The following is an 898,343-nucleotide window of genomic DNA, read 5'->3' as shown; positions in this document are numbered from 1 at the left end:
AAAAATAGACAGCGTACATTTTAGAACAGGTATAAATGCGTGCTTTTAGGATATATTATTTGGTTACATTTGATTGAATTTATTAGCAATTAAATAATCAGGTATGCCAAATCATATTCTATCCAAAATCGTCCATCCTGTTGTATTAACAAATGCAAAAGGTGCCCGGTTACTATTCATTTCGAGAATAATAAAACCGCGATTTTACCGCATGACGATACAAATGCTGATTTGTGGTCAAAAAGAATTGATTATCTAACGAGGAATAATCGTCCGGTATATGCAATTACAGATAATAATGTAGTCATCGACATATTAGTGCCCACAGCTGAACATGTTGACAGTATCGATGAAAGTGCTGTTGATAAAGTTGCAATAGCGTTTCGCGTTGATGCCGCATATTATTTTCTGGAGCGTAACAATCCAAATTTTAAAGTACTGCTTGCCACACTCAAAGATGCAAAAGCTAAAGATGTTAGCGTTTTGGTAACGGCAAATAAGCCTGCCTATACAATTATTGACGTTCAAATGCTCACAGGCACTTATGGAAATAACGCGATTCCACATGCACCCGTTATTCCATCCCAACTGCCGAAAATAATTACAAAAACAGCTGTAACGCTTGAAAAAGCAAAAGAATTGTTCGTTATTTTACAACAGACAAATTGCAAACCCTGCCATTCCGCAAAACCCTGCATCCCATTTCAATATCCCGGAAGTGGCTGTTGGGTCAGGGCACATCTGATGTGTTTTATACTGATGGATTTACATGTCATGCCAGGAAAGGCTGGTGTTACGGCAAACTCAACGCACATACGCTCAACGATCCAAATTGCAAAGTGTCATGGGTATTTCACGTAGCGGCTACCGTTGATGTATTGCAACTCACCGGGAAGCCTAAACCAATGGTGCTCGATCCTTCGATGTGCGACGGACCTGTAACGCCGGAAGACTGGAAAAAATTAATGGATACCGGCAATGCAGAACTTCGCTTAACTGACTGGCGGCAATACAATCGCTATGGTGGTGAAGCAGATCTGGCGACGGCACAAAATGACATCATAGAATTCAGGCACGATCTTGATGATATGTGTAAAAAAGATGGCCCGCCGCCATATGCAAAATGTAAATTATAAGTTTTGAAATTTATTGCACAGGAAAATAAACAAAACCAGACGAATGGTCTTTCGAAGCGCCCGTCACACTCGCCAGCGCATTAACTTCATCACGCAATCGCAGGATGCCCAATAGTGCAAAAATTAGCGCTTCTTTAAATTCAAGCAACTTTTTTTCAGGAATGATAACGGTCATTTCCGGAAGATAAAATTTAATCCGGTCAATCAGGAAATTATTGTAAGCGCCGCCGCCGGTAATCAGTAAACTTCCTTTTTTGCCAGATAAAACTGTTGCTGTCTGTATGGCGATGTGTTCGGTGAAAGTCCGCATCTTGTCTTCAATTGCAATATCATGGTTTTCAATCAACGGAAGAATGGTGCTTTTTACAAATTCAATTCCGAGAGATTTTGGGTAAGATTGCCCGTAAAAAGGCAATGCGTCCAATTCAGCAAGCAATTTGTTGTTGATGTTCCCAGACGCGCTGATTTCGCCTTTATCATCATAATCAAACCCGAGTTGATGCGCATAAAAATTCAGCACAGTATTCACAGGCGAAATATCAAACGCTACCCGTTTCTCATTTTCTTCAAACGAAATATTGGAAAAACCACCCAGATTCAGGCAATAATCATACTCATAAAATAATTTGCGGTCGCCGATAGGTACCAATGGAGCACCCTGTCCGCCTAATTCCACATCCTGTACACGGAAATCACAAACTATCGTTTCTCCAACTATCGAAGCAATTTCAGGAAGATTTCCAATTTGCAGCGTAAAGCCATTTTGTGGCTCATGTTTAATAGTATGTCCGTGCGAACACACTGCGTTAAGGTTCTTTATATTGTATTTCCTGATGAAATTCTGAATCGTGCTTCCCAACAAAAAAGTATAAGCAGCATTGAGTTTTTGCAGCTCATTATCCGAAAAACCAACGGCATCTTTTAGCGTCGCAACCCACTCCGCACTATAGCCAACAGTCTCGCATTCAAGTATTTTGAAATACCATTTTCCGTTTTTTATCTTGAAATTGATACGGGCCAGATCGATGCCGTCGAGCGAAGTTCCCGACATAACCCCGATAACGTTGTAGTTTTCTTTAAGCATGACCGCAAAAATACCTATTCTGGTAGAAAATCTGATAATAAATATTTACATTTGGGCACAATTTAACAACAATAGCCTAACATTATTTACACCTATTATGGATTTTAAACTTACCGAAGAGCACTTGATGATTCAGCAGGCAGCGAGGGATTTTGCACAAAATGAACTGCTTCCGGGAGTGATTGAAAGAGATGAAAAGCAGATTTTCCCAACCGAACAAATCAGGAAAATGGGAGAATTAGGCTTTATGGGAATGATGGTCGACCCGAAATACGGCGGCAGCGGACTGGATACCATTTCCTACGTCCTTGCCATGGAGGAAATTTCAAAAGTTGATGCATCGGCTTCGGTAGTAATGTCGGTAAATAATTCGCTCGTATGCTGGGGATTGCAGGCTTTTGGCAGTGAAGAACAAAAGATGGAATGGCTACCGAAATTAGCGTCAGGACAAATCCACGGCGCATTCTGCCTTTCTGAACCTGAAGCCGGAAGCGACGCCACTTCACAAAAAACAACAGCTATCGATAAAGGCGACCATTACCTTGTAAATGGCACCAAAAACTGGATCACCAACGGAAATACCGCCGATTTTTATATCGTAATCGCACAAACAGACGTCGAGAAAAAACACAAAGGCATCAACGCGCTCATCATGACCAAAGACATGCCTGGTCTTTGAAATTGGCCGAAAGAACAAAAAATGGGCATCCGCGGTTCTGACACGCATTCGTTAATGTTTTCTGATGTGAAAGTGCCAAAGGAAAACCGCATCGGCGAAGATGGTTTCGGATTCAAATTTGCCATGAAAACGCTTGCCGGTGGAAGAATCGGAATCGCATCACAAGCTTTGGGAATCGCTTCCGGCGCATATGAACTGGCCTTGAAATACTCAAAAGAGAGAAAGGCTTTCGGGAAAGAAATTTCGCAACACCAGGCCATCGCTTTCAAACTCGCGGATATGGCCGTAAATATTGAATGCTCGCGTCATTTGTGCCTCAAAGCGGCCTGGACAAAGACACGCACCAGAATTATGATTTAAGCGGTGCCATGGCGAAACTCTTCGCTTCACAAACGGCAATGGATACAGCTGTTGAAGCCGTTCAGATTCACGGTGGAAATGGTTACGTAAAAGAATACCACGTAGAAAGAATGATGCGCGATGCGAAAATCACGCAGATTTATGAAGGCACTTCTGAAATTCAGAAAATCGTAATTTCAAGAGCAATCCTTTCGGAATAATTTCATCAATATAATTTCTAAAGACCCTTTCAGCGACGGAAGGGTTTTTATTTTGCCTACATTTACAATATGTACGACGAGTTAAAATACTGGTATTTGCGTGACCATAAACTGTTTCGGGCTTTGAGCTTCGGCCAGATTAAGCAATTGTGCATCATCACAGGATTTAAGAAAGCGGCGAAAGGCGAAATCATTTATTTTTCTGATTCAGATGTGCCAAGAATTTTCCTGCTCAAGAAAGGCGCTATCAAAATTGTTGCGGTCGATGAACATGGCGATGAAACCATCAAAGACATTATCCGCAAAGGCGATTTGTTTGGTGAATTGGCGCTCGAAGCGGACAAGGAAGTCAACGAATACGCAAAAGTACTTTCGGATGAAGTATCCATCTGTAGTTTCCTGATATCGGATTTTGAAAACCTGCTGGTCAAAAATCCCGAATTGGCGCTGAGTTACACCAAATTCGTCGGATTGAAAATGAAACGCATCCGCAACAGTTACACCAATCTTATTTCGAAAGATGCCAAAACCAGGTTATATCAGTTCTTGACGGAATGGAGCGAACGGGACGGAGTCGTTAAAAACGGTGCAGTTATTATCGAAAATTACCTTACACAATCAGACATTGCCCAAATCATCTGCACTTCACGCCAAACGGCAACTTTACTTTTAAATGAAATGGAAAGCAACAAATTGCTGGTTTATGGGAGAAAAGAAATCGTTATTCCTGATCCGATCAAATTACGTACGTAAAATGAATCGTTTTGTAAAGTAGCCGACAAAACTGTTTTTTCAGGCATCGTAAATTTGCTTAAATTTAAATCACTGATTATGAAATCACAGCAAAATTCAAAAAATTCTAAACCGATTACAATGAAAAAACGTAACTTACTTATAGCAATCGCAGTATTCTTTGCAATGACCGTTTCGGCGCAAACGGTAAAAAGGACTGCCAATTTCAATTTAGAAAATAAAGTTGCAATTCAGGGCTATGATCCCGTTGCCTATTTTAAACAAGGCAAAGCTGTCAAGGGGAAAAAGGAAATTGCGTCGTCTTACGAAGGTGCTATTTATTATTTCGCCACACAAGCCGATAAAGACGCTTTTGCGAAAAATCCGGCGGGTTACGAACCGCAATATGGCGGATGGTGCGCGTATGCGATGGGTGCCAACGGCGAAAAAGTTGAAATTGACCCGGAGACATTTAAGATTATTGAGGGCAAATTGTATTTGTTTTACAATGCTTATTTCAATAATACACTGAAAATCCTGGAATAAAGACGAAGTGAATCTGAAGAAAAAAGCAGATGCATTATGGAAAAAAATAAACGGCTGATTATGAAAAATTCAATTTTCATCTGGGCGCTGAGAATTATCGCAGCCGGTATCCTTTTTCAGACTTTATTTTTTAAATTTACGGGAGCCGAAGAAAGCGTCTGGATTTTTTCAAAGCTGGGCATGGAACCATACGGAAGGATTGGTTCGGGAATCGCAGAATTAATCGCCGCAGTGCTGCTATTAATTCCGAGAACCACGCTTTTAGGTGCTTCTTTAAGTTGCGGCATCATGATTGGTGCGATTTTTTCACATATATTTGTATTAGGATTGGTCGTGAAAAACGACGGAGGATTGCTTTTTTCGTTAGCCTTAATATCATTTTTTTGCAGTGCAATGCTGGTCTTCCTGGAAAAGAAAAAATCCCGGATTTAATAAAATTTAAAATATAATATGCTCCTATCTTCGATTAACAACAGCCTGAATGAACTGATTGATCTTTTGGATCAGCTTTCTGACAGCGAATTTTCCAAGCCATGCGCGGCCCTGAGCAACGCCACAATCGGAGAACATACACGGCACATCATCGAAATGTTCCAATGCCTAGAAAATAATTACGTTTCCGGGCTTGTAAATTATGACAAACGCAAACGCGATATCCGTATTCAGTCGGATACCGAATTCGCCAGGGATTCAATTCTTGAAATTAAAGGTAATCTGGCAAAAGCCGACAAAGAAATCGAGTTGCTTCAGGTAATCGATGGAGAAGAAATCCGCATCAGCAGTAATTATTTCAGAGAATTGCTTTACAATCTGGAGCATTGCATTCACCATCAGGCACTTATAAAAGTCGCGATTTTGCAATGTGAAAATGTGACCATTGATGCTAATTTTGGAGTTGCGCGCTCTACAATCGAATACAGGAACCAATGTGCACAGTAAGTTTTGTAAAGGCAAACGACAAAATCATCATCACCTCCAACAGGGATGAACAGGTTTTAAGGGAAGCCGCCATCGAACCCCAAAATTATACGGTCAACGATAAGAAACTCATTTATCCGAAAGATCCGAAAGCCGGGGGCACCTGGTATGCCATCGACGGACCCGGAAATGTAATGGTTTTGCTTAACGGCGCAGCAGAAAAACATGAAGTAAAACCACCTTATCGCAAAAGCCGCGGATTGATTGTTTTAGACATTATAAGTGGAAAATCCCCATTTGAGTCTTGGAAACAAATCGATCTGGATAACATCGAGCCGTTTACACTGATACTTTTTGAAAAACGAACATTTCTTTACCGGTTGCGTTGGGATGGTTTACAGAAGGAAAACCGTACAATTGGATGCCAACCAGAACTACATTTGGTCATCATCAACACTTTATCCGAAAGAAATAAGGGAAGCAAGAGCGGATTGGTTTTACAATTTTCTCGATACAAAACCTGAAATTTCTCCGGCAGAAATGTACAATTTCCATCGTTACACCGAAGAAGGAAATACGCAAAACGGACTCGTCATCAATCGTAATGATGTGCTCAAAACCCTGAGCATCACGCAAACCGTCATTGAAAAAAAAAAGGTCGTGATGTCGCATTATGATTTGATTCGCGAACATGAATCAGAGCAATCATTCTCTCTTTAATCTACTGTATTGAGACTTTTCTTACACAAACTGACCCATTGGGAATACTGGCCTTTCCAGGTGGTTTATGTGCCGATTTACTTTTTGTGGCCGTTTATGCGTTGCGGGCAAAAACGATTTTTTTCTTCAATGCCTGCAATCCCACTATAAAAAATGGCGGATTTATCAATGAGTCGAAGAAGGAAATTTACAATTTGATTCCGCAGCAATATTACCCGAAAACCGGGTTGATTAAAGAAAATACCGCTTTCGCGGAAATACAAAATGTCATTGCAGCTTGCGGAATTCAGTATCCGTTAATTGCCAAACCAGACATCGGACTGCGGGGTGCTGCCGTAAAGAAAATTGATTCTCCGGAAGATTTGAAATTGTATGCTGATAAAGCCAATTTTGATTATTTAGTGCAGGATTTGATCCCGTATCCAAATGAAATCGGGATTTTTTATGTGCGTTATCCGCATGAGAAAGAAGGCCGGATTACCGGAATCGTTGCCAAAGAATTTTTAATCCTGACAGGTGACGGCGTTTCCTCAATTGAAGATTTGCTCAGAAAAGACCCGCGTTATGAAATGCAGCTGAAGGTTTTACAAAAAGAATACGGTGTAAAACTGAAAGAAGTTCTCAAAACGGGAGAGAAAATCAACCTTGTTCCTTACGGAAACCATGCGAGAGGCGCGAAATTCATCGACGGGAGTCATTGGATTTCACCAAAATTAAATGCAGTATTGAATGAAATCTGCCTGCAAATTGATGGTTTTTATTTCGGTCGGATTGATTTAATGTACAATACACTTGAAGAATTAGAAGACGGAAAGAACTTCTCTATCGTTGAACTCAATGGCGCCGCAAGCGAACCGACACATATTTACGACCCAAAGCATTCACTGTTTTTCGCATGGAAGGAACTCATCCGCCATATTCATTATATGTTTGAAATAAGCCTTGAGAACCACAAAAATGGCGCACCATACCTCAATTACAAAGACGGAATGCAGCAATACCGTTTACACAATCTGCACAACGACAAGATAATCAACTTCTGATATGAAAACCCTTAAAAATATAGTAGTGGGTTTTGCGGTGAGTTACATCGGTTCGATTCCGTTGGGATATCTCAATGTAATCGGGTTTAATATTTATGCGAAATCGGGCATGGGACGCCTTACGGAATTTCTTTCTGGTGTTGTAATTATCGAAGCGATTGTAATTTTCGGAACGCTTGTTTTCGCAGATAAATTGACGCACAATACAAGACTCATCAAATACATCGAGCTGTTTTCGATTTTTTTTATGCTGATTTTCAGCCTGGACATTCTACGCCGGATCACAATCGGAAAATGCAGGAACAAATCTGCTTACGCAATACACCAATTACCTACCTTTCTGGATAGGGATTATTACAAGCAGCCTGAATTTCATACAAGTGCCTTTCTGGACCGGATGGAATATATACCTCATTAACGGAAAGTACATTTCGGTTGAAAACAACGACAAGTTCTCTTATCTGGCTGGAACTTTAGCCGGAACTTTTCTTGGAATGTTATCTTTAGTGCTTTTTCTGAATACACTCACAGCGTCAACAGATTTCTTGTCAAAATACCTGATGGCCGTAATTATTCCGTTGTTTTTTCTTGGAATGGCGATTTACCAAACTTATAAATTTCAAAAGAAATACAAACGCATCAATTAGCGTTTCATCGTAAAATGCCCTCTGTAAATTGTCCCGTCAGCCCTGATTACTTTAAACCAATAATCATCAGAAGGCAACGGATGCCCGTTATAAGTGCCGTCCCAACCCTGGCTTTCAGAATCAAAACCGGTGATGAGTTTGCCATATCTATCGAAGATATAAATCTGCATTCCGGGTTCGAATACGGCAAATTTTATCTGCCATTTTTCATTAAATCCATCGCCATTCGGGGTAAAGAATTTAGGGTAATTCAGTAACACAACATCTTCCTGAATGATGCCGCAATCGTGAAGGTCTTTTATAAAAACCTTATAGGTACCGGCAAGAAGGTTTTCAAAAACATTTGATTCCTGATAGTTGATGCCGTCCAGCGAGTAATTATAGAGGCCACTTCCATTGACAAAAACTTCAAAGCTATTGCGGTTGTCGGTTCAGTCTTTGGTTTCAAATCCGGTAAATGTCGCGATGCTTGAGCCAGTCACGGTAATGTCTTTAGCGTCTGAGCAGAATGAGTTGCCATATTGGTTGCTTACGATTACATTGTAAACGCCCGGCGTATCTACATCAATATAAGGTGCGGTTGAGCCTGTCGACCATTGGTAAGTGTCAAATCCCGGATCTGCAAAAATTCTTGTTTTGCCGCCTTCGCAAACATAAATAGGGTCTTGGGTTGTATTGATTACAGGCCAGTTGTTCCGACAAATAATTTAAACGACGTAGTTGCGTGACAGATATGCAGCGTCGAATGTTCAACCCTTACATATATAGTCTGCGGATTAGTGATATTAGTGTAGGTTTCCGGTAACGGATTGCTATTAGTGTCGGCATTCGTTTTGCGAAAGATGGTAGGTGACAACATAATTATCCGGCGGTTGATTGGCCAGAATACTCGATTTTAAAGTGTTTAAATCGAAGCTTGCAGTCTGTTGTCCGGGCGTTCCGCATAACAATAATTCTGATGGAGTCGGGTTGTTGGCTTCGACTAACGGCAACAAAGTGCCCACATTTACATTCACAAATTCAATTCTTCCGCAACTGTCTTCTACCTTGAGCACATACAAGCCTGTACCTAAGTTGGTAAAGATATTGCTGTTAAAATTGTCAAATGCGACCGGAGAAGTAATGGTGAAGTGGTAGGGAGGAACACCAAGAACTTCCAGGAATACACTCGCCTGACCGCCGCCACCGGTACAATCCAAAGAAAAAACGCTAAGAATATCAAGGCTTCCTGTGTAAGTAAATGAATCGTATATCTGGATGCAATTAGCATTTCCGCCATCAAATGTCTGGTAGATTTTGATGATGCGATAAGTACCAACTGCGGTTAAATTAAAAAGCGTGCTCAGGTTGGTGAGCGCAATAGAATTATCGGCTGTAGGAATTGTACCTTCAGGATAAGCGGTGCCTGTATCAGGATGCTCCCATACGTTGGTATTGGGATTAAGTTTCTGAAACCAATAGCTGTCGCCGATGATATTGCTGTTGTCATGCAATGAAACGTCGAAAGAGCCGCAATTCCGGTGCATTTCAAAATTATTGACTCCCGGATCATATCCGCTAACATTTGAGGGAACAACGTATGTAAATCCACAAGCGTCCACAACTGTAAAATCATAACTGCCGGCAGGAAGATCGCTAATATACAATATGCCGCTGGTGATGCCTGAGGTTACATCAAAAGGAAGCGTTTGCGCAAATGCCGCCGGTGCCGCCGTGATTGAAGCCGATGTAAGGGCGCCATTTTTAGAACGCAGACGTATCGAGCCTTCGCTTGCACTGCAGCCTGGGCGTACAATTGGAGGATCCGGCGTAAGTGCCTGGAATGCTGTGAGTTCAAAATGTATTGGTAAAGGAGTATTATAAACTACGCCACATTCATCAGTGACAACGACATCATAACCTCCAATAGGTAAATCGGTTACCAGTAAAGAACCGGTAGTCGCATTAATAAAAGAAGAGACGTCGCTTGGCAATGGCTGCGTGTAGGCCGCCGGTGCAGCAACTATGACAGCCGCAACTATTTTTCTGCCTTCAGGAATTGTAACCCGTATTATGCCTGTAGGTGTTGTACATGTCGCATTGACCTGATTTTTGATAGGAATTAACTTCTTTTCTTTTACTTCATAGTTGCCTTGAGCAGTTCTTCCGCAGCTGTCAGTGATCTCAGCGACATATAAGCCAAGCGGCACAGTGTGTGTGTCGTCGCCATATTGCGTACTCGCTTGCGTGAACGGACCGGATATGCCGGATTCAATGTTGCCGCATTAAAGCCTGTAGGGGAAGTTGTGAAATTTACAGTATAGGGCGGCGAAAAATTACCAATGGTAAGCGTGAGGTATTCCTGCCGCATTCATTTGGAGTTCCTTCCAGATCAACCTCAGGATTTGGATCAATAAGACCACCTCCCGTAAATGGTGGATTATTGCAACTGTCAGTAATCGAAATCTCGTAAGGATACGTCTGGCTTCCGTACAGTGGCAGCGTCATGGTCAGATCCAGTTGGTCGAGAAGTTCCAGAATTATAATTCTGAACGATTACCTGAGTACCGTCGGGAGCAGGAAAATGAATCGTATAAGTTACATTAATCGGATAAATAATGTTGCTGCCTGTGGATGGTGTAACAGAATTACTTATGTCAATCGTTGTACATGAGGTAGCTATAGGAGGATTTGTCGTTCCTCCGATTGTAAGGTTGTTAGACGGTAAAATTAATGTATAAGTATGCACCTCTGCATTACCGCACTGGTCAATCACCCTGACCGTGTAAGCGCCACCCGGTAATCCGTTGAACTGGTTTGAAATCTGGAGCGGCCTTGTTGGTGTTCCTTGAGTAATCTCATAAAAAAAAGGCGCTGAACCCGAAGTGACCGTCACTAATAAATTCCCCGTCGTATCACAATTGGTCGTTGTAGAAGATGAAATTTCAAAATCAAGATTCTGAACCTGATTCAGAATCGTAAAATCCATCTGTTGGGTATTCGAATCATCGTCAAGACTTTGTGTGGCGATAACCCTGTAATTTCCGGCATTAAGTCCGCCAATCGAATTTTGCGAAAACTGACTCAAAGGGGTCGTAACATTCGGCAGTAAATAAAGGCTGAAAAGCATCGTTGCGCCGGCAGTCGTATTGGATGTTTGAAGCGTTATCGTCCCATTTCCCTGACAGGTTTCATTAGTGGACGTTCCGGTCAAAGTAAAAGCAGACAGTTGACAGTAAGCCGTGAACGTCGCAAGCAGAAAAAATAATATAGACAATCTGAATTTCATAAGGTAGGTACTGAAAGTCTGATTTAATGTATGAATTTAATTTTCAAGCTGTTAAATTGGGGAAATTTATCAGTTCTGAAAATCATTTTACGTATTTAACAGCTTCAAATATACAATTTTAACGATTATGGATAAAGATTATTATGCCATTAATTAAACAGCCGGCATCGGTTTTACCCTACTTGTTTTTTTCTTCAATCCAACGTGACATATACTTGGTACTGTTGAGAGTATGGTGCATCAGCATGGCGCCGGTGAAGTTATTTAGCCTGTGTGAAATAAGTGCTTTTTGTAAACTGATAATATGCTTAATAAATGGCACTTCGAAGTTGCTTTTCAGGTAACGGCGATTGAAAATCGAAATGCCGCTTTCGCAAGCTTTTTGCCAAAGCAATTTATCTGAATATAATGCGACAGCGGCGTTTGCAAAATCTTCCGGATTGTCACAAATAAATCCGTTCCATTCACCGTCAATTTCCATTGCTTCTGCACCGATTGAAGTAGTGACACTTGGCGTTCCGCATTGCATAGCTTCCACTAATTTTCCTTTGATTCCGGCACCGAAACGCAATGGCGCGAGCACAACCTTTGCTTTTCTGACGATTTCATCCGCATCTCCTGCGCGCCCCATCACATGAAATCCTGACAAAGGCTGATGCAATTGCAAAACTTTTTGTGAAGGATAAGCGCCATAAATGTGCAATTGCGCTTCCGGAAGTCTTTTCCTGATCAGAGGCCAAATCGCTTCTTTGAGATACTGAACCGCATTCCAATTGGGTTCATGAAGGAAATTACCGATGAAGACAAAATCATTCCGTTCCCCGAATGACGGCCATCTTTGTATGATACTTTCATTTATCGGCTCCAAAAGAAACGGCAGATAATACAATAATGATGCGTCAATTTTAAATGTTTTCTGCAGCAAATCCATTTCAAATTCAGAAATGATCAATGAAATATCACAACGAAAAATACTTGCGGCCTCCCTTTTTGCCACATCTGAAAATAAATCAGCTTCTGCAAATTGTCGGGTTTCCTTAAACGCCAATTGCCTGGCCTGTTGCAAACAATGCAAATCTTCTGTATCAAGAATACGTAACGCATCCGGGCAATTTTCTGCCACGCGCCAACCGAATTGCTCCTCAATCATAAAACGGTCAAAAAGCACGATTTCCGGATTGCATTCCTTTATGAAAAAATCAAAACTGCTGTCATTGAGCAAAATTTTCTGCCGCTGAATACCAATCGACTCCAGGTCATACATAAAATCGCTGTCCATCGCCGCACTCGCAAAAACGACTTCCCAGTCCTGTTCCTGAAATAACCGGATCAGTTGCAGCATTCTGCCGCCTGCCGCCGAAGATTGCGGTTCAGGCCATACAAAACCGATGATGAGGATTTTTAGTGGCATTCTTTTTTGTGCAAAATACGAATAAGAAATTCCAAAATACAAATTCGAAATAACAAATAAATTCCAATATTAAAATTCCAAAGTGGTGCGTTTCAAAAATTGGAATTTGGAACTTATTTGGAATTTGTGATTTGATTTTTTGGAATTTGCAGAAAATAGAATTTTCTGCAAAAATATCAAATTCGCACGAACCTATTTTTTATATTTGCTGAACTTAAACATATCGCAACAAAATGAAAGATTTATTAAAGAAATTTGAAAATAAAGAACCTGAAATCATATTCAACTGGAAAGATGCCGAAACCGATGCCGAAGGCTGGACGGTCATCAATTCCCTGCGTGGCGGAGCAGCCGGCGGCGGAACCAGGATGAGAAAAGGTTTAGATATGAATGAAGTGCTTTCGCTGGCCAAAACCATGGAAGTGAAGTTTACGGTTTCCGGACGCTGCCATCGGCGGCGCAAAATCGGGTATCAATTTCGACCCGACCGACCCGCGAAAAGAAGGCGTTTTGCAGCGCTGGTACAAAGCCGTTTCACCATTATTGAAAAGTTATTACGGTACGGGCGGCGATCTGAACGTTGATGAGATCCACGAAGTAATCCCGATGACTGAAGAATGTGGCGTCTGGCATCCGCAGGAAGGTGTTTTTAACGGGCATTTCAAGCCAACAGAAGCTGATAAAATCAATCGCATCGGGCAATTGCGCCAGGGCGTTGTAAAAGTGATTGAAAATCCGGCGTTTTCACCAGATGTCGCCCGAAAGTATACCGTTGCCGATATGATTACGGGTTACGGAGTGGCGCAGGCGGTTCGTCATTTTTATGATATTTATGGCGGTTCCGTAAAAGGAAAGAAAGCGATTGTTCAGGGATTTGGGAACGTAGGTTCTGCCGCTGCTTTTTACCTGGCGGATATGGGTGCTAAAGTTGTAGGAATCATTGATCGCGATGGCGGACTCATCAATAAAGACGGATTTTCATTTGAAGAAATCCGCGATTTATTCCTCAAAAAAGACGGCAATAAACTGGTTGCCGAAAATATGATTCCGTTTGAACAAATCAACGAAGAAATCTGGACGATCGGCGCTGAGATTTTCACGCCTTGCGCTGCTTCGCGTCTGGTAACGCAATCACAGGTAGAAAGCATGATCGCTTCGGGTCTTGAAGTGATTTCATGCGGGCCAATGTACCTTTCGCTGACAAGGAAATTTTCTTTCGCCCGATTATGGAGAACATCGATGCGAAAGTGAGCCTGATTCCGGATTTCATTTCAAACTGCGGAATGGCGCGTGTTTTCGCTTATTTCATGGAGAAAAAAGTACAAATGACCGACGAGGCCATCTTTAACGATACATCTGAAATCATCAAAAATGCCATTGCAAAAGCACATCAGCTAAGTAATGGCAAGACCAACATCAGCGCGACTGCGTTTGAAATCGCGTTGAAGCAGTTGGTGTAATTGAGTCGAAAGTCACAAGTCGAAAGTCCAAAGTCAGCACCGAAAGTTGTATGAATTTTGCAGAGTTTCAACTTTGCCTTTCAACTTTCGGCTAAAGCAATTTATTTTCCTTATTTTCGTTTACAAATAACAGTTTAACCGATAATAATGGTGCAATACACACAAATAGAACACAAAAAAGAATCGCTGATCATCACTTCGGCGCTTTTTGTCTTGTTATTTATTTTGCTTTATTTCCTTTCGGGAAGCATCACCCAGCTCAATGATCTCGAAGGCGGTGGCGGGGGTGGCGATATTGCGGTCAATTTTGGCGACAGCGACACAGGTTCCGGAGATAATTATCAATCAAGAGAACCGGCTCCGGCGCAGGCACAGGTTAAAACACCTGAAAAAGTGCAGGAAGAGGAAATCATTACGAATCAATCGGATGACGATGTTCCGGCTGTGACAACGGTAAAACCTAAAGCTGAACCTAAAAAACCTGACGTAAAACCAGTCGTTGAGCCACCAAAACCAAAACCGTCACAATCTACCAACGATGCATTGTCGAATGTATTGAACAGCAGCAACTCCAAAGGCGGCGACGGCGATGATAAGACCGGAGGCAACAAAGGAAAAGCCAACGGCGATACCAATGCAACCGGCTACAACGGTGGCGGCGGTTCGGGCACAGGAAGCGGCGGCGGCAACGGAAGCGGGCAGGGGATAGGTACCGGCAGCGGCTATGGCGCAGGAAATGGCGGTGGTAACGGAAACGGTAGCGGCAACTGGAAACTCGCAGGAGAAAACTCAGCAGCAGCAGCAAGCAAGTACAAAAATGTAACGAATATGGAACTGTTGTAGTTCAGATTACTGTGAACAGGGAAGGAAAAGTAATCGGTACAAAATATACAAAAGGCACAACAAATACCAGTCAATGTCTTTTAGATCCTGCGTATGCAACGGCGCGCACTTACAAATGGGAGCCAAAACCAGACGCACCGGAAACCCAAATCGGGACGATTACGATCAACTTCAAACTGGGCGAATAAACTGCATGATGACGTATCAGCAAACCGTCGAATGGATGTTCAGCCAGCTTTCGGTTTACCAGCATCAGGGTGCATCAGCTTATAAAAAAGACCTTACCAACACTATTTTACTGGCTAATCATTTGGGCAATCCGCAGCGAAATCTCAAATGCATTCACGTTGCCGGAACCAATGGGAAAGGGTCGACTTCACACATGTTGGCTTCGATTTTGCAGGAAGCCGGATACAAAACAGGTCTGTACACATCGCCCCATTTAAAGGATTTCCGCGAACGTATTAAAATTGACGGCAACGAAATCAATGAAAATTTTGTAGTCGATTTTATTGAAATGAATAAACCTTTTTTTGAAGCAAACGACCTGAGTTTCTTCGAAATGACGGTCGGCCTGGCTTTTGATTATTTCAATAGCGAGAATGTAGACATTGCCATAATCGAAGTCGGAATGGGAGGAAGACTCGATTCTACAAACATCATTATGCCATTAATTTCAGTCATCACCAACATTGGATTGGATCATACGCAGTTTTTAGGAACAACATTACCAGAAATCGCTTTTGAAAAAGCCGGCATTATCAAGCCACGGATTCCTGTTGTAATCGGTGAATATGTTCCAGCAACAAAACCTGTTTTCGTTCAAAAAGCCGAAGAAAATAATTCACCGTTATATTTCGCTTCCGAATTAATCGAAACAACTTATCCGTCGGCTTTGCTCGGAGATTATCAGATTCAGAATAAAAAAACGGTGCTTCAGGCGATTCGGGTGCTTCAAATGCAGAATGAATTCCGCGTAAGCGAAGAAAATATAAAAACAGGATTTTCTGAATGTCATTAAAAATACCGGTTTGCAAGGCCGCTGGCAGCAAATCCACGAAAATCCTAAAGTGATTTGCGATACGGCGCACAACAGCCACGGACTAAAAATCGTCCTGAATCAATTATTGCACGAAGATTTTGAGCAGTTGCATATCGTTATGGGTGTAGTGAATGATAAGGATTTGGATGAAATTCTGCCGCTATTTCCGAAAAATGCGGTTTATTATTTTTCAAAACCGAATGTACCGCGCGGTCTTGATGCTGCAATTCTGCAACAAAAAGCTTCAGGTTTCGGACTTGAAGGCGAAAGGTACAATTCGGTTTCAACAGCTTACAAAGCAGCTTTAGATAAAGCAAAAAGCACGGATTTAATTTATGTTGGCGGCAGTACTTTTGTCGTTGCAGAAGTTTTGTAAATCCTGATATAGATTATTGCGGAATCTGCTCTGCTAAGACTTCATTCCCTTTCCGGTCATAATAAATACATGTCATTTCTGCCATGTTTACTACCCATTTTTCGATGCCTGATTTTGCACAATCGTTGCAAAATGTCGGATAATCTGTGTTGCCATGCTGGTGCGACCTGAGGTCTGCTTTAAATTGCGCTGTGTTGGAAATTTCAGCGATATTTAACGGCTCATATTTTGCGCCGGTTGAAGTTTTATAATCGGCTGCGCCATAATAATCGGTATGCCCGTCTGCTACAAAAGTTTCATAACTGGTGACGCCTAACTTTTTGAGATCCTGGATATAGGCCGGGAAATCTGCGCCTGACTTGACTTTGCTGTGTGCTGCCCTGATTTGTTCTGTTGTAAACATTATGGTTGAATTTAATTAACTTCTTAAGATTTTCTCCATCGGCCTTCCTTTCGCGAGCTCATCAATAAGCTTATCCATATAACGGATTTTTTTCATGAGCTCATTTTCGATTTCTTCGATGCGATAGCCGCAAATTACGCCTGTTATTTTCGATGCGTTTTCATTAAGTTGTGCCGATGCGAAGAAAGTTTCAAAATCAACGCGATTGTCAATCTGCTGTTGTAATGCTGACTGTGTATAGCCTGTCAGCCAGCAAATGACAGTGTCTACCTCTTCTTTTGTGCGGCCTTTTTCTCAGCTTTAGCGATATAATGCGGATAAACACCGCGAATGAAGTCTTGAAAATTCTGTGGTTTTCCATATAATTTGTATGAATTGCAATATACGACAGATTCCTGATACAGAAAAATGCCATTAATTTTACAAAATAGTAATCAAATAATATAACTTCATGCGACAAGGATTTAATAATTTGGCTGTAGGTTCTTACAAAAAAATAATCACTAAAAACACACCAATATGGACTCAAATTACGTTATCAACAGATTGAAAAATACACTTTACAAATATCCAACCGTAGAGTTACTGCGTACAAGGTTAAAGAATGTCGATGCAGATACAAGAGAAACCATCGTACATAACCTGAAAATTGAGCTTTGGAAACACCGCAATGCCGATATCCACGAGCCTCTTTTTGAATTGCTGCACAAAATGCCATTGTCGGCATAATTTCAGGATGGGCGAAGTTGCTATAGATAGAAACCGAAGTTGAAGATTCAGCTTCGGTTTTTATTTTTTCAAATTTAGCTTATAGTTTTCTTTGTTTAACGGCTTCGTACAATACAATTCCTGTTGTCGTCGCAAGATTTAAGCTTTCAACTTTTCCCGTCATTTCAATCCGAAGGCAAAATTGGCATTGTTTCAAAACAGTTTCGGTTAAGCCATTGGCTTCGTCTCCAAACCAGATCGCGAGTTTCGGATACGTTAAATTGCTTTCATGCAAATGATAATTTTTCGCGCATGATGCTGCTGGTGAAGTCCCGATTGAGGTAAAATTATTTTTACTGAGGAAATCAAGGCATTCCTGCGATGTGTCAAAACGTTCAATGTTTGTATGTCTGACTGCGCCCGAAGAATGTTTGATAAGCGATTTCCTTTCTTTTAAAATATCCGGGTCGCGGTCGATTCGATTCAGGCCATCAATGATATACAATTTATTAACGCCCAATCCGTTGACATTTCGGATAACATTGCCAATGTTGATGATGTAATTTGGGTTTTCAAGGACTGCAATCAATTCCATTAGTGGTGTTGTTATTTCTGAATTTAAAGCTGTATTCTCTTCTGATTTTGGCTAAATTTTCGCCTTTGCATTCGTCTAAAGTCAAAAAATATATCGACTTCATTGATTTTCCATTACGATATTCTCCCGGCAGGCTTTTCCATGTTGAAGGATAGAATAGGAAAAGCGAAAAAAATAACAGGCAAGGCAAAGTATAGTTCCCGTTTCCGATTAAGTAAGCCTGCATTTTTATTTCATCCTGCATTGTCATTTCATATCCTAAAATGAGATGTTTTAAATCGTGGTTTTCGAATTTCGGGATAAGCCGGTAATTTCTTTCGTCTAATAGCTGTGAAACGCCATATCCAACTGTATCAATGTCTAAACTTCTTAAATGATTTAACTTTTTTTCTAATGGCGCTGTTCTGTAAATTTTTTCTAATATCCAGATAGTTCCGCCGGTCAGTTTGAAATTTTCAGGGGTTTTGATTTTATATTTTGAGTTGGAAAAATGAGCCATTATTTACTGAAATGGAGATATTTCATGGGATTTACAATGTCACTAATGTAAAGTGCGCCAAAAAAATCAAGTGAAGCTACAACGAAGTTATGAAAAATACTCATTCAAGATGTAGTAAGTAGGATAGCGTTATTGCCGTTTGGTATATTGGATTTGATTGGAGGTATATTTTGATGGGATTAGTACGCTGATCCTTTTTGGGTGCCTTCACAGCAAAACCAAAGCCGATGAAAAATCGGCTTGTTTTTTTATTTTCACAAAGTTTACAAAAGCGAGCTTTTGACGCTCTCCGAAAATAAAAAAACCGAAACGCTCGTTTCGGTTTTTTTGTGGGCGATGAGGGATTCGAACCCCGACCCTCTGGGTGTAAACCAGATGCTCTGAACCAACTGAGCTAATCGCCCTCAATTGGAGTGCAAATATAAAGCACTTTTTGTGATTTGCAAATAAAATCCAAAGAAATATTTACGTTGTCTGTGATAAAAAAAGCCCTGCATTGCTGCAGGGCTAATAAAAAAAAACAAAAAATCAAATTATATTTTTTAATAGGTCTTAAATTGAAATACTGGTGAATCCGAAGTATTGCCGGCACCGTCTTTTGTAACTACTTTCCAATAATAGGTTGCGGCACCTGAAACAGAAATGGCATCCAGGTGGGCGCTTGTTGCCGTGCCGACTTTTGTAGTGGGGTTTGTAGTTGTGTCCATATAAAGATCATACGAAACGATGTCATTATCAACATCACTGCCTGTCCACGCAAAATTTACTGTCGGGCCGCTAATGGTGCTGCTCATCGGTGGCGAAACCGCTTCGGCCGGAAAAGGGACGTAATTGACGGTTCCGGTTCCGGAATTATAAAATTTCCATTTTTCGCTTGTAGCTGTGGCCGTAGCACTTTTTGATTTTGAAACGATATACCATGAATACGGAGTGCCTTTAAGCAGCGTTACGTCAAAATTGGTAACAGCACCTGCAACATACTGCAAGGTTGTCTGTGTTGTCAGGTTTTTTACATATAAAATATAGGAGTCGGCGTTTGCTGAAGGGTTCCACTGAAAAGTAACTTTGCTTTCTGTTTCCGAAACACTTGTTCCGCTGAGGCATTCCGAATTGTTGGCCGGAGCGCTCAATATTGCAGCCACCGGTGGATTGCCGGTTTCTTCTGAACCGCCGCCACCGCCTGAACCGCAACTAAATATAACAAATGCTCCTGCTAAGGCGAATGTTTTTATTATGTTTCTCATTGTCGTATGAATTTTGAATTATAAATAGAAGTGTTAGAAACCAACTTGACAACATAACTGCCGACGGCAAGCTCGTTTACATTAACACCAATTTGATTGTTTTCAGGCTGTAATTGTTTGTCGATAATCAGTTTCCCGACCATCGAGTACACCTGAACGCTGACTTTTTCATTCTCCTGTGAAGGAAAACTCAGGTAAAGCATGCCGTCTTTTACAGGATTAGGAAAAACGCTCATCTTATCTTCCATCATAAAACTCTCGCGATAACTGCCCTGGCATTCAAGATCAGTGGTTACCACGACGTCATTTTTACCGGGTTTAAGGTTAAGTGTGACAGCTGTTTGCCCGGTGATAAAAGTTTCTCCGTTAAGACTGACAGTATAAAGGTGTCCGCCGCTCAAATCTAAGGTCACATTGTATTCTTGTTGCGAAGGACGCGCCAAAACCGCCAAATCGACAGGTTCATTGATGTTTACATCGAAACAACGGCTAAAAGTCGGAATCGTGGGAATCGTGATACAAACTTCGTAAACTCCCGCCTGTAAATTGGTAAAGAAGTCGACGTCGTGAATGCATTCGATGCACCGCCGGTAATTGTTGCAACATAAGGATGATTGGCCGCCGATGTGATTTCAACACTACCGTTATTTGAACTCCTGCAACTCTCTCCGGTTGCTTTAATATTGAAGTTACTTGAAGGCAGGCTAAACAGCGTACAGCCATTAAAATCAACAACATCGCCCGAAGGGTATTCGGGCAATTGTCATTTATATTGGCTACATTGTCATTGTCATCGTCGGGCTGGATTAACGAAAACTTTATCCAGTTGAGGTTAAACCCAGCATCTATTACCGTAATTCTGGCCTTATATCTTCCTGCCGGCAAAAGCGCCTGGGTAGATTTTGTATTCCAGGTTTGCCAGTTACCTGTGGGCGAAAGTGTGACGACTTGAATATCCTGGGTCGTTTCGTTGATCAGTTGTAATTTTATTTTTGAAGTCGCCGATTCTGCTGAATAACGATATTCAATCGTATAATTTCCCGTTTCGCCTACGTTGACAAGGTAATCGAGATAATCACCGCTATCGGTATAATTAATAGCTAACGTGCCGCCAGTATCATTCGCGGTTTCAGTCGTGAGGCCGTAATTGAAAAAAAAATTCTCCGCTTCAATTTTTCCTGAGATCCCAAGAATATTGCCCACATTGTTCTGCACAGGTTTATCCGTGAAAACAGACTGTATTGTAGCATCGTTGGCTATTATATTGGTGCCATTGTAGGCGATGGTTACTACATCAGAAGCATTAATAGCGACGGTTGGTTTAATCACCAAACCTTGATTGGCGGTGTTGTAATTAATCGATGTGATTGCTTTTTGTACGCCATTCACAAACAATTGGATATTACTGTCTGAAAAGTTAATGCCCGTTTGCAGCGCCTTATTGAAATTCACATTGATTTTATCGCCCAGAATATTGGTAGAAGCACCAACCATTTTCATGGCTACCTGTGACGTATTTCTTTCATTTTTAAATTCAAGGTAATTCAAATTGAAGTTGCCGATTTCAAAATAGATTTTCACCTTATTTTCGCCTTGTTTTAAAATGACATCTGTAAAAGTAGCGGTACCCAGGTTGTCAGTCCGCCCGTTGCCGGAAGCGTGATGGTTTCTGAGATTTTTCCGTTAGCGTCTTCAAGGTAAATTTTTCCTGCAGCCGATGCGCTCGCGTAGCGGATGTCAACATCATATGCTTTTTCTGCCGTCGTGTTAAGCGTATAGTTGAGCCATTCTCCATTTTCGATGAAGCCTACCTGAAATCCGTTGTTCGGCGTGTCATTTGTTGACTGGATATCTACGCCGTCATTTCGCATTGCATAACCGCTGTTCCAAGGCGTAAAACTTCCTAAATCGACTTGGTAATTCGCAACGCCTTTATCGGAATAAGCATATCCATTCTGCCCTAAATCATATTCGGTTGCGAATATTTTTCCCGGAACAGGGTGGTTTTTATATTTCTTGGTAGAAGTTGTTGTAATCTGACGGAACATGGCATCAACGACATCAGGCTTGCAAACGACATTTTGCATTTTGTAATTGTCGGCCAGTTGCATCAACGCCGCTTTTGCGTAACCTGTACTAGGCTGCGTACCACCGTTTTTCCAGTAATTGAGCAGCGTTTCAAATTCTGCAGGTTTTTTTACCGAAGTGACACCGGCAATATTCTCTACCTTTTTCATTGGCCAAAACGCCCAGCCAATGTTGTTGGATTCCATAAGAGCTATTGCATCCTTAAACCAAACATTTGAATTCTCGCCGCTTTCTCCAAGCCAGATTGGAACATTATATTGCGTTCTGTAATTGAGCATTCCCTGTATTGACCCCTGTGTATTGTAATTCCAGTATTTATGAAAACTCAATGCCATATTCTGATCCCACAAACCACCATTCAATATGCCGTTGTAATTATTGCCCCAGCAATTTCCTTCGATGATAATCATGTGGTTATTGTCTACCTGGCGAATAGCAGCCGTGACATCCATCATCAGTGATTTTAAAGGCGCATTACTGTTTTCTGAGCAGCCGTTTACGTTTGTGCCATCAAAATTCCAGTTGGGTTCATTGATAATATCATAGGCACCAATCCACGGACTGTCTTTATACCTTAAAGCTATTTTCTGCCAAAGTGCTTTCATCTTCTCTCGGTTCGCAACACTTTCCCAGAGCGATGGTTTGGTGTTGTCGTAATCTGAAATGGCAGCGTCATGTCCTTGCCCGCCCGGCGTCGCGTGCATATCAAGAATCAGATACATATTGTTGGCGGCGCACCAGTTTAAAAGGTTGTCGGTCATTGTAAAACCTTCGTCAAGCCAGGTATTCTGACCGGCAACGGTTTCTTGTTCAATCGGTAAAGTGTAAAGGTTATAATGCATCGGCAGCCTGACAGAATTGAATCCCCAGGCAGCGAGCGAATCGATGTCGCGTTTGGTAATACCGTTAGCACGGTAGGTCTGGTAAAATTCGGCAGTATTGGCTTCTCCGATAAGGTCGGTGATTTTCTTTTGATAACGTGCTGAGGTTGCGGCAAACGACTCCATCTGCAGCATATAACCTTCCTGGCAGATCCATCCGCCAAGGCCAAGGCCACGTAAAAGAACGGGTTGGTTGTTACCGTCGACAATATTCTGCCCGCTGCGGTGCAGATAACCCTGGGCAAAAGAAGGCAGGGTCATTGCCGTTAAAAGCAATAGCAATATTTTTTTCATGATAAAAATTTAAAGTTATTCCGAATTAGTAAACCAATGTCTGGATGGCGTGTGGCGGAATCGTAACAATTGTTTTTTGATTATCAACCATAAGGTTGTAAGTGATTTTTTGCGCGCTTTGGTTCATTACCACAGTCACCATTTTTCCGTCTGTATTGAGGAAAGAGGTGCTTAATAACTGGCTTCTGCTCACTACAGTACTCACTCTTTTGGCGTCGGGACGAATAAATTTTGAAAAGTGCCCGATGTAATAGTAAGACGGCGTATAAATCAATTCGCCTGAATTGGTATCGGCGTGAACAGGGGCAAGGCAGAAATTGCTTACGTGATTTGGTCAGCCGGTCTGGTCTAAAAGAATGTTCCAGTCTGTCCAGGCAACAGTTCCGTTATTGAAGTCGTTGATCATCGATGTGCCATAACGCTCTCCATTTGACCACAAATAGTATTTTGTAGCGTCAAATTTTTCCACACAGCCTTCGGTAAAAATCAGATTTTTATCAGGATAAGACTTCTTTGACATTTTTTACGTTGTCGAACATCGGAGCGCGCCGGCCAGTGTTCATACCAGTGGAAGCCCATTTCCCAGGCATATTTGGAAGCTTCCGGATCATTAAAGATAACATTCGCCAGTTGGTTCATCAGGTCGCGATTATGGTCCCAAACGATGATTTTCTTATCGCCAAGACCGTCTTTTTTTAGTGTTAGTTCCGAGATAATTTTTAAGGAAATCTCTTTCTGCTTCTGCAGTGAAGATACAGGATTCCCAGGTTTGGGTTGCCATTGGTTCGTTTTGAACAGTCAATCCCCAAATCGGGATGCCTTCTTTTTCATAAGCTTTTATGAATTTTGTATAATAATTAGCCCACGATTGGTCAAATTCTGGTAATAAAGTACCGCCTTTAAGCATGCTGCCGTTGCTTTTCATGAACGCGGGCGGACTCCACGGACTTACGAATAAAGTAATTTTTCCACCTGAAGTCTTTATGGCTTTTTTAATCAACGGTATACGGAATTGCCTGTCGTGGTCAATGTTGAAAGTCTTAAGTTCTTTATCGCCTTCTTTCACGTAAGTATAACTTCCGCTGCTGAAATCAGAACTGTGAATCGAAGTACGCATCAATGAATACCCGATTCCTTTGTCTTTATCATAATAGGCATTCAGGAATTCCTGCTGTTTTGCAGGCGAAAGTTTTGCGAATACTTCGGCACTGGCGTCAGTAATGGCACCTCCGATTCCCATGAATGTCTGGAATTGCTTTTTTGGTTCTACGAAAACTGAAATTTCTCTTTCAACCGGCTGTTCTGCTTGGGTAAAAGCTAAATCATCGGTTTTTGTGATCTTTAGATTGGTGCTGTCGGCTGTGGTATAAACCGTTATGTTTTTTCCGATGGCTATGAATTCTGGTTTGATCTGCTTTTGCTTGCTTTGTTGCGCAGCGGCAGTAAAACAGAATGCAAGGCAAAGGATTTTAATGCTGTTTTTTTTCATTATAGATCTGATTTATTGATTGATTAAGGACGATTGATGATTTTAAAACCTATTTTTTAAAAAATAGCCCGTAATCAAAAACTGAATACAGGCTATTTTAACTAACTCAAACTTAATTTACTTAATCTATTCTTCGCATTTCTACGTTATCGATGCTGATTGATCCTATGTTATCACCACCACATTTTACAACAATGTAAGCTGTTCCTGAAGTTGGAAACGAAACCACATTTCCTGAAACGTCGCCCGTTCCGCATTGCACGGCTGAGAATAATCCTGAGAAATTTGATGTTCCGCAACCTGCCCAGGTGTTGATTTGCATTCTCTTTCCATTGAAACTATAATCTTGGTTTTGTGTAGGCGCTGTCATCGATGCATACAATTCAAACCATGTATTCGTCGATCCGGTGCCGGAAACAGTCATGTCGATTTTATAATGCTTATCTGCAATAACATTCACAGCTTGGAAAATCCCCTGATGGCCATTAGTGCCTGAAATAGTGGCTTTTTTTCCTGTTGCGTCATACGCCCATGCTGCAGTTCCGCTTGATGGAATGTGTAGAATGGAAAACTGGTTATAATCATCAACGCTATTAAATTCACTGCCCAAAATCAGGTTACCTGCGATTGGGTCAGGAGTTGTAACAGTAATCAATTGTGTTGACATGGTTGTAGTGCCACCCTTCCCTGTTGCAGTGTGTATAACTTTATATGTTCCCGCATCAGGCAAGAAAGCATTAAAATTTACTCCGGGAGCAGTTGGTATCGCGTCAGCTAAATCAGCTTTTGCAACTCCCCACCTTGATGACATTAATTCAGGTGATTCCGTAGCAGTAAGCTTAAAATGATTGGCATCTACCTGAGTAACTGTAAAAGATGCATCGGCTTCCACCAGATTCAAGCCATTTCCGGCTCCTGCCTCATCAGGAGAGCATGCGCTGAAAGTACCTAAAGCTGCAAGCGCAAGCACTAAATATGTTTTTTTAAAATTCATTTCTTAATAATTTAAATTAATTAGTAATTTGGATTTTGTATGATTTTGGTGTTTTCAGTTTCTTTTAGCGGAATTGGCAAAACATTGTTTTTCCCTTCCGTGTAACCTGTTTTTCCCATTGCATGCAATACTGAAGCAGCTTTACCTGTTCTAACCAAGTCAAACCAACGGTGACCTTCACCGGCAAGCTCTAATCTTCTTTCTTTTGCAATGTTATCCTGGCTTACAGGAATTGAAGGCAATCCTACACGTGCTCTGACAGCGTCTAATAAGGCTTGGGCTCTTGTGCCTGTTCCGCCTAATGCTTCGGCTTCCATAAGGTAAGTGTCAGCAAGACGAATTATGTAAGAATTCATGCTGTAGTTCAATTCGATAGTTCCGCCTGCAGTAGTTCTGTCTGAAGTCAAAGGAAGGTATTTTTTAAGAAAGTATCCTGTATCCTGATCTGCAGCAGTATAGTTCGCAGCACCTGCAGTAACCAATGCTTTCATGTCAAGAATCGTAGAATTGAACCTTGGATCTCCTGAAAGTGCGTTATATAAATCCTGTGTTACAGTGTTAAAGCTCCAGCCTCCAGCTAAATCAGGCGCAGTATTATTCAATCTTGAGTAACCACGTGGCCCGATCATCTGTGCCATAGAGTTACCTTCGTCGCTTCCCTGGCACCAGTTCCCCAGCTTGATTCACTTTTATTGGTGTGTGGCGATTCCAAAATAGATTCTGCATTGAATTTATTGGCCGGAATCCAAAGATCTGAATAGTTGGTAAGCAAGTGATATCCATATTGACTGGTTCCGCCCGGCGCTCCGTTAACTTCAGCAAATTGTGCTGCCGCTTCTGCATTTTTGCCTTCATAGAGATAAACTTTACCAAGAAGGGCCTGTACGATACCTTTATTCCAACGACCAGCCTCTGCAGCAGGCACGGTTGCAGGAAGTACAGCGAATGCCTCGGTAAGATCTGTTTCGATTTGTGCATATACAGCTTCCGGAGTTGCTTGCTCAACATTATAAATTTCGGTTGGCAACAGCAAATCAACAATTAACGGAATATGTCCGAAAGACCTTTGCAATTCAAAAAAGTAGTAAGCTCTTAAAGCTTTAGCTTCTGCGGCAAATCGTGCTTTTGTAGTTTCGTCCATCGGCACGTTCCGGAAGTTTTGAAAGAATCAGATTGGCTCTGAAAACGCCTTGGTAATAGTCATTCCAGTAACTGCCCGGCATAACTCCCGGGTTATTGAATAGTCAGAAATCCCGTGAATCCCCGCGCCATCAGTAGCACTACCGCCACCGGCGTAAAAATCATCAGACGCTGCGTTGAAAAACGTAACCGCATTTTCAAATCCACCGGTATGTTTTTTCAGGATATCATAAACCGAAATTAAGCCAGAATAAGCTTCTCCTTCATTTTTATAATAGTCTTGCTCTAAAGTTGCTGCATCGACATCATTTTCAATGTAATCTTTGCTGCAGGATAGCGCAAAGCCTCCAAGAGCCAAAAGCCCAAGAAGATAGTAACTCAATTTTCTCATTTTCATAATAGTAATTTTTTAAAATTGTAAATTAACACCGAACATATATGATTTGGCCTGTGGATAATATCCTCTGTCTATACCTTGAGTATCAGTTCCTGAGTTTCCAATCTCCGGATCGTAACCAGTATATTTTGTGAATGTGAAAAGGTTTTCACCTGTAACATAGAGTCTTACTCTTTCAAGGCCTGCTTTACTAATGATTGATTTTGGTAGTGAATAACCTAATTGAACCATTTTAATTCTGAAATAATCGCCATCTTCTATATAAAAAGCAGAAGGAGTTGTGAAATTTTTATTGGTATCGTCATCTGTAATTCTTGGATAAGTGTTGCTGCTGCCTTCACCAGTCCATCTTCCTAAAGCCGCTGTTTGATAATTTGGAGTCGAACCTAAATCTAATCTACGTAATCCCTTGTAGAGTTGGTTTCCTCCGACACCTTGGCCGAATATTAAAAGATCAATACCTTTGTATTCTAAATTTAACGTTATTCCGTAAGTAAAGTCAGGAATTGGATTTCCTAAATAGTCACGGTCATTTTCGTTAATTTTACCATCATCATTTAAATCTTTATAAATAAAATCACCAGGAACTGCATCCGGTTGGATTACTGTGCCTGCAGAATTGACGTGTGCATCAATCTGGGCCTGGTTCTGGAAGATACCTTGTGTTACCAACCCGTAGAACTGCATGTAAGGGTGGCCCACTTCGGTTCTGGTGATTGGGAATCGCGCAGACTGAATCGAAGCTCCTGTATAAAAGTCCTGTGCAGGGCTGATACTTGTCACTTCGTTTTTAAGTGTAGAGAAATTTCCTGAAAGATTCATTTTAAGGTCGCCGAATGATTTACGGTAGGACATTGAGAATTCAAAACCACTGTTGGTCATTTCGCCAACATTTCCAAGCGGGTTACTATTAGCACCTACGTAACCGGGAATGATGATTTCCTTAATGATTCCTGTAGTTTTTTTGTGGAAATATCCGAATTCAAGGTTAAGAGAGTTAAACAATGTAGTTTCAAGACCAAAATCAGTTTGTGTCGTTTCTTCCCACTGTAAATCAGGATTGGCTAATGTATTCGGACCATTTCCAATTACAACTGTCCCGTCAGTTCCTACAGGATAATTATTTCCTCCGCTGATAGTAGCTGCGTATGGATATTCCCTTCCAAAAATATCATCATTTCCGGTTATACCCCAGCTTCCTCTAAGTTTTAACTGGGTAACTACTTTATTTTGGGCAAGAATCCTTCTTTTGAAGGTACCCAACCTGCTGAAAATGATGGAAAATTACCATATTTTTTATTCGAACCAAAATTCGTAGATCCATCTCGTCTGATTAACGCAGTAGCAATATACTTTTCTTTGTAATCATAATTGGCTCTGGCAAATAATGAAGATAATTTATGCGGTACGTTACGGTAGGCATTACCTTCTTTATCGTCACTAGCAGTTGTCCATCCAAAGGATGCATCTTGCCATCTTGTAACGGGCTGATTGTAATACCTGATGCTTTCACCGCCGCCTTTATTATATTCATAACCTCCCTGACCGAGTAAAACTGTGAAATTATGTCCGCCAACGGTATTTGAATATGATAAGGTATTTTCTATCTGATAATCTTCAGTAGTATTACTTGATTTAAACAGATTGTTTTTCGTTGTAATAAGTACGGCACTTAAAAAAGAAATTGGAGTGAATCCATAATCACCATAATACGCTTTTTTAAGTGTATAATTGGTTTTGAATTTAAGACCCTTAATAGGCTCAATTTCTAAAAATGCATTCCCAACGATGTTATCTGCCCAACTGTAGTTGCCCATTCTTGTTTGTGCATAGGCAAGTGGATTGGTAATTTCGTTTCCTACATTACTTGAAATTCCGTAAAAATTACCATTGGCATCTTTAACCGCTCCTGTTTGAGTATAATATCCTGCAGATGTTATTGCCGGATCGGTCTCAATAAGCGGGGTAGTCGGGTCAAGATTGATTGCTGATGCCAAAGGTTCATCCGAACTCATTATTTGTATTTCCAATACCTACCGTTTTTTCACGTGAGAATCCGATGTTTTCTCCAAAAGTGAAAAACTTGGCGAATTTGTGGGTAGAGTTAATCCTGAAATTTTTACGGTTATAGTTTGAGATATCTGTAGAAACAATTCCTTCTTCATCGCGTAAACCGAATGAAATATAAAAATTAGAATTGTCATTACCTCCGGAGATACTCACCTCGTGTGAACTTTTAGAAGCATGGTTGTTGAAAATAGCATCTTGCCAGTCAGTACCTTTGCCTAACGAAGCAGGATCGGCATATTTTATCGGATGCCCTGCATTAGCGGCAGATTCGTTCATAATCGTAGCGTATTGAGTAGCATTTAAAAGGTCAAGCTTTCTGGATGCTTTAGAAGTTCCGGTGTAGCCGTTGTAACTAACAGAAATTTTTCCGCTTTTTCCTTTTTAGTAGTAATAAGGATTACACCTGCAGCACCTCTGGTACCATAAATCGCTGCTGAAGCAGCATCTTTTAAAACTTCGATAGACTCGATATCTGATTGGTTAAGATAGCCCATACCGCTGGTTCCCAAAACTACGCCGTCGACAACATATAACGGGTCATTTCCGTTGTTCAGTGTTGTAATACCACGAACACGGACTGTTGAGGTAGATCCAGGTTGTCCGGCATTCATCGCAATCGAAACACCTGAAACTCTTCCCTGTAAAGATTGCTCGATTCTTGTAATCGGCAGATTTTCAATGTCTTTTGCCTTAACGCTTGAAATCGCTCCTGTTACCACACTTTTCTTTTGTGTGCCATAACCTACTACAACTACTTCTGTAAGATCGGTTGAAGCTGGTAACAGTTTCACATTAATAGATGTCCTGCCTTTGATGGCCTCCTGGATTGTTGTGTAGCCCAGGAAACTAAATGCTAAATTCCCATTTGAATCTGCTTTGATTTCATAATTTCCATCAAAGTCTGTTACTACAGATTTTTCAGATTCTTTTTCTAAAATTGTTACACCTGGCATGGGTAATCCAGATTCATCGGTTACTTTTCCCTTAATTGTGGCCTGTTGGGCATGCACAGCTACTGAGAATAGAATAGACGAAAAACAAAAAATAAGTAATTTTGTAAATTTCATATTTCTAAAAATTTTGGTTGGTTAATTATTGATTTGAAGCAATATTAAGGTATTTTTTTTTATATCGATAATTATTTTTTATTACAAAAACACATCATATCTAATTTTACAACTTATCAAAAACCAATCAAATAAAAAATAAATAATTGAAAATCAAATAAATAATTTTTTTTTTGAATTGTTACGAAAACGTTAACGTGTAAAAATAAACACTACATTTATAAAAAACTGATATTTGTGTATTGATAAGTTATTTTTTAAGCTGTTTTCTGACTTAAATTAACTGATAATTAACGTTTAAAGCATTTTCTTTAAAAATCAAACAAAACTGTACGGCCATTTATGAGAATAAAATTTTGTTATACCATTTTCTTGCTCTGGGTTGTAAATCTTACAGCTCAGGTCAAGAATATTGGCCTTCCGGAAATACAAAATTATAAAAGGACAGATTACAAAGGTGGTACTCAAAACTGGGGTATTGATCAGGATAAAAACGGTAACATTTATTTTGCGAATAATAACGGATTGCTGCAATTTGATGGTACTTCCTGGACGAAATACACTATTCCCAATTCTTCCCTTATAAGGTCGGTAAAAATTGATAAATCCGGGCGGATATTTATTGGCGGCTATAGTGAATTCGGTTATTTTAAAGCCGATGAAAAGGGTAAACTTCAATACCATTCCCTTATCGGATTGGTAGATAAAAAAATCAAGATCATTGATTTTATCTGGCGGATACATATATATGGTGATGAAATCATTTTTCAATCTTTCGCCAGGCTTTACAGTTATAAAAACAATAAGCTTTCAATTATTGAAGCACCCAACAGATTCCAGTTTTCATTTCTGGTTAATGGCCGGCTTTATTTGCAGGATAATGCTTTAGGATTGATGGAATATAAAAACGGGCATCTTACCTCGCTTAAAAATACACAGGTACTCAACGGAACTGAAGCCTGGTCAATCATGCCCATGGATAATGAAAAACTACTTGTGGCTACTATTGACAAAGGATTGTTTCTTTATGAAAATGAGCAAATGATTCCGTGGGAAACAGAAGCCAACAATTTCATAAAGAAGAACAGTTCACTTGGAGGCGTTATCATTAAGGAAAAATTCATTGTAATCAATTCTGTACTTGATGGAATCATCATTTGTGATAAAGCCGGAAAAATCATACAACATATCAATCGAAAAAAAGGCTTACAGAATAATACCGTTTTGTCTTCTTTTGTTGATAGTCGCAACAACCTTTGGCTTGGGCTTGATAACGGAATCACTTTTGTCAACGAGAATTCGCCCGTAACTTATTTCGGATTCAGTTATGAATTGAGTACCGTTTATGCATCTGTTTTTTTTAATGACTATTTGTACGTAGCGACCAATCGAGGCTTGTTTTACCATACATTGAAAGGCCCTTTCCGTGAAGATACTTTTACATTAGTTGAAGGAACTAACAGTCAGGCATGGAATATTCAGGTCATCGACGGACAGTTATTTTGCGGTCACAACCGTGGCGCCTTTTTGATTGAAGGAGGTAAGTCAGTGAAGACGCTGGATACTAAAGGGTATTGGGGATTTAAAGCAATTCCGGGAAAACCCGGATTTCTGATTGGCTGCAATTATAACGGATTTGCAATATTTGAAAAAACACCGCAAGGATGGAAGTTCAACAATCAGATTGACGGTCTGGAAACTTCGGCCAGCAATTTTGAAATCGATGCAGACTATCTCTGGCTCAAAAAAGACAATCTGATTTATCAGATGACGATTTCCCCGGATTTGAAAAAATTTACGTCAATAAAGATGCATAAAAACCTTCCCGGTTTCACAAAGGAAGTCCAAAGTTTACAGCACATCAATAATAAGGTTTATTTTCAAACCGATAATCATTTTTTTATTTACCTCAAAGAACAGGAGGTTTTTTACGAAGATAAAAAGGTGACCGCGTTGTTTAAAAACCTGCCGAGAGTAAGGTCAATAAACGAGGATGCTTTCGGGAATATCTGGTATATTTTTGAAGAGTCCATCGGGATGTTGATGAAAGACGCGAATGGAGAATATAAGAACATCATTGCGCCGTTTTCAAATCTCACCGGAAACCTCGTTTACGATTATCCTTCGGTAAACACGGTCGACAGGAGTAACATTTTCATTGGCTTAACCGATGGATTGGCGCATTTCGATACGCAATTGCTCAATAATTATGTAACGCGCCCGAAAGCATTTATCAGGACATTTTCATTTCCCGGCGACACCTTGGTTTTGGGTAACGGACAGACGAAATTTGAGAAGTACAGCATTCCTTATGCAGCCAATAGTGTAAGATTTACTTTTTCTTCTCCAACATATGAAAATCTGGAAAATGTGGAGTTTTCCTATCAACTTGAAGGCTTTGACGACAACTGGAGCAAATGGTCAACATTGGCAATGAAAGAATATACCAATCTCAAGGAGGGCGGTTATAAGATGAAAGTCAAAGTGCGGAACAGCTACGGCATTCAATCTGAGGAATCTGTGATTTCGTTTTCTGTCGCGCCGCCTTGGTACCGCCACTGGCTGGCTTATTTGTTATATATTGTGCTCATTGTCGTTGCAACTTATTATATCAGGGCCGTATCCGCGTTAAAATCCGTAAGAATAAATATTACGAAACGGTAGAGCAACGCCGTCTTTATCTGGAAAAGAAGCGAAAATCAGGCAGGAGCAATACGATTTGGAAAAAGAAATCGAAAGGCTTAAAAACGATAAGCTTAAGATCAAGATTTTAGCGAAAGACAAGGAGCTCGTGAACAATTCGCTGCAGGTGGTAAAGAAAAATAAAGTCCTAAATGGAATTATCCAGAAAATGAAAGACATCGAAGTCGATTCTTTTGATGAAACTGCTAAATTCCAATTCAATAAACTCAACAAGAGCATAGTTAAGGAAGTCAATGCTGATAAGAGTTGGAAGGATTTAGAAAAACATATTAAGAATGTTCATTTTGATTTCCTGAAACGGCTTAAGGAAAAATTTCCGACAATTTCGCCACGTGAGCTGGATCTTGCGACTTATTTGCTGATGAATATGTCGACAAAAGAAATCGCCGAAATCATGAATATTTCCAACGGAGGCGTAGAACTGGCGCGTTACAGGCTTCGCAAAAAACTCGAACTGAACAAAAAAGAAAACCTTATCGGATTTTTGATGAGTATATAAAAAAGCCTTCTTTCCGGAAGACTTTTTTATAATAATTCAAGTACTCTTTCAAGCGCCATGCCGCGCGAGCCTTTTATCAGAATATTGCTATCGGCTATTTTGGTTGCTTTTAGTTTTTCCGAAAGTGCGTCAAAGGTTTCGTAAAAATGAAAATTGGCTTTGTTTACTTTGTTGGCATAAAAGTCCTTTCCGATAAAGTAGCATTCAATAACATCCTGATTTTCGAGCAATCGGATAGTTTGTTTATGTTCTTCGGGACTTTCTTCGCCCAATTCAAACATATCGCCTAAAAAAGCGACTTTATTGGGTTGGCTCAATTGCATGAAATTCTCGATGGCGACTTTCATACTGCTCGGATTGGCGTTGTATGCATCGAGAATAATCGCATTCGACCCTTTTTGCAGCAATTGTGAGCGGTTGTTGTCTGGTGCGTAAGCTTCGATAGCGAATTTAATCTGTTCATTGCCGACTTCAAAATGTTTTCCAATGGTAATCGCCGCATTAATATTATTGGCATTGTAAAGGCCTATTAAATTGGATTGTATATGAATGTCTTCAAAGTCAATTTCAACCAGAGGATTAGCGCTTATCGCTTTTATATTGATGAATGCGTTGTCATTATGAAGCCCAAAAGTAATCGTGTCTAATGATTCTGTTTTTTCAACTTGGATTGGATCATCAGTATTGACGAAAGCGGTTTTTTTATTCGCCGAAAGGTAATCATACATTTCACTTTTGCCAATGATGACGCCTTCGACGCCACCAAAACCTTCGAGATGTGCCTTCCCGAAATTTGTGATATAGCCATAATCCGGCTTTGCGATATTGCATAAAAAAGCAATTTCTTTCTGATGATTGGCGCCCATTTCGACAATTCCGATTGCAGTTTTTGAATTGAATGAAAGCAAAGTCAGCGGAACGCCAATATGATTATTAAGATTGCCGACAGTTGCTTTTGTATCGAATTTTTGGGACAATACTACGTTGATCAATTCTTTGGTAGTCGTTTTTCCATTACTTCCGGTTAGCGCAATAATCGGCAGATTCAAATAAATTCTATGAAATTTCGAAAGTTCCTGTAATGCTTCGAGGCTATTATTTACCAATATCGTTCTGTCATCGACGAAATAATCTTCGTTGTCAATGATAACGTACGCAGCGCCTTTTTCTAAGGCTTCTTTAGCAAAAGTATTGGCATCGAATCGTTCGCCTCTTATAGCAACAAATAAAGCGTTTTGTTCAATCTTTCGTGTATCGATTGAAACGCTGCTGCATTTTAAAAACAGTTGGTGAATTTCTTGTATTTCCATGAAACAAAGGTAAAAAATAAAAGCCCTGACTTTCGAAAGGGCTTTTGAATATTATTACAGCAATTTAGTTTCTTGCTTTCTTTTTCTTGTCAGATTTCAGCACAACTCTTGACATTGCACATCTGAATCCGATATAGTCAGTTGCCATATCTTGCGGGAAATATCTTCGTTGAGCCGGGTCTAGCCAATAGGCCCTGTCTTGCCAAGAACCACCTTTGTAAACTCTTACGTCATCATTTACTAAAGTTGTTCTTTTGTTAGACTTGTCATATTTTCTTACCATGTTGCCTAAACTGTCAACAGTAACGTTGTGTTTTGGAGAATCGTACATTCTTTTGGTATCGTCTTTTTTCTTGTCAGCATTTTCTTCATCTCCGTCACCGAATTTGAAGTATCTTGTTGACTGCTGATCACCATCGCGGTAGTTTCTTTCGTCACTCTTATCAAAATTCTGACGCAGGTAAGTTTCTTTCTCGTCAACAGGAACCTGAGCGATTTGTCCGGGAATGTTTCTTGCCATTATACGACCATTTGAAATGGTATCGTATTTAATGTCTGCGCTGGTTACGATTTCAACTTTTCCGTCTTCACCAATTTTGTTTTTGGTATAAACGTTACCTCTGTAGTAGTTGAAGTCGCTTGCCTCATCGTCAACGATAGGACGGTAAACATCGGCAACCCATTCTGCAACGTTTCCAGCCATATCATACAAACCGAAATCGTTTGGCGGATAAGATTTTACAGCATTTGTAATATCAGCACCGTCATCAGACCATCCTGCAATTCCGCCGTAATCTCCTTTTCCTTGTTTAAAGTTGGCCAATTGGTCGCCTTTAACTTGTCTTTTTCCTGAACGGGTGTAAGCCCCTTTCCAAGGATATTTTTTCTGTCCTTTGTAGTTGTTGTATTCTCTGTTTCCTACATCAGAGGCAGCAGCATATTCCCACTCAGCTTCAGTTGGAAGCCTGTACTCAGGGTTGATCAAACCAGAACTTCTCTGGGCATAAATGTTTTTAGGGTCTTTAGTTTCGCCCGGCTCACCTTTCTCGCCTTTGGTTTTGATTGGTTTAGCCTTACCGTTTTTACCTTTCAATACGATTTTTTCATCGCCGCCGTAAGTTTTGGTTGGAGCGTTCAGGTAAGTATCTGTATCGAAAGTCGATTCAGCACTAACTTTAGTGATTTTTGCATCTTTTTCAGGTAACCTTCTTTTTCAAGAACGGCTTCATTTACACGGTTGGTTCTCCATTTAGCGAATTCGCTTGCCTGAATCCAGTTCACACCAACTACAGGATAGTTAGCATAAGCAGGGTGTCTCAGGTAGTTGTTGGTCATGGTTTCGTTATAACCTAATCTGTTTCTCCAAACCAATGTATCCGGCAAAGCACCGTCGTAAATATTTTTGTAATTGTCTTCTGTCGGAGGGAAAACCGATTTTACCCAGAAAAGGTACTCAGCATACATAGCATTGGTAACCTCAGTTTCATCCATATAAAAAGACTGTACGTGCTGTTGCGTTGGAGAGTTGTTCCAGTCGTGCATCACGTCATCCTGAACTTTACCCATGGTAAAGGTTCCGCCTTCTACTAAAACCAATCCCGGAGCTGGAGCTTGTTTTTTGTATTTGGTGTTCATCTGGAAACCGCCTTTTTTGTCGTTGATTTTCCAACCTGTCGCAGAAGAGGCATTTTTGTTGCCTGAATTTTTGCTGCAGCTTGCAAAACCAAATACTAATGCCAGAGACAGCATCAGTTTCATTGCCATAATTTTGTTTACTTTCATACTTTCAGTAGGTAATAAATTTCGAGGCGCAATATAATAATTAACCATTAGATTGCAACACCTTTTTTTAAATAATAAAATAATTTTCAAACAAAACTTGTCCGTTTGTAAACCAGAACGCAAAATTAATTGAAATATTATTCATTTGTACAATCTAAATAAATAATTTTACGGCTGGTAATAAAACTACAGTTACCGCGTTAATTACCTTTGATGAAAAAGATTTTACTATTTGTTTTTATGCTGTGCAATCTTGTTGCCAAAGCGCAGCTCAGCGGCGATTTTACCGTAAAATGGAGTGAAAATACCTTGTATTCTACTGAACTCATCACTTACCGCATTCCACAATTCCAGCTTGAAAATTTTTCATTTGACGATGGACTTAAAGCGGTTTCGCTAAATTATAAATTCCCCGTTTCTGCGACGGTTGATGAGAAATCAATCCAGATTACTAACGCGGTTTACGAGAATATAACCACTGCGCAGTTGGGCGATTTGTCTCCAAAAGCGATTCCGGCATCATTAAATGCAGTTGTGAATAATATCAAAGCGCGCAGTAAATTGTTTGTTTTAATCTCACTTTCACCAATTATAAAAGATGGAAACGGTTTTAAAAGGCTTACGTCTTTTACCTATAATATAAGGAGTAAAAATTTCAGTGACGATTTAGTTGCTTCAAGAGATTTTACCACTATTTCAAATTCCGTGCTTGCCGATGGCGACTGGTATAGGTTTTATGTAGAAAAATCAGGCATTTACAAAATTTCCAAAAGCTTTCTGCAACAATTGGGAATGAAACTTAACAATGTAGATCCGCGTACCATCAAAATCTATGGAAATGGCGGCCGCATGCTTCCATTGCCAAATGCAACCGACTACCCGTCTGACCTGGCGGAAAATGCCATTTACTTTGAAGGTGAGGGCGACGGTGTTTTTGACGGGCAGGATTACATTTTATTTTATGCCGAAGGCGTTGACAACTGGAGCCAGCCCAACCAGACGCATAACAATTTGTATGCTGACAGATCTTATTATTACGTAACCGTTCAGGGTGGAGAAGGCAAAAGAATTACACCGCTTCCGGCACCTTTCAATATGGGGGCGGTTACACCGGTCACCATTTTTGACGATTATCAGTTTCATGAAAAGGATTTGGTGAATTTTGCCCGTTTGGGAAGAAAATGGTTTGGTGAGGAACTGAGTATCAGCAATGAACAAAGTTTCGAGTTCGAATTCCCGAACATTGCCTCAGGAACACAAATCAATATTACTGTTGCCGGAGCAGCCGCTTCAGCTTCGCCAAGTTCAATGGACGTAAAAAATGGAACTACAGCTATTGGCGCCCTTAATTTTTTGGGCTTCGTCCCTGAATCGACTGCAGGAACTGAAAGTGTGATGAATGCTTCTTTTCCGGCTGCTGCCGATGTGAAAATTGACCTGGAATTCAATAATAACGGCGTTCCGAGCGCCAGAGGTTATCTTGATTACATCATCTTAAAAGCAAAAAGTACACTCAAAGGGTACAATAAACAGTTCAGGTTTCAATATGATGCTGCTGCTACAACTGCCGGAATCGGTGAATTTCAAATCGCAAATGCCGCTTCGATAACACAAGTTTGGGACATTACCGATATTTATAATGTAAGCGGAATTAAAAACGACAATCTTGCGTCTTTTTCATTTCAGGCAGATTTTGGTACAGTCAGGAAATACATCGCCGTTGATAAGTTCGATTATTTTTCTCCGAAGAAAGAATCGCAGTCGAAAGTTGCCAACCAAAACATCAAAGGCACCATCTTCAAAAATTCCCAAAATCAATTCCAGGACGTCGAATACCTGATTATTACGCCGGCATTTTTAAACAGTGCTGCAGAAAAACTGGCTAATTTTCATCGGAATTATTCCGGGATGAATGTAAAAGTCGTCAATCTTGAAAATATCTACCAGGAATTTTCGTCAGGAAAACAGGATATTGCGGCCATCAGGAACTTCATAAAATATGTCTATAACAACGCATCTTCAGATGATAAGCGTGTAAAATATGTGTGTCTTTTCGGTGATGCTTCTTACGATTATAAAGACAGGATTCAGAATAATACCAATGTTGTACCGGTTTTCAGCAGCATCGATCTCACAAATCATAATAACTTTTCTTTATCAGGCACGCTTATTTCGGATGATTTTTACGTGTTGATGGATTTGAATGAGGGCAGCATGACAAATGGAAATTCTACCGGCCTTGATATCGCCGTCGGAAGGATGCCGGTTAACAGCCTGGCCCAGGCCAATGAAATGGTTGAAAAGGTAATTGAATACCATGATATAAAATCTTTTGGACGTTGGAGGAATAGTTTTGTACTTATTTCCGACGACCCGGATGAAGCAACCGGCGCAACTCTTGAAACCGGAATCAATACACTTGGGGATAATATTGTTGCCAATAAACCATTTGTAAATCTGCAAAAAATACATTCAGATGCCTATATACAGGAATCTTCGACAGGTGGTGCCCGTTATCCCAAAGTCAGGGAAGATTTAGTCAGCGCATTGGATCAGGCGCCCTGGTTTTTGATTATTTTGGACACGGCGGGGAAGACGGATTGGCTGCCGAACGCATACTATTGCAGGAAGACGTAAAAAACCTGACGAACAGGTATAAATATCCTTTATTTGTTACAATTACTTGTGAATTTACCCGTTTTGACAACCCTTACCGACCAACTGCCGGAGAATATTTGTATTGGAACCCCAAAGGTGGTGCGATTGCCTTGATTACTACTACGAGGCAGATAGGAGCTAGTACAGGGCTGCTCATCAACCAGCACCTTGCACAGGATTTGTATGGCTATGGAACCAATGATTTAGGTACTATGGCCGAAGCATTGATGACCGCAAAAATTACCTATGGCAGCCCCGCGCTGATGGTATTTTATATTGGCGATCCGGCTATCAAATTAGCCATTCCGAAACCAAAAATTGTTTTGACAAAAGTTAACGATGCGCCAATCACAGGTACGGTAGACGACTTTAAGGCTTTAGGTGTTGTAAAGCTGGCGGGAGAAGTCAGGGATGAAAACGGAACGGCAATCCTTTCAGACTATAACGGTGAGTTGTCTGTAAATATCTACGATAAAGACATTAATATCAATACGCTCGGCAATGACGGAATTGAGCAAAACAATCAGGTTTTTATATTGAATTTTAATAATCTGGGAGAAACCATCTTTCGCGGAAATGCTACCGTAACCAATGGTCTTTTTGAATTTACATTTGTTGTGCCGCGCGATATCAGAGTGCCTTTAGGAAATGGCCGTGTAAGCTTTTATGCAAAAAAAACCAATAAACTGCTTGACCAGACAGGTTACAATATGGATGTAAAAGTTGGCGGAATCAACGAAAATGCCGCTGCCGACAACACCCCCCAACCGTAAAGCTATACATGAATGATGAAACATTTGTTTCCGGCGGTATTACCAATGAATCGCCAATATTATTAGCATTCCTCAAAGACGAAAACGGAATCAACACCGCAAGCGGAATCGGGCATGACATCACCGCAATTCTAGATGGCGACGAAAGCAAGCCTTATATTCTTAATGATTATTACGAAGCCAATGCAGATGATTATACAAGCGGCAAATTAAAATTTCCGTTCAAAAATCTCGAGAAAGGACTGCATACGATAACCTTCAAGGCATGGGACGTTTACAATAATCCGATAAGCGCAGAAATTCAGTTTATTGTTGTTGGCGATGAAACCCTTACACTTAAAAACGTGTTAAATTATCCGAACCCTTTTGTTAATTATACGCAATTCTGGTTTACTCATAATCGCCCTTTTGAGCCTTTGGAAGTCCAGGTTCAGGTGATGACAATTACCGGGAAAGTGGTCTGGACAAAAAACCAGATTGTCAATACCGACGGCTTTTTATCCAGGGAAATTACCTGGGATGGTAAAGATGATTTTGGCGATAAAATTGGAAAAGGAGTCTATGTTTACAAGCTTACCGTGAAGTCAACGCTCACCAACAAAAAATCTGAAAAGTTTGAAAAGCTTGTTATCCTCTAAGAAAATGTTATATTTGTTTAATAAATTTTGAAAATCAGAATGAAAAAATTATCATTGGTACTGGTCTGTTTGTTGGCCATTCAGCATATAAAAGCGCAGGATAACAACAGGGTAATAACGACCGGGGTGCCATTTCTACTAATCGCAGCTGACGCGAGATCTGCCGGTATGGCCGATCAGGGTGTCGCTACTTCGCCAGACGCTTATTCCCAGCAATATAATCCTGCCAAATATGCATTCTCAATTCAAAAGCAGGGATTTTCTTTAAGCTATACACCTTATCTGACTGATTTGGTTAACGATATTTCATTAGGTCAGGTAACTTATTTCAACAGATTTGGTGCTGATGGAAGAAACGCGTTCGCGGCAAGTTTGCGTTATTTCGGACTTGGTGATATCGAATTAAGACAAAATTTTGACGATACACCTGTGGTGGTTACACCAAATGAATTCGCGTTCGACCTTTCTTATGCACTTCAATTGAGTGAGAAATTCTCGATGTCTGTAGCCGGACGTTATATTCGTTCAAGCCTCAGAATTCCGGATAGTAATGGTGATGCGTCTGCCGCCAGTTCGTTTGCCGTAGATGTTTCAGGTTACTATCAATCAGAAGAACAGGCTTACAGTGATTTCAACGGAAGATGGCGCGCAGGTTTCAATTTTCAGAACATGGGACCAAAGATTAGCTATGATTCAGACGATATCAGCTCGAACTTCTTGCCGGCCAATATGAAGCTTGGTGTCGGATTCGATTTTATTTTTGACGATTATAATAAAGTAGGCCTCGGATTAGAATTCAACAAATTGTTAGTGCCAACGCCACAGGAGCCTAAGGATCTCGACGGTGACGGAGAAATCGATGATTCTGAAATCGTAGCCAACAATAATGATTACAGAAAAACAGGTTGGGTAGAAGGGATGTTCAAGTCTTTTGGCGATGCGCCTGACGGTTTCAGCGAAGAACTCAAAGAATTCACATATTCAGTCGGTGCAGAATACCTATACCAGGATTCGTTTGCTTTCCGTTTAGGTTATTTTAATGAAAGTCCGCTTAAAGGTGCCAGAAAATTCTTCTCGCTCGGTGCTGGTTTCAAATACAATGTAGTAAAAATCGATGTTTCGTATTTGTTCTCTGCATCTAAAGTCAAAAATCCACTTGAAAATACACTGCGTTTTTCGCTTACCTTTAATTTCGGTGACGATTATGACCAATACTAAATAAGCTTAAAAATTAAATAGAATCCAAATTTCAGTAAAATGAGATTTGGATTTTTTTTCCCATAAAAACAATGAAAGAAATCAATCACACGACCAGATTTACCGTTTTTGACACTTTTCCTGAATTGCCCGAAGACATTCAGTCTTTAATGAATGAAGCAATTGCGATACGGAAAAATGCTTATGCGCCATATTCGAAATTCCGTGTAGGCGTTGCGCTGCTGCTAGATAACGGAAAGGTCGTTTTGGGGTCGAATCAGGAAAATGCAGCTTATCCATCCGGATTATGTGCAGAACGCGTTGCGGTCTTTCACGCAGGTGCCGTTTATCCGGAAGCTAAAATCATTAAAATGGCGATTACGGCTGCTTCAGATTCCAATACGACTGCTGCACCGATTCCGCCTTGCGGTGCCTGTCGTCAGTCGATTGCAGAATATGAATTCAAGCAGGATATGCCGATTGAAATTTATTTTATGGGCGAAATTGGCGCAATTTACAAATCAGATTCCCTTAAAAATCTGTTGCCGTTTATGTTTGATAAAAATTTTCTGTAACTGGTTACAATAAAATTTCCTAAATCCAATCCGAAGAAAATTTAAGAATTTTTACGGCTTTCCCTCAATACAACCTATCGAAAAAAAACCGTATTTTACCTTAAGGGAAGGGGCAAATGCATCCCTACGAAAAAATCAGATTTTTCTGGATACGGGAAAGCCGTAAAAATTGTTAAAATTTCAAGTGGAATTCCAGACTAAAAGTTCGAGATGTCACCTAAGGCTATACCAAAATTCAAAATTCAAAATTGAATCATAAAAATCACGGTATAAATTTTACTGCTACCGCGGAATGTCTTATTTTTGCCTTTCGCAAATTTGTGTGAGTAAACTATTTTGCGAGATAGTAAGTACAGACATACACAAACAATTTAGAAAGACAATTTCACATGAAAGAAGTTACAAAAGAAGTTTACCTGAAGTGGTACGAGGACATGCAGTTCTGGAGGAAGTTTGAAGACAAACTTGCCGCACTTTACATTCAGCAAAAAGTAAGAGGATTTCTTCACTTATATAACGGTCAGGAAGCGGTTCTTGCAGGCGCTTTGCATGCAATGGATTTGTCAAATGACAAAATGATTACTGCTTATCGCAACCACGTTCAGCCGATTGGTATGGGCGTTGACCCGAAAGCCGTAATGGCCGAGTTGCTCGGAAAAGTTACCGGAACTTCAAAAGGTATGGGTGGCTCGATGCACATTTTTTCAAAGGAAAAAGGATTTTTCGGAGGCCACGGTATCGTTGGTGCTCAGATTCCGGTTGGAGCAGGTATGGCTTTCGCCGATAAATATTTCGGCAGAAGTGGCGTAACATTGACATACTTCGGTGACGGAGCTGCACGTCAGGGATCGCTTCACGAAGCTTTTAATATGGCGATGTTGTGGAAACTTCCTGTAGTTTTTATCGTTGAAAATAATGGTTATGCAATGGGAACTTCTGTTGAAAGAACCGCCAACCACACCGATATCTGGAAATTAGGTTTAGGCTATGAAATGCCATGCGGCCCGGTTGACGGAATGAATCCGGTAAAAGTTGCTGAAGCCATGCACGAAGCAATCGAACGTGCCAGACGCGGCGACGGACGAACTTTCCTGGAAATGAAAACATACCGCTACAGAGGACACTCTATGTCTGATGCGCAATTATACAGAACCAAAGAAGAGGTCGAAGAATACAAAAAAATCGACCCGATTACGCAGGTTTTAGACGTTATCAAAGACCAGAAATATGCTACAGATGCAGAAATCGAAGCCATTGACGAAAGGGTGAAAAATTTGGTTGAAGAATGTGCAACATTCGCCGAAGAGTCAGCTTTCCCGGAAGTGCAACAGCTTTATGACGTGGTATACGAACAAGAAAATTATCCATTCATCCCTCACAGACTTTAATCCTATGGCTACCAAAATAACAATGCCGCGATTGAGCGACACGATGACTGAAGGAACTGTTGCAACCTGGCTCAAAAAAGTGGGTGACAAAATTTCCGAAGGTGATATCCTTGCCGAAATCGAAACCGATAAAGCGACGATGGAGTTTGAATCATTCAATTCAGGAACATTATTGCACATCGGAATTCAGGAAGGTGAAACTGCTCCTGTTGATGCGCTTCTCGCCATCATCGGAAAAGAAGGCGAAGATATTTCCGGGCTTTTAGGCGGAGATGCTCCTGCTGAGGAAAAGAAAGAAACTCCGAAAGAAGAGAAGTCTGAAGAAAAATCAGAAGAGAAATCTGAGGAAAAAGCAGAAACTAAATCAGAAGATAAAAAAACTGACGCACCGGTTGCCGATGATAAGAAAGATACTGCTGCTCCGGCTCCATTGCCGAAAGGAGTTGTAGTCGTTACAATGCCGCGTTTGAGCGACACGATGACCGACGGAACCGTTGCGACATGGCTTAAAAAAGTCGGCGATAAAGTGGCAGAAGGTGATATTTTAGCCGAAATCGAAACCGACAAAGCAACAATGGAATTCGAATCTTTCAATGCCGGAACTTTATTGTTCATCGGCGTCAATGAAGGCGAAACTGCTCCGGTAGACAGCGTTTTGGCAATTATCGGTCCGGAAGGAACTGATATCACTGGTGTTGCCGAAAACTACAAAAAAGGAGGCGCAACGGCTGCTCCTGCAAAGGAAGAAGCAAAAGTAGATGACGCTCCAAAAACTGAAGCAAAATCTGAAGATAAGCCTGCAGAAGAAACCAAAGAAACAGTTGAAACAGTTGCCGATGGAAAACGCATTTTCATTTCGCCATTAGCGAAAAAAATCGCCGAAGAAAAAGGCATCAACATTTCTCAGGTAAAAGGTTCAGGTGAAAACGGACGCATCGTAAAAAGCGATATTGAAAACTTCAAGCCACAAGCTGCTGCTCCGGCAAGCGCTTCATCTGAAGCTCCGAAAACGGAAGCTGCACCTGCAGTAAAACCTTTCGTTCCGACCGGAGAAGTTTCGACAGAAGAAATCAAAAACTCGCAAATGCGTAAAATCATTGCGAAACGCCTGTCAGAATCCATCTTTACCGCACCGCATTTCTACCTGACAATTGAAGTAGCAATGGACGAAGCGATGAAATCAAGAGCGACCATCAATACGATTCCGGATACAAAAGTGTCATTCAACGATATGGTGATCAAAGCCTGCGCGATGGCACTCAGAAAACATCCTAAAGTGAATTCGCAATGGAAAGAAGACGCCATCATCATCAACCATCACATCAATATCGGCGTTGCTGTTGCCGTTGAAGACGGATTAGTTGTTCCTGTATTGAAATTCGCAGACAACATGACCTTATCGCAAATCGGCGGTAATGTAAAAGATGTTGCCGGAAGAGCGAAAAACAAAAAACTGCAGCCGGCAGAAATGGAAGGCAGTACGTTTACGGTTTCTAACCTCGGAATGTTCGGAATTACCGAATTCACTTCAATCATCAACCAACCCAACTCAGCAATCCTGTCAGTTGGTGCCATCGTTGAAAAACCGGTTGTAAGGAATGGACAGATTGTTGTCGGTAACACGATGAAAGTGACTTTGGCCTGCGACCACAGAACGGTTGACGGTGCAACTGGGCGCAATTTTTACAAACACTAAGACAATATCTTGAAAATCCGGTAACAATGCTGGCTTAATCAAAATTTGTACTGATATAAATCCCGTCTCGATACAATCCTGACGGGATTTTTTTTATTTTAGCTTATAATCTGAACCGTTTTACTATGAAAAAAATTCTTTCTCTTCTAGGGTCAATTGCCTTTACATTTGCAGGAAATGCGCAATTGCATCAATATAAAGTAAATGAAAAAGATTTAGCCGCTACATTAAAAACGCTTTCTTCGGATGAATTTGAAGGTCGCGAAGCCGGAACACCCGGAATCGAGAAAGCAGCGGTTTTCCTGGAAAATTATTTTAAGTCGATTAAAGTAAAGCCATATTTTACAACTTATCGCGATACGCTGACGAATTTCAACAAAACGACCTGCAATATCGTCGGCTATATCGAAGGCAAGTTACCCGGTTCTCAAAAAAGAATTTATCATTCTTGGCGGACATTATGATCACATCGGAATAACCGGTTTCGGTGATGATAAAATCAATAATGGCGCGAATGACGACGCTTCCGGTGTGACTGCCGTTCTGGAGATCGCTAAATATTTCAAGCAATCAGGTTCGAATAAAAGAAGCATTCTGTTCGTATGCTTCAGTGGAGAGGAAAAAGGACTTCTAGGTTCTGAAAGCCTCGCTAAAAAACTAAAATCCAAAAAATTCAATCTGTATGCCATGCTTAATTTTGAAATGATTGGCGTTCCGATGAAAAGGGAGTATACGGCTTACTTAACTGGTTTTGATAAATCAAATATGGCGGCTAAAGTCAATGAATATGCGAATTATAATTTGGTAGGTTTCCTTCCGGCTGAAAAGGAATACCAGCTTTTCTCAAGATCCGATAATTACTCTTTTTATAATGAATTTCACGTGCCATCGCAAACAATATGTACTTTCGATTTTGAAAATTTCGATTTTTACCATGAGCCGGGAGATGAATTTGGAAGAATGGATACCGCACACATGACGTCATTTGTGCAAGTCATAATCCCCGTTGTTGAGAAAATGGCCAATTCGGCAACCAAAGAAATCAAACTCAACCAATGAAAAATATAATCGTTACCGGAACTTCGCGCGGCATCGGCTATGAACTGGCATTGCAATTTGCCAACGCCGGGCATCGGGTTTTAGCCATTTCCAGAAAAACGCCAAAAGCACTTATCGAAAATCCCAATATCACTTGCCTTTCCGTCGATTTGTCGGATGAAAATGATTTGCAAAAAGTAACTGATTTTCTCGCTGTCACATGGAATAAAGCAGATGCAATCGTGCACAACGCCGGCGCTTTGGCTTTCAAACCTTTCGCCGAAACTTCGATTTCAGATTTTGAGAAAATCTATAAAATCAATGTTTTCGCCGTTGCAGCGCTCACGCAGATTGCTTTGCCGTATATGGAAAAAGGCAGCCATGTTGTAACAATAAGTTCAATGGGCGGCATCCAGGGCAGTGTAAAATTTGCAGGGCTTTCCGCTTACAGTTCAAGCAAAGGCGCCGTGATTACGTTGTCAGAATTATTGGCAGAAGAATATCGCGAGCGCGGCATTGCTTTCAACGTGCTGGCTTTGGGATCGGTACAGACAGAGATGCTCGCTGAAGCTTTTCCGGGCTATGAAGCACCTCTTTCTGCGGTAGAAATGGCTGATTATATTTTCAATTTTACATTGACCGGAAATAAAGTTTACAACGGAAAAGTATTGCAAGTCGCCTTAACCACGCCTTAAATGAGTGAAGTCCTCGCCAAATATTTGCCCGAACACGCAGTTGTAACTTGCTTTGAGCTGATAAAAGCGAATCAGGTGCACCTGAAAATCGTCAATGAACGGCAAACGCGCCATGGCGATTATCGCAAAGGCATTTCCGGTAAGCATGAAATTACCGTCAATGCCAACCTGAACAAATACAGATTCCTGATTACATTGGTTCATGAAATTGCACATTTAGTAGCTTTTGAAAAATTCGGGCGCAATATAAAACCGCATGGTGCGGAGTGGAAATATACATTTCAAAGATTGATGGTACCTTTCATCCGGCCGGAAATTTTCCCTAATCAACTGCTCGGGCTTTTGGCACAACATTTCAAAAATCCAACTGCAAGCAGTGATACCGATGCAAGATTGGCATTGGCATTGAAACAATTTGACGAAAAAGACGATGTAACCTATGTTTTTCAAGTGCCTGATGGTGGTTATTTCAGGATAAAAAATGGCAGAATTTTTCAAAAAAAAGGCATCCGCGTAAAAAGGCATGAATGTCTCGAAGTCAAAACCGGAAGACTGTTTTTATTCAATCCGAATGCAGAAGTGGAAATTCTGCCGGGTTGATGGCACAAATTCACATTTATTTAATACAAATGTATCGTTGTTTGCTTAATTTTAAGCAGTATACCTTAGGAACAAATTATAATGAACAAAAACTACTACGCGATTTTAATGGCCGGCGGCGTCGGATCGAGATTCTGGCCGGTTAGCACGAATGATTTTCCGAAACAATTCCACGATATGCTAGGCTCAGGCGAAACGCTGATTCAAAAAACTTTCAGCCGTTTGTCAAAGCTTATTCCTGCAGAAAATATCCTGATCTTAACCAACGAAAAATACAATCAATTGGTTTTAGACCAACTGCCAATGGTAAATCAGGAACAGGTTTTGCTTGAACCTGCTATGCGCAATACGGCACCATGTATCCTATACGCATCCTTAAAAATCCAGAAACAAAATCCGGATGCCGTAATGGTTGTCGCGCCAAGTGATCATTGGATTGAAGATGAAAATGCATTTACAGCCAATCTCCAGACGTGTTTTGATTTCTGTGCGAAAGAAGATGCGCTTATGACTTTAGGCATCCAGCCGACATTTCCGAATACCGGATTTGGTTATATCGAATTTGATAAATCAGATGTGAATCCGGTTAAAAAAGTGAAGCAATTTCGTGAAAAACCTGATTATGAAACTGCAAAATCTTTCCTTGAAAGTGGCAATTTCCTGTGGAATGGCGGGATTTTTATCTGGAGTGCAAAATCGATTGTATCTGCTTTTGAAAAATTCCAACCGCAAATGTATCAATTGTTCCTAAATGGATTTAACGATTTTAATACGCCTTCGGAAGTAAATTTCATCAATGAAAATTATGCTTCCTCGGAAAATATTTCTATTGATTTTGCTGTAATGGAAGATGCCGGAAATGTGTTCGTGCTTCCCGCCACTTTCGATTGGAACGACCTTGGAACATGGGGTTCTTTGCACGAAAAGCTTGGTAAAGATGAAAACAATAATGCCGTAATCAATGCAACTGTGATCTTAGAAAACGCTTCGGATAATATTATCCGCTCCGATGCAACAAAATTAATCGTCATTGACGGATTGAACGATTATATAATTGTCGACAGAAATGACGTGCTGCTGATTTATCCGAAAGGAAAAGAACAGGATATTAAAGCGATTGTTTCCAAAATCGGGAAATAAATTTTATTGGCTATCTTTCGTTAAAATTAGATATGAGATTTATTGCAATAGTTTTTTTGACGATTTTAGTTTCCTGCAAATCACAAATTCCTTACACAGCATCCATGAAATCGGATTTAGCGAAAAGGTATGCGCTGGATCAAAAATTACAACAGCTAGATACTAAAAGAGAACCGGAACAACAATACCGCGATTCGATGGCAACTGCAATGAATAATACCTGTATAGAAAATCTCGAGGCCGCAAAAAAATATTTTCACAGTAATGGCTTTCCCGGATTAAAAGAAAATGGAAAGGAAACAGAACTGCATTTTTGGATAATTGTACAACACGGCGACCACGATGTTACTTTTCAGGCGAAAGTTTTAAAGGCGATGCGTAAAGAATATGAAAAAGGCAATGCTGATTCAAAGTATTATGCTTTTTTGTATGACAGGGTTAAGAAAAATCAAAATAAACCGCAATTATACGGTTCGCAAATTTCCTGGGATACCGGTAGTCCGTTGCCATATAATTTAGAAAATCCGGCAGAAGTAAATCAAAGACGCAAGGCAATGGGGTTGGAGCCAATCGAAGAATACCTTAAAAATTTTTAATTATTTCTTATCGTCTTTCAGATAAGCTTCCCTTACTTTCTTAAATAAGTTCGAAGAATATACGAAGTTGGTTACAGCTTCATTATCTGTACGAAAAATCTCCTCTTTTGTGCCTTCCCAGGCTTTTAGGCCATTTTTAAGGAATACGATTTTATCACCAATTTCCATCACCGAGTTCATGTCATGCGTGTTGATGACAGTTGTGATGTTGTATTCTTCGGTAATTTCTTTAATCAAATTGTCAATCAGGATCGAAGTATTTGGATCGAGTTCGGAGTTGGGTTCGTCGCAAAACAAATATTTCGGATTGTTCACAATCGCGCGCGCAATGGCGACACGTTTCTGCATGCCGCCAGAAATTTCCGAAGGCAGTTTTTTATTAGCATCGATCAAATTCACTCTTTTCAAAACAAAATTCACACGATCCATATTTTCGGAACGGGAATTTCGGGTGAACATTTTTAACGGAAACGCGACATTCTGTTCTACTGTCATTGAGTCGAATAAGGCACTTCCCTGAAATACCATTCCGATTTCAGTACGCAATTCGCGTTTTTCATCCGGCGTCAATTCTGAATAAATCCGACCGTCAAATGAAATCGTGCCGGAGTCAGGTGAATGGATTCCCAATAAAGTTTTGAGCAAAACCGTTTTTCCGGAACCGCTCTGCCCAATGATCAGGTTGGTCTTGCCTTCATTAAAAGTAGTCGAAACACCCTTTAGAACCTGAACGCCGTTGAAAGATTTCTCTATGTTTTTTACTTCGATCATCAGGTTAAAAGTAATTGGGTTAGGATATAATTGAGCAAAATAATGGTTACGGTTGTCCATACAAACGCTACTGTACTGGCTTTACCGACTTCAAGCGCGCCGCCTTTCATATAATAACCGTGAAATGAAGGCACCGTTGCCAGCACCAAAGCGAATACGAAAGTTTTTATAAATGCATAAGCGATGTGAAATGGTACGAATTCCTGCTGGATACCGCCGATGAATTCATCACTGGAGCCAAAACCGCCATAAACCGCCGCAATCCAGCCGCCTAAAATCCCTAAGAACATAGCAATTCCGATAACGAACGGATACAAAAGCAGCGCCATTAATTTTGGAAAAACGAGATAATTTAAGGAGTTAACGCCCATCACTTCCAAAGCATCAATTTGCTCTGTAACGCGCATCGTTCCTATGCTTGAAGTGATAAATGAACCCATTTTCCCTGCCATAACGATGGAGATGAAAGTCGGCGCAAACTCAAGAATTACCGATTGCCTCGTGGCAAAACCAATGAGGTATTTCGGAATCAACGGATTGGTAAGGTTCAACGCGGTCTGAATCGCCACAACGCCACCAACGAAGAAGGAAATAAAAGCGACGATACCGAGTGAATCGATTATCAAATCGTCGATTTCTTTCAGGATAAGCCCTTTCATTACAGACCATTTGGTTGGCTTGTTAAAAATTTCTTTCCACATCAGGAAATACCTTCCAATCTGCGATAAATAGCGGATGAGCATCATGTCTTAAAAATATACGCTAAAATAAGGATTAGTTTACAGTTTATGGGCTGGCTTAACAGTTTTTTATCCTGAAAAATCAATTTCCGAATAATTTGCCTTTCATTTTCTGAAGCCGGTAGGAACGTATAAATTTTGCCTGTTCGGCAGTTACCAGCAATGGTCTTTTAGAAGATTTTGCTTTCAAAAATCCGCGGATATAATCAAAAAACAGCAATGGTTTTTTCTTTAGCATCGCTAATTTTGCCGAAGCGATTGCGGTAATCGTAAATCCGTAACCTAACGAATAAAAAGCTTCGCCTTGTTTGAAACGTGCAGTTTTGTTGTAATTCGCGCCGGTTGGTTTCAGATGTTTTACGATTAATGAAGCATCTGTGACGACTTTCCAGCCGTAAAATTTACAAAGCAATTCATCGACGGTATCCCAGCCCATTGCAGCTTTTAGGCCGCCGATTTGCTCAAAACATTCCTTGCGATATGCTTTAAATGCACCGCGAATGTGGTCTTTATCGGTCAGATTTTCAAGAACCCATTCGCCGTTTTTTTCTATGAATGCGAATCCGCCGGCCATTCCAATCTTTGGGTCTGATAGAAAATGGCCAATAATTGTTTCAAAGTAATTTTCAGGAAAAATTAAATCAGCGTCGGCTTTTACTATAAAATCGTATTCTTTGTCAATAAATACAGTGCCAAAGTTAAAAGCATTAATCACCTTGCTTCCCGGTAAATGCTTTGCATCAGATTGCAGGCTTACACTTGAGAATAATTCCGGATATTGAAAGCAGAATGAGTCGAGGATAGCTTGTGTGCCGTCTGTAGAATTGTCGTTTACAACCAAAACATTCTTCGGCAAAACAGTTTGATTGCGCAAGGAATCAAGTGTTAATGCAATGAATTTCTCCTCATTATGGGCCGGAATAATAATCTGGTAATTCATCATTTAATTTTTTCGGCGTAAACGATATAATACCGATTCGTAAAACGGCGCAACAACGGCCGCAATCCGAATTTTTTTACGGGATTTGTCCACTTTTCAGAATCGATGATTTTCCAGCCGGTTTTTTCCAAAAGCCAATCGAGTTGCCAGTCTTCAAATTCATGATAATGGCGGTCCCACATATCAGTTTTACTGCGATATGCCGGTGAAAACCACAATCGCATCGGAATCGAAATGAACAATTTATCAGCTTTTATTTCCTGCAAAATCGTATACGGATTCAGCAAATGCTCAAAAATTTCAAATGCTGTAACAACATCGGTGGTTTTTTGCAAGCCTGACTGGTCTTTGTCTAAATCTTCGCCTGACGTATTTGAAACGGAAAACCCTGCGCCAATCATGATTTTTGAAAACGGATTTTCAACGCCAAGATCAAGGATTGTCTCGTTAGTGGAAATGTGCTTTTTTAAGAAAGCAAGTGTATGGTTGAAACGTTTTTCGGGGAAAGTCTTTTCGTACATGTTTGTAGATTTGCTAACGCGCAAATATAAGAAGAATGGTTGTTATTTGCAGTGGATAGCCAGACCAGCTTCAAAAAATTAATAGCGGTAAACAATTGCATTTACGTTCATTCCGGCGCCAACCGAAGCGAAAATTACGACATCGCCTTTGTGGATCTCCTGATTTTTGATTTTTCCCTGAACCAGTAAGTCAAAAAGTGTGGGTACGGTCGCGACGCTGCTGTTCCCCAGCTCATGGATGCTCATCGGCATGATCAGTGGTGGCGGCGTTTTGCCGTATAATTTGTAAAAACGATGGATAATGGCTTCGTCCATTTTTTCGTTGGCCTGATGAATGAGGACTTTTTTGACTTCGTCGATTTCAATGCCGCTTTTGTCTAGGCATTCTTTCATCGCTTGAGGTACGCGGCTTAACGCGAATTCGTATATTTTCCTGCCGTACATTTTGATGTAGCGCACGTCGGGATCTAAATCTTTGTTATAAGAATTGCCGAAGTACAAATAACCCGCTTCTTCGTAGGCGTAAGTAGCGCTTTCGAATGCGAGAATCCCGGAGCTGTCGTCTTCTGAGATTTCGACCACAGATGCACCGGCACCATCAGAATATATCATAGAATCGCGGTCATGGGCGTCAATCACGCGCGAAAGCGTTTCAGCACCAATCACCAGGCATTTTTGCGCCATTCCGGATTTCAGGAAAGCATTGGCCTGCAGAACGCCTTCAACCCAGCCGGGACATCCGAAAAGTATGTCATAAGCGACACATTTTGGATTCCTGATTTGTAATTTTTGTTTGACACGTGTGGCGAGGCTTGGCAGAATATCCGATTGTATTGCACCTTTTTTCACATCGCCAAAATTGTGTGCAAGAATGATATAATCTAAAGTTTCCCGGTTAATATTGGCGTTTTCAATGGCGCGTTCTGCGGCGATTACAGCCATATCAGAACTTACCATATTTTCGTTGGCATAACGTCTTTCGTCAATTCCGGTGATGTCTTTGAATTTTTGGATGACAATGTCATTCGGGTGGGAAAGCTGCGTCCCGTCTTCATTTAAAAAAATGTGCGCGCCGAAATCTGTATTTTTAATGGCTGTTTCGGGTATAAAGCTTCCGATTCCCGTAATCTTGACTGTCATGTTTCGAGGTATAAATAATGCTAAGTTACGATTAAAATGACAGCGAAATCAGAATGAAGCGACGAATTCGCTTGTGTTGCAGAATTGTCATTTTATGAATTGTAAAAATAAGAATCCTGCAAAAAATAAAAGCTTTATTTCGACTGGGCAATTTTGATTTGCATTATTGTGGAAATAGACAATGCCTGCGTTTTGATTTTTTCAGCATTTTCGCCTTTGAAAAGTTCGTCGACGGTCGTGTTGAAATGATCCAGCCAGATTTGGAATAATTCAGGTGTCAGGAATTCCTTTTTGCTGATGTCAAGGTGTATTTGGGTCAGATTGTTGAAATAACCGCCAGTGTTGAAAATAGCCTGCGACCAGAATGTGACTAAAATCGGCAAATGTTCTTCAATTTTTATTTTTACAACATCTGTGAAAATATAGCTTATGGTCGGATCGGAAAGCAGTTTTTTGTAAAATTCATCCACCAGAAAAAGCAAATCTTCTTTGTTTTCGATGTCATTCATTTGGAATTGGTATTTAGTAAAAACCCTTTCAGAATTAAATCGGAAAGGGTTTTGAATTTTAGAATGTTTTGAAAATAAAATTACATGTAAGCCTCGATTGGCGCACAAGAACAAATCAGGTTTCTGTCGCCATAAGCATCATCAACACGACGAACACTTGGCCAGAATTTGTTGTCTGCGATATAATCGAGCGGGAAAGCGGCTTGCTCTCTCGTGTAAGGCGCCGTCCATTGGTCTGAAGTCAGCATTGCCAAAGTGTGCGGCGCATTTTTCAATACGTTATCCGGATTTTCAACTGAACTTGCTTCAATTTCTTTTCGGATCGCAATCATCGCATCACAAAAACGATCCAATTCGGCTACATCTTCGCTTTCTGTAGGTTCGACCATCAAAGTTCCTGCAACAGGAAAAGAAACTGTTGGTGCATGGAAACCGTAATCCATCAAACGCTTGGCGATATCAGTCACTTCGATTCCGTTTTGCTTGAACGAACGGCAATCGAGAATCATTTCGTGTGCCGCGCGGCCGCGTTCGCCTGTGTATAAAATAGGGTAGTGGCTTTCCAGGCGCGTTTTCATGTAATTGGCATTGAGGATGGCGAATTTCGTCGCATTCGTCAATCCTTCAGCACCCAACATCGAAATGTATCCGTAAGAAATCAAACAGACCAAAGCCGAGCCCCAGGGAGCCGCTGAAATTGCGGTAATTGCAGTTTCGCCACCAGTTGGAATAACCGGATTTGTCGGTAAGAACGGAACCAAATGCTCTGCAACGCAAATCGACCAACGCCGGGCACACCGCCTCCGTGCGGAATGGCGAATGTTTTGTGTAAATTCAGATGGCAAACATCGGCGCCGATTGTTGCAGGATTTGTGAGTCCAACTTGTGCGTTCATATTTGCGCCGTCCATATAAACCTGTCCGCCATTTTCATGGATGATTTGTGTGATTTCGCGGATAGCGCTTTCAAAAACACCATGCGTTGACGGGTAAGTCACCATCAAACATGATAATTCATCTTTATATTCAATAGCTCTTGCGCGTAAATCTTCCACATCGATGTTGCCGTTTTCCATTGTTTTGGTCACAATGATCTTCATTCCGGCCATCGCTGCCGAAGCCGGATTTGTACCGTGCGCTGATGACGGAATCAAACATACATTTCTGTGGTGATTGCCATTTGCGTGGTGATAAGCACGAATCACCATCAATCCGGCATATTCGCCCTGAGCGCCGGAATTTGGCTGTAAAGTCGTGCCGGCAAAACCAGTTACGACGTTCAGTTGCTCTTCGAGTTTTTTGAGCATGATTTGGTAACCTTCGGCTTGTTCAACCGGTGCGAATGGGTGGATGTTGTTCCAGATGCCCATGCTCAAAGGCAGCATTTCCGCAGCAGCGTTAAGCTTCATCGTGCATGAACCTAAAGAAATCATAGAGTGGTTTAACGCCAAATCTTTTCTTTCGAGTTTTTTGATGTAACGCATCAACGAAGTTTCTGAATGATGGCTGTTGAAAACTTCGTGCTGTAAGAACGACGATTTTCTTTCAAGGCCTTCGCCGTAATTTTTCTGCGAAGACAATTCAGAAATCGTGAAAGTTTCTTTTCCGGTCGCTTCTGCAAAAATGTTGATAATTTTATTGATGTTATCGATTGAAGTTGTTTCGTTAAACGCAATCGAAACCGTATCAGCATCCGGATAAAAGAAATTCACTTCATTTTTCTCAGCGGCAGCTTTTACTTTTTGTGCATCTGCTTTCACCAGAATCGTATCAAAAAAAGCAGAATTGGTTTGGTAAACGCCTAATTTATTCAACGCATCTGCTGTCGTAACTGCACAAGCGTGTACTTTTTCTGCGATATATTGCAAGCCTTTCGGCCGTGGTAAACCGCATACATTCCGGCCATCACCGCTAATAAAACCTGTGCTGTACAGATATTCGAAGTGGCTTTATCGCGTTTGATGTGCTGCTCTCTTGTCTGCAACGCCATACGGAGTGCGCGGTTGCCATTCGCATCCTGCGTCACGCCGATGATCCTGCCCGGCATACTGCGTTTGTATTCGTCCTTTGTGGCGAAATAAGCGGCATGCGGACCGCCGTAACCTAACGGAATTCCGAAACGCTGTGTTGTTCCAACTACAACATCTGCGCCCATTTCTCCCGGAGAAGTTAATTTCACCAGGCTTAAAATATCTGCTGCAACGGCAGTCTTGATTTCACTGGCTTTCGCTTTGGCGATAAATCCGGCGTAATCGTAAACCTGTCCGTATTTGCCGGATATTGCAGCATCGCACCGAAGAAATCAGTTGAAAAATCGAAGTTTTCGTGGTTGCCGATAACGAGTTCAATTCCGATTGGCGTTGAACGTGTCTGCAAAACCGATAAGGTCTGCGGCAATATTTCTTCAGAAACGAAGAATTTATTCGTGTTATTTTTCTTCTGGTCGCGTGTCCTTACATCAAATAACAATGCCATGGCTTCCGCAGCAGCGGTACTTTCGTCGAGTAAAGAAGCATTTGCGATTTCCATTCCGCTGAGTTCAATAACGGTTGTCTGGAAATTTAAGATGGCTTCAAGACGACCTTGTGCAATTTCTGCCTGATAGGGCGTATAAGCCGTATACCAGCCCGGATTTTCAAGCACATTGCGCTGGATGACCGCAGGCACAATCGACGCATGGTAACCGAGTCCGATGTAAGTGCTGAATACCTTGTTTTTGTTACCGAGTTTCCTGATGTGGTTCAGGTATTCAAATTCGGTCAATGCAGGAGCCAAATTAAGGGCGCTTTAAGTCGGATATCGTCCGGAATTGTCTCATAAATCAACTGGTCCAAATCGGAAACACCAACGGTTTTCAAAAGGTGCGAAAGGTCGTTTTCCCTTGGTCGATATGTCTTAAAGCGAAAGCATCTGTTCTCATATAGTAGTTTAAGTTGTGTAAAATTGAAGTCCGTAAAATTAAATATTAATCTTCTAATATATCCGTTTTTTAACGTCGATTTTTGGGTATTTTTCAACTGAAACGCGTTGTTATTAACAGTTTGATTAAATTTGTAAAATGACGGTTTTCAGGCGCATTTTAGATTTTTACATCCAAAGCAGCATCCATGTGGCGCTGTCATGTTATGCGCTGGTGCGGATGACGCATCATATGTTCAGAATCCGGAGCATGAATTCATGTCACTTTTTGCTTTTTTCGGAACAATCGCAGGTTATAATTTCGTCAAATATGATGCTTTGGCCAGAACCGGAAAACGGGAGCCGAGTTTTCGTGTGAAAGCGATTGCAGTGCTGAGTTTTTTCTCGGTTTTAGCCGCAGGATATTGTTTCTTTCAACTTGAAAATATCACTAAAATTATTTCCACGGCATTTTTGGGATTGACGGTTTTATATACTTTGCCTTTCTTCCCGAATAGAAAAAACGCGCGCAATTCGGCCGGAATCAAGATTTATATCGTTTCGGTTTGCTGGGTTGGCGTGACCGTCGTGCTTCCGGTTTTAAATGCTGATCCGCAATTGCAGCAGCTTTTCACTTCTGATTTTTACCTCAAATTAGTGCAGCGCTTTCTGCTGATTTTTGTTTTGGTGTTGATTTTTGAAATCATAGATTTATCAAAAGACGACCCGCATTTGCAAACCGTCCCGCAGCAGATTGGCATGAAGCGGACGAAAATTTTAGGATTGATTTTACTGATTGCATTTTATTTCCTTGAATTCCTGAAGATAAAATTTGACGCGAATCAAGTGCTTGTAAATATAGCTTTAGTGATTGCTGTCGCCACTTTTCTGATTTTTGCGAATGAAAAAGATCGAAATACTACACTTCATTTTGGGTAGAAAGTATCCCGGTTTTATGGTGGTTATTGCTGTTGTTTTTCTGTTAATCCTTTCAGGATTGCGTTCCTGTTCCGAATGAATTCCGTCAGGTAATTTTTCAAAATCATCTTGTCGAAAATCTTCCCGAAAATCCCAAATGGCGTTTCATATTGAATTTTGTCTGTCACAACTGTTTTTCCGTCCAAAACTTCAAATGAATGTTCATGCCGGAAAGATTTGAACTGACCTTCGAGCATTTCATCCACAAAATAAATTGGAAAATCCATTTCAGAAATCAGGCTTTTATGTGTCAGCCAGAAGCCGAAATGCTTGGCTTTCCAGGTTACGGTTTCGCCCAATTCAATCAATCCTGAAGTTCTTCCTGCAATCACTTTTTCATTTGACTGGCTTGTTGAAAGCAAATGGATGTCGATATTTCGGTTAATGTCAAAAACCTTTTCGATTGGAGCGTTGACGATGGTTGTCAGGTTTATTTCAGTCATTTTAGAATTGATAATGTCCGATAATATTATGAACGAAAAGCAATGTATTTACAACAGCAAAAAGCACGAAAAGGCAATTCATCCCGTAGCTTCCGATTTTGAAAATTGTCTTTTTCGGAATGTCATACATTGGATAATAGGCAATTTGCGTGGCGACTTTCCCGACCCAATACATTGCAATCAATCCTGTTAAAGCTACCGCCAATGCTGAGGTTTCCTTTAATTCATCTGTAAAAATAATAGCGATCAATCCGAAAGAGAAATTCAACCCTTGGATATAGCGGCCGTAAGTTTTGGCGATTTCCTGGTTCAATGGTTTAAGCTTTTTCACGTCGTTGTACCAGTCAAAAACCTGATGGCGGATGTACGGATAAATCATTGCAGTGAAAATCTGGCCAATTCCGCTTGCGATGATCAGCCAGTTTGGGATGTTGAAATTCATGATTATGAGTTTAAAAAATGAATAATAATTGCAGCATAGACAGTCCATGTTGCAGCGAGGTACAAAGGCAATTGAAGCAATCTCAATCGGCGCAAATGTTCGGCAAGCATTATCAGAAAACCGATCAGAAACCAAATTTGTACCAAGACTCCGGGCACTTTTATCAAAATATTTAAAACAAAAACCGGTATGAGAATCAAGCTCCCGAAAAGTAAAACGGTCATCAGGTTTCCGGCGTAATTCAATATTTTTTCGGCGTCGTATTTCAATATAAACAGGCTTTGAAAAATTACAAGTCCGAGATTGAAGATAAAAATTTCACTTGTCGGAAAATTTAATTTCGAAAAAATAGACGCACTTGCAGATGCTGCAAAAATGATGTAAAAGAATCGGTATCTGTAATTAAAATCCGGAACGCATTGTCGCACATTTCCGTCAGTCCTGCTTGGAATTATGACTTTCCTGTTGTAAGAAATAAAAGAATATAATTTTTTCAGAAGATATTTTATTGGTGTAAAATTACCGGCTTTTTCTATCCACGGAAATGAATTTCCGATAACTTTCAGCAAACTGTCGATGCCGTAAATGGCGGTTTTATTTTGGTTGTCGATGAGTACGATTTCATTTGAGGCGCGTTTTAAATCGATAAAATCTTCTTCAGCAGAAATTGCAGAAAACGGTTTTTTGCCATTTTTGTCAAGCATTCCGGCTCTGATGAAACCGGCGGTGTAAAGTTTGCACATTGGGCAATCTTCGTCGTAGAGGAGGGTTTGGTTCTCGAGCGTTTTCATAAAATTGTTTTTTTATTTTCTACAGTAATTCCGGAACCTTCTGCTAACATTACAGAAACTGGCTTCAGATTTTTGAGGATGTCGAAATCGGGCCGTAATTGTATTCGAAATGCACATCCATATCAAATCGGATTACTTCATATTGCCGCCATCCTGGATGCGTAACTTCATATTCAAAAGTTTTACTTTCGGTAAATTTTGTGTAGCCGAAATAATGTTCTGTGATAAATTCAGCTTCAGAATTTGGCAGAATCGGACTTGGTTCTTTTTTTGTTTCAACCTCAATGAAATTCCTATGTTTTTTTGAGAACCAGTTGTAAGTGAACGTATGCGAATGCGCGGTTTCAACATAAGAATTGCTCATTTTCATCGTATAATAATGCTCTTTAAAAAGCAGATTGGCGATTAAAGCGATGGCACGTTTCGGAACGATTTCCTTAATGAAGACAACGCCGCGTTTCCATTTGCCATTTTCAAATCTCTTGACGTAAAACCTTAAATTCACTTCCTCAAAATCGGTATGAAATGGAACTGCAAGGCCGATAACTCTTGTATCGTGGAATAAAAAACCGACTAAACTGACGTAACATTTTCCATTCCAAAAATCGATTTCTGTCCCAAACGGTACATATTTTTTCAGTACTTGCGGATTGATTTCATAATTAATCAATGCTAAATTTTTCCATCCTGCTTTTAAAAAACTCATGACTAAAAGTTTTAGAAGTTTCAATTAAAAATGAAACTTAATTTCAAATTTTTTTATTTCATAATCTTAACGACCAAACAGCCAGCCAGTTGTCTTTAAATTCAGTGACTTTCTCAAGCATATTATCGGCTTTCAAAACGAAATCATATAATTTGGTGGTTTGATCAACAAAATGTTTCGCTTCAGCGGAATCGTTCGGGCGGATAGAAGTTACTTCTTTCAAAACCCGAAGCGCAGGCTTGATTTCACGTTTGCTTCTTTCTTTTGCAATTTTTACAGCGAGTTCGTCAAGATCTTTTTCGGCGGTGAAAAATTCGCGTCTTTCGCCTTGTTTGTATTCTTTGTAAACGATGCCCCAATCCATCAGCGCTCGTAAATTCATGCTGGCATTACCGCGCGAAATTTTGAGTTCATCCATAATTTCCTCCATCGAAACCGGAATATTTGACACCATCAAAAGCGCGTGAATCTGAGCCATTGTTTTATTGATGCCCCATTGCGAACCGAGTGCGCCCCATGTCTGGATGAATTTATTTTTGGCTTCTTTGAATTCCATGATGTAAAGATAATGAATTGTTTTTAAAGTTTCAATAAAAAATGAAAGTTATTGCTGTGTGTAAATTTTATTTTTTTTAAAGGAGTCAATAATTTGAAAAACAGGTATTTATACGTATAAATATTTTATTATATAGTCGTTATTTTATCCTTCACTAAGTTCATAACCAATAAAACATAACGATATGTCTGACAATTTGAACGCTCCGGATCAGGAGACAAGAAAACAGCAAGCGCTTGCAAATTTTGCGAGCCAGGGTATTGACGAAAACAATCCGCCAGCACCGAGTGCTGCACCGCTGCCAACATCATTAGCGGATAGCCCGGCAATTAACAAAGAGGCCGTTGCTGAGGGAATGACCTCTATTCCGTGTATGATTAGTATTGATTCTATTTTGGTCTACACGCATCTTACAGTAACTGCAAGCATCGGAACTTTCACAGGAAGTGCCGGCGGTCTCGGCGTTGGCGACATGACCGCTGCGGGTGTACTTTATTACAGCGACGAAGCTGCTTTGCTGGCGACAGAAGATTTCGGTGTCTTTTTTGGCAGCGATATGGGCGGCGTATGCCAAATAACCTGGGTGCTAACGGCAACGCCACGGCGACCGGAGTAGGTGATGGCGGCGGTGCTTTTGGAGGCAAAGGAAGCTGGAGCTGAATGGATCACCAGTAACGAAAATGGGAGTCGACAAATCGGCTCCCATTTTATTTTATAACAATCCTGCTCTTTTCAGCAACGCTTCAGGTTTTGGTTCCTGTCCGCGGAAGCGTTTATATAACATCATAGGATGTTCCGTACCGCCTTTGGAAAGGACGTTTTCTTTAAATTTTTGTGCGACTGCAATATCGAAAATCCCCTTTTCCTGAAAATATGCGAATGCATCTGCATCGAGCACTTCAGCCCATTTGTAACTGTAATAACCTGAGGAATAGCCGCCTTGGAAAATATGTGAAAATGACGTACTCATGCAGTTTTCAGCCACATCAGGATATAAAGTAGTGTTTTCAAAAACTGCTTTTTCAAAAGCCTTTACATCCATAACTGCAGCCGGATCTTCGCTGTGGAAAGCCATATCCAGCAAGCCGAAACTCAGTTGGCGTAAAGTCGCCATTCCTTCGAGGAAACTCGCACTTTCCTTGATTTTCTGCACATATTCCTGCGGAATGATTTCACCGGTTTTGTAATGTTTTGCGAATAACGCCAAAGCTTCAGGCTCATAACACCAATTTTCCATCACCTGGCTCGGCAATTCAACAAAATCCCAATAAACCGAAGTTCCTGACAGGCTTGCGTATGTGGTGTTGGCGAGCATTCCGTGCAGCGCGTGGCCAAATTCGTGGAATAAAGTCGTCACTTCGTTAAAAGTCAGCAACGAAGGTTTTGTCTCGGTTGGCGGCGTAAAATTACAAACGATAGAAACGTGTGGTCTTTCGTTTACACCATTTTTGACGAATTGCGGTTTGTAGGAAGTCATCCACGCACCGTTGCGTTTGCCTTTTCTTGGGAAGAAATCGGCATAGAAAATGGCAACGAGTTCGTTTTTTTCGTCGCGCACTTCAAAGGTTTGAACGTCTGTATGGTATTTGTCGATGCCTGTGATTTCGGTAAAAGTGATGCCGAATAATTTTTGTGCAATTGTAAAAGCGCCGTTGAGTACATTTTCGAGTTGAAAATAAGGTTTTAATTTTTCGTCATCAAGTTCGAATAATTGCTGTTTGAGTTTTTCAGAATAATAAGCACCGTCCCATTTTTCAAGGTGATCAATATTGTCAAGATTTTTCGCGAAAGCGGTCAGTTGCGCAAATTCACGTTCGGCGGCAGGTTTTGCTTTTTCGAGTAAATCATTTAAAAACGATTTTACTTTCTCTGGTGTTTGCGCCATCCTTTCTTCAAGGACGAAATCGGCATGGGTTTTATAACCGAGCAGATGGGCACGCTCGTGGCGCAGTTTTGCGATTTTCAATACGTTTTCGCGATTGTCGAATTCGTTGTTCTGAAAAGCTTTTTTTCCGGCCGATACAGCGATTTCTTTGCGCAATTCGCGTTTGTCGGCATAAGTGACGAACGGGATGTAGCTTGGAAAATCCAAAGTAAAAATCCAGCCGTCAAGTTCTTTGGAAGTGGCTAAAGTTTTTGCTGCTTCAATGGCACCTTCCGGCAAACCTGAAAGGTCATTTTCATTGGTGATATGCAATTGATAATTGTTGGTTTCTGCCATGGACATTTTCTCCGTAAGTCAGTTTCAGCTTTGCCAGATCTTTGTCGATTTCGCGCAGGCGTTCTTTCTTTTCCGGCGAAAGCAATGCGCCGTTTCTTGAAAAAACCTTGAATTTTTTATCGAGTAAAGTTGATTGTTCTGTATTTAAATTGAGCGACTCTTTTGTTCGTAAACCGTTTTTATCCTTTTGAATAAATCTTCGTTGAGCGTAATATCATTACTGAAAGCCGTTAATAATGGCGAAACTTCCTGAGCAATTTTCTGGATTTCGTCATTGGTTTCTGCGGAATTCAGATTAAAAAAGATACTGGAAATGCGGTCAAGTTTTTCTCCTGAAAAATCAAGCGCGGCAATGGTATTTTCAAAAGTAGGAACTTCGGAATTTTTGATGATATCGTCGATTTCTTTTCGCGCTTCTTCAATGGCCTGTTCAAAAGCCGGTTTGTAATCTTCGTTTTTTATTTTGGAAAAAGGTGCGGTGTCAAATTTTGTCCCAAAGGGAAGTTGATATTGCTCATATTTTAAATGATATTCTGAAATTATAATTTTAACATTTAAAAATAAAAATGTTAAAATTTGTTAAAAGATGTATTTTGTCGATTTTTTGTGTACTTTTACCGTAGATTTTAATTTTTATACGATTTGAATCTTTTCATATTTTATCTTTTTTGCCCCAAATCAAAAAAATAAATTCAGATTCAAAGCTTTTAAATTTATGGCTCCTGTATCCCAAATCCAGGAGCTTTTTTATTTAAGGCCTTCAGAAGATTTATTGACGGCTTCTTTCAGACTTTCTTTATAAGCGACAATTTTATCCAGTATATTTTTTTCATGGCTGCCAATGATCTGTGCTGCGAGAATTCCGGCATTTTTGGCGCCGTTTAAGGCAACTGTCGCAACAGGCACACCACCCGGCATTTGCAAAATTGATAAAACGCTGTCCCAGCCATCAATTGAATTACTCGATTTTACCGGAACGCCGATTACCGGCAAAGGCGACATCGACGCGACCATTCCTGGTAAATGCGCTGCACCACCGGCTCCGGCGATGATTACGGAAATCCCTCGTTGGTGCGCATTTTTACTAAAATCAAATAATTTCTCAGGCGTTCGGTGTGCCGAAACGATATCGACTTCTGTCTCGATTCCGAAATTTTTTAGAATATCCACAGCTTCCTGCATGATTGGCATGTCGGAAATGCTGCCCATTATTATTGCTACTTTCATTTGGGTTCAGGGTTTTGGTCGCTGATTACGCGAATGGTATTTTTAACTTGTTCTGCAATTTTGCGCGCTTCCGAAATATCATCATTAACAATCGTTACATGTCCCATCTTGCGGAACGGACGTGTTTGTTTCTTGCCGTAAATGTGCGGTGTAACGCCATTCCATCCAAGAATTGTATCAATATTTTGATAAACGACGTTTCCGGAATGGCCTTCTTCACCAACCAAATTTACCATAATTCCGGCGACTTTGCTGTCGGTGTTTCCTAAAGGCAGATCAAGAATTGCACGGATGTGGTTTTCAAATTGGGAAGTATAGCTCGCTTCAATTGAATAATGTCCTGAATTGTGAGGTCGTGGCGCTACTTCATTGACTAAAATTTCATCATTCTCGGTCTGGAACATTTCTACGGCCAATAAACCCACGTGTTCGAATTTTCTCGAAACTTCGAGGGCAACCGCACATGCTTTTTCAGCCACTTTTTCATCGATTCTTGCCGGACAGATTACATATTCTACCTGATTGGCTTCGGGGTGGAATTCCATTTCGACAACCGGATACGTCTTGATTTCAGCGGATGGATTTCGGCAAACGATAACGGCGAGTTCGTTTTTGAACGGAATCATATCCTCAGAAATACATTCGACGTCAGGAAGATTCTGAATGTCTTCCGCTTGACGGACAACTTTAACGCCATTACCATCGTATCCAAATTCTGTACATTTCCAGATAAATGGGAACAAAATTTCATTCGCTGTAACTGCTTCCTGAAAAGTATTTTTATCAGGAAATCTTCTGAAACCGGCAGTCGGAATATTGTTTTTTGCGTAGAAATCTTTCTGGATGCCTTTGTTCTGGATTAATTTGAGGGTTTTCGGTGATGGATACACTTTCAATCCTTCATTTTCCAATTTTTCCAAAGCGGCGATGTTGACGAGTTCGATTTCGAAAGTCAGTACATCAACGAGTTTTCCAAAAGAATAAACGGTATCAAAATCCATCAAATCGCCCTGAAAGAATTTATTGCAGGCATATTTTCCGGGTGCTTCGTCGCTTGGATCAAGCACATAAGTCTGTATGTCGAATTTTCGGGTGTCGGAAAGCAGCATTTTGCCTAACTGTCCGCCGCCAAGAATGCCGAGTTTGAAATCGGATGAGAAATAATTCATTTTTTACAGTTGTGTGGCACAAAGATAGTAATTAGTTGGCATTTGGGCGAATGAAGCAATTCGTAAATTCGGCAGAAAATCGTTTGCCGCTTCCAAAAAAACCGATTACTTTTACAACCCTGAATGCCCCAGTGGCGAAATTGGTAGACGCACTGTGTTCAGGTCGCAGCGCCTTCGGGTGTGCTGGTTCGAGTCCGGTCTGGGCACATTTTAAACGCAATTGCTTGATTAGCAGTTGCGTTTTTATTTCGGGTTACGAAGTTTTTCCTTCAAGACCGCAGCAGCTTTTGTGTAACCGCCTTCAGCTCCGTCGACAAAATGAATATGGCCGTCTTCGAGGTTGCGCACATAACACGACATGATCGAGGCGCTGCTGGTGTGAAATCCGTAAGTGATTTCATTATCAGCTTCCATCTGATCCAATAACTGCTGAAGGGCTTCACGCTGCCGTTTTGTTCCCGAAATGACGGTATTTATTTTACCGTCAATGACAAGTGTGTCTGACATTTCAACGAGGTTTTCGAGGTATTTCTTTCCTCTTTTGTACTGAAATAAAAATAGCCGTAAAGTGTGGTAAGCCATGTTTTGAGTAATTCAACCCATTTGATTTTACCAAGGCGTACTTTCATTTCGGCACTTAAGCGATTGAAAGTGGTTTTAAGTTTCAATTTTGCTACTGATATGGGTTGCCTTTTTTCAGGAGCACCATATAATTCGTCTAATTTTTTCAGGATTTTCCCGAATGCAGCTAATTGATTTGAAGCTTCGTTGGCAATGACGAGCAGCGTAACGATTTCTTCTTTGTCCTGTGGCGGCGCAATTTTGTCCCATCGGCATTGCATTCCGCTCAGGTCGGGTTCGCCTTGAGCTATTGCATCGGAAAAAAGATAATTGTCGCCTTTGATGATTTGTTCTGCAAAATTGAGTCCGTTTCCGGTTACAATCGGAATAAAAACGAAGCAGAACTGCTGAATTTCGCAATCTTAATGGAATGCCCGGCGTTATAAATCTGCGACACCGGAACAGTTCCGGTGCGCAATTCCATATTAAAATTGGTCAAGGTATTTGTCCTGTAAAAACCAAGCGCTTCCATCAATTGATCAATCAGCGAAACCGGAACTATGAATGTTGCACCGTCTCCGCCAAAAAGAAAGGCACCGTAATATTCATCGCGAAAGCTATATTAAGTACGGTTACGATGCTGCCGGTGGCAATGAGATTGACTTCTTCATGACGACCGCTCATGACCGCCAGCGTAGAACTTTTGATGTCGGTTATGATGACATGCCAGTCTTCGGGAACAGCGTGAAATGATTGCTCATCACTCATCAACTCCCATAATGGCAAGCGTTTTAAAGGAAGATTTGAATAAAAATGATCATTACCTGTCATATTCTTCATTTACAATAAAGATACGCAGATTTTAATACAATTCTTGAAATTGAATTATGCTTCGTCTTTGGTATTTTTTACAAGGCCAATTCCCGAAATGAAAAAAACGAGTCCGAGTATGCCATAAATAATCAGTCCTTTAATATCGCGTGTTCCGCCGCTGGTACCGGCAAAAATTACGGCTGCATAAATCAATCCAACGATGCCCAGTATCGTTAAAATGGTTCCGAAAAGTCTTTTAACATTCATGATTTTTGTGTTTAGAATGTAAATTTCGGACTTTTCATACATTTCTGTTTACATGATTACGCGGCAATGTTGCAGGGTTTTAGCTTTGGATTTATATTCGCTTATGTCCACGGATGTTCTGCATCTACAAATTCACCTTCATTTTTGGAAATCACGATGGCGGCTACACCATTTCCGATACAATTTGTGATTGCGCGCGCTTCGCTCATAAATTTATCAACACCAAGCAGGAAAGCGAGTCCTTCAACCGGGATTTTATGAATGGCTGTGAGTGTTGAAGCCAACACAATAAATCCGCTTCCGGTAACACCGGCAGCACCTTTTGAAGTCAGCATCAGTAAAGCGATAATGGTTAGTATTTCGGTAAAAGTCAAATGTACGTCATACAATTGTGCGAGGAAAATTACGGCCATCGAAAGATAAATCGATGTCCCGTCAAGGTTAAATGAATATCCGGTTGGCACAACGAGACCGACAACAGATTTGCTGCAACCCATTCTTTCGAGTTTTTCCATAAGGTTTGGCAGGGCAGGTTCGGAAGATGAGGTTCCCAAAACAATCAGCAATTCGGCTTTGATAAATTTCAGGAAATCGAGGATTTTTATTTTGTAGTAGCGCAATATTCCGCCGAAAACAACGAAGACGAACAATCCCATCGTGATGTACATCGTAAGCATTAGTTTTCCGAGTGGCACGAGTGTGTGCAGGCCGAATTTTCCAACGGTATACGCCATTCCGCCAAAAGCACCGACGGGGGCGAGGTACATGACCAATTTCAATGCTTTGAAAATGAATTTGGACGCGGTGTACAATTGCGCCACAACCATTTCTCTTTTGCTGTAATAATTGAGTGCGACTCCGACGATGATTGCCGCAATCAAAACCTGCAAAGTAAAATTCGATTTGAAGAATTCAATCCAGTCGAAGGCTTTTCCGGCTTGTGATGTATAAGTACTGGCATCACCAATTTCAAGTCCGGATTTGTCGATTTTCCCTGGTTGGATTACATAAGCTGACGCCACGCCAATAATTAATGCAAATGTCGTCACGACTTCGAAATAAATCAATGATTTTAATCCGATGCGGCCGACTTTCCGCAAATCGCCCATACCGCTGATGCCGAGTACTATCGTCAGGAAGATAATGGACCAATGAAAATTTTGATGAGCGTGATGAAATATTCGCCCAGTAATTTCATTTTCATTGCGTCTTTCGGATAATAGTTGCCAAGTAAAACACCGCAGATAATGGCGACAAGCACCCAGAAAGTTAAATTGGTGATGAGGTTGCGAAAGATTTTCATGTCAGATTATTTGCGGTTTTCGGAGATGGGCTAATGTAGTATTTTTTGACTTACGGAAATTGCGCTGCAGTATATTGTTGGTTATTCAATGCCTGAAAGGTATTGTAATCTGAATTGTCTCATTGGTTGAACCCACCCGGCTGTTAGTTAAGCTTACTCGCTCGTTAGTTAATACGCTTCGCGCATTAGTTAATGCCTCTCGCCGGTTAGTTACTGGTCTTCGGTGATTAGTTGAGAAGCTTCGCCGGTTAGCTGAAAGGCTTCGCCCATTAGTTAAGAGGCTTCGTCGGCGAACCGCTTTAACTAATGGGCGAAGCCTTTCAAATAACCAACGGTACTGAATAAATAACCAGCGATATGATTCAGCAACCATAAAAAGTCGTTAAAAACAATTCGCAACAATTCAGGTTTTCGTAAATTTATAAAAACAAACCAATTTCATCATGCAACTAAAAACCATCAGCAAGACCCTCAGTATTTTTGCGCCACGCGAAAAAGTCTGGGAAGTATTAACCAATGACGAATATAACAAACAATGGTACGCTGTTTTCAGTGAAGGCACACGCGCTACAACCGATTGGGAGTTGGGTAGTAAAGCCATTTTTACCGATGAAGGCGGTAATGGTATTGTAGGAAAAATAATAGTGCATGATGCCTTTGAATCGCTTGCCATCGAATATGAAGGCATGGTAAGGGATGGTAAGGAGGATTACGAAACACAATTGGCCAAAGATATGAAAGGCTGCCTTGAAGTGTACAAACTTACTGTTGAAGACGGTGTGACGCAGCTCGATGTTGCCTGCGATATGGGTGAAGAGTACTATTTCGAGATGTCAGAACAATGGGACAAAGCGATGCACAAAATCAAACAGCTTGCCGAAGGGCTTTCGTAGATTTTGGTTTGTTTAACGACTGTGAAATTCATTCGCTTAAGGTTTAACAATTTTTACGGTTTTCCCGTAATACAACGTATCGAAAAAAATCGTATTTTACCTTAAGGGAAGGGGCAATGCATCCCTAACAAAAAAATGACTTTGTTGGATACGGGATTGCCGTAAAAATTGTTAAAGTTTTTTGTTCTACTACAGATTTTAAATCCCCGAAATAATTAAGGATAACGCTTAAATTCTAAACTATGGATTATCCAATCGCATCGCTCGCTGTGCCTGTTTTTGAAGAATTAACCCAATTAATTGATTCCTTTTCGGAAGAAAATTTCAATAAAATCCCATTCGAAGGAAGCTGGACTGCCGGTCAGGTCGCACAGCACATTAAATTATCTGCCGGAAACGTCACAAGTGTTTTAAACGGAAATACTGCAGCGACCGACCGTGACCCGGAAGAAAAAATAGCGCAGCTTCGCGATTTATTCATGAATTTCGATACAAAAATGCAATCGCCGGTTTTCATCATCCCGGAATTCAAAAAATACAAAACCGAAAAATTCGTGACTTTCTTTAAAAATTTAGAAGAAGATTTATCTGAAGCCATCGAAAACCTGGATTTGTCGCAAACCTGCCTTGATTTTGAAATTCCGGGATTTGGTAAATTAACGCGCATCGAATTAATCGCCTTTGTAATTTTCCATACGCAGCGGCACATTCATCAAATGCGGAAGATTTCACAAAAAGTATAACGCATAAAAAATCCCAAATTCTTTTTTAGTTGGAATTTGGGATTTTTTATTTTGGAATTTTAGATCTTACGGATTTTGCTCGAAAGCCTGCGTTTCATTAACGCCTTCTGTAGCACGAACATTGATTACCTTATTATCCGGAACCGACTACAAATGCTACAAAGCTGATGTTTTCGCCATTCTCGACATTTTCAGGAACAGGAAGCGAAAAATGCTTGGTTACTGATTGGCCGAAACCGGTTCCTTCCGTAATCAAATCACCTAAAAGATTGGTGAAAGACGTACGCAAAACGTGATTGTGTTCAAAATTCGGAATCGGATTTACAGCATCGTAATAAGTGGTGTAATTGCGTTGTGTATAATGCAGATGATTTTCCAATACATAAACCACAAGCCTCAAATCTTCTGTATAATTGTCTACGAACTTGATATTCACATCAAGGTTCACGGTGTTACCTGACAAAGATGATGTCATCGCCAAACCCAATCCGCAATTATTACTGGTCAGATTGGTGACCTGGTTAAATGTGTTGGTTTCCGGATAAGTCCATGTAGTAACACGATTCAGTCTTACCTGTGGCAATTCCAAATCAAATTCAGGAGAAATCAGGTTTTTCAACGGCCAATTTGTTCGAAATCGTACGGATCATCGCCACTGTGAATCGCTACAGAAACCACACGGTCTGAAATCGCTTTTGCCTGGTCGATTCCGTAAGCAACACGCGTACAGTTGCCACACCAGGTTCCGGTGTAATCTTCAATCAGCACACGCTTCTGGAATTGGCCTGAAACCGCAGGTGCATCCGGAGTTTCGTCGATGATTACATCTTCGCGGATCACATTGGTTTCGCTGCACGAAACGGCAAATATCGAAACAAATAAAAGTGGGAGGAGAGGGAACTTTTTCATTGTAGCAAAAATTAAATTTTGGTTTACAAATTAAAACAAATTTAATTTTATATTGATGCATTTTATTTATTTATTTGCATACTAAACAAATACAAATGAAAAAACTACTATTACTGCTATTGCTCACCGCCTGTCACTTATCTGCGCAAAAACAACTGCCGGATCTGACCCTTAACAACACCGACGGCGTGAAGGTTTCGCTTAAAAATGATTTTAACGAAAAGGACAAAATTTACATCTTCTCGTTCTGGGCTACGTGGTGTGCGCCGTGTATTCAGGAACTCGATGAGATGAATGATTTACAAGCCGGTTGGAAGAAAGAACTTAATCTTGAAATTGTTGCCGTTTCCACAGATGATGCACGTACACAAAAACGAGTGCATCCTTTGGTAAGCGGAAAAGGCTGGGAATACAAAGTGCTGCTCGATTCTAACCAGGATTTAAAAAGAGCGCTTTCAATTGTCAATATTCCGTATACAGTTGTGGTAAAAAATGGTGTCATCGTGCACATCCAGAATGGGTATGTCCCGGGAAGCGAAGAGGAATTGTTCGCCAAATTAAAGACCTTGTAAGCATGAAGAAATTACTTTCAGGCTTGGTCATACTGGCTTCGGTGCAGCTTTATGCGCAGGAAGAACCAAAAGATAAAGGCAGTTTTTATGGCGGATTTGAATCGAATGCCCAATGGTACCTCAATGATAAGGATTTAGGAATTGAGCATCCGGAACGCGCCGGTTCGCGCCAACAGCTACCTCCTTCTGAATTACAAATACAAAAACTGGACAGCCGGAATTCAGGGTGAATCTTACGAAGAAAAAGCACTGCTGAACTACAACCCGAAATTCAATGAAACCAATGTTGCGACTTATTTTGTACAGTTCAAAAACAAAATGGTCGATGTGACGGCGGGTTATTTCTATGAGCAATTCGGCAGCGGATTGATTTTTCGCGGTTGGGAAGACCGTGCTTTGGGAATCAATAATGCTTTACGAGGCGGGCGCGTGATTTTTACGCCGACTGAATATTTGACTTTTAAAGGGATTTATGGCAGGCAACGCACCGGTTTTGATGTTTCAGACGGCGATGTTTACGGATTTGATGCTGAAATCGGCCTTTCCGATATCTTCAAAATGAAAACTTCCGGATTGTCATTAGGCGCAAGTTATGTAGGTCGTGATGAGGAAACCGATATCGTCGACCCGAATTTCAACAGTCTTACCAGTGTGTATGGCGGGAGATTGAATTTCACCCACAAATCCTATTATTTATCGGCTGAATATGATTACAAATCCGAAGATGCGGTAGTGGAAGTAAGCGGTCAGGTGCCGAATAATTTTATTGAACCCGGAAATGCGTTACTCATCAACACCGGTTATTCTAAAAAAGGATTCGGAATCGATGCGACATTCAGAAGGCTTGAAAATATGGGCTTCTATTCTGAAAGAAAGGCCAAAGGAAACGCATTCAACGACAGGATTATGAACTTTATTCCGAGCCTTACAAAGCAACACCATTACAATCTCGCGAATATTTATGTATACCAGGCACAGCCAAACGTAATCCTTGCTGATGAAACTTTGGTGAAAGCAGGAGAAATCGGTGGTCAGGTTGATTTGTTTTACGATTTCAAAAAAGGTACGCCAATTGGTGGAAAAGGCGGGATGAAAGTCGCCTTCAATTTCTCCAACTGGAATGCACTCGGCGGTGATTTTTACATCTCTGACAAAAAGCGTTTCGATGCAGATTTCTTCGGATTCGGGAAAAAATATTTTTCAGATTACAATGTCGAAATCACCAAAAAATGGAACAGCAAATGGCAGGGGATGTTCTCATACATCAACCAATACTACAACAAAAAGCTGATTGAAGAGACGGAAGGCCTTGTGAAAACCAACATCATTGCAGCCGAAGCTACCTATAAATTTGGTGCTGCGAAATCAGTAAGGCTTCTGGGAGAACATATGTGGGCTGATTCAGACAAGAAAAACTGGGCAGGCGGAACGTTTGAATTCAATGTGAATTCTAAATTGTCTTTCTATACTTCTGACATTTATAACTACGGAAATGACGACCCTGAAATGCGCAACCACTATTATAATTTCGGAGGCGCCTACAGAAAAAGCGCTACAAGAATTGCGGTGAATTACGGAAGACAGCGCGGCGGATTGGTTTGCGTGGGCGGTGTTTGCCGCTTTGTTCCCGAAAGTACCGGAATTTCATTATCGCTGAATACGACGTTTTAAAACATACTTCTATAAAACAAAAAAGACTGCCCGAAAGCAGTCTTTTTTTATGGAATCAAATTTGATTATTTCTTAATGATTTTTGAAGTGGCGGTTCTGCCTTCGTCATTTACGAAATTTGCAATGTAAACGCCTGCATTAAGGTTTGAAACGTTGATTGCGTGATCTCCTGAAGTTAACTTCGAAGTGTTTACCAACCTTCCGTTCATGTCGAAAAGCGTCATTTCAACATTTTTCGTAGCACGGATGTTCAATTCATTTGCGATTACATTTGACTGCAACTGGATGCCTGTATTCTCAAGCGAATTGCCTGCAACACCTAAATTTGAAGTGTAACGGTAAGTGTAAGTCACCGAATTTCCAACTTCAACATTAGAAGCGTTTACCATGTAATATTTAAAAGTATATTCCAACGGAAGAGCAGGATTTAATCCTGTGTTTGAATTTTCAAAGTGATCGAAATTTCCATTGTCACCTTGCGCATCAATGATCACTCCTGTATTCGGGTAAGAGTTTCCGACGGTCAGGTTAGCAACGCAAATCAGCCCAATGCAAAACTGTACGTTCGTTCCATTTCCGTTTGTGATGCTGATAACTTTACTTTTCACTGTGATTTCCTGATCAGAATCATTGAACATTTTGTATGAGAATATCGAACCCGGATAAGTTGCGTCGTTATAAGTGAATACATCACCATTGTTGATTGGCGTTCCATCAAGTCTTTCCATCCGCAATTGTGCAAATGTAAACACCGATGAAAGGCAAAAAATTGAAACTAAAATCTTTTTCATTGCGTATTATTTTAATATTACTTTTTCAGTAGTTGAAGTATTTTCACCGCTGATTTTCGCGATGTACATACCTTTTTGAAGTCCTGAAAGGTTTAATTGTGTCTGGCTTGTTACGTTTGAAGCAGAGAAAACTACTTTCCCTGTCACATCCATTACTGCAACATTTACTGGGCTGTCAGTGTTGATGTTAACGATTCCGGTTGAGGGATTTGGATACAATCCGAAAGATTTAACCTCAGGCGTTGCAACACCAAGATTTGTTGTTGTCAAAGCATTGCCTTTTGAAAGCAATGTTCCGAAATTACCAACAGGGATATCCAGCAAAGAAGTATTGTCTGCTGAGAAAATTTCCAATCCGTGTGGTGTATTTCCAAGATTCCACCCGTCACCATAAGTGTCCAGTAATTCTACACTAAAGCAATTGTCTGCTGTTAAAGTTACATTCTGTGTTTTTGTGGTATTTGCATCAATACCTCCTCCGTTAGCACCTCCAACATAAGTGGCCGCCGCTGGCAACGATAAAACCTGCACTGTTCTTAATTCTCCATTTGATTTCAGTCGGATAGTTATCAGTGTAAACTTTAACTACAATGTTTAAGTCAGTTGGTTTGGCAACATATAAATTCATTGCCGCAGTTGCGAATTCAGTTTCTGTATTTGGCTGTGCATTTACATTGGTAAGTTCAACCGTGTAAGTGCTTGCCGGATTAATTGTTACCGCGTCAAACGTTACGTTCTTCGTAGTAAACTGTGTTGCAGTTCCAACGTACTCTTTGGTGGCTACAACAGTACCATTTTCTTTAAGATTTAAAGTTGCAGAAGTAATAGCGTTACTGCCGTAATTTCTCATCTTTGTAACCGGGCTTCCTGTAGTGGTGCAAAATCCGGTTTCATTGTCAATCATTTTGGCAAAATTCTGAACACCACTCATTGCCGGAAGGCCGCAATTGTTATTGATTGAACTTCTTAAGGCCGAAGCTGTCAGCGAGCCTACTTCAGAAACAAGTCCGTTAGGGCAAATCCTGTAAACAGTCGGGAAATAAGAAATTTGGTAGGCGCTGGCAATGTCAGTTGAAGCATTGTCATCAATGATTGGATAATTAGAACCCGCTACCCAGTCACCCTGAGATGCAGCAGTCTGCCCCATTAAATCGGCATAACCGGTTGTTTGATCGCCTTCTACGAAAAGTACGACAACTTCGTCAGAGGCAGTCACGCCGTAAGCTTCGTTCAAATCGTCAAGTGCATGCGTGTTGTGGTAAGCCCAGCAAGGTTCAGCACCATGTGGCAGAAATGTCAAGGATTACAGTTTTTCCGGCTGCAAGATAATCAGACAGGTGGTGAACAGTACCGTTAATATCTGTCGCAGTAAAATCCGGGCAACGCTGCCGTCAGCGATTTGTGCATTTCCCTGGAATGCGAAAAATAAAAGGGACAAGGCCAGAGTAATTTTCTTCATAAGTTAAGTTATTAGTAGTTTATAGTTTCCGCAATATTAAGTTTTTTTTTTATCATATCCGAATGCATTTTCTTAAAATATTTTTTTATAACATATTTATTGTCAGGCTTTATAAAAATCTTTATCGGAATTTCCCAAAATATTTTTTGAATGCTTATTTTGGGCTGGAAATGGCTTTGAGGATTTCACGCGCTACGGCCTTATATGCCGCCGAATGATTGCTGAAACCACTTTCCAGAACAACAGCTAATTTCTGGTAAATCCAGTCAGATTCCTCTCCCAATTCAAATAAAGCCCTTGCCGCATAGGCTTTCGCTGCCACTTTATGATCGTCAATAAGCCAGTAAAAACAACTTTCAGTGACTTGCTGTTGCTGTTTTTCATTGAGAAAAATAGGATTTGATTTTACTTTCTTCGTATGTTCGACAGCTGAAAACTGGCAGATTTTTGCAATAGAGCGCATCGCACTTTCATTAGAAAATACTTTTAGCTGATTGCAAAATGCATCAAGATCAGGAAAAAGCCAGTCAATGTTTTCTTCAAGCACCAATTCCAGAATCCAGCAGGCCTTGTGGTGGTTTTTGTCATCTGTATCGAATGCGATTTCGAGTAAATGCGGAAATAATTGCGGATTTTCTAAAATGAGTTGGGCATTGGTTTCCCTGCTTAAACGATGCGCTGTACTTTTTGAAATATTTTCATACAATGCATTATTCATTCTCACACGGAAAATAAATCGTAAAGACTGCCCCTTCACCCGGTTTTCCAGAAGCTGTAATCGTCCCGTCGTGTGTCTGCATTATTTTCTTGCACAACGCGAGGCCAACCCCGGAACCCTTATATTCATTGTGGTGATGAAGTCTTGCGAAAATATTGAATATCGTTTCGGCATATTGCTGTGCAAACCCGATTCCGTTATCGGAAAAACTGATGCCATGGCACATCCTGTTGTCAAGGTGCTGGCTGCTTTCGGGCTCGTAGGCAGTAATATTAATGACTGGAGGTCTGTCGGCAGCTGAATATTTCAATGAATTCAGGATGATATTCGAAAACAATTGTTTGAGCAAAAACGGAACACCGTGTACTACCGGTAATTTTGTATCAGTATTAACCTGTGCATTCTTTTCCTTAAGCGTTTCCCTGATGTCTTCAATGACATCGGTTAAAATCACATTCAAATCGGTTTGCTCAAACGCATCGGCGGCATATTTGATTTTGGTAAATTTGAGAATGTCGATCAAAAGTGTCTGCATGCGGCTGGCCGATTTATTCATTCTGTCAAGCGCATCAAGAACGTTTTTCGGAACATTTTCGGTTTCTTTTTCAAGCAGCATCGACGAAATGAATTGTATCTTCCGAAGCGGTTCCTGCAAATCGTGTGTACTGATCCAGTTGATGTTTTCGAGTTCTGCATTGGTTTCGCGCAGCTTTTCGCTGAGTTTCCGCTGCTTTGCTTCTTCGGCACTGAGCAGCATCAGGCTGATTTGCTTTTGTAGCGCATGCGCATAATTGGCGGCAGCATTAAGTTCCGGATGGATCCACGGCTGGCTGCGATACCGCACAATCTGCTTCCATAAATTAAAAGAATTTCGCGGATGCAGGCCATTGCTGTCGCGGATAATCGCTTTTTCAGGATCGCCGGCCAAGTCACTTCTTTCTGTGTTTCCGGGCGGTACCAGATGATCGAATTGCCGTTTCCAAGCGAATGATATATAATTCCCGACGCGATTTCGCAAACCTTGCGCATGTCAGGAACAAAATTAATGAGTTTATCTGTATGGAAATTTCCGTCATTACTATAATCGAAAAGCCAGGCGGATAATGCAATGATATCTTTATCCGAAGGTGTAATGCCGTTTTTATAAACCTGTCCGCTGATCAGCATCGAAACGCCAGAAGCATTGCAAAGCCGCAGTAATTCTGGATTGATGCTGATTATCTTGTACGATTCTGCAACTGGCGGAAACTGGTAAGCGTTAAGTTTTTCAAGCGCTATATTGGTTCTTCTTGCAATTTCATATTCTTCATTCGACTGTCGTACATCGATTTGCGAAGTAATGAATTGTCCCTGTAATTGTGCCGCCATCCGTATCTCCGAACTCAAATTCTTAAGCGAATAATGGTGGCACGCAATCAGTCCCCATAACCTGCCCTGATGGATAAGTGAAATGGTCAAAGTCGCGCCAACGCCCATATTCTGTAAATATTCAACATGTATTGGCGATGTACTCCGCAACACCGAAAGGCTCAAATCGAGGTTTTTTTCCGAAGCGTCGTCAATCGTAAAAAGCGGTACTGGTATATAATTAATATCGACAATCAATCGCAGCAAATTCCGCAGGTACAATTCGCGTGCCTGCGGCGGAATATCGGTGTGCGGATAATGCAGTCCGAGAAAAGGCTCAAGGTCTTCGCGGCAGCTTTCGGCATATACTTCGCCATTATATTCTTTATCAAACCGGTACACCATCACACGGTCGTAACCTGTGATTTCACGTGTGCCTTTCGCCACCAGATCACAAAGGTTTTTGAGCGTATTGGTGCTGTTCATGTAAGAAACGAACTGCAAAGTCTGGTTGTAAACATCGGCCACTTTCTTACTGTCGGTTTCGTCCGGCTCGGCTTCGAAAATGATATGATTGCCGTTGTTGTGAAGCGAACATTGATATGTCTTTCCGAAAAGTTCAAGTTTCAGCGGAAGCGGTGTGTTCAGCTTCAAATCCTGGAGATATCCCTGTGTTTCCCGAAGATTGTCTTCCCCGAAAACTTCACTGAAATTCTTGCCAAGCAATTGCTCATGCGTCGCATCGATGAAAGAATCGGTATTCCCACTGCAGAAATCAATGTCGAGATTGTCTTTCAATCCCAACAAAAAACCATGCGGCTGGATGCTTCCCGGAATATGAATCGGTTCGCTTTCGCAATTGGTCAGGTTGACGATTTCGCGGTTGACAATATCTTTAATCTTCATCAGGCGTTTTGGGAAAAGTGGTTGTAAATGGCGTTGAAAGCAAATATAGCACCTTCGATGATTTCATCTGCGTTTTGGTTTTTTTCTTCGTATTGCGTCATGAAATTGATGAAATTTTTCCAATGGCTGCCGGTCGTATTGCCGTATCCGGAGAAATATTGCGCGCCGGTTTTTTCGTCATAATCCAAAACGGCATTGATGTTTTTGAGGATGAATCTTCCGCCAAGCGACGAACCTTCGACTACATACATGATGCCCAATGCAAACGGAATCGTGAAATTATTTTGTAAAGATGTAAGTTTATTTTCTGCGGAAATTCCAACCACCGACAAATCATTTTCAAGCCATTGTAATTTCCTGCGGCTGCCAATATCCGGAATTACATCGCCAAGCAATTCAAAAACATTACTTTCAGTGTCGCGAATGATGTCGTGCATCAGGTTCAGATACAAGCCATATTCGGATTTTGTAACGGTTGGTGAAGTAATCGCCATCGAAACAGGCAACGATTCGAGTTTTTTGTGCGCGTCGGCAGTTTCGGCGCGTAAATCTTCTAAAAAAGAAACGGTATTGTGGTCGTTCATAAATTAATGGCTGTACATGAAATCCTTGAATGAAGGCGTAAAAGTTTTCCAATTGAGGTTAAAGACAAATTGCAGCGATTTCTTGAATCCGTCGAATGAATTTGATTTCGGAAGGTAAAAATTCGCGCCAAGCTCCCAGCTTTTTCTTGACGCTTTCTTCGTCTTTTGCAGTAGAGAAAATTACGACCGGAACATCTTTGAGTTCTTGCTTTTGGCGCACTTCCTTCAAAACATCAAATCCGTTAACACCGGGCATGTTGAGGTCGAGAAATATAATGTGCGGCGATGGCGGCGGATTGTGAAGTGCATCAATCAGCTTTTCGCCATGGTCGTGCGTGACAACATTGATATTCGTACTGATATCATTGGTGACACCGGTAAAAAAATCGAGATCATCGGCATCGTCATCTACATAAAAAACAGTCAGATCGGTACTCATAATAGCTAAAAATTCTGGTTTATATTCTTGAAAGATACGATTAAATCCGAATTTGTATTTCCAAAATGCTGTTAAAATTGTCAGAATGCATACGCGAAAGCGACATTCATATAATAATTTACGGGCAATCCGGGATAGTAAAACCGGGGCGTCGCATTCCCAAAAGCCGTCGCGTTGACCAAAACCATCGATGCATAATGTTCGTCGAAAATATTGTTGATTCCGGCGGCGATGTTTGATGAAAATCGTTTCAGGAACTTAAATTTCCAGCCAAGTTTTGCATTCCAGATCCGGTAAGATTCGTTATAAACGGAATTTGAATCATTAATTGGCATTTTGTCTGTGAACATGAAGTCTGCCGAAAGATACGCGCCAAAATCAGTATTGAAAATTAAACCTGCATTGACTTTGTTTTTCGGAACGCCTGTTAGTTCATTGCCTGAATAATCAATGTCGTTATTGATAAATTCCTTAAAGGTATAATCGCCGATTGATGCCGACAAATACGGATTTATGGATAAAAAATGATTGATTGCTGCGTTATAATTTACCGAAAACTCAACGCCCTGATGCAAAGTTTTTCCTGCATTCACGCCAATATATTGATCGTCGCCGACGCGCTGTGCTACGAGCAAATCGTTGATTGCCATGCGGTAAAGCGCGATTTCTGTGTAAAGTTTTTTATTGAGAAAATAAAATTTTCCGCCGACTTCAATATTATAACCGTTTTCAGGTTTGATATCCGGATTGATGGTGCCGTCGGCATTCAATGTTTCTTCAATCGCAGGTGTAGAAAATCCGCGGCTTACCGAAGCGTAAATTGTCTGGGAATTTCCGGGCTTGTACAGCAATGAAAGTTGCGGCGACACAATAGCATCGTAGCTGTAACCCTGTTTGGTTTCTGCTGGCAAAGTGTTTTCTAAATCGAATTTTGTTTTGTTGATGTTGATTCCTGCCTGGATTTCAAATTGCCGTGAAAGCAGTGAACGGAATTGTGCGAAAACGTTATAAAATATACGGTTTTGATAAGCTTCAGCGATTTGATTGCCTTGCAAGCTACCCAAACCGTTATTGTCTTCGTACAAATTCTCGAAATTCCTGCCTTTGTAATTATCGCGAAAATATTCCATTCCAATAATAAATGAATTCTTTCTTTTCGAATCGAAATAACCTGAAAACTGCGTCCGCGCGCCATAAGCGGTAGTATTTTGCTTCAGGATATCGAACGGCCGCGGCTCATCGCTTTCTTTGTGGTTCACGAAAATCGATGTTGCATTTTTGATTTTCGAAATTTCAAATTCATACGCCAATCCGCTTAAATACGAATCATATTTTTCAAAACCTTTGGCAGACTTCCACGTGAAAGCCGCGCCGCGCGGATTATTGTCGAAAGTATTTTTGTCAATGGAACTTGCGATGAACGCTTTCATATAAGTATAATTCCCAAAATACGTCAGTTTGCTTTTTTCTTTGCGGAATAATGCTCCGGACAATGTCACGCCTTCGCGATTATACGCGGAATTTTCACGCCAACCGTCGGAACTGAGTTTGTGGTAACTGATATTTAAGGTATAAGATTTTTGATCGTGGCTGTAGCCGATAGAATTCTTCTGCAAATTATAAGAACCAAATGTGCTGCTGATTTTTGCTTTATCACCAAATAAACCCGAAGTTTTGGGTGTAATCAAAATCGCACCGCCTAAGCCTGCGCCGTACAAACTTGACAATGGCCCTTTGATGACTTCAACCTGTTCGATATTTTCAACGTCGATGTCTTCGATTGTCGTTTCGCTGTCGCCCGAAGTCAGCGGAATGTTGCCATAAAAAGCCCGGATTTTATTCGTTCCGTAAGGCGTTCGTGCGCCGATACCGCGAATCGAAATCCTGTTGGTGTTATAACTTCCTGATTGCATCAGAACACCAGAAATCCGATTGACCGCGGGTGTAATATCTGCATTGTCGTTGCGCTGTAAATCCTTTTCGGGAATAATTCCGATGGATGCCGGCGCGTTCAGCAAACTATCATTGATGTGAAAACTGCTGATGCGGACTTCATCCAGCCGATTTTCCCGAATCGAATCATTTTTGTTTTGTGCCGAGATGTTATCCGCGAAAGCGAAAAAAAATACGATCAGCAGAAAATGTCGATAAGCCATATTTTATTTGTTCGCAGTGACTTTCCAGATGATATTGGAGCCGTCGTCGTTTACCAGTAATGAGCCGTCATTCATCACAGTTACCGCCACCGGCCGCCCGTAAACTTGCGCTTTGTCTGCATTGGCTACGAATCCGGTTAAGAAATCCTGCGGTTTTCCTGAAGGTTTTCCGTTGGTGAAAGGCACGAACATTACTTTATAACCTGAAATTATCGAGCGGTTCCACGAGCCATGCTGTCCTACGAAAATACCGTTTTTATATTTTTCCGGAAATGCATTTTTGTCGTAAAACGCCAATCCGAGTGAAGCGGTGTGCGCGCCCATCGGTACATCGGGAACAATGGCTTTTGCAGCCAGATCTTTACCGGCGCCTTTCATTCTCGGATCTAAATTATTGCCGTAGTAGGAGTAAGGCCAGCCGTAAAATCCGCCGTCTTTGACACTTGTAATATAATCAGGAACGAGGTCGTCACCCAAATCGTCGCGTTCATTCACAGCCGTCCATAATTCGCCATTTACGGGATTCCAGTCGACACCAACGGGATTTCTCAAGCCGCTTGCAAATACTCTTTCACCTGTTCCGTCTGGATTGATTTCGAGGATATCGGCACGGCGGACTTCATTTTCCATTCCGTGTTCAGCGACATTGCTTCCCGATCCCACCGTTACGTAAATTTTAGAACCATCGGCATTTGAAATCAAATTGCGCGTCCAGTGATTGTTGTAACCTCCGGCAGGCAAATCGAGGATTTTTTGCGGCTTGGCGTCCATCTTCAATTGGCCGTCTTTGTAAGGATAACGGAAAACGCCGTTGGTATTAGCAACGTAAAAATAACCTTTGAGCACCAGCATCCCGAAAGGTTTGTTAAGGTCTTTAAGGAAAACGCCGCGGGTTTCAAATGTACCGTCTTTGTCTTTGTCGCGCAGAATTGAAATTTGTTCGCTGCCGAATTCAGATACGAAAATATCGTTGTTCGGTGCGATGTAGCTGCCAGCGCGGCACATCAAATCCTTCTGCGAATTTTGTGACGGTAAATCCTGCAGGCGCTGTTGGTGTTTTTCCTTCAGGCCAATCGACCATGCTGCTTCGTTTTGTTGCAGAATTTGTGGCATACGGAGGCGGTAATACCAAATCGCCGACAGCGGTTTTTACGGTGATATTGGGTTGTTTCGCAAGTGCTTCTTTTTGTTCTTTTTTGACTTGCCCCTGGCACGAAGTCAGGATTATAGCTGATAGCAAAGTGAATGTCAGTGTAGTTGTTTTCATGTAAAGTAATTAAGAAATGAAGGTTGAATTTACTAAATTTAACAGCGTCCGGATGAAAACCAATTGCAATATTAAGGCAGATTTAACAATTAGAATATAGTTACTTAAACTTCAGCATAAAGCGACAGATTTCAGTATATTTGCAACTTATTTTTAAAACCAAAAAATGTGATACAGCTACACGATAAACATTTTGTGCCGTTCATCTCTTCAGACGAAATTGATTTCGCGCTAAAAAATATGGCGAAGCAGATGGATGATGATTTTTTTGAAGAAGTGCCGGTTTTTATTGGCGTTTTAAACGGTTCGTTTATGGTGATGGCCGATTTGATGAAGCACTATCGCGGCATGTGCGAAGTGAATTTTATCAAAATGGCTTCGTATGAAGGCACACAATCCACCAATACTGTTAATGAACTAATCGGACTAAACACCGACCTTTCCGGGAAAACGGTAGTTGTGGTTGAAGATATTGTCGATACCGGAAATACTGTTGTAGCTTTAAAAGAACTTTTCAAAAAGCAAAACGTAAAACATTTTAAAATAGCGACATTGTTCTTCAAGCCGGATGCTTACAAGAAAGATATCAAACTCGATTACGTTGGTATCCGTATTCCCGATAAATTCATCGTGGGCTATGGTCTTGACTACGACGGACTCGGCCGCAACCTCACAGACGTTTATCAACTCAGCGAATAATTTAAAATTCACAATTCATAATTTCAAAAATGGTTAACATCGTTTTATTCGGAAAGCCGGGAGCGGGAAAAGGAACGCAGGCAGAATTCTTAAAAGAGCAATACAATCTTACGCATTTATCAACCGGAGATATCTTCAGGTTCAATATAAAAAACGGCACGGAACTGGGCTTATGGGCCAAAACTTTCATCGATAAAGGCGATTTGGTTCCCGATGAAGTGACGATTAAAATGCTCGAAGATGCTGTTGAAAATGCTGGAAATACTGCCGGTTTTTTATTCGACGGATTTCCGAGAACCATTGCGCAGGCAGAAGCTTTAGATGCATTTTTACAATCAAAAGGATGGAGCGTAACCGCAACCATCGCGCTTGAAGCCGACGACGAAATCCTTGTGCAAAGACTGCTCGAAAGAGGAAAAACTTCAGGAAGACCTGACGATCAGGATGAAGAAAAAATCCGCAACCGTTACCAGGAATACAATGAAAAAACGGCACCGCTGATGAGTTTTTACGAGCAACAGAATAAATTTTATCCTGTGGATGGCATCGGCTCGATTGCCGAAATTACAAAAAGGCTTAGCGCGGTAATCGATAATTTCGTAAATTAGGCATAACCGGAACGACCGGATTTGGTAACCAAATCAACACAACTTGGAAATTTTAATCATATTATTTTTAATCATACTCAACGGAGTTTTCTCGATGTCTGAAATCGCATTGATTTCTGCCAGAAAGAACCGCCTTGAAAACGCCGCCAAAAAAGGCAATGCAAGCGCAAAGGCCGCCTTGGAACTGGCAAATTCTCCCAACAAATTTTTATCGACCGTTCAAATCGGGATTACGTTAATCGGAATTTTAACCGGTATTTTCAGTGGCGATAAGATTACGACCGACATGAAGCTGTATTTTGAGAGCTTCGCAGCGTTGAAGCCCTATGCCGACAGTCTTTCTGTGGGAGTTGTGGTGGTTATCCTGACATTTTTCTCTTTGGTTTTAGGCGAATTATTGCCAAAGCGAATTGGGTTAAACCATTCCGGAAGCCATTGCAAAAGCGGTCGCCATTCCAATGAAATATGTGTCAATCATCACCGCGCCATTCATTTGGTTACTGACGATTTCAACAGAAGCGCTGCTGAAAGTCCTGATGATAAAACCATCTGCCGAAGGAAAAGTCACCGAAGAAGAAATCAAGGCCATCATCAAAGAAGGCACCGAAGGCGGCGAAGTGCAGGAAATCGAACAGGATATCGTAGAACGCGTTTTTCATATTGGTGACAGGAAAGTTAATTCGTTGATGACCCACCGGAAATCTGTGGTTTTCCTTCCTCAAAATGCAGATAAAGCGCAGGTTCGCGAAATGATGCTAAAAGAATTGCATTCGATTTATCCGGTTTACGGCGACAATTACGACGACATTGTTGGCGTGGTCAACCTCAAAAATATATTTGCGCATTTTGACGAAGAAACTTTCAATTTAAGTTCGATTACGACCGACGCTCCGTTTATTATGGAGCAGACAACGGCGTATAAGGCACTCGAAAATTTCAAGAGAAGCGGCGTGCATTATGCGTTTGTATCTGATGAATATGGTGTTTTTCAAGGGATTATCACGCTTAACGACATCCTTGAAGCCTTGGTTGGCGATGCCTCGGATTTTTATAAGGAAGATTTCAAGCTGATCGAGCGTGAAGACGGCACATGGCTCGTCGACGGGCATTATTCGCTGCATGATTTCCTTACCTATTTCGAATTAGACGACCTCACAAGCGATTATGAAGTGACAACAGTTAGCGGATTAATCATGACAGAGCTGACTTATATCCCAAAAGAAGGCGAAAAATTATTCTGGAACCAATTTGAGCTTGAAGTCCTTGATATGGATGGTGTGAAGATTGATAAAGTACTGGTGAAATCCAGAAGAGAAAAATAAATTGGTACAAGGTTTAAGGTGTAGGGTACAGGGTCAACGCGACTCCATCCCTGAATCCTGAACCCAGTACCCTGAACCCAAGAAAATGACAGAAGGAAATTTTGTAGATTACGTAAAAATATACGTCTCATCGGGTAAAGGCGGAAAAGGCTCAACGCACTTGCACCGCGAGAAATTTATCGAAAAGGGCGGTCCTGACGGTGGTGACGGCGGTCGTGGCGGACACGTTTTCCTTGTTGGGAATAAATCGTTGTGGACATTATTTCACCTGAAATTTGCGCGACACATCAAAGCCGGGCATGGCGGCGATGGTGGCGGCGACAGAAGTACCGGTGCCGACGGAGAGGATAAATTTATCGAAGTGCCACTCGGAACAGTTGTCCGTGACAAGGATTCCAATGAAATTTTATTTGAAATTACCGAAGACGGCGAAAGAAAATCATCGCTCAAGGCGGAAAAGGAGGACTCGGCAACTGGCATTTCCGAAGCTCGACCAACCAGACGCCGCGTTATGCCCAACCGGGATTGCCGTCGGTTGAAGCTGATATCGTGCTTGAATTAAAAGTGCTTGCCGATGTTGGATTAGTTGGATTTCCGAATGCCGGAAAATCGACATTGCTTTCTGTACTCACATCTGCAAAACCAAAAATTGCGGATTATCCGTTTACGACTTTAAAGCCGAATTTAGGCATTGTGGCTTACCGCGATTATCAATCTTTCGTTATTGCCGATATTCCGGGAATTATTGAAGGCGCTGCGGAAGGAAAAGGTCTCGGGCATTATTTTCTTCGCCATATTGAGAGAAATTCGACATTATTATTCCTGGTCCGGTTGATACGTCTGACATCAAAGGTGAATATGATATTCTCGTGAACGAATTGACGAAATACAATCCTGAAATGCTCGACAAAGAGCGGCTTTTGGTGATTTCCAAATGCGATATGCTAGACGATGAACTGAAAGCAGAACTGAAAACAGAACTCGATGCAGCGTTTAAGGATATTCCGTATATGTTTATTTCATCTGTTGCACAGCAAGGACTGACAGAATTGAAAGATAAACTTTGGAAGATGCTGAACGACTAATGCCATATCAATAAATTAAATGCCTCCAATAAGTGCATAACTTTTTGGAGGCAATCTAAAATGGTGGTTTTTATTTAACCTCCGGTCGCGATATCAATCAATTGCGCCCTTAACTTTTTCGCCGCTCCCGAAATCTGCGAACAGGGAGCTGTCACCGAACCGGTTACCGTAGTCGAAACCAAGCCAATTGAAACGGTAATGGATATCTCAACTGTAACCGTGCATTCATCGGTAGAACCCACTGGTCTTGCCGCGGCATCGTCAAACAACTTGTCGGTGTTGTTTCGCAAGTCCTCTACAGTGTTGAACTTGTAGTTCGCAACCTCCGACCCTTTTTTGATCTTAACGGACGCAGACTCTTTCTTTGTTCCGCTTCCATTTGTTTGTGCCTGGCTTGCCGTACCAATAAAGATGATAGCGAACAAGCTTAATAATAAATGTTTCATAATAAAAAAATTAAATGGTTTATATGATTCAAAATTAGGCAGGTACATATAAAGTCGATTACGGGTTTGCCGTAAAAATTCTTAAAGTTTTGGTTTTCACATGAAAAAAGTTTACCTGAATAATGTCAGTCATGCAGAAGCGTATATTGCCGGCACATTCGATAGCTATCCTGAAATTTGATCTGCCGAAAAAGCCAGGCAGCTCTGGTAATTCAATAAAAATTATATGTAACCTATTAAAAATATACTAAACCTTTATATAAAAATTATATACTTTATAAATTATCAATTTAAATAAACTATAAAGTTTTATATATTAATTATTAAAAATTTTTATTTTTGAACAAGCAGTTAAAAATTACCTCTGAATTTTTTATATGTATTTATATAAAAGTATAAATTAATAATAAGGTATTATAATGAAAAAGCTAAAGAAAACAGAACGCCGTTATCCTGGAACCGACAGCTTCATGTGCGAATCTGCGAGGATTTTGCACGGGATTTTAGGGGATGACCTATTAAAATTTACTGCATTCGACAGCACTATCGATGCTGGTTTTCGTAACGATTTCCTTAAAGCAATCGAAGCAGCCGATAGCGTTACAGATGACAATACAGTTGTAGCCATACATCGTGAAAAAGTAGAGCGGGTCAATGCGTTAATGGAGCGTTCGGGCAGGAAGTATGCCGACGTCATGTATTTCGCGCGCAAGGCCTTTTCAAGCCGGGCCATGCTCAAACGATTTGGTGCGGGCGATTATCCAAAGGCAAAATACAACCGGATCAGGATGCTTTCGCTTCTCGAAAATCTTGAAACCGCCTGCGGCGAAAACCGCGCAGCGCTTAACGCAGTTGGTTTTACAGACAACGCTATTTCAGAAATCGCAACCCTTAAAGTACTATTGAATGAAGCGCTGACCGAAAAAAATACAGAGAAAAAAGGCCGCGTCGGGCAACTTCAGCGCGTGTGGCTTTGCTCAACCAATGTTATGATTTTATGAAACTGATCAACTATGCGGGTCAGATTTTATTTGCCGGAGACAGCGCCAAGTGTGACCAATACGTATATTTTTCCAAAGAAATGCGCGAGGCAAGAAAGAGAAAGCCCAGCGTTACGGAACTGGATACCGTGACCAAAAGCTGATTGATGGCCACCATCACTTGATACCGGCCATGGTTCGAAAGTCACCGTTTGAGTCTTTCGATCCAATCTGTAAAGGCTATCCAGAATGCATCAATGTGATTTTGCGTTTCAGGGTCGCTTACATTCCCGTCTTCACCCAAAAAACAGGAAGCTTTGCTGAGATAGAATTCAGGTTCCTGTAGTGTAAGCAAATTGACATACATCATTACCTGTCTTAAATGATTTACAGCGCCAAATGCACCAAGCGAATAAGGCGAACAGCCTATGGCAGCGGCTGGTTTATTGTTCCAGTGGTTCTGCCCTTCAGGACGCGAGCCCCAATCGATGGCGTTCTTGAGCACGGGCGAATAGGAGCGGTTATACTCGGGCGTTGCGAAAAGCACGGCTTCCGATTCGCGTATCTTTTCATGAAAAGCTTTTACGGATTCAGGTAAGTCTTTTTCAAGATCTTCGTTAATAAAAGGCAGGTTCCCGATTTCGATTAATTCTAAGGCCACATCTTCGGGAGCGCTTTTTTGGAAAGCTTTGACGAGTTTTGTTGTATAGGAATCCCTGCGCAAACTACCAGAAAGGGCTATAATTCTTGTTTTCATGATTATGATTTGAGGATAATCATAAAGTTACCACATTATATATAGCAGTTGTGTTTAGGGTTTCTTAAAATCTGTCATCTCAATTCTAAAATTCTTACCTTCGCAATCGCTAAAAAAAAACGATTGCGCTGTAACTTTTCGAAATTTCCGGCGACTTGTAACACACTAAACTTAAATTGTAAGCAATGAAAAAAATTATTTTATTCGTACTCCTTTGCCTGTCCGCATTTCCGATGCGCGCCGACGAAGGCATGTGGTTCCTGATGTTCATCGAAAGACTGAACCACCGCGACATGGAGAAGATGGGCCTTCAGCTCACTTCTGAAGAAATCTACAGCATCAACCACCACAGTTTGAAAGACGCGATTGTGCAATTCAACGGCGGTTGTACAGCGGAATTGATTTCTAAAGACGGACTCGTACTCACCAACCACCACTGCGGTTATGACGCGATTGCCGAGCTTTCGACAGCCGACAAAAATTACCTCAAAAACGGTTATTGGGCGCCTTCAAGAAAAGACGAAATGAAGCCAAGCAGCCTTTTTGTGCGTTTCTTCGTTCGCATGGATGATGTGACGAAAAGGATTCTGGCGAAATTAAATCCGAATATGACCGAAGCAGAACGCGATAAAGCTATTGCTATTGAATCTGCTGCAATTGAAAAGAAAACAACGAAGGCGGAAAATTCACCGTTTCTGTGCGTTCTTCTTCCAGGGCAATGAATTTTATTATTTCGTTTACCAGGATTACAAAGATGTTCGTTTAGTAGGTACGCCGCCGGAAAGCGTTGGAAAATTTGGTGGCGATACTGACAACTGGGAATGGCCGCGCCATACCGGAGATTTCTCGATGTTCAGAATTTATGCTGACAAAGACGGAAATCCTGCAGATTATTCAACTAATAATGTGCCGCTGAACCCGAAACATTACCTGCCAATCAACCTGAAAGGTGTGAAAGAAAATGATTTCGCGATGATCTTAGGATATCCTGGAAGAACAAACCGCTGGATGCCTGCGGGCGGAATCGAGCAAAACGTAAAATATGCTTATCCGGCATGGGTTGAAGGCGCCAAAACCGGAATGGACAACATGAAGAAGTATATGGACAAAGATGCCACCATCCGTTTGATGTATGCTTCAAAATATGCTTCGACGGCCAATTACTGGAAAAACCGCCAGGGAATGATTGATGCTTTGAGCAAATTCGGCACTTCGAAAACCAAGGCTGCACAGGAGGCAAAATTTGACGCCTGGGCCAATCAACCTGAAAATAAGGCCAAATATGGCGATGTGATTACGAACATCAATAAATTCTACGCCCTTACGAACGAAAAGGCAAGACACGACAATTACCTGCAACAATTGTTAAGAACGACTGCTTACGGAACAATCTCAAGAAGTTTCGGAAGACAATTTGAAGCTTATGCAAAAGCAGATGCTGCGAAACAAGCCGAAATGAAACCGGAATTGATTGAAGGCGTAAATGAATTCTTCAAAGAAGTTTACCTTCCGGCAGAAAAAGACATCATGGCAGCACAACTGAAATTGTATACGTCTAAATCTACAGGATACCCTGTCGTGCCGTCACTTCAATTGTCTGCCCAGCAAAGCGGATATGATTTCAAAACGTATGTAGATAATATCTACGACAACAGTATTTATACTTCAAAAGAAAAAATGCTGGCATTCATCGAAAAACCGGATGCCACAGTAGCCGCAAATGATCCATTGAACAAATTGTCAACCGAATTACTGGCGCAACTGGCTGCAAAATCTGACGAAATTGCAAAAGCGCAAAATGATTATGGCGCGGCATTCCGTTTATTGGTTGATGGTTTGAGAGAATCGAAACTGGCGCCAATCCAATATCCTGATGCGAATTCTACGCTAAGGCTGACTTACGGGAAGGTGCGCGCTTTACCGGCCGACAAACGTAACGATGCGAAAATCAACAATTATACTACGCTTGAAGGCATGGTGAAAAAATATAAGGCAGGCGACGAAGAATTTGACCTTCCGGCAAGAATGCTGGAAGAATACAAAGCAAAAGATTACGGACGCTACGCTGATAAAAACGGTTATATGCCGGTGAATTTCCTTACGGATAATGACATCACAGGTGGAAATTCAGGTTCTCCTGTATTGAACGGAAAAGGCGAATTAATCGGTCTTGCTTTCGACGGAAACATCGAGGCGATGGCTGGTGATGTTATCTTCGACCCGAAATTGCAAAGAACGATTAACGTTGATATTCGTTATGTACTTTGGCTGATCGATAAATTCTCAGGCGCGAAGCATATCGTTGATGAGATGACGATTGTGAAATAACAAATAGCAAATTTCAAAATACAAAGATTCCAAGTTATAAAAAATCCCAAACTGCTAAATGTAGTTTGGGATTTTAATTTTAAAGACAAGTTGTTTTTGGAACTTATTTGTAATTTAAACTTTATTCGTAACAACTTTTATCGTTTTGGTGCGGTTTCCGGCGTCAATGTTCCTGCTGCGAGTTGCCAAACGTTGATAGATGCTTTGGTTGCATTTATATGGAGCATCATTTTTACCGAAAGGTTGGAATTTAGGGAAAAGATTTCAGATAGCAGACTGTCAACAGCTGCCTGAAATCTGCCATCTGCTAACTACAGTCTGCTTAACGGTTTTTTAAGTTTTTTTGTCCTTAAAAATATTACCTTTGCCCAATATCAGGCTAACGATGACAAGATTATTTTCGCTTTTCCTTATTTTATTTTCTATTGCTGCTTCCGCACAAGTATTAAAGTCATCGCCTGACGGAGGTGGGCGAACAAGATCAACGAAGAAAACTACAACCAATACGAATACCGTTCCGGATCGAAATACCTCTGAAGAACAAGAAGAGAATAAACCCAAAAAAGACCTTCCGAAAGCAACTATCGACATGTACAAAGTGGTAACGCTCGAAAGAGACACTATGTACATCGACACATCGCTCACCATTCAAAAGGAATACAGTTTCAATTATTTGCGTAGGGATAATTTCGGATTGTTGCCTTTCGCGAATGACGGACAGACCTACAATACGCTGCAATACAGTCTTAACGATTTTTCTCCATATCCGGAATTTGGCTTCAATGCCAAGCAATTCAATTACCTGAAACCATCACAAATGTGGTATTACCAGGTGCCGACGCCGCTTACGGAATTGTATTTCAAAACCACCATCAAACAAGGCCAGTCGCTCGATGCTTTCATCACTGTAAATACTTCTGAAAGGCTTAATTTTTCAATTGCTTATAAAGGATTGCGTTCCGAAGGCCGTTACAATAATGCCCTGTCAAGCACCGGAAATTTCCGGTTCACCGCAAATTACCAGACTAAGGATGCCAGATATTCCCTTAAAGCACATCTGGCGGGTCAGGATGTTTTGAATGAAGAAAACGGCGGCATCGTCAATACCGATAATTTCGAAAGCGGCGACAGCGACTTTAAAAGGCGTGACAGGCTGCAGGTTTATCTTGTTGACGCCGAATCATTTTTAAAGGGAATCCGCTATTTCGTTGACCACAGCTTCAGGTTCAACAAGACCGAAGGCGAAAATAACCTGTATTTTACGCACCAGTTTAATTTTGAGAAGAAATTATTTGAATTCAACCAGCCGACTTTAACGACTACAATCACCGGAACCAATACGCCGTTTAACCGATTCGGAGACTCGAATGTCGCGTCAAGTATCCACGATAAAACGCGTTACGACAGGTTTTACAATAAAGTTGGTGCTGTTTACGAAAATAAAACGTTAGGCCGCATAGGTTTTTTCATAGACGATTTCCATTACAATTATTATTATGACCGCGTTATCGTGCAGGGCACCAATGTGATTCCGAGTGCATTAAACGACCGCATCAACAGTTTCGGCGCTGAATATGCTTACCAGAAAGGCAAATGGAACGGAAGAGCGCTGTATTCCAATTCACTAACCGACCAGGATTTATCCAATTTTGATGTGTCGCTGAATTACGATTTGAACGATGACAATCACCTGTCTTTCCAATACCAAAAAATCAACAAATTGCCTGACAATATTTATAATTTGTACCAAAGCAGCTACATTGCTTACAACTGGTACAATGAATTCAACAATGAAAAAATCAATAATTTCCGTGTAAAAGCAGATACGAAATGGGCTTCCGCAGAATTGCAATATACGACGCTTAACGACAAATTGTATTTCAGCGATGACAGTACCACCGAAAACATTCTGCTAGTTTCGCCAAAACAATACGGTGGTACGATCAATTATTTATCGCTCAAAGTTTCAAAGGAATTCAAATGGTGGAAACTCGCGCTGGACAACACTTTGCTGTACCAGAAAACCGACCAGAGCGATGATATCCTGAATGTTCCGCAACTTGTAACGCGCAACACGCTTTATTTCTCCGATTACGTTTTCAAGAAAGCGATGTTCCTGCAAACCGGCGTGACGTTTAATTATTTTACGAAATATTACGCCAATAATTACAATCCTGTAATTGGTGAATTTTATGTGCAGCACCAAAAGGAAATCGGAGAATTCCCGATGTTCGATGTTTTCGTAAACGCACGCGTGCGCCAAACCAGGATTTACCTTAAATGGGAACATTTCAATTCCTCATTTACCGGAAATACATTTTATGCTGCGCCGAATTATCCGTATAAAGATGCGCTGATCCGTTTCGGGTTGGTGTGGAATTTCTTTCAATAAGAGGAAAGACCGCTTCGCTGAAAGAATCAAGATCGCTTCGCTGAAAGAAAATCCTAGATGCGAAAATATCGAATTGTAATAATCTTGACTCTTGACTCTTAATTCTTGTCTCAAATTATTACATTTGTGCGCGATTTTGAAATAAAAATTATCAAATCCGCAAAAAATAACTGAATTATATCAAAATGAAATACGCTGAAAATATCTTAGGAACCATTGGCAACACGCCGCTTGTAAGACTCAACAAAGTAACCGCTGAAGTCGATGCGCTCGTTTTGGCGAAAGTCGAAACCTTTAATCCTGGAAATTCCGTCAAAGACAGAATGGCCGTAAAAATGGTTGAAGACGCGGAAGCTGACGGTCGCTTAAAACCCGGCGGCACCATCATCGAAGGTACTTCAGGAAACACCGGAATGGGTTTAGCTTTGGCCGCAATCGTAAAAGGCTACAAGCTGATTTGCGTGATCACCGACAAGCAATCCAAAGAGAAAATGGACATTCTGCGTGCCGTTGGTGCGAAAGTGGTCGTTTGCCCGACTGACGTTGAACCGACTGACCCGCGTTCTTATTATTCCGTTTCGAAAAGATTAGGCGAAGACACGCCGAATTCGTGGTATGTGAACCAATACGACAATCCGTCGAATGCGATTGCGCATTACGAACAAACCTGAACCTGAAATCTGGGAACAGACCGACGGAAAAATTACGCATTTTGTTGTCGGAGTTGGAACAGGCGGAACCATTTCCGGCGTTGCAAAATACCTGAAGAGAAAAACCCGAATATCAAAATCTGGGGTGTTGATACATACGGTTCTGTGTTCAAAAAATACCACGAGACCGGAATCTTCGACGAAAATGAAATCTATTCTTACATCACAGAAGGCATCGGCGAAGACATTCTTCCTAAAAACGTCGATTTTTCGTTAATCGATGGATTTACAAAAGTTACCGATAAAGATGCGGCTGTTTATACAAGAAAAATTGCATTGGAAGAAGGTATTTTTGTTGGCAATTCAGCTGGCTCAGCAATAAAAGGACTTATTCAGCTGAAAGAACATTTCAAGCCGGAAGACGTAGTTGTGGTTTTATTCCACGATTCCGGAAGCCGTTACGTCGGGAAAATGTTCAACGACGACTGGATGCGTGAGCGCGGTTTCCTTGACGAAGATATCAAGAAGGCCGAAGATGTTATCAAAGACCACATCGACAAACCACTTGTAATTGTTCGCACCGAAGAACTTGTTTCACACGCGATTGAGAGAATGCGCAAATACAAAATTTCGCAGATTCCGGTAATCGATATCAACGGATTTGTTGGTTCAGTAGACGAAACTGATTTGTTCCAGAGTTATGTTTCTGATAAAAATGTAGCCGAAAAGCCAATCCGCGAAGTGATGGGAAAACCTTATCCTGTCGTAAAATCAGGAACCGCCATTGAAGAAGTTTCCAAGCTTTTCACAAAAGAAAATAATGCGGTTTTAGTTGATTTAGGAAACGGAAAACACCATATCATTACTAAATATGATATCATCGGTTCGATAAAATAATTGATAATTTAAGAATGACTAAATAATAATGATGTATTTCAGCAGCATTGTTATTTAGTCTTTTTTTCTTATAGTACTGACTTCCAATTCGTACTAAGACACTGTATTCAATTGTAAGAGAAAAGCGTATTTTTTTGTTAAAAAACCGTTCAAAAAAAATTGGTTTTTGAAAAGTATTTCTATATTTGTTCTACCGCTTTACGCCGGAACTACATATACAAATGCTGTCAATACCGTTGTATTGTGTTCCGGGAGCCATGCTTTCCTTTTGATTTTTTCTACAATTTACTGACTTCATTTCGTATGTGCCCGATTAAATTCTGCGGTCCGTTTTATGAGCCAGATGCACGAGGAGCCAAATGCTTCAGACAATAACGTTTTTTTAGATGCGGTACATTGCCGTCATTTACTCGACCAGCTTCCCGAATCGATACAGATTTTTAAGGAAATGAAGAATGGCCGCGGGGAAATTACGGGCTTTCAGGTCACTTTTTCCAACGCGCGTGCTAAATTGATGTTTCCGGAAAGGAAAACCGGAGCGGTGCTTAATGACGCCGAAGAGGTAGGCAATGCCAGCCTTTTCTTCGAAAAATTGCGCAATGTTGCCGAAAGCGGAAATGAAAGTAATACCATCATCGATTACGTTCACAATGGCGAAGATGTCACTTATAAAGAAAAAATATTAAAATTCGAAGAAAGCGTGCTGGTGCTTATCGAATCGACTGATAAAGCTACAGACGACGAACACGCCAAGGCCAATCTTTTGCGCGGTATCTCTGAGACTTCTGCTGATATTTTGTATATCATGAACATCAACACGCGCCAACTCAGGTTTACTACTCGAAATATTGCTAAAGATCTTGGCTATTCCGAAGAAGAAATTGCCCACATGAATGAGCCGCTTTTTGATGTCATGCATGAGCAGGATATCCCCGCAATGCAATTGCATATCGAGAATATGAAAACCGCAAAACCCGGCGAAGTCAGGGAAATCGAATACCGTTTGCGCTATGCCGACGGAACGCTTCGTTTTTACCGCGACCGGAATACCGTTTACAAAACCGATCCGGATGGCACGCCAATCGAAAAGTTAGGCATTTCACAAGATACGACCGAAGATTATATTTTGCAGACAAGGCGCAAAAAGCACCACAGTATTTTGAGCCAATGCGAGGAACTTTCAGGCTCAGGAAGCTGGGAGTACGATCGCAGCACGACAGAATTTATCTGGAGCGACGGTATGTATCGATTGTTCGAATTACCAAAAGGAACGCCCGTCACGCCTTCGATTTACCTGGATTATGTAGTGCCGAAAGACAAGGAAATCGCTGAAAAACTGGTAGACGTAATCAAATATCATTGGGAATCATCAGAATTCAATTTCCGGATAAAAACCGAAAGCACGACGAGAATGTTGCGCATCAAAACGTCGGCAGTTATCGAAAATGACAAGCATGAACCGGAGAAAATCCTGGACAGATATGGATATAACCACTGCCAAAAAAGCAGAGGAAAATATCCAGGGACTCAACAAAACGCTGATGTCGAAAAACAAGGAACTGGAAGCGCTCAATTCAGAACTCAAGACTTTCAATGACATTGCGGCTAACGATTACAAGGAAACACTGCGCAGCCTTTACATCAATCTTGAAAATATCATCAAGGCTGATTCTGCCAATCTGAGTGATTCCGGAAAAGCCAATGTTCGTAAAGCGCAAACGTCTATACAAAAAATGAAATTGCTCACGGAAGATATCGTTTCATTTTCACGTATCCCGACTTTAGACAGCAATATTTCTACGGTAGATTTGAATGAAATCCTGCAAAATGTGCTCGGTGAAATGTCTGAAAAAATAAAGGAAAGCAACGTCAGGATTGATGCTGAAAAACTCCCGGTTTTACAAGGAATGCCAATGCTGATTTCGTTGTTGTTTTTCCATATCCTTGACAACGCAATCAAATTCAGGAGCGAAGGATGACCTTTGCCGGTAATCACAATTGAAGGCCGCGAACCGGAATCAGGTGTCGATTCGATATCCGTTACCACGAAATTTCATTTATCGATAACGGGATTGGTTTTGATGCTGCCGAAGGGGAAAATTTATTTTCAATATTCTACCGTCTTCACGACCGAAATCATTACAAAGGTTCCGGTATCGGATTGGCAGTTTGCCGAAAAATTATGGCTTTGCACGGCGGATACATCACAGCAGAAGGCGAAAAAGGAAAAGGCGCCACCATTACCTGCTATTTTCCCGCAGAAGCAGAACAGGTTTTATAAATTTCGCAACACCTTAATCAACAATTCTTTCAACAAAGCCAATGAAACCGGCTTTCTGAGGCAATCTGTTGCGCCCAGTTGCATGGCTTCGGTCGTTAGCACTTCAGCATCGCTGTTCGAATAAATAAAGACCGGAACAGTACGCAACGCGGCATCTGCATCCTTCCTTATTTTCTCAAGACATTTTAATCCGTTCATTTTAGGCATATTGACGTCTAAGAGAACAAGGTCAGGTGCTTCTGATTTGATCATTTCAATGCCTGTAAATCCGTTATCTGCATAGCTGTATTTTAATTCCGGATAATCCGAAAGTGCTAATTTCAACAATTCGAATTCGTCGTCGTCGTCGTCAATTAATAGTAAATGATGTTTCATGCAGGTTTTGTTTTTTTTTAATTCCCATTCCGATATAAGGAACGATAAAATATTACCAATGCAGACACAGTTTTAAGGGAATCACGACAAAATAAATTGGGAATTGGAGCCTTTTTAAAGCAGGAATGCAATGGATGTAAGGCACCGTTGGGTGTAGGAATAGACTGTAAAAGTATATTATTTTTCTTAAACAGCCAATTCAAAAGCAACAAAATTTGATGACAGATTTCCTAAAATTTGTTATATTAGTCACTTAGAAGCCATTACTTATTTAAACGCCATCCAGATGAAAGAAGATTTCCTGCACTACCTATGGAAATTTACCAAATTTCCAATTCATGACCTGAAAACTTCCAACGGCGAATCTGTCGTTGTTATCAATCCCGGTCAATATTTACAACTTGCCGGCCTGATTTTTTCAATGCACAGCTTATTATCGGCAGCCAAAAATCGGCCGGAAATATCGAAATCCACCTCAAATCTTCCGATTGGTACATCCATCATCATGAAACAGACGCTGCGTATGAAAACGTAATCCTGCACGTCGTTTGGGAAAATGACACTGCGGTTTTCCGGCAAAACAATATTGAGATTCCGGTATTGGAGTTGAAAAATTACGTCGAAAAAGAAATCATTGATAATTACAACGCTTTATTGCATCCGAAGTCATGGATTTATTGCGAAAAAGAAATCGCTTCGATTCCGATTTTCATCGTAAAAAACTGGCTGGAGCGCTTGTTTTTCGAAAGACTGGAACGCAAATCAAATCCGGTTTCAGAATTGGCGATTGCTACGAAGGGCGACTGGGAAACCGTATTATTTCGTTTGCTGGCGAAGAATTTCGGACTCAACACCAACGGCGAAATTTTCTTCAAGATGGCCGAAAGCATTCCGTTTTCCATCATTCGCAAAGAAAGTTTCGAAATTGAAAATCTCGAAGCGCTGCTTTTAGGAACTGCAGGATTGCTCGACACAGAAAAACAAGACATTTATTTTGCTGATTTGAAATTGCGCTATTATTATTTGTGGCAGAAATATCAATTGACCGAAACTGTGGCAATGCCGGTACAATTTTTCAAACACCGGCCGGATAATTTTCCAACAATCCGATTGTCGCAATTGACAAATTTGTATGGAAAACACCAGAATTTGTTTTCGAAAATCATTGCTGCTGATACGATTGAAAGCATTTATGAAATTTTTAATGTCACAGTTTCCGGCTATTGGCAAACGCATTATCAATTCGATAAGGAAAGTCCGAAAAAGCAAAAAGCACTGACAAAATCCTTCATCGATTTAATCATTATTAATACGATAATTCCGTTAAGATTTGCTTACGCGAAGAGCCTCGGCAAAGACATTGACGAAAACAGCCTAGGCATTTTAAATGACATCAGGCCTGAAAATAACGCCATCATCGACAAATTTTTACAATTTGGAATCAAGGCAGAAAATGCATTCGAATCACAATCGTTGCTTCAGTTGAAAAATGAATATTGCAATAAAAATCGCTGCCTGGAATGCGCGATTGGAATGGAGTTAATGAAATCCTGAATCAGCTTTTCTCTTTTTCTGCAGGATAAACTGCGATTCTGTGCGTTCGCAAATAATAACCCGAAATCTTCGAATCATGTGAAGTTTGGAAATTAATCGCCTTTGAAGATTGCTTCGGCATGTGACAAGTGATGCAATCAGATTTCAGACTTTCAGTCGTAATGCCTATATTCGAATGCTCAGGCGATTTGTGGCAACTGATGCAGATTTGTGAATATTGTGCCAGATTCCCATTCGTGTTTTCGTGCGGATTGTGGCAGGTCAGGCAGTTCATTTTTCCGCTTTTCAGGAAACATTCGCTTTGCGACAATGCGCCAGCCTGGTTTCCATGAACATCATATTCATTGGCATGAGGCACATAATAATAATCTTCAAGGCGGTCGCCGGGCTGAAACAGAAAACGCGATTTGCTTTTAACGCCAAGGCTTCCCGAGTGGCAGATGGCGCAGGCATCAAGCAGCTGTTTGTTGTTGAGCGATTTGTAGCCCGTCATAAAATGAGCGATTTTGTCTTTCGGATTTTCGAGTTGGTAATCGACGTGTTTTTTCGCCTGCTCGGTGGCAGCGTTCACAGTCGATGCCATAAACGAGGCTTTCGGGCGCAATATTATCTTCCACTTCCATTGCCAGGAAATTATTTTTCCCGGAATTTACTTTGTTGGCGCTTGCGTTCGAACTGTGGCAGGCGTAACAGTCTTTTATTGTCATGCGGTCGAAGTACGGCTGTGTCGGCGAAAATCCCGGACTTGTGCCCCATGTATTTTCTGCTTTATAATAAGAAATCGGTAATTCATAGGTGTTCTTGTGCTTCCAGTAAACCGCAGTCTGTGCATTCCGGTTGCCAAAAACAATGTCGAAAGGATAGGCTTTTATTTCCTTTCCACCTTTATAAAAAACCTGGTAAAGGCTGTCGCCGCGTTTTTCCATAACCATTTTGGAATTGTTTCCGTAATCGAAAACATTGTGCGGCGAATTGAAATTTCCAAGAATTGACTCAGCAGTCGCAGGCGCCGTTGCTTTAAAATGGGCACTGTGCATCGCATTTTCCGAAGCTGATTTATGGCATTGGATACAGCTTTCGGAACCGGCGAATTCCGGTCCGCGCGGATCAATGTAATCTGATTTTTTATCGGCGCAATTCAGAAAAAGCATCGAAAAAACCGAAATCATAAAAATGGGCAGCCATCGCTTCATGCCGTAAATATAACATAATTTATAATCTAAAGGAATTGTAAGATTTGCAGAATGAAATCCGTTGAAAAACGTAAATTTGTGCTTTAAAAAATGCAATGCGACTCGTCATCCGCCTGAAATATTTTTTCGAAAAGCACGGTTTTAATGCTGCCTCGCGTCTTGCCGACAAACTCGGGATGCGCGCCAGCAGCGTGCGGTTGTTCTTTATTTATATTTCATTTGTAACGGCCGGACTGTGGTTTGGTGTCTACCTGACGCTTGCTTTCTGGATAAAATTAAAAGATTTAATTCGAGCCAAACGCAGTTCGGTTTTTGATTTATAATTCGTAATTTGCACCTGATATATTCAACGCCATGCAATTTAAATACACGCCATATGAAATCCTTTTTACAATCTTACTTCGCCTTTACGAAGGCGCAACGCAGCGGACTTTTTCTACTGTTCGCCATCATCATCAGCCTGCAACTTTTTTATTATTTCGCTGATTTTACAGCACCTGAACCTGATTCGCCTGAAAAGTGGCAATGGCTTTCGTTACAAACTGAAATCGATTCTTTAAAAGAAGAAAAAAAGAAGGTTGTTCCCAAAATTTATCCTTTCAATCCGAATTTTATTACTGATTTTAAGGGCTATAAACTTGGCATGTCGACTGCCGAAATTGATAGGCTGCTGGCTTTTCGGGAAAAGAATTTGTATGTGAATTCAGCTGAAGATTTCCAGAATGTTACAAAAGTTTCCGATTCTTTATTGTCAGTTATTTCGCCGTATTTTAAATTTCCGGATTGGGTGAAAAATAAAAAATCATCGAATTACAAAGCTTTTCCGAAGAAAAATTTCGAAAAGAAAAAAGAGAAGATTGTCGTGCATGATATTAACGATGCAACGCAGGACGATTTGATCAAGATCTACGGCATTGGGCCGGCTTTGTCAGAACGGATTTTAAAAGAAAAATTGAAATTCGGCGCTTTCGCTTCAATGGAACAAATGAATGACATTTGGGGATTATCGCCGGAAGTTATCGAAAACCTCAACAAATATTTCAAAATTATCAATCCGCCCAAGATTGAAAAACTAAAAATTAACGATGCTTCAATAAAAGAACTGGCAAAATTTCCTTATTTCAGATATGCGCTTGCCAAGCAAATTGTGACTTACAGAAGCATGAATGGCGGAATACACACTTCTGAGGATTTGATAAAAATTAACGGCTTTCCTGTTGAAAAAGTAAAAATAATTGCCTTATATTTGGAATTCTAAAAAATTAGGATAAAAAACAGCCAAATTATATGAATTCAATACATTTTACTGAGGAGCACGAATCATTCAGAAAGAGCTTTAAAGATTTTCTGCAAAAGGAAGTTGTGCCGCATATTGAAAAATGGGAAAAACAGGCACAATCGAACGCTTTATCTGGAAAAAATTCGGCGATATGGGCTTTTTCGGAATCAACTATCCGGAAGCTTACGGCGGTATGGCATTGGATTTATTCTATACGGTGATTTTTTTAGAAGAAATGCAGAAAATCAAATCGTCTGGTTTTGCGGCAGCAATGTGGGCGCACGCTTACCTGGCAATGACGCATTTGAATGCCGAAGGCGACGAAAGGATCAAACAGGAATATTTGGCACCAAGCATTGCCGGAGATAAAATCGGCGCTTTGTGTATTACCGAACCATTTGGCGGAAGTGATGTGGCAGGAATGCGTTCAACAGCTGTAAGACAAGGTGATAAATACATAATCAACGGCTCTAAAACATTTATCACGAATGGCGTTTACGCAGATTATTATGTGGTTGCAGCCAAAACAAATCCCGAGTTGGGAAATAAAGGCATCAGTATCTTTTTGGTTGATGCGAATACAAAAGGAATTACTGCTACAAAATTAGATAAATTAGGTTGGAGGGCTTCAGATACGGCAGAAATCGCATTTGATAATGTTGAGATCCCGGCAGAAAATTTAATGGGTGAAGAAGGAAAAGGCTTTCCATATATCATGCAGCATTTCGCTTTGGAACGTTTGATCATGGCCATTAATGCCCACGCCAGAGCCGAATATGCAATCGAATATACGATTGGTTACATGTCAGAACGTGAGGCGTTCGGAAAAACGATCGATAAATTCCAAGCCTTACGTCATACAATCGTTGAACATGCAACAGATGTTGAACATTGCAAAGTTTTCAATTACGCAGCCGTAGCAAGACTGAATCAAAAAGAATATGTGGTCAAAGAAGCGACGATGGCAAAATTGAAATCGACTAAAGTTGCCGATGACACGATTTACAGTTGCCTGCAAATGTTAGGCGGTTATGGTTATATGGAAGAATATCCTCTGGCGCGTTTGTCAAGAGACAGCCGTTTAGGACCAATTGGCGGCGGTACTTCGGAAATCATGAAGGAGATTTTATCGAAAATGATCATTGATAAACAAAATTATCAGCCGGCGGTAAAGTAATTTCAAGAAAAAAGGTTCAAGAGCCAAGAGCCAAGATTTTGCGTATTAGTAGTATGCGGTCTTGATTCTCGGCTCTTTGTTTTTTATTAATTTTACCATATGAAAAGTAAATTTTTGCAATTGCTGTTTCTTGTGTTCATGATTTATTCGTGTTCTAACGACGATGGAGCGGCGTCGGATTTTCCGGAAATAAACATAACACATTACAGCGCAACTCATACCTATGGTGTAGGTATCAGTATGGATGGCGATACTTTTAATGCCCTGCTGGAAAACAACAGATATGTTTCAAGCAGTGTGACTTATTTTACAAGTAATGGCCAGCCTCCGTCAGAAACAGCTTTTACGAATTATATATACGAAAATGATAGGTTGGTAAGTATTGAGAGGCCGTCGAGTGAATTTTTTTACTATGACGCACAAGGAAGGATTATTGCAGCCGATAATTACAGGATGAAAAGCCTGCGTTATACTTATATGCCCGAAAATAAAGTTTATGCTGATGTCATGAGCGGCAATTATCAGGATGCCGGCGCAATTGTAATCCAGAGATATGAAATCACGTTAAATGCGGATGGCGATATTGTACACTCATTTTATGACAGCAATTTAAATGATGGGGTTGTAGATCATGAAGGTAATTATTATTATCGCAATGGAAATCTGGTAAAACAAAAGGTTGATGGCTACGTAACCGGGTTTTCCTATTCGCAAATATACAATACCAGCAGTGTTGTTCATATTGCAATGTGGGGTAAGGCAAATTATAATCTTCTCGAATGCCGGCCTTCTGTCTCATTACGTTTGAAAAATACTGAAGATACAGCGGCTTTGGAAACGGAATACGGGTTTTATAAATCAAGCTATTATGTATATCCCAATTCGCAGACTCACAAAGAGGAGTATTTTCTTCAGCAGTAAGATTCCCTGTTGGGTCGTCCCGCGTGAGGGATGGAATTGGAAATCCTGGCATTGCAAACGATTATTTCCCGTAGTACAAAAAGTTCCGCAACGACAGATTACTTCATTGGATAATATTTTTTAGCGGTATTCAGTGAACTTCATTTAGGAGCGAACAGCACGACGGCGGCCTGCAGTCGCTTTCTGATTTGCAGGGAAGTTGTGGCCGGCGGCACGCCCGAAAAGAGAATAGAGAAAAGACCGCTTCGCTGCAAGAAACAAGAATAAGCGCATGGCTTAAAGTTTTTTTCTTTTTTCTTGTTTCTTTCTTCTTTTTTCTCTTACCTTTGCGGCCTTAACGAGAGGAGGTGTCTATATTATGTTAATTATACCAATTAAAGACGGAGAAAATATCGATAGAGCATTAAAGCGCTATAAAAGAAAGTTTGACAAAACCGGAACTGTACGTCAGTTGCGCGCAAGACAAGCATTCATCAAGCCTTCTGTAACGCACAGGATGAAGATCCAGAAAGCGGCCTACATCCAAGGACTTAGAGACAGCTTAGAAAGTTAATATAACTTTTAGCCAAAATATACCGTTAGTCATGAAAGTTTAATACTTTTATGCTAACGGTTTTTTTTATGGACAATAATAAAAATGCTTTCCGGGATTATCTGCGGTTGGAGAAAAATTATTCTCCGCATACCGTTACGGCTTATTGGGACGACCTGACGGCTTTTGAGGTTTTTGTGAAAGGCAGTTTTGAAAGCGATTTGCCGGAAGTGAATTACAGCATGATCCGCTCGTGGATTGTTGCGTTGGTTGATGATGGAATTTCTCCTTATTCTGTAAACCGGAAAATCTCCTCCTTAAAATCCTACTACAAATTTTTACTGAAGACGAAACAGATTGATGTCAATCCGCTTTTGAAGCACAAAGCTTTGAAAACGCCGAAGCAATTGCAGATTCCGTTTTCTGAAAAAGAACTTGAGAATGTGCTGCGCGATCTTCATTTTACAAATGATTTTGAAGGCGTACGCGATAAACTGATGATTGATTTGTTTTATGCAACAGGAATCCGCCGCACAGAGCTCATTCATCTTAAGATTTCCAACGTCGATTATCATAACAAAACGCTAAAGGTTTTAGGTAAAAGGAATAAAGAACGCATCATTCCGCTTTTACCTATTATATTGGAACAGTTTGACTTATATATAAAGGAGCGCGCGAAACTCGAAATAATTAAAGATTCTGAATATTTCTTCCTTACCCAAAAGGGCGTTAAATTGAATGATTCCCTTGTGTATCGATTAATAAATTATTACTTTAGTAATGTCTCAGAGAAGGTCAAGAAGAGTCCGCATATTTTGCGGCATACGTTCGCGACGCACTTGCTCAACAACGGGGCAGACTTAAATTCGGTTAAGGAATTGTTGGGACATTCCAGTTTAGCATCGACCCAGGTTTATACGCACAGCAGTCTGGCTGAGTTGAAGAATGTGTATGGGAAAGCGCATCCGCGGAATCAAAAATAGTACTTGACTACATGTTCAATTTTAAAAATTTCGATTATGAAGGTAGAGGTTCACGCAGTCAACTTCAACGTTGACGGAAAATTGGTAGATTTCATCAACCAAAGGTTAGGCAAACTTGAAAAATACTATGACAAGGTGGTTGCGGCCGATGTTTATTTAAAGGTGGAAAAGACCAGCGAGAAAGAGAATAAGGTAGCAGAGTTAAAAATACATGTTCCCGGCGATGACCTTCTGGTCAAGAAACAATGCAAGAGTTTCGAGGAAGCCGTAGAGCAGGCAGCCGAATCTTTAGAGCGTTTACTTGTTAAAAGAAAGGAAAAAATCAGAACGCATATTTAATCAAAAAAATTTTCTGAAAATGTTTTGATTAAAAAACAAAAACATATACATTTGCAGTCCGTTAGAAATAGCGGACTTTTTTATTGTATATGCCAGCGTAGCTCAGTTGGCTAGAGCAGCTGATTTGTAATCAGCAGGTCGTGGGTTCGAGTCCCTCCGCCGGCTCTAAAAAGGCAATCGGATATAAATAAAAAAAGAGGGGAGATACTCAAGCGGCCAACGAGGGCAGACTGTAAATCTGCTGTGAGAACTTCGCAGGTTCGAATCCTGCTCTCCCCACAAATTGATTTGAGATTGAAGACTTCAGATTGCAGATTTTCCACAAAATGAGCAATCTGAAATCTAAAGTCTGAAATCTAAAATCCTGAAAGGATTTCCTTGCCGACTTAGCTCAGTGGTAGAGTGCTTCCTTGGTAAGGAAGAGGTCACGGGTTCAAATCCCGTAGTTGGCTCAATTTAGTATTGAATTTGAACACTAATATATAACTAAGATTAAAAATTAAGTAAAATGGCAAAAGAGAATTTTAATCGTTCCAAACCGCACTTGAACATCGGTACTATTGGACACGTAGATCACGGGAAAACTACTTTGACCGCTGCTATCACTAAAGTAATGGCTGAGGCTGGTTTCTCTAAAACTGCTGCTAAATCTTTCGACCAGATTGATAACGCACCTGAAGAAAAAGAAAGAGGTATTACTATCAATACTTCACACGTAGAATATGAAACAGCTAACCGTCACTACGCACACGTTGACTGTCCGGGTCACGCGGATTACGTAAAAAACATGGTTACAGGTGCTGCTCAGATGGACGGTGCTATCCTTGTGGTTGCTGCTACAGACCGACCAATGCCACAAACACGTGAGCACATCCTTTTAGGACGTCAGGTAGGTATTCCACGTATCGTTGTATTCATGAACAAAGTGGATATGGTTGACGATGCTGAGCTTTTAGAGCTTGTTGAAATGGAAATCCGTGACCTTTTGTCTTTCTACGAATATGATGGAGATAACCGGACCAGTTATCCAAGGTTCTGCTTTGGGTGGATTGAACGCTGATCCAAACTGGGTTCCTGAAAATCATGGAATTGATGGAAGCTGTTGACAACTGGATCGAAGAGCCGGTACGTGATACAGAAAAACCATTCTTGATGCCAATCGAGGACGTATTTACAATTACAGGTCGTGGAACTGTTGCTACAGGTCGTATCGAAACTGGAGTTTGTAACACAGGTGATCCTGTTGAAATCATCGGTATGGGTGCTGAGAAATTGACTTCTACTATTACTGGTATCGAGATGTTCCGTCAAATCCTTGACAGAGGTGAGGCTGGAGATAACGCTGGTATCCTTTTGAGAGGTGTTGCTAAAGAAGACATCAAAAGAGGAATGGTAATCGTTAAGCCAGGATCTGTTAAACCACACGCTAAATTCAAAGCTGAGGTTTATATCCTGAAAAAAGAAGAAGGTGGTCGTCACACGCCATTCCACAATAACTACCGTCCACAGTTCTACGTACGTACAACTGACGTAACCGGAGTTATTACACTTCCTGCAGGAGTAGAGATGGTTATGCCTGGTGATAACTTGACTATCGAAGTAGCATTGTTGAGCCCAATCGCGATGAACGTAGGTTTGCGTTTCGCTATCCGTGAAGGTGGTAGAACAGTTGGTGCTGGTCAGGTAACAGAAATCCTAGACTAATTATTTTAGCATATATTTAAAAGGCCAGTAGCGTCAAACGATGCTACTGGCTTTTAACAAACGGGCGTAGTTCAAGGGTAGAATAGCGGTCTCCAAAACCGTTGATGGGGGTTCGAATCCCTCCGCCCGTGCCATAAAACAAAATTATAATGTCAAAAGTTGGTAATTATATTTCAGAAGCATTCGAAGAGTTAAGAACAAACACAACTTGGCCGGAATGGTCAGAAGTGCAACGTCTTACTATCGTAGTGGCTGTCTTTTCGGTTTTATTCGCACTCGCAACTTGGGGAGTAGACGAATTGTTTTCAAGATCGATTGCAGGATTTTTTAATTTGATCAAAAATTAAAACCTATCGTGATGACAGACAGTAATGTGAAAAAATGGTACGTTGTCAGAGCGGTAAGCGGACAGGAAAATAAAGTCAAAGCTTACATCGAAACCGAAATCAACAGGTTGGGAATGGGTGATTACATTTCTCAGGTTCTTGTACCTACTGAAAAAGTAGTGCAGGTGCGTGACGGAAAGAAAATCACCAAAGACAAAGTCTACTTTCCCGGTTATGTGATGATCGAAGCGAATCTTACAGGTGAAATTCCGCACATTATCAAGTCAATAACAAGCGTTATCGGTTTTTTAGGTGAAGTTAAGAACGGCGATCCGGTGCCTTTGAGAATGTCGGAAGTCAACAGGATGTTAGGAAAAGTAGATGAATTGGCGGTGAAAACTGACAATCATGCAATCCCTTTCAACATTGGCGAAACGATCAAGGTTATTGATGCTGCCTTTCAACGGTTTCAACGGAACGGTTGAGAAAATCAATGAAGAAAAGCGTAAGCTAGAAGTAATGGTGAAAATCTTCGGAAGGAAAACACCATTGGAACTGAGCTTTATGCAGGTTGAAAAAGTATAATTTGTTACACTATTATAATTAACCGCAAAGGTTTGCTTCCACAAGCCGATGCACATTTTTTAAACAATGGCTAAAGAGATTAGTAAAGTAGTTAAACTACAAGTAAAGGGAGGTGCCGCGAATCCATCGCCACCGGTTCCAACCTGCTTTAGGAGCCGCTGGTGTAAACATCATGGAGTTCTGCAAACAATTCAATGCAAGAACCCAGGATAAAGCCGGTAAAGTATGCCCGGTGCAAATCACCGTGTATAAAGACAAATCTTTTGATTTCGTCGTAAAAACTCCACCTGCTGCTGTCCAGTTAATGGAAGCTGCAAAGCTAAAGTCCAGTTCCGGTGAACCTAATCGTAAAAAAGTAGCAAATGTGTCATGGGATGTTATCAAGACCATTGCTGAGGACAAAATGGTTGATTTGAATGCATTCACAATCGAATCTGCTATGAGTATGATCGCTGGTACAGCCAGATCTATGGGTATAACTGTAACTGGAGATTCTCCTCTAAAAAAAGCTTAAGACATGGCAAAATTGACAAAAAAGCAAAAAGAGGCTGCATCGAAAATTGAAAAAAACAAGCTTTATTCTTTGAAAGATGCTTCTGCATTGGTAAAAGTGATCGCTTCTGCAAAATTCGACGAGTCTGTTGATATCGCTGTGAAATTGGGTGTAGATCCAAGAAAAGCGAATCAAATGGTAAGGGGGTGGTTACATTGCCACACGGAACAGGTAAAGACGTAAGAGTATTGGCTCTTGTAACTCCGGATAAAGAAGCTGAAGCGAAAGCTGCAGGTGCTGATTTCGTTGGTCTTGACGATTACCTTCAGAAAATTAAAGACGGCTGGACAGATGTTGATGTAATCATCACGATGCCTGCTGTTATGGGTAAATTACAGCCATTAGGACGTATCCTTGGGCCACGCGGCTTGATGCCAAACCCTAAAACCGGAACTGTTACTATGGAGGTTGGAAAAGCCGTTACAGAAGTAAAAGCCGGTAAAATCGACTTTAAAGTTGATAAAACAGGTATCGTTCACGCAGGTATCGGAAGGGTTTCTTTCGGCGCTGACCAAATCACAGACAATGCCCACGAAATTATTCAAACATTAATCAAACTTAAGCCAACTGCGGCAAAAGGCCAATACATCAAAAGCATTCACTTGTCTAGTACAATGAGTCCTGCGATTGCCCTTGATCCGAAAGCAGTTTAATTGGCAGTTAAAAACTTTATAGTATGACTAGAGAAGAAAAATCAATCGCGATTGAAGATTTAACTGCACAGTTAGCCGGTAACAATATCGTTTATGTAGCTGATATTTCCGGTTTGGATGCAGAGACAACTTCAAATTTAAGAAGAGCTTGCTTTAAAGCAGGTATCAAATTAGAAGTGGTTAAGAACACTTTGCTTGAAAAAGCAATGGAAGCTTCAGATAAAGAATACGGTGACTTGCCTACCATCTTAAAAGGAAACACTTCGATCTTATTGTCAGACACGGCTAACGCGCCTGCAAAAATCATCAAAGAATTCCGTAAGAAATCGGATAAGCCTGTATTAAAAGGAGCTTTCATCAATTCTGAAATTTACATCGGAGACAACTTGTTAGATTCATTAGCATCGCTTAAATCTAAAGAAGAGGTTATCGGAGAAATCATCGGATTACTTCAATCACCGGCTCAGAGAGTTATTTCAGCTCTTTTAAACCAATTCAAAGACGAAGAGGTAGCTTAATTTTAAGCACATTAATTAGCGCACAATAATAAATTATATTTTACAAATCATTTTAAAACGATAGAAAAAATGGCAGATTTGAAACAATTCGCAGAACAATTAGTTAACCTTACAGTAAAAGAAGTTAACGATCTTGCAACAATATTGAAAGACGAGTATGGTATCGAACCAGCTGCTGCTGCAGTTGTGGTATCAGGTGGCGGTGGTGATGCAGGTGCAGCTGAAGAAGCTCAGACTGAATTCAATGTTATCCTTAAAGAAGCTGGTGCTTCTAAATTAGCGGTAGTTAAATTGGTAAAAGAACTTACCGGTTTAGGTCTTAAAGAAGCTAAAGACGTAGTGGACAGCGCTCCAAGTTCAGTTAAAGAAGGCGTTTCTAAAGAAGAAGCTGAAGGCTTGAAAAAAGCTTTAGAAGAAGCCGGAGCTGTTGTTGAGCTTAAATAATTAAACTCATTTTGAAGACTAGGTTTAGGTCTTGGATACGCTTCCAAAGACCTAAACCATTTTTCGTATAATAAAATTTATATCCGGTTTTATTATCATTTAGTTGCATACTAAAAAAACTTTTAATCAATACGAAGAAAGGAATTGAACTCCTACTTGGTTCATTTTTAAAGATGTATTGATCAAAAAAGAAAGTATTGGATACACAAAAACTACTTTTTTTTAATCAAAATTTTGTCCATTGATGATAACAAATCAGACTGAAAGATTGAATTTTGCCTCTACCAAAAACATTCGCGAACTATGCGAATTTCCTGGACATCCAGGTAAAATCTTTTAAGGATTTCTTCCAACTGGAGACCAAATCCGACGAAAGAGGCAACGAAGGCCTTTATAACACCTTCATGGAAAACTTTCCAATCACCGACACCAGAAACCAATTCGTTTTAGAGTTCCTTGATTATTTTGTTGACCCACCACGTTATACGATTCAGGAATGTATTGAGAGAGGATTGACTTACAGCGTGCCTTTAAAAGCAAGACTTAAGCTGTATTGTACAGATCCTGAGCATGAAGATTTTGAAACTATCGTACAGGATGTTTATTTGGGTACGATTCCATACATGACACCAAGTGGTACATTTGTTATCAACGGTGCCGAGCGTGTAGTTGTATCACAGCTTCACCGTTCGCCTGGTGTTTTCTTTGGACAATCTTTCCATGCCAATGGAACCAAGCTGTATTCTGCCCGTGTCATCCCGTTCAAAGGATCATGGATTGAATTCGCAACCGATATCAACAGCGTAATGTACGCGTATATCGACCGTAAGAAAAAATTACCTGTAACGACTTTATTCCGCGCCATCGGTTTCGAAAGAGATAAAGATATCCTTGAGATCTTCGACCTTGCAGAGGAAATCAAAGTGTCTAAAACAGGACTTAAAAAATATATTGGCAGAAAATTAGCCGCACGTGTTCTGAACACATGGCACGAGGATTTTGTGGATGAGGATACTGGCGAGGTAGTTTCTATCGAGCGTAACGAAATCATCCTTGACCGTGATACGATTATCGACAAAGATAACGTGGAAGAAATCATTGATGCCAACGTCAAATCTATTTTGCTTCACAAGGAAGATGCGAATCAGGCTGATTACGCGATCATCCACAACACATTGCAGAAAGATCCAACGAACTCTGAAAAAGAGGCCGTTGAGCATATCTACAGACAATTGCGTAATGCAGAACCGCCTGATGAGGAAACTGCACGTGGTATCATCGATAAATTATTCTTCTCTGACCAACGTTACAACTTAGGTGAAGTGGGTCGTTACAGAATGAATAAAAAACTGAACCTTGATATCCCAATGGAAAAGCAGGTCTTGACCAAAGAAGATATCATCACGATCGTGAAATACTTAATCGAATTGATCAACTCTAAAGCTGAGATTGATGATATCGATCACTTGTCAAACCGTCGTGTTCGTACTGTTGGCGAGCAATTGTCTGCGCAATTTGGTGTAGGTCTTGCCCGTATGGCGCGTACGATCCGTGAGAGAATGAACGTTCGTGATAACGAGGTGTTCACGCCAATCGATTTGATCAATGCGAAAACATTGTCATCGGTGATCAACTCTTTCTTCGGAACCAACCAGTTGTCTCAGTTCATGGACCAGAACGAATCCACTCGCTGAAATTACGCACAAAAGAAGATTGTCTGCCCTTGGGCCTGGTGGTCTTTCGAGAGAAAGAGCCGGATTTGAGGTGCGTGACGTTCACTATACGCACTACGGTCGTTTATGCCCGATTGAAACGCCGGAGGGACCAAACATTGGTTTGATTTCTTCGCTTGGTGTTTACGCGAAAGTAAACGGAATGGGTTTCATCGAAACACCTTACCGTAAAGTAACCGACGGAAAAATCGACATCAATTCTGAGCCGGTTTACCTAAGCGCAGAAGAAGAAGAAGGAAAATTAATTTCACAGGCAAATATCGATATTGACAAAGATGGTAACATCACCGCTGATAAAGTAATTGCGCGTGAAGAAGGCGATTTCCCGGTTGTTGATCCGCACAGCATTCACTATGCCGACGTGGCACCGAACCAGATTGCATCGATTTCTGCCTCATTGATTCCGTTCCTGGAGCATGATGATGCGAACCGTGCGCTCATGGGATCGAACATGATGCGTCAGGCCGTACCATTGTTGCGTCCTGAAGCTCCGATTGTAGGAACTGGTCTTGAAAGACAAGTTGCTTCTGATTCGCGTGTTTTGATCAATGCAGAAGGTCACGGAACTGTAGAGTACGTTGATGCAGATATCATCACCATTAAATATGACCGTTCAGACGAAGAAAGAATGGTAAGTTTTGATGCCGATGAGAAAACATACAACCTGATTAAATTCAGAAAAACGAACCAGAGTACATCGATCAACCTGAAACCAATCGTAAGAAAAGGCGACAGGGTAATTCCTGGTCAAGTACTTTCTGAAGGTTATGCTACACAAAATGGTGAGCTTGCCTTGGGAAGAAACCTTAAAGTGGCGTTCATGCCTTGGAAAGGGTACAACTTCGAGGATGCGATCGTGATTTCTGAAAAAGTGGTTCGCGACGATATCTTTACTTCAATCCACATCGATGATTATTCATTGGATGTTCGTGATACGAAATTGGGTAACGAAGAGTTGACCAATGACATCCCGAACGTTTCTGAAGAAGCTACCAAAGATTTGGATGAAAATGGTATGATTCGTATTGGTGCCGAGGTTAAACCCGGCGATATCCTTATCGGAAAAATCACACCAAAAGGTGAATCAGATCCTACACCGGAAGAGAAACTTTTAAGAGCAATCTTCGGTGACAAAGCAGGTGATGTAAAAGATGCTTCTTTGAAAGCTTCACCATCTTTACACGGTGTTGTATTAGATAAAAAATTGTTCGCAAGAGCAGTAAAAGATAAAAGAAAACGTACGAAAGACAAGGATGATTTAGGTGCTCTTGAAATGGAGTTCGAAACCAAGTTCGTTGAATTAAAAGACAAATTGGTTGAAAAATTATTCTTAATCGTAAACGGAAAAACTTCTCAGGGAGTTATGAATGATTTGGGTGAAGAAGTATTGCCAAAAGGTAAAAAATACACCCAGAAAATGCTGAACGCCGTTGAAGATTTCGCGCACCTTTCAAAAGGACAGTGGGTTGCAGATGACGAAACCAACAAATTGGTAAACGACTTAATCCACAACTACAAAATCAAATTAAATGATTTACAAGGTGCTTTAAGAAGAGAGAAATTTACGATCACAGTAGGAGATGAGTTGCCAGCCGGAATTTTGAAACTGGCCAAAGTTTACATCGCCAAAAAACGTAAGTTGAAAGTAGGTGATAAAATGGCGGGACGTCACGGTAACAAAGGTATTGTTGCGCGTATCGTTCGTCACGAAGACATGCCTTTCTTGGAAGATGGGACTCCGGTTGATATCGTGTTGAACCCACTTGGCGTACCTTCACGTATGAACATCGGTCAGATTTATGAAACGGTATTGGGTTGGCCGGTATGAACTTAGGACGCAAATTCGCGACACCTATCTTCGACGGAGCGACACTTGACCAAATCAACGAATTGACTGACGAAGCAGGCATTCCGCGTTTCGGACATACTTATCTGTATGACGGAGGAACAGGAGAGCGTTTCCACCAACCGGCAACCGTAGGTGTCATTTACATGCTGAAACTTGGGCACATGGTTGACGATAAGATGCACGCGCGTTCTATCGGACCGTACTCGCTCATTACGCAACAGCCTCTTGGAGGTAAAGCGCAATTCGGAGGCCAGCGTTTCGGAGAGATGGAGGTTTGGGCACTCGAGGCTTATGGTGCATCGAGCACGCTTCGTGAAATCCTTACCGTTAAATCGGATGACGTTATCGGTAGGGCCAAAACTTACGAGGCAATCGTAAAAGGCGAAACCATGCCGGAACCAGGATTACCGGAATCTTTCAACGTGTTGATGCACGAATTGAAAGGTCTTGGATTGGACATTCGTTTAGAAGAATAAATATTCAATAATCAGTGTTCGGCTTGCGTCGGACACTGATTACATTTTTAATTAGTTTTCAGGATTTATACCCGTAAACCGTTCCGATTTTTTATAGAAACGATGTTTTTATAACTAGCACTTCAGGAAAGACCTGAAGTTTAGAGAAGTAACCCGAGGTAGTGTTTATCATCAAAATGGCGGTAAACGAATTCAATTTTTTAATTGCAAATAAATCAATAGTAGAAACTATGATGAATAACAGAAACAATAATAAAGATAAAAATCCGGTAAAAAGATTTGATAAAATCTCCATCGGATTAGCATCACCGGAATCTATCCTTGCCGAATCAAGAGGCGAAGTGTTAAAGCCGGAAACAATCAACTACAGAACACACAAACCGGAGCGTGACGGACTTTTCTGCGAAAGAATTTTCGGTCCCGTAAAGGATTTCGAATGTGCTTGTGGTAAATATAAAAGAATCCGCTACAAAGGCATCGTTTGTGACCGTTGTGGTGTTGAAGTTACTGAAAAGAAAGTACGTCGTGACAGAGTTGGACACATCAATCTTGTTGTGCCAATCGCTCACATCTGGTATTTCCGTTCGCTTCCAAACAAAATCGGTTACATCCTTGGTCTTCCGTCTAAAAAATTAGACATGATCATTTACTACGAAAGATACGTAGTAATCCAGGCAGGTGTTGCCAAAAGTGCTGAAGGTGATGATCTTCAGAGATTAGATTTTTTGACTGAAGAAGAATATTTGAATATTTTAGATACACTTCCGGCAGACAATCAATATTTAGATGACAATGATCCGAATAAATTCATCGCCAAAATGGGTGCTGAATGTATCATGGATTTGCTGGCAAGAATCGATTTGGACGCGTTGTCGTACGAATTGCGTCACTCAGCCAACAACGAAACTTCTAAACAAAGAAAAACCGAGGCTTTAAAAAGATTGCAGGTCGTAGAGTCATTCCGTGAATCTAACGAAAACCGCGAGAACCGTCCGGAATGGATGATTCTTAAAGTAATCCCTGTTATTCCGCCAGAATTGCGTCCGTTAGTGCCGCTTGATGGTGGTCGTTTCGCAACTTCAGATTTGAATGACCTTTATCGTCGTGTAATCATCCGTAACAACCGTTTAAAAAGATTGATGGAGATCAAAGCTCCTGAAGTAATCTTGCGTAACGAAAAACGTATGTTGCAGGAATCGGTAGATTCATTGTTCGATAACACGAGAAAAGCTTCTGCCGTTAAGACAGAATCTAACCGTCCGCTAAAATCGCTTTCTGATTCATTAAAAGGTAAGCAAGGTCGTTTCCGCCAGAACCTTTTGGGTAAACGTGTGGATTATTCTGCGCGTTCGGTAATCGTCGTCTGAACCTGAAATGAAGTTGTTCGAATGCGGACTTCCGAAAGACATGGCTGCCGAGCTTTACAAACCATTCGTTATTCGTAAATTAATCGAAAGAGGAATTGTAAAAACAGTTAAGTCTGCGAAAAAAATCATCGATAAAAAAGAGCCTGTAGTTTGGGATATCCTTGAAAACGTTATCAAAGGCCACCCGGTACTCTTGAATCGTGCTCCTACTTTGCACCGTTTGGGAATCCAGGCGTTCCAGCCGAAACTGATTGAAGGAAAAGCAATCCAGTTGCACCCATTAGTTTGTACGGCTTTCAACGCGGATTTTGATGGTGACCAGATGGCGGTTCACTTGCCGCTTGGACCAGGAAGCGATTTTGGAGGCTCAACTTTTGATGTTGGCATCTCACAATATCCTTAACCCTGCTAATGGTGCACCGATTACGGTTCCGTCTCAGGACATGGTTTTGGGTCTGTACTACATGACCAAAGAAAGATTATCAACTCCTGATCATAAAATCTTAGGTGAAGGCCTGACTTTTTATTCTGCTGAAGAAGTAAATATCGCCTTGAACGAAGGTCGCCTGGAATTGAACGCACGTGTGAAAATCCGCGCGAAAGATTTCAACGAAAATGGAGAATTGGTCTGGAAAATTATCCAGACAACTGCCGGACGTGTATTGTTTAACGAAGTGGTTCCTGAAGCTGCCGGTTATATCAATGACGTTTTGACCAAGAAAAACCTTCGTGATATCATCGGACACATTTTAAGCGTGACCAACGTTCCGACAACTGCTGCGTTCTTGGATGAAATGAAAGATATGGGTTACAAATTCGCTTTCAAAGGCGGATTGTCATTCAGCTTGGGTGATATTAAAATTCCAGAGCAAAAGCAAGATTTGATTAATGATGCGAATGAGCAGGTTGACGGTATCTCGATGAACTATAACATGGGGCTTATCACCAACAACGAGCGTTACAACCAGGTTATTGACGTATCTGACCTCTACCAATGCCTTACTTACTGAATTAGCGATGAAAAACATCCGTGAAGACCAACAAGGTTTCAACTCGGTATACATGATGCTTGATTCGGGAGCGAGGGGTTCTAAAGAACAAATTCGTCAGTTAACCGGTATGCGTGGATTGATGGCGAAACCTAAGAAATCTACTGCCGGTGGTGGTGAGATTATCGAAAACCCGATCCTTTCCAACTTTAAGGAAGGTCTTTCGATCTTAGAATATTTCATCTCTACGCACGGTGCACGTAAAGGACTTGCTGATACGGCTTTGAAAACAGCAGATGCGGGTTACCTTACAAGAAGGCTGCACGACGTTTCTCAGGATGTTATCGTAAATCTTGACGATTGCGGTACATTAAGGGGAGTAGAAGTTGCTGCATTGAAGAAAAATGAAGAAATCGTTGAAACTTTAGGTGAAAGAATCTTAGGACGTGTTGCATTGCAGGATGTTATCAACCCGCTTACAAATGAAGTACTGGTTGAAGCAGGCGCGCAAATCGTTGAAGCTACAGTTAAAGCTATCGAAGCATCGCCAATCGAGAAAGTAGAAGTACGTTCTCCATTGACTTGTGAAGCTACTAAAGGTATCTGCGCAAAATGTTACGGAAGAAACCTGGCGACAGGAAAAATGACGCAACGAGGAGAAGCTGTCGGCGTAATCGCTGCACAGTCAATCGGTGAGCCTGGTACACAGCTGACACTTCGTACCTTCCACGTAGGTGGTGTTGCGGGTGGAATTTCTGAAGAATCAAGCATCGTAGTGCGTTTCGCCGGTCGTCTTGAAATCGAAGATCTGAAAACTGTAAAAGGTGAAGACAGTGAAGGTAATTCAGTTGACATCGTCGTTTCGCGTTCTACGGAATTGAAATTGACAGATGAGAAAACAGGCATCCTTTTAAGTACAAACAATATTCCTTACGGATCTAGCATTTTTGTTAAAGACGGCCAGTCTGTTCAGAAAGGCGATGTGATTTGTAAATGGGATCCATATAATGGAGTAATTATTTCTGAGTTTACAGGGAAAATCGCTTACGAAGATTTAGAGCAGGGACAATCGTTCATGGTTGAAATCGATGAGCAAACCGGATTCCAGGAAAAAGTAATCTCTGAAGGAAGAAACAAAAAATTAATTCCTACCTTATTAATATATGGTAAAGACAATGAGTTGATCCGTTCTTATAACTTACCGGTAGGGGCACACCTTATGGTAGAGAATGGAGAGAAAATCAAGGCTGGTAAGATTTTGGTGAAAATCCCGCGTCGTTCTTCGAAAGCAGGCGATATCACCGGAGGTCTTCCAAGAATTACTGAGCTTCTTGAAGCGCGTAATCCTTCAAACCCGGCTGTGGTTTCTGAAATCGACGGTGTTGTTTCTTTCGGAAAAATCAAACGTGGTAACCGCGAGATCGTCATCGAATCTAAATTCGGTGAGGTTAAGAAATATTTGGTGAAATTGTCCAGCCAGATTCTGGTTCAGGAAAATGACTTCGTTCGTGCCGGTTCACCGCTTTCTGACGGTGCCATTACGCCGGATGATATCTTGAGAATTCACGTGCCATCAGCAGTTCAGCAATATTTGGTGAATGAAATCCAGGAAGTTTACCGTCTGCAAGGGGTGAAAATCAACGACAAGCACTTTGAAGTTGTAATCCGCCAGATGATGCGTAAAGTTCAGGTTCAGGATCCGGGAGACACTTTATTCTTAGAAGACCAATTGATCCATACGAAAGATTTCATCGTAGAAAACGATAAATTGTACGGAATGAAAGTGGTTGAAGAATCAGGTGATTCTGAAAACCTTAAACCGGGACAAATCATTTCGCCGCGCCAATTGCGCGATGAGAACTCATTGTTGAAACGTGAGGATAAGAATCTTGTTGTGGCACGTGATGTAATTACATCTACTGCAACTCCGGTATTGCAAGGTATCACAAGAGCTTCGCTTCAGACAAAATCATTTATCTCTGCGGCATCGTTCCAGGAAACTACCAAAGTATTGAACGAAGCTGCGGTTGCAGGTAAAGTCGATTCATTGGAAGGATTGAAAGAGAATGTTATTGTAGGGCACAGAATTCCTGCAGGAACAGGTATGAGAGAGTATGACAACACCATCGTTGGTTCGAAAGAAGATTTCAACGAAATGATGGCGGCAAAAGAAGAATATAACTATTAATAGTATGAGCGATTCAAATCAACAGCCTGCGGGCCAGATTAACATTGAGCTTGATGAGAGCGTTGCGGAAGGAATTTATTCCAACCTGGCAATAATCAACCACTCTTCTTCTGAGTTTGTACTCGATTTTGTTTGTATCATGCCGGGTACGCCCAAAGCAAAAGTAAAATCAAGAATTGTTTTGACGCCGCAACATGCCAAAAGGCTTTTAAAAGCAATGGGGGAAAATATCCACCGTTTTGAAAGTGCGCATGGGGAAATCAAGGATTCTGAACAACCTCCGATTCCGCTAAATTTTGGTCCCGACCGGGCAAGCATAAATTTTTCAAAAGGCTGTATTTCGATACAGCCTTTTTTTATGGAATACATTTTAGTAATTATACCGATTTATTGCATTATTGTTATGTTTTTCAGCAAAATAATGACAATGTTAAATATTTAAGTAGTTCGTCGAAAACAGCGTATTTCGTCGATGAAATAAGACATTTTAACTATGTATATTGTTACATTTCGTTAATTTTAAAGAATAATTGTGATATGGTTAACTTTTTTCTTAACTTACACCGTTATTAATTAATTATAAACTATGTATAAAAACTACAATTCGTTGAGAACGGGTAGGGATACCAGTCTCAAAAATCGTGTTGGAGTAGATGTCGGTTCTCCGCCGACGCGCTCCAAAGTCACGCAATCGCGATGGCTTATGAACTTGGTTGTTATGGTGTGTCTTCTTATGGCAACTGGTAAAATCTGGGCTCAACTGCCTCCTAATTATGCTTTGGCGGTTTCGTCAGGCACTTACACCCCTATTACGGTAGGTGGTGGTGCAACGGCTCCTGCAAACGCATTTGCAGATGATGTCAACCAGAATATTACGGGTCTCCCGGGATTTACTGTAAATGGTGTGACTTATACGAATTTTCAGATGAATTCGAATGGTAGGTTAGTACTATATGCGACTACCGCCCCTACGACAAGTACCAACTATTTGCCGCTTTCTTCAACAACAGGCCTTGCAAATGCGGGGGTTGTTATTGCGCCTTTCGGAGCTGACCTTATCACATCGTCTATTGCCACTTCATCATGGGTGTATCAGGTGGTAGGTACGGAATTGATTTTCCAGTGGAATAATGTTTCCCGTATTAATGATAGTACTTTGGCCCTGGTAATGATTCTATTAACTTTCAGGTAAGACTTAATACAGCTACCGGAACTGTTTCATTTGTTTACGGCGCTATTACCGTCGGAAGCATACCAACATTCCAGCCTCAGGTTGGTTTCAGGACTACAAATACTTTTGCAACTGGTGTTAACAACGTACAATTAAATATTACAGGTTCACCAAATACTTGCGATTGGAGCAATGCAGTAACAGGTAATGCCAATTCAAGTACGATGTATGTGAATTCGGCAAACCCAACCGTTATTGCGCCTTCTGGATTGACTTACACATGGACGCCACAGGCGAGCCCATCTCCTGTAAGAACATTTGCAGCAACTACTGGCGTTACTGCTTCTGGAGCAAACCTTTCATGGACAGCGCCGGCAGGTGCGACACAATATAATGTACAATATAGGGCAGTAGGCTCTTGTACATGGACAAACTGGAGTGGAAATCCTGTAATGACAAATAGCTTGGCGCTTACAGGATTGAATTCACAAACCGTTTATCAGTTCAGGGTACAGTCTTCAAATGGAACCTTAAATGCCATTTATTCGCACAGCCCTAACCTTGCCGGTACTGGAAACGGATATGCGGCTGCAGGTTCTTTTACAACAGCATCGCTTCCTTGTGCGGGAGCTCCTGACCCAGGTAATACTACCGGACTGTCAAGCATATGTTCAGGTAAAACTTTTACTTTGGCATTGCAGAATTTTACTTCCGGATTGGGGATCAGTTATGTATGGCAAAGTGCTGATGACTTGGCTTTTACTGTTAACGTAGCTACAGTTACGGGTACGAATGCAACAGTTTCAACAAGTGAGACTGCATCAAAATATTACCGTGCAGGTGTTACCTGTAGTGGTAGTGGTATAACTACTTATAGTAATCCATTGTTTGTTGCTTTAAATGCACCTGCGATGTGTCCGTGTGTACCGACAAGTACTTTTGGATGTACCGACGGAGACGTAATTGCAAGGGTTACCTTAAATACGCTTGATAACAATTCAGGAACAGGTTGTCCAAGTGGTGTGGCAGGTTACACAGATTACACCTCTACGCCAGGTCTTACAACAACCTTACAGGCTGGTTCGAATTATAATTGTACCGTTTATGCGGGTCAATACTCTGAAGCTTATGCTGCATGGATTGACTACAATGATGACGGAGTTTTTGATAATACTACAGAAAGAATCGGATTTACCCCAGGTTTGGTTACAGGTAGTGGAACTGCTGGCGTACTTGGTTCTTCAGCATCTTTTCCTATAAATGTTGCTTGTAATCCGCCTATTGGTGTGCACCGTTTAAGGGTAAGATGTATGTATGATATTGGTGGTGTTCAGGCTACCAGTGGATCAGGTGTAACGCCATGTACAGTTAATCAGTATGGTGAAATTGAAGACTATCTGGTTACAATTACTGCTGCTGTTGCCTGTCCTCAACCTTTCAATTTAGGTTCAAACACTGTAACTTCTACAACTGCGAACCTTACATGGTCTGTAGGTTGTGCTGAAACAGCTTGGGAAGTTGCTGTACAGCCAGTTAATTCTGGTGTTCCGGCAGGTTCAGGAACGCCAACTGCTTCTACTACATTCCCAGCAACCTATACTGCAGGTACGGCGAATGAATTTTATGTAAGAGCAGATTGTGGTGGCGGAAGCTTCAGTACATGGACTGGTCCTTTCGTTTTCACTGCTCCTGCATGTACAACTGCGGTCGCTCCTACTGATGGACAAACAGGTGTTGTGCTTACTGCTGGTGCTTATCAGTTTTCATGGGCGGCATCTGCTGGCGCAACAACATACGATGTTTGGTTAGGAACAACCAGCGGCGCTTTGAATAATCTTGGTAACATAGGCGCGACTACTGTACAAATTACAGGTCTGCTTCCTAGTACTCAATATTTCTGGAGAATTGATCCTAAAAACTCAAACGGTACTGCTGCGGGTTGTACAGAATTTACATTTACTACTTTAGTAGCTTATTGTACGCCAGCTCCAACAAGTGTTGATGGATCTGGTATCACGAATGTTTCTTTTGGAACGATTAACAATACGACTACTGCTGAAACCGGAAATTATGGTGATTATTCAGCTCAGGTCACCGACGTTGTTTCAACTGTAAGTGTCCCTGTAAATATCACATTATCCACAGGTTTTGCTTATAACGTAAAAGTCTGGGTTGACTGGAATGACGATAAGGATTTTAATGACACAGGAGAAGAAGTTTATTCAGGAACCTCGTTGTCTGCAGACCCAACGACATTAGCGGCTTCATTTTTAGTTACCGGTGGCTTAGGGCAACATAAATTAAGAATCGGTGGTGTTGATGGAACTCCAACGCCTTGTTATACAGGTTCTTTTGGAACATTTGAAGATTATACCATCAATGTATTGCCTCCTCCACCATGTGTGGCTCCAACTGCCCTTGGTGCATCAAATGTAACTACAACTACTGCTGATATATCCTGGACAGCTTCTGTGAGCAACCCTACTGATGGGTATGATTATGAAGTACGTTCATCTGGTGCTGCAGGAAGCGGTACAACAGGTTTAGGTGCTTTCGGATCTGTAGGATCAGGCGTAGTAACTGCTTCAGTTTCAGGTTTGACTACTGAGACTAATTATACAATTTATGTAAGATCAGTATGTACTACAGGTTCTGATATGAGTAACTGGGCTGCATCTGCTGCAACATTCAGAACAGGGTATTGTGCGGCAACTTATACAAATGGTCATGTGAACAACAGACCAGATTACTAATGTAACGACCGGAACTTTGAATAATAATTCCGGTGCAAGTACAGCTCCTTATTATACATTCTACAGCGCACTTACTGTTCCTAATTTTACAACTGGAACTAATGCAAACGTATCTGTTACTTTCGGTTCAGATTCATCTCAATTTGCTGCAGTATGGATTGATTTCAACCAAAACCTTGTGTTTGAAGCAAGTGAAGGTTTTGTATCTTCGGTTAACGCTGGTTCAAGCGGCACAACTGTAATTCCGGTTACAGTTCCTCCGGGAGCTACCATAGGAAATACAAGAATGCGTGTAAGAGGTGGAAACGATTCTGCTCTTACAACAGCTCAGGCTTGTGGTGCTTCTTCAAGTGGTTTTGGAGAAACTGAAGATTATATTGTAAACATTGTGGCAGATGTTCCATGTGCTGGTACGCCAAAATCCTGGTAACACTACAGCTCCGGACACTACAGTTTGTTCAGGGGTACAATTTAACTTAGGAATTCAGAACGCAACTACAGGTTCTGGTGTAACTTATCAGTGGGAAAGCGCTGATGATGAATTATTTACAGTAAATGTTACGGCTCTAGGTACAGCCGCTACTCAGTCAGTTACTATGAGTGCTACGAAATACTACCGTGTTTCGGTAACTTGTAGCGGCAATACTGGCATCAGTACACCTCTACTCATTACGCTTAATGCTCCTAATGAATGTTACTGTACGCCTACAACTACTTATGGTTGTGCTGACGGTGACGTAATTGCAAGGGTTATTTTGAATACTCTTGACAATAACTCAGGAACAGGATGTCCTAGTGATCCAAACCCGAATGACGATACCTCGTTGCCAAATGTACAAGGTCACTGGTTATTCTGATTACACAGGAAATCCATTATTAACAACTGAACTTCAGGCTGGATCTACATATAACTGTACTGTTTATGCAGGACAATATACTGAAGGATATGCTGCCTGGATCGACTATAATGATGATGGTGTTTTTGATAACACTACTGAAAAAATTGGTAATTCAACAGGTCAGGTTACTGGAAGCGGTACAGCCGGTGTCTTAGGTTCATCTGCAGTTTTCCAAATCCACCTTGCTTGTAACCCAGCAGTTGGACAACACCGTTTAAGGGTTAGAGCGATGTATAATGTAAATGGTAACCTTGTTACTCCTTGTGGTAACAACAGCTTCGGTGAAGTTGAGGATTACTTAATTACAATTACTGCACCTGCTGCTTGTCCACAGCCATCAGCTTTGGGAGCTACTGCCGTTACAGCTACTTCTGCAACTTTGAATTGGACAATCGGTTGTGCTGAAACAGCATGGGAAGTTGTTGTTCAGCCTACAGGATCAGGTGTTCCAGCTGGAGCAGGTACCCCGGTTGCTACAAATTCGTATCCTGCAACTTTTGCATCTGGTACTTCTAATGAATTCTACGTCAGAGCTGACTGTTCTGGTGATGGATATAGCTTATGGAGCTGGTCTGATTTGTATTTACTGCTCCTCCTTGTCCAGTATTAACAGCTCCGGTTAATGGTGCTACAGGTGCTGATCCGGGTGCTACACAATTAGTATGGACGGCTGCTCCAAGCGCAGTTACATATAATGTTTATCTTGGAACAACTTCAGGAGCACTTACGAATCTTGGTTCAATAGGTGCTACAACAGTTGGAATCAACGGTTTACAGTACAATACTACATATTACTGGAGAATCGACGCTGTAAGTCCGCAAGGAACCAGCGCTGGATGTACAGAATTTAGCTTCACAACGCTTGCTAGTTTGCCTGCTTTTGATACTTGCGAAGGTGCTACTTCACTGAATGCACTTACTTCACCACAAAGTGGAAGTACATCCGAACTTACGAATGATTTTACACCTAGTTGTGATACTGATGGAACTCCATCTCCGGATGCATTCTATTCAATCACGGTGCCACCTTTCTACACTTTGAATATTGGACAAACTGTAAATTCATACGATTCTATTATCAGTTTATTATATGGTGATTGCGGAGCGCTTACTGAAATATCTTGTACAGACGAACCAGATACAGGTGCCGGATCACAGTTAACCTGGTTGAATAATACAGGTTCTACACAAACTGTTTACTACGTCCAGGATGGATATGCTGGTGAATCAGGTACCTTTACAATTGCCTGGACACTTACAGCTCCAGCACCGTGTTCGCTCAACACAACATGGAACGGTACTGCATGGAGTAACGGTTATCCGGTTGCTACACAGCAAGCTATCATTGCCGGGGACTATAGTTCAGTAGGTAACCTGTCAGCTTGTACTTTGACAGTAAATAGTGGAAATGTTACTGTTAATTCAGGACATGACTTCAATATTACTGGTGCGGTTGCTGTTAACGGAGGGTCATTGACATTCAGTAACAATGCAAACCTTATCCAAACAGATGACGTTAACAATACAGGAAATATCACTGTACAAAGAGATGCTACAATGAGGAGACTTGATTATGTTTACTGGGGTTCTCCGGTTGCAGGTCATGAGCCTTAAACTGTTCTCTCCATATACTGTGTCACTTACTAATGCGCCTGGTTTCCCTACTGCTACCGGTGCATCACGTTTCTACACTTACGATGAAGTTTCAGCAGCCTATGTTGTAATTGCTGAACCTTTAGGAATGAATTTCGCTGAGGCTAAAGGTTATATGTTACGCGCACCAAATAATTTCAGTACAGCTCCGCAAACTTTCAACGGAGTATTTACTGGTGTGCCAAATAACGGTAACTCATCACAGCCAATTACTTTCTCAGGAGCTGGAAAAGGTTACAACATGTTAGCTAACCCTTACCCTTCAACGTTAAGTGCTGATTTATTCCTTGCACAAAACCCTGGAGCACTTTATTTCTGGGCACACGTTAACCAAGTTGCAGCTTCAGGAGCTAACTATGCTACTTATACCACTTTTGGTACTGCAGCAGCTACCGGTGGTGCTGTTCCAGACGGAAGTATCGCAGTCGGACAAGGATTCTTATTGAAAACTACTGCATCTGGTACTGCTAACTTCACAAACAGTATGCGTACCGGAGCTAACACAGCTAATTTCTACAGAAATGCAAATGTTGAGAAAAACCGTATCTGGTTAAACCTTTCTAATGAAGTTGGTATGCAAAACCAAATCCTTGTTGGATATATGGATGGTGCTACTCAAGGTGTCGATACATCAATTGATGCAAGACAAATTGAAAGTGGCATCAGTAACATTGCTTCTTTAATTGGTGATGAGAAATTCAACATTCAGGCACGTGCTTTGCCATTCGCTGATACTGATGAGATTCCGTTAAGTTTCAATGCACTTACTGCAGGAACTTTCACAATCTCTATCGACCATGTTGACGGATTGTTCGCAGAAAACCAAAATGTATTCATCAAGGATAACGTTTCTGGTATCATCCACAATGTTACAGAAAGCGGATATACTTTCGCTGCTGAAGCAGGAACAACCGCTAACAGATTCAGTGTTGTATTCCAAAACACTACGCTTCATGTAGAAAATCCTACTTTTGATGCTAACAACGTTGTAATTTTCAAAAACAACGACGTGTTGAACATCAATTCTGGTAGCGTAATCATGTCAGGAGTTAAGGTATTCGACATCCGTGGAAGAGTGATTTTTGAGCAATCAGGAATCAACGCTAACACTGCTCAGTTGAAAAACCTAAGAGCTGAGCAAGAAGTACTTCTGGTTCAGATTACATCAACTGACAACAGAGTTGTTACTAAAAAAGTGGTATACTAATTCAGCATATCAGTTTTAATAAAAGAAAGCCTTCCGGGAAACCGGGAGGCTTTTTAATTTAATACAGACGCTTTTCCGCCTCCGGCATCAAAGTGTCCGCTATAAATTATTATATTTGGACTTTGCCTTTCGGCACCGTTATCCAAAACCAATGAGTCAAAACAATCAGCAGTGGTTATTTGAAATTAAGCCTAAAGATGCATTTTTCAGGCTGCATCTGAAGGAAGTATGGCAATACAAAGATTTGTTAATGCTGTTGGTCAAGCGCGACGTGATTACAGTTTACAAACAAACCGTACTCGGTCCGATTTGGTATCTGATCCAGCCACTTTTGACTTCGGTAATTTTCACTATACTTTTCAATAATATTGCAGGAATACAAACAGGTAATGTTCCGCCATTTCTGTTTAACCTTGCAAGTATTACGGTATGGAATTATTTCTCGACCTGTCTGACCACAACATCCGATACTTTTAAAACCAATGCCAGTTTGTTCGGGAAGGTATATTTTCCACGTATCATCATGCCGTTGTCAATTGTGATTTCTAATTTATTGAAACTCGGATTGCAATTGCTTATTTTCATCGGTTTTTATATTTATTATTTATTTATAGGGAAAGACATCGCGCCTAATTCCACAATAATTTTATTTCCGGTACTGGTCATTATTATGGGACTTCTCGGTCTTGGCCTCGGAATGATTATTTCATCCATGGTCACCAAATATCGGGACCTTACTTTCCTGATTACTTTCGGCGTACAACTCATGATGTATGTATCGGCGGTCAATTATCCATTAACACTCATCAGGCAAAAATTGCCGGGATATTCCTGGATTATTGATTACAATCCCATGGCGTACATTATTGAATTTTCCCGCTATATGTTATTGAACACAGGCGAATTTTCGAGCTATTTTTTAGCCTACACAATAATTGTCACAATCATCATATTCTTTTCCGGATTGCTGATTTTTAATAACACCGAAAAGAAATTTATCGATACCGTATAATTGAATCATTTGAAAACAGAAACAATTTTACTTGTTGAAAATATATCCAAGCAATACAGGCTCGGTCAGGTGGGTACCGGCACCCTTAGCCATGACCTAAACCGATGGTGGCACAAAATCAGAGGCAAAGAAGACCCATATCTTAAGATCGGTGATACTAATGACCGAAGCACAAAAGGTGAAAGTGAATATGTCTGGGCATTAAAAGAGATTGATTTTGAAGTCAAAAAAGGCGAAGTTTTGGGCATCATCGGTAAAAATGGAGCGGGAAAATCTACTTTGCTGAAAATCCTTTCTAAAGTCACAGCGCCTACATCCGGAAACGTAAGATTCAACGGAAGAATTGCTTCGCTGCTCGAGGTAGGCACAGGATTCCATCCCGAACTCACCGGAAGGGAGAATATTTATCTCAATGGCGCGATTCTCGGAATGACCAAAAAGAAATCAAATCAAAAATTGAGGCGATAGTCGAATTTTCGGGTTGCCAAAGATATGTCGATACACCTGTAAAGCGCTACAGCTCCGGAATGACCGTACGCCTGGCTTTTGCAGTTGCCGCTTTTCTGGAGCCTGAAATCCTGATCATCGATGAAGTTCTTGCGGTTGGCGATGCCGAATTCCAGAAAAAAGCATTAGGAAAAATGCAGGATATCTCTAAAGGTGATCAAAGAACAGTGTTGTTTGTAAGCCACAATATGACAGCCGTAAGTAATTTATGCAGCCGCGTAATCGTACTGCAAAACGGCATTGTGGGTTTCAACGGCCTGTTGATGAGGGAATTGATTACTATCTGCAACTCGACGGTATTTCGCAGGAAAATGACAGTATTGCTGAATATATCCAACAGCAGGATGATGAAGTTTTTGTGTTGAAAGAATTATCCGTTTCACAAAAAGATGCCCTTCATCACAACTTTTATTCGAATAAGTCTATCGAAATAAATTTCAGTTTTAAGGTATTGAAGGACACAATCGGACTGCGTGTGGGATTTGATTTTATCAATACTTCGGATGCAACGGTAATATTTCGTTCTTTTCATGACGATAATTCGTCAGATATGAACACGTTTATAGCAGGGGAATATAATTTTACGGCTCTTATTCCGGCCAATATATTAAAAAATGGTTCATTTGGTATAAAACCTGCCATCGGGATTCACAACGTCAGGTGGATTATCCACAGCGATAATCTGGTCATACCATTAACAATTACAAACGTCGAAGGCCTCAACAGCGCTTTTGCAGATAACAGGCCGGGCGTAATCATGCCGCAATTGTCTTGGGAAAAACAAACTGATAAATGAGAAACGCATGAAAACACAACAGCTTTTTGAGCGTCCGATATATACGATTGCAGGTAAAATTGCCGGTGCGATGCGACTCATACAACAATATTTTGACAGAAGGCATTTAGCACTAAGCAAAAAAAAATGGGAGAATTTATTCAGCGGAAAAGATTTTTTTGAGCACCGATTGACAGGTGACGTAAAAATAAACCTGTATAAAAACAGCGTATTGTCGCGTGATATTTACAACGGATTTGAAAAAGAAGAGATTGATTTTCTGAAAGAATTGCTGCGAGAAGGTGATACTTTCGTCGATATCGGGGCAAATGTGGGTTTGTTTTCATTGCACGCCGCTGCAATCGTTGGGAATTCAGGAAGCGTCATTTCATTTGAACCTTCTCCGGAAACGTTTAAGAGGCTTACTGAAAATATCCATTTAAATGATTTTGAAAATATCGATGCCCGAAATATCGGACTTTCCGACGTGGCTGGCCAACTGGCATTCCATGTTTCAGAAAACGGTCATGACGCGTGGAATTCTTTCGCCAATTCCGACGGTAAAAAACTGCAAAAATCAATTCAGGTTCCGGTTTCAACACTCGATGAAGAATTACAGCATACAGAAAAATCACGTATTAAACTTGTTAAAATTGATGTTGAAGGCTGGGAGAAATTTGTTTTGCTGGGCGGAAAAAAATTCCTCACTGATTTCAGCCCGACATTAATGGTTGAATTTACCGATGCGAACACCTTCAGTGCAGGATATCCGATACACGACATATATGATTTCGTTGAAAATTGTAATTATAAATGGCACCGGATTCAAAATGGCAATCTCGTAACAGAGCCTAAAAGACTATATTATCCTTACGATAATCTCATCGCCATAAAAAATGAATAAAGATTTCCTTTACCTCATACAGGGAAGCAAAGAAAATGTACTCAAATACGGACATCTTCAAAATGAATCGTCGGATCTTTTCGCATTGACTTTTGATTATGAAATCAACGCTGAGGAAATGGCTTTTGCAGCATACGTATATTTTCCGAAAAGTACATGGGCAGAAGGACGCAATCTTCAGCTGGAAATGGCAAAAAAATGGAAAAAACGCTACTTATATTACATTTTCATAGATGACGACGCCGCTCTTGTCAAAGGCAGTTTCGCTGATTTTCAGCAGCAGCTTTTAGTAAACAGACCCGCAATCGGAGTGCCGTTGCTGACTATCATAAAAAATACAAACCGCTACAACCCAAAGCTGAAAATCCAGCATCCGGTAGCGGTAGACCAACAGGTTCAGGCATATCATTACAAAGTTCTCGAGGAAAATTTTGCAATGCCATTGGTTACTGCGTTTGACAATATGAGTTGGTGGTATTCCTGTGAAATCAACGGCTTCATGATTCTTTCAAAATACAGAGGTTTTTTAATGCAGTTCAACGAAATTGAAGTTGATAATGAAGGACATAACTGGGATGCTGAAACTAATCAATCAACAATTGCAGCCAGTTCTTACCTTGGCGGCACAACAGCTGAAGGTTTAAAAATGGTGAGGGAATTCATCGAACTGGAATTCGGACTACAACCTGCATTGCAAAACAGCCTTTTCCATAATGTTGCTTATGAAAGGAAAGTGTATCTTCCAAAAGGCAAATTGCTTCGAAAACGCTACTTCGACTACCTGAAAAAAGGCAAATGGAACAATCTGCTGCAGTTGATGAAACAGCAACTTAGAAATTTCGGCAACAATTATCCCGCTCAGGATGTTATCGATGAATCGGTTTTCAGTAACTTTGAAAATGTTTCCAGCCGAAAAATTTCCGGGAATGAATAAATTGCCAATCACAGCTTTCGTAGTTTCAAAAAATGAAGGACACTTATTGTCTGCATGTCTCGAAAGCCTTTATTTCTGTGATGAAATTATCGTGATTAACCTGAAAAGCACAGACAATACGCAGGAAATTGCCGAACGCTTCGATGCCAGGATTATCACTATTGAACCGGAACCGTTTCTTGAAATCATCCATACCAATCACATTGGCGTTTGCAGCAATAAATGGGTGCTTATTACTGATCCTGACGAAGTTACAACGCCGGAGCTCGCTGCAGATATTACAAATAATTTTAACGAATGGAATAATTCGTCTGATATTGGCGCAATCGACGCCCCGATTATTTATTATTTCAGGAACAATCCGTTGCGCGGGACTTCATGGGGCGGCGTTAAATTGCGAACCTACCTCATACACCGCGAAAGATTCAAATTCACAGCCATGGTGCATAATGGACGTAAATTGCTTGACGGTTATAAAAGGGTTTGTATCGTTCATAATGGGAAAAATCATATCAGGCATTATTGGATGTCAGGTTTCAGGCAGATTTATACAAAACACAAAAGATATTTGAAAGGCGAGGGCAAATCCAAATTTGAATCCGGGATGCGTACCAGCATTTTTGAAATAATTAAAACCCCATTTCGTCAATTTTTCTATAGTTTTGTATATGCCCGTGGTTTTAAAGACGGATTCACCGGGCTTTTCCTGTCGTTTTTCAGGTCATGGTATTTTTCAGCAGTGCATATTGAATTGTATAAATACCAGAAAAAACAATTAAGCATATCAAATAAACAACAACCATGAAAACAGCCCTGATTACAGGAATTACCGGCCAGGATGGCGCTTATTTAGCGGATTTTCTTCTTGAAAAAGGCTATAAAGTGCATGGTATAAAACGCAGAAGTTCGCTTTTCAATACACAGCGAATCGACCATATATATGAGGATCCGCACATTCAGAACCAACATTTTATACTGCATTACGGCGATTTGAGTGATTCTACCAATTTGATAAGAATTATTCAGGAAACACAACCTGATGAAATTTACAATCTCGGCGCGATGAGTCACGTAAAAGTCAGTTTTGATATTCCGGAATATACCGCTAATACTGACGGAATCGGGACATTGAGATTATTAGATGCCGTTCGCTTACTCGGATTGACCAAAAAAACAAAAATATACCAGGCCTCCACATCAGAACTATACGGATTGGTACAACAGGTGCCACAATCAGAAACCACGCCTTTTTATCCGCGGTCGCCCTATGCTGTTGCAAAAATGTATGCCTACTGGATTACCGTAAATTACAGGGAAGCCTACGATATGTTCGCCTGTAACGGCATACTTTTTAATCATGAGAGTCCGCTTCGCGGAGAAACTTTCGTCACGCGAAAAATTACGCGCGGTATTGCACAAATGGCGCTTGGTATGGAAAAAACGCTTTACATGGGCAATATTGATTCACAACGCGATTGGTGCCACGCCAAAGATTATGTTGAAGCCATGTGGCTGATGCTGCAGCAGGAAACGCCTGAAGATTTTGTTATTGCGACTGGTGTCACTACCAAAGTCAGGGATTTTATCACGATGGCTTTTAATGAAGTCGGCGTCACCATTGCGTTTGAGGGTGAAGGTGTTGATGAGGTTGGAATTGTTGCGGCTTCTGCAAATGCTGAATTTCATTTTGAAATCGGGCAGAAAGTTGTGCAGATTGATCCTGCTTATTTCCGTCCGACAGAAGTTGATCTGCTTATCGGCGATAATTCAAAAGCAAAGGCAAAACTAGGCTGGGAGCCTAAACATACGCTTCCAATGCTGGTGAAAGAAATGGTTTTGGCAGATTTGGAACTCTTTCGCCGGGAAAAATATTTTCAGGATTTTAAATAACCAACCATGATGCAGTCCAATTCTAAAATATATGTTGCCGGTCATCGCGGAATGGTAGGAAGCGCCATCGTCAGGAATCTTCATCAGAAAGGTTTCACGAATATCGTCACACGCACTTCAACAGAACTCAACCTGATCAATCAACACGACACAGCCGCTTTTTTTGAAGCTGAAAAACCTGAATACGTATTTCTGGCAGCGGCAAAAGTCGGCGGAATCGTTGCCAACAACACCTACCGTGCAGATTTTATTTACGAGAATATCCAGATACAAAATAACGTCATCCACGAAAGTTACAAGAGCAATGTAAGGAAATTACTTTTTCTGGGTTCTTCCTGCATTTACCCGAAAGAAGCGCCCAGCCTTTGAAAGAAGACGCGTTGCTCACCGGACTTCTCGAACCTACGAATGAGCCTTACGCCATTGCAAAAATCGCCGGAATTAAAATGTGCGATGCTTACAGGGCACAATACGGCTGTTCGTTCATTTCGGTAATGCCTACGAATTTGTATGGCAGCAACGACAATTATGATCTTGAAAATTCACATGTGCTTCCGGCACTTCTCAGGAAATTCCATGAAGCGAAAATCAACAACCAGCATTTTGTAACGGTTTGGGGAAGCGGAACGCCACTCAGGGAATTCCTCCATGCCGACGACATGGCCGATGCATGCGTATTCCTGATGCAGCATTATGACAGCGGCGGTTTTGTGAATATTGGTTCAGGAGAAGAAATCAGCATCAAAGCGCTTGCCTTTTTGGTGAAGGAAATCACAGGATATGAAGGCGACATTATATTCGACACCACAAAACCTGACGGAACGCCAAGAAAATTAACCGATACCACACGCCTTAACAACCTCGGATGGAAATACTCGATTGCATTAAAATCAGGAATCGAACAAGTTTATAAAGACAAATTTATTGATGTGTAAGATTTCCGTAATAACGATCAATTACAACGATGCGGCCGGACTTGAAAAAACAATTCTTTCGGTTTTGAACCAGAATTGCGATGATTTTGAGTTCATCGTCATTGACGGCAATTCGACTGACGGCAGTAAAAATATCATCGAAAAATATGCAGGAAAACTAACCTTTTCAGTCAGTGAGCCCGACAACGGAATTTACAACGCCATGAACAAAGGTATCAACGCCGCGAAAGGCGAGTACCTGCTTTTTATGAACAGTGGTGATATATTGGTTGATGATGCCGAAATATTAAATAAATGCCTTTTAATGCTTAACGCAGATGTCGTGGCGTTTGACTGCTTTTTATCCGAAAACGATAAAATCACAGACCGCCGGACGCACCTACAAAAACCGACACTTTTTTATGTATACCAATATGGATTGAAGCACCAGAGTACTTTTATAAAAAAATCACTTTTTGAAAAATTCGGACTTTACAACGAAAAATATAAAATTGCCGGCGATTATGAATTCTGGATGCGTTGCTTCCTGCAGCCCGAAACTTCGGCGGTCGGATACGATCTGCCGATTGCCATTTTTGCCCTCGGCGGAATCTCGCAAAATGCAGACTGGTCAATTGAGCATAAAAAAACCGAACAGGAATGGCTGCCGCATCTTGTTGATGATTTTCATCATTTCAAGCAATTGACAAAATACGAGAAATCACGTTTGTTGACGACAGTTGTTAAATTTCAGAAAAGCATCAGGAAAATTTTCAGGTAATTATAATGAAAAACAAACACACTTGGAGAAACTAAAAACAATATTAGTTGTTGTAGATGCAATCGACATTGAAGCCAGCAGTGGTGCAAAAGCCAATGTCGCTATCATAAAAAATCTAAGGGACACAGGTTTTGAAGTTTTGGTTTATCATTATACAAGAAAAATATTACAATCGAAGGCGTTGATTGTCACGCTATACCTGAAATAAAATATAGCCCGAATTATTTTTTAAGCAGGACGCAAAGAGTAATAAGCCGTAATTTAAAAATAGAACTGGCCTCTTTTTTTGAAAAACGATTTGGTTTTTCATTTACTTTTTTCAATGATACGAGCAGTATCAAAAATGCCCTGAAAAAAATAAAAATCGTTCCGGATTTTGTATTAACATTAAGTCAGGGTGGAAGTTTCAGGCCACATTATGCCCTGTTACAATTGCCACAATGGCACTCAAAATGGATAGCGTACATTCATGATCCTTATCCGTTTCATTATTATCCGCGGCCTTATAATTGGGTGAAACCAGGTTATAAAGCGCGGGAAGCTTTTTTGTCGAATTGTCTGAAAAAGCAAAATACAGTTGTTTTCCAAGTGAATTATTAAAAGAATGGATGGGAAGTTATTTTCCGGAATTCCTGAAAACCGGTTTTATAATTCCGCATCAGGATTCAAAATATGAAGTCAAAGATGCCGCATTTCCTGAATATTTCGATTCGAAAAAATTCAATCTGCTGCACGCCGGAAATCTTATGAAGCAACGTTCTCCCGAAGGCCTCATAAAAGGATTTTCGTTATTTCTTGAACGCCATCCGGAAGCAATGCAAACAGCGAAATTACTCTTGCTCGGTTCAGCAGATTTTCATACAAAAATGCTCGAAGGTTACAAAAATGAACCCGGAATTTACATCCACAATGGCAGCATTCCATTCGATTTGATTTACAATCTTCAGCAACACACAAGCATCAATGTCATCCTTGAAGCTAAATCAGAAATCAGTCCGTTTTTGCCGGCAAAATTCCCGCATTGCGTTGCTGCCGACAAACCGATTTTTTTGCTTTCGCCTTATTACAGTGAAACCAAAAGGCTTTTAGGTAACGATTATTCGTTTTGGTCAGAGGTTGATGATGTTGAAAAGATTGCAGCAATTATCGGACAGCTTTACGATTTATGGACACAATCTCCGGGCAAATTGCAACTTGACAGGCCTGATATCAAAGCCTATTTATCGGCTGATTTCCTGAAAAATGCCATTTTAAACCTTGAAAATTAATATGCAGGAAACTACATTTGCCATATTGATTTCCACGAAAAACCGGATCAATGATTTGGCGATAACCTTAGCCGGCATTGACAAGTTATTTCCCAATCTAAATCTGGAATGTGTTATCTATGATGATGGGTCGACCGATGGAACTTTTGAATATGTAGCAAGTAATTTTCCACAATTCAGACTTCTTCGAAACGAAACTTCAAAAGGATATATATTTTGCAGGAATAAAATGCTCAACGAAACGAAAGCAGATTTTGCCATTTCGCTCGATGATGACGCGAATTTCGTTACAGAAAATCCGTTAAATCCTATCGCCAATTATTTTGCTGCCAATCCGAAATGCGGCGCAATCGGTTTTCGAATATTCTGGGGATTGCAATTGCCTGACGATACAAATACAAAGCAACAGCCGCATCGCATGAAAGCTTTTGTCGGCTGCGGGCATATTTGGAGGATGGAAGCCTGGCGCGCCATTCCGAATTATCCCGAATGGTTTGTTTTTTACGGAGAAGAAGAATTTGCCTCGAAACAGCTTTTCCAGAAAAATATTGAAGTTCATTATTTTCCTGAAGTTCTTGTTCACCATCGTGTCGACGTCAAATCAAGAAAAATCAATTCAGATTACACCAGACGCCTGAAATACAGCCTGCGATCAGGATGGCTGATGTATTGCCTGTTTGACCCGATTGTATTGATACCACGAAAACTGGCTTATTCTGTCTGGATGCAATTCAAGACCAAAGTTTTCAAAGGAGATTGGCGTGCCGCAATCGCAATAATTAAAGCGCTGTCGAGTGTGCTTTTTGCAACGCCAAAAATCATCCGTTCCCGAAAAGCCTTTACAAAAACCCGTTTGCGAGAATACGAAAGCATCGCACCAACTGAAATATATTGGCAGTCCGGAAAGTAATCAAATGCTTTTGTGAATATTTTTTTTACATTTACGCGTCAGCGAAATATTATACACGAAATGAAGGACAATCTCAACATATACTTGACCCGCAGCTATTTTGCCGACGCCATGCTCGATAAATATTTTCCGGATGCGCCCAATAAAGTCGTGAGTGATATTGGTGCCGGTTTCGGGCATATGAGAGCCAAGGTCAATAGTTTAGAAGCGACCTGGCAGCCGTTTGATTATGTCCGTAAAATTGAAGAAGCGACCATTTGGGACCTGAATGAAAATCATCCGGAATCAGCCCGAAAAGCCGGAACAGTTATCTTTCTTGAAGTACTGGAACATTTGGCAAATCCATTGTTAGGGCTCCAGAATATCGCAGCCCACATGGAAGCGGGAAGCTTTTTAATATTGACGACACCAAACCCGGCTTCAAGTATCAACCGCGTTGATCTGTTATTGAAAGGAAGATTGTATGCTTTTCAGGAAAAACATCTTGAAGAACATCACGTTTTTACGCCCTGGCTGCATATCGTTAAATTTTTTCTCGAGCAATGCGGCTTCGAGATTCTTGAATATGGAGTTGTAGACGTGCAACACAAAGGGAAATCTCGTTTCACAATAAAGCATTTCATCAGGCGAAAAATAGAAAGTACCATCGAATATTTCGACCCTTATGCACAAGGCATGAGCTACGGACTGGTCGCCCGCAAAAAATCATGAGAACACCATTTATTATAGCAGAAATCGGCCAGGCGCACGAAGGCAGTCTCGGAATGGCATTTTCCTATATTGATGCGCTTTCCGGAACCGGAGTTGATGCTGTGAAGTTCCAGATGCACATCGCAGAAGCTGAAAGCAGTGCTCACGAACCATTTCGCGTTAAATTTTCCGTCGAAGATGACAGCCGTTTTGATTACTGGAAACGAATGTCATTTACATTGCCGCAATGGAAAGCAATAAAAGCACATTGCGATAAGGCCGGACTCGAATTTCTGTGTTCGCCATTCAGCAATCTTGCAATAGACTGGTTAGAAGAAATTGGCGTAAAAAGGTATAAAATAGGTTCGGGCGAAGTCAATAATTTTTTATTGCTCGAAAAAGTCGCGCAAACCGGAAAGCCTGTAATATTGTCTTCGGGCATGAGCAGTTTCGAAGAACTCGATGCAACTGTTGGTTTTTTAAAACAAAGAGCTGTAAAATATTCAATTTTGCAATGCACCACCGCCTATCCGACGAAGTCTGAAAATTACGGACTCAACGTGATTGCTGAACTCCAGGCGCGTTATAATGTTCCGATAGGCTATTCCGATCATTCTGCCCAAACGGCTACTTGCATCGCAGCGACAGCTTTAGGCGCTTCAATTTTGGAGTTCCATGTGGCTTTCGACAGAAGGCAATTCGGCCCGGATGCGCAATCATCGCTGGTTATTGACGAAGTAGCTTCATTGGTGAAAGACATTCGAAATATTTGTACGGCACTTGAAAATCCGGTCAATAAAAATACCAATTCCGATTTTACATCGCTGAAACAAATTTTCGAAAAATCGCTTGCCGTAAACAAAGTACTTCCGAAAGGACATATCCTGAGTTTTGCCGACCTGGAAGCCAAAAAACCAAAAGGTTACGGAATAGAAGCTGCAAATTTCAACGCTGTCATCGGAAAAAAACTCACAGCAGACAAAGCCCAATGGGATTTTTTAAATGAAGAAGATTTATCATGAATAAAAGAAAAATAGCGGTCGTTATCACAGCGAGGCCTTCCTATAGTCGTGTAAAGACTGTGCTTAAAGCAATCGTGGCGCATCCCGGTTTGGAATTGCAACTTATTGTTGCGGCTTCTGCCTTGCTCGAAAGATACGGTTCTGCTGTAAATTACATAGAAAACGATGGCTTTGAAATCGCCGCAAAAGTCTTCAACGTTCTCGAGGGCGAAAACCTGACCGCTGCCGCAAAAACGACCGGAATCGGGATTTTAGAGATTTCTACCGTTTTTGACAACCTTAAACCTGATATCGTAATTACGGTTGCCGACAGGTTTGAAACAATGGCTACAGCCATTTCTGCTTCTTATATGAACATTCCGCTCGCACACATCCAGGGCGGAGAAGTCACCGGAAATATTGACGAGAAAGTGCGACATGCCATTACAAAGCTGGCAGATTACCATTTTGTAGCGTCAGAAAATGCACGTGAAAGGGTTATAAAACTGGGTGAAAATGCGGATTTTGTTTTTAATACCGGCTGTCCGTCAATTGACATTGCTTCAGAAGTTGTAGCAAATTCGCTGCACTTTGACCCATATGAAAAATACGGCGGCGTTGGTGCACAGCCAGACCTATCGAACGGCTATCTGGTCGTAATGCAGCATCCGGTGACAACAGAATACCGCGATTCAAGAAAACATATCGAGGAAACACTGAAAGCTATTGGCGAACTCAATATTCCGACACTTTGGTTTTGGCCTAATGTCGATGCCGGTGCTGACGGGACTTCAACAGGAATAAGGAGTTTCCGCGAAAAAAATAAACTTGAAAAAGTACATTTCTTTAAAAATATGGAAGGTGACGATTTTCTGGTATTGTTGAACAATTCCCTCGGATTGATTGGCAATTCGAGTGTCGGCATCCGCGAATGTGCCTTTTTGGGCGTGCCTGTGATCAATATCGGAACACGCCAGAACAGACGCGATCGTGGCAATAATGTGACTGATGTCGATTATGATAAAGACGCTATCATCGAAGCTATTAATCGCATTATTGCTGACGGTAAATCACCCGTTTCATCTGTTTATGGCGGTGGAAATGCAGGCGAGGAGATAGCTAAATTGCTGTCGGAACTACCATTGCAATTTCACAAAACCATTTCTTACTGATGAAAATTCTCGGCATAATTCCTGCGCGCGGCGGATCGAAAGGCGTTCCGGGTAAAAACATAAAATTACTCGGCGACAAACCATTGATTGCTTACACGATTGAACAGGCGTTACAAAGCAGTTTACTCGCGAAAGTTATTGTTTCTACAGACGACGAAAAAATCATGGAAACGGTAATGCAATTGGGCGCTGAGGTTCCGTTTAAAAGGCCTGCTGAATTAGCCAATGACACCGCTTCAAGTATTGCGGTAGTGCAGCATGCTGTTGATTTCCTCGAATCCGAAGGCGATTTTTTTGATGCGATATGCCTGTTACAGCCCACTTCTCCTTTCCGTGAAAACGGATTCATCGATCAGGCGATTGAAGATTTTGCACAAAAGAATGCCGATGCGCTCATAAGCGTGCTTCCGGTTCCGCAAGAATTAAACCCGCATTGGATTTTTGAGAAAGACGCTTCGGGTTTCCTCAATATCGCCACCGGCGAAAAAGAAATCATTACCCGCAGGCAGGATTTACCGCTTGCTTTTTTCAGGGATGGCGCGGTATATCTTACAAAAATTGATGCAATAAAAGCGGGTTCATTTTATGGAAAAAAACTCATTTCCATACAAAGTAACCCGGAATTATATATCAATATCGATACGATTGATGACTGGCATGAAGCCGAGAAAATATTACCAAAATACCTAAATCAACGCTGATGTGTGGCATTGCGGGCATTTTAGGAAATCATTCCGGCAATATCAGGAAAATCGATGCGATGCTGACCGCTCAGCAGCACCGTGGCCCGATGCAAAAGTTGTCTGGCACGAAAAACAGCTTTTTTAGGGCACAACCGCCTCTCTATTATAGACCTTTCTGACGATGCCAACCAGCCTTTTTTGGATGCCTCGGGTCGTTTTGCAATGGTTTTCAATGGCGAGATTTACAATTACCTGGAATTAAAGAAAGAACTAACTGATTATCCTTTCAAAACTGAATCAGATACCGAAGTGCTGCTCGCCGCCTATCTTAAATGGGGTAAAAAGGCACTTGAAAAATGCAACGGCATGTTCAGTTTTGCCATTTGGGACAGGCAGGATAACACCTTATTTGCGGCTCGCGACCGCTTTGGCGTCAAGCCGTTTTATTATGCTGTTTTGAACGGACAATTTTATTTTTCCAGCGAGATCAAGGCGCTTTTTGCCGCCGGAATCGCAAAGAAAAGAAATCAAAAAGTCTGGGCGAATTATTTCACTTACGGTACTTATGGCTTGCCCGATGAAACCTTTTGGGACGGAATCGAGCAACTTCCGGGTGGACATTGCATGGAAATCCGCTTTAGCGAAACAATAAATACCACAGCAATACAACCTGAAAAATGGTATGATTTCGAGCAACGCATTTCAAATACGCCACCATTGCCTGAAGAAGAATTAAAGGAAAAATATGAAGCATTCCTCAACGATGCCGTAAAACTCCGCTTCCGGTCAGATGTCCCGCTTGGGATGAATGTTAGCGGCGGATTGGATTCTTCGACACTGATTGCGGTTGTGCGTGACAACCTGAGTTCCGATAAAAATATTGAAGCCTTTACGTTTTATACCGGAAATCGCGATTATGACGAGTTGCCGTGGGTTGATAAACTTATGCAAACAACGCCGTATGAACTCAACAAAGTATTGCTGAAATCAACGGATGTGCCGGAACTAATTGCCCAAATCAGCCATTTTGAAGACGAGCCTTTCGGCGGATTCCCGACTTTGGCTTACAGTCTGCTTTTCAAAAAAGCCCGCGAAAAAGGTATTAAGGTATTGCTCGACGGTCAAGGCATGGATGAAGCCTGGGCCGGTTACGATTATTACCACAACAATAGCAACAGTATCATTCAGGGATTAAATTCTAGTCCGGTGCGGCCTGAAATCCTGACAGATGAATGTAGAAACCTGGCGCAAAGAGATGAATATCCGCAACCTTTCGACAATAAATTACAAAACCTGCAATACCGCGATTTATTTTACACTAAAATTCCACGTGCGCTGCGTTTCAATGACCGGATCAGTATGATGCACGGCACCGAACTGCGCGAGCCGTTTCTGGATTATCGCCTTGCCGAACTCGCTTTTGCACAAACAGAGAAAATGAAGATGCAAAACGGGCAAACCAAATGGCTGCTCCGAAACCTCGTAAAAGAAAAACTCGGCGATACTATCGCTTTAGCACCAAAAAGACCTTTACAAACGCCGCAACGCGAATGGATTGCCAATGAGTTAAAGGAATATTGCGAACAACAGATTAAGCAATTCAGCGAAATGGATTTTGTAAATAAAGCAAAAGTCATTTCGCTTTGGGACGATTATCTCAAAGGAAACCAGGACAATAGTTTTTACATCTGGCAATGGATCAATGCCGTCAGGTTATAAGGTTTATATTTTGCCTTGCTGAATGAAAACAATATATTTGCGGTATAGACCAAACCCATGAAGACTTTAGGAATTGTAATTACCGATGGCGTCGGATTCAGGAATTATGTACTGAGTAATTTTCTCAACGAAGCCCAAAAACAATTCGATTCGGTCGTACTATTTTCCTGCCTCCCTAAAGACGCCTATGAAAAATACGGCATCAGCTGTAAAATCATCGAGCTTGAGGTTTTTGAAGAAAATTTCAGCAACTGGTTTTTCAGGAAAGCCAAAGAAGTGGCGCACATGCAACTGTTCGCCGACGATTATTTCGGGATTAAAGACAATTTAAAGCTGGCCTCCGTCAGAAATTTCTCCAATCGTGGCATTGCAACACAATTTATCGTAAAATGGACATCAATTTTCAATTCTGAAAAATGGATACAGCGTTACAATAAACTCCAACAGCGCACTTTCGCCAATCATAAAATCACTAAAGATTACGGGAAACTGCTCAAAGATGAAAATATAGATTTGTTGTTTTTTACACACCAAAGGCCGGGTTTTATCGCACCGATGATTTATGCTGCTGAAAAACTCCGAATTGAAACGGCCTCATTCATTTTTAGTTGGGACAATCTCGCTTCAAAGGGAAGAATGGCAGGCAATTTCAACCATTATCTTGTCTGGAGCCATCTCATGAAATCTGAAATGCTTCATTTTTATGAAAGTGTAAAACCCGAAAATGTCAATGTTGTAGGAACGCCGCAATTCGAGCCCTATGTAATGCCCGAATATGCTTCCGAAAAAGCCGATTTTTTAAAGAAATTCAATCTCAATCCCGATAAAAAGATAATTTGCTTCAGTTGCGCCGATGCCAGTATTGGCGCCAATGATGGTTTGGTAATTGCAACAATTGCGAATTTAATGCGCGACAAAAAAATCGATTTTCCATGCCAGTTGCTGGTGCGTACTTCACCTGCGGAACTGCCTGCGCGATTTGAACCGGTCAGGAATGAATTTCCCGAAATCATCTGGAACACCCCAAAATGGATTTCTACCCGCCAGCATCATGCAGAAATGTGGTCGCAACGCGTTCCCGATAAAGAAGATGTATCAGATTTGCGCGCGATTTTAGAATTCAGCGATCTTAATATCAATATGTGTTCAACGATGAGCCTTGACTTTATGTTATTCGATAAGCCGGTTATCAACACTGTTTTTGGCAATGGCGTGAATGGATTGTACGACGACCAGCGCATCCTGAAATTCCTGCATTATGAAAAAGTAGTCGAAAGCAATGCGGTTATGGTAGCAAAAAATGCATCTGAATTAGAACTGGCTATAAATGAATCGCTTGCCAATCCGGAAGCCAGGAAAAGAGCGCCAAAATTTGATTGATTTGCAAATCAGCGTGCCTTTACTGCATACCAGCGAACGCATCGCTAAAGCATTGCGCAATATCACTGACGCCCAAAATCAGACAAAATGAAAAAAATCATCATCCTGACTTCTAATGAATTGCGACATGATTTTTTCAGAAAATTTATTGCGGCTGAACCAGGAATAATGGTTTTAAAAAGCTATTGCGAAGTACCGAAAGCCAGTATTCAACAGGAAATTGGCAATACCGAAGAAAGTAATCTCAGGCAACAGCATCTCGCCCTGCGGGAACAGACAGAAATTGATTTTTTTGAAGTTTTCTGCAAAAAAATAACCGATCGGTCGAATTCGGAATTTATAGAAAAAGGCCAAATCAATTCCTCTGAAAAGATCAACGAAATCATCAACCTGAATCCGGATGTAATTATCGCATACGGATGTTCGATTATCGATGCGCCGCTGATCAATCATTTTAAAGACAGGTTTGTCAACATTCATTTGGGTTTGTCTCCGTATTATCGCGGTTCGGGAACGAATTTTTTTCCTTTTATAAATAATGAAATCCAGTGCGTCGGCGTTACTTTTATGCACATCAACAATGAAATCGATGCCGGAGCAATCATTCATCAGATACGGCCGGAAATCATCCACGGCGATACTATTCACCAAATCGGCAACAGGCTTATCAAAAAAATGGCAGCAATTTGTACAGCGCTTATTCTGAATTTTGATGATTTGGCTGAACCTGGCCGGTTAATTTTCATACAACCGAACGGTATTATAAAAAGAAAGATTTTACCGAAACAGCCGTTGTTGAAATGTACGACCGTTTTTCCGAAGGGATAATCGGTGAATATCTTGAAAACCGGAAAAATCTCGAGGCAGCATTTCCGATAATTCAAAACAAGGCTTTGGTATGAAAGCAGTCATGTACCATTATGTCAGGCCTTTCGATCCGGAAATGCCCTATTTCAAAAACCTCGATATCGAAGATTTTGAAAAACAGCTCGATTTTTTTGAAGCTGAATTCGGATTCGTATCAAAAGCAGATTTTTCTGGATTCATTTGCTACGGGAATATTGCCAAAAGGCGTGGTACTGACTTTCGACGACGGCTTGATTTGTCACTATAATTATGTATTGCCGGTACTCAAAAAACGAAATTTATGGGGCATTTTTTACATACCGACGCAGCCTTTTACCATCAATAATTTACTCGATGTACATAAAATTCATCTTTTGCTGGGAATCAATTCAAGTAAAATTGTATACGACAGACTGAAGGAGATGATTTCAGACGATATGCTGCCCGATTTACTCAAAAAAGAATTCAGGGAACTGACTTACGACGACCAGCAAAACGACGATTATACTTTATTGGTCAAGAGAATCCTGAATTATTACATCGGTTATGACCATCGCGAAAAAATCATGGAGCAATTGGTTTCAGATTTGATCCCGGCCAGATTTATGAACCCTGAAAACACCTATTTATCTGAGGCGCAAATCAGTGAAATGCACAATTCCGGTATGATTATCGGCAGCCACAGCGTTTCGCATCCCGTAATGTCGAAGTTGTCTGCAAGAGCGCAGTACAATGAAATTGCAGACTCATTTGAAATTTTGAACCACATGAATGCAATCGGTGCCACCAAAACTTTTTGTTATCCTTATGGTGGATTTCATACTTTTACGAATGAAACGGAGCAACTGCTAAAAAATGAGGGCTGCCTCTTTTCGTTCAATGTAGAGACAAGGGATGTTAATCTCGACGACATTATGCAAAGACCGCAGGCACTGCCGCGATATGACTGTAATTACTTTCCATTTGGCGCGTGCAGGTAGCAAATAAAATCAGGAATGAAAAAAATAGCCATCATCTGTAATTATGCCTTAATGCCCGAACGCATCGGTGGCATGGACTATTTTTTCTGGATGTACGCCGATGCCTGTAAGAAAAATGACATTTCGGTTGATTGGTTTTTCCCAAATGCAAGTGATCACGGCAATTACCCAAAAATGAAAATAATAGCTTTCGGAGCGCAAAGCCCGGAATCTTTTTTTTTGGATTTTTGTAAGATTGAAAACCCGGGATACAATTTCGTCATCACACATTTTATCGAATTGTGCACGCCTTTTTTTAGGAAACTGGCTAAGATTTCCAATGCGAAAATTATTGCAATCGATCATAATCCAAGACCAATTGGCGGTTATCCGTTAAGGAAAAAAATCGAAAAGCGAATCAAAGGAATATTGTTTTCACGCCATATCGACCAATTCATTGGTGTTTCTGATTACACTTCTAATGCGATCCTCAATGATTTTGGTGCGCATCTCAGGAAAAAAACAATTACGATTTATAACGGTATCCAAACTGCGGAAATCCGTCAGCGATTAATCAGAAATTTGAAAAATCCATCATTCCTGGTCGCTTCGCATTTGCGCGAATCAAAAGGCATTCAGGATTTAATCGCCGCAGTTGCCCAACTTCAGAAAGCAACATTGCCAAAGCTGAAAATTGATATTTATGGCGAAGGTTCGGTATGAAAATTTCCTTCGGGAAGATATCAAAAACCACGAACTTGAAAGCGTTTTTGAATTTATGGGAAGCCGCCCGAACCTGCATGAAATTTTCTGCCAATATGATTATATGCTGCAACCAACGCACATGGAATGTTTCAGCCTTTCCATTCTTGAAAGCTTAGCAGCCAATGTTCCCGTGATCACAACAAATGTCGGCGGTAATGAAGAAGCGGTAACAAATGGTGAAAACGGATTTATTTTCAAGGCTAAAAATGTAGATGCATTGGCGGAAATTCTTGAAAACATCCTGAACGGGAATTTAAAAATCGAAAAAGAAGTCAGCAGTTTCATCACATCGCATTTCAGCCTCGAACAGATGGTCGAAAAACACCTTAAATTACTTGAAAAATGAGTTATAACAGCCTTTTGCCGTTAATTAAAAAAACAAAAAGCAATCTTTCGCCCGAAGAATTCCAGTCGGTGATTAACGTTGTTTTTCACGATTTTGAAGCCGCGCATTACGACGCCATGCACAGCGACATGCGCGACAGCCTTCAGGAACAGGTCGATTTGCTGGTCAAAGATTTGTTCGAAAAACGGCAAATTGAGTCCGATAATCTGAGTTTATTAGACATCGGTTGCGGAACCGGATTAAGTACCCAGGCAATCCTCAATTCCGGGTTGGGAAAACATATTGCAGCCATAACTTTGCTCGATACTTCGCCCAATATGCTGGTTCAGGCAGAGGAAAAAGCAAAACAATGGGGCAAAAGCTATACGCTTGTCAATGGCCATCTTTCTGAAGTGACGGCAAAATTCGATATTGTTGTAATTTGCTCGGTGTTGCACCATATTCCGGATTTGGAAAAATTTCTGGCAGAAGTCAGCAATGTGCTCAATCCCGGTGGCATACTGATTCATCTTCAGACCGAATGGCGATTCGATCAATTCAAATGTTTATAAAGAACGCGTAAAATCACTCGAATCAGCCACGGAAAAACTTCAGCCAAAAAAGAAAATGACCGATTATATCCCGAAAAAATGGCGGCATTTCATCAACAGGAAATTAGGCAGGAAAAATTATATCGACCTTGTTAATGACAAACTTCTCGCGACCAAAGCCATCCGGAAAAGAATGACGGCCGACGAAATCTGGAGCGTGACAGACATTCACGTCGAAACAAAAACCGATACTGAAAATAAAGGTATTTCTATACAATTTTTAAAAACTCAGCTGACTGATTTTGTTTTGGTCAATCAACGTTCTTACGGGTTTTTCGGAGTTCTTAAAAGCGATTTGCCTTCAGAATTTACCGCCACCGAAGACCGCCTGATAAAAGAAAATGACCTTAGCGGACGAAATGTATCAGCCATCTGGATAAAAAACAAATAAGATGAAAATCGCATTCCTGACACCAGAATATCCGCATGCCAAAACCGGTAATGCAGGCGGTATTGGTACAAGCATTAAAACTTTGGCGAAGGCTTTGGTTGGTGATGGAAATGAAGTTACCATACTGGTTTACGGGCAAAAAAAAGATGATCAATTTATCGATGACGGCATCACGATCCGGCAAATAAAAAACATAAAAATCAAAGGGTTTTCGTGGTTTTTTACACGAATGAAAATCAGGAAAATCATTAACAGACTTTATTCGAGTGGCGAAATTGATTTGGCCGAAGCGCCTGACCTAGACCGGAATCACATCATTCATCAATACAAAATGCCCAATAATCATTAGGCTTCACGGCTCTGATACTTATTTCTGCCACCTTGAAAAAAGACCGGTAAAAGCAATAAATCGTTTGCACGAAAAAAAAGCATTACAAAATGCTGATGCAATCGTTTCTGTGAGCCAATTCACCGCTGATTTGACCAATAAACTATTTGATTTGCAACGCGATATTGCCGTAATTCCGAATGCCGTTGATGCCAATCAGTTCAATGGCAAGCCTTCATTTGAAAACAATACAATATTATATTTTGGCAGTTTGATAAGAAAAAAAGGACTTTTGGAATTGCCGCTGATTTTTAATGAAGTCATACGCACAAATCCTGCGACAAAATTGATTTTAGTCGGCAAAGATGTACCTGATATATTTTCCGGCGAAAAATCTACGTGGGAAATGATGCAACCATTATTCACGCCTGAAGCGCTCAAAAATGTAAACTACAAAGGTGCTGTTCCTTTTGAAGAAGTAAGCGATTATATCGAAAAAGCGGCAATTTGCGTTTTTCCATCGTTTGCCGAAGCATTGCCCGTTTCATGGATCGAAGCCATGGCGATGCGAAAAGCAATCGTCGCTTCCAACATCGGTTGGGCAAAAGAACTGATTACAGACGGAGCCGAAGGTTTTTTAGCCAATCCTGAAAATCACAAAGACTTTGCCCTAAAAATAAAAACGCTTTTAGATAATCCTGAATTAATGACTACTTTTGGAAATTCAGCACGGAAAAAAGTCGAAACTGAATTTGCAACCCAGGTAATTTTGAAAAAAAATATCAGGTGCTACCAAAAAATTACAAACCGAAATGACCCCTGAATTTAAAGAATTTACTACCAAAACCGGCGAAATTATCTATTATGCCGGAAGCCCTGATTTAGCAAAATTGGAGCAATTGTCTCAGGGCGCGGGCGATATCTGGCACAGTTCTTTTGAGCAGGGATATAAAAATGCATTTCCTGAATTAGTATATCAAACAGCGGTGATGTTCTGGTATTTAAATGATTTTGACAATCTCGATGAATGCGTGAGCTGGCGCATCAACCCGAAACAGTTTGCCGTCAGGAAACCGGTTTGGGAAGCGACAAAAGGCTTTGACGCCGATTTCAAAAATCAGCAGATGCAGGCACTTGATTTCGGTTTCCGCACCATCCGGTATTCAGGCGTTGTTCCATTATATGTAAAAAATCTTTTTGACGATAATACACCCGAAAAAATTGCAATTTCGGACAATGACCGCTATGTTTTCTTTCGCAAAAACTTTAAGATAAGGCATTCGGTTTTTATGATTTACCGCAAGGGAATTTTCATGACTTCTGAATGGAAAGCTTTCTTTTACGCCAAGAATAATTTCATTCAAAGAAGAAATAATGAAGTGGTGCCGCCACGAAAAATAAATCCAATTACAGGAAATCCAACCATCAGTTATATCATTCCGACGATGTCGCGCCAGGATTATGCCTTGCAGTTGCTGGGCGATTTGGCCAATCAGGATTATCCCGTAAGCGAAGTAATCGTGGTAGACGCGACGCCTGAAGCAACACGGGATGAAAATGCGTACTCGCAAAAATCTTGTCCGTTCGAACTAAAAGTAATCTGGCAGCAATCAAAAGGAAGTTGCCGCGCCAGAAACGAAGCCATCGATTTGTGCAAAGGCGATTATGTGATTTTTGGCGATGATGACATCCGGATTTTGCCTGATTTTGTCAGAAAACACTTAGAATTACTGCAAACTTACAATGCCGGCGCCGCCAACGGAATCGACATCAGGGCCAACACCACCAACAGGATTTGAATGATTTGCAAAACCGATTGGATATTTTACCAAAAGAGCAAAAAATAGTGGGCTGCGCACAAATGTTCAGCAATGCCAATTCCTGTGTAAAGCGCGAATTTGTTGAGAAATTAATCGGCAACGATGTTAATTTTGACGGTGGTTACGGAGAAGACAGCGATTTTGGCATGGAACTCACAAAAGCTGGCGTTACGGTACTGAACAATCCATTTGCGGCGAATCTTCATCTGAAACCGCCTTCCGGAGGCTATCGCGCATGGGGTCTACAGGCAAAAATCACTGGAAAAAAACGAAAAAAACAGCCGTGGGAACTCGACACGCCGGTAAAACGGATTAAGCCCGTTCCGAGTCCGACCGTGATGTACGGCATCATCAAGCAATTCACGCCGCAACAACTTATTGAATACAAGCACAAGCATTTCAGCTATTATTTATTCGACGGCAGTAAAGTCGGATTTTTCTACAGGCTGCTGCGGATTCCGTATAAAAATCTGCAGTTCCGGAAATCGGTTTTTTACGCCCGAAAATTAATGGCGATGGACCGCGATATAAATAATTGTTTTATGAAATTTTCACTGATCATCTGCACTTACAAACGGCCTGAAGCGTTGCTTCGGTTGCTTTTTCGGTAAAAGAGCAATCCATTTATCCCGATGAAATTTTAATCATCGACGGATCGCATGATGATAAAACGGAAAAAATCTTATCAGAAAATCAGTTTGAGAACCTGCAGTATTTTTTGGTGCCGCCGGAACATCGCGGACTTACAAAACAACGTAATTACGGCATCGAAAGAGTTTCAAAAACATCAGAAATCGTATGTTTTTTAGACGACGACACGGTTTTAGAAACCAATTATTTTGAAGAAATTATCAAAGCATACCAAATTTATCCTGAAGCCCTGGGCGTTGGAGGCTACATCATTGAAGACGCCACCGGTTACGAATTTATTGGTGAAAATTACAGGCCAAAAATCAATGAATTCTATTTCGATGGCTGGAAAAGACCCGATGGAAGCCGTTTTGTTGCAAGGAAAAAATTTAAGCTCGACAGCGATCAACCGCCTGGGTTTTCAACTGCTTTTTCTCACGGGCGAAGCGTTGGTTTCTTACCGCCAAGCGGAAAAATTTACGAAGCCGAACAATTGATGGGCGGCGTTTCTTCGTTCAGGAAGAAAGTTTTTGAAACCATTCGTTTTTCGACTTATTTTGAAGGATACGGTTTGTATGAAGATGCTGATTTTTCAATACGTTTGGCCAAAACCGGAAAATTATACCTCAATACCGCGGCAAGATTGCACCATTATCACGACGATTCGGGGCGGCCAAACCAATACAAATACGGGAAAATGGTCGTGAGGAACGGCTGGTATGTCTGGCGCGTGAAAAACCCGAATCCGATTTTAACGCAAGACTGAAATGGAATTTGATTACGATTTTATTGACAATAATCAGATTTAGCAATACATTTACGACAACAAGAAAAAAAGAAGCGCTTACCGAGGCAATCGGCCGCACTTCCGGATGGCTGGGATTATTGTTCAGCAAACCTAAATAAAATGAAAACGACCGAAGAAATCATAGCCACGAACCAAAAGCAGAAGGATTTTTACAATCATTTCAAGCAAAATCGGGCAACAAAGATATGGGCGAAATTCCGCAACGGATTGTTGAATAAAATCCGCAAAAACATCGGAATACAAGACCAGGCTTATCTGAAGCATAAAGAATGGTTCGGTGATTTATCGAATAAAAAAGTGCTCGACTTGGGCTGCTATGCCGGGAATTACTGGTCGATTTATCTGGCCGAAAATGCCAAAGAATATCTCGGAATTGACCTGAGCGATGTAGCAATCGGCAAATTTAACGAGAGACTGAAACCTTACCCGAATGCAAAAGCGGAAGCTGTCGATTTTCTTTCATCTGAATTTACGGAAAAAGACTACGACCTCATTTATGCTTACGGCGTTTTGCATCATTTTGAAAATACGGCAATATTAATTGACAAACTCAATGAAAAACTGGCGCCGGGAGGCAGCATCATCAGCTACGATCCGTTGCAGACAAGCCTTCCGATAAAAATCATTCGTACCATCTACCGCCCTTTTCAATCGGATGCAGATTGGGAGTGGCCGTTTTCCAAAAAAACATATTACCAGTTTTCCAAAGCTTTCAACGTAATCGAAAGGCATGGCTTGCTGGGAAAATCAAAATGGATTGCATTTGTGAACCTGTTGCCGGTTTCTGACAAAAGAAAAGTGAAATCGGCCAAAAATGGCACCAACAGGATTGGGAGCAATCGCAAAATTCTGACAGCGCGATGTTCAGTTGCATGCATTTGACCATGTTAATGACAAAGAAAGCATGACGAATATTTATACAAACTGCAAGGTTTGCAGCGGCAATACGCAATTAATCAACCAGAAATATAATTTACTGCAATGTGGCAAGTGCCGCCTGATTTTTTGCGGTACGATTTATTCACAGCAGGAATTTATTGAGGTTTACGATGCACTATACAATCGCGAAAATGCGATTTACAGTAACCATTCGAAGGTAGAATATCAAATGCTGCTCGAAAATAAGAAGATAAAAATCGGTTACAACCGGTCGAGGCTTATCAGTAAAAATGTCCTGAATGGCAAATGCCGGTCGGTTTTAGAAATCGGCAGCGGCATCGGACTCATCGGATGTTACCTTGTGGCCTATGATAAGAAAATCAATTACCTCGGCATTGAAATCGACAAGGAATCTTACGAGAAATCACGGCAATTTAATCTTAATACATTGAACGGCGATTTCACTTTGATGGAGACGATTGATGCTGAATTCGACGTCGTCATGCTTTGGGAAGTTTTCGAACATCTTCAGGATTTGAAATTATTTATGCAATTGGCTTTCAAAAAGCTCAGTCCGGGCGGAAAAATCATATTGTCTGTGCCTAATTACAATAAGATTTTCAATTATCCGGACAGGCCAAAAGATGAGATTTACCAGGACAAGCCGCCCGTTCACCTGAATTTTTTAACACCGGAGAATATTACCAATATTTTCATTCAACAAGGTTTTACCAATCCGGTTGCGTCGGTTAAAAAATTCCCTTACATCAATTTTAAAAGCATTCGTTTTTATACAGACTTCATCAAAGGAATTTTCAATAAATACAACGGCTCGACAATTTACTTTGAAGCGCAGAAGCCATTTTAGCACTTAAAAGCAAGTATGAAAACAATCCTGATAGCCCATAATTACAGCGAAATTTCATTTGCAGCGATGAGCTATCACCTTGCAGGTTTCCTGGCAGAAAAAGGGCATCAGGTAATTTTTATTTCACATAAACCCTATTTCGAAAAGCCTGAAATTATCGACAAAGGCGCAGGAAATATCACTGTAATGTCATGGCCTACAATTAACCGTCCGACTTCTCTCAAAGACTTTTTATGGTATGTGAAAATCTGGTTTCGATACAAACCATACGCAGTTATAGGGCATTTCGTTGGCAGTAACATTACAATCTCGGTATCGAAACTGCTGTCGTTAGGAAAAGTGAAGACGTTCGAATATTACCATACGCTTTCTGCACAGCTTTCCGCCGATAACAAGAATTCTGGTTTAAGGCAGCAACTTTCTTTTTTCCGGAAGAAGTTTTTTTACAAATCATTTTGTGATTATATGATTTGTCCGTCAGATTCGGCAAAATCAGATTTAGAAGCACATTTTGGCATCCGCGATGGCATCGTAATCTTAAACCCGATTTCAGATCGATTTACAGAAAAAGCAACAGTTCCGGGCGATAATATTATCATTTCGTATTTAGGAAGGCTCGATCCGTCGAAAGGCGTAAGCGATATGATTAAGGCTTTTTTGATGTACAAATCGGAAAATCCGCAAACGAAGATTAATCTCAGAATTGCCGGCAATGGCGCTGAACTTTCAGATATCAAAGCGTTGATTTCGAATAATAGTGCTATAAATTACTGTGGCAGCCTGGCTTACGATGAAGTAGATGATTTTCTCAATAGTTCCCATTTCACGATCATTCCGTCCAAATTCGATAATCTTCCTACAGTCGGCCTTGAATCGATGATGAACCAGACAGCTTTGCTGATTTCAAATGCAACAGGTTTGACAAATTATCTTGCCGATGGAAAAGAATGTTTTAAATTTGAGGCAACGCCAACTGCGATGAAAGCGATGTTTGAAAGGGTTGAATACAATTTCGAAAAACACGCAGCAATGGGAATTGACGCAAGGAATACATTTTTAAGGCTGTTCAGCACAGAAGAATATTGTAAGAATTTTTATGAAATCATAGCTTAACGCTGCCCGCTTCATATGAAAATATCAATCGTATCACCGGTTTATAAAGCCGAAAAAATCATTCCGACACTGGTTGAACGTATTCAGAAATCAGTCGCGCAACTTACCGCCGATTACGAAATCATCCTAGTGGAAGATGGCGGCCTGATAACTCATGGCAGGTTATTGAAAGTATTGCAAAGGCAAATCCGAAAGTAAAAGGCATAAAACTAAGCCGCAATTTCGGGCAGCATCCGGCGATTATGGCCGGACTTTCTGAGGCAAAAGGCGATTGGATTGTCGTAATGGATTGTGATTTGCAGGCCAGCCCGAAGAAATCGAAAAATTATACCGCAAGGCCATGGAAGGCCATGATGTGGTTTTTGCCAGGCGCAAGAACAGGCAGGATTCTTTCTTTAAAAGGCTTTCCTCAAAAATATTTTCAAAAATATTCAATTTTTTTGCGGGCATTCAGCTTGACAGCGAGATTGCCAATTTCGGTATTTACAGTAAAAAAGTGATTGCGACGGTGTTAAGTATCGGCGATTACATTAAATCATTTCCATTGTTCGTTTATTTTTCGGGATTCAGCACCACATCTGTAGAAGTGCAGCATGCCTCGCGCGAAAGCGGCGCTTCGTCTTACAATTTACGAAAGCTGACTTCACTCGCATTTAACGTCATCGTTTCCTACTCGAACAAACCTTTGAAAATTTTCGTTAAATTTGGAATGATAATCTCATTGCTTTCATTTATTGGCGGGATTATCAATATCGGACTGTATTTTCAGGGAAAAATCAAGGTTTCGGGATACAGTTCCATCATTATTTCAATCTGGCTGCTTTCCGGTATCATCATTACCGTAATCGGCGTGGTCGGAATTTACGTCGGAAAAGTTTTCGAACAAACCAAAAACAGGCCTGCTTTCATAATCGATAAAATAACGCCTAATGACAATCAGCAAATATAACATCACTTTGCACCGACTGGCACCAAGCACCTTGAGTTGGTGAGGAGCTGGAGAAATTCAGATTATGTCAACAGCCGCATGTTTGAAACCGGCTACATCACAGCGGAAATGCAACAGAAATGGTTCGGATCAATCAACAACGGCAACAATTATTATTTCGTATCGGAGCATAACGGCGAATATACCGGATTGATGCACATTAAAAATATCAGCGATAATGCCGGTGAAGGCGGGATATTTCTGGCTTCCGACAAATTTGAGAATACCGATGTTGTGGCGCGGATGGTACTTTGCTTCAATGATTTTGCTTTTGATGATTTAAAAATCGGGCGCATCTATTCAAAAGTAAAAGCCGACAATAAAAAAGCCATATCTTCGAGCAAAGCACAAGGATGTGTGGTAGATGAGGAGAAAAGCACCGATGATATCGTTCATTTCAATCTCAACCGCGAAAATTATATACATAAAACCGCCAAAATAAAATTAATTTTAAGCAAGCAAAATGGATAAAGACGCATTTTTAAAGGGTTTTCAGGAACAATTCGACAATGACCCTGAAAGCATATCTTTTGAAACCAAATATAAAGACCTCGATGAATGGAGTTCGATGATGGCGCTGATCATCATTGCTTTTGTTGACGAGAGCTATGAAGTGCCGCTAACCGGAGATGATTTCAAATCGGCAACAACCGTCGGAGAACTGGCCGATATCGTTGCCCAAAAAATTGAATAATGGCATTTCTTAAAGCCGAAAATATACACATCAGGGGAATTGCCGCCTGCGTTCCCGAAAAAATCGCTAAAATCAGCGATCTGGAACTTTTTTCTGAAAAAGAAGCGCAGCAATTCACCACTAATACCGGAATTCGCCAGCGCCGCATTGCAGATGCAGATACTTGTGCCTCTGATTTGTGTTATCAGGCTGCAGAAAAAATACTGGCAAAACTGCAATGGGAAAAGAGCGAGGTGGAACTGCTTATTTTCGTATCGCAAACGCCCGATTACATACTTCCTGCAACGTCTAATTTACTGCAATCGCGATTGCGACTTTCAAAAGATTGTTTCTGTCTCGACATCAATCTTGGGTGCTCGGGTTATTTATACGGCCTTACAGTGGTTTCAAACCTGATGCAAAACAACGGCTTTAAAAAGGGATTGCTGTTGGTTGGCGATACTATCAGTTCTTATGCTTCGGCCTACGACAAAAGTGTATTCCCGCTTTTTGGTGACGCCGGTACGGCAACGGCACTTGAATATGACGCTGATAAATATTCAAAATGGACATTCATCACAGGAAGTGACGGCAGCGGCGAAAACGCCATAAAAATCAACGCCGGCGGTGCCCGAAACAGGATTGGCGAAGACGCATTGCAATACATCCAAATCGATCCGCTTCAAGCCGAAACAGGAAAACGACGCGCTGTCGATTTAAGCCTGAATGGCATCGAAGTATTTAATTTTGCCATAAAAGCCGCGCCTGAATTGATTAAAAAACTTTTAGAATATACCGAAACAGCGATCGAAGATATCGATTATGCTTTTTTGCACCAGGCGAATTGGTTCCTTAACGAAACAATCAGGAAAAAAATCAAGATGGCACCGGAAAAAGTCCCTTATTCGATACAGGATTTCGGAAATACCAATGGCGCTTCGATTCCGCTTACGATTGTCAAAAAAATGGAAGAAGAATCCATTTCAGAAAGCAAAAAAATCCTCATGTCAGGTTTTGGCGTCGGATTGTCGTGGGGTGCTGCGCTGCTGAACTTAGAGCCGCCATTCGCAACAGATTTAAGCATTTACCATGAATGAAAAAAATGCTTTGATACCACCACGATTGTATTGCGATGCTGCATCACAAGAGGCAGAATTTGAAAAAATATTTTCAGCGAACTGGTTTTTTGCGGCAATGGAATCGGATGTGGCGGATAATAATGCATTCCTGACACTCGAAATTTTCGGCTATCCGGTTGTAATACAGAATTTCGGCGGAAAGATTCGCGCATTTGAAAATATTTGCCCGCACCGCTTCAACAAAATCCAGACCGATACAAAAGGCATCCGACCATTCAGTTGCAAATACCACAACTGGTCTTTTGATAAAGATGGAAATGTAAGGACATTGCCTTTAAAATCTGCATTTGATACGGAATCAGATGAATTTAAATGCCTGAAAGTTAAAAGCTTAAAGATTGAACAAGTGGGAAAATTTTTGTTTATCTCTTTAAACGAAAATGTTGCGCCACTTTCAGAATATCTGGGAAAATTTTACCCGAAATTGCAGGAACTCAGTGAAGTTTTTGACAATAACTTTTATTTTGACGACGATTTGCAGCAGGTAAACTGGAAAATCATTGTTGAGAACGTAGTTGAAGCTTACCACTGTCCGGCCATACACCAGGAAACGCTGTTTGGAATGGGATTCTGCAGCATTCCCGAAGCGAATCAGGAATATGACAACGGCCATTCTGTTGCCGATTATCCCAAAAATGAAGACAAGCCTTTAGAAAAAGTTCTAAAATATCTCGAAAACAGGAAATTGTCGCATGAAACCTTCCGGCATTTTTTTATTTTTCCCAATTTGTTGATTTCTTCTACTGAAGGCACTACCATTTATGTTGGCAATATCCTTCCGGTTGCTGCGGACGCGTCGGTTTTGAGAAAACGATTTTTTGCACCGGCTTTTAAAGAGAATTTCACTCCGGTGAAAGCCATCCACAATGCATTCCTCGAAATGGCAAAAACGTCAATCAACCAGATTTTGGCAGAAGATAAAGCGGTTTTGGAGCGGATACAAAAAAACATGCCGTTTGTGAAAGCCACTTATTTTCTGGGCAATGAAGAAAGGCGGATTTCAGATTTTCACCATCACTATTTAAAGATAATCAATGGATAATTTTATAAATTTTTCAGGCAAAACCTTCCTTGTAACTGGCGGAACTTCAGGTATAGGCCTTGAAATCTGCAGGCACATTGCTGGTTTCGGCGGCAACCTGATTGTAACAGGAAGGAATGAAGAGAAACTCAAGGCGCTTGAAAATGAGCTTGGAAAACAAATTAATTTCACGTCAATAATTTTTGATCTCGAAGACCTGACAAACATCGATGATGTTGTAAAGCAGATAGAAAATCCTGTAGACGGCGTTATACATTCTGCCGGAATGGTGCAGTTGCAGCCGGTTAAATTCCTTAATGCCGGACTTATGGAAAAAATCCGTACCGTCAATTATGATGCTATTGTACTAATGCTTTCTAAGTTATTGAAGCAGAAAAAAATCAATAATTCGGCCTCAATTATTTTCATCACTTCTATTGCCGCAGCTATCGGAATGAAAGGCAATTTGCATTATTCGTCAGCCAAATCGGCATTGAGTGCTGCAGCGAGAGTTTTTGCATCGGAATTGGCGGTGCAGCAAATCCGTGTCAACTGCATTGCACCTGGACAGGTGAGAACGCCGATGACCGATGAGATTGGTGCTGCTCTTGGAGATGAAACAATGGCGATTGATGAAAAAAAATATCCTCTGGGATATGGAAAACCTGAAGACGTAGCCAATCTTGCTGTTTTTCTGTTGTCGGATAAAAGCCGCTGGATCACCGGAACAACCATAGTAATCGACGGTGGAAGATCTCATATAATGAATTAAATTTATACATCAGGTACAAATCAATTTAGCATGATTCCATTCAATAAACCCTACATGACCGGTAAAGAATTGCCTTATATTGAAGATGCGGTCAAAAGAGGCAAGATTTCCGGTAACGGATTTTATACCCAAAAATGCCATGGTTTTTTTGAAACAAAATACGGATTCAAAAAATGCCTGCTGACGACTTCCTGTACAGATGCCCTTGAAATGGCGGCAATCTTAATTGGTATACAACCGGGTGATGAGGTAATCATGCCATCGTATACATTTGTTTCTACCGCAAATGCATTCGTGCTTCGCGGGGCCAAAATTGTTTTTGCCGACAGTAGAAAAGACCATCCCGGAATCGATGAAGACAGAATCGAGGCATTAATTACAGCTAATACCAAAGCAATAGTTCCCGTGCATTATGCCGGAATCGCCTGCGATATGGATAAAATCATGCAGTTGGCTGCAAAACATAATATATTCGTAATCGAAGACGCCGCGCAGGCCATCGACAGTTATTTTACCGGAACCGACGGCATAAAAAAGCCATTAGGTTCAATCGGTCATCTTGCGGCTTTCTCATTCCATGAAACCAAAAACATCATTTCAGGGGAAGGCGGAATGCTTGCCATAAACGATGCGCAATTTATCGCAAGAGCGGAAATCATCTGGGAAAAAGGCACGAACCGCTCGGCATTTTTCCGCGGGGAAGTTGACAAATACAATTGGGTTGATATTGGCTCAAGTTTTCTTCCGTCAGAAATTATTGCTGCATTTTTGTGGGCACAGCTTGAAAATATGGAGGATATCCAGCAAAAAAGGCAATCGCTTTGGAAAACCTATAAGGATGCATTGCAGATTTGGGCTAAAGAAAATGATATTCAATTACCGGTAATTCCGGATTTTGCCACAAATAATGCGCACATGTTCTACATCGTCTGCAAAAACGAAACACAGCGCCAGTCTATCATTGACAATTTTAAAAAGCATGATATACTTGCAGTTTTTCATTATATAAGCCTTCATGAAAGCAGTTTTTATGCCGCCAGTCATGACGGCCGGATTTTATCCGAATCTGATCGCTATACCGAAAATTTGCTCAGGCTTCCATTATTTTATGAACTCAATGTCAACAATGTAATTGCTGCTTTATGAAAGAAATATTTGCAAAATATAGTAAAGTATTACAGTTGATTTTCAGGTTTTCGGCCTTGTTGTACATTCTCGTTTCATATTCGTTTTTTTATTTCCATAACCCCGAAGCAAGCGGCGACGAATGGCTCTTTATAAGTGATTTGTCATTCATCAATACACATGGATGGATTGCTGCCATTGAGAAGAATATTTCCATTCCGCATATGCTGGTTGCCTGGCCTTTCTCGTTTTTCCTGAAGGAATATGTCGCGCTGAGACTCGTGAATTTCCTGCTGGCTTTGTGCCTTATCGGGTATTTTTACAAAATTGCAAAAATCAGGTCATTGGATTTTTATGCCTGCCTTTTTTTCTTCCTGGCAACATCTGCGGTATTTACAATCGGCACTAACGACACGCTATTTTTCGTCAGCCTGATAATTTTCGCTTCGGAAGTGTATTTTTTTCTCGAAAATAAAAAGATGAACAACGAAATACTGGCGTTTTCCGCACTCGTAACAGCATTTTTCACCAGACAGGTTTTTCTGCCGTATTTGCCGATGGTGCTATTGGCTTTCGCATTTTTATACAAGGAAGGATTTGTTTTTTTCAATCGAAAAAAAATCATTCCGCTATTGTTGTGCTGCTTTTTTTTACTGCTGAATATTCCCTGCCTTCAAAAAAACGGAAAACTTTCTTACGACGATAAACAACCGCCGGCCGGGTTTAGCGTAAACTGGAAGCAAAGGCAATACCTGGCGCAATTGATGGTTAATAAAGGCGAAATCAGGAATTTCAGTCACCCGAGTTGGGAAGAAACACAGGCTTATGTCGATAAGAATGGCCCGGATTCCCTGCCAGACTCAATTATCGGAAGCATTTTATTTAATCCGAAAGCAACGGTAATCGAATTTTTCAAAGACTTTTATTATTCACTGTTCTTCGGCTTCAGGCAATTGGGAATGATGCTCGTCTTTCCGTTATTATTGTTGCTGTACAATTTATGGAAGAATAAATGGCTTAATCCCGAAATGTTTGTTCCTTATTCGCTTTTGGCCATGATTTCAGTATTCTCGCTGATTGTTTTCTCTTACATCGAGCCGCGCTGGCTCATTGCAGTTTTTGTGATGGCGATCGTATTTTACAACAAGAAACAAACCGACGGTACTTTGGATTACCGGATTGCCTTGCTCAATTATCTCATCCTGACCGGATTTTCATTTATGGGAATGTATGGTATTTTGACGCAATTGCCTTAAAATCAAACTATAAATGACATTCGCCATCATCACACATGTATCGCATATCCTGAGCCAGAACCGGCATTACGCCTATGCGCCTTATGTGAATGAAATGAATATCTGGATAAAATATGCTGATAAAATACTCATCGTTGCGCCGCAGGAAGTCGCCGGAATAAGTCCGATACAAAAAACGTATCAGCATGAAAATATTATTTTTTTCAAAGTGAAAAGCTTCGATTTATTAGGCTTGAAATCAATAATCAGCAGTATTTTTAAAATTCCGGTAGTTGTTTTCAGGATTTTCATCGCCATGAAAAAAGCCGATCACATTCATCTGCGTTGTCCTGGAAATATGGGTTTATTGGGTTGCATAATTCAGATTTTCTTCCCGAAAAAGATAAAAACCGCAAAATATGCAGGAAATTGGAACCGAAAATCAAAGCAACCGTGGAGTTACCGTTTGCAGCGATGGATACTTTCGAACACATTCCTGACGCGCAACATGCAGGTTTTGGTCTACGGAAGATGGGAGAACGCAACGAAAAATATCCTGCCTTTTTTTACCGCTTCTTACTCTGAATCCGAGAAAGAAATTATTTTGCCCCAAAAAACAGACGGTACGGTTAATTTTGTTTTTGCAGGCACATTGGTTTCGGGCAAAAATCCGATGTATGCGGTACGATTTGCTGAGAAATTACACAGAATGAACCAAAATATCACGCTGGAAATTTTTGGTGACGGACCTGAAAGATCTTCCATCGAAAATTACATTTCCGAAAATAATCTTGAAAATTTCATCACATTACACGGCAACCAACCGGCGCAAAAATTAAAGGAAGCATATCAGCAATCCCATTTTGTAATTTTACCTTCGGATAGTGAAGGCTGGCCAAAAGCCATTGCTGAAGGGATGTTTTGGGGATGTGTGCCGATTGCTACTAAAGTTTCCTGCGTTCCTTTCATGCTCGATTATGGAAAACGCGGTGTATTGATTCATACTGATAATTTTTCGGATGTGGATAAGGTCAATGCGATGTTGAATGATAGCAATTCTTATAACGAAATGAGCGAACAAAGCCGGATTTGGTCGCAACAGTATACACTTGATGTTTTTGAAACGGCGATAAAAAACTTAATAAATTCATGAGAATCCTGCAAATAATCGATTCGCTTGAAGCCGGCGGCGCTGAAAGAATGGCGGTTAATTATGCCAATTTTCTCGCGGCCGAAACCGGTTTTTCAGCTTTGGCAGTCACAAGGAAAGAAAGCCCGCTAAAACAAAATCTGAATCCGGAAGCTGCCTATATTTTTCTGGAAAGAAAATCAACAATCGATCTTGCTGCGGTATTGAAATTAAGGAAATTCGCAATTGCCAATAAAATTGACATTATCCACGCGCACAGTACTTCTTTTTTTATTGCTTTCTTACTGAAGATGCTACGGCCGTCTTTATGTCTGGTTTGGCACGACCATTACGGCGACAGTGAGTTTTTGGGCAATCGTCCGTCGAAAATGCTAAAGCTGGCAATGCCTTTTTTTGCCGGAATTATTGTCGTCAATCAAAAGCTTAAAGATTGGGCAAAACAGGAATTGAAGTTTAAAAATGTCATTATGCTGCCCAATTTTCCGGCAGAAAATGAACCGTCTTCGGAAGTTGTTGCTTTGAAAGGAATTTCCGGAAAAAGAATCCTCTGCCTTGCCAATCTTCGGGAACAAAAAAACCACCATTTATTGCTTGATGTGGCAGTTTTGCTTAAGAATTCACATCCGGAGTGGACATTCCATCTCGTCGGAAAAGATTTCGAAGATGACTATTCCTCGCAAATTAAAAGCCTGATTTTATCAAATAAGCTAGATCAGAACGTATTTGTTTACGGCACAATAAACGGCATCACTTCAATTCTTGAACAATCTGAAATCGGCATCCTGACATCAAAATCTGAAGGTTTGCCATTAGCGCTTCTGGAATATGGATTGCATAAAAAAGCGGTGGTTGTAACGGCAGTCGGAGAAATTCCTGAAATCATACAAAACGGGATAAACGGAATGATAGTTCCTTCCGGAGATGTAAAATTATTTTACAACGAATTGCTGTCATGTATAGAAAATCTGGAACTTCGCGAAAGCATGTCAGAAAAATTACGTCAAACAATTTTGAGCCGTTTTTCGGTTTCTGCCATTATGAATGATTATATTAGTTGGATGAAAAGCACCGATGGAAAATAACAACAATAATTATTTAGCGTTAATTCTGGGCACATTGTTATCGCAATCCTCATATTTGTTTTCCCGATATTTTCAAAGGCATATGCATTTGCAATCCTTATCGGAGGCATCATCTATGTCGTAAAAAAGCAAAACCGCAACCACGAAGTATTGCTCGTTGCGGCTTATATAACGGGAAGTGAAGTGCTTTTACGAACCACCGACGGCGTGCCGATTTATGAATTTTCGAAATACGGCGTCGTGCTCATTATCCTGATTGGGATGTTTTACAGCGGATTTTCAAAGAATGCAATTCCGTATTGGGTTTACCTGCTGCTGTTGATTCCGAGTGTTATCATCGCAGTTTTCGTACTGGACGCCTCAACCGAAGACCGTAAAATCATTTCCTTTACCATTTCCGGCCGATTTGCCTCGGCATAGCATCGTTATATACCTACCAGCGAAAGATCAGCTACCAGCAAATGAATTCCATTTTACTGGCGGTCGCGATGCCGATAATCAGTATGACAACTTATTTGATATTGTATAATCCAAGTGTCAGAGATGTGGTAACGGGAACCGATTCAAATGGCGAAACATCCGGTGGTTTTGGTCCGAATCAGGTGTCAACATTGCTTGGATTGGGGATTTTTGTCTTTGTTTCGCGGAGTATCATGCAATCCAAAAATATCAATACGTTATTGGTCAATCTGGCGCTTGCAGCCATAATTAGTTTTCGGGCGATTGTAACTTTTTCGAGAGGCGGGGTTTATACCGCAATCTTTATGATTTTTTTATTTTTTGGAAGTATTTACACAAGATTCAACTACAGGGCAAAAGTCAAGCTGAATTATTTTATGATTGCAATTGTGATTTGTGCGGGGCTGTTATGGTATTACAGTCTCATGCAAACCAACGGACTCATCGGAAACCGCTATTCCAATCAGGATGCGGCCGGAAGGGTCAAAGAAAGTAAGCTAACAGGCCGGGGCGAACTGATCGGAACCGAATTAAAGTTATTCTACGAAAACCCGATTTTTGGCGTAGGCGTGGGAAAATCTATCGAAATCCGTGAGCAGGAAACCGGCATCAACGCGGCTTCGCACAATGAATTGACGCGATTGCTGGCCGAACATGGCTCACTAGGCATATTAATGCTCCTGATTTTATTTGTAACACCAATATTCCTGCACCTCGACAATCGGGAAAACTTTTTTATGTTCCCGATATTATTCTTCTGGCTGCTGACGATCAATCATGCCGCGATGCGTATTGCCGCGCCTTCTTTCATATACTCGCTTTCCTTATTGAAAGTTTACATTGTAAAGCCGCCGGCTGTAGCAAAAGAAGCCTGATTGCAATGTTGTTTTTGGGATAATAATTGGCGCTTTTTCTGCAAATCCAATTGATTTTGCTAAATTGCAATGCCCAAACCCTACAAATGTCCTCAAAAAATAAAATTCACTTTGAAATTTCTGAGAGAAAGATACTCCTCAGGATATTTGACGTGATATTTGTTTTTATTTTCCTGTACGGTGTTGATAATCTTTTGGAATTCAGGTATCTTAATTTTTCCAGCAATAATATTTATTGGATTTTAGTACTCGGACTTTACATCAATTTACTCGGAACCGTATTTGAAATGTACAACCTTCAGGTAGCGAGCAACCAGTTCCAGATCATCAGAAGTATTGTTTTAACGGCCTGCACTACTGTTTTGTTTTATTTGCTTACGCCTATTTTCACGCCGTTACTGCCACTCAGCAGGCTGCAGATTTTTTACTTTTTCATAGCCATTTTGGGAGGATTGTTCTTTTGGCGCATTCTCTACCAAAAATTCCTGGCTTCGCATCGATTCGAAAAAAAAGCGATTATTGTCTGCGATAACGATGAAATAGCTGAATTGGTCGAAGGACTGCAAAATGTCGATCCGCATTATCGCATTGTCGGATTCCTCAATAGCGACCTGAGTGCAGATCATTTTCAATACAAGAATATAAAGAATGTAAATGTGGGTGAACTCAAGGATTTCGTAACCCGCAATTCCGTTTCAGAAATCGTCATCGCTTCCCAAAAAAAGCAAAAATGACGGTGCCGCTTTACAACCAGCTATTGCATTTGCTTGAAAATGGCTTTATTATCCGGGAATATACACAGGTCTATGAGCAAATTACGCAACGCATTCCGATAGCGCATTTTGATGAAGATTTTTATCGTTATTTTCCATTCAGCCGAAGCAATCAGAATAAACTGTATCTGATGATTGTAAAGGTTTTGGAATTATCGCTTTCGCTTTCTGGCCTGACAGTCGGCATACTTTTAATACCTTTTATATTTATCGGGAATCTTTTCGGCAACCGCGGCCGTCTTTTTTATACACAGGAAAGGGTTGGAAAAAATGGTATCCCGTTTAAGATTTTTAAATTCCGCACCATGGTTGAAAATGCCGAAAGAAACGGTGCCGTTTTTACAATCGTAAATGATTCGAGAGTGAACCCTTTCGGGAAATTGTTGCGCAAGACACGAATCGATGAAATTCCGCAGTTCATCAACATCCTCAAAGGCGAAATGGGCTTCATCGGACGAAGGCCTGAACGACCGGTTTTCGTAAATGAACTCGCAGAATTAATGCCTTTCTACGAAACCCGCCACGTCATAAAACCCGGATTAACAGGTTGGGCGCAGGTCAATTATGCCTACGGTGAAACGATGGACGACAGCCTCATCAAATTGCAATATGATTTGTATTATATCAAGCACCGCAGCGTTTTTCTTGATCTGAATATTATGGTGAAGACGTTCAGTACTGTTTTGTTCTATCGCGGACAGTAGAATTAGCGAATGAGAAAATCAGCTAATTAGCGAATGAATTCGATGCGAAATCAATGGCTATTTTTTACTTTTTTCAAAATCCTCCACAAAATCAAAGCGTTCAATCCAATAAACGGAAGGAACATCAGCAATTGTACTTTATTGAGTAAGAAAAGTAAGTAAGCCAATAAAATTGCTGCACAGGTGTAAGCCGTAATTAATGCCCATTTTCTGTTTCGTGCCAAAACGAAAACTACCAGAACCAACAACAACGGATTGAACAACATTACATTATAATTGCAGGACAATTCTTCATGAAGCGAATAAAATCCTGCCCAGAATAAAAAGATGCCCAATAATGCACAAATGACCAGCCATGTCAGGTAAACTACTCTTTTGTTAGCCAATGCGATTATAATAATTACGAGCAAATAGGAATAAAAACTGTTCCGGAACGAGAAAGGTGTGGCACCATTATTTTTCGGGTTCACAGTTGCCGTTTCAGTAGTCAGCGGCTGTCCGGTAACACTATTTTTAGTGATTTTGATGCTTTCCAAAAACTGCAAAGGCAAGTACAGATTGTACAAATCCTTATCGGTCTTGCAGCCAAACATAATGTTGATACCGAGATTTTCATAAAAATGCTCGTGAAGGTAACCATACAAAATCCGTCGATTTGCATTTCCTGCATCTTTTACCTTGAGTGATATTTTGTTTTTAATGGTACTTTCAACCTGTTCAACGACCATTGTGGTGCAATTCCTGTCGATGAATTTATAAGTGTAATATTTTTCTTCAGAAGATAAAACCGCCACAAGGTGATTGAAAATTTCCTGTTTCTGCGCCTGTGTCAGATTGAGTTTTTGTTCGTAAACACCACGATTTTCATAAATGTATTCCTCGACGAAACCTTCATAAGTGCTTGTAGAAACGAAATACTGCAAATCGCCTTTGACAAATTTCAAGTAGAAATTGGGTGTGCGAAAATCAAAAGTCCCATAATTGAAAACTACGTCAATACCGTTAATCGGGTCGCTCACGCGGATGGCAGTATGACCGAAGAGCGAATACAATTCATTGCCCGTATCAGCGGTCAGAACACTTACAAAAGCATTTTCAGATAAGATTCTTTGCTGGCTAAAACCATTTATGCCGATAAAAATCAATAAGAATAAAAGTAGTTTTCTAAGCATTTGAATTGATTTTTTGAAATTGGAATTTACCTCCTGAAAATGCTCAAATCGATTTTAAGCGAAAAGATATTCGAGTACAAAGCCGCACTTTGATCGCCCAAATCAGTCAGTGCATAATCAACCTGAATGCCGCGGTATTTGAATCCGAGTCCGATATTGGGCTGAAAACCGACTTTTTTCGTATCGTCAATCTGTGTAATATTCTGAAAATTCCCAACACCGGCACGCACGAAAACCAAATCGGTATAACCATATTCAAAGCCAAGTGCGGGATCAACGCTGAAACCTTTTCCGGAAATGATATCGTTGGTCTGTTCAAAACGCATGTTGAGGTTTCCGGCCGCCAATAAACTGCTGTCGTTGTGGAATTCAAATTTTTTCGAAATGCCGAATTGTACTTTCGGGAGCGTGATTTCAGTACTCTCAGGTAATTCCTGATTTTCTCCCGGAATCGCACCAGAGATTTTCTTGAACTCATCTTCGTCAATCATCCAGACGTTATAGGTTGTCGTGATATCGCGCAGCATCAATCCGTATTTCCAGTCATTGCGCTCGAATTGCAATCCGAAATCAAAACCAAAACCCCACGAACTCGCAAATTTCCCAATCACGCGGCGGATGACTTTCGCATTCACGCCATATTGAAATCCGGGAACGGGAAGTCTTCTGGCATAAGAAAATGTCAATCCGTAATCAGCTGTAGAAAATAAGCTGATGCGGTTGTAATCGATATTGCCTTCTGCGTCAATCAGTTCGGTCGTATTCAAGATGTCATCCACACCAAAACGGATCAGCGAAACGCCATAAGCACTGCGGTCATCGATGGGTTTTGCGTAAGCGACGTAATCATATTGGGCGATATTGGCGAAATAACTCGCGTGCATGAGCGACACCTGGCTGTCTTCGAGATGCACAAGACCTGCCGGATTCCAATAACCTGAATTCACATCGAATGTACTTGCGGTTACGGCATTGGACATTCCCAAAGCGGCCGCATCGACACCGATATTCATGAATTCGTTGGAATATTTCCTTATCGACTGGCTCTGAGCAACAGTAAAACCAAACAGTAAGGCAGCAAGCGCAAGTTTTTTCAAGGCAGTTTTTTTATGGCTTTCACCGTATTCGAATATTTTTTAAACCATTAAGAGATTTAGATTCATTAAGTCATTCTTAAAAGAAGCGTCTGGAATTTTAGGCATAAAACCTTAATTCTCTTGATATCTTATTGGTTCAAGAATATTTTTCTGAATTTTAAATTTTCGTCAAAAATATAAATTTTTTACCGAGGTTTCCCTTATGTACGTATTAAATAACGGCAAAGGATTAAATCGGTTAAATCTCTACTAAAAAACGCGCGCAGCTTTAAGTTATTGTGCTAAATTTGTTTTTCAAAATTTATAAAAATGGATATCAAAAAGCACATTCCGAATACCATCACGCTGGGCAATCTTTTTTGTGGCTGCATTGCCGTAACTTTTGCTTTTGCGCGTGATTTCGAAATGGCTTTTTATTTTGTATGCCTTGGTATTTTTCTTGACTTTTTTGACGGGTTTTTTGCAAGATTGTTTAAGGTTTCGAGCCCGCTTGGCTTGCAACTGGATTCACTGGCGGATATGGTGACAAGTGGTGTCGTTCCCGGGAGTGTGATGTATTTTATGCTCAAATCTTCTTCAGAAATGCCTGATGATTCGTATTTTCCGCTACTTGGATTTATCGTCACTTTAGGTTCGTGTTACCGATTGGCGAATTTCAATATCGATACGCGCCAGACTGATTCATTTATCGGATTGCCAACGCCGGCCAATGCACTTTTTATATTGAGTTTGCCTTTGGTGAAAGTAAATTTTGATTCGTTAATGGTTTTGGAATTATTGACGAATCAATGGGTTTTACTCGCGATTACTTTATTCAGTGCTTACATTTTGAATGCTGAAATTCCGCTTTTTTCGTTGAAAATTAAGAAATTCAGTTTCAAGGAAAATGCTTTACAAGTCGTATTTTTGGCGATTTCAATCTTACTTCTCGTAATTTTCCAATACCTCGGATTACCACTTGTGATTATTACTTACATCCTGATGTCGGTCATCAATAATAAATTCCTTAAAAAGTAGTTTTCAATTTCATGGCGAAAATTACTACAAGAAAACCTGTAAGGCGCAGTCCGAAAAAGAAAAGTACAATGCCGAAATGGCTGCGAAATTTCGCGATTGCATTGCTGATTTTCGCATTCATTGGACTTATCGGATACATTTATCGCGAAAATCTCGCCTATTATTTCAGCTTCAAAACTGATAAAATGCTCAGGGAAGAAGCACAGGACAAGAAACTCGCCGACTTACGAATTCAGAATATTCTTCTTAAAAGCAATGGAAAACTCATCGGAATTGATGTTTCCGAATACCAGGGGAAAATCAAATGGGATTCGGTGAAAAATATTTCCAAAGCCTACCCGATCGATTATGTCTTCATCCGTGCGACGGCCGGAAACGACAGGCCTGACAATTATTTCAGGGAAAATTGGGCGGCGGCGAAAAAGCAAAACCTCATACGCGGCGCTTACCATTATTACCGTCCGAACGAAAACTCGATTGCGCAGGCGGAACTTTTCATCAAAACTGTAAAACTCCGTAAAGGCGATTTGCCACCAGTGCTCGACATTGAAAAATTACCCGAAGAACAGTCGCTCGACAGCCTGAAAGTCGGCCTAAAAAGATGGCTCAATAAAGTCGAATTGTACTATGGCGTAAAACCAATCATTTATACGGGAGAAAAATATTATGAAGATTTCCTGCACGAAGAATTTGGCGATGATTACCCATTTTGGATTGCGAATTACAACCTTTCAATTGATGAGATCAAAGACAAATGGCTTTTCTGGCAATTCACCGAAAGGGCTTCTGTTGGAGGAATTGGCGGAAGCGTTGACGTAAATATTTTCAATGGCGATGCCAAAGAATTGCATTACCTGACCGTTGGAAATTAAGGCTAGTTAAAATCGATTTTCTTTTTGCGCAGCTCGAAATTCTGCCGAGATAAACCCTTCTCACCATTTCGTCCTGAACCAATTCCTCGGGAATACCGGCTTTCAGGATACCGCCTTCGAACATCAGATAGGTTTTATCTGTAATCGCCAGTGTTTCCTGAACGTTGTGGTCGGTAATCAGGATACCGATGTTTTTGTTTTTGAGCTGTGCAACGATTCTCTGGATGTCTTCAACTGCAACAGGGTCAACGCCAGCGAACGGCTCATCGAGCAAAATAAATTTCGGGTCGGTTGCGAGTGCACGTGCGATTTCCGTACGGCGTCTTTCGCCACCTGAAAGCAAATCTCCGCGGTTAGTACGGATGTGCTCTAAACTGAATTCCGCTATCAACGATTCCATTTTGGCGATTTGTTCGTCTTTGGTAAGTTTCGTCAATTGCAATACACTTAAGATATTGTCTTCGATGCTTAATTTCCTGAAAACCGAAGCTTCCTGCGCTAAATAGCCGATGCCATATTGCGCTCTTTTATACATCGGGAAATCCGTGATCTCAGTGTCGTCAAGATAAATTGTGCCGCTGTTGGGTTTTACCAATCCTACGATCATGTAGAAAGAAGTTGTTTTTCCGGCGCCGTTGGCCATAATAATCCAACGATTTCTCCTTGATTTACTTCTACGGAAATGCCTTTTACGACACTTCTGCCTTTGTAGGTTTTGACTAAATTTTCGGCTCTTAAGATCATATTTTTTTAATTAGCGAATGAGATGATTAGCGAATTAGCGAATGGTTACAATTATAACGAAATTTATCGATAAAGATTGGCATTCGCTAATTTCAAATTGATTCATTTTCTTCTAATGCTTCCCAAAATTCGTAAGCGCGGCGCAAATGCGGAATTACGATAGTCCCGCCAACGAGCGTTGCAATGCCCATTGCTTCCATCATTTCTTCTTTCGTGACACCTTCTTTGTAGCTGGTTTCCAGATGGTATTTCACGCAATCGTCGCATCTTAAAACTGTCGAAGCGACCAGTCCGAGCAGCTCTTTTGTTTTTACATCGAGCGCGCCTTCCGCGTAAGCGTTGGTATCGAGATTGAAAATGCGTTTGATTACTTTGTTGTTGTCTGAGAGTAATTTTTCGTTCATTTTCGAACGATAATCATTAAACTCCTGCACTAATTTGCTCATCTTTTTTCTTTCTATTTTTTACTACAACTGCCGAAATCAGGATACTTGCTTCATATAAAACAAGTATCGGAATCGAAACAATTACCTGTGCAGAAACATCCGGAGGTGTTACGATTGCAGCGATTATAAGGATAATTACGATGGATGCTTTTCTGTATTTGCGAAGGAATTCGGGCGTTACCAATCCGAGTCTTGACAGGAAATAAATGATAATCGGCAATTCAAATACGAGTCCCGAAACCAAAGCCGAAGTCTTAATCATCGATGTATATGAGGCGATACTGAAACGGTTTTCTATGAGATTACTTGCAGAAAATGTCCCGAAGAAATTCACCGAAAGCGGAATGATGATAAAATACCCAAACATCACGCCTATGAAGAATAATAATGACGACACAAGGATAAAGCTGCGCGCGTTCTTGCGTTCTTTTCGTACAATGCCGGACGGATGAATTTCCAGATTTCCCAAAGGATGTAAGGAAAGGCGGCGATAAAACCTGCCAGATGCACGTCCACATATAAAAATCAAACTGGCCGCCGACTTCCGTACTTTGAATCGTAAACGCGAATTCTGTAGCACATGAACCTTCCTCACCAAAGAATTTGGCTACTTTACAGAAAAAGTCATACGTAACAAAATTGGGATCTTTCGGTCCGAAGATAACAGTATTGAATACGAAATCGTCAAAATGCCACGCCACGCAGGCCATGACAATAATAGCAATCGTACTTCTGATTAATAACCACCTGAGATCTTCAAGATCGTCCATGAACGACATTTCGGAAGGATTTTTCTTTTCGGCCATACCACTAAACTATTCCTTCTTTTAAAATATCGTGGAGGTGGAGGATTCCTTTGTATGCTCCGTTGTCGGCAACAACCAACTGTGTAATCGAGAAATCTTCCATGATGTTGAACGCGTCAACGACCATGTCTGAAGATTGTATCATTTTTGGACTTTTTGTCATAATATCTTTCGCTGTTAAATCTGCAAAAGTGTCGCGGTCATTGAGCATCCTTCGGATATCGCCATCGGTAATGATACCGAGGATTTTTCCGTTTTCAATTACTGCCGTAACGCCTAAACGCTTCTCAGATATCTCAAAGATAACTTTTTTAATCGGAGCATCAGGCACGACCATCGGCATATGATTGTTTTCTAACATATCTTTAACACGCAGCAGTAATTTTTTGCCGAGTGCGCCGCCGGGGTGGTATTTCGCAAAATCTTCACTTTTGAAATCGCGAAGCTCCATGAGGCAAACCGCTAAAGCGTCTCCCATTACCAATTGTGCAGTAGTGCTGCTGGTTGGTGCAAGATTTAACGGACACGCTTCTGTCGCAACAGTAGTATCCAAAACATAATCTGAGCCTTTTGCAAGGAATGAAGTCACATTTCCGGTCATACCGATAAGTACGTTGCCAAAACGTTTCAGGATTGGAACCAAAACTTTAATCTCGGGGCTGTTGCCGCTTTTGGAAATGCAGATGACAACATCGCCGGGCTGTACCATTCCTAAATCGCCGTGAATCGCTTCTGAAGCATGTAGAAACATCGACGGCGTTCCGGTAGAATTCATTGTCGCGACGATTTTCTGTGCGATGATGGCGCTTTTCCCGATTCCGGTAACGATTAATCTTCCCGAAGCCTTGTAAATAATGTCGACTGCGGATGTGAAATCATCGTTTAAAAGATTGGCAAGATTGCTAATCGCCTCACTTTCTGTAAGAATAGTCTTTCTGGCAAGGGCAAGGATATTTTCTTGGTGCGTCAAAACAGTTATGGTGTAAAGTTTGTATTTATTAAAGAAATGTGTATCTTTATGTTTTGCAAATTTATGTAAAATCCCCCGAAAAAAGAATGAATTCAAGCGAAATCGATATCCACAAAGAATTAAAGAAATATTTTGGTTTCAACCAATTTAAAGGCTTGCAGGAGACGGTTGTTAAAAGTATTATCAGTGGAAATAATACTTTCGTAATCATGCCGACCGGCGGCGGAAAATCACTTTGTTACCAGTTGCCCGCATTGATCCAGGAAGGAACGGCGATCGTTGTTTCACCTTTGATTGCACTGATGAAAAATCAGGTCGATGCGATTCGGAGTTTGTCGCATGTTGACGGCATCGCGCACGTACTCAATTCCTCACTTACCAAAACTGAAATCAACAGGGTCAAGAAAGACATCACGTCGGGACTGACCAAACTTTTATATGTTGCGCCTGAATCGCTTACCAAAGAAGAATATGTCGCTTTTTTAAAGAATGTGCCGCTTTCGTTTGTGGCGATTGACGAAGCGCATTGTATTTCTGAATGGGGTCATGATTTTCGTCCGGAATACCGCAATTTACGCCACATCATCAAGCAATTGGGCGATGTGCCGATCATCGGATTGACCGCAACCGCAACGCCGAAAGTGCAGGAAGATATCCTGAAAAACCTCGACATGGCGAATGCGAATACGTTCAAAGCGTCATTCAACCGTCCGAATCTTTTTTATGAGGTGCGCACGAAAACCAAAAATGTCGAGTCCGATATCATTCGTTTTATCAAGCAACACAAAGGAAAATCCGGAATCATATATTGCCTGAGCCGCAAAAAAGTAGAAGCGATTGCGCAGGTTTTACAGGTGAATGGCATCAGTGCCGTTCCCTACCACGCCGGATTAGACGCCAAAACCCGCGCCAAACATCAGGACATGTTCCTTATGGAAGATGTTGAAGTGGTTGTCGCTACGATCGCTTTCGGAATGGGCATCGACAAACCAGACGTTCGTTTCGTCATCCACCACGACATCCCGAAATCGCTCGAAAGCTATTACCAGGAAACGGGCAGGGCAGGGCGCGATGGCGGAGAAGGTTATTGCCTGGCGTATTATTCGTATAAAGACGTTGAAAAACTCGAAAAGTTCATGTCAGGAAAACCTGTTGCCGAGCAGGAAATCGGGTTTGCATTGTTACAGGAAGTTGTTGCTTATGCCGAAACTTCAATGTCGCGCAGGAAATTCCTGCTGCATTATTTCGGCGAAGAATTCGACAGCGAAAATGGCGAAGGTGCAGATATGGACGACAATGTACGAAATCCAAAAACAAAAATAGAAGCCAAAGACCAGGTCGTGCAGCTTTTGAAAGTGGTGCGTGACACGCGGCATTTATACAAATCAAAAGAAATTATATTTACGCTTATCGGGAAAGTCAACGCTGTTATCAAAGCACACCGCACTGATGCCCAGAATTTCTTCGGTTCAGGGGAGACTTTCGATGAACGTTATTGGATGGCATTAATTCGCCAAATCCTCGTAGAAGGCCTTCTGTCAAAAGACATCGAAACTTACGGCATACTTAAAGTCACCGAAAAAGGACTCGATTACCTTGACAACCCGACTTCTTTCATGATGTCTGAAGACCACGAATACAGCGAGGCCGAAGATGAATCAATTGTTACCGCCGCAAAATCAACGGGCGTTGCTGACGAAGCGTTGATGGCGATGCTGCGTGATTTGCGCAAGAAAGTTGCGAAGAAACTTGGCGTGCCGCCATTCGTCGTGTTTCAGGATCCTTCTCTCGAAGATATGGCGCTCAAATATCCGATTTCAATTGATGAATTAAGCAACGTTCATGGTGTTGGCGAAGGAAAGGCCAAAAAATACGGCAAAGAATTCGTTGAACTCATCAACCGCTATGTTGAAGATAATGATATCACGCGCCCGGATGATCTGGTCGTAAAATCAACAGGCGCGAATTCAGCCAACAAATTGTATATCATTCAGAATATTGACCGTAAATTATCGCTTGATGATATCGCTTCCGCGAAAGGCCTCACAATGGATTTACTGCTGAAAGAAATGGAGCAAATCGTATATTCCGGTACCAAACTCAACATCAAATACTGGGTTGACGAAATGCTCGACGAAGACCAGCAGGAAGAAATTTACGATTATTTCATGGATTCTGAAACCGATAAAATCGAAGACGCGCTTAAGGAATTCGACGGCGATTATGATATTGATGAACTGCGTTTGATGCGGATCAAATTCATCAGCGAAGTGGCGAATTAGTGTTCAGTATTCGGTATTCAGTGATCAGTCATTGCCACCCGAACACTGATTACTGACCACCGAACACCTCACCCCGGTGCGGTCGCAAAGCATCCCGGACAGCAATCATAAAATCATCCGTCACGACCATAAATGCAATCGCATGCATTTCTCCGAAAGTTTCGAACCCGGTGATATTCAAAGGCAATTTCTCTGAAATTACATATTCTTTCAGATGGATTTCATGGTGCTCAGCGGTTTTGGCTGATGCCGGTCTGCGAAAATCCCAGATGAGTTTTATTTGGCGCATGTTAAAAAGTTACAAAGGCACAAAGTTACAAAGTTTAAGCCCGCAGATTCACAGATTTTATAGTTGAATTTTGAGAAATTAATCTGCATATCTGTGACCATTTGTTTATTTTTGAGAAAATCATCCCAATGAAAAGAATATTTATTTTTCTGTTGTTTTTCCAAATCGTATTTTCACAAGAATTAACGCTCCAGCAAGCCAATCACCTTGCCACTTTACCCATAAAATGCCTGCAACAGGAATATCCTAACAAACTCGGGCAAATGCTCATCGACAGTACCGAAATCCAATCGCCGAAAGAACTGCATCCGGCATTTTACGGCTGTTTCGACTGGCATTCCTCCGTTCATGGGCATTGGAGTTTGATTTACCTGCTGAAGAAATTCCCAAATCTGGATAAGAAAGACGAAATCATCCGGAAACTCAAAACCAACCTCTCCAAAGAAAATATCCAAAAGGAAGTCGATTATCTTTCTAAAAAACACGAAAATTCTTTCGAGCGCACTTACGGCTGGGCGTGGATTTTAAAATTGCAGCTCGAACTCGACACTTTCAACGCGCCTTTCGCACAGGAAATGGCCAAAAACCTTCAGCCGTTATCGAACATCATCATTCAGCGTTATACTGAATTCCTGCCCAAATTATTATATCCGGTGAGAATGGGCATGCACCCGAACACCGCATTCGGACTCACATTCGCCTGGGATTATGCCATTCATTCCAACAATATTGCATTTCAGAAAAGCATTCGCGAAAACGCCATCAGATTGTTTCAAAAAGATGAGAATTGCCCGTTCAACTGGGAACCAAGCGGCACTGATTTCCTTTCGCCATGCCTCGAAGAAATGGCCATCATGCAGCGCGTACTCGATGAAAAGTCTTTTATTTCATGGCTTAAAAAATTCGCGCCCGAACTTTTTGATAAAAAACTCAAATGGGAAGCTGCAAAAGTTTCCGACCGCACCGATGGTCATTTGGTGCACCTTGACGGACTCAATTTCAGCCGGGCGTGGAATCTTTATCATTTGATTAATCAGTATCCAAAGCAATTTTCGCATTTAAAAGCGATAGCAGATTATCATTTTTCGTTTTCACTTCCGGCAGTTGTCGATGGCAATTATGAAGGTGAACACTGGCTGGCGTCATTTGCGTTGCACGCTTTCGAAGAAAAGAAATAATGGCGAACAACCGGGCTATCCACTATAGTCCTCACGCCGGGCAACAATTTTCCAAAGCCATAAAAAAGCTTCCGTTGGTCGCTCTTTTCTGTCAGTAAAATTTGTCGCCCGGCGCTCCGGGCTGCCGTTGCTATCCCTGTCGCAAATTATCATTTATTATAATTATCCGTAACATTCGTTAATTGACCCATTCGCTAATTATCTAATTTTCTAATTACCTTTGCGCCATGCCGAAAGAATTGCTGATACAAGTCGCTCCCGAAACCGCCGCCAACGATATACTTTTGAAAGAACACATTTCAAAGTTAATACGCACTTCGGTATTAGAAATACAACACATTACAATCCTTAAAAGGTCAATCGACGCGCGGCAAAAAGCCATAAAGATTAATCTGAAAGTCAATATTTTTTTTGCAGGAGAAAAAATCACAGAAGAGAAAATTGCACTTCCCGATTATAAAAACGTCAGCAACGCACAGGAAGTAATCGTAATAGGAGCAGGCCGGCCGGACTTTTCGCAGCCTTACAGCTAATAGAACTCGGCTTAAAACCAATTGTCATCGAACGCGGAAAAGATGTTCGCGGCCGACGTCGTGACTTAAAATCAATCAACCGCGACCATATCGTCAACGAAGACAGCAATTATTGCTTTGGCGAAGGCGGTGCAGGCACTTATTCTGACGGGAAATTATATACACGTTCCAAAAAACGCGGCGATGTCGACCGGATCCTGAAACTTTTGGTTGCTTTTGGCGCTTCCGACGAAATTTTAATCGAGGCACATCCGCATATCGGAACCAACAAATTACCACAAATCATCCAGGACATCCGCGAAAAAATCATCGAATTCGGCGGAAAGGTGCTTTTTGATACGAAACTCACCGATATTATCATCAAAGGCAATCAGGTACAGGGAATTGTTACGCAAAACGGCGACACGATTTCCGCTTCTCATATTATTCTGGCAACAGGCCATTCTGCGCGCGACATTTTCGAATTGCTTGACCGCAAGAAAGTTTTTATTGAAGCCAAACCGTTCGCGCTCGGCGTTCGTGCAGAACATCCGCAGTCGCTGATTGACAGCATACAATATAGTTGTGACTATCGTGGAGAATATTTACCTCCGGCGCCATATTCGATTGTAAAGCAGGTCAATGGCCGCGGCATGTATTCATTTTGTATGTGCCCGGGTGGCGTGATTGCGCCTTGTGCAACGAGTCCGGGCGAAGTAGTGACCAATGGTTGGTCACCGTCCAAAGAGATCAGGTAACTGCAAATTCCGGAAATCGTAATTGAATTAAAGTTAGAAGATTTCAAACCATACGCAAAATTTGGCGCTTTGGCCGGAATGGAATTCCAGAAAAATATAGAACAAAAAGCCTGGCAATTGGCCGGAAAGACACAAAAAGTGCCGGCGCAGCGCATGGTCGATTTTACACAGCGCAAAGTTTCTTCAGAAATCCCGAAAACTTCTTATGTTCCCGGCACGACTTCTGTTGAAATGGGTGAGGTTTTTCCTGGTTTCCTGACGCAGATTTTACGCGAAGGCTTTACGGAATTCGGTAAATCCATGCGCGGTTATTTGACCAACGAAGCGATTTTGCACGCGCCTGAATCCCGCACTTCTTCACCGGTCAGGATTCCGCGTGACCCGATTTCGCTCGAACATTTACATGTAAAAGGACTTTATCCTTGCGGAGAAGGGGCAGGTTATGCTGGCGGAATTATTTCTGCGGCTATTGATGGTGAAAAATGTGCATTGAAAATTGCAGAAAAATTAAATAAATAACAGCATGAAAAAAAATATCTTTTTAGCCTTAATTATCACGGGCTTGTTGAACGGTTGCTCTTCAGGGAATGACTCAAATGAGGGTTTTAATACCTATGTCAGATTTGATATGAATGGCCAGCATTACGACATGCCAAACCCGAGTACCAATGCCACGGGTAGCAGCGGCAGCATTATGGCGCCGGCTTTTTTCGGTGATCCGCCTAACCAATCGATTGTTATCGATATGCCTTTTCTGCCAACAGTAGGGAACCATAATCTCACGCATTATACAGGATCAGGTAATTATGCGGCTTATCTCCAGATCGCACCGGGAGTAACTTTTGATTCAGAATCCGGGACGATAAAAATCATTAGCATAAGCAATGATTTCGTCAAAGGAACATTTGGCTTCACCGGAACAGTTAACGGGACAACATATACTATTACTGACGGCGAATTCAGGTCATTCAGAGCAGAAGATTTAACCAATTAATTTTTCATTGCCTGAACAGCCGTTAAACTTTTATATAAATTCAATCCGTTTGGCAACTGCGCATCCGTTTTTCGTATTTTTGAAAAGCAATAAATTGTTATGACTGAAGAACAAGTAATATTGGTGAATGAATCCGATGAGCCAATCGGACTGATGCCCAAGCTCGAAGCCCATCAAAAGGCGCTTTTGCACCGTGCGTTCTCCGTTTTTATTTTAAATGATAAGAATGAGATCATGCTGCAACAACGCGCTGCCCAAAAATACCATTCGCCATTATTGTGGACGAATACCTGCTGCAGCCACCAACGCGAAGGCGAAAGCAATATTGCAGCCGGAACGCGCCGGCTTTTTGAAGAAATGGGTTTTAAGACCGAATTGAAAGAACTTTTCAGTTTCATCTATAAAGCGCCATTTGATAATGGGCTTACTGAACACGAATTGGATCATGTGATGGTCGGTTATTACAATGATAGGCCGCAAATCAATGCCGAAGAAGCCGCAAGCTGGAAATGGATGTCGATTGAAGCTATAAAAAGCGATATGCAGCAACATCCCGAAATTTATACCGTTTGGTTCAAGATTATTTTTGATGAGTTTTATCATTTCCTCGAAGATCATAAGCTTTAGTCGAAGGCTGAAAGTCCAAAGATAGAATCCTGAACCTTAACCCAATACCCTGAACCCATGAAAGTAACCGTAAGCAGAAAAGCCCATTTCAACGCAGCGCACCGTTTATACCGCAGCGACTGGTCGTTTGAAAAAAACGATGCGGTTTTCGGGAAATGCAATAATGTCAACTTTCACGGGCACAATTATGAATTGACCGTAAGTGTAACGGGCGAAATCAATCCGGAAACGGGCTATGTGATGGATTTGAAACTGCTGGCTGATTTAATTGCAACGCATATCGAGGAAGCTTTCGATCATAAAAACCTTAATCTCGACGTGCCTGAATTCGATACAGAAAAAGGCGGCTTGATTCCGACTGCCGAAAATATCGCGGTTGTAATCTGGAATAAACTGAGGCTGCACATTCCGGAAAACAAAGCAGTCGAAGTGGTTTTATACGAAACACCACGAAATTTCGTTACTTACAACGGTCAATAATCCGTCAGAAAAAAGGTATAATATATTGATTGAATAATGTAAACAGATTTCGGTCGGAATGATAGAAATTTGTTCAAAACCAGAAAACATGTCAAAATTATATCCGTTGCAGTTTGAACCAATCCTGAAAGAAAGGATTTGGGGCGGACAGAAATTAAAAACACTTTTGCGCAAACCGATAACTTCTGAAATTACCGGAGAAAGCTGGGAATTATCAACAGTTCCCGGAGATATCAGCGTGATTTCGAATGGTGAATTAAAGGGAAAACCGCTTACCAGCATCATCGAAAAATTTCCCGATGCGCTTTTGGGAACAGAAGTACATAAAAAATTCGGGCAAGAATTCCCATTGCTTTTTAAATACCTTGATGCGAAGGAAGACCTGTCGATTCAGGTACATCCAAATGACGAACTCGCCAGGAAACGCCACAATTCATTCGGGAAAACCGAAATGTGGTATGTCATGCAAGCCGATGAAAATTCCCGGATTATCGTGGGATTTAAGGAAAAATCTTCACCTGAAGAATACCTGAAAAGCCTTGAAGATAAGTCCATTATCTCGATTTTAGATACCAAAGCTGCAAAACCCGGCGATGTTTTCTTTTTAGCTACAGGAACCGTTCATGCTATCGGCGCAGGATTGGTAGTCGCCGAAATTCAGCAGACTTCGGATATTACTTATCGGATTTACGATTTCGATCGTGTCGATGCCAATGGCAATAAACGCGAGTTGCACGTTGATTTGGCTTTAGATGCCATCAATTATGAAAAAACTGATGCGGAACGGACTTACGGCAAAGAAAAAAATACGGCCAATGAAATTGTCGATTGCCCGTATTTTACCACGAATTTCATTCCGCTTGACGGGAATATAAAAGTTGAAAAATCAGGAAAATCATTTACGGTTTATATGTGTACCGAAGGCAATTTTGAATTGGATTTTGAAGGTGAAAAATACCAATACCAGCAAGGCGATACGGTTTTAATTCCGGCAGATTTAAATGCGTATGAATTAAGCGGAAAAGCTTCAATCTTAGAAATTTACATTTCCTAGCCTGATTTTCAAAAGAATTAATGTACTTTTGCACCAAATTTAAAAATCAGAAATAAAAATGGCAAACGTTAGAAATTTAAAGAAAGACATCAACTACGTTTTAGGAGATATTATTGAGGCGGTTTACCTGGTTGAAATGTCGACTACCGGAAAACCAACAACAGAAACTAACGCATTGATCGACGAAGCGATTACTACTTTTGATACTTTGATCACAAAAGTGAATGCTAAAAATGTTGAGAATAAAAAAGCACATTTCAACCAAATTAATGTTGAATTAGAACAGGCTGCAAATCAGTTGATTGAAAAAATCAACAAATTGTAATAAAAAAAGTCTGGAAAAAACTGCAGATTTATTTTGGATTTAAGAAAATCAAATTTATATTTGCACTCGTAATGACGCCGCCAGCGTAGCTCAGTTGGCTAGAGCAGCTGATTTGTAATCAGCAGGTCGTGGGTTCGAGTCCCTCCGCCGGCTCATAAATTAAAAACCATCACATTTATTTGTGATGGTTTTTTTGATTTTAAAGAAAATTAAAGCTACGAATTTACTTCGTCAGTTCGCCTAACGGCTCGGGTCACGAATTCACACAAATTTAATTCGTGCTAATTCGTGAAATTCGTGGCTAAATATAACTGCCTAAAAATTACAGTCCGGCTTTCTTGCGCTCTTTGGTATACTCCGTAAGCTTTTTCCCGTAGAATGATTTTGCGACTTTCGGAGACATCGATTTCTGAATCGTATCGAGGTATTTAAGATTTACATCGTTGATTTCCGTTAAAACCACGTAAGGCGCAATTTCAAAATCACGGTTATTAAGTGCAAATTGGCTCGTGTAGTTGTATTTTCGAATAGTAATTTTTTCTTGTAATTTCTCAATGCTGTCAACTCTTTCCGGCTTGTTTAGCTTTTTTGCTCTTAATTTTTCGCCGACCAGCGTAGTATTTTCGTCTGTAAAACGTGCGTTTATCTTTTTGTATTCTTCGTAAAGCTTTTGGTTTTTAGAACCGGTAATTTTCGCATTGAAATAAAAGCGATCCAAAGTCGTATTAATGGTCATATTGCCAGGCTCTGCGAAAAACGGCAGGTTGTCGTCAATTGAACTGGTTGCGCCACGGTCGAGCATCAGGTAATACATTTCAGGCGATTGGATGTCGAGGTAACTTTCGAAGTGGGAATCGCCATTAATTTTTATCGTATCCACCGAAACCCAGCTCGTATCGGAGATTTTTTTGATATACAAAGTGCCTTGTTTTAATCCTTCGATATTTCCGGTAATGTGCAGGTTTCCGGCGTGTTTTTCGTCTTTACACGAAACGAAAAGCAGCAGGCCGCATAAGGCAAGAATAGATTTTGTCATTGGTTTTATTTTTCGGCAAATTAAGGAAAAATAGTTGAATGAGGAAAGACCGCTTTGCTGAAAGATGTGAGACCGCTTCGCTGCAAGATGCAAGACCGCTTCGCTGTAAGAAAAAAGACTTTTCGGGATGTAGAAGAACGATAACTCAGTCTTATACAAAATCCAAAAAGTCTTTTCTCTTGCTTCTTGCACCGAAGCGGTCTTTGCTCTAAACTACCCTTTAAGCCACGCGTCCCTCAATTTCTTTTTAGCGGCATCAGTAGCCGCGAAACCTTTAGCTTCTTCATAAGTCAGCTTAACTTTTCCGGTCAGGGTCTGCTCTTTTCCGTCGCGTTTGATCTTTACCGAAATCGGCTCATCTTCTTTCCAGTTCTGGCTGCTCATGATCATTTCGTAAATGTTGTCAAGATTGTAATCTTTTCCATTAACACCAAGAATAATGTCGCCTGCCTGCATTTTCAATTCTTTGAAGAAAGCGTTCAGCTCACCCGGAAGTAAAATGATTTCTTTGGTCGATTGGTTTACTGTGATGTAAGGAACCTGCTGGTCTTTCAGGAAAACAATTCCCGGAACTTTCGTAGTCGATTCCGTAACGCCCATTTTCGCGAGATAATCTGTATACGGAATCGGGTTGCCCTGTGCAACATATTTATTCAGGAATTCGCCGACTTCCGGATAAGTCAATGACGTGATTTTTGCAAATAATTCACTGTCGTCAAAAGCTTTTTTCGTGCCGTATTCTGCGGATAATTTTTGCATCAAATCAAGAATCCCTCTTTCACCATTGCTTTTTTCGCGGATGATGATATCGATGCACATGCCAATCAGCGCGCCTTTTTCGTAAACGTTCAGGTACTGCGATTTGTAAGGTTCAACTAATACATTCGCGCTCATTTTGGTGAAAGCCATTTTATCGTCCATTTGTGAGGCGTGCTGGATTTTTTCAGCCATACGGCCGTAAAATTCGCTTTCATCAATCAATCCCTGGTTGATTTGGAAAAGATTCGCGAAATACTCCGTCACACCTTCGTACATCCACAAATGCTCAGACATTTTTGGCGTATTGTAATTGAAATATTGTATCTCTTTCGAATGAATCGTCAACGGTGTCACGATGTGAAAGAATTCATGCGAAACCACGTCTTTCATCTGTTTGCCGAGTTCTTCTTTCGGAATCATTTCAGGCATAACAACTGTAGTCACTGTCGGATGTTCGAGCGCACCGAAACCTTTTGCGTCAGTATCGTCCATCCTGGAAAGATATAACAGCACCGAATATTTCTTTGTACTGTTGAATTTTCCGAGGAAATTCTTCTGTGCCGTCATCATCGTTTTCATTTCCGGCGTAATGCTCTCGGCTGTGACAGCGCCGGTTGGCGAATAAACTGCGATAAGAATATCCATGCCATTGATGTTGAAAGTCGTATAATCCGGCTTCGAATACATAATCGGGTTTTCAACCAATTCGGCATAACGCGAAGTCGTAAATGTGTCTTTCGAATCACTGTCATCTGTGTCGGTCATTGAAGTTGCGCCCCATAATTTCGCCGGATGGCTAATGTTCACCTGATAAGGAATTTCCATGAAATCACTGAAATAGCCCACGAATCCGTGTGTATTCAACAGGAAATTTTTTCCTTCTTCAATGTTAGTTCCCGCAGGCGAAAAAACCTTGTGCGTGCCTTCGATATCAAAAGTATCATTGACCCAATAAGTGATTTTTGCAAGTTTTTTGGCATTGGCGATCGACCAGGAATTGGCGTCGCTTTTCGTCACGGCAAGCTCAGTTCCTTTGGCATCGTAGGCTTTCAAATCGTCTACATATTTTCCGTAATCGTCTTCGGAATAAGTGCCGGAATAATTTTCGGGATAAAATAAGTGACTTTATCTGTTTTGATCGCAGGTGGTGTAATGGTTACCATCACTTTGTCATTCTTCACCACATTCAGGTCGATGGCAACTTTTACCTGTTCGGCAGTTTTGTTCTGTCCGCTGGCATCGATTGTATATAAAGCGATCGATACGGCGAGACTCAATATTAATTTTCTCATCAGTTAAAATTTTTATATGCGTAAGACTCGCTAATCGGGATTTTGTTACAAAACCGGAAGGAAACTGAAATGCATTCATTTTAAAATGTATTTAATTCATTTTAAAATGAATTCTTTATATAAAAAAATGAATTGATTACATTAAAAAATATATTTAATTTATTTTAAGATGAATTAATTTCATCAATAAATGAATTGATTACATTAAAAAATAAATTCAATTCATAAATAAATATATTTAATTGATTTATAAGTCAATTAAATATATTTCAAAACAATTTAATTCATCTATATATCAATTAAATTGTTATATACAACACTAAAACTGTTTTTACGTATAAAATTAGATGTTGAGAAGTGCTATTTAAACTTCGCGTTGAGCCAGTCAGACATGAATTTTAATGCATCGGGAGAAAAAGTCTGCTCGATTTTTTCGTATTCATCGAGGTTTCCGGTAATGCTTTCCTGGAATAAATGGTTCAGGTTGGGGAAAATCTTCACGGTCACTTTTTTATTGCCGGCTTTTTCAAGGGTATTTTTAATGGCTTCGGTATTCTCTTTCGGCGGCACCTGAAAATCTTTGCCGCCATTCAATACCAGAACCGGGCATTTTACATTTCTGAGCGATGTTGCCGGATCATATTTCAGGAAATAAGGCATCCAAGGCTGAAGCATGTCATCTGCCTGTTGCGAAACCATCGCGTCAATCTGAGCCTGCGGCGGTTTTTGGCTGGCAGGTACATCTGCATAACTTTTTTGCAGTATTTCAACCAGTTCTTTTTTCGCCTTTACAGCATCTTTTTCATTTTTGAGGATGTCATAGACCTGTAAATTTGTTTTTCGGGCATCCGCCAATTCAGGTTCTGTCATTCCCGCAGCTTTTCCGGCGAGGTAAGTCTGCAATAAAAGCAACTGATCGCCGGGAATTCCGGTACCTGCCAGCAGCACAATGCTGTTAATGTCTTTGTTATTCGCTGCGACCATTGGCGCAACGGCACCTCCTTCACTGTGGCCGATGAGTCCGATTTTCTTCGGATTGATGTCTTTTCTGGTTTTCAGGTAATCTACAGCAGCACTTACGTCGCCTGCGAAACTTTCAGTTGTGGCATGCAATAAATCGCCTTTCGATTCGCCAACGCCACGGTCATCGAAGCGCAGAACGCCGATTCCGTTTCGCGTAAGATAATCAGCAATCACAAGGAAAGGTTTGTGCCCGAAGACTTCTGAATCGCGGTTTTCGGTTCGCTTCCCGTAATCAGAACCACGACCGGAAAATTGCCTTCTTTTTTTGGGAGCGTCAATGTGCCGGCCAAAGTGAAATTTTCTTTTTTGTTCTGAAAAGTCACCTCTTCGGAATAATATGGAAATGGCGTTTTCGGTTCCTGCGGACGGTTTGGCTTTTGAACAGCAGGCGGCGCAGCGTGATTAAGGCTCAATGGCAGACTGTTGTTGCCCTGAGTGAAATTCCCGATGAATTTTCCTGAAGCATCGAGGTCGCCTTTGTAAGTTATTTTGGCTTCCGGAAATTCAAAAGTAATGGTTTTTTTGTTTTCAAAAGTTGTGCGGCTGATTGGCAGATCCTTCATGCCTTGGTCCGGACTGTCCATTGTCGTGGTGTAGTCATTTCCTGCTTTTTTTACATTGAATACCAATGTGAGTTTTCCGCCGGGAATTCCAATAAGCCCGACCATGTTCCGGCAATATCCTGGCAAAAAGCAGCAATTGAACTGAATAGTAAGAATGCGGTTAAAATTTTTTTCATTTTATTTTTGGTTTAAAAGTTCGACTGCCGCTTGCGGGTCTTTAACGTCGATGATTAATTTTTTGTAATATTCGTTTTCGAGCTCGACAACGATGGTCTGCTTTCGGTTCATGACATCCAGGAAATTCCTGCCGTTCCAGTAATAAGTTCCGGCTGCGATAACGCCTGGCAGGTCAGTTCCGGGCAACGGAAACCTCTCCAGAGTGGCATTGGGTTTGGCCTAGCTTCAGCGAGAATTACATTTTTCTTTGCTACGACGATTTTGCTTTTGAATGCCCAGAATTTGTGCATTCCGACAATTTCAAATACAAATGAGTCGTTAACAGGTGTTATTGTGACCATATTTAAAGATATAGGATGATTGTTTTCGAAATCGTTTCGGCCAATGCAACTGCAATGATAAAGAGTACGATAGGTTTTATTCCTTTTGCATTTATTGCGACTTTGTAGCCATTCCACAGCAATGCGAAAAACCAGACTATAAATGCGAGCGTAATCATGGCGAAGCAGATGATATAAAATGTTTCGATTCCGAAAACGGCTTCAGGCTTGCCTTCAAGGAGATTCGTCATCATTTTTGAGGTGATGCTGAAAAGATAATTTCCGGCATTGAAAAACGGTAAAATATACAAAGGAATCCTGGCAATCAATGTTGTTGAGAAGATGTCGATGAACCGCGTTTTACTATTGAAAATTTTACCGGCGATGAATAAAAATACCGCAATCGTGATAATATCAACGGCGATGTAAAGTATGGTTTCGCGGACACCAATATTTCCAACGAAGTGCAAATCGAGTGCGCCATCGTATACAGCATTGAAAAAATAGCCCGTAAATCCACCGATAATCGTCGCCACAAGACCAATTATCAACAGATTCCGGTCAGAATGTTTGGCAAACGGATTGAATAGATGTGTTCTCATGACTAAGACTGTGATTTTAAATTATTGATTTTTTGGATAATGTCGTCGAGTTTGTTGCGAACAGTGGGATAGCTGTTGCCCATTTGCGAAGCCATTTCTTTAAGGCTGCCGCTGCTCATAAAAAATTGCAGGATGAAATTTTGCTCTTCTTCGGAAACGCGGAGTAATAATGGCAAAGCGTAATTTCCGGAAACGGTTGTGTTGCAATTGCTGCAGCAAAGTTGCGCTACAGACAATGTGCTCTCGCAACTTGGGCACTGGATGGGAAGTTTTGGTTGCATAACAAATGATTTTGTTATACAAAGTTAAATATTATTTATATAATAATAAATATTGTTTAAATAAATTTAAATATTATTTATTTTTAGTTTAAATATTGGCAATAAAAAACTCCCTGAAAAGGGAGTAGCAGTTTAATCGAATTTATTTTTAATATAATATTTTCCGTCAAGATCTTCGTCGAAATCGTCAATCTTCATGGGTTTTGGCTTCGGCTTATTGGCCTGGGCTTTCTTTTTCCACATCTCGAATTTCTCTGTCGTGAGTTTCTTTTTCATGATTTCAAGAATCTCTTTTTCGGCAAAACCGAATTCTTTTTTGATGATTTCAAAAGGATTCCTTTCCTCAAGTGCCAGCGTTACAAGCTTCTCCGTCTGCTCCCACGACAACTCCGTATGTTTACTCTTTTTCATTACTTGAAAATTAATTCAGATAAAATTTCATAAGTTGACAATTCTTATTTCAATATTAAGAAAAAAAATAATCACTTTTTAAAGGCGATGAAAATTTTTCATGGTTTTTTATTTTTTGGCTGTTTTGGTTTCTGAAACGGAATTTTGAGCAGGTTTTTGAGGCTATTGTGCTCGTATGCTTCCATGTGCGTATCAACGCCATAAACGATATCTTCTTTTTTCAAATAAGAGAATGTTCCGAAAAACCTGTCCCAAACCGAAAAAATATTGCCATAATTCGAATCTGTATGCGGCAGCATATAATGGTGGTGTACTTTGTGCATATCCGGAGAAACAATCACATAACTCAGCGTTTTATCGAGTTTTTCGGGAATTGCGATATTGGCGTGCGTGAACTGCGCAAAAACCACCGACAGCGATTGGTACATAAAAACGAGCCACATCGGCGTTCCAATTGCCAAAACGCCCAGCGTCGTGAACAGGAACCTGATGACACTTTCGCCCGGATGATGCCTGTTGGCAGAAGTTGTGTCAATCCATGTATCGGTGTGATGAATAAGATGGAAGCGCCACAACAGCTTGATTTTATGTTCAGACAAATGCGCAAAATAGGCGCCTATTAAGTCGAGAAGCAGAAGTCCGATAATTATGTAAAGCCACATCGGCATTTCCGGAAGCGCGTTGAGCAAACCGAAATTATTTTCTGTCGTCCATTGTGCGGTTCGCAACAGTATAAATGCCATCAGGAAATTAACGATAATTGTCGTGACGGTAAAAAGATATTGATTCCGGCATGGTGCCATTTTTTATAATCGAATGTAAACATCGGTTTTATACTTTCGAGCAGCCAGAAAAAGGCGATACCTCCGGCCAGGATTAATGCGCGGTGCAACGGCTTGATGTTTTCGAAATAATGAATGATGGTTTCCATAAATATTGGTAGTTAGTTACAGATTTTAATGTTGCATTAAGTGTAATAATACGCCCAGATAATCAATACAATCTGAAGCGGCAGCCGCAGCAGGACTGCCCATTTCGGTAATCCCAAACGCGCCTTATCATTGGTAAACATATAGATATTTGCCGGAAAAATGGCAATCAAAAGTGCGGCAATTCCCCATGCGGCAAATTTTGACAAAAGCGGAATACAAACTGCAGTTCCCAAAACGATTTCAAAAAAACCACTGGCATAATTAAGAAATTCCGGATAGGGCAGATAGGGCGGAATGATTTTCAAATACAACCGCGGTTTCCGGAAATGATTGATTCCGGCCAAAATATAAAGCGCCGCCATGAGGTATAAATGCCAGGGAAATGCCATTGGTGATTTTTATACGAAATGTACAAAAAATCACGCGGATTTCTACGCCAATTGGCATTCATGATCACAATTGCGAAAATAATCATCAGGATGCCAATCCATTGCAGGAAAATGACTTTTTCGCCCAATAGCAGATACGCCATTGTTACAGAAACCGGCAGTTCCAGTGATGATACAATACTTCCAAGCCCTATTCCGGTCAAAGGAAATCCGGCGTTGAGCAACATTGGCGGGATAATGGTGCCGAAAAGCGCTACAAGGATTCCCCACTTGTAAAAAATATCGTAATTAAAAGGCGTGTGCTGCGTTGCCAAGGCGAATAGGAAAACAACAACAGCGCCGCCTAAAAGCATGTAAAGACTTCGTTGTGCCGATGAAATTTCTTTCGCCACGCTGTTGGCCGCATACATTGTTGTGGTGAATGAAGCGGCAGCTGAAAGCCCCAGTACGACGCCGCGCCAATCCAGATTCACATTATTATTGATCATATTGGTGGCAAAAACCGTTCCGATAAGCACGATGATGACGGCGATGATTTTTGTGGCGGACGGTAGTTTTCTCGTGAGAAACATTTCGAGCAAAACGCCCATCCAGACCGTTTGCATAAGCAGTACAATTCCTATGGAAACCGGAACGAATTTTACGGCCATATAATAAAAAATACTCGTCAACCCGGTGGAGGTACCGGCAATCATCAATTGTGAGATATTCTTTTTAGAAGCTTTTTTTACAACGTCTGAATTTTTTGCTTTCTGAAATCCATTGATTAACAGGATGGCAATAATCCCTAAAATAAATTGCGACGATATTACTTCGGCAGGTGTGAAAGGCAATCCGCTTGCGCCTTTCGACGCATACGCCAATTTAACGAAAGTAGCCAGCATGCCATAACTGGTCGCGCCTAAACTCACTAAAAATACGCCTTTGATTGTATTATTTTTTGTCATTTTCTAATTTAAAAAGCGGGCAAAGATAGTGCTTTGTGTATGAAGAATTCAAAAATTACCGGAAACTTAAAATATCCGGAATTTTATTCAGTTATATAAAAAAATCATCATGAGAAAAATCGTACTTATAACATTATTGAGTTTCATCTGCTGCAATAATACTAAAATTGAGACACCAAAGGATTACACGGCTAAAAATACAGAGGCATTAGCGTTTTGTAAAAAGAATAATTTTAACGAAGACTACTATTTTTTAATCGACCTGAGTATTCATTCGGGTAAAAACCGCTTTTTTATTTACGATTTCAAGCAGCAGAAAATCACCAATCAAAATCTTGTCACGCATGGGAGTTGCGATGTGCTAGATGATAATGACCAAAAGTGGGAAAAGGCGAAATTCAATAACCAGGATAACAGCCATTGCAGCGCAAAAGGGAAATATAAAATCGGTAAACGCGACACAAGCGGGTGGGGAATCAAAATCAAATATTGGCTCCATGGATTAGAGCCGACTAATAATAATGCAATCGGAAGGGTAATTGTGCTGCATTCCTGGGAGGCTGTTTCCGACAAAGAGGTTTATCCGAATTACAGTCCGCTTAGCTGGGGCTGTCCGGCGGTCTCTGATGCATTTATGACAAAGTTAGACGCAAAACTGCAGAAATCTGAAAAGCCGGTTTTGTTGTGGATTGTTGAGTAGAATGATTTTATAAGACCACCCATTTCTGTTATGCCTGCTTCAAAATAGCCATAACCTTATCCGGAATCTGGTAAAATTCCTGCAAAGTAAAAGGTTTGATCAAGAAGCCTTTTGTGCCGAACTCCATACATTTCGCTTCATAAATCGGATTGATTGTGGTTGAATAGGCAAATGCTGCGATTTTCCGCAGTTCAGGATGTGTGCTGATTTCTTTAAGCGCTTCGATGCCATTGATAATTGGCATATTGATGTCTGTAAGGATAACATCTGGCTTGCTGCCGTCTTTGCGCAGGAACTCCAACAACTCTTTGCCATTTGCCACTACGTCGACTTTCGCAAACGCAGGATGCTTTTCAAAGCTTTCTTTGATGATCTCTCCGTCATCGATATCGTCTTCAGCGATAATAATGTGCAGGCTTTCTGCCATATTTATTCAATTACCGGAAAATACAAATTGAAAGTGCTGCCTTTTCCGGTTTCGCTTTCAACGTCTATTTTGCCGTCGTGGTTCTCCATTATTTTCTTACAAATCGCAAGCCCGATTCCGTTTCCGGAATATTCGTTGCGCATGTGTAACCGCTGAAAGATAGTGAATATTTTTGTTAAATCGGAGTTGTTCATTCCGATTCCGTTATCAGAAAGACTGATTTTGTGGAATTTCCGCATCGGCGCATTCACATCAATCTGGTCTGTAACTGATGCTAAAATGTTGATTACTGGTGCAGTATCTGCTTTTCTGTACTTGATTGAATTGGTGATAAGATTCGAAAAAATCTGACGGATTTGTACTTTCGAACCCATGATTTTAGGCAAATGTTCCGATGTGATTTTCGAATTGCTCTCGCTAATCATGAGTTCATGGTCTTCGAGTACTTCGTTAAAAATAACATCAAGGTCAAGTTCCTCCGTTTCAGATTTTGTGGCGTTGAACGCATATTTCACTAAATCATCCACCAATGCGTTAAGTCGCAATGCTGAAGATTTGATGATGTTAAGCTGGTTGAGTTCCTGCTCTGCAAAAGAATTGGTCTTATTATCTTTCAGGAATGAGGTATAACTCACGATTTTGCGAATTGGCTCTTTCAAATCATGCGAAATCACGTGGATGAATTGCTCCAGATTCGTGTTCGTCAGGTTCAGCTCGTTGACTTTAGCCTCAAGTTGTTGCTGGTATTGTATCAAAGCTTGTTCGTGTTTTCTTTTCTCGGATAAATCGGTTACGACTACGCCAATCGCGGCAACATTCGGGTGTAAGTCTGTAAACGAAACGTAAACCGGCAATTTTTTTCCGTTGGCGTTGAGTATGATTTCACCTTTACTCGACCGTATTGCAATGCGGCTTTTAGGATTTGATAGTCCCTGTGGGAATCTACATAATGATTGAAAAACGTCCCGATAATTTTGTCGGCGGGGATGTCAATCAACTTCGAAAAATAATCGTTGCAATACAAAATCAACCCATCATCGGAAATACTCAACGCACCTTCGCTGAATTTTTCAATCAGGATACGATAGGTATAGTCGGCACTTTCGAGAGAATAAACATGGGGATTTCCTTCCTTGTTAAGAACGAGCGCATCGACCGAACCTTCACGAATGGCTTCAATAATGGCATTCGACTCAAAAAGCTGGTTTTTGAGTTCGGCAATTTCTTGTTGCAATTGTTCGATATTTGTTTGCTCTCCTTTCAAATCTGCTCTTCGATATCTAATAATTTGAGCACTTTCGCTTTATCTGATAAATCGCCTAAAATTGTCCGCTGTGGCGCAGGTTTTATTTTCATCAGTGTAGGGATGGCTAAAATCTGGTGTTTTTCCGCTAGTTCTTTATCGCGACTGATGTCGATAATCTGCAGGTCGAAATTGTTTTTAAGATATTGCCCGCAGATGTGGTTAAGGTTTTCCACAGCATCAAGAGATTTTGGTGACATGCCAAAAACAAACAGTATAAAACTATAGTCTTTTGGGTCGTTAATGCTGTGGGGGTTGTTTTCCAATTGGTTTAATTAAGGGGTTTGATGTTGAGGCCTACAAGCACTCGTTCTTCGTTGGAAAGGTCACCGATTATTTTGCGGATAGGTTCCGGAAATTTCCTGACCAAAGTCGGAACGGCCAGGATCTGGTCGCCTTCCGCCAGTTGCGGGCTCACCAGCAGGTCGATTATTTCAATAGAATATTTGCCTGCCAGATGTTCTTCTGCATATTTTTTAATGTTGGCCAGTGCCTTTATTGATTTCGGAGTTTGGCCTGCAATGTAAAGCCGCAACTGCCATTCTGCTTTCTTCGTCATTTCTTTTTGGATTTAGAAGTCTGATTTGAGCCAAGACTGTTCTGCATGTCTTCGGTTTGTTTGAGGATGCTGAGTTCTTCTACAACCGATTCAAATTCATTTTTCAATGCGTCGATGTTGGCTTCAAGCACTTTGCGTTTGCGCGAAATCTCACGATCTTTCCTGTCGAGTTCGTTTTGCAATTTCTGTGCGGTAACTTTTTTACTGATTTCGTGGGAACGGCGTGCGGCACCGGTTAAAATGCCTTCCGGACCTAATTCTATATCAAGCAATTCTATACCATTTCCGTTGATTATAAATTCGCGAACCTGATTTGAATGTCCCATTCCTCTTGATTTGATGATGAAAATGCCGCGGTTTCTTTCACCAACGCCTTCCATATCGCGAACACTTACCCAGGTGTCAATGAGCGAAGAAACTGATTCTTCAGACAGATCAGGACGAATACCGTCATTTTGTTTGTTCAGCGAAGTAAACATCGCCGTGATATTATTGACTTTAAGCATGTCGATGAGTCGAACGAGCATCGAACGCACTTCGAGTTCGCTGCCGACGGTGATCAGGTTACTGACCGGATCAATAATAACAGTTGTTGGTTTATAATCGCGGATTAATTTGCGCAACGTCAGCAAATGCAGTTCAAGTCCGTTCAACGAAGGTCGGGAAGAATGAATTTGCAGATACCCGCTTTTGATATGTTTTTCAAGGTCAATCCCGACTGACCTCATATTCCGAATCAATTGCTGCGGTGATTCTTCGAATGCAAAAAATACCGTTTTTTCTTTCCTTTTTGCCTGTTCATTGGCGAAGTAAGCTGCAATTGTGGTTTTTGCAGTTCCTGCTGTTCCGGAAACCAATATGTTACTGCCGCGGTAAAATCCTTTTCGATCGAAAAGATCATCGAGCCCGGGAACGCCTGTTGAAACAATATCGGAAGAAACTTCGTTATCGAGTTTCAATGACGTAATCGGCAGTACCGAAATGCCGTCTTCATCAATAAGGAACGGATATTCATTGGTGCCATGTGTCGAACCACGATATTTTACAATTCGCAATCTCCTGGTAGAAACCTGTTCGATAACACGGTGATCCAATACGATTACACAATCTGAAACATACTCTTCAAGTCCCTGACGGGTCAATGTTGCTTCGCCTGTTTCGCCGGTAATCACAGCAGTAACGCCTTTTTCTTTGAGCCAGTTGAATAATCTTCTTAATTCGGCGCGTAAGATGCTTTGGTTGTCTAATCCGGCAAATAGTGATTCGATGGTGTCAAGAACAACTCTTTTCGCCTTGACAGTGTCAATTGCATAGGCTAGTCTCACGAAAAGTCCGTCGAGGTCGTATTCACCAGCCTCTTCGATTTCTGCTCTTTCAACGCGAACAAAATCAACCACCAATTTTTTATCGGCTTTTAATTTTTCAAGGTCGAAACCAAGGGATTTTACGTTGAGCGATAAATCTTTTGACGGTTCTTCAAATGACATAAACACGCCAGGCTCGTTAAATTCAGTGATGCCTTTGATGAGGAATTGCATGGACAACAATGTTTTTCCACAGCCGGGACCGCCGCAAATTAAGGTGGGCCTTCCTTTTGGGAAACCGCCATCGGTTATTTCATCAAGACCTTCGACACCGGTTGGTGTTTTTGGGAAAATATATTTTTCGTCGGATTTTACATTTCTAGCTTTAGCCACTTACTTCCAAAATTTAAAGTTCTTAATCAAATTTAACACATTATCATCCGTTAATTGTTAAAATTATGCTTGTTTTTTTTAAACGGTTTTATAAAATTAACATTTGTTCAATAGTTATGGAAAAATAAAAAAGCCCGTATGAAACGGGCTTTTACAATTTAAGGGAATAGGCAGTAATTATCCTAAATTGATTTCTTCTTCAAAGCGCTCTTTGTCAGACCCGAACATGTTGATTTCGGATTCAAACATATCGATTTTGCGGCCTGTGATGTCGATTTCGTTATCGAACATATCCATTTCGCTATTGAACATTTCCATATAGTAGTTCATAATGTGTAAATTTAGGTTTATAGTTGGTTGTTGTTTTTACGGAATTCCCATAGTTTCGTTGCCCTGACTGCGGTCGCGTACTGATTTTTCTTCTGGCGATTCTGCTTCCGGATTTGACTTTACATCAAGTTCGTTATGTGCTTCCGGGTTTTTGGAAGGCACGCGCGAAACTTCGATTTCAGTATTTTCGTCAGTTTTGATTTTATCAGGAGCCATGACTTTTTGCATTCAGTTATGAATGATAAAAGTAGAATGAGAGGGAAAGTTTTGTTTTATAAAATTTTCGGAAAAGGTTGTATAATTTTCAGAAGAAGGCAATTTATATATTACTATATAAATTTTTACTCGCGAAGGCGCTAAGTCACGAAAGGTTTGAAGTTATTTGTTTTCCTTCTCAATTAAATCGCTTAAATGCAAACGAAGCGCGGTGACGGAAATGCTGATTTCCCAAAATGAAATCCCTAAAGAAATCAACAGGCATAGCAAACTCAACCCGAATAAATAAATGCCTGAAAGCTGGTATTCCAGAAACAGCAAAAGCATCGCAAAAACCGAAAGGAATAAGCTTAGTACGCCGAACATCTGCATATAACGAATCAATGTCAATCGTAAATTGAGGTTTTTGATTTCGAGTAATGTCTTTGAACTTTCTTTTTGTTCGTAATGCTGGCGCAAACCGCGCACGATTGTGGCAATTGTCAGAAAGCGGTTGGTGTATGCGAGTAATATCAGTGAAGTTGCAGAAAATAAGAGGGCAGGAGTTTCTATATGAAGTGTCATGGAATTCAATTTCGATTAATAACAAATTACGTAAATCTTTCTATAGCCTTAATTTTTATCAATAAAAAACCTGCCAGTTTTCATTGACAGGTTAATCTAAAATCTGAATTCTAAGATCAAAAATTATTTAATCAACTCAAAACTTCTCTTTACAAAAGCCGTAAGCTCTTCACCTTTGAGTAAATTTTGGGATAATTTCGCCAAATCAAGCGCTTGTTTTACCAAATGCTCCTGTTGCGTTTTATCCGGAGTGTTCAGGATGCTCGCCGCCAATTCAGAATTGGTATTGACCACTAAATTATACATTTCCGGCATATTGCCCATTCCGAACATGCCGCCGCCGCCAGATTGGCTCATTTCTTTCATTCGTCGCATGAATTCCGGCTGCGTAATCAGGAATGGTGCCGCATTGCTGTCTAAAGCTTCCAATTGTACAGAATAATTAGGTTTCGGAACTACATTTTCAACGACCACTTTCAGGCTTTCTTTTTCTTCGTCTGACAATTTTGAAATGGCTGTTTCCTCTTTTTGATGAGGTTGTCGATGTGATCGGAATCTACGCGAACGAAAGTAATGTCGCTGTTATCGCCTTCCAGTTTTTGGATCAAATGTGAAATAATCGGCGAATCCAACAACAAAACCTCATAGTTTTTGTCTTTCGCGGCAGCGATGTAACTGTGCTGCGCGTCTTTATTTCCGGCATAAAGCAAAACCAATTTACCATCTTTATTGGTCTGGTTTTCCTTTAGGTTTTCTTTTTAATTCGTCAAGCGTGAAATATTTGCCGTCAACGGTTGGGTATAAAACGAAAGCACCGGCTTTTTCATAGAATTTCGGTTCAGAAAGCATTCCGTATTCTAGGACGATTTTGATGTCATTCCACTTTTGCTCGAAATCCTCGCGGTTTTCTGTGAAAAGGAATTTGAGTTTATCGGCGACTTTCTTCGTAATATAATTCGATATTTTTTTCACCGCACCGTCCGCCTGAAGGTAAGAACGGGAAACATTGAGTGGAATATCCGGCGAATCAATTACGCCTTTCAACATCGTCAAAAATTCAGGAACAATGCCTTCAACATTATCAGTCACATAAACCTGGTTTTGATATAATTGAATTTTATCTTTCTGGATTTGTAAATCAGAACCCAATTTCGGGAAGTACAAAATTCCGGTAAGATTGAAAGGATAATCAACATTCAAGTGGATGTTGAATAAAGGTTCTTCAAACTGCATCGGGTACAATTCGCGATAAAAATTCTTGTAATCTTCATCCGCTAATTCAGACGGCTGCTTCGTCCAGGCCGGATTAGGATTGTTGATGATGTTATCCACTTCAACGTCCTCCATTTTTTCCTCTTCTCCTACACCGAAAGCTTTCTGTTCTTTTTTGGTGCCGAATTTAATCGGAATTGGCATGAACTTATTGTATTTGTTCAGCAATTCAGTAATCTTGTGTTCTTCCAGAAATTCTAAAGAATCTTCTGCGATGTGCAAAATGATTTCCGTTCCTCTGTCAGTTTTGTCAGCCGGTTCGAGTGTGAATTCCGAACTTCCGTCACACGTCCAGTGCGCAGCAGGCTCATCTTTGTAGGATTTGGTGATGATCTCTACTTTTTCCGCTACCATGAAAGCAGAGTAAAATCCGAGGCCGAAATGCCCGATGATACCCGAATCTTTTGCAGAATCTTTGTATTTGTCGAGGAATTCCTCAGCGCCGGAAAACGCAACCTGGTTGATGTATTTTTCGACTTCTTCGGCTGTCATTCCCAAACCCTGGTCGATGATGTGCAGTTTTTTTGCTTCCTTGTCGATTTTTACTTCGATGACAGGGTTGCCATATTCCACTTTTGCCTCACCGATGCTCGTAAGGTGCTTTAATTTTAAAGTCGCATCTGTAGCGTTGGAAACGAGCTCACGCAAGAAGATTTCGTGGTCGCTGTATAAGAATTTCTTGATTAAGGGAAAGATGTTTTCTACTGAAACATTAATTTTTCCTGTTGTCATAATTTGATAAATTTTAAGTTTTTTGCTGTATACGGACTTTCAAATAGGATACCAAATTGCACAAAGTGACAAAATGGCGCAAAGTGTTAATTTTAGTATTTTTTTATCTAATTATACAACAGATTTAAAAGACGATGATTGTATCTTTGTAGGATATTAACTATAACTTCCCATTAACATGAAAAGATTAATAATTTTATTTGCGGTTGCCATAGTGACTTTCGGCTGCAAATCTACGTCTGCAACAAGTTTGAAGGTTGACAATAAAGCAGAGACGGCCATCAAAGGTGATTGGACACTGACTAAAGTTTCTTATCCGGGTTCTGAGTATATTAAGGTAATATCGTTTCAACTTGCAGATTCAAAATGTTTTGAAGGAAGCACCTGGCATTTCGTTTCCAATAACAATAAAGGAAGTATGATTTTGGATCAGCCAAACTGCACCAATTTCAGTTCGCCAATCAAATGGTATGTGAACAAAGGCGGAGAATTTGTACTGAAAGTACTTGATGCAGGCGAAAAAGCTAAAAAAGTAAGAGATGGCTACATCCTGACATTGGCGAATCAATCTGATAATTCATTCCAGCTTTTAGACAAGATTGACGTTGGTGGAAAAACCACTAATGTTGTTTACCAATTCCAAAGAAAATAAAACCCATAACATTTTAAAAACACAATCATGAAAAAATTATCAATAATTGCCTTAGCATTAATATTCGGTTCAGGTTCAATTCTTACCGGATGTGAAGCGGCAAAAAATACAAATAATACCCAAAGAGGTGCTGCAATTGGCGCTGTTGGCGGAGCAATCTTAGGAGGTGTTCTTGGAAATAACATCGGAAAAGGTGGCAATACAGCCCTTGGAGCAGTTCTTGGTGGCGTAGTCGGAGGAGTTGCCGGTGGCGTAATCGGAAATAAAATGGACAAGCAGGCAAGACAAATCGATACGGCACTTCCGGGCGCCGATGTAGTGCGTGTTGGTGAAGGAATCAAATTGGTTTTGAACGAAAATGCAGTGCGTTTCGATACGAATAAATCAACATTAACCGCTGCAGCGAAAACGAATCTTGACAAATTAGTAACTGTCTTTAATGAATATCCTGATACGAACATCGTTATTTACGGATATACCGATAATACAGGACGTGTTGAATACAACCAGACTTTATCAGAGCAAAGAGCAGGCGCAGTACGATCTTACCTTACTTCAAAAGGATTAGTCGGTTCACGTTTTACTGTAACCGGAATGGGCATCGCCGATCCGATTGCAACCAACGACACTCCTGAAGGCAGAAGCCAGAACCGTCGTGTAGAATTCGCGATTACAGCTAACGAAAAAATGGTGCAGGACGCTGAAAAAGAAGCACAGAAATAATCCGGTTATCATTATAAATCATTTGGAAAAGCCGGTTTGCGATATGTAAACCGGCTTTTTTATCAGCCGATTTTACCATTCGCTAATTCGCTAATTATCTCATTCTCTAATTAACCATCGTTCATTTTTTTTGAAAGATATTTAACAAACTATTATATGTTTCAGAAATTTTTGAAACGTAAATTTGTAGCAGATATAAATCAACAATCATGGCAACGAAAAAAACAACAGCACAGAAACCGTTACTCGATGACAACCAGATTATTGCATTGTATATGCAGGATGTCATGGAAAGCAACAATCAGCCTTTGAATGTCTATACTTTTTGTAAAAAGAACGGCATCGAAGAATCTGAATTCTATACTTTTTTCAATTCGCTTGAAGGCATAAAGGCGGAAATCTGGGTGAAGTTTTTCGAAAATGCCATCGCCACGATTGAAAATGAAAAAGGCTATGTCGCTTACACGAAAAAGAATAAGCTGCTCACTTTATATTTCACTTTATTCGAAATACTGACGCTCAACCGCAGTTATGTGGTTTATACGCTTGACGAGAATAAAGAAGGATTGAAAAACCTGAAACAATTAAAAGGCATCAGAAACCATTTTCGCGATTTCATCGTAAATGTCATGGAAGCAGGTGCAACAGAAAAAATGGCCAAAGTGCAAAAAGTCACCAAACCCGTTTTTGCCGAAGGCGCCTGGATACAGTTCTTATTCATATTGAAATTCTGGTTAGATGACACTTCCAAAGGTTTCGAAAAAACGGATATCCTTATCGAAAAGTCTGTCAATACGGCTGTCGATTTACTCGATACAAAACCGCTCGAAAACCTCTTTGACCTCGGAAAATTCCTTTTCAAAGAAGCTAAAATGAGATAACGATGAAGACATTAGATAAAATACCCACAGGAAAGATAGAACGCGCATCGCAACTCGTTAAGACCGGATTTAAAGTCGGTGGCAATTATGTCGCTTATTACGGCGAAAAGATAATCCATCCGTCATTAACCCGCGACAAACTCAACGAAAGCAATGCCGAAGATATTTACGACGGCCTCAAGAACATGAAAGGAAGCGCGCTGAAAGTCGCGCAAATGCTGAGCATGGATAAAAATATCCTGCCAAAAGCGTATGTCGATAAATTCTCGCTGTCACAATTTTCTGTTCCGCCTTTGTCGGCGCCGCTCGTTCGCAAAACCTTTAAGACGTATCTCGGACAATATCCTGAAGCGATATACGACACTTTCACTCCGGATTCCGTAAATGCCGCCAGTATCGGTCAGGTACACAAGGCAACCAAAGATGGGAAACAACTTGCTGTGAAAATCCAATATCCCGGAGTGGCAGACAGTATCAGCTCAGACCTTGCAATCGTTAAACCGTTTGCGATTAAGATGTTCAACCTCCAGGGAAAAGATTCTGAGAAATATTTCAAGGAGGTTGAGCATAAATTAATAGAAGAAACCGATTATAAACTCGAAGTGCGCCAGGGAATAGAAATCGCAGAAGCGTGCAAAAATATTCCAAATTTGCGTTTCCCGAAATATTATCCGGAATTGTCGTCGGAAAAAACCATCACGATGGACTGGATGGACGGTGAGCATTTATCCGAATGGACGGCTCACAACAAAGACCGTAAAAAAGCCGATAAAATCGGGCAGTCGTTATGGGATTTCTATCTCTTTCAGATGCACCAGTTGCGCCAGGTTCATGCCGATCCACACCCGGGAAATTTTCTGGTCGATGAGAATGACGATTTGATTGCGATAGATTTCGGCTGTGTGAAACAAGTGCCCGATGAGTTTTATTATCCGTATTTCGAAATTTCAAAACCTGAAATATTAGATAATGTTGTTTTGTTCATGGAAAAGATGTATGATCTTGAAGTGTTACGCAAAGACGATACACAACAGGAAATTGAATATTTCACCGGATTGTTTCATCAGATGCTGAGTTTATGCACAAAACCTTTCAGAAGCGAAAGTTTTGACTTTTCGGATGAAGCTTTCTTCAAAGAAATTTCAGATTTAGGGGAAGCATTTTCAAAAGATTCGCAATTGCGTAAGATGAATGGCAACAGAAGTTCGAAACATTTTTTGTATATTAACCGTACGTTCTTCGGATTGTACAATTTATTACACGATTTGAAAGCCAGAGTGGATACACAACATTATAAAAAATATATGAAGTAGTCGAAAGACTAAAGTCCAAAGAGAAAAGTCACTCATTTTGTCGTAAGTTCTAATCTTTCGACTTTTGACTCAAAAAAGTTTGTTTTATTGGTTAGGTTGGTAAGGGCGGATCTCCACGTTTGAGAATCCGCCCTTACTTTTTTCAAGTCAAAAGTGACAAGTCCAAAGTCTAAAGAATGAGCAACTCATTTAAAACTTCGATTTTTATTTTTCACAATCTACAGCACTTTCGGCTTTTGTCTTTCGGCTTTCGACTCAAAAAACTACCTTTGCATTTTAAATCCAGAATGCCAATCCCAATGCTTCAAATCAATACTATTTCCTTCGCTTACGATACCCTACCCGTAATCAATAATCTCAGTTTCACGCTAAAAAAAGGTCAGAATCTTTCCGTCATCGGCGAAAGCGGTTGTGGAAAAAGCACTTTACTCAAATTAATTTACGGTTTGTATGATTTAAACGGAGGTGAAATTTTCTGGAATGAGAATCAGATTCTGGGCCAAAATTCCACCTTATTCCGGGTGCGCCTGAAATGAAATATCTCGCTCAGGATTACGATTTAATGCCTTATGTTACAGTTGCTGAAAACGTCGGGAAGTTCCTCTCGAATATGTATCCCGAAGAAAAAAATCAACGCGTAAATGAACTGCTAGAAATGGTCGAAATGACGGCTTATGCCAATACAAAAGCAAAGTATTTAAGCGGCGGACAGCAACAGCGCGTCGCATTGGCAAGGGTTTTGGCATTGGAGCCTGAAGTGCTTTTGTTGGATGAGCCTTTCAGTAATATCGATAGTTTCAGAAAAGGTGCGCTGCGCCGGAATCTTTTCGCCTACCTTAAATTTAAAGATATCACGTGCATCATTGCAACTCATGACAGCATCGACGCTTTATCTTTTTCAGATGAAACCATCGTAATGAAAAACGGTCAGATCGTGCAGCACGACTTATCAGCAAAAGTCTATCTTAAGCCGATTGACAAATATGCGGCCTCACTTTTTGGAGAGGTCAACGAAGTGAAAGTTGCTAACCTGATTGCAACTGAAGACAAAGAAAAAACAATATTTTTATACGCCAGCGAATTGTTCCTGACTGAATTTTCAGATTTTGAGGTAACTGTTAAACATTGCTATTTCAAAGGGCACAATTATCTGGTGAAAGCTGTTCACGACCGGAAAGCGGTTTTCTTCGAATCGGCATTTGAAATTCCCGAAAACGAAACGGCTTACCTTACCGCTGATCGCGAAATTATTGATATCAGGCTTTTATAGCACAGCATTTTCTATATTCCAGTATAAAACGTATCAATCGTAGGTTTAATTCCATAAAGAAGATGTGGACCTAACTTTCAATTGCTTTTAATTCCAAAAATTTAAATTTACCGATTAATAAAAAAACCTTACCTTGTCTTGTCCTTTTTTAAGGATAACATAAATTCAAGGTGTGATTTTTAATTAAAAAGAAATATATGTACCATTCGAAAATCAGCGGACTCGGTTTTTACGTCCCCGATAACATAGTCACCAACGACGATCTGTCAAAAATCATTGACACCAATGACGAATGGATCCAGGAGCGCACCGGAATCCGGGAACGCCGCCACATCATCCGCGGAGAAGATACTACTACAACGATTGGGGTGAAAGCTGCTAAAATTGCCATCGAGCGTTCGGGGATCGTAAAAGATGATATTGACTTCATTGTTTTTGCGACTTTAAGTTCGGATTATTATTTTCCTGGTCCAGGCGTTTTAGTACAAAGAGATTTAGGTTTGAAAACTGTAGGCGCATTAGATGTTCGCAACCAATGTTCGGGTTTCGTATATGCGCTTTCCGTTGCCGATCAGTACATCAAAACCGGCATGTATAAAAATATTCTCGTGATAGGTTCGGAAGTGCATTCTGTTGGTCTTGATATGACTTCGCGAGGCCGTGGAGTCTCAGTAATTTTCGGTGATGGAGCAGGAGCAGCAATTTTATCCCGTGAAGAAGATCTGACAAAAGGGATTCTTTCAACACATCTGCATTCAGAAGGCGAACACGCAGAAGAGCTCATCGTTAAAGCACCCGGAATGGGTGGAAGATGGGTAAGCGATATCCTTTCGGATAATGACCCGGATGATGAAAGCTACCTCCCGCACATGAACGGTCAATTCGTGTTTAAGAATGCGGTCGTTCGCTTTGCAGAAGTCATCAATGAAGGATTATTGGCCAATAACCTTACAGTCTCAGATATTGATATGTTGATTCCGCATCAGGCGAATTTGAGGATATCGCAATTCATCCAGCAGAAATTCAGTCTGAAGGATGACCAGGTTTACAATAATATTCAACGTTATGGAAATACTACAGCAGCTTCGGTGCCAATAGCGCTGACAGAGGCTTGGGAGCAGGGAAAAATTAAATCAGGCGATATTGTTATCCTTGCAGCCTTCGGGAGCGGATTTACCTGGGGAAGTGTCATTATCAGGTGGTAGTCAATGCATTGAAAAATTAAAAAACCGGAGGCATCACACTCCGGTTTTTTTCTGACTAATTCTAACTAATAAAAGATGCAAGATTACTTGCTATACACATTAGTAGCAAAAAGTTTAATTTGTTACAAAATAGCACTCATAAAAAAAGGCTTCCCGATTTGGAAAGCCTTTTTACATTCTTACTTATCTTATAATAGAAAAGTGTGATCTATATTCTTTAGGTAAATTTGTCAACGGATCGATATAATTTACAGTAAACCAGTAATCATCTGCAGGAAGCTCAAAACTATTGAATCTTCCATCCCAATCCTGACCAGTCTGCAATTCTTTCAACAATTTTCCGTATCTGTCATAGATGAAGATTTTTACACCTGGTTGTTCTGATACTACCGGAATTTTCCAGGTATCATTGATGCCATCTCCGTTTGGAGAGAAGAAAGCAGGGCTGTTGACCATCTGAACCGGAATAGGCAGCATTGCATCGCCACAACCATTTATGTCAATTACTCTTATTTCGTGAGCACCTGAGTCTAAACCTGTAAAAGTCTTTTCAATTTGCGGCTCACCGCCATCCAGTGAATAAAGAAGGTTAGAAGTGTCGCCATTGTAATTGACAGTCAATGTCTGGTTGTTTGTAAACCATCCTGATGTTTCAATTGTAATATCTTCAGCACGCGGGATTAATGACTGTTTAACAGTTACCGGTATATCATCTGAAAAACATCCTGCAATTCCATTAGTGAAAGCGGTTATTACCAGTTTATATTCTCCGGCTTCAAGCGGCGTAAAGTTTGGTGCTGTACTTACTACTGTACCATCAGCTTTTGTCCATTCAAAGTGGTAAAGCGAAGAACTGTAGCCACTGACAATAGTCTCAGGCGTGATTTGTCCTGTTGGTTCGGTCTACGCAAATGACACCCGAAAGCGGATCAGATTTTGGCTTCGCTATAATAGTCATATCAATACGTATCGGAGTGTAACAAAGCGGTGTGGCGATGTTAGTAACGACTGCATATACAAATGGAAGCGAAGTATCTGTAAGATTAGCGTCATTGTTTACAGGAATGAAATTGTTTGTGGCAATGTCGCCCAATCCTTGGTAATATTTCACCTCATAAGTTGCTGAGCTTTGTGTGCCAAGGATAGTTGATGTAAGTCCATCAAGATCATAAGCAGTAACACCGTCATCCAAACCATCAGCATCACAGAAAGTTGTCTGGCTGGCCGAAGGAGCAGTAGCTGTCGGGTTATCGTTGATGGTGACCTGGAAAGTAGTCTCGTCTGAACAAGTACCCGCCGGATTCATACCGTACACATAAAGCGTATAAGTTCCGGGAATGTTCGAGTAAGAACTACCTTGAGCCAACGGACAGGCACCATTTGATCCTGTATAATATCCCGCACCAGGAACAGTAAGGTTCGGCAATTGATAAGAACCACACACTGTTGCATTTGCTGCCTGATCTACATTATAAATATTGATAGTCAGCATAGCATCACTCTCACAAGTATTTGGCGCAGTACCATTAACGGCATGTACGTAAATTACCTGGTTTGTGGTATAATTTTGTCCTACCGGAATAGATCCTCCTGTACCATTAGCAGCCTCCAAAATATCCTACAGAAGTTGCGGTAGTGGTAAGTGCTGGCAATGTATAATCATTACAAGCATTAACTGTGGCACTATCAGCAGTAGCAATTACCGGAGTATCAGTAATAGTTATCGTAAAAGTCGCAGAAATATTACAGCTTGCATTCGAAGCACTTTCCGCGTACACAAATATCGTATGCGCGCCAACTCCAGTAATAGTAAGGTTTGCAAGTGGTGTTGTATGCGTAGCATCAGTGTAATAATTACCAACTGTCAAAGCAGGCAGTGTGTAAGTATCGCAATGGTCTTCATTGTCAATTTCTGAAGCAACGAATGCAGGTGTTGCACCAATCGTTATTACGAATGGCTCATCATCAAAACAGTTTGGCGTTGTTCCGGTATCGGCATAAGCATAAAGCGTTGTTGTGCCAATTGTATTGAGCGTGGCGCCAGGAAGAACCTCAGGGTTACCTCCGGAAATTGTAGGTCCAGCCAGGTAAAGTATAAAAGTGTGTTATAGGTGCTCCAACTGTTGTAAACATTGCATCATTATATGCCGGAACTACATAAGTATCACAAGATGCAACCGGTGTTATCGGACTGATTACAGGAGTGTCTGTAATAGTTACTACAAAAGTTCCGCTTACAAAACAGTTTGGTGTAGTTCCTGTTTCAGCATATACATATACATCGTGCAAGCAGCACCTGTGATGGTAAGGTTTGTAAGAAGTGTTGTATATGTATTGTCAGTGTAATAATTTCCAACTGTCAACGCAGGCAATGTGTAAGTATCACAAGCCGGTACGTTTTGGATTTCTGAAGCCACTAATACTGGTGTTGCGTTGATGTCAATTACTAAAGGCTCTTCGTCAAAACAGGTCACGTTTGCATCGCCAACCTGAGCGACTACATAAATGGTAGTGTCATTTGCAATAAGGTCTCCGGGGAATTTTTCTGTTCCACCACCTGCAGCACCACCAGGTAAAGTGTAATAGTGGTTTACAGCATTTGCCGGAGTTGTGTTAAAACTGGCGTATGGAGGTAATGTATAACTGTCACAGAAAGTTACAGGCAGGATAGGATCTACTACAGGTGTTGTGAATATTGTTACTGTAAAAGGATCCTCGTCTGAACAGGCAACCCTATTGTTGTCTTGGTCATAGATGTAAATCGTTTTGGTGTAAACTGGTGTTCCCGGAGGATTAGGCATTATAACAGTTCCCGCTGGAATAACAGTATTACCACCAAAGATATTGCGACCACCCGGTAATTCATAATAGGAACCATTACCTGTGATAGGAGGTAAAGTGTAGCTGTTACAAACCGAAAGGTCATTTACATCAGTAACAGTCGTACTCACAATAACAACATCAATGCTGTATTCCTGGAAGCAGGTGTTTGGTGATACAGCGCCTGAATAAACATAAATGGTGTTGGTACCCGGCGTGCATATTTGAGTTCCCGGAACCAATAATGTATTTGTGTTATTGGTTGGACAGACCAGATTGCAAATAATATTCTCCATTAACCAAATCGTCCAGTGTGTAGCATGAATTACACTGTATCACTTCTACCGGTTTAGCATCGATAGGAGGAGAGTTGAATATTTCTACAGTGAAACTATCTTCAACAAAGCAGGTAGCATCACTTGGAAGAACATCATAAAAATATAGGGTATGTATACCTTGTCCGATAATTGGATCTCCTGCGTTAAGCGGAGTACCTAAACCTCCCGGTTGTGTATAGTAGTGACCGGTGTGGTTTGGATTTGGTAAATAGTAGATGTCACATAAAGGTTAGTACGTCAGCAAACGGCGTTAATTGCGGAATTGCAATCTTAACATGGAAATGTACGTCATTAATACATGGTTGTCCGGGAACTGAGATATAAACATCCTGCTCTCCTGAAGTTACTTCTGTAAGTACAGGAAGAGCGGCGTTTGGTCATGAATAATATTGTCCTACAGCAAGTGTTGGTAAAGTATAAGCGGTACAAGATTCAACATCTGCTGGGGTTGTGATTTGTGCAGCTCCTATGAATACGGTGAAACTAACTTCAGATGTACAATTCGGAGAACTGGTGCCGCTTTCCTTATAAGCATATACAACTTTTTGACCTGGCGTTGAAATTGATCCCGTTATAACAGGTAAACCTTTGTTAGGGCCAGTATAATAAGTAACGCCAGCAATAACAGGTAAGGTGTAAGAAGTACAAGCGAAACGGTTTGGATAATCAGTTTGCACCAATGGAACAAACGGTATGATTGTAATTGTAAACGCCTGATCTTGCACACATGCAGGTGTTACTGTTGTGTCTTCAAAATAAACATGCAGCGTTTTCGTAGTTGTTACCGGTCCAACATAAGGCCCGAAGGATTTCCAGCCGGCTCACCCGCGAATTCATAGTAAGTTCCGTATGGCAATGCCGGTAACGCATAAGACGTACAGTATGTTCCAGAAGCAGGTGCGATACCCGGTAAATCAGATTTTGTAACTTTAAAAAGATCCTGACCACTACAAGTACCATTATTATTATATACATAAATATTTTGCGTAGTAGTAATAGAAGCACCTACTGCGAGCGGACGTACACCGTTTGCACCGGTAAAATAACCTGAACCGGCATAAGTCAATGGAGGAAGTGTGTAAGAAGTACATACAACTACATCCGGAAGAATATCAACCTGAGGAAGCGGCACAACCGTAAGCTGAACTGTAGTTACAGCATAACAATCCGGATTCGAGATATTGGCAACCCTTACATATAAAACTCTGGTAAGTGTTGTAAGGTTCAGGGGAGCTGTTGTGGCAACTGGCGGAATACCCGAAGCAGCAGCGGCAGCGGTAAAATGGAAAGTAACGATATTATAGACCGGACTCTGTCCACCTAAAACATCAGCTTTTATTTGCGATAACGGGAAATTTGATAATGGCGTTGGATCCGTAAGATTACGGGCACATTGGGTTATTGCAGTCGGAGTTGTCGCAATGATAGGACTCGCGACAATATTCAAAGCAAAAGGCCTTACAATAAAACAAGGAGCACTTGAATCTTTTATCCTTGCGTAGATAATTTTCCCGCTTTGTGTACTAGGCAATGTATAAGTATTCCCTAACGCACCCGTAACGCCATCACCATTGGCATTGGCAAGCGTATCAAAATAAGTGATACTCGTGGTCGTCGGAGATAAATCGTCAGAAGTATTAGTTGGAGTATTGTTATTTAATATGATTGTCGTATTTTTTGTCAAATCAACATTGTACGAAGCAGCACTTGTATTACAGACATAGATGTCAGGTACAGTCGCTAATGCATTGACAGGCGGATAAATTTTCACCTCAATCTGATTGTCAACAGGATCACAACCCTGACGTACATAATTAAGGTTATAAATATGAGTTCCGGCCCCGGAGGTGTCGTAAGGTTGTTAAGATTTAACGAAGGGCCTGTCTGAGCCGGTACCAGTGGCGTTAAAGTCGTGCCAACAAGTTCTGTCCATACATAAGTTGTAGGAACCGGAATCGCTGTTGTATTGATTGTTGGTAAGGGATCATTAGCACAAAGTGAAATATCAGCAGGAAGGATATCCTGGCCAATGTTAAAGCTGTTAGCTTCCAGGAAGATAGCAGAATCATATTCCGGGTTATTACCACCATCTGCAATTACAAGCTTAATGTGATAAGTGTTTCCTGCAACTACATTCGCATGCGCTACCAATTCTACGGTTTGGCCATTAAAATTGATTGCAGGCCCAATCCCGGAGGGTTATAAGTTCCAAAGTAGGCAGCATTTGCAGACGGGCAGTTAGGGTTATTGGCAATATCCCTGATAGTTTCTACAGAAATCGGAACATTACCATTGATTACAGCAATATTTTGTGTTGGTCACCGGATTTGTGATTGGTGTAAGCAAAAATGCAAAAGCATCAGAGAAATTACATTGCCCTGGCCATATTCTTCAGAAGCGAAAACAAATGAAAAATCAAAACTCGCCGTTGACGGAATAAAGTCAAATTCAAGTACCGTAGCGTTTTTAGAAACTACATTCACGCCTTGTGCCGCTAAAGCTGTTTCAAGAGCTGTATCTCCGGGCCATGCAGCAGTACCGTCGCTAAGTACAGTGTTATTCGGACTTGGAACTTTCGTTACATCTCCTGTTGTTAAAACAACACCTTTTGCAAACGGAAAGTTTGGATTACTATTGGTAAAGTAACCGATACCATTAGTTGAACCAAAAGCCGTACCTGTTGATGCCTGTACGTTAGTACCTGAAACACAGGGTGAATTGATAAGAATCTGGTTTACAAGCTGGTTTGGATTATAGGTAGTTGCATCAATGACAACACCTTGTGAAAACCCGGCAAAAGAGACCGTCAACAGTAGAAAAATAAAGATCTTTTTCATTTTTTCAAAATTATTTTAAGGTAACAAACATAATAATTATTTTATAAATAACTCTTAAAATTCATAAAATCGTGTTAACAATTTTCTGAGCTTCATAAATATACCCAATAACAGTTTATTTAATCATTTACCCTACTTTAACCTAAAAATTTAACTTTCTTACAGCCCTGTTACAGAATTAGAATTATCTTTGCACCTTTAAAAATCAGACCATGTCACTTTCATCCATTCTCACGCCCGAAATCACGAACGCAATCGGCGTTTTGTTTGGTACATCAATCGATAAAATTGAGTTCCAGGCGACCCGACGCGATTTCGAAGGCGATATTACCATGGTCATTTTTCCATTGCTGAAGCAAATTAAAAGCAACCCTGTTGAAATCGGTAATAAAATCGGCCGGTATCTCGTCGATAATGTTACAGAAGTCAGCAGTTTCAACGTAGTTTCGGGATTTTTAAATATTGTTATTTCCGATAAATACTATCTGGATTTTTTCAATGGTATCAAAGCCGATGAAAAATTCGGTTCTGTAACGATTGATGTGAATGAAAAAGCAATAATGGTTGAATATTCTTCGCCAAATACCAACAAACCATTACACTTAGGGCACGTTCGAAATGTATTGTTAGGATATTCCGTCGCCGAAATCATAAAAGCTTCCGGAAAAAAAGTCTACAAAACACAAATCATCAACGATCGTGGTATTCACATCTGCAAATCAATGATTGCATGGGAAAAATTCGGTAACGGAGAAACGCCCGAATCAACAGGATTGAAAGGTGATAAACTCGTCGGAAACGCCTATGTCGCTTTCGATAAGGAATACAAAAAACAAATTGGTGAATTGGTTGCCGAAGGAAAATCAGAAGACGAAGCCAAGAAATCAGCGCCAATCATGCTCGAAGCACAACAAATGCTCCTTGATTGGGAAGCCGGAAAACCAGACGTAATTGCACTCTGGAAAAAGATGAACCAATGGGTTTACGATGGTTTCGAACAGACCTATAATACTATAGGAGTAAATTTTGATTCTTATTACTACGAAAGCAATACTTATTTATTAGGAAAAGAAGTTGTACAATTCGGTCTTGAAAAGGGTATTTTCGAAAAAGATCCGGACGGTTCTGTGTGGATTGATTTGACCAAAGATGGCCTCGATCGCAAAATCGTCCTGCGTTCAGACGGAACTGCTGTTTACATGACACAAGATATCGGCACTGCCATCCAGCGTGTGAAGGATTTTCCAGACGTGGGCGGAATGGTTTATACCGTTGGTAACGAACAGGATTACCATTTCAAAGTCTTATTCCTAATACTGAAAAAACTCGGGTTCGACTGGGCAGAAAGCCTTTTCCATTTGTCTTACGGAATGGTCGATTTGCCTTCCGGAAAAATGAAAAGCCGCGAAGGCACTGTTGTTGACGCCGATGATCTAATGGCAGAAATGACCGAAACCGCACAAAAAATCGCTGAAGAACTCGGCAAGCTTGACGGTTATTCTGATGCTGAGAAAGCGGCATTGTACAAAACAATAGGCCTCGGCGCACTCAAATACTATATATTAAAGGTAGATCCGAAGAAACGAATTTTGTTCGACCCGAAAGAATCTGTCGATTTTCAGGGAAATACAGTTCCGTTCATCCAATATACTTACGCGAGAATCCAATCGATCATCAGGAAAGCCGATTTTGATTTCAGCACAACTGCCGAAAATATCGTACTTCACGAAAAAGAAAAAGAACTCATCAAGCAAATCGAATTGTATCCGGAAATCATCCAGAATGCCGCGCAAAATCACAGCCCGGCGCTGATTGCCAACTATGTATACGATTTGGTGAAAGAATATAATTCCTTCTACCAGGCCGTTCCGATCTTAGGTTCTGACAAAATGAATGAGAAAATCTTCCGCGTACAATTGTCCAAAAAAGTAGCCGATACTATTGCATCCGCTTTTGCGTTGTTGGGAATACAGGTTCCTGCGAGAATGTAAGGCAATTAATATTAAGATTCAAAAGTGAACACCAGTAAATCGTATTTCTTCCAGTCTTTCCTGATAATATTGCTATCTGCAATCTTTTTTGTTGGATTGAAGAAAGTATTGCCGAAAAAGATCTTCTCCGCAAAAGCCGGAACGACTAAAAATGTCCTTATCGACAGCATGCTCATTGACGCTTTCGAAGCAGAAAAAGATACTTTAAATGCAGGAATCGGAGATACTTTAGGAAACCAGCCAATTGTTTACTACGAAACCAATGGTGTCACTTTTCCGGAAGAATCGTATGAAGATTATAAAGGATTCCAATACCTGATTCCATTCTTCGAAAAATTATACCAGCTCGAAACCAACAAATCCGGCAACGTCCGCATCGCTTATTTCGGAGATTCTATGACCGACGGTGATTTTATCGTACAGGATTTGCGTGCTGCGATGCAGGAAAAATTCGGTGGTAAAGGTGTTGGATTTGTGTCGATTACTTCAGAATCTGCGGCTTCACGAAGCTCCGTGACGCACCAATTTTCAGGAAACTGGAAAATGCAGTCTTATTTAAATGTAAAAAATCCACTGCGCCCTTTTGGCGTTAACGGTCACGTATTTTTCGCGAATGATACCGCGCATACCGAATGGGTAAAATTCAAAGCGAATAATGGTAAGTTCACGTCGATGCTCGATAATCCGACATTATTCTATGGAAGTTCTAAAAATAAACACGGCGTTGTTTCTTACCAAATCGGAAAAGATACGATTCGCAAAAAACTCGTTCCGAATAGCGTCCTTAATACATTAGTGTTGTCGCAAAATAGTATCAAAACTGTAAAAGCCGATTTTCATGATGCCGATTCGATTCCGGTTTACGGATTCAATTTCGACGACGGAAAAGGCGTCCACGTTGATAATTTCTCACAACGCGGCAATTCCGGCATCCCGATTTCAAAATTCGATGTCACGCTGATGCGCGCTTTCCAGGAAAAACTTAATTATGATTTAATCGTCCTGCATTACGGCACCAACGTTTTGAATTACGGCACGAAAGATTATAGTTGGTATGACAAAAGCATGACGCGCACCGTTAACCGTCTGCGCGAATGTTTCCCGGGCGTATCGATATTGATTATTTCCACAGCTGATAAAGCTTCGAAATATGATCTGGAAATGAAAACCGACTCTGCCGTCGTGCCACTTTCCAATGCACAAAAGCGTTATGCCATCAAGACCAAATCTGGTTTCGTCAACCTTTACACGCTTATGGGTGGCGACGGTTCGATGACCAAATCGAACCGAAGAAGATCCGCCATTGGCCAACAAAGATTACACGCATTTCAATTTCCGTGGTGCGAAAAAAGTGGCAGGAATGCTTTACACGCAGATTTCTCAGGGTTACGAGCAATATAAAACCTTAAGAAAAAACAAAAAAGCGCCGGAAAGGCCTGTAGAATCAGACAGCATCATGCAAAATAATGAAGATGAAGATTAAATGGCTTTTCCTATTGTTGCTGGTAATTTCCGGCACTAAAATCCAAGCTCAGGTTGTGGATACCGTTGCCGTTGAAGTTGATTCAATTTTGGTTGATACGGCAGAAATTGTGCTGCCTGAAAACGGACTCAAAACCCGAATGCCATTCTGCCATTTTTTCAGAAATTGTATGATTTAGACCGTAATAACCCGGTTGTGAAAGGCCGAAAGATCAATATCGTTCACATCGGCGATTCTCATATTCAGGCAGATTTGATGACGGATAAAGTGCGCAAAAACCTGCAGCAATATTTCGGTAACGGCGGTCGCGGTACTCATATTTCCCCATGGTTTGGCAAGAACGAATGGTTCATCCGACATCAAATTTACATCGAATACCGGTTGGCAGAACCACAGAATTGTTTCTCCGATTGACGGGAGTCCGGTTGGGTTAAGCGGCATCGCATTATACACGAAATCCGACGATTTTGCGATTGAACTCAATACGAAAGTCATCGGCAACGAATTCAATACCATCAAAATCATTACGCCCAAAAACGCCAATAGTTTTGATATTGCGACTGCGAAAAGAACGATTACGCTCGAATCAAACGTTCCGAAGAAAATCACGCACAAAATCAAAAGCGGACAGACAATTTCTGAAATTGCTGATAAATACAATGTTTCAATTGCCGAAATTAAGAAGGCAAACCGCCTGAAGTCAAATTTAATCCGTGCCGGGAAAACGCTCAAAATTCCGACTGATGAAATGCAGAAGAAAGCAATCCAGCGTTCAGAATTTATACCGCTCTCGATGGAAGCAGATATAAATTCCCATTTCTACAAAACTGACATAAGTCTTAATAAAATTTACCTTTTGCCTAATAAAAGTGAAAATTCATTTGCACTAAATGGCGTTGTGCTCGAAAATAAAAATTCCGGTGTCATTTACCACAATATCGGTGTAAACGGCGCAAAGCTTTCGGATTATAACAAATATCCAATGTTTTTTGAACAATTGAAAGCGCTTGAGCCTGATTTGGTTGTTATCGCTTTGGGTACAAATGAATCTTTCGATAAAATGACAGCCGCAGCTTACATGGAACAGCTTGCAGCTTTTATCCAAAAAGTAAAAGAAGAAAACGGTAACATAAATATTTTGGTCATTACGCCGCCGCCGTCAAATTTCAAGCGTAAATACCCAAATATTTTTGCGGCAGATTACGCCAAAAAAATTATTGATGGTGCCGAAGATGGTAATTACACCGTTTGGGATATGTACTCGCAAATGGGCGGATTGTTTAGCGTGAACCGCAATTTCCGTAACGGATTGATGGCCAATGACCGCGTGCATTATTCTAAATCAGGTTACGAAAAGCAAGGCGATTTATTTTCAGAAGCCATTCTGAAAGCATTTCAGGATTATAAAAATAGCAGGAATTAATGGGTTTAGCAGATTTACAGCATTGGTTTACCGGAATTTTCGGAAACGTTACACCGGCAGATGTAGAGTCGTGGTTTGTTTATGATCCGAAACACCCAATTTTATTCAATACACCAATATTCCTGTGCTTTTTCCTGGCTTTTTATCCGATATATATCATGTCGACAAAAGTAAAAACATTCCATTTCAGGAATCTTTATGTTTTTGCATTTTCCCTTTACTTTTATTACAAATCGAGTGGCATTTATTTCCTTTTATTGGTTTGTTCCGGCGTTGCCGATTACAATCTCGCCAAGCTTTTATACGAAGAAGTGCTCGAAGGTTACCGCAAATTTTACCTTGTCGTCAGCGTTATTTTAAACCTGACTTTCCTCGGTTATTTCAAATATTCGACGTTTATCGTAGAGAATTACAACGAGCTGTCCGGTTCGAATTATATTATTGATAAGGTATTGCTGCCGGTCGGAATTTCGTTTTATACTTTCCAGTCGATGAGTTATATCATTGATATTTACCGGCGTGAACTACAGCCGACAAAGAACATTTTAGATTATATGTTCTTCGTTTCGTTCTTTCCGCAACTTGTTGCCGGCCCATTGTACGTGCTTCCGAATTTATTCCGCAGATATATAAAAAACTGAATCTGACGCGTGAAGATGTCAACTCCGCACTTTTCCTGATCATCGGCGGATTGATAAAAAAGACTTTTATTTCCGATTATATTTCGCTGAACTTCGTCGACCGCGTTTTCGACGCACCCAATAGCTATACAGCTTTTGAAAACCTGATGGCGTCTTATGGGTATACAATTCAGATTTACTGTGATTTTTCGGGTTATTCAGATATGGCGATTGGAATTGCATTGTTGATGGGCTTCCGACTGTCGGTGAATTTCCGCACACCATATAAATCATCGTCAATTACCGAGTTTTGGCGAAGATGGCATATTTCGCTGTCGACATGGCTTCGCGACTATCTGTACATTTCGCTTGGAGGCAACCGAAAAGGGAAATTCCGAATGTATGTGAATTTATTCCTTACAATGCTGCTCGGTGGTCTATGGCATGGCGCATCCTGGAAATTCGTGATTTGGGGTGTTTTGCACGGAACGGCTTTGGTCATCGAAAGATTCTTCAAAGATTATCTTCGCTTGCCAAAAAATAAGCTGATTTGGTTCATAAGCGTAATCCTGACTTTTCATTTTGTGGTTTTCTGCTGGATATTCTTCCGCGCAAAGGATTTTACAACGGCTTTCGATGTGATTAATAATATAGGCCAGCTGCAATTCCACGTCAACGAATGGATCACTATTATTGAAGGCTACAGGAATGTATTTTTGGTAATGCTGATTGGTTATCTGTGGCATTTCCTGCCGTCAAAAGTTGTTGGTTTTATGAAATCGGCTTTTGACAATTGCCCGATTGTAGTGAAAGCATTAGTGCTGGCGCTGACATATTGGCTTATTTATGCGACTGCAACGAGCTGGGCCACAGCCGTTTATTTACTTCCAGTTTTAAATAATTTTTTTTTAGAGGTATCGTTTTGAAAATCAAAATTGTAAGGCGCGAAGCCTTGTGTTTTCTGATTTTTTTAACTCATTGTGTGGAATAATTTGCCTAATTTGACGTTCAATTACAATACACAAAAACCTTAATACTATGAAAAAGACCTTTTATTCAATCTTCGCTGCCGCAATGATTTTTGCGACAGTGTCGTGCAGTTCAGATGATGATAATTCGACGACATCGCCTGCACAAGTAACAGCTACCGTTACTTCCGGAACTTGGAAAATCACGCAATTCAATGACAGCGGAACCGACGAAACCGCTCACTTCACCGGCTACAACTTTACATTTGCTACATCCGGCGCATTGACAGCGGCCAATGGCACAAATAGCTACACTGGCGTTTGGTCGGTAGAAAGTGACGACAGCGGCGACGATGATAGTTCAAGTAATGATGTTGATTTCAATATCGCTTTTGTAAGTTCGGATAATTTTACAGAACTGACCGAAGACTGGCATATCCTGGAACGCACATCGACCAAACTACGCCTGCAGCACATCAGTGGCGGAAATGGCGGAACAGATTTGCTGACTTTCCAGAAAAATTAAAAAAAACTAAACCAGTCTGAAAAGGCTGGTTTTTTATTTAGAAAGTAATCTTTACACTCAGATTTGGCGTTCTTTTCAGTGAGAAAGTATTCACAGTTTCAATTGCATCGTCTGTTTGATTGATGCGGTAATAGCGGTTGATGATGTTTTTCTTATCGAATAAATTCAGAATTGCAAAACTGGCGCGCAAAGTGCTGTTTTTGTATAATCTCCATTGGTAAGAAGTTGAAAAATTGACCTGAAAATAATCGCCCAGGTTTTCATTATTAGGGTCGTTGTAATCGATTTGAGTGCCGTTCTGCAAAAGCGTTTCCGATTTAGGTGTTGTTACAGGTCTTCCAGTATGCCATTTGCTTCCCAAAGCGATTTTAAAGTTCTTGCGGTCATAAGCTGCTGCAAGCGAAAATGTCTGTGAGACATCGAAATTGCTCGCAAAATCCGGTAAATAATAGCTTACAAAATTATATTTGTTCTGGCTGAAACTGTAGCAAAGCCAGGTGTGAAAGTTTCCGAATTTCTTCTGCACCAATAATTCTGTTCCCAAAACAGAGTAGCTGCCGTTGAGCTTCAGGTATTCGAGTTGATTTTGAAACGATTGGCTGCGGCTCATAATGCCGCTGACTTTCTTATAAAAATTATCCAGTGTTACCAACCATGTTTTGCTTTTAAAGGTATAGCCTGCGGCAATCTGTCCACTTTTCTGGATGGGCTTGTCATCGTTGTTGGCCAATGTCCATCTTCGCTTTTCAATACCCAAAAAATCCTGCTGCAAATCGATGACCTGCGAAACAGTCTGGCTTTTCATTTCTCCGGAAATTTCAAAAGTCACCTGATCGGATAAGGCATGATTCAACAATAATCGCGGCTCAAAAATGAATAAGTTGAAGTCTTCAATATAATTAGAGCGAAGTCCGGCCTTTATATACGTTTTCCTGTCGGCAGTCTGCAAAATCGTTTCCAGTATAAGCGCGTGCGTCCTGAGAATATCCCGGCTGCGCCTTACAAAAAGAGGATTGTTGATTTTTTCATAATCAGTAATACTGGTTTCATTGTATTGGTAACCATTATTAAAACTGACATAATCGTTAATGATGTGGTGGTTTTCGATGCGCAACCCAATGTCCTTGATAGAATTCCGCTGGTTTAGTTTTTGGTCATCTTCAATCGCTTCATTCGTCGCATCAAGCTTGTAATAAGAATTGTATACATTGACATTGGTGCTGTTATTCTCATCCCAATTGGTCTTCCAGTTGATGTTGGCGCCAAAATTATGCTGTCTCAGGTCGCTGTCGCGCGAGGCGGTTTCCAAATCATTGCTCTGGAAAATATCGAGAAAATTATAAACACCGATAATGTCGAAAGCCAATTCATTTTTAGTGCCGATTTTCTGCTGGAATTGCGACGTAAAATCATAAAAATAAAATGTCTTTTTAGATTTGTAAGTGGTATTCTCATTCCCATTCAGGTCAGTAATAATGGTATTCTGGAAAATCCTGTCGCTGTAAGCGGTATAAGTCGGCGTTGCAAATATATCCGTGTAAGAACGCCTTCCCGAAAACATAAAAGACGATTTTTTAGACGTTTTTATCTTCGAATAAAATGCCGCGCTGAGCATATCTGTTTCAAATGCCGAATTGCTTCTTTCAATCGAATCGGTTTTGGTGGAAATTGCAACGACGCCTGAAACACTTTCGCCCAGAAAAGCGCTGCTGCCGTTTTTAGAAATGCTTACTTCCTGCGCCGGTAAAGGGTTGAATGCAGAAATCAATCCAAAGAAATGTCCGGTCTGGAACATCCTGACGCCATTCCAGGTGAATAAATTCTGATCATGTGTTCCGCCGCGAATGTTGATGTTGGAAATCGTTTCATCTACACTCATGATGCCCGGAATCTGTTGCATGGTTTGCAGGATATCTGGTGTTGTCAACCCCGGTAAAATTCCGTATTTCTTCGGACTCACACGAAATGTGCCGTCGGTCCTTTTAGAGATTCCCGTTGTGAGATAGCCTTCAATGGTGACTTCGCTGAGCAATTCCGGTAAACTGTCTCTTACGGGAACCGGTAATTTTTCTTTTTCAGGTTTCGAAATACTGATGGATTGCCCGGTAATAAAAGTAAAATTGAGTCCGGTTTTCAATTTCAGGTAATGCAGTTTCTGCATCAGTGAAAAAGTGGGTTTTGGAGGCTCTAAAGTAAAAGCCGCGACTTGCTCGTCAAGGTAGTTGAAAACAATTTTATTCTGTTGTTCAATGCTGCTCAAAATGACTTTCAAGGGCAAAGCAGTCCCGGTTTTTTGAGCCGAAACCGACTGAAAAACGAGCACTGCAAAAAACACGAATAAACATTTGTTTCGCAAGTCAATGGCAATTTAAAGTAGCATCAGATCTACGAAACCAGTTATTTTTGGGTCAGGACAATTTTGTCTTTTTTATCGAAAGCGTAAGTAAAACCATAGCTTTCCCCTAAAATTTTTATTGCAGTTTCAAGATCATTTTTCGGAAGAACTCCCGTAAACTTTTGTGAAGATAATAACAGTTTATTGTCGATTTTTATTGCGTAATCGCGTTCAATCTCACTAATAATGTCATTCAGCGGAAGCGAGATGATCCTGATGCCGTCCTGCATCCATAAAGGCTTATCCCCGTTTGTAGCAGTTGCTGTAATCGATTTCCCGTTTTCAAATACAACGATTTGTCCTTTTTCAAGCATTCTAAAAAGCTTGCCGTCTTTTGAGCTTACACAGACCTTTCCTTCAAAACATTCAACTTCAAAACGGTCATTCCTGTTTTTCACAGTGAATTGCGTACCTACAACAGTAACTTTTCCAAGGGCTGTATTCACATCAAAAGTTTTTCCTTTTGCGACTTTGAAGAATGCTTCTCCGTTGAGTTCCAATTGCCTGTTATTGCTCCAGTTCCATTTTTTGTACTCGATTTCAGAGCCTGAATTAAGAACGACTTCTGAATTGTCAGGTAAAGTAAATGCCGTAGTTTTTCCATTTAAGGCAAGTTGATCGCTTGTCGTGAAATTTCTCGCGCCGAAGAAAAGCCCCAATGCAATAACCAATATTGCGGCAACCCTGAAAATCCAGGTTGTCATCGGGATAACTTTCGTTACTTTTTTAGGACGCGATATGACATCGCGATACATCTTTTTATGGTCAAATTCCGGCGCTTTTAATGTCGCGGAATAAGCTGCAATCTTTTCGTATGTGGCGAATTCAGGCGTCTGGCGGAATTGCTGAAGTTCTTCTTCAGACATTTCGCCGGCAAGCCATCTGGCCAATTCATTTTCCTCTTTCATAATATTCCTTTTGCTTAGAACATTTAACTTAATAAAAACCCTACTATATATTGTCAATTTCTTTTCTCAGTGAAACCAGCGCGCCGTGAATGCGTTTCTCGACAGCCTTTACACTCAAATCAAGAATCACTGCGATTTCATGGTATTTCTTGCCTTCGATGCGGTGCAGCAGGAAGGCAGTTCGTTGTCCTTCCGTAAGATTTCCAATCGCTTTCTGCAGCTTTACGCGAAATTCTTCTTCTTCCAGAATGAATTCCGGATTTTGCGATGTAGCTTCCTGCGGTGCGGCATTCTTGGCATATTGCAAAACGACTTTCTGGTGCGCTATCTGATTCAGCGTGGCATTATTGGCAACGGTATACAAAAACGACCTCGCTTTTTCAAAAGGAACGCTCGCACAATTTTCCCATAATTTTATAAAAGCTTCCTGCGCGATATCGTTGGCCTGCTCTTCATTTCCGAATTTGTAAAATAAATAATTACGCAGTGTTTTGATGTTGCTTTCAAACAACGAAGAGAAAATATTTTCCCCACAAACGCCCTGCGATGAAGCCTTTTCAGCCATATTGATTTTTTGATTTCAGTAAAGATATGACTTTAGTTAACATCTGAAACATCAAAAACCCTACTTTAATTTTGCTCTTTTCGCTAAATTTTAAAAAATTATAGTAGGGTAAAATAGGACATGCCTGTTTTTAAATAAATACCATTGATTTTCCAATGAAAAGATACCTCAAGATAGTTTTTCCGTTATTGATTTTGGCAGCAGTTTTTATGTTTTCGTGCCAAAGTTCTGATACTGAAATTGCTGAGCAGAATCCACAAAATCTTACGCTTGCATCAGACCTTACCGGACTTCTGATCAGGGTTGCCAACAACACAACTGACAACGATTTTCCTATTGACAGTACCAATTGTGCTACGATTAAAATGCCGTACGCAATTTTCGTGCATGACCAGCAAGGAGATGTTGCAGTCGAATTTTCCCAATCAATTACCAACACCACAGAGCTAACAACAGCAAAAACTGTTATTGCTGGTCTTGAATATCCGGCTGATAATTTCTCACTGGTTTTTCCGGTGACGGTAGTTTTACAGGATGGGACAGAACAGGTTTTGCAAAACCATCACGATTTGCAGGTATTACGCGCCGGTTGCCAATCGGATCCAGGCTATGACAGCATCGCTTGCTTAAACCTTAATTATCCGATTACGATATTCAATTATGACAGCGATTTTCAGTTGGCGAATACTTATACGATTGAAAGCAATCTCGATATGCTTGGATTTCTGTACAATTTGAGTCCGGCCGATTATTATGCAATTGACTATCCGATTGCAGTGACAAAATCTGACGGACAAATAGTTACAATTAATAATAATTCTGAACTCAATGATGCCATTCAGGCTGCAATCGCCGAGTGTTTTCCGGTAATAAATCCGTGCACGAATCCGAATATATTAATGAGCGGCCTTATCGTCTACATGCCTTTTGCCAACGAGGCCAAAGATTTGATCAGTTTTGAAGATGCCATCAGGAATGATAATTTTCCGCTGACATTCGTAACCGACAGGGATGGCAATGCGAACGGTGCAATCTCGATGAGCGGACAGGAATTCGATGTTTTGAAAATTCCCGAAACCGACATGAACCATTTGAAGCAAAATGATTCGATTACTGTCAGCGTCTGGTTTCGCCAGCAATTGATTGATAATATTTCGCCAGACAGGATTTTTGAAAAGTCCAATGATTGCAACTGCGATTCGGGCTTTATTGTAGGCTATTCGACTGCACCTTATTTCGGACAATTCACACAAGGGATTTTTGATTCTGAATGGTCAAATGATCCGAATCTTTCCAATGATACGCAAAACTGGCACCATTTCGTTGTGACAGTTGCGCCCGGGAATGCAGTAAAATTATACCGCGACGGCGAATTGCGTTTCAGTACGATTATGCCGAATCTGAATATAGGTGAATGGTTCGGGAATTATGTCATCGGCAAACATTTCAGGGGATATGTTGATGATTTGAGGGTTTATCGCAAGACGCTTTCTGCCGACGATGTGCAGATACTGTTCAATCTCGAGGGCGATAACAATACATGTGTACAATAGTTAGTTGTTAGATAGTTAATTTAAGTTTGTTTGGCCAGCCTGAAAGGGCTGGTTTTTTTTGCAATGGGTTCAGGGTTTTAGGTACAAGGTTCAGGGTTGTCAGGAATCGTAATGAATTAGGAAATTATCTAATTCGCTAATTTTCTAATTCGCTAATTACCCTTATATTTGCAGCTTCAAAAACACCAGATTATGTTTGATAATTTAAGCGATAAGCTCGATAAAGCTTTCCATATATTAAAAGGACACGGAAAAATCACCGAAGTCAACGTAGCCGAAACTTTAAAAGAAGTACGCCGCGCCTTACTCGATGCCGATGTCAACTTCAAGATTGCCAAGGATTTTACGACCAAAGTAAAAGAAAAAGCGATTGGACAAGACGTTTTGACGACTTTACAGCCGGGACAATTATTGGTGAAACTGGTAAAAGACGAATTGACCGAGTTGATGGGCGGCGATGTTGCCGGAATCAATCTTTCAGGTGCGCCAACAGTGATTTTAATGTCAGGTCTGCAAGGTTCCGGTAAAACAACTTTCTCCGGAAAACTCGCTAATTTCCTCAAGACCAAAAAGAATAAAAAGCCATTATTGGTTGCCTGTGACGTTTATCGTCCGGCGGCAATCAATCAATTGCACGTCGTTGGTGACCAAATCGGCGTCGAGGTTTATTCTGAACTAGGGAATAACAATCCGGTCGAGATTGCCACCAACGCCGTAAAATATGCAAAAGAAAAAGGATACAATGTAGTCATTGTCGATACTGCAGGTCGTTTGGCCGTTGATGAAGAGATGATGGCCGAAATTGCCAATGTTCATGCGGCTTTAAAACCACAGGAAACGTTGTTCGTTGTCGATTCTATGACGGGTCAGGATGCGGTAAATACTGCGAAAGCTTTTAATGACCGACTCAATTTTGACGGCGTTATCCTTACCAAATTAGATGGTGATACACGAGGCGGAGCGGCGATTTCAATCAAATCTGTCGTCAACAAGCCAATCAAATTCGTCGGAACCGGCGAAAAGATGGAAGCGATTGACGTGTTCTATCCGGTTCGTATGGCAGAACGTATTCTCGGAATGGGAGACGTTGTGTCTTTGGTAGAAAGGGCTCAGGAACAATTCAACGAAGAAGAAGCGCGTAAATTACAGAAGAAAATCGCCAAGAACGAATTCGGTTTTGATGATTTCCTTACCCAAATCCAGCAGGTGAAGAAAATGGGTAATATGAAGGATTTGGTCGGCATGATTCCGGGCGCTTCAAAAGCAATGAAAGATGTAGAAATCGAAGACGACGCGTTCAAGCACATAGAAGCCATCATCCACTCGATGACGCCAGTTGAAAGAAGCAAGCCGGCAATCATCGATATGAAAAGAAAAACCCGTATCGCGAAAGGCTCCGGAACCAAGATAGAGCAGGTCAACCAACTGATGAAGCAGTTCGACCAGATGAGCAAAATGATGAAAATGATGCAAGGCCCAGGGCAGAAAAAACCTGATGAAGATGATGGGCGGCATGAAAGGAATGAGATAAAAAAATAGGTTTAGGGTTTAAGGTTCTGGGTTCAGGGACTTTAAACCCTAGTTTTTAACCCTGAACCCTATACCCAAAACCCTGTACCCATGATACTACTCGACGGAAAAAAAACCTCGGAAGACATCAAACTTGAAATTACTGCCCAAGTTGATAAAATGAAAAAAAATGGCGAGAAAGTACCGCATCTTGCAGCGGTAATCGTAGGTAATGACGGCGCCAGTTTAACTTATGTGGGCAGCAAGGTAAAAGCCTGCGAACGCGTTGGTTTCGAATCGACTATGGTGAGAATGCCAAGCACGACTTCTGAAACAGAATTACTGAAAAAAATCAAAGAACTCAACGAAGACGATAACATCGATGGTTTCATCGTACAATTGCCGTTGCCGGAACAAATCGATACGCAGAAAGTCTTAATGGCAATCGACCCAAGCAAAGATGTTGACGGTTTTCATCCGGAAAATTTCGGTAAAATGGCACTCGATATGTCGACTTTCATTCCGGCGACACCATTTGGAATTTTGGAATTATTAGAACGTTACGGTGTCGAAACCAAAGGAAAGCATACCGTTGTAATCGGCCGCAGCCACATCGTCGGAAGACCAATGAGCATTTTGATGGGAAGAAAAGGTTTTCCGGGAAATTCGACGGTAACATTAACACACAGTTACACTAAAAATATTGCACAAATCACAACCCAGGCTGATATCATAATTACCGCTTTAGGTGTTCCGAATTACCTGAAAGCCGAAATGGTTAAAGATGGAGCGGTTGTAATTGACGTAGGAATTACACGCGTTTCCGATGAAAGTAACGAAAAGGGCTACATCATCACCGGTGACGTCGATTTTGAGAATGTAAGTAAAAAGGTTTCACATATTACGCCGGTTCCGGGAGGAGTATGGCCAATGACAATTGCGATGTTGCTTAAGAATACGCTTTTGGCGCGTGAACAGCGTAAAGAAGCTAGGAAATAAATTCTGTAAAAAATTAATAGTCTCCTTTTTTCTTGTAGTTAGGATCATCTTTTTTGATGAATTCTACTCTTCGTCCTGCTGGTCTATTTTCTGGCAATTTTGAGTCTTGTGATTTATTTTTGAAGATTCCGGTTTTTCTTTCAGGGGATTCGTTATTGTTATCGCGTTTCCGGGGAGCATCTTGTTTCTTGTCTCTTGAATCTTTATCCTGAAACCCTGAATCCTGGCGTCTGCGATTTGTCATTTGACTTCTTCCTTCCCTCGGCGCATTTCTTCTCGCACGGGCTTCACCGGAGAAGCTAGCTTCTTCAGTTTTTCCCGATGGTTCGATTAATTGATTCAGTTCGAGAATTTCAGCATCGGTCAAATCGCGGTAACGGCCAACAGGTACATCCAATGAAATATTAATGATGCGAATTCTTTTGAGCGAAGTCACCTCATAACCTAAATATTCACACATGCGACGGATTTGACGGTTCAAACCTTGCGTCAATATGATTTTGAAGATGTACTTGCTTATTTGCTCGACTTTGCATTTGCGTGTAATCGTATCGAGAATCGGAACGCCATTGCCCATTTTTTCAATAAAACGGTCGGTGATTGGCTTGTCAACAGTTACTGTATATTCTTTTTCGTGGTTATTTCTTGCGCGAAGGATTTTATTGACGATGTCACCGTCATTCGTCATGAATATCAAACCTTCACTGGCTTTGTCAAGTCGTCCGATTGGGAAAATACGTTTTGGATAATTAATGTAATCGACGATATTTTCCCGAACTTCAAGGTTTGTCGTACATTCAATGCCAACGGGTTTATTGAAGGCCAAATAAACAGGTTTTTCATTTTTCTCGCGGATGAGCTTTCCGTCAATGCGGACTTCATCATCAGGTGAAACTTTTGTGCCGAGTTCCGGAACGATGCCATTGATCGTTACGCGGCCTTCCTCGATATATTTATCGGCTTCACGGCGCGAACAGAAACCGGTTTCGCCGATGAATTTGTTGAGTCTTTTCAGGTTTTCTTCCATGGAGCAAAGTTAATGAGAAAATTAGCGAATTAACGAATTAGCGAATGAAATCACTGCTCCAATTCGCTAATTCGCTAATTGACACATTCGCTAATTCTCTAAAAAATCAGCAATTTTTTCGGTACAATTCGGCATCGTGCATGCTGTGTCCTAAGCCTTTCGTTTCAACGAAAACTGAATTTTCCCAGGAACCGGCGATTTTGCGGCCTTCTTCAAATGCCACAACATTGTCGTCGATGTCGTGCGCAATCATGCCTTTTAATTTCAATTTTTTGCCGAAATGCTTCCCTGAAAATTCCTCGATTTTGAACTGCAGTTTTTCCATGAAATGGTTTTCGAGTGAACTGACCATTTTAGAATTCAGGCTTAAAATGAGTCCGAAATTGGCAATCAAAGTTTTTAAATCAGAAGGAGCGCCCAGTAAAATCATCTTTTCGAGCGAAGGATGTTGGTATTGCGACTGGAAATAAACGCAGGCCGCACCGCCAATCGAGTGCCCAATCAGGTATTTTGGCTTGAATTTTTCGACCGCAACATTGATGAACTCTGCGTAAGCCGGAACGCTGAATTCTGCGCCACTTGCGAGTCCGTGCGCCGGTGCGTCAATCGCGATAATCGTATAGCCGGATTTTTGCAAATGCGGAATCAGTTGTTCCCAGCGTGAAGCATTACTTTCCCAACCGTGAACCAGCAGAACGGTCTTGTCGTTGCCGTTCCATTTGTAAGCGGGAAAATGCTGGTCGTTGTAAAATAAGGTTTCGGTTTGGTTGCCGTGTAAAATTGGCGGCAGATTTTCAGGCGACAATCGTCCTGCTCTCGGGTTGCTGAAAAGCTTGAAAGCAAGTTCGAACGCTTTTTCAGGCAAAACGAAAACCAGCAGGTTCAGGTACAAACCTATTGATTTGGTGAGCAGCAGATATTTTACCTTTTTCATATAAAAAAAGCCTCCGTGAAGAGGCTTTCGTAATTATATATTAGAAAATAATTTTTCCATTTTTTCTTTTTCTTCTTCGGCCAGCGTGCTGTCGACTAAGATTCTTCCGGAATGTTCATCGGTGATGATTTTTTTTCTGGCGGCGATTTCAACCTGTGTTTGCGGCGGAATCGTGAAGAACGAACCTGCAGACGCGCCTCTTTCGATAGAAACTACTGCCAAGCCGTTTCTTACGCTGCCTCTGATTCTTTTGTAAGCAGTCAGTAAACGCGCTTCGATTTGTGCTTCGAATTCTGCTGATTTTTCAGAAAGGAAAGTTTCTTCTTTCGCAGTTTCTGCCATAATCGCGTCCAATTCAGATTTTTTGTGTGCTAAATGCTCTGTCTTTTGGTCAAGCTTTTCAGTAGAAGTGGCAACGATTTGTTTTTTGTATTCAATCGAAGCTTTCATTTCACGGATTTGCTTTTCAGCCAACTGGATTTCCAATTCCTGGAATTCTACTTCTTTGGTCAACGAGTTGAATTCGCGGTTGTTGCGAACGCTTTCCTGTTGTTTTGTGTATTTTTTAATCGATTCTTTGTGCTCGTCGATGGCGTTTTTCTTAGCTTTGATCTGGTCTTCGATGACGTCTAGATCTGCTTTAAGTTTTTCAGAACGCGATTTTAATCCGGCTACTTCATCTTCCAAATCTTCCACCTCTAAAGGCAATTCGCCGCGTACATTCCTGATTTCGTCAATTCTTGAATCAATCAACTGTAAATCATAAATCGCTCTCAATTTGTCTTCAACACTCAATTCTTTTGTAGTCGCCATATCTTATAAGTACTTAACGGGATTTGTATTTTCTTCTGATAAAATGAATGCAAAATTAGGCATTTTTTTCGTAAGATAATCAACAATATAATTTTTTGTATAACGCTCGCTTTCAAAATGTCCGATGTCGGCCAAAAGCAGTTGATTTTCGGCTTCGTAAAACTGGTGGTATTTTAAATCTGCGGTTAAAAAAGCATCTGCGCCGGCAGCAATGGCGTGCTTTATGGCGAAACTTCCGGAACCTCCGAGTACGGCAACTTTATGGATATTTTTGTTCAGGAATGCGCTGTGGCGGATGCCGTTCGCCTGCATTTTATCTTTTACATAATAGAGAAAATCACGTTCATTGTAAGTTGTAGGCAATTCGCCGATCATCCCGAGGCCGATATTTTGGTGTGTATTCTGCAAATCATAGATTTCGTAGGCGACTTCTTCGTAAATATGATTGGAGAAAAGCGCTTTCAGGATTTTTGATTCGAGGTGTTTTTCGAAAGTGACTTCGACTTTTATTTCGTTGGTTTGCGTCAATTCGCCTTTGTTTCCAACCGAAGGATTGCTGTTTTCATTGCCTTGATAAGTACTGAAACCTTCAGAATTGAAACTGCAATTGTCATAATTTCCAATAGTTCCGGCGCCTGCCTTGAACATCGCTTCGCGGATTTTTTGCGCGTTTTCGGGAACGGTGTAGGTGACTGAATTTCCGGATGAAATTCTGCTTCGGTGCCAAAATCATGGTATTTGTCAGTCCCAAAGTATCGCAGAAAATCTTGTCGACACCAAATTGGTGGTTGTCCAACGCCGTATGTACTGCATAAATCGCAATGTCATTTTTAATGGCTTTGATAACAACGCGTTCGACATAATTCTTTCCGGTGATTTTCTTTAATCCCGAAAACAAAATAGGGTGGAAACAGACGACAAGATTGCATTTTTTGGCAATGGCTTCATCAATCACGCTTTCCAGCGCGTCGTGGCAAACCAAAACACCCGAAACTTCATTATTTTTATCGCCAACCAGCAAACCAACGTTGTCGAAATCTTCGGCGTAGGCGAGTGGCGCCATTTCTTCGAGGACAGATAAAATATTAGAGATTTTCATATAACACAAATTGCACGAATTGGCACAAATTTTTGATTAAGTTTAAAAAAGTTGTGCCAAGCGGATTAATTTTTCAAAGATAAATAATAATAAACAGAATCGAAGCGAAACTAATTCGTGCCAGTTCGTGCAATTCGTCTTAATTTTTTTACTTTCGTAAAATGCTTTTCCTGCGAAAAATACTTTTCCCGTTTGCCGTATTATATGGCTGGATTACGGGTTTTCGCAATTTTCTTTTTGATAAAGGCATCCTGAAATCTTATACTTTTGACGTTCCTGTAATCGCCGTTGGAAATCTCAGCGTTGGCGGAACGGGAAAAACGCCGCAGATTGAATATTTAATCCGATTGCTTTCTCCGAATTATAAAATCGCAACGTTGAGCCGCGGTTATAAAAGGCAATCTCAAGGTTTTATTCTGGCAGGTGGTGATGATAATGCGAAAACACTCGGTGATGAGCCATTCCAGTACCATCAAAAATTTCCTGAAATTCAGGTTGCTGTTGATGCCGATAGAAAGAACGGTATTGAACAATTACTTTCCCAAAAAATAAAACCTGAAATCATTTTGCTCGACGACGCTTACCAACACCGGAAAGTGAAGGCGGGATTTTATATTTTGCTGACTTCTTACGGCGAATTGTATTCAGATGATTACATGCTTCCGACGGGAAATTTGCGAGAAAGCCGCTCTGGTGCTAAACGAGCGAATGTGATTATTGTGACGAAATGCCTCGAAAATCTTTCAGTATCAGAACAATCCGAAATTCGTAAAAAGTTGAATATTGCGCAAAACCAGCAATTGTTTTTCAGTTATGTACATTACGATGACTTTGTTTTCTCTGAAGAAATTCAGATTTCATTTAACGAAATAAGATCAAAAGAAAAGTTATTGCTTGCCGGAATTGCAAAGCCGAAGCCGTTTTTCAATCATTTGCAAAATGGAAATGATATGGTGATGGAATTTCCGGACCATCACGATTTTTCTGAACAAGATATTTCAGAAATTTTAAGCAACGCCAAAGGCAATCTGATAGTTACAACCGAAAAAGATTATGTTCGTTTAAAAGGCCGCATTCCCAAGACACAACTTTTCTACTTACCGATTAAAAGTGCCTTTATGAATGAAGGCGATAAATTTGATAAAACCATCACCAATTATGTGGAAAAAGTACAACAGACCGTTAATTACATCAAAGAAAAAACCAGTTTCACGCCTGAATATGGCGTCATTCTTGGCTTCGGATTAGGCAGTTTTACCGACGATATAAAAATCGAACATATATTGCCGTATCATGAAATCCCGAATTTTCCGGTTTCAACAGTGCAGGGCCATAAAGGTGCTTTGGTTTTCGGGACAATCGGAGACAAGAAGGTAGTGGCGATGCAAGGCCGTTTTCATTTTTATGAAGGATATGACATGAAGGAAGTCACTTTTCCGGTGCGCGTCATGAAATACCTTGGTGTAGAAAAACTTATCGTTTCCAATGCTTCAGGCGGTGTGAATGTCAATTATAAGGTTGGCGATATCGTCATTTTAAAAGACCAGATCAATCTTTTGCCGGAGCATCCGCTGCGTGGCGTTAATGACGAGCGTTTCGGCACGAGGTTCGTCAATATGAGCGAGCCGTTTTCTAAAAATATGATAGCTAAAGCGAAGGAACTCGCGTCACGGCTGAGTATTGAAGTAAAAGACGGCATTTATTTAGGACTGCAAGGCCCGACTTTTGAAACTTTATCCGAATACAGGATGGTAAAGATTTTAGGAGCTGATTGCGTCGGAATGTCAACAGTTCCTGAAGTAATCGTAGCACGACACATGAATCTTGAAACATTCGGGATTTCAGTAATCACTGATATCGGCAATGAAGAAAGCATCGAAAGCATTACACATGCAGAAGTACTTGAAGCAGCGCAAAAGTCAGAGCCGCTAGTGAGGAAATTGATTAAAGAATTGATTTTGAATTATTAGTTTGGCGACGCCCCTCGACTGCGCTCGGGGTGACAGTTATCAATTTCGAGTAGGAAAGTTTTTTATTATAGCAGATTTGTCACCCCGAGCGCAGTCGAGGGGCTTGTTATAAAACAATTATTTTTTCATATAACCAATCAAATCAATAATCCGCGAAGAATAACCGATTTCATTGTCATACCAACCCACTACTTTTACCATTTTATCGATAACGGATGTCAACTGTGCATCAAAAGGCAGGAATTCCGGTTGCCGATAATATCTACAGAAACAATCGGGTCTTCAGTATACGCCATGATGCCCTTAAAGTGATTTTCGCAAGCCGATTGAAAAGCAGTATTGATTTCCTCAATCGTGACTTCGCGTTTTACATAACAGGTAATATCTGTCAATGACCCGTCAGGAACGGGAACACGAATACCGCTGCCGCCGATTTTACCTTCAAATTCCGGGAAAATTTTTGTCAACGCCTTTGCTGCACCCGTAGTTGTCGGGACAATCGACTGGCTGGCCCGCGCGCTCTTCGCAGGTCTTTATGAGGTTGGTCATGCAAACTTTGATCGGTCGTATAGGAATGAACGGTCGTAATATAAGCCTGCTCAATTCCACACAAATCGTCAATAACTTTCATCATCGGTGCGGCGTTGTTGGTAGTGCAACTTGCGTTGGAAACGATAGTTTCACTTCCATCTAAAATATTTTCATTAACGCCCAGAACAACAGTTTTGATGTTGTCAACTTCAGAAGGCGCAGACAAGATTACCTTTTTGGCCCCACTTAAAATGTGCGTGTTGATTTCGTCGAAAGTCTTGTATTTACCGGTAGATTCGATTACAAAATCAATGTCGTGCGAAGCCCAATTAAGATTGGCGATATTTTTTTCGTGAAAGAAAAGATAATGCTTGCCATTTACGACGATGCCATTTTCGTCAAAAGAACAATCAAAAGGCAAAACCCCGTGAATACTGTCATATTTGATAAGATGCGACATTGTGCGGTTGTCGGCGATATCGTTTATGGCGACGACTTCAATTTCGGGATGGTCGAGCAAAAGGCGGAAAAGGTTTCTTCCGATGCGTCCGAAGCCGTTGATGGCAATTTTTATTTTCAATTTTTTTTAGTTAACGGTTAACAGTTAACAGTTTACAGACTGCAGCAAAAACTGTTAACCGTAAACTGTAAACTTAAAACTATAAAATATGTTTTTGTGCTTTGTATGACGAGCGAACCAACGCGCCGCTTTCAACATGACGGAAACCCATTTCTAGTCCGAGTTTTTCGTATTTCGCAAACTGGTCCGGCGTGATGTATTCCTTTACCGGTAAATGTTTTTTACTTGGTTGCAAATATTGACCGATAGTCACGACATCAACATTCGCTTCGCGCAAATCCTTCATCGTCTGGATGACTTCTTCTTCAGTTTCGCCCAAACCTAACATAATGCCCGATTTGGTGCGGTTGACGCCTTTTTCTTTTAAATATTTCAAAACGGCAAGGCTGCGGTCGTATTTCGCCTGGATGCGTACTTCGCGTGTTAAACGGCGTACGGTTTCCATATTGTGCGATACAACTTCCGGATTCGCCTCAACAATACGGTCAATGATTCTTTCTACACCCTGAAAGTCAGGAATTAATGTTTCAAGCGTCGTTTCGGGGTTCATCCTGCGGATGGCGCGAACGGTCTCCAGCCAGATAATCGAACCCATATCTTTCAAATCGTCACGGTCAACGCTCGTTACAACGGCGTGTTTAATGTTCATGATTTTGATGGAGCGTGCCACTTTTTCAGGTTCGTCCCAGTCTACCGTTTCGGGCCTGCCGGTTTTTACGCCGCAAAAGCCGCAGGAACGCGTGCAGATATTACCGAGAATCATAAATGTAGCTGTGCCTTCGCCCAACATTCTCCCATATTCGGACAACTTCCTGAGGTGCAGATGGTATTGAGTTTGTATTTGTCTACAAGCCCACGCAGTTCGGTATATTTTTGTCCGATTGGCAGCTTTACCTTGAGCCATTTTGGCTTGGCGCTCCTTGCTTCCGCGTTATCTAAAACAGTTTCCATGCAGTGCAATTTTAAGGCTGTAAAGATAAGCAATAAGATGTTAGGTTTAGGGCTGAGATTTTAGTTTTTGATTATAGCGGAATAGATAAGATATTTAGACTATTCTGTAAAATCCAAATCGCGATTGTGTGTTTCTTCAACAGTCAGCGTCGAATAAATGCCGAGGATAAATACAATAATTCCTATAATTACTGCTGAAACAATCACGCCATTTCCCGCTTTGAAGAAATCGAATCCCATCAGCATCACAGGCACAAGGCCGCGCACGACATTTGGAACGGTGGTGGTTGCGGTGCTGCGAACGTTAGTGCCAAACTGTTCCGCTGCGACAGTGACGAACATGGCCCAATAACCGGTTCCGAGTCCGAGCCAGCCGCAGAAAAAATAATACATATTCTCCGTTTTCGCACCTCCGAAAAGCATCAGTGCCACTCCGACCAGCGTAAACAACATCATATAAAAAATGGCTTTTTTTCTGGAATGTAAAGCGTGCGAAATAAATCCGCTGGCAAAATCTCCGATTGAAATTCCGACATACGCCCACATGATCGCTTTTCCGGGTTGAATGCTTTCAATGCCCAAAGCAGGAGCGAACTGGTTGCCCATCATGGCTAAAATCCCAGCGCAAAACCACGTTGGAAGGCCAATGGCGATGCATTTTATATATTTTTTAAAACGTTCAAAATCTGTAAAAAATGACAGGAAATTACCTTTGGAAATTGCCGTTTGCATTTCGATATGTTTGTACAATCCGCTTTCGAGAACACCGATTCGAAGTAATAAAAGCGCCAGTCCGAGACCGCCCCCGATGAAATAAGCCCATGTCCAGTGACCGGCAAGCTCTACGGTAAGCTGCGCCACGACTGCGCCCAGCAACCCGAATCCGGCAACTATTGAAGTTCCGATGGCGCGCAGTTCTTTCGGGAGGCTTTCTGAGACGAGCGTGATTCCGGCGCCAAGTTCTCCCGCAAGCCCGATTCCGGCGATAAAACGCAATGCGGCATAAATCGTGACTTTATCGGCAAAATTCATCTGAGGTAAAAATCCGCACGCGATATTGGCAAGTGAATAAACCAGGATGGAACCGAATAAAACCGAAAGCCTTCCTTTTTTATCTCCTAAAATACCCCACAAAACGCCGCCAATCAACAATCCGGTCATCTGGAAATTGATAATAATGGTGCCCATCGTGTCGGCATTGATGTTGAGTTCCTTAAGACTCGGGATGCGAACGATTCCGAATAGCAATAAATCGTAAATGTCAACAAAATAGCCAAGCGCCGCAACGATTACGGGCAGGCTTAACAGGAATTTCAGCTTTTGCCGGGAAGTGTATTGCATATTATTTTATTAATCGATGCCCGAAAATACGAATATTCCGAAATATTACGTTCGAAAATGCGAACAATACAACAATCGGATTATTTTTGCACCAAACTTAACAAAATGGAAGTAAAAGACAGCAACGGCAATATTTTAAGCGACGGTGATTCTGTAACCGTAATCAAAGACCTCAAAGTAAGAGGTTCTTCGGATGTTATCAAAAGGGGCACGATGGTAAAGAATATCCGCCTGACGGATGATCCTGCGGAAATCGATTGCCGCGTGAACAAAAACAGCGATGGTGCTCCGAACGGAATTTGTAAAGAAAGCCTGATAAAAGTAATCGGTGGTCAGTGTTCGGTGATCAGTCAACGAAAAAGTCGAAAATTTCACAAATGTGCAACTTTCGACTTTTTTAATTTTAGTTTATTTTAAACACTGACCACTGACCACTGACCACCGATCAATGCTATTGCGGTGCCTGAACGGTAATCGGCAGTGTATAAGCAATACGCACTTCTTTTCCTTTATATTTTCCCGGTTTCCATTTTGTGTTCATTGATTTCAAGACGCGAATGGCTTCCTTATCCAGATCATAACCCGGATTTCTGAGCACCTTTATATCGGTCATGCTGCCGTCTTTTTCGACCACAAAATATACAATGACTTTTAAGGTTGCCTGCCGGCAACTGCGTCATTTTCCGGAACCTGAAAATTACGTCCTACGTATCTGTAGAATTTGTCCATTCCGCCCGGAAATTCAGGTTTCACATCTGCTGATTCCATATTTATCGGTTAGGTTGGCTCTTCAGTCTCAGTATTTATAGGTGGTCCAGGGTATGCCCGTTGTATTGGTTGATGGGCCGCCTGGACCTGTCGGATTGTCTGTCGGAACTGCAGATGGCGTTACATCTGTAGTTGTTGTTGAGGTATGGTCGTCGGTTATTACCGGATTCGTCCATGACAAATTAGGTGTGGTTGAAGGTTGGCTAACCGGAGGCTTTACATCATTAACCGGCGGTTTTGGCGGATCCAGATGGGCGGGCGGTTTCTGGTAATTGAACAACGTAGGCGAGCCGAGAGTAGGCAATTCTGCAGTGACTTCCTGTGACGGGTAGAAATAATTTAGAATACCCGGAATCGCAACGGCTACTCCCATCAATACAAACGCACATAAAAGCGCCATAATAGTGGTTCTCGGATTTTCTTTGCGCAATTGGTAAGCGCCGTAATCCTTGTTTCTGCCTTCGAAAACCATATCGGTTCAGGCGGTGTCGAAAATACTTAAATTAGACATAATGTAATAGTTAAGGTTAAGTACAGGTCATTTCATATCATCAAAGTATTTAATGCTATAACGTAATAGTTGTGCATTTTAATATATAGATGATAAAAAATATGGAAAGGTTGGGAGGAGAGTTGCAAAATTGCAAAGTAACAAAGGTTCAGAGGTTTAGATCTGAATACAAAAATGATTTGATTTAAGGATAATGCAGATGATTTTAAAAACTTTGCACCTTTGCGACTCTGAGCCTTTGCACCTTTTTTCTATTTTCCCTGAATAATCTCTGCCAGAAGTTTCTTCGCGCGAAGCAGTTTAATCTTAACGTTATTGAGTGGCTCGCCAATTTTATCGGCGATTTCCTGATAACTTAATTCCTGGAAGTAGCGCAGTTGGATTACTTCCTGATAGTGGGGTTTTAATTCTTTGATGAATTGCAGCAGGCGTGAGAGATTTTGCTCCGTAATCAATTCATCTTCGGCAGAAGGAGCGGTATCAGCTACATTGTATGCCTGCTGGTCTTCTTCATCGGTGATTTCAATAAAAAGCGAAGATTTCTTCTTGCGCAACAAGTCAATATGCACATTTTTCGCAATGGCAATCAGCCAGGTATTGAACTGGAATTCCGGATTATAAGTCGCGATTTTATCAAATGCCTTAGAAAAAGTTTCAATGGTGATGTCTTCGGCGTCGGTTTCATTTTCGGTACGCTTCAGCATAAAACCGTAAACTTCGTTCCAGTAATGGTCTAACAAGAATGTAAAGGCCACCTGGTCGCCGAGTTTCGCTTTTTCTATATAAGGCTTTATTTCCAATGTACAGGTTTTGAGAAACTGTTGGTGATAAAGATATTCAATTGTGTGAAAACGAGTGCGATTTCGATGAATGGAAACCAGTACATCGTGTCTTTTTCTTTCAATTTACCGGCAGCGAAACCAAGTGTCAGCCACGCAAATAAATACCGGAAACCGATAATTCCCAACACCGCGATCCATTGGTACTGAAAAACCAGCAACAGAATCGGCAATAAAAAGAACAACAATTGCGTCGCATAAAACAATCCAAGTTGCGCCCTGTCAAAAGGTTTGTACAACGCCGCAGTCGAAACGTGACGTCTTTTTTGATTGAACCAGGCCGAAAAAGTCGTCTTTGGTTTGGAATAAGTGAAGCTTTCCGGCGTAGTGCAAATCGTCGTATTTTTCCTCGAAGCGACTTGGTTGATGAATAAATCGTCATCGCCTGAGCGCACTTTCAAATGGTCACGATAGCCGTCAACCTTAAAGAATTCATCTTTTTTATAAGCCAGATTCCTGCCAACGCCCATGTAAGGTTTTCCGATTCTTGCCCAGGAAAAATACTGCACAGCCGTTAAGACCGTTTCAAAACGGATGATTTTATTGAGGAAAGAATTCGGGATTTTTTCGTAAGCGCCATAACCCAAAACAATGGTTTTCTGCATCGTGAAATTCGAAGTCATATCGGCAATCCAGTTTTTGGAAGTCGGATAACAATCGGCGTCAGTAAACAAAAGATAGTCTTTTCTCGAAGCCTTAATGCCAAGCGTAAGCGCGAATTTCTTATTACCCCAAAATGCTTCATTGTTTTCGACTTTTACAAGCCTTATATTGGAATATTGCTTTTCAAATCCTTCAAAAATATCCAATGTTTCATCACTCGACGCATCATCAATCAATACGATTTCAAAATCAGGATAATTCTGTTCTGCCAGTAACGGTATGTATTGCGTGACATTTTCGGATTCATTCTTGGCGCATACAATCACGGAAACCGGAATTTTTTTCGGATTGTTCTTTTTGGCTTTGACAAATGCAAATTTCCCAAAAACAACAACATAGTAAATGAACTGGAGTGTGGCAACAAGAATAAACAGGCAAAAAATCAGTGGCAGCATGGTCATTTTTAAAGTCGGTTAATTTTTCGCAAATGTACGATTAGATATTGGAAGCGGCAAAATTGATTTTAAGAATGAAGATTAATGACGACAGCTATTAGATAATGCATTGTTGCAAAATTTTCGTGTAATTCCATAAAACTAAAAAACACCAAAACGCCGAAATTTGTAATATAATTAAAATAAAAACCCATGAAAAAGTTATTCATAACAGCTGCCTTCCTCGCATTTTCAGGAATCGCGCTGGCACAGCAGGACGGATCGGTTCACCAGGATCAAATCCAGCAACAACCGCCAAGAGAAACACAGCAGCAAATAGAAAACGCAGCACAACGTACGGCAGCCCAAAAGAAAGCGGAAAGTGAGTTTCAAGCCGAAAAACGTGCGAAAGACAAGGGAAGCACTCAAAAAGTAACGACAGCAGAAAGGCATGTTTCCGACTCCATAAAACCGGTCAAACAACCAAAACCGCAAGTGCAGCCTACACCGAAACCGAGAAAATAGAATTAATTAATAACGCGAAAAACCATCTTTTTAAGGTGGTTTTTTTATTCATTGCGGATATTCTCAATATAACCTTCCGTGGCGTTTTCTTTCGGGAAAACCTCTGCCGGATTGCCGATTACAAGTGAATTGTCAGGAACATCGAAGTTTACGAATGCGTTGGGCGCAATTAAAACATTTGTACCGATTTTAATATTGCCGACGATGACGCAATTCGTTCCCATCCAAACTTTATCGCCGATTACCGGAACGCCTTTTTTGGAACCGCGGTTGGTCTCTCCGATAGTGACGCCCGGACTGATATTGCAGTTTTTTCCGATTACGGCATTTTCATTGATGATGATGGTGCCGAAATGACCGATGTAAAATCCTTCGCCAATTGAGGTTTTAGGCAGTATCTGAAATCCGTATTTGTAGCCATAACGGCGCTTCATCAACCTGAAAAACAATCCGGATGGTGAAAATTTTCCCGATGCTGCCGTCTTCCTGAGCAAATACATATAACGGAATCCGGGTTTGCGAAGTCCTTTAAGCAATCCGCTGAAACCACTTAATCCGCCGTGCCGGTACAAATCTGCTTTAATAATTGGTTGCATCTGAATTATTTATGAATGAGACATCTGCGCATTTCTTCGGCAACTGCAATGGCATTATCGCCTTTGCTTTCTGAAAGTTTTTCTATAATGGCATTGAAATTTTTCCCGTCCCGGTTCTGCGACATTTTCCGGCAGGCTTCGATTGATTCTATTTCGATTTCAAAACCGATGATACCGCGTGCCTGAAGCATTGTTTTTCTCGAAAGATCTTCAACACGCACCGGATTTTTAGAATTGGCTTCGTACTTGTCGACGAGTTTTTTCAGCATTGCAATCGTGGCTTCTTCATCAACGATTTTTACTTTTCCGTAAATGTGAACGGCGATGTAATTCCACGTCGGCACATTTTCATGGTCATACCAGGAACGAAGAAATATAAGAATGTGGCCCTGAAAAAATAGCTAAAACCTGGTCGTTTTCCGAGAAACCTTCCCATTGCGGATTTTCTTTTGAAATATGACCGTGCAATACAGTTTTACCGTCAGCTAAAGTTTCCAGTTCAAGGGGAATATGTGTTGCGTGAAGTTTCCCGTGCGTTTGATTGACCAGGATACCGAAACTATTTTGTCTTAGAAAGGCTTCGATTTCTGACTGGTTTCCGTTTTTGTAAATATCGGGAATGTACATAATGGTTCAGGGTTTTGGGTTCAGGTGCCGGGTTTCAAAGTTAACGAAAATAAGCCTTAAGATGTCCCTGCACCCTAAACCCAGTACCCTACACCTAAATAATATTTACTTCCGCCTCAATATGAATTCCGAAAGTATCAAAAATTGTTTGTTGAATGTTTTTCGAAACGGCCAGAATTTCACTTCCCGTAGCATTGCCGTAATTCACTAAAACCAATGCCTGATTTTTATGGATTCCCGCGTCGCCATAGCGTTTTCCTTTAAATCCGGCTTGCTCGATAAGCCAGCCTGCAGGAACTTTTACTTCTGTGTCTGAAACCGTAAAATATTTCATTTCAGGGAATTTCGAATGAATTATTTCGAATTTAGATGCCGGTATAATTGGGTTTTTGAAGAAACTCCCGCTGTTACCAAGTTCCTTCGGATCAGGTAATTTGCTTTGCCGGATTGCGATTACAGCATTGCTGACATCTTTTAATGTCGGAATTGTCACGTTTTGTTTTGCCAATTCAGCCGTGATATCACCATAAGAAGTATTGATTTTGTGGTTATTGCGCGTCAGTTTAAAGGCCACAGAAGTAATGATATATTGGTTTTTTACCTCATTTTTAAAAATGCTTTCGCGGTAACCAAATTTGCATTCTTCATTGGTGAAAGTGCGGATTTCCTGTGTTTCGATGTTGATGGCATCACAAGAAACAAAACTGTCTTTGATTTCAGCACCATAAGCACCGATGTTCTGAACCGGCGTCGTGCCTACATTTCCGGGAATTAAGGACATATTTTCGAGTCCGCCGAAATTTTGGTCAATCGTCCACAATACGAATTCATGCCAGTTTTCGCCCGCATGGCTTTCGACCCATACAAAATCATCGTCTTCACGTATTATTTTTTTGCCTTTCAAATCGATGTGAATCACAAGCGCATCAACATCCTGCGTCAAAAGCATGTTGCTGCCGCCGCCAAGTATGAATTTTTTTTCGGAAGCATTTTCTTGTAAAATGGTTTTCAATTCTGCAACAGAATGTACCGCGACAAAACGTCTTGCACTGGCTTCGATACCAAAAGTATTGTACTTTTTCAGTGAGAACTGATTAAGGATTTCCATACGTTAGTTGATGTAAACACCAAATTTACTGCAAATCTCCTATGAAGTGAAATTTTCTACATAATTTTTTAGCCAGATGTGCATCGTAAAAAGCGGCATGATGTAGGAAGTCATCTTATTGTCGCCCGACTGCAAATGCTGTATCAGCTTACCGATATTGATGTTTTCAAAATACGGCATCCGGAACAAATCGCTTTTTGAAAATGACTGAAGTTCATCGGCGAAAGCCTCACTTTTTGTGATATAATCGCCCCACGGCGCACTAAGCCCGATTTTTCTGAAATTCAAAATCTCCTGGGGAAGACGGTTTTCCATTGCGGTTTTCAAAACATATTTGCCTTTTTTGCCTTTGAAGAGCCATTTGTCATCCAGAGAACCCAGCCCGATTACGAGTCTCGGATCGAGAAAAGGCTCGCGGCATTCTATCGAAGCGCCCATTGTGCAACGGTCATTTCGATCTAAAAGAGAGCACAGATAAGTATGTTGGTCGAAATATAAAGCTTGTCTTCTGAGATTATTTGGGAATAATTCAGTCGCTTCAGCATAAATATTTTTGCGATAATCATTTTTTGGTTCTGCATTGATTCCGAAAGTCTTTTCGATATCTTTTGGATAAATGTTGGAGCCGTTGAAAAGCACTAAATCGCGGTCATTTTTGATTTGTGAATAACGCAATAATTTTTCGTAACGCGGCTTTTTTGAAAAGCTTTCAATATTTCCTATAAATGAAAGCGAATTCAATAAAGACGGGTATTGCAAAGCTTTATAACGCACATAACCGCCCATCAATTCATCAGCGCCTTCACCTGAAAGCAGCACTTTTACCGCCGGTTTTGCCATTTGCGAAACGGCCAGAAGATGGGGTTCGCTAAGGTGCATGATTGGTTCGTCCTGAAAGTAGGTTGAGGCGATAAGCTTGTCGTAAAGGGTCTTATTTTCGAGTTGCATCGTGTGGAAGCCGTAATTATATTTCTCGGCCATCAACCTTGCGAGGTGCGCTTCGTTGTGTTCTTCTTCCTTAAAACCAATATTAAATGTCTGGATGTCTTTGTAGTTTTGGTGGTGCAATGAAGCGAGTACTGAGGAAGAATCAAGTCCGCCACTCAACAATACACCAACCGGGACGTCACTCACCATGCGCAGTTTTATCGAATCGTCAAAGGTTTCGCGAAACCATTCAACCGGATTGGTGATTTTTGACTGATTCTGGATTTCCTTTTTCAAATCCCACCATTTTTCTGTGGTGATTTTTCCGCCTTCGGTAATCGTCATGATATGTCCCGGCAGTAATTTTTTTACATTTTGATATAGCGTATTTTCACCCGCAACAAAACGGTTGTAAATGTATTCTTCGAGTCCGTCCTGCGACATCTTTAAGGGAACTCCGGCTGTAAAAAGTGCTTTCTGTTCCGAAGCGAAATAAAAACTTTCATCGTAAAAGGCGTAATACAAAGGCTTAACGCCCATTCTGTCGCGGATAACGGTCAGTTGCTTTTCTTTCTTATCCCAAATGGCAAAGGCGAACATGCCGTTAAGGCGATTCAGCATTTTTGTGCCGTGAAGCTGGAACATTTTGAGAAGGACTTCTGTATCGGAATTGGTCATGATTTCAAATCCGCTGCTTCTGAGTTCAGGATAAAATTCCCTGAAATTATAAATTTCGCCATTAAAACTCATCACGAACCTGCCGTCGTCAGACACGAATGGCTGATGTCCTGCAGAAGAAATGTCGAGAATCGATAATCTTCTGTGGCCAAGTGCTATATTATTTTCGATAAATAATCCTTTATCATCAGGGCCACGGTGTTCGAGGGCATCGCGCATTTTCGTTGCAACGCGCTCGTCGGCTTTTCTCTGTGACTGCAGATGCAGGATTCCATTAATTCCACACATGACTATGCGATTTCTGAACTGTTGATTAATTGGTGGTAACGGTCGGCAATAATTTTCATATTGGTATTATAATCTGCATTTTTTTCGACAAAACTTCTGTTGGAAGCGACGGCTTTTTCTCTGTAATCTTTATTTTCATTGGCCCAGATCAATTCTTCGGCGAGCATTTCAATATTATCGATTGCAATCAATTGTCCGTTTTCACGATGACTGATCCAGCTTTGGTTACCCGGAATATCAGTTACGACAGGATAACAACCTGCGGCCATAGCTTCAAATAAAGAAGCAGAAACGCCTTCGGTAATCGGCATACTCAGGTAAAAATTGGCCTGTTGGAGCAGTTGTGGTAAATCGGAATTTGGTATTCTTCCGGTAAAATGCACTTTATCGGAAATTTTCAGGTTTTTGGCCAGTTTTTTAAGATTTTTAAGTTCGGTACCATCGCCGACGATGGTAAGTACGAAATCAATTCCTTTTTGGTTTATGATGTCGAAAGCTTTTAAAATCGTTTCATGGCGGTATTCTGGTTGTAAGGAACGTGTGACGATGGCATTCATTTTTCGTATCCTGGCTGTCACCGGTTTTAAAGATTTCAAGTTTGATACCCTTCGGTAAAATCAGCACCTTATCCATGTTGACGTTCGCTTCGATCATCGAAAATGTCATTACCCTGCCAGGCGTGAATGATATCAGCTTTTTTGAAAGCATAATTCTGTATGATTCTTTTGAATGGTAATAAAATTGAATTTTCCGGCCACAAATCGGTGCGGCCTTGTTGCGCGATGGCGACCGGCTTTATTCCCGAAAGGGCGGCTAAAAATCCGTAACTTGTTGTACGTTCGGCAATTACCATGTCAGGATTGTGTTTGCGTATCAGTTTTTTAATGCTGAAAAGGGCCAGTTCAAATTCAAAAATCCTTTTAATACGGTTCACGACGCCATTGCTTGGGTTTTTAAGTTCCAGGTAATGATTTCAAAATCGCCGAATTCCTTCAGGCCGTCCATCCACGTAATGGCGTCGGCGCGATAGGATTCTCCGAGAAAAAGGATTTTTCGCTGCTTCATTATGATTCCTCTGACGTCAGCGCACGGTTGACGAAATCAACGAGCGGTTTCAGCACAATGAGTTTTTTGGTGGTTTTGGATACGAAATCTTGCTGCGTCACTTCTGAAACATCGAATTTATGCGAAGCGGTAAAGCTTTTCAGTTTGAGGAATTCAATCGCCGGATGGTCTTTTTCGTAACCTTTCGGCATTGTTTTGAGCGAATTATTTTCGTTGCGTTCGAGTTTTTTATAAATCGATTTGAAGTTCTTATCGTTTACGATTGCTTCCAGATCATCATAAAAGAAGACGATTTCCTTACGCACTTTCTTCAATTCGTCATTATCAGGCTGGTAAAATCCGCCTGCAATGAAACTTTCTGTTGGTGAAATATGAATGTAATATCCGGCACGGTTGGCGCCTTTCGCACCCGATGAAAACCACAATCCCATATGGTCTTTGTACGGCGATTTGTCTTTAGAAAACCGGATGTCGCGATTGATGCGGAACGTGCAGTTTTTCACTTCGAGCATTTCGAGCGAAGGATCGAGCGGTTTCATCGCATCGAGAAAATCGGCAACGAGTTTGTGATAATCGGCTTTGTAGGTTTCATAACGTTTTTTGTTTGCCAAAAACCAGTCGCGATTATTGTTCGCCTTGAGGTCGGCTAAAAATTGTATGGATTCTTTCGACAACATATTACAATTGCTTTTTTAGATCTTCTTCGCTGATGAAACCGGTATGTTTCCAGGTGATTTTTCCGTTTTCGTAGATGAAATGCGCCGGAAGCTCATCGATTTTCATTTCGTTGATCATGGTTTTGTTCTCATCGGCGTTGAGCCTGACGATTACGACTTTATCGGCAAGATCTTTTTGCATTTGCGTAAGATATGGCGCCATTTTTTTGCACGGTTCGCACCATTCAGCATAAAAATCTACGAGTACTTTTTTGTCGGTTTTGAGTAAATCGCCAAATTCCTGCGGACACATGCCAATGATTTTGTCGGTTGGTTTCCCGAGTCCGGCCGCGTTCCATTTGAGGATGCCGCCTTGCAATTCGGTGATGTTGGTGAAACCTAAAGCCTCCATTTTCGAAGCGGCTGCGTGGCTTCTTCCGCCACTCATACAGTAGACGAAAACCGGTTTTGATTTGTCTAATGCCTTGATTTTTCCTTCGAAATCATCGCCGTTCCAATTGATATTTGCGGCATTGTCGATATGCCCGGAATTAAATTCTTCAGGCGAACGCACGTCAATAAGCTGCGGATTTGGAGTCGATTTGATTTTTTCCGCGAAAGCGGCAGCAGGAATCGTCTGCGTTTTTGTAGTCTGGCCAGTGCAGGATAGAAAGGCGAACGCAATAAGCAGGATAATTGAGGATCTGGTTTTCATTATAATTTTGGGGATAAAAATTACGATGCTAAAGTAAGTATTTTTTCTACTTTTTAACATTATTTTAAGATTAAAATTTTCTTAAAGGTTGAAGATTGTATAAGTCTGGTGTGTAGATTTTACAATACTTTCGGTGCGTTCAGGATGGGTGTCGGAAATAAAAAGCTGCCCAAAATCGTCGTTGTTGACCATTTTGATGATTTTCCCTACACGGGATTCGTCTAACTTGTCGAAGATATCGTCGAACAATAAAATGGGTTTTTGTCCGCTGTGCTTTTTGATGAATTCGAATTGGGCGAGTTTCAGCGCAATCAGGAACGATTTCTGCTGGCCCTGCGAGCCGAATTTTTTGATGGAATGATGGTCGATTTCAAAAGACAAATCGTCACGATGGATGCCGACACTTGTATAATGCAACGCCCTGTCTTTACTGATATTTTCTTCCAAAAGCTGCAGAAGCGGTTTTTCGTGCAAATGGCTTTCATACACCAATTGAACGGTTTCTTCTGAACCCGTAATCGCTTTATGATGTTTGTTGAAAATCGGGATAAAAGCGTCGAGGAAATGTTTTCGCTTCTCAAAAATATCAGCCGCAAGCGCGTTCAATTGTCCATTATATATAGACAAAGTTTCAGTTTCGTAAACATGGTTGAGTGCGAAATATTTCAGCAGGGCATTGCGCTGGCTCAGCACTTTCTGATATTGTATAAGCTGTTGCAGATAAGCTGAATCCGACTGTGATATAACCGTGTCGATGAATTTGCGTCTGGTTTCACTGCCTTCAACAATCAAATCGCGATCGGCTGGAGAAATGATGACTAGTGGAATCAATCCGATATGGTCGGAAAATTTCTCATAAGGTTTCCCGTTGCGTTTCAGGATTTTTTTCTGCCCTTTTTTGAGGCTGCAGACGACTTGTTCAGCACGGCCGTCTTTTTCGAATTCGCCGTCAATCACGAAAAATTCCTCGTGATGGCGGATATTCTGAACGGCAAGCGGATTGAAATAACTCTTCCCGTAAGACAAGTGGTAAATCGCGTCGAGCACATTGGTTTTGCCGATGCCGTTTTTTCCGACAAAACAATTGATTTTAGTGTCAAAATCGAAATTGATTTCCGAAAAATTTTTATAATTGAATAAAGAAATTCGTTTTAAATACATTGAGTAAACCCTTGTAAATACTGATGTTTTTGCTTCGTCGGAACGAAAATGAAGTAGCCGTTTTTTTAACCCGTGCAAATTATTGAAAAATAACGACAAAACATCTTTTAGATTTGAATAAAAATTTTATTTTTGCACCTCACTAAATTATAATAAATGGCAACTTATAACAAAAGAGGATATAAAGCACCAAAACCGAAAGAGGAAAAACTGGACGATAACTATATTGAAGATGTGAACGTTGATGAAAAAGACAGCACAACGGCAGGCGTTTTCAATACACTTGACGAAACAGCTTCAAGAACTGAGGCGTTTGTTGAGAAAAACTCCAAAGCCATTTTCTCGGTGGTTATCGTGATTACTTTAGCCGTGGTTGGTTATTTTGCCTACAATAAATTTGTTGTCGAGCCGAAAGAAACGGAAGCGACAAACGAAATGTATACTGCACAGAAAAACTTCGACCAGGCATTGACTGGGCAAAAAAGCGATTCTTTATTCAAATTGGCGCTTGACGGTGCTGAAGGAAAAAGAGGTTTTGTGAAATTGGCTGATGAATATTCAGGAACAAAAGCCGGAAACATTGCGACTTACAACGCTGGGATGGCTTATTTGTATACAAAACAATACGACAAAGCAATTACTTACTTAGAGCAGTTCAAAGCTGATGACGCGGTAGTAAGCGTTTATGCAAAAGGCTGTTTAGGCGATGCTTACGCTGAGAAAAACGACCTTAAAAAAGCATTGGAATTATACACACAAGCCGCTGAAATGAACAAAAACGACGTGACTACTCCACGTTACCTTGTAAAAGCCGGAAAAATCCAATTGGCGTTGAAAAACAAAGCCGAAGCGCTTAAAAACTTCGAAAACGTTAAGGACAATTACAGCAGCAGCGCTGACGCTCAGGGCATCGATGCTTTGATCGGACTTGCGCAGTAATCCAGTCAGCAGTGTTCAGTCGGCAGTATTCAGCCTGCGGTCTGTAAATCTGCAGCCTGCAATCTGAAAAAAATGGCTACAGCAAATAAAAATTTATCCAATTACGATAAAAACAGAATCCCAAACGCGAAAGACTTTCGGTTTGGGATTGTTGTTTCAGAGTGGAATGATCACGTGACGAACGGTCTTTACAATGGTGCCGAAGCTGCACTTTTAGATTGTGGCGCGCTTCCTGAAAATATCGTCCGCTGGGACGTTCCGGGAAGTTTCGAGCTCATTTACGGTGCAAAGAAAATGATCGAAACCCAAAAGCCAGATGTTGTCATCACCATCGGCTGCGTCATCAAAGGCGAAACGATGCATTTTGAATTCGTCTGTGAAGGCGTAACGCAAGGCATCAAGGATTTGAATGTGCAAACCGATGTGCCGGTTATTTTCTGTTTATTGACAGATAACAACGAGCAGCAATCAATCGACAGAAGCGGCGGCATTCATGGTAATAAAGGCACCGAAGCTGCAATTGCTGCGATAAAAATGGCTGAACTCAGGAAGACTTCGAGGGTTACACCGATTCAGGGTTTCAGGAAATAATTTTTTATTTTGGCGTTCCCTTCGGGCGCGCTTTCCGCTCCAATTTTTATTTACCTCCCGCTGCGCTCACAGCAAATAAAAGATTTCGCTTCCAATCGCTAACGCATTTCGATAATCCGGAACGTTTTTGTTATTTCATGCACGATTTTTTGTGTAAAACTTTATGATTTTCGGCTTTTTATCCGAAGACAACTTTCAAATATTTGATTAAATTTGGAAGTCGTACCCGAACGGTGCGGCACTAATACTAAATTCCTGATGTCGAGTATCATCCAGTTATTACCTGACCATGTTGCCAACCAGATTGCTGCGGGCGAAGTCGTTCAAAGACCAGCTTCGGCAGTTAAAGAGCTGCTCGAAAATGCCGTTGATGCAAAGGCAACCGATATCAAACTCATTGTTAAAGATGCCGGAAAAACACTGATCCAGGTTATTGACAACGGACTCGGAATGAGCGTTACCGATGCGCGCATGTGCTTCGAAAGGCACGCAACATCAAAAATCCGAGTGGCGGAAGATTTATTTGCGCTGCACACAAAAGGTTTCCGTGGGGAAGCGCTGGCATCCATTGCTGCAATCGCGCACGTTGAACTCAAAACCCGTCAGGAGCAGGAAGAACTCGGCACGCACATCATTATCGAAGGCAGTAAATTTGTCAGTCAGGATGTGGCGGTTTTACCGAAAGGAACTTCCTTTTCAATCAAACATTTATTTTTTAATATTCCCGCAAGGCGTAATTTCCTTAAATCGGATACGGTCGAGCAAAGATATATCGTGGATGAATTCCAGCGTGTCGCTTTGGCGCATCCGAACATTCATTTTACGATGTACCATAATGGCAGTGAAATGTTCAACCTTCCGCCGTCGAATTTAAGACAGCGTATTGTGAATGTTTTCGCCGGAAAAACCAATGAAAAACTGGTTCCGGTTCAGGAAAGTACTGAAATCGTTACGATTCAGGGCTTTGTCAGCAAACCTGAATTTTCCAAAAAAAGCAGAGGAGAGCAGTTTTTTTTCGTCAACGACCGTTTTATTAAGAGTGGTTATTTGCATCATGCAATCATGGCGGCTTATGAAGGATTGCTCAAAGACGGCTGCCAACCGAGCTATTTCTTATACCTCGATGTGCCGCCGAATGCAATCGATATCAACATCCATCCGACAAAGACAGAGATTAAGTTTGACGATGAACATGCGTTGTATGCAATTTTACGATCTTCAATCAAGCACAGTTTAGGGCAATTCAATGTGGCGCCAATTTTGGATTTCGAGCGCGATGCGAATCTCGATACACCTTATCATTACAAAGATGTCGAAGCTTCCGTGCCGACGATTCAGGTTGATGGGAATTTCAATCCGTTTGCCGAGGAAAAACCGACGCGGAATTTCAGCAACAATTCCTATAAAAAACCCGAAACCGCCAATTGGCAATCATTATACGTAGGATTGCGACAGGATACGGAAACGATAACCGACATTCCGCAAATGCAGTTTGAAACCGAGGAATTCACGGCTTCTTTATTTGATGACAGCGAAACGGAACAACAGGTTAATAAAACCTATCAATTACACAAAAAATACATTGTGAGTCCGATAAAATCCGGAAATGGTCATCATCGACCAGCAACGGGCGCACCAACGGATTTTATATGAACAATTTCTGACCAGCATTACCGTACATCAGGCGGCAAGCCAGCAATTGCTTTTTCCGCTCAATTTGTATTTTTCATATGCTGAATTGGAACTGATTGCAGAACTCAAAAGTTCACTCATCAACACAGGTTTTGTATTCGAAGAAAGCCACGAAGACCATGTCGTGATTTCAGGCCTGCCTGTCAATGTTTCCGAAAGTGAGGTCTCTATAGTATTGGAACAATTGTTGAGTGATTTGCAGCAGGAAATTCCGGAAAATAGTTTCAGCCAGAATGACAGCATCGCCAAATCGATGGCCAAAAGCTTGGCGGTAAAAACCGGGACTTATCTGACCGAAAAAGAACAGGGAAAGGCCTTGTAAACGGGTTGTTTGCGTGTAAGGAACCAAATGTTTCACCTTTCCAGAAAACCACTTTCATCACGATGCGTGTGGAAGACATAGATAAAAAATTCGCCTTATGATGAACAACATGACGCCGACTGTCAAGCAGTTGCTGATTATTAATATTATGGTTTTTATTGCGGCACAGCTTTCACCGGCGATTGACGGATTGTTTGCACTGCACTATTTTGAAAATGATAAATTCCAGATTTGGCAACTTATCACACACATGTTCATGCATGGATCTTTGATGCATATCGCTTTTAATATGTTTGCTTTGGTTTCATTTGGATCGATATTGGAACGTTTCTGGGCACAAAGAGATTTCTTTTCTTTTATTTTTCGTGCGGATTGGGTGCTGCTTTATTCCAGTTAGGTATTAATTATTTTGAAATTCACCAGATGCTTCAGGGTGCATCAGATCTTAATCTATCTGGCGATGCTATCAGACAAATATTGAATTTTGATATCGTACAGGGCGATTATTACAGCAGCGAAATGATGGAAGCGGCATTGCGACCATTCCTTACCGATCTTGGTAAATTACAGCTGCTGAATCAGGAAAATTTCGATGCATTATTTTCCGCGACAAGACAATCGCAAGGTCAAATGGTTGGAGCGTCAGGAGCAATTTATGGATTGCTGATTGCTTTTGCGTTCATGTTTCCTGATGCTGAACTGGCAATGCTTTTTATCCCGATTCCAATCAAGGCGAAATATTTTGTCCCGATTATTGTTGTACTCGATGTAGTTTTAGGCGTAACCTCTTTCTCAGGAGATAATGTAGCCCATTTTGCCCATGTGGGCGGTGCACTTATAGGCTTTATAATGATGTGGACGTGGCGCAACAACCGTTATAACCACAAACGCTGGAATTAATTTATGAGCATCCTACAAGACATAAAATTCAATTATCGCGTTGGTGGATTGGCAGAAAAGCTGATTTACTGGAACGTCGGGATTTTCATATTGTCGATTCCGGTTTTTTATAACTTTAAATTCGGAATTTTTGAATATCCTACATGGCTGGCACTTTCTTCCAGTCCGACAGAAGTCTTGCGAAATCCGTGGACGATATTGACTTACAGCTTCCTGCATGGGTCTTTCTGGCATTTATTTTTCAACATGCTGGTGCTGAATTTCGCTGCGCAATTATTCCTGACCTATTTTAATCCAAAGCAATTCTTCGGACTTTACCTGTTGAGTGCCGTCTTTTCGGGAGCCGTTTTTGTCTGTGGATATGCGCTTTTACAATTCAGTCCGCAATACATGGTTGGTGCTTCCGGCGCGATAATGGCGATCTTGGTAGGTGCAACCACTTATAGTCCGTTGCGGTACATCAGACTTTTGCTGATTGGAAATGTGAAACTCTGGCATTTTACCGCCGTTATATTATTGTTAGATTTATTGCAGATACAACTTGACAATACTGGTGGGCATATGGCTCACTTAGGAGGCGCGCTTTTCGGATTTGTGTATGTAAAATTACTGCAAAACGGCACAGACATGAGCCAGATTGTCACTGGAATCATTGATTTTTTTGCCAATATTTTCAAGCCGTCGAAAAAAACGCCTTTTAAAAAAGTGCATAAAAATTATAATGCACCAATCGCCAAAAGAACAACTTCCAAAATCATAACCAAAGACAAAACCCAACAACAGATTGACGAGATTCTCGATAAAATCAGCCAGTCTGGTTATGACAGCCTTACGGCAGCAGAAAAAGAATTTCTGTTCAAAGCAGGAAAATAATTTTCATTCTTGTTAATTGTTTGTAGCTTAGTAAATTCTAAATCCAAAACGGTCAATGAAACAGCTTTCGTGGTTCAATAAGTCAGTTTTTGTCCTGAATATAGTGCTGACTGTATTGACGATCATTGCTTATATTTTGCCATTTTTGGCACCGAAGCTTTTCCCATTTTTATCAGTATTGAGTCTTTTTCTGCCAATGATGTTGATACTGAATTTGCTATTTTTCTTCTATTGGGCGATTCAACTTAAAAGACAGGTTTTACTATCTGGAATCATGCTGCTATTAGGTATGACTTTCATTAGCAAATTCTATAAATTTTCGGGCGATGATTACGTTGCTGAACCCGGAGATTTTAAAGTGATGAGCTACAATGTCAGGCTTTTCAATAAATTCGAATGGTCTGACAAGAAAACAATTCCGGTAGAGATTTCTGATTTTGTGAAGGAAAATGATCCGTCAATTCTGTGCATTCAGGAATACTCAGCGGCAGCGGGTTTTGACCATCGCACTTTTCCGCACGAATATATTTTCTTCCAGAAAGGCGATAAGATCAAGACCGGACAGGCGATATTTTCGAAATATCCAATCATCAATGAGGGAAGAATTACTTTTCCGGAATCAGGGAATAGTGCACTTTTTGCTGATATTGCGAAAGGAAAAGATACGATTCGTGTATATAATATGCATTTGCAATCAATCCAGATAAGCCCCGATGTTCATAAAATTTCCGAAGATATTAACGAAATCGATAAACAGAAATCCGAAGCGATGTTCAAGCGCATAGGTATCGCTTTCAAGCGTCAGCAGCAACAAGCGGAAATCATCATGAACCATAAAAAGGATTGCAAATATCCAATTATTATTTGCGGCGACATGAACAACAGTGCTTTTTCATACGTTTACCGAAAAATCAGGGGTGATTTGAATGATTGTTTTGAAGAGGCCGGGCAGGGGTTTGGCAAATCTTATGATTTCAATTATTATCCGGCGCGGATTGACTATATTTTTGTCGATAAAAAATACAAGGTAAAATTATTCCAGAATTTTCCTGAAGTGGTTGATTCTGATCATTTTCCGGTCATCGCGACATTGTCTGAAAAGACAGATTCCGATTAAAGCTGTTGGCTTTTTAAATAATCCAAGGCATATCTTCCTTCATTGAACAACAAATCTAAAATGCTGAGGTTGTTGATGTAACCGTATTTTTCTCCGAAAACCTGCGTATATGCTGCAAATTCAGAGGCATCTTTTTTCCCATTGGCAAAATGTCGGAAGTCACTGAAATCAGGCGATTCCTTAAAATATTCCTGCGTTTCATTATAAGAAAATGACAAGCCAAGACATTTAGATACAATCTGCATTGTTTCTAAATTCAAATCCATCAGGAAAGTATATTTCTTCTCGAAAACCGGCATAATTGCATCTTCGAAATATTCAAAAAAAGGGGAGCTTCTATAAGCCGCTTCCAATGATTTAAAGTGCTGTTTCTGCCAGTCGAAAGCAGTTTCGAGTTTAATGTCGCGTGTTTTCTGATGCGCATATTTTGAATGTTTTACAGGAATATTCAACAGCTGTGTGCCGTTTGGGCTATAGATATACATCCGGTTGCGGTTGGTCTGCTTCTGGAAATTGTCATCCATTTCTAATGTGGTATTTTCAGCTTGCGCCATGGCGACAAAAGTGCTGATTGATGGGAAGTAGGTCGGATGGATGAGAATGTTCATGATGAAATTTAAATAAAATTAAAAAGCCATAAAGCCGTTTGACAGACATTATGGCTTTGAAATATTTCTTTAGATATTAATTATCAGCTTTTTCACGTCTTTTATTCAAAAAGAAAGTAATTCCGAAATAAGCCGCAAGTGCGATCAGGAAAAATTTAAAGTAGGAATAAGGCTGCCCTTCACCGCCAACGGTTGTAAACAAACGCTCCCAGCGAATTTTATTGAGGCCTTTTCCGTCTGAATTCCAGCTCATCCACAGGAAAACCGGTTTTCCAACAATATGGTCTTCAGGTACAAATCCCCAAAAACGCGAATCTTCAGAGTTGTGGCGGTTGTCTCCCATCATCCAGTAATAATTCTGTCCGAAAGTATAGGAAGTGGCTACTTTCCCGTCAATGCGGATTTCGTTACCGCTTACTTTCAGGTCGTGGTGCTCATAAACAGTGATTAATCTTTTGTACAAAGGCAATGTCTGCGCATTCAGCGGTACATTTTTGCCTTGCTTCGGAATATAAAGCGACCGTAATTATCTGCGCTCCAGGTTTTCTCGTTCGGTTGGGAATACTGATGTCAGACCGTACACAAACCTTTTTACAGAAGCGACGCGCGAATCAGTTTTCATTTGTGCTACTTTCTCGTCTGTCAGATTGAGATTCATCACCTTGTCCTGTTGCGATATGTTCAATTGCGTCAACATATCAACTCTCGCATTTCCGGTTACGGTCACCATTGAAGTAGAATCTCTTTCCTGCAGCGTCAGGTATATTTTTTTCTTGTTCTTTTTAAGGAATTCAGGCATTTCAGGCCTGTCCCAAAGATCTTTGCCTATTTTATAAACCATCATATATTCCGTTACATTGTAATCGTCGAGGAATTGCTGGCTTATTCCGTCTTTAAACGTCACCGTATAATAAAATTGTGGCTTTGCTCTTTCAGGAAGTATAAGTTCCTTGTCGTTAACCTTGAGCGTGCCGTCTTTAATCGTAATGATATCCCCGGAATACCCACACAACGCTTCACATAATTGGATCTTTTATCAAGTGGTTTATCAACGTGAACGCCAGAATCGTCGAAAAACTTTACCACAGTATCAACCGGCCAGTTAAAAACAACAATATCTTCTCGTTCAATCTTCTGAAATCCCGGAAACCTGAAGTATGGCAATTGCGGCCATTTTTCATAAGATTTCTGTTTGATGAGCGGAATAGAGTCATGCACCATCGGCAACGCTACTGTCGTCATTGGCGTTCTTGCGCCATAATGGAATTTACTGACAAACAGGAAATCGCCCACCAATAAAGTTTTTTCTAACGAAGAGGTCGGAATCGTAAACGGTTGCATGATATACGTATGCACAATCGTCGCCACTACAATCGCGAACAAAAGCGAACTAATCGTATCGCCGGTTTTAGTCTGGGAAACCAAACTTCTGTTGGTTATGTAATTGAGTTTTTGCGTGTAATTAATGTAATAAGTATAAAAACCTAAAGTTAAAAGCACGAGAATAGTATCAAGTGTCGAATTTTTTCCGAAACTTCTGATTGTTTCCACCCAAACTACCGGAAACATGATCAGGTTGACTATCGGGATAAAAAGCAAAATCGTCCACCAGGTCGGGCGTCGGATGATTTTCATCAAAATAATGGCATTATAAATCGGAACGAGCGCCTGCCAGGGTCTGAAGCCGGCCTCTTTATACAATTTCCACGTACCTGCAAAATGTACTACCTGAAGGATTAAGAAAAATACGAACCATTCTGCTATTGTCATAATCGTAAACTTTTATTTATTATTAAGTCTGAAGAACTGCCGGTTTGTTACAACTCAAGCACATCTTTCATGGTGAAAACGCCTTTTTTTCCGGCAAGCCATTCTGCGGCAATTACTGCGCCTAGGGCAAAACCTTCGCGGTTGTGGGCGGTATGTTTTATTTCAATCGAATCGACATCAGAATTGTAAACAATCGTATGCGTTCCCGGAACATTCTCTTCTCTTTTCGCATCGATTAAAATTTCATTATCTGAAGGAAAATCGAGCGTCCACGCAGTGTAATCAGAATTTTTGATGATGTCTTTCGCCAATGAAATCGCAGTGCCGCTTGGTGCATCGAGTTTTTCGGTATGGTGAATTTCCTCCATCGATACTTTATATTGGCTGAATTTCGACATCATTTTCGCCAATTGGCTGTTGAGTTCGAAGAAAATATTCACGCCAAGGCTGAAATTTGATCCATAAATAAAAGCACCGTTTTTCTTCCTGGCACAATTGTACCATATTTTCATATTCGTCAAGCCATCCCGTGGTGCCGCAAACAATCGGAATTCCGGATTCAAGTGATGCCGTAATGTTGGAAACCGCTGCTTTGGGCACGCTGAAATCAATCGCCGCATCGGCATTTCCGAGTCCGTCAAAAGTATCTGATGAAGTTTTCCTCAAAACGATTTCATGGCCGCGTTCCAAAGCGATGCGCTCGATCACTTTTCCCATTTTTCCGTATCCCAAAAGTGCAATTTTCATCAGAATTTGTATTTTAAGGAAAGGCCGAAATTGTGTTTGTAATCGAGTTCGTTCTGATAGATTTCAGGTGCAAGTGACAAGTCATCATTGACATTGAACTGCTTCAAGTGCGCAGTAACATTGGCATCAACGATATTCAGCACATATAATCCAAGCGTAATAAGCAGGGAAATATCACGGTTGCGCTGGAAACCTCTTTGCGCATTGATCAGCACTTGGTCTGTATACACGCCATTAAATTCATCTGGTTGCCCGGCGAGCCTTAGTTTATAAGCATCGCGGTAACGGTGGTATTTTTTATTATTGTCAATGTAAAAATAAATACTGGTGCCCATTGCCGCATACACAATCGGCATTTTCCAGTATTTTTTGTTGTATGCTTGTCCGAGACAGGAACAATCGCCGAGTAAAACGCAGCTTTTGTTGGTGCCAGCGGATTTATTGCTTTCGTTTTTACAGAATCAGCCGCGATTAAAGTGCCGTTATTTGCGGTTTGGGCGAAAGTAGTAATCGTTCCGAAAAAGAAAAATAATATGGCGATGTGTTTCTGCACTAATTCTGTATGAGTTTGAGAATGCGGTTGAAATCTTCTTCAGAATGGAACGGAATCGTGATTTTCCCTTTTCCTTTCGCGTCGACTTTTATATCAACTTTCGCCCCGAAATAGCCCGTTACTGCTTTCTTTTGCTCGTCTGCAACATCGAAAGAAGCTGCTTTGGTTTTCGCAGCCGTTTTTGGTTTCAGGCTTTCGTGGTAATTTTTAACCAAAGTTTCGGTTTCACGCACAGAAAGATTCTGGCTTACGATTTTCTGGTAAATATCAGTCTGCACATCGTGATCGTCAATGTTGATAATGGCGCGACCATGGCCCATGCTGATAAATCCGTCGCGGATTCCGGTCTGGATTATTGGATCGAGTTTCAAAAGGCGCAGGTAATTTGCGATTGTCGAGCGTTTTTTACCGACACGTTCGCTCATCTGCTCTTGCGTTAACTGGATTTCGTCGATCAGTCTTTGGTAAGAAAGCGCAATCTCAATCGGATCCAAATCATGGCGCTGGATGTTTTCGACCAATGCCATAACGAGCGATTCGTTGTCGTTGGCAATTCTGATGTAAGCGGGAACAACTGAAAGGCCGGCGATTTTAGAAGCACGAAGCCTTCTTTCACCAGAAATCAGTTGGTATTTATTGAAATCTAATTTTCTTACGGTAATCGGTTGGATGACACCCAATTCACGGATTGAGCCAGCCAGTTCCTGAAGCGATTCTTCATTGAAATTGCTTCTCGGCTGGAACGGGTTGATTTCAATCGCATCGAGTTCAAGTTCAATAATATTGCCTACAACTTTATCAGCATTTTTGTCCTCAACCGATTTGATATCGTTTTCCGGATCTTTAAGCAACGCCGATAATCCTCTTCCAAGCGCTTGTTTTTTTACGGCCTTTGTCATGCTTTTTTAACTGTTTTTCTTTATAATTTCCTGTGCGAGGCTCAGATAATTCGTCGCGCCTTTGCTCGTTGCGTCAAAGTTGATGATACTTTCGCCGAAACTTGGCGCTTCGCTGAGCTTTACGTTTCTCTGGATAATAGTTTTGAAAACCATATCGTTGAAATGCTTCTGTACTTCTTCAACTACCTGATTTGACAAACGCAATCTTGAATCGAACATTGTTAGCAACAAACCTTCGATATCGAGTTCAGGATTGTGTATTTTCTGTACGCTTTTTATGGTATTCAGAAGTTTTCCCAAACCTTCCAACGCAAAATATTCGCACTGAATCGGAATCACGACAGAATCAGCTGCAGTAAGTGCATTTAACGTCAATAATCCTAATGATGGTGCGCAATCGATGAGAATATAATCGTATTTGTCTTTGACTTTTTCAAGTGCTTTTTTAAGCATGTATTCGCGATTTTCCTTGTCAACGAGTTCAATTTCGATGGCAACAAGGTCAATATGCGCCGGAATAACATCCACATTTGGCGCGGTGCATTTTAAAATGGCTTCTTCGGCCGTATGGCTGTGTTCGATAATCTGGTAAGTGCCGATATCGATGCTTTCAATGTCAATTCCCAGTCCGGAACTTGCATTTGCCTGCGGATCAGCGTCAATGAGCAATACTTTTTTTCTAGAACCCCCAGTGAAGCTGCTAAATTCACCGAAGTTGTTGTTTTTCCAACGCCGCCTTTCTGGTTGGCTATGGCTATGATTTTACCCATCTATTTTTCTGAATTTTGAGCCGTAAAAATACAATTATTTATGGGTTTTTCAAGTGTATTTTGTTAACAAATCTGCAAAACTTCCATCAGAATTTAACTTACTGTAAATGAATATAATGAATGGATTTAAAGTGCTTGCCAAAATCTTACAAAGCTTAGTTTTTTAGCAGATCTGAATCTTTATTTTCGGCATGAAGAGACTCAATGATTATTTATTCTTCTTCGCCTTAATCATCATTTCCAGCATATCCCACATTTCTTCTGGAATCGCTTCGAGTAAATTAAACTGTCCTGCGCCTTTAAGCCATTCGCCACCATCAATCGTTATCACTTCACCATTCACATAAGCCGAAAAATCAGAAACCAGATAAGCCGCAAGATTCGCGAGTTCCTGGTGGTCGCCAACACGTTTCAAGGGCACTTTTTTTGCCATATCGAATTTTTCCGCCAAATCGCCCGGCAGTAACCTGTCCCAGGCGCCTTTTGTTGGGAAAGCTGCGCCGGAGCAATCGCGTTAGAGCGGATGCCGTATTCGCCGATTCTACCGCCAAACTTCTCGTCATTGCCAAAACACCAGCTTTTGCAGTGGCACTCGGAACAACATAAGCCGAGCCTGTCCACGCATAAGTGGTTACAATATTTAAGATTACTGAATTTTCCTGTTTGCTGTCAATCCAGTGTTTGCCGAATGCAAGCGTGCAGTTTTTGGAACCTTTCAAGACGATATCGATGATAGTGTCAAACGCATTCGCCGATAATCTTTCGGTTGGCGAAATGAAGTTTCCTGCAGCATTGTTGAGCAGCGCATCGACTTTTCCAAACACTTTCAGAGTTTCCGAAAGCATGTTTTCTACTTCTTCATAATGACGCACGTCACATTGCAACGGAAGGCATTTTCCACCAGTCGCCGCTTCCAGTTCCGCAGCCGTATTTTTGAGTTTATCAAGGTCACGTGAAGTAATCGCAACGTTAGCGCCCAGTTCAAGGAAATATTGGGTCATGGCTTTTCCGAGTCCGCTGCCGCCGCCTGTTACCACTATGGTTTTGCCTTTCAATGCGTCGTCACGCAGCATTTTTTGAGAGAAATTGATCATTATAGTTTGTTTTTGATAAATGTAAGTATTTGTCAGGAGGTATCAAAAGATTTTCAAAATCCTGCGAAATTCCCAAATCCTGCAACTTATAATGGAAATTGTATAAAGAAAAATCTTATAAAATTTAGAGATTTGTTGTTTGGAATTGACAACGAATGACTGAAAAAACTACACTTCCCAAACAAAAATACAGACTTCCAAAATGGCTTCGAATATTGTTTCGGAGTGTTTGCATTTTGGTGGGACTGTTGTTCGTCGCGTATGCCGGAATCGGCCTGGTACATTAATTCAAATAAAGAAAAAGTGCTCCAATCGCTGACGGAAAAACTCAACGAAAATATCGACGGAAGTTTCACAATTGAAAGCATGGAACCTGCATTTTTACAGGGATTTCCAAACCTTTCGCTGAACCTGAAAAATATTGAAATCAAAGACCGGAAGTACGAAACACATAAACGCATTTTCCTGAAAGCTGAAGATTTTTACATTTCCGTTAATGCGCTGGCATTGTTAAGAGGCACCATCCAAATCAAGAAAATTTCAGTCGGAAATGCACAGGTGAATTTATTCACAGACGTCGACGGCTACAGCAATTCTTCGGTTTTCAAGAAAAATAAAAAATCAGAAAATAGTAATAGCAGCGGATTTCCGGAGCTGCGCGAACTTCGTTTTGACGACGTATTGGTAAATATCGAAAATTTCAAAAGCCGAAAAAAATATCGTTTTCAGGTCAACAGCCTCAAATGCAACGTCGATTACAATAGTGACGGCTGGAATGGCAAAATCAATCTTGACATCTTGGCCGAAAGCATGACTTTCAGTATGAAAAACGGGAGTTTCATCGCAAATAAATCAGTCGAGGGCACTTTGCAGGTTCATTACAATGAAAACAATGAAATCATCACTTTTGAGAAAAGCCCGCTTGAAATTGGAGGCGAAAATTTCACCGTTTCCGCTTCTTTTTCCGTCGGAAAAACAGCGGGTTTCACCATCAATATTGCCAACAATTCGATTTTATGGCGAAATGCGTCGCAATTGCTTTCCCCGAATATCAGCTCCAGACTCAATATGTTCGACCTTAAAAACCCGATTTCAGTAACTTGTCTGATCAAAGGCGATTTTAATGAGCAAGGCGATCCGCTCATTTTGGTCAAAGCAAAAATCCGGGATAACGAACTCGACACGCCCGGCGGGAAAGTTTACGAATTGCAATTTCGATGGTGTTTTTACCAATAATTACCTCAAGAAAAACGGATTCAACGATGCGAATTCTGCTATAAAATTATTCCAGTTTAAGGGCGAATACGTGAAAATTCCGTTCGTGATGCAACAGGCATTCATCCTCGATCTGGAACATCCGATTGCAGTCGGAAATTTCAAATCTGATTTTCCAATTGAGCGGATGAATGGTTTGATTGACTCAGATTTATTGGTTTTTTCGAAAGGAAATGCGTCGGTAAATCTTTCTTACAAAGCTGATATCGTAAATTATCTGCTCTCAAAACCAATCGTTCAGGGCATCGTGACAATTAAAGGTGCCGATGTCAATTATAAACCGCGAAACCTTGCTTTTAAAGACATTGCCGTTAATCTGGATTTCAGGAATAACGACCTTTTTATCAGCAATATTCACTTGCGAAGCGGAAAAAGCATTGTCGATATGAACGGCGATATCCGGAATTTCCTCAATTTATATTACAATGCTCCTGAGCGTATTGTGCTGAACTGGACGGTTAAAAGTCCGCAGTTGCATCTCGGCGAATTCCTCGGATTTCTCGGCAGAAGGCAACGAAAAATCGTCGTTCAGAAAACCACGAGAAAAGGAAATTTCACCGAAGACCTCAATTTGCTGTTTGAAAAAAGCAACGTCAATATGAAAATCAACGTTGCAAAGCTATATTACAATAAATTTTATGCGACGAATGCGAATGCTGAACTGCTGTTGACGGAAACCGGAATTTCCATCAAAAAAGCCGGACTTTCCCACGCGGGCGGATTTGTAAACCTTACAGGTGCACTGTTACAGAAAGGCAGTTCAAGCCGATTCAATATACAATCGGATGTTAATAATGTTGATATTTCAAAATTTTTCTACGCGTTTGACAATTTCAATCTCGAATCATTGAAATCGAACAACTTAAAAGGGCAACTCACAGCCAAAGTGGCAATTTCCGGGACGATTTCTGATAAAGGAGATTTGTTGCGGCGGTCGATGAATGGAAAAGTCGGCTTTAATTTGAAGGACGGAAAACTGATTAATTTTTCGCCGGTGAAAAGCGTCGGGAAGTTTGCCTTTCCATTTCGCAAACTCGATACGATTTCGTTCTATCAGTTGAAAGGCAATTTCGATATCGAAGGCGAAAAAGTGAAAGTCAGCCCGATGAAAATCAACTCGAGCCTACTGAATATGGACGTTGATGGCATTTACTCCTTTGGAAAAGGTACGGAACTTTACATCGCGGTTCCGCTTCGAAATCCTGAAAAGGATAAAAATATTTCCGATGAAGAAGTGCTGGCAAAGCGCCGCAACCGCGGAATTGTCTTGCGACTTGTAGCGTCGGATGGCAAAGATGGAAAAGTTAAAATCGGTTTCGGGAAGAAGAAACAATGATTACGGTTTTTTAATTATGGCATAATATTTCTTCACGAGCGCATTCACTTCGGCGAGTCCGTTCGTGCCGCCGTTGACTGCTTTCCGAACTTTAAGGATGGCCGCATCATCAACAGTTGTGGCGAGTTTCCAGAGACTATTCGAATTGAAATAGAAGATAGCCGAATCAAAGAAATAAGTACTCGCGACCAAATCAGGATTATTCGTCACATCGACATTAAGGAATTTTGAAAGCGCGGCATAATTGGTTTTTCCGGTGGTTTGCATGAGTCCGCGACCGCGGAATTTCCATCCATCACCGCTCTGTTCAGTGCCATTGCCCATGCGATTTGCATAGATACGGTTGGCGATTTTTTCAGGCTGTCGCGCATAAGCCGCAGCGGTTGTCGCATTAAAATATTTCGGAAATACGCCTAAAAGACCTTGTGCGGAATAATTAAGGTTTTCGGTTACGACTTCAAAACCTCCGGATTCGTGGTCTGCATTACCCATAAATTGCGCCAGACCTTCATCAGTCGGGATTTTATAAGTGCTTTTGATTTTCTGAAGCGTCATTTTGCCGATGAGTCCGTCTGCGGAAAGCCCGTGGGTAGACTGGAATAATTGGATGTATTTCATGAAAGTTTGGTATTGGTTGGCAGAATAAAAGTAAGGATTTTTTTAAATGTTTGATTTTTAAGTCCTTAATTTTATTTCGATTTGTAAAAACAAAACCTCAGAAAGGTATTCCGGAGGTTGAAGTTGTATCAGGCAATTTATTTCGACAGAAAATTTTTAAGTGCATCATCCATAAAATAAGTCCACCCCATTGTGAAGCTGCTTTTCTGAAAATCCGGAACCGGCATCTGCGAAACTTTCCAATCCTGTATGTATTAAAAGCAATCGTGTTTTTTCGCCTTCATCGAATAATTCAAAAGAGATTTCAGAATTTCCGGGCTGCCCTTCGTAGCGCCAGGTGTAAGCAATTTTCTTTACAGGAATCAGTTGCGTCACTTTACAAATGTGCATCCATTTCTTGTCGTCGGAACCTGCGAGAAAAGAAAATTCGAAGCCAATTTCAGGCTTAAATTCAGGCAGTTGAAAATACCATTGTTTAAGTTGCTCGTTGTCTGTTAACGCATGCCACACTTTTGAGATTGGTGCGTCGAATGTGCGTTCGATTTTTACGGGTTGATTATCCATATTGAATATTGATCAGGATTTCGAGATAGTTATGCAAATATATCCAGTCTTTTGTTACATAAGTATTGACTTCATAAAAATTTATCGCTTTGAATGTGAAATATTTATAAATTTGTCAAAACCTTTAAGTCATTTGCTATGAGAAAGTTATTACCCATTATTATTGCCGGCTTCCTGCTGGCTTTTTTTACGGCTTGCAGTACTTCGGATGACGGACCGACAGAACAGGTCAATTTTGCCGTTCCAATTGTAAAATCCCTTGCGGCTATACGTTCTGATGTAAAAGTCACTGCCGCCAGGCAAACCGCTTCTGAAGGGAAGATTTATGTTGCACAGAGCAACCTTTTCTACATTGCGAAAGAACAGGGTGTTCATATTTTCAACAATTCAAGTCCATCTTCTCCGCAAAATATTGCTTTCATTGAAATTGGCGGCGTACACGACATTGCGGTAAAAGGCAATTACCTTTATGCAGACAACTTCATCGACCTGCTTGTTTTTGATATTTCAAACCTCGATAATATTATTTTGGTGAAAACCATAGAAAATGTCATCGGATTTAACGCGGCTTACCCGAATGATGCGCAATATTATGATTATGAGGCGGTGCCGGCCAGAATGAAATCGTCATCGGATACCGCACTGAAATGCGAAATATTCCTAAAGGCGGACTAATGGTTTATGACGAAGCTACCGGCGGTTTGCCAAATGGTGCTGAAGCTTTGCCGGGTGCGCCATCTGTAGGAACAGGGGCTCTTATGCCCGTTTCCAGATCAACCAGAATGCACTTTATACAATTGACAGCTGGAAACTCAACGTTTTTAATATTACCAATCCGGCAGAGGCCTATTTTGATAAATCGGTTTATATGGAAATGTGGTTTGGCGGCGGCGAATTTGAAACGTTATTCCGCCAGGGCGATTACCTTTTTGCCGGTGCAACTTCGGGTATGTTCGTTATTGATGCTGCGGATGAATTCAATCCGGCATTTATTTCCGGATTTTCACATGCTACTGCCTGTGACCCGGTAGTTGTCAACGGAACGACGGCTTATATCACTGTCCGCGGTGGTTCGACTTGCGGTGCGATTGAAGATCAGGTGAATGTACTTGACATTTCTGATATCCATAATCCGACTTTGCTATCAACTTATTTGCTTAATGAGCCCCGCGGATTGGGTGTCAGAGGCAATACAGTTTATATCTGCGGCGACGGAAAACTCAATATTTTCAATGGCTCGGATTCGTCAGGGCTTATGCTGGAAAATTCTTATACTGATAATGTTACTGATGTGATTCCGCTCGAAAGTCATCTGATTACCGTTCGGTCCGAATAAGATTACGCAATATGCTTACGGTGATAATTATACGCTTGATGTGTTAAGCGTCTTGAATTTTTAAGAAGATTTATTAATCGTAATACAAAAGCTCCCGATTGTGGGAGCTTTTTTTATAAAAGTATTCATTCATTCAAATCCGTCAATCAGCACCTGTAATATCTGAATCGCCGCCTCGCTGATTTTTGTGCCCGGCCGAAGACCGCTACGGCACCCGAATCGAATAAATATTGGTAATCCTGCGCCGGAATCACGCCGCCAACAATCACCATAATATCTTCGCGGCCATAAGATTTTAAAGCTTCGATAACCTGCGGGACGAGCGTTTTATGTCCGGCCGCCAATGACGAAACGCCTAAAATATGCACGTCATTTTCGACGGCTTGTTTTGCAGCTTCTGCCGGTGTCTGGAAAAGCGGACCGATATCCACATCAAAGCCGACATCGGCATAACCGGTCGCGACTACTTTTGCGCCGCGGTCGTGGCCGTCCTGTCCCATTTTGGCAATCATAATTCGTGGCCTGCGCCCTTCCAGAACGGCAAATTCGTCGGCCAGTGCTTTCGCTTTTGCGAAACTTTCGTCGTTTTTAATTTCCTTGCTGTACACGCCGCTGAATGATTTGATTTGTGCTTTGTATCTTCCGAAAACCGTTTCAAGAGCATCACTTATTTCTCCCAAAGTAGCCCTGTATCGCGCTGCCTCAACAGCGATTTCGAGTAAATTGCCTTCGCCGGTTTTGGCCGTTGCGATTAATTTATCGAGTGTTTCTTTTACTTTTTGCGTATTTCTTGAAGCTTTAATATTATCGAGTCTTTCAACCTGTTGTTTGCGCACCATTTCATTGTCAACATCAAGAATATGCAACGGATCTTCTTTTTCTAATCGGTATTTGTTAACGCCAACGATGATATCCTGGCTGCTGTCGATGCGCGCCTGTTTCCTCGCTGCAGCTTCTTCGATGCGCAATTTCGGGATTCCGGCTTCGATGGCTTTGGTCATGCCGCCGAGTTCTTCAACTTCTTCAATTAGCTTCCAGGCATTTTGCGAGATTTCATGTGTAAGGCTTTCCACATAATAACTTCCGGCCACGGATCGACCGTTTTGGTAATTTTCGTTTCTTCCTGAAGGAAAATCTGCGTATTTCTCGCAATCCTCGCAGAAAAATCAGTTGGCAGCGCAATCGCTTCATCGAGCGCATTCGTATGCAAAGATTGTGTGCCGCCGAAAGCCGCCGCTGCCGCTTCAATGCAGGTTCTGGCAACGTTATTGAACGGATCTTGCTCCGTTAAACTCCAACCCGAAGTCTGGCAATGCGTCCTTAAAGCCAGTGATTTTTCATCTTTCGGATGGAATTGTTTGAGCAATTTAGCCCAAATCATCCTTCCGGCGCGCATCTTGGCGATTTCCATAAAATGGTTCATACCGATAGCCCAGAAAAAAGAAAGGCGAGGAGCAAACTCGTCGATTTTCATGCCGGTTGACAATCCGGTTCTAATATATTCAAGTCCGTCGGCCAAAGTATAAGCGAGTTCAATATCTGCCGTCGCTCCGGCTTCCTGCATGTGATATCCTGAAATCGAAATGGAATTGAATTTCGGCATTTTCTTACTCGTAAACTCAAAAATATCGGCAATGATTTTCATCGATGGCGTCGGCGGATAAATATAGGTATTCCGACCATGAATTCCTTCAGGATGTCATTTTGTATCGTTCCCGAAAGCATTTCAGGTTTTACGCCTTGTTCTTCCGCAGCAACGATATAAAAAGCCATAATGGGCAAAACCGCACCATTCATGGTCATCGAAACCGACATTTCATCAAGCGGAATCTGGTCGAAAAGCACTTTCATGTCTTCAACAGAATCAATCGCCACACCTGCTTTTCCAACATCGCCAACAACACGCTCATGATCGCTGTCGTAACCGCGGTGCGTCGCCAAATCGAAAGCGACTGATAATCCTTTTTGGCCTGCGGCTAAATTTCTTCTGTAAAAAGCATTACTTTCTTCAGCCGTAGAAAAACCTGCGTATTGGCGAATTGTCCACGGACGACGCACGTACATTGTTGCATAAGGTCCACGCAGATTCGGCGAAAAACCAGCGCCAAAATCCAAATGCTCTAAATTTTCAGTATCCTTTTCAGAATACGAAGATTTGAGCAAAATGCCTTCAGCAGTCAGGAAATCTTCAGTCTGCTGACTTTCGGCTTTTGACTTTTGACTTTCGACTTTAAGATGTTGCAGATTTTTCCGCATTATTTATAGATAATTTTAAACGTCCATTTTCTGTTGGAATTGTTCGTGTTGAATGCCTCGATGATACCGGCAGTGATCGTAACACCACCGCCGACGGTGAATAGCATGAATGCCGCTTCGCCACCGGCAGCCGCAACTACAATTGAACTTCCTACAATCGCCAATCCGGCAACCAATACAACCGTTTTAATTGTGCCGAGTACTTTTGGCTGGCTTTTGATGCTCAGGATATTATCAGGTTTTATCGGGAATTTATCCACGAGAATTTCGCCATCATTAGAAAAATGTAATAGCCCGACGTGTTTTTTGCCATCGAGCGTCCTGACTTTAATACGCTGGTTTTCCTCATAAATTTTTACTTTTCCTGACTCAATATTCGTGAGTTCAAGCGTTTTTTGGGCAAATGCGCTGAATGTTGCAAAAAATGCCAAAAGGCAAAGGATATTTTTCATGGTTTAGTTGTTTTCGGTTTCCAGACGTTCCTGCTCGAGTTTTTCAGCCAGGCGTTTTGGGATTACAGGTTGTATGAGGGTTTTTCTCGGTTTGGTTTTCACGAATGGAAATAATTCCAAATCGTGTTTCATGCGGTCGTTTTTATTCGGGTATTTATTCGTTCCCAAAAGCACTTCTTTACCCGAATCGAATAATTCCTGCTCTCTATCAGCACTTTCCTGAATTTTACGTTTGATGATTCCGGTGCCAAGCTGTTTTAAAAATCCGCCGTTTTCTTCGATATCTTTAAATAGCGTAAGTGCTTTTTCTGCTAATTGTGAAGTTAGTTCTTCAATATAATAACTTCCGTCGGCAGGATTGTCGACTTTGTCAAAATAACTTTCCTGTTTCAGAACCAGCAATTGATTCCGCGCAATTCTGTCGCCAAATTCATTGTCTTTATGGTACAAAGCGTCGTAAGGAAGATTTGCAACTGCATCCGCGCCGCCCAAAATAGCCGACATGCATTCGGTCGTGGTTCGCAGCATATTGACGTTGTAATCATAAATCGTTTTATTTCGTTTCGTAGGCGAAACCAATAAATGACAGCCGTTTGTGATATTGTATTCTTTTGCAATCAAATCGAAAAGCAGGCGAATGGTACGCAATTTTGCAATTTCGAAGAAATAATTCGTGCCGACTGAGATCTCAAAAACGACCGGTTTTTCAATTTTTTGAATACGGTTGAAATATTCATTGGCATGCGCTAAAGCATAAGCGATTTGCTGTACAATATTAGCGCCTGCATTTTGATACAAACCCGCATCGACGCTTAAAAATGAAATATTGGTGACTTGTTCCGAAAGTAAATTCAGCGTTTCAAAATTGTCTCTCTCATTTGTTTTGAACCAATTGCCGTCACTTGCCAGTTGTCCGATTGGATCAATAGAACAGAAGATATTGGCTTTTTTTGCTTTGGCAACAGCATCGATTTTTTTAATGAAATCTATGGAAAGAAAATGCAGTTTGAAGTAAATCGTGATGTTTTCAAGCGGCAACTTTTCAAGCAATTTAATCACATCGGTGTTTTCATTTTCTATCGTAAAACGAATGCTTTCCGCACCGCGATTGATGCTGTCAATTGCCCGTAAGATTGATTTTTCTATATCAAAAGCAAAAATATTCTGGCAGATTTTAAAATCTTTTGCCTTCGTTGAAACGTTTTGGCCAACAGAAAATTCGTCTTTATGATAAAACGGTTTCACCTTAATGCCTTCGGGCGAATCCCAAACCAGCGTGTCGTTATAATCGGCGCCTTTGAGTTCAAACTGGATTTGCTGTTTCCACTGTTTTGAAGAAACGGGCGCGAATTCACTGAATAAATTTTGATTTTCGTCGGTCACTGTTGCGGTTTTGATGCGTTACAAATATAATTTAAAATTGATGAATGTGTGGCAAAGATTTCGGCGTGTTTATGCGTGCGAAATATTTTTCCGGAAAGCCGTCGGCGTCCTGTTTTTCTTCTTTAAAAATACGCGGTTAAAGTAGGTCAGGCTTTCAAATCCGGTTTCCATCGCAATTTCGCGAATTGTTTTATCGGTTTCGGTAAGTTGATGACACGCTTTCGCGATACGGATTTCGTTGAGATAATCAGAAAAACTGGCTTTCATCGCACGCCTGAAAAATTTGCAGAAAGCGCTTTTCGACAAATGCAACATTTCGGAAGCTTCTGAAATCGTTATATTTTCTGAGGAATGATCCTGAAGAAACTGGCAGATTTCATTGATTCGGCTTTCGGTTGCCTTACTGCGGCTCGGCGTGTAGAAATCTGATGAAAGTGCGACGCTTTCTTTCTCTGACAATTGCTGTAAAATTTCAAGCAATGAAGTAATTCTCGACAATCCGTTTTTTTGCGGCAATTCAATGATCGACTTTGAAATCTCAGACAAATTTCCCGAATTAAAAAATAAGCCGCGCTGCGACTGAGAAAGCAATTCGTGAATTTCGCGGCATTCGCTGAATTGCGTAAAATGTTGCACGAAATCTTCTGAAAACTGAATCACAACGGCACTTACCGATTTATTTCCAAACGGTTCACTTGACCATGTATGTGGCAATCCCGAGCCGCTTAAAACCAAATCTCCGGCGGTAAAATTTTCGTGGCTGTCGCCGATGATGCGCTTTCCGGAGCCTTTTGTGATTAACGTCAATTCATATTCCGGATGATAATGCCATTTGAATTCGAAGAACGGCACCGTAAATGAATATGCTACAAACGAACTGTTTCCCTGAAGTGTTGCTACGTTTTCAAAAGCCGCTTTCATTATAATATATTGATTTTATGAAATGGATAAAAGTCAAATGTAGTCAATATAGTGTTATAATTTTGATTTTTAGTGCCAGTTTTCTAAATCGATTAGCAATAGTTTTGTAAAAAGATTTTTTATGAATCCGGCAATCCAAGACAATTTACATCATCCTTACGAAATCACACAGGAGCAGATTGATTTTTACCAAAAGAACAGGTTTATCAAGCTGAAGCATGTGCTCGATACCGAAACTTTGGCGTATTTCAATCAATCAATCACCAATCAGGTTGCGCTGATGGACACAGATTCCGTTCCGCTCGAAAACCGCGATACTTATGGAAAGGCATTTTTGCAGCTTTTCAATTTATGGCGCGAAAGCGACGATGTAAAAGCACTGATTTTCAGCAAACGCATCGCCAAAATCGCCACAGATTTAATGCAGACCGGCGGCGTGCGAATGTACCACGATCAGGCACTTTTCAAAGAAGGTGGCGGCGGTATCACGCCTTGGCATGCCGACCAATATTACTGGCCGCTTGAAACAGATAAATGCATCACGGCGTGGATTCCGTTGCAGGAAACGCCGCTTGAAATGGTGCCGCTCGAGTTTAGCGCCGGAAGCCACGCTATTGTCGAAGGCCGCGAACTGGCAATCGGCGACGAAAGCGAGTCAATCATTAACCAAAGGCTTCGCGTGACCGATTTCGAGCATGTCATAGAACCTTTTGATGCAGGCGAAATCAGCTTTCATTCGGGCTGGGTTTTTCATCGTGCCGGTGCCAATTCGACAGCAAAAATGCGAAAAGTCATGACCATTATTTATATGGACAAGGACATGATCCTCAAAAATCCCGATAACAAAAAGCAGGAACACGACTGGCATACGTGGTGTCCTGGCGCAGAAATCGGGAAAATCATCGATACGCCGATCAATCCCGTTTTATATCCTTAAATTTCATGATGGAAATAAATTATTGCTGCACGCATTGGGGAAGCGAAGCCAAAGACCCGATGGATTTCCTTACGGAATTGGTTAAAGACGGCTATTCCGAACTCGAAATCAATCTCTCGCCGGGCAATTTTGACGATGTAAAATTCTTCGATAAGCTCGAAGCGTTGCGCAGCCTCAATAATTTCAGTTTTATAGCACAACAGGTTCTGGGCGCTGCCGATGAAACGACGAAAGATTATATAAAACGTATGAAAGAACGGCTGATTTACCTGATGGATTTTCAGCCGGATTTTATCAATTCGCATACCGGAAAAGATTTCTACAGTTTCAATGACAATTGCAGGATTATCGACGAGGCTGAAAATATTGCGGCGAAATTCGGAATCCCTATCCGGCATGAAACGCACCGCGGCAGATTTAGTTTTCATCTGTGTACATTAATTCCGTACCTGAAAAAGTTTCCGCAAATGCAACTTACTGCTGATTTTTCGCATTGGTGTTGTGTTTCAGAAAGCATGCTCGAAGACCAGTCGGAAAAATTGCAACAGGTGATTCCGCATATCGGTCATTTGCACGCACGAGTTGGCTCAGAACAAAGCGCACAGGCTGGCCATCCTTTTGCGCCGGAATGGAAAAACCATCTTGATGTTTTTACGAATTGGTGGAAAGAAATTATCATTTACAAACAATCGAATCACGAACAATTATTTACCATCACACCTGAGTTCGGACCTGCGCCATACATGCCGGAAATCCCGTTTTCACGGCAACCGCTTTCCATGCAATGGGAAATCAACCTGATGATTAAGGGGCATTTACAGAACGAATTAAACGGATTTATATGAGCAATAATAACAATTTAAGGTTTATTACGATAAGCGCAGCACTTGGAGGTTTGTTATTCGGATACGATACCGCTGTAATTTCGGTGCAATTGGCAGCATTACGGAATATTTTTCGCTGTCACCGATTGAAATCGGCTGGGCTATTTCGAGCGCTTTGGTTGGTTGCCTTGCGGGCGCATTCATTTCTGATTTTTGCAGCGAGCGGTTCGGAAGAAAAAAGAGCATGCTTTTGGCGGCCTTGCTGTTTTTGGCATGTTCTGCCGGAACTGCTTTACCCGAAAGTTTTACGGTTTTCATCATCTTCAGGATTATTGGCGGCGTCGGTGTCGGATTGGCGTCGATGGTCGTGCCGATGTATATTGCTGAAATCGCTCCGGCGGAAAAGAGGCGCATTGGTAGCTTACAACCAAATGGCGATTGTCGTTGGAATGGTAGTCGTTTTTTTTGTGAATTATTTTATTTCGCTTCAAGGCGATTCGGAATGGAATTTACAGATTGGCTGGCGGTTGATGTTCGGTTCTGAAGCGATTCCGTCACTATTATATTTGGTTCGTGATATTTTTTATTCCGGAAAGTCCGCGCTGGCTTTTGGAAAAGAATAAGGAAAATGACGCCATTTCTGTGCTTCAGCGCTTCAATCCCGTAGAAAAAACGGCCGGATTGTTATACGATATCAAAAATTCGATGTCAGGAACAAAAGAAAACAAATCGATTACAGCATTGTTCGAGCCCAATTTAAGGCGTGCTTTGGTGGTCGGAATCGGGCTTTCGGTTTTTCAGCAAATCACGGGCATTAATGCAATTTTATATTATGCGCCTGAGATTTTCAAAAGTTTCGGAAGTAATACGAATATTTCATTACTTGAAACAAGCATCTTGGGTATCGTCAATTTAATCTTTACGCTTGCATCTATTGCTATGGTTGATAAAATTGGCAGAAAGCCACTTTTGAATTTAGGAAGTATCGGAATGTTTATTTCACTTTTAGTGGTTGGTTACGCATCATATCATCACTTAACCGGAATCTGGCTTTTAGGCTTTTTGATGTTATTTATGGGCTCTTTTTTCCATTTCGTGGGAGCCGGTGGTTTGGGTTTTATTGGCAGAAATTTTCCCGAATCGTGTGCGTGGTCTTGCGCTTTCGATTGCAGTATTTATTCAGTGGGCGGCAAATTTCGTCGTGTCGCAGACTTTTCCGATGTTAACCGGGAACAATTACCTGAAAAAAGAATTCAACGGCGCATTTCCGTTCTGGCTCTTCGGATTTTTCTGTATAATGGCTTTTATTTTTGTGTGGAAAATGGTGCCCGAAACCAAAAACAAAACCCTTGAAGAAATGGATACTTTGTGGGAAAACGAAATGCTTAATAAATAAAAATATGAGCAAACCTATTTACTTCCTGTTTCTTATAATGATGTTCCAAAGTGCAATGAATGGACAAAATCCATACGAAAAAATCAAGCCGATTAAAGAGGAAATGCAGATTTTGCCTTTCGGAAGTATAAAACCACAAGGCTGGATCAAGGAACAAATCCAGCAAAATCTCGACGGATTTACGGGTCATCTCGACAGTCTTGCCCCGGATTTAATCATCAAAGATGCGATTTACGACAAAGACCGACTCACCAGAAAAATAAAAAATAAAGACGTCGGCGCGCTCGGAAACGAAGGCGACTGGCAGGTGCAATTCCTGTGGTGGAACAGCGAAACCCAAAGCAACTGGCGAGACGGTTATATCAGAAGTGCGATTCTGGCAAATGATTCCGAACATTTGAAACGAATCGAAAAGTACATTCAGCACATTTTGGATTCACAGGATGAAGACGGTTATTTAGGGATTTATGACAACGAATTAAGATATAAATTCGACAACGAAAACGGCGAATTATGGGCGCAGACAACTTTATTGAGAGGTTTGCTCGCCTGGTATGAATATAAAAACGACCAGAAGATTTTAAATGCGGTAAAAAAAGCAGCCGCGAATACGATGAAAGGTTTTCCGATTGACAAATCTCATCCTTTTTATTCGACAAATCCTAACGTTGGCGGCCTGTCGCACGGATTGACATTTACCGATATACTCGAAAATCTGTATCGAATTACGAACGACCAGAAATACCTCGATTATGTGTTATTTCTATACAAAGATTTCTCTTCACAGGTTTTAAATGAAGACGCACAGTACACAAAATTACTGCAAAAAGACCTGATGCTGGCCGGGCACGAGCGTCCACACCTATGAACATTTGCGCTCTTTGGCGGCGGCAGTTTACGCGTCAGGAAATCCGGAATTGCAAAACGCACTGAAAGATTTTCTGGAAAAAATTGCAATTACAACCACCGCAACCGGAGGCCCTGTTGGCGATGAATGGATTGGCGGAAAAAAAGCCGATGCCACAACCCGCGGCTATGAGTATTGCTCGCTGCAGGAACTTATGCACAGCTATGAAAGCCTTTTCTTGAAAACATCCGGTGCAGATTATGGCGACAAGATTGAAAAAATATTCTTCAACGCTGCACAAGGCGCCAGGCATTCGGAAGAAAGCTGCATTGCATATCTGAAAAGCGATAATTCCTATGCCATGACGGGCGGCCTCAACGGCGACGAATCTGATGCCAAACAAACCCGCTACCATTATTCGCCGGTGCACAAGGAAGCGGCGGTTTGCTGCGTGCCGAATGCAGGAAGGATTGCGCCGTATTATGTGAATTATATGTGGCTGAAGAAAGGCAATTCGGTTGTTGCATCGTTGCTTGGCAGCTTCAATTTTGGAAACGAAACTTAATGGGAAAAACGTTGTCATTCGCGAACTTACGGAATATCCATATGGGAATTCCATTACTTTTGAAATTGAAAGTGAATCGGATTTTGAATTGAAAATCAGGAAACCGGGATGGGCAGAAAACGTAAAAACCAATGCGCCCTACAAAGAAATCGACGGTTTTTGCAGCATCGGAATAAAGAAAGGTAAAAGTAAAATTGAAGTTGAATTTTCTCCCGAAGTTGTAACGAAACAAGACGCCAACGGCGAATATTTTTTCCAATACGGAAGTTTGGTATTAGCGCATCCGATTGCCGCTTTGGAAGAACAGACAAAAATGTATGATTTACCGAAATTCCGCGATCTGGAATACAAGCCTGAAAACCTTGTAATTTATCAGTATAAAATTCCGGAGAAAATAAGAGCTTTAGGGAAATTGGGATTCGAAACGACGCTCTTCAATCCGAAAACACAGAAGGAAGAAAAAATTACCTTAATTCCAATGGGAAAAACGATTTTACGACAAACGACTTTTAAAAAGAATTGACATGAAAATAAAATTTCTGATTGTGATATTTTGTTTGTTTTGCCAAATCGGTTTGGCGCAAAACGAAGTCGTTTACCATGTTTTTCAGCGTAGTTTTTTCGATAGCGATGGCGATGAAAACGGCGATTTAAAAGGAATGCGTGAAAAGCTAGATTACCTGCAGGATTTGGGTGTTACAACCATTTTGCTGACGCCATTGTATGTTTCTGATTTCTATCATAATTATTTCGCTGATGATTTTGAAAACATTGATCCGGAATATGGTTCGATGAAGGATTATATTGATTTGGTTAAAGAAGTACACCGCCGAAAAATGAAAATTTATCAGGATGTAGAAATGCAATACGTCTCGGGAAATCATCCGTGGTTTAAGGATTCTTTCGAAAACCCGAAATCGGAATACAGTAAATTTGTAGTTTACAATGATGCGGAAAATAAGAAACCATGGTACTTTTTCGATGTGCCTGAATTTACGACTTACGATAATGCCAAACATAAAATCATCGTCGTAAACATGAAGGAACAGGCTGTTAAAGAGTATACATTGAAAGTACTGAAATCATGGGTCGACCCCAATAATGACGGCAAATTCGACGACGGTGTCGACGGTTTCCGGCTTGATCACATGATGGATAATCTGGACAATGCCAATAGACTCACTGGTTTATTCAGCGATTTCTGGACGCCGGTTCTTACACAGCTAAAAGCCGTGAATCCAAAATTAAAAATCGTTGCAGAACAAGCCAACTGGAATTCCTTCGGACACGATTATTTTGAAAAAGGAAATGTCGATTATGTATTTGCGTTCCGACTCAAATTCGCCATCAATTCTTTCGAAAAAGAAAAAATCATAAAAGCTGCTGACAGCACTTTCAATTATAATCCTTCAGGAAAAAACCAGTTTGTTTTCCTGGAAAATCACGATACGAAACGATTCGCGTCAGAGCCGGGAATGACTCTGGAAAAAGAAAAAGTTGCAGCAGCCATCCAGCTTTTGATTGGAGGAATTCCGTCGATTTATTACGGGCAGGAAATTGGTATGAACGGCCAGCAGCAGCAATTCGGCATGACCGATGGCAACGATATTCCGGTGCGCGAAGCTTTCGATTGGTATGCCAACGGCGAAGGAAAAGGCGTGGCAGAATGGTATAAAAATACCGGCGTTTGGTGGGATAAAAGAAATAGTCAGGCTAACGACGGGATATCGTTTGAAGAACAACAGAAAGATCCGGAATCGCTATTTAATTTTTATAGATCATTGATTAAATTACGAAAAAAATACACCGGATTGCATCGCGGTTCTTATAGAAATATTCCAAATGACAATCCTTCTGTACTCACTTTTGAAAGATTCAACGCAAGAAAAAAGATCATTGTTTCGATAAATTTATCGGACAGGGAACAGGTTTTCGAGACCATCCCTAATAATCCGGCGAAGGTTGTTTTTGGAGGAAATTACCTGAAAAATTTAAACGATGGAAAAAAAGCAATAGCTCCTTATGGCGTCATTGTGGTTTATGAAGGAAATTAAAGCCCTTTTTTAATCGTATCACCTTCGTATTCAATAATATAAATATCTTCGCTGTCGCGTTTCATATAATATTTTTCACGAGCGAATTTTTCAACCTGGTCTTTGCTCTTCAGCATCTTGATGCTTTGGTTGTCTTTCTTGATTTCGTCTTTATAATATTGCTTGTTGTCTTCGAGCTCCTGGATTTCTTCATTCAGAATCCTTTGGTCGAAGTAAGAATAGTTGTCAAGAAATATCATCCATACGATAAAAAACAGCGTAATCAGCACGTAGCGGTTGCTTACCAACCTGAGCCAGCGATTCTTAAACTTGTTTTTAAACGGATTTTTCATCGTGATAAATTTACAAAATGCGCTGGTTGATTACGGCGCGCACCACGTCAATCGCAACGGTATTGTATTTGTCGTTCGGAATGATAATATCGGCAAAAGCTTTTGTAGGTTCAATAAATTGCTCGTGCATCGGTTTCAACGTATGCTGATAACGGCTCAAAACTTCTTCCATGTCGCGGCCGCGCTCAGCGATATCGCGTTTCAACCGACGGATCAATCGTTCGTCGGGATCGGCATGTACATAAATCTTGATGTCGAACATATCACGCAATTGCGGGTTGGCCAAAATCAAAATCCCTTCAACAATCATCACTTTCCGCGGATGCGTAAAAACAGTGTCGTCTGTTCTATTGTGCGTCACGAAGGAATAAACCGGCTGATCAATGGTATTTCCGGCTTTTAATGCCTTCAGATGTTCCACCAAAAGTTCAAAATCGATAGCGCGCGGATGGTCGAAATTGATCAGCGCGCGTTCTTCATAAGAAAGGTTGTGGTTTTCTTTGTAGTAGGAATCCTGTGAGATGATGCCGACTTCCGTCTGCGGCAATTCGTTCATGATCTGGTGCACTACTGTTGTTTTTCCGCTGCCGGTCCCGCCTGCAATTCCTATGATGAGCATATTGAAATGTTAGTTGTTGATGCCACAAAAATAGGAATTTAATTCAGAGGGAATTTTGTTTTTTTGAAATGTTTTACTGATTTCGGTTCATGTCTTTTATGAGGCTTCGCGTAAAAAGCAGCAGTACAATTCCGCCGATTCCGATGCAAGCCCACAGGAACCACTGGCTTTGCCAGAAAGGTTTTGGCGATGCTTGTTGTTGTTCAGGCGATTGGGTTTGAATGTCAGAAATAGCGACTTCGGGAAGATTTTTCGGGATGCTGTCGCGGAAATAAGACAAATCGTATTGCGGCGCACTCAAATTCGGGTTTCCGGTTCTGATAGTATAATTTTCATTTGATTTCAAATCGGCGGCAATCACAATCGGAATCTGCAAATATTCTGTGCCATTGATCTGGAGCTGGGCGTCATCGCCGTTTTCTATTTCCATAAAAAATGACTTCTCGTTTATTTCCAGCGGAAAAATATTGTTGGAATGAGAAGTGAGGTCAAACTGCATCAGGTCTTCCCTGGACCACGTGTTTTTTTCTTTTCCGGGTTACTGTTACGTTTTTATAGATGTTGACTTTCCGGTTGTAATAGCGCTGTCCCGAAATATGAAACACCATTTTATTAATAATTGTCGGATTTTTATACCGAACGGCAATCACTGTTTTTTTGGAGCCTTGTACGTTGGAAACAGTGCTGTAATCAGGCACGGCAGGTAAGAGGTCGATTCCGTTTTTGGCAGCAGGTTTTAAATTTCCGATATGGAGTACGTTAATCGGAAGCGTCTTTTTGTTGTTGAAAACAATCCTCAAAAACCGGTAAGTACAGCGCGGAAAAACAATTGTCTTTATCACATAAGCATTCGAATTTTCGGATAAATCTTCGAGTTTTTGTTTTTGGGAAATGCCAAACCACGACTTATAATCGTTACTTCCATATAAGTTGTAAGTCTTGTTGACACTGGTGTTGGCGATGAAAAGCGTGAGGGAATTGATTTCCTTCATCGGATTTTCAACAACCATCGAGGTACTGTCTTTTTCATCAATCATTTTCCCGAAAATCGGATATTCCTCAAAATCATAATGCGGTTTACTGTCATTTTCTTCGATTCTGAGATACGGAATTTCGTGATTTTTCGCGTCATAAATGCGCAAATCGCTTAAATCAGTTTTCGAAAGCGCGCGCAATTCAGGCGAAATGACGATTTTATTGAATCCATTTGTTTTCACCTGAATTTTAGCGGTGGTTTGCGCCAAAGCGAAATTTCCCAATAGAATCAGCAATAAGCATTTATTCATTTTCATCTTTTTCAATGTCTTTAATTTCAGCAGATTTGTCTTCCAGGACGAGCACTTTGATTTTTTGGTAAACAAATGAAATGATTAAAATCAGTACGCCTAACAGAATGAATGCGATGATTTTTCCGGTTTCGGAAGCGTTTCTGATATCGAATAAAAATAATTTGGCAATTGTAATTCCGAGTAATGATAATGCGATGATCCGAAGCGATTTGTTTTGTTTTCTGATTCCGAAAATCAGGAAAATGAATGCCAGAACGCCCCATAAAATCGGGAATCCGGTTCTGATGACGAGATTTCGTATTACATTGATTGCATCGCAAGCAGCAAAATAATTGGCATCATTGCCTCCTATGTCAGCGTAATAACGTAGGTTTTCGGTTTTAACATCAGTTGCAGTTATGACATCCATAGAAAATACCAAAGCATGCAGCATCAGTTCGGTGCTGGCAATATAAACGATGAAGAAACAACAAATCCAGATGAAAAATTTGTTTTTAACGAACTCAGAAATTGCATGCTCTTTATGCATTTGATACAATTGCCACGCATAAAAAATGATTATCGCCAGTGAAAAATAATGCAGGTAAAAAGCGATGCGCTGCCCGGAATTATGTGCGATATATTCGGTATGTTCCAGGAAAGCATAATTCGAAAACCAAAAAGTAAAAAGCACGATATTGACGACGGCGATAAGCGCTGCGAATTGATAAGTTGCCGTGCGTTTGCTTTTATAAATCAGGAATATAAATGCGGCACTAAACAACAAATGATACAAAACCGGGAAAGCATTCGCAGAATAATTGCCGGAAACATAGCTGTCAGACTGATAAATGATTTCAAAAATTCCTGTAAAATAACCGATGATAATGGTTATAATACCGAGGTATTTACGATAAGTGAGCGTGTCGGGAAATTGTTTTTCCGATGGCGAAATGACTTCGCGTTTCAGCAGATAGATCACCGCTGCGAGTGTCAGTACAGAGAAAATCCCGGTGATAAAAGCCGGATTCGCTACAATCCTGAGTGTTTCGATTCCGAGATAAATATTGCTCCAGTCCATTAATAAACTGATCAGCATCAGGAAATGCACGATAACTGAGCCAATCCTGTAGCTTTTGATTTCGGATTTTTGCGAAAGCCACATCAGCAAAACGGCTTCAGCGCCCCAGAATAAAGTGATGTAATTGCCTTCAAACTGTATCGGAACCGCGAGCGTTATAAACGTCAATGTCAGGCCGATAAGCAAGTAAACCGCGGTTTTATCAAGGCCAAACTTTTTGTATAAAATCCATGCGTATAAGAGATTCAACAAACCGAGACCAGTTGTAAATAATCCCGGAATTCCGGATGATAAGTATGAAGAATTGTCATTCCGGCAGCGTAGAATAAAAACGTATTACTCGCAAGAATCGATAATTCTATTGCCGAAAATACGCCTTTCGTCCTGATATTGTTGACGATATTGGTCAGGATGAAAATCAGGTAAAACGCAAAGCCAAATACCAACGCCCCGCCAAAATGCGGATGCGGCAGCGCGTTGTCCTGATACAGCCATACGCCATATAATGCAACAGTGAAAACATAAGCCACGACATTTACGGCGCTCCATTTTTTATGGAAAGCCAGTGCAAGGATTCCAACGTCGAGAATGGCGATATATGTCAGCAGCACGACATAATTTCCTGTGCCGGTGCTTACCATAAAAGGCACAGCAAAACCGCCAATCAGTGATAATATGGCCAATTCCATCCGGTCATACGAAAGCGAAATAATGGCGCTGAAAGCCGTAATGCCCACCATGATTACAAAAGCAGCCGTTTGCCCGAAAAGATGGTAATCGTGAAATGCAATTGCAATCGTAAAGTAAAATATCGCTATCGCGCCAGCCACTAAAACCGAACTGAATGCCGCGTAGTTTTTCCTTAATTTATGCGCAAATCCCATTACGAGTGCACCTGATAAAATGCCGATTCCGACACGCGCCGGTTCATTGATCCAGTCTTTGTCAATGGCATATTTTACCAGATAACTGATGCCTAAAACCAATATCAGTACACCGATTTTATTGATGAGGTTTTCGCCGATGAATTTTTCCAGGTCGGGATTTTTTTCCTTGAAAGTATCCCACCACGATTTTTCGTTTTTGTAATTGGCGTACGATGGTTGTTCTGGAGTTGGCGAAGGTGCACTGAAAACCGTTTTTTCATAAACAGGCTGTCGACTTCCAAAATCAATTGGTGTGATGACTTTAGGTGTTTCTTTTTCAGCGACAGGTTGTGGAGTGACATCGGGAATTGGTGGAAATTCAACTGTTGGTTTCGGAATCGGCGCCACAGGTTTTTCTTCAGGAACAATCTGTGCGGGCTTATAATCGGATTTTTTAAACAGATTTTCTTCAGGCAATTGCTGTTTGCGGAGCTCATTCAGCAATTTAGTCATATTGTTGAGCTTGTCTTCAAGGTAATTAAATCGTGTAGTGATTTCGCTTCTTATAAAAAGCAAAAATGCAAATACGAGGATAGCCAGAAAAATTTCCATGCAGAGGAGGTTAGTATTATCGTATGTAAATATAACAACATTTTGCAGTTGCAATGTTTGACGGCTGAGAAGATTTTATTCGGGATAAATGTTAGCTTTTCTGTAGCTAAAGAATTTAATTAAAAGATTTTACAGAAAAAATCAAATGCCAGATAAGATTTTTGTATTCTTGTTATACAAACACAGTAACTTTATGGGGAATAATATTTTAAAGGCGATAAATCCCGACGACTTAATAGGCAAATGGCTTTTCGCAGACGATTATGGCAGTAATGGTTTTGGTTGCGAGAATGCATACCAGCTCCTGAATGCTGACGGGACCATGATATACGGCAATCACGATATAGTAGGTGATAATCCTTGTGTGCTGATGGAAACCCCGGGAACGTGGAGTCTAAATGGCAAAATCCTTTCGATAATACTGAAAGAATCTGACGGCAATGGTTCGTTTGAACAATTATTCTCGATACGGTATCTTGACAAAACTACACTCGACATTGTGACATACACAAATGACAGGGATCGTCGGGTAGCTTTCGTTCTTACAAAGGCGCAATAGCAAAACCTGAAAATTTCCATAAACTAAAAAATCCCTTCCTGTTTTCACAGAAAAGGATTCTTTGTCGGGGTGGCAGGATTATTTCATGATCCGAAAAGGGAGTCATTACAAAGAATCCTTTTGCGGTTTTGGCAAACCGCCGGTCTTTTTTTAATTTACAGAAATTTTTAAGTGAACCCAAAATTTCCATAAACTAAAAAATCCCTTCCTGTTTTCACAGAAAAGGATTCTTTGTCGGGGTGGCAGGATTCGAACCTGCGACCTCCTGGCTCCAAACCAGGCGCGATAACCGGGCTACGCTACACCCCGAAAGCGGAGGCAAATATAACACTAATTTTCAATCCCGCAAAAAGATTTGAATAAATAGGGGAAGATTATTTTCTGATAGCCAAAACTGATATTTTTTTGACGCAATATTTTCAATTTAAAGCTACATTTGCAGTCTAAAAATAACGATTTTACGAAACCATGTCAGAGACCATCGAAAAAATAAAATGCCTAATCATCGGCTCAGGACGGCGGGTTATACCGCAGCGATTTATGCCGCACGCGCCAATATGAATCCGGTTATCTACCAGGGAACACAACCGGGCGGACAACTTACCACGACCAACGAAGTAGAAAATTTCCCGGGTTATCCTGACGGCATCACCGGCCGAAATGATGGTCGAATTGCAGAAACAAGCCGAACGTTTCGGAACGCAAGTCCGCGACGGATGGGTTACAAAAGTCGATTTCTGCGCCACCGGACACAAAGTCTGGATCAACGAAACCAAAGAAATTGATTGTGAAACCGTAATCATTGCAACCGGTGCTTCTGCGAAATATCTCGGATTGCCTTCAGAGCAACATTATTTGCAAATGGGCGGCGGGGTTTCTGCCTGTGCGGTTTGCGACGGATTCTTTTACAGGAACCAGGAAGTGGTGATTGTAGGCGCAGGAGATTCTGCCTGCGAAGAAGCGCATTATCTTTCAAAATTGTGTAAAAAAGTAACGATGTTGGTTAGAAGTGAGCATTTCCGCGCTTCGAAAATTATGGTGAACCGTGTCATGAAAACCGAAAACATCGAAATCCTGTTGAATACTGAAACCGTTGAGGTCATTGGTGACGGGCAAGTGGTGACCGCTGTAAAAGTACTCGACAAAACCAAAAATGAAGAAAAGGAAATTCCGGCCACAGGATTTTTCGTTGCCATCGGCCACAAGCCGAACACAGACGTCTTCAAACCGTTCATCAATATGGATGAAACCGGATATATCATCAATGAGCCGGGCACTTCCAAAACCAACCAACCGGGCGTTTTTGTTGCCGGAGATGCAGCAGACCATGTTTATCGTCAGGCGATTACTGCGGCGGGAACCGGATGTATGGCGGCTTTGGATGCGGAAAGATACCTGGCATCACTCGAATAATTCAAATGAATATTTGCATAAAAAATCCCGATTCGCGTCGGGATTTTTTGTTTCATAAATGTTCATAAAATGATAAAGTGTAAGGATAAAGCTTACAACTGTAAGGTTTACTACCTCATAATAGGGTAATAAAGGTTACATCTGTAAGGTTTATTGCCTATGTGTTGGGGAATCATCCCCCACAAGTAGGGTAGTAAAGGTTACGTGTGTAAGGTTTTCTATATCATTATGGGGTAGTAAACCTTACAGTTGTAAGGTTTACTACTGCACAATAGGGCAATAAAGGTTACAACTGTAAGGTTTACTATCACATTTAGCATAAGGCTTAAAAGGAGGTAGTCAAATAAAAAGTCCCGGCAATCTTAACTAACACGAATTGTACGAATTTCCACAAATTTTAATTCGTGAAATTCTGTGAAATTTATGTTGTTTATTTACTCGGTTTTTTAGACAAAATCGCACTGTCTGCAAATTTCACTAAATCGACTTTCGGTTCGCCGTATAATTGTATTTCGCTTGTTCCGGAAGCTTCGATTTTTACCGCAGTCTCCACATAAACATTGCAATTGCTGTAACCTTCTGCTACAAGTTTCATGTTTTTTACAGTGAGTTTTTTTCCGTTGAAACCGGAGTTGTTGTCCAGTCGCAACGTCATGTCAATCACATCGCCTTCAATATTGGCAACCGCTTTCTGGTAAAGGTCACACTTGAGTTCTGTTGAGGAAATCAATGCCTTGATCTCGGCATTTTTGCTTAACGTAATCGTGCCGGTTTCTGATTTAGCATTGAGTTCGGCCTTTGAGCGATCTTCGCAAATAACATTGAAGGATTTCGTAGCCAGGTTCAGGAACAGTTTTGAATTCTCGAATGATTTGAAAGTGATGTCGTCAAGCGTAATTTCCTCAAGCGCATTGATCTTCGATTTCCCTTTCGAAATCACCGTTGTTAAAGCATCCGTATAAGTTACGCGGATATTAAATTTTTTGAAATCGGCAGGGTCTTTTGCAGTAGTAATGACTAAAGTACTTCCGGCCATCGTAAGCGAAAGTGCGTCTTGCAGATTGTCATCAGCTTCAAGTTCGACACCATTCTTATCACCTTTGATAAGCGAAATTTCGAGGTCGTCGCCGACTTCAACCGCATCGAAATTTTCGACTTTCTTTTGTTCGATTGTGACGATTTTAGAACCTTTTACTTTTTCTTTCTTTTGCCCGAAAGCGATTGTTGATAGTAGGAATGTCAATAAAATGTAGGTGATTTTTCGCATTTGGTTTTTGGTGTTGGTCGGACAAATATAAATAAAAACCATTGTCGTAAAGCAATGTATAAAATCAATTTCTGAATAAAAGTTTAAGAATTTCTACGGCAAACCCGTAATACAACGTGTCGTGAAAATTTGTATTTTGCCTACAGGGGAGGGGCAATTGCAACCCTACGAAAAATAAAACAATCCTGGATACGGGAATGCCGTAAAAATTGTTAAAATTTCAGTGAGGTATGGTATATTAAGTTTCGCGAATAATTGAGGAAGCCGCGAGATAAAACATCCGTTTTCAATTTCTCAAAAACGGATGCTGTTGCATAAATTTATTCTTCAGAAATGACCTTCAGATTGTCATCCGGAACCCTGTCAATCAGATAATTGTAGGGATCAATTCCGGCCTGATAAGGCAATTCTTTCACGGTGAATTTAAACGTATTGTCCTTTTTCGTAATCTTCATTCTTTTAAAAATCAATGCTTTTCCGAGATTTTTATCATTTTCTGGTGCCGCGAAAATCCCGATGTCGATGTAATCCGCGACAGCGATCGGCGTTTCCTTACCCAATGCATCCGAACGGAATTTTTCAGAAGAAACTTTCATCGTCACCTCATAACCCGTGCCGGTTTTTTTGTAACTGCTTTCAAGCACGCGGTTCGAGAAAAGCGTAATGTTTTCAAACATATCGCTGATCAGGTATTGGAGGCTGTCAGGCGTTACTTTCCTGAATTCAGCAACTGCGGCGTTCGAAGTCGGGTAAGGCGGATTTTTATATGCATATTCCGTAATGAGGTTGTGCATCGCCGCATTGACATTTTTCTCGCCGACCATTTCCTTCAGGTAATACATCACGACGCTGGCCTTATTATAATGGATGTATTGCTGGTTTTCGGTTTTCATCAGCGGGTTTTCGCCTTCCGATTCATAACTTCTGCCGTTGAGGTAATCGTCCATTTCATATTGCAGGAATTTCTTCATTTTGTCCTTGCCATATTCTTTTTCCATTACCATTAATGCTGAATATTGCGCAAAACCTTCGCTCATCATTTCGCTGCCCTGCATATTCGCGCCACAGACCTGGTGTGCCCACCATTGGTGCCCCATTTCGTGTGCGACGACGTAGAAAACCATGTCGATATCGTCTTTGGTCACTTCGCGCAGATCTGTAATAAATCCGATACTTTCGCTGTATGGCATCGTTCCCGGAAAAGCCTGGGCAAACCCGGCGTAACGCGGAAATTCGATGATGCGGCATTGCTTTTGGTAATACTGACCGAAATTCTCGGTATAATAAGCCAGTGATTTTTGCATGCTGTTGAGCATGTTCGGCACATTGTAAGCGTGGTTTTTATCGTAATAAACTTCAAGGTCGATGCCATTCCATTTTTTGCGGGCGACTTCATATTTCGCAGAAATGAACGAATAAAAATTAAGCGCTTTCTGGTCGAGTTTGTATTGGAAATATTTGCGTCCGTTGGCATCCCAGCTTTTCACAAGCGAACCAGGCGCAATCGCAATCTGGTCAGGCGAAGTACTGATGGTCGTGTTCACAGTCACCCAATCAGAATCATTACTGATGTAGGTATTCGACCTTGCGGCGATATTGTTATCGTCAAGTTTCGGCATGCGGATACGTTTCGGTAATTTCAACTCGACGCGTTTATTTTTATCCGAGATTTCCATGCCATTGTTGTATCCTAAACTCGGTAAGAATGAGGCGTTGTTGAAGAAAGTGCCGTTTTGCGTGAGTTGTGTAAAACTCACTTCATTTTCAAATCCGCGTGACAATTGCCAGACATCGATATTGATTTTAATCGAATCATTTTTCGCGAGCGGTTTGTCGAGTTTGTAAATGCGATAATGCAAACGTTTGTCATTAAGTTTGAGCTTTGAACCCGGAACCGTCAGTTTCAGGCTGTCGAGATCAGGCATCGTGAAATGCAGCTCGCTGATTGGCGTATCAGAAATGTTGTGTGCCCAGGCTTCGGTTTTGATGATCACGCTGCGGTCTTCGGGCATGATATCGATTTTATAATCCATTTTGTAGAAGCGCGGCTGCACGAGGTTTTCGAATTTTTTGTATGTCTTCTCGTAATCGACTGCGGCTTTTTCTTCGGATTTTGAATCGTTGTAAGTATTCAAAACCTGCGTATTGTAGAAAACAAAACTTCCGCAAAGCACAAATAAAAGTATACTGCCGAAAATTGCAATCTGGCTGTTACGGAAACGGATTTTCGCAGTGTTCCAGCGATAACGGAATTGCTCTTCTTTTCCGCGGATGTAAAACATCAGAATCACAAAACACAATACGAGGCTGAACAGCATCCAGTAAATCGTGAACCAGACCGTTCCGGGAACAAATGGCCCAAAGCCGTTCATGTCTGAATAAGTGACGCCTGGTCTTGAACCGAATGAAACCATATTGGTGTTGATTTCCATCAGGCTCCAGATGAAGCTATTGACTATAAGGAATGCCACAAAAGCGAAATAAGCGATGTAACGGTTATTAATCAGGTAATGAAATAACAACGACAACACCGTGAGAAATAAAAATCCTGACAAGCGAATGAGCAGCAGCGACTTTACATATACACCTAATTCATATCGGGAATAGCCATAAATCGTTTGTGCTATTATACCGAGCAATATCGAAAATATCAGCACCAAAGCAATTGCTATCATCATTGCAGCAACTTTTGAAGCGAACAGCATTCCGGTTTTCATTGGCGTGGCATCCTGGATTTCATTGAGTTTTGCATCGCGCTCTTTCCAGACCAGAACGCCGGTGTAGAATCCGATGAAGCCAATCATAAAGAGGAAATAGGCGTCTTCGATATTATCAACGACGATGTAAGTCACCGGATAACGCGTGGTTCCAAAAGAACTTGTCAGCGTACATAAATTGACAATCAAAATAATCAATCCGATCGTCATGATGATGATGAAAGTCGGGTTTTTAATGACAGATTTTGTTTCAAATTTGATAAGGCTGAAAAAAGTATTCCACGAAAAAACACCAGCTTTTGTAGGTTTTGCAGTGATTTCAGAAACCAAAACCGGAGTTGGCGTTTCTTTCTTATCTTTCAGTTTTGCGGCTTTTTCTTTTTTAGTATTGAATGAAAAACGCGCATAAACCAATACTAAAATCAGCAATGTAATGCCAAGCCAGGCCAAACGATTGATCAGCAAATCTCCGGATAAAGTGATCACATGGAAGTTCTTTTCATCGGGAGTCAGGTATTTGCTCATGATGTTATAAGGCCTGTTCCCGAACGGGTCGAGTAGATTGGCAATCCATTCTTTGTGAATATCTTTTGTGAATTGTGCCGAAATCACATAAAATACCAAAATCAGCATCGAACCTACAAATGAGATAATTGTGCTTCTGAAAATAATCGCCAGCGAGAACAATAAAACGCCGGAAATAATGACGTTCGGAATCCCAAATGACAGAATTCCGTGTAAATGCGCACTCCAATAAACCTCGCCAAATCTTTCTGCCGGTGCCATTCCCAACGACGGAGCAACCAAAGGCGCAATCAACGCACCGAGTGAAAGTCCGAGCATCGGAATGACTGAAACAATTGCCGCCCCGATAAATTTCCCGAAAAAATAATCCCGTTTTTTAATCGGTGATGAAAATACAAACTGCTGCATACCAAACTGAAAATCGCGGTTGGCCGTTGCATTCATGAACGCCGTTGTCATCAAAAGGCAAACGGTCGACATAATGACATAATAATTTTCTATCTGAAAAGGCGCATTTTTGTGTATGTTTCCTGCGCCGCCGCCGATAACGACATATTCTGATGCCGTTGCAAAGAACGTAAACAGCGCACAGATGAACATAAAAATCCAGACCATTGGCGTTTTCAGCCAGTATTTTAATTCAAATCGTATAAATTTCCACATAAGATTTCAATTAAAAATTAGACAAGTTCGTTGAGTTTGGCGAAAAATACATCTTCGAGCGTTTCTTCGGCTTTTGTAAATCCGTTGCCCGGTTCTGATTCTGAGAAAACGTGTATCAGCGGATTGCCGCCGACAAGTTTATTCGAAATGATTTTGTAGTCTTTCTGGTAAGCAGGCAGTTCTGCTTTCGGCACTTTTCTTTCGAAAACTTTTCCTTTCACTTCGAGCAGCGCATCGTCTGTATTACCGCTGAATAAAACTTTTCCGTTGTTCATGACTGCCATTTGTGTGCACAATTCACGGACGTCCTGAACGATATGCGTTGAAAGGATTACGATTACATTTTCGCCGATTTCACTGAGGATATTGTAAAAGCGATTGCGTTCTCCGGGATCTAAACCGGCAGTCGGTTCATCTACAATCACGAGTTTCGGATTCCCGATGAGGCATTGCGCGATGCCGAAGCGCTGGCGCATTCCGCCGCTGTAGCTGTTGACGTATTTTTTGCGGTGGTGCCCACAAATTGACTTTTATGAGTAATTGCTCAACGATTTGTTTGCGGTCTGATTTGTTGTTGAAGCCTTTTAAAAGTGCCAGATGTTCAAGCAAATCGACGGCAGAAGTTCTCGGATAAACGCCGAATTCCTGCGGCAGATAACCCAAAACTTTCCTGACGGATTCTTTGTCGTTGAGCACATCGATATCGCCGAGCATTACCGAACCGCTGTCGGCGTCCTGCAAAGTGGCGAGTGTGCGCATCAGTGATGATTTTCCGGCGCCGTTGGGACAAGTAGTCCGAACATGCCTTTTTGTATGGTTAGTGAAACGTCGTTGAGCGCATGCACGCCGTTGCTGTACTGTTTGTCGAGATTTTTGATGATTAATTCCATGGTTGTTTGTGGTTGGTTCTGTTGGTTTGACTATTAGGACTTCGATTTGTTACAAGCCGGTTTAAAGCTACTGATTTATTTGGTGTTATGATACATAATTCCACTAATGCCTAGCCCCGATAGGAGCAAGTAGCTTTTGTGGCTGGGGTTCAGCCGCAAAACTACTGCGGATAGCGGGAAACAGCTTCAAAAAAATATAATTCCAAAATAAATTTCGAGGAAAATTTAACAATTTCTACGGCAAACCCGTAATACAACGTGTCGGGAAAATTTGTATTTTGCCTTCAGGGAAGGGCCATGCATCCCTACGAAAAAATAGAATTCCCTGAATACGGGTTTGCCGTAAAAATTGTTAAAGTTTCAAATGCGTATGGATTGAGTTTTGTGAACAGCTTGGGAAGCCCTAAATAAAAAAAGCACCCGCTATTAACGGATGCCTAAAAAAACTCTGATAAAAATGGTTATTGTTGTGAAACGCTGCCGCCGGAATTTTCTTCCTTGCTTAAAGTCGTCTTTGGCACTTTTGTATAAGTGATTGAAGAGCCGCTTTCAGCCTTTGCATTCAAATTCACGATTGGCGCTACTGACATGCTGCTTCCGCTGTAAGCTTCAGCTGTTACGTCGTTGGTTTCGAAGGTTTCCTGCATCCATACTACTGCCGCTTTCTGAACTGATATCTAATTTCAGTGCTTTGCCGCGAAGGCGCATCTGGCTGCCGCTTTCGGTGCCGGCAACGATGTGATCGGCTTCTACTTCAACTTCGATATTGCTGCCGCTTTCCGAAGAGACTTTGATATCGCCGGTTACAATCGTGTTCGTGCCGGTGATGTTTGAGCCTGCTTCTGAAACCAATTCTGATACCACAGGCATTTTGATGGTTACATTCGGCGTATGTTCAGTGTTGTAACTTTCGTCTGATTCAACAACCAGTACGCCGTCTTCAACTCTTGTTTTGATGTGTTGCAGGATGTTATCATCGGCTTCGACGGTTACAGATTTGTCTGTCGATTGCGTGATGATCACCTGGATACCGTCTGAAACGTGCACTTTCGTAAAATCACCGTTGATGGTTCGGGTTTGTGAGGTAATTTTGCCGCTTCCTTTTATGCCGTCGCCAAAGTTGACGTTATAGTTGCACGAAGCAAATAACAATGCAAAAGCCGTTACGATGGCAATTTTGGTCAGGTAAATGATTGTTTTGATCATGGTTGGTTATTTTTTAATGATTACGCCGTCTTTGTCTTTTGTAAGTCCGCTGCCGCTGGTTCCGGTTCCGACGGTGGTTTTGCCGTCTTTTCCGCTGGTCTGGATGCTGATTACCTCACCATTCACTTTAACAATCGTGGTTTGCGCGGTGTCACTTTCAGTGGTTGTGGTTTCAGTTTTTACATCTACATCATTGTGCTCATTTTCGTAGGCCGGGCAATTGAGACATTTGATTTTCGAATCGCCTGACTCGTAAATATATTTGTCTGAACTGAAGTGCAGGTTGAAATATTCATCGTCAGAATCGTCGTAAGATTGTACGTTTTCATCAGCCCTGAACTTAATGCCTGCGGGTAAGAACAATGTCACTGTAACAGTTTGTCCGCGGTATTTGTTCTTGAAATCAGTCAGCAAATAATTGTCTAAAAGTAATTGATTTTTGTCTAATTTGTAAGTGTATCGGATATTTTCTGCTGTTTTTTTCGCTGAAAATATTGAAGACCCTTGCGCTTGTTTACCAATTTCAAGGTACGCTTGTTTTTCGTCTGTTCTTTCAATCCGAAAACGGATATTGTCAGAATAGATGATGCGTGCGCCGGTTGAATCGGTAGTGATCATGAAATCCCTGTGGTCATGGATATTGTTCGAGAATTGCTCGCTTCTTCTGAATTTAACCAGCAACGTATCAGCCGTATTCAAAGCCAGAGCTTCTTTTTTCATCACATTGCCTTCAAAAGCGAATTCGCTGGCTTGTTTGATGCCTAAAGTGACGAGCATTCCGACAGATAAAACCCAAAGTGCGATAAGCGTATATTTCGCCGGGCTTCCGATTGATTTCATGTTCGTAATCAAAAGCTTGAATCCTAATAAGGCAAGGCAGAAAAGCGGAATCCCGAACGCGAATAACAACAGCAATCCTAAAACCCAGATTGGATAATCAGAGAAATTTCCTGCTTCGATATATTGTTTCAACGGCACAGGGATAAAAGCTGTTGAGCCCAATGTGAATACACCAATCAATAACATAACGATTCCAGGCAATGCGAAAATGATCATGAATACGCCTAATATTTTGGCAAATACTTTAAAGATGCTGACGAAAACATCGCCAATGCTCGTGGCAAATCTCTCGCTTCCGGTTTTGATCTTGTTGCCCATTTCGTCATAGTTGACGTTTTTAAGTCTCTCAGCTACATTTTCGAATTCTTCGCGCACTTTTCTTTCGATGTTCGAAATGTTGATGGCTTCACCTTTCATTTCCAGTTTTTCAGAAGTGGTGACGGCTTCCGGGATTACAATCCATAAGATGATGTAAGCTACGAACCCAACTCCGTAAAAGAAAAACAATGCTAATAATGCAATTCTTAACCACACTTTGTCAATTCCGAAATAGTGCCCCAATCCCGCCAATACACCACCGATCATTCCGGTTTCACGGTCGCGGTATAATTTTTTCGAAGGACGGTCTGAAGATGATGCCGTGTTGAAAGATGTGTTTTTCCTGTTGTCATCTTCTTCGTTATCCAAACGATAATCTTCCGGCTGGCCCATGACGGCGATAACTTCGTCAAGTTCTTTCAGGCTGATGACCTGTTTTTCGTTGGTATGTTTCTCAGAAATTAATTCTGCGATGCGCATTTCGATGTCTTTGATGATTTCGTCCTGCCCGTTTGAGTTAGACAACGAACGTTTTATAGCCTCAAAGTATCTTGTCAATTTTTGGTATGCATCTTCATCAATATGGAAGACCATGCCGCCTAAATTTATGTTTACAGTTTTGTTCATGACTTGTTATTTTTGGTTGGTGATGATGTTCACGGCGTCAGACAATTCTGTCCATGTGCCATTTAATTCGTTTAGAAATGTTTGTCCGATTTCGGTCAGGCCGTAGTATTTTCTAGGTGGTCCTGAAGTCGATTCCTCCCAACGGTAGTTGAGTAATCCGTCATTTTTTAGCCTTGTGAGCAGCGGATAAACAGTTCCTTCCACCACAAGTAATTTAGCGTTTTTGAGGGTGTCGAGAATTTCAGAAGTATAGGCATCTTTTTCTTTTAAAACAGATAGGATACAGAACTCTAAAACACCTTTACGCATCTGGGCTTTCGTGTTTTCAATGTTCATAATTTCATTTTAATTTTGATTAATGTTCATTTTTTTGATTGGAAAAAATGGTGATTAGATGATTGCGTGATTGTGATTTGATTGATGATTGAAACTCGGTGATTGATGATTTGATTTTTGAGATTGAAATTGATTTTTTATATTGAGGTTGATTAAGCTTCGGCTTCAGCCACATCCTGATCAGGGACTTCGGCTTCAACCGTCTCGGTCGTATATTTAAGGAACGGAATGCTCATCGGATATTTATAGTCGACGCCGTGCGATGTTTTTACGGCTGCATAAATGGTAAGGAAAAACTCAGCCACTTTAAGGAAAGCGAAAAGCATCACGGTAATGATGAGCACCGCTATGATTCCGGGAATGTTGCCTTGCCGGAAATCCTGCCCTTCAAAATGTCCGTCGTGAAAACTGTGGAATTCAAATCCGTTCGCGATGGTAACGATGAAAATCGGAATGGCAATCAGCGCAAGAACCAAAGTGTAAGTGAAAATGCTCAACTGGAAATTGATGCATTGTTTCCCTGGTTGTCAATAAAAGCCGATCTTTCTTTACTGCTGCTCCAGATAATAATCGGGAAGATAAAATTACCGAATGGAAAAAAATACTGCGATAATGCACTCAGGTGAAGGGCGGTAGCGGTGTTGTTTTCGTTTTTTGTGCTCATGATTTTTGATTTTGTATGATGATTGAAACTGGTTTTTGAAATAATACTATAGTTAAGCTATTAATTTCTTATACAAAGATACAACTTAAAAAAGGTATTGTGCAATACAAAGTAGTGTATATTAACAAAATATTAACATATTGTTTTAATGTTCAGTAATCGGTATTTGGTGTTCAGGGTAGGCGGAATGCAGGTTTCAGTCGGCAGATAGCAAATTTCAGTCCGAAAGGATATCATAAGCAGATTAAAAATTATCCAAATATTCCGACAGCAATTTTGTTTCGTTATACTAAAATCCAATAATTATTGAATGCCCAATTTTAGCCTGAACACTGAACACTCATAAAATTGCCAATTTCTCCATAAATGATTATATTTCAAAAAAATTATAACTATGAACTTCTCGCCGCGAAAATTCAATATGTTCCTTTTATTGAAGTTGCCTTCTGCATATATAAGTGGTGTGCGTTTGAAAGCAATATCCGAAAAAAGCTGCACGGTCACCGTCAAACACCGCTGGATGAACCAGAACCCATTCAACTCGATCTACTTCGCGGTGCAAGCAATGGCGGCAGAATTGAGTACTGGCGCAATGGTTATGCTGCACATCAAAAACAGCGGCCGAAAAATCTCAATGCTAGTCGCGCACAACAAATCAGAATTCACCAAAAAAGCCACCGGAAGAATTACTTTTATATGTAATGATGGCGCATTAATCCAAGAAGCCATTCAAAGAACAATCGCTACAGGAGAAGGCCAAACCTTCTGGATGAAATCAATCGCCACCAATGAACAAGGCGTACAGGTTTCAGAAATGGATTTTGAATGGAGTATTAAAGTAAAGGGTTGAAAACCCAATTACTGCTTTCTGCAACCTGCCATCTTTCTTCTCAAACGTTCGTTAAAGCAAACCTAATTGTCTTGACTTTTCCCAATTTCAACAGTAAATTTGAAAGAAAAGGGCTATGAGGATTCTTATCACCGGAGCTACAGGATTAATAGGAAATGAGTTGGTTGCGCTTTTACTTCAAAATGGCGTCCAGCTTCATTACTTAACGACTTCACGCAAAAAAATCGCCGACGAATCCAATTTCAAAGGCTTTTACTGGAATCCGGAACAGGGAATTATCGACGAAAATTGCCTTATGGGCGTCGATGTTATTATTCATCTAGCCGGCGCCACGATTTCAAAACGATGGACGCGTTCTTATAAGCAGGAAATCATCGAAAGCCGCGTGATTACTACAAATTTACTCTTTAAAGCAGTAAAAGCAAATCCCGGTCAAGTTAGGCAAATCATTTCCGCTTCGGCGATCGGCATTTATCGGGACAGCTTAAAAAACGTTTATTTTGAAGATTCGAAAATTTTTGACGAAGGTTTTCTCGGCAACGTTGTCATCAAATGGGAACAAAGCGTCGATAAATTCAAATTACTGGATATAAAAGTCTGCAAGCTCCGCACCGGATTGGTTTTGTCCAACAAAGGCGGCGCTTTAATCGAATTAATGAAACCGATCAAAATGGGCCTCGGTGCGCCTTTCGGAAGCGGAAAACAAATCCAGTCCTGGATTCACATTCACGATCTGGTCGAAATGTACTTTTATGCCGCACGGCATGAATGGGAAGGCGTTTACAATGCAGTTGCTCCAAATCCCGTGACCAATAAAGAATTGACGGTTTGCGTCGCCAGAAATCTTCACAAACCTTTATTCATGCCGAAAATTCCTGAATTCCTGATGCAATTAGTTTTAGGCGAAATGCACCAATTGCTTTACAGCAGCCAATATGTAAGCGAAAAGAAAGCCCTCGAGCACAATTTTGAATTCCAGTACAAAACACTTGAGAAGGCACTGGATCATTTACTCACTTTGGCGTAATTTTAAATAACACAAATTTACTTCGTCAGTTCGCTAACGCTCGGGTCACCATTTACACAGATATAGAAATTTGTGAGAATTCGTGAAATTTGTGTTAGATTTTTTTATGCCATTAAACGTGACAATTTGACACAAACCTCCCTTTTGGCAATAATTTTGCAATCGATGAACCAAATTGAATTATGGACTTCAAAGATATTTTTAAAAATAAAAGCAAAATGACTACCGAAAATACTGAAAGAGACCCCGAAATTGACGACGCAGGAATTTCAAACACTACTGAAAACCAATCTATTGATGACGCGGCATATGTAGAAGAAATAAGCGCCGAAGAAAAATTAACACAGGATCTTGCCGGCGAAAAAGACAAATTCTTAAGGCTTTTTGCAGAATTCGAAAACTATAAAAGACGTACCGCAAAAGAGCGCATCGACCTTTTTAAAACCGCCAATCAGGAAGTTTTGCAGGCATTGCTTCCGGTGATGGACGATTTTGACCGCGCCATTACCGAAATCAAAAAATCCGATGACGACGTGCTTTTGAAAGGCGTTGAACTCATCCACGAAAAACTTAAAAATACTTTGGTTGCCAAGGGATTGGAAGAAGTTGCAGTGAAAACCGGCGATATCTTCAACGCTGATTTTGCTGAAGCGATTACGCAAATTCCGGCACCATCGCCGAACCTGAAAGGCAAAATCGTTGATGTTATCGAAAAAGGTTATAAATTGGGCGACAAAATTATCCGTTTCCCAAAAGTAGTGATTGGTAACTAATAGTTGTATAAAACGCTAAAGCGTTCATTTTAAATAAGATGAAAAAAGATTTTTACGAAATATTGGGCGTTACCAAAAGTGCCGACGCTGCAGAAATTAAAAAAGCCTACCGCAAAAAAGCGATTGAGTATCACCCTGACAAAAATCCGGGCGACAAAGAGGCAGAAGAAAAATTCAAGCTGGCAGCCGAAGCTTACGAAGTACTCAGCGATCCGCAAAAGAAAGCCAAATACGACCAGTTCGGTCATCAGGCATTCGAAGGTGGCGGCGGAGGCGGTTTCCACGGCGGCGGGATGAACATGGATGATATTTTCAGCCAGTTCGGTGATATTTTCGGCGGTGCATTTGGTGGTGGCGGTTTTGGTGGATTTGGCGGTGGCGGCGGACAACGTCGTGTGAAAGGCAGTAACCTGCGCATCAAAGTCAAATTGACATTGGAAGAAGTGGCCAATGGCGTTGAGAAAAAAGTAAAAGTCAAAAGAAAAATCCAGGCGCCGGGCGTCAAATACAAAACCTGTCCGACTTGTAACGGTCAAGGTCAGGTGATGCGCACGACCAATACGATTTTGGGCAGAATGCAATCGGCTTCAACCTGTCCGACTTGCGGTGGCGCGGGACAGACCATTGAAAGCAAACCGAACAATGCCGATGCGCACGGAATGATCACGCACGACGAAACCGTATCGATCAAAATCCCTGCAGGTGTTGTCGACGGCATGCAGCTCAAAGTTTCCAATAAAGGAAATGATGCGCCGGGCAACGGAATTCCGGGCGATTTGATTGTCGTAATTGAAGAAATTGAGCACGAAACCCTGAAACGCGAAGGTGAAAATCTTCATTTAGATTTATACATCAGTTTCAGTGAAGCCGCTTTGGGAATTTCAAAAGACATCGATGCTGTCAACGGAAAAGTACGCATCAAACTTGAAGAAGGCATCCAGTTCCGGAAAGATATTAAGGCTGAAAGGCAAAGGAATTCCGAGCATCAACGGTTACGGAAATGGCGATTTATTAGTGCATATTAATGTATGGACGCCAAAAAACCTCACAAAAGAACAAAAGCAATTTTTTGAGAAATCACTAACGGAAACGAATTTCATTCCAAACCCTGAAAAATCCGATAAATCTTTTTTTGAAAAAGTTAAAGATATGTTTTCATAATATTATAATAAATTATTATATTTGGACTTTACTAGGCAACTAGTAATTTCTTTTTCATAGCAATTTTTCCCATCCTTGTGCAAATAAGGGTGGGTTTTTTTGTAACAATGATGCCCTTTTCAGGACTAATTCTGTACTTTTACCGTAAATCCAAACAACATGAACAACATTCTTGAGGTAGATAAAGTCGTCAAGCAATACGGCAATTATACCGCGCTCAACGAAGTGTCACTGATCGTTCCGAAAGGTAGTATTTACGGGCTTTTAGGTCCGAATGGCGCCGGAAAAACATCCCTCATTCGCATCATCAACCAAATCACTTTACCCGACAGCGGCCGCGTCATCCTCGACGGAGAGCCATTACATCCAAAACATGTGCAGCACATCGGTTATTTGCCCGAAGAACGAGGATTGTACAAATCGATGAAAGTAGGCGAGCAATGCCTTTATCTCGCACAAATGAAAGGCTTGTCGAAAGCCGAAGCCAAAAAACAACTCGAATTCTGGTTCGAAAGATTAGAAATCCAAGGTTGGTGGAACAAGAAAATCGAAGAACTTTCAAAAGGAATGGCGCAGAAAATCCAATTCGTCGTCACCGTCCTTCACAAACCGAAATTGCTGATTTTCGATGAGCCGTTCTCGGGATTTGATCCCGTAAATGCCAATCTTATCAAAGACGAAATTTTAGCATTGAAAGAACAAGGTTCAACGATTATATTTTCTACCCACAGGATGGAAAGCGTCGAAGAACTCTGCGACCATATCGCCCTGATCCACAAATCCAATAAACTCATCGAAGGCAGGCTCGAAGATGTCAAAAAACAATACCGCACCAACAGTTTCGAAGTCGGCATCTTAACCTCAAATGTCGAAGGTTTGATGTATGATCTGACGCAAAAATTCACTGTCGGGCAAACGAATTTTAAATCATTAAACGACGATTTAAAGCTTGAAATACAACTCGGCGATGCCACTTCCAACGAGCTTTTGCACGTATTGACGCAACGCGGACAAGTGACGCATTTCGTAGAAAAAATCCCAAGTGTCAATGATATTTTCATCAAAACGGTAAGCCAGTAATAATTGCAGCGTTTAGATTCAGATTTTAGATTACGCTCACCGCATCTGAAATCTGAAATCTGAAATCTACAATCTAAAATCTAAAATCAAAATGAGCATCCTTACACTAATCATAAAAAGAGAATTCATCGCCAAAGTGCGCAACAAATCGTTCATCGTGATGACATTCTTGAGTCCGCTTTTATTTGTCGGAATCGCCGTTTTCGTCGGCTATTTAAGTTCGATGAAAGCCGATATCAAAACCATCGCCGTTCACGACGAAACCGGAATGTTCGCCAAAAGTTTCAAAAGCGGCGAAGAATACAAATTCGTTGATTTTTCAGGCGTCGATTTAAAAATCCTAAAAGACAGCATTGTCAGCGAACATTTCGAAGGATTGCTCGAAATCCCGAAAATCGCCGACAACAAATCACTCCAAAAAAGCATCCAATACATTTCAAATGACAGTCCGAGCCTCGATTTCATTGAAGATCTCGAAAAAGTCATCGCCGAAAAACTCACCAAAGACAATTACCAAAAAAGCGGACTAGATTCTCTGGCTATTAAAAACGCCGCCGCTGATGTCAGCATCAAACTTAAAAAAGCCTCCGGCGAAGACACGCTAAAAGGCCTCAATTGGGTCAAAACCATCATCGGCGGCATCTTCGGTTATCTTATCATGATGTTCATCATCATCTACGGCAACATGGTCATGCGCAGCGTCATCGAAGAAAAAACCAACCGCATCATCGAAATCATCATCTCATCTGTCAAACCTTTTCAATTGATGATGGGTAAAATTATCGGAACATCGCTGGCAGGTGTTCTCCAATTTCTAATATGGGCAATCATCGGACTCATTTTATTCATCGGTGCATCCGTATTTTTCGGCGTCGATATGAGCCATACAAGTTCCATTTCACCAGCAATGAGCCAGGCTTCACATCAGGTCGACGGCCAGATGGTCTTATACATGAAAGAAATCTGGAAACTCCCGATAGCCAACATGCTCGTCTGTTTCATCATTTATTTTATTGGCGGATATTTCCTTTACAGCTCGTTTTACGCGGCAATCGGCGCGGCAGTTGACAACGAAACCGATTCGCAGCAATTCCTTTTGCCGATCATAATGCCATTGATCCTGGGCGTTTACATCGGATTTTTCACCGTCATGAACGATCCTCACGGCACTGTCGCCACGACATTCTCCATGATTCCACTGACCTCGCCAATTGTAATGCTGATGCGGATTCCGTTCGGCGTGCCGTGGTGGCAACAACTGCTTTCCATCGCCATTTTATTCGGGACATTCTTCTTTGTGGTCTGGTTCGCCGCCAAAATCTACCGTGTCGGGATCCTGATGTACGGCAAAAAACCAACCTGGAAAGAACTTTTCAAATGGCTTAAATATTAAAGGCACAAAGTTGCAAAGTTTCAGAGTTGCAAAGTTTTCTTAATTCGTTCTTTGTTTTCGCCACAAGTAGTAACTTAGCGTTTTTTCAGGAGCTGTTTCCCGCTAGCCGCTCATATCTTTTGGTTTTTAAAGAAAAAACCAAAAGGATAACCGCTGCTATCGGGGCTAGGGCATCCTGCATAAATGAACTTTTATATAATCGGGAATTCAGATTTCAACTTTGTAACTTTGCAGCTCTGAACCTTTGTACCTAAAAATATGCCCAGAATACTAATCATAGAAGACGAAGCCGCTATCCGCCGCGTACTCGGAAAAATCCTTTCCGAAGAAAATGAAACCTACGTCGTAGAAGAAGCCGAAGACGGCGCATCCGGACTCGAAAAAATCAAAAATACCGATTATGACCTCGTTTTGTGCGACATCAAAATGCCAAAAATGGACGGCGTTGAAGTGCTCGAAGCCGTCAAAAAAATAAAGCCCGAAATCCCGATGGTCATGATTTCCGGCCACGGCGATATGGAAACCGCCATTAATACGATGCGTCTTGGCGCATTCGATTACATTTCAAAACCACCGGATTTGAACCGTTTGCTCAATACCGTTCGCAATGCGCTCGACAAAAAGCAACTGGTTGTTGAGAATAAAATCCTCAAGAAAAAGGTCAGCAAAAACTACGAAATGATTGGCGAAAGCGAAGCCATCAATCACATCAAAGTGATGATTGAGAAAGTCGCCCAAACCGAAGCCCGCGTTTTAATCACTGGCCCAAACGGTACCGGAAAAGAACTCGTCGCGCACCAATTACATGAAAAAAGCGAGCGTTCTGCCGCACCTTTAATTGAAGTCAATTGTGCCGCTATTCCAAGCGAACTTATTGAAAGTGAATTGTTCGGTCACGTAAAAGGCGCTTTCACCTCTGCCGTAAAAGACCGAGCCGGAAAATTTGAAGCTGCCGACGGCGGAACGATTTTCCTTGATGAAATCGGCGACATGAGCCTTTCGGCGCAAGCCAAGGTTTTGCGCGCACTACAGGAAAGCATGATTACAAGGGTCGGCGCCGACAAAGACATTAAAGTAAATGTCCGCGTCGTTGCTGCAACCAATAAAGATTTAAAAACCGAAATTGCCGAAGGCCGTTTCCGAGAAGATTTATACCATCGTTTGGCGGTCATTTTGATAAAAGTACCGGCGCTGAACGAAAGGCGTGATGATATTCCGCTGTTGATTGCGCATTTCGCTGAAAAAATCGCATCGGAACAAGGCAATGCTGTCAAAAGTTTTTCTAACGAAGCGATTCGCCTTTTGCAGGAATACGACTGGACGGGAAATATCCGCGAATTGCGTAATGTTGTCGAAAGGCTTATCATCCTTGGCGGAAATGAAATTTCAGAAAGCGATGTGAAGCTTTTTGCGAGCAAATAATAACACGAATTTCACGAATTAGCACAAATTTTTAATTCGTGTAAATTCTTGAAATTGGTGTAAAATCAAATAAATGGAACTTAAAAAAATAAACCCAAATCTTCAAAAAGCATTAATGGAAAACGGTTTGACCGAAGCCAATGAAATGCAATCTGAAACTTTCTCTACGATAAAAAGCGGCGCAGATGCCGTAATCCAGTCAGCGGCAGGCTCAGGAAAAACAACGACAATTGTACTCAATGTCATACAAAAACTCGAAAAAGCTTCGGGCGAAAGTACACGCGCATTGATTTTGGCCGAAGAAAAGGAAAAAGTGCTTGAAATGGTGGCTTTATTCGAAAAACTCGGCAATTATACTGACTTACGGGTTTTAGGCGCACATGACAAAGGCGACATAGATTATGATAAAAACCTGATTTCACTCGGTCTTGACGTTTTAATCGGAACGCCAAACAGAATCAACATGATGTTTTCATCTGCAGGATTTAACTTAAATACGGTAAAAATGTTCGTGGTTGACGATGCTGATATTTTATTCAAAAACCGAATGGATGCTATCGTTCAGCGTTTGGCGGCGAGTATTACTAAAACGCAGTTGCTGTTTTTTACATCCGCAATTACAGAAAAAATCGAAATTCTCGCGGATAAAATTATGATTGAGCCGCTGTTTTTCGAAATGGACGAAGAAGATTAAATCCTAAAAAGTAAATTCCAAATTCCAACAACTACAAAATCTGCAATTTAAAATCGATAATTATTATGGGCTTAATAAAAATATTTTCAGGATCGGAAGTTTTAGCGCAAAACCTCAAAACACGCATTGAAGAAAAAGGCGTTAATGTCGTTATCAAAGATAATATTCAATCGGCAAGATTGGCGGGTTTTGGCAATGCAGATGCCGCAGTCGAATTGTTCATACAGGAATCTGACTACGGAAAAGCCAGTTCAGCGATAGAGGATTTTCGGATGAATATCTGATTTTCAAATCATGCACCGATTGAAAAAAATAGCAATAAGACTCATCGGGTTTTGCCTGATTGTTCATATTTTGGCGCTTACATTTCTTTATTTTTTTCAGGAAAAACTAATCTTCCACGCGTCAAAATTGCCGGCCAATTATCAATTCCATTTTAAAGGAAATTTCGAAGAACTCAATATTTCCGTTGATAATAAAACCAATCTCAACGGATTACTTTTCAAAACCGAAAGCCCGAAAGGCCTCGTTTTTTACCTTCACGGCAACGCAGGCACACTTGATACCTGGGCAATATCGCTGAAATTTATACCAGCTTAGGTTACGATTGTTTTATTCCGGATTACCGTGGTTACGGCAAAAGCGGCGGGGAAATTGAAAGCGAATCCCAATTTCTGTCCGATGTCGATTTACTTTACAAAGATATGCTCAAAAGATACGCTGAAGACAAAATCGTTATTATCGGGTATTCTATCGGAACCTGACCTGCGGCAATTCTGGCAGCAAAAAACCATCCGAAAGCATTGCTTTTACAAGCACCGTACTACAGTTTGGAGCAATTAGCCGGTAATCGTGTGCCTGTGGCACCGAATTTTCTGTTGCGTTATAAATTTGCAACAAATGAGGCGATTACTAAAATCAAAGCGCCGGTTTATGTTTTTCATGGCACAGAAGACAAAGTGATTCCGTATGAAAATTCCGTGCAGCTTCAGAAATTACTAAAACCTTCCGACCAGTTCACAACTTTAAAAGGCGAAGACCATATCGGGATTAATGAAAATCCCGATTTTCAGGCTATGCTTAAGCAGATATTGCAATAATTATTGTACTATAAATTTCTTCACTGTTTTTCTGCCTTCGCTTTGCAGTTCCAGCAGGTAAATACCGGTTTCGGCGTTTAAGATAATGTTTTGCGTTGTTCCGGTGAATGGCTTTCCTTCAAAGATTTTCCTGCCGCGCATATCGAAAATTGCTGTTTCATAACCTGTGTTTGCCGCATCTTTCACTTCTAAAGTAAAACTTCCGTTATTCGGATTTGGGAATAATGCGAAATCAATCTCAGGCGAATTTTCCGGAATTGATAAAGCCGGAACCATATTACAAATATTGAGACTCCAGGAGTTGATGGATCCGCCGTCTTCCGCAAATTCATCGAAAACTTCTAATTTCCAGGTGCCGTTTGAAGTTTCGCCGATTAGTGCGCTAAGTGGCGATTGCGGTGCGATTATTCCCGATATTACGGGAGTTCCGCTACAGCTTAATTGCGCTCCTCCATCGATGAAAGTAGCCGCTACGTCATCGGCATCTCCGCATTGTTGACTGAATAACGAAATCGCAGTGCCGGAAGGGCTATATAGTTTCACGGTCAAATCGGTCACCCAAGTGTGGGAAAGATTGAGTGTGACTGATAATTTTTGGATCGGATAAGGATTATTCACGACCAATGATGAACTCACAGTAGCTACATCATCTGACGGAATTACAACAGGAATATCTGTTGCCGCATAATCCTGGCAGTTTGTAATTCCGGTTATAAATTGTGAAGCAGCACTAAAATTACCTTCACACGCTTCATTTTTTGGTTTGATGTGCCAGAAATAAGAAGTTGCTTCTGAAAGTCCGCTCAACAAATAAGAATTCGTAGTTGATGTAGCTGAAACGACTACATCAGAAAATGACACATCAGTTGCCACTTCAATACTGTAGCTGCTGGCATTCGCATCGGCAGACCATTGTAATGATGTAGTCGTTCCGACGCCCTGAGCCGAATTCACAGGTGCATTTAATGAAACTGCAGCAAAAACCGAACTCAGTAAATTGAGATAAACGGTACTGTTTTTCGTAATGCTTCCTGAAACTGCCGAAACTGTAATTGGATAAAATCCGATTGCCGCAGTTGCTGTATTGCTGATTGTAAATTGAATGGTGCCATTTGTACTTGTTGTAGTTGGCGAGAATGCCGCGGTTGTTCCATCAGGAAATCCGTTGGCAAAGAACGCAGTTGTACCGGAAAATCCGTTTATGGTAGTGTAATCAAAAGTATAATTGACGTCAGTTCCCTGACAAGCGGAAATATTCTGGCTGCCATTTGAGACAAGTTGAAAAGTAACTCCGGCGGGTGAAATAGTAAAATTCTGATTTGATACGTCATAAAAAATATTGCCGTGACCTCTTACCATAATCCGATTGGCAGTTCCGGTTGTGCTTGGAAGCGTGATGGTTTCGCTTCCGTCATTCGGAACATTTTCTGCCAAAACGGTTCCGAATGTCAGTCCGCCATCTGTTGAAAGCAAAATATCCACAAAAGCTGTATTAACGCCATTTCCGGTTGTTCCGGCAACAATCCATGTAATCGTCTGGTTGCTGTTTGATTCCCAATTAACTGCAGTATTCGGAGCTGTAACAACGAATGGGCCTGCATCACCGGAAACCGTCACTTTCATAAAATCGGTCACTGATTCGCCGCCATTGATATTGTTGTCACGCACCGTAAAAGCAAAATTATAATCTCGGCCGACATTCGAAATCACTTCCCAGGTTGGCGTAAGGTTATTAGCGAGCACATCGCTCAATCTCGGCAGGTAACGCACGGGAACATCCGTAATCACCTGCGGTTTGAAATTCGGCCCTTCAGTGGCGTCTGGCGACGGCGGCTGCGTGGTTATTTGCTTGTCGTATTGTTCCCAGACATAAGTCATCGCGTCATTATTGGCGTCAGTTGCGGTTCCTGTAAGCACGAATGCCGTGCCTTTCGGGATTGTATAATCACTTCCGGCACTGATTACGGGAGGCGTATTGGTATTGTTGGTCTGGACCGTGCAGCTCCCGCCTGAACCATTGATGGTATTCTTGATTTGGATAATACTTCCTGTAAAAAACTGTGCATCAGAATGATCCTGGATATTCGGGTCACAGATTCCGGCGTATGCCATGATCGAACTTCCGCTTCCGGGTTCATACGACCAGTTATCATCGCGATTGCCGCCACATGAATTATTGAAAGTATGGGCTGCGCCAAACTGATGGCCCATTTCGTGCGCTACATAATCAATGTCGAATGGGTCGCCGACAGGTGCACCCAGTCCGGTAGCGCCAAAAGCCTTGAAATCGCTGCACGGACTTCCGCCACCCAATCCGCCGCCGGCAGTGCCAACGGTGTGACCGAAATCATAATTTTCAGGTCCGATAATCTGGTCAATTGCCGCCTGTCCTTCGTTAATCAATGCACCGACATCGTCATTGGTGAAATTGTCGGTGTCGATAAAAATAACCTGGTCATTATTAGGAACCAATTGTAAAAACACAGACAGATCACGTTCGTACATTGAATTGACGCGTGTAATCGTAACGGTCATCGCTGCCAGAACAGCCGCTTTTTTCTGCGCCAATGTGCCCGATTCGAGTCCGGCTTCCTGAATATGAAATGCGGAATATTCTGCCGTACATGCCAAAACTGTTCGGTAAGTGCGGAAAACGCCATTGTCTAAAGGTTGTGCTGCAATTTCCGAAGTGCGCAATTGCATTTGCTTTTCATCTGTAAGACATTGGAAATGATTCGGAGTTGTCAGGCCTTTTTTGGCGTAAACGCTATAAAATTTGCCGTCTGTTGAATATGGGTCGATATAATAAGTGCCGTCATTCGCCGCCAGTACCATCGCATGCAATCCGAACAAAGTAATGCTGAAGCGCACAATTGACGACGGGTTTTCGATGCCTTGTCCGACATAAGATTTATTTCCGGGATATTTCGCCGCCAAATCAGGATGCATGACCGGCGCTTCGTAAATCCTGAAATGCTGCATGCTGCCATTACTGTCAGGAAACGGTAATATCAAATTAGAATTTTCGCTGCCGCGCAATGGTGCATTCGTCAACGCTGATTCGAATTCACTTAAACTTAATTGATAAAATTCCTGTTTTTTCGGAATCGAGACGCGTATTTTTTTCCCGGAACGCGACGCTTCAATTTCGTTGGATTGCTGCCAGAATTCTTGTGAAAATCCCTGTAAGAATACCATGGAAAGTACCAATGTGAGTAGTAGTTTTTTCAATTTACAGTAGTTTAAGTGGGTTTTACGAAGATACTTCTTTTATTCGAAATTGGCGATTGCAAAATCCGCAACAGCGTGAATATTACTGTTAAAGAAACTTGTACAGGTTTGATTTAGCCGTATCTTTGCCGCTTTTTAAATCAAATTTCGAATCGTAAAATATGATTACAGTTAACGACATATCCGTTCAATTTGGCGGCACAACACTTTTCAGCGACGTTTCTTTTGCCATCAATGAAAATGACAAAATCGCGCTTATGGGCAAAAATGGCGCCGGAAAATCGACGCTTCTGAAGATTATTGCAGGCGAAAGCAAACCTTCTACGGGCAATATTTCTGCACCAAAAGAAGCTGTCATCGCTTATTTGCCGCAGCATTTACTGACCCAGGATGGCGCAACTGTGATGGAAGAAGCATCGAAAGCATTCGGCGAAATATTTAAGATGAAAGCCGAAATCGACGAAATCAATGAGCAATTGACGATTCGCACCGATTATGAAAGCGATGATTATATGAAATTAATCGAGCGCGTTTCTGACCTGAGCGAGAAATTTTATGCGATTGAGGAAATCAATTACGAAGCGGAAGTTGAAAAGATATTAACCGGACTCGGATTCGAAATGACCGATTTCACGCGTCAAACGGCTGAATTTTCGGGCGGTTGGAGAATGCGCATCGAACTCGCGAAAATCCTTTTGAAAAAACCCGATCTGATCCTGCTCGATGAGCCGACCAACCACATGGACATCGAAAGTATCCAATGGCTGGAGGACTTTTTGATCAATTCTGCGAAAGCGGTTGTAGTCATTTCCCACGACCGTGCCTTCGTTGATAACATTACGAATCGTACGATTGAAGTGACGATGGGCCGCATCTACGATTATAAAGCAAAATATTCCCATTACCTCGAATTGCGTAAAGACCGCCGCATTCACCAGCAAAAAGCGTATGACGAGCAACAGAAAATGATTGCTGAGAATATGGAATTCATCGAGCGTTTTCGTGGTACTTTTTCCAAAACATTATCGGTTCAGTCGCGCGTGAAAATGCTTGAAAAGATTGTTCCTGTAGAAATTGACGAAATTGATACATCGGCATTGAAATTGAAATTCCCACCTTCGGTACGTTCAGGACAATATCCTGTAATCGTAAAGGATCTGGAGAAATCTTACGGGGATCATTTGATTTTTAAAGACGCAAATATTGTCATCGAACGTGGTGATAAAGTGGCTTTTGTCGGGAAAAATGGCGAAGGAAAATCGACGATGATCAAGGCCATCATGAAAGAAATCGAAATCAATGGCGGAAGCGTAGAAATCGGTCACAATTCCCAAATTGGTTATTTCGCCCAAAACCAGGCATCACTTTTAGATGAAAACGGAACAATATTCTCAACTGTTGATGACATTGCGGTTGGAGAAGTACGCACGAAAATCAAAGACATTTTAGGCGCTTTTATGTTTCATGGCGATGACATTACGAAAAAAGTAAAAGTACTTTCAGGCGGTGAAAAAACGCGTCTGGCGATGATAAAATTGTTGTTGGAGCCTGTGAATTTGCTGATTCTCGATGAGCCTTCGAATCACCTCGATATGAAAACGAAAGACATCATTAAAGATGCACTTCGCGATTTCGACGGCACATTGATTCTTGTTTCGCACGACCGTGATTTCCTTGACGGATTGGCTACAAAAGTCTTCGAATTTGGCAACAAACGCGTAAAGGAACATTTTGAAGACATTAAAGGATTTTTGGCACACAAGAAAATGGAAAGCCTTCGGGAAATTGAAAAATGATTAGAAAATTAGAAAATTAGAAAATTAGAAAATTAGAAAATTAATTATCTCATTTTCTAATTTTCTAATTAACTCATTTACAAACGTGCCAGTAACTTCGCGCTGTCGACCAATCGCACAAATTCTGCTTTGTAACCTTCGCCGTCATTCGATAATCCTGATTTTGCGAGGTCTTTAATATCCCGGACAGATTTGTTTTTGATGAGCTTCGAATCGCGTAATTTGAGTCCGAACCACGCAACCGCAGCACTAAACCTGAAGTCATCCGAAGTCGTTGCCAAAGTCGCCGCTTTATCCTCAATCACTTTCACCATTTCAATGCTTTTATCGCCGTCAGGTTTTTTGTAGCGGAATTTGATTGTCGCTAGTTCCGCGTTATAATTATTCGGAACAGCTTCGGTTTTGGTGTATTTCAATTCCGAAGTTTCGTTGTAAAAGTCGCTTTTCACGCCGATCGGAACGATTTCATATAAAGCTGTAACCGTATGTCCGCTTCCCAATTCACCTGCGTCAATCGCGTCATTGGTGAAATCTTCGGCACGCAGTTTTCTATTTTCATAACCAATTAAACGATAAGCCTGAACGTGATTCGGATTGAATTCAATCTGGATTTTCACATCTTTCGCAATCGCAAACATCGAGCCCTTGAATTCTTTCGAAAGAAAACGATTCGCTTCCTGAATGTTATCGATGTATGCGTAATTTCCGTTGCCTTTGTCAGCCAGGATTTCCATTTTGTTGTCTTTGTAATTGCCCATTCCATAGCCAAGGCAAGTGAGGAATACGCCTGATTTCCTTTTTTCTTCCACCAAAACCTGCATGTCATAATCGGAAGAAGCGCCAACATTGAAATCGCCGTCAGTTGCGAGGATTACGCGGTTGTTACCGCCATCTACGAAATTTTCCTGCGCCAGTTTGTAAGCCAATTGGATTCCGGCACCGCCGGCAGTGCTTCCGCCAGATTGTAATTTTTCAAGCGCGTCGGTGATGGTTTGCTTTTCATCGCCTGAAGTAGGAGGAAGAGCAGATTCCGGCAGCTCCGGCATACACTACAATTGTCACTTTGTCTTTTTTGCGGAGTTCATTCACGAGGATTTTCAAAGATTCTTTCAGCAAAGGCAGTTTGTTCTGGTCGGCCATCGAACCCGAAACGTCAATCAGGAAAACCAAATTCGAAGCCGGAAGATTTTCGCTGTCGATGTCTTTTCCGTGAAGGCCGATGCGGACTAGTTTATTATTGGCATTCCACGGACATTCGCTGTATTCCGTATTAATCGAAAACGGGTCATTTCCGGTTGGCTGCGGATATTTGTATTTGAAGAAATTGACCATTTCCTCTACACGAACCGCATCTTTCGGCACACTTTGCCCGTTGTTGATGAATCGTCTGATGTTGGTGTAAGAAGCGTTGTCGACATCAATTGAAAATGTGGAAAGCGGTGTGTTTTTCGGACTTTCGAATGCATTTTCGATGAAGGAACCGTAGTCTTCATCTAACGGTTCTGCAGGAGTTGTCACAGGTAAAGGCTTTTTACTGATAGTTGAAATCATCACCACACCGTTCGAACCGCTGCTACCATAAATTGCGGTGGCACTTGCGTCTTTCAATACTGTCATAGATTGAATATCGCTTGAATTTATCTTCGAGATATCGCCGTAATAAGGTACTCCATCCACAACATATAGAGGATTTCTATTGCCGTTTATTGAACCAAAACCACGAATGCGAATTGTAGCATCAGTACCTGGATTACCGGAAGTCGTTATGATATTAGCCCCGGCTACTTTGCCTTTTAACTTATTAGTAATATTGGAATATACTTTCTCCTGTACGTTAGGCATACTAACTTTGGCAGCTGTTCCTACATAAGCTTCTTTTGTAGTAGTACCGTAACCAACAACCACGACTTCATCGAGCGTCTGATTGTCATCTTCGAGCGTAACATTAATAACATTTGATTTCCCTACCGTTACTTTTTTTGTTTTGAAACCGAGAAAACTGAATTCTAGAACATTGCCTTCAGTAACAACGATGGAATATTTTCCTTCCAGATTGGTAACTGCTGAGACAATTGTTCCTTTGACAGTGACTGTGGTACCAGGGAGTGCTGATTTTTGATTGTCGGTAACCATTCCGGTAACCGTTTTCTGAGCGTTATTCTGCCCAAAAGCCACGAAACAAATAAGCATAGCAATGGCTGATGAAAACTTTTTGAGATTTTTCATGATTTGTGATTTAAGATGTTAGACTAATTTATTTGCCTTTTACAGCGGCGGGTTTTTTGTTTTTTGTGGTGATGATGACGACGCCTTTTTCTCCTTTTTTGCCATAAGCGGAGGTAGCTTCGTCACCCTTGAGGACTTTCACGGTTTCGATTTCTTGCTGGTCTAGCGGAGTGTACGGACTGGTCGGATTGGCGCCGAAAAGTTCTTCTTCTGAATAATATTTGCCGTCGATGATATACAACGGTTCTTTCAGTACTTCGATAGATTCAATATCATCGGGATCGAGTTTTGATAATTCAGACTTGGCTGCTTTTCCTCGGTTTTTATCGGCTGCCTCACCGTTGATGACATACAACGGATTGTTATTTTTCTGCACAGCTTCTGCCTGCGGTTTTTTATAATAAACAGGATTGGCGTCTTTCCTATCTTTATCGTCATACAACCCGTCGTTATCGGCACTTTTGGCTTCGTATATTTTGCCCTTCCGCCAGGTTAGAGGCTCAGTTTTTGAGGATGCCATATTGTAAAAGGCTTCTTTTTTCTTTGTCCGTCTTCCTCTTTTTCTTTCATTTCAACGAAGCCGGGATTTCCTGCAGGTGCTGCCATTTCAATCGCCTCATCGGCAACAGCGACAGGTTGTGGCGCAGCAATCTGGCGTTGCAGTATTTGATTGGCGTTTTTTTTAATTTCAGGATTGGCAGGTGCTGAAGCATTTTGTTGGATTTCGATCTTAGTATCGGGTTTACCTGGCGATTGCGGTGCAACGGTAACTTCGGTAGATTTTTCGATTTTATTTTCTTTGAAATCCTGTTGCGGTTTGAGCAATTGATAGCCCAATGAAGCTACGAGTAATATAGATGCGGCGACTGCAATTTTCTTCCAACGGCTGTTTTGTTTTTCAAGGACTTTGGCATCGAGTTTGTCCTCAACGCGCGACCAGACCTTGTCCATCGCAGGAAAAGGCTGCTCTTCGGCTTTCCTCGAAGCATCTTTGATTTGTTCGTAAATTTTATCGTGATTTTCCATTATTTCGCTTTTTGATAATAAAGATTGTTGACTAAATCTTTGAGTTTGGTTTTGGCGGCATTCAATTGTGATTTCGATGTGCCTTCGGAAATGTGCAGCATTTCAGCAATTTCCTTATGTCCGTAACCTTCGATGACAAACAAATTGAAGACGGTCTGGCAGCCATCCGGAAGCTGCGCTGAGCAATTTGAGCAAATCTTCTTCCTCCAGATCCGTCACTTCGGCTGTAACCGGTTGCGCGATGGTTTTCACATCATCCAGATACATATTGAAGTTGACATTTTTCTTGATGGTATACAAGCATTGGTTAACTGTTATGCGGCGCGCCCATGCTTCAAAAGCCTTGATTTCCTTAAGCTGGTCGAGTTTGGTGAGAATCGTATAGAACGCATCTGCAAGTGCTTCTTCGATTTCTTCTTCTTCTTCAAATACCGTTTGCAGGTGCGGTACAATTTTGGCGCCATTTGCTCATAGAGTTGCCGCTGGGCATCCCTTTGCATTTTTTTACAGGCCAATATTAAATTTTCGTCTATCACAATTGGTGTCTTTATTACTAAAGAGAAGGATTTACTGGAAAAGGTTGGGAAGCAATCGAAATTAATTCGAAATAATCAATAACTGCAACAGCATCAGTACAAAAATAAACAGAAAAGGCGTAAGAATTACTTACGCCATTATCAGTGAAATTGTGAATTCAAGAAATTATTCCTTCAAAACCATGTCAATGCACATCACCGCCGCCATGATCAATTGTCTCACACGGTCATCCGGAGCAACGGTTTCCTGGATTTGCAGCATATAATTATCGGCAGAAGTAAAAAGCTCTTTCCCGATTCCAGCCCATTTTTTAGAAACACGCGCGATTTCAGTATCATTTTTCATGAATTTGAAATCCCAGCTCGTCCATTTGCCCTGAAGTGTGCAAATCAGATTGTCGTTATTGTCGTAAATCTGGAATTTCCCGCCGATGGAAAAGAATTTCTGCTTGAATGTCCCGACGAGTTTTTCATGTTCGTCAAAAACTTCAACGTCTGAGCGAAAGAAAGTAATACCGCGTTTGATGCTTAATACCGGTCGGTTTTCCGGCGTTGCAATCACCACATGAAAAGGCGTCATGCGTTTATAATCCGAAAAACGAAACATTTTTGTGAAAAATCCGAGATTCGGTTCACGGCTGATCAGTATGATTTTATTGTTTTCCGGATCGTAAATGTCGTAGTTGTTCGACGCTCTGAGCATGCCGATATGTTCCTTTACAAAAAACATGTTTTTGTTTAAAAGTGCATTCATTGGTTGGGTTAGATTGGATTAATAAAGACGCAAAATACAATTTTAATTGTCAATCGTCAATTTATAAATCTCTGATTCCTGCTTGCCGCTGTCGTTGTCTTCGCAAATGAGGAAAATCATCTTGCCGTTTTCATTTTTGTAGAAAGTGATGCCTTCAAATTTATGTTTGTCAGAAATCATTTCGGTTAATTGCAACGTCATGGTTTTGGCATCAATGACTCCGAAATAACTGCCAAGCACTTCACCGTCAAGATAAGTGGATGTGGTGTTTTCGGCTGCAGCCAGGAAATAAATCTTGTCGTTTATAATCGTTGCGTCGGTAAAAGTCGCTTCAGTATCTTTGATTTTTGGAAGCGTAATCGGAAAAAATGGCACTTCGTCTTTTTCATCATCGACCACAAAAATCCCATTTTTTGAAAGCGTCCCGTTGCCGCGCTGCATCAGGTACAAAGCATTGCTGTAAAAGAATGCACCTTCAATATTGAAATCTTCGGCTGATATACCTGATTTTTCCTTTAAATAAGCATACAATCCCTGCAGGTCTTTCACGGAAAGATTTTTGGTATTAAGGTCGTAACCTAGTAACTGGTTTCGTTTTTCGGTACTTCCCGAACCCAAAATATATAACGAATTGCCTTTTACCGTAATCGATTCGAAATCGGGTTTTTCGCTTTTGGCGATATTTTCGGCACTTTCGGGAAACAGCCTGATTTTATGCAATTCTTTTTCGGCGATATGGTATTCGTATAAAAAATTACTGCTGTCGGAAATCAGGAACAGCGAATTGTCTTTATAAAACAATCCGGATGCCGAGCCGATGCCGATGATATGAAACAACAGTTCAATCTTGAATTTTTGCATGGAAGTCGATTTAATTTTTCAGGGAGCAGTTCAAAAATACTATATTTACGTAGATAATCAATTATATGAAAGCAATCAATCCCGATGATTTCAGGATTTCAGAACCTGTAAAACTCTCAAAACTGCCAACGCATCTTAAAACGAATGCCGATGATGATGAAAAGGAAGACGAGCTTTGCAAACTGCGCGACAAGCTAAGCGACCTTCAGGATGTGATGTATGCGCACAACCGTTACAGTGTATTGGTTTGCCTGCAAGGCATGGATACTTCGGGAAAAGACAGCCTGATTCGTGAGGTTTTTAAGGAAATCAATTCGCGTGGCGTAGAAGTGAATAGTTTCAAGCAGCCCAATTCAAGTGAATTACAGCACGATTATTTATGGCGCCACATCATTAAACTTCCGGAGAAAGGAAAAATTGGTGTTTTTAACCGCACGCATTATGAAAACGTATTGGTTTCGCGCGTTCATCCGGAATATGTGCTCAATGAAAGATTACCCGGAATTGAAACTGTCGATGACATCAAACCCAATTTCTGGAAAAAACGTTTCAGGCAAATCAATAATTTCGAAAAACAACTCGTTCAGAACGGAACGATTATCCTGAAGTTTTATCTCCACTTGAGCAAAGAAGAACAGAAAAGCCGTCTCTTACGAAGATTAGAAGAAGAAAAACACAACTGGAAATTTTCGCCTGCCGATTTAAAAGAACGCGAGCACTGGGAAGAGTATATGCAATATTACGATGAAGCCATCAACGCGACTTCGAATAAAAAAGCGCCGTGGTTTGTCATTCCTGCCGATGATAAAGACATGGCAAGGTATATCGTAGCGAAAATCATCTGGGAGGAATTGTCGCAATATAAAGACATCCAATTGCCTGAACTGGATGATGAGGTCAAGGAAAACGTCGGGAAATATATTAAGAAACTGGAAAAGGAGTAGAGACAGCTTCGCTGAAAGACCGCTTCGCTGAAAGACCGCTTCGCTGAAAGACCGCTTCGCTGAAAGACCGCTTCGCTGAAGACCGCTTCGCTGAAAGACCGCTTCGCTGAAAGACCGCTTCGCTGAAAGACCGCTTCGCTGAAAGACCGCTTCGCTGAAAGATACAAGACTTTGGTTTTGTCTTTCAGCGAAGCGGTCTTGTATCTAACAGCGAAGTGGTCTATTTTCTAAAAAAAAAGCCCCGCGAACGGAGCTTCTTCAGTTGAGTGTATAGTGGTTTTCAATTATAGTCTGAATCCGTAAGCCAGACGCAATGCCAATTGTCCGACACCTTCGTCGCCGTTGGCTTTTACAAATTCTGTGTAATATTCGTATCTTAAACTAAGATCGAGGTTTTTGGATGCCCAACCGATTGACGGTGAAACCAACAATGAAGTGTCAGCTCCGCTTTTCGTTGGAATTGCAGCACCAACTTCTCCCATCAAATAAAATGAATCTTCGTAGATAAACCCTTTAAAACCAGCTTTTACCGGAATAATTCCGAAATCATCAAAACCTTCATCTACAAAGAAATGTGTATAACCTGTTGTTAAAGTAACCGAAGTTCTTTTCGATAAATCATATTGCAAACGCGCATCTAATCCTAAAGTCGGGCCAAATGAATCTTCAAATGCATAACCGCCGCTAAGTCCGAATCCTAATCTGAACCCCTGATCGTAATTTTGAGCCGCTTCCGGCAAAGTTGCCTGAGCGTTAACGTTGCTTCCAAACAATATGGCAAAAGCCAATACCATTAGTCCTTTAATTTTTGTTTTAGTTTCCATGATCTTTAATTTTAATTTGAGTTAATTTTTGTTAGTACATTTCTTTCAAAATGATATTACAAATATAGAAATGCCATATTCGGCGCGGGTTATACAATTTTCGGGAATTGTTATATAATTCTTGATTGCCTATAAATTCGTACATTTCTGAAACATTTTCGGTTTTGGATACTTACCTTTGCACCAAAATTGCAAGCCTTGAACTTATCCCGTTATACAAAAGAGTTTTCTTACAACCTGGAACTGGCATATCCGGTAATTCTCGGAATGCTCGGCCATACGATGATCCAAATCGTCGATAATATCATGGTGGGAAAATTAGGCACGACAGAACTCGCCGCCGTTTCGCTTGGCAACAGCATGATTTTCGTCGCAATGTCAATCGGAATTGGATTTTCTACTGCATTAACGCCGATTGTCGCTGAAGCTGATGCTGAAAATAATCCGGTGAAAATTCGTTCTGCGTTTCATCACGGACTCCTTTTATGCAGTATTCTCGGCGTTTCACTTTTTCTTCTGGTCGTTTTGGCGAAACCGCTGATGGCGCAATTGCACCAGCCTGATGAAGTGATTGCATTGGCTAAGCCATATTTGGATTGGGTCGCTTTTTCGCTCGTTCCGCTGATTGTTTACCAAGGTTACAAGCAATTTGCCGACGGACTTTCAATGACGAAATATTCGATGTATGCAATCGTAATGGCGAATGTCGTTCACGTAGTTATCAATTACTGCCTGATTTACGGATTTTGGTTTTTTCCGCGAATGGGAATCATCGGCGCCGGATTGGGAACTGTAATTTCACGTATCTTGATGGTGACTTTCATGCACATTATATTGTCGCGTCAGGAGAAACTGAAAGCTTACTTTAAAGATTTTAGTTTCGATGAAATTAAAAAAAGCACTGTCAGGAAAATTATTAGTCTCGGAATCCCTTCTGCCATGCAAATGCTTTTCGAAGTCGTACTTTTCACGGCTGCCATCTGGCTGTGCGGCAACATCGGGAAAACCAGCCAGGCCGCGAATCAGATTGCATTAAGCCTGGCGTCGATGACTTTTATGTTCGCAATGGGGCTCAGCATCACTGCGATGATCCGCGTAAGCAATCAAAGAACAATAATGGATTTCAAAAATCTGGTGACTGTGGCGCGTTCGATATTCCTGCTGGCAATTATCATAGAAATTATTTTTGCGTCACTTTTCCTGATCTTTTACGATTCGCTGCCCATTCTTTTTCTGAATCTTGAAAATACGCATGAGCATCTCGATAACACTGAAGTCATTGCCATCGCATCAAAATTGTTGCTGGTCGCGGCAGTTTTCCAGATTTCCGACGGAATACAAGTCGTGGTTTTGGGCGCTCTGCGCGGATTGCAGGACGTCAAAATCCCGATGTATATTACGTTCGTGGCTTATTGGGTAGTGGGCTTTCCGATTTCGTATTATTTGGGAGAATACACAGAATTGAAAGCAGTCGGCGTTTGGATCGGACTTTTAGCCGGTTTGACCGTTGCCGCTTTATTTTTGTATCTTCGCTTTCATTATTTGACAAAGAAACTTATTAAATATAACGGATGAATGACGGATTGATTACAGACATTCCGGATAAATCTACAATCTAAAATTACATGGACTTACCAAAATTCCTTCTTGGCGACAATACCGATTTTCCTGACGATATCTTCATCATCCACCTTGATTATCCAAGGTTTATCATTAACCTGAAAGACGATGAGGTAGAATTTATGGAAGAAGACGAAGACCTCGACGAAGCCGAACTCAATGCCGAAATGGAAAAATTAATTGAGCAGGCGAATGCGTTTTATGACCGCGAAATAGCGCGTTACGAGGAGTAAATTAATAAATTCTAAATCTTAAATCCCAAATTCCAAAAAGAAGACTTGGATTTTGGAATTTAAGATTTAGAATTTACGTCAGTAAAATATTTTTCAAGCAATATCTGAGCAGCTGCAAAAGGCGACAATTCGTTTTTTTGCACTGCTTTTTTATTTTCTTCAAGTAATTCTGCGATTTCGGAATGGTTGTAGAAACGGTTTTTTAATTGCTCATTAATAGTTTCCAGCATCCAATACTGGCTTTGTTCACTTCGTTTTTCAAAAAAGAAATGATTGTTTTTGGTCAATTCCAGATAATCGGAAATGGTTGTCCAGACATCGGCAATGCCTTCTTTCGTAATCGCGCTGCAAGTCGCAACTGTCGGCATCCAGCCTGAATTTTTCGCCGGAAATAAATGCAACGCCCGATTGAATTCTGTTTTCGCTAATCTTGCTCTTTTAATATTATCACCGTCGGCTTTGTTAATGACGATAGCATCTGCCATTTCCATAATCCCGCGTTTGATGCCTTGTAATTCGTCTCCGGCACCTGAAATTTTAAGCAGCAGAAAGAAATCGACCATGCTGTGCACCGCAGTCTCACTTTGACCAACACCAACAGTTTCAATGATTATGGTATCAAATCCTGCTGCTTCGCACAAAATGATGGTTTCCCGTGTTTTCCGTGCAACGCCGCCCAACGTTTCTCCTGAAGCTGACGGTCTTATATATGCATTTTCATCTTTGACAAGTTCTTCCATTCTGGTTTTATCTCCCAAAATACTGCCATGCGATATCGTGCTGCTCGGGTCAACTGCCAGAACTGCCACTTTTTTTCCGAGTGAAGTCAGGTATTTTCCAAAAGCTTCAATGAATGTACTCTTGCCAACACCGGGAACGCCCGTAATTCCTATGCGCGCCGATTTATCTGCATGAGGAAGGCAAGCAGCGATTATCGCATTCGCTTTTTCCAAATGTTTCGGATTGGTGCTTTCAATAAGCGTAATGGCGCGGCTTAATGCAGTTTTATTACCACTTAAAATCCCGTCAATCAACTCTTTTTCAGAAGGCTGTATTTTGCGAAATTCCATCACATGCTGCACCGATTTGACGTTCACGCTTTCAGGAGCAGCAACGCCTTCAATTTCATTCAATGCCGATTTGTTGTTTCTGGAAGCTTTCACAAAATAGTTTATACCGGTAAATTTAAATAAAAATGCCCGTCTGGCAATATTTCGCCAAACGGACATTTTTACAAACAAAGTTTTTTGAACCATTAAGAGATTAAGAAAATTAAGTTGCTTCTTAATGAAACTTAATGCCTAATGATTTAATTTTTAGTAAGCTGCCGTAAAACGTGCCTGATGGTGTTTCGGGTTTTCCGCTTCATCAGCAATCGCCACTGCCAGATCTTCAACGCTTAAAATGCTGCGGTTATCAGTGTCGAATACGGGATTTTCACTGCCCAAACGATATTTTCCGGTTCTTCCGGTAGTAATGCCCTGGTGCATTTCGAGCGCCGGACTAAAAAATGCCCAATCCAATTCTTTTTCTTCTCTTATATAGGTAAGATAATCACGCGCCGCAGATGCTGCCACAAAATACTCCTTCGGAAATTGCGGCGTGTCAACCGCTTGTAATCCCGGAGCAACGAACAAACTTCCGCCACCGCCAATCACGATATAACGTTTTACGCCCGATTTTTTGACTGCTTCCTGAACGGCTTTCGACCCTGCAAGAAAATCGTCATAAATATTCGGGTTGCTCCAGCCGGCGTTGTATGCGCTCACAACGACTTCATGTTCCGGAAAGAATTTCTGATAATTCGGAGACATTCGTCACATCCGCCTTTACCCAATTCACGCCGGGTTTCTTATCTGCTGAAGGATTCCTAGCAATAGCAGTAACGTCATGCCCGCGGTCTGCCAATTCGTTTAAGATAGCCGAGCCTACAAATCCTGTGGCTCCGATAAGTGCAATTTTCATGATATAAATGTTTAAGTAATAAAAAATGTTACAGTTTAAATTAAAAAAATCAGAACTGATCGGCAAAACTTTTAAGCGTCATCTGACTGAGTTCCGACGAGATTTTCTGATTGATATCCGCATACAGCGCATCAAGTTTTTTATTGATATTTTTCCCAATCGGGCAATCCGGATTCGGGTCGTTCTTCGCATAGCCAAGCGTCACAGTTTCAAAAGTCATTTTAAAAATTGCGTCAAGCGTAACAGATTCAGCTTTTTTGAAAAGCCTCGTTCCGCCATTTTTGCCTTCTTTGCTTTCCACCAAACCATTTTTCTTCAGGTTCACAATTTCCTTTCTGACCAATACCGGATGCAGGTTCATGCTCGATGCAATGAATTCCGACGACAAAAATTCGTCCGGAAATTTCGAAAGCAAAGTCAGGATGTGGATCGTAATGGCAAATTTCCCCGAAATCATACTGTAATAAAATATATTACAAATATACAACAAGTTTTCAATAATGAAATTATTTATTGATTTTTTTTTGAAGCTGTTTCCCGTTTTCCTCCCAAATCTTTTTGTTCTTGAAGAAAGAACAAAAAGGATTTTCCTTGTCAACCGGGGCTAGGGCAGTGGTGTGAATAACAACTAACATCATTATTTACGACTCAAAATTTTTCAAAGTCAAAATCCTCAATCCGGCATAAATCCCTAACCAATAAATAGTATTTTTGTAACACAAACTCATCTGCATGGAACATTTTGTTTTTTCTGAAGCAATCATTACCCAACTCGAAAGTATCGTCGGTTCTTCATACATTTTTCTCGATGAGGAAACCCGCAACCATTACGGCCACGATGAAACCGAAGATTATGTATTTCCGCCGGGCGTTTTGGTAAAACCCGCGAATGTTCAGGAAATTTCTGAAATCATGAAACTCGCCGGTCAATATAAAATTCCGGTTGTACCAATAGGGGGAAGAACAGGTCTGAGCGGCGGCGCACTCAGCATTCATCGCGGCCTTGGTATTTCAATGGAACGCCTCAATAAAATCCTCGAAATCGACGAAAAGAATCTTCAGGTAACTACAGAGCCAGCCGTAATTACACAAATCTTGCGCGAAGCGGTTGCAGAAAAAGGCCTTTTTTATCCTGTTGATCCAAGCAGTCAGGGCAGTTGCTGGATTGGCGGGAATGTAGCTGAGAATTCAGGTGGCGCACGTGCTGTAAAATATGGGGTTACCAAAGATTATGTGTTGAATCTCGAAGTCGTTTTACCAAATGGCGACATCATCCGAACGGGCGCTAATACACTCAAAAATTCCACAGGATATAATCTCACGCAATTGATGGTGGGCAGCGAAGGCACTCTGGGCATCATTACGAAAATCGTGTTGAAACTTTTACCGCAGCATACGCATAATGTATTGCTTCTGGTTCCGTTTTACAAAGCAGTTGAAGCCTGTCAGGCAGTATCAGCAATATTTCGCGCCGGAATCGTGCCAAGCGCTCTTGAATTCATGGAACGCGACGCCATCGACTGGGCAATAAAATACGTCGATGGCCTGAATGTCCAAGTAAAAGACGAAATCGAAGCGCACCTTTTAATTGAAGTCGACGGGAATTATCCTGAAATCCTTTTTTCCGAAGCCGAAAAAATTATGAACGTTCTTGAAGAATTCCACATTGACGAAGTTTTATTCGCCGATTCCGAAGACCAGAAAAATGCCATTTGGAAAATGCGCCGCAATGTCGCAGAAGCCGTGAAATCCAATTCTATATATAAAGAGGAAGATACTGTCGTGCCTCGCTATGAGTTGCCGGTGCTTTTGGCGGGTATCAAATCGATTGGCGAAAAATACGGATTCCGTTCTGTTTGCTACGGCCACGCCGGCGACGGAAATCTGCACGTCAATATCATCAAAGGCAGTATGACCGATGAAAGCTGGAAGCTGGAAGTCCCAAAAGGCATCCGCGAAATTTTCGAACTGACAGTTTCCTTAAAAGGAACCATCTCCGGTGAACACGGCATCGGTTTTGTCCAGAAAAACTACATGGACATTGCGTTTTCAAAGGCGCACCTGCAATTGATGAAAGACATCAAAAAGGTTTTTGACCCCAATAACATCCTCAATCCCGGTAAGATTTTTCCTGATATAATGTAAAATACGTAAAATGCCGTATTGTGACGTAGAAGCTGCCGCTATACTTTTACATCATTATTAACTAACAAAACATTTATCATGAAAAAAATTATTTTAGCGGCATTTTTAATTGCCGGGAGTTTCGCAACTCAAGCACAAACAAAATTCGGAGTTAAAGCCGGTGTAGATTTGGCAGCTTACAAGTATTCAACTACTGTAGCAGGTTTTACAGCAAGCGGTACAGAAAGCAACACAGGATTTTCCTTGGCGGTTTTGTATCGTTAGGTCTTTCAGATGCAATGGCATTACAACCGGAGGTTTTATATGTGTCTTTGCCGGATGATGCAAGCTACCTGAGCGTTCCTGTTTTTGTAAAATACACTTTTGCAGAAAAATTTAGCGCAATGGCTGGTTCGTTCATTCAATTATTTTCTGAATGCAGATGAAGACAAATTTAAAGTGAATGTTGATTTTGGTGCTGCTTATGCCATCACTGAAAACCTTGAAGGTAACGTGAAATATTCACTCGGTTTTGGAGATGTTGCTGTAAGCGGAATCTTTATCGGCGCAGGATACAAGTTTTAGTATTTGTTTTAGTTTTTGTAAAGAAAAAGCCATCAATTTTGATGGCTTTTTTGTTTAATCCCTTTTCGGACTGTTTTTCTTGTCGCGCTTTTCAGCTTTTTTTTCTTTTGCGGTTTTCAGCGGTTCTTTTTTAGCCGTTTTTTTCGCATCCATACCTTTTGACATAACTTAAATTTTAATGGGTTAATAAATTTTATAGGCCTAATTTATTCAGAATAGTATCGCTTAGGATGTTTCTGTACATTTCTCTTTGAGCGGGCGTATAATTGATGAATTTCCATTGGCCGCCAGTTGTGCTGTCAAAAATTCCAATCATCACCGCATCCATTTCTGCGTAAATCCCGGTTTTTTCTTTGTTTAATTTAACGCCTGAAAACAATTCATTGCCGCTCAATGCATTTACGACAACGTCGCGTTCTGCATCGGTACTGAAATTTTGTTTCATAAACATTGTCATCGCCGTTTTATAGCGGATAACGGAAATTTTTTTGCCTTCCATTTCCTGAATCGGGTCGAATTGAAACTTCGGATCAATTTTTTCGAGCGTTATTTTCATGTATTCATTATCGAAAGTCTGCTTCATGACAGTCTTAAGCTGTTCTGCGGGCATCGTTTCAAATAATTTCGGATAGGTGAAAGAAAATATCTTGTCATAATCCATCGCGAAAGTCGCCTGAAACATTTTATCTGTTTCTGATTTCAGGCTTTCCATCGTCTGGCTTTTCACCGAAAGTACGGCGATAAAAAGCAGCAACATTGTAAATTTGGTTTTCATAAAAATTTTTAGTTTATCCAAATATAAAAAAAATCCCAGCCATTTTGAATGACCGGGGATTTTATTAAAATATTTTTAACTGATTTCAGTAATGATTATTCGTTTACAATCACCCATTCGCCTGAAGATAAAAGACTTTCGGCTTTTTTGTATTTCATTGTTTCAGTCTTGCCGCTCATGACGTGTTTCACGGTAACATTGTCGTTACGGTTGATTTTCGGCATGTCGCGAACAATCGTTTCTGTTACCTGGCGTTGTTGTGTTTGCCCGGCTTCGCGCGATTGTGCGGCAGCTTCGTCACTGTTAAGGATTTCGTCTTTACTTGTAGTGTAATCTTCTTTCTGACGCACTTCCTTCGCTTCCTGGATTTTTTGCTGTTGTTGCGGCAAATCACCTTTGAAAAGGAATGAAACCACTTCTTTATTCACGCCATTGAGCATATTGCTGAACAAGTTGAACGCTTCGAATTTATAGATAAGCAAAGGATCTTTCTGCTCGTGAACCGCCAATTGCACCGATTGTTTCAATTCGTCCATTTTGCGCAAGTGCTTTTTCCAGGCTTCATCGACGATGGCTAAAGTGATGTTCTTTTCGAAATCGGCAACGAGTTGTCTTCCTTCAGAATCGTATGCTTTCTTCAAATCGGTTACGACGTTCAAGGTTTTGATGCCGTCTGTAAACGGAACGACGATTCTTTCGAATTGGTTGCCTTCGTTTTCATAAACACCTTTGATGATTGGCAGGGCTTCGCGCGCACTTCTTTCAGTCTTTTCAGTGTAATACTGAAGTGTGGCTTTGTAGACTTTTCCGGTCAGTTCCATTTCTGAAAGCTTGTTGAAATCGGCTTGTGAAACCGGAGAAGTGATTGAAAAATAACGAATCAATTCAAACTCGAAATTCTTGAAATCGCCTGTCGCTTTGTTGTTAGCAACGATGAGTTCGCAAGTGTCATACATCATATTGGCGATGTCAACTTTTAGCCTTTCACCATGCAAAGCGTGGCGTCTTCTTTTGTAAACGACTTCACGTTGGGCGTTCATTACGTCGTCGTATTCTAACAAACGTTTACGAACACCGAAGTTATTTTCCTCGACTTTTTTCTGTGCGCGCTCGATAGATTTGGTCATCATCGAATGTTGGATAACTTCACCTTCTTTGAGGCCGATTCTGTCCATAACTTTCGCAACCCTTTCAGAACCGAACAAACGCATCAGGTTATCTTCCAAAGAAACATAAAACTGCGAACTTCCCGGATCTCCCTGACGGCCTGCACGACCACGCAGCTGACGGTCAACACGACGGGAATCGTGGCGTTCTGTACCGATAATCGCCAATCCGCCTGCGGCTTTTACTTCCGAAGTCAGTTTGATATCCGTACCACGACCGGCCATGTTTGTTGCGATAGTTACAACGCCAGGTTTTCCGGCTTCTTCAACGATTTGCGCTTCCTGCTTGTGCATTTTCGCGTTCAAAACGTTGTGGGTTACGCCGCGCATTTTGAGCATTCGGCTTAATAATTCGGAGATTTCTACCGATGTCGTTCCAATCAGAACAGGTCTTCCTGAAGCAGAAAGTTGTGTCACATCTTCAATTACGGCGTTGAATTTCTCACGCACCGAACGGTAAATCAAATCTTCTTTATCTTTTCTGGCCATTCCTTTGTTGGTCGGAATTTCCACTACGTCTAATTTGTAAATTTCCAGAATTCACCCGCTTCTGTCACGGCAGTTCCCGTCATACCGGCGAGTTTGCTGTACATACGGAAATAATTCTGAAGTGTTACCGTTGCAAAAGTCTGCGTAGCGGCTTCAATTGTAACGTTTTCTTTGGCTTCAATCGCCTGGTGTAATCCGTCAGAATAACGGCGACCATCCATGATACGACCGGTTTGCTCGTCAACGATGAGGATTTTATTGTCCATGATTACGTATTCGACATCTTTTTCAAAAAGTGCGTAGGCTTTTAATAATTGTGTCAAAGTATGGATGCGCTCGCTTTTGATGCTGAAATCCTGGAATAATTTTTCCTTGGCTTCGGCTTCGGCGTCTTTGTCGAGATTTTGTTTTTCGATGGCGGCAATTTCTGTTCCGATATCAGGAAGAACGAAGAAATTGCTGTCTGTATCGCCGGAAAGGAATTTGATTCCGTTATCGGAAAGCTCTACCTGATTGTTTTTTTCTTCGATTACAAAATACAACGCTTCGTCAACTTTCGGCATTTCGCGGTTGTTGTCCTGCATGTATTGGTTTTCGGTTTTTTGAAGCAATTGCTTGATGCCCTCTTCACTTAAGAATTTGATCAAAGCTTTGTTTTTCGGCAAACTTCTGTAAGCTCTTAACAAGTTGAAACCGCCGTCTTTTGTATTGCCTTCTTTGATTAAACGTTTGGCTTCTGTCAAAAATCCGTTGGATAAAGCACGTTGCTGCGCTACAAGATTTTCGATTTTTGGTTTCAATTCATTGAATTCGTGACGGTCACCTTGAGGCACCGGACCTGAAATGATCAACGGCGTTCTCGCGTCGTCAATCAAAACCGAATCGACCTCGTCGACAATTGCAAAATTGTGTTTTCTTTGTACCAAATCAGCCGGCGAATGCGCCATGTTGTCCCTTAAATAATCGAAACCGAATTCGTTGTTGGTTCCGTAAGTGATGTCGGCTTCGTAAGCTTTTCTCCTTGCGTCAGAATTCGGCTGGTGGTTGTCGATGCAATCTACTGTGAGCCCATGGAATTCGAACAAAGGCGCTTTCCAGGTGCTGTCACGTTTCGCCAGATAATCATTCACAGTTACCAGGTGAACGCCGTTCCCCGTAAGGGCATTTAAATATAAAGGTAAGGTCGCGACCAACGTTTTTCCTTCACCCGTTTGCATTTCGGCGATTTTTCCTTCGTGCAAAACCATACCGCCAATGAGTTGCACATCATAATGGATCATGTCCCACGTAATGGCTTTTCCGGCAGCATTCCATTGGTTGGCCAAACGGAGTTGTCGCCTTCAAGCATGATATATTCTTTCGCCGCAGACAATTCGCGGTCTTTCGGCGTAGCAGTAACTGTAATCGAAGAATTTTCCTTGAATCTTTTCGCAGTTTCTTTTACGACTGCAAAAGCTTCCGGAAGGATTTCCATCAGGGTTTTTTCTGAGATTTCGTAAGCTTCTTTTTCAAGTGCATCGATCTGCACGTAAATGTCTTCGCGGCTGTCGATGTCTTCCACTTTTTCAACTTCCTCTTTCAGTTGGGCGATTTTGTTGTCTTTCTCGGCTCTTGCGGCAGCGATGCGCGCTTTGAAATCGGTAGTTTTCGCCCTTAATTCGTCGTGCGACAAAGCGGAATAAGTGCCTTCGAGCGCCTTGATTTTAGTGAGGTAAGGTTGCAAAGCCTTGACATCTTTCTGTGATTTATCTCCTACAAAGGCTTTAAGAATGCTATTTATGAAACTCATGGTTAATTGATTACTATTGATAAAATGTGTGCAAATTTAAGCAAAAAAAAAGCCTCATAATGAGACTTTTCAATTGAATTTATTTTTTTAATATTCATCCTCGTTCCAAAGATAATCTTCGTCTGTTGGATAGTCAGGCCAAATCTCTTCCATCGACTCATAAATTTCGCCTTCATCTTCTATGGATTGCAGATTTTCAACCACTTCAAGCGGTGCTCCTGCTCTGATGGCGTAGTCGATAAGTTCGTCTTTGGTTGCTGGCCACGGCGCATCACTTAAATAAGATGCTAATTCTAATGTCCAATACATCTTGTCGAATTTTTTAGTTTATGCAAAAATAAATTTTTTACTGAATAAGTCAAGTAAAAATCGTTTTATTTTAAAAAAGTTAAGAACGTAGCTGAAAGATTGCAGGTTCCAGGCCGCAGATTTCAGTGTTTATGGTGTCTGCAGACTGCTATCTGCCAACTCAATACTAATCACTGAACACTATTTTCTGGGTATCCACTTCACTTCCTCAGCGTTCAGGTCAAAAGTCAACTTTCGTGCCAAGACGAAAAGGTAGTCAGAAAGTCGGTTCAGGTACTTAATAGCGATGTCTGCAACGGGTTCGTTATGGCTCAAATGCACCGCCAAACGCTCTGCACGACGGCAAACGCAACGGGCAATATGACAATATGACACGGTGGTGTGGCCGCCCGGTAAGACAAAATTCGTCATCGGCGGTAAAGAAGATTCCATGGCATCTATTTCATTTTCAAGTAATTCGATGTCTGATTCTACGATTCCTAAATTTTGCAATCGCATTTCTCCGTTTTTCAGAACTTCTTTTTCTGGCGGCGTTGCCAAAATGGCGCCGATTGTAAATAAACGGTCTTGAATTTCAATTAAAATTTCTTTATAATGTTGATTCATTTCCTGATCACGAATCAATCCGATATAAGAATTGAGTTCGTCAACTGTGCCGTAACTTTCGATTCTGATATGATCTTTCGGGACGCGCGTTCCTCCGAAAAGTGCGGTGGTACCATTGTCGCCGGTTTTGGTGTAGACTTTCATAAATTAAATTAAGTTTTTCCGTTTGAAGTATAATCCGGTGATTTTATTTTGTGTGTCGACAGAAATCTTGACCGTAATTATTTCCTTTTCAAAAATGCCGTCGTAGACTGCGCGCGATCTTTTCGGATTTTCGTCATACTCCAACAATTGAAGTTGCTGTAAAATGCCGAGTTCTTTACCCTTGCGAAAAGGTCGAGAAAAAATTTTTTCGAACGTGCTCTTTTCATTTTAGGCGAAAAGGATTCGTAAATTGATTCGAAATCACCGGCGTTGAATTGCATGATAAAATTATCCGTCACTTGTTTATGGCTTTCGCTTTGCGCGGAAATGTTACAAACATTAACGAATAAAACGACCAAGCAAACGACAGTTTTCATAATGTGGAAGTTATTTGTTTTTCGTGTCGCTTTCAATGATGCCATCTCGCAAACGAATCACGCGGTGTGCATAAGAAGCGATTTCTTCTTCGTGCGTTACCAAAATAACGGTATTTCCGTTGGCGTGGATGTCTCCGAAAAGCTTCATGATTTCGACGGAAGTCTTACTGTCAAGATTTCCTGTAGGCTCATCCGCCAGAATGATCGACGGTTTGTTGACCAAAGCGCGCGCAATCGCAACCCGCTGTCGCTGTCCGCCTGAAAGCTGGTTTGGCTGGTGCGTCCATTCTGTCGCCGAGGTTCACTTGATTAAGCACTTCTTTGGCGCGTGTATTTCTTTCTGATTTAGAATAACCCGCATAAATCATCGGCAATGCTACGTTGTCAAGCGCCGTCGTTCTTGGTAAAAGATTGAATGTCTGGAACACAAATCCGATTTCTTTGTTGCGGATCTCGGCCAGTTCGTCGTCTTTCATCTGGCTGACATCTTTGTTATTCAATATATAATGTTCGGAAGTAGGCGTGTCGAGACAACCCAAAAGGTTCATCAAAGTTGATTTTCCGGAGCCTGAAGCTGCCCATCAATGCAACATATTCGCCTTTATTGATTTGGAGATCGATTCCTTTTAAGACATAAACGACTTCATTTCCGAGAATAAAATCGCGTTTGATGTTGGTAATATTGATCAGCGAACCTGCCATAATTTTAATTTGATATAAAAATAGCTATTTTTTGTTTTTAATATAGGTCAGTTAGCTTTAATATATGTTACATGATTACGTTATGATTTTACATAATTAGAATAATTATCAAAAAAATAGCACGAATATTAAATTATTCTTAATTTATTCAGATAAAACTTATTATTAATTAGCTAATATGTAAATTTGCTTATATAATTTAAATCAAAACCAACAGTTATGAAAAGCACAAAATTAATTTTAGGAATAGCGGTAATCGCATTAGGATTCACTTCTTGCAAGGACGAAAAACAAGAAGTCGCACAGAAAAGAGTTGATACTTACGTGGTATATGTTGATTCATTAGAAAACGTTTCTGACGCAAAAACCAATTGGGAAGCCATCGACGCAGCATATCAGGTAAGGGTAAGCGAAGCTGAAGCTGCTTTAGCAGACTTGAAAGACAAAACTGCGGCGCAGGAAAAACTCGATGCAAGTAAAGCAAAATATGATGCCCTGAAAGCAAAAGTAGTGGCTGAAATGGCCCAGGACAAAGCGCCTGCCGCAAACCCAAAACAAATCATCCGTGATGCTTATTTTGGAGCAGGAAAAGTGGGTGAAGACATGAACTTTTCATGGGTAAACAAAGACAATATTCTTCAGACTTACCAAAACTTCTACGACACCTTTGAAGCCAACAAAGACAATTACAGCCGTGAGGATTTCGACGAAATCAAAGCTTTGTATGAAGCACTTGATGCGCGTAAAAACACTGTAGAAAAAGAAGGTTTGACAGGCGAAGACAACAGAAAAATCGCTTCAATCAAAGTAAGGTTTGCTCCAAAATTCAAAATTGAAAGAATTGGCGCAAAAGCTTCAGAAAACAAAGACGCTAAAGAAGAAGCAAAATAAGATAATAATTGGTTAGTTATTAATTCAGGAAAGTGGTGGTCGTTACGATCGCCACTTTTTTTGTTCTCATTCATCACAAAGGCGCGAAGATACTAAGTTGTTAATCAATCAATCCGTATAATTTTCGAAGTCCTAAGACAGCATTCAGCCATTTTGAATCATTTGCCCTGATGACAAAATTTTCTTTTTGTTGTTCTTTCCTGAAAAATACAAATCCCCATTGAAATGTGTCAATTGTGACAGTCACTTTTGGATGCTTCTTGATAATTTCCCAAGCTTCTTCCATTGCTTTCGACCAATGAATATCGTCGAAAATCCAGACGGAATTATTCGTAGCAGTGTGTAAAAGCAGTTCAAAATAGGATAAAGTCGCTTCTTTCTGGTGATTGCCGTCGAAGTAAATCAGGTTCAAGGTTCTGGGTTCTGGGTTCAGGGATTTCAAATAACGTTCAAATTCAGTAATAACCGAGTTGACGTTGAAATTGTTTTTTTGAAATTGAAGTTGTGCAATTCCGGCAGTTTCCGGACAGCCTTCTAAGGTTGTAATTTCTGAAGAAATATTTCCAAGAGAAATCGCCGAAGTTGCCAATCCCAAAGAAGTGCCGATTTCCAAAACATTTTCAGGTTTAAAATAACGGACAACGCGAAACAGCAATTCCGCTCTTTTTACCGTAATTCCGGCAGTTTTGGCAATTTTTGCAATCGCTCTTTTATTCGATTTGAAAACTTTTGAACCCGCGCCGAAATCTTTCACCTCAATGAAATTCTTGTTTTCAAGTAACGATTTCCGATAGTTTTTCAGGATTGCATATTCAGGATATTTTGCTTTATCGTAAAAACATTTCGTCACCAGATCAAACACAAAAGGCGAATGCACGCCATGTGCGTTTTTGGAGTTCCAAAGGAATTTTAGGTATGATTTTATCTGAAAAAGCATTTTTTACCGCAAAGGGCGCAAAGGTTTACGCGAAGATACGAAGATTCAGGTTTGTTGAAGCAAACCAAAGCAAAGACAAAAATCTAAAACTTCGTGCCTTCGTGGTAAGCTACTCCTCCATTTTTGCAGAAAGCTCAAACCAGCGCTCCTCCTTATTTTCAATTTTAGAAATGACATCCTGCAATTGCTTCGCTTTCGTTTCAATTTCGGAATCTGCTACTTTTCCGTCAGAAAATAATTGCTCGATTTTGGCTTTTTCGATTTCTAAATCCTTGATTTCACGCTCGATTTTCTGGAATTCCTTCTGCTCATTGAAAGTCAGATTCCCTGTCGGATTGTTCTGCTTCAGGCTTTTTTCTCTACCTTATTTTCTTCTTTCTGTGCAACATCGGCACTGTCTTCATAAGCACGGAAATCAGAATAATTTCCGGGAAAATCTTCTATCTCGCCTTCGCCACGGAATACAAATAAATGATCTACGATTTTGTCCATAAAATAACGGTCGTGCGAAACTACGAGTAAGCATCCAGGATAATCCAGAAGGAAACTCTCAAGTACATTCAAAGTCACAATATCAAGGTCGTTCGTCGGCTCATCCAAAATCAAAAAATTCGGATTCTGGATTAAAACCGTACACAAATACAATCTTTTCAACTCGCCGCCACTCAGTTTTTCAACATAATCATGCTGTTTTTTCCTGTCGAAAAGAAATCTTTCGAGAAGCTGCCCGGCAGAAATAATTTTTCCTTTCGTAAGCGGGATATATTCCCATATTCCTTAATAATATCAATGACTTTCTGCCCCGGTTTCGGGTTGATGCCGCTTTGCGTATAATAACCGATTTTAATCGTATCGCCCGTAATGACTTTCCCGGAATCAGGCGGAATCGTTCCCGTAATCAAATTCAAAAACGTCGATTTTCCCGTACCATTTTTCCCGATAATCCCAATGCGTTCGCCGCGCTGAAAATCAAAAGTAAAATTATCAAGGATCACTTTGTCCTTGAATTTTTTGGTCAGTTTGTGCAGCTCAATGATCTTGCTGCCCATTCTTTCCATATTGATTTCAAGCTCGACCTGGTTTTCCTTGCGGCGGCTTTCGGCTTTTTGCTTGATGACATAAAAATCATCCTGGCGTGATTTCGATTTTGTCGTTCGCGCTTTCGGCTGGCGGCGCATCCACGCTAATTCTTTTACGAATAAGTTCTGCGCTTTATCAATACTCGCGTTTTCCGAGGCAATCCGCTGCTCTTTTTTCTCTAAATAATAAGAGTAGTTACCTTTATATTGGTACAATTTTCCATTATCCAATTCGATGATTTCGTTGCAAACGCGCTCCAAAAAGAAACGATCGTGCGTGACCATGAAAAGCGTAATATTTTCTTTCGCGAAATAACTTTCAAGCCACTCGATCATCTCCAAATCCAGATGATTCGTAGGCTCATCGAGAATCAGCAAATCCGAACGGCTGATGAGAATAATAGCTAATGAAAGTCTCTTTTTCTGTCCGCCCGAAAGATTTTTCACTTTCAATTTAAAATCCTCGAGCTTCAGTTTGAACAAAATCTGCTTGAATTGTGTTTCAAAATCCCACGCATTGTGCTGGTTAGATTTTGTCAAAAGCTTTCTGGTAGGCTTCTTCGTCGGCAGGATTTTCGAGCGCCTTTTCGTATGCTTCTATGACTTTCAGAATCTCATTATCCGAAGCGAAAATACTTTCCTCAATCGTGAGTTCGTCCTGCAGATTCGGCACCTGCGACAAAAACGCCATCTTGATTTCCTTGCGCATCACGGCCTGGCCCAATCGGCTTCTTCCTCGCCGTTAATGATGTTCATGATGGTCGTTTTGCCCGTTCCGTTCTTGGCAATAAAGGCGATTTTCTGGTCTTTGTTGATGCCGAACGAAATGTTTTCAAACAAAATGCGTTCGCCAAATGACTTCGATATATTTTCTACTGAAAGGTAATTCACAAGGATAATTTTTGGCAAAAGTAAGCTATTTTTCAGGAGCAATTTGCTTCGCCAATTCGCTTTTTTTGAAGCTCGGTTACCGCTTTCCTCCCAAATCTTTTTGTTCTTAAAGAAAGAACAAAAAGGATTTTCCTTGTCAATCGGGGCTAGGCATTCGTTTTCGATTGACGTTAACAATTTTTACGGGAAAACCGTAATCATCGTCGAACAGTATTTCGTAAATTTGAAATCATAATCATTTCATCATGAATACAGCGGCATTGAAAATCAATATCACACAAAGAATACTGAGCATAGAAGACGTTTCCGTTTTAGAAAAAATCACCAATTTACTCGATAACGAAAATGTAATCGGATTTGATGCTGAAGGAAATCCGATTTCTGAAAAAGCATACGCAAATGATATACGTGAAAGCCTGAATTTACTCAACGAAGGTAAATTGGAAACGCTTTCCGAAGACAAATTAAAAAAAGAAATTCTGGGTCAATGAAAGTTGTCTGGAGAAGAAAAGCAGCAGACGAACTCAAACAGATTTATGAATTTATAAGAAGGGAAAGTCCGCAAAATGCCGTTTTAGTATTCAATAAAATTTATGAACTGGCAGAATCACTCGCCGATTTCCCATATAAATTCCCGATTGATCCAATTATTAATCTTGAACATGTAAGATTTACGGCAATTTTCAGTTTTAAAATTATTTATGCTGTACATAAAGATAGTGTTGTAATTTTGAGGGTTTTCAATACAAACCAAAATCCAACAAAACTGAAATTTTAATTGTGAAACTCTCCGTCGTCATCCTCAACTACAACGTTCGCTATTTCCTCGAGCTTTGCGTTTTAAGCGTACAGCAAGCGATTCCGGATATTGATGCTGAAATTATTGTTGTCGACAACAATTCCCCTGACGACAGTTGCGAGATGATAAAATCACGTTTTCGGGATGTGAGGCTGATTGAAAACAAAGAAAACTCAGGTTTTCCAAAAGGGAATAATATCGGCGTTGCCGCTGCAAAAGGCGAATACATCTGCATTTTAAATCCGGATACGGTTGTTGCTGAAGACACTTTTTCAAAGATATTGGCCTTCGCTGAAAAGCAAAATAACCTCGGAATTACCGGCTGCAAACTCATCGACGGAACAGGAAATTTCTTGCCCGAATCCAAACGCGGATTGCCGACCCCATTTATTTCCTTCACCAGAATGTCAGGTTTGTATAAATTATCACCGAAACTTTTCGGCAAATATTACGCTTCTCATTTATCAGAAAATGAAACCGGAGAGATTGATATTCTCGTAGGGGCTTTTATGCTGATGAAACGCGATTTATACAATGAAATAGGCGGATTCGACGAACAATTCTTCATGTACGGCGAAGATATCGATTTGTCGTATTCTGCCATAAAATCAGGAAAAACGAATTATTATTTCCACGAAACCTCGGTCATCCATTATAAAGGGGAAAGCACCATCAAAGATGAAAAATACCGAAAGAATTTCCGTGACGGAATGGCGATTTTCTATAAAAAGCACTTCTCCGGATATTTTTCTTTTTTACTTGAAATGGGCATGAATTTATTCGCTTCGGCTAAAAAATCAACCGCTTTAAAACAGCAAAATAAAATTCCGGAAAATTATATCCTGATTTCCGATGATGAAAATTTACAGAAAAGACTCGCATCAAAATTTCAAAAAATCGTCACATTATTAAAATCGGAAAACCAAAAAGCATTATTTTCGCAAACGTTTTCGGAACAAAAAAATGCGGAAGTGATTTTTGATAATAACGCAATTGCATTCAAAGATTGCATTTCTGTCATGCAAACGCTCAGAAACGGTAATTTTACGTTTAAGATTCTGCCAAAAAACCGCGATTTCATTATCGGTAGCAATAGCAGCGACAGCAGGGGAGAAGTCATAAAATTGTAAGATTAAAGGGCAAAATGACTGCGAGATTTTAAAATTATCAGTAATTTTGCACCTAGAAAATTTAATTCACCATCAGGTTATCAATATGGCAAAATTTGAATTGAAACTTCCGAAAATGGGAGAAAGCGTTGCTGAGGCGACCATCACGAATTGGTTAAAAAAAGTAGGCGACCCGATTGCAGCTGACGAAGCTGTTCTTGAAATCGCTACCGATAAAGTAGATTCTGAAGTGCCTTCTGAAGTTTCGGGCGTTTTGTCTGAAATCCTTTTCAATGTGAATGACGTTGTAAAAGTCGGCCAGACAATCGCTTACATTGAAATTGAAGGCGGCGTTGTCGTTGACGCTCCGGCGCACGATGTTCCGGCTGCGGCAGTTGCTGAAGTGCAAAAAACGGTTGAAACAGCTAAAGCAACTACTTCTGAGCCACAGGATTTCTCACAATCTGAAAAATTCTTCTCGCCATTAGTGAAAAATATCGCCAGGGAAGAAGGCGTTTCTGTAGATGAACTTGAAAAAATAAATGGCAGTGGCAAAGACGGCCGCGTGACCAAAGACGATATATTAAAATTTGTCGCCGAGAGGAAAGCAGGCGGCAGTCAGCAGTCGGCAGCTCCTGTACACGTAGCAGAAATTCCACGACCACAAACTGAAACACCAACACCTAAAACCCAAAACCCAATACCCGTTTCTGTAAATGGAGGCGACGAAATTGTCGAAATCGACCGCATGCGCAAACTGATTTCAGGTTATATGGTCGCATCCGTGCAAACTTCGGCACACGTGCAGTCGTTTATCGAAGTCGATGTGACGAACATCGTAAAATGGCGCGATAAAGTAAAAACCGCATTCGAAAAAAGAGAAGGCGAGAAGCTCACTTTCACGCCAATTTTCATGGAAGCTGTCGCAAAAGCACTCAAGGATTTCCCGGAATGAATATTTCTGTCGAAGGCGATTACATCATCAAAAAGAAAAACATCAACCTTGGAATGGCAGCAGCTCTGCCAAACGGAAATTTAATTGTTCCTGTTATTAAAAATGCAGATCAACTCAATCTGGTCGGAATGGCCAAAGCCGTAAACGATTTAGGCAACCGCGCAAAAGCCGGAAAATTAAAACCAGATGATACGCAGGGCGGCACTTACACCGTAACCAATGTCGGGACTTTTGGAAGCGTTTTCGGAACCCCAATCATCAACCAGCCGCAAGTTGGAATCTTAGCATTAGGCGCCATCAGAAAAGTGCCTGCGGTTATAGAAACTCCTGAAGGCGATTTCATAGGCATCCGCCAAAAAATGTTTTTGTCGCATTCTTATGACCACCGCGTTGTTGATGGTGCGTTGGGTGGAAGTTTCGTGAAACGCGTTGCTGATTATCTTGAAGCCTTTGATGCTAACAGGGATTTCTAAAAAACGAATCTTATACAGAATAGGCGACCTTATTTCAGGTCGCTTTTTTTATGGCACGATTTGCTGATTATCAGGAAAACAGAAAAAGTACCGGGAATGCAATAACAAAATACATCTTGAATAATTTCAAAAGTAAACAGGAAGCTGCGGCCAGCGAAAGAAATGACAGGATTTTCCGGATGCCTTCCCGAGCTGCAGATTTCCGTAATTGTCCCATAACAAAAGGATTAACGGTGTAAAAGCTATAAAGGATAAAGGGATTAATATCATTTTCAGGAATTTTATTTACCTTTAAGAATATTCTTCACCTCTTCAATGCTTTTCCCGTTGAGCCATTCCTCTACACTCGGAAAATCATCAGCGCTGCCTGCAACCTCAAGGTTATTTAGTGCGTGATGTTCAGGCAACTGCATATCACGCAACACAAAAAGGTCGTTGGGCGTACAGTTCAGGCTGGTGCACAATATCGTAAGCTGCCTTAAATTTACCTGTACCGCCTGCCCGTTCATCATTTTTACCAGGCTGCGGTTGTTGATGCCTGCCTTGATCAGGAATGCCGACGGAAACCTGATGTTTCGTGCCTTCAGGGATGGGCCATAGGTCTAAAATGATACTGCTGTCATAAGGTTTCAGGTCGCCTCTTTTTTTCTTAACATGCTACACGTGTTTAAAATAAAAGACAATAATACGAAAAAATAAGTATTTAGTAATACATCCTGACCGAGAAGTAATCTGTTTTTGCCGAGGCGTAATCTGTTTTAGCTGATAAGTAATAAAATTTATTTATTAAGTAATAAATTATATTTTAAGAGTAATAAATTTTATAATTAATATAATAAAGTTTATTACTAAAGTAATTTATAAAAATAAATAAGTAATAAATACATTTATTTAATTATTTTTTACTGATTTTAGACGTTTGGCGTATGAATTTGATGATTACAAACACGTCATCACTTGGCAACTTCACCTTAATCAACTACATTTGTATCCTTATAAATATCAAATGGAACTCAAACTCAACCGCCCAATCTGCTTCTTCGACCTCGAAACCACCGGAATCGATATCTGCAAGGACAGGATTGTCGAAATATCAATCTTCAAGGTTTTTCCAAACGGAAATAAAGAAAGCAAAACATGGTTAGTGAATCCGGAAATGCCGATTCCGCCGCAGTCGACTGCCGTTCATGGTATCAGCAATGAAAAAGTGGCGAACGAGCCGACTTTCAAGGATTTATCACATCAGGTTTATAATATGATTAAGGATTCTGATCTGGCAGGTTACAATTCTGACCGTTTTGATATCCCGCTTTTAGCGGAGGAACTGCTGCGCGTTGGTTTGGATTTCGATATGAAAAGCCGCGTTTCTGTTGATGTGCAGACGATTTTTCACAAAATGGAAGAGCGTACTTTAAGTGCCGCTTTGAAATTCTACTGCGGAAAAAGCCTTGAAAACGCGCATTCCGCCGAGGCTGATACAATGGCGACTTACGAAATCCTGAAATCACAGCTCGATCGCTACCCTGAATTGGAGAATGATATGAAATCGTTATCAGAATTCACAACCAGAAAAAAAATCGCCGATTTCGCCGGAATGATTGCCTTTGATAAAGACGATGAGGAAATCTTCACTTTCGGGAAGCACAAAGGCGCGAAAGTCGAAAAGATACTTGAGACCGAACCGGGATACTTCAGCTGGATTCAAAATGCTGATTTCCCGTTGTATACGAAGAAAGTGCTTACGGCGATCAAACTTCGTAAATTGAATAATAAACTAAATTAATAAGTAATAAAGTTTCAAAGTTGCAAAGTTTTCCAATTTTGCGCTACAGCCTAGCCCGGATAGCAGTGGAAATCCTTTTGTCTCGTTTCTTTAACGAGACAAAAGATTGGAACGGATAGCCGGATTATGCTTCTTAAAAAAAACTCTGAAACTTTGAAACTCTGAAACTTTGCAACTTAAATGAAGCTAATCTGCATCGGCCGCAACTATGCCAAACACATCGAGGAATTGCAAAACGAGCGTCCTGATGAACCCGTGATTTTCCTCAAACCGGATACGGCGATTGTACTGAAGAAATTCCCTTTTGTGATTCCGGAATTCAGTGAAGACGTGCATCATGAAGTGGAAGTTTTGGTGAAAATCAACAAAGTAGGGAAGTATATTTCGCCAAAATTCGCACATACTTATTATGATGAAATCGGTCTTGGAATTGATTTCACCGCGCGCGATTTACAGCAAAAGCTGAAAGACAAAGGCCTGCCGTGGGAAAAAGCCAAAGCATTTGACGGTTCGGCAGTTATAGGAGAATTTTTGCCGAAATCGCAGTTTGTATCGATGGAAAATCTTACATTTGAATTAACCAATAACGGAAAGTCTGTCCAAAAGGGTAATACAGCCAATATGCTGTGGAAAATTGACGGGATTATTGCATATGTTTCTCAGTTTTTCACGCTCAAAATCGGCGATATTATCTTTACGGGAACTCCGGAAGGCGTTGCGGCGGTAAAGCCCAATGACGTGCTGGAAGGCTTTTTAGAAGACAACAAACTATTCAGAATACAGGTAAAATAATGGCATTAAATTATAATTTATCCAAAGTTTACGCTATTTCGGAAAATGACGACGATTTTGCATTGCAGATTGCCGAGCTTTTTGTTACCGAAGTCCCTGCCGACCTAGAGCAGGTGAAAGAAGGCATCGAAAATAAAGACTACAAACAGGCATATGCCTATGCCCATAAAATCAAGCCGACACTCGATTTGCTCGGAATGACCGTTGGTTTTGAAGAAATCCTCGTGATTGAAGACTGGACCAAACGCGAAGGCAAGCGCAAGGAAATCAAGGATACTTTTAAGAGCCTTGAAGCGCGTGTGGAGAAGGCGGTGAAGGAGATTACGAAGGATTTTAATCTTTAAGAATTACTTCGGTTTTTAATTGTAAGTAAAGCAGAAAGGCATATGAAACGCATTTTCCTGTTATCGGCTTTTTTGTTTTTTGCTGGCGTGAGTGCGCAGAAGGTATTTGATTTTGATTGTATTCTGGAATATAGTGTGAGGTTCGCAGATACTTCAATGGTTAAGCGACAAATTATTATGACCAATTCCAAGGATAGTAATTATTTTGCCTTTATCGATTCAGTTGACAGTCTCAAGTATGAGTTGACCTTTTATGATTATAATTCGATTACTGCTAAATCAATTTTTTCTAAAGAAATGCCAGATTCCGAAAATTTAATCTTTCAATACAGTCAGGTAGCTCTTTCCTATTATCAAAAAGACCAACTGAAAAATTACGATTTCACGGTAGCAAATGATACGCTGATTGACGGGAAAAATTATGATCATTATTATTTAAGAAGTGTAAAACTAAAACGTGAGAAGCGAAAAAACCTGAGCATTTTGAATTGGGTAATTGAGCCCGGAACAGAATATCATTTGCCATTACTAATTCACCCGACTGCATTTGCTGAGTGGAAATCAAAACCAAATTTGCCGAATGGCATTCCGAAATTATATTACCATTATAATCCCAACAGCGGTAAAATTTCGTCTACCTATACTTTGTTAAAAATCACCAAAATCCATAAAAGGATTACGATTCCTGAAGGTTGTGAACCTTTTGTACCGCTCGTGATAAGATATAGAAACTAATGAAAGCCACGATAGTAACAATCGGAGACGAAATCCTGATCGGCCAAATCGTCGATACCAATTCCGGATTCATCGCTAAATCACTCGACAAAATCGGAATTGAAATTGATGAGATGATTTCGATTTCGGACAACAAAACCCACATTCTCGATACTTTTAAGAAATTACAGAACAAAGTCGATCTGGTTGTAATTACGGGTGGGTTAGGTCCAGACGAAAGACGACATTACGAAGAAAACTTTCTGCGATTATTTTGAGGATGAACTCGTAACCGATGAAGCCGTTCTGGCACACGTAACCGAATTGATCGAAGGATTTTTCAAACGACCGATTACGCAATTGAACAAAGACCAGGCTCTGGTGCCGTCAAAAGCGATGGTTTTATTCAACAAAGTCGGCACCGCGCCCGGCATGTGGATGAAGAAAGAAGATACGGTTTTTATTTCGCTTCCCGGCGTTCCGTTTGAGATGAAATATTTAATTGAAAACGAAATTATTCCAAGAATCGTAAAGGAATACGAACGCCCCTACATCATCCATAAAACCATCCTGACTTATGGAATGGGCGAAAGCATGCTCGCCGAAAAAATCGAAGACTGGGAAAATAACCTGCCAGATTTCATCAAACTGGCGTATTTGCCAAGTCCGGGACGCGTGCGTTTGCGCCTTTCCGCAAGGGGAACTGATAAAGCGGTTTTAGAAAAATCTATTGATGAAAATGTTACTTCGCTCACAGCAATCATCGGCGAAATCATCGTCGGATTTGAAGAAGATGAAACGATTGAATTTGTTTTGGGAAAATGGCTTACTAAAAATAAAAAGACGATTGCCGCTGCCGAAAGTTGCACTGGAGGAAAGATTGCACAGACCATTACTTCGGTTCCCGGCGCATCAGCTTATTTTAAAGGCAGCATCGTCACCTACACCAAAGAAATCAAAGTAAATATCCTCGGCGTTTTACCCGAAACCATCGAAAAATATTCTGTCGTAAGCGCCGAAGTCGCAACGGAAATGGCAACCCGCGTAAAAGCATTAATGAAAACCGATTACGCCATCGCCACCACCGGAAATGCCGGGCCGGCAAAAGATGATGGTGCAGATGCCAAAGTCGGAACGGTTTTTATCGCATTGGCAACTCCGAGCGAAGTAATTTGCGAAGAATTTAATTTCGGGCAGCCGCGTGAAAAAGTAATCGACCGCGCTGTAAATAAGGCACTTGAGTTGCTTCAGAAAGAAACCCTCAAAAATAATTGACATTTCATCGTTAAATTGGCATTGTTTTGGCTTCTGTCAAAAAAAATAGCTATTTTCGGGCGCTCCAAAATGGATATTTGGCAACCTTAACAATCAAAATATTTATGAAGAAAATTTACTTTGCAATTGCGGCCTCTTTAGTAGCAACACTTTCATTTGCGCAGGCACCAACCGGAAACCTGACGATTTTTTCAGAAGACGGCGATAAGTTCTACCTGATTTTGAACGGAGAGCAGCAGAATGACATTCCGCAAACCAATCTCAGGATTGAAGAGCTTACCCAACCGTATTACAATGCAAAAATCATTTTCGAGAACAAAGCGCTTGCTGAAATCTCGAAAAATAATCTTTCTATTACTGACATCGACGGCATTTACGAAGATGTTACATACAAAATCAAACGCGATAAGAACAACAAGAATAAAATGAAGCTGAATTTCTTTTCGGAAATTCCGGTCGACCGTCATTATGTTGCGCCGAAAAATGTTTATGTAATGCATTACGGAGCGCCACCGCCGGTCAATACCGTTTCGCAAACGACCACTACTACAACAACTGTCGGCGGTAATAACGGTATCGGAATGGGCGTCAACGTAGGCGGCATCAACATGAACGTCAACATCAGCGAGCCTTCAGGTGTTTATACAGAAACAACAACTACGACCATCAACAGCGGTTCGCAACAAAATCTTGGTTTTGAAGAGGTTGTTCCTGACGGTTGCAACAGCGGATATGCAATGGGTGCCGGTAATTTCAACAGCGCTTTGGCATCGGTAAAAAAGCAGAATTTTGACGATACAAAACTCAAAGTTGCGAAGCAGATTACAGAGGCAAATTGCCTTAATGTGAACCAGATTAAGCAGTTGGCAAATACGATTTCTTTCGAAGCTACAAAGCTTGAATTCGCCAAATTCGCTTACGACCACTGCACAGATCCGAAGAACTATTTCAAACTGAACGATATTTTTACCTTCAGCACCAGCATTGATGAATTGACAGAATACATCGGGAATAAGTAAAATTTAATTTCTGTCAGCTGCCTAAAATCCTGACCGAAAATATTTTAAAAAAAAGAAGAATAATGTTTTGTAAATGCAGTTTATTTTCTTTTCTTTGCACCCTGATTTTGAATAACGATAAAAGATAAGCATAATGTCTAGAGTTTGTGACCTTACAGGTAAAAGAGCGATGGTAGGAAATAACGTTTCCCACGCTATGAATAAAACCAAGAGAAAATTTTCTGTAAACTTGGTTAAGAAGCGTTTTTATCTTCCTGAAGAAGACAGATGGATTACGCTCAGAGTAGCTGCATCTACTATTAAAACGATTAACAAGAACGGAATTGCCGCTGTTTTGAAAAAAGCACAGGCAGAAGGATTTATTAAATAATCTTTTCCCAAATAAATACAAAGCAAAATGGCAAAGAAAGGCAACAGAATCCAGGTAATCTTAGAATGTACTGAGCACAAAGCTTCAGGCGTTGCTGGGACATCCAGATACATCACCACAAAGAACAAGAAAAATACTCCGGAACAGATTGGAAATCAAAAAATTCAATCCGATCCTGAAAAAAGTAACTGTTCACAAAGAAATTAAGTAATCAGAGATTCGTCTCTTAATAATATAAGTCATGGCAAAGAAAACCGTAGCGACCTTACAGACACAGTCTAAAAGATTATCAAAAGCCATCAAAATGGTAAAGTCTCCAAAAACCGGAGCTTATACTTTCGTTGAAGCGATTATGGCTCCTGAGTTGGTTGATGAGTTCTTGAAAAAGAAATAATTAACAATTCCATCATATACAAAAGCTACTTTCATCCGGAAGTAGCTTTTTTATTTTTATCTTTGTGCAGCTTTTCCGGCTATGCGTTGCAAGTCCTCAGCGTTCAAGCCGTTTTTTGTATCATTCCCGCGGCTTCCGTTGGTCGCCCCGGCAATAATCAAAAAACTGGCCTTCACGCCTCCGGGCTTTCCACTGCTATCCGGGCTGAATAATGAGTCAATTAGAGAATGAGATAATTAGAAAATTATGGAATCATCCGGAAATTTTTTACACACAAGTTCGCTAATTATCTCATTATCTAATTTTCAAATTTTCTAATTAAAATGAGTTTTTTCAAAAAAATATTCTCTTCCGAAAAGAAAGAAACACTCGATAAAGGCCTCGAGCAATCCAAAACTTCTTTTTTCTCCAAACTCACCAAAGCCGTCGCCGGAAAATCAAAAGTAGATGATGAGGTTCTGGACAACCTTGAAGAAGTGCTCGTCGCTTCAGACGTTGGTGTCAACACCACTTTAAAAATCATCACACGCATCGAGAAACGCGTCGCCGAAGACAAATACCTCGGAACCGACGAACTCAACAAAATCCTGCGCGAAGAAATCGGCGCACTTTTATCCGAAACCAATCTCGGTGAAGCCACAGAATTCAGCATTCCAAAAGATAAAAAGCCTTATGTTTTAATGGTTGTCGGCGTTAATGGCGTCGGAAAAACCACAACAATTGGTAAACTGTCGCATCAATTCAAAAAAGCAGGTTATAGTGTGGTCTTAGGTGCTGCTGATACTTTCCGCGCTGCAGCTATCGATCAATTACAGATCTGGGCCGACCGTGTGGGCGTTCCTTTGGTAAAACAACAAATGGGGAGTGATCCGGCTTCCGTAGCTTTTGATACCTTGCAGTCTGCCGTAGCACAAAACGCCGATATTGTTATCATCGATACTGCAGGCCGTCTGCACAATAAAGTCAACTTAATGGCAGAGCTGACCAAAGTAAAACGGGTGATGCAAAAAGTGGTTGCCGACGCGCCACATGACGTTTTATTGGTTTTAGATGGTTCAACCGGACAAAATGCTTTTGAGCAGGCGAAACAATTTACTGCCGCTACCGAAGTCACTTCATTAGCAGTCACAAAACTCGACGGAACTGCAAAAGGAGGCGTCGTAATCGGTATTTCAGACCAGTTTCAGATTCCGGTAAAATATATCGGAGTAGGCGAGGGCATTGAAGATTTACAGGTTTTCAATAAGTTTGAATTCGTAGATTCTTTCTTTAAATAATGGTCAATAATAGCACGCGGAGAAAATTACAGCTTATTTTTTCTGCAGTAATTGCGTTTTTCTGTGTTTTCCAGATTATATCGGTGCTGACGGCTTATTTCCAACAGAAAGCAGCAATTAAAAACCCGCTCATTCCGGAATCTTTAATTATCGGTGTTCGGAATTTCACCATTTTCGTAGTGATTTCCTATTTGCTGATTTTGATAGCGAACGTATTCTGTCTTTACAAAAAGCAATATTTTTATGTGGTGCAGATTGTTTCTTTTGCAATTATGCTGCTGTTCCAATTCTGCTATCCGCAGATTATCGACTTTTTTCTTAGCACTTAATTATAAAGCGCGCTGATTTTTTCCCAAAGCACTTCGTCAAAATCTGAAAGTGCTAAATTCACGTCGTCTGCCGCGTCGCCCATTCTGATAATCACCATCTTTTTACCAGGAACCACATAGATTTTCTGGTCATTTTTGCCCAACGCCATAAACATATCGTTCGGTCCGGTCGGAATGATGCTTCCCGGAAAAGTCAGCTGGCTTTGCGGCAAATGGTAATTTGCTTTTCCGTTGAGCCACCACAAATAACCATATCCGAGGTTGATATTTTGTGAGGTTGTTGTCGCTGCATTAAAGTAATTTTCGTTCAGGATCTGGGTGCCATCCCATTTTCCTTTGTTGAGCATCAGCAATCCGAAACGCGCCATACTTCGCGTCGTGCTCCAATAAACACTCAAATCTTCCCCACTTTGAAGCCATGCACCAGTCATCCCGATTTTATCGCGAAGTTGTGCATTGAAGTAATTCGGCCATGTCTGTCCGGTAGCGGCTGCCACCACGTCCTGTAATTTCACGTATGCATTATGATAAGCCCAACGTGTTCCGGCGTCGGCTTTGTATTGCAGGTTGGCGGGAGAGACGTCGTCGCCTAATGCGTCGTCAAACCCGGAAGTCATTGTTAAAAGATGCTTGTTCGTAATCAGGTTTTCTTTTGCCAAAGACTCGCTTGTCCAGCCGGTTCCCAAATATTGAGAAACTTTGTCATTGATATTCAGAAACCCTTGTTGTTCGGCGATTCCGGTCACGGTTGCAGTCAAAGTCTTCCCTGCGCTTGCCCAATACCATGGTGTAGTAGCAGAATGCCCGTTGAAGTAATTTTCCATGACTATCCTTCCATTTACTAAAATCATAAAACTTTTTGAATGCTTGGTTTCAAGGTAATCGAGCAATGGTTGTACAGCGGACTGGTTCCATTCGAGGTCAGCGATTGTTTTGGTTTCCCATTCAGTACCGGTAATTGGCGGGAAATACATCGTTTCTGTCGGAAGTGGATTTTCTTCCGTTGGATTATCGTCTTTCGGGCTACATCCTAAAAACATAAAAATCAGCAGTATCGGAAAATATATTTTTCTCATGGTTTGGGGTTTCTTTTAAGACTTTAAATTTATCAAATAGTTTAATCGATTGCTTTTTTATAAGCGCATTTAATGGTAATTTTATTGTTTAGAAATTTCAGATGAAAAGAGCAGTTTTATTATTTACGGTTTTGATTTTATCGGCCTGTCAGCAAAAAATAGAGGAGCAAGACATTGCAAAACTCAATGGTTATTGGGAAATCGAGAAAGTAATCTTAGCCGACGGTTCCGAAAAAGATTATAAAATAAATGAAACCATTGATTATCTGGAGATAAAAAATGATTCCGGTTTCCGGAAAAAAGTAATGCCGCAATTTGACGGAAAATATTTGGTGAACAACCAATCAGAAAAAGTAAAAGTGATTTTCAAAAACGGAAAAACGTTCCTTGAATACAAAACTGATTACATCAAATGGCAGGACGAAATCTTGAAAATTTCAGATGACAAACTCACCCTGAAAAATTCGCAGGGCATTTCATACCAATACAAAAAACCAATTCCATTCAGCTTAAAATAATGGCAAAGCGACTCAGCAACGACAGCCCGATTGGTGATATCCTTAAAGAAATCATACAAGTTAACAAGCTTCAGCCCGGCATCGACCAGATTGCAGTGAAAGAAGCGTGGCGGTCGTTGATGGGAAATGGCGTGAATACCTACACCCGAAATGTCGCCTTGAAAGGAAGCGTTTTATATGTCGAATTGACGTCGTCTGTGCTTCGCGAAGAACTGAGTTACGGCAAAGATAAAATCATCAAAATGATCAATGAGGAACTGCGGCGCGAAGTGGTGAAAGAAGTTGTTTTAAGATAGTGTTCAGTGGTAGGTGTTCAGTAATCAGTGTCCAAAAAAACAAAAATCCGCTTCAAATGAAACGGATTTTTTTATTGATAAAGCAGTCACTGAATACTGACCACCGGGTACTGATTACTAAAACTGCTCTCTTCCCGCAAAGTGAAATGCGCCTTCGATAGCAGCATTTTCGTCGCTGTCAGAACCGTGAACAGCGTTTTCACCGATTGAAGTTGCGTATGCTTTCCTGATAGTTCCTTCAGCAGCTTCAGCGGGGTTTGTGGCACCGATTAAAGTCCTGAAATCTTCTACAGCATTGTCTTTTTCAAGAATAGCGGCTACGATTGGGCCTCTCGACATGAATTCTACCAATTCTCCGTAAAACGGACGTGCTGCATGTACTGAATAGAAAGCCTGGGCGTCAGCCACAGTAAGTTGCGTTAATTTTAAAGAAACGATTTTGAAACCTCCGTCGGTTATCATTTTCAGGATGTTTCCGATGTGTCCGTTTGCAACCGCATCCGGCTTAATCATAGTAAATGTTCTGTTTGTTGCCATTTTATTTTTAAATTTTGGTGCAAAAGTAGCCTTTTATTATCAATTATTAAAATTAAAATCAGCGCAAAAAAAATCCCTTACCGTTTCTGATAAGGGATTTGCATTAAACTAAATCTATCTTAATTCTTAACCACTTTAATTGTTTGGGTATTTTCCCCGGCAGTAACTTTTGCGAAATACATGCCTTGCGGAAGTGAAGTCGCGTCAATTCTCGCATCAGTCGAACTGAAATCCTGGGTAAGCACCGTTTTTCCTAAAACATCCACAATCGTAACCGAAGAGATTGCAGTTTTTGATGAGGTAAAATTCCATGCATTTTTAGTTGGATTTGGATATGCAGTGAATTTAACGGTATTTAAATCTCCAACACCCAATTGTTCAAGAATCGAATATTGACCTGTCAGCCTGTTAAAAGCAATATCGTAAGTTCCTGCAGTTACAGGAATATTTGATCCGCCCTGGGTGCCTGTTCCGGAAGGGAAATCTACCGATCCCCAGTTTACATCCAGGAATGATTTTGCCTGAATTTCAACTCACCTGCCAATAAAACCTGATCGGTTAGCAAATAATTGATTCCGTCTTCAGTGCCCAAATCAACATCAGTTCCGTCCCAGCCGTTAACAGCGTCGCCGAAAATGCCGATGTATACATAATTGAATGAATAGTTACCGGTTTCCCTGTTGAAATATACATTATAACGATTTCCGGTGACCGGAATGTTTTCACCACCCTGAGTTCCGAAGCCATTCGGGAAAGCCGTACTACCCAGTTAATGTCCAGGCGTTATCCTGTCTGAATTTAGCGCCTCCGGTTACGAAATCATGCCCGTCGAGGTTGTAGTTGATTCCGTCAGAAGTATACATGTCGATGTCATCACCACCGAATCCACTTTCGCTTACCGCATCACCGATCATTCCGACACTTGGGAAAGCGTCGCCGTCAAAATTATAAGCCAGCGTCATTCTGTTGAAAGTTACTGTGTAAGTTCCCGGTGTTACTACGATGTTTACGCCTTCCAATAAACCGGTTCCTGCAGGAAAAGTCGCGCCTCCATAATTTACAGCCCACGCGTCATCAAACCTGAATTTTGCTTCACCTTCAGAAAATGTCCAGTCTGGTAATGTATAAATTATTCCGTCTGGCGTATCAAGATTGATGTCCAACCGCAAAACCATCAGCGTTGACGGCAGTTCCAAGAATTCCGATTGAAGGCCATTGCCCTGCAGCTACAAATGTGTAGGCGCCTGTAGATCTTGTAAATGTTACATTATAAGTGCCAGCCGGTACCGGAATATTAGCGCCGTTGCTAAGGGTTGCTGAAGGGAATGACTGGTTGCCCAGGCAATAGCCCATGCATCGTCCTGCCTGAATTTAGCCTCGCCGGTTGAGAAGGTAAAGTTCGTTAAAGTATAGGTTTCTCCGTCGGTGGTTGTAAGGTTTGTATCCTGTACATCCCATCCGTTTACGGCTGTTCCGATGATACCTACCGTTGGAAAAGTTGGTGTTCCGACGAAACTATAAGAATAGTTATTTCTGTTGTAAGTCAATGTGTAAGTTCCTGCCGTAACCGGAATATTGAAACCGTCTTCATTGATACCCGCAGTTCCATTCGGGAAAGTTGCGCCACCATAACTGGTAGTCCAGGAGTCCATTTCACGGATTTTAAGCTCACCGTTCATGAAAGTATAATTGCTCAATGTGTAAGTAACACCGTCTTCAGTCATCATATCTACATCATCGCCATCGAAACCGCTCGCAGAAACCGCAGTTCCAATCGCGCCAAGCGTAGGAAATACTACAGGTGCGCCGAAATTATACTCTCCGGTCATACGGTCAAAATACACAGTATAGATACCTGCCGTTACCAGAATGTTATCGCCGCCTTGGGTTCCCGAACCTGTTGGAAAAGCACTGTTTCCCCAATTCACATCCCAGGAATCATCCTGCCTGAATTTGGCTTCACCGTCTGTAAATACCCAATTGAGGAGAGTGTAATGAACGCCATCTGTTGTGGTCATGTCAACATCCGGGCCGTCAAAACCTGCTGCACTTACGGCTGTTCCGATCATTCCGATTTTAATGAAATTAAAGCTGTAAGCCCCGGTAACGATGTTGAAATTTAAGGTATAAGTCCCTGCAGGAACAACAATATTATTGCCGTTTAAAGTAGCAGTTTCCGGAAGGAAAATTACCGCCTCCCCAATTGCTCGCCCATGAATCATCAAGCCTGAACTTTAATTCGCCTGCCTGGAAATTGTAGTTGGCCAACGTGTAATTGACGCCATCAAAAGTCGTCATATCAACATCCGGGCCATCAAAGCCATTCGGGCCTAAAACTGTGCCAATGATACCAATGCTTGGGAAGGTAACCGCATTTGTAAAGGTGTAAGCGCCTGTTGTGCTGTTGAAGGTAACATCATAAGTTCCGGCGATGCATTGGATGTTGGAGCCGCCTGATGTACCAGTGCCGTTCGGAAATACAGTACTTCCCCAATTGATTGTCCAGGCATTATTGGCTCTGAATTTGATTCCGCCGCCTGAAGCGAAATTAGTAAGCGCTAATCCGTTCAGCGTCCAGTGTTCACCATCAGTACTTGACATTTGGTGAATGTCAATCGGTCCGGATTTCCTGCCTCGCCAGGCCATCCTCCGGCAGCTTCGCCAACAACAGCAACAGAGTTTACCTGCGCGTTGGCAAATGCAAAAATCATTAAAAAGAATAAGAGTAATTTTGTTTTCATATCGTATGTTGTTAATTATCAGCCATAAATTTATATAAATTTTAAAGCCAATAACCATTTTCAAAAATTATCAATAAGCGAAAACGTTTGCGTATTGATAACTTTTATATTAAAGGTGGTATAAAAACAGAATATGTAGAAAAAACCTTAAAAAATCAGAATATTGAATCTGTTTTCTAAAGGATGCAATTCAGAAAAAAGCTTTTTTGTTAAATCATTACCGTTCTGAAGGTAAAATTCAGCAAAATTAATTTGCCTTTCCTGTAGCGAATTAAAAGGGAAAAGTACATTCTGCAAATCTTTGATTCTTTCCAGTTCTTCAGAATGCTTTCTTTTCTGTGCTTTCAATAGGCGCTTTTCAAGATTTTCAAGGCCTCTTAATTGCTTTGTTTCCTGTGCATTAACGGCTCCGGTGAAAGATTTGTCTGTTTTTGAAGCGATATCGTGCAGTTGCTTAAATTGGTGCTGGAGGAATTTTTTCTGTTCGCTTAAATCAATTGGGAATTCTGATAAAGCCTTGATTTTTTCATCAACCAGTATATTTTGCTTTTTGAATAAATCAGACCAGCTTAAGTCTAATTTATCTGCTTTCGAAGATTGTTTTTCGGTTGCCAGCAATACCGAATTCCGCAGCAAAAGTATCGGAAAAGTAACATTTACATGATCAAAATAAGATTTCAATTCCAGCCAGTAAGCGAGTTCGCCGCCACCGCCGATGTAGCATAAATTGGGCAAAATTACTTCCTGATACAATGGGCGCATAATGACGTTTGGACTGAAATTTTCAGGATGGTTTTCAACTTCTGAAAGTATTTCAGCTTCTGAAAATGTAATTGCCGTATTGTTGATCTTATACAATCCATCTTCAAAAATGATGCGTTCCCGCAAATTATCCTGGATATAAAACAGGTTGATTTCGCGCGGATTGACTTGTATGGTGTAGTCTTTTAAAGACGAAATCGTGTCTAAAACCAGCTTTTCAGCATTCCGGAATAATAGTTCATCTTTTATATATTGTATGAAATCCGATTTCAAAACGGCATTATCAGCATCGATGATTACCAATCCGTATTCGCCGAAAAGGGCATTCGCCAGAAAACGCGTGGCATCAGCCAGATTGTCATGTTTCAGATAGGCATTTTCAAATAATTCGCGGATAAAAGCGGCATTGATTCCCGAACCCAATTCTGAAGAAAAATATTCAAAAACCTGATCAAGCCCTTCGGTGGATAATCTTCCGACAGGCCAGGAGCTTTCGCGGTTCCACCTGAATTTTTTTCCATTGAAATTGAAATAATTGATTTCCTCGAAATCGTGGTCTTCGGTCGCCATCCAGTAAACCGGAACAAAATTGTTATCGGGATATTGTTGCTTTAATTCTTTCGTAAGATTGATCGCAGCAATGATTTTGTAAAGAAAATAAAGCGGCCCGGTGAACAAATTCAACTGATGTCCGGTCGTAATCGTAAAAGTTTTCGAATCTGAAAGCAGATTAATATTTTGTAAAGTCAATAGCGAAATATCAATTCCTGAATATTGACTTTTCAAGACTTCGACGAGTTTTTTCCTTTTAGAAGGATCGAAATTTTCCTGCTTTTCAGCCATCTGGCCTGCAAAATTTTCCAGGGTCGGAAACCGATTGTACAACTTTTCCAGTTCAGGCTTTCGGTTCAGGTAATCATTCATCAAAGGCGTGAAATATCCGGAATCCTGGTAGCTGATACAGTCGTTTGGCATGGTCGTAGTTTATAGCTTACAAAATTACGAAAATAAATGTATCGGTAACTGGTTTAACAAGATGTTGGCGGTTATCTTTTGAGGGCGAAATGCCCGCGGTATTCTTTTCCGCTGGGGCGTTTAACAACAAACCAGTAATCGGTTGATGGTTCATCGTGTCCGTTGTAAGTGCCGTCCCAACCCTGCCCGTTGGCGTAGAGTTGCTTAATGAATTTCCCGTAGCGGTCAAAAATAGCAACATCCAGTCCGGGTTCAAGATTAGAAAATTTGATTTTCCAGTTGTCGTTAACGCCATCGCCATTAGGCGTAAAAAACATCGGATACATCAATAAGCATATTTCATCTGTAACAGTTCCACAGCCATTTTTGTCTTTTACATATACAGAATAAAGGCCGCTTACTAATCCGGAGAACTGATTGCTGTCCTGAAAATTGACGCCGTCGATAGCATATTGATAATCGCCCTGGCCGGTTGCAAAAACAGTTATGGTATTCTCATTGTCTGGTTCGAGTCGCCGGGTTCGATATTGTTGATGACTGCTACATCTGACGCTGTTACGGTAATATTTTTCGTAGTGCTGCAGGAAATATGGGTGTAATTTTTAGTTACGGTTACCGAATAATTTCCGCCAGAATTGACCAGTATCGACTGAGACGTTTGTCCTGTCGACCATAAATAGCTGTTGAATCCGGCATCGGCGGTAATAAGCGTATTGGCTCCTTTGCAAACCGCCCAATTGTCTTTCATGGCTAAAACAGGCTTTTCGAGCACATTGAGTTGGAGTGTAAAAATTACAGGACAACCTGAAGCGCCTTGTGCACTGATGTATATGGTTTCGGGATTTTGGGAGTTCTGATACATTTGTGCAACGGTGTTGGCATTGCCCTGAATGGCATCCGGAAGGGTTTTATAGTAAGTGAAATTGTAAGTTCCGGTTGGCAAAGCCGCCAACATTTCCGGATTCTTTTCAGATAAATCGAAAGTTACAACTTCATCATTATTATCGTCACAAGCATCGAAATCGTTCAGGACTTGTTGTGTGATGGAATTTACGGTCAGTGTTACAGCGGCAATATTGGAACAAGTGTCGGATTGTGTTACTTCAATATAAATAATCTGATTGTTGCTGCTGTTCTGGAATGTGTTGTGGTTGCTGATTTGAATCCCGTTATGATAATCGGATAAAGAATTAAAATATCTATAGAAAAGTCCGGTTTGATTGAGGTTACCGCTCACAGCACTATTGGCATCGGCAAGATTAAACGTCTGGATCCCGTTAAGGTTATTATCGCATTTTACAAGTGTTGCATTGTTGAGAACCGGTTTTGCGTTGACTTTTAAAGTCATTTCTGAAAGCGAAGTACAGGTGTTGATCGTGTTGTAAACCCTTACATAAATTATTTGCGGATTGGTCTGATTCTCAAAATTGGTATTATTTGTAATGGGATTTTGCTGCAATTGTGCTTCACTGTGCGTTCGGTAGAAAGTAAAAGTATAATCAGGTGAATTCACGATTTCAGTTTGTTTAGAAGTAAGGTCGAAGAATTCTTTTCCGTCGCCATTGCCGTCGCACAAAACATAATCGGTATTCGTGTTGACAGGATCGTTATTCGGCGTCACTACGACGGTTTGGTTCTGAAAAGTAGCATTGCCGTTGGTATCGCTATATTTCCAATGAATCGTATAAGTTCCCGGAAGGTTAAAGCTCGTCGGGTCGTTAGTTACGGCGGTGGTGGCTCCTGAGCAATAATCTGTTGCAGTTGGAATTGCGGTCGCGGTAACGTTACAACTTCCGGTTAAATCTGGCAATGTCGCTACATCAGGAACCTGGCCTATTGCGTCTCCAACCTGAACATCAACATAGGCCGTATTGTTGCAATCGCCTCCCGTAATTATACAACTGTATTGCCCTGAATTTAATGTTGTCGGATTATTTATCGTTGGATTTTGTTGTGTGGAAGAAAATCCGTTTGGTCCTGTCCATGCATAGTTGTTACCGCCATTGGCCGTTAAAAGTAAATTGTTCCCGGGACAAACCGGAGAATTACTGCCTGCAGTTGTTGCAGACATGCAATCTTTAAATTTATTGATGTAGTAATTATCAGTATTACCGCTAGGACTTTGCTGATAAGCTCCGGGTGTTGCAATGTGCAAGGTACTCTCGCCTGTTCCAAAAACGTAAAAGATACCGTTTTTGTCATATTTCAATTTTATGAGGTAATCTTCTATATTGCCGCCGAAATAGGTTCCCCACTGTCTCGTACCCAAAGCATCAAATTTTACGATAAAACTGCAGCATGAAGTCAAGCTGTAGTCTGTCGGAGGATTAGTAGAAATTGCGTTGGGACTATAGGTTTGCCCCGCAAAAAAAACATTGTTGTTTTCATCTATGTCAATGGTATATCTCGAAAGATTTTCTTGCTCATCACCTCCATAATAAGTTCCCCATATTAATTGGCCTGTCGGATTGAATTTTGCAAGATATGCGTCTGACGGATTTTGCATATTTTGATTTAGTTGTGGCTGATGAGAACCGGGAGTGGCTATTAATGTACTGCTTCTGGTGCTGCCGCAAATATATACATTATCATCATGATCAACCTTCAGGTAATGATTATACTCGGATCCGTCACCGTAGTAAGTTCCCCAGAGCCTTTGTCCGTTCGGGTCAAATTTTATTAAAAATGAATCGTATGTCCCTCCGGTAAATATGACATTGCTGTAAACCGGCTGGTGTGTTCCGGGAGTAGTGAAGTTATCATCGTTCCAACCTACATCGCCGGAAAAATAAATGTTAGAGGCACTATCAAACCCGACCCCTCGAACTTCAGATAAATAATAATAAGTACCCCAGGATTGAAATCCGGAATTGGTGAATTTCGCTATAAATCCTTCACCTGTTATATGATATTCTACAGGCTGCTCCCGGTTTTCCTTAAATGCACCAGGCGTTGCTATTCCATTAACGCTGTAGGTATAACCCACGACAGCAATATTTCCCTGCGGATCCACATCCATATTCAAAAGCGTGTCGTCATGTTCACCGCCGTAATAAGTCCCCCAGATCCGTTGTCCATCCAAATTAAATTTAGCGATAAATACATCTGTTTTGGCAAAGCCACCAGGAGTCAGGTAATCTTTAAAAGCGCCGGCTGTTGCAATATTATCTGTACTGCTGGTAATTCCGCCTACAATCAATTCATTATTGAATTGGTTCATTGCAAAAGCCGATTCCATTTTATTTCCACCATAGTAAGTACCCCATACGCGGTCTCCGTTCGGATTTAATTTGGCAATAAAAGCATCGGAAAAGCCAATCATTGTCGACTGATAACTTCCGCTTGTTGCAATATTTGTTTGATCAACAGTGCCTCCGCAGAAATAGACATTTCCGATATTGTCATTAGCAATGCCAACAAGGTCATGTCCGCCTTTTCCATAATAAGTTCCCCATAAGCGAACGGGCGCCGGGTCTATAATAATTTTACTGAATGGGACATTACTTTCAGGAGTCGAAAAACGATAGGTTTCATTTCCGGACTTGATGAACGCAATTTGCACGTTTTTTTTTTTCAGTATCGTTTTCAAACCAGCTGCACGGAACGACTTCCTCCATAATGCCAAATTTTGTTTTCATGCTGATTTTACCCTGAGAAATCCTGGTTTTGGCTCCTTTAAAATGAAGTTGTATATCTGAAATATTACCGCCGGGATTTACGATAAAATTATACTCCACAACCTTTAATGGATCATTGGGAATAAAAAAACAAACGTCAATTTTTGGATAAATGTCTTTATAAGTAATCTTTTGGTAGCTATTTACACCCGTAATACCTTCGGGCTTTCCTGGAATGTTGTAATAATTTTCAAAATATTCCAATTTCCCTTCCGTTATAAATTGGGCTTCCGGATTAGAATTTAAAAAATCTATATCAATCCGATGAAATTTATGCGCTATATCATTGGGAAATGACGGGTTTGCCTGATTGTGCAGATTTTGATTTTTTTTGCTTTTCGTCAAAATTTTCTTTGAACTGTAGATATCATAGGAAAATCCGTTGGTTCTTAACTGAACGTTGAGTCCTTCTGTATTCAACAAATACTTCACCGCATCATTTGATCTTCCTTTCTGGTCAACAATCTGTCCTTTGTTTTCAATAAAACCAATCACCGCCTTGTTATTTTGCGCCATAAGCGGCATGATGATAATGCACAAAAGGCATGCAAAAAAATGTTTCATAGGAAGCTTTTAATTGTCCAAATGTAATAAAACCAATTAAATCATTTAACATTTCATTAAGAAACTTATTGGCCACAATTTTCAAAACCAAAATTAATCTGCTAATTTTGCCCAATGAGCCAAATCCTCCTGATAACGCCGCCTTTCACGCAACTCAACACGCCTTATCCGGCAACGGTTTATATCAAAGGCTTTCTCAATTCAAAAAACATTCATTCGGTTCAGGCAGATTTAGGAATCGAAGTCATCCTGAAAATTTTCTCCAAAACCGGACTGACTGATCTTTTTGGCCATATTGATGTAACTAACGCAACGCAGCTATCTCCCAATATAAAAAGAATGCTCGCACTCAAAGAGCATTACATCAATACAATCGACAGCGTAATCTTATTCCTTCAGGGAAAAAATCCAACGCTGGCACTACAAATCTGTCAGGAAGATTTCCTGCCGGAAGCATCCCGTTTTGAACAACTTGAAGAACTAGACTGGGCTTTCGGCGCGATGGGGATGCAGGACAAAGCCAAACACCTCGCAACCTTATACCTCGAAGATATTTCAGATCTGATTGTCGGATGTGCCGATGAGAATTTCGGTTTCAGCCGCTACGCCGAACGTCTGGGACGAAGCGCCAATTCTTTCGATGAATTATATGAAAGCCTTCACGAAAAATATACTTACACTGATACAATTCTGATTGAAGTATTACAGGAAAGATTCCGGGAAATCGCACCGGATTTAGTACTTATTTCGGTTCCGTTTCCGGGAAATTTATACGCGGCTTTCCGCTGTGCACAATGGGTAAAACAAAATTATCCAACTATCAGGATTGCGATGGGCGGCGGTTTCCCGAATACAGAATTGCGCTCGCTTTCCGATAAGCGTGTCTTCGAATTTTTCGATTTCATTACGCTCGACGATGGCGAGGCACCCGTTGAAAACCTCATTGAACATATCGAAGGCAAACGCACAATCGAAAACCTGAAACGTACTTTTGCCTTAAAAGACGGTCAGGTAAAGTATTGTAACAATTCCGAAACCCGCGACTACAAACAATCTGAAACCGGGACGCCCGATTATTCAGATTTACTGCTTGACCAATACATCTCCGTCATCGAGATCGTCAACCCGATGCACTGCATGTGGAGCGACGGCCGCTGGAATAAACTCACAATGGCGCACGGTTGTTACTGGGGAAAATGCACTTTCTGCGATATTTCACTCGACTATATAAAGGTATACGAACCCGTTGCCGCAAGTCTTTTGTGCGACAGGATTGAAGAATTAATAGCACAAACCGGGCAGACCGGATTCCATTTTGTCGACGAAGCCGCACCGCCGGCACTGATGCGTTCGCTGGCGATAGAAATCCTGCGCCGCGGACTCACCATTACCTGGTGGACGAACATCCGATTCGAAAAAAGCTTCACGGAAGATTTATGTGTTTTACTCAAAGCTTCCGGCTGTATTGCAGTTTCGGGCGGGCTCGAAGTCGCCTCCGACCGCCTCTTAAAATTAATCGACAAAGGCGTAACCGTAGAACAAGTCGCAAAAGTGACGCGTAATTTCACCGAAGCGGGCATCATGGTACACGCTTATTTGATGTATGGCTATCCGACGCAAACGATTCAGGAAACCATTGACAGCCTTGAAATGGTGCGGCAGATGTTCGAAGCAGGTATTCTGCAATCAGGTTTCTGGCACCAATTTGCGATGACGGCACACAGTCCGGTTGGATTATATCCGGAACAATTTGGTGTTTTAAAAGACACTGATGTTATCGGAACTTTCGCCAACAACGACATCAATTACACTGATAAAACCGGTATTAACCACGACAAATTCAGTTTTGGATTGAAGAAATCACTATTCAATTTCATGCATGGCATCTGTTTCGATTTTCCGCTGCAGGATTGGTTTGAATTTAAAATTCCGAAGACAACCATTCCCGGAGATTTCATTTTTGATGCCTTACAATCAGAAGAAAATTTCACCACAAAACCTTCGGCAAAAATCATCTGGATCGGCGGATTGCCGTCAACGGAAACTTTTACAAAATCCAAAAAAGGAAATTCGTGGGAAATAACGGCGCTGACTTTTCACAACAAAAAAGACACTTTCACTATTCAAACCGGTAAAAAGGAAGGGGAGTGGCTAACCGGGATCTTGCCCGGATTGTCCGTAAAAAACAAAAAAATAACTACTTTTCAGGAAATAAAAACGAATTTTGAAAACGCCGGACTCGAAGATTTTGAATTGTTCTGGTATTCAAAACCCATCAATACATTACGAAACTCAGGGCTTTTGGTATTATAAACTGTCTTTTTGGATAATACTGTTTTCATTTTCGTCTTTGCCTTTCTTTCCTTTTTTGCCCTTTTTGTCCTTGCGGTTTTTATACTCGTTGAATTTGACTACCTGGTCTTTGTTCAGGGCAGTAAGCATTTTCGCTTCCATCTTATCCTTTGCAGCCATATATTTTTCTGTTTTTCCCTCAGCCGGAATATCCAGCACATTAAGCGCCTCGATATCTTTCTTATAATCCTGTATGTAAGTCTTGATGACAGCCGCCTGAAACGCATCAAGCGACAATTGCTGGGTAAGCGTCTTCACCGATTCTTCAACAAAATCAAACTTTTTCTTGTCGCTGCTCGGCGGCGGCCCTGGTTCATTCCGTTGTTCATACGGCCATTCATTTGTGCATTGCTGAAAGAGGCAACAAAAAGTAATAATAAAAGAAGCAACTGTTTCATATTCAAATCATATTAATAAGCTCCAAATGTACTACTATGGCGCTATATTTTTATTAAATTCAGCTTAATTATATCACTTCAATAAATGATTGTATCGCTTCACCATTTCGAGAGTCGTTTTGTCCGATGAAAAAACAGTATTCAACCCTTGCGGCTCCTGTGGCGGATCAGCCGTAAAAGCATCGCCTTTGTTCCATTTGCCTTTATCATTCACCGCTTTTCCCTCGCCGCCAAATCCCCAGAAATTCACGCCGGCAAGCGCTTCTTTATTGTCATGACTCTTAACCAATCGTTCGAAGAAAATTTGGTAAAAACGGTCTCTGTTCACTACAGAAGAGCCAGGCAGCAAACTTTCATTTTCGCGTGGAAGTCCGAATTCCTCAACCACAATAGGTTTGTTAATCCGTTTTGCTATGGCAATGTGGTCTTCCATATATTTTGAAGCTTTTTCAATAGCGGCAGGCAGTGTATTTTCCGCGTCATCGGCTTTATACCAATTCCAGTTCTTCGGCCAGATGTGCATCGTAAGGTAATCGATCTTCGGATTGGTATGCGTTTTTTCGAATACCAAAAGGTCTGCGTTCGAACCCGCACTTCCTTCAGAACCTGTGCAAATCAAATGGTTTTTATCCAGGCTGTCAATCAAATCTACAGTTTCGTTGAGCCACTGCGCAAACGCCTTTTCATTCTCAACCGTAAAAATCCGCGGTTCATTGGAGACCTGCCAGGCCATAATCGCGGCATCGTCTATGTACGGTTTTTTAGTAAACGAATTTGTCCTGCAGATAATGAATTTAATATGTTCCCGCAATGCCGTCTTGCAAGGCTCACAACTGTGGAATTTCGGCACGAAAGCCATAAACTCATCCCACGTATTCTCCGGACTAATATTGGGATTCGGGATTTTCCCATACCCATTCCATTCCAAATATTGTGACATGCCGCCCGACCATTCCCAGTTATTCGTCAGATACAAAACCGCATACATACTGCGCTTCCCCATTTCCGAAAGCAGGAAATCCAACCCTTTCAGCAAATCAGCGTCATATTTTCCTTGCTCCGGCTGCACCGCATACGGAACCGTATAATCATAACCGCCGCCATCAGCACCCACCAGAATCCGCAAATTATCAATCCCATTTGCCTTCATCTGGTCGAGTTCGCGCAGCAGCCTCTTCCTGTCGCCATATTTCTCAGAACCCAAAATCGCACCATACCAATAATTCGCCCCGATGTAAGAATAAGGTTTCCCATTCTTATAAAACTGCGTGCCTTTCACAGTAATAAATGCGGATGTCTTCTTCGTCTGCGCAAAAGCCACAAACCCGCAAACCAGCAGCAACAAAACAAAAATTCTTCTCATAACCCAAAAATACAAAACAATTCCCCACAAAAAAACCGGACAATTAAATCCGGTTTTCCATATAAATTCATTTTTTCTATTCTCAAACTGAGCCCTGAACCCTGAACCTTATACAGGCTCCCCATACAAATCAAACTCCGTCGCCTCTGTAATCTTCACCATCACAAAATCGCCTGTCTTCACATAAAATTTCGCAGCGTCAATCAAAACCTCATTATCGACATCCGAACTGTCAAATTCCGTCCGCCCCACAAAATGGGCACCTTCCTTGCGGTCGATAATGCATTTAAAAGTTTGTCCGACTTTTTCCTGGTTCAAATCCCACGAAATCTGCGATTGCAACTCCATAATCTCATTCGCGCGCGCCTGCTTCACCTCTGCCGGAACATCGTCAACCAGATTAAAAGCATGCGTATTTTCCTCGTGCGAATAAGCAAAACAGCCCAAACGGTCAAATTTCATCTCCTGCACAAAATCCTTCAGCGCCTCAAAATCAGCCTGCGTTTCTCCCGGATAACCAACGATCAGCGTCGTACGGATTGTAATCCCGGAACCGCCGCACGAAAATCCTTCAGCAACTGCGTCGTCTTTGCCTGTGTCGTCCCGCGTCGCATCGATTTCAAAATCGGGTCAGAAACGTGCTGCAGCGGAATATCAATATAATTACAGATTTTCGGCTCGCGCTTCATCACTTCTAACACATCCATCGGAAAGCCCGTCGGAAACGCATAGTGAAGTCGAATCCACTCAATGCCGTCGACTTTCACCAAAGCCTCCAACAACTCTGCAAGATTTCGTTTTTTGTAAATATCAAGTCCGTAATACGTCAGATCCTGGGCAATCAAAATCAATTCCTTCACGCCGTTTTTCGCCAGGCCTTCCGCTTCCTTTACCAGTTTTTCAATCGGCTGCGAAACGTGCTTGCCGCGCATCAGCGGAATCGCGCAAAAACTGCACGGCCTGTCGCAACCCTCGGCAATCTTCAGGTAAGCATAATTTTTCGGGGTAGTGGTAAGGCGCTCGCCGAGCAATTCGTGTTTGTAATCGGCACCCAAGGCCTTGAGCAAAAGCGGCAATTCTGTCGTGCCGAAATACTGGTCGACATTCGGGATTTCCTTTTCCAGGTCCAGGGCGGTAGCGTTCAGAAAGGCATCCGGTCACAAAAACCTTATCCACAAGCCCGCGGTCTTTCTTATCGGCATATTCCAGAATCATGTTCACCGATTCCGCCTTCGCGTTATCAATAAACCCGCAGGTATTGATCACGATGATATTGCCCTCTTCCTTCTCCGGCGCCTCGTGATGCACGTCTTTCCCGCTCGCGCGAAGCTGTCCATGAGCACCTCGCTGTCATACACATTCTTCGAGCAGCCCAAAGTGATCACATTGATCTTATTCTTTTTTAAAGACTTAGTCCTCATAGCATTATGCCCCGATGGTTCGGAAGCGGGTGCAAAAGTACGGTTTATTTGGAGGAATACAAGGGGAATTTTTTATGGAATGTTATCGCATCCATATATTATTGCTAAAAATTATTTCAAGGATTTTTTGGAAGAATTGCTATGCTTTTCGATATAATATTTTAAATTTTCAAATGCTTTTGCAAAGGTAATTTTTCTTTCAGCCAGGTCATAAGGGATAAATGATGCTCCTTCAAGGTAATTATCTAATAAATTTGACAATATTTCATCAGAACTGTTTATTGAGAAAATTACATTGTTCAACTGTGTCTCTAAAATGTAGTTACATGATTTAAGAACTCGAATTTGCTCAGAAAGTTTATAGCCATCTTTTTCGAAATAATAATTTATTTTAACAAAGCTGTTGTCGTCGGAAAGTATTTTATGATAGCGCCTCACTGAAATAGGATATCGGTTATAAAAGTCGTCAAATAATTTTTTGTACATCTCTTTTTCTAAAAAGAGGTTTCCGTGCATATCAGATAAATTTATACGATATTTAAATGAGCTCATAGCGATATTTTCTTGAGTTTTTATATCGATAAAATAGCCTTTATCTTCGAAAGACATGGTAGCAGCCTGCTCAGTCATAGGCGATATCACCAGTGCTTTCCTATTCTTGTTCTTATCTTTAAAATATTTTGCACGCAATATAAATCCTTGCTTGCAATATAATATGTTTATTGAACCAATTGATTTATGAGAGAATGACTTCGATCTGGAGGCTGAAAATGTATCTCCGTCGTATGGTGAATCTACCGGAGTCAATAATAGTTTTGCAATTAAATCCCGATAAATATCTTCAATCAATAATTTTTCAAAAGTAAGATTCCCATCTATGATATTTCTACTCAGATTTAATCTTAAATCACCATTAAAGTCAAAGATTGAGATATAAGGAAAGTTTATTTGACGTTTGTTTGCACTGTGATTTGAATCTGAATATCCTCTAGGTATAATTATCCCATTACAATCGACCCTTGCCCTACTATAAAATTCGTCATCATAAGTCCATAATACTTTATTAAAACCTGAATTTTTGAGTTCCCGCCACGCTGGTGGTAAGATGTCTTTATAACCTGGGCATACGTATCATATCCAAGATTACTTAATATGCCTAACTTATCAATATACTCAATTTTAGGAGAAGAATGGCGATACCATTCGTCGAACGGATAGTCGCTGTTAACCATTAAGTCTATTGTCTTTTTTTCTATGGGAATTGTTATTACTGTACCTATATTTTTTTTTGCAACTTGTGAAATTTCAATTTGTTGTAAGCCGAGATTTGTTTTAAATGAAAGTGCGGTTTCAGATTCAGCACTTTTAGTTTTTAAAATTATCTCATTTCCGATAAGAAAAGCAGCTAAGACGCCAATACCAAATTTTCCGCTTCTCTGAACTTTAGAATTTCCATCATTATCAGAAAATTCTTTTTTCCACTATGAACTTTTCCTCAACGAAGACCCTACCTCAAGGAAATAGTTTTTAACTACATGAAGTGACATGCCAAGTCCATTATCTTTAATTTGAAAATAATATTGATCGTTTTTTTTAAAAAACGAAATTGTAATCTTTCCTTCGTAGCTACTATCTTCTATGAATTCTCGCTCTCTGCAAGAATCTACAGCATTTTGAATTAATTCCCGAACTCCGAAGGTCGGATCGTTACCATATAATGGTTCGAATAAGTAATTTTGTCAATTCATTAGAAACTTTGAAGCTTATTTTTTCAGGAATATAGTCTATGTTTTTAGAATATTCTGTAACATTATCTATATTAGATTTAATTCTTCTATAACGAATAGCTGGTTGTTTATCTCTATTTTCTTTCCCATATATTTCACCAATAATTGCCCAGGATTTATCCAGTTCTTTTTGGATGTCACTAAACAGGTCCTGTAATTTCACAAAAATTAAACTGTCTCTTGGGTCACAATGGAAAATTATAGTTTCGGGATCTTTGGGGATGGTGCTCCATATTTTACATCAAGGTGCTTAAAATGTTCCTGTTGAGAGATGGGTGAATTAAAAGTTTTTAACTTAACTATGATTGTTGGTGTTCTAGAAGCCTCGATTTGAAAATAATCAGCAATTCTTAGTACTACCATTAAAAAAAGCAAATCAATATTATAAGGCTTTGTCCATGTGTCCTGAAACTTAAGGGTTAAAAATTCGAAAGTATCTCTAATATTTATCCCATGACTTCGCGCTAATAAACCACAAATATTAGATAGATCTTTTTCTAAATCATTTGCAAAAGGGATGGGTAAATTAGAGGTAGGAAATCCATTTAAAGCTATTTCATGAGCTATTCTAGGATGATGCTTTCTTATAAATTCCCCAATTAATTTTTTGTCCTCTCCTGTCAATTTATCTTTATGGTCAAGATCAGGAACTCTAAACTGCCAATCAACATTTCCAATTATATTTAATTTATCAATATCACCAAATCGTCTCGCATCATCTAAAAAATCTTCCCATAACTCTTTCCATGTTTTATTGTCTAAACTCTTAATACGTATTGAATCATTCTTTCCCTCTATTAAAAATCGCAAGCCTTCAGGTGTCAAATGCATTCCAATATCGTGCAATACAACTGATAAAATAAAGATACCAATTGGTAGAGATTCATTTAATATATTTTCAAATGTCTCGTCTGCGATGATTTTTTCAGCAGATCTAAGGACGCTTTCAATATGGTCTATTCCATGATTAGTGTATTCTTCAAAAAAATATAAATTATTTTCTTTTAATATATTAGAGTAATCGGCAACCGTTGACATAACGATGCCTTCAGTCTTCTGATCTATTGACAAAATATTTTTAAACCTTTCAGGAATATTCATACAATTCATATTAGTATAACCAAATATAACAATATTATATAATAACAAACATTTGACGTTACTATGATTAATAAATGTAGTACCCACAATCAAAATAAATCCGCGGCCGTCTGCTACCATCCGCATCATCCGCGTTCCAATAACCACCCCGGCTTTCAGCCGCCCCTCAAAGGAGGGAAACTCCCAATCATTCGTGAAAATTCATGCAATTCGTGGCAAATAAAAAATCCCGGCGCCAACCGGGATTCCATATCAATTATCAATTGTCCATTATCAATTTATCCATGCGTCTTCATCATCATAATCCCCATAACAATCCCAATCAGGATAGTGATCACCACAAACGAAACCATCAAAACCCCCATCAAAATCAACGACCTGATGATCACATCCCCGGACTCCGGTCGCTATACAACCCGATAAAGAACCAGAAATAAGTCCCTACCGCAATAATCGTAGACAATATCGACGGAATCAGCATAAAAAGCATCACGTGCTCCTTCAGTAACAACTGGATCGGAATGATTACGACAAGGTTAAAAACCATCAGCAGCGCCAGGTAATAAGCACAGATGATGATGTTCTCATAATAATTATAACCCCATTTCTTATAACCTATCCATGTAAAAAGCGCCATTATCGGTACATTCAGCAGCATCACGAAAGAATAATAATGCATCATCTTCTCCATGAATGGTTTCATGTCAACAGGCTGTGCTCCTTGTCCCATGTTATTGAACTGCGAATAGATATCTTCCTGGTGTATGAACGCCGTATTGATAAACGCCACAATCCCCGAAAGGATGAAAACAAGTGCCAAAGGCTTATAATGGTTGATCCTGTTGCCCTCAACAAACTCCCGTGCCGTCTTCCCCGGATTCCTGATCAGGCATTTAACGCTGTAAAAAAATCCTTTATTCGTATGGATTAAAATATACTGCACTTCGTCCTTAACATAATTCCTGTCAATGCGTTTTACCTTCTTCTGCCCGCAGTTACCGCAGAAATTCGATATAATTTCGGTTTCACAATTCTTACAGACTTCGCTCATTTTTATAAAAATCTAGGTTCAGCACAAATATATTTATTTCGCCAAAACCACAAACTCACGTACCTGTTTTTTTATCCTTAGATATCCACAAAAAAATTCCCGTGTTGCAACAATTGTCGAAACACGGGAATCAAATATTTTTTAAGATTCAATTTCAAAAATCAATTTCAAAAATCTAACAACCTATCCAATCAAACCTGATTTTTTTGATATTGATATTGACATTTGATATTGACATTGTTAGCCGCGTCTTCCGCCACCGCCACCGCCGGAACGACCGCCTCCGCCGCCAAAGCCACCGCCGCCAGAACGGCCACCGCCTGAAGATGATGGGCTAGGAGAGTAAGACCTTGTCGGTGCGCTGGTGTTGTTATAATTTCTCGTAGGCGCACTGTTATTATTGTAATTTCTTGTCGGCACACTCGTATTGTTTCTCACATTTGAGTAGTTCGTATTCCTGCCCTGGTTTCTTGTGCCGGTGAACGTAGTATTGCTACGTGTACCGTTATTCCTGCTGATAACATTCCCTCTTGTAGAATAAGATGTCGAATTTGAACGCCCTCTGCCGTTTGCAACATAAGAACTTCTGCCGCCTCTTCCCAAGCCATTTAAATTGCTGTAAGAAGTCCGGCCTCGTCCGCCGTTGTATGCGTAAGCGTTTCTTCCGCGGCCACCGCCATAATAATTGTTATAATAATGTGGGTAATAACCACCATAGTAACCTCCGTAATAGCCTCCATAATAAGGATAACCCCAGCCACCGTAACTATACCACGGGCTATAACCCCATCCAAGGCCCAGCCCCAACCGCCATAATAACCAAAGCCCCATGACGAACCGTAGTACCAAGGGTTGTAGTAACCGCCCCAGTTGTTGTCGTAAACGATTACGGTTGTGTTCGAATCGCTGCCCCAGCCGCCATTATCACTGGCATAAGCCTTGTTGTCTGTCTGTGTACTGTCAGTTTGGGTCGTGTTGTAATTGTCGACATCGGTAAAAACCTGGCTGTCATCCTGAAGCGAATCAAAATAGTTTTTATAGTGGTTGTCCGCTGCGGTGGTTTTTTCGTCCTGACGATTATTGCCGCTATAAGCAGGGTCGTTATCGTAAGAATTTTTATAGGAACCGCAGGACGCCAAAAGCAAAGCCATCATCCCCATCAATGAATAAACGGGAATTGATCTCGAAGAAAAATAATAAGTTTTCATATCTATAGCATTTTAATTGTTGGTCATTACAAAAATAGTTAGTTTTGCCGAACTATTTAGTTAAATAAATCGAAACAAAATTTGTGCCAAAAGCGTCATTATGAGCAAGAACCTCACCACCAGAAATGAAGATTATTCCAAATGGTATAATGAACTCGTCGTTAAAGCCGATTTAGCAGAAAATTCAGGCGTTCGCGGCTGTATGGTCATCAAACCTTACGGCTACGCAATCTGGGAAAAAATGCAGGCAGAACTCGACAGGATGTTCAAGGAAACCGGACACAGCAATGCCTATTTTCCGCTGTTCGTTCCCAAGAGCATGTTTGAGGCCGAAGAAAAGAATGCAGAAGGCTTTGCCAAAGAATGCGCCATCGTGACGCATTACCGCCTGAAAAACGATCCTGACAAACCGGGAAAACTAATGGTCGACCCGAATGCCAAACTTGAAGAAGAACTTATCGTTCGTCCGACGAGTGAAGCCATCATCTGGTCAACCTACAAAGGCTGGGTGCAGTCGTACCGCGATTTGCCGCTTTTGATCAACCAATGGGCGAATGTCGTGCGTTGGGAAATGAGGACGCGCTTGTTTTTGCGTACGGCAGAATTCCTTTGGCAGGAAGGCCACACGGCACACGCCACCAGAACTGAAGCGATTGAAGAATCTGAAAAAATGATGAATGTATATGCCGATTTCGTCGAGAATTTCATGGCAATCCCTGTCATTAAAGGATTAAAAACCGAAACCGAAAGATTCGCCGGTGCAGAAGAAACCTATTGCATTGAAGCCTTGATGCAGGACGGGAAAGCATTGCAGGCAGGAACTTCGCACTTTTTAGGACAGAATTTCGCGAAAGCATTCGACGTAAAATTCGCCAACCAGGAAGGCAAGCAGGAACACGTCTGGGGAACCTCATGGGGTGTTTCAACACGTCTGATGGGCGCGTTGGTGATGACGCATTCCGATGACAACGGTTTGGTCTTGCCGCCGAATTTAGCACCGATTCAAGTTGTTATCGTTCCAATTTTTAAAACTGAAATGGAATTCGATTATATTTCGAGTGTCGTTGCTGGTTTAATGAAAGAATTCAAGAGGCTAAGGATTTCCGTAAAATTCGACGACAGAACAACCCAAAAACCAGGCTTCAAATTCGCTGAATGGGAATTGAAAGGTGTTCCGGTAAGAATTGCTGTAATGGCCTAAAGATTTAGAAAACGGCACTTTTGAAGTCGCCAGACGAGATACGTTGACGAAAGAAGTTGTTTTGAAAGACGAAATCGTGAAGCACGTCGATGCTTTATTAGAGCAAATCCAGAAAGATTTATTCGACAAGGCAATGCATTACAGAAATACGCACATCACAGAAGTTTCCAATTTCGACGAATTCAAAGATATCCTCGAAAACAAAGGCGGATTTATCTCAGCCCACTGGGACGGCACTGCCGAAACCGAAGAAAAAATCAAGGATCTGACCAAAGCGACCATTCGCTGTATTCCTTTAGACAGAGTAGCCGAAGAAGGAATCTGTGTTTTTTCCGGTGCGAAATCCGCTGGGAGAGTGCTGTTTGCAAAAGCGTACTAAAAAAAATATAAAAAAAGTTTTAGTCGGCTATTGCACGAATAAAAAATAGTTGTATTTTTGCATCCGCATTACAGCAGTAGGCCCGTTCGTCTATCGGTTAGGACGCCAGGCTTTTCATCCTGGTAAGGGGGGTTCGATTCCCCCACGGGCTACAAAAAGTTCAATTTCAGATTGACAATTCAACACTAGGAGAATAATGGTCCGTTCGTCTAGGGGTTAGGACGCCAGGTTTTCATACTGGTAACAGGGGTTCGATTCCCCTACGGACTACAAAATTTATTTTTTAAAAAAAGAACAAAGAAAATGGCAAATCATAAGTCAGCTCTAAAAAGAATCAGAAGCAACGAAAAAAGAAGAGTATTAAACAGATACCAACATAAAACTACGCGTAATGCTATCAAAGCTTTGCGTTTGGCTACAGACAAAAATGACGCTTCTTCTAAATTGTCAGCTGTAATCTCTATGATTGACAAATTGGCTAAGAAAAATATCATCCACGATAACAAAGCAGGAAACTTGAAATCGAAGTTGACCAAGCACGTGGCTAAATTGTAATCAGATACAATCACAAAATAGAAAAGGCTTCCAAATCGGGAGCCTTTTTTATGCGCTTATTTTTTGCAGAATCGTGTCCATCATTTCCCGCGTGAGTGGTTTCGGGAAGAAGTCTACCACCATTTCAAATTGCTTTGACTTTTTGATGTCGTTCGGATCGATAGAAGAAGATAACAGGATGATTTTTACGCCAGCGTACTGTTCCTGCAGTTTTGTGCTGAATTGCTCGAGGAATTCCCAGCCATCCATTACCGGCATGTTGAGGTCAAGCAATATCAGCAAAGTCTCTCCCGATTTATTTTCGGCAAGCGTTTCTTCTTTTCCAGATAATTGATGCCTTCCAGACCATTGGCCAGCGTTACAATCTTTGAGGCAAAATTCGACTTTGAAATAACAAGTTTCGACAGCAACAACGCTATCGGGTCATCGTCGATACAAATAATTTTCCGGAGCATTATTCTTTCTTAAATTTTATTGTAAATGTAGTGCCTTTGTTGACTTCGCTGTCGATTTCGATTTCGCCGCCCATGCTTTCAATCTGCGATTTCACGAGGTATAAACCAAGCCCTTTGCTGTCGGGATAGTTGTGGAAGCGTTGGTATAATCCGAATATCTTTTCGCTGAATTTCACCAAATCGATTCCAATTCCGTTATCGCTGAAGGTTAAAGTGGTGAAATTTTCGTCTTCTTTCACCGAAATAAAGATTTCAAGCGCACGTTCAGCCGATCTGTACTTAATGGCATTCGTAAGTAAATTTAATAAAATACTGTCGAAATAAGCCTTATTGGAATAAACAAAATCGGTGGTTTTTACATCGATTTTAATTTTTGCGTGGCTTGTAGTGATTTGGTTGTTGATTTGTTCAAGTACATTTTCGAGCGATTCCCGAACAGGAAGCAATTGCTTTTCAATCGACGGATTGTCGCGGATAATAACCACTTTCCCTAAATCAGAAATGGTTTCATTCAATAAATAAGTCGATTTTGAAAACCCATCTACGATTTCGCGAAGTTCGTCATTATCAATCGGAATTTCATCAATTAACTGTAAAAGCCCAATCAAATTCGACAATGGCGCCCGAAGATTGTGTGAAGTGATATAAGAAAACTGACGTAAATCCTTATTGTTTTGCGTCAATTCGTTAATCAACTGCTCCCGTTCTTTTTCCTGTTTTTTGCGTTCGGTTACATCACGTTGGATCGAAATCCAGTGGGTATGCTCGTTCTCAGAATTAAAAACCGGCACCATCGAAAAGCGCACCCAATATTCTTCGCCGCCTTTTTTATAACTTAGGATTTCAATTTCGCATTCTACTTTCGCCCTGATGCAGCTGATTAATTTGTTGAGTTCTGTAGCGCTCGATTTTGCGCCATAAAACATCATCGGCGAATGCCCAACCGCGTCATTATAAGTATAGCCCGACATGATTGTGAAAGCTTCGTTGACGAACACGATTTTCGGGATTGAAAACTCTGTGCTGTCAGCGTCGGTAATCAAAACTGCGTCTTTCGTATTCGTAATTACGGTTTCGAGTAGTTTCAATCGCTGTTCTTCTTCTTTTCTTTTCGTAATATCCTGCATCGCCCCGATCATCCTTGTCGGTACGCCATTTTCATCGATAACAAGAAATCCCCTGTCAAGTACATATTTGTAGCTGCCGTCTTTGCATTTAAAACGGTATTCGTCTTGCCATTTCTGGGTTTTCTGCTCAAGAAAAGAGTACAATTTTACCGACATTTTTATCGTATCTTCAGGATGGATGCGGTCGAACCACCATTTTGAATTCGTGCCGACATCTTCAGGATTATAACCATAAACTTCCTGAATACCTTTGTTCCAGGTGAATTCATTGGCGGTGATTTTCCAGTCCCAAATCGTGTCGCTGGTCGCTTTTGCCACAATGTCGTAACGCTCTTTTGATTCCTCAATTTCAGAGTTGATATTCTTTAACCGATCGAAATTTGACTTACTGATGATGTCATTCCGAATGATAAAATAGCGCAGTACAAACGCTGCAATGCTAACAAAAACAAGATCCCGAAGCAAATGATAAAGAAAATTTTCGTAAGAGTAAAAGCCGTCGAGAAGTTTGAGCGTAACAATCGCTAAAATACCTGCAATGAAAATGAAGATGAAGGTGATTTTGTTGGCTTTGCTTTTCATTACTCCAAATATAGAAAATTTATGATTACATTTTCATTTCGTATATAAAAGTACGTATTTGTCAGGCGTTGGGTTTTTACCGCAAAGGCGCAAAGTTTTACGCAATCCCGAAACGTCGTGACGCTAAGCTTCGCCTAAAATCTTTACGCAAAACTGGCTTCTTTTCTTTGCGGAAAGCTTTGCGCTTTTGCGGTTTAAAAAAAAATGCAAAGTGCTTGAAAATCCTACTTCCACGTTATGAAACAGTTAACCAAAAAAAGAAACATTTTTTATGTGAAAATAAAGTGTACCTTTGCAACTTCAAAAAAAATAAGATGGAATCTATCAGAAACATTGCAATTATTGCCCACGTTGACCACGGTAAGACTACTTTGGTTGACAAAATCATGTACCACTGCCAACTTTTCCGTGAAAACGAGAATACCGGCGATTTAATTCTAGACAACAATGACCTGGAACGCGAACGTGGTATCACGATTACTTCCAAAAACGTTTCTGTAGTATATAAAGGTACGAAAATCAACATCATCGATACCCCGGGTCACGCCGATTTCGGTGGAGAGGTTGAACGCGTACTCAACATGGCCGACGGTGTTTGCCTTCTGGTAGATGCTTTTGAAGGGCCAATGCCGCAAACGCGTTTCGTATTGCAAAAAGCGATCGACCTTGGTTTGAAACCTTGTGTTGTTATTAATAAAGTCGATAAGGAAAACTGTACACCGGAAGAAGTGCACGAAAAAGTTTTCGATTTGATGTTTGAATTGGGTGCTGAAGAATGGCAATTGGATTTCCCGACTGTTTACGGTTCTGCCAAAAACAACTGGATGTCTGATGATTTCAACAACATCACCACCAACATCGAGCCTTTATTGGACATGGTGGTTGCGAATGTCCCTGCTCCGAAAGTTTCTGAAGGAACGCCGCAAATGCTGATCACCTCTTTAGATTTCTCTTCATTTACAGGTCGTATCGCTATCGGTCGTCTTGAAAGAGGCGTTTTGAAAGAAGGAATGCCAATCTCTTTGGTAAAAAGAGACGGTAAAATCATAAAATCAAGAATCAAGGAATTGCACACTTTCGAAGGTCTTGGCCGTAAAAAAGTGGAGCAGGTTGTTGCCGGAGATATCTGTGCCATCGTCGGAATCGAAGGTTTCGAAATAGGCGATACCGTTGCCGATTTTGAAAACCCTGAAGCATTGCAAACCATTGCTATCGACGAGCCAACAATGAGCATGTTGTTCACTATTAACGATTCGCCTTTCTTCGGAAAAGAAGGAAAATTTGTTACTTCACGACACATCAAAGACCGTTTGGCAAAAGAATTAGAGAAAAACCTTGCTTTGAAAGTTGGTGAAACCGATTCTGCCGATAAATTCATGGTTTTCGGACGCGGTGTACTACACTTGTCAGTCTTGATCGAAACAATGAGACGTGAAGGCTACGAGATGCAAATCGGGCAACCGCAGGTAATCATCAAAGAAATTGACGGACAAAAATGTGAACCAATCGAAGAATTGACCATCGATCTTCCTGAGCATTTATCAGGCCGCGCGGTCGAATTCGTAACCATCCGCAAAGGTGAAATGCTTTCGATGGAAGGAAAAGGCGAGCGCATGATCGTAAAATTCAACATTCCGTCACGCGGTATCATCGGTTTGAGGAACCAATTGCTGACTGCCACTGCCGGAGAAGCCATCATGGCACACCGTTTCATCGGATACGAACCTTACAAAGGCGAGATTCCGGGAAGAAATAACGGTTCGCTGATCTCTATGGAGAACGGAAAAGCGATTCCGTATTCAATCGATAAATTACAGGATCGCGGTAAATTCTTCGTAGACCCGAACGAAGACATCTACGAAGGCCAGGTAATTGGTGAAAACACACGTTCAGATGATATGACGGTGAACGTTACCAAAACGAAAAAATTGTCAAACGTGCGTTCTTCAGGCGCTGACGATAAAGCGAGGATTATTCCCGCCATCAAATTCTCTCTGGAGGAAGCTTTAGAGTATATCCAGAAAGACGAATATGTTGAGGTTACGCCGAAATCGCTTCGTTTGAGAAAGATTTACTTGTCTGAAACGGACAGAAAAAGATTTAAAATCTAATTACCATAATTATTAAAAAAGAAAGCCATTCTGAAAAGGGTGGCTTTTTTGTTTACAGTAAGCGTTTTTTTGATAAGCAGCATATGCAATGCCTTGGGAGCCCGCATAAACCTTCATGGAATGGTCTTCCCAACGCCTGAAACAGTCTTCCCAATACCTGGAATTGTCTTCCCGAAGGCACGAATGGTCTTCAGTATTGGAGGAATAACTTTCCCCTCGCCAGGAACAGTTTTCAGAATCAGCAGAACGCCCTTCGGGCTGTCAGAAACTGTTTTCAGAATTAAGAGAAACGAGCATCAGATTGGCAATTCCGGAATATAATTTCCGTTTGACTGCCTGTTATTTTCCCAATAAAAACACTAAGGGGATATCCAATCTATCCTTCCACGCATTTTCAGAATGGTCTTTTCCGGGAAAAAATTTCGTAATCCAATTTTTTGCCGTAAAGCCCTTCGACTTCATAATCGCATCAACTTTCAATTGGTAAGGTTTATAAAGCGCATCAAGCGTCTGGTCGCCGTAATCAAAATAAATTTTATGATTTTTTGGAGAAGGTAAATTTTTGCCGAGATAATCGAAAAATGCCTTCGGAATTGGGTTGTTCTCTGTGCTGAATGTCCCCGGCCAATGCGTCGACAAACACGCAGCGCCGCCAAATACATCAGGATATTCACAAATCGCATACAACGAAATTAAACCGCCCATGCTTGAACCCGCGATAAAAGTATGCTGTTGGTCAGTATATACATTAAAACTTTTGTCGACCAACGGTTTCAATTCGGTCACGATGAATTTCAGGTAATTGTCAGAATTTACATTTTCACCAAATAGTTTATTGTTATCGTCACCAATCGCATACAAAGAATCTTTGGTTGTCTGCGATAACGATTCAAATGGCTTTTGCGGGAAATAGTTGCTGTGCCTTACTTTTCCAATGTTATAAATGCAGACAACTATAAATTTTTGCGTTTTATTTTCATCCTGTAATTTTTGCGCGGTTGCATCAGCTTCCCAGGACTGCTTGTTCCAGGTGTTGTCGGCGTCGAGCAGCATTTGTCCGTCGTGCATGTATAAAACCGAATATTTTTGATTTCCATCTTTTTGGTAATTTTCCGGCAGCCAAACATCAACATCCCGCGGCTCAACGAGTTTTGAATAAAAATTTTGAAATTGTGTCAGGCTTCCTGCAGTAACTTTTACATTTTGCGCGCTTGAAACAACGGGAAGTAATAACAGAAGCGGAATGATTTTTTTCATGATAAACCTGTTTATGCTTAGTTGATTGATTTACGGATTGTCTCTAAACGTTGAAAATTTTCGTGCGAAAGTTTAACAATTTTTACGGCAAACCCGCAATACAACGTATCGCAAAAAATTGTATTTTACCTTCAGGGAAGGGACAATTCCATCCCTACGAAAAATAGGAACATCTTAGATACGGGTTTGCCGTAAAAATTGTTAAAGTTTTCTGTTGTATTATGGTCTGATAATTTCGCACATTAATTAAATGAAAAATTATCTTTTCAAAGCAAAATGACCTTTCACAACACGACCATCCTCAAGATTTACCACATACCAATAATCATCGGCCGGTAACGGATTTCCATTCATCGTACCGTCCCATCCTTTGGTATCTCTTGTAGAAACTTCTTTGACAAGTTTACCAAAACGGTCAAAAATGTACATATTACTTTCTTTATTGAAAATCACATCGACACCTTTAATCAGCCAAAAGTCGTTAAAGCCATCTCCGTTTGGTGTGAAAAACTGCGGAATTCCCAATACTGCAAATAATTGCGAAGTCATCCGCAGCCATTTACATCATTAATGTAAGCCTCATGGATCCCTGGAATGACATGCTCAAAAAAGTTCGACGCCTGAAACGGACCAAAAGGATTATCGATGCTATATTCATATTCGCCAACACTATCCGCAGTCAGATTGATAGTAACTGTATTGTTATCCTCCGGAGTAATGTCCTGAACATCTATCGATGCAATATTAGCATCGGATGAAGCTACAACCGTAATCGTCCGTGTCTTAAAACAGCCTTTCAGGTTGTAAACATCAACGGTATAAACTCCTGCTTTATTGACTTGTATTGAATAGGTAGTTCTCGGATAAGGATTTCCGTTATAATGCCAGACATAAGAAAGTCCGGCGGGAAATGGGTCTAAAACTGCAGCATCTATCGTAATGTAACGACCTGGCAGGTTATTGCAAACGAAATCGTCACCTTCGCTTTCCGTATCAATGTCAGGAAGTTTATTGACAATCAAAGTTATGGCGTTGATGACAGAACAGTCATTTCCATCTTCAATTCTTGCATAAACTGTCTGATTGTAAGGGTTTGTATTCGGGTAATTTACCGGAATCGGCAATTGCTCCAATAACGCATCCTCAAGCGTTGCGTAATAAGTAACAGTTTCTGTTGGCGCCAAAGTAAAATTGCTTTCCGAAAGATCAAAAGTCGTAAAGCCATTTTCCTGCCCGAGTACATCACATTCTTCAATGATTGCATTTTGCGGCGGAGACGTATTGACAAACAGAGACAGCGTACTGTTGCTTGAACATCCGGTGATATTATTGGTGATTTTCGCAATTATATGCTGTGGATTGGAAGTATTGGTGTAGGTCGTCAACGCACTTTGATTGTTGAGTGCATTCACAGCATTTTCAAAATAAGTCACCGATAAATCCGATCACCGCCAAGCAGTCCGGTTGTTGCCTGAGAAAGATTGAAAAGCGTAAGTCCGTCAGGATTGGCCTCAGTATCACATTGTACCAATGATACGGTTTTCCTTAATGGCAGCGGATTTACAATCAGATGAATTTCCTTAATCGTAAAACAAGCTGCAGTGTTGGCAACTCTTATAAATACATTCCGGTCGGCAGTATGATAGGTCATCGGCAAAGGACTTGCAGGCACATCGGCATCGGCTTGTGAAAGGTAATAATTGTAAGTCAGGTCAGAAATGTCTTCTCCGTTAAAAAGCTCCGACGTAACCGCGTTAAAATCAAAAGTCGCCTGCCCGTTCAAATCATCGCCATCTGAAGCGTCGTCACAAATGGCAACTTCAGAATTCGGAACTTCAAATCCGGGATTGATGCTTATCGAAAATTCGATGTAATTGAAACAACCGGTCAAATCATTGGTAATCCGTGCAAAAATCGGCTGCGGATCTGAAGTATTGGTGAAATTCGTTGTGTTGGCAATAGCATTCGCGCCCGTAATCGCGTCGTTGCTGTCGGTGTGATAAGTCACCGTTACATTCGTCTGTGTACCGATGATGATTGGCGTATTCTGTGTAAGATCGAAAGTCGTCGAACCATCGGGTGTGCCATCAACATCACATTCACTCAGGTCAATTGCATCGCCGGCCGGAATTTCAAAAGTTGGGGTTCATTGAAAGTAGCTGTTCCCGTCCATTCGATTGAAAAATTACTGAATCCTACCGGCCTGTCAACCACCATGTAGTAGGATTCACCTGCCACGACATCCAACTGTTTCAGGAAACTGTTGCCTTGGCCGCCGGGCCTTCAGAAACATCAGTTTCGGTGGCATTCATGCCTGTCCAGTTATTATTTTGCGAGATAGATTGCGGGTTGGTAGTAGAACATCGTATTGAATGCCCAAGATTATTACAAGGTTTGTCTGGTCCGAAGATAAAAAAATCAAAATCTTCACTAATATTAGTACTTTCAGGCTTCAGTGTAAATCCCAATGTACCTGATGTATTGATGTTAAGCCGCAACCAGATGCTGTTATTTTCCTGACTGCCACAGGTGACGAGTCCGTCTAATTCCTGTGTCCCAACACCAGTTGCCGTAAGTCCGGTAAAACCTGAATTGCCGCAAACGATGATGGCATCGACACAATCATTCTGCGCCAGTGATTTTGTTGCAATTAACAGCAAAATGAAAAAATATTTTTTGAACATACAGCGATTAAATTTATCTTTTTAGTGCGAAATGACCTCTTGCAACCCTTCCGTCATCAAGCCTGAGCAAATACCAGTAGTCATCGGCGGGTAATGCGTTTCCGTTGAGCGTACCGTCCCAGCCTTCGTCGGATCCTGTCGGAATTTCTTTCAACAACTTTCCATAACGGTCAAAAATAAAAACGGATGAATTTTTATGGTAAGCAGCATTAACGCCTTTCACCTTCCAGGTTTCGTGAAACCCATCGCCGTTCGGCGTAAAAAACAATGGCGAGCCGACAACCGCAATTTGTTGTGATACAATACCGCAACCATTGGTATCATTGACGTAAACATCGTGAATTCCCGGGCTTACATTTTCAAAAACCGGATTGTCCTGAAACGGGCCGTAAGGATTATCAATGCTGTATTCATAAACGCCAGCTCCCGAAGGCGTGATGGTTACGATATTATCAGGCAAAAGGTCTTTAATGTCGATTGCAGTAATGGTTGCGATTTCAGAATAAATAACGGTGTTGGTACGAATCCTGAAACAGCCGGTGGTGCGGTTTGTAATTTTGGTGGTGTAAACGCCGTCTTCATTTACGGTCAGCGCATTGGAAGTAGCAGTAGGAATTACATCGCCATTTCTGAACCATTCAAAACTGTAGTTGTTTTCGGGAACAGAAACCAATCCGGCATAAAGTGTAACACTTTCATTTACATTTCCGGTGCAGATGATATCAGAATGATCGTCTTCAACTTCCGGTAGCGGAAAAACAACAAAATGCAATACTGTCGAAGCGGTACAATTGACATTGGCCGGATTTTCAACTACAACATTTATGTCCTGTGTGGCGGTAGTAAACGGATTGGGCAGCGGACTTGCCAACGCACTTCCATCTGCAGCAAAATATTTTACCGCAAAACCGGTTTGAGTCCCTAATATCGTTGATTCAATTAACGAAGTGTCAAAGCTGAATAATCCGTCTTTATCATTTGGTGCGTCGTCACACGCAGGCGCAATTACTACCGGATTGGCAACAGGCTGGCTGTCAACGGTAAATTGTATCTTGATTTCATCGGAACAAGGTCCGTCAGGCGAAGCGGTTGCGTTATTGGTTAACCGGACAGTGATTTCCTGTGTGCCTGTTACAAAAGGATTCGGCAGCGGACTTGGGAGCGGATTGTTATTTCCATCAAAATAAGCCACAGTAACATTCGTTTGCCCGTTCAATATTGTTGACTGCAAGGACGATGTGTCGAAAGCATGATTCACTACCGCATCGGTTGTGTCATCATCGCAAAAACGCGGTATTGTTACTGGATTCGGAACGGGCAAGGCTTCAACAGTCAATGTGACATAAGGCCCTAAACCATAACAGGCATTATCAGCCGAACTGTCGACGCGTACCCAAATCGATTGCTGGTTCGGATAACCGATATTTCTGTATGATGAAATATTTGAAATGGCCAAGGAATCACCTGCAGCATCATTTTCTGCAAGCGCGTCAGCCTCATTCTTATAATAAGTTATTGTGTAAGCAGTCGATGAAGGAATAATTGCAGTAATATCGGCCGTAACAGAACTGAAATCAAAAGTTGCAATGCCATCGTGATTGTCATTCGCCGCATCAACAAAATCATCACATTTGGCAAAACGCCACGAAGTGCCGGCCGGAATTTGCGTTGCAGACACAATCAGGTTCATTTGTGTCGTATCATAACAACCATTTGCATTTTGCGTACGCACCCAAACCGTATTGCCATTACTGTTGTTATAAACTGTCGGATTCGTAATCTGAACCGCCGGATCCGGATTTTCAGCGCCTGCCCTGGGTAGAGAAATAAGTAAAGGTTTCATTCGCCGCGTTGGCAGAAATCAGGTTTTCTTTTTCTGTAAGATTGAAATCGGATAAGCCGTCGAGATCGTCTTCACACTGGACAAGCGTAACTGTCGCCGGAACATTCGGTCGCGGCAAAACCGTCAATTCAGCCATTGCAGAATAGGCACCGCAAGTATTTCCGTTTTTGCGAAGATAGACCCGGTAAGAATATCCGTTCATCGCATTAGTTATGTTGCTGATCTGTAAAGTGGCAGTTCCTGACCCGCTATAAACCGAATTATCCGCAATAACCGTAAAGGAAGAACCGTCCGAAGCTACCTGCCATTCATACCCATCAACAGGCGTAGTGGTCAGGGTAAATGTGACGTTTTGTGCTTCACAAGCAGTTTGGTTACTGCGGAGGTGTCACAACATTGATAGGCGCAGGTGTTGAATAATCTGAATGCGGAGCAGCATAGCCTGCAGCACTTGTAACTACACCCGAAGCATTTACAGTTGGTGTTCCTAAACCTAAAACGCCATTGGCATCAGCGTCGATAAATCCGGCTTCGGTGACGTCAAAACAGGCATCATTATCACTGTCAAGATCGAGATAATTTTTAGCGTTATCACCGTCAATGTCACTTATTACAAAGTTGATGATGCCACTGTCAGCAGCGGTTTCCAGAGCATCCTGATAACCATTACTGCCCACAACATTACCATCAATTCTTCCGTTGTGGTCGGCATCTGTGGCATTACTTCCGGATTCAACAAGGTCATAAACGCCGTCATTGTCGCTATCGAGGTCGATGTAATCCGGAACGCCGTCGCCATCAGAATCTAATGTCCCCAAACCCGGTTCTTTGGTGTCTTCGAGGCCGTTTTGATTTATATCTGCGAATGCAACTGCAGTAAAATTCTGCCCCATGGCCTCAACTATATCGGGAATGCCATCGTTATCGCTGTCATAATCAAACCCGTCAGCAACGCCGTCACCGTCAGTATCTTTCGGCAGGCAAGTTGCAGCAAATTTAAAGGTTGCCTTGTTATTTTGATTCGACGATAGGTTCGTATGCGTATAAGTCACAGCGTCGACGAGACTGGCATAGAATTTAAAACTGCCTTCACCTGCGGCCAACGAATCAATATTATTAAGCCTGAAGCGAATTTCAAATGAAGAAAATTGCGTGATTCCGCTTTCGAAAAAACCATCATAATTGGTGTCAATCAAAAGCTGGTCGTCCGATTTAAAACAGTTATCGTCTTGTCAACCGGTACCTGAAGCACAAAATTGCCGTCAGGCGTCGATAAAATCGGTAGCAGCTGCTGTTGTTGCATATTCCATTGAAATACTTACCGGATTGCTGAACGTTATTTTTTCAGTAACGCTGTTGCCAATCCCTGCGGCGGTTTCAGACACAAAACTTCCGTCGGAATTTCCGGTGAATGGAATGGCAGCTGTGGCCCGGTTCCTGTCGTAGCTAACGTGAAATTATTGTTGTAGGCACCGTCGCCTGAACTTATGGTGTGGGCGCCGGTAGCCGATAAATTTACAGCCTTATCACCGTAAGATTCGGTGCAATTTGTAATGCCATCGTTGTCGATATCCAAGTCGATATTGTCATTGACACCATCATTGTCAAAATCCGGGGCGCAGGAACTAACCGGAATTTTATCAGAAATCAGCTCAATGCTGCACGCAGTGATTCCCGCTTTTACATAATAAAATCCGGGCCGAGACCAGCCGGAATTGCATCCGGAATATAATTGGCGCCCGTAGCACCAGGAATAGCAACATCATTAAAATACCACTGGTAATAATCAAAAGCGGTCAAAGCGTTAACGGAAAGTTTTACATTGGGAATACAATTCGTATCGACCGAGGTGTCAATTTTGCTGAAAGCGATTTCAGGCTTGAACGTAAAACCCGAATAAAATCCGCCGTAAGTCGCTGCGCCGCTTGATCCAAAATACGAAACATATACCTGGCTTGTAGAATACACCGAAATATTACCCGATAATCCTTCAAAAGTATAGGTTTCAAAAGCCGCGTTTCCCAATACGCTGGTCGGGCAGCTGTAGCCGTCACGCCGCTTGGAAGATTGGCTAAAGTGTAAGGCGTCCCGTCGATGATGAAACTAAGCGTTGAGCCGGTTTCGGTAACTACGGCAACGCTTCCGGTAAAATCGCCATTGCTGCCAATTTGGTTGATGAGCGGAATATTATCGATTTTTTTTGGTGTTTCGCAACTCAGCGGTGGCGCGAAATAAACATCCTGATTGGCCTGGCTTGGAGAACCTCCGATAGCCTGATAAGCGAAGACGTTTTTGGAGGAACTGATGTATAAATTATTATTAGCAGAATATTCTGAGCCGTTTATGGCAATATAGTCTCCAGCTTGTAAAGTAGCGAAAGGCGTTGCAGTATTCCCATTGAGATAAATTTCAGTGTTGTCTTCGTTGGCTACAATCGTTGGTCTTTCCATAATATCTGTACCGTTGCCGCGGATGAAATATATTCCTTTCCGGTTCTTTCCGATGAAACGATCTGGTCGAATCCGATATCGAGGTTGTTAGCATCGCCATTGGTGCCGGCGATTGACCCGCAATTGACTGCGATAGGTTTGTCAGATTTGATAAGGGCGCCTATGAGTCCGTCGCGATTGGCATTATTCGGTTCCTGCGCAGAAATCGCATAGCTTTCGCCGCGGTTTAAATTAATGGTGAAAGGCGCACTTCCTGTTGTACTGTTATTGAGTATCACTCCGGCTTTGAAATGACTGAAAGTGACTGTCGTATTGTTTTCCGTCGCCATGATTCCGGCAAAAGTAAAATGATTTTCATTGGAAGCCGGAACTGCCGTATTGGTAAATGCTCCAACACGAAATTATCTGCCAAGCGCCGCTAAACCTTTCGAAACCAGTCCGCCTGCCTGAAAACTTTGGGGCGTTGTCGTCATCCTGACCGTTACATAAATCTGGTCTTCGGCTTCAATGATAAAACCTTTGTTGTTTTTTACGACATTGGCTTCGCTTGCATTAATAAGGAATTGGGTGTCAAAACCGGCACCGATGTTCAGAACATACGGATTGTCTCTTGAAACCGAACCCTGAATTGTAGCTCCGCCCAGTTGATTGATTGTAAAATTGATTGGAGTGAGGCTCGGGCAGGAAATGTACATGAATTGCCCTTGCGGTTCCTGTGCGTCAGAATTCGATACGGGCGGGATATAATGGGTTTTGCTAAATTGCGCTAAACAATTTGCCGAGAAAAAGAAAAGTAATAAAAAACTTATATATTTTTTCATAATCTCATAAAACAACCAAATGTAATGATTTTATCGTTTCAGTGAAAAATGCCCGCGGATTGTGCGTTCGCCAATGCTGATGACAAACCAGTAATCGGTTGCAGGCAATGGCCTTGAGCCCAGTTTTCCGTCCCATCCCTGTGCATTGCCTCTAAAGGCACTCAGCAATTTTCCGAAGCGGTCAAAAATGGTAATTCTGGCATTCGGATATAACTGCAAAAACGGGACCTTCCAGAAGTCGTTATAACCGTCTCCGTTGGGGGTGAAGAACTTTGGATAATCGAGTACGAAAATGTCTTTTTCTGTTACGCCACAGCCGTTCTTGTCATTTACATAAACCGTGTAAGCACCGGATGCCACGTCATTAAAAACAGTTTCATCCTGGAAAACCCCATTATCAAGCGCGTATTCATAATGGCCGTTTCCGGAAGCGACAATGGTAACCGTGTTTGCACCGCCCATAAAATCAGCAATGATAATATCGTCAATTGTCGCAACACCTGACGGATTGACAATGAATTTTTTCATCGCCGTACAGCCATTCGCATTGGTTACGGTAACGGTATAAGTTCCCGGTGTATTTATAGTAATATGGTTTAATGTCGAATTGGTTGCGTTGTCCCAGGAATAATGTACAAATCCGGAAGCAACTGAAAGCGATATAGAACCGCCGTCGCAAAGGAATTTATTCTCATCTTCAAAATTTGGCGGCGAAAAAGTATTAACAATTAATGTTACCGGAATCACGCCATAACAATCATGACCATTGACAATCCTCGCCCAGATGATTTGCTGGTAAGCTGTCGTATTATTAAACGTGGAAGACAATTGATTCTGTTCCGTCAAAGCATCATTCACAGAAGCAAAATAGCTGACGATAAGTCCGGGTGGGAGTGTAGCTGTAATTTGCGGCGTAACTTCTGTATCAAGATCAAAATGGTACAGCCCGTCCTGAAGCGCGTCACCATCGCAGGTTGCAACAGGATTTTGAGGCGCAATTGTATTATTTGAAATGGCAAGATGTACAGGTGTCATCAGCGTACATCCATAAGAATTAACGACCAGCGCATAAATGGTTTCCGGCGCCGAAGTATAAGCGACAGGATCTATGATGGGAAATTGCTGGTAGGGATCTTCGAAATATTCATTGACAGTCAAATCAGGATCATTCGAAACAATCTGCGCATCAGCTTTTGTAAGATTAAAAACCGTGACGCCGTCATTATCTTCATCACATTGTACAAGCGTTGTTGTTGTCGGATTCAGCGCCGGTGCATATTCAATCTTCACTTCGCTTTCTGCCACACATGCGGAAGCGGCGAGGGAAATTTTTACTTTGTAGGTTCCGGCATCATAAACTTCAAGGTCAGAATCAGTTTCACCATTTAAAAGGACATCATTTTTATACCATTCATATGTATTGTTATCAGGCAATTGCGGATGCGTATCAATCAGATAGGCAGCTCCCGAGCAAACAGGATTTCCGTTGCTGATCAGACGGTTGGCCCTAAATCTGCTCCAACTTTAAAACTGCCGCCGCCCAGGAAAATGGCTGAATCATAACGAACATTCCCTTCATCGGCAATAACAAGCTTGATGTGGTATTTTACATTCGGAGTGACCGTCGATTTCGCGGTTAGGACTGTAGTTTGCCCGTTAAAATTGATTGGTGCGTTAGTACCGTTATAACCGCCGAAGAAATTTTCATTTTTTGCCATGCAGCCACCATTGGTGACGCCATCGCCAATCTGCGGATGCACACTGGTTACCAATACTGATGTGCCATCAGGAAGTACTGCAAGATTGGTATATGGCCCGGAAGAATTAGCTTCTTTTAGTAAAAATGCAAACCCATCAGAGTAGTCGCATGGTGCCGTTCCGTGGTATTCTTCTGAAGCAAAAATATAATCGAAACTCACGTAGTCGGTAAGCGGCGTAAAATCAAATTCGAGAACCGTAGCGTTGAGTGTGTGTGAGATTTCTAATGCCGCTTCCAAATCAGTATCGCCTTCCCAGGCATCTGAACCTTCGTCGATGAGGTTATCGTTCGGGCAGCCGGAACGATTCGCCCTCGCGGTACTCAATACAATACCGTTCGCAAAAGGAAAAGAACTGCCATTGCCGTCAAAAAAACCGTAACTCTGCTCTCCGGGATGAAACGGGTCGCCGTTTACGGTAAAATTCTCGACATTCGCACACGGACTGTTGATCAACACATCCTGTACCAATTGCTGAGCGGTATAAGTGTCGTTTACGGTAACAAACTGTGCCGAAATATTGGTTGAAAAACCAACTAAAAAGAATATAAAAAGGGCGATTTTACTAACTTTCATAGCATCGGCAAAGATACTACAAATCCCGTTTTTTGAGTAATTTATAAGACATTAACATAAATATAACAGTCCAAGCCAAAACAATGCAAATCTGCAGGTAACTCACACTGTAATCAGTAAAATTTTCAGCCGCTCCGACAGATTTTTCTATCGTCTTTGCCAATTGAAACCTGCGAATCGGATTCAATATCAATTCGCTCATTGATTCCAAAGGCAAAAAGCGGTACAATTGCTTCGGAATTTCATTCGATGTTGGAAAAGATATCGAAAACCAATTCCGATAAAAAACTCAACGATATTCCAGATCACGAGAAAACCTAAAGCAAAAGCAGATCTTTTTACCAAAATCCCAAGGAAAAGGCAGAATGAGAAAAATCCCAGTAATTTCACGAAAAATGCCAAAAGATAATCGCCATCCTTAAAAATAATGGATGCTTCGTTATAAGAAGAAAAACTCAGCCCTAAGATCATGATGACAGCGAAAATAAAAACCGTCGAGATAATCGCGAACAATCCGGCAGTGAGGAATTTCGAGAGTAAAAATTCCTTTTTGCTCATGCCATCAATCAGGTTTTGTTTGAGCGTTCCATAACTGTATTCGTTCGAAATCATCGAGACAATTACGATGGCAAGGAATAGTTTCAATACGGCAGCAGTATAAGTCAAAGCATGCCAGATGAAAGGAAAATTAAAAAGCCCGATGTCAGCAAGGCGGAATTTAATGCCGACAATATTAAAGTCGAAAGACGAAACCAGTGCGAGCAGCGCAATCAGCACAAAATAAGTGATGGTCAGGACGCGGCTGGCTTTGTTTTTCCAGATTTTTTGTAATTCTATAGCGAGTAAACGTTTCATGTTTGTAGTGGTTAGGTGGAAAATTATTTGCCGGTCAGTTCTAAAAATTGCTCTTCGAGGCTGTGTTTTCTTTTGACGAGATGATTCAACGAAAGTCCTTTCTCGAACAGATAACGGTTCAAAGCCGCCGCTTCAATCGGATTTTTCAGATAAACCATGACCTTTCCGTCGTCTTCATTTACTTTTTCGACATCGGGATGCTGTTGCATAAGATTGATGAGTTTCGCATTATCATCTGCCTGTAGTTCAAAGAAGCCTTCGTTGGAGGTAATGCCGTCGACAGTTCCCGAATATAAAATTTCGCCTTTGCGCAAAACCAATACGTGTGAACAAACCTTTTCTACTTCATCCAATAAATGCGAAGCCAGTAAAATTGTGGTTCCCAGCGATGCAATCTGCCTGATAATGTCACGGATTTGGTGAATTCCCTGTGGGTCGAGTCCGTTGGTTGGCTCGTCAAGGATCAGGATTTCAGGATCGTTGAGCAGGGCAGAAGCAATCGCAAGACGTTGTTTCATTCCCAGTGAAAAAGTGCGGAATTTACTGTCTTTCCTATCGACAAGTCCGACAAGTGTAAGTTTTTCGATAACCTTTGTATATGGAATTCCCTTGATTTTACAAACGAGTTGCAGGTTTTCCTCGGCAGTCATGTACGGATAAAAATTCGGGCGTTCGATGATGGCGCCGACTTTCTTGAGCGCCTCGTGCGTATCCATAGTGCCGCCAAACCAGGTATATTCGCCTGATGATTTATTGACGACGTTTAAAACGATTCCCAAAGTGGTTGATTTGCCACTTCCGTTTGGCCCAGAATCCCGTAAACATTGCCTTTTTGTATTTCGAGCGAAACGTTTTTTACGGCGTGAAGATAGCCAAAACGCTTGTTGAGGCTTTTGATTGATAATATGGTTTCCAAAATATAATGGTTTAAGGTTATGGTTATGACGAATCGCGCCGTTTATTGTTACAAGGTTAAGAACTCAATTTTTGATGCAATAGTGTCTTCAGTTTTTTACCGGCGGGAATTTCTACAAAGAACGTCACGGCTGTCGCCAGTAAAATCACCAGCGGTAAATTAACCACCAAAACCACAACCCAGAAATTGAGCTGCATTTTTTCTGTAAAGAATGGGATTATCAGGTCTATTGAAATCCATTGGTGGATCAAATAGAGCGCAAACGAGATTTTTCCAAGAAAAAGTGTTACCCTGTTAACGATGAAATGCAGCTTCCGATTCACGAAAAGCACAAAAATCAAAAAGAAAACGGCGAGCATTACACCATATTCACTTTGCGAAATAAAATGGCGCGAAAAACCGGCATTTTCAAATAATGCAAATTGCGCAGCGAGACAGGATAGTATGCAGCAATAGTGTCTTAAGTGATTTTTCGTGGAAATGTAAATCCGAAAAATGCCGTTCCCGCGAAAAATAATGGCAGGAACTGAAACAGCGGGAACCAGAAAATCATCACTTTGGAAAATAGTAAATCGGGCCACAAAAGATTCAATGCCAAGCTTACGCCGATTAAGGAAATACAAATCGCATCGAACAGCCGCAATATCCTGACATGAAACAAAAGCAATATGAAAATATAAAAAACCATCTCGACAATCATCGTCCAATAAGTGCCGTCGAGATGCGGAATGTCAAAATAATACTGGAACATGCTCATATTGGCGAGGTAACTGGCCACAGTCACATCAGGTTTCAAACCCGAAATTATGATCAGTAAAAATGTGAAAGTCACAACCGTCCAATACGTCGGATAAAGCCTGCAAAAGCGATTGATGATGAATTCGGCACTTTTTTTCACCTTGCCGATGCTCATAAAAATGACAAATCCGCTGATGATGAAGAACAAATCGACACCGGTTGTGCCGAGCTTAAATCCGAGCTGCGCCTGCGGCCTGTCCATCGTAAAATGAAAAAATACAACCATCAGGCTCGCAATCCCGCGCAAAGCATCGAGTTCCGGATAACGGAAACCGGATTTGTCAGTAAGATTTTGCGGGTCGGTTTTCAAAAAAAATCAGGTTGGTCACCGCTAATGTAGTCGATTTTACAATCCAATTCAAAAAAAATGCGCCCCGCCTTGACACGAAACGCATTTCCGAACTTAAAACAAAACAAATATTTTTGACTTAATTTTTCAGGATGATGATCCAATCCCATTCCGCCGGATTTCCAATGCCGACACTTGGCGTATAAAGGAATAATTTTATTCCGGCTCCAGGATTTGCGGTCAGGTATTGCCTCACTTTGACCAATCCCTGCACTGAACTCCAAACGGGCTGGTAATCAAATTCTTCATTATTCGGATTGAAAATGTTGTCAAATCCTGCACATGTGAAAAAATCATCGGTATCGGTGAAAGTGAAAGCACTTGCAGGTTGCATATCATCAGGATTTGAGATAGTTCCGAGTCCGTTCCAAACGATTGAACCGTTGAAAATCTCGGTATCGAGTTCGTCATATTTGATTTTTATTGAACCGAAATCGCTTGGCGCAACATAATTTGTACTCAGTGTAAATGTCGCTGTCGAATCGGCAAAAGCGAGTTCTTTTCCGCCTTCAAACTCATTAGTCAGGTAATCGACTTTGAGCAATAATACTTTGTTGTTAGTTTCAATTGGCAATGCATCAGGCGCGTCATTTTCGCCAACGCAGGAAACCAAAAGCAGGATTCCGAATAGCGTTAATAATTTAATTTTCATAGCTTCGATTTATTGGTTTATTAATAGATAGTGAAATTTCGAGAAGGTTGCGTGGCGTCAATTCGCTAATCTATTGCAAAAAAAATGCGTTCCATCTGAGTGACGAAACGCATTTTCCGAATTTAAAACAAAACAAATTATGGACAATTAACCAAATAAAACCAACCAAGTTTATTATTAGATGATTTTTTTATGGAAAGGTTGCGTCCGAATTGCTTTGTCTATTAAACTTTCTGTTCTTTATTGAAATAAACAAGGTAATAATACATCTGTTTTTCTTCGTCCCAGCCTTTTTCTACATATTTTTCAGCACTTTCAGGGTTGATGAAATCGAGTTTGATCTGGATATTCGTATCGAGATTGATCACGTTCTTGATTTTCTTTCTCGCATCAGAGACCGCAGCATTTGCAATTGGGAAAGTCGTCACATCTTCAATCGAAAATTTCTCGCCTTTATCCACTTTATAATTCTTGAATTCCGGAATCAAATCAGGATTGTCCAAAACCTCATTTAAAAAATTCGTCTCTTCAAACTGGTCATTTTTGGCAAAATAATTCACTGAACGGTTCATGAACATCACTTCTTCTTCTTGTCTTCAGCCGGAAGTACTACATCTTTGGCGAATTCCTGGCAGAATTTAAGGTATTTTTTTGTAATGAAATTTTCATCCTGAAACGCATCAACAGAAAGGAAATGCTCTAACCAATATCTTGCGTCATAACGGTTGCTGTCAACGGTCAGGATTTTATAGCCTTCTTCTTTTTTGTAATTGAAAATCAGGCAGCCTTTGTCGAGTTTATTCAGGTTGATGCCTTGTTGCAGAATCATTTCAAGCGCGGTTCCTTTTTCCTCAAACTGAAGAAAATCCGTCTGCAATTCGCTCTTGAAAATCCCGATCGCATCAACGACATTATTGTCAATACTGATATTCGTCAAATACGTCACATAAACTTCCCCGTTCTTAATATGCGGGTGATTCGACTGCTCGAATAAATGTTTGGTAATCTTTTTAGAGACATCATGCACATTTGCCGGATTTTCAAAAATTTCCGTCGCAAATTTGAACATGTCGTTATAATCCAGATCGACTTCGTGGGCGAATTGGAAATAATTTTCCTCTTTATCTCTGAATGGCTTGAAAAAATATTCTTTGATCAAAGGCATGATTTCGTCATTCAACGAAAAAGTGTTTTCTGATAAAAAGATGGCTTCGTTGCGGGATTTGTTTCCAACTCTGTGAATCGATAAAGACTCGATGTGGGTATTGTAAAGGTTGATCATTTTTTTTTTTAGATGAAAGAAGCAAGAGTCAAGAGCCAAGACTTAAAAGTATTGACGTCACCCTTCTTATTTCCTTAATATTTTTGTTAGATTTATATAGTTGTTTTTCTCTTGGTTCTTGACTCTTGGCTCTTTTCTCTTAACTAATTCCAGTTTTCTTCGAAGCCAAAATCCTCAAAATTCTCTCCGCCGTCAAGCATATCCAAATCGTCTTCGTCATAATCATCCTCATCATAATCAAAATCCGAAGTGACTGAATCACTAAAATCTTTCTCCGGCGCATTCATCGGCATTTCACCATGAGAAAATAACAACGAAGGATACGTTTCGCCAACCTCAATTGCTTCAATCGCAGCAAGTTCGACAAGGAAAGTCCACATGTTCAGGAAATCATAAACATAAATGATTTTTGTCTGGTTATCGCTCAAAATTTCATCCAACTGATAATCGCTCATGATTTTCTGCTCGCCCGGCACATCGCCCGTGTCAAAAAGCGAAATCTCCTCATCCTGATTCCATTGGTCATCACACGTATAAAATGAAGCAATTTCGAGTCCGTCAAAACCAAAAGCATTCACGATCGCGTTGTGCAAATCCTCCAGCGTATCGTCTTCCATAATGGCAATATCCCGAAAAACATCATCTTCAGTATCGAGAATTACCCTGAATTTGTAAACCATAATCGTAGTTTTTTATTGAGAGGGCAAAGGTAAAATTTAAATTCAGTTTCGGTGCAAAAAGTAATCAACAATTTCGAATGAAGATGGCCATTGATTCATAGATTTTGGGGCAAGCTTTCGTCTTTGCGCCTTTGCGTGAAAATAATCTCGCAAAAGGCGCAAAGACGCAAAGTAAAACAATCTTTTTATTTTTTCAGAAGCTGATCCGGCTATCCGCAGTAGTTTTTCGGCCGAACCCCGGCCAAAAAAGCTACTTGCTCCTATCCGGGCTAGGGCATCTGTTTTCACAAGAAAATTTTGGTTTCCGACTTTCAACTTTGGACTTTTTACTTTCGACTAATTTCCGTAAATTTGCACTCCAAAATAAAGGAAAAGATAAAATGTTAGACAGACTTCAAATCGTAAAACAGCGTTTCGACGAAATCTCCGACCTGATCATCCAGCCCGATGTCATCGCCGACCAGAAGCGCTATGTGCAGTTGAACAAAGAATACAAAGACCTTAAAGCGCTGGCCGAAAAACGCGATGAATACGTTACCTTAATGGCGAACATCGACGAAGCCAACGAAATCATAACCGACGGCAGCGACGCCGAAATGGTCGAAATGGCCAAAATGCAACTCGACGAAGCCAAAGAAAGATTGCCTGAATTAGAAGAAGAAATCAAGTTCATGCTGATCCCGAAAGACGCCGAAGACGCCAAGAATGTCATGGTCGAGATCCGCGCCGGAACCGGTGGCGACGAAGCCAGTATCTTTGCAGGCGATTTGTTCAGGATGTACACCAAATATTGTGAAGGCCGCGGCTGGAGAACTTCAGTAGTCGACATGAACGAAGGCACATCAGGCGGATTCAAGGAGATCATTTTCGAAGTAACCGGAGAAGATGTTTACGGAACACTGAAATTCGAAGCCGGCGTTCACCGCGTACAACGCGTTCCGCAAACCGAAACCCAAGGGCCGTGTACACACATCCGCAGCGACGGTAATGGTTTTGCCAGAAGCTGAAGAATTCGACGTGCAGATTGATATGAACGATGTGCGCATCGACTTTTTCTGTTCATCAGGGCCTGGCGGGCAATCCGTAAATACTACAAAATCTGCAGTTCGTTTGACCCACATCCCAACCGGATTGGTGGCGCAATGCCAGGACGAGAAGTCACAGCACAAGAACAAAGACAAGGCGTTCACGGTTTTGCGTTCCCGTTTATACGAGCAGGAACTCGCCAAAAAACAAGAGGAAGATGCTAAAAAGCGCTCTTCTCAGGTAAGTTCAGGTGACCGTTCTGCAAAAATCCGCACCTACAATTACGCTCAAGGCCGCGTTACCGACCACCGCATCGGCATGGACGTTTTCGATATGGATGGCGTGATGAATGGCAAAATCCAGAAGTTGGTTGATGAGTTGCAACTTGTCAACAACATGGAAAAATTGAAAGAAGCTAGTGAAGTTTTTTAAAAAGAAAAAAGAATCAAGACACAAGAATCAGGACAGAAATATAAATATGAAAGCAGTATTTTATCGGGAAACCAAATTTCTTGATTCTTGACTCTTTCTTCTTTCATCTAAAAAATGACTACCGACCAGCTCATCAAACAAATCCGCATCAAAAAATCCTTTCTCTGCATAGGCCTAGACCCGGATTTGACCAAACTCCCAAAAGTACTATCCGACACCGAAGACCCGATTTTCGAATTCAATAAAAGCATCATCGACGCCACACATTATGTCACCGTTGCATACAAACCAAATATTGCCTTTTACGAAGCTTACGGACTAAAAGGCTGGCAGTCGCTTCAAAAAACCATCAATTACCTTAACGAAAATTATCCCGAAATTTTTACGATTGCCGATGCCAAACGCGGCGATATCGGCAATACTTCTTCGATGTATGCGAAAGCCTTCTTTGAAGATCTGAATTTCGACAGTATTACAGTTGCGCCTTACATGGGTAAAGATTCTGTTGAACCGTTTTTAGCGTTTGAAGACAAGCATACGATCATGCTGGCGCTGACTTCCAACGAAGGCGCTTTCGATTTTCAGACTTTAAAAGTTGACGGAGAAGAATTGTACAAAAAAGTCCTCGAAACTTCAAAATCCTGGAAGAATTCCAAAAACCTGATGTATGTCGTTGGCGCTACAAAAGCAGAATATTTTAAGGAAATCCGGAAAATCGTTCCTGATAGTTTCCTGCTCGTTCCCGGAATCGGCGCACAAGGCGGAAGTTTAGCCGATGTCTGTCAATATGGATTAAATGACAATGTAGGATTGCTCGTAAATTCTGCACGTGCCATCATTTATGCTTCTTCAGGATCAGATTTCGCTGAAAAGGCGCGAGAGGAAGCATTTAAGGTTCAGGAGGAGATGAAAACTTTATTGGCGAAGTATTAGAAGAAAGATTGCTGCGCTGCAAGAATCAAGACCGCTTCGCTGCAAGATTTTTCGCAAACTGAAAAATCTTGATTCTTGCAGCGCAGCGGTCTTGTTTCTTTCTTCTACAACAAAAATGCTTTCAATTCATCATAAGAACAAATCTTCACGCTTTTCTTTTCCTTTCCCAAAACACTTTCAATCTGTTGCGGAATTGGCAAGGAAACATCCAAAACCGGTTCAACAATATCAAGAAATTTTATCGGATGCGCAGTTTCCAGGAATATACCAATCTGGTTTTCCTTCAATTCCTTTTTCAATCCCAAATAACCAACGGCACCGTGCGGTTCGGCGATGTAACCATTGTTTTTATAAATGGATTTCATTGCTTCCTTCGTTGCTTCATCCGAAAAAGTGTAAGACGAAAAATCCTTTTCAAATTCCTTCAAGTCGTTGTGGTACAATTCCTGAATCCTGATAAAGTTACTCGGATTTCCTACATCCATCGCATTTGAGATCGTAGCTTTTGATGGTTTCGGGTCGTAATTTCCATTTTCAAGAAATCTGGGAACCGTGTCGTTTGCATTAGTAGCAGCGACAAAATGAGCAATCGGCAAGCCCAATCTTTTCGCCATGATACCGGCGCAGATGTTTCCGAAATTTCCACTCGGGCAAGAAACCACAAGCGGTTTTTTGTATTTTTTCAATTGCTTGTAAGCGAAGAAGAAATAAAACATCTGCGGCAAAAAACGCGCAATGTTGATTGAATTCGCCGATGTCAGGTTTTTATGCGAAAGTTCGTCATCCAGAAAAGCTTTCTTTACCATGTCCTGGCAATCGTCAAAAACGCCATCTACCTCGAGCGCAGTAACGTTCTGTCCTAAAGTCGTCAGTTGCCGTTCCTGGATGTCGCTCACTTTACCCGACGGATATAAAATCACGACATCAACGCCATCGACGCCTAAAAATCCGCTTGCGACCGCACCTCCCGTATCTCCGGAAGTCGCGACTAAAACGGTATTTTTTGCACCTGCATTTTCACGATTGAAGTAAGCAATACATCGTGCCATGAATCGTGCGCCAACATCTTTGAATGCCATTGTAGGTCCAGTGAAATAATTCGAGCGAATAAATGTTTTCTTCTACTTCTTCCAAAGGAAAATCAAAACACAAAGTTTCTGCAATGATCTGTTTTAAAACCGTTTCCGGAATTTCGGCACCGACAAATTGCCTGATTGCTTCAAACGCAATTTCTTCATTGGAAAGATTTTCGATATTCTCAAAAAACTTTCCGCCAAGCGGAGTGATGTTTTCCGGAAAATATAGTCCTTTATCTGGCGCCAATCCTTGAATTACCGCTTCCTGAAACGAAACTTCCGGTGCATTGTGATTTAAACTATAGTACTTCATATTTTTTTATTGAACACGAATTGCACAAATTTTCACAGATTGAATTTGTGAAAATTCGTGCAATTTGTGTTATATTTTAATCAATTATCTTCACGCCTTCATCACTCACTCTCGAAACATGAATTTCATAAGGCAACTGCATTTCATCATAAATGGCGCACATCGCTTTCGCTACTTTTCCTGCCGTCTCTTTTCCTTTACTCAAGGCGAAAATCGACGGACAGGAACCTGAAATTCCACTGCCCAAGGCACCTTTTTCCATTGCAGTTGCTTTCATCGCATCAAATCCCGGAATCAGGACACCGCGAATCGGCTCAACAATTTCGTCGTGCAAAGAACGTCCAATCAATTCGTAATCGTTCGTATACAATCCCGCGATTAATCCGCCGACATTGCCCCATTGTGCAATGGCGCTTTTGAGCGAAACATTTTGCTTCAATACCGAACGTGCGTCTGAAGTGCGCAATTCAATTTGTGGATGGATGACGGTCGCATACATTTCAACCGGACTTTTAATCTTGATGATGTCTAAAGGATTATAACTACGAACCAATGTAAATCCGCCAAAAGGGCAGGAGCGACATTGTCGGCATGGGCACTTCCGCTCGCGAGTTTTTCGCCTTGCATCGCGAATTTTACCAATTCAGCATTTGTAAACGGATTTCCCAAAAGCGCATTGATTCCGAAAACCACTCCGGCAGAACTTGCTGCGGAACTTCCGATACCGCTTCCGGCTTTTATTTTTTTATGGATTTCGATTTCAAAGCCGAATTCTGTTTCGATTTCTGCGAGCATTGCCAAAGCTGCTACTCCGGAAACATTCTTTTCGGTTTCCAGAGGCAAATCTGCCCCGATGATTTTTTTAATTCGGATGCCTTTTTCAGCAGTTTTGCGTACGATCATCTCATCGCCAACATTGTCGAGGCATAATCCGAGAACGTCGAATCCGCAAGAGAGATTGGCGATTGTGGCCGGGCAGAATAATTTTACTTCGTTCATAATAATCAGTTTTTGCCGCGAAGACACAAAGTACCTAAGGTTTTTAAACTTTGTGTCTTCGCGTCTTTGCGCTTTTGTGGCATGATTTAGGCCGACAATTAAACATTACCGATACGAATTACGTCCGCAAAAATTCCGGAAGCCGTAACCGCAGCACCCGCGCCCGCACCTTTAATAATCAATGGCTGGTCAACGTAACGATCGGTATAAAACAACACGATATTGTCTTTTCCTTCGAGGTTGTAAAACGGATGGTCTTTCGGGATGAATTGCAGGCCGACATTGGCTTTTCCATTCTCGAATTGCGCTACATATTTAAGGCGGCTGTCTTTCGCGACGGCTTCTTTATACAGGTTTTCAAAATGGACAGCTTCGGTTTTTAAGGTTTCAAAGAAATCCGGAACGGTGTCTGCTTCTGCTGATTTTTGAGGCATAAAGGAGATGTTTTCGATTTCGTCGATATCCATTCTGTAACCGCTTTCGCGTATTAGAATCAGGATTTTACGGGCGACATCCATTCCGCTCAGATCGATTCTCGGATCCGGTTCGGTGAAACCCTGCACTCCGGCTTCTTTTACAACATCATAAAAAGTACTGTTTTCATTGAAATTATTAAAGATGAAATTCAAACTTCCTGATAAAACAGCCTGTATCTTATGGATTTTATCTCCGGAAGCAATCAAATGCTTTAAAGTGTCAATAATAGGTAATCCTGCGCCAACGTTGGTTTCGAATAAGAATGGTGCGTTGTATTTTCGCGACAAATCCTTCAGGCTTCTGTAATTACTGTATTCAGAAGCGCAGGCGATTTTGTTGCAGGTCACGACTGCGATGTTTTCCTTTAAATATTTATCATAGGTTTTGGAAACTTCTTCATTCGCGGTAATATCCACGAAAATACTGTTGCGCAAATTGAGTTCTTTTACTTTTGCGATGAATGCATCTTTATCGGCAGTTTCGCCGTTTGACAGCAATTCCTGCCAGTCTTTAAGCGGAATTCCATCTTCGTCAAAATGCATTTTCCTGGAATTTGAAACGGCAATTACACGCAAATTGATTTTTAAATTGTCCTTAAGGTATTTTTTCTGCTGGTGGATCTGCTCCATGAATTTTTCGCCGACATTTCCAACGCCCATGACAAACAGGTTGAGTTGCTTTACATTGTCTTCGAAGAACCTTTCATGCAAAGTATTGAGCGCTTTTTTTACATCATTTTCATTGATGACAACAGAAATATTCCTTTCGGAAGCGCCTTGCGCAATCGCACGAATATTGACGTTATTTTTTCCAAGTGTACTGAACATTTTACCGCTCAAACCTTGATGGTTCTTCATATTTTCGCCAACAAGTGCTACAATACAGAGATTTTTTTCAACGATACACGGATCGATTTTATTTTGGGAAATTTCCAATTCAAAAGCTTTGTCGATGGATGATTTGGCTTTGTCAGCGTCGGCATTCAGGATTCCGATGCAAATGGAGTGTTCAGAAGAGGCTTGTGTAATAAAAATCACGTTGATGTTTTCATTCGACAACACCTCAAACAATCTTTTTGACGAACCTGAAACACCAATCATTCCGGAGCCTTCGAGCGTCAGTAACGCAATTTTGTCAATGTGGCTGATACCTTTAATCGGATTTACATGCGACAGATTTTCGTTGGAAATATAAGTTCCCGGCGCATCAGGTTCAAAAGTATTCTTAATTAAAATCGGAATATTTTTGCTCAAAACCGGCTGAATCGTCGGTGGATACAACACTTTTGCTCCAAAATGCGACAATTCCATTGCTTCCTGATACGAAATCGTTTCAATCGGCTGTGCCTGCTTTACCAATTTCGGATTGGCGGTGAACATTCCGTTGACATCGGTCAGATTTCAAGTTCGGTCGCATCCAGTGCCGCTGCGACAATCGCCGCCGTATAATCAGATCCGCCGCGGCCTAAAGTTGTATTGTTGCCATCAGTCGATGATGCGATGAAACCCGGAATAATAACCACAGGCGAATTGTCAATGCTGAAAAATTCCGTGATCAACGCATCCGTCAGGTGAAAATTCACAACTGCCTTTCCGAAATGGCTGTTGGTTTTGATCAGTTCGCGGCTGTCTTTGTATTCGCAACCCGGTAATTGCTGTTTGAAAGCCTCGGCAATGATATAGGACGAAAGCATTTCACCAAAACCCAGAATCGTATCAGAAGTGCGGCTCGACAATTCACCCAAAAGAAAACAGCCGTCGAGCAACGTTTCCAAATGGTTGATGATGCGTTTGATGTGGCTTAAAATGGCGCTTTGATCGTTTACCGGAATCAGTTCTTTGATGGCAGTCAGGTGCTTGGATTCGATTTCGGCAATAATGTCTTTGTACGTTTCATCTTTTTCTGAAGCTTTTTGTGCCGCCAGAACCAGCAAATCGGTGACACCGCTGAAGGCTGAAACGACGACTACCATTTGTGAATCGGCGACTTTATTTTTTACAATGTCGATGACAAGCTTAATATTTTGTGCGTTGGCTACTGAAGTACCGCCAAATTTGAGAATTTTCATGATGTTTTGTATGTAATGTATTTACTCGGGAATTTTGCTTTCCTGCGAAAACAATAAAATCTGGATTATATGTGAAAATTTTACCCCAAAGGGGTTGTAGTAGTTGTTGTGGTGCCAACAGCAGTCACCGCCGAAGAAGCGGTTGTGAAAAAATACCTGTATGTCGCGTTGTGCTGTTGCATAAGATTTTTCAAAAGTACATTTTTTTATAAAAAATAAAAGCTTTTGTGAAATTTTTACGGATATCTGTTGATTGGATGTTATTCGTTTGGGATAATTGATTTTTTTGTTATAAAAATAGGTTTTAATAAAATATCTTCAGCGGATTTGGTTTTACGACGCCCCTCGACTGCGCTCGGGGTGACAGATTGTGCTGTCAAGTTATTTGTTGATGTAAATTAGGTTGTCACCCCGAGCGCAGTCGAGGGGGCTTAGAAGATTAAAATTGTGTATTAAATTTTGCTTTACAAAGTCAAATAACCGAATTTTACATTTACCATAATAATCGAAAATGTCACAACTTCCAACCTCTATATTTTCGTTTTTAAACGAATTAAAGCAAAACAACGACCGCGATTGGTTCAACGAAAACAAAGCGAGGTTTTTAGTGCAACAGGATATTATCATCAATTTTGCTGACAAATTGCTCGCTAAACTCAATCTTCATGACGTGATTGAAACGCCTTCGGGCAAGAAAAGCGTTTACCGGATTTACCGCGACATAAGATTTTCGCATGACAAAACACCATTTAAAAATTACTGGAGCGGTAGTTTTACAAGGGCGACTTCGCAACGGCGCGGTGGTTATTATTTTCATTTGGAATCAGGCAACAGTTATATTGTCGGCGGATTTCAGGCACCCAATACGGCTGATATTACGCGAATTCGAAAGGCAATCAGCTTCGATCCGTCGGAATTACAGGAAATCCTCAATCATCCTTCATTTATAAAAACCTTCAAAAAACTCGAAGGTGAACAGTTAAAAACTACCCCGAAAGGATTTGATGCCAATGATCCTGCGATTGAACTGTTGCGCTTCAAGCAATTTCGCCTCGTAAGAAGATTTTCGGATGAAGAAGTTTTGAGTGATGATTTTCTTGAAAAAGCGGATGAGGCATTGCGGAATATGCGCCCGTTTTTTGATTATATGAGTGAAGTGTTATATGAAGATGGCAGATAGCAGATTTCAGACGGCAGTAACTGAAATCTGCTGTCTGCAACCTGCCGACTTCTTTAATCTTATCAACAACCCTTGCTTTTTAGCAATCGATTGCGGAATTTTGCCGCATCAATCAAACCAACATGGACAATACGCATTACATCAGTTCTGATATCCTTACTTTAGACAATCTTCGCGAAATCATCGTGCACCAGAAAAAACTGGAACTTTCAGAAGAAGCAAAAGTTAATATCCAGAAATGCCGTGATTACCTCGACAATAAAATGACATCGCACAACGAGCCGATTTACGGCATCAATACCGGATTTGGCTCGTTATACAACATTAAAATCTCCAACGAAAATTTATCGCAGCTGCAGGAAAATCTCGTCAAATCGCATGCTTGCGGCACCGGCGAAGAAGTACCGCAGGACATCGTGAAAATAATGCTGCTGCTTAAAATTCAATCGCTGAGTTACGGGAATTCTGGCGTGCAATTACTCACCGTTGAACGCCTGGTTGATTTTTATAACAATGATATTTTACCGGTAATCTATGAGCAGGGTTCACTCGGTGCTTCAGGCGATCTGGCGCCCTTAGCACATTTGTCGTTGCCGCTTTTAGGTGAAGGTGAAGTGTATTTTGAAGGAAAGAAATTCCATTCCAAAGAAATTCTCGAAAAATTCAACTGGCAGCCGATTGTAATGCAATCCAAAGAAGGTCTGGCGTTGCTCAACGGCACGCAATTCATGAGCGCTTACGGGACTTATGTCTTGATAAAAGCCTGTAAATATTCGTATCTTGCAGATTTAATCGGAACCATTTCCCTCGAAGGTTTTGATGGCAGAATTGAGCCATTCAATGAATTGATCCACTACATCCGCCCGCACAAAGGACAGGTCGTAACGGCAAAACGCGTTTCCGATTTCCTCGAAGGAAGTGAAATCATTACGCAGAAAAAACAACACGTACAGGATCCGTATTCATTCCGCTGCATTCCGCAGGTTCACGGCGCTTCAAAAGATGCCATCGATTATGTGAAGAAAGTTTTTAAGACGGAAATCAATTCTGTCACTGATAACCCGAATATTTTCATCGACACCGACCAGATCATTTCAGGCGGAAATTTCCACGGGCAGCCATTGGCTTTAGCACTCGATTTCATCGCAATGGCGCTGTCGGAATTGGGCAGTATTTCCGAAAGGAGAACTTATCAATTGATTTCGGGATTGCGGGGATTGCCTGCATTTCTGGTTGAAAACCCCGGATTAAATTCCGGTTTCATGATTCCGCAATATACCGCAGCAAGCATTGCCAGCCAGAACAAGCAATTGTCGACGCCGGCGAGTGTAGACAGCATTGTTTCCTCGAACGGGCAGGAAGACCACGTGAGTATGGGCGCAAACGCCGCAACGAAAGCCTTGCGAGTGATTGATAATCTGGAAAGGATTCTTGCGATTGAATTGATGAATGCGTCTCAGGCTGTACATTTCCGTGAACCGTTGCAATCGAGTGAATTTATCGAGGCATTCCTGAAAGCGTACCGCGAAGATGTTCCTTTGGTGAAAGAAGACAGGATTTTGCATTATGATATTGAAAATACAATTGCATTTTTGAGGAGTTTCCAAATTGAAGAGGAACTTTTTAACTAAAGGCTGGGAATAGAATGGTATGAAAAGCGTATTTTTGCAGTCACTTAAAATTTTACGCCATGCTTAAATCATTCCTGAACTTTCACCCCATATTTTTCCTGATAATCGCCACAACCTTAGAAGTTTTGGGCGATGCGTTGATTAGGATGTCGATTTATAATCACGTCGGCACAGCACGAATTGCGTTGGCTGTCGTTGGTGCGGTACTTTTGTTTGGCTATGGATTTTTCCTGAATTTAGCGCCAGTCGAATTTGGCCAGGTTGTCGGTCTCTACATCGCCACACTGTTTATTGTTTGGCAAATTGTAAATTATTTTACTTTTCATACGCTTCCTACTTTGCCAATTCTTGTCGGCGGCGCTTTAATCGTTTCAGGCGGGCTCATCATTACTTTTTGGAAAGCTTAATTCAGCGTAAATTATCTGCAGGGATTTTGTAATTTTGGAAGTATTCAAATTAAGAAAATGAAAATTGTCCTTTCTCCTGCAAAATCCCTCGATTTCGAATCTCCGTTGCCGACCGAAAAATTCACGAAAAGCGCTTTCATGAAGCAAAGCCGCGAAGTAAATGCCGTCGTGAAAAAAAAATCGCCGAAAGAGCTTTCAGCACTGATGGATATTTCAGATAATCTCGCCGAACTCAACTGGAAACGCAATAAAAAATGGAAGACGCCTTTCAAGCCTGACAACGCGCGGCCTGCCATTTATGCATTCAATGGCGATGTTTACCTCGGGTTGGATGCTTATTCGATTCCGCAGGCAAAAATTGACAAGTTGCAAAACGAACTTCGCATTTTATCCGGATTGTATGGTTTATTGAAACCACTCGACTTAATCCAGCCGTATCGCCTTGAAATGGGAACAAAATTACCCGTTGGCGACCACGAAAACCTATACAAATACTGGAAAAAAACCTTGACGGACGCACTCAATAAAGAACTCAAAAAAGGCGAATTATTCATCAACCTTGCAAGCAAGGAATATTTCGACGCTGTTGATGAAAAAAAGCTGAAAGTTCCCGTAATCACACCAGAATTTAAGGATTATAAAGACGGAAAATTGAAAGTCATCAGTTTCTTTGCCAAGAAAGCACGCGGCATGATGGTACGCTACATCGCTGATACAGATGCGAAAACCGTCGACGATTTGAAAGGTTTTAATTATGAAGGTTATCAGTTCGACGCCAATCTGTCGAAAGGAAATCACCTGATATTTACACGATAATGACCGGCATATTAGCACAGTTGGTCGCATTGACGACTTACGGAAATGATTATCTGAAAAATGGTGACAACGCTGCAAAATTGGGTTTTGAAAATTCTGTTTTTCAATTCTGCAACTCAGTTGATTTCAGGGTTTTCAGGAAGAAATTTTTCTGGTCAAAACCGCAAGAGGAAATCCTGGTCAGCAATCCCGCAAAATGGTTTGAATTTTTAAAACACAATGGCTGTAAGCACCTGCGTTTGTTTTTTGAATATTCTAAAGATGAAAAAATTGCCACAGACCACAAACTTGCAGGAATGGTAGGAGGTGGCGGCACCTGGCTGATTGAAGCGGTTTACGAAACCTATTCCAATTTCTGGGCCAACCGTTGGGAAGTTACTACCCGCGATTCGCCCGAAAATAAAATTTGGACTGTCAATTACGGCATGATTTTCGAGAAGGCCGAAACCATCAATTTGCAACCTGAAAATCTTTCAGTTAAAGAAAAATTTAATGATACGCTTACTGAAATCGCTGCATTTGCCAATGCACATCAATTAAAAAATTGGGCCGATTTATTCGAAAGAGCAAAACTGGTTTTAAGTAGTGATAAACCGGAAGAAAATTATTATCACGACGATTTCGTGCCTTTGCAAAATTATCCGCTGCTTTCACAACAGCTTTTGTTCGCGGCCGGAACAGCCTGGGTTTTCGGAGGAATGGGTTCGTGGAATGACATTGGTTTCAGCAATGAAGAAGATGATGCGTTATACGAAAGTCTTTCGGCCCAACTTTACGCCAACATCAACGAAGCGATTATTGCCGCTGTTAACGCCTATTGACAGATAAAAATGAATGACGATTTCCAGTTTAAATTTATCACACCCGAAAATGAAATCGCCGATTTTACAGAAAGCATCGGCATGTTTCAAAATTCGTCGGATGAAGCGAAGGAAATCGTCATTGTGCCTGACGGCCGCATCGATTTGTTTTTCTGGAAGGTCGGTCAGGAACCTTGGCAGGTAATTTTAATCGGACTTGAAACTTTTCCCGAACAAAGAAGCGTTCCGCCGAAAACTACAGCATTTACAATCAGTTTCAGACCGTTGGCTGTTGAATATATTCTTAAAAATTCCATCGCAGGCATTATTAATACTGCGAAAATTCTTCCTGATGATTTCTGGGGTTTCAACGAACAAGATTTTACTGATTTCGAAACTTTTTCCGCGAAAGCGGCGCAAAAAATAACATCACTTTTACCAACCGCAATCGATGAAAGAAAAACGAAAACTCTTCAAATTAATTTACGAATCTAACGGCGAAATGAGCGTTACTGCACTTTCAGAACGCGTCGGCTGGAGCAGCAGGCAGATGAATCGCTACTTCAGCCAGCAATTCGGACTTTCGCTAAAATCGTATTGCAATATCCTGAGGTTTCGCGCGTCATTGGCGCATATCGCGCGGGGAAGCTTTTTCCGGAACTTAATTTCACAGACCAGAATCATTTTATCAAAGAGATCAGGAAATTTTCGGGAGTAGCGCCGAAAGAACTATCCAAAAACAAAAACGACCGATTTGTACTATTATCAGTCCTGAAGCGGCAATAATTTTGTCCTGTAAATATTAATTTTCAGGATATGTTAGTTACAGATAAAACAATTGCAATCGTTGGTGGTGGTCCGGGCGGACTAACACTGGCAAGACTTTTACAGCTCAAAGGCGCCAATGTAAAAGTATATGAACGGGATTTTGACCAATTTGCACGAGTGCAGGGTTCGCCACTCGATATGCACGACGATTCGGGAATGGCGGCTATTATCAAGGCAGATTTGCTCGAAGAATTTAAAAAAACGTATCGTCCCGGCGCTGACAGGATGATTATCGCCGACGAAAATGCGAAAGTCTTTTTCAGCGACCACGACACTAAACCCGAAGAAGAATTCGGTCACGCCCATTTTCGCCCCGAGATTGACCGCGTTCGTTAAGAAATATGTTGCTCGAATCGCTACAACCTGAAACCGTAATCTGGAACAGCCATTTTATTGCGATGGAAAAATACGATGAAGGGTGGCTGCTGCATTTCAAAAACGGCAATTCCGTTTATGCGGATATCGTGATTGGTTCGGATGGCGCCAATTCTAAAATCCGCCCTTATCTCACCGATATCAAACCATTTTATTCCGGCATAACGATGCTTGAAGGCAATGTGCATGATTCGGAAGCAAATGCACCATTCATCCATGCGTTGACCAATGGCGGGAAAATCATGGCTTTCGGGAATACTAAAAATGTGTTGCTTGGACAAAAAGGCGATGGGAATTTAGGGTTTTATGCCAGTTTCAAAACAGAAGAAAGCTGGGCTAAAAACAGCGGAATTGATTTTTCTGATACAAAACAAGTATTGGATTGGTTCCAACAAAAATACCCCGAATGGGATAAAGTTTGGTATGAATTATTCGAAAATGCAGAAGCGCCGTTCATTCCGAGACCGATTTATTGCATGCCTTTAGACCAAAACTGGGAAGCCTTACCGAATTTAACCATCATTGGCGATGCTGCACATGTAATGCCGCCATTTGCAGGCGAAGGCGCGAATATGGCAATGTTGGATGCATTGGAATTAAGCGAAAACCTGACTTCGGATAAATTTGAAACTTTGCAGGAAGCTATCGCCGATTATGAAATTAAGATGCGAAACAGAGCAGCTGTTGCGATGAAAGAATCATTAGAAAACGGCGAAAAGATGCATAGTAAAGATGCGCTATCAACGATGATGGAATTCTTTACGGCGCATTGATATTCTAAACAGTATTTCTCTAAAAAGAATATCTTTGCCACAGAAATATTCTTTGAGAAAAATAAACCGAATGAACTTCCGCGCAATCATTACCAGCCTTATTGTATTGACTTTTTTTTCCGCAACTGCACAAGATGCTGATACCGGAATGTGGTTTACGTATTTCGGCAACCAGAAATTCCATAAAAAATGGAATTTCCATAACGAAGTGCAGTACCGTAATTACAACTTTGTTGGTGATTTAGAACAGTTTATGGTGCGCACCGGAATTGGTTATGATATTACAGAAAACAACAATAATGCATTGGTTGGTTATGCGTATGTACATTCAGAACCGTACAATGCCGCCGGAGAAAAAGGCAATACAAACGAACACAGGATTTTTGAGCAGTTCATCACAAAGCAGCAATTCGGGCGCGTGAATATCCTGCACCGCTATCGTTTTGAACAGCGTTTTATCGGTGATGACTATAAGATGCGTTTGCGTTATTTCCTGTCGGTGAACGTGCCGTTGAATAAAAAAGTGATGGATAAACACACGATTTATGCCTCGGCAACCAATGAAATCTTCATCAATACAAAAGAAAATCATTATGACCGCAACCGCGTTTTTGGCGGATTGGGTTATTGTTTCAATAAATTTGTCAGGGTAGAGGCGGGTTATATGCGACAGTTTTTACCGGGAAAAAGCCGCGGTCAATTTCAGGTAATGTTGTTTAATAACCTGCCGTTTTAAGGGAATTTCAAAATAAAAAATCCCAAATTCCAATTGATGCATAATCAGTTGGGATTTGGGATTTGATTTTTGTTATTTGGAATTTTTAATGCATTGCTTCGTTCGGATCTACTTTATTTTTCCCTCTTTTTACAAATAAAATGATTGGGATACAACAGAGAAACATCACACCGAGGTACATAAATATATCCATATAAGACATTACGGTAGCTTGTTTCATTACCGAAAAATCCAGAACACCGTCGGCTTTATTTAGCGCTTCATTGATACTGCTTCCTTTTGATTGAAAGCTTTTTTGAAGCATCGCAATTCGCTGTTGTACTTCTGGTCTGCTGCCATCAAGGTGCGCTACGAGGTCAACGCGGTGCATTTGCGTAAATCTTGTGATGAAAGTTGTGATGATAGCGATTCCGAATGATCCGCCTAATTGACGCATCATTCCGGTAAATGCGGCACCTTCGCCGATGTTTTTGCCTTTTAGCGTGGATAATGCCATGGTTGTGATGGGTACGAAAAGTAATCCGAGTCCCATCCCACGCATGATTAAAGGCCAGAAGAAATGCTCGGTTCCTGTGTCGGCGTAATGATATTGTGCATCCAAAAAGTGAAGACGAAAAAAATCACAAAACCAATTGCCACCATATACGGTTGCGGTACGCCTTTTTGTATCAGATTACCGATGATAGGCATCATAAAAGCGGTCGTCAGCGAACGAGGAATAAGCAATAAACCAGCGTCTGTAGCTGTCCAACCCAAAATTTGCTGTGTATAAATCGGAATGATTAAAGTTGAACCATATAACCCAAATCCGAGTATGAAACACATAAACGTCCCGACCCTTAAATTACCGTCTTTTAAAACGCTGAGGTTGACAATCGGATGTGCATAAGTGAGTTCGCGCCAGATAAAGGCAATCAATCCGAATACAAAAACGAGACTGAGGATGACAATCGTACTGTCGTTAAACCAATCGTCCTGCTGGCCGTGCTCGAGTACGAATTGCAATGAGCCGATAAACGCTGCGAGGAAAAACATGCCCCACCAGTCGACCTGATTGGCTTTGAGTTTTTCACCGTATTTCGGACTTTTTACAAAACTGATGGTCAGGATTGTCGCGATAATTCCCAATGGAATGTTGATATAAAATATATAAGGCCACGAAAAGTGATCAACAAGATAACCGCCCAACGGCGGCCGTAATGTTGGCCCGACGATAACACCCATTCCGTAGATTGCCTGCGCCATACCGCGCTTTGCGGCCGGATAACTTTCGGTGATGATGGTTTGTGCGGTTACAAGCAAGGCACCTCCACCCAATCCCTGGACGAATCTAAATGCGACAAGTTCCCAGATATTGGTGGCGTTTCCGCACAAAAATGACGAAACGGTAAATATTACGATAGATACTGCGAAGTAATTTCGCCTTCCAAATTGTTGTGATAACCAACTGGTCATCGGGATTACAATTACGTTCGCAATCGCATAAGCGGTGATGACCCACGCGACATCGGTTAAAGTTGCGCCGAGGCTGCCTCGCATATTGGTTAAGGCGACATTGACGATGGTCGTATCGACGATTTCGAGCAAGGCGCACATTACGGCAGTAATCGTAATGATCACGCGCCTGAAGCCGTATTCTACTAAATCTTCTGCCTGGACTGTTGCGGCCATTTTAATGGTTTAAGGGTTTGAAGTTTAAGGTTTAAAGTTGTCGCGATTTTGTCGTTTCAACAGTGATTCTGCTTAGCCCGGATGGAAGCGGTTATCCTTTTCTCTCGTTTCTTTAACGAGAGGAAAGATAGTAGCGGACAGCCGGAATAGCTTCTGAAAAAATCAATTTCAATATCAATTTCAAAAATCAATTTAATGAACCTTTTTATTGACATTGAATCTTGACATTGATATTGAACTTTATTTGATATGCACATCTACATCAACATTCATTCCCGGACGCAGGTTTTTGACTTTATCGTTGTTCGTAAGGCTGATTTTCACAGGCAGACGCTGAATCGTTTTTACAAAATTTCCTGTAGCATTATCCGGAGGTAAAATCGAGAAACGCGCACCCGTTGCCGGAGAAAACGAGGTGATTTCACCTTCAAAATCGGTGTCAGGATAAGCATCTACGTGAACGGTAGCTTTTTGGCCGATGACCATTTTGTTAAGTTGCGTTTCCTTGAAATTGGCGATTACCCAAACTTCGGCGTCATTGATGATGTAAAACAACGATTGCCCTTGTTGTAAGAATTGCCCAGGCTGTATGCTGATTTTTGAAACCTGCCCGTCAACCGAAGCGACTACATAAGTGTAAGACAAATTGAGCTGTGCGGCGTCGAGCAAAGCCTGTGCTTTTTTGATATTGGCAGCGGCAACATCAGCTTGTTTGCTGGTGACATTGGTGCGTGAAGCGGCAACTGTTTTTTGGTAAGAAGTCGCTTTCTGTTGGTCTTGTAAGATTTTCAACTGGCTTTGCGCTTCGAGTTTCGCAGCTTCGGCCTGCTCGAATTGCTGTTTGGTAATCGAGTGGTTTTTGTAAAGGTTGTTGTAGCGGTCGTAATCGTCAGAAGCCCTTTTGAGACGAATCCTCGCGGTTTCAATGTTTCCGCTTGCCGATTCGATGTTGGCTTGGAAACTGAAACATTTGCCTGCGAACTTCCAATATCTGCTTTTGAAGCGGCGTAACTGCCCTCAGCGGCGGCAAGGTTGGCTTTTGCTTCTTCTACTTTTACGAGATAATCTTTGTTGTCTATTGTGAAAAGCGTATCGCCTTGTTTGACCATTGCGTTGTCTTTCACGTAAACTTTAGTGATGTAACCTGAAACGCGGGGAATGATCGGGTTCATGTTCTTCTCGATTTGCGCGTCATCGGTTGTTTCGTGCGCCAATGAATGCACATATTTGTATCCGCCGTAAGAACCTCCTAAAATAATAAGGACTGCGAAAATGAGTATGAATTTCTTGTTGGTTTTTTTCTTTTCCATGGGATTATTTGTTTGAAAGATTGAAAGATTGTGTCAGGTTTCCGGTGGCTTCGAGCAATTCGTAGAATTTGAGCACCATATTGGCTTTGGCGTAAGCGACATTGATTCTGGCAGATAAATCCTCAACATCAGCTTCGAGCAAATCGTTGGTGTCTGAAAGACCATTGTCATATTTGTCTTTGACGATGCGGTAATTTTCGTCGGCCTGCGTAACAGCTTCGTTGTAAACTTTATTTTGTTTGATGGATAAATCGTAATTTTCCTGCGCTGCAACGATTTCAGATTTAATATTGTCGGTTAAAATTGCCTGTTGTTGTTTCACTTCTTCGGCGCGGCTTTTAGCGGCTTTTACTTCTTTTCCGGTTTTGAAGATCGAACTCAAATTGTACGAAACGCCGACTCCAAAATTCACAGCATTCGTAACCGTAACGACATTTTGCAGATAAATCGCAGCGTAACCGCCGGTTAAAGATAATGCGGGAAAATAACCGCTTTTGGCGACTTTGATGTTGGCTTCACTTGCAAGGCCTTGTAACCTTACGGCTTCTAAATCTTTTCTGTTTTGAAGCGCTTCCGATTCTGAATTGACTTTTTTCGAAAATAAATCTGATTCGATATTATCGGGATTGACTTCAACGAAGGTTCCTGCCGGCAATTTGAGTAAAGTCACCAAATTATAATTGATAATTCGCAAATTCTTTTCGGCTTCATCTAATGACAATTGCACTTTTGACAATTGCAATTGCGATTTCAATAAATCATTGCGGGCAATTACGCCATTTTTTTCCAAAGCTGTAAAATCTGTAACGCGCTGTTGGCTGCTTTTAAGGCTTTCCCTGAGCAATTCGACAGACTTTTGCGCTTTATACATTTCAGCGTAATATTCAATGACACGCATTGCAATTTCTTCGTTGGTGTATGCGGCGTTGGCGATTTCTGCTTTATAAAGATTGTCTGACGCAATGATGCTGTTCTTTAATTTGAAGCCCGAAAAAATTGGCATCGAAACATTAGCCTGACCAATGGCAAGCGCATTGACTTTCGGTGATGATGTCGGCTCTGCATCCGGATCAGTTTCTGCTTCCTGGCTCGATTTGAGTTTCACATTCGCGTTAGTAAGGCGCAAATACTGCCCAGAAATCTTGGCATCCGGATAGCGGTTGTCTTTTACAGTCTGCAGCTCATAGTTTTTGGTCGCGACTTTCGACGTTGCCAAACCCACCTGGTTGCTGTTGGTGAGCGCCATCGAAACGGCGTCTTTGAGTGATAAATTGGTTTTTTGCTGTGCGTTTGCCGAAATTCCGAAGAGGAAGACCGCAATGAGCAGGTACTGACTAACTTTCATATAATAAAAGTGCTTTAATGGTTTTTTTAATGTGTCGGGAGAGTTCGTTATTGGTGTAATTGTCAAAATCTTCTTGTGTTTTCCAGCCGAAAAGTTCTTCGTAAAAGGGACGGTTCATATCGACGTGGAAAAAAGTGCCCATGATGGTGGGCGGAATCAATTCGACGTTGATATCTTTAACGAAATCGCCTTTTTGCTGGCCTTCGGTGATGATTTTGCGTAAGGATTCCAGATTGTCTTTTTTGACTTCTGTGAAAGCTTTGATGTCGATGGTCATTTTTGATGACAATTCGAAATGCAGGATTTTATACATGCAGCGGTTTTTCTGGATGCGTTTCATGTACAAATCAATCAGCATGTTTATTTTTTCGAGCGGTGTGACTTCCTGGCGGACGATATTTTCGAGCTGCATTTTCAAATCGGAGATTCGGAAATAAATCAGCGATTCGAGCATTCGTTCTTTTGAGCCGAAATAATACGACACCATCGCGATGTTGATTTTCGCCTCTTTGAGATATTCCGGATTGAAGTGCCGTCAAATCCTTTTTCGGCAAACAGCTTTTCGGCTACCTGCAGAATGCGGATTTGTTTTTCGTTTAACTCAACCATTTTCTTTGATTTAGAAATCGGATACAAAATTAAACGTTTGTTTAATTCAAACGTTTGTTTAATTTCTTATTTAACGTAATGTTAACATATACCGTTTTCGTTGATAAAACGATATTGAACGCAAAATTAGACTACAAAAGCAGAATAGATTTTATCTATATGAAATCTTTAATTACATAATTACCAGATTTTTGTATCTGTGTAATTAAATTGAAGCTTGAAAATTAAACTGATAGTTTTAAGATTGCAGCCAGTTGCTTAAAATCTGTTTTCCGTTTGGAGTTAGGACACTTTCAGGATGGAATTGCACGGCGCAGACATCGAAATTTTTATGGCGTAACGACATGATTTCGCCATTTTCGTCGATGGAAGTGATTGATAAATCTGAAGGAAAATCTTCTTTTGAAACAACCCAGGAATGGTAGCGGCCGACCTCAAATTCGCTTTCGAGGTTGTGAAAAGAGGCTCGGAATTAGCGGTTACGATTAATTTTGTAGCGATGCCGTGGTGTACTTTTTCGAGATTGTTGAGGCTGCCGCCGAAGACTTCTGCAATCGCCTGTTGTCCTAAACAAATTCCTAAAATGCTTTTTGTGGAAGCAAATTTTTGAATGACGGCTTTTAATAAACCGGCTTCGTCAGGAATTCCAGGGCCGGGAGATAGCAGGATTTTGTGGAATGGTTTTACTTCATCCAAATCGAATTCGTCGTTGCGGAAAACGGTGACTTGTGCATCTAAATCTTCGAGATAATGCACGAGATTGTAGGTGAAGCTGTCGTAGTTGTCGATGACGAGGACTTTTTTCATGGAGCAAAGTTAGTGTTTTTTTAGACCGCTGCGCTGCAGGATCGCTTCGCTGAAAGATGCAAGACCACTTCGCTGCAAGAAACGTTGTTGTGGAACGTACGCGTTAGATTTGAAATTAAAAGGAGGACAGCCAGTGGCTGTCAGGTATTAATTATAAGTTGTAAGATTTTTTTGATTGCGTTAGGGATAGAGGCGGTATCCTTTTTATTAGGCCCTCGACTGCGCTCAGGGTGACAACGAAAAGTTCCGGGCGTAATAAAAAGATTGAGCCGAAAGCCCGACCCGCAGGGGAACGCCCAAATCAGTAGTCAGTAATCAGTGTTCAGTAGTTAGTAATCAGTGTTCAGTGAGTAACAGTTGTTAATCTTTGCGCCACATCTTGATTCTTGACTCTTGACTCTTTTTTCTAAACCTAAAAACATTATCTTTGCAATCCCAATTTGGGGTCGACTGGTTTTGACAGCAAGTCGAATTGATCAATAAGCACGTCGAGAATGGGATGTATTCTCGTAAATTCAAATGTCCCGACACTTTTACACGGCGAAAATAATTACGCTTTAGCTGCTTAATCCGAATCATAGTACGATGAGCCACGTCTCTACAAGGTAGAGAAGCTGGATTCTCCCTGAAAGCCCTGGTCTGTGGCGTTCTGTTCGGGGGAACCGTAAAAATAGACCTAGGTTTGGTGAAGCTTCGGCGCCATGCTGACAACTAAGAAGATAAGCGTCATGCGGCTGTTCCCGGCCACACATGGTGTCGAAAATCCAATCGGGAAATAAGCGTGTAGAAAGTTTTTTAGTTGCTTGTTTGGACCGGGTTCGATTTCCGGCGACTCCACAACCTTTACATCAAAGTAAAGTAAATGCCCGTAAATCTATGGATTTACGGGCATTTTTGATTTACAGCATATGGGATTGAAAGTGTTCTTCTTAAAACTGAGTGTATAATTTATCCCGGTATCTTCAAGAACAAATTTTTAGGCATTGAAGAAAAGAAGCGCACCATTGTCCCGATTTTCGAAGACCATTGATAAATAATTCAAAGACTGTCAGTGTTTTATAACAATCTTTTTTGTAAACGACGAACTATGGGTTTTTATAGATACATAATAAAATCCATCTGGTAAATTTGCTGTATTACATTTTATCATACTATTATCTGCCTGAGTGTCTAATACAAATTCCTGCCCAATTGCGTTGTAAAGTTTTACATCTTTTATTGACGCTTCACCCTCAATATAAAAAAAATCGTTACTTGGTACAGGAAAAAGCTTTATGCTGTCTTTTGTGATATGCTCAATAGCAAGCGGCGCACTTTCATACGCTCCTAAATCAATTGTTCCGACTATCCTTGCGTTGCCATCGATGTCTAATTCGCCTGCTATCGGAACATATGCCGGGTTACCATGATTATTTGCGGGCGATGTGGTTGCCAAATGAAAATCCTGATTTTCTGCATTAACAAACATCGGATTAGAAAAATAGGAATTGTTATCATTTCCCGTACCTGCTTGATAAAGTGACAGGCTTGAGTAAGAAGCGCCATTGATTGTGAATAGAAAAGCGTCTGAATCACTGTAAAATAAATTGTAATTTAAAAAATTCCCGGTTCCGCCACCTATTGGATCATTGTAGATAATATTGTGAATGTTGTTGCTGTACATGATGTTATTATAAGCCGTAAGGTTATCACAATATTGAACATTTAATTCACCTGCCCAATTTCCAATCGTATCATTGTGATATAAAGTATTGCCGCTTACCAAGCTATTGGTCACCTTCCTGCCGGGATCAGAGCCCCCTATCCAAATTCCACCATAAAGATTATTATAGGCAACATTATTTAGAACCTTAATCTCACTGGCAGTACCTGGCTTTTCACAGCCAACACTTATCCCTACAGAACCGTTATACATGGTATTTCTTTCAACGACGATGTTTTTTCCACCGTCAACATAAATTGCACCACTGGCACCGGAAGGGTTATAACAGGCTACGAGCGTATTGTGGCTTATGAATCCGTTACGGGCTTGGTCAAGGAAGGTGTCGCTGCAAACGTTGCCATGCCCTTTAGCATCAATTCCGATGTTAGGAAGATCGTGGAGATAATTATCCCTGAACATAAACCCGTCAACGTTTCCTGTTACGGTCATCCCTTCTCCGCGTCCCGTTCTGCAATTGAATATTTCATTGTTGCTGAAGACGATATTTGTATCAGGTTGCGATGCTGATTCAGAATAGATCAAAAGCGGGTTCGCATTATCACTATCACTTACAGGGACAGCAGAGGGATCATTAGAAAAATGGATGCCCGTAAATTTGCAATCATCAACCGTAATAAAATTTGAATTTTGCCTTATCTGCAAACCCACTACAAAGCTTCCAATAATATTCTGGAAAGTAAATCCTTGAATGGTTATATAGCTGATATTCCGTAACAACCATATCGAGGTACCCTGTGCAGCAAAGCCGCCGCCATCAATATATACGGTTCCCGAACCATATTTTTTAAATACGATACGATTGCTTTCAGATGTTCCTGAATTGGTTTGGGTGATGATTCGCCCAGTAATAGGTGCCGGCCATAACATTTACATTGCTTCCGGCAGTCGCAACTGTAGAAGCATATTGAATCGTAGCAAATGGTTGGGTTAACGTTCCATAACCGGGAGCATCGGTACCATTGTTGCTTACAAAATAATCCTGAGCATATCCGGCGGCCGGCAACAGGATTATTACCAAAAAAAGTAATATTTTTTTCATAATAGTAGATTTTAATTTTTAAAAGAAATTCTAAAAGGCAAAAATGCCGTTTGGCAAAAAAACTGAGAGGGAATCTTAGATTAGTCGTAGTTACACCTTCCAACCCGAAATTATACGGAAGGCAACTTTAGAGTTCGGAATTTTCAATTATTAACTTGTCTTTCAAAAGAGGGAAAATGGAGGCAAGGTAATTGAAACAACTGTTATGCCTTAAGTCGGACAACAGCACGGGAATTTAATTGAAAATGTACCTTTCCCATATTTAGTAGTTTTAATAGATTAAGAAATAATCTACTCAAAGATAAGAAAAATTTATTATGCACGCATAGTAAATAAGTATTATTTTAATGTAAATTAAATAATTTTCAAACAATATCAAGCCCCGGAGCGTTAACGGCTTGGGAAAATCAAAATTGCATAACTAATTTTCTTTAATCCAATCAAGAAACCTCAAATAATTACAATCCTGCTCGGGTCTCTCATGTTAATAATTTAACAAATTTTTATATTTTTTTTTGTAATCTGTTTGTAGTCTGATAATTATTAATTAGATTAGCTAAACCAATATCTATCTATGAAACTCAGATTAACTATCCTTTTTACGGCAGTCCTTGCCGTTATTGTTTTAATGGTAAATTATACAAAATCTTCCCATGAGGAAATATTTACAGTAGACAATACACGCGTATTCAACGAATTCAGGATGACAATCGATACAAAAAGGAATGGCGAAAAAATGCTCAAAGATTATGATTCGAATATTGGTATGCTCACGATGCAATATAACGCAGCAAAGGAAGAAAGAATAAAACAACAAATATTCGAGCAGCTGAGCCAGCAAAAAGATGATTACCAAAGATTTTCAATGACATATACCAATGAGGCTACTGTAAAAATTTGGCAGCGTATTAATGAGTATATAAAAGAATACGCTAAAATAAAAAATGCAAGAATGATTCTGGGCAGTAGCGGGAACGGAGCAGTGTTCTACTCAGAGGGACAACAAGATATTACTCAGGATGTACTTAATTTTATAAATCAAAAATATGAAGGTAGTAACTAACTGCATATTTTCCATTATGATGGTGTTACTTTTAAATTCTTGTAAGGAGGAAAAGGTTGAAGCTGCCAGTGACGCAAGATTCCGGCTCTATAACCTTGAAAATCGGGGTTGGAAATCCCGGGTATACGCTCAAAAGACAGGAGGCATAAACTTTACGGCTACTGAAGTGCCTATCCAATATTATATATTAAAGGAACTTGGTACAGATAATTTAGATAAGGTCGATTCAATCTATGAGGAAAATAAAAGAGAAAGGATAATCGAGTTTACTTTTCAGGGCGATAAAGGACAAGACCTGCTTAATGAAGAGTTTTCAAATATGGATTATCAGAGTGCCGTGAAGTATATTTCTTTTACCATTGAAAATGATTTCTATGCTATTGCCGGAAAGGATACTATAAATTGTTCAGGCGTAATGTTTGAAAGGAATTTCAAGGTTGCCTCTTTCAACAAGATCATGCTTTTTTTTACAGATATAAACCCGAACGAAGAAATCCAATTGGTATACAATGATAATCTGTTTAGAAAAGGAATATTGAAATTCAAATTTAAAGACGCGATTTTAAATCTATAACCATGCTAAAACAAATCAGAACTGGGAAAGCAACCAAAATAATATCATGTTATTTGGCTTTGATGATTTTTATTGAAATCGTCCAACCGACAAGGATGTATGCACTTACGGAAGTGACCAACACAGCCTGAATTCAATTCGTTTACCCCGATCGGTACATCTGACATGGTCGATCTTACCAGCGGCGATTTGAATTACAATATTCCTATTATGGATGTTGGTGGCTATCCGATTACCTGGCTTATAAGTCAGGCGTTACGATCAGACCAGGAAGCCTCTTGGGTAGGATTGGGCTGGAACCTGAACGTTGGTCAGATCAAACGCGACGTAAGAGGGCTTCCTGATGATTTTAAAGGCGATGTGGTCAAGGTAGAAAACAATATCAAACCTAATGTTACTGTAGGTATAAATCCCTACATCAATGTGCAAATCGTTGGCGTTTTAGATGGTCTTAACCTTGGATTAGGGGCAGGTGTAGATGTTCAGTACAATAATTATACAGGTATGAATGCGATACCTTCTTTGGCTGTCCTTCCAGTTTCCGGGCTATGGCTCTGTAGGGATGCAATTGTCGGCTTCAGCAGACCAAGGCGCTACGATAACACCAAATATATCAATTAGCAACAAGAAATCCAGCAGCGATTCTGAAGGCAGTATGTTTAGCAATACTTTATCTTCGAGCATAACTTATAACTCCAGGGCAAGGACTGGAGTCATTCAATCTGGGTTGTACAAATAGCGATCTGCAACGCTCAGCCAGTACGAGCATCAATTTTTTGAAAAACACCTTCACGCCTACAAAGAGGCTGGCATTCAAAAACAACAATATGCGGTTTTCCTTTTCTCTTGGGCCGATGTGTGGCCACTCACCTGGAAGGAAGCATTTCAGCTTACGGGATAGTCCAAAAGCTGGTTGATCAGGTCGATCTGCAAAAAGGATATGGCTATTTATACACCGACAACGCTGAAGAAAATGCTTTGTTGGATTTTAATCGTGAAAAAGAACAGCCTGTTATCAGTAAAAATACCTTAGCGCTCCCGGTTACCAATTATACCTATGACATTTACAGTATCGACGGGCAGGGTATAGGAGGTACATTCAGGCCATATCGCGGACAGATTTCCGAAGTTTCGGATGCAAAAGTAGTTGATCAGTCTGCCAGCAACAGCCTGGGAGGTGAATTAGAGCTGGGGGCAGGCGCGCACGTCGGACTCAATTTCCGGACCACAAACTCTACTTCTTATACAGGCAAATGGGAAACAACCGTAACGCCATATCTTAAAGAAAAGACCACAGGAAATGCATTCGATTACGAAAAAGTATACTTTAAAAATAATTCAGAAACAACTTTTGATAATGAATTTGTCGGTTTTTCAGCTTCGATGGGAGGCTCAAAACCAATCACCCTGAAACTTGACGAAACCAAAAGTGCCGTCAATGTATACAGGGCAAAGCAGATAACCGGTATCGAGTCTAATCTTACTGCCGGAACGCCATTTAATATCCTGCAGCGCACACACAGGGAAAAAAGAAACCAGGTAGTGCAAAAAATTACCAAGGCCGAAGCCAAGCGTTTCGGGCTTTTCCCTTTTATCAACATCAATGGCCAGGCAACTTTTACGGCACCCAATACCGTCACGCCAATTGCACCGGGGCATCACACCGCAGCCTTTATTGTGACAGATGAAAATGGCAGCAGGCATATATATGGTGAGACCGTATACAATAAAACAAAAAAAGAAGTGACATTTGCCGTTGGAAGCAATGCGGGACTAAGCGCACAAAAAGAGCTTGTAACATATTCAGAGGGTGACAATACTGTGAAAAACGGCAAAGGCAGGACCATTATTACAATGGCATTACAACACCGTCTTATGCACACGCTTATCTTCTGACTTCTGAATTATCGCCCGATTATCAAGACCTTACTGCCAACGGAACCTACGGATAACGACCTGGGTACTTACACCAAATTTACTTACAGCACCACTGGTGATTACAAATGGCGTGTGCCTTTCGGAAGTAGTATGAGTAATACCAACGGACCGAAAAGACAGGCTTCCTACAATGAAGGGTTGAAAATTGATAAATATGACCAAAAAGGGAGTTATATCTATGGTATCAAGGAAAACAAATACCTGAAAACGATCCAAACCAAGACACACGTGGCGGTTTTTGAACTCGAAGGCCGTAAGGATGGTTTTGGCGTTGATAATGAGGATGGAGGCGCAACCAATTTAACAAGCAGCAGGATGTCAAGGATAAAGACCATCAAATTATATTCAAAGGCAGATTATCTTGCGCTTGTAGCCAACCCGGAAGCGAATGTTTCACCAATAAAAACAGCCCATTTCGTTTATGATTATTCGCTTTGCAAGAACATCGATAACAATTCGGGCGAGCCTGAAGTTGATGAGGATGGTCATCAAGTCAACCTCACAAAAGGAAAACTAACGCTAAAAAAGGTATATTTTACTTACAAGAACTCCAATATGGGGAAATATACGCCTTATGTCTTTAACTACAGCGATTCAAATCCCGATTACAATGTTAAGGCTTATGATATTTGGGGAAATTATAAACCTTTCCTGACAGGCAGCTGGAGCATTAGTAGTGCGGAAACGACGCCACAGGAATTCCCATATGTAGACCAATCCGATAGCAACGAAGATGAAGTGAACCAAAATGCCTATTCATGGTCGCTGGCTTCGATTGAATTGCCATCGGGCGGTAAAATCGAAGTTGATTATGAAGCTGATGATTATCAGTATGTACAGGATAAGCACGCCATGCAGATGTTCAAGATAGACGGCCTTGCGCGTACGGTGGGAAGTTATACCCCCGGTGACAATGCGCTTTATTCTGGCCAGGGTGACGCACGATATGTGGTCGTAAAAATAACAGTCCTCCCCGATGATACTCCCGAGAAGATTAAAAAGCGCTACACCGAAGGGCTGCTCGACAAACCTGTCTATTTTAATTTCCTCACAAACCTGACGCAAAATAACAATGAATTTGAATATGTTTCGGGTTATTTTGAAATGGACGAAGATCCGGTGGTTTCCGGAGATAAACTGTTCATCCCGATGAAGTGGCTCAATACGGAAGGCAGTGGCACATTAGAACCAAAGTCCAATCCGATTTCTGTTGCCGCATGGTTTTTCGGAAGGCAAAATATAAATCCACAGATGAATGACACGCCAGACCCGGGAGGATCATCGCCACTTAACCTTGTCGACATCGGTAAAAGCATCGTAGATAATTTAGACCATCTTGCAGAATTATGGAAAGGTGCAAATGGTTACCTGAAAGGAAAAGGAATCGGCAGGTCTGTAAAAGTCCCTAAATGCTGGATAAGGCTTTTGGAACCAAGTGGATCTAAAAAAGGTGGCGGATGCAGGGTTAAAAAGTAGTGCTCAAAGACAATTGGGAAAAAATGCTTAACATACCAGAGAATGCTTCTGACATTGCCAGATATGCCAAACAGTATGGCCAACAATACAATTACCAGCTGCCTGACGGTACCTCCAGCGGTGTCGCTACTTATGAACCTAACATATGTAAGGAAAACCCGCTGGTTATTCCATTTTACAACAAGCCTGAAAGACTTACGGCACAATCCTATCAGGAAAAGCCATTTGGTGAATCGTTTTTCCCTAGTCCGACTGTCACATACAGCCAGGTCACCGTTACAAATGTTACCGCATCAGGAAATGATTCAAAGTCGGGAAAAGTAGTTACGACACATTTTACAAGTCGTGATTTTCCGACGATTACCGATTTTACCAACCTGGACAAAAGCAAGAATTTTAATTCAAATGAAAACGACGCGATAAAAAACATGCTTAAAGGCATGCTCGGCCTGAAAATAAAAGTGAATGTCAACCTGACCATGTCACAAGGTTTTTCTGTTGAAACCAACGACATGAACGGAAAGCTGCGAAAGCAGGAAGTCTTTAACAACGCAGGGGATTTAGTATCAGGTGTTGAATATAAATACAGCACAGATGCCAACGATCCGAGAAAGCTTAACAATAAACTGCCGCTTATCGATGAAAATGGTGTCATCCACAACAATAACGCTGTCCATTCAAATAACAATAAGGAACTGGCTACGCAGATTGATATCGTGAATGACCTGCGCGAAAGTTACTCTAAAACCAAATCTTTCGGACTTGGCGGAAATGTTGATATGGTTCCGTTGGGCGTCATCCCTATAATTATCGGTTGGGGACACCCGAGCGTTCAGAATATGTACACGTACTCCACACTGCCGTTACCACTAAAGTGATTCACCGTTGTGGTATTCTTAAAGAAAAGATTGTCTATGATCTGGGCGCAAGCGTATATACCAGGAACCTTGCCTGGGATAAAATGACGGGTAAGGTTATTCTCACGGAAACCGTCAATGAGTTCAATGACAATTATTATATGTTTAATTATCCTTCGTACTGGCTCAATAAAGGTATGGGAATGGCATCTGAAAATATTGACCTTACCGGGAGGCTTGTCAAAATCGGGCCACTAATTTTTATAGGGTAAATGGCCTGTCTACTACCGATGCTGCTGATCTTCGGCCTTTCTTCAAGCCCGGTGATGAAATCGTTATGGCACAGCCCCAAACAAGGTTTTGGGTCAAGGACTATAACGCCACCCATACCGGAATCAGCCTGATGGATGCCAATGGCAATGAGGTCTCAACGCTGCAGCAATTTCAGCTCCTGCCACTCAGTCAGCAAAACCTCCAGCCTTATGATACCAATTTCAGGCTTATCCGGTCTATCAACCGCAATATGCAGATGGCTTCTATGGCAAGTATTACCCTTATGAAAAATCCGCTGCAGGGTTATGCCACGAATATCTATTCCAGCTTTACCGCCAATACCAATATTGTTAATGCTTCTGCGATTGATTATAATGACTTCTGGCCTTCTCAATGTGAAAATGGTCTTCCAGTCCCGCTGGAAACAGACATTAATGCCTATTTATATAACATATTGGGAAACTGGAAAGCATCAAAATCATATGCCTACCTTTCCGGAAGAAACGGTTCTGTCAATACAGTTACCAGAAAATCGGGTTATTTCAAGACGTTTAATCCATTTTATGTGTACAACGAAACAGATGGCGTCTGGGTTAAAGACAGCCTTAACTGGACTTATGCAAGCCAAGTGACCAAATTTAGCCCCTATGGCGCCGAACTCGAAAACCGCGACGCACTGCACCGGCATTCTGCAGCCCAATATGGCTATGATTATAAATTACCAGTAGCCGTTGCTTCAAATTCCAGATATGATGAAATGGGCTTTGATGGTTTTGAAGACTATTCTGTTGAAGAGCTTTTATTGCCCCAAAAGAGGCATTTCAATTTGTATAAACCCGGTCAGGGCAATATCACCTCCAATGCAGCGCATACCGGTAAAAAAAGCCTCGTGCTGTATCCGGGACAATATGTGCAATTCTTGCGCACGATTGTAAAATGTTCCGGAGAATCAGACAGAAAACTAACAATATATAACTAAGAAAAATGAGACAAATCATATTGTTTGCAGGCTTGTTACTGATATGCCAGTCCAGCTATTCACAAAGCATTAAAAATTCAAATGGCGACATACTTGATGGCACTTTTGACTGCCCGGGATTGCCCGGAATCACCTCGGTAAATTTGCTAAGTCCGTATTGCTTTAATTGGGATTTTGAGGTTCAGGCGCCGAAGATAGCAACCGATTCCGATTATCCGATAGGGATGGGTGAATTTCCGGTAGGCGTATCAGGTAATTTTTGCAGGCTCACAAAACAGATATCCGGTGGTGTTGTAACGATAAACCAACAATTAAAAGGAACAATTACAGGATTGTCAGGTACCGAGCAGGGCCTGCTGCATTTTACCTGGCGAATATAAGCCCTATAAATCAGGAAATAACAGGGGATTATTTTGCTACTATCAACATTATGATTAATGGAAGGTACGCAGATTACCGCATACTGCCTGACATGACAAGCGTAGGAGGTTGGATTGAAGTTTCCGTACCGTTCTGCGGAACGCCATACAGCCCAACAGCCGATTTTGTCATTACATGCCCTAAGTTCCAGAATGAAGACGAGATCGGCGATGCCGAGTATACTATTGCCATAGATAATCTTACTGCTCTTTCAACTCCTACAAAATGTCCGACTGGAGTTAAAGATTGTAATTATTGTTCCAGTTTTAAGCTGATTCCTGGAGAAAAATATGTCATGAGCGGCTGGGCCAGGATGGCTAATGTTGATACATCAGGGGAAACAGAAACCTACCTGCCGGTCAATAGTGATTTGTTTACTTATGAGGGCCTAGCATTAGCCTGAATTTCTATAGTGGCATTGAAGGTGACGGTACAAATCTAGAGGATTATACCTTTACCCCATCAGGACAGATCATTGAGAATTGGCAACGCATCAGCGGTGAATTTACGGTTCCTGAAGATGCCCGGAGCATTTACATAACCTTTGACGCTACCACCGGAACCTCTTCAACGTATGTTGCTCTTTTTGATGATATCAGGATACATCCGTTAAATTCCAGCCTTAAATCTTTTGTCTACGATGCCGAAAGCCAGAAATTAATGGCCGAGCTCGATGAAAACAACTACGCCACGTTTTATGAATATGACAAAGAAGGCGGCCTGGTACGGGTAAAAAAAGAAACTGAAAGGGGCGTACAGACCATCAAGGAGTCGAGATCATCTAATCCAAAAAAATCAGAATAAGATGCTAAAAAAGACATTGACGTTTTTACTGATGCTTATTTGTTCGGCGTTTGCAGCTGCGCAAAAAGATGACCGTAAGGAAATGGAAGGGCTTTTCAGCAAGACCCAGAAGGTATATGAAAACGCAAACAGTTTCAAGTTGGCAACTAGTTATAAGCTTTACCCAACCTACAGGTCAAACACGGTATGCGAGTCTTATGCAGGTATACTGTTCAGGAACAAGGAAGATTTCTATTGCAAAATCGACAAGACCGAATTTATAAAGATTGCTGACACCTATATAAAAGTTGACAACGAATCAAAACGCATGCAATTGAGCAATGAAAAAGCACCCGATCCCATCGAGGCTTATAATATCAGGGCACTGATGTCGCATTTCAGGGATTTTTCGATGACATCGACTCCAGACCAGTTTATCTGTACTATGACTTGCCCGGAACTTACGTTGGTTCCTTATGGGAAGGCAATCATCTATATCAATAAGAAAGATCTCACCATAGACCGTCAGGTTATGTACATGCTCAACCTCAATGCCTATAAAAATAGCAAAGGCAAGAATGTTACAGATTATCCGAGGCTTGAAATCCTTTTTTCCGAATTTGACAGCCAGGCAGCTATACCGGCCGTAAAATTCAAGCTTGAAACCTACATCCGTAAAAGCAAACAAGTGCCAATACCAGCAAAAGAGTATAAAAATTATCAGATTGTTGACTAAACCGTAGCGTATGAGAAAACTGCCTAATTTTCCGAAAAATACCGATGTTATAAAAAATGCAATTCTTGGCTTATTATTGTTTTTAAGCAGTATGGCGGTATCGGCAAAAGAAACCAAATGGTACCAATCGATCAGTGGATCAGCCATAATTCCCGGCGCAACTGTCACAAATATCGATCCGGAACTTTCTTTTGCTTCGACTTACATGACGCCAAGGTCGGCCACTTATGTCATCTTGAAAATCGAAGATTTTTCAGCTCCTTTTTATTGGTACACCTATAGTGTTAACCTGAAAGTGACACCTATTTTAAATGACGGCAGCTACGGGGATGTATATGTGATCGATCTCGAAGTAGAAAATAACAGGTATGGCGGATTCGGCAATTTTATCGACATGCGTAAAGTGCTTGTCGAGGCCGGTGCAAGAGGCGCCAGTATCCATGTCAATAGTATAACGGCTTCTAATAATGAAACTTCGGCTCCAATCACCGTAACCCCTACAAACATTACACTCTCAGTTTCGTATGAAGTCGAAAGGTATTATTATTTTGAACCTTCTGACCTTACACATGCAAATGTTAATTATTTTAGTTTTTCCAACGATTTAGCAGTCAATTGGGCCGAAATTGCCGGTGCTGAAGAATATGAACTGGAATGGACATGGGCAGATAACTATTCTAAAGTAGGGTTGACTTCACCACTGGGAATGGAGGAAATCCCGATGTCGATAAGTGAATTTGAACACAATGCCTCCAGGGTTACAGTCAAAGGTTTAAGCTATCGCGTACCATTGGTTTATGATAGCGGATACCTAATTTTCAGGATAAGGGCCGTTGGAAGATTTACTGACTTTTCAATTTCTCCTTTATTACCCACTATTTATAAAAATATAAAATACGGGGACTGGGATGTCAATCCAACTGGCATAAATCCAAATATTTCAGACTGGAATAATGGTGCCAATAATAACATCTATCAAGTCACCTCAGACGATAAACTCAATTGGCAATTCCAAACCTCATATGCCGAGAATGGCAAAAAGAAAGACGTAGTTTCCTATTTTGACGGTTCGTTGCGCAACCGCCAGACCGTTACCAGGATCAATACCAGTAACAAAGCCATCGTTGGCGAGGTTATATATGATGAAGAAGGGCGGGCGGCCATCGAGGTGCTTCCTTCTCCTGTTGAAGACAGCAGGATTAAATATTACCCCTCGCTGAATAAGAACATGTCGCTGCTGCCTTATTCCTACCAGGATTTTACGCCCGGCGAAAACAGCTGTTCTGTGCCTTCAGAAGGCATGTCTGTGAATTCAGGCGCGAGTAAATATTATTCGGATAATAATGCGGTGACCAACAATTTTCAGGATTTTGTGCCAAAGGCTGAGAATTTTCCTTTTTCAAGAACTGAATATGAATTGGATAACACCGGCCGCATCAAAAGAAAAGGCGGAGTAGGGGTTGAGCACCAACTCAATTTCGGAACATGAGATGAAATATTTCTACAGCATCCCGTCACAGCCCGAACTCAACAGGCTTTTCGGGTATAATGTAGGGATTGCAGGTCATTATAAAAAGAATACTGTAGTCGACCCAAACGGGCAGGTAAGCAACACTTACCTCGATCCTCAAGGCCGTACTATTGCTACTGCACTGTCTTCGGGATCTCCCATAAATACACCACTCCTGGATGAAACTACCAATTCGTTGCATACTTTTATCGATGAAGACCTGCTTAATAAGCTAACTCCAAATGCCCATGATACGCCTCTTGATAATAACGTCAGATTCTCTACAGGCAGCTATGGAAACATTCAGGACGGTTTGAGGCTTGACTTGCAGAAAACATTGATTGGTACTTCAAGTCAACCTTTTACTTTTGATTATTACATGGAGAAAGTGACCGATTTCGACTATGAGTGCTCAGGAACCAGTGATTTTCATTATCCTTTTATATACAATCTTAAGAGAACGCTTACTGACGATTGCGGAACAGAATACTCTGGAACTTCCGGTAAAACATATCGGTGAATATGAGCTGCAAGGCAAGAATATCGTACAAACAGTGGCACCTGTCTATGATCCTATTCCCGAAGTGCGCACACTCAGCCCCCAAACCTATGGTATTTCAAAAGAATTGACAGTAGACGCAGACGCGCTGGAGGTTTTCGTTGATAATTACATTATAAAAGGATCGGCCGCCGGCTGTATTTCCGGTAAAATTTATCCGAGTGCAAGCGATGATGGCTGTTATGAAACCTGCCAGCAGTGCGCTGATCATTTCCAAAGCCTTCATTATACCGGAGCGGCAAACGGCCGTCCGGCTTACATAGCGCAAAAACTTCATGATAATGCCGAACTGAACCAATTGGCATCGATGCCTGGAGGAACTTCAACTCCCGAATATGGAGCACTGGTAACCATGCTCACGCAAAGCTATGGAAGAGAATGGGATTTATTGCTTGAGGCCTGCCTAAAGCCATGTGCCCCGACGGTTATTCTACAGGCTCGAGCGGCAACATCGTTTCGATGACCTGCGAAAATGGTCTCGATGTGCTTATGGCAGACATGCTCCCAAGCGGGCAATACGGTATATATCCGTCGGATATCGACAACGAAGGGAACGTCAGCACCAGCAATGAGGCGCCGGATATTAGTACACTACCGCTTTCGGTATATAACGAGAGCAACAGCATCTTTGCACTTGTAAAAGGCATCGACCCGGCACATTGCAACTGGAGGTACCCGCATTATTTTGATAAGGACGGTATTTTGAATATTCCTCCGGCATCTCCCGGAGATCCATCAACACTCCCTGCCAACGAGGTATACAAGCATTATTATAATGAATTGGGTGAGATTGATTATGTGCCGGTCACCTGGGATGAAGAGACCAGTACTTTCAGCCCGAAAATTACCTATACCTCACCGGATGATTTTGCGCCGGGTTCACCTAATATCGTTAATGCACTGGGAGGCAAATACCGTGTGGAGCCTCAGTTTCTGGCAAATGTGGATGATTTTATCCAACGTATCGCTTCACACCACTATTGGGCACAGTCGTTGGTAAAATACCATCCGGAGTTTCATTACCTCGATTACGTTTACGCACAATGTAAAGTGTCAGATACAATTCCGGCTACCGACCTAAAATTACCTGACCCTGCCTCAGAAGACGGTGAGCCGTTTATCAATACTGCCGTAACGCTTAATTCTGACGGTTTCGACTCACTGCTCGGTTCGTTGACAACTTTCAACCAGGCTTTGGAAAGCGGGCTCCTGAACAATGAACTCGCACTCTACGATAAGGATCCTTTCTTTCAAAAGGAGCATCCGCTGGACGGATCGATAGTCATTCCGGCTACTACTGTTGGCCCTGATGGCACTCAGGTTAATACGTCAACAGAGTTTCGCCCAGGAAGCTGCCTTGATTGCAAAGCAAAATGTCATGATGCATGCCCTGAAAGACATGACCGGATCAACAGATCCTGTTTACGCTGACGCTTTAGACCCACCAGGGTCAGGCCACCAAAGAATGTACGAAGATTATGGCATGGTCATGGCCAGTTACATATACAAGACCATAAAATGCAATGGAATGAACACTGCCTGTCCCAGCCATACGCACCATGTTCTACTACTAATTCCAATAGCTTTGAATGGGTGATGTGCCAGGTGCAATCTAGTAACTTTACTGCTGCAGAAAAAGACCTGTTCTGGCATTATTATGTCACATATTATATGGGCCTTAAGCAAAAGCTGCAGCATTCATTCCTGAATATGCACGCATATAGGCAAGGATTTTACAATGACTGTATCGGCAATAATAATTCTGAAAAGATCAACCGCATATCCGCGGTAATCAGGCGATATGTAACACAGGCGCAACAAGTCTGGCACTGGATACACGGCAGCAGTATTCCTGGTGAGACGCTGCATACCGAAAATGGCAACTTGCTGAAAGACAAGGAAAAAAGGTTCCTGCCGTATGATGAAAGCTATGATTCGGATAAAACAGAGGCTGAGATTGGAGAAGACCTGATGGGTCAGGCACAGTCTGCCTACCTGCAGGGAACGGGTAACTGCCCGATCATCAACGATCTCTCCATCTTCCTTGGCGGGATATTTAAAGACCAGAGCATGCTTACGGTGGTCAACGGCAGTAATACCGCGCCGGTTAATTTTTACGGTGGTTATCTGACGCCGATATTATTCAAGGCACTTGCGCTACCTGCTACTCCTGTTATGCCACCTGCTTCTTTGAACTTTCAGGGCATAGTTAGTCTTTCAAGCGGGAACAAGCAGCTTTCACTTAAATTGGCCGATGGTGCAAGCGCCTTTACCCCACCTGTAATGCTTACAATACCATCAACTCAAGTCCTGACATGGTCAGGTTACGGAACCAACTGGAGCATTATCCAGGTAAGCGAATTGAGCCATACCGGAAACTCAGGCGGTGTTTACAACTTTAGCTTTGTAGCCAAAGTAATGACGATCGGTGGCTCGCCGCAATTTTTTGAAATGGTTATTACGGGAACAACAAGTGCTGTGCTGACCTGCTCGAACGATCCGGGTATTGCCGATGCCATCGGCGGGGTCTATGTACCGCCGGCAGATCCGACCTGTACAAAAAAGCAGGATTTTGCACAGGCGTTATTACAACTCATTCAGAACCTGCAGGCAACCTCGCATGTTAACGACAGCAATTATGACCTGCTTACCAACACTACTTACGTCAATGGTTACCTGCCTGACTTTCTAATGGTCAACAACGGGGTGCTGACCCAAGTCTGGAAACATTCGGGTACCAATACCTATATAATCGGTACTGAGGCAATGGCAAATTCATCATCGCCACGGGAAAGCATTGTTTTGAATCTGAATCTTTCTACCCCAATTGTTTCACTATATTTAGTCGGGCTTAATAGTGCCGGTACTGCCCATGTCGTAAATGCTGTTGACGACCAAGGAACTTTGATAACCGGAGAAGTAAATACAAATTCCTGGGTTGGTGGCGGTCACTCGAGTTTATATGTCCCATTAGAATTCAGATGCTGTAAACCAAGAACAGCTGAAGTCGATGACAGAACCCCACAGGATTTTTTAAACGCCATAAAAGCCGTTGCCAATGAAGTTTTGCTCGATGCCGAAATAAAGTATACATCTTGTGGCATCTCATGTGTTGGAGGTTATATGCCAGTATCGGCAAACTGGATCAACCTTGCATCATTTTTTATCAATCCTGTTACATATTTTGGCAGTTTTACTTATGGTGTTAACGAACTTACCCGGGTCAGTATACTATTAGATTTAGCCTCGGAACTAGCGGCACGTTTAGTCATTTCGACTTTATTATAGATGACTTCCATAAACGAATTGTAGAAATTGGTGTCAATCCTTATTTTTTCCAACAAGCTTCATTATCATCAGGAGATGATGAATTCAGCATTTCGACTCAAGACCTGTTCCAGCTAGTCACATTAAATACGGGCGATACAACAACAATAGGTCTTGAATTGAAGCACGTTAAAGCCTTTCATAACCTGCCAACCTGCGACTGCATACCACAAGCCCGTGCAGCGGTAGACTGTGATTCAAAGTATGAATTATATCGCCACCTCGGTTTTACAGACTATTTAGGCTCGCCTACCACACCACCTGACGAAGCGCCTTTTTATCAGCTAACCTACACGGAATTCTGCAACAACAATTATGCGTATATCATTGACGGATACATCAAGTATCTCTGTGCTTTCGGAATCACACCTTCTAATTACATGACCCATCCGAATTACATTACCCTGTGCGATTTCGGTTCAGCGAACTGGGTTATGGTTTTAATGATTTAGGCCATGGCTATGATGATGTTATTGGAGCTTACAAAATTTATCTTGACAATATAACAGACCCACAACATGTATGGTATTTGACAGCATTAGGAGGATATACCCACGAAAGCACCAGCCCTGAAGTAGAAGGCCAAGATCCGATTGACTATGAACTGGTAGACACATGGCAGGAATTCGCGTCCTATTATATCCATGAAAATCACATTTGCCCACCGCCATATATGCAGGACGATGAGCCAATAATACTGCCGATAAACCCCGATAATCCTTGCAAAATATTCAATATTAACGTGCATGATACTTATAATGCTGAAGCTTATGCCGCCTACATCCAGTCATTGAAGGATGCCTTCAGGCTGAAGTATATAAACGAGGCGATGCGTGAGGTGAACGAAAAATACCGTTTGAATTATTACGACAAGGAGTACCAGTATACACTTTACTATTATGACCAGGCAGGTAACCTGATGCAGACCGTGGCCCGCAGGGAGTGAACCGTTTTAATGGCACTGCTGCCGAACTGACGGACTACAGTACCAATGTCGATGATTACAGGCATGATAATAACGATGCGACAGATAATCCGGCACTGCTGCCGAAACACAATTTCAAGACACAATACCGCTATAATTCTCTGAACCAGCTGGTGTGGCAGTATACCCCTGATGGCGGCGAAACAAGATTTGCCTATGATCCTTTGGGCAGGATTGTCGCTTCCCAGAATGCCAAGCAAAAAGCGAGTACTTTCCTCACCTCGCCAGCACTGGAATACGACAACAAGTTGACTGGTAATGCCAACCAGGTGATCAATAATTATGTCGGTACTAACACCTGAACCAATACCGGCGGATCGTATCCTCCACGACCATTACATCCGGATTTGCTGAACACACTATTCGTATTAATGAAAGCTTACCGGTAAGCAAAACTTATGAGGTGATGTTTGGGTTGTCGTATGCTGATACACCTGCGACCGATGAACATATATATTATTGTTTTTACTATGCCAGCAACGGCACTTATAAAGTACGGGTGCTTGATGTAGATAAGACACCTGCCCTCTATTATTCTGATGGCGACAGGATGCGGATTGAAAAAAGTGCAGGGCGGGTACGCTTTTACCAGAACGGGAATGTCGTTTACGACACATATGATGTAAGTCCGACCGCCGCTGCGGTTGTTGATTTTGCCATAAAGAATAGCGGTTGGCCGTGCGTGAAATAAATTTGGGACTGTATCTCAGTAAATCCTTTAGCTATAGCTGTTATGATCTTCTCGGCCGCATCAGAGAGGCGGGAGAATTCGCAACCAAACAAAACATTTATATCGATGACAACGGCAAACTTGTCAACCCTGTCACGGGCGAATGGGTTGGAGTCGATTCTGTTGGGGATGATAATTATCCGCACAATGTTTCAACAGCTCAAAAGGAAGTTACGCGAACGCTTTACGACAACTACGGCGATTTCCAAGATGATATTAATGTATATCTGTCAGACCCGGAAAATAACACGCGTAACAGGGTTACTGCTATCCTCACATTTGCAGAAAGCTCTGAAGCGACACCGAATTCAGATTTCGAGACGGCCATCTTTTACAATTACGATATTCACGGCAATATCGATGAAATGGCGCAGGTGCTCAGCCAGTCGGTAATTGATATAGGCGAACCTATCATTAAGCGCGTCAATTACGAGTATGACCTGATCAGCGGTAATGTGAATAAGGTGATTTACCAAAAGGATGCGTCAGACCAGTTCATCCATAAATACAATTACGATGCAGATAACAGGGTTACCGATGTACAGACCTCAAGCAACGGTACGATTTGGGAAACCGATGCCACTTATGAATATTACGATCACGGCCGTTAGCACGCGAAATCATTGGCGACAAGAAAGTTCAGGGAATCGATTTTGCCTATACGCTCCAGGGATGGCTCAAAACCGTCAATGCAGAGAACATGACCGACCAGAATAAGGATATGGGGCATGATGGTAATTATGTTTCTCAGGATGCCTTTGGATATTCATTGTCTTATTTCAATAATGATTACCACGCCAGGCATATTGGTGATATGCAGATGAATGCGGTTTCCGATTCGGGCAATACCGACGGCACATCACTTTTCAACGGCAACATCAACCGCATGATCACTACACTGCGCGATACGAAGGAAGTCGTCCTGCCTACGCAGGCCAATCTGTACTCGTACGACCAGCTCAACAGGATTTTTGGCATGACCTCTCAGAAAGTAGTGCAGACGGAAGGGACCTTAAACTTTACCGAAAGTTACCATAATGATTTTACCTACGACCGCAACGGTAATCTGATGACGCTTTTCCGCAATGCACCGGAATTCGGTACCGGATTTCTTAAGGAGATGGACCAGTTTTCATATAACTATATTCCGTTTACCAATAAGTTAGACCACATTAAGGATTTCATTGGCGCCGCTAATTTTGGTAATGTTACCGACGGAAATCCGCAGCTCGACGTAGATGACCAAATCGACAATAATTATCGCTATGATGCCATCGGGCAACTTACTCAGGACTCGGCTTCAAATATCCGGAAAATTACCTGCGTGTTGACGGTAAGGTAAAAGAGATAACAAAAGACAATGGCGACAGGATCAATTTCTTTTATGACGGATTGGGCAATCGTGTGGCAAAGCAATTTGTAAATCCGTGGCAGAATACATTTACCCATTACACACGCGATGCCCAGGGCAATTCGATGGCCACTTATCGCGCCAATATACCTTCTCCTGTTGAAGGACAACTCCCGGAACCTGTAAGTTACAAGCTGCTGGAGCAGGATATTTATGGCAGCAGCCGTATAGGGTTGCAGGAATATGGCAAAAATGGCCCGGATACTGATTTCAGGCGCGTTGGTGATAAACGTTACGAACTCACAAACCATTTAGGCGATGTTGTAAGCGTCATCAATGACAGAAAAATCGTTCCGAGCAGCACTAAGCTGATCATCAATGATGATTTTACGGAAAATTGTGATTGGAATCAATATAACCACGCTGATGTCTATTGCAAAAATGATGTTTTATACGTAAATATTCAGGAGATACACGCAGGGGCTGAAAAGAAGCTTAAACTGTATGCAGGCGATAATGTGGCGATACAGTTAACGGTAATCCGGCCTGATACATTCCCGGCAGACCTGCCTTTAACCTTTGAAATTGCAGACAGCAGCAACAACGTTTATGTCAGCATGACGGTTCCGCCATCAGGTGTTATCGTGACGAGTTTTGCCGTACCGGCTAATGACAACTATTTTGTAAGGGTTTATGGCGGAGATACCGAGGCCGCTATAGATTACCCGGTATTATTCTTCATAGACGATTTTTATGCTTACGGGCTTGGGGCAGCATCAGACGAATATGTGTCTGTATTCCGGCCAGACGTATTAAGCGACCAGGATTACTATCCTTTCGGAATGCTCGTGCCGAAGCACTATCATGAGGATGATGATAACTACCGCTACGGTTACCAGGGCCAGGAAAAGGACAATGAGATCAAGGGCGAAGGGAACTCTTTGAACTACACTTTCAGGATGCACGACCCGAGGGTGGGGAGGTTTTTTGCGATAGATCCGTTGGCTTCTGATTATCCCTGGAATAGCCCATATGCTTTTAGCGAAAACAGAGTAATCGACAGGATTGAACTTGAGGGACTGGAAGCTGCAGCCGTATATTTTCCAAAAGGCACATCCGATAAAGATAAAAATGATTTTTACAAGTCATACAACACAAGTATGGCAAAAGGGGGAGCTTATACTCTTCTTACAGCCGCCGTTGTATGTGATGTGATTTTTACCAGAGGATTGTGTACAAGAATATTTGCAGCCGCTGGCTTAATGGATGCTATTAATGAATCTGAAAGAGGGAAAGAATACGAAAAGAAGGGAAATCATGCTGAAGCTCAAATACATTTTGACAATGCGAGAGAGAGCAGTAAAATGGCAATATTGGGAGTTGTTGCTGATGGTGCAGTATTTACAATTGGCAAAGTAGCACAACTTGTAACTATTACAAAAGGTTTACAGGGTTCTAAATTTGCGCAAACATTCATAAGGACTGATGAAATTTTTTCTATTGAAGGACAAAAATCTTATTCTACTATAGCCGGAACAGAGATAAAGAAAGTAGACGATTTGGTAAAGGCTTTAACCGGCGGAAAGGTAACTCCTAAAGATATTCCATTAAATTATGTTATTCAAAATGGCGAAAAAGTAATTCTAAATAGCAGAACTTCGATAGCGCTGGAAAGAGCTGGAATACCAATGAAAAATTGGTATGGAATAAATCAGACAGGAAAAGTCGCCTATACAACGGCAAAGGAAGGGCCGTAACGTTTGATGAGTTAGCAAAACAACAGCTTAAAGGAGAAGCACCATCTGCCACACCTCCTGTAAATCCTAAAAAAAAATAAAATGAAATGTACTACACCAATTATAATTTTTGATACAAATTCTATTTTCCCTTCCTATGGTGAAAACGAGGTAGAACTGATTTTTAGAGATGGGAACCTGGACGTTAAGGTGTTTTATGAGTCCAAAGAAAACTACGAGGAGAATTTTATAGACTTTTCATTTAAGCACACTTGCTATCATAAGTTCACAAGTTTTCCAGGAGTTAGCGATTCTTTAATTAGTTATGAAAAATATGATGACATCAGTTCATTAATTGAATTTAAGTATTCAGATTACAAACTTGATTGGGAAAAACATTTTAATTATCTTTTTAAATTTAGGCATTTTAGAATTTTCTTCATAAGTGCAAACCACTATTTAGAGGTTATTTGTGAGGATTTAGAAATTAAAACTTAAATAATTCTTGTCTACAAAATCCGTAAGCCAAATGTTATTCTCGGAGAGATAAAACTTAAAATGGTTTTTGTACATTTCTAAAGCCGAAACTTCAAAAATTGCGGGTTTTCCATGTCGCACACCCACTTTATTCGCCGTTTCAATATCAGCGCTCAAATGTACAAAGTTCCTTTCTTGCTTAAGAATTCCTTTCTCCATAATGGAAGTTATATTTTTATGTGCTGTACCATGATACAAAATAGCAGGCGGTATGACAGGTTTAAGTTTTAAATCAATATTTAATGAATGTCCTTGATTAGCTCTTATTCGTGAAAAATTATCAGAAAAGATGAAGCGTTTTTTATCATTGAGCTCAACGATGTATTTTAAATCTTCAAAGGAAATATTTTTATTGTTTGCATTTAATTTTTCTAAAAGCTCCTTTACACTGGCCCAACCCTCGTCACATAAAATCAAATCAATTTCTCTGGGTTTATGCCTTAATACCAAGCTTAAAAACTTACTAAGACTATTTCTTTCATTACTATTCATGCTTTTTGTGTAAAATTCCTTATTTGTTATTCGTTTGTAAAGTTACATAATGCCGGCAATGTAATACCGTATCGATTGTGGGCTTTCTTTTGAGAATACAAATTAAAAAGACCAGATGGCACGCGGATTTCAAATCCGTGCCCTTTTCACATCACCCCCAACTTCAAATGCACCTTCCCGATCTCAGCATCCATATACCCCTGCGCATAATGCACATAGCGGTTAAAAGAATTGCTGCCGCTGCTGTGCCCACTCACTTTTCGTACTAAGTGTTCAGGCATTCCTAAAATGAGCATGGTCGTAATGGCGGTGCGCCGCATCATGTGCGAGCTCATCTTGTCGCAGAAGCGATTGTTCTTATCATCTGATTTTTTGGTAAGCCTGTGCGTTTTGCCCTGCTTTTCGCGCGATACTTCTATTACATTGGTGAAGTTAGCCAATTCACCGATCTGCTTCAAGGTTTTATTGAAATTGAACAGGCTGATTTTCCCAAAAACTGCTGATTTTGTATTTTCAGGTTTGTATTGTTCAAAGATAGCTACGGCATAAGGCGGCAATTTTATGAGGCTGAACGTCTTTGTTTTTTGAGATTTGATCTTCAGGTAAAAATCATTGTCAGATTTCTCGAAATTTTTGGAAGTAAGCAAAAAAATATCCGAAAACCGCAGTCCGGTCGTGCAACCAAAAACAAAAATATCCTTGATGCGCCTTTGCGACGGCAACAGGCTTTTATCGAATTCGACATCGTGAATCAGGAATTTAAGTTGTTCCGGAGACAAAACAAAGATCTCGATTTCTTCTTTTCTGACATAAAAACGCCTTTGGAAATTGCCCGTAGCAAAATCTTTATCGTTCTTAACGTAATTAAAGAATACTCTGATTACCTTAATATTGGCGCCTACATAATTATCGTGGCAATTTCGTTTGTAAAGGAATTCGGTAAACTTTTGGTAGAATTTTTTCCAATAGCTTTTTTCCGACTGCAATTCGCGCTTGTCGAGTTTGGCGGCGTCACAAAGACGCAACTCGAATCCGGTTTCGGTGGAAAACCGAATCAGGTTGGCCAGTACGTAATTGTAATTTTGTATGGAGCCGGGTTTTATTTTCTTGCCGTTTTTTTTAAGCCGTTTTCCGGTTTCTGTTTCTTTGATGAATTGCTTGAATAATGGGATTATGGGGGTTGTTTTTTTCATACTGATGGAATTCAGTTTGAAAAATACGGAATTAATTGGATGATAGGATGCGAAATCATCGATTTTGAAAATCACCACAATTATTAGATAGTATCTTATTTATCAAAATCCATTCTTAAAGGCTCTGGGTTTTTTATAGCTCGGAATTTCGTAATACAATATTTTAACAACTTCGTGTATACTTTTTTCTAATAAAGTATTTTCGAACTCTTTCACCGAAGATGCGCCTACGTCATGCATTGACCTTAAAACACGGGCGTTAATATTTGAATTTTCGTTTTGTGCTTCAGATTTTAATATCTCCAGTACTTTCTTAAATTTTTGAATGGATAAATTGTTGCTTGGATATGCATCAAGATCATTCAGGGCGATGTTTATACTGCTGGCTAATTTTTTTTTATTGTTTGATCTAAAAAAACTCATTTATGTAGTGATATACAATTCATGAAAAAAAATTCGAACTACAATATCAATTATTGGAGATTTCTAAATTTACTAAAAATAAATTGTCATTTTCAGAAGAATAAGTGGCATTAGCGTGTTTTAAAAAGTCAACAATAATTTTTTTTGCATGAATGTCGTCAACCGTAATTTCTATTTTATTTTGGCTTTTTAAATTATATAAAACTTTTCTAAGTGGATCTTCGCCTAAAAACAGATTAAGTACTTCATCGAATTCGCTCCAGTTTATACTTTTTCGATTATTGATATTACTTAGGATTTCATTGTATGTCGGTTTTTCCTCCTCTGTGATTGTTCTTAAATATTCTTCCCTGTCTCCATACTTCGATAAAAAATCAATCGCACCTATCAATTCGTAATGTCCACTTAAATTATCTATTTTAACAGGCTCGTAAATTTGTCACATAATTTAATCTGTCGTCATTAAACGGATTCGAATAGTCTTTCGGCAAAAAAAACACAAAAGTATTATTGTCAATGTTAATTACATCAATTATATCGGCCTCAATTTCAAGGTTATCGAAGATATACTTCAATACTAGATTGTAATCTTTATTTACCTTTGACATCGTATATCTTATAATTGGTAAATGTCTTTTCCATTGCTTTTTCATTATATTTAATGCCGTTTTGTAAATCCAAATATTCCCAACTTCCATTTGCATCTTTAATTGCATTAAAAGCATGTGCTTTAAATTTAGTTTGATTTTTAAGGGTTCCTACAATTATTGAAGAGTTAGTATTATTAACAAGTTTATTTGACAATGTTTTTGATAAATCGCTTACCTTACCACCACTCGTTAGTGGCTTAATATTGTCAAAGTTATTGGCCAATGATTCAAAAACTTCAGAGTCTGTTAAACCATAACCAGATGTAAGCTTTGCTTCGCCATATATACGACCCATAACTTTTTTCTGAAATTCAATCGCACAATTTACGCAATTAGCTAAACTACCACTTGGATTAATTTTTGCCTTTAGAGCGCTAGTCTCAGGTGTTCTCGTACCCAACTCATCAAATCCCCCTATTGAACCAGTTTTACCGTTGAATTCCCCGACAGTTTTACTTACTAACCTTGAAGCGCGAAAGTTTTTTAATTGTACTGCACCATCATAAATAGTTGCATAAAATGAAACCTCATCAATAGCCTCTAAAATATTATCTTTATTAAAATCAATATTAACTTTTATTTGGCTGTTTGGAATTTTGCTGATCAATTTCATGCTAAGTAAAACAGCCTTATCTGGTACGGCTGCTCTTTTTTATCCCGCCAATAATGTCATCGTATGTTATTGATTTAATTGCAGGTTCTTGAATTTGAGCTAAACATCCGTTATATCTACTTCTGCCTCTCTCTAATCCTTCAAGTTCAACGCTTTCAATTACCCTGTTTTCGCTAAATGCAAATGGACTGTTCCAAGGATAAGATTTCATTAATGGATCTGTAGCAAAAAACCTCCCTACCCGCGGGTCATGCATCCTAAAAGTATAATTCAGAGAATTTCCCGCGCCTCTGATCTCATTATCCTTTTCCTGGCCCTGGTAACCGTAGCGGTAGTTATCATCATCCTCATGATAGTGCTTCGGCACGAGCATTCCGAAAGGATAGTAATCCAAAGTACTGTAAAACCAATAAATACAAGAACTGAACGGGAATAATGCCGTCTGAAAATTTACTTAAACACGCAATTATCCGCATTTCAAAGATAATCAAATCCGAAAAAAGGAGTCAAATTATGGCCTTGTTTTTCAATATGTTAAAAGTTAACGAAATCTTAAAAAAATCGATGAAAAGCAGCGTTAGCTTTTTAAAGATGAACTTTTAAATACTATATTGCAAGACATAAAACCTGTTTCCCATTGAAAACAAAACTGTTAAACATTTTGTTGGTTGTGGCATTTGCGCTGCAGTCCTTTTCTGATCCATATACGATAAAGCGAATTACCGATACAGAGTTCAAATATGAATTCTACACCACGGATAAGGTCATAACGCCAAAGGAAAACCGTACTTATTACTGGTTCAAAGGTGGTGCCATCCACAATTCGCAATCCGGAATGGCCGGATTGCTGCTTGACGGCGATTTTACCAAAATGTATCTCAACAACCAATTGGCCGAACAAGGTGAATTTTCAAACGGATTGCGCAACGGACTTTGGAAAACCTGGTATCCGAACGGCATCCTCGAAAGCAGCCAATACTGGAAAAAAGGGAGGCGTAAAAATACCTATCAGCATTTTGATATTTCCGGAAAAATGCTCGAAAAAGGCGAGTATAAAAAAGGCCTTAAAGATGGAGAGTGGATTGATTATACCAAAAACGACACCACAAGCTATAAAAAAGGGATCGTGGTTGTAAAAAAACCGAAACTTACCAAAGAGGAAAAGGCGAAAATAAAAGCCGACAAAGCGCTGGCAAAAGCCGAAAAGAAAAAAACCGATGCTGCCGCAAAAGCCGCGAAAAAAGCTAAAAAAGCTGAAAAAAGTGACGGAAAAGGACAGGTAAAACCCGCAACCAAAACTGTTGCAAATCCGGAAAAACAGAATGCCGCAAAAAAAACTCCTGAAAAAAAGGATAAAACCAAAACAACTACCAATGTTAAAGGCTAACAGCCTGCTCTATGCAGTATATGTCTGTCTGATCGTGTCGATACTTTGCGGCGCGCTGCTTTATCTTTCGACGCTATACACGCAGCTCAACGTTTTTTACAACACCCGCGAAAACCTGTTCATACAAAACCAGTCCGCAGTTAATTATGCCCTCGGCAATAACCTTGAAACTGACGGATTTCAGGACGCCTCAGGAATCACTGCCGCAACGACTACAAAAACTTTCGGGCTGTTCAGGCTGGTAACCGTCAGCACTTTTATAAGCAACGATACAATCAGTACCACGCATTTAGCCGGATTTTATAACGATGACAAGACTTGTCTTTTCCTGAGTAATTTCAGTGAAGAACTAACTTATGATGGCGAAGTGACTCTCATTGGCGATAAAAAATTACCATCAGAGATTATCAGCCGCTCATTTACGGGTATGAAACCCGGAAAACTCAGAAGCGAAGGCAACATCACTATTTCCGAAAGGATAATGCCACCAGTGAATCCCGCATTTTCTAAACTTTTCGACCCCGTCGCCATAAAAATGACTACACTAAAAGCGGTTGAGCGCCAAAATGATTCTGTTTATTTCAATTCGTTTAAAAATGAAACCCTGAATATTGCGTTACCCGCAGCAGTTCTTAATAATGTGGTAATAAAAGGTAATTTTATGCTATGCGCCAGTGACTCAATTGTAGTAGGCTCCAAAACGGTACTCGAAGATGTCATTCTGAAGGCACCGAAAATAATCTTCTCAGACGGCTTTACCGGCAGCGTCCAGGCTTTCGCTACCTTGAAAATTGTAACCGGAAAAATGTCAACTTGCGCTATCCCTCTGTATTATGCGTGTTTAACAATACGAACGAAAAAAGCGACATTAACATTGGCGAAAATTCTGCCCTAAAAGGAGCGATGCTGCTGTTCGGCAATCCGCCGAAAGCATTTGACCAAAACGAAATCAAAATGGACAAGCAGGCAAAGGTTATCGGCGACATTTATTGCTCTGGCAAACTAACGTTGCAAGGAAGCGTTTACGGTGCGGTTTATACCAATAAATTATCGGATATCTCAGGTTTGAACAATAACTGCATCGGCAACGCAACTATCGATATTTCGAAAAAGCCTGCTTATTTCGTTGGTATTCAGTTATTTGAAAATAAGTCAAAAACCTATGGCATTATCAAAAAAGTACTATAAAGCAGCGGCGAATTCTTATCCTCGAATCTGTAATCGCTCTTACGATTATTTCGGTTTGCCTGTACGTCGCGGTAATGGTATATGCAAGTGTATTTTCAGCCACAACTTCTGCCGAGTTTTACAGCGGCCAGCGCGTTGGCGATGAACTTTTTTTTATGATGCAGGTTAGTGATGATACTTTCAACAACGAACTGCCGGATACAAAAATAGAGCAAGAATGGCGCAATGCGAACCTGAAGCACATTACGATTATACATAAGGACAGTGCGGGTATAACCACTGATAAACAGTATTATATAACAGCCGGTCATGACTAAAAAAAGTTATACAAGTGCGTTTTCTGTTCTTGAGGCTGTGGTAAGCATGGTCATCTCGGCGATAATCATCGGATTGGTTTTTCTGATTTTTTCTATTATTTCAGAAAGGATGCAGGACTACAGGCAGCAAAACGAAACGATATCCGACCTGAACCGGCTGGCTTATTGTTTGAATAAGGATGTTTTTGAAAACAGCCGGATAGAGATTCAGGACAGCACGATAATATTTTACTCGTATTCCGGTAATGCAACACGATACCAGCTAAGGGACCGCTATATGCTAAAAGACCGTGGCGAATTTTCGGATACATTTCATTTTCCGGTACGGTCGTTACGGCTGGATACAATTCACAATAAGAAAATGACGAGTGCATTTCAGCGTTTGCGCCTGGGTATTGAACTGAATTCTGGTAGCAGGGAATTAAAGTTTTTCAGGAAGATTTATGCCAACGAACTGATAGAAACGATAAAAGTACAATGAGCATTGACTTAAGCACATACAAGAAAGAGACGAAAACCGTTGCCAAATCGACAACAGGCAAACGACTGATGCCTTATTCAAAAAAATTTTCCGACAAAAAAAAGGAAGTTTTTTACCGTGAATTGTGCATGCTGCTCAAATCAGGCGTCGATTTTAAGAAAGCGCTTGAAATTTTAGGAAATCAGTCTAAAAATGCATTTGAGCAAACTTTGATCACAGACATACGCGACAAAGTCGTTCACGGTAAAAGCATTTATGAATCGATGAAAGCATCAGGGCAATTTTCTCCATACGAATATTTCAGCGTGCAGATTGGCGAAGAAACAAGGAAACTCGAAGAAGTGCTTGCCGAACTGCAAAAATATTTTAACCGCAAGATACAGATGCGGCGGCAAATTATTTCAGTGCTTACCTATCCTGCAATTGTAATGCTCGTTACAATCTCGGTGCTTTATTTCATGCTCAACAAGGTCGTTCCGATGTTCAGTTCAGTATTCAAACAATTCGGAAGCGAATTACCAAGAAGTACGCGCATTATCCTTAAAATTTCAAATCATTCAGGCACAATTTTTATAATTCTTTTCGCTGTAATTGGCGGTCTGATGCTGCTACATTACCTGATGAAAGACAAAGATGGCTATCGGGGCGTTACAGCAAGAATGGTTCTTAAAATTCCTTATTTCGGAAATCTGGTCAGGAAAATCTATCTCTCACGTTTTTGCCAGTCGATGAATTTATTGATTACTTCACAAACAACGTTACTGACCTCGCTTTCTTTAACCTCAAAAATGATTGGGTTTTATCCGGTAGAAAAGTCAATCGACGTTATTAAGAATGATATTACCAAAGGGCTGTCGCTGAGCGAAAGCCTTAAAAAACATGCTATTTATGAAACGAAGATGGTATCAATGATTGAGGTGGCCGAGCAGATCAACGAACTCGATGCCATGTTTGAAAGGCTCTCCGATCAATACAACGAAGAAATCAATCACCAGACCAAAATGATTGGCGTTGTCCTGGAGCCTATGATTATAATTTTCATTGGTGTCATTGTCGGGGTGATTATGATATCGATGTATGCACCGATGTTCGATTTGAGTAAGATTATCAGGAATTAAAAACAGATTGGAATTGTTAAATATTTTATAAAAAAAATAAAATTCGTATAGAAAAAAATGCTTAATTAGTAATCCTAAAATAAACATCATGAAAGGTTTGATAAAATTCGGTGCCAAATTTAAAAAACTTACTGTTGCCGCTTATTCCATGACAGAAATCCTGATAGTACTTTGTATTATAGGCATCATTTTACTGATGGTATTGCCCAACCAGACATCAGTAATCGGTCAGGCAAAGGCCATCGAGGCACAGGCGATGCTCAATCAGGTATACGGGCTTGAAAAAAGCCATTTTTACAGATTTTCAAAATATTCATCAGACTTGCCTGAAATAGGATTCGAGCAAGCGCCAACAGTAGATGAAGGTGGTCAGGCAGTATATAAGATTGAAATCATCGAGGCTTCTGAAAATTCATTCCTGGCACGTGCAACATCTGTTTCAGATCTTGACAGTGACGGGGCTTTTAACACTTGGGAAATTGATGATAAAAAAATGCTGAAAGAAGTAACGAAAGAATAATTGGAAAAAGCATATACCATTGGCTTACTGTTATGTCTGTCAGTAGTATTCGTGCAGGATTACAAAAATCGCATGATACACCTGACATTACCCATACTGATTTTTGCATTGTCATTGTTAATGGCTGCCGGGCTTGATGAAATTTTCTTGAAAATCATTGTTAATATTTCATTTTTTTTAATAATCGTATCAGTCTTAACGCTCTACATGAGCATCAAAGCCGGCCGCTTTCTTAATCCTTTCCGGAATTATTTTGGTTTTGGGGATTTGCTTTTTTTTATCGCAGTAACGCCATTGTTCAGATTAAATGGTTTCATCATTTATTTTACTATGGCCATGTTGTTTGCAATTGTATTGCAGCTGGCTTTAAAAAGAATGATGAAGCACGACACGGTTCCACTGGCTGGGTTTGCGTCAGTTTTATTGATTTTATTAATTGCAGAGCATGTTTTTTTGCATCATTTCACAATCATCAAATTACAATAATATGACAGAAATTACTGTTACTCCGGATAACCATCATGTCATTACGAGTGATTTGGCAAATCATTATAAGATATTACCAAAAGCCACAGCTGATAGTGAGATGGTTTTTTTTATCGATGCAGAAAATGACAACGCGGAAAGCAAGGAGGAGTTAGAGCTTCTCTTAGGAAAATCGGTAAGATTTGAAGCAGTTGGCGCGGCTGATATCGAAAAGGCGCTCTCGATATATCACCGCAAAGAAAGGCAGCTTGAACAGAAAGCAGCTTTGAACATTGAAAAAAATGACTTTTTAGAAAATCTCCTGTCTGAAGCGAAATCTTTAAAAAGCAGCGATGTACATTTCGAAGTATATGAAGCCAATGCCAGGATCCGTTTCCGAATTGACGGACAGCTTATAGAACGATATAAAGTTGACAGAGAGAATTACCTGGAGTTGGTCAACAAAATTAAAATAAAATCCAAACTCAATATTACAGAAAAAAGACTGCCTCAGGACGGGCGCATAACAACTGACAGCTTCGATATAAGAGTTTCTATTTTGCCCACGCTTTTTGGAGAGAAGATAGTATTGCGTTTATTGGGACAGGATGCCTCGAACATCGACTTGTCTTCATTAGGGCTAAAGGAAGAGGAGCTGGCAACCTATATGGAAGCCGTCAGGAAACCTAACGGAATCATTCTCATAAGCCGGTCCTACCGGCTCGGGAAAAACAACGACGCTTTATGCGACACTAAAACTGCTTAATGACAGTAAGCGCAATATACTTACCGTTGAAGACCCAATTGAATATACGCTCAAAGGAATCAACCAGGTGCAGCTCAAAGAAGATATCGGCCTGTCATTCGCAGCTGCACTAAAATCATTCCTGCGACAAGATCCCGATATTATAATGCTGGGTGAAATCAGGGATCCTGAAACGGCACTTATGGCTATTAGGGCTTCACTCACTGGACATTTAGTGCTTTCGACAATACATACGAATTCTGCAGCCGGCACAATCTCAAGATTGATCGACATGGGAATTCCTTCTTACCTGATTGCGGAAACTCTTAACCTGTCAGTTGCACAACGGCTTATCAGGAAACTTTGCCCTGGTTGTAAAAAGGCAACTGACATTAGCAATGAAGATTTTCCTGTAAATTTCGTAGTGCCTTATGAGTCGAAGAATTATTACAAGGCAAATGGTTGTAACAGTTGCTACCATACAGGTTATAAGGGGCGTACCGCAATTTATGAAATACTCGATATAGACCATAAAGCCGCAGCTGCAATCAAGAATAACAGCCTGGCAGAACTTTCGTATTCAAATCCTGACAACAGGTTGCTGGCAGATAAGGCTTTCGATATTCTGGCAAAGGGCGAAACGTCGCTTGAAGAGATATATTCAATTTTAATCAACATTTAAAATGCTGAAAAATATAATATTAATTATAATCGGTTTATTTTTTGTAAATCTCGTTCATGCCCAGCAGGACATCAATGACCTTGACAGGAAGTTTACAGAATTCGGAATGCAAAAGAAAGGCATCAATGAAATTATTAAAACCGATGTTTCAGGCTTGGTATTACACGATTTCATTAATTCGATAGCACAGGAACATGAACTCAATGTAAGTGTTGATACCGATTTGAATCAGATTGTCGTCAATAACTTTTTTGACGTTTCGGTAAAAGATGTCTTCTTGTTTCTCGTGCAGAAATATGACCTGAAAGTTACTTTCATGTCCAATATAATAACGTTTAAGAAGCGGAAAGAAATAAAAATCATTGAAAAGAAAATCCCTAAGATAATCGACGTCACATATACCCCTGCAAATGATTTCCTTTCTGTCAAACTGGAAAACGACTCGCTGCCAAATGTTGTTCAGGCAATTATCGATAAATCAGGAAAAAACCTCGTGCTTTCGCCGGATATCAAGCTTCAAAAAGTCTCTGCGTATATCCTTAACCGCCCTTTTGATCAGGTTATTGATATGTTGGCAAAATCAAACAGCCTGATTGCAACAAAAGACGAAAACGGATTTTATTATATAGAGAAAAGCAGTCCGCAAAATGTAGTGCAGTCTGCCGACAGGAATAATCCGAAAGGAAAACCGGGAAAAACCGGAAATGCCGATATGCCAGGCTTTTTTGAGATAACGCTCGATAAAAACGGCTTTCTTAACGTAAAGGCAAATGCTGCAGACATTGCTGATATCATCACCGATGCAGCCGGTAAATTACACGCCAACTACTTTTTCTACAATAAGCCTGAAAACGAAAAAACCAGCCTGGTTGCCGACAATATTACATTCGATGAGTTGCTGTTGAATATCTTCAAAGGAAAAAAATACACTTTCAAAAAACAAGGAGAATCCTACCTGATTGGCGAGCAGGTTGTCGAAGGATTAAGGGCGACAGAACTGATACAGATGGAAAACAGGTCGATAGAATCTGTATTGGCCTCGCTGCCGAAAGTGTTTTCTGAAAAAATCGAAATAAAAGAGTTTGTAGAATTGAATGGGCTGGTGGTATCAGGCCCGAAAACGATAATCGATGAGTTAAGGGTCTATATGAAACAAATCGATAAAGTCGTACCAATGGTACAAATCGAGGTAATTATCGTCCAATATAACAAGTCATACAATATTGAAACCGGTATAAAAGCAGGTCTCGATAAAACAACGGCACACCAGACAGGCGGCACGTTGTTTCCAAATTCCGACGTCAGCCTCAACAGCGCTTCGGTAAATAACCTGATTGACGCTTTCAACGGACTCGGAATCGTCAAACTGGGAAAAGTTACCAGTGCATTTTACCTGAACCTGAAAGCGCTTGAGGACAATTCTGTCATAAAGATTGAATCAACTCCCAAAATAGCAACTATTAGCGGGCACGAGGCAAAATTAGCCATCGGAGAAACGAGCTATTATTTTGAACAGACCAATCAACTCATCAATAGCGGTCTTAACAACAATGTCCTGCAGTCAGGATCCTGGAAATCTACAGATGCCAATATGAGTGTCTCTATAAAACCGTTCGTCTCTACAGACGAAAATGTAACCCTCGGAATAGTAGTCGAAAAAAGCTCATTTTTAGCAAGGGTAGGGGCGACAGCGCCTCCGGGAAAGGCTACACAGAAATTCGAATCACTGGTAAGGGTTAAAAATAACGAAATGATATTACTGGGCGGTCTGGATGAGTTGCAAAAAGAAAATTCCGGGTCAGGGACACCATTAATATCCAGAATTCCAATAATTAAATGGCTGTTCAGTAGCAGGAAAAAATCAAAAGCCAATTCGAAACTTCATATTTTCATCAAGCCAACTGTTGTATACTAATGGAATTTTCGTTGCATAAAATAATAACTTTCAATACACTTAACATAATAAGTATCTTCCGTACGGAAGCGGGATATTCCTATAACCTGATGACGACAATTAAAAGAAGTCGTCATTAGAGGTCAAATCGACCGCAGTTTTTAAAGATTTTGAAGAACTCCTAAAAAGCATTGATAAAAAAGCGCCCGTTATTCTGACAATTGACGGCAAAGGCATTCTGAATAAAAAAATAGACCTTAAAAATGAAACCGATGTTAACTGGTATAAAAACCTCGATTTAACCTCCATATATTATACAAACTACAGTAATGATGGAGGAATATACCTGAGTTTTTGCCGGCGTAATGTTGCAGACGAAAACGTCGTTTTATGTCAGGAACACCAATTAGATGTTTTGGGTTTTTACATATGACCAGTAATTTCTGTTTTGCTTAAGGAAACAATCCCGCAGGATACTATCCAATCCAACGATTCGATTTTGGAATTTCAAAGCAACCAATTGTCTCTCATCAGTAAAAGCACTATTGAAAATGTGGTAAGCTATAATATTAGCGGCACAACTTTGAGAAGCAGCCAAATTACAGCATACGCCGCAGCCGTGCATTTTTACATTGGGCATAATGATATCGCGAACAGCAGTTCATCCATTATCAATTCTGAAGAGATAATTTATAAAAAAGCATTTCGCAATACCGGTATCACCGGATTGATAAGCTTTTTTTATTGCTGTTAGTAAGTTATGCCCTTACATTTTATTATAATTCAGATACAGCATCACTAAACCTTAAAAAAATATACTCGGGCAGAATTACAAACTTATTGAAGCGTTAGAAACCCAGCGCGATAATAAAATCAAGATTTTAAATGAAACAGGATTTTCGTCATCAAAATTCCTGTCTTTTTATTCGTATAAACTTGCTGCTTCATGTCCACAGGAAATACGAATTACTTCATTGGCTGTTTTTCCGCTTACAAAAGAAATAAAAGCCAACGAAAAAGTTAGCTTTACGGCAAGACAAATTGTTCTGAAAGGCAGCACAATTGACGAATCAATTTTTAATGACTGGATAAGTACTTTTAAAACGCTGAATTGGATAAGCAATTTTGAAATAACAACACTGAAAAAAGACAAGAAGGATATTTCGGTTTTTGAGCTAAAAATAACCCTGAAAGATGTTTGAGCAATATTCTTATAAAATTAAATTTAAAACATTACTAATCGTTTTTGTAATGCTTTCCGTTGCGGCTTACAGAAGATCATTCGGCTGGCTGAAATCATAAAAGAAAACATTGCTTTAAAAAAGGAAGTTAGTTTGACATCTGACAAGTACGGAAATATCGCGAAAATCAAGACTGAAATTGCAAATCTCGACAAACTGATCGGCAAAGAAGGTATTTCAAAGGAACGCACACAGCAGGATATTTTGGCATTCGTTTCAGCGAACAGCGATAAGATTGCCGTCAATGACTTGAAGGCAGTTCATGAATTTAATGATGAAAATTACAGGATTTTTACATTTCAGCTGGATCTTACAGGAGATTTTAATAGTTTGCAACAGCTCGCATATAATTTCGAAAAAAAGTTTACCTCGTCTAAAATTGCAGGCATGAATTTTTATACCGAAAAAAAGAACAATCAGGCAGAAGTACTGCATTTAAAAATAATATTTCAGAATTATGAAAACAATAAGTAGATTGCTGCTAATCACTACGGCAGTATTGGCCTTGTCTTGTGACGACGTTTTTGAAAAAGATATTACTGACGATATGGTACAGCTGATAAGTCCTTCCGGAACCAGGAAATCACAAGTAATGTGGCCAGTTTCAAATGGAGCGGGATGGATGGTGCGAATAAGTACAGGATCCAGGTTTACGGTACAAGTCAAAATATCGTACTGGACTCTGTTGTAAGCGTCCCGCGTTTGACGTATCCGCTTGCGGGAGGCGAATATAGCTGGCGGGTAAGAGGAGAAAATGAAGCGTATACCTCTGCTTTTTCGTATACGTCAGAATTTAAGATGATTGAGTCTGATAACCTGACGACACAACAAGTATTGTTGTCAAATCCTTCAGATGCGATATATACCAATGTAGCATCATTGACCTTTCACTGGGCTGGTTTAAATGCGGCGCTGACTTACGATTTTGAATTGGTTAACGTTACCGCGGGTAATACCATAGTTAACCAACAAAGCGGCCTGACCGATACCTCTGTTACGTTAAGTGGCAGTACCATCGGGCAGGAAGCAGAATACCAATGGAAGGTCAGGGCTTTAAACAGTACCAGCACAAGCAATTTTACTTCGAGGACTTTTTACATAGATAAGACCAACCCGGCACAGCCTCAAAACATTGCGCCCGTTGCAAATGCTGTTTTAGATACTGATCAGACGCTCAATTTCAGTTGGAGTATCCCTGCCGACGTTGGTTCGGTGCAATCTTCGATAAGTTATACGATTGAGTTTTCAAATGACATTTCATTTTCATCAATCCTGTTTACATCGGCAGCTGATACAAATACTTACCAGCATAGTTTCGCAACTACGGGAACCTATTATTGGAGGGTTAAAGCCAAAGATATCGCCGGCAATACTGGAATTTACAGCCAGGTCTTTAAATTGACAATCCAATAAAATGAAGAAAAAGATCAATGTCGTACTCATAATCATAGTTTCCTGTTTATGGGGAACTGTGTTGTACCGGTATGTCAATCAATATTTTTTCAGGCAGGACTTCACATTTCCACAAAAAACGGCAGAGCACGCATCGGTAACCAATTTTATGCAGAAAGATACATTTGTACTTTCAGATTTAAACAGGGATCCCTTTTTAAACAAGCTGGCACGCAAACCCAACGTGCTGTCCGATAAGGTACTTAAAGTCAAAAAACAGCCTGTTGTGAAAAAGGAAGTTAAAAAAGTCAATTTTCCGTCGATTACGTACCTCGGTTATATCAAAACCATTAATAAGAATGAAGAATTGGTACTATTGAAAGTTAATGGGAGTCTTATGAAACTAAAAACCAATCAGTTGCTTGACGGGCTTAAGGTATTGAAAATATACAAAGATTCAGTTCGAGTTTCCTACATGGATGAGGCTGATGACATTAAGAAGATTATAATCGTCAATAATATTATTTAGTCAGCGGGGTGATTAAAATACCTTATCGCCAAAAAAAAAGCCCGCATTTTATGTGGGCATGATTTAAATATAATGCGTTGAACCTTGCGAGGCCATTTCTTCTCCTTTTTCGTCAAAAAAACTTAATTTTTTGGCTTACTGGTGAGTCTGCAGACACAATATGCAACAGGGATATTTAATTCCGGGTTTTGCAAATGCCGATTTTCAGGAAGACAGTTTTTAATTAATAGGAGTTAATGAGTCAGTACAATTCCTTGGAAATTCATACTTTTTAGGAAGAATGTCAAATGATCAAAGATTTTTGGGCATTTTTTTGTTTTTAAGCATTCAAAGTGAATAAATAAGCAACAATTACAAGTTGCTAAACCCGATTGAATTTAAAAGTTAAAAAATGTACTTGATTTAGTCACTTGAACTTATACGGCAAAGGATTCGTCAAGTGGCTGCATATCATCTTTTGTTAAAAACGCCCCTGAACTGATACAAAATTCGTTCAACAAGACGAAGGTCATCTGTAACTATATCTGCAGTTCCCCGCATTTCCTGTTGAAAATAAACTTTCTTTTTATAAGACGTTTCCAACCCTTTTGGCAATGCTATATCTAATAAAATATTTCCGTCTTTATCAGGAGTTAAAGATATACTCTTCACATTTCCCTGTATGATTCCAAACTCATTATCCGGATAATTATCAAGCCGTACGTAAACGTCTTGTCCGATTTTTAACTTACCGGCGTTCATTGATTTTGCTTTAGCTTTACCAACATATCCATTCTCGATTTTCGGGATTATCGCAAACACGTTTTCTCCGGTATTTACAGTTTGGTTTGCTACCCAAAGTTGCAAAAAAGCAACCTTACCGTCGATAGATGATCGGAAAACATAATTGAGTTCCCATTCCTTAATTTGTTTTTTGAGCCTGAAGTAAGCTTGTATCACATTGCTTTCCAGATTTACATTTTCCCTATTTATATTGATTTGTGTTGCATGTGAATTTCTGCTTAATTCATTTAGTGAAGACTTTATTTGGGAAACGTTACTGAGCAGAATTTTATAATTTTTCTGAACTTGTAAAAACAGCAGTCTTTGTTTTTCAATTTCCTGTGTAGAAACAATACCTTTCTTATAAAGCGTTTCATAACGTTCCAGTTCATTCTGATGCAATAAAAGTTCGTTTTCATTTATTTGCTTCTGTGACAGCAATAATGTGAGCCGCTCTTTTAATTCGGTGTTTTCTACACCTTGCGCTAATGCATCTACTTTATAAGGCTGTAGTTTCGTATTTAAATCATTGGCAAGGCATTCCTTTTGAAAAAGAGAATAAGCTTCATCAATTTCACCAAGATCCAACGACGTAAATAAGTGAAATGGAAAGCGGCTTTTTTCCAGATTTATTGTGTCGAGAATGCTCTTAATCAAAAAGACGTCGCGAAAGTTAGCAGCGTTTTCAATTACTGCAAGCGGCGTACCTTTTTTTACGTTTTGATTGTCTTTTACTAATATAGTTTCAATTTTCCCACTGGTTTTTGCCAGTAATTTTTCAGGAGGGATGTTAGATGTAATTGTAATTTCCGTCGCAACCAGGTCGGGATATTTTATCAGCCATGATAAATAAAATAATAGGAGTAAGATAATAAGGATTATAACTGAACCCCAACGTATCATTCTGCCAGGTATCCTGGTTAATATGTCATGAACTTCTTCACTTCTTATTTCGATGTTATCTTGCGGCATAATAAAGAATTATTTCCCTAATTGTAATTGATTTTTCACAAGTTCAAAATATTTGCCTTTTAATTTTATAAGGGTTTCATGATTTCCGGTTTCAGCTATTTGGCCATTGTCCAATACAATTATTTGGTGGGCATTCATTACGGTACTGAGTCGGTGTGCAATAATTACAACAGTTTTGTTATTAAAAAAGCGGTCAAGTTTTTCCATAATTACCCTTTCGTTGTTGGTATCCAACGCAGATGTCGCTTCATCAAAAAACAGCATTTCAGGGTTTTTATATACGGCCCTGGCTATGAGTATCCGCTGTTTCTGGCCAGTACTCATGCCAATTCCTTCCATTCCTATTTGGGTATTGTAAGCATTTGGATAGTTTTGTATGAAGTCTTTGATATTGGCAACATCCGCCGCATAAAGTAATCGCTCCTTATCTATCAAATCTGCACCGATTGCTATATTATTGGCTATGGAATCATTAAAAATATAGCCTTCCTGCATAACAGCACCTACGTGGTTTCGCCAAGATTTTTGAGAGTAATCTTTTAATGGAATTTGTCCGATGGATATATTTCCTGCTTCAGGCTCATAAAATTTAAGCAACAGTTTCATCAATGTCGTTTTACCGCTTCCGCTTGTGCCTACAATAGCAGTAATTTTATGGGCAGGTATTTCCAGATTGAGATTTTGAAGCACATACGAATGTGATCCGGGGTATTTAAACGACATATTACTAATGACTATCGGATTGTTCGATGAAATTTCAGCAGAATTACCGGTGTTTTGGTTTTCATCTTCTTTTTGGTGAATTTCAGACAGTCTGGCCAACGAAATTTTGGCATCCTGCACTTCCCGTATAAAACTTATGAATTGTATAATAGGCCCGTTAAGACTTCCCACTATGCTCGATATCGCCATCATCATACCCAGCGTAATCTGACCGTCTATAACCAATTTAGCGGACAAAAAGATAATGATGATATTTTTTAATTCGTTGATGAAATTCGAGCCGATATATTGCGTTTGTTCGAGTGCTAAACCCTTCATGCTGATTTTAAACAACCTCGCCTGTATGTGTTCCCATCCCCAGCGCTTCTGCCTTTCGGCATTGTGTAATTTTATTTCCTGCATGCCGTTAATGAGTTCGATCACTTTACTCTGTTCAGCACTGACTTCCGAAAACTTCTTATAATCTATAACTTCGCGCCTTTTCAAAAAAATGATTACCCATAAAAAATACAGCAGACTACCTGTGAAAAACACAACAAAGATTTGGGCATTATAATATGCCAATACACCGCCCAGTATGACAATGTTCAGCAGAGAGAAAAATACGCTTAAACTAGATGTTGTGAGTATCCTTTCAATACGTTGGTGGTCGTTTATGCGCTGCATAATGTCACCTGTCATCCTTACGTCAAAAAATGATATTGGTAAACTCATCAATTTAATGAAAAAGTCTGACAGCAATGATATGTTTATTCTGGTAGACAGGTGCAGTAAAATCCAGCTTCTGACAAATTCCAGCGCAGTTTTTCCGAAAAATAAAAACAATTGGGCAAATAATATAATGTATATGAACCCGATATTCTGATTTTTAATACCAACATCAACGATGCTTTGCGTCAAAAATGGAAATAATAGTTGTAATATACTTCCCGCAAGCAACCCCACAAGCAACTGTATTATGAAGGCTTTATAAGGAAGTGCATATCTGATCAGGATAGAAAAACCAAATTTGTTTTCCTGCTCTGCCTCGAACTCGCTTTTATAAAACTGGGGTGTGGGTTCTAATAATAAAATAACACCTTCTGTGTCATCTTCGGCGTTATTTCCGATCCAAAATTTTAAAAATTCCTCTTTTGTATAAACGATTAAACCATACGACAGGTCGGATATATAAAACTTATTCTTTTTTATTTTATACAATACCACATAATGATTGTTTCTCCAATGCAATAATGATGGTAACGGAACTTCCGATAATTGTAAAGAAGATATTTTTGCACCCAGCGTTCTAAACCCGATTTTTTCCGCCGCATCACCCAGGGAAAAAAGATTGCTTCCTTCTCTTGTTGTTTCGGATAATTCGCGCAATGTTTGGATATTGATGCTTTTACCATAATGTTTACAGACAATTTTAAGGCAGGTTGGCCCACAATCTTTTGCATCAGCTTGTTTATAAAAAGGAAAAGCTTTCAATCTCTTAGCGTTGTTGATTTAATTTATATACTGCTTAGTAGTTTATTACATGCTCATTTTTAATATAAAACAGGGCATCAGCAACTTTCGGAATATCCATATCAGTTTCTTTGGCGGCCAAAGGCTTGATTTTTGTATTCCATTACGTTTAATTTCAGCAATAGCATCATCGTCGGTTAAAGAAAGAAATGCATAATTGGCTGTAGTGTTTTGCTCAATATATCTTTCTATACTCGTCTTGGTAGTTTTTAGCTTGTATTTTGCGAGTCCGAGATAACCTTTATTTCCAATTTTGCCTTGCAAAGCGGTAAATGCTAATAGATAATACTGTTTGCCGTAGGTTTTTTTTAAGAAGACTCCGGCTTTGTTAATTTCTAATGATTTATCTTTCCTGAAGTCGGCTATTTCAATCGGATTATACAACAGGTGCGTTGTAGCCGCCCAAAGGATTATTTTTTTATCGCGGTACAGTTGGTCGGCTAAAAAGATAATATTGTCTGCCATTTCGGCATCGCGTTTTCCAACTGAATATTTTTTCCTGTAAACAGATTCAAGGTTGTCAGTAATTCGTTTCCAAAAATTAAAATAAACACTTTGCTTTAAATTTCCCGAATTTAAGACATTCCTGATTTCGTCAAACTTGTTATGAAGATATAAAGTATCTGCGGTCGGCTGCTTTGCAAATGAGTAGCTTTTTTCGGCAACCAGACCTAATTTGTCGTAAAACAGGCTGTCGAGATCAATTTTTGTTTTCGTTTCTTTTTCAAGATTACTGATGAACAATGCATAATCTTTTTTGATGTTTCCAAGGCAGGACGAATTGAAAAAACTTTCATCAAAACCCGCTAGTATTAAAGGATGTTGCGTTTTATATGTTGCAATGACATAGTTAAACAGTTCTTCCATTTCTTTGGTATTCCAAACACCTGAAATATTCCATCGCATATCTTTTAGTGCTATCTCTCCCTTTTTAAGTGAATCATTTACAACAGATAAATTGTACATTGGGCATTCAAATGCTAAAACATCAAATCCGCACTTTTCATGCAAAAACTTTACGATTTTGGTTTTTGCAGTGTAAGTCTCGCCCATGAAATGCGAGCTTTCTCCAAGACCTATAATCCGGAACATCAGAAAGCTGATCTTTAAAAGCGTCGAGCGATGTGAAGTTAGCGCTGTCATACTCGCTATCGGTTATTGGAACTATGGTTTGCGAATGTACCTTCACTGCTAAAGAAAAAAATAGTATAAAAAAAAATGGCAATCTTTGCTTGGTCATATTTATAACATAAAAATTTCGTCCCATTCATTTCCGCTTTCATCAGGTTCACACATTAATGCTAAACCTATTCCCACATAACCACAGATAAATCCGGAATCAGGAGCAAATTTTTCCTTTCCCTTATATATTGCTTTTGAATAGAATGTCTCAATGTTTGATTCAGGATTTTCAACTGTTTTATCTAGCCAGTACAATGCGGGCTGTTCAAATTCCGGCAAGTTATACTTTTTAAACAACTTATTGAAAATATAATAACAACCTGCAGTTCCATGACAAAATCCGCGGTCTTCAATTCTCACGTCGCCGGTCATTCAATTTTGCGCTCGGCGCACTTTTTTAAAATTTGAATTCCTTCTGCGATAAATCTTTCATTGTCAGTTTTAATTCCGCATAAAAATATGGAATAGCCAATTCCAAGATCGCCATAGCACCATGCGAGTCGGGTAGTTTCGGAATTTTCATCTTCAATAGGGTAAATCTCTGAATGCTTTTCGTTAAAGTTTCCGAAATATGGAAATAATGTAATGGCTTCAGGGTCTGGATTTTTAAAAGTCAGCAGCCAGTTTACACAGTTTTCTGCCATGCTTTTTGCATCGGCATTTTTATTGATATCGTAAACTTTAGCCAGAAAACTAATGATAGAAGGCAGGCCATGCGCCATCCCCAAATTTATCTTACCTTTTACATCGGAAAACATATCACAAAACCAAACAGTGCCAGATTGTTGATTTATAGACATAGTCTCAAAAATGGCTACAAGTTTATTGAGATACGGGTCTGCAGCAACTTTGTCATATTTGCTCCTTTGAAGGAAATAGCTTCCATATCCTAAGATACCGTAGAAAAGGTCATAGTTGTTTATTTTTTGCTCATTGGCACAATAATCTATAATTATTTTATCAAAGAATGAAAAAAAATCAGCATCATATTCAACTTCTTCCTGGTTTACTAAATACTGATAAACCCATCCAACGCCTGCAAATCCTCCGATCAGGCTTAAATTCTCCTGCAGGTCAGCGTGTTCAACTTCATTATAGACCTTTTCAAACTCTTGCCAGGAAAGTTCGAGATAGTGCTCATCATTAAAATGCTTACTAGCCTTGTAGAAAAAAAGACTGTTTGCCAGACATCCGGCGCCGAGGAAATTATAAGGGTTAATCTTGCTGAATGCAACGACCGCATCTGATAGTAATGCTATGGTTTCGTTAACTTTTACACTCATAATAAATAAAAAAACTATTATAGATCCGAAAATCTATAATAGTTTTAAAGTTAAAATTAAATTTTTAGAAACAAAGAATTGTAATGGTTCTTTGGTCTCCGCCAAGCATCTTGTTGAAGCTGTACAGCCTCTGTCTGATCTACTTTGAGTACAAACTACATGAGAGTGAAAAAACTCATCTTCTCCTCCTTTAATCTTAGAAGCTTGAACCGGAGTTAATGCCGATACTTTTCTGTCAATAAATCTAATTTTTTTAAACTTTTCTTGTTTTTCATTTTGGTTTGTGATTTAATGGTTAATATAATTTCAAATATATATATTTATTAATTTAAATTAGCTAAAAAATAAAATTTAATATGAAAATAATTCCGTTCTCTAAATTTTTAGTTCGCACGCCTGTATTTAGTCTCCCTTTTGCGAAAAATATTTTAGATGCTGACGGTGATGAATGGATTGCTAAGCTGACCTCAAATAAGATTTTTATGCATGGGCTTTTAGTTGCCTCTCCTGTATTCTATAATGAAGTGTTAAAATTTGAAAAACTTGCCGATGCTGCTAAAAAGACCGTGTTAGAATGTCCCTCTTAAAATATGCCTTAAGAAGTGCAACCAGATGTACTCCCTTTGGTCTTTTTTCAGGAGTAGGAGTTATCGACAGCAGTTTTTTTAATAATTCAGTTGATGCTACCGGGCAAATTTTAATTACTGGTAATCATCAGTTCAGCAGATTAGATTATACATATGCCTGTCGTTTAATGGCTCAGCTAAATTCGTCCTATAGTATAAGAAGAAATTTAAACTACTATGTTAATAATACGCTCTATAATTTTTCTAATTCATACAGGTATATCGATTATTCAGCCGTAAATGGAGGTCGAAGAAAATATGAACTCATTCAGGTAGCTAAAAATGAATATTTATCTAAAATCTTAAAAAAAGCAAAATCGGGTTGTTCATTTAATTATCTGGTTATGCTTTTAATGGATGAAGGGTTTGACAATTCTGAATCCGAATCATACATTCATCAGCTTATTGACAGTAAAATACTTATTTCTGAATTAGAGCCTTCAACAATCGGAAAATCCTTAGAGGAAAAAGCATGGGAAATCATCAACAAGTATAGTATAAGGGATACTTCCGATGACGAATTGAAAATGTCTTTTTCATTTCTTAATACCATAAAAACTACACTTAGGGATATTGATTCCAAATCAATAGAAGCATCGCTTTCCCAAACTGAGAGTTTTTTGTCCGGGAACCCGAATGCGTTGTCGGAAACCCTGTTGTACAAAGATTTATTTACATCAGTTGAAGGGCAATTATCAGAAAACCAAAATAATTTAGTGCAGGAAGGTTTAGATATTTTTAGGTTATTGGTATCAGTCGATGACTTAAAATATAAAACCCGGCTGCATACATTCAGGGATTTATTTTCTGCCACTTATGAATCCGAAACTGTTTCCCTGCTTCATGCGCTTGATGTGGAAACGGGCATAGGATACGATGATACACTCAGAAGTGCCGGGATTGATTCTAATTTCCTGATTAATAATTTTCCCAAAACCCTTGATATTCCGACTGATTATACAGAATGGGAAACCTTCGATGCATTTATCGCTAATAAAATAGAACGCGCAATTGTAAACCTGAATGACAAGGTTGAAATTACTGCAGCGGAAATTACTGCATTAAGGAATGCAGCGTCAAAGAAAAATAAGAAGCATTTAAGCGCTACCGGAATCATAAGGTTTAGTCTTTATAAAGATTCTGATCAGAATGATTTTATATACATAGATTCATTGGGCACTTCATCCCCGAATAAAATTTTGGGCAGATTTTCAAACGGAAGCAGTGAAATCAAAAATCTGGCACGAGAGGTTGCAGCATTTGAAGACGGTGTTTACGACGACATGACGATTATTGCTGAAATTGACCATTTGCCGTATGATGGATTTGGAAATACGTTAATGCGTGCTGACCTTAACCGGCATATAATTACTTACCACGGAGGCACACATGAAGATTCTAAAGCGATATCAATAGCCGACTTGTATCTGACATACCGTAATGAAGAGTTGATCTTAACGTCTAAAAAACTAAAAAAACGCATCATCCCATATTTTTCGAATGCGTACAATGACGATTTTCCAAATACGCTGCCCATATTTAAATTTCTGCTTGACCTGCATTATCAATACGAAGACAGGCAAAAGGGCTACTTAAGCGTAAATAAATACCACAAGTATTTTAAACACATACCACGTCTGACCTATAATAATATCATTTTGAGTAAGGAAAGCTGGTTAGTTAAGCGAAAAAGATTTCAAAGGTTGTTTCGATACGGAAGTAGATATGGCGGCCTTTAATTTAAAAATATCAGAACTGAAGCTTCCGGGAAATTTTTTAATCATCGACGGTGATATGGAATTGCTGATTGATACTAAAAATGCGCTTTCTGTCAGATTATTCCTTTCGCAATTAAAAAAGAAGGGAAAATTGCAATTAAAAGAATTTCTTTTGAACGACTTCGATTCTATAGTGCGAAACGGCGATAATGCCGGAGAGCAATTTAATAATGAGTTTTTTCTTCCATTTAAAAACAGTATAATCAGCAATAAAAATATTTATATTGTTCCGAAAGATTCGCATAACGTAACACGAACTCATTTTCCCGGCAGCGAATGGTTGTCTGTAAAAATATATCTTGGTTCAAATACTGCCGATAAGCTGCTTGTTTACCTGACAAAATCTTTACAGAAACTTATAAAAGAGAAGCATGTCGAAAAATATTTTTTTATCAAATACGGCGATCCCGACTACCACATCAGGCTTAGACTTTTGCTGGCAGACAGAACAAAGCTCCAGATTGCTTTAAACACATTGCAGGCAACATTTGACAAATTCTCAAGAGATAAACTCATAAAAAATATTGTCATCGATACTTATAAAAGGGAACTTGAAAGGTATGGCGATGAGAAAGTTATCCATTTCGAAAATATATTTCATCGCGATAGTCATTTGGTGCTTAATATTTTAAAATATTTGCAGGATACCGGAAGGCAGGATTCAAAGTGGTTGTATGCTTTAAAAATTGTAGATGTATACCTCAATTCATTCAACCTTTCGTATGATTCAAAAGTATCTTTTGCAGAATCAAGCAGAGCGGCGTTTGCGCAGGAATTTTCTGCAGATCAGCAAACCAATAAGTTTATAAATGAAAAATATGCGTTTTATAAAACTGACATTAATAATATTGAAAACCTTTTCACTGAAAGCACACTAAATAAATCACTCCAGACATTTAAAAGCAAGCTTGCCATTGAAACAAGATTCCTGATTGACGATAAATCAAAAATTTCCGGATATTTAAGCAGCCTGATCCATATGCACGTAATTCGCTTAATGGGCGCCGGTAATAACAGGCTATACGAGTTTATTATTTATGACTTTTACCTGAAAAAATTAAAAGCTGATTTTTACAAAAATAAATCCTGACCTGATGCGTAATTTGGTATACCTGTTTTTATTGATAACTGCATTTTCCTACCCACAGCAGGATAAAAGTGTTGCTTGTATTATATCTATTGACGGTATTCCGGCTCCCAATATAGTGGTCGCAAAAATTTCCGGCGAAAGTACTATTCAGTAACCAAACACAATACATTTCTGACGAGAATGGGAGCGTGAGCATTATGGTAAAAACTGGTGACATATTCTATTTCAGTGCAGTTAATGTACAAGAAGAATTTATCGAAGTCACTAACGAAATTCTTTTAGCGGGAATACTCAAAGTTGATTTGGCCTATAAAGCAGTAGAGTTAGAAGAGGTTAAAGTCAATAATCTGAACAATATAAATGCTGTATCATTACGCATCATTCCAAAAACCATAGTTACTAAAACGCCGGCTGAGAGAAGATTATCCACAGCTGGTGATTTTAAGCCAATCCAGCTACTCAACATACTTGGAGGCTCAATGCCTCTTGATCCTGTATTTAATGCGATCAATGGCAAGACCAAGCGGCTGAAAAAAGAGTTAGTCCTGGAAAAAAAAGAATCTGACGTCTTATTTTTAAAAGAAAAGTACCAACAGTATTTGAAGGAATCTTACAAGTTGACTGATGATGAAGCCTTGCAGTTCATTTGGTATGCTATCGAAGAAAAAGACATTGAAAAGCACATCGTCGAAGATAATGATTTGACATTCAAATTTTATCTAAACGAAATTTATCTGAAATTTAATGATATCCAAAATAAAGCAGAATTAATGAAATAATTTTAAGGCTTAATTGGTGATCATATCCTGCTGACATATCGAATGGAATCAGCAGTTGGACAATTTTCGATTCTCCAAAACCCAACAAGTTAAAAGAAATCACGGAGCAGGTTCGATTCCCGGCGACTCCACAAATTTTTGACGAAATGCCCGAGGATCTCAGGACTTTCGGGCATTTTCCCTTTTAGCATTTGCTCAATGTTTATTTTCAGATATTTAACAAGTATGTTATAATATTCTTACTTTTGGAGACAACCTGACCAAAAACCTAAGCATGAAATTTTCAACGCCTTTATTTCTTTTTTTATTTTGTATAAGCAGTATTGCTGCACAAGTAAAGCCGGTTGAAATTGACGATGACCAATACGGCCTCAGCCTTTTCAATGGATGGCGGCTTAGTAAGTCGGACAATCCTGCATTTGCTGACGCAAACTATGACGATTCGGCCTGGGATGCCATCGCGCCATATAAATCGTTCAGTGAATTACCCGAACTCAACAACGTTAAGACAGGCTGGATAAGGATTCATTTCAAAACAAGCGCTAAGATAGGCGACAAGACTTTTGTGTTGACAACGATGCAAAATGCTGCGTCTGAAATTTATTACGACGGAAAATTATTGCGCCGTTACGGCAAATTAAGCAACAATCCGGCTGAGGTAAATCCTGCACCTGTGAATGACAGCGGCGATGAAATCCTGATAACGCATAGCAAGGAACATGTAATCGCAATCAGGTTTTCACCATGGCGTGATCCACTCAAAATATCGAAAGGTGATTACTTTTATGTACTTATGCTCGACAGAGTCCCGCAATATTTGCAGCAACAGATAAACGGCGTAGAATACTATTTTAGCGCAACAATCTACATTTCTGTATTCTCTTTGTTATTTCTGCTTCACACCTCTTTTTTCAGGTATGACCGCGCGCAAAGGGCGAATTTGTTTTTTGCATTATATGCGTTTTTCAGCACTATCGGTTTTGCGGGTTTCATGCTGGTCAGGCGCACCAATTCAGCTGAAATCGTAATCTATTTTACCGATGTTGCGACTTGTTTTAGTGTTTTAGCAGGCGTTTGGGTTACTATCGCTTTGGCGGAATTGTTTAATTTTTCCTTTAAAAAAATGCGGATTGTATTGTGGTGCCTCTACGCGATTTTCGTCGCAGCGATGTTTTTTAAAATCATTTCCTATCCAATATTAATATCGAATTTTATTTTAGGAATAATACAATTATGGCTGATTATCAGGGCGATGATTGCAAAGAAGCGCGGCGTTGTATTCATTGTCACCGGATTTGCATTTTCTTTAGCTGCAGCAGCCGTATTCGCCTCGGGTTTTATTACAGGAGCGCCAATACCTTTATTGATTTCACGTTTGAATGAATGGGTACTCGTACTGGCGCCGGCAATCGGAATTTCACTTTTCCTGGCACGTGAATTTGCGCTCGACAGTAAATTGCTTCGCGAAAAACTGCTTCAGGTGGAAATGCTTTCTGCCAAAAACCTCGCACAGGAACAGGAAAGACAGCAAATTCTCGCAAGACAGAATGACGAACTCGAAACACAGGTGGCGCAGCGCACTTCTGAATTGCGGCAATCAATCGACAACCTGAAAGCCACGCAAGCCCAACTAATCCAAGCGGAAAAAATGGCTTCACTCGGAGAATTGACCGCCGGAATTGCACACGAAATCCAAAACCCGCTCAACTTCGTCAATAATTTTTCTGACATAAGCAATGAATTGATTGACGAGATGAACGAGGAATTAGACAAAGGCGATATCGGAGAAGCCAAAGCCATCGCGACCGACATCAAGCAAAATCTTGAAAAAATCAACCATCACGGGAAACGCGCTGATGCGATTGTAAAAGGGATGCTGCAGCATTCCAGAGCTTCCTCCGGACAAAAAGAGATGACCGATGTGAATGCTTTAGCCGATGAATATTTGCGCCTGGCTTATCATGGTTTGCGTGCGAAAGACAAAAGTTTCAATGCTGAATTAGTGACCAATTTCGATGAAAATCTGCCGAAAATACCAATGATTCCGCAAGACATCGGGCGGGTTTTACTAAATTTATTTGTCAACGGATTTTATGCTACGCAAAAGCGAAAAGAATCCGATCCGGGTTTCAAACCGGTGATGGAAGTTACAACATCGGTTAAGGAAAATACCATTGAGATTTCAGTAAAAGACAACGGCACCGGAATTCCGCAGCAATTAATCGATAAAATTTTCCAACCATTCTTCACCACAAAACCCACAGGCGAGGGCACCGGTTTGGGATTATCATTGGCCTATGACATCGTCAAGGCACATGGCGGCACAATAAAATTACAAAGCGAAGCGGGAAAAGGCACTACATTTACTATTCAATTAGCAATCAAAACCCAATCATGAGATTATTGTCAGCAATCATTTTGCTTCTTATTTTAGGCGGATCGGCTTATGCGCAGCAATCGACGCTAATCGTTTCGGATACCATGTATGCGAAAGACACAGGAGGTTGTATAATCAGCGAAAAAGAAGGATGGGTTTTCAAAGCCGGAAATGTTCCCAATGCGGCAGCTGTCAACCTCGACACGAAAGATTGGACAAACTTTAAACCCGCACATGTAGCAGGCGAAAATCTCGATAAAAATGGGCGTTTCGAAGGCTGGTTCCGCATCAGGATAAAGATTCCGAAAGAGCCTGATTACACGCCGCCAGGAATCTTCAGTTCCACCTGGGCCGCTTCAGAAATATTCATCAATGGCAAAAAAGCAGCGGCATTCGGCAAAACCGGAACAGACATGGCTTCCTTTAAAGAAAACAATTATTTAAGGCAGTTGCCGGTGTCTACGAATTTGCAGCCTGACAGCACCTACATCATCGCGCTGCACGTGGTCGAATATGATGATCCTTTTGCGCCAGATCACACACTCAAAGCGCATGATAGGAATCCGGAAATATTGTATCTGACCAACAAAAAGTTCAATAAAAGGGTAATCGATTTCTGGAACTTACACACTTTTTACGACGGCTTGCTTTCGGCGATAACTAACACATTGTCTTTGCTGTTCTGGATTTTATTCGGCCTGAACCGAAACGAAAAAAACATCAGGCGGTTTGCCATAGGCTGTACATTTTTATCGATACTGTCAATTTCAATCGCCTTTTCAAGCGCAAGTGGCATCAACTATATCCCGTATGCATTGCTCAATATCCTGTCAGCAATCGCAGTGGTGAGCTACGTTTTTTACATCCCTTTTATTTTAGCAGGCGTGTTTAACCGGACTATGTCATTATGGGTCAAAATTGGCTTGGGCACTTCGTACCTGCTCGTGCTCACTACAGTATTATTAGAAATTGGTGGCTGGATTTTATTGGTTGCGATTTTTCCGCTCTTCGTTTCAATTTATTACCTCGTTAGTTCGTGGAAGAATCTTAAAGGCGCGCAGTGGGCAATTGTTACCGGATTTCTGCTTTCGTTTATTTTTCTTATTGTATACGTCTAGGCCGGCGCATCAGACTACAAGATGCTTTTTGTACTGATTTATACGATCTCGCCGCCTTTGGGGATGCTGATTTATGCTTCGGTACGCTTTGGCGAAATGATTCATGAAGTCCGCAATAAAGCTGCCGAAGTCTTACAGCTGTCAGAAGAAAAGCGCGAGCAGGCATTAAACCAGCAAAAAATCCTCGAAGCCGAAGTTGAAAAACAAACGGCCGACTTACGCTCGACACTGACTGACCTGAAAGCCACACAATCGCAGTTGATACAGGCTGAAAAAATGGCATCGCTTGGTGAACTGACCGCCGGAATTGCCCATGAAATCCAGAATCCGCTCAACTTTGTCAATAATTTTTCCGAAGTCAACAAAGAATTGCTTCAGGAACTGAAAGAAGAAGCCGATAACGGAAATCTTGAAGAAGTAAAGGCCATCGCCGATGACGTCATCGGAAATGAAGAAAAAATCAACCACCATGGCAAACGCGCCGATGCCATCGTAAAAGGCATGTTGCAACATTCGAGAAGTTCCTCCGGACAAAAAGAATTGACAGATATCAATGTCTTAGCCGATGAATATTTGCGCCTTTCTTATCACGGCTTGCGCGCCAAAGACAAAAGTTTCAATGCAAAACTTGAAACCAACTTTGACGAATCGATTGGAAAAATTGCAATCCTGCCCAGGATTTAGGGCGCGTGATTTTAAATTTATTGACGAATGCGTTTTTCGCAGTCAATGAAAAGAAACGGCAAAATCCCGAAAATTACAATCCGACGGTTGCCATCAGTACCAGGAAAACCGGCAATCAGGTTGAAATACGTGTAAACGATAACGGCAACGGCATTCCGCAAAGTGCCATCGACAAAATATTCCAGCCATTTTTTACGACAAAACCAACCGGACAAGGAACTGGTTTGGGATTGTCGCTGAGTTATGACATCGTCACCAAAGGTCACGGCGGCCAACTGAAAGTCGAAAAGCACGACACAAACGGAACTACATTTATCATCGAAATTCCAATACAAAGCCTATGAGATATATTTACGTCTTCATTGCAATCTTGTCGGCGCAGTTTTTCTTTGCACAGGAAAAGACAGTGCCTTTGTCGGCTGATATGTACATCGGAATACATGAAATCCAATTGGCGCAACGCGACGGCTGGTATTTTAAAGCCGGAAATAATGTCGGTTGGGCGAAAAATGACTTGGATTTATCCGATTGGAAAGCGTTAAATCCAACCGATTTAAATGCTGGAATGATCGATAAGAATGGTCATCTCGAAGGTTGGTTCAGACTCAAAGTCAAACTTGACGATTCATTTGCCAACCAGCAACTCGGAATTCGTTTCTATTGCTGGGCTGCGGTTGATTTGTATATTGATGGGAAATACATACAATCATTTGGAAATACTGGTATTAATGGCAAACCTTTCCAGGAATTCAATCCCGGAGAACGATTGCCAATATTGGTCGATTTAAAAGCCGGACAGGAACATTTGATTGCATTTCATTTTGTCGATGAATTGGCGACTTATCCATATCGCGGATTAAATCCGAATCGACAGGTTTAGATCAATTCATCAAACTCACAACCGGAATATTACAGGAAATTCAACACGTATTTGCAGGCGCAGCCCGTAACATATGCAATTAATATGACTGTTTGCCTGGTGCTGACATTATTGTTTTTACTATTGGCGTTACAAAACCGCAGGGAAAAATACCTTTGGCTGCTTACAGTTTATACGAGTCTGATATGTGCAGTAGTGTTAATGGACATTCTGCATTTCGGGCATGACCGTACTTTCGCCGTTCAGAAATGGTATAATTTGGGCGGAAACTTTCTAAGCCCGGTTCCGTTTTTAATGACACCGATAATCGTCATACGATTGCTGAACCGGAAATTAACCAAAGATCTAAAAACTTTCCTTTTTTTAAATGTAATCTTGTTTTCGCAGTCGATACTGCCTTTTGAACAAGGTATAATCTGGCTTTGCGTAGGCGTAATATGGAGTTTAACGAATTTATTTCTACAGCGCAAAAACCTGAAGAATTTTGGTTGGAAACAAATTTTACTGGCCATTTTCAAAAGTCTGCGCATATTCCTGCTGATTACGGTCATTTTGTTGGCAGTTAAACTCGTCGCGGATCAATTCACTACGGTTGTTGTCTTAACTGAACTTGCTGTGATTTCAGGCTATTATGTTGTCACGTCATGGAGGGCAATCCGTGGAGCACAATGGGCAATTATAACCGGATTGTTCCTGAGTTTTTTCACGGTCAGCGTCTTATTGATCACAAGTGCGATGTACCAGTCAACAATTTTTCCGAACAGCACAATACTCAACACCATCTTTTTGCTTTCGATGCCATTGAGTTTGCTGGTTTTTGTCGCTTTGCGTTTTAAGGAAGTCTTGTCTGAAGTCCAGACGAATGCCGATCGCGTTGTACAGCTTTCGACAGAGAAGCAACAAATTTTATCAGGACAGAAAGAACAGCTTGAGCAACAAGTTAAAGAACGTACATCTGCTTTAAATCAATCAATCGACGATTTAAAATCGACCCAAACGCAATTGATTCAATCGGAGAAAATGGCATCATTGGGCGAATTGACTGCCGGCATCGCGCACGAAATTCAGAATCCGTTAAATTTCGTCAACAATTTCAGTGATGTTTCAAGTGAAATGGTGGACGAAATGAACGAAGAACTGGACAAAGGCGATATTGAAAAAGCCAAAGCCATCGCTTCTGATATTAAACAAAACCTCGAAAAAATTACACATCATGGCAAACGCGCCGACGCCATTGTAAAAGGAATGCTGCAACATTCGAGAAGCAGTTCCGGGACAAAAGAACTTACAGATATAAACGCTTTAGCCGATGAATATTTACGCCTTTCCTATCACGGATTGCGCGCTAAAGACAAATCGTTTAATGCGAAACTGGAAACCGATTTCGATGCATCTATCGGAAAAATAAACGTACTTCCGCAGGATTTAGGACGCGTCATCCTGAATTTACTAACGAACGCATTTTACGCCGTCAATGAAAAGAAACAATCCAATCCCGAAAATTACGATCCGACCGTTTCAATCAGCACGAAGAAAATCGGAAATCAGGTCGAAATCCGCGTAAGCGATAATGGAAATGGTATTCCGCAAAGCGCAATCAGCAAGATATTCCAGCCATTCTTCACGACAAAACCAACCGGAGAAGGAACCGGCTTGGGATTGTCATTGGCTTACGACATCATCACAAAAGGGCATAATGGCGAATTAGCGGTAACGACCGAAGAAAATAAAGGAACAGCATTTACAATCCTGTTACCCATTTAATCAGTATCATGGAGAAAAAATTGATCCTCAAATTAAGCTGCATTTTTTTGGCACTTGCATTTTCAAGCCTTTTGCAGGCCCAGCAGAAGAATGTAGCCGCCATCATTGCCTTAATCGAAAAAAGCAAAGCATCTAAGGCGAACGACACCATTGCGATCACGAACATCACGCAACTCATATTGGCAACCACGCTTGATGATGCTGGCATCAAGCAGATCGAAAAGTCTGCCAATTTATTGAATGATGGCACCAATGAGTTTTGGAGCTACTGCATAAAGCTATCGATCCTAAACAATCTGATAGCAACCGATGTCAATAAGGCGATAAGCTACGGCAAATACAATTATGAAACCGCAAGAAGAAGCAGGACGCCAAACGCCTCCTATATCGCGAGTCAATTTTTCAAGCAATTGCGGTTGCCTTTTCGAAACTCAAACAGGCTTGAGGAAGGCTTCACTTATGTCAATGAAAAATTGAAAGGATACAAATTAAGCAATGATTCCATAGGCATGTGTGACAGCTATTATATAATTGCCGGGTTTTACAGGACAATAGGTTTGCTTGACCAGGCGATTTATAATATGAAGAAATCGATCAGTTATATCAATCCCGGTAAAAAGCAAGGCCACGACATCGCCTTCTTTCCATACCCATTGAGAAGGGAGGAGTGGCTTAACAATAATGACGTCATTGGCCTGTATTATATGCAAAAAGGGGAATATGCAGCATCGTTAAAATACTCCAGCATTTCCTTTAAGTACTATATGGCGGGCAAGAGAGCGAATATCGGAAATAATGCAACAAACATCGCATTTGCAAAAATATTGACAGGCCAATTAGACAGCATCCCATATTATTTGGACATCGCCTTTAAGGATAAGGAGAATCAAAGGCAAAAGGATTTTCTTGCCTACACGCTGCAGACTAAAGCATTGTATGAAATAAAAATCGGCGCTTTTGATAAGGCTGAGGCGGATATAGACCAATGCTGGGAAATGATATCTAAATATAATATTCCCGTGAATCCGCCGGCCGGAACAATCGCTCCCGATTATTACAGGGCATTGATAAGGATAAAACAGGGTCGGATTAACGACGCCATCGAATTATTGAAAAAGGACATCGTAAGGCTAAAGAAAAATCGTTTAGATGTGCTCAGGGATTATAAAATGCTGGCTGCCTTATATGAGCAAATGAGCAATTATGAGCAGGCGAATGAGGTCAATAAGACTTTTATCACGCTACAGGAAAACTTATTGAATGATCAGGAGAAATACCGTTCCATAAGTTTTGAAACCGAACAGGAAATGAATGAGAAAGAGCTGTCTATCACCAAGCTTCAAAATGACAATGAGATATCTTCCCTTACGCGCAATTTTTCGTTCGGCATCACAGCATTATTATTGCTTTTGGCCGGAGCCGTTTATTACCGGTTTAAATCCAAGCAGAAAGCAAATCGGGTCTTAGAGACCACGCTTGCCAACCTGAAGTTTACCCAAAAGCAATTGATCCAATCGGAAAAAATGGCTTCGCTCGGCGAACTGACTGCCGGAATCGCGCATGAAATTCAGAATCCGCTCAACTTCGTCAATAATTTTTCTGATGTAAGCAGTGAATTAGTAGATGAAATGAACGAAGAACTCGAAAAAGGCGATGTCGAAGAAGCCAAAGCGATAGCTGCTGATATCAAGCAGAACCTCGAAAAAATCAACCACCACGGCAAACGCGCGGATGCTATTGTAAAAGGAATGTTGCAACACAGCCGAAGTTCTTCAGCAACGAAAGAACCGACCAATATCAATAAATTAGCCGACGAATATTTGCGATTGGCCTACCACGGTTTGCGCGCGAAGGACAAAAGTTTTAATGCAGAACTGATCACCAATTTCGACGCTTCGATTCCGCAAGTAAATGTCATTTCGCAAGATATTGGCCGCGTTTTGCTGAATCTTTTTACGAATGCATTTTACGCGACAAATCAACAACAGAAAATCGTTGGCAGCAATTACAAACCGGCTTTGAGCGTCACGACTTCCCGAAAGGAAAATTCCGTTGAAATCATCGTTAAAGACAACGGAACCGGAATTCCCGATGCAATAAAAGACAAGATTTTACAGCCTTTCTTTACAACAAAACCAACAGGTGAAGGCACGGGACTCGGACTTTCGCTAAGCTACGACACCATTGTCAAAGGCCACGGCGGTACGATCGCCATTGAAAGCAAAGAAGGCGAAGGCGCAACATTTACAATTACGATTCCAATCAATAATAAAACTGAAAACCAATAATTATGAATATATTAGTCGTTGATGATGAAGCAGATGTGCAGCCGCTTTTCCTGCAGCGTTTCCGCAAAGAAATCAAAAATGGGGAAATCAATTTTAATTTTGCCCTTTCGGGAGAAGAGGCGTTACAATACCTCGGTGAACACGCAAGCGAAGTCGTCTTAATTTTAAGCGACATCAATATGCCGGGCATGAGCGGATTGGAACTATTAGGCACAATTCGCCGAGATTATGAAGCGCCGCCGCCTGTCGTGATGATGATTACGGCCTACGGAGATGACGAAAACCACCGTCAGGCAATGGAAATAGGTGCCAATGATTTCCTGACCAAACCACTCGATTTTAATATTCTGAAAGACAAACTAAAACACATAAACGACTGATGGCCAAGATACTTATTGTTGACGACGAAGCAGATCTTGAGATATTGATCAAGCAGAAATTCCGCAAGCAGATTCGCGAGAATATCTACGAATTCGTCTTTGCACAGAACGGCGAAGAAGCGCTCGAACGCATCAAGGAACATGCAGATTTAGATATTGTCCTGAGTGATATCAACATGCCTGTGATGGACGGATTAACATTGCTCACACATTTACCAGAAGCGAATCCGATGCTGAAAGCCGTTGTCGTTTCCGCTTACGGCGATATGCAAAATATCCGTGTCGCGATGAACCGCGGTGCTTTCGACTTTGTTACAAAGCCTGTAGATTTCGATGATCTGGAACTTACAATGGAAAAAACATTGGTGTATGTACGCCAAATCCAGGAAACTTTAAAAGCCATCAAAGAGAACAATATCCTGAAAATGTATGTGGATGAAAATGTACTCAATTTCATGTCACACAAGGAATTCGAATCGAGTTTGCTTAAAAATGAAATTTTAGATGCAACCGTAATGTTCATTGATGTTTGCGGTTTTACCGGAATTTCAGAAAAATTTCCTGCCAATACAGTCGTGAATCTGCTGAATGGCTTATTCGACAAAATCGTAGCAGAAATCATTGCCCAAAACGGACATGTGGATAAATTCTTAGGCGATGCGGTAATGGCGGTTTTTCGCGGCGATTATCATCTCGATCGTGCCATCGATGCGGCGCTTTCTATCAGGAAACAACTGGAAAACACAGAAAATATAGTTAATGGCGAAGTGAAATTTACGCCCGAGGTTTCAATCGGTATCAATCCGGGAGAAATGCTGTCGGGAAATATTGGTTCGGCTTCATTAAGAAGATTGGATTACACAGTAATCGGCGATGCAGTCAATACCGCACAAAGGTTGCAATCTGCCGCAAAAGCCGGGCAAATATTGATTACAAAATCAACTTATGAATTGGCAAAAGAATCTTTTGCGTGCAGTTATGTTGGTGAGTTCATCCTTAAAAACAAGGAAATACCTGTGGTCACATACGAAGTAAACGATTAATTAATGGCGTACTTTTCGGCTTAAAATTCCGCCACCGCCTGAAGTTTCCTTGATCACATTCGTGAAAACGAACGCTTTCGGGTCAATTTCGTGAACAATATTTTTAAGGCGTCTTAATTCGAGTCGCGTCACCACGGTAAAAACAATATCGCAAGGCTGGCTGATGTCGTAAGTGTCTTTAAGAAATCCTCTTTCGCCCTTGTAAACGGTGATGCCCTTTCCGAGTTTCATGACTAGTTCTCTCTTGATACTATCGCTTTGCCCGGAAATAATCGTAACGCCTGTGAATTCTTCAATCCCTTCAACGACAAAATTAATCGTTCGCGAAGCGCTGTAATAAGTCAATATAGAATACAAAGCCGTCGGTAATCCGAGTTTGACAGCGGCAACCATAAATATTAAAATATTGATTCCTAGAATGATTTCGCTGATGGTAAAACTGATGCGTTTTCCGGTGTAAAGGGCAAGTACTTCAACACCGTCGAGCGCAAAACCGCCTCTCATCGCCAATCCGACACCAACACCCATAAACGCGCCTCCGAAAATAGAAACCAGTAATTTGTCTGAGGTAATCTGCGGATAATCAATAAAATGCAGGCATAAGCCAAGTCCGACTATTGCGGCTAAAGTTTTAAGTGCAAAATTTTTATTGACCTGAAAACCTGCGAGAATGATCAGCGGTAAATTCGCCAGTACAATTACAACGCCGATGTTCCAATGGTACAATTCGTGCAGCAACAGCGAAATTCCGGTAACGCCACCGTCGAAGAAATGATTGGGCACCAAAAATCCTTTCAATGCAAATCCGCAAAAAAGGATGCCAGCAATCGCGTAAGATGCGTCAATTATGGTTTGCTTTGTTGAAAGTGCTTTCATAAGTTGGTTTTAGCAAGTAATATTTTCAGGTTTTCTTCTTTTTTCTTATTGCGTAATTGCTGCGCCGTTTTGGTGAAATAACGGTGCAGTTGGAGAAATTCAATTTGTAAGCGATTCCATTCGTCCCGATTCGTGACAGCACCTGAAGCCAGCATTTCATTATAAAGCTTGTCTCCAAGAATAAAAAAATCATCACGCCCGAGATAATCCAAATCCGCATCGCAAATGATTTCTTCTAATTTGGATTTTGGATTTTGCGGAATTTTCGTTGCAGAAATGATACGGCAAATTTCTTCGATTTCTGAATCATCATAACCAAAATCAGGCAAAACTTCACCAGCAATTTTACACGAAACAGCTTCATGTCCTTTACCTTGAATCAGATATCCGGAATCGTGGTAGAGTGCGGCAATCAACAATAATCTGGTGTTTTCCGGACTGATATTTTCTTCTTCTGCTATGATTTTTACAATATTATAAACGTCAAGCGTATGTTCAACGGTATGATATTGCAGCTGTTCAGCGAGTTCGTCGGTCAGTTTTTGCAATATGAATTTCGATTCCGGCTTGTCGAGCATATCATAATAATATCAGCTAATGTAACAAAAATATCATTAGCGCCAATTGGTTTTGCCGATGCAGTCGAATTTCATGTACCAAAAATCAGGTATAAATACGCGTATCCAGTACATTTCAATTTTATAAGTTTGGTGGAACAAACAATTTAACCAAACGCAAATGATACATCAGAAATTTTTTGGAAGCCAGGCCGAAAAAGTCACGCCCGAGAATCTCGGCGAGGCCATACAGCAGGCGATTGAGATTGAGATTTCGACAATCCCGACTTACCTTTTCACTTATTATTCCATTAACAGGGCGCCCAACCAGCAGTCGATGATCAATCTGCTGACGAACGCTTTGCTCAAAATCGACAAGGAACCACGCTACACTTTTGACGAAGCTACGGAAATTGCATTAGACATTTCGGCAGACATCATGGTCTTCGCCAATAAAACCGGAGCACTGATCATGAGTGTTGCGATTGAGGAAATGCTGCACATGGCACTTTCGTCAAACCTGAAGCAAGCACTTGCAGGAAGACCTGATTTGTATGGAAGATCGCCAGCTACATGGCCTGCAGATTTACCGGGACACAAGCCTGCATTGAAAATCAATGCCGCGAAATTATCGATGGATCAACTGGAGACATTTCTCAATATCGAGAAACCGATGAAACCGAAGCAAAAACTACTCAAATCGGCGCGGAACTTTATTCCGTATCCGACTATCGGGGAGTTTTACGATATGGTTATCGACTGTCTTGATAAAAATCCCGATTTGCGTTACAACACGCGTTCGCCGCAATTGGTGCCTGGAAAAGGGTATTATGCCCAGAACAACATCGATACCATTTACTATGATAAAGAGCACAAACCGGTCTTCACCAATCACGATGATTCAGGCGATTTGATTTGTGTTGCTGACAAAAAATCTGCGATTGCTGCTATCAATTTAATTGTGGAGCAGGGTGAAGGGAAGCTTGTAAAAGACGCGCCATATCTCGATAAAGATAACAATCTGGATTTTGCGGCATTGCTGCAATACGATTTCAAATCAGATGGTGAAGAGCCTTCGCACTTTGAAAAATTTGCAGAAATCTACCAGACATTCTATCAATTAAAAAAGAAATATGATGCTTTTGATATTGAAGAAATGAGTTTCGAAGACCTTTTTGTGATGAATGTAAGGAGCAATCCTGCAACTACAGATTATCCTGCGAACATCGCGCCTGTTTCTGATCTGATCAACGGCGTTTACACTTATATTTTCGTGATGATTGAAGAGTGTTACCGAAAATCAGGAAGCACGCAGTACGAAACTTTTATGTTCGGCATCCATAAATCAATGATCTTTATCCTGAATTCGCTTTGCGGCGACATCATGAAACTGCAATATACCGCCGCTGACGGAAAGCAATATTATGCAACGCCGACTTTCGAAAACTATAATTTCAGTCCGGTGGCAAGGCCGAAAGCGCAACTTCAGAATTTATACGCCGCTGCGGTCGCCGTTTATCCGGGCATTTCTTATCTTGGTGTCCGCATCGATGATTTACCAGACGTAGATTTAAAATAGTGACCATTAATTTATTAATCGAAAATATACCTCTTATGGCTAAAGTAAAAATAAATACAGAATTATCGATGTGCGGCGCGAAGTGTTCCTGCACCGGCTGCTCCCAGCGCTCCGGCAAACGTCGCTGTCCCGATGGAATTGCATGTTTGCATGGGACTCAATTCCTGCAAAGGACACGATCGCACAGGTGCTAATAATTGCGCAGGAACAGGCTATTGCGCCACTGCAGAACAGCACAATTGCCAGACACTCAACAATTGCCGTTCACAGGGTGGATGCGGTTTATATGGCGACGCCCAGCAACAGGAAAATCCTGGCAATAACAGTTGCGCATGGCAGGGAAGTTGCGCTGTGCCAATTCAGGCAGAACGTTTCAGTACGCTCGGCAAAAACAAAGGGCTCAGCACGTGGAAACTGGCGCGTCAATTGTTCGAGGAAAGAATGAGGGCAGCCAATCGAAATGTGGGTCCCGCACCGTTTGAGTGCCTGTCCGCCGCAAGCTTGGTTGATATCGACATTGGGATCGTACGATTCATGCGGCAACAGCGGTAACAAATCATGCTCGTTCGGTTTCAACAATCCAGCAGACAATGCCAGAGATCTTTGTGAAGGGAAAACAGAATAAACATGAATAATCATCAGGAGCCTGCAGATTTTTACAGCGATTTGGTCAAAGCGATGCCCAATCCCGGACTTGGTTTGGGTTTAAGAAGCGCGCATTTTGATTACATCCTTGAAAATAATCCATCGGTAGATTGGTTCGAAATTATTTCGGAAAATTTCATGGATTCTGGTGGCAGGCCGAGAAATATATTAAGACAAATAACAGAGCGATATCCTGTGGTAATGCATGGGGTATCGCTTTCTGTCGGAAGTACCGATCCGCTCAACTTCGATTATCTTTCCAAATTAAAAAATCTTGCGTCTGAAGTAAAGCCGCTTTGGATAAGCGATCATTTGTGCTGGACGGGCATCAATATGGTTAACACGCACGATTTGCTTCCTGTTGTTTTAAATGAAGAATCGTTGAAGCATATCATCGGCCGCATCAAGCAAATTCAGGATTATCTCGAAAGACCATTGGTCATTGAAAATCCGAGTACTTATTTGACCTTTAAGCATTCGACGATTGCAGAATGGGATTTTCTGCGTTATATGGCAGAAGAAACCGGCTGCGGATTGCTGCTCGATGTCAACAATGTATATGTCTCAGGTTTCAACAATGACTTCGACCCAATTCAATACGTAAAAGAATTACCGCATGATCGGATCGTTCAAATGCACATCGCCGGACATCAGCATTGCGGCGATTACATCATCGATACGCATGACCGCAATGTCGTTGATGAGGTTTGGACGCTTTTCTCATTGGCATGGCAGCTTACCGGAGGCGTCGCAACTTTATTGGAATGGGACAGCAATATTCCTGATTTTGGGACTTATCATGCTGAGCTTTTGAAAGCAAAACAATTTATGAATGGAATGTCTTCTTTAAATACTGTTGCTGCTGAAATAAAGACAAGTCACCTTGAAGTTTCAAATCCGGTCAACTTTCTGGTCAATGAAATTAAATTTTAATAATTGGGAATGATTGATAAGGATACGCTGCCGATCGCTGAAGTGCATAACTGGATGCAAGGGATGCTGATCCAGCACGTGCCGGTTTCATATTCCGAACTTACGACTGATGAAATGGTGAATGACTCGCAAAGACTCAGCGCTTCACAGCACCTGATGATTTACCGGCAGAGTTACATCGCAAGACTGCGCGCTTGTATGCAAAGTCAGTTTAAATGCCTCAATTATGCTTTGGGCGAGGCACTTTTTACAGCTTTCGCCGATGAGTATCTCGACAATTACCCTTCTTCAAGTTATACGTTGAACGACTTGGGAAAAAACTTTTCTTCCTTCCTTGAAAAAACGCGCCCTGAAGCTGAAAATGGCAAAAAAGAAGATTGGCCTGATTTTATGATTGAACTCGCGGCTTTCGAATATTCGCTTTCGGAAATTTTCGATATGAACGAAAATACATCCGGAAAGATTCCGGATAAGAGTACACCAGACCATTTGCTTGTCGCTGCCCCTTCACTTCATTTATATGAACAGCAATTCCCAATCTGCCGTTATTATTTAGATTTCAATGCCGGATTATCACCGGAATTGCCTTTTCCAGCTCAAAGTTTCGCTGCCGTATCAAGACAAAATTTCAAGCTCGGACTGTTTAACATCGGTGCTGACCAATATCACTTTTTGAATTACGTTAAAGCCGGCGCTTCAGTTGCTGCAGCTAAAGATATCCTGGTTGGTATTTTTAATGTCGATAAAGTGAAGCTGGAGGAAATATGGCCGATATGGCGCGGGAATTTTATCGATTCCGGTTTTTTGATTGTAGCTGAAATCAATCAGAAATAAAAAAAAGCCGTGAATTTCACAGCTTTATTAATACATTTTTGATTTTTTTCCGGATTTGAATGTATTGATTCCAAGAAAATAATATAGCGGACAAAAATAAACCAAGGCAGTAAGCAACAGGAATATTCCAATACCGATAGCTATATTTTGTAACAATTCGTCAGTAAAAAAATCTGTAAAACCAAGTATTATCAAACTTGTTCCAAATACGACCCTGACAAACCTGCCGGATTTTCCGAAATTCTTTTTCATTATTTTACTATTTATCGGGGGTGATGTAGTATTAATTCTACATGCGAAAATAAATAAAAAAATGAACAAATGTTAATAAAAATTTAAAATTTTGTGAAAATCTATGGTGTGGTTACTTCACCTTTCCATTCCATCATACCGCCGACCAAGTTATAAGTGTTCTCAAATCCAAGCTGATTCATCAATGTACATGCCTGTTGGCTTCTTCCACCGGCTTTACAGTACACATAATAATTCTTTGATTTGTCGAGCGCGTCAACTTCGTAAATAAATCCCTGTCCTTTATAAATATCGATATTAATGGCATGTGGAATTATGCCTTCGTTGCATTCATCTTCTGTGCGAACGTCGAGAATTACGGCATTGTCATCTGATTCGAGTTGCGTTAACCAGGCTTCTTGTGATAAATTCATATATAATTGTTTAGGTCTGAAATTAAGCTTTAATCGAGCAGCCAATTGCTTTTGTTTCCTTGACTTTTATCTCTTTGTTGCCCAGAAGAGCGTCAACAGCGTTTTCAAGGTATTTTTCTTTTACGGCGCTTTCATCTTCATAATTATCGTCAATCGCACCTATGTATTTCACTACATTTCCTTCTTTGGTTTTCTGTAACAGATAAACATGAGGCGTTTTTGTAGCGCCATATTGCGGGAAAATTTTCTGCCCAGCGTCGAAAAGATAAGGGAAAGTAAATCCTTTTTCCTTAGCGCGCACCTGCATTAATTCAAAACTGTCATCCTTTTGCTTTTCAGGGTTATTCGGATTGATGGCAATAACAGGATAACCGGCCTTGCTGTATTTTTTATCCAACGCGATGATCCTGTCTTCATAAGCCTTAGCATAAGGGCAATGATTGCAGGTAAAAATCACGATAAATCCTTTCGCGTCTTTGAAATCCTTTAACGATACCATTTTGTTATCGATATTCTTCAAGCTGAAATCGGTTGCAACATCACCAACTTTATAGCCACCGGTATTTGTTGTAAATGCGAATGTAAAAGCCACAATCAGCAATAGTGCTGAGATTTTTAATCCTTTCATAATGATAGTATTTTAATTTATAAATTGTTTAATCTCGTTGTTGAGTTCGTCAAAAGTAAAAGAGCGTTCGTAGAATTGCCGCTTTTGGCTGTTGTAAATCACAGTGGCCGGAATTGCGCCAGACCAGTTGGCATCGACTTTTCCAATCCATGAGTTAGCGTCAGGATCATTGAGGAAAATGACCTCCGATTGCAGGTTTTTTCTTTTGATGAATGGGAGCAAGGCAGTTTCTACCTGTTTTTTCATATCAAGGCTGACCAGTATCACTTTAATTTTTTTATTTTTTAATGTTGCATTTATCTTCTCGAAGTTTGGAAGTTCCGCAACACATGGCTGGCACCACGTCGCCCAGAAATTAACGACATAAGTTGTATCATTCTCAATCTTCAGCATGGGTTCGAAAGTTCTATAATCGTAAGCTTTTATTGAAATACCCTCTTTATGGTAAACTTGTAACGGCTTTGGCCGATTATTTTGCGCCGTCAGAATGCTGATGCATGATAAAAACACTAGTATTGTAAAAGTGATAATCAGTCGTATCATCCTTAAAATTTTAAAGCACTAAAAGTAAGCATTATGAAATCCGGGATTTTTTATTTAACAAAAAATTAATACACATTTGTATATACAAATTAAAAATAATTATACATTTGTACCTACAAATTTTGTAATTACAAATATGAAGATTGAAGACATCATAAAATCTACTTCAGCGATAAGCATCGAAAAAAGAACGGCGCTTAATATTATGTATACGCAAAATACAATCGCTGATAAATTCAGTGAAATTCTTAAGCCTTTTGATATTTCTGTCGAGCAGTTCAACGTCTTGCGAATTTTAAGAGGGCAGAAGGGATGTCCGGCGAATATGTTCCTGATTCAGGAACGCATGCTTGCCAAAACCAGCAATACTACGCGTTTGGTAGATAAATTGCTGTTGAAAGAATTGGTAACTCGCGACGTTTGCCCCGAAAACCGGCGTAAAATGGAAGTCATGATTACCGAAAAAGGCCTTAACTTACTAAAAGATCTCGACCCTAAAATCGAGGGCTATGAACAATTCTTAGCTTCAAACCTTACGAATACTGAGTTGGAACAACTCAATTTCCTTTTGGAAAAATACAGAATCCATAATAATTTTAATAATCAATAACCTAATTTTAATACAATGAAAAATTTCAAAACAATTGCAATCGCATTATTAGTCGCTTTCGGAACCGCAACAGCTACTGCACAAACCAAAAAAGTAGACGTGTCAAAAAGTACCATCTCATGGGTTGGTAAAAAAGTTACAGGCCAGCACACAGGAACCGTAAGCCTTAAAGATGGCGCGTTAGTTTTCAAAGGAAAAAAACTAACTGGCGGTACTTTCACAGTCGATATGAATTCTATCAACGTAACTGACCTTAAAGCCGGCGAAGGAAAAGAAAAACTGGAAGGTCACTTAAAAGCCGACGATTTCTTCGGAACTGACAAATTCGCAACTGCTTCTTTGGCTTTCAAAACCATCGGAACTACAAAAACAGCCAACGTTTACAGCGTAACTGCCGATTTGACCATCAAAGGTGTTACAAAACCGGTCACTTTCAACCTTACGGTAAACGGAAACAAAGCGACTACAAACTTCAAAATCAACCGTACTGAATACGGCATTAAATATGGTTCAGGAAGTTTCTTCGACAACCTTGGTGACAAAGCCATCAACGACGACTTCGAAGTTAGCGTAGCATTGGTTTTCTAATAAAGTCCCAAAGATAAATGCAGACCCGGTAAGCAATTGCCGGGTTTTTTTATGGGTGTTGCGGCACCGGGAAAGTTTTGCTGAAAAGAAATAATCAATTCGCCGCCGGGCTGTACTTCCAAGTCCTCGCGGGAACTAATCCGGTAAATTGAAATAGTTTTGTCGTTGCGGGCTTTGGCTTCGCCCAGTTCGGCTTAGGCGGGTCTATACCATCCCTAACGCGGGAGAAATGGTGAGCTGTAGTCAGTAATTAGTGTTTAGTTTTCTCAAAATGGATTTTCTAAAATGTTATACAATTCCCCAAATGAGAATTTAACAATTTTTACGGCTTTCCCGCAATACAACGTATTGAGGAAATTTGTATTTTAACTTCAGGGAAAGGGCCATGCATCCCTACAAAAAAATATAGTTAGTCAGTTACGGTAATGCCGTAAAAATTGTTAAAGTTTTTGAAGTGAATATATCGACAACGGTAGTGCGTCAATATTGAGATGATACGTAACGCGAATTGATTGAAAACTTATCAGTAAATACGTATAGTTCAGTTTGGTAACACCTGCTATCGCACGCTTCTATCTATATTTGCTACCTGCCATCTGCGGTCTGATTACAACACTGCTTACCGACTACTCCTCTCCATCATCCTTATCTCTCTTAAAAGGATAATCCCCAAAATGAGGCGCCAGTTTCCACGATTGATAAGTCTGCTTGGTATATTTATTCGAAATGGCGATAATCGTTACCGTATCTTTCTTCAACTTGATGTATGACGAAGTGTTGCCGTGCCACCAGCCATTGTGGTAATACATTTTCTGTCCGGTTTCCCATTCATACATCCGAATGCCCAGACCGTAATTCCTCGTACCTTTGTGTTCATAGCTGTAACCTTGGTAAACGGCTTCGGTTAGTTTCTTGCTGAGGAAATTCGGGGAATACGTCGCCATGTCAAATTTAAGCAAATCACGTGGGGTAGAATAAATATTCTTGTCCCCATAAGTCCCGTCAAGATGATCAAAAGCCAGGCGCATTCTGCCTTTGTAGGTCTGGCTAACGGTATCTTTATCCGTCTCAGGGTTAAAAACAAAAGTGTGTGTCATTCCCAACGGCTCGAAAAGTAGTTTTTTCATGGCAATCCGGTAGTTCATCCCGGTAATTTTTTCGATTACAAGCGCCAGCATTGCATAATTTGTGTTGCAGTATGCAAAATGCTTTTCAGCAGGAAACTGCATCGGAAAATGGTGCTCATTCATTAAATCAAGCACGTCTTGGTTGTAAAGTGTTTTCGAATGGTCCCAAACCCCTTTTTCATCACAGAAATAAGCATAATTAGGCAATCCGCTGCGGTGCGTCAAAAGTGATTTTATAGTCACGTTTTCATAAGGGAACGGCGAAAGGATTGTATTAACGTTCTGGTCGAGTTCCAGTTTTCCGGCATCAATCAACCTTAAAACGACAGCAGCTGTCAATACTTTACTCATCGAAGCAATATGAATGGGCGTAGCTTCAGTAAGCTCCGTTTTCTTTTCGATTGAACCATACCCCTGATAATTTTCGTAGATAATTTGTCCGTTTTTAGCAACTAAGAAACTGCCGTTGACTTTTCCGTTGCCCAGTTTTTATTAAAAAAAGCTTCAACAACTGCTTTTTTTTCTGCTTTGTAATCGGAAGTAAGTTTAGGCATTTTTACGTAAAACGGACTAACAGTTGCTGCCGTAACTTTGGTTTCGGCATTGTCTTTTTTACAGGAAACAAAAGGGATAAAATGCTTATCAGAAATGTATATATAAAAGCGTAACGACTGGTCATTTTCGAAAAATTGTGATTAACAAATATAAGCATTCAACGGCTGTGAAACGGTCGGAAAGCGCAAACGTTGTATTAAAATTGCGTTAAAAGTTATAACAGTATTGTTCTCAGTAATTTATTGTGAAAATCTTTTTCAAAAAAGTACTTGGTAGACTTGCCCTAACTTGTTATATTTGTAACAAAATTAATTTAATTAGTTAGAATATATCTTGTTTTTAAAGAATAAGCAACTTTTGTTTAATTTTTGCATCTATTTAATAAAAACGATACAGATTTGTTTTGATTTTTGCATTTAAGCTATGAAATTCGGAATCATCAAAGAAAGAAAAAATCCGCCTGACAGAAGGGTAGTATTTACGCCCGAAGAATTGGTACGCCTCAAAAAAGAACATCCGGATGCTGAAATAAAAGTAGAAAGCTCGGATATCCGCATATTTTCTGATGAGCAATATACCGATTTGGGAATTACAGTTACTGATGATGTTTCGGACTGTGATGTGCTTTTTGGCGTAAAGGAGGTTCCGGTTGATGCGCTGATTCCAAACAAAAAATACTTCTTCTTTTCGCATACCATCAAGAAACAATTGCACAACCGTAAATTATTACAGGCCATCCTCGAAAAGAATATCGATTTATACGACCACGAAACAATCGTCGACGAAAATTTCAAAAGACTCATCGGATTTGGGCGCTATGCAGGAATTGTCGGTGCTTATAATGGCATTAGAGCTTTCGGGATAAAATTCGAACTTTTCACTTTGCCAAAAGCAGAAACGCTTTCAGGTAAAGATGAACTCGTTACCAAGCTGAAAAGACAAATCCTGCCGCCGGTAAAAATCGTTCTTACCGGACACGGAAAAGTTGCCAACGGCGCTGTAGAAATTCTCGACGCGATGAAAATCAAACGCGTATCAATTGAAGATTTCCTTTCTAAAAATTACACGCAACCGGTTTACACACAAATCGACACACTCGATTACAACAAAAGAATCGATGGAAAACCTTCTTCAAAAATGGATTTTTACAACAATCCAACTGAATATATTTCAGATTTTGAACGTTTTTCCAAAGTTTCTGATATCTTCATGGCCGGACATTTTTATGCCAATGATGCGCCGGTAATCCTGACACGAGAAATGCTTAATGCGGTTGATAATAAAATAAAAGTGGTGGCTGATATTTCGTGCGACACCAACGGGCCGATTGCGAGCACTATTAAAGCTTCGACGATTGCAGACCCATTTTTCGGATACCTCCCATCACAGGATAAAGAAGTCGATATGTTTCATCCCGCTGCGATTGTGGTGATGTCTGTTGATAATCTCCCTTGTGAACTTCCAAAAGATGCCAGCGAAGGTTTTGGAGAAATGTTCATGGAACACGTTGTCCCCGCATTTTTTAATGGCGATAAAGATGGCATACTTGCCCGCGCAAAAATCACCGAAAAAGGAAAACTTACCGAAAGGTTCCGGTATTTACAGGAATACGTCGATCAGGATAAATTAGAAAGCGTCCCCCATTAGGAGGCGTTTTTTGTTTTTGGCGGATGGCATCAATTGGGAAAATGTATTTATATTTGGATAAAAATCCCCACTTTGAAAGCAAAAGCGCTTAAGATACTGCTTCTTTTTCTCGTCTCTACTACGTTTTATGCACAGGAATTACTGCCTTTTGTAGAAAATTTCACCAAGTCAGAATACAACGGCGATAACCAGAACTGGAATGTCGCGCAGGGAACAGACAACGCCATTTATTTTGCCAACAACCATTATTTCCTTCGCTATAACGGTGTAAAATGGGAGAAATATACACTCCCAAATAATACTGTAATACGCTCCATTTTAATTGATGGCGATAAGATTTATTCGGGTTCTTACAAGGAATTCGGCTATTGGCAGCGCGCCAACGGAAAGATGATCTACCATTCGCTTTCACAAAATAAAAATCTTTTCAGCGGGAATTCTGACAATGAGGAAATCTGGAAAGTTTTCAAATTTAAAGGCAAAATCTACTTCCAGTCTTTCAATGAGATTTTTGTTTATGATAATGGTTCATTTGAAAAAATTCATTTCCCGTTTCAGATTTCTTACTGTTATCCAATTGATAATGAAATATATGTAGCCTCTGTCAGGAAAGGAATTTACATGATGCGCGGCAAGCAATTCATCAAAAAGGACAATTGGTCGGCAGTTGATGGAGATGTCATCCATAATATTGAAAGCTTCAACGGAAAAATCTATATTTTCACGAAAACTTCGGGGATTTTTACCGAAGAAAATCAAACGCTTGTGCCGTGGTTACATCCTTTAAATAACCGGCTTAAAAATGAAGTTATTGTTTCTGCAAAATTCGTCAATAACCAGACGCTTGCAATAGGGACAGGGCTTCAGGGGTTGTATATTGTTAATATGAAGGACAATTCATATAAAAATATCAATCGAAGCAATGCCATTAAAAATAATGCGATTTTGACCATTGCCGTTGATCGCGAAAATGATTTGTGGCTGGGGCTTGATAACGGAATTGCACACGTTGAAATCAATTCGTCTGTAAATGTATTTTCAGATAATTCAGGAATTTTAGGTTCCTTGTATTCGCTTTCAACGATTCAGGATGGTTATCTTTTTGTGACCAATCACGGGATTTTCATTTACAAAAACAGGCAATTGATGCCGGTTCCTAACTCACAAGGCCAGGTTTGGGATATTTTCAAATTGAATGAACAATTCATTATCGGCCACAACGACGGGACGTTCATTTTTGATGGGAAAAACCTCCGAAAGATGAATCCGGTAAATGGTGGTTGGAAATTTCTTAAAAGCAATTTTGATCATGTATATTTTCAGGCAAATTATTCCGGAATCGCTTATTATCCGGATGTCAATGACCTTTCAAAGTACAAATTCCTGAGCGGGCTCACAAAACCTATCCGCAATATTGCCCAGAACCGTCCGAACGAATTATGGGGTGCCGATAATTACAGAAGTTTGTACCGAATTACATACGACGATAATTTCAAGACGAAAAAAGTCGAGAATGTTTCTCAGGCAAATGGCATCGCCAATGACTACGGGGTTAAGATTTTTACGTATAAGAATGAAATTCTTTTCCTGATTAATAAGACATGGTATACTTATAACGCCATCACTTCGAAACTGGAGAAAGATCCGCTTTTTAATACGGCATTTAAAAATATTTCTGATATCATCCCGATTGATGATGAAAATTTCATTGTACTTAATTCGGGTTTGTTGTATGTGATTTCACAGGTCAAAGATGAATTTCGCTGGGAATTGATTCCGGAAAAATACTACGAAGGCAAGATTATTTTTGAAAATACAAAAGTTTATAAATCAGGCGAAACCATTTTGCTGAATCTTGATGATGGATTCATCTCCTACCAATTGAACAGCAACAAGAGAAAAGTGCAGAAAATTTACGTAGAGGGATTTTATCACGGCAACCTCATTACTGAAGATACTGACATCAAATACAATCAATCGGTAGAACTGAATGTTATTGCGGAATATTATGGTTATAATCGCCCGGATATTTTTTACAGTCTCAATAACAGCAAAGAATTCATTCGGGTGCACAAAGGCAATATGATCCTGAACAACTTAAACAGCGGCAGGCAGGACATATCTTTTTATTACTATGACGGAAAAAATTATGTAAGAATTGCCGGTTATGAATTTGCGGTTGATAATCCGTGGTATTTTTCGATCTGGATGGTTTTGTTTTATATTTTGGCTATAAGTGGCAGTTTCTTTTTGTATTATCGCTGGAATAAATTCAGGTATACCCAAAAGCTGAAACTGCGTGAGGAAGAATTGCGACACCAGAAGAAAATCCTTGAAATTGAATTGAAAGCTGAAAATGAACTCAACATCCAGGAATATGAAAAGCATATTCTTGAGTTGGAAATTCAGGCCAATCCGGAGAAGTAGCGGGAAAATCATTATCGATTGCCAAGCAAGGGGAAATGATTGACAATATCCAAAAAATTCTCGATTCGGAAACCGATATCAATAAATTGAAAAGTGAAATCAAAAAGGCCATTAAAATCAATGCTGTCAATAAGCATGAATGGGAAACTTTTGAAACTAATCTGAATCAAATCAACAATGAATTTATAGTCAGTCTTTCTAAAAAATATCCAAATCTTACTTCAAAGGATATTAAATTGTGTGTTTATCTCAAGATGAATCTTTCCTCAAAAGAGATAGCTCCGATGATGAATATTTCCTTCCGCGGTGTAGAGTTGCATCGCTATCGTCTTCGCAAAAAACTTGGACTTACACAGGAAGAGAGTCTATCTAAATTTATGCTTACCGTATAATTTTTTTTGCGGATTTTGGCAATTCTGTAATTTTCAACCTCCTTTTTTACATTTTTACCACACATCATCACTACATCATAGCGAAAACGTTTTCGTTGAATTTAAGTACATTAATCCCTTTTAAAATAAGCGATATAGCTTGCTTTTGCATGTTTTGATGTAGTCATGTAGTAGTACGCTTCTGATTGCTATAACGATGTAATTTTCTTAATTTGGCATTACTAACTTTAACAAATATTAACAAATGAGAAATTTTATTTTTAGCTTCTTGGCGCTCATTCTTTTGCCGATGGGTATTTATGCCCAGTCAATAAAGGGTAAAGTGTCAGATGAAAATGGTTTACCGTTACCAGGCGTTAGCGTCACAAATACGGTATCTAATGCGTCAACTGTTTCTGATTTTGACGGAAATTTTTCTGTCGCGGCACAAGCGGGCAATCCTTTGAAGTTCACCTTCATTGGTTATAATGACGTCACTATGAATGCAAGTGACGGCATGACGCTTTCGATGCAGGTAGCAAGTACAAACTTGAATGAAGTAGTGGTAATCGGTTATGGAACCACAAAAAAAGCTGACATAACCGGATCGATTGCGGTTGTAAAGGAAAAAGAATTTAAAGACAGGCCGAATGCAAATCCTTTGAGCTCTTTACAAGGGAAAGTCGCGGGTGTTATTATTACTAACTCAGGCAAACCAGGCGATTCTCCTGGAATTTATATCAGAGGAATTGGAAGCGTTGCCTATAACGACCCAATTTATATCGTTGATGGTACGATAGCGAACAACATATCTTACCTGAACCCGAACGATATAGAAAGCATGAGTATATTAAAAGATGCGTCGAGTTCTGCAATTTATGGTATACGTGCTGCAAATGGAGTAATTGTAATTACTACTAAAATGGGTAAAAAGGGGAGAAGAAAATATTAAGTTCACCTATGATACTAATATGGGATTCTCGAAACCGTCAAATGTACTTAAACTTGCAGGGTCGGAAGACTATGTACGTTTGTATAATCAAAAGCTTGCCTATGAAGGAGATACAGACCCAACGCATCAGCTCACGTTAGCACAGTTCAATGGTGTCAATACTGATTGGTATGATGAAATCTTGAAAAAAGATTCCTTTACTCAGTCCCATAATCTTAGCCTTACGGGCGCTTCGAAAAAAACACGTTATTCTGTCGGTTTGGGTTATTTTAAGCAAGAAGGTATTTTAGAGGCCAACAAAGGCGTAAGCTCAGGCGATGACTACAAACGTGTTACCGCCAGATTTAACGGTATATATGATGTAACCAGCAAATTCAGGATTGGTGTAAATTCAGCATTACAAATTTGACAGCAATGATGCAGCAAGTCCTTTTTATCAGGCCGTGTTGCCTTACCTGTAACGCCGATTTATGATGCAAATGGTGATTACGGTGTCCAGTCGGCATTGGGTACAGCGGGTAATATCAACCCACGTTACACGCTTGATATCTTCCGCGGAAAAACAAAAGGAACAAGAAATCTCCTTTCAGGATTTGGCGAATATGATATCATCAAAGGGCTGACTTATAAAATGAGCTACACAAGAGATTTCTCAAGTATTAACAACTACCGTTATACTGCAGCCAACACTACACTAGGAACTACTGTAGAAAATCCAAGTACGCTTGTTGCAAGAAATGATACAGGCGAGAGCATCCTCTGGGAAAATACACTTACTTATGACAGAAGCATCGGTAAACATCGCTTTACATTGTTAGGAGGTTTCAGCCGTCAGCAAGATCGCACGAGAGCACTTCAAGGCTCAGCACAGGATGTACCTTTCAATGGTGATGATGCTACGCTTTTCTTGAATAATGGTTTAGCGACAACTTCACAAATTGCTGCCGGTGATGAAGGCAGTCTGAAAAGATTCCAGTCCTACTTCGGTCGATTGATGTATGCCTATGATGACAAATATCTTTTAAGTGCTACTATTCGACGTGATGGCGCTACTGCTTATAATTTTAGCGGAAGCCAAAGATCAGCAACTTTCCCGTCTGTTGGTATTGGTTGGATTTTAAGCAAAGAAAAATTCATGGAAAATTCCGGAGTTGATTTCTTAAAATTGAAAGCCAGCTGGGCCAACTAGGTAATGCTTCGGTTACCCGCCAGTACGACGAATTGGCTTCAGTTCAACCAGGTGCTTTTTTGGTACGCCATCATCAGTAACTAATGCAATCTCGGTCACCCAACTTGTTGACACTTCTATCAATTGGGAAGTTATTACCGAGTATGACTTAGGTTTTGAATCAAAATTCTTTAAAAGTCGTTTTGATCTTGAAGCAGGTTACTATAACCGTGAAACAAAAGATGCAGTTTTTGCCATTACAGTCCCTAACATTTCGGGATTAGGTACAAGTGTTACAACAAATGCAGGAAGCTTTGTAAATAAAGGCGTTGAAATTACAGCGTCGTGGAATGATAAGATCGGGGATAAGATTACCTATTCACTTTATGGGAATTTGACAACTATTGACAATGAAATGACTGAAGTATTGGGCGGTTCATTTTTCAATACAGGACCTGGGTTGTTTGGTAATCCAATAAAAAGATTTGAAGCTGGTCATCCTGTAGGTTCTTATTACGGATATCAGGTTGACGGCGTTGTTCAAAACGCTGCTGAATCGGCTGAGTATGGCGCGCCAATCGGAGCCTTGAAATTTAAAGACTTAGATGGAAACGGCGTGATTGATGATTTAGATAAGACTTTCCTGGGAAGTCCGATTCCTACGATGACTTATGGCTTTGGTCTTAACGTAGGATACTCCGGATTTGATTTAGGTGTTGAATTTCAAGGAGTAGCAGGCAACGAAATCTACAACTTTAACAGGAATGCCCGCTTTGGAAATGAAAACTGGGATCAGGATTTCGCAGACAATAGCTTTACTACAGCTAATCCTTCAAATACTTATCCATCTGCAAATTCAGATCAGACAACTTCAAGACCTAGTTCTTTCTATGTTGAGAAAGGTGATTATTTCAGAATCCGCACCATTCAAGTGGGTTATAAACTTCCTGAGTCCTTCCTGAAAAGCGTCAAACTTGATAACCTGAGATTATACGTGAGTGCTCAAAATCCATTTACAAATTTTGGCTATAACGGTTTTTCTCCTGAACTTGGAAAACAAGGTATTGGTGACTTAGGTATAGATAACAATGTCTATCCGCTTTCTTCAAGTTATAGCTTCGGTATTAATTTAAATTTCTAAAAAATATGAAAAAGATTTTATTTATTTTCGCCTCGGTGATGGTACTGGGATCATGTAATGATGATTATCTGGATACCAGCCGCGAAGATGCCATCCCTGCGGAGGCATTCTTCAAAACTTCAGACGATGCAGTGGCTTCGGTCAACGCGATTTATGCTAATTTAAGGTCATGGAGACTTGATGCTTTCGCTCCGCTGATTCTTTCGATTTCAAGTGACGATGCAGAAAAAGGAAGTTCTACCGGTGATGCTTCATTCTTTTCAGACATCAATAATTTCACTTACACGCCTTCTGCTTTCATCATTAATGATTACTGGCAAGGACAATTCTTCGGAGTAAACCTTACAAACCAGTCAATCACTAATATTCCCGGGATTACGATGGATGAAGCGCTTAAGACAAGATTAATTGCTGAAGCGAGATTTTTAAGGGCGCAGCACTATTTCAATCTTGTAAGAACTTTCGGTGGTGTGCCAATTTTTGACGGACTTCCGGCAGATAAAAACTACAACATCCCAAAGAAATTCTGTTGAAGAGGTTTATGCGTTTATCATCGCTGATTTGCAATTCGCAGGTGAAAATCTTCCGGCTTCTTACGGTGCTACAGACGTTGGTCGTGCTACCAAAGGTGCTGCAAAAGGATTCCTTGCAAAAGTGTATATGTACCAGAAAACTGGGCCAGGCTTTGGCTTTGACTTCTGAAGTAATGGGAATGGGTTACAACTTATTGCCTGATTACAACAGTGTTTTCAGAATCAACAACGAAAACAGCGTGGAGTCAATTTTCGAAATCCAGGCTACTTATGTTGCCGGAAACTGCGATTTGTCAAACTCGCAATATTCTCAGGTTCAAGGTGTAAGAGGCCAATTCGGATGGGGATTCAATGTTCCTTCACAAAATTTAGCTGATTCATACGAAGCTGGCGATGTTCGTCGTGATGCAACCATCATTTTCCGCGGAGAAACAACTCCGGAAGGTGATTATATCCAACCAGTCGGCGACAACCCGATGTACAATCAAAAATCATATGTTCCGTCTGGACAGATTGGTTCTTGTTCTGAAGGTTCTGAGCAAAATATCAGAGTTATGCGTTTTGCAGAAATTCTATTAATCAACGCTGAAGCTGCTAATGAAACAGGCGATACCGCTCAGGCATTAGCTTCTTTAAACAGAGTTAGAAACAGAGCTGGTTTGGCTAATTTCGTTTCTTCAGATCAAAATGCAATCCGCACCGCAATCTGGAAAGAAAGAAGATCAGAAATGGCTATGGAATATGACCGCTTCTGGGATGTAATCCGTCAGGGACGCGGGGTTGAAGTATTCGGCCCAATGGGCTTCACTGCAGGTAAAAACGAAGTTTTCCCGATTCCACAGGAGTCAATCACATTGAGTAACGGTGTTTTGATGCAAAACCCGAATTATTGATTTTTTTAGTTACCGGGCCTTATCTTGTCTTTTGATAGGATAAGGCCGTTTTATTTATTTTTAAGCATACAATTAATGAACAATTCTTTCTTCATATTATTCCTTTTATTTATAGGATGCAGCTCTGCTGACAAAAGCACATCTGAAGGTACGCCGGTAACTCCGGTCACGCCTGTAACGCCGCTTTCTGATGCAGACTTATTAGATTTGGTGGAAAGACAAACGTTCAAATATTTCTGGGATTATGCCGAAACCAACTCGGGAATGGCACTCGAGCGTTATCACGTGGAAGATCCTTCAAACGATGAACACATCATTACCACCGGAGGTTCCGGATTCGGATTGATGTCACTGGTTGCCGGAATTTCACGTGGTTATATTTCGAGAGGTGAAGGTGTAGAAAGGTTGAATAAAATTGCCAATTTCCTGGCTTCTGCCGACAGATTTCACGGTGCTTGGTCGCATTGGATTAATGGTTCATCAGGTCACGTAATTCCGTTCGGAACAAAAGACAATGGTGGCGATTTAGTAGAAACTTCCTTTTTAACGGTGGGAATGATTACCGTTCGGGAGTTTTTCAAAAACGGATCCGCAGAAGAACAAGCATTGGCGCAAAAATACGACGAACTCTGGAAGGGCGTCGATTGGGACTGGTACAGAAACGGTCAAAATGTACTTTACTGGCACTGGTCGCCAAATTATGCATGGGAAATGAATTTTCCGTTGCAAGGTTACAACGAATGCATGATTACTTATGTGATGGCAGCTTCTTCACCGACACACCCAATTGTGAATGCGGATGCATACCATCAGGGATGGGCGAGAAGTGGCGGAATCGCTTCGGGAAATACGCAATACGGATTTCCCTTAATTTTAAAACACAATGGCGCGGAGCAATTCGGTGAGCCTTTATTCTGGTCGCACTATTCTTACCTCGGATTGAATCCGAAGCAGCTTTCCGACCAATATGCCAATTATTGGGACGTAAATTACAACCAAAATAAAATTGATTACCAATATTGCGTTACCAATCCGCAAGGTTTTGCAGGTTATGGCGCCAATTATTGGGGATTGACCGCTTCCTACTCCAGAAATACAGACGGTTCAGTAGGTTATGACGCACACATGCCAAGCAACGACAAAGGCGTGATTTCGCCAACGGCAGCAGTGAGCTCTGTGGTCTACTTGCCAACAGAATCATTGGCGGTAATGCACAATTTATATGAAAATTACAATGCACAAACGTGGGGCTGGCCGGTTTTTACGATGCGCACAGCAAACAATACAACTGGTCAACCAAGAGATATCTGGCTATTGACCAAGGACGACAAGTGGTGATGATAGAAAATTACCGCAGCGAATTACTCTGGAACTTATTCATGAATGCTCCGGAAGTGCAACAAGGATTATTAAGTCTGGGCTTCCATTCAGGGAAATACGGATTTTAAATGACGAATATGAAAAATTTTTTATTTACATATTTGATTATTACAACATTCGCAGGCTGCAAAACCGATAAAAAGGAAATTGCAACCACTGCCAAACCAAAAACTGAAATTAAACTTACAGACGAACAATTGATAGATACGGTAGAAAAACAAACCTTCAAATATTTCTGGGATTTTGCCGAACCCAACTCCGGAATGGCGCGCGAGCGTTTCTTCCCCGATGGAAAATATCCCGAAAATGATGCCCATATCGTGGCCGTTGGCGGCTCAGGCTTCGGGTTGATGTCTATTATTGCTGCTGTAAATCAAAAATATATTACAAAAGAGGAAGCCGTAAAAAAATTAGACAAAATCGCTGATTTTCTGGCAAAAGCAGACCGTTTTCATGGCTCGTGGCCCATTGGCTCGATGGCCGAACAGGAAAAGTTATCCCTTTCGGGGAAAAAGACAACGGCGGCGATATCGTCGAAACATCTTTTTTATGCCAGGGAATTATCTGCGTGAGGGAATTTCTAAAAGACGGTAGCGAATCTGAAAGAAGCCTGGCGGCAAAATACGACGCACTCTGGAAAGGCGTCGATTACAAATGGTACACTAACAACGAACAAAAATTATACTGGCATTGGTCGCCTGATTATGCCTGGCAGATGAATTTTCCACTTGAAGGTTACAACGAATGCCTGATTGCTTATGTATTGGCAAGCGCTTCTCCTGACCACAGTACCAACCCGTCGGTTTATGACAATTGCTGGGCAAGGAAAGGAAAAATCGTTTCGAAAAAGAAGAAATACAATTTACCATTAATACTGAAACACAATGACGCAGCTGAATATGGTAGTCCATTATTTTGGACACATTATTCCTATCTCGGGCTCGACCCGCACAAATTGTCTGATAAATATGCCAATTACTGGGATTTGAATTACAATCAGGTAAAAATTGATTATTTGTATTGTGTCGAAAATCCGAAGAAATTCAAATGCTACGGACAGGATTATTGGGGATTGACTGCTTCTTATTCCATCAATGAAGAAGGGACAATCGGATACGATTCAAAAGCAAGAATCGGTTACAACGCACACATGCCAAGTAACGATGTCGGAGTAATTTCTCCAACTGCAGCCATAAGTTCAATCGTTTATACACCGACAGAATCACTGGCAGCAATGCATAATTTTTACGAAAATTACAATACCGAAATGTGGGGCGTCGCCGGATTTTATGACGCACACAGTTGTGACCATAAAGCCTCCGCCAAACAATATCTGGCAATTGACCAGGTGCCGATGGTTGTCATGTTAGAAAATTACCGTTCCGGATTGCCCTGGAAGTTGTTCATGAACGCACCCGAAGTCAAAAATGGTCTGCTGAAACTCGGATTTGAATCCGGAAAATACGATTTGAAAGCAAAATAAGAACCAAATAAATCACAATAAACATACGCATGAAGAATAAAATTTTAATACTACTCGCCCTCACAGCATTTTCAGGTTACGCCCAGAAAAAAGCAAAAACCGTTGCAATAAAACCTAAAGCAGAATTTGTAGCCGACTTAATGGCGAAAATGACTGTCGATGAAAAAATCTACCAACTGGTGCAATTCTCTTCCGACGGAACAGTTACGGGTCCGAAGCAAGGCGATAATTACATCACAAGAATCCAACAGGGAAAAGTAGGGTCTGTGTTAAATGCGACAGGCGCGGCCAATACCAGAATGATCCAGAAAATCAATCTCGACAATTCCAGATTGAAAATCCCATTGCTTTTCGGTCATGACGTTATCCACGGTTACAAAACAATATTTCCAATCAATCTCGGAATGGCATCATCTTTTGACCCTTCTGCAGTTGAATTGGCGGCAAGAGTTGCTGCTACAGAAGCTTCTTCTTCAGGTGTTCACTGGACATTCGCACCAATGGTTGACATTGCCCGTGACCCAAGATGGGGACGCGTTTCCGAAGGTTCCGGAGAAGATGTTTTCTTAGGCGCGAAAATGGCAGTTGCCAATGTGAAAGGTTTTCAGGGTGATGATCTGTCTAAAAACAATACTATTCTTGCGTGTGCCAAGCACTTCGCCGCTTACGGAGCAGCTGAAGCCGGACGCGATTATAATACTACAGATATGTCAGAACGCGTTTTGCGCGATACCTATTTACCACCTTTCAAAGCTGCTGTTGATGCAGGCGTGAAAACTTTTATGGCTTCTTTTAACGAAATTTCCGGAGTTCCTTCAACGGCAAACAGGCATTTGATGCGCGATATCCTGAAAGGAGAATGGAAATGGAACGGAATGATTGTTTCCGATTACACAGGCGTTAATGAAATGATTGCGCACGGTTTTGCCAAAGACGATAAAGATGCTGCACAATTGGCATTAAACGCAGGTTTAGATATGGACATGGTTGGCGGTACTTTCATGAGTACACTGAAACAATCTTACGATGAAGGTAAAGTGTCAATCGATGTAATCAACGACGCCTGCAAAAGAGTTCTTGACGTAAAATATGATTTGGGATTATTCGAAGATCCATACCGTTACTGCGATGAAAAACGCGAAAAGGAAACTATTTACAGACCTGATTTCTTAGAAGCTTCATTAGACGTTGCGAGAAAATCGTTGGTTTTACTGAAAAACAACAACTCAGTTTTGCCTTTGAAAAAGGAACAGAAAATCGCCTTCGTTCGTGCCGCTGGTGAGCGATGAATTCAACATTATCGGTTCATGGGCAGCATTGGGCGACCGCGACGGCTTTGCGACAAGCGTAAAAGAAGGCGTCGCAAAATTCTTAGGCAACACCACAAACGTAACTTTTGACAACGGCGTAGAACTGCAAGGCAATAAACGCGACATGATGCAACAAGCCATCAACAACGCTAAAAAAGCCGACGTGATAGTTGCCGTGATGGGCGAAAGGGAAAACCAGAGTGGTGAAGCCGGTTCGCAAACCAACATCGATTTGCCGGGCATACAGAAGGAATTTCTGGCAGAATTGAAAAAACTCGGTAAACCAATCGTTTTGGTTTTGATGAACGGAAGACCATTGACACTTTCGTGGGAAGCTGAAAATATGGACGCGATTTTAGAAACATGGTGGTCAGGAACACGTGGCGGCGATGCGATTGCGCAAACGCTTTTCGGACAGAATAACCCCAATGGGAAATTGCCGATTTCTTTCCCGAGAAGTGTTGGTCAGATCCCGATTTATTACAACCACAAAAATACTGGCCGCCCGTATTTAGGCCTTTCTGATCCTGAGCAGAAATACAAATCGAGATATACAGATTCTGATAATAGTCCGCTTTATCCATTCGGATTCGGATTGAGTTATACAACTTTTGCCTATTCGAACCTGAAAATCTCAACATCAAAAATCAATTTTGAAGGCAAATTAAGGGTTTCCGTTGATGTAGCAAATACAGGAAATTACGATGGCGCTGAAGTGGTGCAATTGTATGTAAAAGATTTGGTTGGTTCCGTAACCCGTCCTGTGAAGGAACTAAAAGGTTTTGAAAAAATTATGCTGAAAAAAGGAGAAATGAAGACCAGTTAGTTTCGACATTTCTTCAGAAGATTTGAAATTCTACAATATGCAGGGAAAAAGCATGGCAGAAGCCGGCGATTTCGAAGTTTTTGTTGGCGGAAGTTCAGATACCGAATTAAAAGAAAAATTTGAGTTAGTTAAATAATTGAGTTTCATGTTTTTGTTTGAGAACCCTTTGGCGCACAGGCCAAGGGGTTTTTTAGAAAATGACGGCTTAATTCTTTACATTTATCAATCAATATACTTATCATGAAATCAGTTTTTTCCATTTGCCTTGTCATTTTTGCAGCAATTGTAAATGCGCAAAGTGTCCAATCGCCGTCAAAAAATATTACACTCGAATTTAAATTAATAGGTGGAAAACCTGTTTATATGGTGACTTACAAGAATAAGCCCGTTATTTTGGAAAGTTTAATGGGCGTAAAATTAAAGGAGACGAGTGATCTGGCTTCTGATTTTACAATTGCTGATATCAAAAATTCGACTTTCAATGAAACCTGGCAGCCGGTTTTAGGAGAGCAATCGAATATTGTGAACCATTACAACGAAATGAATGTTTCATTGTCGCAAACAAAAACGTCGCGAAAACTCAATATTACTTTCCGCATATTTGACGAAGGAATCGCTTTTCGCTATGATTTTCCGCAACAAAAAGACCTGAATTATTTTATTATTTCCGATGAAGTGACGCAATTCAATTTAACCGGCGACCACAAAGTTTTTTGGATTCCGGGCGATTACGACAGCCAGGAATATGTATTTAATGAAAGCAAACTTTCAGAAATTGACAATGACAAACTCAACCTGAACAACGGTATCGCATTAAAGACAATTGGTGGAAGATATGTCGTTCAATCGCCATTGATGATGAAATCTGCCGATAAATTATACCTGAATATTTTCGAGGCAGCTGTCGTCAATTATCCGGTAATGCATGTGAATATTGATGTGAAGACGTTCAGAACTTCCGCACAATTGGTTCCGAATGCTATCGGCGATAAAGCCTATCTGCAGACGCCGTGCGTTTCTCCCTGGCGAACGGTTATGGTTTCTGACGATGCGCGCGACATTGTAAAGTCAAAAATGATTTTAAATCTCAACGAACCTTCCAAAATCGATAATACTTCCTGGATCAAACCGATGAAATATGTCGGCATCTGGTGGGAAATGCACGTCGGAAAATCAACCTGGGATTTCGCTGGTTCGCAAAACGCACAGAATGCCGCCAGTAAGGAACTAATCCCGACCGGGAAACATGGCGCGACAACAGAAAATACCAAAAAATATATCGACTTCGCCGCTAAAAATGGTTTCGACGGCGTTCTGGTAGAAGGCTGGAATGTTGGCTGGGAAGACTGGTTTGGCAACTGGAAAGAAGAAGTTTTTGATTTCGTCACGCCTTATCCGGATTTCGATATTGCTGCTATCAGCGCTTACGCGAAATCAAAAGGCGTAAAGATGATCATGCACCACGAGACTTCAGGTTCGGTCGCTAATTACGAAAGGCACATGCGACCCGCGCTTTTGAAAATATGGTCAAATACGGCTATCCTGCGGTAAAATCAGGATATGTGGGCAGGATTATTCCGCGAGGCGAATTTCACGACGGGCAAACAATGGTCAACCATTTCAACTATGCCGCACGCCGCGCCGCAGATTATAAGCTGATGATCAATTCGCATGAGTCATCGCGACCGACGGGCTATTCACGCACTTATCCGAATTATATCGCTGCTGAAGCCGCGCGTGGCAATGAATTCAACGCCTGGAGCACCGGAAATCCGCCGATGCACGAGACGATTCTTCCTTTTACAAGATTATTGGGTAGCCCAATGGATTATACGCCGGGCATTTTTGAAATCAAAATGAATGTTTACGACCCTTCGAAAACACAACAGGTACATACAACTTTAACAAAGCAACTGGCGCTTTATGTCACGATGTATTCTCCGTTACAAATGGCTGCTGATTTGCCTGAGAATTACGAAAAATATCCTGATGCTTTTCAATTTATAAAAGATGTTGCGTTAGACTGGCAGGAATCGAAATACCTCGAGGCTGAGCCGGGGGATTATTTAACTGTCGTAAGAAAAGACAAACATTCAGAAAAATGGTTTTTAGGGGCAATCACTGATGAGAATGCGAGGAAATCAACAATTGCATTGGACTTTCTTCCAAAAGCGCAAAAATTCAAAGCCATTATCTATGAAGACGGAAAAGATGCCGATTGGGAGAAAAATCCGAAATCGTATAAAATCCGCACAGTTGAAGTCAATTCAAAATCAAAAATCAATCTGGTATTGGCGCCCGGCGGTGGTACTGCCATTAGCTTTGAACCGGTAAAATAACTAAAATCTGAACCATTAAGGAATTAAGTTTCATTAAGACAATACTTTAATTTTCTTAATCTCTTAATGGTTAAAAAAACTCATTGTAATACTTATGAAAATAAAGCACAGCATAATCTTAGCCTTTTACTTTTTGTTTTGTACGGAAACCAATGCGCAACAAAAAACCTACTGTAATCCCATCAACATCGATTATGGTTATTGCCCCATTCCGAATTTTGTCACACAGGGTAAACATCGTGCTACAGCCGATCCGGTGATTACATTTTTTAAAGGCGAATATTACCTGTTTTCGACCAATCAATGGGGTTATTGGCATAGTAAAGATATGTTGGACTGGAAATTCATTCCGCGAAAATTCCTGCGCCCGGAACATAAAGTTTACGATGAATTGTGCGCACCGTCGCTGTCTTTTGTGAATGATACGCTTGTTGTCGTTGGTTCAACGCAGGGAAAGGAATTCCCAATCTGGATGAGCACCAATCCGTCAAAAGACGACTGGAAAGAGCTCGTTCACAAATCGCAGGCAGGTGCATGGGATCCATACATTTTCTGGGATAAAGACACCGATGAGGTTTACGAATATTACGGTTCGAGCAATGTTTATCCTTTACACGGAGTGAAATTAAACAGAAAAACTTTTCAGCCGGAAGGCGAAGTTTATGATCTTTTCGGACTCAACGACGACGAGCACGGTTGGGAACGTTTCGGCGAAAACAACGACAATACTTTCCTGCAGCCGTTTATGGAAGGCGCGTTCATGACCAAACACAACAACAAATATTACCTGCAATACGGCGGTCCGGGAACGGAATTCAGTGGTTATGGCGATGGCGTATACACCAGCGATAAGCCACTTGGGCCTTTTGAATACCAATCTTTCAACCCGTTTTCGTATAAGCCGGGCGGATTTGCAAGAGGAGCGGGGCACGGCGGGACTTACGATGATGCTAATGGCGCTTATTGGCATGTTTCGACGATTGCGATTTGTACGAAAAATAATTTTGAAAGACGATTGGGCATCTGGCCTGCCGGTTTTGATGCTGATGGAATATTGTATTCTAACACCGCTTACGGCGACTATCCGACATTTTTGCCTTCGGAAAAGAAAGACCATCTGAAAGGCAGTTTTTCAGGATGGATGCTGTTGAATTACAACAAGCCTGTTCAGGTTTCTTCAACGCTTGGTGGATTCCAGCCGAATTATGCCGTAAATGAAGATATCAAAACCTATTGGTCGGCTAAAACCGGCAATAAGGGCGAATGGCTGATTTCTGATTTGGGCGAAAAAAGCACCATCAACGCCATTCAGGTGAATTTTGCCGACCAGGATGTGGAATTGATGGGAAAACCGGAAACGACGACCGGACATAAATACATCATCTATATTTCCGACGACAATAAAAACTGGAAAATCCTTGTGGATAAAAGCAAAAACACTAAAGATGTGCCGCACGATTACATCGAACTCGAAAAGCCAGCTTCGGGAAGGTATCTTAAAATCGAAAATATCCAGATGCCGACCGGAAAATTCGCCTTGTGCGGTTTCCGTGCTTTCGGAAAAGGAAATGGTCAGAAACCGGCAATGGTGCAGAATTTTGTTCCGTTAAGGGCAGAAGCCAGGAAGAAAGGCGAGAGAAGAAGTGTCTGGTTCAAATGGCAGCAGGAAGCTTCGGCCGATGGTTATGTCATTTACTTCGGGAAATCGCCTGATAAAATGTACGGAGCGATTATGGTTTATGGCAAAAACGAATATTATTTCAACGGTGCTGACCGCTCGGAAGCTTATTATTTTCAAATCGAAGCATTCAACAACAACGGAATCGGAAGGCGCACCGAAGTGAAATTAGCACCATAATCAATAATTCCACCTTACGCAAACGATGTAATTATCATAAATTATCGTTTAAGAAATCGATTTCGTTAATAACTTAATTGGTGGTCTATTGTAGGATACATTTATATAAATGATATTTATAAAATATTCAGGATTATTTTTAACGAATTCACAGGTTTTTTTATTAAAATCTACGAATTAATAATCTGAAAATGCAAATCATTAATAACTTTAACCAAAACCAAAAATGAGTTCAGAAAATTCACAAACCAAATGGGGACAATTTATTCCTTTGGTCACCGTATTTTTTTTTCTGGGGATTTGTCGCTGCGAGTAATGACATCTTAATCCCTGTTTTTAAGAAAGCCTTCGACTTAAGTCAGGGGCAAAGCCAACTGGTATCTGTAGCATTTTATGTTGCTTATACAGTCGGGTCGTTGCTGTATATGCTGATTTCATACCTTACAAAAGGCGATATCATTAACAGAATCGGCTATAAAAACGGCCTTGCATTAGGTCTTACAATTTCTGCGCTCGGGACGCTTTTATTTTATCCTGCAGCAAATAATGGCTCTTTCACCTTAATGCTTTCCGGATTATTTATCGTTGGTTTGGGATTTTCATTACAACAAACTGTTGCAAACCCGCTGGCCATTGCGCTTGGTCCGATTACAACCGGCTCAACGCGCCTGACATTGGCTGGTGGTATCAATAACTTTGGTACTACAATTCGTCCGCTGATTGTGAGTTTCGCCATTTTCGGATCGCCTTCAGCCGGTAATACGGATGTAAGCATTGAAAGCGTAAAAATACCTTACCTGATTTTGGGTGGTGCTTTCATTCTTGTTGCCATACTTTTAAAATTGTCATCGCTCCCGAATAAAGTGATTACTGATGTCGTGGTTGAAGATATTACGATGGCGAAGCCGAAATCAGCATTGCACTATCCGCAATTGGTTTTGGGTATGATTGCGATTTTCATTTACGTTGGTGTTGAGGTTTCTACTGCGAGTAACCTTCCGGCGTATCTTGAAAAGAACCTCGCGTTTGATACTAAAGATGTAGCGCCATATATTTCGCTTTACTGGGCGAGTTTGATGATCGGTCGTTGGACAGGTGCTGTGGGCGCATTCACGGATAACCTGAAAACACAGAGAATATTTAAATTCATTGCGCCATATTTGGCTTTTGGTATATTTTTGGGTGTAAACGCACTGGCCGAACACGATTTGGCACCGTTTTATGTTTACGCGTTGATTATCCTTGTTCTGATTTTTGCTGATATTTTAAGCAAAGGAAATCCGGCAAGAATGCTGTTGTTATTTTCATTTTTAGGAATTATTGCCTTATTGATTGGTATGGGAACAGAGGGTATGGTCAGCGTTTATGCATTTACAAGCGTCGGATTATTCTGCAGTACTTTGTGGCCTTGTATTTTTACATTAGCCATCAGTGGTTTAGGACGCAGCACAAATCAGGGTAGTAACTTCCTTATCATGATGATTATGGGTGGCGGTATCGTAAGCTGGATTCAGGGATTCGTTGCCGACCAGACCACGATACACTTTAGTTACATCGTTGGTGTTGTTTGTTTTGCTTACCTTGCTTTTTATGCATGGAAAGTGAGCAGTATCCTGAAAAGTCAGGGAATTGATTTTGACAAACCGGTTTCTGGCGGACATTAATCCAATCTCAAAAAATTATATCAAACCCTTTTAGTAGTACTGAAAGGGTTTTTTTATAACTTTAATTCAAAATTTATTTCTCAAACTATGAAGAAAATCACAACATTATTACTGCTGAATTCCTGTTTGATCTTTGCCCAAAGTTCGGACGAATTGCAACTCAAAGAAATATACAAGCAAGCATTGACCAACTCCAAATGCTATTCCTGGCTTGATTATCTTTCAAATAAAATAGGGCAGCGGCTTTCAGGTTCAGACAATGCCGGAAAAGCTGTTTTATATACAAAATCTGAACTCGAAACACTGGGTCTTGACCGCGTTTACCTTCAGGAAGTCATGGTGCCGAAATGGGTACGTGGTGAAAAAGAAACCGCCTACATCCAAAACGGAAAAAACAAAACCAATATCCCTGTCTGCGCGCTTGGCGGCTCTGTTGCTACGCCCAAGAATGGCATTTTGGCGGAAGTTATCGAAGTGCACAGCCTCAAAGAACTCGAAACCCTTGGCACGGAAAAGATCAAAGGAAAAATCGTATTCTTTAACCGCCCGATGGAAGCCGGTTTACTCAATACGTTCGAAGCTTATGGCGGTGCTGTTGACCAACGCGGGGCAGGAGCAAGGGAAGCTTCGAAATACGGTGCTGTCGGTGCAATTGTGCGTTCGATGAATCTTCGGTTAGATGATTATCCGCATACGGGCTGGATGGGTTATAAAGATATCCCGAAAACACAATACATTCCGGGAGCGGCGATTAGTACTAATGGCGCTGAACTTTTGAGTAAATCGTTAAAAGAAAACCCAAAACTGAAATTCTTCCTGAAGCAATCCTGCATGCAATATGACGATGTACTTTCGTATAATGTCGTTGGAGAGATCAAAGGCAGCGAACATCCTGAAAAGATTATTGTCGTTGGCGGGCACTTAGATTCATGGGATTTGGCCGACGGCTCACACGATGATGGTGCCGGAGTAGTGCAAAGCATGGAAGTGGTGCGAATGATTAAAAATATGGGCTACAAACCAAAAAATACAATCCGCGTCGTGTTGTTCATGAATGAAGAAAACGGCGGACGTGGCGGCGATAAATACAATGAACTCGCGCAAACCAATAACGAAAATCACATTTTTGCACTCGAAAGCGATTGCGGCGGGTTTACACCCAGAGGTTTCTCATTCGAATGTGACGACGCTAATTTGGCGAAAGCACAAACCTGGAAAGCACTTTTCGAGCCTTACATGACAGCCAGCTTCACAAAAGGGCATGGTGGTTCAGACATCGAACCACTACAATCCAAAAAAATCGTGAAAGCCGGACTAAAGCCTGATTCGCAGCGTTATTTCGATTATCATCACGCAGCGACTGATAAATTTGATGCTGTTGATAAGCGGGAATTGGAATTGGGTGCGGCTACAATGGCTTCATTGATTTACCTTTTTGATCAATATGGGATTGTCGAATAAGTCAGTAAGCAACTGAAAATAAATAGTAACGCTATACAGATGAAAATCCCTTTTGAAAATCAAAAGGGATTTTTCTTTGAAATCCAATTCTTAAAAACAGTTTACTGTTAAAGGAATTCAATAAAAAAAAACCTCCGGATTTACCGGAGGTTTGAATAAAAAACTAAATCTAAATCAATTATTATTCTTTAATAACCTTAATGCTTTTAGTTTGATTGTCAGCAGTTACTTTTACAACATAACTTCCTGCCGATAGGCCTGACATGTCTACTTTTGCAGTATTGGCGTTAACCGTATTTTCCAGCACTTTTTGTCCGAGCAGGTTATAAACCGCTACGTTAGAAATGCTTTGTGCATAGGTCAGGTTTAATACGTTCTTAACCGGGTTCGGATAATATCCGACGCCAGCTACAGTAGGGATGCTAGTCGATAAGCCAAAATCTACCATGATGTCATCTACATAAAGGTGATTTTGATCGGCAACTGAGTAGGCATTGAAACCGAAATAATAAACGCCTGTTTCCGGTACTTCAAATGTAATTGACTCTTCAGTCATCGAATCATTCTCGCCGTCAGGAATCTGAATAGTAGGATAATCAGCAATCTCTAATGACATGCTGCCTGGAGATGGTGCCATACCGCCCATTACTTTAAGGCTTTCATGGTAAAAATCGCTGTCATTTCCATAGCGATAGCTAATGGTATAACTGTTGCCGGCGATTAAATTAAGTCCTCTTGTAAAGAACCATACATCAGCAGCATTATCAGTATCATACCTGTAAGTTAAAGTGTTCGAATTAAAACCATCCCCAGGATTCTCATCAACATACCATTCGTTGCCTGATCCTACGTTGATTTGCGATCCACAGCCCGGCAAAGCAGGTGCAACAGCTGATTCAAAATCTTCTACATAAGGCAATCCGGTAGGTGTACATAATGTAGAGAAGCTGTATGGCCCGATCCACGCGCCAAAATCATTTCCAGGACAAACTGATCTTACCCAAACGTTAAATGCTGAAGAATCTGGAAGTCCTGATAACTCAACAGTAGGATTAGTGGCAGGGACTGTTGTAGTAATTCCGGACGGATCAGTTACCGAAGAAGCTGCATAACCCACCTGCCAAGAGGTTTCAGACCCTCCCGGTGACCACGAAACGATTGCGCTTGAAGTAGTATTATCAGATATAACAATATCTGTCACATCAGGGCATGTCGGAGCAACTTCCCATTTAACGTCATCAATGAACTGAGAATAGTAACTTCCGGGTACATTCATACGGAATCCGATATAATGGTCGGTGCCGGTATATGAAGTAAAGTCAACAGAATATTGTGTAGGTGTATCTGTAAGCTCAATTTCATCAATCATAGAGAATGTAGCAGTATTAGTGTTGCTGTCAAGCGTACCTAACTGAAGACTTCCTTCGCCTTTGGCCTAGAATTTTACGCGGTGCGTACCGGCTCCTACCGTTGAAAGGTTTGGCGAAACTAACATGATGTCATTGTCGGTCGTACTTGAATCGTCATTAAACAATTGAAGTGTATATGGCGCAGAATGTACTTGTTCCCAATCGATACTTCTTACTTGCGAATATTCCGAAACCGAAGGCCCTCTTTTAAAGGCTGTCCAACAACCAGGCGTGCTGTAAAGCGGATCATTGTCAAAATCTTCAAAGAAATCAGCTATTGCTACACAATCGGTTTTGAAAGCGAATCGCCCAATTCCAGGCACCGTTGTCATTACCGGCACAAGCTGAACGTACCCAAACTTTATAGTTGGTATCAGGTGTAAGTCCGCTCACTGTTTTTGTCAATTCGTTAGCTGTAACAAAAGGCAGCGAATTTGGGTCAGTAACAGAAGGTGCGCCTACAGCAACATTCCATGCTGTTTCAGATCCGTTGGAAACCCATGTGAAAGTCGCGCTGTCTGTAGTGACAGAAGCAACAGTAACCTCGGTGACGTCAGGACAGGTTGGAAGCACTTCCCAAATCAAATCATCAACATTGATAGTATTGTAAGTAAATGGAGAAACAAAACGCAATGCCACATATTTATCAGAACCGGTATACGAAGAGAAATCAACTGTATATTGTGTCCAGTTATCAGTTACCGTGACTTCTTCTATCATACTGAAAACAGCAGCATTAGTGTTACTGTCAAGTGTTCCGGCTTGTAAGCTTCCCTCACCTTTTGCATAAAATTTAAGGCGATGATTGCCTGTAGCCAATGAAGAAAGGTTCGGGGAAACCAAAATGATGTCGTTGTCAGTAGTGTTGCTGCTTGAATTGTATAATTCAACAGCATTTGGAGCAGAATATGGCTGGAAAGTTACAGTAGTAACATTTGCATACTCAGATAATGAAGTACCTCTGAGGATTTTTCCCAACAATCCGGCAATGCAGGTGAGGCAACGCTATCGAATGTCTCACTGAAATTGGCAATCGGAGAACAATCTGTTTTAAACGCAACCTGCTGCAATCCAGGCGCCGTTGTCGTTACCGGCACACACCGAACGTACCCATACATTATAATTAGTATTTTCATCCAGGCCGGTAATGGTTTTGGTAGTATCATTTGCAACTACAAATGGTATAGAAGAAGGATCGCTTACAGAAGCAGCGCCAACAGCGACATTCCATGAAGTTTCGCCATTGCCCACCCAGGTGAAAGTCGCACTGTTCACATCTGTAGCACTGACCATCACGTCAGTGACATCAGGGCAGGTCGGGTTCATTTCCCAAACAACATCGTCGATGTAAGCTGAATAATAAGTACCCGGTGCCGACCATCTGATGGCTACAACAGAATCTGTACCGGTGTAGCTTGAAAAATCAACTGTATATTGTGTTGCAGTACTGGTCAATGTAACTTCTTCCAGCATAGTAAAAGTACCTGCATTTGAGCTTTCATCCATCGTGCCTACCTGGAAGCTTCCTGCGCCTTTGGCCCAGAATTTCATGCGGTGTGTTCCTGCTGCCAATGATGAGAGATTCGGAGATGTAAGGATAATGTCATTATCAGTTGTATTGGCACTGTCATTATTAAATTGTACTGAGTTCGGTGCCGAGTGTACAGCGGTGAATGCTGTTGGTCTGATTGATGTATAAAAAGAAATGCTTGTTCCTCTGAGGATAGCGCCCCAGCAAACCGGAAGTTCATCTGCCGATGCATCAAAATTTTCAGCAAATGCCGCTACAGGAAGACAGGCAGTGTCAAAACTGTAGGCTGATGTCCACGGGCTAAATTCAGAACCGCAATCTGGCCCTTACATAAAGACTGTAAGATGTTGCAGGATCCAATGCTGAAGCTGTGTAGTTAGGGTTGCTGTTAACAGCGATTCCCGAAGTTTCTTGCGTAGGTGCCGGATCGGCTGCAGGCAAAAGCAATACTTCCCAGGCAGTTTCGCTTCCTCCCGGTTCCCATGCAAAATCTGCTGATGTAGTGGTAACTCCCGAAACCTGTCCGTTCAATGGAACTGGGCACGTAAGTACGATTTGCATTGTCGTAACGTGACATCCGGTCTGGCCAGCACACGTCTCATCGTCAGAATAGTGCAAATTTACTGCTGAAGCGCTGATGTCTTCAACTGTTAAAGGTGACGGGCCTGATGCAATCACTTCATTGTTCGCGTCAGTAACCGTAATGTAATTATCCACATCACCAAGTTTACAGGTGAAAATGTAATCTTCACCTACGAGAAGCCCGGTCAAAGTTGAATAATCATTATCAGTATAATTACAACCGGAAATTTGTTGTGCAAACCCCGAATTGTTACTGACAACGTCTTCAGTCGGATAGTGATACGTTCCGGATACATTGTGCATAGCTTCCCGAAAGGCAGGCAAACAGGAGCGCTAAGAGTAAGGTAATTTTTTTCATAAATATTAGTTTGTAGTTTTACAGGTTACTAATTTAAGATAGTATTTGTAATATTCTTCCAATATTTTAAAATCCGTCGCGATAATCACAAAAAAATGCGCAAGACTTCAATTTTATAACAATTTATATAGAGCCGGAAATATATTGCCCTAAAATCAAAAAACCGCCAACTTCCGCCAGCGGTTTTTCTGTTTAAAATTGTATGGAAATTAATTCTTCCAATCGATTTTCCGCGAGAAATACATCACAGAAGCCAGTATAAAAAATAAACCGACGCTTCCTACTAACAGCGCGTAATCTTCCAATTGAATAATCACATATATAAATGTATAAAGGACTGTAAGCGCCAATCCGATAAATGCCGGGAATTTCTTATTCTTCAGTATCGAAACCGAATACACCGAAATAAGCGTCACAACCGAACTGCCTGCGACGAGATACGCGAATGTAAAACTACTGTGTTCCGTTATCGAAATCAACAACGTATAAAACATCACCAACGCCAATCCGATCATGCAATACTGGAAAATATGGATGCTGATTTTACTAACCGATTGTATGAGGAAAAAAATAAGAAACGTCAACCCGATTACAAGAAACCCATATTTCGAAGCGCGCTGGTTTTGCTGGTATTCATCAACCGGCGTAATAAAATCGACGCCAAAGGAATACCTGCGCAAATCAGGTAATGTTTCAAAAGATTGCTGCGAAAAAGGCCTGTTGAGGTGTAAAACCTGCCATTGTGCTTCAAAGCCATTATCACTGACCTGCTTGTTCTTTTCATCCGGAATCCAATTCCCCATGAATGACGGCGAATGCCAGTTCGATGTCATTTTCGCTTCAGTAGTCTTGCCGATCGGGACGATCTTCACCTGGTGGCTGCCGTTATAATCGATGTCGAATTTAAAATCAAGTTTCCCCTTATCGCGCAGCGCCTGCACATCGACGGCGCGTGTTTCAAGCGTAGCGACGCTGTCGGCAGCATCATTTTGTACAGGCTCAAAATGATAAGTATTCACGCCAAGTACCATGTCGGGCTGGCTTTTGATACTTTTCATATCTGTGGTTTTGATGACGATGCTGGCTTTGTCCCATAAGATATTTTCTTCGGCAATGTTGTTGATGGCAAAATTCGGACGCGTATAACTGCCTTCAAAATTCATTTTTGCCTTAAAGACATTCGATTTGTAGATGCCCCGGTTCAAAGGCTTGACCATGGTAACTTTAGAATTGTTTTTTAATTTTTCCGGGAAGAAGTAAGCATATTCAACAGCTGCAGTAATCTGCTTCGTCACTTCTTTTGTTTTTTCGTTGACTGAAACGGTTTCGGTGAAGGTTTTATACGGAATTTTTAAAACCTGTCCGTAGAAATAAACGCTCTCGCCCCATTTATTGGCGGTTTCAGCAATGACTTCTTTTTGTCTGATGCTGCGTTCTTCAATCAGGTTGTTCACGAATTCAAGCGGTATCAGCAATACTAATGTAAGCATTCCGACCATAAACATTTTGGCTGTAGCCGATTGGAAGAAATTTTGTTGTTGGTTTTCAGGATTTTCCATTTTTTCAAATTTTAGTTAATGATGAGGTTAGATTTTACAAAATATTAAATGCCGACCAGATGTTTTCCAAAGGCTGTGACAGCATTTTTGAAAAATCCAGATCGTGAAAGCGATGCGCGTTGCGCCCTTTTTTAAAAGCTGTGTAAAAAGCACCGCAATGAGAAATCGCAGACAAAGTACCAACCAGCATGGTTATAACCGACAGGAAATTTCTCCTGCCATTTCCGAAAAGGAAATACTGCAAACATATTTCTCCCAAAAAACTGCCGTCGTAACCAGCCAACACGCGGACAGTATCATCTTTTTCAAACGAGAGATTGTTGCGCAGCAGGAAACAGCCAAGTCCAAACCCGAGGCTGTCTTCATGATAATCTAAAAACGCAAGCGCGTTGAGGGTATTTTGGTCGGGATTTTTTAAGGAGTGCGTGATCATAATATTGTTGTAAAAATGAATAAGTATATAAAAGTACTTTGAATTTCAAAGTTAAAAAATAAAAAAAAGTTATTTCCGGATTAGTTTTTCAAGCGCGTCAATGTGGTCGCTGAAAGCCTTTCGGCCTTCTTTGGTTGCGGCATAAGTCGTATTAGGTTTTTTTCCGATGAATTGCTTTTCAATCAGGATGTAATTTTCGCTTTCGAGCGCCTTGGCATGCGACGCAAGATTGCCGTCGGTCACGCCAAGAAGCTCTTTGAGCGTATTAAAATCGGCAGATTCATTGACCATCAGAATGGACATAATGCCAAGCCTGATGCGATGATCAAAAGCCTTATTAATATTTTGGATGATATTTTTCAAAATTATTTCCTGTCGTATTTAAAATGCATGATACTGCCGTAAATGATGTGGCAAACACCAAATCCCAATGCCCAAAATTCAATTGCATAACCTGAATATTCTGTTGAAATCAATCCGAGTACAATCATCGTAAGGCCTAAATAAAGTACATCGCGAAACGTATATTTGCTGGCATTGACGCAGGCTAAACCATAAAAAATCAAAGTCACGGGAGCAATAAGTCCGTACGAACCATTGCGCAGCAGCAAAAGTGCAAAAATTCCGCCGGTAACCAATGGAATCATAAAATTAAAAAGCAAGCGCCTGGAAGTGCTGTTCCAGATATTTTCCCGGATTTTTCAGCTTTAGATTTGGTGAGTACAAATGCGGTTCCAACCGATAAAAGTAAAACAGCTCCGGCGATCAGCAGGATTGCATTAAAAGTATCGCTTTCAAACCTGACATATTCGTTGCGGTCAGCATTTAGAAAGAATTTCCCGATTGCTGCGCCAATCAACGCATAAATTCCTGCAAGAATTCCTGAGAAACCACTTAACGAAATAAATTGTGATGAACGGCTCATCATATTCTTGATTTCGCTGATGTCTTTTAAATAATCTTTGTCTTCCATTTTAAAGTACTTTGAATTGCAAAGTAAAATATAATTTTTTGTTCTGCCAAATTAATTTTAGTTTATTTTATGTGAAATCTAAAATGTCATTGGAAGCACTGATTTTATCCAATTGTTAAATGTGATATTTACCTTTTAAAAGCGTTTTCTTTTTTGTAAATTTGAGTAAAACCACTGCTATGAAAACCTACAGACAAAACCTGGCGATGCTGAGCGCCGTAATTGCCTTCGGCTGCCACCAGCGAAAGGCCGATGAGACTAAGGAAACTGACGTAAAAACAGAACAAGTTACGATTCCTTCAGCACAAGATACTATTAAAGATACCGAAACTCCTGCCGAAGCAACCCAAACCGTTGAAGGTAAAGTTCAGGAAATCATGAACGGAAAAGACGGTTACACAGCCAAAATCGAAACGGCAGATAAGGAAGTGTATTTTGTAACCATCAGCCATTCCAATCTCAATGATCATACACAATACAAATCAGTTAAAGTAGGAGAGACGCTGAAGGTAACAGGTGATTCTTGGGCAACTGAAGGTAAAAACCAAATTACCGTTCGTTCTATCGATTGATATTTTAAAAGCATAAAAAAAAGCCGGAAACACTAATGCTTCCGGCTTTTTTATTGGGATAATTTTTTTACAATCTGAAAATTCCGCCAACAGCGATAATCCTCTGAAAGAAGAAAAATTGCTGTGATGCGTGGTCATCGTCGCTTTTCGTCGTCTTGATATCAGGCATGTTGATGTAACCGCCTTTCAATTCTCCCTGGATATAAAAATACTTGAAGAACGTGAAATTGATGCCCGCTTTCGCAGAAACGCCGTATCCTGAAATATGGAAATCGTCATGACGTTCTTTTCCTAGTAATGTCGTATTGGTTTTTGGATATAAGACACCGGCGCCAAGTCCTTCTGTCAGATTGACTTGGAATTTATCGGTATTTGGCAAATGAAACAATTTCGAAATATCGTCATGCCTTGAAAATTCCATGTTTACGTAATTGAGTCCGTCTGTATGCTCATATTGAAGCATAGCCTTTGTGATTTGAGTTGGTTCGTGTGGCGTGAAAGTGTGGTTGTACATCGAACCTTCTTCCGACGCAGGCAAATTGATATATCCGTTAACACTGGCAATCTGATCAGTCGTCATCACATATTTCATGCCTGTCCCAGCCAATGGCGATACTGTAATGGTCGTTAATGAAATAACCCATCCTGAAATTCGTCTGCGGAATGGTCATTCGCGCCGGATTCACATAATCAATGCTGTAGCCTTTCGGTTTGTCGTGCGCTTCCATGTCCTCGATGGTAAAATCGTAGTCTTTTCCCCAAAAATGACAGTCAGAATTAGAATAGCTTTCGCGGTTTCCGCCCCAGGAAATAAAGAATTTTCCTTTGTTGTGTGCCGTGTATTTTTCAGCCGGTTTTGCAGCATCTTGCGCAAATGTGTACTGTGAAAAACCACAAAAAGTGAGTACAACCAATAAAAATGGATGTTTCAAAGTATAAATAATATAGTTAATTAGAATGCATTAATCGTTTTTCTGATGGCAACAAGCTTGGTCATCAGGTCTTCAAAGTAGTCAAGGTGCAACATGTTGGCGCCATCGCTTTTGGCGTTTGCAGGATCAAAATGGGTTTCGATGAAAATACCATCAACGCCAACTGCAATTCCGGCTTTTGCAACGGTTTCAATCATATCAGGCCTTCCGCCTGTAACGCCGGCAGTCTGGTTGGGTTGTTGAAGTGAATGCGTAACATCAAGAACAGTCGTGGCATATTGCTGCATTGTCGGGATACCGCGGTAGTCAACAATCATGTCCTGATAACCGAACATCGTTCCGCGATCGGTCACCATAACTTTCTGGTTCTGGCAATCGAGGACTTTTTGCACGGCGTGTTTCATGCTCTCCGAACTCATAAATTGCCCTTTCTTGAGGTTGACGACTTTTCCGGTTTCGGCTGCCGCGACTACCAAATCGGTCTGGCGAACCAAAAACGCAGGAATTTGAAGTACGTCTACATATTCGGCAGCCATTGGCGCGTCTTCGTTTGTATGGATGTCGGTTACAGTCGGAACGTCGAAGGTTTCAGAGACTTTTCTGAGGATCTTAAGCGCTTTTTCATCGCCGATTCCGCAGAAACTGTCAATCCTGGAACGGTTGGCTTTCTTGAAAGAGCCTTTAAAAACATAAGGAATTTGAAGCTTATCGGTAATTCCGACTACTTTTTCAGCAATGCGAAGCGCCATTTCCTCACCTTCGATGGCACAAGGCCCGGCCAAAAGGAAAAAATTACCACTGTCTAAATGCTTGATTTTGGGAATATCTTGTAAATTCATAGTTGATTTTTGAAAGTGCAAAGATACGCAATATTTGCATTTCGGTAATTGAGGGGAAGTTTTTTAATAAAGTCTTAATGTTTAGGAATTTGCGTTTGAAACTATTAACACAGATTGCACAAATTTCCGCCAATTTAATTTGTGAAAATTTGTGCAATCTGTGTTAATCCTACGAAATTTATTTCTTCAAACTCAATCCCATCGGAACCGTCACATATCCTTTTTCATAAATATTGACGTAAATTTTCAATGGTTTCGATTGACCTTCCCATGTGATTTCATAAACATCTAACATCCCAACGCCGATGTCATTCCTTTTGGTTGGAAATGGGCAGCAGTTGTCTAATTTCTTATAACTGATTTTTTCGCCATTCGACAGGCAAGTGCATTAAGAAATCGCGGTTGATTGATGCTGTCGTTTTTAGTGTTTTTGTAGAAAATATTGACCGGATAATCTTTGTTGTAAGCGTATTTTGGATTTTTGCTGTATTCGGTAATTACAAAAGTCCCGTCAGGATTCAGCTTCAGATCCGGTGCATTATTATCGATATTTTTGATGGTATTTTTGGTGCTTACACAGGAAGTCAGCACAATTGCGAGCAAGATAAAAGCGAAATAAAACTTATTTTTCATTAGAAGGTTCTGCTTTGGTTTTAATGAATAAAGCCACGATTGCCGAAGTCACAACCCCAAGCGACATACAATTTAAAATACCCTGCATGATATAGGATTTGATATTATACAAGCTGTCAGTTGTGGTAACGGGAACTTTATGGGCAATCCGGTATGCCGAAATCATCTTGAAATAGTTTGGAGAAATAATTTCGTAAGAAATATACTGCACCAACGGGTTCAGGATCGTAATGAACAAGGCAAGAAACGTACCAGAAATAAATGCCTGCGTCCATGTGATTTGTCCGTTGAAGATTTTTTTCTTTTTTTCCTGTAAAGCGAGCACATAAATCACAAGTGCAGGAATGGCAAAAAAAGTAGCATATAGCGGCTGCCTGTCGATATGCAAATCGTGCAGACCTGTCATTTTTTCACCAAAAACCCATAGTAAGCTTACAATTGTAAAGATGATTGCCCATTTTATTTCGACAGAAAATTTTTTCATTTTGATGTTGGAATTGTTTACCCAAATTTACGGCTTTATTTTAATCGATGGAAATTTCGGCGAAAACAAATTTGAATTGCTACTTTTGCCATAAAACACACAAAAATGAATTTGATTTACGAAACCTGGCCCTGGTATTTTTCCGGTTTTATGATTGGGATGATCATGCTGGCGTTGATTTATTTCGGAAAAACGTTCGGAATGTCATCGAACCTGCGTTCACTTTGCACGATTGGCGGCGCCGGGAAATTCGCTGAATTCTTCCGCTTCGATTGGAAATCACAAAGCTGGAACCTAATAGTGGTTTTAGGTGCAATGATTGGCGGTTATGTCGCGGTTCATTATATGCACGACGCTTCCAATGTCGATATCAATCCGAAAACCATCGAACAACTCGCGCAATATGGTTTTGACGCACCAAACGGAAAATTAGCGCCAGACGTGATGTTTGGTAATGAAGCTTTCCAATCGCCAAAAATGATGGCAATTTTAATCTTTGGCGGGATTTTAATCGGATTTGGTTCAAGATACGCCGGCGGATGCACTTCCGGTCATGCGATTCAGGGCATGAGCAACCTGCAGATTCCTTCGCTTAAAGCAGTTATCGGATTTTTTGTCGGCGGATTGATTATGGCTTATTTATTATTTCCTTTAATTTTTTAAGCGATGAAAGCACTAAAGTTCCTACTCGTCGGTTTTGTTTTCGGAATTGTACTCACCAAATCCGAAGCCGTTTCGTGGTACCGTATTTACGAAATGTTCCAATTCCAGTCGTTTCATATGTATGGCATCATTTGCGTTGCAATTGCGACCGGATTAATCGGCATACAAATCATCAAAAGGTCAAAAATGAATGATATTTCCGGACAACCGATTGTCATTGCTGATAAAGAAAAAGGTTCTGTAAGATATTGGATAGGCGGCTTATTTTTCGGATTAGGCTGGGCATTGGTCGGCGCTTGCCCGGGACCGATTTTTATCCTGATTGGCGCCGGATTTTTTCCTGTAATATTGATTTTAATAGGTGCGCTTATTGGTACTTTTATTTACGGATTATTGAAAGATAAATTACCGCATTAAGGAAATTCCAAAAAGCAATCTCCAAAAAACAAATTTATTCGGAACTTGTAATTTAAAATTTGGTGCTTAAAAAAAGCGCCCTCTCACGAAAGCGCCCATTACAAATATTAACTCAAACTAACTTTATTGGTAGACCCTCACATAATCGATGAGGTATTGCTGTGGGAAAATGCTGTCGTCAACTTTGGTTCGGCCGAAATTACCGCCAACAGCCATATTCAGGATAAAATAAAACTTTTGGCTGAAAGGCCAAATCGCTTCTGATTTATTTTCCGGAATAAAAGTATAAACCGATTTGTCGTCTACAAAAAACTCGATTTTGTCTTTCGTCCACTCAAAAGCATATACGTGATAACCATCTTCAATCTCAGGAAATGGTGTCTTTTTGCTATTGCCATTGTCGCCGTGACGCGCTTCGGTATGTAAAGTTGTATACAACATATCTGGTTCGCGGCCTATATATTCCATAATATCAATTTCGCCACACTTCGGCCATCCGACAGTTTTGATGTTCGAACCGAGCATCCAGAAAGCGGCCAGATACCGTAACCAACAGGCAACTTCGCACGCGCTTCAAAACGGCCATATTGAAATTCGTGTTTTCCTTCGGTTGTAATTCTCGTTGAAGTGTACAAATCGCCGTCTTTTTTTGCGGTAATTACTAAATTGCCGTCAACAAGCTGGTGGTTTTCTTTGGTGTAGGTCTGTCTTTCGTTATTGCCCCAGCCGCCGGCGCCGAGTTCAAAGTTCCAGTTTTTTTCATTGAGCGTTTTGCCGTTGAAATTTTCTTCCCAGACGAGTTTTCTTTTTTCCTGCTGGGCGAATGCGAGATTTCCGATGAATAACAGTAATAAAATTTGCCTCATGATTGCTTATTTATATTGAAAATTGCCTTCGAGATTCGCATCTGAATTGCCGCCGATAAAGACTTTAAAATCGCCGGTTTCTGCTTCCCATTTGTTATTGGCAGTATAGAATTCAATGGTTTTTTTATCGATTGTAAAAGAAACTGTTTTGGTTTCATTGGGTTGTAATGTAATCATCTCAAAACCTTTTAATTCTCTTACAGGACGCGTCAGGCTTCCGAACAAATCGCGGATGTACATTTGAACGACTTCTTTTCCGGTTACTTTTCCGGAGTTTTTTACGTCTACAGAAGCCGTTATTTTTCCATCTGCGGAGAATGAATCGGCACTCAATTTCAGATTTGAATACTCAAATTTCGAATAACTCAATCCATAACCAAAAGGATATAGCGGTGAATTTTTCTCATCGCCATAATGCGACCAGAATACGCTTTCACCGCCGTCATTCGGCCTTCCTGTACTTTTGTGATTGTAATAAATAGGAAGCTGGCCTACATTTCTTGGAAAAGACATTGGTAATTTTCCACTCGGATTGTAATCGCCGTAAAGGACTTGTGCAATCGCATTCCCGCTTTGTGTTCCCAATTGCCAGGCTTCAACAATCGCCGGAATGTTAGCGCCTGCCCACGGAATTGTAAGCGGACGGCCATTCTGCAAAACCAATACGATGTTTGGATTTGCTTTGTAAACTGTTTCGAGTAATTCCTGTTGCACACCCGGAAGATTCAAATCAACGCGGCTGCGGCCTTCGCCGGTCTGAAAACCGATTTCGCCTAAAACCATAATTACGACATCGGCATTTTTCGCGGCCGCAACGGCTTTGTCAAAACCGCTTTTATCGGTTTTATTGATTTTGGTTTCACGTCCGAAAACCGGAGTTTCCGTGGCTACGTCGGCGCCTTTTTCATAAGTGATTTGGTTGCCAGTGTATTTTTGTAGACCCTCCATTACTGAAACTGCAGTACCGTCTTTTGACGCTGCTCTCCAACTTCCAAGCGGACTGCTTTTGTCGTTCGCCAAAGCGCCGATTACGGCAATTTTCAATCGCGATTTTTTCAATGGCAATAAATCATTTTGGTTTTTCAAAAGTACGATTGATTTTTTCGCCATATCTAAAACGCCTTCCTGAAATTCGGTTTTGCCTAAAGTGGCTTTTTCGCGGACTTCATCACAGTATTTATATGGATTTTCAAACAATCCCATTTCGAATTTGATCCTCAAAATACGCTTTGCGGAATCATCAATGTAGGCTTCTTTCACCTTTCCTTCGCGCACGAGATTGGCGAGATGTTCAACGTATAAATAGGATTCCATGTCCATGTCTGAACCTGCATTTGCCGCAAGTTCGGCTGCTTGTTTGCCGTCTTTGGCATAACCGTGTGCTACCATTTCGCCCATCGAACCCCAATCGGTTACGACAAATCCGCCGAAATTCCATTCGCCCTTTAGGACTTCCCTTTGCAGGAAAGCACTTGCGGTAGACGGAATGCCGTCGATTTCGTTGAAAGAATTCATAAATGACCCGACACCTGCATCAACAGTAGCCTTGAATGGGGGCAATACTTCGTTATAAAGCGCCGATTTTCCAATATTCACGGTATTGTAATCGCGTCCGCTTTCGGCAAAACCGTAGGCGGCGAAATGTTTGGTACAAGCCAAAATTGTCTTTGTGGTATATGCGTCGCCCTGAAAACCTTTCACTCTCGCGTAGGCAATTTTACTTCCTAAGTACTGATCTTCGCCTGCGCCTTCCATCACGCGACCCCAACGGGCATCGCGTGTGATGTCAACCATCGGTGCGAATGTCCAGTTGACGCCAACTGCAGCCGTTTCTTCAGCGGCAATCGCAGCCGATTTTTGAATCGCTTCCAAATCCCAACTGGCTGATTCTGCAAGCGGAATCGGGCTGATGGTCTGGTAACCGTGAACAACATCGTATCCAAAGAGTAGCGGAATATGCAAACGCGTGTCTTCAACAGCGATTTTTTGCAGTGCTTTTACATCTTTTACACCGATGATATTGAGCATCGAACCTACCCAGCCTTTTTTGATGTGGTCATATTTTTTGGATGCGGTTCCGTCTTTTGTGCGCGGCCTGTAACATCCCAAAAACCGTTGTACTGGTTCATTTGTCCGATTTTTTCTTCGAGCGTCATGATTTTCAGCAACGAATCGACTTTTCTTTCAATCGGGTTGTCTTTCGCGAAAGCCGTAGATGACTGCGTCATCTTGTTGTTGCATCCTGAAATGAGCAACGCTGAAACAGCAAAAGGCAGGTATAAAAAGCTTTTTTTCATCAGTTGTTTGTTTTGGTAAAAATAACCAGAAAAGCTTCGTCAGGCAAAACTTTTCTGGTTTGTAAGGGCTTGAATGCTTATTGGTAAACTTTAACGTAATCCACTTCCATGGTTGATTGGGTGAATGCAGGATCGATGTTCCCGCCAAAATTTCCACCCATTGCCACATTCATGATCAGGAAGAAATTAGCGTTAAAAGGTGAACTGGCGACGTTTGCATACGAATGATACATTGTTCCGTCAACATAGAATTTAATCGAAGTGGCACTCCACGTTACCGAATAGATGTGAAAATCTGATTGTGCTGTGGGAACCGAAGTTGAATTGGTGTTGGCATTACCGCCAGAATTTCCGGGATAGTGCAAAGTGCCGTGAATAACATTTGGCTGGTTGCCAACTTCTTCCATCACATCGATTTCTCCACAAGAAAGGCCAGGCGTTTGTAGCATAATTGGCGCCTAACATCCAAAGGGCAGGCCAGGTTCCGCCGCCGGTTGGCAATTTGGCACGGAATTCAACCTTACCATATTTAAAATCAAATTTATTTTCAGATTTGAGTCGGGCAGAAGTGTACTGTGCGCCGCCGAAATTTTCTTTTTTTGCTGTGATTTTCAGCATTCCGCCCTGAACAATTACGTTGCTCGAAGCGTCAGTGTAATACTGCACTTCATTGTTGCCCCAACCGCCGCCAAGGCCGATATCATAACCCCAATTCGCCGGATTTGGCGCTCCGTCGGTATCGAAATTATCCTGCCATACAAGATTGTCAAAATTATCATCGCCGCCCTGAACCGGAGGTTGTGTGCTGAAAGTGTGGTACCATGCCAAAGACGAATTACCGCCCATAACGGCACGAACAACCATACGATTGTCAGTAATTGACAGAATTTCATAAGTGCTTTGCCCGATGTAATACCCCATGAAACCATTATCTGAAAAGGTCATTTCTGTTCCGGTTGTCTGCCCCGGAACATTGTTCTGTCCGACGAATGAATTGGCCGGCCAGGCTGTACGGTTTTCACGCCGCTTGTGTCATAATTGTAGCAATTGTCGCTTCCGACTGAGCCGCCAACAACACTTTCAAAAGCAGTATTGAAAAACGTATGCCCGTGGTTGTCCAATGTATATTTCAGGACACCGTTGTCAAGGAAAAATGTAAGCTCATTTTCATACAGACACGCACTTGACGGTGAGCCCGCTTTTTCGAATGGCGCTGCCTGGTAATAATTGCCGTAAAAATTGGCTGATGCATCTGCATTGTTACAGGTCTACGCCCAAATGGCCTACTTCTGAAGCCGCCCAATACCATTTCTGGTGCTTCCGCCGGTAAGTTTCTGGGTCGTTTCCGGGTCGGAGAAATTACTCAAAACGGTCACATCAAAAGTGATGCTTGAAGTCACTCCGGCAGTTCCGCTGGCAAGAGCAGTTACGGTATAAGTGTTAACGCCGTTGACAGTAAACCTTTTCTCAGTTTTTCCGTTTGGAGCGACAGCGTATTTCCATCACTAAAAATATATTTATAACTGAGGGCATTGTTTGCTGTGGCAGTAAAGCTTACTATTCCGGAACCGTCGCCATTCGGATTGCTTCCATCTTCGCCCTGTAAAACAGCATGCACTTCAAGGCCGTTGGGCGTATTGATATCGCCAAAAGTATGATCGTCATCCTGGCAGGCTGAAAACAGCATCATGAGTGCCGTTACGATTGCAATTTTTTGAATAAATTTTTTCATCTTCATTTTAATTTGAAAGTTTAATATCGTCGAAATAATAATCGGCACCCGTACCACTTGCGCCGAAAGCGAAGAACACTACCACGCGTTGGTAATTATTGGCATTTACGATTCCCGTGAAATCGTAAGTCAGTTCTTCCCAGCCGCCGGCAACAGTTGTTGTCGCATCTTTTTGATGTTGATGCTTGAATTGGCGAGGTTTTCGAGTTTGAGTTTTACGATGCTTCCTGCAGTTGGCGACCAGACTTTCATCTTGATTTTATTGAGCGAAGAAAAGTCGATTGGCTGACCAAGCTCAATGAATGCGCCTGCCCAGGTTTCAGAACCGGTGTTTTTATGGAGTTTCCCGACTTTAGTAGTGGTGTTGATTCCGTTTGATTGCGGATTGTCGATTACAGAAGCACTCGCGCCGCCAAATCCGGTGAAAGTGTACGTCAAAGCACTATTCTGGAAAGTCAGCGGTAATGTAACAATAGGAACGCCTGCCGTCAGGGCGATGTCGTCAAAATAGAAACTTGCGCCTGTTCCGCCATTTCCGAAATCAAAAAACACAACTACCCTTTGGTAATTATTGCCGTTGTTGATTCCGGCAAAATCAAACGTCAGCGTTTCCCAGTCATTCGCAACTGTTGTAAGCGCATCCACCTCAGTGTTAATGTTGTTGTTGGCGAGGTTTTCGAGTTTCAGTTTCACCACAGCACCCGCGATAGGCGAGTAGGTCTTAATGCTGATTTTTGTCATTGAAGAAAAATCGATTGGCTGCCCGAGTTCCAGGAAAGAGCCTGCCCAGACTTCTGCGCCCGGGTTTTTTACCAATTTACCTACTTTCGCACTAGTATTTCCGCCTGAAACAGATGGATTATTCACTACAGATGAAACGGCATTTCCGAAATTCGTGAAGCTGTAATTCAGTGTAGGCGATTCAAAAGTAATTGGCATCAATAACGGATCGTAAACGGTAACAACCTGTGTATATTCCGCTGTAGCGGCACCGCCACTGTGCGCGACGACTCTGAGGTTGTAAGTTCCGGTTGCAGCATAAGTGTGAGAAACTGTTTGCCCTTCGTTAAAAACTACTGCTGTGTCAGGATCAGTTTCTCCAAAGAAAACTTCGAAATACGTTTCGAAATTTGCAGTTGCCGTTACGTTGATTTTATACGGATTTCCGCTTTCAGGAGTCGCTGAAACAACGAGATTGGCAGGGGCAATGAATGAAACGGTCAATGTTTGCGTATATTCTGTTGTAAGGCCATTTACGGCAGTACCGATAATTTTTACCTGAAAAGTTCCTTCAGGATAAATATGGTCGATGGCTTCGCCCGGCGCTATGATTTCCGCACCGACGGTAGCATCTCCGAAAATAATGGCATAAGTATTAGCGCCTTCGCCGTTTGGACGAATCGTTACTTTTCCTGAATTGTCTGATGCGATTGTAAATATCGCAGATAAATTGGCAGGTGCATCGGCATCTGTGAGATATTGCCTACTGTCGTCATCGCTTGCACAGCTTAGTATTACAGTTACGAATAACAAACTAAGGAAGCATTTTAATTTTTTCATATCAATAGTATTTTAATATCCTTGATTTTGTGTCCAATTGCCGTTTGAAAACTGAATTTCTTCGAAAGGGACAGGGAATAATTCGTTTTTATTGACGGTGAATCCTTCGATTTCCTCTGCTGCCTTTCCGGTCACTTACGAGGTCAAAAAAGCGATGCCCTTCACCAACAAGCTCGACACGTCTTTCTTTCCAGATCAAATCTGTCAAAGCATCGCCTGTCGCGGTGATGTCGTGGTTGTTATCGCCAAAAGCACGTCTTCTGACCAGATTTAAATATTCTTGTGCTTTCGTATTATTACCGGTACGACTGTAGGCTTCTGCAGCCATCAACAATACATCGGCGTAACGTATTGCGCGGTAATTGTTCGGATTGGTAAGGTTTTGGTCGCCAGTATTCAAATCGCCTTGTCTTGCAATGTATTTGCGATTGTAATATCCTGTGTGTTTGTATCCGATTCCGTAAGTGGCGTTTGTGCTTGCTGCCCATGCAACGATATCAAGGATGGCTACTGCTTTTCTTTTATCGCCCGCTTCGAAAGCATCGACCGCTTCCTGGCGCGGCACGTTGAAGCTATAGCCTGAATCGAATAAAGGTCCAGGAATAATTGCGGATTCCGTTGAAACCGACTGCTACATTTCCTTCGCTGCACTGCAGGCACCCGAAACCGGCACCTTCAACATCCGTATATTGTACTTCAAAAACAGATTCAGGGCCATTTTCACCGGCATTTTCGAAAATTGAATTGTAGTCTGCTACTAACGAATATCTTCCGGAATCAATTACGGCTTGTAAAGATGCAGCTGCTTCAGGGAATTTCTTTTGGTAAAGGTATACTTTTCCAAGTAAGGCCTGCGCCGCGCCTTTGGTAGCCCTTCCCGTTTGTGCCGGAACAGGGTTTAGGTTTTCAACGGCAAATTGCAGGTCACTTTCGATAGCAGCGTAAACCTGATCAACCGGATAACGCGGAATTGTCGTCACATCTGTTGTACTGAAACGGGCATCCTTCAACGGAATCTGCCCAACCATTTCAGCAGTTCGAAATTGTAATAAGCGCGAAGAAAATAAGTTTCGCCCAAAACCTGATTTTTGTTAGGGAAATCAGTTTTGTCTTTGAATTCGATGATGTAATTGCATCGGTTAACGCCGGCAAACATCCAGCTCCAGATATCTTTCAGGTTTGAATTTACAGGCGTATGCGTCATTTCGTCGATTTGCTGGAAACCGATAACGTCAGTAGAACTTTCACCACCGGAAGCCGTGTTGTCTGAGGCAATTTCTCCTAAAAGTACATTTACATAAGAAGACTGGAGCATGTCGTAAGCTCCGATGAGCGCTTTGTTGTAATCATCTTCAGAATTGAAATAATTTTCTGAATCGATTGAATAAGCCACATCTCTCTTGGTAAAATCATCGGAACACGAAGCCGCTGCCACCAGCAGAAAAATGATTAAAAAGAATGAATATTTTTTCATGGTTTTTTTATTAAAAATTAATGTTGACGCCCAATGTATAAGTTCTCGGGGCAGGGTAGGTACCGTAGTCGATACCGCCGCCAATTGGTGCTGCGCTAACCGCCGCCGGGTCATATCCGCTGTATTTGGTAAATGTGTAAGCGTTATTTACGCCGACATACAGTCTCAGTTTGCTCATTCCGATTTTCGAAATATAATTGCTCCCGAGGCTGTAACCCAACTGAACAGTCTGAATCCTGAAGTAAGATCCGTCTTCTACAAAATAACTCGAAAAGACATTATTGCTGGTCGCGGCATTGGTAACTCTTGGCACTGTGTTGCTGGTGCCTTCGCCGGTCTGATCTGTCTAAAACAACATTTGAACGGTTTACGTCTGAAAGCACCCTTTCGTAGTTGCGTGCAATTTCATTGCCGATTGATGCATAAGTGTAAGCGCTCAAATCGAAGCCTTTATAATTTACATCGAAATTGAATCCCATGACCATGGTCGGAACCGGACTTCCTAAATCGGTACGGTCGTTAGGGTCAATTACACCATCGCCATTGATATCTTTAAATCGAATGTCACCCGGTTGTGCCGGAGCTCCCAAAGCTGCCTGCGATGGATGTGCGTTAACTTCTGCCTCGTTCTGGAAAATCCCGTCGGTTTGATAGCCATAATAATAACCGATGTCATGGTTAACGACCATACGGGAAGGCGCTTGCTGGCCAACACCAAACCCGCCTCCTTCTACATATTTTTGAAGGGTTTTTACCTCGGTAACGTTGTTGCTTATTGTCGTTAGGTTGTAATTCATCCTGAACGATAAATCATTGCTTACATGTGTGGCATAATCGATAGCGAATTCAAAACCTTTATTGGTCGTTGTTCCTGCGTTGATGGTTGCGTTGCCACTTCCCGGAGCCGCTCCGCCCGCGATTGCTGATGCTGGTACGCCCTCGATTAATAAATCACTTCTTCTGTCATTGTAATAATCGGCTGTGATGTTGACTTTATTATTGAATAATTTCGTGTCAAGACCCACGTCGAATTTCCTGCCTACTTCCCATTTAATATTTGGGTTTGGGATTACGCCGATAGCGGTTCCGTTTACCAATGCACCATCGAATACGTAAGTCGCTTCACCACTTAACGTTCCTGTATAGCGGTTTGAGCCAATCTGGTCGTTTCCGAGTGATCCGTAACTTCCCCTGACTTTTAAGAAATTTACGGTTTCCGATGTTGGGAAGAATGGCTCATTAGAAATCACCCATCCGGCTGTCATCGAAGGAAATTCAGCTACGGTGTTGCTTGGACCAAATCTTGTAGATCCGTCTCTTCTGTAAACAAATGAAAGCAGGTATTTTTCCTTAAAATCATATTGCAGCCTTCCGATGTAGGAAAGCCTTCTTTCATCGGCATAGCCAGACGCGACATCTTTGCTTCCGCTTGTTCCTGTTGCCAGTTTAATATCGGCAAATGCCCAGGAATTGTAAGGAATATCATATCCTGAAGCATACAAGCCAGTGAAATATTCTTTATAAATTGTATTAATAACTGTAACCGCGAAATGGTGGTTGTTGATATTTTTCTTGTATGTGGCGAATAGGTCAAAGGTATAATCTCCGGAATTTGTTTGGTTTTGATCAACACGGCTTCTGGTGACATTAAATACTTTTGACGGACCGTAATCGACAATTTTTGCAAAATTTTTCGCCTGCCCGGTAACACTGTTGAATCCGATACGACTGGTGATTGTCAGGCCTTTCAGGATTTCATAATCAATGGAGAAATTTCCGCTCAGCCTTTTAAAAACATTATCGTTAAAGGTGTTGTCGAGCTGTGCCAGCGGATTGATAATTTCTGCTCCGAGTCCGGGTGTACTTGGCACCAGGCTGTAATTGCCGTCAGCATCGTAAGGAGATAATGTGGGCGGTGCGTTAACGGCGTTGAAAAGCACAGAGCCTAATCCGCTATCGTTAAAATTTCTGTAGTGTATATAGGCATAATTTACGGTAGCCTGAACTTTGAATTTATCAGTGACATCAAATCCAAGCGACATGCGTGCCGTATTTCTTTTGAATTTTGATTTATCAGCTTCTCCGATGATGCCTTCCTGAGTAAGGTCGGAAGCACTGACAGCATAAACAACTTTATCGCTTCCGCCTGAAAACGAAAAATCATTGTTGATAATTGGTGCGCCTTTTCTAAAAAGCTCATCCTGCCAATCAGTTCCTTTTCCGAGTCCGGCAGCATTTGGATAAGGTACAGCCTGTCCTGCAGCAGCATAACTCTCGTTAACCAATAAAGCGTATTCTGTAGCATTCAGCAAAGGTAATTTACGGCTGGCCTCCTGAAAACCTGTAGAACCGTTGTAGCTGACTTTTGTTTTTGTATTTTTCTTACCTTTTTTGGTAGTTACAAGGATGATTCCGTTTGCGCCCAATACACCATATATGGCAGCCTGAGCATCTTTAATACCGTTATGGTTTCTATATCGGCAGGGTTGAGGTCACTCATTTCTCCCTGATAACCATCAATAATGGCGACTGGTCTGTTTACCTGATTAGAAGATACGCCACGAATTTTAACATCAAATCCGGCACCCGGCGATCCGTTATTGCCACTCACAATTACTCCGGTTACAGTTCCCTGTAAAGCCTGGTCAACTTTAGCAGGCCTGATTTTGTCTATAGTTTTGCTGTCAAGCAACCCTACTGATCCCGTAAGGTCTTTTTTCTTTTGCGTACCGTAACCAATTACGACAACTTCGTCTAAGCTTTTTGATTCTTCACGCAAAGACACTGCCATATTACTGTTTGCGTTGGTAACCTTGTATTCATAATTTTGAAATCCTACATATGTAAAAACGACCGTCGTTCCCGATGGTACGCCCTTTAATGTAAAATTTCCATCCAGGTCGGAAATGGTTCCCTGAGTTGCATTTTTGACTTGGATACTAACTCCCGGAAGTGGAAACCCGGTGGCACTTTCTTTAACTGTCCCGCCAATATCATAGTTTTGAGCAAAACCAAATGCTGATGATAACAGTAAAATGTAGATTAATAAATAATTTGATTTCATGTTGGTTATTTTTTGTTTTGTCTAAAAGTAGCCGTGTAAAATGATAATTTCACAAAAACAACCACAACAAAAAACATACAAACACGAAAAAGAAAGGTTTTAGTTTTAAATCATTAAAATGAGCCAATGTTAACAGACAATTAACAAGAATCAGAAATAGAATTTGTATAATGAAATTAAGCTTCTACAACGGTTTTGTTGTGGTGTTGTATAGGCAAATCTTCCCGATTTTGTATAGATTATATTGACAAAATATACTCTACAAGTCCTTGTTCGTGCGGTAAATCCATTTTCTTGCGCAAACGATATCGTTTTATCTCTACGCTTCGAACGGAAATATTCAATAATGGTGCGATTTCTTTTGAAGAAAGATTCAGTCTGAGATAAGCGCAAAGCCTCAAATCATTCGGCGTAAGCGATGGATGCGCGGCTTTTACCTTCTTCAGGAAATCTTTATCTGCATTATTGAAGGCTTCCTTAAAAGTATTCCAGGTATCTTCTTCACTGATGTTTTTGCTGATCGTAGTAATCACAGATTTAATATTCTTACTACTGTCATCACCGGTTTTTTTCAAATCTTCTTTGATGATGGCGAGCAGTTCATTCTTCTGGATAAGGCTCATTGTTGAAACGGCAAGTTCGCGGTTTTTGCTGTCGACATCCTGCGAAAGCTGCTGGTTTTTGACTTTCATTAATTGCTGCTCATTTTCAAGTTCCTTGATTTCAAGCAACAGGTTGTTCTCTTCGATAAGTTTTTCTTTTTGCTTGTAATAGTAATTTTTGTATGCTTTATTGATGAAATGCGCCATTATACAAATCAGGATGATATAAATAATTATAGCAAGATTCGTTGCGTACCATGGTTTTAAAATCGTAAAACGATAAATGCCGACATTTTCAGAATAAGAATTCCCGATTTTCGCACGGACTTTAAAAGTATAATTGTCTGGTGGGAGATTTTTAAAATTCACGGTTGATTTCGCACTCCACTGGCTCCATTCATTCTGGCTGCCTTCGAGTAAATACTGGTATTCGGCATTGATGTATTTATTGTATTCCGGAATCGTATAAGAAAATGTGATGTTATTTTCGCCATATTTAAAATCGCCATCGCCCGCAATTGCAGCGAAATGCGTTTCACCATTGAGTTTATTCGTAACAATATTCGTAATCGAGATGCTGTAATTATTGAAACTCAAATCATCGATGTTAAGCGTATAATAGCCATCTGTTGTACCAATCAGATAAACAGCATTTGAAATCTGCGTAATATTTTCATAACCCGACATCGAGTTGGTCAATGACGCGGGAAATCGGAATGATGTTCTGCTTCAGTTGTGTGCTGAGTTTTCCCAAAGAAAAATAATTGATGTAATTTTTGGTAAAAACCCACATTTTATTCGATTGGTCAACAATGAGCTTTCCCGAAATATATTCGTCTTTTTTCAACGCATCAGTAAGGAATTTGTCTTTTTCAAACGCCGAAGTTTTCGGGTTAAGCCTGAAAATGCCTTCTTTGTAAGCGTAATAAATCGTCCCGTTGAATTTCGCCAAGCCAGCGTTTTTGCCTTTTGTTGGTGTCGTATAGGTCTTTAATCCTGAGCCATTACGTAAATCTTTATCGATGTGCAGTTTATAAAGTGCCTTATATTCATGACTGATGTAAACGTCGTAATTATTTGTGATTTCGAAATATTTCACCGAATAATCAAAACCGCTGATCTTATTCCGGAAAACCCATTGGTTATTGATTTTCTGCAAAACCGACATGCCGTAATAATTGCCTTGCAGTAAAAGGTCTTTTCGATACGGAACGCTTTCAAATTTCCAGGTTCCCGAAGCGGCAAAAATGCGTTGTGCCATGTTGTCCCTGATGATAAATGTACCGATGTCATGACCGCAAAATAGCGTTCCGTCATAAATGTGCAGCGACCAGACCTGTCCTTTCGTACCGCTAATGAATTGGAAAGCATCGTTAGAATTATAATTTTTATAAAATAATCCCTGATTTGTACCGATGTAAAGTTTATTGTTGTACAAAACTGAGGCGTAAACTGTCCCCAAAACGCCCGTATCATCGGAAAATGTCTTGACTGGCGAAAGCAAATTCACGCAATTGATGCCGTTGTCGAGGCCAATCCACAGGTTTTTATCGGCATCTTCAAAAAGCGTTAAAGCGGTATTATTGCTCAGGCCTTTGTCCTGCGTGATGTGGTATCGGATTTTTCCTTCGCGCGACAAAATAAAGACGCCGTCAGAAACACAACCTAAAGCAAAACCGCCATCGGAAAGCGCCTGTGAGCTATATACACTGCTCATGCTCAAGGCAGAATCGGCTTCGGTAGCCCATTTGGTAAGGCTTTCGTTCTGCAATTTGTAAAATCCGTTGAATTGCGTTTGTACGAGCAGACCATCGCCGTCGGGCAATAATCCGACGATTTTATTTTGTATGAGAATCGGGTCGTTCGAGACCAACCGGCTGGTTCCGTTTTCAATTTCAAATAATCCTTCAGCAACAGTCTGGAAATAAATGGCGTTATTGGCGACAAATGCTTTATAAATCCCGCTTTTAGAAGGAATGACCTTAAAAGTTTCTGTCTTCGTGTCGTAAATGTAAATCTGGTTCAGCGATTGGAAAATCACCCATTGGTCATATTGAAGAATGTTCCAGAACTGCTCGTCTTCAAGGATTTTTGATTTGATCGATTTACTTAACGAATAGTATTTCAATCGGCCGTCAGGTTGTTTTTTCCAATAACCGAATTCCATATAACAACCGGTGTAAATACGACTTCCGATTACTTTGACCGAGCGCATAATGGTTTCATTTGGTGTTGGATACAGCGTCCATTCGGCACCATTAAATTCTAAAAGCCCTTCGTTATTGGCAAAATATACGAAATGATTTTTGTCCTGGCCGATCATCCAGTTTTGGTTTCCGGCTTCATAAGTCGATGGACTGTATTTTAAAATCGGCGGTAATTCCTGTGCAAAAACTACAGAAAACGTAAAGAAAGCAATCAGTTGAAAAAAATATCTTGGCATTTTGTTAGGTTAAGCGTCAATAAAAATAGGTAAAAACTTCGGTTTAGGTTATTTTACCAATTGAATTTAAACAAAAAAGCACGAATCGAAATCCGTGCTTTTCAAGAAAAAGATTTGTGTTTATTGAATAACTAATTTCTTGGATTCTGATTTTCCGTTGCCGGAAATGTTAACGATATACACGCCTTTTGAAAGCGTATCGATATTTACTTTCGCTTCGGTTGCATTCGGATTAATCGTCATCACGTGTTGTCCTAACATACTGACAATCGAAATTTCCTGAATGTTTTCGATGCTTGCAAAATTCACAATCTTATCTGCCGGATTCGGGAACATCGCGATTTTCGTAACCGCTTGTGTTGGAAGATTAAGGTTTTCTGTACTGAAATATACATTGTCAACATATACTTTGCTTCCGCCAGAGGCAAAAATCAATTGCGAAATGTGTTGTTTTGTAACCAATCCGGTAAAGTCTGATAACGGAAGGCTGTAAGTTATCCATTGGCCTTGCGCAGGATTATTGAAAACAAGTTCATGTTCAACATCATCTGAGCCTGGCCCGTTATAAACGCCATTTGCACCAAAATCAACCAATTTCACTTTGAAAACGGTAAAATCAGGCGACCATACATCTACATTAAAATGATCCATTGCTGTGATGTCTAATTGTGTAGCAGGAGTAGCAGTTTCAATACCGACGAAGTTTAATGAAGTATATTTTTTAGTGTCATTTCCGGCAACCTGAACGTCAGTAAGCGTCGCGTTAGACCAGTCGGTTCTCCACGTATCAACAGCCACATTAGTGTAAGCGTTACTGAACATGGAGATTACATTCGCCTGTGGCATAGTCGGGGTAGGAGCGGCAACCAAAGGATCAGTAACAGGTGGCAGGCCTACGGCTTCATTGCTGAAATAAACATTGTCTACGTAAACTTTCGCGCCTCCGGCAGCAAAAATCAACTGTGCGATATGGCCTCTTGTGGTAAGGTTTTCAAATGCCGATAGCGGGATATGATACGTAATCCATTGTGCCTGTGCCGGGGCGTTGTAAGTGATTTCGTGCTCTTTGTCATCGCCCATTCCCGTTCCGTCATAAACACCGTTGGCACCAAAATCAACTAATTTCACTTTAAAAACACTGAAATCTGCAGACCATACATTCAAATTAAAATAAGTCATATTTGTTGCATCAATTTCTGAAGTCACAGTTTCAATGCCAACGAAATTCAATGCAGTATATCGTTTAGTGTCGTTTCCTAAAATCTGGACATCTTCTAAAGTCGCATCAGACCAGCTTGTATGCCATGTATCCACAGGAACATTTGTATAAACGTTGCTGAACATCGAAATAACATCCGATTGGGGCAAAGTCGGATCCGGAGCGGCTGTCAAAGGATCTGTGTTCATAGGAGGTGGATCGTTACTGAAATAAACATTATCTACATAAACGGTCTGGCCGCCGCCAACAAAAATCATTTGTGCGATGTTGGCGCGTGTTGTCAGGTTTGTAAAATCTGATAAAGGAATGTGAAGTGTAACCCATTGGTTTTGTGCAGGATTATTGAAAGTGAGTTCGTGCTCCTTATCGTCACCCATTCCCGACCGTCATAAACCATATTGGCGCCAAAGTCGACTAATTTCACTTTAAAAACCGTAAAATTTGGTGACCAAACATCGATATTCAGGTAATCCATATTTGTCGCGTCGATTTCTGAAGCTACGGTTTCGATTCCGACAAAATTTAATGAAGTATATTTTTTTGTGTCATTTCCTGCAACCTGAACATCTTCCAAAGTTGCATCTGACCAACTTGTATGCCAGGTGTCAACAGGAACGTTCGTATAAGCATTACTGAATAATGAAATCACATCTGTCGCAGTTGGCGTAGGGGCTGCGACGGTCGGTTCTGAAACCGGGGTTACAGTGCCGGCAGAAAAAGTAACATTGTCGAAATAGACAACTTCGTCAGCGGTTCTCGCAAAATTAAAATCCGGGAAAAGATAATCTGGTCGATGTTTGTTGAGGACGGAATTCCGACTTTTCCGGTAAAATCAAAAGTCAGTTCTTCCCATTGATTGATCAAAGTATTGACTACTTTAATTTCACCTGAAGAATCACCGCTTGCAGTGGCGAATTTGATGCCAACATCACTGATGACATTTTTGTAGACCATGATTTTGATGATTGCGTTGGAGGCAGAAAGGGTGAAGGTTCCGATGTCAGAACCATGTTGTGTTTCGCAACCAGCCCATGGGTTCCCGGATTGTAATGCGGTAAATTTCGCAACCGTTGCTGAGGTGTTAATACCACTTGCATTGGGATTGGCAACAATTTCAACCGCAGGATTTGTATTGTTTTCGAAAACGGTATATGCTCAGGTTACGAACCATTTCCTCCGGGCTCCATCGTTATCGGAGCATTTTGGGAATATCCGAACGCTGTAAGCATAAGGAAAATGGATAATGTAATTTTTTTCATAATATTTTGATTAGTGTTCATCAAATTTAGGATTAGACGCTAATCATTACTCATGGCACAACTATATAAAAACTATACAGGTTGATATATTGTTTGATTAGATGAAGAAACCACATTTGTAGTGCATTTTGACTTTGACCGAGAATTTTTTTATCGATTGTATAGGTTAATTTTACACCAAATTCTTAAAGGTGTTGTGGTAATGTAAGGGTGATTTCAGCCTAAAAAGGAATTTCAATCGTTTTCGTGGGTCAAATTATTTACGAAAACGATTGCTGAAATAGCGAATTATCAAAATAAGCGAGTCAAAATAGGAATTCAAAAAAATTGAATATCGATAACTAATTGAAAACTAAACTTTCAAAATAAATTTTTCTAAAAATGTTAAGTTTAATATTGGTTTAGAAAAAAATTAACAAAAGCAACGGAATAATTTCCTATTTTTCGAGTTCTTATAAAACATAAAACTAAAATTCAAATTATGAAAAATTTCAAGGTATTATTAGCAGGAATACTATTAACAGGATTATCATTGAGTTCTTGCAGCAGCGATGACGATAATAGCGCAACATCCGCTTCAATTGTTGGAAAATGGACGCCAACCAAAACAGTCAGTAAAGTAAATGGGCAAACGGCATTAAACAACCCATACGAGGGTAATGAAGCAGGTTGCGATAAAGATTTTATTGAGTTTACGCAAGCCGGCGCGCTTAACAATACTGTGTATTTTCACAACGCCAGGATGCTTGTGAAGCAAGCACGGGAACAGCAACTACTTATGTTAAATCAGGGAACGATATAACGATCGCAGGTGGAGAATACGAAGGAACTTATAAAGTTACAAAACTGACTAATTCAGATTTGCAGATTACGGCAACGGTAACCCAATCTCAAATCACTTACGTTACAACAGAATATTTTACGAAAGTGAATTAATAAATTTCAAGTAATGAAAAAGCCCTTACAATTTGTAAGGGCTTTTTTTATATAATTTCTGCACTCAATCCTGCTTCAAGTAGTTGTGTGCATTGTGGTTTCAATTCTTCAAAAGAGCCTGTTTTTACAGTACACTTTCCTTTATAATGCACCAAAAGCGCACATTGTTCCGCCTGTATCGGCGTGTGGTTGCAAACGCGGATCAGCGTTTCAATCACATGGTCAAAAGTGTTCACGTCGTCATTGAACAACACGATTTCGTTGTTGTTACCGGTTTTGTCGTCAATCAGGACTTCTTCCTGTACTTTTTCAATCGTCTCCATAGCGTCAGATTCGGCTGATTAATTGGTATATTTCAAGGAAACCCATTGGTTTCTTTGCAGCTTTTGTCGAATGTGAGTCCGTTTTCTTTACAACATGCATCAATCGCCACGATGTCTTCTTCATAAAAACCACTCAGCAACAAAATACCGGCACTATTGAGGCATTCGGCATATTGTTGCATGTCATTCAATAAAATATTACGGTTGATGTTGGCAATAATCAAATCGTATTTTCTGCCTTTCAATAAAGAAGCATCACCTTCATAAACCGAAATATGTTTGCAATTATTGCGCCCGGCATTTTCAATCGAATTCAGGTAACACCAATTGTCAATGTCGATTGCGTCAATTGGTTGTGCGCCTTTCATTTCGGCCAAAATCGCCAGAATTGCTGTGCCGCAACCCATGTCTAAAGTTTTCATTCCGGTAACATTCATGTCTAGCAAATGCTGGATCATCATGTGTGTCGTTTCGTGATGACCGGTACCAAAGCTCATTTTTGGTTCAATTACGATTTCATATTCGGCGTTGGTTGCAGGATGAAAAGGTGCACGTACATGGCACTTACCATCAACGTCAATTGCCTCGAAATTTTTTTCCCATTCTTCATTCCAGTTGACCTGCTCGATCTCTTCAATTTTGTAGGAGATTTTGAATTCGGGAGAATCTAATATCTGGATATCTTCGAGTACATTTTCTGACCAGAATTGCTTTTGGATATAAGCCGTAACGCCGGTTTCGGTCTCTATGAAACTTTCAAAAGGCTTTTCGCCCAGCTCTGCCACGAGGATTTCAGAACCGCTGTCTTTCGGCTCGACTGTAAAATGATAACCTAAATATGTAATCGACATAATTAATTTTTTGCAAATGTAAGCATCAGTTGGCAATACACTTTGTAAACCGATATTTATTTTACTTTTGCTGTAACAAACACAACTGTCATGAAACATTTTTACTTATTGCTTTTGCTTTGCGGATTGGCCGCAAACGCGCAGGATATCGGCGTTAACAAGAAAAATAACGACCTGAAATTATCGTCATTGCCTTATTATAATTACGGAAAAGGCCTCGGCGTTACAAGTCCTGACAGTATTTTCCAGTTCAATATCAGGTTCAGGATACAAAACAGGCTTACCTATTATGAGAATGAAGGGCAAGACGGTTTTTATGAAGCACAGGTGCGCCGTTTAAGGCTGCGTTTTGACGGATTTGTTGGCAATCCGAAATTTCTTTACGTAATTCAATTGTCATTTGGCGCAGGCGACGTCGGTACTGAAAAACCCGGCGAAAACCTTAACGTGATTCGCGATGCGATGTTTTATTATAAACCTAACAGACACTGGCAATTCGGATTTGGTGTAACGAAATTGCCGGGAACGAGGCAGACCGTGAATTCTTCAGGGGCATTGCAGTTGACTGACCGTTCCATCAACAATTTTAAGTTCGGAATTGACCGTGATTTCGGTTTTCATGTTGCCAATCTTAATGAATCCAAGGATCAATTCTCCTATAATTTTAAAGGTGCAGCGACGCTTGGCGAAGGTAGAAATTGGACGACCAACAGCAATAATTCCAATTTAAAAGACAACAACGGCATTTCATTGACAGGAAAAATTGAGTTGTTACCATTCGGTACTTTCAAAAAAGACGGCCATTATTTTGAAGGTGATATCCTTCGTGAGCCAAAACCAAAACTAATGGTTTCCGGCGCTTACAACATTAACCAAAAAGCAAGAAAGACATTGGGCAAACTGGTGATTTCCTTTATGAAACCCGCGATATTTCAGGATTGCTGTTAGATGCAATCGCGAAATATAAAGGCTGGTGTGCTATTGCTGCTTATATGGACAGGCATGCAGACAATCCGGTAACGGTAAATCCCGCCGATGCGACTCTGCAACGTGCCGTTTTTACCGGTTACGGAATGGATTATCAATTGAGTTATTGCCTGCCGTCGAAATATGAATTTATTGGTCGTTATTCGATTCAAAAAGTTGATAGTGAAATCGGCGCTTTTTCGCCGAACACCGATCAATTTACTTTCGGCGTCAACAAATACATCTGGGAACACGCTTTGAAATTGCAGGCCGAATTCACCACTGAAAAGCAGACATTTATCGACAATTCAACCAAAAATAACTGGTATGTCCGCTTTCAGATAGAAATCGGAATTTAATTATTTAGGCATTTTATCGTGGTCCATGTAGAGTGCATTCCAGCGGTGCCCATCCAAATCTGCGAAAGCACAGCCATACATCCAGCCTTGGATTTCTGCAGGTTTTGCAAAAACATTTCCTCCGGCGGCGGCGGCATTCTTAGCAAAACTATCAACTTTCTCACGGCTGTCGGCACCGATTGAAATCATCAGTTCTGAGCTTTTTGAAGTGTCAGTGATTTCATTCATCATGAATGTTTTGAGCGTGTTTTCTTCAAATAACATGACAATGCTTTCGCCTATTTTAAGGCCTGCCATAGTTTCATTGTCGTTTGGAGAATTGAATTCGTAGCCTAAAGCCTTAAAGAAATTTTTAGATTTTTCTACGTTTTTTACCGGTAAGTTGAGCCAGATTTCTTGTGCCATGATCAGGAGTTTTAAGTTTAATGTATTTTAGTATTATTGTTTCTCGTTGAGTTTTTCAAGTTGTTGTTTTACGAATTCCTTCACATCATTATCGCCGTACTTTGCCGTCAATTCGTAATATTTTCGCGCATTTGCCTTATCACCTTTCGAACGATAGGCCTGTGCGAGGTTATTCAGTACGATATAATCTTTCGGATTGATTTTCTCGGCTTTGGTTAAAGTGGCGATTGCCTTGTCGTATTCTTTGTTCAGCATCTGAACGATTGAAAGATTCGAAAGGCTTTCAATATTATCAGGATAATATTTCAGAACAGTTTCAGCGATTTTCTGCATATTGGGCAACTGCGCATCGTCATTGGTGTTGTACAACTGAACGCTGTAATCCTGTATCGAGGCGAGCATGAAATTCAATGGGTCTTCTACAGGCTTGTTGTCAGTCCATGTCCATTGGTTATTGATTTTTTGCCCGAATTCAATCGCTTTGATGACCTCTTTTGTGAAATTATCGTAATCTTCAATTTTGCCAAGTATAAATGTTTTTCCGAAGCGCATATCAAGCCTTTCGGGAAATTTCGCAATGCCTTTATTGATATAAGCAAAGCCCGATTTCAGGGCATCAGCATCAAATCGTGTACTTTCATTCAGATAAAAAGCAACGCTGTCGTTCGCGTCTTTTGCAATAAAAGACTGTTTCCCTTTTTGTTTTTTATCAAGGCTGATGAGCGGCTTCATGCTTTTGGTTGCATAATAATTGAACCACGAAGTAAAAAGTTCCGGGTCGTCCGGATTTGTTTTTTCCCATTTCTGAAGCAATCTCAATTGTGCAACGGTATCTTTTTTCGTCACTAAATCCTTGAATTGCTCCTGAAAAGTCTGGGCATTCACTGAAATTACTATGATAAAAAACAATAAAGCGATATATAACTTATTCATCATATTGAATTTACGGGATGATAATTTACGAAAAATATCGGAAAAATAAAAACCCTTTCGGTCAGAAAGGGTTTTGTATAAGTGAAATCGTATTAGATTAAATTCCGTCTACAATTGCAGCAAAATCTGTTGCTTTCAAAGCCGCACCGCCAATCAATCCGCCGTCAACATCAGGTTTTCCAAAAATTTCTTTTGCATTGTCAGGTTTTACGCTGCCGCCATAAAGGATTGAAACGTCTTCGGCAACATTGCTTCCGAATTTCCTGCGAATGGTCTCGCGGATGAATTCGTGCATTTCCTGCGCTTGTTCCGAACTCGCAGTTTCGCCCGTTCCGATTGCCCAAACGGGTTCGTAAGCCAAAATGATATTTTCCCAGCTCTTTTCTTCCACATGAAAAATACCGTCGTTGAGTTGGTTTTCAACAATATTGAAATGATTGCCTGATTGTCTGTCTTTCAATTCTTCGCCAAAGCAAAAAATAACGGTCATATCATGTTTAAGCGCTGTATCAACTTTTGATGCCAATAATGCATCACTTTCGTGAAAGTAAGCGCGACGTTCTGAATGCCCGAGAATTACAGTATCAACGCCAATGCTTTTGAGCATATCAGCGGAAATTTCTCCGGTAAAAGCACCACTTTCGGCCTGGTGCATATTTTGTGCGGCAACACCGATATTGGTAAATTCGAGGTGATCGACAGCAGATGCCAGGTTGACAAAAGTTGGCGCCACGATAATGCGAACTTCCTTGTCACTTGGTAATTTATCGATTAGTTCATTTAGCAAATCTTCGGTTTCTTCTGCATTTTTGTGCATTTTCCAGTTGCCGGCAACAATTTTTGTTCTCATTATTTTTGGGTTTTTAGTAAAGCGTTTATTTTTTCGAAGTCGGTTTCGATGGCGCGGTATAGGATGATTTTTCCGGTTTTGTCAACGACGATGTAACGCGGAATCCAGTCTAAATCAATCGATTTTCCAAACGAGCCTTTCATCAGATCTTTGTCATTTACCCAAAAGTGCTGGCCTTTCAGATCGTGCTTGGCAATACCTTCTTTCCATTTGTCAACGACTTTATCCATAGAAATAAAAACATAGGCCACATCAGGATTTGAAGCTTGGAGTTCCTTGAGTTTCGGCATTGCCTTGACGCAATCACCGCACCAGGAAGCCCAACATTCAATGACAACGGTTTTTCCTTTATTTTGATTTATGATGTCGCCAAAAGTAACTTCAGCACCATCAAGAGCAGTCAGTCTTTCTTTAAGTGCTAAATCCGAAAAGCTGGTCTTTTGTGCCTTTGTACAAGCAACAGAACTGATGATGACGATTAGTGATAAAAATAAATTTTTCATTTGGATAGAATTTGATTCCACAAATTTACTTCGCTAAAATACAAAGTTTCCCAAAGATTTATTAAATATTTTCGACCAAAACACTGATGTTAAACCAATGTTAAGCGAAATGCATTTTTATATATATTTGGCTTTCTGAAAAGTCTGAAAATTCAAAGACTTTTAATTCATTTTTATGAAAAAAATTACTTTTTTACTGTTTCTTTTTTCTTCATTTTCGATGCTGGCGCAGACTTTCAATGGCAGTACAGGCGATATTTCAGATGATGGTGCTTACAATTATTACACGGTGAATGTTTCAGGGCTGACCGAAAATCTCAATGCTTCTTTAGGTTTGGTACAGGTTTGCCTGAATATTTCACATACTTATGACTCCGATTTGAATGTAGAGTTGATCGCACCGGATGGGACAACAGTAAATTTATTTTCAGGAATCGGCGGCTCCGGACAGAATTTTATCAATACCTGTCTCAATATGTCTGCCGGAACGCCAATCAACAGTGCGTCGCCGCCATTCACGGGAACTTTCAAGCCACAGGAAACTTTAGGAAATGTCAATAACGGGCAAAGCGGCAACGGCCAATGGAAACTTAGAATCCGTGATACTTATCCCGATGCCGATACCGGAACCGTCAATGGCTGGAGCATTTATTTTGCTTATGATGCGAGTGTTCCTTTTGTTTTCAGTTCGTCAAATCTACCGATTGTAATCATTGATACCGATAATGTGCCGATTCCCGATGAACCTAAAATCGACGGTACGATGGGCATTATTTACAACGGCGAAGGACAAATCAATCACATAACTGACGCACCTGACAATTTCAATGGCAATATCGGAATTGAGATGCGCGGTAATTATTCACAGGGACTTCCGCAAAAACCATATAAATTCGAAACCCGCGATGCCACACTCGAAGAACTCAACGTTTCGCTGCTCGGAATGCCCGAAGAGCACGATTGGCTTTTGATCGCGAATTACAACGATAAGGTTTTCATGCGAAATGCACTGGCATATTCCCTTTTCAGTCAAATGGGGCATTATGCCACACGAAGCCAGTATTGTGAAGTGGTTTTAAACGGCATTTATCAGGGTGTATATTTATTGATGGAAAACATTAAACGCGACCATAACCGTGTCGATATTGCCAAACTCACTGCAACCGAAAATTCAGGAATCGATGTCACCGGCGGTTATATCATCAAAAACGATTATTGGGACGACAGCAACAGTTGGCTGCTCAATTACCATCCGATTGACCATCCTTCTTATGATGTGCATCTGGTTTACGATTATCCGAAATCGGAAGATATCACGGTGCAGCAGAAGAACTATATCAAGACCTTTGTTAATGATTTGGAAACGGCCTTGTACGGCAACAATTTCGCCGATCCTGTAAATGGTTATAATAAATATCTCGACACCGATTCGTTTATAGATTATTTCATTGTCAATGAATTGGCGCGTAATAATGATGGTTTTAAGAAAAGCAGTTATTTTAATAAAGACATTAATACGCCGACTGCGATTTCAAAATTAAAAGCAGGTCCGGTTTGGGATTTTGATTGGCCGTGAAGAATATTCCCGAATGCGATATTTTCGCCGCCACTGATGGTTCAGGCTGGGCATACCACATTAACGATTGCGGACCGGATGTAAATTCGCCTGGCTGGTATGTCAGGCTGATGCAGGATCCCACATTCAGGAACAGATTAAAATGCCGCTGGACGTATTTTCGTTCGACGATACTCAGCAACAATGCGCTCAATAATTACATTGATGCAACCGCTTCAAAGTTAAATGAAGCACAGGCAAGACATTTTGAAAAATGGGGCAATCTTGGGTTAAATACCGGAACACCTGAAATTGAACAGGATCCGGAATACTTTTGCAGGTCAGATTTCCAAATTCAAAAATTGGATCACGACAAGAATAGCATGGTTAGATGCCAATATGCCGGGAAATTTAACCAATTGCAGTCTTGCTGTAAATGATGATAATTTTTATGATAACATAGGTTTGTCCCCAAATCCGGCCCACGATGAATTGGTGTTTTCTAACAAAAGCCTTATCAATACTGTAAATATTGAAGTTTTTGATATTACAGGAAAATCAGTCTTGAAACGACAATCGCTTATTGATGGTTCAAGATTGGATGTTTCCGCTTTCGCGAATGGGATTTATATGTGTAAAGTTTCCGACGGCAATTCGATTTTGAAAATTGTGAAGGTTGCTGTTGTTCATTAAAAAAACTAACCGAATTGCACAAATTTCCACGAATTTTAATTTGTGTAAATCTGTGCAATTCGTGTTAAATCAAATACTTATTTCTTCAATTCAGAAAATGGCTTTTTTGTCAGTGCATGAAAAGCTTCAGCATTAAATTTATTCGCGCCGATTCCGTCATAATAAACATATTCATTGCCATTCCATAAATATTTCACGCCAGGCGTATCGCGGTTTTGGCCCAACGCCTTCCAGAACGGAATGATTTCAATGATTTTGTAAGGATAAGTCGCGCCTGCAGCCTTAAAGAAATCCGGAATCAAATCTGATTCTTCATTCATGAAAATAATACGGATATCTGGGAAATTTTTGTCTTTTTTCTTCATTTCCGTCAGTTCTTTCGCAGCTTCACGGCAGTGGTCGCAACCAGGAACAAAATAACATAATGCTTTTTTGCCTTTATCAATATCTGCAAAATATTGCGCATTTCCTGACTTGTGTTTCGCAGGTTCGTCGATAATTTTAGGTGTTTCCTTCTTTACGGTATCTTTCGTAACAGCTACTGGCGCGGCAATAACTGTATCGGTTTGCGGCAAAACCTGTTTTTCGAATTCGGTTTCTGGCAAAGCCGGCGTTTCAACGGCAACTTCTGCCGATGGCTGAATTGGCGCGAGCATAAATACGATGAGGATAAAAGCGAACAATCCGGTTGTCAGTACCCAGAAATTGCCATTAGGCGCAATTTTTGGCAACAATCGGGATAAAATCACCAACAGAATAATGGCAACGACATTTTTGATAATGGCCTGAATTGGTGTCATCGGCAATAATTCACCAAAACAACCGCAATTTCCGGTATTTCCGGCGCTGAAAGTCACATAACTTAAATGTGCAATAAAAACTGCCAGCATCGCAATCGTCACCGGAATCAGGAATTTTTTGAGGAAATTATTCTGTAAAATCAAAAACCCTAATGCCAGTTCAATTCCGATTAAGATTCGGGAAAAATAAGGCGCGAAACTTTCTGAAAATCCCATTGGAATGAGTTGCTTCATTTCAAAAGTAGAAATTGCAAAATATGGAGAATCTAAAATTTCGCCCTTTGAAAGCTTTGCCACTGCAGAAAGAACAAATAAAAATGCAATTATTATGCGGATTGTCCAGGCGAGGTAATGTTTAGTTTGGGTAGTCATGGTTTTTTATTTTAGAAGAAAGATACAAGAGACAAGAATCAAGATATAATCATTGCCTAAATTTTCTTCCTTTGGTATTATTTACTTTTTTTTGCGTTTTTTACTCTTGCTTGTTGTTTCTTGTTTCTTGACTCTTTTATCTGAATCCCATCAAAATCAAAGCAAAAACCGAGTAATTAATCATATCCTGATAATTCGCATCGATGCCTTCGGAAACCAGCGTTTTACCTTTGTTATCTTCGATTTGCTTGACGCGCAATAACTTCTGAAGGATTAAATCTGTCAGGGAACTCACGCGCATTTCACGCCATGCTTCGCCATAATCATGATTTTTAGCTTCCATCAATTCTTTTGTGATGCGGATTTTTTCATCGTATAAAGCAATTGCTTTTTCAACATTAAGGTCAGGCTGGTCGGCAACGCCCAGTTCAAGTTGAATCAAAGCCATAATCGAATAATTGATGATACCAATGAATTCGCCGGTTTCATCTTCATCAACTTTGCGGATTTCATTTTCCTGTAAACTGCGGATGCGCTGGGCTTTTATAAAAATCTGGTCGGTTAGCGAAGGCAGTCGTAAAATGCGCCACGCACTTCCGTAATCGGTCATTTTGTTCAGATAAAGTCGTCGGCAGATGGCGATAACATTGTCATATTCCTGAGAAGTATTGCTCATTTCAGTGTATCTTTGTGTCAAGTTGCCTCAAAAATAGGAATTATTTTCGGGAGTTTACTTAAGAGAAAATTAAATAGTCGAATGTCAAAAAGCAATTTCAATTTCAAACTCAATCCGCAAATTTTAATCAAATGACTATCAACTGCAAAGGAAAACTCATCGATTTAACAACCCCGAAAGTCATGGGGATTTTAAACGCCACGCCCGACTCATTTTTGATGGCGGAAAATACAAATCCGAAAAAGAATTGCTGGTTCAGGTTGAAAAAATGTTATCAGAAGGTGCTGATTTTATTGATGTTGGCGCTTATTCGAGTAAGCCAAATGCCGAATTTGTTTCTGAAGAAGAAGAACTTTCGCGAATTATTCCCGTTGTCGATTTATTGCTGAAAAATTTCCCTGAAATTCTACTTTCGATTGACACTTTTCGCAGTAAAATCGCTAAAAATTGTATCGAAAACGGTGCTGCCATCATCAACGACATTTCCGCAGGGAATTTCGATGAAAATATGATCGAAACGGTGGCAAAACTCAAAGTGCCCTACATCATGATGCACATGAAAGGCACGCCAAAAACCATGCAATCACTGGCACAATATGAAAATATCCTAAAAGAAATACTGTTTTATTTTTCCGAAAAAGTGAAGCATGCCAGAAGTTTTGGTATCAGTGATATCATCATCGATCCGGGTTTTGGATTTGCAAAAACTTTGGAGCAGAATTTCAAAGTCCTGCAAAATCTCGAATTATTCGATATGCTCGAATTGCCGGTTTTAGCAGGAATTTCGAGAAAATCGATGATTTACAAAACATTGAATACGATTGCCGAAAATGCACTTAACGGCACCTCAGTCTTAAACACAATCGCATTAACAAAAAGCGCGAAAATCTTACGCGTTCACGATGTAAAAGAAGCTGTCGAATGTGTGAAATTATTCACAATGATGAACCCTGAACCCTAAACCCAATACCCTGAACCTATTGGTGGTGATACGGTTCATTCCGCAAAATCGTAAATCCGCGGTACAATTGCTCAATAAAAAACAACCTTACCATCTGGTGCGAAAAGGTCATCAACGAAAGCGAAATCTTGCCGTTGGCTTTGGCGTAAACCGTTTCTGAAAATCCGTAAGGACCGCCGATTACAAACACCAAAGTCTTGATTCCGGAGTTCATTTTCTTCTGTAATTCATCCGCGAAAGCGACACTTGAAAAGGTTTTTCCATTTTCATCGAGCAAAATCAACTGATCGGTTGCGGTGATTTTCGACAATATTAATTCGCCTTCTTTTTCCTTTTGCTGGCTTTCCGACAAATTCTTGACATTCTTGATGTCGGGAATAATTTCCAAATCGAATTTGATGTAGAACGACAATCGTTTCGTGTAATCATCTATTAACGACTGCAGGTTTTTATTGTCGGTTTTGCCGATGGCGAGAAGCTTGATGTTCATTTAGAAGTTGCAAAGGTTCAGAGCTGCAAAGTTGCAAAGTTTTTTCAGAAATGAGCAAATTAGGGTGTCTAATTAGTAATTTTGTAATTCAAAAAATCATTATGCCTGTTTTCACCGACCAAATTGGAAATTCCCATGTTTTCGAAACCACACCAAAACGTATTATTTCCTTAGTCCCTTCGCAAACAGAATTATTGTATGAGCTTGGCCTCGAAGACAGCATCATCGGTATCACGAAATTCTGCGTACATCCTTTTCATTTTAAATCGACCAAAAAGATTGTCGGCGGTACGAAAAAAGTGCATTTCGAAAAAATAAGGCTGCTCGAACCTGATATCATTATTTGCAATAAAGAAGAAAATACAATCGAAATTGTTGAAGAACTGCAAAAAATCGCACCGGTTTGGGTAACGAATATCATTACGATTGAAGACAATCTCGAAATGATTGATCAATTCGGAAAGCTTTTCAACAAACGCACCGAAGCACAAAAATGGCGGGATAAAATCGAATTTGCCTACAAGGATTTTCAACAATTTATGGCAGCTGTTCCAATACAGAAAGCAGCTTATTTTATTTGGAAAAATCCATATATGGTTGCCGGCTCAGATAATTTCATCAATGCAATGCTGCAACTGAACCATTTCGAAAATATTTATGCCGATAATCCGAAAACGCCCGGCCGTTATCCTGAAGTCATTATTCAGAAGATGCGCATACAAGGCAATCCGGAAGTAGTTTTCCTATCGTCAGAACCATATCCTTTTAATGATGAAGATGCTTTTGAAATCGGGAAATGCACGCACCACGCCAAAATGATTTTTGTCGATGGTGAAATGTTCTCATGGTACGGCAGCCGGATTTTAAAGGCGTTTGACTATTTTAAGAAACTCCACCAACGGATAAATTAAGCGGTTAAGCTTCGCAGTCTTCCAAAACGAGTTCTTCTTTTGGTGTAGGGATAGCAGGCGTTTCAAAATTGATTTCTGCTAATTTTTGGTATTCATTCTGAAGTTTTTCGACTTCTTTCTTTTCATTCAGTAATCCGGAACATGTGCATTTTTTTGCAAACTTAAAATACCCAACGCTAAGAAATCATTATTTTATGTTAAGATTGCCGTTAAATTATAAACAGCGGCTGTTCAAAAGTCGGAAAACAAAAAGAGCCGAAACGAACGTTCCGACTCTTTTAACTCTAACTAACCAAACCAAATATATTTACATTATTACATTACAAAATTCGTAATTTTTTCGTTTTCAATATGTTAAGGTCGTGTTATTTATTTGTTATTTATATCGTAAATGCAATTATTTATTGTCCTGCAGGGCAAAAACACGCTGCAGCAAATCAGAAGTTCTGGCATTTAAATTGTTCCGGATTTCTTTTCTTCAACGGCTACCATTTTGAAGACGCCTTTTAAAGCTTCATTGGTGACGTAGTCTTTCAGGTCGGGATTGACTTTATTGACGAGCGGAATGGCGTTATATTTCGTAATGATTTTTGCCCAGACCTGATCGGCGCCGACTTTATCCAACGATGTTTTCACGACCGGACTGAACTTCGAATACAAAGCCGTCGAAGTTGAATTTTGCAAATATAAAGTTGCAGAAGAATCATTTCCTAAAAGGATATTTTTCGCATCTGTAAAAGTCATATTCCGAACAGCATCAACGAAAATAGGCGTCGCTTCTTTCACGGCACTTTCTGCAGCGCGGTTCAGCACTTTAAGTCCTTCATCGGCGAGACTTGACAAACCGATGTTTCTCAAAGTTTTATCAACTTTCTGTAATTCTGCAGGCAATAAAATCTTGACGGCTTCATTTTTGTAAAATCCGTCGGTCGCGGTGAGTTTACTGACCTGTTTTGAAATCCCGTTGTTGAGCGCTTCTTTCAGGCCAGCGGCGATATCAGCATTACTGAGTACTCCGGCAACCGGATATTGACTAGCGATTTGCTGCAATTCCGCACAACCAGTGAACAGAAAAATTGACAGGAATATTGTTATTGTTGCGATAGTTTTTTTCATAATAATATTTTTTAGTTTTCAGATAGCAGATAGCAGATTTCCATTTGCTGCATCCTGCTACCTGCAGTTTGAAATCTGTGGACTATTTTTTGTCTTGCAAAGCAAAAACTTTCTTCAGCAAATCAGAAGTTTCTCGAATCCAGTTTCGTCCTGATGTTCTTTTCTTCAACTGTAATCATCTTAAAAACACCGTCAAGCGCTTTATTCGTGACGTAATCAGTAATATCAGGATTCACTTTACTAACCAGCGGAATCGAATTGTATTTAGTAATAATCGTCGACCAAATCTTATCAGCGCCGACTTTTCCAATAGATTCCTGCACTACCGGACTGAATTTTTGGTACAGAGGCGTTGTCGTAGTTTTTTGCAAATAAGCGGTTGCCGAATTATCAGCGCCCATTAAAATCCCTTTCGCGTCAGTAATGGTCATGCTTTTTATAGAGTTGACAAATATCGGAGTCGCTTCTTTCACCGCATCTTCCGCAGCACGATTTAACGATTTTATGCCATCATCCGCAAGACTTCCCATTCCCATTTTGCGTAAAGTCTTATCGACTTTCTGCAATTCAGGAGGCAACAAGATTTTTACAGCGTCGTTTTTATAAAAACCGTCAACGGCAGTCAATTTCGTGACTTGTTCCGATACGCCTTTGTTCAAAGCTTCTTTTAAAGCCGAAGCAATATCAAGATTTCCCGAACCGGAAGTTGAAACTTCAGAGACTTTTGTCTTGGCTTTCTTCACCAAATCCTTCAATTGCGCCGATCCGATAGCCGGAACGATCAACAGTAAAAGCAATATTTTTCTCATCTTTATAATTTTACCCAAAGATAACAAACACCGTTCCCTTTTTGAAAAACGGTTTAGTTAAATGAATGATAATTCTTGCGGTTTAAGAGAAGATTACCGTCTTATTGCTGTACACCATTGTCTTTCTTTCGGCGTGTAATTTGATGGCACGGGCAAATACGATGCGTTCAAGATCACGGCCTTTCATGATAAAATCTTCAATCGAATGGCTGTGCAAAACACGCGTGATATCCTGCTCGATAATCGGGCCTTCGTCGAGTTCTTCCGTCACATAATGGCTCGTCGCGCCAATGATTTTCACACCGCGGTTAAACGCCGAATGATAGGGCTTTGCGCCAGGAAACGCGGGCAAAAATGAATGATGAATATTAATGATTTTATTCTTAAAAAGCGCAATCAATCCCGGCGTCACAATCTGCATATAACGCGCCAGAACGATAAAATCAATTTTATGTTCCTGCAAAAGCGCGATCTGCTGTTTTTCACCTTCAATCTTATTGTCTTTCGTAAACGGCACATGAAAAAACGGAATCCGAAACGATCCGCCGCAGGCTTCAAATCATCGTGATTGCTGATGATGAGCGGAATCTCCAAAGCCAATTCTCCCGCACTGTAACGTCCCAAAATATCAAAAAGGCAATGGTCGTATTTCGAAACAAATAACGCCATCCGCGGTTTTTCAGCCGTTGTGTAAATTTCCCACGACATTTCAAAAGGCCGCGCCAGCTTGACTTCAAAATCAGATTTTATGGCATCGACAGTCCATTTTTCATTTTGCAAATCACATTCCAATCGCATAAAAAACACATTTTCGGCCGCATCAACGTGCTGATCCAAATAAACGATATTGCCGTCAACCGACGCGATATATTGCGTCACTGCGGCAATAATCCCTTTCTGGTCTTTGCAATGAATTAACATGGTAATTTTTTTCATCAGATTTTTTTGAAGCATGATCCCGCTTTCCGCAGTAGTTTTTTGGCTGAACCCCAGCCAAAAAAGCTACTTGCTCCTATCGGGGCTAGGGTTTCGTGCTGATTAGAACTATTCAAATCTAAAATTAATTTCGGTGGAATCACATTTGCCACAAAGTTTTATGTTTTCCCTGAAATTATAGGCGAAATTTTGAAAATTCCGTAAATTGCACGCTCAAAAATGTCATTACACTAAAGATGGAACAAGTAAACCCGTATATTCCTGTAAATAAAGTAAGAATTGTAACCGCCGCTTCGCTCTTCGACGGGCACGATGCCGCCATCAATATCATGCGCCGCATCATCCAGTCGACCGGAGTCGAAGTCATTCACCTCGGTCACGACCGCAGCGTCGAAGAGGTTGTCAATACTGCCATCCAGGAAGATGCGAACGCCATCGCGATGACATCCTATCAGGGCGGCCACAACGAATATTTCAAATACATGTTCGATCTGCTCAAAGAAAAAGGAGCAGGGCACATTAAGATTTTTGGCGGCGGCGGCGGCGTGATTTTGCCATCCGAAATTTCAGAACTGCACGAATACGGCATCGAACGCATTTATTCTCCTGACGACGGTCGGTCACTTGGTTTGCAAGGCATGATCAACGATTTGGTAAAACGTTCTGACTTCCCGGTTGGCGATAAATTGAATGGAGAAATCAATCACCTCGAAGAAAAAGATCCAACGGCAATCGCACGCGTGATTTCTGCAGCAGAAAATTTCCCTGAAGTTGCAAAATCGACTTTAGAAACCATACAAGCCAAAAATAAAAATTCAAAAACACCGGTTTTAGGAATCACCGGAACTGGCGGCGCAGGAAAATCTTCGCTTGTCGATGAACTCGTTCGCCGCTTCCTGATTGACTTCCCTGAAAAAACAATCGGACTCATTTCTGTCGATCCATCGAAAAGGAAAACCGGCGGTGCCTTATTGGGCGACAGGATTCGTATGAATGCGATTAATAATCCGAGAGTTTACATGCGTTCATTGGCCACACGCCAATCCAATTTGGCATTGTCAAAATATGTTGCCGATGCGATTCAGGTCATCAAAGCCGCGAATTACGATTTAATCATCCTTGAAACTTCGGGAATTGGCCAATCGGATACTGAAATCATCGGACCATTCCGATGTTTCTTTATACGTCATGACACCTGAATTCGGTGCTGCAACCCAACTCGAAAAAATCGACATGCTTGATTTCGCCGATTTGGTCGCCATCAATAAATTCGACAAACGCGGTTCGCTTGATGCGCTTCGTGATGTCAAAAAACAATACCAGCGCAACCACCAGTTGTGGGATGCCAACCTTGATACTTTACCGGTTTTCGGAACAATTGCCTCGCAATTCAACGATCCGGGAATGAACACGCTTTACAAAGCCATCATGGATAAAATTCATGAGAAGACCGATTCAGAATTAAAATCTGATTTTCACATTACGCGCGAAATGAGCGAGAAAATCTTCGTGATTCCGCCGCACAGAACGCGTTATCTCTCAGAAATCGCAGAAAACAACCGCAAATACGATGCGACCGCTTTAACGCAACAACAAGTCGCACAGAAATTATACGGTATTTTCAAAACCATCGAATCGGTTTCAGGAAAACTGCCTGTCATTACAAAATCCGGAATTGACGACAGTAACTTGATTGCTGCTTTAGATGAACATAACGAAAACAGGATTTTCTTAAATCTTTTATTAAATCAGTTCGATAAAGTCAAAATGGACTTAGATCCCTACAACTGGGAAATGATCTTAACATGGAACGACAAAGTCAACAAATATAAAAATCCGGTTTATTCGTTTAAAGTCCGCGATAAAGAAATCAAGATTGCCACGCACACCGAATCGCTTTCGCATTCGCAAATCCCGAAAGTCGCGCTTCCTAAATACGAAGCCTGGGTGATATTTTGCGTTGGTGTCTGCAGGAAAATGTTCCGGGAGAATTTCCTTTTGCGTCGGGATTATACCCATTCAAAAGGGAAGGAGAAGATCCGTCGCGAATGTTTGCCGGAGAAGGCGGCCCTGAAAGAACCAACAAGCGCTTCCACTATGTGAGTGCCGGATTGCCTGCAAAACGACTTTCTACCGCTTTTGACAGTGTAACTTTATATGGAAACGACCCGCACGTTCGTCCTGATATTTATGGGAAAATTGGAAATGCCGGTGTTTCGATCTGTTGTCTTGACGATGCGAAAAAATTATATTCCGGATTTGATCTCGTGCATCCGCTGACTTCGGTGAGTATGACGATTAACGCTTGGCGCCGATGTTGCTTGGGTTTTTCATGAATGCGGCCATCGACCAGCAATGCGAATTGTATATCAAAGCCAATGGACTTGAAGATGAAATCGCTGAAAAAATCAACGAAATCTACAAGAAAAAAGGCACAGACCGTCCGCAATACCAAGGTGAATTACCGGAAGGCAACAATGGTCTGGGATTAATGCTTCTGGGCGTTACCGGAGATGAGGTTTTGCCTGCGTCAGTTTACAACGAAATTAAAATCAGGACATTATCGCAAGTGCGCGGTACAGTTCAGGCCGATATTTTAAAAGAAGACCAAGCGCAGAATACCTGCATCTTCTCGACGGAATTTGCGCTGCGATTAATGGGCGATGTTCAGGAATATTTTATAACGAATAACGTCCGTAATTTCTATTCCGTTTCGATTTCGGGTTATCATATTGCCGAAGCTGGTGCGAATCCGATTACACAATTGGCATTTACGCTCGCAAACGGTTTCACTTACGTGGAATATTACCTGAGCCGTGGCATGAACATCAATGATTTTGGTCCGAACCTTTCGTTCTTTTTCTCGAATGGAATCGATCCGGAATATGCCGTAATCGGTCGCGTGGCAAGAAAAATCTGGGCAAAAGCGCTCAAAAATAAATACAACGCCAACGAACGCGCACAGATGCTGAAATACCACATTCAGACTTCAGGGCGTTCGCTGCACGCACAGGAAATTGATTTTAACGATATCCGTACGACTTTGCAGGCTTTGTATGCGATTTACGACAACTGTAATTCATTGCACACGAACGCTTACGATGAGGCGATTACAACACCGACTGAAGAATCAGTGCGTCGCGCCATGGCCATTCAGTTGATTATTAATAAAGAATTAGGATTGGCGAAAAACGAAAACCCGATTCAGGGTTCGTTTATCATCGAAGAATTGACAGATTTAGTAGAAGAAGCCGTTTTACAGGAATTCGACCGCATCACGGAACGCGGCGGTGTTCTTGGCGCTATGGAAACCATGTACCAACGCTCGAAGATCCAGGAAGAAAGCTTGTATTATGAGACTTTGAAACATACCGGGGAATTTCCTATTATCGGCGTGAATACGTTCCTGAGTTCAAAAGGTTCGCCAACAGTAATTCCGGCAGAAGTCATCCGCGCGACGGAAGAAGAAAAGCAATACCAGATTGAAATGCTCGATCATTTGCACAAAACACACGCCGGAAAAGAAGAGGAACAACTTTCATCCATCCAGGATGCCGCTATCAATAACCAGAATATCTTTGAAAAATTAATGGAAGCAACGAAAGTCTGTTCGTTAGGGCAAATTACCAGCGCGCTTTTCGAAGTGGGCGGGCAATACAGGAGGAATATGTAATTTTGAAAGCTTAATTTTTGAAATTGCAGCTGTCTGCAGTAAATCGCAACCGGGTAGCAAAATATCGCACGAACTCTAATATGACTTTGCTAAATACAGATGTATTCTCATCTAAGTAATTGACGATTTTTGTTTGAATAAATTCTGTGAAAAATTTGTTAATAGCAGTTAAAGGCTATTTCTTTGCGCCCTGTCATTTTCACAAAAAATCTATTCAAATGAAAAAAAAATTACTTTTTATTATTGCTGCTGGTTTGCTTTAATTCTTTTGCCAGCATCATATATGTCGACAAAAATGCGACGGGAAACAACAACGGATCTTCATGGGCAAATGCCTACACCACTATCGAACTTGCGTTTACAAATTCTATTGTAGGCGATCAGATATGGGTTGCTGCCGGTGTTTACAAGCCAGCTGGCACGTCCCGCTCTACAACCTATAATATTCCGAACGGGGTTGGCGTTTACGGCAGTTTTGCAGGCACAGAAACGCTGCTTTCACAACGCAACCTGGCCAATGGAGCAACCACTACGCTAAATGGCGACATTAATACTGTCGGAACACAAACGGATAATTGTTATTCGGTAGTAAAATTCACCAATTCAAGTAACCTTACTGTATTTGATGGGTTTAAGATTGTAAATGGTTATAACAATTCCAGTACATCAGGCGGAGCCATTTATAACAGTGGCGGGCAGCCAACGATAAGGAATTGCGAAATGATTGCCAATTACGCATTTGGCGGAGGCGCATTCGGAAACAGTACCGATGATGCAGCCGTTACAACTTTGATCAACTGTAAAATAACCAATAATTCCGCACTTGACGGCGGTGGGATATATAACAATCACGGTACGCTTAAGATTATTAATTGCGATATTTCAAGCAATACTGCAAGCTATGGTGGCGGCATAAGCGTTCAGTTTGATACCGTTTTGATTGACCGTACGATACTGAGTGGTAACAGCGCATCAAACAGGGGAGGCGCTATTTATCTTGATAACCAGGAATGCCATACAGAAGTTTACAATTCGCTTATTTCAGGTAATTTTGCCAATGAAGCAGCCGGAATCGGTATGAACAGTGCCTTTTCTAATTCTGAGATTTCAAAGGTAATCGGCTGTACGATTGTAAATAACCGTAATGAATCAACTGACCCGAATTCTTCATGGACGATTGTCTTGCCATACGGAGGTGCGTTGTTTTACAATAATATTCTCACCAATAACATCAATGGTCGTGCGCTGCTGAATGGCACGGTAATCAACTGTATAATCGACGTTGCTTACTTATCTGCGTCTTCCACAAATGTCACTACAACGGCTCCTAATTATGTTAATCCTAATATAGCGGCTGCAGCGCCATTCAGCCACGACGGATACGATTATCGTTTAAATGCACTGACCTGGAATCAATGCCGGAGCCAATTCGTCGGTGAGCCCGTTATACGTACTTGACTTGGCCGGAAATGCACGTGTTTCAGAATCGACAGTTGATATTGGCGCCTACGAGGCTTTGCCTTTAGGTATCGAAACTCCGGTTGCTGCTGGTAAAATTACATTTTTACCGAATCCTACCAGTAATCTTGTTTACATTTCAGGCGCTAAAACCGATTTGGATTATACCGTTTACGGATTAAATGGACAAAAATTAACGGAAGGTGTTTTTACCGCGTCGCACCCTGCAATTGATTTTACGGCGTATGCGTCGGGATTGTATTTGCTGAAATTGTCAAATGGAGAGACACACAGAATTTTAAAAAAATAAGCAATGCGATATTAAAAAAAAATCCCGGCTCATTTTTGAACCGGGATTTTTTTATTGTGGCGCGTTAGCGATCAGTTTTTCAATGCGCACATATCCGATATGTAATTCGTCTTCCGGCAAAACAGCTTCAGAAGTCATAATCTCTAACGCATATTGCTGTTTGAAAGAATCGTGCAAAATATCTTCAACTTTATAAATATCGTCAATATCTATGCCGTATTTGTCATCAATGTGGGAAGTTGCACCTTTAAATCCAAAGTGCTTATAGAACGTGGTGGCCTTTGATTTTTTAGTCGCTTCTGATAAGCTTTCTCCTACTGCCAATACCTTATAATGGTATTCCTCGAATTCTCCGGGTTTATATCCGCCAAGGTTGATAAAAAATAATTTTTGTTCCGATGGAATGCTTCCGGATTTCGGAACGATGCGGATAGAATGATTATCAACCACCGTTACTTCACGCCACGCATCAATGTGAATCTTACCTTTAGCTTCGGGCCAGGAAGCCTTCATTTCAGTAACCAATGCACTCAGCGAATTGCCAATTCCGAAGAAAATATCATGCTGTTCTGTCAGTCTGCCCGGCGGCGTTGCACCAAGAATGACCATATAAAGTTTTAAAGTAAGTTCCATACCTACAAAAATATCGAATTAAATGCTTAAAATTTTACTAAAAAACATTTTTGGTTTGGTTTTTGAAATACATTTATCAAATCAAAAAACATTTTAATTATGAAACGTATAATTTTATTTTTGGCCGTAGCAGCATCAGGTTTATTTGTGAGTTGTGAAGGCGACCGTGGTCCGGCCGGACCGGCAAGTGAGGTATTTGAAGTGAATGCTACTTTTTCTGCCGCTAATAATTTTGCGCAGACTTATGCATTGAATCCCGAAATTTACACAAGCGACAATCTTTTGGTTTATGAATTGGTGAACACCAACGACGGAATTGATACCTGGGCGCTTTTGCCACAGGTATATTATTTTGCTGACGGACAGGCGCAATACAATTTCAATTATTCATTCGACCAGTTCACAATTTTGACTGATGCTGATTTTGACATGACGTTATTGCCGGCGAGTTTTACAAACAACAAAGTTTTCAGGGTTGTAATTGTTCCCGGATATTTCTCAAAAGGCGTAGCTCCGGTTGATTATTCAGATTACGATGCCGTTATTAAAACTTTCAAAATTGATGACAGTCATGTAACAAAACTGAATCCAGTTGCTAAAAAATAATCTTCCAACGAAGATGTATCAAAGGAAGCCATTGTGCTTCCTTTTTTTATGCTTAGTTATCAACAAAATATTATTAAATTGTCATTTTAGAAACAAGTTATTAACTTACCCCTAAAATTTACAGGGTAAAATTATTTTTACTTTATAATTTTTATATTTTTGCATCAAAATAAACAGGGTTTAACTTTTAAAATTAATTTTTATGTCAACTTTACGTTTTCAGGCATTAAAAGATGCATCGGCACACAAGCCGGTTAAATTTGAGGAAGCCGACAAAAAATCAGCGATTTTCGGCGCCAATGTGTTTAATGACAGGGCCATGAGGCAGTTTCTTACCTCAGACGCTTACAAAGGCGTGAAAGATGCGTGTCCAGCACGGAACAAAAATTGACAGAAAATTAGCCGAATACATTGCAATGGGTATGAAAGAATGGGCACTTGCAAAAGGGGTAACCCATTATACCCACTGGTTCCAGCCGTTAACCGGCGCAACTGCTGAAAAGCATGATGCATTCTTCGAAACTTCATATGATGGAAGCGACCCATTAGAAAAATTCGGCGGCGGCCAATTGGTACAGCAAGAACCGGATGCGTCAAGTTTCCCGAACGGTGGTATCAGAAATACTTTCGAAGCCCGTGGCTATACGGCCTGGGATCCGACTTCACCGGCATTTATCTTCGGAACGACTTTGTGTATTCCGACCGTTTTTATTTCTTACACAGGAGAAGCTTTAGATTATAAAACGCCTTTATTGCGCGCACTCAACGCTGTTGACGAAGCGGCGACCGACGTTTGTAAATATTTCGATAAGAGTGTAAAGAAAGTAACGGCTACTTTAGGCTGGGAACAGGAATATTTCCTTGTCGATTCTGCTTTGGCGAATTCAAGGCCTGATATCATCATGACAGGGCGTACATTGCTTGGCCATACTTCTGCAAAAGGACAGCAATTAGATGATCATTATTTCGGTTCCATCCCGACAAGGGCGTTGAATTATATGCGTGAATTGGAGCAAGAGTGTATGTATCTCGGAATTCCTGTAAAAACACGCCACAACGAAGTAGCGCCAAATCAATTCGAATTGGCTCCGATTTTCGAAGAAACCAACTTGGCGGTTGACCATAACTCTTTGTTGATGGATGTAATGCAGAAAGTAGGGAAAGACACGATTTCAAAGTGCTTTTCCACGAAAAACCTTTCAAAGGCGTTAACGGTTCAGGCAAACACAACAACTGGTCGATGGCGACGGATACCGGAGTTAACCTTCTTGGTTCCGGGAAAACGCCGATGAGCAATTTACAATTCCTGACTTTTTTCATCAATACAATTAAAGCTGTTGATAATTATGAGGAATTGCTTCGCGCTTCTATCGCAACAGCGAGCAACGACCACAGGTTAGGGGCAAACGAAGCGCCGCCGGCTATCATTTCTGTTTTCATCGGAGAACAATTGACGAAAGTTTTGGCAGAATTGGAAGGTGTTTTCTACCGGAAAATTATCACCTGAAGAAAAAACCGATTTGAAACTGAATGTTGTAGGTAAAATTCCGCGATGTACTTTTGGATAACACCGATCGTAACAGGACTTCACCATTCGCCTTTACAGGAAATAAATTTGAATTCCGCGCCGTTGGTTCTTCTGCAAACTGCGCCAACGCGATGACGACGTTGAACTCAATCGTTGCCAAGCAATTGAAAGATTTCAAAAAAGAAGTCGACGCTTTAATCGATACCAAAGATTTAAAGAAAGACGAAGCGATTTTCAACGTTTTAAGGGAATACATCAAGCAATCGAAAAATATCCTTTTCGAAGGCGATGGCTACAGCGATGCCTGGGAGCAGGAAGCAGCAAAAAGAAAATTGAGCAATTTCAAAACGACTCCGGCGGCTTTGAAAGCGAAAGTTTCTCAAAAAGCCCTCGATTTATTCAGCGAATTGCAGGTAATGAACCATGTTGAAGTAGAAGCGCGCTACGAAATCGAACTCGAAGAATACACCAAGAAAATCCAGATCGAAGGCCGTGTTTTAGGTGATATCGCAAGAAACCACGTAATTCCAACCGCCATCCGTTACCAGAATACTTTGATTGAAAACGTACGCGGATTAAAAGAAATCTTCGGTGCTGAATTCGAGAAAATCGGAAAAGAGCAAATCGTTTTGATTCGCGAGATTTCTGCACACATCGAAGGCATCAACACGAAAGTAGAGGAAATGACAGAAGCGCGTAAAAAAGCCAACGCTTTGACCGACGGGCAGCAAATGGCAGAACAATACTGCGATTTGGTAAAACCGTTCTTCGAAGTAATCAGGGAACACTGCGACAAACTGGAACTTTTGGTTGACGATGAAACATGGACATTGACCAAATACCGCGAATTGTTATTTACACGATAATTTCAGCATTAATTTGTATAAAAAAACCTGCTCCGAAAGAAGCAGGTTTTTGTTATAATACAATTTTAGTTGGTATTTGAGATAAAAAGTGTCGGACTTGAACCAGTTGATATCGTTTGTGATGACCAGACGCCAGTACTTCGGCTAAAAACAAAAACCTTATGCGCGTCGTAATCGACAAATGCGAAACTACCGTCAGAAGAAGCGATGAATGGAGTTGAACCAGAAGAAATAACCTGCGCGTTCCAGTTGCCGTTTTTGTCATTATAAGCATAAACAGTGTGGGCATCGTAATCTACAAAAGCGACGTTTCCTGAAGTTTCAACCAATTCAGGTGTTGACCCGGAAGAAATGTTTTGCGAGCTCCAGACCCCGGTTTTTCCACTATAAGAAAATACTTTGTGGGCATCATAGTCAGTCAAAAAGAAATTTCCGTTGGTTGCGATGATATCGGGAGAACTTCCGGCGCTTATGTTCTGAGATGACCAGATTCCCGACTTTCCGTTATATGCAAAAACTTGGTGCGCATCGTAATCTACCAAAGCGGTATTCCCGTTTGAAGTTTTCAAATCAGGCGATGAACCTGCAGAAATGTTCTGAAACGACCATGTTCCCGCAAGCGTATTAAAGCTGTAAACTTTGTGCGCATCATAATCTGTAAAAATAAAATTTGAAGATTTATTATTGATAATATCATCGTTTATAGTACTTGTTCCGGCGACACTCGCTGTATTTCCTGCATACATCGCATAAGGTACTGACAATAATTGTGTCGTTCCAACGGCCACATAATTTGTACCGCCGGCAGCGTCGATTTCTACTTTTAGGAATTTTGAATTCGTGCCCCAGTTGATTGCGGCAAAAGTCCCGGAAACTACGGTTCCCTGACCGATTACAAGATTAAATAAACCTTGTGCGTTGGTGGTTTTGGTGTGCGTTTCTGTATAAATGACAGTTCCGGTTGCAGCATTATCCATTAAAGAAAGACGAATGCCGACATTTCCGGTTGCAACAGGATTTCCTGAACCATTTAAGGCGATTGCCTGATAAGAAATGCCTTGTGGCACCTGAGCGAACGCGGTGAAGGAGATGAATAATAAGAAGAATATTTTTTTCATGATGATGAATTTTCAGACAGAATTGATTTAGAAGTTTTCAATTTTTTTAAGGTGCAATTGTATAATTGCCTGAAGTATTAAAATTCATATACACCTTTACAAGGTGTGTCACGTTGTAATTTGGATTGATAATACCTGCACCACTATAGTCAAGATTTCCATCGGCAATATTGTCGCCAAAATAATAGTCTTCGAACCTAAAATCAAAATCATTATAAAACATTGGCATTGTTACATAGAAATAATTTCCAGTAACATTGTATGACATTGTAAGCTCAGAACCTAAAGTAACATTAATATTCTGTATGCTATACGAATTTCCATAAACCCTGATCATATAGAAGCCGGTATTTTGAATGGTAATTGCACTCCCATTCAATACCAAATCTCCGTTCATTCCGCTTCCGCCATATATCACATTTGAATTTTGGGCTGCAAGAAATTTGATTTGCGTACCAGCTGTGAAATATTTAAATCCAATAGTGGCATTTTCAATTTCCCCGAATTGCAAAGCAGTGGCAGCGTTCCATGAGTTGAAACTGCCATACAAATAAAGCGAGGTAGGAACCTCTGCGGAAGAATTTGAGGTCGGCAATGATAATTCACCATCGTCATTCACAGAAACCTGATAAGGGTACCGTTCGGAGAAGTCAATGTAATGCCTTCGCCTGCCGCCAAAACCAAACTTTTCGCAGCCATTGCATAAGGAACTGAAAGCAATTGCGTGGTTCCAACTAAAACATAATTCGACCCGCCTGTAGCATCGAGTTCTACTTTAAGGAATTTTAGATTGGTTTTCCAGTTGATGCCTGCGAATGTTCCGGCAACAACAGATCCTTGTCCAATTACCAAATTAAAAAGGCCATTGGCATTCGTCGTTTTAGTTTGTGTTTCTGTGTAAAGTGCAGTTCCGTTTGCAGCATTGTCTAAAACCGTAAGACGAACGCCCACATTGCCGTTTGCAACAGGAGTTCCTGAACCGTTCAAAGCGATTGCCTGGTAAGAAATGCCCTGTGGCACTTGTGCAAAAGCTGATATTGATACGAGTAACAAAAGTAAAATTTTCTTCATGACTAGTGTTTGATGATTTTAAATGAATTTTGTTTTTTTCCGTCGAGTTGAATCAGGTAAATTCCTGCGTTCAGATCAGTCATATCGACTGAATTGTCAGCAGCAACCTGCTTTTGAAGCACAAGTTGTCCCGCGGTGTTGAAGATTGAAATTTTCTGAGTTGAAAGACTTTCTTTACTTTCAAAAAAGATTTTCGCCATTGTTGGATTCGGATAAACCTTGATGCCTTGCGTCAGCTCCAATTCCGGGACTTCCAGAAATTGCTGGTTCACCTGCGCCAAAATACCGATAATGCCACTCGATGACTGGTTTTGATTCTGCGGAACTATTATAATTTCGCCCACAGAAACACTACCGCCCGCACCAATAACGCTTCCTGAATTCACGGTTTGCATTACTGACTGCGCGTTCACCGAAACGAAACCCGCCAGAAAAGTAATAAGTAATAATCGTTTCATATTTTTAGATTTTAACGTGACAAATATATCATTTAAACGAATGCAGTTGGTGTTTTTTGCGATTCAGGCAATTATTTTTTCAGTAACTTCGTTATACTTTAATAAATGTGATAAAATGTCTTCAAGACTTGTAATATTCCTATTTCTCATTTCATGTTTTTCCGCGAAAGCGCAACAGCAAATTTCAGTATTTTTCGACAGCAATAAATCAATTGTCAATGCGAAAGAAAAACAACGATTAACGGATTGGATCATCAACAACACAACTTCAAAAATTGTCGCCATTCACGGTTTTACAGATGAAGACGGCACCAATACATTTAATGATTCTCTGGCCCAAAAAAGAGTAGATTTCGTATTCAATTTTATTCAGGATAAGGTCAAAATCCGCGATGATTTTAAAACCAGAAGTTTCGGCGAAAGCAGGCAGACTTCTAAAATAAAAGCCGAAAACCGCAAAGTCATCATTTATTACATCGAAGAAAAAGATTTACCGCGCGAAAACGAGATTTTAGGAATTAAGCCCGAACCTGTAAAACCGGAACCAATCGCCAAACCTGAAGTTTCCTATCCCGAAAAACTCACTTTCGACAATCCCGACGGTACAAAATCAACCTTCAAACTCGACCGCGAATTCATGAAGCAAATCGGGCTGGGCAAAAAAGGCGAAAAACTCGCACTTCAAAACCTCAATTTCGTCATCAATACCTTCGCTATTGTTCCCGAATCACGCGGTAAATTATATGAACTCTTGCTCGTAATGCAAAAAAATCCCGGAATGAAAATCGACATTCAAGGTCATTTATGCTGCATGCCGTCAGACAAACAAGACCTTTCCACCAAACGCGCCAAAGCGATTTACAGTTTTTTAGTCACTTACGGAATTGACAAAGAGCGCCTGTCATACCGGGGTTTCGGCAGCAGCAAAGCCATTTATCCGATTCCCGAACAAAACGAAGAACAACGCGCCGCCAATCGCCGTGTCGAAATCGAAATCATCGAAAATCCATAATCATGAAAAAGTGGTATTTGTTGCTCGTGCTTTGTGGGAATGCGATTTTTGCACAGAACAATTTTGACGTTTTCTTCGATTTCAACAAAGATATTCCAAACCAAACCGCAATGCTGACACTCAAAAACTGGATGTCAGAACACAAAAAATTTGTCGTAACGAAATTATATGGCTATTGCGACAGTGTAGACAACAGCAGCTATAACAAAGAACTCGCTGCACGCAGAATCAATTCCGTACTCAATTTATTGAAAGAAAATGAAATTGCCATCAGTCCGGCAATCGAATTAATCCCGCTTGGGAAAGACTTCAAACTTTCAAAAATACAAGCCGAAAACCGAAAAGTTACCATTGTTGCACAAGAAATTCCAAAACCCGTCGAAATCAAAAAAACGGAAGAGCCGCAAAAACTTTCCCAACAGGTCAAATCCGCAAAACCCGGCGACATCATTAAACTACAGAATATCAATTTCCTCAATAATTCTGATAAACTTGTAGAAAAATCAAAACCCGTTCTCGACAGTTTATTGTGCGTCATGAATGAAAATCCAAAATTAAAAATCGAAATCCAGGGCCACATTTGTTGCAGCACTGTTGGTGACGTACGCGATGTATCAACTTTACGCGCCAAAGCAGTTTACGTATTCTTACTACGCAAAAAAATCGCAAGAACCAGACTGACTTTCAAAGGTTATGGTACGACACGTCCAAAATTCCCAATCCCTGAAAAGAACGATGAAGAAGAAGATGAAAACCGCCGCGTTGAAATTAAGATTTTAGAAAAGTAATTTCAGACCCGCTGCGCTCTTGGATACGCCTTCGGCTATAGATACGCTTCGCTATGGAAACGGCTGCGCCTATAGACGCGCTTCGCTTTTGTAAGGAAGCGATTGCAGCTTTTCGACAAAGTCAAAGAAGTCCAAAAATCCAAAGGCACAGCCGTTTCCATAGCGGAGCGTATCCATAAAAAAACCGCCCAAAAGAGCGGTTCTCCAAATATTCAGTGGTAGCCTTAACTTTTCTCCAAAATTGATTTTTTCTTCTCGAGCAGATTTTCTCTTCTTCACGACGACTTCGCCCTTGATTTTCAAAGCGACAATCCCGTCTTCCACATTCACGGCATTCGATTCAACCGTAATGGTTTTCCTGATTGTGCCCGGATTCATATTATATTTCACGTCGATTTTTCCTGTTTTTCCCGGTTCAATCGGCGCATCCGGTTTTGATGGCACCGTACAGCCGCAAGTCGATTTTACATTCGAAATAATCAGCGGCGCATCGCCCGTATTCTTAAATTCAAAACTTCTTATTCCGCTGTCAGTTTCCTTTGAAACCGTACCATAATCAATCGTATTCTCCTTCGCCATAAACTCTATTTTCGAACTGGCCTGCGCAAAAACACCGTTCCCGAAACAACAAACGCTAATAAAAGTAAAGCTTTTTTCATGGTCTAAATTTTAATTTGGTTGCGTAAATTTAAATTGTTTTACCTAATGTGCAAATAATTAGTTCTTAATTTTTTATACGCGCCTAATTATTTACTTTTGTACCCAATTGCAAAAACCAGACCAAACAATTTTTGTTGTTTTTTCGGGAGCAATTTCCGGCTATCCGCTCTTATCTTTTCCCGCCTAAAGGAGGCGGTAAAAGGATAACCGCTGCTATCCGGGCTAGGCATTTTGCCCAACCAGAATCTTACGAAACATAATAACTTAGTGCCTCTGTGCCTTAGCGCCTTCGCGGCAAAATAACATACTATGACAATCCCATCGCAATTCGACGCCAAAACCAGTGAACAAAAATGGTACGACTACTGGATTAAAAACAACTACTTTCATTCAGAACCCGACCACAGAACGCCTTATACCATCACAATCCCGCCGCCCAACGTAACCGGCGTCTTGCACATGGGGCATATGCTCAACAACACCATCCAGGATGTTTTGATCCGTCGTGCGCGCCTTAAAGGTTTTAACGCCTGCTGGGTTCCAGGAACCGATCACGCATCCATTGCTACCGAAGCAAAAGTTGTCGCTAAACTCAAAGCCGAAGGCATCAACAAAAACGACTTAACGCGCGAAGAATTCCTCGCCCACGCCTGGGAGTGAACAGACAAATACGGCGGCGTTATTTTGGAACAACTAAAAAAACTCGGTGCTTCCTGCGACTGGGAGCGCACCAAATTCACTATGGACCCGATATGTCGGCATCTGTAATCCGTTTGTTTGTCGATTTATACAACAAAGGACAAATTTACCGCGGTTACCGAATGGTCAACTGGGATCCGGAAGCAAAAACCACGCTTTCCGACGAAGAAGTAATTTACGAAGAGCAACAGGGAAAACTCTATTTCCTTAACTATAAAATCGAAGGCAGCAGCGACTTTTTAACCGTTGCAACCACACGTCCGGAAACCATTTTCGGCGATACCGCGATCTGTATCAACCCGAACGACGAGCGCTTTACACATCTAAAAGGTAAAAAAGCCGTCGTGCCAATAGCAGGCCGTGTCATCCCGATCATCGAAGACGAATATGTTGACGTTGAATTTGGAACCGGATGTTTAAAAGTTACGCCGGCGCACGACATGAACGACAAGACGTTAGGGAGAAGCACAACCTCGAAATCGTTGACATTTTCAATGAAGATGCGACTTTAAACTCTTTCGGATTGCATTACGAAGGTAAAGACCGCTTCATCGTCCGCGCCGAAATCGCCAAAGAACTCGAAGCCAACGGAAGCCTTGCCAAAACCGAGACACATTTGAATAAAGTGGGCACTTCCGAACGCACAAAAGCGGTCATTGAACCGCGTTTATCCGACCAATGGTTCCTCAGGATGGAAGATTTGGTAAAACCGGCCATCAAAGCAGTTTTAGAATCAGACGAAATCAAATTATACCCAAGCCGTTTTAATAATACTTACCGTCACTGGTTAGAGAACATCCGCGACTGGAATATCTCGCGCCAATTGTGGTGGGGGCAACAAATTCCGGCCTACTTCTATGGCGACGGTAAGGAAGATTTTGTAGTTGCTGAAACGGCAGCAGAAGCTTTGGAAATGGCGAAAGCGAAAAACCCAGACATCACAGCAGAAACGCTTCGTCAGGATGCTGATGCTTTGGATACGTGGTTTTCATCATGGCTTTGGCCAATGGCCGTTTTCGGCGGTATCATGGAGCCTGAAAACGAAGATTTCAAATACTATTATCCGACAAATGATTTGGTTACAGCTTCCGGATATTTTGTTTTTCTGGGTCGCCAGAATGATCATCGCCGGTTACGAATACGCCGGAGAAAAACCATTCACCAATGTTTATTTAACCGGATTGGTTCGCGACAGCCAACGCCGTAAAATGTCAAAATCACTCGGGAATTCACCGGATCCATTGGATTTAATTGAGAAATTCGGTGCTGATGGCGTTCGCGTTGGATTGTTACTGAGTGCTTCTGCAGGAAATGACATTCTTTTCGACGAAGAATTGTGCAACCAGGGAAAATCGTTCACCAATAAAATATGGAATGCCTTCCGTCTCATCAAAGGTTGGGAAGTCGCTGAAATTGCACAACCGGAATCTTCAAAAGTGGCGATTGAATGGTACGAAGCCAAGTTGCAGCAAACGCTCCTTGAAATCGAAGACCATTTCGAAAAATACAGAATTTCAGACGCGCTAATGGCGATCTACAAACTCGTTTGGGATGATTTCTGCTCGTGGTTTTTAGAAATGATCAAACCGGCTTATCAACAGCCGATCGACAGCGTGACTTTTGCGAAAGCAACAGAAATGCTCGAATCCAATCTTAAATTATTACATCCTTTCATGCCATTCTTAACAGAAGAAATCTGGCAGCACATTACCGAAAGAAGTGCCGATGAAGCATTAATCGTTTCGACGTGGCCGGAAATAAAATCTTTCGATAAAAATCTTATCACAGATTTCGAAACTACAATGGAAGTGATTTCAGGCGTAAGAAGCATTCGAAAAGACAAGAATATTCCGTTCAAAGATACCATCGAATTGAAAGCGGTTAACAACGATAATGCTTCAACTTATTTCGATGCAGTTGTTACGAAATTAGGCAACATCACTTCGTATGAATATGTGTCTGAAAAGATAGACGGAGCACTTTCTTTCCGCGTTAATTCCAACGAATATTTCGTGCCAATTACCGGAAACATTGATGTAGAAGCCGAAATCAAAAAGCTCACCGAAGAACTCGAATACAACAAAGGCTTCCTGAAATCTGTTCAGGCAAAATTGTCCAACGAAAAATTCGTAAGCGGCGCACCGGAAAAAGTAATAGAAATTGAGCGCAAAAAAGAAGCTGATGCGCAGTCTAAAATTGCCACGATTGAACAAAGTTTAGCGAGTTTGAAATAATATTTAAACCATTAAGGTAGTAAGCTTCATTAAGTCTTGCCTTAATTTTTCTTAATCCCTTAATGGTTCAAAAAAATAAATCCTGAGTGTTTGCTCAGGATTTTATTGGAATTTATTTTTTAATTGCTTCCTCATACCGCTCTCCAACTTTTTTCCAGTTGATAATATTGAAGAATGCATTGATGTAATTCTTACGTTTATATTGGTAATTCAGGTAATAAGCGTGTTCCCAAACATCTAATGCTAAAATCGGCGTTCCCTGAACCAAAACGCCCGGCATCAAAGGATTGTCCTGATTCGGTGTTGAAGTGACCTGCAATTTTCCGGATTTATCGACAATCAACCATGCCCAACCGGAACCAAATTGCTTCTCGGCAGCATCGGCAAATTGGTTTTTAAAGATTTCGAATGAACCGAAATTCGCCGTAATCGCAGTAGCTAAAGTATCTTTCGGTTGTCCGCCCGATTTTCCGGCCATAGAATCCCAGAAAAGTCCGTGATTGTAATAACCGCCTGCATTATTGCGCAGCGCAGGATTATCAGCACCTGCTTTTTTCAAAATATCGATAATCGGCATTTTTTCGTATTCCGTGCCGACAATCACTTTATTGAAATTATTGGTGTAAGTGAGATAATGCTTGGAATAATGCATTTCCATCGTGAGTGCGTCGATTGCAGGTGAAAGCGCATCATATTTGTAAGGCAGCTTTGCCATTTCAAACGTCCCGGATTCAGCAGTTACATCATCAGGATTGCCGATGGAAATCTTTTCTTCCTTCGCGGGAAGCGGCACTTCAACGACTTCTGTTAGTTTTTTGTCGTTGCATGAAGCCAACGCGATAAGTAAAACAAAAGCTGAAATTAGTCGCATTTTTTTCATGAGAAAGCGTTTATTTTTTTTGAAGTGAAATGATGAGATTGATATAAGCTTCTTTAGCTTCGTCAACTGATAAATGGCTGATTTGCATCCAGGCGTTTGTCTTGAAAGCGTTTCTTAAATCAAAGTTGACATTATTGTAATCGACATTTCCGGCGGTCGCGTGTTTGTAATAAGCATATAAACGCAATTGCACGTCCTGCGGCAATTCAGCCTGTGTCATATGGGAAGCGATTTCGACAGCTTCCCTGAATCGTGTATCTAAATCTTTTTCGGACATTTAGGCTTTCAATGCGATTATGGTTTTATTCCCGATGGCTTTTTCGCCCAATTTCACGTTCAGCTCTGTACCAATTGGCAGGAAAATGTCTACGCGGGAACCAAATTTGATAAATCCGGCGTCTTCGCCCTGAACGACCTGCATGCCTTCTTCGGCATAATTGACGATTCTTTTGGCGAGTGCACCGGCAATCTGGCGGTATAAGATTTCGCCCCAGACTTTATTTTCAACCACAACAGTAGTTCTTTCGTTTTCTGTACTCGCTTTTGGATGCCATGCCACGAGGAATTTCCCCGGATGGTATTTGCTGAAATTAACTCTTCCAGTTACGGGAAAACGTGTTACGTGAACGTTTATTGGCGACATGAAGATTGATACCTGAAGTCTTTTATCCTTGAAATATTCGCTTTCGAAAACTTCCTCGATTACGACAACTTTTCCGTCAACCGGCGCTGTTACATTCTTGTTGCTCGCTGCAATCATTCGGTTTGGATTTCGGAAAAACTGCAAAATCATGATCAAAAAGAACAATGCCAGGATCTGGATGGTCTTTAAAATCCATACATTATCGATGAATTTGTCTGTCAGAAGAACAATTCCAACCGTCAGTACACAAGAAATTAAAATGATTTTTCCGCCTTCTTTATGAAAATGTAACATAATTTAAAATTTGATAAAACAAAAATACGAATGGTGCTGCAAATATAATACTATCAAGCCTGTCTAAAACGCCGCCATCGCCCGGCATGATGTTGCCGCTGTCTTTTACGCCTGCGATCCGCTTGAATTTCGATTCGATTAAATCGCCGATTGTACCGAAAAAACTGACTATAAAAGCCGTAATCGTCCAGATGATGACCGATTTGTCAAAATGTTTCGGACTCGGATTAAAATAATATTTCGAGATAAGGAATCCGGCAACAATTGCAAAGATAACACCTCCGACGAAACCTTCAATTGTTTTTTTCGGAGAAATTCTTTCAAAAAGTTTGTGTTTTCCTATCGATTTTCCAACCACATAAGCAAAAGTGTCGTTCGTCCAGATCAAAATAAAAATACTGATGAGGATTTTTGGGTTATAACCTTTTTCCCCGAAAGGAATTTTCGTGATCATGATGAACGGGAAAATCAGGTAGCCCAATAAGAATGCATATTTTGAAAAACTGCTAAGTGTATTGGCAGAATGGCTAAAAAGAAAAACTATTCCTTTAATGGCGGCCAAAATCGAAATGGCGAGACTGATTTTTGTAGTAATATCGATGACATCAGTGATACCGTAATTTTTTCCGGAAAGCGTAAAATGAATTTCGTCTTTAAGGTCATTCTTGAAAAGCACGAGATAACTCAATGATGAATAAACCAGCAGTGCCAGAATTATCGGTATGATTTTGTTGAGTTTTGTAAGTGAAGAAAATTCTGTAACAGCAATTATCAGAAAGATGCCAAACAGGATAAAAAAACTTTCGGTAGAATATAATATCGAGGCGACTAATAGTATAATGTAAACGGCGCCGGATATTGACCTTTTAAGCGTTTCATTCATCTTAAAGATCTTCTAGAAGCAGTAAATAAAGGTTTTTGGCTACGCTTCCGTAATGCAGGAAATCTTCTTCTTTTGCTTTTTCGAAATATTTTATAGTGGTAATATTGGTAGGGTAATCTTTTTCGTAACGTTTTTTGATTTCGCGTAAACCGTCACTTTTGTTTTCAATAATCTGGCTTGTAGTGGCAATAATTACGATGTTTCCGGGTAATTCCTGTGGTTTGTTTTGCTTGATCTGGTTCGATGAAAATAAGATGGAACCTTCATCGGCAATCAGGTTTTCGCAGCTCGCCAACAAAAATTTCGGATTTTCAGGCTTGATGTAATTGAGCTTATTCTCTTCGAGCATACTGAAAAGCTTCGGCTCATAGCAAACAGCTTCACTTTCAAACCAGTCGTTTTCTTCTAAAATATCTTCGAAATGATTTTTTACTTCCGTAAGATTTTCACAGTAGAGAAATTTTCCGCCGTTCTTTCTGAAATTTAAAGTAAAAAGCTCGTCAGCCTGCATGTTTTCTGTTGAAAATGTTTGCATTTCATTTTCTCTTTCTTCATCTGAAGACTCATTTCCGGTGCCAAAAAATTTTCTAAAAAGACTCATATGTAGGGTTCAAGTGCCAGATTAAAATCTGAAATCATTCAAAGATAAAAAAATCTTAATTCAAAAGTTTTTTTGAATTAAGATTTTTCTAAAAAACGGGTAAAATTAGCTTTATAAGGAAGTTTCTTCCTGCAAATTTTCATCGAAAGTCCGTTTGCCGAAAATGGCCTCAAGATCATCTTTGAAAATTACTTCTTTTTCAATCAGGATATCTGCCAGTTTATTGAGTTTGTCTTTATTGCTTTCCAGCAAATCGATTGCCCTTTGGTATTGCCCTTCGATCAATTCTGAAATTTCCTTGTCGATCACCTGCGCAGTTTCCTCAGAATAGGGTTTTGAAAAGCTGTATTCGCTTTGGCCAGTAGAATCGTAATAAGTCACATTTCCGATTTTATCGTTCAATCCGTAAATGGTGACCATCGCACGTGCCTGACGCGTTACTTTCTCCAAATCGCTCAAAGCACCGGTAGAAATCCTTCCAAACGTTACTTTTTCTGCTGCACGGCCGCCCATTGTGGCGCACATTTCGTCTAACATCTGGTTCCGGACGAACTATTAGCCTTTCTTCAGGTAAATACCAGGCGGCACCCAAACTTTGTCCGCGTGGTACAATCGTTACTTTTACGAGCGGCGCTGCGTGCTCGAGCATCCAGCTTACGGTGGCGTGCCCAGCTTCGTGAATTGCAATCGCGCGTTTTTCTTCCGGTGTTACGATTTTATTTTTCTTTTCGAGTCCGCCGACGATTCTGTCAACTGCGTCAAGGAAATCCTGTTTGTCAACTGCCGGTTTGTTGTTCCTGGCGGCAATTAAAGCGGCTTCGTTACAAACATTGGCGATATCAGCACCTGAAAATCCTGGTGTCTGCTTGGCTAAGAAATCAGTATCTAAATTTTCTACTTTTTTAAGCCGAACTAAATGCACTTCGAAAATCTCTTTTCTTTCGCGGATGTCCGGTAAATCAACGTAAATCTGTCTGTCGAAACGACCGGCACGCATCAAGGCTTTATCGAGAACATCGGCGCGGTTGGTAGCTGCCAAAACGATTACATTTGAATTGGTCACGAAACCGTCCATTTCTGTAAGTAATTGATTCAGCGTGTTTTCTCTTTCGTCATTGCCGCCTGACATGTTGTTTTTGCCACGCGCTCTTCCGACTGCATCAATTTCGTCGATGAAAATGATGGCCGGAGATTTTTCCTTCGCCTGCTTGAACAAATCACGAACGCGCGAAGCGCCGACACCTACGAACATTTCAACGAAGTCTGAACCTGATAAAGAAAAGAATGGGACTTTAGCTTCACCGGCGACTGCTTTTGCTAATAATGTTTTTCCGGTTCCCGGAACTGGCCGACCAGCAAAGCGCCTTTTGGTATTTTTCCGCCGAGATTGGTGTATTTTTCAGGATTTTTGAGGAATTCAACAATCTCCTGGATTTCCTCTTTGCGCCTTCTAACCCGGCAACATCTTTAAAAGTTGTTTTAATATCGTTCTTTTCGTCAAATAATTTTGCTTTGGATTTTCCGATGTTGAAAATCTGTCCGCCACCGCCACCGCCTGCCGCTCCTGACATTCTTCGCATAATCAATACCCAGAAAACCACGATAATGATAATCGGGACGATAATTTGGACGATGTCTGAAACGTTGCTTTTCGGTTGGAAATTATATAACTTAAGTTTTCCTTCAAGCTTTGCTTTTTCGAGTTTTTCCTGGAAAATTTTCTCGTCACCGTTGGCATCGAGATATAATTGAGTGCCTGTCTTCGGTAATTTTGCGAAAATCGGATCGTTCGACGCTGCCTTTGTAAGCGTGATTTCAGAACCTGATTTGTCGTAAACCACAACCTGCTCAAAGTAACCTTTTTCAAGATATTCGTTGAAGGTCGAGGTGTCGATGCTTTTTTTCTGGAAGGTATTTTCCTGTGTAAACCAGACAAAAGGAGTACCGCTGCCACTGCTCCATAAATCCACAACGGATTAAATTTTTGCATTTTTGGAGATGGATTATTATCGTTAGCCATTAAATTGCTTCTTTAGTATTTATTTTGGATTGTAGTAATCTTCGCGTCGCCCCAAAGGCTTTCGATGTTGTAGTATTCGCGAATGTGTTTCTGGAAAACGTGAACGACGATATTGACATAATCCATCAGCACCCATTCGGCGTTTTCAGCGCCTTCGACGTGCCATGGTTTGTCTTTTAGTTCTTTGGAGACGGTTTTTTGAACGGAAGTCACGATGGCATTTACCTGTGTGTTTGAGTTCCCGTTGCAAATGATGAAATAATCGCAGGCGGAATTGTCAATTTCCCTTAAATCCAGAATATCAATATCATTTCCCTTTACTTCTTCAATTCCTTTGATGATATTAGCCAGCAAAATATCATTATTTACAGTCTTTTTCGCCATTTATTGTTTGTGTATAAGTTTGCAAAGTTACCAAAATTTGTCGTATTTTCTGAACCTTAACAGAAGATTAAATTTTGTTGTATTAAATTCGCTTCATGCAATTAATCAAACTCGATGCCATAGATTCTACCAACGACTTCCTGAAAGGAATTGCAGGTAACCCTGAACCTTGAAAACTTCACCGTTGTCAGTGCTGAAAACCAAACGAAAGGAAAGGGGCAGATGGGGGCGAAGTGGGTTTCTGAAATCGGTAAAAACCTTATAATGAGTATTTTGATTAAGGATTTGCTGCCGGATATCAATCAGATATATAATTTGAACGTTGCTGTTGCTGTTAGTATTATCGAGGTGTTGGAAGATTATAAAATCCCGCAACTTTCTGTAAAATGGCCAAACGACATTATGGCAGGCAATAAAAAAGTAGGTGGCATACTGATTGAAAACAGTATCAGGAGTAGTGGCGAAATTTTCTCAATTGTAGGTATCGGGCTTAACGTCAATCAATCAAATTTTGAAGATTTACCGAAGGCATCGTCACTTTCAGTAGCCACCGGAATTTCATTCGACAAAGAGGAATTATTAGTAAAAATCACGGAAAGGATTGAACAGAATTCAGCTTTAATATTTGAAAATCAACCAGAAATTTTATGGAAAAGATATCTTTCATTTTTATTTAAAAAAGGAATTCCGATGGCTTTTGAAATTACTGCTTCCGGAGAAAGAATTATGGGGATAATCACTGATGTTTCTGCTGATGGGAAATTGCTTCTGAAGGTTGAAGATGATAGCATAAAATCATTTGGAATTAAGGAAATCCAAATGTTGTATTAGTGGAATCAAAAGTCAAGTCGAAACAAAATTTAACAAAAAGTACGGCTTTTCCGTAACCGACTTGTCGCGGAAAATCGTATCTTACCTTCAGGGAAGGGGAAAATGCATCCTTACAAAATAATCAGATTCCTTGTATACGGGAAAGCCGTAAAAATTGTTAAAGTTTTAATCTCATTTTCAATTTATAAGCTAAAACCAATTGCTTTAAGTTAGCTTGACGCAACACCAACAAAAAAGCCGCAATCAAATTTTGCAGCTTTTATTAATTTTATGTTGGTCTTCTGATTTCGAATTTTCCTTTTCGACTACAATTTTTCCATATTCACAGAAAGCGTCTCAATAAATTTACCAATAGGCCCTTTGATCATCATGGCCATCATCGCATTGAATTCGCCTTCAAAAAACAATTGAACAGTCGAAATATTTTCTGAAACAGCTTCAATATTAGCAGTCAAAGTAAATGGTAATTTATCCGAAGCGGCGCCTAAAACGATTTTCGAATTCGGCGTCTGCTCTTTCATTTTCAATTTGATTTCCGGCATTCCCTTCAATCCGAAAATAAAGGCATCTTCACTCAAAACCTCGAATTTGGCAATAGTATCGGGCATTAATTTTTCAAAATTGGCAACTTGTGTCAGTTGCTCAAAAATATATTGTGCCGGTTTCTGTACGGTTGTTTTTGGGCTTTCTAAATTCATAGGTTTAGGGTAAAGGGTTTAAGGTTCAGGGTAAGAACTGTCAATTATCAATTTTCCATTGTTAATTAAACTTCAATGCCCAGGTTGAAGGACTTACGCGCCATTCAATAAGCGTTTGTTCTTCTTCTTCTGTGATATATTTTTTCGACAAAGCCAATGGCAGTAGGCTTTCGTAATTGCTCAACGTATACAAATCGACATTAGCGTTCTTGAAATTTTTGTTCGCAACGTCAAATCCGTAACTGAAAATTGCAGCCATTCCTTTAACATTCGCGCCAGCTTCCTTTAAGGCTTCAACCGCCATCAGGCTGCTGTTTCCGGTGCTGATCAAATCTTCGATGACGACTACATTTTGTCCTTTTTGGAGAAAACCTTCGATTTGGTTCAATCTTCCGTGTTTTTTCGGCTCAGGACGAACATATACAAATGGTAATGCCAATGCTTCCGCAACCAATAATCCGATGCCGATGGCACCAGTGGCAACACCGGCAATTACGTCAGGTTTTCCGAATTGTTTTTCGATGTTTTTGGCGAATTCTTCCTTGAGATAATTGCGGATCGGTGGAAATGAGAGCGTTATCCTGTTGTCGCAATAAATCGGCGATTTCCATCCCGAAGCCCATGTAAAAGGATTTCCCGGATTCAATTTAATTGCGTTTATTTGTAAAAGCAACTCGGCAGTTTTACTGGCTGTATCTTTATTAAAAATCATACTACAAATGTATAAAGTTTTTGTGAACGACAAACCACTTTTTTTAACCAATGAAATCTTTAAAGAGACAGATTTTCAATTGTTTTTGCTGGAAAGTGCTGATATAAAGAAGATTATAACTAAAATATTTCAGAATAAAATTCCAAAAGCTTATTTGTACCATCCTGACGAAAAGGAAATCCTGAAGACGCTGAAATCAAAAATGCCGGTGCAAAAAGGGGGCGGCGGACTCGTTTATAACAAAAATAACGATGTACTTTTTATCTTCCGTCACGGCAAATGGGATCTGCCAAAAGGCGGTGTAGAAAAAGGCGAGGAAATGGAACAGACTGCCTTGCGTGAAGTCGAGGAAGAAACCGGCGTAACCAATCTTGTCATCACCGATAAACTCCAGAAAAACCTATCATATTTTCAAGCGCAACGGCCGCTACAAGCTCAAAATCACGCATTGGTTTGAAATGCGCACCGATTTTTCAGGCACACCACAAGGCCAATTGGAGGAAGGCATCGAGAAAGTCGCCTGGCTGAATCCGTCAGAAATTAAAGAGGCTTTGGAGAATTCTTATGAAAATATAAAATTGCTCTTCGAATAATCAGTTTATTTTTCGGTAAACCGGATACTGCAGATGCGCCTTTTCATAATAAACAGAATGTTTGTAAACCCAATCGAGCTGCGCTTCCGATTTTCAGCAAATTGCTTATCATCATTGATTTTTTGCTGTAATCCGGCTTTTAATTGCGGATTTTTCTGCAACAATTCCGCCGCCAGATCTTCAAATACATAATCAGAATAACCTTCTTTTTGCTGCAGCATTGTATCGAAGAAATTCCAATTGAAGAACGAATCGATGCCTTCAGGTTCAAGTGTTTCCAATAAATATTTCACGCCTTTCTGCCGCGTCGAAAAAATGTAATCGCCTTTATGAAAAGTGATTTTTTCCGTTTTTACACTGACTTTTGTATTGCGGTGTAAATAATGCCCTTCATAAGCCGAACTGACCGTATTGTAATCTGCAATCTTATAACTTTCTACTTCAATGATTGAGTCTTTTACCAATTGTGTGTATGCAATTCCGTTGCTTTTTAGCAAATCGATGACATCCCAGAAACCGCCCGGAACAATATACGCTTCAGGAATTATAATTTCTTTCGATGGCTTGAATTCTTTATAGAACGGAATGTTCTTCGTAAATGGTTTCGTCCTGTCATAGAATAATCTGTCTCCGGTCGTGACTTCGCTTTTCTTGTGCGAACCTTCAAATCCCATGAACGGAATCGTGCCGGCTTTTGCACTATCGACTTCCCAGCGCAGTGTATAATTTTTGCCAGGAGCATATTGCTTTTCATTTTCAAGCCGCATTTGCCTGATTTTCTGGTAGTTGTTATCAGCATAATCAATTGCAGAAATCATATATTCATAAGTAGCTTTGACGCGCGAATTGTATTTCTTGAGCATGTGCGTTTCGACCACAAATCCGATGGTATTGAAAAGTGAAGTGTATCCCGTTGCAAAACGCGGACTCTCGAAAAACTGCTGAAAGCCTTTCTCAGGCGTATCGCTCCAGGCATTGACATAAGGCGTCGTTTCGATTTTCTTCTTTTTCATATCGGCAACCAGCGCAGGCATCATTTCCTCATTGAGATATTTCCCAAGAATATTGCCGAGTTTGTTGTGTTGCGTCATGATATATGTCAATGTATATTGGTAATCGGCGCCGTCGCTCACGTGGTTGTCGATAAAAATATCAGGATTTGTCTTTTGGAATATTTCGATGAAACTCCGCGTATTCCTCGTATCGGTTTTGATGAAATCGCGGTTCAGGTCGTAATTGCGTGCATTACCGCGAAAACCATATTCTTCGGGTCTAGGTCCTGGTTCACGCGCGAAGTGGAATTCCTGTTCAAAGCCCCGCCGATATTATAAACCGGAATCGTCACTATCACAGTGTTTTTTGGAATTTTGATTTTCCCTAAAGCCAAGTCGCGAAAGAGCATCATCGTCGCATCGATGCCATCAGGTTCACCGGCATGGATGCCATTGTTGATTAAAATCACGGCTTTATTCTTATTGATTTCAGAAAAGTCGAAATTTTTATCCGGATTGAAAATTACAATATGCAACGGCTCACCACTGTCGGTCAAACCCATTTGTTCCATTTTTACAGATGAAAAATCTGCATCGAGCATTTGAAAATAAGCTATTGCGGTAGCATAATCAGCTGATTGGTTGCCGTTTCCTTTTTCAAAATAAGTGTCGTATTTATTGGATTTCTGAGCAAGAATACTTGTAGAAATCAATAAAATCAAAAGCGTAAAAATTCTCATTTTTGATATTTTCAAAGTGAGATCAAATGTAATGATTTACGCGTTTGCTGCATCAACTGATAATTCATAACCCAAAATTCATAATTCAACATTACCTTTGCCGCATGAATCCACATCATTCCAATAATATCCTTGCGAATTTAGGTATCGAAAGCCTCAACGAAATGCAGGAAGCCGCAGGCGAAACAATCTTAAACGATAACAATGTCCTGCTGTTATCGCCAACGGGTTCAGGAAAAACCATGGCTTTTTTATTGCCGGTTTTTGAAATGCTGCAGCCGGAAATCCTCTCAGTACAATGCCTGATTTTAGTTCCGTCAAGAGAATTGGGCCTGCAAATCGAACAGGTCTGGAAGAAAATGGGCACCGATTATAAAGTGAATGTGTGCTACGGCGGCCATTCCATCGATACCGAAATCAAGAATCTGAGCAATCCGCCAGCCGTTTTAATCGGAACGCCGGGAAGAATTGCAGATCACATTGACCGCGGTACTTTTCGCGCAGATAAGATTCAAACTTTGATTTTAGACGAATTTGACAAATCGCTGCAACTGGGTTTTCACGAACAAATGTCCTTCATAATCGCGAGATTGCCAAAGTTGAACAAGCGCGTTTTGGTTTCTGCCACTTCCGGGATTGAAATTCCAAGATACACCAAAGTCGTTAATCCGACTGTTCTCGATTTTATCAATGAAGAAGAAAAAAGCACGAATCTTTCGCTGAAAATGGTCATTTCGAAAGAGAAAGACAAGATTGGCAGCCTTTTCAATTTAATTTGTTCACTCAAATCTGAAGCCGCAATTATCTTCTGCAACCACCGCGACGCCGCCGAACGCATCAGTGATACTTTAAACGAAAAAGGAATTTACTCTGTTTATTACCACGGCGGAATCAGCAGGACGAACGCGAACGCGCTTTGATACAATTCCGCAACGGCAGCGTTTCTTATCTTGTGACGACAGATTTGGCCGCACGCGGACTCGATATCCCCGAAATGAACCACGTTATTCATTACCATTTGCCATCAAAAGAAGATGAATTTACGCACCGAAACGGAAGAACCGCAAGAATGTCGGCTTCGGGAACGGCATATATTATCGTAAATGACAGCGAAAAAAAGATAGAGTACATCAATTATGATATGCCGGTTTTGAATGTAGAAGGAAAAAATACGCTTCCGAAAACCACCGCATTTCCAGACGATTTACATCAGTGGCGGAAAAAAGAATAAACTCAATAAAATTGATATCGTCGGCTTCTTTTCGCAAAAAGGGAAGCTTGAAAAAGGCGATTTGGGACTGATAGAAGTGAAGGATTTCGTTTCATTCGCCGCAGTGAAATATGACAAAGTCATGCCGCTTTTGAAAAATATCCGCGATGAGAAGATGAAAGGAAAGAAGTTTAAGATTGAGGTGGCGCGGAAGGTGGTAAAGAAAGTTGAATAGCGAATTTGAAAATTAGCGAATTAGCGAATGATTTTTTAAAATTTCGTTTTCAAATCAAATACAGTAAGAAACTTACAATATCTAATTTCTGATATATTTTATGGATGTCGCTTGGCATTAGCTAATTCGCTAATTTTCAAATTCGCTAATTATTTCACTCTAACAGAATCCGGCACAAGCATTTCATATTCCCCATTATTCCTGATGACATCCCTTACAATACTCGAACTGATGTAAGAAGTATTCGCTGCCGTCAAAAGGAAAATCGTTTCAATTTTAGACAATCGGCGGTTGGTATGCGCAATCGCTTTTTCGAATTCAAAATCGGCTGGATTTCTCAAACCGCGCAGGATGAATTTCGCCTTTACTTTTTTGCAGAAATCAATCGTAAGCCCTTCGTAAGTCACCACAGAAACCGACGGTTCATCAGCAAAAGCTTCTTCGATAAACCGCTTTCTTTCTTCAAGTGAAAACATATATTTCTTTTCGGCATTGATACCAATAGCCACGATTATTTCATCAAAAAGCGGAATGCTGCGTTTGATAATATCAAAGTGCCCTAAAGTTATGGGGTCGAAAGATCCGGGAAAAACTGCTTTTTTCATATCTCAGCTAAAATGTAAAGGTAAGTATAAATTCAGATTTATGTGATGCGGAGTGTTTTTATCGCCGCAACCCATTCGGTTTTATTGCAGGTTTTACAGTTGCTGCTTCCGGGTTGGAGTGCTTCGGTTTGTCCGCAAAATGTGCAGGCGTAAAGTCCGTTTTCGGAAATCGTTTTGCTTTTCTGTGAAAATAAATGCGGCGTAATCGGGAGTCCGAACTTGACATCTTCGTCTTCATAATAATAAACGCTGACTTCACCGCTGGTTTCTAAATACGCATTTTTAACTTGTCCTAAATGCTCAACGGATTTAATGCGCAATTCGGTGAAAAATTCGTCCTGTGCCAGGCTTTCCTTCTTAAAAGTCGTCACGGAAAATTTCCCGTCATGAATCAGGCATTCTGTTTTCCCTTCGATGAATTCTTCGAACCTGCGGCTTTTTCCGGCCAGCCAGGTTACGACCCTGTACATGATGATGATGACAGAAAATACCGTAAAGGCAGGAACGATGCCCACATCTTCATAAAACATCGGGTCGCCTGCTGCTGAACCAAGTGCAATGATAATCACCGTTTCAAAAACCGATAATTGCTTCACGCCGCGCTTTCCGGTGAGTTTCATCGTGAGTAAAAGCACCGTAAACATGACTGCCGAACGGAAAATCACTTCCCATAAAAAATTAACCGGAAGCTCGTTAAATAAGACGCGTTCCCATTCGAAGATATCTTTCATATCAGGTTATTTTTGCAGGCAAAGCTCGATGGCGTTGGTGAATAAATCTTCGAGTGAAATTCCCGCAGCTCTTGCCTGTTGCGGAATAAGGCTTTCGGTTGTCAATCCCGGAATCGTATTCACTTCGAGCAAATGCGGTTCATCATTTACAAAAATGTATTCACTGCGCGAAAAGCCGCTCATTTTCAAAATTTCATAAACGCGTTTGGCTACGGTGCTGACTTTTGCTGTCATTTCGTCTGAAATTCTTGCAGGTGTGATTTCCTGGGATTTTCCTAAATATTTGGCTTCATAATCGAAGAAGTCGTTTTCTGAGACGATTTCCGTAATCGGCAAAACCGTCACCGTTCCTTTATAATTGATGACCCGACAGAAACTTCGGTGCCGTCGAGGAAACTTTCGATGATGATTTCGTTGTCTTCTTTATAAGCGACTTCAATCGCAATCGGCAATTCATCGGCATTTTTCACTTTAGAAATACCGAAACTTGAACCCGATTTATTGGGTTTTACAAAACACGGTAATCCGACTTTTGCGACAATTTCGGCTTCGTTGATGACATCGCCTTTGTTGAGGTAATAGGATGTCGCGGTTTTAATGCCATAAGGTTTTAACACCGAAAGCAGATCGCGTTTGTTGAAGGTGAGTCCGGCCTGGTAGAAATTGCACGAGCTTTGCGGAATGCCGAGCAATTCGAAATACGCCTGCATCAACCCATCTTCGCCCGGCGTTCCGTGAATCGCATTGAAAACCGCGTCAAATTTAATTTTTTCACCATTTGCGGTCACCGAAAAATCGTTTTTATCGATTGGGAATTCCGCATTTTCATCATCAACATAAACCCATTTTTCCTTGAAAATATGAATGCGGTAGCCTTTAAATTTAGATTTATCAAGAAATTGGTAAACGACATTTCCGCTTTTAAGCGAGATTTCGAATTCGCTGGAGTAGCCGCCCATGATGATGGCAATGTTTTTCATTTTGGATGTTTGGTATTGGTTAATTTTAGAGAAAAGAATCAAGAGGCAAGAATCAAGACAATACAGGAGTGTTGATTCTTGCTTCTTTCTTCTTTGCCCTCTCTCCTCACAAAATTATCATTTTTTTTGAAACCGATTGCTTTTACTATTTTATATCTTTGCGGGAAATAAAGCAACTATGAGTTTAAGCAATTATCTGAAAAGCAAAGTATTTTTTATCCAGTTGGCGATGGCTTTTGGGATTATCCTGGTTTTGGGATTCCTTTTGCTGCAATGGATCAGTTTTTCGACGAATCACGGTGAGGAAATCACGGTGCCGAACCTGGCAAAAATGTCAGTAGAACAAGCCGAAGAAAAACTCGATGATGCCGATTTGGATTATGTATTGCTTGATACGGTTGATTATGTTGCCGATTATCCGAAGTTTTCTGTCGTAAAACAAGATCCGTTGGCGGGCGACAAAGTTAAAAAGAACCGTAAGATTTATTTGAAAATCAATTCTTCCGAATTTACGTCTGTTCGTGTTCCCGATCTTATAGAACGCACTTTGAGGCAAGCTGATCCTACTTTGAAATCAGTCGGACTCGTACTCGGCAAAATCACTTACAAACCTTATTTAGGAAAAGATATGGTGCTGGAGATGAAGCAAAACGGCAAAAACCTGAAGCCCGGCGATAAAGTGCTTAAATCTTCTGTAATTGATTTAGTTCTGGGCGACGGGAAGGTCGGTTATGATGAAGAACCGGTTGATTCTTCAGACACAAATTAAATTGCTTTGCCTTCGGGCAGATGATTTCCGAATTCCAAATTTCTAAAAAAAATGAACTCCGAATACACGCCTGACCTCGATTCAGAAGACGACCTTTTTGAGCACTACCGCTTTGAAGTCCCAAAAGGACAGGCTTTCCTGCGCATCGACAAATACCTAATGAGCCAGATTGCCAATTCAACGCGCAATAAAATCCAGAATGCAGCTGAAAACGGGGATATTTATGTAAATGATGTTCCGGTAAAATCGAATTATAAGGTAAAGCCGATGGATGTGATCCGAATCTTACTGTCACATCCACCATTTGAAAACCACGTACTGCCCGAAAATATTCCGCTAGACATTGTTTACGAAGATGACGCTTTATTGCTCATCAACAAGCCTCCCGGACTCGTAGTACATCCCGGGCACGGCAATTATACCGGAACTTTGGTCAATGCTTTGGCGTATCATTTCGAAAACCTTCCGATGAACAGCAGCGAACACCCCGGACTCGTGCACCGCATAGACAAAGACACTTCCGGGCTACTGGTAATCGCCAAAACAGAAGCCGCCATGACGCACCTGGCAAAACAATTCGAAGCCAAAACTTCTGAACGGGAATATGTCGCTTTAGTCTGGGGAAATGTCAAAGAAGACGAAGGCACCATCGAAGGCAATATCGCGCGGCACGTTAAAGACCGCATGCAAATGGCCGTTTTTGCCGACCCTGAAATCGGAAAACCGGCAATCACGCATTATAAGGTTTTAGAGCGTTTCGGGTATGTGACTTTGGTTTCCTGTGTATTGGAAACCGGCCGTACGCACCAGATCCGCGTGCATATGAAACATATCGGGCATACATTATTCAATGACGAACGTTACGGCGGACATCTCATTTTAAAAGGCACGACATTTACCAAATACAAGCAATTCATTGACAATTGCTTCAAAACTTTGCCGAGGCAGGCGCTTCACGCGAAGACACTCGGATTTGTGCATCCGGTGACAGGCGAAATGATGCGTTTTGATACCGAATTGCCGCAGGATATGCAGGAAGTGATTGAAAAATGGCGCAATTATTCCAAATCGCATACGGCTGAAGACGAAGAAGAATAGTCAGCGAAAAATGAAATTGGCGAAAATCATATCACAAGCGATACTGTTTTTCATAACTGTCAATTCCTTCGCACAGGAAATTGCGCCTGAAAGGGTATTCCGCCCTGAAACAAAACGCAGCTGCATCCGCCCAAAATCCATCTTCAAAATCAACAATACAATCAACGAAGGTTCCGGACTCGTTGCCCTGGAATGGTTTACTCTGGACGCATAACGACAGCGATGATGCGACGCTTTACGCCCTCGACACCATCAGCGGAAGCATCGTCTCAGCATATCCGCTGCCGCTCAAAAACCACGATTGGGAAGAACTCAGCCAGGATCAGGATAATTTTTATCTCGGCGATATCGGCAATAATTTCGGAAAGAGAAATGTGCTTTCCATTTACAAAATCGATAAAAGTTCTTTGTTGGCACATCAGCCAAAAATCGATACCATCACTTTTTCCTGGCCTGAAACTATCGCCAAAGGCGAAAAAATGCACATCAATTTCAATTGCGAGGCGATGGCGGTGATTGGTGACAGTATTTATCTTTTTACCAAAGAATATCAGAAAACCCGCCAGACACAGGTATTTTCAATTCCGTCAAAACCTGGGAATTATGTTGCTAAATACAAAGCAACTTTGAAAACGCGTGTACTTGTCACTGGCGCGAATTACAACGAAAAAAATAAGACCCTTGCGCTTTGCGGATACAACCTGACGGTACGGCCTTTTATTTTACTGTTCAGTGCATTTGAAAATAATGATTTCTTTTCAGGAAAAATGCGCAAAATCAGGATCAAAAAACGCTTCCGGCAAACGGAAGGCATTGCCAGTTTTGACGGAAAATCCTATTATACTATAAGCGAAGATTTACAGTATTCGTTGCTGCATACGCCGCCAACGTTGCAGAAAATTGTGATAGAGGATAATTAGAAAGCATTTAAACACAAATTGCACGAATTTCCACAAATTTATCAGTAGAAATTTGTGGAAATTTGTGTTATAGAATTGAATAGTTAGAGAAATCCGCGTTTATCTGCGACTTTCTCTTTCATCGCGTTCCCTGACCACCCCGGCCTGCGGCCACCCCTCCGGAGGAGGGGAATGCAGAATGTGCAATTACTAATGTAGTAGTGATAAATTAATCTTCGGAATAACTCTTTTTTGACATCGCTTTTTGTTTGAAAACCTTCCCCGGATATTTCTCTGCATACCCATGAATCAACTGCATGATATAATGGTTGCTGTGGTGCGGCGTCACATAGTCTTTGATGGCAGCCGGATTTGAAATCTGGATATCGGTGCCAACGTAACCCATGCCGTAAAAATGCCCGTTCTCGACCCAGATACAGCTTTTTTCATCTGCCGTGCGGCCTTTGTCGATGATGGCAAAATTCGGCCTGTTCTCTTTTATGAAAGCGATGGCATTTTCGATTTTTTCGTTATGGCTATCAATTTCAGGCAGTGCGGAATCGTCCTGCCGTAGCGGTAATCCGTCTTCAACGGTGACGCAGTATTTACAAAAACGATTGTCTATTTCAAATTTAACGGCAAGATTGCGCAACAGGTTGATGCCGTCGTTGAGGTTGTTGAAAGATTCGATATTGGTCTGGAATTTACTCACCTTTCCAATCGCCAGATAGCGGTAACCACTGCGCGCTTCGTATTCATACAGTCCGAATTTGGGTTCAAAGCCTTTCAGTGCGCGGTTGTAGGTTGGCCAGAGCTTCTTGATTTCGGTGCATTCGAGCAAAAGCGCCATCAATTCGGTTGCACAGACTTCAAACGAAATGCCGTAAATTTCACGCAGGAAATGCTGCCGTTGCGAAGTGATCTTATGGCCGCTGAAGTGAGACGCGACGCGCTTTTTAAGATTGACCGCTTTCCCTACATAAACAACTTTCTTTGCATCATTATAAAAATAATATACGCCCGGTTTTTCGGGTAATTGTGCGAAATCTTCGGGAGGCAGATTGGGCGGCAGGCGCTGGTCCTGTGCTGTTTTCCTGATCATTTTCTGCATTTCGCCTTCAGCATCCCATTCGAGCAATCGCGAAAATAATATGGCGGTGGCATCGGCGTCACCTCCTGCACGGTGGCGGTTTTCAACGTTGATGTTCAGCGAACGGCACAGATTCCCGAGGCTGTAAGACGGCAGTCCGGGTTTGATTTTCCGCGACGCGCGAACGGTGCAGAGCTTCCTGGCAGTCCATTTGAACCCGGATGCTTCGAGCTGGTGCCGCACGAACGTATAATCGAAATTGACATTGTGGGCAACGAAGACCCTGTCGGTCAGCATTTCGAGCACCTTTTCTGAAATGTCATCGAAAATCGGGGCATCGCGCACCATTTCGTTATTGATGCCGGTGAGTGCGAAAATCGGCAACGGGATTTCCTGCTGCGGATTGACGAGTGTCTCCCAGCGGTCGATTACCTGCGTGCCGTCGTGAATGATGATGGCGATTTCGGTAATGCGGCTGCCACTGGCATTTCCGCCTGTGGTTTCAATATCGACAATGGCATATTCGGTGTTTTTCATTAGAAAAAGGGAAAGGAAAATTGATTCGTGAGCTTACAAAAATATCGTATTTTTTGATTGGCGGGGTGGTGGTTGTGTTAAAGTAGATAGTTAAAATCGGAAGTCAGAACCAACTTACAAAATCGTTTTTCCAATCCTTTGTAAATCCCTGTGTTGCTTTGCGGTTCTCTGCGTAATAACATTTCACAAGCTTACCACAATCCCGTTTCCCTGACGTGTAAAACACAACTTCTTTCGGGATATTGCTGACAGGCTATCACCGGAATTTACTATCGATGCCGTGCCTGATACGAAGGATGCGGAAAGGATTGCTGCGTTAGAGCTTGAGGTTACGGTTTTGAAGGCGGAAAGGGAGGTTTTGATTTGGGCGATGCGGGGGTAGGGTTTTGGATGTTGTTATGAATATATGTGGGCGATAGCTGCTAAGATATGGCGAACTAAAAAAAAAACAAATTAAATCAGAAAAAAAGGTTAATTAAAAAATATTTAGTTATCTTTATAACTTATAGGTTATATTTGCATGAAAAAAGCGGTAATAGTGAGACACGGAACTAAATATAATATAGCTTGTGACTTGGATTTTTTGCCTGAATTTATGAATTATGTTATGCAAGATCCGCAACACACTAGCGAAATAAAAATTATTTTCAGTCAAATTTTAGAAGGTCTAAAAAGTAAAAAATTTGGTGACGAACCTCACGGGACTAAGTCAATGAAGCCTTTCAAAAATAGAGAAAATGACCGAATAATTTGCAGTGTCAAGAAAGCAAAAGGAGAAAAACAAACTATAATTATGTCAGAAATATATTTACATAAGAATAGTGATGAAGTAGATAAAAAGTTAGATGTTAGATATAAAGTTGTTTCAAAACATGAATATGAAATTATTAAATAAATTAATCCACAAACTAGACACATCAGAATTTGATGTGACTTTTGAATCACAAATGGTTCAAAGTAGAATAATTAGTGTATTTCTTGAGATTATTGAATTTAAAAACCTAACTCAGCAAGAGCTCGTGCAGTTAACCGGGCTTTCGCAACCATTTTTAAGTGCAATTTTTAATAACAGGAAAAAATTAAATGTAGAACATATTGCAAAACTTCAAAAAGCATTAGGTGTTATTTTACAACCGCCTACATACTTGTCTAAAGAACAACATCATTATGAATATTACAATGAAAGTGATTATAGCGGATTGGATGAAATTTGTAGACTTAAAAACAACGATGTAATAATTTTACAATTAGGAGATTTTTTAAAATCCAGAGATGGATTTAAAACCGATAATAATTTATTAAATAAAAATTTGACCCCGAAACCTAAGAAATATGAATTTGCATAATTTTTCAAATAATGCGTTATTTAATAGTGATATATTGATTGAGAGTCAGTATGTAAAAGCTATTCAATTCATAACCCCTCCGGGTACTGACTTTGATTTTAATTCTGAGAATATTAATTTGGATTATCAATATCACATTCTCGATAATTCCGAGGATAAACGTTTTCACATTGTCCTTTTAGAGTTTAGCATTACTGAAAATGGTGTTGATGGAAAAGAACCCATTTGTGTTTTAAATATTGTTTTAGAAGGGATATATAAAATAAATGATTCAGTGGAGTATGATGATTCTAGTTTTAGTACAATCAAACATTTCGGGAGTTTAAATCTTATAATAAACTTTCTTAGATTGGTACTTTATAATATTACCTCGATGACATCAAATACTGGTTTCTATCTACCGCTAATTGATATTTCAAAACTTCACGAAAAAAACATGACTAAGCCCACGAAAAAAAGAAGTAAAAAAGTGTCATCAAAAAAGTAATATTCGATAACGCGCATTTCCAATCCATCGCCAAAACCAAACTGCAACCAAACCCTGCAGTTTTTTTATACACAAAATTCACTAACTTTGGTAAAACCACAACCGCCATGCTCAAAGACAAACTCCGCTCCAAAAAGAAAAGCTCAAAAAAGCCAGCCACATCATCGCCGGAATGATCATCCTGCTGCATGCGGTCGAGCGTTACGAAAGCGGGCATGCGACTTATCCTGTGTTTGCGGTTTTCGGATTGGTTTTTTTGGGCGTTGCAGCATTTCACCACAAGCTCGCTGCGAAATTCCGCTATATCGATGTGCTGTTTTTCAGCATCGAGGCGACTTTGTCGTTCGTGATTGCTTATGAATATTTCCACGCCGGAAAATCGGCATTGCCTTATGTTTATATTTTCGCCGGACTGATGCAGTTTTCGGGGATTTATTTTTTTCGGAAAAGACACATAGCACATAATTGATAATTAAGCCCCTGCACACTGAACTAATACCCTGAACCCAAAAAATGAGAAAATTAACCGCCTATAATTTCCTTTCGCTTAACGGCTATTACAAAGGAATCGACAATGACATCAGCTGGAACCGCCACGGCCAGGAAGAAAACGAGTTTGCTTCGGAAAACTCACAAGCGGAAAGCGTATTGGTATTTGGCCGGATTACCTATGAAATGATGGCAGGTTTCTGGCAATCAGAACAAGCAAACCAGCAAATGCCGGCCGTTGCCGACGGAATGAACAAAAGCGAAAAAATCGTCTTTTCCAATACGCTGAATGAAGCGAATTGGAAAAATACAACCCTGATAAAAGGCGACATGATCGAATCGATGAAAAAACTCAAAGCGACAGAAGGCAAAGACATGACGATTTTGGGCAGCGGCAGTATCATCACGCAGTTTGCCGAGCATAATCTTATCGATGTCTATCAGTTTATGGTAAATCCCGTTGCATTAGGCAACGGCACTGCTGCCTTTAGCGGACTTCCCCACAAACTTGATTTAAAGCTCATCAGCAGCAGGGTTTTCAAAAGCGGTGTTGTGCTGTTGAATTATGAGCCGTTGGATAAGGAGTAAATTACGCAAAACCCTGAGCCCTAAACCCATTGTCCTGCACCCTCAAAAAATCAAAAATACCTTTTTCACATTCCAATTATAAAAGTTATTTTTGCACATGCAACACAACGTACTTATTTTAGATTTCGGCTCGCAATACACACAACTCATTGCACGCCGTGTTCGCGAATTAAATATATTCTGCGAAATTTTTCCCTTCAACAATTATCCATCAGATTTATCTTCTTACAAAGCGGTCATCCTGGGCGGAGTCCGTATTCGGTGCGCGCTGAAGACGCTTTGCAGATTGATTTGTCTGAAATCCGCGGAAAATTGCCTTTATTGGCGGTTTGCTACGGCGCACAATATCTCGCGCATTTTTCAGGTGGAGAAGTAGCAGCTTCCAACATCAGGGAATATGGCCGCGCGAATTTGTCTTACATCAAAGAAAATGAACCTTTTTTTGAAGATGTAAGTGCCAATTCTCAGGTTTGGATGAGCCACAGCGATACGATCAAACATTTGCCTACCAACGGCGTGAAGCTCGCCAGTACGCATGACGTGGAAAATGCGGCTTATAAAATCGAAGGCGAAACGACGTATGCAATTCAATTTCACCCGGAAGTATACCATTCGACAGACGGAAAACAAATGCTCGAAAATTTCCTCGTGAAAATCGCGCACGTTCCTCAAAATTTTACACCGAATGCATTCGTGGATGAAATCGTTGCCGAAATGAAAGAGAAAATCGGTGATGAGAAAGTCGTCCTCGGATTGTCTGGCGGCGTAGATTCTACCGTTGCAGCCGTACTTTTAAACAAAGCCATCGGCAAAAATCTATATTGTATCTTCGTTAACAACGGATTGCTTCGTAAAAATGAATTCGAAAGTGTACTCGAACAATACAAAGGCATGGGATTGAACGTAAAAGGCGTTGATGCTTCGTCACGTTTCCTCGATGCCCTCGCCGGAATCGAAGAACCTGAGTTAAAAAGAAAAGCCATCGGCCGCGTCTTTATCGAAGTTTTTGACGACGAAGCGCACCAGATTGAAGACGTGAAATTCCTCGCGCAAGGCACGATTTATCCTGATGTAATCGAATCGGTTTCGGTAAAAGGGCCATCGGCTACCATAAAATCACACCACAATGTTGGCGGTTTGCCGGATTATATGAAACTCAAGATTGTCGAGCCGCTTCGCATGCTGTTCAAAGATGAGGTCAGGAGGGTTGGCGCAACATTGGGCATCGATGCTGCGTTATTAGGAAGACATCCGTTTCCGGGGCCTGGATCGTCAATCAGGATTTTAGGCGATATTACTCCGGAAAAAGTGCGTATCTTACAGGAAGTTGATGCTGTTTTTATCGACGGCTTAAAATCCTGGGGACTGTACGATAAAGTATGGCAGGCAGGCGCGATTTTGCTTCCTGTGAACAGCGTTGGCGTAATGGGCGATGAGCGCACTTACGAAAAAGTGGTCGCGCTTCGTGCCGTAGAATCGACTGACGGAATGACTGCTGATTGGGTACATTTGCCATACGATTTCTTAATGAAGGTGTCGAATGACATTATTAATAAAGTCAAGGGCGTGAACCGCGTGGTGTATGATATCAGCTCGAAACCGCCGGCAACGATAGAATGGGAATAGTTATTGAAGGAAAGTGGTCAGTGGTCAGTGTTCGGTGATCAGTTCTAAACTAATAAAACAAACAAATGATGAAACAGTTTTTGATATTTTTCGCAGTTTTGCTCACGTCTTTTTCAGGATTGGCGCAGGATAAAATCATCAAGCATACCGTAGCCAAAGGCGAGACGGTTACACAAATCGCCGAGAAATACAAAGTAAAACCCGCAGATATTTATCGCCTCAACCCGGATTCACAGAATGGCGTGAAACCTGATATGGTTTTACTGATTCAGGGCGGAAAAGCGTCAAAGAGAAAACCGAAACTAAAGTTGAATCCAAACCAGAGCTAAAAAAAGGATCAGTTTCTCCAGCGAAAACCCATGTCGTTGCTGCGAAAGAAACCTTATTCGGACTTGCGAAAGAATACAATGTTTCCGTTGAAGATTTACAGAAAGCCAATCCCGAGATTAAAGGCGGATTACAGGTTGGCGACACGATTAAAATTCCGGGAAAAGGAAAAGTTGAAAAAGTAGTTTCAAAAGATAAGAAAGAAGCTAAGAAAAAAGCCGAGCCGATTTTTCACACCGTTGAAGCAAAAGAAACCAAATATGCTATCGCAAAGCAATACAATACCACTGTTGAGGAAATCGATGCGCTGAATCCGGAAGTCAAAAACGGACTGCAAATCGGCTTTCGCCTGAAAATCATTCCGGTGAACCGAAAACAGAAGCTGTCGCGACGAAGGAAGATACACCGGTTGTCATAAAGCCAATGGCAAAGAAAGCAGAGTTTGTTGATTATGAGGTCAAACCAAAAGAAACGCTTTACAGCCTTACGAAAAAGACCGGTTTATCGCAGGAAGAATTGGTGAAAATCAATCCGGAATTGAAAGACGGACTCAAAGACGGCATGACCATCAAGCTTCCGGCGAACATTACGATTGTCGAAAATACTGAAAAAGCAGTCGTCGGATTGGCGAAAACCATTAAAAAGCAAGGTGAAAAGAAACAACTGGTTTTGTTATTGCCATTCAATATTTCAAAAATCGAAGGCGACACGCTCAACTCGACTGCGGCGCGTTTAAAGACAGACAAATTCCTCAATATGACGCTTGATTTTTATTCAGGTGCATTGATGGCGATTGATTCTGCCAAAACGCTTGACCTGAATATCGATGTCAAAATACTCGATTCACAGGAAACCAAAAGTTCCTCTTCGGTAGCCAGCCTTATCCAAAATAATAACCTGCAAAATGCTGATGTGATTATCGGGCCATTTTATCAGGCGAATGTTGAAAAAACAGCTGAATTGCTGGGAAAAACTAAAGTTCCTGTGATTTCGCCATTGTCAAAAGAACCCGGAAAATCATTTTCGAATTTATTGCAATCGATGCCATCTTCGGAATTGATTAAAAACGGAATGCTTGACTATTTGCGTTCGAAAAACGGCAATATGCTGGCGATTGTAGATCCGAAGAAATTGTCAACGAAGCAATTCCTCAAAAATCATAAAGACGTAAAACTCATCGGCCTGAATGAAAAAAACCAGGTGATTGCTGACAGTCTTAGCAAAAAACTCGTAAAGGGCAGGAAGAATTATATCATTCTTGATTCTGAAAAAACCGGGACGATTTTGAATGCTTTGAATGTTTTGATTACACTTTCAAAAGATTACGAAATCCAATTGGTGATTTTAGAAAAAAATGATACGTTGGACTTTGAGGAAATTCCGCTCGCCAAATTAGCGCAGTTGAATTTATTGTATCCGTCAGTAACACGCGACAACGATACGCCGGAAGCGACAGTTTTCGAGAAAGAATATAAAGAGCACAATAAGATCTTTCCGAACCAATACGCAACCCGCGGTTTTGACGTAGTTTTGGATGCAATGCTGCGGCTTTCGCAAGAACAAAGTTTTTCAGAAACTATTGATACGATGGCGTCTGAACAGGTAGAAAATAAATTCGAATATGAAAAAAGAGCGGCCGGTGGTTATGCCAATAAAGCGTTCTATATTTTGTATTATGACACCGATTTGTCTGTAAAAGAAGCCAATTAAAAAAATAGTCGCCACGAATTTCCACGAATTTATACTAATCAATTCGTGGTAATTCGTGAAATTCGTGGCTAAAAATTGACATATCGCACTTAAATATAATGAATATGACCTCAAAAGTAACATACTTAGGCGATTTAAGAACATCATCAATCCATCTGGCGTCGGGTTCAGAGATTATTTCCGACGCGCCTGTTGACAACAACGGAAAAGGCGAGGCATTTTCTCCAACGGACACAGTTGCCAACGCACTGGCAAGTTGTATGCTGACGGTTATGGCAATCAAAGCCAATACGATGGATGTTGATTTTACAGGTTCGACGGCTTCCGTAACGAAACACATGCAGGCAGAACCGAGAAAAATTTCTAAAATTGAAGTGGTTTTTGATATGAGCATCGCGGCTGATGAAAAAACCAAAACTATTCTTGAAAGAACGGCGCTGACCTGCCCGGTTCATTTGAGTTTGCATCCGGATATTGAGAAAGTGGTAACTTTTAATTGGAAATAAAAAGAAAATAGAGTCAAGAGACAAGAATCAAGATTTTCAGTTTGTCTTGATTCTTGGCTCTTGATTCTTTACTCTAAAATGGAACAAGACCCAAAACAGCTCATAAAGCTCGCCCATACCAAAATGCCCTTCGGAAAATACGAGGGGCGTTTTCTTATAGATTTACCCGAATATTACGTCGTCTGGTACCATAATAAAGGTTTTCCAAAAGGCGAATTAGGCCAGCAATTACAGCTAATTTATGAGTTAAAACTAAACGGACTCGAAGAGCTTATCCGCAATATTAAGATGCGGTATCCAAAGCCTTAATTAACGAATGTGGGAATTAGTGAATTAGCGAATTCCAAAAATGAGTTGATCATAACTTTAAAAACAGAATATTTCATGCTTTTAAAGTTCAAAATTGTCTTCCGATTTTCGACAAACAGAGCATCCGCTAATTCGCTAATTTTCTCATTCGCTAATTAATTTTCTCATTATCTAATTGCCCAATTATCTAATTAAATTCACTACTTTTGCCACGTTTTTGACCTAACTACATCATAAACGCAACAACACAAACAACAAGACAATGAATCAGACAAAATATATTTTTGTTACAGGCGGTGTGACTTCCTCTTTAGGGAAGGGAATCATCGCGGCCTCACTCGCGAAACTGCTTCAGGCAAGAGGGTATCGCGCGACCATACAAAAGTTCGACCCGTATATCAATGTCGATCCGGGAACGCTGAATCCGTACGAGCACGGCGAATGTTTTGTAACGGATGACGGTGCCGAAACTGACCTCGATTTAGGCCATTACGAACGTTTCCTGAATGTGCCGACTTCGCAAGCGAACAATGTGACGACAGGCCGCGTTTATCTTTCTGTTATCGAAAAGAAAGAAGAGGCGAATTCCTTGGAAAAACCGTTCAGGTCGTACCGCACATCACCAACGAAATCAAGGAAAGAATGCAATTGCTCGGTAATTCAGGCGAGTTTGACATTGTAATTACTGAAATCGGTGGGACTGTCGGAGATATCGAATCGCTTCCTTACATCGAATCTGTACGCCAATTGGTCTGGGATTTGGGCGATAACAACAGCATCGTAATTCACCTGACTTTAGTGCCTTATCTGGCTGCTGCAGGCGAATTGAAAACAAAACCTACACAACACTCGGTCAAAACTTTAATGGAAAGCGGAATCAAAGCCGACATCCTCGTTTGCCGAACTGAACATGAATTGTCTGACGAACTGCGCAGCAAATTGGCGTTGTTCTGTAATGTGAAACGCGAGGCCGTTATCCAGTCGATTGACGCATCAACGATATACGAAGTGCCAAATTTAATGCTTGAAGAAGGATTGGATGTCGTCGCTTTAAAAAGATTAGACCTTCCGCAGAAGAATACACCAGACATGAAAAACTGGAATGTATTCCTCCAAAGACTGAAAAAGCCAAAACACGTCGTCAATATCGGATTGATCGGAAAATATGTGGAGTTGCAGGATTCCTATAAATCGATTCTCGAAGCGTTCATCCACGCAGGTGCGACGAATGAAACGAAAGTCAATGTAGTTTCCGTACATTCAGAATACATCGATGCGAATAATGTTGCCGAAAAATTCGAAGGCCTTGACGGAATCGTCGTTGCCCGGGATTCGGCGAACGCGGCATCGAAGGAAAGATTGAAGCGGTGCGTTATGCGCGTGAAAATAACATTCCGTTTTTCGGGATTTGTTTGGGAATGCAAATGGCCGTAATTGAATATTCAAGAAATGTTCTGGGATTGAAAGATGCCAATTCAACTGAAATGAATGTCGGCACATCACACCCGGTAATCGATTTGATGGAAGAGCAGAAAACCATCACCGACAAAGGCGGAACGATGCGTCTCGGTGCCTGGAAATGTGATTTAAAACCGAATACTTTAGCCGAAAAAATCTACGGAAAAAGCACGATTTTAGAACGTCACCGCCACCGTTATGAATTCAACGGCGAATATTTGCAGAAATTGGAAAATGCCGGGCTGAAAGCGTCAGGCGTCAATCCGATACCGGTTTGGTAGAGATTGTCGAGATTGAAAAGCATCCGTTTTTTATCGGCGTTCAGTACCATCCGGAATATAAAAGTACGGTTGCCAATCCGCACCCATTATTTGTTAATTTTGTAGCCGCTGCGGTAAAAGCAAAGAAAATAGTTTAAATAATAATTGATTCAGCGCGAGCTGTAAAAAAAATGGAAGAAAAGAAGTTAGACCTGAATACGATTATCGGGTATGTGTTGATTTTTGGAATTATAATCGGGTTGTTGTATTTCAATACGCCGTCGCAGGCAGAACTCGACAAGAAAGCCAAACAGGAACAAGCTGAAAAAGCGAAGGCAAATCCGGTAAAACCCGCTGAAAATGTTGCAGCGATTCCTGTAAATGATACAACTGTCAAAGATTCTGCAGCCATCAAAAAATTGCAGGGCGCTTTGGGCGGTTTTGCTTATTCGGCTACGATTCCATCTGCAAAAGACGCATTTACGACAATTGAGAATGATTTAGTTTCTTTGAAAATCGCCAACAAAGGCGGTTATATCGTTGAAGCGAAATTGAAGAAATTCGAGAAATTCAAAAAAGGTTCAGGCGAATTGGTAGAATTGATCAAAGACAACAACGCCAGCCTGAATATCCAATTGCAAACACAGGACAACCGCACTTTAGAGACGAAAAACCTGTATTTCGAACCGACACTTACCAAATCAGGCAATGACCAGATTCTTGCGATGCGCCTGAAAGCCAGTTCCAGAAGCTTACTTAGAGTACAAATATGTATTGAAAGCCAAAGATTATATGATGGATTTTGTCGTGCGTTCGCAAGGCCTCAACAAAGTCATCAACACTTCAAAACCGTTGGATTTAGAGTGGAGTTTGAAATCTTACCGCAATGAAAAAAGCGTTTCTTACGAAAACCGTTATGCAGACGTCCGTTACGAATCTGAAGGTAAAAAGAACGATTTAGGGCAAGGAAAAGACAAGACTGAAACGTTAGATGAAGTTTCTTACATCGCTTTCAAACAACACTTCTTCACTTCGATTTTATTGACTGACAAACCGTTTAAGAAAGCCGAATTGTATTCGACGAACTTAGTTTTAGACGATAAGAAAGATACGATTTTCACCAAGCAGTTCCGCGCGAAAGTGCCGTTGGCATTTGAAAACGGCGAAGTTAACCAGAAAATGAACTGGTATTACGGCCCAACAGATTACAAATTATTGAAAAGTTATGACAAAAATATCGAAGATATCGTGCCGCTGGGTTGGGGCATCTTCGGATGGATCAACCGCCACATCTTTATTCCGCTTTACGGATTTTTGTCAGGTTTTCTTTCTTACGGGATCGGGATCATCATTTTTACGTGCATCGTAAGAATCGTAATGTCGCCGGTGACTTACAAGTCCTATTTGTCTCAGGCAAAAATGAAAGTATTGCGTTCCGGAAATCGCAGAGCTCAACGAAAAGTACAAAAACGACGCGATGAAAAAACAGCAGGAAACCATGAAGCTGTACAACAAAGCTGGCGTGAATCCGATGGCTGGCTGTTTGCCGGCGATTATGCAGATTCCGGTGTTTTATGCGCTTTTCCAGTTCTTCCCGTCGGCAATTGAATTGAGGCAGAAAGGATTTTTATGGGCGAATGACCTTTCGTCTTTCGATGCGGTTTATACCTGGAAGCAACATATTCCTATAATTTCAAGCATTTACGGCAACCACATCAGTATCTTCCCGATTTTGGCTTCGATTGCGATTTTCTTCTATATGCGAATGACGACAGGCGACCAACCGCAGGCTCCGGCTCAGGAAGGCATGCCGGATATGGGCAAAATCATGAAGGTGATGATTTACATTTCGCCGTTGATGATGTTGATTTTCTTCAACAATTATGCATCCGGATTGAGTTTGTATTATTTCATTTCGAATGCGATTACGATTGGAATCATGCTTGTCATCAAAAATTACATCGTTGATAATGATAAAATCCACGCGCAAATCCAACAAAATAAACTGAAAGAGCCAAAGCAGCAAGGTAAATTCCAACGCAAGCTGGCAGAAATGATGGAGCAGGCGGAAGCGCAGAAAAAAGCAGGAAAGAAATAATTTTGTTTATTTCAGATTAAAATAAAAAGCCGGATTCAAATTTGATTCCGGCTTTTCTGTTAATTATCAATTTTCTCAAGTGTTGTAATTTTCGCTGCATTTTTACTGTCTAAACTCGTCATTACAAGAGTTTTATTATTATTTGAAAAGTAAGTCTGCACATCCAAATCATATAATTTCTGTCCGTTTTGATAAGCTTTGAATCTGTAATTGTCTTTCACAACATTAATCCATTTTACTACAACACCAGAATTAACCACCATTACACAATCGCCGTTTTCAGTTTGATAAGTGATATTATTGTTTCTGCCGGATGAAGTAAATTCAAACGTACCCATCAAATCACAAGCTGATAGTTTTGTTGGATTACCGTCTTTTGTTTCCGAAACCATCTTCCATTTCCCGATGATTGGATCGGAAGTGCTGCCGTTGTCTTCTCCGCTTGCACAACCTGTAATCAGCATCATGAAAAATGTAAGGATTCCAAAGCGTAAAGATTTTTTCATAATGAAGAATTTTAGTGAAATAATAAATCTAAGTAATTGATAATCTGGTCATATTTCAATACGCAGTTTGTCGTATTTTTATTTTCGGCACGGGATTTGGCTGATTGAAATAAACCCTGTTTTTTTTCGTTTTTATACGAACACAACACAAAAACTAAAGTTTTAAAACTTAAATTTGCACGACAAAACTTACTTATGAAAAACATCAGATCTGCCGCTTTACTCGTTTTGCTATTGTCATTTTCTCAGTATATAATTGCGCAGGAATTCAATAAATTAGATGCTTCCGGAAAAAAGAACGGTTTGTGGAAAGGCATTTACGAAGAATCGAAAAGACCGCGCTACGAAGGCACTTTTGACCACGGCGTAGAAACCGGTACGTTTAAATACTTCGATGATACAAAAGCAAAATCAGTTATTGCCACGCGTGTTTTTTCTGAAAACGGAACAGTGGCCTACACGACTTTCTTCGACCAAAAAGGAAATGTCGTAAGCGAAGGCAAAACGGTCAACCGACTCAATGAAGGCGAATGGAAATATTACCATGAAGAATCGAAAGCCGTCATGACCACTGAAAATTATACCAAAGGAAAGGTCAATGGAGTGAGAAAGGTGTTTTATAAAGAAGGCGGAATTGCCGAAGAAGCCACTTATATCGATGATGTAAAAAACGGCCATATAAAAAATATTCCGACAAAGGAATTGTCCTGGAAGAAGTTGGATACAAAAACGGGCAATTTGACGGAGCCGCCATTTATAAAGATCCGGAAGGCAATCTCATTGCGAAAGGGCCTTACGTAAATGGTGTAAAAAAAGGAAAATGGCAGTTTTTTGTTAATGGTAAACTCCAAAAAGAAGAAGTCTTGCCGGTTATTCAAAAAATAAAAAGAACGAAAGCTGACAAGGCAACTTCAAATGTTAAAAAAAAGGTAACGCCGAAAAAGAAGTAAAGTTTAAGTCGTAAATTTAAATTGAGGTTGCTAAACTGACTCAATATGAATTTACACGAACTCGGATTAAGATTGCTGTTACTGATCCTGTCAATCCTGATCCTTTTTTTTATTTCGAATCGCAGGAAAAGCGAAACACTCAATCCGCTTTTCATGATTATCGGTTTGTGTACTTTCAGTCTGCTGTATGTTTTTACAAAAGTAGAAATCGGCGTAGGCATTGGTTTCGGACTTTTCGCCATCTTTTCGATTTTGCGTTTCCGTACAAAAGCTTTTACGATAAATGCCGTTATTTTTCTGTTCGTTTGCATGACGCTTTCGATTCTCGATGTGTTTTTTCCGGCAGATAAATATTTCGATTTGCTTTTATTTCACGGCGGAATCATCATCGCTTATTTTCTGGGGACTTTCCGGAATGTAAAATACCTGAGCAGTTTTGAATTGACGCTTGATACCTGTGATTTTCCCAATCTCGATGAATCGAAAATGAGAAAGTGCATCGCAGAGCGCATTCCATTTGAAGAATTCAAATACAAAATTATTTCGGTAAATGCCGTTGCAAATGAAGTTAAAGTCGAGGTTTTTTATTAAATAAACTTACCTCATTATAGCTTTAACCAATCGCTTTTGATTATTTCACTGTAATTAATTCGTAAATTTGCCCCCAATTTCAATATCAATTTCAATGAAAAGGGTAGTAGTCGGACTTTCAGGCGGTGTAGATTCCAGCGTTGCAGCTTATCTTTTGCAGCAGCAGGGCTATGAAGTGATTGGCTTGTTTATGAAGAACTGGCACGACGATTCTGTGACGATTTCAAATGAATGCCCGTGGCTCGAAGACAGCAACGACGCCTTATTGGTAGCAGAAAAACTTCGGGATTCCTTTTCAAACCGTAGATTTGAGCGAACAATACCAGGAAAAAATCGTCGACTACATGTTCAGCGAATATGAAAAAGGACGTACGCCCAATCCGGATGTATTGTGCAACCGCGAAATCAAATTCGATGTTTTCATGAAAATCGCCATGAGCCTTGGGCCGATTATGTGGCAACCGGCCATTATTGCCGCAAAGGCGAAACTGAAGTTGATGGAAAACCCGTTTATCAGTTGCTCGCCGGTGCCGATGCCAATAAAGACCAATCGTATTTTTTATGCCAGCTTTCACAGGAACAACTGGCGAAATCCCTTTTCCCGATTGGAGAATTGCAGAAATCAGAAGTACGCGAAATCGCCTCAAAAATGGAGCTCGTCACAGCCGAAAAGAAGGATTCGCAAGGATTATGCTTTATCGGAAAAGTGCGTTTGCCTGAATTCCTGCAGCAAAAATTACAGCCTAAAGAAGGACTGATTGTCCAGATTGATAAAAATAATCCGGTTTATGAAACCCAAAATCCAACCGGCATTTCAGAACAAGAAGTTTTAGAATACAAAAGTCATCCGAAACCTTACGTTCCCGAAATGGGAAAAATCGTCGGCAAGCACCAAGGTGCGCATTATTTCACCAACGGCCAGCGAAAAGGCCTCAATGTTGGCGGAACAGTTGAACCGTTATTCGTGATCGCAACGGACATTGAAACCAACACTATCTATACCGGTTTAGGCAGTGAACATCCTGGATTGTTCAAAAAAGCACTTTTCGTCGCACAATCAGAAATCCATTGGATTCGCGAGGATTTAGCTCTAAAAGATGGCGAAACCCGCGACGTCGTGGCCAGAATCCGTTATCGTCAGCCATTACAGAAAGCCACGCTCCATCAATTTGAAAACGGAATGTATGTTTCGTTTGAAGCGCCGCAATCGGCCATTACTGAAGGGCAGTTTGTGGCTTGGTATGAAGGCGATGAGTGTTTGGGCTCTGGAGTTATTTCATGATGCTATATTTTACCACGAAGACACAAAGACGCTAAGTTTTTAATTTTCAATACTTAAGACTTTATGTCTATTGATTCAAATACAATCTAAATCTTCGTGACTTAGCGCCTTTGCGCCTTCGTGATATTACAACAAAACAAACGACTGCTTCAAATTACCGCCTTCAACTTCCCGCAATTGCTGCAAAGAAATCGTCCCGGTGATATATCCCGATTCATGATTCAGGTAAGATTCGTCAATCGAAATAAAATATTTTTTCAGGTTTTCAGCATCTGCCGCTTCATGCCGCAATAATACTTTTAAAGTCACGTCATCAGACAAAGTCAGTGGCTTTCCGTCAATCTGCTGTCTGCTGTCTGCTTGCTGCTGACTGATCTTCTTATATTCATATTTATAGTCATAACCCAATGCCGAAATATCCGATAAAACCGCCGAAGCCGTCGGATGTGCACCCGCACCTTTACCCACAAAAAACTGCTCGTCGGCAAAACTCGTTTTGGTTACAACGCCGTTAAAAACATCATCAACATTGTACAAACGATCTTCGGCTGCGACAAATTTAGGCAACACAAAAGCTGAAATATCGCCATCAGCATTCTTAAAAGCTTTAGCCACAAGTTTGATTTTCAGGTCTTTTTCTTTCGCATATTTCAATTCGAGTTTGCCGATTTTATCAATGCCAATATTGAACAAATCAGCAGGTTGTGCAATATAACCAAACGAATGCGCCAGTAAAATTAACAGTTTATATTTCGCATCGAATCCACCCGTGTCGAGAATAGGATTGCTTTCCGCAAAACCTTTTTCCTGTGCTTCTTTGAGTGCCGCTTCATACGAAAGATTTTCCTTAAAAGTCTTTGTCAGAATATAATTCGTCGAGCCGTTCACAATCCCTTCAATCGAGTCCAAAAGGTCATTGTCGTAATATTCCTCAAGATTCCTGATAATCGGCATACTCGCGCAGCACGCGGCTTCGTACAACAATGGCACTTTATATTCGCGTTGCAATTCGAGCAATTCTGTAAAATGTTCCGCAATCATTTTCTTGTTCGCAGACACCACGGCTTTCCCGCTTTTCAATGCTTTCGAAACGATTTCAAAAGCCGCATCTGCATCGTCAATCAACTCGACAACCACATTAATTTCCGGATCATTAAAAATATCCGAAGGGTCAAAAGTGAAGTTTTCTGAGCCAATTTCGCGCTTTTTCAAACGGTCTTTCACGCATATTTTTTTGATATCTGCCTTTAATCCCGGGGTTTTCTGCAAAACTTCATACAATCCGAAACCCACGCAGCCAAATCCGAACAATCCTATATTTAATTTTTTTCCTGACATTTTTTTCTTTTTAAACACGAATTTCACAGATTTGCACAAATTCATTTTTTTAAAATTTGTGAAAATTCGTGTAATCTGTGCTGATTCATAATATTTTTTTGAAGCTAATCCCGCTTTCGGCTATATCTTTTGCCGCCTAAAGAAGGCAGCAAAAGGATAACGCCTCAATCGGGGCTAGGGCATTTGTGCTTTATACAACTTCCGAAGTTAATTCGACATTCGCTTTCACGGCACTTTCAATCGCGAGTTTCAAATCGGCAATCAAGTCATCGGCATCTTCGAGTCCGACCGACAAACGAATCAGGCTGTCGGTAACACCCGAAGCATATCGCTTTTCAACAGGAATCGATTTATGCGTCATTTCACAAGGCAGGCAACACAGGCTTTTCACGCCGCCCAAACTTTCTGCCAGCTTGAACAATTTCGTATCCGAAACGATTTGTGAAGCAAGTTTCTTGTCATCAATTGCCAGATCAAAAGCAACCACGCCGCCGAAATATTTCTGCTGGCTTTTTGCGATATCATGGTTTTGATGTGTTTTCAATCCCGGATAATAAACGTTTTTGACAAGTTTTTCGGTCGTCAGATATTCAGCGATTTTCTGGGCATTATCTGCGTGTTGTCGGATTCTTAACGACAAAGTTTCAATGCCGCGAATCACCAACCAAGAGTCAAACGGTCATAAAATCGCACCGGATGCATTCTGTATGAATTTGATTTTTGCGCCCAATTCCTCATTCGCTGTAATCACCAAACCGGCAATCAAATCGCTGTGTCCTGAAATATATTTCGTTGCACTGTGCACAACCAAATCGGCACCGTAATTAATCGGCTGTTGTGCAATTGGCGAGGCGAAAGTGTTGTCTACGCAAAGAAGTACGTTGTTGTCTTTTGCAATTTTCCCAATCGCGCGCAGATCGGCAATTTTTAAAGTCGGATTGGTTGGTGATTCGATCCAGATCAGTGCAGTTTTATCGGTAATTGCTTTCGCTACATTTTCTGCATTGGTCGCATCAACATAATTAACTTTAATCCCGAATTTTTCATAAACATGCGTAAACAAACGGAAAGCACCGCCATAAATGTCGTCAACAGCAATAATTTCATCTCCGGCGGATAATAATTTCACGACAGCATCAATCGCTGCCAATCCGCTGGCAAAGGCATAACCGTTGGTGCCTTTTTCTAGTTTAGCCGCAATATCTTCAAGGATTTTTCGGGTCGGATTATTACTTCTGGCGTAATCAAATCCTTTATGAACGCCGGGTGAGTCCTGTACAAATGTAGAAGTCTGGTAAATCGGCACCGAAACCGAGCCGGTAAGTTCGTCAACGGGAATGTAGTGTAAAATGTTCGTTTGCTCTTTCATCTTTTGATGGTTTTTAAGATTTGTAATATTTTTTCGCTTTTAAAAAAATATTCCATCCGGTATCGAAAGGGCATAAAAAATGCGCTCCCGATAAGTCAGAAGCGCATATAATATTTCGAACTATTAATTGCTGATTTCTAAGCTTATCTTTCCCTGTTTTCACAAGGGTTGAAGGTGGCACCTTATTCATTGCTGAACAGGTTGCCAAGACGTCATCGGGTCAATTCCCTCGGTCTTTCTGGATAAGAATAATAATTTTAAGAACTTGCCGCAAAGTTATGGGATAAAGTTTTGTATTTCCAAATTTATTTCCGAAAAATTTATAAACTACTGATATTTAATATTTTAATTTGCTATTTAAATAAGACCGGAAAGCAGTAGGTTAACCAAATTTTCAAAATTTAACAATTTTTACGGCAAACCCGTATTACAGCCTATTGAGAAAATTTGTATTTTACCTTCAGGGAAGGGGAGGATGCATCCCTACAAAAAAATAAAATTACTTGAATACGGGTTTGCCGTAAAAATTGTTAAAATTCCAGGCTGTTAATTCTGAACACATGCAAAAAAATAGACCAACTAAACTGAATGTCTCGGGCGCAGTTAGCAATCATATAAATCTGGCCCGCAAAGCTTGATTGCTATTATTTATTACAATCGAAAGATTATCAAATCGTCAAAAAACAAAAGCGATTCGCCCAAATGAAAAACAAATTCGTAATTTTGAGGATATTCTGAATCGCTATGAAAAGAATCTTACTCCTCACTTTACTTTTTCTCAGCGCTGCCGCATTTTCGCAGGAAGATGCCTGGGTTTATTTCAATGCGAAAGCCAATGTTGAGACCTATTTCACGAATCCGCTGACAATGTTGTCGCAGCGCGCTTTAGACCGACGTTCCAGCCAGAATATTCCACTTGATTTTAAAGATGTGCCGATTGACGAAAGTTATGTAACCGCCGTTGACAATCAAACCGGAATCACTGTCATGGCAAAATCCAAATGGCTCAACGCTGTTCATGTGCGTGGTTCAGTCGAAGACATCCGGGCTTTGTTCGGATTTACATTTGTTGCTTCAATCGATTTTGCGGATGACAGCCTCGACGGAAGTTCAGATAACCGCATGCTGTACCAGAATCGAAATAATGCAGTCAATAAAAACCTTGATACGCAGGTAAACTTCAACTATGGTGATTCCGGTAACCAAATCGGAATGCTTAATGGGCATATTTTGCACGAACAAAATTATACTGGCACAGGAAAAATAATTGCCGTGATTGACGCGGGATTTCCATCGGTAAATACAGTCCAGCCGTTTCAGAGATTATTCGATAACAACCTGATTTTAGGCGGATATAATTTCGTAGCCGGAAACGACGATTTTTACACAGCCAACACACACGGAACGCTGGTTTTGTCAACCATGGGCGGTTACACAGAAAATGCATTGGTGGGCACTGCGCCTGATGCAGCGTATTATTTGTTTATTTCAGAAGATGGCGCTTCAGAAAATCCTGTAGAGGAATCTTATTGGGTTGAAGCCGCTGAAGAAGCAGACCGGCTTGGCACAGACGTAATCAATACATCATTAGGTTATTTCAATTATGACAACCCGAATTACAGCTACACTTATGCAGATATGAACGGCACTAAATCTTTTATTTCCCGTGGTGCTGATATTGCTTTCAGCCGCGGAATGATTGTCGTTGTGGCTGCAGGAAATTCAGGTGATACCGTAGACCAGCACATCGGTTCTCCCGGAGATGCTGTCAATGTACTTACAGTGGGTGCCGTGGATGCAGCGGGGCAATATGTGAGTTTCAGTTCAATCGGACAGCTTCGGCAGACGGACGCGTAAAACCCGATGTTATGGCGAAAGGACAGGCGGCTACACTTTCGGATGCTTCTGGAACGATAACGACAGCCAGCGGCACGTCTTTCGCATCGCCGATCATGGCGGGAATGGTCGCTTGTTTATGGCAGGCATTACCAGGAAAAACCAATAGCGAAATAGTTAATCTGGTGAAACAATCCGCTAATTTTTACAACAATCCGAATGCGCAGTATGGTTATGGAATCCCGGATTTCAATGCGGCGTTATTGAGTGGATTATCGGTTATCAGCAATGATAAATGGGAATTCATGGTTTTTCCAAACCCCGTAGAAAATGAACTTTCGATTGTTTTTCCAAAAGATGTTTTGACTGCGCAAGTTTCATTTTATAATATCCTCGGGCAGGAAGTTATGAATCGTCAGATTTCGATGCAAAATCCTTCTTTTTCTGTTGGTGGATTAAGTTCCGGAATCTATCTCTATAAAATCAGCGCGACTAATTTCTCACAATCAGGAAAGCTCATTAAAAAATAAATTTCCTCACTTTTCAATGAATAAAATCACCAGTCTTTTTAAAATTCAATACCCTATAATCCAGGGCGGAATGATTTGGAACAGCGGCTATAAATTAGCCAGCGCCGTAAGTAATGCCGGCGGATTAGGCCTGATTGGCGCCGGATCGATGTATCCTGACGTTTTACGCGAGCACATTCAAAAATGCAAAAAAGCTACCGGCAAACCTTTCGGTGTGAACGTCCCGATGTTGTATCCGAACATTGAAGAAATCATGAATATCATCGTCGAAGAAAATGTGAAAATCGTATTCACTTCTGCCGGAAACCCAAAAACATGGACTTCATTTTTAAAAGAAAAAGGCATTACGGTCGTACATGTTGTAAGCAGCTCAAAATTTGCATTAAAAGCACAAGAAGCCGGCGTTGACGCAGTCGTGGCAGAAGGTTTTGAGGCAGGAGGGCATAACGGCCGTGAGGAAACCACAACGCTGACCTTAATTCCGATGGTAAAGAATTCCATCACAATTCCATTGATCGCCGCAGGAGGAATCGCTACGGGAAAGGGCATGCTCGCCGCCATGATTTTAGGGGCGGATGGCGTGCAGATGGGAAGCCGTTTTGCAGCATCTGCCGAAAGCTCTGCACACGACAGTTTCAAGCAGAAAATCGTCGAAATGCAGGAAGGCGAAACGCATGTAACGCTCAAAGAACTCGCGCCGGTGCGCCTCATCAAAAACAAATTCTTCCACGATATACAGGAATTATATACAAAATCACCATCTGTTGACGACCTGAAAACACTCCTCGGCAGGGCAAGGGCAAAACGCGGCATGTTCGAAGGCGACCTCGAGGAAGGCGAACTTGAAATCGGACAAATTGCAGGGTTAATTGACGAAATTAAGCCGGTAAAACAAATAATTGCCGATATTATATCAGAATTTGAATCAGCGAAAAAAGAAATTCCATCACTTTAATGCCATGAAAAAAATAATCGTATTGCTCATTTTCTCTTTTGCAGCACAGGCACAACAACGTCCGAAACTGGTTATCGGCATAGTCGTCGATCAAATGAAAATGGAATATTTATACCGTTTCGCTGACGATTTTTCTGAAAATGGTTTCAAAAGGTTGATGAATAAGGGTTTTACTTTCCAGAACACGCATTATAATTATATGCCGACTTACACAGCGCCCGGGCACGCTTCAATTTATACCGGAACTACGCCTTCGGTGCACGGAATTGTTGGAAATGACTGGTTCAGCAGAAGTTTAGGGAAAAGCCGTTATTGTACCGATGACGCTTCGGTTACAACCGTTGGTGACGGAACAGCTGAAGAAGGCGCGATGTCTCCAAAAAGCCTGTTAGCAACCACAATTACTGACGAATTAAGGCTCGCAACCAATTTCAAAGGCAAAGTTATCGGGATGAGCCTCAAAGATCGCGGCGCCATTTTACCTGCAGGACATTTTGCCAATTGGGCTTTTTGGTATTCTAAAACCGGCGCTTTTATTTCGAGTACATTTTACGGAAATGCATTGCCTTCGTGGGTGACCGAATTCAATAATGAAAAACATTTCATGCCATATATCGACAAAGGCTGGGATTTGCTGAAACCAATTGCGACTTACAACGAAAGCTTACCGGATGACAATCCGTATGAAGGAAAATTATATGGCAGTAAAGGCCCGGTTTTTCCTTACAATTTAAAAGAAATGTTCGACAAGAATGATGCAGGAATTTTACGTTCGACGCCGTTCGGGAACGATCTTCTCGAAGAATTTGCCAAAAAAGCCATCGAAAAAGAAGAATTGGGAAAAGACAATATTACCGATTTCCTCACTGTCAGTTTTTCATCAACAGATTACGTCGGACACATCATCGGGCTGCGTTCCATCGAACTTCAGGACACTTATTTGCGACTTGACCAGACGATTGCCGATTTTCTGAATTACCTTGATAAGACTGTTGGAAAAGACAATTACCTGCTTTTCCTGACAGCCGATCACGCCGGAGCGGAAAACGTGACTTACCTGAAAGACAATAAATACAATGTCACGAATTTGCCTTACGGTGATTTTAAAAAACTGCTTAAAAAATATGCTGTTGATACTTTTGGAGAAGATTTGATCCTTGATTTTTCGAATTTTAATGTATTCTTCAACAGGGAAATCATCAAATCGAAAGGTTTGGATTTGGCGAAAGTAAAACAATCTTTCAAGGATTTTATCATGACACAGGAATCCGTTAAAAGGGTTTATTCCGAAGAAGAAATCCTCGCTGCCGGAAGCGATTATTACCTGAATTTCATCGCAAAAGGATATGATGTAACGCAATGCGGCGATTTGGTAGTGCTCAATAAACCGGGTTACATCGAATATGGAACGACAGGAACTTCTCACGGAACCCCTTATTCCTATGACACGCATGTACCATTACTTTTTTATGGCTGGCATATTAAACCCGGAGAAAGTTATAACCGGAAAGTAATCACGCAAATTGCACCGACGATCGCTCAGAAAATCAAGATTACATTTCCGAACGGAACGGAAGCCAGTGTTTTAGAGGAAATCCTGAACAAATAGCCTTTTTGGTAAAACGCTTCATTATCAGTTGTCCATTGATCATTTTCAATTATATTTGGCCAATAATTGAAAGATGACCAGATATTTACTTCCGCTGTTTTTATTGCCTCTTTTTACTGCCAACGCGCAATCTGCGTGGCCTTCACAAACATGGACACGGCTGCATCACTGACTTCTGTCATGGATGCATTCGGTGTTCTCGATTTAAGCGGACTGCATTGGAATGCGGAGACCAACAGGCTCTACCTTGTTCAGGGAAGCAACCGATTACGGGTTTTGGAACTCAACACCAACAGCAATACTTTCACGCAAATCGCTAATAAAGCCATGAACGGCGGGCCAGGAAGGTATTACGCAAGTCGATTACAGTGCGAATGAATTCTACACCATTGCCGAAAATGAATATGAAATCCGCAGGTACAGCAACACCGCTACTTTTTCTTCAATAACGGAATTGAAGCATTGGAATTTACTCGCATCACCATCGCCAATGACCGATACCGGCAACGATGGTCCAGGAAGGCATCGTATTCATTCCCGACAGTGCGTTAACAGCCGCAGGCTTTGTAAGCCAGCAAACCGGAAATCTCTACACTTCTGTGAAAGGCATGGGCGGATTAATGTTCGTGGCGCATCAAAACGGCGGCTACATCTGGGTTTTTGACGTGAATCCGAATGTTAATAATGATTTTGCGTATGTCGGAAAATACAAAACCAACCGCACAGAAAGTTGTGATTTGGCCTTTGACAGGAGCACCGGAATGTTGTACATCCTGCACAATCCAGACAGCGGCAATCGACTTGAGGTTACTGATTTGACAAGCGCTATGGTCAATGGTGAGGTGAAATTGACAAAGATTAGTGAATATTTTCTTCCGACGCCATCTTCCAACGTTAACATCGAGGGATTTGCGATTACGCCCAAATGCCCATCAGAATCCAATACCGTAAAAGTATTTTTATGCCGCGATGTCGAAAGTGACGAAAGTGCGACCGTACAACAGGATGTTTTGCGTTGGTTTAGCCCGTTTGCAGCTGATGGTACTTGTGAAAATCTTGCTGCCGAAATTGCACCTATGGTTGATAATTTCAATATTTCACCAAACCCTGCAGTCGATCAGACAACGTTGACTTTTGCAAAAGCGGGTGACAGAAATATCAGTATTTATAATTGTTTAGGGCAGAAAATAATTGACAAAGATGTTTCCGAGATTGCTATTACTGTCGACGTTGCCAACTGGCAAACCGGAATTTATTTACTTCAGGTTACAGAAAATGGAAAGAGTTACAATAAGAAATTCCTCAAATCTTAAGATTGTCAGAAAATAGCTTATAAGTTATCAGCATGAAAATTTAACAAAAAGTACGGCAAACCCGCATACAGGTTATTGGAAAAATTTGTATTTTACCTTCAGGGAAGGGGAGAATGCATCCCTACGAAATAATGAAGTTTCTTGGGTACGGATTTGCCGTAATTTTTGTTAAAGTTTTTAGTCATATCACGAAGCATGCTGTAAGGATTATTTTCGTCAAAACTAAGCTTAAAGCATTTAGCCACAATTAACACGAACAAATTTGTGCTAATTCGTGTAATTCGTAGCTAATAAAATTACGATTAGTAGCTATAAATTATTTTCCAATGGCATAAGCCTAAACGTCAGCCACAATCTGATTCTTCAGCAAATCGTCAAAATTTTCGCGTTCGCGGATAAGGATTCCTTTACCGTCTTTCCACAAAACTTCAGCCGGTTTGTAGCGCGAATTATAATTTGACGACATCGAAAAGCAATAAGCACCCGCATTTCTGAAACACAAAATATCACCTTCTGTAATTTCGTGAATGCGCCGGTTGTTCGCAAAAGTGTCGGTTTCACAGATGTAACCAACAACCGTATAAAACCTTTCTTTGCCTTTTTGATTCGAAATATTCTCAATATAATGTTGCGACCCATACAACATCGGGCGAATCAAATGATTAAATCCGCTGTCGATTCCTGCAAAAACGGTTGAAGTGGTTTGCTTGACTACGTTCACTTTTGCAAGGAAAAATCCGGCTTCGCTGACGAGAAATTTTCCCGGCTCGAAAGCCAACGTCAAATCGCGGCCATATTCTTTTTCGAAAGCATTGAACCTTTTGGTGAGTTTTTTTCCGAATTCTTCGATATTGGTCTGGATATCATCTTTGTGGTATGGGACTTTAAATCCGCTGCCGAAATCAAGAAAATCGAGTTCGGTGAAATTTTTGGCAGCTTCAAAGAGGATTTCCGCCGCATACAAAAATACTTCGATATCTAAAATATCAGAACCGGTGTGCATGTGAATGCCGTTGATGTGCATTCCGGTATTTTCGACAATTCGTAAAATATGAGGCATCTGATGAATGGAAATCCCAAATTTACTATCGATGTGGCCCACGGAAATATTCGAATTCCCGCCCGCCATCACGTGTGGATTGATGCGGATACAAACCGGGATTTTAGGATGCTTTGCACCAAAGTGTTCTAAAACCGAAAGATTATCGATGTTGATTTGCACACCCAATCCCGCCGCCTCTTCAATTTCTTCAAATGAAACGCCATTTGGAGTATAAATAATATTTTGCGGCTTAAAAACCAGCGTGCAAGCCAAGTTGTACTTCCTGAATGGAAACCGTATCGAGTGAAGAACCAATTGTTTTGAGCAGCTTTAAAACAGAAATGTTCGAAAGTGCCTTTACCGCATAATTGATGCGAAGGCGCTCGATTTTTGAAAAAGCATTGGTCAGGCGATTGTATTGTGATTCGATTTTTCCGGCGTCGTAAACGTAGAGCGGACTTCCGAATTCTTCTGCTAAGTGGAGTAATTCCTTTGGCTGCATTTTGTAAATGTTTTATGCAAAACTATTTTACAAAATGCATATAACCAAAAGAACCTGGATTATTAACAAAATATAACAAAAAGTTATATTTGAAACTTTTATTTTTATTTCTGTGAAATTATCTTTCGAAATCTAATTTCAGTCCGTCAACCGCCGAAAGGTCGAATGACATTGAATTTCCCGTCTGGCTAAAGCAATAAGTTCCTTCATTATTGACATTGATTGTGCTTTGGCACATGCTTAAAACCGATTGTCTATTCAATACATAGGTATAAGTTCCGGATACCGGATATGTCAATTCGGTGTTATTTTGAATTGTGACTTTATGCAGCTGTGTGTTGAAATTATAGGTAATCATGCCGTCCGGAATGTCCTGGCTGCTGACTTCTCCGGTGATTTTTACCAAATTCCATTTGCCCTTGATACTGCTGTATACATCAGAATCCGAGTCATTACAGCCCGTGAATAAAATGAAAATTGAAAAACAGAATAATAAATAGCAACTTTTCATAAATTAAAATGCCAGTGCTGCCGGCTCAAACTCAAGCGTAAAGCCATCAACAAAATTATTGGAAATATAAAGCTTGCCATCTGTTACCGTAACACATCCTAATTGTGCTGTACCTACTTTAAGTACTTCGGCACACATTCCCGATGCTTCGCCGTTTACATAGGTATAGTTATAAGTGCCAGTTGCCAATCCTGTGTAGTCTTGACCGGTTGCGTCATTTCCAATATGTACGGTTCCGTTTTGACTGAATTGCCAGATGTTGTTTTCTTGTGAGATATCTTGGTTGATGCCACCGATTCCGCCTGTTACTTTCACGAGTTTCCATGTGGCGACAAGATCCGGATTGTCCATGTTGGCATTGTCATCGTCGCTATTGCAGCTTATAAAGACGGCGAAAATGAATAATAATGCAATCGATTTTAAAATTTTCATAGCTTATTGTTTTGTGGTTATGCTAATTAGATGCAAATTTAATAAAAAGGTTGCTTATGAAAATAACTGCCCAGGCTCCCGAGGCTTCGGGAGAAGCGATTATCCTTTTGCCGCTTGCTTCGAGGCAGAAAAGATAGTAGCGCACAGCAGGATCAGCTTCTGAAAAAACCTGAAAATCATTTCTTCAATCGACGGAATTTAGTTATTTTTGTGGCACTTTTAAAGTCAAAAATTTCAATATGGACATACACAAATACAGGGAAAACAAATATTAGCCAGTTATGGCGTAAAAGTACAACGTGGTCATGTGGCCAATAACCCGCAAGAAGCTGTTGCTGCTGCCAAACAACTGACAGCCGAAACCGGAACCGGATGGCACGTGATCAAAGCACAGGTTCATGCCGGCGGCCGCGGAAAAGGCGGTGGTGTGAAATTGGCGAAAAACCTGCAACAGGTTGAAGAAATTGCAGAACAGATTATCGGCATGCAATTGATTACGCCGCAAACCTCTGCGGAAGGTAAGAAAGTACACAAAGTACTTATCGCTGAAGATGTATACTATCCTGGTGAAAGTGAAACGTCTGAGTTTTATATGTCGGTTTTATTGAACAGGGGCAAAGGCCGCAACATGATCATGTATTCTACCGAAGGCGGAATGGATATCGAGGAAGTTGCCGAGCACACGCCACATTTGATTTTTACTGAAGAAATTGATCCGGCTGTTGGATTACAGGGCTTTCAGGCAAGAAGAATTGCTTTTAATCTTGGTTTGTCAGGCAATGCATTCAAGGAAATGGTGCAGTTTGTTGATGCTTTGTATAAAGCTTATATCGGTTCTGATGCTTCGATGTTTGAAATCAATCCGGTTTTGAAAACTTCTGACAATAAAATCATTGCAGTTGATGCAAAAGTAAATCTTGATGACAACGCTTTATACAGACATCCGAAATTAGCCGAAATGCGCGACATCCGTGAGGAAAATGCGATTGAAGTTGAAGCGAAAGCGGCAGGTTTGAACTACGTTGACCTTGACGGAACTGTTGGTTGTATGGTTAACGGCGCCGGTCTTGCGATGGCGACAATGGATTTGATCAAATATGCAGGTTACGAGCCGGCAAATTTCTTGGACGTTGGAGGAACAGCAGATGCAAAACGCGTTGAGTTGGCTTTCAGAATCATCTTAAAAGACCCGAACGTAAAAGCGATCCTTATCAATATTTTTGGTGGAATCGTACGTTGCGACCGTGTGGCGCAAGGTGTTGTTGATGCTTACAAAAACATGGGTGATGCGATTAAAGTGCCGATCATTGTTCGTTTGCAAGGTACGAATGCTGAAATCGCGAAAGAACTTATTGACAATTCCGAAATGCCGATTTTATCTGCGGTGCAATTCCAGGAGGCGGCTGATCAGGTGAAAGCGGCTTTGAGCTAATAAAATATTTACTGATTATAAAAAGATCCTGAGTTAACGCTCGGGATTTTTTGTTTAAATGGCAACGGCAGTCGCTGCGATTACTTTCCAACCAGTCGTATGTAATTTCCAGATCCGGCTGATGCGGTAATTTTGTGCAAACGCCACATCGAAGTAATGTCCTGCTCTCGCTTCAAGCGTAGTCACTACGGCAACATTATTAAAAACTTTGATGTTCCTTTCCAATACTTTAATCGATTCGAAAGTGGTAAAAAAACGGTTGTTTTCGTGCATGTTTTCAAATCCGTAAAATACATTGCCGCAGTCATTCAAGTATACTATTTCAGGATTAATGTATTTTAGAATCATTTTTTCATCCACAAAACCATAGATTTAATAAGCTCGTTTTCAGCTTCGAGAATAAGATTTTCGTGAGTTTTTGGCATGGTTTTATATTGAAACTGTGTGTTTGCAACATAAAGGTAGTCAAAAAAATGTCAGAATATTTTGTAAAAAAGTTAAACTATCGCAAAGCGTCCTGAATTCCTTTTTCAGCAATTGGCGCCATGATTTGATAACCAGCCTTGTTGGGGTGCACGCCATCTTCACCGTATTCGACTTTGAGTCCGTTTTTTCGTCTTTCATCGGCTTATGATAATCTATGTAAACGAAATGGTTCTTTTCGGCGTAGCCCTTAATCATTTTATTAAGCGCAACGATTTTCTCAGCGGGCTCCATTCCGTGTCGCCACCAGTAATCATAGGCTGGAACGACAGAACAAAGCACGACTTTAATATTATTGGCTTTTGCCAATTCTGCCATTGAAGCGATATTGTCGAGGATCATCTCTAATGTTGTCGGGCACGTTATTTCCGGCGATATCATTGGTTCCTGCAAGGATTACAACCACGGTTGGCTGCAATGCAATCACATCGACACGAAAGCGCAACAGCATTTGCCCGGTTACCTGACCGCCGATGCCGCGGTCAATGTAAGGTTTTCCGGCGAAGAATTCGGGCATTTCCTTCAACCAGCCTTCGGTAATGGAATTTCCCATAAAAACTACGCGTTTTTCACCTTTTGCAGGTGGCGGCAGTTTTGCATTGTCATCATGATATTTGGCGAGGTTCTGCCAATCTTGCGCATATAGATTTTTTGCCATAAATAAGGTAAAAAGCAAGGTGAAAATCAGGAAAGGTTTTTTCATATTCTGCGATTTATTTCTTAGCCATAATTTCTGCGGTAATTTCCTTGACTTCCTTCAGTAAAATCGGGAAAGCAGGAGCGGTCATATTATGTCCGTAACCTTGCATTTCATAAAGTTTTGTGCGTTTATGACCGACAACTTTCATCATGCGCATCAGATAGGCGTTTTCTTCATACCTGCCCAGCATTTCCATTTCACGGTCGCCTGTAATCAGGAGCAAAGGCGGTGCGTCGGCCCGAACGTGAGACAAAGGTGCCAAATCGTCTACAACAGGTTGTGTATCAGCAATACCGCGCTCTTTTCTGATCGTAAAATGCGTAATTGCCTGGCAGCTAAGTGGTATGATTCCGGCGATTTGGTTCGCATCAATTTCGTCGGCTCTGAGCCATTTTTTGTCCAATCCAATCATCGCAACGAGGTAACCGCCGGCAGAATGTCCTGAGACAAAAATCAATTCGGGACTGCCTCCAAAATCCTTAATGTTTTTGAAAGTCCAAGCCACGGCAGCGGCAGCATCTTCAATAAAAGCAGGCGATTTTACTTTCGGGCTGAGACGATAATTCACACCAATAACAGCGATTCCTTTTTTGGTGAGTGCTTCCGGAATTTCTTTCTGTCCTTCTGTCAATCCGCCACCATGAAACCATACAACGGTGGCAAAATTCTTTTGGTTTTTCGGGTAATACAAATCCAATACACAACGCTCATTGATGTATTTATCCGTTTTATTTATGGAGTCGGAATAATAATGAATGTTGGTTTTCGTGACATAATCTACATCCTGCGCGAAAATGTATCCGGTAAACAGCAGCAGAAATAAAAGGAAATAAGCTTTTTTCATCACATGAATAAATTACCTGAAAAAAATTAAACCACATAACAACATCGTAAATTAAAAACCTGTTTCTATGCGGTTGAAGAAATTACTTTTTCTCCGGCACTTCATCAAAATTAACCATCCAGTTGATGTCGAATTTGTCCGTAAACATACCAAAATAGGCGCCCCAGAAAGTATTTTCCATCGGCATTGTAACGTTTCCGCCAGCTGAAAGTCCGTTGAATAATCGATCAGCTTCTTCGCGGCTGTCAGCATTGATTGAAATCGAGAAATTATTACCGATTATAGTGGCATGTCCCCATGTTTCAGAAGAATCGCTTCCAAATAAGGAAGTTTCTTTACCGATTGGCAGCGATACGTGCATGATCAGATTCGCATCTTCGGGAGACAATTCAGGAGCACCTTCTTGTGGCGGCATTTCGCCAAAACGTCCAATAAAAGTGAATTCACCGCCGAATACCGATTTATAAAATAAGAATGCTGCTTCGCAATTGCCCTTAAAGGTCAGGTAAGGATTGATTGTTGCCATTTTTTTAATTTTAGAATTGAGATTTTAGATTTCAGATTAATTTTTCTTGCCGTTGCTAAATTTGACTTTCTCAACAACTGAAGGTTTCGGCTCGACTCTTTTTGGCTTAAAGTTTTTTGCCGGTTTTTTTGCTACTGGCTTTTTTGAAATTTCCTTTGGTGGGATTCCTTTCGCCGGTGATTTGATTTGTGCACGATTCGCATTCAAAACATCATTGGCATTTTTCGGATTTTCTTTCGTTCCGCGCAAGTGAATCACCAACCCGTTCAGGAAATTGCGCAAAACCTGGTCGCCGCATTCCATATAATTAGGATGATCGGCCTTACGGAAAATCGCGCCGAGTTCTGCCTTAGACATTCTGAAATCTACCAGTTCAAGGATTTCAATAATTTGCTCATCGCGCAATTGCAGTGCAACGCGAAGTTTTTTGAAGATATCGTTGTTGTTCATTTGTAATGGGTTTAGGGTTCAGGGCGCTGGGTTCAGGGTTAAAAAAATCCGGTAAAAACCCAGAATCTTGCACCCAGTATATTGTACCTCGACTATTCCAGCCAAAGATACGCTTTTTCAAAACCTTCGCGCCATAATTTCTCATTATGCTCACCGCCTTTGACGATTACTTTTTGTTGCAGATGCAGGCAGTAACATCGGTTTTCATCGAGCAATTTGTACATTTTATTCATGTCGGCAACCACATCAACATCTTTGCTTTCGCTGTCGCCGCATAGAAAATATATCTTGGCTTTGACTTTCGGGCTTTTCTCCATCAACTCATAAATATCATTCGTGAACCAGAATGAAGGTGAAAAAACGCCGGCTTTACCAAAAACTTTCGGATATTTTAAAACGGCATAGAAAGAAACTAATCCGCCCAACGAACTTCCGAAAATCGTCGTATTTTTCGCTTTTGGTTTAGTCCGGTAAACTGAATCAACATGCGGCTTCAAAGTGTTGACGATAAAATCAAGGTAGTCATCAGCTTTTCCCCCGCCGTATTTTTCGTTCTTGTAAGGCGTCAGTTCATCCATGCGTTTTTCGTTGCCGTGCTCAATTCCGATAACGATTACATTCGCATTTAATCGGTCTAAAGTTTCGTCAACTTCCCATTCGCCTGCATACGATGTTTTTTTATCGAATAAATTTTGCGCATCGTGCATGTAAATCACCGGATATCTTTTTTCAGTGTTTTCCGTATAAGATTTTGGCAAATACACCCAGATTTTCTTCGTAGTTTTTAGTTGCGGCGCTTCAATCGTAAAAGTCGAAACCTGTTTGGAGGCTGTACTTTCCTGCGCGGTAATTTTATAGGTAATGAAAAGCAGCAGTGCCGCCGCAAAAATTATTTTAAGCATATTATTTTTCTCCTTAGAATTTCAACCCCAATTTGGTTTTAATGATAATCCACGATAAAGATAATGAAATTGTAATTCAATTTTACAGCAGAAATTTAGCGCCAAAACACCAAAATTCGGGCAAACTTTTTATCTTTATCAAAATAATAATGCGATGAATACCTACGAAGAGAAAATAAGTTTGCTGACCGAAATGATTGCTTTTTCCATTATCGACGGGCGATTGCACCAACGCGAATACGAATTTCTTTCCATTGTCGCACGCGAACTCAAAATCGAAAAAGAAGTTTTCGACGATCTTTTTCACCAGGAATTACCCGTAAAAATCATCAAGTCCGAAATCCAGCGCATCCACCAATTCTACAGGCTCGCGCTCTTAATGCATGTCGACGGCGTTTTGCACGAAAAAGAAGAAGTCGCCATCAAGCAAATGTCCATCAATATGGCATCAATCCCGCCGCGACCAAAAAACTCCTCAACATCATGAAGGAATCGCCAACCAAAATGATCGACCCGAAATTTTTAATGGAGACTTTTAAGGAGCAGTATAATTAAGGGCAAAGTTTCTGATTTTCAAAGTTTTTCAGATTTGTAGAAGTATAATCCGGCTATACGCTCCAATCTTTTGTTTTTTAAAGAAAAAAACAAAAGGATTTCCACTACTATCCGGGCTAGGCATTGTGCAAGACCAAACGTATTCTCATCCTTTGGAACTTTGTTTCTCTGCTACTTTGAAACTAAAAATTAATCCAGTTGTTCCTGCAGCTTCTTAATATCATCTCTCAATTTCGCAGCCTGCATAAAATCCAAATCTTTAGCTGCTTTTTCCATTGATTTACGTTTGTCGCGAATCATTTTTTCAATATCGCTTTTCGGAAGATAAGTCAAATCCGGTTCCGCAGCTTCTCGCGTCGAAATATTGCCCAACTCATAATCCACCAATGGATTTTTGGTAAATGCGCTTTCGATTTTTTTGTTCAAAGCCTGCGGGACAATATTATTCTCTAAATTGTGGTTGAGTTGTTTCGTACGGCGGTAATTGGTTTCATCGATGGTTTTCTGCATGCTGTCGGTAATTTTATCTGCATACATAATGGCTTTTCCGTTTAAATTCCTTGCAGCACGACCTATGGTTTGCGTGAGCGAACGGTTGCTTCTAAGGAATCCTTCTTTATCGGCATCTAAAATCGCAACGAGTGAAACTTCAGGTAAATCAAGTCCTTCACGCAATAAATTCACGCCAATCAATACATCAAAAAGGCCTTTTCGCAAATCCTGCATGATTTCAATTCTTTCCAAAGTATCCACTTCAGAATGGATGTAACGGCAACGAATCGACACTTTTGTCAGGTATTTGGCAAGTTCTTCGGCCATTCTTTTTGTCAGCGTCGTCACTAAAACGCGTTCGTCAATTTCTGCACGAAGTTGTATTTCTTCAATTAAATCATCGATTTGGTTAAGACTCGGGCGAATCTCAATTACAGGATCGACCAATCCCGTCGGGCGGATGATTTGCTCTACGTAAATTCCGTCAGATTTCTGCAATTCATAATCTGCGGGCGTCGCCGATACATATAAAACCTGGTGCTGCATACTTTCGAATTCCTCAAAACGCAACGGCCTGTTGTCCATTGCCGCCGGCAAACGAAATCCGTATTCTACGAGATTTTCCTTTCGCGAACGGTCGCCGCCATACATCGCATGCACTTGCGAAAGCGTTACGTGGCTTTCATCGACCACCATTAAATAATCTTTCGGGAAATAATCGAGAAGACAGAACGGGCGTGTTCCCGGCAATCTTCGGTCTAAATACCGCGAATAATTTTCGATTCCGGAGCAATAACCCAGTTCGCGAATCATTTCCAGATCGAAATTCGTGCGTTCTTCCAATCTTTTTGCTTCCAAATGCTTGCCGATTTCATTGAAATAAGTCACTTGTTTGACCAAATCCTGCTGGATTTCCCAAATTGCATTGTGCAAAACTTCCGGCGAGGTCACGAACATATTCGCCGGGTAAATATTGAGTTTGTTGTATTTTTCCAAAACCAAAGAAGTCTTGGCGTCAAAAGCTTCAATCTCTTCGATTTCATCACCAAAAAAGTGGATTCTGAACGGCTCATCGCCATAACTTGGGAAAACTTCAACGGTATCGCCTTTGATCCTGAATGTGCCTGGCGTAAAATCGGCTTCCGTACGTGCATATAAACTTTGCACCAAACTGTGCAGCAATTTTGTTCTTGAAATGACCTGGTCTTTTACAATCGAAATTACGTTTTTCTGGAATTCAACCGGATTTCCGATACCATATAGACATGAAACCGAAGCGACAACCAAAACGTCACAGCGGCCCAAAGCAGTGAAGAAGTTGTGCTGAGACGCATTTTTTCTAATTCTTCATTAATCGCCAAATCCTTTTCGATATAAACGCCGGTGACAGGCATAAACGCCTCGGGCTGGTAGTAATCATAGTAGGAAACGAAATATTCCACCGCATTATTCGGGAAGAACTGCTTGAATTCTGAATATAATTGTGCCGCCAGCGTCTTATTATGTGCCAAAACCAAAGTCGGCCGCTGCACTTCCTGAACAACATTAGCTACCGTAAACGTTTTTCCGGAAACCCGTAACGCCTAATAATGTCTGGAATTTTTCCCCATCGAAAATGCCTTGTGACAACTTTTCAATGGCTTGCGGCTGGTCGCCTTTTGGCTGGTAATCGGATACAACCTGAAATTTCATTTTCTTTTAGGTTCAGAGTTTCAGAGTCTCAAAGTTACAAAGTTTTGGACTTTAGAAGGAATGTGTTCACGAAATTATAACTAAAGCAGGCGTTAAGTTTTAGGAATTTGTATGCGGCATTGACCTTTGCAACTTTTTAAAATTTCCAATTTTTCTGTTGTGCTTCCGACAAAAATGTCCAGGCAACAAAGCGGCTGTTCTTTTGGCCTTGCGCCATTTCAATGATTTTTACCGAAGCGGCATTTACTTTGTTCAAAGTCTTTTCAATGCTCGAAAGGTGTCCGTTTTTAGAAACCAAAGTTGTAAACCAAAGGCATTGCATCGGGTATTTGGCGCTTTCAAAAATCATTTGGGTGATGAAGGCAAGTTCGCCGCCTTCGCACCATAATTCGGTGTTTTGACCGCCGAAATTTAAGACGGCATTTGTGGCTTTTTTGTTTTCGAGATTCGTAAGTTTCCGTAAAGTGCCTTTTGTTGCTTCTTCTTCTGAAGCATGAAACGGCGGATTGCAGATCGTGAATGCAAAACGATCTTCAGGAAGGATAATGTCTTTGAATATAAACCTTGAATTGGCTTGTAATTGCAAGCTTATCGCATCAGTCAGTTTTGGATTGTCTTCGATGATTTTTACGCAATTCTGAAGCGCCACCGTGTCAATATCCGTTCCGACGAAATTCCAATCATAAACGGCGTTTCCGATAATCGGATAAATGCAATTCGCTCCGACACCAATATCAAGTCCGAGTACAGATTCGCCTTCGGGAATGATTCCGTTATTGGTTGCAGCCAGCAAATCAGCGATATAATGTATGTAATCTGCGCGTCCCGGAATAGGAGGGCAGAGGTAATTTTTCGGAATATCCCAATCGTGGATGTCGTAATCGGCCAAAAGCAATGCGCTGTTGAGTGCCTTTACAGCATCGGGATTGCTGAAATCGATGGTTTCGCGATTGAATTCGTTGACGTTTACAAACTTTCCGAGTTCCGATGAAACGCGTGTCAACAGTGTAAAGTCATAACCCGAACGGTGCGTGTTGCGCGGATGCAGGTTTGTTTTTTCGATAGTTGCTTTTGGTCTCATTTTTTTAAATTGGGTGCAAAGGTACGCAATCTAAATTATAGAAACGTTATCGGCTCATATCCAGTTTTTTAAAACAGGTTTATTTTGGCGTATTGCAAAAGCATAATCGTTTTCGGCATCTTTGATTTCGCCGGTTTCAATCATTTGAAGCGCTTTTTCGAAAGACAATTCTAATACTTCGATATTTTCGTGTTCGGTAGCGAGTCCGCCGCCTTCATTAACTTTCATTTCCTTCGAATATTCCGCTACAAAAAAATGGATGATTTCTGTCACAGACCCAGGCGACATATACGATTCGAAGATTTTTCGAACGTCTTTGAGTTCATAACCTGTTTCTTCTTCAGTTTCACGCCTGATGCAGTCTTCGGGATTTTCTTTTTCGAGCAATCCGGCGCAGGCTTCGATGACCATTCCGGTTTTGTTGCCGTTGAGAAAGTCGGCATTCTGAATTGGCGGATTAGTACAACCGACTTGTGTTCGAGATTATAAAGCAAAATCGTGGCGCCATTCCCGCGGTCGTAAACTTCGCGCGATTGTTCTTCCCACGAACCGTCTTTTTTGAGAAAATCATAAACATATTTCCTGAGAATATACCAATTATCTGAAAGTAAAGTGTTGCTTTTAAGCTTGATTTGCGGATTGTACATGGTGTTTTGTTGATTTTCAAAGGTAATTAAAACAACTTACACGTGGATTTATTGCCTGTAATTTGTAAATTATTTAAGACATGCTGCATTTCGGAATTCACTATATTTATAGGATGAATGCAGCTGTGGGAAAAAAGAAAAGACGAAAATTTAAAAAGCGTTATATCGCTTACGCATTAGTCTTTTCGTATATCATAATGTGCCAGGCATGCATGACGATGCGCACTTCTACAAAGAAGACAAGGGAATATTTCGCGAAAGAAAAGACGACTTATATAGATAAGACCGCTGATTTTGGAACGTATAAAATCCATTATATCGAGACTGGAAAACCGGATAATCCGACTTTGTTTTTCATTCACGGTTCACCCGGAAGCTGGGATGCCTACAAATCCTACCTTTCTGACACGTTATTGCTAAAAAAGTACAGAATGATTGCGATTGACCGCCCTGGTTTCGGTTACAGCAATTATGGCGATGCGCAGGATTTGGGAACGCAATCGGCACGAATTTACAGCCTGATTAAAAAAATCGATAACCACAAACCGATGGTGCTTGTGGGGCATTCGCTTGGCAGCAGGTTGTTGTGAAACTCGCTACTGAAAATCCAAATCAATATAAACATTTGGTAATTCTTGCCGGTTCGGTTGATCCGAGGGCAGAAAATCCTGAAAACTGGCGCCCGGTTTTAATGTCAGTGCCTTTGCGTTATTTGGTGCCGGGAGCGATGCGCACTGCGAATGATGAGTTATGGTGGCTCAAAAGTGACCTGGTCGACATGCAGCCATTTTTAAAAAATATCAATTCTGATGTGACGATAGTGCATGGGACAAAAGATCCACTGGTGCCTTACAGCAATGTGTTTTTATGCAAAAACAGTTTGTGAATGCGAAATCAATTCACGTGATTGCGATCGAAAATGCGAATCATTTTATTCCGTGGGAGCATTTTGCGGAGATTCGGGAGGCGCTGTTGGAGATTAGATTAGAGTAAAGACCGCTTCGCTGTAAGAATCAGGACCGCTTCGCTGAAAGGTATAGAGCAGATTCAAAAATCATGAACGTCTAAATATCTTTCAGCGAAGCAGTCTTGCAGTGAAACGGTCTAAAAATCCTGCAGCGCAGCGGTCTAATCTACGCATTCCATCATAAGCAAATCGCCCTCTGTGTGGTCAATTGTCACAATCCCGTCTGTTTTGACTTCATTACTGCTTCCGTTCTGTAACCGATTGTAAGCGTATCATTTTCTAGTTCATAAACAAGATTTCGGGAAGTGATTCCGCTTACTACGCCAATCGGGATTAATGAAATATTCGTTTTTTCCGGATACCATTTTTGAAAATGACGTGGTAAAATGAATATTTTCGAATGGTCGTCGAGAATGACAATTTGCAATTTATTCCGGTAACGGATGATATTGGTTAAATTTGTAATCGTATGATCGGCGCGCCTTCCGGTTGCCCAGACGACATTTACTGCCGGAATTTTTCTTTCGATCAGATAATCAAAAGCTTTCTCCAAATCGGTTTTTTCCTGCTGGGTATGGACGATTTCTATCGGATGCTGTGATTGTATGAACGCTTGCGGATTGAAACCACGGTCGAAATCGCCTAGTAAGACATCAACTTTTATACCGAGTTGGATGACTCTTTCGATGGCTGAATCGAGTACGACAACGAGTGGCGACCATTCGAGCAGTTGCCCGAGCAATTCTTCGGAACAGGATGCGCCGTTGGCTATGATTAATGCGGGTTCCTGGTCGTCGCGGACTATGTGGTGGGAAGACATTCAGATTTTAGATTTTAGATTTTAGATTTTAGATTTTAGATTTTTTTAATTCCAATCTGAAATCTAAAATCTGAACTCTGCAATCAATTATATTTGTAAAGATACCAAAAAGTTATCGCTAAAATCCAAAGTTGATAAAGCGCACTAATTCCCTAGCCCGGACAGCAATGGAAAACAAAACCGCACCATAAATGTTAGTTTTGTTGTGTTGCAAAAGCGACCAGCGGAAGCTTATGCGGCGCTTACAAAACTGTTTATGGCGCGGTTTTTTTGTAATGTATGGCCGGATTGGCTTCTAAAATAAATTCGCCAACGCTTCGCGGCTGCTGATATTTTCGATTTTTTTCATCGTTAAAACTGCAGAGGATTTTCCTTTGAGGGATTTGGTGAAATCGCTTGCATTGAGAATGTAGGAACCACCGTTCCCATCGAACGCAAGCAATGTGGTTTTTGAAGCCGAACCGTAAGCAAAACGTTCAGGGCTATAGCCGTAATTGCCGTCGTAGCGCAATATGCCGTTGATTTTACTGTCGATCACGTAAATGAATACCGGATTTAAAGTTTCGCCATTTTCGGTTTTGTATTTTGCCGTGACGATAACCGGATTTTCAAGGCGCGCAATCTGGTCGCAGTTGTAAATGCCAAGCTTTGAAATTTTGAGCGATTGGACGACGGCGCCCGCAGATTGGCTGGCGGTGTTCATTTCCTGTTGCCTGATTTTCATTTTGCGGTTTTCTTCGGCGCAATATTTATTGATGTCGAAATTTTTGTAGCGCTGCAGCATTTCCGGCTTGTGGATGTCGAACCAATTGAGCCATTCGGTTACAGACAATTGCGATTCGGTGCCGGTCATGAATATTTTGGATTTGTCCCAAAATGCATAATATTTGTTCATCCAGGCCCTGCTGATGGTGTCTTGCGGTGTGGAAGTTATTTTTGAAAGTTCGAGCTTTTTGACGGCTTCGGCGAGTTCTCCATTGGTTTTAAGGAGTTGGGTTTTGAATTTTTCCTGTTTTTCGATGTAGGCGTTGATTCCGGTAGAAGCTGCATTTTCTGATAATTTTGCTTTTTCAATCAACTTTGGAATTCGGTCGATTTTGAGCTTGTTGCGGCTGATGCGCATTTTATATTGCTTGATGCTGCGGTCGATTTTGATGGTTTCGAAACGCTGGCGTTTGATTTGCGAAGAATCTCTTTGTTGTTTACTGGCGAGAAGTTCATTTTCAATTCTTTGCTGCTCTTTTGTGTATTTTTCAAAAATTGAAGTGTTATCAGAAGCCAATGCAATGCCGTCAGTGATGGTTTGTTTGGCGGTTGCGCATTTGCTTTCGTAGTCAGTGTAGAATGCGATGATTTTACTGCCGACGGAAACTTCGACCTTAGTATTATTGCTGAAATCGGCTTCACTTCCAAATATTTCACCTTCATTTTCTTCGATAACATTGTCGGTGAGTTTTGATAATTCTGTCCATTTGTTGGAAATGGTGTCGTAATTGTAGAAATTGAGGTTCGGTAATTCCGATTCTAATGGAAAATCGATGTCGATTGTTTTTCCGTCGCGTAAGAAGATTGGATTTCCGTCTTTGAAGGCCAAAATTTTATACATTCCGGCTGAGTTGAAATGGTCTTTTTCATAATCCATTGGGATATTTCCCAGAATAAAATCTACCGGATTGCGGTATTCTACGTAAGTTAAATCGACTTTTCCCTTGATGACATTACCATTTTCGTCGGTGAATGCATCTGCGGGGATTGTAATTTTGCTACCGGATTTGTAGTTGACGACTTCCTGTTTTTGCGCATTGATGGCGAAAGTATCTTCTTCGAGTTTTAGTCCGCCCAAATCATTTACTTTCGGAATTTCATGAGAAATGAATATTGTAACGCGCCTGTTTTTGGCTTTTCCGGTTTCGGTTAAGTTGGCTGCGATTGGTTGAGCATAAGCTTTGCCAAGTGTTTTGATATTTTTCTCCGGAAAACCTTTTTTGAGGAAGTAGGCGGAGATTTCTTTGGCGCGGTTGTCGGATAGGATTTTGTTGTATTCGAGATTGCCGACGTTATCCGTATGGCCGATAATGGTAACGCTATACGATTGCGTTTCCTTAGGAAGCATGGAAATATAATTGTTGATTTTCGCAGTTTCTGAGTCAGATAGATGATAAGAAGCTGTTTCAAAATTAACTTCGAATTCCTTTGCTGTTTGTGCTTTTGCGAAAGCGAAAATGAAAAGGCAGAGTATTATAAGGCATTTTTTCATGATTATAAGTTTACGGGTTAGTGATTTTAAAAACCGGTTATAATATGAAGATGCGTTGACGGTTTGAAATGGTTGGAATGGATTTTAAAATAAAGTTGCTGAAAATGTAAAATCAAATCTGTATTAAAGTTTAACAATTTCTACGGCATTCCCGTAATACAACATGTCGAAAAAAATTGTATTTTACCTTCAGGGAAGGGGGAATGCAGTCCCTACAAAAAAATAAAATTACTTGGATACGGGAATGCCGTAGAAATTGTTAAATTATATTTAGCATCGAGATTAAAGATTTGCACATTGATATTGAATAACGCTTAAAATAAAAAAGGCAACCGTTAAGATTGCCTTTTTTCGTATTCAAAAAATGATTTATTTCAATTTCGCCAAAGTGGCATTAAGTTTTGCGCTTGGTCGCATCGCATTGTCTGTCAAATTGTTATCAGGTTTGTAATAACCACCGATTTCCTGCTTTTTACCTTGTGAACCAATCAATTCATCATTGATTTTTGATTCGTTTTCAGTCAGTTCTTTTGCAATTGGCTCGAAAATCGCTTTCAAACCAGCGTCTTTATTTTGTGCTGCTAAAGCTTGTGCCCAATATAAAGCGAGGTAAAAATGCGAACCGCGATTGTCAATTTCGCCTACTTTTCTGGCTGGAGATTTATCATTTTCAAGGAATTTTTCTGTCGCATTGTCCAAAGTTTCAGAAAGTACCAACGCTTTTGAATTGTTTTGCGTTTGTCCCAAATGTTCTAATGAAACGCCTAAAGCCAAAAATTCACCCAACGAATCCCAACGCAAATAACCTTCGTCTATGAACTGCTCAACGTGTTTCGGCGCTGAACCGCCGGCACCTGTTTCGAATAAGCCGCCGCCATTCATTAAAGGAACAATCGATAACATTTTTGCCGAAGTTCCTAATTCTAAAATCGGGAATAAATCGGTTAGATAATCACGCAAAACGTTTCCGGTAACTGAAATCGTGTCTTTGCCGTCTTTGATTCTTTCGAGAGAAAAATTCGTTGCCGCAACCGGATTCATAATCTGGATGTTCAATCCGTTTGTGTCGTGGTCTTTTAAATATTTTTGTACTTTTTCAATCAGTTGCCTGTCATGTGCGCGGTTTTCATCGAGCCAGAAAACGGCTGGCGTATCGGATAATCTTGCACGATTTACGGCTAATTTTACCCAATCCTGAATCGGCGCGTCTTTCACCTGGCACATCCTGAAAATATCGCCTTTTTCTACTTTTTGCTCTAATAAAGTCTCTCCGTTGGCATTGATAACTTTTACAGTTCCGTCAGCGTCCATTTGAAAAGTCTTATCGTGCGAACCGTATTCTTCAGCGGCTTGTGCCATCAATCCGACGTTTGGAACGCTTCCCATGGTTTTCGGGTCGAAAGCGCCGTGTTTTTTACAGAAATCGATTGTCGCCACATAAACTCCGGCGTAAGAACGGTTCCGGAATAATGGCTTTCGTATCTTGTCCTTTACCTTCTGCATTCCACATTTGTCCTGAAGTACGGATCATCGCTGGCATCGAAGCATCGACAATTACATCAGAAGGCACGTGAAGATTCGTGATGCCTTTGTCAGAATTCACCATCGCAACAGCGGGACGGTTTTGGTAGACTTCATTAATGGCAGCTTCAATTTCTGCCTGTTTCGGATGGCCTGCAATTTTCGCATACACATCGCCGAAACCATTTTTGGTATTTATACCTAATTCTGCAAACAAATCCTTATATTTTTCAAAAACCGGTGCAAAGAAGACGTCAACGATGGCGCCGAAAATAATCGGATCGGACACTTTCATCATTGTTGCTTTTAAATGCACGGAGAATAACACACCTTTCGCTTTTGCATCTTCAATTTCATTCGATATAAAGCTTTTGAGTGATTTTACACTTAAAACTGAACAATCGATAATCTCATTCGCCTGCAATGGAGCAGCGCCTTTGAGTGTTTTTGAAGTGCCGTCATTTCCTGCAAATTCAATTGTAAAAGTCGTCGCAGCCGGAACAGTCATCGACTTTTCACTTCCGTAAAAATCGCCTTCGCTCATGCTCGATACGTGTGTTTTCGAATCGGCGCTCCAGGCACCCATGCTGTGCGGATGGCTTTTCGCGTAATTCTTAACTGCTTTCGGTGCGCGGCGGTCTGAATTTCCTTCGCGCAAAACCGGATTTACAGCCGAGCCTAAAACTTTTGCGAATTTCGCTTTTATAGCTTTTCCTTCTTCTGTTTGCGGATTTTCCTCAAAATCAGGAATTTTATAGCCTTTCGCCTGCAATTCTTTTATCGCCTCTTTCAATTGCGGAACAGAAGCTGAGATATTAGGCAATTTGATGATATTGGCTTCCGGAGTCGTGGCCAGTTTGCCCAATTCTGCAAGGTCATCATTGATTTTTTGGTCGTCGGTCAGGAAATCTGAAAAATTAGCGATAATCCTTCCGGCAAGCGAAATGTCGCGTGTTTCAACGGTAATGCCCGCAGGCGCTGTAAATGATTGTACGATTGGCAAAAATGAATGGGTAGCCAACATCGGCGCTTCATCGGTAATCGTATATAAAATCTTTGCTTTATCTGACATCGTGGTGGTTTGTTTGTAATAAGGATTGCAAATATAAGAAATAGGTAACACTTTAATGAAAATCGGCGGCGAAAACGTTTGAATTATCAAATCGTCAAAATTGATATTCAGGAATGATTATTTCGCAAAATTTATTTTTTAATAGCCACGGATTTGTCGAATTTATACAAAATAAATTAGTGGTAATTCGTGAAATTCGCTGCAAAAAGGCATAAAAAAATCCCGTCCTAAGTAGAACGGGATCTCATATGACTCAAATTGAAGACTATCTTCTTTTGTCTTTAATTTTTGCTTTTTTACCGGTAAGTTCACGGAAGTAGAAAATTCTTGCTCTGCGAACGTGACCTTTCTTGTTGATTTCGATTTTTTGCAAAGCTGGCAAGTTTACCGGGAAGATACGCTCAACCCCTATTGCACCTGACATTTTACGGATTGTAAAGGTTTCGGTAGCACCTGAACCTCTTCTTTGGATTACAACGCCTTTGAAAAACTGCGTTCTTGTTTTTTCACCCTCTTTAATTTCGTAGTAAACAGTGATGGTATCACCTGCTCCAATTCCGGGAAATCTTTTCTAGCTACTAATTCGTCATTAACGAATTTCATTAAATCTGCCATGATAATTTTATTTAATATGGTTTGAAACCAGAGCAACGTTCACGAGTATCGCCAGAGGTTGGTCGAATGTGGGCGCAAAGATAAATAAAATGTTGAAAGTTGCAAATGTATTTTAGGAAAAAAGATTCAAGAGGCAAGAATCAAGAAATCAGCTAATTAAGGGGTTATAGCAATCAAAATCTCTTGACTCTTGATTCTTGGCTGTTTATTCTAATCTTCCAAAAGATCCGGTCTTCTGTTTTTCGTATGCTCATAAGCCATGTCCTCGCGCCATTTTTCAATTTTAGCGAAATGCCCGCTCGTCAAAACTTCAGGCACTTTCCAGCCTTTGTATTCTGCCGGACGCGTATAAATCGGTCCTGACAACAAATTATCCTGAAAACTGTCTGTCAAAGCCGAAGTCTCATCGCTCAAAACGCCCGGGATCAAACGTATCAACGCATCAGAAAGCACCAAAGCGCCCAGTTCGCCGCCACTCAGCACATAATCGCCGATAGAAATCTCCTTCGTGATAAAATGGTCGCGCACGCGCTGGTCAACACCTTTGTAATGCCCGCACAAAATGATGATATTGTCAAGCATCGACATCGTATTGGCCATTTTCTGGTTCAGCGTTTCGCCGTCTGGCGTCATATAAATCACCTCGTCGTAGTCGCGCTCGCGCTTGAGTTTCGCAATGCAATCGTCAATCGGCTGCACCATCATCACCATTCCGGCACCGCCGCCAAACTGGTAATCGTCAACGCTTTTTTGCTTGTTGGTCGTATAATCGCGCAGGTTGTGAAAATGAACTTCCGCCAACCCCTTGTCGATGGCGCGTTTCATGATCGAAGCCTCAAACGGGCTGCGCAGTAATTCCGGTAAAACGGTAATGATGTCGATTCTCATACTTTTAGTCGAAAGTCGAAAGTCAAAAGTCGAAAGACAGAAGACCTGACGGTTGCCGCAAAGGTACAAAGTTTAGTTTAAAGTTTTTTTTGAAGCTGATCCGGCTATACGTTCCAATTTTTTTGTTCTTAAAGAAAGAACAAAAAAAATTTCCACTGCTATCCGGGCTAGGGCAGTTGTTTTCATAACGCATTCAGCATAAATCCCCGAATCTCTGCGTTCCATTTACCACCCCAGCCTGCGGCCACCCCTCCAAAGGAGGGGAATTCCAAAATTATCCACAAACCAGGAATTCGCTAATCCGCTAATTTTCTCATTCGCTAATTACCTAATTAATTCGTAAATTTGCCTTTCAAAAATAAAATACAACAAAATGGAAAACGGAATATACGCTAAATTCAACACGCCAAAAGGTGCGATTTTAGTAAAACTTACCCACGACTTAACCCCGGGAACAGTAGGTAACTTCGTAGCATTAGCAGAAGGCAACCTCGAAAACAAAGCAAAACCACAAGGCACACCCTATTATAACGGATTGAAATTCCACCGCGTTATTCCTGATTTCATGATTCAGGGCGGCGATCCGCAAGGAACAGGTTCAGGTGGTCCTGGTTACCAATTCGACGATGAATTTCACCCAACTTTAAAACACAACCGTCCAGGCGTATTGTCAATGGCCAATGCCGGTCCGGGCACAAACGGTTCCCAATTCTTCATTACACACATTCCAACCGATTGGTTAGATAACAAGCACACCGTTTTCGGGCACGTTGTCGAAGGACAAGATGTCGTAGATGCAGTTGCTCAAGGTGATACAATCGACAGTCTGGAAATCATCCGCGAAGGTGAAGAAGCAAAAAAATGGAATGCCGTTGAAGCGTTCCGTACTTTCGAAGGTTCGCGCGCCAAACGCGAAGCCGCTGTAAAAGCCGAAGCCGAAGCCAAAATGGAAAAACTCGCAGCCGGTTTCGATAAAACTGAAAGCGGATTGCGTTATAAAATGATCCAGAAAGGTAGTGGTAAAAAAGCCGAAGCCGGAAAAACCGTTTCAGTGCATTACACCGGACAATTAGAAGACGGAAAAGTTTTTGACAGTTCTTACCCAAGAAAAAAACCAATCGAATTTCCGTTAGGAAGAGGTCACGTTATCGAAGGCTGGGATGAAGGTATTGCGTTGTTGCAGGTTGGAGACAAAGCACGTTTCGTAATTCCGTCGCACTTAGGTTACGGCTCACGTGGTGCCGGTGGTGCAATTCCGCCAGACGCAACGCTCATTTTTGACGTTGAATTAATGGACGTAAAGTAATTTATAGCAATAGATTTTTTTAACCATTAAGGTATTAAGGTTCATTAAGCGCAATTCTTAATGAGCCTTAATATCTTAATGGTTTTTCAATTTTTAATATTTGATTAAAAAGTACTCACGACGGGTGCTTTTTTTGTTCAATTCAGTTTAATTGTTTTTATTTACGATATTAAAAACCAAACCTATGAACAAAAAAATCTTATTTCCGGCATTATTGGCGACAGTCATTTTTGCCTGCGACCAAAACCAACAGTCGTTGCACCTGTAGCGCCAGCGACTCCGATTTCCCCTGTTGTTGCTGAAGCGCCTGCAAAAACCAGTACTCCTGAATTGACTCCGGCCATCGCCGAAGGAAAATCTTTATATGACAACAATTGCGGAAAATGCCACAAACTTTTTGCCCGGGCGATTTTTCAAAAGAAGACTGGAAGCCGATTGTAGTGCGCATGACTAAAAAAGCACATTTACAGGATTCAGATGGTGATAAGATTTATAATTATTTGACTTATGCTAATTAATGGCTGAGTAGCTGAGACGCTTCGCTGCTGAGTGCCTGAGTTTTTTAGCTGTAAAGTGGCAAAATTTCAGGGTTGTAAAGTTTTCCAATAACGGTTAAAAAAAAGTATAAAAAAATCCGCTGATGCGGATTTTTTGTTATCTGAACATTTTATTTTTTTATTATCAGGCACTTAGCTACCCAACAGAAAACCCATTTTCAAGAACTGCACCTTTTTTCACAACGATAATTCCGTCTTTTACAGTGTAAAGCGGCGTGTTGGCGTTTTCAAGATGACTTCCGCCGTTTAAACGCACATCATTTCCGATGCGGCAATTTTTGTCGACAATCGTATTTTTGATGAAACAACGCTCGCCAATTCCAATGTTATAAATGTGCTGGTGGTAATTATTGCTGATTTCCTCGAGGTTTTGATAATAGTCATTTCCCATTAAATAGGAATCGATTACTGTCGAGCCTTTTCCAATCCTGCTTCGGATTCCGATTACGGAATGCACGATTTCTGTACCTTCAATGATACATCCTTCAGCAACAACGGAGCAGTCAAAACTCGTTCCGCCATTCATTTTTGATGGAGGCAGCACACGCGCCCTTGTATAAATCTTACTCGAATTATCGAACAAATTGAACTTCGGGATTTCATCCGTCAATCCTAAATTCGCTTCAAAAAACGAATCAATGTTTCCAATATCGGTCGAATAACCTTCGTATTGATAACTTAAAATGCGCTCTTTTCCAATCGATTGCGGAATAATTTCCTTACCGAAATCTTTCGTATCCGGATTCGACATCAACTCTACTAAAAGCTCACGGTTGAAAATGTAAATTCCCATAGAAGCCAGGTAAATCTTACCTTCATCTTTCATGTCATCGCTGACTTCGGAAGTCCAGTCCTGCAAAACGCTTTGGTGTGGTTTTTCGATGAAAGAAGTAATGAAATTCTCAGAATTCGTCTTCAAAATCCCAAATTCAGGCGCTTCTTTCGCAGAAACCGGCAAAGTCGCAATCGAGATTGTCGCGCCGCTGTCGTGATGCGCCTTGATCATGTGGTTGAAATCCATCTGGTACAATTGGTCGCCAGATAAAATCAAAGCGTAGTCGAATTCGTGGTTCATGAAATGCTGCATGCACTGGCGCACCGCATCGGCAGTTCCCTGAAACCACGTCGGATTTTCGGGCGTTTGTTCCGCAGCAAGAATATCAACGAAAGCGGTGCTGAAATGGCTGAAATGATATGTATTTTTAATATGCTGGTTCAAGGAAGCAGAGTTAAATTGCGTCAAAACGAACATCCTCTTGATGTCAGAATTGATGCAATTCGAAATCGGAATATCCACCAAACGGTATTTTCCCGCAATAGGAACGGCTGGTTTGGAACGGCTTTCAGTTAACGGCGCTAATCTTGAACCTTGTCCGCCACCCAAAATGATGGCTAAAGTTGTCTTGTTCATATTTTTAATTCTTTATTGATTCGTAAACACTGATATATTCTGCTGCCACGCTGTCCCACGAATGGTCGATCTGCATGATGGTCTTTACAATTTCGTCAAATTTTTTCGGGTCTTCGTATAAATTTCCGGCGCGTCCGATAGAGTGAATTACATCCTGAACTGTCGCCTGGTCATGGCAAATCCCGAAACCACCGTCGCCAATATCGATAATCGTATCTTTTAATCCGCCGGTTCTTCTCACGATTGGAATTGTCCCGTAACGCAAGGCGTACATCTGGTTCAGTCCGCAAGGTTCAACTCTTGATGGCATCAGAAGAAAATCGGCACCGGCATAAATAATATGCGATAATTTCTCGTTGTAACCGATGTAAGCATTGTAATTTCCACCGAAAAAGTGCTTTAATCCATCCAAATTTACTTCAACATTTGAGTCGCCCGAACCTAAAATCAGAATATTGATATTTTGATGATATTCGCTTAAAGCGATGCTGCAAATCTGCGGCAATAAGTCGGACCTTTTTCACCTACAAGCCTTCCGATGAAGGTGAAAAGCGGTTTTTTCGGGTCGAGATTGAACTGTTCGCAGAGGAATTCTTTGTTCTTTTTCTTTCCGGCTTTTGCGGTTTTTAAGGTGTAGGTTTTGGCAATCATTTCATCGTTTGCAGGATTCCAGATCCTGGTTATCAATTCCGTTTAAGATTCCGATTGATTTTGGTCTTTCGAAACGCAATAAATTTTCCAAACCATTAGCATTATAACTGATTTCGTCGAGATAACTTGGGGAGACTGTTGTCACTTTCCACGCACATTTTATCGCCGCCGCAAGCGGATTGACCATGCCGCCCCATTCTAAAAAACCTAATTTCGATTGGTGGAACTCCGGTAAATAATGGATTTTGTCAAAACCAAACCAGCCTTGATATTGCCCGTTGTGAATCGTCAGAACTGTAGGAATTGCCCGAAATCGTTCGTAGTTGTAGCAAAATTGCACCATAAACGGAATCAATCCGGTATGGTGATCGTGGCAATGCAGGACATCCGGGTATTGATTGCTTTCTGTAAGCCAGTTTAAAAACGCAATTTGAAAAGCCGTAAATCTTTCCGTGTCGTCTTCGTACGAATAAACATTCGGACGGTCGAACGATTTCGCAATCGCAATCAAATACAATTCAAATCCAAGCTTGTTCGTCTTTTCCCTTAAAACATTGTAAGAAAATTGAAAATAGCCTAATTTCAATTGCCCGTGATGGATATGTTCAAATTCGTTTTCATTCGTGAATTTATTGTCATAGCCTGGCACGACGACTTTAGCATTGTGGCCGAGTTGCCGCTGGTATTTTGGCAAAGCGCCCACAACGTCAGCCAGGCCGCCAACTTTGGCGACGGGATAACATTCGGCACTGATGTGAAAAATTTCCATTTCTAATTTTATTTTACCATAATAACCATTAAGAAATTAAGCGGCATTAAGCTTATATTTCTTAATGGTTTTAAGCTTATTATTTAATGTTAAATTGATTTCCATTTGATATTGCAGCCGATACTTGGTTTCTGCGGCGTTTTGAGCGTGCGATTATAAATCACAGCGTCAATCGCGCTGCGCAGGTCGTTTCCGCTTGACGGTATTCCGTTTCCAGGACGTGAGTCGTCTAATTGTCCGCGGTAAAAAAGTTTATCATTATTGTCGAATAAGAAAAATCCGGCGTGCAGGCTGCGTCAAATGCCTTCGCAATCTCCTGGCTTTTCGTCGTATAAATAAGGAAAATCGATTTTGTTTTTGAATGCGAATTCGGTCATCATTTCCGGGCCGTCCTGCGGATATTTGACTACGTCGTTACTCGAAATCGCAACCATCCCGATGCCCTGAACGCGGTAATCGTTGGCAATCATTACAATTTCTTCGATGACATGCAGCACAAAAGGGCAGTGGTTGCAGATGAACATTACCAAAGTGCCTTTTGTTCCTTTTAAATCTTCATAAGAATAAGCATAATTGAAATTCGTGGCTTTCAGCAGGAATTGCGGCGCGACAGTTTCAAGCGGTAACATATTGGAAGCGGTTTGTGCCATTTTTTGGTTCGGATTTCTTTTGACAATTTACAATAAAAATCGGTTTTAAAAAATAGGAGTACAACGTTTTCGTGTTGATAAGTTTTAAGTTTACGGTTTACGGTTTACAGTTTAAAAAATAACCGCAAAGCGCGCAAAGATTTTCGCGAAGTTCGCTAAGCTTTTCTTTAAAACTTTGCGAAAACCTTCTTTAACTTTGCGGTTAACAATCAAACTAAAGTAATTTTAATCTAAAATCTAAAATGGACTTAACCTGGGCAGAATTCGAACGCACCGAAATGCGCGTCGGCACAATAACCGAAGTAAATGATTTTCCTGAAGCGCGAAAACCGGCATTTCAACTGACGATTGATTTCGGGACTGAAATCGGCATCCGGAAATCATCGGCGCAAATCACGAAAAGATATACAAAAGAAATTTTAGTGAACCGTCAGATTGTTGCCGTTGTCAATTTTCCGAAAAAACAAATCGGTAAATTTATGAGTGAATGCCTGGTTCTGGGCGCAGTAGGCGAGGAAGGCGATGTGGTTTTGCTTTCTCCTGATTTTGTAGTGGAAAATGGGTTGAGGATAGGATAAAAAAATTCGGAAACTTCTCAATTTCCGGATTCGTTATTTTTAAATATCGTCAAAATCAATGTCAGTATAGCTTTTCTCAGCACTGCTCTCCTGCACGACGCTTTCAGTGAAATATTCCTTCTTGAAATCTTTCTGGTGTCTTTCAGAAATCACTTCTTCGCCTTTGTGGTTCAAAACGTAAGAAGTCATGTCTTCTAAGATTTCTGAGAATGCGGCGAAATCTTCTTTATAAAGGTAAATCTTGTGTTTCTTGAAGTGAAAGGAACCGTCTTCTTCGGTGAATTTTTTGCTTTCTGTAATCGTAATGTAGTAATCGTCGGCCTTTGTCGCCCTTACATCAAAAAAATAAGTTCTTCTTCCGGCGCGTAAAACTTTAGAAAAGATTTCCTCTTTTTCTAACATGTCGTTTTCTCTCATAATCCTTCAATCAGTTATTTTGGTTTGTTAAGTAGTATCCAAAAATGAGAAAAAAACGAAACGGAACAACATTTACGTCAATTCTTTTTCCGAAAGTTGTTTCAGGTAAAGCTCTTTATAATAGCCTTCCTGATTTACCAATTGATTATGAGAACCTTGCTGAATGATGCGGCCTTCGTCGAGGATGATAATCTTGTCGGCATTTTTCGCTGAAGAAACGCGGTGACTGACCAGAATTGTGGTTTTGTCTTTGGTGAATTCGAGCAAATTATTCAGAATTGCTTCTTCGGTTTCTGTGTCGACAGCCGAAAGGCAATCGTCTAAAAGTAATATTTCCGGATTTTTAATGAAAGCTCTTGCGATGGAAACGCGTTGTTTTTGCCCGCCTGAAAGTGTAATGCCGCGTTCGCCCAAAATCGTTTCATACTGTTGGTTGAATCCTGCAATATTATCGTGAACGACAGCTTGTTTTGCCGCATTGATGACTTCTTCTTCTGTTGCCGTTTCCTTGCCGAATTTGATATTATTCTTAATCGTATCCGAAAATAAAAATGCGTCCTGTGGTACAAACCCGATGCTGTTTCGCAAATCATTTAGATTGACTTCGTCAATGGCTTTGTTGTCGACTTTAATTTTCCCTTTCGTTACATCGTAAAGTCGACTGATGAGCGATAAAACCGTCGATTTTCCGGAATCGGTTTTCCTAAAATGGCCAAAGTTTCTCCTTTATTTACAGTGAAACTCAGATCTTGTAAGGCATGAATATTTGTGTCTTCGTAAATGAAATTGACATTTTCAAAACTGATTTTTCCTTCGATATTGTCATTTCCTTTTGACGTATTTCTGATTTCAGGCTGGATTTTAAGGAATTCATTGATGCGTTTCTGCGACGCTTCCGCTTCCTGAACCATCGATGAAACCCAGCCAAGTGAAGCCACTGGCCAGGTCAGCATATTCACATATAAGATGAATTCGGCAATCGTCCCAAGGCTGTCAATCGAGCCGTCGATATACATCATGCCGCCGAAATAAATGACAATTAAGTTACTTGTGCCGATAAGCGCCAGCATCAGCGGACCGAAAAGGCATTTACCCACGCCAGATCCATCGCTTTTTTCTTATTGTCTTCGGCTAAATTTTCCATATTCTGCTGCTGCTGGTTTTCCAGCGAATAGGCTTTCACAACACGGATTCCGGAGAAAATTTCCTGCGTAAAACTGTACAGTCCTGATAAATTCTGCTGGAAAATCGTACTACGCTTATTAATGGCTGTACTAAGCCTGAAAATCGCATACGATAAAATCGGCAACGGCAACAAAGCATACAACGTCAGTTTCGGCGAAGCGCCATACATATATACAATCACAATCGCAAAACGGATGAATGTATTGATCGTATACATCACCGCCTGGGCAAACATACATGCGGGTTTTGCTGACATCTTCGCTGATGCGGTTCATCAGATCACCGGTACGGTTTTCTTTGTAAAATCGTTGCGTCAGGTTTTCATATTGGCGAAAAACTTCATTTTTCAAATCGAATTCGATGTGGCGTGACATTACGATCAAAGTCTGCCGCATCAAAAATGTCAGGAAGCCGCCAATTAATGTCGCGCCGATGATTTTGAGCAGTCTAATCAGCAATTCGCTTTCGGCAACTTCTCTTGTGTAAACACCGTTTATGCCATCTTCGATAACTTTTATGGATTCGCTGACGAGTTTTGGAGTAACAAGATTGAAAAACTGTGCCACTACTGTTGTCAATATCCCAAACAAAAAGTGGTATTTGTATTTGATGAAATATTTATTTAAATATTGTAATTCCTTCATTATATTTTGCGAAAAGGCTTTTTTTATTTTGTATTTGTGTTAAAAAAAATGAAATTATGATTTTTATTCATTTTAGGCGAAAACATAAATTTATTAACATATTGCCAAAAAAAATCAATTTCGTTAGAAAGTATTGATTTAAATTCTAATTTTGTCTTGTCTTTTTGATAAAGTCATAATCCATTCTAAAATTTTATATGCTATGGTAACAGAAGTAGTTAACGCAAGTGAACTTCACAAAGTAGATCCTGTTTTTGGTCAATTGTCATTTGATAATCACGAACAAATCGTTTTTTGCAACGACAAAGATACAGGTTTAAAGGCAGTAATCGGAATTCATAACACAGTTTTAGCTAACCTGCTTTAGGCGGCACGAGAATGTGGAAATACAATAATGAATGGGAAGCATTGAACGACGTTTTGAGGCTTTCACGCGGAATGACCTACAAATCTGCCATCACAGGTTTGAACCTTGGCGGCGGAAAAGCGGTCATCATCGGCGATTCAAAAGCAGATAAAACTCCGGAGTTGATCACGAAATTCGGCGAATACGTAAATTCATTGAGCGGAAAATACATCACTGCCGAAGACGTAGGAACTACGACCCAGGATATGGACACGATTCGCGACGTAACCAAATTCGTAACCGGCGTTTCTGAAAGCAAAGGCGGGTCAGGAAATCCTTCGCCGGTAACTGCTTATGGCGTTTTTATGGGAATGAAAGCCGCTGCAAAATACCAATTCGGTTCTGATAATTTAGAAGGCAAAAAAGTTTTGGTACAAGGGAATGGCCACGTTGGCGAAACCTTAATCAGCTTCTTGAGAAAAGAAGGCGCTGAGGTTTTCGTATCTGATATCCACCAGGATAAATGGAAAACATGGTTGAAAAATACGGCGCGAAAATTTTCACCGGAGCCGATTTATATGCTGCCGATGTTGACATTTATTCGCCATGTGCTTTGGGTGCGACCATCAACGATGAAACCATCAATAAACTGAAAGCTAAAGTGATTGCAGGAGCGGCGAATAACCAATTGGCGAATGATAAAATCCACGGACAGATTTTAAGAGAAAAAGGCATCGTTTATGCACCGGATTTCTTAATCAACGCAGGCGGAATCATCAATGTTTACGGAGAAATCGTGGGTTACGGAAAAGAAGAGGCAATGAAAAGAACCGAAAATATCTATAACACCACAATGGAAATTTTCCATCTTGCCGACGAGAAAAACATCACGACGCAACAAGCCGCGATGACTATCGCACAAAACAGAATCGAAGACAGAAAAAAAGAAAACGCAACTAAATAAGGAGCATTTTCAATAATATTACTATTTTGCGGAGCGGAAGAATTTCTTTCGCTCCGTTAATTTTTTAAAGTTCTTATCCGTGTTAAACAGAAGACATATTCGTGTTAAAGTGATGCAGAGTATTTATGCGATGCACCAAAACGACTCCGATAACCTGGAAGGCCAGGAGAAATTCCTGAACTACAGCCTCGACAATATTCAGGATTTATACCTGATCATGCTGTCTTCCCTGATTGAAATCCAGAAAGCAGAATCGGTTTTCTTGAAAAATCAGGACAAAAGCATCTCGTTACCGCGGAAGAACGCAATCCCAACAAAAAATTCATCAACAACCATGTTTTGCAATTGCTTTCAGAAAGCAACAGCATTTCGATTGCTTTGGAGAACCGCAAAATCAACAATTGGGAACTGCACGACGATTACATTTTCATCCTTTTAAATGAAATCAAGGAAAGCGATTTGTATACAATATACATGAGCAACCGCAAAAATGATTTTGAGGAAGACAGGAAGTTTATCATGGATGTTTTTACTGAAATCATCGCGCCAAACGAAAAGGTATACGAATATCTTGAAGATAATAAGCTTACCTGGATTGATGATATTCCGCTAGTCAACACCGATATTCTGAAACAATTCAAAGCGTTGAAAAGCACAGACGAATTTAAAGTTCCTAAAGTTTTCAAAGATTCAGAAGACCGTGATTTTGCAAGAGATTTGTTTCGCAAAACAGTTCTCAACGAAAATGACTTGGCGAAAGAATACATTGATAAGACACCGAATTGGGATACGGAAAGAATTGCTGAAATCGACACCATTATCCTTAAAATGGCCATCTGTGAATTCCTTAAATTTCCATCCATTCCTGTAAAAGTCACCATCAACGAATATTTAGAAATCGCAAAAGAATATTCGACACCAAAAAGCAGTATTTTTATCAACGGAATTTTAGACAACCTTGTAAAGGAATTTCAAGTTGCCAACAAATTAAATAAAGTCGGGCGTGGCCTGATGTAACAACCCATAAAACAATTTAATCATGATTAAAAAAGCATTCAGTATCGTCGCTATTGCAGCATTTATGATGACTGCTTCGTGTGAGAAAAATCTGGAACCAAAAATGGAATTTGCCGAAAAGGAATTCGATTTCGGAACCATTACCCAAGGTGATAAAGTGCAGCACGTTTTCACTTTCAAAAACACAGGATCAGAAGATTTGCAGATCAAGCACGCACAAGGTTCTTGTGGCTGCACCGTACCGGATTATCCGCGTGAGGCCATCAAACCGGGCGAAGAAGGCAGTATTAAAGTGTCTTTCAATTCTGCGCACAAATTGGGCAGCCAGCACAAAACCGTTACCCTTGAGGTAAATACAAAAGAAGGCTCGGAAATTTTAAATATCAAAGCTGAAGTCAATCCGAATCCGAATAAGCCTGCCGAAGTTTCGGGCATTGCGGCACCGGCTTCAATATCTAATAATCAAACACAAGAAACAAAAACAAAATAATTATTATGAACGGAGCAAATATGAATTACATTCTCTTTGGACTGATGTTTGTCGTCATGTATTTTTTCATGATCAGACCACAGCAAAAGCGCGCCAAAGCTGAAAAAGAATTTGAAAACGGACTAAAAGTAGGCGACAGGATTATCACCAAAAGTGGCATCCATGCTAAAATTTCAGAGATGTCAGATACTACGATCGTTATCGAAACGATGTCAGGAAAACTCAAAATGGAGCGTTCTGCAATTTCGATGGAATTGTCTGCAAAATTGAAAGAAGCGAAGAAATAAATTTCAAGTTCAATTTCAAAAATCAAGCTCAATTTCAATATTTAGCTAAAAAAAATCCAAATTCCGATATTTAACCGGAGTTTGGATTTTTTATTTTTTAAAACTTTTTAAAATTGATTTTTGAACTTGAGCTACCTGTATTTATCGTTCAATCCGATATTATTCAAAATCATCGGCTTAATTTTCGCAATCCTGTCGATTTTCGTTGCTTCTCGTTTGGCTGTGATAATATATTCGAGAAATTCCTTTTGTTTGTAAGGCGAAAATTTTTCAAACGCGGTTTTCAGTTCTGAATTGTCGTCGAGTGCTGCCTGAAAAAGCGGATCGGTTTCGAATTCCTTCTTCACTTTTTCAATCACTTTTCCGGCTTTTTCGTTTTCAATCGCTTCGTGAATGTAGGCAAGGATTAATTTCTCGTCAACTTCATTTTTCGATGTAAACCGCCACTGGCGCAAACCTTTCGTGACACCTTCCTGTGCATTGACAAGCACGTTATTTTCGTCTTTGAGAAAAACGCCATTCCAGAACCAAATCGTGAAATAATTTTTAAATCCGCCTAAACCTAACACGTTTTTTCCGTTGTAAGTGTAAGTCTGACCGCCCCATTTCGTGGTCAAAACCAATTCGGTTTTTTCAATGATGGTATGCAATAGGTCGAGTTCTTCGTCCCAGCCGCTTATTTTATCCCACCTATGCTTTTCTTCGGGCATATTAAATTCAGTTTTTCTTTTTAAAACCATTAAGAGATTAAGTTCCATTAAGGCTTAATAAATCTTAATCTCTTAATGGTTTAACTTTCAGTGTTTTATTTTTTCTATTTTTGTTTTTTAGAGAAATCTGTTGTAGCCGTTAATTCCGCAATCTTCACAATCACATCAATCGCTTTTTTCATGCTTTCCACCGGAACATATTCATATTTTCCATGAAAGTTGTGCCCGCCCGCAAAAATATTCGGACACGGTAATCCCATATACGACAACCTGCAACCGTCAGTTCCGCCGCGAATAGGCTTGATTAAAGGTTTGATGCCCAATTCTTTCATTGCAGTTTCGGCCAAATCGACGATGTATTTTACCGGCTCGACCATTTCTTTCATGTTGTAATATTGGTCTTTTAACTCCGTAATCACAATATCTTCACCGAACTGCTTCTTGAATTTCTTATTGATTTTTTTAGTGATTTTATGCAGTAATTCTTTTCTTTCCTTGAATTTTTTAGCACTGTGATCGCGAACAATCAATTCCAGAACCGTTTCTTCCAGGCTGCCTTTCAATCCCGTTACGTGAAAAAATCCTTCGTAGCCTTTGGTTTCCTGCGGAATTTCATCTTTCGGCAATTCATTGATAAAATCATTCGCAATCAGCATCGAATTGATCATCTTGCCTTTTGCATAACCCGGATGCACGCTTTTCCCCTTGAACGTAATCTTCGCACCGGCGGCATTAAAATTTTCATATTCGAGTTCGCCAATCTGGCTGCCGTCCATTGTGTAAGCCCATTTTGCACCGAATTTCTCAACATCGAACAAATCTGCGCCGCGGCCAATTTCTTCATCAGGCGTAAAACCAACACGGATTTTCCCGTGCTTGATATCCGGATTTTTTACCAGAAACTCCATCGCCGAAACGATTTCTGTCAATCCGGCCTGATCATCTGCGCCAAGCAAAGTTGTACCGTCTGTTACGATCAAAGTCTGGCCTTTATACAGCAATAAATCCTTGAAATATCCCGGCGACAAAACGATATTCTGCGCTTCATTCAATAAAATATCACCGCCATCGTAGTTCGGAATCACGCGCGGTTTCACACCTTCGCCTTTAAAATCAGGAGAAGTATCGTAATGCGAAACAAATCCGATAACCGGAACGTCGTGGTTCACATTCGATGGCAAAGTGCCCATCACATAACCATTTTTGTCGATTGTCACTTCGGTCAGGCCGATATCGTTAAGCTCTTTCACCAATAATTTAGCGAGAACCAATTGCTTTTTTGTACTTGGAGTTGTGGTTGAATTCGCATCAGATTCCGTGTCAATCGTAACATAACTGATGAATCGGTCGATAATATGTTGCATAGTGAGTTTGATTTTAGCAAATGTACAAATTCCGCCGGTTTGCCACTTTCTTTTCGACTATTTTTAAGAAGCCAATCCCGCTGTCCATTGCAAGTCCTCGCCAAAAATGTGTTTTTTCTCAGCACAAAAAGAGCTTCCTTCGGTCGCTTTTTTGAGCCGGTAAAAACTACATTTTCCGGCTCCGGGCTTTCCATTTCCATCAGGGCTAAACAGGCATTTCCCGAGAAATTATTCGGCTGAATTTACTAATCGCCGCCACCACAACCGCCGCATCCACCTCCACAAGACCCACCGCCGCAGGAACTTCCGCCGCCTCCACATCCGCTGCCAGAACCGTCACCATTTTGCCGAAAATCATTCATAACCGCCAAAAATGAAGCGATATATATCGTATTGCCCATCATAAAATAACCCCATTCTGATGCTTCGATGCGTCCGCTGACTTTTATAATTTCATTTTTATAGAAATCCGGAATCAGTTTTGACCCGACAATATTCAATAATCTGGCAAGAAAAAATACAATAATAGCAAAGAAAAGCAACAACAGTAAAGCAATATATGTCACAGGCTTTTCCCGCATAACGCCTGTTGACAAACGCACCAATCCGAGTAAAAGTATTAGGGCAAGCACACAGAAATTCTGATAAAAAACCTTTCCAACCAATTTCGATTTTATAAAATATTTTCGCAGCGCATCTATAGTACCAACAATATTTTTAAGTGCGGGTTTCAGTTTAATATGCCTGATTAAAGTTTTGTAAGTTATTATACCGGAATGATCAATTACATCCGCAATAGCGCCTTCAATCGGATTCGCAGGCGATGCGTTTTCCGACATTTGAAGTTGTTTTTTATCGGTAAGAACAATTTTTTCAGCACGGATCATTTTGTCTACATTGCCGTGAACGACTTCTTCGATGCTGCCGTATTTGAGATAAATCATTTCGTTCGGACTCAATTTGAAAATGAAATTTTCACGGTCGATTCCGTAAAGCATTGCGTTTAGTTTTGAGCGATTGTAAATTTCTAACAGGAAAATTGCAGCAACAAAAACTGTCACATAAATCTTTAGGAAAAGAGGATTGTTGATTTGTATATAAACCGGAAAAAGCAAATAATAAGCAGGAATCCAAAGTGCAAAAAATGCAAAAATCCCCAATAGCAAAAAAGTACGGATTTTAAATTTGGCTTTCTCGAGTTGTAACGACGCAAAAATGTCGTTGTAAAACCAATAATCTCGCGGTTGCTTTCCGAAAAACGCTTCATACTGCTGCATCGTGAAATCTTTAGCAATCCTGAACTTCTCAAACTCTTCTTTTCTGTGCGTAGAAGGAATATGCGCAATGCGCTTCTTCAGAATCGTACAGAATTCATTATAAGATTGCGTAAAAACCAAGTGCTCGTGCCATACGGTGTCAACAATTTCAGAAGGCGAAACCATATTTTCAGAAACCGCAGCGAGGTACATAAATTTCTTGTATTCAATAATGGCATTTTTAGTAAAATCGGTCGTCCAGAAATTTTCTTTGCTCAATCTTGCCGAAAATCCCAGCGGGCTTAAAGGTTTATCGAAATCAAAAGCGGCGATTTGTGCCCATAATTCTTTGTCCATGCAGAATGGGAATTAATTTTGTTCATTAGAGTAAAAGTAAGATTAATTTCAATCCGAATGATTATTTTTGCAGCACAACAACACAGCCATGTACAAACTGCTCATTCGCCCGGTACTTTTCTGGTTTGATCCTGAAGAAGTGCATTATTTTACGTTTTTTCTGATTCGTCTTTTATCAAAAATTCCGGGATTTCCGGCGCTTTTTCGGTCGCTTTATGAAGTCAATGACAAGCGTTTGGAAACAGAAGTTTTCGGACTCAAATTCAAAAATCCGGTCGGACTCGCAGCCGGTTTCGACAAAGACGCAAAATTGTACAAGGAATTATCCGATTTCGGCTTCGGGTTCATTGAAATTGGGACACTTACACCAAAACCACAGGAAGGCAATCCGAAGAAAAGATTGTTCCGTTTGCGGGAAGATTCCGCCATCATCAACAGAATGGGTTTTAATAATGGCGGCGTTCATGAAGCTGTTGAAAGACTGAAATCGAATAAAAATGTCCTGATTGGCGGCAACATCGGTAAAAACAAACTAACTGACAATGAAGACGCGGTTTCGGATTACGAAATCTGTTTCAACGCATTATACGATTATGTCGATTATTTTGTAGTCAATGTAAGTTCGCCAAACACGCCAAATCTTCGCGCCTTACAGGAAAAAGAACCGTTGACAGCACTTTTATCGACTTTACAAAACCGGAACAACCAAAAGCCCAAAGCCAAGCCAATATTGCTAAAAATCGCTCCGGATTTGACGAACGAACAACTTTTAGACATAATCGATATTGTCAACGAAACGAAAATTGCTGGCGTAATTGCAACCAATACAACACTTTCGCGCGAGGGCTTACAATCTGAAAATAAAACCGAAATGGGCGGATTATCCGGGAAACCATTAACAAAACGGGCCACTGAAGTCATTCGCTTCCTTTCTGAAAAAAGCAACAAATCTTTCCCGATTATTGGTGTTGGCGGCATTCACTCTGCTGAAGATGCGATTGAAAAGCTCGAAGCCGGAGCAAGTTTGGTGCAGCTTTACACCGGATTTATTTATGAAGGTGCCGGCATTGGTTAAAGCAATCAATAAAAAAATATTGACAAAAGATGCCTAAACCATTAAGGGGTTAAGATACATTAAGTTAGGGATACGCTTAAAAAATACCTTAATGAACCTTTTCCTTAATGGTTTTCAAAAAAAATCTGATTTGTAACTGCTACAACATCTGCGAAAGTAAATAGTTGACGATAAGCCCCGTCAACATTGCGATTCCGAAACTTAAAAGCGTTCCGATCAGCACATATTCTGTGAGTTTTCGCTCTTTCGCTTCCATCAAATCGCCGAAACGAAAAATCGATTTGGCGCCCAGAAGAAACCCGATTGCCTCAAAATGTCCGGTTAAAATAAAACAGAAAACGAAAAGGCGTTCTAAAACTCCGATGTAATTTCCGGCATTTTGCAGTGAATTTTCACCTCCGGTTTTATTTTCCGGCGTCCACACAGAGATCAGGTTTTTGATGATGATTGACGTTGGTTTTGTGAGTAAAAAAACGCCTGTGATCAACAGCCAATATTCGTTTTTCATTACGGAAAAATCGAATTCCCAATTAGTGTAAAATGCCGTAATCCCTGCTAAAACTACAAAATGTAAAATCTGATCGGCGATAAACCACCGTCTTTTTGTTTTGGCTTTCTGAAAATACAATTTCAGGAAATCGATGAATCCGTGCGTCAATCCGAGGAAGATTGCAAACCTCAGGAAATCGCTTTTTCCAACCAATACGAAGGCAAGAATTATGTGTAATAATGTATGCAGATAAAGATAAATACTCCTGTGTTTGCGGCTTTCTTTATCGACGACCCATGATGTCGGCTGCAATAAAAAATCGCCGAGTAAATGCGCCAAAAGCAATTTTATAAATATAATCATACCGTTAGTGTTTTAATTTTTTCCCTGAAATGACGGTCAAAATCCATCAGCAGATCAAATTGTGCCCGTTTGCGGCGTCTGCTTACCGCAGCTTGATTAATCCCCAATTTCTGTCCGAGTTCTTCCTGTGAAAGTGTCGGATTTTCTATCGCAATCAGGAAAAATTCTGCCGATTGCGGCAACCAGCTTTCTACAAAAGTCATCGCCAGTCGCAACATTAAATTGAGTTCTTCATCGATTTGTATGTTACCGGAATTGATAGCGAGCGAGATTTTCTGTTTTTTCAGTGTTTCGAATAATTCTCCCGAACGGATGAAAGCGCTGCCGTTGCTTTCGGAAATTTTTTTGGCATCATACTCTTTTTCGCCAATCCCGATGCTCATTCGGGCGTCGAGTTTCATGGTCTTGAGATACGCTTTTATCTGTAATGAAGCGGTGAGTGTTTCTTCAGGCGCTTTTATCTCGAGCTGAAATTCATCGCCACGGTAAATCTCCCATGCTTTCGGAGATTTGCCCTGGTTTCCAATATTTTCTTTAACCCGTTAATCCATACGGTCGAAGCCGATTTTCGGGATTTTTTGATATCGCCTGTGATGATTCCGGTCATAGTCAAATATAATAAAATTAAAATAAATTCTACAGATATTACTAAATTACGTAATACTATTAATTATTACCAAATAGCGTAATATTTTAAATTATTACCAAATTAAGTAATATTTTAATTTATTGCCAAATTAAGTAATACTTATTTTATTTTTGAATGATTTTTTTGATGAAAACGATTTCGCTAAAATCCAATACTTTCTTATATTTGGGAATCTTATGGAGCCAATAAAAATCATCGAATGTCCGCGCGACGCCATGCAAGGCATCAAACCGTTTATTCCGACCGAAAGGAAAGCATTTTACATCCAATCGTTGCTGCGTGTGGGTTTTGATACGATAGATTTTGGCAGTTTCGTTTCGCCAAAAGCCATCCCGCAAATGCAGGACACGGCAGCATTACTGGCACAACTCGATTTGTCGCAGACTAAAAGTAAATTACTCGCAATCATTGCCAATACACAAGGCGCGGTGACGGCTGCTTCCCATAAAGAAATTCAATATTTAGGCTTTCCGTTTTCTATTTCTGAAAATTTCCAGATGCGGAATACGCACAAAACTATAGCAGAATCATTGGTTACTTTGCAGGAAATCCTTGAAATTGCTGATAAAAATGACAAAAAAGTGGTCGCTTATCTTTCAATGGGTTTCGGAAATCCGTACGGCAACCCCTGGAATGTGGAAATTGTTGGAGATTCGAACCAAAAATTATCCGATATGGGCGTGAAAATCCTTTCGCTTTCTGATACCATAGGAAGTTCGACCCCGGAAGTAATCGATTATTTGTTTTCAAATTTAATTCCGAAATACCCAAAAATCGAGTTTGGCGCGCATTTACATACGACACCAACACAATGGTTTGAAAAAACAGATGCCGCATACAAAGCGGGTTGTCGTCGGTTTGACGGCGCAATTCAGGGATTTGGCGGCTGCCCTATGGCAAAAGATGAATTAACGGGAAATATGCCGACAGAGAAATTATTGTCTTATTTTACCACACAGAAAGAAGACACCGGTACGAGTCCGATGGCTTTCGAAAGTTCCTATAACGAAGCGACCAAATTATTCGGCGAATTTCATTAATTGATCGCTTTCCACCAATTTTCAGGCGACGGCGGATTGTCAAGATTGACCTTTTCACCAATCATAGGCGAAAGCAACGGCAGATTTTCATTTTTTGCAGCTTCAGTAACCAAACGTATTGGTTCATCCCAATCGTGTAGTGCCAATGCAAATTTTCCCAATGCACCGGCATCAGTAATTTTGTATTAAGATTTTTCGCAGCCGGAATCATTTCATAAGGCATTAAGTGGATGTTTTTCCAACTTTCATTATACTGACCGCATTCTAAAATCGCAAGGTCAAAAGGCCCAATTGTCTGCCGATGGCTTCAAAATGCGTATCAAAACCACTGTCGCCGCCGAGAAATAATTTTCGTTCAGGTGTTTGTAAAACAAAAGAAACCCACAACGCCTTGTTTCTGGTAAATCCTCTTCCTGAAAAATGCCTTGAAGGGGTGATATTTACGGTAAATCCGTCGCCCAAATCGAGCGATTCATTCCAATCCTTTTCAAAAATGATTTGCGGATTATAACCCCACAATTCCAGATGCGCACCGGTTCCTAAACCTGTAATGACTTTTTTGACTTTCCGTTTTAACTTTAAGAGGGTCACATAATCGAGATGATCCCAATGGTCGTGTGAAATGAAAAGGTAATCGATTTCAGGAAAATCTTCAGCGTCATAAACATCGCTTCCGGGAAAGCTGCGTGTTGTAGCTTTTATAGGCGAAGCGGCACCGCTGAAAACCGGATCTACAAGTATTTTCTTCCCTTCAATTTGCATGAAATAAGACGAATGCCCGAACCAAACCAACACATTTTCTTCAGGTAAAAGCATATGAAGATTTGTTTTGTGCGAAGGAATTTTATCAGAAGGTTTGTTGCGCCTGCTTTTTTGAAAAAAGAACTTTTTCATGACTTTCAACATGGTTTCACCCTCGGCTAAATCTGGAGTGAAGCTTAAATTCTGGAATTTCCCGTCGCGGTAATTCGGTGATTTTTGTATGATTTCAAGCCTTTTTCCTGATGGCGTTTTGCCAAATTTTGATTGCCGCGTAAAAACAGAATAGAAAACGATTAAAAACACTAGAATGGATAAAACAATAGTCATTTCGTAAGGTAGTTTGTTGTTGCAAAATTAGTTGATTGTCAAATCGCTGCTTTGTTTTTAACTTAATTTTCGTACAATCTTTAATTTTCAATATTTCAATCAATTTCACTATATTTGCACGCAATTTAACTACAACTACAAATTGCAATGATCGCACACAACTCCAAAATCATCGGCGAAGGTTTAACTTACGATGATGTACTGCTGGTTCCCAATTATTCAAATGTACTGCCGCGCGAAGTAAGCATACAGTCTAAATTTTCTAAAAATATTACCCTTAATGTCCCGATTGTATCTGCAGCGATGGATACCGTGACCGAAAGCGCTATGGCAATTGCGATGGCACAGGAAGGCGGCATCGGCGTTTTGCATAAAAATATGACGATTGAGCAACAGGCCGGAAAAGTGCGCAAAGTAAAACGTGCAGAATCCGGAATGATCATCGATCCGGTGACGTTGCCGATGACTTCAAAAGTTTCTGATGCGAAGGCGGCGATGAAAGAATTTGGGATTGGTGGTATTCCAATCGTTGATGAAAATAAGATTTTAAAGGGAATTGTTACCAACCGTGATTTGCGTTTCGAAAAAAATAATGCGCGCCCGATTGTAGAAGTTATGACCAGCCAGAATCTGGTTACTGTTGCAGAAGGTACTTCTCTGGAAGAAGCCGAAGTCATCTTGCAAGGCCATAAAATTGAAAAACTTCCGGTCGTAAACGCCGATTACAAACTCGTCGGATTAATCACTTTCCGAGATATTACAAAACTCACTCAAAAACCAATCGCCAATAAAGATATTTACGGACGTTTGCGTGTTGCTGCCGCGATCGGTGTTACCGGAGACGCAGTTCAAAGAGCGGCAGCGCTTGTAAATGCAGGCGTTGATGCTATCATTATCGATACAGCCCACGGTCATACTGAAGGTGTCGTCAATGTATTGAAAGAAGTAAAAAGTAAATTCCCGCAAATCGATGTGATTGTCGGAAATATTGCCACTGCCGAAGCTGCTAAATATCTTGTCGCTAACGGCGCAGATGGCGTGAAAGTCGGAATCAGACGGGTTCTATCTGTACAACACGTATTGTAGCCGGCGTTGGTTTTCCGCAGTTTTCTGCCGTACTGGAAGTCGCGGCAGCCATAAAAGGAACCGGGATTCCGGTAATTGCCGATGGCGGAATCAGATATACAGGCGATATTCCGAAAGCGATTGCCGCCGGAGCAGACTCCGTCATGATGGGTTCATTATTGGCAGGAACGAAAGAATCTCCGGGTGAAACCATCATTTTTGAAGGAAGAAAATTCAAGTCGTATCGCGGAATGGGTTCTGTTGAAGCCATGCAGGAAGGCTCGAAAGACCGTTATTTCCAGGATGTTGAAGATGATATCAAGAAATTAGTTCCCGAAGGAATTGTCGGCCGCGTGCCATATAAAGGCGAACTCAACGAAAGCATGCAGCAATTCATCGGCGGATTGCGCGCCGGAATGGGGTATTGCGGTTCGAAAGATATTCCGACTTTGCAGGAAACCGGTCGTTTTGTAAGGATTACTTCAAGTGGAATTACAGAAAGTCATCCACATAATGTGACGATTACTAAGGAGGCGCCGAATTATTCGAGATAATTTGAGACCGGTACGCTGAAAGATAAAAGACCACTCTGTTGCAAGACCGCTTCGCTGAAAGATTTTAAAGAATTCAATTCCATTTTATCTTTCAGCGAAGCGGTCTTGATTCTTTTAGCAACGCGGTCTTTCTTCTAAAGTTTCGCGAGTAATTTTTTATCCCCAACAATCCACAATATATCGTCTTTTTCCAATATCAGGTGCGATTCCGGATTAAGCATACGCCGGCCTTTCCTTTCAATTCCGACTACAAGGCCGCTCGTTTTTTCCCGTAATTGCGATTCCCTGATACTTTTCCCGATATATTCGTCATTTGTCAAATCGAGTTGTTGCAAAACAATTTGCGGTTCAGTAGTTTTTGGCGGCACGGCAACTTCATGTTGGTGCAGATAAGCCTTGAATTCATTGACCTGCGCATCATTTCCAATCACGCAGATTTCGTCTCCGGGAAATAATCTTTCGTTACGGCTTGGGATGTTGATGGTAATTTCGCCACGTTTGATAAAGGCGATGTTGATGCCCATTTCCTCGCGGATTCTAAGTTCTTCCAGCGTTTGTCCGGCAATATTCGATTCTTTCGCAATGTCGAAAATACTCATGTGTCCTTCCCATGGCGTAAGGTCGCTTCGACGTCTTTTTGCCTTTATAATTTCGCGCGCGTTAAGGTTTTTGAGGAAATGACTCTCAATCCGATGGTATTGTGCATTGAGTTTTTTCGGAAAAATAATATAAATCGCCACAGCAAAAATCAATGCAATAAAAGCAATCAACGGCGAAAAGAAGCTGTTCAGTAAAAATCCGATAAATACCAAAGCGAGTAACATCCTGAGTAAAATCATCATGATGATTGGGCAGCGATATTTTCTTTCAGATATTAAAATTTCAACCTGTTGCATGGCCACACGTCTTAACGAAAGCGCCCAAAGAAACGGTGAAATGATAATGAGTGTAATGAGCGCCGCTAATCCGTGGCCGAATTTTGAACCTTCCGTGAATGGTAAAAGATATTTGGAAGACAATAAAATCAGCGCTGTAATAATCACAGAATGTATTACAATTTGTGTCAAATAGGCCGAAGTAAAATCTGCCAGTTACTGACCGATTTTATCGCCTGGGCGTTGGCGGCAAAACGTTCGATTTTTTTGACCCATTTGCGCGGTAATTTCTTCTCCAGAAATATTGAAAAAGGTGTAGAAAATTTAACCATGAATGGCGTTGTGAATGTTGTAACTGCTGAAACCGCCACCACAATCGGGTACAGGAAATCGCTCGTTACATTAAGCGTCATGCCCAAAGTGGCAATGATAAATGAGAATTCACCAATCTGTGATAAACTCATTCCGGTTTGAACAGATTGCCGCAGCGGTTGCCCCGAAAGCAAAGCGCCGCCGGTCGCGCTGAGTGATTGTCCGACAATCGTGATTACAGTCAGAATGGCAACAGGAAGCGCATATTCATAAAGTGTATGGGGATTGATCAACATTCCGACTGATACAAAAAATACAGCGCCAAATAAATCCTTTACCGGTTTTACAAGATGTTCAATGTGTTCTGCCTGCGTGGTTTCGGCGATGATGGAACCCATGATGAAAGCACCCAATGCCGGGGAAAATCCAACGTTGGCGGCGAAAATCACCATCAACAGGCAAAGTGCCAGTGAAATAATCAGCATCATTTCGTCGGTCAATAAACTTTTGGCGCGCTTGAGTAAAGTCGGAATGAAAAAAATCCCGCCGACAAACCAAATCGTCAGGAAGAAAACCAGTTTTAGAACCGACATCACCAGATCCACGCCTGAAAATTGCTGGCTGACCGCAACAGTTGAAAGCAAAACCATCATTAAGATCGCCATAATGTCCTGTACAATCAGCACGCCGATGACATTTCCTGCAAATTTTTGCGCCTTGACGCCCAATTCGTCAAAAGTTTTGAGGATGATTGTCGTGGATGAAATGGAAAGGATTACACCTAAAAAAATGCAATCCATATTGTCCCAACCCATGAGTTTTCCGGTGACAAATCCGATTAAGACCATTACAAATATTTGCGTGGAAGCCGTGATTGATGCAGTGCCGCCAACTTTCATAAGTTTCTTGAAACTGAATTCGAGTCCGAGACTGAATAATAAGAAAATCACGCCGATTTCTGCCCAAACCTCCACACTTTTAATGTCTTTCACCGAAGGGAAAAAATCAAAGTGATTGCCTGCGAGGAAACCTGCAATCAGATATCCCAAGACTAATGGCTGCTTGATTTTTTTAAACAACAGAACGGCAACACCGGCAGTAACCAGGATTAATCCTAAATCACTGATGAGTGGTTGTAAATGGTGTGCGGCTGCGGTGGCTGCTGATTCGGCGCTCATGGATTTTTCTCATTTGTGGTAAGATAAGAAAAAAACGGGAATTTCAAAAATCAAAGGCAATGGCAAATTCAAAAATCAACAGTAATTTCAAATTCAAAAAGAAAATCCAGATTCTAATAGCATATTAAAATCTGGATTTTACATTATGTTTTTGATTTAATCCTTAGATTCCCAGGTAATTACTCGGCGTAATTTGCAGTAATTCTGACTTGATTTCGCCGGAAACATCTAAAGTCGCGATAAAATCATGAATCGCTTTTTTATCGATTGTAGTATTCGTACGCGTCAATCCTTTCAACGCTTCATACGGATTTGAATAACCTTCACGGCGCAAAATCGTCTGGATGGCCTCGGCGACGACTGCCCAGTTTTTTTCCAAATCCTCAGCGAATTTATCAGCATTTAAAAGTAATTTGTTGAGCCCTTTTAGAGTAGCTTCAAATCCGATCAATGTATGACCCATCGGTACACCGATATTGCGCAAAACCGTACTATCCGTCAAATCACGTTGTAATCTCGACAAAGGTAATTTTGCAGCTAAATGCTCGAAAACAGCGTTGGCGATGCCGAGATTGCCTTCGGAATTTTCAAAATCGATTGGGTTGACTTTATGCGGCATTGCGGAAGATCCGACTTCGCCGGCCTTGATTTTCTGCTTGAAATAATCCATTGAAACATAGGTCCAGATGTCGCGGTCTAAATCAATCAGAATGGTGTTAATCCTTTTCAAGGCATCAAAAAATGCCGCCAGATGATCGTAATGTTCGATTTGCGTTGTCGGAAAAGAATGTTGCAACCCTAATGTATTTTCTACAAAATTCCCTCCGAATTTTCTCCAGTCAATTTGCGGATAAGCCACGTGATGTGCGTTGTAATTCCCGGTTGCACCACCAAATTTAGCTGCAAACGGAATGTTGAACAACAATCGCATCTGCTCTTCAAGCCTTTCGACAAAAACACCTATTTCTTTTCCGAGACGGGTAGGAGAGGCCGGTTGACCGTGGGTCCTGGCGAGCATCGGAATGTCCTTCCATTCTACGCTTAATTCTTTCAATTTGGCGACAACTTCGATCAATAATTTGAGGTAAACTTCCTGAAAAGCTTCTTTTACAGAAAGCGGAATCGCCGTATTGTTGATATCCTGCGACGTCAATCCGAAATGGATAAACTCTTTATATTCCGACAAACCCAAATTGTCAAATGCCGTTTTGATGAAATATTCAACGGCTTTTACGTCGTGATTTGTGGTTTTTTCGATGTCTTTTATTGCCTGTGCGTCGGCTGCGGTGAAATTTTTGCAGATATTCCGCAATTCCCCGAAAAGATTACTGTCGATATTTTTCAGCTGCGGCAACGGCACTTCGCAAAGGGCAATAAAATATTCAATTTCAACGAGCACGCGGTACCTTATAAGTGCTTCTTCAGAAAAATATTGGGATAACGAAATGCTTTTGCTGCGGTACCTCCCGTCGATTGGGGAAATAGCGTTGAGTTCGGTTAGTTGTTGCATTGGTGTTGTTTTTGCAGAAGCGCAAATATAAGGAAAAGGGAGTTGAAAGTCGAAAGTCGAAAGTCGAAAGTTGCCTTTGATGCAGTAAAGTTTGCTCTTTAGGCTTTCGACTTTTGACTTTCGGCTATTTTAGCGCTTTGAGTTTCTCCCTCAAAATCACCATTCCCTCAGAAGCCACATACGGAATCACTTCAAGATGCGCGCGCATGTTGGTAATTTTTGCGGGTTTCGGGTCGATGTAATAATGGTGGATTTTTTCATTGGTGAATTCAATCAGCCCGGCTGCCGGATAAACTTGCAACGATGTTCCTATTACAGCAAAAACATCAGCTTGCTGTGCCAGATTTACCGCTTCTTCAAGTGCCGGAACTTCTTCGCCAAACCAAACAATGTGCGGTCGCAACTGGTTGCCGCTGTCGTCTTCATCGCCAAAATTAAGGTCGTCGTGCCAGTCGATTACATGGGCGTGGTTTTTGGTGCTGCGGACTTTAAGCAATTCGCCGTGGAGGTGCAAAACCTTTGTGCTTCCGGCTTTTTCGTGAAGATTGTCTACATTTTGGGTAATGATATAAACGTCGAAATCCTGTTCGAGTTCTGCTAAGATTTTGTGCGCCAGATTGGGTTTTACCTGATGTAATTGACGACGGCGCTGGTTGTAGAAATCGAGTACCAATGCCGGATTCTTGCGCCAGCCTTCGGGCGTGGCTACGTCGGTAACGTTGTGGCCTTCCCAGAGGCCGTCGCTGTCGCGGAATGTCTTTATGCCGCTTTCTGCAGAAATCCCTGCGCCGGTGAGTACCACTAATTTCTTCTTTTTCATAAGCTAAAATCTTAGTTACTAAAGCTACGCATTTTTAGTATTTTTACCAAAATAAACTTATTGACAACGGTTTATTTATGCCGCGAATTCACGAGTTAAAGTATGCAACAAATAAAAATTCGTGTAAATTCGTACAATTCGTGGCTGTAATAATTAAAATTATATGATAGATATTGCTTACCTGAATTACCTTGAAGATATCCTTACGGAAAACCGCAAAGCCAAATTCCTAAAAGTACTCGGAAACCGCACGAATCATTTCACAGTCGCAATTGAGGATGTATTTCAGTTGCACAATACGAGTGCCGTAATGCGCAGCTGCGAGGTTTTCGGGATACAGCAGCTCAATGTGATCGAAGAAAAATACGGAAAGAAAATCGATAAGGAAATCGCAATGGGCGCGCAGAAATGGGTCGAATGTGAACCGTTTCGACAGCATTTCTGAATGTATAAAAAGTGTAAAGTCGAATGGCTATCGCATCATTGCTACAACACCGCACGAAAATGATTGCCTTTTAGATGATTTTGACATTTCGCAACCAAGTGCTTTTTTCTTCGGAACAGAGCGCAACGGCCTTTCAGAAGAAGTCCTCAGCAATGCTGATGGCTTCCTCAAAATTCCGATGGCAGGTTTTACAGAAAGCCTGAATATTTCCGTTTCTGCGGCCATTATCATCCAGAATTTAATGTCACGGCTTCATAAATCCGGTATCGACTGGCATTTATCCGAAGAGGAAATATTGCAGAAACGGCTTGACTGGGCACGCCGTTCCATCAAAGACATCAGGCGGATTGAGGAACGTTATTATTCGCTAAATCCCTAAAAGATTATGTTGCTTTCAGAAGTTATATTAGTAATGTCATCAGGATGCAATTTGTAACGGAATAATCCCGTGTCGCCAATCGCAAACAGATCGTTTCCGCTGATGATGACGTCGTGGCAATCAATCTCAAGTGTATGCACCACAGTTGGCGTTCCAGGATTTTGAACATCGAAGATTTTGACCAGACCAGCGTCACATACAAACAGATAATTTCCATATAACCCGAGGCCTTTTGGCTGGATCAAATCTACCTGCGTAATGAGCGAAGGAAGATTGATGTTGCTGGTATCATATACCTCAAGCACATTGATATTACTGCCGCAACGTGTATTGGAGTGCAGCGTCACAAACGTTACAGGTTCGGTTCGAGACAACAGGATCACAGGCCGTCAAATGCTGTGCAGATGAAATTTTGACGGGATTCTGCGGATTCTGTAAACTATAAATGTACATTCCGGTTTGCGAACCTACATAGAGATAATTGCCCTGAGAAAAAAGCGTTTCTATACGTGAACCGACACCTACATCGTTAATTTTTACGGGAACTTCAGTGTTTTGCAATTTGAAAACATTAATTGTGCGGTCATCAACGGTGTAAAGGTAATTATCCCTTAAAACGAATGACGCCAAAGAACCGCCTTGTCCGTCGTTATTACCGGCTCCTGAACCGCTGTCATCGCCTGAACAACTGAACAACATCAGGCCTAAAATCGAAAGTAAGGTAATTTTTTTCATAATTATTCTGTCCAGTTTATTACAATTTTATCTGAAGAACTTCCGTAAGCACCAAAACCGTCAGGTGAAATTTTCTGTGGAAAAACATTGCGGTTGCGACTGGTCACATGAATGGAATTCTGCGTACGATTATATTCGACAGCCACCAAATCGACAGCCTGGTTGATGTATAAAATGTTATCACGAACGGCAACATCTGTAGCACCCGGAATATTCAGGAAAGTTATTTTAACCGGATTTGCCGGATCGGAATAGTTGTAAATATGAAAACCGCGATTGACGTCGTTGATAAAAAGCAAATCGTCTTTTATGTAAATTTTCCCTGCCTTAATCGTGTTTTCATCAGGAAGCAGTTTCACCGCCTGCTCAAACGCCGATCGGGTCATCATCTCGGGCTGATAGCGCGATTCAGGATCCGGATTAACGCCAAAACAACCCTGAAGCAGAAAAACTAAAAATAGCAATATTGGAATAAAAAAGAGTTTTTCATGGTTTTGGTTTTACCAAAGATACATGAATTCAATTATGGTTGCGTGCGAATTTACCTGAACGGGTGTAATGGTAATCCAAAAAAAATACAGCTTTCCGGAGTTTATCCTTTTTTCTTCAGGATTTTGTATTCCTCGTAACACGCACTGATGGCATCAAGGATTTGAAGGTCATTCGCCGTTTTCACGAATGCTTCTGAGTAATTGCAACGCGACATGATTTCGGGAATTTCGCTCTTGTCGACACCTAAAAGTGCCGCAACGGTTTCGCGGTCAAATTTAGATTCAAGCAGGTTTTTTACATTGTCATCTTTCTTCATTTCCTTGAGCCTTTTGAGCTCTTTCGGTTTCTTTCCAAAGAAATTATAAAGCGCATCTGCCGGATTGAATATCGAGCCTAAGACCCTTCCGAAAGCATTTGGAGAATACGCATCACCAGCTTCATAACCTTGCTTGAGGCCTGAAATGCTGTAGCGGTAATTTTCCGGGCTCGGGATAAGTTTCGCATCGACTTCGAGATAACCTGTCAATATATAAGGGCGTACAATAACTTCTTCAAGTGCATAAGCTTTTTCAGTAAGCTGAATGGTAGTAGTTTTATTTTTGATCCAGTCATTCGTCACTTTTACCTTAAGTGATTTGTAACCAATCATGGAAATGTGCAGTGTGTCTGTGGCTTTCGCCTCAATGGTAAATTGACCGAATTGGTCAGTAGTGGTTCCTTTTACACTATTAACATTAATGATGTTAACGTTTGATAAGGCTGCCTTTGTATTGTCATTGACAATTGTTGCGGTCACAGTAGTCGGCGTAACGATTTCCTGTGCAAATCCGGTTGCTGAGAAGCATAAAAAAAGAATGACTACAAAATATCTCATGTCCTTGATTGAAGGTCTAAAAGTAATAAAACTCGTAAGATAATTTGTAGTCACGCTGTAAATTATTAGAAAATTAACAGAAATCGTTAACTCTTTCTAGGACGTTTAGGTTTTGCCGCATCGCCAAAGCTTTCTGAACGCCTTGGCGCTCTTTCAGAAGTCGGTTTTGAACCGAAATTCTCGCGTCTTGGAGAACCGCTTCTTTCAGCTCTCGGAGTACCGAAACCGCCTTCGCGCGGTGCTCTGTCGCCAAATCCGCCTTCACGACGTGGTGAACCGCTTCTTTCGCTTCTGAATCCGCCGCCGTTACCGCCAAAACTTCTTCCGCCGCGATCACCGCCTTTGTAGCCGCCGCCGAAACCTCCGCCTGAATTTCTTCCGTTGTGGTCACGTCGTCCGCCACCATCATTTTTAGAAATTTCTACGTTGATTCTGCGTCCTTCGAGCTGCATGTTGTTCAGGATGTCCATCACTTTATCGGTGTGCTCGGGATCGGTGTTGAAGAAAGAGAATCCTTCTTTTACATCAACTTTGTAAACGTCGTCACGACCTAAATCTAATGTTTCTTTTAAGAAATCTTTGAGCTGCATCCAATCGAAATTATCCCTTGAACCGATGTTCACGAAATAACGAACGGCACCGCCATTGTTGAATTCACGTGGTTCCCGGTCGTCGCGTTCGCGTCTTTCGCCACCTGATTGCGCAGACAAATCACGTGTTTTTTTGTAATAGTTGATGAAACGGTTGAATTCTACCGACACCATTTTCTTGATCAGTTCTTCTTTTGAAAGACCTTCCAGAACGTTGTTGATGGCCGGAAGATAATTGTCGATATCGTGATCAACTTCAGTGTCCTTAATCTTATTGGCTAAATGCAACAATTGAATTTCGCAGATTTCAATTCCGGACGGAATGGTTTTCTCTTCGAATTTCTGTTTGATGATTCTTTCGATAGAAGAAATCTTGCGCAGTTCACTTTTCGTTACGATTACGATCGAAGTCCCAATTTCCCTGCACGACCGGTACGGCCTGAACGGTGGTTGTAGGTTTCGATTTCATCGGGAAGTTGATAATTCACAACGTGTGTTACGTTGTCAACATCGATGCCACGTGCGGCAACGTCAGTCGCAACAAGCATCTGGATTTGTCTTCCACGGAAAGATTTCATAACAGAATCACGTTGTGCCTGAGACAAATCGCCGTGCAAAGCTGCCGCGTTGTATCCATCTTCAATCAGTTTTTCAGCTACGTGCTGCGTGTCTCTTTTCGTACGACAGAAAACCACAGAAAAGATATCCGGATTCGCATCTGCCAAACGTTTCAAGGCTTCGTAACGGTCGCGTGCATTCACAAGATAAAACTCGTGTGATACGGTCGCTGAACCTGAATTTTTGGTTCCCACAGTAATTTCCAATGGGTCTTCCATGAATTTTTTCGCGATGCGCGCCACTTCGGCAGGCATTGTCGCAGAGAAAAGCCAGGTGGTTTTCTCTTCAGGAGTGTCGGATAAAATGGAAACGATGTCTTCGTAGAAGCCCATGTTCAGCATTTCGTCTGCTTCGTCCAATACACAGAAATCAATGTTCTTAATGTTGACCAAACCTCTGTTGATCATGTCCTGCATACGTCCCGGAGTAGCCACAATGATTTGTGCGCCCCTTTTGATTTCTCTTGCTTGTTCTGTGATACTTGCCCCGCCGTAAATCGCCACTACATTGATACCTTTTTCGTACTTCGAATAGTTTTTAATCTCATTTGTAATCTGCAAACAAAGTTCGCGGGTAGGTGATAAAATCAACGCCTGTGTATTTCTGTTGTCGGCATCAATTTTCTGAATCAGCGGAAAACCAAAAGCTGCCGTTTTCCCTGTCCCTGTCTGAGCCAACGCAACTAAATCTGTGTCTTTTTCCAATAATAGGGGAATTGCTTTCTCCTGTACTTCGGTCGGATTTTCAAATCCTAGATCTAAAATCGCCTTCAGTAACGATTCACTCAATCCTAATTGTTCAAATTTATTCATATAGTATTTAAATATTTTGCAAAAGTACGCTTAATATTTGTGAATAACTAATGGTAATTTGTTTGTTGAAGATTTATTATTTATTGATTTTCAGAAAGATAGGTGTTTGAGGAAAGAACCAAGAGTCAAGAGTCAAGAAAAAAGCGTCTAAAGGCAATATTTTTGATAGTGATTTTTAACGATTTTCACTTTCAGATACAAACACAATCAACTGTTTTACAGCCTGTCCGCGATGGGAAATTTGTGCTTTTTCGTTAAGCGAAAGTTCCGCGAAAGTGCGGTCAAAGCCATCTGCAACAAAAATCGGATCATATCCGAAGCCCATTTCGCCCTTCTTTTCATCGATGATATCGCCTTTGACGATTCCGGTAAAAAGATGTTGTTCACCATTCAAATTCAGGGCAATTACGGTTTTGAATTGCGCACTGCGGTCGGTTTCAGTCGCCAACGCCTCGAGCAATTTGTGCATATTGTCATCAGCATTGCGCTGTTCTCCCGCATATCTCGCCGAATAAACGCCGGAGCGCCGTTGAGCGCGGTGACTTCGAGTCCGGTATCATCTGCGAAACAATCATAACCGTATTTTGAAGTGACGTAATCGGCTTTCAGGATGGCGTTTCCTTCAATAGTTTCTGCGGTTTCGGGAATGTCTTCATGGCATCCGATGTCTTCGAGGCTCAATAAATCAATGCTTTTTGGAAGCATGTTTTTGATTTCCAGGATTTTGTTTTTGTTGTTGGAAGCGAAGACTAATGTCATTTGGGTATTTTTTTAAATGGAATTGTAAAGATAAGCAATGGCTGCCAAATACTAATTTTCGGCTTCACTTTCTTCTGCTTTTGCCTCTTCTTTTATTTTTTCAGGAAGTACTTTTTCGTGGATGTCCTCAATAACCTTATCGGAATTGTAATAAAGAATGAGAATCGTAATGGCGATTAAAGCAGAAATCCCATTCGCCAAAATAACCGGAAAATCTTCTCGGATAATTCCGTAAGCAATCCAAAGGCCGAGTCCAATCAGCAAAATAAAATAAGTCGTTGGCGAAACGCCTTTCGTGGTTTTATCTTTTATGATTTTATACGTCTGCGGAACATTGGCAATTGTTGTAAAAACCGCCGCTGCCAAACCGATGATTTTAATGTAATCCATACCTAAATTTAGGAATGAAATTTGAGGTGACGTTTTTTGTTAAGAAGGAATTGGGAATTTATTAAAATACTTTCACCATTCCTTACTTAGAATATTAAACAGAAGCAGATGAAACATATATTTTCCACGATTTTTTTCTTCCAATTTTTAGTAATTTTCAGTCAATTTCCGGAAATGGTTTCTGAAAATGACTTTCAGTATTCCGAAATAAAAACTGACAGTGTAGTTCAGGATGAGCTTAAATTGATAAAATCAGATAAAAAAATCATTCTTTTAGTCACAGCGAAAGATACCGATTTTCTTAATGTTTACATCTTTAATAATTCGCTTGAAACATTAAACCTGAGCATGCGTGACGGACTTGTTAACATCATTTGCGAGGCAAAAAACAGAAATGGCGAATGGCAGTTGGTCGGCCCGCTGCGGAATTCACCTTGTGGCAACAGTTATTCAAGGAAAATGCTGGCCTCTAAAACGATGTTTAAGGCACAAATAAATTCACATTCAGGAAATTTCGACACGACATTCAGGATCAAATTAACCTGCGGAAATGACATCTACTATTCCAACACATACAATTGTACAATGAATTTATCGGCGTTTGTGGATGTAAAATCCGGTTTTTGAATAATTTGATCCGCGCTACGACGACAACCTGTAACAATCTCTAGAAATTATATAAGTATTTTCTGCTTTTCTACACCGAAATTTACATTACTAACATTAAAGTAAAATATCATGAAAAGCCAATTCTTAAATATCACAGCAGGTTTGTTCCTTATAGGCATAGGAGCTTTGACCGTTTCGTGCAATAAATGTGGTTCAAAAACCACGGAAACTACGACTACCACTGTCACCACTACGACAACAGATACGACCGATATGGGCAATTTGCCTCCTGATGCAAGCACTGACCAGGCGTCTGATAATTCAGGGGCGGGTTCAGGCAATAAATCAACGACAGCTAATGCATCTTCAACCAAAACTAAAGGCGCCAAAGACAAAAACGGCAAATCCTTAGAAGGCTACAGCGCGCCGGATGGAACAGACGCTGAAAACCATGACGGCGACCAATACACCAAAAATAATAATACGCCGCAACCAACAGGTACCGCCGATCAAATAAAATCAAATCCCAAATTTTCAAATCCCAAATTCCGTGTAATAATAGGAGTTTGGGATTTATTTTTTGGGATTTTTCAACCTAATTATACAAGCTTTCCGCGCAAAGGTATAAGCTCATTTATTATAAAAGAAATAATTTCAATGTTCTGAAATAACACTTTTAATAAATAAAATTCCAAACATGCAAACATTCAAAATTCTGGCTTACGGCGCTACGGGTTCGCTCATCGGCGGTAAAACACTCAATGAAATGGAAATCGAACGCAACACGCCCGTTGACGACGAAATCCTGATCGATATTTTATATTGCGGCGTATGCCATTCTGATATTCATCAGGTCAACAACGACTGGGAAAACACGATTTACCCTTGCGTTCCCGGACATGAAATCATCGGTCGCGTTGCCGGATTGGGTTCGGAGGCGACAAAATACCAGATTGGTGAAATCGTCGGTGTAGGTTGTATGATTGATTCCTGCACGCATTGCCGCCAATGCCATGAAGGTGAGGAGCAATTCTGCGAAGGCCACGGTGGCCCGACGATGACGTACAACGGGTACAAAGTTCCGGACGGAACCGATTTCAATACCTTCGGTGGCTATTCTACACAAATTACTGTAAAGGAACATTTCGTATTGCGTATCCCTGAAAATCTTGATACTTCACGTGTTGCGCCATTGTTATGCGCCGGAGTTACAACATTTTCACCTTTAAAACGCGCCAATATTAAAAAAGGCGACAGGGTTGGTATCATCGGCATCGGCGGATTGGGTCATGTCGCAGTAAAAATTGCTAAAGCGATGGGCGCGGAAGTTACCGCAATTACAACCAAAGAAGACAAAAGAGAACCTTTGCTTCAAATCGGTGCCGACCGCGTATTGCTTTCTGATTATGATGATTCGATGAAACAACATGAACTTTATTTTGATTTCCTTTTGTGTACGATTCCATATCCATTCGACATTAATTTGTATGTGCCGCTATTGAAAGTTCGCGGTGAGTTGATTACTGTCGGATTGCTAGGCCCATACAAAAAACCGCTGGACAACAACGAAGTGGCGATGTCTGCCAGAAAAGTCGGTGGTTCGTTAATTGGCGGAATTGCTGAAACGCAGGAAACGCTAGATTTTTGCTCCACACACCACATTCTACCCGAAGTGCAAATGATCAGTATTGACCAAATCAACGATGCTTACGACAAAATCAAAGAAGAAGATGTAAGGTTCAGGTATGTAATTGACATGCAATCTTTACGCGAGAAAGAAAACCAACAATAGCAATTTCAAACTTCAATCTAAAATCCCAAATTCTGACTATTGAAGTTGGAATTTGGGATTTGCTTTTTGGAATTTTATTACCTTTAGGGAATGCAAATTCGCAATTTCCCCATGATTAACAAATATCTACTTCTCCTTTCGCTGATTGTCGCTTCAGCAAATGCCCAGCAAAATCTCGTAAAATATGTCCGGCCTATCATCGGAACCCAAAAAATGGGGCACACTTATCCCGGTGCGACCGTTCCGTTTGGCGCGGTGCAGCTGAGTCCGGAAACCGATACGATTTCGTATGAACTCAACGGCAAATACAACGGCGATGTCTATAAATATTGTGCTGGTTATCAATATGATGACAAGAGCATCACAGGTTTCAGCCATACGCATTTTAGCGGCACAGGGCATTCTGATTTAGGCGATTTTCTGATCATGCCGACGCAAGGAAAACTGCAATTGAATTCGCAGGAATTGCTGCTGATACCAAAACCGGCTATCGCGCTGCGTTTTCACACCAAAATGAAATTGCCGAAGCCGGATACTACAAAGTAAAACTCGACGATGATAACATCATTGCCGAAATGACCGCAACCAAACGCGTCGGAATGCACCAGTAGACTTTCCGGAAATCGGATGCATCGCACATCATTTTAGACCTGATGGCGGGAATTTATAATTATCCTGAAAAAAATGTGTGGACTTATGTTCGGGTTGTTAATGATACTTTAATCACAGGCTACCGCGAAACCAACGGCTGGGCACGAACGCGGACGGTTTATTTCGCAATGTCTTTTTCAAAGCCATTCAAGGCATACGGAAATAAGAAGTTTGATACGAAGCAGACCTATCGTGGATTTTGGAGGAAATTCGACCAAAGTAAAAATTTTCCCGAAATCGCCGGAAAGCAAATCAGAATGTACTTTGATTTTGATACCAATGAAAATGAAAAAATAAAAATCAAATTCGCGCTTTCGCCTGTAAGTCAAACCAATGCACTCGAAAATATGAAAGCTGAAATTCCGCATTGGGATTTCGAACGCGTAAAAGCCGAAGCGCAATCCGAGTGGAACAGAGAACTTAATAAAGTTGTCATTTCAGCTTCTGAAGATTATAAGGTTAATTTCTACACTTCGCTTTACCACACTTTCCTGAGTCCGACCATTTATATGGATGCCAACGGAGAATACAAAGGCCTCGACCAGGAAATCCACACAGCTGAGAATTTCACCAACTATACGACTTTTTCACTTTGGGATACTTACCGCGCTTTACACCCGCTTTTCAACATCATCCAGCCGTCGCGCAACAATGATATCGTAAAATCAATGTTGGCGCATTACGACCAAAGTGCGTTGAAAATGCTGCCAATCTGGTCACATTATGCCAATGACAACTGGTGTATGAGCGGTTACCACAGCGTTTCGGTGGTAGCCGATGCGGTAGTTAAAGGCGTGTATACCGGAAATATCGAAAAAGCGCTTGAAGCCTGCGTCAATACCGCAAATCATCGTGATTACGAAGGCATCGGAAGCTACATTGACAATGGGTTTATCCCGGATGAACAAAGCGGCACTTCGGTTTCCAATACACTTGAATATGCTTACGATGATTGGTGCATTGCGCAATTGGCGAATAAAATCGGTAATAAAAATATTTATGCCGAATTCATCAAACGCTCTTCCAATTGGAAAAATAATTTTGATGCCAAAACCGGCTTTATGACGGCGCGTTTGAAAGATGGGAATTTCAAATCGAACCCGGATTTTCTAAGCACAAATCATCAGGGTTTTATCGAAGGCAATTCGTGGAATTACAGCTTTTTTGTACCTCAGAATCCAAATGCTTTAATTGCGGCAATGGGAGGAAAGCAAAAATTTTCAGAACGTCTCGACCAACTTTTCACGATGCATTTGCCCGACGCCTTTTTCGCCGAAACCGAAGATATTACGCGCGATGGCATCATTGGCGGTTATGTGCATGGAAATGAGCCTGCACATCATGTCGCCTACTTATACAATTGGGCGGAAAACCATGGAAAACCCAGGAGCGCGTGCGCATGATCCTGAAAATGCAATACAAAAATGCACCTGACGGATTGGGCGGAAACGACGATTGCGGGCAAATGAGCGCGTGGTATATCTTTTCTTCGCTCGGATTTTATCCGGTCGCCCCGGGTTCTGATGAATATGCGATTGGAAGTTCGGATGTGACAGCTGCTGAATTACATCTGGAGAACGGAAAAACATTCACAATTGAAACCATTAATCAAAGTGATAAAAATGTGTATGTGAGGAAAATCACGCTTAACGGAAAACCGCTGACAGATTTCAAACTGCATCATGCCGATATTGTCAATGGCGGAAAATTGGTATTTTATATGGACGCGAAGCCTTTGAAATAGCTAAATTATGGTAGAAAATTTTCTCAAAAAGAACAAGTGGTTTCTTATTGTGCTTGCCATTTTAGTTGGGTTTTATGTAAGGCAGGAAACGCTTATTTTAAGTATGCCGTTGGAAGTAGATTTTGTAACAATAGCATTTGCCATCCTCAGCGCAATCGGCATTCACTTATACTTTCACTATAAGAAGAAAAGAAATCAGGCGCTCCATTTTGCAAAACTGAAAAGATTTCCAAAACCCAAAAAAAAGAATAACATCGAAAACATTCTTAATTTTCTGAGTATAATTTTTGTTTCATTCGTGCTATTTATCGTCATAAAACTAGTTTTTAATTATGCTGTTATCAAGCATGCCGAAACGACACATCTGACGTTGCGGACAATTCCAATTGAGGACTGTGTACGGGGAAAATATGCGCATGTTACCTTCACATTTGAAGGTGAAAAATGTAGCCTTCCTTACAATCCAAAAGAAGTTAATGAAGCTGAAATCGTGCGGAATTATGTATTGAAACTGCAATACAGCCGTTCCTATTTTAACAGCGCAGTCATCGACAATCAAGAAGTATTGAGGAAATAGCCTCGAAAAATTGATTAACTTTAACGGCCTAAAATGCTCCAAGCTGTCTAAAATATATAAAATGCCTGATTATAAAAGAAGAATTTTCCTGTGGCTTTCGTTTCTTTTTTTCTGTGAAAGCCATGCCCAGCACACTCTTATCGTAAGAAATCCGCTTGATTTTTTACGGGAAGAAATCGTCTCGATTCCGCGCAAAGACCTGGATTTAATACTTTCCAAAGACCCAAAGCCAAAGCTTCAAATAAAAAGGCCTAAAATGGAGCCCATTCGTTACCAATGGGTTGATCTTGATGCTGATGGTGTCGCTGATGAATTGCTTTTTCTCGCTCGGGTTCATCGCAACGGAAGAGCTACTTATACTATTTCAGAAGTTGGGTATTCATCATCAATGCGTGAAATTGATTCTGCTTATTCGCGCTTTGTCCCCGAACGTTCCGATGATTATGCCTGGAAAATAATAAGGTTGCGTTCCGGACTTACGGAACGAAAAGGTCAGGAAGAAGCGCTCAAAGGAATTGCCGGAAGCACGCTTTCGAGCGGCATCGATATTTGGCTCAAGCGAACGAACCTTCCGGTAATCAATAAATGGTATGGGAACAATCTGAAAACTCCGGGATATTATCACAAAGACCATGGCGAAGGCTACGATCCTTTTCACGTTGGTGCAAGTCGAGGTGTTGGTGGTACAGGAATTTGGGTAAACGACAGCCTTCAGGTTTCACAAAATTTCGTTTCTTACAAAACGATTTCTTCCGGGCCATTGCGTACCATTTTTGAATTGACTTATGCGCCTTGGAGCGAATTCGGTGTGGTGGAAACCAAACGGATTTCATTGGATTTTGATTCGAATTTCTCAAAGATTGAAGTTGATTATTCATTCGAAAAAGCAATTCCGAATTTTACAATCGGCTTGACAACCCATGAAAATAAAGGTATTTCCAGATTGGAATCCCAAAACGGATGGATTCGATATTGGGAAAAAATCGACGACGCTTTTGTAGGTACCGGCATTGTGATACAACCGGATTTTATTGATTCCGCTTTCGCGAAAGTGACGCAGGTGTCCGATCAAAGCAATATTTTTATTTTGGCAAAACCATCAGGAAAAGTCGTTTATTATGCCGGTTTTGTATGGCAGAAAAGCAATCAGGTGAAGGAAGTTGAAGATTGGGATGCGATGCTGGAACGGCAGGCTGAAATCATTGCACATCCGTTAACTCTTGAAATTAAATGAGTCGAAAGTCGAAAGTCGAAAGTAAAATCCAACTAATGAAAATAAAATATGTAGTGCTTTTTTTAATCGTGTATTGCATATCAGGATGCAGTGTTTCGCTGAGTTCGATTAAGAAGCATTTGTACCGCGAGCAAATTAAATATTGTAAAGTACAAGCTTCGAAGACACTTGAGCAAATTCCGGATAACGGCACTTTGCCACGCAGCATTCCCACCAACAGCAACCAATGGAAATTTGTCGATTATAAAGACTGACCAGCGGCTTCTGGCCCAGCGAATTGTGGTTTTTATATGAAGCGACCGGCAATGAAAAATGGAAAACGGAAGCTGATAAATTTTCCCGTTTCCTGACGCCGCTTTCGGTCAATAAAGCCAATGACCACGATTTGGGTTTTCAGATACTCAATAGTTTCGGGAATGGTTTCCGCTTGACGGGAAATAACGAATACAAACAAATTATCCTCAAAACGGCAGATACTCTGGCCACGCTTTTCAATCCGAAAGTTGGGACAATTCAATCGTGGCCGTACAACAAAATGGGCGGTCACAACACCATCATCGACAATATGATGAATTTGGAATTGTTGTTCTGGGCATCGAAAAATGGCGGCAGCCACAAGTTGTATGAAATTGCAGTCAGGCATGCAGAAACGACGATGCAAAACCATTTCCGTTCCGATTTTACCTCATATCACGTAATTATTTACAACCCTGAAACCGGAAAGAAAATCAAAGGCCAAACGGCACAAGGCTACAGCGATAAAAGCATGTGGGCGCGCGGACAGGCGTGGGGAATTTACGGATTCACGATGGTGTACCGCGAAACGAAAGACCCGAAGTTTCTTGATTTCGCGCATAAGATTGCACGCGTTTATCTGGATAAATTGCCTGCAGATTTAATTCCGTATTGGGATTTCAACGCGCCGAATATTCCTAATGAACCTAAAGACGCATCGGCTGCGGCGATTGTGGCTTCGGCATTGCTGGAGCTTTCCACATTTACGGAAAATCCAACACTCAAAAAAGAGTATGAGACTAAAGCAGTTTTAATGCTCAAGGAGCTTTCGCGCAATTATCTCAGCAAAGAAGCCAATAGCGCTTTGCTGTTACATTCCACAGGCCATAAACCCGCAGGAAGTGAAATCGACTGCTCGATTGTTTACGCCGATTATTATTATCTGGAGGCTTTACTGCGATTGAAGGAATTGTAGTAAAAATCACGTATTTCTACGCGCTTTTTTTTCGAATCTTTTTTTGAAATTTGTTTTTGAGGATAGTTTATTTCATATAAACTGTTGGGTTTCATTCCTAAAACATTCAGACATGAACAAAGAAGAAGAAGCGAAAAGAGCACACAAAGACCTGCGGAAACTCCAGATTGGACAGGTTTTCGACGGTACGCTCAACAAGGTAAAGCAGACGTATTGCCTTAATATGAAAAAACTGATGAAAGACAAAATGGTGCTATTCAGCAATGATGAAGTACTCGAATATTATGCTTTCAGTGATTATTCAGGCGACAGTACAGACCATAGCATTTTTGATATTGGCGGTGGTGCCAAAGGCGGCGAGCCGATGGTGAACGTCGCGGCAGCTTACAATTATTACAACGAAAAGGCAAAGATGATCAGGGAGAATAAACTCACGGCAGAAATCTATAAAGTGAAAAAAGTCTCCATTTGGCTCGTGAACCTTGATGACAATGCCAAAGATTTTATTGATTATATAGAAGAGCGCACCGCAATAAAACGAGATTATGCCAGGATACAAAGGACAGAAAATAAAGACCTGAAGCTGCTTCGCATCCAGCAATTCAAAATGAAATGGGGCACCGGACTCATCACCAAACTCAACCTCATGGGTGGGGCAATGGCTGAAATTGAATTTTCGAGCAGTTCCACCGATTCTAAATCCAATTCCATTCACGAAGCCGAACTCAGCATTGGGTCGCGTTTCGCATCGGCTGAAGGCAAGATGAAACTCGACACCACCCTCAGTAATGCCAATCTTTCGGTCAATATGAAAGGAACAGTCGTTTCATTTCCGAAAGAAGTAAAAAGCTTCAGCGATTATGTAGATGCGCAAGTAAGTTACCTCAAAAAATACCTCGAAAGTAAAACGCTCGCCGCTGCAGCGCCCAAGTTTCAGGATAGCGGCGATCACAAACCCATTAAGGTTAAGGACATCGAACTTTTAGCTCCAAAAGAAGAAACCCTGGCGGAAGTCGGTAGCAGAATAAAAGACCGGATCAAAAACTCAATATCGCACTCAATGATTTTAAGTTTGAAAATGCAATTAAGGCAATTGAGATAATTGATGAAATTGACGACGATTTACCTAAACTTGACGAACCTCAAAAATTTCCCGGAGGAACTCGATAAATGCAAAATCGTTTTCAGGGACGAATTGCTCAAACAATTTGAAACTTTTAAAGAACCACAAACCGGAAAATCTGATGAGCGGCAAAATTACCTGATACAACTCGATCCTGAGGTCAGTATCATCAAGGCTTTCAAAATCGCTGATGAAGCGAATGAAGGTAAAAAGAAGAACCTTTTTGAAACTGCCGACATTACCAACATTCGAAATTACATTAACGGAAATATTAAAAAAGCCTGATTATGAGTGAAGATACAAACGCAGATAATTCAACGATTTACCTTGATTATGAATCTTACGATTTCGAAGTTACACCGTGGGAAATCCTCGATCCGAAGACTTTTGCAGTCGATGCACCCGATGATGATGACAAGCTTAGTTTTTTTGAACAATACATTAACTATAAAATCAAATTTTATGCTTACCTGAATTTTTTTACACACGATCCGTTCATCAGCGGCGTTCATAAAAATTTTCAGACTGATTATTCAAGAACCATTTCAGACCTGACTACAAAAATGACTGATGCCAGGGAAAAGATATTTTGAAGAACTTTTCCACTGCCGAAGGATATAAAAGCGAGGAAAAGAAATTCATAAGCAAACTTTCAGGCGATACTAAAGAAGCTTATGAATTTTTTTGCAAACATTACGACACTTTCTTCAATAAAATCGGTGATGGCTTTTTTGTAAATATCAATAACGAAAGGTTGATGGAGAAAGAAACCATTCGCGAAAACGGCCGTTCAGCGAAAAAAATCACGTTTTCGCAACGCGGACTCGATGATGATATGCCCAAAGTGATCCGCGCCTTTCCGTTGTTGTATAAAAGTCCGAAAAACAATAATGCGCTGGCGATACAGTATGTGTGTTTCATCGATGGGTTCATCCGAAATTCAATCGATTATTTCGATAAGGGAAAAATACTACGCATTTATCTTCCGGTTTTCAATCAAAATGAGCTTACAATGGCCGCCAGTACTAAAGTTTACAAGGCCACGACTTTTACAGCGAATGAAAATGCGCTGGTAAACTTCCTGAAAAACAACCAGATTTCACTTCATTTTAATCCGGATTTTAAGCCTTTTGAAAGCAACCTGAAATTAGAAGAAGTAAAAACGAAGAATGCCGTGAGAGGCTGTTCCATCTATTAAAAATAAAATTATGCAACACGATATCGATACCCTTTTTTATGAAGCCAGAGGCGGAAGCGGCGGCGCCGAATTTGTCACGCCGCGCATTGATCTGCAAAGTATAAAATTATATAAATCGGCTGATTTTTATCGCCTTGATTCGCTTGCTGTGGTTGATAAAGACAATAATTACCGAATTGGCGGTAACCACAGTGAACCGGAATACGACCATTTTAATCTTGCTGACCAGAAAGGCAAGCATCTAAAAATTTTCTATCGCAATGATGACGACCCGGACAAGAAGATGCAAAAGAATGAACGCGTTTATGCCGGTGCTTATGGCGTTTCATTCTTCACACCGGGCGTGAATGAAGGAAAAGGAACCCAAATTTTTGAAGACGGCTATCATTACTGCCGCGGCGTTGCCAAAAACTGGGGACTGACGAATTATTACATCCCGGATAATTTTGAATTTTCCGGATTCCACGGCAGGTATGGCGGACGAATTGATAAACTGGGCATTATCATAGAAAGAAAATACTGATTCCACAAAAAATCCCGCCGAAACGGGATCAAAGAAGTCGCAATGGCACCTTACCCATTTTAGATGCCGGTTTGCCTCCTTTATTCTTTGTTTTTTAAGATATACTTACAGATAAGTAATTGATAGTTTTGCAATTATATACGAAAATTTAAGTCTGTAGGTTGCAAATTGATTAAATTAGGATTTTATTCAATTTCACATTTTTAGTAATGTAAAATTGAATAAAATCCTGATTTTCTGCCTTATAATATTGTGGGAATAAATTGTATTATTTGGAGGGAAGCGGCTTTCGCAACAACCATAAATCAATGCAAAAAGCCGTCAAAATGCCGATGATGTAAGCCAGTAAATCACTCCACAAAAAACCTTCACCCAAAGCATAATGCCCCACATATGTTTTGCGAATGGTAACCAGCCATTCTGCTTGGTATAACTGCGAAATTTCGATCACAAAGCAAATCAAAAGTGCAGCGATAGCAGTTTTTTGCGGTTGTATCCAAGGAAGAAGAAAGCAACAGCCAAAATAAACCATAACCGCATACAACATATCGCCGATGCACAACGGAATTAGATCTATTTGCCGTGAAAGAATACCGCATCCAACGACAACAAGTACAATTGTAAAGTAGCGTAAACGTTTATTCACGGCTTACATTCTGTAAAATGTCCGGGAAATATAAATCTGAAAGCTTCGTAAATTCATCGCCTCTCATAAAAATATTGATGTCGACTTCACTGAAATTATTCTTTCCTGCCGCCGCTAAAAGTTCATTCGCAGCGTGCAGCGTATTTTTATGGAAATGATAAACCCGCTCTGACTTATCGGTTACTGCAAGACCTTTCATCAGCATTTTATCCTGTGTTGCCACGCCGGTCGGGCATTGGTTATTATTGCAGCGAACGGCCTGGATACAACCGAGCGAAAACATAAAGCCGCGCGCACTGTTGCACATATCAGCACCCAAAGCAACCGCCCGTAAAATTGAATAACCCGAAATGATTTTTCCGCTCGCAATAATCCTGATTTTACTGCGGATGTTGTAATTCACCAATGTTTTATTGACGAAAATCAACGCCGGTTCCAATGGCATTCCGACGCCATCGGAAAATTCAAGCGGTGCAGCTCCGGTTCCGCCTTCGGCTCCGTCAACAGTGATAAAATCCGGAAAGCAGTTTTGTGCAATCATTTCCTGGCAAATTGCTTCGAATTCCGCCGTCTGGCCGATGCATAATTTAAATCCGATTGGTTTTCCGTTGGAAAGCTGGCGCAGTTTTGCCACAAATCCGATTAATCCTTTTGCATCAGAAAAAGCAGAATGGCCGGGAGGTGAAAGTATTGTAACGAAAGGTTTCACATCACGAATTTTCGCAATCAATTCTGTGTTTTTTGCCGCAGGTAAAACGCCGCCATGACCAGGTTTTGCGCCTTGTGATAATTTTATTTCAATCATTTTTACCAATGGATTGTTGGCTTTCTTCTCAAACTTTTCTGCGCTGAAATTACCTTCATCATCACGGCAGCCGAAATATCCTGTTCCGATTTGCCAGGTGACATCACCACCCTGAAGATGGAATTCTGTCAACCCGCCTTCGCCGGTGTTGTGGTAAAAACTGCCTTTGGCTGCGCCTTTGTTCAAAGCAACAATCGCATTTTCACTGAGTGAGCCAAAACTCATAGCCGAAATATTGAGCAATGACGCAGAATAAGGTTGTTTGCAATCAGGCCGCCAACGGTAATTCTCGGCAATTCTTCATTGACTTTCGCCGGATAAATAGAATGTTTGATGCCTTCGTAACCTGAAGTATTAATGTCGAGTTGCGTTCCGAACGGCGTGGTGGCATCAATGTTTTTGGCGCGTTGGTACACCAAAGAGCGATGGTTGCGCGAAAATGGCTTTCCGTCGGTGCTGCGTTCTATAAAATATTGCTGGATTTCGGCGAAATGAATTCGAATAAATATCTGAAATAGCCCAAAACTGGAAAATTCCGCAAAATCGCGTGCTTTTTCTGAAATGTATTCGTAATCCCAACGATAATAATCAACAGGATTGTCAACGGAAAAAATACGCTGTAGTGGTAATAATATGCAATTACCGAAGCAATCGCCAACACAGTAATCCCGAAAAGGAAAAATTGCTTTCTCATGTAATGTTTTGTTTGCTACTAAATTAATGAGAAATAACAGGAAATTCCTTTATATTGCGTTAAATGTAGTCGCCGAAACTCCAAAATGTTAAAGTATTGGTTTTAAGCATCGAAGCCAAATCCAAAATGTTTTAGTTATCGTAACTACTTTACCCCAAACCTGCCAAATCTTATGCTGAACCATTACTTTCCTGCTTGCTGCAAAAAAGCGTTTGTAATTTTACTGTGCTTTTTTGGTTTAACCGGTGCAAAAGCGCAATATATTTTTCAGGAAAAATCTGAAAATGAGATGCTCCCGGAGAAAATTTCACTACATAATTATGCATCAATTGCAGATGCAGGCGATAAGGATTTTAATATCCGACAGATTATCGACGGCGCTTCAAACCTCGTTTTCAAACCACTCGAAAACGAAAACACCAACATCGGATTTACCAAAAATCATTATTGGGTAAAGTTCAGCCTTTGGAATAAAAGCAATAAAGATGTCGTTTATTATCTTGAAACTGCGCGTGCGGTAACAGATCTGGTGCAGCTCTATATTATTCATGGCGACGGCAGCATGACTTCTTTCAAAAGCGGCGACGATATGCCTTTTGCAGAACGGAGTTTTGGTTTTCGCAAACCGGTTTTCAGGATTATAATCGAACCGGGCGAAAAAGAAGAATATTACGTACATCTTAAAAGCGATGGCGAAGTCATCAATATGCCGGTATTGCTGAGGTCAGAGAAGAATTTTCTGCAGGCCACAACGCTTGAGCAATTGGTTTTCGGGAATTTTTACGGCGTCCTGATCATCGTATCTTTGATTTATATGTTTTTCTTTTTCGGCCTGAAAGAGAAAAGTTTCCTGTATTATAGTTTGTATGTGATTTTTATAGGCTTTATGCAATTGTCGCTCGACGGCTATTTTTATCAATATTTTATGCCGAGTGGCGGTTATTTTTCTAACAGATCGGTCATAATTTTCGCCTGTATTTCGACTTTCTTTTTGGGGAAATATGCGCAGGAATTCCTTCGGATTCGATTGTACAGCAAATGGATCAGTAAAGCTTTCAATACACTTTATATATTCGTCGCGATTATGTTTTTGGCAGTGTTGTTCATTCCGTCATTTCTTGAATATTCTTACCGTCTTGCCAATTTCTTCGGATTGGTTGTGCTTATCCTGATTGTATCATCAGTAGTCACTTTATATGTCAAAAAATGCCCGATTGATGGTTTTTTTACGACCGGTGTTTTGTGCCTGATTTTGGGATTTGTGATTTTTATCATGAATAATTTCAGCGTTTTGCCGAATTCATTTTTTACAGAGAACAGCACGAAATTCGGTACCGGAACTGAAATTTTATTCCTTTCGCTTGCCATGGCGAATTTCATCAGCACCATCAAGCGTGAACGCGAGGAGTTGACACGATTGGCACTTGTAAGGGCGGAAGAGTTAAGTGAATTGAAATCTTACTTCCTTTCTAATATCAGCCACGAATTGCGCACGCCGCTAAATGCGATCATGAATTTAATCGATTCGATTTCGAAGGAAGTTGTTGATGAAAAGATTCGCAAGAATTGCCAGATTATCAAATATTCGTCAAACAATTTGTTGAGTTCCATTAACGATATCCTTGATTTTTCGCGTATCCAGAAAAATGAAATCAAGCTCGAGATTGCCAATTTTGAACCGCATAAAATCTTCGACCAGATAAAAAGCAACGCCGAAATGATTGCCAAAGACCATGGCATCGATTTTGAATATTCGTTTGCGGATAACATTCCGGAAGTGCTTGTCGGCGATGCGATGCGGCTTACGCAAATTACCAATAATGTTATCAGCAATGCGGTAAAATTCACTTCCGAAGGCATTGTAAAACTTGACGTTTCAGTACAGCTTAAACCCGGTACAAAAGCGAGTCTTACCATAAAAGTCACTGATACCGGAGTCGGAATCCCAAAGGATAAAATCGACAGGATTTTTGATTCCTTTACACAGGAAAGCATCAATAACAAACGCAAATTTGGTGGATTAGGGCTTGGCTTATTTATTGTAAAAACGCTCGTCGATTTGCAGCACGGCACGATTGAAATGAAAAGCGAGCAGGGAAGGGGCACTATTTGCAAAATTGTGCTCGATTTCCCGATCGCGACAGTTGCGCATGCGAAAATCACGGCACCTGAAGTGCAGCCAACTTACGATTTAGGCGGTAAAAATATTCTTGTAGTTGAAGACAATGCCATCAACCAGATTGTCATCAAAATGATTACGAAAAATTGGGGAAATACAGCTCTTACGTATGTCAATAACGGCGAAGAATGCCTTGAAGCCTTAAAATCAGGTACATTCGATATCGTTTTAATGGATTTGCAGATGCCGATTATGGACGGTTATGAAGCGACAATTGCGATAAGAAACGGTGAAGCGGGTGCTTCAAACGCACAGATACCGATTGTTGCAGTCACTGCTGATGCTATGGAAGCTACGAAACTCCGCATACGCGAAATCGGCATGAATAATTATATGACGAAGCCGCTGAATAAGGATATTTTGTTTGATACGATCAAGGAGTTGGTAGTATAGTGCCAAAGATTCAAGGTAAAAAAGTTTCAGGGTTTTTTGACTTTGTCACTTTGAACCTTTGCAGCTTTGTACCTTTAACTCAGCTTCATCCTCACATAAACATGTTTAATCGATTTATTCTCCGAAACACGTTCGTCAATTTCGAGAATATCTGTGAGTGATTTTAATAAAGGCGTGAGCTTGGCAAATCCATAATTCCTCGGATCGAAATCAGGTTTTTTCCTGACGATCAGATTTCCAACATCACCAAGGAAAGCCCAGCCGTCGTCGTCGCCAAGATCTTCGATAGTCGATTCTATCAGCTCAATTGTCTGGTTATCAATTTTCGCTTTTGGTTTTTCAGGAACCGGTTTTTTGGTTTCGCCCGGAACAGCAACTGCTTTTGGTTTCTTTTTCTCGACCACTTCATCCAGAACTTCAAGGAAAATAAAACGGTCACAGGCAGAAATCAATGAAGTTGGCGTTTTTTTCTGGCCGATGCCAATGACTTTCATACCCGATTCACGAAGCCTTATCGCCAGTCTTGTGAAATCGCTGTCGCTTGAAACAATGCAGAAACCGTCGAGTTTTCCTGAATAAAGCAGATCCATAGCATCGATTATTAAAGCAGAATCTGAGGAGTTTTTCCCTTGTGTATAACTATATTGCTGTACCGGCGTGATGGCGTGCTCGAGCAGAACTGCTTTCCAGCCATTTGAATTCGGGCGCGTCCAGTCGGCATAAATCCTTTTGGTGGTCGGGGTGCCGTATTTGGCGATTTCCTCCATCATGCCTTTTACATTAGAGTACGGAACGTTGTCGGCATCGATGAGTACGGCAAGTTTTAATTCTTTATTGTTGGGTTGCGACATTTTTTTAAGTTTGTATAAAGGTACACTAATTTTTAATCTAAAAAGTCGGGCGGATAAATTGTCTGTCCGTATTTTTCAGAAAGCGCACTTAGTTTTTGCCTCGTGTTTTCGTCAGGCGAACCTGAAAGGTTTGTTGTAATTACTGCTACTTCGGAGAAAAATTCCTCAAGTCCGAATGGCACAACGGTACACAATAGCCTTGCATTTTCGGTACTTACATTTTTGAAACAATGAATCGGCCGTTCAACGGAATACTTACAAAAGCACCTTTTTTTGCAGTGTAATTTCCTGTCTCTGATTTGAATTCAACTTCTCCTTCTACGACAAAAAATGATTCCTGAAAATCCGCGATGCGCATGCGGAACATGCCCGCCGCCCGGAGGTACGAGCATATCGATGACGGCAAATTTCCCGTCGGTTTCTGCACCTGAAATGATGATTTGGTAGGCATTCCCGGCAATGGAAAGGTCTTTTCCTGAGCGATTATCTACCGTGATTATTTTTGAGTTTTCAGACATGTGAAGTTTGATTTTCGGAATTTAAAGATACAGCGTTTACAAATAGAAACCAATGGAAACGAAAAAATCCCAAACTCATAAAGCGTTTGGGATTTTATGCAATATATTATTTTAAAACCAGTTTTACTCTTTAATGACCTTTATAGTTTTCACCAAATTTTCAGCAGCCACTTTCACGAAATAAGTTCCGGAAGGCAAATTAGAAACATCAATTGTTCCTTCATCCGAATTTAGAAATTTCGCAATGACTTCCTGTCCTAATAAATTATAAATAGCAACAGTCGTTATTTTACCATTACAGGAAAGGTTTAAGATGTTTTTCAACGGGTTTGGATAAGCAATTACTTCGCCGGCAGCTGCAAAGTCATCAACACCAAGACTCGAAGGGCAGGCAATTGAATTATAAGCATCGCTGTTATTATTATTGTTGCCGCTTCCTAATTGGCCTAAACTTCCATTCCCCAGGTATGGATTTCCCGGTATTCGACAAAGCAGAAGAAAAATCAAAACCGGCGTTTACCACATTCCATTCAATTCCGTCAATAAGAAATTCCGGCGTAAGGATATTGGCAGAAGTGTTACCGTTTCCTAATCTGTCCGAAATCGTTATGCCCCCAAGTAAATATAGCGTCATAGTTTCTTGAAGCCACAATGTGTGCGCCACCGGCAGATACGAATTCCCACGAAGTTTCTGCCCCGACTTGTGTAGGTACGCTTCTGTTCACTAAGTCATTTTGACCCAATTGGCCGTAGGTATTTCACCCAGTTCACAACGTGCCGTTTGTTTTGATTGCTGCGGAGAAACTAAATCCGCCATCAACATTTTGCCAGTTCGTAGCAGTGCCAATTTGGGTTGGTGCATTTCTGTTTGTAGTAGTTCCGTCACCTAACTGACCTTTGTCATTACGCCCCAGGCGAATAGCGTTCCGGTAGTTTTGATGCCAAAGCTGTGTGAATTTCCGGCACCCATACTTTGCCAGTTGGTGGCTGTGCCGATTTGCGTGGGAACGTTTCTGTTAGTGGCAGTTCCATCGCCTAATTGGCCATATAGGTTATAGCCCCATCCCCAAAGGGTTCCGTTAGTTTTAATCGCAAAACTATGCGTACTTCCGGCACATACACTTGCCCAGTCAGTTGCGGTTCCGATTTGTACAGGCGTATTTTTCGCAACCGTTGTGCCGTCACCCAAATAGCCATAAAAGTTATTTCCCCATGCCCATAATGTTCCGTCAGTTTTAATGGCAAGCGTGTGTGCAACGCCGCAAGAAACACTTTTCCAGTTGTTTGCAGTGCCGATTTGTTTAGGAACATTTATATTGTCAGTTGTAGGATAACCCAACTGCCCGAAAGCATTTGCGCCCCAAGACCAAAGTGTCCCATCCGATTTGATAGCAACGCTAAATTGCTGCCCGGAGCTTATTTTCTGAAAACAACCGCCTGAAGCTGCCTGTGGTGTCATTTTAACCAATCCGCTTTCAACCGTTCCAACCCAGATAATACCGGATGCCTGGGTCTTACAACTGTGATAAAATCTTCAGGCAAATCAGAATTAGCAAATGTATAGGAAGTACAATCGGTAAAGTTTTGTAAACCTGTTCCGTTGAATGCTATCCAGACTTTGTTATTGCTATCGACATCTAATCCGTTGAACTGATAACCCGAAAGACAGGAATTGCCTTGGTATTGCGTGTTCAGGTAAGTACCGCCTGTTGTCAATGTAGCTAAAGCATCACCGGTGCTGCAGTAAATAACGCTATTTGCAATTTTTAAGATTTTTGATACACCCTGAGTGATCACATCATAATCGGCGCCATTAAATTTGTATAATACGCCGAAGAAGTTATTGGTAACCCAAATTCCAGTTCCATCAGTTGCTACGGTATTTATTTCTGTTACGGCTGTGTAAGTTGTCCAGGTTGTACCGTTAAATTTGGTAAGTTCGGAAGGTGTGGCAATCCAAAGATTGTTCGCGCTATCAACCGCAATATCATTAATAACATTGCTCGGAAGTGACGAATTAGACACCGTATAACTGCTCCAGGTGGATCCGTTAAGTAAAATGATGCCGTTTTGCGTTGTCGCCATCCATTTTCTGCCCAAACCGTCAATCTCAATTTTTTTGATGGTATTGGATGCGATAGCTGAATTTTCGGTTGTGTAATTCGTAAATGTAGTCCCGTTAAAAGTCGATACGCCAAAATAAGTCGCAATCCACAATAAACCATTGGCATCTGTTTTAATATCGTTGATATTATTGCCTAAAATAGCCGAATTGACAGGATTGTAAGCCGTAAAGGTGTATTGAGCCGAAGCGGAAGCAGCAATGAGGGTAAGAAGTAGAAAATAAAGTTTTTTCATGGTTATAGATTAAGGTTTTTTAACTGTGGCCAAAAATAGCAAATTACTTCTCAACTCAGCCGAATTGTAATTTAAAATAAGTTGTAAAAATTACATTTGCTTTTAGTTGTGATTTAAATCAGAAATCAATTCAACCCCCGAAAATTCGCGATCAAACGATACAACTGAAAGCCGGAACGTACTCCCGAAAATAAATCTGCTTTGCAACCAAATAATTATTTTTAAATATTTATTTTTGCACCCGAAACGACAGGGCAAAATCTGTTATTACGACACAAATTATGGCAAAAGATTTATTCGAAAGAATCCAGAACAATAAAGGCCATTTGGGCAAATGGGCATCGCAGGCAGAAGGCTATTATGTTTTTCCTAAGCTTGAAGGCGATTTACTAACCAAGAATGACATTCCACGGAAAGGAAATCCTGAACTGGAGCATCAACGATTACCTCGGCCTGGCAAACCATCCTGAAGTGAGAAAAATAGATGCAGAAGCAGCGGCACAATATGGTGCGGCATATCCGATGGGCGCAAGGATGATGAGCGGACAAACCGATTATCACGTGCAATTGGAGAACGAGCTTGCGTCATTTGTAATGAAAGAAGCGGCTTACCTGCTCAATTTCGGTACCAGGGAATGGTTTCCATCATCGATGCTTTAGTGACCAAAAATGATATTATAGTTTACGACGTAGATTCGCATGCCTGCATTATCGACGGTGTGCGCCTTCACATGGGGAAACGTTTCACCTACAAGCACAATGACCTTGAAAGTATGGAGAAAAACCTGCAGCGCGCCACCAAAATGGCAGAAGAAACAGGCGGCGGGATTTTATTCATCACCGAAGGTGTTTTCGGAATGCGCGGACAACAAGGCAAACTGAAAGAAATCGTAGAATTCAAGAAAAAATACAACTTCCGTCTTTTAGTTGATGACGCGCACGGTTTCGGAACACTCGGAAAAACAGGTGCCGGAGCAGGCGAAGAGCAAGGTGTTCAGGATGAAATAGACGTTTACTTTTCGACTTTTGCAAAATCAATGGCGAATATCGGCGCATTTGTAGCGGCCGACAGAGACGTTATCGATTACCTCAAATATAATCTGCGTTCGCAAATGTTCGCAAAGGCATTACCGATGATCCAGACGATCGGTTCATTGAAACGTCTTGAAATGCTGCGCACGATGCCGGAATTGAAAGACAAATTGTGGGAAAACGTCAATGCATTGCAAAACGGTTTAAAAGGCCGCGGATTCAACATTGGTGATACGAATACCTGCGTGACGCCTGTTTATCTAGAAGGCAGCATTCCTGAAGCGATGATGCTTGTGAATGACTTGCGTGAAAACTACCATATTTTCTTGTCGATTGTAGTATATCCGGTGATTCCGAAAGGAATTATTCTACTGAGGATGATCCCGACTGCGAGTCATACGCTGACAGATATCAACGAAACTTTAGATGCTTTTGAAGCGGTAAGGGAAAAACTAACCAACGGTACTTATGCGAAATATGCCGCTGAAAGGACTGTTGACGTGAGTGATGAGAGATAATCAAATTTAAAATCAATATAATCGAACCGTTTCAGAAATGAAGCGGTTTTTTATTTCAGCATTTTGTCAGAATAATTTTAAAATCTGATTTGCAGAAAATTTTAAGAATTTTTACGGGATTCCCGTAATACAACGTATCGGTAAAAATTGTATTTTGCCTTCAGGGAAGGGCCAGTGCATCCCTACGAAAAAATAAACTTTGTCGGATACGGGATAGCCGTAAAAATTGTTAATTTTTTTTTAGTGATGTATTATAAATCTTTAACCAGCGCTTATTGATGATTTTTATTTTGAATCTTTAAGAAATAAGTTGCGTAAAGCTTAATGGATCTAAATTCCTTAATGGTTTTAAATTATACCTTAAAGTTTGTATATTTATAGTAATCGAAAAAATACAAACTATGAAAAAAGTAATCACCGGCGTTTTCGCACTCACTGCAATTATCGCCTGCAAAAAGGAAGAAACGATTCCGGCACCGACGCCTGACAAAGAAATGTCGATGGAAATTCCGACCTCACACGAATGTTACTTAGGCGTCCTGAAAAACGACAGCATCGAAATGCATCTGTCTGTAAAAGGCACTGAAGTAATCGACGGAAAACTCAGCTATAAATTCTACGAAAAAGATAAAAACGAAGGCACTTTCACCGGACAAATCAACGGTGATACGCTCTTCGCAGATTATACTTTTATGTCTGAAGGAAAATCATCCGTTCGTGAAGTCGCCTTTCTGAAAAAAGGAAATGACTATATCGAAGGTTACGGTGACGTAGAAGAAAAAGACGGAAAAACGGTTTTTAAAGACCGCAGGAAATTGTTTTTTGATGGAAAAACCGTTCTTTCGAAGTCTGATTGTAAATAAGAAGAAGAAGAAGACCGCTTCGCTGCAAGATATAAGACTCTAGGATTATCTTGCAGCGAAGCGGTCTTGACTCTTTCAGCGCAGTGGTCTTTGCTCTATAAATCCTTACGAAACGTCGCCCTTCTCCGATAAATAACCGGATCAAAGTGCTTCCACAATTGCTGGACCGCTAAATTATCTGCCAGTTCAGGCGTCCGGATGCAATTTTTTATCCCTTTCGCCTTAAAGGTTTCGTAATATTCATTGAAAATAATCGCGGTGACACCTTTGTTCTGGTATTCTTCGCAACGCCTATCAGATAAAATAAAGCAGTATCACTTTGTTTTTTGGCTTTCAGTAAATGCAGAAACCCAAAAGGGAATAATTTGCCCTTGCTTTTCTGCAATGCTTCGGCAAAATCAGGCATTACGATACTAAAGGCAACCAATTTACCATCTTTATCTTCTACAAACTTGATGTATTCCGGATTGATGAAACTGATGTATTTCTTCTTAAAATAAGCTTTCTGGGTTTCGTTTATGGCAACAAATGAAGATAATCTCGCATAAGTGTCATTGAACAAATCAAACATCTTGTCAACATGCGGCATGATGTCTGCCGTTTTTGTAAAGTTGATCGGTTTGAGTCCGTAACGCTTTTTAATCAGGTCGTTCACTTTCAGGAAAAACTCAGGCTTTACGTTTTCAAACGGGAATTTACTTTCGATATATTCCTTTTCCATCAAATAGCCCAATTGCTGCAGGTGCGTTTTGTAATACGGAAAATTATACCACGTAATCATCGAACCGATGTCTTCATAACCTTCGGTAACGACACCCACTTTATCCAGATTTGAAAATCCCATCGGGCCTTCGACATATTCCAAGTGATTGGCGCGGCCGATTTCATAGACTTTTTCGAGCAGTGCTTTCGTCACTTCGATGTCGTCGATAACATCCCACCAGCCAAAACGCACTTTCTTTTTCTGCTGTTTGTTGACTTCGTCCCAATTGATGATGACTGCAATCCGACCGGCAGGTTTTTCGTCTTTGTAAGCGAGGAAAAAACGGGCTTCGGCGGTTTCAAATGCCGGATTTTTGGTTTTGTCAAACCCTTCGAGTTCTTCGCTGATGATGGGCGGCACCCAATTTGGTTCGTTTTTATATAAAGCAAAAGGAAATTTCACGAATTCGGAAAGTTCCTTTTTGCTGCTGACTTCTTTAATCGTGATCATTATTTTGTTGTTGGCCCGGTTGGTGCTTCTACCTCGTCTTTGCGTTTTTTCTTTTTCTTCTTGTCTTTTTTGTCTTTGTCCTTGTCCTTGTCATCTTTACCACTGCGAATTAAAATCGGCTTGTAATTCTTATCAAATCGCCACGAAATACCGACGCCGCCATAAAATATTGATGGCGTGTCTTTCATATTGAACGACAGCGAACCATCAATCTGGAAGTTTTCGCGAAGCAAATAAGCCGCGCCGCCGCGAAGTACGGTATCCGCATAATAATCGCTTTTATAGCCTTGTGCTTCGACAAATGCCGACCATTTTTCGTTGATGCCTTTGGTGACGGTCAAAATCACTCCGTAACTCGGGAAGTCTGATGTAACCTTATCCGCGATGATATTGGTTACGACAACATAACCGCCATTGAATTGGTTTTGCGTGATCAACATCAATTTCGGACTAATATTCGGATCGGAATCAAACGTATAAGGATTGCTGAAATTCAGGTTAACACCAGCATAAACGCCAACCGCCGGAAGAAATTGCCTCCAGCTGAATTTATGAGCAGCCTTCCAACTGTAGACATTTTTCTTTTCAACATAATTTTTAAATGGGTCATAAATCAAATATTTCCCGCCAAGCGTCATTTGTCTGAAACCGTTTCTTCTTTCAGAACCCAAAGCTCTGGTGTAGGAATCTGTCTGGTACTGCGAATTAAGGCTGAGCTCAAGCTGTTCGTAGAAAAGTCCCCATCTCAAATCGAATTCAGCGCCGATTCCGTTAGATTTCGTGCCTAAAAGGTTGTGTTTTTCAGTAATGCCGTAAACGCCGGTTTCAAGTTGCAAAACGCTTTTCCCAACCGAGAAAGCCGATTGCGATTCGCCCGGGCGGTTAGAATTGATTTCATCGGTATATTGCGCAGAAGCTGCAGTTCCTGCAAGCATTGCAAATGCGAAAATTGAATATTTTATTAAGGACATATTGTTCGTTTTTTTGATAGTTTCACAGCATCCCAAATGTACTATAAATTTGTTTAAAGTTTAATATTGGAGATTTTAAAGTTAACTGCAAGGAAAAAGAAAGAAAGTTTAGAATTCTCGTTTTTTGAAGATTTTTTTCCGCAATCAGTATCAACCCTGAACCTTACACCCAAAACCCTGAACCCAATTAATTTATTATTTATTTAAGACCGATAATTTATTTTTGAACGGCGGATTTGTTAATTTTGACAAATTTTATTTATCATGCAGGAGGCGAATTTTGAAGGGCTTTTAAAAGCCATATTTTATATCATCGTTTTCATTTACGTTTTTAAATTCCTCGCGCGCCTGCTTTTGCCGGTTGTTGTAAAAAAAGTCGTGCAAAAGGCAGAGCAGAGTTTTCACCAGCAATACGGTGGATTTCAGCAGCAAACGCAATATGCCCAGGACGAAATCATCGTCGATACCGCAAAATCTTCAAAACCACGTGAAACCAAAAAAGTCGGCGAATACGTGGATTATGAAGAAATTGAGTAAGTTTGCATAGTTCAGTTTACAGTTTATCATTTTTGTTTCTTAACCTGAACGCTGAATTTTAAACTTACACCGGAAATGAAGATTCTCAACAGGTTCTATCCCCATTTTTTGGCCATTATTGGCTTTGTTCTAATCGCCATCATTTATTTTTACCCGGTACTTCAGGGCAAGCAGTTATTTCAATCGGATATTGCACAGTATGCCGGAATGGCAAAAGAGCAGAACGATTTCCGTGCTGCTGAAAAGACAGAACCGTTCTGGACGAATGCTGCTTTCGGCGGAATGCCGACTTACCAATTGGGTGCCAAATATCCCAACGACTGGATTGGCCATTTAGATGATTTATTGCGTTTCTTACCACGTCCGGCAGATTATCTGTTCTTATATTTCCTTGGATTTTACGCGTTATTATTGGTTTTGAAAGCTGATCCGCTGAAGGCATTTTTCGGCGCACTTGCTTTCGGATTTTCCACTTATATGATTATAATTCTTGGCGTCGGGCATAATGCAAAAGCACACGCCATCGCTTACATGCCGCTGGTCATCGCCGGATTTATAATGGTTTTCAGGAAGAAGTATGTTCTGGGTGGAATTGTCATGATGCTCGCGACTGCACTTGAAATCAATGCGAACCACTTCCAGATGACCTATTATATGCTGATTTTGCTTTTGGCATTGTCGGTTTATTTCATCTGGACATTCATAAAAGAGAAAGATTTCAAAGGACTCGCGAAAGTCATAGGCGTTTTTGCCGTTACAGGAATTCTGGCTTTGGGCGCGAATGCTGCCAATCTGATGGCTACTTCAGAATACACGAACTTCAGTATGCGCGGCAAAAGCGAATTGTCATTCAATGCCGACGGTTCTAAAAATACCGAAAATTCGTCGATGTCGCACGATTACATCACCCAATACAGCTACGGGATTGCAGAAAGTTTAGACCTGATTGCACCCAGATTGTTTGGCGGATCTAACGAGCCGTTAGACAAAGATTCGAAAGTCGTAAAATTTCTCCAGACACAACAGGTAGCCGAAAACCAATACATTTCCGAAGAGCAGGCCATTGAATATGCCAAAGCCGGATTGCCGACCTATTGGGGTGATCAGCCGAGTGTTGCGGCGCCTGCTTATATTGGCGCGATTGTATTTTTCCTTGCTGTACTTGCTTTATTCAATGATAAGAGAAAAATCAAATGGGCATTTTTGGCCGGTGCGATTGTCTCATTGCTGCTTTCTTTTGGGAAGAATTTATCGTGGCTGACTGATTTCTTCATCGATTATGTGCCATTGTATGATAAATTCCGCGCCGTTTCTTCAATTCAGGTGATTTTGGAATTGTGCCTTCCGGTATTGGCGATTATGGGATTAACCGGTTTTTTCAAAGCAGATAAAGATGAACAATGGCATGCATTGAAAAAATCCGCCATCACCTGCCTCGGGTTAATCGTTGCCTTATTCCTTTTCAAAGGCTTATTCACTTTCGAAGGAATCAACGACGGCGCTCTTGCCAAACAAATGGATCCGGCTTTCCTGACAGCTTTGATTGAAGACAGAAAAGCGATGTATACCGCCGATTTATTGCGTTCCGGATTTTTAATTCTGATTGCAGCATTGCTTTTATGGCTGCACACGAAAAACAAATTATCGCAGACATTTGCCGTCGCATTGGTAGGCGTATTGATGGTTGGCGATTTGGTGCTGATCGATAAAAATTATGTCAACGCAAAAGAAAAATCAGATACGAATCCGATTGGTTTTGTAAGCAAAAGAGAAATGACAGAGCCGTTCACGCCTAACGAAGCCGACCTCGAAATAATGAAAGACACCAGCGTTTACCGCGTTTATGAATTTGCCGGAAGATTGCAGGCGCGCACTTCGTACTTCCATAAATCTGTCGGTGGCTACAGTGCGGTGAGGCCAAGACGATATGACCAGCTTTTTGATTATCAGGTAGACAGGAAATTGGCAGACATAGGAAAATCAATCGATCCACAGACGCTGAAGTTAACGCAAAACGTCAATGTGCTCGACATGCTCAACATCAAATACCTGATTTTGCAGGTTGGGGAAGGGCAGAGCGTTTCGATTACAAATTCGTTCATTAATGGCAATGCGTGGTTTGTGAAAAAAATCGAAACTGTTAAATCTGCTGATGAAGAAATGAAGGCATTGGACTATCTGGACACGAAAAATGCAGCGGTCATCAATACCGCAGATGTGAAACCGGGCATTGCACAAACTTTCACAACCGATAGCCTTGCAACAATCAAACTCCAGGTTTACAAACCGAATTATATCAAATACACCAGCAATAACAACAATCCGGGATTGGCCGTTTTCTCAGAAGTCTATTATCCAAATGGCTGGAATGTGTATGTTGATGGAAAAGAAAGCAACCATTTCCGTGTTGATTATGTACTTCGTGGCATGACTTTACCTGCCGGGAAACACACGGTAGAATTCAAATTTGAGCCTTCCATCGTAAAAACCGGCGGAACAATCGCACTCATCAGCTCAATTGGAATGATTTTACTGATTGGCGGCGGCGTTTATTTCGAAAACAAGAAGAAAAGTCAGAATGTTTAAAGTTTGCCTTTTGTGCCGGAATTCAAAAATCCTGAAACTTTGAGCGAAAACCAAACGAAAAAGGTCCTTATCATTACTTACTACTGGCCGCCAGCCGGTGGTCCAGGGAGTACAGCGTTGGCTGAAATTCGTAAAATATTTGCCGGATTTCGGAATCCAGCCGACAGTTTATATTCCTGAAAATCCAACGTATCCGATTGTTGATGAAGACCTGATGTCTGAGGTTTCAGCTAAAGCGATCATCCTCAAAAATAAAATCGTTGAGCCTTATGGATTTGCTTCATTATTTTCAAAAAACAAAACGAAAAAAATCAGTTCCGGAATCATTCCGAACAAAAAGAAGCAATCAATTTTAGAGAAAATGCTACTTTGGGTAAGAGGTAATGTTTTTATTCCTGATGCCAGGGTGCTGTGGGTTAAACCTTCTGTAAAGTTTCTGTCAGAATACATAAGCCAAAATAATATCGATACGATTATCACCTCCGACCACCACATAGTTTACATCTGATTGGTCTGGAATTAAAATCAAAATTCAATCTCAAATGGATTGCAGATTTCCGTGATCCATGGACGACAATTGGTTATCATAAATCGCTTAAGTTATCTTCTTACGCAGCAAAAAAACATAAAATACTTGAGAAAAAAGTCTTGCAATCGGCAGACACCATTTTGGTAACAAGCGACACTACGAAAACTGAATTTTCTGCTTTAACGACAAAGCCAATCGAAGTGATTACGAATGGTTACGATGTAGAAAAAATCGAAAAACAGCCGCTGGATGAAAAATTTACCCTGGCGCACATCGGCTCTTTTTTATCAGAAAGAAATCCGCAGATTTTATGGGAAGTTTTACAGGAGTTAACAAATGTAAACAGCGATTTTGCTGCCGATTTTGAGCTCAAATTAATTGGTGCAGTAAGTGTTGAAATACTCGAAAATATTGCAAAATATAATTTGAGTAAATTTGTAAATAATTTAGGTTATGTTTCTCATTCAGAGGCAGTTGTTCATCAGCGAAAATCGCAAATTTTATTGCTGATTGAAATCAATTCCGAAGACACCAAAAGCATCATTCCGGGAAAGCTTTTTGAGTATATGGTTTCGGAAAGGCCTATCATCGGAATTGGCCCTGAAGGCTCAGATTTTAAATCAATCCTTACAACGACCAACACCGGAATTTTCATCAAATACGATGAGAAAGCAAAGTTAAAAGAGACAATTTTGTCTTATTATGATTTGTATAAAACCAATGAATTGAAAGTCCATGCAGTCGGTTTGCAGCAATATTCAAGAAGGAAATTAACGGAGCAACTCGCTTCATTATTAAACGCGCAAAATTAACTACAACGCAGCATGGGAATCGTCATCAAACAATCGGCCAAAAATACTGTCGTGACCTATTTCGGGTTTGGCATCGGTGCGATTAATGCCCTGTTTTTATACACGACTTTTCTCGGAAAAGAGTATTACGGAATTGTCGGATTCCTGCTTTCTGCCGCCAATATACTGATGCCTTTTATGGCTTTCGGCGCGCACAATACGATGATCCGGTTCTTTTCGCGTTGTAAATCTGAAGAAGAACGCGAGAAATTCATGAGTTTTATGTTGCTTATGCCAATCATTCTGATTGTACCGTTAACGTTGTTGATTTATTTTTTTTACGATTCGATTGTTGCTGAAGTTGTTGCGCAAAATCCGTCGGTCGGTTCGTTTTTATGGCTGATTCCGGTTGTCGGAATCTGTATGGCTTATTTTGAGATTTTTTATGCCTGGGTGAAAGTCCATATGAAATCAGTTTTCGGCAATTTCATCAGCGAAGTACTTGTACGTGTCATCGTAATGTTGCTGCTTATCGCGTTGCATTTTGATTATATCGGAAAAGACGATTTCATTTATTGTCTTTCCGGTGCTTATGCGCTGCAATTCCTTGCGATGAATGTATATGCAGTTTATGTGAAAATGCCGAAGCTGAGTTTTGCAATCCCGCACAATATAAAAGAACTTGCGGGTTATTCTCTTTTTATAATCCTTTCGGGGAGCATCGCCAATTTGCTGATCGATTTCGATAAAGTGGTCATTCCGGCGTATAAGGCCATAACCGAAAATGCGGTTTATTCGGTTGCGATTTTTATGGCGACTGTGATTGCGGTGCCAAGCCGTGCGATGCTGCAGATCATTTATCCGATTACGGCAAAACTGATGAGCGAAGGTAAAATGGAGGAACTGTCTGAATTGTATAAAAAAAGCGCGATTACGCTGCAAGTTATCGGTGGCCTCATCATGCTTGGGATTTTCCTCAATATTGATGAGATGTACAAGATTATTCCGGGCAATTATGCATCAGGAACGATGGTCGTTTTCATCATCGGGCTTTCGAGATTTTATGATGTGATTGTTGGGAATAATAACGCCATAATCCTCAATACCAAATATTATAAAACCGTGATGTTTTTTGGCGTTATGACCGTAATTGTGATGCTTGGGTTGCTGAAGCTTTTGATTCCGCCTTACGGAATTATCGGTGCAGCCTGGGCGACGCTGATCACAATGGTTATCTACAACACGGTGAAATTATTGTTTGTGATGAAAAAGCTGAATATGAGTCCGTTTTCTGTAAATACACTAAAATCTTTCGCAATCATTACAGCGGTATTTTTAGGTTTTTATTTCTGGGAATTTCCTTTTCACCCTATAATCAATATCACCTTAAAATCCTTTTTAATCAGTTTGATTTACATCGGGATCAACTACAAGCTCGTCATATCATCCGACATCAATAATCTTATTGACAAGACTTTTTCAATGCTGAAGCATTTCAAAAAAGCATAAAAAAATCCCGGCGGAACCACCCGCCGGGACAACAAAACAAACCTAACCATTATTAACCAACCAACTATCGTTATTCTTCTTTTGCAGAAGATGTATTTTTTTCAGCTTTGGCTTTTGAGCCGTCTTTTCTATAGTAATAATAATCACTGTCGTTTTGGGCAGGTGATGTATAGTCATCATTGTAATAATCATTATTATAACCGCTGTTGTTGTAATAAGTGTTATAACTTCTGCCATTTACAGTTCCTGAATAACCGGTGATTTCACCTCTTCTGTTGTACAAAATCTTCAATCCGCCCACTTGTGACAGCGCATATCGGTTGTAGCTCATGTACACAGAACCGATTCTTTTTATACGGTCGTAAGCATCATAATTGATAAAAACGTTTCCAATTCTTCTCACACGACCCTCACTGTCGTGCTCGATACGGATTCCGGCATTTGAATTCGCCGGTGCGCCGTAAGTCTGGTTCACACCATGTCTCTGACCGCGGTGGTAATCTTCTCCGGCAGACGGCACCGTGTTAAAATCAAACTGTCCGTCAGCGAAGACATAAAACTCAATTCCTCTTTCTCTGAACGAAATCGGCTGCGCATCAAAAATGCTTGTGCCGGTTCTGAATTCGCCAGAAACATTGATTATCTCTGACGCATTTGCTGCCTGGAAACCAAAGAGGATAGCAGCGGCTAAAAAGGTAATTTTTTTCATAATCAATAAAAATTAAGTTTGCCTACTCTTTCGCTTTTCGGCTTCCGCGGCCTTTAAATTTTAAAGTTATTAAGCTAATTTCAATTTGCGTGCCAAAGTTTAGCATGCAGTTTCTTTTGTAATGAAAAGGCTTGAAAAGGCTTATAAACATTGAAGTTTTACAGGCTTCTTTAATTGAATCTTAAGATAAAGAATCAAAAAAGGCCAAAAAACGCCAAATTTGGCGTCAACAACGTCAAATTTGGCGTTTTTTTAGAGGATTATACAAAGAAAAGAGCCGGGATGTGATACAATCCCGGCTCATCGCTCTTTTTTCGAATGCTTTTCGCGCTATAGCTTTTCTTTTAAATATTTTCCGGTAACGGAAGCTTTGTTTTTCAGGATGTCTTCCGGAGTTCCCATAGCAAGGATATGCCCGCCGTTTTCGCCACCTTCCGTGCAGGTCGATCACCCAGTCGGCACATTTGATCAAATCGAGGTTGTGCTCAATTACGATAATCGAATGTCCTTTGTCAATCAGCGCGTCAAAAGAAGCCAGCAATTTGTTAATATCGTGAAAATGCAAACCAGTTGTCGGCTCGTCAAAAACGAAAAGCGCTTTTTCCTTAGTCGCGCCTTTTACCAGGAATGAAGCCAGTTTGATACGCTGCGCCTCACCGCCTGAAAGGGTAGAAGAGGACTGCCCTAATTGCACATATCCCAAACCAACATCCTGCAAGGGCTGCAATTTCTGCCCGATTTTGGTCTGCTTTGTTTTCGCGAAAAAGTCAACGGCATCGTCAATCGTCATCGTTAAGATGTCGTCGATATTTTTGCCTTCAAAATAAACTTCAAGGATTTCTTTCTTGAAACGCTTTCCGTTGCAGGTGTCGCATGGCAATTGCACGTCGGCCATAAAGACCATTTCTACGTTAATGGAACCTTCGCCTTTGCAGGTTTCGCAGCGGCCGCCGTCAACGTTGAAAGAAAAATGCTTCGGTTGGTAACCGCGGATTTTCGATAATTTTTCTTTCGCGAATAAATCACGGATATCGTCGTAAGCTTTAATATACGTCACCGGATTCGAACGCGAGCTTCTCCCAATCGGATTCTGGTCTACATATTCAATATGATGAATTTTATGGTAATGGCCGCGCATTTCAGTGAATTGCCCTGCTTTTTCACCAACGCCGTCTATCTGCTTTTGCATCGCCGGAAAGAGGATTTTCTTCACTAACGTACTTTTCCCGCTTCCCGAAACGCCTGTAATCACGGTTAAAACTTCCAAAGGAAATCTCACATCAACATTCTGCAGGTTGTTTTCGCGCGCGCCTAAAATTTCGATGTAAGTGCCCCATTTTCTTCTCGTTCTCGGAACTTTAATTTCCAATTCGCCATTCAAATATTTCGCAGTTAATGAAGATGAATTCAAAATTTGTTGATAATCGCCTTGCGCAACAAGTTTTCCGCCATGCGTTCCTGCTTCAGCCGATGTCAATGATCATATCGGCGGCTTTCATGATGTCTTCGTCGTGTTCGACGACAATCACTGTGTTGCCCAAATCACGAAGTGAAATCAAAACTTTTATCAATCGTTCTGTGTCTTTTGGGTGCAAACCAATACTTGGTTCATCGAGAATATACATCGAACCAACAAGGCTGCTTCCTAATGAAGTCGCGAGATTGATTCTTTGCGATTCACCTCCAGAAAGTGTTGCCGAATTTCGATTCAAAGTCAGGTAATCCAATCCAACTTCTGAAAGGAAACCCAATCGGTTATTGATTTCGGTCAAAAGGCGTTTCGCTACTTTCAAATCAAATTCTGACAATTGAATTCCTTTGAAGAATTGCACTAGATTCTTAATCGGCATACCGACCAAATCGGAAATTGTTTTGCCGTCAACTTTCACATAAGAAGCTTCCGGAACGCAATCTTTTTCCTTTACAGGCGTAGCATTTCGTTTTTCCGCGGTAGCGCGACAACATCACGCGATTCTGGATTTTATAATTTTTTTCTTCCAATTCCCTGAAAAAATCATGCAATCCGGTGAAATGTTTGTTGCCCTTCCATAAAATATCTTTCTGCGTTTCCGACAATTGGTAATATGGTTTGTGAATTGGGAAATCGAATAAATAAGCGGTATTCACCAACTGGTCTTTGTACCAGCTCATGCTTTCGCCGCGCCAGGCGTAAACGGCATTTTCGAATATTGATAAAGCGGTATTTGGAACTACCAATTCTTCATCAATTCCGATTACATTGCCGTAACCTTCGCAAACCGGGCAGGCGCCATACGGATTATTGAAGCTGAACAAATGCACATTCGGTTCTAAGAACGTAATGTCATCCAATTCGAAATTGTTGCTGTACGTAAATCGCTTTTCAGTATTAACTTCCTGCAAATAACAAGTGCCTTTTCCTTCAAAAAAAGCGGTTTGGATTGCATCTGAAAGCCGGTTGTAGAATTCTTCTTCTTCTTTGACGACAATCCTGTCAATGATTAGGAAGATTTCTTTTTACCGAGTTTCTGGCCTTTTAATTCATCAAGGCGTAAGGTTTCGCCATCGACAAAAATCCTCGCGAAACCCTGCTGTAAAAGGACGCCGAGTTTTTCTTCGATTGTTCTGTCTTTCTCTTTATGAACCGGCGCGAGCAGTAACCATTTGCTGTCGATTTCGAATGTTTTTACATCATTGATTATGTCGGAAACTGTATCTTTCTTCACCTCACGGCCTGAAACCGGAGAAAAGGTTTTCCCGATTCTGGCGAAAAGCAGTTTCATGTAATCGTAAATTTCTGTCGAAGTTCCAACGGTTGAACGCGCATTCGTCGTGTTGACTTTCTGCTCAATCGCAATCGCAGGCGCTATTCCCTTAATATATTCTACTTTAGGTTTGTCGAGACGGCCGAGGAACTGGCGTGCGTATGAAGACAGGCTTTCTACATATCTTCTTTGTCCTTCGGCATATAAAGTATCAAATGCGAGACTCGATTTTCCGGAGCCTGAAAGTCCGGTAATCACTACGAGTTTGTTACGCGGAATGGCAACGTCAAGATTTTTTAAATTGTGAACCTGAGCGCCTTTTATGATGATGTTTTTCTTCGGTTCTAATGTCGTAATATCAATTTGCATAGCAACAAAATGGTTTTTTGCAAAGGTAATGATTTCGGTGGTGACAACATAGGTTTATAAATCCCAAAAAAATAAATAGCAAATTACAAATAGATTCCAATACACAAATACCAAATGCATTGGTTTTAAAAATTGAAATTTGGTTATTATTTGGATTTTATGATTTGAGATTTGGAACTTTTCCTCATAATCTGAATCTGATAAATTACAGATTTTTCTGTAAAAGCCCATTTTTAGTGAGAAATGAAAGCAATTCACGCTATTATTGTGTTATAACTGTTAAAATTTGCATTTATATTTGGAAATGAAAAATCTATTATGTTATATTTGGGTAATATTTAAACTTTAATTAACAGAAGCCTATACAATAAAACTACTTTTTAGGGAATAATCCCATCATTCAATCAAAACACTAAAAGGTAATTTTATGGCTAATGTTCAAATCCCAGACGCTTTATTGGTAAAAAGCTATGTTGCCGGAGACGAAAACGCTTTGGCTACATTAATCAACAGGCACCAATCGAAAATTTACGGTTTTATTTATTCTAAAGTAAATGACCGCGACACTTCAGACGATATTTTCCACGGACACTTTCATTAAGGTCATTAAAACGCTGAAATCTCATTCCTATAATGAGGAAGGTAAATTCCTGCCATGGGTAATGCGAATTGCGCACAACCTGATCGTGGATCATTTCCGCAGGAACAAAAAAATGCCGATGTTTCGCGAAACGGAAGAATTTTCAATCTTCTCGATCATGTCAGACAATGTGCCGAACGTCGAAGCAAAATTAGTCGCCGCTCAAGTCGAAAATGATTTGCAGAAATTAATCCTCGAACTTCCTGAAGACCAGCGCGAAGTGCTCATGATGCGCATCTATCACGGACCTGAGTTTCAAGGAAATTTCAGAACAGACGGGCGTTAGCATCAATACCGCCTTAGGCAGAATGCGTTACGCGCTGATGAACCTTAGAAAAATTATAGAAAAGCATCAAATTATTTTAACTAATTGATACTATTTTGTAAATTGCTACGTTGTAATATGAAACAAACAAATACAATATGGCAAAAATTTACTCTAAGAAAACATTAGCAACTCCGAAAATGCAACCTAAAAAAGAAACGGTTTCCTTTTTGTTAAATTACTCAAAAGCGTTAAGCTTCTTAAAAGTGGGTAAGACTAAGATTGAGAATATTGCTAATTAAGAAAAATCCTGCTAATTGTTTAGCAGGATTTTTTTTGAATTATTGGCACCTCGACTGCGCTCGGTGTGACAAAAAGCTAAGGCAGCCATCTGTCACACCGAGCGCAGTCGAGGTGCGTTTTATCCTTAAAATTTCCTTGAGATTTTATTTTCCTGCTTTTTATAATATTCTTCCAGAACTTCCTTCCGGCCGATTTCTTTGGTGATGATATCTTTCTCCAAATCCCAGCCGCGTGCCGGTGAATATTCACGACCGTACCAGATGATCTGTAAATGCAACTCATTCCATAAATTTTCAGGAAAAATACTTTTTGCATCTTTTTCTGTCTGCACTACATTTTTGCCATCAGACAAATTCCAGCGGTACATCAACCGGTGGATGTGTGTATCAACCGGAAACGCCGGAACACCAAACGCCTGCGACATCACAACACTCGCCGTTTTATGCCCGACCGCCGGAAGCGATTCCAAAGCCTCGAAACTCTGGGGGACTTTCCCGTCGTATTTTTCAATCAAAATTTCCGAAAGACCATGAATGCCTTTTGATTTCATTGGAGAAAGGCCGCACGGACGGATAATTTCCTTGATTTCGTCAACAGACATTTTCACCATATCGTACGGATTATCCGCTTTTGCGAACAGTATCGGCGTAATCTGATTGACACGCACATCGGTACATTGCGCAGAAAGCAAAACCGCAATCAGCAAAGTATAAGGATCTTTATGGTCAAGCGGAATCGGAATCGTCGGGTAAATTTCTTTTAAAGTCCGGATAACAAACGCTGCACGTTCTTTTTTGGTCATTTTTTTTTGTAAATTTAGAAGGTAAAAGTACGCTAATTTTTTCGATGTGCCTTTTCCGGCTGATGCTGCAATTCCTCAGTCCGAAAGTTGTTTTTACAAGCAATCTCACAGCTTCCGTTGGTCGCTGCGACATCGCAGTAAAAACTAACTTGCGGCCTTCCGGGATTTCCGCGAACATCCGGGGCATTTACAATGAATCAGAACTTTTACGACGATATTTCAAAATAAAATTAAACGGAAATAACTTTCAGAATCCAAATGACAACACTAAAAAAAGACGACAAAGCCCCGACTTTTCAGGAACCGACCAGGACGGGAAATCCCATCAATTAACAGATTATAAAGGAAAAAAACTCGTAGTTTTCTTCTATCCAAAAGCCGATACACCCGGTTGCACCGCAGAAGCCTGTGATTTGCGCGACAATTTTGAAAGATTTCAAGCAAACAACTATGAGCTTTTAGGCGTAAGTGCCGATTCCGCGAAAGCGCAAACCAAATTTAAAGACAAATATAAATTCCCATTTCCTTTATTAGCCGACGAAGACAAATCTATAATCGAAGCTTTCGGCGTCTGGGGACCAAAAAAATTCATGGGCAGCGAATATGAAGGCATCAACCGAACAACATTCGTCATTGATGAAGATGGCATTATTGATGAAGTGATTTCTGATGTAAAAACGAAGGCGCATGCGGCGCAGATTTTGAAGTAGATAAAAGAATCAAGAGCCAAGAATCAAGAGTTCGGATTGCGCTGAATTCTTGATTCTTGACTCTTGATTCTATTTTCTTCTACTTCGTTTCTTCCAATACTTTATTCGGGTCAAACCCAAACAGATGGTGTTCTTTTATAAGCTCAGCAATTCCGCTTGGCAGCATTTCTTCCCAACCGGATTTTCCATTATTAATCATTTTGAGTACTTCGCGTGAGAAAATTTCAAGTGTATGTGGATCAAAATCGTCAATATCAACTACTTTTCCGTTGAATTTGAAGAATTTGTATAGCTCTTTCATTCTCGGATGTACTTTCAGGTTTTCTGAAGTAATAATTTCGCCTTCTTCGCCAATCATTGGATACAACAGCACTTTCAGGTCGCGGTAGAATAATTTTCCAAACGCCTCAAGAATCCCACCACTCAGGTGACGGTAGTATTTTTCATCGAAAATATCAACGAGGTTGTTGACGCCCATCGCCAATCCCATACGGGCTTTGGTGTAGTTTGAGAAATATTCAACGACTTTATAATATTCCTGGAAATTCGAAATCATTACGGTTTGTCCCAAAGAACACAGCAATTCCGCGCGATCCATAAAATCGCGTTCATCAATTTCACCGTCAGAACGCAGGTTAGAAAGCGTGATTTCAAAAACGACAAGTGTATTCTCTTTTTCGACGCGGCTTTCTTCGAGGAACATCTTATAGGATTTCTCATACATATCGATGTTCACTTTCGTCACCGGACGGAAACTTCCTCTTAATGCAAGGATATTTTTCTTATACAAAATCGCTGCCGGTAATACGTTGTGTCCATCCTGGCCGAACATCACCGCGTCTGTCATGCCGTTTTTCACAAGCTGTAAGCTCATCAAACGGTTATCGACATTAGCAAAACGCTAACCGGAGAAATTAATAGTGTCAATTTCAAGCTGGTCTTTGTCTAAGTGATCGTATAAATACCGAAGTAATTTTTTCGGATCGTTGTATTTGTAATAAGCGCCGTAAATCAGGTTCACACCTAAAATCCCAAGTGTTTCCTGTTGTAAACGTGCGTCAGTTTCTTTGAATCGGATGTGGATGATGATTTCGTTATAATCTTCATCAGGCTCAATCTGGTAGCGGATTCCAACCCAACCGTGGCCTTTGAATTGCTTCGCGAAATCAATCGTAGCAACGGTATTGGCATAACTGAAGAACATTTTTGTCGGATGTTTTTCGCGGCTCAGACGCTTTTCGATAAGGCTCACTTCATGCGAAAGCATTTTTTTCAGACGACTTTCAGTCACATAACGGCCATCTTCCTCAACCCCGTAAATAGCGTCACTAAAATCTTTATCGTAAGCAGACATTGCTTTTGCGATTGTTCCCGAACCGCCGCCACTTCTGAAGAAATGCCTCACCGTTTCCTGTCCGGCACCGATTTCGGCAAAAGTCCCGTAAATATTGTCGTTCAGGTTAATGCGAAGTGCCTTGTCCTTGATTGAAGGAATTTGCTCAATGACTTTATCGCCTTTTAATTTTATTTCAATATCCATTTTATAAAAATCGCTATTTTACATTACAAAGTTAACAAAATAGGGCTTTCACGAAAGATAAATATCTTATTTTTGTAAAAAAATTAACGGCGTTGAAAGTCTATTTTTTGGGTACAGGAACTTCACAGGGCATTCCGGTTATCGGAAGCGATCATCCTGTATGTAAAAGTAACGACAGCAAAGACAAAAGATTGCGTGTTTCGGTTTGGATTCACGATGAAAATTTCTCGATTGTAGTTGACTGTGGCACCGATTTTCGCCAGCAAATGCTCACTTGTGGTTGTACGAAAATCGATGCGCTTTTGTTTACGCACGAACATGCCGACCATACTGCGGGACTCGATGATATAAGGCCTTATAATTTCAGGCAGGGCGCAATGCCGGTTTATGCGCATGAACGTGTCATTGCCAATTTATCGCGCCGTTTTGAATATATTTTTGAGACTGAAAACCGGTATCCGGGCGCGCCGTCGGTAAAAACAATCGAAGTTATAAATAATAAGTCTTTTGAAATCAGCGGAAAGACGATTATCCCGATTAACATCTTTCACGGAAAATTGCAGGTTTTCGGTTACCGGATTGACGATTTTGCTTATTTAACAGATGTGAAAACCATTGCGCCGGAAGAAATTGAAAAACTCAAAGGCGTAAAAGTGCTGATTGTCAATGCACTCCGCATTGAGCCGCATGATACGCATTTCAATCTTACCGAAGCACTTGATTTTGTTGCGTTGATCCAACCTGAAAGAACTTATCTGACGCATATCAGCCACACTTTCGGGTTTCACGAAGACATCCAGAAAACCTTGCCGCCAAATGTATTTTTGGCTTATGATAATTTAGAAATCACCATTTAAACCAACATGAAAAAATCTATTTTACTTTATTTGTTCATCCTTGCGCTGCTTTTTAATGTGTTCACTTATATGTATTACAGCAAAAAAGCTGATTTTGACCAGGCAGAAGCAGACAAAGGTTATAAACATTTAAGAGACAGCCTTACTTTGGTAACTTCAAAATTGAATGATGCCAATTATTTTTCGCTTGAAACCAATGATAATGCACAGGAATATTTTGAAAAAGACAATCTGGATTACCTGAAATTGATGCCGCAGATTAAAGATGCGCTGCTTTCTTACAATGATGACCCGAAAGGCAATAAATATGTCGGATTTGATAAATTAGGCGAGCAGAAATTCATCATCAATAAAATCAAAATCCTCAACCATCGCTGGATCATAGCCGATTTTAACGATGGGAAGATCTGGGGAGAAGTCCTCATCAAATACTTTGTAAATACCGACGGGACTTTCGATTTTGAAACCGTTCAGACTTTGCTTTACCAATAAGATGAACCTATTTTTTGTTCAGCCAATCTCTTAAATCGAAGAAATTCTGAGGTGAAACGCCGTGTCCAATCGGGTATTCTTTATAGACGTTTTCGATGCTGAGATCATCAAGGAAAGGCTTCGATTTCCTGTCCCAATCTACCGGAACGACCTGATCGGCAGTGCCATGAGAAATAAAGAATTTCAAATTTGAAAAATCGTTTTTCTCATAATTTTCTGCAAGGATTTCCGTATTGAGATAACCGCTCATTGCCGCAACTCTATTGACTTTCTGCGGATATGACAATGCAACAGCATAACTTAAAATACTGCCCTGACTAAATCCAATCAAGGTTACGTTTTCAGCTTCAATCGGATATTTCGCAATGATCTCGTCTATAAAAGAAGCAATCAGATCACGTGAAGTTCGTGCCTGATCATGGTCGGAAAATTTGTTTTCGTCAGCATCAAAATTAATGGCATACCAGGCATAACTCCCGAATTGCAGATCATAAGGCGCACGGACGGAAATCACGTAATATTCCGCCGGCAATTCATTCGCGAATGAGAATAAATCTTCTTCATTGCTGCCATAACCGTGCAGTAAAAGCAACAATGGGTTTGCCTCAGATTTTATTTTTGGCGCTCTTACGAGGTAATGTAAATCTTGCATATTATAAATTTTTGAACCATTTCTGAAATAAATTGCCAACAATCGGCAGTGGTTTTGTGCTTCCATGCGCCGCATTAAAAATGCCGAAAATCATCAATACTGAGATGAAAATCCACATCGGCGCGGCAATCATAATGCTTTCAAAATTGGCGATGATAACGCCTAGCGAAATAAAAGTAATTGTGAGTCCCAATCCCTGACGAATATGAAAAGATGCGTACGGATTTTTGTCTTCGCTGTTGATTGACAAAGCGATTAGAACGCCAACGATTAAAATATAGCTCGAAATTGCAGCCGTTTTTCCCTTATCGATTGTTTGTTCTGTCCCATTGATTTTAAATTATTCTTTGATGATTTTTTGTGTAAATGTTTCGTTTTGAGAAATTACTTTGACAATGTAAATTCCTGAAGACAGATTTTGCATGTTGATTAAAGTAGAATCACTGTCAATCAATGTTTTGCCTGCCAAATCTGTAATCGTTGTTTTTTCCGGAATTCGTCCTGAAGTCAATTGAATTTGAAGCAAATCTTTCACCGGATTTGGAGACAAATTCATGGTAACCCGATTTATTTCCGAAACTGAAAGTTCCGGTTGTAACTTCACAACCCAGAGATCATAGCCGCCGTGAAGTTCGGAAATATCGCCGTTGGTAGAATTGCTATCACCTGCCATTACAATACCTCCATCCACTGCAAAAGTCAAACTCCTGCCTTCGTCTGAAAGATTACCGCCGATTTTTTTCTGCCATTGCAATACGCCTGAAGCATCTGTTTTCATGATCCAGAAATCTTGTAATTGATATGTGTCCGGTAACATCTCCGTTTGTTGAACCTGACTGCCCGAATGCGACAAAGCCATTGTCAGGAGTTTGCTTCACGTCTGCAATGACTTCAACAGCTGTGCCTCCATAGGCTTTTTGCCATTCGATTGTTCCTTGCGCATCCGTTTTAACAATCCAGTAATCATAACTGCCGCCGTGGTTTCCGGTCACATCGCCATCGGCAGAATTGCTCGCAATCGCAGCTACAAATCCGCCGTCACTGGTTTGCCTGACATGCACCATATCTTCGATTGCGCTGCCGCCATACGTTTTTTGCCATTCTAAATCTCCCAAATTGTTGAGTTTGATAAGCCAGGCATCGTAATTTCCGTGATTAAGGGTGATATTCCCGTTCGTAGAATTGGTTTGGCCGCCAATAACATATCCGCCATCAGCAGTCTGCAGCACGCATCTCGCATGATCCGATCCTGTTCCGCCATAGATTTTTTGCCATTCGATTGTGCCGGCCGGACTCAGTTTTACAATCCAAAAGTTTGTATTGTTGATGGTATTGCCAACGACATCGCCATTTATCGATGACGAATAGGCTGAAAAAATATAACCGCCGTCAGTTGTCTGGATAATTTGCTCTGTATTTTCGTAATCCGAACCGCCGAAAGCCCGACTCCATTCGATATTACCAAGGCTGTCAAGTTTCAAAACCCAGCAATCTTCGGTGCCGTGCGCTCCGACAACATCGATGTTGTTTGACGAAGTTTGCCCCGCAACAATATAACCGCCATCGTTGGTTTGCATGATGCTTCGCGCGATATCTGTCGACGTGCCGCCATAATTTTTCTGCCATTCCAAAGTGCCCGTTGCCGAAATTTTTACAACCCAGAACTCTACTCCGCCATTATTTCCCGAGACATCACCATTATTTGAAGAAGTATAGCCCGCCATGATAAATCCGTTATCGCTGGTCAGCTGAACTGCAGTCGCAGCATCGCCGGCGGTACCGCCTAAAGCTTTCTGCCATTCGATTGCGGGCGCCTGAGCGGTGCAGTAAAGTGTCAGGAATAGAAAAAAGAGCGGTAGTTTTTTTATCATGACTTCAGCTTAATTTGTTTATAAACAATAGTTTACAGCAATTTAAGCAATTAGTTGGTTATTTGCGAAAATTCCGTAAACTTTCCCTTTAAGCTCAGTTACGAGAAAAGCTGAGTTTTTAGATTTTGAAAGGATGTTCTCTTTTGTGAAAGTCGATTTTCCTTCTGGATTGAAGAAAGTCAGATTTGCAACAACGCCTTCAGCGATTCCTTCAGATTTTATGTTGAATATCGCTTTCGCGGAAGTCAGTTTTTTAATGATAATTTCTGTAGAAAGTACCGTCGATAAACCTCCGAAAGCACTTTCAAGTCCGATTGTGCCGTTTTTCGCCAAATCGAATTCCATTTTTTTGTGCTCGATGTCGATTGGATTATGGTCGGATGTAATGCAGTCGATAATGTCATTATTAACAGCTTTAATGAGTGCTTTCCTGTCAGATTCGCTTCTCAATGGCGGACTTACTTTAAATCTCGTATCAAAGCCGTCGAGTTTTTCATCATTCAAAACCAGATTATGCACTGCGGCGCTGCAAGTAACCTTAAGACCTTTGGCTTTTGCAGCTTTAATCAACTCAACTGATTTGGCCGTAGAAATGGTCGGAATGTGTAATTTTCCTCCTGTGTATTCCAGTAAAAATAAATTTCGTGCGATATGCAATTCTTCGGCAAGTGCCGGAATTCCTTTCAATCCTAATTTTGTAGAAACAATACCTTCGTTAGCAACGCCGTTTCCTTTAATATTGGCATCCTGAGAAAATGCGATTACGAGTCCGTCGAAATCCTGTGTATATTGTAAAGCTATTTTTAGCAAATTGGCATTTTCCAGACTTCTTCCGTAATCACTGAAAGCGACTGCACCGGCATTTTTCATATCGAATAATTCTGCCAGATCTTTTCCTTCGCTGTTTTTCGTCAAAGCGCCGATCGGATAAAGCTGCGTCGCGAATCCGTTCGCTTTTGAAAGCACGAAATTCACCTGCGATTGATTGTCAATTACCGGATCAGAATTCGGTTGTAAGGCAACTGCTGTAAATCCGCTTTTCGCAGCGACGTTGAGTCCATTGGCAATGGTTTCACGATCCTCAAAACCCGGTTCTCCGAAAGAAACGCTGCTGTCGAACCAACCTTCGGAAACATGAAGATTGTCGCGTTTCAATTCGTCAAATTCCGATGGATTCTGAAGTTTTTTGCCGATTTTTTTAATGATGCCATTCTCAATCAGCAAATCAACAACCTGATCGTGGAATGCACTTTTTGGGTCGATAATTTTAGCTTCTCTGATGATTAGATTCATTTTACAAATTTTTGTATGAACAGTTCGGTAACTAAAAATAAAAGCGTCAGCAGCACGAACCATTTCCAGATTTCATTGTTGGTGCGGTCTGTCTGTAAAGTGTCAAAAACAGTTTCGATATTGCTGATTGTCTTGAAATCAGACAGCATATCTTCATTGGCAGGCGTGATATTGCCTTCGGTTCGGTTGTAATTAAAGCTGATATTCCGCAGCAACTCATCTTGTTTGAATATCCCGTAATTGCCGGCTTCCTGTGGATAATCATTAAAAGTCAGCTTTACTTTATTGTTCAGGATCTGTTGCACCGGAATGAATTTTTCACCTGAAGCGGCATTGCTTTTCACTTCCACAATTTCGTCTTTTGAAAGATTTGCATCTAACAAAAATGGCTGGTTTTCACCAATCGTAATGGCTGTAACTCCGGTTTTCTGCGCCACTTGCGCCATATTATAAAACGTTGGGACAATCAGCGGCGAATTCTGGAAATTAGAATTTGATTTATTGATTGGCGCTGCGAAAACATATACTGAAGAGACACTTCCCGGCAATGACGTCAGGAAGGCACTTTGATCTTCATAACCCAAAATCGTCGGATTGACGCTGCTAACCGGAAAAGAAACTTTCGTATCCGGAAACTGGAAATTGTCGATTTTCTTTTCAAAAACAGAGCTGTACAACGGGTGGTCAAAAGCAATTTTCGTGATAAGTTTATCAGCGGTGACCGGATTCGCAAATTTGATATTTCCGAAATTGGCAAGGAAAGTATTCATCGTTGCAACCGAAGCTTCTGATGACGGAATTACGATTAAATTCCCGCCTTTTTCTACGAAAGATTTCAATGTCGTTTGCAATGCCTGCGGGATATCTTTTACTTCATTCAACACAATTGCATCCTGTTTTTCAAGCAGGTTGTAATCAAGGCTTGCCAACGGGAAGTTACCGTAATTGAATTCTGTTTCCGTGTAAATTTTCGACAGGAATTCGCTCTTTTCAACATCGCCAATACTTACAACATTCAGTTTCTCGGGTTTTGAAATATTGAAATACAAAGTGTTGTCGTAAGAAATCCCATTGTCTTCTACAGCAACATACCCGTTGAAGTCGGCTTTCGGAATTGTAAAATTCATCACTTTCGAAGCTGCATCAAATTTGATCTGTGTTTTCGCAACGAGCTTGTTGTTATTGTATAAGGCGATTGGCGATTCGTCAGAATCTTCGCCATAAGCGGTCAATTTCACACCGATTTCATAAAAATTATCAAGCGTCTGAGCAATGAAAACGCTGTCAACGGCAACATTGTTTTTCTGCTCTGCTTTCGGAACGATGAAATAAGTGTTGAAGTCTTTGTCAATGCTTTTGAGTTGTTTTTGCTCCAATCCGACGGCATCAGTAATCACCACAATGTCTTTATTGAAAGGCGATTTGCGTGATTTTACCTTCGCCATCAGGCTTTCCAGATTGAATGGTGTTGCGCTGTATTTCAAATTCTGCAGTTCTTTCTGGATTGATTTTATATCGGTATTCCAGAAAGTTTCAGAATTCGTCAACAGCGAAAATTGCTGGTTTTCAGGCGTATGTTCGAGTAAATCTTCTATGGCGCGCCTGAGCAATTCGCCTTTCTGGCCTTTCGCCTGCATGCTGAAGGAATTATCGAGCAAAATATACATTTCGTTGGTCACATTATTGCTGTCTTTCGCCTGAAAAAAAGGTTGTGTAAAAGCAATAATCATGGCCGCAAGCAAAAGCAGTCGCGTGGTGAGTAACAACCATTTTTTGAGTTTGGAGCTTTTGCGGGTTTGTATCGAAAGTTCTTTGAGGAAGCTTACATTCGTGAAATATTCTTTCTTAAACCTGCGCAACTGGAACAGATGTAACCAGAATTGGAATGATGAGCAGAAAGAGAAAGTAAAGAATTTCCGGATGTTTGAACTGCATTCTGATTTTTAGTTTACTTCGTGAACCTGTTGCAGTAGTGGCTCATGAATTGTTTGCCAAAAATACTACTTTTTTGCTATTATAGATGCCGAATCCTAAATTTTAAATTGCTAAAAAAAGATTAAAACATTTATGGTGAAAGCTGTAAAATGCGCAAAAGAATTTACTTTTGTTGCAAATCAACTTCAGATGAAAAAATATTTTTTTATAGCTTTAAGCATATTTTCTTTCGCAATTGCAGTTTCGCAAAATAGTAAACTGCTTATCGGCACGTATACCAACAACTGCGACAGTAAAGGCATTTATATTTATGATTTCAACCTGAAAGAAGGAACCGCCGAATTAAAATCGAATACTGAAGGCGTTGATAACCCAAGCTTCCTCACACTTTCAGAAAAGAAAAATATGATTTACAGCGTCAATGAAAGCGGACTCAAAAGCAGAGTGAGTTCATTCTATTACGACAATGATTCCGGAAATATCAAGCTCCTGAACAGCGTTGATGCAAAAGGTGCAGATCCGTGTTACATCATCAATGACAGTAAAAATGTTCTGGTGGCGAATTATTCCGGCGGTAACATTTCGGTATTTAAAAAAAATAGCGATGAAAGCTTGAGCGATGCGGTTCAGGTTGTTCAGCACAAAGGGAAAAGTAAAAACCTGAAACGTCAGGAAAGCGCACATGTACACATGGTACAGTTTTCACCCGATAAAAAATTCGTGATTGCGAATGATTTGGTGACCGATAAAATCTATATCTACAATTACAACCCCGATGGCGGAGAAAAAACGCTGTCGGTCAAAGACAGTCTTGAAGTAAGAAAAGGAAGCTGCCCGCGTCACATGACTTTCAGCAAAGACGGAAAATTTGCCTATTTATTACAGGAATTGGACGGTTCGCTGACGGTTTTCAGTTACAATAGCGGTAACTTCAAAATGCTGCAGGAAAAGCAGATTATTACCCGGAATTTTACGGGACAAGTTGGTGCTGCCGACATTCACATTACGCCTGACGGAAAATTTTTGTATGCGACCAATCGCGGTACTGCGAACGACATCAGTTGTTTTAAAATCGGCCTGACGGCGCATTGACATTCAAGGCAAATTACAGCGTAAAAGGAAAAACACCGCGCAATTTCACCATCGATCCTAACGGAAATTTCCTGCTGGTTGCCAATCAGGAATCAAATGAAGTTGTTGTTTTCGGCATTAATAAAGCGACCGGAGAATTAACGGATACTGAAAAAAGAATTGAAGTGTGCGCGCCGGTTTGTCTGGTATTTACTGAAAACTGATTACTGAACACCGACCACCGATCACTTCTTCTTATTCCGCTTCTTCGCCTGTTCCCGCAGCATATTTCGGTTTACAGAACCATGTGTTTTTTTCTTGGTTTTGGAAATGCCGCCCAGATTGACTTTTTTGTTCTTTTTGGATTTATCATGAAAAGCGCCATCACCTTCAAGTTTGACTTTTTTCATCAGGAATTTGACAGGCTGTTTGTCTTTTTCACTAACCGATGAGTTTGTCTGAAACGGGAACTTCTTCAGGAAACGGCAGCACTTCCAATTCCGTATCCATCAGCATTTCAATTTCGATTTTCAGTTCTTCTTCGCGAGGCGTAAAGAAACTGATGGCCGTTCCGTCTGCATCGGCACGACCGGTTCTCCCGATTCTGTGCATATACAATTTCGGATAATCGGGCATTTCAAAATTGAAAACGTGGGTGATGTCAGAAATATCCAAACCTCTCGCCATGACGTCAGTAGTGATCAATCCGCGCAATTCGCCTGCCTGAAAAGCGGCCATGGTATTGAGCCGGTAATTCTGTGACTTATTAGAGTGAATGACACCAAATTCGCCATTGAATTCTTCTTCGATGCGCTCATGGAGCATGTCGGAAATCTTCTTGTTGTTGACAAAAACCAAAATCCGGCTCATGCTTTCGTCATTCTCAAGCAAATATTTGAGCAGATTGATTTTCGTATTGAAATTCTGTACTTTATAACTTAATTGCGTGATTTTTTCAAGTGGCGTTCCTGATGCGGCAAGACTGATTTCCTCGGGATAATCGAAGAAGTCGTTCAAAACAGCATCAACTTCTTCGGTCATTGTCGCCGAAAAAAGGATGTTCTGGCGCTTGGTTTTCATCATCGCCAAAATGGCCGTCAATTGCGGGCGAAAACCTAAATTCAGCATTTCGTCAAACTCGTCAATCACCAATTTTGAAGTTTCATCGAACCGCAAAACATTGTCCAATGCCAAATCCATTACACGTCCCGGCGTTCCGACAAGAATGTCAATTCCGGTGTAAACGGCGGTTTTTTGCGTATTGATATTGACGCCGCCGTAAATTCCGAGTGTGCGAACCGACATGTATTTTGTCAGTTTTTCGACTTCCTCAACCACCTGAACGACCAATTCGCGGGTTGGTAGAAGAATAACGATTTTAGGAATATGGCTTTGGGAAAATTTATATAATTTGAGCAATGGCAACAGGTAAGCGAAGGTTTTTCCGGTTCCGGTTTGCGCAATTCCCATCATATCGTGGCCGACATAATGACCGAGAATGATTTTTCCTGAATTGGGGTAGGGGTTTCAAATCCTAAATCGTCAACCGCTTTTTGCAGTGATTTTGGGAGATTGAATTGTTCGAAAGTCGCCATTGCTGTATATTTTCGGCAAAGGTACGTTAATTTGCGGAGGTAGCAAGGATTGGTTTTTCGACGAATGAATTTGAAAAATTACGCCGGAATATAAATATCGAATTTCGCGCCGCCGCTTTCGCCATCTGCAGTAATGAATCCGTGGTGGTTTTCGACGATTTTTTTTACAATTGCGAGTCCGAGACCGGTTCCTTCATAAGTTTCACGACCATGCAGGCGTTGGAAAAGTTCAAAAATCTTTTCATTATAGGCCGATTCGAAACCGATTCCGTTATCGGAAATACGGATATGGCAATAATCCTGATCAGGCAATAATTGCGGATGTGATAAATTTTTGCCCAAATCGATTTCAGAATTGATCATTATATGTGGCGCTGTTCCTGCTGCAACAAATTTGATTGAATTGCTGAAAAGATTGTAAAGAATTTGCCTGAACTGAAACGGAATAATCCGCACAGTATTTAAATTCCCGACTTCAATCACTGCATTTTGCTGCAGTAACTCTTCACTCAAATCGGCTTTCACTTCCTCAAGAATCGAATTTAAATCGGTAAGCTCAAATTTTTGCTTTTGGTTATTGGTACGCGAATAGGATAATAAATCATTGATCAGTGTCTGCATCCGCTCGGCGGCATTTCGCATGCGCCTGAAATATTCCTTGCCGCTGTCTGACAATTTATCGAATTCTTTTTCAGCGATAAGATTGGCAAAGTCTGGATTTTCCGAAGTGGTTCCTGCAAATCATGGCTTGAAATATAAGCGAACGATTCGAGTTCTTTATTGAGTTTTTCAAGCTTCGTGTTCTGTTCTTCGAGCGCTTTCGTGCGTTCGAGTACTTTGTTTTCAAGGCTTCCGGTGAAATCTTTTTCGTTGGTGATATCCCTGACAGTCCCGATTAATTTTGCCGGAGCGCCTTCATCGTCATAAAAAACTTTACCGCGTGCTTCAATCCAATGCATACTGCCATCTTTCCAAATGATGCGGGGTTCATAATGCAACAGGCCAGTGCGGTAAGCCTCTGTGAATGCCTTTTCCCGTAAGGCAATATCTTCAGGATGCAATTGCTTTGTGAAATCGGTATGCTGCAATGCGGTTCGCTCCTTGAATCCGAAAATCTCGATATAACGGTCAGAATATTCAAATTCACGCGTCTTTAAATCCAATTCCCAAGTACCGAGTTCACTGGCACCGATGATGATATTAAGCCGTTGCTCATTTTCTTCGTTGATACGGTGGACGGCGCGTTCTTCTTCAATTTTTGATTCAGAGGAAATCATTTTTTCAATCAGTTCGAGATGAAAGGCAATCAAATCGGTGAACAAATTGAACATATTGATGACTGTGGGCGTATTCAGCTTATTCGGATTAGGGTCGATAGCACATAATGTACCGAAGAATGTCCCGTTTTTCTTGATGATTGGAATAGAAATGTAACTTTGAAATCCATACATTTTTGGCGTATGGTGGTCTCGGAATAATGGATCTTCCGCAACATGGTCGATGATGACGCCCTTAATATCGTGGCGGACTTCATTGCAAATAGTAGTTTTGATTTGGAGTTCATCTCCAGGTTTCATTCCGAAAGAAATGTCGTCCCTGACGCTGCAGGCAATCCAACGGTCTTCTGTGACGCGCGCGATTGCTGCAAATCCCATTCCTGTGGTGCTGCAAATTACATCCAAAAGATTTTTCGTAATCGGAATCGAATCGATGTTCTGGATGTCTTTTTGAATATCTGCTTCGGAAGGGTTGCGTTTGTCCACTAAAAATGTTTTCTGTAAATATACGGAATTAACTTAAAAGCTTTCAAAAACACCCAATCCGAAAAGTGCAAAATCGTATTTTACAGGATCTTTCGCGTCCAGTTCGCGCAATTTTGAATCGAGCTCGGCTAAAGCTTTGGCGTCGTTTTGTTTTCGCGTAAGCAACCCTAATTTGCGCGCTACATTCCCGGAATGCACATCAAGCGGGCAGGAGAGGAGCGATGGCGAAATGGTTTTCCAGATGCCTAAATCGACACCTTTTTTGTCCTGGCGCACCATCCAGCGCAGGAACATGTTGATGCGCTTGGCAGCAGAATTATTGAGCGGATCAGAAATGTGCTTTTGAGTTCGATTCTGGTGCTCAATCTCAAAGAAGATTTTTTTGAAATTGGAAATATTTTCCTGATGTTTGTGGAATTGTTGTTTGAAAATGCATTTTCCATTCCGCCGTGATTGATATAAATATGCTGCAATCCTTTGATAAATGTAGAAAAATCTTGTCCATTAAATGTCCGGTGAACAAAATTTTCAAGTCTTTCCAAATCATTTTCAGAATGTGACATTACGAAATCATAAGGTGCGTTACCCATCAATTCCATCATTTTATGGGAATTTTTAATGATCATCTTGCGGTTGCCCAGGTGATTGTTGCGGCAAGGAAACCGGCGATTTCAATGTCTTCCTTTGAAGCAAATAAATGCGGAATCTGCACGGGGTCGCTTTCAATAAAATCAGGCCTGTTGTATAATTCGACCTTTTCGTCGAGGAATTTCTTTAATTCGTTAAAGTCCATTTGTGTTTTAACTGATGATTTTCCCGTCAGACATGACAAGTTTTCTGTCGGCCATATTGGCGAGTTCTTCGTTGTGGGTTACGATGACGAAAGTCTGCCCGAATTCGTCGCGAAGTTTAAAGAACAGCTGGTGTAAATTTTCCGCGGAAGCGGTATCAAGATTACCCGAAGGTTCATCTGCAAAAATAATGGCTGGTTTGTTGATAAACGCTCTTGCAACGGCAACCCTTTGCTGTTCACCGCCTGACAATTCACTTGGTTTGTGATTGATTCTATGCGAAAGGCCGAGGTAATCCAGTAATCTTTTCGCTTCGGTTTCGGTTTCTGATTTCGGACTTCCTTTGATAAATGCCGGAATGCAGACATTTTCCAAAGCCGTAAATTCTGGCAAAAGCTGGTGGAATTGGAAGATAAATCCTAAGTTGCTGTTGCGGAATTTTGAAAGTGATTTGTCATTCATTTTCAGGACGTCTTCGCCATTGACGAGCAATTCTGATTTTTCTTCCTTTCCGGTCTTGTCGAGTGTTCCGATGATTTGCAGTAAAGTTGTTTTTCCTGCTCCGGAAGCACCAACAATCGATACGATTTCGCCCTTCCTGATATGAAGGTCGACACCTTTTAAAACGTGCAGATTGTCGTAATATTTATGGATATTTTTGGCCTGTATCATGCGGAAGATTTGTGCAAATATAAGGGATAAATTCGATTTTATTTCCTGTGGTAATAGAGTCATTGCATAAACTTTAGTTAAAGGAAAATCCGCTGCTACTCTTGTTTCGTAAATTTGTAAAACATAAAATTACAATGAAAAAATTATTAGCGATAGTATTAGCCATGGGTGCAGTTTCGTGCCAGTCACAGGAAAAACGAATCATCAAGCCCGTAAAAGAACCCGTAAAAATGGAAGTATCAAAAGATTTGGAAGTTGCCACATTTGCCGGTGGCTGTTTCTGGTGTACAGAGGCGATTTTTTTAGAAATGGACGGCGTAAAATCAGTTGTGTCAGGTTATATCGGCGGTAAAATCGCCAATCCGACTTATGAAGAAGTTTGTACAGGAACGACGGGCCACGCTGAAGCTACACAGATCACTTTCGACCCAAAAAAAATCTCTTTTGCAGAATTACTGCAGGTTTTTTTCGCTACACATGACCCGACAACGTTGAATCGTCAGGGGCAGATGTCGGTACGCAATACAGGAGCGAAGTTTTCTACCACAGCGATGCGCAAAGGAAAACGACAGAGGATTATATTTCACAAATGTCACTCGAAGGCACATTTAAAGACCCGATTGTAACGAAAGTTTCACCGGCACCGACTTTCTACGCTGCTGAAGATTACCACCAAAATTATTACAACAGAAATCAGAATCAATCGTACTGCCATTACGTGATTACACCGAAAGTTGAAAAAGCGAGACATTTATTTGAAGATAAGCTGAAAAAGTAATTTTGTCTAAAGTCTAAAGTCTAAAGTCTAAAGTCTAAAGTCTAAAGTCTAAATCTAAAATTCTAAGTCTGAAGTTTGGCGCGATTTTCGCAATGTCAGCTTTAGACTTAATTTTTATAAGATGTTACAACCTGCAACAAAAGTCGCTGTGCAAGACAACAAAAGCCGCGATTTGATTCTCGGATTGATTTTCGACGCGATGGGCTACTTGTCTTTTACGATTCCGATTCTCGGCGAATTTGAAGATGTGATTTGGGCACCGGTTTCTGCAATTCTGATGGTTATAATGTATAAAGGGCCGTCGGGTAAAATAATGGGAGCGTTTGATTTTGTGGAAGAGATTTTGCCTTTTACGGATATCATTCCTTCATTCACGCTGATGTGGTTTTACAAATATGTAATTAAGAAACAGGATTAAGATGATTTTGCCACGAATTTCACGAATGAGCACGAATTTAAATTTGTGAAAATTCGTGAAATTCGTGGCTATTTTTTTTCTTTAAAAACAAATCCCAACCCAATCCCACGCAACATCTTCTTCGCAAACGGAAAAAAGAATTGATACTGCCCGAAAAGCCATCCAATCACGATAATCATAAACGGATAAAGCGGCAAAACCAAAACCAAAAGAATAATATAGTATAGAAAAATGTTGGTATTTTCTTTTGTAATTCCAAGCAAATCAAGGAAGAAAGCCGAAATCCGGGCAGAAAGCGAACCATTAATCGCAAAAACAACAAAGATAACCACCAACTGAAAATTGGAAGTAATGCCCCAGCGTTCTTTGAGTTTGCTCATAAATTGAAAATTGTACCCAAAAATACAATTTTATATCCGCGCTGCAAAACCGCCGAGCTTGGTATTATTAGCAATCTGAAAATAAGTAAGGTAGTTGAATAAGATATAATTCACTTCGTAACCGTAATCGGTATTCCCATTATAAGCGATTTCCATTTCATACAAATTCCTGTTGTATTGCAGCGGGTTTTCTGGCCATGATATTCCATTCCGTCACCCAAACGCGATTCCGCGATTCAAGATAAGATTGTGAATAATAATTGCGTGGTTTCGCATTTGAATTGAACCACGAACTAAAACCCGGATCGATGATAATGATATCATATTCAAGTTTTTCATTTTCGATGTGAATGGTATCTTTCAGGACGGGCTTGTCTTCTTTCAGGACTTTCTTTTCCTGCGCATCCGCAGATGCAACGGCAAAAACGGTAAGCAACAGCATCAAAATCTTTTTCATAGCCGTAATTTCTTTGCATAAAATTAATAAAAAAAGCACCGGATTGTCCAGTGCTTGTATATTATTTAACGCAAATCAATTTCAATATCAATATCAATATCAAAAAATCAATTTCAAAAAATCAATTTCAAAATTTCAAATTATAAACTTGAACTTTGTTATTGTATTTGATATTGCCATTGCTATTGGTTTTCCGTTTTCAGCAAACTGATAATCTGCTCCGCCAATTCAGTCCCAATTCGATCCTGTGCTTCTTCGGTCGCCGCGCCAATATGAGGTGTCAAAGAAATTTTCGGATGCATCAGAATCTTGATTTCCGGAGTTGGTTCGTTTTCATAAACGTCGAGTCCGGCGAATAAAACTTTTCCTTCGTCCAGCGCTTCAACCAATGCTACTTCGTCAATCACGCCGCCACGGGCACAATTGATAATGCCGACATTGTCTTTCATCGCTTTGATTTCCGCTTCGCCAATCACGTAACCATCCTGCGCCGGAACGTGAAGCGTAATAAAATCTGCGTGCTTGAACAGATCTTCCTGTGGTTCGGTTTCGATCTCCACATTGATGAACTGCCCGTTGTAAAAGTCGACTTTAATATCTGCTTTCCCGATGAATTTATCTGCAGCAATGACTTTCATTCCGAGTCCGAGCGCCATTTTCGCAACCGCTTGCCCGATTCTTCCAAAGCCGATGATTCCTAAAGTTTTGCCACGCAACTCGATTCCATTGGCATAAGCTTTTTTCAAGCCTTCAAAATGCGTATCGCCTTCAAGCGGCATATTTCTGTTGGAATCATGCAAAAACCGCACACCCGAAAACAAATGCGCAAACACCAATTCTGCCACCGATTCTGAAGAAGAAGCCGGCGTATTGATCACGTGTTTTCCGTTTGCACGCGCATATTCCACGTCAATATTGTCCATTCCGACACCGCCGCGCCCAATGATTTTGAGGTTAGGGCAAGCGTCAATGATGTCTTTCGCACTTTGGTCGCACTCCTCACCAAAATCACCGAAACGTTATTTTCGTTGATAAAATTCGCAACCTGTTCCTGTGCGACTTTGGTCGTAATCACTTCAAATCCGTCATTTTCAAGGGCTGTAATCCCACTTTTAGAAATGCCGTCGTTGGCTAATACTTTCATTAGATTTTAGATTTTAGATTTCAGATCGAAATCAGATTTTATATTTTTAAGGAGCATGATTCCGCTATCCGTTCCAATCTTTTTATTTTTAAAGAAAAAATAAAAAGGATTTCCTCTGCTATCGGGGCTAGGCCTCAGTTACTTCCGGAATGTTTCACCTTTGATTCAAACGCCTTCATCACGTCAACCAGCACCTGAACGCTTTCGAGCGGTAATGCATTATACATCGACGCGCGGTAACCGCCAACAGATCGGTGTCCCGGAATTCCCGAAATTCCCGCTGCTTTCCACATCGCATCAAAAACCGGCGCATGCGATTCATCTTCGAGAAGGAAAGTCGCATTCATATTGCTTCGGTCTTCTTTATTTGCCGTTCCGCGAAATAACGGATTGCGGTCGATTTCCGCATAAAGCAATGCCGCTTTTTCTTCGTTTATTTTCTCGATGGCAGCAATTCCGCCTTTGTTTTTAAGCCATTGTAATGTCAAAAGCGACGCATAAACCGCAAAAACCGGCGGCGTATTGTACATGCTTTCTTTTTCGATATGCTGTGCATAATTGAGCATATTCGGAATATAGCGGCCGTTTTTATTGAGAATTTCTTCTCTTACAACTACCAAAGTCGCACCCGCAGGCCCATATTTTTCTGTGCTCCGGCGTAAATCAAATCGAATTTTGAAAAATCCAGAACACGTGAGAAAATATCCGAACTCATGTCGCAAACCACCGGAATATCCGTTTCCGGGAAAGATTTCATCTGCGTCCCGAAAATCGTATTGTTGCTGGTACAGTGAAAATAATCTGCATCTTTCGGGATTTCATATCCTTTCGGAATATGGTTGTAGTTTTCCGCTTTTGAAGAACCGACAATTACCGTTTCTCCAAATGCTTTTGCTTCTTTTATCGCGGTATTGGCCCAGGTTCCGGTGTCGAGATAAGCGGCTTTTCCGTTTTCTTTCATCAAATTATAAGGCACCATCAGGAATTCCAGACTCGCCCCTCCGTGAAGGAAAAGTGCCTGATAACCCTTCCCTTCCAATCCCAAAAGTTCTAAAACCAAAGCACGCGCTTCGTCCATTACGGCTACAAAATCCTTGCTGCGGTGCGAAATTTCGAGTATCGACAAACCTGAATCGTTGAAATCTAAAATGGCTGCTGCCGATTTTTCAAAAACTTCCTGCGGTAAAATGCACCTGCCACTGCGCTGTAATTGTGTTTTTTCATCTTGATGGAAAATAAAATTCAATCGCAAATTTCTTAAAATGGAATCGAAATTGCGTTTTGGATGTCGGAATAATTTTATAAGGTTATTAACAAAAACGTTGTAGTTGGAGTTGGACCGCTTCGCTGTTAGATTTTTAGACCGCTTCACTTTTGGATTTTTAGACTTCTTAAATTATAGGCGTATTCAAGAAATTTAAAAAGTGAAGGACTCCAAAGCCGAAGGCGTTTCCAAAGGCGAAGCCGTGTCTAAGAGCGTAGCGAATCCAAAAATCTCACCGTATCCACATTATCGGCGTAATCCCAAAGCTCTGGCTGCTGCGTTTTTCCAAACGGTACCGAGTTATCAATTAAATTATCGCTGACGACACATTGAATTTTTTCAGCTTCATTTTCAAGTTTTGATTTTACGTCGTCAATGTTTTTATAAAATTCATAAAAAACACTCGAAATAGGCGAGGCGTGGCTTTCGTCTTCTTTGATTGTCAAAAATCCGTTGTCGAGTAATTTGAAGTTGCTCATCAGGAAAACAGCTTTGTTGTAATCGTAATTGTTAGCGTATTTTTCATATTTGATAATATCCTGGTATTCGTACATCGCTTCAAAAAAGGCATTGAAATTGTAACCTTCCGGGACGAATAATTTGGAAACATTGCGGCATCCGAGTCCGAAATACCTGAAAATATCTTCGCCTAAAGCAATTAAATCTTCTTTAGATTCATTTCCGTTTAAAACGGCTACTGAATTCCGGCTTTTGCGGATTATCGACGGTTTGTCTTTGAAGTAATATTCGAAATAACGCGCCGTGTTGTTGCTACCGGTGGCAATTACAGCATCGAAATTTTCGAGCTTTCCTTCAGTGAAAGTGATGAAATCTTTCATTTCCGGTGCAGCCGCGATGATGTATTTCGCGAGAAAAGGCAGTAAATGCTGGTCGTTAGAAGAAGTCTTTACAAGTACTTTATTTCCGGTTATCAGAACCGATAAAAAGTCATGAAAACCAACAAGTGGAATATTTCCTGCGAGAATCAGACCAATTGTTTTTGGTTCGTGTTCCTTTAAATCATAGACAGAAAGCCATTGATTGAGATTTTTTTCCGTAAGTGCATCTGCCCAGGATTTTATTGCAAAATAAACCTGTTCCGGCGTATACCAGCCGTTGTGCGACTGCGATAACTGAATCAAATCTACAAAAGCATCAAAAAACAAATCATTGTGCTGTACATCAGGATTTTTCGTATTCCCGTTTTCCGAAAACTGATTCAGGAATTTCCCCAATGCTGCGAAAACATTTTTTTTATCGGCTAATGTCATTTGATTTGCTTATGAATTGTTTTGGACGTAATTTTGTGCAAAAATAACGTTTTTAGGTGTAGGGTGCAAGGTGCAGGGTTCAAGGTCTAAATTATTGACGAAACCCAAAATCCTGAATCTTATACCATAAACCCTGAATCCAAATAAAATGGCTATAATCATAACAGACGAATGTATCAACTGCGGTGCCTGCGAGCCGGAATGCCCAAACACCGCGATATATGAAGGCGCCGATGACTGGCGTTATAAAGACGGAACTGCACTTAAAGGACAAGTAATCTTGCCGTCAGGAGAAGCAATTGACGCCGATGCACCGCACACACCGATTTCTGACGATATCTATTACATCGTTCCGGGAAAATGCACGGAATGTAAAGGATTTCACGACGAACCCCAATGTGCGGCCGTTTGCCCGGTAGATTGTTGCGTGCCGGATGAAGACCATGTTGAAAGCGATGAAACATTGCTTAACCGACAGGCATTTCTTCACAATGAATAATTCAAATAATTATAAAACAAAAAATCCTGAGCGTTACACTCAGGATTTTTTTATCCAATCTGTTGTCTGTTATGCTGCCGTTGCGAAGCTTGATTATTGCTTTACAACGGTGTATTTTTCAATCGAAACTTTATCAGATTTGTCGTCATAAGTTTCAATTACGAGATTGCCATCGGTATCGAAATAACCAAGCGCAGTTTTATCTCTTCCACGATATAAATAGCTGTTGGTTGAAGTTTTCCTAAGCAAAGCCGGTTTTTTCATGCCTTCAGAGTACATCGTATACCCGTAAGGATCTAACGCAACTTTATAGCTTTTGCCATCTGAAGCAGTGTAAACCGATGATCTGTCAACATCTACAGTTCTTGTGCTTCCGTCAGGATTTGTGATTTTTGTGGTAGAAACGACTTCAACCGGGGTTACTTTCATTTCTTTATTAAGTGTTTTCGAATCGGGATCTTTAAGTTCGATGTTTTGTACTTCTTTTACATCCTGTTGCTTTACAATCTGTTTTTCACCATCCGAATCTTTAACAGTGGTTACCGTAGTTTTGGTCACATTGGTAACGTTCTTATTCTGCGCCTGCACGCCAAATGCAAAAAGCAACAGCGCAGCGGTATAAATTGTAGTTTTCATAATAGTTATTTTAATGGGTTTAACTATTACAAAATTAGCTTGCAATTGCTGAAACGAATTATAGAATTCAACGATATGTTTATAAAATTAGATTTTGAAAGATTGCAATTTTCCATAAAAAAAACCTGCCATTGCCGACAGGTTTTACTATTCGGTTGAACAGCATTAGAAATTGAATCCCAAACGTGCATAATAATAAGCACCGCTGAATCCCATTTGCACCGCATCCCAGTAACCGCCGGCTTCCGTATCGCCAACTTCGTCCTGTTTGTCAGGATAAACATTGAGTAAATTGTTCGCGCCTAAAGTGAATTTCAGTTGTTTTGTAAGCTGATAGCCCAAAGTCAAATCAGTAACGATTTTTGCATTGTAAATGTCCTGTTCATCAGAATAATCAATCAGGATTACTTTGCTAAAACGGGTGAATGCGAGTCCGGCATCAAATTTTTTGTAACCGTAAGTCAAGTTCAGGTTGAATTTATTATGTGGTGCCGAAGCCAGTAGAAATGCCTTTTCACGTTTCCCGAAGAAGATTTCTTTTTCTTCATCAGTATCGATGACACTGCTTCCTTTTACATTTTCGATTTTCATGTCATTGATATTTCCAACCAATGTTGCACCGACTTTTGAATCGCCGAAAGTCTTTTTCCATGCCAAAACTACATCCAAACCTGTCGTTTTCGTATCAACGCCGTTGGCGAAAAACTGCGCTTCAGAAACGCCGATGTTCAAGGCACTTGCATCAAAATAACCGGTCAATACAATCCTGTCTTTTACCGAAATCATGTAGCCATCAACTGTGGCGGTAAAATCGCCGAAAGAAGAAGTGAAGCCCAACGAGCCATTCACCGCTTTTTCCTCATTCAATTTCTGGATGCCGAATGCACGCGTAACCGGACTGTTATTCGGCGACAACAAAACCTCAGTCGCGCCGCTGCTGTTGAAATTGGTGAAATGAAGATTGTAATAAATCTGGGCCGAAGAAGGCGCCCTAAAACCAGTACTTACAGAACCTCGAATATTGAAGTTATTCGCTGCTTTGATTCTTGCGGAAAATTTCCCGTTGAAAGTGCTTCCGAAATCACTGTAGTTTTCATAACGCACCGCACCGCTGGCCAAAATCGCATCCGTGAGGTCAAATTCGGTATCGATATACAGCGATAAATTCGTACGTTTTTTATCAACTGCATTTTTTGGACTATAACCGGGAAATCCTTGTGAACCGCCCGGACGCGGATCACCTGAAATTGCGTCAATAGGCGCAGATTGTGTAGTTGGGTCAGTAATCGCGACACCGTTAGTATCATAAGTCGCATAAGAACCTTCCTCACCGGCAAAAATCGAAAATTCTTCTGTGCGGAATTCTCCACCAAAAGCCACATTCGCACCTTTCAGGAAATTGTCATAATGCTTCGAAAAGTCGATGTTGGTCGTATTTTGCGAAAGGCTGTGTCCGCCTGCGTCAAATTCTGTCGGCGATGCGCTTTCGAGTGATGCGTTAAGCGTTCCTTTAATATAATAATGGAAGAGGTTCTTTCCATAAGTATTACTGAAATCTGCTTTCCAGCCATTGAACATTGTTGTCCTGAACCCAGCCGCAAACGAATTATCGGTGATGTCAGAAGTAATTCTCGGCGTATAACCACCCGGATAAATGCTTTGTACAACCCTTGCGCCGTCATTTCTGGTAAAGGCGTAAGCATCCGTATTTCTTACATTTTTTCCACCGAAAGCATAAAATTCTGTCTTGTCTGAACCGGAATGGCAACATTTCCGAAGAAATTAAAACCTTCGATGGCCGCTTCCCCGAAACCTTTGCGGAAATCATATCCCGGACGCAATGTTTTCTTTTTGTTGATATATTCTGTCGTGAAATTCGCAAAACCGCCTTTCGAGCCGATCGCAACGCCGTAATTCGCGCCAACTTTTACAGACTCACCATCGAAAGATTTGTCTTTTCCGGCAGAATTTCCGTACCAGTTTTCATTCAGTCGGTTGCCTTCGGTATTTGGCGTTCCCGGAAGGAAATCACCTTTGGCGTGGGTGTTATAAGCGCCGTAAGTAACTGAACCAGTAAGTGCGTCAGTATTGTCATTCAGCACGATGTTAATCACGCCCGCAATCGCATCAGAACCATATTGTGCCGCAGCACCATCGCGTAAAATCTCAATTCTTTTGATGGCAGAAGCCGGGATCGCATTCAGATCTGTACCTGTATTTCCGCGTCCGCGTGTCCCGAAAAGATTCACAAGCGAGGACTGGTGGCGCCTCTTCCCATTAATCAAAACCAAAGTCTGGTCAGGCCTAATCCGCGAAGCGAAGCCGGATCTACGTGGTCGGCACCGTCTGAACCTGATTGTTTGTTGGCATTGAAAGATGGCGCGACATATTGCAGCAATTCGTTGATTTCGATTTTGCCACTTTGCGTTGTTACGTCTTTAATGTTGATGATGTCAATCGGAACAGCCGAATCGATTTTACTGCGCTTGGAATTACGCGAACCGACCACCTGAATTTCATTGAGTTCCTGTCCTTCCAACATCACAACATTGATAACGGTCTGATTCGCTGTGCTTTGTTCTGTCGTAGGATAGCCAACATAACTGAAAACCAATGCAGCATTATTGGCAACGCGGATTTTAAATTTTCCGTCGCTGTCGGTAATCGTACCGTTTGAAGTGCCTTTTTCAGTGACATTTGCGCCTGGCAAAGATGCGCCGGAGTTGTCTTTGACTGTCCCGCTGATTTCTTTCTGGGCAAAAATGCAGCCCGAAATCATCAATAATAAAAATAATAACGTTTTTTTCATGTTTTGTAATGGGTTTGTTAGTGTTTGGGTTATTTGCATGACAAGTTTACTTTAAATTAACAGTATTTTAACGACAATTCTAAAATGTTATCAACTACTTATTAATAGATATAAACCTTATATTTGCACCCGAAAAATACATATATAATGAAAGCAGGAATTGTAGGATTACCGAATGTTGGAAAATCAACTTTATTCAATTGTTTATCAAATGCGAAGGCACAAAGCGCGAATTTTCCGTTTTGTACGATTGAGCCGAATATAGGCGTGGTGAATGTTCCCGATCCGCGCATCAACAAGCTTGAAGAATTGGTAAAACCGGAGCGTGTCGTGATGGCAACCGTTGATATTGTTGACATCGCCGGTCTCGTAAAAGGTGCCAGCAAAGGAGAGGGTTTAGGTAACCAATTCCTCGGTAATATCCGTGAATGCAATGCAATCATCCACGTTTTGCGTTGTTTTGATAACGACAATATCGTTCACGTTGACGGGAATGTAAATCCAATCCGCGATAAAGAAACCATTGATATCGAATTGCAATTAAAAGACCTCGAAACCGTTGAAAAACGCCTGGAAAAAGTAAACCGCGCTGCCAAAACCGGCAACAAAGAAGCACAGGTAGAACAAGGACTTTTGAACAGGATCCGCGAAGCGTTGTTACAGGCAAAATCGGCCAGAACCATTTCTCCGAACAATAATGACGAGGAGGTTTTGATGGAATCTTTTCAACTGATTACTGCAAAACCGGTTTTATATGTTTGTAATGTCGATGAAAATTCTGCCGTAAACGGAAATAAATATGTAGATCAGGTTCGCGAACTCGTAAAAGACGAAGACGCTGAAGTTATCGTACTTTCCGTTGGTGCAGAAGCCGATATCACTGAGCTCGAAAGCTACGAAGAACGCCAGGTTTTCCTTGAAGATATGGGACTGACTGAGCCTGGGGCTTCGGTTTTAATCCGTGCCGCTTATAAATTATTGCAACAACAAACTTATTTCACCGCTGGTGTCAAAGAAGTCCGCGCGTGACCGTCAACATCGGCGCAACCGCACCACAAGCAGCAGGCGTTATCCATACCGATTTTGAAAAAGGATTTATCCGTGCAGAAGTAATCGCTTACGATGATTATGTCAATTTCGGTTCAGAATCTAAAGTAAAAGAAGCCGGAAAACTACGCGTTGAAGGAAAAGAATATGTCGTTAAAGACGGCGATGTGATGCACTTCAGATTTAACGTGTAACATGAAAAGAATAATCATTTTATTTTTCCTGCTTGCCTCGTTTAATTGCTTTTCACAAAAAATCAAGTTAGGTATTAATGGTGGTTTGAACTATTCTGAAATAAAAGGAATGGAAGTGACCCACTATGATTATTCCGGTAAAATTGGATTTGCCGCGGGAATTTCTGCTGAGTATTTTCTCACCAAAAGCTGGTCTTTAAAAGCCGATTTGGCATTTGAGAGAAAGAGCAACAAAGCAAAATACAGTTTTACTGAGCTAATATTCGCTGATCCTTCAGCGTTCGGTACAAAATATACTGTAAAAGTATGGAACAACCTGGATTTCCTGACGCTTCCTGTTTTGCTGAAATATAACTTCGGCAAGCAAAAAAGTTATTTCGTTAACGCCGGACCTTACATTGCTTATCTTTTAAATGCGAAACATATTGTCGATTCCAACCATGATCCTGAAAATAATTTTTCAAGTAATGATGATGCTACCGCCAGCTTCAACAGATATGATGCAGGATTGACCATAGGTTTAGGGAAAGTGTTTAAATTAGACGGAAGCGATCTTGCGGTTGAATTCAGAAGCAATGTCGGCCTCAAAAACATCAACAAATACGAAGATTTTTACGGAGAAAGTTTTGAGACACTCAATTTCGGACTTATCGCAAACTGGTCTTTTGATTGGTATTAATACTTAGGATTTGATACTCACAGATGATTTTCAATTCGTTGCGAATCATCGGTTTTTATTTTTCACATCATTGTATTTTCTTACATTTATCCAAAATCCAAACCATGAAAATCATCGCATTCGCCGGCAGTAATAGCCGGAATTCCATCAATAAAAAACTCGCCCGCTACGTTTCACAGCTTTTTGAAATGGCCGAAACAGAAATCTTAGATTTGAATGATTATGCCATTCCGCTTTTCAGTGTTGATTTGGAAAAGGAATACGGTCAGGCCGATAAGGCAATTGCATTCCTTTCAAAACTAGAATCCGCAGATGTAATCGTGCTTTCTTTGGCAGAAAATAACGGCAATTATTCCGTAGCCTTCAAGAATATTTTCGATTGGTCTTCGCGCATCCAAAAAGATGTTTTTCAGAACAAGCCGATGTTATTGATGGCGACTTCTCCTGGTGAAAGAGGCGGAAAAAGCGTGCTTGAAATCGCGCAAAGCAATCTGCCGCGTTATGGCGCAGACATCAAATTTGTATTTTCATTACCGGCTTTTTACAAAAATTTTGATGAAGAAAAAGGAGCAATTTCTAATCCGGAATTTAATGAGGCCATAATTAATATCGTCAAAAATCTGCAGGCTTTAATTTAATGGCGCGGAATTTGGTTTGTGCTTTTCAACTAACCGGGTTTGCAATGAGATTTTTTAAGAAACTCCTCAAAATTATCGGCCGTACCGCATTGGTGCTGACCGGAATTATATTGATTTATCTGTTGTCTGCCTATACGCTTTCGCGGATTACCGTCAATTCAGATATCAAAGCTGTCGATGAAATTGCGATTTTTATCAAAACCAACGGCGTCCACACCGATATTATCGTTCCCGCCAAAGGCGAAATCATCGACTGGACGAAGGAAATCAAATTCGACCAGACCATCGCCAAAGATGCAACGGCGCAGTATTTAGCTTTCGGTTGGGGCGACCGCGGATTTTACCTCAATACGCCGCAATGGTCAGATTTGAAAGCCAGTACGGCTTTTACCGCTGCATTTTATTTGGGGACTTCCGTAATGCATACGCAATTTTATAACAACCTTTCGGAATCAGAAAGTTGTAAAAAAATCATGATTTCAAGAGCAGATTATCAAAAGTTAGTCGATTATATTTCGCAAAGTTTTTACAGAGATCCGTCCGGAAATATTGTGTGGATTCAGGGAAGCAGCTACGGAAATCATGACGCCTTTTACGAAGCAAACGGAAAATACAGCCTTTTCAAAACCTGCAATTCCTGGGCAAACGCCGCGCTAAAATCGGCCAACCAGAAAGCTGCATTATGGACGGCAACTGACACAGGAATTTTTTGCCACTACAATTGATTATTTAAATTTCCGTTAACAAATTATGGCAGGATTATTGGTAAAACGAAGCTCATGAAGAAGATATTTAATGTAATTGCACTGATTGTATTCCTTGGATTTAACGCCAACGCACAGGATTTTCAAAAAGTAGACGGACTTGTGAAAACCTACCCGAAATCATTTTCGAGTCCGGATGATTTGGCGATTAGAATCAACGAAGATTTTACCCGTGACGACGAAAAAGTGCGCGCCATTTACACCTGGATGGCACTCAATATCGCCTACGACGCCGAAACGTTTTTCAATCAGGGCGGAGTCCGCAACGCGTCGGATTTACCTACAGGACACAATCTGAAAAAGAACAAAAGCAACGCGAATTTGAATACGAATTCGCCCGAAAAACGTTGCGCTCAAAACTGGCAGTTTGTCAGGGATATGCGATGCTTTTTAAAGACGTTTGCCAGCGGCTTGACATCAAATGTGAACTGATTTCCGGAACTTCAAAAAGCAGCCTGATGGCCATCGGGAAATTACCCGTCGCAAGCGACCATGCGTGGAATGCAGTAAATATTGACGGTAAATGGCGACTGATTGATGTCACTTGGGCAGCCGGTTCAATCGATGGCAATACGAAGCAATTCAGTTTCGCCTTTAGCGGCGGTTATTTCTTTACCGATCCGGAGGTTTTCTTCCTGAACCATTTTCCCGATGATAAAAAATGGCTGTTGATTGACAAAACCGAACAGGAATTCGCCGATTTGCCTTTGTATTTCCGTGGATATTCGACAGCGCCTTTCACAATTGTTACCCCTGAAAGCGGCATCATTACACCGCCAAAAAACAACATGATTTCTTTTGAAATCCTTGATTTGCCTGCAACGACAAGAGTTGGCTATGCATTCAGCAACGACGGCATTCAGACGAAAGCCATTATGAAGCGAAAAGGCAACTCGACAACTTTTGACGTTTTACTGACCAACAACAACCGTGGTTTTTTGACGATTTACATTGATAACCGCTCAATGGCAGCATATAAGCTTTTGAAATAACAAAAATCAATATCAATGTCAATATCAAATTAAAGATAACTTCAAAACTCAATTTTAAAGCACATTGCTAATTTATGCTTTGATTTTTAGTTTTTTAGATTGACATTGCTTTTTGAACTTGAACTGAACTTGAACTTGAAATTGATTTTTGAAATTGCAATTGATTTTTTGCAATTCTTTGTCAATATCGTATTGATAACTTTATTTTTCCGCACTTTCATTTGTTGGTTTCCTGCACTATATTAGCATAAAATCAACTATTTTCATGTCAGAGCAAAATCAGTATACCGAAGACAATATCCGTTCACTCGACTGGAAAGAGCACATCAGGATGCGTCCGGGGATGTACATCGGGAAATTGGGCGACGGTTCGTCTCCCGACGACGGTATTTACATTTTGCTGAAAGAAGTCATCGACAACTGTATCGATGAATTCGTCATGGGCGCCGGGAAAACAATCGAGGTGACCATCAAAGACAAAACGGTTTCGGTTCGCGATTATGGCCGTGGCATTCCGCTTGGAAAAGTCATCGACGTGGTTTCGAAAATGAATACAGGCGGAAAATACGATTCGCTTGCCTTTAAGAAATCTGTCGGATTGAATGGAGTGGGAACGAAGGCGGTAAATGCTTTATCGAATTATTTCCGCGTTGAATCCGTTCGTGATGACAAGCAAAAAGCAGCCGAATTTTCAGGTGGCAATCTGACGCTTGAAGAAGATATCATCGACACAACAAAACGTAAGGGAACGAAAGTTGTCTTTACGCCTGATGAAGCGATTTTTAAGAATTACAAGTTCCGGAATGAGTACATCATCAAGATGCTCAAGAATTATTGTTACCTCAATAACGGTCTGACAATCATTTACAACGGTGAAAAATATTATTCTGAAAACGGACTGAAAGATTTGCTCGATGAAACCATCCACATCGAAGACCAGGAATATCCGATCATCCACCTCAAAGGCGATGACATCGAAATCGCTTTAACGCACTCGAAAACACAATACAGCGAAGAATACCATTCGTTCGTCAACGGGCAGAATACAACACAGGGCGGAACGCATCTCGCCGCTTATCGCGAAGCCATCGTAAAAACCATCCGCGAGTTTTACAACAAACCTTTCGAAGGTTCCGATATCCGGAAATCGATCGTGAGTGCCGTCAGCGTAAAAGTAATGGAGCCGGTTTTTGAATCGCAGACGAAAACCAAATTGGGCTCTACGGATATGGGCCGGATTTGCCTTCAGTGCGAACGTTCGTCAATGATTTCGTAAAAAATAAACTCGACAGTTATCTACATAAAAATCCCGCGACTGCCGATGCGCTTTTGCGTAAGATTTTGCAGGCAGAACGCGAACGCAAAGAATTATCGGGAATTCGTAAACTGGCGAAAGACCGCGCTAAAAAAGCCAGTCTTCACAATAAAAAACTGCGCGATTGCCGCGTGCATTTGACTGATGTCAAGAATCCGAAAAGTTTGGAAAGTACGCTTTTTATTACCGAGGGAGATTCGGCGTCAGGCTCTATTACAAAATCACGCGATGTCAACACACAAGCGGTTTTTAGTCTGCGTGGAAAGCCATTGAATTCTTACGGAATGACCAAGAAAATCGTTTATGAAAACGAAGAATTCAACCTGTTGCAGGCGGCTCTGGACATTGAAGACGACATGGAAAACCTGCGTTACAATAACATCGTAATTGCCACCGATGCCGATGTCGACGGAATGCACATCAGGCTTTTGCTGATTACGTTTTTTTTGCAGTTTTTCCGGAATTGATCAAAGAAAATCACCTATACATCCTGCAAACGCCGTTATTCCGCGTAAGAAACAGAAAAGAAACAATTTACTGTTATTCTGATGAAGAACGCCGCGATGCCATCGAAAAATTGAAGCCAAAACCTGAAATCACGCGATTCAAAGGTTTGGGAGAAATTTCTCCGGATGAATTCGTACACTTTATCGGGCAGGACATCAGGCTCGACCCGATTATGTTGGATAGTGCGACTTCAATTGAGACTTTACTGGAATTTTATATGGGTAAGACACGCCGGACCGCCAGGAATTTATTATTAATAATCTGAAAGTAGAAATTGATGCTGTCGAAGGATAGCAGCTCAATTTTAAAAATTAATGAACGAAGAAGAAGAAAACATAATTCCAACTAACGATAACGAAAGCAATGACCAGCGTGCTGAAAAAGCGCATTTTTATGAAAATGAAAATGCCGACGACAGCAACGACACCATCACCAAAGTTACCGGAATGTACAAAGACTGGTTCCTCGATTACGCTTCTTATGTAATCCTGGAGCGCGCCGTGCCTGCGATTGAAGACGGATTCAAACCCGTTCAGCGCAGGATCATGCATTCGCTCAAAGAACTCGACGACGGGCGCTACAACAAAGTGGCCAATGTGGTCGGGCACACGATGCAATACCATCCGCACGGTGACGCGAGTATCGGCGATGCCATGGTGCAGATAGGGCAGAAGGAGCTGCTCATCGATTGCCAGGAAACTGGGGCAATATCCTTACAGGAGACGGCGCAGCAGCTTCGCGTTACATCGAAGCGCGATTGTCGAAGTTTGCATTGGAGGTTATTTACAGTCCGAAAATTACTGATTGGGGCGTTTCTTATGACGGACGTAGGGCTGAACCGAATAATCTTCCGGTAAAATTCCCATTGTTGTTGGCACAAGGTGCCGAGGGAATTGCAGTCGGCTTGTCCACGAAAGTGTTGCCACACAATTTCAATGAATTGATCGACGCATCTATAAAAATCCTCAAAGGAAAGCCATTTACGCTTTTTCCGGATTTTCAGACTGCCGGAATTGCTGACATTTCTAATTACAATGACGGAATGCGTGGCGGACGTGTGCGTGTGCGTGCAAAAATCGCGCAATTGGATAAATCGACGTTGGTTATTACCCAGATTCCGTTTTCGACGAATACTACGACATTGATTGACAGTATTTTAAAAGCCAACGAAAAAGGCAAAATTAAGATCAAAAAAATTGAAGACAATACCGCGGCTGAAGTTGAAATACTAATTCACCTTTATCCCGGGATTTCACCAGATAAAACCATCGACGCGCTGTTTGCTTTTACAGCTTGTGAAACTTCAGTTGCACCTTTAGGTTGCGTAATTGAAGACAACAAACCGTTATTCATAGGCGTTTCTGCAATGTTGCGGATTTCTACAGAAAGAACGGTTCATTTGCTCAAAAGCGAACTCGAAATCCAGCTTTCAGAATTAGAAGAACAATGGCATTTCCTTTCATTGGAGCGGATTTTCATTGAAAAGAAAGTTTATCGTTTAATAGAAGAAGAAACGACTAAAGAAGGCGTTATTTCTGCCATCGACGAAGGTTTGAAACCGCATATCAAACACCTGAAACGCGAAGTTACCGAAGACGATATCCTCCGCCTGACGGAAATCCGGATCATGCGTATTTCCAAATTCGACAGCAACAAAGCGCAGGACAAGATTGAAGCGCTCGAAGGCGACATCGAACAGGTAAAACACGATCTGGAACATTTGACAGATTACGCAATCGCCTATTTTACAAAACTCAAAGAGAAATACGGAAAAGGCCGCGAACGCCAGACAGAACTTCGTATTTTCGACGATATCGAAGCGACAAAAGTTGTTTTAAGAAATACCAAATTATACGTCAACCGCGAAGAAGGTTTCGTCGGCACCAGCCTCAAAAAAGACGAATATGTAACCGATTGTTCCGATATTGACGACGTGATTGTGTTCCTTCGCGACGGCAAAATGATGATTACGAAAGTCGATGCGAAGACTTTCGTCGGAAAAGACATTATTCACGTAGCGGTTTTTGATAAAAATGACAAACGTACGATTTACAACATGATTTACCGCGACGGAAAGTCAGGGCCTTCATACATCAAAAGATTCAACGTTTCCGGAGTTACACGCGACAAACCGTACGATTTGACCAATGAAAGCGCCGGTTCACAGGTGTTGTATTTTTCGCATAATCCGAATGGGGAAGCTGAAGTCATCACGATTTTGCTGCGCCAGGTCGGCACTATCAAAAAATTAAAATTCGACATTGATTTTGCATCATTGGCAATCAAAGGCCGCGCCTCAAAAGGAAATCTCGTCACGAAATATCCAATCAAGAAAATCGAATTAAAGGAAAAAGGCATTTCAACTTTATTGCCGAGAAAAATCTGGTTCGATGATACGGTGCAACGCCTCAATGTGGATGCGCGTGGCGAATTGTTAGGTGAATTCCGCCCAAGCGATAAAATCCTAATCATCAATCAAAATGGGAAACTCAAAACGGTAATCCCGGAATTGACGACGCATTTCGACGAAGACATGATAAAACTCGAAAAATGGATTCCGAAGAAACCAATTTCAGCTATTTATTATGACGGAGAAAAAGAGCGTTATTTCGTAAAACGCTTTTTGGTAGAAACCGAAAACAAAGAAGATTCATTCATCACCGAGCACCCGAATTCACAACTCGAAATCGTTTCAACAGATTATCGTCCGGTTGCCGAACTCGTTTTCACGAAAGTGAAAGGCGTGCAAAAAGAAAACCAGGTGGTAGATTTAGAAGCTTTTATCGCCGTAAAAGGATTCAAGGCGCTCGGAAATCAATTGACCGCAGATAAGCTCAAGCAAGTGAATTTATTGGAGCCATTGCCTTATGAAATTCCTGAAGAAATCATTCCGGAAGAACCCGAAGTCACTGAAATTGACACATCAGATGACAACACAAGCCTTAACGACGACGGTCAAATTACATTGACGCTCGAATAAATTTCAAAACCATTAAGGCATTAAGGAATTTCTAACTCAAACTTAATGCGCCTTAATGTCTTAATGGTCACAACAAAAAAGCCACTCTTTAAAGTGGCTTTTCTATTATACGTGGTTTTTCTTTTTGTTTTTCTTTGACATCTTCATGTTCAGCATTTCTACCAAAAGCGAGAATGCGATAGCGAAATACAGATAACCTTTCGGCACCGCTTCAACATGGCTTCCGAAGAAAGAGGCGTCTGCCAAATGCGCCGCTTCGGTAATCAACATAAATCCAATCAACACTAAAAAGGACAAAGCCAGAATCTGAATTGACGGATGCTTATTCACGAAAGTTCCCACCTGAACCGCAAACTGCATCATGATAAAAACCGAAATGACAACTGCCGTAATCATGATATAAATCGCGCCGGCAACGCCATTGGTCATTCCGACAGCCGTTAAAATACTGTCAAATGAAAACACGATGTCAATAAGGATAATCTGAAAAATCACGCTGGTAAAAGAATGCGCCGCTTTGGTTTTAAGCTCTTTTTCTTCGTGGCCTTTTTCTTCGACTTTTTCGCGGATTTCATTTGTGCTTTTATACAAAAGAAACAATCCTCCGAATAATAAAATCAAACTCTGGCCAGTAATATTAAGCGTAACCCAACTCGTTTCAATTGAAAGCCAGGGCTCTTTCATTTTAATCAAAAGCGTAATCCCGAACAGCAACGCAATACGCATGAACATCGCCAGAAACATCCCGAGTTTGGTTGCCTTTTTGCGGTCATTCGGATTCAGTTTTCCCGTGGCAATCGAGATAAAAATGATATTATCAATACCCAGAACGATTTCAAGAAACGTAAGCGTTACCAACGCAATCCACGCACTCGGATTTAAAAAAACTTCCATTTATTTTATTTAAGATTATTCTCGAATCGATTGGATCCTTTCGACTTTCCGACTTTAAGCTTTTGACTATTTTATTTTTATCGCGGTTCCGACAGCCGTTTTCGAGCTGCCGACAATCCCGTACTCAAAGGTATAGGAATTTTTCGAGGTGGTCAAGATTTTTATGTCGACCGCCTTGTGTTCCTCCATATTTTTCGGATGCAGGTTCTTGACGATATATTCGCAATCGTTCACCCAACGCACCAAAGAAGTTTCGGTTTTTCCGTCGTAAGTCGCCGTTTCAATGCTGTCATTGCGCTCGAAAACAGTGATTTTCTTCACGCCTTTTACGGTAGTTTCAAAAGAAAATTTCCCGGTTTTGAAATCGGTGCAGTTGCGTTCTGCCTGAAAGCATGAAATCGTGGTGAATGCTGATAATAGGATAATTTTTTTCATTTTTATTTTTTGAAGCATGATCCGGCTATCCGCAGTATCTTTTTAGCGGAACTAATTCTGGAAACCGGAATTTCCCATTAGCTAAAAAGGATACTTGCTGCTATCCGGGCTAGGCATTGTTCTTAAATTCACTTTAATCTTTCCAATTCATCATCCGTGAAATTCCGTATCGATTTTTCACGCGAGAATTTCCCGGCATTATAATTTCCCGATTTGTTCTTCGGAATCGACAAGCTTTCCCATTCACCTTCCTTGAGCAATTTCGCATAAAAAACAATCTGCCCTACATGATAAGGATAATGCGCCAATTGACGGTTGATCGCTTCCACGACAGTGTGGCCTTCATTCCTGATATAAATAATATCAGAAAGTTGTTGCGGTTTTAAAGCATTAATTGCATCGAAAAAACATTTCCAGCCTTTTTCCCAAGCCGCCATCAATTCTTCTTTTGATTCGTAAGTATCTTCGAATTCAGAATCGCGGTCGCGCCATTCTTTTTCGCCGTCGGTCGTCAGGAAATCCGTCCATCGTGACAGCATATTACCAGAAAGGTGCTTTACAATTACGGCGATGCTGTTGGTGTTTTCGTTCATCGAAACAAAAAGTTGTTCCTGCTGCAGTTGCGCAAAAGATTTTTCAGCAAGCATTTTATAGTATAAAAACTGCTTTTTTACGCTTTCGAGATATTGGTCGTTGGTTGCCATTTATTCGATTTTTATGTCATATCTTTCTAATAAACCGGGAATTCCTTTGATAGCGAATTTTGCTTTCTTCATCGGGTTAAATTCAGGATCAATTTTATAATTGTAAGCCGTTGAAAAATCAGCTTCTTTGAGTTGCGTATCGTTAAAAATCGCGTTCTCCAGATTCACATTTTCAAAAACCGATTTGCTTAAATCGGCACCGATAAAACTCACTTCCTTCATCGATGAATTGATGAATTTTGTCTTTGGCATTTTCTTATTGGCAAACGAAGAATAATCAAGCATACAATCCTGAAATGCAACGCTGAAAAGGAAATCTTCGCAAAGATTAAATTCAATTCCGAGCAACTTGCAGGTTTTAAAACGCACACTTTTAAGACTTGAACCGGCAAGTTTCATCATGCCCATATTGCAGTCAATAAATTCGCAGTCGATAAAAGTATTGTACGAAAAATTGCTGTTCGAAAAATCACAGTTCTTAAAAATACAGCCGTCGAATTCGCGGTTGTTGACCTTTTGGTCAGAATACAAGACTTTTTCGAAAGTTTTGTGAACGTGGATAAATTGTTCCATTATGACATACTGTTTATAATGGTGATTATTCCTTTAAAAATCAAGAAAATTCCCGTAAAAGCAATCAAAATTCCAACACCTAAAACCACGGGATATAATGGCTGTAATTGGTTGATGAATGCAAAATGAATCACTGTCGGGCCAATGAAACAACAAGGCAAAGCCCATGACAATATTTTGATGCCTTTGTTGAGGATGTTCTTATCTGTTGCCATTTTATTGTTTTTTTGTGTTGTAAAAATCGACTGCTTTCCGAACGCTTCCGTGTGTTTTGAGTAATTCTGAACCCATTTCATAAGAAACCGGAATTTCGCCCATAATCATTTTCACGCCGCGATCGACAAGTTTACTATTGCTGAGTTGCATATCTACCATTTTGTTGCCTTTTACTTTTCCGAGCTGGATCATCGTGGCGGTGGAAATCATGTTCAAAACCAGTTTTTGGGCGGTTCCGGCCTTCATTCTCGAACTTCCGGTGACGAATTCCGGGCCAACTACTACTTCTATCGGAAATTTTGCAGTAAGCGAAAGCGGACTTCCGGAATTGCAGGTAATACAACCAGTGGAGATATTATTTTCGTTGCATTTTTCCAAACCGCCAATCACATAAGGTGTCGTTCCTGAAGCGGCAATTCCGATTACGACGTCATTCTGATTGATTTGGAATTCAGATAAATCGAGCCAGGCTTGTTGCGCATCGTCTTCGGCATTTTCGACAGCGCGCCTGATGGCTTTGTCGCCGCCGGCAATAATCCCGTTGACTAGATCAAATGGTACGCCGAATGTTGGCGGGCATTCAGAAGCATCAACAATACCCAAACGACCTGAAGTTCCGGCACCAATATAGAATAACCTACCCCGTTTTTCATTTTGGAAACCGTTTCGGTAACAAGTTTTTCAATTTGCGGCAATGCTTTTTCTACGGCTAACGGAACGGTTTTGTCTTCGTTGTTGATATTGGAAAGCAGTTCGGCAACCGGCATCTTCTCGAGATGCTCGTATTTGAAGGATTGTTCGGTGGTTTTGGTGAAATTCATTTGTTTGTCTTTAGCAGTTGGCAGATTTCAGACCGCAGACTGCAGCCTGCCGACTGGAATCTGCAACCTGCATCAAAGTTACAAAGTTTCTCGCGATTGCGTTAGGGATTGGTGCGGAAATCCTTTTTTGCCAACACTAAATTTTCCGGTTTCAAAATAAGTTACGGCAAAAAATATTGGAGAGAAAGCCCAACCGAAGGGAACGCCCAAAAAAATCAAACGAAACAAGCCAGAATAATTCCGAGAATGATCATCGAAACTTTGGCGACATTGAATTTATGGCCTTCGCTGCTTTCGAAAATAATCGTTGAGGAAATGTGGAATAATATTCCGATTACCACGGCGGTGATTGGCGCATAATAATCATTCAGCGTTGGCAAATAAGCGGAGGTTGCGGTGCCCAACGGCGTCATCAGCGCAAAAGTCACCATGAAAATAAAAATGGCAGCCTTATTGAGTTTCGCATTGACAAAAAAACTTGTTAAGATAATTGCAATTGGCAAATGGTGAATCGCAATTCCGATGGCCAGATCCTGATGGTGGTTGACGGGAAACCCTTCGAGGAAAGCATGGAGGCAAAGGCTGATGAACAGCAACCACGGAATTGTGTGCATTTCGTCATGGCCGTGAACATGACCGTGTTCGGCGCCTTTTGAGAAAAATTCTAGTATGATTTGGAATAATATTCCGAGCATGATGAAAATGCCGATGTTGTTACCAAAACCTGTCTCGCTGTGCGAATGATGCACTTCATAAACTTCAGGCAATAAGTGCATAACCGTTACTGAAAGCAGGAATGAACCGCTGAACGCCAGCAGTAATTTCAGGTTTCTTTTGTTGTTCGGTTTTAGGAATAATGCGATGGCATAACCCGCTAAAACCGCCAGTAACGGCAATAAATAATTCATTATTTGAAGATCATGATGAGACGTTCGCTTTCTTTTTTGTGGAATTTCCGGAGTTTGTAATCGCCGAAAACGTCGAGCAGATAAATGCCGGCTTCTTCCATCAGGTTTTCAAAATCCTCGAGCGTTAAGGCCTGTACTTTTTCTGTAAAATGGTATTGTTTGCCTTTATCCTCAAAGTCGATTTCTTTGTAAATATGGCCGTCGATGTAAAAACGCCTGATATGAAAATCGATGCCGTCGACAGTTTTGGTTTCCTGCGGAACGAGATTCGAAATTACCTGATCAACATTCATAAAATCTATGACGCCGAAACCGTATTCTGTGAGGCTTTTACAAATCGATTGTAGCGTTTTGAGGTTATCCGAATCATTTTCAAAATAACCGAAACTTGTGAATAAGTTTAGAATTGCGTCGTATTTTTGAGCAAACGGCTCACGCATATCGTGTACTACAAAATGCAGTTTTTCATTGGCTGATTTTGAAGCTTCGACGATGCTGTTTTCAGATAAATCGGCACCAGTCACATCATAACCCAATTCGTTCAGATAAATCGAATGACGTCCCTTTCCGCAAGCCAAATCCAGTATTTTCGCATCTTCGGGAAGGTTCAGGTAATTGGTGATATTGTCCATGAAAAGCTGCGCTTCGGCATGGTCGCGGTCTTTGTAAAGAATATGGTAATAAGGCGTGTCAAACCAGGAGGCAAACCAATTCGGACAGGTATCGGGTTCTTCAGACATTTAATTCAGTCGATTAATTCAAGTGCTGCAAATTTAGTGTATTTTTGCACCGAATACCTGATTTTACAATGGAAAATAATTTTAAAATGATTGCCAAGACCTTTTTCGGTTTTGAAGAAATTCTGGCAAAAGAGCTGCAAATGCTGGGCGCACAAAATGTTGAACAAGGCGTAAGGATGGTCAGTTTTGTGGGCGATAAAGGGTTTATGTATAAGGCGAATTTGTCGCTTCGTACGGCTTTGAAGATTTTAAAACCGATTTACCATTTCCGCGCCTTTAATGAAGCAAGTCTGTACAAAGGCATTTCAGGAATCGACTGGTCGAAATATATCAATTCGAATATGACTTTTGTTATTGACACGACCGTACATTCCGATCATTTTAATCATTCTGAATTTGTTTCGCAGAAATGTAAGGATGCGATTGTAGACCAATTCCGCAATAAAACCGGGCAAAGACCGAGCATAGACAAAGCGCATCCTGATTTACGGATTAATGTACATATCGATAAAGACCAATGTTCTGTTGCGCTTGATACTTCCGGGAATTCACTGCACCAACGCGGATACAGAACGGCGACCAATATCGCGCCAATCAACGAGGTTTTAGGTGCGGGAATGCTTTTGCTTTCTGGTTGGGACGGTCAGGGCGATTTTATCGATCCGATGTGTGGCAGCGGCACTTTACTGGCGGAAGCAGCGATGATTGCGTGCAATATTCCGGCCAACATCAATCGCAGGGAATTCGCTTTTGAAAAATGGAATGACTGGGACAACGATTTGTTCGATATGATTGTTGATTCGCTTTTGAAGAAAGTACGCGAATTTCATTATACCATAAAAGGTTACGACAAAGCGCCATCGGCCGTGATGAAAGCGAAAGACAACATCAAAAATGCCAATCTCGATGAATATATCACCATTTCCGAACGCAATTTTTTTGATACTGAAAAAGAATCAAAAGGCCCAGTTGCACATGGTTTTCAATCCGCCCTACGGCGAAAGGCTTGATATTGAAATGGAACGTTTCTACAAAAATATCGGCGATACTTTAAAGCAGAATTATCCGGGAACGAATGCCTGGTTTATTACCGCTAATCTCGAGGCATTGAAATTCGTCGGATTAAAACCTTCACGAAAAATCAAATTATTCAACGGAAGTCTGGAAGCGAGGCTTGTCAAATACGAAATGTATGAAGGCAGCAAGCGCATGAAATTCCAGAGAACGGAAGATTAAGCCTTTGCAATTTGCGCCATGGCCCGGGAATTGCTTTCCGAAATTGCATTCAGTTTCGCCTGCAAATCAGCTATTATTGCTGCATATTCCTGAAGCTGTTCGCTGTTGAATCCGGGCATATTGGTGGGTTGCACTTCACTATCATCTGACGGATTTTCCGGTTGTTGTTGTTGTTGTTGTTGTTGTTGTTGTTGTTGTTGTGCAATCTCCCGCGCAATTGCGTTCAGTTTTTGCTGTTTATCATTCATTTCCTGGTGCATTTGCAACATTTGGGCAATCAATTCCTGTTGGTTCATTTTGTTAGTTTTTGATGAATTTTTGGATGATATTTTTATCGTTTGAAATTAGTTGTACAATGTAAACACCGCGGCTTAGTTTTTCGATATTTAAATTGCCTGAAGGAAAGTCTTGCCGGAAGACAATTTTCCCCGACATATCCGATATTTTAACGCATTGAATTGCGGTGTCTTTGAGATTTTTTATTTGGATTGTGCTTTTAGCCGGATTTGGATAGATGATAAAATCTTCATTTTCAATATCTGAAATGTTCAATAACTCAACCGGCATGCATTCGCTCATCAGGCTGCAATCGCCAAGCATAATCAATACTGAATAAATGCCGCTGCTTTCAGGCGCAAAAATTTGCCCGGTCGCGTCTGGAACCGGCTGCGGATTTTCATTGCAAGTCCACCATTGATAAGCAGCATTTTGTTGGTTCGATGTCAATTGATTTTCCGAAACATTCAGCGTCGTATCAATAGTATCGGCAATATTCACATAAAAACTGCTTTCGGCATCGCCGCAGCCATTTCCGGCATACATGTAAATCAGTTGCGAAGTCGTTAGCACTGTTCCCGGTTGTAATAATTGCCCGCCGGTGTTGGAAGCGGTGTAGTAATTTCCGCTGCTGATGGGTGGTAAAACGTAACTTCCGCAAGTATAAACGTCGTCGCGAAACGCAACAAAAGCGGGTTGGTTAATCGTGATGTGCAAAATAGTTTGCGCGCCTCCGCAGGAATTGACGGCATATTTATATAGCGTTTGGCTCATCGTAATTTCCTCGCCACCTGAAAGCATTGCTCCATTGCCGCCGGATTGCGTGTAGTAACCGCCTTCGGAAAAATCAGGAAGGAAATAACTGCCACAGGTTTCGATATTTTCCTCAAAAGGCAATTCGAGTTCACTTTCAATGATAATAGAAACCCAGCTTTCGGCACTTCCACATTCATTTTCAGCAAATATGAAGAGATTGCGGCTGATGTCGAATACGTCGCCGGGATTGAAAGCTTCGGTGTGTTCCTGATTGCCAAACCACACGCCGACATTCAGCGAAGGCAATGCGTAAGAATGACAGCCATAAACCACACCTAATTCATCAACGATCGGAGCGGTATTGACGATGACATCTACGGAAGTTCTTGTACTTTCTTCGTTATTGAGGGTTTGTGAGGCGTAATAAATTCCAGTGAAAATTTGCGTGTCCGGATTTAAAGCCGAACCGCCATTTTCGTTTTCGTACCATTTAATATAACTGCCATTTGCGACAAGCTGGCTGACTGTTGTATAATCACAAAAATTCTGAGCACTGGCTGTCGGCGGCGGCGTAATAATTGCAGAGAAGTCAAATTGTGAATGCAGCAATAATGTGAAAAGTAATAATTGTTTCATACGGATTTGTTTGAAAATTCGAAGAAAATTAAGAATATCACGATTTATAATAAGTAATTACTAAAATTACTAAAAAAATTAAAGATGGATTACATTTACTTTTCAAATTCAAAGTTACCTGAGAAAGCGATATTTCACCACGTACAAAACTCAAAAAATCATTACTTTTGCCGATATTTCAATCATTATGACAAAGAAAAACAAGGCACTTTTATATAACTTTCTGGGTTTTGCATTTTTATACATTATTACCTATTTCCTGCTCGCTACTTTTACTTATGCAAACGGAATTTTAAAGCCTGTAATCGCAGCGGTTGCAGCCAGTTTGCTTGCGCCTAAATTCCAATCTGTAAAAACGGCCAACGGCGAAAAGATATTCATGCAATGGCTTTTTGTGAAAGGAGTGAGGGAGGTGAATTAGATAATTAGTAAATTAGAAAATGAGATAATGTTAAAAATTTGTTCATTATCTAATTATCTAATTTTCACATTTTCTAATTATTTCTTTTTCTTAGATTTCTTATCGTCCTTTTCCTCCACAACTTTCACTTTTTTCTTATAAAGCGGAATGAGATAAGACACCGTATAATTAAATCCAACGCCAAAATTCCCGGCATAAGTACGGTTGAAACCCGGAATATAAAGATTGTCGAATCCGGCCGGTTTGTTGTTGGAAACCAAAGTGTTGAGCCTGAAACTGAATCCGACGAAAGTATTCTTAAAGACCTGCGTTTTCAAACCGGCAACGACTTCAACCCATTGTGCGGAAAGGCCGCTGAATTTCTCGCCCGAAACAATTTGCGATGGTTCTCCGAAATACGGATTTGGATTGTAAATCACATAGCTGTTGAGTTCCTGGCTGAACGAACTGATGCCATAACGCAATCCGACGTAAATCATATTCTCGAGGTCGAGCCAGTTTTCATGGGCATTGTAATCGAATCCGACTTTTAGGAATGTGCCTTTTGTGGTAAAATTCAACTGGTCGTCGTTCGTGGTTTTATTTTCATTCCCGAGTTCTGCGGCTGCGTAATATTTGCGTGTAAGCCTGTAATCTCCGGTCAATTCGAGCCCTTTATAATCTTTATCGTAAACCGAGCGTGCAATCTTGAACAGATCGACGCCAATGCGAACGCCGTAACGTTCTTTTTTGGGCTGCACGCTGTCTTTCTTCGCTTCCTGGGCCCTGACCGAAAAAGGCGCACAGTAAGAAACTGATGCTAAAAAAATATTTTGACATGTGTTTCATTTTCTGTTTCGATTTTTGATTCGGTGATTTCCATGCCTTTGATCCAGTTGCCCGGATTTCCGTTGTTGACGACTATAGGTGCACTAGGATCTGTAGGTAAATTCAGGTTGAACATCGTTTTGAATCCGCATGCTCTTGAGACATATTCTTCTGAACGCGTATAATTAAATGTGACGAGGTCGGTGAGTACTAACGCTTCATTCGCATTTCCGAAATTTAAAATGAATTTATATCGTGTACGGTCGCCAGCGGTGCGTAACGGAAGCGCAATCTTACTTTCGTTACTGAGATAAGGCGTGAGACTTCCTGCAGTTTCATTAAGCACAACGCCTTCATCTTCCTCAACCTCTGCATTTGGGTCGTCTTCTTTTATCCCGATAACTTTCAGATTGGTAACTTTTTTGAGAACAGCCGGATTACTGTAATCATAAAATTCAATGACGATACGCGGTGTTGTTGGCGTGCTGCCGTCGCAGATGTCATCTTTCTCGCATCCGGAAAAGGCAAATGCGCATGCCAATAATAAAAGAAATATTTTTTTCATAATTTAATTTCAAATTCAATAGCAATCTCAACTCAGATCTGCCGACTTCAACCTGCTATCTGCGGTCTATCTTCTTTCCAAAAGTACGACATTTTCCACGTGGTGCGTCTGCGGAAACATATCCACCGGACGAACGCGAGTGGCTTTGTATTTTTCATCCATCAAAGCCAAATCGCGTGCCTGTGTTGCCGAATTGCAACTTACATAAACCACTTTTTCGGGATGGATTTTCAGGATTTGCTCGACTACATCCTTATGCATCCCGTCTCTTGGCGGATCGGTAATGATAACATCCGGTTTTCCGTGTTTTGCGATAAAACTTTCGTTGAAAACCACCTTCATATCGCCTACAAAAAACTCACAGTTCGTAATATTATTGCGTTTTGCATTTTCTTTAGCATCTGCAATCGCCTCGGGAACGGCTTCGACGCCAATGACTTTCGCCGCTTGTTTTGAAACGAATTGCGCGATGGTTCCGGTTCCGGTATAAAGGTCATAAACGGTTTCATTGCCCGTCAATCCTGCAAATTCGCGTGTAATCTTATACAATTCATACGCCTGCGCGGAATTGGTCTGGTAAAATGATTTCGCGTTGATGCTGAAATGTAGTCCTTCCATTTCTTCAAGGATGTAATCGCGGCCTTTGTACAATTTCACGTCCTGGTCGTAAATCGTATCATTCGGTTTGCCGTTGATGACGTATTGTAACGACGTGATTTCCGGGAAACGTTGCGCGATAAAATCAAGCAGCAACTCGCGGTTTTCTTTTTCTTCCTTGAAAAACTGGATCAAGACCATGATTTCGCCGGTTGAAGCAGTGCGGATCATTAGCGTACGCAAAAGGCCTTCGTGGTTTCTAGGGTCAAAAAAATCCAGATTATTGTCTTTGGCAAATTGCCTGATTTCATTGCGGATGGCGTTTGACGGGTCTTCCTGAAGCCAGCATTTCTGGATGTCGAGGATTTTGTCCCACATTTTCGGGATGTGAAAACCGAGTGCATTTCTGCTGTCGATATCTTCTGAGCTCTGCACTTCCTTTTCGGTCAGCCAACGGGAATTGGAGAAACCGAATTCCATTTTATTGCGGTAGAAAAATTGATTTTCAGAACCTAAAATATCTTCAAATTCAGGCAATTCGATTTTGCCGATGCGCTGCAAGTGATTTTTCACTTCATTCTGCTTATAGAACAACTGCTGAGAATATTTCATGTTCTGCCATTTACAGCCGCCGCATACGCCAAAATGCTGGCAAACGGGCTCAGTGCGGTGTTCGGAAAACTCATGAAAATGAATGGCTTTTCCTTCGTAATACGCTTTTCGCTTTTTAAAAGTCTGTATGTCAACCACATCGCCCGGAACGACATTCGGGATAAAAATGACTTTACCATCCGGAGCTTTGGCAACTGAAACGCCTTTTGCGCCGGCATCATGAACCTTAATATGATTGAAAACGATTTTGTCTGTATTTTTTCTTCCCATGGCGCAAAAATAAGGCTTTGATTAGATTTATGATTGAAATGTTTAAATAATTTCCTGTTCGTCGTTATTAAGTGCAATTTAACAGGGAATATTGTCGTTTTTTCAAACTTAATTCTTTAATTTAACGTAAATATTTACGCCAAACTAACCCAACATCTATGAGACTCTACACGCAGTTATCAAAAGTGCCGTTGCTCAATAAAAGTTACGCCTTTAAATTTCTATTTGTTGCCTTTCTCGGTATACATCTTCCGCTTATCGGCATCATATTTTTCCTGGCTTTCTATGAGAAGGCCATGTCTGTACACAACATTTTTTATGTTACGTTGTCGGTTACGCTTGTTGCGACAGTCATTACGCTGATTTGCCTCAGGAAATTAATCAAGCCTGTAGAAGCAGCTTCGAAAGCACTTGAATTGTATAAGAATAAACGATTACTTCCAACAAATTTGCCTAATGAATTCGAAGACGAGGCAGGATTGTTAATGACTAACATCATTTCTTCGATAAAAAGTTCAGAAAACCTGCTCAAACAGAAACAGGATTTGATTTTTCTTTTGTCGCATGACCTTAAGAATTTTGCAGCAACTCCGGCGTCTTTGGCGCAGGTGATTCTTGATGAAAAACCGGCAGACAACATCAAATCTTCCGCTGAATTGATTTTACTTTCGACGGAACGCCAGACAGAATTCATTGAAAGTATATTAAGCCTCATGCAGGAAGAAGAAAAAATCGCTTCGCAGCATTTGCGTGTAAAAAGCGTTAGTTTTTCCGATATTGTCGCTACTGTAAACCAGGATACTCGGACAGAAGCTAAAGAACAAAAATATTAAACTTACTGTTGATAAAGATGTTGCCGAAGCTTATCTGAAAATCAGCCAGGAAATGCTGACGCAGGTCGTTATAAATCTTGTAGACAACGCGATTAAATTTTCGCATCCGGGTAACGAAATCCGCTTGACCATTGAAAAAACACACGCGCATCTTGAAATTGAAGTGAAGGACAACGGCGTTGGTTTTGACAATGGCGAAAGGAACGAACTTTTCCAGAAATTCACGAAAATGAGAAGGCCCGGCACACAAAACGAATCTACTACCGGAATTGGCCTTTACCTTTGCAACCAGATTATTAAAAAATCTGACGGCACGCTCAAAGCTGAAAGTAAAGGCGAAAATAGAGGTGCAACTTTCACCGTAAGACTCAAAGTCTACCGCAAATCACATTCCCATTAACATTGTTTTGTTTTTGTTAATTTTTAAATGACGTTTTTCGTTTTAGGAATTAATCGAGTAAATTTATACGATAACTATCACCACTAACAATTAAATAACATCCCCATGAAGAGAAATGCTACAGCAGTCTGGACCGGCTCTATTAAAGAAGGTAACGGAAAATTGACCACACAGAGCAAGGTTTTAGACAATGCGCAATATTCATTCAAGACCCGTTTTGAAGACGGAATCGGTACCAATCCGGAAGAATTGGTTGCAGCCGCACATGCCGGTTGTTTTACAATGCAACTTTCAGCTTTTATTACAGAAGAAGGATTCGAGATTGAACAACTGGAAACGAATTGCGTCATTACGATGGAAAATTTCACCATCACCAACTCACACCTGACGGTTAACGCGAAAGTTGCCGGAATCACGAATGATGCCTTTCAGGCATTGGTAACAAAGGCTGAGGAAAACTGCCCGATTTCTAAACTTTTTGATACAGAAATTACATCTTCGGCAACTTTGGCTTAAGAAATATTTCACCACAAATAAAAACTCCGTTGGTACGCTAACGGAGTTTTTGTGTTTTGTACATTTACTGAAAATGATTTTATGAAAGATAAGAAGTTGTTTACAAGCGTGATTTCCGGAAAGAGTTCCCGGAAACTGAACGAATTCCCGGAAGCGCCATCAGTTGTCCGGTTCTCGATTTGATACAGGCTGATTTTCCTGATTTCTCGTCGGCTTCGAATATTTCGGTCTCAGAATTGAATGTTTACAGAGAAAAATATATATCTGATTATCTTTCGAAAGAAACCGGTAACCTGTCCGATATGGAAACTGCTGTTTTGGAAGCGATGAAAACCGAAAGCCTGCTCTCTGTTGGCCTTGCTGATAATAAGAATGACGATTTTACATTTGGACAAAAAGTCGCTGATAAAGTCGCCACTTTTGGAGGAAGCTGGACATTCATCATCACCTTCAGCGTTTTTATTCTGCTTTGGATTTCGGCGAATATTTACTTCCTGGGCAACAAAGGATTTGACCCCTATCCGTTCATTTTACTCAACCTGATTCTTTCGTGCCTCGCTGCGTTGCAAGCGCCTGTCATCATGATGAGCCAGAACCGTCAGGAAGAAAAAGACCGTGATCGTGCCAAAGATGATTACATGATCAACCTGAAATCTGAAATGGAAATAAGGACGCTGCATGAAAAATTGGACCATTTGATCCTGCACCAACAGAAAGAGCTGATCGAAATCCAGAAGATACAGATTGAAATGATGAATGATATTTTGAGTAAGATTAAAGATTGATTTTGTCGCAGTTTGATGTGACTTTCTCAAGTTTTTAGTACAATCCCACATTATAAGATTTAACAATTTTTACGGCATTCCCGTAATACAACGTGTTGGAAAAAATCGTATTTTACCTTCAGGGAAGGGGAGGATGCATCCCTACGAAAAATTATAAATTTCCGGTTACGGGTTTGCCGTAAAAATTGTTAAAGTTTAATCGGGTTATAGAAGATATTTTTTTCAAATAAATATTGGTCGTTATATATAGTTGATGTAAATTATTTCGACTAAAATTTATTAAATCCGCAATAAAAAGGTTATTTTTGCGTCATATCTGGATGATTTCTCTCCATAAAGAAGGAATTGTAAAAGCATACTTCAAAAAGAAATTACAATGTCAGTTTTAGAAAAAACAAGTTCCGAAGCTTTAATTGCTGCAGAGAAAAAATATGGCGCGCACAATTATCACCCACTTCCGGTGGTATTGAGCAAAGGAGAAGGTGTTTATGTGTGGGATGTCGAAGGAAAAAAGTACTACGATTTCCTTTCCGCTTATTCTGCAGTCGACCAGGGACACTGCCATCCAAAAATCGTAAATGCGCTCACAGAGCAGGCGCAAACATTGACGTTAACTTCCCGTGCGTTTTATAACGACCAGTTACGAGCAGTACGAAAAATTCCTTACCGGATATTTTGGTTTCGACAAGGTCTTGCCAATGAATACAGGCGCCGAAGCTGTAGAAACTGCATTAAAACTTTGCCGCAAATGGGCTTATGAAGTCAAAGGAATCGAAGAGCACCAAGCGCAAATCATCGTTTGTGAAGGCAACTTCCACGGAAGAACCACCACAATCATTTCGTTTTCGAATGATGAAAATGCACGTAAGAATTTTGGTTCCGTATACAGCCGGATTCATTAAAATCGCTTACGATGACATCGATGCCTTAGAAAAAGCAATTACATCAACTAAAAATATTGCAGGTTTCCTTGTCGAGCCAATCCAGGGCGAAGCTGGCGTTTACGTTCCTTCAGAAGGCTATCTTTCGAAAGCAAAAGCGCTGTGTGAAAAGCACAATGTATTGTTTATCGCTGACGAAGTGCAAACCGGAATTGCGAGAACCGGAAGATTGTTAGCTGTTGACCACGAAAACGTAAAACCCGATATCCTGATTTTAGGAAAAGCGATTTCAGGTGGTGTTTATCCCGTTTCTGCCGTCTTGGCGAACGACCCGATTATGAATGTCATCAAGCCGGGGCAACACGGTTCGACTTTTGGCGGAAATCCGCTTGCAGCCGTTGTAGCCGTTGCAGCACTTGAAGTTGTTGAAGAAGAAAATCTCGCTGAAAACGCTGAATATCTTGGCCGTATTTTCCGAAATAAAATTGGCGAATACATAAAAACATCGAACATCGCTACTTTGGTAAGAGGAAAAGGTTTGCTGAATGCTATTGTAATTAATGATACTGAAGAAAGTTCAACTGCCTGGGATATCTGTGTAAAATTAGCCGACAACGGATTGCTTGCCAAACCAACGCACGGTAACATCATTCGCTTTGCACCGCCTTTGGTAATGAATGAAGAGCAATTGCTTGATTGCGTGGGTATCATCATCAAGACCTTAAAGACTTTTGAATAATAAAAAAAGCCGCTGAAATTTCAGCGGCTTTTTTGTTATAATTTTAAATTTTAGTGCTTTTGCTTTTGCTGGGCTTCGGTATAAGCTCTCATGAATTCTTCCCTTGCTGCCTGCATTCCGTCCCATCCAAGAGTATATAATTGGAAAGCGACATACAAAATGAAAACGATACTCAATACTAAACCGACTATTGAAATAATCCTTCCCGTGTTCAGGTTTTTGTAATTGGAATATAATTCCGGATTTTCCTGATACAATTTCATGTCCTTTTTGGCAAGTACAAGCGCAATGATTGAAAAAAGTAATCCGAAGATACCGTAACAGCAGCAGGTTACAATTGATAAAATCCCGAGTACGAGTACAGCCGTTGCATTAGGTAATTTTTGTTTTTCTAAAATTTGATTTTCCATAGTTGGTTATAAATAGTTATTGGTTAATGGTTTAAAATTTTATACAGATAAGCCGCAAGCATTATAATACCGTTGGCTATCGCAAGTGTAATAATTATTTTGTGATAATCCCGTGATTTATCGATAAAATTCATTCCGATTGAAGCGAAAAATAAAATCGTCGTATAAACCGCAGGGAACATATGAAACGCATTGATGAATTCGCCATTGCAAACCATCAGCAAAGATCTTTGCAGGCCACAGCCGGGACAGTCGACCCCGAAAATGGCTTTGTTCATGCAAGGCAACATGTATCTCTCTATGTTCATGGTGAAAAGTTGGTGTACAATTTTACAAAAAAAATAGAATCTGTGCTAAACTTTACTGCTATTCTTTGAAAGTTCTTTACTTTTGGATTTCAATCTGTTTTTATGAAGAAATTCCTCATTCCACTCATGGTCGTTTCCGGATTTTTCGGCGTTTATGAGCAAAGCAAAGACCAACCGAATATCTATATTGTTTGTGGCTGCATTGTAGTTTTTATGATCAGCCTGATGCAGTTTGGCTCGAAACTGCCAAGCAACCACAAAGAAAAAGACAACGATGACGTTCAGTAAAGGTGATAAGGTAACCGTGCTCGATGAAGCGATGGACGGCGTTGTGATCTGGTCACTTAACAACCGAATCATGGTGCTCACAACTGACGGCTTTGAACTGGCATTCGACGCGAAGGAATTATTGAAGACCGGTGAAAGCAATCTCAACTTCAACATCGGCCAAATCTCAATCAAATTATAAAGAGAAAGAAATCCCGAAACCACGCAGTTTTATTAAGGAGAAAAAACCGAAAGAAATCCCACCACCGGAATTCGACCTTCATATCGAAAAGCTCGTGAAGAATTTCCGTTCGATGAGCAATTATGAAATCCTTACTTTACAGACAGAAACCGCGAAAAGACACGTAGAATTCGCCATAAAAACAGGATTCCGAAAATCGTTTTTATTCACGGTGTAGGTGAGGGCGTACTCAAATCAGAATTGGATTTCCTGTTAGGCAGGTATGACAACATTGATTTTCGCGATGCCAACTACCAAAAATACGGATTGGGCGCAACTGAGATTTTTATCCGGCAACAGAAAGGATGATTTCAATGTCAAAAATCAATTTCAATTTCAATTTCAAAAATCAAATTTCGATTTGAGCGTATTGTGCCTTGTTGAGCTTGATTTTTGAAATTGCTTTTTTTGAAATTTATCAGTTATCCTTGGGTTACAAATTCCCCAAACAAATAATTGGTTCCCAAAGAAAATTCCAATTGATTGGAAGGATTCTTATATTTTACATTCCTGAATCTAATCGTATGCACAAAATTAGGGCCGTTCGTAGTGGTTTCGACTTCAATAACACCACCTTCTTCGCCTTCCCATAATTCGCTTCGAGCAGGCGTTGTCGGAGTCGTCGCAGCACAGAAATATTCTAAGGTAAGTCCGGTTGTAAAAACGCGGTAATTGAGTTTATTGGTAGCCGAGATAGCTGCAGTTCTTGGTTGACCTGTAGCCGTGGTTTCATTTGCAAACAAAGTCGCATAAGTTGCCGCGTCCAGATTAAGTGTCAGCGCCTGAACACCCGAAAACTTAAAAAGTAAGTTGTTGGAAGTACAATCGTTGATGTTGATATTGTTAAACGCTACCGGCTGCAGAGCATCGGTTCTGTAGGTGCCGAAAGTTATGGAATCATTGCTTTGCTCTGTCCCGTCGCCGCGGTCAAAAACAATGTTCTTGAACGTGATGGTGTGGTTATAACCCGTGATGACAGTCGCGCCCGTTGTTTCGTTTAGCGGATTAATAACATTGGTCACGATTTCAATATCACCCGCAATTGCGACCCATTCGGTTTTAACAGTCGGTGTCGACGAAGGGATGGCCGTACAAATATCTGTTTCTGCAAGTTCATCATTGTATAACCTGTAAATAACCTGATTGGCGCCGCCGATGTGAACGATATCTGTGCCGACTTCATTCGGGAAACTTTCCTTCGGAATTTTTACAATCAGCGCTTCTTTGCCGTTAATTTTAAATACAAAGAAATTATCAGTATCTACATTGCATTTTTTGGTTTCAACAGTACTGAAGTCGAAAGATTCAACCGTTATATCACCGTCATCACAGCCGTTCAGCAAAAAAACAAAGAAAAACAGGCACAAGATTTTTTTCATAGCAGGATTAATTTACGCAAAAATAATCAAAAAAACGACAATTAAGAATTGCCCTGTCACAATGAAATCACAAAGTGAAAATCGTTAACTTTGCACCAATGAAAAAAATTTACCTCGATAACGCGGCCACTACCGCCATTCGCCCTGAAGTCATCCGGGAAATGGTCAGGATAATGACTGACGATTATGGAAATCCGTCATCTACGCACAGTTTTGGACGCACTTCTAAAAACAGCCTTGAACTCTCCCGAAAATCCATTGCGAAACATCTGAATTGCACGGCACAGGAAATCATTTTCACATCGGGCGCGACCGAAGCCAACAACTGGATTTTGCGCACTGCCGTCAAAGACCTGAAAGTACAGCGCATCATCACTACAAAAATTGAGCACCATGCCGTCTTGCATGCGATTGAAAAAATACAGCATGAATTCAATATTCAGGTTGATTTTTTACCGATTCAACCTGACGGAACAATTCGTTTAAGTGATCTTTCAGAATTGCTGTCAGATGATATTCCCACATTGGTTTCATTGATGCATGTCAATAATGAAACCGGTGTTGTGCTTGATTTGCAGCAAACAGGAACCATTTGCAAACAATATGGCGCTTATTTTCATTCGGATACCGTACAGTCGATTGGCAAAACGAATTTTGATTTGCAACAATTACCGATTGATTTCCTGACCGCGAGCGCACATAAATTCCACCTAACCGAAAGGCGTTGGCTTTGCATTTATCAGGAAAGGACTTCTCGTAAATCCTTTGTTTTTCGGTGGAGAACAGGAGAAAGGCCTGCGCCCCGGAACAGAATCTGTGCACAATATTGTCGGAATGGCAAAAGCATTGGAATTGTCGTATCAGCATCTTGAATCGGAGCGAGAATACATACACAACCTAAAAAAATATGCTTTCAGTGAACTTATTAAACATTTTCCTGATGCAAAATCTAACGGCAATTTTGAATCGACATTTTATAATATCCTCAATGTATTGTTGCCATTTTCTGAAGAAAAAACCATCATGATATTGTTTCATCTGGACATGAAAGGTATTGCGGTTTCCCGCGGAAGTGCCTGTCAGTCAGGAAGTATAAAGCCGTCGCATGTGCTGGCAGAAATGCTTTCCGAGGAATCGATAAAACAACCAAGCCTTCGCATTTCGTTCAGTCATTTCAATACAAAAGAAGATATCGATCGGTTGATTGGCGCATTGCAAACATTATAGGTATAATTTTTGCTATTGATTTTCCGGCACTACAATTATTATGATTAAAAAAAATACTATGAAAAAATTACTTTTCGGACTGATGGCTCTCATTGGCACTTTCTCCGCCCATGCACAAGGTAAAAAAAATGTCGAATTTGGCTTTAATGCAGGTTACAATGCGGCTGCAATTTCTACGGACGATGGCGACACCGATTCAAGGTCGACTTTCAATTTCGGGTTTTCAGCAGATTATTATTTCAGTACAAGCTGGAGCCTCAAGGGAAAATTGATTTACGATAAAAAAGGATATGACAACGGTCTTACCAGTGGCGTCACTACTGACATCAAGCTGGATTACCTGACAGTTCCCGTAATGGCAAGCTGGCATTTCGGCCCTGACAGGATTTTTTACGCGAATATCGGTCCGTATGTTGGGTTTTTGCTCAACGCCAAAGAGACTTCTTTTGAAAATGACATTAAGAATGAAGTCAATTCAACCGATTTTGGAATTTCTTATGGTTTAGGTGTAAAAGTCCCTGTGTCAGATAAACTGCGTCTTTTCTTTGAACTTGAAGAAGCCGATGGTTTGACGAATGTCTTTAAAGATAACGATGGTTACGACAACTGGAACCGTCGCGCAAGCATTAATTTCGGTGTAAATTTTCTTTTGAAATAAAGCCCGAAATTTCAATATTTTTATCGTCTTTACGCTTTGCCGGACTGTTTTTGGTTGCAAAGTGCAGAGGCGATTCCTTTTTAAACCAATTTTCCGGTTTGTTTTAAAGGAAGCATTATGGTAAATGATGCACCTTCATTGCGCACTCCGGAAGCGGTAATTGTGCCATGATGCCTTTCAACAATTTTCTTGCAAAGCGCCAGCCCCAATCCCGTACCTTCATATTGGTCTTTGGCGTTGAGCCTCGCAAATGGGTTAAAAATTTGTTCCAGGTATTCTGTTTCGAGGCCAATGCCATTGTCGCTAATGACAATTTCTGCAAAATTATCTTTTGTTGAAGATGAAATCGAAATCCGCGAAGGCGTGTCTGCTTTTGAAAATTTAAGTGAATTATTAATCAGGTTGTAAAAGAGCTGGTAAATCAAAACCGTTGCACCTTCGATAACGGGCAATTTGTCTTTTTGATTTTACCGTTTTTATTGAGAATCAATACTTCAAGGTCATGTTCGATGTTGTCGACGATTTCGTTCAGGTCAATGGTTTCAATCGGTTGTTCAGACGCACGCAGGGCAGAGTAGGTGAGTACGCCTTCGATCATCGAGAACATCCGGTCTGTGGCATTCTGGATTTTTCCCATGTAAAACAATCCTTTTTCAGAAAGATTGTCTTTAAATTCATTTTCAAGCATGTTGCCAAAAAATTTTATTTTTCGCGTCGGTTCTTTTAAATCATGGCTGGCAACATGTGCAAAATGCAGCAAATCTTCATTGGAGCGATGCAATTCCTGCGTGCGTTCGTTCACTAATTTTGTAAGCTGTTCTGCAAATTGCATCTGCTCTGTAATGTCTTGAATTACACCTAAAAGCGTTGTCGGCATGCCTTCTTCAGAGAAGATCACTTTCCCTTTCACCCTTACCCAATGAATCGAATTGTCGCTCCAGACGACCCTTGCTTCATAATGAAGGTTACCGGTTTTGAGTGATTCCTGATGTGCTTTCTCGCGTATGGAAAGATCTTCCGGATGCACGCTTTTGACAATGTCGTTGCGGGTCTTTGCGTTGTGAATACCCCAGATGCTGTTAAACCTTTCAGATGTTCTGATTTCGTCTGTAATTAAATTGGATTCGTAAACACCCAAATCGGCAGATTCAATCGCAAGCCGTGCTTTTTCCTGCGCTTCTTCAATTGTTTTGCGGGCTTTGACCTGTTCAGTAACATCTGTGGCCACATGCAATATCGATGCAATTTTTCCTTCTTCAAGCATCGGAGTGTAGGAAATGTTGAAATATCGGTCTTCGATTACATCATTTTGCAGCAACGCAATCGGCACCTCAATCCCGACGTAAGGTTCGCCGGAGTTGTATACTTTATAAATAATATCAAGTACGGGCTGGTTTTTTAATTCGGGAATGGCATCAAGCATTGGTTTTCCGATGATGTCTGCCGTCTTATTGATCATTTTCAGCAAAGGCGTATTGATGATTTCAAAAATCATATCATCGCCTTTTGTCAATCCGATTGCGACCGGTGCATTTTCAATCATCGAGCGAAAACGGAACTCACTTTCCTCGATTTTTTTCCGGATAATGACTTCATCTGTAACGTCAATCGCAGTATCAATGATGCCGTAGATTTTGCCGTCGGAATCGAACACCGGTTTATACGTAAAATCATAATAAAAAGTATGAAGCACACCGTCGCGCATTAATTGTGCCGGTTCATTCACGGCTTCATAAGTTTTTCCGGTAAGGTAAATGTCGTCAAGAATATCAAGGAATGGCTGTCCAATCAGTTCAGGAACGGCTTCGCGCAGCGGTTTCCCGATAATCGATTTGTCTTTGCCCCATGCATTGAGCATCTTAAAGTTGGCAACCTCGACAATCATGTCTTTTCCGGTGAAAAGGCATTTAGCGACAGCAGATTCTTCAATAAGCCTGCGGAACCTGATTTCGCTTTGCTCGAGCCTGTGATTCACAATATTAAGATCGGTTACGTCGGCAGCGGTATTCATGACACCATAGATTTTTCCGTTTGCGTCGTAAAGGGGCGTAAAGCTATAATTGAAGTAGAATGTTTTTGGAGTACCACCAACAACCAGTTCGAGTTTTGTATTCTGGGCGTGAAACGGGACACCGGTATCAAATACATCGGTGAGCTGCTCAAATATTTCCTGGTTTTCGAGTTCAGGAAGTATATCGGAATATAATTTTCCGATGACGTCGTTGCCTTTTCCCAGATATCCAGAATGGTTTGATTGGCGAGGTAAATCTTCATTTCACGTCCTGTGTAAACGCCGATTGGGAACGGCGCACTTTCTACGAGACTCCGGAAGCGGAATTCACTTTCCTCCATTTTTAACTGTGCAACTTTCTTTTCGGTTACCTCGACTGCGTTGGCTAAAATACCATAGACTTTTCCGTCATCAAAAAGCGGGATGTACCACAAATCGAAATAAGAAGTAATGGATTCGCCATCAACTTCAAAATGTACTGGTGCGTCTTTAGCAGAATACGGGATTCCTGTATCGTAGATGTTTTCCAGAATTCCCAGTATTTCCTGGCCTTCAAGTGCCGGCATAATATCCCTCAAAGGCAATCCGAGGATTGATTTGTCTTTGCCCCAGCTTTTCAATACCGTATCATTCGCCAATATGACCTTCATGTCTCTTCCTGAAAGGAATGTAATTCTGATAGGGGATTCTTCGATTAAAAGATGCAGCAGTTGTTCGCGCTCTTCTCTTTGCCTGCGAAGCAATACCTGTTCCGTTACATCCTGCATAGTGCCATTGAATCGATAGGCTACTTTATCGTCATTGAACCAGGCTTTTCCTTTGGCCTTTACAATACGTTCCGACTTATTTTCGGGATGGATGATAGCGTATTCGATATCGTAAACTCCGCCCGATTCATACAACATCGCCTGATGTATGGCTTTTGATACATTTTCGCGGTCTTTTTCTGCGATGATATTTACAGCTGCCGAAAGCTCAATCTCATCATATTGATTTAATCCGAACCATTCTTTGAGCCTGTCATTTCCATAGAAGACATTTGTTGTCGGATCTAAATCCCACGTCCCGAGTTCGGCGGCATCAATGGCAAAACGCAGCATGCTTTCGCTGTCTTCGGTTATTCTTCGGGCTTTGACCATTGCGGTGACATCGTGAAGAATTGCAATTACGCCGGTAATACGCCCATCGGTTTCTTTGTAAGGCTGGTAAACGCCATCGACAAATCCATGGATCGTTTCTCCTTTTACAGTAACAATATAAGGCGCCTCGGTAAGGTATATCGATTCGCCGGTTGCCATTACTTTTTCAAGCATTGGCCTGTAGACGGCTTCGGTTTCCGGAATAATTTCAAACAATGGCCTGTCCATCATTTCATCAACGGTCGAATTGATCAGGCGGCCGTATATTTCATTGACAACGCTCACACGCATTTCTTCCCCGCTAAGGATAACGATACCTACATTGGCTTCGCGAACCAGGTTCTTGAATCGTTGCTCAGAACCCTGAAGCTGGCGCATCGACTCAACGGTTTGCGTGGTTTCGGTACAAGTGACGAAAACGCCTGCGGGTTTCCCGGATTCATCGTAAACCGGACTATAACTGAAAGTCCAGTAAACATCTTCGAGTTGCCCGTTGCGGTAAATAGGCAGGTATTGGTTTTCGCTCCACGTTGCCTCACCGCCGGAAAGTACCTGGTCGATGAGTGGCTTTATCGCATCCCAGATTTCAGGCCAGACTTCTTTGCCTTTGTGCCCGACTGCCGGATGCTTTCCATTATTGCCAAGGCTTGGCCGATAAGCGTCGTTGTAAAAACACAATTGCTGGTCGCCCCAAAAAAGAAACATCGGAAATTTAGAATTGAGGATGATACTGAGTGTGGTGCGAAGGCTTTGCGGCCACGTTTCAACCGGGCCAATTGATGTTTTTGACCAGTTGAAATTGCGTATGATTTCGCCCATTTCTCCGCCGCCGGACAAAAATTGTGAATTATTGAGAGGAGAAGCCCCGGAGTTTGGTTTCATAGGTTGTTACTAACAAACAAGAAAGTTAGTAATTTTTCGGAGTATGCGAAAAGGTTAGGGGATAATTAACATTAACAATTGCTATTTATCCTTAAAATCAAAAACCATTAGCGCATTAAGTTCTTTTAATGCGTTAATGGTTTTCACTTACAATTAAATTTTCAGGTAATCGATTAATATTACTTTTGTTTTACCAAAACAAGATATTTCCACGGCGCAAGCGTTACGACATCGTCACCTTTGAGCGTGTAATCGGCGTCGGAAAAAAGTTCTTTATAATTGCCTTTCTGGTATTTTGTATCGAGTTTTACAGTCACTTCCTTATCGCTGTAATTGACAATCGGAATCACCTCATCGCCATCTTTTTCCCTTGAGAAAGAAATCACCTGTTTCATTTTGTCGTTGTAAATCCGAATCATCACGCCGCCTTCGCTGCCATTCCACAAGGCGTGGTTTTTGTGTTTGAGCTCAAAAAGTTTTGTAAATAAAGGTGTATATGGAAATTTCGACCAGTCAATCTGGTCTTTATCGAAGAATTTCAGGGAGCGCGCCAATCCGGCTTCCTGCCCGCCGTAAACGAGCGGCATTCCGTTGATCGTACCGCACAGAACCATTGAAGCTTCCAGTCCGGCGCCAAAATTGAAATCCATATTATTATTCCAGGAATTCATGTCGTGGTTGTCTGTAAACAGCATCCGGTAACCGTCACGCGGAAAAGTGCTGACATCATGCGCCATATATTCAACCAAACCATCGATTGATTTTTTGTCCCTGGTTACTGCCGTCATTTTGTCGAATAACGTCCATGAATACGTCATGTCGAATGCAAGCTTATGCAAATCGCGGGCTTCCCATTCAGCCAGCATGAAAACCGGTTTTACGGCATCCATTTCTGCACGGGCATTGTCCCAGAAATCAGTCGGGATAAAACCTGCGGTATCACAACGATAACCGTCGATGTTGAAATCTTTTACCCAATACACCAAAGCGCTGGTCATGTATTTTCTGAGTTCAGGCTTGTCGTAATCAAAATCAATTACGTCATCCCAATCATACCAGGGTGTTGGCTGGAAATGCCCTTCGGGAGTTTTGGAATACCAATCAGGATGCTCTTTTGCCAACGGATTATCCCATGCTGAATGGTTCGCCACCCAGTCAATAATGACATGCATGCCCATTTCATGGATTTTGTCAACCAAATGCTTGAAATCGTCTTTATTTCCAAATTCCGGATTGACGCCAAAATAATCTTTCACAGAATATTCGCTGCCTAAAGTACCTTTGCGTTTTTCGACACCAATCGGATGAATTGGCATGAGCCAGATGATATCGATTCCCATCGCTTTAATGCGCGGAAGATGTGCCTCGAAAGCTTTGAATGTACCTTCCGGAGTGAATTGGCGCACATTCACTTCATAAATCGTGGCATTTTTGCTCCAATCAGGATGTTTGAGCTCGACGAAATTTTTCGGAGTATAGCGTGAATCGCCTTCGCTTTCTTTCTTTTTATCAGATTTAGAGCAACTGAAAACGGTAAGCAGCAGTAAGAGTGATGCGGTTTTTAGGGTAAATATTTTCATAAGATGGTGTTTGTCCTATAAAAATAACGATTTTGCATTTACACCGCTTTTTTTCAAAAGCTTTTTTCGCAGATTACGATAAACGCTCTTTTTTTAACGATTATTGGGCAGGTTTGAGGTGCACTTCTGCCTAACCGAAATCCATTTCAGATTTTGGTGGCGAGATGATCATTTCTGTATCTGTTAAAGTAGAAATATTTGAATAAGCCTTTCCATTGCGGTAAATCACAACCATTTTGGCGGCAGCATCGTAAACCCATTTATCGTTGGCGTTGCCTTCAGGTGCATTCTTGACTTCATAGGTATTGTCAGTTTTGAACACCATACGAAAGCCTTCCGCACCGACGGGCATACTGATTTTTTTGCCTTTCGACATGGCATAATCAATCGTCCAGGATTTGCAAAGTGTAGTTTTTACCTGTGCTTCTGTACCGGTAACATTTTGAGCCTTTAGTGTATTATTACAAACAAATACGAAAAAAAGGGCAACTAATATTTTCTTCATTTTAAATAATTTAATGGTCTGAATTAACTTATTAACTGAGACATACAAAAACCGACCCAATTTTTCTGATCGGAAATCTATACGGGTAAATTTCAATCTATCGTAGTCAACCTGAATAAAACCAAATCCGGATTTTCTTCAACAACTTCCGGTAATTCCGTAAAACCAAATTTCTGCAAAAGCCCTGTTGAAGCTAAATTTTCTTTATGAGAAATTGCGTCTATTATTTTCAGTCCAAGCTTTTCATGTGCATATTCAATTACTTTCCTCACAGCTTCAATCATAAACCCATTGCCTTGATATTCAGGTAAAAGCTCATATCCAATTTCACATTTTTCCATATCGCTTAGAAATTCAAATAAGCAAATCGTACCGATAAGTGTTTCGTTTTCAGTTTTTGTGATTGCCCAATAAAACAAATCATCGCTTTCATTTTCAGTGATATTCCTGATGAAGTCAGTAGCATCTTCTAAAGTTTTGCTTGGTTTCCTGTTGAGAAATTTATTGACTTCCGGGCTCGAACGCAATTGCAATATTGCTTCTGCATCGTTTTTTGAAAGTTTTCGAAGTGTTAACCTTTCAGTTGTTAATTTATTCATTTTTCAAATACATCTGATTAAAATAAGCTGATTGAATGAACCAAAGCAATTAAAAATTGTATTCTATTTTAGTATTAACTTCGATGACACTACGCCGGTATTTTCTAATTTTACTTTTATAAAGTATATCCCTTTACTAAAATTTGATACGTCAACTTTAACATCAGTATCGTTAAAGGAAGTCTTATTATAAATGCGTTGGCCTAATGCGTTGTAAAATTCAATACCGTTTATCTTCTCTGAATTATTAGATTTAAAATTTACAAAATCAGTTGCCGGATTTGGAAATACTGACAGCGCTGTCTCTGAATTAATACCTGCGAGACCCAAAGCAAATGTTGTATATTGATAAGTTGGTGAATAAATTGTAGTTCCGTTATATGTGGCAACCAATCTGTAGTAATAAGTTTGATTTGGTAATGTGTTATTGACAGCAGCAGTTATCAAATTGGTGTTATAACCATAGACAAAATTCGGCGTTCCTGATACCGACGAACCAAAGCTTTCTGTCAATCCGTATTCGAAATGAATATTAGTTAAATAACGACCGTAAGCGTTTATCAAACCCTTAAGTTGCAGCGTATTTGACTGGGATTCCTGTGGTGTTTCGTTAACCATTATAATATTTCCGGAAAAATTGAATACCATTTCCTGGACGATAAATGGTTACGCCGTTATGTATCCCTTTTAATCTGTAATAGTAATTCAAATCGGGATTTAAGTTAGTCAGTGTTGCATTAACATAATTAGAATTGTAGGCGTCAACTTGCGAAGGGTCGGTTGTAATTGTGTTTTCAAAACCGTTTGCGCCGTATTCAAATGAGACATCGGTAATGTTTTGGCCATATGAAGTTAAATAGGCCGATAAAATAACATTTGAGTCAATTATATTCGGACTATAAACATTAATGTTGTATTCCGGATAGGTTGTAAATGACTGAATGTTTCCGAAAATATCCGCTCCCTGATGCGTTGCCTTAATCCTGTAGAAATAATTTGTTTGAGGCGATAAGTTACTTAAAGACGCAATTGCATTTTCTGTTGAGTTTCCTGATACTGATGATGGTGTGCCATCGATTGTATTCTCAGAGCATCAGGACTTTGTCCGTATTGAAACATCACGTTCGTAATATCATAGCCGTTAGAGACAATCGTCCCTGAAATTGTAGCAGTAGTTGCACCAAAATTATATACATAATCTGTGGTAATAGTATAGTCTGGAAGCGTAGTAAAACTCATTATTTGACTGTAAACAATATTTGAGTTTTGGGTTCCTCTCAACCTGTAATAATAAGTAGCATTTGTTTCCAGATTTGCCAAATCAACAGAAATGCTTGCAGCATCATTTGGATTCACTGTAGCGGGTGCTGCAGCAACAAAATCACTAAAGGAATAATACAAACCATATTCGAATCGGATATCTGAGACAGGGCCACCGTTGGAGGCAGCATTTCCGGTTAAGCTTGCCGTCGAATTTGTAATATTTTCAGCACCGTCAGCATTTAAAATTATAGCTTGGTAATCAACATCACTGCGGTATATCTTACCAAACGTTCCCGCAGTATAAATTTTGCCATTGACAAGTACTATCGAGTTTATCTTATACTGTGAGGTTACTAATTGCCAGTTCAAACCTCCATTTTCTGTTTTATAAAGTAATCCGTCGTCATCTGCTATAAAGCCGATATTTTTTGTTTGAAATTTAATTTCCCTATACGTTTCATATGGGATTTCTAATTTCACCCAATTTGCTCCTCCGTCGTTTGTTTTATACATCAAGCCCTGATCCCCTACGAAATAGCCATTATTTTCATCAACGAAATCAAAGCCATTAATGCCATGATTGGCTTCAAAACTCATATTCCAGGTGGTACCGCCATCGGTAGTCTTATACATTCTGCCAGTTTCATACCCTATCCGGTTAGCATACCCGACCTGATCATTAATAAATTGTATTTGGCCAAATGTCTGATTAAATACCTGTGTCCAGGTTGCACCGCCATTGGTGGTTTTCATCACTTTTCGCGTATTGTAGCCACCAGAAATAAATCCGGTGGTGGCATTCAGAAAACAAATAGATGTGATTCCTTCGTCAATGATGCTAAAGCCGTTATTCAAGGCAGACCATGTCACGCCTCCGTTAGTTGTCTTAAATACAGAGCCTCCGGAATATCCGGTGGTTGTGTAACCAATATTTTCATCTACGAAGGTAAATCCGTTGGTCGAAGTCGATGAATCTAAATTCACAGAACCAACGAAATTCCAGGTGTTCCCGGCATCGGAAGTTTTGTAGAAATTATTCCTTGATTGTGCGTAGGCAATATTCTCATCTACAAATTGTAATTGTCCGATGTCATTATAATTCTGGGATTGTGCTGTCCAGGTTACGCCTCCATCTGTAGTTTTAAGGATTCTGCCGCGCTGACCAGTAACGTAGCCAGTATTGTTATCCTGAAAATAAATGCCATACATCGAAGAATCTCCGTAATAGCTATCCAGAAAAAATATATGTGTCCACGTAGTTCCACCATTGGTTGTTTTGTAGGTAGCACCATATTCACCAGTAGCGAAACCATTATTTTCATCTAAAAAATGGAAGTCGTATATCGCTTCTTCGTTGTATGGCATTTCCATCCATGTTTCGCCGCCATCGGTTGTTTTAAATAGGTCGTCATGCTGTCTGCTTGCAAAACCTACAGATTGATTGACAAATTGTACCGTAAAAAAATCTGTAGGGAAACTATTTGAAGTGAGCGTATTATACCAGCTTTGCCCACCATCAATTGTTTTTTGAATAAGTCCGTTGTTACACACTGCATGTCCTGTTAAGGCACTTGTAAAAAATGTTTTATTAACGCTGCCATTCGGAATATTTAAATTTACCCAGGTGCTGCCTCCATCATCGGTTCTTAAGATGCTGTTTGAGGTAGAAAGTATAACCGTATTGTCATCAATGATATTAACTGTATTAAATGTATAACTGAAATCGGTAGTTATCTGGCTCCATGATGCACCGCCGTCAGTAGTTTTTAACACATATCCATAATTGCCGACAATGTAGCCTGTATTATTGTAAAAACTCATATCATTTCCACTGTTAATACTCTGCTTTTTTAACCAGGTAGCGCCTGCATCAAGCGTTTCTAATAATTCGCCGCCTGTGATGATGTAGCCAATTTCATTGGTAACGAAATCAATGTCTTTTCCGGTGCTGGCAGTTGGTTTTGGATTTAATAAATCCCAGTTGGTTTGTGCATGAGTTGTGTTTATAAAGGCTATAAAAAATGACAGGACAAGTAGTGTTTTTTTCATTTTCTGAGATTAATTAAACTTAATTCTTTCAACATGTCTGTCGAAGTTGTTCAGGATTTTGTGAGCGCAAACGAAGTTATATAAAATAACTGCATAATTTACAGATTGTTCGTGAATTTCGCCCAGCATGTTAGTTGGATCCTGTCGGCTCGTAATAAAGAACAATCGCCCCCGAATCAAATATTTTTGTATTAGATAGCCTGAAAATTTTCCTGCCGTTTATTTTATCAAATAACTGCAGCCCTTTTCCTTCCAGCATCGGGTGAATGCAAATCTGGAATTCATCAACCAAATTAAGGTTGATAAGCTGGATAATCAAACTTCGGCTGCCCACTAAAATGGCTGCACCCGATTCTCGTTTAAGTGCTGAAACTTCATCTTCAAGTGCCTTTGTCGCAAGTTTCGCGCTGTCCCATTCAGTATCTTTTAGGGTTTGTGAAAAAACGACTTTTGGTATTTTATTAATGGCCAAAGCAAAGTCATCCATTGATTTTTTACCGGACGGTTTTTCTAACAACGTTTGCCAGAATTGCATCAATTGATAAGTCGTCCTTCCATACAAAATAACGCCTGAATCGGCTAACAACTTTGTATAATGTCGATGTAAATCTTCATCGGGAATACCTGCAGTATGATCACAGATTCCGTCAAGGGTCATGTTTATTGCGGCGATTACTTTTCTCATTTTTGATGGCGGATTAAATTAAGTATTAAGCCTGAAAGTTAGCGTTCTGACTTCTTTTCTTACGCTTTAAAAATAAATTTAAAGCGCCAAGAAAACAAACCAGGGCAGCTCGCAAGCCAGAGCCAATAACCAGTATTTCGTTCTACGATGTCTCCTTTGTTGCCGCCTTCGTCCAGGTATATCTGGCTGAAAAGTAAAAAACTGAATGAAAACATTACGGACAAAGCGCTCACAATTAAAGCTGCCTTGATTTTGTTTTCAAATAAAAACACCCACGATACCCATAACGCCGGATTGGCGCACCACGAAATCCCCGTGCCGAAAATGTCGAGCCATCCGAGCAGTAAGGCCATAAATCCGAACGCTTTATTATCGGGAGGCGCACTGCTATCGGTATAAACATACTGCGTCAAAGAAACTGTGAACAAAATCATGCTGACAATAAATATCGATATCCGTTCTCTTTTATCTGTTCTTAATGCTATAATCATTTAAATTGAATTTTTTAGTTGGCGACCTGTAACGAAACTATGGAAAATTCGCGAACAAATCGATAAGGCAGCCGGTATTTAATTACATGTCTGTCTTTTAGTTCAGGCTTTCTTCCAAAGCGTTATCAATGTCAGATTTAAGTCTGCGGTTGTTGAAATATTTCTTTATTTGAAAAATGATCTCCCAAAACAATATAGGCAGGATGGCATTATAAACAATCGCGGTCATAATGCCGTAAGGATCTCGCGCGTCAGAATATAAATTATGATCGATAAGTGTAAGCGCAATAAATAAACTCAGGCATGAAATTAAAATTGAACACGGAATACTCCACAAAACTTTAAGCTTGAGAAACATCGACGCATAAACCAAATTAAGTACAATTTGATAAACCATAACTGAAATAATTATGTCGCCAAAAATTGGCTTCCTATACAAAGCTAAAAAGGTGATGCAGCAATTCAGTATAATTAAAATGAAATAGATTGAAATTCTTTTAGCGGCATTCATATCAATGTTCATTTTTATAGTTTCGTTCCTAATTCTTTTTTAATGCCTGCTATCACAATTGATGTAAACATAACTATCTCGTAAATTCACGAACATAATACCCGGGCACCCAAACGACAACCAATCAAATCCAAATAACACTTCAGGTTTGTCTTTGAAAAGTTTTCCTGTCCATTGTTCTTTTAGGCCTGAATAATTGCTGTCATTTATTCCAAAATTCAACGGTGCCGGACTCATACTTTCGTTATCGCTGAACATCGCCTCATTAACCACATGGCCCGTTTGCTTGTCAATTATCATTAAATGCCTGTCCAGAACCTCGAAAGGATTATTTGATTCGGTATAATCCCGGATAAAAATCTGGTGCGTTTTCGTTTCGTATAAATAAGCTTGCCCGTTTGTGGCATCTATATGTCTGTCTTGAAGCTGCACTGCTGTCAAAGTACTTTTTTTTAACGGAAATTTTTCTTCCTTGACTTTCTGCCAGACAATAGCTTTCATCTGCCCGCGAACAAAAGGATTCGCCTTACCGATAAAAACCAAAACATCATTAAAATCTTTGTCCAATCCGTATAAATTGTTTTTCGCAATTTCAAATCCAATCATATAATAGTCTTGGCTGCAAGTACAATCGTTTACATCCGAATAATCATTTAAGTAAGCGATAGCATTCAGTTTCCCAACCACAAAAGAGCGCATCACATCTTTGGCGTAATCATAAATAAACACACTGTCTGTTTCCGAAATTTTTGTTTTTGACAACAATCGCTTTCTGTATTTTGCATCCAATTTAAAATACTGAAGATTGTTCTTGCCTGTATTTTCAAAACCCGGAATAGCCAAAGAATTCGAATGTTCGCTCAACGGATAAATGTCAGACAACGATATAAAACCAACTTTTTTATGGGCACTTTCTTCTAAATCGCGTATTTGGAATATGTCAAGGACGTTGGTATATTGCGGTTGGTTATTGATATCAGCATTGTTGGGATTTTGTGTGTCTGAATTATTTCCGGCTTTGTTTTCCGGCTTTGCGATATTAGTTTTTGGTGAAGGTGACTTAGGATTGTTACACGACAGAATGGTGAAAATTGATAGTAGTAAAAACACTGGTAGTTGTTTCATTATTGATACTTTAATATTTTACTAAAACCTTCACATTCATTCTCAATAATCTGACGTAAACGAAGTTATAAAAAACAGTCGAACAATTTCGCAACTTATGCCGCATTTTCGCCAAGCCGCTCGTCAGCCAGGATTTATAATTTCACTTTTAATTATTTCAATCCAATTTTTTTCTGATGGATCAACGATAATTGCTCTGAAATTGTGTTTTTCCGCTTCCATTCCAACACCTTTTGAATCGTCTATATGGATATCAAAGTTAAAAGCAGCGGGATACTTAGATGAAGTAATTTTTAACGACCTTAGCGTTCTTTGATTTTCAGTTTGGTTGATTATGCGATTAACTTTGATTCCGTAATAAAACAGTGTAAATCTAATTTTATTTTTTGTTCTGAATGATGTTGTGTAAATATGAATCTCGTGACCTTCCTTTTGTAAATCGGTAATTAATTCCCGCGTTCCTTTTCTTATTTGTTCAATACCAAAAAGTTTTGCAATTCTGCCTATATTTTCGACTTCAAATTCTTTTCCATTTGGAATCAATGTACTATCAAGGTCAAAACTAATATTCATGAATCAATATATTTATGTGCTTTGTAGCAGATGTTTGCTAACGGCGTCGGGCTTTGCGACCGTGCGGCAATTTCTAAGTCGGGTACTTTAGGTGACTGAAAACGAAGTTATGAAAAAATAGAAGAACAATTTTAAAATAAATACCGCAATGAAATAAATACCGCAATGAAATGAAACCGCTTGTTAACGATAAATTTTTTAATTGATAGTTCGGTCAACATTTACTGGGCTAGTATTTTATAAATTTGCTGGAATAATTATTAATCTTATAGAGATATGTGCCTGGATTTAGACTTGAAACATCAATAGAAATTTCATTATTATTATTTAACTGTAGTTGTATTACTTTTTTACCACTCATGTCAAATATCTCAAGTTCTCCTTTCTCGCCATTCGCAAGTGGATTGGTAATGAAAATTTTATCCGATGTTGGATTTGGAAATGCAATCCATTTATTTACTAATAAATCTTGTTGATTTATTGATAATGTGCCTGGCAGGCTATAAACATCAAGTATCGGCGCGCCATAACCTTTGACTATAAGTTTATAATTACCAGAATTATTTTTAATTATTTTTACAAAATCCCTATTGTTGAATTCTTGCAATGTTACTCCGCTATCGTTAACCAGGATAATTTTATCATTCATTGTCGTCAACAAAAATTCGAAATTGTTATCACTATTGAATAATTTATCGGTCACTATTGCTCTTACAATTATATCTCCTGAAAGACTTGGTACTGTAAAATTATTTGTTACTATGTGAGATTCATTGTAGATTGTAAACGTTTGATTAATAAAATTGTAGGTGAAATAATTAATTCCATTTTCTGCATTAAATGTATAAAATTCGTCTTCAGAACTTATTTGACCCGGATTTTCGTAAGAGTGTTCTAATACAGCTTGTCCTAAGCATAAATTCATAATTGCAATTAATGGTAAACAAAAAATAATTTTTTTCATGATGTTTCTGTACTCCCAGCTTAACGCTTTAGAGATTTGTTTTAGTTAATTCAGCCTTTAAATATTCATTGTTTCCAAGAATTTTCTGAAAATTTCGCTAGTGGAATCATGTAATTGTACCTATTGGCCTAGGTTTTTCCATTAAAATTTTATTTTTAATGCTATACAGATTTATGTGTTTGCTTCATTTTGCGGCAACCTCGAAGCCGGTCACTTTCAGCAATCTTTAACGAATTATAAAAAATAGACGAACAATTTGCAACTAATTGCCGCTTTGGTTTTGAGCTGTTCGTTACCTGCTGGCATAATTTTAATAATCTTTTAGGAATTTAGGTTCACAGCCATTAGGGTATAAATCCAAGAAAACACCTAAACCATAACCATATTCTCCTTGCTGATTTGTAAAATCTTCTAGTTTATCCATGTCTATTTTTCTATCTTCAATATTCCACCAACCTTTTATTTCAATAATAAGAATATTTGATTGATTTGAGTTTCGCGTATGAATTATTAAATCTGGTCGAGTGCCATTAGGTCTTCTTGGTGTTCGTTTAGGCTCATTACCATTTTTGTTATACTCCATATCAAAATCATAATCACGCAGCCAATCAATTTGTTGGCTTTGACCTAATAAGTATATTCCAAAGCGAAAGGAAGCGGCTTGTTCCATACCTCCGCGCTGAATAATTTCAAGATCGTTATGATAGAGATTGTCTAAACTTATGTTGACAATCTTTTTAACTCATCGATTTGTTTTTTCTCTAATATCACGAGTTTCGTTTTTAATGCCTATAGGTAACGCCCAGGACTTTGCAAGTTGCGACAATTTCAAGGACGATTTCTTTCAATAAATACAAATACTCTATTGTAAGTAATTAATTGGTTTTTGGAATTTTTTCAATTAATTTATCTATTCTATCTTCTATCTTAGAATACGATTTTTCAAGTACAGATAAAGCTGGATTATTATAATCTTTTTCAGTTAAAGGTGATTTAAATAGCGTTTCTAAAGATTTTGTAATAAAATCTTGAGACTTATCAGTTTCATAACTTTTAATTAACTCATTAAAAGCGAATAAAGATGTTGCAGTAGAACTTTTAAATCTATAATCCTCTACTATTTTATTTTTGAGATTGTATTGGAAAATGAAAAAGATGTCAAGTAAAAGAATTGGCAGAATAATTAAAAAACGTTCCAGTAGCAACTCTGTTGTTAATAATTTATCAAAAAGCTTATAATATGAAATAAATATGATTACAATTGTTGATACAATAATTCCAGCAAGCCAAAACCATAATTGCCATTCAATTTCTTTTCTTTTATTTTCGTAGATGTGCGCTAATTTACTAGCATTTGCGCCTTGCAAAAGAGTATTAATTTCACTTTGGATGGTTTTGTTCTTAGTTTCAATTTCCGAAGATTCTTTACAAAATTTATCTATAGCTTTAGTATAATTCTCTTGATTGACTTTAATATTCTCATCTGTTTTACTTGTAGAATTTTCAATTAATTTTTTGACCTTTTGTTCGGAATCTGTTACTATTTTAGTATAATTTTCCACATTACTAAAAAAACCTTTTATGCTGAAACGAAGATCCTCTATTTCCAATTTTGCAGTCTGATAATAAGTATTAAATTCTTCAATTTTAATTTGATTATGTGTTAACTTATCATGAGTATTTTTAATTGAATTATAATAAGAATTGATTTCAATTGTTTGATTTTCAATTTCTTTTAATGTTTCTTGAATTTGCGTGTAGCGCTTTTCAATTTTTCGATTATTACTTGCTTGATCTTTTAAAGAAGCGTTATTTTGATATAATTTATTCTCTAAACCGGAAGATTCAATTATTGTAATAAAGTCATCGATCAATTCAAGTATTTTTTCTCTCTTTATTTTATCTCTAAATCTATTTTCCTCAAATAATTGATTTAGGTTTAAAAAAATTAATTCAATTCTATTTTGTCTATATAATGTTATTTCGGAAAGTTGGTTTTTGATATTAAGGTCAATCAAAAAGAGAACTTTTTCTTCAAAAGCTATTATACTATCTTTTAAAATATTATCTAATTCATTCTCTGACCTTAACACTCTTTTTAAAACATCTTTCTCAAAGCTGGCCGCTAAATCAATAAATCTATCCATAGTGTTTTTTAATTATCGCTAACGCTCGGCAATTTGGGAGCCGAGTACTTTCGGCGACCAAACGAAGTTAATAATAAACTAATTCTATTTTGCACAAAATCAGGTAATTTCGTAAAACTGCTCGTTAGCGGCTGGCTTTTATTCTTCTTGCACTTTATATTTTTCAATCGCGGTTTTATACATTGCTTCTACACTGTCTTGAAACCTCGTTTTATTGCCAAGGAAATCTTTAAACTTTTCATATATATTTTTATAAATTATATTGTGTGCAGGATTTTGAAGAAATTCATCCTTGTGCTCATCCATTTCAAATTCTTCGGTTGATGCGAATTTTAATAAGGTTAGCAATTGGTCTTTGTTAATTTGGTCAAGCTCTAACCATTCCTCTTTAGTTGTATCTGTACGATAATAACCTTTATTATTTTCAATCTTTAAGTATTTCATATGTAAGTGTTTTACGTTCTGTATATGCCTCAACACCTGCTTCTAAACAATTTAGAATTACATCATAATTTTTGACTTTACTACCGTCTGAACAAGTTAATTCTTTATCAGAAGGATAACCTGTAAATACGCGATAAACAATTATTTTGTCTTCGATGTTTTTTTGTGTGATAGCAACATAATTTGGTTTTATTGATGCTCCTACTGTACTGTTGTGAGTTACTACAACCACAGGCATCAGTTCTGAAATGTTTTTGATTAATGTGTTTATTTCCTTTTTTAAGAAAAGATTGTCGAATGAAGATTCAGGTTCATCAATTAGAAGTATGTCATATTTCGTAGCGTCTTTAATTTCATGAATTAGATTAAATTCGGAACGTTCTCCTCCTGAAACCTTGAAGCCATCTTTGTTTAGTGTTTCAGATTCAATTTTGATAAAAAATTTATATAGGCCTGCTTCTTCAACGCCCGTTTCTTTAAGTTTTAAAAGATACCCGTAAGGATTGCTATAAATACCAAAAGCGGGACTGTATGTTTTTTTATCGTGCGCTATTTTTTGTAAATCAGAAGCTCCTGTAATTATTTGTGTTGACGTCACGATTGAGAATTTACCCAATTCTTCACGATTAATTTGCCTCTCCGTTTTTAATTCATTCACGACTTCCTCAAATTTTTTGATTTTTATTTCGTCAAGAGCGATTTTATAATAATCTATTTCTTCGATAACTGAATTTGTGGTTTTTATTCCAAGCTCTCTTTTAATGTCTTTTATAATTGAATTGAGCCAAATTTTTTCTTCGTTTTCTTTTTTTGAAGAAATAGCTTTTTCAATTAATTCGAGTAGTAATTTTTTGAGATTGTCAATAGAAATGTATTTAACTATGATGTCTTGATATTCATTGTTTTCAATCAAAGTTGTAACTGATTCTATTACCTTATCAAGATTTTTAAGATCACTTATCGAAAAAATGTCTTCGCTAAATAAAGTACATTTTGAAAACAAGTCTTTCTTTTCATTTTCTGTCGCGAATTTTTTCAATGAATCTAAATAATTTCCAACGTTAAGATGATTTTGTTTTATATCAATTTGAATAACATCTTCGATTACCGATTTTAATTCATTTAAATAATTATTATGAATAATACTTAAACGAGAATCGTTTGTTCTGTTAAATGTTTCTTCATCATTTTGAAGTAGTGAAAACTGTCTTATGTATTTTGCATTTCCTGATGATGACGCAATTTTATTAAGTGTTACGGTCTTTCCAGAAGAACGTTCTCCTAATATTATATTTAACCCTGTTGACAATTCCAATCCATCATCAGTTGCTTGGAAAAAGTCGTTCCCACCATCTTTGGTTAATGAAATCTTACTCTTGTCAGCTAAACAAGATTTTATCCCCGCCAACGATATATCTTTTAAATCAACAAATGTATGTCGAGTAGGGAAATCTTTTAGTTCAGTTTTGAAACGCATATCACTAAACAACACTGGCGTAAGCCCCTGCGGTTCTTTGAACATTCTTTTAAATTTTGATACACTCGCAACTTCTCCGGAACGTTATATGCGGATTTAAAGCCGTAATTGTCGATTGTTTGATTTCTGGACTTTTGTCATAATGTGGAATTAGAACATATTTACTTAAGTCTGTAAAAATATAGTTAAATTGAGTAAGTGTAATGCTATCATCTTTTGTTTTAATTAATGCGGAGACTTGTTTACATTTTTCATCAAAATTTGAAACTTCAAATTCGTCTGTGTCTGTGATTAGTAATAAGTGACCGCCTTCCAAGTCAATCTCAATACCAGGAAAAACCGGAATTGTCAATGAGTTTCTAATTTGATTATACTGATTCATATCAAACACATTATGATTTGTTATAGCTAGTGCGTCAATTTGTAATTTATCAACGTATTCTTTAACTTTTGAAAGGTCAAAGTCAAAATGATAATCACTAATTGTAGAAACAGTATGCGTGTGAAGGTCTATTTTTTTCATTGAAAATCTATTTATTACTTGAATTCTCCTATTCCACGGTGAACTTGCCACCAACTCATAAATACATGCACATTTCTGCAAACTAAAACATTTGCGTCGCAAATAATCATTTGCAAGTAATTATAAATTTCAAGCCCCGCAACATACCAATTTCCCTTTAAACCCCACCAAGTATAAATACCTGATTTCAAAAATTTTATCAACAAAAAAATTCCCCGCTTTCACGAGGAGTTTCAAAATCAAAAACCTAAGCCGTCGTACTCACCCAAACCGTCCCGAGCACATTAAACTTCCCGTCGTTCAGCAAATACTGATCGCCGTTAATTTCCTGATAAAACTCAACCAGCAGCAGGTGCATCTTAACACCAGTGCCCGCAGGCAAAGCCGTTGGCGTCAGCGATACCGAAGTCTCGCTCATGTCAATCGGCAGGTTTGTTACAGGGCTCATGACGAGCGTCGCGGCATCCTGCTCAAAGTCAATCCGCAGGATACCCGAGCGAAAGCTCACATGCGTCGCATGGGCAGGGTAGTGCATCATGTCGGCAGGCACGAGGTTTGGAATCGTAATCTTGCCCGTCGCTTCCGTCAACGCCGTCGGTGCGAACAATACTGCTGACAGCGTCGAGCGCTCGTTAAAATCAAATCCCGAAAGTAGCGCAAGCCCTTCCGCAGTCGTCAGTCCGCCATGTACCTGTCGCTTGCCGCGCGGCATACTTGGGTCGCAGTTCTTTACCTTGGTGAGCAGTTTCATCAGGCGGTTGCTGAGCTTCGGGTCATAAGCCTTCTGGATCAGTTGCGCACCGCCCGTGCGAACGAGCTTCCCTGCACTTGCCACATGCCCGAATTCAGAAACGTTTTCCCTCGTGCGCTTAAACGCAGGGTCATTCATAATCCTGCTCTTCGAAACACCGCCTTTCTTACGGATCATAAAAGTGCCACTCCTTTTCAAAAACGTCACATTGTCTAAACTTCCCTCAATCGGGAAAATACCGGATTGTTTTGCCATAATCTTAAAATTTTACGGGTTAATAGTGAGACAAACCTACAAACCACCAACCGTCACGCCAAATACGCACTGCCGGATTCTGTCATTTGTGCCGAATTTGCAGTTTTTTGCACGGTTTTACCGTTTTAGTCAATTTTTAATTCGCAATAAGTCATAAAATAATAAATAAAATTTGCTTCGTATATTAAAATTTGATAATATTGTCTGAAGTTCTGCAAAATAATAACGATTAATGCAATTATAGTTTAATTACGCATAGTAGGCGGGGGTTATACAGTTGTTTTACGGTGTTCAATACGTTATCAAATACTATTACTCCGTCATTACTCCGTCATTACCCCGTCATTACCCCGTGTATTCAATTTTGCAGCAACCCATAAATCCAACCCATAAGACACTACAAGCCTATGAAGCCACTATGCGTAGTACCCGAAGACGTCCAAAGAATTACCGGAAAAGGCGAACGATACAGCCGCGAAGTCATCCGTAAAATCAAGCTGCTCAACAACAAAGCATCCCACCAACTGGTGACCATACACGAACTCAGCACCTATCTCGGCCTCGAGGAAAAAGACGTCGAAAGCAGACTTTGCTGAGCACCAAACGGCAATGCGCGGGAAAAACCACGCACACTTCCTAAAGCTGCAATGCTGGACAAATTTCATTTCATAAGGAATGATAGGGCAGGGCAGGACAATTCCCGACTTGCACAAATTCTGGACACGCTCGATATAGCTACAGGGTATATTACGTTGAAGTCCATCAGCCCATAAAACAAAAAATCACCAAGCCACAACCTGCAGCTTGATGAATTTTATACTTGATATTCTGGTCACTGACCAAAGCCTGTAAGCCTTATGGCTTGACGTTGCCTTCTATTGAATCGTCATAGGTCTGCCCGGTAATAGCACCATACGCGCGCTTGGCCATCGCCACGATCATATTGTTTTTCAAATCCCAGTAGTAACCTTCAGACGGCGCAAACTTAATGACCGATATCCTCGGGTCATGCTTGCCCTCCGTAAACCAGGTTTTGAGCGTATCGTCCCAAAGCTCGTCAATCTTAGCGGCATCGGCACTAATTGTAGCATTGCCGTAAAGTGATAGGAAATCACTGTAAGAAGAACCCTGAAAGAAAAGCTGCACTGCCGGGTCTGCTGCAATCTCGCGGTTCTTGTGGCTGTCGTTGGCACTCAGGTACCAGAAATTGCCTTCATCGTCAATCTGCTGGTGTGACATCGGCCTTGAATTAATGGGCATTCCGGTTTTAATTCCTGTGCAAAAGAAGCCCGACGATGCTGCCGTGGCCAATTCCTTAATCTTCTCGCGAGCTTCATTGCCTGAAAGATCCTTAAAGTTGTCTTCCGGCTGGTTTTTGTTGATTGAGTCCATTTTAGGTGTATTTTTATATTTACCTAAAGTTACGCAATGATCGGTTCACGGCGTTACAGATTATCATTCTGTTAGGAATCGTTTAAGCCCGTACCGCTCCCGAAATGTATCCCTCCCGGCAAATGTTTAATCCGGGAGGCAATACAATATTCTCTTCTAAGAAACTCAGGTACTAAGTAGCGAAGTGTCTAAGGCACTAAGGCACTACTTTTTCTCCCCGTTCTGCTCAACCTTCGCATCCATCATCTCCATCAACTTCATCCCCAACAACCCACTAATAGCTCCATCGCTTCCGGCATTCCCGGTAATCAAAACATCCGGGATCACCTTAATCTTACCTTTCCCAATCTCCTCAGTGATTTTATACTTGGTAAAATTATCACCACCCATTGCCGAAACCTGCAATTCATAAGCCTCCGCAGTCGATTTACCAATCGCCATGATCTTTTCAGCTTCTGCCAGACCGGTTTTAGAAATCCGTTCCGCTTCAGCACTCGCAGTAAGTTTAGTTGCCTCAGCCTGCGCACCCGCTCTTGCCTTGGTAGCTTCCGCCTCAGCATTCGCACGCATTTTCGTAGCTTCCGCCTCAGCGTTTACATTCAGTTTCAAACTGGTTGCATCACCTTCGGCTTTCTTAACCGTTGCATCTGCGGTTCTTTGTGCAATCTCAACACTTTGTGAGGCGCGTACAATTTCCTTCTGCATATCAGCAATTGCGGTTTCTTTTTCCATTCCCTGACGTTGTTCCTGCGCCATTTTCTGGGTTTGGTAAGTCTTTTGTTCCTCCTCGGCAAGTTTCCTGTCAGTTAAGGTTTTCATCAACGAATCAGGCGGAACAATGTCACCAATCAGCGTATCAACTGCATTCACATTATACTCATCCAAAACCACCTTGATATGATTCTTAGCAGATTCCTGACGTTCTTTCCTAGTACTCAGGAAAGAAATCACATCGCTTTCCTGAGCCGAGTTCCTGAAATAGTTACCAATCGTTGGCTCCAAAACCTGTGAAACCAGATTGGTCATGCTTCCGAAACGCGCAATCACTTTAGGTGCCTCATTGGCCGGAACGTGGATGATCTGCGAAACGTCAAGGTTGAACGGGAAACCATCTTTTGAACGCACTGTAATCGTAGACAAATTATGGTCAAGGTTGTGCGCCTCACTTCTGGCATCAGCCCAATTCAAAACCAGGTTCGTTGTCGGAACAGGCTCTAATTTGGTAGTGTATTTGTTCAGGGCGTATTTACCGGTGCCCAGGGGCTTCATCCATACACCGCGTTGTCCTTTTGAAACGATGTTCCCGTGTTTGAAATGCTCTCCGGTAACATCCATTCCATCTTCACCGATGTAAGAAATCACAACGCCTACGTAACCAATCGGCACATCAGTCATTGGGTTCTGCTCGATCTGGATGGCCCATGTATTGATATAGTAAGAACCTGCCAGCATCACTTGCGGCTGCAAACCACGATTTCCGCCATTATTCAGGAAATGGTCAACATCCTGGAAATTATTATGCCCTTCGACATTCTTACCCGCGATCTGTCCTTGCGGAATCGGATCGCCGTCGAGTGCGGTTACGATACCAATCATGTTTTCAAAAATCTTGATTTGATCGGCAATCACGATTTCAAAAAGGAACGTGTTGATACGATAAGAACCGGTCGTAATAAATGCCGTCTGGCGTCCTTTCTGCCCGCCATTGTTCAGGAAAGCAGTGGCATCCTGAAAGTTATCCGATTGTACTTTTCGGGCGAGGATGCGACCCGTTGGGATTTCCTGTCCGTCCTTGCTCAGAATCAAACCGATTTTTCCTTCCGGAATGATAGTGAAAGCGCTCATGTCGACCGAATACTGCCAGATCCACATCATCCAGTACAATCCCGGCGCTAATGTTTTTGCCTGAAAACCGGCTTCACCTTTAGTGGCGATAATCCTGCCATCGGGCAACGATTTTTCTGCTCCGAAGAGCACGAATTTTTTGGTCACAAGACCGATTTTATCTTCCGGAACGATGACCATTCCGAAGAAGACGCGCAAAACAAATTTGTAAAAAAGAACACACAATAAGATGAGTAAAACCCACCAGTAATCAGTTACCATTGTTATCATTTTTTTATAGATTAGGCTGTAAAATTACTGCAAAATTTGAGGATGATAACAAGAATTTCAGATAATTAACGTTTGAAAAATCCTACTTAAATTTTGTGAAAAAATACCGATACTAAGGCCATAAATTGTCATTAGGTGACATTCATTTTAGTGAAGTAAACAATGATTTGGATTTTTGGCATTAACAGAAATTCAAACGTTATAGCTGATGTTGGCGGTCGTTTGGCGCATAAACTTAAAAACTGCTGCCATTATTTCTTCCTGTTCTCAGCAATCATAGCAGAGTTCTTGCAAGCCCATTCCAACATTACTACCAAATGCCTTAAAAATTCCTCGCCCATTGGCGTAATCGTATATTCAACTTTTGGTGGAATCTGAGGAAAGATTTCGCGATTGACCAATCCGAAAGATTCAAGCTCACGCAGCGTAACGGTAAGCATTTTTTGTGAAATACCGCCAATGCCATGCTTCAATTCATTAAAGCGCATTGTTTTACTTTTCCCGAGCGTTACCATTACGAAAACCGACCATTTATCGCCAACCGTACTCAAAACGTCCTTTACCGGACATAAAGTCACATTACTTTCCTTGATTTCGAAAAAATCTGAAATTTTTTTTTGGGTCTCTTGCTCTGTAAATGCTGTAATCGTTTCCATTTGGTGACTGTGTTTCCGGCAGGTGCCTTCTTGTGGGTTAAATTATTTCGCTGTTCCTTTGTGGTATACAAAAGTAACTAAAAAACTATTGTAAACTAATTTTTCTATTATTTTAACCATTAATGCTAATAAAAATGAGCAAAAAAGTAATCTTAATCACCGGTACCAACAGTGGATTCGGGTGGTTGCATGCACAAACATTGTCAAAAGCCGGGCATACCGTTTATGCCACGATGAGAAATACAAACGGAAAAAACAAAGACAAGGCAATTGAACTGGCACAATCGGACAATGTTCATGTGATAGAAGTTGATCTTTCAAGTGCCGATTCAGTAAATGCTGCAATCAGTGAAATCATCCGGAAAGAAAACCGCATCGACGTTTTAATCAACAACGCCGGCAATTTCCTTGGCGGGATAGCTGAAACTTTCACAGAGGATGATATTGATAAACTTTATGATGTGCATTTAAAAGCGACGTGGCGCACCATCAAAGCCGTACTTCCAAAAATGCGTGAACAGGGTGAAGGACTTATCGTTAACACGTCAAGCGTATTGGGACGTTTTTCAGCGCCGTTCATGACGTTCTATAACTCTGCTAAATTTGCTGTCGAAGGGCTCAGCGAAGGACTGCATTACGAAGTGCGCCCGCTCGGAATTGATGTTGCCATTGTGCAACCTGGCACTTTTCCGACTGATATTTTCGGAAGTGCACAATATGGTTCTGATGCTTCGGTAATCGATGGTTACGGAGATTTGGCAGCCATTCCTGAACAAATCGGAGCCGGTATCGGTACGTTTTTTGAAAATGCCAAACCTGACCCGCAACGCGTTGCCGATGCTGTTTTAAATTTGGTCGAATTGCCTAAAGGACAACGTCCGCTGCGCACGGTTGTTGATGCTATGACAGGCGAATTCGCCAATGAAGCCAACGCTAATGTTGGGGTTCAGTACAAAAACTTCGTATCGTCGTTTGGATTGCAGGAGTTGTTGAATTAATTATTGGGTTCAGGGTTCATGGCCTCAGCGAACATTTAAAAAGGGCATAAGATAAATTTTACCTTATGCCCTTAATTATTTGATTAGCATTTTAACGCAAAGTTTTTAACCCTAAACCCTGTACCCAATACATTACTTATATCTATAGGTGAATCACCTCGCCATAAGCATCAGCTACAGCTTCCATCACTGCCTCGCTCATCGTAGGGTGCGGGTGGATAGATTTAAGTATTTCGTGTCCTGTGGTTTCTAATTTTCTTCCAACAACCGCTTCTGCAATCATGTCGGTAACGCCGGCGCCAATCATGTGGCAGCCAAGCCATTCGCCATATTTGGCATCGAAGATTACTTTTACGAATCCGTCAGGAGTTCCTGCAGCTTTAGCTTTTCCGGAATGCGGTGAACGGGAATTTTCCGATTTTTAATTCATACCCTTTTTCTTTCGCCTGTTTTTCAGTCATCCCGACTGATGCGATTTCCGGAGTGGCATAGGTACAACCCGGAACGTTGCCGTAGTCAATCGGGTCTACGTGAAGACCTGCAATTTTTTCCACGCAAGTGATGCCTTCCGCGGAAGCGACGTGTGCCAAAGCCTGACCGGGAACAACATCTCCAATGGCATAATAACCCGGAACGTTGGTCTGGTACCATGAATTCACTAAAATTTTATCTCTGTCAGTAGCAATACCCACTTCTTCCAAACCGATATTTTCGATGTTCGATTTGATTCCGACTGCAGAAAGTACGATATCGGCTTCTAAAACTTCTTCACCTTTAGCCGTTTTTACAGTTGCTTTTACGCCTGAACCTGAAGTATCCAATTTTTCTACAGAAGAATTCGTCATGATTTTGATGCCCGCCTTTTTCAAAGAACGCTCGAATTGTTTCGAAATATCTTCGTCTTCAACCGGAACAACATTCGGCATGAATTCAACGATGGTTACATCAGTTCCCATAGAATTATAGAAATGCGCGAACTCAACGCCAATCGCACCTGAACCAACAACAATCATCGATTTTGGCTGCTCAGGAAGTGTCATCGCCTGACGGTATCCGATTACCTTTTTACCATCTTGCGGCAAATTCGGCAATTCTCGCGAACGCGCGCCGGTTGCGATAATAATATGGTCAGCTGAATATTCTGTTACTTTATTGTCTTTATCAGTCACATCGACTTTTTTGCCCGGCTTGATTTTTCCGGCACCGTCGATAACATCGATCTTATTTTTCTTCATCAGGAATTGCACACCTTTGCTCATGCCGTCGGCAACATTTCTTGAACGCTGTACGACTGCGCTGAAATCTTTGTCGAATTCCTTGATTGTTAATCCGTAATCTGAAGCATGTTTCAGGTAATCAAAAACCTGCGCCGATTTCAACAGCGCCTTTGTCGGGATACAACCCCAGTTAAGGCAGATGCCGCCAAGGTTTTCCTTTTCGATAATGGCTACTTTAAAGCCCAATTGTGAAGCACGGATGGCGGTTACATAACCTCCGGGACCACTTCCTAAAACAATGATATCGTATTTCATTTTATAAAATTTTAGAGTTCAGATTTTAGATTTCAGATTGCCAAAATCTGTTTTATTTTGCGTTAGCGAAATTAATGAATTATGTCGAAAGTCGAAAGTCAAAAGCCGAAAGTTTAGCGTTATCGTCGACTTGTCATTTGTAATATTTTTTTATGTCTATTGTACTTCGTTAATATTTCCGATTTTTTTGATGAGCGAAACGATTGTCGTCGCGATGATGGCACCTGAAAATGCGAGTGCGATGTCTTTCTGCGCGTCCCAGATATCGCCTTGGAGTCCGAGGTAGGCGTCGCCTTGTGCTTTGAAAAATACATCGGCAACGGCCGATTCAATCAATTCATAAAACGCACTGATGGACAATGTGATTTCAATTGGTAATGTCCACGCGACCCAAGCCGGAAACTTCAGCCATTTGAGGAACATTTCGCGCATCGGATAAGCCAATAAAAATCCGAAACTGAAATGCACGATGCGGTCGTAATGGTTTCTTTTGAGGTCAAGCGCATCTTTTAGCCAGTAACCAAAAGGGTTTTCGGCATAAGTGTATTTCGAGCCATACACGTGAAGGCACAAATAAATGCAAATCAGCAAATAACTCAGGTCGCTGAATTTGTATTTTTTATAAGTCGAAAACAAGAATCCGAGGAAAATAAAAACCAATGTATTTTCAAGCAGCCAGTTGGAAGAATCAGTATTGCCTACATACGAATTAATCCAGTTGATCAGGAAGAAAACCATAAAGCCAATCAGCCAGTAATTTTTCTTAAAATCAGTACGCTCTTTTGAAATTGCGATTGTAAATGCCATATCTATATTTTGGTTTCGGCTAAAAATTGTGAGTCGTAAAGCTTTTTATAATAGCCCTCGGTTTTATTGAGCAGTTCGAAATGGCTGCCTTCTTCTACAATTAATCCTTTGTCCATTACAATGATTTTGTCAGCTTTTACGATGGTAGCTAAACGGTGCGCAATGACAATTGACGTGCGGCCTTTCGTAATGGTTTCAGTAGCTTTCTGGATCAATTCTTCAGAATAAGTATCAATCGAAGAAGTCGCTTCGTCTAAAATCAAAATACTCGGATTGCTCACATAAGCGCGCAAAAACGCAATCAGTTGCCGTTGCCCTGACGAGAGCATCGCGCCGCGTTCCTTTACATTGTAATGAAATCCGCCCGGAAGGCTCATGATGAAATCGCGCACACCAATCTTATCCGCGGCAGCATAAACCTGCGCTTCAGTAATCGCCGGATTGTGAAGTGTAATATTGTTGTAAATCGTATCGGCAAAAAGAAAAACATCCTGCAAAACCACGGCAATCTGCATGCGCAAAGAATCAAGCGAATATTCTTGGATGTTCTGCCCGTCGATGCAAATCGCACCGCCATTGATTTCGTAAAAGCGATTCAGCAGATTGATGATGGTGGATTTTCCTGCTCCTGTCGCGCCTACGATGGCAACGGTTTCGCCGGGTTTTCCCTGGAATGAAATGCCTTTGATGACTTCTTCGTCCGGATTATAACCGAAATGCACGTTCTGGAATTCTATTTTTCCTACAAATTCAGGCGCTGCGATGGTGCCTTTGTCCTGAATCTGGTCTTCGGTATCGAGTACGTCAAAAACGCGGTTCGCGGCAATCATACCCATTTGCATTTCATTGAATTTATCTGCGATTTGCCTCAGCGGATTGAAAAGCATTCCGATAAACATTGTATAAGTGAATAAATCGCCAAACGTCGTTTCGGTATTTCCATTTAAGATTTGCATCCCGCCGACCCAGACGACACAAGCCAGTGTAAGCGACGAAATGATATCGGCGATAGGGAAGAAGATGGAGTTATACAGAATTGTCTTGATCCACGCGTTGCGGTGACGGTCGTTGATGACGCTGAATTTTTTGGCTTCGATTTTTTCGCGGGTAAATAACTGTACGATTTTCATTCCGGTGACGCGTTCCTGCACGAAAGTGTTGAGGTTGGAGACTTCGGTACGCACCATTTCGAAAGTGAGCTGCATTTTCTTTTGGAAAATCCTTGTAAAGAATACCAGCAGGCATCGCCACCATGACAATCCACGACAAATGCCAGTTCATGCAGAACATAAAAACGAGCACGGCAATCATTTTCATCAAATCGCTGACAATCATAAAAAGCCCTGGCTGAATATTCCTGCAATCGATTGGATGTCAGAAACCGTACGTGTCACCAATTGCCCGACCGGCGCATTATCGAAATATTTCATCCGGAACGTTAGGATGTGGCGGAACAATTTGTTGCGGATGTCTTTGATGATGTCCTGCCCGAGCCAGTTCGCCCAAAAGACAAAATAGAATTGTGAAAGCACTTCTAACAGCAAAACGCCAGCCATTAAAAGAATGTAATACAAAAGCCCCTGCTGGTCGTGCGATTTAATGTAGCCATCGACAGTCTGCTTCAGTAAATACGGCCGCAACGCCGAAAAAACCGACAGCGCAACCGCCATAATGATGACGCCGTTGAACATGCGCTTGTATGGTTTTGTGTAAACCATGATGCGTTTGAAAACTTTGGTGTCGAATGCTTTTGCTTTCATTTATAGGTATAAGGTGAAGAGTTCACGGTGCAGGGTCGCTACAGACTGAAATCTGCTATCTGTTTTTTAAATATTCGTAATCAATTTCCGTTAAAAAAAGCCCGTATGCGGGGACTGAAAACCGGCTTCTCTTCTGTCTTTGCTGGCGATGATGGTTTTTAAATCGTCTGTTGTGATTTTTCCGAGGCCGATATTTACTAATGTCCCGACGATGGCACGAACCATATTTCGTAGAAACCTGTCAGCGGAAATGGTGAAAATCAATTTATCATTTTCATGTTTCCAGAAAGCTTCGGTGATTTTACAATTGAATGTATTCACATCGGTGTTGACTTTTGAAAAACATTCGAAATCGGTGAAATCGAGCAGCATTGCAGCAGCTTTGTTCATTGCACCAACATCGAGTGGTAATGTATAATGCCACGCCAATTCAGATGAAAATACATCTTTTTTGCGTGAAATATGGTATTCGTAAGTGCGTTTTGTTGCGTCGAAGCGGGCATGAGCGTCGTCGTGCACGGCAATAATATCAACAACAGCGATATCTTTCGGTAAATACGAATTGAGTTTGTGCACTACAACCGGAATGTCGTTGATTTCATCTGAATCGAAATGCGCATACATTTTTTTCGCATGGACTCCGGTATCAGTGCGTCCGGCACCCATCAGTTCAATTGGATTTCCGAGCATTGTCGATAGTGCTTTGGTTAGCGTTTCCTGCACGGTGACGGCGTTGGGCTGCGATTGCCAGCCGTGATAATTGGTGCCGTTATAGGAAAATTGAATGAAGTAGCGCAAGGTTAAAAGTAGCAAGGTTACAAAGTAGCAAAGTTACAAAGTTTTTGGGTGTTGGTCTGAAATTATCAAAATTAAAAATGAATTATAGCTGTCCTGATTAGAAACTCTGAAACTTTGTAACTTTGAAACTTTAAAACTCTGAATGAAGAAAATCCTTCTGCTTTCCGATACGCACAGTTATATTGACGAAACGATTTTAAAATATGTCGCGCAGGCCGATGAGGTCTGGCATGCCGGCGATATTGGCGATTTGATTGTTACCGATACGATTAAGAAATTGAAACCGTTGCGTGCGGTTTTTGGCAATATTGATGATGATAAGGCGCGGATGGAATTTCCGTTGCATAACCGTTTTAAGTGTGAAGATGTTGATGTGTGGATTACGCATATCGGCGGTTATCCCGGGAAATACAACCAGAATATCAGGAGCGATTTGTTTTTGAATCCGCCGAATCTGTTCATTTGCGGGCATTCGCATATTTTGAAAGTGATGTTTGACAAGCAGCATAATTTTTTGCATATGAATCCGGGCGCTTGTGGGATTCATGGGTTTCATAATGTGCGGACGATGCTGCGGTTTGTGGTGGATGGGGAGAAGATTCGGGATTTGGAGATTGTGGAAATTGAGAAGAAGAATTAGATAATGAGAAAATTAGCGAATTAGCGAATGCCTTGTTTGCGCGTAATGTATTGTCTATATTGACTCCTCAGTTTTCACATGATGTTTATGCTCAAACTTGGCATTCGCTAATTATCACATTCGCTAATCCGCTAATTAACAAAAAAAGCCCGGACGTTAATCCAGGCTTTCCTTCGCACTAATAAACTAAGTTTATAGGTTTATCTCAAACGGTCTACAGATTTTACGAGATCTTCATCCTTCTTGATGGCTTTATTGGCAAGGGCCAAGAAAACGATAGCAACAATCGGGAGGAACATTCCAATACCTTTCTCAGCAACGGCGGGCGTCGCTCCAGATAAATTTAGTGAACGGTAAACAAATAATCCTAATAAAATTAAATTCAATATGATGTTCAGTCTGCCTAAAACAAACTGATGCTGTCTCTTTTTGTATGAAAAAATACTCAATAATGACAAAGTTGTGCTTAAGCCGAAGAGCGTTACATAAACCATGTCCATCATGAAATAAAAATCCTTGTTGCCTTCGAGCGTCCACAACGGGAAAACAAACGGCAAAACCATTGTCGCCACAAGCGCGAGCACAAGATAAACAGTTTGGATTCTCTGGATCATTTCGGTAAATTTTCAGCACAAAAATATATTTTCTTTTTAATAAATACTATTGCAACATCAAATTTTATTTGTATCATTGCAATACAAAACCGTAAGTACTTCATCTACGGACTATTCATTTGCGAAAAAATTCACACCCCCTTTACTTTTCAACAATTAAATTCAAATAACATTCATGTTTGAAATTTCTGCATTAAAAGAAATGAAGCTTACCGAGCTTCAGGAAATTGCCAAATTGGCCAAAACAATAAAATTTGCCGGCGTTAAAAAAGAGCATCTGATCAATATGATTTTGGAACAACAAGCTGCTGCTGCCGGTGCTTCAGATAATAATTCTGCGCCATCAGATGCTGACGAAAAACCGAAAAGAGCGCGTATCTCTGCTGATAAATCCCCGAAAATCACTAAAAACGATAAAAAAGGAATTTTTAAAGCTGATAATGAAATTCAGACTGTAGCTTCGGCTACATTATTCGATGAAAATCCTGTAACTGAAGCGCCAAAAGTTGAGGTTACTACAGAAAATGCAACTCCAAGAGAAGAAAGAAAAGTAATCAAATTCAAAAAATCCGATTACGAGAATAAGATCAACAAGGCTAAGAATAAAATTGTTCCGGCCAGCGCACAAAATGCAGCGCAATCTTCTGAAGAAAATACGCCTACTGAGAATACGACTGTTTCGGCAGAAAATGAAAATGTTGCTGAAGAAGTTCAGGAACCTAAAATCAATCCGAATCAAAAACAACAAAATCAAAAGCAGCACCAAAACCAACAGCGTGAAGCCAACGGTAATGCTAATAACAACAACGGAAACAATGTTCCGAATGGCAACCAGAATCCTAATTTCAATAAAAATAAGAAGAATAATTTCCGCGATGCAGATTTTGAATTCGACGGCATAATTGAAAGCGAAGGCGTTTTAGAAATGATGCCTGACGGTTACGGATTCTTGCGTTCTTCCGATTATAATTATTTAGCATCTCCGGATGATATTTATTTGTCAACTTCACAAATTCGTCTGTTCGGACTAAAAACCGGCGATACTGTAAAAGGTGTTGTGCGCCCACCAAAAGAAGGAGAGAAATTTTTTCCTCTGGTACGCGTTTTAAAAATTAACGGACATGACCCGCAAGTCGTACGCGACAGGGTTTCTTTTGAGCACCTGACGCCGATTTTCCCACAGGAAAAATTCAAGATTGCAGAAAAAGGAAGTTCGATTTCTACACGAATAATCGATTTATTTTCGCCAATCGGAAAAGGGCAGAGGGGCATGATTGTCGCCCAGCCGAAAACCGGTAAGACGATGCTTTTGAAAGACATCGCCAATGCAATTGCGGCGAATCACCCTGAAGTCTATCTTTTGGTTTTACTGATTGACGAACGTCCGGAAGAAGTAACCGATATGCAAAGAAGTGTTCGTGGTGAAGTAATCGCTTCGACTTTCGACCGTGAGCCGCAGGAACACGTGAAAATTGCGAATATCGTTCTTGAAAAAGCGAAAAGACTTGTTGAATGCGGGCATGACGTCGTAATTTTACTTGATTCAATCACACGTCTCGCGAGAGCTTATAACACGGTTCAACCTGCTTCAGGAAAAGTATTAAGTGGAGGTGTAGACGCGAATGCTTTACAAAAACCAAAACGTTTTTTCGGTGCTGCAAGGAATGTTGAAAATGGCGGTTCACTGAGTATCATCGCAACTGCGTTGACAGAAACTGGTTCTAAAATGGACGAGGTTATTTTTGAGGAATTCAAAGGAACGGGTAATATGGAATTACAGCTCGACCGTAAAATCGCCAATAAGCGCATATTTCCGGCAATTGATCTGACGTCTTCGAGCACGCGTCGGGATGATTTACTTTTAGACCAGAATATCATCCAAAGAATGTGGATCATGCGCAAATATCTGGCAGATATGAATCCGGTTGAAGCAATGGATTTCATCAACGACAGGTTTAAAAAAACCAGGAATAATGAAGAGTTTTTGATTTCGATGAATGACTAATAAAGTGTCAAGTTCAATTTCAAATTTCAATATCAAATAAAAAGTCCCGTGATGAGCGGGACTTTTTATTTTAATGTAATTAAGATTTTTTACTTCAGAAATTAATTCACGATTACTTTCTTAACTGTAGATTGCGTTCCTGAAGTCATTTTCAAAATATAAAACCCGTTTGGAAGATTTTCAAGCGTATAAGTATTATTTTGTAATACTGGTTTTTTGATTTGCTGAATCAATTGCCCGTTGATATTGACAAGATTGATTTCGTCAAGCGTAACTTCTGTTTGTATGTTTATTTTATGGTCGTTTGACGGATTCGGATAAACCGCAACATTGTCAAGCAATTGTAAATCTTCGGTAGACAAAAATGCTATGTTTGGCCAACGGTTTTCCGCTGCCGGACCACCCCAAATCAAAGTTGCCAGATACGGATTGTCAATGAACGGGTTTCTGTTCCCTTGACCGTAGGTATTATTGGCATTGCCTAAATAAGTATTCCTCGCGTCTTCGAAAGCAGATACCGGGTCTTCAGCATTCCATTGCAAAAGCAGGTCGATCATGTTGGGATCGGTCGCATTAATTGTTCCGACTGCAACGTTTTTAGGAAGACAACGCGTGTTATAACGCAAATACATATACATCATCATCCTTGCGATATCGCCTTTCCACTGGTCACCCGGATACCAGTTCGCACCGGTCGTACCTGAGTTTCCTGTTCCGGAAGCAAATTTTCTGCTGCCGCGTGAACCATTCCTCTGTACGTCTGAAGCACGCAAGTGATGTGCATCTGAACAGGCCCAGCTCGTACCAAGATCCGGCGTTCCAAGGGATTTCGCATAAGTATGCTCTCTGTTCCATTCGCCGCTGCCACCGCCATTACTGTTTTTTGGCCTTGAAATGTCGTTGGTCACATCGCCATCAGTGCCATTTTCCCAACCATAAACTAATAATACGTTATTGGAATTGGCAGGATCTTTATCGATAATTTTGTCGGCATCCCAGATATCATCATAACTGAGCGTATGCGTATGCGTTGTTGTAATTTTTGTAGCCAGTGCAGCTTTTAAAGCCGTGCTGTTTTGCGCCCAGTTGAAACCATTGTAATAAGCTGCCGGATCTCCGAACTGAGCCAATAAAAGTGACACTTGTAAGAGCGCCGCAAATAGAAATATTTTTTTCATTGTAGTTTTTTAGGACGGCAAATGTATATTGTTTTTTTTGATTTTTCAGAATTTTAACTTATGAAAATCAATTTGTTATAAAAAAAGCGCCTCTTGTTGAAGCGCTTTTTTGTAAGAATATGAAATTGAATTAATTTACAAGCAATTTCTTTGTAATCGTTTGATTATCAGAAGTGAGTTTCAGAAAATAAAATCCTTGCGCAAGACTTTCAACTGTATATGTATTATTTTGTGACACAGGCTTCATAATTCGTTGAACGATTTGTCCGTTGATATTGACGAGGTCGATTTCATCAAGCACCACATCGCTCTGAATATTGACACGGCTGTCGTTTGTCGGATTTGGAAAAACGCTGGCATTCGTCAAGGCAGTATAAGTCGGTGTTGAAAGTGCTGCACCCCATATCGCCAACACATATTCAGGATGGTCAATAAATGGATTTCTGTTGCCCTGCACTGCATAAATCGCATTGTTTCTGGCAATTTCCTTTGCACTCACAGGATCAGCAAGATGCCATGCATAGAGCATATCGAGCGACCATTGCTCAAATACTTTTGTATTAGTGCCATCAAGAAACGCAGCACCATTGGAGTTGTTATTCTCCCAGGTTGCAATCACATCCTGATAGCAGGTTGCCATGTAAAAATAATTTCTGGCGACATCACCTTTATAATCATCAGCTGGTTCAAAAACCGTCATCGAAAGGCTGCCCGAAGCAATGTTGTTTCCAAGTTTTGCACCGTTTGAGGAAGTGTATGTTGCGTTTCCGACGATTCCGTAAGCATAATTTCCTCTTATACCATTTACCTTTTTATCCGTAGGCATCACGTGAAATGCATCAGAATACATTGGCGTAGCGTTATTAAACCAGCTTTTCGGGAAAGTGTGCTCTTTGTTGAAGAACTCACATTCACTTGTTCCGCCGGAACCCTGGTCTGATTACCGTTTGCGCCTGTTCCAAAATTGAAATCGCAGTTAGAATAAATATCCCAGACTTTTCCGTTGGCTTTTGCATCCGATGACGGATACAAGTTCCATAATCCGGGAGAATAAGAAATTGCGGTATGTGTGTGGATTTTTGTATACAATTGCGTTTTCAGTACGTAACCCGTTCCGGTTGCAGTGTTGTAATAACCTGCAGGAATTTGCGCAAAACCAAAAATCGAAACCAGTAAAAGCAGTAAAGTGTATTTTGTTTTCATAGTATTTATTTTCGTTCCAGTAAAGCCATATAAAATCCGTCAAAACCAGATTCTGACGCCAGGATTTTCGAATCTTTTACAAAGGTAAAGTTTTTCCCATTTTCAGTAGTTAAGAAATGCTTAACTTGTTCCTGATTCTCAGAAGGCAATACTGAACAGGTGGCATAAACAAGCTTTCCGCCGGGTTTTACAATCCTTGAATAACTTTCGAGCACTTCAGCTTGTACTTTTCGGATGTTGTCGATAAATTCAGGCTGCAGTTTCCACTTCGCATCCGGATTCCTTTTCAAAACGCCCAATCCGCTGCAAGGCGCATCAATTAAGACACGGTCGGCTTTTTCCTGTAATTTTTTGATGACTTTCGTCGAATCGATAATCTTATATTCGATGTTGAAGGCGCCGTTTCTTTTGGCACGTAATTTCAACTGCTTCAATTTGCTTTCGTACAAATCCATCGCAATTAACTGGCCTTTGTTTTCCATTAATGAAGCCAGATGCAAAGTTTTTCCGCCCGCACCGGCGCACGTATCAACAACGCGCATTCCGGGTTTTACGTCAAGGAAAGCAGCAACTAATTGAGAATTTGCGTCCTGGACTTCGAATAATCCTTCTTTAAAAGCGTCGGTTAAGAATACATTTGCCCTTTCTTTCAAAACCAAAGCATCAGGCTGGTCTTTCAAAAATTCTGTTTCAATGTTCAGATCCATCAAAATGGCGCGCAGTTTTTCTTTGTCGTTTTCAGCGTATTGACGCGCAAGATCACTTTTGCCGGTTGGTTTTGCGCATTGATCTCTTTAGTCCACACAGCTTCACCGAGTTCTTTTACGCCGAGTTCATCCATCCAATCAGGAATCGATTCTTTCATCGTGCGGATTTTTGACAATTCGTCAAAACGCCCTTTGATTTTACGTTCCGGCGTACCTTCCAATTGTCTCCAATCCGGAATCGGGTAGCCGCGCAAAACGGCCCAAACAGCAAAAATCCGCCATAAATCGTCGCGGTCAAACGGTTCTTTTACAGAAGCGATTTCTGAATATAATCTTTTCCAGCGTACGATCTCATAAATGGTTTCGGCCACAAATTTGCGGTCATGGCTGCCCCAGCGCTTGTCTTTTTTAGTGCCCGCGCCACCACTTTATCGGCATATTCTCCTTCATTAAATATCGCGTGCAGCGAGTCTATTGTGGTGTAGACTAAATTTCTGTGTAATCTCATTTTTTATTTTTGTGGGTGCAAAGGTAGTTCTAAAAAGTCGAAAGTTGAAAGTCAAAAGTCAAAAGTCTGGAAATCAACCAAAATTTCTTTCATCCTGGACTTTCAGCTTTCGACTTTTCATTTTCGACTCAATCATGTTTTCCATTAAAATAAGTATTCCACTTACCCTGAACTTTCATCACCTGCTCAATCACATCGCGAACAGCACCTTTTCCGCCATTTTTATGCGAAATGTAAGTCGAAATCGACTTGATTTCGGGGCTTGAATCCTGCGGACAACTTGGCAGACCAACGAGTTGCATTACATGATAATCGGGAATATCGTCGCCCATGTACAGCACTTGCCCGGCTTTAATGCCATATACATCAATATATTCCTTGAAAGTATCAACTTTATTTGGGCAACTCAGATGAATGTCTGTAATTCCGAGATTCCTAAGTCTGATGCGCACGCCCTCACTGCTTCCGCCCGAAATGATGCACACATTATAACCGCTTTCAACGGCGGCTTTCATTGCAAATCCGTCGCGGATGTTCATCGTTCGCAACATTTCCCCGGTTTGCGTTATATGCACGGTACTGTCGGTCAATACGCCATCAACATCAAAGATGAACGTCGTGATGTCGTTCATGATTTCTTTATAACTTTTTGCCATTTTCCTGTATGGATTGGGTTAATAACTGGTAGATATTTTGCAGATTTTCATCGGTCAGAAAATCCAAATGTGCCTCAATTGTCTTACTATCATTTCGTTTTGCGGGCAGGTTTGCGCTTCTGAAGGCGAAAGCGTCATGACTTTTCCGGCAGTTTCTGCAATCAATGGTTTCAATATATCGAATGGAACCTGCTTTTCAAAACAAATCTGATCGCCGATTTCATACAAATGATTGACGAAATTATTGACAAAAACAGCTGCAACATGCAGTGATTTCCGTTGAACGGAATTTATTGTAAAAACTTTCTCAGAAATAGCTTTCGCAACTGTATCAAGCGTGATATAATCATAGCCAAATTCTGTTTCAAGACAAATCGGGATTTCTGAAAAATCAATTTCCTTACCTTTTGTAAATGTCTGCAAAGGATAAAAGACGCCACGCCTGTTATTTTCGTTCATTCCGTCAAGCGGAAAACTTCCCGATGTATGCGCGACGAGCCGGTTTTTAAAAGGCAATTGCGCCGCCACTTCCGCTACGGCATTATCAGAAACAGCAAGGATATACAAATCGGCTTCAGCCAGATCTTCAAAACTGTTCGTGATTTTTTCGTAATCGGGCAGGGCAGGAATGCTTTGCTTTTTCCGCGAATATACCTGTACGATTTCAATCGCATTGCTTTTCGCGAAAGCGCCGATAAGATGCTGCGCGACATTTCCCGAACCGATGATGGTTACTTTTATCATGGCGCAAAAATACGGAATTAGATAATGAGATAATTAGCGAATCAGATAATTAGCGAATGAAAACTTCCGGTGAGCACTGGATTCTTCTGAAAAAATTAACAATAGCAGAGAACATAAGCTTTAGTGCGAAAAATTCCAGACGTCAAATCACCGTTATTTCTAACAATTTATACATTTTCTAATTAACTAATCTTTAAGATGCGTTACGATTTCAATTGGTTTTTGCAGGATGCGATGGATTGGGCAGTTGTGGGCGATTTCGAGTAATCGTTTCCTTTGAACTTCATCGAGTTCGCCAAAAATACGGATGTTCATGGTGATATTGGAGAGATTTTCGCGTGGTTCATTTTCAAAATTCACTTCAATCATCGCTTCTGCCAAATCCCACTTTTTGCGGTCGGCATACATCTTTAAAGTGATGGCGGTGCATGAGGCTAATGATGATGCTAGCAATTCTGACGGAGTAAAGCCAAGATTCTGCCCGCCCATATCATGCGGCTCGTCTGAGATTATCGATTTGGAGCCGGATTTTATTTCGGTCTTGTAATTGTCTTTTTGTATCGAAGCGAGTACGGTTATCATAGTTTTTAGTATTTGGTAGTCAGTATTCAGATTGCAGGTAGCAGATTGCAGACAGCAGATACGGAAAAAGATCAGGTAGTAGATTTCAGAATCTAGCAATCAGTTAATTAGCATTTTTTGTTGAGCGAAATATAAAGACTGCTATCTGAAATCTGCTGTCTGAAATCTTATCCGGGCAATGGCACGAATTCCGTTTCTCCCGGAACTTTCGGAAAAGCCTGTGAAATCCATCGTTGCTTGGCGTCTTCAATCAATTCGGACGAAGAAGCGACGAAATTCCAGTAAATGAGCCGTTCTTCCGCGAAAGCGTCGCCACCAAAAATATAAACGGTCGTGTTGGCTTTCATTGTAAAACTGCACAATTTGCTGTCGGTCGCAATCAGGATTTGCTTTGGGTCATAAGTATTTCCTTCGCTTTCAATACTGCCTTCGAGGATATAAAGCGCACTTTCACCAAATAAATCACCGCCTAAATTTACGGTTTGCTCAGCGGTAGTCTTAAGTTCAATAAAATAAAGCGGACTGTAAACCGGAACCGGAGATTTTTTTCCAAATGCTTCTCCGGCAATCAGCTTATAATGTACGCCGTCCTTTTCCCAATGCGGAATTTCATCTTCATCGGCATGATAAAAGAGGGCTCCATTTGTTCAAGATGTTTAGGCAAAGCAACCCAAATCTGCAATCCGTGCAGCGATTTTTCTGTGTGGCGCAGGTATTGAGGCGTCCGTTCAGAATGCACGATGCCATTTCCGGAAGTCATCCAATTGACTTGCCCGGGTTTGATTTCGACTTCGCTGCCAAGGCTGTCTTTGTGCATGATGCTGCCATCAAAAAGATAAGTGAGCGTCGACAATCCGATATGGGGATGTGGCGGCACATCGAAATTCTGTTCAGCAGGCAGAGTTGCAGGCCCATATGATCAATGAAAGCAAATGGCCCGACCATTCTTTTCTGGCGGAATGGCAATAATCTCCCGACCATAAAATTCCCGACAATGTTTGGCCTTTCTTCTATGATGAGTTGTATATTGGACATGATTTTTTGTTTTAAAGATACGAAGAAAGTCGAAAGTCCAAAGTCGAAAGTCTAAAGTCGGGTGGAAAGTTCACATAAAGCTGTAAACTTTCGACTTTCGACTTTCGACTTTAGACTCTTTTTCCTTACTTTTGCGACAGTTTTTTTCAAACAAAATTCCGCTCTGATGGATAACAAAATTCTCTCTTTTTAGCATCGTTCTTTTTCTCGACCCGTTTAATGGCTTTTCTGTTTTTATTTTTCGCAGCAGCGATGGGCGCGGGCACATTCATTGAAAGTTATTACAATACCGACACGGCCAGAATCTGGATTTACAACACGACCTGGTTTTGAGTTCATTATGTTCTTTTTTATGGTGAATTTCTTCGGAAATATCAAAAGATACCAATTGCATAAGAGGGAAAAATGGGCGACTTTGTTATTGCATCTCGCCTTTATTTTCATTATTGCCGGAGCTGCAATCACACGTTATATTTCTTACGAAGGCATTATGCCCATCCGCGAAGGCGAATCTTCCAACCAGATTCTTTCTGACAAAACATTCCTGACGGTCAATGTTGACGGCGATTACAACGGAAAAATCATGCGAAAAGTCAAGGAAAAAGCGCTGTTGCTTTCGCCTGCGGTTTGCTGGCCGTTTGCGTCGAATGATTTTACGATAAGCGATAATTTCTCTAAAATTCCATTTAAAGTCGAATATGTCGATTTTATCATGAATGCGAAGGAAAAAATCACCGAAGAGAAAGATGGAATCGTTTACCTCAAAATGGTTGAATCCAGCGGCGGGCAACGTCACGAGCATTTCCTGAAAGCGGGCGAAGTTGTTAATATTCACAATGTTTTGTTTGCATTGAATAAATTTACGCCAGGCGCGATAAATGTAAATACCGAAGGAGAAAGTTACACGATTCAAACACCATTTGAAGGCAATTTTATGCGGATGGCTGATAAAATGCAGGGCGTAGTTAAGAAAGATGCGACGCAGCCATTGATGATGCGTTCGCTTTATAATGTAGGCGGTGCGCAATTCGTTTTCCCTGAACCGGCGCTCAAAGGAAAAATCGGTTATGTTTCCAATAACGATTATAAGGACAAAATGACCGATGATGCGCTTATCGTAAAAGTGTCAAATGAAGGTCAGGAAAAAATCGTAACGTTACTTGGTTCAAAAGGAAAAATCAGCGAGCCTGTTGGCTTTAAATTGGGTAATCTTGAATATACGCTGACTTTCGGGAGTAAAGTTTACACCACTCCGTTTTATATAAAGCTCAATGATTTTATTGCCGAAAAATATCCGGGAACTGTCAATAGTTATTCGTCTTACGCAAGTAAAGTAACCGTACTGGACGGAAAAGAAAGTTTTGACCAGCGTATTTATATGAACCACGTGCTTGATTACAAAGGTTTCAGGTTTTTTCAGGCCGGGTTTGAACCGGATGAAAAAGGAACGCGCTTGTCTGTAAACCACGATTTTTACGGCACATGGACAACTTATATTGGTTATTTCCTGCTGTTTTTTGCGTTGATGGCGATTTTGTTTGATAAGAATACGCGATTTGGCGACCTGAAAAAGAAGCTTGAAAAAGTTAAGGAAAAGAAAGCACAGCTTTTAGCCATTTTATTGCTTTTCATCGGAATGTCAGGATTTGCGCAATCTCACGACCATTCAAAAGGAGTAACGCCAAAGCAAATTGATTCGATCATCAAAAAATATGCGGTTAAGGAAGAGCATGCCGCTCAATTTGGTCGTATTGTCATTCAGGATGACGGCGGGCGCATGAAGCCGATTAATACGTTCAGTTCAGAATTACTCCGTAAAGTCAGCAAAAAAGACAGTTATAACGGCATGAACTCTGATCAGGTTTTCCTGTCGATGTCGCAATATCCGAGACTTTGGTTTGAAGTTCCGTTGATTTATCTTACAAAGGGAAATGACAGCCTGCGTCGTATCATCGGTATCCCGAAAGATGCTAAATATGCAGCGCTTGTAAATTTTTTCGATGATCGTGGAAATTACAAATTGTCAAAATATCTGGAGACTGCTTACAAAACTACAGAGCCAAATCAGTTCGACAAGGATTTTATGGATGCCGATAAGAAAGTGAACTTCCTCGGCGGTGCTTTAAGCGGAAGCATCCTGAAGATTTTCCCGATTCCGAAAGACCCGAATAACAAATGGGTTTCTTACCTGGAAATCAACCAGCCAACTGGAACGGCTCTCGATACTGTCAAAAACGTATTACCGGAATATTTCAGGTCATTAGTAACTGCTGCGGAAACGAAAAATTACACGATGGCCAACACCTGGGTGACCGGACTCGAGAATTACCAGAAGAAATTCGGTAGCAAAGTACGCCCTAGTGACGACAAGATTACTTCTGAAATTTTGTATAATAAATATGACGTTTTCAGACATTTGTATTGGTTGTATATGCTGGCTGGCACTTTTATGTTGCTACTTGTGATTGCCAATATTCTTATAAATAAAAAATTTATGGATCATATTATCAATGTTTTCCACATTATAATAGGTCTGTTATTTGTCGTTCACACGGCAGGGTTAATTGTGCGCTGGTATATTTCTGGGCATGCACCTTGGAGTAATGCCTATGAATCGATGATTTATGTGGGCTGGGCAACGATGTTGTTTACGCTTTTGTTTGCAAGCAGGCTGGCTTCTATTGCTAAATTAAATCTTAGCTTCTATTTCCTATCACTTTTGTTACCCGACAGGTTGCATAAATCGCCAATGGTTGTAGCGGCTGGGGCTTTTGTAGCTTCAATGATATTGATGATTGCCAACTGGAATTGGATGGATCCGCAAATCGGAAACCTTGAACCGGTACTGAATTCTTACTGGCTGATGATTCACGTTGCCGTAATCGTTGGAAGTTACGGGCCTTTAACGTTGGCGATGGTACTCGGATTGATTTCGATGCTCTTGATGATTTTTACAACAGAAAGGAGCAAAAAGATAATGAAACTCCACATTCAGGAAATCACTTACATCAATGAAATGGCGCTCACAATCGGTCTGGTCATGCTGACAATCGGAAATTTCCTCGGCGGGCAATGGGCAAACGAAAGCTGGTGCCGTTACTGGGGCTGGGATCCGAAAGAAACCTGGGCGTTAATCAGTATTATGGTGTATGCTTTTGTGATTCACGCGCGTTTTGTGCCGTTTTTCAGAGGATTATTCACCTATAATTTCATGAGTGTATTGGCGTTCGCCTCAATATTGATGACGTATTTCGGTGTCAATTTCCACCTTACCGGATTGCATTCTTATGCGAGTGGAGAAAGACAAAATGTTGAGATTTATCTGTATATTTTCGTTGGATACATGATTTTCTCCGCTTTGGTTTTGTGGAGGTATAAAGTGTATTATAAAAAAGAGAAATAACCGCAACGCTTTGCGAACACCGCGTAAAACTTCGCGCACTTTGCGGTAAAATTAAACGCAAAGCAAGCAAAGTTTCCGCAAAGAAAGAAGTAAAGCTTATGTAATAAAAAAGGCTCAGCGTTTAAACTGAGCCTTTTCTGTTATAAATTGTTTTTTAGTTTACGCTTTCACCGCACCTAAAGTATACAATTGTTCCATTGTTGGTGTCGCGCTTCCGCCCGCAGGTTCAAGCGTAATTCCAAATGCCTGCGCTCCGGTTGTACTTTGTACTGCAAATACTTTTGTATTATTTGCGGTAAAATTATCCAGTAATCCAATGCTCGTCGGCGTCAGCGGATTTAATGTAAGCGACCAAATCTGGTAGACTTTCCCTTCCGGCGGTTCCGGTAATCCACTTGCATCGACATATACTGCCTGTGTATTTTTATTCCAGTAGATTTTGGCTTTCGCGTCCGGTGCAACTGCTTGTCCTCCCAACGGCACGACAATATTGTTTTCGTCACGTACAACTGCTAAAACAGTTTCGGTATTTTTTTGCTGGAGGTTGAGTTTGTTGAAATCATCCTGCAATTTCACCTTTTCGGTTTGTACGGTAGTCACTTGATTTTTGGTATCATTTAGTTGTGTATACTGAAACCCGATGCCAATCATCAGCAAAATTGCTGCCGCCCAACCGATGTAAGCACCGATGTTGGATGACGGTTTCATTTCAACTACACCGTGTTTATCTAAAAGCTGCTTCCTGATCCTGTCGTAATTTTCGGCAGAAAGATAAGGAGACATGCTGTAAGACAAACTGATAACTGCTTTTTCTATAGAAAGAATCTCGTCTTTGACTTCCTTGTGTTGTGCTGACATCCGGATTACCTCGTCGTGTTCGGCTTGCGTGGTGATGCCAAAAACAAAAAGTTCTAAAATTCCGGAGGCGATAAATTCGTTTACTTCCATTATACTTGTAATAAGTTTCTTAAATCATTAATGCAGTTCCTGTTTTGTGTCTTAACGGTTCCGAGCGGCATTTCAAGCTCATCTGAAGCTTCCTGCTGCGTATAACCTTTAAAGAACAACAAATCCAATATACGGATACATTTAGGTTTAAGTTTTTTTACAAATTCCTGAATGCCGATGGTATCAATCTTATTGTTCAATTTGTTACTGTCATCCAATAGATGTACGAAATTATCGGCGGATAAGTTTTTCTGGCTGTTGTTAAATCCTTTGGAACGGAGTTTATCAATCGCCGTATTCCGTGCGATATTGAGGATCCACGTAAAAAAGCGGCCTTTGCCTTCATTGTAGGATTCGATGTTTTTCCAGATTTTTACAAAAACTTCCTGTAGCACATCTTCCGATTCTTCCCTGTCCTTAATGAGGTTGTAGATGATACCGTACAGATTTTTCGAATACATGTCGTATAAAATCGTGAATGCCTTGTCATCTTTTTTAAGCACTAACGGCAATAATTCTTCCTGTGTCATAATAGTTCTCGCATTAGTTATTCCTTACAAACTTATGGATTAGAATTCGGATTTTAACATTTTAATTCTTTAAATATACGTCTATTTTTGAAAATTAACAACTGTTTAAGGTGCTAAAATTTAGCATTCTAAGTTAATTTTAATAATTAAAAAGAAAAATTGCAATCTGTTTTTATTAATTTTATAAAAAATATAAAAATGAAAAAAATCTTTCTGACAGCAATTGTGTTGTCATTTATTACAAGTTCCTGTATTGGTCAGGATAAAAATGCAGCAAAATCGCCTTCGCTGATTATTGAAGGTGGTGTTACAACGCCGTTACCTGATGATAGTAACAAAGCAGATGAACCTAAAACTGATAAAGCAATGAACAGCATCTATGATTTTAAAGTCACTGATATAGACGGCAAGACGTTTGATTTTGCATCACTCAAAGGGAAGAAAATCATGATTGTCAATACTGCGTCTAAATGTGGATTTACGCCGCAATATGCTGATCTGGAAAAACTATATAACAAATTCCAGGATAGAAATTTCGTGATTATCGGCTTTCCGGCGAATAATTTTGGTGAACAGGAACCCGGAAATGATGAAGAAATTCATGCATTTTGCAAGAGGAATTATGGTGTAACTTTCCCGATGATGAGTAAAATTTCTGTGAAAGGTGAGGATATGGCCGATATCTACAAATTTCTGACGAAAGAAAAATTAAACGGTTTTAAAAGTTCTGAAGTACAATGGAATTTTCAAAAATACCTGATTGATGAAAAAGGTAATCTTGTAGACGTATTGTTGTCGAAAGTTTCGCCAACCGATCCGATAATAGTAAACTGGATTCAGGGAAAATAAGATAAAGGAGTCGAAAGGCTCCTTTTTTATTTTAAAACCAATTGCATCAAAACCAAATCGAGCCAGCGGTCAAACTTGAAACCGACTTCTTTGAGATGACCGGTCACTTCAAATCCGAATTTTTCATGAAATGCAATGCTGCCGGAATTATCTGCGTCGATACAGCCAATCATTAAATGGTAACCTTCTTCTTTTGCTGTAGCAATCAATTGTTGAAGCAATAATTTTCCAATTCCTTTTCCTGAAAATTCTTCAGCAACATAAACAGAATGCTCGACCGTAAATTGATATGCCGCCTTTATCCGAAAAGTACCATAGCTGCCCAAAACCAGCAATTTTGCCTTCATTTTCAGTGACAAAAACAGGAAAGCCTGAAGTTTTTTTTTCGTCAAACCATTGCAACTGTTGCTGTAAATCACGTGGCTCATAATCGTAGATGGCAGTAGAATTCTGAATTGAAAAATTCACAATCTTTAAAATGGCACTGACATCTTCAATTTTTGCTTCGCGGATATTAACTTCCATATTGAATATTATTGAATGCCTAATTCCTGAAGCAAAGCATCGGCATCTTTTGAATTCCAACCCAGATTTGCAGTCATTTGCTTGGCTTTCCGGGCATAATCAATGGCGGTTTTCCGGTCATTTATTTTGATGTAAAGCCTTGAAAGCAGGATATAGCCATCGTAAGATTCGTTAAGTTTTTCGGATTGCTCAGCAATTTTTATGGCATATTTCAGGCTGTTGATGTCAGCATAATGTTGTTGGTAATTTTGCGCAATTTGTTTCAAAAGCGTCGCATTATCCCAGGCAAATTTCTCAGCGCCGTCCATCGTGGCTTTTTTGTAAGCTGTCCAATTACCGGTACTTTCTGAAATAATTACATCTGACTTGAAAACCAGTGAATCGGCGGTTTTCAGATTAAGTGCCTTAATGTCAGCACGTACTTTTTTATAACCAATTGTATCCATATTTTCAGCAAACGGCCTGATTTTCTCTTCAATAATATTGACGATTTTTCGCTGCACCCTCGCCGTCGACGCCACAGCTGCAAATTGCTCCCGGTGTTTCAGCACGTATTGGAATTCACGCGAATTGACATCCGTAACTGCATTAGCGATGATCCGCCAGTTGATTGCCGAAACAAGTTGCTGTTCACTTTGGGTTGACAAATATATTTGAGCCGGAGCAGACAAATCTTTTCGGTCTTTTCCTTTTTTCAAAGTCGTCAGGTAGGCGAGGCATTTGTCTGCGTTGCCTGGATTTGCCTCAAAATCCTTTTTCAGGTAAGGCAATTGTTTTTCAGGCGTGAGGGCATTTCTGGCTTCATTAAGCAAATCTGCAGATTTTAATTCGCCGTTGACGTTATACAAAACAGTTCCTTTTTCATCGAGGAACAGGAAAGTCGGGAACATTTTTACGCCGAATTTCTGCTTGAACATTTCGCCTTCGCCTTTATCGATATCCTGCCAGGCACAGACGAAATTTTTAGTGAGAAAATCCTTTACTTCCGGATCTGTCAGCACTTCGGCTTTCATCTTATTGCAATGTTGGCACCAGGTGGCATAAACCATATACAAAACGGGTTTGTGCTCTGTTTTAGAACGCTGAAGTGCAGCCTCGTAACCGTTTTCGTCAAAATGCATGATTTCCTGTGAAACACCATTTTGAGTAAAAATCAGGGTAAAAAGCAGCGCAGAAATTGTAATTAAATGCTTCATCGTATGAATGGAAATTTTTACAAATATATCATAAAAACCAATTCATTATATACCAAAATTTTGCCAAAAATTGCGGGTGAATCCGTAACTTTGCGGTATTAAAACTGCAGAATGATTTATCCCAAAATTCCTTTAGCGCAAAGCATCATCGAGATTTGCCGCGCAAAAGGACTGACCGAAATCGTAATTTCTCCCGGCTCGCGAAATGCGCCTTTGACCATAGGTTTTGCCGGTAATTCCAATTTTAAATGTTACAGTATTGCAGACGAGCGTTGTGCGGCTTTTTTTGCGGTCGGAATGGCGCAGCAAACCGGAAAACCGGTAGCGATTGTCTGCACTTCAGGTTCGGCTTTGCTCAATTATTATCCCGCTTTCGCGGAAGCGTTCTACAGCCAGATTCCGCTTGTGGTGATTTCGGCCGATCGTCCGCAGGAGAAAATCGATATTGGCGACGGGCAGACGATCCGTCAGGAAAATGTATATGCGAATCATTCTTTATTCAACGCCAATCTGATTGAAAATGCTTCGGCAGAAAATGATTTTTTAATCAATGAAGCCATTAATATAGCGATTTCACAAAAATGACCGGTTCATATCAACGCGCCTTTTGAAGAGCCTTTGTATGAAACTGTCGATGCACTTTCTGTAAATATAGAAGTTACCGCTTCCGCGAAAGCGACTCCCAAAATTTCAATTTCTGAATTGAAGGAATTTGCCGAAATATGGAATTCCTCCAAACGAAAAATGGTGTTGGTTGGCGCGACTTTCCCCAATGCGATTTCGTCAAAAACGGCTGATTTATTAGGAAATAATGAATCTGTTGTGGTGATGACAGAAACGACTTCCAATGTACATCACCCGACTTTTATCAATAATATCGATACGATAATCACGCCTTTCAAGGACGAAGATTTTGAGGAATTCCGCCCTGAAATCTTAGTCACTTTTGGCGGGATGATTGTCTCCAAACGCGTAAAAGCATTCCTCAGAAAATACAAACCAAAATACCATTGGCATATTGATGAATTGCGTGCTTATGACACTTTTGGCGCTTTGACAAAACATTTTGTTGCGAATCCGGAATGGTTTTTTGAAAATTTCCTTCCATTGACGGAAATTATTCCGAGTGATTATTCCGCGAAAGCGCAAAAATTGAAAACTTACAGGCACGAAAAACACAATGAATACCTGGCAAAAATTCCGTTTTGTGATTTCAAGGTTTTTGAGAAAGTGATTCCGCAATTGCCGAAAAGTACGCAACTTCAAATCAGCAACAGCTCTGCCATTCGTTATGCGCAGCTGATTGAAATTGATCCGTCGATTGAAGTGTATTGTAATCGCGGCACGAGTGGCATCGACGGCAGTACTTCAACCGCAATTGGCGCTGCTTTGGCAAATCCGAAACCTACAACTTTAATTACCGGCGATATTGGATTTTTATACGACAGCAATGCGCTTTGGAACAATTATATTCCGAAGAATTTCAAAATCATTCTGATCAATAACGGCGGTGGCGGCATTTTCAGGATTTTACCGGGACATCAGGAAACGCCGGTTTTTAATACGTTTTTTGAAACTTCACATTGTCTTACAGCGGAACATTTGGCTAAAATGTATAGATTTGATTATATCACTGCGAGTGACGAACAAACGCTCTCTGATTGTTTGGAAAAATTATTCAGTCATAATGAGAACCCAGTTATACTTGAAGTTTTTACACCTACCATCGAAAATGACAGAGTTTTGCTGCAGTATTTTAAAGAGCTGGCATAAAAAAAGGAGCCAACTGGCTCCGGATATATAGATAAGGCTTTGCCTTAGAAATTTTAGTTTTTGGAAAATTTACTTTTGATAAAGTCGAAAACTTTACTTCCGGTAGATTTTATTTTGTCGGCATTATTCGCTACGACATTTGATGCAACGGTTTGAAATGCAGCGCCTGCAAGCCTTGCGATTGGATTTCCTCCGAATAAAACTTTTTTGAGCAGGAAACCTGTGGTTAAGCCTAATGCTGCTTTCCCAATTCCGCTTTTGAGGTCAGGCGAGTGTGTTACCGATTCATAAGCACCTTTAAATGCATTTTTTATGAGATTCATCGGCTTATAATGCTCAATGGTTTCATTGAAATGATTTCTCAGATCCTGCCAATCTTCCTCGCGTTTGATTTCGAGCAAGGCAATATTGTGGCGTAATGTTTCGGCTGAAGTAGGATTTTTCATGACTGTGGTTGTTTTTCTTCTAAAAGATTATCGATTATCGCATTTTTAACCGGAATTTTTATCCAGCCAACTTTACCATAATTAATAATCAGCGCCAGGATTATATAGAAGAGGGCAACGGTAAAGAAACCATAATAAGTCTCGCCTAAAAGATCACCTAACCAAAAGCCAGCCCGAAGTTTGCCAGAATCGCAATCAATAAGATGATGAATACAAAGATTAACTTCGTTACGATTGCTGCTGCTGCATCGGATAATTTATCTACACTTTTCAGTTTCAATAAATCGATATTGGTTTTCGCGTAGGTTTCAGCCTTTTGGCCAGTGATTCCAGTAACGTTGCCTGTTCTTCCATAATTATAATAATTACCCGTTATTATATTTTTTGCTGATTAAGCGTAATTTAGAATGTTTTCGAAGCTTTGCTTACAACGCCTTTCACGTCGCGGTTGGCTTCTTGCAATCTTGATTTTCCTGCATCGGCAAGGCTTTCAGCCTGACCTTTTACAGAGTTGAAGCTTTCGCTTACGGTTTCGATAAAATCGTTGAATTTATCTTTAAGTCCGTCGGCGTAATCTTCACCTTTTTTAGAAATCTTTTTGCGTGTTTGGTCCCTTGTTCGGAGCGAATAATATGCCGAGTACGGCACCTGTGGCAACGCCTGCCAATACGCCTAGTAGAACTTTTCCTGTGCTCATGATATAGATATTTAAATGTTAGTAATGTAGATGATTGCTTAAACGACCCTGTCGCCTCTGATCAATCTCAGGATGATGGCGATAACGGCGATTACCAAAAGAATGTGGATGATGTTACCAGCGGAATAGGCGAAGAAGCCGATTGCCCAAAAGATAACTAGAATTACTGCGATTGCATAAAGTAAATTTCCCATGATTTCTGTTTTTTGTGGTTAAAGGTTTCGGATTATTCTGCAAATTCGAAATCCTGATTGAGTTTGTGTTTATTGATATTATAAATATTTAGAAGCGCTGTTTCAGGACTTGCTGTCGAATTTGTTCTAGCACGTCTTTTTCTGAGCTTCAAAAACGGTAGTGTAATCCTGAGTTTCATAGCTTTAAAAGATTTAAAAGTTATTTTATTTTAGTTTGTCAGTTTTGATTTTTACGGCTTCAGCGTGGCCCTTGTGCGTATTCAAAGCAGGAAGCATTTTCGCAGCCCATGCTTTTACATCCGGATCAACGGCATCTGTAGCGGCTTTCTCGAATTTTTCAATGGCTTTCTGGTGTCCGTCAACCATCGCATCTGCATAAGCTTTATCGAAGTCGTTTCCGGATTTTTTATTGAAGTCATCATATTCTTTCTGGCCGTCTTCTGTGGCTGATGCCGGAATGCTGATTTGTTTTTTAGCAGCCAGATCCTGTAATTCTTTTAAAGCTGCTGTGTGCTCGGCTTCCATCATCTTGCCAAGATCTTTGACATCTTTCAATGTTCCTTTTGTTTGAGCCAGTTTCCCGAGTGCGATTTCATTCATATTGATTTCTGCTGCCGCAACTAAAAATTCTGCATCGTCTTCAACTTTTGTGTCGTCGAATTTCGCATCGTTTTGCTCTGTTGCAGCTTCTTCAGTGTCAACTGGTTTTTCTTCTTTTTTACAAGATGTAAATGACAATGACCCGATTAAAAGTGTTGCAAAAAATCCTGTTTTAAGCACTGAGAATTTAAATGTGTTGGTTTTCATTTGTTTAGATTTAGATAGTGTTTGTTTATTTTGATATTACAAAGTTGGCTTGATTTTAAAAGAATTTCCTTACACAACTTTCAGGAACTGTTACATGATTATAGGAAGTCGAAAAATTTGATTGAATTACAAGCTTTTATCTTTATCGACTTTTTTCTCAATGTCTTCCACTTGCTGGATGAAATGCATAACATCCTCGTCAGACTCACGACCGTACGCGTCTGCTAATGTGCCGCGTTCGCCGTTGGCAGTTTCAATTGCATAAAGGATTGCGCTGTCATCCGGATTTGATTCTCCTTCGAACCTGTAAAAATTTAAAATCCTTACATCTTCCGGACGATAAATATATTCTGTAGTGAGTGATTTTAACCCTTTCGGAACGGCCATAAAATGGGTCTTGAAACCCAATTTGTCGAGCATATTTGTACATGAAACCATCGTTTTCATCTGTACTTTTTCTGCCCAAATATTGCCTTTGATTGCTGTCATTTTGATTGTGTTTATTGTTACAGTAAAGTTGCAACCAAACAGCAATTCCCGCATTACAGCATTTTAAGAATAGATTACACGATAAACAGGCATTTACGCAGGCAGAAAAATAGTAAAAATGCAGCCTTGATTCGGTTTTCCGTCAGCGACAATAAAGCCTTTGTGGTTTTCAACGATTTTTTTGCAAATGGCGAGGCCAATTCCGGTTCCGGAATATTCGTTATTATCGTGCAGGCGCTGGAAAAGCGTGAATATCGTTTTGGCATATTGCTGCTCAAAACCAATTCCGTTGTCTTCCAGAGTGATTTTGTAGAATTTTTTATCCGGAATGACTTTCCATGATTTTGGCATTTCTTTTCCGGAGACGATTTTCGAGCTGATCGTAATCACCGGCGGCACATCGTTTTGACAATATTTGAGCGAATTGCCAATCAGGTTGATAAACAATTGCTGGATTTGAAACGGAATGACATTTAAAGTAGGTAAAAGCAAAGATTGGATTGTCGCTTTTTTCTCGTCGATTTCTTCCGCAAGTTCGGTTTTTGAATGCTCGAGGATTTCATTCAAATCGGTTTTTTCAAAGATTTTATCGGCTTTATTAGCTCTTGAAAACAGCAATAAATCATCGATTAGTTTCTGCATCCTGTTGGCAGCGACCTGAATTCTCGTAAAATATTCCTTCGCTTTTTCCGATAGCGTATCGTGGTCTTTGTCCTTAATAATTGAAATCAAAGTCTGTACTTTCCGCAAAGGTTCCTGCAAATCGTGGCTCGCCACGTGATTAAACGCAGAAAGTTCTTTGTTGGAACGCTCCAAATCAAACAATTTTTCTTCGAGGATTTTATCTTTCAGGAATTGATCGGTGATATCTGCATTCACGCCAATGAGGATGCGCTTTCCGTAATTATCGATAATCATCTTTCCAATCGATTTGAAGTAGCGCAATTCGCCATCTTTTCGGATTACACGGAAATATGCAATCGATGCGGTTTGCTCTTTCAGCGCTTTTTCGCCGCCTTCTTCTATAATATGACGGTCGTCAGGGTGCACGAATTCAAGGAATTTTTCAATCGTCGGTTCGAAAATCGTGAGGTTCATGTCCCAAAAGGCGGTATTGATTGTCGGAGTAAGAGAGTTCATTCGCATCAATATTCCAGCACCAGTTGCTGATTTCGGCAATTTGCTCAGAATGTTCAAAAATCTCTTTATTGATGCGCAATTGGTTGTTGGTCATCTTGAGGCTTTTCACATCTTTATTGATTTTGTAAAAGGCACCGATGAAAATAAAGAGCGAGAAAACCGCAGTAAGCAGGAACATGACCGGCGAAAGGTTGATTTCATCACTGCTTTCCTGTTCGCGTTTTTTAAGCGTTAGTGATTCAATCGTTATCATTTTATTGACACGCGCCCGAAGCACTTCCATGATGTTTTTTCCTTTTACGAGTTGCGTGCGCAGCGAATCAGATGTTCCGGATGTCAAAGCTTGTATTTTTGAGCGTAGCGTCAAGATTGATAAATTCATCTTCGATAAGCTTCTCAAGCGCTTTTACATTTTCTCTTTGAATTGGAGCATCAGAAGTCAATATTTTCAGCTGCTGTATGGAATGTTTAACTTTTGGATGTGCAGTTGTGTAAGGTTTCAGGAAAACCGGATTTTGCGTTAAAATATAACCGCGTTGCCCGGTCTCAGCATCTTTCACACAAGAAATAAGCTGCTCGAGTTCGAGGTGTACTTTCTGGGAATGCTGTACGAGTTTTTCAGATTCGCTGAGTGTTCTAATCTGCCGATACGAACTGCTGACCAGGAAAATAAGCGTGAAAATCGCAATAACGAGTGCAATCGGCAGTAGCAGGGACGAAGATTTTGACTGTCGAAAATTCATCTCTACAGGCGGTTTTTTTATAAGCTCAACAAGAAATTTTCTTTATTGAGTTCCGGAAGTGTGGTATTGCCAGTTCAGACTGATCACTTCCGAAAGGATTTTTTTCAACGCCCCGAAATCATTAGGTTTTTTGATGTAGATATTGGCACCTCTCACGAAAGTTTCCTCAATATCTTCTTCGGAGGATGAAGTCGAGTAAATGGCAACCGAAAGATCTTTCAGCCTTGAATCAGACCTGATTTCCTTAAGGCATTGCATACCGTCTTTTCGCGGCATATTCAAATCGAGGAACACCACATTAGGCAATTGCGCACCGGGTTTGTTCAGGTAATCCATCAACTGGACACCGTCGTTAACCGTTGTTACATTGGTCCTGACTTTAAGCTCTTCAATGGCGTCTTTGAAAAAAAGGCGGTCATCTTCGTCATCATCAGCAAGAAGGATATGTAAAGCGTCGTGGTTCATAAGTTTTTAGGGTTTTATTTAGCTGTATCGAGGTTTCTTCTTTTTTAATAATGCGCTGGAAAGCGGTCGGCGTGAGTCCGGTTGTTTTTTTAAACTGATTCGACAAATGCGCAACGCTGCTGTAATTGAGCTGCCACGCCATTTCTGTCAATGTCAGTTTGTCTTCGATGATCATTTGTTTGGCACGTTCGATTTTCTGGAGGATAATAAAATTCTCGATCGATGTATGTGTGATTTCCGAAAAAAGGCTGGATAAATAACCATAACTATGGTTGAGTCTGTCGGCAAGGTAAACGGAAATTTTGCTGGTTTGCGCCTTATCGTCAAGATGCACCATTTCTATAATGACATCCTTAATTTTTTGTATAAAAGCGTTTTTAGGATTATCAAGGATTTCAATGCCGTATTTTTTCAACGAAACTTCGAGTTCCTTATATTGTTCAGGCGGAATAGTACCTTTTATTTCAACATCGCCAAGACCCATAATCTCATACGGAATCTCAAATTTATCAAGGTGTTCCTGCAAAATTACTTTACAGGCGAGATTGATGTCGTACTTAATTTGAAGCTTCATAATTAATTTTATATTGCTGTTGAATCAAGTGAGTGATTCGCTTTCGCTTAACCTTTACGGCAAAATTAAACTTCCGGATTGCTTTCAGCGAAATCGAAAAATTAATATTTGTTTTAATGATATAACTATTCAAATCTAACATTTTTATTTGAAAAAAAGAATGCTTTTGGTGATGATATTTAAACTTTATAAAAATGTTAACTTTTTTCCTACACTAAATGCAGAATAATCAAAAATAAACAATGTCAAACATTCAAACGCTCTTTGTACCTTTGCGTCCAAATAAATTTCCCAAAATGATCGAGATAGGAAAATACAACACCTTAACCATATTGCGTGACACGAAAGTCGGCCTGTTTTTAGGCAACGGCAACGAAGCTGAAGACATCCTTTTGCCCAATAAATATGTGCCGCAACAATTCGAAATTGGTGATGAACTGACGGTTTTCGTTTACCTTGACCATGAAGAAAGACCGGTTGCAACAACTTTAGAGCCCTATATTTTATTGAACGAATTCGCGTTGTTGCGCGTTAATTACGTCAATCAGGTCGGTGCTTTTATGGATTGGGGAATGGAAAAGACATCCTTGTCCCATTCAAAGAGCAGGCACGTCCGATGGAAAAGGGAAACGTTATCTGGTTCATTTGTATATGGATGAAAAAACCAACCGCCTTGTCGCTTCCAGTAAAACCAACCAATTCCTGAATAATGATGATTTGACAGTTGAAAAAGGGGAAGAAGTTGATTTGATCGTTTCGCACATCACCGAAATGGGTATCAATGTCATCATCAACGAAAAACACAAAGGCCTTTTATATAAGGACGAAGTGTATGACGATTCGATTCGCACCGGCGACAGATTGCGCGGATTCATCAAAAATATTCGCCCTGACCATAAAATCGACGTTTCTCTGCAAAAACAAGGTTATGAAAATGTCGAGCCGAATGCTGAAAAAATCCTTAACGAATTGCGTGCCAGTCGTGGTTTTCTTCGCCTTACAGACAATTCACATCCGGAAGATATCAAAACAGTTTTGCAGATGAGTAAGAAAACTTTCAAGAAAGCGATTGGTGCTCTATATAAAGACAGGTTGATTGAAATTAAGGAAGATGGGATTTATTTGATTCAGTGATTTTGCAAACTAGATAAATCCGCGGTAATCTGCGACTATCCGTTATAATCCGCGTTCCAATGAACATTAGATAATTTCGCATATTGCATAAATCTGCGAAAATCTGTGTATATCTGTGTCATCTGCATTCCTGTAGCCACCCCGGCCTGCGGCCACCCCTCCGAAGGGAGGGAATCCAAAAATTCTCACATGTATAAATTTTTCACAAATTCTAATTCAATGATAAAAATTTACTACATTTGTATATACAAATATCATAATTTGAAACGACAAGATTTCATAAAAACAATAGCAGGAGGTATCACCATGGCATCTGTACAACCATTTTACAACTGGACGAAATCACTTTTAGAAGAAGACGAAAAACATCCGGTTTTATTTATCGGACATGGCTCGCCGATGAACGGCATTGAAGACAACGAATTTTCTCAAACCTGGGCGAAATTCGGCAAAGAAATCCCAAAGCCCAAAGCAGTATTGGTAATTTCCGCACACTGGCTCACAAACGGAACCGGAATTACAGCAATGCCAAATCCGAAAACGATTCACGATTTCGGCGGATTTCCCCAGGTGCTTTTCGACGTGCAATATCCCGCGCCCGGAGCACCAGAATTGGCGAAAGCTGCGGCAAGTTTAATCCATTCAACAGATGTTCATCTCGACCACGACTGGGGATTAGATCACGGCACGTGGACAGTGGTTCGGCACATGTATCCTAACGCTGATATTCCTGTTTTGCAACTCAGCATCGATTATTCAAAACCGCCGCAATACCATTACGATCTGGCGAAACAACTAAAAGATTTGCGCAAAAAAGGCGTATTGATTATTGGAAGCGGCAATATGGTGCACAATCTTCGAATGGTCGCCTGGGACAAATTGCAGGAACCTGAATATGGCTTCGATTGGGCAGTTGAAATGAATTCCGTCTTCAAAGAAAAAATCGGCAACAACGATTTCAAATCTTTAATCGATTACGAAAAACTCAATAAAGCGGTAAAACTCGCCATTCCGACGCCAGATCATTATTATCCTTTATTATATGCGATGGCATTGCGCGACGACAAAGACGGCACGAGTTTCTTTAACGATAAAGCTGTTGGTGGTTCGCTGACGATGACTTCAGTAAAGTGGAGTTGATTTTGTGATTTCAATTTCAGGATTAATTGCTTTTAAAGCGGCAATAAACCCTTCTTTATCTTTTGGCGCAATAAAAATATCTTCGAATTTATCGTAGTAAATCATCAATCCGTCCTGATGAAGAGCTGGTTTATAAAATGATGTCTTAAACCAACTTTTATCATATTCGATTCTGCGGATGGAAGCGATTTTGATTTTCCCGCGAAACGGACCGCTTGCGAAATACATCAATTCCGCGTCAATCTTATATTTTGTGTCGAATAAAATCCAAACGAAAAAACCGGAAATTCCGAAGAATAAAAATCCAAGAAAAATCTCAGTTTTCAAATCGGTTTCACCAAAAGTCAAAAGTAAGGGCAACGGAATTAAAATCGCCATTGCCCCAAGAAATATAACTGTGAATTTATTTTTTCTGGAATCAAAAACCTGCATTACACGCCCAATTCCTTTTTGGTTTTCTTGATTAATCCGTTTTTATGAACCAAAACCGAAATAGATTTCAGTCTCATATAAGGAACACTCATGTAAACATAACCGCCGTTGGCAATCTTCGAAGCATCGTTGCCCATGAATTTTTCACTTTGTAATAAATATTGCCGTTCTGGTCTTTTACTTTTCCAACGATGTGCATCAAATGGTCGTCGGTTGTATCAAAATTCTCAAATTCCGCCTGACGGTAATCCGGCGTAATGGCTTTTTCCTTCTTGATTTCAGTAAGGATTGTCTTTGAATCGGCATCGTTATCCGGAATTACTGCAACGCCAAATTTCCCTGAGAAAGTCGGCTCGCTAACATCGGTATCCAAAGCCAAAGTATAACCGTTATCAAGCGCATTATCGATATTCTGGATGTATTCGTCAAGCGGAAGATTGTAAAAACTACCGTAAGAAAAATTATCCGGAATGTCCAAAATGAACGGTTTGTAATAAGGTTCGTTAATGAAAGATGTAATTGTTACATAATCTTTCAGGTTTAGTTTCGTCATTTCAAGGAAACTTTTCGGCGTGTATTTTTTGCCGTTGTAATCAAATTCAGTCACCGCCTGACCGATGTTGGCGTCTAATTCAGTTTTTACATCGTCTTTCCATTTTGGATCGAGTTTTTTAGACTCGGCATATTTTTTCAGCGTTTTCTCCAAATCCTCTGACAATTTTGAGTGGTTGTATTTTGTAGCGGTGCCAACATAACCTGTAAATGCGCTTTGCGGCACTAGCCCGAATTCTGCCGCGCTGTTGATGACATCGTGTGCCAATCCGCCTTCGCCAAACTGGGCGTGTCCCTGGCGCATTACGTAATTCCACGCTTTTTTCGTGTAGGTCTGCCTCACATTATACATTTCCGAAAGGTCAATCGGTTTTCCCGTCAAGCGGATAATTTCTGCCTCTAGGAATGAAGTTGTCGAAAAACTCCAGCAAGTTCCCGTCTGGTCGTGGCAGATAACAGGATTCGCCTGGATATCCTTCACAGTCTGGAATTCATACTTTTGCGCTTGCGCGACAAGGCTGAAAACCCCGAATGCGACTAAAAAAAGTTGTTTTTTCATTTTATAGTAATTTGAATGATTTGAAAAATTGTTTTACGCTGTCGGCATTTAAATCGCCGATGGCGAGCATTTGGTACATTTGGTTGTTTCGAAGCACGAGTTGCAGCTGGTAACTGAAGTCGCCGATCTTGCCTTCGCTTTTCAATAATGGGTATTTGTCGTTTAAAAGTGAATTTGTTTCAGTTCCGATAACCAATTTTGCGCTCATTTGCGTCGCCATATTGTTCAACGCACCATTTTTGGCGCCATCAAGCAGTTTTTTGATGCCTTCGGAATCTAATTTTGCAACCAGTTCTGCCGGATACTTATTTTCTGAAACCATTGCCATGAAATCATTGGTCTCACTCATATACATCACCATGTCGATTTTTCCGACCGCACTGTCAAATTGATTTTTGCTGATCTGCGGTTTTGAAGGAAATACGACGCCAAAACCCGATTCAGGATATTCTGTTAAAGTTTGAGAAATTGCTGTAAATGAACAGGCTAGAAGTATGGCGGCCGCCAATATTTTTTTCATCTCGAAGTTTCTTTAAAATAAAGGCTAAAAATAGTATTTTTACATCTAAATAAATTCAAATATGCCTGAAATTAATTGGAAGACCGCAAAAGATTTCGAAGATATCACCTATAAAAAATGCGACGGCGTAGCACGAATCGCCTTTAACCGGCCAAATGTGCGCAATGCCTTTCGCCCGAAAACGACAAGCGAATTGTACCAGGCATTTTACGATGCGCAGGAAGATACTTCCATCGGCGTTGTTTTATTGTCTGCTGAAGGTCCGTCAACAAAAGACGGTGTTTATTCCTTTTGCAGCGGCGGCGACCAGAATGCGCGCGGTCATCAGGGTTATGTTGGTGAAGATGGACAGCACCGCTTGAATATTTTAGAAGTCCAGCGATTGATAAGATTTATGCCGAAAATCGTCATTGCCGTGGTGCCCGGATGGGCAGTAGGCGGCGGTCACAGCCTTCACGTGGTCTGCGATATGACTTTGGCAAGTAAAGAACACGCGATTTTCAAACAGACTGATGCCGATGTTACGAGTTTTGATGGCGGTTACGGCTCTGCTTATCTGGCGAAAATGGTAGGGCAGAAGAAAGCGCGCGAGATTTTCTTTTTGGGACGAAATTACTCCGCTCAGGACGCTTTCGAAATGGGAATGGTCAATGCTGTAATTCCGCACGACGAGCTCGAAGACACGGCTTATGAATGGGCGCAGGAAATCCTCCAAAAATCGCCAACCTCAATAAAAATGCTAAAATTCGCCATGAACCTTACTGACGACGGAATGGTCGGACAACAGGTTTTTGCCGGTGAAGCGACGCGATTGGCTTATATGACTGAAGAAGCTAAAGAAGGCAGAAATGCATTTTTAGAAAAGAGAAAGCCTGATTTCGGAAAAAATAAATGGCTGCCTTAGAATTAGTATTCAGTGATCAGTTTTCAGTTGCAGCCAGCCCTGAACCTTAAACCCAGAACCTTATACCTATTATGGAATTTACTAACGAAACCATCGATACCTTTAATCTTCCAAAATTTGAGGAAGTTCAGTTTACAAAATTGCATCCGTCATATTGGAAAGTAACGCTCATCAATGTCGTCGTACTTTTCGCGATTTTATTTATTGCATTGGGAGTCGGGATTTATTTCGATGTCAATTACAACGAAGAAGAATTAGGGTTTTCAGATTATAGTTATGAGAAGTTCGGCGCTTTGGCGGCTTTGTTCTTGATTGTCTTATTCTTCAAAAGATTGGGGTTCAATAAAAAAAGTTTTGCCTTCCGTACACACGATTTGCTTTTTCGTCATGGCGTGATTGCTACCAATACAATCGTAATTCCGTATAACCGCGTGCAGCATGTTGCTTTGCATGAAGGTGTCATTTCACGTATTTTCGGATTGGCAAAAATCGAAATCTTCACCGCCGGAGGAAGCTCCAGCGATGTAGAAATTCCCGGAATCGAAAAAGAACACGCCGAAAACATCAAACAGCTTCTGATGGGCAAAATCCAGAAAGAACTATGACAGCTACCGATTTCAGTCAGCCGCAAAGGCAATCGGCAGTCGGCATTCTGGTAATGTTTGCAGATACCGTCCAGAAATATGCGCGGGCACTTTGGCCGATTTTACTGGTTTCGATTTTTAAGTATAAAGAATCGATGATGCTGTATTTCGCAATCGGCGGTGTTTTATTAATAGCAATTATTGGATTTGTAGCTTATTTGCGCTATCGGAATTTCACATTCTTTCTTGACAGTCAGAATCAGGAATTTGTCGTGACCGAAGGCGTGTTTTCCAAAACAAAAACTACAATTGCTCTCAATAAAATCCAACAGGTAAATATAAAACAGAGTTTAATCCAAAAAATTATAGGCGTTCACGCTCTTGACGTCGATACTGCCGGAAGCCAGAAAAAAGAAGTTACGATTCTGGCCATTTCACATCAATTGGCGTTGTCACTTAAAGAAAGGCTTTTGGAAAATAACACAAAAGATATCATTGTTGAAAATGATATCGAATCTGCCATTCCAATAGAAAACCATCCATTCGTAAAAATTGGATTTTTGAGTTTGCTGAAAGTCGGCATAACTTCTAATTACATCAGGAGTTTTGTGCTGCTGATGGTTTTCTTTTCCTCGATGTATGAAAATGTGCGCAATTTCATCAGCGAAGACGCCATCGACGAAGATCAAATCGGGAATTACCTTGACAGCCAGCCGTTGTTCCAGGTAATCACCATATTGATTTTCGCGATTTTCGTAATTATCCTTGCAATGAATGTAGTTAGGATTGTATTGCGGTATTTCGATTTCCGGATCACCAAACAATCAGGCTCATTGTTATTATCATTCGGGTTATTGAATACAAAAAGCACGATTATCAAGCCTGAAAAAGTGCAGGTGACTTCAGTTTCTCAGAATTACTTCCAGAAAAAAATGGATATCCTTGAACTCAAGATCAAGCAGGCAACCAGCGGTGAAAAAGAAGACAAAAAATCAGCAATTGAAATTCCGGGTTGCAGCAATGCCGAGAAAAATGAAATCCTTAAGTTGCTTTTTAAGCAATTACCCGAAAAAGGCATTATGCTGAAACCAAATTTTCGCAAGCTCGGTTTCGCGATTTTCCTCACAATTGGCTTACCTTTGTTTGGATTGTTTTTGTTTCGGGAATATATTTCTGAGGATGTCAATATCGGTTATCTCGTGCCGGTTTATGTGATTTTAATCGGATTGATTCAATATTTCAAGTTCAGGAACAACCGGCTATTCATTCACGATGATTTCATCATTCTGCAAAGCGGCGCATGGGATATCAGTAACGAAATCATTGAGCCGGAAAAAATTCAGGCAATTACGACATCACAGTTATTCTGGCACAAAAGCATCAATATTGGCTCGATAACTTTGCATACGGCTGGCGGCGACATTGGCTTTCAGTTGGGAAATTACGAAACGCTGAAACGATACATTAACCTTTGGTTGTATGAATTGGAAAGGACGGATAAAAATTGGATGTAACGAATAAAAACGATTAAATACAAAATCAGGATAATTATAAAATTGTCCATTATCAATTTAAAATGAAACACTGGATCCAGGCCGCAAGATTAAGAACTTTACCATTATCAGTATCCGGAATCATCATCGGCAGCATGTATGCGCTCGCCAATCCGACCGATCAGGTTGAAACGCCGACAGAGGTTTTCAACTGGCGTTTATTCGGTTTTGCCATCCTGACAACGCTCGGATTACAGATATTATCCAACTTCGCCAATGATTACGGTGATGGAATGAAAGGTACTGACAACGAAGACCGTGTCGGTCCGAAACGAGCGATACAAAGCGGCGTGATTTCTCCGGCAGCAATGAAAAGAGCAATTATTATTACCTCAATCCTGACGTTAATATCGGCGATGCTGTTGATTTATTTTGCGTTTGGCGACAGGTATTTCGGTTATTCTATTTTGTTTTTGATTTTGGGAATCCTGGCGATTTTCTCTGCAATTCGCTACACAGTTGGCGACACAGCTTATGGTTATCGCGGTTATGGCGATTTATTCGTATTTATTTTTTTTGGATGGGTGAGTACGCTTGGCGTGAATTTCCTGCATTCTAAAGAATTGGATCCACTATTGATTTTACCGGCTTCAGCGATTGGATTTTTAAGCGTAGGCGTTCTCAACCTGAACAATATGCGCGACGAAGAATCCGACCGCAAATCGAATAAAAATACAATCGTCGTGAAAATCGGAGGCGCAAAGGCAAAGCTGTACCATTACTTTTTAATCATCTCAGCTATGGTCATGGTTTTGGTTTTCGCAGTGATTTTTGATTATTATAAAGATGCTAATCCGGGGGAATTCAACTTCGATTTATACATTTTTCTGATTGCTTTCATACCTCTTGTAAAACATTTAATAAGAGTGCGTAAAAATCAGAACCCGAAAGCATTAGATCCGGAATTAAAAAAGCTTGCCATCAGCACATTCCTGCTTTCCGTACTTTTGGCACTATCCATGATATACCTGTTCTCAGATTTATTAGTCAACAATTCTTAAAGCTACAACCATGAAAATTACATTCTACGGACATGCTTCACTCGGCATAGAAATCAGCGGAAAATCGCTACTTGTCGATCCGTTCATTTCGGCCAATCCGAAAGCGGCACACATCGATATCAATACTATTAACGCCGATTATATTCTTGTAACGCACGGTCACGGCGACCACATTCTAGACGTCGAAGCCATTGCCAAAAGAACCGGCGCGACGATCATAACCAATCCCGAAATCGCAGATTGGTTCGGCAAAAAAGGATTCGCTTGTCACCCAATGAACCACGGCGGAAGCTGGAAATTCGATTTCGGCTCCGTAAGATATGTCAACGCCATCCATTCGAGTTCATTTCCTGACGGTTCCTACGCCGGAAATCCGGGCGGTTTTGTCATCGAAGGAGAACACAAAAACATTTATATTGCCGGTGATACCGCACTGACAATGGACATGAAGCTCATCCCGATGCGCACCAAACTCGACCTCGCCATCCTGCCAATCGGCAACAATTACACTATGGATGTCGACGACGCCATCATCGCGTCAGATTTCGTCGAATGCGACAAAGTCCTCGGTTACCACTTCGATACCTTCGGATATATCATGATCGACCAGGCAGAAGCCATCCGCAAATTTTTCAACAAAGGCAAAGACCTGATGCTGCTCGAAATCGGGCATTCAATCGATTTATAAATGATTTGAAGCTCATCCGGCTATCCGCAGTAGTTTTGCGGCTGAACGCCAGCCACAAAAGCTACTTGCTGCTATCCGGGCTAGGGCATCCCAAACATAAGAACATGTTCATTCGAAATTTACTCCTCTTTTCCATAACCGCAATGCTTGCGCTGAACGTCAATGCCCAGCGACAAGACGGTTACTGGGACAAAGACCGCGCCACCACAAAACAAATCATCGTCGGAGCCGGAAAACGCACGCTCATCAGAACCGAAGATTTGCCTGTCGGAACCACTGAAGTTGTCTACAGGATTACATTACTCGACGACAACCAGCAAATGGCCAACAGCCTTGTTTCGGTTTTAAAAGCGATTCCCGATCCAAGCGGCATCAGCCAAGGCTCTGCGGGAGCAGTTTTTCTGTTGTCAAAAATTTCAGGCGACGACAAATGTAAATACGCCATTTTTTCGACTGCAGAACAGACGAAAAATTACCTTGAAGATGGAAAATCCGATAAAGCCTGTTTTGCAGAGAATACTCCATTGAACAAAGACGCCAAAAGGCTTACGATGGACAAATTGTGTTTCAAAGACAATTCTGGTGCACTTTGGTTCGGTTTCGAAAGTGACAACTGGATCATGAAACAGAAAATCGTGCTTGAAGTCGTGCCGTGGGTTGATATAAAGCTCAGTAAAGGCTGGAATAATGACAACCGCAAGGTAATCATCAAACTGGCAAAATCTTCTGATTTGGTAAAGAAAATGACCAATTCAGACGATTTCTGTCTTTGTATCCTCGAGAAAATGATGTCGAAATACAAATTCAATGAATATGAAAACGCAATGGCAATTGAAAAATCCAAGGCGTTTCGCGATTTCGGTAACCAATGCCTGACGGAGAAACCTGCCAATGTCACAATTCTAAACAATATTCGCCAAGATGCCGCACAATATTTCAAAAAGAAAAAATATGCCGAAGCCATCGATTTGATGGAAACCGCAATCATGGATAACGGAACCGCAAAAGTTCTTGATTTCAATGCGCTTGGCCAATATTACCTGTATTCAAAGCAATACGAAAAAGCAATACAAATGCTGAAAGCGGGCGAAAAGATTGATAATTCTGAATTGCGAATCAAATTAAATCTGGCGCATGCATATCTGCTGGATGGCGATTACAAATCGGCAAAAGAACTGCATAAAAAATACATGTCGCAAAACATCACGGCAAAACAATCCTGGAAAGCACAAACAAAAGCTGATTTCGAAGATTTCAAAAATGCCGGAATCGAATCTAAGGATTTTGAAAGAATCCTGAACCTTTTCGAATAATTCGTTCCTGCATCCAGAACCCTGTACCTTGAAAGCTACTCATCACCAATACCTGCTCGATTTCAAAAAACCTTCCGGGACGTCGCGCGGCATTTTGACGCAAAAAGAAACCTGGTTCATCATTATTGAAAACGACGGCAAAAAGGGAATAGGCGAGTGCGGCATTATTCGCGGACTCAGTGCAGACGACCGTCCGGGTTATGAAGAAAAATTGAAATGGGTTTGCGAAAATATACACTTTGGAAAAGACTGGCTTTGGGAAAACCTGCTTGAATTTCCGTCAATTCAATTCGGCATTGAAATGGCTTTTCGTTCTTTGGAAAGCGAAAATCCGTTTGTTTTATTCCCTTCTGCATTTACCAATTCTGAAAAATCAATTCCGATAAACGGTCTTGTCTGGATGGGCGATGAAGCATTTATGAAGCAACAAATCGAAGAGAAAATCGCGTCGGGATTCGACTGCATAAAATTGAAAATTGGCGCTATAGATTTCGATAAAGAACTGCAGTTATTGCGATTCATCAGGCAAAATTTCACACCACGACAAATTGAAATTCGTGTTGATGCAAACGGCGCTTTCAATTTAAATAATGCTTTACATAAATTAATTCAATTATCTGAATTTAAGTTACATAGTATAGAGCAGCCTATTCAAAAAAATCATACTGACAGTATGGCAGAGTTGTGTAAAACTACGCCTTTTCCTATTGCTTTGGATGAAGAACTGATTGGCGTTTTTTCATACGCTGAAAAGGAAGATTTACTGCAAAAAATCAAGCCGCAATACATCATTTTAAAGCCAAGTTTTGTCGGTGGATTTCGCGGCACTTCAGAATGGATTTCACTTGCAGAAAAACACAAAATCGGTTGGTGGATTACTTCAGCACTTGAAAGCAACATCGGATTGAACGCCATTGCGCAATGGACATTTCTTCAAAATAATCCGATGCATCAGGGATTGGGAACAGGCGCTTTATATACCAATAATTTCGATTGCCCGCTTGAAGTTTCAGAAGGTAAATTGTGGTATCGAAAAGATAGAAAATGGGATTTTGATTTCGAGGATTTCCGCTAAAAATTACTCAAATCTCGCTTCGGAGATTTCTTTTTATGCTTCTTTTCCTGAAAAATGCGCAGCGAATGAATGGCTTGTTTGTGAATTTTATCCTGTAAAAACCCTGTCCAGCCAAACAAATAACCAGACAATCCCAAAGCTTGCTGTGTCCATTTCCAGATTCGGAAATAATCTGTATGCCGAATAATGAGTCCGTCTTTGAATTCAAATTGCGCTCCAATCACATTGACGACTTTTCGATTCGTTTTACTGAAATTATAAGTTGCAATCCATTTTGCACTACCGCTTTCAGCGTTGGCTTCAACATCTGAGAATTCAATTTGCAGGTTGCCATTGCTTTTTTCAACCAGCATTTCCCACATATCGGCCACATCCCGGCCTTTGAGGATTCCAAATACAGGATCTTCAAAAACAATGTCTTCGTGGTAACAACTCGCCATCGTCTTTGCGCTGTGTGCGGCAAATCCGGCATAAAACTCTTCGATTAATTGCTGGTTCGGGTTCATAATCTATTGGTATAGTGCGCTGATGGCGGTTTCAGTTTCAAAACTAATGCGTTCGGGTTTCAGGCCGAGTTTGTAATAACTTTTCTTATTCCACGTAATAAAATGCCCTGTCTGGCTCGTAAATCGGTTTTCACTTCCTTTAATGGCGAAACGAACATTGCGGATTGCAGTTGTCTTCAATCGGTTCATTTCGGTGGAGAAAATGAAAACCACGAAGCTGCAATTCCGGGTTTATTATTCCTCAAGCCTTTATCTGTGCAGGTTATAATCGAATTGTCATCCAAAAATAAATAAACCGTTCCGCCAATATAAAATGAATCATCGCTTACCGGAACCGACAATTGCAGCAAACCGCCTTTTTCAGTCTTTGCCACCTGAACATTCAAACCGCCTCCTAATGCATAATTTTCACAAATAAAATCCCAGCTTGCTGTCGCCGGATAATGTTTACCGTCTTTAAAAATCATGGTTTCCTGAGCCGATGCTTTTACAGCAATGAAAATCCAAAATAAGACAATCAGTTTCTGAAACATAAATTATTAAAAGGAATTATGGTTGGTAAGTATTGGCCCAGTCTTTCGATTTTATGGACGATATTTTATTCTCTTCATTCATCGTCACCCGCAATTCCTTGACGGTGTGTTTCCACTGGTAATCTGCTTTGTAGCGGTAAATGGTGACGTTTTGGGTTTTATTCTGGATTACCTCAACGAGTTTTATGTCTTTAAAATTACCATATTTTATCCTGATTTTCTGACAAGTACGCGTCAATTTTTCGAGGGTTGTGTTTTTAATTACATCTGCAGTCGCTTCATTATTGGTAAATGGCCTGAATTTAGAGGTATTGCACGTATTTAAAAGCCTTTTTCCCAATTCATAGGATTTATTCTTCTGAACTGAATTGACTTCTTCAATTTTGAGAATTACAATTTTATCTTTCTCCGGTCCGTGTTTCGATTTGCAGCCAATCAACAGTAAAAGGCAGCCTATAAATAAGATTTTTTTCATGTCTTTATTTTTAAGAGTAAATTGGGATCCGGACAATTTTCAAGAAAAAACGGCAAATCGCTTTTGCTGCATACGCCGGGATAATCGCCAAATTTATCGCCGATATTTCTGATGATTTGAAAATGAAGATGCGGTGCATAATCCCCATTAACGGCCGCGTCACCTAAAGTCCCGATAGAATTACCTTTTAAAAAAGCCTGTCCGGTTTGTAAATTTTCGATACTTTCAACCGATAAATGTCCGTAAAGCGTATAAAAAACTGTATTTTCAATTTGATGCTCCAAAATTATCGTCGGCCCGTAATCGCCCAAAGCCTTGTTGAATTGAAAACTGTGTACGGTTCCATCCAATGCAGCCAAAACCGAGGTTCCGGCTTTCGTCCACAAATCAATGGCGATGTGGATGTTACGTTCTTCGGCTGAATCCTTATTGAAAATACTGCTTCGTTTGTATAAATCGCGTTTTTCGATATAGCCTCCATAAGCGACTTTAGCGTTTTTTGTCTCGAGGTAATTCTCAACAAATGCTTCAAATGAAACCGATTGATTGAAATCGAGTGCTGATAAAACCGGGTTCGATGCCGACAAATCCATATAAATATAATCCCTGTAAGATATGTTGTCGTCTATTACTTTAACGTTCCCGATATTTTGCACAAGTGAGCCGAAGTCTGTCATCAATTTCAAATTTGAATAAATTTACCATAAAAAAAGCCAACATAAATGAATTTACATTGGCTTATAACTTTTCGTTAAGATAAGAATTTGTTAAGGCTTTTTGGTTTCGACTTTTGTACCGGTTGAACTAACATTTACAGTCGTTCCTTTTTTGCCATCTTTTGTATCTACTTTAATCCCGTCTTTACCTACTTCAACCGAAGTTCCGTCGGTTTTTTCTGGTGCTGGCGGTACTTCAGGAGCTGGTGGAGGTGGCGGAGCAGGTACTTCTGCCGGTACTTCAGGAGCCGGTGGTGGCGGTGGCGGAACATCTTTTTGCAGGAAACCATTGCCATCATAGCGAATGCTCCCAACAGGAGGGTTACTTTTTTCATATTTTAAAAATTTAGTTACTTGATTATAACTATAAATTTAAGGGTTTTATTGTTAGGATGATAGGCGGATGTAAATAAAAAATCCCGACAATAAATCGGGATTTTTTATTTTAATATAAACGTGGGTGCTTTTTCGGATTCGCCTCGCTCATTATCGCATAAACCTTCTCGAAAATATCTTCTGCAGATGGTTTCGAAAAATAATCGCCATCAGTACCATAAGCTGGTCTGTGCGCTTTTGAAGCTAAAGTTTCCGGTTTGCTGTCGAGATATTTATAAGCGTTTTGTTCATCGACGATTTGTTGCAAAATGAATGCTGATGCGCCGCCCGGGACGTCTTCGTCGATTACTAAAAGGCGATTAGTTTTGGCGACACTTTTCACAATATCGTGGTTGACATCGAAAGGCAATAACGACTGAACATCTATAATTTCACAGTCAATTCCAATCTCAAGCAATTCTTTTGCTGCCTGTTCGATGACGCGGAGTGTCGATCCGTAAGAGACAATCGTAATATCTTTTCCCTCTTTAATGGTTTCCACGACTCCGATTGGCGTTGTAAATGCGCCCAAATTGGTCGGCATTTTTTCTTTTAAGCGATATCCGTTAAGGCATTCTACGACCAAAGCTGGTTCGTCAGTTTGCAAAAGCGCATTGTAAAATCCCGCAGCTTTCGTCATATTTCTAGGTACCAAAACGTGAATACCGCGAATCGCGTTAATAATCATTCCCATCGGAGAACCAGAATGCCAGATACCTTCAAGCCTGTGGCCGCGCGTGCGGATGATCAGCGGTGCTTTTTGCTTGCCGCGGGTTCTGTATTGTAAAGTCGCCAAATCGTCGCTCATGATCTGGATTGCGTAGAGCAAATAATCGAGATATTGGATTTCAGCAATAGGGCGGAGGCCTCTCATCGCCATCCCGATGCCCTGGCCCAAAATCGTTGCTTCGCGAATTCCAGCATCTGCAACACGGAATTCTCCATATTTTTCCTGCATGCCTTCCAATCCTTGGTTTACGTCGCCAATATTTCCCGCGTCTTCACCAAAGACTAAAGTTTCAGGATGCTGCGCGAAAATGGCATCGAAATTGTCCCTTAAAATTAATCTTGCGTCAGTAGTTTCGGCACTTTCATCATAAGTTGGCGCAACTTCTTTTACAGAAAATACGTTTTTTGCAGATTCAGAAAACAAATGCGAACTGAATTTCGGCTGGATTTTTTGGGTGTAAGTTGTAATCCAATTCGCTAATTCGGAATGCTTATTTTCAGCAACTAAAAGGCGGAGCGCTTTTCTGGCAGTTGTCAAAATGTCTTTGCGGATTGGCTCTTTTATAGAAGATAATTCTCCGGCAATTTTTTCAATGAAGACTTTATTTTCGCTTGAATTGGCTGCTTTTGAAAGTAATGCAATCAATTCCTGCTGCTCTTCTTTCATTGGTGTCACGAACGCCGTCCATGCTGCTTTTTTGCCTTCAAGTACTTCTTTTTTAGCATTTTCGTCAATGGCGTCAAGTTCTTCAGGAGATGCAATATTTGTAGCAATCATCCACAAACGCATTTGACGGACGCAATCGAAATCAGCTTCCCATTTAAGCCTTTCTTCATTTTTATAACGTTCGTGCGAACCAGAAGTCGAATGCCCTTGCGGCTGTGTCAATTCGTTCACATGAATCAAAACAGGAACGTGTTCTTCACGCGCAATCTGTGCTGCTTTTTGATAAGCATCAATCAACGACGCATAATCCCAGCCTTTCACGCGGATGATTTCGTAACCTTTGTTATTTTCGTCTCTTTGGAAACCTTTGAGGATTTCAGAGATATTTTCTTTTGTAGTCTGGTGGCGCGCGTGCACCGAAATTCCGTATTCATCATCCCAGACGCTCATCACCATTGGCACCTGTAAAACACCGGCAGCATTGATGGTTTCGAAGAATAAGCCTTCGGATGTACTTGCATTTCCAATCGTTCCCCACGCAATTTCATTGCCGTTAATGGAGAAATTGGTCTTGTTTTCGATGCCATTTACATTTCTGTAAATTTTTGAAGCCTGCGCTAATCCGAGCAATCGCGGCATTTGACCAGCAGTTGGTGAAATATCGGCACTTGAATTTTTTTGTAATGTAAGATTTTTCCAATTCCCGTTTTCGTCAAGCGAATGCGTTGCGAAGTGCCCGCCCATCTGCCTTCCGGCCGACATCGGGTCGTGCTCGATATCGGTATGGCCGTACAATCCCGCGAAGAATTGCTGGATATTCATTTCGCCAATTGCCATCATGAAAGTCTGGTCGCGGTAATATCCTGAACGGAAATCGCCATTTTTGAAAGCTTTCGCCATTGCCAGTTGCGGCACTTCTTTCCCGTCGCCGAAAATCCCGAATTTTGCCTTTCCTGTGAGTACTTCGCGCCTTCCTAAAAGACTGCATTCGCGGCTGGTTGTGGCAATTTTATAATCGTTAAGGACTTCTGTCTTAAAATCTTCAAACGAAAGTGCGGGTTTTGTGGTGGCTTCGGTCATAATGGAATTTCTTATCTTTCTGAAACAAATTTAATTAAAAACACGTTACTTTCATAATACTGTGCATAAAATATAATTTAAGTATTGGCAATGAAAAGGCGTCAAATAATTGTTTGATTGCGAAAAATTTATCGAAAATGTTGCAATTATGAAAGATGTTCAGAATAATAGTCTAAATTTAAAATTTAAAACCATTTTCTGGTGAAAAGATTAACGAGGATTTTTGGTTCTAAAGTAACCACGAAACGGATTTTTTCATTGTAATGCGGTTGCGAGATTTCCCATCCGTTGTTGGAATACACCGGAAAATATAATTCAAAATAATCCGTTACCAAATTGAGCCTGATACCGCTGTCATAAACAAATCGTTCGCGTCGGAATTCATTTTTGATAAAGCCCGCGTCGCCGTAAACTTCCACCCAATTCCATACATTGAAACTCATATTTGTGGTCGCCATCCATTGGTTGGCAAAAGGCGTGCTGAGTTTCGACTTGAATCCGCCATCAGCAATGATAACTTGCTGGCTGAAGATCCCGGTAGTTTCCGAACGCCCATAATAATCGTAATCGAAGAGGTAATCAGTTGGTCTGTCAAGTCCGAAACTAAAATAATCAGTATCAGTATTGCGGTATAAAAAAGTCCCTGCGAAAACACGTACATTGAGTTGACGGTTATCGTTAAAAAGTTTACGGAAACCAAATTCAACAGAAGCTTTCCCGAAACTCTTCGACGCCTGTAAATCGGTCATGAAACTCAGGTGTTTCGTGACTTCGGTGTAAGTATCAGTATAACGAAGGTTGAATACATTATAATTTACGGTTTCTTCAGACTGAGGAATGGTGGTATTTTCGCGGCTCACCAACACACTTCTCAAACTCAGGAACTGCTTGTGGTTGTCCCGAAAATCGTCGCTTTCGCGCAAGCGCAGAAAAATAGCAGGATTCAATTTGCTGTAAGCGGCATCCGGTGCGTAGTGCATATAAGAGCCGCTGATCGTATACCTTATATTATACAAATCGCTATTGCGGTTGTATTGGTTGACCAACAACGAAAAACGACCAATTAATGATTGGTTGTTAGGTGAATACATCGGATTCACATCAAAAACGAAAGGCTTGTCGAGAATGGTTTTATTGTGGAAACGCAGTCCCGGCGTAAGTCCGTCATATAAATTATAACCCACTGTCGGCACATACAAAATCTGGTTGTAATAAGGATCTTCAAGGTCTTTCATAAAGACGAACTTAATAGGCCTGTTGCTGATTTTGAAGTTTTTAAGCGAATACCAGTTGTTCCTTAAATTATATTCGGGAATTTCATTGTTATAATTCAGCACGATTTTCGAAGCTCCTTTTCTCGGAAATCTGAAAGTACTGTCGGTGCTGATGTTTTCAAGCCATTCCTTAAAAACGACCTGCTTTTTATTCACGCCGTAAACCGAAACGGGAACAGTCGTATTCGTTCGGTTCTTTACAGTAAAAGTAACGCTGTCATTGGTTTTACTGACGTTACCGAATTTATAATCGACGATTTCACGCGAATCAATTATCGTATTGAAAAACCAATCGATTTTTTTCGGAGTAGCGGTTTTCAGGATATTTTCAAAATCTGCGCGGTCGGTTTGCGCTTGAATTGTGTTTAAAGTATAGAATTTTGAAATGCTGTTCTGAACTTCCGTTTTCCCCATAAAATCTGCCAGATACCTCAAACTCAGTCCGGCACGGTATTTCCCGGCGATCTGCTCGTTAAAACGAATCAGCTTATTTTTCGGTGTTCCTAATGGCTGATCGAGGTTTTTGCGCGCCATCAACATGTAGAAATAACTGTATTGCTCATTGAACGGCAATTGCGTAAGGTTGTAATTTCTCAAAAGCCTGAACCTCGAGAGGCCGCCCATCATCTTACTGTTGGGATAATTTTCGTCGATGTATTGCATCATCGTATACACCTGCAAACCGTCGAAAATCCAGTTGTCTTTGCGCTGGTTGAGGCGAAGGCTGTTCTTCAGGTAATTATTAAGGTAAGTTTTGAGGAATTTGATTTCAAACAAAAAATCATTCGTGAACGGACTCAAAAACGATGGCAACTGGTTCAACCCGTAAAACGGACTTTTCTCATAATCTGCCTGAGAAACCGTAATCCTTTCATGCGGATATTGCCCAAGATGTTCATCGACAAAACGCGTAATCCGGTCAACAATAAGCGCCTTTTGGATGTTATTTACATTTTTGCTTTTGAGATTCGTATAAACTTCAATCTTGTCATTTTTATATTGCTCAAAATCAGATTTTTTGAGGATGAAAATATTGAAATCAGTGCGGTTTTTTCCTAAAAGATTATAAGTTGATTCAATTTTATCGATTTTCAAATCGGTTACCAGATCAGTATTTGCCGGAGTTGACATCGCGATTTCATAATCAGAAATTTCATTCGCGATATCGTCAAAATTCTCGTTGCTGTATTTTAAGAAGGAATGATTTTCATATCGCGCCACTGCCAGAAACCAGTTCTTGAGATACATTCCGCCCTTGTCATCATAACCGTATTTGGTGAATTTATCACTCGGGATTTTGGCTTGGTAAGTCAGATGTAAATGTAAAACCTGATTAGGAAGTAGTTTTTGGGGAAGTATAATTTCTACCAGATCCGGCTGGTCGTCATCACGATTCCATTCCAATTCAGTTTTATTTTCATCTGAAATCACAAGTTTGTTCGTACCGCCGATTTCCGATTTTTTCGCCAGATGAAAAGTCTTGACGAATTCATCCGAAAACCGCTTTCCCAAAGGCGAATTTTTATCTGAATAGGCATTGTTCCAATCATTTAAGATTATCGTTGATAAAGTATCGCCGGTTGCGTTTGTGTAAGTGATTTCCTGTTCTACAAAAAGAATTTTTGCCGCCAAATCAACCTTAACGGACATTTTGGATTTATTCTGCGCAAAATCCTGCAATGGAAAAAGCAGTATCGCAATGGCAAAAACAATTTTACAGAACAATTTCAACGGATTCTTTTTCAAACGGAGTTTCTTATTAGACGGAAATGCGTGCTTTGGTTGCTTCAATCAAGCAAAAACTGCAAAATTCATTTCGTGATTGAACAATCATTGAATGAAGTTTGCAGTCTGATGTTGACTTTTGCTTTAGAAATTCGGACTTAAGGTATACTTTTTATAGAAATTATCCAGCACTTCAACAACCTCTTCTTCGGTATCTACGATTTTTATGAGGTCAAGGTCGCCCGGACTCACGGTTTTATATTTTTCGACCAGAACGGTTTTGATCCAATCCATTAGTCCTGACCAATATTCGCGGCTTACCAATATGACCGGGAATTTTGCTACTTTCTTGGTTTGAATGAGCGTAATCGCCTCGAACATTTCGTCTAAAGTCCCGAATCCGCCCGGCATGACCACGAATCCCTGCGAATATTTCACGAACATCACTTTTCGAACGAAGAAATAATCAAAATTCAGGTTCTTATCGCGATCGATATACGGATTGTAATGCTGCTCAAATGGCAATTCTATGTTGAGTCCGACAGAAGTTCCGCCACCTAAATGCGCCCCTTTATTACCGGCTTCCATAATTCCGGGCCACCGCCCGTAATGACGCCATAACCGGCTTTACTGATTTTAAACGCTATTTTTTTCTGCCAGCAGATAAAAATGCTCGTCAGGTTTTGTCCTCGCCGAACCAAAAATCGAAACGCACGGAACTGATCCTTCCCATCGTTTCATAACCGTTCACGAACTCGGCCATGATCTTAAAAATCGCCCAGCTGTCGTTGGTTCTTATCTCATTCCAGGTCTTTTGTTTTAAGCGGTCATGGATGATTTTATCCTCGTCATTGTCAAAGTCTTGTAATCTCATATTTTGGTAAATTCCAATTTCTAAATTATAAATGCCAGGGGGTAAATGTCAATTTTTAAAACCCAAGCGGGCTAAAGTACACGTTAATATGTAAATTCCAAAATCTAAATGAGAATTTTCAATTTCCAGGGTTTGGAATTTAAATTTTGTCATTTGTGATTTGTTTGTCATTGGACATTTACTATTTGGAATTTATCATAAAAGCTCTTTTTTCAAAAATTGCGCCGTGTAACTTTTCTTATTCTTAGCAACCTGTTCCGGAGTTCCTTTTGCAACCACTTCACCGCCGCCTTTTCCGCCTTCGTATCCAATGTCTATGATGTAATCGGCAAGCTTGATGACGTCCATATTGTGCTCGATAATTAATATGGTATTGCCTTTATCGACGAGCTTATTGATGACTTCCATCAAAACCCGAATGTCTTCAAAATGCAGGCCTGTTGTGGGTTCATCGAGAATGTAAAAGGTATTTCCTGTGTCTTTTTTAGACAATTCTGCTGCGAGTTTAATGCGCTGCGCCTCACCGCCCGAAAGTGTCGTGCTTTGTTGCCCAAGCGTAATATATCCCAAACCAACATCCTGTATCGTCTTGATTTTACGGTAAATCTTCGGAATATTTTCAAAAAATGGAACGGCTTCGTCAACCGTCATGTTCAGAATATCAGAAATCGACTTCCCTTTGTAACGGATTTCCAGTGTTTCGCGGTTGAAACGTTTTCCCTGGCAGGTTTCGCATTCCACATAAACGTCGGGAAGGAAATTCATTTCGATGGTTCGCACGCCTGAACCTTCGCAGGTTTCACATCTGCCTCCTTTGACGTTAAAGCTGAAACGCCCGGCTTTGTAACCGCGAATCATACTTTCAGAAGTCATCGTGAATAAATTCCTGATTTCGGTAAATACCTCGGTATATGTCGCCGGATTCGAGCGTGGTGTACGCCCAATCGGACTTTGGTCAATATCGATTACCTTATCAATATGTTCTAAACCTTCGATTTTCTTGTATGGTTGTGGTTTCTTTACGCCGTTAAAATAAAATTCGTTCAGAATCGGATAAAGCGTCTCATTGATCAACGTCGATTTTCCGCTCCCAGAAACACCCGTCACACAAATCATCTGCCCTAAAGGCAATTCGATGGAAACGTTCTTGAGATTATTTCCTGTCGCGCCAGTCAGTTTCATGAATTTTCCGTTGCCTGCGCGGCGTTTTTTCGGGATCTCGATCTTCATTTTACCGTTCATATACTGAGCGGTCATTGTATCTTCCTTGAGTAATTCCTGCGCCGTTCCACGGCTGATGATTTGCCCGCCGTATTTCCCGGCTTTCGGCCAATGTCAATGACGTAATCAGCGCGCTCAATCATGTCTTTGTCGTGTTCGACGACAATTACGGAATTGCCGATGTCGCGCAATTGTTCGAGTGAATGAATGAGTTTTTCGTTGTCTCTTTGGTGTAAACCAATACTTGGTTCATCCAAGATATGAAAGTACACCGACGAGTTGAGAACCGATTTGCGTTGCAAGCCTGATGCGTTGCGCTTCGCCTCCCGAAAGTGATTTAGAGCTTCTGTTCAAGGATAAATAATCTAACCCGACATTCATCAAAAAGTGCAAGCGATCACGAATTTCTTTGATGATTTCAGTAGCGATGATAAGTTGTTTTTCAGACAAATGCGATTGCAGTTCATTAAACCACGCCGTCAGATCTGAAATGTCCATCGCAGACAATTCGGCGATGTTCTTATCGTTGACGCGAAAATACATCGCTTCTTTTTTCAAGCGCGAGCCTTCGCAAACCGGGCATTTGATTTCGTCCATGAAGTCTTTTGCCCAACGCCTGATTGAGGAAGAACCGCTTTCGTCGTATTGGTTTTTGATGAATTCTGAAATGCCTTCGAACTCAATCTTATATTCTTTTGTGATGCCTAAAGTCTTGGATTCGACGGCGAATTTGTCTTTTCCGCCATTCAGAATTACATCTAAAGCTTCTTCTGAAATTTTTTCAATCGGATCGGTGATTTTGAATCCGTATTTTTCTCCGATGATTTCCAGTTGCTTGAAAATCCATGACGATTTGTATTCGCCCAAAGGCACGAAACCACCTGCTTTTATTGATAATTTCGAATTCGGGATGATTTTCTTGATGTTGATCTGGTTGACAGTTCCGAGTCCGTTGCAGTTGTCGCACGCACCTTTCGGTGAGTTGAACGAGAACAAATTCGGCTCGGGATTCTGGTACGAAATTCCGCTTGACGGACACATCAGATTGCGGCTGAAGAAACGAACGTTATTATCATCCTGGTCTAAAACCATTAAAACATCTTCGCCATGGTACATTGCGGTTTTGATGCTGTCGGCAAGTCTTTTGGCGCTTTCTTCGTTGTTTTCAACCGCTAATCTGTCGACGACAATCTCGATGTCGTGCGTTTTGTAGCGGTCGAGTTTCATCCCGGGCGTGATTTCCTTGATTTCGCCATTGATGCGAACGCGCAGAAATCCCTGTTTGGCAATTTGCTGGAACAATTCGCCGTAATGCCCTTTTCTCGCACGGATTACAGGCGCTAAGATATTGATGCGCTTTCCTTCGAAATTTTCGATAATCAAATCCTTGATCTGCTCGTCGCTGTAACTCACCATTTTTTCGCCGGTGTTGTGGCTGAAGGCGTCGGCACCACGGGCGTAAAGCAAACGCAGGAAGTCGTAGATTTCAGTAATCGTGCCAACAGTCGAGCGCGGACTTTTACTTGTCGTCTTCTGCTCAATCGCGATTACGGGTGATAATCCGTCGATTTTATCAACATCCGGGCGCTCCAATCCGCCGAGGAATTGCCTCGCGTACGCGGAAAAAGTTTCCACATAACGCCGTTGCCCTTCGGCATAAATCGTGTCGAAAGCGAGCGACGATTTTCCGAAGCCCGAAAGCCCTGTAATGACCACTAATTTTTCGCGGGGAATGGTGACGTCTATATTTTTGAGATTGTGCACGCGTGCGCCCAATACCTCTATATTATTTTCTGATTCAAGCATGTTTTTTCGTAGCAAATAAGTGCGCAAAGATACGGTTTATAGTCGGAATTTGAAAACCGGAACGTCAAAGGAAAGTTAATTTAGACCGCTTCGCTGTTAGAAAAAAGACCGCTTTGCTGCAAGACCGCTCGCTGAAAGATTTTGTCAATGATTAAGTTAATATGATGTTTTAGGATTCACAATAGTCTTCCCTTTATCGGGAATGCCCATTACGGAACCGCTTGGAGTTTTTCCCTGTTAGGGAATGGCCATTACGGAGCCGCTTGAAGTTTTCCCCTGACAAAGAATGGCCTTTACGGAGCCGCTTGAGACTTTCCCTTTCGAGGGAAATGTGTTTACGGAACCGCTTGGCATTTTTCCTTAATAATAATTATTGATTTAGCCTTCCTCCAGATTCTCATTAAAAGCTGTCGGAAGCATTTTCGGAATAAACTTAATCAAAATCGGCAACAGCAGACTACCGCCCGGCAAAAGGAAAATCGTGAGTGACGGAATCGTTTTGCAGATTTCAAGCAGTTGTTTTTTGACCTTTTTCTTTTCCTTATCTTCCAAATGACGATGCGTGGAGTGGGTGAGGAGCAACATCAATTCGCCATTGTTGGATAATTCTTTAATGAGACGGTTTTTATTTCTCGTAATCAGTGTAATTACGGCTTGCGTCGAATGATCATAGAAATGCTTAACCGGATTTGAGTAATTGAAATACGGAATCTCTGATTTGTATTTTTGTATGAACTTTTCAGTTGCAGCGGTACTTTCGGCGACAATATCGTCGTTAAGATTCAATAACCCAGCAAGTTGTTTCAGGAACAAAGCTTCAGAATCATCGACTTTTTGATCATTCCACATTGCTAAAACGGCCAAATCCAACAGATAAAATTGCTCTAAATCAGAATCGAAATAATGAAATTCAAGTGATTCCATCGTCTGCACGTCGACTTTTGAAAATTTGGTAAAACGCACAGATGCCTCGAAAAGCTTAATGAGCAAATCGTCGTATTCGGTTTTTCTTGATTTCGTATTCAGCGCCAGCGAAACAATGCTGACAATGGTTTCTTCGAGTTTTTTGAGGTAATTATGTGGAATAGCGTCGTGAATGAGATATTTCCGGAATGCCAATACGTCTTCAAAAAGCAAGGCATTGGTCAATATGTGCGAAAAATTCCGGCTCACAAAATTTTCATTGGTCTGCACGCGGTCGTCGATGATTTTCTCGAGATTTACCGAAGCGGCATTTTCAGGAAGGACTTTCTTTAGTAAATTAAAGCCTTCCGGGCTCATTTCTTTATAAAATGCAACAGCTTTTTCGATAAATATTTCAGGATTGCTTTCGTGTGTGACAAGACCGAAAACATTGTATAAGGTGTTGAGCAGCGCGACTTTAGAGATTTCTTCTGAAGTCAGGCCTCTTATAGAAACTGATTTTGCCGTATCAAATCCGATTACGTGCCCGTAAATAAATCCGGTCGCACGGCTTTTTTTGTAAAATTTTTCAGGATATACCACGACAGGCAGCGGCAACGGATTTTGTTCCGAGAAGAATTTGTCGATCCAGCCTATGGCAGAAGGGTTTATCATTCAGATTTCAGATTTTAGGTTTCAGATTTTGTGAATCTAAACGTTAACCTTTGCTATTGAATCCACAAAGCTATTCATTTTTACGGAATTCTCTTGCTTTTCCTGAGTGCTGTAAAATCTGCTATCACGACCTGAAGTCTTATTTTTCTCCTTTATCACCTTTATCTCCTTTACCGCGATATTGCTTCAGCAACTTTTTATTGAAATCGTCTTCGGCTTTTTTGAGCTTCAGGATTTTCACCGGACTGATAACGCCCTTAAGATTTTGGATGAGTTTTTTGCGGTTTTGCGCTAATTCGTCTTCGACATTTTCAAATTGTGCTAAAAGCGATTGTGCATCTTTGTCGCCCATCGTATCGAGATTGTCTAGTTTGTCTTTAAGCGCACGCATTTTCTTGAATTTAAGTTCGAATTGCTTGTCGTCGAATTCATTAAAAACGGGCCAGAATTTTTCGGCTTCAGCTGAAGAAAGGTCTAATTCTTTTGTGATAAATGCCACTTTTAAAGCTTTTACTTTTTCCTTGACGATTTTTCCGCCTTGGGCAAAACTGATGCCGGAAGCGAATAGCAATAATAGGGTGAATATTTTTACAGTTTTCATAATTAATCTGTTATGTAGTTTTCTAAATTTTCGTTTGTAAGCACATCTTCAATTGTTTTGTCGTCAACGGGAAGATTGATGTCGATATTTTCAATGTCTTGTTTGTCGAGCAGGTTCACCAGATCATATTGTGAAATATCGGATTCTTCACTGAGATAATTTTCAAGTGAAACCGAATCCAGCAGCTCTGTATTTTTCTGGTAATGGTTGTAAACCGGAAGCATCAATCCGAGCACTAAAACGGCTGCGGCAGCAGTAATCCAGTTTTTTCTGCGGGCAAAAATCGAAATCACTTTTGGTTCCGATGCAGGAAGCTGCGACATTATTTTATCGTTGAAATCATCAAAATATCCTTCAGGAGCGGTAAAGCCGGATTTGATTTTCGGATGATCATCTAATTTAAAATCTTTCATAGTGTTATGACTTTTAGCATTGGCAAAGGTTTAATTTCGGGTCATGAATTCTTCGATTTTTTTCACTGCGTGGAAATAGGAAGCTTTGAGTCCGCCTACAGAAGTGCCTAAAATCTCAGAAATCTCTTCATATTTAAGTTCCTGGAAATATTTCATCTTAAATACCAATTGTTGTTTTTCAGGTAAAAGCGCAATCGCTTTTTGCAATTTTATCTGGATTTCATCACCATCGAAATAATCATCTGCTTTTATGTTTTCAATTTGCTTTTGCTGGAATTCCTCGCTGGTTTTTCCGTTTCTTTTCGCTTTATTGTTGATGAAAGTGATCGATTCGTTGGTGGCGATCCTGTAAATCCAAGAGAATAATTTGCTTTCACCTTTAAAGCTTTGAAGGTTGCGGAATACTTTCACGAAAGTGTTCTGCAAAACGTCATCTGCGTCATCATGGTCAATCACAATGTTGCGGATGTGCGCGTACAAAGGCCGTTGGTATTGCGACACAAGCTTTTGAAACGCCTGATTTTGCGTTTTAGGATCCAGTAAAGCGTTGATGAATTCCTGTTCTTCCTGCAAGTGAAAAAGTTTCTGGTTATGACTAAAGATACGTTAAAAGGTTTAATAAGGCGGCGGTATTTAGTAATTTTGAGCCGTAAATTTAACACCATCAAATCATGGTAAAAACAGTAATTTTCGACATGGACGGCGTAATTGTAGACACTGAACCGGTACATCATTATGCATTCATCCAGCATTTTAAGGAATTGAATATTGAGGTTTCTCCGGAAATGTATGCGTCGTTTACGGGAAATTCCACCAAAAATGTTTATGAAAAGCTGAAAGATAAATTCCGGCTGATGCATGATATCCAGTTGCTTATCAATACGAAGAGGCAAATTTTCAACGACGCTTTCGATAAAAAAGAAGATTTGTATCTGCTTGACGGCGTTGAGGATTTGATTAAGGACTTGCACAAAAACGGTATTCAACTGATTCTCGCTTCTTCATCGGCAAAAGTTACGATTGGAAGAATTTTTGACCGTTTTAAATTGCACCAATATTTTACGCACATCGTTTCAGGCGAAGATTTCCCGAAATCGAAACCACATCCGGCGATTTTTGAGCATGCAGCGTCATTATCAATCGCGCCAAAAGAAAACTGCATTGTGATTGAAGATAGTACCAACGGTATCAAAGCGGCAAAAGCTGCCGGGATTTTTTGCGTTGGTTATAACAGTTTCCATTCGAAATTGCAGGATTTAAGTGAAGCTGATGTTGTGATTGAACATTTTTCGGAACTGGATTTTGAGAAGGTCAGGAGTTTAACGTAAAGCATTCCCCTCCAGCGGAGGGGAATCTTAACCAACAGCTTCCTTATAAACTTTCAAACACCGTTCCCGCGCCTCCTTATGGTCAACAATCGGTTCAGAATATTTATCAGTCCCGAATTCCGGCACCCATTTTTTCACATATTTCAAATCCTTATCGAATTTTTTGATTTGCTCTGCCGGATTGAAAATCCTGAAATACGGCGCAGCGTCAACACCGCTTCCGGCATTCCACTGCCAGTTGCCGATGTTGCTTGATTGCTCATAATCTAATAATTTCAAGGCAAAATAAGCTTCGCCCCAACGCCAGTCGATTAACAAATGCTTGCATAGAAAACTCGCAACAATCATCCGGACGCGATTGTGCATGTGTCCGGTTTCGTTGAGTTCGCGCATTCCGGCATCGACAATCGGATAGCCGGTTTGGCCGTCGCACCATTTTTTGAATTCTTTTTCGTCGTAACGCCACTTGATTGCGTCGTATTTTGGGCGAAAACTATCGGTGACTGTATGCGGAAAATGCCATAAAATCTGCATGAAAAATTCACGCCAGATGAGTTCTTTCAAGAAAGTATCGTTGTTTTCTGAATTGGCTTTCAAAACTATTTTTCGTATTGAAACTGCGCCAAACCGAAGATGCGGACTCAAATGCGAAGTTTTGTCAAGTGCCGGAAAGTTCCGTGTTTCTTCATAATGTGAAATCAGGCTTTTTGAAATATCGTATTCCGGGACTTCAATTTTTGATTTTACAAATCCAATGCCTTTCAGGCTTAAAAATGGGTAAGAATGTTTGGTGATATTCTTCAATTTATCTTCGGAATTGTAATCGTGAAGTTTGATTTTATTGAAATTTTCGCGCCATTTTTTTGAATACGGTGTATAGACAACATAAGGAGCGCCATCATCTTTTGTAATTTCGGCTTTTTCAAAAATGACCTGGCCTTTGCAGGTTTTGAAAGTGATTTTATTTTCGAGAAACAAACGGTACATTTCCTTGTCACGCTTTCTGGCGTAAGGCTCATAATCTTGGTTGGCGAAAACCGTTTTGATTGCATTTTCTTTAATGAGTTTCTCAAAAATTTCGAATGGCTTTCCGTGGAAAACGGCTAAAGATTTATGATGTTCCTTCAATCCGGATTGCATTTTTTCAAGCAATTGATGTATGAACGTGACGCGCGCATCGTCTTTTGGAAGTTCCGAAAGGATTTCTTCGTCGAAAATAAAAACCGGCAAAACATCCTCTTCGCTATTTAAAGCATGAAAAAAGCCGACATTGTCATCTAAACGCAAATCGCGCCGGAACCAGAAAATATTCATATTAAACAGATTTAAATACGCCGAAAATTTCAATAAGCTTTTCACGCCTATAATCAAAAATCTCTTTCAACTTCGGTTTTACCAGAAATGGATGCACCAACTGACCTGAAAACGCCCAGCGGCAATTTATAATCTACGATGTCTTCCATAGCTATTCCACCGGGAATTTCACTGAAAAAATGTTTGTGGTGCCACAACGCATAAGTGCCCAACCGCTGCTCGTCTACAAAATATTTTTTATCGGTTACGTGTGTGATTTCCGTTACCCATTTCATTTTAATTTTAAAAAGCGGCGTGACGATATATTGGATGAGTTGGCCTGCAAACATTGGTTGATCTGTACCAGAAAGGATTTCAAATCCCATATAATCCGGCGTGATAACTTGCAAATTCTTCGGGTCAGAAAAAAATCCAGGCCTGTTGAAGCGAGACAGGCAGGTTTTGTCTGGTATGTAGAGTATAAATTTTCATGCTTTATAAAGGTACGATTTGTTTAATTAAAATCAATATTTTTTAAACATTTTGATATTGCATTTATGGTTTCGTTAACGTCTTTAACTCATCAAATTTTGTTAAATTTGGAAAAATTTAAACCTATAAATTAAAACACATGAAGAAATTAATTGTTGCCGCGATAATTTTAGCCTGTTCATTTACCGCCAATGCCCAATTGAAAACACCGCAGGCGAGTCCGAAAGCTGTAGTAGAACAAGTCGTCGGCCTTACCGATGTGACAGTCGATTATTCACGTCCGGGCATGAAAGGGCGTACTATCTTTGGTGATTTGGTACCATTCGGAAAATTATGGAGAACCGGCGCGAATGCCAATACTACAATTTCTTTCAGTGAAGATGTAGTCATTGACGGCAAGACCTTGAAAAAAGGAAAATACGCTTTATACACCACACCAAAAGCTGATAACTGGGAAATCGTTTTCTATTCTGACACCAGTAATTGGGGAACGCCAGAGACTTGGGACGAAACCAAAGTAGCTTTGAAAACCAGTGTAAAACCTGAAAACCTTACGCGCAGTATCGAAAGCTTCACTATCGCCATAAACAACCTTGACAATAATTATGGTTTTATAGAAATTTCATGGGAGAAAACTTTGGCAGCCATTAAATTTGAAGTGCCGACGCAGAAAATGACGATGGACAATATTAATAAAGTGCTTGCAGGGCCGAACTGGTGGCGATTATTTTTCTGCTGCGCAGTTCTATTACCAATCAAATGGCGACATGAACAAAGCGCTGGAGTATGTCAACAAAGCCTTGGCTATGAATAAAGATGTGCCGCAGCCGTTTTGGTACAACAGACAGAAATCTTTGATTCAGGCGAAATTGGGAGATAAGAAAGGCGCAATTGAAACTGCGAAATTGTCTTTGGCAGCTGCCCAGGAAGCGAAGAACAACGATTACGTGAAAATGAACAAAGACAGTATTGCTGAGTGGAGTAAAAAATAGACCGCTTTGCTGAAGGAAGCAAGATCGCTTCGCTAAAAGAGGAAAGATTTTGAGTATAATCAAAGTTTTTCCTTTTTTTCTTTATGCTTCAATAGTTTCAGGATCCTCTTTAAAAATTGTCTGCAATAATGATGAAATCACCACCGTCAGCATCGCACCAATAAAGTTAAGCCACAAATAACCCAGTTTTTCCTGTCCGCTTGGATAAATGTGGATGGCGAAATAATAGATGAAAAATATGGTCGTCTGGCTGATGACGGCGCCCCATAAAATCGCTTTGGCTTTTACGAATTTGATATAAAATCCGACAAGGAAAATTCCTAAAACGGTTCCGTAGAATATTGATCCGATGATATTTACCAACTGGATCAGGTTTTCAAAAAGCGTTCCTACGCAGGCAAAGAGTATCGCAACCACGCCCCACATAACAGTGAACATTTTAGTGGCACTCACAAAATGTTTCTCATTTTTTTCTTCTTTTACATTGCGTTTGTAAATGTCGATTACCGTTGTTGAAGCGAGTGCATTCAATCCGGAAGCCGTTGATGACATTGCCGCACAAAGTATCACGGCAAGCAACAATCCGACCAATCCTTTCGGAAGGTAGGTGATAATATAATGAATGAAAATATAATCGGCATCATTCGTTTTATCTTTGTTGTCAGCTTTACTGATGAGTTCTTTCGCTTGGTCGCGGATGCTTTTTTCCTTTTCGCTTAAAGCGGAAATACGGCGTTTGAGTACCGGATTTTCAACATCGATGTTGAGTTGGTTCGCGTAATCGATGGTGACTTGTTTTTTCTCTTCCAATACATTGGCGAGCTTACTTTCAAGGACTTTATAATCGTTTTTGTAAGCAGAATTTTCGATAATAACCTTGCTGTTCGGATTGAAATTCAAAGGCAGCGTCTGGAACTGAAAGAATACATAAACCATTACACCGGTCAAAAGAATGAAGAATTGCATCGGTACTTTCAACAAACCGTTAAAAAGCAATCCCATTTGGCTTTCGCGTATTGATTTTCCTGATAAATAGCGTTGCACCTGTGACTGGTCGGTTCCAAAATAAGACAGCATCAGGAATAATCCGCCGGTAATGCCGCTCCAGAAAGTATAACGGTTTTTTGGATCGACAGAGAAATCGATGATGTTCATTTTATCATTCGCCCCGGCAATCTGCAAGGCATTCGTGAATGAAATATTTTCAGGCAATCCGCTTACAATCAGATAAAAAGCGGTGAACATACCAAGCATTATGATGAACATTTGCTGTTTGTGTGTGACATTTACGGCTTTCGTTCCGCCGGAAAAAGTATAAACGATTACCAAAGTTCCGATGATGATGTTCATCTGTGTGAGATTCCATCCCAAAATCGATGATAAAATGATGGAAGGCGCGTAAATCGTCAATCCCGTTCCTAATCCTCTTTGCACTAAAAACAAAATAGCCGCCAGCGAACGTGTCTTTAAATCGAAACGTTTTTCGAGATATTCATAAGCGGTAAAAACCTTTAGCTTGTGGTAAATCGGGATGAAAGTATAACAAATGATAACCATGGCAATCGGCAATCCGAAGTAAAATTGCACGAATCCCATTCCGTCATTAAATGCCTGTCCCGGAGTCGACAGAAACGTAATCGCACTGGCCTGCGTCGCCATCACTGAAATCCCGACGGTATACCACGGCGTTTCGTTGTTTCCTAAAATATATTCGTTGACATTTTTGCTGCCTTTTGTCTTCCATACGCCGTAAATGACGATGAAAAATATGGTAAGAACGATGACAATCCAATCGATTTGCTGCATGGCTTAAGAAAAATATTGCATTAATAAGATGAAAATAATGATATAGACGGTGTTCGCGATGAGGATCCAGCTATAACTTTTTTTCCAGCGTTTGGTGGTATTGGCGTCCATAAATTTAATTTTTGCTTATCGAAATTAAGTTGGCCATCAGGCGAAAAGCACCCGCAACACCTTCAGGCAATTCGCGGAAGAAACTTAATCCCGTATAAATGTAATGTCCTTTTCCGTAATTGGCAACCAACAGCGCGCCATTTTTTGCACTTTCGCCTTTATCGTGCGCCGAAAGGATGGGCGTGAAGGCCTTGTCCCATTCGCCCGGATAGTATAATCCTTGTTCCTGTTTCCAGCCTTCGAAGTCTTTTGCTGTGATTTTGTTGGGTTTGTTGAGCACATCGGCGTTCGGCTCGAGAAATTTAATTTCTGCATTTTCTTCGGTCACGCGGTCGCGGGAAATTTTTAACGGAAAAGGCGCAATTTTATCCGTGACCAAATCGTCTGTGGTGTTGTATTGCGCAATCATCGTTTTGCCCGATTTTACAAAATCAAAAAGAATTTCTTGTTTGAAAGCGAGTGATTGCAGGATATTATAAGCGCGGATTCCGGTCATTACCACGTCATAAGCAGCTAGTTTTTCAGCAGTGATTTCTTCAGTTTTTAATTGGTCGACGGAATAACCCATCTGCATGAGGCTTTTCGGTACTTCATCGCCCGCGCCCATGATGTAAGCGATTTTTTCATTGCCGGTTTTGATGTTGAGTTTTATCGCTTTTGCTTCTGCCGGTTTTAAAACCTGTTGTTTTGAAATGTGGTTGTAATTGATGTCGATTTTGTCTTTGTCATACGTTTTTCCGTCAACGGTGACAATGCTTTTGAGCGTGATTTCCGAAGCTTCGGCCGATGGTGTTACAGTGAATTCGAGTAGTTTTTCTTCTCCTTTTCTGGTCAAAGTGAATGGAATCGAAGTTGGCGTAACTTTCCAATTTTGCGGAGTTTCCAAATGAAGATTTCCGGAAACATTTTCTTTTCCGGCTTTTACTTTTACAGCAATGGTTTTCGATTTATCGCTGTTGAAAATATAAACTTTATCCGCAATCGAAGAAGTTACAACCGGTACAACATCAAATGGCTGGTACACTTCGCCTTTCACGTCGTCATTGTATTTGTAGATTAAATTTCGCTCGAACGGAATTTCGACGCCATTAATAGCAACGATAAAAACAACTTTCAGTTCCCGAATGACATCAGGAATTCCGATATTTTGCTGATTGTCGACGCGGTACATGCCGACAGTTCCTTTGTCATTGAGCCAATACGGATTTGTATAATTCAGCGTTGAAGGCAACACAACATCAAGAGAGTTATTTTGTAAAATATTATTTTTCAAATCGATATTTTGCGAAATCTGCTTCACGTCTGGCAACACATTTATTGCTGATAACTGCATCGCGATATTACTTCGATTAATGGCTTCGGTTTTTATTTTGATAGCACTTCCCGGCGTCGCATCCTGATTTTCAGCGACAGCTTCTAAATATAATCCGGAAACAAGCTGCAATGATTTTTTTGATTTCTTCCAATTTGATTGGTTTCCAGTGCTTTTCATCTAAAGATTGCAGCATCGAATAAGCTTTCACCAATTGCGGAATGCTCGCCGATGGATTTTTGAAATCGAAATTCTTTTCTACTCCTGCTAAAATTTCGCCGATTGCTTTCCCGCCTTTGATGCGGTTCCACGACGTATCGATGCCCTCGAAAATATCAGATTTGTCTTTCGGTGCTTCGCCTTTAATCAATTCAAGGTATTCGGTGTCTTCGCCTCGCGCCCCGGTGCTTCCAAAGCCTTGCGACTGGTGCCTGCTTCGGCTCAAAGCCGCAATTTCCTGATTGGATTTTCCGATGGAAGCGTAATAGACGCCGGTTTGTATTTGGTACAACGAAGATTTATCGGCTTTGTCGAATTTATCTTTTCCGCCGTAAAACCAATAGGAAGTGTTGAAGAATTCCCGTTTCGGCTGCCAGACATTTACATATTTCAATTGTTCCGGAAATGATTTTGGGTCATCCACCAAATCAAAACTTTCAACACTCAGCATTGCCGACGAAGTGTGGTGGCCATGTGTCGTTCCCGGCGATCTTGCGTCGAAACGATTGATGATAACATCTGGTTGGAATTTCCGGATTTGCCAGACGACATCTGCCAAAACCTGATTCTTGTCCCAAATTTCTAACGTTTCAGCCGGATTTTTTGAATAGCCGAAGTCGTTGGCACGGGAAAAAAATTGTTCGCCGCCGTCGATTCTTCTGGCTTCGAGCAATTCCTGTGTACGGATGGTTCCGAGTAATTCACGCAATTCAGGACCGATCAAATTCTGCCCACCGTCGCCTCTTGTCAGCGACAAATAGCCCGTTCTGTATTTCTTTTCGTTGGCAAAATAGGAGATAAGCCTTGTGTTTTCATCATCAGGATGTGCGGCAATGTAGAGTACCGAACCTAAAAAATTGAGTTTCTGAATCTGGCTGTAAATTTCTGCAGCATTGGGTTTTTGCGGTTGTTGGGCATGGCTTTTCAATGGAAATAATGCCAGTAATAACAACAACGCAGCGTAAAGCTTGTGCATTTTGATATGGTTTTGCAATAGCTTCAAATATAGTAATTATAAATTCCAAAAGTCAAAAAGCAAATTCAAAAATCAAAAAACAAATTTCAAAAAAAGCCAAAAAATAAATTCCAATTTTTTAAAATCCCTGTGAGTTTGGAATTTTAAAAATTTGGAATTTATTTAGAATTTGGATATTGTTATTTGGAATTTACACTTTAGTGCTTCCAGTGGCCTCGACCGCGTCCGCGTCCATGCCCATGGTGTTTTTGCTTAACAATTACCGTTTGTGGGCCACAGTATCTGGTTTTGTGTATTTTATGAAGCTTATATGGCGTGTTTCCATGATAATCCGTCAAAACAATTGTGCGTCCGCGATACGGATTGTAGTTGTAATGCGCCGGAAGCGAAACAACGCGGTTCCATCTTCCGCCGCCGTAATAAATATACCTGGATTCACGAACGTCGTAATAAGAATCAACATCCGGAAGATAATAATAATTTACGGCGACCGGTGCTGCCGGTGCCCAATCTGGTCTTGTACCAATGTTGACGCTTACTGAAACTTGTGATTGTGCTGATGTAGCTATGAGTAGACCAACTCCTAGTATTATAAATTTTAAAGTTTTACTCACAGTTGGAATATTGTTTTTTTGGTGTTCGTGAATCTGCGATTTCATGATTTCTATAATTTAAATGGTTACTGAAATCAGAAAGCCAATTACTGTGCCAGTTGGGTGGAATTAACTTTTATTTAATCGAAAATATTGTGTAATAGTTTGTATTTCAATCATTTATAAATAACGGTACGTGGTTTGGCAAATTCAAAATCCTGTAATTGAAAATCGGTAGTTTCAAAAGTATTCGTTTTGAAACAAACTGTCGCCTTCACCCGGAATTGTTGGATAATAAGCCATCGATAACTGAAAAGAACTAAAAACCAGATAATCATTGCTGATGATAAAACCGATTCCGATTTTTGAATATACTTTGCTGCTCAGAATACCGACTTTCTCGTTCCCTAAAGCCGCCATCGTATAATTGAAATAGGGGTTGATGCGGAAGCCAATCACATTCCACGGTGAATAAAACTGCGTTTGCAGATTGAGTACGAATTTCTTGGTTCCAAAAACCGCGCTGTTAAAACCGGGTATTCCTGCGCTGTTGTATGTTAAAGTGCCCGCTCCATTGACTCCGGAAAAACCGCTACTTTCGTTAAGGGTTAGATAATCGCCGTTGGACGCCAGTCGGTTTGAGCCTAAAATAAGCTGTGGTTTTACAAATTGGCGGACTTTCCAATTGCCGAATTCCATTAAATTGGTGAAAAATATCGCCTGAAAATTGAATGCCGTCTGCTCTGCTTTTGAATCGCGAAAGAAAGTCCCATATTCAAAATTGGTACTCAGGTAACCGATTTTGAAGTAATTTCCAAATGATGCGCGAGCCCCGGCATAAAGCCTTCCGCGGCCATCTTTGATCTGGTAGCCGCTGGTAATTCCGAAAACCCTACCCACAGGAACGTCTTCAGTAATCCCGTAATTAAAAAGGAATTTATCTTCAACGAATTGCCGTGAGGAAATACCGATTCCGCCAGGAAAAATTTTTCACCTGTGTAAAAATTGATGCTGTCGTGAACCTGATCCGGGCTTTCCTCATACTGCACAAACAAAGCCCTGGCGGCAAGAATCAGGTTGGAAGTACGCTCGTTCTCGGTATTTCCGTTGAAAATCCTGATGGCATGCCCGCCCCAGCCATCCTGTGAATAATATTTGAAATTCTGGTTGCTGTAAGTCAGATCAGGCCCTTGCAACGAATCCTTTCGAAATTGCCTGGTTCATGTAAAAACCGCCTGCCCATTTGGTAAAAGGAGAGAAAAAAGTACGTTCAATATTGAGGCTTTTGCTATAATTACCATCGAAATCAAATTTGTACCCCAAAGTGGTTCTGACGAACGAATTCTTAATCGTGGGTATGACGTATTTAAAATCGTAAAGATTGGTTTTGTCTTCGCGCCGTCTTGAATATTTGGCATCAAACTGATGCCCTGAACCAAAAATATTGCGTTCGTCTAATTCTGCTGTTGTGCGCGAGCTGCTGATCGAACCGCGCGGAATAAGGCTCCATGAATCGAGTACACGTACATATACGTCGACGGAATCCCTGCCAACCGGCTTTGCATCAATAACGACCCGGCTCACATAACGCTGGGTTCTGATAAGACGTTCAGATTCACTCACTAAAAGCGTATCCAGCGGTCGGTTTTTCCTGATCAGGAGTAAATTCCGAATGGCGAGCTGCGTCGATTTGATGTGCAATCGATTACCGCTTCTTTCTGCCCAATTGCGTGGTTTTTTGGTGGTGTCGATTTCAGAATAACCGAAAGGATCGAGCGTCTGAACGTTTATTTTACGGACAATCTTTCCTTCGTAGCTTTTGTATTTTTTCTTCTTTGGTTTCCGGATCGGGTTTGATTTCTTGACTTCTGTAGGCTCAAAGACCATTTTGTGCATCATCTTGAAAAATTTACTCCGTTTGGAATATTTCTCAATCTTTTTGTACATCGCTGCCGAATCCCTTACTGTCTGTGGCTTTTTTTCCTGTGCGACGCAAGGTTGCATAAAGCAAAGCAATAAAACGAGTAGTGAAAATTTAAATTTTAATGGCATCTGCGTATAAATGGATTCTGGGCTATAAGGTCTTCCAACCAAAAATAGCATAATTAAGTTTTAATAAGATGCAAAAAAATCTGAATTGGCACGCTTTTACGATTTATTTAACCAAAAAATGAATGTGTAATTATTTTTTTGCGTCTTTTGCTTTCTTGTCAGCGGCAGCTTTTGCAGCTTCGGCTTTTTTGTCGGCTTCTTCTTTGGCTTGTTTGGCCTTTTTATCTGCTTCTTTTTTAGCTTTTTCAGCTTTCTCTTCTGCTTCTTCCTTGGCTTTTGCGGCGGCTTTTTCTTTCTTTTTGAAATAACCCCTTAACAGGAAGTTGTGTTTGGCGGCTTCCATATTTTCGTTCAGGCCTTTCGTACTGCTTTTCAGGTTGAGCAACGTGGCGTCGATATTATTGGCCATACTTTTATCCGAAATCAGTTTGCCTAAAGTTCCTTCGCCACGGTTGATTTTCATCACGATTTCAGAAATTTCTCCGGTGGCAATTGCGGCATTATCAGCTGTTACCTGAAGGCTTGCCATAATTGCATCGGTGTTTGCAGGTTCAGAAGAAGCAATGACTTGTCCGCTTTGAACGGTTTTAGCGGTAGCGTTTCCGCCTTGAGAAATTACGATTAATTTATCGCCGATAATACCTTCAGAACCAATTCCGGCATTACTGTCGGTTTTGATAAAACGCTGCACGTCTTTTTTGATCAGCATGTCAACTTTTACGGTTGAATCGTTGATGATAACGATATTGTCGATTGTTCCGACGTTGATTCCTGAAAAACGAACGTTGTTTCCGACTTGCAATCCGCCGATATCGTGGAATGTTGCTGTAAGCGTGAATACAGGATCAAACATATTTTTCTGCTTTCCAATGATGAATATGCCTAAGATAAACAGGCCGACGCCGACAATTACGAACAATCCGAGGCGTACTTTGAATTTTGAGTTTTGAGCGTCCATTTTATACTTTATTTAGGTTAGTGACATTATTGCTTTGAAAATAGGATTTGATGAGTTCGTCGTCTGAATTTTCGAATTCTTCGAGCGTTCCCTCTTTGTAAACTTTGCCTTCCTGCAGCATGATGACGCGGTTGGCAACGGTTCTTACACATTCGATATCGTGTGTGATGATGATGGATGATGTTTTGTATTTTTTCTGAATATCATTGATCAACAAGCTGATTTCGTGTGAAGTGACTGGGTCGAGTCCAGTTGTTGGTTCATCGTAAAGCATAATTTCAGGATCTACGATGATTGTTCGCGCCAAGCCGATTCTTTTGCGCATCCCGCCTGATAATTCTGAAGGCATTTTGTCGATGGCATCAGGTAATCCTACGTTTTCGAGTGCCTCTTTTATCTTGGTTTCCATTTCGGCTGAAGACAATTTACTTTTTATGCGCTGTAGCGGAAATTCGAGGTTTTGGCGAACGGTCATCGAATCATATAACGCGGCACTTTGAAAAAGAAATCCGATTTTGCTGCGCAATTCATTGAGGTCATTGCTTTTTACATTGAGCATATCTTGCCCGAGAACGTTGATTTTTCCGGTATCAGGGTCGAGCAAACGCACGATGCATTTTATCAATACTGATTTCCCCATCCCGGATTTGCCGAGAACCACTAAGTTTTCACCGCGGCGCAATTGAATGGTGAGTCCGTTAAGTACTTGCATTGAACCAAATTTCTTGGTCAGTTCTTCGACTTCAATTACGTTTTCCTTACAGTTATTTTCCGGATTTTTCATAGCATATCAGTTATTTGAACGGCAATTAAATCGACGATGATTACGAAAAGCGATGCCATAACTACTGCTGAATTTGCAGCAATCCCGACGCTTTCAGTTCCTCTTCCGGCGTTAAAACCTTTGTAGCAGCCAACGAGTCCGATTACGGCACCGAAAAAGAAAGATTTTACGACTGCCGGCAATAAATCGCCGAAATCTACATCTCCAAAAGCCTGGTTGATGAACAGTACGAAACTTACATCGCCTTTGATGTTGGCGCCTGCCCAGCTTCCGAGAATCCCGATTCCGTCAGCATACATAATCAAAAGTGGCAACATTAATGTAGCCGCCATAACACGCGGTACAATGAGGAATTTTACGGGATTCGCAGAAGAAACTTCCATCGCATCAATTTGTTCTGTGACACGCATCGAACCTAATTCGGCCCATACTTGAACCGATTTTACCGGCGCAAATTAAGGCGGTAATTACGGTACCATTTCACGGATGATTGAAATGGCAACCATTCCGGGTAACATCGTAACGGCTCCGAAATCTACCAGAACCGGTCTTGATTGAATCGTCAATACCAATCCGACGACAATTCCGGTAACGGAAATCAGCGGCAGTGATTTGTTGCCAATCATAAAACACTGGCGCAGGAATTCATTGAATTCAAATCCTCTTGCGAAAGTATTTTTGACAACTTTTGAAAGAAAAAGTACAGCGTTTGCAGTATCGATCGAGAATTGTGGAACTTGTTGGTTTCCTTTATCGTTCGCTCGGAAATCCTGATGGTTCTTTCCCTGGCGTAGCTTTTAATCTTCATGGGTAATTGTTTTTATCATTTGAAAGATTATGTTTTTGGTACATCCGGCATTTCGGTTTTTGGCAAATGTGTGGTGGTTTCTGTGAAAACAGGTGGTTGCATTTCAGCAGTTACGGCTTGTACGCTAATGGTATCTGAAGCATTGTCGTAATCGTAAAGCGGCAACCTGATCTTGTGCCATTCATAGGTTTTGGGTAAATCGTCGCCCATGAGATAACCCCACGGCTCGAGCGGCTCAATCCTGTCGAAAATCACTTTGAGGATGGCAATTATCGGGATTGCAAGGAACATTCCGGGAATGCCGGCAATCGCGCCGCCAATGATGATTCCGACGATGGAAACGATGGCGTTGATTTCGACTTTTGAGCTTACAATCATCGGAACCAAGATGTTATTATCTATCAGCTGTACGATTAAATTCACCACCACTACGCCGATGATTAATGATAGATCAGTTGAGCCTGTCAGTGTTGCGAAAATACTTATGAGGCAGGCAACTAAAATTCCGATATACGGAATCAGGTTAAGGATTCCGGTAATGACACCGAGTAAATGGCGTATTCAACACCAACAATCATCAATCCGATAGAGGTTAGCGCTGAAACGACAATAAGCTCAATAGTTAATCCCAACAGATAACTTTTGATGGCGACTTTTATCTGTGTAAGAATTTCTTTTAGTTTATCGTGGTGTTCCGGTTTGAATAATTTACACAGAAATTTCATGAAATGCGTGCGATATAACAAAATCAGGAACATATAAATCGGGATCAGAATCAAATTCATCAACGTATCAGTAAACGACATTAAAGTGCTTCCGATGATTTCTTTACTGGTTTTCATCGTGTCGTTTGTCGCGTCGTTGATGTATTTCTGCTGTTCGCGGTTGCTGATATTGAAATGTTCGCGGATGTATTCCTGAAGATGCGAAACGTGAATCATGAAATTATTCTGGATTTTATCCCAATCGTTTGTAAAATCACTGATTTGCATCGAAAGGAAGACGATGATTCCGGCAATGAAAGTCACGAATGTCAAAACGGTCAGGATTACTGCGATAATGTGTGGAAACCTTAATTTCCTTTTTAGAAAAACCGTCACCGGACGCAACAAAATCGCAAATAAAAATGCCATCATCAGCGGCATTAAAATATCCTGCGCTATGTAAAGTGCATAGAACAATGAAATCAGCATGACCAACACAAAAGTCAGTTTGGCGTAAAATGGAAATTTTAAAGTTTCGTTCATATTGCCTGTAAGTGGTTAATTACAGAACAAATATGGTAAGAATAAAGTGGTTAAATGTTATAGGAAAACGCAAAAAGATTATACAATTACGTTTTGGAAATTTGTAAAATTAATCGGTGAATTCCTTTTCAGACGCGGCTTCATGCTTGATTATCGAAATCCCTTTTTGCAATAAAAGCGTATTCGGATACGTAATCATTTCGCCGCCGCGTGTTTTGAGGTAAGTGTGGAAAGTACGGATGTCTTCGATTTCTGCTTCAATCGGAAAATCCTTGTCGTGAATGCGAATGATGTCACCGATTTTAAATGGAAACGAAAACAACAGAATAATTCCGGAAGTAATGTTGCTCAAAATCGACCATTGCGCAAAAAGTGCCACGCCGACGACCGTAACTACAGAAGAAACGGTGAAAAATATGTCTTTCGTCTGTACGCCCCAAACGATGAATATGACGATGAAAAACAGCGTATTGATAAAAATATGGATGTATTTGATGACGAGATTGGTGCGGTGTTCCAGGACTTCGCTGGTGCGCGCATACTTCCTGACGAGCTTGGCAGATAAGAGTCGCAACAACATCGTCATTAAAACTAATACACCCGAAATGACAAGTTCGTGATAGTAGCTTTTAAAATTTTCCATATTATTTTTTGAAATTGATCAGGTATTGATAGACTTTATCCACCGGCATTCCCATGACATTGGCATAGGAACCTTCGATTTTTGAGACGGCTACCAAACCAATCCATTCCTGGATGCCATAAGCGCCCGCTTTGTCGTAAGGTTTGTAATTGTCCAGATAATAGCGAATCGCTTCATCCGTGAGTTTGTTGAAAGTAACCAGCGTCGTTTCAAACAATGTCTCGATTTTTTCTGCCGTACGAAAACAAACCGACGTAATCACTTTGTGCGTTTCACCTGACATCGATTGCAGCATTCGAAAAGCATCATCGTAATCTTTCGGCTTCCCGAGCGCTTTTTCTTTGAACCAGACAATGGTGTCGCTTGTAATCAGGATTTCATTTGGTTGCAATTCGCCTTCGAATGCGTCACTTTTTAAAACAGCGAGATAGTCAGTGATGTCTTCTTCAGTTAGGTTTGGCGGGTAAATTTCCTCGACTTCCTTCAACCGGATTTCAAAATCGAGTGCCCATGTCGCGGAAAAACTGCTGCCTGCGCGGAGAACCCGAAGCCAGTATGATTTTATAATCTTTCAGATGTTCCTTAAGCATGCTGCTGTATATTTAATGTGATGACAAGAATCAGCAAAACACCGAAAAAGAGTACAACTTTCAGTATTTTACTCAAATGGGTGAAATCTTCTTTTGCTTTAGCAGAAAATAGCTGAATGGCGAAATAAATCAGCGGTGCGATAATCGTCAATAATGTATAAGCAGCGCCAATGTAAAGGTTATTGGAGAAGTAATTCTGGTATACATAAAACAATAAATAAGCAATGAAAACCACACTTAAAGCAAATACGATTTTTACCGTTTTCGGAATTCCGAGTACGACCGGCAGTGTCCTCATGCCCATTTCATTGTCGCCTTTTATATCTTCTGTATCTTTGACGATTTCCCTGAAAAGGGTGATAATAAAACAAAACATTGCATAATCTAACAATACCAAAAACCGGCTGCCCAGTTCGATACGGTTTTCAATGTTGGTCATCGGATATACGTCAAAAATGGCCACGACAATAATACTCATTGCCGCTACAATCGAAACAATGATGTTGCCTGCCAACAAGCTTTGTTTCAGGCTTGAAGCATACAAATAAAGCAGCGCCGCAACGCCAATGAATATGCCCGAAAGACTTGGTTTGTCAATTACGTTTGCGATGTAAAAGGCAATTCCGACACCAATGATATTCAGTGTTACATAAATATTATAAGCCTTAGTTTCTGAAATATATTTTCCGACGATTACTTTCTGAGGTTTGTTTACGGCATCGGTATCCTGGTCAAAAACGTCATTAATGACGTATCCTGCAGCGGCAACGCAAACAGTAGCCAATACCAAAAGTACATATTGCCAGTCGTTTAATGCCAGTGGAATGTGCTGCAATTGAAAGAAACCGTATCGCACGATAAATTGCATCAAAGCAATCATTAATAAATTCTGGTAGCGTATCAACTTAAAAAAAGCCTTCATGATTGTATTTTTTCCGGTTAAATAGTTGTAGTAAAATGGATTAACGTTTTATTCGCGGGTAAATTTTACCGTTTCGAAGATAAAATGTTTTTTGTGGAATTGCTAATAAGATTTGAAGATTAAAATCGAAGGTTGAAAGTTTCATATGGGACTTACTGAATCATGTATAAAATCAATCAATACGAAAATTTAAGAATTTTTACGGCTTTACCGTAATACAAGGTGTTGGAAAAAATTGTATTTTGCCTTCAGGGAAGGGGCAATTGCATCCCTACGAAAAATATCAATTACCTGGATACGGGTTTGCCGTAAAAATTGTTAAATTCAAACATGATGAAATTAATCATCACTACATAATTAAAGAATCCAGTGTAAACATTTGACGATTGATCTGCGCACCGGATGCTATCAAACAAAAACGACCTGCAATGCAAGTCGTTAATTATTTAAATTCATTTGAGTTTATCCTCTTCCGCGGCCACCGCCTGAATTCCTTCCTCCGCTTGGCGCGCTATTTTGAACCGGCTGGCTTCTTTGTGTATTGATGTTATTGGTCGGTTGCGATCTTGTTTCGACACGCGGTGCAGGTGTTGAAACTCTCGGTTGCTCAACCCTCGGCGACGGATTTGAAACTTTCGGCTGTTCTACTCTTGGCGAAGGCGTAGTCGTTCTCGGCTGCTCAAATTTTGGCGTCGTATTTCGCACCTGTGTCTGCGTTGGCGCACTTGCTTTAATAGGTGTCGAAGTTGTTGACCTCGGCGTTACAACATTATTATTAGCTCTGACACTATTTTCTCCCTGTAAATTTCTTGTTCCGGTTGTTGTTTTAACCTGATTGCGCGTTGGTGATGCTACGGTATTGCCTTGCGTATTTCTTGGTGAAACAGTATTTTTTACATTATTTGCCTTTCCATTGTTATTTCTCGGATTGTTAACCGTTGGAGTCGTATTTCGGTCAGAAACCACTTTTTTTCCGCCTCTTGGCGCAGCATTCTGCCTTGTGTTTTCAAGTTCGTAATGGTTAGATACATTTTTATTCCTGTCTCTGAAAGAATTATTAGGATGCGCTCTTTCGTAACCATTCGCACGTCTGGTAGAATATAAAGCGATAGCACGCTGGCTTCTTCTTGTATTTACGTAGTTATAATGATTGTTCACATTGATGTAAACATTCACATGTCTTCTGTACCTGAAAACAGGATAAGGCTCCCAATAAGTGTAGTAAGTCGGGTAATAACCGTAATAATATGGTGAATAATATGGATTATAATATCCGCCCCAGAAAGTCGTGTAAATAACAGGTCTTGTCACATAAACGGGCTCGTAAATGTAATTAGGCCATACATATAAACGTCACCAACTACCTGAACCTGAACATTATTGCTGCTGTCTTTTTCAACTTCAACAGTGGCAACGTCCTGAAAAACATCTTTGTCCAAAACCGATTGGATGACGATTAAGTGCGTACCGTTATCAACCGTTTCGATAACACGCAAATAATCTACTTTTCCGTCGCCGTTAAGGTCGAGGTTTGAGATTTGGTCTTTCGGATTGTTGAGCCTTCTTTCAAAATCTTCAAGGTCTTTTGAATCGCCGAAAATAGAAGCAACTGCCCGTAAATCAAGGTTGTCGCTAATGTCACTGTTTTTGGCGTTCACAGTAGTAACATCCTGCGCCGAAATGCTGTTGGCAAAAAGGAAAGTAAAAATCGCCAGTGTTAGTATTCTAGTTTTCATAATACGGTTTATTAAATTTTGTTGGTAAATTTTGTGTTCGTTTGTCAGAAACCAATATTTGTGCCAAGAAAAAATTATTGGGATTTATTTAACTTTTGGAATGGTTGCTGCGTAAAATAAAAAAGCTTCCGGAAAAGGAAGCTTTCTTATTTATTCGACGCGTTTCATGCAGATACTTTCCGGCGGATGCAATACCATCGGGAATTTCTCAATTTTCACCGAACTGCTGTCCAAACCAAATGCGCCTTCTTCCGAAAGGCTTAATTTCTTGATAAGGAAATAAGTGTTCATGACAATCTTTTCGTGCCATAACATGTCGCTGTCGTTGGAAAGGAATTTTTCAGAAAGCACGAATTTGAAATCACCAATAATGTTGTTTCTGCTCAATGATTCGTAACGGCTTGTGATATCAACTTCGCCATTTTTTACCATATCTTTCACGACTTCCTTGAACATGATATTGATTTTGGTAGGCTCACGGAAACCTAAGTTGAAATCTACACGAATGATATCATCTTTAAGGATTTCGGTGACTTTATACTCGGTTTTGTAAGGCTCATTGAGGATATTAACGTGAAGGAACCAGTATAAATCGGCTCTTTTTGGTCGTTTTTGAAGAATCGAATACAGCACTTTTTCTTCAATTTCATCAATACGATTGGCATTGGTAAGGTAAACAAGGTGCGTGGCATATTTCGGGATCGAAAGGTCAAGACTGAGTTCCTGCAACACCTTTTTGTAATCGTCAATCTTAACCATCCGTGTATAATTCTTGCTGATTTTTTTCGCCCTGAACCAAATCGCCATTACCGAAATCAACATCGTCGCGATGATTAAAGTCACATAACCGCCATCGGTAAATTTCGTCACATTCGCCGCAAGGAAACTAAATTCTATAGCGAGGTAAATCGTAATCAGCGGCATATAAAAATACCATTTTACCCTTTTCATGATCAGGTAATAATTGAGCAAAACCGTCGTCATGATCATGCAAAGGATAATTGCCAATCCATAAGCATGCTCCATTCTGCTTGATTCCTGAAAATGTATTACGATACCGATACAGCCTGCCAATAAAAGCCAGTTGATTGATGGAATGTACATTTGGCCTTTTAATTCAGTAGGATATTTAATGCGTACTTTAGGCCAGAAATTAAGTCGCATCGCCTCATTGATCAATGTAAAAGAGCCGCTGATCAACGCCTGAGAAGCGATAACAGCCGCCATTGTAGCAATAGTAATTCCAATCGGCTGGAACCATTCGGGCATGCTCAGATAAAACGGGTTTGGGTTGGATTGCCCTAAAGCCGTCAGCGTTTTTCCTTCATGATCGATCAGGTAAGCCGCCTGTCCGAAATAATTGAGAAGCAAAGTAATCTTTACAAAAATCCAGCTGATACGGATGTTTTTCTTCCCGCAATGCCCCATGTCTGAATAAAGTGCTTCGGCTCCTGTCGTACAAAGGAAAACGAATCCCAATACGAAAAATCCATCGCAATTGATGCCTTTATCTGCAAACAAAATATGATAAGCGTAGTAAGGATTAATGGCCTTAAGCACTTCAAAATTGTGTGAAATCTGAATGGCCCAAGTATGCCCAACATCGAAAACCACACGAGCATTACCGGTGCAAAAAATTTACCTACTAACTTTGTCCCGAATTGTTGTATTGTAAATAAAACGACCAGTATTCCGATTACAATCGGTACGGTATTCAGGTTAGGGTAAAACGCCGGATTCCTTCAACTGCCGAAGAAACCGAGATAGGAGGGGTAATGATTCCGTCGGCTAAAAGTGCAGATCCGCCAATAATTGCGGGAACAATCAGCCACCTGATTTTGGTTCTTTTTACAAGCGCATATAAAGCGAAAATTCCGCCCTCACCGTGGTTGTCGGCACTCAGCGTTATCATCACATATTTGATGGTCGTTTGAAGCGTCAAGGTTCAGAAAACCAACGAAACGCCTCCTAAAACCAAATCAGAATTGATTGCAAAATCAAGTCCGATAATCGCTTTCATTACATAAAGAGGGGAAGTACCGATGTCACCGTAAATAATTCCTAAACTGACTAATAACCCACCAATCGTCCATTTACTGTGGAGACTATGATTTGAAGCGCTCATATGTAATTTTTAAAGCTGTAAAATTAATCAAATTTTGGATATCATTAACAAATTAAGCCCGTTGATTATTTGGGACGAATCAAAAAAGAAAGCTAGATTTGTGTGTATAAATCTCCGGAATATGAAAAAAATTGCCGCACTCCTGTTAACGTTCTCATTATTAATGTCTTGTCAAAAGGAAAAGGCTGCTGCCGAAAAAAGCCAATCCGGTTTTACTTCTTTAAAGACTGATGTGTTGCTGAAAGAAAGCATTTCTGTGCGCGCCCTTTTGATCGATTCCAATAAAGTCTGGTACGCAGCCAACAACGGGAAATACGGCTATTATGACCTCAAGACACAAAAGAATTTCTTCGGAAATGTTTCGAAAGATACGCTGTCGCTTGAATTCCGCAGTATTGCCAAAACTTCAAAATACATATTCATCGCGTCAATCGGGAATCCGGGATTGGTTTACAGGATTTCGAAAGACGGCCGTGAAATCAAGCTCGTCTACCAGGAAAATCACGAAAAGGTTTTTTACGACAGCATGCAATTCTGGAATGACACCGAAGGCATCGCGATGGGCGACCCGACAGATGATTGCCTTTCAGTAATCATCACAAGAGACGGCGGAAATACATGGAAAAAACTGCCTTGCGACCAGCTTCCGAAAGTAATTACTAATGAAGCCGCTTTCGCAGCAAGCAACACCAATATCGTCATAAAGGGCAATAACACCTGGCTGGTTTCAGGCGGCATGCAGTCGCGCGTATTCTTTTCTGCGGATAAGGGAAATACATGGAAAGTTTACAACACGCCAATTGATCAAGGCGCAGAAATGAAAGGGATTTTTACCGCAGATTTCTACGATACTGATAACGGATTCATCGCAGGTGGCAATTTCGATGATCCAAATAACAATTCGGGGAACAAAGCCATCACTAAAGACGGTGGAAAAACGTGGCAGCTTATAGCTGAAAAATCAGGTTTCGGATTTGCATCCTGTGTTCAGTATGTTCCTAATAGTGATGGGAAAGCACTGGTTTCCGTCGGTGCATCGGGATTACAATATTCATCCGACAGCGCCAAAACATGGAAACAGTTGCTCAATGACAACTCACTTTATACGATTCGTTTTATTGACGATTCGACCGCGATTGCTGCCGGAAAATACCAGATTATCAGGATTCGGTTTATGAAATAACAGTTTTTGGCGACAGATAGTAGACCGCGGATAGCAGATTACAGTTAGCAGATTTCAGACGGCAGATTTGGTTTTCGGAATAATTGCTGTTAACTGCTGTCTGTAGTCTGAAACCTGCTGTCTGCAATCTAGTACCAGCGTTTCTTATTCTGCTTCGAACCCGCAGATTTTCTTGATTTGTGTGCACCGCCACTACGGTTAGAATTCTTCTCGGGTTTTGGTTCGGCATCAGGTGCTGTTCCGGTTTGCCAGGGATATGGGTGGTCGCTGATGGTTTGCACATCCACTTTGATCAGTTTCTGGATGTCTTTCCAATAGCCATGTTCGTCGGCACTGCAGAAGGAAATTGCAATCCCGCCATTTCCGGCGCGCCCGGTACGTCCGATTCTGTGTACGTAAGTTTCCGGGATATTCGGCAAATCAAAATTGATGACATAGGGTAACTGGTCGATGTCGATTCCTCGCGCGGCAATATCAGTCGCCACTAAAACGCCGACTTCCTTCGCCTTAAAGGCATCAAGAACACGTTGCCTTGCGTTTTGTGATTTATCGCCGTGGATGGCTTCAGCCGGAACGCCTTTTTTGCGCAATGCTTTTACAATATTGTCGGCGCCGTGTTTTGTCCTCGAAAAAACCAATACATCCGAAAGTTTCTCATTGCGGATCAGGTGATACAACATGTTGCGCTTCTCAGTCTTATCAACGAAATAAATGCGCTGCTCTACATTTTCAGCCGTTGAAGAAACGGGCGAAACAGAAACCGTCGCAGGATCTTTTAAGAACATCTCTGCCAATTCACGAATAGCAATCGGCATTGTAGCCGAAAACAAAAGCGTCTGGCGGTTATTAGGCGTGAGTTTTACAATCTTCTTCACATCGTTTACAAAGCCCATGTCGAGCATCTGGTCGGCTTCGTCTAAAACCAAAGTATGCAGGTGGTCCAGGTCGATAAAACCCTGTTTGTGCAAATCGAGTAATCTGCCCGGCGTTGCTATTAATACATCGACGCCTTTTCTCAAAACATCAACCTGCGGGATTTGCGAGACGCCTCCAAAGATGGTCAGTTGCGTAAGATTGGTGTATTTTCCGTATTCGTCAAAATTCTGTCCGATTTGTACGGCGAGCTCTCTTGTAGGCGTTACGACCAAAGCGCGAATGACTTTCGGCCTTTTGGTAGAACCGACAATGCGGTGCAATTGGTGAATGATCGGAATGGCGAAAGCTGCCGTTTTCCCGGTTCCGGTCTGCGCACAGCCGATAAGGTCACGGCCTTCGAGTACAACCGGAATGGCTTGTTGCTGAATCGGGGTTGGTTCTGTATAGCCGAGTTCAAAAACGGCTCTTTGGATGCTTTTGGAAAGCGATAAATCTTCAAATAACATATATCATTTCTTGAAACGCTCATAGTTAAGCGTTAATCGGTGGCAAAGATAGGGTTTAATTAGCGAATTAGCGAATGTGGTAAATTAGCGAATGGAAATGTGGAATTTTTATTACAATAATTCCGACTTAATTTTTTGTAATGTTTTTGAAGTTGAAATCAATTCTGTGATAATCACTTTTCTCAAATCGTCAATTCCTGTTTCAAAATGCTTTGCCCAATTTTCAGAATGCAATAAATTTCGAATTTGCTTAATCATTTTCGATGCATCGGAAGCAGATCTAAAAACCGGAAGCTCAGTTCCCTGAAAATTATTTTTATGTTGGTAAGCTGCGGTTTTTGCTTCAAAATCGACTTCAATAAAATATAACTTTTCGCTGCTGTTGTCATCGTGAAAAGCCATCCAGTTGGCGTAACCCAAACGCAGTCTTTTGTCATATTCCTGTGAAGATTGTAACCTCCATTTGCATTTGGCGGCGCGGCCCAATGGTTGGAATATCGGTAAACGCCTGCTTCGGTAAAATAATAAACGCTTCCTGAATCGCTTTTATAATCAGGATTTCTGCCTTCAATCTCAGAAAAATTTACTTCGTTGAAAACGCAGAAAGTGTGTTTATGGAAATTGTGGCGGTTGTACATCCGGCAAAGTTAGAAAATAGTTGGCAGTGTTCAGGTAGCAGATTTCAGATAGCAGACTGCAGTCCGCAGAATTCAGATTCCGTTCTTCAGAAAAAAGCTCGATATCTAATAACTGCCATCTGTAACCTGCAGTCTGCTATCTGAAATCTGCCTCTCTAAAATGGATACCCAATCGCAAGGTTGAAAACCAGATTCTCTTTCCTCCAAATCCCGCTTCCGAAGTTAATATCGCCAATCACCCAACGGTCGCCTTCAGGACGATAAGGAATGCGCAGCGGAAATGCCAGATCGGTTCGCAAGACCAGGAAAGACAAATCAAATCGTAATCCGACACCAGTTCCGACGGCCAATTCACTGAGGAATTTATTCGAAAATTTCGCACCCGGCTTATCAGGTTCGTCATTGAGCAGCCAGATATTTCCCGCGTCGATAAACACTGCGCCTTTGACGACGCTGTAGATTTTTGCCCGGTATTCTGTATTTAATTCGAGTTTTATATCACCTGATTGATCCGGTAAAAATGAAGTGGTTTGTGTTTCCGGATTATAAGAACCCGGACCTATCGAACGCGCCCGGAATGCCCTGATGCTATTGGTTCCTCCGATGAAAAATTGTTTGATGAATGGCATCGACGACGAATTTCCATAAGCAAATCCGGAACCGACAATGATCCGGCTCGCCAATTGTGATTCTTCGCCTAACTTTAAATAATGCCTGAAATCGGCTTCAAATCGTACATATTGACTGAACGGTACGTTGAAAACATTAATCGTATCACCTTTTTTGACATTCGCGCCGGTTACCAAACCCGCAATCGTTCCCGCAACGTCCAATCCGCCTTTGAAATAAATCGTATTTCTCTTGCGCTTGTTCATCGTGTTGGTGTAAGTGTAGGTGTAGGTCGGGCCGAAAATCAACTGTTTATCGATGACTTTCTGCAGCGCCGGCACCGTATCTGCTTGTTGTTGGTATAATGGCGTGACATTCTGCGGACTCACCAATGTAATATCCGTAACATTCAATTGGTGTTCTTTTCTTATATTTTCTTTCCACAAATAACCGAACGAACCTTTGAAGGTATTCAGCGAATACAATTTAGTACGTTCCTGGTATTCGTAACTGATGGTCGCTTTGGTCTTGGGCACGAATCCGCTTGACGATTTCAGCTTGATTGGGGCAATAAACCTGGGCCATACCAAACTGGCTTCCGACCCAACCCTGTAAACATTATAGCCTTTATTTTGCCCGGAAACCTGCACTTCAACACCACCGAAAGCGGAAATATTAAGCAATTCAGCACCGTGAAAAGTATTGCGGTTGCTCCAGTCGACGTTGAGCTCTGTTCCTGTGTAATTCGCCGAATTGGTTTTTCCGAGCACCTGAACCCGAATTTGTTTCCGCTTTAATGGTGTAAGGTAATAATAGGCATCAAGGAAATTCCCAAGCGTGTCCGAAACCACGAAATCATTCTTCACAAATTTAAAAACACCAAGATTGACGAGCCTGTTCAATGAAAGGTTGTGGTTTTTCCGGTTGTAGATATCACCTTTTTCAAGATATAATGCGCGGTCGAAAATTCGTGGTTTGAAAAGCCTTGTCGAATCGATTATCGTAAAATCTTTATAGGATTGCTGGGAATCTGAAAGATAGAAAACCGTGTCTTTAAGCGAATAATTCGGATAAACAATTACGTCATTAATGCGGAAAATTTCCTTAGATCTTGCCGGCGTATCTTTCTTCACTTTCAATGTCAAATCAACCGTCCTGTCTGCGTTAGTGCTGTCAACCTGAATTAGTAAGTAATCTGGATTGAAAAAATAAAAACCTTCATTTTTAAGTCTGTCGTCGATGCGATTTCTTTCCGCTTTAATAATATCCAAATCATAAGGCTCACCCTTTTTTAATAAAGTTCGCCTTTTTGTTTTATAGATAGCCAATTCAAGGGCGGTAGTATCTGAAGGGAAAATAACTTCACGGATTTTGTATTGCTTTCCTGGTCTTACTTTATATTCGGCAGTTGCTTTTTTACCGTGGCGCGTCGAATCGGATGCCGTTTTTACTTTGAAATAACCATGGTTTTCTGAGTAATTCCGAAGTACGTCTTCGTTGTATTGCAAATCCACCTGGCCAAACAAAACCGGCGGTTCACCGACCTTATATTTGAGCCAGTGGCGGAAACCTTTTTCTTTTTTTACATTGCCGGCAAGGTTGTAAAAATACAGTTTCGGTCGCAATCCAAGAAAGGAAGAATTCGGTTTCGGACGTGGCAGATCCTTCAATTGCTTCTGCAACGCCTTGCGTTCTTTGCGCGAAATCGTCGAATCTTCAACCTTGACTTTTGCACCGGTGTAAAGCAATTCGCCATCAGCCAGGTATCTCGTATTGCTGCAGCCGTAAGCAATAAGCAACAGCACAAATCCGGTGATGAAGTGGTATTTATTTTTGCTCATTTTGTTCTGCTTTTAGTTTTGCGGCTTTGGCTTTTTCGCGTTCTTTTTTCTCGCGTTTTTCCTCACGTTCTTTTGCCATCAGGTCTTTTTCTTCTTGTGTGCGGTGGAATAATTCGCGGAATTTATTATAACTGATTGTAATGATAAATGCAACTCCTGTCTCTACAACCTGTCCCTGAATTGCCACCTGATATTGGTTTTTTCTGTAAGCGCGCACCAGATAACGCCCGTCTTTCGTTAATTGATAATCGACAGAAACGTCACCGGCGATATTGTTGGTTTCCTGATTGCTTTGCTGTGGCCCTTCGAGCGCGAAATTATTCCCGACCGTTACTTTCAGCCTGTCATTTAATAGTTTTTTTGATACACTTACATTCAGGTCGGTGCGGTTTTCTTTCGTCCCGGTTGTAAAATCATCAGTCGATTCTAAATCGAAATTCAATTCAACCCCATTGATCAGATCGCCCGCAAGATTGTTCAGCTGTTGCGAGAGTATTTTGCTCACACTCTGGCGCGCCAATGAATTCGCATCTGTACCGCCGGCTTCACTTGCAAACGGATTTTCACCGATGAAACGATTCAGCAGCAATAACGCAAAAACCTGTTTGTTGAGTTCGGAAGGTTCGGTGCGCAATTGCGCCAGTTTGGTCTGCGTGCTGTTGATGATTTCCGTAGAAACGCTGTTATTGCCTTCTGGCAGGACAATGTCGAATGAAATTTCAGGTTTCAATAACTCACCGTTCATTTTCAATTCGGTTTCAAACGGGATTTTCTGTTTGTACTGGTTGCGCACTTCAGCAGGCATATCGCCGAGCTGGTCATCAAGCAAATCAATCGGCGGCGCTTCGGTTTTGTAAACGGCGGTGATGCTGACTTCGGCTTCGGTCGGTTCGCCAGTTCCGATAAAATATAGCTGCCTTCCTTGATGTCGAATTTTCTTTTGATGAAATTGAAGCTCATTTCATAAGAACCTTCGGTGAATTCATAACGCCCGGTCAATGTCGTTTTTCCTGACGGATCGATACCTCCGTTGAGTCGCGCTTCGCCTTTCAATTTCAGGTAATCGCCGTTGCCTTTATCAATGATTAAAGACAATTCCGCATTTTTATCGATTTCTATATTGACAGAGGCGTTGATGCCGCGCATTTTCGTCTGTGCAATCGAATCCATCGGCGTAATCAGCATGACTTGTTCGGCGCATCACGGTCTACAAATTCAACGATGCCTTCGCGGTCTTCTATCGATGGGTCGGATTGCGGCAAAACGACGGTGAATTTTGTGTCTTTATTGATTTTGAGGTCACCTTCAACAATCGGGCTGCCAATATCGCCGCGCACTTTCAGCCTTGTATCGATATATAATTCGCCATAATACAAATCGTTGTCTTTGGCGGCAGAATTCACAGCCTTGAAATTATCCGCGTTAATGTTCATATCAAAACCATAATCTTTAAAATCGGTTGTATTGACTTTTCCTGTCAACACAAGCTGATTGTCATTTTCGTCATAAACCGTAAACCTGCCGAGATTGATCCCGGTTTCGTCAATCGTGATTTCGTCGTTAATATCCTGGAATTTCGAATTGAGTTGTTTGACTTTCAAACCGATGTCATTGAATTGCAATTTCCCGTTGACTTTCGGCGCGTTTGCTGTTCCGGCGATTATAAATTTCCCGCTCAGAAATCCGGTACTTTCAGTCACATTACCCATCGTAAATCCCTGAATACTTTCAAGATTTAATTTATTGATGTCAAGATTCATGTCGAGTGCGCTGTTGTCTGTGCGATATGTCCCGTCAAGATTAACCTGATTGCCCTGACCTGTAATTGCAACTTTTGCATTTAACGTATTCGCGATTTCGTTATCGACTTTGATATTGATATTCCCCAAAGTATCTTTCTGGAAATTGAAATTTTCGATGTTCAGGTCAGAAGTGAATTTCGCATTCGTATTCAGGTCTTTCAAAAGCGCCTCGCCATTGATATTTCCGCCGATTGACAATTTGTCTTTTTTGACGATGCTCGTAATGGTTTCAATTTTAAAATCCTTAAAATTAACAGCAATTGGTGCGTCAGGCATTGTCGATTGTGATTGTAATTTTATCGAACTGCCTTCATTGCTTAGTTCGAGATTTTGAATGTTGATGCCATTTTTCGCCAATTCGATCTTATTGTCTGCCGGAATGGCCCAGGTTTCATAATTGAGTAAAAATCCTTCCGGAATTAATTTGACGATTTGCGTACCGTCATTGCCTTCAAGCGTTCCTGAAATTAAATATTGGTCTTTGTTTTTTACGTCTTTTAAATTTAACGTGTAAGCAACAACATTATCTTTTACCGTTCCCGTAATCGCCGTGTAAGGCAATTCCAATGATGCATTGCGGATGTCATCAACGATTAAACTGTAAGTTAACGCGTCGTTTTCCGTATTGATTTTCAACACAGCATTCGAAATGGTGTTAGCGCCATAAACGATTTTCGGGATTTTGCCATTTACGACCAAAGTATCGCCGACAGAGTTATAACCGCCGCTGATGTTTATCGGCTCCATGCTTTTCAAATCCGGTAAAACTTTCAACAATATCGGATCGTCTGTGATGGCTAAATTAAATGCGAGTTGCTGCGGCTCAGTTTTCTTTTTCGCCGCTTTCGGATTGGCATTATAATATTTCGCTATAGAATTGGATAGCGCCGTCGGCAACTGCGACAGTTTGTATTTTCCGTCAACCGCCAATTCTAAAAATTGCGAACGGATGTTCATCGTATTTCTTTCTGCGTCGGCAGTCGCAATGACATTAATCGTATCTAAAGTAAATTGTTCTGTTGTCGCCAGCGTAAAATCATAAACCTTAACTTTCCCATTTAAATAATCAGGATCGGCAGTCGGAACATCAGCATCGATTACGCCGCGCAATTTCAAAGGTTCAGGCATGTAAATTGAGTTTTTCCAAATCGGCAATGTCAACATTCATTTTGAGTTTTACCGCCGGATATTTTCCCCTGAAACTACCGTCAGTTGCAAGCTTGAAAGTTAGATTCGGGTCATTCATATCGGCGACTGCATCGAAAACACCATTATTGATTTTGCCTTTCACATTCAAATCGCGGTAAACATATTTGTTGTAATCGGCCTTAATGACTTTTGCATCAACGTTAGCAGTTGCAGTTTTCGGATCCAATCCGACGCCTTTGACTTTCGCCGAAAGGCTGATTTTTCCAATCGAATCGTTTTTGAGCAATTTGCCCAAATCGAAATTATCGAAACTGGCATCAGCATCATATTTCTCGCGGTTTTTGACACGCTGGTCGAATGTAGCTTTCACTTTCGCATTTCCGAAGGAACTGGTCAGTGTCATATTCGTGGCGAAATTGTTGATTTTTCCTTTAAACGTGCCTTTTGCTGTGAAGTTGGACGGAAGTGCAATAGTATTCGGAATTATGCCTTTTGGAATAAACGTATTGATGTCTTTTGAAGTCGACTGGAAATTCCGCAAATTGATATCCATATAAGCATTCTTCACATCCGGAAGCCCGATAATCCTTCCGCTTGCGGCGATTCTTGTATTCCCGATGCCGGAAATTTCAAGATTCGGAATATTGATGTCTTTGACTTTGCCTGAAACGCGGCTGTTAATGAGCATAATCGCATTTGAATTACCCTTAAATGGCACTGTATTTTCAAGCGTCGGCACAAAAAGCAAAACGTCTTTAAAGCCAATCTGGCTTCCTGACAAATTTGCGTTGACTTCAAGTTCGCCGATATTTTTGCTGATATCATCTAATGACGGATAACCAACAACGATATTGTCTTTGAGTAAAGTCTGCGGTGTTTTTAAGTAGAGTTTTTTAAGTGACGCGCCTTTTTCTCCATAAAACAGTTCGGTTTTGAGCGATTGGATGTCGAGTCCGCTTTTGTCTTTCACAGTAAATAATGCAATATTTCCGGAAATAGTTTTGGTAGAATAATAGAAATTTTCAGCTTCGAGATTCAGATTTGTAATGTCTAAATCTTTGTAATCAATGCCTTTTTTGACAGGAACTGCATTTTCGTCTTTGAATTTCAACGCAAGATTTTTGAACGACGCATCTTTCATCCTGACTTTCCAGTTGTTTTCCGATTTTTGTGCAGAAGTGTCTTTAACTGTAATCGCAGCCGTCATTTTCTTTTCAAAATTGAGCATTGCTTTGGTGTCTTCCAAAACAATACTTTCAATTTCTATATTTTGGTTTTTAAGGTCGAAAGTGTTGATTTTAACAAGTAATTTTTTCAAATCGGTATCCAGGCCGAGTTTATTGCCGTCGCTCATATAACCGACTTTAATATTGGTCAGATCGATTGTTCCGAGTTTTAATTTCAGGTCAGGTTTTTTGGTGGCGTCGATGGCGACTTCTGCAGTATTGGCAGCAATTTCCTGGGCAATGCCTTGTTTGAGCATGACATTGAATCCGTCGATTTTGATTTTCGGCACTTCGAAATCCATGTTATCGAGGTCGAATTTGTCAATCTTCGTGTCGAAATGGTTTAAGGTGAAATTGAGGTCATTTTTCGTAATCGCATCGTTGAACTTGATTTTGATTTTATCGAGATTCACTTTCTTGATATCGAATTTCATCGGTGCCGAGGAATCTTCTTCTTTTTTGGGCGAAGCAAAAGCATCAATGATATAATCGAAATTGAATTTTGAATTGGCATCGCGGCTGATGTGTGCCGTAGCGCCCTGCAAATCGACCGAATTGATTTCGATTTCATTATCCAGAATCTTGAAAAGGTCAATATCGACCGACAGTTTTTTGCCGTATAAAAGCGTGTCTTTCGACTGGTCTTCAAAGTAAAATCCATCTAAAACTACTTTTTTTGGAAGCCCGATTGAGATATGGTCGATGGCAACTTTCGTATGGATTTTTCCTTCGAGATAACTGACAGCTTTGTCTTTAACGATATTCTGGAAATACGGAATTTGTATAAGCACGACGATAAGCAGGAACAGTCCGATGATGCTTCCGACCGTCCATGCCAATATTTTAAGGGTTTTCTTTACGTACTTGTTTAACGCCATATGCCTGGTTTACGTCTTAAATTTACGAAATGCCTCCCGTAACTTCTGCCAATAAAAACATAAAAAGCTGATTTCTGATAACTTGACTGATTAGGTTTTTGACAATTTTCTCTTACAAAGATGAAATTTTCGCAACTTTACAGGTTATATTTTAAAGATGTTATGTTGTATAATTAACGGTTGATTGTTTTTGAGCAATGCGGGCAGTTCTGGAAATAGGTTAACCTGTATTTCTACGTCTTTAACGTACTCTGATACGTTGTTTACGTACATTGTCCGTTAGGGTGACGTATAAATCAGCGTTAAATACGTCGAAATCTACGTTGCCTGGGTATAAAACGGAGTTTTCAACGTACTAAATGACGTCCTTGACGTATCATTCTACATCATCAACGTATAAAAACACGTTTTTTTATCTTCAAATGTCATGTTGTCATATATTTTTCCGCCATTCTCTCCCAGAACTGACAATATTCCAGAAAATCCGCAATGGCACAAAGATTGTTTTAAGCACGTCAATCAAATAATTTGAATCACATTAAAAATTTAAATAACAAACAAAATGGGTAAAATAATTGGAATTGACTTAGGAACCACCAACTCTTGCGTTTCCGTAATGGAAGGCCAGGAAGCAGTAGTAATTCCTAATTCAGAAGGAAAAAGAACAACACCGTCGGTAATTGCATTCGTTGAAGGCGGTGAAATTAAAGTAGGTGACGCTGCGAAAAGACAAGCGGTTACAAATCCTACCAAAACTATTGCTTCTATCAAACGTTTCGTTGGTCATACTTTTGACGAGACTAAAGATGAAGCGACCAGGATTTCTTATTCAGTAGTAAAAGGCGACAATAACACACCACGTGTTGACATCGACGGACGTCTTTATACTTCACAGGAATTGTCTGCCATGACATTACAGAAAATGAAAAAAACAGCCGAAGACTATTTAGGTCAGACGGTTACAGAAGCGGTTATCACTGTTCCTGCTTACTTTAACGATGCGCAACGCCAGGCTACGAAAGAAGCCGGAGAAATCGCAGGCTTAAAAGTAATGCGTATCATCAACGAGCCAACTGCTGCGGCTTTGGCTTACGGATTGGACAAAAAAGGACACGGACCAGAAAATTGCAGTTTACGATTTAGGTGGTGGTACTTTTGATATTTCTATCCTTGAATTGGGTGACGGCGTTTTCGAAGTATTGTCTACAAACGGTGACACGCACTTGGGTGGAGACGATTTCGACCAGGTAATCATCGATTGGTTGGCTGACGAGTTCAAAAATGACGAAGGCATCGACTTGCGTTTAGACCCAATGTCATTGCAGCGTTTGAAAGAAGCTGCTGAGAAAGCGAAAATCGAATTGTCTGCCGGTGCAGAAACTGAAGTTAACCTTCCTTATGTTACTGCTACCGCTTCAGGCCAAAACACCTGGTTAAAAAACTGACAAAAGCGAAATTTGAGCAATTGGCAGATTCATTGATCAAAAGATCGATGGCGCCGGTTGAAAAAGCCTTGAAAGATGCAGGTTTGTCAAAATCAGATATTGACGAAGTAATCCTGGTTGGAGGTTCTACAAGGATCCCGAGAATCCAGGAAGAAGTGGAGAAATTCTTCGGTAAAAAACCATCAAAAGGAGTAAATCCTGACGAAGTTGTGGCGATTGGCGCTGCGATTCAAGGTGGCGTTTTGTCGGGTGACGTAAAAGATGTATTGTTGTTAGACGTTACGCCTTTGTCACTCGGAATCGAAACTATGGGTGGTGTTTTGACCAAATTAATCGAGTCGAATACAACAATCCCGACTAAGAAATCGCAGGTATTCTCTACTGCTGCAGATTCTCAGCCAAGTGTTGAAATCCACGTTTTGCAAGGAGAAAGAGCGATGGCTGCTGATAACAAAACGATTGGCCGTTTCCACTTAGATGGCATTCCGCCAGCGCCAAGAGGTGTTCCGCAAATCGAAGTTACTTTCGACATCGATGCGAACGGAATCATCAAAGTTTCGGCAACTGACAAAGGAACAGGAAAATCACATGACATCCGTATCGAAGCTTCTTCAGGTTTGACTTCGGAAGAAATCGAAAGAATGAAAAAGACGCCGAAGCCAACGCCGGAGCCGATAAGATTGCAAAAGAAAGAGCTGAAAAACTCAACGAAGCTGACAGCATGATTTTCCAAACCGAAAGCCAGCTGAAAGAATTGGGCGAGAAATTGTCTGACGAGCACAAAACAGCAATCGAGTATGCTTTGACAGAATTGAGACTGGCACACCAGAATCAGGATGTTGAAGCGATCCAGAAAGCTTTAGACAACATCAACGCTGCATGGAAAACCGCTACCGAAGCGATGTATGCACAAGGCGAAGGCCAGCCACAAGGTGAAGCTCCGCAAGGAGAAGCGCCACAAGGTGACAATGTTCAGGATGTTGACTATGAGGAAGTGAAGTAATTCATCTTACTATATTTGAAATTGGCGCGGGAATTGTTTCCCGCGCTTTTTTTTGAAAAATGACTAACACGAATTGCACGAATTTTCACAAATTAATTCGTGAAAATTCGTGCAATTCGTGTTTTATAAACTAACGACATTTCAGCTTTCATCGTTAATGCAAATGTTAAATCTTATTAGTAATTTCATTTTTTTCGTAATTTCATCATCCTAAAAAAATAATGATGAGAAAAATAATATTGCTGATCGCCTTCAGCCTGATTTGTACTGCAGGATATTCCCAAAAGAAAAAGAAAGGCGCGAAGAAAGCCGCCGCAACGCCGACTGCATTAGCAAAAGCCGATAATCTTACAGCAGAATTAATCAAAAACAATTTCTACGTTTTCGTCAATAACAAACCGAAAAAGGATACACTTGTCACAAAGAATTTTGAAGGCTTAAAATCACCTTCCGATGTGAAAATCACGCCATTTACCGCAAAAGGTTCTCCGTTGTACGCCATCAACTGGACGGAAGTCACAATTACCGAAACCAAACTAAAAACAGAAACGGCAACTGTGATCGTAACCCAAATCTGGGACGCGGCTTCGAAAACAAAAGTACTCGACAATTCCCAAACCACGACCAATATTAAGGAAATCGTTTTCCTGAACAATACGCAAGCTTCTGAAACCCGTGAAAAGGTGAGGAGGGAAGGCTTTGAATTTACGCTATTGCCCGAAGGCGACGTTTTACTCAAAAATAAAACCCAGGAAAACAAAATGATATATGATGCAACGCTCAAAAAGTTTGTCAATATGCCAACAAAAAGAAATAAAAAACGCCGGACTTGATATCCGGCGTTCTTGTTGTTATTCAGTTTTGATGATGATTTGCTTTTCGCCCCAGGCTTTGAAATGACTTCGATATTTTTAATCTTCATCACATCAGGCTTTTCATTGCGGCTTCAGGATTGGATTGTTTTACGTCATCGATAATCAATTCCGGGCCATCTTCTTTAAAAATCACCGACTGCTCACCGGGTACTTTCATTCTGTTATCCGCATAAAAAACTACTTCTTCGCCGTTTTTTATGCGGATAACTCTTGGTTTGGTATTTCCAACCGCTTCTTTTTTCTTGAATGTCGACTTTCCGTTAAAAATTAATGCGCCATATTTTCCTTTCACACCATATTTTTTGGTAGCTTCTTCGGGTGAAAGTTGTTTCAGATCTTCGTCGGTTTGAATGATAAAATCTTTTAAAATAGCGTTAGTGTATTGTTTGCCGTTGATGATGTAAATCATTTTTTCCCATTTTAAATCACTTTCGGTGCTTTGGTTTTCATCTCCGTTTTCAGCATTTGTCATTTCAAAATCCATGGTGTAACCACCTGTTTTTTTAGTAACATTCGAATCGGTTTTCGGTGCCAAAACAACTGTGTCATTATTTTCATCGAGATAGTACTTTTCGTTAGTAATTGCTTCCCGCGTCTTTTTCTGGGTGATGCTTTCAAATCCGAAAGTTCTGTTTTTCGAATCAGGATTTTTAATGTAAAAGCGGAATGGTTCAATAATATCGCCGTCATTTGCAGCTGTTGCATATTTCTGCAATTTTCCGTTTTTATCTTTTGCGGTGGCGATTATGTAAATCAAATTACCATTTTTATCGCGTTTGACTCCGGAAAATTCAATAGTAATTCCGTAAACAGCGCCCAATTTTTTGATGCCTGATTCAAGTTCCTCATCAGTTGTAGCTGGCGGAATGTCGACTGCCAGAACGTCAACATTGACTTTATCTTTAGGTTCAATTATTTTTTCCTGCGCGACAACATTTACCTGAAATTGAAGCATAAACGCGGTTAAAATTGGCAACACGATACCATACTTCCATAAATTGCTTTTGTTTGATTGTTTTTTGTTTAGCATAACGATTCGTTTTTTGATTAATGATTGATAAAAATGATTAGAAAATGCCAGGCAATTTTCATGCGCTGTAACTTTTAAAAGTGTAATCTGGTAATTTTTTCGTGTCGTGTTTATTTTTGAAGCTTCGCTGTCAGCAATGAATTCTAAGTTTTGAATAATCATGGATTTGTGCAGCCACACAATCGGATTGAACCAAAAGACGATACAAAAAAACCTTGAAAAAATCACATCGGCGGAATGCCATTGCCTGCAGTGCGTTTTTTCGTGCTCTAAAATATTTTCGAGCTCCTCCTTCGTATATAATGACGGATTGTAAACAATATAACTGAACCACGAAAATGGCGTTAAATCTTCAGAAGTCTCAATGATTTTATTGCCATCGATTTTACGGATTGTCTTTCCCGACAGCACTTTCTGCAACGCGAAATAATCGAAAACAAATTGCCCGGTGAAGAACAGGAAGCCCAATAAATAAATGATTCCCAAAACCAAAAACCAATTGATTTCAGTTGTATTCCCAGGCGCATTAACTTCAATAAACGAGGGTGCAATGCCAGGCTTTTTAGTCGCAAGAACCGGAGTAACAAAAATTATTTTTGTGAAACTCAGCAACGGTAATAAAGCCGAAACCACCATTCCCAATAAAAGAAAAAAGCGATTCGTTTTGAAGAACGTTTCTTTTCGTAAAAAAATAATGTAAACCAATGAAAACAACAGCAAAATAGCCGCCGATTTGACGATGTAACCGGTTATCGCATCCATGATTATTCGTTTTCGTTTTGTTTTTCGACCATTTCGAGAATTTCGCGCAATTCTTCAGCAGTGATTTTCTTTTCTTTTGCAAAAAATGAAACCATATTCTTATATGAACTGTTGAAATAATTGTCAATCGTTATGTTCATGAACTTCTTCTTATATTCTTCCTTTGAAACCAACGGATAATATTGGTGCGAATTGCCGAGGCTGTTGTGTGCGACAAATCCTTTTTCTTCGAGAATCCTGACGAAGGTTGAAAGTGTGTTGTAATGCTGGTCCAGGGATATGTGCCATGATTTCCTTGATGAAACCTTTTTCAAGATTCCACAATACCTGCATGATTTCTTCTTCTTTTGCGGTGAGTTTTTGCATGATGATTTTGTTTGAATCAAAGTTAAAACTAATTTTTTAGTTTATAAACTAATTTTTTAGTTTTTTTTATTGAAATTTAAAAAATATGAATTTCGGATAAATTTCACTGCTTAAAATCAGTTAGTTATAAATATTTTTATTAAATTCAAATTCCGAAACAGATGCCTATGAAGTACCTTACTTTAATTATCGTCTTATTGAACTGGAATGCCAACGCGCAGCAATCGCATCGTTCTATGCAAATATCCTCAACAGCATTGGCGATGACTTCGCGCGAAGCAGCGTCGGCACATCTGCCTGTCAGGAATCAGACCAATTCAGAAGAAGTGCATCCATTTACGGGTATTTTCGGAAAGCATTTTTGTTTGTTAGCGAACCGTGACACTATTATATTGCGGGAAGTCAATCCGTTAAAAATACCTTTGGATTGCAAAATTTCGCCGTTTAAAATTAAAGGCATCAATTTATATTGCATTTCATGGATTGAAAAACGACAAGTTCAGGATTCCACAAAAACTGAAGAAGAATTGGTGTCATGTTCCGTAATCTGTGATTTGAAGAAAAAATCGCCTGTGCTTTCCAATTTTGAAACCACAACCAATATTTCAGAAATCGTTCATCTTGGCAATACCGAAGCGACTGAAACGCAGCAACGCATCAGGCGCGAAGGTTTTGTCTTTACGCTCAATGAAGACGGCACGGTTACGCTGCAAAACAAATGGCAGCAAAGCAAAATGGTTTATGATGAAGCGCAGGGAAAATACGTTCAATCGGATTGAAATTGTTCATCGCGTAGTAATTTCTGAAGGTAAATCGTAGCAAAAACTGCCGCCATTCCAAGCGATCCCATAAATATCCAGTTGTTTTGGTAGCCATATCCGGCTACAATTCCCAGTCCGATTTTTGAGCTGCCGATGTGTGCCAGGCTGAAACTCATCGTGAATAACGCCATATAAGTGCCTTCGCGCCCTTTCGACGCACGTCCGAGCGCAAATGAATTCGAGAACGGAAAAATGAACATTTCTGCAAAGGTGATCAAAAGCATCCCGATAATTAAAACGCCTTGCCAGGAATTGAAAAGCAGCACATAAAAACTGCTTCCCATCATGATGGAACCCCAGAAAATCAGCTTTATTTTGTCGGTTTTTTTTCTTTCGAAGTAACTCACGATTGGCATTTCGAGAAGGAAAATCAGGAAGCCATTCATCGTCATGAGCAATCCGGTCTGCAATTCCGTCCAATTGTACATCTCGTGCTGGTACAAAGGTAAAGTCGAAAATATCTGGAAGAAGATCATTGCCGTTGCAAAACTCACAAACAGGAAAACCGCAAATATTTTCTTTCGCGCAAACGAAGACCGAACGTATAAATCTACTGCTTCCTGCTTTTCTTCTGCCGTTCTTTTTTGCTCTTTTACCAAAATCGCAAAAATCAAAATAGCGAGAATGCAAGTAGAGCCGTCAACCCAGAACAAACCATTGTAACCGATGTTCATGATAATCAACCCGCCCAAAGCCAGCCCGCGGCAAATCCCAAATTGATAGCAAGGCGCACCAAAGTGAACGCGCGCGCGCGATTTTCCGGCGTTGCAAAAGTACCCAGCGAGACAAACATCGCAGGTCGAAACATATCAGCAATCAGCATGATGATGAACATTCCAAAACATAATCCCCAGAATGATGTAATATATTGAACGACGAAGAACAGCAATCCGCTTGTAAAAAGACTGAAAACCATGATTTTGTAAAAACCGAGTTTATCGGATAATTTCCCGCCGAGGTAAGAACCCAGAAATGAGCCCAATCCGAACGAAACCAAAATCCAGCTTACCTGTTCATAAGAAAAACGCAAATCTTCTTTCAGGTATTTTGAAAGGAATGGCAATACCATGGTTCCTGCGCGATTGATGAAAGTTATTGCCGTAAGGATCCAGATCTCACGCGAAAATCCGCTGAAATTATTGATGTAACGACGAAAGGCATTGGTAAGCATTGCAATTTTTTGAATGGTAAAGTTACGAAAGTCAAGTCGTTAATTCCTACAAATTAATCCTTTTGCGCCAATTTGTTTTTGACTATTTTTACCAAAAAAAAAGATGAAGAAAGCATTTGTATTTTTATTGTTTTTAACGACTGCCGCTACTTTTGCGCAGCAATTCAGCGAAGAAGCCGTTCTGACCTTCCAGAAAGAACTCAATGCAGAATATGCAGATGCAACAGAAAGCCCATTAATGCCGGAAGACCGCAAAGAATTTAAATCGCTTGATTTCTTTTCACCGAATCAGAATTTCTATGTAGTTGCCAAATTCGTCCGTACGCCTGACGAAAAGCCTTTCGAAATGCCAACTACAGGATCGCGTCGACCGATGTACGTCAAATATGCAGAGGCGATTTTTTCGCTTGACGGAAAGCAATTCAGGCTCAACATCTATCAAAGCGTAGATTTGACAAAGAAAGCCGGATTTGAAGATTACCTTTTCATGCCGTTCACCGATTTGACTTCAGGCGTTGAAACCTACGGCGGCGGCCGTTATATTGATTTGCGGATCCCGAAAGGTGATACGATTGTCATCGATTTCAATCAGGCTTACAACCCGTATTGCGCTTACAGCCACAAGTACTCGTGCCCGATTCCGCCAAAGGAAAACGACCTGCAAATTGAGATAAAAGCCGGTGTTAAGAAATTTCATGATTGATGGAATATTTCAACCTGCATACGCACCACTTCACGAACAACCCGGAAATTTTTGAGTTGGTGAATCAATATCCTGACGAATTCAATCCGGAAATTCCGTTCCATTCTGTTGGAATCCATCCTTGGCGAATTGCCGAGAACCGAATAGAATCTGAGCTGCATTTCATCAAAGAAAAACTTTCTGAAAAAAACTGCCTTGCCATCGGCGAATGCGGATTGGATAAAAGAATTGAAACTCCATTCGATTTGCAGATTGAAGTTTTTGAAAGGCAATTGTATTTAGCAGAAGCATTTCAAAAGCCTGTGATTATTCATTGCGTTGCCGCTTTTCAGGAAATTATCGAGATAAAAAAGAAGCTGAAAATTTCCGTCCCGATGATCATTCATGGGTTTTCAAAAAATGTACAAGTGGCCAAAAACCTGATCAACAATGGGTTTTATATTTCTTTTGGGAAATATTTACTCAGAAATCCCGAACTTGGCGACGTTTTTAAAAGTGTGCCAAATGACCAGTTTTTTCTTGAAACTGATACTATTGATGAGGGCATTTCAGAAGTATATCAATTGGCAGCAAAGTATAAAGATTTGGAATTGGAAGCATTGAAGAAAATAATCACCGAAAATTTCAATTCAACTTTTAAGAAGATTTAAACCAAAACCCAACACCCAAAAGTATGGCTGAATGGACAGAAAGAGCCGAATTGCTCTTTAAAAAAGAAGGACTCGAAAGATTAAATAATTCAAATGTACTCGTCGTCGGATTAGGCGGCGTAGGTTCGTTTGCAGCAGAATTTCTCGCAAGGGCAGGAGTAGGAACAATGACAATCGTTGATGGTGACGTAGTCGATATTACCAATATCAACAGGCAATTGCCGGCATTACATTCAACTGTTGGGCAACCGAAAATTGCAGTTGTAGGCGACAGGCTGATGGATATCAATTCGGAATTGAAACTCACTCGTGTGCAGGAATTCCTTTCGCCTGAACGCGCTTTTGAAATCGTTTCGCCTGAATTTGATTTTGTACTCGATTGCATCGACAGCGTCACGCCAAAGCTAAATCTTATCATTTCCGCGAAGCGAAAAAAAATCAAAATCGTTAGCAGCATGGGCGCAGGCGGCAAAATGGAAGCAGCCAAAGTGAAAGTTGCAGATATCAGCAAGACCGAAAATTGCTTTCTCGCCAAAGCGATTAAAAAACGCCTTAAGGAAGTCAAAATTGATAAAGGCGTGAAAGTCGTTTTTTCTTCTGAAATCCAGGACGAAAGCAGCCTGAAAACTACTGACGGAAAAAATTACAAGAAATCGTTTTACGGAACAAATAGTTATATGCCGGGACTTTTTGGGTTGTATGCGGCAGAAACTGCGATCAGACATTTGCTGAAAGACGAATAATTACTGCGCTGGAACTGAAGGCGTCGGATTTACTGTCGCAGTCGGCGGAACAACCGCCGGAGTTGCAACCAGAGGCGCAGCAGCTGTTCTGACAGGAATCAGGATTTCGGTAACCCATTTCGAAGGATAACGGATATCAGAAGCGCTTTTCACATAAACATCCAGTTTCGGAATGGCAGTATTTTCTTCGATGTGATTGGTTTGTAAATATTCTGCAGCTTTTTTACGCGCTTCACTTCTGTGCGAATAATCACCTGTCAAGGTTACTTTTAAGGCAGAAAATGAATCGAGAAATCCAAGGCTGATGTCGCTTTGATCGGCAATAAAAACTTCTTCGCGAAGCGGAATGCAGACTGAAAAAGTTACGGTATTGTTGGCGCTGTCTATATTTTCATACCGCACAAACGGACTTCCGTTCATCGGGATATTATTCTTCTTGAAAAAATTAATGAGTTTTGGCAACATTGTCAGCAGACGACTCTGCAAATCAGCATTCCTGCAGGTTGTAGATTGTTTGATGTAAAATGTGCCGTTTTTTTGCGAAATCCCATTGACTTTTACTTCAAAAGTATTCATTTCACGCGTGATGACTTTGTTGAGATTGTTGAGGCTGCGCTCCTGCATTTCTTCCATCATCGCGTTGACGCCGCCGCTAAAAGTAGCCGATATTTTCGCCATAAAAGCCACGCTGCCTTTGGAACGCCACGTTACTTTTGTCTTTCCTAAAGTATCTTTAAAGGTAATTGAAGCGGTTGCTTCATTCCCGGAATAAACGACTTTTTGTGAAATGCTGTCGTTTGGTTTTACGAAAATACTCGTCATTTTACCACTTTCAGTAGCACCTGACCATGAATAGGAAGCGCCGTTTCCGACGGTATTTTCAGCGTAGGTAAAATTTAAATTGGGATTGTCTTCTTTCCAGGATGCCCAGTCTTCCCAGTTTTTGTAGTCATTTACATAATTGAAAACGACCGGTTTCGGTACATCGATAATGACAGAACGACTCACCTCAAAATCGCCTTTCTGCGTCGCTACATAAACCGATACCGCAATCACGGCAAGTAATATCAGTAAGAATATATACTTTATGATCCTCATGGAGTTGGGGGTTATGAGTTGGTAAAGTTAGAAATTAAATTTGATATGTGCTGTTAGCGTTGTCAGAAATGACGCATTTAAATTGTGATTCTGCTAATTTTTCGCATCCTAATAATTATATTTGTTAGCAGAATTTTAAAATTAATCTAAAAAATAACCAAATAATGAAATTACAGACCATTGCCGGCATTTTTGTTACTGCCGCCGTTCTTATTTCCTGCAACAAATCTGATGACAAGAAATCAGATGATAAATTTGAATATGTCGCAGAACAATTCGCCGATATCAAGGTGTTGCGTTACCAGATTCCGGGTTGGGAAAAACTGACGCTGAAGGAAAAAGAACTCGTTTATTACCTCACTCAGGCCGGAACTGCCGGTCGCGACATTTATTGCGACCAGAATTATAAATACAACCTGACAATCCGCAAAGCGCTCGAAAATATTTATACGACCTATCAAGGCGATAAAAATGCTGAAGATTGGAAAAACTTCGAAATCTACCTGAAAAGGGTTTGGTTTTCAAACGGAATCCACCACCATTATTCAGCAGATAAAATCGAGCCGGGATTTTCTAAGGAATATTTCACGCAATTGCTTTCGGATACAAAAACGACTTTAGCGCCTGAAATTGCCGATGTGATCTTCAACGACAAAGACAGCAAAAAAGTAAATCTCGACGAATCAAAAGGCCTGATCGCAGGTTCTGCCGTGAATTTTTATGACAAAGGGATTACCGATGCTGAGGCAGAAGCTTTTTACAAAAAAATCGTTCCTGCCGACCCAAACCGTCCGCTATCATACGGACTGAATTCAAAGCTCATCCGCAATGCCAACGGACAACTGGAGGAAAAAGTTTATAAAAGCGGCGGCATGTACGGCGCGGCAATCGATAAAATCGTTTACTGGCTTGAAAAGGCAAAAGGTGTTGCCGAAAATAAAAAACAAGGAGACGCTTTAGGATTGCTGATTGATTTCTACAAAACCGGCGACCTTAAGAAATGGGACGATTACAACATTGCATGGCTTCAGGCAACTGAAGGTAACATCGATTATATAAGTGGTTTTGTTGAAGTGTATAACGACCCGCTGGGTGCCAGAGGTTCGTATGAAGGTGTTGTTCAGATTAAGGATTTCGACATGTCTGCAAAGATGGAAAAAGTGTCTAAAAACGCGCAATGGTTCGAAGACAATTCGCCTTTACTACCGGAACATAAAAAGAAAAACGTGGTTGGTGTTTCTTACAAAACAGTAATCGTTGCAGGAGAATCAGGCGATTCTTCTCCGAGTACGCCAATTGGTGTCAACTTACCAAATGCCGATTGGATTCGTGCTGATTTCGGTTCGAAATCTGTTTCACTCGGAAACATCGTAGATTCTTACAACAACGCCGGCGGAACGCAAAAGCTTAAAGAATTTGCCAATGACCAGGAAGAAATCGATAATGAAATCAAATACGGCGAAATTGCAGATAAATTGCACACCGCTTTGCATGAAGTGGTCGGCCATGCTTCCGGACAAATCAACAAAGGTGTAGGAACGCCAAAAGAAACGCTAAAAGCCTATGCTTCAACATTAGAGGAAGGCCGTGCCGATTTGGTTGGATTGTATTATTTGTATACGCCGAAATTGCAGGAATTAGGCTTGGTGGATAACTGGAAACAAGTTGGAATTGCCGCTTATGACAATTATATCAGAAACGGATTGATGACACAATTAGTTCGTTTAGAGCCGGGTGCTGACATCGAAGAAGCGCACATGAGGAACCGCCAATGGGTGAGTGCCTGGGTTTTCGAAAAAGGCAAGAAAGACAACGTAATTGAGAAATTGACCAGAAACGGAAAAACCTATTATAATATCACCAACTACGAAAAACTTCACGAACTTTTCGGACAATTGCTGCGCGAAACACAGCGTATTAAATCTGAAGGTGACTTCAAGGCAGGAAAAGCTTTGGTAGAAAATTATGGTGTGAAAGTCGACCAGAAATTGCACAAAGAAGTGTTGGCAAGAAACGAAAAATTCAAATCGGCGCCTTATAGTGGATTCATCAATCCGGTGCTGGTTCCGAAAACTGATAAAGATGGTAAAATTATCGATATCGAAGTAACACAGCCAAAATCTTTCGCAGAACAAATGCTCAATTATTCTAAGGAATTCGGGTTTTTGCCGCTTGAGAATTAGTGGCTGAGTAGCTGAGACGCTTCGCTTCTTAGTGCCTGAGTAATTGTTAATCTTATAAAATCCGCTCTTCAAAAGGCGGATTTTTTATTATATTTATGTGAAACTTAATTAAACTTGCTGAAGAACTAAGGCACTCAAAAATGAAAATAGCCACCTACAACGTCAACGGCGTCAACGGAAGATTATCAGTATTACTTCGTTGGCTGGAAGAAGCAAAACCTGACATCGTCTGTTTACAGGAATTGAAAGCACCGCAGGAAAAATTCCCTTTGGAAGCCATCAATACTGCAGGTTACAACGCCATCTGGCACGGACAAAAACAATGGAATGGCGTTGCGATATTATCGAAATTTCCAATTCAGGAAATCGGCCGCGGCCTTCCCGGTGATGCCGAAGATTTGCAAAGCCGTTACATCGAAGCGTTGATTGAAGGTATCGTCATCGTCTGCCTTTATCTGCCGAATGGGAATCCGGCACCGGGACCGAAATTCGATTATAAATTGCGTTGGTTTGAAAGATTGAAGATAAGAGCAGAAAGTTTATTAAAACACAATACTCCAGTAATTCTGATTGGAGATTTCAATGTGATGCCAACAGAATTAGATGTCTACAAACCAGAGCGTTGGGTCGATGATGCGCTTTTCAGGCCTGAGGTGCGGGCTGCATTTTCGTCACTTGTTGGGCAAGGCTGGACAGACGCTTTGCGGACACTTCATCCCGATGAAAAGATTTATACATTCTGGGATTATTTCCGTAATGCCTACGGAAGGGATGCCGGTTTGCGCATTGACCATTTTTATTGAGTCCGCAATTAAAAAATAAACTCAAAGCTGCCGAAGTTGACCGCCATGTGCGCGGTTGGGAAAAGACAAGCGACCATGCGCCCGTGTGGATTATCCTGGATTTTAAGTAGATGTATAATTTATAAAATCGCGCAAAATTCATTGATTATTTCCGAAACTTTTTCAGGATGACTGAGCATTGGCAAATGACCGCTCTTGATTTTCAATATATTTTGCGGATTGAAATTGATCATCATTTTCTGCTGGGTTTCCGGCAAGAATTCGGTGTCATTATCTGTCACAATATACATTTTCAGCACGTCCGAAATGGGGGCATTACATTTTTCTGTGTAAAGTGCTTTGCTTTCAGGAGTGAAATTATTTGCAATCGACTCAGCTTCGGTTGTATTAAGATTATTCGTAAGTCCTTTTAAAATGGCTGATTTTGGAGGCCTGGTTCCGGCAAATCTCAAAAATAAAGGCATAAGAATATTTTTTGGGAAGGGAAGGCAGGAGGCGAAAGACTTTCCTTTTTTAGGAATTGCAGCCGAAATCGCAACAAAACCGCTTACAGATTTTTTGAAATGTGACGCAACTGCCAAACCTACACAACCGCCAATGGAATGTGCAACAATAATCAGTTCGTCAAAACTTTCTTTTTCAACCTGCTGAATTATGGCATTCACATAATCGGTAAATGTGAGTTGTTCGGTAGCTTTTTCATTTCCTCTGTAAGGAAAATTGGCGGCAATGACAGGGTAATTCAATTTTAGCTTTTTCCAGATGGTGCTGTCAAGGCCAGCGCCGTGAATGAGCAATATTGCTTTTCGTTCCATAGTTTGATAGTGTGCTGAAATTTACGAAAATGCAAGTTTTTTTGGTTGCGGGTTTTGGTTTTTTTTAAGAATTTTAACAACTGCTGCATTTGCTTTTAAAAATTATGCCAGATGAATATACAAATCCTGGTAAAATTTAGTGCTTAAAGTAAACTTTAATCACGAATAACAGCCCGATAAATAAGATAAAACCAATTAATATCTTATAATTCCCTTTGTAAAATTTACGGTGCAGCTTGATGTCCTTTCGGTATGCGAATACCATTGCTATAACAAATGCTACAAAAAAACAAGCTGCAAAAATCAGTTTGCCCAGTGCTGAACATAGTAATTTAATTTGCGCAAAAATACATTTTTTGTTGGCAAAAGTTACTATTTTGCAGCATCAATTAATATGGAAAATTATGCAAAAACAACTCAATTCCGTTAAAGAATTTCACTCCGCTTTCGAAATCGGCTACAGCCATGAACCCAAAGCCAGCCTGGGCGAAGGTAAAAATATGCTGCGCTTCAACCTGATGAAAGAAGAAAACGAAGAATACCTTGAAGCTGCCCAAAATAATGACCTTGTAGAAATTGCCGATGCGCTTGGCGACATGATGTATATCCTGTGCGGAACGATTATCGAACATGGCCTGCAGGATATTATCGAAGTCGTTTTTGACGAAATCCAACGCAGCAATATGAGTAAACTCGGCGCTGACGGAAAACCGATTTATCGCGAAGACGGGAAGGTGATGAAAGGCCAGGGATATTTTAAACCGGATTTTTCGAAAATCATAAAATAGTCGAAAGTCAAAAGTTGAAAGTCGAAAGTTCAAAATTTGAAATCACTCTAAAATTAAAAAAAGGCGTAAAGAATTTCTTCACGCCTTTTTTATACACAATATATGTCTTTCGACTTTGGACTTTTCTCTTTAGACTTTAACCGTCCACCCGAAAGTATCTTCAGCTAAATTATACTGTATTTTGGTCAATTTGTCTTTCAATTGTAAAGCAATTGAATTCTCGATTTTAGGCAATTCGTAATAAGTGTCCTGATAGGAAAAACCTACGATTGGATTAACAACTGCTGCAGTTCCCGCACCGAAAACTTCTTTTAGCGAACCATCTTTTGCAGCTTCTATCAGTTCAGCCACCAAAACCGGGCGCACTTCAACATTAATTCCGTCTCTTTCGGCAATTGCGATAAGGCTTTTTCGGGTTACGCCATCCAAAATTCTTTCGCTGGTTGGTGCTGTATATAAAGTGTCGTTGATGCGGAAGAAAACATTCATTGTTCCGGCTTCTTCGAGTTTGGTATGTGTCGCATCGTCGGTTCAGATGATTTGCTGGAAGCCTTTTTCATTGGCAAGTTTCGTCGGATAAAATTGCGCAGAATAATTCCCTGCTGCTTTTGCCGCACCGATTCCGCCATTGGCTGCGCGGCTGTAATGTTCGGCAATGATGACTTTTACTTCGCCTGAATAATACGATTTTGCAGGCGACAGAATAATTATGAAACGGTATTGTGTCGACGGAGCCGCTATAACGCCGCTGCCAATGGCAATCATAAATGGCCTTATGTATAAGGTATTGCCGAGGCCTTTCTTGACCCAATTTCTTTCTAAATCGATCAATTGGTTCAGGCCTTCCATAAAAATCCATTCGTCAACCTGAGGCATCGCCATCCTTTCGGCAGATTTGTTGAAACGAATCAGATTTTGGTCAGGACGGAAGAGCCACACATCATCATTATCATCTTTATAAGCCTTCATTCCTTCGAAAATCGCCTGTCCATAATGGAAAACTTTCGCAGACGGATCCAGTAAAAATGGTTCGTAAGGTTTAATTTGTGGTTTTTGCCATTTTCCTTCCCTGAAATCACACACGAGCATGTGATCTGTAAAGGTTGTACCGAAGGCCAGGGTTTCGAAATCGACCGTGTCAATTTTTGAAGCAGAAACGCTGACTATATCGATTTCGTGAGTGGTATTTAAACTCATTCATTGAGGGTTTTAGCTGAAATTTATTTTTTAATCAATTGATTGTCAGTAATTAAAAAATAAAATTCAAAAATTAATATTCTGCAGCATTTATCGTTGCTAAAATAGGAAAAATTAATACGTTTCAGGGTTTGGTGAAAAATTATTTATCACTTTTCTGATTTTTGTTTTTTGCAGCATAAATTCTTGAAGATTTGACAGCAATATTTGAAAATATGTAAAATATTAATTCCGGTTTCGATTAATCTCGTTACTTTTGCTGCGTAAAAATGATATCTATTTTAATTTTATAAGAAATGAAAAAACTGACTTTCTTCGCCTGTTCTTTATTGGTTTTAGCGGCCTGCAACAACGCCAAAAAAGATCCGGTACCTGAAAATACTACAGAAAAACCAGCCGATACTTTAAAGAAAGATACCATTGCAGCCGAAATTGCACCGGCTTCGGAAGTTGAAAATCCTGTAGCTGCTGAAGAAAAAACGGCGACACCAGAAATCAAGGTCGTTCCGGTTCCTGCAAAAAATGTTGAAAAAGAAGTGAAAGTGTCTTATGCTTCTTTCGGCTCAAAAATTGCCGCAGACAAGGCTTTGAGCAAGGAAGACATGATGAAAAAATATGCTTCTCTGAAAAAAGGCGATACGATTGCGGTAAAATTCAAATCGAAAATAAAAGATGTCTGCAAGAAAAAAGGCTGCTGGATGTCGATGGAATTGCCGAACAGCAAAGAAGCTTTCGTGCGTTTTAAGGATTACGGATTTTTCGTGCCTTTGAATGCTGATAAGTCTGATGCCATCGTAAGCGGAAAGGCCTTTCTTGACGTAATTTCTGTTGAAGAATTGAAGCATTACGCCAAAGACGGCGGTAAATCGCAGGAAGAAATCGACAAAATCACTGCACCGAAAATCACTTATGCTTTCACAGCTGACGGTGTTTTAATCCAGGAATAATGAAACGGATTTTAATCGGATTGATGGTTTTTATGCTTTTTATTCAGTGTAATAAAAAGGAAGAAATTCCGGTTGAAAAACCCGTATCCACTGAAAAACCTGCCGAAAGCAAGAAATTCGAAATGTACAAAATGTCAGAAATGGCGGCTCTTATGGAGCAAATGTATGTTGACAATGAGCGCCTGAAAGCCCGTATTCTCAATGGCGATACGATCGGTAAATTCCCGGATCATTTCATGAATATACACAAAGCCGTGATGACCGATGAGTCGGAAAATGACGCTTTTTTTAAATTGCAGGCGAAACATTTCATCAGCGTGCAAAAGCTTATTTACGAAGACCCGAAAAATGCCAAAGAACATTTTAACGATGGTGTAAAAGCCTGTATTACCTGCCACGAAGGAAAATGTCACGGCCCAATTCCGAGAATCAAGAAACTTTACATCGACTGATTTTGCGCAGGGAGATTATCCGTACAACTGACGGTTCCACTACGATTTATCTGCCTGATTGGGAGGAACATTACCATTCCAAACACGGCGCCATCCAGGAAGCACAGCATGTTTTCATCAAAAACGGACTTTCACTTTTTGAAAACAAGCCTGTATCAATTTTAGAAATCGGTTTTGGCACCGGACTCAATGCTTTCATTACTTTTTCAGAAGCTGAAAAAAACAAACAGCAAATTGATTATACCGGTGTTGAAGCTTATCCGGTTTCGACTGAGGAAATTGGCTTAATGAATTATGCGGAAGAACTTAACGCAGCGCCGCTTCAGGAAGTATTCTTAAAAATGCATGCCATTAATTGGGAACAGAAAGAGCAGATTTCGAATTTCTTTTCACTGACAAAACGGAAGCAGTTCTTTAATGAAATCGACGATTCAGAAACTTTCAACCTTATTTATTTTGATGCGTTCGGCTATCGCGTGCAACCGGAATTGTGGAGCACTGAAATTTTCAGGAAAATGTATGCTGCCCTCAAACCCGGTGGAATTCTAGTCACTTATGCCGCAAGAGGCGTCGTTAAGCGAAGTATGATTGAAGTTGGGTTTATTGTTGAAAAACTCGCCTGGACCGCCCGGAAAGAGAGAAATGTTTCGGGCTAGGAAAAGTGCCTCACGCACTTAGCAACTTTTTAAGAAAACAATAGCATTTTATTTAACATCTGTTCCGTAAAAGCAATCATTTAATTCTATAAATTTGATTCATTAATTTCTTAAAGATTAATTTTATTCTATGAAGAAAACAATGTTTACTTACACCAAAACGATACTCGAAAGAGTTAGTTTCGACCCATTACTGTTTTGTAAGGAACTCGAGAAAGCACTCAAAATATTGCTGCCTTACGAAATAGAACAACTAACCGAATGGCTGCTACAATTTACAAAAGAAAAGCCTGAATTAAAACATTGCCAGTTATTGTTGAATACATAAAACTAAAGGAGCCTAAATAGCTCCTTTTTTATTTTAGATTTATGAGTTTAGATTTTAGATCTCGGAAGCGAATTTGAAACCTGCATTTACTTTTTCGAAAGCGGACTCACAATCTGCACATTCTGAAATACAATAGCACCTTTTATCACACCAGCAATTGTACTTCGCAAAGCATCAATAATGTGAATCTTAAGTTCTGTTTTCGGAAATACCAGGCTGACTTCGCGTGAGGGTTTCGGGTCTTTAAAATGGTGTAGTTTTTCTTTATCTTTTTCCTTCAAATCTAAAGTGTGCAAATAGGGAAGGAGTGTGGTTCCCAGACCTTCATCTGCTAATTTAATCAATGTTTCAAAACTGCCGCTTTCAATCTGGAAATGGGTTTTCTCGTGTATTTCCTTGTTTTTGCAAAGGTTGAGAATGCCATCCCGGAAACAATGCCCGTCTTGCAGAAGCAAAATTTCATCGATGTTTAAATCGTCGATTGTAATTTCTGGTTTATTGGCAGAAGAATGATTTTCAGGCAGATAAGCCACGAATGGTTCAAAGTATAAAACAACTTCTTTCAGTTTTTCTTCTTCAAGCGGAGTGGCAGCGATTGCAGCATCTAAATGTCCGTTTTTAAGGCGAAGGATGATTTCATCCGTATTTAATTCCTCGATGATTAATTTTACTTTCGGATATTTTTTGATGAAGTTATTGAGGAACATCGGAAGCAGCGTCGGCATTATTGTCGGGATGATGCCAAGCCTGAATTCACCGCCAATGAAGCCTTTCTGCTGGTCGACGATATCCTGGATGCGACCTGATTCATTGACGATATTTTTCGCCTGATTGACTATTTTTTGCCCAATGTCAGTAAGTTGTATCGGTTTTTTGCTTCTGTCGAAAATGAGGATACCGAGTTCTTCCTCGATTTTTTGAATCTGCATACTCAGTGTCGGCTGCGTGACGAAGGATTTTTGTGCTGCAACGGTAAAATTCTTGTGTTCTGCTACTGCAAGAACGTATTGTAGTTGGGTAATGGTCATTGTATCAATTTTTCTGATGCAAATATAAAAACAATAATTTAAAGCTATAGTTTGAAAAGATTTTAATTTTGATAATATTGTCAAGTGTAAATTACAGTCGCAGTTTTCGCATGTTAAAATTGCATTAAATTCCATAATTTGATTTTTTATTAAAGACGTCGTTCCCTATTTTTGCCGCATATGAAAATTGCTGTTAAAATCGTATTATTCCTGTTTGTGTTTTTTCTGGCAACGCCTACTATTGTGAGCGTAATCCAGAAAAAAACAGATGTGTCTGCATTTTACAGCATGAATGAAGAAGAAACGCTAAAAGAAATAAAGGAAATCAAAGCCGAACTCAAATTCCCTAGTTACGATTTGGTTGTGATCCCTGAGCAAACTTCAAGCCTTATTATTTCTGAGAACCAACTGAAGCATGACAATGTTTCAGCGGTTATTTTCTCTCCGCCTCCGAACGTCTGAACCTTTAAATTAACTCCTTTTCAGGAAACTGATCCGGCTTGCAAAACGAGCGGGTAAAAATTTATTGTGTTTCATTTTCAGACTGTTCTCATGACAAAAAAAATCAATCTTTTTGGCAACCTCAAATCTGATTTCGCATCAGGTTTGGTGGTTTTTCTGGTGGCGTTGCCATTGTGTTTAGGTATCGCACTCGCTTCGGGCGCACCGCCGTTATCGGGTATTATTGCAGGAATCATCGGCGGTATCGTCGTCGGATTCATGAGCAAATCGCATTTAAGTGTTTCGGGCTGGCCGCTGGTCTAACCGCAATTGTATTGGGTGCCATCACAGAATTGGGCGCTTTCGATATTTTCCTTACAGCTGTTCTGATTGCCGGAATTATCCAGTTGGCACTCGGATTTATCAAGGCAGGAAGTATCTCGAATTACTTCCCCAACAATGTAATTGAAGGGATGCTCGCGGGAATAGGCGTTATTATCATTCTTAAGCAGATTCCGCATGCACTTGGTTATGACGGTGATTTTGAAGGAGATGAAGCGTTCCAGCAAACCGACGGCGCCAACACTTTTTCAGAAATTTTCAAGATTTTTGATCATTTGGAATTGGGCTCTATCATTGTCACTTTAATATCACTGACAATCTTGATTTCATGGGATAAAATTACCTTCCTGAAACGATTGAAATTGGTTCCGGCGGCGTTGATTGCCGTAATCACAGGAATTTTGATCAATGAAATTTTCATACAAACCGGAAGCGCACTTGCCATTTTACCTTCACATTTGGTGTCATTGCCGATTCCGCAAACCGTTGATGATTTTAAAAATATTATTGTAACGCCGGATTTTTCAGGTTTTACGAATCAAAAAGTATGGATTGTCGGTGCAACGATTGCGGTAGTTGCCTCAATAGAAACATTGCTCTGCATTGAAGCTTCAGACCGTATGGATGCACAGAAACGATACACCGACACCAATGCCGAACTTAAGGCGCAAGGTTTAGGCAATATTCTGAGTTCTTTGTTGGGCGGTTTGCCGATGACATCAGTCGTAGTGCGTACTTCAGCCAACAACGCGGCTGGAGCAAAATCAAAAATGTCTACGATTATCCACGGTGTTTTGCTGTTGATCAGTGTGGTTTCGATTCCGTTTTTACTGAATAAAATTCCGTTGGCAACACTTGCTGCGGTTTTACTGATGGTTGGTTATAAGCTTGCGAAACCTTCAACAATCAAGCATTTCTGGGAGAAAGGAAAATACCAGTTCGTGCCTTTTATCGCTACTTTCGTTGCTGTTGTTTTTACTGATTTATTAAAAGGTGTCGCACTCGGAATCATCATCAGTATCATTTTCGTATTGAAAGGAAATCTCAAAAGAGCCTACAATTTCCGCAAAGAGCAATACGAAGATGGAGATGTCATCCACATTGACTTGGCACAGGAAGTTTCATTCCTTAATAAAGCGGCGATTAAATCGACTTTGAGTGAAATTCCGGAAAACTCGCGTGTAATCATCAACGCGCATGATACGGTTTACATCGCGCATGATGTACTCGATTTGATTCGTGAATTCAAAACGATCAGGTCAAAGGAAGAAAATATCAAGGTCAAGCTGAAAGGTTTTAAGAAAGCATACCGACTTGAAAACAGTGAAGAAGTCGGCAATAAAGTGACTTTCGACCACCATCATGAAGTTGAAAAAACAGCGAAAAAAGAGACAACAAATAATTAAAAAACTAATAAATAATAACGATGTTGGACTGTAATTAACTAATTTTATATTCGATTTTTACAGCTGACACATAACAAAAATTACAATGGAAGATTTTTATAAAAAGATTTTAGACAACAACAAAGAATGGGTTGAAAAAGCTTTAGAAAAAGACCCGGAATATTTTAAAGACCTCGCCAAAGGCCAGAAACCGCCCTTGTTATGGATCGGTTGTTCTGACAGCCGCGTTCCCGCGAATGAAATCATCGGTGCAAAACCGGGCGACGTATTTGTGCACAGAAATATCGCTAATATGGTGATCCACTCTGACATGAATATGCTCAGCGTATTGGATTATGCCGTGAATGTATTGCAGGTAAAACACGTAATCGTCTGCGGACACTACGGTTGCGGTGGCGTGAAAGCCGCAATGGGCAATTCCTCAATCGGAATTATCGACAACTGGATCCGTCATATCAAGGACATTTATCGTTTGCACCATGTTTATCTTGACTCAATTATTGATGAAGACGATCGCTTCAATAAATTCGTAGAATTGAACGTAAAAGAACAGGTTTTCGATCTTGCAAAAACTTCGATTGTTCAGGGCGCATGGCGCAACGGCCAGGATTTGACGCTTCACGGATGGGTTTACGGACTCAATTCTGGTTTCGTAACTGATTTGAACGTTAATCTGAGTTCTGATAAAGATCTGGATTCTGTTTATCAATTGAAGTTTTAAATTGTATTGAGGTAATATAATATCAATTATAATCCAACCACAAATTTGTTTTCAGGTTTGTGGTTTTTTGTATTAAACCTTTTCATTTATTTATAGTCAAAGTAATATGATTCGAAGTAATCGCAACAATTAAAAAATATACTATGAAAAATTTAAAGACATCAATGACCGCACTTGCAGTTGGGTTATTATTTTCTATTGGTGCAAAAGCACAAGTTCAGGAAGAGAAAAAACTGACCAATGAGCAGAAAAAAGAAATCGTCGAGAATATGAAAGTCAATGTTGAAAGATTGGCATTGACGGATGCGCAGAAAGAACCATTCAAAGAAATCACCAAAAAGTACGCTGAAAAAGCGAAGGCAATCAAAGCCGGAGACGAAACTAAAATCGAAAAACTTAAGGCCGCGAAAGCCCTGAAAGAAGAAAAAAATGCAGAAATGAAAACCTTACTTTCAGAATCGCAATACAATACTTACCTCGAAATCCAAAATGAGCGCAAGCAAAAACTATTGGAGAACAGAAAAAAATGATTTTCAGATTTGATTGATGATTGAAAAGCTTCCGGAAACGGAGGCTTTTTGTTTTTACACATGGCTTAGCGAACTTTGCGAAAAACTTTGCGCCTTTGCGGTTAAAAACTACGCTACCAGTTCATCAAACAATTTATGTAAAGTAACTTCTAAATCGTCCGTAAACCCCGGATGCGGCCGTGAAGTCTGCAAAACAGAACTCCGCACCGCAGTCAGCCACCGGAAACGCTTCGGAATTTCCATCATCGCGATCGGGCCGCAAGATTTCTCGCCGTGACAGATTTTAGAAAATGCATGAATGTATTCCAAAACTTCAGTAATATCGGTATCAGCCGAGAGGCACTTGAGTTTTTCTTCATTCAACCGATAAACTGCTTTAATGAACTTCGCTTTTTTGCAAAACAAAATGATGCCGACATTAAGGAATTCCTCACGTTCCACTTTCGGCACTACACGAATCACCGCATATTCATATAAATGTTTATCGTGCATCGTTGGCGGTTTTTAGGAATATTTCGGCGTTGTTTCGGCGTGTAATCAGGAATTGTAAATAAGTGTCCCGGATTGCTTCAGGAGATTCTTCGCTGCCTTCCCATTGCAGCCATTCGTCTGGAATCAAAGCGGTAATTCCCGACAGGATTTCGTCTGTAAGAACAGCTTTGAATTCGGAATTCACTTCGTCTAATTGCGTAGCTTTTCCTAACAATACATGGTCTTTTATCAAAGAAAACGGACTTTTCGCATGACCTTCCCAATCTGTCCAGGAATGATGGAAATAAAACGCAGCGCCATGATCAATGAGCCACAATTCGCGGTGCCACATCAACATATTTGTGTTGCGGAAAGTGCGGTCAACATTGGTAATGTAGGCATCGAGCCATACGATTTGCGACGCGAGTTTTTCATCCACGGAAGTGACCACCGGATCAAAAGTAAGTGCGCCGGAAAGGAAATGCATCGCGATATTCAGTCCCTGGCTGCCCTGGAGCAAGTCCTGGATTTCCTCATCGGCTTCTGTGCGCCCAAAAGCTTCGTCAAGATTGGCAAATACCAATTCGGGGGTTCTTAATCCGAGGGCGCGTGCAATTTCACCGCCAAGTACGTTCTGATATGAGTGCTTTCACGCCATGTCCGGCGCCTCTGAATTTAAGTACATATTTGAAATCGTCATCGGCTTCTGCAAGGGCAGGCAAGGAACCGCCTTCCCGCAATGGCGTTATATATCTGGTAACGTTTACTGTCCGTAGTGTTGGCATTTTTATAATGTTGATGCGTAAAAATAGTGAATTTAAACTATTGAAATCGTCAAAAAAATAGCATACTGAACAATTCTGCAACAATCTGTTAATTGTGTAACATAATATTTTTTAAGTGTAAATAATTTCATTTTTAAATTTCTTAAACTTACATTGTATAAAATCATTTAAAATCAAAATCCGAAAATGGATAATCATTCTTCGATTAGCATACTTCTGGCCGATGACGATAACGACGACCGTTATTTTTTCTCGGTAGCGCTGGAAGAAATGGTACTTGACAGTACATTGAAGTTAATTCCGGACGGCGTGGCGCTTATGGATGAACTCAACGACGAAAGTAAAGAAGTGCCCGATATCCTTTTCCTCGATATGAATATGCCGCGAAAATCAGGGATGGAATGCCTGAAGGAAATCCGTGCCAATCGTCGTTTCGATACACTTTGCATCGCGATTTATTCAACTTTCGATACTGATGAGCAGATTGATAAAATCCTTGCTGCCGGAGCCAATATTTATTTCAACAAGCCACACGAAATGGAAAAAATCAAGGAGATGATCAAGCAGGTCATAAGGATTTATCGCTATTATCCTGATTTGGGCGCTAGTGAGGAAGCATTTTTATTTGATTGAAAACAGATGAGTTTTGTTTAAAGAAAATATGAAATTTTACAACAATACAAGATTATCCTGTAAAGCAAAATGTTTTTAAAATGCGAACCTTTACAGCATAAAAATTACCTATCATGAATACGCATTACGAGCCGGTCAATATATTACTTGCAGACGATGACAGCGACGACCGATTCTTTTTCAGTACCGCATTAGATGAAATGGCGTTACAGAGTTATTTAACGCTGATGCCCGACGGAATAGCATTGATGGATTATCTTAAAAGGGACGATGTTCCGGTTACGGGAATATTATTTTTAGATATGAATATGCCCCGAAAATCAGGAAAAGAGTGTCTGTCGGAGATTCGAAATAATCTCCGTTTTGATGATATGTGCATCGTCATTTATTCGACTTTCGATACTGAAGAACAAATCAATGAAATTATGGAGGCAGGTGCCAATATCTATTTTAATAAGCCTGATGAGCTTGATAAAATCAAAGTAATGATACAGAAAGCCATCGAAATTTATCACTCGCATCCGCACGGAAATACTGAAGAGACTTTCGTGCTTACCGCTTAAAGAGTTTGAAAATAAACTAGTACTACAGTTTAGTATTTTGTTTTTTACATCCGGAAAATCCCGCTAAAAGCGGGGATTTTTATTTTGTATATGGATCCAACATTTCTGAAATTCAAAAAGGCGAAACTTCAATGAAGCGCCGCCTTTTCTACTAACAAAAAATAACTGTATAAAAACTAAACCCCCATTTTAGTAATTGTCATCGCTACGTTCATCGTCGGCATCGTCAAGCTGACTGTCGTTGTTGTCTGCGCCGTCGCCAAAATTGGCTTCGTCATCTGTGCTGTCATCATCGCTCATGTCGCTGCTGTTGAAGTTCATGCGGCTGTTATCAGAATTCTGCGGATTGTTGATTTCTTCATTGTCGCTGTATTGGTTGCCTGCGTCTGCGGATGCACTTTCGTCAGCGCTCCAGCCATCTTCATCCTGGCTCGAAAACTGTTGGTTTGCCAGGTTTCTTGTTTGGCTGCGGTCGTTGTCATAATCGCTGTTGTAACTTTCGTCGCTGCGGTTGCGGTCTTCAGCGTTATACGAATTGGATTCGCTGTTTTCGCCACCGGCATTGTAAGATTCGCGGTTCTGATCGTCACTGTCCATACGATTTTGATTCTGTCTGTCGAAATTGTCGCCACGTTGGTTGAGTCCGTCGGTACGGTCATCATTATCTGAATGCCATCCTTGTGATTGCTGGCGTTCGCGGTTATCACCGGAATTGCCATTGTTGTCTTGTGTAGCCATTTGTAGTGTGTATTAAGTATTAATTTTATTTTTCGCCTTCTTCCATCGCCTCAAAGTTGATGTCATTGTAGGCGGCTTCGGTTAACGTTTTATCAGCTTCTTTTTCTTCTGCCAAAGTCATTTCTAATAATTCAACTGCTTCATCTTCGCCTAAAGTACGCGCGAAAGCCGCAAGTGTCCCGTAGGTTGCGATTTCGTAATGCTCAATTTTCTGGGAAGCAGCAATAATTCCCGCGTCACGAACTGGTTACGGGTTGTGTTTCTTCTAGGATGCCTCCGCCTTCTTCAATGAGTCCGGCCATGGCGTCGCATTTTTTGGCAACTGCTTTTTCACCGATGATCCGGAAAACCTGTTCCAGTCTCTTAACTTGTTCCTGTGTGGTGGTTAAATGCGCATCGATAGCATTGACAAGCGAAATTGTCGTGGCATTTTTTGACATTTTCGGAAGTGCTTTAACCAGAGCCTTTTCTGCCCAATAGATGTCTTTTAATGAATCGATGAATAATTCACGTAATTCTTCAGCCGCAGTGCTTTTTGGTTTAACCGCACCTTTTGGAGCTGCAGGTTTTGATGTCGTTTTAGATGGTGTTGCTTTTGCCGCTGCTGTCTTTGCCGCTGTTGCTTTCGCAGCTGACGTTCTGGATTTTCCTGTAGTGCTTTTTTCTGTGGTTTTCATAGTTGTTTTTTTATCGTTCAAAACTCTTTTACAAATTTCACTCAATAAAAAACGGTAGTCCTTACATCGTAAAATTTAATACTTGTAAAATTTGATTACTCGCAAAAGTCTTATAAACAGTTAGTTGTAAGAATTGTAGGATGTGGTTTAAAGTATCGGATTGATAATAAATTAATTTTATAAGTGATTAACTTAAATTTTATAAGAAAACCAAATCTTAGGTTAATTTAAATGTAATGAAATCCCAAAAAGCAATCGGTTTAGCTGCGCAATTTGTAACTTTAAGTAATTCTAAAACATACATTTATGAAAAAGATGCTTTATTTACTGGGAAGTTTTTTGATGTTCGGAATAGCATCAGCCCAGACAGACACAACGCGGGTACCAACAAAGAAATCGGTAAAAACCGACAAGCAGGTACCCATCAATAAAAAGACAAAACGCTTACCGATACAACGGATTATAATAAAAACCGCGGCACGGCCACCAATCCGAATGATGCGTTAGAGCCGAAGAAGAAACCGGCGGCGCCTAAACCGCCAAAATCAACAACTAATCCGACTGGATCACCCGATACGCCTCCAAAAAAGCCGATGAATTAATTGGTTTGGAATAAATAAAAATCCCTGAATGGTTTCATTCAGGGATTTTTATATGTTGTCTTAGCCGGCGCTTTTTTAGTTTTAGCGTTTTTCTTTTTGAGCAATGCATCGCGCTCTTCACGTTTGGTATCTTTGTATTCGTGCTGGTCTTCAGCTTCTTCAATGGAGTGGGAGCATTGCAGGCTGTCTTCACTTTTAGATAGCTTGGAAAGCTTGATATAATATTTTTGTATGACTCGCATTTCGTCTTCGGTCATATCTTCAATATCCACGAGCCTGTTGCTGGCCAATTCATGCGATGCGACCAATTCGTTGAGTTTTAATTGAATTGCAAGAGAATCTTTATTCTGCGCCTTTTGAATCAGGAAAACCATCAGAAACGTAATGATTGTTGTTCCGGTATTGATGATAAGCTGCCAGGTTTGGGAATAGTTGAAAATGGGCCAGTCAGTGCCCAAATAATTACAACTGCAAAAGCAATTATAAAAGCAGTTGTGCTTCCGGTAGCTTTTGAGGTTTTGGTCGCAAAGACTTCAAACGAACTCTTTTTTTGCGCTTTTTGGGCTGTTTTGCTCATTGTTTTTTAGATTACATTGCGTAATACATTTCCTTTTGTGGTCTGCAGTAGCATTCCAGGATTGATATTAATTCCGATGGATTGTTTTCGAGCCTCCTGAATTTATGCCATTTTTGCTTATCCAAATAAGGCAGCAATGGTTGTGCGGTATCAAAAATATAAGGCAGATTTTTCAGGATCAATGCATCCCATTCTTCGTGATAGGTGACGATATCATCAGGATAAACCACTTTTCTGTCAGTTCCCTCTTCTTCTGCTTCAAAGGGTTCCTCAAGGTTAAGGTAACCATAATCGTCAGTCAGTTGCTCTCCCGGATGGATATCGCGAATGGCAATTTCAAAATCGTAAGCTGTAGAAAAACAACTCGGATTGAAACTGTGGTTGACAAATTTCGCATCTGCCCCAGCACAAAATCTTATCGCCTTCGGCATTTCGGAAACAATAAGTTTCAAGGTGTTTTTGTATAAGCGGCGACATATCATCGGCTTTTTGTTGTGTAAAGACAAAATCGAGCTCGTCCTGAACCCAAGTGATGGTGCCTTTCGGAATGAATTTGGTTGCGACTACGCCGTAACCGACGGTTTTGTTGATGAATCTGATTTCTGTATCCGGGTGTATCATGTTGTTATATATTGATTGTTGTAATTATTTAATTCGATGAAAATGCACTCTGGAGGAAATTAAAAGAAAAAATGCTCATCCTGTTGTTTTCGACTATCTGAATGCAATCCCTGACAGTTCTGATGTAATCAGCATGCGGCCAGCGTCTTTTTTTACGGTCAAGTTCCCACATACCGCAGTCGTGGTTGCTTTTAAGATTGTCCGGAACAGGTGTGTTGATTACCGGATAAATGCAGATGCCTTCAACTTCGACGCCGCTTTCAAGTGCTTTGAGGCATTCGAAAGTGACTTCTTCAATCCATGCACATTTTTCATCGCCAAAATGCCCGGTTTCCGGATAAGAAGATGGGTTTTTCATACCGCCTGTAAGCCATTTTGAGCAAAGACGACAGCGGCACGCGCTTTTCCTCCGTTTCCGGCCACGGCAAGCTTTCACCCTGATCTTCCCATTGTGAATTCCAGTAATAATTAAATCCGATTACATCTACGAAAGATTCATCGCCGCCTAATTCACTGCAATATCTTCCGGAAATAATATCGATTGCCTGGAATTGGTTTTCATTTCTGTGGTAAAATTGCTCCGGATTGGTATTTATCGACTGATGAATTTTCACCAAAGGTTCAACCAGAACAATATGACATTCCGGCAATATTCGTTTTAACTGCCTGATTCCGGTAATCGCGGCTTTACACAAGTTATATTTAAGTTCGAAATCTTCGCGAACGATATTGGTAATCACGCCGTTTTTATCAGCCGAATGCGAAGCGATAAATCCAATTTCGTTGATTGGAACCACAAAAAGCGGCTGTGACGAATAATCTTTGTAGAATAGTGCAAACGCCTGGCAAAGCGCCATAAAACGAATGCAGAAATTAGGATGTGCAGGATATAATCCGTCAGGATAGCCAAAATGACACAAGTCCCATATTTGCTGGATACCATGTTCTTCTGCAGCATTCATGCGGTTTTTGACTTCTGTAAAGTCGAATAGATAAGGCTGAATTTCGACTTTACTCCAGCAGATGCCTTCTCTTACGGTTTTGATCCCGAGTGCGGCGAGCTTCTGATAATCTTCTGTGCTTTGAAGGTCATGCCGGCTTTCGTGCAATAGATTGATGCGTTTTCCGGAACTGTTCAAAGGATCAGAACATTCGAAACCGCCCATGAAAAAGGTTTTAAATACGCCCATGATTACAAGAATTGCTGTCGTGAAAAACTTATAGTTTTGCTTCCAACAAATATTATTTTTTTGACGAGTATACTGCTTATATAATTTCGCAGGAATGTTGTAAGATTATGCGCAAGTAAAAATTTTGTAAAGAAATTGTGGAATGCTGTAAGAAACTTCTTGGTAACATCGCGCAACTTTGTAATAACACAATTGGGAACAATTTTGCGAATGATAGTTACGGAGGCGGTACTATAAAGCTACTGTTTCAGATAATATTGAAGAATTGCTATGAAAATCAAATTACTTAAAGCAGTTTTCGGTTAAAGCCTTCGGTAGTGTCATTCCATTATCCCCATAAACTCCATAAAAAGAGGAACTTCGAATGAGGTTCCTCTTTTTATTTATGTGAAATTTTATTGAAATCTTATTTAGAAATTTAAGAATTTTTACGGCGTTCCCGTAACCGGCTTATCGCCGGAAATCGTATCTTACCTTCAGGGAAGGGGAGAATGCATCCCTACGAAAAAAATAGATTGCATGGATACGGGAACGCCGTAAAAAATGTTAAACTTTTAAAGCCTCGGAATTTATTTAAATGAATAAATAATAGTGGTTTAATAAAACTGAAACGGCAGCAGTTGTATTGCTATTGAGGGGGCAATTTATTTTTTGTCTTCGATTTTCTCTTCCATCAAAGCAATTTCAGTTTTTTCTTTCTTAATATCCTGACGGATAAAGGCAAAAAGACTCATGTACACATTGGCAATCCACACCAACGCAAAGCCGGCGATGATATAACCGCGCCAATCGGATAGCAGCAAATGAAAATCGGTTAAAATCAGAAAAGCCAGCGTCACATAATGGCTAAAGCAATATTCGCACGTAAAAAGATAAAAGAATTTGCGTTGCAATATGGTCTTCCCAATTTTAGAACGGTTTACGCAAAACTCACGCGGTTCGCGGAAAACTTCTTCATGAGTGACTGTCCAGGCGATGCAGGCAATGGGTAACGCGAGCAGTAACAACCATAGGATTTGTAAGGTAATGGTCATGGTTTGGTAATTGGATTAAACGAAAACTTCCAACTAAAATTACAATTATCTGCTTAGATTACAGCAAATGATTAATTTTTATTAACATTTCGTAATAATCAATTATAAACAGCTAGACCACATTGGCCAGCGCAGAATGCAGTTTTTCGATCTCGAGCGGCTTCCACAGAAAACCATTGAAATAAGGCACATACTCTTCCTGATTCTTTGCCATAATATCAGCTGTAACTGCGAAAATAGGCGTTTTGCTGTTGCGGTTTCCTGAAGTGCGGATGAGCTTCGTGGCTTCAAAGCCATTCATTTCAGGCATGTGCAAATCCATTAATATGAAATCATACTGGCGTTCGGACGATTGTTCGAGCGCCAGTTTGCCGTTCAGCACATGGTCTGTTGCAATGCCCCATTTTGAAAGCAATCGCATCATTAACATCGCATTGATTTGCGTGTCTTCGGCGAGCAAGGCGTTTTTTCCTGTAAGCTGTTGTAAATTAATTGTTGTTGCCGAAACAGATGAAGCGGTTTTTTCAAGAAGCAATTCGAAATAAAAAACAGAGCCTTTTCCGTAAACGCTTTCCACATGGATACTGCTTCCGTGCAATGATATAAGTTTTTTTACGATGGCGAGTCCGAGTCCGGTACCGCCCTGTTTTCGTGTCATGACAGGTTTTATCTGTGAAAAACTGTCAAAGATTTCAGCGATATTTTCTTCAGGGATGCCTTCTCCGGAATCTTTTATTTTGAACAAAATGCGGTCACTTTGTGCTTTTGTTTCCAGTAAGCTCACTTCCATTTCAACACGTCCTTCGTCTGTAAATTTAATGGCATTGCTAAGCAAATTGCCCAGAATCTGCGTCAGTTTTGTTTCATCTAACAAATAATCTGCTGAAATGGCATTATCAGTTTTTAGCTCGAGTATCAGTCCTTTATCATTGGCCAATGCCTCATAAGTGCCCGCCGTATTGCGGCAAATAGTGTTGAGATTTGCAGGATGACATTCCAGTTTGGATTTTCCTTCATCAAGCTTTGTAAAATCAAGTATGTCATTAACGATCCTGATCAGGTTGTTGGAGGCGAATTGCAGGCTTTTCAGCATTTTTTTATCTTCTTCATCTGCCTGATTGCCAAGTAGTGAAACGATGGTGGTGATGGCATTCAAAGGTGTGCGGATTTCGTGGCTCATGCTCGAAAGAAATTCCTGCCTTACCCTGACGCCTTCTTCGGCGCGATTTTTCTTTTCGATAAGCGTGGCGCGTTCTTTTTGCAGTTCGGCTTCTTTTTCGAGCGTTTTCATCCGGATGATCATATCGTAACTGTCCATAACCTTGAGGGTTTGCGTATTGATAACGCTTTCCCGTTCGGTGATGTAACGTTCCAGGTATTCGAGTGCGATAAGATGATTGCCTTCCTGTTTATGAATTCGATACAATAAATAATCACATTTGAATTTGATGATGGCCATATTGTACTTTTCGCTGAACGCATAACCTTTTGTAGCCGTATTTTTGGCCTTGTCCATCTGGCCTGTCTTGAGATAAAGCGCTCCCAGTTTGTTGTAAGCCATACCCAGACCTAGCCTTTCTCCCATTTCATGATGTATGCCGATGGCTTCAAGAAAGTCAATTTCTGCGGCCTCGTGTTGCCCCGCACGAGAGCGTACTTTTCCACGGCCGTAAATCGCAAACGCATAGCCACGTGTATCGCCGGTTTGTATTTTCATGGCGATGGAAGTCTCAATCATCTCAAGTGCCTGCAGGATTTTATTCTGTTTCAGCAGTACACCGGAAAGATTGTTGTAAGCATTTGATTCGAGATTAAGGTCGCCGGTCTTGCGCGCTGCTTCAATGGCTTTTTCATAAGCGCCAATGGCATTGTTCTGGTCACCAATGTATTCGTAAATGGTGCCCAAAGATTTCTGCACGCGCGACTGGTTGTGCCAATCGTTATATTTCTGATAGATTTTCAGCGCATCGATGAGGTAAATCAAGCCCAGATGAAAATTATCGGTTTTGTAATAAACGCCTGCAATATTGTACTTCGCATCTGCGATTCCTTTATCATCATCAAGTGCTTCATAATGACTGATTGCCGATTCAGCCATGGCGGTCGACCGGACATAATCGCCCATAATCATATAATAAAGCGATAACTGGTTGAGGCTTTTCGCTTCTGACAACCTGAAGCCTGATTCACGGCTCAATTGTAAAGCTGAAGTGGCTAAAGCAATACTGTGGTTGAGGTTGCTGACACGGCTTGCATAGGCTTCCTCTAATAGCTTTTCAATCTGCTTTGAAGTAGTAGATTTCATGTAATTTCGGGCAATGTTTTATAGATTTGGAATCCTAAGATATAAAATTTTAAATATCGTTTAACATCAATGCTTCATTTTTTTAAAATTCATAATCGTAATTGTCAAATTTATAAGAGAAGGATTATAAATATGTTACGGAAATGTAATCGATAGATTTAATATTTTGCCTTACTAACGTCGCCCGGCTTGAATCTGACTTCTGGCTTATTTAGCGCCAATTCGTCTTCGATGTTCGACACCCCATTTGCGCAATTCGTTGATTACGGTGTCAAGTGAATGCCCGTATTCTGTAAGTGAATATTCTACCACAACCGGAATGCTGTCATAAACCGTACGCTTTACCAGACCGTTTACTTCCATTTCACGCAGTTCCTTTGAAAGCATGCGATCGGTGATTTTCGGGATTTCTTTTGACATTTCAGAAAATCGCTTGTTGCCAAATGTGAGTGAAATGATGATTGGCAATTTCCATTTTCCGTTGAGTACATCGAGGGCGTCGTTGACCGGACGTATCATCGCCTGGCATTCTCCGTGGTTTCTTTCTGGTTTCGTCTCCATAATTATACTTTTTAAGAATCACTATACCGGAGTATAGTACTATACAATAATATAGTACTTACTTTTGTATAGCAAAGGTACGTAATTTTGTATGATAAAATAACAACGAGGCTTTTTTCAAAAATAAGAGCCTTGTAAATCTTTAAATTATCATGAAAAAAATACTGCATATTATTACGAGTCCACGTGGCGAACAATCCGCCAGTACGCAATTGTCTAATGCTGTTGTGGCAAAATTACTGGCTGAAAATCCGGATAGTGAAGTCATCAGCAAGGATTTTTCTTCGACTTCTTTACCACACATGGAAGGCACTTTGGTTACTTCTTATTTCACTCCTGCAGCAACCCATTCACCGGAACATAAAGCTGCCATTGCCAATTCTGATGTTGCGATTGCCGAACTCAAGGAAGCTGATTTTATCGTGATTGGTATCCCGATGTATAATTTTGGGGTTCCATCAACATTAAAATCATGGATTGACCATATCATGCGTGCAGGCCATACTTTTTCTTACGGCGAAAACGGTTCGGTTGGTCTTGTCGAAAATAAGAAAGTGTATCTGGCGATTGCAAGCGGGAACGTGTATTCGCATGGAAAATATACCGATTACGATTTTATTGCGCCTTATCTGCGTGCGGTTTTAGGATTTATCGGTATAACGGATATTACGGTTTTCAGGGCAGAGGGGACTTCGATTCCTGCTTTGGCAGAAAATTCTGTTGAGAAGGGGATAGCTGAGATTGTGTTGTAATTATTTAACACGAATTCACACAAATTTGTAATGTCTAATTCATTAAGCTTAAATAAAAAACTCCCATCAAGTGGGAGTTTTCTAATATTATAAGTAGCTGTAATTTATACTGCACTTCCGGGTGAAGAAGGCGCGTCGCCTCCCGCAGGATCTACGTCGCCCCAATCATCCATAGTAGCTTCATCGTCATCGTCATCATCTTCCTCTTCATCATTTTCGTCGTTGTAATCTTCTGCATATTTTTCATTCGAACGCTCTTTATCGTCCGGAATATCCGAAGAAGCATGTGTACTATCATAGGCGTCTTCGCGGTGTAATCCATAATCACCCGTTGAAGAACGCTCTTCATCGTTAGCTTGCATGGGGTTTTTATTATCCTGCCAATTGTTTGATTCGTCTTGTTTGCTGTAATTTTCCATGATTGTTATTTTTAAACGGAAGTACTCCGTGATTTTTCATAAAATTAATTACAACGACACGCTTCCATCTTATGGAATTTTCAGGAAATGTTATAAAGTCTGAGGATTATTTTGAGTACGTTACAGTCAACTCAACCCGCTCTGAACAATCGCTGCCCTCTGCATAATTGTGAGTGGTTTTCACATTTTTTAAGTCCATGCCCATATTATTGAGGTAATTGAGTACTTCAAGTGACATCGCAACGCCTTTGCCCGTACCTTTTCCGGAACCGGTATTTTTAGAATAAGTCACAATTTGGGTAGTGATTTTTGTCCCATCTTTGGCACGTATGGCGCCGATTTTTCCGAGAAGCAATTCTGAACCGGCAACCATCTTATTGTCATTGCTAAAATAAATGGTATAAATGTTATTGGATTTGTAAGATGTGCACGTCGCGTCATCTGCCCTTACATAAATATCGATGTCGCCTTTCCTGGATTTATTATCACTAAATGAAGGCATGAGCGATTCAGAATGCGTGTTCCCATTCATGTCTTTATAACTGATTTTACCAAGCCCGGATGCAATTTGTTTGGCCAGTGCTGCATCCGAAATGTCATAATAAACCACGCCATAATAATAACGCCTGTCGGTTTCACCATAAGATAAGGCTGCAGCATAATTGTCTTTTTCGATGATTTTAGACAATTTTGCTTTAACATCCGCCTGAACCGATTTTAAATTGTTTGTCAATTTGCCATTGGTCAGTATTTTTATTTTGTAGCTGTCTGATGTTACCCACAATTCAATCGGTTGTTGGCTTGAATTAGCAATTTTGTATGCAACGGCACGAATATCTTTCTTAAAATAAGCCGAAGCAATTTTGGCAAGCGCCGCCGCATTTTCACGATCTGCGGCATTAAAATATTTGACTACATTACCGTCTTTACTTTCCTTAAGTTCAATGCCTTTGCTGTCAAATTTACCTTCCTTGAGTAAATTAGCCCTGAATGCTTCGGTACTGGTTTTCATATTGGCCGGGAAATACTGGATGCTCACAAGCCCTGAAGAAAAGTACTGATAGCTTACACCTTTGACAAAAATTTTAATACTGCCATTGCTTTTTTCCGGCAGGCTCATTTCGTATTTCTTTACTTTGAAATCTGCACCGGTTATTGCTAACAATGCTTTTGCAGTTTTGAGTTGTTGTGGCGTATAATAATGAATTTCATTGTTGCCGTTAAAAGGCGCCATCACACTTTTACTCACATAATGTCCGGCCGACTGCAGGTTTTTAATCAATTCGGATATGCGTTCTTTCTGGCTTTCATTTTCATATTGGATACTTAAGGTGTCGAGATAGGTAACGGCCTTCTCATTAGCAGGATCCTTCATGTGCGGACACACAAGCGACACCTTATAATTTTTCCCCGCATGCAGCACGAACGATCCGCTAAATTCATTTTTGCCGTTGCTTATCGTGACGTCATAATCTTTTCCGGCCTTGAGTATTGCCGTAGCCGCACGGATGATCTGGCCGTTTCCGCTTTTAAACACGACTGGCTGTGAATGCGCAGCATTTGTAAATGTCCAGGTCAGTTCATCCTTCGACGTCAGGCAATTTGCGGTTTCCAGCTTGAAGTCAAAGGTTGATTGGTTCGGAATGGTTTCATAAAAATAATCCAGCCACGTGAAATTTCTGCTGATAAGATTTGCAATTGGCCAGCAAATCAGCCCAAAGAGTATAGTGGTAAGAATAGCCGGAAAAATCAATCTCCTGTAGAATTTTTTCAGCTCTTCTTTTGATGCTGCACTGACATTTTTCTCTTCATAATCATCAATGTAAGAATTCGCGCCCTGATTGGCTTCGATTGGGGTATTCCAGTTTTTATCTTTATTGTCGAGGTAAATTTTCAACGCATTATCGTTAATATTACCGGTTTTGTATAATGCAATGAACTTTTGAGCGTCGGCAGCAATTGCCGGAGTATGGTATTGCGGATTGCCCGAACCCGATAAGACAAAGCTATTCGTGAATTTTTGAATCTGCTTTTCCTCATACGAAAAACTGTTCTCTGCCATTCCGGCGAGGTCGTCATTAATAAGCGAAAGCAATAAGGCCCGTGCTTTTATCTCAATTTCTCCGTCTAGCGCTTTGAGCATGGAAAGTCGTATGTCAACAGGAAATGCCGCCTCTTTAACCCAACTGATGCGTGCCAGTTTCAACAAGTTCGGATAGTTAAGTGCTTCCGGAAACAATGCATCGCCAAAGGCAATAATCAATTCCCAGTATAGCTTCGGATAAACCGCCAGCGCGCAAAGCCATTGGAATAAAACCGGATCGTCAAGGTATTTTTCCACTTCCGTGAGATTCCTGAAATCGTATTCCGTTGAAGAATTGTGGTCATAATTGTACAACGCCGTTTCATCATTCAGAATCCGCACAATATCCAGCAAACCCCTGATTCCCGCCGGAACCATTGCAATCTCCCGTAACAGTATTTTTTCTTCTGCCGACCAATCAGAATACGGAATAGGCGTAATTAGGATTTTATTCTGCCATTCTGAAAGCTTTTCCGAAAAATCAACATCGACTTTACTCGTCCTGAAATTGATGAATAAATGTCCGTCTCCGAAAATAATCAGCGAGTTCTGACGGCTGTAATTGGTAATATCTGCGAACGAAACAACTTCGTTATTGCGGTCGGTAATCGTAAAATTATCGCTGTAAGTATAGTAATCTATCGGAAGGTTGTTGTTATAAAGATTCTGCACCAGATAGTCAAAAAGGCGAAATTGCGTATCGCGGCGGTTTTTCCTGCTCACCAGAATGATATACCTTTTTTGCTTGATTTTCCGTTGTCTTACAGGCGTAATGATTCCGATATTATTCGCAGTTTTATTAATCGTTGCCGGAATGTTGATTTCGTACCGGTCAGTCTGAATATTCTGGATCAGGCCTTTGTTCATATTGTACAGGAATGCATCTTTTCTAATCAGCCGGTTTTTGTCTTTCCATTCGACGTCAGCCGGCATCACGCAGCCACCGAAAGTTTCTTTTATTTCTTTGGTGAGTAAATTATGCTTTTCGCCAGCCTGTTTTTTCGCATCGCTTTTATTGAGGAGATTTTTTCTGGTACCAAAATAGGTATTGATCCATAAAAGCAATGCCAATAGTAAAAATGCCAGAATAGCCTGTGGTTGCTTCATTTTTTTGTAAGACGGAGGCAAATTTCCCGAATCTGCATCCACCGTAAGTGTCGGTTTTGGAACGACCTTTATGCTTATCGGTTTTGACCAGTCGAATGACGCGGTGTCTTCAGGCTGCTTTTCAAATCTTTTGCGCACATGCCCTTTAAAGGTGTAAGTGCCGACTTTTTTCGGTAAAAAATATACCGACTCGGCATTGGCCAACATGCTGTCTTTATTGTTTGTTTTTATGTAAATGAAAGCGCTGTCGCGAAAGGCAACATTAGTGTAAATCGCGGCTTTGACCGAATCACCAAGCACGATATCTGCAGGTGTTGTGCTGCCATTTACCGTAAAATGCAGTTTCGGACGGCTGAGAAAATTGCCTTCGAAAACGGTGTCAATTTCATATTCCGGCGATTTGACGCTGACTTTGTAAAAATGCCTTCTGAGGTCGATGAAATTATGGCTGAACGCTATCGAGTCACTTTTAAGCGAATCATCCACAGTCCAGTCGACAGCAAGTTTGTCTTTATCGATATGCTTGTTGTTTTCAAGAAATCTTTCAAGACTCAGGCGATGCGACAACCGAATATCGGTATCCTCGAGCCGTTTCACTTCAGCGGTTACGGAATAATCAATTGGAATGCTTTCAGGAACATTATCATCATTGCTGTAAAGTATAAAAAAGGCGATGATCAGTAAAATTCCTGCGGCTGGCAATAACCATTTCCATAAAGTATTAGTAGACTTTAGATTGATGACGTCTTTACGCAGAAATTTTTCCAGCACTTCATCATAGATCACATAAAAATCCTGTTGTTCAGACGGGTTGATGCACACCAATGAAGCCAATCGGAACTTTAAAGCGTCATAATCGCCCTCAAATTCAGGCAGCAGCAACATGGCGTCATTAAAATCTTCAATTGTCAGGCTGAATCCCCTGCTTTTAAGCTGGTGGAACAGTTGCCCTGAAAACTGGTATATTTCGTTTGGTGACGCCACTTTATCAGATTATGCTTTGGCGAGGTCTTCTTTTCTTTTCAGCAGCGTGCCGATAAAAGGATGGTTTTTATGGATGCTTGTCGAGATGATAGCATTGTCAAGGGTTTCATAATTGCGCACACAATAAAAGAAATCCAGTATATTTCTGAAGTCGACGGTTTTTTGATGATGCCGGTGTTGTTGCGCTGCTTGATGATTTCATCGATTCGTCCGATGATCTGCTTCAGGTCGGCGTTATTGGTTTCACGCGAAAGCTCTGCAAGGCTGATGCCTTTTATTTCTGCCGAATAATCCGGAAAATGTTTCAGGCAGACGATTTTAAGCAATTCGACTTCATTCGGGAAATCAATATTAAAATAAACGCAGCGTCTCAGGAACGGCTCCGGCAGGTTTTTTTCGAAATTACTGGTGATGATGACCAGGATTTTTTCTCTTTCTTTCAACGCAAATTCGACATTGATTTCCTTAATCTTGAATTTAAAACCTTCGTCGATTTCATTCAGCACGTCATTCGGGAAATCCCGTGGCGCTTTATCAATTTCATCAATCAGCACAATAGAATTCTCGGCATTTTCATCAACACGTGAAATAAATGCATCGACAAAAGCTTTCCTTTGCACGTCATTATCAAGCAATCTGTAATAGTCAGAATTTTCAAGTATTTCACTTACGCCTTTTGCGCCAAGGGCATTGCAGATCGCCAATCCGAGTGATTTCAGGTAAATGAAAGCTGATATCGGCTTACCTTCATTAAGCTGCCGCGATGCGAAATAAGCAATCGAATCGAAGTCGTAAAACAAATCCTGCGATACCGATGTCGATTTGGTGTAGAATTTTTCAATCTCCGAATATTGAATGCGGCCGTTGGCGTCTTCGCGGATGTAATCTGCAAACTTTGTCTTCCCGGTTCCCGGTTCGCCTGTTAAAAGCAATGGACGGTTCAGCATTTGTGCGACATGCAGCGCCTGAAGCAAACTCGATGATGGAATATAAGTGCTCATATTTTATATTTTAAATTTAAATTCCTCAATCACTTGTTGGTACGTATAAGTGGTGTTTGGATTGTATTGGTTCAGTTGGTCAATTATGATGGTTTTTTCGTTTGGGAAATCGTTGAAATTACTGTCGACCCATTCTTTTAGCGATGTAAGATTGACGCGTTCGAGTTTTTGCAAATTCAGCACTTCAATCTTCGGAATGCTGTCATCCGCAGGTTCCATAAACTGGAATTGGCTGATGATTTGCTCCATATCGTCTGTAGTAATTTTTTCTTCATACAAAACCACAATGATCACATAAATCTTGTCGCGGCGGTCGTTGGCATAAAATTTCGACTGCATTTCGTTGATATACGTCGTAATGAGTTTTATCCACGAAGCGAGTTGTTCGGGCGTTTGATTTGCGGCGACTTCAAATTCGATGATTTTCTGCCCGTCGACGAATTTCTTGTCCTTTACGATATCATCGAATGTCCAGATGTTTTCATCTTTTTCGCTCAGGAAATAATCAGTCGTATCGTAAATCAGGTTGTCGAGATTTTTCTGCTCATCAAGGCTGTTGTATTGGTTGACGATTTTCTGCTTGTTGTACAGTTTGTCTTTTTGGAGTTTCGTCAGCCAGATTTTCTGCGAGTAATATTCGGGTTTATCTTCTGTTTTCGTAAAAATAAACGTCGGCACGACTGACCGTTCTGACACGTTGTTGCGGATTGTTGAAATTCAGGTATAACTCATCCTGTAAATTCCGATTGATCGTATATTTTATAGTAGGCGAGAGGTCGATTTTTTCCTTGATGAGCCTTTTGTGGAAGTCGATGTAAAGTGCACTTAAAAATTCATCAAAAACATCATCAATTGAATCGAACTTTCGCGCTTTCAGCATTTTTTGCTGTGCCCGTTTTTTAAAATCAAGCAGTTTTTGCCTTTTTGAAACATCGGCATCGCGGTAATTCGACTGAAAATCATCACCTGCAAAAATCAGGAATACCGTTGAAATATTGGCTTCCATCGCTGCATCAAACTCATGTTCGGTGTACGATTGCATCTTGCCGTTGACTTCAGTCTCGGAGCCATAACGGTCGCCGATGATAAGAATGTAAATGTCGCTTCGCTTCACTTCATCCATGCAAAGCTGCACCGGCGAAGTATTGTCGCCATTGCTGCGCATGCTCTCCATGATCCAGTTGAGGCCGTACCATTTGTAAAGGTCTTTGTTGAGCAAGTCGATGAACTTCTGCCTGATATCTGCATAATCGATAAAAGTGGAGGATATGTAGACCTTTCTCTCAGGCATCGCTTCGATTTTAGTTATTGCCCGTTGGTATTTTCAGGAGTTGGTGGCGTATTGTCAACACTATTTGAAGTAGTGTCGGTTTTCTGGTCTCTCATTGAATTGAGCCATTGCTGGTTTTCGCTTTGCAAATAACCTTCGATTGTTTCAACAAACAACTTGTTCCGGATTGGCAGCATCTGTATATTTTCCGGCACCAGCGAGGAAGATATTTTTCTCGCTTTTGAGGATTTCACTCATATTGCGATACTTCGTCCAGTTGTCTTTAAAATTGAAAATGGTGCTGATGTTGGCCAAAACTGCCATTGCGACCGATAAAATTGCAATTAAGGTTTTAAAAACTTCGTCACCAATATAAGCCGTAAGCGCCGGAATAACCGCGGCAATAATGGTCAAGGCAACTTTAGTTCTGGTATAATTGGTCTTGTTGCTGCGGCTTTTGGCACTGTACCAACTGGTTTGCCCATCGACGCGTTCTGTGATGTACTGTTGAATATCCACTTTGTATGTTATTGGTTGTTAGGGTAAAACTACATTTTTTTTGGAAATCATTACCATTTCGGCTTGAAAATTCGAATGCATACGATTCCATCGTAAAACTAAAACATCAGTTTCGACTGATTACAGGTATTTTTACCTGATTTTGGGGTAATTTTTTGGATGAACGATTTTCAATTTTCAACTACAACGTTTTCTAAATTAAGATTGCCTTAAGATTTGTTAATTTTTAGTTACAAAACGCCTGATAACGCCATTTCTTTATTTAATTTTGACCGCAAATGAGAGCCATTTACTTTTTCATATCGCTGTTTTTTTTACTGTTGGGCAACGGAGCAGATGCTTACGCCGGCGTGCAGCATCATGGTTTTCATAAAACAGTAAAGCATGTCGTTGGAAAAAATCAGCACGGCAAACTCATCGACAAAAATCAGGACAACAATATCATCGAAGATACTGACGTTGACCTGGAAGAAGAGTTTGGTGCAGATAGTGTAAAAGACAACAGCGGCAGTAAATTCTTCATAGAAAAATTCAGCGCAACTCAGGCGCAATCCGGGATAAATTCCTGTTATACAT

At 40.7% G+C, this 898,343-nt stretch carries 818 protein-coding genes, 10 tRNA genes, 1 other RNA gene, 174 pseudogenes and 1 riboswitch (1 of these 1004 only partly in view); of the genes and pseudogenes, 474 read left to right on the top strand and 529 right to left on the bottom strand.

Going from position 1 to position 898,343, the window contains the following annotated elements:
• Window positions 1–528 precede the first annotated feature (528 nt).
• Window positions 529–1,136 (top strand): annotated as a pseudogene (locus ACSLFW_RS20855) (protein-glutamine glutaminase family protein).
• A gap of 10 nt (window positions 1,137–1,146) precedes the next feature.
• On the opposite strand, the gene ACSLFW_RS20850 reads toward ACSLFW_RS20855, so the two are convergent.
• The gene (locus ACSLFW_RS20850; protein ID WP_436557349.1) at window positions 1,147–2,220 is read right to left on the bottom strand and encodes an anhydro-N-acetylmuramic acid kinase; all 1,074 of its coding nucleotides are present in this window, start codon (window positions 2,218–2,220) and stop codon (window positions 1,147–1,149) included.
• Between the two features lie 97 nt (window positions 2,221–2,317).
• Between ACSLFW_RS20850 and ACSLFW_RS20845 the strand changes: the two are divergent.
• The 10 genes and pseudogenes from ACSLFW_RS20845 (at window position 2,318) to ACSLFW_RS20800 (ending at window position 8,065) form a co-directional block, all read left to right on the top strand.
• Window positions 2,318–3,459: pseudogene (locus ACSLFW_RS20845) on the top strand (acyl-CoA dehydrogenase family protein).
• 69 nt (window positions 3,460–3,528) lie between these two features.
• Window positions 3,529–4,212, top strand: coding sequence for a Crp/Fnr family transcriptional regulator (locus ACSLFW_RS20840; protein ID WP_436557348.1), 684 nt, complete (start codon window positions 3,529–3,531; stop codon window positions 4,210–4,212).
• A 120-nt stretch (window positions 4,213–4,332) separates the two neighbouring features.
• The gene (locus ACSLFW_RS20835; RefSeq protein WP_436557347.1) at window positions 4,333–4,737 is read left to right on the top strand and encodes a YHS domain-containing (seleno)protein; all 405 of its coding nucleotides are present in this window, start codon (window positions 4,333–4,335) and stop codon (window positions 4,735–4,737) included.
• A 60-nt stretch (window positions 4,738–4,797) separates the two neighbouring features.
• Complete coding sequence (locus ACSLFW_RS20830; RefSeq protein ID WP_436557346.1) at window positions 4,798–5,169, top strand: DoxX family protein; 372 nt, start codon at window positions 4,798–4,800, stop codon at window positions 5,167–5,169.
• Between the two features lie 18 nt (window positions 5,170–5,187).
• Complete coding sequence (locus ACSLFW_RS20825; RefSeq protein ID WP_436557345.1) at window positions 5,188–5,676, top strand: DinB family protein; 489 nt, start codon at window positions 5,188–5,190, stop codon at window positions 5,674–5,676.
• Entirely contained in the window at window positions 5,664–6,179 is a 516-nt protein-coding gene (locus tag ACSLFW_RS20820) for an NRDE family protein (RefSeq protein WP_436557344.1), read from the top strand. Before ACSLFW_RS20825 ends, ACSLFW_RS20820 begins: the two co-directional genes overlap by 13 nt.
• A gap of 16 nt (window positions 6,180–6,195) precedes the next feature.
• A complete protein-coding gene (locus ACSLFW_RS20815) occupies window positions 6,196–6,375 on the top strand; it encodes a hypothetical protein (RefSeq protein WP_436557343.1) in 180 nt (59 codons plus the stop codon).
• 38 nt (window positions 6,376–6,413) lie between these two features.
• Window positions 6,414–7,418, top strand: coding sequence for a D-alanine--D-alanine ligase (locus tag ACSLFW_RS20810; RefSeq protein WP_436557342.1), 1,005 nt, complete (start codon window positions 6,414–6,416; stop codon window positions 7,416–7,418).
• Window position 7,419: 1 nt separating this feature from the next.
• Window positions 7,420–7,836, top strand: coding sequence for a hypothetical protein (locus tag ACSLFW_RS20805; RefSeq protein WP_436557341.1), 417 nt, complete (start codon window positions 7,420–7,422; stop codon window positions 7,834–7,836).
• Window positions 7,799–8,065: a hypothetical protein gene (locus ACSLFW_RS20800; protein ID WP_436557340.1), complete on the top strand. Its 267-nt coding sequence runs from the start codon at window positions 7,799–7,801 to the stop codon at window positions 8,063–8,065. Before ACSLFW_RS20805 ends, ACSLFW_RS20800 begins: the two co-directional genes overlap by 38 nt.
• Here ACSLFW_RS20800 and ACSLFW_RS20795 read toward each other — a convergent pair.
• The gene (locus ACSLFW_RS20795) at window positions 8,062–8,325 is read right to left on the bottom strand and encodes a T9SS type B sorting domain-containing protein (protein ID WP_436557339.1); all 264 of its coding nucleotides are present in this window, start codon (window positions 8,323–8,325) and stop codon (window positions 8,062–8,064) included. The genes ACSLFW_RS20800 and ACSLFW_RS20795 overlap by 4 nt on opposite strands.
• 136 nt (window positions 8,326–8,461) lie before the next feature.
• Here ACSLFW_RS20795 and ACSLFW_RS20790 point away from each other — a divergent pair, with 136 nt between their 5' ends.
• Window positions 8,462–8,611, top strand: coding sequence for a hypothetical protein (locus tag ACSLFW_RS20790; protein WP_436557338.1), 150 nt, complete (start codon window positions 8,462–8,464; stop codon window positions 8,609–8,611).
• A 269-nt stretch (window positions 8,612–8,880) separates the two neighbouring features.
• Here the strand turns inward: ACSLFW_RS20790 and ACSLFW_RS20785 are convergent, their stop codons facing one another.
• The 3 genes from ACSLFW_RS20785 to ACSLFW_RS20775 form a co-directional block, all read right to left on the bottom strand.
• Window positions 8,881–10,254: a hypothetical protein gene (locus ACSLFW_RS20785; RefSeq protein ID WP_436557337.1), complete on the bottom strand. Its 1,374-nt coding sequence runs from the start codon at window positions 10,252–10,254 to the stop codon at window positions 8,881–8,883.
• 242 nt (window positions 10,255–10,496) lie between these two features.
• Entirely contained in the window at window positions 10,497–11,258 is a 762-nt protein-coding gene (locus ACSLFW_RS20780) for a hypothetical protein (RefSeq protein WP_436557336.1), read from the bottom strand.
• 253 nt (window positions 11,259–11,511) lie between these two features.
• Complete coding sequence (locus ACSLFW_RS20775; RefSeq protein ID WP_436557335.1) at window positions 11,512–12,744, bottom strand: glycosyltransferase; 1,233 nt, start codon at window positions 12,742–12,744, stop codon at window positions 11,512–11,514.
• Window positions 12,745–12,977: 233 nt separating this feature from the next.
• On the opposite strand from ACSLFW_RS20775, the pseudogene ACSLFW_RS20770 reads away from it, so the two are divergent.
• The 4 genes and pseudogenes from ACSLFW_RS20770 (at window position 12,978) to ACSLFW_RS20755 (ending at window position 16,465) form a co-directional block, all read left to right on the top strand.
• A pseudogene (locus ACSLFW_RS20770) lies at window positions 12,978–14,204 on the top strand (Glu/Leu/Phe/Val dehydrogenase dimerization domain-containing protein).
• 147 nt (window positions 14,205–14,351) lie between these two features.
• Window positions 14,352–15,047: an energy transducer TonB gene (locus ACSLFW_RS20765; RefSeq protein ID WP_436557334.1), complete on the top strand. Its 696-nt coding sequence runs from the start codon at window positions 14,352–14,354 to the stop codon at window positions 15,045–15,047.
• A gap of 11 nt (window positions 15,048–15,058) precedes the next feature.
• Window positions 15,059–15,235, top strand: a complete 177-nt coding sequence (locus tag ACSLFW_RS20760) for a hypothetical protein (RefSeq protein WP_436557333.1) — start codon at window positions 15,059–15,061, stop codon at window positions 15,233–15,235.
• A gap of 8 nt (window positions 15,236–15,243) precedes the next feature.
• Window positions 15,244–16,465: pseudogene (locus ACSLFW_RS20755) on the top strand (bifunctional folylpolyglutamate synthase/dihydrofolate synthase).
• Window positions 16,466–16,478: 13 nt separating this feature from the next.
• Here ACSLFW_RS20755 and ACSLFW_RS20750 read toward each other — a convergent pair.
• Both ACSLFW_RS20750 and ACSLFW_RS20745 read right to left on the bottom strand, forming a co-directional pair.
• Window positions 16,479–16,868 carry a DUF1398 domain-containing protein gene (locus ACSLFW_RS20750; RefSeq protein ID WP_436557332.1) on the bottom strand — a complete coding sequence of 130 codons (390 nt, stop codon included), beginning with the start codon at window positions 16,866–16,868 and terminating at the stop codon, window positions 16,479–16,481.
• A gap of 15 nt (window positions 16,869–16,883) precedes the next feature.
• Window positions 16,884–17,229, bottom strand: a pseudogene (locus ACSLFW_RS20745) (DUF2200 domain-containing protein).
• Between the two features lie 158 nt (window positions 17,230–17,387).
• Between ACSLFW_RS20745 and ACSLFW_RS20740 the strand changes: the two are divergent.
• Window positions 17,388–17,597, top strand: a complete 210-nt coding sequence (locus ACSLFW_RS20740; protein ID WP_436557331.1) for a hypothetical protein — start codon at window positions 17,388–17,390, stop codon at window positions 17,595–17,597.
• 79 nt (window positions 17,598–17,676) lie between these two features.
• Here ACSLFW_RS20740 and ACSLFW_RS20735 read toward each other — a convergent pair whose 3' ends face one another.
• The 16 genes and pseudogenes from ACSLFW_RS20735 to ACSLFW_RS20660 all read right to left on the bottom strand — a co-directional run bounded on the left by ACSLFW_RS20735 (window position 17,677) and on the right by ACSLFW_RS20660 (window position 30,334).
• Window positions 17,677–18,171: a TrmH family RNA methyltransferase gene (locus tag ACSLFW_RS20735; RefSeq protein WP_436557330.1), complete on the bottom strand. Its 495-nt coding sequence runs from the start codon at window positions 18,169–18,171 to the stop codon at window positions 17,677–17,679.
• Window positions 18,149–18,670: a hypothetical protein gene (locus ACSLFW_RS20730; protein ID WP_436557329.1), complete on the bottom strand. Its 522-nt coding sequence runs from the start codon at window positions 18,668–18,670 to the stop codon at window positions 18,149–18,151. Before ACSLFW_RS20730 ends, ACSLFW_RS20735 begins: the two co-directional genes overlap by 23 nt.
• A gap of 330 nt (window positions 18,671–19,000) precedes the next feature.
• A tRNA-Val gene (locus ACSLFW_RS20725) sits at window positions 19,001–19,074 on the bottom strand.
• A 138-nt stretch (window positions 19,075–19,212) separates the two neighbouring features.
• Window positions 19,213–19,914, bottom strand: a complete 702-nt coding sequence (locus tag ACSLFW_RS20720; protein ID WP_436557328.1) for a hypothetical protein — start codon at window positions 19,912–19,914, stop codon at window positions 19,213–19,215.
• Window positions 19,911–20,327, bottom strand: coding sequence for a T9SS type A sorting domain-containing protein (locus ACSLFW_RS20715; protein WP_436557327.1), 417 nt, complete (start codon window positions 20,325–20,327; stop codon window positions 19,911–19,913). The genes ACSLFW_RS20720 and ACSLFW_RS20715 overlap by 4 nt, the downstream gene beginning before the upstream one ends.
• A 76-nt stretch (window positions 20,328–20,403) precedes the next feature.
• Window positions 20,404–21,495, bottom strand: a complete 1,092-nt coding sequence (locus ACSLFW_RS20710) for a carbohydrate-binding protein (protein WP_436557326.1) — start codon at window positions 21,493–21,495, stop codon at window positions 20,404–20,406.
• A 17-nt stretch (window positions 21,496–21,512) separates the two neighbouring features.
• Window positions 21,513–23,177, bottom strand: coding sequence for a cellulase family glycosylhydrolase (locus tag ACSLFW_RS20705; RefSeq protein ID WP_436557325.1), 1,665 nt, complete (start codon window positions 23,175–23,177; stop codon window positions 21,513–21,515).
• Between the two features lie 25 nt (window positions 23,178–23,202).
• A pseudogene (locus tag ACSLFW_RS20700) lies at window positions 23,203–24,666 on the bottom strand (glycoside hydrolase family 30 protein).
• A 121-nt stretch (window positions 24,667–24,787) separates the two neighbouring features.
• Window positions 24,788–25,660: a hypothetical protein gene (locus ACSLFW_RS20695; RefSeq protein WP_436557324.1), complete on the bottom strand. Its 873-nt coding sequence runs from the start codon at window positions 25,658–25,660 to the stop codon at window positions 24,788–24,790.
• A 20-nt stretch (window positions 25,661–25,680) separates the two neighbouring features.
• Complete coding sequence (locus ACSLFW_RS20690; RefSeq protein WP_436557323.1) at window positions 25,681–26,298, bottom strand: RagB/SusD family nutrient uptake outer membrane protein; 618 nt, start codon at window positions 26,296–26,298, stop codon at window positions 25,681–25,683.
• Entirely contained in the window at window positions 26,286–26,801 is a 516-nt protein-coding gene (locus tag ACSLFW_RS20685; RefSeq protein WP_436557322.1) for a RagB/SusD family nutrient uptake outer membrane protein, read from the bottom strand. Before ACSLFW_RS20685 ends, ACSLFW_RS20690 begins: the two co-directional genes overlap by 13 nt.
• Before the next feature lie 27 nt (window positions 26,802–26,828).
• Entirely contained in the window at window positions 26,829–27,197 is a 369-nt protein-coding gene (locus tag ACSLFW_RS20680; RefSeq protein WP_436557321.1) for a hypothetical protein, read from the bottom strand.
• A 12-nt stretch (window positions 27,198–27,209) separates the two neighbouring features.
• A complete protein-coding gene (locus ACSLFW_RS20675) occupies window positions 27,210–28,460 on the bottom strand; it encodes a TonB-dependent receptor domain-containing protein (protein WP_436557320.1) in 1,251 nt (416 codons plus the stop codon).
• Window positions 28,418–29,212 (bottom strand): hypothetical protein, encoded by a 795-nt coding sequence (locus tag ACSLFW_RS20670; RefSeq protein WP_436557319.1) that lies wholly within the window; start codon window positions 29,210–29,212, stop codon window positions 28,418–28,420. The genes ACSLFW_RS20675 and ACSLFW_RS20670 overlap by 43 nt, the downstream gene beginning before the upstream one ends.
• Window positions 29,199–29,543 carry a hypothetical protein gene (locus ACSLFW_RS20665; protein WP_436557318.1) on the bottom strand — a complete coding sequence of 115 codons (345 nt, stop codon included), beginning with the start codon at window positions 29,541–29,543 and terminating at the stop codon, window positions 29,199–29,201. The genes ACSLFW_RS20670 and ACSLFW_RS20665 overlap by 14 nt, the downstream gene beginning before the upstream one ends.
• A gap of 23 nt (window positions 29,544–29,566) precedes the next feature.
• On the bottom strand, window positions 29,567–30,334 hold the full coding sequence (locus tag ACSLFW_RS20660; RefSeq protein ID WP_436557317.1) for a TonB-dependent receptor plug domain-containing protein: 768 nt from the start codon (window positions 30,332–30,334) through the stop codon (window positions 29,567–29,569).
• 342 nt (window positions 30,335–30,676) lie between these two features.
• Here ACSLFW_RS20660 and ACSLFW_RS20655 point away from each other — a divergent pair, with 342 nt between their 5' ends.
• Complete coding sequence (locus ACSLFW_RS20655; RefSeq protein ID WP_436557316.1) at window positions 30,677–32,998, top strand: triple tyrosine motif-containing protein; 2,322 nt, start codon at window positions 30,677–30,679, stop codon at window positions 32,996–32,998.
• 55 nt (window positions 32,999–33,053) lie between these two features.
• Window positions 33,054–33,536, top strand: coding sequence for a helix-turn-helix transcriptional regulator (locus tag ACSLFW_RS20650; protein WP_436557315.1), 483 nt, complete (start codon window positions 33,054–33,056; stop codon window positions 33,534–33,536).
• Between the two features lie 26 nt (window positions 33,537–33,562).
• Here the strand turns inward: ACSLFW_RS20650 and ACSLFW_RS20645 are convergent, their stop codons facing one another.
• Window positions 33,563–34,846, bottom strand: a complete 1,284-nt coding sequence (locus tag ACSLFW_RS20645) for a UDP-N-acetylmuramoyl-tripeptide--D-alanyl-D-alanine ligase (protein ID WP_436557314.1) — start codon at window positions 34,844–34,846, stop codon at window positions 33,563–33,565.
• Window positions 34,847–34,910: 64 nt separating this feature from the next.
• Window positions 34,911–36,628 (bottom strand): annotated as a pseudogene (gldJ, locus tag ACSLFW_RS20640) (gliding motility lipoprotein GldJ).
• A 213-nt stretch (window positions 36,629–36,841) separates the two neighbouring features.
• On the opposite strand from gldJ, the pseudogene porU reads away from it, so the two are divergent.
• From porU to ACSLFW_RS20580, 12 genes and pseudogenes are all read left to right on the top strand, one after another.
• A pseudogene (gene porU, locus ACSLFW_RS20635) lies at window positions 36,842–40,059 on the top strand (type IX secretion system sortase PorU).
• Between the two features lie 8 nt (window positions 40,060–40,067).
• On the top strand, window positions 40,068–40,697 hold the full coding sequence (locus tag ACSLFW_RS20630; protein WP_436557313.1) for a T9SS type A sorting domain-containing protein: 630 nt from the start codon (window positions 40,068–40,070) through the stop codon (window positions 40,695–40,697).
• A gap of 39 nt (window positions 40,698–40,736) precedes the next feature.
• Window positions 40,737–41,915 carry a type IX secretion system outer membrane channel protein PorV gene (porV, locus tag ACSLFW_RS20625; protein WP_436557312.1) on the top strand — a complete coding sequence of 393 codons (1,179 nt, stop codon included), beginning with the start codon at window positions 40,737–40,739 and terminating at the stop codon, window positions 41,913–41,915.
• 71 nt (window positions 41,916–41,986) lie between these two features.
• The gene (cdd, locus tag ACSLFW_RS20620) at window positions 41,987–42,469 is read left to right on the top strand and encodes a cytidine deaminase (RefSeq protein ID WP_436557311.1); all 483 of its coding nucleotides are present in this window, start codon (window positions 41,987–41,989) and stop codon (window positions 42,467–42,469) included.
• A gap of 389 nt (window positions 42,470–42,858) precedes the next feature.
• Complete coding sequence (gene pdhA / locus ACSLFW_RS20615; protein WP_436557310.1) at window positions 42,859–43,857, top strand: pyruvate dehydrogenase (acetyl-transferring) E1 component subunit alpha; 999 nt, start codon at window positions 42,859–42,861, stop codon at window positions 43,855–43,857.
• Between the two features lie 4 nt (window positions 43,858–43,861).
• A complete protein-coding gene (locus ACSLFW_RS20610; protein WP_436557309.1) occupies window positions 43,862–45,553 on the top strand; it encodes a 2-oxo acid dehydrogenase subunit E2 in 1,692 nt (563 codons plus the stop codon).
• 125 nt (window positions 45,554–45,678) lie between these two features.
• Window positions 45,679–46,017, top strand: coding sequence for a hypothetical protein (locus ACSLFW_RS20605; RefSeq protein WP_436557308.1), 339 nt, complete (start codon window positions 45,679–45,681; stop codon window positions 46,015–46,017).
• Window positions 45,923–46,612, top strand: coding sequence for a M20/M25/M40 family metallo-hydrolase (locus ACSLFW_RS20600; protein WP_436557505.1), 690 nt, complete (start codon window positions 45,923–45,925; stop codon window positions 46,610–46,612). Before ACSLFW_RS20605 ends, ACSLFW_RS20600 begins: the two co-directional genes overlap by 95 nt.
• Window positions 46,609–47,286, top strand: coding sequence for an SDR family NAD(P)-dependent oxidoreductase (locus ACSLFW_RS20595; protein WP_436557307.1), 678 nt, complete (start codon window positions 46,609–46,611; stop codon window positions 47,284–47,286). The genes ACSLFW_RS20600 and ACSLFW_RS20595 overlap by 4 nt, the downstream gene beginning before the upstream one ends.
• Window positions 47,287–47,886, top strand: coding sequence for a SprT-like domain-containing protein (locus ACSLFW_RS20590; RefSeq protein WP_436557306.1), 600 nt, complete (start codon window positions 47,287–47,289; stop codon window positions 47,884–47,886). It abuts the gene before it with no gap.
• An 81-nt stretch (window positions 47,887–47,967) separates the two neighbouring features.
• Window positions 47,968–49,026: a mannose-1-phosphate guanylyltransferase gene (locus tag ACSLFW_RS20585; protein ID WP_436557305.1), complete on the top strand. Its 1,059-nt coding sequence runs from the start codon at window positions 47,968–47,970 to the stop codon at window positions 49,024–49,026.
• Window positions 49,027–49,130: 104 nt separating this feature from the next.
• On the top strand, window positions 49,131–49,622 hold the full coding sequence (locus tag ACSLFW_RS20580) for a DUF6624 domain-containing protein (RefSeq protein ID WP_436557304.1): 492 nt from the start codon (window positions 49,131–49,133) through the stop codon (window positions 49,620–49,622).
• On the opposite strand, the gene ACSLFW_RS20575 is transcribed toward ACSLFW_RS20580, so the two are convergent.
• The 7 genes and pseudogenes from ACSLFW_RS20575 to gcvP form a co-directional block, all read right to left on the bottom strand.
• Window positions 49,623–50,393: an ABC transporter ATP-binding protein gene (locus ACSLFW_RS20575; RefSeq protein WP_436557303.1), complete on the bottom strand. Its 771-nt coding sequence runs from the start codon at window positions 50,391–50,393 to the stop codon at window positions 49,623–49,625.
• Entirely contained in the window at window positions 50,393–51,139 is a 747-nt protein-coding gene (locus tag ACSLFW_RS20570) for an MlaE family ABC transporter permease (RefSeq protein WP_436557302.1), read from the bottom strand. The genes ACSLFW_RS20575 and ACSLFW_RS20570 overlap by 1 nt, the downstream gene beginning before the upstream one ends.
• A 76-nt stretch (window positions 51,140–51,215) precedes the next feature.
• Window positions 51,216–52,073, bottom strand: a complete 858-nt coding sequence (locus ACSLFW_RS20565) for a glycosyltransferase (RefSeq protein ID WP_436557504.1) — start codon at window positions 52,071–52,073, stop codon at window positions 51,216–51,218.
• Complete coding sequence (locus tag ACSLFW_RS20560) at window positions 52,073–52,594, bottom strand: methyltransferase (RefSeq protein ID WP_436557301.1); 522 nt, start codon at window positions 52,592–52,594, stop codon at window positions 52,073–52,075. The genes ACSLFW_RS20565 and ACSLFW_RS20560 overlap by 1 nt, the downstream gene beginning before the upstream one ends.
• A 78-nt stretch (window positions 52,595–52,672) precedes the next feature.
• Window positions 52,673–53,734, bottom strand: a complete 1,062-nt coding sequence (locus ACSLFW_RS20555; protein ID WP_436557300.1) for a 3-oxoacyl-ACP synthase III family protein — start codon at window positions 53,732–53,734, stop codon at window positions 52,673–52,675.
• Window positions 53,735–53,868: 134 nt separating this feature from the next.
• Window positions 53,869–54,243: a group III truncated hemoglobin gene (locus tag ACSLFW_RS20550; protein ID WP_436557299.1), complete on the bottom strand. Its 375-nt coding sequence runs from the start codon at window positions 54,241–54,243 to the stop codon at window positions 53,869–53,871.
• A gap of 80 nt (window positions 54,244–54,323) precedes the next feature.
• Window positions 54,324–57,162: pseudogene (gene gcvP, locus ACSLFW_RS20545) on the bottom strand (aminomethyl-transferring glycine dehydrogenase).
• A gap of 257 nt (window positions 57,163–57,419) precedes the next feature.
• On the opposite strand from gcvP, the gene ACSLFW_RS20540 reads away from it, so the two are divergent.
• On the top strand, window positions 57,420–58,079 hold the full coding sequence (locus ACSLFW_RS20540) for a hypothetical protein (protein WP_436557298.1): 660 nt from the start codon (window positions 57,420–57,422) through the stop codon (window positions 58,077–58,079).
• Between the two features lie 23 nt (window positions 58,080–58,102).
• On the opposite strand, the gene ACSLFW_RS20535 is transcribed toward ACSLFW_RS20540, so the two are convergent.
• From ACSLFW_RS20535 to ACSLFW_RS20515, 5 genes are all read right to left on the bottom strand, one after another.
• A complete protein-coding gene (locus ACSLFW_RS20535) occupies window positions 58,103–58,561 on the bottom strand; it encodes an SRPBCC family protein (RefSeq protein ID WP_436557297.1) in 459 nt (152 codons plus the stop codon).
• A 1-nt stretch (window position 58,562) separates the two neighbouring features.
• Window positions 58,563–59,003 (bottom strand): hypothetical protein, encoded by a 441-nt coding sequence (locus tag ACSLFW_RS20530; protein WP_436557296.1) that lies wholly within the window; start codon window positions 59,001–59,003, stop codon window positions 58,563–58,565.
• A 2-nt stretch (window positions 59,004–59,005) separates the two neighbouring features.
• Complete coding sequence (locus tag ACSLFW_RS20525; RefSeq protein WP_436557295.1) at window positions 59,006–59,794, bottom strand: hypothetical protein; 789 nt, start codon at window positions 59,792–59,794, stop codon at window positions 59,006–59,008.
• Window positions 59,795–59,858: 64 nt separating this feature from the next.
• The gene (locus ACSLFW_RS20520) at window positions 59,859–60,500 is read right to left on the bottom strand and encodes a YqjF family protein (RefSeq protein ID WP_436557294.1); all 642 of its coding nucleotides are present in this window, start codon (window positions 60,498–60,500) and stop codon (window positions 59,859–59,861) included.
• A gap of 58 nt (window positions 60,501–60,558) precedes the next feature.
• Window positions 60,559–61,056 (bottom strand): GbsR/MarR family transcriptional regulator, encoded by a 498-nt coding sequence (locus ACSLFW_RS20515; protein ID WP_436557293.1) that lies wholly within the window; start codon window positions 61,054–61,056, stop codon window positions 60,559–60,561.
• Between the two features lie 184 nt (window positions 61,057–61,240).
• Here ACSLFW_RS20515 and ACSLFW_RS20510 point away from each other — a divergent pair, with 184 nt between their 5' ends.
• On the top strand, window positions 61,241–61,672 hold the full coding sequence (locus ACSLFW_RS20510) for a hypothetical protein (RefSeq protein WP_436557292.1): 432 nt from the start codon (window positions 61,241–61,243) through the stop codon (window positions 61,670–61,672).
• A gap of 96 nt (window positions 61,673–61,768) precedes the next feature.
• Here the strand turns inward: ACSLFW_RS20510 and ACSLFW_RS20505 are convergent.
• The 3 genes and pseudogenes from ACSLFW_RS20505 to ACSLFW_RS20495 all read right to left on the bottom strand — a co-directional run bounded on the left by ACSLFW_RS20505 (window position 61,769) and on the right by ACSLFW_RS20495 (window position 65,673).
• A pseudogene (locus ACSLFW_RS20505) lies at window positions 61,769–63,817 on the bottom strand (M3 family metallopeptidase).
• A gap of 207 nt (window positions 63,818–64,024) precedes the next feature.
• A complete protein-coding gene (gene purE / locus ACSLFW_RS20500; protein ID WP_436557291.1) occupies window positions 64,025–64,504 on the bottom strand; it encodes a 5-(carboxyamino)imidazole ribonucleotide mutase in 480 nt (159 codons plus the stop codon).
• Window positions 64,501–65,673: a 5-(carboxyamino)imidazole ribonucleotide synthase gene (locus tag ACSLFW_RS20495; protein WP_436557290.1), complete on the bottom strand. Its 1,173-nt coding sequence runs from the start codon at window positions 65,671–65,673 to the stop codon at window positions 64,501–64,503. The genes purE and ACSLFW_RS20495 overlap by 4 nt, the downstream gene beginning before the upstream one ends.
• Before the next feature lie 124 nt (window positions 65,674–65,797).
• Here ACSLFW_RS20495 and ACSLFW_RS20490 point away from each other — a divergent pair.
• Window positions 65,798–65,880: transfer RNA gene (locus tag ACSLFW_RS20490), tRNA-Leu, on the top strand.
• A 36-nt stretch (window positions 65,881–65,916) separates the two neighbouring features.
• Here ACSLFW_RS20490 and ACSLFW_RS20485 read toward each other — a convergent pair.
• The 4 genes and pseudogenes from ACSLFW_RS20485 to ACSLFW_RS20470 all read right to left on the bottom strand — a co-directional run bounded on the left by ACSLFW_RS20485 (window position 65,917) and on the right by ACSLFW_RS20470 (window position 68,558).
• Window positions 65,917–66,578, bottom strand: a pseudogene (locus ACSLFW_RS20485) (DUF3095 family protein).
• A gap of 32 nt (window positions 66,579–66,610) precedes the next feature.
• Window positions 66,611–67,002: pseudogene (locus ACSLFW_RS20480) on the bottom strand (DUF3095 family protein).
• A 117-nt stretch (window positions 67,003–67,119) separates the two neighbouring features.
• The gene (locus tag ACSLFW_RS20475) at window positions 67,120–67,314 is read right to left on the bottom strand and encodes a hypothetical protein (protein ID WP_436557289.1); all 195 of its coding nucleotides are present in this window, start codon (window positions 67,312–67,314) and stop codon (window positions 67,120–67,122) included.
• Between the two features lie 101 nt (window positions 67,315–67,415).
• On the bottom strand, window positions 67,416–68,558 hold the full coding sequence (locus ACSLFW_RS20470) for a cation:dicarboxylate symporter family transporter (protein ID WP_436557503.1): 1,143 nt from the start codon (window positions 68,556–68,558) through the stop codon (window positions 67,416–67,418).
• A gap of 502 nt (window positions 68,559–69,060) precedes the next feature.
• On the opposite strand from ACSLFW_RS20470, the gene ACSLFW_RS20465 reads away from it, so the two are divergent.
• Window positions 69,061–69,510, top strand: a complete 450-nt coding sequence (locus ACSLFW_RS20465) for an SRPBCC domain-containing protein (protein WP_436557288.1) — start codon at window positions 69,061–69,063, stop codon at window positions 69,508–69,510.
• A 242-nt stretch (window positions 69,511–69,752) separates the two neighbouring features.
• The gene (locus ACSLFW_RS20460; protein WP_436557287.1) at window positions 69,753–70,253 is read left to right on the top strand and encodes a DinB family protein; all 501 of its coding nucleotides are present in this window, start codon (window positions 69,753–69,755) and stop codon (window positions 70,251–70,253) included.
• Between the two features lie 133 nt (window positions 70,254–70,386).
• Here ACSLFW_RS20460 and ACSLFW_RS20455 read toward each other — a convergent pair whose 3' ends face one another.
• On the bottom strand, window positions 70,387–70,872 hold the full coding sequence (locus ACSLFW_RS20455; protein WP_436557286.1) for an Omp28-related outer membrane protein: 486 nt from the start codon (window positions 70,870–70,872) through the stop codon (window positions 70,387–70,389).
• Window positions 70,869–71,162, bottom strand: a complete 294-nt coding sequence (locus ACSLFW_RS20450) for a hypothetical protein (RefSeq protein ID WP_436557285.1) — start codon at window positions 71,160–71,162, stop codon at window positions 70,869–70,871. The genes ACSLFW_RS20455 and ACSLFW_RS20450 overlap by 4 nt, the downstream gene beginning before the upstream one ends.
• Before the next feature lie 95 nt (window positions 71,163–71,257).
• Between ACSLFW_RS20450 and ACSLFW_RS20445 the strand changes: the two genes are divergently transcribed.
• The 3 genes from ACSLFW_RS20445 to ACSLFW_RS20435 are packed head-to-tail and all read left to right on the top strand — an operon-like array spanning window position 71,258 to window position 73,405.
• Window positions 71,258–71,734 (top strand): peroxiredoxin family protein, encoded by a 477-nt coding sequence (locus ACSLFW_RS20445; protein WP_436557284.1) that lies wholly within the window; start codon window positions 71,258–71,260, stop codon window positions 71,732–71,734.
• 2 nt (window positions 71,735–71,736) lie between these two features.
• The gene (locus ACSLFW_RS20440; protein WP_436557283.1) at window positions 71,737–71,964 is read left to right on the top strand and encodes a DUF6029 family protein; all 228 of its coding nucleotides are present in this window, start codon (window positions 71,737–71,739) and stop codon (window positions 71,962–71,964) included.
• The gene (locus ACSLFW_RS20435; RefSeq protein ID WP_436557282.1) at window positions 71,876–73,405 is read left to right on the top strand and encodes a DUF6029 family protein; all 1,530 of its coding nucleotides are present in this window, start codon (window positions 71,876–71,878) and stop codon (window positions 73,403–73,405) included. The genes ACSLFW_RS20440 and ACSLFW_RS20435 overlap by 89 nt, the downstream gene beginning before the upstream one ends.
• A gap of 65 nt (window positions 73,406–73,470) precedes the next feature.
• Here ACSLFW_RS20435 and ACSLFW_RS20430 read toward each other — a convergent pair whose 3' ends face one another.
• The 11 genes and pseudogenes from ACSLFW_RS20430 to ACSLFW_RS20380 form a co-directional block, all read right to left on the bottom strand.
• A complete protein-coding gene (locus ACSLFW_RS20430; protein ID WP_436557281.1) occupies window positions 73,471–74,196 on the bottom strand; it encodes a T9SS type A sorting domain-containing protein in 726 nt (241 codons plus the stop codon).
• A gap of 6 nt (window positions 74,197–74,202) precedes the next feature.
• The gene (locus ACSLFW_RS20425; RefSeq protein WP_436557280.1) at window positions 74,203–74,727 is read right to left on the bottom strand and encodes a T9SS type A sorting domain-containing protein; all 525 of its coding nucleotides are present in this window, start codon (window positions 74,725–74,727) and stop codon (window positions 74,203–74,205) included.
• Window positions 74,678–75,496, bottom strand: a complete 819-nt coding sequence (locus ACSLFW_RS20420) for a hypothetical protein (RefSeq protein ID WP_436557279.1) — start codon at window positions 75,494–75,496, stop codon at window positions 74,678–74,680. The genes ACSLFW_RS20425 and ACSLFW_RS20420 overlap by 50 nt, the downstream gene beginning before the upstream one ends.
• 3 nt (window positions 75,497–75,499) lie before the next feature.
• The gene (locus ACSLFW_RS20415; RefSeq protein ID WP_436557278.1) at window positions 75,500–75,655 is read right to left on the bottom strand and encodes a hypothetical protein; all 156 of its coding nucleotides are present in this window, start codon (window positions 75,653–75,655) and stop codon (window positions 75,500–75,502) included.
• A gap of 154 nt (window positions 75,656–75,809) precedes the next feature.
• Window positions 75,810–76,373, bottom strand: coding sequence for a hypothetical protein (locus ACSLFW_RS20410; RefSeq protein ID WP_436557277.1), 564 nt, complete (start codon window positions 76,371–76,373; stop codon window positions 75,810–75,812).
• A complete protein-coding gene (locus tag ACSLFW_RS20405) occupies window positions 76,366–77,130 on the bottom strand; it encodes a sensor histidine kinase (RefSeq protein WP_436557502.1) in 765 nt (254 codons plus the stop codon). Before ACSLFW_RS20405 ends, ACSLFW_RS20410 begins: the two co-directional genes overlap by 8 nt.
• Before the next feature lie 72 nt (window positions 77,131–77,202).
• A pseudogene (locus tag ACSLFW_RS20400) lies at window positions 77,203–78,626 on the bottom strand (GAF domain-containing protein); the annotation flags it as partial.
• Window positions 78,626–79,210, bottom strand: a complete 585-nt coding sequence (locus ACSLFW_RS20395) for a biliverdin-producing heme oxygenase (protein WP_436557276.1) — start codon at window positions 79,208–79,210, stop codon at window positions 78,626–78,628. The pseudogene ACSLFW_RS20400 and the gene ACSLFW_RS20395, both read right to left, overlap by 1 nt.
• Before the next feature lie 58 nt (window positions 79,211–79,268).
• Window positions 79,269–79,649, bottom strand: a complete 381-nt coding sequence (locus ACSLFW_RS20390) for a response regulator (RefSeq protein WP_436557275.1) — start codon at window positions 79,647–79,649, stop codon at window positions 79,269–79,271.
• Between the two features lie 80 nt (window positions 79,650–79,729).
• Window positions 79,730–81,805, bottom strand: a complete 2,076-nt coding sequence (locus ACSLFW_RS20385; RefSeq protein ID WP_436557274.1) for a TonB-dependent receptor — start codon at window positions 81,803–81,805, stop codon at window positions 79,730–79,732.
• 3 nt (window positions 81,806–81,808) lie between these two features.
• Window positions 81,809–83,072 (bottom strand): annotated as a pseudogene (locus ACSLFW_RS20380) (PQQ-dependent sugar dehydrogenase).
• A gap of 168 nt (window positions 83,073–83,240) precedes the next feature.
• Here ACSLFW_RS20380 and hpt point away from each other — a divergent pair.
• From hpt to obgE, 4 genes and pseudogenes are all read left to right on the top strand, one after another.
• The gene (hpt, locus tag ACSLFW_RS20375) at window positions 83,241–83,771 is read left to right on the top strand and encodes a hypoxanthine phosphoribosyltransferase (protein WP_436557273.1); all 531 of its coding nucleotides are present in this window, start codon (window positions 83,241–83,243) and stop codon (window positions 83,769–83,771) included.
• A gap of 29 nt (window positions 83,772–83,800) precedes the next feature.
• Window positions 83,801–84,379 carry an adenylate kinase gene (locus ACSLFW_RS20370; RefSeq protein ID WP_436557272.1) on the top strand — a complete coding sequence of 193 codons (579 nt, stop codon included), beginning with the start codon at window positions 83,801–83,803 and terminating at the stop codon, window positions 84,377–84,379.
• A 94-nt stretch (window positions 84,380–84,473) separates the two neighbouring features.
• A pseudogene (locus ACSLFW_RS20365) lies at window positions 84,474–85,701 on the top strand (hemolysin family protein).
• A gap of 85 nt (window positions 85,702–85,786) precedes the next feature.
• Window positions 85,787–86,786 (top strand): annotated as a pseudogene (obgE, locus tag ACSLFW_RS20360) (GTPase ObgE).
• 74 nt (window positions 86,787–86,860) lie between these two features.
• Here obgE and ACSLFW_RS20355 read toward each other — a convergent pair.
• Window positions 86,861–87,232 (bottom strand): hypothetical protein, encoded by a 372-nt coding sequence (locus tag ACSLFW_RS20355; RefSeq protein WP_436557271.1) that lies wholly within the window; start codon window positions 87,230–87,232, stop codon window positions 86,861–86,863.
• 419 nt (window positions 87,233–87,651) lie between these two features.
• On the opposite strand from ACSLFW_RS20355, the gene ACSLFW_RS20350 reads away from it, so the two are divergent.
• Window positions 87,652–88,233, top strand: a complete 582-nt coding sequence (locus tag ACSLFW_RS20350; protein ID WP_436557270.1) for a hypothetical protein — start codon at window positions 87,652–87,654, stop codon at window positions 88,231–88,233.
• A complete protein-coding gene (locus ACSLFW_RS20345; RefSeq protein ID WP_436557269.1) occupies window positions 88,230–88,376 on the top strand; it encodes a hypothetical protein in 147 nt (48 codons plus the stop codon). Before ACSLFW_RS20350 ends, ACSLFW_RS20345 begins: the two co-directional genes overlap by 4 nt.
• Before the next feature lie 41 nt (window positions 88,377–88,417).
• On the opposite strand, the gene ACSLFW_RS20340 is transcribed toward ACSLFW_RS20345, so the two are convergent.
• A complete protein-coding gene (locus tag ACSLFW_RS20340) occupies window positions 88,418–88,969 on the bottom strand; it encodes an NADPH-dependent FMN reductase (protein WP_436557268.1) in 552 nt (183 codons plus the stop codon).
• Window positions 88,970–89,154: 185 nt separating this feature from the next.
• Here ACSLFW_RS20340 and ACSLFW_RS20335 point away from each other — a divergent pair.
• The 6 genes and pseudogenes from ACSLFW_RS20335 to ACSLFW_RS20310 all read left to right on the top strand — a co-directional run bounded on the left by ACSLFW_RS20335 (window position 89,155) and on the right by ACSLFW_RS20310 (window position 97,517).
• Window positions 89,155–91,297 (top strand): annotated as a pseudogene (locus tag ACSLFW_RS20335) (S46 family peptidase).
• A 385-nt stretch (window positions 91,298–91,682) separates the two neighbouring features.
• Window positions 91,683–93,689 carry a putative porin gene (locus ACSLFW_RS20330; RefSeq protein ID WP_436557267.1) on the top strand — a complete coding sequence of 669 codons (2,007 nt, stop codon included), beginning with the start codon at window positions 91,683–91,685 and terminating at the stop codon, window positions 93,687–93,689.
• Window positions 93,690–93,874: 185 nt separating this feature from the next.
• Window positions 93,875–95,236: pseudogene (locus tag ACSLFW_RS20325) on the top strand (pyridoxal-phosphate dependent enzyme).
• Between the two features lie 334 nt (window positions 95,237–95,570).
• Window positions 95,571–96,833, top strand: coding sequence for a PAS domain-containing protein (locus tag ACSLFW_RS20320; RefSeq protein ID WP_436557266.1), 1,263 nt, complete (start codon window positions 95,571–95,573; stop codon window positions 96,831–96,833).
• Entirely contained in the window at window positions 96,778–97,215 is a 438-nt protein-coding gene (locus tag ACSLFW_RS20315; protein ID WP_436557265.1) for a sensor histidine kinase, read from the top strand. The genes ACSLFW_RS20320 and ACSLFW_RS20315 overlap by 56 nt, the downstream gene beginning before the upstream one ends.
• 38 nt (window positions 97,216–97,253) lie before the next feature.
• Window positions 97,254–97,517 carry an ATP-binding protein gene (locus ACSLFW_RS20310; RefSeq protein ID WP_436557501.1) on the top strand — a complete coding sequence of 88 codons (264 nt, stop codon included), beginning with the start codon at window positions 97,254–97,256 and terminating at the stop codon, window positions 97,515–97,517.
• On the opposite strand, the gene ACSLFW_RS20305 is transcribed toward ACSLFW_RS20310, so the two are convergent.
• Window positions 97,512–97,892, bottom strand: coding sequence for a response regulator (locus ACSLFW_RS20305; RefSeq protein ID WP_436557264.1), 381 nt, complete (start codon window positions 97,890–97,892; stop codon window positions 97,512–97,514). The two genes, ACSLFW_RS20310 and ACSLFW_RS20305, sit on opposite strands and share 6 nt — an antisense overlap.
• 286 nt (window positions 97,893–98,178) lie before the next feature.
• Between ACSLFW_RS20305 and ACSLFW_RS20300 the strand changes: the two are divergent.
• A pseudogene (locus tag ACSLFW_RS20300) lies at window positions 98,179–99,446 on the top strand (DUF2851 family protein).
• Window position 99,447: 1 nt separating this feature from the next.
• Here ACSLFW_RS20300 and ACSLFW_RS20295 read toward each other — a convergent pair.
• Both ACSLFW_RS20295 and ACSLFW_RS20290 read right to left on the bottom strand, forming a co-directional pair.
• Window positions 99,448–99,939, bottom strand: a complete 492-nt coding sequence (locus ACSLFW_RS20295; protein WP_436557263.1) for a cytochrome c3 family protein — start codon at window positions 99,937–99,939, stop codon at window positions 99,448–99,450.
• Entirely contained in the window at window positions 99,899–100,735 is an 837-nt protein-coding gene (locus tag ACSLFW_RS20290) for a hypothetical protein (protein WP_436557262.1), read from the bottom strand. The genes ACSLFW_RS20295 and ACSLFW_RS20290 overlap by 41 nt, the downstream gene beginning before the upstream one ends.
• Here ACSLFW_RS20290 and ACSLFW_RS20285 point away from each other — a divergent pair.
• The 77 genes and pseudogenes from ACSLFW_RS20285 to ACSLFW_RS19905 all read left to right on the top strand — a co-directional run bounded on the left by ACSLFW_RS20285 (window position 100,735) and on the right by ACSLFW_RS19905 (window position 165,817).
• Entirely contained in the window at window positions 100,735–100,962 is a 228-nt protein-coding gene (locus ACSLFW_RS20285) for a PspC domain-containing protein (protein WP_436557261.1), read from the top strand. The two genes, ACSLFW_RS20290 and ACSLFW_RS20285, sit on opposite strands and share 1 nt — an antisense overlap.
• A gap of 53 nt (window positions 100,963–101,015) precedes the next feature.
• Window positions 101,016–101,897: a ComEA family DNA-binding protein gene (locus ACSLFW_RS20280; RefSeq protein ID WP_436557260.1), complete on the top strand. Its 882-nt coding sequence runs from the start codon at window positions 101,016–101,018 to the stop codon at window positions 101,895–101,897.
• A 29-nt stretch (window positions 101,898–101,926) separates the two neighbouring features.
• Window positions 101,927–103,095 (top strand): annotated as a pseudogene (locus tag ACSLFW_RS20275) (acyl-CoA dehydrogenase family protein).
• A 99-nt stretch (window positions 103,096–103,194) separates the two neighbouring features.
• Window positions 103,195–104,016: a hypothetical protein gene (locus ACSLFW_RS20270; protein WP_436557259.1), complete on the top strand. Its 822-nt coding sequence runs from the start codon at window positions 103,195–103,197 to the stop codon at window positions 104,014–104,016.
• A gap of 358 nt (window positions 104,017–104,374) precedes the next feature.
• A complete protein-coding gene (gene rpsU / locus ACSLFW_RS20265) occupies window positions 104,375–104,569 on the top strand; it encodes a 30S ribosomal protein S21 (protein WP_436557258.1) in 195 nt (64 codons plus the stop codon).
• Window positions 104,570–104,637: 68 nt separating this feature from the next.
• On the top strand, window positions 104,638–105,531 hold the full coding sequence (locus tag ACSLFW_RS20260) for a tyrosine-type recombinase/integrase (protein WP_436557257.1): 894 nt from the start codon (window positions 104,638–104,640) through the stop codon (window positions 105,529–105,531).
• Window positions 105,532–105,567: 36 nt separating this feature from the next.
• A complete protein-coding gene (gene hpf, locus ACSLFW_RS20255) occupies window positions 105,568–105,870 on the top strand; it encodes a ribosome hibernation-promoting factor, HPF/YfiA family (protein ID WP_436557256.1) in 303 nt (100 codons plus the stop codon).
• A 91-nt stretch (window positions 105,871–105,961) separates the two neighbouring features.
• A tRNA-Thr gene (locus tag ACSLFW_RS20250) sits at window positions 105,962–106,035 on the top strand.
• Between the two features lie 33 nt (window positions 106,036–106,068).
• Window positions 106,069–106,149 (top strand) — tRNA-Tyr (locus ACSLFW_RS20245).
• Between the two features lie 101 nt (window positions 106,150–106,250).
• Window positions 106,251–106,322, top strand: a tRNA-Thr gene (locus tag ACSLFW_RS20240).
• A gap of 56 nt (window positions 106,323–106,378) precedes the next feature.
• Window positions 106,379–107,574: pseudogene (tuf, locus tag ACSLFW_RS20235) on the top strand (elongation factor Tu).
• A 60-nt stretch (window positions 107,575–107,634) separates the two neighbouring features.
• Window positions 107,635–107,708 (top strand) — tRNA-Trp (locus ACSLFW_RS20230).
• A gap of 15 nt (window positions 107,709–107,723) precedes the next feature.
• Window positions 107,724–107,921 (top strand): preprotein translocase subunit SecE, encoded by a 198-nt coding sequence (gene secE / locus ACSLFW_RS20225; RefSeq protein WP_436557255.1) that lies wholly within the window; start codon window positions 107,724–107,726, stop codon window positions 107,919–107,921.
• 11 nt (window positions 107,922–107,932) lie between these two features.
• Window positions 107,933–108,485 (top strand): annotated as a pseudogene (nusG, locus tag ACSLFW_RS20220) (transcription termination/antitermination protein NusG).
• Between the two features lie 66 nt (window positions 108,486–108,551).
• Window positions 108,552–108,999, top strand: a pseudogene (gene rplK / locus ACSLFW_RS20215) (50S ribosomal protein L11).
• 3 nt (window positions 109,000–109,002) lie between these two features.
• Window positions 109,003–109,691: pseudogene (gene rplA, locus ACSLFW_RS20210) on the top strand (50S ribosomal protein L1).
• A 23-nt stretch (window positions 109,692–109,714) separates the two neighbouring features.
• The gene (gene rplJ / locus ACSLFW_RS20205) at window positions 109,715–110,209 is read left to right on the top strand and encodes a 50S ribosomal protein L10 (RefSeq protein ID WP_436557254.1); all 495 of its coding nucleotides are present in this window, start codon (window positions 109,715–109,717) and stop codon (window positions 110,207–110,209) included.
• Window positions 110,210–110,278: 69 nt separating this feature from the next.
• The gene (rplL, locus tag ACSLFW_RS20200; protein ID WP_436557253.1) at window positions 110,279–110,653 is read left to right on the top strand and encodes a 50S ribosomal protein L7/L12; all 375 of its coding nucleotides are present in this window, start codon (window positions 110,279–110,281) and stop codon (window positions 110,651–110,653) included.
• Window positions 110,654–110,897: 244 nt separating this feature from the next.
• Window positions 110,898–114,711, top strand: a pseudogene (gene rpoB, locus ACSLFW_RS20195) (DNA-directed RNA polymerase subunit beta).
• A 230-nt stretch (window positions 114,712–114,941) separates the two neighbouring features.
• Window positions 114,942–119,255: pseudogene (gene rpoC / locus ACSLFW_RS20190) on the top strand (DNA-directed RNA polymerase subunit beta').
• Window positions 119,256–119,259: 4 nt separating this feature from the next.
• Window positions 119,260–119,559 (top strand): annotated as a pseudogene (locus tag ACSLFW_RS20185) (DUF3467 domain-containing protein); the annotation flags it as partial.
• 303 nt (window positions 119,560–119,862) lie between these two features.
• On the top strand, window positions 119,863–120,447 hold the full coding sequence (locus ACSLFW_RS20180; RefSeq protein WP_436557252.1) for a hypothetical protein: 585 nt from the start codon (window positions 119,863–119,865) through the stop codon (window positions 120,445–120,447).
• A gap of 203 nt (window positions 120,448–120,650) precedes the next feature.
• Window positions 120,651–123,179 carry a GEVED domain-containing protein gene (locus ACSLFW_RS20175; protein ID WP_436557251.1) on the top strand — a complete coding sequence of 843 codons (2,529 nt, stop codon included), beginning with the start codon at window positions 120,651–120,653 and terminating at the stop codon, window positions 123,177–123,179.
• A gap of 16 nt (window positions 123,180–123,195) precedes the next feature.
• Window positions 123,196–123,609, top strand: a complete 414-nt coding sequence (locus ACSLFW_RS20170; RefSeq protein WP_436557250.1) for a GEVED domain-containing protein — start codon at window positions 123,196–123,198, stop codon at window positions 123,607–123,609.
• Window positions 123,575–124,036: a hypothetical protein gene (locus ACSLFW_RS20165; RefSeq protein WP_436557249.1), complete on the top strand. Its 462-nt coding sequence runs from the start codon at window positions 123,575–123,577 to the stop codon at window positions 124,034–124,036. The genes ACSLFW_RS20170 and ACSLFW_RS20165 overlap by 35 nt, the downstream gene beginning before the upstream one ends.
• The gene (locus ACSLFW_RS20160) at window positions 124,011–124,688 is read left to right on the top strand and encodes a GEVED domain-containing protein (protein WP_436557248.1); all 678 of its coding nucleotides are present in this window, start codon (window positions 124,011–124,013) and stop codon (window positions 124,686–124,688) included. Before ACSLFW_RS20165 ends, ACSLFW_RS20160 begins: the two co-directional genes overlap by 26 nt.
• A 260-nt stretch (window positions 124,689–124,948) precedes the next feature.
• Window positions 124,949–125,692, top strand: a complete 744-nt coding sequence (locus ACSLFW_RS20155; protein ID WP_436557247.1) for a hypothetical protein — start codon at window positions 124,949–124,951, stop codon at window positions 125,690–125,692.
• Window positions 125,682–126,938, top strand: a complete 1,257-nt coding sequence (locus ACSLFW_RS20150; protein WP_436557246.1) for a T9SS sorting signal type C domain-containing protein — start codon at window positions 125,682–125,684, stop codon at window positions 126,936–126,938. Before ACSLFW_RS20155 ends, ACSLFW_RS20150 begins: the two co-directional genes overlap by 11 nt.
• A gap of 151 nt (window positions 126,939–127,089) precedes the next feature.
• On the top strand, window positions 127,090–127,950 hold the full coding sequence (locus ACSLFW_RS20145) for an ABC transporter permease (RefSeq protein WP_436557245.1): 861 nt from the start codon (window positions 127,090–127,092) through the stop codon (window positions 127,948–127,950).
• A 9-nt stretch (window positions 127,951–127,959) separates the two neighbouring features.
• Window positions 127,960–128,714: pseudogene (locus tag ACSLFW_RS20140) on the top strand (ABC transporter ATP-binding protein); the annotation flags it as partial.
• A gap of 104 nt (window positions 128,715–128,818) precedes the next feature.
• Window positions 128,819–129,253: a hypothetical protein gene (locus tag ACSLFW_RS20135; protein WP_436557244.1), complete on the top strand. Its 435-nt coding sequence runs from the start codon at window positions 128,819–128,821 to the stop codon at window positions 129,251–129,253.
• A 7-nt stretch (window positions 129,254–129,260) separates the two neighbouring features.
• Window positions 129,261–130,136: an FkbM family methyltransferase gene (locus ACSLFW_RS20130; protein ID WP_436557243.1), complete on the top strand. Its 876-nt coding sequence runs from the start codon at window positions 129,261–129,263 to the stop codon at window positions 130,134–130,136.
• Entirely contained in the window at window positions 130,129–131,070 is a 942-nt protein-coding gene (locus ACSLFW_RS20125) for a hypothetical protein (RefSeq protein ID WP_436557242.1), read from the top strand. The genes ACSLFW_RS20130 and ACSLFW_RS20125 overlap by 8 nt, the downstream gene beginning before the upstream one ends.
• Window positions 131,063–131,875 carry a glycosyltransferase gene (locus tag ACSLFW_RS20120; RefSeq protein ID WP_436557241.1) on the top strand — a complete coding sequence of 271 codons (813 nt, stop codon included), beginning with the start codon at window positions 131,063–131,065 and terminating at the stop codon, window positions 131,873–131,875. Before ACSLFW_RS20125 ends, ACSLFW_RS20120 begins: the two co-directional genes overlap by 8 nt.
• A complete protein-coding gene (gmd, locus tag ACSLFW_RS20115) occupies window positions 131,872–132,960 on the top strand; it encodes a GDP-mannose 4,6-dehydratase (RefSeq protein WP_436557240.1) in 1,089 nt (362 codons plus the stop codon). Before ACSLFW_RS20120 ends, gmd begins: the two co-directional genes overlap by 4 nt.
• 9 nt (window positions 132,961–132,969) lie before the next feature.
• Window positions 132,970–133,895, top strand: a pseudogene (locus tag ACSLFW_RS20110) (GDP-L-fucose synthase family protein).
• Entirely contained in the window at window positions 133,888–134,655 is a 768-nt protein-coding gene (locus ACSLFW_RS20105) for a glycosyltransferase family 2 protein (RefSeq protein ID WP_436557239.1), read from the top strand. Before ACSLFW_RS20110 ends, ACSLFW_RS20105 begins: the two are co-directional and overlap by 8 nt.
• A gap of 22 nt (window positions 134,656–134,677) precedes the next feature.
• Window positions 134,678–134,863, top strand: coding sequence for a hypothetical protein (locus ACSLFW_RS20100; RefSeq protein WP_436557238.1), 186 nt, complete (start codon window positions 134,678–134,680; stop codon window positions 134,861–134,863).
• 346 nt (window positions 134,864–135,209) lie between these two features.
• Window positions 135,210–135,923 carry a hypothetical protein gene (locus tag ACSLFW_RS20095; RefSeq protein WP_436557237.1) on the top strand — a complete coding sequence of 238 codons (714 nt, stop codon included), beginning with the start codon at window positions 135,210–135,212 and terminating at the stop codon, window positions 135,921–135,923.
• Window positions 135,913–136,833 (top strand): glycosyltransferase family 2 protein, encoded by a 921-nt coding sequence (locus ACSLFW_RS20090; protein WP_436557236.1) that lies wholly within the window; start codon window positions 135,913–135,915, stop codon window positions 136,831–136,833. Before ACSLFW_RS20095 ends, ACSLFW_RS20090 begins: the two co-directional genes overlap by 11 nt.
• 60 nt (window positions 136,834–136,893) lie before the next feature.
• Window positions 136,894–137,544 carry a methyltransferase domain-containing protein gene (locus ACSLFW_RS20085; protein ID WP_436557235.1) on the top strand — a complete coding sequence of 217 codons (651 nt, stop codon included), beginning with the start codon at window positions 136,894–136,896 and terminating at the stop codon, window positions 137,542–137,544.
• Window positions 137,541–138,545 (top strand): N-acetylneuraminate synthase family protein, encoded by a 1,005-nt coding sequence (locus ACSLFW_RS20080; RefSeq protein ID WP_436557234.1) that lies wholly within the window; start codon window positions 137,541–137,543, stop codon window positions 138,543–138,545. The genes ACSLFW_RS20085 and ACSLFW_RS20080 overlap by 4 nt, the downstream gene beginning before the upstream one ends.
• Window positions 138,542–139,696, top strand: coding sequence for a UDP-N-acetylglucosamine 2-epimerase (neuC, locus tag ACSLFW_RS20075; RefSeq protein WP_436557233.1), 1,155 nt, complete (start codon window positions 138,542–138,544; stop codon window positions 139,694–139,696). Before ACSLFW_RS20080 ends, neuC begins: the two co-directional genes overlap by 4 nt.
• Entirely contained in the window at window positions 139,696–140,397 is a 702-nt protein-coding gene (locus tag ACSLFW_RS20070; protein ID WP_436557232.1) for a cytidylyltransferase domain-containing protein, read from the top strand. Before neuC ends, ACSLFW_RS20070 begins: the two co-directional genes overlap by 1 nt.
• 81 nt (window positions 140,398–140,478) lie before the next feature.
• Window positions 140,479–142,098 carry an asparagine synthase (glutamine-hydrolyzing) gene (gene asnB / locus ACSLFW_RS20065; RefSeq protein ID WP_436557231.1) on the top strand — a complete coding sequence of 540 codons (1,620 nt, stop codon included), beginning with the start codon at window positions 140,479–140,481 and terminating at the stop codon, window positions 142,096–142,098.
• Window positions 142,099–142,155: 57 nt separating this feature from the next.
• Window positions 142,156–143,478: a hypothetical protein gene (locus tag ACSLFW_RS20060; protein ID WP_436557230.1), complete on the top strand. Its 1,323-nt coding sequence runs from the start codon at window positions 142,156–142,158 to the stop codon at window positions 143,476–143,478.
• Between the two features lie 87 nt (window positions 143,479–143,565).
• Window positions 143,566–144,306, top strand: coding sequence for a formyltransferase family protein (locus ACSLFW_RS20055; protein WP_436557229.1), 741 nt, complete (start codon window positions 143,566–143,568; stop codon window positions 144,304–144,306).
• 70 nt (window positions 144,307–144,376) lie between these two features.
• On the top strand, window positions 144,377–144,592 hold the full coding sequence (locus ACSLFW_RS20050; protein ID WP_436557228.1) for a hypothetical protein: 216 nt from the start codon (window positions 144,377–144,379) through the stop codon (window positions 144,590–144,592).
• Window positions 144,552–145,304, top strand: a complete 753-nt coding sequence (locus ACSLFW_RS20045) for a polysaccharide deacetylase family protein (RefSeq protein ID WP_436557227.1) — start codon at window positions 144,552–144,554, stop codon at window positions 145,302–145,304. The genes ACSLFW_RS20050 and ACSLFW_RS20045 overlap by 41 nt, the downstream gene beginning before the upstream one ends.
• A gap of 15 nt (window positions 145,305–145,319) precedes the next feature.
• A complete protein-coding gene (locus tag ACSLFW_RS20040; protein ID WP_436557226.1) occupies window positions 145,320–146,006 on the top strand; it encodes a glycosyltransferase family 4 protein in 687 nt (228 codons plus the stop codon).
• Entirely contained in the window at window positions 145,987–146,394 is a 408-nt protein-coding gene (locus ACSLFW_RS20035) for a glycosyltransferase (protein WP_436557225.1), read from the top strand. Before ACSLFW_RS20040 ends, ACSLFW_RS20035 begins: the two co-directional genes overlap by 20 nt.
• Entirely contained in the window at window positions 146,391–146,945 is a 555-nt protein-coding gene (locus ACSLFW_RS20030; protein WP_436557224.1) for a class I SAM-dependent DNA methyltransferase, read from the top strand. The genes ACSLFW_RS20035 and ACSLFW_RS20030 overlap by 4 nt, the downstream gene beginning before the upstream one ends.
• Window positions 146,946–147,000: 55 nt before the next feature.
• Window positions 147,001–147,375 carry a hypothetical protein gene (locus ACSLFW_RS20025; RefSeq protein WP_436557223.1) on the top strand — a complete coding sequence of 125 codons (375 nt, stop codon included), beginning with the start codon at window positions 147,001–147,003 and terminating at the stop codon, window positions 147,373–147,375.
• 1 nt (window position 147,376) lies between these two features.
• On the top strand, window positions 147,377–147,724 hold the full coding sequence (locus tag ACSLFW_RS20020) for a glycogen/starch synthase (RefSeq protein WP_436557222.1): 348 nt from the start codon (window positions 147,377–147,379) through the stop codon (window positions 147,722–147,724).
• Window positions 147,684–148,526: a glycosyltransferase family 4 protein gene (locus ACSLFW_RS20015; RefSeq protein WP_436557500.1), complete on the top strand. Its 843-nt coding sequence runs from the start codon at window positions 147,684–147,686 to the stop codon at window positions 148,524–148,526. Before ACSLFW_RS20020 ends, ACSLFW_RS20015 begins: the two co-directional genes overlap by 41 nt.
• On the top strand, window positions 148,516–149,502 hold the full coding sequence (locus ACSLFW_RS20010; RefSeq protein ID WP_436557221.1) for a glycosyltransferase family 2 protein: 987 nt from the start codon (window positions 148,516–148,518) through the stop codon (window positions 149,500–149,502). Before ACSLFW_RS20015 ends, ACSLFW_RS20010 begins: the two co-directional genes overlap by 11 nt.
• A gap of 47 nt (window positions 149,503–149,549) precedes the next feature.
• The gene (locus ACSLFW_RS20005; RefSeq protein WP_436557220.1) at window positions 149,550–150,134 is read left to right on the top strand and encodes a glycosyltransferase family 2 protein; all 585 of its coding nucleotides are present in this window, start codon (window positions 149,550–149,552) and stop codon (window positions 150,132–150,134) included.
• 11 nt (window positions 150,135–150,145) lie between these two features.
• Entirely contained in the window at window positions 150,146–150,919 is a 774-nt protein-coding gene (locus ACSLFW_RS20000; protein WP_436557499.1) for a glycosyltransferase family 2 protein, read from the top strand.
• A 141-nt stretch (window positions 150,920–151,060) separates the two neighbouring features.
• Window positions 151,061–151,843: a class I SAM-dependent methyltransferase gene (locus ACSLFW_RS19995; RefSeq protein WP_436557219.1), complete on the top strand. Its 783-nt coding sequence runs from the start codon at window positions 151,061–151,063 to the stop codon at window positions 151,841–151,843.
• A gap of 22 nt (window positions 151,844–151,865) precedes the next feature.
• Complete coding sequence (locus tag ACSLFW_RS19990; RefSeq protein ID WP_436557218.1) at window positions 151,866–152,708, top strand: class I SAM-dependent methyltransferase; 843 nt, start codon at window positions 151,866–151,868, stop codon at window positions 152,706–152,708.
• A gap of 15 nt (window positions 152,709–152,723) precedes the next feature.
• Complete coding sequence (locus tag ACSLFW_RS19985; RefSeq protein WP_436557217.1) at window positions 152,724–153,821, top strand: glycosyltransferase family 4 protein; 1,098 nt, start codon at window positions 152,724–152,726, stop codon at window positions 153,819–153,821.
• 15 nt (window positions 153,822–153,836) lie between these two features.
• The gene (locus ACSLFW_RS19980; RefSeq protein ID WP_436557216.1) at window positions 153,837–154,019 is read left to right on the top strand and encodes a hypothetical protein; all 183 of its coding nucleotides are present in this window, start codon (window positions 153,837–153,839) and stop codon (window positions 154,017–154,019) included.
• Window positions 153,986–154,078: pseudogene (locus tag ACSLFW_RS19975) on the top strand (glycosyltransferase); the annotation flags it as partial. The gene ACSLFW_RS19980 and the pseudogene ACSLFW_RS19975, both read left to right, overlap by 34 nt.
• 83 nt (window positions 154,079–154,161) lie before the next feature.
• Window positions 154,162–154,770: a hypothetical protein gene (locus ACSLFW_RS19970; RefSeq protein WP_436557215.1), complete on the top strand. Its 609-nt coding sequence runs from the start codon at window positions 154,162–154,164 to the stop codon at window positions 154,768–154,770.
• A 39-nt stretch (window positions 154,771–154,809) separates the two neighbouring features.
• Window positions 154,810–155,280, top strand: coding sequence for a GNAT family N-acetyltransferase (locus tag ACSLFW_RS19965; RefSeq protein ID WP_436557214.1), 471 nt, complete (start codon window positions 154,810–154,812; stop codon window positions 155,278–155,280).
• Window positions 155,273–155,503 carry an acyl carrier protein gene (locus tag ACSLFW_RS19960; protein WP_436557213.1) on the top strand — a complete coding sequence of 77 codons (231 nt, stop codon included), beginning with the start codon at window positions 155,273–155,275 and terminating at the stop codon, window positions 155,501–155,503. The genes ACSLFW_RS19965 and ACSLFW_RS19960 overlap by 8 nt, the downstream gene beginning before the upstream one ends.
• A complete protein-coding gene (locus tag ACSLFW_RS19955; RefSeq protein ID WP_436557212.1) occupies window positions 155,503–156,579 on the top strand; it encodes a ketoacyl-ACP synthase III in 1,077 nt (358 codons plus the stop codon). Before ACSLFW_RS19960 ends, ACSLFW_RS19955 begins: the two co-directional genes overlap by 1 nt.
• Window positions 156,572–157,663: an aromatic ring-hydroxylating oxygenase subunit alpha gene (locus tag ACSLFW_RS19950; protein WP_436557211.1), complete on the top strand. Its 1,092-nt coding sequence runs from the start codon at window positions 156,572–156,574 to the stop codon at window positions 157,661–157,663. The genes ACSLFW_RS19955 and ACSLFW_RS19950 overlap by 8 nt, the downstream gene beginning before the upstream one ends.
• Window positions 157,656–158,414: an SDR family NAD(P)-dependent oxidoreductase gene (locus ACSLFW_RS19945; protein WP_436557210.1), complete on the top strand. Its 759-nt coding sequence runs from the start codon at window positions 157,656–157,658 to the stop codon at window positions 158,412–158,414. Before ACSLFW_RS19950 ends, ACSLFW_RS19945 begins: the two co-directional genes overlap by 8 nt.
• 30 nt (window positions 158,415–158,444) lie before the next feature.
• Window positions 158,445–159,560, top strand: coding sequence for a dTDP-4-amino-4,6-dideoxygalactose transaminase (rffA, locus tag ACSLFW_RS19940; protein ID WP_436557209.1), 1,116 nt, complete (start codon window positions 158,445–158,447; stop codon window positions 159,558–159,560).
• Complete coding sequence (locus ACSLFW_RS19935) at window positions 159,557–160,795, top strand: hypothetical protein (RefSeq protein ID WP_436557208.1); 1,239 nt, start codon at window positions 159,557–159,559, stop codon at window positions 160,793–160,795. The genes rffA and ACSLFW_RS19935 overlap by 4 nt, the downstream gene beginning before the upstream one ends.
• 13 nt (window positions 160,796–160,808) lie before the next feature.
• Window positions 160,809–161,927 carry a glycosyltransferase family 4 protein gene (locus tag ACSLFW_RS19930; RefSeq protein ID WP_436557207.1) on the top strand — a complete coding sequence of 373 codons (1,119 nt, stop codon included), beginning with the start codon at window positions 160,809–160,811 and terminating at the stop codon, window positions 161,925–161,927.
• The gene (locus tag ACSLFW_RS19925) at window positions 161,924–163,006 is read left to right on the top strand and encodes a glycosyltransferase family 4 protein (RefSeq protein WP_436557206.1); all 1,083 of its coding nucleotides are present in this window, start codon (window positions 161,924–161,926) and stop codon (window positions 163,004–163,006) included. Before ACSLFW_RS19930 ends, ACSLFW_RS19925 begins: the two co-directional genes overlap by 4 nt.
• A 150-nt stretch (window positions 163,007–163,156) precedes the next feature.
• Window positions 163,157–163,426, top strand: a complete 270-nt coding sequence (locus ACSLFW_RS19920; RefSeq protein ID WP_436557205.1) for a hypothetical protein — start codon at window positions 163,157–163,159, stop codon at window positions 163,424–163,426.
• 41 nt (window positions 163,427–163,467) lie between these two features.
• Window positions 163,468–164,340 carry an O-antigen ligase family protein gene (locus tag ACSLFW_RS19915; protein ID WP_436557204.1) on the top strand — a complete coding sequence of 291 codons (873 nt, stop codon included), beginning with the start codon at window positions 163,468–163,470 and terminating at the stop codon, window positions 164,338–164,340.
• A gap of 86 nt (window positions 164,341–164,426) precedes the next feature.
• Window positions 164,427–165,074, top strand: coding sequence for a nucleoside-diphosphate sugar epimerase/dehydratase (locus ACSLFW_RS19910; RefSeq protein ID WP_436557203.1), 648 nt, complete (start codon window positions 164,427–164,429; stop codon window positions 165,072–165,074).
• On the top strand, window positions 165,071–165,817 hold the full coding sequence (locus ACSLFW_RS19905; protein WP_436557202.1) for a sugar transferase: 747 nt from the start codon (window positions 165,071–165,073) through the stop codon (window positions 165,815–165,817). The genes ACSLFW_RS19910 and ACSLFW_RS19905 overlap by 4 nt, the downstream gene beginning before the upstream one ends.
• A gap of 50 nt (window positions 165,818–165,867) precedes the next feature.
• On the opposite strand, the gene ACSLFW_RS19900 is transcribed toward ACSLFW_RS19905, so the two are convergent.
• Window positions 165,868–166,989 (bottom strand): lipoprotein N-acyltransferase Lnb domain-containing protein, encoded by a 1,122-nt coding sequence (locus tag ACSLFW_RS19900; RefSeq protein WP_436557201.1) that lies wholly within the window; start codon window positions 166,987–166,989, stop codon window positions 165,868–165,870.
• A 26-nt stretch (window positions 166,990–167,015) separates the two neighbouring features.
• Window positions 167,016–168,059, bottom strand: a complete 1,044-nt coding sequence (locus ACSLFW_RS19895; protein WP_436557498.1) for a PorV/PorQ family protein — start codon at window positions 168,057–168,059, stop codon at window positions 167,016–167,018.
• A 336-nt stretch (window positions 168,060–168,395) separates the two neighbouring features.
• Here ACSLFW_RS19895 and ACSLFW_RS19890 point away from each other — a divergent pair, with 336 nt between their 5' ends.
• Both ACSLFW_RS19890 and ACSLFW_RS19885 read left to right on the top strand, forming a co-directional pair.
• A complete protein-coding gene (locus ACSLFW_RS19890; RefSeq protein WP_436557200.1) occupies window positions 168,396–169,103 on the top strand; it encodes a CDP-alcohol phosphatidyltransferase family protein in 708 nt (235 codons plus the stop codon).
• An 11-nt stretch (window positions 169,104–169,114) separates the two neighbouring features.
• Window positions 169,115–169,975, top strand: a complete 861-nt coding sequence (locus ACSLFW_RS19885) for a glycoside hydrolase family 25 protein (protein WP_436557199.1) — start codon at window positions 169,115–169,117, stop codon at window positions 169,973–169,975.
• Between the two features lie 2 nt (window positions 169,976–169,977).
• On the opposite strand, the pseudogene lptB reads toward ACSLFW_RS19885, so the two are convergent.
• From lptB to ACSLFW_RS19865, 4 genes and pseudogenes are all read right to left on the bottom strand, one after another.
• Window positions 169,978–170,719, bottom strand: a pseudogene (gene lptB / locus ACSLFW_RS19880) (LPS export ABC transporter ATP-binding protein).
• 92 nt (window positions 170,720–170,811) lie between these two features.
• Window positions 170,812–171,165: a carboxymuconolactone decarboxylase family protein gene (locus tag ACSLFW_RS19875; RefSeq protein WP_436557198.1), complete on the bottom strand. Its 354-nt coding sequence runs from the start codon at window positions 171,163–171,165 to the stop codon at window positions 170,812–170,814.
• Window positions 171,140–171,971 (bottom strand): annotated as a pseudogene (tatC, locus tag ACSLFW_RS19870) (twin-arginine translocase subunit TatC). The gene ACSLFW_RS19875 and the pseudogene tatC overlap by 26 nt, the downstream one beginning before the upstream one ends.
• A gap of 4 nt (window positions 171,972–171,975) precedes the next feature.
• A complete protein-coding gene (locus tag ACSLFW_RS19865) occupies window positions 171,976–172,941 on the bottom strand; it encodes a KpsF/GutQ family sugar-phosphate isomerase (RefSeq protein ID WP_436557197.1) in 966 nt (321 codons plus the stop codon).
• An 86-nt stretch (window positions 172,942–173,027) separates the two neighbouring features.
• Between ACSLFW_RS19865 and recQ the strand changes: the two genes are divergently transcribed.
• Complete coding sequence (gene recQ, locus ACSLFW_RS19860) at window positions 173,028–175,223, top strand: DNA helicase RecQ (protein ID WP_436557196.1); 2,196 nt, start codon at window positions 173,028–173,030, stop codon at window positions 175,221–175,223.
• Between the two features lie 49 nt (window positions 175,224–175,272).
• On the opposite strand, the gene ACSLFW_RS19855 is transcribed toward recQ, so the two are convergent.
• Window positions 175,273–175,512, bottom strand: coding sequence for a hypothetical protein (locus ACSLFW_RS19855; RefSeq protein WP_436557195.1), 240 nt, complete (start codon window positions 175,510–175,512; stop codon window positions 175,273–175,275).
• A 128-nt stretch (window positions 175,513–175,640) separates the two neighbouring features.
• Here ACSLFW_RS19855 and ACSLFW_RS19850 point away from each other — a divergent pair, with 128 nt between their 5' ends.
• The 9 genes and pseudogenes from ACSLFW_RS19850 (at window position 175,641) to ACSLFW_RS19810 (ending at window position 181,593) form a co-directional block, all read left to right on the top strand.
• On the top strand, window positions 175,641–176,690 hold the full coding sequence (locus ACSLFW_RS19850; protein WP_436557194.1) for a DUF2891 domain-containing protein: 1,050 nt from the start codon (window positions 175,641–175,643) through the stop codon (window positions 176,688–176,690).
• Between the two features lie 227 nt (window positions 176,691–176,917).
• Complete coding sequence (locus ACSLFW_RS19845) at window positions 176,918–177,223, top strand: hypothetical protein (RefSeq protein ID WP_436557193.1); 306 nt, start codon at window positions 176,918–176,920, stop codon at window positions 177,221–177,223.
• Between the two features lie 326 nt (window positions 177,224–177,549).
• Window positions 177,550–178,479 (top strand): annotated as a pseudogene (locus ACSLFW_RS19840) (NAD(P)/FAD-dependent oxidoreductase).
• 4 nt (window positions 178,480–178,483) lie between these two features.
• A complete protein-coding gene (locus ACSLFW_RS19835; protein WP_436557192.1) occupies window positions 178,484–178,954 on the top strand; it encodes a hypothetical protein in 471 nt (156 codons plus the stop codon).
• Window positions 178,955–179,053: 99 nt separating this feature from the next.
• Window positions 179,054–179,581, top strand: a complete 528-nt coding sequence (gene idi, locus ACSLFW_RS19830; protein WP_436557191.1) for an isopentenyl-diphosphate Delta-isomerase — start codon at window positions 179,054–179,056, stop codon at window positions 179,579–179,581.
• A gap of 57 nt (window positions 179,582–179,638) precedes the next feature.
• Window positions 179,639–180,061: a 6-pyruvoyl trahydropterin synthase family protein gene (locus tag ACSLFW_RS19825; RefSeq protein WP_436557190.1), complete on the top strand. Its 423-nt coding sequence runs from the start codon at window positions 179,639–179,641 to the stop codon at window positions 180,059–180,061.
• A gap of 88 nt (window positions 180,062–180,149) precedes the next feature.
• Complete coding sequence (locus ACSLFW_RS19820) at window positions 180,150–181,115, top strand: type I phosphomannose isomerase catalytic subunit (RefSeq protein WP_436557189.1); 966 nt, start codon at window positions 180,150–180,152, stop codon at window positions 181,113–181,115.
• A gap of 58 nt (window positions 181,116–181,173) precedes the next feature.
• Complete coding sequence (locus ACSLFW_RS19815) at window positions 181,174–181,440, top strand: hypothetical protein (RefSeq protein ID WP_436557188.1); 267 nt, start codon at window positions 181,174–181,176, stop codon at window positions 181,438–181,440.
• A gap of 79 nt (window positions 181,441–181,519) precedes the next feature.
• Window positions 181,520–181,593: transfer RNA gene (locus ACSLFW_RS19810), tRNA-Thr, on the top strand.
• A gap of 169 nt (window positions 181,594–181,762) precedes the next feature.
• On the opposite strand, the gene ACSLFW_RS19805 is transcribed toward ACSLFW_RS19810, so the two are convergent.
• From ACSLFW_RS19805 to ACSLFW_RS19755, 11 genes and pseudogenes are all read right to left on the bottom strand, one after another.
• Window positions 181,763–182,476, bottom strand: coding sequence for a DUF4369 domain-containing protein (locus tag ACSLFW_RS19805; protein WP_436557187.1), 714 nt, complete (start codon window positions 182,474–182,476; stop codon window positions 181,763–181,765).
• A 213-nt stretch (window positions 182,477–182,689) separates the two neighbouring features.
• Window positions 182,690–184,527: pseudogene (locus ACSLFW_RS19800) on the bottom strand (peptidase M61).
• A 360-nt stretch (window positions 184,528–184,887) separates the two neighbouring features.
• Complete coding sequence (locus ACSLFW_RS19795) at window positions 184,888–185,724, bottom strand: alpha/beta hydrolase family protein (protein ID WP_436557186.1); 837 nt, start codon at window positions 185,722–185,724, stop codon at window positions 184,888–184,890.
• Window positions 185,721–186,218 (bottom strand): hypothetical protein, encoded by a 498-nt coding sequence (locus ACSLFW_RS19790; protein WP_436557185.1) that lies wholly within the window; start codon window positions 186,216–186,218, stop codon window positions 185,721–185,723. Before ACSLFW_RS19790 ends, ACSLFW_RS19795 begins: the two co-directional genes overlap by 4 nt.
• 72 nt (window positions 186,219–186,290) lie before the next feature.
• Window positions 186,291–186,476, bottom strand: a complete 186-nt coding sequence (locus ACSLFW_RS19785; RefSeq protein WP_436557184.1) for a hypothetical protein — start codon at window positions 186,474–186,476, stop codon at window positions 186,291–186,293.
• A 157-nt stretch (window positions 186,477–186,633) separates the two neighbouring features.
• Window positions 186,634–187,212: a hypothetical protein gene (locus ACSLFW_RS19780; protein WP_436557183.1), complete on the bottom strand. Its 579-nt coding sequence runs from the start codon at window positions 187,210–187,212 to the stop codon at window positions 186,634–186,636.
• Window positions 187,213–187,214: 2 nt separating this feature from the next.
• Entirely contained in the window at window positions 187,215–187,493 is a 279-nt protein-coding gene (locus ACSLFW_RS19775; RefSeq protein WP_436557182.1) for a DUF2089 family protein, read from the bottom strand.
• Window positions 187,494–187,625: 132 nt separating this feature from the next.
• Window positions 187,626–187,904: a DUF2805 domain-containing protein gene (locus tag ACSLFW_RS19770; protein ID WP_436557181.1), complete on the bottom strand. Its 279-nt coding sequence runs from the start codon at window positions 187,902–187,904 to the stop codon at window positions 187,626–187,628.
• 98 nt (window positions 187,905–188,002) lie between these two features.
• Window positions 188,003–188,835, bottom strand: a pseudogene (locus ACSLFW_RS19765) (sterol desaturase family protein).
• Window positions 188,836–188,871: 36 nt separating this feature from the next.
• Window positions 188,872–189,141 carry a DoxX family protein gene (locus ACSLFW_RS19760; protein ID WP_436557180.1) on the bottom strand — a complete coding sequence of 90 codons (270 nt, stop codon included), beginning with the start codon at window positions 189,139–189,141 and terminating at the stop codon, window positions 188,872–188,874.
• Window positions 189,138–190,172: an EamA family transporter gene (locus ACSLFW_RS19755; protein WP_436557179.1), complete on the bottom strand. Its 1,035-nt coding sequence runs from the start codon at window positions 190,170–190,172 to the stop codon at window positions 189,138–189,140. Before ACSLFW_RS19755 ends, ACSLFW_RS19760 begins: the two co-directional genes overlap by 4 nt.
• A 109-nt stretch (window positions 190,173–190,281) precedes the next feature.
• Between ACSLFW_RS19755 and ACSLFW_RS19750 the strand changes: the two genes are divergently transcribed.
• Complete coding sequence (locus tag ACSLFW_RS19750; RefSeq protein WP_436557178.1) at window positions 190,282–190,872, top strand: murein L,D-transpeptidase catalytic domain-containing protein; 591 nt, start codon at window positions 190,282–190,284, stop codon at window positions 190,870–190,872.
• A 28-nt stretch (window positions 190,873–190,900) separates the two neighbouring features.
• On the opposite strand, the gene ACSLFW_RS19745 is transcribed toward ACSLFW_RS19750, so the two are convergent.
• From ACSLFW_RS19745 to htpG, 12 genes are all read right to left on the bottom strand, one after another.
• Window positions 190,901–191,299 (bottom strand): response regulator, encoded by a 399-nt coding sequence (locus ACSLFW_RS19745; RefSeq protein WP_436557177.1) that lies wholly within the window; start codon window positions 191,297–191,299, stop codon window positions 190,901–190,903.
• Between the two features lie 2 nt (window positions 191,300–191,301).
• A complete protein-coding gene (locus ACSLFW_RS19740) occupies window positions 191,302–192,153 on the bottom strand; it encodes a sensor histidine kinase (protein ID WP_436557176.1) in 852 nt (283 codons plus the stop codon).
• Window positions 192,096–192,563 (bottom strand): PAS domain-containing protein, encoded by a 468-nt coding sequence (locus ACSLFW_RS19735; RefSeq protein WP_436557175.1) that lies wholly within the window; start codon window positions 192,561–192,563, stop codon window positions 192,096–192,098. Before ACSLFW_RS19735 ends, ACSLFW_RS19740 begins: the two co-directional genes overlap by 58 nt.
• Window positions 192,560–192,868: a circadian clock KaiB family protein gene (locus ACSLFW_RS19730; protein WP_436557174.1), complete on the bottom strand. Its 309-nt coding sequence runs from the start codon at window positions 192,866–192,868 to the stop codon at window positions 192,560–192,562. The genes ACSLFW_RS19735 and ACSLFW_RS19730 overlap by 4 nt, the downstream gene beginning before the upstream one ends.
• Window positions 192,869–192,873: 5 nt before the next feature.
• The gene (locus ACSLFW_RS19725) at window positions 192,874–193,161 is read right to left on the bottom strand and encodes a circadian clock KaiB family protein (protein WP_436557173.1); all 288 of its coding nucleotides are present in this window, start codon (window positions 193,159–193,161) and stop codon (window positions 192,874–192,876) included.
• Window positions 193,158–194,858, bottom strand: coding sequence for a circadian clock protein KaiC (kaiC, locus tag ACSLFW_RS19720; protein ID WP_436557172.1), 1,701 nt, complete (start codon window positions 194,856–194,858; stop codon window positions 193,158–193,160). Before kaiC ends, ACSLFW_RS19725 begins: the two co-directional genes overlap by 4 nt.
• 177 nt (window positions 194,859–195,035) lie before the next feature.
• Window positions 195,036–195,188, bottom strand: a complete 153-nt coding sequence (locus ACSLFW_RS19715) for a hypothetical protein (protein ID WP_436557171.1) — start codon at window positions 195,186–195,188, stop codon at window positions 195,036–195,038.
• A 36-nt stretch (window positions 195,189–195,224) separates the two neighbouring features.
• The gene (locus ACSLFW_RS19710; protein WP_436557170.1) at window positions 195,225–195,404 is read right to left on the bottom strand and encodes a hypothetical protein; all 180 of its coding nucleotides are present in this window, start codon (window positions 195,402–195,404) and stop codon (window positions 195,225–195,227) included.
• Window positions 195,405–195,566: 162 nt separating this feature from the next.
• Window positions 195,567–195,968, bottom strand: a complete 402-nt coding sequence (locus ACSLFW_RS19705) for a DUF2721 domain-containing protein (RefSeq protein WP_436557169.1) — start codon at window positions 195,966–195,968, stop codon at window positions 195,567–195,569.
• A 123-nt stretch (window positions 195,969–196,091) separates the two neighbouring features.
• Window positions 196,092–196,472, bottom strand: coding sequence for a hypothetical protein (locus tag ACSLFW_RS19700; protein WP_436557168.1), 381 nt, complete (start codon window positions 196,470–196,472; stop codon window positions 196,092–196,094).
• Window positions 196,445–196,684 (bottom strand): hypothetical protein, encoded by a 240-nt coding sequence (locus ACSLFW_RS19695; RefSeq protein WP_436557167.1) that lies wholly within the window; start codon window positions 196,682–196,684, stop codon window positions 196,445–196,447. The genes ACSLFW_RS19700 and ACSLFW_RS19695 overlap by 28 nt, the downstream gene beginning before the upstream one ends.
• Window positions 196,685–196,694: 10 nt before the next feature.
• A complete protein-coding gene (htpG, locus tag ACSLFW_RS19690) occupies window positions 196,695–197,972 on the bottom strand; it encodes a molecular chaperone HtpG (RefSeq protein WP_436557166.1) in 1,278 nt (425 codons plus the stop codon).
• 178 nt (window positions 197,973–198,150) lie between these two features.
• Here htpG and ACSLFW_RS19685 point away from each other — a divergent pair, with 178 nt between their 5' ends.
• The 6 genes and pseudogenes from ACSLFW_RS19685 to ACSLFW_RS19660 all read left to right on the top strand — a co-directional run bounded on the left by ACSLFW_RS19685 (window position 198,151) and on the right by ACSLFW_RS19660 (window position 204,016).
• Window positions 198,151–198,624, top strand: coding sequence for a lipocalin family protein (locus tag ACSLFW_RS19685; RefSeq protein WP_436557165.1), 474 nt, complete (start codon window positions 198,151–198,153; stop codon window positions 198,622–198,624).
• Window positions 198,625–198,651: 27 nt separating this feature from the next.
• On the top strand, window positions 198,652–199,347 hold the full coding sequence (locus ACSLFW_RS19680) for an OmpA family protein (protein ID WP_436557164.1): 696 nt from the start codon (window positions 198,652–198,654) through the stop codon (window positions 199,345–199,347).
• Between the two features lie 209 nt (window positions 199,348–199,556).
• A complete protein-coding gene (locus tag ACSLFW_RS19675) occupies window positions 199,557–200,228 on the top strand; it encodes a TetR family transcriptional regulator C-terminal domain-containing protein (protein ID WP_436557163.1) in 672 nt (223 codons plus the stop codon).
• Window positions 200,229–200,230: 2 nt separating this feature from the next.
• Window positions 200,231–201,541, top strand: coding sequence for an ABC1 kinase family protein (locus ACSLFW_RS19670; RefSeq protein WP_436557162.1), 1,311 nt, complete (start codon window positions 200,231–200,233; stop codon window positions 201,539–201,541).
• Window positions 201,542–201,840: 299 nt separating this feature from the next.
• Window positions 201,841–202,811 (top strand): annotated as a pseudogene (locus ACSLFW_RS19665) (ABC transporter ATP-binding protein).
• Between the two features lie 197 nt (window positions 202,812–203,008).
• On the top strand, window positions 203,009–204,016 hold the full coding sequence (locus ACSLFW_RS19660) for a 3-oxoacyl-ACP synthase III family protein (RefSeq protein WP_436557161.1): 1,008 nt from the start codon (window positions 203,009–203,011) through the stop codon (window positions 204,014–204,016).
• A 183-nt stretch (window positions 204,017–204,199) separates the two neighbouring features.
• Here ACSLFW_RS19660 and ACSLFW_RS19655 read toward each other — a convergent pair whose 3' ends face one another.
• From ACSLFW_RS19655 to ACSLFW_RS19620, 8 genes are all read right to left on the bottom strand, one after another.
• Window positions 204,200–204,637 (bottom strand): T9SS type B sorting domain-containing protein, encoded by a 438-nt coding sequence (locus tag ACSLFW_RS19655; RefSeq protein WP_436557160.1) that lies wholly within the window; start codon window positions 204,635–204,637, stop codon window positions 204,200–204,202.
• A gap of 253 nt (window positions 204,638–204,890) precedes the next feature.
• Window positions 204,891–205,628, bottom strand: coding sequence for a hypothetical protein (locus tag ACSLFW_RS19650; RefSeq protein ID WP_436557159.1), 738 nt, complete (start codon window positions 205,626–205,628; stop codon window positions 204,891–204,893).
• Window positions 205,615–205,884 (bottom strand): hypothetical protein, encoded by a 270-nt coding sequence (locus tag ACSLFW_RS19645; RefSeq protein ID WP_436557158.1) that lies wholly within the window; start codon window positions 205,882–205,884, stop codon window positions 205,615–205,617. Before ACSLFW_RS19645 ends, ACSLFW_RS19650 begins: the two co-directional genes overlap by 14 nt.
• Window positions 205,885–206,250: 366 nt before the next feature.
• Window positions 206,251–207,132 (bottom strand): hypothetical protein, encoded by an 882-nt coding sequence (locus ACSLFW_RS19640; RefSeq protein WP_436557157.1) that lies wholly within the window; start codon window positions 207,130–207,132, stop codon window positions 206,251–206,253.
• Window positions 207,133–207,551: 419 nt separating this feature from the next.
• Window positions 207,552–207,899 (bottom strand): hypothetical protein, encoded by a 348-nt coding sequence (locus ACSLFW_RS19635; protein ID WP_436557156.1) that lies wholly within the window; start codon window positions 207,897–207,899, stop codon window positions 207,552–207,554.
• Between the two features lie 56 nt (window positions 207,900–207,955).
• The gene (locus tag ACSLFW_RS19630; protein WP_436557155.1) at window positions 207,956–208,945 is read right to left on the bottom strand and encodes a hypothetical protein; all 990 of its coding nucleotides are present in this window, start codon (window positions 208,943–208,945) and stop codon (window positions 207,956–207,958) included.
• Window positions 208,942–209,352: a choice-of-anchor L domain-containing protein gene (locus tag ACSLFW_RS19625; RefSeq protein ID WP_436557497.1), complete on the bottom strand. Its 411-nt coding sequence runs from the start codon at window positions 209,350–209,352 to the stop codon at window positions 208,942–208,944. Before ACSLFW_RS19625 ends, ACSLFW_RS19630 begins: the two co-directional genes overlap by 4 nt.
• Window positions 209,353–209,492: 140 nt before the next feature.
• Window positions 209,493–210,011, bottom strand: coding sequence for a choice-of-anchor L domain-containing protein (locus tag ACSLFW_RS19620; protein ID WP_436557154.1), 519 nt, complete (start codon window positions 210,009–210,011; stop codon window positions 209,493–209,495).
• A 212-nt stretch (window positions 210,012–210,223) separates the two neighbouring features.
• On the opposite strand from ACSLFW_RS19620, the gene argS reads away from it, so the two are divergent.
• The 3 genes from argS to ACSLFW_RS19605 all read left to right on the top strand — a co-directional run bounded on the left by argS (window position 210,224) and on the right by ACSLFW_RS19605 (window position 213,663).
• Window positions 210,224–212,002, top strand: a complete 1,779-nt coding sequence (gene argS, locus ACSLFW_RS19615) for an arginine--tRNA ligase (RefSeq protein ID WP_436557153.1) — start codon at window positions 210,224–210,226, stop codon at window positions 212,000–212,002.
• Window positions 212,003–212,026: 24 nt separating this feature from the next.
• Window positions 212,027–213,403 (top strand): hypothetical protein, encoded by a 1,377-nt coding sequence (locus ACSLFW_RS19610; RefSeq protein WP_436557152.1) that lies wholly within the window; start codon window positions 212,027–212,029, stop codon window positions 213,401–213,403.
• A 65-nt stretch (window positions 213,404–213,468) separates the two neighbouring features.
• Window positions 213,469–213,663, top strand: coding sequence for a hypothetical protein (locus ACSLFW_RS19605; RefSeq protein ID WP_436557151.1), 195 nt, complete (start codon window positions 213,469–213,471; stop codon window positions 213,661–213,663).
• Here ACSLFW_RS19605 and ACSLFW_RS19600 read toward each other — a convergent pair.
• Window positions 213,660–213,803 (bottom strand): hypothetical protein, encoded by a 144-nt coding sequence (locus tag ACSLFW_RS19600; protein ID WP_436557150.1) that lies wholly within the window; start codon window positions 213,801–213,803, stop codon window positions 213,660–213,662. The genes ACSLFW_RS19605 and ACSLFW_RS19600 overlap by 4 nt on opposite strands.
• 13 nt (window positions 213,804–213,816) lie before the next feature.
• On the opposite strand from ACSLFW_RS19600, the gene ACSLFW_RS19595 reads away from it, so the two are divergent.
• The 3 genes and pseudogenes from ACSLFW_RS19595 to ACSLFW_RS19585 all read left to right on the top strand — a co-directional run bounded on the left by ACSLFW_RS19595 (window position 213,817) and on the right by ACSLFW_RS19585 (window position 217,022).
• The gene (locus ACSLFW_RS19595; RefSeq protein WP_436557149.1) at window positions 213,817–214,908 is read left to right on the top strand and encodes a GDSL-type esterase/lipase family protein; all 1,092 of its coding nucleotides are present in this window, start codon (window positions 213,817–213,819) and stop codon (window positions 214,906–214,908) included.
• A pseudogene (locus ACSLFW_RS19590) lies at window positions 214,908–216,425 on the top strand (MBOAT family O-acyltransferase). Before ACSLFW_RS19595 ends, ACSLFW_RS19590 begins: the two are co-directional and overlap by 1 nt.
• 141 nt (window positions 216,426–216,566) lie before the next feature.
• Window positions 216,567–217,022, top strand: a complete 456-nt coding sequence (locus ACSLFW_RS19585; RefSeq protein ID WP_436557148.1) for a hypothetical protein — start codon at window positions 216,567–216,569, stop codon at window positions 217,020–217,022.
• 37 nt (window positions 217,023–217,059) lie between these two features.
• Here ACSLFW_RS19585 and ACSLFW_RS19580 read toward each other — a convergent pair whose 3' ends face one another.
• The 3 genes from ACSLFW_RS19580 to ACSLFW_RS19570 all read right to left on the bottom strand — a co-directional run bounded on the left by ACSLFW_RS19580 (window position 217,060) and on the right by ACSLFW_RS19570 (window position 220,890).
• Complete coding sequence (locus ACSLFW_RS19580; RefSeq protein WP_436557147.1) at window positions 217,060–219,357, bottom strand: TonB-dependent receptor plug domain-containing protein; 2,298 nt, start codon at window positions 219,355–219,357, stop codon at window positions 217,060–217,062.
• A gap of 62 nt (window positions 219,358–219,419) precedes the next feature.
• Window positions 219,420–220,325 carry a FecR family protein gene (locus ACSLFW_RS19575; RefSeq protein ID WP_436557146.1) on the bottom strand — a complete coding sequence of 302 codons (906 nt, stop codon included), beginning with the start codon at window positions 220,323–220,325 and terminating at the stop codon, window positions 219,420–219,422.
• A 43-nt stretch (window positions 220,326–220,368) separates the two neighbouring features.
• Window positions 220,369–220,890, bottom strand: coding sequence for an RNA polymerase sigma factor (locus tag ACSLFW_RS19570; protein WP_436557145.1), 522 nt, complete (start codon window positions 220,888–220,890; stop codon window positions 220,369–220,371).
• A 155-nt stretch (window positions 220,891–221,045) separates the two neighbouring features.
• Here ACSLFW_RS19570 and ACSLFW_RS19565 point away from each other — a divergent pair, with 155 nt between their 5' ends.
• From ACSLFW_RS19565 to ACSLFW_RS19555, 3 genes and pseudogenes are all read left to right on the top strand, one after another.
• Complete coding sequence (locus ACSLFW_RS19565; RefSeq protein WP_436557144.1) at window positions 221,046–222,443, top strand: LamG domain-containing protein; 1,398 nt, start codon at window positions 221,046–221,048, stop codon at window positions 222,441–222,443.
• Between the two features lie 192 nt (window positions 222,444–222,635).
• Window positions 222,636–223,974: pseudogene (gene ffh / locus ACSLFW_RS19560) on the top strand (signal recognition particle protein).
• 89 nt (window positions 223,975–224,063) lie between these two features.
• Window positions 224,064–224,951 carry a bifunctional 5,10-methylenetetrahydrofolate dehydrogenase/5,10-methenyltetrahydrofolate cyclohydrolase gene (locus ACSLFW_RS19555; RefSeq protein WP_436557143.1) on the top strand — a complete coding sequence of 296 codons (888 nt, stop codon included), beginning with the start codon at window positions 224,064–224,066 and terminating at the stop codon, window positions 224,949–224,951.
• A gap of 13 nt (window positions 224,952–224,964) precedes the next feature.
• On the opposite strand, the gene rluF is transcribed toward ACSLFW_RS19555, so the two are convergent.
• From rluF to ACSLFW_RS19535, 4 genes and pseudogenes are all read right to left on the bottom strand, one after another.
• Window positions 224,965–225,978, bottom strand: a complete 1,014-nt coding sequence (gene rluF, locus ACSLFW_RS19550) for a 23S rRNA pseudouridine(2604) synthase RluF (RefSeq protein WP_436557142.1) — start codon at window positions 225,976–225,978, stop codon at window positions 224,965–224,967.
• A 106-nt stretch (window positions 225,979–226,084) separates the two neighbouring features.
• Window positions 226,085–226,912 (bottom strand): alpha/beta hydrolase, encoded by an 828-nt coding sequence (locus ACSLFW_RS19545; protein ID WP_436557141.1) that lies wholly within the window; start codon window positions 226,910–226,912, stop codon window positions 226,085–226,087.
• A gap of 33 nt (window positions 226,913–226,945) precedes the next feature.
• The gene (locus ACSLFW_RS19540; RefSeq protein WP_436557140.1) at window positions 226,946–227,725 is read right to left on the bottom strand and encodes a zinc ribbon domain-containing protein; all 780 of its coding nucleotides are present in this window, start codon (window positions 227,723–227,725) and stop codon (window positions 226,946–226,948) included.
• A gap of 3 nt (window positions 227,726–227,728) precedes the next feature.
• Window positions 227,729–228,824, bottom strand: a pseudogene (locus tag ACSLFW_RS19535) (Nif3-like dinuclear metal center hexameric protein).
• 161 nt (window positions 228,825–228,985) lie between these two features.
• Here ACSLFW_RS19535 and lpxK point away from each other — a divergent pair.
• Both lpxK and ACSLFW_RS19525 read left to right on the top strand, forming a co-directional pair.
• Window positions 228,986–229,969 (top strand): annotated as a pseudogene (lpxK, locus tag ACSLFW_RS19530) (tetraacyldisaccharide 4'-kinase); the annotation flags it as partial.
• Window positions 229,943–230,794, top strand: a complete 852-nt coding sequence (locus ACSLFW_RS19525) for a purine-nucleoside phosphorylase (protein WP_436557496.1) — start codon at window positions 229,943–229,945, stop codon at window positions 230,792–230,794. The pseudogene lpxK and the gene ACSLFW_RS19525, both read left to right, overlap by 27 nt.
• Window positions 230,795–230,911: 117 nt before the next feature.
• On the opposite strand, the pseudogene gap reads toward ACSLFW_RS19525, so the two are convergent.
• The 3 genes and pseudogenes from gap to ACSLFW_RS19510 form a co-directional block, all read right to left on the bottom strand.
• Window positions 230,912–231,905 (bottom strand): annotated as a pseudogene (gene gap / locus ACSLFW_RS19520) (type I glyceraldehyde-3-phosphate dehydrogenase).
• 79 nt (window positions 231,906–231,984) lie between these two features.
• A pseudogene (gene lipA / locus ACSLFW_RS19515) lies at window positions 231,985–232,856 on the bottom strand (lipoyl synthase).
• Window positions 232,857–232,955: 99 nt separating this feature from the next.
• Window positions 232,956–234,197 carry an MFS transporter gene (locus ACSLFW_RS19510; protein WP_436557139.1) on the bottom strand — a complete coding sequence of 414 codons (1,242 nt, stop codon included), beginning with the start codon at window positions 234,195–234,197 and terminating at the stop codon, window positions 232,956–232,958.
• A 105-nt stretch (window positions 234,198–234,302) separates the two neighbouring features.
• Here ACSLFW_RS19510 and ACSLFW_RS19505 point away from each other — a divergent pair, with 105 nt between their 5' ends.
• The gene (locus ACSLFW_RS19505; RefSeq protein WP_436557138.1) at window positions 234,303–234,614 is read left to right on the top strand and encodes an alkylphosphonate utilization protein; all 312 of its coding nucleotides are present in this window, start codon (window positions 234,303–234,305) and stop codon (window positions 234,612–234,614) included.
• Window positions 234,615–234,648: 34 nt separating this feature from the next.
• On the opposite strand, the gene ACSLFW_RS19500 is transcribed toward ACSLFW_RS19505, so the two are convergent.
• The 4 genes from ACSLFW_RS19500 to ACSLFW_RS19485 form a co-directional block, all read right to left on the bottom strand.
• Window positions 234,649–234,810 (bottom strand): energy transducer TonB, encoded by a 162-nt coding sequence (locus ACSLFW_RS19500; RefSeq protein ID WP_436557137.1) that lies wholly within the window; start codon window positions 234,808–234,810, stop codon window positions 234,649–234,651.
• Between the two features lie 183 nt (window positions 234,811–234,993).
• On the bottom strand, window positions 234,994–235,437 hold the full coding sequence (locus ACSLFW_RS19495) for a hypothetical protein (protein WP_436557136.1): 444 nt from the start codon (window positions 235,435–235,437) through the stop codon (window positions 234,994–234,996).
• Between the two features lie 290 nt (window positions 235,438–235,727).
• Complete coding sequence (locus tag ACSLFW_RS19490) at window positions 235,728–236,276, bottom strand: RNA polymerase sigma factor (RefSeq protein WP_436557135.1); 549 nt, start codon at window positions 236,274–236,276, stop codon at window positions 235,728–235,730.
• The gene (locus ACSLFW_RS19485; RefSeq protein ID WP_436557495.1) at window positions 236,267–237,373 is read right to left on the bottom strand and encodes a glycosyltransferase; all 1,107 of its coding nucleotides are present in this window, start codon (window positions 237,371–237,373) and stop codon (window positions 236,267–236,269) included. Before ACSLFW_RS19485 ends, ACSLFW_RS19490 begins: the two co-directional genes overlap by 10 nt.
• 192 nt (window positions 237,374–237,565) lie before the next feature.
• Here ACSLFW_RS19485 and ACSLFW_RS19480 point away from each other — a divergent pair, with 192 nt between their 5' ends.
• Window positions 237,566–237,877, top strand: coding sequence for a hypothetical protein (locus tag ACSLFW_RS19480; protein ID WP_436557134.1), 312 nt, complete (start codon window positions 237,566–237,568; stop codon window positions 237,875–237,877).
• A gap of 44 nt (window positions 237,878–237,921) precedes the next feature.
• On the opposite strand, the gene ACSLFW_RS19475 is transcribed toward ACSLFW_RS19480, so the two are convergent.
• From ACSLFW_RS19475 to recF, 11 genes are all read right to left on the bottom strand, one after another.
• Window positions 237,922–238,473, bottom strand: coding sequence for a serine O-acetyltransferase (locus ACSLFW_RS19475; protein ID WP_436557133.1), 552 nt, complete (start codon window positions 238,471–238,473; stop codon window positions 237,922–237,924).
• A 5-nt stretch (window positions 238,474–238,478) separates the two neighbouring features.
• On the bottom strand, window positions 238,479–238,817 hold the full coding sequence (locus ACSLFW_RS19470; protein ID WP_436557132.1) for an FMN-binding negative transcriptional regulator: 339 nt from the start codon (window positions 238,815–238,817) through the stop codon (window positions 238,479–238,481).
• A gap of 10 nt (window positions 238,818–238,827) precedes the next feature.
• On the bottom strand, window positions 238,828–239,100 hold the full coding sequence (locus ACSLFW_RS19465; protein ID WP_436557131.1) for an FMN-binding negative transcriptional regulator: 273 nt from the start codon (window positions 239,098–239,100) through the stop codon (window positions 238,828–238,830).
• Window positions 239,101–239,194: 94 nt separating this feature from the next.
• Window positions 239,195–240,208: a UDP-N-acetylmuramate dehydrogenase gene (gene murB, locus ACSLFW_RS19460; RefSeq protein ID WP_436557130.1), complete on the bottom strand. Its 1,014-nt coding sequence runs from the start codon at window positions 240,206–240,208 to the stop codon at window positions 239,195–239,197.
• A 39-nt stretch (window positions 240,209–240,247) separates the two neighbouring features.
• Window positions 240,248–242,101: an asparagine synthase (glutamine-hydrolyzing) gene (gene asnB, locus ACSLFW_RS19455; RefSeq protein WP_436557129.1), complete on the bottom strand. Its 1,854-nt coding sequence runs from the start codon at window positions 242,099–242,101 to the stop codon at window positions 240,248–240,250.
• Window positions 242,102–242,103: 2 nt separating this feature from the next.
• A complete protein-coding gene (locus tag ACSLFW_RS19450; protein ID WP_436557128.1) occupies window positions 242,104–242,658 on the bottom strand; it encodes a glycosyltransferase in 555 nt (184 codons plus the stop codon).
• Between the two features lie 68 nt (window positions 242,659–242,726).
• Window positions 242,727–243,035 (bottom strand): glycosyltransferase, encoded by a 309-nt coding sequence (locus ACSLFW_RS19445; RefSeq protein WP_436557127.1) that lies wholly within the window; start codon window positions 243,033–243,035, stop codon window positions 242,727–242,729.
• The gene (locus ACSLFW_RS19440) at window positions 243,032–243,166 is read right to left on the bottom strand and encodes a hypothetical protein (RefSeq protein ID WP_436557126.1); all 135 of its coding nucleotides are present in this window, start codon (window positions 243,164–243,166) and stop codon (window positions 243,032–243,034) included. Before ACSLFW_RS19440 ends, ACSLFW_RS19445 begins: the two co-directional genes overlap by 4 nt.
• Window positions 243,166–243,843 (bottom strand): DUF2461 domain-containing protein, encoded by a 678-nt coding sequence (locus tag ACSLFW_RS19435; RefSeq protein ID WP_436557125.1) that lies wholly within the window; start codon window positions 243,841–243,843, stop codon window positions 243,166–243,168. The genes ACSLFW_RS19440 and ACSLFW_RS19435 overlap by 1 nt, the downstream gene beginning before the upstream one ends.
• A 1-nt stretch (window position 243,844) precedes the next feature.
• The gene (locus ACSLFW_RS19430) at window positions 243,845–244,537 is read right to left on the bottom strand and encodes a thioredoxin domain-containing protein (protein WP_436557124.1); all 693 of its coding nucleotides are present in this window, start codon (window positions 244,535–244,537) and stop codon (window positions 243,845–243,847) included.
• Between the two features lie 81 nt (window positions 244,538–244,618).
• A complete protein-coding gene (recF, locus tag ACSLFW_RS19425; protein WP_436557123.1) occupies window positions 244,619–245,698 on the bottom strand; it encodes a DNA replication/repair protein RecF in 1,080 nt (359 codons plus the stop codon).
• Window positions 245,699–245,854: 156 nt separating this feature from the next.
• Between recF and ACSLFW_RS19420 the strand changes: the two genes are divergently transcribed.
• The 6 genes and pseudogenes from ACSLFW_RS19420 to ACSLFW_RS19395 all read left to right on the top strand — a co-directional run bounded on the left by ACSLFW_RS19420 (window position 245,855) and on the right by ACSLFW_RS19395 (window position 252,132).
• On the top strand, window positions 245,855–246,637 hold the full coding sequence (locus ACSLFW_RS19420) for a tetratricopeptide repeat protein (RefSeq protein WP_436557122.1): 783 nt from the start codon (window positions 245,855–245,857) through the stop codon (window positions 246,635–246,637).
• A 72-nt stretch (window positions 246,638–246,709) separates the two neighbouring features.
• On the top strand, window positions 246,710–247,228 hold the full coding sequence (gene ribH / locus ACSLFW_RS19415) for a 6,7-dimethyl-8-ribityllumazine synthase (protein WP_436557121.1): 519 nt from the start codon (window positions 246,710–246,712) through the stop codon (window positions 247,226–247,228).
• Between the two features lie 258 nt (window positions 247,229–247,486).
• A pseudogene (mutL, locus tag ACSLFW_RS19410) lies at window positions 247,487–249,343 on the top strand (DNA mismatch repair endonuclease MutL).
• Window positions 249,343–250,142: pseudogene (locus ACSLFW_RS19405) on the top strand (rhomboid family intramembrane serine protease). Before mutL ends, ACSLFW_RS19405 begins: the two co-directional pseudogenes overlap by 1 nt.
• A gap of 3 nt (window positions 250,143–250,145) precedes the next feature.
• Window positions 250,146–251,015, top strand: a complete 870-nt coding sequence (locus tag ACSLFW_RS19400; protein ID WP_436557120.1) for a rhomboid family intramembrane serine protease — start codon at window positions 250,146–250,148, stop codon at window positions 251,013–251,015.
• Window positions 251,016–251,070: 55 nt separating this feature from the next.
• Entirely contained in the window at window positions 251,071–252,132 is a 1,062-nt protein-coding gene (locus ACSLFW_RS19395; RefSeq protein WP_436557119.1) for an endonuclease/exonuclease/phosphatase family protein, read from the top strand.
• On the opposite strand, the gene ACSLFW_RS19390 is transcribed toward ACSLFW_RS19395, so the two are convergent.
• The 7 genes and pseudogenes from ACSLFW_RS19390 to ACSLFW_RS19360 all read right to left on the bottom strand — a co-directional run bounded on the left by ACSLFW_RS19390 (window position 252,129) and on the right by ACSLFW_RS19360 (window position 258,573).
• Window positions 252,129–252,740 carry a WbqC family protein gene (locus ACSLFW_RS19390; protein WP_436557118.1) on the bottom strand — a complete coding sequence of 204 codons (612 nt, stop codon included), beginning with the start codon at window positions 252,738–252,740 and terminating at the stop codon, window positions 252,129–252,131. The two genes, ACSLFW_RS19395 and ACSLFW_RS19390, sit on opposite strands and share 4 nt — an antisense overlap.
• A gap of 76 nt (window positions 252,741–252,816) precedes the next feature.
• Window positions 252,817–254,510, bottom strand: a pseudogene (lepB, locus tag ACSLFW_RS19385) (signal peptidase I).
• A gap of 47 nt (window positions 254,511–254,557) precedes the next feature.
• Window positions 254,558–255,257, bottom strand: a pseudogene (gene dapB / locus ACSLFW_RS19380) (4-hydroxy-tetrahydrodipicolinate reductase).
• Window positions 255,257–255,613: a DUF5683 domain-containing protein gene (locus tag ACSLFW_RS19375; RefSeq protein WP_436557117.1), complete on the bottom strand. Its 357-nt coding sequence runs from the start codon at window positions 255,611–255,613 to the stop codon at window positions 255,257–255,259. The pseudogene dapB and the gene ACSLFW_RS19375 overlap by 1 nt, the downstream one beginning before the upstream one ends.
• 196 nt (window positions 255,614–255,809) lie before the next feature.
• Window positions 255,810–256,709 (bottom strand): ParB/RepB/Spo0J family partition protein, encoded by a 900-nt coding sequence (locus ACSLFW_RS19370; protein ID WP_436557116.1) that lies wholly within the window; start codon window positions 256,707–256,709, stop codon window positions 255,810–255,812.
• A gap of 6 nt (window positions 256,710–256,715) precedes the next feature.
• Window positions 256,716–257,479 (bottom strand): annotated as a pseudogene (locus ACSLFW_RS19365) (ParA family protein).
• A gap of 208 nt (window positions 257,480–257,687) precedes the next feature.
• A pseudogene (locus ACSLFW_RS19360) lies at window positions 257,688–258,573 on the bottom strand (SDR family oxidoreductase).
• 303 nt (window positions 258,574–258,876) lie between these two features.
• On the opposite strand from ACSLFW_RS19360, the gene ACSLFW_RS19355 reads away from it, so the two are divergent.
• Both ACSLFW_RS19355 and ACSLFW_RS19350 read left to right on the top strand, forming a co-directional pair.
• Window positions 258,877–259,809 (top strand): AsmA family protein, encoded by a 933-nt coding sequence (locus ACSLFW_RS19355; RefSeq protein WP_436557115.1) that lies wholly within the window; start codon window positions 258,877–258,879, stop codon window positions 259,807–259,809.
• Window positions 259,697–261,184 (top strand): hypothetical protein, encoded by a 1,488-nt coding sequence (locus ACSLFW_RS19350; protein ID WP_436557114.1) that lies wholly within the window; start codon window positions 259,697–259,699, stop codon window positions 261,182–261,184. The genes ACSLFW_RS19355 and ACSLFW_RS19350 overlap by 113 nt, the downstream gene beginning before the upstream one ends.
• Here ACSLFW_RS19350 and ACSLFW_RS19345 read toward each other — a convergent pair whose 3' ends face one another.
• Both ACSLFW_RS19345 and ACSLFW_RS19340 read right to left on the bottom strand, forming a co-directional pair.
• On the bottom strand, window positions 261,185–261,802 hold the full coding sequence (locus tag ACSLFW_RS19345) for a glycoside hydrolase family 19 protein (protein WP_436557113.1): 618 nt from the start codon (window positions 261,800–261,802) through the stop codon (window positions 261,185–261,187).
• Between the two features lie 165 nt (window positions 261,803–261,967).
• Window positions 261,968–262,366, bottom strand: coding sequence for an SRPBCC family protein (locus ACSLFW_RS19340; RefSeq protein ID WP_436557112.1), 399 nt, complete (start codon window positions 262,364–262,366; stop codon window positions 261,968–261,970).
• A gap of 138 nt (window positions 262,367–262,504) precedes the next feature.
• Here ACSLFW_RS19340 and ACSLFW_RS19335 point away from each other — a divergent pair, with 138 nt between their 5' ends.
• Both ACSLFW_RS19335 and ACSLFW_RS19330 read left to right on the top strand, forming a co-directional pair.
• A complete protein-coding gene (locus ACSLFW_RS19335; RefSeq protein WP_436557111.1) occupies window positions 262,505–263,041 on the top strand; it encodes a hypothetical protein in 537 nt (178 codons plus the stop codon).
• A 193-nt stretch (window positions 263,042–263,234) separates the two neighbouring features.
• Window positions 263,235–263,702: a hypothetical protein gene (locus tag ACSLFW_RS19330; protein WP_436557110.1), complete on the top strand. Its 468-nt coding sequence runs from the start codon at window positions 263,235–263,237 to the stop codon at window positions 263,700–263,702.
• A 129-nt stretch (window positions 263,703–263,831) separates the two neighbouring features.
• Here the strand turns inward: ACSLFW_RS19330 and scpA are convergent.
• The 4 genes and pseudogenes from scpA to ACSLFW_RS19310 form a co-directional block, all read right to left on the bottom strand.
• Window positions 263,832–265,961: pseudogene (scpA, locus tag ACSLFW_RS19325) on the bottom strand (methylmalonyl-CoA mutase).
• Entirely contained in the window at window positions 265,958–266,410 is a 453-nt protein-coding gene (locus tag ACSLFW_RS19320; protein WP_436557109.1) for a hypothetical protein, read from the bottom strand. Before ACSLFW_RS19320 ends, scpA begins: the two are co-directional and overlap by 4 nt.
• A 3-nt stretch (window positions 266,411–266,413) precedes the next feature.
• Window positions 266,414–267,793, bottom strand: coding sequence for a methylmalonyl-CoA mutase subunit beta (locus tag ACSLFW_RS19315; protein ID WP_436557108.1), 1,380 nt, complete (start codon window positions 267,791–267,793; stop codon window positions 266,414–266,416).
• A gap of 69 nt (window positions 267,794–267,862) precedes the next feature.
• The gene (locus tag ACSLFW_RS19310) at window positions 267,863–268,714 is read right to left on the bottom strand and encodes an AraC family transcriptional regulator (protein ID WP_436557107.1); all 852 of its coding nucleotides are present in this window, start codon (window positions 268,712–268,714) and stop codon (window positions 267,863–267,865) included.
• Window positions 268,715–268,835: 121 nt separating this feature from the next.
• Here ACSLFW_RS19310 and ACSLFW_RS19305 point away from each other — a divergent pair, with 121 nt between their 5' ends.
• From ACSLFW_RS19305 to ACSLFW_RS19270, 8 genes and pseudogenes are all read left to right on the top strand, one after another.
• Window positions 268,836–269,651 carry a phytanoyl-CoA dioxygenase family protein gene (locus ACSLFW_RS19305; RefSeq protein WP_436557106.1) on the top strand — a complete coding sequence of 272 codons (816 nt, stop codon included), beginning with the start codon at window positions 268,836–268,838 and terminating at the stop codon, window positions 269,649–269,651.
• A 5-nt stretch (window positions 269,652–269,656) separates the two neighbouring features.
• On the top strand, window positions 269,657–270,496 hold the full coding sequence (locus ACSLFW_RS19300; protein ID WP_436557105.1) for a sugar phosphate isomerase/epimerase: 840 nt from the start codon (window positions 269,657–269,659) through the stop codon (window positions 270,494–270,496).
• A gap of 55 nt (window positions 270,497–270,551) precedes the next feature.
• Window positions 270,552–271,098, top strand: a pseudogene (locus ACSLFW_RS19295) (MFS transporter).
• Window positions 271,049–271,871 (top strand): annotated as a pseudogene (locus ACSLFW_RS19290) (MFS transporter). The pseudogenes ACSLFW_RS19295 and ACSLFW_RS19290 overlap by 50 nt, the downstream one beginning before the upstream one ends.
• A 4-nt stretch (window positions 271,872–271,875) precedes the next feature.
• Complete coding sequence (locus tag ACSLFW_RS19285) at window positions 271,876–272,739, top strand: beta-L-arabinofuranosidase domain-containing protein (protein WP_436557104.1); 864 nt, start codon at window positions 271,876–271,878, stop codon at window positions 272,737–272,739.
• Window positions 272,740–272,752: 13 nt separating this feature from the next.
• Window positions 272,753–273,283 carry a hypothetical protein gene (locus tag ACSLFW_RS19280; RefSeq protein WP_436557103.1) on the top strand — a complete coding sequence of 177 codons (531 nt, stop codon included), beginning with the start codon at window positions 272,753–272,755 and terminating at the stop codon, window positions 273,281–273,283.
• Window positions 273,267–273,806 carry a hypothetical protein gene (locus ACSLFW_RS19275; RefSeq protein WP_436557102.1) on the top strand — a complete coding sequence of 180 codons (540 nt, stop codon included), beginning with the start codon at window positions 273,267–273,269 and terminating at the stop codon, window positions 273,804–273,806. Before ACSLFW_RS19280 ends, ACSLFW_RS19275 begins: the two co-directional genes overlap by 17 nt.
• Before the next feature lies 1 nt (window position 273,807).
• The gene (locus tag ACSLFW_RS19270; protein ID WP_436557101.1) at window positions 273,808–275,337 is read left to right on the top strand and encodes an alpha-amylase family glycosyl hydrolase; all 1,530 of its coding nucleotides are present in this window, start codon (window positions 273,808–273,810) and stop codon (window positions 275,335–275,337) included.
• Here the strand turns inward: ACSLFW_RS19270 and ACSLFW_RS19265 are convergent.
• The 6 genes from ACSLFW_RS19265 to ACSLFW_RS19240 all read right to left on the bottom strand — a co-directional run bounded on the left by ACSLFW_RS19265 (window position 275,334) and on the right by ACSLFW_RS19240 (window position 280,115).
• Window positions 275,334–275,669, bottom strand: coding sequence for an FtsB family cell division protein (locus ACSLFW_RS19265; RefSeq protein WP_436557100.1), 336 nt, complete (start codon window positions 275,667–275,669; stop codon window positions 275,334–275,336). The two genes, ACSLFW_RS19270 and ACSLFW_RS19265, sit on opposite strands and share 4 nt — an antisense overlap.
• A gap of 10 nt (window positions 275,670–275,679) precedes the next feature.
• Entirely contained in the window at window positions 275,680–276,288 is a 609-nt protein-coding gene (udk, locus tag ACSLFW_RS19260) for a uridine kinase (RefSeq protein ID WP_436557099.1), read from the bottom strand.
• Window positions 276,289–276,361: 73 nt separating this feature from the next.
• Window positions 276,362–276,718: a hypothetical protein gene (locus ACSLFW_RS19255; protein WP_436557098.1), complete on the bottom strand. Its 357-nt coding sequence runs from the start codon at window positions 276,716–276,718 to the stop codon at window positions 276,362–276,364.
• A 58-nt stretch (window positions 276,719–276,776) separates the two neighbouring features.
• Window positions 276,777–277,574 carry a hypothetical protein gene (locus tag ACSLFW_RS19250; RefSeq protein ID WP_436557097.1) on the bottom strand — a complete coding sequence of 266 codons (798 nt, stop codon included), beginning with the start codon at window positions 277,572–277,574 and terminating at the stop codon, window positions 276,777–276,779.
• Window positions 277,567–278,889, bottom strand: coding sequence for a DUF2339 domain-containing protein (locus tag ACSLFW_RS19245; protein WP_436557096.1), 1,323 nt, complete (start codon window positions 278,887–278,889; stop codon window positions 277,567–277,569). Before ACSLFW_RS19245 ends, ACSLFW_RS19250 begins: the two co-directional genes overlap by 8 nt.
• Window positions 278,883–280,115, bottom strand: a complete 1,233-nt coding sequence (locus tag ACSLFW_RS19240; RefSeq protein WP_436557095.1) for a DUF2339 domain-containing protein — start codon at window positions 280,113–280,115, stop codon at window positions 278,883–278,885. The genes ACSLFW_RS19245 and ACSLFW_RS19240 overlap by 7 nt, the downstream gene beginning before the upstream one ends.
• A gap of 145 nt (window positions 280,116–280,260) precedes the next feature.
• On the opposite strand from ACSLFW_RS19240, the gene ACSLFW_RS19235 reads away from it, so the two are divergent.
• Complete coding sequence (locus ACSLFW_RS19235; protein WP_436557094.1) at window positions 280,261–280,674, top strand: hypothetical protein; 414 nt, start codon at window positions 280,261–280,263, stop codon at window positions 280,672–280,674.
• Window positions 280,675–280,908: 234 nt separating this feature from the next.
• Here ACSLFW_RS19235 and ACSLFW_RS19230 read toward each other — a convergent pair.
• Window positions 280,909–280,983, bottom strand: a tRNA-Pro gene (locus tag ACSLFW_RS19230).
• Between the two features lie 159 nt (window positions 280,984–281,142).
• Between ACSLFW_RS19230 and trxB the strand changes: the two are divergent.
• Window positions 281,143–282,087, top strand: a pseudogene (trxB, locus tag ACSLFW_RS19225) (thioredoxin-disulfide reductase).
• Window positions 282,088–282,517: 430 nt separating this feature from the next.
• Here the strand turns inward: trxB and ACSLFW_RS19220 are convergent.
• From ACSLFW_RS19220 to ACSLFW_RS19185, 8 genes and pseudogenes are all read right to left on the bottom strand, one after another.
• On the bottom strand, window positions 282,518–283,396 hold the full coding sequence (locus ACSLFW_RS19220) for a GIN domain-containing protein (RefSeq protein WP_436557093.1): 879 nt from the start codon (window positions 283,394–283,396) through the stop codon (window positions 282,518–282,520).
• Window positions 283,397–283,674: 278 nt separating this feature from the next.
• Window positions 283,675–287,259 (bottom strand): M1 family aminopeptidase, encoded by a 3,585-nt coding sequence (locus ACSLFW_RS19215; protein WP_436557092.1) that lies wholly within the window; start codon window positions 287,257–287,259, stop codon window positions 283,675–283,677.
• Between the two features lie 17 nt (window positions 287,260–287,276).
• Window positions 287,277–288,149, bottom strand: a pseudogene (locus ACSLFW_RS19210) (ABC transporter ATP-binding protein).
• A gap of 461 nt (window positions 288,150–288,610) precedes the next feature.
• Window positions 288,611–288,796 carry a hypothetical protein gene (locus ACSLFW_RS19205; RefSeq protein ID WP_436557091.1) on the bottom strand — a complete coding sequence of 62 codons (186 nt, stop codon included), beginning with the start codon at window positions 288,794–288,796 and terminating at the stop codon, window positions 288,611–288,613.
• Window positions 288,759–289,355 carry a head GIN domain-containing protein gene (locus ACSLFW_RS19200; protein ID WP_436557090.1) on the bottom strand — a complete coding sequence of 199 codons (597 nt, stop codon included), beginning with the start codon at window positions 289,353–289,355 and terminating at the stop codon, window positions 288,759–288,761. Before ACSLFW_RS19200 ends, ACSLFW_RS19205 begins: the two co-directional genes overlap by 38 nt.
• Window positions 289,356–289,361: 6 nt before the next feature.
• Entirely contained in the window at window positions 289,362–291,140 is a 1,779-nt protein-coding gene (locus ACSLFW_RS19195; RefSeq protein ID WP_436557089.1) for a PspC domain-containing protein, read from the bottom strand.
• A 6-nt stretch (window positions 291,141–291,146) separates the two neighbouring features.
• On the bottom strand, window positions 291,147–291,476 hold the full coding sequence (locus ACSLFW_RS19190) for a PadR family transcriptional regulator (protein WP_436557088.1): 330 nt from the start codon (window positions 291,474–291,476) through the stop codon (window positions 291,147–291,149).
• Window positions 291,477–291,628: 152 nt separating this feature from the next.
• Window positions 291,629–292,140, bottom strand: a pseudogene (locus ACSLFW_RS19185) (DUF4870 domain-containing protein).
• Window positions 292,141–292,534: 394 nt separating this feature from the next.
• On the opposite strand from ACSLFW_RS19185, the gene ACSLFW_RS19180 reads away from it, so the two are divergent.
• The 12 genes and pseudogenes from ACSLFW_RS19180 (at window position 292,535) to ACSLFW_RS19125 (ending at window position 301,640) form a co-directional block, all read left to right on the top strand.
• Complete coding sequence (locus tag ACSLFW_RS19180) at window positions 292,535–292,990, top strand: DUF4442 domain-containing protein (protein WP_436557087.1); 456 nt, start codon at window positions 292,535–292,537, stop codon at window positions 292,988–292,990.
• Between the two features lie 115 nt (window positions 292,991–293,105).
• Window positions 293,106–294,017: a TIGR01777 family oxidoreductase gene (locus tag ACSLFW_RS19175; protein WP_436557086.1), complete on the top strand. Its 912-nt coding sequence runs from the start codon at window positions 293,106–293,108 to the stop codon at window positions 294,015–294,017.
• Window positions 294,018–294,199: 182 nt separating this feature from the next.
• Window positions 294,200–294,790, top strand: a complete 591-nt coding sequence (locus tag ACSLFW_RS19170; RefSeq protein ID WP_436557085.1) for a nucleotide exchange factor GrpE — start codon at window positions 294,200–294,202, stop codon at window positions 294,788–294,790.
• Between the two features lie 38 nt (window positions 294,791–294,828).
• Window positions 294,829–295,951 (top strand): annotated as a pseudogene (gene dnaJ, locus ACSLFW_RS19165) (molecular chaperone DnaJ).
• A gap of 159 nt (window positions 295,952–296,110) precedes the next feature.
• Window positions 296,111–297,031 carry an ABC transporter ATP-binding protein gene (locus ACSLFW_RS19160; RefSeq protein ID WP_436557084.1) on the top strand — a complete coding sequence of 307 codons (921 nt, stop codon included), beginning with the start codon at window positions 296,111–296,113 and terminating at the stop codon, window positions 297,029–297,031.
• Between the two features lie 91 nt (window positions 297,032–297,122).
• Window positions 297,123–298,424: an ABC transporter permease gene (locus ACSLFW_RS19155; protein WP_436557083.1), complete on the top strand. Its 1,302-nt coding sequence runs from the start codon at window positions 297,123–297,125 to the stop codon at window positions 298,422–298,424.
• Window positions 298,425–298,682: 258 nt separating this feature from the next.
• Window positions 298,683–299,846 carry a sigma-54-dependent transcriptional regulator gene (locus ACSLFW_RS19150; RefSeq protein ID WP_436557082.1) on the top strand — a complete coding sequence of 388 codons (1,164 nt, stop codon included), beginning with the start codon at window positions 298,683–298,685 and terminating at the stop codon, window positions 299,844–299,846.
• Between the two features lie 73 nt (window positions 299,847–299,919).
• Complete coding sequence (locus ACSLFW_RS19145) at window positions 299,920–300,540, top strand: DEAD/DEAH box helicase (RefSeq protein ID WP_436557081.1); 621 nt, start codon at window positions 299,920–299,922, stop codon at window positions 300,538–300,540.
• 65 nt (window positions 300,541–300,605) lie between these two features.
• The gene (locus tag ACSLFW_RS19140) at window positions 300,606–300,824 is read left to right on the top strand and encodes a putative signal transducing protein (protein WP_436557080.1); all 219 of its coding nucleotides are present in this window, start codon (window positions 300,606–300,608) and stop codon (window positions 300,822–300,824) included.
• 19 nt (window positions 300,825–300,843) lie between these two features.
• Window positions 300,844–301,140 carry a hypothetical protein gene (locus tag ACSLFW_RS19135; protein WP_436557079.1) on the top strand — a complete coding sequence of 99 codons (297 nt, stop codon included), beginning with the start codon at window positions 300,844–300,846 and terminating at the stop codon, window positions 301,138–301,140.
• The gene (locus ACSLFW_RS19130; protein WP_436557494.1) at window positions 301,107–301,304 is read left to right on the top strand and encodes an alpha/beta fold hydrolase; all 198 of its coding nucleotides are present in this window, start codon (window positions 301,107–301,109) and stop codon (window positions 301,302–301,304) included. The genes ACSLFW_RS19135 and ACSLFW_RS19130 overlap by 34 nt, the downstream gene beginning before the upstream one ends.
• A 39-nt stretch (window positions 301,305–301,343) precedes the next feature.
• Window positions 301,344–301,640, top strand: a complete 297-nt coding sequence (locus tag ACSLFW_RS19125) for a hypothetical protein (protein ID WP_436557078.1) — start codon at window positions 301,344–301,346, stop codon at window positions 301,638–301,640.
• Here the strand turns inward: ACSLFW_RS19125 and ACSLFW_RS19120 are convergent, their stop codons facing one another.
• Window positions 301,641–304,871 (bottom strand): zinc-dependent metalloprotease, encoded by a 3,231-nt coding sequence (locus ACSLFW_RS19120; RefSeq protein WP_436557077.1) that lies wholly within the window; start codon window positions 304,869–304,871, stop codon window positions 301,641–301,643. It abuts the gene before it with no gap.
• Window positions 304,872–305,032: 161 nt separating this feature from the next.
• Between ACSLFW_RS19120 and ACSLFW_RS19115 the strand changes: the two genes are divergently transcribed.
• On the top strand, window positions 305,033–306,667 hold the full coding sequence (locus ACSLFW_RS19115; protein ID WP_436557076.1) for an ABC-F family ATP-binding cassette domain-containing protein: 1,635 nt from the start codon (window positions 305,033–305,035) through the stop codon (window positions 306,665–306,667).
• 77 nt (window positions 306,668–306,744) lie between these two features.
• On the opposite strand, the pseudogene ACSLFW_RS19110 reads toward ACSLFW_RS19115, so the two are convergent.
• From ACSLFW_RS19110 to ACSLFW_RS19085, 6 genes and pseudogenes are all read right to left on the bottom strand, one after another.
• Window positions 306,745–308,893, bottom strand: a pseudogene (locus tag ACSLFW_RS19110) (YfbK domain-containing protein).
• 28 nt (window positions 308,894–308,921) lie between these two features.
• Window positions 308,922–309,413 (bottom strand): hypothetical protein, encoded by a 492-nt coding sequence (locus ACSLFW_RS19105; RefSeq protein WP_436557075.1) that lies wholly within the window; start codon window positions 309,411–309,413, stop codon window positions 308,922–308,924.
• Window positions 309,386–309,919 (bottom strand): hypothetical protein, encoded by a 534-nt coding sequence (locus ACSLFW_RS19100; protein WP_436557074.1) that lies wholly within the window; start codon window positions 309,917–309,919, stop codon window positions 309,386–309,388. The genes ACSLFW_RS19105 and ACSLFW_RS19100 overlap by 28 nt, the downstream gene beginning before the upstream one ends.
• Window positions 309,919–310,419 (bottom strand): annotated as a pseudogene (locus tag ACSLFW_RS19095) (RNA polymerase sigma factor). The gene ACSLFW_RS19100 and the pseudogene ACSLFW_RS19095 overlap by 1 nt, the downstream one beginning before the upstream one ends.
• Before the next feature lie 202 nt (window positions 310,420–310,621).
• Window positions 310,622–311,209: a phospholipid scramblase-related protein gene (locus ACSLFW_RS19090; protein ID WP_436557073.1), complete on the bottom strand. Its 588-nt coding sequence runs from the start codon at window positions 311,207–311,209 to the stop codon at window positions 310,622–310,624.
• A gap of 42 nt (window positions 311,210–311,251) precedes the next feature.
• Window positions 311,252–312,070, bottom strand: coding sequence for a DUF6929 family protein (locus ACSLFW_RS19085; protein WP_436557072.1), 819 nt, complete (start codon window positions 312,068–312,070; stop codon window positions 311,252–311,254).
• Window positions 312,071–312,135: 65 nt separating this feature from the next.
• On the opposite strand from ACSLFW_RS19085, the gene ACSLFW_RS19080 reads away from it, so the two are divergent.
• Entirely contained in the window at window positions 312,136–313,014 is an 879-nt protein-coding gene (locus ACSLFW_RS19080; protein WP_436557071.1) for a PPK2 family polyphosphate kinase, read from the top strand.
• Between the two features lie 284 nt (window positions 313,015–313,298).
• On the opposite strand, the gene ACSLFW_RS19075 is transcribed toward ACSLFW_RS19080, so the two are convergent.
• The gene (locus tag ACSLFW_RS19075; protein WP_436557070.1) at window positions 313,299–313,838 is read right to left on the bottom strand and encodes a hypothetical protein; all 540 of its coding nucleotides are present in this window, start codon (window positions 313,836–313,838) and stop codon (window positions 313,299–313,301) included.
• 198 nt (window positions 313,839–314,036) lie between these two features.
• On the opposite strand from ACSLFW_RS19075, the gene ACSLFW_RS19070 reads away from it, so the two are divergent.
• Window positions 314,037–315,413, top strand: coding sequence for an MATE family efflux transporter (locus ACSLFW_RS19070; RefSeq protein WP_436557069.1), 1,377 nt, complete (start codon window positions 314,037–314,039; stop codon window positions 315,411–315,413).
• Between the two features lie 50 nt (window positions 315,414–315,463).
• Window positions 315,464–315,691 (top strand): hypothetical protein, encoded by a 228-nt coding sequence (locus tag ACSLFW_RS19065; protein ID WP_436557068.1) that lies wholly within the window; start codon window positions 315,464–315,466, stop codon window positions 315,689–315,691.
• A gap of 59 nt (window positions 315,692–315,750) precedes the next feature.
• On the opposite strand, the gene meaB is transcribed toward ACSLFW_RS19065, so the two are convergent.
• The 3 genes and pseudogenes from meaB to ACSLFW_RS19050 all read right to left on the bottom strand — a co-directional run bounded on the left by meaB (window position 315,751) and on the right by ACSLFW_RS19050 (window position 318,113).
• Complete coding sequence (gene meaB / locus ACSLFW_RS19060) at window positions 315,751–316,854, bottom strand: methylmalonyl Co-A mutase-associated GTPase MeaB (RefSeq protein WP_436557067.1); 1,104 nt, start codon at window positions 316,852–316,854, stop codon at window positions 315,751–315,753.
• 153 nt (window positions 316,855–317,007) lie between these two features.
• A pseudogene (locus ACSLFW_RS19055) lies at window positions 317,008–317,656 on the bottom strand (NAD(P)-dependent oxidoreductase).
• Window positions 317,657–317,705: 49 nt separating this feature from the next.
• Window positions 317,706–318,113 (bottom strand): Rrf2 family transcriptional regulator, encoded by a 408-nt coding sequence (locus ACSLFW_RS19050; protein ID WP_436557066.1) that lies wholly within the window; start codon window positions 318,111–318,113, stop codon window positions 317,706–317,708.
• A 275-nt stretch (window positions 318,114–318,388) separates the two neighbouring features.
• On the opposite strand from ACSLFW_RS19050, the gene ACSLFW_RS19045 reads away from it, so the two are divergent.
• The 3 genes from ACSLFW_RS19045 to ACSLFW_RS19035 all read left to right on the top strand — a co-directional run bounded on the left by ACSLFW_RS19045 (window position 318,389) and on the right by ACSLFW_RS19035 (window position 320,365).
• Window positions 318,389–319,801, top strand: coding sequence for an FAD-binding oxidoreductase (locus tag ACSLFW_RS19045; RefSeq protein ID WP_436557065.1), 1,413 nt, complete (start codon window positions 318,389–318,391; stop codon window positions 319,799–319,801).
• A 78-nt stretch (window positions 319,802–319,879) separates the two neighbouring features.
• Window positions 319,880–320,065, top strand: coding sequence for a hypothetical protein (locus ACSLFW_RS19040; protein WP_436557064.1), 186 nt, complete (start codon window positions 319,880–319,882; stop codon window positions 320,063–320,065).
• 99 nt (window positions 320,066–320,164) lie between these two features.
• Window positions 320,165–320,365 carry a hypothetical protein gene (locus ACSLFW_RS19035; protein ID WP_436557063.1) on the top strand — a complete coding sequence of 67 codons (201 nt, stop codon included), beginning with the start codon at window positions 320,165–320,167 and terminating at the stop codon, window positions 320,363–320,365.
• Window positions 320,366–320,558: 193 nt separating this feature from the next.
• On the opposite strand, the gene ACSLFW_RS19030 is transcribed toward ACSLFW_RS19035, so the two are convergent.
• The 5 genes and pseudogenes from ACSLFW_RS19030 to ACSLFW_RS19010 form a co-directional block, all read right to left on the bottom strand.
• Entirely contained in the window at window positions 320,559–321,140 is a 582-nt protein-coding gene (locus ACSLFW_RS19030) for a hypothetical protein (RefSeq protein WP_436557062.1), read from the bottom strand.
• Between the two features lie 95 nt (window positions 321,141–321,235).
• Window positions 321,236–324,584, bottom strand: a pseudogene (secA, locus tag ACSLFW_RS19025) (preprotein translocase subunit SecA).
• A gap of 87 nt (window positions 324,585–324,671) precedes the next feature.
• On the bottom strand, window positions 324,672–324,893 hold the full coding sequence (locus ACSLFW_RS19020) for a DUF2795 domain-containing protein (protein ID WP_022828503.1): 222 nt from the start codon (window positions 324,891–324,893) through the stop codon (window positions 324,672–324,674).
• A gap of 180 nt (window positions 324,894–325,073) precedes the next feature.
• A complete protein-coding gene (locus tag ACSLFW_RS19015; RefSeq protein ID WP_436557061.1) occupies window positions 325,074–325,643 on the bottom strand; it encodes a cob(I)yrinic acid a,c-diamide adenosyltransferase in 570 nt (189 codons plus the stop codon).
• Window positions 325,644–326,030: 387 nt separating this feature from the next.
• Window positions 326,031–326,722 (bottom strand): annotated as a pseudogene (locus ACSLFW_RS19010) (ABC transporter ATP-binding protein).
• Between the two features lie 219 nt (window positions 326,723–326,941).
• Between ACSLFW_RS19010 and ACSLFW_RS19005 the strand changes: the two are divergent.
• Entirely contained in the window at window positions 326,942–327,613 is a 672-nt protein-coding gene (locus tag ACSLFW_RS19005; RefSeq protein WP_436557060.1) for a hypothetical protein, read from the top strand.
• A gap of 100 nt (window positions 327,614–327,713) precedes the next feature.
• Here the strand turns inward: ACSLFW_RS19005 and ACSLFW_RS19000 are convergent, their stop codons facing one another.
• Together ACSLFW_RS19000 and ACSLFW_RS18995 are read right to left on the bottom strand one after the other, a co-directional pair.
• Window positions 327,714–328,550, bottom strand: coding sequence for an O-methyltransferase (locus tag ACSLFW_RS19000; protein WP_436557059.1), 837 nt, complete (start codon window positions 328,548–328,550; stop codon window positions 327,714–327,716).
• 109 nt (window positions 328,551–328,659) lie between these two features.
• Window positions 328,660–330,520: pseudogene (locus ACSLFW_RS18995) on the bottom strand (ABC-F family ATP-binding cassette domain-containing protein).
• A gap of 245 nt (window positions 330,521–330,765) precedes the next feature.
• Between ACSLFW_RS18995 and ACSLFW_RS18990 the strand changes: the two are divergent.
• The 4 genes and pseudogenes from ACSLFW_RS18990 (at window position 330,766) to ACSLFW_RS18975 (ending at window position 333,856) form a co-directional block, all read left to right on the top strand.
• Entirely contained in the window at window positions 330,766–331,011 is a 246-nt protein-coding gene (locus ACSLFW_RS18990; RefSeq protein ID WP_436557058.1) for a hypothetical protein, read from the top strand.
• Window positions 331,008–331,298: a type II toxin-antitoxin system RelE/ParE family toxin gene (locus tag ACSLFW_RS18985; protein WP_436557057.1), complete on the top strand. Its 291-nt coding sequence runs from the start codon at window positions 331,008–331,010 to the stop codon at window positions 331,296–331,298. Before ACSLFW_RS18990 ends, ACSLFW_RS18985 begins: the two co-directional genes overlap by 4 nt.
• A gap of 2 nt (window positions 331,299–331,300) precedes the next feature.
• On the top strand, window positions 331,301–332,449 hold the full coding sequence (locus ACSLFW_RS18980; protein ID WP_436557056.1) for a glycosyltransferase family 2 protein: 1,149 nt from the start codon (window positions 331,301–331,303) through the stop codon (window positions 332,447–332,449).
• Window positions 332,450–332,534: 85 nt separating this feature from the next.
• Window positions 332,535–333,856 (top strand): annotated as a pseudogene (locus ACSLFW_RS18975) (dihydrolipoamide acetyltransferase family protein).
• 281 nt (window positions 333,857–334,137) lie between these two features.
• On the opposite strand, the gene ACSLFW_RS18970 reads toward ACSLFW_RS18975, so the two are convergent.
• Window positions 334,138–334,407, bottom strand: coding sequence for a helix-turn-helix domain-containing protein (locus ACSLFW_RS18970; RefSeq protein ID WP_436557493.1), 270 nt, complete (start codon window positions 334,405–334,407; stop codon window positions 334,138–334,140).
• A gap of 455 nt (window positions 334,408–334,862) precedes the next feature.
• On the opposite strand from ACSLFW_RS18970, the gene ACSLFW_RS18965 reads away from it, so the two are divergent.
• The 11 genes and pseudogenes from ACSLFW_RS18965 to ACSLFW_RS18915 all read left to right on the top strand — a co-directional run bounded on the left by ACSLFW_RS18965 (window position 334,863) and on the right by ACSLFW_RS18915 (window position 342,153).
• Window positions 334,863–335,639: an exonuclease domain-containing protein gene (locus tag ACSLFW_RS18965; RefSeq protein ID WP_436557492.1), complete on the top strand. Its 777-nt coding sequence runs from the start codon at window positions 334,863–334,865 to the stop codon at window positions 335,637–335,639.
• Window positions 335,640–335,819: 180 nt separating this feature from the next.
• Complete coding sequence (locus ACSLFW_RS18960) at window positions 335,820–336,431, top strand: fumarylacetoacetate hydrolase family protein (RefSeq protein WP_436557055.1); 612 nt, start codon at window positions 335,820–335,822, stop codon at window positions 336,429–336,431.
• Window positions 336,431–336,775 carry an Hpt domain-containing protein gene (locus tag ACSLFW_RS18955; RefSeq protein ID WP_436557054.1) on the top strand — a complete coding sequence of 115 codons (345 nt, stop codon included), beginning with the start codon at window positions 336,431–336,433 and terminating at the stop codon, window positions 336,773–336,775. Before ACSLFW_RS18960 ends, ACSLFW_RS18955 begins: the two co-directional genes overlap by 1 nt.
• Window positions 336,776–337,072: 297 nt before the next feature.
• Complete coding sequence (locus ACSLFW_RS18950; protein WP_436557053.1) at window positions 337,073–337,510, top strand: hypothetical protein; 438 nt, start codon at window positions 337,073–337,075, stop codon at window positions 337,508–337,510.
• Window positions 337,510–338,764 (top strand): annotated as a pseudogene (locus ACSLFW_RS18945) (competence/damage-inducible protein A). The gene ACSLFW_RS18950 and the pseudogene ACSLFW_RS18945 overlap by 1 nt, the downstream one beginning before the upstream one ends.
• Window positions 338,765–338,868: 104 nt before the next feature.
• Entirely contained in the window at window positions 338,869–339,783 is a 915-nt protein-coding gene (locus ACSLFW_RS18940; protein WP_436557052.1) for a DUF4476 domain-containing protein, read from the top strand.
• Between the two features lie 133 nt (window positions 339,784–339,916).
• The gene (gene rpmB / locus ACSLFW_RS18935) at window positions 339,917–340,153 is read left to right on the top strand and encodes a 50S ribosomal protein L28 (RefSeq protein WP_091259039.1); all 237 of its coding nucleotides are present in this window, start codon (window positions 339,917–339,919) and stop codon (window positions 340,151–340,153) included.
• Between the two features lie 27 nt (window positions 340,154–340,180).
• Window positions 340,181–340,364: pseudogene (rpmG, locus tag ACSLFW_RS18930) on the top strand (50S ribosomal protein L33).
• Between the two features lie 30 nt (window positions 340,365–340,394).
• Window positions 340,395–340,547, top strand: a complete 153-nt coding sequence (locus ACSLFW_RS18925) for a DUF4295 domain-containing protein (protein WP_436557051.1) — start codon at window positions 340,395–340,397, stop codon at window positions 340,545–340,547.
• A 323-nt stretch (window positions 340,548–340,870) separates the two neighbouring features.
• Window positions 340,871–341,824, top strand: coding sequence for a signal recognition particle-docking protein FtsY (gene ftsY, locus ACSLFW_RS18920; RefSeq protein WP_436557050.1), 954 nt, complete (start codon window positions 340,871–340,873; stop codon window positions 341,822–341,824).
• The gene (locus ACSLFW_RS18915; protein ID WP_436557049.1) at window positions 341,824–342,153 is read left to right on the top strand and encodes a hypothetical protein; all 330 of its coding nucleotides are present in this window, start codon (window positions 341,824–341,826) and stop codon (window positions 342,151–342,153) included. Before ftsY ends, ACSLFW_RS18915 begins: the two co-directional genes overlap by 1 nt.
• Here the strand turns inward: ACSLFW_RS18915 and ACSLFW_RS18910 are convergent.
• Window positions 342,150–343,229 (bottom strand): serine hydrolase domain-containing protein, encoded by a 1,080-nt coding sequence (locus tag ACSLFW_RS18910; protein ID WP_436557048.1) that lies wholly within the window; start codon window positions 343,227–343,229, stop codon window positions 342,150–342,152. The two genes, ACSLFW_RS18915 and ACSLFW_RS18910, sit on opposite strands and share 4 nt — an antisense overlap.
• A gap of 101 nt (window positions 343,230–343,330) precedes the next feature.
• On the opposite strand from ACSLFW_RS18910, the gene ACSLFW_RS18905 reads away from it, so the two are divergent.
• Both ACSLFW_RS18905 and ACSLFW_RS18900 read left to right on the top strand, forming a co-directional pair.
• Entirely contained in the window at window positions 343,331–343,747 is a 417-nt protein-coding gene (locus tag ACSLFW_RS18905) for a lipocalin family protein (protein ID WP_436557047.1), read from the top strand.
• Window positions 343,747–344,043 (top strand): DUF721 domain-containing protein, encoded by a 297-nt coding sequence (locus ACSLFW_RS18900; protein WP_436557046.1) that lies wholly within the window; start codon window positions 343,747–343,749, stop codon window positions 344,041–344,043. Before ACSLFW_RS18905 ends, ACSLFW_RS18900 begins: the two co-directional genes overlap by 1 nt.
• A gap of 117 nt (window positions 344,044–344,160) precedes the next feature.
• Here the strand turns inward: ACSLFW_RS18900 and ACSLFW_RS18895 are convergent, their stop codons facing one another.
• From ACSLFW_RS18895 to ACSLFW_RS18850, 10 genes are all read right to left on the bottom strand, one after another.
• The gene (locus ACSLFW_RS18895; protein ID WP_436557045.1) at window positions 344,161–344,580 is read right to left on the bottom strand and encodes a nucleoside-diphosphate kinase; all 420 of its coding nucleotides are present in this window, start codon (window positions 344,578–344,580) and stop codon (window positions 344,161–344,163) included.
• A gap of 119 nt (window positions 344,581–344,699) precedes the next feature.
• A complete protein-coding gene (locus ACSLFW_RS18890; RefSeq protein ID WP_436557044.1) occupies window positions 344,700–344,954 on the bottom strand; it encodes a T9SS type A sorting domain-containing protein in 255 nt (84 codons plus the stop codon).
• Between the two features lie 387 nt (window positions 344,955–345,341).
• The gene (locus ACSLFW_RS18885; protein ID WP_436557043.1) at window positions 345,342–345,776 is read right to left on the bottom strand and encodes a hypothetical protein; all 435 of its coding nucleotides are present in this window, start codon (window positions 345,774–345,776) and stop codon (window positions 345,342–345,344) included.
• A 66-nt stretch (window positions 345,777–345,842) separates the two neighbouring features.
• Window positions 345,843–346,802 carry a hypothetical protein gene (locus ACSLFW_RS18880; RefSeq protein WP_436557042.1) on the bottom strand — a complete coding sequence of 320 codons (960 nt, stop codon included), beginning with the start codon at window positions 346,800–346,802 and terminating at the stop codon, window positions 345,843–345,845.
• On the bottom strand, window positions 346,732–347,181 hold the full coding sequence (locus tag ACSLFW_RS18875) for a hypothetical protein (RefSeq protein WP_436557041.1): 450 nt from the start codon (window positions 347,179–347,181) through the stop codon (window positions 346,732–346,734). Before ACSLFW_RS18875 ends, ACSLFW_RS18880 begins: the two co-directional genes overlap by 71 nt.
• Complete coding sequence (locus ACSLFW_RS18870; RefSeq protein WP_436557040.1) at window positions 347,148–347,321, bottom strand: hypothetical protein; 174 nt, start codon at window positions 347,319–347,321, stop codon at window positions 347,148–347,150. Before ACSLFW_RS18870 ends, ACSLFW_RS18875 begins: the two co-directional genes overlap by 34 nt.
• A gap of 147 nt (window positions 347,322–347,468) precedes the next feature.
• Window positions 347,469–349,058, bottom strand: a complete 1,590-nt coding sequence (gene bshC, locus ACSLFW_RS18865) for a bacillithiol biosynthesis cysteine-adding enzyme BshC (RefSeq protein WP_436557039.1) — start codon at window positions 349,056–349,058, stop codon at window positions 347,469–347,471.
• A gap of 71 nt (window positions 349,059–349,129) precedes the next feature.
• A complete protein-coding gene (locus tag ACSLFW_RS18860; protein ID WP_436557038.1) occupies window positions 349,130–349,384 on the bottom strand; it encodes a T9SS type B sorting domain-containing protein in 255 nt (84 codons plus the stop codon).
• A gap of 158 nt (window positions 349,385–349,542) precedes the next feature.
• The gene (locus tag ACSLFW_RS18855; RefSeq protein ID WP_436557037.1) at window positions 349,543–352,620 is read right to left on the bottom strand and encodes a hypothetical protein; all 3,078 of its coding nucleotides are present in this window, start codon (window positions 352,618–352,620) and stop codon (window positions 349,543–349,545) included.
• Window positions 352,589–353,299: a hypothetical protein gene (locus ACSLFW_RS18850; protein WP_436557036.1), complete on the bottom strand. Its 711-nt coding sequence runs from the start codon at window positions 353,297–353,299 to the stop codon at window positions 352,589–352,591. The genes ACSLFW_RS18855 and ACSLFW_RS18850 overlap by 32 nt, the downstream gene beginning before the upstream one ends.
• A gap of 114 nt (window positions 353,300–353,413) precedes the next feature.
• Here ACSLFW_RS18850 and ACSLFW_RS18845 point away from each other — a divergent pair, with 114 nt between their 5' ends.
• Window positions 353,414–355,612, top strand: coding sequence for a B12-binding domain-containing radical SAM protein (locus ACSLFW_RS18845; protein WP_436557035.1), 2,199 nt, complete (start codon window positions 353,414–353,416; stop codon window positions 355,610–355,612).
• On the opposite strand, the gene ACSLFW_RS18840 is transcribed toward ACSLFW_RS18845, so the two are convergent.
• From ACSLFW_RS18840 to ACSLFW_RS18800, 9 genes and pseudogenes are all read right to left on the bottom strand, one after another.
• Complete coding sequence (locus ACSLFW_RS18840) at window positions 355,607–355,909, bottom strand: hypothetical protein (RefSeq protein ID WP_436557034.1); 303 nt, start codon at window positions 355,907–355,909, stop codon at window positions 355,607–355,609. The two genes, ACSLFW_RS18845 and ACSLFW_RS18840, sit on opposite strands and share 6 nt — an antisense overlap.
• Before the next feature lie 213 nt (window positions 355,910–356,122).
• Window positions 356,123–357,412, bottom strand: coding sequence for a glycoside hydrolase 5 family protein (locus tag ACSLFW_RS18835; protein ID WP_436557033.1), 1,290 nt, complete (start codon window positions 357,410–357,412; stop codon window positions 356,123–356,125).
• Between the two features lie 108 nt (window positions 357,413–357,520).
• Window positions 357,521–358,833, bottom strand: a pseudogene (gene rimO, locus ACSLFW_RS18830) (30S ribosomal protein S12 methylthiotransferase RimO).
• A gap of 111 nt (window positions 358,834–358,944) precedes the next feature.
• A complete protein-coding gene (locus ACSLFW_RS18825) occupies window positions 358,945–359,682 on the bottom strand; it encodes a hypothetical protein (protein ID WP_436557032.1) in 738 nt (245 codons plus the stop codon).
• A gap of 858 nt (window positions 359,683–360,540) precedes the next feature.
• Complete coding sequence (locus ACSLFW_RS18820; protein WP_436557031.1) at window positions 360,541–360,783, bottom strand: hypothetical protein; 243 nt, start codon at window positions 360,781–360,783, stop codon at window positions 360,541–360,543.
• 35 nt (window positions 360,784–360,818) lie between these two features.
• Window positions 360,819–361,721 carry an HD domain-containing protein gene (locus ACSLFW_RS18815; protein ID WP_436557030.1) on the bottom strand — a complete coding sequence of 301 codons (903 nt, stop codon included), beginning with the start codon at window positions 361,719–361,721 and terminating at the stop codon, window positions 360,819–360,821.
• Between the two features lie 385 nt (window positions 361,722–362,106).
• Entirely contained in the window at window positions 362,107–362,772 is a 666-nt protein-coding gene (locus ACSLFW_RS18810; RefSeq protein WP_436557029.1) for a DUF3667 domain-containing protein, read from the bottom strand.
• 240 nt (window positions 362,773–363,012) lie between these two features.
• A complete protein-coding gene (locus tag ACSLFW_RS18805; protein ID WP_436557028.1) occupies window positions 363,013–363,375 on the bottom strand; it encodes a hypothetical protein in 363 nt (120 codons plus the stop codon).
• 5 nt (window positions 363,376–363,380) lie between these two features.
• Window positions 363,381–363,980, bottom strand: coding sequence for a hypothetical protein (locus tag ACSLFW_RS18800; protein WP_436557027.1), 600 nt, complete (start codon window positions 363,978–363,980; stop codon window positions 363,381–363,383).
• Between the two features lie 100 nt (window positions 363,981–364,080).
• On the opposite strand from ACSLFW_RS18800, the pseudogene proS reads away from it, so the two are divergent.
• From proS to rpsT, 4 genes and pseudogenes are all read left to right on the top strand, one after another.
• Window positions 364,081–365,560: pseudogene (gene proS / locus ACSLFW_RS18795) on the top strand (proline--tRNA ligase).
• Window positions 365,561–365,639: 79 nt separating this feature from the next.
• A tRNA-Lys gene (locus ACSLFW_RS18790) sits at window positions 365,640–365,712 on the top strand.
• 46 nt (window positions 365,713–365,758) lie between these two features.
• Window positions 365,759–365,830: transfer RNA gene (locus ACSLFW_RS18785), tRNA-Glu, on the top strand.
• A 33-nt stretch (window positions 365,831–365,863) separates the two neighbouring features.
• On the top strand, window positions 365,864–366,115 hold the full coding sequence (rpsT, locus tag ACSLFW_RS18780) for a 30S ribosomal protein S20 (protein WP_436557026.1): 252 nt from the start codon (window positions 365,864–365,866) through the stop codon (window positions 366,113–366,115).
• 48 nt (window positions 366,116–366,163) lie between these two features.
• Here rpsT and ACSLFW_RS18775 read toward each other — a convergent pair.
• Window positions 366,164–366,421: pseudogene (locus ACSLFW_RS18775) on the bottom strand (response regulator); the annotation flags it as partial.
• A 148-nt stretch (window positions 366,422–366,569) separates the two neighbouring features.
• Window positions 366,570–368,279, bottom strand: a complete 1,710-nt coding sequence (locus tag ACSLFW_RS18770) for a PAS domain-containing sensor histidine kinase (RefSeq protein ID WP_436557025.1) — start codon at window positions 368,277–368,279, stop codon at window positions 366,570–366,572.
• A gap of 314 nt (window positions 368,280–368,593) precedes the next feature.
• Between ACSLFW_RS18770 and typA the strand changes: the two genes are divergently transcribed.
• On the top strand, window positions 368,594–370,390 hold the full coding sequence (gene typA, locus ACSLFW_RS18765) for a translational GTPase TypA (RefSeq protein WP_436557024.1): 1,797 nt from the start codon (window positions 368,594–368,596) through the stop codon (window positions 370,388–370,390).
• 339 nt (window positions 370,391–370,729) lie between these two features.
• On the opposite strand, the gene ACSLFW_RS18760 is transcribed toward typA, so the two are convergent.
• The 23 genes and pseudogenes from ACSLFW_RS18760 to ACSLFW_RS18650 all read right to left on the bottom strand — a co-directional run bounded on the left by ACSLFW_RS18760 (window position 370,730) and on the right by ACSLFW_RS18650 (window position 387,625).
• Window positions 370,730–371,647, bottom strand: a complete 918-nt coding sequence (locus tag ACSLFW_RS18760) for an alpha/beta hydrolase (protein ID WP_436557023.1) — start codon at window positions 371,645–371,647, stop codon at window positions 370,730–370,732.
• Window positions 371,648–371,905: 258 nt separating this feature from the next.
• Entirely contained in the window at window positions 371,906–372,196 is a 291-nt protein-coding gene (locus tag ACSLFW_RS18755) for a T9SS type B sorting domain-containing protein (RefSeq protein ID WP_436557022.1), read from the bottom strand.
• Entirely contained in the window at window positions 372,193–373,080 is an 888-nt protein-coding gene (locus ACSLFW_RS18750) for a hypothetical protein (RefSeq protein WP_436557021.1), read from the bottom strand. The genes ACSLFW_RS18755 and ACSLFW_RS18750 overlap by 4 nt, the downstream gene beginning before the upstream one ends.
• Window positions 373,077–373,655, bottom strand: a complete 579-nt coding sequence (locus ACSLFW_RS18745; protein ID WP_436557020.1) for a hypothetical protein — start codon at window positions 373,653–373,655, stop codon at window positions 373,077–373,079. Before ACSLFW_RS18745 ends, ACSLFW_RS18750 begins: the two co-directional genes overlap by 4 nt.
• Before the next feature lie 95 nt (window positions 373,656–373,750).
• Window positions 373,751–373,885 (bottom strand): hypothetical protein, encoded by a 135-nt coding sequence (locus tag ACSLFW_RS18740; RefSeq protein ID WP_436557019.1) that lies wholly within the window; start codon window positions 373,883–373,885, stop codon window positions 373,751–373,753.
• Window positions 373,886–373,899: 14 nt separating this feature from the next.
• Window positions 373,900–374,307, bottom strand: a complete 408-nt coding sequence (locus tag ACSLFW_RS18735) for a hypothetical protein (protein ID WP_436557018.1) — start codon at window positions 374,305–374,307, stop codon at window positions 373,900–373,902.
• A 37-nt stretch (window positions 374,308–374,344) separates the two neighbouring features.
• Entirely contained in the window at window positions 374,345–376,174 is a 1,830-nt protein-coding gene (locus ACSLFW_RS18730; RefSeq protein ID WP_436557017.1) for a T9SS type B sorting domain-containing protein, read from the bottom strand.
• Window positions 376,134–376,376 carry a hypothetical protein gene (locus tag ACSLFW_RS18725; RefSeq protein WP_436557016.1) on the bottom strand — a complete coding sequence of 81 codons (243 nt, stop codon included), beginning with the start codon at window positions 376,374–376,376 and terminating at the stop codon, window positions 376,134–376,136. Before ACSLFW_RS18725 ends, ACSLFW_RS18730 begins: the two co-directional genes overlap by 41 nt.
• A gap of 172 nt (window positions 376,377–376,548) precedes the next feature.
• Window positions 376,549–377,370 (bottom strand): hypothetical protein, encoded by an 822-nt coding sequence (locus ACSLFW_RS18720; protein ID WP_436557015.1) that lies wholly within the window; start codon window positions 377,368–377,370, stop codon window positions 376,549–376,551.
• A 140-nt stretch (window positions 377,371–377,510) separates the two neighbouring features.
• Window positions 377,511–377,750, bottom strand: a complete 240-nt coding sequence (locus tag ACSLFW_RS18715) for a hypothetical protein (protein ID WP_436557014.1) — start codon at window positions 377,748–377,750, stop codon at window positions 377,511–377,513.
• Window positions 377,751–377,991: 241 nt separating this feature from the next.
• Window positions 377,992–378,624: a hypothetical protein gene (locus tag ACSLFW_RS18710; protein WP_436557013.1), complete on the bottom strand. Its 633-nt coding sequence runs from the start codon at window positions 378,622–378,624 to the stop codon at window positions 377,992–377,994.
• Window positions 378,603–378,977 (bottom strand): annotated as a pseudogene (locus tag ACSLFW_RS18705) (hypothetical protein); the annotation flags it as partial. The pseudogene ACSLFW_RS18705 and the gene ACSLFW_RS18710, both read right to left, overlap by 22 nt.
• A 48-nt stretch (window positions 378,978–379,025) precedes the next feature.
• Complete coding sequence (locus tag ACSLFW_RS18700) at window positions 379,026–379,445, bottom strand: hypothetical protein (RefSeq protein WP_436557012.1); 420 nt, start codon at window positions 379,443–379,445, stop codon at window positions 379,026–379,028.
• Window positions 379,446–379,475: 30 nt separating this feature from the next.
• Complete coding sequence (locus tag ACSLFW_RS18695) at window positions 379,476–380,879, bottom strand: T9SS type B sorting domain-containing protein (protein WP_436557011.1); 1,404 nt, start codon at window positions 380,877–380,879, stop codon at window positions 379,476–379,478.
• A gap of 59 nt (window positions 380,880–380,938) precedes the next feature.
• Window positions 380,939–381,778, bottom strand: a complete 840-nt coding sequence (locus tag ACSLFW_RS18690) for a choice-of-anchor L domain-containing protein (protein WP_436557010.1) — start codon at window positions 381,776–381,778, stop codon at window positions 380,939–380,941.
• 198 nt (window positions 381,779–381,976) lie between these two features.
• The gene (locus tag ACSLFW_RS18685) at window positions 381,977–382,633 is read right to left on the bottom strand and encodes an ABC transporter permease (protein WP_436557009.1); all 657 of its coding nucleotides are present in this window, start codon (window positions 382,631–382,633) and stop codon (window positions 381,977–381,979) included.
• A gap of 23 nt (window positions 382,634–382,656) precedes the next feature.
• Window positions 382,657–383,549: pseudogene (locus ACSLFW_RS18680) on the bottom strand (ABC transporter ATP-binding protein).
• 56 nt (window positions 383,550–383,605) lie between these two features.
• Window positions 383,606–383,908, bottom strand: a complete 303-nt coding sequence (locus ACSLFW_RS18675; RefSeq protein WP_436557008.1) for a hypothetical protein — start codon at window positions 383,906–383,908, stop codon at window positions 383,606–383,608.
• A gap of 101 nt (window positions 383,909–384,009) precedes the next feature.
• Window positions 384,010–384,657: an acyltransferase family protein gene (locus ACSLFW_RS18670; RefSeq protein WP_436557007.1), complete on the bottom strand. Its 648-nt coding sequence runs from the start codon at window positions 384,655–384,657 to the stop codon at window positions 384,010–384,012.
• Window positions 384,658–384,775: 118 nt separating this feature from the next.
• Window positions 384,776–385,348, bottom strand: a complete 573-nt coding sequence (locus ACSLFW_RS18665) for a hypothetical protein (protein ID WP_436557006.1) — start codon at window positions 385,346–385,348, stop codon at window positions 384,776–384,778.
• A 224-nt stretch (window positions 385,349–385,572) separates the two neighbouring features.
• Window positions 385,573–386,630: pseudogene (locus ACSLFW_RS18660) on the bottom strand (nucleoid-associated protein).
• Window positions 386,631–386,773: 143 nt separating this feature from the next.
• Complete coding sequence (locus ACSLFW_RS18655; RefSeq protein ID WP_436557005.1) at window positions 386,774–387,310, bottom strand: IS1096 element passenger TnpR family protein; 537 nt, start codon at window positions 387,308–387,310, stop codon at window positions 386,774–386,776.
• A 42-nt stretch (window positions 387,311–387,352) separates the two neighbouring features.
• Entirely contained in the window at window positions 387,353–387,625 is a 273-nt protein-coding gene (locus ACSLFW_RS18650) for a hypothetical protein (RefSeq protein ID WP_436557004.1), read from the bottom strand.
• Window positions 387,626–387,690: 65 nt separating this feature from the next.
• On the opposite strand from ACSLFW_RS18650, the pseudogene prfA reads away from it, so the two are divergent.
• Window positions 387,691–388,768: pseudogene (prfA, locus tag ACSLFW_RS18645) on the top strand (peptide chain release factor 1).
• 114 nt (window positions 388,769–388,882) lie between these two features.
• Entirely contained in the window at window positions 388,883–389,701 is an 819-nt protein-coding gene (gene pyrF, locus ACSLFW_RS18640; RefSeq protein ID WP_436557003.1) for an orotidine-5'-phosphate decarboxylase, read from the top strand.
• Between the two features lie 104 nt (window positions 389,702–389,805).
• On the opposite strand, the pseudogene thrC reads toward pyrF, so the two are convergent.
• The 3 pseudogenes from thrC to thrA all read right to left on the bottom strand — a co-directional run bounded on the left by thrC (window position 389,806) and on the right by thrA (window position 394,634).
• Window positions 389,806–391,090: pseudogene (thrC, locus tag ACSLFW_RS18635) on the bottom strand (threonine synthase).
• Window positions 391,091–391,166: 76 nt separating this feature from the next.
• Window positions 391,167–392,089: pseudogene (locus ACSLFW_RS18630) on the bottom strand (homoserine kinase).
• 98 nt (window positions 392,090–392,187) lie between these two features.
• A pseudogene (gene thrA, locus ACSLFW_RS18625) lies at window positions 392,188–394,634 on the bottom strand (bifunctional aspartate kinase/homoserine dehydrogenase I).
• A 511-nt stretch (window positions 394,635–395,145) separates the two neighbouring features.
• On the opposite strand from thrA, the gene ACSLFW_RS18620 reads away from it, so the two are divergent.
• The 10 genes from ACSLFW_RS18620 to ACSLFW_RS18575 all read left to right on the top strand — a co-directional run bounded on the left by ACSLFW_RS18620 (window position 395,146) and on the right by ACSLFW_RS18575 (window position 402,180).
• Complete coding sequence (locus ACSLFW_RS18620; RefSeq protein WP_436557002.1) at window positions 395,146–395,814, top strand: DUF2461 domain-containing protein; 669 nt, start codon at window positions 395,146–395,148, stop codon at window positions 395,812–395,814.
• Between the two features lie 122 nt (window positions 395,815–395,936).
• Entirely contained in the window at window positions 395,937–397,445 is a 1,509-nt protein-coding gene (gene hutH / locus ACSLFW_RS18615) for a histidine ammonia-lyase (protein ID WP_436557001.1), read from the top strand.
• Window positions 397,446–397,504: 59 nt separating this feature from the next.
• Window positions 397,505–397,852, top strand: coding sequence for a hypothetical protein (locus ACSLFW_RS18610; protein WP_436557000.1), 348 nt, complete (start codon window positions 397,505–397,507; stop codon window positions 397,850–397,852).
• A gap of 57 nt (window positions 397,853–397,909) precedes the next feature.
• Window positions 397,910–398,668: a peroxide stress protein YaaA gene (gene yaaA, locus ACSLFW_RS18605; protein ID WP_436556999.1), complete on the top strand. Its 759-nt coding sequence runs from the start codon at window positions 397,910–397,912 to the stop codon at window positions 398,666–398,668.
• Window positions 398,668–399,489 (top strand): hypothetical protein, encoded by an 822-nt coding sequence (locus tag ACSLFW_RS18600; RefSeq protein ID WP_436556998.1) that lies wholly within the window; start codon window positions 398,668–398,670, stop codon window positions 399,487–399,489. The genes yaaA and ACSLFW_RS18600 overlap by 1 nt, the downstream gene beginning before the upstream one ends.
• Window positions 399,490–399,498: 9 nt before the next feature.
• Window positions 399,499–399,963: a hypothetical protein gene (locus ACSLFW_RS18595; protein WP_436556997.1), complete on the top strand. Its 465-nt coding sequence runs from the start codon at window positions 399,499–399,501 to the stop codon at window positions 399,961–399,963.
• 7 nt (window positions 399,964–399,970) lie between these two features.
• Window positions 399,971–400,186, top strand: coding sequence for a hypothetical protein (locus ACSLFW_RS18590; RefSeq protein WP_436556996.1), 216 nt, complete (start codon window positions 399,971–399,973; stop codon window positions 400,184–400,186).
• 98 nt (window positions 400,187–400,284) lie between these two features.
• Window positions 400,285–400,632, top strand: a complete 348-nt coding sequence (locus tag ACSLFW_RS18585; RefSeq protein ID WP_436556995.1) for an FAD-dependent oxidoreductase — start codon at window positions 400,285–400,287, stop codon at window positions 400,630–400,632.
• Between the two features lie 5 nt (window positions 400,633–400,637).
• Entirely contained in the window at window positions 400,638–401,444 is an 807-nt protein-coding gene (locus ACSLFW_RS18580; protein WP_436556994.1) for an FAD-dependent oxidoreductase, read from the top strand.
• A gap of 70 nt (window positions 401,445–401,514) precedes the next feature.
• The gene (locus tag ACSLFW_RS18575; protein WP_436556993.1) at window positions 401,515–402,180 is read left to right on the top strand and encodes a DUF2490 domain-containing protein; all 666 of its coding nucleotides are present in this window, start codon (window positions 401,515–401,517) and stop codon (window positions 402,178–402,180) included.
• An 85-nt stretch (window positions 402,181–402,265) separates the two neighbouring features.
• Here the strand turns inward: ACSLFW_RS18575 and ACSLFW_RS18570 are convergent.
• The 6 genes and pseudogenes from ACSLFW_RS18570 to ACSLFW_RS18545 all read right to left on the bottom strand — a co-directional run bounded on the left by ACSLFW_RS18570 (window position 402,266) and on the right by ACSLFW_RS18545 (window position 407,922).
• Window positions 402,266–403,851, bottom strand: a pseudogene (locus ACSLFW_RS18570) (MDR family MFS transporter).
• A gap of 240 nt (window positions 403,852–404,091) precedes the next feature.
• Window positions 404,092–405,161 (bottom strand): annotated as a pseudogene (locus ACSLFW_RS18565) (HlyD family secretion protein).
• 4 nt (window positions 405,162–405,165) lie between these two features.
• Window positions 405,166–406,506, bottom strand: a complete 1,341-nt coding sequence (locus ACSLFW_RS18560) for a TolC family protein (protein WP_436556992.1) — start codon at window positions 406,504–406,506, stop codon at window positions 405,166–405,168.
• Complete coding sequence (locus ACSLFW_RS18555; protein WP_436556991.1) at window positions 406,496–406,993, bottom strand: TetR/AcrR family transcriptional regulator; 498 nt, start codon at window positions 406,991–406,993, stop codon at window positions 406,496–406,498. The genes ACSLFW_RS18560 and ACSLFW_RS18555 overlap by 11 nt, the downstream gene beginning before the upstream one ends.
• Window positions 406,945–407,115, bottom strand: coding sequence for a TetR/AcrR family transcriptional regulator (locus tag ACSLFW_RS18550; RefSeq protein ID WP_436556990.1), 171 nt, complete (start codon window positions 407,113–407,115; stop codon window positions 406,945–406,947). Before ACSLFW_RS18550 ends, ACSLFW_RS18555 begins: the two co-directional genes overlap by 49 nt.
• Window positions 407,116–407,353: 238 nt before the next feature.
• A pseudogene (locus tag ACSLFW_RS18545) lies at window positions 407,354–407,922 on the bottom strand (anthranilate synthase component II).
• 442 nt (window positions 407,923–408,364) lie between these two features.
• On the opposite strand from ACSLFW_RS18545, the gene ssrA reads away from it, so the two are divergent.
• Window positions 408,365–408,762: a transfer-messenger RNA gene (gene ssrA, locus ACSLFW_RS18540) on the top strand.
• Window positions 408,763–408,970: 208 nt separating this feature from the next.
• Here the strand turns inward: ssrA and ACSLFW_RS18535 are convergent.
• Window positions 408,971–410,512 carry a T9SS type A sorting domain-containing protein gene (locus ACSLFW_RS18535; protein WP_436556989.1) on the bottom strand — a complete coding sequence of 514 codons (1,542 nt, stop codon included), beginning with the start codon at window positions 410,510–410,512 and terminating at the stop codon, window positions 408,971–408,973.
• The gene (locus ACSLFW_RS18530; RefSeq protein WP_436556988.1) at window positions 410,451–410,684 is read right to left on the bottom strand and encodes a hypothetical protein; all 234 of its coding nucleotides are present in this window, start codon (window positions 410,682–410,684) and stop codon (window positions 410,451–410,453) included. The genes ACSLFW_RS18535 and ACSLFW_RS18530 overlap by 62 nt, the downstream gene beginning before the upstream one ends.
• Window positions 410,685–411,258: 574 nt before the next feature.
• On the opposite strand from ACSLFW_RS18530, the gene ACSLFW_RS18525 reads away from it, so the two are divergent.
• The 24 genes from ACSLFW_RS18525 (at window position 411,259) to ACSLFW_RS18410 (ending at window position 430,479) form a co-directional block, all read left to right on the top strand.
• Window positions 411,259–411,747, top strand: a complete 489-nt coding sequence (locus ACSLFW_RS18525; protein ID WP_436556987.1) for an OmpH family outer membrane protein — start codon at window positions 411,259–411,261, stop codon at window positions 411,745–411,747.
• Window positions 411,731–412,321: a hypothetical protein gene (locus tag ACSLFW_RS18520; protein ID WP_436556986.1), complete on the top strand. Its 591-nt coding sequence runs from the start codon at window positions 411,731–411,733 to the stop codon at window positions 412,319–412,321. Before ACSLFW_RS18525 ends, ACSLFW_RS18520 begins: the two co-directional genes overlap by 17 nt.
• 165 nt (window positions 412,322–412,486) lie before the next feature.
• Window positions 412,487–412,942: a hypothetical protein gene (locus ACSLFW_RS18515; protein WP_436556985.1), complete on the top strand. Its 456-nt coding sequence runs from the start codon at window positions 412,487–412,489 to the stop codon at window positions 412,940–412,942.
• 237 nt (window positions 412,943–413,179) lie between these two features.
• Window positions 413,180–414,217 (top strand): hypothetical protein, encoded by a 1,038-nt coding sequence (locus tag ACSLFW_RS18510; RefSeq protein ID WP_436556984.1) that lies wholly within the window; start codon window positions 413,180–413,182, stop codon window positions 414,215–414,217.
• A 132-nt stretch (window positions 414,218–414,349) separates the two neighbouring features.
• The gene (locus tag ACSLFW_RS18505) at window positions 414,350–415,735 is read left to right on the top strand and encodes a hypothetical protein (RefSeq protein ID WP_436556983.1); all 1,386 of its coding nucleotides are present in this window, start codon (window positions 414,350–414,352) and stop codon (window positions 415,733–415,735) included.
• A gap of 23 nt (window positions 415,736–415,758) precedes the next feature.
• A complete protein-coding gene (locus ACSLFW_RS18500; RefSeq protein WP_436556982.1) occupies window positions 415,759–416,613 on the top strand; it encodes a hypothetical protein in 855 nt (284 codons plus the stop codon).
• A complete protein-coding gene (locus ACSLFW_RS18495) occupies window positions 416,610–416,864 on the top strand; it encodes a hypothetical protein (RefSeq protein ID WP_436556981.1) in 255 nt (84 codons plus the stop codon). The genes ACSLFW_RS18500 and ACSLFW_RS18495 overlap by 4 nt, the downstream gene beginning before the upstream one ends.
• Before the next feature lie 65 nt (window positions 416,865–416,929).
• Window positions 416,930–417,844, top strand: coding sequence for a hypothetical protein (locus ACSLFW_RS18490; RefSeq protein WP_436556980.1), 915 nt, complete (start codon window positions 416,930–416,932; stop codon window positions 417,842–417,844).
• Window positions 417,845–417,849: 5 nt separating this feature from the next.
• Window positions 417,850–418,224 (top strand): hypothetical protein, encoded by a 375-nt coding sequence (locus tag ACSLFW_RS18485; protein WP_436556979.1) that lies wholly within the window; start codon window positions 417,850–417,852, stop codon window positions 418,222–418,224.
• A gap of 50 nt (window positions 418,225–418,274) precedes the next feature.
• Window positions 418,275–418,667: a hypothetical protein gene (locus ACSLFW_RS18480; RefSeq protein ID WP_436556978.1), complete on the top strand. Its 393-nt coding sequence runs from the start codon at window positions 418,275–418,277 to the stop codon at window positions 418,665–418,667.
• 257 nt (window positions 418,668–418,924) lie between these two features.
• On the top strand, window positions 418,925–419,068 hold the full coding sequence (locus ACSLFW_RS18475) for a hypothetical protein (RefSeq protein WP_436556977.1): 144 nt from the start codon (window positions 418,925–418,927) through the stop codon (window positions 419,066–419,068).
• Window position 419,069: 1 nt separating this feature from the next.
• Window positions 419,070–419,783, top strand: coding sequence for a hypothetical protein (locus tag ACSLFW_RS18470; protein WP_436556976.1), 714 nt, complete (start codon window positions 419,070–419,072; stop codon window positions 419,781–419,783).
• Between the two features lie 10 nt (window positions 419,784–419,793).
• The gene (locus ACSLFW_RS18465; RefSeq protein ID WP_436556975.1) at window positions 419,794–421,272 is read left to right on the top strand and encodes a DUF6443 domain-containing protein; all 1,479 of its coding nucleotides are present in this window, start codon (window positions 419,794–419,796) and stop codon (window positions 421,270–421,272) included.
• 1 nt (window position 421,273) lies between these two features.
• Window positions 421,274–421,813: a hypothetical protein gene (locus tag ACSLFW_RS18460; protein WP_436556974.1), complete on the top strand. Its 540-nt coding sequence runs from the start codon at window positions 421,274–421,276 to the stop codon at window positions 421,811–421,813.
• Complete coding sequence (locus ACSLFW_RS18455) at window positions 421,716–422,315, top strand: hypothetical protein (RefSeq protein WP_436556973.1); 600 nt, start codon at window positions 421,716–421,718, stop codon at window positions 422,313–422,315. The genes ACSLFW_RS18460 and ACSLFW_RS18455 overlap by 98 nt, the downstream gene beginning before the upstream one ends.
• Window positions 422,264–423,283, top strand: coding sequence for a hypothetical protein (locus ACSLFW_RS18450; RefSeq protein ID WP_436556972.1), 1,020 nt, complete (start codon window positions 422,264–422,266; stop codon window positions 423,281–423,283). Before ACSLFW_RS18455 ends, ACSLFW_RS18450 begins: the two co-directional genes overlap by 52 nt.
• Window positions 423,284–423,370: 87 nt before the next feature.
• Window positions 423,371–425,140, top strand: coding sequence for a hypothetical protein (locus ACSLFW_RS18445; RefSeq protein WP_436556971.1), 1,770 nt, complete (start codon window positions 423,371–423,373; stop codon window positions 425,138–425,140).
• 445 nt (window positions 425,141–425,585) lie between these two features.
• Window positions 425,586–426,125, top strand: coding sequence for a hypothetical protein (locus ACSLFW_RS18440; RefSeq protein ID WP_436556970.1), 540 nt, complete (start codon window positions 425,586–425,588; stop codon window positions 426,123–426,125).
• A complete protein-coding gene (locus ACSLFW_RS18435) occupies window positions 426,122–426,466 on the top strand; it encodes a hypothetical protein (protein WP_436556969.1) in 345 nt (114 codons plus the stop codon). The genes ACSLFW_RS18440 and ACSLFW_RS18435 overlap by 4 nt, the downstream gene beginning before the upstream one ends.
• Before the next feature lie 101 nt (window positions 426,467–426,567).
• Window positions 426,568–426,855: a hypothetical protein gene (locus tag ACSLFW_RS18430; RefSeq protein WP_436556968.1), complete on the top strand. Its 288-nt coding sequence runs from the start codon at window positions 426,568–426,570 to the stop codon at window positions 426,853–426,855.
• Between the two features lie 2 nt (window positions 426,856–426,857).
• A complete protein-coding gene (locus tag ACSLFW_RS18425; RefSeq protein WP_436556967.1) occupies window positions 426,858–427,505 on the top strand; it encodes a hypothetical protein in 648 nt (215 codons plus the stop codon).
• Window positions 427,506–427,594: 89 nt separating this feature from the next.
• Complete coding sequence (locus tag ACSLFW_RS18420) at window positions 427,595–428,236, top strand: hypothetical protein (protein ID WP_436556966.1); 642 nt, start codon at window positions 427,595–427,597, stop codon at window positions 428,234–428,236.
• 62 nt (window positions 428,237–428,298) lie between these two features.
• Window positions 428,299–430,002: an RHS repeat-associated core domain-containing protein gene (locus tag ACSLFW_RS18415; RefSeq protein WP_436556965.1), complete on the top strand. Its 1,704-nt coding sequence runs from the start codon at window positions 428,299–428,301 to the stop codon at window positions 430,000–430,002.
• 81 nt (window positions 430,003–430,083) lie between these two features.
• Complete coding sequence (locus tag ACSLFW_RS18410) at window positions 430,084–430,479, top strand: hypothetical protein (RefSeq protein ID WP_436556964.1); 396 nt, start codon at window positions 430,084–430,086, stop codon at window positions 430,477–430,479.
• Here the strand turns inward: ACSLFW_RS18410 and ACSLFW_RS18405 are convergent.
• From ACSLFW_RS18405 to ACSLFW_RS18380, 6 genes are all read right to left on the bottom strand, one after another.
• Window positions 430,462–431,010, bottom strand: coding sequence for an RNA 2'-phosphotransferase (locus tag ACSLFW_RS18405; RefSeq protein ID WP_436556963.1), 549 nt, complete (start codon window positions 431,008–431,010; stop codon window positions 430,462–430,464). The genes ACSLFW_RS18410 and ACSLFW_RS18405 overlap by 18 nt on opposite strands.
• 146 nt (window positions 431,011–431,156) lie before the next feature.
• Entirely contained in the window at window positions 431,157–432,203 is a 1,047-nt protein-coding gene (locus ACSLFW_RS18400) for a tyrosine-type recombinase/integrase (protein WP_436556962.1), read from the bottom strand.
• Between the two features lie 102 nt (window positions 432,204–432,305).
• Window positions 432,306–432,626, bottom strand: a complete 321-nt coding sequence (locus ACSLFW_RS18395) for a hypothetical protein (RefSeq protein WP_436556961.1) — start codon at window positions 432,624–432,626, stop codon at window positions 432,306–432,308.
• A 46-nt stretch (window positions 432,627–432,672) separates the two neighbouring features.
• Window positions 432,673–433,017, bottom strand: coding sequence for a hypothetical protein (locus ACSLFW_RS18390; RefSeq protein WP_436556960.1), 345 nt, complete (start codon window positions 433,015–433,017; stop codon window positions 432,673–432,675).
• A 200-nt stretch (window positions 433,018–433,217) separates the two neighbouring features.
• On the bottom strand, window positions 433,218–433,889 hold the full coding sequence (locus ACSLFW_RS18385) for a hypothetical protein (protein ID WP_436556959.1): 672 nt from the start codon (window positions 433,887–433,889) through the stop codon (window positions 433,218–433,220).
• A 16-nt stretch (window positions 433,890–433,905) separates the two neighbouring features.
• Window positions 433,906–434,283 (bottom strand): RHS repeat-associated core domain-containing protein, encoded by a 378-nt coding sequence (locus tag ACSLFW_RS18380; protein ID WP_436556958.1) that lies wholly within the window; start codon window positions 434,281–434,283, stop codon window positions 433,906–433,908.
• A gap of 243 nt (window positions 434,284–434,526) precedes the next feature.
• Here ACSLFW_RS18380 and ACSLFW_RS18375 point away from each other — a divergent pair, with 243 nt between their 5' ends.
• From ACSLFW_RS18375 to ACSLFW_RS18300, 16 genes are all read left to right on the top strand, one after another.
• Window positions 434,527–435,276 carry a toxin-antitoxin system YwqK family antitoxin gene (locus ACSLFW_RS18375; protein WP_436556957.1) on the top strand — a complete coding sequence of 250 codons (750 nt, stop codon included), beginning with the start codon at window positions 434,527–434,529 and terminating at the stop codon, window positions 435,274–435,276.
• Window positions 435,263–436,171: a hypothetical protein gene (locus tag ACSLFW_RS18370; protein ID WP_436556956.1), complete on the top strand. Its 909-nt coding sequence runs from the start codon at window positions 435,263–435,265 to the stop codon at window positions 436,169–436,171. The genes ACSLFW_RS18375 and ACSLFW_RS18370 overlap by 14 nt, the downstream gene beginning before the upstream one ends.
• 8 nt (window positions 436,172–436,179) lie before the next feature.
• Window positions 436,180–436,464, top strand: a complete 285-nt coding sequence (locus tag ACSLFW_RS18365) for a hypothetical protein (protein ID WP_436556955.1) — start codon at window positions 436,180–436,182, stop codon at window positions 436,462–436,464.
• Between the two features lie 74 nt (window positions 436,465–436,538).
• Window positions 436,539–436,781, top strand: coding sequence for a hypothetical protein (locus tag ACSLFW_RS18360; protein ID WP_436556954.1), 243 nt, complete (start codon window positions 436,539–436,541; stop codon window positions 436,779–436,781).
• A complete protein-coding gene (locus ACSLFW_RS18355) occupies window positions 436,774–437,262 on the top strand; it encodes a PulJ/GspJ family protein (protein ID WP_436556953.1) in 489 nt (162 codons plus the stop codon). Before ACSLFW_RS18360 ends, ACSLFW_RS18355 begins: the two co-directional genes overlap by 8 nt.
• The gene (locus tag ACSLFW_RS18350) at window positions 437,259–438,380 is read left to right on the top strand and encodes a type II secretion system F family protein (RefSeq protein WP_436556952.1); all 1,122 of its coding nucleotides are present in this window, start codon (window positions 437,259–437,261) and stop codon (window positions 438,378–438,380) included. Before ACSLFW_RS18355 ends, ACSLFW_RS18350 begins: the two co-directional genes overlap by 4 nt.
• A gap of 88 nt (window positions 438,381–438,468) precedes the next feature.
• Complete coding sequence (locus ACSLFW_RS18345) at window positions 438,469–438,900, top strand: type IV pilin protein (RefSeq protein WP_436556951.1); 432 nt, start codon at window positions 438,469–438,471, stop codon at window positions 438,898–438,900.
• A complete protein-coding gene (locus ACSLFW_RS18340) occupies window positions 438,901–439,386 on the top strand; it encodes a hypothetical protein (RefSeq protein WP_436556950.1) in 486 nt (161 codons plus the stop codon).
• A gap of 1 nt (window position 439,387) precedes the next feature.
• On the top strand, window positions 439,388–440,131 hold the full coding sequence (locus ACSLFW_RS18335; protein WP_436556949.1) for a GspE/PulE family protein: 744 nt from the start codon (window positions 439,388–439,390) through the stop codon (window positions 440,129–440,131).
• On the top strand, window positions 440,124–440,792 hold the full coding sequence (locus ACSLFW_RS18330) for a GspE/PulE family protein (RefSeq protein WP_436557491.1): 669 nt from the start codon (window positions 440,124–440,126) through the stop codon (window positions 440,790–440,792). Before ACSLFW_RS18335 ends, ACSLFW_RS18330 begins: the two co-directional genes overlap by 8 nt.
• Window position 440,793: 1 nt before the next feature.
• Window positions 440,794–442,707, top strand: a complete 1,914-nt coding sequence (locus tag ACSLFW_RS18325; protein ID WP_436556948.1) for a type II secretion system protein GspD — start codon at window positions 440,794–440,796, stop codon at window positions 442,705–442,707.
• 427 nt (window positions 442,708–443,134) lie between these two features.
• Window positions 443,135–443,440 (top strand): hypothetical protein, encoded by a 306-nt coding sequence (locus tag ACSLFW_RS18320; RefSeq protein WP_436556947.1) that lies wholly within the window; start codon window positions 443,135–443,137, stop codon window positions 443,438–443,440.
• 220 nt (window positions 443,441–443,660) lie between these two features.
• Entirely contained in the window at window positions 443,661–443,888 is a 228-nt protein-coding gene (locus tag ACSLFW_RS18315; RefSeq protein WP_436556946.1) for a hypothetical protein, read from the top strand.
• A gap of 132 nt (window positions 443,889–444,020) precedes the next feature.
• Window positions 444,021–444,401, top strand: coding sequence for a hypothetical protein (locus ACSLFW_RS18310; protein WP_436556945.1), 381 nt, complete (start codon window positions 444,021–444,023; stop codon window positions 444,399–444,401).
• 120 nt (window positions 444,402–444,521) lie between these two features.
• A complete protein-coding gene (locus ACSLFW_RS18305) occupies window positions 444,522–445,340 on the top strand; it encodes a hypothetical protein (protein ID WP_436556944.1) in 819 nt (272 codons plus the stop codon).
• Window position 445,341: 1 nt separating this feature from the next.
• A complete protein-coding gene (locus ACSLFW_RS18300) occupies window positions 445,342–445,848 on the top strand; it encodes a hypothetical protein (protein ID WP_436556943.1) in 507 nt (168 codons plus the stop codon).
• 450 nt (window positions 445,849–446,298) lie between these two features.
• On the opposite strand, the gene ACSLFW_RS18295 is transcribed toward ACSLFW_RS18300, so the two are convergent.
• The 5 genes from ACSLFW_RS18295 to ACSLFW_RS18275 form a co-directional block, all read right to left on the bottom strand.
• A complete protein-coding gene (locus tag ACSLFW_RS18295; protein WP_436556942.1) occupies window positions 446,299–447,582 on the bottom strand; it encodes an HlyD family secretion protein in 1,284 nt (427 codons plus the stop codon).
• Between the two features lie 9 nt (window positions 447,583–447,591).
• Window positions 447,592–449,778: a peptidase domain-containing ABC transporter gene (locus tag ACSLFW_RS18290; protein ID WP_436556941.1), complete on the bottom strand. Its 2,187-nt coding sequence runs from the start codon at window positions 449,776–449,778 to the stop codon at window positions 447,592–447,594.
• 45 nt (window positions 449,779–449,823) lie between these two features.
• Window positions 449,824–450,960 carry an erythromycin esterase family protein gene (locus tag ACSLFW_RS18285; protein WP_436556940.1) on the bottom strand — a complete coding sequence of 379 codons (1,137 nt, stop codon included), beginning with the start codon at window positions 450,958–450,960 and terminating at the stop codon, window positions 449,824–449,826.
• A 99-nt stretch (window positions 450,961–451,059) separates the two neighbouring features.
• Window positions 451,060–451,371 carry a lanthionine synthetase LanC family protein gene (locus tag ACSLFW_RS18280; protein ID WP_436556939.1) on the bottom strand — a complete coding sequence of 104 codons (312 nt, stop codon included), beginning with the start codon at window positions 451,369–451,371 and terminating at the stop codon, window positions 451,060–451,062.
• Window positions 451,368–452,282, bottom strand: a complete 915-nt coding sequence (locus ACSLFW_RS18275) for a lanthionine synthetase LanC family protein (protein ID WP_436556938.1) — start codon at window positions 452,280–452,282, stop codon at window positions 451,368–451,370. The genes ACSLFW_RS18280 and ACSLFW_RS18275 overlap by 4 nt, the downstream gene beginning before the upstream one ends.
• A gap of 356 nt (window positions 452,283–452,638) precedes the next feature.
• Between ACSLFW_RS18275 and ACSLFW_RS18270 the strand changes: the two genes are divergently transcribed.
• From ACSLFW_RS18270 to ACSLFW_RS18210, 13 genes are all read left to right on the top strand, one after another.
• A complete protein-coding gene (locus ACSLFW_RS18270; RefSeq protein WP_436556937.1) occupies window positions 452,639–452,869 on the top strand; it encodes a hypothetical protein in 231 nt (76 codons plus the stop codon).
• Complete coding sequence (locus tag ACSLFW_RS18265; RefSeq protein WP_436556936.1) at window positions 452,857–454,647, top strand: lantibiotic dehydratase family protein; 1,791 nt, start codon at window positions 452,857–452,859, stop codon at window positions 454,645–454,647. Before ACSLFW_RS18270 ends, ACSLFW_RS18265 begins: the two co-directional genes overlap by 13 nt.
• Entirely contained in the window at window positions 454,634–455,776 is a 1,143-nt protein-coding gene (locus ACSLFW_RS18260; RefSeq protein ID WP_436556935.1) for a thiopeptide-type bacteriocin biosynthesis protein, read from the top strand. Before ACSLFW_RS18265 ends, ACSLFW_RS18260 begins: the two co-directional genes overlap by 14 nt.
• 188 nt (window positions 455,777–455,964) lie before the next feature.
• A complete protein-coding gene (locus ACSLFW_RS18255) occupies window positions 455,965–456,555 on the top strand; it encodes a hypothetical protein (protein WP_436556934.1) in 591 nt (196 codons plus the stop codon).
• Window positions 456,556–456,829: 274 nt separating this feature from the next.
• Window positions 456,830–458,953, top strand: a complete 2,124-nt coding sequence (locus tag ACSLFW_RS18250) for an ATP-binding protein (RefSeq protein ID WP_436556933.1) — start codon at window positions 456,830–456,832, stop codon at window positions 458,951–458,953.
• The gene (locus ACSLFW_RS18245; RefSeq protein ID WP_436556932.1) at window positions 458,950–460,050 is read left to right on the top strand and encodes a hypothetical protein; all 1,101 of its coding nucleotides are present in this window, start codon (window positions 458,950–458,952) and stop codon (window positions 460,048–460,050) included. The genes ACSLFW_RS18250 and ACSLFW_RS18245 overlap by 4 nt, the downstream gene beginning before the upstream one ends.
• 21 nt (window positions 460,051–460,071) lie before the next feature.
• Entirely contained in the window at window positions 460,072–460,734 is a 663-nt protein-coding gene (locus ACSLFW_RS18240) for a sensor histidine kinase (RefSeq protein ID WP_436556931.1), read from the top strand.
• Between the two features lie 5 nt (window positions 460,735–460,739).
• Window positions 460,740–461,078 carry a sensor histidine kinase gene (locus ACSLFW_RS18235; protein ID WP_436556930.1) on the top strand — a complete coding sequence of 113 codons (339 nt, stop codon included), beginning with the start codon at window positions 460,740–460,742 and terminating at the stop codon, window positions 461,076–461,078.
• Complete coding sequence (locus tag ACSLFW_RS18230; RefSeq protein WP_436556929.1) at window positions 461,075–461,614, top strand: hypothetical protein; 540 nt, start codon at window positions 461,075–461,077, stop codon at window positions 461,612–461,614. Before ACSLFW_RS18235 ends, ACSLFW_RS18230 begins: the two co-directional genes overlap by 4 nt.
• A gap of 84 nt (window positions 461,615–461,698) precedes the next feature.
• On the top strand, window positions 461,699–463,378 hold the full coding sequence (locus ACSLFW_RS18225; RefSeq protein WP_436556928.1) for a sensor histidine kinase: 1,680 nt from the start codon (window positions 461,699–461,701) through the stop codon (window positions 463,376–463,378).
• 8 nt (window positions 463,379–463,386) lie between these two features.
• Window positions 463,387–465,666, top strand: coding sequence for an ATP-binding protein (locus ACSLFW_RS18220; RefSeq protein WP_436556927.1), 2,280 nt, complete (start codon window positions 463,387–463,389; stop codon window positions 465,664–465,666).
• Window positions 465,667–465,668: 2 nt separating this feature from the next.
• Entirely contained in the window at window positions 465,669–466,046 is a 378-nt protein-coding gene (locus ACSLFW_RS18215) for a response regulator (protein WP_436556926.1), read from the top strand.
• Window positions 466,046–467,089: an adenylate/guanylate cyclase domain-containing protein gene (locus ACSLFW_RS18210; RefSeq protein WP_436556925.1), complete on the top strand. Its 1,044-nt coding sequence runs from the start codon at window positions 466,046–466,048 to the stop codon at window positions 467,087–467,089. The genes ACSLFW_RS18215 and ACSLFW_RS18210 overlap by 1 nt, the downstream gene beginning before the upstream one ends.
• Here ACSLFW_RS18210 and ACSLFW_RS18205 read toward each other — a convergent pair whose 3' ends face one another.
• Entirely contained in the window at window positions 467,090–467,965 is an 876-nt protein-coding gene (locus ACSLFW_RS18205; protein WP_436556924.1) for a YitT family protein, read from the bottom strand.
• Window positions 467,962–468,543 carry an HD domain-containing protein gene (locus tag ACSLFW_RS18200; protein ID WP_436556923.1) on the bottom strand — a complete coding sequence of 194 codons (582 nt, stop codon included), beginning with the start codon at window positions 468,541–468,543 and terminating at the stop codon, window positions 467,962–467,964. The genes ACSLFW_RS18205 and ACSLFW_RS18200 overlap by 4 nt, the downstream gene beginning before the upstream one ends.
• A 160-nt stretch (window positions 468,544–468,703) precedes the next feature.
• Between ACSLFW_RS18200 and ACSLFW_RS18195 the strand changes: the two genes are divergently transcribed.
• Window positions 468,704–470,101, top strand: a complete 1,398-nt coding sequence (locus ACSLFW_RS18195) for a ferritin-like domain-containing protein (protein WP_436556922.1) — start codon at window positions 468,704–468,706, stop codon at window positions 470,099–470,101.
• 282 nt (window positions 470,102–470,383) lie between these two features.
• On the opposite strand, the gene ACSLFW_RS18190 is transcribed toward ACSLFW_RS18195, so the two are convergent.
• Entirely contained in the window at window positions 470,384–470,740 is a 357-nt protein-coding gene (locus ACSLFW_RS18190; protein ID WP_436556921.1) for a hypothetical protein, read from the bottom strand.
• On the opposite strand from ACSLFW_RS18190, the gene bufB reads away from it, so the two are divergent.
• Together bufB and ACSLFW_RS18180 are read left to right on the top strand one after the other, a co-directional pair.
• Complete coding sequence (gene bufB, locus ACSLFW_RS18185) at window positions 470,729–471,679, top strand: MNIO family bufferin maturase (protein ID WP_436556920.1); 951 nt, start codon at window positions 470,729–470,731, stop codon at window positions 471,677–471,679. The genes ACSLFW_RS18190 and bufB overlap by 12 nt on opposite strands.
• A 9-nt stretch (window positions 471,680–471,688) precedes the next feature.
• A complete protein-coding gene (locus ACSLFW_RS18180) occupies window positions 471,689–472,513 on the top strand; it encodes an HvfC/BufC family peptide modification chaperone (protein ID WP_436556919.1) in 825 nt (274 codons plus the stop codon).
• Window positions 472,514–472,540: 27 nt separating this feature from the next.
• On the opposite strand, the gene ACSLFW_RS18175 is transcribed toward ACSLFW_RS18180, so the two are convergent.
• The 4 genes from ACSLFW_RS18175 to ACSLFW_RS18160 all read right to left on the bottom strand — a co-directional run bounded on the left by ACSLFW_RS18175 (window position 472,541) and on the right by ACSLFW_RS18160 (window position 474,199).
• Window positions 472,541–472,765 carry a YgaP family membrane protein gene (locus ACSLFW_RS18175; RefSeq protein WP_436556918.1) on the bottom strand — a complete coding sequence of 75 codons (225 nt, stop codon included), beginning with the start codon at window positions 472,763–472,765 and terminating at the stop codon, window positions 472,541–472,543.
• 101 nt (window positions 472,766–472,866) lie between these two features.
• Complete coding sequence (locus ACSLFW_RS18170; protein WP_436556917.1) at window positions 472,867–473,178, bottom strand: rhodanese-like domain-containing protein; 312 nt, start codon at window positions 473,176–473,178, stop codon at window positions 472,867–472,869.
• A 22-nt stretch (window positions 473,179–473,200) separates the two neighbouring features.
• Entirely contained in the window at window positions 473,201–473,806 is a 606-nt protein-coding gene (locus ACSLFW_RS18165) for a thioredoxin family protein (RefSeq protein WP_436556916.1), read from the bottom strand.
• 12 nt (window positions 473,807–473,818) lie between these two features.
• Window positions 473,819–474,199, bottom strand: coding sequence for a TlpA disulfide reductase family protein (locus ACSLFW_RS18160; protein WP_436556915.1), 381 nt, complete (start codon window positions 474,197–474,199; stop codon window positions 473,819–473,821).
• Between the two features lie 286 nt (window positions 474,200–474,485).
• On the opposite strand from ACSLFW_RS18160, the gene ACSLFW_RS18155 reads away from it, so the two are divergent.
• Window positions 474,486–474,959 (top strand): MarR family winged helix-turn-helix transcriptional regulator, encoded by a 474-nt coding sequence (locus tag ACSLFW_RS18155; protein ID WP_436556914.1) that lies wholly within the window; start codon window positions 474,486–474,488, stop codon window positions 474,957–474,959.
• A gap of 15 nt (window positions 474,960–474,974) precedes the next feature.
• The gene (locus ACSLFW_RS18150) at window positions 474,975–475,547 is read left to right on the top strand and encodes a YceI family protein (protein WP_436556913.1); all 573 of its coding nucleotides are present in this window, start codon (window positions 474,975–474,977) and stop codon (window positions 475,545–475,547) included.
• A 626-nt stretch (window positions 475,548–476,173) separates the two neighbouring features.
• Here ACSLFW_RS18150 and ACSLFW_RS18145 read toward each other — a convergent pair.
• Window positions 476,174–477,106, bottom strand: a complete 933-nt coding sequence (locus ACSLFW_RS18145) for a serine hydrolase domain-containing protein (protein ID WP_436557490.1) — start codon at window positions 477,104–477,106, stop codon at window positions 476,174–476,176.
• A 546-nt stretch (window positions 477,107–477,652) separates the two neighbouring features.
• Between ACSLFW_RS18145 and ACSLFW_RS18140 the strand changes: the two genes are divergently transcribed.
• The 19 genes and pseudogenes from ACSLFW_RS18140 to ACSLFW_RS18050 all read left to right on the top strand — a co-directional run bounded on the left by ACSLFW_RS18140 (window position 477,653) and on the right by ACSLFW_RS18050 (window position 498,682).
• Window positions 477,653–478,876 (top strand): NAD(P)-dependent oxidoreductase, encoded by a 1,224-nt coding sequence (locus tag ACSLFW_RS18140; protein ID WP_436556912.1) that lies wholly within the window; start codon window positions 477,653–477,655, stop codon window positions 478,874–478,876.
• Window positions 478,877–478,948: 72 nt separating this feature from the next.
• The gene (locus ACSLFW_RS18135; RefSeq protein WP_436556911.1) at window positions 478,949–481,303 is read left to right on the top strand and encodes a histidine kinase; all 2,355 of its coding nucleotides are present in this window, start codon (window positions 478,949–478,951) and stop codon (window positions 481,301–481,303) included.
• A gap of 35 nt (window positions 481,304–481,338) precedes the next feature.
• Window positions 481,339–481,695 carry a helix-turn-helix transcriptional regulator gene (locus tag ACSLFW_RS18130; protein ID WP_436556910.1) on the top strand — a complete coding sequence of 119 codons (357 nt, stop codon included), beginning with the start codon at window positions 481,339–481,341 and terminating at the stop codon, window positions 481,693–481,695.
• A 244-nt stretch (window positions 481,696–481,939) separates the two neighbouring features.
• Window positions 481,940–482,626 (top strand): TonB-dependent receptor plug domain-containing protein, encoded by a 687-nt coding sequence (locus ACSLFW_RS18125; RefSeq protein WP_436556909.1) that lies wholly within the window; start codon window positions 481,940–481,942, stop codon window positions 482,624–482,626.
• Window positions 482,627–482,645: 19 nt separating this feature from the next.
• On the top strand, window positions 482,646–483,035 hold the full coding sequence (locus ACSLFW_RS18120) for a hypothetical protein (RefSeq protein ID WP_436556908.1): 390 nt from the start codon (window positions 482,646–482,648) through the stop codon (window positions 483,033–483,035).
• 96 nt (window positions 483,036–483,131) lie between these two features.
• Entirely contained in the window at window positions 483,132–483,815 is a 684-nt protein-coding gene (locus ACSLFW_RS18115; RefSeq protein ID WP_436556907.1) for a hypothetical protein, read from the top strand.
• Window positions 483,816–483,846: 31 nt separating this feature from the next.
• Window positions 483,847–484,935, top strand: a complete 1,089-nt coding sequence (locus ACSLFW_RS18110) for a TonB-dependent receptor domain-containing protein (RefSeq protein ID WP_436557489.1) — start codon at window positions 483,847–483,849, stop codon at window positions 484,933–484,935.
• Window positions 484,936–484,940: 5 nt separating this feature from the next.
• Window positions 484,941–485,468 (top strand): RagB/SusD family nutrient uptake outer membrane protein, encoded by a 528-nt coding sequence (locus ACSLFW_RS18105; protein WP_436556906.1) that lies wholly within the window; start codon window positions 484,941–484,943, stop codon window positions 485,466–485,468.
• Window positions 485,416–485,637, top strand: a complete 222-nt coding sequence (locus ACSLFW_RS18100) for a RagB/SusD family nutrient uptake outer membrane protein (RefSeq protein WP_436556905.1) — start codon at window positions 485,416–485,418, stop codon at window positions 485,635–485,637. Before ACSLFW_RS18105 ends, ACSLFW_RS18100 begins: the two co-directional genes overlap by 53 nt.
• Entirely contained in the window at window positions 485,621–486,361 is a 741-nt protein-coding gene (locus ACSLFW_RS18095; protein WP_436556904.1) for a RagB/SusD family nutrient uptake outer membrane protein, read from the top strand. The genes ACSLFW_RS18100 and ACSLFW_RS18095 overlap by 17 nt, the downstream gene beginning before the upstream one ends.
• Window positions 486,362–486,436: 75 nt before the next feature.
• Window positions 486,437–487,809: pseudogene (locus ACSLFW_RS18090) on the top strand (glucoamylase family protein).
• A 9-nt stretch (window positions 487,810–487,818) separates the two neighbouring features.
• Window positions 487,819–489,224, top strand: a pseudogene (locus tag ACSLFW_RS18085) (glucoamylase family protein).
• Between the two features lie 29 nt (window positions 489,225–489,253).
• The gene (locus ACSLFW_RS18080; RefSeq protein WP_436556903.1) at window positions 489,254–490,513 is read left to right on the top strand and encodes a glycoside hydrolase family 3 protein; all 1,260 of its coding nucleotides are present in this window, start codon (window positions 489,254–489,256) and stop codon (window positions 490,511–490,513) included.
• Window positions 490,494–491,360 carry a glycoside hydrolase family 3 C-terminal domain-containing protein gene (locus ACSLFW_RS18075; RefSeq protein ID WP_436556902.1) on the top strand — a complete coding sequence of 289 codons (867 nt, stop codon included), beginning with the start codon at window positions 490,494–490,496 and terminating at the stop codon, window positions 491,358–491,360. The genes ACSLFW_RS18080 and ACSLFW_RS18075 overlap by 20 nt, the downstream gene beginning before the upstream one ends.
• Before the next feature lie 37 nt (window positions 491,361–491,397).
• Window positions 491,398–491,496, top strand: coding sequence for a hypothetical protein (locus tag ACSLFW_RS18070; RefSeq protein ID WP_436556901.1), 99 nt, complete (start codon window positions 491,398–491,400; stop codon window positions 491,494–491,496).
• Window positions 491,497–491,600: 104 nt separating this feature from the next.
• Window positions 491,601–493,699 (top strand): annotated as a pseudogene (locus tag ACSLFW_RS18065) (glycoside hydrolase family 97 protein).
• A gap of 94 nt (window positions 493,700–493,793) precedes the next feature.
• Window positions 493,794–495,557, top strand: coding sequence for a family 43 glycosylhydrolase (locus ACSLFW_RS18060; protein ID WP_436556900.1), 1,764 nt, complete (start codon window positions 493,794–493,796; stop codon window positions 495,555–495,557).
• A 226-nt stretch (window positions 495,558–495,783) separates the two neighbouring features.
• Window positions 495,784–497,221 (top strand): annotated as a pseudogene (locus tag ACSLFW_RS18055) (MFS transporter).
• Window positions 497,222–497,308: 87 nt separating this feature from the next.
• Window positions 497,309–498,682: a M20/M25/M40 family metallo-hydrolase gene (locus ACSLFW_RS18050; RefSeq protein WP_436556899.1), complete on the top strand. Its 1,374-nt coding sequence runs from the start codon at window positions 497,309–497,311 to the stop codon at window positions 498,680–498,682.
• Between the two features lie 181 nt (window positions 498,683–498,863).
• On the opposite strand, the gene ACSLFW_RS18045 is transcribed toward ACSLFW_RS18050, so the two are convergent.
• The 9 genes and pseudogenes from ACSLFW_RS18045 to ACSLFW_RS18005 all read right to left on the bottom strand — a co-directional run bounded on the left by ACSLFW_RS18045 (window position 498,864) and on the right by ACSLFW_RS18005 (window position 505,527).
• Complete coding sequence (locus tag ACSLFW_RS18045) at window positions 498,864–500,051, bottom strand: T9SS type A sorting domain-containing protein (RefSeq protein ID WP_436556898.1); 1,188 nt, start codon at window positions 500,049–500,051, stop codon at window positions 498,864–498,866.
• A gap of 66 nt (window positions 500,052–500,117) precedes the next feature.
• Window positions 500,118–500,423: a hypothetical protein gene (locus tag ACSLFW_RS18040; protein ID WP_436556897.1), complete on the bottom strand. Its 306-nt coding sequence runs from the start codon at window positions 500,421–500,423 to the stop codon at window positions 500,118–500,120.
• Window positions 500,362–501,069, bottom strand: coding sequence for a choice-of-anchor J domain-containing protein (locus ACSLFW_RS18035; RefSeq protein ID WP_436556896.1), 708 nt, complete (start codon window positions 501,067–501,069; stop codon window positions 500,362–500,364). Before ACSLFW_RS18035 ends, ACSLFW_RS18040 begins: the two co-directional genes overlap by 62 nt.
• 72 nt (window positions 501,070–501,141) lie before the next feature.
• Window positions 501,142–501,816: a choice-of-anchor J domain-containing protein gene (locus ACSLFW_RS18030; protein ID WP_436557488.1), complete on the bottom strand. Its 675-nt coding sequence runs from the start codon at window positions 501,814–501,816 to the stop codon at window positions 501,142–501,144.
• A 112-nt stretch (window positions 501,817–501,928) separates the two neighbouring features.
• The gene (locus ACSLFW_RS18025) at window positions 501,929–502,507 is read right to left on the bottom strand and encodes a hypothetical protein (RefSeq protein ID WP_436556895.1); all 579 of its coding nucleotides are present in this window, start codon (window positions 502,505–502,507) and stop codon (window positions 501,929–501,931) included.
• Window positions 502,508–502,771: 264 nt separating this feature from the next.
• Window positions 502,772–504,121, bottom strand: coding sequence for a cell envelope integrity protein CreD (gene creD, locus ACSLFW_RS18020; RefSeq protein ID WP_436556894.1), 1,350 nt, complete (start codon window positions 504,119–504,121; stop codon window positions 502,772–502,774).
• A gap of 34 nt (window positions 504,122–504,155) precedes the next feature.
• Window positions 504,156–504,554 (bottom strand): hypothetical protein, encoded by a 399-nt coding sequence (locus ACSLFW_RS18015; RefSeq protein WP_436556893.1) that lies wholly within the window; start codon window positions 504,552–504,554, stop codon window positions 504,156–504,158.
• 69 nt (window positions 504,555–504,623) lie between these two features.
• A complete protein-coding gene (locus ACSLFW_RS18010; protein ID WP_436556892.1) occupies window positions 504,624–504,917 on the bottom strand; it encodes a winged helix-turn-helix domain-containing protein in 294 nt (97 codons plus the stop codon).
• A gap of 2 nt (window positions 504,918–504,919) precedes the next feature.
• Window positions 504,920–505,527: pseudogene (locus tag ACSLFW_RS18005) on the bottom strand (hypothetical protein).
• Window positions 505,528–505,706: 179 nt separating this feature from the next.
• Here ACSLFW_RS18005 and ACSLFW_RS18000 point away from each other — a divergent pair.
• Window positions 505,707–506,099: a hypothetical protein gene (locus tag ACSLFW_RS18000; protein WP_436556891.1), complete on the top strand. Its 393-nt coding sequence runs from the start codon at window positions 505,707–505,709 to the stop codon at window positions 506,097–506,099.
• Window positions 506,100–506,166: 67 nt separating this feature from the next.
• Here ACSLFW_RS18000 and ACSLFW_RS17995 read toward each other — a convergent pair.
• The 4 genes and pseudogenes from ACSLFW_RS17995 to ACSLFW_RS17980 all read right to left on the bottom strand — a co-directional run bounded on the left by ACSLFW_RS17995 (window position 506,167) and on the right by ACSLFW_RS17980 (window position 508,987).
• Window positions 506,167–507,031, bottom strand: a pseudogene (locus ACSLFW_RS17995) (hypothetical protein).
• Window positions 507,032–507,051: 20 nt separating this feature from the next.
• Window positions 507,052–507,870 carry a 3-deoxy-8-phosphooctulonate synthase gene (gene kdsA, locus ACSLFW_RS17990; protein WP_436556890.1) on the bottom strand — a complete coding sequence of 273 codons (819 nt, stop codon included), beginning with the start codon at window positions 507,868–507,870 and terminating at the stop codon, window positions 507,052–507,054.
• A gap of 342 nt (window positions 507,871–508,212) precedes the next feature.
• Window positions 508,213–508,503 (bottom strand): hypothetical protein, encoded by a 291-nt coding sequence (locus ACSLFW_RS17985; protein WP_436556889.1) that lies wholly within the window; start codon window positions 508,501–508,503, stop codon window positions 508,213–508,215.
• Window positions 508,493–508,987: a DUF4199 domain-containing protein gene (locus ACSLFW_RS17980; protein ID WP_436556888.1), complete on the bottom strand. Its 495-nt coding sequence runs from the start codon at window positions 508,985–508,987 to the stop codon at window positions 508,493–508,495. The genes ACSLFW_RS17985 and ACSLFW_RS17980 overlap by 11 nt, the downstream gene beginning before the upstream one ends.
• A 105-nt stretch (window positions 508,988–509,092) precedes the next feature.
• On the opposite strand from ACSLFW_RS17980, the gene ACSLFW_RS17975 reads away from it, so the two are divergent.
• Together ACSLFW_RS17975 and ACSLFW_RS17970 are read left to right on the top strand one after the other, a co-directional pair.
• Complete coding sequence (locus tag ACSLFW_RS17975; RefSeq protein ID WP_436556887.1) at window positions 509,093–509,650, top strand: YeeE/YedE family protein; 558 nt, start codon at window positions 509,093–509,095, stop codon at window positions 509,648–509,650.
• A gap of 3 nt (window positions 509,651–509,653) precedes the next feature.
• A complete protein-coding gene (locus ACSLFW_RS17970) occupies window positions 509,654–510,067 on the top strand; it encodes a DUF6691 family protein (protein ID WP_436556886.1) in 414 nt (137 codons plus the stop codon).
• A 123-nt stretch (window positions 510,068–510,190) separates the two neighbouring features.
• Here ACSLFW_RS17970 and ACSLFW_RS17965 read toward each other — a convergent pair whose 3' ends face one another.
• From ACSLFW_RS17965 to ACSLFW_RS17945, 5 genes and pseudogenes are all read right to left on the bottom strand, one after another.
• Complete coding sequence (locus ACSLFW_RS17965) at window positions 510,191–510,592, bottom strand: glycoside hydrolase family 16 protein (protein ID WP_436556885.1); 402 nt, start codon at window positions 510,590–510,592, stop codon at window positions 510,191–510,193.
• Window positions 510,523–510,933 carry a glycoside hydrolase family 16 protein gene (locus ACSLFW_RS17960; RefSeq protein WP_436556884.1) on the bottom strand — a complete coding sequence of 137 codons (411 nt, stop codon included), beginning with the start codon at window positions 510,931–510,933 and terminating at the stop codon, window positions 510,523–510,525. Before ACSLFW_RS17960 ends, ACSLFW_RS17965 begins: the two co-directional genes overlap by 70 nt.
• A gap of 6 nt (window positions 510,934–510,939) precedes the next feature.
• A pseudogene (bglX, locus tag ACSLFW_RS17955) lies at window positions 510,940–513,230 on the bottom strand (beta-glucosidase BglX).
• 77 nt (window positions 513,231–513,307) lie between these two features.
• Window positions 513,308–513,637: a glycoside hydrolase family 16 protein gene (locus ACSLFW_RS17950; protein ID WP_436556883.1), complete on the bottom strand. Its 330-nt coding sequence runs from the start codon at window positions 513,635–513,637 to the stop codon at window positions 513,308–513,310.
• Complete coding sequence (locus ACSLFW_RS17945; RefSeq protein ID WP_436556882.1) at window positions 513,567–514,175, bottom strand: glycoside hydrolase family 16 protein; 609 nt, start codon at window positions 514,173–514,175, stop codon at window positions 513,567–513,569. Before ACSLFW_RS17945 ends, ACSLFW_RS17950 begins: the two co-directional genes overlap by 71 nt.
• Window positions 514,176–514,277: 102 nt before the next feature.
• Between ACSLFW_RS17945 and ACSLFW_RS17940 the strand changes: the two genes are divergently transcribed.
• On the top strand, window positions 514,278–514,454 hold the full coding sequence (locus ACSLFW_RS17940) for a hypothetical protein (protein WP_436556881.1): 177 nt from the start codon (window positions 514,278–514,280) through the stop codon (window positions 514,452–514,454).
• Window positions 514,455–514,544: 90 nt separating this feature from the next.
• Window positions 514,545–514,667 carry a hypothetical protein gene (locus tag ACSLFW_RS17935; RefSeq protein ID WP_436556880.1) on the top strand — a complete coding sequence of 41 codons (123 nt, stop codon included), beginning with the start codon at window positions 514,545–514,547 and terminating at the stop codon, window positions 514,665–514,667.
• On the opposite strand, the gene ACSLFW_RS17930 is transcribed toward ACSLFW_RS17935, so the two are convergent.
• The 11 genes and pseudogenes from ACSLFW_RS17930 to ACSLFW_RS17880 form a co-directional block, all read right to left on the bottom strand.
• Complete coding sequence (locus ACSLFW_RS17930; RefSeq protein ID WP_436556879.1) at window positions 514,657–514,962, bottom strand: hypothetical protein; 306 nt, start codon at window positions 514,960–514,962, stop codon at window positions 514,657–514,659. The genes ACSLFW_RS17935 and ACSLFW_RS17930 overlap by 11 nt on opposite strands.
• A gap of 129 nt (window positions 514,963–515,091) precedes the next feature.
• Complete coding sequence (locus ACSLFW_RS17925; RefSeq protein WP_436556878.1) at window positions 515,092–516,522, bottom strand: hypothetical protein; 1,431 nt, start codon at window positions 516,520–516,522, stop codon at window positions 515,092–515,094.
• Window positions 516,523–516,534: 12 nt separating this feature from the next.
• Window positions 516,535–517,996 (bottom strand): annotated as a pseudogene (locus tag ACSLFW_RS17920) (RagB/SusD family nutrient uptake outer membrane protein).
• Between the two features lie 10 nt (window positions 517,997–518,006).
• Window positions 518,007–518,309, bottom strand: a complete 303-nt coding sequence (locus ACSLFW_RS17915) for a hypothetical protein (protein WP_436556877.1) — start codon at window positions 518,307–518,309, stop codon at window positions 518,007–518,009.
• Window positions 518,275–520,422, bottom strand: coding sequence for a SusC/RagA family TonB-linked outer membrane protein (locus tag ACSLFW_RS17910; protein ID WP_436556876.1), 2,148 nt, complete (start codon window positions 520,420–520,422; stop codon window positions 518,275–518,277). Before ACSLFW_RS17910 ends, ACSLFW_RS17915 begins: the two co-directional genes overlap by 35 nt.
• Window positions 520,395–521,060, bottom strand: a complete 666-nt coding sequence (locus ACSLFW_RS17905; protein ID WP_436556875.1) for a carboxypeptidase-like regulatory domain-containing protein — start codon at window positions 521,058–521,060, stop codon at window positions 520,395–520,397. Before ACSLFW_RS17905 ends, ACSLFW_RS17910 begins: the two co-directional genes overlap by 28 nt.
• 239 nt (window positions 521,061–521,299) lie before the next feature.
• Window positions 521,300–522,349 carry a triple tyrosine motif-containing protein gene (locus ACSLFW_RS17900; protein ID WP_436556874.1) on the bottom strand — a complete coding sequence of 350 codons (1,050 nt, stop codon included), beginning with the start codon at window positions 522,347–522,349 and terminating at the stop codon, window positions 521,300–521,302.
• The gene (locus ACSLFW_RS17895; protein ID WP_436556873.1) at window positions 522,336–524,105 is read right to left on the bottom strand and encodes a two-component regulator propeller domain-containing protein; all 1,770 of its coding nucleotides are present in this window, start codon (window positions 524,103–524,105) and stop codon (window positions 522,336–522,338) included. Before ACSLFW_RS17895 ends, ACSLFW_RS17900 begins: the two co-directional genes overlap by 14 nt.
• Window positions 524,106–524,225: 120 nt before the next feature.
• Window positions 524,226–525,701, bottom strand: a complete 1,476-nt coding sequence (locus tag ACSLFW_RS17890) for a T9SS type A sorting domain-containing protein (protein WP_436556872.1) — start codon at window positions 525,699–525,701, stop codon at window positions 524,226–524,228.
• Window positions 525,605–525,973 (bottom strand): hypothetical protein, encoded by a 369-nt coding sequence (locus ACSLFW_RS17885; protein ID WP_436556871.1) that lies wholly within the window; start codon window positions 525,971–525,973, stop codon window positions 525,605–525,607. Before ACSLFW_RS17885 ends, ACSLFW_RS17890 begins: the two co-directional genes overlap by 97 nt.
• A 50-nt stretch (window positions 525,974–526,023) precedes the next feature.
• Entirely contained in the window at window positions 526,024–526,278 is a 255-nt protein-coding gene (locus ACSLFW_RS17880) for a hypothetical protein (protein WP_436556870.1), read from the bottom strand.
• A 786-nt stretch (window positions 526,279–527,064) separates the two neighbouring features.
• Between ACSLFW_RS17880 and ACSLFW_RS17875 the strand changes: the two genes are divergently transcribed.
• Window positions 527,065–527,385, top strand: a complete 321-nt coding sequence (locus ACSLFW_RS17875; RefSeq protein ID WP_436556869.1) for a hypothetical protein — start codon at window positions 527,065–527,067, stop codon at window positions 527,383–527,385.
• A 181-nt stretch (window positions 527,386–527,566) separates the two neighbouring features.
• On the opposite strand, the gene ACSLFW_RS17870 is transcribed toward ACSLFW_RS17875, so the two are convergent.
• Both ACSLFW_RS17870 and prmA read right to left on the bottom strand, forming a co-directional pair.
• Window positions 527,567–527,842, bottom strand: a complete 276-nt coding sequence (locus ACSLFW_RS17870) for an ATP-dependent Clp protease adaptor ClpS (RefSeq protein ID WP_436556868.1) — start codon at window positions 527,840–527,842, stop codon at window positions 527,567–527,569.
• 18 nt (window positions 527,843–527,860) lie between these two features.
• Window positions 527,861–528,693 (bottom strand): annotated as a pseudogene (gene prmA / locus ACSLFW_RS17865) (50S ribosomal protein L11 methyltransferase).
• 90 nt (window positions 528,694–528,783) lie between these two features.
• Between prmA and ACSLFW_RS17860 the strand changes: the two are divergent.
• A pseudogene (locus ACSLFW_RS17860) lies at window positions 528,784–530,018 on the top strand (porin).
• On the opposite strand, the gene ACSLFW_RS17855 reads toward ACSLFW_RS17860, so the two are convergent.
• From ACSLFW_RS17855 to ACSLFW_RS17840, 4 genes are all read right to left on the bottom strand, one after another.
• Window positions 530,019–530,423, bottom strand: a complete 405-nt coding sequence (locus ACSLFW_RS17855) for a VOC family protein (RefSeq protein WP_436556867.1) — start codon at window positions 530,421–530,423, stop codon at window positions 530,019–530,021.
• A 33-nt stretch (window positions 530,424–530,456) separates the two neighbouring features.
• Complete coding sequence (locus ACSLFW_RS17850) at window positions 530,457–531,359, bottom strand: tetratricopeptide repeat protein (RefSeq protein WP_436556866.1); 903 nt, start codon at window positions 531,357–531,359, stop codon at window positions 530,457–530,459.
• Between the two features lie 94 nt (window positions 531,360–531,453).
• Complete coding sequence (tpiA, locus tag ACSLFW_RS17845) at window positions 531,454–532,206, bottom strand: triose-phosphate isomerase (protein WP_436556865.1); 753 nt, start codon at window positions 532,204–532,206, stop codon at window positions 531,454–531,456.
• Window positions 532,206–532,709 carry a TlpA family protein disulfide reductase gene (locus ACSLFW_RS17840; protein WP_436556864.1) on the bottom strand — a complete coding sequence of 168 codons (504 nt, stop codon included), beginning with the start codon at window positions 532,707–532,709 and terminating at the stop codon, window positions 532,206–532,208. The genes tpiA and ACSLFW_RS17840 overlap by 1 nt, the downstream gene beginning before the upstream one ends.
• A gap of 175 nt (window positions 532,710–532,884) precedes the next feature.
• On the opposite strand from ACSLFW_RS17840, the gene ACSLFW_RS17835 reads away from it, so the two are divergent.
• The 3 genes from ACSLFW_RS17835 (at window position 532,885) to ACSLFW_RS17825 (ending at window position 534,957) form a co-directional block, all read left to right on the top strand.
• Complete coding sequence (locus ACSLFW_RS17835) at window positions 532,885–534,285, top strand: CotH kinase family protein (RefSeq protein ID WP_436556863.1); 1,401 nt, start codon at window positions 532,885–532,887, stop codon at window positions 534,283–534,285.
• 110 nt (window positions 534,286–534,395) lie between these two features.
• Window positions 534,396–534,704, top strand: coding sequence for a CotH kinase family protein (locus ACSLFW_RS17830; protein WP_436556862.1), 309 nt, complete (start codon window positions 534,396–534,398; stop codon window positions 534,702–534,704).
• Complete coding sequence (locus ACSLFW_RS17825; RefSeq protein WP_436557487.1) at window positions 534,586–534,957, top strand: T9SS type A sorting domain-containing protein; 372 nt, start codon at window positions 534,586–534,588, stop codon at window positions 534,955–534,957. The genes ACSLFW_RS17830 and ACSLFW_RS17825 overlap by 119 nt, the downstream gene beginning before the upstream one ends.
• Before the next feature lie 77 nt (window positions 534,958–535,034).
• On the opposite strand, the gene ACSLFW_RS17820 is transcribed toward ACSLFW_RS17825, so the two are convergent.
• Window positions 535,035–536,129: a MauE/DoxX family redox-associated membrane protein gene (locus tag ACSLFW_RS17820; RefSeq protein ID WP_436556861.1), complete on the bottom strand. Its 1,095-nt coding sequence runs from the start codon at window positions 536,127–536,129 to the stop codon at window positions 535,035–535,037.
• Window positions 536,130–536,265: 136 nt separating this feature from the next.
• Entirely contained in the window at window positions 536,266–536,805 is a 540-nt protein-coding gene (locus ACSLFW_RS17815; RefSeq protein ID WP_436556860.1) for a DUF1599 domain-containing protein, read from the bottom strand.
• Between the two features lie 131 nt (window positions 536,806–536,936).
• On the opposite strand from ACSLFW_RS17815, the pseudogene folP reads away from it, so the two are divergent.
• Window positions 536,937–537,766: pseudogene (folP, locus tag ACSLFW_RS17810) on the top strand (dihydropteroate synthase).
• A 16-nt stretch (window positions 537,767–537,782) separates the two neighbouring features.
• On the opposite strand, the gene rlmH reads toward folP, so the two are convergent.
• Window positions 537,783–538,256 (bottom strand): 23S rRNA (pseudouridine(1915)-N(3))-methyltransferase RlmH, encoded by a 474-nt coding sequence (rlmH, locus tag ACSLFW_RS17805; RefSeq protein WP_436556859.1) that lies wholly within the window; start codon window positions 538,254–538,256, stop codon window positions 537,783–537,785.
• 101 nt (window positions 538,257–538,357) lie between these two features.
• Between rlmH and ACSLFW_RS17800 the strand changes: the two genes are divergently transcribed.
• Entirely contained in the window at window positions 538,358–539,167 is an 810-nt protein-coding gene (locus tag ACSLFW_RS17800; protein ID WP_436556858.1) for an ABC transporter substrate-binding protein, read from the top strand.
• A gap of 397 nt (window positions 539,168–539,564) precedes the next feature.
• Here the strand turns inward: ACSLFW_RS17800 and ACSLFW_RS17795 are convergent.
• From ACSLFW_RS17795 to purU, 3 pseudogenes are all read right to left on the bottom strand, one after another.
• Window positions 539,565–540,283, bottom strand: a pseudogene (locus ACSLFW_RS17795) (DUF4197 domain-containing protein).
• A gap of 82 nt (window positions 540,284–540,365) precedes the next feature.
• Window positions 540,366–541,092 (bottom strand): annotated as a pseudogene (locus tag ACSLFW_RS17790) (DUF4197 domain-containing protein).
• A gap of 82 nt (window positions 541,093–541,174) precedes the next feature.
• Window positions 541,175–542,028: pseudogene (gene purU / locus ACSLFW_RS17785) on the bottom strand (formyltetrahydrofolate deformylase).
• A gap of 236 nt (window positions 542,029–542,264) precedes the next feature.
• On the opposite strand from purU, the pseudogene ACSLFW_RS17780 reads away from it, so the two are divergent.
• From ACSLFW_RS17780 to ACSLFW_RS17770, 3 genes and pseudogenes are all read left to right on the top strand, one after another.
• A pseudogene (locus tag ACSLFW_RS17780) lies at window positions 542,265–545,701 on the top strand (methylmalonyl-CoA mutase family protein).
• Window positions 545,702–545,944: 243 nt separating this feature from the next.
• On the top strand, window positions 545,945–547,159 hold the full coding sequence (locus ACSLFW_RS17775) for a hypothetical protein (protein WP_436556857.1): 1,215 nt from the start codon (window positions 545,945–545,947) through the stop codon (window positions 547,157–547,159).
• Window positions 547,137–547,469: a T9SS type A sorting domain-containing protein gene (locus tag ACSLFW_RS17770; protein WP_436556856.1), complete on the top strand. Its 333-nt coding sequence runs from the start codon at window positions 547,137–547,139 to the stop codon at window positions 547,467–547,469. Before ACSLFW_RS17775 ends, ACSLFW_RS17770 begins: the two co-directional genes overlap by 23 nt.
• A gap of 51 nt (window positions 547,470–547,520) precedes the next feature.
• Here ACSLFW_RS17770 and ACSLFW_RS17765 read toward each other — a convergent pair whose 3' ends face one another.
• Window positions 547,521–548,102: a DUF1543 domain-containing protein gene (locus ACSLFW_RS17765; protein WP_436556855.1), complete on the bottom strand. Its 582-nt coding sequence runs from the start codon at window positions 548,100–548,102 to the stop codon at window positions 547,521–547,523.
• A 99-nt stretch (window positions 548,103–548,201) separates the two neighbouring features.
• On the opposite strand from ACSLFW_RS17765, the gene ACSLFW_RS17760 reads away from it, so the two are divergent.
• On the top strand, window positions 548,202–548,708 hold the full coding sequence (locus ACSLFW_RS17760) for a hypothetical protein (protein ID WP_436556854.1): 507 nt from the start codon (window positions 548,202–548,204) through the stop codon (window positions 548,706–548,708).
• A gap of 202 nt (window positions 548,709–548,910) precedes the next feature.
• Window positions 548,911–551,102: pseudogene (locus ACSLFW_RS17755) on the top strand (glutamine synthetase III family protein).
• Between the two features lie 65 nt (window positions 551,103–551,167).
• Here ACSLFW_RS17755 and ACSLFW_RS17750 read toward each other — a convergent pair.
• From ACSLFW_RS17750 to ACSLFW_RS17735, 4 genes are read right to left on the bottom strand one after another with little or no spacing between them, the layout of a single operon-like run.
• On the bottom strand, window positions 551,168–552,220 hold the full coding sequence (locus ACSLFW_RS17750; RefSeq protein ID WP_436556853.1) for a hypothetical protein: 1,053 nt from the start codon (window positions 552,218–552,220) through the stop codon (window positions 551,168–551,170).
• Window positions 552,221–552,266: 46 nt separating this feature from the next.
• Window positions 552,267–552,839 (bottom strand): hypothetical protein, encoded by a 573-nt coding sequence (locus ACSLFW_RS17745; RefSeq protein WP_436556852.1) that lies wholly within the window; start codon window positions 552,837–552,839, stop codon window positions 552,267–552,269.
• Window positions 552,836–553,291 (bottom strand): hypothetical protein, encoded by a 456-nt coding sequence (locus ACSLFW_RS17740; protein ID WP_436556851.1) that lies wholly within the window; start codon window positions 553,289–553,291, stop codon window positions 552,836–552,838. The genes ACSLFW_RS17745 and ACSLFW_RS17740 overlap by 4 nt, the downstream gene beginning before the upstream one ends.
• A 2-nt stretch (window positions 553,292–553,293) precedes the next feature.
• Window positions 553,294–553,749 (bottom strand): T9SS type A sorting domain-containing protein, encoded by a 456-nt coding sequence (locus ACSLFW_RS17735; RefSeq protein ID WP_436556850.1) that lies wholly within the window; start codon window positions 553,747–553,749, stop codon window positions 553,294–553,296.
• A gap of 115 nt (window positions 553,750–553,864) precedes the next feature.
• Here ACSLFW_RS17735 and ACSLFW_RS17730 point away from each other — a divergent pair, with 115 nt between their 5' ends.
• Window positions 553,865–554,761: an OmpA family protein gene (locus ACSLFW_RS17730; RefSeq protein WP_436556849.1), complete on the top strand. Its 897-nt coding sequence runs from the start codon at window positions 553,865–553,867 to the stop codon at window positions 554,759–554,761.
• A 2-nt stretch (window positions 554,762–554,763) separates the two neighbouring features.
• Window positions 554,764–555,549, top strand: a complete 786-nt coding sequence (locus ACSLFW_RS17725) for an OmpA family protein (RefSeq protein ID WP_436556848.1) — start codon at window positions 554,764–554,766, stop codon at window positions 555,547–555,549.
• A 69-nt stretch (window positions 555,550–555,618) separates the two neighbouring features.
• Here the strand turns inward: ACSLFW_RS17725 and ACSLFW_RS17720 are convergent, their stop codons facing one another.
• Entirely contained in the window at window positions 555,619–556,128 is a 510-nt protein-coding gene (locus tag ACSLFW_RS17720) for a DUF1573 domain-containing protein (protein WP_436556847.1), read from the bottom strand.
• A gap of 390 nt (window positions 556,129–556,518) precedes the next feature.
• Between ACSLFW_RS17720 and ACSLFW_RS17715 the strand changes: the two are divergent.
• Window positions 556,519–559,142 (top strand): annotated as a pseudogene (locus ACSLFW_RS17715) (valine--tRNA ligase).
• A 112-nt stretch (window positions 559,143–559,254) separates the two neighbouring features.
• Here ACSLFW_RS17715 and ACSLFW_RS17710 read toward each other — a convergent pair.
• From ACSLFW_RS17710 to rsfS, 7 genes and pseudogenes are all read right to left on the bottom strand, one after another.
• Window positions 559,255–560,022: a superoxide dismutase gene (locus ACSLFW_RS17710; RefSeq protein ID WP_436556846.1), complete on the bottom strand. Its 768-nt coding sequence runs from the start codon at window positions 560,020–560,022 to the stop codon at window positions 559,255–559,257.
• Window positions 560,023–560,032: 10 nt separating this feature from the next.
• Window positions 560,033–560,299 carry an acyl-CoA-binding protein gene (locus ACSLFW_RS17705; protein ID WP_436556845.1) on the bottom strand — a complete coding sequence of 89 codons (267 nt, stop codon included), beginning with the start codon at window positions 560,297–560,299 and terminating at the stop codon, window positions 560,033–560,035.
• A complete protein-coding gene (locus ACSLFW_RS17700; RefSeq protein WP_436556844.1) occupies window positions 560,300–560,959 on the bottom strand; it encodes a phosphatidylserine decarboxylase family protein in 660 nt (219 codons plus the stop codon).
• Window positions 560,943–561,842, bottom strand: a complete 900-nt coding sequence (locus ACSLFW_RS17695; RefSeq protein ID WP_436556843.1) for a phosphatidate cytidylyltransferase — start codon at window positions 561,840–561,842, stop codon at window positions 560,943–560,945. The genes ACSLFW_RS17700 and ACSLFW_RS17695 overlap by 17 nt, the downstream gene beginning before the upstream one ends.
• A 1-nt stretch (window position 561,843) precedes the next feature.
• Complete coding sequence (locus tag ACSLFW_RS17690) at window positions 561,844–562,443, bottom strand: lactate utilization protein B/C (RefSeq protein WP_436556842.1); 600 nt, start codon at window positions 562,441–562,443, stop codon at window positions 561,844–561,846.
• Between the two features lie 111 nt (window positions 562,444–562,554).
• Window positions 562,555–564,146 (bottom strand): annotated as a pseudogene (gene ftsH / locus ACSLFW_RS17685) (ATP-dependent zinc metalloprotease FtsH); the annotation flags it as partial.
• Window positions 564,147–564,475: 329 nt separating this feature from the next.
• The gene (gene rsfS, locus ACSLFW_RS17680; protein ID WP_436556841.1) at window positions 564,476–564,847 is read right to left on the bottom strand and encodes a ribosome silencing factor; all 372 of its coding nucleotides are present in this window, start codon (window positions 564,845–564,847) and stop codon (window positions 564,476–564,478) included.
• A gap of 150 nt (window positions 564,848–564,997) precedes the next feature.
• Here rsfS and ACSLFW_RS17675 point away from each other — a divergent pair, with 150 nt between their 5' ends.
• Window positions 564,998–565,678, top strand: a complete 681-nt coding sequence (locus ACSLFW_RS17675; protein ID WP_436556840.1) for a biotin--[acetyl-CoA-carboxylase] ligase — start codon at window positions 564,998–565,000, stop codon at window positions 565,676–565,678.
• Between the two features lie 305 nt (window positions 565,679–565,983).
• On the opposite strand, the gene ACSLFW_RS17670 is transcribed toward ACSLFW_RS17675, so the two are convergent.
• Both ACSLFW_RS17670 and pyrE read right to left on the bottom strand, forming a co-directional pair.
• Complete coding sequence (locus ACSLFW_RS17670) at window positions 565,984–566,376, bottom strand: SRPBCC family protein (RefSeq protein WP_436556839.1); 393 nt, start codon at window positions 566,374–566,376, stop codon at window positions 565,984–565,986.
• A gap of 61 nt (window positions 566,377–566,437) precedes the next feature.
• Window positions 566,438–567,088 (bottom strand): orotate phosphoribosyltransferase, encoded by a 651-nt coding sequence (pyrE, locus tag ACSLFW_RS17665; RefSeq protein WP_436556838.1) that lies wholly within the window; start codon window positions 567,086–567,088, stop codon window positions 566,438–566,440.
• 7 nt (window positions 567,089–567,095) lie between these two features.
• On the opposite strand from pyrE, the pseudogene ACSLFW_RS17660 reads away from it, so the two are divergent.
• A pseudogene (locus tag ACSLFW_RS17660) lies at window positions 567,096–567,681 on the top strand (NUDIX hydrolase).
• Here ACSLFW_RS17660 and ACSLFW_RS17655 read toward each other — a convergent pair.
• Window positions 567,682–569,413, bottom strand: a pseudogene (locus tag ACSLFW_RS17655) (M14 family metallopeptidase). It lies immediately after the preceding pseudogene.
• 104 nt (window positions 569,414–569,517) lie between these two features.
• On the opposite strand from ACSLFW_RS17655, the pseudogene ACSLFW_RS17650 reads away from it, so the two are divergent.
• A pseudogene (locus ACSLFW_RS17650) lies at window positions 569,518–570,858 on the top strand (DEAD/DEAH box helicase).
• A 149-nt stretch (window positions 570,859–571,007) separates the two neighbouring features.
• Here ACSLFW_RS17650 and coaD read toward each other — a convergent pair.
• The 3 genes and pseudogenes from coaD to ACSLFW_RS17635 all read right to left on the bottom strand — a co-directional run bounded on the left by coaD (window position 571,008) and on the right by ACSLFW_RS17635 (window position 573,174).
• A complete protein-coding gene (gene coaD, locus ACSLFW_RS17645; RefSeq protein ID WP_436556837.1) occupies window positions 571,008–571,463 on the bottom strand; it encodes a pantetheine-phosphate adenylyltransferase in 456 nt (151 codons plus the stop codon).
• 38 nt (window positions 571,464–571,501) lie between these two features.
• Window positions 571,502–572,194 carry a DUF421 domain-containing protein gene (locus tag ACSLFW_RS17640; protein ID WP_436556836.1) on the bottom strand — a complete coding sequence of 231 codons (693 nt, stop codon included), beginning with the start codon at window positions 572,192–572,194 and terminating at the stop codon, window positions 571,502–571,504.
• Window positions 572,195–572,200: 6 nt separating this feature from the next.
• A pseudogene (locus tag ACSLFW_RS17635) lies at window positions 572,201–573,174 on the bottom strand (D-alanine--D-alanine ligase).
• Between the two features lie 178 nt (window positions 573,175–573,352).
• On the opposite strand from ACSLFW_RS17635, the gene ACSLFW_RS17630 reads away from it, so the two are divergent.
• From ACSLFW_RS17630 to ACSLFW_RS17615, 4 genes are read left to right on the top strand one after another with little or no spacing between them, the layout of a single operon-like run.
• Window positions 573,353–573,943 (top strand): PASTA domain-containing protein, encoded by a 591-nt coding sequence (locus tag ACSLFW_RS17630; protein WP_436556835.1) that lies wholly within the window; start codon window positions 573,353–573,355, stop codon window positions 573,941–573,943.
• Between the two features lie 51 nt (window positions 573,944–573,994).
• Window positions 573,995–575,041 carry an RluA family pseudouridine synthase gene (locus tag ACSLFW_RS17625; protein ID WP_436556834.1) on the top strand — a complete coding sequence of 349 codons (1,047 nt, stop codon included), beginning with the start codon at window positions 573,995–573,997 and terminating at the stop codon, window positions 575,039–575,041.
• A 10-nt stretch (window positions 575,042–575,051) separates the two neighbouring features.
• The gene (locus ACSLFW_RS17620) at window positions 575,052–575,255 is read left to right on the top strand and encodes a hypothetical protein (RefSeq protein WP_436556833.1); all 204 of its coding nucleotides are present in this window, start codon (window positions 575,052–575,054) and stop codon (window positions 575,253–575,255) included.
• A complete protein-coding gene (locus tag ACSLFW_RS17615; RefSeq protein WP_436556832.1) occupies window positions 575,224–575,961 on the top strand; it encodes a T9SS C-terminal target domain-containing protein in 738 nt (245 codons plus the stop codon). Before ACSLFW_RS17620 ends, ACSLFW_RS17615 begins: the two co-directional genes overlap by 32 nt.
• A gap of 208 nt (window positions 575,962–576,169) precedes the next feature.
• Here ACSLFW_RS17615 and ACSLFW_RS17610 read toward each other — a convergent pair whose 3' ends face one another.
• Entirely contained in the window at window positions 576,170–577,567 is a 1,398-nt protein-coding gene (locus tag ACSLFW_RS17610; RefSeq protein ID WP_436556831.1) for an exonuclease domain-containing protein, read from the bottom strand.
• Window positions 577,568–578,087: 520 nt separating this feature from the next.
• Here ACSLFW_RS17610 and ACSLFW_RS17605 point away from each other — a divergent pair.
• From ACSLFW_RS17605 to yidC, 14 genes and pseudogenes are all read left to right on the top strand, one after another.
• Window positions 578,088–578,462, top strand: coding sequence for a hypothetical protein (locus ACSLFW_RS17605; protein WP_436556830.1), 375 nt, complete (start codon window positions 578,088–578,090; stop codon window positions 578,460–578,462).
• Window positions 578,446–578,913: a helix-turn-helix domain-containing protein gene (locus tag ACSLFW_RS17600; protein WP_436556829.1), complete on the top strand. Its 468-nt coding sequence runs from the start codon at window positions 578,446–578,448 to the stop codon at window positions 578,911–578,913. Before ACSLFW_RS17605 ends, ACSLFW_RS17600 begins: the two co-directional genes overlap by 17 nt.
• The gene (locus ACSLFW_RS17595; protein ID WP_436556828.1) at window positions 578,900–579,400 is read left to right on the top strand and encodes a hypothetical protein; all 501 of its coding nucleotides are present in this window, start codon (window positions 578,900–578,902) and stop codon (window positions 579,398–579,400) included. The genes ACSLFW_RS17600 and ACSLFW_RS17595 overlap by 14 nt, the downstream gene beginning before the upstream one ends.
• Window positions 579,401–579,572: 172 nt before the next feature.
• Window positions 579,573–579,869, top strand: a complete 297-nt coding sequence (locus ACSLFW_RS17590) for a hypothetical protein (RefSeq protein ID WP_436556827.1) — start codon at window positions 579,573–579,575, stop codon at window positions 579,867–579,869.
• Window positions 579,870–579,913: 44 nt separating this feature from the next.
• Window positions 579,914–580,477, top strand: a complete 564-nt coding sequence (locus ACSLFW_RS17585; protein WP_436556826.1) for a dihydrofolate reductase family protein — start codon at window positions 579,914–579,916, stop codon at window positions 580,475–580,477.
• Between the two features lie 97 nt (window positions 580,478–580,574).
• A pseudogene (gene guaA, locus ACSLFW_RS17580) lies at window positions 580,575–582,103 on the top strand (glutamine-hydrolyzing GMP synthase).
• A gap of 65 nt (window positions 582,104–582,168) precedes the next feature.
• A complete protein-coding gene (locus ACSLFW_RS17575; RefSeq protein ID WP_436556825.1) occupies window positions 582,169–582,432 on the top strand; it encodes a LysM peptidoglycan-binding domain-containing protein in 264 nt (87 codons plus the stop codon).
• A gap of 421 nt (window positions 582,433–582,853) precedes the next feature.
• Window positions 582,854–584,140, top strand: a complete 1,287-nt coding sequence (locus ACSLFW_RS17570; protein WP_436556824.1) for a LysM peptidoglycan-binding domain-containing protein — start codon at window positions 582,854–582,856, stop codon at window positions 584,138–584,140.
• A 104-nt stretch (window positions 584,141–584,244) separates the two neighbouring features.
• Window positions 584,245–584,646 (top strand): OsmC family protein, encoded by a 402-nt coding sequence (locus ACSLFW_RS17565; protein ID WP_436556823.1) that lies wholly within the window; start codon window positions 584,245–584,247, stop codon window positions 584,644–584,646.
• Window positions 584,647–584,724: 78 nt separating this feature from the next.
• Complete coding sequence (locus ACSLFW_RS17560) at window positions 584,725–584,955, top strand: DUF3820 family protein (protein ID WP_436556822.1); 231 nt, start codon at window positions 584,725–584,727, stop codon at window positions 584,953–584,955.
• Between the two features lie 262 nt (window positions 584,956–585,217).
• Window positions 585,218–586,389, top strand: a pseudogene (locus ACSLFW_RS17555) (CTP synthase).
• A pseudogene (locus tag ACSLFW_RS17550) lies at window positions 586,323–586,831 on the top strand (glutamine amidotransferase-related protein). The pseudogenes ACSLFW_RS17555 and ACSLFW_RS17550 overlap by 67 nt, the downstream one beginning before the upstream one ends.
• A gap of 33 nt (window positions 586,832–586,864) precedes the next feature.
• Window positions 586,865–587,563, top strand: a complete 699-nt coding sequence (locus tag ACSLFW_RS17545; RefSeq protein ID WP_436556821.1) for a YidC/Oxa1 family insertase periplasmic-domain containing protein — start codon at window positions 586,865–586,867, stop codon at window positions 587,561–587,563.
• A pseudogene (gene yidC / locus ACSLFW_RS17540) lies at window positions 587,466–588,771 on the top strand (membrane protein insertase YidC). The gene ACSLFW_RS17545 and the pseudogene yidC overlap by 98 nt, the downstream one beginning before the upstream one ends.
• A 59-nt stretch (window positions 588,772–588,830) precedes the next feature.
• Here the strand turns inward: yidC and ACSLFW_RS17535 are convergent.
• On the bottom strand, window positions 588,831–589,277 hold the full coding sequence (locus ACSLFW_RS17535) for a hypothetical protein (RefSeq protein ID WP_436556820.1): 447 nt from the start codon (window positions 589,275–589,277) through the stop codon (window positions 588,831–588,833).
• Window positions 589,278–589,472: 195 nt separating this feature from the next.
• On the opposite strand from ACSLFW_RS17535, the gene ACSLFW_RS17530 reads away from it, so the two are divergent.
• The 3 genes and pseudogenes from ACSLFW_RS17530 (at window position 589,473) to mnmA (ending at window position 592,100) form a co-directional block, all read left to right on the top strand.
• Window positions 589,473–590,078, top strand: a complete 606-nt coding sequence (locus tag ACSLFW_RS17530) for a toxin-antitoxin system YwqK family antitoxin (protein WP_436556819.1) — start codon at window positions 589,473–589,475, stop codon at window positions 590,076–590,078.
• 194 nt (window positions 590,079–590,272) lie between these two features.
• On the top strand, window positions 590,273–590,818 hold the full coding sequence (locus ACSLFW_RS17525; protein ID WP_436556818.1) for a DUF4956 domain-containing protein: 546 nt from the start codon (window positions 590,273–590,275) through the stop codon (window positions 590,816–590,818).
• Window positions 590,819–590,912: 94 nt separating this feature from the next.
• Window positions 590,913–592,100: pseudogene (gene mnmA / locus ACSLFW_RS17520) on the top strand (tRNA 2-thiouridine(34) synthase MnmA).
• Between the two features lie 126 nt (window positions 592,101–592,226).
• On the opposite strand, the gene ACSLFW_RS17515 reads toward mnmA, so the two are convergent.
• Together ACSLFW_RS17515 and ACSLFW_RS17510 are read right to left on the bottom strand one after the other, a co-directional pair.
• Window positions 592,227–593,438 (bottom strand): homoserine dehydrogenase, encoded by a 1,212-nt coding sequence (locus tag ACSLFW_RS17515; RefSeq protein ID WP_436556817.1) that lies wholly within the window; start codon window positions 593,436–593,438, stop codon window positions 592,227–592,229.
• Window positions 593,439–593,628: 190 nt separating this feature from the next.
• Window positions 593,629–594,807, bottom strand: a pseudogene (locus tag ACSLFW_RS17510) (trans-sulfuration enzyme family protein).
• 140 nt (window positions 594,808–594,947) lie between these two features.
• Window positions 594,948–595,056, bottom strand: a riboswitch (SAM riboswitch).
• Window positions 595,057–595,551: 495 nt separating this feature from the next.
• Here ACSLFW_RS17510 and ACSLFW_RS17505 point away from each other — a divergent pair.
• The 6 genes from ACSLFW_RS17505 (at window position 595,552) to ACSLFW_RS17480 (ending at window position 601,050) form a co-directional block, all read left to right on the top strand.
• Complete coding sequence (locus ACSLFW_RS17505; protein ID WP_436556816.1) at window positions 595,552–596,664, top strand: S8 family serine peptidase; 1,113 nt, start codon at window positions 595,552–595,554, stop codon at window positions 596,662–596,664.
• An 11-nt stretch (window positions 596,665–596,675) separates the two neighbouring features.
• Complete coding sequence (locus ACSLFW_RS17500) at window positions 596,676–597,173, top strand: S8 family peptidase (RefSeq protein WP_436556815.1); 498 nt, start codon at window positions 596,676–596,678, stop codon at window positions 597,171–597,173.
• Between the two features lie 16 nt (window positions 597,174–597,189).
• Entirely contained in the window at window positions 597,190–598,128 is a 939-nt protein-coding gene (locus tag ACSLFW_RS17495; RefSeq protein WP_436556814.1) for an NAD(P)H-dependent flavin oxidoreductase, read from the top strand.
• Between the two features lie 4 nt (window positions 598,129–598,132).
• Window positions 598,133–599,737: an alkaline phosphatase PafA gene (gene pafA / locus ACSLFW_RS17490; RefSeq protein WP_436556813.1), complete on the top strand. Its 1,605-nt coding sequence runs from the start codon at window positions 598,133–598,135 to the stop codon at window positions 599,735–599,737.
• Window positions 599,738–599,887: 150 nt separating this feature from the next.
• Complete coding sequence (locus tag ACSLFW_RS17485; protein ID WP_436556812.1) at window positions 599,888–600,115, top strand: hypothetical protein; 228 nt, start codon at window positions 599,888–599,890, stop codon at window positions 600,113–600,115.
• Between the two features lie 131 nt (window positions 600,116–600,246).
• The gene (locus tag ACSLFW_RS17480) at window positions 600,247–601,050 is read left to right on the top strand and encodes a T9SS type A sorting domain-containing protein (protein WP_436556811.1); all 804 of its coding nucleotides are present in this window, start codon (window positions 600,247–600,249) and stop codon (window positions 601,048–601,050) included.
• A gap of 337 nt (window positions 601,051–601,387) precedes the next feature.
• Here ACSLFW_RS17480 and lysA read toward each other — a convergent pair.
• The 3 genes and pseudogenes from lysA to ACSLFW_RS17465 form a co-directional block, all read right to left on the bottom strand.
• Window positions 601,388–602,594: pseudogene (lysA, locus tag ACSLFW_RS17475) on the bottom strand (diaminopimelate decarboxylase).
• A gap of 118 nt (window positions 602,595–602,712) precedes the next feature.
• Window positions 602,713–603,000, bottom strand: coding sequence for a hypothetical protein (locus ACSLFW_RS17470; protein WP_436556810.1), 288 nt, complete (start codon window positions 602,998–603,000; stop codon window positions 602,713–602,715).
• Between the two features lie 108 nt (window positions 603,001–603,108).
• Window positions 603,109–603,537, bottom strand: a complete 429-nt coding sequence (locus ACSLFW_RS17465; RefSeq protein ID WP_436556809.1) for a hypothetical protein — start codon at window positions 603,535–603,537, stop codon at window positions 603,109–603,111.
• 253 nt (window positions 603,538–603,790) lie between these two features.
• Between ACSLFW_RS17465 and sucC the strand changes: the two genes are divergently transcribed.
• Window positions 603,791–604,969 (top strand): ADP-forming succinate--CoA ligase subunit beta, encoded by a 1,179-nt coding sequence (sucC, locus tag ACSLFW_RS17460; RefSeq protein ID WP_436557486.1) that lies wholly within the window; start codon window positions 603,791–603,793, stop codon window positions 604,967–604,969.
• 54 nt (window positions 604,970–605,023) lie between these two features.
• Here the strand turns inward: sucC and ACSLFW_RS17455 are convergent, their stop codons facing one another.
• The 7 genes from ACSLFW_RS17455 to ACSLFW_RS17425 all read right to left on the bottom strand — a co-directional run bounded on the left by ACSLFW_RS17455 (window position 605,024) and on the right by ACSLFW_RS17425 (window position 608,874).
• Complete coding sequence (locus ACSLFW_RS17455) at window positions 605,024–605,317, bottom strand: hypothetical protein (protein WP_436556808.1); 294 nt, start codon at window positions 605,315–605,317, stop codon at window positions 605,024–605,026.
• A 117-nt stretch (window positions 605,318–605,434) separates the two neighbouring features.
• Complete coding sequence (locus ACSLFW_RS17450) at window positions 605,435–605,770, bottom strand: hypothetical protein (protein ID WP_436556807.1); 336 nt, start codon at window positions 605,768–605,770, stop codon at window positions 605,435–605,437.
• Entirely contained in the window at window positions 605,745–606,155 is a 411-nt protein-coding gene (locus ACSLFW_RS17445; RefSeq protein ID WP_436556806.1) for a GDSL-type esterase/lipase family protein, read from the bottom strand. The genes ACSLFW_RS17450 and ACSLFW_RS17445 overlap by 26 nt, the downstream gene beginning before the upstream one ends.
• 10 nt (window positions 606,156–606,165) lie before the next feature.
• A complete protein-coding gene (locus tag ACSLFW_RS17440; RefSeq protein WP_436556805.1) occupies window positions 606,166–606,996 on the bottom strand; it encodes an alpha/beta hydrolase in 831 nt (276 codons plus the stop codon).
• 82 nt (window positions 606,997–607,078) lie between these two features.
• Entirely contained in the window at window positions 607,079–607,522 is a 444-nt protein-coding gene (locus ACSLFW_RS17435) for a VOC family protein (protein WP_436556804.1), read from the bottom strand.
• A gap of 36 nt (window positions 607,523–607,558) precedes the next feature.
• Entirely contained in the window at window positions 607,559–607,972 is a 414-nt protein-coding gene (locus ACSLFW_RS17430) for a DUF1456 family protein (RefSeq protein ID WP_436556803.1), read from the bottom strand.
• Window positions 607,973–608,064: 92 nt separating this feature from the next.
• A complete protein-coding gene (locus tag ACSLFW_RS17425; RefSeq protein WP_436556802.1) occupies window positions 608,065–608,874 on the bottom strand; it encodes an alpha/beta hydrolase in 810 nt (269 codons plus the stop codon).
• A 154-nt stretch (window positions 608,875–609,028) separates the two neighbouring features.
• On the opposite strand from ACSLFW_RS17425, the gene ACSLFW_RS17420 reads away from it, so the two are divergent.
• Window positions 609,029–609,361: an excinuclease ABC subunit B gene (locus tag ACSLFW_RS17420; protein ID WP_436556801.1), complete on the top strand. Its 333-nt coding sequence runs from the start codon at window positions 609,029–609,031 to the stop codon at window positions 609,359–609,361.
• A gap of 257 nt (window positions 609,362–609,618) precedes the next feature.
• Here ACSLFW_RS17420 and uvrB read toward each other — a convergent pair.
• The 3 genes and pseudogenes from uvrB to nudK form a co-directional block, all read right to left on the bottom strand.
• A pseudogene (gene uvrB, locus ACSLFW_RS17415) lies at window positions 609,619–611,613 on the bottom strand (excinuclease ABC subunit UvrB).
• Window positions 611,614–611,749: 136 nt separating this feature from the next.
• On the bottom strand, window positions 611,750–612,694 hold the full coding sequence (gene rlmF / locus ACSLFW_RS17410; RefSeq protein ID WP_436556800.1) for a 23S rRNA (adenine(1618)-N(6))-methyltransferase RlmF: 945 nt from the start codon (window positions 612,692–612,694) through the stop codon (window positions 611,750–611,752).
• Between the two features lie 68 nt (window positions 612,695–612,762).
• Window positions 612,763–613,341, bottom strand: a pseudogene (gene nudK, locus ACSLFW_RS17405) (GDP-mannose pyrophosphatase NudK).
• A 113-nt stretch (window positions 613,342–613,454) separates the two neighbouring features.
• On the opposite strand from nudK, the gene ACSLFW_RS17400 reads away from it, so the two are divergent.
• Window positions 613,455–613,931, top strand: a complete 477-nt coding sequence (locus ACSLFW_RS17400; RefSeq protein WP_436556799.1) for an alpha/beta fold hydrolase — start codon at window positions 613,455–613,457, stop codon at window positions 613,929–613,931.
• The gene (locus tag ACSLFW_RS17395) at window positions 613,928–614,227 is read left to right on the top strand and encodes a hypothetical protein (RefSeq protein ID WP_436556798.1); all 300 of its coding nucleotides are present in this window, start codon (window positions 613,928–613,930) and stop codon (window positions 614,225–614,227) included. Before ACSLFW_RS17400 ends, ACSLFW_RS17395 begins: the two co-directional genes overlap by 4 nt.
• A 242-nt stretch (window positions 614,228–614,469) precedes the next feature.
• Here the strand turns inward: ACSLFW_RS17395 and ACSLFW_RS17390 are convergent.
• The 5 genes and pseudogenes from ACSLFW_RS17390 to trmD all read right to left on the bottom strand — a co-directional run bounded on the left by ACSLFW_RS17390 (window position 614,470) and on the right by trmD (window position 621,481).
• Window positions 614,470–615,128: pseudogene (locus ACSLFW_RS17390) on the bottom strand (thiamine diphosphokinase).
• 295 nt (window positions 615,129–615,423) lie between these two features.
• The gene (locus ACSLFW_RS17385) at window positions 615,424–617,385 is read right to left on the bottom strand and encodes an OmpA family protein (RefSeq protein ID WP_436556797.1); all 1,962 of its coding nucleotides are present in this window, start codon (window positions 617,383–617,385) and stop codon (window positions 615,424–615,426) included.
• Window positions 617,386–617,754: 369 nt separating this feature from the next.
• Window positions 617,755–619,978 (bottom strand): annotated as a pseudogene (locus ACSLFW_RS17380) (NADP-dependent isocitrate dehydrogenase).
• Window positions 619,979–620,243: 265 nt separating this feature from the next.
• Window positions 620,244–620,593, bottom strand: a pseudogene (gene rplS / locus ACSLFW_RS17375) (50S ribosomal protein L19).
• A gap of 210 nt (window positions 620,594–620,803) precedes the next feature.
• Complete coding sequence (gene trmD / locus ACSLFW_RS17370) at window positions 620,804–621,481, bottom strand: tRNA (guanosine(37)-N1)-methyltransferase TrmD (protein WP_436556796.1); 678 nt, start codon at window positions 621,479–621,481, stop codon at window positions 620,804–620,806.
• Between the two features lie 373 nt (window positions 621,482–621,854).
• Here trmD and ACSLFW_RS17365 point away from each other — a divergent pair, with 373 nt between their 5' ends.
• The gene (locus tag ACSLFW_RS17365; RefSeq protein ID WP_436556795.1) at window positions 621,855–622,787 is read left to right on the top strand and encodes a peptidylprolyl isomerase; all 933 of its coding nucleotides are present in this window, start codon (window positions 621,855–621,857) and stop codon (window positions 622,785–622,787) included.
• Between the two features lie 224 nt (window positions 622,788–623,011).
• Here ACSLFW_RS17365 and ACSLFW_RS17360 read toward each other — a convergent pair whose 3' ends face one another.
• Window positions 623,012–623,179: a hypothetical protein gene (locus tag ACSLFW_RS17360; RefSeq protein ID WP_436556794.1), complete on the bottom strand. Its 168-nt coding sequence runs from the start codon at window positions 623,177–623,179 to the stop codon at window positions 623,012–623,014.
• On the opposite strand from ACSLFW_RS17360, the gene ACSLFW_RS17355 reads away from it, so the two are divergent.
• A complete protein-coding gene (locus ACSLFW_RS17355) occupies window positions 623,171–623,305 on the top strand; it encodes a hypothetical protein (RefSeq protein WP_436556793.1) in 135 nt (44 codons plus the stop codon). The genes ACSLFW_RS17360 and ACSLFW_RS17355 overlap by 9 nt on opposite strands.
• 175 nt (window positions 623,306–623,480) lie before the next feature.
• On the opposite strand, the gene ACSLFW_RS17350 is transcribed toward ACSLFW_RS17355, so the two are convergent.
• The 5 genes and pseudogenes from ACSLFW_RS17350 to ACSLFW_RS17330 form a co-directional block, all read right to left on the bottom strand.
• Entirely contained in the window at window positions 623,481–624,764 is a 1,284-nt protein-coding gene (locus ACSLFW_RS17350; RefSeq protein WP_436557485.1) for a glucose-1-phosphate adenylyltransferase, read from the bottom strand.
• A complete protein-coding gene (locus tag ACSLFW_RS17345) occupies window positions 624,760–625,260 on the bottom strand; it encodes a glycogen synthase (RefSeq protein WP_436556792.1) in 501 nt (166 codons plus the stop codon). Before ACSLFW_RS17345 ends, ACSLFW_RS17350 begins: the two co-directional genes overlap by 5 nt.
• The gene (locus ACSLFW_RS17340; protein ID WP_436556791.1) at window positions 625,233–625,406 is read right to left on the bottom strand and encodes a hypothetical protein; all 174 of its coding nucleotides are present in this window, start codon (window positions 625,404–625,406) and stop codon (window positions 625,233–625,235) included. The genes ACSLFW_RS17345 and ACSLFW_RS17340 overlap by 28 nt, the downstream gene beginning before the upstream one ends.
• A 1-nt stretch (window position 625,407) precedes the next feature.
• A complete protein-coding gene (locus tag ACSLFW_RS17335; RefSeq protein ID WP_436556790.1) occupies window positions 625,408–626,175 on the bottom strand; it encodes a glycogen synthase in 768 nt (255 codons plus the stop codon).
• A gap of 89 nt (window positions 626,176–626,264) precedes the next feature.
• Window positions 626,265–626,825, bottom strand: a pseudogene (locus ACSLFW_RS17330) (thioredoxin family protein).
• Between the two features lie 242 nt (window positions 626,826–627,067).
• On the opposite strand from ACSLFW_RS17330, the gene ACSLFW_RS17325 reads away from it, so the two are divergent.
• On the top strand, window positions 627,068–627,403 hold the full coding sequence (locus ACSLFW_RS17325; RefSeq protein WP_436556789.1) for a tRNA-binding protein: 336 nt from the start codon (window positions 627,068–627,070) through the stop codon (window positions 627,401–627,403).
• A gap of 39 nt (window positions 627,404–627,442) precedes the next feature.
• On the opposite strand, the gene ACSLFW_RS17320 is transcribed toward ACSLFW_RS17325, so the two are convergent.
• Window positions 627,443–627,820 (bottom strand): PUR family DNA/RNA-binding protein, encoded by a 378-nt coding sequence (locus ACSLFW_RS17320; protein WP_436556788.1) that lies wholly within the window; start codon window positions 627,818–627,820, stop codon window positions 627,443–627,445.
• A 72-nt stretch (window positions 627,821–627,892) separates the two neighbouring features.
• Window positions 627,893–629,649: pseudogene (locus tag ACSLFW_RS17315) on the bottom strand (ABC transporter ATP-binding protein).
• Window positions 629,650–629,851: 202 nt separating this feature from the next.
• Between ACSLFW_RS17315 and ACSLFW_RS17310 the strand changes: the two are divergent.
• The 4 genes and pseudogenes from ACSLFW_RS17310 (at window position 629,852) to yajC (ending at window position 632,753) form a co-directional block, all read left to right on the top strand.
• Window positions 629,852–630,959: pseudogene (locus ACSLFW_RS17310) on the top strand (Glu/Leu/Phe/Val family dehydrogenase).
• A gap of 112 nt (window positions 630,960–631,071) precedes the next feature.
• Window positions 631,072–631,976: pseudogene (gene nusB, locus ACSLFW_RS17305) on the top strand (transcription antitermination factor NusB).
• A gap of 22 nt (window positions 631,977–631,998) precedes the next feature.
• Window positions 631,999–632,466: a DUF1573 domain-containing protein gene (locus tag ACSLFW_RS17300; RefSeq protein WP_436556787.1), complete on the top strand. Its 468-nt coding sequence runs from the start codon at window positions 631,999–632,001 to the stop codon at window positions 632,464–632,466.
• Window positions 632,467–632,486: 20 nt separating this feature from the next.
• The gene (gene yajC, locus ACSLFW_RS17295) at window positions 632,487–632,753 is read left to right on the top strand and encodes a preprotein translocase subunit YajC (RefSeq protein ID WP_436556786.1); all 267 of its coding nucleotides are present in this window, start codon (window positions 632,487–632,489) and stop codon (window positions 632,751–632,753) included.
• A gap of 131 nt (window positions 632,754–632,884) precedes the next feature.
• Here yajC and ACSLFW_RS17290 read toward each other — a convergent pair whose 3' ends face one another.
• From ACSLFW_RS17290 to ACSLFW_RS17280, 3 genes are all read right to left on the bottom strand, one after another.
• Complete coding sequence (locus ACSLFW_RS17290; RefSeq protein ID WP_436556785.1) at window positions 632,885–633,463, bottom strand: YdeI/OmpD-associated family protein; 579 nt, start codon at window positions 633,461–633,463, stop codon at window positions 632,885–632,887.
• Between the two features lie 104 nt (window positions 633,464–633,567).
• The gene (pepT, locus tag ACSLFW_RS17285) at window positions 633,568–634,827 is read right to left on the bottom strand and encodes a peptidase T (RefSeq protein ID WP_436556784.1); all 1,260 of its coding nucleotides are present in this window, start codon (window positions 634,825–634,827) and stop codon (window positions 633,568–633,570) included.
• 245 nt (window positions 634,828–635,072) lie between these two features.
• Window positions 635,073–636,440 (bottom strand): glycine-rich domain-containing protein, encoded by a 1,368-nt coding sequence (locus ACSLFW_RS17280; protein WP_436556783.1) that lies wholly within the window; start codon window positions 636,438–636,440, stop codon window positions 635,073–635,075.
• A gap of 88 nt (window positions 636,441–636,528) precedes the next feature.
• Between ACSLFW_RS17280 and ACSLFW_RS17275 the strand changes: the two are divergent.
• Window positions 636,529–637,552: pseudogene (locus tag ACSLFW_RS17275) on the top strand (quinone-dependent dihydroorotate dehydrogenase).
• Window positions 637,553–637,654: 102 nt separating this feature from the next.
• Here ACSLFW_RS17275 and ACSLFW_RS17270 read toward each other — a convergent pair.
• Both ACSLFW_RS17270 and ACSLFW_RS17265 read right to left on the bottom strand, forming a co-directional pair.
• Window positions 637,655–638,368 carry a DUF3307 domain-containing protein gene (locus ACSLFW_RS17270; RefSeq protein ID WP_436556782.1) on the bottom strand — a complete coding sequence of 238 codons (714 nt, stop codon included), beginning with the start codon at window positions 638,366–638,368 and terminating at the stop codon, window positions 637,655–637,657.
• The gene (locus ACSLFW_RS17265) at window positions 638,365–638,769 is read right to left on the bottom strand and encodes an AsnC family protein (protein ID WP_436556781.1); all 405 of its coding nucleotides are present in this window, start codon (window positions 638,767–638,769) and stop codon (window positions 638,365–638,367) included. The genes ACSLFW_RS17270 and ACSLFW_RS17265 overlap by 4 nt, the downstream gene beginning before the upstream one ends.
• Window positions 638,770–639,193: 424 nt before the next feature.
• Here ACSLFW_RS17265 and ACSLFW_RS17260 point away from each other — a divergent pair, with 424 nt between their 5' ends.
• A complete protein-coding gene (locus ACSLFW_RS17260; protein ID WP_436556780.1) occupies window positions 639,194–640,057 on the top strand; it encodes a hydroxymethylglutaryl-CoA lyase in 864 nt (287 codons plus the stop codon).
• Here ACSLFW_RS17260 and ACSLFW_RS17255 read toward each other — a convergent pair.
• Both ACSLFW_RS17255 and ACSLFW_RS17250 read right to left on the bottom strand, forming a co-directional pair.
• The gene (locus ACSLFW_RS17255; protein ID WP_436557513.1) at window positions 640,054–640,218 is read right to left on the bottom strand and encodes a hypothetical protein; all 165 of its coding nucleotides are present in this window, start codon (window positions 640,216–640,218) and stop codon (window positions 640,054–640,056) included. The genes ACSLFW_RS17260 and ACSLFW_RS17255 overlap by 4 nt on opposite strands.
• 56 nt (window positions 640,219–640,274) lie before the next feature.
• Window positions 640,275–640,819 (bottom strand): annotated as a pseudogene (locus ACSLFW_RS17250) (MBL fold metallo-hydrolase); the annotation flags it as partial.
• A 474-nt stretch (window positions 640,820–641,293) separates the two neighbouring features.
• Between ACSLFW_RS17250 and guaB the strand changes: the two are divergent.
• Window positions 641,294–642,765 (top strand): annotated as a pseudogene (gene guaB / locus ACSLFW_RS17245) (IMP dehydrogenase).
• A gap of 134 nt (window positions 642,766–642,899) precedes the next feature.
• On the opposite strand, the gene ACSLFW_RS17240 reads toward guaB, so the two are convergent.
• The 4 genes from ACSLFW_RS17240 to ACSLFW_RS17225 all read right to left on the bottom strand — a co-directional run bounded on the left by ACSLFW_RS17240 (window position 642,900) and on the right by ACSLFW_RS17225 (window position 647,460).
• The gene (locus ACSLFW_RS17240; RefSeq protein ID WP_436556779.1) at window positions 642,900–643,832 is read right to left on the bottom strand and encodes a TrkA C-terminal domain-containing protein; all 933 of its coding nucleotides are present in this window, start codon (window positions 643,830–643,832) and stop codon (window positions 642,900–642,902) included.
• Window positions 643,829–645,130 (bottom strand): cation:proton antiporter, encoded by a 1,302-nt coding sequence (locus tag ACSLFW_RS17235; protein ID WP_436556778.1) that lies wholly within the window; start codon window positions 645,128–645,130, stop codon window positions 643,829–643,831. The genes ACSLFW_RS17240 and ACSLFW_RS17235 overlap by 4 nt, the downstream gene beginning before the upstream one ends.
• Window positions 645,131–645,293: 163 nt before the next feature.
• The gene (gene purB / locus ACSLFW_RS17230; RefSeq protein ID WP_436556777.1) at window positions 645,294–646,640 is read right to left on the bottom strand and encodes an adenylosuccinate lyase; all 1,347 of its coding nucleotides are present in this window, start codon (window positions 646,638–646,640) and stop codon (window positions 645,294–645,296) included.
• A 124-nt stretch (window positions 646,641–646,764) separates the two neighbouring features.
• A complete protein-coding gene (locus tag ACSLFW_RS17225) occupies window positions 646,765–647,460 on the bottom strand; it encodes an SIR2 family NAD-dependent protein deacylase (RefSeq protein WP_436556776.1) in 696 nt (231 codons plus the stop codon).
• A 163-nt stretch (window positions 647,461–647,623) separates the two neighbouring features.
• On the opposite strand from ACSLFW_RS17225, the pseudogene ACSLFW_RS17220 reads away from it, so the two are divergent.
• A pseudogene (locus ACSLFW_RS17220) lies at window positions 647,624–648,284 on the top strand (TrmH family RNA methyltransferase).
• Here the strand turns inward: ACSLFW_RS17220 and ACSLFW_RS17215 are convergent.
• The 7 genes and pseudogenes from ACSLFW_RS17215 to ACSLFW_RS17185 all read right to left on the bottom strand — a co-directional run bounded on the left by ACSLFW_RS17215 (window position 648,281) and on the right by ACSLFW_RS17185 (window position 653,554).
• Window positions 648,281–648,631 carry a hypothetical protein gene (locus ACSLFW_RS17215; protein WP_436556775.1) on the bottom strand — a complete coding sequence of 117 codons (351 nt, stop codon included), beginning with the start codon at window positions 648,629–648,631 and terminating at the stop codon, window positions 648,281–648,283. The pseudogene ACSLFW_RS17220 and the gene ACSLFW_RS17215 overlap by 4 nt on opposite strands.
• Window positions 648,597–649,019 carry a hypothetical protein gene (locus ACSLFW_RS17210; RefSeq protein ID WP_436556774.1) on the bottom strand — a complete coding sequence of 141 codons (423 nt, stop codon included), beginning with the start codon at window positions 649,017–649,019 and terminating at the stop codon, window positions 648,597–648,599. The genes ACSLFW_RS17215 and ACSLFW_RS17210 overlap by 35 nt, the downstream gene beginning before the upstream one ends.
• A 2-nt stretch (window positions 649,020–649,021) precedes the next feature.
• A complete protein-coding gene (locus tag ACSLFW_RS17205; protein ID WP_436556773.1) occupies window positions 649,022–649,483 on the bottom strand; it encodes a hypothetical protein in 462 nt (153 codons plus the stop codon).
• Window positions 649,484–649,611: 128 nt separating this feature from the next.
• Window positions 649,612–650,385, bottom strand: coding sequence for a carboxypeptidase-like regulatory domain-containing protein (locus ACSLFW_RS17200; RefSeq protein ID WP_436557484.1), 774 nt, complete (start codon window positions 650,383–650,385; stop codon window positions 649,612–649,614).
• A gap of 86 nt (window positions 650,386–650,471) precedes the next feature.
• Window positions 650,472–652,405, bottom strand: a pseudogene (locus ACSLFW_RS17195) (DEAD/DEAH box helicase).
• 175 nt (window positions 652,406–652,580) lie between these two features.
• Window positions 652,581–653,164, bottom strand: a pseudogene (locus tag ACSLFW_RS17190) (non-canonical purine NTP diphosphatase).
• 51 nt (window positions 653,165–653,215) lie between these two features.
• On the bottom strand, window positions 653,216–653,554 hold the full coding sequence (locus tag ACSLFW_RS17185; RefSeq protein WP_436556772.1) for a SemiSWEET family sugar transporter: 339 nt from the start codon (window positions 653,552–653,554) through the stop codon (window positions 653,216–653,218).
• 108 nt (window positions 653,555–653,662) lie between these two features.
• Here ACSLFW_RS17185 and ACSLFW_RS17180 point away from each other — a divergent pair, with 108 nt between their 5' ends.
• From ACSLFW_RS17180 to ACSLFW_RS17120, 13 genes and pseudogenes are all read left to right on the top strand, one after another.
• On the top strand, window positions 653,663–654,181 hold the full coding sequence (locus ACSLFW_RS17180; protein ID WP_436556771.1) for a hypothetical protein: 519 nt from the start codon (window positions 653,663–653,665) through the stop codon (window positions 654,179–654,181).
• A 111-nt stretch (window positions 654,182–654,292) separates the two neighbouring features.
• A complete protein-coding gene (locus tag ACSLFW_RS17175; RefSeq protein ID WP_436556770.1) occupies window positions 654,293–654,829 on the top strand; it encodes a hypothetical protein in 537 nt (178 codons plus the stop codon).
• Between the two features lie 31 nt (window positions 654,830–654,860).
• Window positions 654,861–655,955: an NAD(P)-dependent alcohol dehydrogenase gene (locus tag ACSLFW_RS17170; RefSeq protein WP_436556769.1), complete on the top strand. Its 1,095-nt coding sequence runs from the start codon at window positions 654,861–654,863 to the stop codon at window positions 655,953–655,955.
• Window positions 655,956–656,066: 111 nt separating this feature from the next.
• Window positions 656,067–658,350, top strand: a pseudogene (locus ACSLFW_RS17165) (GH92 family glycosyl hydrolase).
• A gap of 7 nt (window positions 658,351–658,357) precedes the next feature.
• Window positions 658,358–658,927: a hypothetical protein gene (locus tag ACSLFW_RS17160; RefSeq protein WP_436556768.1), complete on the top strand. Its 570-nt coding sequence runs from the start codon at window positions 658,358–658,360 to the stop codon at window positions 658,925–658,927.
• Window positions 658,928–658,988: 61 nt separating this feature from the next.
• Window positions 658,989–660,161 (top strand): DUF4861 family protein, encoded by a 1,173-nt coding sequence (locus ACSLFW_RS17155; protein ID WP_436556767.1) that lies wholly within the window; start codon window positions 658,989–658,991, stop codon window positions 660,159–660,161.
• A 35-nt stretch (window positions 660,162–660,196) separates the two neighbouring features.
• On the top strand, window positions 660,197–660,415 hold the full coding sequence (locus ACSLFW_RS17150) for a hypothetical protein (RefSeq protein WP_436556766.1): 219 nt from the start codon (window positions 660,197–660,199) through the stop codon (window positions 660,413–660,415).
• A gap of 23 nt (window positions 660,416–660,438) precedes the next feature.
• Window positions 660,439–661,371, top strand: coding sequence for a glycoside hydrolase family 88 protein (locus tag ACSLFW_RS17145; protein ID WP_436556765.1), 933 nt, complete (start codon window positions 660,439–660,441; stop codon window positions 661,369–661,371).
• Window positions 661,372–661,483: 112 nt separating this feature from the next.
• Window positions 661,484–662,473, top strand: coding sequence for a hypothetical protein (locus ACSLFW_RS17140; RefSeq protein ID WP_436556764.1), 990 nt, complete (start codon window positions 661,484–661,486; stop codon window positions 662,471–662,473).
• A 30-nt stretch (window positions 662,474–662,503) separates the two neighbouring features.
• A complete protein-coding gene (locus ACSLFW_RS17135) occupies window positions 662,504–662,779 on the top strand; it encodes a hypothetical protein (RefSeq protein WP_436556763.1) in 276 nt (91 codons plus the stop codon).
• Between the two features lie 2 nt (window positions 662,780–662,781).
• Window positions 662,782–663,087, top strand: a complete 306-nt coding sequence (locus ACSLFW_RS17130) for a hypothetical protein (RefSeq protein WP_436556762.1) — start codon at window positions 662,782–662,784, stop codon at window positions 663,085–663,087.
• On the top strand, window positions 663,084–663,692 hold the full coding sequence (locus tag ACSLFW_RS17125; RefSeq protein ID WP_436556761.1) for a hypothetical protein: 609 nt from the start codon (window positions 663,084–663,086) through the stop codon (window positions 663,690–663,692). The genes ACSLFW_RS17130 and ACSLFW_RS17125 overlap by 4 nt, the downstream gene beginning before the upstream one ends.
• Before the next feature lie 10 nt (window positions 663,693–663,702).
• Entirely contained in the window at window positions 663,703–664,215 is a 513-nt protein-coding gene (locus ACSLFW_RS17120) for a hypothetical protein (protein ID WP_436556760.1), read from the top strand.
• Between the two features lie 268 nt (window positions 664,216–664,483).
• Here ACSLFW_RS17120 and ACSLFW_RS17115 read toward each other — a convergent pair whose 3' ends face one another.
• Together ACSLFW_RS17115 and ACSLFW_RS17110 are read right to left on the bottom strand one after the other, a co-directional pair.
• A complete protein-coding gene (locus ACSLFW_RS17115) occupies window positions 664,484–664,861 on the bottom strand; it encodes a DUF2809 domain-containing protein (protein ID WP_436556759.1) in 378 nt (125 codons plus the stop codon).
• A pseudogene (locus tag ACSLFW_RS17110) lies at window positions 664,854–666,360 on the bottom strand (FMN-binding glutamate synthase family protein). The gene ACSLFW_RS17115 and the pseudogene ACSLFW_RS17110 overlap by 8 nt, the downstream one beginning before the upstream one ends.
• Window positions 666,361–666,532: 172 nt before the next feature.
• Between ACSLFW_RS17110 and ACSLFW_RS17105 the strand changes: the two are divergent.
• The gene (locus tag ACSLFW_RS17105) at window positions 666,533–668,932 is read left to right on the top strand and encodes a 7TM diverse intracellular signaling domain-containing protein (RefSeq protein ID WP_436556758.1); all 2,400 of its coding nucleotides are present in this window, start codon (window positions 666,533–666,535) and stop codon (window positions 668,930–668,932) included.
• 74 nt (window positions 668,933–669,006) lie between these two features.
• Here the strand turns inward: ACSLFW_RS17105 and ACSLFW_RS17100 are convergent, their stop codons facing one another.
• The 8 genes and pseudogenes from ACSLFW_RS17100 to ACSLFW_RS17065 form a co-directional block, all read right to left on the bottom strand.
• Window positions 669,007–669,783, bottom strand: coding sequence for an NYN domain-containing protein (locus tag ACSLFW_RS17100; RefSeq protein ID WP_436556757.1), 777 nt, complete (start codon window positions 669,781–669,783; stop codon window positions 669,007–669,009).
• 32 nt (window positions 669,784–669,815) lie between these two features.
• Window positions 669,816–669,977 carry a hypothetical protein gene (locus ACSLFW_RS17095; protein WP_436556756.1) on the bottom strand — a complete coding sequence of 54 codons (162 nt, stop codon included), beginning with the start codon at window positions 669,975–669,977 and terminating at the stop codon, window positions 669,816–669,818.
• A gap of 111 nt (window positions 669,978–670,088) precedes the next feature.
• Entirely contained in the window at window positions 670,089–670,301 is a 213-nt protein-coding gene (locus ACSLFW_RS17090) for a hypothetical protein (RefSeq protein ID WP_436556755.1), read from the bottom strand.
• Between the two features lie 123 nt (window positions 670,302–670,424).
• Window positions 670,425–670,808: a T9SS type A sorting domain-containing protein gene (locus tag ACSLFW_RS17085; RefSeq protein ID WP_436556754.1), complete on the bottom strand. Its 384-nt coding sequence runs from the start codon at window positions 670,806–670,808 to the stop codon at window positions 670,425–670,427.
• A gap of 71 nt (window positions 670,809–670,879) precedes the next feature.
• A pseudogene (locus ACSLFW_RS17080) lies at window positions 670,880–671,047 on the bottom strand (hypothetical protein); the annotation flags it as partial.
• A gap of 21 nt (window positions 671,048–671,068) precedes the next feature.
• Window positions 671,069–671,215 carry a hypothetical protein gene (locus tag ACSLFW_RS17075; protein WP_436557483.1) on the bottom strand — a complete coding sequence of 49 codons (147 nt, stop codon included), beginning with the start codon at window positions 671,213–671,215 and terminating at the stop codon, window positions 671,069–671,071.
• Window positions 671,188–671,760, bottom strand: a complete 573-nt coding sequence (locus ACSLFW_RS17070) for an RCC1 domain-containing protein (RefSeq protein WP_436556753.1) — start codon at window positions 671,758–671,760, stop codon at window positions 671,188–671,190. The genes ACSLFW_RS17075 and ACSLFW_RS17070 overlap by 28 nt, the downstream gene beginning before the upstream one ends.
• Window positions 671,757–672,659 (bottom strand): two-component regulator propeller domain-containing protein, encoded by a 903-nt coding sequence (locus ACSLFW_RS17065; protein WP_436556752.1) that lies wholly within the window; start codon window positions 672,657–672,659, stop codon window positions 671,757–671,759. The genes ACSLFW_RS17070 and ACSLFW_RS17065 overlap by 4 nt, the downstream gene beginning before the upstream one ends.
• Window positions 672,660–672,940: 281 nt before the next feature.
• Between ACSLFW_RS17065 and ACSLFW_RS17060 the strand changes: the two are divergent.
• Both ACSLFW_RS17060 and ACSLFW_RS17055 read left to right on the top strand, forming a co-directional pair.
• Window positions 672,941–674,209: pseudogene (locus ACSLFW_RS17060) on the top strand (aminotransferase class I/II-fold pyridoxal phosphate-dependent enzyme).
• Window positions 674,210–674,610: 401 nt separating this feature from the next.
• Entirely contained in the window at window positions 674,611–675,072 is a 462-nt protein-coding gene (locus ACSLFW_RS17055) for a hypothetical protein (protein WP_436556751.1), read from the top strand.
• 95 nt (window positions 675,073–675,167) lie between these two features.
• Here the strand turns inward: ACSLFW_RS17055 and ACSLFW_RS17050 are convergent.
• Window positions 675,168–676,285: pseudogene (locus ACSLFW_RS17050) on the bottom strand (GTP cyclohydrolase).
• The gene (locus tag ACSLFW_RS17045; RefSeq protein ID WP_436556750.1) at window positions 676,285–677,256 is read right to left on the bottom strand and encodes a transporter; all 972 of its coding nucleotides are present in this window, start codon (window positions 677,254–677,256) and stop codon (window positions 676,285–676,287) included. Before ACSLFW_RS17045 ends, ACSLFW_RS17050 begins: the two are co-directional and overlap by 1 nt.
• Window positions 677,257–677,520: 264 nt before the next feature.
• Between ACSLFW_RS17045 and ACSLFW_RS17040 the strand changes: the two genes are divergently transcribed.
• The 4 genes and pseudogenes from ACSLFW_RS17040 (at window position 677,521) to ACSLFW_RS17025 (ending at window position 683,208) form a co-directional block, all read left to right on the top strand.
• Window positions 677,521–677,793, top strand: coding sequence for a DUF4834 family protein (locus tag ACSLFW_RS17040; protein WP_436556749.1), 273 nt, complete (start codon window positions 677,521–677,523; stop codon window positions 677,791–677,793).
• 75 nt (window positions 677,794–677,868) lie between these two features.
• Window positions 677,869–680,379, top strand: coding sequence for a YfhO family protein (locus ACSLFW_RS17035; protein ID WP_436556748.1), 2,511 nt, complete (start codon window positions 677,869–677,871; stop codon window positions 680,377–680,379).
• A gap of 39 nt (window positions 680,380–680,418) precedes the next feature.
• A pseudogene (locus ACSLFW_RS17030) lies at window positions 680,419–681,720 on the top strand (glycosyltransferase family 4 protein).
• Between the two features lie 12 nt (window positions 681,721–681,732).
• On the top strand, window positions 681,733–683,208 hold the full coding sequence (locus tag ACSLFW_RS17025; protein ID WP_436556747.1) for a lipopolysaccharide biosynthesis protein: 1,476 nt from the start codon (window positions 681,733–681,735) through the stop codon (window positions 683,206–683,208).
• Window positions 683,209–683,278: 70 nt separating this feature from the next.
• Here ACSLFW_RS17025 and ACSLFW_RS17020 read toward each other — a convergent pair whose 3' ends face one another.
• Both ACSLFW_RS17020 and uvrA (ACSLFW_RS17015) read right to left on the bottom strand, forming a co-directional pair.
• Complete coding sequence (locus ACSLFW_RS17020) at window positions 683,279–683,917, bottom strand: hypothetical protein (RefSeq protein ID WP_436556746.1); 639 nt, start codon at window positions 683,915–683,917, stop codon at window positions 683,279–683,281.
• 330 nt (window positions 683,918–684,247) lie between these two features.
• Window positions 684,248–687,030, bottom strand: a pseudogene (gene uvrA, locus ACSLFW_RS17015) (excinuclease ABC subunit UvrA).
• A 427-nt stretch (window positions 687,031–687,457) separates the two neighbouring features.
• Between uvrA (ACSLFW_RS17015) and ACSLFW_RS17010 the strand changes: the two are divergent.
• Together ACSLFW_RS17010 and ACSLFW_RS17005 are read left to right on the top strand one after the other, a co-directional pair.
• Window positions 687,458–688,044, top strand: a pseudogene (locus ACSLFW_RS17010) (RNA polymerase sigma factor).
• 49 nt (window positions 688,045–688,093) lie between these two features.
• Window positions 688,094–688,237, top strand: a complete 144-nt coding sequence (locus ACSLFW_RS17005; RefSeq protein ID WP_436556745.1) for a hypothetical protein — start codon at window positions 688,094–688,096, stop codon at window positions 688,235–688,237.
• A 125-nt stretch (window positions 688,238–688,362) separates the two neighbouring features.
• On the opposite strand, the gene ACSLFW_RS17000 is transcribed toward ACSLFW_RS17005, so the two are convergent.
• Entirely contained in the window at window positions 688,363–689,040 is a 678-nt protein-coding gene (locus tag ACSLFW_RS17000; RefSeq protein WP_436556744.1) for an endonuclease III domain-containing protein, read from the bottom strand.
• Window positions 689,041–689,298: 258 nt separating this feature from the next.
• On the opposite strand from ACSLFW_RS17000, the pseudogene bcp reads away from it, so the two are divergent.
• Window positions 689,299–689,750: pseudogene (bcp, locus tag ACSLFW_RS16995) on the top strand (thioredoxin-dependent thiol peroxidase).
• 79 nt (window positions 689,751–689,829) lie between these two features.
• On the opposite strand, the pseudogene ACSLFW_RS16990 reads toward bcp, so the two are convergent.
• Window positions 689,830–691,290 (bottom strand): annotated as a pseudogene (locus tag ACSLFW_RS16990) (TonB-dependent receptor).
• 92 nt (window positions 691,291–691,382) lie between these two features.
• Between ACSLFW_RS16990 and ACSLFW_RS16985 the strand changes: the two are divergent.
• Together ACSLFW_RS16985 and ACSLFW_RS16980 are read left to right on the top strand one after the other, a co-directional pair.
• Window positions 691,383–692,147: an MBL fold metallo-hydrolase gene (locus tag ACSLFW_RS16985; protein WP_436556743.1), complete on the top strand. Its 765-nt coding sequence runs from the start codon at window positions 691,383–691,385 to the stop codon at window positions 692,145–692,147.
• A 6-nt stretch (window positions 692,148–692,153) separates the two neighbouring features.
• Window positions 692,154–692,639: a hypothetical protein gene (locus tag ACSLFW_RS16980; RefSeq protein WP_436556742.1), complete on the top strand. Its 486-nt coding sequence runs from the start codon at window positions 692,154–692,156 to the stop codon at window positions 692,637–692,639.
• Window positions 692,640–692,646: 7 nt separating this feature from the next.
• On the opposite strand, the gene ACSLFW_RS16975 is transcribed toward ACSLFW_RS16980, so the two are convergent.
• The 6 genes from ACSLFW_RS16975 to ACSLFW_RS16950 form a co-directional block, all read right to left on the bottom strand.
• The gene (locus ACSLFW_RS16975; RefSeq protein ID WP_436556741.1) at window positions 692,647–693,291 is read right to left on the bottom strand and encodes an alpha/beta hydrolase; all 645 of its coding nucleotides are present in this window, start codon (window positions 693,289–693,291) and stop codon (window positions 692,647–692,649) included.
• A gap of 1 nt (window position 693,292) precedes the next feature.
• Window positions 693,293–693,541 carry a hypothetical protein gene (locus tag ACSLFW_RS16970; RefSeq protein ID WP_436556740.1) on the bottom strand — a complete coding sequence of 83 codons (249 nt, stop codon included), beginning with the start codon at window positions 693,539–693,541 and terminating at the stop codon, window positions 693,293–693,295.
• Between the two features lie 90 nt (window positions 693,542–693,631).
• A complete protein-coding gene (locus tag ACSLFW_RS16965) occupies window positions 693,632–694,069 on the bottom strand; it encodes a T9SS type A sorting domain-containing protein (RefSeq protein ID WP_436556739.1) in 438 nt (145 codons plus the stop codon).
• Window positions 694,017–695,162, bottom strand: coding sequence for a hypothetical protein (locus tag ACSLFW_RS16960; protein ID WP_436556738.1), 1,146 nt, complete (start codon window positions 695,160–695,162; stop codon window positions 694,017–694,019). The genes ACSLFW_RS16965 and ACSLFW_RS16960 overlap by 53 nt, the downstream gene beginning before the upstream one ends.
• Before the next feature lie 42 nt (window positions 695,163–695,204).
• Complete coding sequence (locus ACSLFW_RS16955) at window positions 695,205–696,455, bottom strand: dihydroorotase (protein WP_436556737.1); 1,251 nt, start codon at window positions 696,453–696,455, stop codon at window positions 695,205–695,207.
• The gene (locus ACSLFW_RS16950; RefSeq protein WP_436556736.1) at window positions 696,452–698,314 is read right to left on the bottom strand and encodes a vWA domain-containing protein; all 1,863 of its coding nucleotides are present in this window, start codon (window positions 698,312–698,314) and stop codon (window positions 696,452–696,454) included. The genes ACSLFW_RS16955 and ACSLFW_RS16950 overlap by 4 nt, the downstream gene beginning before the upstream one ends.
• A 265-nt stretch (window positions 698,315–698,579) precedes the next feature.
• Between ACSLFW_RS16950 and ACSLFW_RS16945 the strand changes: the two genes are divergently transcribed.
• Both ACSLFW_RS16945 and ACSLFW_RS16940 read left to right on the top strand, forming a co-directional pair.
• Window positions 698,580–699,482, top strand: coding sequence for a lactonase family protein (locus ACSLFW_RS16945; RefSeq protein ID WP_436556735.1), 903 nt, complete (start codon window positions 698,580–698,582; stop codon window positions 699,480–699,482).
• Window positions 699,479–699,685, top strand: a complete 207-nt coding sequence (locus tag ACSLFW_RS16940) for a lactonase family protein (protein ID WP_436556734.1) — start codon at window positions 699,479–699,481, stop codon at window positions 699,683–699,685. The genes ACSLFW_RS16945 and ACSLFW_RS16940 overlap by 4 nt, the downstream gene beginning before the upstream one ends.
• Window positions 699,686–699,706: 21 nt before the next feature.
• On the opposite strand, the pseudogene ACSLFW_RS16935 reads toward ACSLFW_RS16940, so the two are convergent.
• The 5 genes and pseudogenes from ACSLFW_RS16935 to ACSLFW_RS16915 form a co-directional block, all read right to left on the bottom strand.
• Window positions 699,707–701,056 (bottom strand): annotated as a pseudogene (locus ACSLFW_RS16935) (DEAD/DEAH box helicase).
• A 78-nt stretch (window positions 701,057–701,134) separates the two neighbouring features.
• On the bottom strand, window positions 701,135–701,731 hold the full coding sequence (locus ACSLFW_RS16930) for a sensor histidine kinase (RefSeq protein WP_436556733.1): 597 nt from the start codon (window positions 701,729–701,731) through the stop codon (window positions 701,135–701,137).
• Window positions 701,665–702,819, bottom strand: coding sequence for a PAS domain-containing protein (locus tag ACSLFW_RS16925; RefSeq protein ID WP_436556732.1), 1,155 nt, complete (start codon window positions 702,817–702,819; stop codon window positions 701,665–701,667). Before ACSLFW_RS16925 ends, ACSLFW_RS16930 begins: the two co-directional genes overlap by 67 nt.
• Window positions 702,820–702,852: 33 nt before the next feature.
• Window positions 702,853–703,612, bottom strand: a pseudogene (locus tag ACSLFW_RS16920) (TIGR02757 family protein).
• Between the two features lie 7 nt (window positions 703,613–703,619).
• On the bottom strand, window positions 703,620–704,282 hold the full coding sequence (locus ACSLFW_RS16915) for an ABC transporter ATP-binding protein (RefSeq protein WP_436556731.1): 663 nt from the start codon (window positions 704,280–704,282) through the stop codon (window positions 703,620–703,622).
• Window positions 704,283–704,416: 134 nt separating this feature from the next.
• Between ACSLFW_RS16915 and msrA the strand changes: the two are divergent.
• Window positions 704,417–705,060, top strand: a pseudogene (gene msrA, locus ACSLFW_RS16910) (peptide-methionine (S)-S-oxide reductase MsrA).
• Between the two features lie 121 nt (window positions 705,061–705,181).
• On the top strand, window positions 705,182–705,478 hold the full coding sequence (locus ACSLFW_RS16905; protein WP_436556730.1) for a hypothetical protein: 297 nt from the start codon (window positions 705,182–705,184) through the stop codon (window positions 705,476–705,478).
• Window positions 705,479–705,546: 68 nt separating this feature from the next.
• Here ACSLFW_RS16905 and ACSLFW_RS16900 read toward each other — a convergent pair whose 3' ends face one another.
• The 6 genes and pseudogenes from ACSLFW_RS16900 to ACSLFW_RS16875 all read right to left on the bottom strand — a co-directional run bounded on the left by ACSLFW_RS16900 (window position 705,547) and on the right by ACSLFW_RS16875 (window position 709,994).
• Window positions 705,547–705,858, bottom strand: coding sequence for a DUF6787 family protein (locus tag ACSLFW_RS16900; RefSeq protein ID WP_436556729.1), 312 nt, complete (start codon window positions 705,856–705,858; stop codon window positions 705,547–705,549).
• 30 nt (window positions 705,859–705,888) lie between these two features.
• Window positions 705,889–706,014 (bottom strand): hypothetical protein, encoded by a 126-nt coding sequence (locus ACSLFW_RS16895; RefSeq protein ID WP_436556728.1) that lies wholly within the window; start codon window positions 706,012–706,014, stop codon window positions 705,889–705,891.
• A 1-nt stretch (window position 706,015) separates the two neighbouring features.
• Complete coding sequence (locus ACSLFW_RS16890) at window positions 706,016–706,315, bottom strand: DUF6146 family protein (RefSeq protein WP_436556727.1); 300 nt, start codon at window positions 706,313–706,315, stop codon at window positions 706,016–706,018.
• 182 nt (window positions 706,316–706,497) lie between these two features.
• A pseudogene (locus tag ACSLFW_RS16885) lies at window positions 706,498–707,459 on the bottom strand (D-2-hydroxyacid dehydrogenase).
• 134 nt (window positions 707,460–707,593) lie between these two features.
• Window positions 707,594–708,683 (bottom strand): annotated as a pseudogene (gene serC / locus ACSLFW_RS16880) (3-phosphoserine/phosphohydroxythreonine transaminase).
• A gap of 246 nt (window positions 708,684–708,929) precedes the next feature.
• Window positions 708,930–709,994 (bottom strand): acyl-CoA reductase, encoded by a 1,065-nt coding sequence (locus ACSLFW_RS16875; RefSeq protein WP_436556726.1) that lies wholly within the window; start codon window positions 709,992–709,994, stop codon window positions 708,930–708,932.
• A 148-nt stretch (window positions 709,995–710,142) separates the two neighbouring features.
• Here ACSLFW_RS16875 and ACSLFW_RS16870 point away from each other — a divergent pair, with 148 nt between their 5' ends.
• Complete coding sequence (locus ACSLFW_RS16870) at window positions 710,143–710,493, top strand: 4Fe-4S dicluster domain-containing protein (RefSeq protein ID WP_436556725.1); 351 nt, start codon at window positions 710,143–710,145, stop codon at window positions 710,491–710,493.
• A 93-nt stretch (window positions 710,494–710,586) separates the two neighbouring features.
• On the opposite strand, the gene ACSLFW_RS16865 is transcribed toward ACSLFW_RS16870, so the two are convergent.
• Window positions 710,587–711,129 carry a hypothetical protein gene (locus ACSLFW_RS16865; protein WP_436556724.1) on the bottom strand — a complete coding sequence of 181 codons (543 nt, stop codon included), beginning with the start codon at window positions 711,127–711,129 and terminating at the stop codon, window positions 710,587–710,589.
• A gap of 165 nt (window positions 711,130–711,294) precedes the next feature.
• A pseudogene (locus tag ACSLFW_RS16860) lies at window positions 711,295–713,938 on the bottom strand (TonB-dependent receptor).
• A 147-nt stretch (window positions 713,939–714,085) separates the two neighbouring features.
• On the opposite strand from ACSLFW_RS16860, the gene ychF reads away from it, so the two are divergent.
• The 10 genes and pseudogenes from ychF (at window position 714,086) to ACSLFW_RS16810 (ending at window position 723,054) form a co-directional block, all read left to right on the top strand.
• Entirely contained in the window at window positions 714,086–714,967 is an 882-nt protein-coding gene (gene ychF / locus ACSLFW_RS16855; RefSeq protein WP_436556723.1) for a redox-regulated ATPase YchF, read from the top strand.
• Window positions 714,964–715,179 (top strand): DUF933 domain-containing protein, encoded by a 216-nt coding sequence (locus tag ACSLFW_RS16850; protein WP_436556722.1) that lies wholly within the window; start codon window positions 714,964–714,966, stop codon window positions 715,177–715,179. Before ychF ends, ACSLFW_RS16850 begins: the two co-directional genes overlap by 4 nt.
• A 1-nt stretch (window position 715,180) precedes the next feature.
• On the top strand, window positions 715,181–715,858 hold the full coding sequence (locus ACSLFW_RS16845; RefSeq protein WP_436556721.1) for a porin family protein: 678 nt from the start codon (window positions 715,181–715,183) through the stop codon (window positions 715,856–715,858).
• Window positions 715,859–715,962: 104 nt separating this feature from the next.
• Window positions 715,963–716,496, top strand: coding sequence for an NADPH-dependent FMN reductase (locus ACSLFW_RS16840; protein WP_436556720.1), 534 nt, complete (start codon window positions 715,963–715,965; stop codon window positions 716,494–716,496).
• A 44-nt stretch (window positions 716,497–716,540) separates the two neighbouring features.
• Window positions 716,541–717,221, top strand: coding sequence for a TIGR02117 family protein (locus ACSLFW_RS16835; protein WP_436556719.1), 681 nt, complete (start codon window positions 716,541–716,543; stop codon window positions 717,219–717,221).
• A gap of 54 nt (window positions 717,222–717,275) precedes the next feature.
• Window positions 717,276–717,692, top strand: a complete 417-nt coding sequence (locus tag ACSLFW_RS16830; RefSeq protein ID WP_436556718.1) for a hypothetical protein — start codon at window positions 717,276–717,278, stop codon at window positions 717,690–717,692.
• Window positions 717,608–718,252 carry a transglutaminase domain-containing protein gene (locus tag ACSLFW_RS16825; RefSeq protein ID WP_436556717.1) on the top strand — a complete coding sequence of 215 codons (645 nt, stop codon included), beginning with the start codon at window positions 717,608–717,610 and terminating at the stop codon, window positions 718,250–718,252. Before ACSLFW_RS16830 ends, ACSLFW_RS16825 begins: the two co-directional genes overlap by 85 nt.
• Before the next feature lie 265 nt (window positions 718,253–718,517).
• A pseudogene (locus ACSLFW_RS16820) lies at window positions 718,518–720,368 on the top strand (DNA topoisomerase IV subunit B).
• 20 nt (window positions 720,369–720,388) lie between these two features.
• Window positions 720,389–720,931 carry a DNA gyrase subunit A gene (locus ACSLFW_RS16815; RefSeq protein WP_436556716.1) on the top strand — a complete coding sequence of 181 codons (543 nt, stop codon included), beginning with the start codon at window positions 720,389–720,391 and terminating at the stop codon, window positions 720,929–720,931.
• On the top strand, window positions 720,820–723,054 hold the full coding sequence (locus ACSLFW_RS16810) for a DNA gyrase/topoisomerase IV subunit A (RefSeq protein ID WP_436557482.1): 2,235 nt from the start codon (window positions 720,820–720,822) through the stop codon (window positions 723,052–723,054). The genes ACSLFW_RS16815 and ACSLFW_RS16810 overlap by 112 nt, the downstream gene beginning before the upstream one ends.
• A 105-nt stretch (window positions 723,055–723,159) precedes the next feature.
• On the opposite strand, the gene ACSLFW_RS16805 is transcribed toward ACSLFW_RS16810, so the two are convergent.
• The 8 genes and pseudogenes from ACSLFW_RS16805 to ACSLFW_RS16770 all read right to left on the bottom strand — a co-directional run bounded on the left by ACSLFW_RS16805 (window position 723,160) and on the right by ACSLFW_RS16770 (window position 728,345).
• Window positions 723,160–723,948, bottom strand: a complete 789-nt coding sequence (locus tag ACSLFW_RS16805) for a TerC family protein (protein WP_436556715.1) — start codon at window positions 723,946–723,948, stop codon at window positions 723,160–723,162.
• A gap of 66 nt (window positions 723,949–724,014) precedes the next feature.
• Window positions 724,015–724,383, bottom strand: a complete 369-nt coding sequence (locus tag ACSLFW_RS16800) for a DNA topoisomerase IV (RefSeq protein WP_436556714.1) — start codon at window positions 724,381–724,383, stop codon at window positions 724,015–724,017.
• A gap of 128 nt (window positions 724,384–724,511) precedes the next feature.
• On the bottom strand, window positions 724,512–725,087 hold the full coding sequence (locus tag ACSLFW_RS16795) for a DUF1572 domain-containing protein (RefSeq protein ID WP_436556713.1): 576 nt from the start codon (window positions 725,085–725,087) through the stop codon (window positions 724,512–724,514).
• Entirely contained in the window at window positions 725,088–725,660 is a 573-nt protein-coding gene (locus tag ACSLFW_RS16790; RefSeq protein WP_436556712.1) for a pentapeptide repeat-containing protein, read from the bottom strand.
• Window positions 725,660–725,875 carry a DUF6095 family protein gene (locus ACSLFW_RS16785; RefSeq protein WP_436556711.1) on the bottom strand — a complete coding sequence of 72 codons (216 nt, stop codon included), beginning with the start codon at window positions 725,873–725,875 and terminating at the stop codon, window positions 725,660–725,662. Before ACSLFW_RS16785 ends, ACSLFW_RS16790 begins: the two co-directional genes overlap by 1 nt.
• A gap of 1 nt (window position 725,876) precedes the next feature.
• A pseudogene (gene murQ, locus ACSLFW_RS16780) lies at window positions 725,877–726,697 on the bottom strand (N-acetylmuramic acid 6-phosphate etherase).
• A 215-nt stretch (window positions 726,698–726,912) separates the two neighbouring features.
• Window positions 726,913–727,605, bottom strand: a complete 693-nt coding sequence (locus tag ACSLFW_RS16775) for a ZIP family metal transporter (protein ID WP_436556710.1) — start codon at window positions 727,603–727,605, stop codon at window positions 726,913–726,915.
• Window positions 727,605–728,345: a class I SAM-dependent methyltransferase gene (locus tag ACSLFW_RS16770; RefSeq protein WP_436556709.1), complete on the bottom strand. Its 741-nt coding sequence runs from the start codon at window positions 728,343–728,345 to the stop codon at window positions 727,605–727,607. The genes ACSLFW_RS16775 and ACSLFW_RS16770 overlap by 1 nt, the downstream gene beginning before the upstream one ends.
• A 68-nt stretch (window positions 728,346–728,413) precedes the next feature.
• Between ACSLFW_RS16770 and ACSLFW_RS16765 the strand changes: the two are divergent.
• Window positions 728,414–729,581: pseudogene (locus ACSLFW_RS16765) on the top strand (THUMP domain-containing class I SAM-dependent RNA methyltransferase).
• Here ACSLFW_RS16765 and ACSLFW_RS16760 read toward each other — a convergent pair.
• A complete protein-coding gene (locus ACSLFW_RS16760) occupies window positions 729,578–729,877 on the bottom strand; it encodes a hypothetical protein (RefSeq protein WP_436556708.1) in 300 nt (99 codons plus the stop codon). The pseudogene ACSLFW_RS16765 and the gene ACSLFW_RS16760 sit on opposite strands and share 4 nt — an antisense overlap.
• 4 nt (window positions 729,878–729,881) lie before the next feature.
• Window positions 729,882–731,249 carry a T9SS type A sorting domain-containing protein gene (locus ACSLFW_RS16755; protein WP_436556707.1) on the bottom strand — a complete coding sequence of 456 codons (1,368 nt, stop codon included), beginning with the start codon at window positions 731,247–731,249 and terminating at the stop codon, window positions 729,882–729,884.
• Between the two features lie 187 nt (window positions 731,250–731,436).
• Here ACSLFW_RS16755 and ACSLFW_RS16750 point away from each other — a divergent pair, with 187 nt between their 5' ends.
• Window positions 731,437–731,670, top strand: coding sequence for a hypothetical protein (locus ACSLFW_RS16750; protein ID WP_436556706.1), 234 nt, complete (start codon window positions 731,437–731,439; stop codon window positions 731,668–731,670).
• 77 nt (window positions 731,671–731,747) lie between these two features.
• Here ACSLFW_RS16750 and ACSLFW_RS16745 read toward each other — a convergent pair whose 3' ends face one another.
• The 3 genes from ACSLFW_RS16745 to rlmD form a co-directional block, all read right to left on the bottom strand.
• Window positions 731,748–732,410 carry a DUF6048 family protein gene (locus ACSLFW_RS16745; RefSeq protein ID WP_436556705.1) on the bottom strand — a complete coding sequence of 221 codons (663 nt, stop codon included), beginning with the start codon at window positions 732,408–732,410 and terminating at the stop codon, window positions 731,748–731,750.
• A gap of 59 nt (window positions 732,411–732,469) precedes the next feature.
• Complete coding sequence (locus tag ACSLFW_RS16740; protein WP_436556704.1) at window positions 732,470–733,042, bottom strand: DUF6452 family protein; 573 nt, start codon at window positions 733,040–733,042, stop codon at window positions 732,470–732,472.
• 66 nt (window positions 733,043–733,108) lie between these two features.
• The gene (gene rlmD / locus ACSLFW_RS16735; RefSeq protein WP_436556703.1) at window positions 733,109–734,521 is read right to left on the bottom strand and encodes a 23S rRNA (uracil(1939)-C(5))-methyltransferase RlmD; all 1,413 of its coding nucleotides are present in this window, start codon (window positions 734,519–734,521) and stop codon (window positions 733,109–733,111) included.
• A gap of 158 nt (window positions 734,522–734,679) precedes the next feature.
• Between rlmD and ACSLFW_RS16730 the strand changes: the two genes are divergently transcribed.
• From ACSLFW_RS16730 to rocD, 5 genes and pseudogenes are all read left to right on the top strand, one after another.
• Entirely contained in the window at window positions 734,680–735,354 is a 675-nt protein-coding gene (locus ACSLFW_RS16730) for a hypothetical protein (RefSeq protein WP_436556702.1), read from the top strand.
• A 52-nt stretch (window positions 735,355–735,406) separates the two neighbouring features.
• Entirely contained in the window at window positions 735,407–735,754 is a 348-nt protein-coding gene (locus ACSLFW_RS16725) for a sensor histidine kinase (protein WP_436556701.1), read from the top strand.
• A 105-nt stretch (window positions 735,755–735,859) separates the two neighbouring features.
• The gene (locus ACSLFW_RS16720) at window positions 735,860–736,270 is read left to right on the top strand and encodes an OsmC family protein (RefSeq protein WP_436556700.1); all 411 of its coding nucleotides are present in this window, start codon (window positions 735,860–735,862) and stop codon (window positions 736,268–736,270) included.
• A gap of 179 nt (window positions 736,271–736,449) precedes the next feature.
• Window positions 736,450–737,055, top strand: coding sequence for a DUF1003 domain-containing protein (locus tag ACSLFW_RS16715; RefSeq protein ID WP_436556699.1), 606 nt, complete (start codon window positions 736,450–736,452; stop codon window positions 737,053–737,055).
• Window positions 737,056–737,431: 376 nt separating this feature from the next.
• Window positions 737,432–738,675: pseudogene (rocD, locus tag ACSLFW_RS16710) on the top strand (ornithine--oxo-acid transaminase).
• A 50-nt stretch (window positions 738,676–738,725) separates the two neighbouring features.
• Here rocD and ACSLFW_RS16705 read toward each other — a convergent pair.
• Window positions 738,726–739,085, bottom strand: coding sequence for a CCC motif membrane protein (locus tag ACSLFW_RS16705; RefSeq protein ID WP_436556698.1), 360 nt, complete (start codon window positions 739,083–739,085; stop codon window positions 738,726–738,728).
• Between the two features lie 23 nt (window positions 739,086–739,108).
• Entirely contained in the window at window positions 739,109–739,393 is a 285-nt protein-coding gene (locus ACSLFW_RS16700; protein ID WP_436556697.1) for a DUF2752 domain-containing protein, read from the bottom strand.
• Window positions 739,394–739,495: 102 nt separating this feature from the next.
• Here ACSLFW_RS16700 and ACSLFW_RS16695 point away from each other — a divergent pair, with 102 nt between their 5' ends.
• From ACSLFW_RS16695 to ACSLFW_RS16680, 4 genes are read left to right on the top strand one after another with little or no spacing between them, the layout of a single operon-like run.
• Window positions 739,496–739,681, top strand: coding sequence for a hypothetical protein (locus tag ACSLFW_RS16695; protein ID WP_436556696.1), 186 nt, complete (start codon window positions 739,496–739,498; stop codon window positions 739,679–739,681).
• Window positions 739,668–739,862, top strand: coding sequence for a hypothetical protein (locus ACSLFW_RS16690; protein WP_436556695.1), 195 nt, complete (start codon window positions 739,668–739,670; stop codon window positions 739,860–739,862). Before ACSLFW_RS16695 ends, ACSLFW_RS16690 begins: the two co-directional genes overlap by 14 nt.
• Entirely contained in the window at window positions 739,813–740,079 is a 267-nt protein-coding gene (locus tag ACSLFW_RS16685; protein ID WP_436556694.1) for a hypothetical protein, read from the top strand. The genes ACSLFW_RS16690 and ACSLFW_RS16685 overlap by 50 nt, the downstream gene beginning before the upstream one ends.
• Window positions 740,031–740,210 carry a Smr/MutS family protein gene (locus ACSLFW_RS16680; protein ID WP_436557481.1) on the top strand — a complete coding sequence of 60 codons (180 nt, stop codon included), beginning with the start codon at window positions 740,031–740,033 and terminating at the stop codon, window positions 740,208–740,210. Before ACSLFW_RS16685 ends, ACSLFW_RS16680 begins: the two co-directional genes overlap by 49 nt.
• Before the next feature lie 113 nt (window positions 740,211–740,323).
• Here ACSLFW_RS16680 and ACSLFW_RS16675 read toward each other — a convergent pair whose 3' ends face one another.
• The gene (locus tag ACSLFW_RS16675) at window positions 740,324–741,280 is read right to left on the bottom strand and encodes a hypothetical protein (protein ID WP_436556693.1); all 957 of its coding nucleotides are present in this window, start codon (window positions 741,278–741,280) and stop codon (window positions 740,324–740,326) included.
• A gap of 98 nt (window positions 741,281–741,378) precedes the next feature.
• On the opposite strand from ACSLFW_RS16675, the pseudogene ACSLFW_RS16670 reads away from it, so the two are divergent.
• Window positions 741,379–742,507: pseudogene (locus tag ACSLFW_RS16670) on the top strand (cysteine desulfurase family protein).
• A gap of 58 nt (window positions 742,508–742,565) precedes the next feature.
• Entirely contained in the window at window positions 742,566–743,165 is a 600-nt protein-coding gene (locus ACSLFW_RS16665; protein WP_436556692.1) for a porin family protein, read from the top strand.
• 80 nt (window positions 743,166–743,245) lie between these two features.
• On the opposite strand, the gene ACSLFW_RS16660 is transcribed toward ACSLFW_RS16665, so the two are convergent.
• The 21 genes and pseudogenes from ACSLFW_RS16660 to ACSLFW_RS16560 all read right to left on the bottom strand — a co-directional run bounded on the left by ACSLFW_RS16660 (window position 743,246) and on the right by ACSLFW_RS16560 (window position 763,139).
• Complete coding sequence (locus ACSLFW_RS16660) at window positions 743,246–743,617, bottom strand: sensor histidine kinase (protein WP_436556691.1); 372 nt, start codon at window positions 743,615–743,617, stop codon at window positions 743,246–743,248.
• Complete coding sequence (locus ACSLFW_RS16655) at window positions 743,587–745,176, bottom strand: PAS domain-containing sensor histidine kinase (RefSeq protein ID WP_436556690.1); 1,590 nt, start codon at window positions 745,174–745,176, stop codon at window positions 743,587–743,589. Before ACSLFW_RS16655 ends, ACSLFW_RS16660 begins: the two co-directional genes overlap by 31 nt.
• Window positions 745,177–745,209: 33 nt before the next feature.
• A pseudogene (locus tag ACSLFW_RS16650) lies at window positions 745,210–745,359 on the bottom strand (hypothetical protein); the annotation flags it as partial.
• A 560-nt stretch (window positions 745,360–745,919) separates the two neighbouring features.
• Window positions 745,920–747,020, bottom strand: a pseudogene (locus ACSLFW_RS16645) (PAS domain-containing protein); the annotation flags it as partial.
• A gap of 356 nt (window positions 747,021–747,376) precedes the next feature.
• Window positions 747,377–748,777 (bottom strand): alpha-amylase family glycosyl hydrolase, encoded by a 1,401-nt coding sequence (locus ACSLFW_RS16640; protein WP_436556689.1) that lies wholly within the window; start codon window positions 748,775–748,777, stop codon window positions 747,377–747,379.
• Window positions 748,778–748,907: 130 nt separating this feature from the next.
• Entirely contained in the window at window positions 748,908–749,282 is a 375-nt protein-coding gene (locus ACSLFW_RS16635; RefSeq protein WP_436556688.1) for a hypothetical protein, read from the bottom strand.
• Window positions 749,283–749,374: 92 nt separating this feature from the next.
• The gene (locus tag ACSLFW_RS16630) at window positions 749,375–749,881 is read right to left on the bottom strand and encodes a GNAT family N-acetyltransferase (RefSeq protein WP_436556687.1); all 507 of its coding nucleotides are present in this window, start codon (window positions 749,879–749,881) and stop codon (window positions 749,375–749,377) included.
• 63 nt (window positions 749,882–749,944) lie between these two features.
• Entirely contained in the window at window positions 749,945–750,529 is a 585-nt protein-coding gene (locus tag ACSLFW_RS16625) for a T9SS type A sorting domain-containing protein (protein ID WP_436556686.1), read from the bottom strand.
• 369 nt (window positions 750,530–750,898) lie between these two features.
• Window positions 750,899–753,193 carry a YCF48-related protein gene (locus ACSLFW_RS16620; RefSeq protein WP_436556685.1) on the bottom strand — a complete coding sequence of 765 codons (2,295 nt, stop codon included), beginning with the start codon at window positions 753,191–753,193 and terminating at the stop codon, window positions 750,899–750,901.
• Window positions 753,194–753,323: 130 nt separating this feature from the next.
• Entirely contained in the window at window positions 753,324–753,878 is a 555-nt protein-coding gene (locus tag ACSLFW_RS16615) for a dihydrofolate reductase family protein (protein ID WP_436556684.1), read from the bottom strand.
• Between the two features lie 59 nt (window positions 753,879–753,937).
• Window positions 753,938–754,369, bottom strand: coding sequence for a hypothetical protein (locus ACSLFW_RS16610; RefSeq protein ID WP_436556683.1), 432 nt, complete (start codon window positions 754,367–754,369; stop codon window positions 753,938–753,940).
• 97 nt (window positions 754,370–754,466) lie between these two features.
• Entirely contained in the window at window positions 754,467–754,766 is a 300-nt protein-coding gene (locus tag ACSLFW_RS16605; protein ID WP_436556682.1) for a hypothetical protein, read from the bottom strand.
• 153 nt (window positions 754,767–754,919) lie between these two features.
• A complete protein-coding gene (locus tag ACSLFW_RS16600) occupies window positions 754,920–756,005 on the bottom strand; it encodes a hypothetical protein (RefSeq protein WP_436556681.1) in 1,086 nt (361 codons plus the stop codon).
• A 123-nt stretch (window positions 756,006–756,128) separates the two neighbouring features.
• Entirely contained in the window at window positions 756,129–756,578 is a 450-nt protein-coding gene (locus ACSLFW_RS16595; protein WP_436556680.1) for an HAD family hydrolase, read from the bottom strand.
• Window positions 756,579–756,807: 229 nt separating this feature from the next.
• Entirely contained in the window at window positions 756,808–757,542 is a 735-nt protein-coding gene (locus tag ACSLFW_RS16590; protein ID WP_436556679.1) for a T9SS type A sorting domain-containing protein, read from the bottom strand.
• A 310-nt stretch (window positions 757,543–757,852) separates the two neighbouring features.
• Window positions 757,853–758,212, bottom strand: coding sequence for a hypothetical protein (locus ACSLFW_RS16585; RefSeq protein ID WP_436556678.1), 360 nt, complete (start codon window positions 758,210–758,212; stop codon window positions 757,853–757,855).
• Window positions 758,213–758,417: 205 nt separating this feature from the next.
• The gene (locus tag ACSLFW_RS16580; protein ID WP_436556677.1) at window positions 758,418–759,689 is read right to left on the bottom strand and encodes a hypothetical protein; all 1,272 of its coding nucleotides are present in this window, start codon (window positions 759,687–759,689) and stop codon (window positions 758,418–758,420) included.
• Window positions 759,690–759,827: 138 nt separating this feature from the next.
• Window positions 759,828–760,133 carry a hypothetical protein gene (locus tag ACSLFW_RS16575; protein WP_436556676.1) on the bottom strand — a complete coding sequence of 102 codons (306 nt, stop codon included), beginning with the start codon at window positions 760,131–760,133 and terminating at the stop codon, window positions 759,828–759,830.
• Window positions 760,114–761,655, bottom strand: a complete 1,542-nt coding sequence (locus ACSLFW_RS16570) for a histidinol-phosphatase (RefSeq protein WP_436556675.1) — start codon at window positions 761,653–761,655, stop codon at window positions 760,114–760,116. The genes ACSLFW_RS16575 and ACSLFW_RS16570 overlap by 20 nt, the downstream gene beginning before the upstream one ends.
• Window positions 761,656–761,659: 4 nt before the next feature.
• The gene (locus ACSLFW_RS16565) at window positions 761,660–762,133 is read right to left on the bottom strand and encodes a hypothetical protein (RefSeq protein WP_436556674.1); all 474 of its coding nucleotides are present in this window, start codon (window positions 762,131–762,133) and stop codon (window positions 761,660–761,662) included.
• A gap of 247 nt (window positions 762,134–762,380) precedes the next feature.
• Complete coding sequence (locus ACSLFW_RS16560; RefSeq protein ID WP_436556673.1) at window positions 762,381–763,139, bottom strand: hypothetical protein; 759 nt, start codon at window positions 763,137–763,139, stop codon at window positions 762,381–762,383.
• A gap of 407 nt (window positions 763,140–763,546) precedes the next feature.
• On the opposite strand from ACSLFW_RS16560, the gene ACSLFW_RS16555 reads away from it, so the two are divergent.
• Window positions 763,547–763,735, top strand: a complete 189-nt coding sequence (locus tag ACSLFW_RS16555) for a hypothetical protein (RefSeq protein ID WP_436556672.1) — start codon at window positions 763,547–763,549, stop codon at window positions 763,733–763,735.
• Between the two features lie 259 nt (window positions 763,736–763,994).
• Here ACSLFW_RS16555 and ACSLFW_RS16550 read toward each other — a convergent pair whose 3' ends face one another.
• The 3 genes from ACSLFW_RS16550 to ACSLFW_RS16540 all read right to left on the bottom strand — a co-directional run bounded on the left by ACSLFW_RS16550 (window position 763,995) and on the right by ACSLFW_RS16540 (window position 767,302).
• Window positions 763,995–764,531: a pyridoxamine 5'-phosphate oxidase family protein gene (locus ACSLFW_RS16550; RefSeq protein WP_436556671.1), complete on the bottom strand. Its 537-nt coding sequence runs from the start codon at window positions 764,529–764,531 to the stop codon at window positions 763,995–763,997.
• Between the two features lie 204 nt (window positions 764,532–764,735).
• The gene (locus ACSLFW_RS16545) at window positions 764,736–766,637 is read right to left on the bottom strand and encodes an SPFH domain-containing protein (RefSeq protein WP_436556670.1); all 1,902 of its coding nucleotides are present in this window, start codon (window positions 766,635–766,637) and stop codon (window positions 764,736–764,738) included.
• Between the two features lie 260 nt (window positions 766,638–766,897).
• Window positions 766,898–767,302 (bottom strand): winged helix-turn-helix transcriptional regulator, encoded by a 405-nt coding sequence (locus ACSLFW_RS16540; RefSeq protein ID WP_436556669.1) that lies wholly within the window; start codon window positions 767,300–767,302, stop codon window positions 766,898–766,900.
• A 134-nt stretch (window positions 767,303–767,436) separates the two neighbouring features.
• Between ACSLFW_RS16540 and ACSLFW_RS16535 the strand changes: the two genes are divergently transcribed.
• Window positions 767,437–768,300 (top strand): SDR family oxidoreductase, encoded by an 864-nt coding sequence (locus ACSLFW_RS16535; RefSeq protein ID WP_436556668.1) that lies wholly within the window; start codon window positions 767,437–767,439, stop codon window positions 768,298–768,300.
• A 142-nt stretch (window positions 768,301–768,442) separates the two neighbouring features.
• Here ACSLFW_RS16535 and lpdA read toward each other — a convergent pair.
• The 5 genes and pseudogenes from lpdA to truA form a co-directional block, all read right to left on the bottom strand.
• Window positions 768,443–769,832 (bottom strand): annotated as a pseudogene (gene lpdA, locus ACSLFW_RS16530) (dihydrolipoyl dehydrogenase).
• A gap of 156 nt (window positions 769,833–769,988) precedes the next feature.
• Window positions 769,989–770,639: a DUF2238 domain-containing protein gene (locus ACSLFW_RS16525; RefSeq protein ID WP_436556667.1), complete on the bottom strand. Its 651-nt coding sequence runs from the start codon at window positions 770,637–770,639 to the stop codon at window positions 769,989–769,991.
• A 2-nt stretch (window positions 770,640–770,641) separates the two neighbouring features.
• Window positions 770,642–771,469: an ABC transporter ATP-binding protein gene (locus ACSLFW_RS16520; protein WP_436557480.1), complete on the bottom strand. Its 828-nt coding sequence runs from the start codon at window positions 771,467–771,469 to the stop codon at window positions 770,642–770,644.
• 51 nt (window positions 771,470–771,520) lie between these two features.
• Window positions 771,521–772,309, bottom strand: a pseudogene (locus ACSLFW_RS16515) (ABC transporter ATP-binding protein); the annotation flags it as partial.
• Between the two features lie 145 nt (window positions 772,310–772,454).
• Window positions 772,455–773,197: pseudogene (gene truA, locus ACSLFW_RS16510) on the bottom strand (tRNA pseudouridine(38-40) synthase TruA).
• 142 nt (window positions 773,198–773,339) lie between these two features.
• On the opposite strand from truA, the gene ACSLFW_RS16505 reads away from it, so the two are divergent.
• Window positions 773,340–773,837 carry a metallophosphoesterase family protein gene (locus ACSLFW_RS16505; RefSeq protein ID WP_436556666.1) on the top strand — a complete coding sequence of 166 codons (498 nt, stop codon included), beginning with the start codon at window positions 773,340–773,342 and terminating at the stop codon, window positions 773,835–773,837.
• Between the two features lie 200 nt (window positions 773,838–774,037).
• On the opposite strand, the gene ACSLFW_RS16500 is transcribed toward ACSLFW_RS16505, so the two are convergent.
• The gene (locus ACSLFW_RS16500) at window positions 774,038–774,451 is read right to left on the bottom strand and encodes a DUF4293 domain-containing protein (RefSeq protein WP_436556665.1); all 414 of its coding nucleotides are present in this window, start codon (window positions 774,449–774,451) and stop codon (window positions 774,038–774,040) included.
• Window positions 774,452–774,626: 175 nt separating this feature from the next.
• Here ACSLFW_RS16500 and rho point away from each other — a divergent pair, with 175 nt between their 5' ends.
• Window positions 774,627–776,456 carry a transcription termination factor Rho gene (gene rho / locus ACSLFW_RS16495; RefSeq protein WP_436556664.1) on the top strand — a complete coding sequence of 610 codons (1,830 nt, stop codon included), beginning with the start codon at window positions 774,627–774,629 and terminating at the stop codon, window positions 776,454–776,456.
• Window positions 776,457–776,557: 101 nt separating this feature from the next.
• Here the strand turns inward: rho and ACSLFW_RS16490 are convergent, their stop codons facing one another.
• From ACSLFW_RS16490 to ACSLFW_RS16450, 9 genes and pseudogenes are all read right to left on the bottom strand, one after another.
• Window positions 776,558–777,634: an endonuclease gene (locus tag ACSLFW_RS16490; RefSeq protein WP_436556663.1), complete on the bottom strand. Its 1,077-nt coding sequence runs from the start codon at window positions 777,632–777,634 to the stop codon at window positions 776,558–776,560.
• A 130-nt stretch (window positions 777,635–777,764) separates the two neighbouring features.
• Window positions 777,765–777,935 carry a T9SS type A sorting domain-containing protein gene (locus ACSLFW_RS16485; protein WP_436557479.1) on the bottom strand — a complete coding sequence of 57 codons (171 nt, stop codon included), beginning with the start codon at window positions 777,933–777,935 and terminating at the stop codon, window positions 777,765–777,767.
• Between the two features lie 177 nt (window positions 777,936–778,112).
• Window positions 778,113–778,496, bottom strand: a pseudogene (locus tag ACSLFW_RS16480) (endonuclease); the annotation flags it as partial.
• Entirely contained in the window at window positions 778,460–778,837 is a 378-nt protein-coding gene (locus tag ACSLFW_RS16475) for an endonuclease (protein WP_436556662.1), read from the bottom strand. The pseudogene ACSLFW_RS16480 and the gene ACSLFW_RS16475, both read right to left, overlap by 37 nt.
• 5 nt (window positions 778,838–778,842) lie before the next feature.
• Window positions 778,843–780,052, bottom strand: a pseudogene (locus ACSLFW_RS16470) (RsmB/NOP family class I SAM-dependent RNA methyltransferase).
• Window positions 780,053–780,180: 128 nt separating this feature from the next.
• Window positions 780,181–780,708 carry a KdsC family phosphatase gene (locus ACSLFW_RS16465; protein ID WP_436556661.1) on the bottom strand — a complete coding sequence of 176 codons (528 nt, stop codon included), beginning with the start codon at window positions 780,706–780,708 and terminating at the stop codon, window positions 780,181–780,183.
• Window positions 780,692–781,452 (bottom strand): annotated as a pseudogene (locus ACSLFW_RS16460) (Rossmann-like and DUF2520 domain-containing protein). The gene ACSLFW_RS16465 and the pseudogene ACSLFW_RS16460 overlap by 17 nt, the downstream one beginning before the upstream one ends.
• Before the next feature lie 186 nt (window positions 781,453–781,638).
• Complete coding sequence (locus tag ACSLFW_RS16455; protein WP_436556660.1) at window positions 781,639–782,034, bottom strand: OsmC family protein; 396 nt, start codon at window positions 782,032–782,034, stop codon at window positions 781,639–781,641.
• A gap of 167 nt (window positions 782,035–782,201) precedes the next feature.
• Window positions 782,202–783,069, bottom strand: a pseudogene (locus ACSLFW_RS16450) (pirin family protein).
• 219 nt (window positions 783,070–783,288) lie between these two features.
• Between ACSLFW_RS16450 and ccsA the strand changes: the two are divergent.
• Window positions 783,289–786,472, top strand: a pseudogene (gene ccsA, locus ACSLFW_RS16445) (cytochrome c biogenesis protein CcsA).
• Between the two features lie 159 nt (window positions 786,473–786,631).
• Here ccsA and ACSLFW_RS16440 read toward each other — a convergent pair.
• Window positions 786,632–787,420 carry an anti-sigma factor gene (locus ACSLFW_RS16440; RefSeq protein WP_436556659.1) on the bottom strand — a complete coding sequence of 263 codons (789 nt, stop codon included), beginning with the start codon at window positions 787,418–787,420 and terminating at the stop codon, window positions 786,632–786,634.
• Window positions 787,420–787,950, bottom strand: a complete 531-nt coding sequence (locus ACSLFW_RS16435) for an RNA polymerase sigma factor (protein WP_436556658.1) — start codon at window positions 787,948–787,950, stop codon at window positions 787,420–787,422. Before ACSLFW_RS16435 ends, ACSLFW_RS16440 begins: the two co-directional genes overlap by 1 nt.
• Before the next feature lie 198 nt (window positions 787,951–788,148).
• On the opposite strand from ACSLFW_RS16435, the gene ACSLFW_RS16430 reads away from it, so the two are divergent.
• Window positions 788,149–788,799, top strand: a complete 651-nt coding sequence (locus ACSLFW_RS16430; protein WP_436556657.1) for a glutathione peroxidase — start codon at window positions 788,149–788,151, stop codon at window positions 788,797–788,799.
• Window positions 788,800–788,825: 26 nt separating this feature from the next.
• Here the strand turns inward: ACSLFW_RS16430 and ACSLFW_RS16425 are convergent, their stop codons facing one another.
• The 3 genes from ACSLFW_RS16425 to ACSLFW_RS16415 are packed head-to-tail and all read right to left on the bottom strand — an operon-like array spanning window position 788,826 to window position 790,520.
• A complete protein-coding gene (locus tag ACSLFW_RS16425) occupies window positions 788,826–789,125 on the bottom strand; it encodes an N-acetyltransferase family protein (protein ID WP_436556656.1) in 300 nt (99 codons plus the stop codon).
• Window positions 789,052–789,324: an N-acetyltransferase family protein gene (locus ACSLFW_RS16420; RefSeq protein WP_436556655.1), complete on the bottom strand. Its 273-nt coding sequence runs from the start codon at window positions 789,322–789,324 to the stop codon at window positions 789,052–789,054. Before ACSLFW_RS16420 ends, ACSLFW_RS16425 begins: the two co-directional genes overlap by 74 nt.
• Window positions 789,325–789,332: 8 nt before the next feature.
• A complete protein-coding gene (locus tag ACSLFW_RS16415; protein WP_436556654.1) occupies window positions 789,333–790,520 on the bottom strand; it encodes a thioredoxin family protein in 1,188 nt (395 codons plus the stop codon).
• A 111-nt stretch (window positions 790,521–790,631) separates the two neighbouring features.
• On the opposite strand from ACSLFW_RS16415, the pseudogene menD reads away from it, so the two are divergent.
• Window positions 790,632–792,293, top strand: a pseudogene (gene menD / locus ACSLFW_RS16410) (2-succinyl-5-enolpyruvyl-6-hydroxy-3-cyclohexene-1-carboxylic-acid synthase).
• 53 nt (window positions 792,294–792,346) lie between these two features.
• Here the strand turns inward: menD and ACSLFW_RS16405 are convergent.
• From ACSLFW_RS16405 to ACSLFW_RS16355, 11 genes and pseudogenes are all read right to left on the bottom strand, one after another.
• The gene (locus ACSLFW_RS16405) at window positions 792,347–792,739 is read right to left on the bottom strand and encodes a hypothetical protein (RefSeq protein ID WP_436556653.1); all 393 of its coding nucleotides are present in this window, start codon (window positions 792,737–792,739) and stop codon (window positions 792,347–792,349) included.
• Window positions 792,740–792,896: 157 nt separating this feature from the next.
• Window positions 792,897–793,019 carry a hypothetical protein gene (locus ACSLFW_RS16400; RefSeq protein WP_436556652.1) on the bottom strand — a complete coding sequence of 41 codons (123 nt, stop codon included), beginning with the start codon at window positions 793,017–793,019 and terminating at the stop codon, window positions 792,897–792,899.
• Between the two features lie 122 nt (window positions 793,020–793,141).
• On the bottom strand, window positions 793,142–793,387 hold the full coding sequence (locus tag ACSLFW_RS16395) for a hypothetical protein (protein WP_436556651.1): 246 nt from the start codon (window positions 793,385–793,387) through the stop codon (window positions 793,142–793,144).
• Window positions 793,388–793,474: 87 nt separating this feature from the next.
• A complete protein-coding gene (locus ACSLFW_RS16390; protein ID WP_436556650.1) occupies window positions 793,475–793,630 on the bottom strand; it encodes a lmo0937 family membrane protein in 156 nt (51 codons plus the stop codon).
• Window positions 793,631–793,834: 204 nt separating this feature from the next.
• Complete coding sequence (locus tag ACSLFW_RS16385; RefSeq protein WP_436556649.1) at window positions 793,835–794,437, bottom strand: DUF4142 domain-containing protein; 603 nt, start codon at window positions 794,435–794,437, stop codon at window positions 793,835–793,837.
• 126 nt (window positions 794,438–794,563) lie between these two features.
• The gene (locus ACSLFW_RS16380) at window positions 794,564–794,926 is read right to left on the bottom strand and encodes a hypothetical protein (protein ID WP_436556648.1); all 363 of its coding nucleotides are present in this window, start codon (window positions 794,924–794,926) and stop codon (window positions 794,564–794,566) included.
• Window positions 794,927–795,019: 93 nt separating this feature from the next.
• Window positions 795,020–796,066 carry a sensor histidine kinase gene (locus tag ACSLFW_RS16375; RefSeq protein ID WP_436556647.1) on the bottom strand — a complete coding sequence of 349 codons (1,047 nt, stop codon included), beginning with the start codon at window positions 796,064–796,066 and terminating at the stop codon, window positions 795,020–795,022.
• Window positions 795,993–796,406, bottom strand: a complete 414-nt coding sequence (locus ACSLFW_RS16370) for a hypothetical protein (protein ID WP_436556646.1) — start codon at window positions 796,404–796,406, stop codon at window positions 795,993–795,995. Before ACSLFW_RS16370 ends, ACSLFW_RS16375 begins: the two co-directional genes overlap by 74 nt.
• Window positions 796,387–796,809 carry a CHASE3 domain-containing protein gene (locus ACSLFW_RS16365; RefSeq protein WP_436556645.1) on the bottom strand — a complete coding sequence of 141 codons (423 nt, stop codon included), beginning with the start codon at window positions 796,807–796,809 and terminating at the stop codon, window positions 796,387–796,389. Before ACSLFW_RS16365 ends, ACSLFW_RS16370 begins: the two co-directional genes overlap by 20 nt.
• 17 nt (window positions 796,810–796,826) lie before the next feature.
• Window positions 796,827–797,274 (bottom strand): annotated as a pseudogene (locus ACSLFW_RS16360) (response regulator).
• Window positions 797,240–797,848 carry a helix-turn-helix domain-containing protein gene (locus ACSLFW_RS16355; RefSeq protein WP_436556644.1) on the bottom strand — a complete coding sequence of 203 codons (609 nt, stop codon included), beginning with the start codon at window positions 797,846–797,848 and terminating at the stop codon, window positions 797,240–797,242. Before ACSLFW_RS16355 ends, ACSLFW_RS16360 begins: the two are co-directional and overlap by 35 nt.
• Window positions 797,849–798,144: 296 nt before the next feature.
• Here ACSLFW_RS16355 and ACSLFW_RS16350 point away from each other — a divergent pair.
• A pseudogene (locus ACSLFW_RS16350) lies at window positions 798,145–798,982 on the top strand (CvfB family protein).
• Between the two features lie 261 nt (window positions 798,983–799,243).
• On the top strand, window positions 799,244–800,122 hold the full coding sequence (ygiD, locus tag ACSLFW_RS16345; protein WP_436556643.1) for a 4,5-DOPA dioxygenase extradiol: 879 nt from the start codon (window positions 799,244–799,246) through the stop codon (window positions 800,120–800,122).
• Here the strand turns inward: ygiD and ACSLFW_RS16340 are convergent.
• From ACSLFW_RS16340 to ACSLFW_RS16330, 3 genes and pseudogenes are all read right to left on the bottom strand, one after another.
• Window positions 800,105–800,554 carry a PH domain-containing protein gene (locus ACSLFW_RS16340; RefSeq protein WP_436556642.1) on the bottom strand — a complete coding sequence of 150 codons (450 nt, stop codon included), beginning with the start codon at window positions 800,552–800,554 and terminating at the stop codon, window positions 800,105–800,107. The genes ygiD and ACSLFW_RS16340 overlap by 18 nt on opposite strands.
• Window positions 800,554–801,665 (bottom strand): annotated as a pseudogene (locus ACSLFW_RS16335) (C1 family peptidase). The gene ACSLFW_RS16340 and the pseudogene ACSLFW_RS16335 overlap by 1 nt, the downstream one beginning before the upstream one ends.
• Before the next feature lies 1 nt (window position 801,666).
• Window positions 801,667–802,185: a hypothetical protein gene (locus tag ACSLFW_RS16330; protein WP_436556641.1), complete on the bottom strand. Its 519-nt coding sequence runs from the start codon at window positions 802,183–802,185 to the stop codon at window positions 801,667–801,669.
• 61 nt (window positions 802,186–802,246) lie between these two features.
• Between ACSLFW_RS16330 and ACSLFW_RS16325 the strand changes: the two genes are divergently transcribed.
• From ACSLFW_RS16325 to ACSLFW_RS16295, 7 genes are all read left to right on the top strand, one after another.
• Window positions 802,247–803,089 (top strand): 1,4-dihydroxy-2-naphthoyl-CoA synthase, encoded by an 843-nt coding sequence (locus tag ACSLFW_RS16325; RefSeq protein ID WP_436556640.1) that lies wholly within the window; start codon window positions 802,247–802,249, stop codon window positions 803,087–803,089.
• A gap of 71 nt (window positions 803,090–803,160) precedes the next feature.
• A complete protein-coding gene (locus ACSLFW_RS16320) occupies window positions 803,161–803,694 on the top strand; it encodes a PH domain-containing protein (protein ID WP_436556639.1) in 534 nt (177 codons plus the stop codon).
• A complete protein-coding gene (locus tag ACSLFW_RS16315; protein WP_436556638.1) occupies window positions 803,691–805,187 on the top strand; it encodes a PH domain-containing protein in 1,497 nt (498 codons plus the stop codon). Before ACSLFW_RS16320 ends, ACSLFW_RS16315 begins: the two co-directional genes overlap by 4 nt.
• A 62-nt stretch (window positions 805,188–805,249) precedes the next feature.
• The gene (gene menA, locus ACSLFW_RS16310; RefSeq protein WP_436556637.1) at window positions 805,250–806,227 is read left to right on the top strand and encodes a 1,4-dihydroxy-2-naphthoate octaprenyltransferase; all 978 of its coding nucleotides are present in this window, start codon (window positions 805,250–805,252) and stop codon (window positions 806,225–806,227) included.
• A 10-nt stretch (window positions 806,228–806,237) separates the two neighbouring features.
• Window positions 806,238–806,915, top strand: a complete 678-nt coding sequence (locus ACSLFW_RS16305) for a metal-dependent hydrolase (protein ID WP_436556636.1) — start codon at window positions 806,238–806,240, stop codon at window positions 806,913–806,915.
• Window positions 806,916–807,019: 104 nt separating this feature from the next.
• Window positions 807,020–808,228, top strand: a complete 1,209-nt coding sequence (locus ACSLFW_RS16300) for a tetratricopeptide repeat protein (protein WP_436556635.1) — start codon at window positions 807,020–807,022, stop codon at window positions 808,226–808,228.
• Between the two features lie 28 nt (window positions 808,229–808,256).
• Entirely contained in the window at window positions 808,257–809,303 is a 1,047-nt protein-coding gene (locus ACSLFW_RS16295) for an o-succinylbenzoate synthase (RefSeq protein ID WP_436556634.1), read from the top strand.
• Here ACSLFW_RS16295 and ACSLFW_RS16290 read toward each other — a convergent pair.
• The 5 genes from ACSLFW_RS16290 to ACSLFW_RS16270 are packed head-to-tail and all read right to left on the bottom strand — an operon-like array spanning window position 809,300 to window position 811,494.
• Window positions 809,300–809,809, bottom strand: a complete 510-nt coding sequence (locus ACSLFW_RS16290) for a nuclear transport factor 2 family protein (RefSeq protein WP_436556633.1) — start codon at window positions 809,807–809,809, stop codon at window positions 809,300–809,302. The genes ACSLFW_RS16295 and ACSLFW_RS16290 overlap by 4 nt on opposite strands.
• 3 nt (window positions 809,810–809,812) lie before the next feature.
• A complete protein-coding gene (locus ACSLFW_RS16285) occupies window positions 809,813–809,989 on the bottom strand; it encodes a hypothetical protein (RefSeq protein WP_436556632.1) in 177 nt (58 codons plus the stop codon).
• 5 nt (window positions 809,990–809,994) lie between these two features.
• Window positions 809,995–810,342 (bottom strand): hypothetical protein, encoded by a 348-nt coding sequence (locus tag ACSLFW_RS16280; RefSeq protein WP_436556631.1) that lies wholly within the window; start codon window positions 810,340–810,342, stop codon window positions 809,995–809,997.
• A 16-nt stretch (window positions 810,343–810,358) separates the two neighbouring features.
• The gene (locus ACSLFW_RS16275) at window positions 810,359–810,817 is read right to left on the bottom strand and encodes a hypothetical protein (RefSeq protein WP_436556630.1); all 459 of its coding nucleotides are present in this window, start codon (window positions 810,815–810,817) and stop codon (window positions 810,359–810,361) included.
• Window positions 810,814–811,494 (bottom strand): peptidoglycan DD-metalloendopeptidase family protein, encoded by a 681-nt coding sequence (locus tag ACSLFW_RS16270; RefSeq protein WP_436556629.1) that lies wholly within the window; start codon window positions 811,492–811,494, stop codon window positions 810,814–810,816. Before ACSLFW_RS16270 ends, ACSLFW_RS16275 begins: the two co-directional genes overlap by 4 nt.
• A gap of 151 nt (window positions 811,495–811,645) precedes the next feature.
• On the opposite strand from ACSLFW_RS16270, the gene ACSLFW_RS16265 reads away from it, so the two are divergent.
• Entirely contained in the window at window positions 811,646–811,834 is a 189-nt protein-coding gene (locus ACSLFW_RS16265) for a hypothetical protein (protein WP_436556628.1), read from the top strand.
• A 144-nt stretch (window positions 811,835–811,978) separates the two neighbouring features.
• Here ACSLFW_RS16265 and ACSLFW_RS16260 read toward each other — a convergent pair whose 3' ends face one another.
• From ACSLFW_RS16260 to ACSLFW_RS16225, 8 genes and pseudogenes are all read right to left on the bottom strand, one after another.
• Window positions 811,979–814,384: an alpha-ketoacid dehydrogenase subunit alpha/beta gene (locus tag ACSLFW_RS16260; RefSeq protein ID WP_436556627.1), complete on the bottom strand. Its 2,406-nt coding sequence runs from the start codon at window positions 814,382–814,384 to the stop codon at window positions 811,979–811,981.
• 185 nt (window positions 814,385–814,569) lie between these two features.
• Window positions 814,570–817,308 carry an aminopeptidase gene (locus ACSLFW_RS16255; RefSeq protein WP_436556626.1) on the bottom strand — a complete coding sequence of 913 codons (2,739 nt, stop codon included), beginning with the start codon at window positions 817,306–817,308 and terminating at the stop codon, window positions 814,570–814,572.
• 219 nt (window positions 817,309–817,527) lie between these two features.
• Window positions 817,528–818,257 (bottom strand): annotated as a pseudogene (locus tag ACSLFW_RS16250) (TIGR00730 family Rossman fold protein).
• Window positions 818,258–818,452: 195 nt separating this feature from the next.
• A pseudogene (gene uvrA / locus ACSLFW_RS16245) lies at window positions 818,453–821,284 on the bottom strand (excinuclease ABC subunit UvrA).
• 378 nt (window positions 821,285–821,662) lie between these two features.
• A complete protein-coding gene (locus ACSLFW_RS16240) occupies window positions 821,663–822,862 on the bottom strand; it encodes an LETM1-related biofilm-associated protein (RefSeq protein ID WP_436556625.1) in 1,200 nt (399 codons plus the stop codon).
• Window positions 822,863–823,001: 139 nt separating this feature from the next.
• Entirely contained in the window at window positions 823,002–823,463 is a 462-nt protein-coding gene (locus ACSLFW_RS16235) for a sensor of ECF-type sigma factor (protein ID WP_436556624.1), read from the bottom strand.
• A gap of 2 nt (window positions 823,464–823,465) precedes the next feature.
• Complete coding sequence (locus tag ACSLFW_RS16230) at window positions 823,466–823,876, bottom strand: hypothetical protein (RefSeq protein WP_436556623.1); 411 nt, start codon at window positions 823,874–823,876, stop codon at window positions 823,466–823,468.
• Between the two features lie 30 nt (window positions 823,877–823,906).
• Window positions 823,907–824,449, bottom strand: coding sequence for an RNA polymerase sigma factor (locus tag ACSLFW_RS16225; RefSeq protein WP_436556622.1), 543 nt, complete (start codon window positions 824,447–824,449; stop codon window positions 823,907–823,909).
• A gap of 98 nt (window positions 824,450–824,547) precedes the next feature.
• On the opposite strand from ACSLFW_RS16225, the gene ACSLFW_RS16220 reads away from it, so the two are divergent.
• On the top strand, window positions 824,548–825,204 hold the full coding sequence (locus tag ACSLFW_RS16220) for an HAD family hydrolase (protein WP_436556621.1): 657 nt from the start codon (window positions 824,548–824,550) through the stop codon (window positions 825,202–825,204).
• A 27-nt stretch (window positions 825,205–825,231) separates the two neighbouring features.
• Here ACSLFW_RS16220 and ACSLFW_RS16215 read toward each other — a convergent pair whose 3' ends face one another.
• Together ACSLFW_RS16215 and ACSLFW_RS16210 are read right to left on the bottom strand one after the other, a co-directional pair.
• A complete protein-coding gene (locus tag ACSLFW_RS16215) occupies window positions 825,232–826,518 on the bottom strand; it encodes a cryptochrome/photolyase family protein (protein WP_436556620.1) in 1,287 nt (428 codons plus the stop codon).
• A 1-nt stretch (window position 826,519) separates the two neighbouring features.
• Window positions 826,520–826,989: pseudogene (locus ACSLFW_RS16210) on the bottom strand (SRPBCC family protein).
• A 139-nt stretch (window positions 826,990–827,128) separates the two neighbouring features.
• Here ACSLFW_RS16210 and ACSLFW_RS16205 point away from each other — a divergent pair.
• Window positions 827,129–827,981, top strand: a pseudogene (locus tag ACSLFW_RS16205) (DUF2911 domain-containing protein).
• 81 nt (window positions 827,982–828,062) lie between these two features.
• Here ACSLFW_RS16205 and ACSLFW_RS16200 read toward each other — a convergent pair.
• The 16 genes and pseudogenes from ACSLFW_RS16200 to ACSLFW_RS16125 form a co-directional block, all read right to left on the bottom strand.
• Window positions 828,063–829,787: a sodium:solute symporter gene (locus ACSLFW_RS16200; protein ID WP_436556619.1), complete on the bottom strand. Its 1,725-nt coding sequence runs from the start codon at window positions 829,785–829,787 to the stop codon at window positions 828,063–828,065.
• A 115-nt stretch (window positions 829,788–829,902) separates the two neighbouring features.
• Window positions 829,903–832,405, bottom strand: a pseudogene (locus ACSLFW_RS16195) (PIG-L family deacetylase).
• 197 nt (window positions 832,406–832,602) lie between these two features.
• Window positions 832,603–833,064, bottom strand: coding sequence for a hypothetical protein (locus ACSLFW_RS16190; RefSeq protein ID WP_436556618.1), 462 nt, complete (start codon window positions 833,062–833,064; stop codon window positions 832,603–832,605).
• A gap of 174 nt (window positions 833,065–833,238) precedes the next feature.
• Window positions 833,239–833,898 (bottom strand): hypothetical protein, encoded by a 660-nt coding sequence (locus tag ACSLFW_RS16185; protein ID WP_436556617.1) that lies wholly within the window; start codon window positions 833,896–833,898, stop codon window positions 833,239–833,241.
• Window positions 833,787–834,194, bottom strand: a complete 408-nt coding sequence (locus ACSLFW_RS16180) for a hypothetical protein (protein WP_436556616.1) — start codon at window positions 834,192–834,194, stop codon at window positions 833,787–833,789. The genes ACSLFW_RS16185 and ACSLFW_RS16180 overlap by 112 nt, the downstream gene beginning before the upstream one ends.
• Window positions 834,181–835,050, bottom strand: coding sequence for a hypothetical protein (locus tag ACSLFW_RS16175; protein ID WP_436556615.1), 870 nt, complete (start codon window positions 835,048–835,050; stop codon window positions 834,181–834,183). Before ACSLFW_RS16175 ends, ACSLFW_RS16180 begins: the two co-directional genes overlap by 14 nt.
• Before the next feature lie 130 nt (window positions 835,051–835,180).
• The gene (locus ACSLFW_RS16170) at window positions 835,181–836,008 is read right to left on the bottom strand and encodes an MlaD family protein (RefSeq protein WP_436556614.1); all 828 of its coding nucleotides are present in this window, start codon (window positions 836,006–836,008) and stop codon (window positions 835,181–835,183) included.
• Between the two features lies 1 nt (window position 836,009).
• On the bottom strand, window positions 836,010–836,792 hold the full coding sequence (locus ACSLFW_RS16165; protein WP_436556613.1) for an ABC transporter ATP-binding protein: 783 nt from the start codon (window positions 836,790–836,792) through the stop codon (window positions 836,010–836,012).
• Window positions 836,789–837,433: pseudogene (locus ACSLFW_RS16160) on the bottom strand (MlaE family ABC transporter permease). The gene ACSLFW_RS16165 and the pseudogene ACSLFW_RS16160 overlap by 4 nt, the downstream one beginning before the upstream one ends.
• A gap of 194 nt (window positions 837,434–837,627) precedes the next feature.
• Window positions 837,628–838,745, bottom strand: a pseudogene (locus tag ACSLFW_RS16155) (AI-2E family transporter).
• A gap of 211 nt (window positions 838,746–838,956) precedes the next feature.
• Complete coding sequence (locus tag ACSLFW_RS16150; RefSeq protein ID WP_436556612.1) at window positions 838,957–839,490, bottom strand: mechanosensitive ion channel domain-containing protein; 534 nt, start codon at window positions 839,488–839,490, stop codon at window positions 838,957–838,959.
• Between the two features lies 1 nt (window position 839,491).
• Window positions 839,492–840,080, bottom strand: a pseudogene (locus ACSLFW_RS16145) (Maf-like protein).
• Complete coding sequence (locus ACSLFW_RS16140; protein ID WP_436556611.1) at window positions 840,073–841,002, bottom strand: geranylgeranylglycerol-phosphate geranylgeranyltransferase; 930 nt, start codon at window positions 841,000–841,002, stop codon at window positions 840,073–840,075. The pseudogene ACSLFW_RS16145 and the gene ACSLFW_RS16140 overlap by 8 nt, the downstream one beginning before the upstream one ends.
• A 462-nt stretch (window positions 841,003–841,464) precedes the next feature.
• The gene (locus tag ACSLFW_RS16135; RefSeq protein ID WP_436556610.1) at window positions 841,465–842,313 is read right to left on the bottom strand and encodes a hypothetical protein; all 849 of its coding nucleotides are present in this window, start codon (window positions 842,311–842,313) and stop codon (window positions 841,465–841,467) included.
• Entirely contained in the window at window positions 842,310–842,738 is a 429-nt protein-coding gene (locus ACSLFW_RS16130) for a hypothetical protein (RefSeq protein ID WP_436556609.1), read from the bottom strand. The genes ACSLFW_RS16135 and ACSLFW_RS16130 overlap by 4 nt, the downstream gene beginning before the upstream one ends.
• 150 nt (window positions 842,739–842,888) lie before the next feature.
• Window positions 842,889–844,863: pseudogene (locus ACSLFW_RS16125) on the bottom strand (KUP/HAK/KT family potassium transporter).
• Window positions 844,864–844,984: 121 nt separating this feature from the next.
• On the opposite strand from ACSLFW_RS16125, the gene ACSLFW_RS16120 reads away from it, so the two are divergent.
• Window positions 844,985–846,046 (top strand): WD40/YVTN/BNR-like repeat-containing protein, encoded by a 1,062-nt coding sequence (locus ACSLFW_RS16120; RefSeq protein ID WP_436556608.1) that lies wholly within the window; start codon window positions 844,985–844,987, stop codon window positions 846,044–846,046.
• 128 nt (window positions 846,047–846,174) lie between these two features.
• Here the strand turns inward: ACSLFW_RS16120 and ACSLFW_RS16115 are convergent, their stop codons facing one another.
• From ACSLFW_RS16115 to ACSLFW_RS16085, 7 genes are all read right to left on the bottom strand, one after another.
• Entirely contained in the window at window positions 846,175–847,428 is a 1,254-nt protein-coding gene (locus tag ACSLFW_RS16115; RefSeq protein WP_436556607.1) for a DEAD/DEAH box helicase, read from the bottom strand.
• Window positions 847,429–847,539: 111 nt separating this feature from the next.
• On the bottom strand, window positions 847,540–847,914 hold the full coding sequence (locus tag ACSLFW_RS16110) for a hypothetical protein (protein ID WP_436556606.1): 375 nt from the start codon (window positions 847,912–847,914) through the stop codon (window positions 847,540–847,542).
• Window positions 847,915–848,221: 307 nt separating this feature from the next.
• Entirely contained in the window at window positions 848,222–850,516 is a 2,295-nt protein-coding gene (locus ACSLFW_RS16105; RefSeq protein WP_436556605.1) for a BamA/TamA family outer membrane protein, read from the bottom strand.
• A complete protein-coding gene (locus ACSLFW_RS16100; protein WP_436557478.1) occupies window positions 850,503–851,351 on the bottom strand; it encodes a translocation/assembly module TamB domain-containing protein in 849 nt (282 codons plus the stop codon). Before ACSLFW_RS16100 ends, ACSLFW_RS16105 begins: the two co-directional genes overlap by 14 nt.
• A complete protein-coding gene (locus tag ACSLFW_RS16095; protein WP_436556604.1) occupies window positions 851,264–851,701 on the bottom strand; it encodes a translocation/assembly module TamB domain-containing protein in 438 nt (145 codons plus the stop codon). Before ACSLFW_RS16095 ends, ACSLFW_RS16100 begins: the two co-directional genes overlap by 88 nt.
• Entirely contained in the window at window positions 851,695–853,446 is a 1,752-nt protein-coding gene (locus ACSLFW_RS16090) for a translocation/assembly module TamB domain-containing protein (RefSeq protein ID WP_436556603.1), read from the bottom strand. Before ACSLFW_RS16090 ends, ACSLFW_RS16095 begins: the two co-directional genes overlap by 7 nt.
• Window positions 853,439–855,571 (bottom strand): DUF748 domain-containing protein, encoded by a 2,133-nt coding sequence (locus ACSLFW_RS16085; protein ID WP_436556602.1) that lies wholly within the window; start codon window positions 855,569–855,571, stop codon window positions 853,439–853,441. Before ACSLFW_RS16085 ends, ACSLFW_RS16090 begins: the two co-directional genes overlap by 8 nt.
• A gap of 562 nt (window positions 855,572–856,133) precedes the next feature.
• Between ACSLFW_RS16085 and dnaK the strand changes: the two are divergent.
• Window positions 856,134–858,019: pseudogene (gene dnaK, locus ACSLFW_RS16080) on the top strand (molecular chaperone DnaK).
• A gap of 224 nt (window positions 858,020–858,243) precedes the next feature.
• Window positions 858,244–858,852, top strand: coding sequence for a hypothetical protein (locus tag ACSLFW_RS16075; RefSeq protein WP_436556601.1), 609 nt, complete (start codon window positions 858,244–858,246; stop codon window positions 858,850–858,852).
• Window positions 858,853–858,940: 88 nt separating this feature from the next.
• On the opposite strand, the gene ACSLFW_RS16070 is transcribed toward ACSLFW_RS16075, so the two are convergent.
• Together ACSLFW_RS16070 and ACSLFW_RS16065 are read right to left on the bottom strand one after the other, a co-directional pair.
• The gene (locus tag ACSLFW_RS16070; RefSeq protein ID WP_436556600.1) at window positions 858,941–860,686 is read right to left on the bottom strand and encodes a M56 family metallopeptidase; all 1,746 of its coding nucleotides are present in this window, start codon (window positions 860,684–860,686) and stop codon (window positions 858,941–858,943) included.
• Between the two features lie 2 nt (window positions 860,687–860,688).
• A pseudogene (locus ACSLFW_RS16065) lies at window positions 860,689–861,052 on the bottom strand (BlaI/MecI/CopY family transcriptional regulator).
• Between the two features lie 167 nt (window positions 861,053–861,219).
• On the opposite strand from ACSLFW_RS16065, the gene ACSLFW_RS16060 reads away from it, so the two are divergent.
• Window positions 861,220–861,831: a hypothetical protein gene (locus ACSLFW_RS16060; protein WP_436556599.1), complete on the top strand. Its 612-nt coding sequence runs from the start codon at window positions 861,220–861,222 to the stop codon at window positions 861,829–861,831.
• Here ACSLFW_RS16060 and ACSLFW_RS16055 read toward each other — a convergent pair.
• Window positions 861,819–862,942 (bottom strand): annotated as a pseudogene (locus ACSLFW_RS16055) (MFS transporter). The gene ACSLFW_RS16060 and the pseudogene ACSLFW_RS16055 overlap by 13 nt on opposite strands.
• 205 nt (window positions 862,943–863,147) lie before the next feature.
• Between ACSLFW_RS16055 and ACSLFW_RS16050 the strand changes: the two are divergent.
• The 3 genes from ACSLFW_RS16050 to ACSLFW_RS16040 are packed head-to-tail and all read left to right on the top strand — an operon-like array spanning window position 863,148 to window position 865,140.
• Window positions 863,148–863,747, top strand: coding sequence for a DUF1684 domain-containing protein (locus tag ACSLFW_RS16050; RefSeq protein ID WP_436556598.1), 600 nt, complete (start codon window positions 863,148–863,150; stop codon window positions 863,745–863,747).
• Window positions 863,747–864,397 (top strand): TatD family hydrolase, encoded by a 651-nt coding sequence (locus ACSLFW_RS16045; RefSeq protein ID WP_436557477.1) that lies wholly within the window; start codon window positions 863,747–863,749, stop codon window positions 864,395–864,397. The genes ACSLFW_RS16050 and ACSLFW_RS16045 overlap by 1 nt, the downstream gene beginning before the upstream one ends.
• A gap of 23 nt (window positions 864,398–864,420) precedes the next feature.
• Window positions 864,421–865,140 (top strand): tRNA threonylcarbamoyladenosine dehydratase, encoded by a 720-nt coding sequence (locus ACSLFW_RS16040; RefSeq protein WP_436556597.1) that lies wholly within the window; start codon window positions 864,421–864,423, stop codon window positions 865,138–865,140.
• On the opposite strand, the gene ACSLFW_RS16035 is transcribed toward ACSLFW_RS16040, so the two are convergent.
• Window positions 865,141–866,238: an SRPBCC family protein gene (locus ACSLFW_RS16035; RefSeq protein ID WP_436556596.1), complete on the bottom strand. Its 1,098-nt coding sequence runs from the start codon at window positions 866,236–866,238 to the stop codon at window positions 865,141–865,143. It lies immediately after the preceding gene.
• A gap of 164 nt (window positions 866,239–866,402) precedes the next feature.
• Between ACSLFW_RS16035 and ACSLFW_RS16030 the strand changes: the two genes are divergently transcribed.
• Both ACSLFW_RS16030 and xth read left to right on the top strand, forming a co-directional pair.
• Entirely contained in the window at window positions 866,403–868,421 is a 2,019-nt protein-coding gene (locus tag ACSLFW_RS16030) for a dipeptidyl-peptidase 3 family protein (protein ID WP_436556595.1), read from the top strand.
• Between the two features lie 140 nt (window positions 868,422–868,561).
• Entirely contained in the window at window positions 868,562–869,224 is a 663-nt protein-coding gene (gene xth / locus ACSLFW_RS16025; RefSeq protein ID WP_436556594.1) for an exodeoxyribonuclease III, read from the top strand.
• Window positions 869,225–869,343: 119 nt separating this feature from the next.
• Here the strand turns inward: xth and ACSLFW_RS16020 are convergent, their stop codons facing one another.
• Window positions 869,344–870,039: an alpha/beta fold hydrolase gene (locus ACSLFW_RS16020; protein ID WP_436556593.1), complete on the bottom strand. Its 696-nt coding sequence runs from the start codon at window positions 870,037–870,039 to the stop codon at window positions 869,344–869,346.
• 404 nt (window positions 870,040–870,443) lie between these two features.
• Between ACSLFW_RS16020 and ACSLFW_RS16015 the strand changes: the two genes are divergently transcribed.
• Window positions 870,444–870,827, top strand: coding sequence for a hypothetical protein (locus ACSLFW_RS16015; RefSeq protein WP_436556592.1), 384 nt, complete (start codon window positions 870,444–870,446; stop codon window positions 870,825–870,827).
• A 129-nt stretch (window positions 870,828–870,956) separates the two neighbouring features.
• Here ACSLFW_RS16015 and ACSLFW_RS16010 read toward each other — a convergent pair.
• A pseudogene (locus ACSLFW_RS16010) lies at window positions 870,957–872,024 on the bottom strand (branched-chain amino acid aminotransferase).
• 296 nt (window positions 872,025–872,320) lie between these two features.
• On the opposite strand from ACSLFW_RS16010, the gene ACSLFW_RS16005 reads away from it, so the two are divergent.
• The 4 genes and pseudogenes from ACSLFW_RS16005 to ACSLFW_RS15990 all read left to right on the top strand — a co-directional run bounded on the left by ACSLFW_RS16005 (window position 872,321) and on the right by ACSLFW_RS15990 (window position 874,407).
• Window positions 872,321–872,971 carry a DUF4920 domain-containing protein gene (locus ACSLFW_RS16005; RefSeq protein ID WP_436556591.1) on the top strand — a complete coding sequence of 217 codons (651 nt, stop codon included), beginning with the start codon at window positions 872,321–872,323 and terminating at the stop codon, window positions 872,969–872,971.
• Window positions 872,971–873,423, top strand: coding sequence for a hypothetical protein (locus tag ACSLFW_RS16000; RefSeq protein ID WP_436556590.1), 453 nt, complete (start codon window positions 872,971–872,973; stop codon window positions 873,421–873,423). The genes ACSLFW_RS16005 and ACSLFW_RS16000 overlap by 1 nt, the downstream gene beginning before the upstream one ends.
• A gap of 2 nt (window positions 873,424–873,425) precedes the next feature.
• Window positions 873,426–874,101, top strand: a pseudogene (gene mnmD, locus ACSLFW_RS15995) (tRNA (5-methylaminomethyl-2-thiouridine)(34)-methyltransferase MnmD).
• A 108-nt stretch (window positions 874,102–874,209) separates the two neighbouring features.
• Window positions 874,210–874,407: a hypothetical protein gene (locus ACSLFW_RS15990; protein WP_436556589.1), complete on the top strand. Its 198-nt coding sequence runs from the start codon at window positions 874,210–874,212 to the stop codon at window positions 874,405–874,407.
• Window positions 874,408–874,493: 86 nt separating this feature from the next.
• Here ACSLFW_RS15990 and ACSLFW_RS15985 read toward each other — a convergent pair whose 3' ends face one another.
• On the bottom strand, window positions 874,494–875,435 hold the full coding sequence (locus ACSLFW_RS15985; RefSeq protein ID WP_436556588.1) for a LysR substrate-binding domain-containing protein: 942 nt from the start codon (window positions 875,433–875,435) through the stop codon (window positions 874,494–874,496).
• 180 nt (window positions 875,436–875,615) lie between these two features.
• On the opposite strand from ACSLFW_RS15985, the gene ACSLFW_RS15980 reads away from it, so the two are divergent.
• The 4 genes and pseudogenes from ACSLFW_RS15980 (at window position 875,616) to ACSLFW_RS15965 (ending at window position 878,875) form a co-directional block, all read left to right on the top strand.
• Complete coding sequence (locus ACSLFW_RS15980; RefSeq protein ID WP_436556587.1) at window positions 875,616–875,897, top strand: hypothetical protein; 282 nt, start codon at window positions 875,616–875,618, stop codon at window positions 875,895–875,897.
• Between the two features lie 90 nt (window positions 875,898–875,987).
• A pseudogene (locus tag ACSLFW_RS15975) lies at window positions 875,988–877,624 on the top strand (SulP family inorganic anion transporter).
• Window positions 877,625–877,709: 85 nt separating this feature from the next.
• Window positions 877,710–878,345, top strand: a complete 636-nt coding sequence (gene can, locus ACSLFW_RS15970; RefSeq protein WP_436556586.1) for a carbonate dehydratase — start codon at window positions 877,710–877,712, stop codon at window positions 878,343–878,345.
• 143 nt (window positions 878,346–878,488) lie between these two features.
• Window positions 878,489–878,875 (top strand): hypothetical protein, encoded by a 387-nt coding sequence (locus ACSLFW_RS15965; RefSeq protein ID WP_436556585.1) that lies wholly within the window; start codon window positions 878,489–878,491, stop codon window positions 878,873–878,875.
• Between the two features lie 108 nt (window positions 878,876–878,983).
• Here ACSLFW_RS15965 and ACSLFW_RS15960 read toward each other — a convergent pair whose 3' ends face one another.
• Window positions 878,984–879,367: a DUF3037 domain-containing protein gene (locus ACSLFW_RS15960; protein WP_436556584.1), complete on the bottom strand. Its 384-nt coding sequence runs from the start codon at window positions 879,365–879,367 to the stop codon at window positions 878,984–878,986.
• Window positions 879,357–880,131: pseudogene (locus ACSLFW_RS15955) on the bottom strand (HipA family kinase). The gene ACSLFW_RS15960 and the pseudogene ACSLFW_RS15955 overlap by 11 nt, the downstream one beginning before the upstream one ends.
• A gap of 186 nt (window positions 880,132–880,317) precedes the next feature.
• On the opposite strand from ACSLFW_RS15955, the gene ACSLFW_RS15950 reads away from it, so the two are divergent.
• Window positions 880,318–880,764: a response regulator gene (locus ACSLFW_RS15950; RefSeq protein ID WP_436556583.1), complete on the top strand. Its 447-nt coding sequence runs from the start codon at window positions 880,318–880,320 to the stop codon at window positions 880,762–880,764.
• 113 nt (window positions 880,765–880,877) lie between these two features.
• The gene (locus ACSLFW_RS15945) at window positions 880,878–881,327 is read left to right on the top strand and encodes a response regulator (RefSeq protein ID WP_436556582.1); all 450 of its coding nucleotides are present in this window, start codon (window positions 880,878–880,880) and stop codon (window positions 881,325–881,327) included.
• A 189-nt stretch (window positions 881,328–881,516) separates the two neighbouring features.
• On the opposite strand, the gene ACSLFW_RS15940 is transcribed toward ACSLFW_RS15945, so the two are convergent.
• The gene (locus tag ACSLFW_RS15940) at window positions 881,517–882,065 is read right to left on the bottom strand and encodes a hypothetical protein (protein ID WP_436556581.1); all 549 of its coding nucleotides are present in this window, start codon (window positions 882,063–882,065) and stop codon (window positions 881,517–881,519) included.
• Between the two features lie 25 nt (window positions 882,066–882,090).
• A pseudogene (locus ACSLFW_RS15935) lies at window positions 882,091–882,742 on the bottom strand (ferritin-like domain-containing protein).
• 236 nt (window positions 882,743–882,978) lie between these two features.
• On the opposite strand from ACSLFW_RS15935, the gene ACSLFW_RS15930 reads away from it, so the two are divergent.
• Window positions 882,979–883,173 (top strand): hypothetical protein, encoded by a 195-nt coding sequence (locus tag ACSLFW_RS15930; protein ID WP_436556580.1) that lies wholly within the window; start codon window positions 882,979–882,981, stop codon window positions 883,171–883,173.
• Between the two features lie 209 nt (window positions 883,174–883,382).
• Here the strand turns inward: ACSLFW_RS15930 and ACSLFW_RS15925 are convergent.
• From ACSLFW_RS15925 to ACSLFW_RS15890, 8 genes and pseudogenes are all read right to left on the bottom strand, one after another.
• Window positions 883,383–883,822: pseudogene (locus ACSLFW_RS15925) on the bottom strand (low affinity iron permease family protein); the annotation flags it as partial.
• 110 nt (window positions 883,823–883,932) lie between these two features.
• Window positions 883,933–884,352: an SET domain-containing protein-lysine N-methyltransferase gene (locus ACSLFW_RS15920; RefSeq protein WP_436556579.1), complete on the bottom strand. Its 420-nt coding sequence runs from the start codon at window positions 884,350–884,352 to the stop codon at window positions 883,933–883,935.
• A complete protein-coding gene (locus ACSLFW_RS15915; RefSeq protein ID WP_436556578.1) occupies window positions 884,258–884,542 on the bottom strand; it encodes a hypothetical protein in 285 nt (94 codons plus the stop codon). Before ACSLFW_RS15915 ends, ACSLFW_RS15920 begins: the two co-directional genes overlap by 95 nt.
• A 28-nt stretch (window positions 884,543–884,570) precedes the next feature.
• Entirely contained in the window at window positions 884,571–884,900 is a 330-nt protein-coding gene (locus tag ACSLFW_RS15910; RefSeq protein WP_436556577.1) for a hypothetical protein, read from the bottom strand.
• Window positions 884,854–885,708, bottom strand: coding sequence for a hypothetical protein (locus ACSLFW_RS15905; RefSeq protein WP_436556576.1), 855 nt, complete (start codon window positions 885,706–885,708; stop codon window positions 884,854–884,856). Before ACSLFW_RS15905 ends, ACSLFW_RS15910 begins: the two co-directional genes overlap by 47 nt.
• Window positions 885,709–886,376: 668 nt before the next feature.
• Window positions 886,377–886,766 (bottom strand): hypothetical protein, encoded by a 390-nt coding sequence (locus ACSLFW_RS15900; protein ID WP_436556575.1) that lies wholly within the window; start codon window positions 886,764–886,766, stop codon window positions 886,377–886,379.
• Between the two features lie 112 nt (window positions 886,767–886,878).
• Complete coding sequence (locus tag ACSLFW_RS15895) at window positions 886,879–889,071, bottom strand: ATP-binding response regulator (protein WP_436556574.1); 2,193 nt, start codon at window positions 889,069–889,071, stop codon at window positions 886,879–886,881.
• 207 nt (window positions 889,072–889,278) lie between these two features.
• Entirely contained in the window at window positions 889,279–889,632 is a 354-nt protein-coding gene (locus ACSLFW_RS15890; protein ID WP_436556573.1) for a winged helix-turn-helix transcriptional regulator, read from the bottom strand.
• 152 nt (window positions 889,633–889,784) lie between these two features.
• On the opposite strand from ACSLFW_RS15890, the gene ACSLFW_RS15885 reads away from it, so the two are divergent.
• Window positions 889,785–890,384 carry an FMN-dependent NADH-azoreductase gene (locus tag ACSLFW_RS15885; protein WP_436556572.1) on the top strand — a complete coding sequence of 200 codons (600 nt, stop codon included), beginning with the start codon at window positions 889,785–889,787 and terminating at the stop codon, window positions 890,382–890,384.
• A 104-nt stretch (window positions 890,385–890,488) separates the two neighbouring features.
• Here the strand turns inward: ACSLFW_RS15885 and ACSLFW_RS15880 are convergent, their stop codons facing one another.
• The 7 genes from ACSLFW_RS15880 to ACSLFW_RS15850 all read right to left on the bottom strand — a co-directional run bounded on the left by ACSLFW_RS15880 (window position 890,489) and on the right by ACSLFW_RS15850 (window position 897,767).
• Complete coding sequence (locus tag ACSLFW_RS15880; protein WP_436556571.1) at window positions 890,489–890,803, bottom strand: hypothetical protein; 315 nt, start codon at window positions 890,801–890,803, stop codon at window positions 890,489–890,491.
• Between the two features lie 106 nt (window positions 890,804–890,909).
• Entirely contained in the window at window positions 890,910–894,977 is a 4,068-nt protein-coding gene (locus ACSLFW_RS15875) for a hypothetical protein (protein WP_436556570.1), read from the bottom strand.
• Between the two features lie 38 nt (window positions 894,978–895,015).
• Window positions 895,016–895,978: an AAA family ATPase gene (locus ACSLFW_RS15870; protein ID WP_436556569.1), complete on the bottom strand. Its 963-nt coding sequence runs from the start codon at window positions 895,976–895,978 to the stop codon at window positions 895,016–895,018.
• A gap of 3 nt (window positions 895,979–895,981) precedes the next feature.
• Window positions 895,982–896,656 (bottom strand): hypothetical protein, encoded by a 675-nt coding sequence (locus ACSLFW_RS15865; protein WP_436556568.1) that lies wholly within the window; start codon window positions 896,654–896,656, stop codon window positions 895,982–895,984.
• Window positions 896,622–897,269 (bottom strand): DUF4062 domain-containing protein, encoded by a 648-nt coding sequence (locus ACSLFW_RS15860; RefSeq protein ID WP_436556567.1) that lies wholly within the window; start codon window positions 897,267–897,269, stop codon window positions 896,622–896,624. The genes ACSLFW_RS15865 and ACSLFW_RS15860 overlap by 35 nt, the downstream gene beginning before the upstream one ends.
• 14 nt (window positions 897,270–897,283) lie before the next feature.
• The gene (locus ACSLFW_RS15855) at window positions 897,284–897,424 is read right to left on the bottom strand and encodes a hypothetical protein (RefSeq protein WP_436556566.1); all 141 of its coding nucleotides are present in this window, start codon (window positions 897,422–897,424) and stop codon (window positions 897,284–897,286) included.
• Entirely contained in the window at window positions 897,414–897,767 is a 354-nt protein-coding gene (locus tag ACSLFW_RS15850) for a DUF4231 domain-containing protein (protein WP_436556565.1), read from the bottom strand. The genes ACSLFW_RS15855 and ACSLFW_RS15850 overlap by 11 nt, the downstream gene beginning before the upstream one ends.
• Before the next feature lie 278 nt (window positions 897,768–898,045).
• On the opposite strand from ACSLFW_RS15850, the gene ACSLFW_RS15845 reads away from it, so the two are divergent.
• Window positions 898,046–898,343, top strand: the 5' portion of a protein-coding gene (locus ACSLFW_RS15845; RefSeq protein WP_436556564.1) for a hypothetical protein. Its footprint extends 83 nt past the window's final position; 298 of the gene's 381 nt are visible here — the first part of the coding sequence; its start codon is at window positions 898,046–898,048; the stop codon falls past the right edge of the window.

It is taken from the genome of Flavobacterium sp. 3HN19-14 (assembly GCF_051373205.1).
In the GTDB taxonomy this organism is placed as follows: domain Bacteria; phylum Bacteroidota; class Bacteroidia; order Flavobacteriales; family Flavobacteriaceae; genus Flavobacterium.
Note: the sequence above shows the minus strand (reverse complement) of the source record. Positions and strands in the feature narration are given on the sequence as shown.

Coding starts and splice junctions, on each gene's coding strand:
- ACSLFW_RS20850 (WP_436557349.1), bottom strand. CDS start 2,220: ATGCTTAAAGAAAACTACAACGTTATCGGGGTTATGTCGGGAACTTCG.
- ACSLFW_RS20840 (WP_436557348.1), top strand. CDS start 3,529: ATGTACGACGAGTTAAAATACTGGTATTTGCGTGACCATAAACTGTTT.
- ACSLFW_RS20835 (WP_436557347.1), top strand. CDS start 4,333: ATGAAAAAACGTAACTTACTTATAGCAATCGCAGTATTCTTTGCAATG.
- ACSLFW_RS20830 (WP_436557346.1), top strand. CDS start 4,798: ATGAAAAATTCAATTTTCATCTGGGCGCTGAGAATTATCGCAGCCGGT.
- ACSLFW_RS20825 (WP_436557345.1), top strand. CDS start 5,188: ATGCTCCTATCTTCGATTAACAACAGCCTGAATGAACTGATTGATCTT.
- ACSLFW_RS20820 (WP_436557344.1), top strand. CDS start 5,664: ATGTGCACAGTAAGTTTTGTAAAGGCAAACGACAAAATCATCATCACC.
- ACSLFW_RS20815 (WP_436557343.1), top strand. CDS start 6,196: ATGTACAATTTCCATCGTTACACCGAAGAAGGAAATACGCAAAACGGA.
- ACSLFW_RS20805 (WP_436557341.1), top strand. CDS start 7,420: ATGAAAACCCTTAAAAATATAGTAGTGGGTTTTGCGGTGAGTTACATC.
- ACSLFW_RS20775 (WP_436557335.1), bottom strand. CDS start 12,744: ATGCCACTAAAAATCCTCATCATCGGTTTTGTATGGCCTGAACCGCAA.
- ACSLFW_RS20765 (WP_436557334.1), top strand. CDS start 14,352: ATGGTGCAATACACACAAATAGAACACAAAAAAGAATCGCTGATCATC.
- ACSLFW_RS20750 (WP_436557332.1), bottom strand. CDS start 16,868: ATGTTTACAACAGAACAAATCAGGGCAGCACACAGCAAAGTCAAGTCA.
- ACSLFW_RS20740 (WP_436557331.1), top strand. CDS start 17,388: ATGGACTCAAATTACGTTATCAACAGATTGAAAAATACACTTTACAAA.
- ACSLFW_RS20735 (WP_436557330.1), bottom strand. CDS start 18,171: ATGGAATTGATTGCAGTCCTTGAAAACCCAAATTACATCATCAACATT.
- ACSLFW_RS20730 (WP_436557329.1), bottom strand. CDS start 18,670: ATGGCTCATTTTTCCAACTCAAAATATAAAATCAAAACCCCTGAAAAT.
- ACSLFW_RS20720 (WP_436557328.1), bottom strand. CDS start 19,914: ATGAGAAACATAATAAAAACATTCGCCTTAGCAGGAGCATTTGTTATA.
- ACSLFW_RS20705 (WP_436557325.1), bottom strand. CDS start 23,177: ATGAAAAAAATATTGCTATTGCTTTTAACGGCAATGACCCTGCCTTCT.
- ACSLFW_RS20695 (WP_436557324.1), bottom strand. CDS start 25,660: ATGAATTTTAAAAAAACATATTTAGTGCTTGCGCTTGCAGCTTTAGGT.
- ACSLFW_RS20690 (WP_436557323.1), bottom strand. CDS start 26,298: ATGGCACAGATGATCGGGCCACGTGGTTACTCAAGATTGAATAATACT.
- ACSLFW_RS20685 (WP_436557322.1), bottom strand. CDS start 26,801: ATGGACGAAACTACAAAAGCACGATTTGCCGCAGAAGCTAAAGCTTTA.
- ACSLFW_RS20680 (WP_436557321.1), bottom strand. CDS start 27,197: ATGAAAATGAGAAAATTGAGTTACTATCTTCTTGGGCTTTTGGCTCTT.
- ACSLFW_RS20670 (WP_436557319.1), bottom strand. CDS start 29,212: ATGAGTTCGGATGAACCTTTGGCATCAGCAATCAATCTTGACCCGACT.
- ACSLFW_RS20665 (WP_436557318.1), bottom strand. CDS start 29,543: ATGAACGAATCTGCCGCTAATGCAGGGCATCCGATAAAATATGCCGAT.
- ACSLFW_RS20660 (WP_436557317.1), bottom strand. CDS start 30,334: ATGAAATTTACAAAATTACTTATTTTTTGTTTTTCGTCTATTCTATTC.
- ACSLFW_RS20655 (WP_436557316.1), top strand. CDS start 30,677: ATGAGAATAAAATTTTGTTATACCATTTTCTTGCTCTGGGTTGTAAAT.
- ACSLFW_RS20645 (WP_436557314.1), bottom strand. CDS start 34,846: ATGGAAATACAAGAAATTCACCAACTGTTTTTAAAATGCAGCAGCGTT.
- ACSLFW_RS20630 (WP_436557313.1), top strand. CDS start 40,068: ATGAATGATGAAACATTTGTTTCCGGCGGTATTACCAATGAATCGCCA.
- porV (WP_436557312.1), top strand. CDS start 40,737: ATGAAAAAATTATCATTGGTACTGGTCTGTTTGTTGGCCATTCAGCAT.
- cdd (WP_436557311.1), top strand. CDS start 41,987: ATGAAAGAAATCAATCACACGACCAGATTTACCGTTTTTGACACTTTT.
- pdhA (WP_436557310.1), top strand. CDS start 42,859: ATGAAAGAAGTTACAAAAGAAGTTTACCTGAAGTGGTACGAGGACATG.
- ACSLFW_RS20610 (WP_436557309.1), top strand. CDS start 43,862: ATGGCTACCAAAATAACAATGCCGCGATTGAGCGACACGATGACTGAA.
- ACSLFW_RS20605 (WP_436557308.1), top strand. CDS start 45,679: ATGAAAAAAATTCTTTCTCTTCTAGGGTCAATTGCCTTTACATTTGCA.
- ACSLFW_RS20595 (WP_436557307.1), top strand. CDS start 46,609: ATGAAAAATATAATCGTTACCGGAACTTCGCGCGGCATCGGCTATGAA.
- ACSLFW_RS20590 (WP_436557306.1), top strand. CDS start 47,287: ATGAGTGAAGTCCTCGCCAAATATTTGCCCGAACACGCAGTTGTAACT.
- ACSLFW_RS20585 (WP_436557305.1), top strand. CDS start 47,968: ATGAACAAAAACTACTACGCGATTTTAATGGCCGGCGGCGTCGGATCG.
- ACSLFW_RS20580 (WP_436557304.1), top strand. CDS start 49,131: ATGAAATCGGATTTAGCGAAAAGGTATGCGCTGGATCAAAAATTACAA.
- ACSLFW_RS20575 (WP_436557303.1), bottom strand. CDS start 50,393: ATGATCGAAGTAAAAAACATAGAGAAATCTTTCAACGGCGTTCAGGTT.
- ACSLFW_RS20570 (WP_436557302.1), bottom strand. CDS start 51,139: ATGATGCTCATCCGCTATTTATCGCAGATTGGAAGGTATTTCCTGATG.
- ACSLFW_RS20565 (WP_436557504.1), bottom strand. CDS start 52,073: ATGAATTACCAGATTATTATTCCGGCCCATAATGAGGAGAAATTCATT.
- ACSLFW_RS20560 (WP_436557301.1), bottom strand. CDS start 52,594: ATGTACGAAAAGACTTTCCCCGAAAAACGTTTCAACCATACACTTGCT.
- ACSLFW_RS20555 (WP_436557300.1), bottom strand. CDS start 53,734: ATGACAGTCAAGATTACGGGAATCGGAAGCTTTATACCCGAAACAGCC.
- ACSLFW_RS20550 (WP_436557299.1), bottom strand. CDS start 54,243: ATGAATGACATCGAAAACAAAGAAGATTTGCTTTTTCTGGTGGATGAA.
- ACSLFW_RS20540 (WP_436557298.1), top strand. CDS start 57,420: ATGTCACTTTTTGCTTTTTTCGGAACAATCGCAGGTTATAATTTCGTC.
- ACSLFW_RS20535 (WP_436557297.1), bottom strand. CDS start 58,561: ATGACTGAAATAAACCTGACAACCATCGTCAACGCTCCAATCGAAAAG.
- ACSLFW_RS20530 (WP_436557296.1), bottom strand. CDS start 59,003: ATGAATTTCAACATCCCAAACTGGCTGATCATCGCAAGCGGAATTGGC.
- ACSLFW_RS20525 (WP_436557295.1), bottom strand. CDS start 59,794: ATGAAAACGCTCGAGAACCAAACCCTCCTCTACGACGAAGATTGCCCA.
- ACSLFW_RS20520 (WP_436557294.1), bottom strand. CDS start 60,500: ATGAGTTTTTTAAAAGCAGGATGGAAAAATTTAGCATTGATTAATTAT.
- ACSLFW_RS20515 (WP_436557293.1), bottom strand. CDS start 61,056: ATGGAATTCAAAGAAGCCAAAAATAAATTCATCCAGACATGGGGCGCA.
- ACSLFW_RS20510 (WP_436557292.1), top strand. CDS start 61,241: ATGTCTGACAATTTGAACGCTCCGGATCAGGAGACAAGAAAACAGCAA.
- purE (WP_436557291.1), bottom strand. CDS start 64,504: ATGAAAGTAGCAATAATAATGGGCAGCATTTCCGACATGCCAATCATG.
- ACSLFW_RS20495 (WP_436557290.1), bottom strand. CDS start 65,673: ATGAATTATTTCTCATCCGATTTCAAACTCGGCATTCTTGGCGGCGGA.
- ACSLFW_RS20475 (WP_436557289.1), bottom strand. CDS start 67,314: ATGAATGTTAAAAGACTTTTCGGAACCATTTTAACGATACTGGGCATC.
- ACSLFW_RS20465 (WP_436557288.1), top strand. CDS start 69,061: ATGCAACTAAAAACCATCAGCAAGACCCTCAGTATTTTTGCGCCACGC.
- ACSLFW_RS20460 (WP_436557287.1), top strand. CDS start 69,753: ATGGATTATCCAATCGCATCGCTCGCTGTGCCTGTTTTTGAAGAATTA.
- ACSLFW_RS20450 (WP_436557285.1), bottom strand. CDS start 71,162: ATGAAAAAGTTCCCTCTCCTCCCACTTTTATTTGTTTCGATATTTGCC.
- ACSLFW_RS20445 (WP_436557284.1), top strand. CDS start 71,258: ATGAAAAAACTACTATTACTGCTATTGCTCACCGCCTGTCACTTATCT.
- ACSLFW_RS20440 (WP_436557283.1), top strand. CDS start 71,737: ATGAAGAAATTACTTTCAGGCTTGGTCATACTGGCTTCGGTGCAGCTT.
- ACSLFW_RS20430 (WP_436557281.1), bottom strand. CDS start 74,196: ATGAAAAAGATTTTAGTTTCAATTTTTTGCCTTTCATCGGTGTTTACA.
- ACSLFW_RS20415 (WP_436557278.1), bottom strand. CDS start 75,655: ATGAAGAAAATTACTCTGGCCTTGTCCCTTTTATTTTTCGCATTCCAG.
- ACSLFW_RS20410 (WP_436557277.1), bottom strand. CDS start 76,373: ATGAATAATGCATTGTATGAAAATATTTCAAAAAGTACAGCGCATCGT.
- ACSLFW_RS20405 (WP_436557502.1), bottom strand. CDS start 77,130: ATGCTGCTCAGTGCCGAAGAAGCAAAGCAGCGGAAACTCAGCGAAAAG.
- ACSLFW_RS20395 (WP_436557276.1), bottom strand. CDS start 79,210: ATGAACGACCACAATACCGTTTCTTTTTTAGAAGATTTACGCGCCGAA.
- ACSLFW_RS20390 (WP_436557275.1), bottom strand. CDS start 79,649: ATGAGTACCGATCTGACTGTTTTTTATGTAGATGACGATGCCGATGAT.
- ACSLFW_RS20385 (WP_436557274.1), bottom strand. CDS start 81,805: ATGGCTTATCGACATTTTCTGCTGATCGTATTTTTTTTCGCTTTCGCG.
- ACSLFW_RS20370 (WP_436557272.1), top strand. CDS start 83,801: ATGGTTAACATCGTTTTATTCGGAAAGCCGGGAGCGGGAAAAGGAACG.
- ACSLFW_RS20355 (WP_436557271.1), bottom strand. CDS start 87,232: ATGAAACATTTATTATTAAGCTTGTTCGCTATCATCTTTATTGGTACG.
- ACSLFW_RS20350 (WP_436557270.1), top strand. CDS start 87,652: ATGAAAAAGCTAAAGAAAACAGAACGCCGTTATCCTGGAACCGACAGC.
- ACSLFW_RS20345 (WP_436557269.1), top strand. CDS start 88,230: ATGAAACTGATCAACTATGCGGGTCAGATTTTATTTGCCGGAGACAGC.
- ACSLFW_RS20340 (WP_436557268.1), bottom strand. CDS start 88,969: ATGAAAACAAGAATTATAGCCCTTTCTGGTAGTTTGCGCAGGGATTCC.
- ACSLFW_RS20330 (WP_436557267.1), top strand. CDS start 91,683: ATGACAAGATTATTTTCGCTTTTCCTTATTTTATTTTCTATTGCTGCT.
- ACSLFW_RS20320 (WP_436557266.1), top strand. CDS start 95,571: ATGAGCCAGATGCACGAGGAGCCAAATGCTTCAGACAATAACGTTTTT.
- ACSLFW_RS20315 (WP_436557265.1), top strand. CDS start 96,778: ATGTCGAAAAACAAGGAACTGGAAGCGCTCAATTCAGAACTCAAGACT.
- ACSLFW_RS20305 (WP_436557264.1), bottom strand. CDS start 97,892: ATGAAACATCATTTACTATTAATTGACGACGACGACGACGAATTCGAA.
- ACSLFW_RS20295 (WP_436557263.1), bottom strand. CDS start 99,939: ATGACGGGCTACAAATCGCTCAACAACAAACAGCTGCTTGATGCCTGC.
- ACSLFW_RS20285 (WP_436557261.1), top strand. CDS start 100,735: ATGCGACTCGTCATCCGCCTGAAATATTTTTTCGAAAAGCACGGTTTT.
- ACSLFW_RS20280 (WP_436557260.1), top strand. CDS start 101,016: ATGAAATCCTTTTTACAATCTTACTTCGCCTTTACGAAGGCGCAACGC.
- ACSLFW_RS20270 (WP_436557259.1), top strand. CDS start 103,195: ATGAAAAGTAAATTTTTGCAATTGCTGTTTCTTGTGTTCATGATTTAT.
- rpsU (WP_436557258.1), top strand. CDS start 104,375: ATGTTAATTATACCAATTAAAGACGGAGAAAATATCGATAGAGCATTA.
- ACSLFW_RS20260 (WP_436557257.1), top strand. CDS start 104,638: ATGGACAATAATAAAAATGCTTTCCGGGATTATCTGCGGTTGGAGAAA.
- hpf (WP_436557256.1), top strand. CDS start 105,568: ATGAAGGTAGAGGTTCACGCAGTCAACTTCAACGTTGACGGAAAATTG.
- secE (WP_436557255.1), top strand. CDS start 107,724: ATGTCAAAAGTTGGTAATTATATTTCAGAAGCATTCGAAGAGTTAAGA.
- rplJ (WP_436557254.1), top strand. CDS start 109,715: ATGACTAGAGAAGAAAAATCAATCGCGATTGAAGATTTAACTGCACAG.
- rplL (WP_436557253.1), top strand. CDS start 110,279: ATGGCAGATTTGAAACAATTCGCAGAACAATTAGTTAACCTTACAGTA.
- ACSLFW_RS20175 (WP_436557251.1), top strand. CDS start 120,651: ATGTATGTGAATTCGGCAAACCCAACCGTTATTGCGCCTTCTGGATTG.
- ACSLFW_RS20165 (WP_436557249.1), top strand. CDS start 123,575: ATGTTCCATGTGCTGGTACGCCAAAATCCTGGTAACACTACAGCTCCG.
- ACSLFW_RS20160 (WP_436557248.1), top strand. CDS start 124,011: ATGTACAAGGTCACTGGTTATTCTGATTACACAGGAAATCCATTATTA.
- ACSLFW_RS20150 (WP_436557246.1), top strand. CDS start 125,682: ATGAGCCTTAAACTGTTCTCTCCATATACTGTGTCACTTACTAATGCG.
- ACSLFW_RS20145 (WP_436557245.1), top strand. CDS start 127,090: ATGAGTCAAAACAATCAGCAGTGGTTATTTGAAATTAAGCCTAAAGAT.
- ACSLFW_RS20130 (WP_436557243.1), top strand. CDS start 129,261: ATGAAAACACAACAGCTTTTTGAGCGTCCGATATATACGATTGCAGGT.
- ACSLFW_RS20125 (WP_436557242.1), top strand. CDS start 130,129: ATGAATAAAGATTTCCTTTACCTCATACAGGGAAGCAAAGAAAATGTA.
- ACSLFW_RS20120 (WP_436557241.1), top strand. CDS start 131,063: ATGAATAAATTGCCAATCACAGCTTTCGTAGTTTCAAAAAATGAAGGA.
- gmd (WP_436557240.1), top strand. CDS start 131,872: ATGAAAACAGCCCTGATTACAGGAATTACCGGCCAGGATGGCGCTTAT.
- ACSLFW_RS20105 (WP_436557239.1), top strand. CDS start 133,888: ATGTGTAAGATTTCCGTAATAACGATCAATTACAACGATGCGGCCGGA.
- ACSLFW_RS20085 (WP_436557235.1), top strand. CDS start 136,894: ATGAAGGACAATCTCAACATATACTTGACCCGCAGCTATTTTGCCGAC.
- ACSLFW_RS20080 (WP_436557234.1), top strand. CDS start 137,541: ATGAGAACACCATTTATTATAGCAGAAATCGGCCAGGCGCACGAAGGC.
- neuC (WP_436557233.1), top strand. CDS start 138,542: ATGAATAAAAGAAAAATAGCGGTCGTTATCACAGCGAGGCCTTCCTAT.
- ACSLFW_RS20070 (WP_436557232.1), top strand. CDS start 139,696: ATGAAAATTCTCGGCATAATTCCTGCGCGCGGCGGATCGAAAGGCGTT.
- ACSLFW_RS20060 (WP_436557230.1), top strand. CDS start 142,156: ATGAAGACTTTAGGAATTGTAATTACCGATGGCGTCGGATTCAGGAAT.
- ACSLFW_RS20055 (WP_436557229.1), top strand. CDS start 143,566: ATGAAAAAAATCATCATCCTGACTTCTAATGAATTGCGACATGATTTT.
- ACSLFW_RS20050 (WP_436557228.1), top strand. CDS start 144,377: ATGAAAGCAGTCATGTACCATTATGTCAGGCCTTTCGATCCGGAAATG.
- ACSLFW_RS20040 (WP_436557226.1), top strand. CDS start 145,320: ATGAAAAAAATAGCCATCATCTGTAATTATGCCTTAATGCCCGAACGC.
- ACSLFW_RS20035 (WP_436557225.1), top strand. CDS start 145,987: ATGGCGAAGGTTCGGTATGAAAATTTCCTTCGGGAAGATATCAAAAAC.
- ACSLFW_RS20030 (WP_436557224.1), top strand. CDS start 146,391: ATGAGTTATAACAGCCTTTTGCCGTTAATTAAAAAAACAAAAAGCAAT.
- ACSLFW_RS20025 (WP_436557223.1), top strand. CDS start 147,001: ATGACCGATTATATCCCGAAAAAATGGCGGCATTTCATCAACAGGAAA.
- ACSLFW_RS20020 (WP_436557222.1), top strand. CDS start 147,377: ATGAAAATCGCATTCCTGACACCAGAATATCCGCATGCCAAAACCGGT.
- ACSLFW_RS20010 (WP_436557221.1), top strand. CDS start 148,516: ATGACCCCTGAATTTAAAGAATTTACTACCAAAACCGGCGAAATTATC.
- ACSLFW_RS19995 (WP_436557219.1), top strand. CDS start 151,061: ATGAAAACGACCGAAGAAATCATAGCCACGAACCAAAAGCAGAAGGAT.
- ACSLFW_RS19990 (WP_436557218.1), top strand. CDS start 151,866: ATGACGAATATTTATACAAACTGCAAGGTTTGCAGCGGCAATACGCAA.
- ACSLFW_RS19985 (WP_436557217.1), top strand. CDS start 152,724: ATGAAAACAATCCTGATAGCCCATAATTACAGCGAAATTTCATTTGCA.
- ACSLFW_RS19980 (WP_436557216.1), top strand. CDS start 153,837: ATGAAAATATCAATCGTATCACCGGTTTATAAAGCCGAAAAAATCATT.
- ACSLFW_RS19970 (WP_436557215.1), top strand. CDS start 154,162: ATGGAAGGCCATGATGTGGTTTTTGCCAGGCGCAAGAACAGGCAGGAT.
- ACSLFW_RS19960 (WP_436557213.1), top strand. CDS start 155,273: ATGGATAAAGACGCATTTTTAAAGGGTTTTCAGGAACAATTCGACAAT.
- ACSLFW_RS19955 (WP_436557212.1), top strand. CDS start 155,503: ATGGCATTTCTTAAAGCCGAAAATATACACATCAGGGGAATTGCCGCC.
- ACSLFW_RS19950 (WP_436557211.1), top strand. CDS start 156,572: ATGAATGAAAAAAATGCTTTGATACCACCACGATTGTATTGCGATGCT.
- ACSLFW_RS19945 (WP_436557210.1), top strand. CDS start 157,656: ATGGATAATTTTATAAATTTTTCAGGCAAAACCTTCCTTGTAACTGGC.
- rffA (WP_436557209.1), top strand. CDS start 158,445: ATGATTCCATTCAATAAACCCTACATGACCGGTAAAGAATTGCCTTAT.
- ACSLFW_RS19935 (WP_436557208.1), top strand. CDS start 159,557: ATGAAAGAAATATTTGCAAAATATAGTAAAGTATTACAGTTGATTTTC.
- ACSLFW_RS19930 (WP_436557207.1), top strand. CDS start 160,809: ATGACATTCGCCATCATCACACATGTATCGCATATCCTGAGCCAGAAC.
- ACSLFW_RS19925 (WP_436557206.1), top strand. CDS start 161,924: ATGAGAATCCTGCAAATAATCGATTCGCTTGAAGCCGGCGGCGCTGAA.
- ACSLFW_RS19915 (WP_436557204.1), top strand. CDS start 163,468: ATGAATTCCATTTTACTGGCGGTCGCGATGCCGATAATCAGTATGACA.
- ACSLFW_RS19910 (WP_436557203.1), top strand. CDS start 164,427: ATGTCCTCAAAAAATAAAATTCACTTTGAAATTTCTGAGAGAAAGATA.
- ACSLFW_RS19905 (WP_436557202.1), top strand. CDS start 165,071: ATGACGGTGCCGCTTTACAACCAGCTATTGCATTTGCTTGAAAATGGC.
- ACSLFW_RS19900 (WP_436557201.1), bottom strand. CDS start 166,989: ATGCTTAGAAAACTACTTTTATTCTTATTGATTTTTATCGGCATAAAT.
- ACSLFW_RS19890 (WP_436557200.1), top strand. CDS start 168,396: ATGGATATCAAAAAGCACATTCCGAATACCATCACGCTGGGCAATCTT.
- ACSLFW_RS19885 (WP_436557199.1), top strand. CDS start 169,115: ATGGCGAAAATTACTACAAGAAAACCTGTAAGGCGCAGTCCGAAAAAG.
- ACSLFW_RS19875 (WP_436557198.1), bottom strand. CDS start 171,165: ATGAGCAAATTAGTGCAGGAGTTTAATGATTATCGTTCGAAAATGAAC.
- recQ (WP_436557196.1), top strand. CDS start 173,028: ATGAATTCAAGCGAAATCGATATCCACAAAGAATTAAAGAAATATTTT.
- ACSLFW_RS19855 (WP_436557195.1), bottom strand. CDS start 175,512: ATGCGCCAAATAAAACTCATCTGGGATTTTCGCAGACCGGCATCAGCC.
- ACSLFW_RS19850 (WP_436557194.1), top strand. CDS start 175,641: ATGAAAAGAATATTTATTTTTCTGTTGTTTTTCCAAATCGTATTTTCA.
- ACSLFW_RS19845 (WP_436557193.1), top strand. CDS start 176,918: ATGCCGAAAGAATTGCTGATACAAGTCGCTCCCGAAACCGCCGCCAAC.
- ACSLFW_RS19835 (WP_436557192.1), top strand. CDS start 178,484: ATGAAAAAAAATATCTTTTTAGCCTTAATTATCACGGGCTTGTTGAAC.
- idi (WP_436557191.1), top strand. CDS start 179,054: ATGACTGAAGAACAAGTAATATTGGTGAATGAATCCGATGAGCCAATC.
- ACSLFW_RS19825 (WP_436557190.1), top strand. CDS start 179,639: ATGAAAGTAACCGTAAGCAGAAAAGCCCATTTCAACGCAGCGCACCGT.
- ACSLFW_RS19820 (WP_436557189.1), top strand. CDS start 180,150: ATGTCAAAATTATATCCGTTGCAGTTTGAACCAATCCTGAAAGAAAGG.
- ACSLFW_RS19815 (WP_436557188.1), top strand. CDS start 181,174: ATGGCAAACGTTAGAAATTTAAAGAAAGACATCAACTACGTTTTAGGA.
- ACSLFW_RS19805 (WP_436557187.1), bottom strand. CDS start 182,476: ATGACAAAATCTATTCTTGCCTTATGCGGCCTGCTGCTTTTCGTTTCG.
- ACSLFW_RS19790 (WP_436557185.1), bottom strand. CDS start 186,218: ATGGTCGGGCTTATTGGAATTCCCGGCGGAAAACTCACATTGGTATTC.
- ACSLFW_RS19780 (WP_436557183.1), bottom strand. CDS start 187,212: ATGAGAACACATCTATTCAATCCGTTTGCCAAACATTCTGACCGGAAT.
- ACSLFW_RS19775 (WP_436557182.1), bottom strand. CDS start 187,493: ATGCAACCAAAACTTCCCATCCAGTGCCCAAGTTGCGAGAGCACATTG.
- ACSLFW_RS19770 (WP_436557181.1), bottom strand. CDS start 187,904: ATGAAAAAGAGTAAACATACGGAGTTGTCGTGGGAGCAGACGGAGAAG.
- ACSLFW_RS19755 (WP_436557179.1), bottom strand. CDS start 190,172: ATGACAAAAAATAATACAATCAAAGGCGTATTTTTAGTGAGTTTAGGC.
- ACSLFW_RS19750 (WP_436557178.1), top strand. CDS start 190,282: ATGAGAAAAATCGTACTTATAACATTATTGAGTTTCATCTGCTGCAAT.
- ACSLFW_RS19745 (WP_436557177.1), bottom strand. CDS start 191,299: ATGGCAGAAAGCCTGCACATTATTATCGCTGAAGACGATATCGATGAC.
- ACSLFW_RS19725 (WP_436557173.1), bottom strand. CDS start 193,161: ATGACGAAGAAAGCAGAATGGCAGTTGCGGCTTTACATTGCAGGCCAA.
- ACSLFW_RS19715 (WP_436557171.1), bottom strand. CDS start 195,188: ATGAACTACTATATGGAAATGTTCAATAGCGAAATGGATATGTTCGAT.
- ACSLFW_RS19710 (WP_436557170.1), bottom strand. CDS start 195,404: ATGGCTCCTGATAAAATCAAAACTGACGAAAATACTGAAATCGAAGTT.
- ACSLFW_RS19705 (WP_436557169.1), bottom strand. CDS start 195,968: ATGACACTTCATATAGAAACTCCTGCCCTCTTATTTTCTGCAACTTCA.
- htpG (WP_436557166.1), bottom strand. CDS start 197,972: ATGACAACAGGAAAAATTAATGTTTCAGTAGAAAACATCTTTCCCTTA.
- ACSLFW_RS19685 (WP_436557165.1), top strand. CDS start 198,151: ATGAAAAGATTAATAATTTTATTTGCGGTTGCCATAGTGACTTTCGGC.
- ACSLFW_RS19680 (WP_436557164.1), top strand. CDS start 198,652: ATGAAAAAATTATCAATAATTGCCTTAGCATTAATATTCGGTTCAGGT.
- ACSLFW_RS19675 (WP_436557163.1), top strand. CDS start 199,557: ATGGCAACGAAAAAAACAACAGCACAGAAACCGTTACTCGATGACAAC.
- ACSLFW_RS19670 (WP_436557162.1), top strand. CDS start 200,231: ATGAAGACATTAGATAAAATACCCACAGGAAAGATAGAACGCGCATCG.
- ACSLFW_RS19660 (WP_436557161.1), top strand. CDS start 203,009: ATGTACCATTCGAAAATCAGCGGACTCGGTTTTTACGTCCCCGATAAC.
- ACSLFW_RS19640 (WP_436557157.1), bottom strand. CDS start 207,132: ATGGAGAATATTATTTGCAATCTGGTCTGTCCAACCAATAACACAAAT.
- ACSLFW_RS19620 (WP_436557154.1), bottom strand. CDS start 210,011: ATGAAAAAGATCTTTATTTTTCTACTGTTGACGGTCTCTTTTGCCGGG.
- argS (WP_436557153.1), top strand. CDS start 210,224: ATGTCACTTTCATCCATTCTCACGCCCGAAATCACGAACGCAATCGGC.
- ACSLFW_RS19605 (WP_436557151.1), top strand. CDS start 213,469: ATGAAGATGAAGATTAAATGGCTTTTCCTATTGTTGCTGGTAATTTCC.
- ACSLFW_RS19600 (WP_436557150.1), bottom strand. CDS start 213,803: ATGAGTACCGCGACCGCCGTTACCGAAATATTGCTGCAGGTTTTTGCG.
- ACSLFW_RS19585 (WP_436557148.1), top strand. CDS start 216,567: ATGAAAAAGACCTTTTATTCAATCTTCGCTGCCGCAATGATTTTTGCG.
- ACSLFW_RS19575 (WP_436557146.1), bottom strand. CDS start 220,325: ATGAAAGAGGAAAATGAATTGGCCAGATGGCTTGCCGGCGAAATGTCT.
- ACSLFW_RS19570 (WP_436557145.1), bottom strand. CDS start 220,890: ATGGCTGAAAAGGCTTCATCGCAGGGCGTTTGTGGGGAAAATATTTTC.
- ACSLFW_RS19565 (WP_436557144.1), top strand. CDS start 221,046: ATGAAAAGATACCTCAAGATAGTTTTTCCGTTATTGATTTTGGCAGCA.
- ACSLFW_RS19555 (WP_436557143.1), top strand. CDS start 224,064: ATGATACTACTCGACGGAAAAAAAACCTCGGAAGACATCAAACTTGAA.
- rluF (WP_436557142.1), bottom strand. CDS start 225,978: ATGGAAGAAAACCTGAAAAGACTCAACAAATTCATCGGCGAAACCGGT.
- ACSLFW_RS19545 (WP_436557141.1), bottom strand. CDS start 226,912: ATGAAAAAGGTAAAATATCTGCTGCTCACCAAATCAATAGGTTTGTAC.
- ACSLFW_RS19540 (WP_436557140.1), bottom strand. CDS start 227,725: ATGGCGACTACAAAAGAATTGAGTGTTGAAGACAAATTGAGAGCGATT.
- ACSLFW_RS19525 (WP_436557496.1), top strand. CDS start 229,943: ATGAATGAAGGCGATAAATTTGATAAAACCATCACCAATTATGTGGAA.
- ACSLFW_RS19510 (WP_436557139.1), bottom strand. CDS start 234,197: ATGCAATACACTTCCCGGCAAAAGCTGAAATTCCTGTTAAGCCTGCCC.
- ACSLFW_RS19505 (WP_436557138.1), top strand. CDS start 234,303: ATGGAAGTAAAAGACAGCAACGGCAATATTTTAAGCGACGGTGATTCT.
- ACSLFW_RS19500 (WP_436557137.1), bottom strand. CDS start 234,810: ATGACCGATATAAAGGTGCTCAGAAATCCGGGTTATGATCTGGATAAG.
- ACSLFW_RS19495 (WP_436557136.1), bottom strand. CDS start 235,437: ATGGTTTTCGAAGGCAGAAACAAGGATTACGGCGCTTACCAATTGCGC.
- ACSLFW_RS19485 (WP_436557495.1), bottom strand. CDS start 237,373: ATGCTGCCACTGATTTTTTGCCTGTTTATTCTTGTTGCCACACTCCAG.
- ACSLFW_RS19480 (WP_436557134.1), top strand. CDS start 237,566: ATGAAAAAGTTATTCATAACAGCTGCCTTCCTCGCATTTTCAGGAATC.
- ACSLFW_RS19475 (WP_436557133.1), bottom strand. CDS start 238,473: ATGCAACCAATTATTAAAGCAGATTTGTACCGGCACGGCGGATTAAGT.
- ACSLFW_RS19465 (WP_436557131.1), bottom strand. CDS start 239,100: ATGTACATTCCCGATATTTACAAAAACGGAAACCAGTCAGAAATCGAA.
- murB (WP_436557130.1), bottom strand. CDS start 240,208: ATGGAAATCCTTAATCAGTTCTCACTGAAAAAGTACAATACTTTTGGT.
- asnB (WP_436557129.1), bottom strand. CDS start 242,101: ATGTGTGGAATTAATGGAATCCTGCATCTGCAGTCACAGAGAAAAGCC.
- ACSLFW_RS19450 (WP_436557128.1), bottom strand. CDS start 242,658: ATGAATGCCATCGTCACACGTTCCTTACAACCAGAATACCGCCATGAA.
- ACSLFW_RS19440 (WP_436557126.1), bottom strand. CDS start 243,166: ATGAAGCAGCGAAAAATCCTTTTTCTCGGAGAATCCTATCGCGCCGAC.
- ACSLFW_RS19435 (WP_436557125.1), bottom strand. CDS start 243,843: ATGTTGTCGAAAGAATCCATACAATTTTTAGCCGACCTCAAGGCGAAC.
- ACSLFW_RS19430 (WP_436557124.1), bottom strand. CDS start 244,537: ATGAAAACCAGATCCTCAATTATCCTGCTTATTGCGTTCGCCTTTCTA.
- recF (WP_436557123.1), bottom strand. CDS start 245,698: ATGTATTTAAAACGAATTTCTTTATTCAATTATAAAAATTTTTCGGAA.
- ACSLFW_RS19420 (WP_436557122.1), top strand. CDS start 245,855: ATGGCAACTTATAACAAAAGAGGATATAAAGCACCAAAACCGAAAGAG.
- ribH (WP_436557121.1), top strand. CDS start 246,710: ATGGCTACAGCAAATAAAAATTTATCCAATTACGATAAAAACAGAATC.
- ACSLFW_RS19400 (WP_436557120.1), top strand. CDS start 250,146: ATGAGCATCCTACAAGACATAAAATTCAATTATCGCGTTGGTGGATTG.
- ACSLFW_RS19395 (WP_436557119.1), top strand. CDS start 251,071: ATGAAACAGCTTTCGTGGTTCAATAAGTCAGTTTTTGTCCTGAATATA.
- ACSLFW_RS19390 (WP_436557118.1), bottom strand. CDS start 252,740: ATGAACATTCTCATCCATCCGACCTACTTCCCATCAATCAGCACTTTT.
- ACSLFW_RS19375 (WP_436557117.1), bottom strand. CDS start 255,613: ATGCCGATTGTGTATGCGGCAATGGGCACCAGTATTTATTTTTACATT.
- ACSLFW_RS19370 (WP_436557116.1), bottom strand. CDS start 256,709: ATGACAAAGGCCGTAAAAAAACAAGCGCTTGGAAGAGGATTATCGGCG.
- ACSLFW_RS19350 (WP_436557114.1), top strand. CDS start 259,697: ATGAGCAAGGCGATCCGCTCATTTTGGTCAAAGCAAAAATCCGGGATA.
- ACSLFW_RS19345 (WP_436557113.1), bottom strand. CDS start 261,802: ATGAAATACATCCAATTATTCCAGTCTACCCACGGGCTTTCCGCAGAC.
- ACSLFW_RS19340 (WP_436557112.1), bottom strand. CDS start 262,366: ATGGATAATCAACCCGTAAAAATCGAACGCACATTCGACGCACCAATC.
- ACSLFW_RS19335 (WP_436557111.1), top strand. CDS start 262,505: ATGAGAAAGTTATTACCCATTATTATTGCCGGCTTCCTGCTGGCTTTT.
- ACSLFW_RS19330 (WP_436557110.1), top strand. CDS start 263,235: ATGGAAATGTGGTTTGGCGGCGGCGAATTTGAAACGTTATTCCGCCAG.
- ACSLFW_RS19320 (WP_436557109.1), bottom strand. CDS start 266,410: ATGAAAAATATCCTTTGCCTTTTGGCATTTTTTGCAACATTCAGCGCA.
- ACSLFW_RS19310 (WP_436557107.1), bottom strand. CDS start 268,714: ATGAAAGCGGCTTTTGAAAACGTAGCAACACTTCAGGGAAACAGTTCG.
- ACSLFW_RS19305 (WP_436557106.1), top strand. CDS start 268,836: ATGAATCCGGCAATCCAAGACAATTTACATCATCCTTACGAAATCACA.
- ACSLFW_RS19300 (WP_436557105.1), top strand. CDS start 269,657: ATGATGGAAATAAATTATTGCTGCACGCATTGGGGAAGCGAAGCCAAA.
- ACSLFW_RS19285 (WP_436557104.1), top strand. CDS start 271,876: ATGAGCAAACCTATTTACTTCCTGTTTCTTATAATGATGTTCCAAAGT.
- ACSLFW_RS19270 (WP_436557101.1), top strand. CDS start 273,808: ATGAAAATAAAATTTCTGATTGTGATATTTTGTTTGTTTTGCCAAATC.
- ACSLFW_RS19265 (WP_436557100.1), bottom strand. CDS start 275,669: ATGAAAAATCCGTTTAAAAACAAGTTTAAGAATCGCTGGCTCAGGTTG.
- udk (WP_436557099.1), bottom strand. CDS start 276,288: ATGCTCATCATAGGAATTGCAGGCGGGACCGGCAGCGGAAAAACAACA.
- ACSLFW_RS19255 (WP_436557098.1), bottom strand. CDS start 276,718: ATGGAAATAGAAAACGGCGATGACGCCCAGCTCCAGATCAATGGCACA.
- ACSLFW_RS19250 (WP_436557097.1), bottom strand. CDS start 277,574: ATGAATAAATGCTTATTGCTGATTCTATTGGGAAATTTCGCTTTGGCG.
- ACSLFW_RS19240 (WP_436557095.1), bottom strand. CDS start 280,115: ATGGAAATTTTTCTGGCTATCCTCGTATTTGCATTTTTGCTTTTTATA.
- ACSLFW_RS19235 (WP_436557094.1), top strand. CDS start 280,261: ATGCCAGATAAGATTTTTGTATTCTTGTTATACAAACACAGTAACTTT.
- ACSLFW_RS19220 (WP_436557093.1), bottom strand. CDS start 283,396: ATGGTTTTTATTTATATTTGTCCGACCAACACCAAAAACCAAATGCGA.
- ACSLFW_RS19215 (WP_436557092.1), bottom strand. CDS start 287,259: ATGTGGAAATTTATACGATTTGAATTAAAATACTGGCTGAAAACGCCA.
- ACSLFW_RS19205 (WP_436557091.1), bottom strand. CDS start 288,796: ATGCAGGAAACCTTCGAAACCAACGACGTAACAGCTGAAGCTTACAGC.
- ACSLFW_RS19200 (WP_436557090.1), bottom strand. CDS start 289,355: ATGATCAAAACAATCATTTACCTGACCAAAATTGCCATCGTAACGGCT.
- ACSLFW_RS19195 (WP_436557089.1), bottom strand. CDS start 291,140: ATGAACAAAACTGTAAACATAAATTTAGGCGGCATGGTCTTCCATATT.
- ACSLFW_RS19190 (WP_436557088.1), bottom strand. CDS start 291,476: ATGAACATTGAAAACACGAAAGCCCAGATGCGTAAAGGTGTTTTAGAG.
- ACSLFW_RS19180 (WP_436557087.1), top strand. CDS start 292,535: ATGAACTTCTCGCCGCGAAAATTCAATATGTTCCTTTTATTGAAGTTG.
- ACSLFW_RS19175 (WP_436557086.1), top strand. CDS start 293,106: ATGAGGATTCTTATCACCGGAGCTACAGGATTAATAGGAAATGAGTTG.
- ACSLFW_RS19170 (WP_436557085.1), top strand. CDS start 294,200: ATGGACTTCAAAGATATTTTTAAAAATAAAAGCAAAATGACTACCGAA.
- ACSLFW_RS19160 (WP_436557084.1), top strand. CDS start 296,111: ATGAACAACATTCTTGAGGTAGATAAAGTCGTCAAGCAATACGGCAAT.
- ACSLFW_RS19155 (WP_436557083.1), top strand. CDS start 297,123: ATGAGCATCCTTACACTAATCATAAAAAGAGAATTCATCGCCAAAGTG.
- ACSLFW_RS19150 (WP_436557082.1), top strand. CDS start 298,683: ATGCCCAGAATACTAATCATAGAAGACGAAGCCGCTATCCGCCGCGTA.
- ACSLFW_RS19145 (WP_436557081.1), top strand. CDS start 299,920: ATGGAACTTAAAAAAATAAACCCAAATCTTCAAAAAGCATTAATGGAA.
- ACSLFW_RS19140 (WP_436557080.1), top strand. CDS start 300,606: ATGGGCTTAATAAAAATATTTTCAGGATCGGAAGTTTTAGCGCAAAAC.
- ACSLFW_RS19115 (WP_436557076.1), top strand. CDS start 305,033: ATGATTACAGTTAACGACATATCCGTTCAATTTGGCGGCACAACACTT.
- ACSLFW_RS19105 (WP_436557075.1), bottom strand. CDS start 309,413: ATGGCATCCTCAAAAACTGAGCCTCTAACCTGGCGGAAGGGCAAAATA.
- ACSLFW_RS19100 (WP_436557074.1), bottom strand. CDS start 309,919: ATGGAAAATCACGATAAAATTTACGAACAAATCAAAGATGCTTCGAGG.
- ACSLFW_RS19090 (WP_436557073.1), bottom strand. CDS start 311,209: ATGAATGCACTTTTAAACAAAAACATGTTTTTTGTAAAGGAACATATC.
- ACSLFW_RS19085 (WP_436557072.1), bottom strand. CDS start 312,070: ATGCAAAAATTCAAGATTGAACTGTTGTTTCATATCATCGGCATCGGC.
- ACSLFW_RS19080 (WP_436557071.1), top strand. CDS start 312,136: ATGAAAGCAATCAATCCCGATGATTTCAGGATTTCAGAACCTGTAAAA.
- ACSLFW_RS19075 (WP_436557070.1), bottom strand. CDS start 313,838: ATGGAAACTAAAACAAAAATTAAAGGACTAATGGTATTGGCTTTTGCC.
- ACSLFW_RS19065 (WP_436557068.1), top strand. CDS start 315,464: ATGGACTTACCAAAATTCCTTCTTGGCGACAATACCGATTTTCCTGAC.
- ACSLFW_RS19050 (WP_436557066.1), bottom strand. CDS start 318,113: ATGATTTCGGGGAAATTTGCCATTACGATCCACATCCTGACTTTGCTT.
- ACSLFW_RS19045 (WP_436557065.1), top strand. CDS start 318,389: ATGGAACATTTTGTTTTTTCTGAAGCAATCATTACCCAACTCGAAAGT.
- ACSLFW_RS19040 (WP_436557064.1), top strand. CDS start 319,880: ATGAAAAAAATTATTTTAGCGGCATTTTTAATTGCCGGGAGTTTCGCA.
- ACSLFW_RS19030 (WP_436557062.1), bottom strand. CDS start 321,140: ATGAAAACCAAATTTACAATGTTGCTGCTTTTTATCGCCGTACTTTCG.
- ACSLFW_RS19020 (WP_022828503.1), bottom strand. CDS start 324,893: ATGTATTGGACATTAGAATTAGCATCTTATTTAAGTGATGCGCCGTGG.
- ACSLFW_RS19015 (WP_436557061.1), bottom strand. CDS start 325,643: ATGAAAGTCTACACCAAAACCGGCGACAATGGTACCACCGCACTTTTC.
- ACSLFW_RS19005 (WP_436557060.1), top strand. CDS start 326,942: ATGAAAAGCACAAAATTAATTTTAGGAATAGCGGTAATCGCATTAGGA.
- ACSLFW_RS19000 (WP_436557059.1), bottom strand. CDS start 328,550: ATGCTTTTTCAGATAAAATCATACCTAAAATTCCTTTGGAACTCCAAA.
- ACSLFW_RS18990 (WP_436557058.1), top strand. CDS start 330,766: ATGAATACAGCGGCATTGAAAATCAATATCACACAAAGAATACTGAGC.
- ACSLFW_RS18985 (WP_436557057.1), top strand. CDS start 331,008: ATGAAAGTTGTCTGGAGAAGAAAAGCAGCAGACGAACTCAAACAGATT.
- ACSLFW_RS18965 (WP_436557492.1), top strand. CDS start 334,863: ATGGAACTCAAACTCAACCGCCCAATCTGCTTCTTCGACCTCGAAACC.
- ACSLFW_RS18960 (WP_436557055.1), top strand. CDS start 335,820: ATGAAGCTAATCTGCATCGGCCGCAACTATGCCAAACACATCGAGGAA.
- ACSLFW_RS18955 (WP_436557054.1), top strand. CDS start 336,431: ATGGCATTAAATTATAATTTATCCAAAGTTTACGCTATTTCGGAAAAT.
- ACSLFW_RS18950 (WP_436557053.1), top strand. CDS start 337,073: ATGCCAGATTCCGAAAATTTAATCTTTCAATACAGTCAGGTAGCTCTT.
- ACSLFW_RS18940 (WP_436557052.1), top strand. CDS start 338,869: ATGAAGAAAATTTACTTTGCAATTGCGGCCTCTTTAGTAGCAACACTT.
- rpmB (WP_091259039.1), top strand. CDS start 339,917: ATGTCTAGAGTTTGTGACCTTACAGGTAAAAGAGCGATGGTAGGAAAT.
- ACSLFW_RS18925 (WP_436557051.1), top strand. CDS start 340,395: ATGGCAAAGAAAACCGTAGCGACCTTACAGACACAGTCTAAAAGATTA.
- ftsY (WP_436557050.1), top strand. CDS start 340,871: ATGAGTTTTTTCAAAAAAATATTCTCTTCCGAAAAGAAAGAAACACTC.
- ACSLFW_RS18915 (WP_436557049.1), top strand. CDS start 341,824: ATGGTCAATAATAGCACGCGGAGAAAATTACAGCTTATTTTTTCTGCA.
- ACSLFW_RS18910 (WP_436557048.1), bottom strand. CDS start 343,229: ATGAGAAAAATATATTTTCCGATACTGCTGATTTTTATGTTTTTAGGA.
- ACSLFW_RS18905 (WP_436557047.1), top strand. CDS start 343,331: ATGAAAAGAGCAGTTTTATTATTTACGGTTTTGATTTTATCGGCCTGT.
- ACSLFW_RS18900 (WP_436557046.1), top strand. CDS start 343,747: ATGGCAAAGCGACTCAGCAACGACAGCCCGATTGGTGATATCCTTAAA.
- ACSLFW_RS18895 (WP_436557045.1), bottom strand. CDS start 344,580: ATGGCAACAAACAGAACATTTACTATGATTAAGCCGGATGCGGTTGCA.
- ACSLFW_RS18880 (WP_436557042.1), bottom strand. CDS start 346,802: ATGATTCATGGGCGAGCAATTGGGGAGGCGGTAATTTTCCTTCCGGAA.
- ACSLFW_RS18875 (WP_436557041.1), bottom strand. CDS start 347,181: ATGTCAAGTACTGATGGTGAACACTGGACGCTGAACGGATTAGCGCTT.
- ACSLFW_RS18870 (WP_436557040.1), bottom strand. CDS start 347,321: ATGAAAACAAAATTACTCTTATTCTTTTTAATGATTTTTGCATTTGCC.
- bshC (WP_436557039.1), bottom strand. CDS start 349,058: ATGCCAAACGACTGTATCAGCTACCAGGATTCCGGATATTTCACGCCT.
- ACSLFW_RS18860 (WP_436557038.1), bottom strand. CDS start 349,384: ATGTATCCGATGTTTTTTACGCCTAATGGCGATGGCGTTAACGACAAC.
- ACSLFW_RS18850 (WP_436557036.1), bottom strand. CDS start 353,299: ATGAAACATTTTTTTGCATGCCTTTTGTGCATTATCATCATGCCGCTT.
- ACSLFW_RS18845 (WP_436557035.1), top strand. CDS start 353,414: ATGAGCCAAATCCTCCTGATAACGCCGCCTTTCACGCAACTCAACACG.
- ACSLFW_RS18835 (WP_436557033.1), bottom strand. CDS start 357,412: ATGAGAAGAATTTTTGTTTTGTTGCTGCTGGTTTGCGGGTTTGTGGCT.
- ACSLFW_RS18815 (WP_436557030.1), bottom strand. CDS start 361,721: ATGAATATTCCTGAAAGGTTTAAAAATATTTTGTCAATAGATCAGAAG.
- ACSLFW_RS18810 (WP_436557029.1), bottom strand. CDS start 362,772: ATGAGCGAAGTCTGTAAGAATTGTGAAACCGAAATTATATCGAATTTC.
- ACSLFW_RS18800 (WP_436557027.1), bottom strand. CDS start 363,980: ATGAAAACTTATTATTTTTCTTCGAGATCAATTCCCGTTTATTCATTG.
- rpsT (WP_436557026.1), top strand. CDS start 365,864: ATGGCAAATCATAAGTCAGCTCTAAAAAGAATCAGAAGCAACGAAAAA.
- ACSLFW_RS18770 (WP_436557025.1), bottom strand. CDS start 368,279: ATGAAAAGCAAAGCCAACAAAATCACCTTCATCTTCATTTTCATTGCA.
- typA (WP_436557024.1), top strand. CDS start 368,594: ATGGAATCTATCAGAAACATTGCAATTATTGCCCACGTTGACCACGGT.
- ACSLFW_RS18760 (WP_436557023.1), bottom strand. CDS start 371,647: ATGAAAAAAATCATTCCGCTTCTGTTATTACTTCCCGTTGTTTCAAGC.
- ACSLFW_RS18755 (WP_436557022.1), bottom strand. CDS start 372,196: ATGACTTCGCAATTATTTGCAGTATTGGGAATTCCGCAGTTTTTCACA.
- ACSLFW_RS18730 (WP_436557017.1), bottom strand. CDS start 376,174: ATGAAACCTTTACTTATTTCTCTACCCAGGGCAGGCGCTGAAAATCCG.
- ACSLFW_RS18725 (WP_436557016.1), bottom strand. CDS start 376,376: ATGAACGGATATTCTTACCGGGTCTATCTTCGCAAAAACGGAAATACT.
- ACSLFW_RS18710 (WP_436557013.1), bottom strand. CDS start 378,624: ATGGAAAGACCAACGATTGTAGCCAACGAAGACAACACTGAAATTTAT.
- ACSLFW_RS18700 (WP_436557012.1), bottom strand. CDS start 379,445: ATGAAAAAATATATAAGTTTTTTATTACTTTTCTTTTTCTCGGCAAAT.
- ACSLFW_RS18690 (WP_436557010.1), bottom strand. CDS start 381,778: ATGAAAGTTAGTAAAATCGCCCTTTTTATATTCTTTTTAGTTGGTTTT.
- ACSLFW_RS18685 (WP_436557009.1), bottom strand. CDS start 382,633: ATGAAACGTTTACTCGCTATAGAATTACAAAAAATCTGGAAAAACAAA.
- ACSLFW_RS18675 (WP_436557008.1), bottom strand. CDS start 383,908: ATGCTCGCCGTTTTCTTTTTGATTTTTGTGCTTTTCGTGAATCGGAAG.
- ACSLFW_RS18665 (WP_436557006.1), bottom strand. CDS start 385,348: ATGAAAATTAAATTATTAACGCTATTCGGAATCCTGCTTTTGGTTTCC.
- ACSLFW_RS18655 (WP_436557005.1), bottom strand. CDS start 387,310: ATGGTTTACAAATTCAGGGTAATTCTCGATACTGAAGATGATGTTTTT.
- pyrF (WP_436557003.1), top strand. CDS start 388,883: ATGACTACCGACCAGCTCATCAAACAAATCCGCATCAAAAAATCCTTT.
- ACSLFW_RS18620 (WP_436557002.1), top strand. CDS start 395,146: ATGTCACAACTTCCAACCTCTATATTTTCGTTTTTAAACGAATTAAAG.
- hutH (WP_436557001.1), top strand. CDS start 395,937: ATGGACAATACGCATTACATCAGTTCTGATATCCTTACTTTAGACAAT.
- ACSLFW_RS18610 (WP_436557000.1), top strand. CDS start 397,505: ATGCTTAAATCATTCCTGAACTTTCACCCCATATTTTTCCTGATAATC.
- yaaA (WP_436556999.1), top strand. CDS start 397,910: ATGAAAATTGTCCTTTCTCCTGCAAAATCCCTCGATTTCGAATCTCCG.
- ACSLFW_RS18600 (WP_436556998.1), top strand. CDS start 398,668: ATGACCGGCATATTAGCACAGTTGGTCGCATTGACGACTTACGGAAAT.
- ACSLFW_RS18595 (WP_436556997.1), top strand. CDS start 399,499: ATGAATGACGATTTCCAGTTTAAATTTATCACACCCGAAAATGAAATC.
- ACSLFW_RS18590 (WP_436556996.1), top strand. CDS start 399,971: ATGAGCGTTACTGCACTTTCAGAACGCGTCGGCTGGAGCAGCAGGCAG.
- ACSLFW_RS18585 (WP_436556995.1), top strand. CDS start 400,285: ATGTTAGTTACAGATAAAACAATTGCAATCGTTGGTGGTGGTCCGGGC.
- ACSLFW_RS18580 (WP_436556994.1), top strand. CDS start 400,638: ATGTTGCTCGAATCGCTACAACCTGAAACCGTAATCTGGAACAGCCAT.
- ACSLFW_RS18575 (WP_436556993.1), top strand. CDS start 401,515: ATGAACTTCCGCGCAATCATTACCAGCCTTATTGTATTGACTTTTTTT.
- ACSLFW_RS18560 (WP_436556992.1), bottom strand. CDS start 406,506: ATGAAAGTTAGTCAGTACCTGCTCATTGCGGTCTTCCTCTTCGGAATT.
- ACSLFW_RS18555 (WP_436556991.1), bottom strand. CDS start 406,993: ATGGTGTCGTATTATTTCGGCTCAAAAGAACGAATGCTCGAATCGCTG.
- ACSLFW_RS18550 (WP_436556990.1), bottom strand. CDS start 407,115: ATGGTTGAGTTAAACGAAAAACAAATCCGCATTCTGCAGGTAGCCGAA.
- ACSLFW_RS18535 (WP_436556989.1), bottom strand. CDS start 410,512: ATGTTATGGCCGGCACCTATTACTGGGCGAATCATCACCCAAACCAAT.
- ACSLFW_RS18530 (WP_436556988.1), bottom strand. CDS start 410,684: ATGAAAAAAATATTACTTTTTTTGGTAATAATCCTGTTGCCGGCCGCC.
- ACSLFW_RS18525 (WP_436556987.1), top strand. CDS start 411,259: ATGAAACTCAGATTAACTATCCTTTTTACGGCAGTCCTTGCCGTTATT.
- ACSLFW_RS18520 (WP_436556986.1), top strand. CDS start 411,731: ATGAAGGTAGTAACTAACTGCATATTTTCCATTATGATGGTGTTACTT.
- ACSLFW_RS18515 (WP_436556985.1), top strand. CDS start 412,487: ATGGTCGATCTTACCAGCGGCGATTTGAATTACAATATTCCTATTATG.
- ACSLFW_RS18505 (WP_436556983.1), top strand. CDS start 414,350: ATGAGTAATACCAACGGACCGAAAAGACAGGCTTCCTACAATGAAGGG.
- ACSLFW_RS18500 (WP_436556982.1), top strand. CDS start 415,759: ATGCTTAACATACCAGAGAATGCTTCTGACATTGCCAGATATGCCAAA.
- ACSLFW_RS18490 (WP_436556980.1), top strand. CDS start 416,930: ATGGCACAGCCCCAAACAAGGTTTTGGGTCAAGGACTATAACGCCACC.
- ACSLFW_RS18485 (WP_436556979.1), top strand. CDS start 417,850: ATGAGACAAATCATATTGTTTGCAGGCTTGTTACTGATATGCCAGTCC.
- ACSLFW_RS18480 (WP_436556978.1), top strand. CDS start 418,275: ATGATTAATGGAAGGTACGCAGATTACCGCATACTGCCTGACATGACA.
- ACSLFW_RS18475 (WP_436556977.1), top strand. CDS start 418,925: ATGGCCGAGCTCGATGAAAACAACTACGCCACGTTTTATGAATATGAC.
- ACSLFW_RS18470 (WP_436556976.1), top strand. CDS start 419,070: ATGCTAAAAAAGACATTGACGTTTTTACTGATGCTTATTTGTTCGGCG.
- ACSLFW_RS18465 (WP_436556975.1), top strand. CDS start 419,794: ATGAGAAAACTGCCTAATTTTCCGAAAAATACCGATGTTATAAAAAAT.
- ACSLFW_RS18460 (WP_436556974.1), top strand. CDS start 421,274: ATGAAATATTTCTACAGCATCCCGTCACAGCCCGAACTCAACAGGCTT.
- ACSLFW_RS18450 (WP_436556972.1), top strand. CDS start 422,264: ATGTGCCCCGACGGTTATTCTACAGGCTCGAGCGGCAACATCGTTTCG.
- ACSLFW_RS18445 (WP_436556971.1), top strand. CDS start 423,371: ATGCAATGGAATGAACACTGCCTGTCCCAGCCATACGCACCATGTTCT.
- ACSLFW_RS18420 (WP_436556966.1), top strand. CDS start 427,595: ATGACCGACCAGAATAAGGATATGGGGCATGATGGTAATTATGTTTCT.
- ACSLFW_RS18410 (WP_436556964.1), top strand. CDS start 430,084: ATGAAATGTACTACACCAATTATAATTTTTGATACAAATTCTATTTTC.
- ACSLFW_RS18405 (WP_436556963.1), bottom strand. CDS start 431,010: ATGAATAGTAATGAAAGAAATAGTCTTAGTAAGTTTTTAAGCTTGGTA.
- ACSLFW_RS18400 (WP_436556962.1), bottom strand. CDS start 432,203: ATGAAAAAAACAACCCCCATAATCCCATTATTCAAGCAATTCATCAAA.
- ACSLFW_RS18395 (WP_436556961.1), bottom strand. CDS start 432,626: ATGAGTTTTTTTAGATCAAACAATAAAAAAAAATTAGCCAGCAGTATA.
- ACSLFW_RS18385 (WP_436556959.1), bottom strand. CDS start 433,889: ATGAAATTGATCAGCAAAATTCCAAACAGCCAAATAAAAGTTAATATT.
- ACSLFW_RS18370 (WP_436556956.1), top strand. CDS start 435,263: ATGTTAAAGGCTAACAGCCTGCTCTATGCAGTATATGTCTGTCTGATC.
- ACSLFW_RS18365 (WP_436556955.1), top strand. CDS start 436,180: ATGCTGCTGTTCGGCAATCCGCCGAAAGCATTTGACCAAAACGAAATC.
- ACSLFW_RS18360 (WP_436556954.1), top strand. CDS start 436,539: ATGGTATATGCAAGTGTATTTTCAGCCACAACTTCTGCCGAGTTTTAC.
- ACSLFW_RS18355 (WP_436556953.1), top strand. CDS start 436,774: ATGACTAAAAAAAGTTATACAAGTGCGTTTTCTGTTCTTGAGGCTGTG.
- ACSLFW_RS18350 (WP_436556952.1), top strand. CDS start 437,259: ATGAGCATTGACTTAAGCACATACAAGAAAGAGACGAAAACCGTTGCC.
- ACSLFW_RS18345 (WP_436556951.1), top strand. CDS start 438,469: ATGAAAGGTTTGATAAAATTCGGTGCCAAATTTAAAAAACTTACTGTT.
- ACSLFW_RS18335 (WP_436556949.1), top strand. CDS start 439,388: ATGACAGAAATTACTGTTACTCCGGATAACCATCATGTCATTACGAGT.
- ACSLFW_RS18325 (WP_436556948.1), top strand. CDS start 440,794: ATGCTGAAAAATATAATATTAATTATAATCGGTTTATTTTTTGTAAAT.
- ACSLFW_RS18300 (WP_436556943.1), top strand. CDS start 445,342: ATGAAGAAAAAGATCAATGTCGTACTCATAATCATAGTTTCCTGTTTA.
- ACSLFW_RS18295 (WP_436556942.1), bottom strand. CDS start 447,582: ATGCCGCAAGATAACATCGAAATAAGAAGTGAAGAAGTTCATGACATA.
- ACSLFW_RS18285 (WP_436556940.1), bottom strand. CDS start 450,960: ATGACAGCGCTAACTTCACATCGCTCGACGCTTTTAAAGATCAGCTTT.
- ACSLFW_RS18280 (WP_436556939.1), bottom strand. CDS start 451,371: ATGACCGGCGACGTGAGAATTGAAGACCGCGGATTTTGTCATGGAACT.
- ACSLFW_RS18275 (WP_436556938.1), bottom strand. CDS start 452,282: ATGAGTGTAAAAGTTAACGAAACCATAGCATTACTATCAGATGCGGTC.
- ACSLFW_RS18270 (WP_436556937.1), top strand. CDS start 452,639: ATGAAAATAATTCCGTTCTCTAAATTTTTAGTTCGCACGCCTGTATTT.
- ACSLFW_RS18265 (WP_436556936.1), top strand. CDS start 452,857: ATGTCCCTCTTAAAATATGCCTTAAGAAGTGCAACCAGATGTACTCCC.
- ACSLFW_RS18260 (WP_436556935.1), top strand. CDS start 454,634: ATGGCGGCCTTTAATTTAAAAATATCAGAACTGAAGCTTCCGGGAAAT.
- ACSLFW_RS18250 (WP_436556933.1), top strand. CDS start 456,830: ATGAAATTTTCAACGCCTTTATTTCTTTTTTTATTTTGTATAAGCAGT.
- ACSLFW_RS18245 (WP_436556932.1), top strand. CDS start 458,950: ATGAGATTATTGTCAGCAATCATTTTGCTTCTTATTTTAGGCGGATCG.
- ACSLFW_RS18240 (WP_436556931.1), top strand. CDS start 460,072: ATGCTTTTTGTACTGATTTATACGATCTCGCCGCCTTTGGGGATGCTG.
- ACSLFW_RS18230 (WP_436556929.1), top strand. CDS start 461,075: ATGAGATATATTTACGTCTTCATTGCAATCTTGTCGGCGCAGTTTTTC.
- ACSLFW_RS18225 (WP_436556928.1), top strand. CDS start 461,699: ATGACTGTTTGCCTGGTGCTGACATTATTGTTTTTACTATTGGCGTTA.
- ACSLFW_RS18220 (WP_436556927.1), top strand. CDS start 463,387: ATGGAGAAAAAATTGATCCTCAAATTAAGCTGCATTTTTTTGGCACTT.
- ACSLFW_RS18215 (WP_436556926.1), top strand. CDS start 465,669: ATGAATATATTAGTCGTTGATGATGAAGCAGATGTGCAGCCGCTTTTC.
- ACSLFW_RS18210 (WP_436556925.1), top strand. CDS start 466,046: ATGGCCAAGATACTTATTGTTGACGACGAAGCAGATCTTGAGATATTG.
- ACSLFW_RS18205 (WP_436556924.1), bottom strand. CDS start 467,965: ATGAAAGCACTTTCAACAAAGCAAACCATAATTGACGCATCTTACGCG.
- ACSLFW_RS18200 (WP_436556923.1), bottom strand. CDS start 468,543: ATGCTCGACAAGCCGGAATCGAAATTCATATTGCAAAAACTGACCGAC.
- ACSLFW_RS18195 (WP_436556922.1), top strand. CDS start 468,704: ATGATACATCAGAAATTTTTTGGAAGCCAGGCCGAAAAAGTCACGCCC.
- bufB (WP_436556920.1), top strand. CDS start 470,729: ATGAATAATCATCAGGAGCCTGCAGATTTTTACAGCGATTTGGTCAAA.
- ACSLFW_RS18190 (WP_436556921.1), bottom strand. CDS start 470,740: ATGATTATTCATGTTTATTCTGTTTTCCCTTCACAAAGATCTCTGGCA.
- ACSLFW_RS18180 (WP_436556919.1), top strand. CDS start 471,689: ATGATTGATAAGGATACGCTGCCGATCGCTGAAGTGCATAACTGGATG.
- ACSLFW_RS18175 (WP_436556918.1), bottom strand. CDS start 472,765: ATGAAAAAGAATTTCGGAAAATCCGGCAGGTTTGTCAGGGTCGTATTT.
- ACSLFW_RS18170 (WP_436556917.1), bottom strand. CDS start 473,178: ATGAATTTATCACAAGAAGCCTGGTTAACGCAACTCGAATCAGATGAC.
- ACSLFW_RS18165 (WP_436556916.1), bottom strand. CDS start 473,806: ATGAAAGGATTAAAAATCTCAGCACTATTGCTGATTGTGGCTTTTACA.
- ACSLFW_RS18160 (WP_436556915.1), bottom strand. CDS start 474,199: ATGCTGAAGATTGAGAATGATACAACTTATGTCGTTAATTTCTGGGCG.
- ACSLFW_RS18155 (WP_436556914.1), top strand. CDS start 474,486: ATGAAGATTGAAGACATCATAAAATCTACTTCAGCGATAAGCATCGAA.
- ACSLFW_RS18150 (WP_436556913.1), top strand. CDS start 474,975: ATGAAAAATTTCAAAACAATTGCAATCGCATTATTAGTCGCTTTCGGA.
- ACSLFW_RS18140 (WP_436556912.1), top strand. CDS start 477,653: ATGAAATTCGGAATCATCAAAGAAAGAAAAAATCCGCCTGACAGAAGG.
- ACSLFW_RS18130 (WP_436556910.1), top strand. CDS start 481,339: ATGATTGACAATATCCAAAAAATTCTCGATTCGGAAACCGATATCAAT.
- ACSLFW_RS18125 (WP_436556909.1), top strand. CDS start 481,940: ATGAGAAATTTTATTTTTAGCTTCTTGGCGCTCATTCTTTTGCCGATG.
- ACSLFW_RS18120 (WP_436556908.1), top strand. CDS start 482,646: ATGGGATTCTCGAAACCGTCAAATGTACTTAAACTTGCAGGGTCGGAA.
- ACSLFW_RS18105 (WP_436556906.1), top strand. CDS start 484,941: ATGAAAAAGATTTTATTTATTTTCGCCTCGGTGATGGTACTGGGATCA.
- ACSLFW_RS18080 (WP_436556903.1), top strand. CDS start 489,254: ATGAAGAATAAAATTTTAATACTACTCGCCCTCACAGCATTTTCAGGT.
- ACSLFW_RS18070 (WP_436556901.1), top strand. CDS start 491,398: ATGCAGGGAAAAAGCATGGCAGAAGCCGGCGATTTCGAAGTTTTTGTT.
- ACSLFW_RS18060 (WP_436556900.1), top strand. CDS start 493,794: ATGAAAATAAAGCACAGCATAATCTTAGCCTTTTACTTTTTGTTTTGT.
- ACSLFW_RS18050 (WP_436556899.1), top strand. CDS start 497,309: ATGAAGAAAATCACAACATTATTACTGCTGAATTCCTGTTTGATCTTT.
- ACSLFW_RS18045 (WP_436556898.1), bottom strand. CDS start 500,051: ATGATTGATGAAATTGAGCTTACAGATACACCTACACAATATTCTGTT.
- ACSLFW_RS18040 (WP_436556897.1), bottom strand. CDS start 500,423: ATGACAACGGTGCCTGGAATTGGGCGATTCGCTTTCAAAACCGATTGT.
- ACSLFW_RS18025 (WP_436556895.1), bottom strand. CDS start 502,507: ATGCACAATGTATCCGGAACGTATCACTATCCGACTGAAGACGTTGTC.
- creD (WP_436556894.1), bottom strand. CDS start 504,121: ATGGAAAATCCTGAAAACCAACAACAAAATTTCTTCCAATCGGCTACA.
- ACSLFW_RS18015 (WP_436556893.1), bottom strand. CDS start 504,554: ATGATCACGCACTCCTTAAAAAATCCCGACCAAAATACCCTCAACGCG.
- ACSLFW_RS18000 (WP_436556891.1), top strand. CDS start 505,707: ATGAAAACCTACAGACAAAACCTGGCGATGCTGAGCGCCGTAATTGCC.
- kdsA (WP_436556890.1), bottom strand. CDS start 507,870: ATGAATTTACAAGATATTCCCAAAATCAAGCATTTAGACAGTGGTAAT.
- ACSLFW_RS17985 (WP_436556889.1), bottom strand. CDS start 508,503: ATGAAAAATAAGTTTTATTTCGCTTTTATCTTGCTCGCAATTGTGCTG.
- ACSLFW_RS17980 (WP_436556888.1), bottom strand. CDS start 508,987: ATGAAAAAATTTTCTGTCGAAATAAAATGGGCAATCATCTTTACAATT.
- ACSLFW_RS17975 (WP_436556887.1), top strand. CDS start 509,093: ATGAATTTGATTTACGAAACCTGGCCCTGGTATTTTTCCGGTTTTATG.
- ACSLFW_RS17970 (WP_436556886.1), top strand. CDS start 509,654: ATGAAAGCACTAAAGTTCCTACTCGTCGGTTTTGTTTTCGGAATTGTA.
- ACSLFW_RS17965 (WP_436556885.1), bottom strand. CDS start 510,592: ATGCTCGGTTCGAACATCAAAACTGTCGGATGGCCGAAGTGTGGCGAA.
- ACSLFW_RS17960 (WP_436556884.1), bottom strand. CDS start 510,933: ATGAGGCAAATTTTATTACTGTTATTCATCGGAAATCTCGCATTCGCC.
- ACSLFW_RS17950 (WP_436556883.1), bottom strand. CDS start 513,637: ATGGAAGAAGTTGGCAACCAGCCAAATGTTATTCACGGCACTTTGCAC.
- ACSLFW_RS17945 (WP_436556882.1), bottom strand. CDS start 514,175: ATGACCTTTTCAGATAATGGTTTCATGGGGTATTACATCGGGCAAAGC.
- ACSLFW_RS17930 (WP_436556879.1), bottom strand. CDS start 514,962: ATGAAAAAATTTATTCAAAAAATTGCAATCGTAACGGCACTCATGATG.
- ACSLFW_RS17925 (WP_436556878.1), bottom strand. CDS start 516,522: ATGAAAAAATTAAAATGCTTCCTTAGTTTGTTATTCGTAACTGTAATA.
- ACSLFW_RS17905 (WP_436556875.1), bottom strand. CDS start 521,060: ATGAAATCAAATTATTTATTAATCTACATTTTACTGTTATCATCAGCA.
- ACSLFW_RS17900 (WP_436556874.1), bottom strand. CDS start 522,349: ATGTCGGGTTATGAAAATATTACGCAGATTTCAAATGCTGTTTATCTG.
- ACSLFW_RS17895 (WP_436556873.1), bottom strand. CDS start 524,105: ATGCCAAGATATTTTTTTCAACTGATTGCTTTCTTTACGTTTTCTGTA.
- ACSLFW_RS17890 (WP_436556872.1), bottom strand. CDS start 525,701: ATGGGTGACGATAAGGAGCACGAACTCACTTTCAATAATCCTGCACAA.
- ACSLFW_RS17880 (WP_436556870.1), bottom strand. CDS start 526,278: ATGGTCTACAAAAATGTCATCAGTGATGTTGGCATCAAATTCGCCACT.
- ACSLFW_RS17875 (WP_436556869.1), top strand. CDS start 527,065: ATGAAAAATTTCAAGGTATTATTAGCAGGAATACTATTAACAGGATTA.
- ACSLFW_RS17870 (WP_436556868.1), bottom strand. CDS start 527,842: ATGGAGACGATTGAAAAAGTACAGGAAGAAGTCCTGATTGACGACAAA.
- ACSLFW_RS17855 (WP_436556867.1), bottom strand. CDS start 530,423: ATGGCACAAGAAATCTGGCTCAACTTACCGGTAAAAAACGTAGAAAAA.
- ACSLFW_RS17850 (WP_436556866.1), bottom strand. CDS start 531,359: ATGATGAATAAGTTATATATCGCTTTATTGTTTTTTATCATAGTAATT.
- tpiA (WP_436556865.1), bottom strand. CDS start 532,206: ATGAGAACAAAAATTGTTGCCGGCAACTGGAAAATGCACAAAAATGCA.
- ACSLFW_RS17840 (WP_436556864.1), bottom strand. CDS start 532,709: ATGAAAAATTTATTTTTATCACTAATCGTCATCATCAGTTCTGTTGCT.
- ACSLFW_RS17835 (WP_436556863.1), top strand. CDS start 532,885: ATGAAAAAAATTACTTTTTTACTGTTTCTTTTTTCTTCATTTTCGATG.
- ACSLFW_RS17830 (WP_436556862.1), top strand. CDS start 534,396: ATGCAGGATCCCACATTCAGGAACAGATTAAAATGCCGCTGGACGTAT.
- ACSLFW_RS17820 (WP_436556861.1), bottom strand. CDS start 536,129: ATGACTACCCAAACTAAACATTACCTCGCCTGGACAATCCGCATAATA.
- ACSLFW_RS17815 (WP_436556860.1), bottom strand. CDS start 536,805: ATGAGCAATACTTCTCAGGAATATGACAATGTTATCGCCATCTGCCGA.
- rlmH (WP_436556859.1), bottom strand. CDS start 538,256: ATGAACATCAAGCTTCTCGCCATCGGCAAAACCGACAATAAAAACCTG.
- ACSLFW_RS17800 (WP_436556858.1), top strand. CDS start 538,358: ATGCCTGTTTTCACCGACCAAATTGGAAATTCCCATGTTTTCGAAACC.
- ACSLFW_RS17765 (WP_436556855.1), bottom strand. CDS start 548,102: ATGGAACTTACTTTAAAACTTTATATGGTCATTCTTGGTGCAACGCCG.
- ACSLFW_RS17760 (WP_436556854.1), top strand. CDS start 548,202: ATGAAACGTATAATTTTATTTTTGGCCGTAGCAGCATCAGGTTTATTT.
- ACSLFW_RS17750 (WP_436556853.1), bottom strand. CDS start 552,220: ATGAAAAAAATATTCTTCTTATTATTCATCTCCTTCACCGCGTTCGCT.
- ACSLFW_RS17740 (WP_436556851.1), bottom strand. CDS start 553,291: ATGAAGAAAATTTTACTTTTGTTACTCGTATCAATATCAGCTTTTGCA.
- ACSLFW_RS17735 (WP_436556850.1), bottom strand. CDS start 553,749: ATGAAACGATTATTACTTATTACTTTTCTGGCGGGTTTCGTTTCGGTG.
- ACSLFW_RS17730 (WP_436556849.1), top strand. CDS start 553,865: ATGTCTTCAAGACTTGTAATATTCCTATTTCTCATTTCATGTTTTTCC.
- ACSLFW_RS17725 (WP_436556848.1), top strand. CDS start 554,764: ATGAAAAAGTGGTATTTGTTGCTCGTGCTTTGTGGGAATGCGATTTTT.
- ACSLFW_RS17720 (WP_436556847.1), bottom strand. CDS start 556,128: ATGGCGAAGGAGAATACGATTGATTATGGTACGGTTTCAAAGGAAACT.
- ACSLFW_RS17710 (WP_436556846.1), bottom strand. CDS start 560,022: ATGAAAAAAATGCGACTAATTTCAGCTTTTGTTTTACTTATCGCGTTG.
- ACSLFW_RS17705 (WP_436556845.1), bottom strand. CDS start 560,299: ATGTCCGAAAAAGATTTAGATACACGATTCAGGGAAGCTGTCGAAATC.
- ACSLFW_RS17700 (WP_436556844.1), bottom strand. CDS start 560,959: ATGTTACATTTTCATAAAGAAGGCGGAAAAATCATTTTAATTTCTTGT.
- ACSLFW_RS17695 (WP_436556843.1), bottom strand. CDS start 561,842: ATGAATGAAACGCTTAAAAGGTCAATATCCGGCGCCGTTTACATTATA.
- ACSLFW_RS17690 (WP_436556842.1), bottom strand. CDS start 562,443: ATGAGTCTTTTTAGAAAATTTTTTGGCACCGGAAATGAGTCTTCAGAT.
- rsfS (WP_436556841.1), bottom strand. CDS start 564,847: ATGGCGAAAAAGACTGTAAATAATGATATTTTGCTGGCTAATATCATC.
- ACSLFW_RS17670 (WP_436556839.1), bottom strand. CDS start 566,376: ATGAATTTAGAAAGCCCAAAAACAACCGTACAGAAACCGGCACAATAT.
- pyrE (WP_436556838.1), bottom strand. CDS start 567,088: ATGATTTTTAATAAAGATACAGCCAGTAAAACTGCCGAGTTGCTTTTA.
- coaD (WP_436556837.1), bottom strand. CDS start 571,463: ATGAAAAAAGCAGTTTTTCCCGGATCTTTCGACCCCATAACTTTAGGG.
- ACSLFW_RS17640 (WP_436556836.1), bottom strand. CDS start 572,194: ATGAAAGATATCTTCGAATGGGAACGCGTCTTATTTAACGAGCTTCCG.
- ACSLFW_RS17630 (WP_436556835.1), top strand. CDS start 573,353: ATGAGTTTAAGCAATTATCTGAAAAGCAAAGTATTTTTTATCCAGTTG.
- ACSLFW_RS17625 (WP_436556834.1), top strand. CDS start 573,995: ATGAACTCCGAATACACGCCTGACCTCGATTCAGAAGACGACCTTTTT.
- ACSLFW_RS17620 (WP_436556833.1), top strand. CDS start 575,052: ATGAAATTGGCGAAAATCATATCACAAGCGATACTGTTTTTCATAACT.
- ACSLFW_RS17610 (WP_436556831.1), bottom strand. CDS start 577,567: ATGAAAAACACCGAATATGCCATTGTCGATATTGAAACCACAGGCGGA.
- ACSLFW_RS17605 (WP_436556830.1), top strand. CDS start 578,088: ATGAAAAAAGCGGTAATAGTGAGACACGGAACTAAATATAATATAGCT.
- ACSLFW_RS17600 (WP_436556829.1), top strand. CDS start 578,446: ATGAAATTATTAAATAAATTAATCCACAAACTAGACACATCAGAATTT.
- ACSLFW_RS17595 (WP_436556828.1), top strand. CDS start 578,900: ATGAATTTGCATAATTTTTCAAATAATGCGTTATTTAATAGTGATATA.
- ACSLFW_RS17590 (WP_436556827.1), top strand. CDS start 579,573: ATGATCATCCTGCTGCATGCGGTCGAGCGTTACGAAAGCGGGCATGCG.
- ACSLFW_RS17585 (WP_436556826.1), top strand. CDS start 579,914: ATGAGAAAATTAACCGCCTATAATTTCCTTTCGCTTAACGGCTATTAC.
- ACSLFW_RS17575 (WP_436556825.1), top strand. CDS start 582,169: ATGATGAAACAGTTTTTGATATTTTTCGCAGTTTTGCTCACGTCTTTT.
- ACSLFW_RS17570 (WP_436556824.1), top strand. CDS start 582,854: ATGGCAAAGAAAGCAGAGTTTGTTGATTATGAGGTCAAACCAAAAGAA.
- ACSLFW_RS17565 (WP_436556823.1), top strand. CDS start 584,245: ATGACCTCAAAAGTAACATACTTAGGCGATTTAAGAACATCATCAATC.
- ACSLFW_RS17560 (WP_436556822.1), top strand. CDS start 584,725: ATGGAACAAGACCCAAAACAGCTCATAAAGCTCGCCCATACCAAAATG.
- ACSLFW_RS17545 (WP_436556821.1), top strand. CDS start 586,865: ATGGAAGAAAAGAAGTTAGACCTGAATACGATTATCGGGTATGTGTTG.
- ACSLFW_RS17535 (WP_436556820.1), bottom strand. CDS start 589,277: ATGAAAAAATCTTTACGCTTTGGAATCCTTACATTTTTCATGATGCTG.
- ACSLFW_RS17530 (WP_436556819.1), top strand. CDS start 589,473: ATGAAAAACATCAGATCTGCCGCTTTACTCGTTTTGCTATTGTCATTT.
- ACSLFW_RS17525 (WP_436556818.1), top strand. CDS start 590,273: ATGAATTTACACGAACTCGGATTAAGATTGCTGTTACTGATCCTGTCA.
- ACSLFW_RS17515 (WP_436556817.1), bottom strand. CDS start 593,438: ATGTCAGGAAAAAAATTAAATATAGGATTGTTCGGATTTGGCTGCGTG.
- ACSLFW_RS17505 (WP_436556816.1), top strand. CDS start 595,552: ATGAAAAGAATCTTACTCCTCACTTTACTTTTTCTCAGCGCTGCCGCA.
- ACSLFW_RS17500 (WP_436556815.1), top strand. CDS start 596,676: ATGGCGAAAGGACAGGCGGCTACACTTTCGGATGCTTCTGGAACGATA.
- ACSLFW_RS17495 (WP_436556814.1), top strand. CDS start 597,190: ATGAATAAAATCACCAGTCTTTTTAAAATTCAATACCCTATAATCCAG.
- pafA (WP_436556813.1), top strand. CDS start 598,133: ATGAAAAAAATAATCGTATTGCTCATTTTCTCTTTTGCAGCACAGGCA.
- ACSLFW_RS17485 (WP_436556812.1), top strand. CDS start 599,888: ATGGACACGGCTGCATCACTGACTTCTGTCATGGATGCATTCGGTGTT.
- ACSLFW_RS17480 (WP_436556811.1), top strand. CDS start 600,247: ATGGTCCAGGAAGGCATCGTATTCATTCCCGACAGTGCGTTAACAGCC.
- ACSLFW_RS17465 (WP_436556809.1), bottom strand. CDS start 603,537: ATGAAAATTTTAAAATCGATTGCATTATTATTCATTTTCGCCGTCTTT.
- ACSLFW_RS17455 (WP_436556808.1), bottom strand. CDS start 605,317: ATGATTCTAAAATACATTAATCCTGAAATAGTATACTTGAATGACTGC.
- ACSLFW_RS17450 (WP_436556807.1), bottom strand. CDS start 605,770: ATGGCAGAATTGGCAAAAGCCAATAATATTAAAGTCGTGCTTTGTTCT.
- ACSLFW_RS17445 (WP_436556806.1), bottom strand. CDS start 606,155: ATGAAAAAACCTTTCCTGATTTTCACCTTGCTTTTTACCTTATTTATG.
- ACSLFW_RS17440 (WP_436556805.1), bottom strand. CDS start 606,996: ATGAAAAAAGCTTATTTCCTTTTATTTCTGCTGCTGTTTACCGGATAC.
- ACSLFW_RS17435 (WP_436556804.1), bottom strand. CDS start 607,522: ATGGCAACAATCAATCCTTACCTGACCTTTAAGGGCAATTGCGAAGCA.
- ACSLFW_RS17430 (WP_436556803.1), bottom strand. CDS start 607,972: ATGAACAACAACGATATCTTCAAAAAACTTCGCGTTGCACTGCAATTG.
- ACSLFW_RS17425 (WP_436556802.1), bottom strand. CDS start 608,874: ATGCTTAAAATAATTTTTGCGGCGGCACTGCTGCTTTTCATTACCTAT.
- ACSLFW_RS17420 (WP_436556801.1), top strand. CDS start 609,029: ATGAATACCTACGAAGAGAAAATAAGTTTGCTGACCGAAATGATTGCT.
- rlmF (WP_436556800.1), bottom strand. CDS start 612,694: ATGAGACCAAAAGCAACTATCGAAAAAACAAACCTGCATCCGCGCAAC.
- ACSLFW_RS17400 (WP_436556799.1), top strand. CDS start 613,455: ATGAATGCAGCTGTGGGAAAAAAGAAAAGACGAAAATTTAAAAAGCGT.
- ACSLFW_RS17385 (WP_436556797.1), bottom strand. CDS start 617,385: ATGAAAAAATGCCTTATAATACTCTGCCTTTTCATTTTCGCTTTCGCA.
- trmD (WP_436556796.1), bottom strand. CDS start 621,481: ATGAGAATCGACATCATTACCGTTTTACCGGAATTACTGCGCAGCCCG.
- ACSLFW_RS17365 (WP_436556795.1), top strand. CDS start 621,855: ATGGAAAACGGAATATACGCTAAATTCAACACGCCAAAAGGTGCGATT.
- ACSLFW_RS17355 (WP_436556793.1), top strand. CDS start 623,171: ATGCCACAAACTTTTTGCCCGGGCGATTTTTCAAAAGAAGACTGGAAG.
- ACSLFW_RS17340 (WP_436556791.1), bottom strand. CDS start 625,406: ATGATTGCCAAAACCTACACCTTAAAAACCGCAAAAGCCGGAAAGAAA.
- ACSLFW_RS17335 (WP_436556790.1), bottom strand. CDS start 626,175: ATGGAAATTTTTCACATCAGTGCCGAATGTTATCCCGTCGCCAAAGTT.
- ACSLFW_RS17325 (WP_436556789.1), top strand. CDS start 627,068: ATGGACTTAACCTGGGCAGAATTCGAACGCACCGAAATGCGCGTCGGC.
- ACSLFW_RS17320 (WP_436556788.1), bottom strand. CDS start 627,820: ATGAGAGAAAACGACATGTTAGAAAAAGAGGAAATCTTTTCTAAAGTT.
- ACSLFW_RS17300 (WP_436556787.1), top strand. CDS start 631,999: ATGATTAAAAAAGCATTCAGTATCGTCGCTATTGCAGCATTTATGATG.
- yajC (WP_436556786.1), top strand. CDS start 632,487: ATGAATTACATTCTCTTTGGACTGATGTTTGTCGTCATGTATTTTTTC.
- ACSLFW_RS17290 (WP_436556785.1), bottom strand. CDS start 633,463: ATGCCCGAAGAAAAGCATAGGTGGGATAAAATAAGCGGCTGGGACGAA.
- pepT (WP_436556784.1), bottom strand. CDS start 634,827: ATGCAACATATTATCGACCGATTCATCAGTTATGTTACGATTGACACG.
- ACSLFW_RS17280 (WP_436556783.1), bottom strand. CDS start 636,440: ATGGACAAAGAATTATGGGCACAAATCGCCGCTTTTGATTTCGATAAA.
- ACSLFW_RS17270 (WP_436556782.1), bottom strand. CDS start 638,368: ATGATTATATTTATAAAATTGCTTTTGGCGCATTTACTCGGCGATTTT.
- ACSLFW_RS17265 (WP_436556781.1), bottom strand. CDS start 638,769: ATGAAACTCGACGCCCGAATGAGCATCGGGATTGGCGAAAAAGAGTAT.
- ACSLFW_RS17260 (WP_436556780.1), top strand. CDS start 639,194: ATGGAGCCAATAAAAATCATCGAATGTCCGCGCGACGCCATGCAAGGC.
- ACSLFW_RS17235 (WP_436556778.1), bottom strand. CDS start 645,130: ATGAGCGCCGAATCAGCAGCCACCGCAGCCGCACACCATTTACAACCA.
- purB (WP_436556777.1), bottom strand. CDS start 646,640: ATGCAACAACTAACCGAACTCAACGCTATTTCCCCAATCGACGGGAGG.
- ACSLFW_RS17225 (WP_436556776.1), bottom strand. CDS start 647,460: ATGAAAAAGAAGAAATTAGTGGTACTCACCGGCGCAGGGATTTCTGCA.
- ACSLFW_RS17210 (WP_436556774.1), bottom strand. CDS start 649,019: ATGAAAAAAATTACCTTACTTTCGATTTTAGGCCTGATGTTGTTCAGT.
- ACSLFW_RS17200 (WP_436557484.1), bottom strand. CDS start 650,385: ATGAGATATTTTGTAGTCATTCTTTTTTTATGCTTCTCAGCAACCGGA.
- ACSLFW_RS17185 (WP_436556772.1), bottom strand. CDS start 653,554: ATGGATTACATTAAAATCATCGGTTTGGCAGCGGCGGTTTTTACAACA.
- ACSLFW_RS17180 (WP_436556771.1), top strand. CDS start 653,663: ATGAAACATATATTTTCCACGATTTTTTTCTTCCAATTTTTAGTAATT.
- ACSLFW_RS17175 (WP_436556770.1), top strand. CDS start 654,293: ATGAAAAGCCAATTCTTAAATATCACAGCAGGTTTGTTCCTTATAGGC.
- ACSLFW_RS17170 (WP_436556769.1), top strand. CDS start 654,861: ATGCAAACATTCAAAATTCTGGCTTACGGCGCTACGGGTTCGCTCATC.
- ACSLFW_RS17160 (WP_436556768.1), top strand. CDS start 658,358: ATGGTAGAAAATTTTCTCAAAAAGAACAAGTGGTTTCTTATTGTGCTT.
- ACSLFW_RS17155 (WP_436556767.1), top strand. CDS start 658,989: ATGCCTGATTATAAAAGAAGAATTTTCCTGTGGCTTTCGTTTCTTTTT.
- ACSLFW_RS17150 (WP_436556766.1), top strand. CDS start 660,197: ATGAAAATAAAATATGTAGTGCTTTTTTTAATCGTGTATTGCATATCA.
- ACSLFW_RS17140 (WP_436556764.1), top strand. CDS start 661,484: ATGAACAAAGAAGAAGAAGCGAAAAGAGCACACAAAGACCTGCGGAAA.
- ACSLFW_RS17130 (WP_436556762.1), top strand. CDS start 662,782: ATGAGTGAAGATACAAACGCAGATAATTCAACGATTTACCTTGATTAT.
- ACSLFW_RS17120 (WP_436556760.1), top strand. CDS start 663,703: ATGCAACACGATATCGATACCCTTTTTTATGAAGCCAGAGGCGGAAGC.
- ACSLFW_RS17105 (WP_436556758.1), top strand. CDS start 666,533: ATGCTGAACCATTACTTTCCTGCTTGCTGCAAAAAAGCGTTTGTAATT.
- ACSLFW_RS17100 (WP_436556757.1), bottom strand. CDS start 669,783: ATGTCGCAACCCAACAATAAAGAATTAAAACTTGCCGTACTCATCGAT.
- ACSLFW_RS17090 (WP_436556755.1), bottom strand. CDS start 670,301: ATGTCTGAAAACTCAAAAATAATCACGGTAGATAATCGCTCAGGAAAA.
- ACSLFW_RS17070 (WP_436556753.1), bottom strand. CDS start 671,760: ATGACACCACAGGCAGCTTCAGGCGGTTGTTTTCAGAAAATAAGCTCC.
- ACSLFW_RS17065 (WP_436556752.1), bottom strand. CDS start 672,659: ATGAAAAAACTTTATTTTCTACTTCTTACCCTCATTGCTGCTTCCGCT.
- ACSLFW_RS17055 (WP_436556751.1), top strand. CDS start 674,611: ATGAAAAAAGTAATCACCGGCGTTTTCGCACTCACTGCAATTATCGCC.
- ACSLFW_RS17045 (WP_436556750.1), bottom strand. CDS start 677,256: ATGTCCTTAATAAAATATTCAATTTTCGCATTTGCAATGCTTGCAGGA.
- ACSLFW_RS17040 (WP_436556749.1), top strand. CDS start 677,521: ATGCAGGAGGCGAATTTTGAAGGGCTTTTAAAAGCCATATTTTATATC.
- ACSLFW_RS17035 (WP_436556748.1), top strand. CDS start 677,869: ATGAAGATTCTCAACAGGTTCTATCCCCATTTTTTGGCCATTATTGGC.
- ACSLFW_RS17025 (WP_436556747.1), top strand. CDS start 681,733: ATGGGAATCGTCATCAAACAATCGGCCAAAAATACTGTCGTGACCTAT.
- ACSLFW_RS17020 (WP_436556746.1), bottom strand. CDS start 683,917: ATGAAAAAAATTACCTTTTTAGCCGCTGCTATCCTCTTTGGTTTCCAG.
- ACSLFW_RS17005 (WP_436556745.1), top strand. CDS start 688,094: ATGGCAAAAATTTACTCTAAGAAAACATTAGCAACTCCGAAAATGCAA.
- ACSLFW_RS17000 (WP_436556744.1), bottom strand. CDS start 689,040: ATGACCAAAAAAGAACGTGCAGCGTTTGTTATCCGGACTTTAAAAGAA.
- ACSLFW_RS16980 (WP_436556742.1), top strand. CDS start 692,154: ATGAAAAAATCTATTTTACTTTATTTGTTCATCCTTGCGCTGCTTTTT.
- ACSLFW_RS16975 (WP_436556741.1), bottom strand. CDS start 693,291: ATGCAAGATTTACATTACCTCGTAAGAGCGCCAAAAATAAAATCTGAG.
- ACSLFW_RS16965 (WP_436556739.1), bottom strand. CDS start 694,069: ATGAAAACAGATGCTTCAGGCGTATTGCAATGGCAGAAAAAAATCGGC.
- ACSLFW_RS16960 (WP_436556738.1), bottom strand. CDS start 695,162: ATGATAAAAAAACTACCGCTCTTTTTTCTATTCCTGACACTTTACTGC.
- ACSLFW_RS16955 (WP_436556737.1), bottom strand. CDS start 696,455: ATGAATCTAATCATCAGAGAAGCTAAAATTATCGACCCAAAAAGTGCA.
- ACSLFW_RS16945 (WP_436556735.1), top strand. CDS start 698,580: ATGAAAAAATATTTTTTTATAGCTTTAAGCATATTTTCTTTCGCAATT.
- ACSLFW_RS16915 (WP_436556731.1), bottom strand. CDS start 704,282: ATGATACAGGCCAAAAATATCCATAAATATTACGACAATCTGCACGTT.
- ACSLFW_RS16905 (WP_436556730.1), top strand. CDS start 705,182: ATGTTACAACCTGCAACAAAAGTCGCTGTGCAAGACAACAAAAGCCGC.
- ACSLFW_RS16900 (WP_436556729.1), bottom strand. CDS start 705,858: ATGAGCAAACTCAAAGAACGCTGGGGCATTACTTCCAATTTTCAGTTG.
- ACSLFW_RS16895 (WP_436556728.1), bottom strand. CDS start 706,014: ATGGAAATCGCTTATAATGGGAATACCGATTACGGTTACGAAGTGAAT.
- ACSLFW_RS16890 (WP_436556727.1), bottom strand. CDS start 706,315: ATGAAAAAGATTTTGATGCTGTTGCTTACCGTTTTTGCCGTTGCATCT.
- ACSLFW_RS16875 (WP_436556726.1), bottom strand. CDS start 709,994: ATGACATTAGCCGATAAAAAAAATGTTTTCGCAGCATTGGGGAAATTC.
- ACSLFW_RS16870 (WP_436556725.1), top strand. CDS start 710,143: ATGGCTATAATCATAACAGACGAATGTATCAACTGCGGTGCCTGCGAG.
- ACSLFW_RS16865 (WP_436556724.1), bottom strand. CDS start 711,129: ATGAAAACTACAATTTATACCGCTGCGCTGTTGCTTTTTGCATTTGGC.
- ychF (WP_436556723.1), top strand. CDS start 714,086: ATGAAAGCAGGAATTGTAGGATTACCGAATGTTGGAAAATCAACTTTA.
- ACSLFW_RS16845 (WP_436556721.1), top strand. CDS start 715,181: ATGAAAAGAATAATCATTTTATTTTTCCTGCTTGCCTCGTTTAATTGC.
- ACSLFW_RS16840 (WP_436556720.1), top strand. CDS start 715,963: ATGAAAATCATCGCATTCGCCGGCAGTAATAGCCGGAATTCCATCAAT.
- ACSLFW_RS16835 (WP_436556719.1), top strand. CDS start 716,541: ATGAGATTTTTTAAGAAACTCCTCAAAATTATCGGCCGTACCGCATTG.
- ACSLFW_RS16830 (WP_436556718.1), top strand. CDS start 717,276: ATGAAGAAGATATTTAATGTAATTGCACTGATTGTATTCCTTGGATTT.
- ACSLFW_RS16815 (WP_436556716.1), top strand. CDS start 720,389: ATGAACGAAGAAGAAGAAAACATAATTCCAACTAACGATAACGAAAGC.
- ACSLFW_RS16805 (WP_436556715.1), bottom strand. CDS start 723,948: ATGGAAGTTTTTTTAAATCCGAGTGCGTGGATTGCGTTGGTAACGCTT.
- ACSLFW_RS16800 (WP_436556714.1), bottom strand. CDS start 724,383: ATGAAAAAAATTATCCTATTATCAGCATTCACCACGATTTCATGCTTT.
- ACSLFW_RS16795 (WP_436556713.1), bottom strand. CDS start 725,087: ATGGCAACCAACGACCAATATCTCGAAAGCGTAAAAAAGCAGTTTTTA.
- ACSLFW_RS16790 (WP_436556712.1), bottom strand. CDS start 725,660: ATGGAACAATTTATCCACGTTCACAAAACTTTCGAAAAAGTCTTGTAT.
- ACSLFW_RS16785 (WP_436556711.1), bottom strand. CDS start 725,875: ATGGCAACAGATAAGAACATCCTCAACAAAGGCATCAAAATATTGTCA.
- ACSLFW_RS16775 (WP_436556710.1), bottom strand. CDS start 727,605: ATGAATTATTTATTGCCGTTACTGGCGGTTTTAGCGGGTTATGCCATC.
- ACSLFW_RS16770 (WP_436556709.1), bottom strand. CDS start 728,345: ATGTCTGAAGAACCCGATACCTGTCCGAATTGGTTTGCCTCCTGGTTT.
- ACSLFW_RS16760 (WP_436556708.1), bottom strand. CDS start 729,877: ATGAACCAACAGGAATTGATTGCCCAAATGTTGCAAATGCACCAGGAA.
- ACSLFW_RS16755 (WP_436556707.1), bottom strand. CDS start 731,249: ATGAAACAATTATTACTTTTCACATTATTGCTGCATTCACAATTTGAC.
- ACSLFW_RS16750 (WP_436556706.1), top strand. CDS start 731,437: ATGACAAAGAAAAACAAGGCACTTTTATATAACTTTCTGGGTTTTGCA.
- ACSLFW_RS16740 (WP_436556704.1), bottom strand. CDS start 733,042: ATGAAAAAAATATTTCTTTTATTATTGGCATGCGCATTTGCCTTTTCC.
- rlmD (WP_436556703.1), bottom strand. CDS start 734,521: ATGGGAAGAAAAAATACAGACAAAATCGTTTTCAATCATATTAAGGTT.
- ACSLFW_RS16730 (WP_436556702.1), top strand. CDS start 734,680: ATGAGACTCTACACGCAGTTATCAAAAGTGCCGTTGCTCAATAAAAGT.
- ACSLFW_RS16725 (WP_436556701.1), top strand. CDS start 735,407: ATGCTGACGCAGGTCGTTATAAATCTTGTAGACAACGCGATTAAATTT.
- ACSLFW_RS16720 (WP_436556700.1), top strand. CDS start 735,860: ATGAAGAGAAATGCTACAGCAGTCTGGACCGGCTCTATTAAAGAAGGT.
- ACSLFW_RS16705 (WP_436556698.1), bottom strand. CDS start 739,085: ATGGAAAATCAAATTTTAGAAAAACAAAAATTACCTAATGCAACGGCT.
- ACSLFW_RS16700 (WP_436556697.1), bottom strand. CDS start 739,393: ATGAACATAGAGAGATACATGTTGCCTTGCATGAACAAAGCCATTTTC.
- ACSLFW_RS16695 (WP_436556696.1), top strand. CDS start 739,496: ATGAAGAAATTCCTCATTCCACTCATGGTCGTTTCCGGATTTTTCGGC.
- ACSLFW_RS16690 (WP_436556695.1), top strand. CDS start 739,668: ATGACGTTCAGTAAAGGTGATAAGGTAACCGTGCTCGATGAAGCGATG.
- ACSLFW_RS16675 (WP_436556693.1), bottom strand. CDS start 741,280: ATGAAAAAAATCTTGTGCCTGTTTTTCTTTGTTTTTTTGCTGAACGGC.
- ACSLFW_RS16665 (WP_436556692.1), top strand. CDS start 742,566: ATGAAAAAATTACTTTTCGGACTGATGGCTCTCATTGGCACTTTCTCC.
- ACSLFW_RS16655 (WP_436556690.1), bottom strand. CDS start 745,176: ATGAATACCGCTGCCGACGTAACCGATCTTAATATTGTGAATCACAGG.
- ACSLFW_RS16640 (WP_436556689.1), bottom strand. CDS start 748,777: ATGAAAATATTTACCCTAAAAACCGCATCACTCTTACTGCTGCTTACC.
- ACSLFW_RS16635 (WP_436556688.1), bottom strand. CDS start 749,282: ATGAAGAAAATATTAGTTGCCCTTTTTTTCGTATTTGTTTGTAATAAT.
- ACSLFW_RS16630 (WP_436556687.1), bottom strand. CDS start 749,881: ATGAATAAATTAACAACTGAAAGGTTAACACTTCGAAAACTTTCAAAA.
- ACSLFW_RS16625 (WP_436556686.1), bottom strand. CDS start 750,529: ATGGTATTCAATTTTTCCGGAAATATTATAATGGTTAACGAAACACCA.
- ACSLFW_RS16620 (WP_436556685.1), bottom strand. CDS start 753,193: ATGAAAAAAACACTACTTGTCCTGTCATTTTTTATAGCCTTTATAAAC.
- ACSLFW_RS16615 (WP_436556684.1), bottom strand. CDS start 753,878: ATGAGAAAAGTAATCGCCGCAATAAACATGACCCTTGACGGAATCTGT.
- ACSLFW_RS16610 (WP_436556683.1), bottom strand. CDS start 754,369: ATGATTATAGCATTAAGAACAGATAAAAGAGAACGGATATCGATATTT.
- ACSLFW_RS16605 (WP_436556682.1), bottom strand. CDS start 754,766: ATGGTTTATCAAATTGTACTTAATTTGGTTTATGCGTCGATGTTTCTC.
- ACSLFW_RS16600 (WP_436556681.1), bottom strand. CDS start 756,005: ATGAAACAACTACCAGTGTTTTTACTACTATCAATTTTCACCATTCTG.
- ACSLFW_RS16595 (WP_436556680.1), bottom strand. CDS start 756,578: ATGAATATTAGTTTTGACCTTGATAGTACATTGATTCCAAATGGAAAA.
- ACSLFW_RS16590 (WP_436556679.1), bottom strand. CDS start 757,542: ATGAAAAAAATTATTTTTTGTTTACCATTAATTGCAATTATGAATTTA.
- ACSLFW_RS16585 (WP_436556678.1), bottom strand. CDS start 758,212: ATGGAACAAGCCGCTTCCTTTCGCTTTGGAATATACTTATTAGGTCAA.
- ACSLFW_RS16580 (WP_436556677.1), bottom strand. CDS start 759,689: ATGGATAGATTTATTGATTTAGCGGCCAGCTTTGAGAAAGATGTTTTA.
- ACSLFW_RS16575 (WP_436556676.1), bottom strand. CDS start 760,133: ATGAAATACTTAAAGATTGAAAATAATAAAGGTTATTATCGTACAGAT.
- ACSLFW_RS16570 (WP_436556675.1), bottom strand. CDS start 761,655: ATGTTCAAAGAACCGCAGGGGCTTACGCCAGTGTTGTTTAGTGATATG.
- ACSLFW_RS16565 (WP_436556674.1), bottom strand. CDS start 762,133: ATGAAAAAAATAGACCTTCACACGCATACTGTTTCTACAATTAGTGAT.
- ACSLFW_RS16560 (WP_436556673.1), bottom strand. CDS start 763,139: ATGGCAAAACAATCCGGTATTTTCCCGATTGAGGGAAGTTTAGACAAT.
- ACSLFW_RS16555 (WP_436556672.1), top strand. CDS start 763,547: ATGAAGCCACTATGCGTAGTACCCGAAGACGTCCAAAGAATTACCGGA.
- ACSLFW_RS16550 (WP_436556671.1), bottom strand. CDS start 764,531: ATGGACTCAATCAACAAAAACCAGCCGGAAGACAACTTTAAGGATCTT.
- ACSLFW_RS16545 (WP_436556670.1), bottom strand. CDS start 766,637: ATGGTAACTGATTACTGGTGGGTTTTACTCATCTTATTGTGTGTTCTT.
- ACSLFW_RS16540 (WP_436556669.1), bottom strand. CDS start 767,302: ATGGAAACGATTACAGCATTTACAGAGCAAGAGACCCAAAAAAAAATT.
- ACSLFW_RS16535 (WP_436556668.1), top strand. CDS start 767,437: ATGAGCAAAAAAGTAATCTTAATCACCGGTACCAACAGTGGATTCGGG.
- ACSLFW_RS16525 (WP_436556667.1), bottom strand. CDS start 770,639: ATGGCATTTACAATCGCAATTTCAAAAGAGCGTACTGATTTTAAGAAA.
- ACSLFW_RS16520 (WP_436557480.1), bottom strand. CDS start 771,469: ATGATTGCCGCGAACCGCGTTTTTGACGTACTCGATACCGAAGACCAG.
- ACSLFW_RS16505 (WP_436556666.1), top strand. CDS start 773,340: ATGAAGAAAATCCTTCTGCTTTCCGATACGCACAGTTATATTGACGAA.
- ACSLFW_RS16500 (WP_436556665.1), bottom strand. CDS start 774,451: ATGATCCAGAGAATCCAAACTGTTTATCTTGTGCTCGCGCTTGTGGCG.
- rho (WP_436556664.1), top strand. CDS start 774,627: ATGTTTGAAATTTCTGCATTAAAAGAAATGAAGCTTACCGAGCTTCAG.
- ACSLFW_RS16490 (WP_436556663.1), bottom strand. CDS start 777,634: ATGAAAAAAATATTTCTATTTGCGGCGCTCTTACAAGTGTCACTTTTA.
- ACSLFW_RS16475 (WP_436556662.1), bottom strand. CDS start 778,837: ATGAAAACAAAATACACTTTACTGCTTTTACTGGTTTCGATTTTTGGT.
- ACSLFW_RS16465 (WP_436556661.1), bottom strand. CDS start 780,708: ATGGCAAAAAGTTATAAAGAAATCATGAACGACATCACGACGTTCATC.
- ACSLFW_RS16455 (WP_436556660.1), bottom strand. CDS start 782,034: ATGATAACCGTACTCGCTTCGATACAAAAAGACAATTACAAGACCGAA.
- ACSLFW_RS16440 (WP_436556659.1), bottom strand. CDS start 787,420: ATGGAAGTAAACGAATTTATCGCCTCCGGAATTTTAGAACTTTTTGTT.
- ACSLFW_RS16435 (WP_436556658.1), bottom strand. CDS start 787,950: ATGACACAGGAAGAATTATTGCCGTTAGTGCTTAAAAAAGATGACAAG.
- ACSLFW_RS16430 (WP_436556657.1), top strand. CDS start 788,149: ATGAAAAAAATCTTTCTGACAGCAATTGTGTTGTCATTTATTACAAGT.
- ACSLFW_RS16420 (WP_436556655.1), bottom strand. CDS start 789,324: ATGGAAGTTAATATCCGCGAAGCAAAAATTGAAGATGTCAGTGCCATT.
- ACSLFW_RS16415 (WP_436556654.1), bottom strand. CDS start 790,520: ATGAAGCATTTAATTACAATTTCTGCGCTGCTTTTTACCCTGATTTTT.
- ACSLFW_RS16405 (WP_436556653.1), bottom strand. CDS start 792,739: ATGAAAAATCCTACTTCAGCCGAAACATTACGCCACAATATTGCCTTG.
- ACSLFW_RS16390 (WP_436556650.1), bottom strand. CDS start 793,630: ATGGGAAATTTACTTTATGCAATCGCAGTAATTCTAGTTATCTTTTGG.
- ACSLFW_RS16385 (WP_436556649.1), bottom strand. CDS start 794,437: ATGAAAACCAACACATTTAAATTCTCAGTGCTTAAAACAGGATTTTTT.
- ACSLFW_RS16380 (WP_436556648.1), bottom strand. CDS start 794,926: ATGACAGCAATCAAAGGCAATATTTGGGCAGAAAAAGTACAGATGAAA.
- ACSLFW_RS16375 (WP_436556647.1), bottom strand. CDS start 796,066: ATGAACTCTCTTACTCCGACAATCAATACCGCCTTTTGGGACATGAAC.
- ACSLFW_RS16365 (WP_436556645.1), bottom strand. CDS start 796,809: ATGAATTTTCGACAGTCAAAATCTTCGTCCCTGCTACTGCCGATTGCA.
- ACSLFW_RS16355 (WP_436556644.1), bottom strand. CDS start 797,848: ATGAAGCTTCAAATTAAGTACGACATCAATCTCGCCTGTAAAGTAATT.
- ACSLFW_RS16340 (WP_436556642.1), bottom strand. CDS start 800,554: ATGCAGGTTTTTGATTCCAGAAAAAATAAATTCACAGTTATATTTCTT.
- ACSLFW_RS16330 (WP_436556641.1), bottom strand. CDS start 802,185: ATGAAAAAAATATTGGCGGCCGCCATACTTCTAGCCTGTTCATTTACA.
- ACSLFW_RS16325 (WP_436556640.1), top strand. CDS start 802,247: ATGCCTGAAATTAATTGGAAGACCGCAAAAGATTTCGAAGATATCACC.
- ACSLFW_RS16320 (WP_436556639.1), top strand. CDS start 803,161: ATGGAATTTACTAACGAAACCATCGATACCTTTAATCTTCCAAAATTT.
- ACSLFW_RS16315 (WP_436556638.1), top strand. CDS start 803,691: ATGACAGCTACCGATTTCAGTCAGCCGCAAAGGCAATCGGCAGTCGGC.
- menA (WP_436556637.1), top strand. CDS start 805,250: ATGAAACACTGGATCCAGGCCGCAAGATTAAGAACTTTACCATTATCA.
- ACSLFW_RS16305 (WP_436556636.1), top strand. CDS start 806,238: ATGAAAATTACATTCTACGGACATGCTTCACTCGGCATAGAAATCAGC.
- ACSLFW_RS16300 (WP_436556635.1), top strand. CDS start 807,020: ATGTTCATTCGAAATTTACTCCTCTTTTCCATAACCGCAATGCTTGCG.
- ACSLFW_RS16290 (WP_436556633.1), bottom strand. CDS start 809,809: ATGAACCCGAACCAGCAATTAATCGAAGAGTTTTATGCCGGATTTGCC.
- ACSLFW_RS16280 (WP_436556631.1), bottom strand. CDS start 810,342: ATGTTTCAGAAACTGATTGTCTTATTTTGGATTTTCATTGCTGTAAAA.
- ACSLFW_RS16275 (WP_436556630.1), bottom strand. CDS start 810,817: ATGAAAAAAATCTTATTTATAGGCTGCCTTTTACTGTTGATTGGCTGC.
- ACSLFW_RS16270 (WP_436556629.1), bottom strand. CDS start 811,494: ATGACAGACTTCGGCTCACTTGTGCAAAATATCGGGAACGTTAAAGTA.
- ACSLFW_RS16260 (WP_436556627.1), bottom strand. CDS start 814,384: ATGACCGAAGCCACCACAAAACCCGCACTTTCGTTTGAAGATTTTAAG.
- ACSLFW_RS16255 (WP_436556626.1), bottom strand. CDS start 817,308: ATGTCCGTTAAGGTTGATTTGGCGGCAAAAATTCTTTTTGTAGAACAG.
- ACSLFW_RS16240 (WP_436556625.1), bottom strand. CDS start 822,862: ATGATAAACCCTTCTGCCATAGGCTGGATCGACAAATTCTTCTCGGAA.
- ACSLFW_RS16235 (WP_436556624.1), bottom strand. CDS start 823,463: ATGAAAACTGTAAAAATATTCACCCTATTATTGCTATTCGCTTCCGGC.
- ACSLFW_RS16230 (WP_436556623.1), bottom strand. CDS start 823,876: ATGAAAGATTTTAAATTAGATGATCATCCGAAAATCAAATCCGGCTTT.
- ACSLFW_RS16220 (WP_436556621.1), top strand. CDS start 824,548: ATGGTAAAAACAGTAATTTTCGACATGGACGGCGTAATTGTAGACACT.
- ACSLFW_RS16215 (WP_436556620.1), bottom strand. CDS start 826,518: ATGAATATTTTCTGGTTCCGGCGCGATTTGCGTTTAGATGACAATGTC.
- ACSLFW_RS16200 (WP_436556619.1), bottom strand. CDS start 829,787: ATGCAGCAAATCGATTGGATTGTCATCGTTCTTACCATATTTTTCATC.
- ACSLFW_RS16190 (WP_436556618.1), bottom strand. CDS start 833,064: ATGAAATCGCAGATTCACGAACACCAAAAAAACAATATTCCAACTGTG.
- ACSLFW_RS16175 (WP_436556615.1), bottom strand. CDS start 835,050: ATGCCATTAAAATTTAAATTTTCACTACTCGTTTTATTGCTTTGCTTT.
- ACSLFW_RS16170 (WP_436556614.1), bottom strand. CDS start 836,008: ATGGACGCTCAAAACTCAAAATTCAAAGTACGCCTCGGATTGTTCGTA.
- ACSLFW_RS16165 (WP_436556613.1), bottom strand. CDS start 836,792: ATGAAAAATCCGGAAAATAACTGTAAGGAAAACGTAATTGAAGTCGAA.
- ACSLFW_RS16150 (WP_436556612.1), bottom strand. CDS start 839,490: ATGGAAAATTTTAAAAGCTACTATCACGAACTTGTCATTTCGGGTGTA.
- ACSLFW_RS16140 (WP_436556611.1), bottom strand. CDS start 841,002: ATGAAGGCTTTTTTTAAGTTGATACGCTACCAGAATTTATTAATGATT.
- ACSLFW_RS16130 (WP_436556609.1), bottom strand. CDS start 842,738: ATGAAAACTAGAATACTAACACTGGCGATTTTTACTTTCCTTTTTGCC.
- ACSLFW_RS16120 (WP_436556608.1), top strand. CDS start 844,985: ATGAAAAAAATTGCCGCACTCCTGTTAACGTTCTCATTATTAATGTCT.
- ACSLFW_RS16115 (WP_436556607.1), bottom strand. CDS start 847,428: ATGTTATTTGAAGATTTATCGCTTTCCAAAAGCATCCAAAGAGCCGTT.
- ACSLFW_RS16105 (WP_436556605.1), bottom strand. CDS start 850,516: ATGAGCAAAAATAAATACCACTTCATCACCGGATTTGTGCTGTTGCTT.
- ACSLFW_RS16095 (WP_436556604.1), bottom strand. CDS start 851,701: ATGCTGATTACGCCGATGGATTCGATTGCACAGACGAAAATGCGCGGC.
- ACSLFW_RS16090 (WP_436556603.1), bottom strand. CDS start 853,446: ATGCCTGAACCTTTGAAATTGCGCGGCGTAATCGATGCTGATGTTCCG.
- ACSLFW_RS16085 (WP_436556602.1), bottom strand. CDS start 855,571: ATGGCGTTAAACAAGTACGTAAAGAAAACCCTTAAAATATTGGCATGG.
- ACSLFW_RS16075 (WP_436556601.1), top strand. CDS start 858,244: ATGAGAAAAATAATATTGCTGATCGCCTTCAGCCTGATTTGTACTGCA.
- ACSLFW_RS16070 (WP_436556600.1), bottom strand. CDS start 860,686: ATGGATGCGATAACCGGTTACATCGTCAAATCGGCGGCTATTTTGCTG.
- ACSLFW_RS16060 (WP_436556599.1), top strand. CDS start 861,220: ATGAAGTACCTTACTTTAATTATCGTCTTATTGAACTGGAATGCCAAC.
- ACSLFW_RS16050 (WP_436556598.1), top strand. CDS start 863,148: ATGAAGAAAGCATTTGTATTTTTATTGTTTTTAACGACTGCCGCTACT.
- ACSLFW_RS16045 (WP_436557477.1), top strand. CDS start 863,747: ATGGAATATTTCAACCTGCATACGCACCACTTCACGAACAACCCGGAA.
- ACSLFW_RS16040 (WP_436556597.1), top strand. CDS start 864,421: ATGGCTGAATGGACAGAAAGAGCCGAATTGCTCTTTAAAAAAGAAGGA.
- ACSLFW_RS16035 (WP_436556596.1), bottom strand. CDS start 866,238: ATGAGGATCATAAAGTATATATTCTTACTGATATTACTTGCCGTGATT.
- ACSLFW_RS16030 (WP_436556595.1), top strand. CDS start 866,403: ATGAAATTACAGACCATTGCCGGCATTTTTGTTACTGCCGCCGTTCTT.
- xth (WP_436556594.1), top strand. CDS start 868,562: ATGAAAATAGCCACCTACAACGTCAACGGCGTCAACGGAAGATTATCA.
- ACSLFW_RS16020 (WP_436556593.1), bottom strand. CDS start 870,039: ATGGAACGAAAAGCAATATTGCTCATTCACGGCGCTGGCCTTGACAGC.
- ACSLFW_RS16015 (WP_436556592.1), top strand. CDS start 870,444: ATGCAAAAACAACTCAATTCCGTTAAAGAATTTCACTCCGCTTTCGAA.
- ACSLFW_RS16005 (WP_436556591.1), top strand. CDS start 872,321: ATGAAAAAACTGACTTTCTTCGCCTGTTCTTTATTGGTTTTAGCGGCC.
- ACSLFW_RS16000 (WP_436556590.1), top strand. CDS start 872,971: ATGAAACGGATTTTAATCGGATTGATGGTTTTTATGCTTTTTATTCAG.
- ACSLFW_RS15990 (WP_436556589.1), top strand. CDS start 874,210: ATGAAGAAAACAATGTTTACTTACACCAAAACGATACTCGAAAGAGTT.
- ACSLFW_RS15985 (WP_436556588.1), bottom strand. CDS start 875,435: ATGACCATTACCCAACTACAATACGTTCTTGCAGTAGCAGAACACAAG.
- ACSLFW_RS15980 (WP_436556587.1), top strand. CDS start 875,616: ATGAAAATTGCTGTTAAAATCGTATTATTCCTGTTTGTGTTTTTTCTG.
- can (WP_436556586.1), top strand. CDS start 877,710: ATGGAAGATTTTTATAAAAAGATTTTAGACAACAACAAAGAATGGGTT.
- ACSLFW_RS15965 (WP_436556585.1), top strand. CDS start 878,489: ATGAAAAATTTAAAGACATCAATGACCGCACTTGCAGTTGGGTTATTA.
- ACSLFW_RS15960 (WP_436556584.1), bottom strand. CDS start 879,367: ATGCACGATAAACATTTATATGAATATGCGGTGATTCGTGTAGTGCCG.
- ACSLFW_RS15950 (WP_436556583.1), top strand. CDS start 880,318: ATGGATAATCATTCTTCGATTAGCATACTTCTGGCCGATGACGATAAC.
- ACSLFW_RS15945 (WP_436556582.1), top strand. CDS start 880,878: ATGAATACGCATTACGAGCCGGTCAATATATTACTTGCAGACGATGAC.
- ACSLFW_RS15940 (WP_436556581.1), bottom strand. CDS start 882,065: ATGGCTACACAAGACAACAATGGCAATTCCGGTGATAACCGCGAACGC.
- ACSLFW_RS15930 (WP_436556580.1), top strand. CDS start 882,979: ATGAAATCCCAAAAAGCAATCGGTTTAGCTGCGCAATTTGTAACTTTA.
- ACSLFW_RS15920 (WP_436556579.1), bottom strand. CDS start 884,352: ATGCCGAAGGCGATAAGATTTTGTGCTGGGGCAGATGCGAAATTTGTC.
- ACSLFW_RS15915 (WP_436556578.1), bottom strand. CDS start 884,542: ATGATACACCCGGATACAGAAATCAGATTCATCAACAAAACCGTCGGT.
- ACSLFW_RS15910 (WP_436556577.1), bottom strand. CDS start 884,900: ATGAAAAACCCATCTTCTTATCCGGAAACCGGGCATTTTGGCGATGAA.
- ACSLFW_RS15905 (WP_436556576.1), bottom strand. CDS start 885,708: ATGGGCGGTTTCGAATGTTCTGATCCTTTGAACAGTTCCGGAAAACGC.
- ACSLFW_RS15900 (WP_436556575.1), bottom strand. CDS start 886,766: ATGACCATTACCTTACAAATCCTATGGTTGTTACTGCTCGCGTTACCC.
- ACSLFW_RS15895 (WP_436556574.1), bottom strand. CDS start 889,071: ATGAAATCTACTACTTCAAAGCAGATTGAAAAGCTATTAGAGGAAGCC.
- ACSLFW_RS15890 (WP_436556573.1), bottom strand. CDS start 889,632: ATGGAGACGAAACCAGAAAGAAACCACGGAGAATGCCAGGCGATGATA.
- ACSLFW_RS15885 (WP_436556572.1), top strand. CDS start 889,785: ATGAAAAAAATACTGCATATTATTACGAGTCCACGTGGCGAACAATCC.
- ACSLFW_RS15880 (WP_436556571.1), bottom strand. CDS start 890,803: ATGGAAAATTACAGCAAACAAGACGAATCAAACAATTGGCAGGATAAT.
- ACSLFW_RS15870 (WP_436556569.1), bottom strand. CDS start 895,978: ATGAGCACTTATATTCCATCATCGAGTTTGCTTCAGGCGCTGCATGTC.
- ACSLFW_RS15860 (WP_436556567.1), bottom strand. CDS start 897,269: ATGCCTGAGAGAAAGGTCTACATATCCTCCACTTTTATCGATTATGCA.